The 922,746-nt window shown below is 66.0% G+C and carries 793 protein-coding genes, 7 tRNA genes, 7 pseudogenes and 1 riboswitch (1 of these 808 running past the window's edge); of the genes and pseudogenes, 377 read left to right on the top strand and 430 right to left on the bottom strand.

What is annotated here, in order from left to right; genetic code table 11:
• Positions 1 to 595, bottom strand: partial view of a PD-(D/E)XK nuclease family protein gene (locus ACQP1T_RS08295; protein ID WP_433759357.1) — the beginning only. The gene continues 3,398 nt to the left of window position 1, outside the view; only the first 595 of its 3,993 coding nucleotides appear in the window; the start codon lies at positions 593 to 595; its stop codon lies beyond the left edge, outside the window.
• Between the two features lie 105 nt (positions 596 to 700).
• Between ACQP1T_RS08295 and ACQP1T_RS08290 the strand changes: the two genes are divergently transcribed.
• The 10 genes from ACQP1T_RS08290 to mtnC all read left to right on the top strand — a co-directional run bounded on the left by ACQP1T_RS08290 (position 701) and on the right by mtnC (position 10,807).
• Positions 701 to 1,486, top strand: coding sequence for an alpha/beta fold hydrolase (locus ACQP1T_RS08290; RefSeq protein WP_433759356.1), 786 nt, complete (start codon positions 701 to 703; stop codon positions 1,484 to 1,486).
• A complete protein-coding gene (locus tag ACQP1T_RS08285) occupies positions 1,486 to 1,782 on the top strand; it encodes an MGMT family protein (RefSeq protein WP_433759355.1) in 297 nt (98 codons plus the stop codon). Before ACQP1T_RS08290 ends, ACQP1T_RS08285 begins: the two co-directional genes overlap by 1 nt.
• Before the next feature lie 39 nt (positions 1,783 to 1,821).
• On the top strand, positions 1,822 to 2,562 hold the full coding sequence (locus ACQP1T_RS08280) for a VOC family protein (RefSeq protein ID WP_433759354.1): 741 nt from the start codon (positions 1,822 to 1,824) through the stop codon (positions 2,560 to 2,562).
• A 96-nt stretch (positions 2,563 to 2,658) separates the two neighbouring features.
• On the top strand, positions 2,659 to 4,443 hold the full coding sequence (locus ACQP1T_RS08275) for an NTP transferase domain-containing protein (RefSeq protein WP_433759353.1): 1,785 nt from the start codon (positions 2,659 to 2,661) through the stop codon (positions 4,441 to 4,443).
• Positions 4,444 to 4,535: 92 nt separating this feature from the next.
• Entirely contained in the window at positions 4,536 to 4,727 is a 192-nt protein-coding gene (locus ACQP1T_RS08270) for a hypothetical protein (RefSeq protein ID WP_433759352.1), read from the top strand.
• A gap of 288 nt (positions 4,728 to 5,015) precedes the next feature.
• A complete protein-coding gene (locus ACQP1T_RS08265; RefSeq protein WP_433759351.1) occupies positions 5,016 to 5,429 on the top strand; it encodes a hypothetical protein in 414 nt (137 codons plus the stop codon).
• A 56-nt stretch (positions 5,430 to 5,485) separates the two neighbouring features.
• Positions 5,486 to 7,798 (top strand): arylsulfatase, encoded by a 2,313-nt coding sequence (locus ACQP1T_RS08260; RefSeq protein WP_433762087.1) that lies wholly within the window; start codon positions 5,486 to 5,488, stop codon positions 7,796 to 7,798.
• An 89-nt stretch (positions 7,799 to 7,887) separates the two neighbouring features.
• Entirely contained in the window at positions 7,888 to 9,555 is a 1,668-nt protein-coding gene (mtnA, locus tag ACQP1T_RS08255) for an S-methyl-5-thioribose-1-phosphate isomerase (RefSeq protein ID WP_433759350.1), read from the top strand.
• Positions 9,552 to 10,127: a 1,2-dihydroxy-3-keto-5-methylthiopentene dioxygenase gene (locus tag ACQP1T_RS08250; RefSeq protein WP_433759349.1), complete on the top strand. Its 576-nt coding sequence runs from the start codon at positions 9,552 to 9,554 to the stop codon at positions 10,125 to 10,127. The genes mtnA and ACQP1T_RS08250 overlap by 4 nt, the downstream gene beginning before the upstream one ends.
• A complete protein-coding gene (gene mtnC, locus ACQP1T_RS08245; RefSeq protein ID WP_433759348.1) occupies positions 10,124 to 10,807 on the top strand; it encodes an acireductone synthase in 684 nt (227 codons plus the stop codon). Before ACQP1T_RS08250 ends, mtnC begins: the two co-directional genes overlap by 4 nt.
• Positions 10,808 to 10,874: 67 nt before the next feature.
• On the opposite strand, the gene ACQP1T_RS08240 is transcribed toward mtnC, so the two are convergent.
• Positions 10,875 to 11,669: a helix-turn-helix domain-containing protein gene (locus ACQP1T_RS08240; RefSeq protein WP_433759347.1), complete on the bottom strand. Its 795-nt coding sequence runs from the start codon at positions 11,667 to 11,669 to the stop codon at positions 10,875 to 10,877.
• A 926-nt stretch (positions 11,670 to 12,595) separates the two neighbouring features.
• Here ACQP1T_RS08240 and ACQP1T_RS08235 point away from each other — a divergent pair.
• The 6 genes from ACQP1T_RS08235 to ACQP1T_RS08210 all read left to right on the top strand — a co-directional run bounded on the left by ACQP1T_RS08235 (position 12,596) and on the right by ACQP1T_RS08210 (position 21,116).
• Positions 12,596 to 16,375, top strand: coding sequence for a nitrate reductase subunit alpha (locus ACQP1T_RS08235; protein ID WP_433759346.1), 3,780 nt, complete (start codon positions 12,596 to 12,598; stop codon positions 16,373 to 16,375).
• Positions 16,376 to 16,437: 62 nt separating this feature from the next.
• A complete protein-coding gene (narH, locus tag ACQP1T_RS08230; RefSeq protein WP_433759345.1) occupies positions 16,438 to 18,186 on the top strand; it encodes a nitrate reductase subunit beta in 1,749 nt (582 codons plus the stop codon).
• Entirely contained in the window at positions 18,186 to 18,866 is a 681-nt protein-coding gene (gene narJ, locus ACQP1T_RS08225; RefSeq protein WP_433762085.1) for a nitrate reductase molybdenum cofactor assembly chaperone, read from the top strand. Before narH ends, narJ begins: the two co-directional genes overlap by 1 nt.
• The gene (gene narI / locus ACQP1T_RS08220) at positions 18,863 to 19,603 is read left to right on the top strand and encodes a respiratory nitrate reductase subunit gamma (protein ID WP_433759344.1); all 741 of its coding nucleotides are present in this window, start codon (positions 18,863 to 18,865) and stop codon (positions 19,601 to 19,603) included. Before narJ ends, narI begins: the two co-directional genes overlap by 4 nt.
• 136 nt (positions 19,604 to 19,739) lie before the next feature.
• A complete protein-coding gene (locus ACQP1T_RS08215) occupies positions 19,740 to 20,744 on the top strand; it encodes an alpha/beta hydrolase (protein WP_433759343.1) in 1,005 nt (334 codons plus the stop codon).
• A 33-nt stretch (positions 20,745 to 20,777) separates the two neighbouring features.
• Positions 20,778 to 21,116 (top strand): TfoX/Sxy family protein, encoded by a 339-nt coding sequence (locus tag ACQP1T_RS08210; RefSeq protein WP_433759342.1) that lies wholly within the window; start codon positions 20,778 to 20,780, stop codon positions 21,114 to 21,116.
• A 4-nt stretch (positions 21,117 to 21,120) separates the two neighbouring features.
• Here ACQP1T_RS08210 and ACQP1T_RS08205 read toward each other — a convergent pair whose 3' ends face one another.
• Complete coding sequence (locus ACQP1T_RS08205; RefSeq protein WP_433759341.1) at positions 21,121 to 22,821, bottom strand: metallophosphoesterase; 1,701 nt, start codon at positions 22,819 to 22,821, stop codon at positions 21,121 to 21,123.
• A 213-nt stretch (positions 22,822 to 23,034) separates the two neighbouring features.
• On the opposite strand from ACQP1T_RS08205, the gene ACQP1T_RS08200 reads away from it, so the two are divergent.
• Positions 23,035 to 23,478 (top strand): cupin domain-containing protein, encoded by a 444-nt coding sequence (locus tag ACQP1T_RS08200; protein ID WP_433762083.1) that lies wholly within the window; start codon positions 23,035 to 23,037, stop codon positions 23,476 to 23,478.
• On the opposite strand, the gene ACQP1T_RS08195 is transcribed toward ACQP1T_RS08200, so the two are convergent.
• Positions 23,479 to 23,607, bottom strand: a complete 129-nt coding sequence (locus tag ACQP1T_RS08195) for a hypothetical protein (protein ID WP_433759340.1) — start codon at positions 23,605 to 23,607, stop codon at positions 23,479 to 23,481.
• A 15-nt stretch (positions 23,608 to 23,622) separates the two neighbouring features.
• Here ACQP1T_RS08195 and ACQP1T_RS08190 point away from each other — a divergent pair, with 15 nt between their 5' ends.
• The 5 genes from ACQP1T_RS08190 to ACQP1T_RS08170 all read left to right on the top strand — a co-directional run bounded on the left by ACQP1T_RS08190 (position 23,623) and on the right by ACQP1T_RS08170 (position 26,481).
• Entirely contained in the window at positions 23,623 to 23,865 is a 243-nt protein-coding gene (locus ACQP1T_RS08190) for a hypothetical protein (RefSeq protein ID WP_433759339.1), read from the top strand.
• A 716-nt stretch (positions 23,866 to 24,581) separates the two neighbouring features.
• Positions 24,582 to 25,091: a hypothetical protein gene (locus tag ACQP1T_RS08185; protein WP_433759338.1), complete on the top strand. Its 510-nt coding sequence runs from the start codon at positions 24,582 to 24,584 to the stop codon at positions 25,089 to 25,091.
• Between the two features lie 219 nt (positions 25,092 to 25,310).
• Positions 25,311 to 25,730 carry a pyridoxamine 5'-phosphate oxidase family protein gene (locus ACQP1T_RS08180; protein ID WP_433759337.1) on the top strand — a complete coding sequence of 140 codons (420 nt, stop codon included), beginning with the start codon at positions 25,311 to 25,313 and terminating at the stop codon, positions 25,728 to 25,730.
• 107 nt (positions 25,731 to 25,837) lie between these two features.
• Positions 25,838 to 26,290 (top strand): VOC family protein, encoded by a 453-nt coding sequence (locus ACQP1T_RS08175; protein ID WP_433759336.1) that lies wholly within the window; start codon positions 25,838 to 25,840, stop codon positions 26,288 to 26,290.
• A gap of 68 nt (positions 26,291 to 26,358) precedes the next feature.
• Positions 26,359 to 26,481 (top strand): type II toxin-antitoxin system YoeB family toxin, encoded by a 123-nt coding sequence (locus ACQP1T_RS08170; RefSeq protein WP_433762081.1) that lies wholly within the window; start codon positions 26,359 to 26,361, stop codon positions 26,479 to 26,481.
• A 60-nt stretch (positions 26,482 to 26,541) separates the two neighbouring features.
• Here ACQP1T_RS08170 and ACQP1T_RS08165 read toward each other — a convergent pair whose 3' ends face one another.
• Positions 26,542 to 27,453 carry an NAD-dependent epimerase/dehydratase family protein gene (locus ACQP1T_RS08165; protein ID WP_433759335.1) on the bottom strand — a complete coding sequence of 304 codons (912 nt, stop codon included), beginning with the start codon at positions 27,451 to 27,453 and terminating at the stop codon, positions 26,542 to 26,544.
• A 129-nt stretch (positions 27,454 to 27,582) separates the two neighbouring features.
• Here ACQP1T_RS08165 and ACQP1T_RS08160 point away from each other — a divergent pair, with 129 nt between their 5' ends.
• Entirely contained in the window at positions 27,583 to 28,542 is a 960-nt protein-coding gene (locus ACQP1T_RS08160) for a GlxA family transcriptional regulator (RefSeq protein ID WP_433759334.1), read from the top strand.
• Positions 28,543 to 29,283: 741 nt separating this feature from the next.
• On the opposite strand, the gene ACQP1T_RS08155 is transcribed toward ACQP1T_RS08160, so the two are convergent.
• The 6 genes from ACQP1T_RS08155 to ACQP1T_RS08130 all read right to left on the bottom strand — a co-directional run bounded on the left by ACQP1T_RS08155 (position 29,284) and on the right by ACQP1T_RS08130 (position 37,463).
• On the bottom strand, positions 29,284 to 30,162 hold the full coding sequence (locus ACQP1T_RS08155) for a sirohydrochlorin chelatase (RefSeq protein ID WP_433759333.1): 879 nt from the start codon (positions 30,160 to 30,162) through the stop codon (positions 29,284 to 29,286).
• The gene (locus ACQP1T_RS08150; RefSeq protein WP_433759332.1) at positions 30,159 to 31,400 is read right to left on the bottom strand and encodes a uroporphyrinogen-III synthase; all 1,242 of its coding nucleotides are present in this window, start codon (positions 31,398 to 31,400) and stop codon (positions 30,159 to 30,161) included. The genes ACQP1T_RS08155 and ACQP1T_RS08150 overlap by 4 nt, the downstream gene beginning before the upstream one ends.
• A gap of 2 nt (positions 31,401 to 31,402) precedes the next feature.
• Entirely contained in the window at positions 31,403 to 31,849 is a 447-nt protein-coding gene (gene nirD, locus ACQP1T_RS08145; RefSeq protein ID WP_433759331.1) for a nitrite reductase small subunit NirD, read from the bottom strand.
• A 64-nt stretch (positions 31,850 to 31,913) separates the two neighbouring features.
• Positions 31,914 to 34,463, bottom strand: coding sequence for a nitrite reductase large subunit NirB (nirB, locus tag ACQP1T_RS08140; protein WP_433759330.1), 2,550 nt, complete (start codon positions 34,461 to 34,463; stop codon positions 31,914 to 31,916).
• Between the two features lie 26 nt (positions 34,464 to 34,489).
• Positions 34,490 to 35,953, bottom strand: coding sequence for a nitrate/nitrite transporter (locus ACQP1T_RS08135; protein ID WP_433762079.1), 1,464 nt, complete (start codon positions 35,951 to 35,953; stop codon positions 34,490 to 34,492).
• A 250-nt stretch (positions 35,954 to 36,203) separates the two neighbouring features.
• Complete coding sequence (locus tag ACQP1T_RS08130; RefSeq protein WP_433759329.1) at positions 36,204 to 37,463, bottom strand: CynX/NimT family MFS transporter; 1,260 nt, start codon at positions 37,461 to 37,463, stop codon at positions 36,204 to 36,206.
• Positions 37,464 to 37,528: 65 nt separating this feature from the next.
• On the opposite strand from ACQP1T_RS08130, the gene ACQP1T_RS08125 reads away from it, so the two are divergent.
• From ACQP1T_RS08125 to ACQP1T_RS08105, 5 genes are all read left to right on the top strand, one after another.
• Complete coding sequence (locus tag ACQP1T_RS08125) at positions 37,529 to 38,200, top strand: FadR/GntR family transcriptional regulator (protein ID WP_433759328.1); 672 nt, start codon at positions 37,529 to 37,531, stop codon at positions 38,198 to 38,200.
• A gap of 187 nt (positions 38,201 to 38,387) precedes the next feature.
• Entirely contained in the window at positions 38,388 to 39,872 is a 1,485-nt protein-coding gene (locus ACQP1T_RS08120) for an MFS transporter (protein ID WP_433759327.1), read from the top strand.
• Positions 39,873 to 40,007: 135 nt separating this feature from the next.
• A complete protein-coding gene (locus ACQP1T_RS08115) occupies positions 40,008 to 40,274 on the top strand; it encodes a hypothetical protein (protein ID WP_433759326.1) in 267 nt (88 codons plus the stop codon).
• Positions 40,267 to 40,806, top strand: coding sequence for a GNAT family N-acetyltransferase (locus ACQP1T_RS08110; protein ID WP_433759325.1), 540 nt, complete (start codon positions 40,267 to 40,269; stop codon positions 40,804 to 40,806). Before ACQP1T_RS08115 ends, ACQP1T_RS08110 begins: the two co-directional genes overlap by 8 nt.
• A 67-nt stretch (positions 40,807 to 40,873) precedes the next feature.
• Positions 40,874 to 41,716 carry a hypothetical protein gene (locus ACQP1T_RS08105; protein ID WP_433759324.1) on the top strand — a complete coding sequence of 281 codons (843 nt, stop codon included), beginning with the start codon at positions 40,874 to 40,876 and terminating at the stop codon, positions 41,714 to 41,716.
• Positions 41,717 to 41,730: 14 nt separating this feature from the next.
• Here the strand turns inward: ACQP1T_RS08105 and ACQP1T_RS08100 are convergent, their stop codons facing one another.
• From ACQP1T_RS08100 to ACQP1T_RS08070, 7 genes are all read right to left on the bottom strand, one after another.
• Entirely contained in the window at positions 41,731 to 42,837 is a 1,107-nt protein-coding gene (locus ACQP1T_RS08100; protein WP_433759323.1) for an SCO2521 family protein, read from the bottom strand.
• A 1-nt stretch (position 42,838) separates the two neighbouring features.
• Entirely contained in the window at positions 42,839 to 43,855 is a 1,017-nt protein-coding gene (locus tag ACQP1T_RS08095) for an SCO2522 family protein (RefSeq protein WP_433759322.1), read from the bottom strand.
• Positions 43,856 to 43,901: 46 nt separating this feature from the next.
• Positions 43,902 to 44,816: an SCO2523 family variant P-loop protein gene (locus tag ACQP1T_RS08090; RefSeq protein ID WP_433759321.1), complete on the bottom strand. Its 915-nt coding sequence runs from the start codon at positions 44,814 to 44,816 to the stop codon at positions 43,902 to 43,904.
• A gap of 3 nt (positions 44,817 to 44,819) precedes the next feature.
• Positions 44,820 to 46,664, bottom strand: a complete 1,845-nt coding sequence (locus ACQP1T_RS08085; RefSeq protein ID WP_433759320.1) for an SCO2524 family protein — start codon at positions 46,662 to 46,664, stop codon at positions 44,820 to 44,822.
• 295 nt (positions 46,665 to 46,959) lie between these two features.
• On the bottom strand, positions 46,960 to 47,811 hold the full coding sequence (locus ACQP1T_RS08080; RefSeq protein ID WP_433759319.1) for a TIGR02569 family protein: 852 nt from the start codon (positions 47,809 to 47,811) through the stop codon (positions 46,960 to 46,962).
• A 258-nt stretch (positions 47,812 to 48,069) separates the two neighbouring features.
• Positions 48,070 to 49,254 carry an adenylyltransferase/sulfurtransferase MoeZ gene (moeZ, locus tag ACQP1T_RS08075; protein ID WP_433759318.1) on the bottom strand — a complete coding sequence of 395 codons (1,185 nt, stop codon included), beginning with the start codon at positions 49,252 to 49,254 and terminating at the stop codon, positions 48,070 to 48,072.
• Between the two features lie 140 nt (positions 49,255 to 49,394).
• Positions 49,395 to 50,519, bottom strand: a complete 1,125-nt coding sequence (locus ACQP1T_RS08070; protein WP_433759317.1) for a DUF3152 domain-containing protein — start codon at positions 50,517 to 50,519, stop codon at positions 49,395 to 49,397.
• Positions 50,520 to 50,803: 284 nt separating this feature from the next.
• Between ACQP1T_RS08070 and ACQP1T_RS08065 the strand changes: the two genes are divergently transcribed.
• Positions 50,804 to 51,469, top strand: coding sequence for a TetR/AcrR family transcriptional regulator (locus ACQP1T_RS08065; RefSeq protein ID WP_420772032.1), 666 nt, complete (start codon positions 50,804 to 50,806; stop codon positions 51,467 to 51,469).
• Positions 51,470 to 51,541: 72 nt separating this feature from the next.
• Here ACQP1T_RS08065 and ACQP1T_RS08060 read toward each other — a convergent pair whose 3' ends face one another.
• Complete coding sequence (locus ACQP1T_RS08060) at positions 51,542 to 51,769, bottom strand: DUF3107 domain-containing protein (protein WP_062984284.1); 228 nt, start codon at positions 51,767 to 51,769, stop codon at positions 51,542 to 51,544.
• A gap of 266 nt (positions 51,770 to 52,035) precedes the next feature.
• Entirely contained in the window at positions 52,036 to 52,581 is a 546-nt protein-coding gene (locus tag ACQP1T_RS08055) for a YceI family protein (protein ID WP_433759316.1), read from the bottom strand.
• 102 nt (positions 52,582 to 52,683) lie between these two features.
• Here ACQP1T_RS08055 and ACQP1T_RS08050 point away from each other — a divergent pair, with 102 nt between their 5' ends.
• Positions 52,684 to 53,514, top strand: coding sequence for a helix-turn-helix transcriptional regulator (locus ACQP1T_RS08050; protein ID WP_433759315.1), 831 nt, complete (start codon positions 52,684 to 52,686; stop codon positions 53,512 to 53,514).
• On the opposite strand, the gene ACQP1T_RS08045 is transcribed toward ACQP1T_RS08050, so the two are convergent.
• The 3 genes from ACQP1T_RS08045 to ACQP1T_RS08035 all read right to left on the bottom strand — a co-directional run bounded on the left by ACQP1T_RS08045 (position 53,515) and on the right by ACQP1T_RS08035 (position 56,280).
• The gene (locus ACQP1T_RS08045) at positions 53,515 to 54,207 is read right to left on the bottom strand and encodes a ferritin-like fold-containing protein (RefSeq protein WP_433759314.1); all 693 of its coding nucleotides are present in this window, start codon (positions 54,205 to 54,207) and stop codon (positions 53,515 to 53,517) included.
• Positions 54,208 to 54,297: 90 nt separating this feature from the next.
• Positions 54,298 to 55,353, bottom strand: coding sequence for an alpha/beta fold hydrolase (locus ACQP1T_RS08040; protein WP_433759313.1), 1,056 nt, complete (start codon positions 55,351 to 55,353; stop codon positions 54,298 to 54,300).
• 69 nt (positions 55,354 to 55,422) lie between these two features.
• Positions 55,423 to 56,280 (bottom strand): SCO6745 family protein, encoded by an 858-nt coding sequence (locus ACQP1T_RS08035; protein WP_433759312.1) that lies wholly within the window; start codon positions 56,278 to 56,280, stop codon positions 55,423 to 55,425.
• Between the two features lie 403 nt (positions 56,281 to 56,683).
• Here ACQP1T_RS08035 and ACQP1T_RS08030 point away from each other — a divergent pair, with 403 nt between their 5' ends.
• The 5 genes from ACQP1T_RS08030 (at position 56,684) to ACQP1T_RS08010 (ending at position 61,918) form a co-directional block, all read left to right on the top strand.
• Complete coding sequence (locus tag ACQP1T_RS08030) at positions 56,684 to 58,441, top strand: DEAD/DEAH box helicase (RefSeq protein WP_433762077.1); 1,758 nt, start codon at positions 56,684 to 56,686, stop codon at positions 58,439 to 58,441.
• Positions 58,442 to 58,813: 372 nt separating this feature from the next.
• Positions 58,814 to 60,049: an Rv3212 family protein gene (locus ACQP1T_RS08025; protein ID WP_433759311.1), complete on the top strand. Its 1,236-nt coding sequence runs from the start codon at positions 58,814 to 58,816 to the stop codon at positions 60,047 to 60,049.
• 48 nt (positions 60,050 to 60,097) lie between these two features.
• A complete protein-coding gene (locus ACQP1T_RS08020; protein ID WP_433759310.1) occupies positions 60,098 to 60,745 on the top strand; it encodes an acid phosphatase in 648 nt (215 codons plus the stop codon).
• Positions 60,742 to 61,233, top strand: a complete 492-nt coding sequence (locus ACQP1T_RS08015) for an N-acetyltransferase family protein (protein WP_433759309.1) — start codon at positions 60,742 to 60,744, stop codon at positions 61,231 to 61,233. Before ACQP1T_RS08020 ends, ACQP1T_RS08015 begins: the two co-directional genes overlap by 4 nt.
• A gap of 4 nt (positions 61,234 to 61,237) precedes the next feature.
• Positions 61,238 to 61,918 carry an endonuclease V gene (locus tag ACQP1T_RS08010; RefSeq protein ID WP_433759308.1) on the top strand — a complete coding sequence of 227 codons (681 nt, stop codon included), beginning with the start codon at positions 61,238 to 61,240 and terminating at the stop codon, positions 61,916 to 61,918.
• 6 nt (positions 61,919 to 61,924) lie between these two features.
• Here the strand turns inward: ACQP1T_RS08010 and ACQP1T_RS08005 are convergent, their stop codons facing one another.
• The gene (locus ACQP1T_RS08005) at positions 61,925 to 62,356 is read right to left on the bottom strand and encodes a hypothetical protein (protein WP_433759307.1); all 432 of its coding nucleotides are present in this window, start codon (positions 62,354 to 62,356) and stop codon (positions 61,925 to 61,927) included.
• A gap of 67 nt (positions 62,357 to 62,423) precedes the next feature.
• Here ACQP1T_RS08005 and ACQP1T_RS08000 point away from each other — a divergent pair, with 67 nt between their 5' ends.
• Positions 62,424 to 63,368, top strand: a complete 945-nt coding sequence (locus ACQP1T_RS08000) for a diacylglycerol/lipid kinase family protein (RefSeq protein WP_433759306.1) — start codon at positions 62,424 to 62,426, stop codon at positions 63,366 to 63,368.
• Between the two features lie 250 nt (positions 63,369 to 63,618).
• Entirely contained in the window at positions 63,619 to 63,873 is a 255-nt protein-coding gene (locus ACQP1T_RS07995) for a WhiB family transcriptional regulator (RefSeq protein WP_011211115.1), read from the top strand.
• A 288-nt stretch (positions 63,874 to 64,161) separates the two neighbouring features.
• Here the strand turns inward: ACQP1T_RS07995 and ACQP1T_RS07990 are convergent, their stop codons facing one another.
• Together ACQP1T_RS07990 and ACQP1T_RS07985 are read right to left on the bottom strand one after the other, a co-directional pair.
• Positions 64,162 to 65,676 carry a sensor histidine kinase gene (locus tag ACQP1T_RS07990; RefSeq protein WP_433759305.1) on the bottom strand — a complete coding sequence of 505 codons (1,515 nt, stop codon included), beginning with the start codon at positions 65,674 to 65,676 and terminating at the stop codon, positions 64,162 to 64,164.
• A 23-nt stretch (positions 65,677 to 65,699) separates the two neighbouring features.
• On the bottom strand, positions 65,700 to 65,915 hold the full coding sequence (locus ACQP1T_RS07985) for a biotin/lipoyl-binding carrier protein (protein WP_040694864.1): 216 nt from the start codon (positions 65,913 to 65,915) through the stop codon (positions 65,700 to 65,702).
• An 89-nt stretch (positions 65,916 to 66,004) separates the two neighbouring features.
• On the opposite strand from ACQP1T_RS07985, the gene ACQP1T_RS07980 reads away from it, so the two are divergent.
• Positions 66,005 to 66,079, top strand: a complete 75-nt coding sequence (locus ACQP1T_RS07980) for a 50S ribosomal protein bL37 (protein WP_095887907.1) — start codon at positions 66,005 to 66,007, stop codon at positions 66,077 to 66,079.
• Between the two features lie 72 nt (positions 66,080 to 66,151).
• Here the strand turns inward: ACQP1T_RS07980 and rsrA are convergent, their stop codons facing one another.
• On the bottom strand, positions 66,152 to 66,412 hold the full coding sequence (gene rsrA / locus ACQP1T_RS07975; protein ID WP_433762075.1) for a mycothiol system anti-sigma-R factor: 261 nt from the start codon (positions 66,410 to 66,412) through the stop codon (positions 66,152 to 66,154).
• A gap of 20 nt (positions 66,413 to 66,432) precedes the next feature.
• Complete coding sequence (locus tag ACQP1T_RS07970; RefSeq protein ID WP_062984334.1) at positions 66,433 to 67,074, bottom strand: sigma-70 family RNA polymerase sigma factor; 642 nt, start codon at positions 67,072 to 67,074, stop codon at positions 66,433 to 66,435.
• 244 nt (positions 67,075 to 67,318) lie between these two features.
• Here ACQP1T_RS07970 and ybaK point away from each other — a divergent pair, with 244 nt between their 5' ends.
• Positions 67,319 to 67,813, top strand: a complete 495-nt coding sequence (ybaK, locus tag ACQP1T_RS07965; RefSeq protein WP_433759304.1) for a Cys-tRNA(Pro) deacylase — start codon at positions 67,319 to 67,321, stop codon at positions 67,811 to 67,813.
• Positions 67,814 to 67,887: 74 nt separating this feature from the next.
• Positions 67,888 to 68,190, top strand: coding sequence for a hypothetical protein (locus tag ACQP1T_RS07960; RefSeq protein ID WP_433759303.1), 303 nt, complete (start codon positions 67,888 to 67,890; stop codon positions 68,188 to 68,190).
• A 24-nt stretch (positions 68,191 to 68,214) separates the two neighbouring features.
• On the opposite strand, the gene ACQP1T_RS07955 is transcribed toward ACQP1T_RS07960, so the two are convergent.
• Positions 68,215 to 69,003: an SOS response-associated peptidase gene (locus tag ACQP1T_RS07955; protein ID WP_433759302.1), complete on the bottom strand. Its 789-nt coding sequence runs from the start codon at positions 69,001 to 69,003 to the stop codon at positions 68,215 to 68,217.
• A 93-nt stretch (positions 69,004 to 69,096) separates the two neighbouring features.
• On the opposite strand from ACQP1T_RS07955, the gene ACQP1T_RS07950 reads away from it, so the two are divergent.
• The 3 genes from ACQP1T_RS07950 (at position 69,097) to rsgA (ending at position 73,174) form a co-directional block, all read left to right on the top strand.
• Complete coding sequence (locus tag ACQP1T_RS07950) at positions 69,097 to 70,644, top strand: aldehyde dehydrogenase family protein (protein WP_433759301.1); 1,548 nt, start codon at positions 69,097 to 69,099, stop codon at positions 70,642 to 70,644.
• Positions 70,645 to 70,880: 236 nt separating this feature from the next.
• Positions 70,881 to 72,191: a 3-phosphoshikimate 1-carboxyvinyltransferase gene (gene aroA, locus ACQP1T_RS07945; protein WP_433759300.1), complete on the top strand. Its 1,311-nt coding sequence runs from the start codon at positions 70,881 to 70,883 to the stop codon at positions 72,189 to 72,191.
• Complete coding sequence (gene rsgA / locus ACQP1T_RS07940) at positions 72,188 to 73,174, top strand: ribosome small subunit-dependent GTPase A (RefSeq protein WP_433762073.1); 987 nt, start codon at positions 72,188 to 72,190, stop codon at positions 73,172 to 73,174. The genes aroA and rsgA overlap by 4 nt, the downstream gene beginning before the upstream one ends.
• On the opposite strand, the gene ACQP1T_RS07935 is transcribed toward rsgA, so the two are convergent.
• On the bottom strand, positions 73,175 to 73,552 hold the full coding sequence (locus ACQP1T_RS07935; protein WP_433759299.1) for a nuclear transport factor 2 family protein: 378 nt from the start codon (positions 73,550 to 73,552) through the stop codon (positions 73,175 to 73,177).
• A 98-nt stretch (positions 73,553 to 73,650) separates the two neighbouring features.
• Complete coding sequence (gene secA, locus ACQP1T_RS07930; RefSeq protein ID WP_433759298.1) at positions 73,651 to 76,476, bottom strand: preprotein translocase subunit SecA; 2,826 nt, start codon at positions 76,474 to 76,476, stop codon at positions 73,651 to 73,653.
• Positions 76,477 to 77,063: 587 nt separating this feature from the next.
• Between secA and ACQP1T_RS07925 the strand changes: the two genes are divergently transcribed.
• From ACQP1T_RS07925 to bluB, 6 genes are all read left to right on the top strand, one after another.
• Positions 77,064 to 78,476, top strand: coding sequence for a WS/DGAT/MGAT family O-acyltransferase (locus ACQP1T_RS07925; RefSeq protein WP_433759297.1), 1,413 nt, complete (start codon positions 77,064 to 77,066; stop codon positions 78,474 to 78,476).
• A 7-nt stretch (positions 78,477 to 78,483) separates the two neighbouring features.
• Positions 78,484 to 79,041: a DUF6912 family protein gene (locus ACQP1T_RS07920; protein ID WP_433762071.1), complete on the top strand. Its 558-nt coding sequence runs from the start codon at positions 78,484 to 78,486 to the stop codon at positions 79,039 to 79,041.
• Between the two features lie 95 nt (positions 79,042 to 79,136).
• Entirely contained in the window at positions 79,137 to 80,294 is a 1,158-nt protein-coding gene (locus ACQP1T_RS07915) for a ferredoxin reductase (RefSeq protein ID WP_433759296.1), read from the top strand.
• A 74-nt stretch (positions 80,295 to 80,368) separates the two neighbouring features.
• On the top strand, positions 80,369 to 81,784 hold the full coding sequence (locus ACQP1T_RS07910; RefSeq protein ID WP_433759295.1) for a fatty acid desaturase family protein: 1,416 nt from the start codon (positions 80,369 to 80,371) through the stop codon (positions 81,782 to 81,784).
• 99 nt (positions 81,785 to 81,883) lie between these two features.
• Entirely contained in the window at positions 81,884 to 83,131 is a 1,248-nt protein-coding gene (locus ACQP1T_RS07905) for a fatty acid desaturase family protein (RefSeq protein WP_433759294.1), read from the top strand.
• A 154-nt stretch (positions 83,132 to 83,285) separates the two neighbouring features.
• On the top strand, positions 83,286 to 83,981 hold the full coding sequence (gene bluB, locus ACQP1T_RS07900) for a 5,6-dimethylbenzimidazole synthase (protein WP_433762069.1): 696 nt from the start codon (positions 83,286 to 83,288) through the stop codon (positions 83,979 to 83,981).
• Positions 83,982 to 84,109: 128 nt separating this feature from the next.
• On the opposite strand, the gene ACQP1T_RS07895 is transcribed toward bluB, so the two are convergent.
• Complete coding sequence (locus ACQP1T_RS07895) at positions 84,110 to 85,402, bottom strand: acetyl-CoA C-acyltransferase (protein WP_433759293.1); 1,293 nt, start codon at positions 85,400 to 85,402, stop codon at positions 84,110 to 84,112.
• Between the two features lie 400 nt (positions 85,403 to 85,802).
• Between ACQP1T_RS07895 and ACQP1T_RS07890 the strand changes: the two genes are divergently transcribed.
• The 3 genes from ACQP1T_RS07890 (at position 85,803) to ACQP1T_RS07880 (ending at position 87,621) form a co-directional block, all read left to right on the top strand.
• Complete coding sequence (locus ACQP1T_RS07890) at positions 85,803 to 86,507, top strand: helix-turn-helix domain-containing protein (RefSeq protein WP_433759292.1); 705 nt, start codon at positions 85,803 to 85,805, stop codon at positions 86,505 to 86,507.
• A 12-nt stretch (positions 86,508 to 86,519) separates the two neighbouring features.
• Positions 86,520 to 86,942, top strand: a complete 423-nt coding sequence (locus tag ACQP1T_RS07885; protein ID WP_433759291.1) for a hypothetical protein — start codon at positions 86,520 to 86,522, stop codon at positions 86,940 to 86,942.
• A gap of 79 nt (positions 86,943 to 87,021) precedes the next feature.
• Positions 87,022 to 87,621 (top strand): hypothetical protein, encoded by a 600-nt coding sequence (locus ACQP1T_RS07880; protein ID WP_433759290.1) that lies wholly within the window; start codon positions 87,022 to 87,024, stop codon positions 87,619 to 87,621.
• Between the two features lie 105 nt (positions 87,622 to 87,726).
• Here ACQP1T_RS07880 and hpf read toward each other — a convergent pair whose 3' ends face one another.
• The 15 genes from hpf to cofD form a co-directional block, all read right to left on the bottom strand.
• Positions 87,727 to 88,428: a ribosome hibernation-promoting factor, HPF/YfiA family gene (gene hpf, locus ACQP1T_RS07875; RefSeq protein WP_433762067.1), complete on the bottom strand. Its 702-nt coding sequence runs from the start codon at positions 88,426 to 88,428 to the stop codon at positions 87,727 to 87,729.
• 245 nt (positions 88,429 to 88,673) lie between these two features.
• The gene (locus ACQP1T_RS07870) at positions 88,674 to 89,318 is read right to left on the bottom strand and encodes a ComF family protein (protein ID WP_433759289.1); all 645 of its coding nucleotides are present in this window, start codon (positions 89,316 to 89,318) and stop codon (positions 88,674 to 88,676) included.
• A gap of 73 nt (positions 89,319 to 89,391) precedes the next feature.
• The gene (gene lpqB, locus ACQP1T_RS07865) at positions 89,392 to 91,209 is read right to left on the bottom strand and encodes an MtrAB system accessory lipoprotein LpqB (RefSeq protein WP_433759288.1); all 1,818 of its coding nucleotides are present in this window, start codon (positions 91,207 to 91,209) and stop codon (positions 89,392 to 89,394) included.
• 2 nt (positions 91,210 to 91,211) lie between these two features.
• The gene (gene mtrB, locus ACQP1T_RS07860) at positions 91,212 to 93,191 is read right to left on the bottom strand and encodes an MtrAB system histidine kinase MtrB (RefSeq protein ID WP_433759287.1); all 1,980 of its coding nucleotides are present in this window, start codon (positions 93,189 to 93,191) and stop codon (positions 91,212 to 91,214) included.
• Between the two features lie 73 nt (positions 93,192 to 93,264).
• Positions 93,265 to 93,942: an MtrAB system response regulator MtrA gene (gene mtrA / locus ACQP1T_RS07855; RefSeq protein ID WP_062984230.1), complete on the bottom strand. Its 678-nt coding sequence runs from the start codon at positions 93,940 to 93,942 to the stop codon at positions 93,265 to 93,267.
• 78 nt (positions 93,943 to 94,020) lie between these two features.
• Entirely contained in the window at positions 94,021 to 94,668 is a 648-nt protein-coding gene (locus ACQP1T_RS07850) for a dTMP kinase (protein WP_433759286.1), read from the bottom strand.
• A 101-nt stretch (positions 94,669 to 94,769) separates the two neighbouring features.
• Complete coding sequence (ahcY, locus tag ACQP1T_RS07845) at positions 94,770 to 96,254, bottom strand: adenosylhomocysteinase (RefSeq protein WP_433759285.1); 1,485 nt, start codon at positions 96,252 to 96,254, stop codon at positions 94,770 to 94,772.
• 69 nt (positions 96,255 to 96,323) lie between these two features.
• Positions 96,324 to 97,529: an alkane 1-monooxygenase gene (locus tag ACQP1T_RS07840; protein WP_433762065.1), complete on the bottom strand. Its 1,206-nt coding sequence runs from the start codon at positions 97,527 to 97,529 to the stop codon at positions 96,324 to 96,326.
• A 143-nt stretch (positions 97,530 to 97,672) separates the two neighbouring features.
• Positions 97,673 to 98,293, bottom strand: coding sequence for a TetR/AcrR family transcriptional regulator (locus tag ACQP1T_RS07835; RefSeq protein ID WP_433759284.1), 621 nt, complete (start codon positions 98,291 to 98,293; stop codon positions 97,673 to 97,675).
• Between the two features lie 39 nt (positions 98,294 to 98,332).
• Complete coding sequence (locus tag ACQP1T_RS07830; RefSeq protein WP_062984220.1) at positions 98,333 to 98,515, bottom strand: rubredoxin; 183 nt, start codon at positions 98,513 to 98,515, stop codon at positions 98,333 to 98,335.
• Positions 98,512 to 98,685, bottom strand: coding sequence for a rubredoxin (locus tag ACQP1T_RS07825; RefSeq protein WP_327093429.1), 174 nt, complete (start codon positions 98,683 to 98,685; stop codon positions 98,512 to 98,514). The genes ACQP1T_RS07830 and ACQP1T_RS07825 overlap by 4 nt, the downstream gene beginning before the upstream one ends.
• Positions 98,686 to 98,687: 2 nt before the next feature.
• The gene (locus ACQP1T_RS07820) at positions 98,688 to 99,926 is read right to left on the bottom strand and encodes an alkane 1-monooxygenase (protein ID WP_433759283.1); all 1,239 of its coding nucleotides are present in this window, start codon (positions 99,924 to 99,926) and stop codon (positions 98,688 to 98,690) included.
• Positions 99,927 to 100,137: 211 nt separating this feature from the next.
• A complete protein-coding gene (locus tag ACQP1T_RS07815) occupies positions 100,138 to 100,653 on the bottom strand; it encodes an NUDIX hydrolase (protein WP_433759282.1) in 516 nt (171 codons plus the stop codon).
• Between the two features lie 64 nt (positions 100,654 to 100,717).
• On the bottom strand, positions 100,718 to 102,076 hold the full coding sequence (locus ACQP1T_RS07810) for a coenzyme F420-0:L-glutamate ligase (RefSeq protein WP_433762063.1): 1,359 nt from the start codon (positions 102,074 to 102,076) through the stop codon (positions 100,718 to 100,720).
• A 2-nt stretch (positions 102,077 to 102,078) separates the two neighbouring features.
• Entirely contained in the window at positions 102,079 to 103,077 is a 999-nt protein-coding gene (gene cofD, locus ACQP1T_RS07805) for a 2-phospho-L-lactate transferase (RefSeq protein WP_433759281.1), read from the bottom strand.
• Between the two features lie 528 nt (positions 103,078 to 103,605).
• On the opposite strand from cofD, the gene ACQP1T_RS07800 reads away from it, so the two are divergent.
• The 7 genes from ACQP1T_RS07800 to ACQP1T_RS07770 all read left to right on the top strand — a co-directional run bounded on the left by ACQP1T_RS07800 (position 103,606) and on the right by ACQP1T_RS07770 (position 110,349).
• A complete protein-coding gene (locus ACQP1T_RS07800) occupies positions 103,606 to 103,839 on the top strand; it encodes a WhiB family transcriptional regulator (RefSeq protein ID WP_029901515.1) in 234 nt (77 codons plus the stop codon).
• Between the two features lie 203 nt (positions 103,840 to 104,042).
• Positions 104,043 to 104,522: a metallopeptidase family protein gene (locus ACQP1T_RS07795; protein WP_169338101.1), complete on the top strand. Its 480-nt coding sequence runs from the start codon at positions 104,043 to 104,045 to the stop codon at positions 104,520 to 104,522.
• A gap of 106 nt (positions 104,523 to 104,628) precedes the next feature.
• Positions 104,629 to 105,009 (top strand): DUF3499 domain-containing protein, encoded by a 381-nt coding sequence (locus ACQP1T_RS07790; RefSeq protein WP_433762061.1) that lies wholly within the window; start codon positions 104,629 to 104,631, stop codon positions 105,007 to 105,009.
• Positions 105,010 to 105,069: 60 nt separating this feature from the next.
• A complete protein-coding gene (locus ACQP1T_RS07785; RefSeq protein WP_433762059.1) occupies positions 105,070 to 106,440 on the top strand; it encodes a phosphomannomutase/phosphoglucomutase in 1,371 nt (456 codons plus the stop codon).
• A 352-nt stretch (positions 106,441 to 106,792) separates the two neighbouring features.
• Entirely contained in the window at positions 106,793 to 108,016 is a 1,224-nt protein-coding gene (locus tag ACQP1T_RS07780; RefSeq protein ID WP_433759280.1) for a tobH protein, read from the top strand.
• The gene (gene manA, locus ACQP1T_RS07775) at positions 108,016 to 109,236 is read left to right on the top strand and encodes a mannose-6-phosphate isomerase, class I (protein ID WP_433759279.1); all 1,221 of its coding nucleotides are present in this window, start codon (positions 108,016 to 108,018) and stop codon (positions 109,234 to 109,236) included. Before ACQP1T_RS07780 ends, manA begins: the two co-directional genes overlap by 1 nt.
• 192 nt (positions 109,237 to 109,428) lie before the next feature.
• Positions 109,429 to 110,349 (top strand): cation diffusion facilitator family transporter, encoded by a 921-nt coding sequence (locus ACQP1T_RS07770; protein WP_433759278.1) that lies wholly within the window; start codon positions 109,429 to 109,431, stop codon positions 110,347 to 110,349.
• A gap of 76 nt (positions 110,350 to 110,425) precedes the next feature.
• Here ACQP1T_RS07770 and ACQP1T_RS07765 read toward each other — a convergent pair whose 3' ends face one another.
• Together ACQP1T_RS07765 and ACQP1T_RS07760 are read right to left on the bottom strand one after the other, a co-directional pair.
• Entirely contained in the window at positions 110,426 to 111,889 is a 1,464-nt protein-coding gene (locus ACQP1T_RS07765) for a phytoene desaturase family protein (protein ID WP_433759277.1), read from the bottom strand.
• 55 nt (positions 111,890 to 111,944) lie between these two features.
• Positions 111,945 to 112,529 (bottom strand): TetR/AcrR family transcriptional regulator, encoded by a 585-nt coding sequence (locus ACQP1T_RS07760; protein WP_433759276.1) that lies wholly within the window; start codon positions 112,527 to 112,529, stop codon positions 111,945 to 111,947.
• Positions 112,530 to 112,631: 102 nt separating this feature from the next.
• On the opposite strand from ACQP1T_RS07760, the gene ACQP1T_RS07755 reads away from it, so the two are divergent.
• Positions 112,632 to 113,042: a DUF4267 domain-containing protein gene (locus ACQP1T_RS07755; protein WP_433759275.1), complete on the top strand. Its 411-nt coding sequence runs from the start codon at positions 112,632 to 112,634 to the stop codon at positions 113,040 to 113,042.
• A 155-nt stretch (positions 113,043 to 113,197) separates the two neighbouring features.
• Here the strand turns inward: ACQP1T_RS07755 and ACQP1T_RS07750 are convergent, their stop codons facing one another.
• On the bottom strand, positions 113,198 to 114,586 hold the full coding sequence (locus tag ACQP1T_RS07750; protein ID WP_433759274.1) for a cation:dicarboxylate symporter family transporter: 1,389 nt from the start codon (positions 114,584 to 114,586) through the stop codon (positions 113,198 to 113,200).
• A gap of 132 nt (positions 114,587 to 114,718) precedes the next feature.
• On the opposite strand from ACQP1T_RS07750, the gene ACQP1T_RS07745 reads away from it, so the two are divergent.
• Both ACQP1T_RS07745 and ACQP1T_RS07740 read left to right on the top strand, forming a co-directional pair.
• Positions 114,719 to 116,359 carry a sensor histidine kinase gene (locus ACQP1T_RS07745; protein ID WP_433759273.1) on the top strand — a complete coding sequence of 547 codons (1,641 nt, stop codon included), beginning with the start codon at positions 114,719 to 114,721 and terminating at the stop codon, positions 116,357 to 116,359.
• A complete protein-coding gene (locus ACQP1T_RS07740; protein WP_433759272.1) occupies positions 116,356 to 117,057 on the top strand; it encodes a response regulator in 702 nt (233 codons plus the stop codon). Before ACQP1T_RS07745 ends, ACQP1T_RS07740 begins: the two co-directional genes overlap by 4 nt.
• 233 nt (positions 117,058 to 117,290) lie before the next feature.
• On the opposite strand, the gene ACQP1T_RS07735 is transcribed toward ACQP1T_RS07740, so the two are convergent.
• Positions 117,291 to 117,869: a helix-turn-helix domain-containing protein gene (locus ACQP1T_RS07735; RefSeq protein WP_433759271.1), complete on the bottom strand. Its 579-nt coding sequence runs from the start codon at positions 117,867 to 117,869 to the stop codon at positions 117,291 to 117,293.
• Between the two features lie 137 nt (positions 117,870 to 118,006).
• Here ACQP1T_RS07735 and ACQP1T_RS07730 point away from each other — a divergent pair, with 137 nt between their 5' ends.
• Positions 118,007 to 119,020, top strand: coding sequence for an NAD(P)/FAD-dependent oxidoreductase (locus ACQP1T_RS07730; RefSeq protein WP_433759270.1), 1,014 nt, complete (start codon positions 118,007 to 118,009; stop codon positions 119,018 to 119,020).
• Between the two features lie 51 nt (positions 119,021 to 119,071).
• Here ACQP1T_RS07730 and ACQP1T_RS07725 read toward each other — a convergent pair whose 3' ends face one another.
• From ACQP1T_RS07725 to ACQP1T_RS07715, 3 genes are all read right to left on the bottom strand, one after another.
• Positions 119,072 to 120,385 carry a cytochrome P450 gene (locus ACQP1T_RS07725; RefSeq protein WP_433759268.1) on the bottom strand — a complete coding sequence of 438 codons (1,314 nt, stop codon included), beginning with the start codon at positions 120,383 to 120,385 and terminating at the stop codon, positions 119,072 to 119,074.
• Between the two features lie 103 nt (positions 120,386 to 120,488).
• On the bottom strand, positions 120,489 to 121,211 hold the full coding sequence (locus ACQP1T_RS07720; protein WP_433759266.1) for a TIGR03089 family protein: 723 nt from the start codon (positions 121,209 to 121,211) through the stop codon (positions 120,489 to 120,491).
• A gap of 18 nt (positions 121,212 to 121,229) precedes the next feature.
• Complete coding sequence (locus tag ACQP1T_RS07715) at positions 121,230 to 122,705, bottom strand: LCP family protein (protein WP_433762057.1); 1,476 nt, start codon at positions 122,703 to 122,705, stop codon at positions 121,230 to 121,232.
• Positions 122,706 to 122,935: 230 nt separating this feature from the next.
• Between ACQP1T_RS07715 and rfbD the strand changes: the two genes are divergently transcribed.
• From rfbD to ACQP1T_RS07700, 3 genes are all read left to right on the top strand, one after another.
• Positions 122,936 to 123,802: a dTDP-4-dehydrorhamnose reductase gene (gene rfbD, locus ACQP1T_RS07710; RefSeq protein WP_433759264.1), complete on the top strand. Its 867-nt coding sequence runs from the start codon at positions 122,936 to 122,938 to the stop codon at positions 123,800 to 123,802.
• A 91-nt stretch (positions 123,803 to 123,893) separates the two neighbouring features.
• Entirely contained in the window at positions 123,894 to 124,790 is an 897-nt protein-coding gene (locus ACQP1T_RS07705) for a glycosyltransferase family 2 protein (protein ID WP_433759262.1), read from the top strand.
• Positions 124,791 to 124,932: 142 nt separating this feature from the next.
• Complete coding sequence (locus ACQP1T_RS07700) at positions 124,933 to 126,012, top strand: sugar phosphate nucleotidyltransferase (protein ID WP_433762055.1); 1,080 nt, start codon at positions 124,933 to 124,935, stop codon at positions 126,010 to 126,012.
• Positions 126,013 to 126,020: 8 nt separating this feature from the next.
• Here ACQP1T_RS07700 and ACQP1T_RS07695 read toward each other — a convergent pair whose 3' ends face one another.
• The gene (locus ACQP1T_RS07695; protein WP_433759260.1) at positions 126,021 to 127,598 is read right to left on the bottom strand and encodes a carboxylesterase/lipase family protein; all 1,578 of its coding nucleotides are present in this window, start codon (positions 127,596 to 127,598) and stop codon (positions 126,021 to 126,023) included.
• Between the two features lie 152 nt (positions 127,599 to 127,750).
• Here ACQP1T_RS07695 and ACQP1T_RS07690 point away from each other — a divergent pair, with 152 nt between their 5' ends.
• Entirely contained in the window at positions 127,751 to 127,969 is a 219-nt protein-coding gene (locus tag ACQP1T_RS07690) for an FmdB family zinc ribbon protein (protein ID WP_433759258.1), read from the top strand.
• Between the two features lie 32 nt (positions 127,970 to 128,001).
• On the opposite strand, the gene ACQP1T_RS07685 is transcribed toward ACQP1T_RS07690, so the two are convergent.
• From ACQP1T_RS07685 to ACQP1T_RS07670, 4 genes are all read right to left on the bottom strand, one after another.
• Positions 128,002 to 128,277, bottom strand: coding sequence for a SelT/SelW/SelH family protein (locus ACQP1T_RS07685; RefSeq protein WP_433759256.1), 276 nt, complete (start codon positions 128,275 to 128,277; stop codon positions 128,002 to 128,004).
• A 17-nt stretch (positions 128,278 to 128,294) separates the two neighbouring features.
• Positions 128,295 to 128,681, bottom strand: coding sequence for a YchJ family protein (locus tag ACQP1T_RS07680; protein WP_433759254.1), 387 nt, complete (start codon positions 128,679 to 128,681; stop codon positions 128,295 to 128,297).
• Positions 128,682 to 129,208: 527 nt separating this feature from the next.
• Entirely contained in the window at positions 129,209 to 129,598 is a 390-nt protein-coding gene (locus ACQP1T_RS07675; protein ID WP_433759252.1) for a hypothetical protein, read from the bottom strand.
• A gap of 340 nt (positions 129,599 to 129,938) precedes the next feature.
• Positions 129,939 to 132,365 carry an AAA family ATPase gene (locus tag ACQP1T_RS07670; RefSeq protein ID WP_433759251.1) on the bottom strand — a complete coding sequence of 809 codons (2,427 nt, stop codon included), beginning with the start codon at positions 132,363 to 132,365 and terminating at the stop codon, positions 129,939 to 129,941.
• Positions 132,366 to 132,837: 472 nt separating this feature from the next.
• Here ACQP1T_RS07670 and ACQP1T_RS07665 point away from each other — a divergent pair, with 472 nt between their 5' ends.
• From ACQP1T_RS07665 to ACQP1T_RS07650, 4 genes are all read left to right on the top strand, one after another.
• Entirely contained in the window at positions 132,838 to 135,711 is a 2,874-nt protein-coding gene (locus ACQP1T_RS07665; RefSeq protein ID WP_433759250.1) for a DUF5691 domain-containing protein, read from the top strand.
• Between the two features lie 14 nt (positions 135,712 to 135,725).
• Positions 135,726 to 136,808: an ATP-binding protein gene (locus ACQP1T_RS07660; protein ID WP_433762053.1), complete on the top strand. Its 1,083-nt coding sequence runs from the start codon at positions 135,726 to 135,728 to the stop codon at positions 136,806 to 136,808.
• A gap of 54 nt (positions 136,809 to 136,862) precedes the next feature.
• Complete coding sequence (locus ACQP1T_RS07655) at positions 136,863 to 139,325, top strand: DUF5682 family protein (protein WP_433759249.1); 2,463 nt, start codon at positions 136,863 to 136,865, stop codon at positions 139,323 to 139,325.
• 99 nt (positions 139,326 to 139,424) lie between these two features.
• Positions 139,425 to 140,585, top strand: coding sequence for a VWA domain-containing protein (locus ACQP1T_RS07650; protein ID WP_433759248.1), 1,161 nt, complete (start codon positions 139,425 to 139,427; stop codon positions 140,583 to 140,585).
• A 1-nt stretch (position 140,586) separates the two neighbouring features.
• On the opposite strand, the gene ACQP1T_RS07645 is transcribed toward ACQP1T_RS07650, so the two are convergent.
• From ACQP1T_RS07645 to ACQP1T_RS07600, 10 genes are all read right to left on the bottom strand, one after another.
• Complete coding sequence (locus ACQP1T_RS07645) at positions 140,587 to 141,405, bottom strand: phosphatase PAP2 family protein (protein ID WP_433759247.1); 819 nt, start codon at positions 141,403 to 141,405, stop codon at positions 140,587 to 140,589.
• Between the two features lie 589 nt (positions 141,406 to 141,994).
• Positions 141,995 to 144,526, bottom strand: a complete 2,532-nt coding sequence (locus ACQP1T_RS07640; protein WP_433759245.1) for an ABC transporter permease — start codon at positions 144,524 to 144,526, stop codon at positions 141,995 to 141,997.
• Positions 144,526 to 145,302, bottom strand: a complete 777-nt coding sequence (locus ACQP1T_RS07635; protein WP_433759244.1) for an ABC transporter ATP-binding protein — start codon at positions 145,300 to 145,302, stop codon at positions 144,526 to 144,528. The genes ACQP1T_RS07640 and ACQP1T_RS07635 overlap by 1 nt, the downstream gene beginning before the upstream one ends.
• Positions 145,303 to 145,392: 90 nt before the next feature.
• On the bottom strand, positions 145,393 to 146,211 hold the full coding sequence (locus tag ACQP1T_RS07630) for an alpha/beta fold hydrolase (RefSeq protein WP_433759243.1): 819 nt from the start codon (positions 146,209 to 146,211) through the stop codon (positions 145,393 to 145,395).
• 78 nt (positions 146,212 to 146,289) lie between these two features.
• Positions 146,290 to 146,868 (bottom strand): TetR/AcrR family transcriptional regulator, encoded by a 579-nt coding sequence (locus ACQP1T_RS07625; RefSeq protein WP_040694975.1) that lies wholly within the window; start codon positions 146,866 to 146,868, stop codon positions 146,290 to 146,292.
• Positions 146,869 to 146,879: 11 nt separating this feature from the next.
• A complete protein-coding gene (locus ACQP1T_RS07620; RefSeq protein WP_433759242.1) occupies positions 146,880 to 148,346 on the bottom strand; it encodes an FAD-dependent oxidoreductase in 1,467 nt (488 codons plus the stop codon).
• A 12-nt stretch (positions 148,347 to 148,358) separates the two neighbouring features.
• Complete coding sequence (locus ACQP1T_RS07615; protein ID WP_433762051.1) at positions 148,359 to 148,826, bottom strand: carboxymuconolactone decarboxylase family protein; 468 nt, start codon at positions 148,824 to 148,826, stop codon at positions 148,359 to 148,361.
• A gap of 19 nt (positions 148,827 to 148,845) precedes the next feature.
• Positions 148,846 to 149,718 carry an NAD(P)-dependent oxidoreductase gene (locus ACQP1T_RS07610; protein ID WP_433759241.1) on the bottom strand — a complete coding sequence of 291 codons (873 nt, stop codon included), beginning with the start codon at positions 149,716 to 149,718 and terminating at the stop codon, positions 148,846 to 148,848.
• Complete coding sequence (locus ACQP1T_RS07605) at positions 149,715 to 150,467, bottom strand: SDR family oxidoreductase (protein ID WP_433759240.1); 753 nt, start codon at positions 150,465 to 150,467, stop codon at positions 149,715 to 149,717. Before ACQP1T_RS07605 ends, ACQP1T_RS07610 begins: the two co-directional genes overlap by 4 nt.
• Before the next feature lie 21 nt (positions 150,468 to 150,488).
• Positions 150,489 to 151,985, bottom strand: a complete 1,497-nt coding sequence (locus ACQP1T_RS07600) for an aldehyde dehydrogenase (protein ID WP_433762049.1) — start codon at positions 151,983 to 151,985, stop codon at positions 150,489 to 150,491.
• A gap of 317 nt (positions 151,986 to 152,302) precedes the next feature.
• On the opposite strand from ACQP1T_RS07600, the gene ACQP1T_RS07595 reads away from it, so the two are divergent.
• The 9 genes from ACQP1T_RS07595 to ACQP1T_RS07555 all read left to right on the top strand — a co-directional run bounded on the left by ACQP1T_RS07595 (position 152,303) and on the right by ACQP1T_RS07555 (position 161,343).
• A complete protein-coding gene (locus ACQP1T_RS07595) occupies positions 152,303 to 153,508 on the top strand; it encodes a cytochrome P450 (RefSeq protein WP_433759238.1) in 1,206 nt (401 codons plus the stop codon).
• The gene (locus ACQP1T_RS07590; RefSeq protein WP_433759236.1) at positions 153,508 to 154,314 is read left to right on the top strand and encodes an SDR family oxidoreductase; all 807 of its coding nucleotides are present in this window, start codon (positions 153,508 to 153,510) and stop codon (positions 154,312 to 154,314) included. The genes ACQP1T_RS07595 and ACQP1T_RS07590 overlap by 1 nt, the downstream gene beginning before the upstream one ends.
• The gene (locus ACQP1T_RS07585; protein ID WP_433759234.1) at positions 154,311 to 154,526 is read left to right on the top strand and encodes a ferredoxin; all 216 of its coding nucleotides are present in this window, start codon (positions 154,311 to 154,313) and stop codon (positions 154,524 to 154,526) included. Before ACQP1T_RS07590 ends, ACQP1T_RS07585 begins: the two co-directional genes overlap by 4 nt.
• Positions 154,526 to 155,077, top strand: coding sequence for a nuclear transport factor 2 family protein (locus ACQP1T_RS07580; RefSeq protein ID WP_062984146.1), 552 nt, complete (start codon positions 154,526 to 154,528; stop codon positions 155,075 to 155,077). The genes ACQP1T_RS07585 and ACQP1T_RS07580 overlap by 1 nt, the downstream gene beginning before the upstream one ends.
• Positions 155,071 to 156,315 carry a hypothetical protein gene (locus ACQP1T_RS07575; RefSeq protein WP_433759233.1) on the top strand — a complete coding sequence of 415 codons (1,245 nt, stop codon included), beginning with the start codon at positions 155,071 to 155,073 and terminating at the stop codon, positions 156,313 to 156,315. The genes ACQP1T_RS07580 and ACQP1T_RS07575 overlap by 7 nt, the downstream gene beginning before the upstream one ends.
• Positions 156,316 to 156,327: 12 nt before the next feature.
• Positions 156,328 to 157,914: an acyl-CoA synthetase gene (locus ACQP1T_RS07570; protein ID WP_433759231.1), complete on the top strand. Its 1,587-nt coding sequence runs from the start codon at positions 156,328 to 156,330 to the stop codon at positions 157,912 to 157,914.
• A 99-nt stretch (positions 157,915 to 158,013) separates the two neighbouring features.
• Positions 158,014 to 159,609, top strand: coding sequence for a succinic semialdehyde dehydrogenase (locus ACQP1T_RS07565; RefSeq protein ID WP_433759230.1), 1,596 nt, complete (start codon positions 158,014 to 158,016; stop codon positions 159,607 to 159,609).
• A 25-nt stretch (positions 159,610 to 159,634) separates the two neighbouring features.
• Positions 159,635 to 160,861 carry a cytochrome P450 gene (locus ACQP1T_RS07560; protein ID WP_433759228.1) on the top strand — a complete coding sequence of 409 codons (1,227 nt, stop codon included), beginning with the start codon at positions 159,635 to 159,637 and terminating at the stop codon, positions 160,859 to 160,861.
• Positions 160,858 to 161,343 (top strand): glutathione peroxidase, encoded by a 486-nt coding sequence (locus ACQP1T_RS07555; protein ID WP_433759226.1) that lies wholly within the window; start codon positions 160,858 to 160,860, stop codon positions 161,341 to 161,343. The genes ACQP1T_RS07560 and ACQP1T_RS07555 overlap by 4 nt, the downstream gene beginning before the upstream one ends.
• 45 nt (positions 161,344 to 161,388) lie before the next feature.
• On the opposite strand, the gene ACQP1T_RS07550 is transcribed toward ACQP1T_RS07555, so the two are convergent.
• From ACQP1T_RS07550 to ACQP1T_RS07525, 6 genes are all read right to left on the bottom strand, one after another.
• Positions 161,389 to 161,970 (bottom strand): TerD family protein, encoded by a 582-nt coding sequence (locus tag ACQP1T_RS07550; RefSeq protein ID WP_040694994.1) that lies wholly within the window; start codon positions 161,968 to 161,970, stop codon positions 161,389 to 161,391.
• A 79-nt stretch (positions 161,971 to 162,049) separates the two neighbouring features.
• A complete protein-coding gene (locus tag ACQP1T_RS07545; protein WP_433762047.1) occupies positions 162,050 to 163,405 on the bottom strand; it encodes a cytochrome P450 in 1,356 nt (451 codons plus the stop codon).
• A gap of 81 nt (positions 163,406 to 163,486) precedes the next feature.
• Positions 163,487 to 164,332, bottom strand: a complete 846-nt coding sequence (locus ACQP1T_RS07540) for an isocitrate lyase/PEP mutase family protein (protein WP_433759224.1) — start codon at positions 164,330 to 164,332, stop codon at positions 163,487 to 163,489.
• A gap of 202 nt (positions 164,333 to 164,534) precedes the next feature.
• Complete coding sequence (gene tuf / locus ACQP1T_RS07535) at positions 164,535 to 165,710, bottom strand: elongation factor Tu (protein WP_433759223.1); 1,176 nt, start codon at positions 165,708 to 165,710, stop codon at positions 164,535 to 164,537.
• Between the two features lie 275 nt (positions 165,711 to 165,985).
• Positions 165,986 to 167,809, bottom strand: coding sequence for a protein kinase domain-containing protein (locus ACQP1T_RS07530; RefSeq protein WP_433759221.1), 1,824 nt, complete (start codon positions 167,807 to 167,809; stop codon positions 165,986 to 165,988).
• Positions 167,810 to 167,982: 173 nt separating this feature from the next.
• Complete coding sequence (locus tag ACQP1T_RS07525) at positions 167,983 to 169,113, bottom strand: protein kinase domain-containing protein (RefSeq protein ID WP_433759219.1); 1,131 nt, start codon at positions 169,111 to 169,113, stop codon at positions 167,983 to 167,985.
• A gap of 175 nt (positions 169,114 to 169,288) precedes the next feature.
• On the opposite strand from ACQP1T_RS07525, the gene ACQP1T_RS07520 reads away from it, so the two are divergent.
• The 5 genes from ACQP1T_RS07520 (at position 169,289) to ACQP1T_RS07500 (ending at position 174,376) form a co-directional block, all read left to right on the top strand.
• A complete protein-coding gene (locus ACQP1T_RS07520) occupies positions 169,289 to 170,059 on the top strand; it encodes a deoxyribonuclease IV (RefSeq protein ID WP_062984122.1) in 771 nt (256 codons plus the stop codon).
• A 374-nt stretch (positions 170,060 to 170,433) separates the two neighbouring features.
• Positions 170,434 to 171,363: a TauD/TfdA dioxygenase family protein gene (locus ACQP1T_RS07515; RefSeq protein ID WP_433759217.1), complete on the top strand. Its 930-nt coding sequence runs from the start codon at positions 170,434 to 170,436 to the stop codon at positions 171,361 to 171,363.
• Positions 171,364 to 171,532: 169 nt separating this feature from the next.
• A complete protein-coding gene (locus tag ACQP1T_RS07510; RefSeq protein ID WP_433759215.1) occupies positions 171,533 to 172,741 on the top strand; it encodes a CaiB/BaiF CoA transferase family protein in 1,209 nt (402 codons plus the stop codon).
• A gap of 374 nt (positions 172,742 to 173,115) precedes the next feature.
• On the top strand, positions 173,116 to 174,066 hold the full coding sequence (locus ACQP1T_RS07505) for a hydroxymethylglutaryl-CoA lyase (protein ID WP_433762045.1): 951 nt from the start codon (positions 173,116 to 173,118) through the stop codon (positions 174,064 to 174,066).
• A 115-nt stretch (positions 174,067 to 174,181) separates the two neighbouring features.
• Entirely contained in the window at positions 174,182 to 174,376 is a 195-nt protein-coding gene (locus ACQP1T_RS07500) for a hypothetical protein (protein WP_433759214.1), read from the top strand.
• On the opposite strand, the gene ACQP1T_RS07495 is transcribed toward ACQP1T_RS07500, so the two are convergent.
• Positions 174,343 to 175,194: a GNAT family N-acetyltransferase gene (locus tag ACQP1T_RS07495; protein WP_433759213.1), complete on the bottom strand. Its 852-nt coding sequence runs from the start codon at positions 175,192 to 175,194 to the stop codon at positions 174,343 to 174,345. The two genes, ACQP1T_RS07500 and ACQP1T_RS07495, sit on opposite strands and share 34 nt — an antisense overlap.
• Before the next feature lie 67 nt (positions 175,195 to 175,261).
• Positions 175,262 to 175,432 (bottom strand): hypothetical protein, encoded by a 171-nt coding sequence (locus tag ACQP1T_RS07490; RefSeq protein WP_433759211.1) that lies wholly within the window; start codon positions 175,430 to 175,432, stop codon positions 175,262 to 175,264.
• Positions 175,433 to 175,827: 395 nt separating this feature from the next.
• Here ACQP1T_RS07490 and ACQP1T_RS07485 point away from each other — a divergent pair, with 395 nt between their 5' ends.
• Positions 175,828 to 176,310 (top strand): hypothetical protein, encoded by a 483-nt coding sequence (locus tag ACQP1T_RS07485; RefSeq protein ID WP_433759209.1) that lies wholly within the window; start codon positions 175,828 to 175,830, stop codon positions 176,308 to 176,310.
• Positions 176,311 to 176,361: 51 nt separating this feature from the next.
• On the opposite strand, the gene ACQP1T_RS07480 is transcribed toward ACQP1T_RS07485, so the two are convergent.
• The gene (locus ACQP1T_RS07480; protein WP_433759208.1) at positions 176,362 to 177,483 is read right to left on the bottom strand and encodes an acyl-CoA dehydrogenase family protein; all 1,122 of its coding nucleotides are present in this window, start codon (positions 177,481 to 177,483) and stop codon (positions 176,362 to 176,364) included.
• A gap of 9 nt (positions 177,484 to 177,492) precedes the next feature.
• Positions 177,493 to 178,665 carry an acyl-CoA dehydrogenase family protein gene (locus tag ACQP1T_RS07475; protein ID WP_433759207.1) on the bottom strand — a complete coding sequence of 391 codons (1,173 nt, stop codon included), beginning with the start codon at positions 178,663 to 178,665 and terminating at the stop codon, positions 177,493 to 177,495.
• Positions 178,666 to 178,863: 198 nt separating this feature from the next.
• Here ACQP1T_RS07475 and ACQP1T_RS07470 point away from each other — a divergent pair, with 198 nt between their 5' ends.
• Positions 178,864 to 179,637, top strand: coding sequence for a hypothetical protein (locus ACQP1T_RS07470; RefSeq protein WP_433759206.1), 774 nt, complete (start codon positions 178,864 to 178,866; stop codon positions 179,635 to 179,637).
• Between the two features lie 4 nt (positions 179,638 to 179,641).
• On the opposite strand, the gene ACQP1T_RS07465 is transcribed toward ACQP1T_RS07470, so the two are convergent.
• Positions 179,642 to 180,778 (bottom strand): epoxide hydrolase family protein, encoded by a 1,137-nt coding sequence (locus ACQP1T_RS07465; protein WP_433759205.1) that lies wholly within the window; start codon positions 180,776 to 180,778, stop codon positions 179,642 to 179,644.
• Positions 180,779 to 180,867: 89 nt separating this feature from the next.
• Here ACQP1T_RS07465 and ACQP1T_RS07460 point away from each other — a divergent pair, with 89 nt between their 5' ends.
• Positions 180,868 to 181,827 (top strand): helix-turn-helix transcriptional regulator, encoded by a 960-nt coding sequence (locus tag ACQP1T_RS07460; RefSeq protein WP_433759204.1) that lies wholly within the window; start codon positions 180,868 to 180,870, stop codon positions 181,825 to 181,827.
• Between the two features lie 57 nt (positions 181,828 to 181,884).
• Positions 181,885 to 182,214, top strand: coding sequence for an MmcQ/YjbR family DNA-binding protein (locus ACQP1T_RS07455; RefSeq protein WP_433759203.1), 330 nt, complete (start codon positions 181,885 to 181,887; stop codon positions 182,212 to 182,214).
• A gap of 9 nt (positions 182,215 to 182,223) precedes the next feature.
• On the opposite strand, the gene ACQP1T_RS07450 is transcribed toward ACQP1T_RS07455, so the two are convergent.
• Positions 182,224 to 183,138, bottom strand: coding sequence for an SMP-30/gluconolactonase/LRE family protein (locus ACQP1T_RS07450; protein WP_433759202.1), 915 nt, complete (start codon positions 183,136 to 183,138; stop codon positions 182,224 to 182,226).
• Positions 183,139 to 183,261: 123 nt separating this feature from the next.
• Between ACQP1T_RS07450 and ACQP1T_RS07445 the strand changes: the two genes are divergently transcribed.
• From ACQP1T_RS07445 to ACQP1T_RS07425, 5 genes are read left to right on the top strand one after another with little or no spacing between them, the layout of a single operon-like run.
• Positions 183,262 to 183,984 (top strand): alpha/beta hydrolase, encoded by a 723-nt coding sequence (locus ACQP1T_RS07445; protein ID WP_433759201.1) that lies wholly within the window; start codon positions 183,262 to 183,264, stop codon positions 183,982 to 183,984.
• A 47-nt stretch (positions 183,985 to 184,031) separates the two neighbouring features.
• Positions 184,032 to 184,409 carry a hypothetical protein gene (locus tag ACQP1T_RS07440; RefSeq protein ID WP_433759200.1) on the top strand — a complete coding sequence of 126 codons (378 nt, stop codon included), beginning with the start codon at positions 184,032 to 184,034 and terminating at the stop codon, positions 184,407 to 184,409.
• A complete protein-coding gene (locus ACQP1T_RS07435; protein ID WP_433759198.1) occupies positions 184,402 to 185,694 on the top strand; it encodes a PPE domain-containing protein in 1,293 nt (430 codons plus the stop codon). Before ACQP1T_RS07440 ends, ACQP1T_RS07435 begins: the two co-directional genes overlap by 8 nt.
• Positions 185,676 to 186,548, top strand: coding sequence for an ESX secretion-associated protein EspG (locus tag ACQP1T_RS07430; protein WP_433759197.1), 873 nt, complete (start codon positions 185,676 to 185,678; stop codon positions 186,546 to 186,548). The genes ACQP1T_RS07435 and ACQP1T_RS07430 overlap by 19 nt, the downstream gene beginning before the upstream one ends.
• A gap of 25 nt (positions 186,549 to 186,573) precedes the next feature.
• Positions 186,574 to 187,104: a gamma carbonic anhydrase family protein gene (locus ACQP1T_RS07425; protein WP_364482156.1), complete on the top strand. Its 531-nt coding sequence runs from the start codon at positions 186,574 to 186,576 to the stop codon at positions 187,102 to 187,104.
• A gap of 6 nt (positions 187,105 to 187,110) precedes the next feature.
• Here the strand turns inward: ACQP1T_RS07425 and ACQP1T_RS07420 are convergent, their stop codons facing one another.
• Entirely contained in the window at positions 187,111 to 187,734 is a 624-nt protein-coding gene (locus ACQP1T_RS07420) for a phosphoribosyltransferase (RefSeq protein WP_433759195.1), read from the bottom strand.
• A gap of 11 nt (positions 187,735 to 187,745) precedes the next feature.
• On the bottom strand, positions 187,746 to 188,600 hold the full coding sequence (locus tag ACQP1T_RS07415; protein WP_433759194.1) for a carbon-nitrogen hydrolase family protein: 855 nt from the start codon (positions 188,598 to 188,600) through the stop codon (positions 187,746 to 187,748).
• Between the two features lie 62 nt (positions 188,601 to 188,662).
• Here ACQP1T_RS07415 and ACQP1T_RS07410 point away from each other — a divergent pair, with 62 nt between their 5' ends.
• Positions 188,663 to 190,456, top strand: a complete 1,794-nt coding sequence (locus ACQP1T_RS07410; protein ID WP_433759193.1) for a DEAD/DEAH box helicase — start codon at positions 188,663 to 188,665, stop codon at positions 190,454 to 190,456.
• Positions 190,457 to 190,615: 159 nt separating this feature from the next.
• Entirely contained in the window at positions 190,616 to 194,008 is a 3,393-nt protein-coding gene (locus ACQP1T_RS07405) for an AAA domain-containing protein (RefSeq protein ID WP_433762043.1), read from the top strand.
• A gap of 120 nt (positions 194,009 to 194,128) precedes the next feature.
• Here ACQP1T_RS07405 and ACQP1T_RS07400 read toward each other — a convergent pair whose 3' ends face one another.
• Both ACQP1T_RS07400 and ACQP1T_RS07395 read right to left on the bottom strand, forming a co-directional pair.
• Positions 194,129 to 195,316, bottom strand: coding sequence for an amino acid deaminase/aldolase (locus tag ACQP1T_RS07400; protein ID WP_433759192.1), 1,188 nt, complete (start codon positions 195,314 to 195,316; stop codon positions 194,129 to 194,131).
• A 39-nt stretch (positions 195,317 to 195,355) separates the two neighbouring features.
• On the bottom strand, positions 195,356 to 195,835 hold the full coding sequence (locus tag ACQP1T_RS07395) for a TetR family transcriptional regulator (protein ID WP_433759191.1): 480 nt from the start codon (positions 195,833 to 195,835) through the stop codon (positions 195,356 to 195,358).
• A 418-nt stretch (positions 195,836 to 196,253) separates the two neighbouring features.
• On the opposite strand from ACQP1T_RS07395, the gene ACQP1T_RS07390 reads away from it, so the two are divergent.
• A complete protein-coding gene (locus ACQP1T_RS07390) occupies positions 196,254 to 197,000 on the top strand; it encodes a tyrosine-protein phosphatase (protein WP_433759190.1) in 747 nt (248 codons plus the stop codon).
• A 1-nt stretch (position 197,001) separates the two neighbouring features.
• Here the strand turns inward: ACQP1T_RS07390 and ACQP1T_RS07385 are convergent, their stop codons facing one another.
• Positions 197,002 to 198,270, bottom strand: a complete 1,269-nt coding sequence (locus ACQP1T_RS07385) for a class I adenylate-forming enzyme family protein (protein WP_433759189.1) — start codon at positions 198,268 to 198,270, stop codon at positions 197,002 to 197,004.
• Between the two features lie 95 nt (positions 198,271 to 198,365).
• Positions 198,366 to 199,202 (bottom strand): enoyl-CoA hydratase/isomerase family protein, encoded by an 837-nt coding sequence (locus ACQP1T_RS07380; RefSeq protein WP_433759188.1) that lies wholly within the window; start codon positions 199,200 to 199,202, stop codon positions 198,366 to 198,368.
• A 101-nt stretch (positions 199,203 to 199,303) separates the two neighbouring features.
• Between ACQP1T_RS07380 and ACQP1T_RS07375 the strand changes: the two genes are divergently transcribed.
• From ACQP1T_RS07375 to ACQP1T_RS07350, 6 genes are all read left to right on the top strand, one after another.
• Complete coding sequence (locus ACQP1T_RS07375) at positions 199,304 to 200,329, top strand: glutathione S-transferase family protein (protein ID WP_433759187.1); 1,026 nt, start codon at positions 199,304 to 199,306, stop codon at positions 200,327 to 200,329.
• 145 nt (positions 200,330 to 200,474) lie between these two features.
• Entirely contained in the window at positions 200,475 to 201,206 is a 732-nt protein-coding gene (locus tag ACQP1T_RS07370; RefSeq protein WP_433759186.1) for a hypothetical protein, read from the top strand.
• A complete protein-coding gene (locus ACQP1T_RS07365) occupies positions 201,203 to 202,159 on the top strand; it encodes an ABC transporter ATP-binding protein (protein ID WP_433759185.1) in 957 nt (318 codons plus the stop codon). Before ACQP1T_RS07370 ends, ACQP1T_RS07365 begins: the two co-directional genes overlap by 4 nt.
• Positions 202,156 to 202,938 carry an ABC transporter permease gene (locus ACQP1T_RS07360; protein WP_433759184.1) on the top strand — a complete coding sequence of 261 codons (783 nt, stop codon included), beginning with the start codon at positions 202,156 to 202,158 and terminating at the stop codon, positions 202,936 to 202,938. Before ACQP1T_RS07365 ends, ACQP1T_RS07360 begins: the two co-directional genes overlap by 4 nt.
• A 103-nt stretch (positions 202,939 to 203,041) precedes the next feature.
• Positions 203,042 to 206,782, top strand: a complete 3,741-nt coding sequence (locus tag ACQP1T_RS07355) for an ABC transporter ATP-binding protein (protein WP_433762041.1) — start codon at positions 203,042 to 203,044, stop codon at positions 206,780 to 206,782.
• Between the two features lie 96 nt (positions 206,783 to 206,878).
• On the top strand, positions 206,879 to 210,658 hold the full coding sequence (locus ACQP1T_RS07350; RefSeq protein ID WP_433759183.1) for a multifunctional oxoglutarate decarboxylase/oxoglutarate dehydrogenase thiamine pyrophosphate-binding subunit/dihydrolipoyllysine-residue succinyltransferase subunit: 3,780 nt from the start codon (positions 206,879 to 206,881) through the stop codon (positions 210,656 to 210,658).
• Positions 210,659 to 210,748: 90 nt separating this feature from the next.
• Here ACQP1T_RS07350 and ACQP1T_RS07345 read toward each other — a convergent pair whose 3' ends face one another.
• Both ACQP1T_RS07345 and ACQP1T_RS07340 read right to left on the bottom strand, forming a co-directional pair.
• Positions 210,749 to 212,392: an alkaline phosphatase D family protein gene (locus ACQP1T_RS07345; RefSeq protein WP_433759182.1), complete on the bottom strand. Its 1,644-nt coding sequence runs from the start codon at positions 212,390 to 212,392 to the stop codon at positions 210,749 to 210,751.
• An 82-nt stretch (positions 212,393 to 212,474) separates the two neighbouring features.
• Positions 212,475 to 213,110, bottom strand: coding sequence for a TetR/AcrR family transcriptional regulator (locus ACQP1T_RS07340; RefSeq protein WP_433759181.1), 636 nt, complete (start codon positions 213,108 to 213,110; stop codon positions 212,475 to 212,477).
• Between the two features lie 89 nt (positions 213,111 to 213,199).
• Between ACQP1T_RS07340 and ACQP1T_RS07335 the strand changes: the two genes are divergently transcribed.
• The 4 genes from ACQP1T_RS07335 (at position 213,200) to ACQP1T_RS07320 (ending at position 218,395) form a co-directional block, all read left to right on the top strand.
• Positions 213,200 to 214,741, top strand: coding sequence for a flavin-containing monooxygenase (locus ACQP1T_RS07335; protein WP_433759180.1), 1,542 nt, complete (start codon positions 213,200 to 213,202; stop codon positions 214,739 to 214,741).
• The gene (locus ACQP1T_RS07330) at positions 214,738 to 215,568 is read left to right on the top strand and encodes an SDR family NAD(P)-dependent oxidoreductase (RefSeq protein WP_433759179.1); all 831 of its coding nucleotides are present in this window, start codon (positions 214,738 to 214,740) and stop codon (positions 215,566 to 215,568) included. The genes ACQP1T_RS07335 and ACQP1T_RS07330 overlap by 4 nt, the downstream gene beginning before the upstream one ends.
• Before the next feature lie 26 nt (positions 215,569 to 215,594).
• The gene (locus tag ACQP1T_RS07325; protein ID WP_433759178.1) at positions 215,595 to 216,521 is read left to right on the top strand and encodes an alpha/beta hydrolase; all 927 of its coding nucleotides are present in this window, start codon (positions 215,595 to 215,597) and stop codon (positions 216,519 to 216,521) included.
• Positions 216,522 to 216,601: 80 nt separating this feature from the next.
• The gene (locus ACQP1T_RS07320; protein WP_433759176.1) at positions 216,602 to 218,395 is read left to right on the top strand and encodes an AMP-dependent synthetase/ligase; all 1,794 of its coding nucleotides are present in this window, start codon (positions 216,602 to 216,604) and stop codon (positions 218,393 to 218,395) included.
• A 55-nt stretch (positions 218,396 to 218,450) separates the two neighbouring features.
• Here the strand turns inward: ACQP1T_RS07320 and ACQP1T_RS07315 are convergent, their stop codons facing one another.
• Complete coding sequence (locus ACQP1T_RS07315; RefSeq protein ID WP_433759175.1) at positions 218,451 to 219,320, bottom strand: alpha/beta fold hydrolase; 870 nt, start codon at positions 219,318 to 219,320, stop codon at positions 218,451 to 218,453.
• Positions 219,321 to 219,408: 88 nt separating this feature from the next.
• Between ACQP1T_RS07315 and ACQP1T_RS07310 the strand changes: the two genes are divergently transcribed.
• Positions 219,409 to 219,966 (top strand): CGNR zinc finger domain-containing protein, encoded by a 558-nt coding sequence (locus ACQP1T_RS07310; RefSeq protein WP_433759173.1) that lies wholly within the window; start codon positions 219,409 to 219,411, stop codon positions 219,964 to 219,966.
• A gap of 57 nt (positions 219,967 to 220,023) precedes the next feature.
• Positions 220,024 to 221,706: a molybdopterin-dependent oxidoreductase gene (locus tag ACQP1T_RS07305; RefSeq protein WP_433759171.1), complete on the top strand. Its 1,683-nt coding sequence runs from the start codon at positions 220,024 to 220,026 to the stop codon at positions 221,704 to 221,706.
• A gap of 57 nt (positions 221,707 to 221,763) precedes the next feature.
• Here ACQP1T_RS07305 and ACQP1T_RS07300 read toward each other — a convergent pair whose 3' ends face one another.
• From ACQP1T_RS07300 to ACQP1T_RS07290, 3 genes are all read right to left on the bottom strand, one after another.
• A complete protein-coding gene (locus tag ACQP1T_RS07300) occupies positions 221,764 to 223,245 on the bottom strand; it encodes a DHA2 family efflux MFS transporter permease subunit (RefSeq protein ID WP_433759169.1) in 1,482 nt (493 codons plus the stop codon).
• 54 nt (positions 223,246 to 223,299) lie between these two features.
• Positions 223,300 to 223,995, bottom strand: coding sequence for a PadR family transcriptional regulator (locus ACQP1T_RS07295; RefSeq protein WP_433759167.1), 696 nt, complete (start codon positions 223,993 to 223,995; stop codon positions 223,300 to 223,302).
• A gap of 215 nt (positions 223,996 to 224,210) precedes the next feature.
• Positions 224,211 to 225,245 carry a glycine betaine ABC transporter substrate-binding protein gene (locus tag ACQP1T_RS07290; RefSeq protein WP_433759166.1) on the bottom strand — a complete coding sequence of 345 codons (1,035 nt, stop codon included), beginning with the start codon at positions 225,243 to 225,245 and terminating at the stop codon, positions 224,211 to 224,213.
• A gap of 75 nt (positions 225,246 to 225,320) precedes the next feature.
• Here ACQP1T_RS07290 and ACQP1T_RS07285 point away from each other — a divergent pair, with 75 nt between their 5' ends.
• The 4 genes from ACQP1T_RS07285 to ACQP1T_RS07270 are packed head-to-tail and all read left to right on the top strand — an operon-like array spanning position 225,321 to position 228,782.
• A complete protein-coding gene (locus ACQP1T_RS07285) occupies positions 225,321 to 226,253 on the top strand; it encodes an ABC transporter substrate-binding protein (RefSeq protein ID WP_433762039.1) in 933 nt (310 codons plus the stop codon).
• On the top strand, positions 226,214 to 227,410 hold the full coding sequence (locus tag ACQP1T_RS07280; RefSeq protein ID WP_433759165.1) for an ABC transporter ATP-binding protein: 1,197 nt from the start codon (positions 226,214 to 226,216) through the stop codon (positions 227,408 to 227,410). The genes ACQP1T_RS07285 and ACQP1T_RS07280 overlap by 40 nt, the downstream gene beginning before the upstream one ends.
• Positions 227,407 to 228,069 (top strand): ABC transporter permease, encoded by a 663-nt coding sequence (locus ACQP1T_RS07275; protein WP_433759164.1) that lies wholly within the window; start codon positions 227,407 to 227,409, stop codon positions 228,067 to 228,069. The genes ACQP1T_RS07280 and ACQP1T_RS07275 overlap by 4 nt, the downstream gene beginning before the upstream one ends.
• Positions 228,066 to 228,782: an ABC transporter permease gene (locus ACQP1T_RS07270; RefSeq protein WP_433759163.1), complete on the top strand. Its 717-nt coding sequence runs from the start codon at positions 228,066 to 228,068 to the stop codon at positions 228,780 to 228,782. Before ACQP1T_RS07275 ends, ACQP1T_RS07270 begins: the two co-directional genes overlap by 4 nt.
• A gap of 3 nt (positions 228,783 to 228,785) precedes the next feature.
• Here ACQP1T_RS07270 and ACQP1T_RS07265 read toward each other — a convergent pair whose 3' ends face one another.
• Positions 228,786 to 229,223 carry a MarR family winged helix-turn-helix transcriptional regulator gene (locus ACQP1T_RS07265; protein WP_433759162.1) on the bottom strand — a complete coding sequence of 146 codons (438 nt, stop codon included), beginning with the start codon at positions 229,221 to 229,223 and terminating at the stop codon, positions 228,786 to 228,788.
• A gap of 91 nt (positions 229,224 to 229,314) precedes the next feature.
• Between ACQP1T_RS07265 and ACQP1T_RS07260 the strand changes: the two genes are divergently transcribed.
• On the top strand, positions 229,315 to 229,965 hold the full coding sequence (locus ACQP1T_RS07260) for a maleylpyruvate isomerase family mycothiol-dependent enzyme (protein ID WP_433759161.1): 651 nt from the start codon (positions 229,315 to 229,317) through the stop codon (positions 229,963 to 229,965).
• 136 nt (positions 229,966 to 230,101) lie between these two features.
• Positions 230,102 to 230,518, top strand: a complete 417-nt coding sequence (locus tag ACQP1T_RS07255) for a CBS domain-containing protein (protein WP_433759160.1) — start codon at positions 230,102 to 230,104, stop codon at positions 230,516 to 230,518.
• Between the two features lie 64 nt (positions 230,519 to 230,582).
• Here the strand turns inward: ACQP1T_RS07255 and ACQP1T_RS07250 are convergent, their stop codons facing one another.
• From ACQP1T_RS07250 to ACQP1T_RS07240, 3 genes are all read right to left on the bottom strand, one after another.
• On the bottom strand, positions 230,583 to 231,779 hold the full coding sequence (locus ACQP1T_RS07250) for an NAD(P)-dependent malic enzyme (protein WP_433759158.1): 1,197 nt from the start codon (positions 231,777 to 231,779) through the stop codon (positions 230,583 to 230,585).
• Between the two features lie 473 nt (positions 231,780 to 232,252).
• Positions 232,253 to 233,818, bottom strand: a complete 1,566-nt coding sequence (locus ACQP1T_RS07245) for an FAD-binding protein (RefSeq protein ID WP_433759157.1) — start codon at positions 233,816 to 233,818, stop codon at positions 232,253 to 232,255.
• Positions 233,819 to 234,132: 314 nt separating this feature from the next.
• The gene (locus ACQP1T_RS07240; protein WP_433759156.1) at positions 234,133 to 234,987 is read right to left on the bottom strand and encodes a PHP domain-containing protein; all 855 of its coding nucleotides are present in this window, start codon (positions 234,985 to 234,987) and stop codon (positions 234,133 to 234,135) included.
• 62 nt (positions 234,988 to 235,049) lie between these two features.
• Here ACQP1T_RS07240 and ACQP1T_RS07235 point away from each other — a divergent pair, with 62 nt between their 5' ends.
• Complete coding sequence (locus tag ACQP1T_RS07235) at positions 235,050 to 236,126, top strand: magnesium and cobalt transport protein CorA (protein ID WP_433759155.1); 1,077 nt, start codon at positions 235,050 to 235,052, stop codon at positions 236,124 to 236,126.
• A gap of 3 nt (positions 236,127 to 236,129) precedes the next feature.
• On the opposite strand, the gene ACQP1T_RS07230 is transcribed toward ACQP1T_RS07235, so the two are convergent.
• The 3 genes from ACQP1T_RS07230 to ACQP1T_RS07220 are packed head-to-tail and all read right to left on the bottom strand — an operon-like array spanning position 236,130 to position 238,176.
• A complete protein-coding gene (locus ACQP1T_RS07230; RefSeq protein WP_433759154.1) occupies positions 236,130 to 236,711 on the bottom strand; it encodes a suppressor of fused domain protein in 582 nt (193 codons plus the stop codon).
• A 4-nt stretch (positions 236,712 to 236,715) separates the two neighbouring features.
• Entirely contained in the window at positions 236,716 to 237,207 is a 492-nt protein-coding gene (locus tag ACQP1T_RS07225; RefSeq protein ID WP_062993263.1) for a general stress protein, read from the bottom strand.
• 12 nt (positions 237,208 to 237,219) lie between these two features.
• Positions 237,220 to 238,176 carry an HpcH/HpaI aldolase/citrate lyase family protein gene (locus ACQP1T_RS07220; protein ID WP_433759153.1) on the bottom strand — a complete coding sequence of 319 codons (957 nt, stop codon included), beginning with the start codon at positions 238,174 to 238,176 and terminating at the stop codon, positions 237,220 to 237,222.
• A gap of 64 nt (positions 238,177 to 238,240) precedes the next feature.
• On the opposite strand from ACQP1T_RS07220, the gene ACQP1T_RS07215 reads away from it, so the two are divergent.
• The 9 genes and pseudogenes from ACQP1T_RS07215 to ACQP1T_RS07175 all read left to right on the top strand — a co-directional run bounded on the left by ACQP1T_RS07215 (position 238,241) and on the right by ACQP1T_RS07175 (position 247,418).
• Positions 238,241 to 239,548 carry a magnesium transporter MgtE N-terminal domain-containing protein gene (locus tag ACQP1T_RS07215; RefSeq protein WP_433759152.1) on the top strand — a complete coding sequence of 436 codons (1,308 nt, stop codon included), beginning with the start codon at positions 238,241 to 238,243 and terminating at the stop codon, positions 239,546 to 239,548.
• A complete protein-coding gene (locus tag ACQP1T_RS07210; RefSeq protein ID WP_433759151.1) occupies positions 239,538 to 240,131 on the top strand; it encodes a DUF1003 domain-containing protein in 594 nt (197 codons plus the stop codon). The genes ACQP1T_RS07215 and ACQP1T_RS07210 overlap by 11 nt, the downstream gene beginning before the upstream one ends.
• Before the next feature lie 118 nt (positions 240,132 to 240,249).
• On the top strand, positions 240,250 to 241,704 hold the full coding sequence (locus tag ACQP1T_RS07205) for a lytic murein transglycosylase (RefSeq protein WP_433759150.1): 1,455 nt from the start codon (positions 240,250 to 240,252) through the stop codon (positions 241,702 to 241,704).
• Between the two features lie 140 nt (positions 241,705 to 241,844).
• Positions 241,845 to 242,708 carry a lytic transglycosylase domain-containing protein gene (locus tag ACQP1T_RS07200; protein WP_433759149.1) on the top strand — a complete coding sequence of 288 codons (864 nt, stop codon included), beginning with the start codon at positions 241,845 to 241,847 and terminating at the stop codon, positions 242,706 to 242,708.
• 20 nt (positions 242,709 to 242,728) lie between these two features.
• On the top strand, positions 242,729 to 243,811 hold the full coding sequence (locus ACQP1T_RS07195; protein ID WP_433759148.1) for an Mrp/NBP35 family ATP-binding protein: 1,083 nt from the start codon (positions 242,729 to 242,731) through the stop codon (positions 243,809 to 243,811).
• 406 nt (positions 243,812 to 244,217) lie between these two features.
• Positions 244,218 to 244,487: pseudogene (locus ACQP1T_RS07190) on the top strand (DivIVA domain-containing protein); the annotation flags it as partial.
• A 1,154-nt stretch (positions 244,488 to 245,641) separates the two neighbouring features.
• Positions 245,642 to 246,220 (top strand): annotated as a pseudogene (locus tag ACQP1T_RS07185) (DNA-3-methyladenine glycosylase I); the annotation flags it as partial.
• A gap of 183 nt (positions 246,221 to 246,403) precedes the next feature.
• Positions 246,404 to 246,571: a DUF3117 domain-containing protein gene (locus tag ACQP1T_RS07180; RefSeq protein WP_011211259.1), complete on the top strand. Its 168-nt coding sequence runs from the start codon at positions 246,404 to 246,406 to the stop codon at positions 246,569 to 246,571.
• A gap of 16 nt (positions 246,572 to 246,587) precedes the next feature.
• Complete coding sequence (locus tag ACQP1T_RS07175) at positions 246,588 to 247,418, top strand: putative RNA methyltransferase (RefSeq protein WP_433759147.1); 831 nt, start codon at positions 246,588 to 246,590, stop codon at positions 247,416 to 247,418.
• On the opposite strand, the gene glgA is transcribed toward ACQP1T_RS07175, so the two are convergent.
• Positions 247,394 to 248,551: a glycogen synthase gene (glgA, locus tag ACQP1T_RS07170; protein WP_433762037.1), complete on the bottom strand. Its 1,158-nt coding sequence runs from the start codon at positions 248,549 to 248,551 to the stop codon at positions 247,394 to 247,396. The genes ACQP1T_RS07175 and glgA overlap by 25 nt on opposite strands.
• Positions 248,552 to 248,688: 137 nt before the next feature.
• Here glgA and glgC point away from each other — a divergent pair, with 137 nt between their 5' ends.
• A complete protein-coding gene (gene glgC, locus ACQP1T_RS07165; RefSeq protein WP_433759146.1) occupies positions 248,689 to 249,903 on the top strand; it encodes a glucose-1-phosphate adenylyltransferase in 1,215 nt (404 codons plus the stop codon).
• 9 nt (positions 249,904 to 249,912) lie between these two features.
• Here the strand turns inward: glgC and ACQP1T_RS07160 are convergent, their stop codons facing one another.
• The 3 genes from ACQP1T_RS07160 to ACQP1T_RS07150 all read right to left on the bottom strand — a co-directional run bounded on the left by ACQP1T_RS07160 (position 249,913) and on the right by ACQP1T_RS07150 (position 251,204).
• A complete protein-coding gene (locus tag ACQP1T_RS07160) occupies positions 249,913 to 250,131 on the bottom strand; it encodes a hypothetical protein (RefSeq protein ID WP_433759145.1) in 219 nt (72 codons plus the stop codon).
• A gap of 64 nt (positions 250,132 to 250,195) precedes the next feature.
• Complete coding sequence (locus ACQP1T_RS07155; RefSeq protein WP_433759144.1) at positions 250,196 to 250,450, bottom strand: hypothetical protein; 255 nt, start codon at positions 250,448 to 250,450, stop codon at positions 250,196 to 250,198.
• Positions 250,451 to 250,571: 121 nt separating this feature from the next.
• Positions 250,572 to 251,204 carry an O-methyltransferase gene (locus ACQP1T_RS07150; RefSeq protein ID WP_433759143.1) on the bottom strand — a complete coding sequence of 211 codons (633 nt, stop codon included), beginning with the start codon at positions 251,202 to 251,204 and terminating at the stop codon, positions 250,572 to 250,574.
• Positions 251,205 to 251,594: 390 nt separating this feature from the next.
• On the opposite strand from ACQP1T_RS07150, the gene sigE reads away from it, so the two are divergent.
• The 9 genes and pseudogenes from sigE to ACQP1T_RS07105 all read left to right on the top strand — a co-directional run.
• Positions 251,595 to 252,200: an RNA polymerase sigma factor SigE gene (sigE, locus tag ACQP1T_RS07145; RefSeq protein ID WP_433762035.1), complete on the top strand. Its 606-nt coding sequence runs from the start codon at positions 251,595 to 251,597 to the stop codon at positions 252,198 to 252,200.
• 89 nt (positions 252,201 to 252,289) lie between these two features.
• The gene (locus tag ACQP1T_RS07140; protein WP_040695126.1) at positions 252,290 to 252,676 is read left to right on the top strand and encodes a hypothetical protein; all 387 of its coding nucleotides are present in this window, start codon (positions 252,290 to 252,292) and stop codon (positions 252,674 to 252,676) included.
• Between the two features lie 10 nt (positions 252,677 to 252,686).
• Positions 252,687 to 254,240 (top strand): trypsin-like peptidase domain-containing protein, encoded by a 1,554-nt coding sequence (locus tag ACQP1T_RS07135; RefSeq protein WP_433759142.1) that lies wholly within the window; start codon positions 252,687 to 252,689, stop codon positions 254,238 to 254,240.
• A 55-nt stretch (positions 254,241 to 254,295) separates the two neighbouring features.
• Positions 254,296 to 254,712: a Sec-independent protein translocase protein TatB gene (gene tatB, locus ACQP1T_RS07130; protein WP_433759141.1), complete on the top strand. Its 417-nt coding sequence runs from the start codon at positions 254,296 to 254,298 to the stop codon at positions 254,710 to 254,712.
• Positions 254,713 to 254,973: 261 nt separating this feature from the next.
• Positions 254,974 to 255,828 (top strand): hypothetical protein, encoded by an 855-nt coding sequence (locus tag ACQP1T_RS07125; RefSeq protein ID WP_433759140.1) that lies wholly within the window; start codon positions 254,974 to 254,976, stop codon positions 255,826 to 255,828.
• A 234-nt stretch (positions 255,829 to 256,062) separates the two neighbouring features.
• Positions 256,063 to 256,605 carry a hypothetical protein gene (locus ACQP1T_RS07120; protein ID WP_433759139.1) on the top strand — a complete coding sequence of 181 codons (543 nt, stop codon included), beginning with the start codon at positions 256,063 to 256,065 and terminating at the stop codon, positions 256,603 to 256,605.
• 25 nt (positions 256,606 to 256,630) lie between these two features.
• Positions 256,631 to 256,831, top strand: coding sequence for a hypothetical protein (locus tag ACQP1T_RS07115; RefSeq protein ID WP_433759138.1), 201 nt, complete (start codon positions 256,631 to 256,633; stop codon positions 256,829 to 256,831).
• A 104-nt stretch (positions 256,832 to 256,935) separates the two neighbouring features.
• Positions 256,936 to 258,012 (top strand): XdhC family protein, encoded by a 1,077-nt coding sequence (locus tag ACQP1T_RS07110; RefSeq protein WP_433759137.1) that lies wholly within the window; start codon positions 256,936 to 256,938, stop codon positions 258,010 to 258,012.
• Positions 258,013 to 258,114: 102 nt separating this feature from the next.
• Positions 258,115 to 258,486 (top strand): annotated as a pseudogene (locus ACQP1T_RS07105) (transposase); the annotation flags it as partial.
• Between the two features lie 84 nt (positions 258,487 to 258,570).
• Here ACQP1T_RS07105 and ACQP1T_RS07100 read toward each other — a convergent pair.
• The 3 genes from ACQP1T_RS07100 to ACQP1T_RS07090 all read right to left on the bottom strand — a co-directional run bounded on the left by ACQP1T_RS07100 (position 258,571) and on the right by ACQP1T_RS07090 (position 260,563).
• Positions 258,571 to 259,416 (bottom strand): class I SAM-dependent methyltransferase, encoded by an 846-nt coding sequence (locus tag ACQP1T_RS07100; protein ID WP_433759136.1) that lies wholly within the window; start codon positions 259,414 to 259,416, stop codon positions 258,571 to 258,573.
• A gap of 494 nt (positions 259,417 to 259,910) precedes the next feature.
• Complete coding sequence (locus ACQP1T_RS07095) at positions 259,911 to 260,300, bottom strand: hypothetical protein (protein ID WP_433759135.1); 390 nt, start codon at positions 260,298 to 260,300, stop codon at positions 259,911 to 259,913.
• A complete protein-coding gene (locus ACQP1T_RS07090) occupies positions 260,297 to 260,563 on the bottom strand; it encodes a hypothetical protein (protein ID WP_433759134.1) in 267 nt (88 codons plus the stop codon). The genes ACQP1T_RS07095 and ACQP1T_RS07090 overlap by 4 nt, the downstream gene beginning before the upstream one ends.
• A gap of 304 nt (positions 260,564 to 260,867) precedes the next feature.
• On the opposite strand from ACQP1T_RS07090, the gene ACQP1T_RS07085 reads away from it, so the two are divergent.
• The 3 genes from ACQP1T_RS07085 to ACQP1T_RS07075 are packed head-to-tail and all read left to right on the top strand — an operon-like array spanning position 260,868 to position 262,305.
• Positions 260,868 to 261,893 (top strand): helix-turn-helix domain-containing protein, encoded by a 1,026-nt coding sequence (locus tag ACQP1T_RS07085; protein WP_433759133.1) that lies wholly within the window; start codon positions 260,868 to 260,870, stop codon positions 261,891 to 261,893.
• A complete protein-coding gene (locus ACQP1T_RS07080; RefSeq protein ID WP_433759131.1) occupies positions 261,890 to 262,096 on the top strand; it encodes a DUF397 domain-containing protein in 207 nt (68 codons plus the stop codon). The genes ACQP1T_RS07085 and ACQP1T_RS07080 overlap by 4 nt, the downstream gene beginning before the upstream one ends.
• Positions 262,093 to 262,305 carry a DUF397 domain-containing protein gene (locus tag ACQP1T_RS07075; RefSeq protein ID WP_433759130.1) on the top strand — a complete coding sequence of 71 codons (213 nt, stop codon included), beginning with the start codon at positions 262,093 to 262,095 and terminating at the stop codon, positions 262,303 to 262,305. Before ACQP1T_RS07080 ends, ACQP1T_RS07075 begins: the two co-directional genes overlap by 4 nt.
• 89 nt (positions 262,306 to 262,394) lie before the next feature.
• Here ACQP1T_RS07075 and ACQP1T_RS07070 read toward each other — a convergent pair whose 3' ends face one another.
• From ACQP1T_RS07070 to ACQP1T_RS07050, 5 genes are all read right to left on the bottom strand, one after another.
• Complete coding sequence (locus ACQP1T_RS07070; protein ID WP_433762033.1) at positions 262,395 to 262,832, bottom strand: GtrA family protein; 438 nt, start codon at positions 262,830 to 262,832, stop codon at positions 262,395 to 262,397.
• A gap of 283 nt (positions 262,833 to 263,115) precedes the next feature.
• Entirely contained in the window at positions 263,116 to 264,114 is a 999-nt protein-coding gene (locus ACQP1T_RS07065; protein WP_433759128.1) for an RNA polymerase subunit sigma-70, read from the bottom strand.
• Positions 264,111 to 264,266, bottom strand: coding sequence for a hypothetical protein (locus ACQP1T_RS07060; RefSeq protein ID WP_433759127.1), 156 nt, complete (start codon positions 264,264 to 264,266; stop codon positions 264,111 to 264,113). The genes ACQP1T_RS07065 and ACQP1T_RS07060 overlap by 4 nt, the downstream gene beginning before the upstream one ends.
• Positions 264,267 to 264,373: 107 nt before the next feature.
• Positions 264,374 to 265,372 (bottom strand): NADPH:quinone oxidoreductase family protein, encoded by a 999-nt coding sequence (locus ACQP1T_RS07055; RefSeq protein ID WP_433759125.1) that lies wholly within the window; start codon positions 265,370 to 265,372, stop codon positions 264,374 to 264,376.
• Positions 265,373 to 265,765: 393 nt separating this feature from the next.
• Positions 265,766 to 266,407: a TetR/AcrR family transcriptional regulator gene (locus ACQP1T_RS07050; protein ID WP_433759124.1), complete on the bottom strand. Its 642-nt coding sequence runs from the start codon at positions 266,405 to 266,407 to the stop codon at positions 265,766 to 265,768.
• Positions 266,408 to 266,545: 138 nt separating this feature from the next.
• Between ACQP1T_RS07050 and ACQP1T_RS07045 the strand changes: the two genes are divergently transcribed.
• Entirely contained in the window at positions 266,546 to 267,193 is a 648-nt protein-coding gene (locus ACQP1T_RS07045) for an SRPBCC family protein (RefSeq protein WP_433759123.1), read from the top strand.
• A gap of 838 nt (positions 267,194 to 268,031) precedes the next feature.
• On the opposite strand, the gene ACQP1T_RS07040 is transcribed toward ACQP1T_RS07045, so the two are convergent.
• From ACQP1T_RS07040 to dapE, 6 genes are all read right to left on the bottom strand, one after another.
• Positions 268,032 to 268,973, bottom strand: coding sequence for a glucosyl-3-phosphoglycerate synthase (locus ACQP1T_RS07040; protein WP_364482022.1), 942 nt, complete (start codon positions 268,971 to 268,973; stop codon positions 268,032 to 268,034).
• Positions 268,970 to 269,854, bottom strand: coding sequence for a dihydropteroate synthase (gene folP / locus ACQP1T_RS07035; RefSeq protein ID WP_433759122.1), 885 nt, complete (start codon positions 269,852 to 269,854; stop codon positions 268,970 to 268,972). Before folP ends, ACQP1T_RS07040 begins: the two co-directional genes overlap by 4 nt.
• A 140-nt stretch (positions 269,855 to 269,994) precedes the next feature.
• Complete coding sequence (locus ACQP1T_RS07030) at positions 269,995 to 271,764, bottom strand: long-chain-acyl-CoA synthetase (RefSeq protein WP_433759121.1); 1,770 nt, start codon at positions 271,762 to 271,764, stop codon at positions 269,995 to 269,997.
• A gap of 4 nt (positions 271,765 to 271,768) precedes the next feature.
• Positions 271,769 to 272,371, bottom strand: a complete 603-nt coding sequence (locus ACQP1T_RS07025) for a TIGR00730 family Rossman fold protein (protein WP_433759120.1) — start codon at positions 272,369 to 272,371, stop codon at positions 271,769 to 271,771.
• Positions 272,365 to 273,171, bottom strand: coding sequence for a TIGR00730 family Rossman fold protein (locus ACQP1T_RS07020; protein WP_433759119.1), 807 nt, complete (start codon positions 273,169 to 273,171; stop codon positions 272,365 to 272,367). Before ACQP1T_RS07020 ends, ACQP1T_RS07025 begins: the two co-directional genes overlap by 7 nt.
• A gap of 165 nt (positions 273,172 to 273,336) precedes the next feature.
• Positions 273,337 to 274,494 carry a succinyl-diaminopimelate desuccinylase gene (dapE, locus tag ACQP1T_RS07015; protein WP_433762031.1) on the bottom strand — a complete coding sequence of 386 codons (1,158 nt, stop codon included), beginning with the start codon at positions 274,492 to 274,494 and terminating at the stop codon, positions 273,337 to 273,339.
• A 220-nt stretch (positions 274,495 to 274,714) separates the two neighbouring features.
• Between dapE and dapD the strand changes: the two genes are divergently transcribed.
• On the top strand, positions 274,715 to 275,662 hold the full coding sequence (gene dapD, locus ACQP1T_RS07010) for a 2,3,4,5-tetrahydropyridine-2,6-dicarboxylate N-succinyltransferase (protein WP_327093565.1): 948 nt from the start codon (positions 274,715 to 274,717) through the stop codon (positions 275,660 to 275,662).
• Between the two features lie 3 nt (positions 275,663 to 275,665).
• Here dapD and ACQP1T_RS07005 read toward each other — a convergent pair whose 3' ends face one another.
• Positions 275,666 to 276,055, bottom strand: a complete 390-nt coding sequence (locus ACQP1T_RS07005) for a PPOX class F420-dependent oxidoreductase (protein WP_433759118.1) — start codon at positions 276,053 to 276,055, stop codon at positions 275,666 to 275,668.
• Positions 276,056 to 276,098: 43 nt separating this feature from the next.
• Positions 276,099 to 277,526, bottom strand: a complete 1,428-nt coding sequence (locus tag ACQP1T_RS07000) for an acyl-CoA synthetase (RefSeq protein WP_433759117.1) — start codon at positions 277,524 to 277,526, stop codon at positions 276,099 to 276,101.
• 132 nt (positions 277,527 to 277,658) lie between these two features.
• Between ACQP1T_RS07000 and ACQP1T_RS06995 the strand changes: the two genes are divergently transcribed.
• Positions 277,659 to 278,510, top strand: coding sequence for an oxygenase MpaB family protein (locus ACQP1T_RS06995; RefSeq protein ID WP_433759116.1), 852 nt, complete (start codon positions 277,659 to 277,661; stop codon positions 278,508 to 278,510).
• A gap of 4 nt (positions 278,511 to 278,514) precedes the next feature.
• On the opposite strand, the gene ACQP1T_RS06990 is transcribed toward ACQP1T_RS06995, so the two are convergent.
• Entirely contained in the window at positions 278,515 to 279,144 is a 630-nt protein-coding gene (locus tag ACQP1T_RS06990; RefSeq protein WP_433759115.1) for a TetR/AcrR family transcriptional regulator, read from the bottom strand.
• A gap of 187 nt (positions 279,145 to 279,331) precedes the next feature.
• Here ACQP1T_RS06990 and ACQP1T_RS06985 point away from each other — a divergent pair, with 187 nt between their 5' ends.
• Both ACQP1T_RS06985 and ACQP1T_RS06980 read left to right on the top strand, forming a co-directional pair.
• Entirely contained in the window at positions 279,332 to 280,210 is an 879-nt protein-coding gene (locus tag ACQP1T_RS06985; RefSeq protein ID WP_433759114.1) for an oxygenase MpaB family protein, read from the top strand.
• A gap of 104 nt (positions 280,211 to 280,314) precedes the next feature.
• The gene (locus ACQP1T_RS06980) at positions 280,315 to 281,184 is read left to right on the top strand and encodes an oxygenase MpaB family protein (protein WP_433762029.1); all 870 of its coding nucleotides are present in this window, start codon (positions 280,315 to 280,317) and stop codon (positions 281,182 to 281,184) included.
• A gap of 29 nt (positions 281,185 to 281,213) precedes the next feature.
• On the opposite strand, the gene ACQP1T_RS06975 is transcribed toward ACQP1T_RS06980, so the two are convergent.
• From ACQP1T_RS06975 to ACQP1T_RS06955, 5 genes are all read right to left on the bottom strand, one after another.
• Positions 281,214 to 282,161, bottom strand: a complete 948-nt coding sequence (locus ACQP1T_RS06975) for a proline dehydrogenase family protein (protein WP_433759113.1) — start codon at positions 282,159 to 282,161, stop codon at positions 281,214 to 281,216.
• Positions 282,158 to 283,795, bottom strand: a complete 1,638-nt coding sequence (gene pruA / locus ACQP1T_RS06970; protein ID WP_433759112.1) for an L-glutamate gamma-semialdehyde dehydrogenase — start codon at positions 283,793 to 283,795, stop codon at positions 282,158 to 282,160. Before pruA ends, ACQP1T_RS06975 begins: the two co-directional genes overlap by 4 nt.
• Before the next feature lie 51 nt (positions 283,796 to 283,846).
• Entirely contained in the window at positions 283,847 to 284,950 is a 1,104-nt protein-coding gene (dapC, locus tag ACQP1T_RS06965; protein WP_433762027.1) for a succinyldiaminopimelate transaminase, read from the bottom strand.
• A gap of 26 nt (positions 284,951 to 284,976) precedes the next feature.
• Positions 284,977 to 285,300: a ferredoxin gene (fdxA, locus tag ACQP1T_RS06960; protein ID WP_040695137.1), complete on the bottom strand. Its 324-nt coding sequence runs from the start codon at positions 285,298 to 285,300 to the stop codon at positions 284,977 to 284,979.
• 190 nt (positions 285,301 to 285,490) lie between these two features.
• Positions 285,491 to 288,094: a bifunctional FO biosynthesis protein CofGH gene (locus ACQP1T_RS06955; protein ID WP_433759111.1), complete on the bottom strand. Its 2,604-nt coding sequence runs from the start codon at positions 288,092 to 288,094 to the stop codon at positions 285,491 to 285,493.
• A gap of 164 nt (positions 288,095 to 288,258) precedes the next feature.
• Here ACQP1T_RS06955 and ACQP1T_RS06950 point away from each other — a divergent pair, with 164 nt between their 5' ends.
• Entirely contained in the window at positions 288,259 to 288,756 is a 498-nt protein-coding gene (locus ACQP1T_RS06950; RefSeq protein WP_433759110.1) for a PH domain-containing protein, read from the top strand.
• Positions 288,757 to 288,812: 56 nt separating this feature from the next.
• Positions 288,813 to 290,288: a PH domain-containing protein gene (locus ACQP1T_RS06945; RefSeq protein WP_433762025.1), complete on the top strand. Its 1,476-nt coding sequence runs from the start codon at positions 288,813 to 288,815 to the stop codon at positions 290,286 to 290,288.
• An 11-nt stretch (positions 290,289 to 290,299) separates the two neighbouring features.
• On the opposite strand, the gene ACQP1T_RS06940 is transcribed toward ACQP1T_RS06945, so the two are convergent.
• From ACQP1T_RS06940 to typA, 6 genes are all read right to left on the bottom strand, one after another.
• Positions 290,300 to 290,701, bottom strand: coding sequence for a hypothetical protein (locus tag ACQP1T_RS06940; RefSeq protein WP_433759109.1), 402 nt, complete (start codon positions 290,699 to 290,701; stop codon positions 290,300 to 290,302).
• Between the two features lie 73 nt (positions 290,702 to 290,774).
• Complete coding sequence (locus ACQP1T_RS06935) at positions 290,775 to 290,933, bottom strand: hypothetical protein (protein WP_169338103.1); 159 nt, start codon at positions 290,931 to 290,933, stop codon at positions 290,775 to 290,777.
• A 20-nt stretch (positions 290,934 to 290,953) separates the two neighbouring features.
• Positions 290,954 to 292,420: an amino acid permease gene (locus tag ACQP1T_RS06930; protein ID WP_433759108.1), complete on the bottom strand. Its 1,467-nt coding sequence runs from the start codon at positions 292,418 to 292,420 to the stop codon at positions 290,954 to 290,956.
• Between the two features lie 96 nt (positions 292,421 to 292,516).
• The gene (mshB, locus tag ACQP1T_RS06925; protein WP_433759107.1) at positions 292,517 to 293,389 is read right to left on the bottom strand and encodes an N-acetyl-1-D-myo-inositol-2-amino-2-deoxy-alpha-D-glucopyranoside deacetylase; all 873 of its coding nucleotides are present in this window, start codon (positions 293,387 to 293,389) and stop codon (positions 292,517 to 292,519) included.
• Complete coding sequence (locus tag ACQP1T_RS06920) at positions 293,386 to 295,119, bottom strand: ABC transporter family substrate-binding protein (protein ID WP_433762023.1); 1,734 nt, start codon at positions 295,117 to 295,119, stop codon at positions 293,386 to 293,388. Before ACQP1T_RS06920 ends, mshB begins: the two co-directional genes overlap by 4 nt.
• A gap of 141 nt (positions 295,120 to 295,260) precedes the next feature.
• Entirely contained in the window at positions 295,261 to 297,159 is a 1,899-nt protein-coding gene (gene typA, locus ACQP1T_RS06915; RefSeq protein WP_433759106.1) for a translational GTPase TypA, read from the bottom strand.
• Between the two features lie 229 nt (positions 297,160 to 297,388).
• Between typA and ACQP1T_RS06910 the strand changes: the two genes are divergently transcribed.
• Both ACQP1T_RS06910 and ACQP1T_RS06905 read left to right on the top strand, forming a co-directional pair.
• Positions 297,389 to 297,565, top strand: a complete 177-nt coding sequence (locus tag ACQP1T_RS06910; protein WP_085998628.1) for a hypothetical protein — start codon at positions 297,389 to 297,391, stop codon at positions 297,563 to 297,565.
• Between the two features lie 54 nt (positions 297,566 to 297,619).
• Entirely contained in the window at positions 297,620 to 297,916 is a 297-nt protein-coding gene (locus tag ACQP1T_RS06905; protein WP_433759105.1) for a 4a-hydroxytetrahydrobiopterin dehydratase, read from the top strand.
• Here the strand turns inward: ACQP1T_RS06905 and ACQP1T_RS06900 are convergent.
• Positions 297,855 to 299,081: a mannosyltransferase gene (locus tag ACQP1T_RS06900; protein ID WP_433759104.1), complete on the bottom strand. Its 1,227-nt coding sequence runs from the start codon at positions 299,079 to 299,081 to the stop codon at positions 297,855 to 297,857. The two genes, ACQP1T_RS06905 and ACQP1T_RS06900, sit on opposite strands and share 62 nt — an antisense overlap.
• A 446-nt stretch (positions 299,082 to 299,527) precedes the next feature.
• On the opposite strand from ACQP1T_RS06900, the gene ACQP1T_RS06895 reads away from it, so the two are divergent.
• Both ACQP1T_RS06895 and ACQP1T_RS06890 read left to right on the top strand, forming a co-directional pair.
• The gene (locus ACQP1T_RS06895; RefSeq protein ID WP_433759103.1) at positions 299,528 to 300,295 is read left to right on the top strand and encodes an Rv1157c family protein; all 768 of its coding nucleotides are present in this window, start codon (positions 299,528 to 299,530) and stop codon (positions 300,293 to 300,295) included.
• Positions 300,296 to 300,412: 117 nt separating this feature from the next.
• On the top strand, positions 300,413 to 300,790 hold the full coding sequence (locus ACQP1T_RS06890; RefSeq protein WP_433759102.1) for a hypothetical protein: 378 nt from the start codon (positions 300,413 to 300,415) through the stop codon (positions 300,788 to 300,790).
• A 15-nt stretch (positions 300,791 to 300,805) separates the two neighbouring features.
• On the opposite strand, the gene ACQP1T_RS06885 is transcribed toward ACQP1T_RS06890, so the two are convergent.
• The 3 genes from ACQP1T_RS06885 to ACQP1T_RS06875 all read right to left on the bottom strand — a co-directional run bounded on the left by ACQP1T_RS06885 (position 300,806) and on the right by ACQP1T_RS06875 (position 303,665).
• Positions 300,806 to 301,513, bottom strand: coding sequence for a DUF1906 domain-containing protein (locus ACQP1T_RS06885; protein ID WP_433759101.1), 708 nt, complete (start codon positions 301,511 to 301,513; stop codon positions 300,806 to 300,808).
• A gap of 181 nt (positions 301,514 to 301,694) precedes the next feature.
• Positions 301,695 to 302,822 (bottom strand): hypothetical protein, encoded by a 1,128-nt coding sequence (locus ACQP1T_RS06880; protein ID WP_433759100.1) that lies wholly within the window; start codon positions 302,820 to 302,822, stop codon positions 301,695 to 301,697.
• A gap of 237 nt (positions 302,823 to 303,059) precedes the next feature.
• Positions 303,060 to 303,665, bottom strand: a complete 606-nt coding sequence (locus ACQP1T_RS06875; protein ID WP_433759099.1) for a CHAP domain-containing protein — start codon at positions 303,663 to 303,665, stop codon at positions 303,060 to 303,062.
• A 211-nt stretch (positions 303,666 to 303,876) separates the two neighbouring features.
• On the opposite strand from ACQP1T_RS06875, the gene ACQP1T_RS06870 reads away from it, so the two are divergent.
• From ACQP1T_RS06870 to ACQP1T_RS06855, 4 genes are read left to right on the top strand one after another with little or no spacing between them, the layout of a single operon-like run.
• Positions 303,877 to 304,527: an ABC transporter permease gene (locus ACQP1T_RS06870; RefSeq protein WP_433762021.1), complete on the top strand. Its 651-nt coding sequence runs from the start codon at positions 303,877 to 303,879 to the stop codon at positions 304,525 to 304,527.
• Positions 304,528 to 304,549: 22 nt separating this feature from the next.
• Positions 304,550 to 305,713: an ABC transporter ATP-binding protein gene (locus tag ACQP1T_RS06865; RefSeq protein ID WP_433762019.1), complete on the top strand. Its 1,164-nt coding sequence runs from the start codon at positions 304,550 to 304,552 to the stop codon at positions 305,711 to 305,713.
• Positions 305,710 to 306,489: an ABC transporter permease gene (locus ACQP1T_RS06860; RefSeq protein WP_433759098.1), complete on the top strand. Its 780-nt coding sequence runs from the start codon at positions 305,710 to 305,712 to the stop codon at positions 306,487 to 306,489. The genes ACQP1T_RS06865 and ACQP1T_RS06860 overlap by 4 nt, the downstream gene beginning before the upstream one ends.
• Positions 306,486 to 307,451: a glycine betaine ABC transporter substrate-binding protein gene (locus tag ACQP1T_RS06855; RefSeq protein ID WP_433759097.1), complete on the top strand. Its 966-nt coding sequence runs from the start codon at positions 306,486 to 306,488 to the stop codon at positions 307,449 to 307,451. The genes ACQP1T_RS06860 and ACQP1T_RS06855 overlap by 4 nt, the downstream gene beginning before the upstream one ends.
• Before the next feature lie 43 nt (positions 307,452 to 307,494).
• Here the strand turns inward: ACQP1T_RS06855 and ACQP1T_RS06850 are convergent, their stop codons facing one another.
• Positions 307,495 to 308,148, bottom strand: a complete 654-nt coding sequence (locus tag ACQP1T_RS06850) for a TIGR03086 family metal-binding protein (RefSeq protein ID WP_433759096.1) — start codon at positions 308,146 to 308,148, stop codon at positions 307,495 to 307,497.
• Positions 308,149 to 308,256: 108 nt separating this feature from the next.
• Between ACQP1T_RS06850 and ACQP1T_RS06845 the strand changes: the two genes are divergently transcribed.
• Positions 308,257 to 309,228, top strand: a complete 972-nt coding sequence (locus ACQP1T_RS06845) for a helix-turn-helix transcriptional regulator (RefSeq protein WP_433759094.1) — start codon at positions 308,257 to 308,259, stop codon at positions 309,226 to 309,228.
• A gap of 97 nt (positions 309,229 to 309,325) precedes the next feature.
• A complete protein-coding gene (locus tag ACQP1T_RS06840; RefSeq protein ID WP_433759093.1) occupies positions 309,326 to 310,054 on the top strand; it encodes a helix-turn-helix domain-containing protein in 729 nt (242 codons plus the stop codon).
• Positions 310,055 to 310,140: 86 nt separating this feature from the next.
• Here the strand turns inward: ACQP1T_RS06840 and ACQP1T_RS06835 are convergent, their stop codons facing one another.
• Entirely contained in the window at positions 310,141 to 311,598 is a 1,458-nt protein-coding gene (locus ACQP1T_RS06835; protein WP_433759092.1) for an MFS transporter, read from the bottom strand.
• 75 nt (positions 311,599 to 311,673) lie between these two features.
• Between ACQP1T_RS06835 and ACQP1T_RS06830 the strand changes: the two genes are divergently transcribed.
• Positions 311,674 to 312,156: a MarR family winged helix-turn-helix transcriptional regulator gene (locus tag ACQP1T_RS06830; protein WP_433759091.1), complete on the top strand. Its 483-nt coding sequence runs from the start codon at positions 311,674 to 311,676 to the stop codon at positions 312,154 to 312,156.
• Between the two features lie 46 nt (positions 312,157 to 312,202).
• Positions 312,203 to 312,817, top strand: a complete 615-nt coding sequence (locus ACQP1T_RS06825; RefSeq protein WP_433759090.1) for a hypothetical protein — start codon at positions 312,203 to 312,205, stop codon at positions 312,815 to 312,817.
• On the opposite strand, the gene ACQP1T_RS06820 is transcribed toward ACQP1T_RS06825, so the two are convergent.
• Complete coding sequence (locus tag ACQP1T_RS06820) at positions 312,727 to 313,638, bottom strand: AraC family transcriptional regulator (protein WP_433759089.1); 912 nt, start codon at positions 313,636 to 313,638, stop codon at positions 312,727 to 312,729. The two genes, ACQP1T_RS06825 and ACQP1T_RS06820, sit on opposite strands and share 91 nt — an antisense overlap.
• A gap of 62 nt (positions 313,639 to 313,700) precedes the next feature.
• On the opposite strand from ACQP1T_RS06820, the gene ACQP1T_RS06815 reads away from it, so the two are divergent.
• The 3 genes from ACQP1T_RS06815 to ACQP1T_RS06805 all read left to right on the top strand — a co-directional run bounded on the left by ACQP1T_RS06815 (position 313,701) and on the right by ACQP1T_RS06805 (position 316,055).
• A complete protein-coding gene (locus ACQP1T_RS06815; protein WP_433759088.1) occupies positions 313,701 to 314,603 on the top strand; it encodes a DMT family transporter in 903 nt (300 codons plus the stop codon).
• Between the two features lie 64 nt (positions 314,604 to 314,667).
• Positions 314,668 to 315,228 carry a hypothetical protein gene (locus tag ACQP1T_RS06810; RefSeq protein WP_433759087.1) on the top strand — a complete coding sequence of 187 codons (561 nt, stop codon included), beginning with the start codon at positions 314,668 to 314,670 and terminating at the stop codon, positions 315,226 to 315,228.
• Positions 315,229 to 315,851: 623 nt separating this feature from the next.
• Positions 315,852 to 316,055, top strand: coding sequence for a hypothetical protein (locus ACQP1T_RS06805; RefSeq protein ID WP_433759086.1), 204 nt, complete (start codon positions 315,852 to 315,854; stop codon positions 316,053 to 316,055).
• 6 nt (positions 316,056 to 316,061) lie between these two features.
• Here ACQP1T_RS06805 and ACQP1T_RS06800 read toward each other — a convergent pair whose 3' ends face one another.
• Positions 316,062 to 316,982: an oxygenase MpaB family protein gene (locus ACQP1T_RS06800; RefSeq protein ID WP_433759085.1), complete on the bottom strand. Its 921-nt coding sequence runs from the start codon at positions 316,980 to 316,982 to the stop codon at positions 316,062 to 316,064.
• Positions 316,983 to 317,105: 123 nt separating this feature from the next.
• Between ACQP1T_RS06800 and ACQP1T_RS06795 the strand changes: the two genes are divergently transcribed.
• Entirely contained in the window at positions 317,106 to 317,738 is a 633-nt protein-coding gene (locus ACQP1T_RS06795; RefSeq protein WP_433759084.1) for a TetR/AcrR family transcriptional regulator, read from the top strand.
• Positions 317,739 to 317,791: 53 nt separating this feature from the next.
• Complete coding sequence (locus tag ACQP1T_RS06790) at positions 317,792 to 319,948, top strand: protein kinase domain-containing protein (RefSeq protein ID WP_433759083.1); 2,157 nt, start codon at positions 317,792 to 317,794, stop codon at positions 319,946 to 319,948.
• Positions 319,949 to 320,453: 505 nt separating this feature from the next.
• Here the strand turns inward: ACQP1T_RS06790 and ACQP1T_RS06785 are convergent.
• A complete protein-coding gene (locus ACQP1T_RS06785; protein ID WP_433759081.1) occupies positions 320,454 to 321,068 on the bottom strand; it encodes a TetR/AcrR family transcriptional regulator in 615 nt (204 codons plus the stop codon).
• Between the two features lie 98 nt (positions 321,069 to 321,166).
• On the opposite strand from ACQP1T_RS06785, the gene ACQP1T_RS06780 reads away from it, so the two are divergent.
• Positions 321,167 to 321,670: a nitroreductase family deazaflavin-dependent oxidoreductase gene (locus ACQP1T_RS06780; protein WP_433759079.1), complete on the top strand. Its 504-nt coding sequence runs from the start codon at positions 321,167 to 321,169 to the stop codon at positions 321,668 to 321,670.
• A gap of 30 nt (positions 321,671 to 321,700) precedes the next feature.
• Here ACQP1T_RS06780 and ACQP1T_RS06775 read toward each other — a convergent pair whose 3' ends face one another.
• Positions 321,701 to 322,645: a LysR substrate-binding domain-containing protein gene (locus ACQP1T_RS06775; RefSeq protein ID WP_433759078.1), complete on the bottom strand. Its 945-nt coding sequence runs from the start codon at positions 322,643 to 322,645 to the stop codon at positions 321,701 to 321,703.
• A gap of 142 nt (positions 322,646 to 322,787) precedes the next feature.
• Here ACQP1T_RS06775 and ACQP1T_RS06770 point away from each other — a divergent pair, with 142 nt between their 5' ends.
• Positions 322,788 to 323,150: a DoxX family protein gene (locus ACQP1T_RS06770; protein WP_433759077.1), complete on the top strand. Its 363-nt coding sequence runs from the start codon at positions 322,788 to 322,790 to the stop codon at positions 323,148 to 323,150.
• Between the two features lie 151 nt (positions 323,151 to 323,301).
• Here the strand turns inward: ACQP1T_RS06770 and ACQP1T_RS06765 are convergent, their stop codons facing one another.
• Together ACQP1T_RS06765 and ACQP1T_RS06760 are read right to left on the bottom strand one after the other, a co-directional pair.
• Positions 323,302 to 323,892: a dihydrofolate reductase family protein gene (locus ACQP1T_RS06765; protein ID WP_433759076.1), complete on the bottom strand. Its 591-nt coding sequence runs from the start codon at positions 323,890 to 323,892 to the stop codon at positions 323,302 to 323,304.
• A gap of 2 nt (positions 323,893 to 323,894) precedes the next feature.
• On the bottom strand, positions 323,895 to 324,311 hold the full coding sequence (locus ACQP1T_RS06760) for a VOC family protein (protein WP_433759075.1): 417 nt from the start codon (positions 324,309 to 324,311) through the stop codon (positions 323,895 to 323,897).
• A gap of 89 nt (positions 324,312 to 324,400) precedes the next feature.
• On the opposite strand from ACQP1T_RS06760, the gene ACQP1T_RS06755 reads away from it, so the two are divergent.
• Entirely contained in the window at positions 324,401 to 324,853 is a 453-nt protein-coding gene (locus ACQP1T_RS06755) for a hypothetical protein (RefSeq protein ID WP_433759074.1), read from the top strand.
• Here the strand turns inward: ACQP1T_RS06755 and ACQP1T_RS06750 are convergent.
• From ACQP1T_RS06750 to ACQP1T_RS06720, 7 genes are all read right to left on the bottom strand, one after another.
• The gene (locus tag ACQP1T_RS06750; RefSeq protein WP_433759072.1) at positions 324,802 to 325,230 is read right to left on the bottom strand and encodes a DoxX family protein; all 429 of its coding nucleotides are present in this window, start codon (positions 325,228 to 325,230) and stop codon (positions 324,802 to 324,804) included. The two genes, ACQP1T_RS06755 and ACQP1T_RS06750, sit on opposite strands and share 52 nt — an antisense overlap.
• A gap of 806 nt (positions 325,231 to 326,036) precedes the next feature.
• The gene (locus ACQP1T_RS06745; RefSeq protein WP_433759071.1) at positions 326,037 to 327,152 is read right to left on the bottom strand and encodes a hypothetical protein; all 1,116 of its coding nucleotides are present in this window, start codon (positions 327,150 to 327,152) and stop codon (positions 326,037 to 326,039) included.
• Positions 327,153 to 327,156: 4 nt separating this feature from the next.
• Complete coding sequence (locus ACQP1T_RS06740) at positions 327,157 to 327,807, bottom strand: metallophosphoesterase family protein (protein WP_433762017.1); 651 nt, start codon at positions 327,805 to 327,807, stop codon at positions 327,157 to 327,159.
• Between the two features lie 20 nt (positions 327,808 to 327,827).
• A complete protein-coding gene (locus ACQP1T_RS06735) occupies positions 327,828 to 328,622 on the bottom strand; it encodes a hypothetical protein (protein ID WP_433759070.1) in 795 nt (264 codons plus the stop codon).
• A gap of 66 nt (positions 328,623 to 328,688) precedes the next feature.
• Entirely contained in the window at positions 328,689 to 329,783 is a 1,095-nt protein-coding gene (gene ychF / locus ACQP1T_RS06730) for a redox-regulated ATPase YchF (RefSeq protein ID WP_433759069.1), read from the bottom strand.
• Positions 329,784 to 329,917: 134 nt separating this feature from the next.
• Positions 329,918 to 330,841, bottom strand: coding sequence for a quinone oxidoreductase family protein (locus tag ACQP1T_RS06725; RefSeq protein WP_433759068.1), 924 nt, complete (start codon positions 330,839 to 330,841; stop codon positions 329,918 to 329,920).
• 172 nt (positions 330,842 to 331,013) lie between these two features.
• Complete coding sequence (locus ACQP1T_RS06720; protein ID WP_433759067.1) at positions 331,014 to 331,604, bottom strand: TetR/AcrR family transcriptional regulator; 591 nt, start codon at positions 331,602 to 331,604, stop codon at positions 331,014 to 331,016.
• 79 nt (positions 331,605 to 331,683) lie between these two features.
• On the opposite strand from ACQP1T_RS06720, the gene ACQP1T_RS06715 reads away from it, so the two are divergent.
• From ACQP1T_RS06715 to ACQP1T_RS06705, 3 genes are all read left to right on the top strand, one after another.
• On the top strand, positions 331,684 to 332,316 hold the full coding sequence (locus ACQP1T_RS06715; protein ID WP_433759066.1) for an NAD(P)-dependent oxidoreductase: 633 nt from the start codon (positions 331,684 to 331,686) through the stop codon (positions 332,314 to 332,316).
• Positions 332,317 to 332,359: 43 nt separating this feature from the next.
• Positions 332,360 to 333,172, top strand: a complete 813-nt coding sequence (locus tag ACQP1T_RS06710) for a helix-turn-helix domain-containing protein (protein ID WP_433759065.1) — start codon at positions 332,360 to 332,362, stop codon at positions 333,170 to 333,172.
• Between the two features lie 87 nt (positions 333,173 to 333,259).
• On the top strand, positions 333,260 to 333,685 hold the full coding sequence (locus ACQP1T_RS06705; RefSeq protein ID WP_433759064.1) for a VOC family protein: 426 nt from the start codon (positions 333,260 to 333,262) through the stop codon (positions 333,683 to 333,685).
• Positions 333,686 to 333,712: 27 nt separating this feature from the next.
• Here the strand turns inward: ACQP1T_RS06705 and ACQP1T_RS06700 are convergent, their stop codons facing one another.
• The 3 genes from ACQP1T_RS06700 to ACQP1T_RS06690 all read right to left on the bottom strand — a co-directional run bounded on the left by ACQP1T_RS06700 (position 333,713) and on the right by ACQP1T_RS06690 (position 336,821).
• Entirely contained in the window at positions 333,713 to 334,537 is an 825-nt protein-coding gene (locus ACQP1T_RS06700) for a carbohydrate ABC transporter permease (protein WP_433762015.1), read from the bottom strand.
• 77 nt (positions 334,538 to 334,614) lie between these two features.
• The gene (locus ACQP1T_RS06695) at positions 334,615 to 335,493 is read right to left on the bottom strand and encodes a carbohydrate ABC transporter permease (RefSeq protein WP_433762013.1); all 879 of its coding nucleotides are present in this window, start codon (positions 335,491 to 335,493) and stop codon (positions 334,615 to 334,617) included.
• 38 nt (positions 335,494 to 335,531) lie between these two features.
• Positions 335,532 to 336,821: an ABC transporter substrate-binding protein gene (locus ACQP1T_RS06690; protein ID WP_433759063.1), complete on the bottom strand. Its 1,290-nt coding sequence runs from the start codon at positions 336,819 to 336,821 to the stop codon at positions 335,532 to 335,534.
• 203 nt (positions 336,822 to 337,024) lie between these two features.
• Here ACQP1T_RS06690 and ACQP1T_RS06685 point away from each other — a divergent pair, with 203 nt between their 5' ends.
• Positions 337,025 to 339,337, top strand: coding sequence for a carbon starvation CstA family protein (locus ACQP1T_RS06685; protein ID WP_433759062.1), 2,313 nt, complete (start codon positions 337,025 to 337,027; stop codon positions 339,335 to 339,337).
• Positions 339,250 to 339,597: a YbdD/YjiX family protein gene (locus tag ACQP1T_RS06680; RefSeq protein ID WP_433759061.1), complete on the top strand. Its 348-nt coding sequence runs from the start codon at positions 339,250 to 339,252 to the stop codon at positions 339,595 to 339,597. The genes ACQP1T_RS06685 and ACQP1T_RS06680 overlap by 88 nt, the downstream gene beginning before the upstream one ends.
• A 5-nt stretch (positions 339,598 to 339,602) precedes the next feature.
• Here the strand turns inward: ACQP1T_RS06680 and ACQP1T_RS06675 are convergent, their stop codons facing one another.
• Positions 339,603 to 340,121, bottom strand: coding sequence for a methylated-DNA--[protein]-cysteine S-methyltransferase (locus ACQP1T_RS06675; protein ID WP_433759060.1), 519 nt, complete (start codon positions 340,119 to 340,121; stop codon positions 339,603 to 339,605).
• Positions 340,122 to 340,123: 2 nt separating this feature from the next.
• Positions 340,124 to 341,725, bottom strand: a complete 1,602-nt coding sequence (locus ACQP1T_RS06670; protein ID WP_433762012.1) for a DNA-3-methyladenine glycosylase 2 family protein — start codon at positions 341,723 to 341,725, stop codon at positions 340,124 to 340,126.
• A 339-nt stretch (positions 341,726 to 342,064) separates the two neighbouring features.
• Here ACQP1T_RS06670 and ACQP1T_RS06665 point away from each other — a divergent pair, with 339 nt between their 5' ends.
• Entirely contained in the window at positions 342,065 to 342,397 is a 333-nt protein-coding gene (locus ACQP1T_RS06665; RefSeq protein ID WP_433759059.1) for a hypothetical protein, read from the top strand.
• Positions 342,398 to 342,541: 144 nt separating this feature from the next.
• On the opposite strand, the gene ACQP1T_RS06660 is transcribed toward ACQP1T_RS06665, so the two are convergent.
• Together ACQP1T_RS06660 and ACQP1T_RS06655 are read right to left on the bottom strand one after the other, a co-directional pair.
• The gene (locus ACQP1T_RS06660; RefSeq protein WP_433759058.1) at positions 342,542 to 345,883 is read right to left on the bottom strand and encodes an AAA family ATPase; all 3,342 of its coding nucleotides are present in this window, start codon (positions 345,881 to 345,883) and stop codon (positions 342,542 to 342,544) included.
• A gap of 238 nt (positions 345,884 to 346,121) precedes the next feature.
• Complete coding sequence (locus ACQP1T_RS06655; protein ID WP_433759057.1) at positions 346,122 to 347,303, bottom strand: exonuclease SbcCD subunit D; 1,182 nt, start codon at positions 347,301 to 347,303, stop codon at positions 346,122 to 346,124.
• 399 nt (positions 347,304 to 347,702) lie between these two features.
• Between ACQP1T_RS06655 and ACQP1T_RS06650 the strand changes: the two genes are divergently transcribed.
• Together ACQP1T_RS06650 and ACQP1T_RS06645 are read left to right on the top strand one after the other, a co-directional pair.
• Positions 347,703 to 348,860, top strand: a complete 1,158-nt coding sequence (locus tag ACQP1T_RS06650) for a DNA recombination protein RmuC (protein WP_433759056.1) — start codon at positions 347,703 to 347,705, stop codon at positions 348,858 to 348,860.
• 56 nt (positions 348,861 to 348,916) lie between these two features.
• The gene (locus ACQP1T_RS06645; protein ID WP_433759055.1) at positions 348,917 to 349,909 is read left to right on the top strand and encodes a DUF6542 domain-containing protein; all 993 of its coding nucleotides are present in this window, start codon (positions 348,917 to 348,919) and stop codon (positions 349,907 to 349,909) included.
• Between the two features lie 679 nt (positions 349,910 to 350,588).
• On the opposite strand, the gene ACQP1T_RS06640 is transcribed toward ACQP1T_RS06645, so the two are convergent.
• Complete coding sequence (locus ACQP1T_RS06640; protein WP_433759054.1) at positions 350,589 to 351,599, bottom strand: 4-hydroxy-3-methylbut-2-enyl diphosphate reductase; 1,011 nt, start codon at positions 351,597 to 351,599, stop codon at positions 350,589 to 350,591.
• Positions 351,600 to 351,756: 157 nt separating this feature from the next.
• On the opposite strand from ACQP1T_RS06640, the gene ACQP1T_RS06635 reads away from it, so the two are divergent.
• The 3 genes from ACQP1T_RS06635 to ACQP1T_RS06625 are packed head-to-tail and all read left to right on the top strand — an operon-like array spanning position 351,757 to position 353,956.
• Complete coding sequence (locus tag ACQP1T_RS06635; RefSeq protein WP_433759053.1) at positions 351,757 to 352,383, top strand: lipid droplet-associated protein; 627 nt, start codon at positions 351,757 to 351,759, stop codon at positions 352,381 to 352,383.
• Positions 352,380 to 353,711, top strand: a complete 1,332-nt coding sequence (xseA, locus tag ACQP1T_RS06630; protein WP_433759052.1) for an exodeoxyribonuclease VII large subunit — start codon at positions 352,380 to 352,382, stop codon at positions 353,709 to 353,711. Before ACQP1T_RS06635 ends, xseA begins: the two co-directional genes overlap by 4 nt.
• Positions 353,712 to 353,713: 2 nt before the next feature.
• The gene (locus ACQP1T_RS06625; protein WP_433759051.1) at positions 353,714 to 353,956 is read left to right on the top strand and encodes an exodeoxyribonuclease VII small subunit; all 243 of its coding nucleotides are present in this window, start codon (positions 353,714 to 353,716) and stop codon (positions 353,954 to 353,956) included.
• Positions 353,957 to 353,988: 32 nt separating this feature from the next.
• On the opposite strand, the gene ACQP1T_RS06620 is transcribed toward ACQP1T_RS06625, so the two are convergent.
• Positions 353,989 to 354,555, bottom strand: coding sequence for a DUF4245 domain-containing protein (locus ACQP1T_RS06620; protein ID WP_433759050.1), 567 nt, complete (start codon positions 354,553 to 354,555; stop codon positions 353,989 to 353,991).
• A 166-nt stretch (positions 354,556 to 354,721) separates the two neighbouring features.
• On the opposite strand from ACQP1T_RS06620, the gene glpX reads away from it, so the two are divergent.
• The 3 genes from glpX to ACQP1T_RS06605 all read left to right on the top strand — a co-directional run bounded on the left by glpX (position 354,722) and on the right by ACQP1T_RS06605 (position 358,058).
• Positions 354,722 to 355,765: a class II fructose-bisphosphatase gene (gene glpX / locus ACQP1T_RS06615; protein ID WP_433759048.1), complete on the top strand. Its 1,044-nt coding sequence runs from the start codon at positions 354,722 to 354,724 to the stop codon at positions 355,763 to 355,765.
• Between the two features lie 116 nt (positions 355,766 to 355,881).
• Positions 355,882 to 356,445, top strand: coding sequence for a YbhB/YbcL family Raf kinase inhibitor-like protein (locus ACQP1T_RS06610; RefSeq protein WP_433759047.1), 564 nt, complete (start codon positions 355,882 to 355,884; stop codon positions 356,443 to 356,445).
• A 206-nt stretch (positions 356,446 to 356,651) separates the two neighbouring features.
• A complete protein-coding gene (locus ACQP1T_RS06605; RefSeq protein WP_433759046.1) occupies positions 356,652 to 358,058 on the top strand; it encodes a class II fumarate hydratase in 1,407 nt (468 codons plus the stop codon).
• Between the two features lie 45 nt (positions 358,059 to 358,103).
• On the opposite strand, the gene ACQP1T_RS06600 is transcribed toward ACQP1T_RS06605, so the two are convergent.
• The 4 genes from ACQP1T_RS06600 to tnpB all read right to left on the bottom strand — a co-directional run bounded on the left by ACQP1T_RS06600 (position 358,104) and on the right by tnpB (position 362,934).
• Complete coding sequence (locus tag ACQP1T_RS06600) at positions 358,104 to 358,973, bottom strand: acyl-ACP desaturase (protein WP_433759045.1); 870 nt, start codon at positions 358,971 to 358,973, stop codon at positions 358,104 to 358,106.
• Positions 358,974 to 359,122: 149 nt separating this feature from the next.
• Entirely contained in the window at positions 359,123 to 359,665 is a 543-nt protein-coding gene (locus ACQP1T_RS06595) for an LGFP repeat-containing protein (RefSeq protein WP_433759044.1), read from the bottom strand.
• A gap of 186 nt (positions 359,666 to 359,851) precedes the next feature.
• Positions 359,852 to 361,246 (bottom strand): PhoH family protein, encoded by a 1,395-nt coding sequence (locus ACQP1T_RS06590; RefSeq protein WP_433759043.1) that lies wholly within the window; start codon positions 361,244 to 361,246, stop codon positions 359,852 to 359,854.
• A gap of 185 nt (positions 361,247 to 361,431) precedes the next feature.
• Positions 361,432 to 362,934 (bottom strand): IS607 family element RNA-guided endonuclease TnpB, encoded by a 1,503-nt coding sequence (tnpB, locus tag ACQP1T_RS06585; RefSeq protein WP_433759042.1) that lies wholly within the window; start codon positions 362,932 to 362,934, stop codon positions 361,432 to 361,434.
• 176 nt (positions 362,935 to 363,110) lie between these two features.
• Between tnpB and ACQP1T_RS06580 the strand changes: the two genes are divergently transcribed.
• Positions 363,111 to 363,383, top strand: a complete 273-nt coding sequence (locus ACQP1T_RS06580; RefSeq protein ID WP_063036470.1) for a hypothetical protein — start codon at positions 363,111 to 363,113, stop codon at positions 363,381 to 363,383.
• 107 nt (positions 363,384 to 363,490) lie between these two features.
• On the opposite strand, the gene ACQP1T_RS06575 is transcribed toward ACQP1T_RS06580, so the two are convergent.
• Both ACQP1T_RS06575 and ACQP1T_RS06570 read right to left on the bottom strand, forming a co-directional pair.
• Positions 363,491 to 363,910, bottom strand: coding sequence for a limonene-1,2-epoxide hydrolase family protein (locus ACQP1T_RS06575; protein WP_433759041.1), 420 nt, complete (start codon positions 363,908 to 363,910; stop codon positions 363,491 to 363,493).
• A 17-nt stretch (positions 363,911 to 363,927) separates the two neighbouring features.
• Positions 363,928 to 364,674 carry a TetR/AcrR family transcriptional regulator gene (locus tag ACQP1T_RS06570; RefSeq protein WP_433759040.1) on the bottom strand — a complete coding sequence of 249 codons (747 nt, stop codon included), beginning with the start codon at positions 364,672 to 364,674 and terminating at the stop codon, positions 363,928 to 363,930.
• Positions 364,675 to 364,785: 111 nt separating this feature from the next.
• On the opposite strand from ACQP1T_RS06570, the gene ACQP1T_RS06565 reads away from it, so the two are divergent.
• From ACQP1T_RS06565 to ACQP1T_RS06555, 3 genes are all read left to right on the top strand, one after another.
• Positions 364,786 to 365,979 carry an FAD-dependent monooxygenase gene (locus ACQP1T_RS06565; RefSeq protein WP_433759039.1) on the top strand — a complete coding sequence of 398 codons (1,194 nt, stop codon included), beginning with the start codon at positions 364,786 to 364,788 and terminating at the stop codon, positions 365,977 to 365,979.
• A gap of 136 nt (positions 365,980 to 366,115) precedes the next feature.
• Positions 366,116 to 368,788 carry a hypothetical protein gene (locus ACQP1T_RS06560; RefSeq protein WP_433759038.1) on the top strand — a complete coding sequence of 891 codons (2,673 nt, stop codon included), beginning with the start codon at positions 366,116 to 366,118 and terminating at the stop codon, positions 368,786 to 368,788.
• Positions 368,785 to 369,525 carry an ESX secretion-associated protein EspG gene (locus ACQP1T_RS06555; RefSeq protein WP_433759037.1) on the top strand — a complete coding sequence of 247 codons (741 nt, stop codon included), beginning with the start codon at positions 368,785 to 368,787 and terminating at the stop codon, positions 369,523 to 369,525. The genes ACQP1T_RS06560 and ACQP1T_RS06555 overlap by 4 nt, the downstream gene beginning before the upstream one ends.
• 553 nt (positions 369,526 to 370,078) lie before the next feature.
• On the opposite strand, the gene glyA is transcribed toward ACQP1T_RS06555, so the two are convergent.
• Together glyA and ACQP1T_RS06545 are read right to left on the bottom strand one after the other, a co-directional pair.
• Complete coding sequence (gene glyA / locus ACQP1T_RS06550; RefSeq protein WP_433762010.1) at positions 370,079 to 371,374, bottom strand: serine hydroxymethyltransferase; 1,296 nt, start codon at positions 371,372 to 371,374, stop codon at positions 370,079 to 370,081.
• Positions 371,375 to 371,488: 114 nt separating this feature from the next.
• A riboswitch (ZMP/ZTP riboswitch) is annotated at positions 371,489 to 371,573 on the bottom strand.
• 34 nt (positions 371,574 to 371,607) lie between these two features.
• Positions 371,608 to 372,177, bottom strand: coding sequence for a TetR/AcrR family transcriptional regulator (locus ACQP1T_RS06545; protein ID WP_433759036.1), 570 nt, complete (start codon positions 372,175 to 372,177; stop codon positions 371,608 to 371,610).
• Between the two features lie 97 nt (positions 372,178 to 372,274).
• Here ACQP1T_RS06545 and ACQP1T_RS06540 point away from each other — a divergent pair, with 97 nt between their 5' ends.
• Both ACQP1T_RS06540 and ACQP1T_RS06535 read left to right on the top strand, forming a co-directional pair.
• A complete protein-coding gene (locus ACQP1T_RS06540) occupies positions 372,275 to 372,721 on the top strand; it encodes a PaaI family thioesterase (RefSeq protein WP_433759035.1) in 447 nt (148 codons plus the stop codon).
• Between the two features lie 13 nt (positions 372,722 to 372,734).
• On the top strand, positions 372,735 to 373,184 hold the full coding sequence (locus tag ACQP1T_RS06535) for a nitroreductase family deazaflavin-dependent oxidoreductase (RefSeq protein ID WP_433759034.1): 450 nt from the start codon (positions 372,735 to 372,737) through the stop codon (positions 373,182 to 373,184).
• Positions 373,185 to 373,301: 117 nt separating this feature from the next.
• Here ACQP1T_RS06535 and ACQP1T_RS06530 read toward each other — a convergent pair whose 3' ends face one another.
• A complete protein-coding gene (locus ACQP1T_RS06530; RefSeq protein ID WP_433759033.1) occupies positions 373,302 to 374,498 on the bottom strand; it encodes a DUF885 domain-containing protein in 1,197 nt (398 codons plus the stop codon).
• 177 nt (positions 374,499 to 374,675) lie between these two features.
• Between ACQP1T_RS06530 and coaA the strand changes: the two genes are divergently transcribed.
• On the top strand, positions 374,676 to 375,608 hold the full coding sequence (gene coaA / locus ACQP1T_RS06525) for a type I pantothenate kinase (RefSeq protein ID WP_433759032.1): 933 nt from the start codon (positions 374,676 to 374,678) through the stop codon (positions 375,606 to 375,608).
• Between the two features lie 22 nt (positions 375,609 to 375,630).
• On the opposite strand, the gene ACQP1T_RS06520 is transcribed toward coaA, so the two are convergent.
• The gene (locus ACQP1T_RS06520; protein WP_433759031.1) at positions 375,631 to 376,218 is read right to left on the bottom strand and encodes a hypothetical protein; all 588 of its coding nucleotides are present in this window, start codon (positions 376,216 to 376,218) and stop codon (positions 375,631 to 375,633) included.
• A gap of 29 nt (positions 376,219 to 376,247) precedes the next feature.
• Entirely contained in the window at positions 376,248 to 377,036 is a 789-nt protein-coding gene (locus ACQP1T_RS06515) for an isoprenyl transferase (protein WP_084484156.1), read from the bottom strand.
• A 188-nt stretch (positions 377,037 to 377,224) separates the two neighbouring features.
• Here ACQP1T_RS06515 and trhA point away from each other — a divergent pair, with 188 nt between their 5' ends.
• The 3 genes from trhA to ACQP1T_RS06500 all read left to right on the top strand — a co-directional run bounded on the left by trhA (position 377,225) and on the right by ACQP1T_RS06500 (position 381,908).
• On the top strand, positions 377,225 to 377,914 hold the full coding sequence (gene trhA, locus ACQP1T_RS06510; RefSeq protein ID WP_433762008.1) for a PAQR family membrane homeostasis protein TrhA: 690 nt from the start codon (positions 377,225 to 377,227) through the stop codon (positions 377,912 to 377,914).
• Positions 377,915 to 378,030: 116 nt separating this feature from the next.
• A complete protein-coding gene (locus ACQP1T_RS06505) occupies positions 378,031 to 380,316 on the top strand; it encodes an MMPL family transporter (protein WP_433759029.1) in 2,286 nt (761 codons plus the stop codon).
• Positions 380,313 to 381,908 carry an adenylate/guanylate cyclase domain-containing protein gene (locus ACQP1T_RS06500; protein ID WP_433759028.1) on the top strand — a complete coding sequence of 532 codons (1,596 nt, stop codon included), beginning with the start codon at positions 380,313 to 380,315 and terminating at the stop codon, positions 381,906 to 381,908. The genes ACQP1T_RS06505 and ACQP1T_RS06500 overlap by 4 nt, the downstream gene beginning before the upstream one ends.
• Before the next feature lie 21 nt (positions 381,909 to 381,929).
• Here ACQP1T_RS06500 and ACQP1T_RS06495 read toward each other — a convergent pair whose 3' ends face one another.
• The 7 genes from ACQP1T_RS06495 to ACQP1T_RS06465 all read right to left on the bottom strand — a co-directional run bounded on the left by ACQP1T_RS06495 (position 381,930) and on the right by ACQP1T_RS06465 (position 391,176).
• Positions 381,930 to 382,454, bottom strand: a complete 525-nt coding sequence (locus ACQP1T_RS06495) for an AAA family ATPase (protein WP_433759027.1) — start codon at positions 382,452 to 382,454, stop codon at positions 381,930 to 381,932.
• 261 nt (positions 382,455 to 382,715) lie between these two features.
• Positions 382,716 to 384,779: a thioredoxin domain-containing protein gene (locus ACQP1T_RS06490; protein ID WP_433759026.1), complete on the bottom strand. Its 2,064-nt coding sequence runs from the start codon at positions 384,777 to 384,779 to the stop codon at positions 382,716 to 382,718.
• 263 nt (positions 384,780 to 385,042) lie between these two features.
• Positions 385,043 to 386,629, bottom strand: a complete 1,587-nt coding sequence (locus ACQP1T_RS06485; RefSeq protein WP_433762007.1) for an MDR family MFS transporter — start codon at positions 386,627 to 386,629, stop codon at positions 385,043 to 385,045.
• Positions 386,630 to 386,678: 49 nt separating this feature from the next.
• Entirely contained in the window at positions 386,679 to 387,146 is a 468-nt protein-coding gene (locus tag ACQP1T_RS06480) for a MarR family winged helix-turn-helix transcriptional regulator (RefSeq protein WP_433759025.1), read from the bottom strand.
• 133 nt (positions 387,147 to 387,279) lie between these two features.
• Positions 387,280 to 390,060 carry a helix-turn-helix transcriptional regulator gene (locus ACQP1T_RS06475; protein WP_433759024.1) on the bottom strand — a complete coding sequence of 927 codons (2,781 nt, stop codon included), beginning with the start codon at positions 390,058 to 390,060 and terminating at the stop codon, positions 387,280 to 387,282.
• Entirely contained in the window at positions 390,057 to 390,581 is a 525-nt protein-coding gene (locus ACQP1T_RS06470) for a hypothetical protein (RefSeq protein WP_433759023.1), read from the bottom strand. Before ACQP1T_RS06470 ends, ACQP1T_RS06475 begins: the two co-directional genes overlap by 4 nt.
• A gap of 37 nt (positions 390,582 to 390,618) precedes the next feature.
• On the bottom strand, positions 390,619 to 391,176 hold the full coding sequence (locus ACQP1T_RS06465; protein WP_433759022.1) for a cupin domain-containing protein: 558 nt from the start codon (positions 391,174 to 391,176) through the stop codon (positions 390,619 to 390,621).
• A 269-nt stretch (positions 391,177 to 391,445) separates the two neighbouring features.
• Here ACQP1T_RS06465 and ACQP1T_RS06460 point away from each other — a divergent pair, with 269 nt between their 5' ends.
• Both ACQP1T_RS06460 and ACQP1T_RS06455 read left to right on the top strand, forming a co-directional pair.
• Positions 391,446 to 392,411, top strand: coding sequence for a helix-turn-helix domain-containing protein (locus ACQP1T_RS06460; RefSeq protein ID WP_433759020.1), 966 nt, complete (start codon positions 391,446 to 391,448; stop codon positions 392,409 to 392,411).
• 34 nt (positions 392,412 to 392,445) lie between these two features.
• Positions 392,446 to 393,393, top strand: coding sequence for a LysR substrate-binding domain-containing protein (locus ACQP1T_RS06455; RefSeq protein ID WP_433759018.1), 948 nt, complete (start codon positions 392,446 to 392,448; stop codon positions 393,391 to 393,393).
• On the opposite strand, the gene ACQP1T_RS06450 is transcribed toward ACQP1T_RS06455, so the two are convergent.
• Positions 393,345 to 394,247 carry a serine hydrolase gene (locus tag ACQP1T_RS06450; RefSeq protein ID WP_433762005.1) on the bottom strand — a complete coding sequence of 301 codons (903 nt, stop codon included), beginning with the start codon at positions 394,245 to 394,247 and terminating at the stop codon, positions 393,345 to 393,347. The two genes, ACQP1T_RS06455 and ACQP1T_RS06450, sit on opposite strands and share 49 nt — an antisense overlap.
• Positions 394,248 to 394,353: 106 nt before the next feature.
• On the opposite strand from ACQP1T_RS06450, the gene ACQP1T_RS06445 reads away from it, so the two are divergent.
• Positions 394,354 to 394,908: a GyrI-like domain-containing protein gene (locus ACQP1T_RS06445; protein ID WP_433759017.1), complete on the top strand. Its 555-nt coding sequence runs from the start codon at positions 394,354 to 394,356 to the stop codon at positions 394,906 to 394,908.
• A 21-nt stretch (positions 394,909 to 394,929) separates the two neighbouring features.
• Here ACQP1T_RS06445 and ACQP1T_RS06440 read toward each other — a convergent pair whose 3' ends face one another.
• The 4 genes from ACQP1T_RS06440 to mca all read right to left on the bottom strand — a co-directional run bounded on the left by ACQP1T_RS06440 (position 394,930) and on the right by mca (position 398,352).
• Positions 394,930 to 395,496: a TIGR03086 family metal-binding protein gene (locus tag ACQP1T_RS06440; protein ID WP_433759016.1), complete on the bottom strand. Its 567-nt coding sequence runs from the start codon at positions 395,494 to 395,496 to the stop codon at positions 394,930 to 394,932.
• Between the two features lie 259 nt (positions 395,497 to 395,755).
• On the bottom strand, positions 395,756 to 397,063 hold the full coding sequence (locus ACQP1T_RS06435; RefSeq protein WP_433759015.1) for an FAD-binding oxidoreductase: 1,308 nt from the start codon (positions 397,061 to 397,063) through the stop codon (positions 395,756 to 395,758).
• Between the two features lie 135 nt (positions 397,064 to 397,198).
• Positions 397,199 to 397,468 (bottom strand): hypothetical protein, encoded by a 270-nt coding sequence (locus tag ACQP1T_RS06430; RefSeq protein ID WP_433762004.1) that lies wholly within the window; start codon positions 397,466 to 397,468, stop codon positions 397,199 to 397,201.
• Positions 397,468 to 398,352 carry a mycothiol conjugate amidase Mca gene (gene mca / locus ACQP1T_RS06425; protein WP_433759014.1) on the bottom strand — a complete coding sequence of 295 codons (885 nt, stop codon included), beginning with the start codon at positions 398,350 to 398,352 and terminating at the stop codon, positions 397,468 to 397,470. Before mca ends, ACQP1T_RS06430 begins: the two co-directional genes overlap by 1 nt.
• A gap of 124 nt (positions 398,353 to 398,476) precedes the next feature.
• Here mca and ACQP1T_RS06420 point away from each other — a divergent pair, with 124 nt between their 5' ends.
• Both ACQP1T_RS06420 and greA read left to right on the top strand, forming a co-directional pair.
• Positions 398,477 to 398,917 (top strand): DUF4307 domain-containing protein, encoded by a 441-nt coding sequence (locus ACQP1T_RS06420; RefSeq protein ID WP_433759013.1) that lies wholly within the window; start codon positions 398,477 to 398,479, stop codon positions 398,915 to 398,917.
• A gap of 298 nt (positions 398,918 to 399,215) precedes the next feature.
• Positions 399,216 to 399,710 carry a transcription elongation factor GreA gene (greA, locus tag ACQP1T_RS06415; RefSeq protein WP_040695247.1) on the top strand — a complete coding sequence of 165 codons (495 nt, stop codon included), beginning with the start codon at positions 399,216 to 399,218 and terminating at the stop codon, positions 399,708 to 399,710.
• 110 nt (positions 399,711 to 399,820) lie between these two features.
• On the opposite strand, the gene ACQP1T_RS06410 is transcribed toward greA, so the two are convergent.
• Positions 399,821 to 400,966 carry a cystathionine gamma-synthase gene (locus tag ACQP1T_RS06410; RefSeq protein WP_433759012.1) on the bottom strand — a complete coding sequence of 382 codons (1,146 nt, stop codon included), beginning with the start codon at positions 400,964 to 400,966 and terminating at the stop codon, positions 399,821 to 399,823.
• 98 nt (positions 400,967 to 401,064) lie between these two features.
• On the opposite strand from ACQP1T_RS06410, the gene ACQP1T_RS06405 reads away from it, so the two are divergent.
• Both ACQP1T_RS06405 and ACQP1T_RS06400 read left to right on the top strand, forming a co-directional pair.
• Complete coding sequence (locus ACQP1T_RS06405) at positions 401,065 to 402,240, top strand: acyl-CoA dehydrogenase family protein (RefSeq protein ID WP_433759011.1); 1,176 nt, start codon at positions 401,065 to 401,067, stop codon at positions 402,238 to 402,240.
• A 323-nt stretch (positions 402,241 to 402,563) separates the two neighbouring features.
• Entirely contained in the window at positions 402,564 to 403,037 is a 474-nt protein-coding gene (locus ACQP1T_RS06400) for a DUF4254 domain-containing protein (protein WP_433759010.1), read from the top strand.
• A gap of 89 nt (positions 403,038 to 403,126) precedes the next feature.
• Here the strand turns inward: ACQP1T_RS06400 and ACQP1T_RS06395 are convergent, their stop codons facing one another.
• Positions 403,127 to 404,509 carry a cystathionine beta-synthase gene (locus ACQP1T_RS06395; RefSeq protein WP_433759009.1) on the bottom strand — a complete coding sequence of 461 codons (1,383 nt, stop codon included), beginning with the start codon at positions 404,507 to 404,509 and terminating at the stop codon, positions 403,127 to 403,129.
• Positions 404,510 to 404,603: 94 nt separating this feature from the next.
• On the opposite strand from ACQP1T_RS06395, the gene ACQP1T_RS06390 reads away from it, so the two are divergent.
• From ACQP1T_RS06390 to ACQP1T_RS06375, 4 genes are all read left to right on the top strand, one after another.
• Entirely contained in the window at positions 404,604 to 405,077 is a 474-nt protein-coding gene (locus ACQP1T_RS06390; protein ID WP_433759008.1) for a hypothetical protein, read from the top strand.
• 216 nt (positions 405,078 to 405,293) lie between these two features.
• Positions 405,294 to 406,148: an SGNH/GDSL hydrolase family protein gene (locus ACQP1T_RS06385; RefSeq protein ID WP_433759007.1), complete on the top strand. Its 855-nt coding sequence runs from the start codon at positions 405,294 to 405,296 to the stop codon at positions 406,146 to 406,148.
• A gap of 69 nt (positions 406,149 to 406,217) precedes the next feature.
• Complete coding sequence (locus ACQP1T_RS06380; RefSeq protein WP_433759006.1) at positions 406,218 to 407,438, top strand: acetyl-CoA C-acetyltransferase; 1,221 nt, start codon at positions 406,218 to 406,220, stop codon at positions 407,436 to 407,438.
• 177 nt (positions 407,439 to 407,615) lie between these two features.
• The gene (locus ACQP1T_RS06375; RefSeq protein ID WP_433759005.1) at positions 407,616 to 407,963 is read left to right on the top strand and encodes a DoxX family protein; all 348 of its coding nucleotides are present in this window, start codon (positions 407,616 to 407,618) and stop codon (positions 407,961 to 407,963) included.
• Between the two features lie 80 nt (positions 407,964 to 408,043).
• Here the strand turns inward: ACQP1T_RS06375 and ACQP1T_RS06370 are convergent, their stop codons facing one another.
• Complete coding sequence (locus tag ACQP1T_RS06370) at positions 408,044 to 408,889, bottom strand: Bax inhibitor-1/YccA family protein (RefSeq protein ID WP_433759004.1); 846 nt, start codon at positions 408,887 to 408,889, stop codon at positions 408,044 to 408,046.
• Positions 408,890 to 409,050: 161 nt separating this feature from the next.
• Entirely contained in the window at positions 409,051 to 410,199 is a 1,149-nt protein-coding gene (locus ACQP1T_RS06365) for a methyltransferase (protein WP_433759002.1), read from the bottom strand.
• Positions 410,200 to 410,327: 128 nt separating this feature from the next.
• On the opposite strand from ACQP1T_RS06365, the gene ACQP1T_RS06360 reads away from it, so the two are divergent.
• The 4 genes from ACQP1T_RS06360 to ACQP1T_RS06345 all read left to right on the top strand — a co-directional run bounded on the left by ACQP1T_RS06360 (position 410,328) and on the right by ACQP1T_RS06345 (position 412,921).
• Complete coding sequence (locus tag ACQP1T_RS06360) at positions 410,328 to 410,906, top strand: AMIN-like domain-containing (lipo)protein (protein WP_433759001.1); 579 nt, start codon at positions 410,328 to 410,330, stop codon at positions 410,904 to 410,906.
• Positions 410,907 to 410,969: 63 nt separating this feature from the next.
• Positions 410,970 to 411,404, top strand: a complete 435-nt coding sequence (locus ACQP1T_RS06355; RefSeq protein ID WP_433759000.1) for a DUF6153 family protein — start codon at positions 410,970 to 410,972, stop codon at positions 411,402 to 411,404.
• A 79-nt stretch (positions 411,405 to 411,483) separates the two neighbouring features.
• The gene (locus tag ACQP1T_RS06350) at positions 411,484 to 412,161 is read left to right on the top strand and encodes a DUF305 domain-containing protein (protein WP_433758999.1); all 678 of its coding nucleotides are present in this window, start codon (positions 411,484 to 411,486) and stop codon (positions 412,159 to 412,161) included.
• Positions 412,162 to 412,378: 217 nt separating this feature from the next.
• Positions 412,379 to 412,921 carry a hypothetical protein gene (locus ACQP1T_RS06345; RefSeq protein ID WP_433758998.1) on the top strand — a complete coding sequence of 181 codons (543 nt, stop codon included), beginning with the start codon at positions 412,379 to 412,381 and terminating at the stop codon, positions 412,919 to 412,921.
• Between the two features lie 104 nt (positions 412,922 to 413,025).
• Here ACQP1T_RS06345 and ACQP1T_RS06340 read toward each other — a convergent pair whose 3' ends face one another.
• Positions 413,026 to 413,352 (bottom strand): hypothetical protein, encoded by a 327-nt coding sequence (locus tag ACQP1T_RS06340; RefSeq protein ID WP_433758997.1) that lies wholly within the window; start codon positions 413,350 to 413,352, stop codon positions 413,026 to 413,028.
• A gap of 92 nt (positions 413,353 to 413,444) precedes the next feature.
• On the bottom strand, positions 413,445 to 415,046 hold the full coding sequence (locus ACQP1T_RS06335; protein ID WP_433758996.1) for an FAD-dependent oxidoreductase: 1,602 nt from the start codon (positions 415,044 to 415,046) through the stop codon (positions 413,445 to 413,447).
• A gap of 88 nt (positions 415,047 to 415,134) precedes the next feature.
• Here ACQP1T_RS06335 and ACQP1T_RS06330 point away from each other — a divergent pair, with 88 nt between their 5' ends.
• Positions 415,135 to 415,845 carry a TetR/AcrR family transcriptional regulator gene (locus ACQP1T_RS06330; RefSeq protein WP_433758995.1) on the top strand — a complete coding sequence of 237 codons (711 nt, stop codon included), beginning with the start codon at positions 415,135 to 415,137 and terminating at the stop codon, positions 415,843 to 415,845.
• A gap of 21 nt (positions 415,846 to 415,866) precedes the next feature.
• Here the strand turns inward: ACQP1T_RS06330 and ACQP1T_RS06325 are convergent, their stop codons facing one another.
• Positions 415,867 to 416,811, bottom strand: coding sequence for a GlxA family transcriptional regulator (locus ACQP1T_RS06325; protein ID WP_433758994.1), 945 nt, complete (start codon positions 416,809 to 416,811; stop codon positions 415,867 to 415,869).
• A 178-nt stretch (positions 416,812 to 416,989) separates the two neighbouring features.
• Between ACQP1T_RS06325 and ACQP1T_RS06320 the strand changes: the two genes are divergently transcribed.
• Together ACQP1T_RS06320 and ACQP1T_RS06315 are read left to right on the top strand one after the other, a co-directional pair.
• Positions 416,990 to 417,652: a DJ-1/PfpI family protein gene (locus ACQP1T_RS06320; RefSeq protein ID WP_433758992.1), complete on the top strand. Its 663-nt coding sequence runs from the start codon at positions 416,990 to 416,992 to the stop codon at positions 417,650 to 417,652.
• 8 nt (positions 417,653 to 417,660) lie between these two features.
• Positions 417,661 to 418,104, top strand: a complete 444-nt coding sequence (locus ACQP1T_RS06315; protein ID WP_433758991.1) for a hypothetical protein — start codon at positions 417,661 to 417,663, stop codon at positions 418,102 to 418,104.
• Positions 418,105 to 418,248: 144 nt separating this feature from the next.
• Here ACQP1T_RS06315 and ACQP1T_RS06310 read toward each other — a convergent pair whose 3' ends face one another.
• On the bottom strand, positions 418,249 to 420,270 hold the full coding sequence (locus ACQP1T_RS06310) for an ArnT family glycosyltransferase (RefSeq protein ID WP_433758990.1): 2,022 nt from the start codon (positions 420,268 to 420,270) through the stop codon (positions 418,249 to 418,251).
• A gap of 108 nt (positions 420,271 to 420,378) precedes the next feature.
• Positions 420,379 to 421,602 (bottom strand): hypothetical protein, encoded by a 1,224-nt coding sequence (locus ACQP1T_RS06305; RefSeq protein ID WP_433758989.1) that lies wholly within the window; start codon positions 421,600 to 421,602, stop codon positions 420,379 to 420,381.
• Between the two features lie 174 nt (positions 421,603 to 421,776).
• Here ACQP1T_RS06305 and ACQP1T_RS06300 point away from each other — a divergent pair, with 174 nt between their 5' ends.
• From ACQP1T_RS06300 to ACQP1T_RS06290, 3 genes are all read left to right on the top strand, one after another.
• Positions 421,777 to 422,697 (top strand): esterase/lipase family protein, encoded by a 921-nt coding sequence (locus ACQP1T_RS06300; protein ID WP_433758988.1) that lies wholly within the window; start codon positions 421,777 to 421,779, stop codon positions 422,695 to 422,697.
• A gap of 106 nt (positions 422,698 to 422,803) precedes the next feature.
• The gene (locus ACQP1T_RS06295) at positions 422,804 to 423,928 is read left to right on the top strand and encodes a metallophosphoesterase (protein ID WP_433758987.1); all 1,125 of its coding nucleotides are present in this window, start codon (positions 422,804 to 422,806) and stop codon (positions 423,926 to 423,928) included.
• 36 nt (positions 423,929 to 423,964) lie between these two features.
• The gene (locus ACQP1T_RS06290; RefSeq protein ID WP_433758986.1) at positions 423,965 to 425,119 is read left to right on the top strand and encodes a permease; all 1,155 of its coding nucleotides are present in this window, start codon (positions 423,965 to 423,967) and stop codon (positions 425,117 to 425,119) included.
• On the opposite strand, the gene ACQP1T_RS06285 is transcribed toward ACQP1T_RS06290, so the two are convergent.
• Complete coding sequence (locus tag ACQP1T_RS06285) at positions 425,107 to 425,670, bottom strand: TetR/AcrR family transcriptional regulator (RefSeq protein ID WP_433758985.1); 564 nt, start codon at positions 425,668 to 425,670, stop codon at positions 425,107 to 425,109. The genes ACQP1T_RS06290 and ACQP1T_RS06285 overlap by 13 nt on opposite strands.
• A gap of 95 nt (positions 425,671 to 425,765) precedes the next feature.
• Between ACQP1T_RS06285 and ACQP1T_RS06280 the strand changes: the two genes are divergently transcribed.
• Complete coding sequence (locus ACQP1T_RS06280) at positions 425,766 to 427,073, top strand: glycoside hydrolase family 1 protein (RefSeq protein ID WP_433758984.1); 1,308 nt, start codon at positions 425,766 to 425,768, stop codon at positions 427,071 to 427,073.
• Here ACQP1T_RS06280 and ACQP1T_RS06275 read toward each other — a convergent pair.
• From ACQP1T_RS06275 to ACQP1T_RS06265, 3 genes are read right to left on the bottom strand one after another with little or no spacing between them, the layout of a single operon-like run.
• Positions 427,057 to 427,980 carry a hypothetical protein gene (locus tag ACQP1T_RS06275; protein ID WP_433758983.1) on the bottom strand — a complete coding sequence of 308 codons (924 nt, stop codon included), beginning with the start codon at positions 427,978 to 427,980 and terminating at the stop codon, positions 427,057 to 427,059. The genes ACQP1T_RS06280 and ACQP1T_RS06275 overlap by 17 nt on opposite strands.
• Before the next feature lie 8 nt (positions 427,981 to 427,988).
• Entirely contained in the window at positions 427,989 to 429,437 is a 1,449-nt protein-coding gene (locus ACQP1T_RS06270) for a pyridoxal phosphate-dependent aminotransferase (protein WP_433758982.1), read from the bottom strand.
• Positions 429,434 to 430,483: a helix-turn-helix domain-containing protein gene (locus ACQP1T_RS06265; protein ID WP_433758981.1), complete on the bottom strand. Its 1,050-nt coding sequence runs from the start codon at positions 430,481 to 430,483 to the stop codon at positions 429,434 to 429,436. The genes ACQP1T_RS06270 and ACQP1T_RS06265 overlap by 4 nt, the downstream gene beginning before the upstream one ends.
• Before the next feature lie 401 nt (positions 430,484 to 430,884).
• Here ACQP1T_RS06265 and ACQP1T_RS06260 point away from each other — a divergent pair, with 401 nt between their 5' ends.
• Positions 430,885 to 431,217: a hypothetical protein gene (locus ACQP1T_RS06260; protein ID WP_433758980.1), complete on the top strand. Its 333-nt coding sequence runs from the start codon at positions 430,885 to 430,887 to the stop codon at positions 431,215 to 431,217.
• Positions 431,218 to 431,302: 85 nt separating this feature from the next.
• On the opposite strand, the gene ACQP1T_RS06255 is transcribed toward ACQP1T_RS06260, so the two are convergent.
• The gene (locus ACQP1T_RS06255) at positions 431,303 to 431,560 is read right to left on the bottom strand and encodes an AI-2E family transporter (RefSeq protein ID WP_433758978.1); all 258 of its coding nucleotides are present in this window, start codon (positions 431,558 to 431,560) and stop codon (positions 431,303 to 431,305) included.
• Positions 431,561 to 431,575: 15 nt separating this feature from the next.
• The gene (locus tag ACQP1T_RS06250; protein WP_433762003.1) at positions 431,576 to 431,986 is read right to left on the bottom strand and encodes a MerR family transcriptional regulator; all 411 of its coding nucleotides are present in this window, start codon (positions 431,984 to 431,986) and stop codon (positions 431,576 to 431,578) included.
• A gap of 43 nt (positions 431,987 to 432,029) precedes the next feature.
• Between ACQP1T_RS06250 and ACQP1T_RS06245 the strand changes: the two genes are divergently transcribed.
• Positions 432,030 to 432,965, top strand: a complete 936-nt coding sequence (locus ACQP1T_RS06245; protein WP_433758977.1) for an alpha/beta hydrolase — start codon at positions 432,030 to 432,032, stop codon at positions 432,963 to 432,965.
• A gap of 9 nt (positions 432,966 to 432,974) precedes the next feature.
• Here the strand turns inward: ACQP1T_RS06245 and ACQP1T_RS06240 are convergent, their stop codons facing one another.
• Entirely contained in the window at positions 432,975 to 433,571 is a 597-nt protein-coding gene (locus ACQP1T_RS06240; RefSeq protein WP_433758976.1) for a hypothetical protein, read from the bottom strand.
• A gap of 224 nt (positions 433,572 to 433,795) precedes the next feature.
• Positions 433,796 to 433,954, bottom strand: a complete 159-nt coding sequence (locus ACQP1T_RS06235) for a hypothetical protein (protein ID WP_433758975.1) — start codon at positions 433,952 to 433,954, stop codon at positions 433,796 to 433,798.
• A gap of 91 nt (positions 433,955 to 434,045) precedes the next feature.
• Between ACQP1T_RS06235 and ACQP1T_RS06230 the strand changes: the two genes are divergently transcribed.
• The 3 genes from ACQP1T_RS06230 to ACQP1T_RS06220 all read left to right on the top strand — a co-directional run bounded on the left by ACQP1T_RS06230 (position 434,046) and on the right by ACQP1T_RS06220 (position 436,264).
• Positions 434,046 to 434,387, top strand: a complete 342-nt coding sequence (locus tag ACQP1T_RS06230; protein WP_433758974.1) for a hypothetical protein — start codon at positions 434,046 to 434,048, stop codon at positions 434,385 to 434,387.
• 84 nt (positions 434,388 to 434,471) lie between these two features.
• Entirely contained in the window at positions 434,472 to 435,044 is a 573-nt protein-coding gene (locus tag ACQP1T_RS06225; protein WP_433762002.1) for a TetR/AcrR family transcriptional regulator C-terminal domain-containing protein, read from the top strand.
• A 353-nt stretch (positions 435,045 to 435,397) separates the two neighbouring features.
• A complete protein-coding gene (locus ACQP1T_RS06220; protein WP_433758973.1) occupies positions 435,398 to 436,264 on the top strand; it encodes a hypothetical protein in 867 nt (288 codons plus the stop codon).
• An 87-nt stretch (positions 436,265 to 436,351) separates the two neighbouring features.
• Here ACQP1T_RS06220 and ACQP1T_RS06215 read toward each other — a convergent pair whose 3' ends face one another.
• Positions 436,352 to 436,918 (bottom strand): hypothetical protein, encoded by a 567-nt coding sequence (locus tag ACQP1T_RS06215; RefSeq protein ID WP_433758972.1) that lies wholly within the window; start codon positions 436,916 to 436,918, stop codon positions 436,352 to 436,354.
• Between the two features lie 297 nt (positions 436,919 to 437,215).
• On the opposite strand from ACQP1T_RS06215, the gene ACQP1T_RS06210 reads away from it, so the two are divergent.
• Genes ACQP1T_RS06210 through ACQP1T_RS06200 form a run of 3 tightly spaced genes read left to right on the top strand, consistent with a single transcriptional unit; the run spans position 437,216 to position 441,370 of the window.
• Positions 437,216 to 438,256, top strand: a complete 1,041-nt coding sequence (locus ACQP1T_RS06210; protein ID WP_433758971.1) for a DUF2235 domain-containing protein — start codon at positions 437,216 to 437,218, stop codon at positions 438,254 to 438,256.
• Complete coding sequence (locus ACQP1T_RS06205; RefSeq protein ID WP_433758969.1) at positions 438,235 to 440,115, top strand: hypothetical protein; 1,881 nt, start codon at positions 438,235 to 438,237, stop codon at positions 440,113 to 440,115. Before ACQP1T_RS06210 ends, ACQP1T_RS06205 begins: the two co-directional genes overlap by 22 nt.
• 7 nt (positions 440,116 to 440,122) lie before the next feature.
• On the top strand, positions 440,123 to 441,370 hold the full coding sequence (locus ACQP1T_RS06200; RefSeq protein ID WP_433758968.1) for a hypothetical protein: 1,248 nt from the start codon (positions 440,123 to 440,125) through the stop codon (positions 441,368 to 441,370).
• 16 nt (positions 441,371 to 441,386) lie between these two features.
• On the opposite strand, the gene ACQP1T_RS06195 is transcribed toward ACQP1T_RS06200, so the two are convergent.
• Positions 441,387 to 442,325: a hypothetical protein gene (locus ACQP1T_RS06195; protein WP_433758967.1), complete on the bottom strand. Its 939-nt coding sequence runs from the start codon at positions 442,323 to 442,325 to the stop codon at positions 441,387 to 441,389.
• A gap of 747 nt (positions 442,326 to 443,072) precedes the next feature.
• Between ACQP1T_RS06195 and ACQP1T_RS06190 the strand changes: the two genes are divergently transcribed.
• Positions 443,073 to 443,483: a hypothetical protein gene (locus ACQP1T_RS06190; RefSeq protein WP_433758966.1), complete on the top strand. Its 411-nt coding sequence runs from the start codon at positions 443,073 to 443,075 to the stop codon at positions 443,481 to 443,483.
• A gap of 9 nt (positions 443,484 to 443,492) precedes the next feature.
• Here ACQP1T_RS06190 and ACQP1T_RS06185 read toward each other — a convergent pair whose 3' ends face one another.
• Entirely contained in the window at positions 443,493 to 461,612 is an 18,120-nt protein-coding gene (locus tag ACQP1T_RS06185) for an amino acid adenylation domain-containing protein (RefSeq protein ID WP_433758965.1), read from the bottom strand.
• A 920-nt stretch (positions 461,613 to 462,532) separates the two neighbouring features.
• Between ACQP1T_RS06185 and ACQP1T_RS06180 the strand changes: the two genes are divergently transcribed.
• Together ACQP1T_RS06180 and ACQP1T_RS06175 are read left to right on the top strand one after the other, a co-directional pair.
• A complete protein-coding gene (locus ACQP1T_RS06180) occupies positions 462,533 to 463,405 on the top strand; it encodes an alpha/beta fold hydrolase (RefSeq protein ID WP_433758964.1) in 873 nt (290 codons plus the stop codon).
• 124 nt (positions 463,406 to 463,529) lie between these two features.
• A complete protein-coding gene (locus ACQP1T_RS06175) occupies positions 463,530 to 464,645 on the top strand; it encodes an enolase C-terminal domain-like protein (protein ID WP_433758963.1) in 1,116 nt (371 codons plus the stop codon).
• Positions 464,646 to 464,658: 13 nt separating this feature from the next.
• Here the strand turns inward: ACQP1T_RS06175 and ACQP1T_RS06170 are convergent.
• The 3 genes from ACQP1T_RS06170 to ACQP1T_RS06160 form a co-directional block, all read right to left on the bottom strand.
• A tRNA-Leu gene (locus ACQP1T_RS06170) sits at positions 464,659 to 464,735 on the bottom strand.
• Between the two features lie 96 nt (positions 464,736 to 464,831).
• Entirely contained in the window at positions 464,832 to 466,355 is a 1,524-nt protein-coding gene (locus tag ACQP1T_RS06165; RefSeq protein WP_433758962.1) for an amino acid permease, read from the bottom strand.
• Between the two features lie 43 nt (positions 466,356 to 466,398).
• On the bottom strand, positions 466,399 to 467,865 hold the full coding sequence (locus ACQP1T_RS06160) for a peptide MFS transporter (protein ID WP_433758961.1): 1,467 nt from the start codon (positions 467,863 to 467,865) through the stop codon (positions 466,399 to 466,401).
• A gap of 297 nt (positions 467,866 to 468,162) precedes the next feature.
• Here ACQP1T_RS06160 and ACQP1T_RS06155 point away from each other — a divergent pair, with 297 nt between their 5' ends.
• On the top strand, positions 468,163 to 468,975 hold the full coding sequence (locus ACQP1T_RS06155; RefSeq protein ID WP_433758960.1) for a neutral zinc metallopeptidase: 813 nt from the start codon (positions 468,163 to 468,165) through the stop codon (positions 468,973 to 468,975).
• A 174-nt stretch (positions 468,976 to 469,149) separates the two neighbouring features.
• Here the strand turns inward: ACQP1T_RS06155 and ACQP1T_RS06150 are convergent, their stop codons facing one another.
• The 9 genes from ACQP1T_RS06150 to ACQP1T_RS06110 form a co-directional block, all read right to left on the bottom strand.
• Positions 469,150 to 470,097, bottom strand: coding sequence for an exopolyphosphatase (locus tag ACQP1T_RS06150; protein ID WP_433758959.1), 948 nt, complete (start codon positions 470,095 to 470,097; stop codon positions 469,150 to 469,152).
• A gap of 483 nt (positions 470,098 to 470,580) precedes the next feature.
• Positions 470,581 to 471,111, bottom strand: a complete 531-nt coding sequence (locus ACQP1T_RS06145; RefSeq protein WP_433758958.1) for a DUF501 domain-containing protein — start codon at positions 471,109 to 471,111, stop codon at positions 470,581 to 470,583.
• A complete protein-coding gene (locus ACQP1T_RS06140; RefSeq protein WP_433758957.1) occupies positions 471,108 to 471,743 on the bottom strand; it encodes an FtsB family cell division protein in 636 nt (211 codons plus the stop codon). Before ACQP1T_RS06140 ends, ACQP1T_RS06145 begins: the two co-directional genes overlap by 4 nt.
• A gap of 17 nt (positions 471,744 to 471,760) precedes the next feature.
• A complete protein-coding gene (gene eno / locus ACQP1T_RS06135) occupies positions 471,761 to 473,047 on the bottom strand; it encodes a phosphopyruvate hydratase (RefSeq protein ID WP_433758956.1) in 1,287 nt (428 codons plus the stop codon).
• Positions 473,048 to 473,204: 157 nt separating this feature from the next.
• Entirely contained in the window at positions 473,205 to 473,930 is a 726-nt protein-coding gene (locus tag ACQP1T_RS06130) for a lytic transglycosylase domain-containing protein (RefSeq protein ID WP_433758955.1), read from the bottom strand.
• A 362-nt stretch (positions 473,931 to 474,292) separates the two neighbouring features.
• Positions 474,293 to 475,876 (bottom strand): ABC transporter ATP-binding protein, encoded by a 1,584-nt coding sequence (locus ACQP1T_RS06125; RefSeq protein WP_433758954.1) that lies wholly within the window; start codon positions 475,874 to 475,876, stop codon positions 474,293 to 474,295.
• A complete protein-coding gene (locus tag ACQP1T_RS06120) occupies positions 475,873 to 476,730 on the bottom strand; it encodes an ABC transporter permease subunit (protein ID WP_433758953.1) in 858 nt (285 codons plus the stop codon). Before ACQP1T_RS06120 ends, ACQP1T_RS06125 begins: the two co-directional genes overlap by 4 nt.
• Before the next feature lie 38 nt (positions 476,731 to 476,768).
• Positions 476,769 to 477,695 carry an ABC transporter permease gene (locus tag ACQP1T_RS06115; RefSeq protein WP_433758952.1) on the bottom strand — a complete coding sequence of 309 codons (927 nt, stop codon included), beginning with the start codon at positions 477,693 to 477,695 and terminating at the stop codon, positions 476,769 to 476,771.
• Positions 477,692 to 479,209 (bottom strand): ABC transporter substrate-binding protein, encoded by a 1,518-nt coding sequence (locus tag ACQP1T_RS06110; RefSeq protein ID WP_433758950.1) that lies wholly within the window; start codon positions 479,207 to 479,209, stop codon positions 477,692 to 477,694. The genes ACQP1T_RS06115 and ACQP1T_RS06110 overlap by 4 nt, the downstream gene beginning before the upstream one ends.
• 300 nt (positions 479,210 to 479,509) lie before the next feature.
• Here ACQP1T_RS06110 and ACQP1T_RS06105 point away from each other — a divergent pair, with 300 nt between their 5' ends.
• The 6 genes from ACQP1T_RS06105 to ACQP1T_RS06080 all read left to right on the top strand — a co-directional run bounded on the left by ACQP1T_RS06105 (position 479,510) and on the right by ACQP1T_RS06080 (position 486,816).
• Positions 479,510 to 480,703, top strand: coding sequence for a TauD/TfdA family dioxygenase (locus tag ACQP1T_RS06105; RefSeq protein ID WP_433758949.1), 1,194 nt, complete (start codon positions 479,510 to 479,512; stop codon positions 480,701 to 480,703).
• On the top strand, positions 480,675 to 481,685 hold the full coding sequence (locus tag ACQP1T_RS06100; RefSeq protein WP_433758948.1) for an ornithine cyclodeaminase family protein: 1,011 nt from the start codon (positions 480,675 to 480,677) through the stop codon (positions 481,683 to 481,685). The genes ACQP1T_RS06105 and ACQP1T_RS06100 overlap by 29 nt, the downstream gene beginning before the upstream one ends.
• Before the next feature lie 152 nt (positions 481,686 to 481,837).
• Positions 481,838 to 483,196: an alanine racemase gene (locus ACQP1T_RS06095; protein WP_433762001.1), complete on the top strand. Its 1,359-nt coding sequence runs from the start codon at positions 481,838 to 481,840 to the stop codon at positions 483,194 to 483,196.
• A 51-nt stretch (positions 483,197 to 483,247) separates the two neighbouring features.
• Positions 483,248 to 484,279 (top strand): PLP-dependent cysteine synthase family protein, encoded by a 1,032-nt coding sequence (locus tag ACQP1T_RS06090; protein ID WP_433758947.1) that lies wholly within the window; start codon positions 483,248 to 483,250, stop codon positions 484,277 to 484,279.
• Positions 484,280 to 484,424: 145 nt separating this feature from the next.
• A complete protein-coding gene (locus tag ACQP1T_RS06085) occupies positions 484,425 to 485,831 on the top strand; it encodes an MATE family efflux transporter (protein WP_433758946.1) in 1,407 nt (468 codons plus the stop codon).
• Between the two features lie 67 nt (positions 485,832 to 485,898).
• Positions 485,899 to 486,816: a putative PEP-binding protein gene (locus ACQP1T_RS06080; RefSeq protein ID WP_433758945.1), complete on the top strand. Its 918-nt coding sequence runs from the start codon at positions 485,899 to 485,901 to the stop codon at positions 486,814 to 486,816.
• Here ACQP1T_RS06080 and ACQP1T_RS06075 read toward each other — a convergent pair.
• Together ACQP1T_RS06075 and ACQP1T_RS06070 are read right to left on the bottom strand one after the other, a co-directional pair.
• Complete coding sequence (locus ACQP1T_RS06075) at positions 486,798 to 487,373, bottom strand: TerD family protein (RefSeq protein ID WP_040695304.1); 576 nt, start codon at positions 487,371 to 487,373, stop codon at positions 486,798 to 486,800. The two genes, ACQP1T_RS06080 and ACQP1T_RS06075, sit on opposite strands and share 19 nt — an antisense overlap.
• Before the next feature lie 75 nt (positions 487,374 to 487,448).
• Positions 487,449 to 487,934: a hypothetical protein gene (locus ACQP1T_RS06070; protein WP_433758944.1), complete on the bottom strand. Its 486-nt coding sequence runs from the start codon at positions 487,932 to 487,934 to the stop codon at positions 487,449 to 487,451.
• Between the two features lie 656 nt (positions 487,935 to 488,590).
• On the opposite strand from ACQP1T_RS06070, the gene ACQP1T_RS06065 reads away from it, so the two are divergent.
• Entirely contained in the window at positions 488,591 to 490,033 is a 1,443-nt protein-coding gene (locus ACQP1T_RS06065) for a stealth family protein (RefSeq protein WP_433762000.1), read from the top strand.
• On the opposite strand, the gene ACQP1T_RS06060 is transcribed toward ACQP1T_RS06065, so the two are convergent.
• The 6 genes from ACQP1T_RS06060 to ACQP1T_RS06035 all read right to left on the bottom strand — a co-directional run bounded on the left by ACQP1T_RS06060 (position 489,984) and on the right by ACQP1T_RS06035 (position 498,633).
• Positions 489,984 to 490,985 (bottom strand): phosphodiesterase, encoded by a 1,002-nt coding sequence (locus tag ACQP1T_RS06060; protein ID WP_433758943.1) that lies wholly within the window; start codon positions 490,983 to 490,985, stop codon positions 489,984 to 489,986. The genes ACQP1T_RS06065 and ACQP1T_RS06060 overlap by 50 nt on opposite strands.
• A gap of 269 nt (positions 490,986 to 491,254) precedes the next feature.
• Entirely contained in the window at positions 491,255 to 492,343 is a 1,089-nt protein-coding gene (locus ACQP1T_RS06055; protein WP_433758942.1) for a glycerol dehydrogenase, read from the bottom strand.
• 225 nt (positions 492,344 to 492,568) lie between these two features.
• Positions 492,569 to 493,198: a MazG family protein gene (locus ACQP1T_RS06050; protein ID WP_433761999.1), complete on the bottom strand. Its 630-nt coding sequence runs from the start codon at positions 493,196 to 493,198 to the stop codon at positions 492,569 to 492,571.
• A 173-nt stretch (positions 493,199 to 493,371) separates the two neighbouring features.
• Positions 493,372 to 496,986, bottom strand: a complete 3,615-nt coding sequence (mfd, locus tag ACQP1T_RS06045; RefSeq protein WP_433758941.1) for a transcription-repair coupling factor — start codon at positions 496,984 to 496,986, stop codon at positions 493,372 to 493,374.
• Between the two features lie 204 nt (positions 496,987 to 497,190).
• Positions 497,191 to 497,838, bottom strand: a complete 648-nt coding sequence (locus tag ACQP1T_RS06040) for a TetR/AcrR family transcriptional regulator (protein ID WP_062986428.1) — start codon at positions 497,836 to 497,838, stop codon at positions 497,191 to 497,193.
• 180 nt (positions 497,839 to 498,018) lie between these two features.
• Positions 498,019 to 498,633, bottom strand: a complete 615-nt coding sequence (locus ACQP1T_RS06035) for a TetR/AcrR family transcriptional regulator (RefSeq protein ID WP_433761998.1) — start codon at positions 498,631 to 498,633, stop codon at positions 498,019 to 498,021.
• Between the two features lie 284 nt (positions 498,634 to 498,917).
• On the opposite strand from ACQP1T_RS06035, the gene ACQP1T_RS06030 reads away from it, so the two are divergent.
• The 7 genes from ACQP1T_RS06030 (at position 498,918) to ACQP1T_RS06000 (ending at position 503,898) form a co-directional block, all read left to right on the top strand.
• A tRNA-Gln gene (locus ACQP1T_RS06030) sits at positions 498,918 to 498,988 on the top strand.
• Positions 498,989 to 499,104: 116 nt separating this feature from the next.
• Positions 499,105 to 500,595 (top strand): bifunctional UDP-N-acetylglucosamine diphosphorylase/glucosamine-1-phosphate N-acetyltransferase GlmU, encoded by a 1,491-nt coding sequence (glmU, locus tag ACQP1T_RS06025; RefSeq protein ID WP_433758940.1) that lies wholly within the window; start codon positions 499,105 to 499,107, stop codon positions 500,593 to 500,595.
• Positions 500,592 to 501,572 carry a ribose-phosphate diphosphokinase gene (locus tag ACQP1T_RS06020; protein WP_433758939.1) on the top strand — a complete coding sequence of 327 codons (981 nt, stop codon included), beginning with the start codon at positions 500,592 to 500,594 and terminating at the stop codon, positions 501,570 to 501,572. Before glmU ends, ACQP1T_RS06020 begins: the two co-directional genes overlap by 4 nt.
• A 114-nt stretch (positions 501,573 to 501,686) precedes the next feature.
• Positions 501,687 to 502,262, top strand: coding sequence for a hypothetical protein (locus ACQP1T_RS06015; RefSeq protein ID WP_433758938.1), 576 nt, complete (start codon positions 501,687 to 501,689; stop codon positions 502,260 to 502,262).
• A gap of 58 nt (positions 502,263 to 502,320) precedes the next feature.
• Positions 502,321 to 502,581 carry a hypothetical protein gene (locus tag ACQP1T_RS06010; RefSeq protein WP_433758937.1) on the top strand — a complete coding sequence of 87 codons (261 nt, stop codon included), beginning with the start codon at positions 502,321 to 502,323 and terminating at the stop codon, positions 502,579 to 502,581.
• 27 nt (positions 502,582 to 502,608) lie between these two features.
• Positions 502,609 to 503,214 (top strand): hypothetical protein, encoded by a 606-nt coding sequence (locus ACQP1T_RS06005; protein ID WP_433758936.1) that lies wholly within the window; start codon positions 502,609 to 502,611, stop codon positions 503,212 to 503,214.
• 33 nt (positions 503,215 to 503,247) lie between these two features.
• The gene (locus ACQP1T_RS06000) at positions 503,248 to 503,898 is read left to right on the top strand and encodes a DUF2461 domain-containing protein (protein WP_433758935.1); all 651 of its coding nucleotides are present in this window, start codon (positions 503,248 to 503,250) and stop codon (positions 503,896 to 503,898) included.
• Here the strand turns inward: ACQP1T_RS06000 and egtD are convergent.
• From egtD to egtA, 4 genes are all read right to left on the bottom strand, one after another.
• Entirely contained in the window at positions 503,895 to 504,866 is a 972-nt protein-coding gene (gene egtD, locus ACQP1T_RS05995; protein WP_433758934.1) for an L-histidine N(alpha)-methyltransferase, read from the bottom strand. The two genes, ACQP1T_RS06000 and egtD, sit on opposite strands and share 4 nt — an antisense overlap.
• Entirely contained in the window at positions 504,863 to 505,696 is an 834-nt protein-coding gene (gene egtC, locus ACQP1T_RS05990; protein WP_433758933.1) for an ergothioneine biosynthesis protein EgtC, read from the bottom strand. The genes egtD and egtC overlap by 4 nt, the downstream gene beginning before the upstream one ends.
• Positions 505,697 to 505,805: 109 nt before the next feature.
• Positions 505,806 to 507,146 (bottom strand): ergothioneine biosynthesis protein EgtB, encoded by a 1,341-nt coding sequence (egtB, locus tag ACQP1T_RS05985; protein WP_433758932.1) that lies wholly within the window; start codon positions 507,144 to 507,146, stop codon positions 505,806 to 505,808.
• 55 nt (positions 507,147 to 507,201) lie between these two features.
• Entirely contained in the window at positions 507,202 to 508,533 is a 1,332-nt protein-coding gene (gene egtA / locus ACQP1T_RS05980) for an ergothioneine biosynthesis glutamate--cysteine ligase EgtA (RefSeq protein ID WP_433758931.1), read from the bottom strand.
• A 268-nt stretch (positions 508,534 to 508,801) separates the two neighbouring features.
• Between egtA and ACQP1T_RS05975 the strand changes: the two genes are divergently transcribed.
• Entirely contained in the window at positions 508,802 to 509,980 is a 1,179-nt protein-coding gene (locus ACQP1T_RS05975; RefSeq protein WP_433758930.1) for an aminotransferase class V-fold PLP-dependent enzyme, read from the top strand.
• Complete coding sequence (locus ACQP1T_RS05970) at positions 509,981 to 510,898, top strand: ribonuclease Z (RefSeq protein ID WP_433758929.1); 918 nt, start codon at positions 509,981 to 509,983, stop codon at positions 510,896 to 510,898.
• A 107-nt stretch (positions 510,899 to 511,005) separates the two neighbouring features.
• Here ACQP1T_RS05970 and ACQP1T_RS05965 read toward each other — a convergent pair whose 3' ends face one another.
• Complete coding sequence (locus ACQP1T_RS05965; RefSeq protein WP_433758928.1) at positions 511,006 to 511,596, bottom strand: TetR/AcrR family transcriptional regulator; 591 nt, start codon at positions 511,594 to 511,596, stop codon at positions 511,006 to 511,008.
• Between the two features lie 107 nt (positions 511,597 to 511,703).
• On the opposite strand from ACQP1T_RS05965, the gene ACQP1T_RS05960 reads away from it, so the two are divergent.
• Both ACQP1T_RS05960 and ACQP1T_RS05955 read left to right on the top strand, forming a co-directional pair.
• Positions 511,704 to 512,348, top strand: coding sequence for a lysophospholipid acyltransferase family protein (locus tag ACQP1T_RS05960; protein ID WP_433761997.1), 645 nt, complete (start codon positions 511,704 to 511,706; stop codon positions 512,346 to 512,348).
• A gap of 135 nt (positions 512,349 to 512,483) precedes the next feature.
• Positions 512,484 to 514,121, top strand: coding sequence for a fatty acyl-AMP ligase (locus ACQP1T_RS05955; protein ID WP_433758927.1), 1,638 nt, complete (start codon positions 512,484 to 512,486; stop codon positions 514,119 to 514,121).
• An 18-nt stretch (positions 514,122 to 514,139) separates the two neighbouring features.
• Here ACQP1T_RS05955 and pth read toward each other — a convergent pair whose 3' ends face one another.
• On the bottom strand, positions 514,140 to 514,721 hold the full coding sequence (gene pth / locus ACQP1T_RS05950; protein WP_062986458.1) for an aminoacyl-tRNA hydrolase: 582 nt from the start codon (positions 514,719 to 514,721) through the stop codon (positions 514,140 to 514,142).
• 18 nt (positions 514,722 to 514,739) lie between these two features.
• Entirely contained in the window at positions 514,740 to 515,345 is a 606-nt protein-coding gene (locus tag ACQP1T_RS05945) for a 50S ribosomal protein L25/general stress protein Ctc (RefSeq protein WP_433758926.1), read from the bottom strand.
• 300 nt (positions 515,346 to 515,645) lie between these two features.
• On the opposite strand from ACQP1T_RS05945, the gene ACQP1T_RS05940 reads away from it, so the two are divergent.
• Positions 515,646 to 517,289: a peptide chain release factor 3 gene (locus ACQP1T_RS05940; protein WP_433758925.1), complete on the top strand. Its 1,644-nt coding sequence runs from the start codon at positions 515,646 to 515,648 to the stop codon at positions 517,287 to 517,289.
• A gap of 27 nt (positions 517,290 to 517,316) precedes the next feature.
• On the opposite strand, the gene ACQP1T_RS05935 is transcribed toward ACQP1T_RS05940, so the two are convergent.
• Entirely contained in the window at positions 517,317 to 517,871 is a 555-nt protein-coding gene (locus tag ACQP1T_RS05935) for a nuclear transport factor 2 family protein (RefSeq protein ID WP_433758924.1), read from the bottom strand.
• Positions 517,872 to 517,972: 101 nt separating this feature from the next.
• Complete coding sequence (locus ACQP1T_RS05930; protein WP_433758923.1) at positions 517,973 to 518,851, bottom strand: Abi-alpha family protein; 879 nt, start codon at positions 518,849 to 518,851, stop codon at positions 517,973 to 517,975.
• A gap of 374 nt (positions 518,852 to 519,225) precedes the next feature.
• Here ACQP1T_RS05930 and ACQP1T_RS05925 point away from each other — a divergent pair, with 374 nt between their 5' ends.
• Both ACQP1T_RS05925 and ACQP1T_RS05920 read left to right on the top strand, forming a co-directional pair.
• Positions 519,226 to 520,500: a DUF445 domain-containing protein gene (locus ACQP1T_RS05925; protein WP_433758922.1), complete on the top strand. Its 1,275-nt coding sequence runs from the start codon at positions 519,226 to 519,228 to the stop codon at positions 520,498 to 520,500.
• Positions 520,497 to 521,402 carry an Abi-alpha family protein gene (locus ACQP1T_RS05920; protein WP_433758921.1) on the top strand — a complete coding sequence of 302 codons (906 nt, stop codon included), beginning with the start codon at positions 520,497 to 520,499 and terminating at the stop codon, positions 521,400 to 521,402. Before ACQP1T_RS05925 ends, ACQP1T_RS05920 begins: the two co-directional genes overlap by 4 nt.
• A 213-nt stretch (positions 521,403 to 521,615) precedes the next feature.
• On the opposite strand, the gene ACQP1T_RS05915 is transcribed toward ACQP1T_RS05920, so the two are convergent.
• Positions 521,616 to 523,406 (bottom strand): ABC-F family ATP-binding cassette domain-containing protein, encoded by a 1,791-nt coding sequence (locus ACQP1T_RS05915; protein WP_433758920.1) that lies wholly within the window; start codon positions 523,404 to 523,406, stop codon positions 521,616 to 521,618.
• 377 nt (positions 523,407 to 523,783) lie between these two features.
• Here ACQP1T_RS05915 and ACQP1T_RS05910 point away from each other — a divergent pair, with 377 nt between their 5' ends.
• A complete protein-coding gene (locus tag ACQP1T_RS05910) occupies positions 523,784 to 524,632 on the top strand; it encodes an LLM class flavin-dependent oxidoreductase (protein WP_433758919.1) in 849 nt (282 codons plus the stop codon).
• An 11-nt stretch (positions 524,633 to 524,643) separates the two neighbouring features.
• On the opposite strand, the gene ACQP1T_RS05905 is transcribed toward ACQP1T_RS05910, so the two are convergent.
• Positions 524,644 to 525,579 (bottom strand): 4-(cytidine 5'-diphospho)-2-C-methyl-D-erythritol kinase, encoded by a 936-nt coding sequence (locus tag ACQP1T_RS05905; protein WP_433758918.1) that lies wholly within the window; start codon positions 525,577 to 525,579, stop codon positions 524,644 to 524,646.
• A gap of 76 nt (positions 525,580 to 525,655) precedes the next feature.
• Entirely contained in the window at positions 525,656 to 526,426 is a 771-nt protein-coding gene (locus ACQP1T_RS05900; protein ID WP_433758917.1) for an SDR family oxidoreductase, read from the bottom strand.
• Between the two features lie 76 nt (positions 526,427 to 526,502).
• On the opposite strand from ACQP1T_RS05900, the gene ACQP1T_RS05895 reads away from it, so the two are divergent.
• From ACQP1T_RS05895 to ACQP1T_RS05885, 3 genes are all read left to right on the top strand, one after another.
• On the top strand, positions 526,503 to 527,108 hold the full coding sequence (locus ACQP1T_RS05895) for a TetR/AcrR family transcriptional regulator (protein ID WP_433758916.1): 606 nt from the start codon (positions 526,503 to 526,505) through the stop codon (positions 527,106 to 527,108).
• Between the two features lie 166 nt (positions 527,109 to 527,274).
• Positions 527,275 to 527,481: a heavy-metal-associated domain-containing protein gene (locus tag ACQP1T_RS05890; protein ID WP_433758915.1), complete on the top strand. Its 207-nt coding sequence runs from the start codon at positions 527,275 to 527,277 to the stop codon at positions 527,479 to 527,481.
• A gap of 567 nt (positions 527,482 to 528,048) precedes the next feature.
• Entirely contained in the window at positions 528,049 to 528,249 is a 201-nt protein-coding gene (locus ACQP1T_RS05885) for a hypothetical protein (RefSeq protein WP_433758914.1), read from the top strand.
• Between the two features lie 81 nt (positions 528,250 to 528,330).
• Here ACQP1T_RS05885 and rsmA read toward each other — a convergent pair whose 3' ends face one another.
• The 3 genes from rsmA to ACQP1T_RS05870 form a co-directional block, all read right to left on the bottom strand.
• Positions 528,331 to 529,212 (bottom strand): 16S rRNA (adenine(1518)-N(6)/adenine(1519)-N(6))-dimethyltransferase RsmA, encoded by an 882-nt coding sequence (gene rsmA / locus ACQP1T_RS05880; RefSeq protein ID WP_433758913.1) that lies wholly within the window; start codon positions 529,210 to 529,212, stop codon positions 528,331 to 528,333.
• A 56-nt stretch (positions 529,213 to 529,268) separates the two neighbouring features.
• Positions 529,269 to 530,396: a transglycosylase family protein gene (locus ACQP1T_RS05875; RefSeq protein WP_433758912.1), complete on the bottom strand. Its 1,128-nt coding sequence runs from the start codon at positions 530,394 to 530,396 to the stop codon at positions 529,269 to 529,271.
• A gap of 197 nt (positions 530,397 to 530,593) precedes the next feature.
• Complete coding sequence (locus ACQP1T_RS05870) at positions 530,594 to 531,421, bottom strand: TatD family hydrolase (protein ID WP_433758911.1); 828 nt, start codon at positions 531,419 to 531,421, stop codon at positions 530,594 to 530,596.
• Positions 531,422 to 531,605: 184 nt separating this feature from the next.
• Between ACQP1T_RS05870 and metG the strand changes: the two genes are divergently transcribed.
• Positions 531,606 to 533,165 carry a methionine--tRNA ligase gene (gene metG, locus ACQP1T_RS05865; RefSeq protein ID WP_433758910.1) on the top strand — a complete coding sequence of 520 codons (1,560 nt, stop codon included), beginning with the start codon at positions 531,606 to 531,608 and terminating at the stop codon, positions 533,163 to 533,165.
• 58 nt (positions 533,166 to 533,223) lie between these two features.
• Here the strand turns inward: metG and ACQP1T_RS05860 are convergent, their stop codons facing one another.
• Positions 533,224 to 533,976: an isocitrate lyase/PEP mutase family protein gene (locus ACQP1T_RS05860; RefSeq protein ID WP_433758909.1), complete on the bottom strand. Its 753-nt coding sequence runs from the start codon at positions 533,974 to 533,976 to the stop codon at positions 533,224 to 533,226.
• A gap of 87 nt (positions 533,977 to 534,063) precedes the next feature.
• Complete coding sequence (rsmI, locus tag ACQP1T_RS05855; protein WP_433758908.1) at positions 534,064 to 534,921, bottom strand: 16S rRNA (cytidine(1402)-2'-O)-methyltransferase; 858 nt, start codon at positions 534,919 to 534,921, stop codon at positions 534,064 to 534,066.
• 287 nt (positions 534,922 to 535,208) lie between these two features.
• Here rsmI and ACQP1T_RS05850 point away from each other — a divergent pair, with 287 nt between their 5' ends.
• The gene (locus ACQP1T_RS05850; protein ID WP_433758907.1) at positions 535,209 to 536,087 is read left to right on the top strand and encodes an SDR family oxidoreductase; all 879 of its coding nucleotides are present in this window, start codon (positions 535,209 to 535,211) and stop codon (positions 536,085 to 536,087) included.
• Here ACQP1T_RS05850 and soxR read toward each other — a convergent pair.
• Complete coding sequence (gene soxR, locus ACQP1T_RS05845) at positions 536,056 to 536,541, bottom strand: redox-sensitive transcriptional activator SoxR (RefSeq protein ID WP_040695381.1); 486 nt, start codon at positions 536,539 to 536,541, stop codon at positions 536,056 to 536,058. The genes ACQP1T_RS05850 and soxR overlap by 32 nt on opposite strands.
• A gap of 109 nt (positions 536,542 to 536,650) precedes the next feature.
• Between soxR and arcA the strand changes: the two genes are divergently transcribed.
• Both arcA and ACQP1T_RS05835 read left to right on the top strand, forming a co-directional pair.
• Entirely contained in the window at positions 536,651 to 537,949 is a 1,299-nt protein-coding gene (arcA, locus tag ACQP1T_RS05840) for an arginine deiminase (RefSeq protein ID WP_433758906.1), read from the top strand.
• 7 nt (positions 537,950 to 537,956) lie between these two features.
• Positions 537,957 to 538,316: a GntR family transcriptional regulator gene (locus tag ACQP1T_RS05835; RefSeq protein WP_433761996.1), complete on the top strand. Its 360-nt coding sequence runs from the start codon at positions 537,957 to 537,959 to the stop codon at positions 538,314 to 538,316.
• 3 nt (positions 538,317 to 538,319) lie between these two features.
• Here ACQP1T_RS05835 and ACQP1T_RS05830 read toward each other — a convergent pair whose 3' ends face one another.
• The 7 genes from ACQP1T_RS05830 to ACQP1T_RS05800 form a co-directional block, all read right to left on the bottom strand.
• Entirely contained in the window at positions 538,320 to 539,921 is a 1,602-nt protein-coding gene (locus ACQP1T_RS05830; RefSeq protein WP_433758905.1) for a dolichyl-phosphate-mannose--protein mannosyltransferase, read from the bottom strand.
• A gap of 188 nt (positions 539,922 to 540,109) precedes the next feature.
• Positions 540,110 to 541,237 (bottom strand): glycosyltransferase, encoded by a 1,128-nt coding sequence (locus tag ACQP1T_RS05825; RefSeq protein WP_433758904.1) that lies wholly within the window; start codon positions 541,235 to 541,237, stop codon positions 540,110 to 540,112.
• 145 nt (positions 541,238 to 541,382) lie between these two features.
• Entirely contained in the window at positions 541,383 to 543,200 is a 1,818-nt protein-coding gene (locus tag ACQP1T_RS05820; RefSeq protein ID WP_433761995.1) for a putative bifunctional diguanylate cyclase/phosphodiesterase, read from the bottom strand.
• Between the two features lie 67 nt (positions 543,201 to 543,267).
• Positions 543,268 to 545,415, bottom strand: a complete 2,148-nt coding sequence (locus tag ACQP1T_RS05815; RefSeq protein WP_433758903.1) for an Rv1355c family protein — start codon at positions 545,413 to 545,415, stop codon at positions 543,268 to 543,270.
• Positions 545,412 to 546,176, bottom strand: coding sequence for a hypothetical protein (locus ACQP1T_RS05810; protein ID WP_433758902.1), 765 nt, complete (start codon positions 546,174 to 546,176; stop codon positions 545,412 to 545,414). Before ACQP1T_RS05810 ends, ACQP1T_RS05815 begins: the two co-directional genes overlap by 4 nt.
• 256 nt (positions 546,177 to 546,432) lie before the next feature.
• Complete coding sequence (locus ACQP1T_RS05805; protein WP_433758901.1) at positions 546,433 to 546,867, bottom strand: effector binding domain-containing protein; 435 nt, start codon at positions 546,865 to 546,867, stop codon at positions 546,433 to 546,435.
• A complete protein-coding gene (locus ACQP1T_RS05800; RefSeq protein ID WP_433758900.1) occupies positions 546,864 to 547,307 on the bottom strand; it encodes a GyrI-like domain-containing protein in 444 nt (147 codons plus the stop codon). The genes ACQP1T_RS05805 and ACQP1T_RS05800 overlap by 4 nt, the downstream gene beginning before the upstream one ends.
• Before the next feature lie 197 nt (positions 547,308 to 547,504).
• Here ACQP1T_RS05800 and ACQP1T_RS05795 point away from each other — a divergent pair, with 197 nt between their 5' ends.
• Positions 547,505 to 548,227, top strand: a complete 723-nt coding sequence (locus ACQP1T_RS05795) for a uracil-DNA glycosylase (RefSeq protein WP_433758899.1) — start codon at positions 547,505 to 547,507, stop codon at positions 548,225 to 548,227.
• Positions 548,228 to 548,234: 7 nt separating this feature from the next.
• On the opposite strand, the gene ACQP1T_RS05790 is transcribed toward ACQP1T_RS05795, so the two are convergent.
• Positions 548,235 to 548,855 carry a hypothetical protein gene (locus tag ACQP1T_RS05790; protein WP_433758898.1) on the bottom strand — a complete coding sequence of 207 codons (621 nt, stop codon included), beginning with the start codon at positions 548,853 to 548,855 and terminating at the stop codon, positions 548,235 to 548,237.
• 448 nt (positions 548,856 to 549,303) lie between these two features.
• On the opposite strand from ACQP1T_RS05790, the gene ACQP1T_RS05785 reads away from it, so the two are divergent.
• Positions 549,304 to 550,554, top strand: a complete 1,251-nt coding sequence (locus tag ACQP1T_RS05785; RefSeq protein ID WP_433758897.1) for a KasA/KasB family beta-ketoacyl-ACP synthase — start codon at positions 549,304 to 549,306, stop codon at positions 550,552 to 550,554.
• Here the strand turns inward: ACQP1T_RS05785 and ACQP1T_RS05780 are convergent.
• A complete protein-coding gene (locus tag ACQP1T_RS05780) occupies positions 550,551 to 551,378 on the bottom strand; it encodes a GNAT family N-acetyltransferase (RefSeq protein ID WP_433761994.1) in 828 nt (275 codons plus the stop codon). The genes ACQP1T_RS05785 and ACQP1T_RS05780 overlap by 4 nt on opposite strands.
• A 190-nt stretch (positions 551,379 to 551,568) precedes the next feature.
• Here ACQP1T_RS05780 and ACQP1T_RS05775 point away from each other — a divergent pair, with 190 nt between their 5' ends.
• Positions 551,569 to 552,465, top strand: a complete 897-nt coding sequence (locus tag ACQP1T_RS05775; protein WP_433758896.1) for an alpha/beta fold hydrolase — start codon at positions 551,569 to 551,571, stop codon at positions 552,463 to 552,465.
• Positions 552,466 to 552,528: 63 nt separating this feature from the next.
• Here the strand turns inward: ACQP1T_RS05775 and ACQP1T_RS05770 are convergent, their stop codons facing one another.
• Entirely contained in the window at positions 552,529 to 552,843 is a 315-nt protein-coding gene (locus tag ACQP1T_RS05770; protein WP_433758895.1) for a hypothetical protein, read from the bottom strand.
• 247 nt (positions 552,844 to 553,090) lie between these two features.
• On the opposite strand from ACQP1T_RS05770, the gene ACQP1T_RS05765 reads away from it, so the two are divergent.
• Positions 553,091 to 553,714 (top strand): antibiotic biosynthesis monooxygenase, encoded by a 624-nt coding sequence (locus ACQP1T_RS05765; RefSeq protein ID WP_433758894.1) that lies wholly within the window; start codon positions 553,091 to 553,093, stop codon positions 553,712 to 553,714.
• Positions 553,715 to 553,896: 182 nt separating this feature from the next.
• On the opposite strand, the gene ACQP1T_RS05760 is transcribed toward ACQP1T_RS05765, so the two are convergent.
• From ACQP1T_RS05760 to ACQP1T_RS05740, 5 genes are all read right to left on the bottom strand, one after another.
• A tRNA-Ala gene (locus ACQP1T_RS05760) sits at positions 553,897 to 553,972 on the bottom strand.
• Positions 553,973 to 554,057: 85 nt separating this feature from the next.
• Positions 554,058 to 555,131 carry a divisome protein SepX/GlpR gene (sepX, locus tag ACQP1T_RS05755; RefSeq protein ID WP_433758893.1) on the bottom strand — a complete coding sequence of 358 codons (1,074 nt, stop codon included), beginning with the start codon at positions 555,129 to 555,131 and terminating at the stop codon, positions 554,058 to 554,060.
• 326 nt (positions 555,132 to 555,457) lie between these two features.
• On the bottom strand, positions 555,458 to 556,108 hold the full coding sequence (locus tag ACQP1T_RS05750; protein WP_433758892.1) for a GNAT family N-acetyltransferase: 651 nt from the start codon (positions 556,106 to 556,108) through the stop codon (positions 555,458 to 555,460).
• A gap of 12 nt (positions 556,109 to 556,120) precedes the next feature.
• On the bottom strand, positions 556,121 to 557,380 hold the full coding sequence (gene glp / locus ACQP1T_RS05745) for a molybdotransferase-like divisome protein Glp (RefSeq protein WP_062986500.1): 1,260 nt from the start codon (positions 557,378 to 557,380) through the stop codon (positions 556,121 to 556,123).
• 127 nt (positions 557,381 to 557,507) lie between these two features.
• A complete protein-coding gene (locus ACQP1T_RS05740) occupies positions 557,508 to 558,464 on the bottom strand; it encodes a UTP--glucose-1-phosphate uridylyltransferase (protein ID WP_433758891.1) in 957 nt (318 codons plus the stop codon).
• Between the two features lie 80 nt (positions 558,465 to 558,544).
• Here ACQP1T_RS05740 and ACQP1T_RS05735 point away from each other — a divergent pair, with 80 nt between their 5' ends.
• From ACQP1T_RS05735 to mscL, 4 genes are all read left to right on the top strand, one after another.
• Positions 558,545 to 559,138 (top strand): 5-formyltetrahydrofolate cyclo-ligase, encoded by a 594-nt coding sequence (locus ACQP1T_RS05735; RefSeq protein WP_433761992.1) that lies wholly within the window; start codon positions 558,545 to 558,547, stop codon positions 559,136 to 559,138.
• Positions 559,139 to 559,207: 69 nt separating this feature from the next.
• Complete coding sequence (locus ACQP1T_RS05730; protein WP_433758890.1) at positions 559,208 to 559,504, top strand: FmdB family zinc ribbon protein; 297 nt, start codon at positions 559,208 to 559,210, stop codon at positions 559,502 to 559,504.
• A gap of 154 nt (positions 559,505 to 559,658) precedes the next feature.
• On the top strand, positions 559,659 to 560,357 hold the full coding sequence (locus ACQP1T_RS05725; protein ID WP_433758889.1) for an SAF domain-containing protein: 699 nt from the start codon (positions 559,659 to 559,661) through the stop codon (positions 560,355 to 560,357).
• 109 nt (positions 560,358 to 560,466) lie between these two features.
• Positions 560,467 to 560,874 (top strand): large conductance mechanosensitive channel protein MscL, encoded by a 408-nt coding sequence (gene mscL, locus ACQP1T_RS05720; protein WP_433758888.1) that lies wholly within the window; start codon positions 560,467 to 560,469, stop codon positions 560,872 to 560,874.
• 134 nt (positions 560,875 to 561,008) lie between these two features.
• Here mscL and ACQP1T_RS05715 read toward each other — a convergent pair whose 3' ends face one another.
• The 9 genes from ACQP1T_RS05715 to ACQP1T_RS05675 all read right to left on the bottom strand — a co-directional run bounded on the left by ACQP1T_RS05715 (position 561,009) and on the right by ACQP1T_RS05675 (position 569,168).
• Complete coding sequence (locus tag ACQP1T_RS05715) at positions 561,009 to 561,680, bottom strand: MspA family porin (RefSeq protein WP_397037277.1); 672 nt, start codon at positions 561,678 to 561,680, stop codon at positions 561,009 to 561,011.
• Between the two features lie 75 nt (positions 561,681 to 561,755).
• Entirely contained in the window at positions 561,756 to 562,430 is a 675-nt protein-coding gene (locus ACQP1T_RS05710) for an MspA family porin (protein WP_433758887.1), read from the bottom strand.
• Between the two features lie 309 nt (positions 562,431 to 562,739).
• Positions 562,740 to 563,408, bottom strand: a complete 669-nt coding sequence (locus ACQP1T_RS05705) for an MspA family porin (protein ID WP_062986512.1) — start codon at positions 563,406 to 563,408, stop codon at positions 562,740 to 562,742.
• A 62-nt stretch (positions 563,409 to 563,470) separates the two neighbouring features.
• A complete protein-coding gene (locus ACQP1T_RS05700; protein WP_357467544.1) occupies positions 563,471 to 564,145 on the bottom strand; it encodes an MspA family porin in 675 nt (224 codons plus the stop codon).
• Between the two features lie 505 nt (positions 564,146 to 564,650).
• Positions 564,651 to 564,836, bottom strand: coding sequence for a hypothetical protein (locus tag ACQP1T_RS05695; protein ID WP_084484180.1), 186 nt, complete (start codon positions 564,834 to 564,836; stop codon positions 564,651 to 564,653).
• The gene (locus ACQP1T_RS05690) at positions 564,837 to 565,331 is read right to left on the bottom strand and encodes a MogA/MoaB family molybdenum cofactor biosynthesis protein (RefSeq protein ID WP_433601315.1); all 495 of its coding nucleotides are present in this window, start codon (positions 565,329 to 565,331) and stop codon (positions 564,837 to 564,839) included.
• Between the two features lie 80 nt (positions 565,332 to 565,411).
• Positions 565,412 to 566,875 (bottom strand): trypsin-like peptidase domain-containing protein, encoded by a 1,464-nt coding sequence (locus ACQP1T_RS05685; protein ID WP_433758886.1) that lies wholly within the window; start codon positions 566,873 to 566,875, stop codon positions 565,412 to 565,414.
• Between the two features lie 118 nt (positions 566,876 to 566,993).
• On the bottom strand, positions 566,994 to 568,466 hold the full coding sequence (locus ACQP1T_RS05680; RefSeq protein ID WP_433758885.1) for an ATP-binding protein: 1,473 nt from the start codon (positions 568,464 to 568,466) through the stop codon (positions 566,994 to 566,996).
• A 15-nt stretch (positions 568,467 to 568,481) separates the two neighbouring features.
• The gene (locus tag ACQP1T_RS05675; protein WP_062986518.1) at positions 568,482 to 569,168 is read right to left on the bottom strand and encodes a response regulator transcription factor; all 687 of its coding nucleotides are present in this window, start codon (positions 569,166 to 569,168) and stop codon (positions 568,482 to 568,484) included.
• A 358-nt stretch (positions 569,169 to 569,526) separates the two neighbouring features.
• Here ACQP1T_RS05675 and ACQP1T_RS05670 point away from each other — a divergent pair, with 358 nt between their 5' ends.
• The 5 genes from ACQP1T_RS05670 (at position 569,527) to ACQP1T_RS05650 (ending at position 574,595) form a co-directional block, all read left to right on the top strand.
• Complete coding sequence (locus tag ACQP1T_RS05670; RefSeq protein WP_433758884.1) at positions 569,527 to 572,334, top strand: ATP-binding protein; 2,808 nt, start codon at positions 569,527 to 569,529, stop codon at positions 572,332 to 572,334.
• Entirely contained in the window at positions 572,331 to 572,738 is a 408-nt protein-coding gene (locus ACQP1T_RS05665) for a roadblock/LC7 domain-containing protein (RefSeq protein WP_062986522.1), read from the top strand. Before ACQP1T_RS05670 ends, ACQP1T_RS05665 begins: the two co-directional genes overlap by 4 nt.
• Positions 572,739 to 572,745: 7 nt before the next feature.
• Positions 572,746 to 573,120 carry a DUF742 domain-containing protein gene (locus tag ACQP1T_RS05660; protein ID WP_040695427.1) on the top strand — a complete coding sequence of 125 codons (375 nt, stop codon included), beginning with the start codon at positions 572,746 to 572,748 and terminating at the stop codon, positions 573,118 to 573,120.
• An 88-nt stretch (positions 573,121 to 573,208) separates the two neighbouring features.
• A complete protein-coding gene (locus ACQP1T_RS05655) occupies positions 573,209 to 573,766 on the top strand; it encodes a GTP-binding protein (RefSeq protein WP_433761991.1) in 558 nt (185 codons plus the stop codon).
• Complete coding sequence (locus tag ACQP1T_RS05650) at positions 573,759 to 574,595, top strand: MHYT domain-containing protein (RefSeq protein ID WP_433758883.1); 837 nt, start codon at positions 573,759 to 573,761, stop codon at positions 574,593 to 574,595. The genes ACQP1T_RS05655 and ACQP1T_RS05650 overlap by 8 nt, the downstream gene beginning before the upstream one ends.
• A gap of 19 nt (positions 574,596 to 574,614) precedes the next feature.
• Here the strand turns inward: ACQP1T_RS05650 and ACQP1T_RS05645 are convergent, their stop codons facing one another.
• Positions 574,615 to 575,427 carry a VOC family protein gene (locus ACQP1T_RS05645; protein ID WP_433758882.1) on the bottom strand — a complete coding sequence of 271 codons (813 nt, stop codon included), beginning with the start codon at positions 575,425 to 575,427 and terminating at the stop codon, positions 574,615 to 574,617.
• 125 nt (positions 575,428 to 575,552) lie between these two features.
• On the opposite strand from ACQP1T_RS05645, the gene ACQP1T_RS05640 reads away from it, so the two are divergent.
• Both ACQP1T_RS05640 and ACQP1T_RS05635 read left to right on the top strand, forming a co-directional pair.
• Positions 575,553 to 576,557, top strand: coding sequence for a glycoside hydrolase domain-containing protein (locus tag ACQP1T_RS05640; RefSeq protein ID WP_433758881.1), 1,005 nt, complete (start codon positions 575,553 to 575,555; stop codon positions 576,555 to 576,557).
• Between the two features lie 380 nt (positions 576,558 to 576,937).
• Complete coding sequence (locus ACQP1T_RS05635) at positions 576,938 to 577,162, top strand: hypothetical protein (RefSeq protein ID WP_433758880.1); 225 nt, start codon at positions 576,938 to 576,940, stop codon at positions 577,160 to 577,162.
• 161 nt (positions 577,163 to 577,323) lie between these two features.
• Here ACQP1T_RS05635 and rpmF read toward each other — a convergent pair whose 3' ends face one another.
• The 3 genes from rpmF to mrf are packed head-to-tail and all read right to left on the bottom strand — an operon-like array spanning position 577,324 to position 579,099.
• Positions 577,324 to 577,497 carry a 50S ribosomal protein L32 gene (gene rpmF, locus ACQP1T_RS05630; RefSeq protein WP_433758879.1) on the bottom strand — a complete coding sequence of 58 codons (174 nt, stop codon included), beginning with the start codon at positions 577,495 to 577,497 and terminating at the stop codon, positions 577,324 to 577,326.
• Between the two features lies 1 nt (position 577,498).
• Positions 577,499 to 577,774, bottom strand: coding sequence for a type B 50S ribosomal protein L31 (locus tag ACQP1T_RS05625; protein ID WP_433758878.1), 276 nt, complete (start codon positions 577,772 to 577,774; stop codon positions 577,499 to 577,501).
• Positions 577,771 to 579,099, bottom strand: coding sequence for a ribosome hibernation factor-recruiting GTPase MRF (gene mrf / locus ACQP1T_RS05620; RefSeq protein ID WP_433758877.1), 1,329 nt, complete (start codon positions 579,097 to 579,099; stop codon positions 577,771 to 577,773). The genes ACQP1T_RS05625 and mrf overlap by 4 nt, the downstream gene beginning before the upstream one ends.
• A 178-nt stretch (positions 579,100 to 579,277) precedes the next feature.
• Between mrf and rpmB the strand changes: the two genes are divergently transcribed.
• The 4 genes from rpmB to rpsR are packed head-to-tail and all read left to right on the top strand — an operon-like array spanning position 579,278 to position 580,287.
• Positions 579,278 to 579,514, top strand: a complete 237-nt coding sequence (gene rpmB / locus ACQP1T_RS05615) for a 50S ribosomal protein L28 (RefSeq protein ID WP_433758876.1) — start codon at positions 579,278 to 579,280, stop codon at positions 579,512 to 579,514.
• Between the two features lie 10 nt (positions 579,515 to 579,524).
• Positions 579,525 to 579,695, top strand: a complete 171-nt coding sequence (rpmG, locus tag ACQP1T_RS05610) for a 50S ribosomal protein L33 (RefSeq protein ID WP_397037302.1) — start codon at positions 579,525 to 579,527, stop codon at positions 579,693 to 579,695.
• Positions 579,695 to 580,000 (top strand): 30S ribosomal protein S14, encoded by a 306-nt coding sequence (gene rpsN / locus ACQP1T_RS05605; RefSeq protein ID WP_433758875.1) that lies wholly within the window; start codon positions 579,695 to 579,697, stop codon positions 579,998 to 580,000. Before rpmG (ACQP1T_RS05610) ends, rpsN begins: the two co-directional genes overlap by 1 nt.
• 32 nt (positions 580,001 to 580,032) lie before the next feature.
• Positions 580,033 to 580,287, top strand: coding sequence for a 30S ribosomal protein S18 (gene rpsR, locus ACQP1T_RS05600; RefSeq protein WP_040695439.1), 255 nt, complete (start codon positions 580,033 to 580,035; stop codon positions 580,285 to 580,287).
• Positions 580,288 to 580,359: 72 nt separating this feature from the next.
• Here the strand turns inward: rpsR and ACQP1T_RS05595 are convergent, their stop codons facing one another.
• On the bottom strand, positions 580,360 to 580,938 hold the full coding sequence (locus ACQP1T_RS05595) for a LysM peptidoglycan-binding domain-containing protein (protein WP_433758874.1): 579 nt from the start codon (positions 580,936 to 580,938) through the stop codon (positions 580,360 to 580,362).
• A 245-nt stretch (positions 580,939 to 581,183) separates the two neighbouring features.
• On the opposite strand from ACQP1T_RS05595, the gene ACQP1T_RS05590 reads away from it, so the two are divergent.
• Positions 581,184 to 581,639, top strand: coding sequence for a hypothetical protein (locus ACQP1T_RS05590; RefSeq protein ID WP_433758873.1), 456 nt, complete (start codon positions 581,184 to 581,186; stop codon positions 581,637 to 581,639).
• 64 nt (positions 581,640 to 581,703) lie between these two features.
• On the opposite strand, the gene purH is transcribed toward ACQP1T_RS05590, so the two are convergent.
• The 7 genes from purH to ACQP1T_RS05555 form a co-directional block, all read right to left on the bottom strand.
• Positions 581,704 to 583,278, bottom strand: coding sequence for a bifunctional phosphoribosylaminoimidazolecarboxamide formyltransferase/IMP cyclohydrolase (purH, locus tag ACQP1T_RS05585; RefSeq protein ID WP_433758872.1), 1,575 nt, complete (start codon positions 583,276 to 583,278; stop codon positions 581,704 to 581,706).
• On the bottom strand, positions 583,275 to 583,907 hold the full coding sequence (gene purN, locus ACQP1T_RS05580) for a phosphoribosylglycinamide formyltransferase (RefSeq protein ID WP_433758871.1): 633 nt from the start codon (positions 583,905 to 583,907) through the stop codon (positions 583,275 to 583,277). The genes purH and purN overlap by 4 nt, the downstream gene beginning before the upstream one ends.
• 83 nt (positions 583,908 to 583,990) lie before the next feature.
• Complete coding sequence (locus tag ACQP1T_RS05575) at positions 583,991 to 585,544, bottom strand: cell division protein PerM (protein WP_433758870.1); 1,554 nt, start codon at positions 585,542 to 585,544, stop codon at positions 583,991 to 583,993.
• Positions 585,545 to 585,627: 83 nt separating this feature from the next.
• Positions 585,628 to 586,716, bottom strand: coding sequence for a DUF5336 domain-containing protein (locus tag ACQP1T_RS05570; RefSeq protein WP_433758869.1), 1,089 nt, complete (start codon positions 586,714 to 586,716; stop codon positions 585,628 to 585,630).
• Positions 586,717 to 586,931: 215 nt separating this feature from the next.
• Positions 586,932 to 587,189: a hypothetical protein gene (locus tag ACQP1T_RS05565; RefSeq protein WP_433758868.1), complete on the bottom strand. Its 258-nt coding sequence runs from the start codon at positions 587,187 to 587,189 to the stop codon at positions 586,932 to 586,934.
• A gap of 82 nt (positions 587,190 to 587,271) precedes the next feature.
• Positions 587,272 to 590,304: a BTAD domain-containing putative transcriptional regulator gene (locus tag ACQP1T_RS05560; protein WP_433758867.1), complete on the bottom strand. Its 3,033-nt coding sequence runs from the start codon at positions 590,302 to 590,304 to the stop codon at positions 587,272 to 587,274.
• Entirely contained in the window at positions 590,207 to 590,572 is a 366-nt protein-coding gene (locus tag ACQP1T_RS05555) for a hypothetical protein (RefSeq protein ID WP_433758866.1), read from the bottom strand. Before ACQP1T_RS05555 ends, ACQP1T_RS05560 begins: the two co-directional genes overlap by 98 nt.
• Positions 590,573 to 590,717: 145 nt before the next feature.
• On the opposite strand from ACQP1T_RS05555, the gene ACQP1T_RS05550 reads away from it, so the two are divergent.
• The gene (locus tag ACQP1T_RS05550; RefSeq protein ID WP_433758865.1) at positions 590,718 to 591,305 is read left to right on the top strand and encodes a Uma2 family endonuclease; all 588 of its coding nucleotides are present in this window, start codon (positions 590,718 to 590,720) and stop codon (positions 591,303 to 591,305) included.
• A 90-nt stretch (positions 591,306 to 591,395) separates the two neighbouring features.
• A complete protein-coding gene (locus ACQP1T_RS05545; RefSeq protein WP_433758864.1) occupies positions 591,396 to 592,337 on the top strand; it encodes an undecaprenyl-diphosphate phosphatase in 942 nt (313 codons plus the stop codon).
• Between the two features lie 57 nt (positions 592,338 to 592,394).
• Here ACQP1T_RS05545 and sucD read toward each other — a convergent pair whose 3' ends face one another.
• Both sucD and sucC read right to left on the bottom strand, forming a co-directional pair.
• Positions 592,395 to 593,309 (bottom strand): succinate--CoA ligase subunit alpha, encoded by a 915-nt coding sequence (gene sucD / locus ACQP1T_RS05540; RefSeq protein ID WP_062986557.1) that lies wholly within the window; start codon positions 593,307 to 593,309, stop codon positions 592,395 to 592,397.
• Positions 593,310 to 593,320: 11 nt separating this feature from the next.
• The gene (sucC, locus tag ACQP1T_RS05535; RefSeq protein ID WP_433758863.1) at positions 593,321 to 594,487 is read right to left on the bottom strand and encodes an ADP-forming succinate--CoA ligase subunit beta; all 1,167 of its coding nucleotides are present in this window, start codon (positions 594,485 to 594,487) and stop codon (positions 593,321 to 593,323) included.
• A gap of 711 nt (positions 594,488 to 595,198) precedes the next feature.
• Between sucC and ACQP1T_RS05530 the strand changes: the two genes are divergently transcribed.
• Positions 595,199 to 596,305, top strand: coding sequence for a M23 family metallopeptidase (locus tag ACQP1T_RS05530; protein WP_433761990.1), 1,107 nt, complete (start codon positions 595,199 to 595,201; stop codon positions 596,303 to 596,305).
• 1,573 nt (positions 596,306 to 597,878) lie between these two features.
• Positions 597,879 to 598,595 (top strand): annotated as a pseudogene (locus tag ACQP1T_RS05525) (M23 family metallopeptidase); the annotation flags it as partial.
• Between the two features lie 140 nt (positions 598,596 to 598,735).
• Here ACQP1T_RS05525 and pcrA read toward each other — a convergent pair.
• Positions 598,736 to 601,360, bottom strand: a complete 2,625-nt coding sequence (gene pcrA, locus ACQP1T_RS05520; protein WP_433758862.1) for a DNA helicase PcrA — start codon at positions 601,358 to 601,360, stop codon at positions 598,736 to 598,738.
• 378 nt (positions 601,361 to 601,738) lie between these two features.
• Between pcrA and ACQP1T_RS05515 the strand changes: the two genes are divergently transcribed.
• Entirely contained in the window at positions 601,739 to 602,032 is a 294-nt protein-coding gene (locus ACQP1T_RS05515) for a chorismate mutase (protein ID WP_327093861.1), read from the top strand.
• Positions 602,033 to 602,150: 118 nt separating this feature from the next.
• Here ACQP1T_RS05515 and ACQP1T_RS05510 read toward each other — a convergent pair whose 3' ends face one another.
• Complete coding sequence (locus tag ACQP1T_RS05510; protein WP_433758861.1) at positions 602,151 to 603,605, bottom strand: NAD-dependent succinate-semialdehyde dehydrogenase; 1,455 nt, start codon at positions 603,603 to 603,605, stop codon at positions 602,151 to 602,153.
• A gap of 195 nt (positions 603,606 to 603,800) precedes the next feature.
• Between ACQP1T_RS05510 and pgi the strand changes: the two genes are divergently transcribed.
• A complete protein-coding gene (gene pgi / locus ACQP1T_RS05505; protein WP_433758860.1) occupies positions 603,801 to 605,438 on the top strand; it encodes a glucose-6-phosphate isomerase in 1,638 nt (545 codons plus the stop codon).
• A 3-nt stretch (positions 605,439 to 605,441) separates the two neighbouring features.
• On the opposite strand, the gene ACQP1T_RS05500 is transcribed toward pgi, so the two are convergent.
• The 3 genes from ACQP1T_RS05500 to ACQP1T_RS05490 form a co-directional block, all read right to left on the bottom strand.
• On the bottom strand, positions 605,442 to 605,864 hold the full coding sequence (locus tag ACQP1T_RS05500) for an SRPBCC family protein (protein WP_433758859.1): 423 nt from the start codon (positions 605,862 to 605,864) through the stop codon (positions 605,442 to 605,444).
• Positions 605,865 to 605,945: 81 nt separating this feature from the next.
• Positions 605,946 to 606,626: a nucleoside/nucleotide kinase family protein gene (locus ACQP1T_RS05495; RefSeq protein WP_433758858.1), complete on the bottom strand. Its 681-nt coding sequence runs from the start codon at positions 606,624 to 606,626 to the stop codon at positions 605,946 to 605,948.
• Between the two features lie 65 nt (positions 606,627 to 606,691).
• Positions 606,692 to 607,600 carry a LysR family transcriptional regulator gene (locus tag ACQP1T_RS05490; RefSeq protein WP_433758857.1) on the bottom strand — a complete coding sequence of 303 codons (909 nt, stop codon included), beginning with the start codon at positions 607,598 to 607,600 and terminating at the stop codon, positions 606,692 to 606,694.
• Between the two features lie 108 nt (positions 607,601 to 607,708).
• On the opposite strand from ACQP1T_RS05490, the pseudogene ACQP1T_RS05485 reads away from it, so the two are divergent.
• Both ACQP1T_RS05485 and ACQP1T_RS05480 read left to right on the top strand, forming a co-directional pair.
• Positions 607,709 to 607,789, top strand: a pseudogene (locus ACQP1T_RS05485) (dTDP-4-dehydrorhamnose 3,5-epimerase); the annotation flags it as partial.
• 55 nt (positions 607,790 to 607,844) lie between these two features.
• Complete coding sequence (locus ACQP1T_RS05480; RefSeq protein WP_433758856.1) at positions 607,845 to 608,249, top strand: nuclear transport factor 2 family protein; 405 nt, start codon at positions 607,845 to 607,847, stop codon at positions 608,247 to 608,249.
• Here ACQP1T_RS05480 and ACQP1T_RS05475 read toward each other — a convergent pair.
• Positions 608,246 to 608,923 (bottom strand): class I SAM-dependent methyltransferase, encoded by a 678-nt coding sequence (locus ACQP1T_RS05475; protein WP_433758855.1) that lies wholly within the window; start codon positions 608,921 to 608,923, stop codon positions 608,246 to 608,248. The genes ACQP1T_RS05480 and ACQP1T_RS05475 overlap by 4 nt on opposite strands.
• Positions 608,924 to 608,997: 74 nt before the next feature.
• Here ACQP1T_RS05475 and ACQP1T_RS05470 point away from each other — a divergent pair, with 74 nt between their 5' ends.
• Positions 608,998 to 609,864: a helix-turn-helix transcriptional regulator gene (locus ACQP1T_RS05470; RefSeq protein WP_433758854.1), complete on the top strand. Its 867-nt coding sequence runs from the start codon at positions 608,998 to 609,000 to the stop codon at positions 609,862 to 609,864.
• Positions 609,865 to 610,281: 417 nt separating this feature from the next.
• Here the strand turns inward: ACQP1T_RS05470 and ACQP1T_RS05465 are convergent, their stop codons facing one another.
• The gene (locus tag ACQP1T_RS05465; protein WP_433758853.1) at positions 610,282 to 611,901 is read right to left on the bottom strand and encodes an acyl-CoA dehydrogenase family protein; all 1,620 of its coding nucleotides are present in this window, start codon (positions 611,899 to 611,901) and stop codon (positions 610,282 to 610,284) included.
• Positions 611,888 to 612,517, bottom strand: coding sequence for a TetR/AcrR family transcriptional regulator (locus tag ACQP1T_RS05460; RefSeq protein WP_433758852.1), 630 nt, complete (start codon positions 612,515 to 612,517; stop codon positions 611,888 to 611,890). Before ACQP1T_RS05460 ends, ACQP1T_RS05465 begins: the two co-directional genes overlap by 14 nt.
• Before the next feature lie 66 nt (positions 612,518 to 612,583).
• Between ACQP1T_RS05460 and ACQP1T_RS05455 the strand changes: the two genes are divergently transcribed.
• Both ACQP1T_RS05455 and ACQP1T_RS05450 read left to right on the top strand, forming a co-directional pair.
• Entirely contained in the window at positions 612,584 to 613,345 is a 762-nt protein-coding gene (locus tag ACQP1T_RS05455; protein ID WP_433758851.1) for a crotonase/enoyl-CoA hydratase family protein, read from the top strand.
• A gap of 2 nt (positions 613,346 to 613,347) precedes the next feature.
• Positions 613,348 to 615,210 (top strand): hypothetical protein, encoded by a 1,863-nt coding sequence (locus ACQP1T_RS05450; RefSeq protein ID WP_433758850.1) that lies wholly within the window; start codon positions 613,348 to 613,350, stop codon positions 615,208 to 615,210.
• Between the two features lie 679 nt (positions 615,211 to 615,889).
• Here the strand turns inward: ACQP1T_RS05450 and ACQP1T_RS05445 are convergent.
• Positions 615,890 to 616,582: a pyridoxamine 5'-phosphate oxidase family protein gene (locus ACQP1T_RS05445; RefSeq protein WP_433758849.1), complete on the bottom strand. Its 693-nt coding sequence runs from the start codon at positions 616,580 to 616,582 to the stop codon at positions 615,890 to 615,892.
• An 81-nt stretch (positions 616,583 to 616,663) separates the two neighbouring features.
• Between ACQP1T_RS05445 and ACQP1T_RS05440 the strand changes: the two genes are divergently transcribed.
• The gene (locus ACQP1T_RS05440) at positions 616,664 to 618,061 is read left to right on the top strand and encodes a PLP-dependent aminotransferase family protein (protein ID WP_433758848.1); all 1,398 of its coding nucleotides are present in this window, start codon (positions 616,664 to 616,666) and stop codon (positions 618,059 to 618,061) included.
• 2 nt (positions 618,062 to 618,063) lie between these two features.
• Here ACQP1T_RS05440 and ACQP1T_RS05435 read toward each other — a convergent pair whose 3' ends face one another.
• On the bottom strand, positions 618,064 to 619,179 hold the full coding sequence (locus ACQP1T_RS05435) for an alpha/beta hydrolase (RefSeq protein WP_433758847.1): 1,116 nt from the start codon (positions 619,177 to 619,179) through the stop codon (positions 618,064 to 618,066).
• 99 nt (positions 619,180 to 619,278) lie between these two features.
• Here ACQP1T_RS05435 and ACQP1T_RS05430 point away from each other — a divergent pair, with 99 nt between their 5' ends.
• From ACQP1T_RS05430 to ACQP1T_RS05415, 4 genes are read left to right on the top strand one after another with little or no spacing between them, the layout of a single operon-like run.
• Entirely contained in the window at positions 619,279 to 619,905 is a 627-nt protein-coding gene (locus tag ACQP1T_RS05430; RefSeq protein WP_433758846.1) for a TetR/AcrR family transcriptional regulator, read from the top strand.
• Positions 619,906 to 619,942: 37 nt separating this feature from the next.
• Complete coding sequence (locus ACQP1T_RS05425; RefSeq protein WP_433758845.1) at positions 619,943 to 620,188, top strand: DUF2630 family protein; 246 nt, start codon at positions 619,943 to 619,945, stop codon at positions 620,186 to 620,188.
• Positions 620,185 to 621,615 carry a dihydrolipoyl dehydrogenase family protein gene (locus ACQP1T_RS05420; protein ID WP_433758844.1) on the top strand — a complete coding sequence of 477 codons (1,431 nt, stop codon included), beginning with the start codon at positions 620,185 to 620,187 and terminating at the stop codon, positions 621,613 to 621,615. The genes ACQP1T_RS05425 and ACQP1T_RS05420 overlap by 4 nt, the downstream gene beginning before the upstream one ends.
• 14 nt (positions 621,616 to 621,629) lie before the next feature.
• The gene (locus ACQP1T_RS05415; RefSeq protein ID WP_433758843.1) at positions 621,630 to 623,135 is read left to right on the top strand and encodes a carboxylesterase/lipase family protein; all 1,506 of its coding nucleotides are present in this window, start codon (positions 621,630 to 621,632) and stop codon (positions 623,133 to 623,135) included.
• A gap of 1 nt (position 623,136) precedes the next feature.
• Here ACQP1T_RS05415 and ACQP1T_RS05410 read toward each other — a convergent pair whose 3' ends face one another.
• Positions 623,137 to 624,006, bottom strand: a complete 870-nt coding sequence (locus ACQP1T_RS05410) for an Fpg/Nei family DNA glycosylase (RefSeq protein WP_433758842.1) — start codon at positions 624,004 to 624,006, stop codon at positions 623,137 to 623,139.
• A gap of 321 nt (positions 624,007 to 624,327) precedes the next feature.
• Complete coding sequence (locus tag ACQP1T_RS05405; RefSeq protein ID WP_433758841.1) at positions 624,328 to 625,191, bottom strand: SDR family oxidoreductase; 864 nt, start codon at positions 625,189 to 625,191, stop codon at positions 624,328 to 624,330.
• 139 nt (positions 625,192 to 625,330) lie between these two features.
• Here ACQP1T_RS05405 and ACQP1T_RS05400 point away from each other — a divergent pair, with 139 nt between their 5' ends.
• Positions 625,331 to 626,299 (top strand): Lrp/AsnC family transcriptional regulator, encoded by a 969-nt coding sequence (locus tag ACQP1T_RS05400; RefSeq protein ID WP_433758840.1) that lies wholly within the window; start codon positions 625,331 to 625,333, stop codon positions 626,297 to 626,299.
• Here the strand turns inward: ACQP1T_RS05400 and cobF are convergent.
• Positions 626,275 to 627,015 carry a precorrin-6A synthase (deacetylating) gene (cobF, locus tag ACQP1T_RS05395; RefSeq protein WP_433758839.1) on the bottom strand — a complete coding sequence of 247 codons (741 nt, stop codon included), beginning with the start codon at positions 627,013 to 627,015 and terminating at the stop codon, positions 626,275 to 626,277. The two genes, ACQP1T_RS05400 and cobF, sit on opposite strands and share 25 nt — an antisense overlap.
• A 42-nt stretch (positions 627,016 to 627,057) precedes the next feature.
• On the opposite strand from cobF, the gene ACQP1T_RS05390 reads away from it, so the two are divergent.
• From ACQP1T_RS05390 to ACQP1T_RS05360, 7 genes are all read left to right on the top strand, one after another.
• The gene (locus ACQP1T_RS05390; protein WP_433758838.1) at positions 627,058 to 627,864 is read left to right on the top strand and encodes a thymidylate synthase; all 807 of its coding nucleotides are present in this window, start codon (positions 627,058 to 627,060) and stop codon (positions 627,862 to 627,864) included.
• Positions 627,861 to 628,406, top strand: coding sequence for a dihydrofolate reductase (locus tag ACQP1T_RS05385; protein WP_433758837.1), 546 nt, complete (start codon positions 627,861 to 627,863; stop codon positions 628,404 to 628,406). Before ACQP1T_RS05390 ends, ACQP1T_RS05385 begins: the two co-directional genes overlap by 4 nt.
• Before the next feature lie 199 nt (positions 628,407 to 628,605).
• The gene (locus ACQP1T_RS05380; protein WP_040695490.1) at positions 628,606 to 628,932 is read left to right on the top strand and encodes a cupin domain-containing protein; all 327 of its coding nucleotides are present in this window, start codon (positions 628,606 to 628,608) and stop codon (positions 628,930 to 628,932) included.
• Between the two features lie 60 nt (positions 628,933 to 628,992).
• On the top strand, positions 628,993 to 630,021 hold the full coding sequence (locus ACQP1T_RS05375) for a Dyp-type peroxidase (protein WP_433758836.1): 1,029 nt from the start codon (positions 628,993 to 628,995) through the stop codon (positions 630,019 to 630,021).
• Complete coding sequence (locus tag ACQP1T_RS05370; protein ID WP_433758835.1) at positions 630,018 to 630,818, top strand: family 1 encapsulin nanocompartment shell protein; 801 nt, start codon at positions 630,018 to 630,020, stop codon at positions 630,816 to 630,818. The genes ACQP1T_RS05375 and ACQP1T_RS05370 overlap by 4 nt, the downstream gene beginning before the upstream one ends.
• Before the next feature lie 77 nt (positions 630,819 to 630,895).
• Positions 630,896 to 631,426: a hypothetical protein gene (locus ACQP1T_RS05365; RefSeq protein ID WP_062993329.1), complete on the top strand. Its 531-nt coding sequence runs from the start codon at positions 630,896 to 630,898 to the stop codon at positions 631,424 to 631,426.
• A gap of 64 nt (positions 631,427 to 631,490) precedes the next feature.
• Positions 631,491 to 633,128 carry a TerD family protein gene (locus ACQP1T_RS05360; protein WP_433761989.1) on the top strand — a complete coding sequence of 546 codons (1,638 nt, stop codon included), beginning with the start codon at positions 631,491 to 631,493 and terminating at the stop codon, positions 633,126 to 633,128.
• Positions 633,129 to 633,529: 401 nt separating this feature from the next.
• Here ACQP1T_RS05360 and ACQP1T_RS05355 read toward each other — a convergent pair whose 3' ends face one another.
• Entirely contained in the window at positions 633,530 to 634,183 is a 654-nt protein-coding gene (locus ACQP1T_RS05355) for a TetR/AcrR family transcriptional regulator (RefSeq protein ID WP_433758834.1), read from the bottom strand.
• Positions 634,184 to 634,415: 232 nt separating this feature from the next.
• On the opposite strand from ACQP1T_RS05355, the gene ACQP1T_RS05350 reads away from it, so the two are divergent.
• The 4 genes from ACQP1T_RS05350 (at position 634,416) to ACQP1T_RS05335 (ending at position 639,505) form a co-directional block, all read left to right on the top strand.
• On the top strand, positions 634,416 to 635,951 hold the full coding sequence (locus ACQP1T_RS05350; protein WP_433758833.1) for an amino acid permease: 1,536 nt from the start codon (positions 634,416 to 634,418) through the stop codon (positions 635,949 to 635,951).
• A 145-nt stretch (positions 635,952 to 636,096) separates the two neighbouring features.
• Positions 636,097 to 636,846, top strand: a complete 750-nt coding sequence (locus ACQP1T_RS05345) for a DUF1989 domain-containing protein (RefSeq protein ID WP_433758832.1) — start codon at positions 636,097 to 636,099, stop codon at positions 636,844 to 636,846.
• Positions 636,843 to 637,463 carry an urea amidolyase associated protein UAAP2 gene (locus ACQP1T_RS05340; protein ID WP_433758831.1) on the top strand — a complete coding sequence of 207 codons (621 nt, stop codon included), beginning with the start codon at positions 636,843 to 636,845 and terminating at the stop codon, positions 637,461 to 637,463. The genes ACQP1T_RS05345 and ACQP1T_RS05340 overlap by 4 nt, the downstream gene beginning before the upstream one ends.
• A 101-nt stretch (positions 637,464 to 637,564) precedes the next feature.
• On the top strand, positions 637,565 to 639,505 hold the full coding sequence (locus tag ACQP1T_RS05335) for a 5-oxoprolinase/urea amidolyase family protein (protein WP_433761988.1): 1,941 nt from the start codon (positions 637,565 to 637,567) through the stop codon (positions 639,503 to 639,505).
• A 7-nt stretch (positions 639,506 to 639,512) separates the two neighbouring features.
• Here ACQP1T_RS05335 and ACQP1T_RS05330 read toward each other — a convergent pair whose 3' ends face one another.
• Positions 639,513 to 639,665 carry a hypothetical protein gene (locus ACQP1T_RS05330; RefSeq protein WP_433758830.1) on the bottom strand — a complete coding sequence of 51 codons (153 nt, stop codon included), beginning with the start codon at positions 639,663 to 639,665 and terminating at the stop codon, positions 639,513 to 639,515.
• Between the two features lie 86 nt (positions 639,666 to 639,751).
• Positions 639,752 to 640,906, bottom strand: a complete 1,155-nt coding sequence (locus tag ACQP1T_RS05325; RefSeq protein WP_433758829.1) for an epoxide hydrolase family protein — start codon at positions 640,904 to 640,906, stop codon at positions 639,752 to 639,754.
• 62 nt (positions 640,907 to 640,968) lie between these two features.
• On the opposite strand from ACQP1T_RS05325, the gene ACQP1T_RS05320 reads away from it, so the two are divergent.
• Positions 640,969 to 641,919: a helix-turn-helix transcriptional regulator gene (locus ACQP1T_RS05320; protein ID WP_433758828.1), complete on the top strand. Its 951-nt coding sequence runs from the start codon at positions 640,969 to 640,971 to the stop codon at positions 641,917 to 641,919.
• A 177-nt stretch (positions 641,920 to 642,096) separates the two neighbouring features.
• Here ACQP1T_RS05320 and ACQP1T_RS05315 read toward each other — a convergent pair whose 3' ends face one another.
• Positions 642,097 to 642,570, bottom strand: coding sequence for a MarR family winged helix-turn-helix transcriptional regulator (locus ACQP1T_RS05315; protein WP_433758826.1), 474 nt, complete (start codon positions 642,568 to 642,570; stop codon positions 642,097 to 642,099).
• Positions 642,571 to 642,680: 110 nt separating this feature from the next.
• Between ACQP1T_RS05315 and ACQP1T_RS05310 the strand changes: the two genes are divergently transcribed.
• On the top strand, positions 642,681 to 643,805 hold the full coding sequence (locus ACQP1T_RS05310; RefSeq protein WP_433758825.1) for a GDSL-type esterase/lipase family protein: 1,125 nt from the start codon (positions 642,681 to 642,683) through the stop codon (positions 643,803 to 643,805).
• On the opposite strand, the gene ACQP1T_RS05305 is transcribed toward ACQP1T_RS05310, so the two are convergent.
• Positions 643,798 to 644,412 (bottom strand): TetR/AcrR family transcriptional regulator, encoded by a 615-nt coding sequence (locus ACQP1T_RS05305; RefSeq protein WP_433758824.1) that lies wholly within the window; start codon positions 644,410 to 644,412, stop codon positions 643,798 to 643,800. The genes ACQP1T_RS05310 and ACQP1T_RS05305 overlap by 8 nt on opposite strands.
• Positions 644,413 to 644,483: 71 nt before the next feature.
• Here ACQP1T_RS05305 and ACQP1T_RS05300 point away from each other — a divergent pair, with 71 nt between their 5' ends.
• Complete coding sequence (locus ACQP1T_RS05300; protein ID WP_433758823.1) at positions 644,484 to 645,065, top strand: peroxiredoxin-like family protein; 582 nt, start codon at positions 644,484 to 644,486, stop codon at positions 645,063 to 645,065.
• On the top strand, positions 645,062 to 645,679 hold the full coding sequence (locus ACQP1T_RS05295; protein WP_433758822.1) for an ATPase: 618 nt from the start codon (positions 645,062 to 645,064) through the stop codon (positions 645,677 to 645,679). The genes ACQP1T_RS05300 and ACQP1T_RS05295 overlap by 4 nt, the downstream gene beginning before the upstream one ends.
• A gap of 7 nt (positions 645,680 to 645,686) precedes the next feature.
• Here the strand turns inward: ACQP1T_RS05295 and ACQP1T_RS05290 are convergent.
• A pseudogene (locus ACQP1T_RS05290) lies at positions 645,687 to 646,154 on the bottom strand (Uma2 family endonuclease); the annotation flags it as partial.
• A gap of 1 nt (position 646,155) precedes the next feature.
• On the opposite strand from ACQP1T_RS05290, the gene ACQP1T_RS05285 reads away from it, so the two are divergent.
• Complete coding sequence (locus tag ACQP1T_RS05285; protein ID WP_433761987.1) at positions 646,156 to 647,112, top strand: serine hydrolase domain-containing protein; 957 nt, start codon at positions 646,156 to 646,158, stop codon at positions 647,110 to 647,112.
• A gap of 40 nt (positions 647,113 to 647,152) precedes the next feature.
• On the opposite strand, the gene ACQP1T_RS05280 is transcribed toward ACQP1T_RS05285, so the two are convergent.
• From ACQP1T_RS05280 to ACQP1T_RS05270, 3 genes are read right to left on the bottom strand one after another with little or no spacing between them, the layout of a single operon-like run.
• Entirely contained in the window at positions 647,153 to 647,986 is an 834-nt protein-coding gene (locus ACQP1T_RS05280; protein WP_433758821.1) for a helix-turn-helix domain-containing protein, read from the bottom strand.
• Complete coding sequence (locus ACQP1T_RS05275) at positions 647,983 to 648,522, bottom strand: DUF6879 family protein (RefSeq protein ID WP_433758820.1); 540 nt, start codon at positions 648,520 to 648,522, stop codon at positions 647,983 to 647,985. Before ACQP1T_RS05275 ends, ACQP1T_RS05280 begins: the two co-directional genes overlap by 4 nt.
• Positions 648,503 to 648,829, bottom strand: coding sequence for a hypothetical protein (locus ACQP1T_RS05270; RefSeq protein WP_084484654.1), 327 nt, complete (start codon positions 648,827 to 648,829; stop codon positions 648,503 to 648,505). The genes ACQP1T_RS05275 and ACQP1T_RS05270 overlap by 20 nt, the downstream gene beginning before the upstream one ends.
• A gap of 219 nt (positions 648,830 to 649,048) precedes the next feature.
• Between ACQP1T_RS05270 and ACQP1T_RS05265 the strand changes: the two genes are divergently transcribed.
• The 3 genes from ACQP1T_RS05265 (at position 649,049) to ACQP1T_RS05255 (ending at position 650,087) form a co-directional block, all read left to right on the top strand.
• On the top strand, positions 649,049 to 649,282 hold the full coding sequence (locus ACQP1T_RS05265) for a hypothetical protein (RefSeq protein WP_433758819.1): 234 nt from the start codon (positions 649,049 to 649,051) through the stop codon (positions 649,280 to 649,282).
• Positions 649,279 to 649,452 carry a hypothetical protein gene (locus tag ACQP1T_RS05260; RefSeq protein WP_433758818.1) on the top strand — a complete coding sequence of 58 codons (174 nt, stop codon included), beginning with the start codon at positions 649,279 to 649,281 and terminating at the stop codon, positions 649,450 to 649,452. Before ACQP1T_RS05265 ends, ACQP1T_RS05260 begins: the two co-directional genes overlap by 4 nt.
• Before the next feature lie 344 nt (positions 649,453 to 649,796).
• Entirely contained in the window at positions 649,797 to 650,087 is a 291-nt protein-coding gene (locus ACQP1T_RS05255; RefSeq protein ID WP_433758817.1) for a DUF6968 family protein, read from the top strand.
• An 81-nt stretch (positions 650,088 to 650,168) separates the two neighbouring features.
• On the opposite strand, the gene ACQP1T_RS05250 is transcribed toward ACQP1T_RS05255, so the two are convergent.
• The 5 genes from ACQP1T_RS05250 to ACQP1T_RS05230 form a co-directional block, all read right to left on the bottom strand.
• Positions 650,169 to 693,887: a non-ribosomal peptide synthase/polyketide synthase gene (locus ACQP1T_RS05250; RefSeq protein ID WP_433761985.1), complete on the bottom strand. Its 43,719-nt coding sequence runs from the start codon at positions 693,885 to 693,887 to the stop codon at positions 650,169 to 650,171.
• Between the two features lie 338 nt (positions 693,888 to 694,225).
• Positions 694,226 to 694,990: a precorrin-4 C(11)-methyltransferase gene (gene cobM, locus ACQP1T_RS05245; protein WP_433758815.1), complete on the bottom strand. Its 765-nt coding sequence runs from the start codon at positions 694,988 to 694,990 to the stop codon at positions 694,226 to 694,228.
• Between the two features lie 16 nt (positions 694,991 to 695,006).
• The gene (locus tag ACQP1T_RS05240) at positions 695,007 to 695,432 is read right to left on the bottom strand and encodes a PPOX class F420-dependent oxidoreductase (RefSeq protein ID WP_433758814.1); all 426 of its coding nucleotides are present in this window, start codon (positions 695,430 to 695,432) and stop codon (positions 695,007 to 695,009) included.
• A gap of 101 nt (positions 695,433 to 695,533) precedes the next feature.
• Positions 695,534 to 696,151, bottom strand: a complete 618-nt coding sequence (locus ACQP1T_RS05235; protein WP_433758813.1) for a LuxR C-terminal-related transcriptional regulator — start codon at positions 696,149 to 696,151, stop codon at positions 695,534 to 695,536.
• Positions 696,148 to 697,350, bottom strand: coding sequence for a sensor histidine kinase (locus ACQP1T_RS05230; RefSeq protein ID WP_433758812.1), 1,203 nt, complete (start codon positions 697,348 to 697,350; stop codon positions 696,148 to 696,150). The genes ACQP1T_RS05235 and ACQP1T_RS05230 overlap by 4 nt, the downstream gene beginning before the upstream one ends.
• A 130-nt stretch (positions 697,351 to 697,480) precedes the next feature.
• On the opposite strand from ACQP1T_RS05230, the gene ACQP1T_RS05225 reads away from it, so the two are divergent.
• Together ACQP1T_RS05225 and ACQP1T_RS05220 are read left to right on the top strand one after the other, a co-directional pair.
• Positions 697,481 to 698,539 carry an ABC transporter permease gene (locus ACQP1T_RS05225; protein ID WP_433758811.1) on the top strand — a complete coding sequence of 353 codons (1,059 nt, stop codon included), beginning with the start codon at positions 697,481 to 697,483 and terminating at the stop codon, positions 698,537 to 698,539.
• Positions 698,540 to 698,569: 30 nt separating this feature from the next.
• Positions 698,570 to 699,283, top strand: coding sequence for an ABC transporter ATP-binding protein (locus ACQP1T_RS05220; RefSeq protein ID WP_433761984.1), 714 nt, complete (start codon positions 698,570 to 698,572; stop codon positions 699,281 to 699,283).
• A 124-nt stretch (positions 699,284 to 699,407) separates the two neighbouring features.
• Here the strand turns inward: ACQP1T_RS05220 and ACQP1T_RS05215 are convergent, their stop codons facing one another.
• A complete protein-coding gene (locus ACQP1T_RS05215; protein WP_433758810.1) occupies positions 699,408 to 700,331 on the bottom strand; it encodes a LysR family transcriptional regulator in 924 nt (307 codons plus the stop codon).
• Between the two features lie 141 nt (positions 700,332 to 700,472).
• Between ACQP1T_RS05215 and ACQP1T_RS05210 the strand changes: the two genes are divergently transcribed.
• Together ACQP1T_RS05210 and ACQP1T_RS05205 are read left to right on the top strand one after the other, a co-directional pair.
• Positions 700,473 to 701,891, top strand: coding sequence for an MFS transporter (locus tag ACQP1T_RS05210; protein ID WP_433758809.1), 1,419 nt, complete (start codon positions 700,473 to 700,475; stop codon positions 701,889 to 701,891).
• A complete protein-coding gene (locus tag ACQP1T_RS05205) occupies positions 701,888 to 702,634 on the top strand; it encodes a 3-hydroxybutyrate dehydrogenase (protein WP_433758808.1) in 747 nt (248 codons plus the stop codon). Before ACQP1T_RS05210 ends, ACQP1T_RS05205 begins: the two co-directional genes overlap by 4 nt.
• Before the next feature lie 130 nt (positions 702,635 to 702,764).
• Here the strand turns inward: ACQP1T_RS05205 and ACQP1T_RS05200 are convergent, their stop codons facing one another.
• Positions 702,765 to 703,358, bottom strand: coding sequence for an SACE_7040 family transcriptional regulator (locus tag ACQP1T_RS05200; protein WP_433758807.1), 594 nt, complete (start codon positions 703,356 to 703,358; stop codon positions 702,765 to 702,767).
• Positions 703,359 to 703,451: 93 nt separating this feature from the next.
• On the opposite strand from ACQP1T_RS05200, the gene ACQP1T_RS05195 reads away from it, so the two are divergent.
• The 6 genes from ACQP1T_RS05195 to ACQP1T_RS05170 are packed head-to-tail and all read left to right on the top strand — an operon-like array spanning position 703,452 to position 711,503.
• Positions 703,452 to 705,041: a carboxyl transferase domain-containing protein gene (locus tag ACQP1T_RS05195; protein ID WP_433758806.1), complete on the top strand. Its 1,590-nt coding sequence runs from the start codon at positions 703,452 to 703,454 to the stop codon at positions 705,039 to 705,041.
• A gap of 5 nt (positions 705,042 to 705,046) precedes the next feature.
• Positions 705,047 to 707,080 carry an acetyl/propionyl/methylcrotonyl-CoA carboxylase subunit alpha gene (locus ACQP1T_RS05190; protein ID WP_433758805.1) on the top strand — a complete coding sequence of 678 codons (2,034 nt, stop codon included), beginning with the start codon at positions 705,047 to 705,049 and terminating at the stop codon, positions 707,078 to 707,080.
• A complete protein-coding gene (locus ACQP1T_RS05185; protein ID WP_433758804.1) occupies positions 707,077 to 708,237 on the top strand; it encodes an acyl-CoA dehydrogenase family protein in 1,161 nt (386 codons plus the stop codon). The genes ACQP1T_RS05190 and ACQP1T_RS05185 overlap by 4 nt, the downstream gene beginning before the upstream one ends.
• Positions 708,234 to 708,722, top strand: coding sequence for a MaoC family dehydratase (locus ACQP1T_RS05180; RefSeq protein WP_364340814.1), 489 nt, complete (start codon positions 708,234 to 708,236; stop codon positions 708,720 to 708,722). Before ACQP1T_RS05185 ends, ACQP1T_RS05180 begins: the two co-directional genes overlap by 4 nt.
• Positions 708,719 to 709,531, top strand: a complete 813-nt coding sequence (locus ACQP1T_RS05175; protein WP_433758803.1) for an HpcH/HpaI aldolase/citrate lyase family protein — start codon at positions 708,719 to 708,721, stop codon at positions 709,529 to 709,531. Before ACQP1T_RS05180 ends, ACQP1T_RS05175 begins: the two co-directional genes overlap by 4 nt.
• Positions 709,532 to 709,562: 31 nt before the next feature.
• Positions 709,563 to 711,503 carry an acetoacetate--CoA ligase gene (locus ACQP1T_RS05170; RefSeq protein WP_433758802.1) on the top strand — a complete coding sequence of 647 codons (1,941 nt, stop codon included), beginning with the start codon at positions 709,563 to 709,565 and terminating at the stop codon, positions 711,501 to 711,503.
• A 313-nt stretch (positions 711,504 to 711,816) separates the two neighbouring features.
• On the opposite strand, the gene ACQP1T_RS05165 is transcribed toward ACQP1T_RS05170, so the two are convergent.
• Complete coding sequence (locus ACQP1T_RS05165) at positions 711,817 to 712,257, bottom strand: PIN domain nuclease (protein WP_433758801.1); 441 nt, start codon at positions 712,255 to 712,257, stop codon at positions 711,817 to 711,819.
• Positions 712,254 to 712,454, bottom strand: coding sequence for a type II toxin-antitoxin system VapB family antitoxin (locus ACQP1T_RS05160; protein ID WP_433761983.1), 201 nt, complete (start codon positions 712,452 to 712,454; stop codon positions 712,254 to 712,256). Before ACQP1T_RS05160 ends, ACQP1T_RS05165 begins: the two co-directional genes overlap by 4 nt.
• A 147-nt stretch (positions 712,455 to 712,601) precedes the next feature.
• Between ACQP1T_RS05160 and ACQP1T_RS05155 the strand changes: the two genes are divergently transcribed.
• Positions 712,602 to 713,849: a TetR/AcrR family transcriptional regulator gene (locus ACQP1T_RS05155; protein WP_433758800.1), complete on the top strand. Its 1,248-nt coding sequence runs from the start codon at positions 712,602 to 712,604 to the stop codon at positions 713,847 to 713,849.
• Between the two features lie 180 nt (positions 713,850 to 714,029).
• Positions 714,030 to 715,271, top strand: coding sequence for a TetR/AcrR family transcriptional regulator (locus ACQP1T_RS05150; protein WP_433758799.1), 1,242 nt, complete (start codon positions 714,030 to 714,032; stop codon positions 715,269 to 715,271).
• Between the two features lie 13 nt (positions 715,272 to 715,284).
• On the opposite strand, the gene ACQP1T_RS05145 is transcribed toward ACQP1T_RS05150, so the two are convergent.
• The 14 genes from ACQP1T_RS05145 to ACQP1T_RS05080 all read right to left on the bottom strand — a co-directional run bounded on the left by ACQP1T_RS05145 (position 715,285) and on the right by ACQP1T_RS05080 (position 729,317).
• A complete protein-coding gene (locus tag ACQP1T_RS05145) occupies positions 715,285 to 716,445 on the bottom strand; it encodes a lipase family protein (RefSeq protein ID WP_433761982.1) in 1,161 nt (386 codons plus the stop codon).
• Positions 716,446 to 716,695: 250 nt separating this feature from the next.
• Entirely contained in the window at positions 716,696 to 717,349 is a 654-nt protein-coding gene (locus tag ACQP1T_RS05140; RefSeq protein WP_433758798.1) for a hypothetical protein, read from the bottom strand.
• A 12-nt stretch (positions 717,350 to 717,361) separates the two neighbouring features.
• The gene (locus ACQP1T_RS05135; protein WP_433758796.1) at positions 717,362 to 718,540 is read right to left on the bottom strand and encodes an MCE family protein; all 1,179 of its coding nucleotides are present in this window, start codon (positions 718,538 to 718,540) and stop codon (positions 717,362 to 717,364) included.
• Positions 718,537 to 719,616, bottom strand: coding sequence for an MCE family protein (locus ACQP1T_RS05130; protein ID WP_433758795.1), 1,080 nt, complete (start codon positions 719,614 to 719,616; stop codon positions 718,537 to 718,539). The genes ACQP1T_RS05135 and ACQP1T_RS05130 overlap by 4 nt, the downstream gene beginning before the upstream one ends.
• Positions 719,613 to 720,713: an MCE family protein gene (locus tag ACQP1T_RS05125; RefSeq protein ID WP_433758794.1), complete on the bottom strand. Its 1,101-nt coding sequence runs from the start codon at positions 720,711 to 720,713 to the stop codon at positions 719,613 to 719,615. The genes ACQP1T_RS05130 and ACQP1T_RS05125 overlap by 4 nt, the downstream gene beginning before the upstream one ends.
• Complete coding sequence (locus ACQP1T_RS05120) at positions 720,713 to 721,717, bottom strand: MCE family protein (RefSeq protein WP_433758793.1); 1,005 nt, start codon at positions 721,715 to 721,717, stop codon at positions 720,713 to 720,715. The genes ACQP1T_RS05125 and ACQP1T_RS05120 overlap by 1 nt, the downstream gene beginning before the upstream one ends.
• The gene (locus ACQP1T_RS05115; protein ID WP_433758792.1) at positions 721,714 to 722,736 is read right to left on the bottom strand and encodes an MCE family protein; all 1,023 of its coding nucleotides are present in this window, start codon (positions 722,734 to 722,736) and stop codon (positions 721,714 to 721,716) included. Before ACQP1T_RS05115 ends, ACQP1T_RS05120 begins: the two co-directional genes overlap by 4 nt.
• Before the next feature lie 4 nt (positions 722,737 to 722,740).
• The gene (locus ACQP1T_RS05110) at positions 722,741 to 724,129 is read right to left on the bottom strand and encodes an MCE family protein (RefSeq protein WP_433758790.1); all 1,389 of its coding nucleotides are present in this window, start codon (positions 724,127 to 724,129) and stop codon (positions 722,741 to 722,743) included.
• 6 nt (positions 724,130 to 724,135) lie between these two features.
• Positions 724,136 to 724,999: an ABC transporter permease gene (locus ACQP1T_RS05105; RefSeq protein WP_433758789.1), complete on the bottom strand. Its 864-nt coding sequence runs from the start codon at positions 724,997 to 724,999 to the stop codon at positions 724,136 to 724,138.
• A gap of 1 nt (position 725,000) precedes the next feature.
• The gene (locus ACQP1T_RS05100; protein WP_433758788.1) at positions 725,001 to 725,861 is read right to left on the bottom strand and encodes an MlaE family ABC transporter permease; all 861 of its coding nucleotides are present in this window, start codon (positions 725,859 to 725,861) and stop codon (positions 725,001 to 725,003) included.
• Positions 725,858 to 726,046 (bottom strand): hypothetical protein, encoded by a 189-nt coding sequence (locus tag ACQP1T_RS05095; RefSeq protein ID WP_062983939.1) that lies wholly within the window; start codon positions 726,044 to 726,046, stop codon positions 725,858 to 725,860. The genes ACQP1T_RS05100 and ACQP1T_RS05095 overlap by 4 nt, the downstream gene beginning before the upstream one ends.
• Positions 726,046 to 726,270 carry a hypothetical protein gene (locus ACQP1T_RS05090; RefSeq protein ID WP_433758787.1) on the bottom strand — a complete coding sequence of 75 codons (225 nt, stop codon included), beginning with the start codon at positions 726,268 to 726,270 and terminating at the stop codon, positions 726,046 to 726,048. Before ACQP1T_RS05090 ends, ACQP1T_RS05095 begins: the two co-directional genes overlap by 1 nt.
• Before the next feature lie 396 nt (positions 726,271 to 726,666).
• Entirely contained in the window at positions 726,667 to 727,560 is an 894-nt protein-coding gene (locus tag ACQP1T_RS05085; RefSeq protein WP_433758786.1) for an NAD-dependent epimerase/dehydratase family protein, read from the bottom strand.
• Positions 727,561 to 727,589: 29 nt separating this feature from the next.
• Positions 727,590 to 729,317 (bottom strand): hydroxysqualene dehydroxylase, encoded by a 1,728-nt coding sequence (locus ACQP1T_RS05080; protein ID WP_433758785.1) that lies wholly within the window; start codon positions 729,315 to 729,317, stop codon positions 727,590 to 727,592.
• Between the two features lie 362 nt (positions 729,318 to 729,679).
• On the opposite strand from ACQP1T_RS05080, the gene ACQP1T_RS05075 reads away from it, so the two are divergent.
• The 3 genes from ACQP1T_RS05075 (at position 729,680) to ACQP1T_RS05065 (ending at position 731,087) form a co-directional block, all read left to right on the top strand.
• Complete coding sequence (locus tag ACQP1T_RS05075; RefSeq protein ID WP_433758784.1) at positions 729,680 to 729,853, top strand: alpha/beta-hydrolase family protein; 174 nt, start codon at positions 729,680 to 729,682, stop codon at positions 729,851 to 729,853.
• Positions 729,854 to 729,975: 122 nt separating this feature from the next.
• Positions 729,976 to 730,581 (top strand): DUF3558 domain-containing protein, encoded by a 606-nt coding sequence (locus tag ACQP1T_RS05070; RefSeq protein WP_433758783.1) that lies wholly within the window; start codon positions 729,976 to 729,978, stop codon positions 730,579 to 730,581.
• 35 nt (positions 730,582 to 730,616) lie between these two features.
• The gene (locus tag ACQP1T_RS05065) at positions 730,617 to 731,087 is read left to right on the top strand and encodes a hypothetical protein (protein WP_433758782.1); all 471 of its coding nucleotides are present in this window, start codon (positions 730,617 to 730,619) and stop codon (positions 731,085 to 731,087) included.
• 175 nt (positions 731,088 to 731,262) lie between these two features.
• Here ACQP1T_RS05065 and ACQP1T_RS05060 read toward each other — a convergent pair whose 3' ends face one another.
• On the bottom strand, positions 731,263 to 731,472 hold the full coding sequence (locus tag ACQP1T_RS05060; protein ID WP_433758781.1) for a DUF397 domain-containing protein: 210 nt from the start codon (positions 731,470 to 731,472) through the stop codon (positions 731,263 to 731,265).
• Positions 731,473 to 731,618: 146 nt separating this feature from the next.
• Between ACQP1T_RS05060 and ACQP1T_RS05055 the strand changes: the two genes are divergently transcribed.
• From ACQP1T_RS05055 to ACQP1T_RS05030, 6 genes are all read left to right on the top strand, one after another.
• Complete coding sequence (locus ACQP1T_RS05055; protein ID WP_433758780.1) at positions 731,619 to 731,957, top strand: hypothetical protein; 339 nt, start codon at positions 731,619 to 731,621, stop codon at positions 731,955 to 731,957.
• 6 nt (positions 731,958 to 731,963) lie between these two features.
• Entirely contained in the window at positions 731,964 to 732,299 is a 336-nt protein-coding gene (locus ACQP1T_RS05050) for a hypothetical protein (protein ID WP_433758779.1), read from the top strand.
• Between the two features lie 50 nt (positions 732,300 to 732,349).
• Positions 732,350 to 732,478, top strand: coding sequence for a hypothetical protein (locus tag ACQP1T_RS05045; RefSeq protein WP_433758778.1), 129 nt, complete (start codon positions 732,350 to 732,352; stop codon positions 732,476 to 732,478).
• A complete protein-coding gene (locus tag ACQP1T_RS05040; RefSeq protein WP_433758777.1) occupies positions 732,479 to 733,105 on the top strand; it encodes an ESX secretion-associated protein EspG in 627 nt (208 codons plus the stop codon). It begins immediately after the preceding gene.
• 108 nt (positions 733,106 to 733,213) lie between these two features.
• The gene (locus ACQP1T_RS05035; protein ID WP_433758776.1) at positions 733,214 to 734,020 is read left to right on the top strand and encodes a carboxymuconolactone decarboxylase family protein; all 807 of its coding nucleotides are present in this window, start codon (positions 733,214 to 733,216) and stop codon (positions 734,018 to 734,020) included.
• 515 nt (positions 734,021 to 734,535) lie between these two features.
• The gene (locus tag ACQP1T_RS05030; RefSeq protein ID WP_433758775.1) at positions 734,536 to 735,876 is read left to right on the top strand and encodes a helix-turn-helix domain-containing protein; all 1,341 of its coding nucleotides are present in this window, start codon (positions 734,536 to 734,538) and stop codon (positions 735,874 to 735,876) included.
• A 57-nt stretch (positions 735,877 to 735,933) separates the two neighbouring features.
• Here ACQP1T_RS05030 and ACQP1T_RS05025 read toward each other — a convergent pair whose 3' ends face one another.
• From ACQP1T_RS05025 to mftA, 8 genes are all read right to left on the bottom strand, one after another.
• Positions 735,934 to 736,152 carry an MbtH family protein gene (locus tag ACQP1T_RS05025; protein ID WP_433758774.1) on the bottom strand — a complete coding sequence of 73 codons (219 nt, stop codon included), beginning with the start codon at positions 736,150 to 736,152 and terminating at the stop codon, positions 735,934 to 735,936.
• Between the two features lie 24 nt (positions 736,153 to 736,176).
• Complete coding sequence (locus ACQP1T_RS05020; protein WP_433758773.1) at positions 736,177 to 761,448, bottom strand: non-ribosomal peptide synthase/polyketide synthase; 25,272 nt, start codon at positions 761,446 to 761,448, stop codon at positions 736,177 to 736,179.
• Positions 761,448 to 779,207 (bottom strand): non-ribosomal peptide synthase/polyketide synthase, encoded by a 17,760-nt coding sequence (locus ACQP1T_RS05015; protein WP_433758772.1) that lies wholly within the window; start codon positions 779,205 to 779,207, stop codon positions 761,448 to 761,450. The genes ACQP1T_RS05020 and ACQP1T_RS05015 overlap by 1 nt, the downstream gene beginning before the upstream one ends.
• 431 nt (positions 779,208 to 779,638) lie before the next feature.
• The gene (locus ACQP1T_RS05010; protein ID WP_433758771.1) at positions 779,639 to 780,994 is read right to left on the bottom strand and encodes a GAF domain-containing protein; all 1,356 of its coding nucleotides are present in this window, start codon (positions 780,992 to 780,994) and stop codon (positions 779,639 to 779,641) included.
• Between the two features lie 129 nt (positions 780,995 to 781,123).
• On the bottom strand, positions 781,124 to 782,551 hold the full coding sequence (gene mftG / locus ACQP1T_RS05005; RefSeq protein ID WP_433758770.1) for a mycofactocin dehydrogenase MftG: 1,428 nt from the start codon (positions 782,549 to 782,551) through the stop codon (positions 781,124 to 781,126).
• 42 nt (positions 782,552 to 782,593) lie between these two features.
• Positions 782,594 to 783,994, bottom strand: coding sequence for a mycofactocin biosynthesis glycosyltransferase MftF (mftF, locus tag ACQP1T_RS05000; RefSeq protein ID WP_433758769.1), 1,401 nt, complete (start codon positions 783,992 to 783,994; stop codon positions 782,594 to 782,596).
• A gap of 231 nt (positions 783,995 to 784,225) precedes the next feature.
• Positions 784,226 to 785,773: a mycofactocin radical SAM maturase gene (mftC, locus tag ACQP1T_RS04995; RefSeq protein WP_433761981.1), complete on the bottom strand. Its 1,548-nt coding sequence runs from the start codon at positions 785,771 to 785,773 to the stop codon at positions 784,226 to 784,228.
• A 14-nt stretch (positions 785,774 to 785,787) separates the two neighbouring features.
• Positions 785,788 to 785,862, bottom strand: a complete 75-nt coding sequence (gene mftA / locus ACQP1T_RS04990) for a mycofactocin precursor MftA (protein WP_245720762.1) — start codon at positions 785,860 to 785,862, stop codon at positions 785,788 to 785,790.
• Between the two features lie 299 nt (positions 785,863 to 786,161).
• Between mftA and mftR2 the strand changes: the two genes are divergently transcribed.
• Both mftR2 and ACQP1T_RS04980 read left to right on the top strand, forming a co-directional pair.
• The gene (gene mftR2 / locus ACQP1T_RS04985; RefSeq protein WP_433758768.1) at positions 786,162 to 786,788 is read left to right on the top strand and encodes a mycofactocin system transcriptional regulator MftR2; all 627 of its coding nucleotides are present in this window, start codon (positions 786,162 to 786,164) and stop codon (positions 786,786 to 786,788) included.
• 127 nt (positions 786,789 to 786,915) lie between these two features.
• Complete coding sequence (locus tag ACQP1T_RS04980) at positions 786,916 to 787,971, top strand: 2Fe-2S iron-sulfur cluster-binding protein (RefSeq protein ID WP_433761979.1); 1,056 nt, start codon at positions 786,916 to 786,918, stop codon at positions 787,969 to 787,971.
• 14 nt (positions 787,972 to 787,985) lie between these two features.
• Here the strand turns inward: ACQP1T_RS04980 and ACQP1T_RS04975 are convergent, their stop codons facing one another.
• The 3 genes from ACQP1T_RS04975 to ACQP1T_RS04965 form a co-directional block, all read right to left on the bottom strand.
• Positions 787,986 to 788,726 carry a DNA alkylation repair protein gene (locus ACQP1T_RS04975; protein ID WP_433758767.1) on the bottom strand — a complete coding sequence of 247 codons (741 nt, stop codon included), beginning with the start codon at positions 788,724 to 788,726 and terminating at the stop codon, positions 787,986 to 787,988.
• Between the two features lie 80 nt (positions 788,727 to 788,806).
• Positions 788,807 to 789,568 carry a glutamate racemase gene (locus tag ACQP1T_RS04970; RefSeq protein WP_433758766.1) on the bottom strand — a complete coding sequence of 254 codons (762 nt, stop codon included), beginning with the start codon at positions 789,566 to 789,568 and terminating at the stop codon, positions 788,807 to 788,809.
• Between the two features lie 29 nt (positions 789,569 to 789,597).
• Positions 789,598 to 790,797: an NAD(P)/FAD-dependent oxidoreductase gene (locus ACQP1T_RS04965; protein ID WP_433758765.1), complete on the bottom strand. Its 1,200-nt coding sequence runs from the start codon at positions 790,795 to 790,797 to the stop codon at positions 789,598 to 789,600.
• A 288-nt stretch (positions 790,798 to 791,085) separates the two neighbouring features.
• Here ACQP1T_RS04965 and ACQP1T_RS04960 point away from each other — a divergent pair, with 288 nt between their 5' ends.
• Positions 791,086 to 791,442 carry an SPW repeat domain-containing protein gene (locus ACQP1T_RS04960; RefSeq protein WP_433758764.1) on the top strand — a complete coding sequence of 119 codons (357 nt, stop codon included), beginning with the start codon at positions 791,086 to 791,088 and terminating at the stop codon, positions 791,440 to 791,442.
• Positions 791,443 to 791,447: 5 nt separating this feature from the next.
• A complete protein-coding gene (locus ACQP1T_RS04955) occupies positions 791,448 to 792,071 on the top strand; it encodes a TetR/AcrR family transcriptional regulator (protein ID WP_433758763.1) in 624 nt (207 codons plus the stop codon).
• A 132-nt stretch (positions 792,072 to 792,203) separates the two neighbouring features.
• Here the strand turns inward: ACQP1T_RS04955 and ACQP1T_RS04950 are convergent, their stop codons facing one another.
• The 8 genes from ACQP1T_RS04950 to hppD form a co-directional block, all read right to left on the bottom strand.
• Positions 792,204 to 793,013 (bottom strand): alpha/beta fold hydrolase, encoded by an 810-nt coding sequence (locus tag ACQP1T_RS04950; RefSeq protein WP_433758762.1) that lies wholly within the window; start codon positions 793,011 to 793,013, stop codon positions 792,204 to 792,206.
• Positions 793,014 to 793,243: 230 nt separating this feature from the next.
• Positions 793,244 to 794,434: an elongation factor Tu gene (gene tuf / locus ACQP1T_RS04945; protein WP_062983881.1), complete on the bottom strand. Its 1,191-nt coding sequence runs from the start codon at positions 794,432 to 794,434 to the stop codon at positions 793,244 to 793,246.
• A gap of 115 nt (positions 794,435 to 794,549) precedes the next feature.
• Positions 794,550 to 796,652, bottom strand: a complete 2,103-nt coding sequence (gene fusA / locus ACQP1T_RS04940; RefSeq protein ID WP_433758760.1) for an elongation factor G — start codon at positions 796,650 to 796,652, stop codon at positions 794,550 to 794,552.
• A 139-nt stretch (positions 796,653 to 796,791) separates the two neighbouring features.
• Positions 796,792 to 797,262, bottom strand: coding sequence for a 30S ribosomal protein S7 (rpsG, locus tag ACQP1T_RS04935; RefSeq protein WP_014353063.1), 471 nt, complete (start codon positions 797,260 to 797,262; stop codon positions 796,792 to 796,794).
• 1 nt (position 797,263) lies between these two features.
• Entirely contained in the window at positions 797,264 to 797,638 is a 375-nt protein-coding gene (gene rpsL / locus ACQP1T_RS04930) for a 30S ribosomal protein S12 (protein ID WP_014353064.1), read from the bottom strand.
• 295 nt (positions 797,639 to 797,933) lie between these two features.
• A complete protein-coding gene (locus ACQP1T_RS04925) occupies positions 797,934 to 798,491 on the bottom strand; it encodes a DUF3558 domain-containing protein (protein WP_433758759.1) in 558 nt (185 codons plus the stop codon).
• A gap of 11 nt (positions 798,492 to 798,502) precedes the next feature.
• On the bottom strand, positions 798,503 to 799,030 hold the full coding sequence (locus tag ACQP1T_RS04920; RefSeq protein WP_433758758.1) for a DUF3558 domain-containing protein: 528 nt from the start codon (positions 799,028 to 799,030) through the stop codon (positions 798,503 to 798,505).
• 215 nt (positions 799,031 to 799,245) lie between these two features.
• Complete coding sequence (gene hppD / locus ACQP1T_RS04915) at positions 799,246 to 800,454, bottom strand: 4-hydroxyphenylpyruvate dioxygenase (protein WP_433758757.1); 1,209 nt, start codon at positions 800,452 to 800,454, stop codon at positions 799,246 to 799,248.
• Positions 800,455 to 800,613: 159 nt separating this feature from the next.
• On the opposite strand from hppD, the gene ACQP1T_RS04910 reads away from it, so the two are divergent.
• On the top strand, positions 800,614 to 801,138 hold the full coding sequence (locus ACQP1T_RS04910) for an Lrp/AsnC family transcriptional regulator (protein ID WP_433758756.1): 525 nt from the start codon (positions 800,614 to 800,616) through the stop codon (positions 801,136 to 801,138).
• A 44-nt stretch (positions 801,139 to 801,182) separates the two neighbouring features.
• A complete protein-coding gene (locus ACQP1T_RS04905) occupies positions 801,183 to 802,346 on the top strand; it encodes a low temperature requirement protein A (RefSeq protein WP_433758755.1) in 1,164 nt (387 codons plus the stop codon).
• 10 nt (positions 802,347 to 802,356) lie between these two features.
• On the opposite strand, the gene ACQP1T_RS04900 is transcribed toward ACQP1T_RS04905, so the two are convergent.
• Positions 802,357 to 803,466 (bottom strand): winged helix DNA-binding domain-containing protein, encoded by a 1,110-nt coding sequence (locus tag ACQP1T_RS04900; protein WP_433758754.1) that lies wholly within the window; start codon positions 803,464 to 803,466, stop codon positions 802,357 to 802,359.
• A gap of 116 nt (positions 803,467 to 803,582) precedes the next feature.
• The gene (locus ACQP1T_RS04895) at positions 803,583 to 804,557 is read right to left on the bottom strand and encodes an NADPH:quinone oxidoreductase family protein (RefSeq protein ID WP_433758753.1); all 975 of its coding nucleotides are present in this window, start codon (positions 804,555 to 804,557) and stop codon (positions 803,583 to 803,585) included.
• Positions 804,558 to 804,704: 147 nt separating this feature from the next.
• On the opposite strand from ACQP1T_RS04895, the gene ACQP1T_RS04890 reads away from it, so the two are divergent.
• From ACQP1T_RS04890 to ACQP1T_RS04880, 3 genes are all read left to right on the top strand, one after another.
• Positions 804,705 to 805,028 carry a type VII secretion target gene (locus ACQP1T_RS04890; protein WP_433758752.1) on the top strand — a complete coding sequence of 108 codons (324 nt, stop codon included), beginning with the start codon at positions 804,705 to 804,707 and terminating at the stop codon, positions 805,026 to 805,028.
• Positions 805,025 to 806,134 carry a transglycosylase SLT domain-containing protein gene (locus ACQP1T_RS04885; RefSeq protein WP_433758751.1) on the top strand — a complete coding sequence of 370 codons (1,110 nt, stop codon included), beginning with the start codon at positions 805,025 to 805,027 and terminating at the stop codon, positions 806,132 to 806,134. The genes ACQP1T_RS04890 and ACQP1T_RS04885 overlap by 4 nt, the downstream gene beginning before the upstream one ends.
• 253 nt (positions 806,135 to 806,387) lie before the next feature.
• A complete protein-coding gene (locus ACQP1T_RS04880; RefSeq protein WP_433758750.1) occupies positions 806,388 to 807,155 on the top strand; it encodes an acyl-[acyl-carrier-protein] thioesterase in 768 nt (255 codons plus the stop codon).
• Positions 807,156 to 807,196: 41 nt separating this feature from the next.
• Here ACQP1T_RS04880 and ACQP1T_RS04875 read toward each other — a convergent pair whose 3' ends face one another.
• Positions 807,197 to 808,867, bottom strand: coding sequence for an FAD-dependent oxidoreductase (locus tag ACQP1T_RS04875; protein WP_433758749.1), 1,671 nt, complete (start codon positions 808,865 to 808,867; stop codon positions 807,197 to 807,199).
• A gap of 183 nt (positions 808,868 to 809,050) precedes the next feature.
• Here ACQP1T_RS04875 and ACQP1T_RS04870 point away from each other — a divergent pair, with 183 nt between their 5' ends.
• The gene (locus ACQP1T_RS04870; protein ID WP_433758748.1) at positions 809,051 to 809,542 is read left to right on the top strand and encodes a SixA phosphatase family protein; all 492 of its coding nucleotides are present in this window, start codon (positions 809,051 to 809,053) and stop codon (positions 809,540 to 809,542) included.
• Between the two features lie 12 nt (positions 809,543 to 809,554).
• On the opposite strand, the gene ACQP1T_RS04865 is transcribed toward ACQP1T_RS04870, so the two are convergent.
• Positions 809,555 to 809,758: a hypothetical protein gene (locus tag ACQP1T_RS04865; protein ID WP_062983850.1), complete on the bottom strand. Its 204-nt coding sequence runs from the start codon at positions 809,756 to 809,758 to the stop codon at positions 809,555 to 809,557.
• A 59-nt stretch (positions 809,759 to 809,817) separates the two neighbouring features.
• On the opposite strand from ACQP1T_RS04865, the gene ACQP1T_RS04860 reads away from it, so the two are divergent.
• The 7 genes and pseudogenes from ACQP1T_RS04860 (at position 809,818) to ACQP1T_RS04830 (ending at position 813,711) form a co-directional block, all read left to right on the top strand.
• Complete coding sequence (locus ACQP1T_RS04860; RefSeq protein WP_433758747.1) at positions 809,818 to 810,186, top strand: glyoxalase superfamily protein; 369 nt, start codon at positions 809,818 to 809,820, stop codon at positions 810,184 to 810,186.
• Between the two features lie 207 nt (positions 810,187 to 810,393).
• Complete coding sequence (locus ACQP1T_RS04855; protein ID WP_433758746.1) at positions 810,394 to 810,840, top strand: MerR family transcriptional regulator; 447 nt, start codon at positions 810,394 to 810,396, stop codon at positions 810,838 to 810,840.
• A gap of 20 nt (positions 810,841 to 810,860) precedes the next feature.
• Complete coding sequence (locus ACQP1T_RS04850; RefSeq protein ID WP_433758745.1) at positions 810,861 to 811,154, top strand: putative quinol monooxygenase; 294 nt, start codon at positions 810,861 to 810,863, stop codon at positions 811,152 to 811,154.
• 73 nt (positions 811,155 to 811,227) lie between these two features.
• Positions 811,228 to 811,692, top strand: a pseudogene (locus tag ACQP1T_RS04845) (carboxymuconolactone decarboxylase family protein); the annotation flags it as partial.
• Between the two features lie 12 nt (positions 811,693 to 811,704).
• Positions 811,705 to 812,016 (top strand): GNAT family N-acetyltransferase, encoded by a 312-nt coding sequence (locus tag ACQP1T_RS04840; protein ID WP_433761978.1) that lies wholly within the window; start codon positions 811,705 to 811,707, stop codon positions 812,014 to 812,016.
• The gene (locus ACQP1T_RS04835; protein WP_433758744.1) at positions 812,013 to 813,002 is read left to right on the top strand and encodes a pirin family protein; all 990 of its coding nucleotides are present in this window, start codon (positions 812,013 to 812,015) and stop codon (positions 813,000 to 813,002) included. The genes ACQP1T_RS04840 and ACQP1T_RS04835 overlap by 4 nt, the downstream gene beginning before the upstream one ends.
• Positions 813,003 to 813,066: 64 nt before the next feature.
• Positions 813,067 to 813,711 (top strand): hypothetical protein, encoded by a 645-nt coding sequence (locus tag ACQP1T_RS04830; RefSeq protein WP_433758743.1) that lies wholly within the window; start codon positions 813,067 to 813,069, stop codon positions 813,709 to 813,711.
• Here the strand turns inward: ACQP1T_RS04830 and ACQP1T_RS04825 are convergent.
• On the bottom strand, positions 813,701 to 814,567 hold the full coding sequence (locus tag ACQP1T_RS04825; RefSeq protein WP_433758742.1) for a helix-turn-helix transcriptional regulator: 867 nt from the start codon (positions 814,565 to 814,567) through the stop codon (positions 813,701 to 813,703). The genes ACQP1T_RS04830 and ACQP1T_RS04825 overlap by 11 nt on opposite strands.
• Before the next feature lie 100 nt (positions 814,568 to 814,667).
• On the opposite strand from ACQP1T_RS04825, the gene ACQP1T_RS04820 reads away from it, so the two are divergent.
• Positions 814,668 to 815,675 (top strand): aldo/keto reductase, encoded by a 1,008-nt coding sequence (locus ACQP1T_RS04820; RefSeq protein ID WP_433758741.1) that lies wholly within the window; start codon positions 814,668 to 814,670, stop codon positions 815,673 to 815,675.
• 33 nt (positions 815,676 to 815,708) lie between these two features.
• On the opposite strand, the gene ACQP1T_RS04815 is transcribed toward ACQP1T_RS04820, so the two are convergent.
• Both ACQP1T_RS04815 and ACQP1T_RS04810 read right to left on the bottom strand, forming a co-directional pair.
• Entirely contained in the window at positions 815,709 to 816,179 is a 471-nt protein-coding gene (locus ACQP1T_RS04815; protein ID WP_433758740.1) for a PaaI family thioesterase, read from the bottom strand.
• Positions 816,180 to 816,248: 69 nt separating this feature from the next.
• On the bottom strand, positions 816,249 to 816,569 hold the full coding sequence (locus tag ACQP1T_RS04810) for a CD225/dispanin family protein (RefSeq protein ID WP_433758739.1): 321 nt from the start codon (positions 816,567 to 816,569) through the stop codon (positions 816,249 to 816,251).
• A gap of 234 nt (positions 816,570 to 816,803) precedes the next feature.
• On the opposite strand from ACQP1T_RS04810, the gene ACQP1T_RS04805 reads away from it, so the two are divergent.
• Positions 816,804 to 817,487, top strand: coding sequence for a hypothetical protein (locus ACQP1T_RS04805; RefSeq protein WP_433758738.1), 684 nt, complete (start codon positions 816,804 to 816,806; stop codon positions 817,485 to 817,487).
• Between the two features lie 61 nt (positions 817,488 to 817,548).
• Here ACQP1T_RS04805 and ACQP1T_RS04800 read toward each other — a convergent pair whose 3' ends face one another.
• The 15 genes from ACQP1T_RS04800 to rplJ form a co-directional block, all read right to left on the bottom strand.
• Positions 817,549 to 821,502 (bottom strand): DNA-directed RNA polymerase subunit beta', encoded by a 3,954-nt coding sequence (locus ACQP1T_RS04800; RefSeq protein ID WP_433758737.1) that lies wholly within the window; start codon positions 821,500 to 821,502, stop codon positions 817,549 to 817,551.
• Positions 821,503 to 821,608: 106 nt separating this feature from the next.
• Positions 821,609 to 825,112, bottom strand: coding sequence for a DNA-directed RNA polymerase subunit beta (locus ACQP1T_RS04795; protein WP_433758736.1), 3,504 nt, complete (start codon positions 825,110 to 825,112; stop codon positions 821,609 to 821,611).
• 420 nt (positions 825,113 to 825,532) lie between these two features.
• Positions 825,533 to 826,243: a hypothetical protein gene (locus ACQP1T_RS04790; protein ID WP_433758735.1), complete on the bottom strand. Its 711-nt coding sequence runs from the start codon at positions 826,241 to 826,243 to the stop codon at positions 825,533 to 825,535.
• 11 nt (positions 826,244 to 826,254) lie between these two features.
• On the bottom strand, positions 826,255 to 826,950 hold the full coding sequence (locus ACQP1T_RS04785) for a hypothetical protein (protein WP_433758734.1): 696 nt from the start codon (positions 826,948 to 826,950) through the stop codon (positions 826,255 to 826,257).
• Positions 826,951 to 827,000: 50 nt separating this feature from the next.
• On the bottom strand, positions 827,001 to 828,242 hold the full coding sequence (locus ACQP1T_RS04780) for an MCE family protein (protein ID WP_433758733.1): 1,242 nt from the start codon (positions 828,240 to 828,242) through the stop codon (positions 827,001 to 827,003).
• A complete protein-coding gene (locus ACQP1T_RS04775; RefSeq protein WP_433758732.1) occupies positions 828,239 to 829,426 on the bottom strand; it encodes an MCE family protein in 1,188 nt (395 codons plus the stop codon). Before ACQP1T_RS04775 ends, ACQP1T_RS04780 begins: the two co-directional genes overlap by 4 nt.
• 197 nt (positions 829,427 to 829,623) lie before the next feature.
• Positions 829,624 to 830,898: an MCE family protein gene (locus tag ACQP1T_RS04770; protein WP_433758731.1), complete on the bottom strand. Its 1,275-nt coding sequence runs from the start codon at positions 830,896 to 830,898 to the stop codon at positions 829,624 to 829,626.
• A 1-nt stretch (position 830,899) separates the two neighbouring features.
• Positions 830,900 to 831,910, bottom strand: coding sequence for an MCE family protein (locus tag ACQP1T_RS04765; RefSeq protein WP_433758730.1), 1,011 nt, complete (start codon positions 831,908 to 831,910; stop codon positions 830,900 to 830,902).
• Positions 831,910 to 832,974 (bottom strand): MCE family protein, encoded by a 1,065-nt coding sequence (locus ACQP1T_RS04760; RefSeq protein ID WP_433761977.1) that lies wholly within the window; start codon positions 832,972 to 832,974, stop codon positions 831,910 to 831,912. The genes ACQP1T_RS04765 and ACQP1T_RS04760 overlap by 1 nt, the downstream gene beginning before the upstream one ends.
• Positions 832,975 to 832,982: 8 nt before the next feature.
• Positions 832,983 to 834,335, bottom strand: coding sequence for an MCE family protein (locus ACQP1T_RS04755; protein WP_433758729.1), 1,353 nt, complete (start codon positions 834,333 to 834,335; stop codon positions 832,983 to 832,985).
• Positions 834,336 to 834,402: 67 nt separating this feature from the next.
• Positions 834,403 to 835,167, bottom strand: coding sequence for an ABC transporter permease (locus ACQP1T_RS04750; protein ID WP_245672164.1), 765 nt, complete (start codon positions 835,165 to 835,167; stop codon positions 834,403 to 834,405).
• Between the two features lie 105 nt (positions 835,168 to 835,272).
• The gene (locus ACQP1T_RS04745; RefSeq protein ID WP_354961092.1) at positions 835,273 to 835,980 is read right to left on the bottom strand and encodes an MlaE family ABC transporter permease; all 708 of its coding nucleotides are present in this window, start codon (positions 835,978 to 835,980) and stop codon (positions 835,273 to 835,275) included.
• Between the two features lie 98 nt (positions 835,981 to 836,078).
• Entirely contained in the window at positions 836,079 to 837,155 is a 1,077-nt protein-coding gene (locus ACQP1T_RS04740; RefSeq protein ID WP_433758728.1) for an ABC transporter ATP-binding protein, read from the bottom strand.
• Positions 837,156 to 837,397: 242 nt separating this feature from the next.
• The gene (rplL, locus tag ACQP1T_RS04735; protein ID WP_043698929.1) at positions 837,398 to 837,778 is read right to left on the bottom strand and encodes a 50S ribosomal protein L7/L12; all 381 of its coding nucleotides are present in this window, start codon (positions 837,776 to 837,778) and stop codon (positions 837,398 to 837,400) included.
• A 61-nt stretch (positions 837,779 to 837,839) separates the two neighbouring features.
• Positions 837,840 to 838,379 (bottom strand): 50S ribosomal protein L10, encoded by a 540-nt coding sequence (rplJ, locus tag ACQP1T_RS04730; protein WP_062983815.1) that lies wholly within the window; start codon positions 838,377 to 838,379, stop codon positions 837,840 to 837,842.
• Positions 838,380 to 838,806: 427 nt separating this feature from the next.
• Here rplJ and ACQP1T_RS04725 point away from each other — a divergent pair, with 427 nt between their 5' ends.
• Positions 838,807 to 840,420 (top strand): MFS transporter, encoded by a 1,614-nt coding sequence (locus tag ACQP1T_RS04725; RefSeq protein ID WP_433758727.1) that lies wholly within the window; start codon positions 838,807 to 838,809, stop codon positions 840,418 to 840,420.
• A gap of 71 nt (positions 840,421 to 840,491) precedes the next feature.
• On the opposite strand, the gene ACQP1T_RS04720 is transcribed toward ACQP1T_RS04725, so the two are convergent.
• From ACQP1T_RS04720 to ACQP1T_RS04670, 11 genes are all read right to left on the bottom strand, one after another.
• On the bottom strand, positions 840,492 to 841,025 hold the full coding sequence (locus ACQP1T_RS04720) for an NADPH-dependent FMN reductase (RefSeq protein WP_433758726.1): 534 nt from the start codon (positions 841,023 to 841,025) through the stop codon (positions 840,492 to 840,494).
• A gap of 150 nt (positions 841,026 to 841,175) precedes the next feature.
• Positions 841,176 to 841,889 carry a 50S ribosomal protein L1 gene (gene rplA, locus ACQP1T_RS04715; RefSeq protein WP_354960268.1) on the bottom strand — a complete coding sequence of 238 codons (714 nt, stop codon included), beginning with the start codon at positions 841,887 to 841,889 and terminating at the stop codon, positions 841,176 to 841,178.
• A gap of 77 nt (positions 841,890 to 841,966) precedes the next feature.
• Positions 841,967 to 842,401, bottom strand: a complete 435-nt coding sequence (gene rplK, locus ACQP1T_RS04710) for a 50S ribosomal protein L11 (protein WP_062983809.1) — start codon at positions 842,399 to 842,401, stop codon at positions 841,967 to 841,969.
• A 51-nt stretch (positions 842,402 to 842,452) separates the two neighbouring features.
• Positions 842,453 to 843,229, bottom strand: coding sequence for a transcription termination/antitermination protein NusG (nusG, locus tag ACQP1T_RS04705; protein ID WP_433761975.1), 777 nt, complete (start codon positions 843,227 to 843,229; stop codon positions 842,453 to 842,455).
• A gap of 107 nt (positions 843,230 to 843,336) precedes the next feature.
• Complete coding sequence (gene secE / locus ACQP1T_RS04700) at positions 843,337 to 843,720, bottom strand: preprotein translocase subunit SecE (RefSeq protein WP_433758725.1); 384 nt, start codon at positions 843,718 to 843,720, stop codon at positions 843,337 to 843,339.
• A 29-nt stretch (positions 843,721 to 843,749) separates the two neighbouring features.
• A tRNA-Trp gene (locus ACQP1T_RS04695) sits at positions 843,750 to 843,822 on the bottom strand.
• A 231-nt stretch (positions 843,823 to 844,053) separates the two neighbouring features.
• A complete protein-coding gene (locus tag ACQP1T_RS04690; protein WP_433761973.1) occupies positions 844,054 to 845,118 on the bottom strand; it encodes a fused (3R)-hydroxyacyl-ACP dehydratase subunits HadA/HadB in 1,065 nt (354 codons plus the stop codon).
• Positions 845,119 to 845,392: 274 nt separating this feature from the next.
• A complete protein-coding gene (gene rpmG / locus ACQP1T_RS04685) occupies positions 845,393 to 845,563 on the bottom strand; it encodes a 50S ribosomal protein L33 (protein ID WP_011211653.1) in 171 nt (56 codons plus the stop codon).
• A 43-nt stretch (positions 845,564 to 845,606) separates the two neighbouring features.
• A tRNA-Met gene (locus ACQP1T_RS04680) sits at positions 845,607 to 845,682 on the bottom strand.
• Positions 845,683 to 845,756: 74 nt separating this feature from the next.
• Positions 845,757 to 845,829: transfer RNA gene (locus tag ACQP1T_RS04675), tRNA-Thr, on the bottom strand.
• Between the two features lie 142 nt (positions 845,830 to 845,971).
• Positions 845,972 to 846,463, bottom strand: coding sequence for a YajQ family cyclic di-GMP-binding protein (locus ACQP1T_RS04670; protein ID WP_364358588.1), 492 nt, complete (start codon positions 846,461 to 846,463; stop codon positions 845,972 to 845,974).
• A gap of 168 nt (positions 846,464 to 846,631) precedes the next feature.
• On the opposite strand from ACQP1T_RS04670, the gene ACQP1T_RS04665 reads away from it, so the two are divergent.
• Positions 846,632 to 846,714, top strand: a tRNA-Tyr gene (locus ACQP1T_RS04665).
• A gap of 56 nt (positions 846,715 to 846,770) precedes the next feature.
• Here the strand turns inward: ACQP1T_RS04665 and ACQP1T_RS04660 are convergent.
• On the bottom strand, positions 846,771 to 846,938 hold the full coding sequence (locus ACQP1T_RS04660; protein ID WP_433758724.1) for a hypothetical protein: 168 nt from the start codon (positions 846,936 to 846,938) through the stop codon (positions 846,771 to 846,773).
• Between the two features lie 134 nt (positions 846,939 to 847,072).
• Here ACQP1T_RS04660 and ACQP1T_RS04655 point away from each other — a divergent pair, with 134 nt between their 5' ends.
• Positions 847,073 to 847,537: a MarR family transcriptional regulator gene (locus ACQP1T_RS04655; protein ID WP_433758723.1), complete on the top strand. Its 465-nt coding sequence runs from the start codon at positions 847,073 to 847,075 to the stop codon at positions 847,535 to 847,537.
• A gap of 31 nt (positions 847,538 to 847,568) precedes the next feature.
• Here ACQP1T_RS04655 and htpX read toward each other — a convergent pair whose 3' ends face one another.
• Together htpX and ACQP1T_RS04645 are read right to left on the bottom strand one after the other, a co-directional pair.
• Positions 847,569 to 848,444 (bottom strand): zinc metalloprotease HtpX, encoded by an 876-nt coding sequence (htpX, locus tag ACQP1T_RS04650; RefSeq protein WP_433758722.1) that lies wholly within the window; start codon positions 848,442 to 848,444, stop codon positions 847,569 to 847,571.
• A 99-nt stretch (positions 848,445 to 848,543) separates the two neighbouring features.
• Positions 848,544 to 849,566 carry a polyprenyl synthetase family protein gene (locus tag ACQP1T_RS04645; protein WP_433758721.1) on the bottom strand — a complete coding sequence of 341 codons (1,023 nt, stop codon included), beginning with the start codon at positions 849,564 to 849,566 and terminating at the stop codon, positions 848,544 to 848,546.
• 194 nt (positions 849,567 to 849,760) lie between these two features.
• Here ACQP1T_RS04645 and ACQP1T_RS04640 point away from each other — a divergent pair, with 194 nt between their 5' ends.
• The 3 genes from ACQP1T_RS04640 to ACQP1T_RS04630 all read left to right on the top strand — a co-directional run bounded on the left by ACQP1T_RS04640 (position 849,761) and on the right by ACQP1T_RS04630 (position 851,965).
• Positions 849,761 to 851,041, top strand: a complete 1,281-nt coding sequence (locus ACQP1T_RS04640; RefSeq protein WP_433758720.1) for a geranylgeranyl reductase family protein — start codon at positions 849,761 to 849,763, stop codon at positions 851,039 to 851,041.
• Position 851,042: 1 nt separating this feature from the next.
• The gene (locus ACQP1T_RS04635; protein WP_433758719.1) at positions 851,043 to 851,456 is read left to right on the top strand and encodes a helix-turn-helix transcriptional regulator; all 414 of its coding nucleotides are present in this window, start codon (positions 851,043 to 851,045) and stop codon (positions 851,454 to 851,456) included.
• Positions 851,457 to 851,527: 71 nt separating this feature from the next.
• Positions 851,528 to 851,965, top strand: coding sequence for a VOC family protein (locus tag ACQP1T_RS04630; RefSeq protein ID WP_062983788.1), 438 nt, complete (start codon positions 851,528 to 851,530; stop codon positions 851,963 to 851,965).
• 49 nt (positions 851,966 to 852,014) lie between these two features.
• On the opposite strand, the gene ACQP1T_RS04625 is transcribed toward ACQP1T_RS04630, so the two are convergent.
• Entirely contained in the window at positions 852,015 to 852,521 is a 507-nt protein-coding gene (locus tag ACQP1T_RS04625) for a DUF2505 domain-containing protein (RefSeq protein WP_433758718.1), read from the bottom strand.
• 40 nt (positions 852,522 to 852,561) lie between these two features.
• Here ACQP1T_RS04625 and ACQP1T_RS04620 point away from each other — a divergent pair, with 40 nt between their 5' ends.
• The 4 genes from ACQP1T_RS04620 (at position 852,562) to ACQP1T_RS04605 (ending at position 859,472) form a co-directional block, all read left to right on the top strand.
• A complete protein-coding gene (locus ACQP1T_RS04620; RefSeq protein ID WP_433758717.1) occupies positions 852,562 to 853,044 on the top strand; it encodes a DUF3592 domain-containing protein in 483 nt (160 codons plus the stop codon).
• A gap of 90 nt (positions 853,045 to 853,134) precedes the next feature.
• Positions 853,135 to 854,277, top strand: coding sequence for a glycosyltransferase family 4 protein (locus ACQP1T_RS04615; protein ID WP_433761971.1), 1,143 nt, complete (start codon positions 853,135 to 853,137; stop codon positions 854,275 to 854,277).
• 143 nt (positions 854,278 to 854,420) lie between these two features.
• Positions 854,421 to 855,134 (top strand): demethylmenaquinone methyltransferase, encoded by a 714-nt coding sequence (locus ACQP1T_RS04610; RefSeq protein ID WP_433758716.1) that lies wholly within the window; start codon positions 854,421 to 854,423, stop codon positions 855,132 to 855,134.
• Between the two features lie 150 nt (positions 855,135 to 855,284).
• The gene (locus ACQP1T_RS04605; RefSeq protein ID WP_433758715.1) at positions 855,285 to 859,472 is read left to right on the top strand and encodes a molybdopterin-dependent oxidoreductase; all 4,188 of its coding nucleotides are present in this window, start codon (positions 855,285 to 855,287) and stop codon (positions 859,470 to 859,472) included.
• A 51-nt stretch (positions 859,473 to 859,523) separates the two neighbouring features.
• On the opposite strand, the gene ACQP1T_RS04600 is transcribed toward ACQP1T_RS04605, so the two are convergent.
• Positions 859,524 to 860,558, bottom strand: a complete 1,035-nt coding sequence (locus tag ACQP1T_RS04600) for an aldo/keto reductase (protein WP_433758714.1) — start codon at positions 860,556 to 860,558, stop codon at positions 859,524 to 859,526.
• Between the two features lie 81 nt (positions 860,559 to 860,639).
• On the opposite strand from ACQP1T_RS04600, the gene ACQP1T_RS04595 reads away from it, so the two are divergent.
• Complete coding sequence (locus ACQP1T_RS04595) at positions 860,640 to 861,254, top strand: TetR/AcrR family transcriptional regulator C-terminal ligand-binding domain-containing protein (RefSeq protein ID WP_433758712.1); 615 nt, start codon at positions 860,640 to 860,642, stop codon at positions 861,252 to 861,254.
• Positions 861,255 to 861,260: 6 nt separating this feature from the next.
• Here ACQP1T_RS04595 and ACQP1T_RS04590 read toward each other — a convergent pair whose 3' ends face one another.
• Both ACQP1T_RS04590 and ACQP1T_RS04585 read right to left on the bottom strand, forming a co-directional pair.
• Positions 861,261 to 861,344 carry a hypothetical protein gene (locus tag ACQP1T_RS04590; protein ID WP_433761970.1) on the bottom strand — a complete coding sequence of 28 codons (84 nt, stop codon included), beginning with the start codon at positions 861,342 to 861,344 and terminating at the stop codon, positions 861,261 to 861,263.
• Between the two features lie 61 nt (positions 861,345 to 861,405).
• A complete protein-coding gene (locus ACQP1T_RS04585; RefSeq protein ID WP_433758711.1) occupies positions 861,406 to 861,984 on the bottom strand; it encodes a TIGR03086 family metal-binding protein in 579 nt (192 codons plus the stop codon).
• A 163-nt stretch (positions 861,985 to 862,147) separates the two neighbouring features.
• Between ACQP1T_RS04585 and ACQP1T_RS04580 the strand changes: the two genes are divergently transcribed.
• Together ACQP1T_RS04580 and ACQP1T_RS04575 are read left to right on the top strand one after the other, a co-directional pair.
• Positions 862,148 to 862,384 carry a hypothetical protein gene (locus ACQP1T_RS04580; RefSeq protein WP_062983773.1) on the top strand — a complete coding sequence of 79 codons (237 nt, stop codon included), beginning with the start codon at positions 862,148 to 862,150 and terminating at the stop codon, positions 862,382 to 862,384.
• A 148-nt stretch (positions 862,385 to 862,532) separates the two neighbouring features.
• Complete coding sequence (locus tag ACQP1T_RS04575) at positions 862,533 to 862,775, top strand: hypothetical protein (RefSeq protein ID WP_433758709.1); 243 nt, start codon at positions 862,533 to 862,535, stop codon at positions 862,773 to 862,775.
• Between the two features lie 55 nt (positions 862,776 to 862,830).
• Here ACQP1T_RS04575 and menD read toward each other — a convergent pair whose 3' ends face one another.
• From menD to ACQP1T_RS04560, 3 genes are all read right to left on the bottom strand, one after another.
• Complete coding sequence (gene menD, locus ACQP1T_RS04570) at positions 862,831 to 864,474, bottom strand: 2-succinyl-5-enolpyruvyl-6-hydroxy-3-cyclohexene-1-carboxylic-acid synthase (protein WP_433758708.1); 1,644 nt, start codon at positions 864,472 to 864,474, stop codon at positions 862,831 to 862,833.
• Between the two features lie 680 nt (positions 864,475 to 865,154).
• A complete protein-coding gene (locus ACQP1T_RS04565) occupies positions 865,155 to 865,598 on the bottom strand; it encodes a DUF6918 family protein (RefSeq protein ID WP_433758707.1) in 444 nt (147 codons plus the stop codon).
• A gap of 86 nt (positions 865,599 to 865,684) precedes the next feature.
• Positions 865,685 to 866,362, bottom strand: coding sequence for a PaaI family thioesterase (locus ACQP1T_RS04560; RefSeq protein ID WP_433758706.1), 678 nt, complete (start codon positions 866,360 to 866,362; stop codon positions 865,685 to 865,687).
• A 191-nt stretch (positions 866,363 to 866,553) separates the two neighbouring features.
• On the opposite strand from ACQP1T_RS04560, the gene ACQP1T_RS04555 reads away from it, so the two are divergent.
• From ACQP1T_RS04555 to ACQP1T_RS04535, 5 genes are all read left to right on the top strand, one after another.
• On the top strand, positions 866,554 to 867,447 hold the full coding sequence (locus ACQP1T_RS04555; RefSeq protein WP_040696142.1) for a 1,4-dihydroxy-2-naphthoyl-CoA synthase: 894 nt from the start codon (positions 866,554 to 866,556) through the stop codon (positions 867,445 to 867,447).
• Positions 867,447 to 867,839 carry a VOC family protein gene (locus ACQP1T_RS04550; protein ID WP_433758705.1) on the top strand — a complete coding sequence of 131 codons (393 nt, stop codon included), beginning with the start codon at positions 867,447 to 867,449 and terminating at the stop codon, positions 867,837 to 867,839. The genes ACQP1T_RS04555 and ACQP1T_RS04550 overlap by 1 nt, the downstream gene beginning before the upstream one ends.
• Positions 867,840 to 868,179: 340 nt before the next feature.
• Complete coding sequence (gene menE, locus ACQP1T_RS04545) at positions 868,180 to 869,340, top strand: o-succinylbenzoate--CoA ligase (RefSeq protein WP_433758704.1); 1,161 nt, start codon at positions 868,180 to 868,182, stop codon at positions 869,338 to 869,340.
• 148 nt (positions 869,341 to 869,488) lie between these two features.
• A complete protein-coding gene (locus ACQP1T_RS04540) occupies positions 869,489 to 870,472 on the top strand; it encodes an ATP-binding cassette domain-containing protein (RefSeq protein WP_433758703.1) in 984 nt (327 codons plus the stop codon).
• Positions 870,469 to 871,308 carry an ABC transporter permease gene (locus ACQP1T_RS04535; RefSeq protein WP_433758702.1) on the top strand — a complete coding sequence of 280 codons (840 nt, stop codon included), beginning with the start codon at positions 870,469 to 870,471 and terminating at the stop codon, positions 871,306 to 871,308. Before ACQP1T_RS04540 ends, ACQP1T_RS04535 begins: the two co-directional genes overlap by 4 nt.
• Positions 871,309 to 871,336: 28 nt before the next feature.
• Here the strand turns inward: ACQP1T_RS04535 and ACQP1T_RS04530 are convergent, their stop codons facing one another.
• Complete coding sequence (locus tag ACQP1T_RS04530; RefSeq protein WP_433758701.1) at positions 871,337 to 874,894, bottom strand: AfsR/SARP family transcriptional regulator; 3,558 nt, start codon at positions 874,892 to 874,894, stop codon at positions 871,337 to 871,339.
• 214 nt (positions 874,895 to 875,108) lie between these two features.
• On the opposite strand from ACQP1T_RS04530, the gene ACQP1T_RS04525 reads away from it, so the two are divergent.
• Complete coding sequence (locus tag ACQP1T_RS04525) at positions 875,109 to 875,567, top strand: SRPBCC family protein (protein ID WP_433758700.1); 459 nt, start codon at positions 875,109 to 875,111, stop codon at positions 875,565 to 875,567.
• Positions 875,568 to 875,612: 45 nt separating this feature from the next.
• A complete protein-coding gene (locus tag ACQP1T_RS04520; protein WP_433758699.1) occupies positions 875,613 to 876,485 on the top strand; it encodes a 1,4-dihydroxy-2-naphthoate polyprenyltransferase in 873 nt (290 codons plus the stop codon).
• A 59-nt stretch (positions 876,486 to 876,544) separates the two neighbouring features.
• On the opposite strand, the gene ACQP1T_RS04515 is transcribed toward ACQP1T_RS04520, so the two are convergent.
• The 5 genes from ACQP1T_RS04515 to ACQP1T_RS04495 form a co-directional block, all read right to left on the bottom strand.
• Positions 876,545 to 876,931 carry a phage holin family protein gene (locus ACQP1T_RS04515; RefSeq protein ID WP_433758698.1) on the bottom strand — a complete coding sequence of 129 codons (387 nt, stop codon included), beginning with the start codon at positions 876,929 to 876,931 and terminating at the stop codon, positions 876,545 to 876,547.
• Positions 876,932 to 877,008: 77 nt separating this feature from the next.
• Positions 877,009 to 877,587: a Clp protease N-terminal domain-containing protein gene (locus tag ACQP1T_RS04510; protein ID WP_433758697.1), complete on the bottom strand. Its 579-nt coding sequence runs from the start codon at positions 877,585 to 877,587 to the stop codon at positions 877,009 to 877,011.
• Complete coding sequence (locus ACQP1T_RS04505; protein ID WP_040696163.1) at positions 877,587 to 877,808, bottom strand: hypothetical protein; 222 nt, start codon at positions 877,806 to 877,808, stop codon at positions 877,587 to 877,589. The genes ACQP1T_RS04510 and ACQP1T_RS04505 overlap by 1 nt, the downstream gene beginning before the upstream one ends.
• A 100-nt stretch (positions 877,809 to 877,908) precedes the next feature.
• On the bottom strand, positions 877,909 to 878,994 hold the full coding sequence (locus ACQP1T_RS04500; protein ID WP_433758696.1) for a PLP-dependent cysteine synthase family protein: 1,086 nt from the start codon (positions 878,992 to 878,994) through the stop codon (positions 877,909 to 877,911).
• Positions 878,991 to 879,341 (bottom strand): DUF4229 domain-containing protein, encoded by a 351-nt coding sequence (locus ACQP1T_RS04495; protein ID WP_433758695.1) that lies wholly within the window; start codon positions 879,339 to 879,341, stop codon positions 878,991 to 878,993. Before ACQP1T_RS04495 ends, ACQP1T_RS04500 begins: the two co-directional genes overlap by 4 nt.
• Before the next feature lie 254 nt (positions 879,342 to 879,595).
• Here ACQP1T_RS04495 and ACQP1T_RS04490 point away from each other — a divergent pair, with 254 nt between their 5' ends.
• Positions 879,596 to 879,805: a BldC family transcriptional regulator gene (locus ACQP1T_RS04490; protein ID WP_062983746.1), complete on the top strand. Its 210-nt coding sequence runs from the start codon at positions 879,596 to 879,598 to the stop codon at positions 879,803 to 879,805.
• A gap of 127 nt (positions 879,806 to 879,932) precedes the next feature.
• Positions 879,933 to 880,130 carry a hypothetical protein gene (locus ACQP1T_RS04485; RefSeq protein WP_433758694.1) on the top strand — a complete coding sequence of 66 codons (198 nt, stop codon included), beginning with the start codon at positions 879,933 to 879,935 and terminating at the stop codon, positions 880,128 to 880,130.
• 189 nt (positions 880,131 to 880,319) lie between these two features.
• On the opposite strand, the gene ACQP1T_RS04480 is transcribed toward ACQP1T_RS04485, so the two are convergent.
• A complete protein-coding gene (locus ACQP1T_RS04480; RefSeq protein ID WP_433758693.1) occupies positions 880,320 to 880,940 on the bottom strand; it encodes a hypothetical protein in 621 nt (206 codons plus the stop codon).
• A gap of 293 nt (positions 880,941 to 881,233) precedes the next feature.
• Here ACQP1T_RS04480 and lppU point away from each other — a divergent pair, with 293 nt between their 5' ends.
• Positions 881,234 to 881,899: an LppU family putative lipoprotein gene (gene lppU / locus ACQP1T_RS04475; protein WP_433758692.1), complete on the top strand. Its 666-nt coding sequence runs from the start codon at positions 881,234 to 881,236 to the stop codon at positions 881,897 to 881,899.
• 305 nt (positions 881,900 to 882,204) lie between these two features.
• Here lppU and ACQP1T_RS04470 read toward each other — a convergent pair whose 3' ends face one another.
• The 8 genes from ACQP1T_RS04470 to hemL form a co-directional block, all read right to left on the bottom strand.
• Positions 882,205 to 883,092: an MspA family porin gene (locus ACQP1T_RS04470; RefSeq protein ID WP_433758691.1), complete on the bottom strand. Its 888-nt coding sequence runs from the start codon at positions 883,090 to 883,092 to the stop codon at positions 882,205 to 882,207.
• 323 nt (positions 883,093 to 883,415) lie between these two features.
• The gene (gene ccsB, locus ACQP1T_RS04465; RefSeq protein WP_433758690.1) at positions 883,416 to 884,384 is read right to left on the bottom strand and encodes a c-type cytochrome biogenesis protein CcsB; all 969 of its coding nucleotides are present in this window, start codon (positions 884,382 to 884,384) and stop codon (positions 883,416 to 883,418) included.
• Positions 884,385 to 884,386: 2 nt separating this feature from the next.
• The gene (gene resB / locus ACQP1T_RS04460; protein WP_433758689.1) at positions 884,387 to 886,024 is read right to left on the bottom strand and encodes a cytochrome c biogenesis protein ResB; all 1,638 of its coding nucleotides are present in this window, start codon (positions 886,022 to 886,024) and stop codon (positions 884,387 to 884,389) included.
• Complete coding sequence (locus ACQP1T_RS04455) at positions 886,021 to 886,857, bottom strand: cytochrome c biogenesis CcdA family protein (RefSeq protein ID WP_433758688.1); 837 nt, start codon at positions 886,855 to 886,857, stop codon at positions 886,021 to 886,023. The genes resB and ACQP1T_RS04455 overlap by 4 nt, the downstream gene beginning before the upstream one ends.
• Complete coding sequence (locus tag ACQP1T_RS04450; RefSeq protein WP_397033480.1) at positions 886,857 to 887,066, bottom strand: hypothetical protein; 210 nt, start codon at positions 887,064 to 887,066, stop codon at positions 886,857 to 886,859. Before ACQP1T_RS04450 ends, ACQP1T_RS04455 begins: the two co-directional genes overlap by 1 nt.
• A gap of 61 nt (positions 887,067 to 887,127) precedes the next feature.
• Positions 887,128 to 887,751, bottom strand: coding sequence for a TlpA family protein disulfide reductase (locus tag ACQP1T_RS04445; protein WP_433758687.1), 624 nt, complete (start codon positions 887,749 to 887,751; stop codon positions 887,128 to 887,130).
• Positions 887,748 to 888,518 carry a histidine phosphatase family protein gene (locus ACQP1T_RS04440; protein WP_433758686.1) on the bottom strand — a complete coding sequence of 257 codons (771 nt, stop codon included), beginning with the start codon at positions 888,516 to 888,518 and terminating at the stop codon, positions 887,748 to 887,750. Before ACQP1T_RS04440 ends, ACQP1T_RS04445 begins: the two co-directional genes overlap by 4 nt.
• Positions 888,515 to 889,852 carry a glutamate-1-semialdehyde 2,1-aminomutase gene (hemL, locus tag ACQP1T_RS04435; RefSeq protein WP_433758685.1) on the bottom strand — a complete coding sequence of 446 codons (1,338 nt, stop codon included), beginning with the start codon at positions 889,850 to 889,852 and terminating at the stop codon, positions 888,515 to 888,517. Before hemL ends, ACQP1T_RS04440 begins: the two co-directional genes overlap by 4 nt.
• A gap of 190 nt (positions 889,853 to 890,042) precedes the next feature.
• Between hemL and ACQP1T_RS04430 the strand changes: the two genes are divergently transcribed.
• A complete protein-coding gene (locus ACQP1T_RS04430; protein ID WP_433758684.1) occupies positions 890,043 to 890,423 on the top strand; it encodes a hypothetical protein in 381 nt (126 codons plus the stop codon).
• An 18-nt stretch (positions 890,424 to 890,441) separates the two neighbouring features.
• On the opposite strand, the gene ACQP1T_RS04425 is transcribed toward ACQP1T_RS04430, so the two are convergent.
• From ACQP1T_RS04425 to hemB, 5 genes are all read right to left on the bottom strand, one after another.
• Positions 890,442 to 890,687 carry a hypothetical protein gene (locus tag ACQP1T_RS04425; RefSeq protein WP_062983729.1) on the bottom strand — a complete coding sequence of 82 codons (246 nt, stop codon included), beginning with the start codon at positions 890,685 to 890,687 and terminating at the stop codon, positions 890,442 to 890,444.
• Between the two features lie 338 nt (positions 890,688 to 891,025).
• Positions 891,026 to 891,292, bottom strand: coding sequence for a hypothetical protein (locus ACQP1T_RS04420; protein WP_433758683.1), 267 nt, complete (start codon positions 891,290 to 891,292; stop codon positions 891,026 to 891,028).
• A complete protein-coding gene (locus tag ACQP1T_RS04415; RefSeq protein WP_433758682.1) occupies positions 891,289 to 891,825 on the bottom strand; it encodes a hypothetical protein in 537 nt (178 codons plus the stop codon). The genes ACQP1T_RS04420 and ACQP1T_RS04415 overlap by 4 nt, the downstream gene beginning before the upstream one ends.
• A 332-nt stretch (positions 891,826 to 892,157) precedes the next feature.
• Positions 892,158 to 892,715: a hypothetical protein gene (locus ACQP1T_RS04410; RefSeq protein WP_433758681.1), complete on the bottom strand. Its 558-nt coding sequence runs from the start codon at positions 892,713 to 892,715 to the stop codon at positions 892,158 to 892,160.
• A 629-nt stretch (positions 892,716 to 893,344) separates the two neighbouring features.
• Positions 893,345 to 894,322: a porphobilinogen synthase gene (hemB, locus tag ACQP1T_RS04405; RefSeq protein ID WP_433758680.1), complete on the bottom strand. Its 978-nt coding sequence runs from the start codon at positions 894,320 to 894,322 to the stop codon at positions 893,345 to 893,347.
• A 794-nt stretch (positions 894,323 to 895,116) separates the two neighbouring features.
• Here hemB and ACQP1T_RS04400 point away from each other — a divergent pair.
• The gene (locus ACQP1T_RS04400) at positions 895,117 to 895,446 is read left to right on the top strand and encodes a hypothetical protein (RefSeq protein ID WP_433758678.1); all 330 of its coding nucleotides are present in this window, start codon (positions 895,117 to 895,119) and stop codon (positions 895,444 to 895,446) included.
• 86 nt (positions 895,447 to 895,532) lie between these two features.
• Here ACQP1T_RS04400 and ACQP1T_RS04395 read toward each other — a convergent pair whose 3' ends face one another.
• The 5 genes from ACQP1T_RS04395 to ACQP1T_RS04375 all read right to left on the bottom strand — a co-directional run bounded on the left by ACQP1T_RS04395 (position 895,533) and on the right by ACQP1T_RS04375 (position 901,005).
• Complete coding sequence (locus ACQP1T_RS04395) at positions 895,533 to 897,095, bottom strand: uroporphyrinogen-III synthase (protein ID WP_433758677.1); 1,563 nt, start codon at positions 897,093 to 897,095, stop codon at positions 895,533 to 895,535.
• A 73-nt stretch (positions 897,096 to 897,168) separates the two neighbouring features.
• A complete protein-coding gene (hemC, locus tag ACQP1T_RS04390; RefSeq protein ID WP_433758676.1) occupies positions 897,169 to 898,203 on the bottom strand; it encodes a hydroxymethylbilane synthase in 1,035 nt (344 codons plus the stop codon).
• Entirely contained in the window at positions 898,200 to 899,672 is a 1,473-nt protein-coding gene (locus ACQP1T_RS04385; protein ID WP_433758675.1) for a glutamyl-tRNA reductase, read from the bottom strand. The genes hemC and ACQP1T_RS04385 overlap by 4 nt, the downstream gene beginning before the upstream one ends.
• Positions 899,669 to 900,493, bottom strand: a complete 825-nt coding sequence (locus ACQP1T_RS04380) for a redox-sensing transcriptional repressor Rex (RefSeq protein ID WP_433758674.1) — start codon at positions 900,491 to 900,493, stop codon at positions 899,669 to 899,671. Before ACQP1T_RS04380 ends, ACQP1T_RS04385 begins: the two co-directional genes overlap by 4 nt.
• Before the next feature lie 251 nt (positions 900,494 to 900,744).
• Positions 900,745 to 901,005 carry a glutaredoxin family protein gene (locus tag ACQP1T_RS04375; protein ID WP_062983711.1) on the bottom strand — a complete coding sequence of 87 codons (261 nt, stop codon included), beginning with the start codon at positions 901,003 to 901,005 and terminating at the stop codon, positions 900,745 to 900,747.
• 128 nt (positions 901,006 to 901,133) lie between these two features.
• On the opposite strand from ACQP1T_RS04375, the gene ACQP1T_RS04370 reads away from it, so the two are divergent.
• Positions 901,134 to 902,144 (top strand): HAD family hydrolase, encoded by a 1,011-nt coding sequence (locus tag ACQP1T_RS04370; protein ID WP_157110297.1) that lies wholly within the window; start codon positions 901,134 to 901,136, stop codon positions 902,142 to 902,144.
• On the opposite strand, the gene ACQP1T_RS04365 is transcribed toward ACQP1T_RS04370, so the two are convergent.
• The 9 genes from ACQP1T_RS04365 to ACQP1T_RS04325 form a co-directional block, all read right to left on the bottom strand.
• Positions 902,141 to 903,172: a lysophospholipid acyltransferase family protein gene (locus ACQP1T_RS04365; protein ID WP_433758673.1), complete on the bottom strand. Its 1,032-nt coding sequence runs from the start codon at positions 903,170 to 903,172 to the stop codon at positions 902,141 to 902,143. The genes ACQP1T_RS04370 and ACQP1T_RS04365 overlap by 4 nt on opposite strands.
• Positions 903,169 to 904,200 (bottom strand): NAD-dependent epimerase/dehydratase family protein, encoded by a 1,032-nt coding sequence (locus ACQP1T_RS04360; protein ID WP_433761969.1) that lies wholly within the window; start codon positions 904,198 to 904,200, stop codon positions 903,169 to 903,171. The genes ACQP1T_RS04365 and ACQP1T_RS04360 overlap by 4 nt, the downstream gene beginning before the upstream one ends.
• A 249-nt stretch (positions 904,201 to 904,449) precedes the next feature.
• Positions 904,450 to 904,551: a 30S ribosomal protein bS22 gene (locus ACQP1T_RS04355; RefSeq protein ID WP_003402602.1), complete on the bottom strand. Its 102-nt coding sequence runs from the start codon at positions 904,549 to 904,551 to the stop codon at positions 904,450 to 904,452.
• A 168-nt stretch (positions 904,552 to 904,719) separates the two neighbouring features.
• Positions 904,720 to 905,010 (bottom strand): helix-turn-helix domain-containing protein, encoded by a 291-nt coding sequence (locus tag ACQP1T_RS04350; RefSeq protein ID WP_433758672.1) that lies wholly within the window; start codon positions 905,008 to 905,010, stop codon positions 904,720 to 904,722.
• A gap of 207 nt (positions 905,011 to 905,217) precedes the next feature.
• Positions 905,218 to 906,054: a pyrroline-5-carboxylate reductase gene (gene proC, locus ACQP1T_RS04345; protein ID WP_433758671.1), complete on the bottom strand. Its 837-nt coding sequence runs from the start codon at positions 906,052 to 906,054 to the stop codon at positions 905,218 to 905,220.
• Positions 906,055 to 906,096: 42 nt separating this feature from the next.
• Entirely contained in the window at positions 906,097 to 906,981 is an 885-nt protein-coding gene (locus tag ACQP1T_RS04340; RefSeq protein ID WP_433758670.1) for a thioesterase family protein, read from the bottom strand.
• A 109-nt stretch (positions 906,982 to 907,090) separates the two neighbouring features.
• Positions 907,091 to 908,083, bottom strand: coding sequence for a sugar phosphate isomerase/epimerase family protein (locus ACQP1T_RS04335; RefSeq protein ID WP_433758669.1), 993 nt, complete (start codon positions 908,081 to 908,083; stop codon positions 907,091 to 907,093).
• Positions 908,084 to 908,096: 13 nt separating this feature from the next.
• Positions 908,097 to 909,782 (bottom strand): hypothetical protein, encoded by a 1,686-nt coding sequence (locus tag ACQP1T_RS04330; RefSeq protein ID WP_433758668.1) that lies wholly within the window; start codon positions 909,780 to 909,782, stop codon positions 908,097 to 908,099.
• Positions 909,779 to 910,810 (bottom strand): hypothetical protein, encoded by a 1,032-nt coding sequence (locus tag ACQP1T_RS04325; protein ID WP_433758667.1) that lies wholly within the window; start codon positions 910,808 to 910,810, stop codon positions 909,779 to 909,781. The genes ACQP1T_RS04330 and ACQP1T_RS04325 overlap by 4 nt, the downstream gene beginning before the upstream one ends.
• A 65-nt stretch (positions 910,811 to 910,875) precedes the next feature.
• Between ACQP1T_RS04325 and ACQP1T_RS04320 the strand changes: the two genes are divergently transcribed.
• Together ACQP1T_RS04320 and ACQP1T_RS04315 are read left to right on the top strand one after the other, a co-directional pair.
• Entirely contained in the window at positions 910,876 to 911,757 is an 882-nt protein-coding gene (locus tag ACQP1T_RS04320; RefSeq protein WP_433758666.1) for a hypothetical protein, read from the top strand.
• A gap of 98 nt (positions 911,758 to 911,855) precedes the next feature.
• Positions 911,856 to 912,188: a hypothetical protein gene (locus ACQP1T_RS04315; RefSeq protein ID WP_433758665.1), complete on the top strand. Its 333-nt coding sequence runs from the start codon at positions 911,856 to 911,858 to the stop codon at positions 912,186 to 912,188.
• Positions 912,189 to 912,266: 78 nt separating this feature from the next.
• Here the strand turns inward: ACQP1T_RS04315 and ACQP1T_RS04310 are convergent, their stop codons facing one another.
• The 3 genes from ACQP1T_RS04310 to ACQP1T_RS04300 all read right to left on the bottom strand — a co-directional run bounded on the left by ACQP1T_RS04310 (position 912,267) and on the right by ACQP1T_RS04300 (position 914,701).
• Positions 912,267 to 912,956 (bottom strand): response regulator transcription factor, encoded by a 690-nt coding sequence (locus ACQP1T_RS04310; protein WP_062983697.1) that lies wholly within the window; start codon positions 912,954 to 912,956, stop codon positions 912,267 to 912,269.
• On the bottom strand, positions 912,953 to 914,188 hold the full coding sequence (locus ACQP1T_RS04305) for a sensor histidine kinase (RefSeq protein WP_433758664.1): 1,236 nt from the start codon (positions 914,186 to 914,188) through the stop codon (positions 912,953 to 912,955). Before ACQP1T_RS04305 ends, ACQP1T_RS04310 begins: the two co-directional genes overlap by 4 nt.
• Before the next feature lie 129 nt (positions 914,189 to 914,317).
• Positions 914,318 to 914,701 carry a winged helix-turn-helix transcriptional regulator gene (locus ACQP1T_RS04300; RefSeq protein ID WP_433758663.1) on the bottom strand — a complete coding sequence of 128 codons (384 nt, stop codon included), beginning with the start codon at positions 914,699 to 914,701 and terminating at the stop codon, positions 914,318 to 914,320.
• Between the two features lie 90 nt (positions 914,702 to 914,791).
• Between ACQP1T_RS04300 and ACQP1T_RS04295 the strand changes: the two genes are divergently transcribed.
• Positions 914,792 to 915,454 carry an NADPH-dependent F420 reductase gene (locus ACQP1T_RS04295; RefSeq protein WP_433758662.1) on the top strand — a complete coding sequence of 221 codons (663 nt, stop codon included), beginning with the start codon at positions 914,792 to 914,794 and terminating at the stop codon, positions 915,452 to 915,454.
• A 93-nt stretch (positions 915,455 to 915,547) separates the two neighbouring features.
• Here the strand turns inward: ACQP1T_RS04295 and ACQP1T_RS04290 are convergent, their stop codons facing one another.
• The 6 genes from ACQP1T_RS04290 to ACQP1T_RS04265 all read right to left on the bottom strand — a co-directional run bounded on the left by ACQP1T_RS04290 (position 915,548) and on the right by ACQP1T_RS04265 (position 922,726).
• Positions 915,548 to 917,599, bottom strand: coding sequence for a CocE/NonD family hydrolase (locus ACQP1T_RS04290; RefSeq protein WP_433758661.1), 2,052 nt, complete (start codon positions 917,597 to 917,599; stop codon positions 915,548 to 915,550).
• Between the two features lie 315 nt (positions 917,600 to 917,914).
• Positions 917,915 to 918,652, bottom strand: a complete 738-nt coding sequence (locus ACQP1T_RS04285) for a phosphoglyceromutase (RefSeq protein ID WP_433758660.1) — start codon at positions 918,650 to 918,652, stop codon at positions 917,915 to 917,917.
• Positions 918,653 to 918,703: 51 nt separating this feature from the next.
• Positions 918,704 to 919,609 (bottom strand): ROK family protein, encoded by a 906-nt coding sequence (locus ACQP1T_RS04280; RefSeq protein ID WP_433758659.1) that lies wholly within the window; start codon positions 919,607 to 919,609, stop codon positions 918,704 to 918,706.
• 193 nt (positions 919,610 to 919,802) lie between these two features.
• Complete coding sequence (locus ACQP1T_RS04275) at positions 919,803 to 920,306, bottom strand: YbjN domain-containing protein (RefSeq protein WP_433758658.1); 504 nt, start codon at positions 920,304 to 920,306, stop codon at positions 919,803 to 919,805.
• On the bottom strand, positions 920,303 to 921,727 hold the full coding sequence (mshA, locus tag ACQP1T_RS04270; RefSeq protein ID WP_433758657.1) for a D-inositol-3-phosphate glycosyltransferase: 1,425 nt from the start codon (positions 921,725 to 921,727) through the stop codon (positions 920,303 to 920,305). Before mshA ends, ACQP1T_RS04275 begins: the two co-directional genes overlap by 4 nt.
• A gap of 177 nt (positions 921,728 to 921,904) precedes the next feature.
• Positions 921,905 to 922,726, bottom strand: a complete 822-nt coding sequence (locus tag ACQP1T_RS04265; protein ID WP_433758656.1) for an alpha/beta fold hydrolase — start codon at positions 922,724 to 922,726, stop codon at positions 921,905 to 921,907.
• Between the last annotated feature and the right edge of the window lie 20 nt (positions 922,727 to 922,746).

Raw genomic sequence — 922,746 nt, 5'->3', positions numbered from 1 at the left:
GTTCGGTGGCCCGCAGCATGAGGTCGCGCAACTGCTCGGCGAACCCGCCGAGGCCGAGCGCGGGCTGCAGCCGTTCCGGCCACAGACCGCTCGCCCCGGCCGCGATATCGATGAGGTCGCCGCGCAGCATTTCGCGCAGTACGGCATCCTGCTCGGCACCGGTCAGCAACCGCGGCGGCGGATTGCCGTGTGCGTTCGCATGTCTGCGCAGCACCGAGAACGCGTAGGAATGCAGTGTGCGCACCAGCGGTTCCCTGGTGGCGCCGGGTACCCCGCCCTCGACGGAGTTCGGATCTGTCAACCGGGCGGTTATGGCGTCGCGCACCGTGCTCGCCGCCTGCTTCGAATGGGTCAGTACCAGCACCGATTCCGGATTCGCGCCCGCGGCTATGCGTTCTGCGGCCAGATCGATCAACAGTGCGGTCTTGCCGGTTCCCGGGCCGCCGAGCACCTGCCACGGCCGCCAGTCCGGCCGGATCGGGCCGACCGTGGCCGCCGCATCGAACAGCGCGCGGACATCGGCACCCCAGGTCCGAGCCGGGGGTGCCGCCACATTCCGGCGAACAAGTCGCACCGCGCTATCCGATCGCACCACGCGGGCTATTGCAACAGACACCTCCGACACGCCACGCGGGTGATTCGCCGATCGGTGAGGTCCGACACACGCCTGGATCTGCGACGGATTTCCAGATGCGCCAATATGAGACCTGTGTCGCCTCTCAATGTGTACCGGTTCGGGCCTGACGACGGGCCGAAAGTCCTGGCCCTGCACGGCGTAACCGGCCACGGCAAACGCTGGGAGGATCTTGCCAACCGACATCTGCCCGATGTCCGGTTCATCGCCCCTGACCTGCGCGGACACGGTCGCTCGACCGCGTTGCCGCCGTGGAACTTCGAGACCATCGTCGAGGATCTGGTCGAACTGCTCGCCGCGGAGACCGATGAACCGGTGGTCGTCGTCGCGCACTCGTTCGGCGGGGCCTGCGCGCTGCACCTGGTGCATCGGCATCCGCACCTGGTGCGCAAGCTGATCCTGCTCGATTCGGCGATCGCGCTGGAGGCGGAGCGCCTGATGGATATCGCGCTCTCGAGTCTGGCCTCACCGGACTACGACACCGTCGAGCACGCCCGCCAGGACAAGATCGCGACCGGCTGGGGCGAGGTGGAGCCGCGCCTGCTCGATGCCGAACTCACCGAACATCTGATGCCGACCGCCGACGGCCGGGTCGGCTGGCGGATCAGCCTGCCCGCCGTCAACTCCTACTGGGGACAGCTGGCCAGGCACTATGTGCTCCCGCCCGCTGACCTGCCGACCATCCTGGTGCAGGCCATGAAGGTGGTGCCCCCCTTCGTCACCCCAGAGTTCCGCGCCGCCCTCACCGCGCATCTGGGCGCGAATCTGACCGTGCTCGAATGGGACTGCGACCATATGGTCGCCCAGGCCCGACCGGCCGAGACCGCGGCGCTGATCCGATCGGTCCTGTAGTGGCCACCACCGATGCCGAGGTCGAGCGGGTGCGCGCGCTGGTCGCGACCGTGCCGCCGGGCCGGGTCGTCACCTACGGCGATATCGCCGCGGCGGCCGGATTGTCCACCCCGCGCACCGTCGGCTGGATCATGCGCACCGACTCCGCCGATCTGCCATGGCATCGGGTGATCGGCGCGGGCGGCAAGCCCGCCGCACATCTGGCCGATCGGCAGTTGCGCCTGCTGGCCGCCGAGGGCGTGCCGATCCGCGACGGTCGAGTGGACCTGCGCGGCGCGCGTTTTCCGCTCCCGTAAACGGCCCCGCCGCCGTCGATCGGCGGTTAACGTTGAATTATGTCCACCCGCCTGGCGTGTGTCGTCTTCGATGCGGACCGGCCCCGGTTCGTCGCGGATTTCTGGGCCGAGTTGCTGGGCTGGGCGGTGACGATCGACCGCGCCGAAGAGGTCGATGTGGCGGCACCCGATCCGGACGGCCACGATCTGGCCCTGACCTTCCTGCCGACCGCACGCGCCAAGGACGGCAAGAACCGGATGCATCTGGATCTGGCCAGTCGCTCGCTCGATCATCAGCGGGTGCAGGTGGACCGCGCACTGGCGCTGGGTGCCCGTCACGTCGATATCGGCCAGGGCGCGGTGCCGTGGGTGGTGCTCGCCGATCCGGAGGGCAACGAGTTCTGCGTCCTGGAGCCGCGCGAGGAGTATGTGGACACCGGTGCGGTCGCCGCCATCGTGATCGATACGCACGACCCGAAGCGGCTGGCCGAATTCTGGTCCACCGCCTCCGGCTGGCCGGTCGCCTACGACGGCGCGCGGGTAGCCGGGCTGCGCTCGGCGACGGGGCTGGGTTCCTGGCTGGAGTTCGTCCATACGCCGGATGTGCGGACCGGCCGCAATCGACTGCGCTTCGATCTGGCGTCCTTCCCCACCGACGATCCGGCCGCCGATGTGGCCCGGCTACGTGCGGCGGGCGCGACCCAGGTCGACGCGGACGGCGCGCCCGGGGTGGTGCTCGCCGATCCGGAGACGAACGAGTTCTGCCTGCGCCGACCGGCCTCCGACTATTCGACGGTCTAGACCTTGGTCCGCTGGAACCGGACCGCCCTCCCCGGATCTGTACATCCGACGAATTAGCATGTCGGCCATGCCCTCTCTCGTGCCAGGCGCTGACCGGTGACCACCGCCGACGCGATCGTGCTCGCGGGCGGACGTGCCAGCCGGATGGGGGGCGTCGATAAGCCCGCCATCATCATCGGCGGCCGATCCATGCTCGATGCCGCCCTGGCCGCGGTGGCGCCGTGCGCGCGGACCGTGGTGGTCGGACCGCATCGGCCCGGATTGGACGCGCGGATCGCGCAGGTGCGGGAGGTGCCGCCGGGTTCGGGTCCGGTCGCCGCGGTGGGAGCCGGATTGCGCGCGCTCGGTCCGACCGCCGCCCCACTGGTGGTGGTGCTCGCGGCGGATCTGCCGTTCCTGTCCAAGGCGACGGTGACCGAGCTGATTCGGCACGGCTCCGAATCGGGCGCGGACGCGGTGTTCGCGGCCGACGAATCCGGCCGACCGCAGTATCTGATCGGCGTGTGGCGACGGACGGCGCTGGCGGCCGCGTTGCAGCGGCTGGATTCGCTGATCAATCAGCCGATGAAGGCGCTGATCCCGGCCGATACGGCTACCGTCACGATGGCCGGTATCGCCGATTGCGATACCGAGGAGCAGGTGCGAATGGCCAGGTTGGCTTGGGACACCAGAGCCGTCGGCGAGTCTCGTCCCGGACCCCCGGCGGCGGTTGCCGCAACGCCGCTGCCGCTGGATGAGGCACGGGATATCCTGCGCGCCAACCTCTCTCGACTCACCGAGTACCGGACCGAATTGAGTTCCGTGCGCGGTGCCGCGCTCGCCGCGCCGCTGACGGCGGTCGGATCACTGCCGCGCTTCGATGTCTCCGCGATGGACGGATACGCGGTAGCCGGTGACGGACCGTGGCGTTTGCGGCGCGATATCGGTTTCGCGGGCGGGCGACGGCCGGTCGGGCTGCTGCCCGGTGAGGCGGTGCGAATCGCGACCGGCGCCCATGTGCCCGACGGCACCACGCGGGTGCTGCGTGATGAATTCGCGCGGATCGAGGATGACGAAATGCTGTACCAGCATGAGGATTCCCCGCTGCGCGCCGATATTCGCCGCCGCGGCGAGGACCGGGCACCGGGCGATCTCGTCGCTCCCGAGGGCACACCGGTCACGGCCGGGCTGATTTCCGCCGCCGCCAGCGTGGAGGTGACCGAAGCGTCGGTGCGCGGCCCGGTGCGGGCCCGCATCATCATGACCGGTGACGAGATCCGCAGCACCGGCCCGCTGCAGACCGGTCAGACCCGCGACTCGATCGGGCCGATTCTGCCGGATGTGCTGTCCTGGTATGGAATTCGAGCGATCGATCGGGTGCACCTGCGTGATACTCCGCGCGGCTTCGACGAGGTGCTCGGCGCGGCGGACGATTGCGACCTACTGGTGATCGTCGGCGCGACCGGAGGAGGCGCCGCGGACCAGCTGCGTGCGGCGATCGCCCGTGCCGAGGCCCGAATCCTGGTGCACCGCTTGAAATTGCGCCCGGGCGGGTCCACGGTTGTCGCGGAATTATCCAGCGGTACAACTGTTCTCGGCCTGCCGGGAAACCCCTTCGCGGCGGTCGCCGTGCTGATGGCGCTGTCACCCGCCCTCGTCGAAGGCCGAACCGGCAGCCATCCGCTGCGACCGCTTATCGGGCCGCTGCGCAATGCGAGCGCAATCTCTGGACCCGTCCCCCGCATCGTCCCGGCTCGGCTTGCCCCATACGGCGGTTGGCTGGGCGATCCGCAGATCCGAACCACCCATCTGGGCGGCGTGGTCGACCGTGACGGCCTGGTCATCGTCCCCGCCGAGGCCACCGACGACGACCTCGTCGAATTCCTCCCGCTCCGGGTGTAAAGAATCGGTTTTTTCTTCCACTGATGATGTCCGCTCGCTATTGTGTGATGGTTAGGCGAATCCAACATCACTTCGGAAAGGACCGAGTGGAGATGGCTGAAAAGTCGAAGAAGGCGCCTAAGAAAATGCCCAAGCAGATGGAACGGCAGCAGCAACAGCAGCGCCAGGAGCAGGGCATGAACCGAGCCGGCTCGAGCACCGATCGCGACCGCATCGAAAGCGATCAGCGAGGCCAGGCTTCCGATCGGCGAGGCGCTGACCAGCGCCGAACCGGACAGCACTGATCTGAAACGGGCCGCCGGTTCCTCGATGTGAGCCGGCGGCCCGGTTGTGCGCGGCCCGCTTCGTTTCGTCCGGTCTCCGGTTCGCCGGCCGTTGGAAAACTATTAACGGCAATACTTTCCGGCCGGTCGACGGCTTAATTCTTTCCGATGGCCACGCCCCGGCGAGTTATTTTGCGCGCAAAAATTATGCGTGCCCATCGAAGCGGGTCGAATGGAACTCCCCGCACAAGCAATCATTTCGACTCGTCCGGTCGACGGCGGGGCTCGAGCGCCGAGGCGCAGCAGCACTTGGCTGTCGGGGGCGCGACGGGTGGGATCAGGAATGGGGACTGCTTCCAGGAGGCGGCGTGTGTAGTCGGCCCGAGGGGATGCGAATACCTCGGCGACGGGGCCGGTTTCGACGACGGCGCCCGCGCGGAGGACCACGACGCGGTCGGCGACCTGGTGGACCACCGCGAGGTCGTGGCTGATGAACAAGCAGGCGAAACCGTATTCGACGCGCAGGTCGTGAGTGCGAGTCCGTCGTCGGCGAGGGTCCACGATTTCGCCAGCAGCGGTGCCGGTTCCAGTGTGTCGTGCGGATACCGGACCAGCGACTCGTCGACGAGGCCGATGAGCGCGGGCACGGTTCCGCTATTGGTGAGCGGGTTGGCCGGGATGATATCGGTGGGCCAGCCGACCTTCCATGCGGTCAGCGTTTAGGCGCACCGTGCGCAAAAGGCTGGTGACCTGGGCGGGTGGCAGTTTTGACTGGAATGATGCCTGTTCCATCCCATGCCCGCGGTTATGAAGGTTTCACCGGCGCCATCGGCCGCACCACCGCCGACGCCACGCCCGAATGGACCTATCCGCCCACCGCCCCCGATGGTGCGCCGAACATCATCGTGGTGCTCATCGACGATATGGGATACAGCGATATCGGCCCGTTCGGCTCCGAAATCGAGACCCCGACGCTGGACCGGCTGGCCGCCAACGGTCTTCGACTCACCAATTACCACACCACCCCACTGTGCTCGCCCTCGCGCGCCTCGCTGCTGACCGGAATCAATGCCCACCGCGCCGGTTTCGGCTTCGTCGCGAATGCCGATCCCGGATATCCCGGTCTGCGCCTGGAACTCGCCGACGATGTGCTGACGCTGCCGGAAATACTGCGCGCCAACGGCTATGCCACCTATGCGGTCGGCAAATGGCATCTGGTCCGCGATGCCACCATGAACCCCGCGGCACACCGGGATTCGTGGCCGACCCAGCGCGGCTTCGACCGCTACTACGGTTCGCTGGAAGGCCTCAATTCCTTCTACTACCCGAACCAGCTGGTTTCGGACTCCTCGGTCGTCGACATCGAGGAATATCCCGAGGGTTACTACCTCACCGACGATCTGACGGATAAGGCGATCAGCTATATCAAGGATCTGCGCGCCCACGACGCCGCCAAACCGTTCTTCCTGTACTTCGCCCACGTCGCCATGCACGGACCGTTGCAGGCCAAGCCGGAGGATCTGGCCAGATATCGCGGCCGCTACGCCGAGGGCTGGGACAAACTGCGGCAGAACCGCTTCGCCGATCAGCTTGCCGCGGGTCTGTTCCCGGAGGGGACACAGCAGAAGCCGCGCAATACCGAGCCGGGATATGAAGCCGCGGAATGGGATTCGCTCACGCCCGAGGAACAGCGGCGCTTCGCCAGGTATATGGAGGTGTATGCGGGCATGGTCGACAGCATCGACCAGAGCCTCGGCCGCCTTCTCGATACCCTCGAGCAGCTGGGCGAACTCGATAACACCATCGTCCTGTTCACCTCGGACAACGGCGGCACCGCGGAGGGCGGACCGGAGGGCACCCGCACCTATTTCGCGGAATTCGCGCATATCACCGATCCGGACTGGATCGGTGACGTGCCGCATGACGAGGAGCTGATCGGCACCGCGAAACTGGGTGTGCACTATCCGCGCGGCTGGGGCCAGGCCTCCAATACGCCGTTCCGCTTCTACAAGGGCCAGACCTTCGCGGGCGGGGTGCGGGTGCCGTTCCTGCTGTCCTGGCCGAAGGGACTGCCGCGCACCGCGGACGACGACGGCATCCGGCACGAGTACACCTACGTCACCGATCTCGCGCCCACCCTGCTGGAGCTGGCCGGGCTGCGGCGGCCGAGTGTGCGTAATGGATTGCCCGCCAAGGATTTCGATGGCATCTCGGCGGTCGAGACGCTGCGCGATCCACGCGCGGTTTCCAAGCACACCGAGCAGTACTCGGAAATGGTCGGCAATCGCGGCTTCTACCGCGACGGCTGGAAACTGCTCTCGCTCTATGAACCCGGCACCGATATCGACGCGCCGCGGTGGCAGCTGTTCGATGTCCGCGCGGATCCGACCGAACTGCACGATCTTTCCGAGCAGTTCCCGGAGAAAGTCGCCGAACTCGCCGCCGCCTGGGACGACTCCGCCTGGGCGAATACGGTTTTCCCGCTGGTCACCCGTCAGGATCTGGCACGGCGGCGACCCGAGGAGGGGCGTTTCTCCGCACCGGTGCGACTGCTGCCTGGCACACCGACTCTGGAGCGCTACCGCTCGCAGCGGTTGATCGCCTACCGCGACTTCACGATCGACGCCGAACTCGCCGGCTACCAGCCCGGCGACGAGGGTGTGCTCGTCGCGCACGGTGATCCGCTCGGCGGCTATGTGCTCTATATCGAGGACGACCGAGTCTTATTCGGGCTCAACAGCTATGGCATCTACAACACGGTTGCGAGCGAACCGCTCGCTGCGGGTGTCCGACGGATCACCGTGCGCGCCACCGTTCGTCCGCGACTGCGCGCGGATTTCGTCATCGAAATCGACGGCGTACCCGGGCCGCGACTGCGCGATCAGATTCAGCTCGTCGGCATGTCACCGTGGACCGGCATTTCGGTCGGCGTCGATGCCCGCGGCCCGGTCTCCTGGGAGCTGCGCGAACGCCGAGGCGTCTTCCGCTATACCGGCGATCTGCGCGCGATCACCTACACCCCGGGCCCGATCCAGGTGCCGCGGCAGACCATCGAGGCGGTGGAACGCGAGGCGGAGTTCGTCGCGGAATGAGCCGGGTGCAGATTTCCGGCGGCACCGCCGGTCCGATACCGTTGACCAGGGACAACACCCCACTGCGCACGAGGCGAAGGATGCACCTGATGGACGACAGTTCACTGAGCTGGGACGACGGTGCGCTGGTCACCATCGACCAGCGCGAACTGCCGCACGAGGTGCGCGAGCTGCGGCTCAGCACGGTCGACCAGGTGATCGACGCCATCAAGACGCTGGCCATCCGCGGTGCGCCCGCGATCGGCATCGCCGGTGCGTTCGGCGTGGTCATCGCCACCGCCGCACACACCACCGACGGTGTCGTCGATGTGGCGCGGGCCGAGGCGGATGCCGCGCGGATCGCCGAGGCCCGGCCCACCGCCGTCAATCTGGCTTGGGCAGTGCGGCGGGTGCTGCCCGCGGTGCCGCTCGGCGCGGATGCGGTACTCGCCGAAGCCCAGGCCATGCTGGCCGAGGACGGACGGGTCAACCGGGCAGCCGCGACCCATGCCGCCGATCTCGTGCAGCGGTTGTGCCCGGACCGGCCGTTGCGGGTGCTCACCCACTGCAATACCGGGCGGCTGGCGACCAGCGCCTATGGCACCGCGATCGGGGCGATGCGGGTGCTGTCGGAGCGCGGTGCCATCGAGAACGTCCTGGTCGACGAGACCCGACCGCTACTACAGGGTGCCCGGCTGACGGCCTGGGAGCTGGCCGAGGCGGGCATACCGCATCGGCTCACCATCGATTCGGCCGCCGCCTGGGCGATGGCGACCGGTCAGGTCGACTGCGTGCTGGTCGGCGCGGACCGAGTGAGCGCCAATGGCGATGTCGCGAACAAGATCGGCACCTATGGGCTCGCCATCGCGGCCAACCACCACGGCATTCCATTCATCGTGGTCGCGCCGGAGTCGACGCGTGATCCGAAGATGGCGACCGGTGCGAATATCGTCGTCGAACAGCGGGCCGCCGCCGAGGTGACCGGATTCGGCGGTGTCACAACGGCTCCCGTCGGTACCGCGGTTTTCAACCCGGCCTTCGATGTGACGCCCGCGGAGTTGGTGACGGCGGTCGTGACCGAGCTGGGTGTCGTCTATGGCGCGAATGCCGAAGGTGCGGCCATCGCCGATATCGCCCGCGAGTTGTACGGGCGGGGTTGGATGCCGGGCACGGCGGGCAATATCTCGGTGCGCACCGGCGATACCGCGGTGATCACCGGCAGTGGTTTGTCCAAGGGCGAATTGACCGGTGCGGATATGGTGACCGTCCGCATCGCCGATTCCGCGCCGACACCGAATCAGCGGCGAAAGCCCTCGGCGGAGACCACAATTCACACGGCGGTGTACCGAACCACCGGTGCCGCGGCCGTTGTCCACATTCATCCGCCCTACGCGACGGCCGCCGTGACGCGCTCCGGCTCCCCTGCCGCACCGACCACCCTGCGGATCACCGACTACGAACTCATCAAAGGTCTGGTCGCCAAGCAGTCGGACGGCAGCTATCCGACCGCCCTGGACCTGCCCGTCTTCCCGAACTGGCCCGAGGTCGCGCGCATCGGCGCGGATATCGAGGCCTACCTGCTCGAGAACCCCACCGCGGCACCGGTATTGGCTATCGCAGGTCATGGGATCACGACGTGGGGCGACAATCTTCCCCAGGCTCGCGACCGCGCCGAATGCCTCGAGGCCCTGTGTGAGCTGGTGGCTCGCACCGGCCGTCGGCAGGCATTCGCCACGCGCAATCCGAACGAGATCCTCGAGATTGGACTGACATCATGACGTTGTTGCAGGTTATGGCCGCCGACGATGCCGACAAGATACTGCTGCGCACCACCGACGATGCGCTGATCGGGGCCGAATTGGCCGCTCGCGGTATCACTTTCGATCGGTGGCCGGTGCTGGACAATGCCACCGAGACCGCCTCGGAGGAACTGCTCGCCGAATACGCCGATCGCGTGGCCGAGCTCAATGCCTCCGGCCGCTACCAGCACATCGATATCGCCCGCATCCATCCGGACGACGCGAATCCGGAGTGGCCGCAGATCGCCAAGGGCGCGCGGGAGAAGTTCCTGAACGAGCATCGGCACGCCGAGGACGAGGTGCGGTTCTTCGCGGCCGGACGCGGCTGCTTCTATCTGCATCTGGGTGACGAGGTGGTGGCCGCGGTATGCGAAGGCGGCGATCTGCTTTCGGTTCCGGCTGGCACACTGCACTGGTTCGATATGGGCACCCGGCCCGACTTCATCGCCATCCGCTTCTTCGAGGAAGCCGACGGCTGGGTCGGCGATTTCACCGGTGACCCCATCAGCTCGGGTTTCCCGACACTCGATCAGCTGCTGACGGCCCCGTGATCGCCGCGGTCGTCATCGATATCGAGGGCACAACCAGCCCGACCAGTTCGGTGCGCGAGGACCTCTACGGCTACACCCGCGCCCGCCTGCCCGAATGGCTGGCCGAAAACCGCACGGCCGCGGCCGCGCCCATTATCGCGGCCACCCGCGAACTCGCCGACCGCCCCGATGCCGACACCGAGGAGATCGCCGCGATCCTGCGCGACTGGCTCGGCTCCGATGTGAAGGCCGAACCGCTCAAGGCCGCGCAGGGCATCATCTGCGCCGAGGGCTTCCGCAGCGGCGCGCTGCACGGGGAGTTCTTCCCGGACGTCCCACCCGCCCTCGCCGCCTGGCACGCCGCCGGTCTGCGGCTCTATGTCTACTCCTCGGGATCGGTACGCAACCAACAGGATTGGTTCACCTTCGCCCGCGGCGGCGATCTGGCCGCGCTGATCAGCGGCTACTTCGACCTGTCCAGCGCGGGTCCGAAACGCGAATCCGCCTCCTACGAAAAGATCGCGAGCGCCATCGGCACTCCCGCCGATCGCATCCTGTTCCTGTCCGACCATCCCGACGAACTCGATGCCGCCGTTACCGCGGGCTGGTCGGTGACCGGTGTCCACCGGCCCGGCGAACCGAATCCCGCACGCCCCCCGCATCATTGGATCTCCTCGTTCGCGGAACTGACGCTGCCCTGAGCTATGCGCCTGCCGTGCGAGTCAGGCGCTGATCAGGGGCGGACTGTGCATGAGCCGGCCGGGCTGGTCACTGATCGGCGCACCTGCTCGGGATGCCGAGGAAGAATTGGATCCTGCCCGGATGATTACCCGAATCGACCCGGAACAGTTGGACATCCAGTCGATAGCACTCCCCGGAGGCCAGATCGCGCAGATGCATGGGCCGATCCCGGCCGTAGGTGGTGCCGCCCGCGGCCCACATTCTGCGGAAGTCCGGATACCCGCCGAGTTCGTCGAGGAATTCGATGGACCAGGCGGTATCGCCGGACTGACCGATCAGTCCGCGCAGCCAGTCGACGGTGAGCGCGGCCTCGCGCTCCCATTCGACCATGACCTGTTTGGACAGCTCGTTGCCGAAGAACCAGCGCAGCACATTCACATCGTCGACCAGGCCGGGAAATGCGGTGGCGTAGGAGTCATTACAGGACAGGACATTCCATCGGGTATCGACATAGGCCGCCGCATTCGGCTCGTGCAGGCGCAGTCCGTCGCGCATATCCGTGCCGATCTCATCGCGCAGTTCGAGCACCGAGGGAAATCGGTCCACGCCCAATCCGGCCAGATCGAAAAACAGTCGGCGTTCGGCATCGGTGAGCGGCGCCATCCGATCCAGATATCCGATCAGCGCATTCACCACCGTCCTGGTGGGATGTTCCCGGTCGCCGCTCTCCAGGTGGGTGATATAGCTGGTGCTCACGCCCGCGGCGAATGCCAGCTTTTCCCGAGAAATGCGTCGATCGTCGCGCAGTCTGCGCAACTCGCCACCGAAGGTGGGCGGGCGCACCCGAGCCCCGTCGCCGGACTCGGTCGACCTGCTTGGCACAGCAATACACTCCTATGAAGCTGTAGATGTTCGACAAAGCTGGTAGTTCTGCACAGAAGTGCGAGCCGATCCAATATTAAACGACGTGTTTGCTCCAATTTCCGACCGGCATCCAAATGCCCGGCCGCCACACCGAACACGAATCCCCCAGAGCACCAACAACATTCGCGCCGAACCCGCGGATCCAGCGCCGCCTCCAGATAGCTGCTGCCGCGCCCGGGATTCCGTCGAACGTAGTCGAATGGTGGTCACCCAAGGCGAATTCGACCGCCTTATCACTACGCTCGGCGGAATCCCGGGCGCGGCAGCAGCAAGCTGGATGCGGAGCTGGCGCGCTGCCTCGGAAGTCTTCTCGATGTGGCGCGCGCCGGGGGTGCCTTGCCGCGTCCCGGCCAGGACCGGGGTCCGACGGCCACACCCGGGCGCCGCGGTGAGCAAGGCGGCCTGGGCGCGCCTTCGCCGGACTCGATGGCGGCCTCGAATCGCTCCATGCGCCGAAGAATCATCGGTCGAGATCCTGAGGGCCGAAACCATTGGCAAACCGATAGCGAATGGTTCAGCAGGCCGCAGAATCAGTGTGCGCGGGGTGGCCCGACCGCCGTGCGCGGGTGCGGAATCGGCCTCTCCAACCCCCGCCGGATGTGTTAACAAATGTAAACCAACTGAGAACCGGTGGTTTCCAAAGCATCACCGGCTAGTCTCCGAAACACCATCCGCAAGCCGCATTTCGGCCGGTCAGGGCGGATCAGCCCTGGTCACATCGATGTCTTCGGCATTTCGCGGCAATCGCGCGGTGACCGCCACGTTGCGTCGACCTCACACCTCACGAGCGCGAAGTGCGGGCTGTGAGAGATTCGTTTGGACGTGCGTCGTGACCTCCTTACAGTCGGTGCATCAGCCCGATTCCACAGCTCGAAGGGGGCGTCGTGGTTAATCCGCGCACTCAGGCTTCCGCGTCCTCCGATTCGGCCGATCGGCAATCCACCGACGCGAGTGACGCACTGCTGCGTCTCGGCAAATATTTCCACCGCGGCGAGGTCTCGGCGGATCAGCGCAGCCTGCACCAGGTGGGCGGGCGCACTGCCGACGAGTTCTATCGGGACCGCTGGTCGCACGACAAGGTGGTGCGCTCCACGCACGGGGTCAACTGCACCGGATCCTGCTCCTGGAAGATCTATGTCAAAGACGGCGTGATCACCTGGGAGTCGCAGCAGACCGACTATCCCTCGGTCGGCGCGGACAAGCCCGAATACGAACCGCGCGGCTGCCCACGCGGTGCGTCCTTCTCCTGGTACACCTACTCCCCCGCGCGGGTGCGCTATCCATATGTGCGCGGAGTACTGCTCGAGCTGTACCGCGAGGCCAAGGAGCGGCTCAAGGATCCGGTACTCGCCTGGGAATCCATTGTCGAGGATCCGGAAAAGGCCAAGCGCTACAAGTCTTCTCGCGGTAGGGGTGGATTCGTGCGCGCGGAATGGTGGGAGGCCGCCGAAATCGCGGCCGCCGCGCACGTGCACACGATCAAGAAGTACGGGCCCGACCGGGTGGCCGGGTTCTCCCCCATTCCGGCCATGTCGATGGTCAGCCATGCCGTCGGCGCACGGTTCATTTCGATGCTCGGCGGCTCGATGCTGTCGTTCTACGACTGGTACGCCGACCTGCCGGTGGCCTCCCCGCAGGTATTCGGCGACCAGACCGATGTGCCGGAATCGGCCGACTGGTTCGACGCGGGATACCTCATCATGTGGGGTTCGAATGTCCCGGTGACCCGAACCCCCGACGCGCACTACATGACCGAGGCGCGCTATCGCGGCCAGAAGGTCGTCGTGGTCTCACCCGACTATGCGGACAACACCAAATTCGCCGACGAATGGGTGCCCGCGCGACCGGGAACCGATGCGGCCCTTGCCATGTCGATGGGGCACGTCATTCTCAAGGAGTTCTTCGTCGAGCGCAGCACCGCGCGGTTCCTCGACTACGTCAAGCGCTACACCGACCTGCCGTTCCTGGTGTGCCTCGACGACCCGGAGGGCTGGGATGCCAATGGCAACTACCACCACGACGGTGCGCTGCCGGGCAAATTCCTCACCGCCGCCGATCTCGGCCACACCGATGAGACCGCCGAGCACAAGATGGTGCTGCTCGATGCCGCGGGCAATCCGGTGGTGCCCAACGGTTCGCTCGGTCATCGCTTCACCGCGGGCGATGCGGGCAAGTGGAACCTGGATCTCGAGGGCGTCGATCCGCTGCTGACCCTGCACGACCGCGCCGACCAGCGCCCGGTCGCGGTGCAGCTGCCGCGCTTCGATACCGATACCGCGGGCGTGCTGGTGCGCGGCGTGCCGACGATCACCGTCGCGGGTAAGCGGGTCACCACGGTATTCGATCTGCTACTCGCGCAGTACGGCGTGGGACGCGACGGGCTGCCCGGCACCTGGCCGACCGGCTACGACGACGCTTCGGAGCCGTACACCCCGGCCTGGCAGGAGGCCATTACCGGCGTACCCGCCGCGCAAGCGCAGCGGATCGCCCGCGAATTCGCCGATAACGCCGACAAATCCGGCGGCCGCTCGATGATCCTGATGGGCGCGGGCACCAACCACTGGTTCCACTCCGACCAGATCTACCGCTCCTTTTTCACGCTCACCCTGCTCACCGGCTGCCAGGGTGTGAACGGCGGCGGCTGGGCGCATTACGTCGGCCAGGAGAAGTGCCGTCCGGTAACCGGTTGGTCCACACTGGCTTTCGGGCTGGACTGGCAGCGACCGCCGCGTCAGATGCAGGGCACCGTGTTCTGGTACCTGAGCAACGACCAATGGCGCTACGACCCGTTCACCGCGCAATCCTTCGCGTCCCCAACGGGCACCGGGAAGTTCGCGGGCCGCACCGCCGCGGACAATATCGCGCTGGCAAGTCGCCTCGGCTGGATGCCGAGTTATCCGACCTTCGACCGCAATCCGCTGGATCTGGCGGACGAGGCCGAGGCCGCGGGCAAGTCCGCGCCCGAACATGTGGTGGACGGGCTGAAGTCCGGCGACCTGCGCTTCGCCTGTGAGGATCCCGATGCGCCGGAGAACTTCCCGCGCTGCCTGACCGTGTGGCGGGCGAATCTGCTCGGCTCCTCCGGTAAGGGCAACGAGTACTTCCACAAGCACCTACTCGGCGCGGACTCCAATCTGCAGACCACCGATGCGGCGGGTGTGCGGCCGCAGGAACTGGTCTGGCGCGAGGAGGCGCCGAGCGGAAAGCTGGATCTGCTGCTGTCGCTGGACTTCCGGATGACCAGCACCACGCTGTTCTCCGATATCGTGCTGCCCGCCGCCACCTGGTACGAGAAGCACGATCTGTCCTCCACCGATATGCACCCGTTCGTGCACGCCTTCTCCCCCGCCATCTCCCCGCCGTGGGAGGCCAAGACCGACTTCGAGGCGTTCCACCGGATCGCGCGCGGATTCTCCTGGATGGCCGAGAAGCATCTGGGCAAGCGCAAGGATATCGTCGCGGTACCGCTGCAGCACGATTCGCCGGATGCGCTGGCGCAGGCCGGTGGCCGCGTACTGGACTGGAAAGCCGGTGAGTGCGAGCCGATTCCGGGCAAGACCATGCCGAAGCTCGTCGTGGTCGAGCGGGACTACCCGAAGGTCGCGGAGAAGATGGCCGCGCTCGGACCGCTGATCGATACGCTCGGCGTCACCACCAAGGGCGTCACCACACATCCGGACGAAGAAGTGGCCTACCTCGCTGGGGTGAACGGGACCGTGGTTTCCGGTGTGGCCCAGGGACGTCCGTCACTTGCCAAGGACACCCACGCGGCCGAGGCCATCCTCGCGCTGTCCGGCACCACCAACGGCAGGCTCGCGGTCGAAGGCTTCCGAGCACTGGAGCGGCGCACCGGCACCGAGCTGGCCGATCTCGCCGCCGAGCACGAGGGCAAGCGAATTACCTTCGCGGACACGCAATCTCGGCCGGTGCCGGTGATCACCTCGCCGGAGTGGTCGGGTAGTGAGACCGGCGGACGACGGTATTCGCCGTTCACCATCAATACCGAACGACTCAAGCCATGGCACACCCTGACCGGGCGCCAGCACTTCTACCTCGATCACGATTGGATGGCCGAACTCGGTGAGCAGCTGCCGGTGTTCCGGCCGCCGCTCGATATGAGCGCGCTGTTCAGTGAGCCCGGGGTGGGGGCCGTCGGTGACAACGGCGTCACCGTTCGGTACCTGACCCCGCATTCCAAGTGGTCCATCCACTCGGCCTACCAGGACAACCTGCACATGCTGACGCTCTCGCGCGGTGGGCAGTCGATCTGGATGTCGGATCGCGATGCCGCGAAAATCGGTGTGTCGGACAATGATTGGATCGAGGCGGTCAACCGTAATGGTGTGGTCGTGGCGCGGGCCATCGTCAGCCACCGGATGCCCGAGGGCACGGTGTTCATGTACCACGCCCAGGACCGGGCGGTGGATGTGCCGCGCATCGAGGGTGCGCCGGGCGGATTCGATTGGGGCGCACCGGATAAGCAGCCGGGCAAGGGTAAGCGCGGCGGTATCCACAACGCGCTGACCCGCATCATGATCAAGCCATCGCATCTCATCGGCGGTTATGCGCAGCAGTCCTTCGCGCTGAACTACCACGGCCCCACCGGAAATCAGCGCGACGAAGTCACGACCATTCGACGCCGCTCGCAGGAAGTGGAGTACTGACATGAGCGCGACGAAGTCACACTGCGCCATTGGACGCCGCTCGCAGGAAGTGGAGTACTGACATGCGTGTCATGGCACAGATGGCCATGGTGATGAACCTGGACAAGTGCATCGGGTGTCACACCTGCAGCGTCACCTGCAAGCAGGCGTGGACCAACCGCGGCGGCACCGAGTACATGTGGTTCAACAATGTGGAAACCCGTCCCGGACAGGGTTATCCGCGCCAGTACCAGGACCAGGAGAAGTGGAAGGGCGGCTGGACGCTCAATAAGCGCGGCAAGCTGACTCTCAAATCCGGTTCGCGGCTGAAGCGGCTGCTCAATATCTTCGCCAATCCGGATCTGCCAACGGTCTCGGATTACTACGAGCCGTGGAGCTACGACTACGACAACCTGCTGTCCGCGCCCGCCATGGACACCAGCCCGGTCGCGCGGCCGAAATCGCTGATCACCGGCCAGGATACGAAGATCACCTGGGGCGCCAACTGGGATGACGATCTGGGTTCGGGACCGGAGCAGGTCGGCAAGGACCCGCTGCTGGCCAAGCTGTCGGACCAGGTGAAGCTGGAGTTCGAACAGACCTTCATGTTCTACCTGCCGCGGATCTGCGAGCACTGCCTCAATCCGTCGTGTGTGGCCTCGTGCCCGTCGGGTGCGATCTACAAGCGGTCCGAGGACGGCATTGTGCTCGTCGACCAAGACAAATGCCGTGGCTGGCGACAGTGCGTCAGCGGCTGCCCGTACAAGAAGATCTACTTCAACCACAAGACGGGCAAGGCGGAGAAGTGCACGTTCTGCTACCCGCGCGTGGAAGTCGGCATTCCGACGGTGTGCTCGGAGACCTGCGTCGGGCGGCTGCGCTACATCGGCGTCATGCTCTACGACGCGGATGCCGTGCAGGCGGCGGCCTCGGTCACCGAAACCGAGGACCTGTATCCCTCGCAGCTCGGGGTGTTCCTCAATCCGCATGATCCGCGGGTGATCGCGGAGGCCGAGCGGGCCGGGATCTCGCCGGAGTGGATCGAGGCCGCGCAGAATTCGCCGGTCTACAAATTGATCGTCGATTACCAGATCGCGCTGCCGCTGCATCCGGAATACCGCACCATGCCGATGGTTTGGTATGTGCCGCCGCTGTCGCCGGTGGTGGATGTGCTTTCCGAGACCGGTCACGATGCCGAGGACGCGTCGAATCTGTTCGGCGCCATCGACGCACTGCGCATTCCGGTCGAGTACCTGGCCGAATTGTTCACCGCGGGGGAGATCGGGCCGGTGCGAGCGTCGCTGCAACGGCTGGCGGCCATGCGGTCGTTCATGCGCTCGGTGAATCTCGGTATGGAGCCGGATCCGTCGATCGCGCCGTCGGTGCGGTTGGAGCCGGAGGAGATCGAGGCGATGTACCGGCTGCTGGCCATCGCGAAATACGAACACCGGTACGTGATTCCGCAGGGCGCGACTTCGCAGGCGCACGAACTGGATTCGCTGGCCACCGGATGCAGCCTGGATACCGACGGCGGGCCGGGTATGACGGCATTCGACACGATGGTGGAGAAGTTCCATCTGACCGACGCCAATGGCGCCGCGCCGGAGGAGAAGTCGAATCGGATCAATCTATTGAACTGGGATGGGCGCAGCACCGACGGACTGTTGCCGAGCGCGCGCAATGGCAATGGCGCCAATGGGCACGAGACCAATGGTGCGGCCACGAATGGTGCGGCCACGAATGGTTCGGCCACCAATGGTTCGGGACCGAGCACGAACGGCTCCGGCACACCGACGCCGACCGGAGCGACCCTGACACCCGGAGGCGCATGATGGCACTGCTGAAAGTGCGCCGCAGGCCGGAGCCCGTCGCTCAGCTGTCCGAGCGCGATTGCCGCCTGGTGTGGCGGATCGCCGCGCTGCTGCTCGACTATCCGAGCGAGCAGATGTTGGCGACCGTCGATCAGATCGATGATGCCGCAACGCAATTGCCGGACGTGGTCGGCGGGCCGCTGCTGGAATTCGTCCACCATCTGCGCGCCACCCCGCCGATCACACTGGCCCAGCAGTACGTCGAAACCTTCGATCTGCGCCGCCGATCCAGCATGCACCTGACGTTCTACGCCTACGGCGACACCCGCAAACGCGGTATGGCGCTGCTGCGGTTCAAGCACGCCTACCGGCATGCCGGTGTCGAACTCGGTGACGAGGAGTTGCCCGACCACCTGCCGGTGCTGCTGGAATTCGCCGCGACCGTCGATCCGATCGGTGGTGAACGTCTGCTGGGCGAACACGTCCCGGTGATCGAGCTACTGCGACTTTCCTTGGTGGACAACGGATCCCCATACGCCGGAGTGCTGGCCGCCGTCGTCGCCACCCTGCCGCCGCTGACAACCGCCGACCGGCGTCGCATAGCCGAACTCGCCGCCCAGGGCCCGCCCGACGAAGAGGTCGGATTAGACCCCTTCGCCATGGACCCCTCGCTGTTCGACGGATCGGAAGCCCGCCGATGACCACCGCCTTCTGGATGACGCTGCCCTACGTGGCCTTCACCTCGTTCGTGCTCGGCCACCTGTGGCGCTACCGCAACGACCAGTTCGGCTGGACCACGCGGTCTTCCCAGATCTACGAGAGCCGTCTGCTGCGCCTGGGCAGTCCGCTGTTCCACTTCGGCATGCTCGGTGTGATCGGCGGCCATGTACTCGGCGTGCTGATTCCGGAATCGTGGACCGACGCTGTCGGCATCTCCGAGCACACCTACCATGTGATCGCGGTCGCGGCGGGTTCGGTCGCCGGACTCGCGGTCATCCTCGGTGTCGGCATCCTGCTCTACCGCCGCATCACCGTCCCCGCCGTGCGCAAGGCCACCACCCGCAACGACCAGCTCATGTATGTGCTGCTGGCCGCCGCCCTGATCACCGGTCTGCTCAATACCTGGGGCAGCAATCTGCTATGGGGTACCTACAACTATCGCGAGACCGTATCCCCGTGGTTCCGTAGCCTTTTCACCGTCCATCCCGAGCCCGAGCTGATGGTCGGCACCCCGTGGACCTTCCAGGTGCACGGTCTGGTCGTGCTCACCCTCATCGCCATCTGGCCGTACACCCGCCTGGTCCACATGTTCAGCGCGCCCGTCGGCTACCTGACCCGGCCGTACATCGTGTACCGCGCCAAGGAATCCAACGCCCCGGACAAGCGTCGCTACGCGCGTGCCTGGGATGCCCCCGTCACGCCGGAATCCTGGCGCTGACCCCGAGTTCGGGTCCTCTCACCCGATGCCCCGCAGCCCGTCCGCCCGCATCGGGCGGACGGGCTGTGTTATTTGCCAGCAAACACGCCCGGCGAATACCGAGGACGCGCCACCTGGCGTGATAGGAATTCGACCCATGTACCGGCCTGTGCCCATGGTTCGCTCGCTGCGCTCCCTTACGCGATGCCTGGTTTTCCTGTTCGCGCTCTGCGCCGCGACCATCCCCGTAACCGCCGGAGCCGATCCCGGCTCCCAGATTCTCGACGTCCGGCCATTGGGCGGGCGGCAGTTCGAGGTCGTAGTCCATTCGGCGGCGATGAATCGCCCCATCACACTGTGGATGTCGCATCCCGGTTCCGGTGCGCCCGCACTCTATCTGCTCAATGCGGTCGACGGCGGCGAGGACGGCGGGCCGTGGACAACCCGCACGGATGTCGCGAACTTCTTCGCGGATAAGAACGTCAATGTGATCGTGCCGATGGGTGGACGCGCGAGCTACTACACCGATTGGCTCAACGACGACCCGGTCCTCGGCCGCAATAAATGGACGACCTTCCTGACCCGGGAACTGCCGCCGCTGCTGGAATCGCGTTTCGGGATGACCGGACGCAATGCCATTGCGGGCGTGTCGATGTCGGCGACCTCGGCACTGAATCTGGCCATCAACGCACCCGGCATGTATCAGGCGGTGGGCGCCTACAGCGGCTGCCCGCGCACCAGTGACCCGGCGGGCAATGCCTATGTGCACGCCGAACTCGCGGCCTTCGGCGCGAATGCGGACAACATGTGGGGTGCCCCGGATAATCCGGCCTGGGCCGAAAACGATCCCATGCTGCACGCCGATCGGCTGCGCGGCTTGGCGCTCTACCTCTCGTCGGGCACCGGCGCGCCCGGACCGCACGAAAACCTCGGCGATGGCGGCATCGACGGCAATCCGATCCGCCTGGCCGATCGCATGCTGGTCGGCGGTGTCATGGAGACCGTCATCGATGGCTGCACCCGCCCGTTCGTGGACCGGCTGGCCGCGGCAGGCGTACCCGCCACCCTGAATCTCCGCCCCGGAGGTACCCACGCTTGGGCGTATTGGCAGGACGACGTCCACCAGTCCTGGCCGCTGTTCGCCGCCGCCATCGGCGCATAGCCAACTTGTCGGTGCCCTGGTCGACAATGCGGTATGGCATATGACAAGGTGCTCGCCGATCGGATACGGGAGCTGATCGACCCGACGCCCGAGGTGAGCGAGAAGAAGATGTTCGGCGGTCTCGCCTTCCTGATCAACGGCAATATGGCGGTCGCGGCGAGCTCGAAGGGTGGTCTCCTGGTCCGCGTCGACCCGGCGGAGAGCACCACCCTGCTCGCCCGCGACTACGTCGGCGTGATGGTGATGGGCGGTCGCGAAATGAACAACTGGCTGCGGGTCGACGGCGCGGCCGTCGCCGATGACGAAGCGCTGGATGAATGGGTCGATCGCGGCGTCAGCTACGCGCGCTCGCTTCCGCCGAAGGAGAAATAGCGGTTCAGTGGACCAGGCGGCGGAAGGTGAGTTTGTCGAATTCCCGACCGTATTCGTCCACCGCGACCACATCCATTTCGCTGGCGAAGATGCCGGGGCGGACATCCACGCGCAGGAACGAGTAGTTGCGGAACCGCACCCGCGACCACGGGGCCGCCTCGTCCTGTTTGCCGCCGGACGCGGTCCACACATAGCTGTTCGGGACCGTGGTGTCCGGCAATTCGTTGCCGCGGAAGGTTTCCTGCGAACCGGGTTGGAAGTCGTAGCGTGGACGGCCACCACCGCCGACGGTGTAATAGACCGTGCCGTCGGTGTCGGGGTAGACGATGGAATTGTCCGCGGCGATCCTGGTCGCGGCGCCAGCGCGAATCGGATCCGTGCGTTCGTAGACGTGATTGTGGCCCTGTAGCACCAGATCCACCTGGTACCGGTCGAACAGTCCGGCCCACGCATCGCGCACGCCGCCGTCGCTGGCATGTGAATCGGTGGTCGAGTACGCGCAGTGGTGGAAGAAGCAGACCAGGAAATCGATATCCGGATCCGCGCGATAGGCGGCGAGGGTGCGCTCCACCCAACTCGTCTGCGCCCCACCGGAATACCCGGTATTGGCCTTGATCTCATAGCTGACGTCATTGGCGTCGAGCGAGAGGACAGCGACATTGCCGTAGGTGAACGAATACGCCGATGGGCAGCCCGCCGGGCCGTTGCCGGGAAATTCCAGCCGCGCCAGATGTCCGCCGTAGCCGTGCTGGCCGTAGGTCGCTTCCATATCGTGGTTGCCGGTGGCGAACATCCACGGTGTCTCGGCGGCACTGCGTTCGATGGCCCCGAAGTAGACATCCCAGACGTAGGGGTTGTATTTGTCGAAACCGGAGCGGAGCTTCGCGCCGTCGGCGACGAATTCGTTCGGTTTCCCCCCGCCGGACGGATCGGCGTAGGCGATATCACCGGCCAGAATGTGGAAATCCGGTTTGGCGGCGGCGATTTGGCGCAGCACATTGCTCGCGTGTGGAGCGTTCGGATCGTTGTCGGACTTGTAGTACTTGTCGTCGTAATCGCCGGGCACGGTGCCCTGCGGCAGCGCAGGGGTCTCGTCGGTGCCCTGATCACCCATCATGGTGAACCGGAACGGCAGGATCGCACTGCGCGAACTCGCCATCGCGGGTGCGGCCGCGCGGATATCGCCGGTGAATCCGTCAGAGGTGCGCCAGCGATAGAAATGCGGTACGCGCCCGGGTAGGCCGTCGACCGGGGCGTGCACGTAGAACTGTTCGGCCGCGAGGACGCCGCCGTCCGCGGAGGGGACCTGGGTCAGCAGGTTGCGCACCTCGGCCTCGACGGTGCCGCCGAGCGCGGGCGTCGGGCCGTGGTCGAGGAAGACCTTGGTACCGGCCGGTGGCCGGGAGAGCTGACCGGCGAACCGGAGTTGACTCGTCGAATCCGGTCCGTATCCGACGCGTCGACCGCCGACCGCGAGCTGCGCGTCCTCGGCGTAGGCGCGCCTGCCGAACGGCGCGGTTCCCACTGCGGCGACCGCGGCGGCCGCCGCGGTACCGCGCAACACATTGCGCCGGGAAACAGCGTGTCGCCGTAGGTAGTTCCGATGCCACTCGTGCTGCTCGGCCATGGTCATATGGGCGGCCTGGGCGGCGGGGATTCCGGTATCCGGCAGATCGCCAGCGGGGTTCATCGGATTCGACGGCACGGAGACCGATGCTCTACGGCTCCGGCCCATCACGCAACTCGACACCGCTTCCCAGTCACGAACAATTCGTGAACTCTGGATCGAGTCCATGCTTCGCGACACCGACAGATGCGGCAATTCGCGCAAAACGAACGAATGCCCCAGCAGCAGTGGCGATCTCGGCAAGGCCGACCCTTGTTCTCACCGCGTCTTCGCAGCTACGCTGCCGCGATGATGCCATTTACCCGTGCGGCCGTCACAGTGGCCCTCTTGGGTGGTTCAGCCTTCGGCGCGGCCACTGCCGACGCGACGCCAGGTACCGACATCACGGCGGTCACCCTCGCCCAGACCCAGATCCCGGCCGGGCTGCTGCCGTTCGTCGCGGGCACCGATCTCGTCGTCCGGGAAATCACCATCGCCCCAGGCGGTTCCACCGGCTGGCACTATCACGACGGACCGGTCTTCGGCTTCGTCCGCTCGGGCACCCTCACCCATCCCGGCCCCGACTGTGTGGCTCCGGTCTTCCACGCCGGCGATTTCATCTACGAACCCGAGGGCGCCTGGAACGTGCACATCGGCCGCAATCTCGGCCCCGACCCGCTCGTTCTCGACGTCGTCTACGCCCCGCCCACCGGCAAGCCGCTCTTCGAAGACGCCGACGCCCCCGACTGCGCGTAGTCAGCCCGGCGTCCGCTGCCGCACCAGCGGCAGGTACACCTCGTCGACGATTTCGATGAGCACATCATCGGGGGCGGCGGCGGGGACCCCGCGCGGCACGAATTCGTTGCGCAACAATACGATTGCCACTGTGGCGACCCGTGGATGCAGGGCCTCGGGTGCGGCCTCACCGCGGGCGACCGCGCGGCCGCGACCTTGTCCATGGTCAGTCCGGCGTATCCGGATTCGGTCAGTTCCGCTGCTGCGGCGCGCAGAATCGCCTCCTCGAGCGCTAAGCCGCGCCGCCGCGTTTGCCCGGTTTGTTCCACGCCCGCCCTTTCCGTTCCGCTGGAGCTCGAACCCGAGGAAGTGCTTGCGCTGTTCGCCGACTACTACCGAGAGCACTGAAACTGTGACGGCATGGCAGTAGACCGCAGCGCCGCTGCCGCGCAGATCTCGTATCGCCGGGCACGAATTGTCGTGAAAGTTGTTGCGCGGCGGCATAGTCTATGCGCGGCACCAGGCCGACCACCGGCCGCTGGGAGTAGACTTCAGTGCCGATGAGCGCGTGACACCGGGTCGGAAATACGCTGGCGGGTGTGATCGAGATCGGTTCGAGGGCACGCATTCTGCCGGCACCCCCGCTTGTCGTCTGGGAATCGCTCACGGAGCCTCGTCGGCCGTCGGCTCGGCCGTGGCTCAATTTGCTGCCCGACGAAGTTGAACCCAACGTTCTGGAGGCGGAGAAACCCCACAAAGTCGTGTGGTCATCGCTTTGGCCGAGCAGACCCAGGGATCGGTTGCACTTCGAACTAACGGCCGCCCGGGCCTCAGAGACCTCGCTGAAGTTTACTTTGCTCACCCCGGACGATCCCCCTGACCAGAGCAAGACCGGACACCTTCGGCGGCGGCTCAACCAACTGCTCTTCGCGGATCTTCGCCGCTCTTACGGCGGGTGATCCGCGGCAACGCCTTACAATGACACCGGCCGCAGATCGCTTGCCTGCCAAAGTATCCGGCTTGACGCACTTATGCCGCTGATCACGCGATCGTATCTTCGCACTGTAAGTCGGATGTGTGCATCAACCGGCGATCTTGAATAGTATTGGACCACAATAGCTTTGATGTCCAGCCACGATCAGGGGCAGCGTATGAGTGCGGTCTTGGGAAGTGTCGTGGCCGTAGTCGGCACGCTGCTCGGCTCGTTCACCACCTATCGGTTTCAACGACGCAGCGCCCTTAGGGTCGAAAATCTGGCGCGGTCCGAGCGGCTCCGGCAGGAACGCATGGCCGCATACAGCGAGTGCGCGGGAGCGCTGGCAGACCTGAGGCGCGGGCAGGTGACACTCTGGCTGCGAAAACGTGATTCGCGCGCTACCGCACCGGCATATGCGGAAGCGGATCGGCTCGGTAGTGCTGCGCACGCCGCGAGACTTCGGCTCGAGTTGGTGTCCGCTCGTCCCGAGCCCTTGGTAGACGCGGCGTTCACGCGAGTGCATGCCTTGATAGAGGCGGAGACCGAAACGGATCTCAGAGCGAGGGAAGCTGCATTCGAAACGGCCGTGTCTGCCTTCATCCAGGATGCCGCGGCGCGCCTTCTGGCTGATTCGGCGCCCGACATGCAGAGCCGCTGAACATCCTCGCTATCGCATGCCGTGCCGCCAGCCTTGCTACCCGGCACGATCCAGTCGTTGCGTTCGATCTCGGCGTTGAGCACGCCCGGCAGCCAGCTCGAGCCGCCGGCAGGCTCGGACTCGGACTGTTTGCCGCTCATGTCGAGCAGCGACGACCGGATGGCCCGCATCCGAGCCGGCCGGTAGACTCGAACATAAGTTCGAATCGAGGGGCTGGGAATGCGGGCATTACGTCGAGCCGAGATTGCCGGGTTGCTGGCCAGCGATATCGTCGCGCACCTGGCCACGATCGACGCGGCCGGATATCCGCATGTCACGCCGATATGGTTCCTGTGGGATCAGCGGGCTTTTCGGCTGACCAGTTGGGCGGGGCGGCCGCACTTGCGGCGGATTCTGGCGAATCCGCGGGTCGGGTTGGTAATCGATCGGGAGGTGGTGGGTTCACGGGACGGCGGGCAGCGGCCGAATCGGCAGGTGCGGGTGATCGGGGATGCCGAACTGACCATCGATGCGGATGGTGTGTGGACACAGCGCATCTGGGAGAAGTACGGCAGTGGGCCGGTGCTGGGTGAGGTGGAGCGCGCGCGGGTGCTGATCACGATCACTCCCGACCGCTTCATCGCCGTCGCGAGCGTCTGACCTGCACGAAAAATTTCTTCAGAAAATTTCGCGGAGATACGTCGAAGACGTCGGGGCAGCTCCGACCGAAGGGTGACAGCAGGTCATAACCAACCCAAGGAGCCACCATGTCGGTCAACACTTTCCTCTGGTTCGACAACGACGCCGAGGAAGCCGCCGCCCGCTACACCGCGCTGATCCCCAACTCTCGCATCGTGGATGTCAATCGCCACCCCGATGGCTCGGCGTTCATCGTCTCGATCGAACTCGACGGTCACCCGTACACCCTGATGAACGGCGGTCCCGGGCATCCGTTCACGGATGCCGCATCGATACAGGTGATCGTGGATACCCAGGACGAGGTCGATCGCCTGTGGGACGCCCTGATCGATGGCGGTGCGCCCGGCCCGTGCGGCTGGCTCACCGACCGCTACGGCCTGTCCTGGCAGGTCGTCCCCGCGGCCCTGCTCACCCTCATGGACGGTGCGAACCCCACCAAGACCGGCGCCGCCGCCGCGGCGCTGCAGTCCATGTCCAAGCTCGATATCAAGGTTCTGCAGGACGCGTACGACAACGCCTGAAACCGAGCAGCCCGTCTGATAGCCGGGCACCGACGGGGTGCCCGGCTACGACAACGGGGTAGCGAACTCTGGTACGCCACCATCTTGCGGGGCACTGGTCACGGCGCATTACCCAAGAACATCGGTTGATCTACTACGTGACAGATACCGAAATCGTTGTGGTGCAAGTCGGTTCACACTACGAAGATTGACGGTTGCGCGACAAGGCCTCGTCGAGTGGCTGGGCGGTGTCACAGCATGGACGGGCGAGGTCAACGTGCCGAAACCACCTCCGCGAAGACATCGTCGAGGTTGCTCGCGGTGAGTCCGAAGGTCTCCCGGGTGGTGCTGTCGTCCACGGTGAACTCGCGATGCGACATGTGGTAAGTCTCGAACAATTCGGCCCAGAACGGGTCGGTGTGGCCGAGCAGGGTCAGTTCGCGGTCCGTCATCACCTCGAGCCGCGGCTTCGGGGCATCCGCTGTTGCGGCGAAGCGTTCGGCGGCCGCACGCAGGGTGCTGGTGGTGGTCGGGGCGAGCCAGGCACGCCCCCAAGCGTTTTCGCTGCGCGCGACCGCGACGAGTGCGGCAGCCGCGTCACCGATCGCGGTGTAGGAGTGTGGCAGATCCAGATCCTGCGGAACCAGAGCGAGTTGGCCCGCAATCACTTTCGGCTGCACCAGCAGCGAGAACAGCGATACCGCGCCGCGGCCGAGGAATTGGCCCGCCCTTACCTCGGTGACTCGCACCCGGCCGGCATCGTGCGCCGCCTTGGCATCGAGCCACATCCGCGCGCGCACCCGCCCCTTGGATCCGGTAGCAGCCAGCGGCGTGTCGTCGGTGACCGCACCGTCCACCGGGCCGTAGCCGTACAGATTGCCGAGCATCACGTAGTTCGCACCGGACTGCTCCGCGGCCGACAGGATGGCGCCGAACAGTGGCGGTACCGCCTCCGGCCAGGTGTGATAGGCGGGCATCGCGGTATTGAATACGGTGTCCGCGCCCTTGACGAGATCGGTGAGCGCGGTCGCGTCCACGGCATCGCTTGCGATCAGCTCGATATCGGGATGCTGCGGGCCGGTGCCACTGCGGCTGATCATCCGCACCTGGTCGCCGGATTCGGCCAACCGGACCGCGGTTGCCGAGGCGGTGGCGCCCCGGCCGATGATGACATGCGAAGGCATGCTAATTCCCTTCTGAGACAAGGCATTTCACGTGATCTGAGCTGGTTGCCGATCGCGTGCCATCAACATTGCCCGGCGCGGGAGCGTTAGACTAGTGGCCGGTTAGCCATCTATCCCAAGGATCCAGCCATGAAGACCGTGGCCGTTGTCGCCGTCGCGCCGGTGAAGCCCTTCGAACTCGCCATGCCCGGAACCATGCTCGGCACGGTGACGGTGGACGGCGAGCCGTGTTACCGGATGGTGGTGTGCACCGCCGAACCCGGCGTGGTACCCGGTGCGCTGGGCGGTTTCGATGTCGTGGTGCCGCGCGGACTGGATGCGCTCGACGAGGCGGATACCGTCATCGTGCCGAGCACCGGCAGTCGTGGCACCGCCGATGCGGCCACCATCGCGGCACTGCGCAGGGCCGTCGACCAAGGCAAGCGCGTCACCTCGATCTGCAGCGGCGCATTCGTATTGGCCCAGGCCGGGTTATTGTCCGGACGCACCGCCACCACACACTGGGGTCTGGCCGACGAACTCGCCGCGATGTTCCCGGACGTGACCGTGCGCTCCGACGCACTGTTCATCGAGGACGGACCGGTGACCACCGCCGCGGGCGCCGCCGCCGGAATCGACCTGTGCCTGCACCTGATTCGCACGGACTACGGTGCGACGGTCGCCAATGCCGCGGCCCGCGCCGCCGTCGTAACCCCCGTACGCCCCGGCGGCCAAGCCCAATTCGTCGACTCGCCACTGCCGCCCGAGAACGGCCTCACCCTCTCGGCCACCCGTACCTGGGCCCTGGAACGCCTCGACACTCCCCTATCCCTGGATGAGCTCGCCACCCACGCCCGCACCAGCGTGCGCACCCTCACCCGCCGCTTCCACGAGGAAACCGGCCTCAGCCCGCAGAAATGGCTACTGCACCAACGCATTCAGCGCGCCCGCGAACTCCTCGAATCCACCACCCTGCCGATGGACCAGGTGGCCCGCCACAGCGGCATCGGCTCCGCGGAATCGCTGCGCCAGCACATGATCCGCCACGTAGGCCTCCCCCCGAGCGCCTACCGCGCCTCTTTCACCCGCACCCCGTCGTCGGCAAGCTGATCCGCAATCAAGTATCGGCGAGTGGTAGATCCGCGAAGAAGGCCCGCGTCGGCACAGTCGCCGGACGCTCGCGGCAAGCCGCCAACAGGGCCACCGGACGCTCGTTCACGGTGACTTCGAAAGTCTCACCCGCCGCAGCACGTCATGAGATGATCGCCCAGTTCACGCACCGACACCCGCGCAGGCTGAGACATGAATCCAGCGTAGCGATTTCGCTAGTGCTTATCGGTCCGCAATCGAATAGCGCGTGCGCGAACCAACTCTCGGTCGGCACATAAGGAACGACCCACCGAGCACCGACTCCGGCCGTGCCCGAGTCTGGGCCGCCTTGTCGCACAGGCTCGAGCACGTCGCATAGCAGATGACTACCTCACAAAAGGTAGAGGTTGTGCGAGGTAGTGACGGCTTCTGCGCGACGTAATCGATATCAACCCGACCAGCGCCGTGCCCTATGCACCCGCGCTTGTCGGACACTCGAGGTGCCATGAGCCCGACCTACACTGTGATGCGGCCCGTGGATGCCGAATAGAAGGGGTGCAGGTGCGACAGTGGGTCGCCCCGCACCACACGCTAATTCCCGGCCTCGGGCCAACCCGGCCGCGGCGTGCTAGCTAGTGCGGCGCCCAGGTAGCTGACTGCTCGCCGAGCGCAGTGACACGGCGGTCGAATGCGGCGTGGGCGACCACCATTCGACTACGCTCGGCGGAACTCCCCGGGATATGACAGAAGGTATCTGGGGGACTAGCGCCCGCTTGTAAGGCGCGCACGGACCAACTCGCGTGCGGCGGTGCGATATCGGTCGGCGATCAGACGGACAACCGCCGGGTGAACACCGATCGGCTCAGCAACACCATCAGCTCCCGCATCGTGTAGGCGCTGCTGGAACAGACCATGTGCCAGCAGATACGAGGCAATGAAGACGCGTTTTGCACCCGATTCACGAAGTTCGGCGACAACTTCCGGCCCACGCGGCGCTCCGGTGGCGACGTAGCCGATGCGAACCGGCACACCGAGATGTTCGGCCAGCATGCCCGCGGCGCGCCGAACATCCTGGCGCGCACGGGCATCCGATGATCCGGCCGCCGCGAAGACCACCGCGTCACCCGGACGCCAGCCCGCGGCACGCAGCCGCATGGCCATGATGCGGGCCAATGCCGGATCCGGTCCCATCGTTGGCGTCACCGCGACCTCGGGATGACCGCTCTCGGCCACCTCACGCGGCACATCCTGATACACGTGGTATCCGGAGGCGAGGAACGCCGGAACCACAACAGCGGGAACGGATTCCCCGTTGGCGTCCGTCAGATCGCGCAACACCTCGGACGGCGACGGTCCGAGCACATCCACGAAAGCGGTACGCACCCAGGGCTTCTCGGCTGCCTCCGTGCCACGAGCGACGGCGCGAGTTTCGCAAGCCGTGGAGGTATCGGCGTCGCGCCCCGAAATCGCGACGCCGAGCTCAGCCACCCCGCTTGCTGTCATGCCCCCGCGCTCTACCACCCCACCGGCTGCCGTCCTGCTGAACTCATCAGCCACCGCCTCCGCGAGCGCGGCGATCATCTGCACACCCCTGGTGCTCCTGGTGCCGTGTGCGACCAGGACCAGGGCCGGAGCCGTCACCAGCTCCCCGCAGGCTGTGCGTACCTCGGCGCGCGGGCCGGGGTACCTATTCCGGCTACCGGCGCGCGACCGGTTGCGGCGGTGCGCGGAAAGTCATCGGCGCAATCCGCGGCGTCCAGCGCCAGTCGATAGCCCCGTTTGACCACGGTCTGAATGGCTTTCGGGGTGCCGAGACCGGCGCGCAGCCGCGCGATCGCGGTCTCCACGGCGTGCGTGTCGTCACCGCCGCCGGGCAGCGCCGCGAGCAGATCCTCCCGGGACACCACCCGACCGGGCTGCCGCGCCAATGAACGCATCAGGGCCATCGGCGCGGGCGCGAGCTGACGCACCGAACCGTCGACCACCACGCACGCCCCGCGCACGCTGATGGCGTGTCCGGCGGCCTGAATTCGATTGGCGCGCCGCGGCAATTCCTCGGCGACGTGCCGGGCCAGCGCACCGAGGCGCGCCCGTCCGGGCATCGAGGTCGCCACACCCAGTTCCTCCAGCGGAGCCGCGGTGATCGGTCCGACGCAGGCGGGCAGCACCCGTCCGCGCAGCGCGTGCAGCACACCCTCCAGCAGTCCGGTTTCCTTGGCGCGCATCAACATCGACGCCACCGCGGGCGCGCTGGTGAAGGTCACACAGTCCAGGCTGGAGGTGATGACGCCCTCGATCAGATTGTCCATCGGACCCTGATCATCCGGCGGCACCCAGCGATACACCGGCACCGGAATGACATCCGCACCGGCACAACGCAAGACCTCGCAGAAGTCGGGTACCGGCTCCCATTCGGTTGTCGCGCCGTGCAATTGGACCGCGATCCGCACACCCTCCACGCCCTCGGCGAGCAGGTGGTCGAGCACCTCGGCGGAGGATTCCGACGCGGGCGACCATTCCTCGCGCAGTTCGGCGGCACGGATGGCGCCCTTGGCCTTCGGCCCACGCGCCAGCATCCTGGTCGAGGACAGCGTCAGCCGCAGATCCTCGGCGATACCCCAGCCCTCGGCCGCTTCCATCCAACCGCGGAATCCGATGCCGGTGGTGGCCACCACGATCTGCGGCGGAGCGGCAACGATTTCGCGGGTCACCCGCTCCAACTCGTTGTCGTCGGCCAGCGGGATGATCCGGATGGCGGGAGCGGCGACGATACCGGCGCCCCGTCGGGTGAGCAGCGTGGCGAACTCATCGGCTCGCCTGGCGGCCGTGACGCCGACCGTGAAACCAGCCAGACAGGCGCCCGTATCGATTGTCGTCATGCTTATCCACCGTCCGCGGCGACGAGCCCGGCATCGACCGGCTCATTGGAAACCGAAACGATGCCGTCCTCGATGCGAACCGCGTAAACCGGCAGCGTCGCCGAATCGTCGTCCAGGCAGTGTCCGTCCAGCAGTGAGAACGCCTGCTTCAGCAGCGGTGAGGCCACCACCGGAATGCCGCCGCGGTCACCGACGATCCCGCGCGACATCACTGCCGCCCGGCCGATCGGATCGATATTGCCGACGGCGGCGAGGGTGCCGTCGGTCATCAGGAACAGGGCGGCCTGACGGCCGCCCTTCAGCAACACGGCGACGCCGCGGCCGGGAATCAGGTAGTCGAGTCGGCACGCCTGCGTCCAACCCGAAGGGAATGGCAAGTCGGCGGAGCCGAGGGGGTGGTTGAACCCAGTGGTAGGTGTGGCAATGCCGGGGGTATCCATCACGGTCATCGGTGTCATCCTCCAAACGCCTTACCCATTGGTACAGGCGTCCTGTTTCTTCGGGGTTAAGCGGCTATTGCCCGCGTGTGGCGACCGGGATTTCCGGTATGCCGAGCAACACAGGGACCTTCCGTTCCCCGGTCTGATCGAACGAAATGGTCGGATCGGCCTCTTCCGGTGCGTTGACGAAGGAGACGAAACGCGACAGTTTCTCCTCGTCCTCGAGCACCGCGGCCCATTCGTCGCGGTAACCGGCGACATGCTGGGCCATGGCCGCCTCCAGATCCTCGGCGATACCGAGGCTGTCCTCGCACACGACCTGCTTGAGGTAATCGATGCCACCCTCCAGCGCCTCCTGCCACGGCGCGGTGCGCTGCAGCCGGTCGGCGGTGCGGATGTAGAACATCAGGTACCGGTCGATGTACTTGATCAGCGTCTCGTCGTCGAGTTCACCGGCGAGCAGTACCGCGTGCTTCGGGGTCAGACCGCCGTTGCCGCCGACGTACAGGTTCCAGCCCTGCTCGGTGGCGATTACACCGACGTCCTTACCGCGTGCCTCGGCACATTCCCTGGCGCAACCGGAGACAGCCAGCTTCAGCTTGTGCGGCGAACGCAGGCCGCGGTAGCGCTTCTCCAGCAGCACGGCCATGCCGACCGAATCCTGCTGACCGTAGCGGCACCAGGTGGAGCCGACGCAGCTCTTCACGGTGCGCAGCGATTTGCCGTACGCGTGCCCGGATTCCATGCCGACATCGACGAGGCGCTGCCAGATCTGCGGCAACTGTTCGACGCGGGCGCCGAACAGGTCGATGCGCTGACCGCCGGTGACCTTGACATAGAGGTCGAATTCCTTGGCGATCTGACCGATGGTGATCAGCTGATCCGGGGTGACCTCACCGCCGGGCATCCGCGGCACCACCGAGTAGGTGCCGTTCTTCTGCAGATTCGCCAGGAAGTGGTCGTTGGTGTCCTGCAGCGCGGCCTGTTCGCCGTCGAGGATGTGATCGCTCGAGGTGGAGGCCAGGATGGAGGCGACCGTCGGCTTGCAGATATCGCAGCCGGTGCCCTTGCCGTGCTTGGCGATCAGGGCGGAGAAGGTGCGAATGCCGGTGACCTGGACGATCTGGAACAGCTCGGCCCGCGACTGCGAGAAGTGCTCGCAGAGCGCCTTGGACATCTCGACGCCGGACTGCTCCAGCAGCTTCTTGAGCATGGGAACGCAACCGCCGCAAGAGGTTCCGGCCGAAGTGCACTTCTTGATACCCGCGATATCGCAGGCGCCATCTTCGATGGCCCCGCAGATCGCGCCCTTGGAAACGTTGTTGCAGGAGCAGATCTGGGCATCGTCGGGTAGCGAGTCGGCGCCGAGTTCGGCACCGGCGGGCGAGATCAACGCGGCCGGTTCGGCGGGCAGCGGACGCCCGACCAGCGGACGCAGCGCCGAGTACGCGGTCGCGTCGCCGACCAGGATGCCGCCGAGCAGGATCTGCGCGTCATCGGAGACGACGAGTTTCGCGTAGGTGCCCTTGGCGGCGTCGTGCAGTACGACCGATAGCGCGCCCTCGGTGGTGCCGTGCGCATCACCGAAGCTGGCCACATCGACGCCGAGCAGCTTGAGCTTGGTCGACATATCCGCGCCAGGAAATTCCCCTGCGCCACCGAGCAATCGGTCCGCGACGATCTCGGCGGTGGTGTAGCCGGGAGCGACCAGGCCGTAGCAGACACCTTCCACCGCGGCGCATTCGCCGATCGCGTAGATATTCGGATCGGAGGTCTGCAGGCCGAGGTCGGTGATGATGCCACCGCGCGGGCCGACCTCGATGCCGCTGTCGCGGGCGATCTGGTCGCGCGGACGGACACCGGCGGAGAAGACAACCAGTCCGGCCTCGATCACCGAATCGTCGGAGAGCGTAATCTTCAGGCGCTCAGCCACTCCCGCGTCCGCGACGGTCTCGATCGACGAGGTGCCGACACCGGTGTGCACATGCAGCCCGAGATCGGTGACCAGCTTCTCCAGGATGGCGCCACCACCCTCGTCGACCTGGGCGGGCATCAGCCGGGCGTTGAACTCCACCACGTGCGGCGTCATACCGAGCAGGCGCAGCGCATTGGCCGCTTCCAGACCCAGCAGACCACCACCGACGACCACACCGTGCGCACCGGGTCCGGCCGCGGCAGCAGCGGCGCGGATGCCGTCGAGGTCATCGATGGTCCGGTAGACGAAGCACTCCGGCAGATCGTGACCCGGCACCGGCGGGACGAAAGGGTACGAACCGGTCGCAAGCACCAGCGCGTCGTAGGCGATGGTGTCGCCCGCCGAGGTGCTGACCTTGCGCGCCTCACGGTCGATGGACTGCGCGGACTGGCCCAGCCGCAGCTCGACCAGCTCGTCACCGGCGTATTCATTACCGGGCAGCGCCAGCGCGGTGGCATCCCAGTTGCCGACGTAGGACGAGAGTCCGACGCGATCGTAGGCGGGCAGTTGCTCCTCGCTGAGGATGACGACCTGCCACTGGCCTGCCTCGTCCCTGGACCGCAGCGCCTCGACGAAGCGGTGCCCGACCATGCCGTGGCCGACGACCACGACGGTCTTGCGCTGGGTTGGGTCGACTGTCGAGTTCATGACTGTCCTCCGATGGTGATAGGGCGTCAGGCTCGGGCCGACGTGCTGCTGGACTGGGACGGGTTGGCTGCCTCGGCTTCGAGCACGAGCGCCTCGGCCTCCACGACGACCTGGGAGTCGACGCCGCCGCGCGGGCGGCGCAGGAAGACCAGCCAGGTCACCGCGGCGCAGGCGACGTAGAAGGCCATGAAGACCCAGAAGGCGGTGGTGGCCGATGCGGTCGAGGCGTAGGAGGAGCGCAGGACCAGGTTGATCGCGACGCCGCCGAGCGCACCGATCGCACCGACGAATCCGATGAGCGCACCGGAGGTGTTCTGCGACCAGGCGGCCTGGGTGGTCGGGCTCGCGTCCAGTCCCTTGGACTTGGCGTCGAAGACCGACGGGATGATCTTGGTGACCGCTCCGTTGCCGATACCCGAGACCACGAACAGCGCGATGAATCCGACGACCAGCGCCACCATCGCCGCACCGCTCGGCACGCCGCCGCTGCGGTCGCCCGCGGTGCTCGCCACGCCGACCAGGACAGCGGCCGCGGTCATCACTGCGAAGGTGTAGAAGGTGACCCGGCTGCCGCCGATCCGGTCGGCCAATTTGCCGCCGTACGGGCGGGCCAGCGAACCGAGCAGCGGACCGATGAAGGCGATCTGCGCGGCATGCAGTGCGGCCTGCGCGGCGGTGTCGCCACCGGCCTTGAAGCTGATCTGCAGCACCTGACCGAAGGCGAAGCTGTAGCCGATGAACGAACCGAAGGTGCCGATGTAGAGGAAGGCGATCGCCCAGGACTGCGGCACCTTGAGCGCCGTGATCATGTAGGTCAGGTCGGCCTTCTGGTTCTTCAGGTTGTCCATGAACAGCGCCGCGCCGACACCGGCCAACGCGACGAGCACCAGGTAGATCGCGCAGATCAGCGAGGCGTAGCCGTTGCCGAGGGTGGCGATGACCAGCAGACCGACCAGCTGGATGACGGGTACGCCGATATTTCCGCCGCCCGCATTCAGCCCGAGCGCCCAACCCTTGAGCCGCTGCGGATAGAAGGCATTGATATTGGTCATCGATGAGGCGAAGTTGCCGCCACCGAATCCGGCGAATGCGGCGACCACCAGGAAGGTCGTGTACGAGGTGCCCGGCTGATTGATGAAATACAGCGTGAGCAGTGTCGGAACGAGCAGCAGCGTGGCACTGAAGATGGTCCAGTTGCGACCGCCGAAGCGCGCCGTGGCCACGGTGTATGGAATGCGCAGGAACGCACCGACCAGCGTCGGCATGGCGACCAGGAAGAACTTGCCCGCCGCATCGATGCCGAACTTGTCGGTGGGCATGAACAGCACCATGACCGACCAGATGGACCACACCGAGAACCCGACATGCTCGGCGAAAACCGACCAGATCAGATTCCGCTTGGCGATGTCTTTGCCACCGGCCTCCCAGGCCGCGACATCCTCGGCATCCCAATGCTCGATGTTGTGGTTACGCGTCAGCGTGCTCAACAGGGGCCTCCCAAAATCGGTTAGCCCCACGGTAGGAAACGGGTATTGCCGAAATGCTGCCCCAAATGACCGTCAAATCAACGGTTGCTCACGATTCCCGGGACGGCCGGGTGAGTTCCAACGAAATGTTTCGCGCATGTCACACACCGGTTTCCGCACGTCACAAACAGCCGATCTTCGAATTACCGGCTGGTGAGGTGTGACGCGGACAGCATGCGCGCCGGCACACCACCTCGCAACTCGAACGGTGCGATCAATTCCAGGTGTCTTCGAGCATGCGCGGTTTGCAGGCCTGCCATGCGCCGATCAGCAGCACAAGTACCGCGAGGACCAACATTGTGAACGGCGCGGCCCAGCCCGCGGTCGCGCTGTGCAATATGCCGAACAGCACCGGACCGACGCAGGCCACCGCATATCCGACGCCCTGGGTGAAGCCCGACAGCGCGGCCGAGCCCTGCGGGGTTCTGGTGCGCATATTGATCAGCGTCAGCGCCATCGGGAAGGTGCTCGGGCCCAGGCCCAACAGCACCACCCACGGCAGCGGCGCACTCATCGGCGCGATCAACAGTCCGGCGAATGCGGTGAAAAAGAAGACAGCACAGCCGACCACGAACGGGAACGGATTGCGGAACCGCGCGACCACCGTCGGCGCGGTGAATGCCGACACCAGACCGACCAGCGCGAACACACCGACCATGGTCCCGCCGAATGCGGCGCTCGCCCCCGCCTCGGACAGGATCTTGGGCAGCCAGGTGAACATGGCGTAGGTGGTCAGCGAGGTCATGCCGAACATGCCCGCCATGCCCCAGGCCACCGGCGAACGCCACACCTTCCCCGTGGGCTCCTCACTCCGCGGCGGCAGCGCGGTGCCGTCGACTCGATCGTGGCCGCGCCGATCGCGCAGCACACCGAGCCACGGCAGCGCCGCCGCGAACCCGAGAATCGCCCACAGCCCCAAGGAGATCCGCCAGCCGTGCGCCTCGGCAACCGGCACCGCGATCAGTGCGGGCACCACGGTGCCGAGCTGGACCATGGTGATGTACAGCGAGCTGACCACCGCGAGCCGGTCCGGGAAATACCGCTTGACCAGCGGCGGAATCACCACGTTGCCGATGCCCATACCGCCGAGGGCCAGCGCGGAGAAGATCAGCAGTTCGGCCGTGCCGCCGACCACCGCCCTGATCAGCATGCCGAGTCCGGCCATCAGCATCGCGACCAGTGCGGTGCGCTCGAGTCCGATCCGGCGCACGAAGAGCGGGGTGAGCAGACCCGAAACCGCGAACATCAGCGTCGGGATCATGCCGAAGACACCCACGACGGCCGTCGAGTAACCGATATCGGCGCCGATGCGCTCGGCCAGCGGTGAGAATGCGGTGACGGCGACCCGGAGGGTGAGCGCGGACATCACGATGGCGGCGAGGACGAGCAGTCGGCCTTCCGTCAGTGCACGTTTGCGCCGCTCGACCCGGACGTAATCCGGGCGAGTGCTGATTTCCGGGAGAGTCGCAGTCACCGCGAAATCATAGGATGACCCGATGATGGGAGGCAAGGATTTGTGATGGGCGGTACTCTGATGCCGTGCAACCCGTCCGGCGGACCAGCCTCATTGCCCAGGTAACCGAGCAGCTGCGTGCCGAAATTCGTTCCGGCCGTTGGCCTATCGGCTCCCGAATCCCGACCGAACCGGAGCTCACCGAGCTCACCGGAACCGGGCGCAATACGGTGCGCGAGGCGGTGCAGGCGCTCGTGCACGCCGGGATGCTGGAGCGTCGCCAAGGCTCGGGCACCTATGTCATCGCGGCCTCGGAGGTCGGCGGCACCCTCGCGAAGTACTTCGCCGATGCGGAGGAACGCGATGTGCTGGAGCTGCGCATGGCCCTGGACACCAATGCCGCGGCATTGGCCGCGCGGCGGCGCGACGAGACCGATATCGCGAATCTGCGGCGGCTACTCGAGGAGCGCAGCCAGCAGCACTGGGATGAACAGAACGTCGCGGCCATCGAAGCCGATGTGGAACTGCATCGCGCGATCGTGGTCGCCAGCCACAACGCGGTATATCTGGAGTTCTACGATTCGCTGCTGCCGATTATCGAACAGGTGATCCGAGCGCGGTCCGCGAAATCCGACGATGCCTACGACGCGGAGCACAATGAATTGGTGCAGGCCGTTATCGATGGCGATCCGGACCGGGCGGCGCAGGCCGCGCAGTGCTTCCTCGCCTCGCTGATCGCCGAATATCCGGACCGCTGAATTTTGGTCATACGACCGGAAACTCGCGCGGCCGACAGGTAACCAATAGGTCACCGAGCGGCTCGCCACCATGTGAGTCGGAATTGCCTGGAACGTCACTTCAGGCCATTCACCCGCAACAACCGGCTTCTACCTTTGTCTCGACCGCAGCTCGGCGAACCCACCGAGCCAGATCGAGAGGAAGCCGATGACTGCCGCAGTAGCTGCCACCGGCCAGCAGTCGGACACGCCAGTATTCACGCACCAGAAAACGGGGCGCTGGCTGGATAACTGGGAACCGGACAACACCGAATTCTGGGAATCGGGCGGCAAACTCACCGCCCGCAAAAACCTGATCTTCTCCGTCTTCGCCGAGAATCTCGGCTTCAGCATCTGGGTCATCTGGGGCACCGTGGTGACCAGCATGGGCCTGGCGGGCTTCGACTTCCTGGCCGGACTCGGCAAGGGCAACCCGACGGCGGTGAGCAATGCCCTGCTGCTGACCTCGACCCCGACGCTTGTCGGTGCCGCACTGCGGATTCCGTACACCTTCGCCATTCCGAAGTTCGGCGGACGCGCGTTCACGGCGTTCAGTGCGGCCATGCTGCTCATCCCGACGCTGGGCCTGGCCTTCTTCATCAACCACCCCGGCACCCCCATGTGGGTTTTCATGATCCTGGCCGCCCTGGCTGGTTTCGGTGGCGGTAATTTCTCGTCGTCGATGGCCAATATCTCCTTCTTCTTCCCGGAAGGGAAAAAGGGTGCGGCCCTTGGCATCAACGCCGCGGGCGGCAATCTCGGTGTGGCGCAGACCCAGCTGGTGCTGCCGCTGCTGATCACTCTCGGCACGCACCTCATGGCCAAGGACGCGGCGGGCTACCGCTTCGGCATCACGCTGTCGGTGCTGGTCTGGGTGCCGTTCATCCTGATCGCCATGTTCGGCGCGCTGCGGTACATGGACTCCATCAGCACCGCCAAGGCCGACGGCAAGTCCTACAAGCTGGCGCTGACCAATAAGCACACCTGGGTGATGTCGTTCCTCTACATCGGCACCTTCGGTTCCTTCATCGGCTTCTCCTTCGCCTTCCCAACGCTGATCAAGGCCAACTTCCCGGATCTGGCCAAGATCGGCTGGATCACCACCCTCGGTAACCTCGCCTTCCTCGGCGCGCTGGTCGGCTCGTTCAGCCGTCCGTTCGGTGGCTGGATCTCCGATAAGGTCGGCGGCGCCAAGATGACCATCTTCGTCTTCGGCGGTATGGCGGTCGCCTGTGTACTGATCATGGCCGGATTGCAGGCCAAGAGCTTCCCGCTCTACCTGATCGCCTTCCTGCTGCTTTTCGTGCTGACCGGTATCGGCAACGGCTCGACCTACCGGATGATCCCGTCCATCTTCAGCGCCGAGGCCAAGAAGTACGCCTCCGAACACGGGCTCGACCTCACCGACGCCACGGCCTCGGCCAAGCGTCAGGCCGGTGCCGCGATCGGTGTCATCGGCGCGATCGGCGCCTCCGGCGGCTACCTGCTCCAGCAAGCACTTCGCCTGTCCAACATCAACTTCCACAGCATGAACCCGGCCTTCTGGGCCTACGCCGGCGCCTTCCTGGTCATGGCCGCGGTCACCTGGTTCTTCTACCTGCGTTCCTCCTTCGCCGTGGCCCGCGTCCCCTCACTGGCCTACGCGAACGTATAACCACATCACCCGCTAGACCCGAGTGCCGCGCTGGACGAGGTCCCCAGCGCGGCATTCGGCCGTCCACATCGAATCACATTGCTATGGTGGATATCACGCCGAGTCAGTAGGCAGCGCGAGGGGGGCTCCGGCGAGATGGCATACATCCGAATCTCGAACGCATCCGATCTCGACGAGCTGAATTCGGTGGATGCGCAATGCTTTCCACCCGAGGCCAAGGTCCACGAACCCGCATCCGAACTGCGCGACGGCCGAAAATTCGTCTCGGCGGACGATGACGAGGAGAGCAGCGGCCTCATCCACTTCGGCCGCATGTACCGCCAGCACAATCCGCGCGCCGACTTCCTCATCACGGTGCCGTCGAGCGGGTTGGTGGCGATTCGAGAGGTGAGCAGTGGATAAATCCGAGGGGGCGGGGGAACCGGTGTTCCGGACCGCGCGATTGGCCGATCTCGACGATATCGCCGCGCTGGAGCGGGAACACTTCGGCGACCTCTGCTACCCGTATGTGACGCTGCGGCAACTCTTCGACCTGCACGGACCCGATTGGGTGGTGGCCGAAATCGGCGGCAAGGTGCGCGGATACGCACTCGTCGGTATCGGCACTCGCCGCCGCGGCTGGGTAATGGGTCTCGCGGTCGCGCCGAACTACCGCAATCGCGGCCTCGGTCGCGCGCTACTGGACCGTGCCGTGACGAGTTGCCGCACCGCACAGGCGGATTCGGTGTACCTCACGGTGCGACCGACCGATCAGCGCACCGTCAAGCTGTACAAGAACGCCGGATTCCGTTGGGCCGGATACGAACAGCGCTACTTCGGCGCGAACGAACCGCGAGATGTCCTGGTGCACCGCATCGATCGCTGGCCCACCACCTCGCAGTTCCCTGGACCGAATGACAAGCGCTGGCTCAAGGGCGGCCGCGCGCCGGATTGATAGTCGAATGTCGTTGGTATGGTGGAAGTCACGTCCAACGTGACGGCTGCACCCGGGGGAATACACGATGACCGAATACGCGGGCCTATCCCAACTCTCACCTGCGGTCAGTTCGATGACCATGCTGATCGGTCGGCATGCCGACCGCTACGCCGGCGAGATCGCCGAATACTTCCAGCAGGCCGGGGCCGAGTCCGAACAGCGGCTGCTCGACTCCTTCAACACCCACGTCGAGACATTGGAGCTCGACTACGACCCGGGGAAGATCTCCCAGCCCGGCGACAGCCTGGTCTTCTCTCATATCTACGCGGTGGCTCAGGAACCCGACGCGGACGCCGACGGACCACTGCCCGCCCTGACGGCGCTGCTCGCCGCCGAGGTCGAATTCCGCGGACCACGACGGCTCAGCCGCACCCAGAACACCCGGATCGCCGAAATCTATGAGCATCTCGGTCGCGCGCTGGTCGCCGCCGACCTGCCCCAACATGCCGTATTGGCCTTCAAACGCGCGGTGGGACTGCACCGGGTCGAGGAGGACTTCGATGCGCAGGACCGCTGCGGACACGCCTTGGCGCAGGCTCGCTGCCGCGCCGTCGATCAGGTCTGGAAGCGGATCCCGCACTGGATCCTGGAATGGCTGTGCGGCTATGGTTTTCGGCCGTTCCGGTTGCTCGGCTGGATCGCCGCCGTCCTGCTCATCGGCACCTTCGTGCTGTGGGCAACGGACGGCCAGCCCATCCCGACCGCGCTGCACATGTGCCTGATCAACTATCTGAATCCACTCGGGCTCGGCGATCTCGAGGACATCATGGGCGCCGGACGGACACTGCTGGTCATCGAGGCCTACGCCGGACTCGTACTCAACTCGCTGTTCTTCGCGCTGCTGGTCCGGCGATGGTTCCGGATCTGATGCCGCCGCATCGGCTAGTCCGCGCTGTAGTCCTCGGTGCCGATCCTGGTGTGCCGCACCGCGTCCAGGGTCGCCACCAGCACCCGATTGTGCAGCTGATCGATCAGTGCCCGCCGCCCCGCGGTGAAATCCGGATCGGTGTTCAGCTGTGTCCACAGCCCACGCAGCGCCGGTGGCGTATGCGCGCCGGGCACCCACAGATGTGCCAGGTGGTGCAGCACCGGGGCCAGCACCGCCACCGATTCGGCACTACCCGGTGCGAACAGATCGGACTGCTCCAGCGCCGCGGCGGTGACCGAAAGCAGCCAATCGTGCACCGCGAGATCCTCACAGAACCGCTGCACATCGGCCAGTTCCGCTTCGGTGCGCACGGTGATCAACACGGTGCGGACCGTATCGTCGCGCAACCGGAACCACACCACCGGCTGCGCCGGGTCGCCGATCCGCGCCGCCCAGCGCAGCCTGGTCGTTCCCGATTGCACCGGTGTGTTCTGGTCCAGGCGCTGATCCATCCGGATGCGGCCGAGCAGCCGATTGGCGATCGACGCGAGATCGAGAGTGCCCATCGGCGGCGGGCCCGCGGCCAGGAAGCCCTCGGCCAGCCGGACGCCGGTTTCCGCGGTGACCTTGGTGATCACCTCGGATACCCCGACCTGGCTCAGGTAGTGCGACCATGTCCGGCGCTGATCGCCAGCGGCGCGCACGACCCTGGTCCGTGCCGAACTCTGCAGCACCCGTCCGCCGACGACGACCGCATGCGTTGCCACCGTGCCGATCGCGCGCACGTCGGGATGCGACGGGGCGGCCAACCGACAGTCCACTCCCTCGGCGGTGGTCGGCGAAACCGCGAGCGACATCGGTCGCTCCCGCCACAGCATCGGACGACCGGGCACCAGCTCGAGCAGTTCCTCGAGATCACCGCGCGACAGCGGCGTCGCCGCGGGGAGCAGGCAGGTGTCCACCTCACCGAATACGACCAGGGGGCCGACGGGTGTCCTGGTCTGTGCCGCACCGGCGCGCACCAGCAGACGCACGGCTCGGCCGCGACGCAGCTGCCGTAGGTGCGGCGTCGAGCGGGCCGCGCGCATCCGGCGCGCGGCCGAATCGTTCGGTTCGTTCACGTCAGGATCCGTCCAGCAGAAAATGGGTGAGGCGTTCGGTCACCTTGCGCGATACGTCGATACCCTCCTCGGTGCCCCTGGCGACGATCTGGTCGACCACTTCGTCGTCGAGTTGGATGTGATCGAGTATTACCCGCACCGCGTGCTCGATACCCAGATATCGCTGCGGTAGCAGCGAAAGTGACCGATATGCGGCAAATGGTTTGGCCCGCGGATTCAGCTGGACCACCGCTGGCATCTCCCACCAACTGCCCGGCCACGGCACACCCGGCTGCCACGGCTGCGGCTCGACCACCGGCATACCGTCGAAACGCAGCATGCCGAGTCGAAGCAATTGCCAGATGGAGGCCAGATACGGGCAGGACCATTTGGTGAAGACTTCCTTGCGCCCGTTCACCTTTCGGGTCTGCTTACTCCACATTTCGACATCGAGGAAAATCGAGTGCTCGCGCCGCCCGAATTCCTCGGCCGGTTCGTACGGTTCGTCGTGCATGGCCTGCTCCGATGGATCATCGGAGGCACGTCGGCCATTGCACAGCCAGCCGGATTCCGCGGTGGGTGGCCTGCGGCCGTTCGCACCCTCGGGTGGTTCGGCCACGATGCGGGCGCGGACCAGTTCGGCCAGCTCGATACGCGGCGCGTTCACCGTGCCGTATTCGGCGGCCGGAACCTCCCAGCAGCCCGCCTCGCGCGCCAAATAGTCGATGGTCAAACCACATTCGTCGGCATTGCGCAGTAATTTGTCGAGGATTTCGCCGGGATTGGTATCGGACCGGAAATAGTCGTCGACCAGAAAGCAGGTGCTCACCCGGGCCCGCGGACCGAATTCGATTTTCGCGGCCTCGGTGAATGCCGTGACCAGCGGCACGATCCGGCGGAACTGCGTACGAATCTTCTCCTCGCCATTGGCCAGATCGTGCATATAGAAATGTCCGACCTCGATCGACACATGGGACAGCGGCACCTTGGCGACGCGCGGGTGCTCGGTGGCCTCGCTGTAGCCTGCGGCATGCTCCATGTGCTCGAAATCCCTTTCCAGGATGGTGTTCTCGAGTTCGGTCGAGTCAGATTCGGCGCCAGGTGGCTGGATCGAGCACCCGATCGGCGAGCGTGTCGAAGGCCTCGACGGTCGCCTTATTGGCAATTTCCTTCTGCACGTCGATGTCCAGAATCAGCTGTTCGCGCCATTGCAATACCGGCTCGACCGGGGTCTCGCCGAGCATCGCGCTCGCACCGACCTTGTTCGTCGATGCCAGCCGTTTCAACATGGAGTCCTGCTGGTGCAACCAAGCCGCCTGCGGCCCAGGGGATTCGGTCGCCTCGTTCAATTGCGGCACCGCGGTGCGCACGTACCTGATGTTGTCCAGCAGCAGCTCGGGATCGTGTCCGGCGCCCGCACCGCAATCGAGGATCCCGTACTGCCCGCGCACCAGACCGTGTGCGGCGATGATGTGCTGACGGGTCCAGCGATGAAATACCAACCAGCGCACGGTTCGCGCGGCCAGCTGCGGCAAAGCCGTTGCCTTGAGCGCGATTTCCATCGCCGCCGAACGTCCCGCGCTGAGGTCGACAATGCAGACGTCGAAGTCCTGATCGAGTTCGAGCAGCAATCTGGCGCAGTTGTCGAGGGTGGGATCATCGATCTTGGTGAACTCCGCGCCACCGGCATCGCCGGGCAATAGGAACAGCTTGCCGGTTCGGGTGCGCATCTTGCGTAATTCGCGCCGATCGGTGTTGTCGCGCACGTCGATTCGTGCGGCGACGCCCGCCTTACCGAGCAAATAGGAATGCAGGCCGTCGCCACCGGCGATTCCGCGCTCCACACCGCTGATCTCGAAAAGCGCACCCGCGGTGGGGGAACCGAAGTCGAAATCCAGATAGGCGACCCGCTTACCCCGCACACACATCCGATAGGCGAGATTGCAGCTGGTCACCGAGCGGCCGGTGCCGCCCTTGTCGGAGGTCGCGAACACGATCATGCGCTAGGGGTTCCTTGTCGCGTCGCGGCGGGCGGCGGCCAGTCGGTCGAGTTCACGCAGCGCGTCGAGGGCGTGCACGAAGGTGGTCGCGGAATCCTCGCGCACCAACCGCCTGGCCTGATCGATATGGTCCTCCACGCGATCGAGCGCGGCGCGGTTGCCCGAGGTGTCATCGATGCTGACACCGAGCATCTCCTGATCGAACCGATGCTCGGCGGTATTCAGCATGACCCGCGCGACGTCCTGCAGATCCGGCCAGTTGGGCGGCGGTTCGCGGTAGGTGCGGTCGGCGGCCACCAGACATTCGATGACGCGTTCGGTCATGTACCAGGACGGTCTGGTGACCTCTTCATCGCCGTTCTCCCCGAACGCACCCGCCGGATCGTCCCACAGTCCGGGCGCGCCGACCCGCAGCATGCGCCGATCCAGATGCTCCATCACGGCTTTGGCCAATTCCATCAACTTGTCGCGGGCCGCGACATTGTTGGACAGCCTGGCCGCCTGCAGCATTCGCTTGAGCAGCACCGCCGAGAAGTCCGAGACCTCCCACTGCAGCACCGGTCCGTCATCGACGCCCTCACTGCCCCGCAGGGTAAGCCGCACGCCGGGATTATGCAGCGCGACCGCCGGGTCATCGACCATGGTCCGGCGAATGATCCGGCCCCGCCCGGCCAATTCGTCGAAAATGGCCACGGCCCTTGTCAAGTCGTCATCGGAGGCGGTGCGTGCGACCAGATCCTGGATCAGTACCGCCGAGACGATGAGACTGAAGTAATCCGACTGCTCACCGTCGGAGGTGCGCCACGGAATATCCTCCAGCGGCCAACCGCCGGAGCCGAAGCGGGCGACCGTCGACCAATAGCGCTGGGTCAGTTCCCAGCGCGTGCGCAGAGCCTGCGCCAGCCGGTGCTGCTTCTCGTCGAGCAGACCGAGCTCACCGGTGCGCGGGGAGACCAGGTCGTTGATGCCGTCCAACGCGACGACCGTGAAATACAGATAGGGGCGCGGATCGGCGATGCCCTTCTCACTCGCGATCTGCGCCTCGACGAAGTCGACCTCGGTGGCGTCACGCGCCACACCCCAACTCCAACCGCATTCGAACAGCAGATTCTCGTCCTCGAGCTCCCGGACCGATTCCTCCTGGCCCAGGGTGACGTCACTGCGCAACCGCGCCCGCACCCGTTCCAGACTGCGCCGCACACCGTCGACCATGGCCTGCTCCGGTTCGCCGGTCTGGTTCAGCATTCCCAGTATCGCCTGTCCCTCAGGGGATTTCGGCTTCACGGTATTGACGACGAAGCTGCGGACCAGTCCGGTCATCGCCGCGGTGAGTCGCGCGCTGAGCTGCCCGGAGAGAATATCGATCCGCTGGGTCAGCTCCCCCGGTCGCGCCCAACCGCGGAAGGCGCGCAGGAAGCGCAGACCCGCCATACAGACGGTCAGCGACATCGAATACGAGTCGACGACCTCGATGCCGCGCTGTGCCACAGTGGGTTCGCGCTCATCGGCGGAACGCAGATAGCTGCCCGCGGAGAAGTTCGGCTGCCCGTCGTCCCGGGTGTTCTGCTCGATATAACGCTCGAGCAGCGACACAACGAAGCTGCCGATCTGCTTCGGACCGCCGAGCGGTTCGAGGACCGAACTGACGTCGTCCTCCATGCGATCCGGATTGTCCAGTGCGAAGATATCGATCTCGGTGGCCGGATACAGCAGGCAGAGCAACTGCTCGGAATCGCTGATGGAGTTGGCGTCCATCCGACCGCCCCAGCGCCAGTCCCTGCCATCCCAGCACGCGGCGAGCATGGCGCGCCACACATCCAGAATCTGTTGCCTCGGTTGGATTCTCACCTGCCGCCGTCCTCACCCCATGTCGCAGGCGCGCCGGTCCACACCGCGTCCACGAACGTCAAATTAGCACGGGCACAACGCTTACGCTGGCTCCCCGAGGGTCCGATCCGGTTCCATTCCGGCATCATCTGAATCGGTCGCCGAGCCGTCCGAACACGGGCAACCACACAGCATTCCGGTGGCCCGCAGAGCAGGTAAAACAATCCGCCTGATGGCGGTTGTCCGAGCATAAAACAACCCATGCAGCACACGAAGCAGATCGGGTAACCGAGCGATCGCGCGGCTGCGACGAAACTCAGAGCATCAGGCGAACCATATCCGCGGTCCGCGCCAATCCGGGGAACGCTTCGGGGGTCGAGCGGGGGTGCAGCGCATGCACAGCAAGCCGAAACATGACCGCGCGCAACAACATCTGTGGCCACTCGGGTAGATCCGACCAGCGATCGAGAAGGCCGTCGTCGGCGCCGCCCCAGGCGAGTGCGTCGACGACGATGACGCCGGCGGCCCATGGCGCCGGACGCCAGTACGGGGTGATATCGGTGAGGCCGGGGGTGAAGACTCCGGCGAAAAGTACCGTGCCGAACAGGTCTCCGTGTACCAGTTGGGCGGGGGTCTGCACCGGTTTGCGCAGGGTGGCCAGCTGGCCGATGAGTTCCATGCTGCGCTGACCGTCGGGGGAGGTTGCCGGGGTGATGCCGCCGGCGCGCAGACTTCGCAGCGGCACCGCTTCCCAGGCGGCGCGGTCGGCGGCGACGAAGACGTCGACATCGACCCAGGGGGCGACCGGTGGCTGAACCAGGAACCGGGGACGCTCCAGCTGCGCCGTGGCCTGATGTAGTCGCAGTGATACCGAGACGACCTCGTCATAGCGCGGCTCGGGCACACCCTCCAGATAGGTATCGGCGCGCCAACCGGAAACCACGTAGCGGCCGTCGGTGGCGCGCACCGGACGGGCCAGGCGCAGGCCGTCCACCTTCAGGGTTTCGCGGACCTTCGCCGACCATGCCGCCCTGGCATGGTCGGCGATCGGGCTCAGCACCACGTCGCCGAGCCGCCAGCCGCCGTCCCAGTCTCCCAGCGAAACCGGGGTCACTTCGCGCAGACCGAACGTGGCGCGCACGTGCTCGGGGGGTTCCACAGAAGTCACGGCCGTACGGTACCTGTGTTGATTTTGGCGCTCTGCTATTGGCCGCGCCTTCGGCGCGGCGTGTTCGCGGCCCCCTGGTGTCTCGCGTCCGAGCCGTCGAGACATACGACTGCGTCGTATGCGCTTCGACGACTCGGCTGAGTCGATGGCCGCGCCTTCGGCGCGGACGCGAGACGGGCCGCGAACGGGTCGCTCGTAAGACTCGCTGCGTGGTGGTTACGTCGGGAAGCAACCTCGCGGCGTGAGTACCCGGTCTAGTTAGTAGACCGGCAGTGACCTATCGACCTGATTCGCCCAAGCGACGATGCCGCCCTGCACGTGCGAGGCGTCGGAGAAACCGGCGTTCTTCAACACCGCGAGCACCTCCGCCGAGCGGACACCGGTCTTGCAGTGCAACACGATCGGCCGATTCTGCGGCAGATCCGACAGCGCCTCACCGGAGAGGAACCGATCCTTCGGGATGAGCTTGGCGCCCTCGATGTGCACGATGTCCCATTCGACCGGCTCGCGCACGTCGATGAGCTCGATCTCCTTGCCCGCGTCGAGCAGATCCTTGAGCTCGCGCGCGGTGATGGTCGAGCCCGCGGCCGCGGCCTGGCCCTCTTCGGACACCACACCGCAGAACGCCTCGTAGTCGATCAGTTCGGTGATCGGCTGACGTTCCGGATCGCGGCGCAGCTTGATGGTCCGGTAGTTCATGTCCAGTGCGTCGTAGACCATGAGACGCCCGAGCAGCGGCTCACCGATGCCGGTGATCAGCTTGATCGCCTCGGTCACCATGATCGAACCGATGGAGGCGCACAGCACGCCGAGCACACCGCCCTCGGCGCAGGATGGCACCATTCCCGGCGGCGGGGCCTCGGGGTAGAGGTCGCGGTAGTTGATGCCGCGGCCGTCCGGTGCGTCCTCCCAGAAGACCGAGACCTGGCCCTCGAAGCGGTAGATCGAGCCCCACACGTACGGCTTGCCCGCCAGCACCGCGGCGTCGTTGACCAGGTAGCGGGTGGCGAAGTTATCGGTGCCGTCGACGATCAGGTCGTATTCGGCGAACAACTCGACGGCGTTCTCCGGCTCCAGGCGGATCTTGTGCAGCCGCACGTCGATGCCGGAGTTGATCTCGAGGATGGAATCGCGCGCACTATCGGCCTTCGGACGGCCGATATCGGATTCACCGTGGATGATCTGGCGCTGCAGATTGGAGGCGTCGACCTCGTCGAATTCGACGATGCCGAGCGTGCCGACACCGGCGGCGGCCAGATACAGCAGCGCGGGTGAGCCGAGTCCGCCCGCGCCGATCACCAGCACCTTGGCGTTCTTCAGCCGTTTCTGCCCGTCCACCCCCAGGTCCGGGATGATCAGATGACGGCTGTAGCGGGCGATCTCGTCCTTGGTCAGCTCCGCGGCCGGTTCGACCAGCGGCGGCAGGGACTTCGGTGATGACACGTCCAGGGCTCCTCGAATCAATTGGCCGATCGCACTGTGGTGGCTCAGCGCCTAACTACTCAACACCGACAATCGGGCCGTTCTTCCCGACCATTGTCCCCTGACCCGACCGCGGCGAATAGACGGGGTCGCGCGCCCACTCAACCGCGCGGATACGGCCAGGGATTGAAGCGACAGCGCTTACCGTCCATCGGGACCACACCGTCCGGATCGAGGGCGGCGATGTCGTTGTTCTTGGTGCCGAAGGTCTGCTGCATCATCACCGGCGCGAGCCCGCCATCGGTCTCGCACGGCTGATGCTGGTGATAGCCGATGGCATGGCCGACCTCGTGGTTGACCTGGTACTGCCGATAGGAACCGATATCGCCCTCGAAGGCCAGCGCACCGCGGACCCAGCGCACCTCCGAGAGCACCACCCGGTGCAGATCGGCGTTGAAGCAGGAGGAGTCGATCGGAATATCGAAACCGCAGGCCTTGCGCGAGGATTCGCGGGAGGCGAGCGAAATGCGGAAGTCCGGCTGCCCCTGATCGATGCGCCGGAAGGCGAATTTGCTGTCGTGCGCCCAACTCTTGGGATTGCCGAGGGTGCTGTCGACCAGCTTGGCCACGGATTCGTCCCCGCCGAATCCGGAAGTGTCCACGCCGTCCTCGATTTCGACGGTGTACTTGAACTGGAATTCCGATCCGGTGCCGATCTGCCCGGTGGTACCCGGCACCACATGCCATGTGCCCGTGCCGTTTTCGGTGAACGGTCCGCCGTCGGGCAGCGCGCCGGTCGGCAGATTCGTCGGGAAGTGGCCGTCGCCGGGCGGTGCTCCGATGATGCCAGCGGAGGCCGCGTGCGGACTCAATCGTCCGAATCCCGGTGCCCCGCCCGCCAGATTCACCGGATCGGTGCCCCCGCGCACCGCGTCCGCGATCACCAGCACGGTCACCACGAAAAGTACGGGAAGTGCGTAAGCACGCCAACCATAGGTGTGGATGAAACGACCGACTGCGCTCTGCTTTTTGGCATCGCGCTCGGGTCTCGGTGCGCGGGAACGACTCTCGTCGGGGGCGGTGGGATCCCAGCGGGCCCGCAGCGGTTGATAGGAACGATCGACCAGTGGTTCGTACAAGCCGAGCGGGTCATAGACCTCGACACCGTTCTTATCCTGCGGTGGCGAACCCGATCTCCATTCGATCTCACCTTCGGCGCCGTCCCGGGCAGCGGCACCGTCTCCGGTGACTGCCCCCGTACGCACCTCGGGGCCTGGCCTTTCCACAGAGCCCGAGACTACGGAACCGGACGCGGCGGAGCCAGCCCGGCGGTGCGTGCTGCGCCCGCCGCCGGGAGGTCTTTCCGGTCGGTCGGTCACGTCAACCAGCGTCTCACAGGGCGCAATACCCTCGCCTCCGGTGTGCCTGCGCGACCGATCAGCTGCGATATATCTCACCGAGTGGACCGCATCGGCGGCCCCGATCGGCAGACGCGGTGCAACCGGGTATCGTTCATGGGATACCCGGTGTACACCCCAATTGCCGGGGCATCGACTGGGAGAGCCGAAAAATGACTGACCTCGTGGACCGGATGACGTCCCGCAGAACGTCGTCCGATGCCATGGCGCCGACCAAGCGCGGTACCCGGCTTCCGCGCGACGAGCGTCGTCAACAGCTACTCGCGGCCGCCAGTGAGGTGTTCGTCCAGCGCGGCTACCACGCCGCGGGCATGGACGAGATCTCGCAGTGCGCCGGAGTGAGCAAGCCGGTGCTCTATCAGCACTTCGCCAGCAAGCTCGAACTGTATTTGGCGGTGCTGCAGAACTACGTCGACATGCTGGTGTCGAGTGTGCGCCAGGCGCTGCGCTCGACCACCGACAACCGACAGCGCGTCCGCGCCGCGGTCCAGGCCTACTTCGATTTCGTCGACAACGAAATGCAGGGCTTCCGACTGGTTTTCGAATCCGATCTGATCAGCGAGCCGCAGGTGCAGCGCCGGGTCGAGCAGGCCACCGAGGCCTGTGTGGACGCGGTCTTCGATCTGGTCGCCCACGATTCCGGTCTGGACCCGTACCGGGCCAGGATCCTCGCGGTCGGACTGGTCGGCACCAGCCAGTTCACCGCGCGGTATTGGCTGGAGGCGGATCGGCCGATTCCGAAGGAAGAAGCGGTCGACACCACCGTCTCGCTGGCGTGGGGCGGTCTGTCGCACGTGCCGCTGCATCCGATCAACTGACCGAGCAGACGACAGAGCCCCCGCACTCGCCCGAGTGCGGGGGCTCTGTCGTCTGTCGTGCCGCGGTTCGGCTCAGACCGCCGCGAATCCGACCCGGCCGCCGGTGGCGGCGCCGATCTCGACGTAGGCGACCTTAGAGGCCTGGATCAGGAACTTGCGGCCCTTCTCGTCGGTGAGCGCCACGACGCCGCCCTCGCCGCTCAGCGCACCGGACACCAGCGCCTCGACCTCGTCCGGGGTCTGCCCGCTGTTGATCACGAGCTCGCGCGGGCTATCCGAAATACCGATCTTGACCTCCACGGCCAACCTCCGAACCTAGAGTCCTGTGTGCTGTCGAAATCAAGGCTAATGCTCCCCCGCCTCCCCGGATATTCAGGCGCCCACTAAGACCACGAAATCCACGTCGGCGGCCGGCGGACGGACAACTCCCCAGTTCTGGGCGTACCCGACGAGTTACCCATGTACCTGGGAAATCAGTGATCGCGCCCGGAATCCGACAGCGCCGTCGACCGACCATGCGGCCGACGTTCGCCTGTCGCGAACGTCGTCGGCGTTCGCGGATATACCTACTTGGGCTCGATGAGCTGGATTTCCAGCTCGACCTTGACGGTATCGCTGAGCATGCCGGGCAGCGGGCCGCCGACGCCGAAGTCGGTGCGCTTGATGGTGCCGGTCGCGGAGAAGCCGGCGTGCCGGTCGCCGGTTCCGGCGAATACCTGGACGCCGCCCCACTCGACATCGAGGGTGACCGGCTTGGTGATCCCGCCGAGCGTGGCCTCGCCCTCGACCTCGAACGATTCGGTGATCTGGACCGGCTCGACGGCACGGAAGCTCAGGGTGGGGCGGTTGGCGACATCGAGGAAGTCGGCGGTGCGGACGTGGTTGTCGCGATCGGCATTGCCGGTGTCGAACGAGTCGAGGTAGATGGTGGCGCCGAGGGTGGCGAAACCATTGTCGTCGACGACGAACTCGGTCTCGAACTTGTTGAAGCGGCCGCGGACCTTGGAGATGCCGAGGTGGCGGATGGTGAACTCGACCTGGGAATGCATCGCGTCCAGGGTCCAGGCACCCGGGGTGAGCGCGGTGGTGGTGGGTTCAGCGGAAGATGTCATGCCATAGACCATGACCGGACCATGGTCCGCTAGCCAGACCGCCGTTATCCTGGACCCGTCAGGGCGCGGATAACCATCCCAGGACGGGGCACGATGAAACGTATGGCACCCAATCCCTTCGCGGAATACCTCATCGCGCGCCGGGCCCAGTTGCGACCGGCGGATGTGGGACTTCCCGAGGGCGGTCGCCGCCGGACCCCGGGATTGCGCCGGGAAGAGGTCGCGGTGCGTGCCGGGGTGAGCGCCGACTATCTGGCCCGGCTGGAGCAGGGCCGCGATACCAATCCGTCGGGGTCGGTCATCGATGCGCTCGCGCAGGCGTTGCTGATCGAGGGTAAGGACCGCCATCACTTCGGCTGGCTCGCCGTCACCTCGAGTAACGAATCCCGCTGCCCCACCACCGAATCCGTGGCCGAGCAGCCGACGCCCGCGATCGAGACCATCCTGCGCGCATTGCACCCCACTCCGGCGTTCGTGATCGGGCGGCGGCTCAATGTGCTCGGCTGGAATCCGGCCTGGGAGAATATCGCGAAACCCGTTGGGCTGCTTGACAATCCGGAGGTGGTGAACCTGGCCTGGTTCACCTTCACGCATGCGCGCGCCAAGCAGGTGCTGCGGAACTGGGACGAGATGGCCGATATCTTCTCGGCAGCCCTGCGCCGCGCGACGATCCGCTGGCCGGGCGAGGACCGCCTACTCGGGCTGATCGACGCGCTGCTGGCCTATCCGGAGTTCGAAAGCCGTTGGCAGCCGCAGCATATCGACGACCTGGCCGCGGGCACGATGCGGTTCGACCACCCGGAGTACGGCCATATCGATATCCCGTTCGAGGCACTCAACGCCGATAAGGATCAGTGCATCGTCGTCTGGCTCACCGACCAGGCGCAGGCGCAATCGCCCGGCCTGCGACTGGTCCGCGCGGTCAACGAGTAATCAGATTCCCAAGACGGCCATGCGCTCGGCATGACTGGCCTGCATGCGCTCGAACAGCGCGGCGATGCCGTTGAGGTCACCGGTCGCGGCGAGCACCAGCTCGGTGAGTTCGTCGCGCTGGGCCATGACGTACTGCGCCTGGGTGATCGCCTCACCGAGCAGCCGTCGACCCCACAGCGTCAGCCGGTCGCGCTCGGAGCGGCTGGTCGCGACCGCGCGGCGCACCTCCTCCACCACGAATTCCGAGTGGCTGGTCTCGGCGAGCACATCCTGGACCACGGCGGCGACCTCGGGAGAAAGGGCGCCGGCGATCTCGGTGTAGAAGTCGGCGGCGATACCGTCACCGACGTAGAACTTCACCATCGACTCGAGCCAGGTCGAGGGATCGGTGGAGTCGTGGTAGGCGTCCAGTGCGCGCACGAACGGCGCCATCGCGTCGAAGATGTCCACACCGCGTTCGGCCAGCGCGGACTCCAGGGTCTCGAAGTGCCGCATCTCGGCGGCGGCCATCTTCGCGACGGCCACCTTGCCGCGCAGTGACGGCGACAGCTTGGCCTCCTCGGCCAGCCGGTAGAACGCGGAGATCTCACCGTAGGCGAGCACCGCGAACAGGTCGATCACGCCCGTTTCGTCGGCGGAAATGGACGAGCCGGACAACGAAACCCCTACCGCTGCAGGTGACTGTGCTCCCATGTCGACACAGCCTAGTCCGGGTCTGTTACGTGAGACCGTCATCCCGGTACTTGTCGCCGTCATCCGGGCAAACACCGGGAGCGTCATTGTTCAGGACAGCTCGCACAGGAACTTGTCGAGATAGGTCCATGTGGTGTCGCGCGCGGTTTCGGCGGTGAGGATGCCGAGATGACTGCCGGGTGCGGTTTCGTAGCGCACGGACTGCGCGCCGGTGAGGATGCGCTGCCCGGCCGCCACCGCTGCGGCGGGAGTGATGACATCGGCGGGTCCGCCGACCAGCAGCACGGGCGCGGTCACGTCGGCCAATCGGATGCGACGCTTGCCGAGCTTCACCACACCGCGACCGATGTCGTTGTTCAGGATCAGGCGGCCCCACAGCTGACCGTAGAAGCGCCCGGGATAGCCCGGCATCTCGGACATGAAGCGGTCGATGGACTCCATCTTGGCCAGGGTTTCGGTGCGCGCGATATTGCTCACCACGAACCAGGGCCGGGTGAGTTCGCGGTCCCATGCGGTGACCTTGTAGGCGATGCGGGTCAGCGTGGCCGGAATGCCGCCCGCCGCGCGCACCGCCGCCGAGGTGGCGATGCCGCCCGTCAGCTTGGCCACCGCGCGAACCTGCGGGATGCCGGTCATCTTGTCGTAGTCGAGCGGCGAGCCGACCGCTGTGATGGAGCGGATGGGCAGTTCGGGGTGCGCGGCCGCGGTCAGCAGCGCCAGGGTGCCGCCGATCGACCAGCCGACCAGATCGACCGGACGGCCATCGCGATCGGCGGAGGTGCGCAGGATCGCCTCGGGCAGGATGTCATCGATCCAGGTCTCGAAGCCCATCCGCCGATCGGCGAAGGTGATCTCGCCGTAGTCGACGACATAGGGCGCCCGACCCGTCTCCAGCAGGAATCGGGCCAGGCTCTGATCCGGACGCAGATCGAAGCAGCTCGCCGGCGCGGCCAGCGGCGGCACCAGCAGCACCGCCGAATCCATTGCGGCCGTGGCAGATCCGGTATCCTCGAAGCGGCGCAACTGTCGATGCGGTTCGTCCGACAGCACCGTCGACGGTGCGGGATCCGGTGCCTCGACGCCTTGGCCGAAGGTCAGCGCCCAGGCATTGCGCGCCGCGATGGTGACGGTGTCGGTGAAACTCACCTGTCAAATGTCTCATATCCCGTTACCGGCGGTAACAGGCACTCCGATTTGTGAGCAACCGTGCACCGCTCAGTCCCGAGTCATGCCGATCGGATTGAGCGGCGGCACCACGCTCTCCTGAACGCGCTTGGCCAACGGATCGAGCAGGTAGGTCAACTCCGCGACGGCGTCCTGCGACAACGCCGCCAATGCGCCGTTCCAGGCCGCCGCGTCGGTATCGGCCTCCACGCGTTCGAGCAATTCGGCGCCCGAGCCGGTCAACTCCGGACTGATCGGCTCCCCCGCGATCAAACCCCCGGCACGCAACTCGTCGGCGATATCGGCCCATTCCCGCTCCGACCAGCCGCGCGCGGGCCGCATCACCGATTCGGGCGCCTTACCGGCCGCGACCTGCAGCACCAGCGCCTGCGATCCGGACAGGCCATGGGCGACCAGGGCCGCCACATGGCCGTCGCCGCGATGTTCCCGCAGCGTGGTGGTGAGCTGCCACAACGCTGCCACCGGATCGTCGGACAGCGGCAATTCCGCATTCGCCGCGTACAACGGACGCCCGGTCGGATCGGCCGTGCGCACCACCGGTTCGAGCAATTCGACGGCACGGGCGCAATCGGCGTCACCGGCTCCCATCCCGCGCAACAATCCGACCGAAAAGTCGAGCCGGGCCCGCAGACATGCCTCCGGCGTCGTTCGGGCCCACGCATCCGGCACGGCCTTGGCCACCGTGTCCGGGTGAAATCCGGCGAAGGTCGCCAGCACGGTGCCCGCGCCGACCGCACCGAGCGGCGCGGCCCGGAACGCGAAGTAGGTCTGCCAGAAACCGCGCAGTCCGAGGGTGACTCCGGCCTGCTTGACGTCCGCGCCGAAATACACGACATCGTGGATGGGTTCGAGAGTGCGCCAGATTCGACGCGCCGGATGAATTGCCATGTGGCGCAGCGTACGTCGACGGTCACCGCAGGGAAACCGCGCATTTCGTACGGAATTACCGCAGCCGACCGTTTCGAGCGACTCGCAAGCAGTTGCTACGCCGAATTCGAGCCATGCACATTATCACGCTACAATCTCTGCGGACAACGGAAATTTTCGTCCGTCGAGTCGCCGGATCGTACGGTCGCCCGAGTGTCACCGACGAGGTTTTCGAAGTCCGGGAATATGTGCGCGCACCAGATCCGCATCACCCTTGCGCCGCGCCGATATCTGCCGAGGTCAGCCGCCGAAAACGACGAGCTCCCGCAGACGTCAGGGCAGTGGCCGAGGTGAGTATCACAGGCGGATATGTGGTTGTCGCGGGCCGGCCGGTCCGCCCCACACCTCGTGCGCGTGTGACGCGATAACGAGGAAAGGCACGAACCTGAGCAAGATCACTGTCGAACAGGAACCTGGTCTGGCGGATACGCTACTGACCGCCGAACTGGACGAAACGCACACCGCTCCGACATTCTCCGAATTGGGGGTTCGCGATGAAATCGTGCGGGCGCTCGGCGAGATCGGAATCGAGCGCACCTTCGCAATTCAGGAACTGACCCTGCCGCTGGCTCTCGCCGGTGAAGATCTGATCGGTCAGGCCCGCACGGGCATGGGTAAGACCTTCGGATTCGGTGTGCCGCTGCTGCACCGGATCGCCACCGCTGACACCGGGACGACCCCGCTGGACGGCACCCCGCGGGCACTGATCATCGTGCCGACGCGCGAACTCTGCATCCAGGTCACCCAGGATCTGGAGAACGCGAGCAAGTACCTGCGCAACCACCAGGGTCAGCTGCGGGTGCTCTCGATCTACGGCGGTCGCCCGTACGAGTCCCAGATCGCCGCGCTGCGCTCCGGCGTGGACGTCGTCGTCGGCACCCCCGGCCGACTCATGGATCTGGCCGATCAGGGCCATCTGATTCTCGGCAAGATCGGCGTGCTCGTCCTGGACGAGGCCGACGAAATGCTGGATCTGGGCTTCCTACCCGATATCGAACGCATTCTCGGCATGGTTCCGGCGCAGCGTCAGACCATGCTGTTCTCGGCCACCATGCCCGGCCCGATCATCACCCTGGCCCGCACCTTCCTGACCAGGCCGACGCATATCCGCGCCGAAGAACCGCACGACTCCGCCGTGCACGATCGCACGGCGCAGTTCGTCTACCGTGCGCACGCAATGGACAAGAGCGAGCTGGTCGCCAAGGTGCTGCAGGCCGAGAACCGCGGCGCGACCATGATCTTCACCCGGACCAAGCGCACCGCGCAGAAGGTCGCCGACGATCTGGCCGACCGCGGCTTCGCCGTCGGCGCCGTGCACGGCGACCTCGGACAGATCGCTCGGGAGAAGGCGCTCGGCAAGTTCCGCAAGGGCACCATCAATGTGCTGGTCGCGACCGATGTGGCGGCGCGCGGCATCGATATCGACGATGTCACCCACGTCATCAACTACCAGTGCCCGGAGGACGAGAAGACCTACGTGCACCGGATCGGGCGGACCGGCCGGGCCGGACGCACCGGTGTCGCGGTGACGCTGATCGACTGGGATGAACTGAACCGCTGGGCCGCCATCGACACTGCCCTCGGCCTCGGCATCCCGGATCCGGTCGAAACGTATTCGAGCTCCCCGCATCTGTTCTCCGATCTCGGCATTCCGGAGGGTGTCAGCGGCACGATCCGCAAGCCGAAGCCGGTGCGCGATGAGGAAGCGGAGGTGGTCGAGCGGCCAGCCCGCGCGCCGCGCAAGCGCAATCGTCGCCGCACCCGCGCGGGTCAGCCGATCGACGGTGAAGCCAACGTCATCGAGACCGACGAGGCCGAAACCGCTGACGCCGCAACCGCACTCGACGATGCGACCGAGGACGAGACGGCGGATAAGCCCGCACGTCGTCGCCGCCGTCGGCGCAGGTCCGGCGATGCCGCCGAGAACGGCACGGAGAACGGCACCGAGTCGAATGACAACGGAGAGAACGGAACCAGCGTAACCGCCGAGTCGGATTCGGACGGCGATGCCGATGACGCCGAAACCACCGAACAGCCCGCGCGCCGTCGACGCCGTCGGCGCAAGCCCGCTGGCGATGCGGCCGCGGAAGCCGCTCCCGAAACGGTGACCGCCTCGGCATAGTCGATATGCAGGCGCGTCTGTCATGGACAGGCGCGCCTGTGTCGTCTCCACCGCGTCCACGCGGATGCGTCGCTGTCGGCCGAGATCATCGCGGAGCCTGCGGCCGATGCCGACGGTCCGGCTCGTCGCGAGTGGTTCGCGGGTGCCGGGCCCGTGCCGGCGTGGCGATCGGTAGGGCATTCGTGGTGCACGGCGATTCCGCATCATCACAACGACCGATGCATGTTTCACAGCCGAGCCACAACAGGTCGGCGGACGCGGAAATATCGGCAGGTAAGCGCCGTTGACCGCATCGTCGGCCAGCAACCCTCGGCGGGTATCCACAGTGAGACCGATCGCATCGGCCCGGCGATACGTTGTAGTCTCGCAAACGTGCTCGCACCCGAGCGGCGAACGCGCGCCGACATCATCTCCGCAGTCGCGATCGCCGTGGTCGTGGTGATCGCGGCCGTGGTGGTGTGGGCGCGCAGTGATGCCAGGGGCACCGAATCGGTGACGGCGGAACATCCGGTTTCCACTCCGGCGGCGGCCGATCAGGTTCCGACCAGTCTGCACGAGCTGTGGCATGCGCCCGACCCGGCCCCGAACCGGGCGCTGGTGGCCGCTGGCACGGTCGTCACGGGCGCGGACGGCACGGTCACCGGACACGATCCGCGCACCGGTGCGCAAGTGTGGCATTACCGGCGCGACCTACCCCTGTGCGGCGTGGAGTCGCAGTTCGGCACGGTGATCGCGGTGTACAAGGATCAGCGCGGCTGCAGCCAGGCCACGCTGCTCGCCGGTGAGGACGGTTCGCGCCGGACCGCGCGCAGCAGCTATATGGATCCGGCCGTGCAGCTATCGGTCGACGGCACCTATGTGCTGGCCCAGGGCCCGCGCCGGCTGGAGATGTGGCGCTCGGATCTGGTGCGCACCCTCGAATACGGCTACGTCGACGCACCGGTGAACGTGAAAACCCAGCCGCGCAAGGGTTGCAAGCTGATCTCGTCGAGTTCGAGCTCCACCCGGCTCGCCGTCCTCGAACGCTGCCCCGAAGATCCGACCAACCGGCTGACCGTGCTCAATCCGGCGCCGAAGGACAATACGGTGCCCGAGGAGTACGGCTCGCATGTACTCAACGGATCCGGCGCGGACTCCCCCGACGGGCGGGTAATCGCGGTGTCCGACAACAGAATCGTGCTGTACCTGCCCGGTTCGCCATCGACCGCGACCGCCGAGGCGATATCGCCGCGGCTGGAGGTCTTCGACGGCACCGGGAATGCGCTTATGGTGCACCAACTTTCCGCACCGCTGAGCGATAAGACGACGACCACTCGGATCAGTTCGCTGTTCCTGGTGTTCACCGGCAACAGCCTGATCGCCTTGAACGCGGGCACTTTCGATCCGATCTGGGCGGCTCCCGGCGCACTCGGCAGCCCCGTCTTCATGGCTGGCCGACTACTCGTACCGGTCGAGGGCGCCATCGCGGTCCTCGATCCCACCTCGGGCACCGAAGTGTCGCGCATTCCGGTGGCCCGCCCCGACTACGACGGCTCCCCCATCTCACTCGCCGTCCTCGGCACCACCGTGCTGGAAAAGCGCGGCGCCGAGATTTTCGCGCTCGGCTAGCGCTGCCCGGCCCTGGCGATGTCGGACCCGTGCTCCATGATGGAAGTCATGTCCGCACGTGACGATGCCCGCTTGGTCCTGCTCCGACACGGCGAAACCACCTGGTCCAGCCAGCGGCGCCATACCGGCCGCACCGATCTGCCGCTCACCGAGCGCGGTGAGGAACAGGCCCGCGCCGCGGGCGGACTGCTCGACGAGCTGAAGATGCGTGACCCGCTGGTGCTCACCAGCCCGCGTCAACGCGCTGTCCGAACGGCGGCACTCGCGGGGCTCACCGCCGCTAGCGACGGCTTGCAGGTCGCTCGAAACAACACAGCCGTCGTCGATGACGATCTGGCCGAATGGGATTACGGCGATTACGAGGGCAAGACCTCCGTCGAGATCCGCGAGCACGATCCCGGGTGGACCATCTGGACCGGAGTCGTACCGGGCGGCGAAACGGCCGCACAGGTCAGCGAACGCGCCGATCGGGTGCTGGCATCGGTGGAACCCGTACTGCCGGATCGGGATATCGTGCTGGTCGGCCACGGTCATTTCTCCCGGGCACTGATCGCCCGCTGGGCCGAACTCGATATCCGGGAGGGGCGGCGCTTCGCGATGTCTACCGCCGCGATCACCGTGCTCGGTTACGAACACGACGACCGAACCATCCTGGCGCACAACCTAGTTCCCGCAAACCATGGAGCCGCACTATGACTCGATCTGGCCAGATCCGCCGCGCCACCCCCGCCGATGTACCCGCCATGGTCGGTCTGGTCGAAGATCTCGCCGAGTACGAGAAGTCCCGCGCGGAGTGCACGCTCACCGTCGAGCAGTTGGACGTCGCGCTGTTCGGGCCGTCGCCCGCGGTTTTCGCCCATGTCGTCGAGGACGAGACCGGTGTGGTCGGCTGTGCGATCTGGTTCCTGAACTACTCCACCTGGACCGGCGTACACGGCATCTACTTGGAGGACCTGTACGTCAAACCGGAGACCCGCGGCAAGGGTTACGGCAAGGCGCTGCTCGCCGCCCTCGCCGAGGAGGCGGCCGCCAATGGCTACAGCCGGGTCGACTGGGCCGTACTCACCTGGAACACGCCCGCCATCGAGTTCTACAAATCCATCGACGCCAAACGACAGGATCAGTGGGTCGGCTACCGGCTCACCGGCGCGGCCATCGATAAGCTCGCCGCCGAAGCCTGGTGAACCAGTGAGGGTTACCGCACCCTACGATTGGCCAACCACCGCGGACGAGGCCATGGCCATCCAGGATGCGTTGCGGCCATTGGTGATCGCGGCCGATCCACGCCCGCCGCAATTCCGCACCATCGCCGGAGTCGACTCCGCCTACGACGACGAAATCGGGATCGCCGCCGCAGCCGTCGTCGTATTGGACAGTGCCACACTGGATTCCGTCGCTACCGTGGTAGCGCATGGCACGGTCACCTTCCCCTATGTGCCGGGCCTACTGTCCTTCCGTGAACTGCCGATCACCCTCGCCGCCCTCGAAAAACTCGATACCACACCGGATCTGCTGATCTGTGATGGACAGGGGCTCGCGCATCCGCGCCGCTTCGGCTTGGCCTGCCACGTCGGAATCCACACGGGCACACCGACAATCGGCGTAGCCAAGACGCCGTGGGGAGACTACGCGCAGCCCGGTCCGGAACGCGGCGCGGTCAGCGATATCACGATGGACGGGGAAGTCGTTGGGCGCGCGTTGCGCACCCGTCGCGGCGTCAAACCGGTCTTCGTCTCGGTCGGCCACCTCATCGACCTGGATACCGCATGCAGCCAGGTGCTCGCGCTCACCCCGCGCTACCGTCAGCCGGAAACCACCCGGCAGGCCGATCACCTGTGCCGTCAGGCACTACGGGCCGCCACCGGCTGATCCCGGCTACTTCGACTCCGGTTCGATCCCGTAGACCTCGGCCATCCAGCGATTCGACGCGGGCGCGAACAGCAGCACCAGTGCACCCACCACGACAATGCCGAGCAGCGCGCCGAGCACCGGCTGATGCGAATCGGTCAGCAGCGACCAGGTCACCGGAAGCAGCAGCACCTGTGCGATCACGGCGATGGCCCGACCCCATCGGTGCCCGAGAAGAAGTCCGATCCCGGCCGCCAGCACCGCGGCACCGAGAATGCCGAACCACGCGGCCGTGCCGTATCCGCTCGCGGCACTCTGATCGTGGCCGAGCAGGCCGCGCACGATCAACACGATCGCCACGACCACGGCCACCGCACCCTCCAGCGCGACCAACCCGCCCGCACCGCGCACCGTCGCGGGCACACCCGCCGAAACCTCGTCTTTACCGCTGTCCGCCACGGGGCCAAGCCTAGAACGCACTCGGCGGCTTTTCGGACCGGGCCGTGCGCCGATTAGGCTGCCGAAGGTGCGGACGTTGCTGATCGTGAACCCGAATGCCACCTCGACGACGCCGGCGACGCGGGACCTGCTGGCGCACGCGTTGGAGAGCCGGACTCAGCTGACCGTCGCGCATACCCAGCACCGCGGCCACGCGGCGGAATTGGCGCAGTGGGCAGCTACCAACGAGATGGATCTGATCGTGGTGCACGGCGGCGATGGGACGGTCAACGAGACCATCAACGGCTATCTGCCGCTGCCGCAGGTCGACGACGGACAGGCCTGGCTGCCACGCCTCGGCGTGATCCCGGGCGGATCGGCGAATGTGTTCGCACGCGCCCTCGGCATCTCCCCGGATCCGGTGACCGCTACCAATCAGCTCATCGATTTGCTCACCCTCGAGCACGACCGCAAAATCGGCCTCGGCCTCGCCGATGATCGCTGGTTCGGCTTCAGTGCGGGCGTCGGCCTGGACGCCGATGTGTGTGAGGCCATCGACAACAGCCGCGCCAACGGCCATGCCGCCACCCCCGGTCGCTACCTGCGCACAACTGTCCGACAGTTCTTCAAGTCGAAGCGCAAGGAGCCGAGCGTCCGGATCGAGATCCCGGGCTTCGAGCCCGTCAGTGAGGTCCATTACGCCTTCGTAACGAACGCCAGCCCGTGGACCTACCTGAACGCCACGCCGGTGCACACCAACCCGGGAACGGCCTTCGAGACCGGCCTCGGTGTGTTTGCCGTGCGGTCGATGTCGGTGGTATCCACCCTGCTGCTCGCCAGGCAGCTCCTCGCTGCCAATGGAAATCCCAAGTCCCGCAACCTATTTCGCGAGGACGATGTGCCGTCCGTGCATATCGAGGCCAGCGAGCCCATCGGTCTGCAAATCGATGGCGATTTCATCGGAAAACGCAACATGGTGGATTTCACAGCCGTGCCGGATGTGCTCGAGGTCGTCGCTCCCCGCCCGAAATGAGCACGAAACGCGCGAAAAAACTCGGTGTTGTGCTGCGAAAACCGGGTAGAGCGAGTACAAAGGACCGGGCAGGTTCCCCAAGGGGTTCCTTGAGAGCGTGAGCTTCCCCACGGTGCACCGGATACCTATTGACATCTACGGTGTTCGTGAAAGCATTCACAAGCAACCGTGCGGAAACATTCGAGTCGCACAAGTGAACGATCCACAAACCGTAGGCGCCCTTTGCGGCGCCCAGCAAAGGAGCAGAGGAATGGACTGGCGCCACAAGGCCATCTGTCGCGATGAGGACCCCGAGCTGTTCTTCCCGGTGGGTAACAGTGGTCCGGCGCTCGCGCAGATTGCCGATGCCAAGCTGGTCTGCGCTCGCTGCCCCGTTACCGCTGACTGCCTGTCCTGGGCCCTGAAGTCCGGGCAGGACGCCGGCGTGTGGGGTGGTATGAGCGAGGACGAGCGTCGGGCGCTCAAACGGCGCAACGCCCGCACGCGCACCCGCACCGTCGTCTAGTAGGACGACCAGCGTTACCGGACCTATCAGCCCGGCCCGGTAACGCAGTCAAGCCCGGCACTCAGGTGCCGGGCTATTTTGTGCTCTATCTGATTGCGGCGCCTGCGGCGCCGCGTGTTCGCGGCCCCTGGATGTCTCGCGTCCGAGTGGCCGAGACTCGCCGCCTGCGGCGCATGCGCTTCGACGACTCGGCCACGAGACGGGCCGCGAACGTCGCTCGTAAGACTCGCTCCGTTGTGGTCAGATCTGCGTGGAAGCTGAGACTTGTTGCTTGCCAGGCGAATTCGACTAGCGCCCGGAGCGGCGGCCCAATGGGACGCGCAGCACCGCGTCGGTGCCGATGTCGGCGCCGGGGTGCAGGCCGATGGAGCCGCCGAGTTCGGCGGTGACCAGGGTGCGCACGATCTGCAGACCGAGCCGGTCGGAGGATTCCAGGCTGAAACCCGGCGGTAAGCCGCGGCCGTCATCGCTGATGATCACGTCGAGCCAGCGTGCGGAACGCTCGGAACGGATTGTCACCGTGCCGTTTTCGCCGGAATCGAAGGCGTGCTCGATGGCGTTCTGCACCAGTTCGGTCAGCACCATCACCAGCGGCGTCGCGCGTTCGGCGGAGAACACGCCGAGCGAACCCGCCCGGCGCACTTTGATTCTCGCGGTGTGCACGGTCGCGACATCGGCCATGATCGGCAGCAGCCGGTCCACCACCTCGTCGAGATCGACCTCTTCGTCCACCGACATGGACAGCATTTCGTGCACCGATGCGATGGAGGTCACCCGGCGCACCGATTCGGTCAGCGCGACCTGCGCCTCTTCGTTCTCGGTTCGGCGCGCCTGCAACCGCAGCAGCGCGGCGACGGTCTGCAGATTGTTCTTCACCCGGTGGTGGATCTCCCGAATGGTCGCATCCTTACTGAGCAGCGCGCGGTCACGGCGCTTGACCTCGGTGACGTCGCGGACCAGCACCGCGGCCCCGGCCAGTTCACCGTGCGGGCGCAGCACCAGGGTGCGCAGCAGCACGGTGGCGCCGCGCGCTTCGACCTCCATGCGGCGCCCGGTCCGGCCAGCCAGGGCGGCCTGGATATCACCGACGACTTCTTGGGCGTCGAATGGATCGGTGATCAGCGATCGGGTGGTGACGGCCAGATCCTGACCGGCCAGATCCGCCTGCAACCCCATCCGGTGATACGCCGACAGTGCGTTCGGACTGGCGTAGACGACGATGCCCTCGGTATCGAGGCGGATGAAGCCGTCGCCCGCGCGCGGACTCGAGTGCGTCGCTGCGCGGTCCTCGGTGGTCGGGAAGGTGCCGTCGGCGATCATCTGGCACAGATCGTCGGCGCAGGCGACATAGGCGATCTCCAGTGTGCTGCGCACGCGTGAGCGCTGCAGATCGGTATCGCGGCTGAGCACCGCGATGACATCGTCGCCGCAGCGCACCGGAATGGCCTCGCGAATCGCGTGCACCGGATGCGGATGGTAGACACCCTCGGCCTCGATATCGCTGTCCGCGCGCACGATCTTGCCGGTCACCAGCGCGTCGAAGACCTGCGGATGATCGGTCCGCAAGGCCGTTCCGCCGACCCGATCCTCCGGATGGACGGTGGGCGCGGTGGTCGGGCGGCACTGTGCGACGCAGACGATATCGGCGCCGTCGACGATCGGTCCGGCACCGACCCACAGCAGCAGATCCGCGAAGGACAGATCGGCCAGCAGCTGCCAGTCGCCGACCACCCGCTGCAAATGGTCCACGGCGACGCCGGGTAGGTCGGTGTGTTCGGCCAGCAGCTCACTCAGTGTCGCCATTTTCGATCTACCCGCTTCAGAAGTTAAGAGATGACTGCGATCAGGTGCCCGGCCTTGATCGCATCGCCCTCTTTGACGCCGATCGAGGTCACCGTGCCACCGCTCTCGGCGAGCACCGGGATCTCCATCTTCATCGACTCGAGGATCACCAGGGTGTCACCCTCGTGCACCTCGTCGCCCTCGGCAACGACAACCTGCTGCACGACCGACACCAGCTCCGAGAGCACTTCCTCCGCCATGACACCCATCCACTCGTTCGCCCGTATCCGCTGAAGCTACAGCCAACCACACATGAAACAATGACCTTCGATCAGAAGGGAGACTACCTATGGGTAAGCGTGGTCGTAAGAAGCGCAGCCGCAAGGGAAGCGCGGCCAACCACGGCAAGCGTCCTAACGCCTGAGCCGTAACAGACGAAAAACACCGAGGGCCAAGATCTTTCGCAAGGCACTCGGTGTTTTTTCTGTCTTAGGGACTACTCGGTGGTCTCGACCCGCGTGACCGTGACGGATCGGCGCAGCTCCAGGGTCAGCCGATCGCGCAGCGAATCCGGTGCCCGATCGCCGCCGCACTTGCGACTCAGCAGGCTTTTGATCTTCTCCTCGATGCCGTAGGCCTCGATGCACGGCGAGCAGTGATCCATGTGGTGCTGTAGCCGGGCCCGGGTGGCATCGTCACATTCACCGTCGAGCATGAGCCAGACGTCGGCGAGCACAGCCGTGCAGTCCAAGTCCATATCGGGGTCACGCTCGATACTCACTGCTTGACCTCCTGGCGTTCCGCGCCGTTGCGGTTGAATCCACGTTCGCGCGCCACATCGGCGAGCAATCCTTTGAGCTGCTTGCGGCCGCGATGCAGCCGGGACATCACCGTACCGATGGGGGTGCCCATGATGTCGGCGATTTCCTTATATGGGAAACCCTCGACGTCCGCGTAGTACACCGCCATCCGGAATTCCTCCGGCAGCTCCTGCAGTGCGGCCTTGATGTCGTCGTCCGGCAGCGCGTCCAGCGCCTCGACCTCGGCCGAACGCAGGCCGGTCGAGGTGTGCTCGGCGGTGGCGGCGAGCTGCCAGTCGGTGATCTCGTCGGTCGGATACTGCGCGGGCTGACGCTGCTTCTTGCGGTAGGAGTTGATGTAGGTATTGGTCAGGATCCGGTAGAGCCAGGCACGCAGATTGGTGCCCTCCTTGAAGGATTTGAAGCCCTGGAACGCCTTGACGTAGGTCTCCTGCACCAAATCCTCGGCATCGGCCGGATTCCGGGTCATGCGCAGCGCGGCACCGTAGAGCTGGTCGAGCAACGGGAGCGCATCGCGCTCGAACCGCTGCACCAGCTCGGCATCGTCGACCGCGGCGCCGACCGCACCGTCGGTCACCACGTCATCGTCGCTCGTCACACCAATCCCTTCGATCGCCGTACCTGCCAAATCTACAGGCGTGGCCAGATCCAGTGGGAATCGCACATCAGACGGCGATGTCAACGGGCGTTCGTCGAGCAGAACGGGCACCGACCTCTCCTTCACGTCCTACGGCCGCCGTGCGGCTTTCGTATCGCATGCAACATGTCCGCGCCCGACTGTGTTCCCAGAGCGAACTCCCCGCGCCGAAAACACCTTGCCGAGCGCCATTAGGGTGACCGGCATGGCAGGAGCCTCGACCCCGGCGATCCGCACCCTGGCCAAGGCCGGTGTGGCCCATCGTGTGCACGCGTACAAGCACGATCCACGCGCCGACTCCTACGGCACCGAGGCGGTCGACGCACTCGCCGCGGAGGTGGGGGTCACGGCGGCGCAGATTTTCAAGACGCTGGTGATCGAATTGTCGACCGGCGCGCTGGCGGTCGCGGTACTGCCCGTGCCGAATACCTTGTCGCTCAAGGCCGCCGCCGCGGCACTCGGCGCGCCCAAGGCGGCCATGGCGGATAAGGCGAAGGCCGAGCGAATCACCGGTTACGTACTCGGTGGCATCTCCCCACTCGGCCAGCGCAAGCTGCTGCCCACCGTGGTCGATGCCTCGGCATTGACCTGGGACCGCATGCTTTGCAGTGCGGGACGGCGCGGTCTGGAGATCGAACTTGCGCCCGCGGACCTGGTCCGACTCACCGATGCGGTAACCGCACCAGTCACATCCGTATAAATCCGCACCAAGCCAGCAACATTTGTGCGTTACTGAACGGGCCATGATCGTCCGACTCGAGGATGTGATGCGAAATGTCCGCCTGTCAGCGCTTGCGCACCATGATCATCGTTGCGTTCGGAGCTCTGCTGCTGCTCGCACCGACTGCCACCGCCACACCGGGCGGCCCGCTGGCGACGGAGGTCGGCGGCTTCCCGTTCGACGGACAGGTCAGCGACGATGCGCCGAAGCGCAACGGCGCCCCGAAGAAGGATGAAAAGGCCGAAAAGGCCGAGAAGTTGGGCGGCGGCGTCACCAGCAAGGTCATCGACCTGGCCGCCAGCATTGCCAAATGCGCGCTGAATATCGCGACACCCAGCGTGAAGTGCCAACTCTGAGATATCCCACGGCGGGCCGGGCGATCACAGCAAGCTGATCTGCCCGGCCTTTTCCGTACCGGCCCGAGTGTCCAACGGCGCCAACAGTTCCGGACCGTTATTGCGCACGCTGTTGACCAGTGTCGATACCGGACGCGCCACAATGCCCGCCACCGATTCGACGCTCGGCGTCTCGAGCAGCGTGGCCGGTGCGGGATGATCCGGATCCAGCCAGGCCGCCCAATGCTGCTGCGGCATGGGCAGCGGCATCCGATCGTGAATGCGGGTCAGCTCGCCGACGGCGTCGGTGGTCAGGATGGTGCACGACAGCAGGGGTTCGCTCGCCCCCTGCGAACGGTCCCGCCACACCGACCACAACCCGGCCATATACAGCCGCGACCCATCGGCATTCGACATGAAGTACGGATGTTTGGCGACCTTGCCCTTGGCCCCGGCATCCGGTTCGACCAACCACTCGTACCAGCCGTCCATCGGGACCAGGCAGCGGCGATACTTCACCGCGTCGCGAAACGACGGCGTGGTCGCGGCCTTATCCGCACGGGCATTGAACAGCGGTTTGCCCTTGACCGGTACGCCCGGTTCGGCGGCCTTGGTCCAGACCGGGATCAGGCCCCAGCGCATCCGCCGGATGCGTAGCTTGGGGTCGTCGTCGGGGTGGTCGTGTTCATGCCGCTCGACCACGGTCAGCACCTGGGTGGTCGGTGCGACGTTGTAGTTGGGACTGCCGCCGCTATCGGTCGGCGTCTCGTCGATGGCGTCCAGTTCGGCGGCGAGCCGACCGGGATCGGTAGTTGTCGCATATCTGCCGCACATATCTCGATACTTGCACGCGGCGCCGACAGACTCGGGAAGAATTGACGGTAGGGGTGACCTGGTGAGAGTTCTGACATAGCATCATGTCAGAGAATGGCCGTTAACTTATCTCGGCAAGAGGAGAGACCCACCGTGACAACCATCGAGACCACCCCAACGGCACCGGAGACGGCGTTGAAATCGGTCGATCCGGCCACCGGAGAGGTCATTGCCACCCATACCATCGCCGATGCGGATGCGGTGCGCGCCGCCGTCGCCAAGGCCCGTACCGCCGCCGTCACCTGGGGCGGCCTGAGCTTCGACGAGCGGCGCAAACATCTGCTGCGCTGGTCGAGCCAGCTGGTCGCGGACTCCGAGGCGTTCACCGCGCTCATCCACAAGGAGAACGGCAAACCGCTCGACGACGCGTTCCTGGAGTTGATGCTCGCACTCGAGCACATCGCCTGGGCGGCCAAGAATGCCAAGAAGGTCCTGTCGCCGAAGAAGATCGCACCCGGCGCGTTCATGGCGAACTTCTCCGCGCGATTGGAGCAGCGTCCGCTCGGTGTCATCGGCGTGATCGGCCCGTGGAACTACCCGGTCTACACCCCGAACGGCTCCATCGCCTACGCCTTGGCCGCGGGCAATACCGTGGTCTTCAAGCCGAGCGAATTCTCCACCGGCATCGGCAATTTCCTCTCCGACGCGTTCAAGAAGGCCAATCCGGAGCTGCCCGAAGGCGTCTTCGAGACCGTCAATGGTTACGGCGCGACCGGCGCCGCGCTGGTCCAGGCCGGGGTGGACAAGATCGCGTTCACCGGCTCCACGGCGACCGGCAAGAAGATCATGGCCGCCGCGGCCGAATCGCTGACTCCGGTACTGCTGGAATGCGGTGGTAAGGATGCGGTGATCGTCGCGAGCGATGCCGATATCAAGGCCGCGGCCGATGCGGTCGCCTGGGGCGCCACCGCCAATAGCGGCCAGACCTGCGCCGGTGTGGAACGGGTCTATGTAGACCGCTCGGTGCGCGACGACTTCGTCGCCGAGGTCAAGCGCATCCTGAAGGACATCAAGCCCGGCTCGGGCGCCGATGCGGCCTACGGTCCGATGACCATGCCCAGCCAGATCGATATCGTGCGCCGCCATATCGATGACGCGCTGAAGAACGGCGGCACCGCGGTGCTCGGCGGGCCGGAGTCGGTCAAGGGGCCGTTCATCGAGCCGGTCGTGCTGGTCGATGTCGACGAGAACTCCGAGGCCGTTGCCGAGGAGACGTTCGGCCCGACCGTCACCATTCGGACGGTGAACAATGTCGACGAGGCGGTCGAGCTCGCGAACAAGTCCAAGTACGGCCTCGCCTCGGCGGTCTACTCGAAGAAGAACGGCCTGGAGATCGCCCGTCGGCTGCGCGTCGGCGCGACCTCGGTGAACTCGGTGCTCGGCTTCGCCGCCATCGCTGGCCTGCCCTTCGGCGGTGTCGGCGATTCCGGAATCGGGCGCATCCACGGCGAGCCCGGCCTGCGCGAATTCTCCCGGCCGCATTCGATCGCGGTGCAGCGCTTCGCGATTCCCGGCATGGCGCTGCTCAGCTACTCGCGGACCCAGTCCACCATGAAGCTGCTGCGCCGACTGGTCCCGATCCTGCACGGACGCCACAAGTAGCCGCCACACCCGTTGGGCTCGTCTTTCGAGGCGAGCCCTTCGACCACGACGGAGCGAGTCTTACGAGCGACCGTTCGCGGCCCGTCTCGCGTCCGAGCCGTCGAAGCGCATGCGACGAAGTCGCGAGTCTCGACGGCTCGGACGCGAGACACCAGGGGGCCGCGAACCCGCCGCGCCCGCGCGGCCAAAACACAGGGCAGATCAAACACAGCCCAGCCCGTGTGTCCGGTGACCCGATGGGTGAAGATGGACGGGTGAGTTTCTGGCCAGCGCCCCATGTCGATGTCCCCGTGCACGCGACCGTGACCCTGCCCGGATCGAAATCGATCACGAACCGGGCCTTGATCCTCGCCGCACTCGCCGAGGGCCCCTCGACCATTTCCGGTGCGCTGCGCAGCCGCGATACCGAACTCATGATCGGCGCCCTGTGCGCATTGGGCGCACGGATCGAGGGTGACGCCGAAACGCTCACCGTGACACCCGCAGCACTGCACGGCGGCGCCGTCGACTGCGGCTTGGCCGGCACTGTCATGCGGTTCCTGCCGCCGGTCGCGGCCCTGGCCACCGGCGATGTCGCCTTCGACGGTGACGAGCAGGCTCGGGTCCGTCCACTCGGCACCATCCTGGAGGCGCTGCGCCGGATCGGCGCGGATATCGACGGCGACGCACTGCCGTTCACCGTGCACGGCAAGGGTGCGCTGTGTGGCGGCTCGGTCACCATCGATGCCTCCGGATCGTCCCAGTTCGTCTCCGGATTGCTGCTGTCGGCGGCCCGGTTCGACGAGGGCATCGTGGTGCATCACAACGGCAAGGCGCTGCCCTCGATGCCGCACATCGAGATGACGGTGGAGATGCTGCGCCGCGCCGAGGTCGCCGTCGAGGCCCCCGCCGACAGCCGCAAGGCTCAGACCTGGACCGTCGCCCCCGGCCCGATCCGCGCGGTGGACTGGGATGTGGAACCGGATCTGTCCAATGCCACGCCCTTCCTGGCGGCGGCCGCGATAACCGGCGGCGAGGTCCGCATTCCGCACTGGCCGCGCCTGACCACCCAGCCCGGCGATGTGATCCGGGAGATCCTGGTGCGCATGGGCGCGGAGGTCACCCGGTTCGATGGTGTGCTGACCGTGCGCGGTCCGGAGCGCCTGGCCGGTATCGATATCGATCTGCACGATGTCGGCGAGTTGACCCCCACGGTGGCCGCGCTTGCGGCACTTGCGGATTCGCCGTCCTGGCTGCGCGGTATCGCACATCTGCGCGGGCACGAGACCGATCGGCTCGCGGCCCTGTCCACCGAGATCAACCGGCTCGGCGGCAATGTCACCGAGACCGAGGACGGACTCGAGATCACCCCGGCCCCACTGCACGGCGGCAATTGGCATTCCTACGCCGACCACCGAATGGCGACGGCCGGTGCGATTCTCGGACTCCGGGTGCCCGGCGTGGCGATCGAGGATATCGGCACCACGGCCAAGACGCTGCCCGGATTCGTCGGCCTGTGGGAGCGGATGCTCGATCCGACACGCACCGATCAGGGAGCGGCCCGCTGAGACGACGCGATTACGACGAGTCGGATGTCCGGGTGCGCCCGGGCAAGTCGTCTCGTCCACGCACGAAAACCCGTCCGCAGCACAATGATGCGGAATCGGCCATGGTCGTTTCGGTGGACCGCGGTCGCTGGGGTTGCGTGCTCGGCGGCGATCCGGACAAACTGATCGTCGCCATGCGGGCCAGGGAACTGGGCCGAACGCCGATCGTGGTCGGCGATCAGGTCGACGTGGTCGGCGATCTGTCCGGCAAAGCCGATACCCTCGCCCGCATCGTCCGCGTCGCGGATCGCCGAACCGTCCTGCGCCGCACCGCCGATGACACCGATCCCTTCGAACGGATCGTCGTCGGCAATGCCGAACAGCTGTTCATCGTGGTCGCCCTTGCCGATCCGCCGCCACGCACCGGATTCGTCGAGCGCGCCATGGTCGCCGCGTATGCCGGTGGGCTGCAACCGATTCTGTGTTTGACCAAACACGATCTGGCCGCCGAATCCGAATTCGCCGCCGCCTTCGACGATCTCGACCTCACCATCATCTACGGCGGCGTCGACGACCCCATCGAGCCGGTCCTGGACCTGCTCACCGACCGACTCACCGCCTTCATCGGCCACTCCGGCGTCGGCAAATCCACACTGGTGAATCGCCTTGTGCCCGATGCGGATCGGGCGGTCGGCGAGGTCTCCGGCGTCGGCAAGGGCAAACACACCTCCACCCAATCCGTCGCCCTACCGCTCCCACAGAGCGGCTGGGTCATCGATACGCCCGGCGTCCGGTCCTTCGGGCTGGCCCACATCACGCCCGACGACGTCATCGCCGCCTTCACCGATCTGGCCGCCGCCATCGAGGATTGTCCCCGCGGCTGCACCCACCTCGGTCCGCCCGCGGATCCCGAATGCGCGCTGGACACCCTGCCCGGCAAGGAACGCCGCATCGCCGCGATCCGCCTGCTGCTGACCGCGCTGAACTCCAATGAATCCTGGTAGCTAGTGCCCGTCGGCCTGTTCGGGCGCGAACGGCCACTCCTCGAATCGGTCGCACCGGCCGTCGGCATCGAACCGCAAAACCCACAGATCCCGCCAGCGCGACAACGTATCCCACCGATACTCCACGCTGACTCGCACCACGGCGGTCGAATCCTGCACCGCGACAACTTCGGCTGCCATTGTGAACGGCTCGTCCGGCCCACTGCGCTCGGCCTCCCAGAACACCCCGAGCGGTTCGAGACCGACAATGGGTTCCGCCCACGGCGACACCAGATATTCGACATCGTGGGCGAACAGCTCCCCGAGCATCGCGGTACCCGGCGCACGCCAGGCCCGCTCATAACCAGCGACCCATTTCTCGACAGCGTCCCGATCCACGCCTCGTAAGCTACTCCGCCGCATCCCTCTTCGTGGCCGCTTCGTGGACGACGAAGGCGCCCATGGACTGCACAGTCCATGGGCGCCTTCGGGATCGATCAGTGCCGACGACGCGACTTCGGTGCCCGCTTCGGCTTGGCCTGCGCGCGGGCCGCCTCGCGGCGCTCACGGCGGGTGCCGCCGTCGCCGTACTCCTCGGCGTCACTGTGCACCGCGGCGTGGCCGCCCTCGTCCGGCCCCGAGTAGTGGAAGCCATTGTTGGCCCGGGAATCGCCGATCCCCTTGGCGCGCAACGCCGCAGGCGCACCATTGGCGACCGGCGCCTGCTCGGTCGGCAGTGGACGCGGCGCGGTGCCGACCGGCGAGCGCAGGCCAGGATCGATCGCGACACCCTCGGGCTCCGGCTGCTGCACCTCGACCTGCAGGTTGAACAGGAAGCCGACCGACTCCTCCTTCAGGCCATCGAGCATCGCGGCGAACATATCGAAGCCCTCGCGCTGGTATTCGACCAGCGGATCGCGCTGCGCCATGGCGCGCAGGCCGATGCCCTCCTTGAGGTAATCCATCTCGTACAGGTGCTCGCGCCACTTGCGGTCCAGCACCGAAAGCAGCACTTGGCGTTCGAGATTGCGCATCGAACCCTCACCGGCCAGACCGTCGATCTGCTGTTCACGCTTCTCGTAGGCGTCGTGCGCGTCATCGAGCAGCGCTTCGATCAGTTCCTCTTTGGTCAGGTCGCCCGCCTCGCCGATACCGGTCTCACCGGTCAGCTCCTTGTAGTCCAGGCTCACCGGGTACAGCGTCTTCAGCGCGGTCCACAGCTTGTCCAGATCCCAGTCCTCGACGTAGCCCTCGGCGGTGGCGCCGTCCACGTAGGCGGTGATCACGTCGGTGATCATCTCCTGGACCTGGCCCTCCATATCCTCACCGCGCAGGATCCGGTTGCGCTCGCCGTAGATGATGGTGCGCTGCTGGTTCATCACCTCGTCGTACTTGAGCACGTTCTTGCGGATCTCGAAGTTCTGCTGCTCGACCTGGGTCTGCGCGCTCTTGATGGCCTTGGAGACCATCTTCGCCTCGATCGGCACATCGTCGGGCAGGTTGAGCCGGGTCATGATGGCCTCGAGCGCGGCGCCGTTGAAGCGCCGCATCAACTCGTCACCCAGCGACAGGTAGAACCGGGACTCACCCGGGTCGCCCTGACGACCGGAACGACCGCGCAGCTGGTTATCGATACGCCGCGATTCGTGCCGCTCGGTACCGAGCACGTACAGACCACCGGCGTCGCGCACCGCGTCGGCGTCCTCGGCGGTCTGCTCCTTGACCCGCTCCAGCGTCGGCAGCCAGGCGGCCTGATACTGCTCCGGCGTCTCCACCGGATCCAGGCCTTCCTTGCGCAGGATGATGTCGGTGATGATGTCCGGGTTGCCGCCGAGCACGACGTCGGTACCACGACCGGCCATATTCGTCGCGACCGTGACCGCGCCCGGCCGACCGGCCTCGGCGATGATCTCGGCTTCCTTCTCGTGGAACTTCGCGTTCAGCACGTTGTGCGCGATGCCGCGCTTGGTGAACTGCTTGGACAGGTACTCCGAGCGCTCGACGCTGGTGGTACCGATCAGCACCGGCTGGCCCTTCTCGTGCCGTTCGGTGACATCGTCGACCACGGCCGCGAATTTGGCCTCTTCGGTCTTGTAGATCAGATCGGACTGGTCGGCGCGGATCATCGGCTTGTTCGTCGGGATCGGGACCACGCCGAGGCTGTAGATCTGGTGCAGCTCGGCGGCCTCGGTCTCGGCGGTACCGGTCATACCGGAGAGCTTGTCGTAGAGGCGGAAGTAGTTCTGCAGCGTGATCGTGGCCAGGGTCTGGTTCTCCGGCTGGATCTCGACGCCTTCCTTGGCCTCGATCGCCTGGTGCATGCCCTCGTTGTAGCGGCGCCCGACCAGGATGCGGCCGGTGAATTCGTCGACGATGATGACCTCGCCGTCGCGGACGATGTAGTCCTTGTCCCGGTGGTAGAGCTCCTTGGCCTTGATGGCGTTGTTCAGGTAGCTCACCAGCGGCGAATTGGCCGCCTCGTAGAGGTTGTCGATGCCGAGCTGATCCTCGACGAACTCGACGCCGGCCTCGTGCACACCGATGGTGCGCTTCTTGATGTCGACCTCGTAGTGCAGATCCTTCTTCAACAGCGGTGCGATGCGGGCGAATTCGGCGTACCACTTCGAGGAGGCGTCGGCCGGACCCGAAATGATCAGCGGGGTGCGGGCCTCGTCGATGAGGATGGAGTCGACCTCGTCGACCACGGCGAAGTTGTGCCCGCGTTGGACCAGATCGTCCAGCGAATGGGTCATATTGTCGCGCAGGTAGTCGAAGCCGAATTCGTTGTTGGTGCCGTAGGTGATGTCGGAGTTGTAGGATTCGCGACGCTCGGCCGGGGTCATACCGGACAGGATCACGCCGACGCTGAGCCCGAGGAAGCGGTGCACGCGGCCCATCCACTCGGCATCGCGCTTGGCCAGGTAGTCGTTGACCGTGACCACGTGCACGCCGTCGCCGGAGATGGCGTTGAGGTAGGCGGGCAGCACACAGGTCAGGGTCTTGCCCTCACCGGTTTTCATTTCGGCGATATTGCCGAGGTGCAGCGCCGCGCCACCCATGATCTGCACCTTGTAGTGCTTCTGGTTCAGCACCCGCCAAGACGCCTCACGGGCTACCGCGAACGCCTCCAGCAGCAGATCGTCCAGCGTTTCGCCGTCCGCGTAGCGGTCGCGGAACTCGTCGGTCTTGGCGCGCAGCTCGTGGTCGGTGAGCTCCTCGAACTCGGGACCGAGTGCGAGGACCTCATCCGCGAGGTGGGCGAGCCGCTTGACCGTGCGTCCCTCACCAATCCGTAGCAACCTCGTCAGTGTCAGCGCAGGCACGGGTCTCGTCAGTCCTCTGGTCGGTGTGTCAAATGTTCGGCCGTCACCCAGGGCGGGCAGTGTGCACATGGCCCCCGCCGAGCATGGCGGAATCCGCAGCACGCTTCATGGTAATGCGGCACCCATGGTAGGTGCCCATGACCAGCGACATAGCGCCGCATCCGCCGCTACCGCCGAGGCGGCAGCCGTTTCTTTTCACCGTACCCGCGTGGCGCCCGTCGGAGCGGGTGGGAATCCGATGGACCAGAACCTGTTTCAGCGTCGGTGTCATACGATGTAACTCGTTCGACGTGCCGGACGCCACGAGCCCTGTCTACCAGGGGCGACCCTTATCCGACGGCGCGTGACGACACCAAGGGGCAGCGCGGCTCAAAAGGCATCCGTGATACGGCACCCCGATTAATGTGAGCGAATCGAGTTCCTCCGGTCTCGAACAACGCAGCCTTCCACGGAACCGCGGCGTGGGTAAAGGGATGCGCGAATATCGCTGGATATGCCACAGGGGGCAGAACGAACCGTTGTGGGCGACCACAATGGGCGGTGAGAAGGCTCGGGTGGGAGCCACATCGGAAGGAGCACCGGGCAGCGTGATCACGAGATTGACGCCGCAGGACGCGTCGTTCTATCGGCTCGAGTCGAGCAGCAATCCGATCCATATCGGCTCTCTCGCGATCGTCCGAGGTAGCGACTCCGCACAGGGGGAAACGGCACTGGACTACGACGGACTGGTCGAGCTGGTGGAGAGCCGGCTTTCCCTGGTCCCCCGCTATCGCAGGAAGGTGCGCGAAATCCCGTTCGCGCTCGGCCGCCCGGTCTGGGTGGAGGACAGCCATTTCGATATCACCTATCACATCCGCCGCTCCGCACTGCCCGCTCCGGGCACCGACTGCCAGCTGCACGATCTGGTGGCCCGGCTGGCGTCGCGACCGCTCGATCAGAGCCGCCCGCTGTGGGAGATGTATTTGATCGAAGGCCTGGCGGAGGGCAGGTCCGCGATCTTCACCAAAACCCATTCGGCGCTCGTCGACGGGGATACCGCACTCGAGATCGGGCACGTCATCCTCGATGTCAGCGCGTCACCGCGCGGTACCGCCGACGACGCCTGGGTGGCCCCGCGCGAACCCAACGAAATGGAACTGATGATCGGGGCGCTCGCCCACCTGGCCGCGCAGCCGCGCGAGGCGCTGGAAGTGGTCCGTGACGCGAGCGCGCAAGCGTTCTCCGTGGTCGAGGCCGCGGGCAAGGCAGTGGATTCGATGGTTTCGGCCGTGCGCGCGGCCGCCGCCGGCGCACCGGACAGCCCGCTCAACGCCAAAACCTCGCGCAATCGCCGCTTCGATGTGGTGCGCACGGATCTGGAGGACTACCGCAAGATCCGCAAGCGGTTCGGATGCTCGATCAACGATACGATCCTGGCCGTCGTCACCGGGGCGCTGCGCAATTGGCTGCTCTCGCGCGGTGAGGCGCTCACCGAATCGACCGTGCTGCGCGCGGTTGTGCCCATGTCGGTCTATGTCGAAGGCATCGACGACCAGCTGAAACCGGCCAGCGAGGTCTCCTCGTTCCTGATCGATCTGCCGGTCGGCGAACCGAATCCGGTGATGCGCCTTTCGCACATCTCCCATGCCACCGAGGCCAATAGCAAGCATCGCCGGGGCGTGCGGGCACGCACCCTGGTGCACCTGGCCGGTTTCGCTCCGGCGAGCCTGCATGCGATGAGTGTGCGGGCGGCGAGTACGTTCGCAGAGCACACGTTCAATCTGGTGATCACCAACGCACCGGGTCCGCAGACCCCGATGTACATCGGCGGCGCGCGGATGCTGGAGATGTATCCGGTGTCGCCGCTGCTGCGCAACCAGGCCTCGAGCATCGGGATCACGTCCTATGACGGACGCGTCTTCTACGGACTCAACGCCGACCGCGACGCGATGGCCGATATCGGCGTGCTGGCCGCGTCGGTGCACGAGTCCATGGAGGAGATGCTCGGTGCCTGCGTCTGAGAACACCATGCGGGTCTATATCCCCGCCACCGTGCCGATGCTGCGTGAGCTCGTCGCGAACCGGGAACTGCGCCCGGTCGGCGGTACCGCCTTCGCGGTCACGCCGACCCTGCGCGAGGCCTACGCCTCCGGGGACGACGACGAATTGGCCGAGGTGGCGATGGCCGAGGCCGCGCGGGCCGCGCTGCGCCTGCTGGCCGCCGAGCGCGAGGAGGCCACCGAGGTGGCCGACGACGAGGACACCGACGGCGATGACCCCGCCACCACCTACCACAGCCCGGTCTATCGTCGCGCGGTCATCGCCGCTGATGTGACCGGCGCGAAGCTGCGCCCCGACCTCGACGACGCGGTGGTCCGATTGGCCGGACCGATCGGCTATGACCGGATCGCCTCGGTGCACGTCGACTTGGCCGAGGCCGAACCCGAGGTGGCCAAGGCGGTCGATGTGGTCGATGCCGCCGACCTCGGCGACGCCGATGCCGAATTCGTGCTCGGTGATGCCGAGGACCATCAGCTGGCCTGGTACGCGGCCCAGGAACTGCCGTTCCTGCTCGAATTGCTGTGACCACCAACCTGCGCATCCCGTACTAACCTACGATGCCGTAACCTGGCTGCGAGGCGGCCTCACCGGCCGCGACGACAGGGAGACGAACGGCGGCAATGGTCTTGAAAAAAGCGGCACTCTCGGTGCGCACGGTCCGGGAGTGGCTCGAGGCTCCGGCGGCAGAGGTCGCCGAACGCGGTGGACGGCTGAACGTACTGCGCGGCGCCGTCGCGCGCGTCACCACGCCACTGCTGCCCGACGACTATCTGCACCTGGCGAATCCGCTGTGGTCGGCGCGTGAGCTGCGCGGCCGAATTGTCGAGGTGCGCAAGGAAACCGCCGATTCGGCCACCCTGGTCATCAAGCCGGGCTGGGGCTTCGACTGGAAATACGAGCCGGGTCAGTACATCGGCATCGGCATTCTGGTCGACGGCCGCTGGCACTGGCGCTCGTACTCGCTGACCTGCCCGCCGAATTGGACCGATCCGGAACACCGCGGCAAGCGCCTGATCTCCATCGCGGTCAAGGCGATGCCCGAGGGCTTCCTGTCCAGCCACCTTGTCAGCGGGGTCGCCGCGGGCACCGTCGTCCGGTTGGCCGCGCCGCAGGGCGGTTTCGTGCTGCCGTCGCCGCCGCCGCAGAAGGTGTTGTTCCTCACCGCGGGCAGCGGTATCACCCCGGTCATGGCCATGCTGCGCGCGCTGGATCGCCGCGACGTGGTCACCGATGTGGTGCACGTGCACTCCGCGCGCACCCGCGACGATGTGATGTTCGGCGCCGAACTGCGCGATCTGCACGATCGCCACCCCAGCTTCTCCTCGCATCTGCACCTCACCGATGAGCAGGGCCGGTTCTCCCTGACGACACTGGACGAACATTTCCCGGATTGGCATGAGCGCCAGACCTGGGCCTGCGGTCCGGCCGCCATGCTGGACGAGATCGAACAGCACTGGCGTGCGGCGGGCATCGGCGACCGGCTGCATGTCGAGCGCTTCGAGATCGAGCGCTCCGCCGTCGGCGAGGGCGGCACCGTGACATTCGGCAAGACCGGGCGCACTGTCGAGGTCGACGGCGCGACCAGCCTGCTGGAGGCAGGCGAATCCGCCGGTGTGCAGATGCCGTTCGGCTGCCGGATGGGCATCTGCCAAACCTGTGTCGTCACACTGGCTTCCGGACATACGCGCGATTTGCGCAATGGTGATGAGCGCCGTGAGGGCGACAAGGTGCAGACCTGCATCTCGGCCGCTGCGGGTGACTGCACCCTCGACGTCTGAGACACTCGCAGCCAACCCATCGGGGGGATCCGACAGGTACCCTCGAGGTACATCCAGTCAGGGAAAGGACCCCGGTGGCCATCACCGATATCAAGGCGTTCGCACATCTCACGGCGGCCGACATCGAAACACTGGGGCAGGAACTCGATTCCATCCGACGCTCCGTCGAGCTGTCTCGCGGCGAGCGCGATGCCAAGTACATCCGGCGCACGATCGCGGCGCAGCGCGGCCTGGAAGTGCTCGCGCGCGGCGTGCTGTTCGGCAGCCGCAATCGGTGGGCTTGGCTGGCCGGGACGGCACTGCTCTCGGTCGCCAAGATCATCGAGAACATGGAGCTCGGGCACAACATCAGCCACGGGCAGTGGGACTGGATGAACGATCCGGAAATCCACTCCAGCACCTGGGAGTGGGATATGACCGGCCCCTCGGCGCAGTGGCGGCGGGCGCACAACTATTCGCACCACACCTACACCAATGTGCTCGGCAAGGATGAGGACCTCGGCTTCGGCATCCTGCGGATGACCCGCGACGAGCAGTGGCGGCCGATCCATCTGATCCAGCCGCTGGCCAATATCCTGCTCGCGGCCACCTTCGAATGGGGTATCGCGCTGCACGACTGGGACATCGAGAAGGAACTCGCCGGCACGCCGCCCAAACAGCTGATGTCGGAGCCGAACAAGGAGTTCGGTCGCAAGATCGGCCGTCAGGTGGCCAAGGATTTCCTGATCTACCCCGCGCTCACCGGACCAGCGTTCAAATCGACGCTGAAGGCGAACGCGACCGCCAATCTGGTGCGCAACCTGTGGGCCTACGCGGTGATCTTCTGCGGCCACTTCCCCGACGGCGCCGAGAAATTCACCATCGAACAGCTCGAGGGCGAGACCAGTGGCGAATGGTATCTGCGCCAGATGCTGGGCAGCGCCAACTTCAAGGCCGGGCCCGCCATGGCCTTCATGAGCGGCAACCTCTGCTACCAGATCGAACATCACCTGTTCCCCGACCTGCCGAGCAACCGGTATCCGGAAATCGCCGAGCGGGTCCGCGAACTGTGCGACAAGTACGACCTGCCCTACACCACCGGTTCGCTCGGCAGGCAGTACCTGCTGGCCTTCCGGACCATCCACAAGCTCGCACTGCCGGACCGCTTCCTCAAGCGCACCGCCGATGACGCACCGGAGACCTCCTCGGAGCGCAAGTTCGCCGGCGTCTCACTGCCCGCCATGCCGTCGATGCCGAATGCCGAGCGCTGGGCGGACAAGTGGAACGAGACGCACTGGCTGCCCGTCGACCCCGAAACCGGTAAGCGTCGCGGCCTGCGTTCGGCGCTCAACGAGGCCAAGGTGGTGTTGCGGGAAAAAGCTCGGCACGAGAAGGAAGTGCTGCGCGAGGCCAAACTGGCGCTGCAGGACAAGGCACGTCAGGAGAAGGCGACACTGCAGCGAAAGGCCATGCGCGAGCGGGCGATCCGGCGCATCCGACGCCGTCGATGAACTAGCATCCCGCGGTCACATTCGCAATGCGGGATTTGCCACAGCTCGGAGACGCCGCTCGCAACCTACGGTCTCGTAACTTACGGTACTGTAGCCGCCATGGCGATCTCCGATGTCAAGGAATACGCGCACCTCACCGAGGCCGATGTCGAGGCGCTCGGTGCGGAGTTCGACGCGATTCGGCGCGATATCGAGTCCACGCGCGGCGCTCGGGACGCGCGGTATATCCGCAACGTCATCCGCCTGCAGCGTGCGCTCGAGATCAGCGGCCGCGCGGTGCTGTTCGCCAGTTTCCTGCCGCCCGCCTGGTTCGCCGGTGTGGCCCTGCTCAGCACGGCCAAGATCATCGAGAATATGGAGATCGGGCACAACGTCATGCACGGGCAGTGGGACTGGATGAACGATCCGGAAGTCCACTCCAGCACCTGGGAATGGGATAACACCGGCCCTTCCAAGCACTGGAAGCAGACGCACAACTATCTGCACCACAAGTACACCAATGTGCTCGGCATGGACGACGACATCGGCTACGGCCTGCTGCGCGTCACCCGGGATCAGCGGTGGAAGCCGTTCAATATCGGCAATCCGGTCTACAACCTGGTGCTGCAGCTGTTCTTCGAATACGGCGTCGCGATCCAGCATCTGGAGCTTGGCAAGGTGCACCGGTTGAAGGAGGGCTCGCCGGAGCGGGCCGCATTCGAGCTCAAGCGCCGCGAGGTGCTGGCCAAGATCGGCAAGCAGGTCGGCAAGGATTATCTGCTGTTCCCGCTGCTCACCGGTCCCGCCTTCTTCTCGACCCTCACGGCGAACCTGACCGCCAATATCATCCGCAATGTCTGGACCAACGCGGTCATCTTCTGCGGCCACTTCCCCGACGGCGCGGAGAAATTCACCAAGGCCGATATCGACGGCGAATCCAAGGGCCAGTGGTACCTGCGCCAGATGCTGGGCAGCGCCAATATCTCCGGCGGTCCGGTCATGCACTTCATGACCGGCAACCTGAGCCACCAGATCGAACACCACCTGTTCCCGGATCTGCCGAGCAACCGCTACGCCGATATCGCGGTGCGGGTGCGTGCCCTGGCCGAGAAGTACGACCTGCCCTACACCACCGGCTCGCTTCCGGTGCAGTACTTCAAGGCCTGGCGCACCATCCTGAAGCTGGCACTGCCGAACAAGTACCTGCGCGCGACCCCCGACGACGCCCCCGAGACCGCCTCGGAGCGCAAATTCGAGGGCCCCACCATGCCGAGCTTCGACCCGGTGACCGGTAAGCGTCGCGGGCTGCGCACCGCGCTGAAGGATGGCCGCCGCCGGTTCGCTCGTCGGGCCGTGGCCGTCGGCTGACGCGAGTTCGGTCGCTGTCCCGGGACGGGATTTCCTTCGCGGCGGCCACGATCGCTCCGGCTCGAATGTCGTCGAAGGCGCCCACGGAACCCCGTGGGCGCCTTCGCCTTTCGATGGGCATATCGAATCCGGACGCAGCGCGCTGGCAATACGCATGGGCCTCGGCGGGAGCGCCGGTTGCGGCTGGTTGACTGAGGGCGTGTGTGCTGAAGATCTGAGCGTTTACGACGCCATCCGGATGCGGCGGGATGTACGGGCCGAGTTCACCGGTGACCTCGTCGATGATGCGACGCTCTGGCGGATACTCGACGCCGCACACCGCGCGCCCAGCGTCGGCAATTCACAGCCGTGGGACTTCGTGGTGGTCCGCGAGAACGCGACGCTGCGGAAATTCGCGGACCATGTCGCGCAGAAGCGGATCGAGTTCCGGGACGCACTGCCGCCGGAGCGGGCGGCGACCTTCGACCCGATCAAGATCGAGGGTATTACCGAGAGCGGCACCGGCATCGTGGTCACCTACGACCACGACCGCGGCGGCCCGCAGGTCCTCGGCCGCGCCACCGTCCCCGAAACCGGCATCTACTCGGCGGTGCTCGCCATCCAGAACCTCTGGCTGGCCGCCACCGCCGAGCACATCGGCGTCGGCTGGGTCTCCTTCTACGACCCCGAATTCCTGACCGACCTGGTCGGCCTACCGGACAACATTCGCCCCGTCGCCTGGCTGTGCATCGGCCCAGTGCACGAATTCCAACACGTACCCGACCTCGAACGCCTCGGCTGGCGCACCGGCCGCCCCCTAACCGAAGCCGTCCACCAAGAAAACTATTCCCCCGCCTCTCCGCGCCTTTAGGCCATACAAGTCAGGTGCCGCGCAGGTTGCGTTCAGGTCCTGCGTCGAGTGCCAACTAAGTTTGGGCGTTCCCGACGAGTTACCCGTGTACGCACGAAATCAGTTGTCACTGATCGCGCACGCGGTGATCAGACGCGCTCCAGTACCGCCGATGCGCCGATGCCGCCTGCGGCGCAGATGCCGAGCAGGGCGGCGTTCTTTCCGGTGCGGGCCAACTCGTTGGCCATGGTGGTGACCATGCGTGCGCCGGTCGCGCCGAACGGATGCCCGAGGGAAACCGAACCGCCGTGCACATTGAGCTTGTCCATATCGACCTCGCCGACCGCGGTATCGCGATCGAGGCGAGTCTTGGCCCATTCGTCGCTGTTCAGCGCGGCGAGCACCGACAGCGTCTGGGCCGCGAAGGCCTCGTGGATATCGACGAAATCGACATCGCCGAGCGACATTCCGGCCTTGTCGAGGGCGCGCGGCATGGAGATGGCCGGACCGATCAGCACCTGATCGGTCGGATCGACGCTGACGTAGCTCCAGGACCGGAAGGCGGCCAGCGGACGATAGCCGAGGGCGTGCGCCCGCTCCTCGCTCATCAGCAGCACCGCGGACGCGCCGTCGGTGAGCGGGCTGGCATTGCCCGCGGTCACGCTGCCGTCGCTGGCGAAGACCGGCTTCAGCTTCGCCAACTTCTCGACACTGGTATTCGCGCGCACAAGTCCGTCGCGCGTGACATCCGCACCGTCCGGGGTGCGTACCCGCAGCACCTCGTCGTCGAAGCGGCCCGAGTCGATGGCCGCGGCGGCCCGGTGGTGTGAGCGCGCCGCGAATTCGTCCTGATCCGCGCGGCTTATCCCGTGGATGCGGGCCATCTTCTCGGCCGACTCCCCCATCACCTCACCGGTGGTGCGTTCGGCGATTTTCGGTCGGCTCGGCAGCAGATCGGTGAAGGGCGCGAGCTGGCGCGCCGCCGCGAGATAGTCCTTCGGCTTCGGCTTGCCCAGCGCCAGCGGCGCACCGGCATGCACCAGCTTCTGCGGCAGCTTCACCTCGGCATTGCTGGTGGAATCGCTGCCACCGGCGATCATGATGTCGTATTCGCCGCGCTCGATCGCAGCCACCGCCGAGGTGATCGCCTGAAGTCCGGAGGCGCACGCGCGCGTCACCGTGTAGCCCTCACACCCGGGGTCTAGACCGAGATCCAGAGCGATCTCCCGCGCGATATTCGGCGCGGCACTCGGCAGAATCACACCACCCCACACGATCGCCTGCACCTGCGCACCGGGCAGGCCGGTCCGCTCCAGCAACCCACGAACCGCGGCATCGGCCAGCGCGATCGAATCCATCCGGGTGTATTCGCTGAACGCCTTGACGAACGGCGTCCGCGCACCGGAAACGATGACGGCACGGCGAGCAACACTGGTAGCCATGGGATTTTTCCTCCTCGAGAGATCTAACCCACAAACTTACTCGAAAGTAAGTTCGAGGTCCAGACCCGACGGACCCGGCTCAGCGATCCCCTCCATCGCCGCTGAGCCGGGCATTCTCCACCGACCCAATGTGCCCTGATTTCGCAAGCACATCGGTAACTCATCCGGCAGAGCCCGGCACTCAACCGCCACCCGCGACGACGCTGTCGGGGCACCCGCGGCAAAGGCCCGGGAGGCGGACGAGCAGCGCCTGCCCCGGCGAACGCCCCTGCTCGTCCCGGAACCCGCAAGGTCGACACCGCTCGGCGCGAAGAAACAGTAGCAATCTTTTCATTAGTTTTTCAAATCTTTTCTATAAAGTTGTCTTTTCTACCAAAAGCGCTCTAGCATGAGGCTCACTATGCAAAGCCCTTCGGAGCTGTCGCGACATAAGCGCTTCGGCCGAATCATCAAGGAGCGCCGGGACGAACTCGGCCTCACCCAGATGCAGATCGGCGATCTGGGAGGGCCCTCGGCGCCGACGATCCGCAAGATCGAAGATGGCGATGCGACCATCAGCACGCACACCCTGAACAAACTCGACGCGCCGCTGCGCTGGCTGCCCGGCAGTGCGGCGCGCACTTATGCGGGCGGCGATCCGACCGCGCACGAGGTCGCGACGTACACCCCGCGCACCGACGAGTCGATCGTCTCCGGACCCGATTCGATCCGCTTCGAACTCTCCGACCTGACCGGACTGCTCGCCGCCGCCGGTCGGCTCAACGATGCGGTCGAGCGCGGCAGGACCACCGAACCCCATGTGGTGGCGGCCATCTCGGAGCTCAACGGCGTCGTCTCGCGGCTGTCCGCGCGCTACGCCACCGAAATGCTGGAACGCAACGGCGGACCCGGCAAAACCCTGCACCCCTTGGTCGCGATGGCGTTCTCACATCTGCTCGATGTGCCCGCCGAATCCAGCGATCCCGCCGACCTGGAGGAACGCCGCTATCGCCGCTGGCTGGCCGGACGCGCGGAGGATGTGGACGCCGGTACCGAGGGCCGGTTCCGAGCACGCTGGCTGGCAGCCAATCCTGATGCGGCATCGATTCGAAACGGCAAGCAGTAGAGGGCAGTACAGATGACCGACGATGCGATGAATCGAGCGCGACTCACGCTCAGCCACAAGGTGAATCGACTATTCGCGACCGTGCACCCGCGCTCGGAACCCGAGCGCACGACGGCCGCGGTGGCCGAACAGGTCGGCGCGCAATTGGGCCGCACCGTCCCGGAGGACCAGCTCGACCGGCTGCGGCGCGGCGAATTCGATTCCGCGCCGGTCGGATCCGAACTGCTCACCGCCATCGCACAGTGCTTCGGCGTGAGCGCCGACTATCTGACCACCACGGGCGCGGCGGCGGCCGCGATCGATCGGGAACTCGAATTACTGGCCACCATGCGCGACGCCAATGTCGCCAGCATCGCGCTGCGCGGATCCGATGTCGATCTCGCCACGCTGACCGCGCTCATCCACCGCACGGATCAACCGGTCCGGCGACCGTAGGACGGGCAGTTACGGAACACTCGGTAGCATCGTCGGTTGCATGGGGCGGGACCGCAGCGCTGTAGGAGATTGCCGACGAATGCCCGGTATGGAGAACCGGTTCCGGGAAGTATCCCGGGACGTACCGATACCGTCCCCGTGGAATCTGATCGCATACCTCGATGCCGTCGCCGACCATCGCGGTCGCCCCATCACCCTGCAACCGGTCGATACCGCATTGCTCGCGGGCACCGGCTGCGGTACCGGCAGCGGTCTGTGGATTGCCAAGCACGACAGCGACATCATCGTCTACGGCGCCGACACCACCGAATGGCATGCCGAGCACATCATCGTCCACGAACTGGGTCATATGCTGCTCGGCCACGGACCGGAATCGACGACCGAAACCCCCGCGCCACAACCGATGTCGGCCCTCGCGGACCTACTGCCCTCGATCTCCCCGGAGTCCATCGCCCATGTGCTCGGGCGCAGCGATTACGCGAACGCGCGCGAACGCGATGCCGAAACCTTCGCCGACCTCGTCATGCTGCAGACCATGCGCCCGCAGCGCCGAGATTCCTTGCTGCACAGAACCTTCTTCGCCCCAGCCTCCCCGAACCTCAGGCCGGTCGTCGAGCGCCGAGGTGTCGTACCGGACCGGCGGTCGACAGCCTGGCTGCGGTTCGGGCGTGCCCGATGAGTTACCCGGATGCTGACGAAATCAGTTGTCGCGCAGACACAACACAATGCGCTCCGGGCATTCAGCTCATGCGCTGAATGCCCGGAGCACAAGGTCAGCGCTGTACTACGCGAGCCGGATCAGGCCGTAGTCGAATGCGTGGCGACGGTAGACGACCGACGGTCGATCGGTCTCTTTGTCTTGGAAGAGGAAGAAGTCGTGGCCGACCAGCTCCATCTGGTAGAGGGCGTCGTCCACAGACATCGGGGTCGCGGAATGGACCTTGGTACGGACGATATGGCCGGGACCGGCCGCGTAATCCGGCGTCTCCGTTTCGGGCCGACCACGTTCGGCCTCGGGGTGCTCGTGTGCGCTGGCGCCCTCGGCCTGCGCGAACAGTGAGTCATCGATCAGATCGGCGGTCGCCTCCGCCACCGATACCGGGGTCTTGTCCCCGTAGTGGACGCGGCGGCGATCCTTGGTCCGACGCAGTCGGCTCTCCAGCTTCGCGGTCACCGATTCGAGGGCAGCGTAGAAGCTGTCCGCACATGCTTCCGCCCGGACGACCGGGCCCTTACCGCGTGCGGTGATCTCCACGCGTTGACAGGCTTTGCGCTGACGACGATTGCGTTCGTGGAACAACTCCACATCGAAGATGAATATCGACGGATCGAAGCGTTCGACACGGGAGAGTTTCTCCGCGACGTAAATTCGGAAATGGTCGGGAACCTCCACATTGCGGCCCTTCACCACGACATCGCCGCGCGGCGCGCGAGGTCGGTCCGCTGTGGATTGTTCTGTCGCATCCACGGTGCTGTCATCCAGCACCGAGGCCTGTGTTTCTTTCACAGCGAGGGCGTCTTTCACTGAAGGTCGTGAAGAAGTCGTCACGCGTACCTCCCGGATATGGCCGCACAAACCAGCATGCGTGCGGCGGGATGAGCCGTGCCGATAGACAATCTCTCGGCACATGATGTCCGAGGCGCCACCTCCAAACTCCCGGTTCGGGTGTGTGATCGCGACGCTAGTACGTCGACGGGCGGTCCGCCACTGTTCACGCAAATTTCCCGGAGTCAAGCCGAACACGTCACCAACACGGCACGTACCGGCACTGCGATCCGGTCGAGTGCGCGCACCGATTCACGGGCCGTGGCGCCGGTCGTGAGCACATCGTCGACCAGTACGACCTCGGCATTCGCCGGGATTTCCGAGCAGGCTCCGGCACCGGGTCGAGCCATGATCCGACCGCGCAGATTGTGTTGGCGCTCACCGACTGTCAAGCCCACCGAATCGCGCACACCCCACCACACCCGCAACATCGGTATCACCCGGCTATCGGGCAGCCACCGAGCCGCCGCCCGCGTCGTGCGCACCACCGGATCCCCGCCGCGGCGGCGCGCGGCTACCCGCCGACTCGGTGCCGGGATCAATACCAGCGGCCGCCGGTCATCGCGCAGCCGCGCCAGACCGTCGGCAAGCGCCAGTCCCAACGGCTCAGCCAGATCGCGACGCCCGTGCTCCTTCGCCGCGAGCACCACCCGCCGCGCCGGGCCCGCATACGCCGCGAGCGCCCAGCACGGCACGCCCGGATCGGTGCGCGGCCGCACTCTCATCGGCGGCCGCCCCAGCGTCGCGGCACAGTCCGCACACCAGCCCACCCCGACCGCACCACATCCGGCACAGGCGGTGGCCAGGATCAGATCCAACAGGCTTCGCATCGCCCGAGTCTGCGCCCGCCCACCGACAGATTCGCGAATGCCGTTGTCGCGGTACTCGTTTCGGTGCCGACGATCAGCCGGGCAGCACCGGGACCGAGTTGTCGCCGTTCAGGCCGGGCACCTCGCGCCAGAAGCGGTCGGAGGTCTGCTCGCTGTACTGCAGCTGCAGCACCGCGCGCGAATCTCCCACGTACTCGGCTTCCGGAGAGGCACTGACCACCCGAACGGGCGCGGTCAGATTCTGGCTGATCTGCGGCATCGGCTGCGATCCGTCGATCGAGACAGTCGTCAGCGGATCGACATTGCCCTCCCGCGCGATGACGATAGTTTCCGCGGTGAGCCAGCTCAACGACACCGCCCGTGTGCTGAGTGTGAGTGCTAGTTGGACCGGCGAGTTGAGCGCGTACTTGCCGTCCGGACGTCGCTCGACCACGGCCACATACACCTTGCCGTCGGCGATGAGCGCCGCGCGCACACCGGTGCGCGAGATCCGCAACTCGGTGATCGGCAGTCGCAGCGGCGAGCCCTGTGCCGAGGCCATCAGCGCCGAGATATCGACGTCCTGGACCGAGACGTTTCCGGTGGCGCGATCGGTGACCGCACGGATGACCCGTTCGCCATCGATCACCGCCCATGCGGCGGTGCCGTCGGCATTCCAGGACGGTCGGCTGATGGTCGAGCCCTCGGCGACCGGGAAGGCGCTGCCGCCGTAGCTGCCGACCATCAATGTGCGCGGCGGCTCCGGTGGCGGACGCCCGGCGTCGGCGACCGCGGCGACCAATTGACCGTCCGGGGAGAGCCCGACCGACTGCAGATTGTTCACCGCGCCGAAGTAGCCGGGCGGGGTGACCATCCCGCTGTCGGTGACATGCACCAGCGAGCCGTTGCGCAGCGCGTGCAGCCCGATCTGGTTGCGCGCGTAGACAGCTGGGCTCAGCTGTTCGACATCGGCGACCGACCACCCGTTGGCGGCGAAGCGGTCGTCGAACGGTTTGCCGTCGGCGAGCAGCATGTACGGGCCGAGGATTTCCGCGCCAGCGAGGGTGAGCACCACCTGTCCGGCCAACAACTCCTTATCGCGCGGAGACAACCCGGAGGCACCGGCGAAGTCGATGCGCACGCCGCCGAGCCCGACGCCGACATCGTTGTTGTCGTTGTTCGGTTTGGTTATCGGGCCGCGCAAGGTCACCGGTGGTGCGAGCTCATTGCGCACGACCGAGGCGAGCGCGGGCTGGGTCCCCTCGGCCAGCAGACCGAGCAGCCGCTGGGCCAGCTGATTCTTGGCCACCGAAATCCAGCGCAGATCCGGCACGACGGTGGTTCCGGTCGGGTCCACGAAGTACAGGATGTAACGGCGGTAGGACTTGGCGAAGGCGGTCTGCTCCATCACCACGCCGTCGGGCAGCTCATCGATGCGCCATTCACCGTCGACCTTGGACATTTCGATCTTGTTTTCCAAGGGTGCGTCGATGGCCCGGTAGGCGCCGTCGGCGGCCAGTTCGCCGACCTTGTGCGCCCGGATCACATAGGTCGCCTTATCGCCCGAGCGCGATTCGCGCAGGGTATCGGCCCTGTCCACGATCAGCGTGCCCCCCGCGTCGTCCCACTGCGACGACGCCGACTGTGTCATGTACTGCCGTGCGGCCGCATGCCGGTTGGTCGGATCGGCTGTGGCCTGCAGAAAATCGCGCAGCAGCAGGTCCGGGTCGCGACCGCCGATGGGCGGCGGCGGACCGTCGGAGGTGGGCTGGCGATTGATGGTGCCGAGCGCCTGCGGTGCGGAGGATTCCGGCAGGCTCGCGCACCCGGTGAGCACCAACAGCGCGGCCACGGCAGCCGCGCCCAGCGCGGACAGCCGCAGCGTTGTGCGCCTCGGATACCAGCTACGCATCCTCATGACTGTACGTCTCCGCCGTCACCCGGCACGCTGTGCCCGGTCTGCTTCGGTTCGGTGGATTCGGTTTCGTCGGCTTCCGTCCCGGTGCCATTGGCGGGTACGGCTCCGATCGAACCGACGCCGTTCGAGTCGTTCGCATCCGCAGCGTCGATATCCGTCGAATCCGTCACGCCCGGATCGGTTTCGCTCACGCCCGGATCGGTTTCAGTCGGGGCCGATTCGCCACCGTTGGTCTCGACGCGGATCATCGACAGGTCCGTGACCGTCGCTTCGGTTTCCGTCTCGTCCGTGTCCGGACCAACGGCCGGTTCCGGACCGACCTGCGGCGCGGGCAATGCCTTGCGCAGCACCGGTTCCAGCGGCAGCGGGCTCGCGCCCATCTTCTTGCCACGCACCAGCGGCAGGGTGAGCCGGAAGCTCGCGCCGACACCGATCTCGCCCCACGCCTCGAGTTTGCCCTCGTGCAGATTCGCGTCCTCGACGCTGATCGACAGACCGAGCCCGGTGCCGCCGGAGCGCCGCATCCGGGACGGATCCGAGCGCCAGAACCGGTTGAAGACCAACTTCTCCTCACCGGGCCGCAGGCCGACACCCTGATCGCGCACGATGACCGCGACCGCATTGGCATCGACATCGCCGCGCATCCGGATCAGCACCGGCTTGCCCTCGCTGTGGTCGAGCGCATTGGCCAGCAGATTGCGCAGCACCCGCTCCACCCGTCGCGGATCGACCTCGGCGACCAGCGGCTCATCCGGCATATCGATCACCACCTCGACACCGGATTCCTTGGCCAGATGCCGCACGGTGGAGATCGCCGCCCGCGCGCACATCCGCACGTCCAGCGATTCGATCTGCAGTTCGGCAACACCGGCGTCGTGGCGACTGATCTCGAGCAGATCGTTGAGCAGACCCTCGAAGCGGTCGAGTTCGGTGACCAGCAATTCGGAGCTGCGGGCCAGCGCCGGATCGAGATCGTCGCTGCTGCCGTGGATCAGATCCGCCGCCATCCGGACGGTGGTCAACGGGGTGCGCAGCTCATGGCTGACATCGGAAGTGAAGCGGCGCTGCAGATTTCCGAACTCCGCCAACTCGTTGATCTGATTGGACAGACTTTCGGCCATCTCGTTGAAGGCCTGGGCCAGCCGCGCCATATCGTCCTCGCCGCGCACCAGCATGCGTTCCTTGAGCCTGCCGTCGGCGAAGCGGCCCGCGATCCGCGCGGCCGAGCGGATCGGCAGCACCACCTGCCGGGTGACCAGTGCGGTGATCGCGGCCAACAGCACCAGCAGCACGATGCCACCGATCATCATGGTGCCGCGCATCAGCGACAGGCTGCGCTCCTCATTGGCCAGCGGGAAGATCAGGTAGATCTGCAGCGTCGGGATCTCCGCGCTCGGGCTGCCGACAATCAGCGCCCGGCCGTGGTAGCCGTCCGGATCCGCGACCGTGGCGAACTGGTAGCTGACCTGGTTGCGCGCGACAAAGCGGCGCAGCTCCTCGGGCACCTCCTGGATCGGCCCGGTCGAGATCTGCTGCTGCGGCGTACCGCCGACAATGCTCAGCGCCGAATCGAAACTGCCTGCCACACCGGTGGATTGACCGGTCCCGCCGCGGTTGGACAGCGCATTGCGGGCATCGATCAGACGCTGCTGCTGGGTGCCGATATCGTGCACACCGGCCAGCTGGCTCTCCACCGTGTTGCGGGCGCGATCCATCTCCTCGACCGCGCCGTTGATCTTCGCGTCGATCAATCGATCGGTGATCTGACTGGTCAGCACCACGCCGAGGATCGTGATGACGATCAGCGACAGGGTGAGTGTGGACACGATGACGCGCAACTGCAGCGAACGCCGCCAAACATGGCCGAGGGCGCTGCCGACCTCCTTGAGCCAAGCGACCACCGGCGCGAGGGATCGTTCGAGACGCTGCACCAATCCGGGCGAGGCGGTCGAACGATCCGCATCGCCACCGATCACGGCTTCGCCTCGCTGGCGCTCGGCTGCGCCGTTCTCGCGAACGCTGTGTCTTTGGTTCGCTCGCTGCGCTCGCTCACGGCGGTCCGGCCTTGTAACCCACACCGCGCACGGTCAGTACGATCTCCGGATTCTCCGGATCCTTCTCGACCTTCGCGCGCAACCGCTGCACGTGCACGTTCACCAGGCGGGTGTCGGCCGCGTGCCGGTAGCCCCAGACCTGCTCGAGCAGTACTTCACGGGTGAAGACCTGGCGCGGCTTGCGGGCCAGCGCGACGAGCAGATCGAACTCCAGCGGCGTCAACGAGATCTGCGCACCGCCGCGAGTCACCTTGTGCGCGGGCACATCGATGACGATATCGGCGATGGAGAGCAGCTCGGCGGGCTCTTCCTCGGTGCGCCGCAGGCGGGCACGCACCCGGGCGACGAGTTCCTTCGGCTTGAAGGGCTTGACGATGTAATCGTCGGCACCGGACTCCAGACCGAGCACGACGTCGACCGTATCGGTCTTCGCCGTGAGCATCACGATCGGAACTCCGGAGTCGGCCCGCAGCACCCGGCACACGTCGATACCGTTCATGCCCGGCAGCATCAGGTCGAGCAGCACCAGATCGGGACGAATCTCCCGAACCGCCGCCAGCGCCTGCGTGCCGTCGCCGACCACATGCGGGTCGAACCCTTCCCCGCGCAAGACGATCGTCAGCATCTCAGCGAGTGCCATATCGTCGTCGACGACCAGAATCTTCGGCTTCATAAGTACTATGTTGTCATCTCTCGCGCTCGGAACGGGCCGCCACGCCAACACTGGTGCAATCCCGCCGCACATCCAACCTTATCCGGCAACAATTTCGACCAAACGAGTAGTGAGCGTCGCCGGATCGTCACCGGATCGGTATCTCGACCACGGCCCGTACCAGTCCCGTTCGGCCAGCTCACGGTACACCTCGCCGGTGCGGTGCTGTAGTCCGCCGTCACGCTCGTAGGCATCGAGGGCACGACTGTCGTCGAGTTCGCCACGCAGCCGGGCACGCTCGGCCGCGACCTCGGTCGGCACGTCCAGCAACAGCTGCAGCGTCGGCACCGGCAACTCGAATCGGCCGAACTCCAATTCGCCCACCCAGCGCACGATTTCGCCGTCGGCCGACTGATGCAGGCGCGCAGCCGAATACGCGGCATTCGAGGCCACGTAGCGGTCCAGGATCACGATGTCGTTGTCGGCCAACAACTTCGACAGGTCATCGCGGGCCGCCGCCCGATCGAGCGCGAACATCAGCGCCATGCCGTGTACCGAATCGGCGAGATCGCCATGGGCGCCGCGCAATGCCTCGGCCGCGAGATCCGCGTGGACGGACTGGTCATAACGTGGAAACGCAAGTGTTTGCGCGCGCAGACCCCGCGCGCGCAGGTCCGCGACAACGCTGTCGATCAGCGTCCGCTTCCCTGCGCCGTCGAGGCCCTCGACCGCAATCAACACGCCCATGGCGAGCAGGCTACCGCCAGGCTACGACATAGAACGACAGCGCCCCGCCGACCGGGCTCGGTCGGCGGGGCACAGGCCTTTTCGGCGCTACCGGCCACGGCTCAGTAGCGGTAGTGGTCGGGCTTGTAGGGGCCCTCGACGTCGACGCCGATGTACTCGGCCTGATCCTTGGTGAGCTTGGTCAGCGTGCCACCGAGCGCCTCGACGTGGATACGCGCGACCTTCTCGTCCAGATGCTTGGGCAGGCGGTAGACCTCGTTGTCGTACTCCTCCGGCTTGGTCCACAGTTCGATCTGCGCGATCACCTGATTGGAGAAGCTGTTCGACATCACGAACGACGGATGTCCGGTCGCATTGCCGAGATTCAGCAACCGTCCCTCGGACAGCACGATGATGGCCTTGCCGGACTCTTTGAACGTCCACAGGTCGACCTGCGGCTTGATATTCAATTTCGTTGCGCCGGAACGCTCCAGCGCCGCCATATCGATCTCGTTGTCGAAGTGACCGATATTGCCGAGGATGGCCTGGTCCTTCATCGCCTTCATGTGATCGAGGGTGATGATGTCCTTGTTGCCGGTCGAGGTGATGACGATATCGGCCTGGCCGATCGCCTGCTCCACGGTGACGACGTCGTAGCCGTCCATCAGCGCCTGCAACGCGTTGATCGGATCGATCTCGGTGACCTGCACCCGGGCGCCCTGTCCCGCAAGCGATTCCGCGCAGCCCTTGCCGACGTCGCCGTAGCCGCAGATCAGCACCTTCTTGCCGCCGATCAAAACGTCGGTGCCCCGGTTGATTCCGTCGATGAGCGAGTGCCGGGTGCCGTATTTGTTGTCGAACTTGGACTTGGTGACCGAGTCGTTGACATTGATCGCCGGGAACACCAGCTCACCCGCCGCCGCGAACTGGTAGAGCCGCAGCACGCCGGTGGTGGTCTCCTCGGTGACGCCCTGCACCGACGCGGCGATCTTGCCCCACTTGGTCTTATCGGTTTCGAAGCGCTCGCGCAGCAGGTTCAGGAAGACCTTGTACTCGGCCGAGTGATCCTCGTCCTCCGGCGGCACCAGGCCCGCCTTCTCGAACTGCGCGCCGCGCAGCACCAGCATGGTGGCGTCACCGCCGTCGTCGAGGATCATATTGGCCGGTTCGCCCGGCCAGGTCAGCATCTGCTCGGCGGCCCACCAGTACTCCTCCAGGGTCTCGCCCTTCCAGGCGAAGACCGGGGTGCCCTTGGGCTCGTCCACGGTGCCGTGCGGTCCGACGACGACCGCCGCGGCCGCGTGGTCCTGGGTGGAGAAGATGTTGCAGGAGGCCCAGCGGACCTCGGCGCCCAGCGCGGTCAGCGTCTCGATCAGCACGGCGGTCTGGATGGTCATGTGCAGCGACCCGGAGATGCGCGCACCCTTCAGCGGCAGCACCTCCGCGTACTCGCGGCGCAGCGCCATCAGACCGGGCATCTCGTGCTCGGCGAGGCGGATCTCCTTGCGACCGAATTCGGCCAGCGACAGGTCCGCCACCTTGTAATCGATGCCGTTGCGGACATCGGCGATCAGGGACGTGCGTGCGGGAAGTTCTGAGGTCGTCATCTGCCTCTATCAGCCTCTCCTGGTTCGTCAGTACCGGGTCAAGGCTAGCCGCTGGGCGCCCCCGCCGGACTACGCGGTCACGCCATAGGACATCAGGATCCGACGGCGCTTACGCGGCTGGATATTCGCGAGGGTGATGTCGCCGCCGTAATGGGCCAGTACGCGGTGATCCATGATGTGTCGCCACAGCGGCGGGATGGCCGCGAACACGATCATGGACAGGTATCCGGCGGGCAGTTGCGGCGCCTGCATCGAACTGCGCAGGGTCTGATACCGGCGGCCCGGATTCGCGTGGTGGTCGCTGTGCCGCTGCAGATGGAACAGGAAGATGTTGGTGACCAGATGGTCGCTGTTCCAGCTGTCGCGTGGCGAGCAGCGCACATAGAGGCCATTGGGTCGGCGGGACCGCAGCAGTCCGTAGTGCTCGATGTAGTTCACCGTCTCCAGCAGCACGACGCCGATCACCGCCTGCAGCGCCAGATACGGCAGCACGCGCCAGCCGAAGATCGACAGCAGCGTGCCGAACAGCACCACGCTCATCGCCCACGCCTGCAGGATGTGGTTGTCCAGGCTCAACCAGCGCTTGCCCTTGCGGGTAAGGCGCTCGCGTTCGAGTCGGACGGCGGAGCGGTATCCGCCGGAAATGCTGCGCGGCAAGAACTCCCAGAGCGATTCGCCCAACCTGGCGCTGGCCGGATCCTCCGGCGTCGCCACCCGCGCGTGATGGCCGCGGTTGTGCTCGACGAAGAAGTGGCCGTATCCGGACTGCGCCAGCGAAAGCTTGGCCAACCAGCGCTCCAGATGTTCGACCCGATGCCCGAGTTCATGCGCCGCATTGATGCCGATACCGCTGACGAACCCGAGAGTCATTGCCAGCCCGAGCTTGTCGACCACGGCCAGCTCGTCGCCCGCCCACATGACGGCGGCGATGACCAGGCCGACCAACTGGACCGGTAGGAACAGATAGGTGCACCACCGGTAGTACCGATCGTTGGACAGCCGCTCGTAATCCTCGTCGCGCGGATTGCTGCCGTCCACGCCGACCACCCAGTCCAGCACCGGGATGACGATCAACACGATGATCGGCCCGATCCACCAGAAGACCGGGGAGCCGGTATGCAAGACCAGCTGCGACGGCAACAACGCGATCGCAGGAGCGATCAGGCCCAGAACCCACAGATGGCGTTTGGGGTCGGGCGACCCCGCCGGTTTGCCAACCGTTTGCACGTTTGCCCCGCTAAATAAGTACCCTAACTCCGACGCATGACAATACATACAGACCTTACGTCTGTTACACAGCAGCTCGGTGCCGAAAGATGTCAACCGTTACATGCACGGCAGTTGGTTTTCAAGCACCTTCAGATGTGCTCATGATCAGGGCATACTCGCCGCAAACGGTCAATTTCCCAGTGGTGGAATCAGTGCCGCTCGCGCGCGACCAGAATCGCCTCGACATAGGGGCTGAAGACGGCACTCAATTCGGCGGGCGCATTGCGGCCAGCCGCGGGCGGCGTCGGGATGTAGCTCAGCGCGATACGCACCAGAGCCTGTGCCAGCACATCGGATTCGGCGGTCGTCGCCTGCACCCAGCTGTGCTGGAACGCGATGGACAGCCGTGCGGTCGCGTGTTCGACCAACGGCCCGGCATCAAGAGTGATGAGCCGCAACAGATCCAGCTTCACCTCACCGGCGACCAGCGACTGGACCAGTGGGTCGGCGGCGGCCGCCTTGAAGAAATCGCGCAGCCCCTCCTCGAATGCGGCGCGCGCGTCGCCGATATTGCCGTTGATTGCGGAGCCGACATGATCGACCAGATCATCGGCCAGGCGTAGCGCATAGGACTGCGCAAGCCCGGCGCGCGAACCGAATTCGTTGTAGAGGGTCTGCCTGCTGACACCGGCGCGGGTGGCCACATCACCGAGGGTGATCTTGGACCAGTCCCGCTCGGTGAGCAGCTCGCGCATCGAATCCAGGACGGAGGTGCGCAGGAGTTCCCGCGCCGCCTCCTGATAGGAAACTCTGGGTCCGTTGCGCGGCATACCCGCGAGGTTGTCACGGGTAGTTGCCGCAGTCAAAATTCACGACCGTTCGATCTCGACCATGTAGAAGTCGGCCTTGGCGGCGCCGCAGTCCGGGCAGGTCCAGTCGTCCGGGATGTCGTCCCAGCGGGTGCCCGGCTCGATCCCGTCCTCCGGCCAGCCCTTGGCCTCGTCGTATTCGAAGCCACACTGAATGCATTGGAACAGCTTGTATTCACTCATTTGGGAACCCCCATCGGTTCGAAGTCGATCTTCTCGCGCACGCCGCAGTCGGGACAGCACCAGTCGTCGGGTATCTTTTCCCACCCGGTACCCGCCGGAAACCCCTCGTGCGGTGCGCCTTTCAGCTCGTCGTAGACGTAATCGCAGACGGGACAACGAAATCTGCTCATGATCACGCCTCCGACCCGGCCGTACCGTAGCGCGCGATCACCTTGTCCCGCTTGGCCGGATGGATATTCGCGCGGGTGATATCGCCGCCGTAATGCGCGAGCACCCGCTTGTCCATCACGCGCCGCCACAGCGGCGGGAAGTAGGCGAGCAGAATCATGCTGGCGTAACCGCTCGGCAGATTCGGCGCACCGTCCCAACTGCGCAGCGTCTGATAGCGGCGGGTCGGGTAGGCGTGGTGGTCACTGTGCCGCTGCAGGTGGTACAGGAAGATATTGGTGACGATGTGGTCGCTGTTCCAGCTGTGCACGGGAGCGGGGCGCTCGTATCGCCCGGAGGCGGTGCGCTGGCGAACCAGCCCGTAGTGCTCGAGGTAGTTGACCGCCTCCAGCAGGCTGAATCCGACGATCGCCTGCAGGATCAGATACGGCAGCAGGCCGATTCCGAATACCGCGAGCAGCACCGCGTACAGCGCCACCGACATCAGCCAGGCGCTGAGCACCTCGTTGCGCAGACTCCACGACTTCTTGCCCAGCCGATCCAGCCGGGTCTTCTCCAGCCGCCAGGACGAGCTGAAGCTGCCCCATACCGTGCGCGGCCAGAAGGCCCAGAACGATTCGCCCACACGGGAACTCGCGGGATCCTCGGGTGTCGCGACGCGCACATGATGGCCGCGGTTGTGCTCGATATAGAAGTGGCCGTAGAACGACTGGGCCAGGGCGATGCGCGAGAGCCAGCGCTCCAGATCGACCTTCTTGTGGCCGAGTTCGTGCGCGGTATTGATGCCGATGCCGCCGATCATGCCGATGGTGATGGCAAGGCCGATCTTGTCGACAATGTGCAGCCCGCCGTCGATGCCGAGCCAGCTGAGATTGTCCGCCGTGATCAGGTAGCAGCCCATGATCAGCGTCGCGTACTGGAACGGCAGGTAGAGGTAGGTGAGATAGCGGTAATACCTGTCGTTCTCCAGGTACTCCATCACCTCGTCGGGCGGATTGTCGCCGTCCGGGCCGAAGAAGATATCGGCCAGCGGGATCACCACATAGACCAGCACCGGGCCCAGCCAGAACGGCACTTGAGCCAGCCGGTGCCAGCCGAATTCGTTGAATGCCCAGACCAGCGGAAGGCCGATGGTGAAAAGGCCGGTCGGCGCGAACAGCCCCCACAGCCACAGGTATCGCTTGCGGTCGCGCCAATCGGTGGCCGCGGCAGGGCGGCCTGGCGCATGGGTTTCCGTGGACATCGTTGTCTCCTCATCCAAGCGGCACATCACATGTGATGTGCAGTACCACTTACTTGGACATTAGAGATCAACTTGTCCTCTGTCTAGACAAATTTACGAATTTGTAAAGACTGGCGGAAACGGCAAATCGGACAGCTCGACAGGCCTGATAGGACGATCGCCGGGTCTTCCCGTCCAGTGCGGGATGACGCGGCGATCGAGCCGAGCAGATTCAGCGAAGCAGGACGTCGGCGCTGTCAGGCAGTGCGTCGATCGGCCACCAGCGCAGATCGGTGGATTCGTGACTGCGGATCGGAACCGCACCGGGCGGCGCGACGATGCGGAACAGCAGATCGAGATGGCGGGTCGGGACGCCGAGCGAGCAGGTGATCGGGTGGGCCTGCGCGCCATAGAGTTCGGTATCCATGCGCAGGCCCGTCATGCCGGATTCCTCGGTCGCCTCGCGCAGCGCGGCGTCGGCCACCGTCTCGTCGCCCTCCTCGCAGTGCCCGCCGAGTTGGATCCAACGGCCGACCCGGGGATGCAGCGTCAGCAACACCTCGCGCTCGTCGTGCGAGAACACGACGGCCGAGGCAGTGATGTGACCGGGCGCGTGTTCGCGCAGACAGCCGCGCGGTGCGGATCCGAGGAAGGCCAGCATCGCCTCGCGCAGCGAGGCATCGAACCCCACGGGCTTCCACGCCTCGAGCAGTTGCGTTGCCGACGCGTGCAGCGAACTCGCGCTCACGACCGCACCTCGCTAGCGCTCGGCTCCATCGGGCCTGGGTTCGCACTGGGCCGCTGACGCTCGCTCACAGTTCGACCAGACCGGGTCCAGGACCGAAGACCGGACGGGGGGCGAGTTCTTCGAGGGGATGACCGATCGCGATGGCGCCCAAGGGGTTCCAGTCGTCGGCGAGGCCGAGGATGTCGCGGGTGATCTCCGGGGCGAAGATGGTCGAACCGATCCAGCAGCTGCCGATGCCCTCGGTGGCCAGTGCGACGAGCAGGCCCTGTACCGCCGCGCCGACCGCGACGGTGAACATGGTGCGTTCGTTGCCGCGCCGCCGCTCATCCGGATAGTCGTGTGCGCCGTCCGGCACGCAGAACGGGATGATCACCTCGGGTGCGTCGTGCAGGATGCCGCCCCGGGCGATTCGGCGTTCCACCCGCTCCGGATCGAGACCGTCCGCGGTGAGATCGGCCCGCCACTTATCGGCCATGGCCGCCAACAGTTGCGCGCGCAGACCCGGCTTGCGGATCCAGACGAAACGCACCGGACGGGTGTGATGCGGCGCGGGCGCGGTGAGCGCCTTCGCCACCGCGGCCCGGATGCGTTCGGGATCGACCGGGGTATCGGCGAATTGACGAATCGAGCGGCGCAGCAGCAGCGCCTCGGAACGGCCCTGCTCGATCGCCTCGGCCGTGCCGAGCCAGAACAGGTCATCCGTGCCGCCGCGCAGCAGGTCCGTGGCGCGGGAGCCGTCATCGATGACCGGCAGCCCGCGCACCACCGCGACCGGCACGCCGCCGAGCTTGCCTTTCACCAGATCCGCGGCAGCGGCCAATTCGTCGGCCACCGCCACCTGGGTGACCTGCAGTTCATTGCCCTGCCCGTCGACCGCGCCCGCATAGTCGTGCAGCACCCGCAATCCGGCGGCGCCGATGGCGGTATCGGTCTGACCGTTGCGCCAAGCCCGGCCCATGGTGTCGGTGATGACCACCGCGACATCAACCCCGAGCCGCTCCGACAGCGCGGTGCGCAACGCCTTGGCACTCCCGTCCGGATCCGATGGCAGCAGGACGAGCTCGCCCTGCTCGACATTGGAGCCGTCCACCCCGGAGGCGGCCTGCACGATCCCGAGCTTGTTCTCGGTGATCAGCGTGCGGCCCTTGCGCGCAAGTACGCGCACCGCCTCCTGCTCCACCAGCGCGCGGCGCGCGGCATCGCGCTCCTCCGGATCCAGCGGCGCCTCGACGATGCGGCCCTCGACCTTGGCGACGATCTTGCTCGTGACGACGAGAATGTCGCCGTCGACCAACCAGGGCGCGGCGGCGGCGATCTGTTCGGCGAGATCGTCGCCGGGCCGGAATTCCGGCAGACCGGTGATCGGCAGGATCCGCAACTCCCCCGCCGCGTGATCGATCGGCCCCGTCAATGGCTCTTGCATAGTCATGGCTTCACCCCGGCCAGGTCGAGCGCCTCCCGCACCATTTCGGCGGTGGTCGGCGGATCGGTCATCAACAGCGGCACGCTGCGCACTTCGACGCCGGGCAGATCCGCGGTATCGGTGCTGTGGATCAGCCACCCGTCCAGGATTCCGGTGGCCGAGCGCGCGCCGTAGTGGCGTCCGATCGCCTCGGCGGTGGTTTCCACGCCGATCACCGAAAGGCATTCATCGGCCATGCCACGCAGCGGTTTTCCGTCGATCACGCCGGAGATGCCGATCACCTTGGCCTCGGTGGTGCGCAGTGCGCCGCGAATGCCGGGCACCGCGAGGATGGCGCCGATGCTCACCACGGGGTTGGAGGGGGCCAGTAGCACGGCATCGGCCTCGGCTATGATCTGCGTCACATTTGGCGCCGGTTTGGCTTCATCGGCCCCAATTGTGGCGAATCCGTGCGTCTGGATGTCCGCGCGGTAGCGAACCCACCACTCTTGGAAATGGATCGCGCGGCGTTCGCCAGGGTTGTCAGGGTCACTGACAACGACATGTGTTTCGCAGCGATCGTCGGTAGCCGGGATGAGTTTTACGCCCGGCTGCCACCGGTTGCACAACGCCTCGGTGACCGCGGAGAGCGGGTATCCGGCGCGCAACATTTCGGTTCGAACCAAGTGCGTGGCGATATCGCGATCACCCAAACCGAACCAATCGGGTTGGGCATGGTATTTGGCCAGTTCTTCCTTGGCGTGCCAGGTTTCGGCGACCCGGCCCCAACCGCGTTCGGTATCGATTCCGCCGCCGAGGGTGTACATGCAGGTATCGAGGTCGGGGCAGATCCGGAGACCGTGCATCCAGACGTCGTCACCGACATTGACGATGGCGGAAACGTCCGCATCGGGCAGTAGTTCCCGGACGCCCTGAAGGAAGCGCGCGCCGCCGACCCCGCCCACCAGGACGGCGATCTTGGGCCCACTTGCGGGTGCGGTGTCCGCTTGTTGTGGAGTCACATCGACACAGCCTATGCGGTGCCGGAGCGGCGGCGGTTCACGGCGTATTTGCTGCTCATTTGCTATTCCGCGTTCAAGATCAGCTCTGGAAAGCGGTAGCGGATAGTAACGGAATTGCGACGGCGGCTTGACCATCGACACGTTCGGCGTGTCTAATCACAGTCATGTCATTTCGGGTTCGCGCGAGAGTTCAAGGCGCGGACGGTTTTTCGAACAAGTGTTCGCACCGGGGTGACAAGCTCGGGGATGTCCGCGGGACAACGTCGCGGGGTACGGCCGTCGGTGTGCGTGTTGGTCCGACGGAAAGAATCAATCTGCGCTAACACACAGTGAGGAGGCGGAGCGATGGCCAATGAGCTGGCCCCTTCGGGCATGCCGGGCGGCGTATCGCAAACCGATTCCACAGCAGGCGCAGCACGTGGCGTCTGCGCAGAGATCGGTCGGATCGAACCGGACCAGATCGGGCCTGAGATGACCGACGGAGTGACAGCACCCCGGCTCAGCTTGGTCGTGACGGGCTTCGACGAGATGTTCGAATCGATCGAGGAGCAGTGGCAGGAGCGTGCCCTGTGCGCACAGACCGATCCGGAGGCGTTCTTCCCCGAGAAGGGCGGCTCGACCCGTGAGGCCAAACGGATCTGCATGGGCTGTGAGGTACGCGACGAGTGCCTGGAGTACGCACTCGCACACGATGAACGCTTCGGCATCTGGGGCGGCCTCTCCGAGCGAGAGCGGCGCCGCCTGAAGCGCGGCATCGGCTAGCAGACTCTGGCGCCCCAGGATTACCCGTCGCTCACGACATCCGAATCGTGAGTACATGGGTAACTCCTGGGGCACGCCCGGAAGTCGAGTCACGATCGACCGCCGGTCCGCGGCGCGGCTTGCTCATCTGGCGAAGGCTCGGGTAAGCGGATGAGCCTGCCTCGAGTGCGCATCGCGAAGGCGGGCTGACTAAGTTTCTAGTCATGGCCCGTTCACGTAATCGTCGTCCACCGACCGCACGATCGGTGATCCGTCGTGGGCGCGGGGTGCGCGGGCCGATGCTCCCACCGACGGTCCCGGCATGGCGCACCAGGGGCCAGCAGTTCGACCGGCTGGTCCTGGAGGCCTTCGCGCCGCTGGACACCCGGTGGCACGATCGCCTCACCAAGCTCGATATCGCGGTCGACGATGTGCCGAAAATCCGTCCGCTGCACCCGGATTCGGTGACCTGGCCGGATGAGGTGGTGGCCGACGGACCGGTGCCGCTTTCCCGCCTCATCCCGGCCGGCGTGGACCGGCACGGGGTGGCCACCCGCGCCCGAGTTGTGTTGTTCCGCAAGCCACTCGAACTGCGCGCGGGCGATCCCGACGATCTGGTCGATCTACTGCGCGAGGTCCTCGTGCAGCAGATCGCCACCTATCTCGGCGTCGATCCGGACATCATCGATCCCGAAGGCGCGTGACGAACACACCGCCGAGCGGGGATGAACTCGCCCGAAATCGCCGAATCCTTAGCGTGTCTGAGCACATCGCCACGTCGAGCGCGTTACTCTCATCGGCGTGATCCCCATGCGTCGTTGCTGCCGACCAGGTTGCAAGAATTCCGCTGTTGCGACGCTCACCTACGTGTACTCCGACTCGACCGCGGTGGTCGGGCCACTGGCGACGGTGGCCGAACCGCATTCCTGGGATCTGTGTGAAACACATGCTTCCCGCATCACCGCACCGAAGGGCTGGGAAATGGTTCGCCACGAAGGCGGATTCTCTTCCAGCACACCGGATGACGATGATCTGACGGCATTGGCCGAAGCGGTCCGCGAGGCCGGTCTGCGCCGCCGTCCGCCGGAGCACGACCAGCGTGGCTATTCCGATTACGCACCGCCCGCACCGCGCGCCACGCGCACCGGGCGGCGCGGACACCTCCGAGTACTCCCGGACCCGCCCAGCTAGCCCTCGGACGGGACCGTGTCAGGGGTGTCGGTGCGAGCCACTAGGGTGGTCACCATGACAGTGGCCCGCTCTGCCGAATTCGTGAACGCGGTGATCAAGGCTTATGACGTTCGCGGCGTCGTCGGTGAACAGATCGACGGAGAATTCGTCAAGGATGTGGGGGCCGCGTTCGCGCGGTTGATGCGCGCCGAGGGCGCGACCCGCGTGGTCATCGGACACGATATGCGCGAGTCCTCCCCGGAACTGGCCAGCGCCTTCGCCGACGGCGTACTCGGCCAGGGTCTCGACGTGGTGCATATCGGCCTCGCCTCGACCGATCAGCTCTACTTCGCCTCCGGTCGTCTCGACTGCCCCGGCGCGATGTTCACCGCCAGCCACAATCCGGCCCGCTACAACGGCATCAAGCTGTGCCGTGCGAAGGCGCTTCCGGTGGGCCAGGACACCGGTCTGGCGACGATCAAGGACGAGGTGATCAACGGGGTACCCGGCTACGACGGAACGCCGGGCAGCGCCACCACGACCGATCTGCTCGCCGATTACGCGAAGTTCCTGCGCGGGCTGGTCGATCTCGACGGTGTCCGCCCGCTCACCGTCGCGGTGGACGCGGGCAACGGCATGGGCGGACACACGGTGCCCGAGGTGCTCGGCACCGTGGCGCAGCTGACCCTGGTGCCGCTCTACTTCGAGCTGGACGGTTCGTTCCCCAATCACGAGGCCAATCCGCTCGATCCGAAGAATCTGGTCGATCTGCAGGATCTGGTCCGCGAGTCCGGCGCCGATATCGGCCTGGCCTTCGACGGCGACGCCGACCGCTGCTTCGTGGTCGACGAGAACGGCGATCCGATTTCGCCATCGGCGATCACCGCGCTGGTCGCGGAGCGTGAGCTGGCCAAGGAACCCGGCGCGGTCATCATCCACAATCTGATCACCTCACATGCGGTGCCCGAACTCGTGCACGAACTCGGCGGCACCCCGGTGCGCACCCGGGTCGGGCACTCGTTCATCAAGCAGGAGATGGCGGCCACCGGTGCGGTGTTCGGCGGCGAGCATTCCGCGCACTACTACTTCCGCGATTTCTGGGGCGCCGATTCCGGCATGCTCGCGGCCCTGCACGTGCTCGCGGCGCTCGGTGAGAAGGACCGGCCGATCTCCGAGCTGATGTCGTCGTACGAGACGTATGCGGCCTCCGGAGAGATCAATTCGACAGTGGCGGACGCGAAGGAGCGGACGATGGCTGTAGTGGACGCATTCCGGGATCGGGCCAAGTCGGTGGATCGGTTGGACGGGGTCACCGTTGCGCTCGCCGACGACGCCTGGTTCAATCTGCGCGCGTCGAATACCGAACCGTTGCTGCGGCTGAACGTCGAGGCCCGCTCGACGGAGGAAGTAAGCGCGCTCGTGACCGAGATCCTGAGCATCGTCCGGTCCTGACTGGGATAGTGGAATCACAGCCCGGAATGGACGTGCGAGCTGAGGAGCCGACCACCGAGGAAGTAAGCGGCTCAGTCCGATACCGAGATTCTGAGCATCGTCCGGTCCCGACTGGGATAGTGGAATCACAGCCCGGAATGGACAGGCACGCTCAGGATTCGACGCCCGAGGAAGTAGACGACTCAGCCCGATACCGAGATTCTGAGCATCGTTTGCTCCTGACTGGAATAGTGGAATTACAGACGTTGGATTCGCCCGACCTGGGCGCCGCTGTCGATCCCTCCGAATCGGCAGCCCGGGTGGGAGCAGGGCGGGACCGCACACAGCGCGATGAGGGGAGGTGGGATGCCCGATGATCGCTGGAACACCGGTGCTCGACCTCGATGATGCCGCTTCGCTCGAGGCTGCCGATGTCGGCGGCGCCCTGCGCTCTGCGGCATCCGGCGGCGCGCAGGTACGCGCGACCGCGGCCGCGGTCGGTGAGGACGCGCTCGCGCGCCTCGCTGGTCTGCGACCACGCAGCGTGGTGTTGGTCTCCGGCGCAGGCCGGGCCGCGCGCGCCGCGAGTCTGATCGTCGCCGCACTCGGCGACCGCGCGGGCCTACCCGTGGTCCCGGTCAAGGCCCTTCCGCCATGGGTCGGTCCGCTGGACGTGGTGCTCGTGGCGGGCGACGACGCGGGCGATCCCCGGCTGATCGATGCGGTCGACCGTGCCCAGCGCCGTGGCGCGGAGGTCGTGGTCGCGGCTCCGCACGAAGGCCCACTACGGGCCGCCGCGGCCGGGCGTACATCGTTGCTGCAGCCGCGAATTCCGGTCCTGGACCACAATCGGCTGCTGCGCTTTCTCGCGGCCGGTATCGCGGTGCTGCGGATCGTCGATCCGACCCGCTCCGGTGCGCTGGTACCCGATCTGACCGAGCTGGCCGATGTGCTCGATGCCGAGGCATTGCGCGATGGCCCGCACAATGAGGTCTTCCACAATCCGGCCAAGACGCTGGCCGCCCGCATGCAGCAGCGCGCGATCGTGCTGGCCGGGGACTCCCCCGCCACCAGCGAGCTGGCCGAGCACGGCGCCGAGGTGCTGTTGCAGTCGGCGGGCAAGGTGGCCACCGCGGTGCATCTGGCCGAGGCGGTTGCCGCAAACCCCCGAATGGTCGAGGCCGCAGGCGAATCCGCGCCGAACTTCGATCCGCTGTTCCACGACGAGGAAATCGACGGACCGGCGCCGGTGGAACGCATCGAGGTTTTCGTGCTCAGCACGGATCTGGATCAGACCGCGGCGCGTCGTCGGCTCGCCGTCTTCGGCGGCAACGGATCTGGTCTGGTCGACGCCGATCTGGTGAGCGCGGATGTCGAACTACTGCACACCTCGCTCACCGATCCCGCCACGCCACTGCCCGCCAGAGTGGATGATTCGGGCGCACCCATGCCCGGCACCCTCGCCCATGCCAGCGAACTCGAACAACTCGCGGTGCTCGCGCTGCGCTTGGAAATGGCCGCCGCCTATCTGCGTTTGATCGGCTCGCGTGGCGGTGCGGCACCGTCCACGGAACAGCTCGACGGGGGACACTACTAGTGCACGAACTCGTTGGTGCGCTGCGTTCCTATGCCTGGGGTTCACGCACCGCACTCGCTCAGTTGTGCGGCCGACCGGTCCCTTCCGCGCATCCGGAGGCGGAGCTGTGGTTCGGCGCGCATCCCGCCGATCCGGCGCATGTCCGCTTGGCGAACAGCACTCGCTCGCTGCTCGAATTGGTCGCCGATGATCCGGAGCGCGAACTCGGTCCCGCCGCACCGGAATTCGGCGGACGGCTGCCGTTCCTGTTGAAGATCCTCGCCGCCGAGGAACCGCTATCGCTGCAGGCGCATCCGAGTTCGGCGCAGGCACGGGCCGGATTCGAACGGGAGAATCTCGCGCGGGTGCCGCTCGATTCGCCCATGCGCAACTATCGCGACGAGAACCACAAGCCGGAATTGGTTGTGGCGCTGGACCGGTTCGAGGCGCTGGCCGGATTCCGGGATCCACGGCGCACGGTCGAGCTGCTGCGCGCACTGGATGTGCCCGGACTGCGCTCATATGCGGATCTGCTTGCCGCCCAACCCGATTCGGCTGGACTACGAACACTGTTCACGACCTGGATCACGCTGCCGCAGAATATCCTCGGCACCCTGCTGCCCCAGGTGCTCGACGGGTGTGTGCGCTATCTCTCGGAGAAGGGTCCCAGGGAGTTCACCGCCGAGGCGCGCACCACACTCGAACTCGCCGAGGCATATCCAGGCGATGCCGGTGTGCTGGCCGCATTGCTGCTCAATCGGTTGACGCTGGAACCGGGACAGGGACTGTTCCTGGCTGCGGGCAACCTGCACGCGTATCTGCGCGGACTCGGTGTGGAGATCATGGCCAACTCCGACAATGTGTTGCGCGGTGGTCTGACACCCAAACATGTCGATGTGCCGGAATTGCTGCGGGTACTGGATTTCGAGCCGATCGATCTGCCGGTGGTGCTACCGGAACCGGCGGGCGATGGATCACTGCTATATCGGACACCCGCGCCGGAATTCGCGCTGCGGCGCTTCGACCTGACCGCCGGATCCGGTCGGGTGCCTCTGACATCCGCGGGGCCCGGCATCGTGCTGTGCACGGCGGGGACGGTGCGGTTGTGGCAAGGGGTGAGTGAGCTGGTGCTGGAACGCGGTGCGGCGGCGTGGATATCGGCGGCCGACACCGAGATTCGCGCCCGAGCCCTCGACGGTGACGCCCAGTTGTTCTGCGCATGCGTCGGTGACGGGCACTGACCTGTCGCCCGGTCCGCTCGTCTGCTGCCATAGGCTGTTCGTTCGACGCCCCCCAACCGGGCCACGAGCGACGTTCGCGGCCCGTCTCGAGTCCGCGCGCAGGCGCGGCCATGAACTCACCCGAGACACCAGGGGGCCGCGAACACGCAGCGCCGCAGGCGCTGCAAATCGGAGACAGGAGGAACTACCGAGATGTCGGCTGGTGGTGGCAAGAAGGCGATCCTCGCCGCATTGTCGGCGAATGCGGGGATCGCGGCGGCGAAGTTCGTCGGCGCGTTCATCACCGGTTCGGGATCGATGCTGGCCGAGGCGGTGCACTCGGTCGCGGACACCGCCAACCAGGGGCTGCTGCTGCTCGGTCAGCGTCGGGCAGCGCAGGATGCCGATGAATTGCACCCGTTCGGATACGGGCGCAATCGCTACTTCTATTCGTTCATCGTGGCGCTGGTGCTGTTCACGCTGGGCTCGATCTATGCCATCTACGAGGGCATCCACAAGATCCAGCATCCGGAGGAGCTGACCAATCCGATCGTCGCGATCGTCATCCTGTTCATCGCGATCTGCCTCGAGAGCTACAGCTTCATGACGGCGATGCGGGAATCCATCCCGCTCAAAGGCAATTCGAGTTGGTGGCGGTTCATCCGCAATTCGCGCAGTCCGGAACTGCCGGTGGTGCTGCTGGAGGACACCGGCGCGCTGATCGGTCTGGTCTTCGCCTTCGCGGCGGTCGGGCTGACCATGCTCACCGATGATCCGGTCTGGGACGGCATCGGCACCCTGGCCATCGGCGCACTGCTCGGCGTTATCGCGCTGATCCTGATCGTGGAGATGCAGAGCCTGCTGATCGGTGAGGGCGCGACGCCGGAGGAGGACAAGGCGATTCGCGCCAACCTGGTCGACGGCAAGCGCATCGACCGGGTGATCCACCTCAAGACGCAGTATCTCGGGCCGGAGGAGATTCTGGTCGCGGCCAAGATCTCGATCGTGCCGGATCTGGATATCGAGGATATCGCCGCGGCCATCGATGACGCGGAGGCCAGGGTGCGGGCGGCCGTGCCCGCCGCGCGGGTGATGTATCTGGAACCCGACCTTTACCGGACGTCGCGGGCCTGAGTCGTATCGCGCGTGCGTCCTGTCGGGCGATCCAGCCCGGGTGCGCCTGATCTCGGGACGCTTGCCAGGACCATGCTCAAGCGGGATTCGGTGTGCGCAGCAGATCCAATGGATTTGTGTGGATGCCGAACTCCGTGCGCAGCACGTGCCGCGCGGCATTCGAACCGGACATGCCGTGCACACCCGGACCCGGTGGGGTCGAGGCGGAGCAGAGGTAGACGCCGGGTAGCGGTGTGGCGTACGGATTCCAGCGTGCGACCGGGCGGAAGACGAACTGGCGCAGGGTCATCGCGCCCGCGGAGATATCGCCGCCGATGTAGTTGGCATTGTGCGTGGGCATTTCGGCGCCGGTGACGACATTCTTGGCCAGGATCAGGTCGGTGAAGCCCGGGGCGAAGCGTTCCACCTGGGCGATGACGGCGGCGCTGATATCGCGGGTGGAACCGTTCGGCACGTGCGCGTAGGTGTAGAGCGTGTGGCCGCCCGCCGGCGCCCGCGTCGGGTCGACCACGCCCGGCTGAATGGCGAGCACATACGGACGATCGGCGTGTTGTCCTGCGGCGATGGTCTTTTCGACGGCCATGGCCTCGGCGCGAGTGCCGACCAGATGCAGCGTCCCGGCGAGTTCGCAGCCCGGCGCCTGCCACGGCACCGGACCGGACAGCGCGAAGTCGACCTTGCAGGCCGCGCCGCCATAACGGAAGCGGCGCAACCCGTTCGCGTAATGATTCGGCAGCCGGTTCCCCGCAATCCGCAACAGTTCGGCGGGCGCGGTATCCAGCACGATCGCACGCGCGCCACCGAATTCGTCGAGCGAGTCGACGCGGTGCCCGGTGACGAGCTTGCCGCCGAGCCGTTCGAGTTCGGCTATCAGCGCATCCGGAATGGCCTGGCTCCCGCCGCGTGGCAGCACCCAGCCCCCGGCGTGCGCGAGTGTCGCGAGCAGCATGCCCGCCCCGGCCGCGGGGATGGCGCGCGGCGGCGTGATCGCATGGGTGGCAACGCCGGTCAGCAGTGCCGGTGCCGCCTGCTCGCGAAATCGCAGGTTCCACAGGGGCGATCCCTGCTCGAGTACGCGCAGTCCGAAGCGCAGTCCGGTCAGCGGGTCGGCCGGCGGGCGACGCAGATCCGACATCGCGAAATTCACCACCTGCTGCCAATGTCGGACCATCGGTTCGAAGAGCGCACGCCATGCGGCGCCGTCACGGCCGAGACCCGCGGCGGTGCGGTCCAGATCGCGCCACGCCACACCGGCCGTGCCACCGTCGAGCGGATGCGCGTAGGACACCTCGGGCGCGAGCAATTCGACACCGTGCGCGGCCAGATCGAAGGCGCGAAAGAACGGCGACGCCAAGGCCATCGGATGCGCACCGGCACAGACGTCGTGTCGATATCCGGGCAGCGTCAGCTCGGCGGTGCGGCTTCCGCCGCCCGCGGTGGCCTGTGCCTCGTACACCTCGACGGTGAGACCGGCACGGGCCAGGATCACCGCCGCGGCGAGACCGTTGGGACCGGAACCGACCACGACGACATCGGGCATACCTCGATTCTGCCGGGCCGAGCCGGACTCTGCCGTCACCCTCGCGAGGTATCGATCACCCATTCGCTCCCCGATGCGTCCATTGGCCGAGCAGTACCCGGATGCGCTCTTCGCGTAGGTCGTCGACCAGGCGCCCGCTGCGATCCAGCGTGGCGATACCGTGCATGGTGCTCCAGGCCACCTCGGTAACGGCCTGTAGATCGAATTCGCCCGCGAACGGCGCGTATGCGCTCTGTATCTCACCGAACGCGTCGCGCAGCGCCTGCGGCGCCTCCAGGCCGAATTTCAGATCGGTATTGAGCAGGGTTATCGCGTCGTAGCGCGCCGGGTTCTCGGTCGCGAAGTCCAGGTAGCCGCGCACGACAGCCTCGAGGGCCGCGGCCGGATCCTTCGTTGCCACCCGGTTTTCCCGCAGTCGGGCGGCGAGTTCGGCGCACCCCTGCTCCGCGACGGCCGAGACGATGGCCGACTTACCCGCGAAATGGCTGTAGAGCACCGGCTGGCTGTATTCGATCCGTTCGGCCAGGCGGCGTATGGTCACGGCCTCCCAGCCCGAGGTTTCGGCGAGTTCGCGTGCGGTGTCGATGATGCGCTGATGTCGTTCGGCACGTTCGCGTTCTTTGCGGCTCTGCGTGGTCATGGCGAAATTCTAGCAGCGCTAGACAAACTATCGGAGCTCCATTATCGTTGCTCGTATATCTAGCGCTGCTAGATTTCAGAGCAACCGTTCGAGGAGCATTCCATGACCATCTCGCGCATCGCCACCGCCCTCTCCCTCATCGGCGCGGCCTTCATCCTGTACATCGGGATCAGCTACCTGGTCACTCCGGAAACCATTGCCACCGGATTCGGCCTGCCGGAATGGCCGAAGGGTGACGCTGTCGCATTCATGAATCTCAAGGGCGTCCGCGATACCGTCTCCGGGCTGCTCATCCTGGTGCTGCTCGCCACCGAGCAGCGCTACGCCCTCGGCATCGTCACCCTGGTCATCGCGTTGGTCCCGATCGGCGACATGCTCACCGTGCTCAGCTGGGGCGGTTCCACCGCGGCCGCCTTCGGCATCCACGGACTGACCGCCGCACTGGTCGCCGTGACCGGTGTGCTGCTGATCCGCGAGCGGACTGTCGCGAACCGCTCGGCCGTCAGCGCCTGAGCACCGATGAGTCTCGGCGATCGGCCCCGTCGGCCACGGACACGCCACCGCGATCGCCCAGCACTACCTGCATCCGGAGAAGTGGGCCGACTGATTCCACCGACACCACGAAGGGGCCCGCAGATCCTGCGGGCCCCTTCGTTATACGGGGACAGCTAGGCCGGAACCAGATCCTTGGTGTCGTCCTGCTGCGGATGCGAGCCGTGGTCATCGTCGACCATGGTCCGCTCGTCGAAGGGCAGTTTGCGATCGAGGACCGTATGCACCCGGTCCACATCGATCGTCTTGGTCCAGGTACCGATCAGAACCGTGGCGATGGCGTTGCCCGAGAAGTTGGTCAGCGCACGGGCTTCCGACATGAAACGGTCGATGCCGACGATGATGCCGACGCCGTCGAGCAGTTCCGGACGATGGCTCTGCAATCCGCCCGCCAGTGTGGCCAGACCCGCGCCGGTGACACCGGCCGCGCCCTTGGAGGCGACGATCATGAACAACAGCAGGCCGACCTGTTCCCCGATGCCGAGCGGTTTGCCCATCGCGTCGGCGATGAACAGCGAGGCCATGGTCAGGTAGATGGCGGTGCCGTCCAGGTTGAACGAATATCCGGTCGGCACAACGACACCCACGGTGGTCCGTTCGACGCCGAGATGCTGCATTTTGGCGATCAGCCGCGGCAGCGCGGACTCCGAGGAAGAGGTACCGAGGATCAGCAGGTACTCCCGCGCGAGATAGCGGACCAGCTTGAAGACCGAAACCCGCGATACACCCCACAGCAGCACGCCGAGCACACCGAAGATGAACACCAGACAGGTCAGGTAGAACGCGATCATCAGCAGTGCGAGTTGTTTGACCGCATCGAGTCCGGTCTTACCGACCACATTCGCGATCGCACCGAACGCACCGATCGGGGCCAGCCACAGGATCATCGACAGAATCCGGAACACCAGCTTCTGCACCGATGCGACACCGCGCAGGATCGGCTCACCCGCCTTCCCCATCGCCTGCAGCGCGAACCCGACCAGGAGCGCGATGAACAGCGCCTGCAGCACGCTGCCGGTGGTCAACGAGGACAGCAGCGTGGTCGGGATGATGCTCTGGATGAACTCCCAGGTGCCACCGGCGGCATGCGCCTGATCGGCCAGCTTCGCGCCCTGTTTGGCGGTCTTGGCGATATTCATGCCGGAGCCCGGCTCCAGTAGGTTGCCGACGACTATGCCGATGCCGAGCGCGACCGTCGACATGACCAGGAAGTACCCGAGCGCGAGTCCGCCGACCTTGCCGACATTGGCGGCCGAGCGCACCGAACCGATGCCGAGCACGATGGTGCAGAAGATGACCGGCGCGATCATCATCTTGATCAGATTGACGAACATGGTGCCGAGCTGGCCGACGTCCTGACCGAATTCGGGGGCCTGCCAGCCGACCAGAATTCCCGCGATGACGGCGACGATGACGGCCAGATAAAGCCAGTGGGTGCGGTCGCGTGGCACCGGCCGCTGTGCTGTTTCGGCGCTGACCGTTGTTCGGTCGCTGTTATCGGTCATGGTGGGTGAAGTCCCCTTCAAGTGGTACCGGCGTGAGGTGGCTCACGCCCTCACGTGCACAATGTTGGCTGCTAGAGGTGATGGCGGTCACGCTTTGGTGCATTACGTTCAAATTGGCACGAGGGAAAGTAAGTGTTGCGCGGAGAGAAACACGGGGGACGCGGTCGGCTATCGCTGGCCGGACAGGCCTTCGTGCTCCAGCTCGTTGTGCTCGGACTGGTCATCGGAATCGGGGCGGTTCTAGCCGTACTCGACGCCAGGCACGACAGCGATGTCACCACCTCGCGCGAGGTCACCGATGTCGCGTTGGCCGTGGCGGACGCACCATCCACCATCGAGGCCCTGCGCACTCCCGACCCCACCGCCCTGCTGCAACCGGTGACCGAACGGACGCGCAAGACGACCGGGATGGATTTCATCGTGGTGATGGCACCGGATCGAACCCGCTACACCCACACCACACCAGCACTCATCGGGCAACCGTTCAGCGGCAATATCGATCGGGCGCTGGCCGGGGAGACGTTCACCGAGACCTACACCGGAACGCTCGGCCCCTCCATTCGAGCGGTCACGCCGGTCTATGACGACGGGCGCATCGTCGCCTTGGTCTCGGCGGGTGTCACCCGGGCCCGGATCGGCGCTCAGGTCGGTACGCAGTTGCCGTTGATCCTCGGCGTTGCCGCGGCGGGTCTGGTGGTCGCGGCGGCCGGTTCGTTCCTGTTGAGTCGCCGGATTCGTCGACAGACGCACGGTCTCGCGCCGGATGAGCTGCGCACGATGTACGAACAGCACGATGCGGTGCTGCATTCGATCCATGAGGGGCTGGTGGTGTTCGGTCCGAACGCCGACCGCGCGGAGGTCGTCAACGATGAGGCGCGCAGACTGCTGGATCTGCCCGACGGCCCGGTCTCGCGTGCCGATCTGCCGATTTCGATGCAGCGGATGAGTTGGGGGGTGGTTCGTGACGAGATGCATGTGACCACGGACCGGATTCTGCTGGTCAATCAGGATGTCGTCACCTGGGATCGGCGACCGATCGGCACCGTGATAACCATTCGCGACCACACCGAATTGCGCACCGTGATGGGCGAACTCGATTCGGTGCGCGGCTTCGCGGAATCGCTGCGCGCCCAGGCGCACGAATCGGCCAACCGGCTGCACACCGTGATCACCATGGTGGAGTTGGGGCGCTATCGGGAGGCGGTGGAGTTCGCGACCGCGGAACTCCAACTGTCCCAAGCACTGATCGATCGACTGCTCGCCTCGGTCGGCGATCCGGCGCTTGCGGCACTGCTGCTCGGCAAGGTGAACCAGGCCGCCGAGCGCGGCATCGAGCTGACGATCACCGAGGATACGGCGCTCGACTCGACCGCTCCGCTGTCCGCGCAGGAGACGGTGACGCTGGTCGGCAATCTGATCGACAATGCCATCGACGCGGCTGCCGACGGTGCGGTCGGTTGGGTGGAAGTGACTGTAAGTCAACAGGATTCGGCGGATCCGCCGGTAGCACCGCAGTCGGCGGCGTTGGGTTCGGCGCAAGGGGCGAACGGGGATTCGGCACTGTATGTGCGTGTCGCGGACAGCGGACCCGGCATGTCTGCCGAAAGCTTCGCCCGCGCCGCCGAACGCGGCTATTCCACCAAGGCCGATCATCAGGGCCTCGGGCTGGCACTGGTCCATCGGCTCGTCGACCGGCACGGCGGCGTGATCGGCACCGAACGTGATCCGGAAAGTGCCGTGACCGTGACGATCCCACGAAAGGATGCACGATGATCCGAGTGTTGATCGTCGAGGACGAGCCATTGATCGCCGAGGCGCACCGCGCCTATGTCGAACGGATTCCGGGCTTCAGCGCGGTCTCGGTCGCGCACACCGGTCGCGAGGCCATGCGCGCCGCGGCCGATGCCGCAGCCGAGAATGCGCCGATCGACCTGGTGCTCATGGATATCGGACTTCCCGACGCCAGCGGCCTGGATGTGGCAGCCGCCCTGACCGGCCTCGCACCCCGCCCCGACGTCATCGCCATCACCTCCGCGCGCGACCTGGCCATGGTGCGCACCGCCGTCTCCTACGGCGTGGTGCTCTACCTCCTGAAACCGTTCACCTTCGCGGCATTCCGCGACAAACTCGAACGCTACCGCGAATTCCGCACCGCCCTACCCGCGGGCGAAACCGCCATCTCCCAACAGGACATCGACCGCGCCCTCAGCGCCTTGCGCACCTCCGACCAACGCGCCACCGCCCCCAAAGGCGTTGCCCCCCAAACCTTGGACGAAATCTCCCGCACCGTCCGCGACGCCCCCGGCGGCCTCACCGCCGCAGACACAGCCAGCACCGTCGGCGTCTCGCGCATCACCGCATGGCGCTACTTGGAAAAGCTGGCCGAAGACGGCCTGGTCGACCGCAAATCCGACTACGGACGAGCAGGCCGCCCCAAAACCCGCTACATCTGGAAACCCCGCCCGGAATAAGAGGGTCGCGCAGGTAGGTGCGTTGGTGCGTTCAGTCCAGATCCGGATATCCCCATTCCAGATCGATGTCCGCCTCGGGCGCAACACCGCGGATGGCGTCCGTGACGTCGCGTTCGAAGATCACTAACTATCGATTTCCCTGCCGTTCATCGTCATGGCGCAAGTGCCGCACGTGCGGCGTCCACGACGCTCCCCCACGCCGAATCGGTCATGTACTCGACATCGGCGAAGGCTTAGGGCTTGGGGGCGGTGCGGAGGTGCGCGCGTTCGCCTTGTTTGCCGAAAAGGCTCAGGAATTCGACGGGTTCGGGGTCGGCGGTGCCGAACCAGTGCGGGACGCGGGTGTCGAATTCGGCGGCTTCGCCGGGGGTGAGAATTACGTCGTGTTCGCCGAGGATCAGGCGGAGGCGGCCGTTGAGGACGTAGAGCCATTCGTAGCCCTCGTGGGTTCGTGGGTCGGGCTCGCGGCGGATGTTCGGCGGGATGACCAGTTTGTAGGCCTGGATGCCGCCCGCTCGGCGGGTCAGGGGCAGGTAGGTCATGCCGTGGCGGGTGGTCGGGCGCAGGTGGATGCGCGGGTCGCCGGTGGGTGGGGCGTCGACGAGTTCGTCGAGGGTGACGCCGTGTGCCTTGGCCAGCGGCAATAGCAGTTCGAGGGTCGGACGGCGGTCACCGGATTCCAGGCGCGACAGGGTGCTCACCGAGATGCCGGTCTCCCTCGAGAGGTCGCCCAGTGTGGTGTCGCGCTGGCGGCGCAATGCGCGTAACCGAGGTCCGACCGCGTCGAGAGCTCGGCCGAGGTCGTTGTCCATGCCCTCAGTTTGCCATATCGGCAAGTTTGTTTGCCATTATCGCCGACCGGCCTGCATGGTCGTCCAGAGGAGGTGGTCATGTGACCGAGCGAAGCGAAAGAACCCATCAGCACAGCACCGACGGTCGAGGCGGAGCCGTGACCGATCAGCTGGAAGACGGCTATGACGTGGTGGTGATCGGCGGTGGCGCAGCCGGATTGAGCGGCGCGCTGATGCTGGCCAGGATGCGCCGGTCGGTGGTCGTCATCGATGCGGGCCAGCCGCGCAATGCCCCCGCCGAGGGAGTGCACGGACTACTCGCCAGGGACGGGACGCCGCCGGGCGAATTGCTCGAACTCGGTCGGGCCGAGGTCCGCGGCTATGGCGGACATGTGGTGAACGGCCAGGTCATCACGGTCGCGCGGGATGCCGAAGGGTTCGCGGTGTGCCTCGGTGACAGGTCCGTGCGGGCGCGTCGGCTCTTGGTGACCACCGGCCTGGTCGATGAGCTGCCCGATATCGAGGGACTGCGGGAACATTGGGGCCGCGATGTCATCCACTGCCCCTACTGCCACGGCTGGGAGGTACGCGACCAGGCTATCGGTGTGCTCGGTACCGGCCCGATGGGCGTGCACCAAGCGCTGCTGTTCCGTCAGCTGAGCGCCGATGTCACCTACTTCTCACACACCATGCCACTGACAGCCGAACAGTCCGAGGAGTTGAACGCCCGCGGTATTCCCGTGGTGTATGGCGAAGTCACCGCGCTGGAGATCGTCGACGAACGACTCGCGGGAGTGCGGTTGAGCGACGGCACGGTAGTCCCCCGCGAGGTCGCGGTGGTCGGCTCCCGGATGGTCGCCCGAGCGAACTTCCTCGAAGCACTCGGCCTGCAACCCACCGAACACCCGGCTGGCGTCGGCGATTACATCCCCACCGATGCCACTGGTCGAACCGATGTGGCCGGCATCTGGGCCGCGGGCAATGTCACCGACCTGACGGCCCAGGTCGGCGCGGCCGCAGCAGCGGGCGCAGCCGCCGCGGCCCAGATCAACGCCGACTTGGTCGCCGAGGAGACCGCGAAAGCTGTCGCCGGTCTCCGCGCATCCTTCTCAGCCGCGACCGAAGCGCGGCTGTGCGAGGAGGTGATGGGCGACCGGCGGCACGGCATCTGATGCTGCCCGGCCGCAGCCGTGTCGCGCGGCAATGCCGACTGCGCAGAGCCCTCAGACCGTCGTCGGCTCGGGAGCCGGGGTGCTGGCCCGGCGACCGAGCCGAACCGGCATCCGCTCATATCCATGCAGCGTGAACAGCTTTCGACGCTGTGGTGTTCCATCGAGTTGCAGGTCCGGGAACCGCTCGAACAAGGATTGCAGCGCATAGGTCGCCTCCATGCGGGCCAGACTGGCACCGAGGCAGGCGTGGATGCCACTGCTGAATGTCAAGTGCTCCTTGGCATTCGGGCGTCCGACATCGAAGACATCGGGATCGGCGAAGACCGCGGGGTCGCGGTTCGCGCCTGCCAGCGACAGCACCACGGTATTGCCCTTGTGCAGCGGCACACCGTCGAGTTCCAAGTCGGTCGATGCGATTCGCGCCGTCGTCTGCACCGGTGCGTCGATGCGCAGCACCTCTTCGACCGCATTCGGCCAGAGATCGGGTTCGGCGCGCAATCGATCCAATTGTTCGGGATGGGTGACCAATTGGACGACACCGTTGCCGATCAGGTTGACCGTTGTCTCGAAGCCCGCGCCCATCAACAGACTCGCGCTCGCCTTCAAGGCGAAATCGTCGAGTTCACCCGCGGTGACCAGACTGCTGAGAATGTCATCACCCGGTTCGCGGCGCAGTCGGGCGATATGGCCGTCGAGGTAATCGTTCATCACCTCCATCGAACCGAGCGCTCGCCGGAATGCCCGCCAGGAAATCCCGATATCGAGCAGGGGTGTCATTCGATCGCCCCAGTCCAGGAATAACTTTCGGTCCCTTTCCGGGAAGCCGAGCATTTCCGAGATGATGGCGATCGGCACCTGCGCGGCGTACGACTGGATCAGATCGGCCGAACCGCCCGCGGGCAGCGCACCGAGCAGTTCCTCGGTGACCGTTTCGACCCGTTCGCGCAATCGACCGATCGCGCGCGGGGTGAAGGCCGCGGCGACCGGCTTGCGCATCCGGGTGTGCTCCGGCGGGTTGATGACCAGCATGGACGGCGGCTCAACCGGATTGGGCGGCAAGGGAAGTCGCTGGGCGAGCAACTGCAGTGGCTTCGGAATATTGAAGGTATCCGTGGTGCGCACACCGAATCGGTTGTCCCGCAGAACGGCCCGGCACAGTTCGTAGTCGAAGCTCGCCCACGCGATCGAGGTGCGCTGCACCCGCCCCTGCCCGCGCAGCCGCTCGATCAGTGGATAGGGATCGGCCAGACCGTCCGGTCCGCCCATCAGCTGGGCGAATGGATCACCGCGCCGCGCCTGGGTGCGCAGCGCCAGCCGGGGCGCCCCCTGTACCGACAACCACCGGAACCAATACTGCGGCTTCATCACTTCACCAACCCCATCGTTGCGCGACAATTCCACCGTACGTACTCCCCGGCCAGAGTGGAACGTCCCAAGGTCGGACGCCGACCTATACCAGGGTAGGAGCTCAGCCGCGCTGCGCGGTGACCCGCTCGGATTCGATGCGCCGATCGCGCAACGCCGGATCCGGATTGGCCACCTGTACCAGCGAGGCACCCGCGACGAGCACCGCGACGAACCCGTCGATCAGTTCGGCCGGAGTATCCCAGGACGTGCTCGACAGCACCCGGTCGCCTTCGGAAAACCCTTGTAGCACAGCGGATTTCCTGGCCTCGGCGAGCACATCGGAAACCGGCATACCGTCCAGCGCCACCCCGGCGCCGCGCGGCATGAACTGGTCTCCGTGCACCCGCACGGAGGTGGCGAAATCGGTGATGCCGATCGGCAGATCGCGCACCGGCATGCCGAAGGCATCCAACGACAGGGCGGCGACCTCCGCGATACCGTCGGTCTCGTCCAACCGTTCGGCAGTCGCCAGCGCCAGATCGGCATCCGGATCGGGCCGGAGCACCACCTCGGTCCCGGCCCACCAGCAGCCGAGCAGCACCGCGGCGGTCTGCCAGTGCGCGGGCAGCAGCACCGCGACGCGCGCACCCGGGCTCAAGCCGAATTCGTCACGGATCAGGTTGCCGGTCTTGGCCGCCCAGTTCGCCAGGGTCAGCCCGGAGAGTTCGATACGAGCGCCGGTGGCATCGTCGTAGTAGGTGACGCGCGGACCTGCCGGATCGCGCTCCAGGATCGGATCCAGCACCGCCTCGGTGAGTGTCAGCACGTGGTCGTGGTCACGCATCGGTCAATTCACGCATGGTCAATTCACGCATTTCGGTCCGTTCTGGCCTGCGTCGATCGGTGGAGCCGGTGGTACGGGCGTCGCGGTGCTCGACGTTCCGGAGAAGTCGAACATGCTGCCCGCGGTCGAGCCCGGACCAGAATAGTCGCTTGCCAGCACGACGCTGACCGAATCCGGGGACAACGTGCTGTCCGCGACGACCGTCAGCCCGCCGAGCGCCTGCGCGACCGCCTTGGCCTTGGGATTCGAGGTATCCATCGCGAGGACTCGACTGCTGATGACGCTGGGCCCGGTGTAGTTGCCGACCAATCCCTCCTGGAATCCCTTGGCCGTCAACGCCTGTGCCACCTGCCCGGCCAGCCCGCCGATCCCGCTCGCATTGAACACACTGACGCTCACCGATGTCGGATCGATCTTCGGCTCGGCGTGATCCTCGGACTTGCCATCGACCAGCGCAGCCACATACGACTTGACCGCCTTCGGATCAATCCGCACCACCGACTCACCGTCGCTGGTCGTGTCGTTGAGATCGGCGACCGGAATCGTCTCGAAACTGACCTGACCGCCCGAAAGATCCTTCAGCTGTTGCAGAAACGCCAGCACATCCCAGTCGTCGTCCAGCACCACGGTGCGCCCGACCGCATCGCTGAGATTCTGCAACTTGCCCGGATTGCTCAGCGTCTTGGCGCTGAGCACCTGGCCGACCAGTTGCGCCATGAAGACCTGCTGGCGCACGATCCGGTCCAGATCACCGCGCGGCAGATCGTGGCGTTGGCGCACGAAGCTCAAAGCCTGTGGGCCGTCGAGCTTCTGACGCCCCGCCCGGAAGTCCGCGCCGGACATCCATTCGTCCACCGGATTGTTCAGGCATACGTCGACCCCGCCGACCGCCTCGGTCAGCAGCACGAAGCCGAGCAGACTGACCTCGGCGTAGTGGTCGACGGTAATGCCGGTGAGATTGGCCACGGTCTTGATCAGCGCCTGCCGGCCCGCCTGGGTGGACTGCTTCTCCGCGTCGGCCTCCGAAACGCCGTGGTTGATCAGCTTCAGGCGCTGGGCCTCCTTGGTCGAGCCATAGGCCGAGTTGATCTTGCCCTTGCCCATGCCAGGAATGTCGACGTAGGAGTCGCGCGGAATGGAGATGGCGGTGGCGGAGCGGCCGTCGTTCGGGACACGGACCAGCACGATGGTGTCGGTATTGGTGCCGACCTCATCGCCCGCGTGCAGCATGGCGCGCTCATTGCCGCTGAGCGGATTGCCGTGCGCGTCGGTGCGGCTGTCCACACCGACCAGCAGGATGTCGACGGCGCCGTCGCTGCCACCGCCGAGGCCGAGACCGCCGATGCGTTCGATATTGGAGATCAGCGAGTCCACACTGTGCCAGGCGAATCCGGTGATGAGCAGGACCAGCACCGCCCCGACCGCGACGAACGCGCGCAACGGACCCAAGCCGCTTCCGGCTTCGGATAATCGCGACGACGCTGTCGCCCTCATCTTCTGCGGCACCACTGCATCCTCTCGCCAAAAACCGAGCATCCTGCTGCGCTTGCCCGCGCGCTCCCAGCTGATGTACCGACTGCGCAGCGCCGGTTCGTCGAAGCCGACGCGTCGCTGACTCGACCGCCCCGCCTCCGGTAGCCCCCGTCTTGCTTGCCCCGAGGCTAACCGACGGCTACCGCGGCGAACCACAACCGCAGGTGCCACGGCGTGCCAGACTCGTGCCCGTGACCGCGATATCGCCCTCATCGACCGTAGCCGCGCGCCTCGTCGTGACCGGAGCCGGTGGGCAGTTGGCACGCGAACTGTTGCGCCGCGCACCCGACGCCCACGCCTTCGGTCGCGACGAATTGGACATCACCGACGCGGCCGCCGTAAGCGCCGTACTCGAACCCGGTGATGTCGTGCTGAACTGCGCCGCCTACACCGCCGTCGACCAGGCCGAATCCGATCCCGAGGCGGCCTTCGCGGTCAATGCGACCGGACCGGCCGTACTCGCCGCCGCCTGTGCGCAGGTGGACGCCCGATTGATCCATATTTCGACCGACTATGTGTTCGCGGGTACCCATGACAAGCCGTATGACACCGACGACCCGACCGAGCCCGCCACCGTCTACGGCCGATCGAAATTGGCAGGCGAACAGGCCGTGCTGAACACCGCGCCGCACGCTCATGTGGTGCGCACGGCGTGGGTATACACCGGGCGCGGAAGCGATTTCGTCGCGACCATGCTGCGGCTGGAACGCGAACGCGACACCATCGATGTGGTCGACGACCAGCTCGGCTCCCCGACCTACGCCGCCGATCTGGCCGCCGGACTCCTGGAATTGGCCCGTCGACCGGATGCGCCGCGAGTGCTGCACGCCACCAACGCCGGCCAGGTCAGCTGGTTCGAATTCGCGCGGGCGATATTCGCCGAAGTCGGCGCGGATCCGACTCGGGTGCATCCGTGTGACTCGACCGCATTTCCGAGACCCGCACGGCGCCCGGCATATTCGGTTTTGTCCAACCGGTCCTGGGCCGACGCCGGACTGAGGCCATTGCGGCAGTGGAAGGTCGCACTCGGGGACGCGCTGTCGGGGTTGTCACAGTAGGCTGCATGGCCGTGAGGGAGCGACAGCGAGCGAACCATCAACACAGCGTGCAATCGCGCACGACCGAGCCGAGTGTCAGCGAGGCGCAGTCGTGAGTGATTCCGGATCGGCCCAAGGCGGCCTTGTCGTCGTCACGGTGACTTATTCACCCGGCGAGCACCTCGAGCATTTCATCACCACCCTGGCCGCGGCCACCAGCGAAAAACCGCAGGTGATCCTGGCCGACAACGGCTCGGTGGACGGTGCGCCGGAGCTGGCCGCGGAGGCCAACGCACACGTGCGGCTGCTGCGCACCGGCGGAAATATCGGTTACGGCGGCGCGATCAACCGGGCGGTCGCGGAGATCGATCCGAGCGTCGAATTCATCATCATCGCCAACCCGGATATCCGCTGGGGCACCGATTCCATCGACAAACTGCTCGCCGCCGCCAAACGCTGGCCGCGGGCGGGCGCGCTCGGACCGATGGTGCGCGAGCCCGACGGCAGCGTCTACCCGTCCGCACGCTCGGTGCCCGGACTGCTCGACGGCGCCGGACACGCCATCCTCGGCACGGTGTGGCCGTCGAATCCGTGGACCCTGCGCTATCGCCAGGACAACGAGCAGATCTCCGAGCGGGCCGTCGGCTGGCTCTCCGGTTCGTGCCTGCTGGTGCGGCGCGCGGCCTTCGATTCGATCGACGGCTTCGACTCGCGCTACTTCATGTACATGGAGGATGTGGACTTCGGCGACCGGATGGGCAAGGCCGGTTGGCACAACGTCTTCGTGCCCGACGCCGAGGTCACCCATGCCAAGGGGCACGCCGCCGGACGCCATCCCGAGGTGATGCTCCCCGCGCACCACGCGAGCGCGTACCGATTCCAGGCCGATCGGCATCCACACTGGTGGCAGGCGCCGTTGCGGTTGGCGTTGCGAGCCGGACTTGCGATCCGTTCCCGGATTGCGGTTCGATCTGCGCTGCGTCAACAGGCGCGGGAAGCCCAGAGCTGACGTCACGAGTTCGGCACACAACGGTGCCGAACCCGTGTCGCTGGATACTGAGACTGGTGTCGACGCGGAACTGGGCGGTGTCCGGAATCAGTACCGAACCGGGCGCACCACCGAGCACGATCCACTGTGAACAGGGAGCATGATGGCAGGAAATGCAGGCACCGACGCCGTGATTCTGGTCGGCGGCCAGGGCACGCGGTTACGTCCGCTCACCCTGTCGGCGCCCAAGCCGATGCTGCCGACGGCCGGACTGCCGTTCCTGACCCACCTGCTCGCCCGCATCGCGGACGCCGGAATCAGCCATGTCGTGCTCGGCACCTCGTTCAAGGCGGAGGTCTTCGAGGAACACTTCGGTGACGGCGCCGACCTCGGCCTGGAACTCGAATACGTCACCGAGACCGAACCGCTCGGCACCGGCGGCGGCATCCGCAATGTGCTGCCCAAGCTGCGCGCCGACAACATCATGGTGTTCAACGGCGATGTGCTCGGCGGCACCGATCTCGGTGCGATCCTGGATACCCACGAGTCCACGAATGCGGATGTGACACTGCATCTGGTTCGGGTGAGCGACCCGCGCGCATTCGGCTGTGTGCCGACCGATGAGCAGGGGCGGGTCACCGCATTCCTGGAGAAGACGCAGGATCCGCCGACCGATCAGATCAATGCCGGGTGTTATGTCTTCCGGCGCGAATACATCGAGAAGATCCCGGCCGGGCGGCCGGTGTCGGTGGAGCGTGAGGTGTTCCCCGCGCTGCTCGCCGAAGGCGCCCGGGTGCAGGGCCACGTCGATTCCTCCTACTGGCGCGATATGGGCACTCCCGAGGATTTCGTGCGCGGTTCGGCCGACCTGGTCCGCGGCATCGCACCCTCCCCTGCCCTGCCCGGTCAGCGCGGTGAATCCCTGGTTCACGAGGGCGCGGGCGTCGCCCCCGGCGCCCTGCTCATCGGTGGCACCGTCGTCGGTCGCGGCGCCGAGGTAGGCGCGGGCGCTCGCCTCGACGGCGCGGTGCTCTTCGACGGTGCCCGCATCGAGGCGGGCGCGACCGTGGAACGCTCCATCATCGGCTTCGGCGCCCGCATCGGCCCGCGCGCCCTGGTCCGCGACGCCGTCATCGGCGACGGCGCGAACGTCGGCGCCCGCTGCGAACTACTACGCGGGGCCCGCGTCTGGCCCGGCGTCGAGATTCCGGACGGCGGCATCCGCTTCTCGACGGACGTGTAATCGAGGCCTCAGCTGAAGCCGACGGCTTGTTCGCCCCATGCGGTGTGCAGGTCGCGGTCCGGGTCGTCGATTACGCGGTCGATATTGTCGATGAGGAGGGTGGTTCGGGTGCCGGGGCGGTACGGCGGCCAGTGTTTGGAGCCGTCGATGGCAGCTGGGACGCCGTGGGTGGCGAAGGCGAGCCAGCGCCGTTGCATGCGACCGGATACTTCCATGGCTACCTTGCGCCCGCCGAGCCAGAAGGTGGGGTCGTGGTTCAGGGTGCCGAAATTGCCGAAGATATAGGGTAATTCGGTGGCGTGACCGGCGCCGACGCGGGCCGCCTTCAGCATGGGGGTGGCGTGGTCGAAACGGTACATCCAGGTCGGTGAGTGCTCGGCATGGCCGTCGGCGACCCAGTGGGCGGGCATGCGGAAGGCCGCGTCGGTGGACATGGCAAGTGCGCCACGGGTTTTCGCCAGATCCGGATAGGCCGAGGTGATTTCGGCGATCCGCTCCGGCGACATATCCGGATGGTTGGCGGCCACATCGCGCAGCATGGCATTCACCGCATCGGGGGTCACCGGCATGATCGGCGAGCGGAGGACGCGGAACAGCGAGGCCTCGTCTTTATTGGAGCCGATGATCAGCGGCACGCGATGCGAACGGCCCTGTTGGAAGCTGTCGATGGGATAGTTCGGAACCAGATCGCCGTCGACGACGGGCGCCGCGGCGAGTCGACCAGGCTCCTTCAGCGGAATCTCGTCCAGCAGTATGCCCGCGGCGGTCACGATCCGTTCGATCGGGCATTCCAGCAATTCGCTTGCGCGGGAATACGGTAGCTCGATCAGTTCCAGGAAGCGTTGGGCCACAGCTGCGGCCCGCGCCTGACCGAAAACCGTTGTCGCGGGCGGGCTTTGCGCGATCGCCTGGTGGAAAAGGCCAGCGGCGCGCGGTGCGGTCAGTAGCGCGGTCACGCATCCGGCGCCGGACGATTCACCGAACAGCGTCACATTGCCGGGATCGCCGCCGAATGCGGCGATATTGTCGCGGACCCACTCGAGTGCGGCGATCTGGTCGTGCAAACCGAGATTCGGCGTGAAATCGTCGGAGAGCGAGGACAAGTCGAGGAAGCCGAGTGCGCCGAGGCGATAATTGACCGTCACCACGACCACGTCACCGGCTTCGGCCAGCTTGCGACCGTCGTAGATCGCCTGGGCCGCGGTGCCGAGGCAGTAGGCGCCGCCGTGCAACCACACCAGGACCGGCCGCGGCGCACCGGTATCGGCGGAGCTGTGCGGCGACCACACATTCAGCCACAGGCAGTCCTCGCCCATCCGCAGGTCGGAGTCGACCGGGACCATATTGCCCATGGTCTGCGGGGCGATCTCGCCGAAGGTGGTGCACTCGCGGATTCCGTCCCACGGCTGCGGCGGCAGCGGCGGCCGGAACCGGTTCGGGCCGGACGGCGCGGATGCGTACGGAATGCTGCGCCATACCGCGACCGGTCCGTCCCAGCGTCCACTCACGCGGCCCCAGGTCGTTTGCGCGACCGGCTCGGTGTCGCCGACCTCGGAGCCAGGTTCGATATCGAACTGCGTGGTCATATTCCGCACCTCCTGCCTACGACCCGGACAGTGCGCCGCGAGTTTGCTCCGGCCGGGTCCAAGCACCTAGCGATCTCTTATTCGAGAGTACGTCCAGTTGGACAGTGGGATAGGTGGGACGCACCTCTCACCCCTGGCGCTACGCTGGGCCGATGCCGAGTTATAGCTTCCGGTGCCGCAGCTGCGGCGACACTTTCGAGGTGAACCGTCCGATGGCGCAGGCGTCGAATCCGGCGGCCTGCCCGAACGGTCACGATGACACGGTCAAGCTGCTGACCACATTCGCCACGGTCAGCAGGGGTGCCGCGGCACCTGCGCCCGCGCCGCGGCCCGCCGGTGGTGGGTGCTGCGGTGGCGGCTGCTGTTCCTGAATCCGGCGTGGCCGACGTCACGCTCGGTCGGGTCAGTCGCGCTTGTCGACGTGGCCGAGGTCACGGTCCGGTGCGACACGATCGCGCACCCGCTGCTTGAGTATCGCGATATCCGGGAATCCGCCGTCCGCCTTGCGCTCCCAGATCTGATCGCCGTCGATGGTGATGCGGAAGACGCCGCCCGAGCCGGGGATCAGCGCCACCTCACCGAGTTCGGTGGCGAAGGTGCTCAGCAATTCCTGTGCCATCCAGCTCGCGCGCAGCAACCAGCGACATTGCGTGCAGTATTCGATCGCGACACGTGGCATGGGTGGCACGCTACCCGTCACGGCTCGATGACGCCGTCGAGGTAGACCCAGGCGCCGTCCACCCGGGTGAAAGTGCTGACCTCGTGCAGAGATCCGCGTCGATCGGCCTTGTAGTGGGCGATGAATTCCACGACGCCGGTGTCGTCGAATGGTCCGCCGCGCTCGGTGCGCACGATCTCCAGAAACAGCCAGCGCTGTGCGGGATCCAGGTCCAGCGTCTTCGGTCGAGTGCGTGGATGCCAGGACCGCAGCAGATATTCGGTATCGCCGACCGCGAATGCGGTGTAGCGCGAACGCATCAGCGCCTCGGCCGTCGCCGCGGACCGCTCCCCCGCCAGCACCGGTCCACAACAGACGCCGAACGACTCCCCACGCTTACACGGGCACAGCTGCGACTCGTCCATGACCCCGAATCTTCCTCATCGCACAGACCACTACCAGCACCGGGGCCGCTGGGTCGGCCTCGATCAAGATCAGGTGGCACTGGTGGCGGGGGCTATCGGGCGATGCCTGCACAGATTCCACCTGATCTTGATACTCGTGCTGGGGGATGAATGGTTTCGGAGATTGGCGAGGGTTTGGCGTGTCGGGCGGAGTGTCGGGTAAAGGTCGGCTGGTATCGGCGATCCGGGGGCGCTGGGGCGACGAATCACGGTGTGGATATGCGGAAGTGTCGACACCGATCAAGGAGCCCGCCGTGGGACTGCTGAATGTGTTGAACATCTTGGGTACCGGTTCCGCCATTGCCTCGGACAGCATTTCGCTGCTGACCAGCATCCTCGGGCTGTTCGGCATGTTCTGATCCCCGCGTCGATACGGCCATATCATTCGGCCGCCGAACCCATACTCTTGTCGAACGACCCTGCCGCCGGACCGATTCGCTCCGATCGCGAGGCTGATGCACTCCGTCCCTGTGGGTGGCAGCGCGTGGTCAACGGGTGGCGGCTGTGGCCAGGGAGGCGGCGATCGCGGCGGTCTGCTCGCGCCAGCGGCGTAGTTCGGTGACACTCGGGGCGAGTTCGTAATCGTGGTGGTGGGCGGCGCGGGACAGGGCTGCCCATACCGTTGCGACCTGCGCGGCGGTGGCGTCGCCCGCGAATACGCGCAGGGCGAGCAATTGTGCGCGCATCGGGCAGCGCGCCAATTCCGGTGCCACCTTCAACCACAACTCGTCGACGGCCTGTTCGAGCGCGAGCCGCAGAATCCACACCGTCGCCCGCGACCACAACCCGTCCGCATCGGTCACCGACCCGTCGAGCAGCCGATCCACCGCATCGAACCGCTCAGCAACGGTCGGCCGCGGCGGATGCGGTTTCCGCACGGCCCCCTGCTTACTCGCGCCACCCCGCCGTCCCGCCTTCCCCGCCTTGTGCTGCCGAGCCCCCTCACCCCGCCGAGACGTACGACCCTGCCGAGCCGTACCGCTCCGCCCACCAGATTCGTCCCGAACGTCTCGCGGATCCTGGCCGTCGCGCTGATCGCCAAATCCTCGGCGACCGGTGTCATCCGGTCGGGCCCCAACGCGCGTGGGATCGCCAACGCTTCGCGATTCCACGCCATCTTGTTGATCACCATCTCGGGCCCGACCGTCGCCCGACGGACCCGCATCACCAGGTGTCGCGGTCACCGCCAACCCCGAGCTCTCGATGCGCAGTACTCGTTCATCGTCGTAGCCAGCCGACGAACTTCTCGGTGTCCGCGATGAGGTCGCGCATGCTGCGGCCGATGGGGACGTGGGCGCCCGCGGTGGCGTCGCGTAGGGCGTCGACGACCCATTTGCCTTCGCGGGCAAGGTGTTTGTTGAGGTCGTCTACTCGGCCGTCGATACCCATCACCGCGAGCGCGACCATTGCGCGGGTGGTTTGCGCGGCCTCGATATGACGTTCGACGTCGCGGTGGTCCATGCCGTCGGCGAGCAGATTGCGTCGGGCTCTGGCCAGGCTGGCCGCTTCCACCGCGGAGCGGCAGCAGGTGGCCACCAGTTCGTCGGCGATCGCCGGAGGGAGTTGGGGGGTGCGGACGAGCGAGCGGGCGTCGTCGAGGTAGCGGCGGATGGGGTCGCTGGATACGCGCACTTCCACTACCGAGCGCTCGCGGCGCTGCACCTCCAGCACGCTGGCGTCCAGCTGCATGCGCCGCACCGCCTCGGCCAGTCGCTCGTCATGGGTGAAGACGATCACCTGGCGCGTCCACGCCATCACCTCGAGCACCCTGGCCAGGCCGTCCACCTTCGCCGGATCCATGGCCTGCACCGGGTCATCGATCATGACGAAGCGAAAAGGACTGTCCTCCACCGTCGCTCGCGGCAGGAACAGCGAAAGTCCGAGGGCGTGCAGCTCCCCCTGACTCATCACGCCGAGCGCGGCGCCGTCCACCTCGTCGACGGTGACATCGAGCAGTACCCGACGCGCGGTTCCGGCGTTGCCCTGCAATCGAATCGCACCGAGTTCGACATTGCTCTGCTGACGCAGTGTGCGCCAGACCCAGCGCGCGGTGGTCTCCAGCGGCGCCATCCGCTCCCCGCGCAATCCGGCCGTCGCGGATTTGAGCCAATCCTCGGCGCGCTTGAGGGTGCGCAGTTCGCTGCCGTTCGCGACGACCGCGCGCGCCCCCTCCAGCCAGCCGCTGATGCGCGGCACCAGCGGCGACCACACCTCGTCGAGGCGGTTCAGTTCCTTGCGGGTGCCCTGCTGTAGCAGCTCGAGTTCGTCGACCAGGCGTGTGTGCGCACCGCGCAGGCGATCGGGCAGGTCAGGCGTGTAGTCGGCACCGGTCAGCGCGGCCCAGTCCGTCCAGGCACGACGCACCGCGGTGGTGTCGACCGTGGGCGGATTGCGCGGATCGAAATCGAGTTCCGGGGGGATATGTTCCGGCAGCGCGCGGGCGTCGCGCACGGCCTCCCGCAGCGCCGCCCGCGCGGTCGCGAGCGCGTCGACTCGGGAGGTCAGCTCGGCGATCGAGGCGTCCGCACCGCGCGACCATGCCGCGTCCAATTCCCCGCGCCCACAGACCGGGCATGGGCATTCGCCGCTGGCACCGACATGATCGCGTGCCCGCCGCAGCAAATCCAATACGCGCAGATCAGCCTCGGCATCCGCGGTCGAATCGCGGGCGAGCACCGCGCGGCACTCTTCGAGGCGCGCGGCGATGGCTTCCACCTCGGCACCCGATGGCAGGACCAGTCGCACGATTGCCCGCAGCCCGTCCGGGCCGACCGGATTCTCTGCCGTGCCGAGTATTTCGCGACCGATGGCGGTGAGATCCGGGCGGTCCGGGCGCAGTAGCGCCGCCATGCGCACCGCGCGGTCGTCGGCCACCGCACCGAGTGCGGTCACCAGCTCGATGCGTTCCTGACGCGAATCACGCGCGGCGCGTTCGAGTTCCAGTCGGCGAGTGCGAATCCGCTCCTGCGCCACGGTCAATTCATCGAGTCCGAGCAGCCGGTGCAGTGCGTCGAACAGATCGCTCGGTTTGCCGTCGACGAGTGCGCCGAGTTCGCTGTAGGACAGGAAGGGCCGATACAACTCCAGCAGACCGGCCCAGCGGTTCCCGTCGAAATCCGTTGGTGCGGAGCCGGATCGCTGTTCGGTCCAGTGCGCCTGGCCCAGATCGGCCTGCGGTGACCACTCTTTGGCTATGGTCAGCTCGGGATCTGCTCCGGCGGTGAGCAATTCGAGTTCGATGCGCGCCGAACCGCCATCGTGCAGATTCCGCCAACCCTCGCGCCACGCCGCCGCCCGACCGTCCCAGCGACGATTACTACCGGTCAGCACCAGTTCGGCGGCCTCGGCGAAGCTCGACTTACCACTTCCGTTGCGGCCCACCACCAATGTGAGACCGGGACCGGGAGGCAGCTGCAGTGTCGCCTCGGGTCCGATACCGCGGAAGCCGCGCACCCGGATCGCACGCAGGAATATGCCCGCGCCGTCGAATTCGGTTGTCAGATCATCGGACTCGCCGCCACCGAGGGCGCGGAGCACGGTATGCGCGACATCGGGGGTGACCGCGGGATCCGCCGCGAGCCGCCGGGATACCACTTCGGTCAGGCGCGGCACCGTCGCAGTATCGGTTCCGGGATCTGTACGCATGCGTAACCCCCTAGACCACGAACCGCGGCACGTCCTCCAACCCCGCACGGGTATCACTGTTGAAAGTCGAGCGAAACGCTACCCGATGGCGTCGAATTCGCCCACAGCGGCGCCGTTTCGCCTGGTCGGAAGGGGAAATGCGAATCTGCCCGCGGGGATGGTATGGCCATCGGACAGGCTGGGCCCCGCTCGATGTCCACCCCTCGCCAACCCCGGCGGGCAGCTCGATGGTGTGTCACCCGATTCGGGTGGCTCGGTCGGAGCCGAACAGAACAGAATGCCAGAATCGGACAACCAGCACAAGGTGCTGCCGGTGCCGAAACTGTGGTCCGCGCAGCGTATTCCACGAAAAACACCCGCTCACCACCTGACTTGTCGGTGGGGTGCGGTAGAAATTCGGCAACCGAGTTGGGGGAAGATATGACATACAGCCGATCCGGAGCCGCCGGATGAACCAGGCGGGAGCCAACACATGACCGCGCCGTGGACCGAGGAACAGGTCAGCGCGCTCGCACCCGATGCGAGCTCGCTATCGGCCGCGCGCAAGCTCGCCGGGCGCTGGCACGGCACCGGGCAGTCCGACACCGCGCTGTGGGGCCTGTGTCAGGGCAGCGGCGCCAAGCCGTATCAGACGATCGTGGATCTGGCGGGTCCGGCATACAAGTGCTCGTGTCCGAGCCGCAAGTTTCCGTGCAAGCACGCACTATCGCTCCTGCTCACCTGGTCGGGCGGCGCGGTCGCCCACGCCGCGATCGCGGACTTCGCGGCGGAATGGATCAACGCACGCGCGGACCGCGCGGCCGAGCCCGCTACCGACCCGCAGTCCCGCACGGCCAATCCGGCGACCGCCGAACAGCGGCGGGTGCGGGTGACGGCGGGTCTGGAGGAACTCGATATCTGGCTCGGCGATCAGGTACGGACCGGACTGGCCCAGGCAGATCGCTCGTTTCGCGCTTTCGAGGCGATCGCGGCCCGGATGGTCGATGCACAGGCACCCGGTGTCGCCGCCGCATTGCGTCAACTGCCGACCACCGTGGTGACCAGGGCGGACTGGCCCGATGTGGTACTCGCCGAATACGCAAGACTGCATCTGCTGATCGCCGCGCACCGCCGCCTGGACGAATTGTCGCCGCAGCTGCGGGCCAGCATCCGCACCCATATCGGCTATCCGACATCGGCCGAATCCGTGCGCGCCGAACCGGCGGTCCGGGATCAGTGGCAGGTACTCGGCCTCCGAACCAGCGAGGAGGAGCGGCTCTACACGCGCCGAACCTGGTTGTACGGCAGGCGGACTCGACGCTGGGCACTACTGCTCGAGCATTCCTTCGGAGCGCCGAGCTTCTCGGCGGAGGTGCCGCTGCCCGGCATGATGGCCGAGGCGGATCTGCACTACTACCCGAGTGGCGCGCCGCTGCGGGCGCTCTGGGGCGAACGGCACGGCGCGGCCGAACCGTTCACCACCCTGCCGGTCGCCGACGGGACGATCGCCGACGGGACGATCGCCGCCGCATCGACCGAGCATGCCGAGGCGCTCGCGGGCGATCCGTGGCTGCGATCGCGACCGCTGCTGCTCACCGATGTCGTGCCGGTGTGGACCGAAAATGGCTGGTATATCACCGAATCCGACGGCACCGCGCTGCCTGTTGCGGCCACCGAGCAGCCCTGGCGGCTGCTCGGGGTGTCCGGTGGGCATCCGGTGACGCTGGCCGCCGAATGGGGTGCGCCCGGATTGGTGCCGATCTCGGTATTCACCTCCGGTGAGGTGGTCGATGTCGGTAGTACGGAGTTCGGCACGCGTGCGGCGTCGAATGCGCCCGCCGCGTCGGTATCGCCGGAGTTGACCTCGGTGGCGCTGCTCGGCACGGCCCGGAGGGCGGCGGATCCCACGCGGCTGGAGGCTCCGGTGGCGGCCGCCGCGACCCGATTGCGCACCGATCCGGCACTGCTGCTGCTCGAATCCGCCGCGCTGCGTGGCGCTTTCGCGCGCGGCGGCATATCCGCCAGCACGGCGACCAAACCCGAACCCGCCATGGATGACGCACGGCGTCTCCTGCCCCGCGCTGCGGCATCCCGCCTCGCCCGCCTGTTGCGGGACCGGTCGCCCTTCCTGCCCGAATGGTTCGCGGCCGCAGTGCCATTCGACTATCGCGCCCCGGATGCCTTGTGCGCGTCACTGCTGGAGCAGGCGAAGGCGAATGCCGAACTGCGCGAGCCGCTATTGCGCCTGGCCGGAATCCGCGGACGCTGGCTGGCCGACCAACATCCGGACTGGCGCGATCTGGTGCGCCGAGGTCCTTCCGATGCGCCGACGGAGCAGAGCTGGCTGTTCGGCCAACCACCCGAACGCCGCGCATGGCTCACCGGACTGCGCCACCGAGATGCCAAGGCCGCACGGGAAGCACTGACCGCGGCTTGGCCGAAGGAATCCGGTCCGCTGAAGGCCGAGCTACTCGCCGTACTCGCCGATGGGATTTCGGCCGACGACGAACCGCTGCTGGAGACGGCGCTGGACGATCGGCGATCGGATGTCCGTCGAGTCGCGGCCGGACTGCTGCCGCTGCTGCCGAATTCGGCATTCACCCAGCGCATGACTCGGCGCGCGAGCGCATGGGTCACGGTCGAACATCTGCTGCTGCATCCGAATCTGGTTGTCCGCATTCCGGAGGAGCTCGACGATGCCGACCGCAGAGATGGCATCAACGATCGAACCGTGGAGTTCACCTATCGCTGGGACGGCGCGCCGGATCTGCGTGCGGGTCGGCTGCGGCAACTCGTCGCGGCGACACCGTTGACGCACTGGGAGTCCGAACTCGGCGCACCGGATAAGGCCACCCGGGCCAAGATCAGTGACCGGTTCCGGCAGCCGCTGTTCGACGGCTGGGTGGATGCCGCACTGGCACAACAGGATCCGGCTTGGGCGCGGGCGCTGTTCGACGCCGGCGTGCCGACCGATCTGGCGATGCTGCGGCGGCGCGAATTGTTCGCACTGCTGCCACTGCCCGATCGCACCCGGCATCTGCTGCAATTGGACGGTGCGTGGCTCTCCGAGCTCGAGGCGTTGCTGCCCGCCATGGGCCATCCGTGGCCGAAACCTCTTGCCCAACACCTGATTCTGTTGTTGTTCGAACGCGCACGTGCCGCGGCCAAACGCCCGGAAGCGCACGGCACCGGCCCGAGCGCACATCGGTCGCTGCTGTCCGCGGCGGCCGTGCATCTACCCATCGGCGCGGCGCGGACGGCCACAGCGGTGGCGCGCCGATGCGCCGATCCCAATTGGGAGCGAGCCTTCGATCAGCTCGCCCATGACCTCAACCACCGCTCGATGATGCTCGAGGAGTTGCAGTGACCACTACCGATTCGATGCCGGAGCTGTTGCGTCCACATGCCGAACAGGCCTACGCCGAGGAGTTGCGGGTACTGGCCGCGATCGATGATCGGCCGCGGCCACCGTCGTGGCAGCTGTCGCCGTGGGCGGTGGTCACCTATCTACTCGGTGGCACGCTCGATGACGGCACTGTGATCAGCCCCAAGTACGTCGGGCCGCGACGGCTCATGGAGGTGGCGGTCGCGACGCTGGCGACCGATCGGGCGCTGCTGCTGCTCGGCGTGCCCGGTACCGCGAAAACCTGGGTATCGGAACATCTTTCGGCGGCGATCAGCGGTGCGTCGACGCTGCTTGTCCAGGGCACATCGGGCACGGCCGAAGAGGCGATCCGCTATGGCTGGAACTATGCGCGGTTGCTCGCGGAGGGGCCGAGCGAGGGTGCGCTGGTGCCGTCGCCGGTCATGACCGCGATGCGTCTCGGGGCGATCGCCCGGATCGAAGAACTCACCCGCATTCCATCCGATGTGCAGGATGCGCTGATCACCGTGCTTTCCGAGAAGACTCTGCCGGTGCCGGAACTCGGGATGGAGGTGCAGGCCGCCAAGGGCTTCAATGTCATCGCCACTGCCAATGATCGCGACCGTGGCGTCAACGATCTGTCCTCCGCGCTGCGTCGCCGCTTCAACACGGTTGTGCTGCCGCTGCCCGCCAGCGAGGACGAAGAGGTCGCCATTGTGACCCGGCGCGTCGAACAGCTCGGCTCGGCACTGGAACTTCCGACGGTTCCGGCAGCGGCCGAAGAGGTACGCCGGGTTGTGCGTGTCTTCCGTGAATTGCGCTCCGGAATGACTGCCGACGGCCGCACCAAACTCAAGACCCCGTCCGGCACGCTCTCCACCGCCGAGGCGATCTCGGTGATCACCAACGGGATCGCCTTGTCGGCGCACTTCGGCGATGGCACCTTGCGCGCGTCCGATATCGCGGGCGCGGTCCTCGGCTCGGTTGTCAAGGATCCGGTGGCCGACGCCGTCATCTGGACGGAATATCTGGAAGCCGTTGTGCGCGAACGCCCCGAATGGTCCGATTTCTACCGCGCCTGCCGGGAGGTCACCGGATGAGGGCACGCCGCCGCGTGATCCGACCACACCGCATGTCCGACCAGGGGTGACACGGTGAGCAAGACAAACACGGCCGACGACCAGCAGAGCACCGCCTCGGGTGCCCCGCTGACCCGCGTGTTCGGCATCCGTCATCACGGCCCGGGTTCGGCCCGATCCCTGCGCACCGCGCTGGAACAGTTTCGTCCCGACGCGATCCTGATCGAGGGCCCGGCCGATGCCGACCCGCTGGTCGGATACGTCGCGGCCGAGGGAATGTCGCCACCGGTCGCCCTGCTGGCCTATGTGCCGGACCAGCCGGCCAAGGCCGCATTCTGGCCGTTCGCGGTGTTCTCCCCGGAATGGCAGGCGCTGCGATATGCGGCCGAACACGCCGTGCCGGTACGGTTCTGCGATCTGCCCGCGACCACCGTCCTGGCCACCGAAGACGAGCCGGGCGACCGCATCGACCCGCTCGCCGAATTGGCCGCCGCCGCTGGCTATGACGATGCCGAACGCTGGTGGGACGCGGTAGTCGAATCCGTAGCCGACACCGAAGCTTTCGAAGCGATCACCGAGGCGATGGGCGCACTGCGGGAAGCCGCTGAACGGGGCATGTTCGCGATCGGACCTGCCACGGACCCAACCCCGCCCGGCCAACCGCCGGACGAGGTGCGCGGCACCCCGACGGCTGATCGCTCCGCCGCAGGTGGCGGCGAAACGCTCGAGCCCGACGACGGACCCCGCTCCATCGCAGGCGAAGGGTCGGCCAGCGACAACTCACCGACCGGCGACACTGTCGGCGAAGCGACGGGGCTGGAAGACGTTGAGCGGGAACGCATCGGAATCGACGCGCACACCTTGCGGCGTGAGGCTTATATGCGGCAGACGATGCGGAAGGTGTTGAAAGAGGGGGCGCGGCGAGTCGCCGTCGTGTGTGGGGCGTGGCATGCACCGGCGTTGGCGGGGAAGTTGGGGCCAGCGACGGCGGATGCCAAGTTGCTCAAGGGCCTGCCGAAGGTGAAGGCGACCCTGACTTGGGTGCCGTGGACGCATTCGCGGCTGGCGACGACCTCCGGATACGGCGCCGGAATCACCTCGCCGGGCTGGTACCACCATCTGTTCACCGAGACCGAGCAGCCGATCGCGCGCTGGCTGACCAAGGTGGCGGGGGTTTTGCGCGCGCACGATCTGCCGGTCTCCAGTGCGCACATCATCGAATCCGTCCGGCTCGCCGACACACTCGCGGCGCTGCGGGCTCGGCCACTGGCCGGACTGTCGGAGGTCACCGAGGCAGTGCGGTCGGTGATGTGCGCGGGCGATGAGACGCTGCTGCGGCTGGTCGCGTCCGAATTGGTGGTCGGCGAGGCGCTCGGCGCCGTGCCCGATGGCACGCCGACCGTCCCGCTGGATGCCGATCTGCGTGCCCGGATTCGTACCCTGCGGCTCAGGCAGGAAGCCCTGTCCCGCAATCTCGATCTCGACCTGCGCAAGGAGCGCGAAGTCGAGCGTTCCCGACTGCTGCACCGCCTGCGCGTGCTCGGAATCGACTGGGGCACACCGACAACCGGCGAAGTGCGCAGCACCGGCACCTTCCGCGAATCCTGGACCCTGCGGTGGCGACCCGAATTCGCGGTCTCGATCATCGAGGCTTCCCGCTGGGGCACCACCATCCGCACCGCGGCGGAAGCCAAGATCCTGGACACCGCGGGCCGTGCGGGCAGTACCGTGGGCGATCTCACCGACGCGCTCGAGGTCGCACTGCTCGCCGATCTCGGCGACGCCACCAACGGCCTGATCACCCGCCTGGAATCGGCAGCGGCACTCGACCACGACGTAACCCACCTGCTCGCCGCCCTCCCCGGCCTGACCCGCACGCTGCGCTACGGCGACGTCCGCGGCACCGATACCAAGGCACTCGCGCACGTCGCCGACGGTCTGCTCGTTCGGATCTGCGCGGGCCTACCCGGCGCGGTGACCGGCCTCGATACCGATGCCGCCGAACAACTCCGCAGCCAACTCGATGCCGCGCATACCGCCATCCACACCCGCGACAACGACTGGGCCACCGGCGAATGGCTGGCCGCCCTGCACCGCCTCGCCGACCGCGACGATGTGCACGGCGCCCTCGTCGGTCGCGCCGTCCGACTGCTCGCCGATGCCGGACGCATCGACGAATCCGATTCCGCGCGTAGGCTTTCGGCCGCGCTCTCGATCGGCAATACCGCCGCCGCCAAGGCCGCCTGGATCGACGGCTTCCTCGGTGGTCGCGGCCTACTGCTGGTCCACGACCGAGAGTTGTTGCGGCTCATCGACGATTGGCTGCGCAGTCTCGACGACGCTATGTTCGTCGAAATCCTGCCGCTGCTGCGCCGTACCTTCGGTGCCTTCGAATCCGGGGAGCGCCGGGCCATCGGCCAGGCGGTGCGCGACAGTGGCCCCGGCGCGCCGTCGACCGGCGAGGACACGACGTTCGATGTCGAACGCGGGCTCATCGCCATGCGCACGGTCGCGGACATTCTGGGAGTGCCGGTATGAGCCCGACGCGCTCCTTCAGCACCGCGCTCGGGCCCTCGATCAACCCCGAACCACGATCTGGCGGCACAGTGCCGCCACCGAACTCCCCGGAGTGACCGGATGAACGCGATCGATGAAACCCAGTCCAGGCGTTGGCGTCTGGTGCTCGGTACCGCCGCCGAACAATCCCTCGGCGGCTTGGGTTCCGCCGACGACGAGGCCATGGATCGAGCTTTGGGCGCGGTCTACAACACCGACGACCAGACCTCCGGCAAGCGCTCCGCCGGGCTCGGCGGCTCCGCACCGAAGGTGGCCCGCTGGCTCGGCGATATCCGCAGCTACTTCCCGTCCACAGTCGTCGAGGTCATGCAGCGCGATGCCGTCGATCGCCTCAATCTGACCCAGCTCCTGCTGGAACCCGAACTCCTCGAAGCCGTGGAACCCGATGTGCACCTGGTCGGCACCTTGCTGAGCCTCAATCGGGTCATGCCCGAAACCACCAAGGCGACAGCGCGAATGGTGGTCGAGAAGGTGGTCCGCGAAATCGAACAGCGCATTGCCGCGCACACCGTCGCCGCGGTCTCCGGCGCACTCAATCGCGCCGCCCGCGTCACCCGACCTCGGCTGCGCGATATCGACTGGGACCGCACCATCCGCAAGAACCTGGCCAACTACCTCCCCGAACATCGGACAGTGGTGCCCGAACGCCTGGTCGGCTACGGCCGCAAGGCGCAGGCGGTGCGCCGCGATGTCGTGCTCGCCATCGATCAATCCGGCTCGATGGCCTCCAGCGTGGTCTACGCCTCGGTCTTCGGCGCGGTGCTGGCCTCGATGCGCTCGCTGAAAACGTCTCTGGTCGTCTTCGATACCGAGGTCGTGGACCTGACCGAACAACTCACCGATCCGGTCGAGGTCCTTTTCGGCACCCAACTAGGCGGCGGCACGGATATCAACCGCGCCATCGCCTACTCGCAATCGCTCATCACTCGCCCGGCCGATACCCTGTTCGTCCTCATCTCCGACCTCTATGAGGGCGGCATCCGCGCAGAGATGCTGCGCCGTGTCCATGCCATGCGGGAATCCGGCGTGCAGGTGGTAGTGCTGCTCGCCCTCTCCGACGACGGTGCTCCCGCCTTCGACCACGACAATGCCGCAGCCCTGGCCGCCCTCGGCGTACCGGCCTTCGCCTGCACCCCCGACAAGTTCCCGGACCTGCTCGCCCGGGCCCTCGACCGCGGCGATGTCCAAGCCTGGGCCAACCGAAATGCCGGAACCGGTTGAGTCAGCGCGTCGGCACCAGCTGGGGTCCCATAGCGCCCCACGCGGTAGCCGAGGCGGGCACCACCAGCGGATGCAATAGCGCCGCCAACCCGAGCAGGACCACCGCGACGATCGCGTCGAGCCAGTAGTGATTGCCGGTCCCGACCACGACGACCGTGGTGAGCACCGGATGCGCCAGCGCCAGCCAGCGCCAGGAACTCTGGGTCGCCGCGACCACTGCGAAGGCCAGTAGCAAGGCCCACCCCACGTGCAGCGAGGGCATGGCCGCGAACTGGTTCGAGAGTCCGCCGGATTCCGGTGAGCCATAGACGGATTGGCCGTGTACAGCGGCGAGGTCGACGAATCCGTACTCGGGCAGCATGCGCGGCGGCGCGAGGGGTGTCAGCACATGCACCACCAGCGCGGCTCCGGTCAATGCCACCATCAGATTGCGGGTCCAGCGGTAGTGCTCCGGCCGGAAGACCCACAGCCACAGCAGCACCCCGACCGCGACCGTGAAATGCGCTGTGGCGTAATAGAAATTGGCCGGTACCGCGAGGAAATCCCGATGCAGGAATACCGCTTGCACCGTGGTCTCCTCCGGCAGCCCGAGCTTATCCTCGAGTCCGAGCATGGCCCTGGCGTTGCCGAGCGCGTGCACGGTGTCGTCGGCGGTGAACATCCGTCCGACCCGATAGGCCAGATAGAGCACGGTGATCAAGGCGAGCTGCCGAACCGCCTCGCCGCCGCGGCCGTGCACCGCCGCCCTCATCTTCTCGGCGATGCCGCCGAACGCGGGCGAAAAATCCACGTTCGGACCACCGAGACCCACTGCCACCATTGCCAGCGGCCTCCTTAACCATCCAACCCCACATGTTAAACGGAGTAATAACCTCCGTTTACCGTAGCATCAGTCGTTAGCAAGACTCAGCACACTGTGACCGGAGAGACATCGCCGAGAGGGCTCGACAATCCGGCCGGGGCAAATGCCCGCGACACCGACGACGAACAGCCGTAGATCACCATCCGTACATGGACGGCCGCGATTCACAGCGGATCCTGTCGCCGCAGCCGGAACCGACGAGCCATCGCAGCAGGCACCTCGATCTCCGCCCTACAGCGAGCGGCCGAGCGGCGACAACGGCCCGCTCGGCTTCCGAACCACCCATCAATGACTCGAAGGGCCGCGCGGCCGTCGTCGGCGCAGACTCGACCGCCGCAGCGCCATCGCGAATTCGGCTGTGACGCAGCGGCACTCACCCACGGCGATCCGAGCGGCTGCCCGCAGGCACCATAACCACCTCGTCGCGGACCTGTCCCCTAGCCGAGGATCTCGGTGCCGCAAGCGATCTCGCCCTTTCGTCGCCGAGAAAGTCGGTGGCACAGCGGCACCTACGGCGGTGGCATCCCCGCTGATTTCCGAGGTAGACCTATAGATCGGCGATGGCCGCCAGTGGTGGCGTGCGGGCGGCCCGGATACCCGGCCACAGCGCCGCGAGCACACCGACAACGGCCGAGCTGATCAGCACCAGCACCAGTTGGTTCCACGGGATGGCGATCTCATCGATGCCCAGGTCACGTAGGGTCCGCAGGAAGCCGACACCGAGACCGAGGCCGAGCAGCATTCCGACGATGGCGCCGAATACCGCTATCAGCATGGATTCCAGATAGATGGTCCGGCGCACCTGCGCGCGTTGCATGCCGACCGCACGCAGCATGCCGATCTCGCGACGACGCTCCACCACCGACAGCGCCAAGGTATTGACAATGCCGAGAATGGCGATCACCACCGCCAACGCGAGCAGTCCGTACAGGATGGCGAGCAACGTATTGATCTGCTTGCCCTGCGCGCCCTTGAACTCCTCCCGGTCCTGCACCTGGACCACGACGAATTGCTCGGTCGCATGCTCCAAATCGGTGCGCATCTGGTTCAGATCGGCCCCGGGCTTCGCCTTGACGAACATGAACAGATTGGTCCGGAAGTTGACCGGCATCACCTCGTCGTACATGACCGGCGACACCACCAACGGGCCGAGCAACGGGGTCTTCTTGTAGATGCCGACCACCCTTACCGGAATCTTCTTGAACCCCAGGCTCGTCACGGTGACCTGGTCGCCGACCTTCCAGCCACGCTTATCGGCCTCGTCCTTCGACACCATGACATCGTGGTCACCCAGCGTGTTGGTGCCCTTGATCATGTCGTAGTTCAGGACACTGTCGGGCGAGCCGTCGAATTCGGTGCCGCCCACCTGCTCATCGCCGATCTTGAACGCGACACCGCGCAAGCCGACCACATCAGCCGCCCCGGGCACCGACTTGCGCACGGCATCACCCGCGCCGAGCGGCACACCGATCATCTGCGGTCCGGCCAGCACATAGTCGGCCTGCACACCTTTATCGACGAGCACGCTCACGCTGGCCTTCGCCGATGCGCCGAGCATGCCGATCGCGGTCACCAACATCAGACCGAGGGTGAGCGCGAAAGCCGTTGCGGCAGTGCGCCGTGGGTTGCGCGCGGCATTATTGCGCGACATCCGGCCGATAGATCCGAACGGCCGAAGCAGCACCCCGAGACCGCCCACCACCGGCCGCGACAATGCGGGCGCGGCCAGCAGTACCGCGAAGATCAGGCCGAGCGCGCCGATCCCGACCGTCAATGCGGCATGGCCGCCGGTCTTCTGTGCACCGAGTACCACGAGAACCACGCCCGCGACGGCAAGCGCGATGCCGATTCCGGTGCGCAGTCGCAGCGATTCTCCGGTCGAGGCGAACTCCTCGCGCATGGCCTCAACCGGCGGAATCTTGGCGGCGCGGCGGGCGGGCGCATAGGCGCTGACCACCGTCACCAGCAGCCCGACGAGCATTCCGACGATCACCGTCCGCGGCAACACCGTCAGCGATCCGGTCGGCAGGCCGAGGTCGAATGCGTTGAGCAGCGCCGAAAGCCCGAAGGCCAGACCGATGCCGCCCGCCAAACCGATTGCGCTGCCGATCAATCCGATGACAAGTGCCTCCGCCACCACCGATCGACCCACCTGTTGTCGACTCGCGCCGACCGCGCGCAACAGCGCCAACTCACGCAGCCGCTGGGCCACGATCATCGAGAAGGTGTTGTAGATGATGAAGGTGCCGACGATCAGTGCGATCGCACCGAAGGCGAGCAGGAAGTAATTGATGAAGTTGAGCGCGTTGGAGACTTCCTTCTTCAGATCGGCGCGCACCTCATCGCCGTTCTGCACCTTGTAATCCACCAGCACGTTCGCGATCCTGTCGCGCAGTTCGTCGCCGGGGGTACCGGCGGCGGCCGCGATATCAACATAGGCGACATGCGAGCCGTCGGTGAACAGCTGGCGCGCCTGCACGTCGTCGAACAGCACACCGATGAATCCGCCGGTGTCCGAGGGGACTTGGTAGATTCCGGTGAGGGTGACGTCGATCGGGTTGCCGTGTGAGGGAATCAGCACCTTAGTCTTGTCACCGACATGTAGACCCGCGCGTTCGGCGCCACCGGTATTGAGCGCGATCTCGCCTTCGTGCGCGGGTGGGGCGCCCTGGACGAACTTATCGGGTTCGGCGACCGCCTTGTCCGGCGGAATATAGGACTGACCGAAAGTCGGTGCGCCACCGGTCTGTACGGCCTTCTTGCCATCCGGATACAGCAGCACCAGCGGTCCGTTGACGCTCGGTGCGACCGCCCGCACGCCGTCCATCTTCGAGATCTGATCGACCACACTGAGCGGAATGCCCTGTGCCTGTTGCTTTTGCGGACTCACCCGCACATCGACGCCCTTGGCCTGATTGGCGAAAATGCCATCGAAGGTGCGCTGCAGTGTATCGGTGAAGACGAACGAGCCTGCGATGAAGGCGGTTCCGAGCACCACCGATAGCAGGGTCAATGCCAATCGCACCTTGTGCGCGGCGAGATTGCGCAAGACCACCTTGCGCATGGGTTTGCCGCTCATTACACCTGCTCCAGCGACTTCATCTTGTCCAGCACCGATTCGGCGGTCGGATCACGCAACTCGTCGACAATGCGACCGTCGGCGAGGAACACCACCCGGTCGGCATATCCGGCCGCGTGCGGCTCATGGGTGACGATGACGACCGTCTGCCCGAATTCGTCCACCGCCGCGCGCAAGATGGAGAGGACTTCCTCCGAGGCGCGCGAGTCGAGATTGCCGGTCGGCTCGTCACCGAAGATGATCTCCGGCTTACCGGCCAGCGCACGCGCACATGCCACCCGCTGCTGCTGTCCGCCGGACAGTTCGCTCGGCCGGTGCGTGAGTCGATCGGTGAGCCCGAGCCGCTTGATGACCGTGTCCAGCCAGTCCTGATCGGGTTTGCGGCCAGCGATATCCAGCGGCAGGGTGATGTTCTCCTGGGCGGTCAGTGTCGGCACCAGGTTGAACGCCTGGAAGACGAACCCGATGCGATCGCGCCGCAGCCGAGTCATCTGCTTATCGGAGAGCCCGGCTAGATCGGTCTCGCCGATCCGCACCGTTCCGGTGCTGGCACTGTCCAGCCCGGCCAGACAGTGCATCAGGGTCGATTTGCCCGATCCGGAGGGTCCCATGATCGCGGTGAACTCCCCCTTCACGAACTCTGCCGATATCCCATCCAGTGCCCTGACCTGTGTATCTCCGTGTCCATAGACCTTCACCAGGTCGATGGCGCGGGCCGCCACGGTAGTGGCGGCGGCCGAATTCTCGAGGTCGGCACCTAGGGCGTGCGAAGTCATGCAACCCAGTCTGTCCGGTATCGCGTGCCCGCGCCATCAGGGACCTCCCCCAACTCTCGAGGTCTCAATGAACCCTTAGAACTACCGGCCTCATGCCTTGATGAAATCGAGGATGTCGGCATTGAGTTGCGCGGCGTGCGAGATCATGATGCCGTGTCCGGTGGCCGGGTATTCCTTGTAGGTATTGCTCGGAATCAGGTCCTTGATCACCCGACCGCAGAGGTCGATGGGAGCCGAGGCGTCGGCGTCACCGTGGATGACCAGCGTGGGCACGGTGAGTGCGCGCAGCTCGTCGCGGAAGTCGGCGTTGTAGATCGTATTCATGATCTCGTCCGCCGCGAGAAGTGAACAGTCCATGCACTTCTGGACCATCCACGCGATCCGCGCCGAGGACACCTGGTTGCCCAGATGCGTGGCGAAGAATGCCTGGGCGTTCTGCTCCATCCACAGCGGCCGGTCCGCGGCGCGAGCCGCACCCACCGCGTCGAAGACGGCCTTCGGCACGCCGTTCGGATTGTCCTCGGCCTGCGCGAAATACGGCAAAGTCACCGAGACCAGCGCGACCCGGCTGATCCGATCGCTGCCGTACCGGGTCAGGTACCGGACGATCTCACCGCCCGCCATCGAATGCGCGACGACCGTGACTTCCCGCAGATCGAGATGGTCCAGGAATGCCGCCAGATCCGCGGCCAGCGTGTCGTAGTCGTATCCGTGCCCCACCCAGTCCGACTTGCCGTGCCCACGCCGGTCGTAGGACAGACAGCGCAGCCCTTGCTTGGCCAGCGGCAGCATCTGCAATTCCCACGAAGTGCTGCTCAGCCAGCCACCGGCCAGGAAAAGCACGGGCTGTCCGGAACCCCAGTCCTGGTAGTGCAGCGTGGTGCCGTCGTGCGATTCGAAGTAGGGCATCGGTTTCTCCAATCATCAGGTGCCCCACCATCATTGCGGGCTCCGATAATGAAGTCGATTACCTCACAGGTAAGTGCGCTACTTCAGGATCAGCAATGCGGATTTCTCGATGCGGTCGGCGATTTCGGAGTAGGAGGCGTAGCCCATACCCGCGCGGACCAGTGCGCCCGCGTAGACGAGTTCCAGGGATTCGACTACGTCCTGGTCGGCGTCGGGACCGAGGGCGCGCACCAGTCGTTTGCGGATCTCCATCCCGATCCGCGCGCGCAGATGCGCCACATCGGGATCGCGACCGAGCAACGCGCTGGTCACCGCGCCGGAGAGTTCCTGTTCGTCGGCGACCAGCATGGCGATATTGCGCAGTTCGGCGACGACCCGGACCGTGGGGTCCGGATCATCGCTGACCGGAGCCGAACTGGCGAACAGGCGACGCCAGAAGATCTCGGCGACGAGGTGTTCCTTGGAGGAGAAGTAGGTATACGCCGTGGCGGTGCCGACCCCGGCCGCCGCGGCGACCATGCGGATGGTCATCCCCGCGAAGCCTTCGCGCGCAAGCACTTCCACCGCCGCCTTGGTCAGCTTGTCGACGGTGTCGGCCTGTTTCTCGGTGAGGCGACGCCGGGTCGCCTCCAGGATGATGGACTCACCTTCGGACATGTGTCTAGATCCTACTTTGCTGCGGCGCGACCGGCGCGTCGGCCATAGAAGCTGCCGTCACCGAGGGACGCACCGCTGACATAGCCACCGGCACAGAGCCCGGAGGTGCAGCGGCCCGCGGCGAACAGGCCGGGAATCGGTTCACCGGAAACGTGCAGTACCCGCGAATCCAGATCGGTGCGCAACCCGCCGAGCGTGAAACCCGCGGTGAATCCCCGCATGTCGAAGGCCGCGAGCGGCGTTGCGATCGGCTTGACCCACTCCGGCTTCTTCCCGAGCAACGGATCCTTGCCATCGGCCGCGTGCAGGTTGTAGCAGTCGATGGTGCCCTGCAACGCGCGCTCCGGCAGACCCATATCGGACTCCAACTCGGCGACCGTCTCGGCCGCCCAGGTCGGCGGCTGCCGGAAGAACGGCGTGGATGTCACCGTGGCCAGCGCCTCCTCGAGCGACTCCTCGTCGATCACCAGAAATGCCTGATTGTCCTGTTGGATCAGCGTCGCCTGCCCGATCCGCCCCGGATAGGTGTCCTCCGGGATATAGCGCTGGCCACGCCCGTTGACCAGGATGCCGCGCGCCAACAGCTGCGGATCGCCGAAGAACGCCACCTCGGTGGCATCCATGTGCGCCAGCTCCGCCCCCAGCGCCTGCGCGACCAGGATGCCGATGCCGTCGTGCTCCTCGATCGCGGCGGCGGGCCGCCCGATCAGCCGCGGCGCATAGCCCTCGATCATCTGCTGGTGATAGGCGAAACTGCCGGTGGCGAGCACGACTCCGCGCTCGGCGCGGATCGCGACCTCCTTGCCGAAGCGTGTCGCGATGACACCGACCACCCGATCGGTCTCATCGATCACCAGTCGCCGGATCCGGATGTCGTATTCGACACCGACGCCGAGACTTTCGGCGGTATCGGCGAGCGGCTTCATCAGCATGTAGCCGCCGCTCTTGGCGCCGATCTTCTTATCCGCCATCTGCGGAACATGGCCGCGCGGAGCGGGTTTCGCGATCGCGTTGAACGGCGCGGCATTCTCGCCACCGGAATACATCAGACCTTCGTCGTGCGGCGGCTCCCAACCGGGCTCACCCCAGAACTGCTCCTTGAACGGCACACCGCAGGAGACCAGCCAGTTGTAGTGTTCGACGCTGTTCTGGCAGTAGTCCGCGATCTTGGCCCTGTCCTGTCCCGGCCCCAGCGCGGCCTGCAGGAATGTCTCCATATTCTCCGGTGTGTCCTCGAAGCCGAGCGCCTGCTGCAAGGGCGTGCCACCACCGAGGTAGATGAAGCCGCCGGCCATGGCCGCCGCACCACCCCACCCACCGGTGCGTTCCAGGATCAGCACGTCCGCGCCGGCACGGGCGGCCTCGATGGCGGCGCAGACACCCGCGATGCCGTATCCGGCGACGACGACGTCTGCCTCGAAATCCCACGCGGCGACCGCGTCGGCACGCAGCGGCCGAATCTTTGCGGCATCAGACATGTTTCGCGTTCCTCACTTGCTCGCGTCCTCGGACGATACAGTCGATTCGGACTCTCCCACCTGTTCGGACTGCTTGCGCGCAGCCTTTTTCTGTTGGGCGACAATAGTTCCCACCAGCAGGTCGAGTTTGGTGCCGTTCGGCCAGCCGACGTAATAGCAGAGGAACAGCGCGATCTCGTGCAGCTGCGCCTCGGTCAGCTCCTCGTTGCGCAGGGCCGCGCCGATCTGGATACCCGCGGTATCCATCGCCCCCTGAGCGGTGAGTGCGCCGAGCAGGATCAGTCGGCGGTCCCGGATGGTGAGTCCGGGGCGCGACCAGATTTCGGCGAAGAGATGATCGGCCGTCACCGCGAAATGGTCGCTGGGGTAGTTCTGGAATTCGGTGCCGTAGACCTCGGCCATCTTGGCCAGCCCGCGCTGACGCACGGAATCAGCAGATCCGTTCGCAGTCTCACTCGTCACCCGACCGCCACTCCCCATCGAATCGCTACCCGATGCTTCACTCATTGGATTCCCTTTTCTTCGGCACACCGAGACCGGGCCCGAGGCGGTCGAGAGCCAGTTCCGCCAGCGGCAGTTCGACGCCGAGTCGCGCGCCGAGATCCAGGGCCAAGCTCAGATCCTTTTCGCCGAGATCGCGCACATGGCTCAGGATCGGCAGCCAGAAATCATTCGGTTCGATAGGCGCGGTGCGGTCGCGCAACATGATCGCGCCGGGACCGCCGGTCACCGCGTCCGAGTGCCGGACGACGTTGCCCAGCACGGTGATATCCAGATCCGCGGCCTCGGCGAGCCGCTGCGCCTCGGTGGCCGCGGTGAATGCGATGAAGTGCAAGAGGTTGCGCGCCAACTTCATTCGGGTGCCCGCGCCGACCGGGCCGGCGTGCACGACCAGATCGGCGAAGCAGCCGAAAGGCTCGCGCACCCGCTCGAATGCCGTATCGCTGCCGCCGACCATCACCGCCAGCTTGCCGCGGGTGGCCCCGGCCGCACCACCGCTGATCGGCGCGTCCACCAATTCGACGCCGTGCTCGGCACATTCGGCCGCCAAATCCTCGGCGGTGCGGTCGCTGATGGTGGAATGTACGGCGACAACGGTGCCCGGGGCGGCCGTCCGCAACACCCCGTCCGGTCCGGTGACCACGGCCCGCACCTGCGCGTCGTCCAGTACGGTCACCGAAATGACGGCCGCCTTCTCGGCGATCTCGGCGGCCGAACCGGCCGATGCCGCACCGGCTTCGGTGAGCGGCGCGACCGCATCTGGGCGCATATCGCAGACGGTGAGTCCGCCGGGCCAGGACAGCAGACTTTTGGCCATCGGTGCGCCCATATTTCCCAAACCGATGAAGCCGACCGGCAATTCGCTACTCATGACCGGAACACTTGTCCGCCGTCGACATTGAAGATCTGCCCGGTGACCCAGCTCGCCTCGTCCGAGAGCAGATACAGGCAGGCGCCGACCAGATCATCCGGTGTTCCCATTCGCTTGAGCGGCAACCGTTTCACCATATCGTCGACGATGACACTCGGTGTCACGGTTTTGGTGGCTTCGGTATCGATGGGTCCGGGCGCGATGGCATTGATGCGGATATTGGAGCCGCCGAGTTCGAAGGCGAGCTGCTGGGTCAAGCCGTTGATGCCGACCTTGGCCAGGCCGTAGAAGCTGGAGTAGGTCCATGCGGCGGTGGAGGATTGGTTGACGATCGATCCGCCGCCCGTCTTGACCATGTGCTGCCACACCGCGCGGGTCATATTCAGCGCGCCGTCCATATTCACGCTCATGAACTTCTTGTAGTAGTCCCATGGCACGCTGAGCAGCAGGTTGAGTTTCATATCGCCGTAGATGGCGGCATTGTTGACCAGATGGTCGATCGCACCGAACTCGCGGACGGTCAGTTCGGCCAGCGCGGTGGCCGATTCCGGATCGGCCACATCGACCTCGCCGAAGATGGCGCTGCCGCCGTCGGCGGTGATCTCGGCCGCGACAGCTTTACCGCGTTCGGTATTCAAGTCGGCGACAACGACATTGGCGCCCTCGTTGGCCAGTGCCTTGGCGTATGTCGCGCCGATGCCTTGGGCGGCGCCGGTGACGATGGCGGTCTTTCCCGGGAATCGAGTCATGAAGTCAGCTCCTGTTGTGGTCTATCCGGCGGTCGCGACGAGCTTGGTTTCCAGGTATTCCTCGAATCCGGCGAGGCCCATTTCCCGGCCTATGCCGGATTGCTTATAGCCGCCGAACGGTGCGTCGGCCGAGTACCAGATGCCGCCGTTGACGCCGATCGTGCCGGTGCGAACGCCATTGGTGACGTGCCGAATTCGGTCCGGGTCGGTGCCCCATACCGAGCCGGACAGTCCGTACGGTGAATCGTTGGCGATCCGGATCGCATCGTCGTCGCCATCGTGCGGAATCACCACGAGTACGGGTCCGAAGATTTCCTCGCGGGCGACCGTCGCGGTATTCGGCACGTCCGCGATCAATGTCGGTTCGATGAAATACCCGCGCTCACGGCCCGCCGGTCTGCCGCCGCCGACCACGATCCGGCCGCCCTCGGCGCGCGCGATCTCCAGGTACCGCTCCACCCTGGCACGCTGCCGCTCGGAAATCAGCGGTCCGCAGACGGTGCGCGCATCGGCCGGATCACCGGGCACAATGCCCGACAGGGTGGCCGCTGCGGCCTGGATCGCTTCGTCATACGCGGCACGCGGTACCAACAGTCGGGTGGTGAGGGCACACCCCTGTCCGGCGTGCACGGCAACCGAAAACGCCGCCACCGAACAGGCTCCCGCGATATTCGCGTCGTCGAGCACGATGAATGCCGATTTGCCGCCGAGTTCGAGAAAGGTCTTCTTCAAAGTCGTTGCCGCGCCGGTCATTACCGATCTGCCGGTCTGCGTCGAGCCGGTGAAGCTGATCATGTCGACCCGCGGATCGGTGGTGAGTTGCGCGCCGAGACCGTGGTCGGTGGAGGTCACGATATTGACGACGCCGGGCGGAATATCGGTCTGCTCGGCAATGATCGCGCCGACCGCCGCCGCGCACCACGGGGTATCGGGTGCGGGCTTGAGCACCACGGTATTTCCGGCCGCGAGCGCGGGACCCAGTTTGGCGAAATTGATCTGATGCGGGAAGTTCCACGGCGTAATGGCGCCCACCACGCCGACCGCCTCGCGGCGCAGCACCCGGTGGCTCTTGATGCCCATCGGCGTCGCGGTGCCGAGATCGGTCTCCCAGCTGTAGGTTTCGGCCAGCGATGCGGAGTAGGAAAGATCGGCGACCGGGCCTTCCAATTGCGGCCCCCTGGTCAGCATGGTCGGCGCGCCCGCCTCGGCGATGGTGATCTCGCGCAGCTCATCGACATTGGCCTGCAATGCGGTGCGCAACTGTTCGAGGCAGCGGGCGCGGAAGGCGTGATCGCGCGACCAGTCGGTGTCGTCGAAGGCGGTGCGCGCGGCCGCGATGGCCGCGTCCATATCCGCGCCGTTCGCATTCGCGGCCTGACCGATGACCGCTTCGGTCGCCGGGTTCACCGTCGCGAAGACGCCGTCCCCGCCGGTGACCAGTTTGCCGCCGATCAGCAGGCGCGAACCTTCGGCGGGCAGGAGACTGCGCCCGACCGTCGCCCGACCGCCATCCCTCATCGAATCGTTGCGCGATGCCGCATCCATAAAAGCTCCGATACTGTCTGGACAGGTGTACGGAATATAGTCTCGGTAGCCTTCCAGGCGCAAGAACCCGTTTCAGAACTGCGCTCGCAAACCAGTCCGACGGCGCCCACCAAGACCTACCAGCCATCATTCGCCCCTTATGCCACCTCCACCCAGATTGTTCAGGAAACCTCTGTCGAATTCGCCAGGCCGGTGGTACCGTCCAGACACATGTCCAGCTATGTGTCTCCCATCGATGACGCGACGCCGTTCACCGATGAGAACCGGTTCTCGAATTACGGGTTATCGCGATGACGGCCGCCTCACTGGAGCCCCTGACCTTCGACCCCTACGACTACGCGTTCCACGAGGACCCGTACCCCACCTACGAACGACTGCGCACCGAGGCGCCGCTCTATCACAACGCCGATCTGGATTTCTGGGCGCTGTCGCGGCACGCGGATGTGACCGCGGCCTTCCGCGACAGCGTCCGGCTGTCCAGCGCCAACGGGGTCTCGCTGGATCCGGCGGCCTGGGGCCCGCACGCGAGCCGGGTGATGTCGTTCCTTGCCATGGACGATCCCCGGCATATGCGCATGCGCCGACTCGTCTACAAGGGCTTCACCCCCAAGCGAGTGGCCGAGATGGAAGATCGGATCAGGGCACTGACGCTGTCCTACCTCGAACCGGCACTCGCGACCGGCGAGTTCGACTGGATCGATGAGGTCGCGGGCAAACTCCCGATGGATGTCATCTCCGAGCTGATGGGCGTGCCCGAGGCCGACCGCGCGGAGATCCGCAGGCTGGCCGATCTGGTGGTGCACCGCGAGGACGGCGTCCTGGATGTCCCGATGGCCGCCGCGCAGGCATCGATCACACTGCTCACCTATTACGCGGATATGGTCGCCGCGCGAAGGCGCGCTCCGACAACGGATCTCACCTCGGCGCTACTGGATGCCGAAATCGACGGCGACACCCTGGCCGACGAGGAGATCATCGGTTTCATGTTCCTGATGGTGGTGGCCGGTAACGAGACCACCACCAAACTCCTCGGCAATGCGCTGTATTGGAGCGCACGCAATCCGAGCGAATACGCCAAGGTCGTCGCGGAACCCGAGCTGGTCACCGACTGGGTCGAGGAGACGCTGCGCTACGACACCTCCAGCCAGATGGTCGCCCGCTGTGCCGCGGTGGATATCGACCAGCACGGCCGCACCATCCCGAAGGGTGCGAAGGTACTGCTGCTGATCGGTTCGGCCAATCGGGATCCGGAGGTCTTCGCCGACGGCGACAGCTACCGCATCGGACGCACCGATAAGGCCGGACTCGCCAGTTTCGGTGCGGGCGTGCACTTCTGCCTCGGCGCACACCTCGCCCGGTTGGAAGCCACCATCGCGCTGCGCGAATTCGCTTCGCGGGTGCGGTCTTACGACGTCGTCGACGCCGGGATCAAGCGCGTGCACTCGACCAATGTCCGCGGGTTCGCCAACCTGCCCGTCATCGTGGAGGCGAAATAATGCCACGGTTCGAACCGAATCCGGCGCGCCGACCGGCGATTGTGGCCGGAGCGTCCTCCGGTATCGGCGCGGCGACGGCCGAGGCGCTCGCCGAACTCGGCCATCCCGTCGCACTCGGGGCACGCCGGGTGGATCAATGCGAGGCGCTGGCGGCCAAGATCCGCGCGAACGGCGGCGAGGCCTTCGCCCACCAACTCGATGTCACCGACTCGGCATCCATCGACGATTTCGTCGCCGCGGCCGAAGATGCCATCGGGCCGACCGAAATCCTGGTCTCCGGTGCGGGCGATATCGAATTCTCGCTGGTGCACGAGATGGAGCCGGAGCGCTTCCTGCAGCAGGTGCAGGTGCATCTGGTCGGCGCGCACCGGTTGGTGCACCGGGTGCTGCCGGGAATGATGGGCAGGCAGCGCGGCGATTTCGTCTTGATCAGCTCCGACTGTGCCGAGGAACCGCGCCCGCGCACCGGCGCCTACAGCGCGGCCAAGGCCGGGCTGGAGGCAATGGTCCAGCAGATGCGAATGGAGCTGGAGGGCAGCGGGATTCGGGCGTCACTGGTGCGTCCGGGTCCGACGCTGACCGGCATGGGCATGAATTCCACCCCCGAGGTGGTCGGGCCGATGCTCGCGGACTGGAAGGCCTGGGGTTTCGCCCGGCACCCGTACATGCTGCGCGCCAGCGATCTCGCGGCCGCGGTCATTGCCGTGGTCTCCGCACCACGCGGGGCACATCTCGTGCTGGTCGAGGTCCAGCCCGAGGCCCCGCTGCGTCCATTACCGAATGCCGAGGACAGGAGCCGACCGTGAGGATCATCGCCGATCTGGATCTGTGTCAGGGGCACGCCGTCTGCCAGGACGAGGCGCCCTCGGCCTTCACCGTGCCCAAGCGCGGCAAGGTCGAAATCCTCGACCCGACACCGGGTCCCGAAGCCCGCGCGGATGTCGAACGCGCGGTGCGCTACTGCCCGACCCAAGCGTTGTCGATCCGTGAGGACGAACCTTTGAAAGGGACACGTTAATGCCAGATTTCGACCGCGCCGAACTCGACGAGATGGTCCGGCGCTGGGTGCTGGAGAACCAGCGCTGCGAGGAAAAGGGCGATTGGAAGCCACTCGCCGAGATGTATACCGAGGACGCCACCTACGGCTGGAATTACGGTCCGACCCAGGAATTCATGGCGGTCGGGCGGGCCGAGATCCGGGAACTCGCACTCGGTCAGGAGATGGAGGGCCTGGAGGGCTGGTCCTATCCGTACCAACAGTTCGTCATCGATGAGCGCAGCGGCGATGTCATCGGCTTCTGGAAACAGATCAGCGATAACAAGCGACCCGACGGCCGCAATTACAGTCCGGAGGGCATCGGCGGCAGCTGGTTCCGCTACGGCGGCAACTACCAATGGTCCTGGCAGCGTGACTTTTTCGACTTCGGCAATGTCTCGCAGCTGTTCGTGGAGATGATCCAGAACAATGCGCTGACCGCGGGCATGCAGAAGCGCATCCAGCGGTCGGTCTCCGGAAAGACACTGCCGGGCTGGTATCGGATCGGCGAAGCACCGGTTCCCCTGTGGTGATCTCGAGCTTCGACCGCCTGTCGCGGGCTCAGCTGGCGACGCTGGTGCCCGAACTGCTGCTGTGCGGTCATCTGATCGACCGGTCCGGAATGGCGCACTCCATCGGGGCATTCGGGCGCGAGGGCATGGCGGCGGTCGCCATCGAGGAGTGGCAGCTGGCCAGTCCGGTCTATACCCGTCGCATGCGTCGCGCGCTCGATTTCGACGGCGATGACGTGCCGACCATCTTCAAGGGGCTGCAACTCGATATCGGTGCGCCGCCGCAGTTCATGGACTTCCGGTTCCGCGTCGACGATCGCGATCACGGCGAGTTCTGGCTGGACCACTGTGGCGCGCTGGCGGATGTGGAACCGCTCGGTGAGGACTTCGTGGTGTCGATGTGCCACGACATCGAGGATCCGACCTTCGACGCCACCGCCCTCGCCACCAATCCGCATGCCCAGGTCCGGCCGATCCATCGGCCGCCGCGCCATCCGGCGGACCGAAAACCGGTGTGCGCGTGGACCGTCATTATCGATCCGGCCCATATCCCACCGCCCACACCGCCGAATGCCGAGGTAGTGGCCAACTCCCGAGCCGCACTGCTGGAGTTGTCCGCGATCGATGAGGCCGATCCGGGCCAAAGCGATTACGCGGGTCCGCTGCTCAGTGATCTGCGCTTCGCCGACTTCTCCAAGTCGGCGCTGGTGCGCATCGCCGACGAGGTGTGCCTGCAACACCATCTGCTCACCATCGGCTTCATGACCGCCGTGCGCGCGAGGTCCGCCGACACCGCAGCGGATATCGGCCGCAAACAATTCACCGGCATTGCCGGAATCACCTCCGAGCGGATTCGCAACGCACTCGGGCTCGATGACGATCCGGCCGCGCTGGCCGAGGTCCTGCTTCTGCATCCGGCATGGAATCCTCTGCCGTACACCAGCATCGACGTATCCATCGCCGACGATGCGGTACGACTGCGGCTGCCATGGCAGAGCGACGCCGATACCGACCGCAGTTGGCCTTCGATGATCGATCCCGACCATCTCGCACCGCTGGAGGCCATGGTGCGCGGCGTGAATCCACGGTTCGAGGTGCGCTCCACCACCTCCGACGAGCACGGCTGGACCGCTGAAATGACCCTCGCCGCAGTGCCGTTCAAGGAAGCTACCGAGGTGGCCATCACCCGGATCAGCACCGGCGCCGCCTTCACCTTCACCGACCGCGGCATTCCGCTGCCGCTCACCGTCATTCACTGAGAGTGAATTGCCATGTCCCACAACTTCGCCGACCTCTTCGAACATGCGGTCGACGCGATGCCGCAGCGCACCGCGCTGATCGAGGGCGATCGCGAACTCACCTACGCCGAACTCGACGCCCGCGCGAATCGGCTCGCCGATTATTTCGGCTCTACCGGTGTCGGGCCCGGAACGCATGTGGGTTTCCAGATGCACAACGGCATCGAGACCATGACCACGCTCATTGCCTGTTTCAAGGCGCGAGCAGTGCCGATCAATATCAACTACCGCTACGGCGTCGAAGAACTGCGCTATCTCTATGACAATGCCGACCTCGAAGCGCTTGTGTGCCACGAGAAATACGCGGCAGCGGCGCGGGAAGCACTCGCCGACGCGCCGTCGATCCAACTGCTGATCGTCGACGACGACGCGAGCACCCCGGCATCGTACGAGCAGGCCTTGCGATCGGGCTCCCCCACCCGCCGCGCCATCGACCGCAGCCCCGATGACCTGTTCATGATGTACACCGGCGGCACCACCGGCCGCCCCAAGGGCGTCATGTGGCGGCAAGAGGATATGTGGCGGGTCCTCGGCGGCGGCATCGATTTCTACACGAACGAACCGGTTTCCGACGAGTATCAACAGTCCCGTGTCGGCGCACAGGGCGAACCGAGCACCTGGTTCGTGCTCCCGCCGCTCATCCACGCCGCCGCGATGATGCCGTCCTTCACCGCCCTGTGGTCCGGCAATGCCGTGATCTTCCAGCCCAAATTCGACGCCGAGCGAGTGTGGCAGGTGGTGGAACAGCGTCGCCCGCAAATCATGGTGATCACCGGCGATGCCATGGCGCGTCCGCTGATCGACGCCTACCGCGCCGCCCCGGTGGACGCATCCTCGCTCATCGCCATCGGCTCCGGCGCCGCGCTGCTGTCGCAACCGGTGAAAAACGCACTGCTGGAGCTGTTTCCGTCGACGGTGGTCTCCGATTCCATCGGCTCCTCCGAAACCGGTTTCGGCGGTATCGGTTTCGCACAGAAGGACGACAATCCCGGCCGCGGTCCGCGGGTGCAGAGTGGGCGCGGAGCGATCGTGGTCGATGATGCGGGACGGCCGGTCGAACCCGGTTCCGAGGGCTGGCTCGCCAAGACCGGCTCGGTGCCGATCGGCTACTACAAGGATCCCGAGAAGACCGAGCGGCTGTTCAAAACGGTCGACGGCAACCGGATCGTGGTGACCGACGATCGCGCCAGGGTCGAGCCGGACGGCTCGGTGACCCTGATCGGTCGCGGCAATATGGTCGTCAATACCGGCGGCGAGAAGGTCTTCGTCGAAGAGGTCGAGAGTGTGGTCAAGGCGCACGAGGCCGTCTATGACGCGGTGGTGATCGGGGTACCGCATGAGCGCTGGGGCCAGCAGGTCGCGGCGGTCGTATCCGTGGCGGGTGCCGAGATGGATTTCGCCGCGCTGGAGCGCCATGTGCGCAAGCATCTCGCGGGGTACAAGGTGCCGAGGCAGATCTGGCTCGCCGACGTCGTCACGCGCGCCCCGAGCGGTAAGCCCGACTACCGCTGGGCACGGGAGTACGCGGCGAGCCACGCACCGGATCATCAGGCGGACTGAATATGCATTCGACCAGGTCATCCCCACCAAGCCCCTGCCATCCGCATTGAGAACGTGTTCTAATTCGGGGGCATCTACCGTCAGCACGGAGAAGGTCTGATGAATACAACCGAAGCCGAGAAGGATTCCGCACCGGCGCTGCCCGCCCGGATCACCGAAGAGTTGATCGGCAGGCTGACCGAAATGGTCGCAGCCTCGGGCACCGCCGACCCGTATTCGATGGTCGAGGTCTACACCGGCGCCGTGGTGGGCGAATTACCGCAGTCGACCCCCGAGGACGTCGCCGCCGCCTACGCGACCGCCCGCGCGGCCCAGAAGGAGTGGGCCGCCTGGCCGCTGCAGCGCCGCCTCGAGGTCTTCCAGCGCGCCCACGATCTGATCCTCGCCGAATACGAAACCATCGCCGACCTGATCCAGATCGGCTGCGGTAAGACCCGCCGGATGGCCTTCGAGGAATCCTGCGATGTGCCGATGGTCATCGGCCACTACCTGAAGACCGCACGCCGAGTGCTGAAGCCCAAGCGGCGCGGCGGCCCGGTGCCGCTGATCACCACCTCGACCGAGGAGCACCGCCCCAAAGGCGTCGTCGCGGTCATCGCACCGTGGAATTTCCCCTTCGCCATCGCGCTCTCGGATTCGATGCCGGCGCTGATCGCGGGCAATGGCGTCGTGCTCAAGCCCGATAACAAGACGGCGCTGTGCGCGCTGTTCGGTGTCGAGCTGCTGTATCGGGCGGGTCTGCCGAAGGGGTTGTTCCAGGTCGTCTGCGGTGAGGGTCCCGATGTGGGCCCGGCCTTGATCGACAATGCCGACTTCGTCATGTTCACCGGCTCGACCGCGACCGGACGGGTGGTCGGCGAAGGCGCGGGCCGCAATCTGATCGCCTGCAGCCTCGAACTCGGCGGCAAGAACCCGATGATCGTGCTGGACGACGCGAATCTGGACGAGGTGATTCCCGGTGCGTCATTCGCGGTCTTCGCGAATTCCGGCCAGGCCTGTATGCATATCGAGCGGATCTATGTCCAGGACAGGTTGTACGACGAGTTCGTACGTCGATTGGTCACTGCGGCAGAGGAATTGAATGCCGAGATCGGCGCCGCCTATGACTTCACGCCGGAATTCGGTTCGCTGGTCTCGGTGCAGCATATGGAACGGGTCGCGGCGCATGTCGAAGACGCGCGCGCGAAGGGTGCGACGGTGCTGACCGGCGGCAAGGCGCGACCCGATATCGGCCCGGCCTTCTACGAACCCACCGTGCTCACCGATGTCACCCCCGAGATGACGCACGCGACCGCGGAAACCTTCGGTCCGGTGGTGAGCGTCTACCGGTTCACCGACGAGCAGGAGGCCATCCGGCTCGCCAACGACACCAGCTACGGCTTGAATGCCAGCGTCTGGAGCCGAGATCTGGCCCGCGCCAACCGAATCGGCGCCCAGCTCGAGGCCGGGAATATCAATATCAACGACGGCTTCGTGACCACCTACGCCGCCAAGGGCACCCCGTCCGGCGGCGTCAAACAATCCGGTGTCGGCACCAGGCACGGCGATCAGGGCCTGCTCAAATACACCGACACCGTGAATATCGGCGTGCAGAAGCGCCAGGTGATGGCCGCCCGCGCGGGCCTGCCCTACGAGAAGCAGCTGAAGACGACCCTGACCACCCTACGGCTCATGCGCCGACTCAGGCTGCGCTGAAACACATTTCACCCAGGAGGTAGCTATGGCAGCGCCCGCGTTCCCGGCCGCTTTCGATTTCACCGATCCAGGGCTGTGGGAAAACCGCATGCCGGTCGAGGAATTCGCGACGCTGCGTCGCACCGCGCCGGTCTGGTGGTGCGCGCAGCCGGATGCGACCTCGGGCGGCTTCCGCGACGGCGGGTACTGGGTGGTGAGCAAACACGAAGACGTGAAGGAGATTTCGCGCAGCCCGGAAATCTATTCCTCCGCGCAGAAGGGCGCGATCATCCGGTTGCCCGACGATGTCACGCCGGAGCAGATCGAACTCACCGGTGCGCTGCTGGTCAATATGGATGCCCCCAAGCACGCCAAGACCCGTCGGATCGTCTCCAAGGGGTTCACCCCGCGTGCGGTGGAGGGCCTGCGCGCCGCGCTCACCGAACGCGCGGCGCGAATCGTGCACGAGGCCAAGCGAACCGGCGGCGGTGATTTCGTCCAGCAGGTCGCCTGCGAACTGCCGCTGCAGGCCATCGCGGAACTGCTCGGCGTGCCGAATGACGACCGCCACAAGCTGTTCGAATGGTCCAATCAGACGCTGAACTACGACGATCCGGAATACGGCGACGCCACCACCGCCTTCACCGAAATCCTCGGATATGCCTGGAATATGGCCGAAGAGCGCCGCGCGTTTCCGGTCGACGACATCGTCAGCCAATTGGTGCACGCCGATGTCGACGGCGAGGCACTCGGTTCGGACGAATTCGGCTTCTTCGTCATCCTGCTCGCCATCGCGGGCAATGAGACCACCCGCAATGCCATCACCCACGGCATGAAAGCCTTCGTGGATCATCCGGAGCAGTGGGAGCTGTATCGCGAGCAGCGACCGCGCACCGCACCCGATGAGATCGTCCGCTGGGCGACCCCGGTGAATGCCTTCCAGCGCACCGCGGCCCAGGACACCGAACTCGGTGGGCAGCGGATCAAGAAGGGGCAGCGGCTGGGAATCTTCTACAGTTCGGCCAACTTCGACGAGGACGCCTTCGAAAACCCGTTCACCTTCGACGTATTACGCGATCCGAATCCACACGTCGCATTCGGCGGCACCGGTGCGCATTATTGCGTCGGGGCGAATCTGGCGCGACTGGAGATCGACTTGATGTTCAATGCGATCGCCGATGTGATGCCCGAGATCAGCCAGGTCGCCGATCCGGTACGGTTGCGATCGGGGTGGATCAACGGAATCAAGAACTGGCAGGTGCGATACGAATGAATATCCGCAACATTCCCCTACGTACCCTCTCCGGCGACCCGGCAACACTGGGCGAATTGGTCGGAGACAAGGCGGTACTGCTGGTCAATGTGGCCTCCAAGTGTGGGCTGACCCCCCAGTACACCGGACTCGTCGAACTTCAGAAAACCTATGGCGACCGCGGTTTCAGCGTGGTCGGGGTGCCGTGCAACCAGTTCATGGGCCAGGAGCCGGGTACCGCCGAGGAAATCGCGGAATTCTGCTCGACCACCTATGGCGTCGACTTTCCGCTGCTGGAGAAGACCGATGTCAACGGTGACGACCGGCATCCGCTCTACCGGGCACTGATCGAGACCGCGGATGCCGAGGGCACCGCCGGTGATATCCAGTGGAACTTCGAGAAATTCCTGATCGATCGCGAGGGTGCGGTAGTCGGCCGGTTCCGGCCGCGTACCACACCCGATGACGCCGCGGTCGTAACGGCGGTCGAATCGGTTCTGTAGCAATAGGAGCCGGAGCTCGTCCGAGCTCCGGCTCGCGCTGCCTGCTTACGCCATCGCGAAGCGCAGCAGGGCCTGCTTATCGCCCTGCTTGATCTTGCCCTTGCGGTTGAGCACCTCGAGCTGCCAGCTGCCACCGTTGCGGAACGCCTTGGCCACCGCATTGGCGTTATCCGTACCGAGCAGCGAGGGCCAGATATCGGCCACCTGCTGGGCGCTGCCGCCGGTCGCGTCGTAGACCTTGAAACTTATGTTGTTGGCCTTCTCGAAGGACGAGCCCTTCTTGAATGCCGCGGCCACGAAAATGATCGCGTCGATGGCCTCGGGCACATTCGCGAAGGTGACGTGCACCGATTCGTCGTCGCCGGAAGCGGCGCCGGTCTGCTCGTCGCCGGTGTGCTGGACCGAACCGTTGCCGAGCGGGTCGAGGGAGTCGAGTCCGGCAAAACGCACCGGCTCGGAACCTTGCATGAGGATGGCGATCAGATCCAGATCCACACCGCGCTTGCGGCGTAATAGTCCCACCGCGCCGCCGCTGGTGCCCCCCGACGGGTCCCAGCTCACCCCGACCGTCAGCTTGGTGATGCCGTTGAGATCAGCGGCGCCATCTTCCTTTTTGAGCGTGATCATGTCTTCACACTACAAGCGAATCCGGAAGTCTATGGGGCCCAGAATCTTCCCGCTCACGCTCTCGTAACTGGGCGTTTGCCTAGACCTTTCGCCGCCTGCGGTAGCGCACCGCGCAGGGCTGTTGCAGCTGCACCACCATCTTGCTGTGGTCGTTGCGGTAGCTGTCGGATGGTTGCGCCATCTCGAATTCCCAGTCCCGCAGCAGTATCGAGAAAATCGCCTTGAGCTGCATGAGCGCGAAGGCCGCGCCGACACAGCGATGTCGGCCCGCGCCGAAGGGAATCCAGGTCCAGCGATTGACGATATCCGCCTGATTCGGATCGATATAGCGGTTCGGGTCGAACAGATCCGGGTTCGGGAAGTCCTCCGGAATCCGGTTGGAGATGGCCGGCGTCGCCGCGACCAGATCTCCCGGTTCGATGCGATGTCCGCACACCTCGAATTCGCCCTGTGCCACCCGCATCAGAATGATCAGCGGCGGATGTAGCCGAAGCGTTTCCTTGACCACCGCCTCCAGATTCGGAATCTGGCGCAGCGCGCCGAAACTGATATCGGAACCGTCGGCGTACAACTCATCGAGTTCATCGACGACGCGACGCAATTCCGCCGGATGCCTGAGCAATTCGATGACCGACCACGCCGCGGTGCCCGAAGTGGTGTGATGTCCCGCGAACATCATCGAGATGAACATCCCGGTGATTTCGCTGGCGCTGAATCGCGGCCGGCCCTGCTCGTCCTTGATCGAGATCAGGATGTCGAGCATGTCCCGATCTTCCTTGTTCACCGGCGGATTCGCCGCGCGGCCGTCCATGATGCCCTGCACCAATTCGACCAGTTCGGCGCGGGCGGCATCGCGGCGGCGGAAGCTTTCGATCGGCGCATACGGATCCACATAGGCCAGCGCGTCGGTGCCGCGCTCCAGATCGTGGTAGAGGTGGGCGAAGCGTTCGTCGAGTTCATCGCGGAAGCGCTTGCCGATCAGGCAGGCCGATGAGGTGTAGATGGTCAACTCGGCGAAGAAGTCGAGCAGGTCGATCTGACCCTCGTCGCCCCAGTTCGCCAGCATGCGTTCGACCTCGCGCCCGATGGTCGCCGCATGCCCGCGCATTTGTTCCGCACGCAACGCCTGGTTGTGCAGCATTTCCTTGCGCCGCTCCGGACTGGCGTCGAACACCACGCCCTCGCCGAAAATCGGCTTCATGAACGGATAGGCGGCGGCCTGATCGAGATCCTCGTCGCCGGACCGGAAGAAGAACTCATTGGCCTCGGCACCGGATAGCAGAATCACATGCCGCCCGGCGAGATCGAACGCCCCGACATCCCCGCATTCCGCCCGCACCCGCCGCATCAAAGCCAGTGGATCGACACGGAATTCTTCGAGATGCCCGTGCTCATGATCGCCTCCGGAAACCCGCAGCGGCTTGACCAGGGTCAGGAAGCCCACCTCAACGCATTCCTCGCACCCCGAGGTGCATCAGCCGGTGAACCAACGCGCCACCTCTGCCTGAAGCGCTGATCAGCGGCGGAAGAGGTTGTTGAGGTCGGTCTGGGTGAGTTGGTCGGCGGCGTAGGTGAAGGTGCCGAGGTCGGCCAATTCGTGTGCGGTGCCGAGTAATTGGCGGTACATGGCGCGGAAGATGCTGCCGCCGACGGTGACTCGGCGCACGCCGAGCTCGCGCAGGTCGTCGAGGGACAGTGCGTTGCCGGTCAAACCCATGACGACGTTGAGTGGACCGTCGAGTTCGCGCACCAGTGTGCCGATGGTGGTCGCGTCGCTTGCGCCCGGAACGAAGGCGCAGTCCGCACCTGCCGCCAGGTAGGCGTTGGCCCGGCGGACGCATTCATCGAGTGAGGTATCGACCAGGAGTCCGTCGGTGCGGCCGACCAGAACGAACGGCTCGCCGCTGGCGTCGATGGCGGCGCGGGCCGCGCGAATGCGGTCCGCGCACAACTCCAGCTCGAAGAGCGGTCGGGTGCTGTCGCCGGTGAAGTCCTCGATATTGCCGCCCGCCGCACCGGCGTCGAGGGCCGATGAGATCGTGCTCGCCACCGTCTCGGGTTTCTCGCCGTATCCCTCTTCGAGATCGGCGCTGACCGGCACCCCTACCGCGTCGACGATCTCGCGAACCCGCCCCAGCATGGTCTCCCGATCGACCCGCCCGTCCTCGTGCTCGGCGAAGAAGTCGTGATCCGGACGTCCGAGCGAGAACGCGATACCGGCGCTGGTGGTGGCAACGGCGGGAAATCCGACCGATTCCAGAATCCGAGCACTGCCCGCATCCCACGCATTCGGCAGCAGGAAGCAACCTTCCCGATGCAACTCGACGAACCGTTGCGCGCGTTGCCGCCGATCGCTGATCACGTCGTCTTCCTCCCTCTTCCGGTGTTCACTCGTCCATCGGATCGCCCTCGCCGCCCACGGTCCAGCCTGATTCGCGCAGCGCCGCAGAAGTATTGACGACCTCACACAAGGTATAGCTTGTGCGAGGCACACACTGCTTGTGCGACAGCTTCCGCCCATGGGTTGGGCATGCGGGGTGTTCGTGCATGCCCAACCCGGGGAGCTAGCCGACGGACTGGACGGTGCCTGCGCCGACGGTGCGGCCGCCCTCGCGGATGGCGAAGCCGAGGGCGGGCTCCAACGGGATCGGGCGGCCCAATTCGACTGTGAGGTCGATGGTTTCGCCGGGGCGGGCTACGGCAATGGCGGCGGGCAGCGTCACGTTGCCGACCACGTCACCGGTGCGCACGTAGAACTGCGGGCGGTAGCCGGTGGCGATCGGGGTGCGCCGACCGCCCTCCGCCGTGCCCAGCAGGTACACGCGCGCCGTGAAGCGGGTGTGTACCGCGATGCTGCCCGGTTCCGCCGCGACCTGGCCGCGGCGCACCTGACCGCGCTGCACGCCGCGCAGCAGCAATGCGACATTGTCGCCCGCTTCCGCGAACTCCATTGTCCGGCCGAAGGTTTCCACCCCGGTGACAACCGAGGTCAGCTCCTCGCCACCGTACAGCTGCACGCGATCGCCGAGACGAATCCGGCCGCGCTCCACCGCACCGGTGATGACGGTGCCCCGGCCGGTAATGGTCAGGACGTTCTCCACCGGCAGCAGGAACGGCGCGTCGGTGTAGCGCACGGGCGTGGGCACATGGGTGTCCACGGCGTCGAGCAACTCCAGCAACGCGGCAGTCCACCGCGAATCCCCTTCCAGCGCACGCAAACCCGAAACCCGTACAACCGGCAGCTCCGCACCGGGGTAGCCCTGGGCGCTGAGCAGCTCACGCACCTCGAGCTCGATCAGATCGAGCAGCTCCGGATCACCCGCATCGGCCTTATTGAGCGCGACCACGATGTGCTCCACCCCGACCTGACGCGCCAACAGCACATGCTCGGCCGTCTGCGGCATGACGCCGTCCTGCGCCGAGACCACCAGGATCGCCCCGTCGAGCTGGGACGCCCCCGTGATCATGTTCTTCACGAAGTCGGCGTGCCCCGGCATATCGATATGCGCGTAATGCCTTGTGGCGGTCTCGTATTCGACGTGCGCGATATTGATGGTTATCCCACGCAGCGCCTCCTCCGGCGCCCGGTCGATCCGCTCGAACGGCACGAAGCTGCCGCCACCGCGCTCGGCAAGCACCTTGGTGATGGCCGCGGTCAACGTGGTTTTCCCGTGATCGACATGACCCATGGTGCCGATATTGAGATGCGGCTTGGTCCGCACATACGTCTTCTTGGACATGACTTCCCTGACTTGGAAATGATTTCCGGCGATCTCGCCGTGGGACCTCTCTGCGACGGGCCACCTTCCCCGTCAGAGGTCCCGGGACATCCCGGGGAAGGTCAGCTTCGGGCGCCGTCGAAGTGCGCCGCAGCCATTGCTGCGGACGCTGCCAGGGCAGCCGCCATCGCGCCCGCGACCGCGGACTCCAGAGCGATGGTGTGGCCGAACATGCGCAGAACTGTACGGGCCGAACGGAACCGGGCGCGAGCCATTTTTCGCGCCCGGTTCGGCTGTCAGTTCAGCGGGGCCGAGCGCCACCAGCGCAGGACCTTGTCCTGAGCGCCCGCCAAACCGTCGGCGTACATGAGGAATTGGGCGCGCTTGCTGTCGCCGGTAAAGGCGGTGACGATCTTGGGCCCGTCGTTGACGAACTTGTAGTTGGTGTAGGTCTTGCCGCCGTTGGTGTCGGTCGACTTGGTGGCGTCGGAAGGCAGATTGCTCAGCGCCTTCTGCACGTCGGATGCGTTCTTGTAGACGTAGATCGTGTAGAACGGGTCGTCGTTGTCACCGCCGCCGTAGCAGTCCCACTGCGCGGCCCAGGCGCCGAAGTCCGGCGTGCCCGGCGTCGGCAGGGTGAGGTCGCCGGTCTTGTGGGCATTGCATTTCGCGCCGTTGTAGCCGACCGAATCGGATTCGCTGGCGGGCACCATGCGCGGGAACTCTTTGCTGATCGCGGCCGCGGTCGCATCCGCCGAGCCGCCGCCGCCATAGGACGAGCTCGACGAGGTCGTGGTGCTGCTGCCGCCGGAGCTCGACGAACCGCCGCCGGATACCGCGCCGATGATCGCGACCACGATCACCAGCAGGATCACCAGACCGACGCACAGCGCGACGATCAGTCCGACATTCGATTTGCGCTGCGGCGGTGCGGGCGGGCGCGGTCCGCCCATCGGCGGCCGCGGCGCGAAACCGAGCGGCTGCTGGTTGTACGGGTTGCTCGGATGCGGTTGCTGTTGGGTCGGCGCGGTCTGCACCGGCTGCGGATGTGGCGTGCCCTGCGATGCGGGATTGACTGTCGTCGGCGCCAACGGCTGCGCCGCGTGCGGTGCGCTCGTCTGCGGATATGGGCCGCTGGTCTGCGGATACGGTCCGGCGGTCTGCGGGTACGGCCCGTTCGTCACCGGCATCGGCTGCCCGGTGACCGGCCGGGGCGCACCCGTCACCGGAATGGCCGGGCCGGTACCGGGCCGCGGTCCACCGACCACCGGCATCGACGGCACGCTCGGATTGGTCAGTGCGTGCTTGGCGGCCTGCGCGAACTCCGAGCAGGAGGCGAACCGGTCGTCAGGCCGCTTGGCCATGGCCTTGGCCATCACCGCGTCCAACTGGAAGGGCAGGCCGGGACGCACGCTGCTCAGCGCCGGGGGCGCGGCCTGCAGATGTCCCTGGATCACGGCCGCCGGATTGGTGGCCGCGAACGGACCGGACCCGGTGAACAGCCAGAACAGCGAGCAGGCCAGCGAGTACTGGTCCGACCGGTGATCCAGCGAGGCGCCGGTGAGCTGTTCGGGCGAGGCGTAGGCCAGGGTGGCGGTGAAGGTGCCGGTCTGGGTGAGGTGGCCGGTGTCGTCGCGCAACCGCGCGATACCGAAGTCGGTCAGGTAGACCCGCTCACCGCGCCCACCGCCGGAGCGGGCCAGCAGGATATTCGCCGGCTTCACATCGCGGTGCAGTACGCCCATGCCATGTGCGTAGTCGAGCGCGTCGGCGGTCTCCTTGATGATCTGAACCGCGCGCTCCGGCGGCAGCGACTTGGGATCGACCGATGCGGCATCGATGCCATCGATGTATTGCATCGAGATCCACAGCTGCTCCTCCTCGAGGCCGCGGTCGTAGACGGTGACGATATTCGGGTGATCGAGCTGGGCGACCAGATCCGCCTCCCGCTCGAACCGCGCCCGCACCTCCTTATCGAAGAACATCTCCCGATTCAGCAGCTTCAGCGCCGTCATCCGCGGCAGTCGCGGATGCTTTGCCAGGTACACCGAACCCATGCCACCGCGACCCAGTTGCCGATCGATGACATAACCGGCGAATACGTCACCGCTGGCCAGCATGTCTGCTCCACTTCCCGCCGCCACCGGGACCCACCGATGAACAGGCGTACAGCATAAGAATGCGCGATCAGGACCTCCTGACCACGGAAAACATCGAAACCTTAGCAGGATTCGCTTAAGCCCTGGTTATCGTCGACTTATCGCCATCGCATGCGATATCCGATTGTTTCCGGCTATGGCGGCGGACGCGGAGCGGGTCCGGGCGGCGTTCTGCCGGGCCGACGTGGGATATCCGGCAGGGCGATGGTGCCCGGTCGCGGTGCATGGCGCGGCGGCAACGGCAGGCGCGGCTGGGACGTTCGGGGTGGCACGGGGGCGGAGCGGTTGGGCGGCTCGGTCGGCCGGGTGGTTCTGCCGCTGCCGACTCGCTCGGAAGGGTTGGGGGGCAACGAGTTTCCAGATGGCACCGGGTTTCGGGCCGGACCCGCATCGCGAGCATGTTCGGTGCCGGGACGCGATTCGGGCACCATGCCCATCGGCGGGCCGTGATGCCCGTTTCCTTGCTGCGGGTACGGCGCGGACGTCACCAGCGCCCGCCGAGCCGCCACGGCGAATTCGGTGCAGCTGATAAAGCGATCCGCAGGCCGTTTGGCCATCGCTCGCGCCAGCACCGCGGCCAAACCCGGCGGCACATCCGGCCGATACTGGCGCAGCGACGGTATCGCGCCATACAGATGGCCGTTGATGACCGCCATCGGATTCGCCCCTTGGAAGGGCGCGGCCCCGGTCAGCATCCAGAACAGCGAGCAGGCCAGTGAGTATTGGTCGGCACGATAGTCCGGCGTCCCGGTCAGTTGTTCCGGCGCGGCGTAGGCCAGCGTGGCGGTAATGGTGCCGGCCGAACTCAGCGTGGACTCGCCGTCGCGCATACCCGCGATGCCGAAGTCGGTGAGCAGCACCCGTTCCGGCTGTCCGATCGGGGCCTTGGCCAGCAGGATATTGGCCGGTTTCACGTCGCGGTGCAGTACGCCGTTGCCATGTGCGAAATCCAGAGCGGCCGCGGTGTCGGCGATGATCTGCACCGCGCGCCCCGGCGCGAGCACATTGACATCCGCGCAGGACGCGTCCGCGCCGGGCACGAATTGCATCGAGATCCACAGCTGTTGGTCCTCGGCGCCGCGGTCGTAGACGGTGACGATATTCGGATGGTCGAGCTGGGCGACCAGATCGGCCTCCCGCTCGAAGCGGCGCCGGATCTCGGCATCGGTATACAGTTCGCGCTTCAGCAATTTCAGCGCGGTCAGGCGCGGCAGCCGCGGATGCTTGGCCAGGTACACGGTGCCCATACCGCCATGGCCGAGCACGCGTTTGATCGTGTACTCAGCGAAAACATCGCCAGTTCGTAGCACAGTGGATTCACCCCCCGTATCGGGTCGAGCACCTGGATCCTACCGATGTATCTGTTCGCACGGCCCGGACGCAACATGTTCGTTGCGGTGGGCGAAGACGTTGTCGGTGGCAGTCGTTAGGCTCGCCCCCATGCGCATTGGAGCACACGTCCGGCTCGACAGCGATCCGATCGGCTTCGGTGAAAAACTCGGCGCCGATGTCATCCAGCTGTTCGTCGTCGATCCGCAGAGTTGGGACAAACCGACCCCACATCCGCGGACCGAGGAAATCCTCGCCAGTCCGATCGATGTGGTGGTGCACTCGTCCTATCAGATCAATGTGGCCAGCCTGAACAATCGCCTGCGCATGCCATCGCGCAATGCGGTCGCGCAGCAGGCGAAGGCCGCCGCCGATATCGGCGCGTTCGGTCTGGTGGTGCACGGCGGACATGTCCGCTCCGACGGCGAACTGGAAACCGGAATCGATAACTGGCGCAAGCTGTTCGAGCGTCAACAGGACAAGGGCGGCTTCGCGGTGCCGATCCTGATCGAGAACACCGCGGGCGGCAACCACGCCATGGCCAGGCATTTCGATTCGATCGCCCGGCTATGGGACGCCGTCGGCGATTTCGGCGCGGGCTTCTGCCTGGACACCTGCCACGCCTGGGCGGGCGGTGAAGATCTGGTCGGCGTCGTCGAACGGATCAAGGCCATCACCGGCCGCATCGACCTGGTGCACCTGAACTCCTCGCGCGACGAATTCAATTCGGGCGCGGACCGCCATGCCAACTTCGCCGACGGGACGATCGATCCGCAGCTGCTCGCGGAGGTGTGCCGGACGGCGGATGCTCCGGTGGTTCTGGAGACGCCCGCCGAGGGTGTCGCCGAGGATTTGGCGTACCTGCGCGAGCACGTCGGCTGATCCGCCGCCTCCGTCCAGGGGGCCGAGGGCAGGGCAGGGGCAGGGTGCGCATCAGCAGACCCAACCGAAAGCTCACCGAGAGTAGCCGAATGGCCCTATCACCTAATCGCCATTCGACTACTGTCGGCAAACTCTCGAGAACGCCACCACAGCCAGTCGACCGCGCTGGCAGCCGCAGACCTGACCGCCTGACCGCCGAAGCCCCATCGAGGGCAGTTGAATGGTGGCTCCGCGACATGCACTGAGCCGCCGTATGACTCCGCTCGGCGGAGGCGCGGGGTTGGGATCAGGGCGACGAAAACCCTGGTTGGCGTGGGTGTTTCGGTGATGTGCTCCAGGAGCATCAACCGATTCAACCCAGCGAAGGTGATCCCATGACGGTCGACTACGCCCAGACAACCGCCACCGTGACCAAAATCGGCGCTCGTATCGGCGCCCGGGTCGACAATGTCCGGCTCGGCGGCGATGTGGACGCGGCAACCGTCGCGGTGATCCGGCGCGCGCTGCTCGAGCACAAGGTCATCTTCTTCCGCGGTCAGGACCATTTGACCGAGGACGGGCAGTACGAGTTCGCCCAGCTGCTCGGCACCCCGACCACCCCGCATCCGACAGTCACCTCGCACGGCGTCAAGAGCCTGGCGATCGACTCGGAGTACGGCCGGGCCAATAGCTGGCACACCGACGTCACCTTCGTCGACCGGATCCCGAAGGCCTCTATCCTGCGCGCGGTCACCCTGCCGACCTACGGCGGCTCGACCACCTGGGCTTCTACCGTCGCCGCCTACGACTCGCTGCCGGAGCCGCTGAAGCGCCTGGCCGAGAGCCTGCGCGCGGTGCACACCAATCTCTACGACTACGCCGCCACCGACGTGGACCGGAGCAACCCGAATACCGACGCCTACCGCGCCGAATTCCAGTCCGATTACTACGAGACCGAACATCCGGTGGTGCGGGTGCACCCGGAGACCGGTGAGCGCGCACTGCTGGTCGGGCACTTCGTCAAACGTTTCGTCGGGGTCTCCACCAGTGAGTCCCAGGCCCTGTTCCGCCTGTTCCAGGACCGGGTGACCCGGCTGGAGAACACCACCCGCTGGAACTGGCAGCCCGGTGACGTCGCCATTTGGGACAACCGGGCCACCCAGCACTACGCCGTTGACGACTACGACGACCAGCCGCGCAAGCTGACCCGGATCACCCTCGCCGGTGATATCCCGGTCGGTGTCGACGGTGTCAAGAGCACCTCGCACCACGGCAATGCCGAGCACTACTCGATCATCGAGGAAGTTTCCCCGCTCGAGGTGTGACGGTGATCGCACGGCTGCCGCGGTATCGCCGATTGTGCTGCGGCAGTTGAGGGGCCGTGCGCTCGCTTTACCGGCATTCGCCGAGTACTAGGTCGGGCCGCTGCCGGGCTGGCCCTTTCGAGCGACCTGCAAGCAGTCACCAGCGGCGCCATGGTACAGACTGATGCCCATGAGTATCAGCCCGCTGGACGGGGTTCGCGTCCTGGAACTCGGCAATTACATCGCCGCGCCGACCGCTGGTCGCATCCTCGGCGATTTCGGTGCCGAGGTCATCAAAGTGGAGCGGCCGAAGGCCGGGGACGAGCTACGCAACTGGCGACTCTACGGTGGCGATACCTCGATGCTGTACCGCACCATCAACCGGAACAAGAAGTCGATCACGCTGGATCTGCGCACCGAGGCGGGCCGGGGCGTCGTCCTGGATCTGCTCCGGCACTGCGATGTGCTGTTGGAGAATTTCCGCCCGGGGATGCTCGAGAAGTGGGGCCTCGGTCCTGAGGTGCTGAACGAGGTCAATCCGGATCTGGTGATCACCCGGATCTCCGCCTACGGGCAGACCGGGCCGCTGGCCGCGCGGCCCGGTTTCGCCGCGGTCGCCGAGGCGGTCGGCGGGCTGCGCGAGCTGGTCGGAGATCCGGATCGGCCGCCGGTGCGGGTCGGCGTGTCCATCGGCGATTCGATCGCGGGGATCTACGCGGCATTCGGAACCGTGATGGCGTTGTTCCAGCGGGAACGCACCAACGCATCGATTCCGCTGGGGGAACGCGTCATCGATGTGGCGTTGAACGAGGCGATCCTGTCGGTAATGGAATCGCTTGTGCCCGACTATCTTGCCTACGGCATCAACCGCGAGCGGGTCGGCGGACGGATGGAGGGCATCGCGCCGAGCAATGCCTACCCGACCAGCGACGGTGCGAGCATCATTATCGGCGGCAACGGTGATGCCATCTTCCAGCGCTATATGGAAGTGATCGGCCGCCCTGATCTGGCCGCCGATCCGGAACTGCAGGACAATGCCGGGCGGTGGCGCAATCGCGAGCGGCTCGACGCGTCCATTGCGGAATGGACCGTCCGGCACACCCGCGACGAGGCGCTGAAACTGTTGGAGGCGGCCGCCATTCCGTGCGGACCCATCTACACCGCCGCCGATATCGTCGTCGACGAGCAGTACAGGGCGCGCAATATGATTCAGCCGTTCCCGGTGGATGTCGGTGCGCCGCAACCGAAGACGGTCGGCTTTCCCGGCATCGTGCCGGTGATCGGTGAAAAGTCCCTGCCGATCCGCAATGTCGGACCGGACCTGGGTGAGCACACGCGAGAGGTGCTATCGGAACTGCTCGGAATGAGCGATGCCGATATCGCCGGATTGGAGGCGTGATGCGCGCCGGTATCAATGGAGTGGAGGCGGTATGACGCGACGGGTATACGGCAGGCGTCGACCGCCGGGGCGCAGTGCGCGCGAAGTGAGCGCGCCTGGACACGCGCGTCCGACGGTGCACCCCACCCCCGCTTCGAATGAAAAGCCCTGTGGTGGCGTGATGTGTGTCCCCATGCACATACGCCAGGCCCACCCGGTCCGAGACGCGCGGGAGGAAGAGGGATGAGCCCGAAATCGCGAAGCGACTCGACCCGAGGCACCGAAAAGCCGCGCAACGGCGTGATGTGCGTGCGACCGCACGTGAGCCAGGCACAACCCGCCCGAGACGCGCGGAACGAGGAGTGATGAGCCCGGCATCGCGAAGCGACTCGACCATGGGCGGCGGTCGGGCGATGGGGCCGGAGTCCATCTTGCGTGATGTCACGCTGCGCGACGGGCTGCAGCTGACCGGCAAGGTATTACCGGTCGAGCGCAAGGTGGATATCGTCCGCCAGTTGCTCGCCGTCGGCGTGCCCGCACTGGAGATCGGCTCGATGGCGCGGCCCGATCTGGTGCCGCCGATGGCCAACACGATGGAGCTCATTGCCGCGCTGAGTCCCGAAGAGCTGCAACGCTGTTGGGTCTGGGTGGCCACGCCGCGCCATGTGGACAAGGCCGCCGCCGCTGGCGTGCGCAACTTCCAGTACTGCTTCTCCGCATCGGACGCGCACAATAAGGCCAATATCGGCCGCAGCACCGAGGACAGTGTCGCCGCCATGCCGGATGCCGTTCGGCTGGCGCGAGAGGCGGGCGGCGAAATCCAGCTCTGCCTCGCTACCAGTTTCACCTGTCCGTTCGACGGTCCCGTGGCTCCCGAGCGAGTTCTGGCCATTGCCAACGACCCGCGCACCGAGGGTGCTTCCGACATCGTCATCGCCGACACCCTCGGCCAAGCCCACCCCACCCAGGTTTCCGAGCTGATCTCGGCGGTGCGCGAACGAACCCCGCACCGCCGCATCGTCTTCCACGGTCACGACACGTGGGGCATGGGCGTGGCGAACACCCTCGCCGCCCTGCAGGCCGGAGCCACCATGGTCGACGGCTCGCTCGGCGGCCTCGGCGGCTGCCCCTTCGCGCCAGGTGCGAGCGGCAACACCTCCACCGAAGACATCCTGTTCGCCACCCGCCCGACCTGGTTCACGCCACCGGTCCTGGCCACCCTGGTAACCCTCACCGAATCCCTGCTCGCGGACCTGAACGAACCCAACCGCTCCCGCACCGCCGAAGGCACCCGCTCCAAGGCCTCCGCCTTCGAATGGGTCGCCCCTACCCCTGGCACCGCATAAGCATTGCGAACCTCGCACAAGCTATAGCCTTTGCGAGGTTGCCACTGCTTATGCGAGACCAGATACGCATGGGGATGCCACGCCGTGAGGAGCCCGTTCGTCCAGCGCGCCACACATGACCACTGGCCACCCGCGCCCGCGGCCACCCCTGGCCGAGACCAGCCGCATCGCCGATGAGCGCGCGGTCGTCGATGCCTTCTTGCAGGCCGCCCGCACCGCAGGCGGGCCGCCCGAACCACAGGCGGGCGCCGGTCGCACCGCAGGCGGGACGCCCGGCTACAGATTGGTTGCGGCGGAGGTGAATTGGTAGTAGGTGAAATCGCGAACGGGTTGGAAGCCGATGGTGCGGTAGATGTGGTTCGCGGTGGAGTTGTCGGTGTCGGCGAAGAGGCAGACGTTCAGGTTCCTCCAGCGCAGGGTGCGAGATACGTGGGCGGTGAGGATGCTGGCGTAGCCATGGCCGCGCTGGTCGGGTGGGGTATAGACGGGGCCGATTCGGGACCAGCCGAAGATCGGGATCTGGTGCGCGGCAAGGGAGACGGGCGCACCGTCACGTTCCCACAGCCACCAGCGGCCGGTCGCGATGCGGTTCCGGATGGCGATGGCGGTCAGGCCCGGCGGCGGCATACCGGATTCGCTGCGCATGGCTTCGGCCCATTCGACGCACAATCCGACGTCGGAATCGGTTGCGCGACGCGCTGATCCGGCGACAGTCGGAAATTTCAAGTCCGCGAGCCGGTAGAGGTGGGTCGAGTACGCCTTCCGATAGCCGACACCATGCCGTTTGCCCCAGTGCTCGGCGAATTCGGTGGCATCATCGGTCGCGCCCTCGACTCCGCCAGCGTCCGCGGCGACCTCGGCCAGCGCATCGGCAACGGGCACAACACTTCCCGCGGGCAGCTCACCGAGATACACCCCGCGTCCGGCCGCGCGGATGGCGACACCGACCACCGTCGCGTCGTCGTCGTGCACCGACAGGAACCGCGATCGGTCGGCGTCGACCTGCATGCCGGTCAGGTGGTTGGCGATGCCGGTGGTGATCACCGTGTGCCGCAACGGATCACGCAGCAGAAACGGCTCGGTCAACGACCGGAACCGCGCGGCGTCGGCGGTGATCTCGATCCTCATACCGCATCACGCTAGAGCCCGAAAGCCCTGCGCGCTCGCGATTTCCGCGCGCCGCCGCGGGCGCGGTTCAGCTGGTTCGATCCGCGCGCAGTTTCAACAGCACCAGACCGGCGGTGCACGCCAGAATCAGTCCGGCGACAGTGATTTCGACGTGCAATCCGGCGATGCCGAGCACGGCTCCGACAATGCCGCCGATGAAAATCAGCCAGGCCGTTATCCGCGACAAAATCGTGGACACGGTGCGCACCGGCGGGTTCGACACGACTTGCTGCGAAGTTTCCGGGGCCGCCGAATCGTCGGCCGTGGCGGAGGCTCGCAACGGAGTTGTCGAGTAAGCTCCCATCATCAACTCCTCGATGACGCCGATCAGAGTATTGCTGGCGCCCGATTTGCACCGCGCGTCTCTCATCTAGGTACTGGCGTCTCACGCGTAACTTTGATCACACACGCTACGGCCCGGAACGTGGTTCGACCACGACACGTGCCCGCGACACGCCGAAGAGACCAATTCGATATCTGAATCACCATTGTTTAATCCGCGCTGGTGCCGCGCATGCCCGGCGAGTTCGCTCATCTGGCCGGGTAGACCGGCCTCGATTATTGTGAGCCCACGAACGATGAGGAGTGTCACCGATGGAGAGCAGCAGGGCCAAGATCGCCGGTCCGGTGATCGCCGCGGGCGCGGTTTCGCTCGGACTCGTTCTCATCGGCGCCTGCGGACTCGGCAAGCACGACACCTACGTCGCACCCCCGCCGATCAAATCCGCCAATGAGGCCGTCCCGGCCGTGCGCTACGGCACCACCACCGCCTCGGCGGCGCCGAAGGTGTTCATCCCGCCATCGCCGAGCTGGCAGGTCGCGCCCGCGGGACCGCCGCGCAAAGCGGTCGGATTCACCGTTCCACCGACCTCGGAGTCCACGACCCGAGGGCCGCGCACCTCAACGCCGTCCGTCACCCCGGCGGCCGTGCCGCCGCCCGCCTTCACCACCGAGTTCGAGCTGCCGCCCGCCACCCAGCCGCGTCCGACCACCGTCGACCAGCCCAGCGAAGAGCAGCCGACCACGACGCGTCGCGTGCCGACGGCCACCGCGCCGGGCCTGAGCGACGACGAATAGCAAAACGGCGGCGCGTAACTGGCACGCACCGCCGTTTCGAACTTCCGGGCTCTACAGCTCCGGCAGGTCGTAATCACCGACCTGTGCACTGAGCACCCGCAGATGCTCCAGCCCACCACCGAGCGTGCGCTCGATCGCGGTGAGCCGCGCGACGTAATGGCTCACCGGGTACTCCGCGGTGACACCGATGCCGCCGTGCATCTGGATCGCCTCCTGGCCGATATGCCGAGCCGAACGGCCGACCTGCAGTCGCGCCCGCGAGGCGACCACGGGGTCGTCGGCACCGTCGGCAAGCGACGCATTCGCGTACAGGCTCATGCTGCGCGCCAGTTCCAGCGAGACGTACATATTCGCCGCCCGCTGGGTCAGCGTCTGGAACTTCGACAGCGTGACGCCGAACTGCTTGCGCGTCTTCAGATAATCCGTGGTCAGGCGCAGCGCCTCTTCCATCGCACCGATGGACTCGGCGCACAGCGCGGCGTGGGCGTGCCCGACCGTGACCTGCACCGCCTCGGCGGCATCGATATTGTCGCCGAGCAATTCGCCCGGGACCTTGTCGAATTCGATCTGCGCGCCACGCTGACCGTCCAGCGTCCGGTACGACTTGCGCCGCACCCCTGCGGCATCCACCAGGAACAGTCCGATACCGCCGGTCGGCAGCACCGCGCTGACCACCAGCTCATCGGCGCTGTCACCGTGCGGAACCGGATTCTTCAGGCCCGTCAGCACCCACGAATCCCCCTGCTGCACAGCGGTGGTCGCGAGTTCGGTGGACGGCCAGCGCACACCGGGCTCGGCATGCGCGAACGCGAGCAGCTTGGTGCCACCGGCCACCTCGGGCAGAATCCGCTGGCGCTGTTCGGCACTGCCGACCCGGGCGACCAGACCGCCCGGCACCAGCACCGCGTCCAGCAGCGGTTCGGGCGCGAGCCGACGCCCGATCTCCTCGAGTACGACCATCGTCTCGACGGGACCGGCGCCGACGCCGCCGTCCTCCTCGGTGAAGCTCAGGCCGAGCACCCCGAGTTCGGCCAGCTGGTTCCAGACATCGCGGCTCCAGCCGAGTTCGGTGTCGGTGACCTTCAGCCGGGTCTCGGGATCGTAGTTGCGGGCGAGCAGCTCGCGAACCGTGTCGCGCAGCATGACCTGTTCATCGGTGAGTTCGAAATCCATGGCGGCGCCTCACAATCCGAGGATCGTGGAGGCGATGATGGTGCGCTGCACCTCGCTGGAGCCTCCGTAGATGGTGGTCTTGCGGTAATTCAGATAGCCGGGACCGCTGCGCTGCGCCCAACCGGGCGAGGCGATATCGGCGGCATCGACCGGGAGTGCGTCCTGGCCCGCGATATCGAGCAGCAGCTCGGTCGCGGCCTGCTGCAGTTCGGAACCGCGCAGCTTGAGCACCGACGAGGCCGGATTCGGCTTACCGTCCGAGGAGTTCGAGACCACACGCAGCTGGGTCAGTTCCAGTGCGAGCAGTTCGTTCTCCAGTTCGGCGATGCGCGCGGCGAAGACCGGATCCTCGAGCAGGGTGCCCGAACCCGACTTGGTCTGGCGCGCGTAATCCTTGGCGACACCGAGCTTGACCTTGGTGCGCCCGACACCGGTGATGCCGGTGCGCTCGTTGCCGAGCAGGAATTTGGCGTAGCTCCAGCCCTGGTTCTCCTCGCCGACCAGCTGATCGGCGGGCACCCGCACATTCTCGAAGAAGACCTCGTTGACCTCGTAGCCACCGTCGATGAGCTTGATCGGGCGGATGGTGACGCCGGGAGACTTCACATCGAACAGCAGGAAGGAGATGCCCGCCTGCTTCTTCGGTGCGCTCGGATCGGTACGGACCAGGCAGAAGATCCAGTCCGCGTACTGGCCGAGGGTGGTCCAGATCTTCTGGCCGTTGACGATGTAGGAGTCACCGTCGCGCACCGCGGTGGTGCGCAGCGAGGCCAGATCGGATCCGGCGTCGGGCTCGGAGAAGCCCTGGCACCACCAGATATCCAAGGCCGCCGTCGGCGGCAGGAAGCGCTCCTTGATCTCCTGGGAGCCGAACTGCGCGATCACCGGACCGACCATCTGGGCATTGAACGTCAGCGGCTCGGGCACCGAGGCCAGCTGCATTTCGTCCTGCCAGATATGACGCTGAATCGGCGTCCAGTCCTTGCCGCCCCACTCGACCGGCCAGTTCGGCACGGCCAGACCGTGGTCGTTGAGGATCTTGTGCGCAGTGACGATGTCCTCGCGGGACAGTTCGTGGCCGTATTTGACGCGGTCACGGATGTCGGCGGGGATCTCGGTCCGGTAGAAGTTCCGCAGCTCGTCGCGGAAGTTCACCTCGTCGGGCGTCAGACTTAGTTTCATACACATCTCCCGGTGTGTCTCGTACGTCCGAGTCAAACCTACCCCTCGGTAATCTCGCACTGTCGAGTGGGTCACAGGGGTAGGTCGGCTATGTGTCGCGCGTCGGGCCACAGCGGTCGGATGGGAGTCCCTGGGCGGCGTAGACGACGAGCTGGTACGTTGCTGCACTATCCCGGTGTTCGGTATCGAGGAGAACGAGTGAACGGCAGATCCATCGCACGCGCCACCGCGGCAGTGACATCTCTGGGCATCGGCGCGGTCCTCGCCCTCACCGGCACGGCGGTCGCCGAGCCGTCCCCCGTCGACACCGGGCTAGAGCAGCTCACCACCGATGCCGGAGCCGATCCGGCCGCGCAGGCGGGCGTCGGCACGCTCAGCCAGTTCACCAAGATGGTGGACATCGCCGAACTGCGTAATGTCTCGGCCGCCTTCACACCGTTCGCCTATGCCGCGCCGACCTTCGGCTGCGGCAGTGTCGGGCCGGTCACCACGATCATCGCGGCGGCCTCCACCGACGGCTCCAACCCCAATGGCGCCGCGGATCCGCTGCCGGGCACCCTGCGGTTCAGCGCGACGCCCGCGCATTCGGGCGCGCCGGTGTCCTCTGGTCTCGTCGTGGCCTGGCTGAACGTCAATACCGGCGCGAGCGGCCTCACCACCCTCGACGACCGCACCGAATACAACATGCCGACGCTGTCGAAGACCGTGACCAGCGGTCCTGGCACGGTCATCGCCTCGATGTGGGGCATGATCGACTACCCGTTCGCGCACTGCGTGATGACGCCGACGGTCGGGATGTTCTACGTCCCGGATCGTCCGGTGCTGCCGCCCGCACCGGCACCCGAAAGTGCGGCACCAGCACCGGCACAGCCCGCCTCGACTCAGGTCCCGGTGCCACAGCCCGTGGCACCGGCCGCCCCGAACCGCGCGGGCTCGATATCGCAGGACGAGATCGCGCACCAGAACAACTGAGCGCTCAAGCCACCTTGCCGAAGAACGCTCGGATATCGGCGACGTGCATATCCGGCAGTTCCATCGGCACGAAATGGTTTCCGGTATTGCCCTCGGGCCAGTGCGCGATGGTGTTGTCGCGCTCGGCGAGTCGCAGCATGAGCGCGGAGCCGCCCGCGTAGACGCCCGTCGGCACCGCCTTTTGGCCGGTAGGCCAGACGAATCCGCCATCGCCGAGGCCGTCGTACATCGGCCAGGACGAGGTGCCCGCCGTGTTGGTGAACCAGTACAGGCTGATATTGGTCAGCAGATGGTCACGGTCCATGACCTCCTCGGCCAGGTCGGCCAGCGGGGTGAATTCGTTGAATTTCTGCATCAGCCAGGCGAGCAGGCCCACCGGGGAATCGGTCCAGGCGTGCGCGAAAGTCTGTGGCGCGGCACGCAATAGCACGTGGTGGTTCACGCCGCCGGACATCCAGCCCTGCATCTGATCCCATTCCGCGCGTTCGTCCGGCGTCATGGTCGGCACATCGGCCTCGGTCGGTATGCCGATACCGCCATCGATATGCACACCGACCACGCGATCCGGTGCGATACGGGCGATTTCGGGTGCGACGTAGGCTCCGAGGTCGCCGCCCTGTGTGCCGTAGCGCCGATAGCCGAGCCGGTCCATCAGCTCGACCCACATCTCGGCGACCCGACGCACCGTCATGCCGGTCTCCTTCGGTCCCTCGGAGAATGCGAAACCGGGCACCGAGGGGACCACGACGTGGAACGCCTGCGCCGGATCGAGCCCGTTGGCACGCGGATCGGCCAGCAGGCCGATGGTTTTGCTGAATTCGACGAACGAGTTGGGCCAGCCGTGGGTCAGGATCAGCGGCAGCGCATCCGGCTCGGGCGAACGCACATGCAGGAAATGCACGTCCAGACCGTCGATTTCGGTAATGAACTGCGGGAACTCGTTCAATGCCGCTTCCTGGGCCCGCCAGTCGAATCCGGTGCGCCAGTATTCGGCAAGCTCCCGCAGATAGTCGACCGGAACACCGCGCTCCCAGCCCTTGCCCGGCAGCTGCGCCGACCAGCGGGCGCGGGCCAGCCGGTCGATCAGGTCGTCGATATCGGCCTGCGGAATGTCGATGCGGAAGGGGCGAATCTGGTTCATCGGGATGGCTCCTAGCTCTCGGGTACGGCAACTACGCTAGGAGCCAAGTAGGACTATCTGTGTCCTAGTTATCCGGAATCCTGAAAATCATGAATGACACACCCGCTCGCCTACTGCGCCTGCTCTCCCTGTTACAGACACCACGGGAATGGCCGGGCAGCGAACTCGCCGACCGCCTCGGCGTCACCGACCGCACCGTGCGCCGCGATATCGATCGACTGCGCGAACTCGGGTATCCGGTCGAGGCGACGATGGGTGCGACGGGTGGCTACCGCCTGGTGGCCGGTGCCGCGATGCCGCCACTCCTGGTCGATGACGAGGAGGCGGTCGCCATCGCGGTCGGGCTGCGCGCCGCCGCCGGATCGGCCATCGTCGGCATCGAGGAGGCCTCGGTTCGCGCGCTCGCCAAGCTGGAGCAGGTGCTGCCCGCGAAATTACGCCGCCGGGTGCGGGTGCTCGGCACCGCCCTGGTGCCGCACACCGACGACGCCCCCGCCGTCGATCCCGAGATACTGACCGCACTCGCCGCGGCCGTAACCAATAGGGAGCGAGTACGTTTCGCGTATCGCAGCGAATCCGGCGCCGAAACCCGTCGGCATATCGAACCGGTCGGGCTGGTGCCGTCGCGGCGCCGCTGGTACCTGGTCGGCCACGATGTGGACCGCGATGACTGGCGCATCTTCCGCGTCGATCGCATCGACCGAGCGCAGCCGACCGGCGCCAGATACCGCCCGCGAGCCCTGCCCGCCGCGGATCCGGCCGCCTATGTGGCGGGTCGCCGAACCGATTGGGGCACACCATCCTTCCGCGTCCGTGTCACGATCCACGCCCCGATCGGCCGGGTCGCGGGCCGTCTCGGCGACTCCCCCGGCGATATCGCCCCCATCGACGACAACTCCTGCCGCCTGGACGCCACCCGTGATGACGATCCGACCTGGTTGGCGTACCGCCTGATCGACCTGGGCGCGGACTTCCGAGTCCACGAGCCGTCCGTCCTGGTGGACCGGTTGCGTGCGGTCGCGGCGCGCATAACCAGGGCCGTCACTTGATGGCCGACGAAGCGATGTGCACGATAGGAGTCCGATTCCGAACCGGAGGCCTGAACCGTGCTCGACGCCGACGATGTGCGCCGCATCGCGTTGTCCTTTCCCAAGACCGTGGAGAAGGAACGCTGGAACCATCCCACCTTCGATGTGGCGGGCAAAATGTTCGTCACCATCCCCGACGATCAGACCTCGTTCGCCATCCGCTGCCCGAAACACGATCGCGAAGAACTCATCGCCGCCGAACCGGACAAGTTCTGGGTCCCGTCGCATGAGGCATCCTCGTCCTGGGTCCGGGCCCGGCTCGCCGCCGTGGAAGATATCGACGAGCTGTACGACATCCTGTTGGATTCCTGGCGTCAGGCAGCGCCGGCGGACCTCATCGAGGACTGACAGAGTCGCTCAGTGCGGCAAGCGAATCCGCAGGATAGTGCCGCTCTCGGTGCCGGCGAGGAGTTCGTCGGAACGGCCGGGCACGGCGACCACCGATGTCATCGGTTCGCCGGTGAGTACGGCGCATGCGGTATTCGCGGCCGGGTCGACCCGGACCAGCTGGCCGGTCAAGGTGGTCGCGTAGAGCACGCCCGCGTCATCGATGACGAAATCGTCTACGAAGTCCGGCATTCCGGGTGCCACCGTCAAGTCGGCTATCACGACGACGCGGGCCGGATCGTCGATCGGGAAACGCACGATCCGACCGAGTGGATTGCCGTTCATGCTGAGGTAGATCGAGTTATCCCGCACCACAATGCCATTGGCCCCGGTGTAGTTCGCCCGCGTCGTCCAGTCCGCATCGACGCCGCCGTCCGGACGGATCCGGACCACGCCGACGCCGGATGCGACGTACAGATTGCCCCGCGCATCGAAGGCGGCACCGTTGGGCATGGTGAATCCGGAGGCGAATACCGCGGGCCGGGGATCGTCGGGGTCGAAGCGCATCACCCCACCTGGACGCACCACACTCGTCGGTGAATCGCCGAAGACGACGTAGAGCAGGCCATCCGGGCCGAGTCGGATCGCGCCCGGGAATTCGATCGGCACCGTCGCGGTCAACCGGCCCGCGCTGTCGTAGCGCTGCACCTCGTTGCGGTACAGCCGCGATACCCACAGATTGCCCTGCGCGTCGTAGCCGATGTTCTCCGACCAGTCGAGCACCGGCAGGCCGGCGGGCACAGCCGTCGTCGCCTTGGCCGACGCGCATGCGGCGACCGTGCCCGGCTCGGGCTCGGCCATGGCGGCCGATGCGTCCACACCGGCACAACTCAGCGCAAAAGCGACCGCCCACACCCCTACATTCGGACGATAGAGCTTTCTCAAAGCGAACCTCGACTCCTTCTGGCCGACCGTCGCCCGGAAGTCTAGCCACGTTGTCAGTTATGAACTGACCAGTAGTTATGTCAGGAACTCGACTACACCTCAGCGAGTTGCCAGTATCTACGGATGCCCTTCTTCGACGGCGTACGCGGACGGATGCATTATCGGCGGTGGCCGGTCGGCAAGCCGATGGCAGTTGCGGTGCTTTTGCCCGGCATGGGCCAGCACAGCGGCCACTACCACCGGTTCGCCCGCACCGCGACATCCGCGAGAATCGAAGTGTGGGCGCTGGACACCTCGGGGCACGGATTGAGCGAGGGCGATCCGAATAATCCCGGCACACTGGTCGAACTGGTGGCCGATGCGATGCGGCTGATCGAGCTGGTCCGCGCGGAACTACCGGGTACGCCGCTGATCCTGATAGGCCACTCACTCGGGGCGGTCACCGCCTTGGGCATTCTGGGCGCGGCGGTGCCGGATCAGACCAGCGCGACCGATGACTTGCACGGACTGGAGGCCAACTATCCGCTGCGGCCCAGTCTTCCGCCGAGCGAGTTGGTCGGGCTGGTGCTGTCCGGCGTGCCGAAGCGAGCGCTCGGTGGCGGCGCACCCGGTGCACCCGGCACGCCGCTGCCGAGCACCCTGCCCATCCTCGCGGTGCACGGCATCGAGGACCGACGGGCGCCGATCGATGCGATGAGGGGGTGGACTCGTCGCCACTATTGGGTAAGTTTGCGTGAGTACGCCGACGCCGGGCACGACCTGTTGCACGAGCCGGTGCACGCGCGGGTCGCCGCCGACATCGCGGACTGGATGCATGGTGTCGTCGTGGGGTTGGCGCACCGGTGAGTTGATCACGGCTGCGCGGGCAGCACGATGAGGAAGGGGGCGGCGAGATGTCGGACGTGACAGCGCTGAATCAAGCGATCGACGATGGCCAGCTCTGGATCGATGGGGTACTTGTCGCCGAGGGTGCGCACGAGCAGTGCGCCAAGCGCTATGAACAACTCGCCGATGAGGTCGAGGCCCAGATCGCCGTATTGAGCAGTGCCACATCGCTTCCCGGCTTCGGCGGCTTCGATTCCGGTGCCGCGCTGCGACGCGGTTTCGAGGACAAAGCCGACGGCGCGATCACCCGTTTGCGGGCATATGCCGATGCCGCGCGGAGTCTTGCGCAGACATTCCGTGCGGCCGGAGCGGCATACACGCGGGCCGATACGGATCTGGCAGCCGCGGTCGGTCAGGTCGAGGTGGCGGGAGCCGCGCATGCGTAAGATGCCGCATTCCGGTGCGAAGACGCCCATTCGATATGCCGACCCCAGCTACACCGACCCCAATTACGCGCAGACCGTCGAAATCTTCGACAACCTGTCGCATCGGGAAATCCACGACGGTGTGCGGCTGATGAATCCGGTTGTCCTGTCGGCCGGAGAGCAGGCGTGGCAGGGCAGTTCGACCGGACTCGCCACCGCGGTCGAGCAGGCGCACAACGAGATTCGGGCCGCGATGGCCGACGGTTGGCGCGGTGCCGCGGCGGATTCCGCCGCCGCCGCGGTGCGCGAATTCGAGCGGCACGGACAGCAACTCGCGGATGTCATGGCCGTGGTCGGTCAGCGGCTCGGCCAGGCAGGCGATGCCGCCGAGGCACTGCGCTCGGCCGTGGTCGAACCATCCAGCCAGACAACGGATCTGGCTGGCGCGCTGCTGGATCCGACCAAGGCGACCGAGAACACCGCCACTCAGAAATCCGCCGACGGAGCCCGCCAGGACGTAGTGCAGGCGATGGACAGCATCTATACGAATGTGTTCATCTCGACCGGATCCGGTGTGCCCGCCTTCCCGGATGCGGTGTCCGCCGATGTGCCACTCTCGTCCGACACCACACCGGCCGCGCAAGTGTCCACCGCGCCCGTCATCGACTCTGTTACGCAAACCCTCACCACCCCAACGGTTTCGACGACCGCGTCGGTGCCGACCACACCGCACACCACCGTCGAGCCAGCCGCGACGACTCAACCGGCGAGTGCGCCGACCACCGTCACTCCGGTGAGCACCGCCACCGACACTGCACCTGCTGCTGCCAAACCCGTTGTGCCGATGACGGATTCGCCCGCCGCGACAGCCCCGGCCGCAACCACCACATCGACGACGACACCGGATCGCTCGATGCGACCGGGTACCGCCGCGCCGGTGACCACCGCCGCCGCCACCTCGGTGGTCGCCCCGACGGTTCCCGGCATCTCCAATACCGACGACGAACGCAAACGCGATGAGCGCAAGCGCGATGCCAGTGGCGACGCGATCAACGGCGTCGGCGCGGGCGCGGTCGGCGGGCTCATGGGCGGTGCGATGGTCGCGGGTGACAGTCCACGCTCCGGTATGAGCACCAGTGCGGCCGCCGCCCGCGCAGCCCGCGACGAGGACGAGTACGACGACGATTACCACTTCTTCGACGATGAACTGACTTTTCTGGAACCCGCCGATGACGGCGGTGAGCTGATCGGCGATATGGATCCGACGACACCCCCGGTCGTCGGCGAATGGACCGAACTGGAGTGAACTGGACGCTGACCCCGGACCAGTTCGCCATGGCCTGGGCCCGCACCGATGGCGACCGCATCCCCTACCCACTCGCCGTCCGCCTCTCGGCTCGCGATACCGCCGAGCGCACCGCGCAACTCCCCGCCCTGAACCGTTGGTGCGATGAGACTCTCGACGCCGACCTCGAAGGCGCACTGCGGGTGCTGGCCCACCCGACCGTGCGCATCGAGGTCTTCGGCGAGCGCGGTACGGCCGAGCCGTCGGCGGTAGTCGATAGCGGGCCGGACGGCACGGTCGAGGCGACGCGTCTGGTCGAACAGACCGGTTCCGCGGCCGCCCAGCAGGGCATCGCGGCACAATCGCGCCCGGTGCGTGCACTCGGTGCGATCGCCGGGGATGTCGCGGTGGTCGCGGCGCAACGCGCGGGCGCGACCGCGGATCGCGGCGGCGATATCCGACTGTTCGTCGATCGCGCGAAAAACCTTTCCGCACGGGTTATTTCGGTGCTGCCGGAGAACACGCCAGGCACCACACCGCAACTGACCGCGCCGCTGGTCCGGGTCAACGAGGACAGCCGGGATCTGGTGACCGTGCCGGTGGCCGGACCCACCATGCCGACCCGGATTCGCAAGCTGCTCAGGCAATCCCGCGACGGCATCGGCCAGATCGTGGTGTCGGTGCGACGAGCCGACGGCGAGCTGTATCCGTTCGGCGTGCTGTGCTGGATCGACGTGATCGGCGACGGCCGATACTCGGTGCGCACCGGGGTCGATGTCGATATCGTGCCGGTCACCGCACAGCGGTTCACCGCACAGCTGCGGCCGATGGTCACCGCGGCCGAACGCACCCTCACCTTGGCCGAACGTTGGTGAAGTACCGCTGGGCTACCGTGAGTCCGTGCCACTCTACGAATTCGAAGGCAAACGGCCAACGGTCGATCCCACCGCGTTCATCGCGCCGACCGCGACCCTGATCGGTGATGTGCGCGTCGAGGCGGGCGCGTCCATCTGGTACGGCGCGGTGCTGCGCGCCGACCTCGCGCCGATCACCATTCGGGAACGTGCCAATGTCCAGGACAATGCGGTCCTGCACGTGCCGCCGGACGTGCCGATGGAAATCGGGCCCGGCGCGACCATCGCGCACAGCGTGGTCTTCCACGGTGCGTCGGTCGGCGCGGAGGCCATCGTCGGCAATGGCAGCACGGTCCTGGATCTGGCCGAAATCGGCGCGGGCACAATGATCGCCGCGCACTCCCTGGTCCCACCGCACGCCAAGATCCCCGCGGGCGTCCTCGCCGCGGGTGCCCCCGCCGAGGTCAAGAAGTCCATCGAAGGCACCCAGGCCGAGGGCTGGGTCAAACTCAATCCGGGCTTCTATACCGAACTCGGCCAGCGCCACCGCAAGGGCATCACCGAAGTCCAGCCCTGATCTCACTTACACAAGGAGCGCGGTGACCTCGTCGTCCTCCAGTTGATGGAAGTCGCGGTACGCCATCCCGACACCGCCGAGCGAGCGCGGCACCCACGGGCAGACCACTTCATCCGCCTCGGCGGCCACCCGGCGTAGCGCCTCGGAGGACGACACCGGCACCGCGACCACGATCCGCGTCGGTTGGTGCAGCTGGGCGACCCGGCAGGCGGCGGCCACCGTCGCCCCGGTCGCCATGCCGTCGTCCACGATCACCGTCGTGCGGCCGGAGATCGGGATCGGCTTGGCATCACCGCGCCACACCTCGCGTCGGCGCTCGAGTTCGGCCCGTTCCACATCCTCGATCTCGGCGATCTGCCCAGCCGTTATCCCGGTGTGCGACAACACATCCTGATTGAGGACCCGGATACCTTCCTCACCGATAGCCCCCATCGCCAACTCCGGCTGCCACGGCACACCGAGCTTGCGGACCAGCATGATGTCGAGATCGCCCCCGATGACCTCGCGCACCGCGGCCGCCACCGGAACCCCGCCGCGGGGCAGTCCGAGCACCAGCGGTTGCATCGCACGCAGGTGGCCGAGTTCCAAACCCAGCGCGCGACCGGCCGCTATCCGATCGGAGTAGATCATCCGAATTAACGCTACTCCGGTGCGGGCGCGGTGATCGCGAATCGGCGCAACGCCAGGCTGGGGTTGGTGCGGCGGACCACGGCCAGCTGTTCGAGGTCGATATCCGCGGTGAGTACACCGGGCTCGTCGCCGAGTTCGGCGAGAACGGCACCGGTCGGGTCGATGATTATCGACGCACCCGCACCGCGCGGCGCGCATTGATCGGCGGCGGCCACGTAGACGGTGTTCTCGATGGCACGCGCGCGCAGCAGCGTCGTCCACTGATCGACCTTCGCCGGGCCGGGAATCCACTGCGCGGGCAGCACCAGCACCTGCGCTCCGGCCGCCGCGACGCGACGGCACCCCTCCGGGAACCGAAGATCGAAACAGGTCTGCATGCCGAATGTCACAGCGCCGACCGTGAAGGTGGCCGGAGCCTCGATCGCACCCGGCTCGACGACATCGGATTCGAGATGTCCGAACGCGTCGTAGAGGTGCACCTTGCGGTACTTGGTCACCAGGTTCGCATCGGGTCCGAGCACGACGAGGGTATTGCGGATCCGACCCGCCTCCGGCGCCACCTGCTCGACCATTCCGGCGACCAGATACACCCCGAATTCGCCCGCGATATCGCCGAGCCCGGTGACAAACGGCCCGGTCAGCGGTTCGGCGACGGCCACAACCCGCTCGTCGAGCCGGGTCACGGCAAACATCGAGTATTCGGGCGCGACCACTACCTTCGCACCCCGTTCGGATGCCGCGCGAACATGCTCTCGCAGGGTTCGCAGATTGGCCGACGGATCGGTTCCCGGTGCGAATTGGACCACCGCCACAGCCACCGCCGACGCCGCCGGATCGTGATGCGCGGACACGTTTTCGGGTTGCATACGTCTCACCGTATTGGCCCGGTGGCCGGGACGACCACCGCGAGGCAGTAAACTGCTGGTCAATGAGTACCAATCAGGTCGACAGCGTTCCTGGCGACAACGACAGGGACAACGACGGCCCGACCTTCGCCGATCTCGGCATCGATGACCGCGTGCTCGCGGCCATCGCCGATGTGGGCTATGAGTCGCCGTCTCCCATCCAGGCGGCGACCATTCCACCGCTGCTCCAAGGCGCCGATGTGGTCGGGCTGGCCCAGACCGGCACCGGCAAAACCGCGGCATTCGCCATCCCGATCCTCATGGGTATCGAGGCGACCGGCAAACTTCCGCGCGCCCTCGTGCTGGCCCCGACGCGTGAACTCGCGATCCAGGTCGCCGAGGCATTCGGCCGCTACGCCACCCACATTCCCGGACTGCATGTGCTGCCGATCTACGGCGGCCAGGCCTATGGCGTCCAGCTCTCCGGCCTGCGCCGCGGCGCGCACGTCGTGGTCGGCACGCCGGGCCGGGTGATCGACCACTTGGAGAAAGGCACGCTCGACCTGTCGCAGCTGCAGTATCTGGTGCTCGACGAGGCCGACGAGATGCTGAAGATGGGGTTCCAGGAGGATGTCGAGCGGATCCTCGCCGACACCCCGCGCGAGAAGCAGGTCGCGCTGTTCTCCGCGACCATGCCCTCGGCGATCCGCAGCATCTCCAAGAAGTATCTGCGCGAACCGGTCGAGATCACCGTCAAGTCGAAGACCTCGACCGCCACCAACATCACCCAACGCTGGGTGCAGGTTTCCCATCAGCGCAAGCTCGACGCACTCACCCGGATTCTCGAGGTCGAGTCGTTCGAGGCGATGATCCTGTTCGTGCGCACCAAGCAGGCCACCGAGGAGCTGGCCGAAAAGCTGCGCGCGCGTGGTTTCTCGGCCGCGGCGATCAATGGCGATATCGCGCAGAACCAGCGTGAGCGCACCATCGGCCAGCTGAAGTCCGGTGCGCTGGACATCCTGGTCGCCACCGATGTCGCCGCGCGCGGACTCGACGTGGATCGCATCTCGCATGTGGTCAACTACGACATTCCGCACGACACCGAGTCCTATGTGCACCGCATCGGCCGCACCGGCCGGGCCGGGCGCAGCGGTGAGGCACTGCTGTTCGTCGCGCCGCGGGAACGTCATCTGCTCAAGGCGATCGAGCGCGCCACCCGGCATCCGCTGACCGAAATGCAGCTGCCCAGCGTCGATGATGTGAACACCCAGCGCGTCGCCAAATTCGGCGATTCGATCACCGAGAACCTCAGCTCGACGAATCTGGCGCTGTTCCGCAAGCTCATCGAGGATTACGAACGCGAGCACAACATTCCGCTCGTAGACATCGCGGCGGCGCTGGCGGTCAGCGGCTACGACGGCGACAACTTCTTCATGGAGCCCGAGCCGGAGCCGGTCGAACGCCCGCAGCGCGAACGCCTCCCGCGCGGGGATCGGCCCGCGCGCCGGTTCGAGGGCGAGGATCGTGGTCCGTCGCATCACCGCGGGACGGGAGCCGAATTGGCGACCTACCGGATCAGCGTCGGCAAGCGGCACCGGGTGGTGCCCGGTGCGATCGTCGGCGCCATCGCCAATGAGGGCGGATTGCGGCGCAGCGATTTCGGCCATATCAGCATCCGGCCGGACCACAGCCTGGTCGAACTGCCCGCCGACCTATCCTCGGAGACACTGGAAGCGTTGCGGCGCACCAGGATCAGCGGCCAGCTCATTCAGCTGCAACTCGATTCCGGCCCGCCGGGCGGACGCTCGTTCCGCGCCGGACCGCGTCGCGATCGCGACGGCGGCAAGCGACCCGAACGGCGTAAGCCGCGCTCCTGAACCGGGACGGGTAAACCGCCGGTCGGAGCGACGGGCCCGGAGGCGGTAGCTTGCGTCACCACGCAGGGCCCCGCGGACACCGAGTTCAACGCAGTCAAATCGGCTAGCTACAGTGTTGCCGTCCGTGTCCGGCGAAGACACAGGAGGCCGCGTTTGATCGTGTTCGGTGATCGTGTCGTCTGTTCCGCCGTCGACCTGGTGCGTGCGGCGCACTGTGAATTCGAGTTGCTGCGTGCCCTCGATACCGAACTGGGCATCATCGCGGGCACGACGAATGTGCTGCCGGATCACGCGTCGCGCAGCGCATTCGACGATGCGCGCACACGCAGGCTCGCGGACTTCCGTGATCGGTTCGGCAGTCAGATGGTGGAGATCCATTGCGCCGCGCACGATCCGGCGGCCGATGCCGAGGGCTATATCGGCGCGCTGCGGGCGGCCAATGCCGAGACGGTAGCGGCGCTGCGGGCCGGTGCGCAGGTGATCAACGGCGCCACCTTCTTCGACGGAAAATTCGTCTGTACCAGCGATTTCCTGGTTCGGGCCGGTCATCGGGTGCGCTATACCGTGCACGGCACCGCGACGGGTCCACCGGATCGGATCGACGCGGCACTCGAACTCGCCGCCTGTGCCGACGCTTTGGACCGCAGCGGCGCACTCACCGCTCCCCTGGTCCGGTTGTTTCTGGACGAGGACAGCGAGACCTTCGCGCTCACCGATCTGCTGCCGGTGTATCTCGCCCGGCGCGGTCGGGTGGAGCGGATCCTGGAAGACAAGCTGAGCGAGTTGCTGCCCGTGCAGTGGGGCGATCCGCGCTATCTCGCCTGCGGCCACTGTCCGACCTGCACCAGCGCACTCTCGGCGGCACGCGATCTGCTGCTGGTCGCCGGTATGTCGCGCACGGCGCGGGCCAGATTGCGCGAGGCCGGGGTGAGCACCATCGACCGGCTGGCGAGCAGTACCGCGACCGTGCCCGGCCTGCCGCCGCGCACCCTCGGCGCATTGCGTCGCCAAGCCGAAATCCAGCTGGCTCGAGAAGATTCCGGACAGCCGACCCACACGCTGGTCGATCCGATCGCATTGGGCGCGTTGCCGCCGCCGTCACCGGACGATCTCGCACTCACCATCGAGGAGGGACCGTCGGGTCGGCTGCTCGCTATCGAGGTGGGCGGCAAGGGCACGGTCCAGCTGGCCTTCCGTGCACCCTTCGGCGCGGCTGCCGCACCGTATCGGGCGATGACCGAAATCGCCGACGAGGAGGCCGGGCAGCGGCGCGCATTGGCCGAGGCACTCGACTTCATCGCACAACGGCTGCGGATGTATCCGGATGTGCGCGTGTACCACTACACCTCCGGCGTGCGCTCGGCGCTGCTGCGGTGGACGGGTCGCTTCGGCGTCGGTGAAGAGACCGTCGAGGATCTGCTGTACCACGGTGTCCTCGTCGATCTGTATCCGATCGTGCGCAATGCCCTGCTGATCGGGGAACGCTCCTATCGGCTGAGCCGGTTGCGGCGGCTGCTGCCGAATGTGGCGGGCCAGGAACGCGATTGCGTCACGGTGCTGCGGCTGCGCGACTGGCTGCTGGATCGGGTGGCCGAAGGACGCGTTGATTCGGATGCGGTGCCGCTGGATCAGGCGAGTTCGTGGTGCCTGGTGCCGAACCCGGAGGAGCCGGACCCACTGCCGCCGTCGCGGCCGTCGTCGATCGAGGCCGCACTCGCGGAATTCGCGGCGGCACAGGGCGAACCACGTCATCCCGCGGCGTTGATGGCGGCGGCGCTCGGTTATCACCGACGCGAACGCCAGCCGCTGTGGTGGGCACATGCCGACCGACTCAGTCATCCGGTCGACGAATGGGCCGACGCGCCAGGGGTATTGGTCGCCGATTGGGGCACGGTCGATACCAAGTGGCATCGCAGCCCGCATCAGCCGACCATGCGCAGATACCTCACGCTGACCGGACGGATCGGTATCGGCTGGGGCGGTAGCGAGACCGCGGGCGGGGCCGCGACCGGCACAGTGTTGGCGCCGGGCACCACCGTCTACACCTTCTATGATCAGCCGGTCGCCGCCGGGATGATCACCGCCGTCGGTCGGCGCGCGACCGCCACCGCGACCGTGCTCGGCTGTTCGGTGGACGCGAACTTCGACGACACCGTGCGGCTGGAGGAACTACTGCCGCACGGCTGCGAACCCTATGACGAACTGCCGACCGCGATCGCACCCGGCCTACCGGCCTGGGACGAGAACATCGAGACCGCGGTCGAATTCGCCGCCCAGCAGTTGCTGATGGCTCTACCGGAGATCCCGGCGGGCGCGGTCTTCGACATCCTCGCCCGCCGACCCCCGCGCCTACGGCGTGCCGAGCGGCTACCGGATGTGCACGGTGACCATGCTGCGGCCATCACGGCCGCGGTGCGCGATCTGGACGATTCCTATCTCGCGGTGCAGGGACCGTCGGGTACCGGCAAGACCTCCACCATCGCCAGGGCGATCGAACGTCTTGTCACCCGGCACAAGTGGCGCGTCGGCATTGTCGCGCAGACGCACGCGACGGTGGAGAGCCTGCTCGACATGATCGTCGCGATGGGCGTGCTACCGGAACTGGTGGCCAAGAAGGATGTCGAGGCGGTGGCGCCGGAGTGGTCGGTGATCGACGGCACACGCTATCCGCGGTTTCTGGACAATGCGGTCAACGGCTGCGTAATCGGCGGCCTCCCGGCCGATTTCGCCGATGACGATGTGGTCCCCGGCGACAGTCTGGACCTGCTGGTGATCGCCGATGCGGGCCGCTTCCCGCTCGCCGATACCGTCGCCGTCGCGGTCGGTGCGCGCAATCTGCTGCTGCTCGGTGATCCCGCGCCGTCGGCAGCGCGCAGCGCGCATCCGGAACCGGTCGACGAATCGGTGCTCGGCTGGCTCACCGAGGGCCGCCACACCCTGCCCGCCGAGCGCGGCTACTTCCTGGATCGCACCTGGCGGATGCATCCGCGGGTCTGTGATCCGATCTCCCGGCTGTACTACGACAATCGGCTGCGCTCCAACGAAACCGTCACGCTCGCACGGCAACTGGACGGCATCGAACCGGGCCTGGAGACGGTGCTGGTGCCGCACAGCGGCGATTCGACCGAATCGATGGCCGAGGCCCGCGAGGTGGTCCGCCGCGTCCGTGCCCTGCTCGGCGTCTCGTGGACGACCGGCGCGATGACCCGACGGCTGCATCCGCACGACATCCTCGTGGTCGCGCCCTACACCGCCCAGGTCGGCCTGATCCGAACGCTGCTGGCCCGGGCCAAGATCGAGGATGTGCTGGTCGGCACCGCCGAACGATTCCGCGGCCGGGAGGCGGCGGTGGTGCTCATGTCGATGACCACCTCCAGCCCTGCCGACGCGCCCTACGGTATGCGATTCCTGCTGTCGCGCAGTCTGGTTCAGGCGACGCTGTGCCGGGCGATGTGGAAGGCGGTGATCATTCGGTCCCCACTGCTCACCGAATATCTACCGAGTACGCCGGACGATCTATCGGATCTGGCGACATTCCTGCGACTCAGCTGAATATTTCTTTCATCATTTGTTCAGACGGTGACCAAAATAATCAGTCCGGACCGGTTGGTTCTTTTAGCCGAATTCGATCTTGAAATTGCCGTCCCGCGCAATTCGCAATTAGCGGGCGGCTCAGCCGAAGCAGTTACCTTCACCGCGATACGTGGGCACCGTCGTCCGCGTGCCGTCGCCATCGATCAGATGGACCTGGTCGAACCGCTCGCACAGCTCGCCCGCCTTGGCGTGCCGGAACCACACCCGATCGCCGATCCGCAGATCGTCGGCTCCGGACAGCGGCGTCTGCACCTCGCCAGCGCCTTCGGTGCCGAGCAGCTTCAAACCGGTGGGCCACACCGGCTTCGGCACCCGCGACGCCCCGGTCGGGCCGGAGGCGATGTAGCCGCCCGCGAAAACGGTTGCGATGGACGGGGTCGGCTTGCGCAGCACCGATGTGGCGAAGAACAGTGCCGGGCGCGGGGTGAAGGCGCGGTAGTGATCGAAGAGCGTCGGCACATACAGCCCGGAGCCCGCGGTCACCTCGGTGACATCCGGATCGGTGACGCTCACCTCGATGGATCCGGAGCCGCCGCTATTGACGATCTCCAACTTGCCGACCACCGACCGCACCGCGTCCAGCACCTGTCCGCGCCGCTTGCCGATCTCGGCCGCCGAGGCCCGCTTCACAAGGCGCACAGCGATATTGGCGTCGGGCAGCCCGGCGATCTGCGCTTCATAGGTCATCACGCCGACCACGTCGAACCCACGGCGCAGCGCTTCGCGCGCGAGCGCGGCGGCCTGTTCGGGGGTGCGTACCGGCGAGCGTCGAACACCCAAGTGCAGCGGGCCGATTCGCAGCGATGCGTCCACGTCGAGGCAGATTCTCGGCCGCGCCAGATCGGTGCCGATCGCGGCGCGGATCAGGTCCAGCTGGGCGAGATCATCGACCATCAACGTAATGGATCGGCGCAGCGTGTCATCGGCGGCGAGTTCGGCGAGCGCCGCGCGATCGACGGTCGGATAGCCGAGTAGCACATCGCGCGCACCGAGGCGGACCAGCCAGATCGCCTCCGCCAACGAGTAGGACATGACGCCCGCGAAGCCACCGGATGCGGTGAGCTCGGCGCCGAGCACCTCTTCGAGCACCGCGCGACAGCGCACCGATTTACTCGCCACCCGGATGGGCACCCCACCCGCGCGACGGACCAGGTCAGCGGCATTGGCACGCAGCGCGGTCAGGTCGAGGGCGGCAAGCGGCGGGTCCAGCTCGGCCGTGGCCGCATCCAGTGCGGCAATCGGCGACGTGTCTGTCACCAGCCCCACTCAACCACCAAACTGGTCAAACGTCCAGTACTGGTGGGATCAGACTTCGGCGGCCCGGCTCGCCAGGCTGCTGACCAGGTCGTCGAGCACCACCAGCATCGTTTCGTCATTGCAATCGGCGAGCCAGCGCAGCACCGTGCCCTGCAACACCGAGACCGCGTAGGCCGCGATGGCATCGGTCGGCTCCAACCACTGGGCGCCCGACCGGTCGGCGCAGAGGTCAAGGAAGCTCGCGACCTCGGAATCCATCTCGCGGAACAGGGCCGTGGCCTGCGGGTCGGCGACACATTCGGTCTGCGCCTCCCACCGCTCGGCCAGCTGATGCGCGGTCGCCTCGTACCTGCGGGCCTGCTTGGCCGGTGCCGCCTTGACCAGCGGCCAGTACGCGCTCACACCGGCATGCAGCAGCACCCGAAGTGCTCGCACTCCGGTGAAATCGAGTGAGGCGGCCGCCTTCTCGACGGCCTCGCAGATGGTCGGCCGCAGCCTGACCGCCGCTATTTCTCCACGTACGCTCAACGACGACTCCCTCGAGGAAAGAACTCGCGCACCTTCGTCGGCGCGACTCGCTGAACATGACAGGCGACTCTCACGAATCCCCCGCTAGGGAATTTCCTGGATGCCCAGTCCAACATTCATCAATGGTAGAGGGTTTCCAGGGTTTAAGAATGGGTTCAGCGGGTATTTCCAGACTGGAAGAATGTTTTGTTACCCAACCGGAATCCCTCTGCGATCGAGCGGTGTTCACCGGAATCGCCTCCCCGGGCGTCACTCTCGCGTCTGCCCGACGCAAGAAGACCATCGACCAGACTACGGTGCCAGCCGGTCCCGCTCCGGTGTGCTGTGGCGGATCACACACAAAGACCTCGCAATCTGGACGGACGGCGGTTCCGCGATCGACACCGTGCCGACACCGCGAGGTGGCTAGCCTGGACCGGTGACTCTCTCGCCATCCGCCGACCAGTTCTATCTGACCGGCACGTTCAACTTCCGCGATCTCGGCGGTCTGCGCACCGTCGACGGCGCGCGGATCCGCCCCGGCGTGCTGTTGCGCTCGGCCCAGTTGAGCGGCCTCGATCTGCCCGGCCACGCGATCCTGCGTGAACTCGGCGTCACCGATGTCTTCGACCTGCGCGGGCCGCGCGAGATCGAGCACATCGGCCACGACAATCTGCCCGAGGGCGTGCGGCTGAATGTCACACCGTTCGACTCCCGGATGGCAGAGGCGCCGCCGCACGACGCGCAGACCGACTCGGCGTTCACGCACATGCTCGAGGTCTACCGGTACTTCCCGGCCCTGCCCGAGGCCAATGCCGCGATCATCACCATCGCCGAGACGATCGCCGCCGGCGACGGCGCGGTGCTGGTGCACTGCGCGGCCGGTAAGGACCGCACCGGTTGGGCAATCGCGACGCTGCTGCGCGCGGTGGCGGTCGGCGAGGACGATGTGCTCACCGACTTCATGGCCAGCAATGACGCCGTCCCCGCCCTGCGCGCCATGATGGCGCCGAAACTCACTGCGGGAGTAGAACTTTCCATCGATATCCTCGGTGTGCGCGAGGATTACCTGCGCATCGCGACGGATGCGGTACACGTAAGCCACGGTGATTTCGAGACCTATCTGACCGCCATCGGATTCACCGCGGAGCTGCGCGCACGGCTGCGCGATCGCCTGCTCGAGTGAGTCACCCCGCCTGCGCCTGCTCGCGCCGGACCAGACCGTCGGCGTCGATACTGACCTGATCGCCGGTGTGGAACCAACTTCCGGTGAAGCGGTCGGCGGTGGTCTCCGGATCGTTCCAGTAGCGGTGGGTGACATTCGGTCCGCGACAGAGCAATTCGCCGTGTCCGGTCTGCGCTTGCGGCCCCCACAGTGCCAATTCGGTTCCGCCGAAGGGGAATCCGAGCACCCGATCGGCACCGGGTGCGGTGTCGGTCGAGTCGTCCACGACCAGGCCGATGCCGCTGGTTTCGGTCGCACCCCAGACCGACCACTGCCGCGCGGCCGGGAACATATCCCGCAGCGGCGCGACCAGATCGGCGGGATCGGTGCGATCGGCGGCGCGTTCGCCGCGATGTCCCGCATTGCTGACCCGGACGATGCCCTCTGTGCGCAGTCCCTCGGTGCGCAGTCCCGCTAGTTCGGGCAGCAGGCGCGAGAAGATGCGTGGTGTCGCGGAAACCATATCGATCCGTTCGGAGACAATGGTTTCGGCGAGACTGCGACTGTCCGGCGCGAGGACGACGGTGCCGCCGACCGCGAAGGTCGGCAATAGCTGGTCCACACAGCCGCTGGCGTGGGCCAGCGGTAACAACACCAGATTGCGCAGTCCATCGGTCGGCAGATCCATCGCCGCGACGACGGAACGGATTGCCGAGAGTAGATTTTCGTTGGTCAGCTCGACGCCTTTGGGCGCGACGGTGGCATTGGCCGGACAGACCCCGGTGCCGCTGGTGTAGCAGAGCAGTGCCAGATCGCTCAGGGCCGCACCGTCATCGATGAAGGCGGCGCCGTCGGGCAATTCGTCGCCGCCGGCGCCGAGCACGAAATCGGTACTGCTGTCGGCCATCACCCGCTCGGCCACCGCATCGGGCAGCCCGTCGTGCACCAGCACCGGGACCGCGCCGCTGAGCAGCGCCCCGAGGAAGGCCTGCACCCAGCGCGCGCCCGTCGGCATGTGGATGGCGACCCGGTCGCCGTAGCCGATGCCGTGTTCCTGCAGACCGCCCGCGATGCGGGAGGCGGAGTGCCACAGTTCCCGATAACTCAGCCGGGGGCCGCCGATTTCCACCACCGCCTCCCTGGTCGAGAAGGCATGCACCTGCAGATCCAATAGTTCGGTCAGCGCCGGGGTGAGATTGCCGTAGCGCAGCACCCCATCGGCGCCGCGGGCCAGCGGGGCATCGCAAGCATGCGGACGGTTGAGTGGATATTCGACCAAAAACTGCGACATGGGTCCTCCGCACGCGCCTCGAGCCTGCAGGCTCCTGCGACTATATGACGCGAGTCACACTTTCGCTGGCGTAGGCGAGGAACGTGTCCTTGCCGTCACCGGCCGGTGTAGGTCGCCTTCCCCGGCCCGACCTCCAGGAAGCTACGCACCGCGCCGCGCAGATCCGCGGTGTCGAACAGCGCGCCGGACACCTCCGGCGTCACCGAATCCGCGTGCGCCACACCTCCCGAGCGCCACGCCTCGATGATCTGTTTGGTCGCCGCATGCGCCCGGGTCGGGCCCTCGGCAAGGCGATTCGTCAATTCCCTTGCGGCAGTGTCGACATCGTCGTGGATGGCGTTGACCACGCCCCATTCGGCCATGGTCGCGGCGTCGTAGAGGTCACCGGTCATCACGAATTCGCGGGCACGGCCCGAACCGGCACGCTCGGCCAGCCGCTGCGGACCGCCCATCGACGGCGTCAGGCCGACGACGGTCTCCACCAGACCGAATTTCGCCTTCGGCGCGGCCAGGATGATGTCGCAGGCCAGAGCCATTTCGAAGGCGGCGGTCAGGGTGAGGCCGTGTGCGGCGAAGACCACCGGACACGGCAGCGCCTCCAGCGGATGGATGATCTGCGCGAACAGCGCGCGCCACAGCTCGGCGCCCTGTTCAACGGCTAGGGGGATGGCAGCCGACGGAGTCGGCGGGGTAGGTGAGAGGAGCCCGTCGAAGACGTGCACGTCGACGCCACCGGAGACCAGCTTGCCCTCGGCCCGCAGCAGCACCGCGCGCGGTGGGTTGGCCGACAGCTCGGCGAGATCCTCGACGAGCGCGTCGAGCATCGGCTGGTCGAACAGATTCAGCGGCGGATTGGCCAGGGTGAGGGTCGCGACCTCGGCGCCGCCGTCGGTGGTTTCCCGGGTCAGCCTGGTGGCCTTCGTATCACTCATCCGGCAAGACTAAGCTCACCACCTCGCCCGCTGCCGCCCCCCGATGCTCATCCACACCGCTCGCGGCCGTCATTCAGGCGTAGATCTGCCAGACTAGGCAAGTGACCAAGGCGGTATCGGAAAACGGCTCCTACGTCGAAGCCGGTGAGTTCAAGCGGGATACGAATTACATCACCACACGCATTACTGCTGATGGCCGCGACGGGTATCCCGTCGAGGCTGGCCGGTATCGGCTGGTCGCGGCGCGGGCCTGTCCGTGGGCCAATCGCACGCTGATCGTGCGCAGATTGCTGGGGCTGGAAGACGTCATCTCGCTCGGATTGTGCGGGCCGACGCACGACAAGCTCAGCTGGACCTTCGATCTGGATCCCGGTGGGGTGGATCCGGTGCTCGGCATCCCCCGGTTGCGCGATGCGTACCTCGCACGGTTCCCGGACTATCCGCGCGGCATCACGGTGCCCGCGCTCGTGGACATCCCCACCGGACAGGTGGTGACCAACGACTACGCGCAGATCACGCTGGACTTCTCCAGCGAGTGGACCGAATTCCATCGCCCCGGTGCGCCGCAGCTGTATCCGCAGGAGTTGCGGGCCGAGATCGACGAGGTGAACCAGGCGGTCTTCCGGGATGTCAACAATGGCGTCTACCGGTGCGGATTCGCTGGTACGCAGGCGGCCTACGAGGCGGCCTACGATCGGCTCTTCGGTCGGCTGGACTGGCTGTCGGAACGGCTCGCCACCCAGCGCTACCTGGTGGGCGACACCATTACCGAGGCCGATGTGCGGCTGTTCACCACGCTGGTCCGCTTCGATCCGGTCTACCACGGCCATTTCAAGACCAACCGCTCCAAACTGAGCGAAATGCCGGTGCTCTGGGGCTATGTGCGCGATCTGTACCAGACACCCGGATTCGGCGACACCGTCGATTTCGGGCAGATCAAGACGCACTACTACGTGGTGCACGGCGACATCAATCCGACGCAGATCGTGCCCAAGGGTCCGGATCTGACCGGCCTGCTGACCCCGCACGGCCGAGAAGCGCTGGGCGGCAGGCCATTCGGCGACGGCACCGCACCGCCACCGCCACCGCTCACCGAGCGAGTGCCCGCCCTGCACGAACCGGCGTGATCGAACCGACACTGGGTACACCCACCCCGCCGGCTGCCATCCCCCATCGGGAACCCGACCGACCGGGTACATCGTTGTCATGACGAGTTGATGGCGGTCGGTGCAATAAGGTCGTTGCGTACGGGCGGAAGAGGAGGATATCGCCGTGTTCAAAGGCACGTTCGAGAAGACGGTGGTCCAGCTACTCGATAGCGGGTCGCGCCTGCAGGCGCCCGCGGTCGCCAAGTACGTGGACCGGCTGCGGCGTTCGCATCCGTCGGAGAGTCCCGCGCAGATCATCGAGCGGCTGGAGCACCAGTACCTGCTCGCGGTCACCAGCAGTGGCGGTGCGGTGGGTGCGACGGCGGCGGTGCCGGGCGTCGGCACCATCGCGGCGCTCGCGGCGGTCAGTGCCGAGACGACCTTCTTCATGGAGGCGTCCGCGGTGTTCACGCTGGCCGTCGCTGCCGTGCACGGCATCTCACCCGAGGACCAGGAGACGCGGCGGGCACTGGTGCTCGCGGTCGTGCTCGGTGAGAGCGGGATGGAGATCGTCGAGAAGACGGTCGGTCATTCGGCGAAGAACTGGGGCACCCTGTTCGCCAATAGGATTCCCGGCCTGTCCAGCATGAACGATTCGCTGCTCAAGCGATTCATCATTCGCTTCATCACCAAGCGGGCGGCATTGATGGCGGGCAAGGTGGTGCCCGCCGGTATCGGCGCGGTGATCGGCGGCGTCGGCAACCGGACACTCGGCAAGACCACGATCAGCAACGCGCGCAAGGCATTCGGACCCGCGCCGGTGACCTGGCCCGCCGATCGGCAGCTCGTCATCGACGCCGATCCGCTGCCCGCCCTGGATCCGGCCAAGCCGCAACCCCCGACCACGCCGCGATGAGTTCTGCCCGACCGCTCGCCTTCTCCGTTCGCGGCCTGACCAAGCGCTACAACCTGGTCACCGCGGTGGAAAACGTGAGCTTCACCGTGCCGTCCGGAACCACCGCCGCCCTGGTGGGTCCGGCGGGCGCGGGGAAGACGACGATTCTGCGGATCCTGCTCGGCCTGCTCCAGCCGACCTCCGGAACCGCGGCGGTCGGCGGACCTGGCTCCCGGCGAGGCGAAGCAGCCGCGGTTGTCGGCGGCATGTTGCAGCCGCGCGGACTGCATCCGGCTCGAAGCGCGCGCGATCATCTGCTCGTCTATGCGGCCGCCGCGGGTGTCGAGGACGCGCGGGTCGACGAGGTGATCCAGGTGGTCGGTCTCGGTGACCTGGCGAAGACGCGGGCGGGCGAGCTGTCGGATGGATCGCAGACCCGGCTGGCGCTGGCGACCGCACTGCTCGGCGACCCGCAGTTGCTGATTCTCGACGAACCGCTGGCCGGTCTCGACGCGGCCGAACGCGCCTGGCTGGCGGACTTCCTGCGGCGGCACACCCGCCGCGGCGGCACCGTCCTGTTGACCAGCGAAGGCCTCGCGAACGTGATTCCGATGGCGGACAACATCATTGTCGTGAGCGGGGGCTCGGTGGTCTATCAGGGCACGCCCGCCCGGCTGCGGCGCGGCCATCCCGATCGTCTGGTCGTCGCCGCATCGACCCCGATCGCACTCGCCACCATGTTGGCCGCACAGGGCTTCACCGATGCGGTGATCCGTCCCGACGGTCGCCTCGCCGTTGCCGAGGCGACCGAAGCGCAGATCCGCGCGGCGGCGACGGCGGCCGGTGTGCGCGTGGACAATATCGCGGCCGACCAGATCCACCCCGACCGAGTGTTGGCCGCACTGGTCAAACCGGCCCGCCCGCCCCAGCCCGCCCCCTATGCCGGGATCGCACCGCAAGGGATTCCACGATGATCACCGTGCTGCCCCCGGATCTCGTTCCGGCCGTCAACTCCGAGGTCCGCAAGGTCGCCACGCTGCGCGCCAGCCGAATCCTGGCCGCACTGATCCCGGCGATCGCCCTCGTCGCGAGCACGGTGACCGCACTGCTCGCCGGACCCGCCGATCCGAAATCCAATCCGGCCACCGGCGCGGCGACCATCGGGCTGTATATCGGACTCGCGGCCGCGATCGTACTGGCCGGTGCCTTCGGCGCGGCCGGTGCGGGAGCCGAATACCGTTACGCGACAATGCCGTCCACCGCCATGTTCACCCCCGACCGAGACCGGCTCGCCGCCGCGAAATTCCTGGTCACCGCGGGCTTCGCGCTGGCGGCGACCTTCGTTGTCGAACTCATCGCCTTCGCCTGCCTGCTCGGTTTCGGCCGCGGCAAATTCGACTTCGGCGTGCGCCTACTCGCCGTGCTCGGCGGCGGTCTGCTCGCCGCGGTCTGCTGGTCGCTGATCGGCGCCGGTCTGGGATTGCTGCTACGCACGTCGACCACCGCGGTCGTGGCGATGCTCGGCTGGCTGGTGATCATCGAACCGTTGATCTGGGTGGTCGCCAAGGCAATCGGCCTGGCCGGAGTGGTGACCGTCCTGCCCGGCTCGGCCACCCTCAGCACCGTCGCCGTGGGCTCCTTCAAAGACAGCGACTTTCTGGCCCCCACCCCCGCCGCACTGGTGGTCCTCATCCTCTGGACCCTCGCCGCGGCGGGCGGAGCCTGGTGGTTGCTCCGCACCGCCGAACTCTGATCCGGTCCCGGCCGCGGGGAACAAACAGCGGTGCGGCACGTGTCATTACCGTCGGTATCAGCACGACAAGACGGGGTGAGCAGCGGAAGTGACCGAGCGCGGTATGGGTTGGATGCGCAGACTGTGGACCGAGTGCTGGAGCCACCGGGGAACGGTCACTGGCATCGCGATCGCCTTGGCGGCCGGAGCGGTGGTCGAGATCTCCGCGCCGCTGCTGACCAAGCGAGCGGTCGATGCGGCCGGATTCGGTGACACCTCCGTCATCGGGACCATCGCGGCCCTGCTCGCCCTCGTCGCACTCGGCCGCTTCTCGGCGGCCTTCGGACGCCGCATGTTGGCCGGACGGCTATCCCTCGATGTGCAGCACTCGTTGCGGGTCAGCCTGCTCGCCTCGTTGCAGCGCCTCGACGGCGTCGGGCAGGACGCGCTGCGCACCGGACAGGTGGTGTCGCGCTCGATCACGGATCTGCAGTTGGTGCAGGGCCTTTTGGCGATGACACCGCTGTCGGGGCTGGCATTGCTGGAGTTCCTGCTGGCCGCCGCGGTCATGGTGTGGCTGTCGCCGCCGCTGGCCGCCGTCGCATTGTTGGTGGTCCCAGCCATCGCGGTGCTGGTGTATCGGATGCGGCCTCGCCTGTACGCGGCAACGTGGTCGGCGCAGCAGCGCGCGGCCGAGGTCGCACAGCATGTCGAAGAGACCGTCACCGGCGTGCGGGTCGTCAAGGGCTTCGGGCAGGAAGCTCGGATGGTGCGCGTGCTGGAGGAGCACGGGCGCGTTCTCTACGCCGAGCGCATGCGCGCCGCCAAGATCAATGCGCGCTTCGCACCCGGGGTGACCACGATTCCGCAAGCCGGGCTGGTCGCGGTGATCGTTGTGGGCGGACTGCTCGCCCTGCACGGCGTCATCGGTATCGGCACCTTTCTCGCCTTCTCCGCGTACGTCACGACCATGACCGTCACCACCCGGACCATATCCTCGGTGGTGATCATGGCCCAGCTGACCAGGGCCGCCGCCGAGCGCGTCTACCAGGTCATCGACGCGGCCCCCGAAATCGCCGATCCACCTGCCCCCACCGAACTCCCGGACGGCCCGTTGGGCATCGAAATAGATTCGCTCACTTTCGGATTCGATCCCGCACAGCCGATCCTGCGTGACCTCGACCTGACCGTGCGGCCCGGCGAGACGGTCGCCGTCATCGGGCCCGCGGGCTCCGGGAAGTCGACGCTGTCACTGCTTCTCCCACGCTTCTACGCCCCGGATTCCGGCGCCATCCGTTTGTTCGGATCGGCGGAAACCGCAGAGCAGGTGGATATCGCCGACCTGCGCGCATCCGATCTGCGCAGCGCGGTCGGGGTGGTGTTCGACGACCCGTTCCTGTTCAGCGACACCATCGCCGCGAATATCGCCCTCGGCCGACCTGAGGCCACCGATGCCGAAATACGCTATGCCGCAAAACTCGCCGCTGCCGACGAGTTCATCACCGAACTCTCGGACGGCTACGACACCGTGGTCGGCGAACGCGGATTGACGCTGTCCGGCGGACAGCGGCAGCGAATCGCCTTGGCCAGAGCCCTATTGGCGCGCCCGCGGATTCTGGTGCTCGATGATGCGACCTCCGCGGTCGATGCGGTGACCGAGGCGGCCATATTCGAGAAGCTACCCGATGCGGGCGGGCGCACCACGTTGATCCTGGCGCATCGGGAATCCACACTGGCACATGCGGATCGGGTGATCCGGCTCCCTCGGCCGGTCTCATATGCCACCGGCGAAGCCATGATCGTCGGCACCCCAGCCGATGCCGAGCACACCACCGATTTCGGAAGCACCACCACCGATGCCGAACGCGACACAGCCACCGGTTCCGGGCGGACGACGACAACTTTCACTCGCGCGGCGACACCGACCAGCGGCCCAGGCGGATTCTCCGGCGCAGCAGCCGATCTCAGCGAAACCCCCGAACTTCGCCGCACCATCGAACGTCTGCCACCGGCCACCGAACAACCCGGCCTGGACGATGAACAGCTGCGGCAACCGGATCCCGGATTCCGGCTCGCTCGCCTGCTGCGTCCGGTGCGCTGGTTGGTCCTGACCGTCATCACACTGCTCGCACTGGACACCCTCATCGGCGTCGCCTTCCCACCGATCGTGCGTTACGCCATCGATTCCGGTGTGAGCGGCCATGATTCGGGCGCACTCGGCAGAGCCGGAGTGCTCGGCGCGGTCTTGGTGGTGCTCGGTCTCGTCATCGGCGCGGCGACCACCGTCCTCACCGCGCGCACCGGTGAACGCGTCCTCTACGGCCTGCGCGTGCGCAGTTACGCCCATCTGCAACGGCTTGGATTGGACTACTACGAGCGCGAGCTGTCCGGTCGGATCATGACCCGGATGACCACCGACGTGGACGCCCTCTCGACCTTCCTGCAAACCGGCGTCGCGACCACGCTGATCGGCGTGCTCACCCTGGTCGGTATCGCGGTGGCGCTGTTGGTCATCGACGCCTCGCTGGCGGCGGTAGTACTGATCGCGCTGCCGCCGCTGCTGGTGGCGACGGCGCTGTTCCGCCGCGTCTCGTCTACCGCGTACACCGTCTCGCGCGAACACGTCTCGACCGTCAATGCCGATTTCCAGGAGAATGTCGCCGGTCTGCGCGCCGTCCAAGCCAATCGGCACGAGCCGATCGCGGCCCGTCGCTTCGCCGAATACTCCGATCGCTACCGCGCCAGCCGGATGCGCGCCCAGCGCGCGATCGCCATGTACTTCGCCTTCGTCATCGCCTGGGCCGATCTGGCGCTGGCCGCGGTCGTGTACTTCGGCGCGCGCGAAGTCGCCGCCGATACGACGACCGCGGGCACACTCATCGCCTTCGTGCTGTATCTGCAGCTGCTCTTCGGCCCGATCCTGCAGTTGTCCCAAGTTTTCGACGGCTACCAGCAGGCGCGCGTTGGCCTGCGCCGCATCGGCGATCTGCTGCGCACCCCGTCCTCCATCGCCGCCGACCCACCGGAGGCGATCGCGATCGACCACGGATTGCGCGGCGAGGTCGTCCTCGACGACATCCGATTCCACTATCCGGGCACCGAGAAGCCCGCCCTCGACGGAGTGTCACTGCGAATTCCGGCCGGATCCACGCTGGCCTTGGTCGGACCGACGGGCGCTGGCAAATCGACCATCGTCAAGTTGCTCGCCCGCCTCTACGACCTGCCACGCGACAACCCGGGTGCGATCGAGGTCGATGACATCGACATCCGTGACTACCGCCTCACCGACTACCGCGCCCGGCTCGGCATCGTCCCGCAGGAAGCTCACCTCTTCACCGGCGATGTCGCCAGCAACATTGCATTCGGGAAACCGTCGGCGACCGAAGCCGAGATCGCGGCGGCCGCCACCGCGGTCGGTGCGGCCGATATGATCGCCGCGCTACCGCAGGGCATGCGCCATCCGATCGGCGAGCGCGGCCGCGGGCTGTCGGCGGGCCAGCGCCAACTGATCGCCCTCGCCAGAGCCGAACTGGTGCGCCCGGATCTATTGCTGCTCGACGAGGCCACCGCCACCCTCGATCCGGAGACCGAGGCATCGGTGCTGGTAGCGAGCCGATCACTGACTCGTGGCCGCACCACCGTCGTCGTGGCGCACCGCCTGGGCACGGCAGCGCGAGCCGATCGGATCGCCGTCGTGGAACGCGGACGAATCGCCGAAATCGGGTCGCACGACACATTGGTTGCGGTCGGTGGCCGCTATGCCCAGCTATGGGCGGCGGCCAGCGAAACGGGGGGAATATTCTCGGGTGAGGACGGGTCGTCATCTTTGGGATCGGGTTTGTCCGGTGGTCAGTCGATCCACTGATTTGCTGCTGGGCCTATCCTCAGAGAGGGCGCATCGGCGCGCATCCGCCGATCCCCGTGCCGGGCACGTCACAAACGTCGCAGCGCGAAGAACGAAATGAGGCGAACACCTGCTGTGAGCAGCTCAACTTCCCAGTTCGGACAGAACCAGTGGCTAGTCGATGAGATGTATCAAAAGTACAAACAGGATCCATCTTCCGTCGATGAAAGTTGGCACGAGTTCCTCGCCGATTACACGCCCGAAGTCGTGGGTGATTCCGTCAACAGCGCCGCGCCCGCGGCCGCGCCCGCGCAGGTGGCCAACCCGGCACCGGCACCCGCGCCGGTGAACGCGACCCCGGCCGCAGCGGCCCCCGCCCCGGCAGCGCCCGCGCCCGCCGCGCCGAAGCCTCCCGCGCCCGCGCCGGCGAAGCCAACCACCCGCGCGCCGCAGACGACGCCCGCGCCGACCTCGAATGCCGCGCCCACCTCGGGCGGGCCGAAGCCCGCGGAAACCGCGGCCGACGAAGCGAAGGTCCTGCGCGGCCCGGCCGCCGCCGTGGTCAAGAACATGTCTGCCTCGCTGGCGATCCCGACCGCGACCAGCGTGCGCGCCATTCCGGCGAAGCTGATGATCGATAACCGCCTGGTCATCAACAACCACCTGGCCCGCACCCGCGGCGGCAAGATCTCCTTCACTCACCTGCTCGGCTACGCGATCGTGCAGGCGGTCAAGTCGTTCCCGAATCTGAACCGGCACTTCGCCGAGATCGACGGCAAGCCCAACGCGATCACCCCGGCGCACACCAACCTCGGCCTCGCCATCGACCTGGCGGGCAAGGACGGCAACCGCTCGCTGGTCGTCGCGGCCATCAAGGGCTGCGAGGCGATGACCTTCGGGCAGTTCCACACCGCCTACGAGGACATCGTGCGCCGCGCCCGCGACGGCAAGCTCGGCATCGACGACTTCACCGGGGTCACCATCTCGCTGACCAACCCGGGCACCATCGGCACCGTGCACTCGGTGCCGCGGCTGATGCCGGGCCAGGGCGCGATCATCGGCGCGGGCGCGATGGAGTACCCGGCCGAGTTCCAGGGCATGAGCGACGAGCGCATCAACGAGCTCGGCGTCGGCAAGCTGATGACCCTGACCTCGACCTACGACCACCGCATCATCCAGGGCGCGGAGTCCGGCGACTTCCTTCGCACCATCCACAACCTGCTGATCAGCGACGAGTTCTACGACGAGATCTTCCACGGCCTCGGCGTGCCCTACGAGCCGGTGCGCTGGCGCAAGGACGTCAAGGAGCGCGGCGTCGACAAGAGCACCCGCGTGCTCGAGATGATCGCCGCCTACCGCAACCGCGGCCACCTGATGGCCGACACCGACCCGCTGCGGCTGGTCAAGGACAAGTTCCGCAGCCACCCGGACCTCGATGTCACCCAGCACGGCCTCACCCTCTGGGACCTGGACCGCACCTTCGATGTCGCGGGCTTCCACGGCCAGGAGCGGATGAAGCTGCGCGATGTGCTCTCGGTGCTGCGCGATGCCTACTGCCGCCACGTCGGTGTGGAGTACACCCACATCCTGGAAACCGAGCAGCTGCAGTGGATTCAGGAGCGGGTCGAGCAGAAGCACGTCAAGCCGACTGTCGCACAGCAGAAGTACATCCTGAACCGGTTGAACGCCGCGGAGGCCTTCGAGACCTTCCTGCAGACCAAATACGTCGGGCAGAAGCGCTTCTCGCTCGAGGGCGCCGAGGCCGTCATCCCGATGATGGACGCCGTGATCGACCAGTCCGCCGAGCATTCGCTCGACGAGGTCGTCATCGGTATGCCGCACCGCGGTCGCCTCAATGTGCTCGCCAATATCGTCGGCAAGCCGTACTCGAAGATCTTCACCGAGTTCGAGGGCAATATGAACCCGGCGGCCACGCACGGCTCCGGCGACGTGAAGTACCACCTCGGCGCGCGCGGCACCTACCTGCAGATGTTCGGCGACAACGAGATCGAGGTCTCGCTCACCGCCAACCCCTCGCACCTGGAGGCGGTCGACCCGGTGCTCGAGGGTCTGGTGCGCGCCAAGCAGGACCTGCTGAACAAGGGCGACGGGCCCGAGGGCTTCTCGGTCATGCCGCTGATGCTGCACGGTGACGCCGCATTCGCGGGTCAGGGTGTGGTCGCGGAGACGCTGAACCTGTCGGGGCTGCGCGGTTACCGGGTCGGCGGCACCATCCACATCGTGGTGAACAACCAGATCGGCTTCACCACCGCACCGGAGAACAGCCGCTCCACCGAATACTCCACCGACATCGCGAAGTTCATCGGCGCGCCGATCTTCCACGTGAACGGTGACGACCCTGAGGCCTGCGACTGGGTGGCGCGCCTGGCGGTGGACTTCCGGCAGAAGTTCCGCAAGGACGTCGTGATCGACATGATCTGCTACCGGCGTCGCGGCCACAACGAGGGCGACGACCCGTCGATGACCCAGCCGTACATGTACGACGTCATCGACACCAAGCGCTCGGTGCGCAAGGCATACACCGAGAGCCTGATCGGTCGTGGCGATATCTCCATGAAAGAGGCCGAGGACGCGCTGCGTGACTACCAGGGTCAGCTGGAGCGGGTCTTCAACGAGGTCAGGGAACTGGAGAAATACACCCCGGAGCCGAGTGAATCGGTCGAGGACGACCAGCAGGTGCCAGCGACGGTCGTGACGGCCGTGGACAAGGCCGTGCTGCAGCGCATCGGCGACGCCTTCCTCGGCGTGCCGGACGGCTTCAATGTGCACCCGCGCGTCAAGCCGGTGCTGGAGAAGCGGCGCGAAATGGCCTACGAGGGCAAGGTCGACTGGGCCTTCGCCGAGTTGCTCGCCTTCGGCACGCTGATCGATGAGGGTCGCGCGGTGCGCCTGACCGGTCAGGACTCGCGTCGCGGCACCTTCACCCAGCGCCACTCGGTGATCATCGACCGCAAGACGGCCGAGGAATACACCCCGCTGCACAACATCGGCAGCAGCAACCCGGGTTGGTTCGCGGTGCACGACTCGGCGCTGAGCGAATACGCCGCCGTCGGCTTCGAATACGGCTACTCGCTGGGCAACCCGGACGCACTCGTGTTGTGGGAGGCGCAGTTCGGTGACTTCGTCAACGGCGCGCAGTCCATCATCGACGAGTTCATCTCCTCCGGTGAGGCCAAATGGGGTCAGCTGTCGGAGGTCGTACTGCTGCTGCCGCACGGTCACGAGGGTCAGGGCCCGGACCACACCTCCGGTCGCATCGAGCGCTTCCTGCAGCTGTGCGCCGAGGGTTCGATGACGGTCGCCGTGCCGTCCACCCCGGCGAACTACTTCCACCTGCTGCGCCGCCACGCGCTCGACGGCATCCGTCGCCCGCTGATCGTCTTCACCCCGAAGTCGATGCTGCGCAATAAGGCCGTGGTCTCGGACCTGAAGGACTTCACCGAATCGAAGTTCCGCTCGGTGTTCGACGAGCCAACCTACGAACAGGGCATCGGCGACCGCAACAAGGTCAAGCGCGTCCTGCTGACCAGCGGCAAGCTCTACTACGAGCTGGTCGCCGAAAAGGCCAAGCAGAAGCGCGAAGATGTCGCCATCGTCCGCATCGAGCAGCTCTACCCGCTGCCCAAGTTCCGCCTCAACGAGGCACTGGCCGGTTACCCGAATGCGACCGATATCGCCTGGGTCCAGGAAGAACCGGCCAACCAGGGCGCCTGGCCGTTCTTCGGCCTGAACCTGCCCGAGCTGCTCCCGGAGCGCTTCACCAAGCTCCGCCGCATCTCCCGCCGCGCCATGTCGGCCCCGTCTTCGGGTTCGTCGAAGGTGCACGCGGTGGAACAAGCCGAAATCGTCGCCGAGGCATTCGAGCCGACCGCGTAGTTTCTCGCTGACCCGACGCCGGGCCGAATCCACTCTCCCCCAGAGTGATTCGGTCCGGCGTTGGCATTCCGGCCCGCTCTGATCCGGCGCTCAGCGCGGCCCCGGACCCGCCATTCCAGGGTCAGCGGCCTGGTCGGTGTGGTCGTCGGGGCGCTGTGCCGCAACCACGCCTGGGATTCGGTCCTGCACAACGAAACTCGCGCGGGTGTGGATCGGGGCGCCGGGGTGGCGGACATAGGGGAGGACGCGGAAGTCGGTGCGCCACAGGGAATGGTCGAGTTCGACCCGGACGTATCCGCGTTGCGAGTTGAAGAATTTCATGTCCGGATTGGCGACCAGCAGGTTGCGGCCGGTGAGGTTGACGTCGGTGCCGTCACCACCCGTTGTGATCGATGTGCCGGTGAATTCGGCTGCTACGACCGGGGATTCGGGGGTGGCGTAGTCGGGGCGGAGGTCGGCGGCGTAGTTGTGGTGGCGGTCGCCGGTGATGACGACGAGGTTGTGGATGTCGCGGTCGGCGGCGGTGCCGAGGACGGTGTTGCGGTCGGCTACGTAGGCGTCCCAGGCGTCGGTGCCGAAATTGGTGCCTGGGCCGGGGTCGTAGTCGGATTTGGCCATGGCCACCTGGTTGCCCAGGATCTGCCAGCGGGCGGTGGATCGTGTCAGGCCTTCGAGGAGCCAATCTCGTTGCGCTGCACCCAGTATCGAGCGGTCGGGTGAGAGTCGGCCGGGGCAGTCGTCGCCGATGTTGCCGTTGCCGCAGGCTCCGCCGGTGCGGTATTGCCGGGTGTCGAGCATGGTGATGTCGGCGAGGTCGCCGAAGGTGTACCGGCGATGGATGCGCATGGTCGGGCCGGACGGCAGGGCCGCGATGCGCAGCGGCTGATGTTCGTACATCGCTTGGAAGGCGGCGGCTTTGCGGCGGCGGAACAGTGCGGGGATGCGATAGATGTCGAGGCCGAGGCCGGGATGGTCGGCGAACCAATTGTTGTCGATCTCGTGGTCGTCCATGGTGACCAGCCAGGGGAAGGCCGCGTGCGCGGTGCGCAGCGGTTGTTCGGCCTTGGCCTGGGCGTAGCGCAGTCGATAGCCGGGCAGGTCGACCGCTTCGGCGGCGAGATACGGCTCCACCGACATCCCCGCACGGCCACGGTTCCAGCCGCGTTCGTAGATGTAATCCCCCAGGTGCACAACCAGATCGAGGTCTTCGGCGCCCATATGCTCATAGGCGGTGTAGTAGCCGGAGGGCCACGATTGACAGGACGCGAACGCGAATCGCATTCGCGCAGTGGGCTGTCCGGACGGCGGCGCCGTTCGGGTGCGACCGACCGGCGAAATCGCCGACCCCGCGCGGAAGCGATAGAAGTACCAGCGATTCGGCTCGAGACCACCGACCTCCGGATGCACGGTATGTGCGAGTTCCCGGGTGGCGAGAGCGCTCCCGCGCGTCACCACATCCCGGAACTGGTCGTCGTGGGCAACCTCGTAATCGACGGTCACCGGATGCTGCGCCATCCCCCCGAGCCCATCCGGCGCCAACGGATCCGGTGCCAGCCGCGTCCACAACACCACCCCATCCGGCAGCGGATCCCCCGAAGCCACCCCTAACGTGAACGGATCTCCCAACCACCGCGGCGCTCGAAACCGCCCGCTACTCGCCGCCGACGCCCCCACCAGCACCGCAACCGATCCAGCCGTACCCACCCTCAACAGCTGCCGACGAGACAGACCCATACATCAGGATATCCACCGCTCGATCGCTCGCGCAGATGTCGCGTGGATGGCGGCGCTACTCGCGCTCTTCCAGAAGTGCTCGTCAGCCGCGAAGCGCGGCAGCGAGTGCCGGGTTCAGCGAAAGAGCCAGGGCGAGTAGTGATTCGACCAAGAGGTCGACCAACTGTTCGCGGGTGATGGTTTCGTGGCGCAGCCAGGTGAGGGTGGCTTCCTCGACGAAGGCGATCCAGCCGCGCATGGCGAGGGTGAGGCGGGGGCGGTCGGTGTCCGGGATATCGACGGGCACTTCGGTCAGGATGAGGTCGATGACGGCGTTGCGGGTCTGGTCGACGAGTGGCAGCACCTCGGCGCTCACGCTGGCCGGGCCGCGCAGCAGCGATACGTAGGAATTGCGGTTCTCGCCGACATACTCGATGTAGCGCTCGATCGAATCGCGCAGCATCTCGAATATCCCGAGGGTGCGGTCCGGGGCGACGCGCTCCAGTAGCTCGGCATTGGCGTGGCGGACTATCGCCAGTTGGAAGTCCTGTTTGGTCGGGAAGTAGTGGAAGAGCAGGCCGCGGGAGATCCCGGCCGCCCCGGCGATTTCGGTGATCGAGATGTCTTCGATGGCGCGGTCGCCGAGCATCTTCGCGCCCAGGGTGATCAGTTGTAGACGGCGTTCTTCCGGGCTGAGCCGGGTGCGCTTGACCGTTTCTCCGGTGCCTCGACTACTCACGGGGCCATCTTACTGAACACTGGTCAATACTTACTGAACGCTGCTCAATACTGTTGACTCATGCTCAATAGGACCGTAGGCTGGGTTATATGAGTCGCAAGGTTACAGACAAAGCTGTCGGCAACCGGCCAGCCCGCCACGTCAAGACCATCATCATCGGCAGCGGTTTCGCTGGTCTGGGCCTGGCGATCCGGTTGAGCAAGCAGGGCCGCAACGATTACCTCGTGCTGGAACGCGGCAGCGATGTCGGCGGCACCTGGCGCGACAACACCTACCCCGGCGCGGCCTGCGATGTGCCGTCGCACCTGTACTCGTACTCATTCGCGCTGAACCCGAACTGGTCACGTTCGTTCTCCAAGCAGGGCGAGATCCAGCAGTACATCCAGGGCGTGGCGCGCGAATACAACGTGCTCGACAAGCACCTGTTCGACTGCGACGTGACCGCGGCCCGCTGGAACAACGCCACCAACCTGTGGCATATCGAATCGACCAGGGGCAGCTTCACCGCCGACACCGTGGTGTCCGCGGTCGGCGCGCTGTGCGAACCCGCCCTCCCGGATATCAAGGGCATCAACGGATTCGAGGGCGAGATCTTCCACTCCGCCCGCTGGAACCACGACGCCGATCTGACCGGCAAGCGCGTCGCCATCATCGGCACCGGCGCCTCGGCCATTCAGATCGTGCCGTCCATCGCCCCGCGGGTCGCGCACTTGGACGTCTACCAGCGCACCGCGCCGTGGCTGCTTCCCCGCATCGACCGCCCGTACACCTTGCCGGAGCGGCTCGCCTTCCGACACATCCCGGGCTTCCAGCGCCTATCCCGTGCGGCCATCTACGCGGCGCGCGAAACCCAGGTCGTCGGCCTGGCCAAGGTTCCGGCGCTGATGCAGGCCTTCGAGCTGATCGCCAAGGCCAAGTTGCAGCTGGAGGTCCGCGATCCGGAGCTGCGCAAGAAGGTCACCCCGAACTTCCGGATCGGCTGCAAGCGCATGCTGATCTCCAACGACTATTACCCGGCGCTGAGCCGCCCGAATGTGGACGTGGTCACCGATGGCATCGTCGAGGTGCGCGCGAATTCCATCGTCACCAAGGACGGCACCGAGCGCGAAATCGACGCACTCATCGTCGCGACCGGCTTCCACGTCACGGATTCACCGACCTACAACGCCATCTCGGGCAAGGACGGCCGCACGCTGGCGGAGGTATTCGACGAGATCGGCCAGCAGGGCTACAAGGGTTCGGCCGTGGCCAACTTCCCCAATATGTTCTTCCTATTGGGCCCGAATGTCGGCCTCGGCCACACCTCGATGGTGTACATGATCGAATCGCAGATCAACTACATCGCCGATGCCCTGGCCACCGTCGACCGCCTCGGCCTGCGCACCGTCGAGGTGAAGCGCGCGGTGCAGGACGCCTACAACGAGGAACTGCAGGGCAAACTGGTGAAGAGCGTGTGGAATACCGGCGGCTGCGCCAGCTGGTACCTGGACAAGCACGGTAACAACACCACGCTCTGGCCGGATTTCACCTTCGAATTCCGCAGGATGACAAAGAACTTCGACGTCTCCGCCTATGAGACGACAAGCGTCGAAAGCTCTCGAAACGAACTGAAAGTGGTGGCAGGACAGTGAGCAATGACGCTTACTTCAAGGGCAAAGTCTGTGTGATCACCGGGGCTGGTTCCGGCATCGGCCGCGCCCTCGCGGAGAACCTGGCCAGGCGCGGCGCCAAGCTCGCGCTCTCCGATATCGATACCGACGGCTTGGCCGAGACGGTGCGCCGCTGCGAGGCGTACGGGGCCGAGATCAAATCCGACCGGCTGAATGTGGTCGAGCGCGAAGCGGTGCTGCTGTACGCCGACGCCGTGAAGGCGCACTTCGGCACGGTGCATCAGATCTACAACAATGCGGGCATCGCCTACCACGGCGAGGTGATCCGCTCGGAGTTCAAGGACATCGAGCGCATCATGGACGTCGACTTCTGGGGCGTCGTCAATGGCACCAAAGCCTTCCTGCCGCTGCTGATCGACTCCGGCGACGGCCACGTCGTCAATGTCTCCAGCCTGTTCGGTCTGATCGCCGTCCCGGGCCAGAGTGCTTATAACGCGGCCAAATTCGCGGTGCGCGGATTCACCGAATCGCTGCGCCAGGAGATGCTGGTCGGCAAGCATCCGGTGAAGGTGACCTGCGTGCATCCCGGTGGTATCAAGACCGCCGTCGCCCGCAATGCCACCTATGCCGAGGGCATCGACAGCCAGAACGCCGCTTCGCTGTTCGACAAGAAGCTGGCCATTCACACACCGGAAATGGCCGCGCAGACCATTACCGAGGGGGTCCGCAAGGGACACGGCCGCGTGCTGATCGGTTGGGAGGCCAAGGTGCTCGACCTGTTCGTCCGGGTCACCGCCTCCGGCTACCAGCGCATCGCCGCCGCGGTGAACCGCCCCTTCCTACCCTGAACCGGCGCGGGGAATCGAGGAAACCCATGCGTGACATCAACCTTCCGCTACCCATCGCGCGAGCGCTGCTGGGTCCGATCTTCCGTGTCTCACTGAACGCTCGGCTGCCCTGGCAGATGCAGCGACTGCTGCTCGATATCGGTTCGCGGGCACAGTTTCTGCCATCGGGCACGACCGTGCACCGGCTCCGGCTCGGTGGCCGGCCCGCGGAACGAATCACCGCGGGCTCGGCCGAGCCGAACCTGAACGCGGGCGCGGTGCTCTATCTGCACGGCGGCGGCTACGCGGTCGGATCACTGGCGACGCACCGCTCGCTCGCCGCCCGGCTGGCGCACGAAACCGGTTGCGCCGTCTATGTTCTCGACTACCGACTCGCGCCGGAGCATCCGTTCCCGGCCGGACTCGACGATGCCGAATCGGCCTTCCTGGAGCTGGTCGGCAATATCGGCTACCGCGCCGAACAGATTGCGCTGTCGGGTGATTCGGCGGGCGGCGGACTCGCGCTGGCCACCGCACAGCGGCTCATCGCCGAGCACGGCCACACTCCGGCGGCGCTCGGCTTGATCGCGCCGTGGGTCGACCCGAATCAGCCCCCGGACAAATTCCGCGATCTGGTGATCAACCGAGCGTGGTCGCGCGCGTGCGCCGCGGCCTATCTCGGTGACGGGGACGGCAAGGACACCGGCTACGCACCACTGCACGGTGAATTGCGCGGTTTACCGCCGACATATGTTCAGGTCGATGTCAGCGAACTGCTGCATCCGCAATGTGTCGAATTCGTGACGGCGCTGCGGGCGGCGGGCGTACATGCCAGCTTTACTGAGAGCAAGGGGCTATGGCACGTCGCGCAGCTGCAAGCCGCGCTCGTGGGTCCGGCGGCCGCCGCGCTGACCGAACTGGCGGATTTCCTGCGAGAAGCCGTCCAACCGGTCTCGATCCGCGACTTAGGATAGATCTGTGAGCAGGCCGAGCTGACGTCCCGGTCACAGGTGTCGTAGATTACTGGCGAGTAAACCCACGTGGAAGGGCACTGATGCGAGAGTTCGAAGTCCCGGCTTCATACACCATCCCGGAAGACGCGAACAATTCCGATAACGTCTTCCGGCACGCCGAGCAATCGCCCGGCGCGGTGCTGTTCAACGTCACCCGAGAGGGTGGCGGCTGGCGGGAAATCAAGGCCGCGGAATTCGCCAAAACGGTCACCGATGTGGCCAAGGGCCTCATCGCCTCCGGACTCGAGCTCGGCGATCGGGTCGCCATCATGGCCCCGACCCGCTACGAGTGGGTGCTGCTCGACTTCGCCATCTGGGCCGCAGGTGGTTGCACCGTCGCCATCTACGACAGCTCGGCCGCCGAACAGGCCAAGTGGATCCTGCAGGACTCCGCCACCAAGCTGCTGGTGCTCGACAGTGACAAGCACCGCAAGGTCATCGATGAGATCGAGGCGGGCGCGCTGCCGGATCTGCGGGAGACCCTGCAGATCGACAAGGGCGCCGTCGACGAGCTGATCGCGCGCGGCGCCGACCTCGACGACGCGACCGTGCACGCGCGCCGCGCCGAGGTCAATGCGAAGTCCCCGGCCACCCTGATCTACACCTCGGGCACCACCGGCCGCCCCAAGGGCGTCATGCTCTCGCATGCGAATCTGTACGCGGAGTCGAAGTCCGACCGGATCGCGCTGAACAAGTACGTCGCAGAGGGCAAGAAGACGCTGATGTTCCTGCCGCTGGCGCACGTCTTCGCGCGTGCGGTCACGCTGGCCGCCTTCGACGCCAAGGTGATCGTCGCATTCACCGCCGACTGGTCCACGCTGGTCGAACAGTTCGGCAGCTACCGCCCGCACTTCATCCTCGCGGTGCCGCGCGTGTTCGAGAAGGTGTTCAACAGCGCCAAGCAGAAGGCGCACGACGGCGGCAAGGGCAGGATCTTCGACCTGGCCGCCGAGACCGCCATCGCCTACAGCCAGGCACTGGACAACGGTGGACCCGGCCTGGTGCTCAAGCTCAAGCACACGGTGTTCGACAAGCTCGTCTACAGCAAGCTGCGGGTCGCGCTCGGCGGTCAGTGCGAGGCCGCGGTCTCCGGCGGCGGACCGCTCGGTGCGCGCCTCGGGCACTTCTTCCGTGGCGTCGGCGTCACCATCTACGAGGGTTACGGTCTCACCGAGACCACCGCGGCCATCACCGTGAACACCCCTGGCAATATTCGCGTCGGCACCGTCGGCAGGCCGATCGAGGGCCATGCGGTCAAGATCGCCGAAGACGGCGAACTGCTGCTGCGCGGATCGGTTGTCTTCAACGGTTACTGGGGCAATGCCGAGGCCACCGAGGACGCGTTCACCGACGGCTGGTTCAAGACCGGCGACCTGGGCGCCATCGATGGCGACGGGTACGTCACGATCACCGGCCGCAAGAAGGAAATCATCGTCACCGCGGGCGGTAAGAACGTCTCCCCCGGCCTGATGGAGGATTCGCTGCGGGCGCATCCGCTGATCAGCCAGGTCATGGTGGTCGGTGACGGACAGCCCTTCGTCGGTGCGCTGATCACCCTCGATCCGGAGGCGCTGCCGGGCTGGAAGGAACGCAACAACCTGCCCGTCGAAACCCCGATCGAGCAGGTGATCGAGAATCCGGCGCTGGTCGCGGAGATCAATGCGGCGGTCGCGGAGACCAATAAGAAGGTCTCGCATGCCGAGGCGATCAAGAAGATCCGCATCCTGCCCGTCGACTGGACCCAGGAGACCGGTGAGCTGACGCCGAAGATGTCGCTGAAGCGGGCTGTGGTGATGAAGCAGTACTCGTCCGAGGTGGAGAAGATCTACAGCTGACGCTGGTTTTGCGAGGCGCCGTCCGCGGGTTGCGGACGGCGCCTTTGCGTTTCGTTCAGCCGGGCAGGCGGTCCAGGAAGTCGGCGATGAGCGGCGCGATCTCGACCAGATGTGTCTCCAGGGCGAAGTGGCCCGTATCGAAGACGTGCAGCTCGGCATCGGGCAGATCGGCGAGGTAGGCGTGCGCGCCCGGCTCCGGGAAGAAGGGGTCGTTCGAGCCCCAGACGATGAGGGTGCGCGGGGTGTACTTGCGCAGCCACTGCTGCCACTCGGGGTAGGCGGCGACATTCGACTTGTAGTCGAATGCGAGGGCTACCTGGGCCTCCTTGCGGCCGGGTAGGTCGAGGAAGTACTGATCGAGGATCCACGATTCGGGGCTGAGCACGGTCGGATCGGGGACGCCCTGCTCGTACTGACCGCGGGTGCCCTCCAGTGTGAGCAGGCCGCGAATGGTGTCTTCGGCTCCTTCGTCCTCGGGACGCAGTGCGGTGAAGTCGCGGGCGAGATCCGACAGTCCCGCCTCGTAGGCATTGCCGTTCTGAACGATGAGGCCGGTGACCCATTCAGGGTGCCGCAGTGCGATACGGAAGCCGACCGGAGCACCGAAATCGAAGACGTACATGGCGAATTCGCGCAGTTCGAGCCGCGCAACGAAACCCTCGACCACATCGGCCAGTCGGTCGAAGGTGTAGTCGAAATCGGCTGGTGCCGTGGTGTTTCCGAAGCCAGGGTAGTCCGGGGCGATCAGCCGGTACTGCGCACCGAGCACATCGAACAGCCTGCGGAACTGGTGCGAGGCGGACGGAAAACCGTGCAGCAGCAATAAGACCGGGGCGTCCGAGCGGTTGGGGACCGATTCGCGGTAGTGGACCTCGACGCCATCGACATCGATGGTGCGGTGCTGGATGGCTGGCAGTTCGATCATGGCTTCACATGCTTTCTTTTCCTGATGTTGCATTAGTTTTAGCCGACCGAGTTCTAATGTGTCAACTGATCGATGTAGCATTAGTGCCATGACTGAAGCTCCGCTGATCGGCGAGCCGTTGGCATTGGACCTGGTCAATACCCGCCCGACCGGCGTCGATCTGCTGATGACCCCGCATGACCTCGCGAGTTGGCTTGCGCTGCAGGCCGAGCGGTTTCCGGAGCTGGCGATCGCGCGCCCCACGGCCGCCGACCTCGCTGCCGTTCATTCGGTGCGCGACCACATCACCGCCGTCCTCGACGCGCTGCTGCACGATCGCCGACCGCCCGCCGACGCATTGCGCGGACTCAATGCCGCACAGGCCGCCGCGCCCGCGATCCGACAGCTGGAATGGGGCGGCGATGCGGTGGTCGCGACGGCGCGCCGCCATGGCACGACGGCCGAGAAGCTGGGCGCAGTCCTGGCGGAAGCCGCGGCTGACCTACTCGCCGATCCGTCGATCGGCAAGCTGAAGCGATGCGAGGCCGACGACTGCGTACTGCTGTTTCTGCCCGCCCACCCGCGCCGTCGCTGGTGTTCGGCCGAACGCTGCGGCAACCGGGTCCGCGTCGCCCGCTACTACCAGCGGCACAGGTCCGCGGACTGATCTGCGCGTCACCGAATGGTCATACTCCCCGACCGCACCCGGCAGTAGGCTCGGACCATGGCTGAACTGCGCTTTCGGGTGGTGGCGGGCATTGTCGCCGCCGGTCTGGCACTCGGCGTTGCCGAGTTCGTCGCCGCCTTCATCGGCCCCGACAGCGCACCCCCGAACGCACTCGGCTCGACCGTCATCGATCACACGCCGGACGGCGTGCGCGAATGGGTGATCCAAACCTTCGGCACCAATGACAAGACGCTGTTGTTCGTCTGCATGGCACTCGTTGCCGTGCTGGTCGCCGGATTCATCGGAACCATCGAACGAACAGATCACCCGCGAGGATCCTGGCTGCTGGCCGCCCTCGGCCTGCTCACCGCCGCCATCGCCTTCGGCCGCACCGGACTCTCCACCGTCTGGCCCACCGTAATCGGCGTCGCCGCAGGCATTTACGCCCTCCGCGCCCTGACCTCCCGAATAGACGACGCGGCCGCCGCACACATGGCCCGGCCGGAACCGACTGCCACCCACCGTGACTCGGCCGACCAGGACACCGCGGGGATCACCGAGGCCGGTTCGGTCACAGCGGAAGAACCAGCGTCGAGCAGCGGCGGAACAGCGGCCGCGTCGACGGCCCGTTCGACCGCAACGGCTGCCGAGAAGGAACCTGCGGCTTCGGGACCGCAGCGGCGACAGGTGTTGCGGGGCATTGCGATTACGGGTGGGCTCGCGTTGCTCAGTGGGGTGGGCGGTCGGCTGATCGGGGCACAGCGGCGGGATGTTTCCGGTGAGCGGGCGGCGATTCAGCTGCCGGAGCCGAGCGGCCCGCCTGTTCCGCTCGCACCCGATGCGGATTTGAAATTGCCGGGGCTGGCGCCGTACCTGACGTCCAACAGCAGCTTCTATCGGATCGACACCGCGCTGACCCTGCCGCAAGTCTCCGTTGACGATTGGTCCTTGCGGATCCACGGAATGGTCGATCACGAAATCCAGCTCAGCTGGGACGATCTCACCAAGCGCAGACCGGTCGAGACGCTGGTGACGCTGGCTTGTGTATCGAATCCGGTCGGCGGCGATCTGATCGGCAATGCGAGCTGGCGCGGCTACCGCTTGGACGAACTGCTCGCCGAGGCCGGACCGCATCCGGATGCCGATATGGTTCTGTCGTACAGCATCGACGGTTTCACCGCGGGCAGCCCGCTGTCCGTGCTCACCGATGGCCGCGATGCACTGCTCGCCGTCGGCATGAATGGTGAACCCCTTCCTGTCGCACACGGCTATCCGGCCCGCCTGGTCGTCCCCGGCCTCTACGGATACGTCTCGGCCACCAAATGGGTGACCGAACTGGAGATCACCCGCTTCGACCGCGCAACCGCCTACTGGACCCGCCGCGGCTGGTCCGCCTACGGCCCCATCAAAACCGGCACCCGCATCGACACCCCGCGCGCCCGCGCCAAACTGCAACCGGGCAGCATCGCCATCGCGGGCGTCGCCTGGGCGCAGCACCGCGGCATCCGAGCCGTCGAAGTCCAAATCGACAACGGCTCATGGCAACCCGCCCGCCTGTCCACCGAACAATCCATCGACACTTGGCGCCAATGGGTCTACGACTGGACGGCCACCCCCGGCCCCCACACCATCCGCGCCCGCGCCACCGACGGCACCGGCGAAACCCAAACCGAAGCCCGCGCCCCCGTAGTCCCCGACGGCGCCACCGGCTACCCCTCCACCACAGTCCAGGTCGGCTGACGGTTGCCCGCTGACGGCTGTGCCCCGTGCGCGAATTGCGCACGGGGCACCCAGAACTCAGACGCCGACGGTATCGGCCTTGGCGAGGTCGGTCTTCGGGCCGGATGCGGCGGATTTGCCGTGGCGGATGAACAGGGCCGAGGCGATTACCCCGATCACCAGGATGCCCGCGGGGAGCAGGATGGCTTGGCCGAGGGCGGTGCTGAAGCCGTCCTTGACGAATTCGGGGATGGAGCCTTGGCCCGCACCGCCTTCGGAGATCTTGCCGCCACCGAGGCCATTGGCACTCATGCGGGCCGCGACCAAGGCGCTGATCGCGGCGCTACCGAGTACCGAACCCACCTGGCGGGTGGTGTTGTAGACGCCAGCGCCCGCACCCGCCTGCTGGATCGGCAGGTTGTGTGTAGCGGTGGAAGCCAGTGGCGCCCAGATGCAGGCGTTGGCGAAACCGGCCAGCGCGGCCGAGAGCAGGAACCACACCAGTGCGGAATGCGGCGTCATCAGTGCCGAGAACCAGAAGATCGACACCGAGAATCCGACGAATCCGATGGTCGGCACCAGACGCGGGTGCAGTTTGTCGGAGACCTTGCCGACGATCGGCGCGAAAACGCCGGTGACGATGGCCATCGGCGCGAAAACCAAGGCGGACTTGGTCGGTGATAGGTCCCGCACCGCCTGCAGGTAGAAGTACGACGGCACCATAAACGAGGTGACCGCCGCACCCATGGCCGCGATGGCCACATTCGACAGCGCGAAGTTGCGATCGCGGAACAGCCCCAATGGCAGCAGCGGCTCGCCGGTATTGCGCGACTGATTCACCAGGAATACCGCCAGCACAACCAAACCCGCACCGATCATCAGCCAGATGCGCAGCGACCAGTCATAGGTATCGCCCTCCTGGATACCGAACACCAGCAGGAACAGGCCGATACCGCTGAGCACCACACCCGGGATATCGAACTTGTGCTCGTTTGTCGGCAGCGCCGGAACCAACCAGACCGCGAGCGCGAAGGCGGCGACGCCGACCGGAACGTTGACGATGAAGATCCACTCCCAGCCGAGCCCGTCGACCAGTACACCGCCGAGGATCGGGCCGACCAGGGTGGCCAGACCGGCGACACCACCCCATAGCCCCATGGCCGCACCGCGCTTATCCGGTGGGAAGGTCCTGGTGATCACCGCCATCGTCTGCGGCGTCATCAGCGCGGCGCCGAGCCCCTGGACGGCCCGCGCGGCGATCAGCATGGTGATCGATCCGGACAGACCGCACCACAGCGAGGCACCGGTGAATACGGCCAGACCGATCAGGTAAATGTTCTTGGGCCCGTAGCGATCACCGAGCCGACCGGTGACGAGCAGCGGCACCGCATAGGTCAGCAGGTAGGCGCTGGTCACCCAGATGACCTGGGAGATGTCGGCATGCAGGTCCCTCATGATCGCCGGATTGGCGACCGCGACGATCGTCATATCCAGCAGGATCATGAAGAAGCCGACGACCAGCGCGAACAGCGCCAGCCACGGATTGCGTCGAGTGGTCATGGATTCGGTTCCTATCTCGGATGTCTGTACCGGCGGCCGTGCGCATATCGGTACTCATCGGGGCGGTGACGCACTGGTTTCGTTCCAGCGACGCGGCACCGGGGGTGGTTCGGAATGGTCCTGGTCGGACCAGGGGTGCTGATGTTCGGTTATGCGGAGGCCGGTGGCCGGGTCGAATTCGTCCCACTCCATCTCGCCGCTGTCGAGTTCGGTGATCAGGCTTTGGACCCACGCGATTTCGGCCGCGATGGTGGCATGCAGATACGGGAGCACGATCCAGTAGCGACGCGGCACGGCGTGCATACCCGCCCACTGGCTCATCATCTCGACATCTGCCAGGTCCTGCGCCAACCGCTCGACCCGCTCCCGCAATAGCGCGAGCACTTCCGGCGCCGGCAGGTTATGCGCCTCGTTGAGCGCGACCGGGAACATCGGGTACTCGCGCCCAGGATTGCGCAGGATCTCGGCAACTCGGGAACGCAATGCTTCCCGGCCGCTTTCGGTGATCCGATAGGTGGTGCGCTCCGGCCGATTGCCGTCCCGATCGACCCCCTCGGCCTGCACCATCCCTTGCTCGGCCAACCGCGTCACCGTGTGATAGAGCGAGCCCGGCCGCACCTTCACCAGGATGTCCTCCCGGCGGGCGATCAGCAGTTGATACGCCTCGTAGGGATGCATGGGCCGCTCGTCGAGCAGCGCGAGCACGGCGATCGCCAACGGCGTCACCGACGGGCGCGCGTGCTGCCCCATTTTCGGTCACCTCCTGCCAAGACTCGCGGACGCGAGATCGAATCCCGGAGCACGATAGCCACGGCCACCGACATACTCCGCATCAAATACTCCACATGGAATATACGGTGCGGAACAGCCCGGCCACAAGACCGCGACATCGAGCGGAATTGTGATCGGCGACATAGCAAACGGCCCGAGCGCGAACCGCTCGGGCCGTCGTGACCTGGGATTTTCTAGAGCGCGTGGTTGTCCAACCAGCTGCGTGCCAACTCAGCGGCCACGGCGCCTTCGCGAACCTTGCGGATCATCTCCGCCAATTCATCGGTCGTGAGCTCACCGGAGACGTAGTTCAGCTTCTTGATCTGCCGATCATCCAGCAGACCCTTGCGGTAGACCGCGAGCACATTCTCGGCCCGCACCGCGTAGTCGTTATCGGCGAGGACGGTCAGCCCATCGGTAACGCCGGGTACCAGCGCGGGCGGCCCGGTCAGTATTCCGGCCTGGATTTCCCCGTCCAGCAATGCCTTTCGCAGCGCTGCGGCATCGGGATATGGCCTGGTAGCGGCGAAGTCACAACCGGAAATCCGCACCGGGCCCGCAGTTTGCGGTACACCGGGCACCGGTGCCACGCCGGCCTGGATTTCGGCACACCTGGGTGCGAGCGCGCCGAGCGACCGCACATCCTTACCCGTGGCTTCGGGCAGCAGCACCCGGGCGCGCATATCGGTGCCGTCGGCCGGATCGGAGACCGCGAGCCCCTCCGGCAGCGACCGGTTCAGCTCCTCGGTAACCGAAAGCCGAACCGGTGCGGACTTATCCGCCACATCGGTTGTCACCTCGGGCTTACGCGCCTGCGCATCGGCATTCAGAAAGGTGAGCAGTTCGCCGCTGTGGTCGCCGACCACCGTCACCGTGCCAGCGTCCAATGCGGCCAGATAGTCCGCTCGATCACCGAGATCGGCGGTGACCGAGGTGCGCACACCGGTCCGCGCCAACGCGCCCGCATAAATTTGCGCAAGCAGATTCGATTCCATCGAATCGCCCGCGCCGACCGATATCGTCGGGCCGGGACTGTCGCTTCCACAGGAAACAGCCAGGCCGAGGGTCGTGACGAGCACGACCCGGGCCAGCATCCGCCTCGACGCGGCCAACCCCATCCGGCGACACCAACCTTCGGTAGTGAACAGGAACTGCATGCAGCGGGCAAGATGAACAACCAGAATGTACCGGGTGGCCGTGCGTGCACGGCCACTCGCATCGCTCGTCATGCCGGAAGGACTCCAGTGAAAACCACGATCAACCCCGATGCCCCGCGGCACGGGCGGTTCGCGCTGCGGCTGACGCTGCGTGTCGCCCGCATTCTCGTCGCCGCCGCGGCACTGGCCGCCGCCATGATCCTGTCCGCCTGTGGTAACTCCGATCCGCTTGCGGCCAAGGGCAATTGCGAGGGTGACGGGCTGACCGTCGGCTCGGCGAACTTCCCGGAATCGGAGACGGTCGCGAATATCTACGCGGAAGTCTTGCGCGTCAACGGATTCAATGTCGACACCAAATTGAATATCGGCAGCCGCGAGGCCTATATCCCGGCATTGCGCCAGTGCGCGATCTCGGTGATCCCGGAGTACAACGGCAATCTGCTGCAGTACTTGGATAAGAGCGCCGCCGCGACCAGTTCCACCGATATCGACGCCGCACTCACCAAGGCGCTGGGTTCCGATCTCGCGATCGGTACTCCGGCCCCTGGCCAGGACTCGGACGCGGTCGTGGTCACCAAGGCCACCGCGGAGCGCTGGAATCTGCACAGCATCGCCGATCTGGCCGCACATTCGGCCGAGGTGAAGTTCGGTGCGCCCGCCGAATTCCAGGAGCGCGCAGGCGGTCTGCCCGGTCTGAAGAAGAACTACAACCTGGACATCGCCGCGAACAATTTCGTCCCGATCGCCGACGGCGGCGGTCCGGCGACGGTGCGCGCGCTGGTCGAGGGCACGGTGACCGCGGCCAATATCTTCACCACCTCCCCCGCGATCGCGCAGAACAATCTGGTGGTCCTGGAGGATCCGAAGCACAACTTCCCCGCCCAGAACGTGGTGCCGCTGTTCAACGCCGCCAAGAAGACCGATAAGGCACTCGCCGCGCTCAACGCGGTCTCCGCGAAACTCACCACCGACGAACTGCTGAAGCTCAACGCGGCGGTCTCCGGTAGCAGTAAGACCGAACCAAAGGCCGCAGCACAGCAATGGGTCACCGCCCAGGGGCTGAACAAGCCCACCGGGTAGGAGCCAGCGTGTCCGATATCGAATTCAGCCGTATCAGCAAGACCTATCCGGACGGCACGCACGCCGTCTCCGAACTCGATCTACGCATCGAATCCGGCTCGTTCACCGTCTTCGTCGGCCCGTCGGGCTGCGGCAAGACCACCTCGATGCGCATGATCAACCGAATGATCACGCCCAGTTCGGGCACCATCACCGTTGGCGGCGCGGATATTTCGACGGTGAATCCGGTCGAGCTGCGACTCGGTATCGGATACGTGATCCAGAGCGCCGGACTGCTGCCGCACCGCACGGTCGTCGACAATGTCGCGACAGTGCCTGTGCTGCAAGGAGTTCGGCGCCGCGCGGCCCGTGCCGCCGCCCTCGAGGTGCTGGACCGGGTCGGATTGGACCGATCGCTGGCCAACCGGTATCCGGCCCAGCTCTCCGGCGGACAGCAGCAGCGGGTCGGGGTGGCCAGGGCACTGGCCGCCGATCCGCCGGTGCTTTTGATGGACGAACCGTTCAGCGCCGTCGATCCGGTGGTGCGCGAGGAGTTGCAGGCCGAAATGCTGCGGCTGCAAGCGGAATTGCGCAAAACCATCGTCTTCGTCACCCATGACATCGATGAGGCGGTGAAACTCGGCGACCGGATCGCGGTCTTCGGACCGGGCGGCGTGCTGCAGCAGTACGACGAACCGCAGCGCGTACTCGCCGCGCCCGCAACAGATTTCGTGGCGGACTTCGTCGGACGCGATCGCGGTTATCGCGGATTGTCGTTCCGCAGCGCGAATAGCCTGACACTGCACGAGATTCGCACCGCGACCGAACCCGAACTCGCCGAACTTCGGCTGGATCGGGGCGAATGGGTGCTGGTGGTCACCGATTCCGGCGTTCCGCGCGGATGGATCGATGTCACCGGCGTGGAGAGCATCCGGGCCGGGCGGGCATTGCACGACAGCATCGCCGCCGGTGGATCGCTCTTTCCACCGGACGGCGATCTCCGCCAGGCACTGGACGCGGCCATCTCCTCGCCGTCGGGAATCGGTGTCGCCGTTGATGATTCCGGTGCCGCCCGTGGCGGTATCCGCGCTCCCGAAGTACTCGAGCAGCTCGCCGGCCAGCGCTCGCTGGAGGACGACGAGCGCAATCGGCATTTCTTCGAAACCGAAAACGCATGAAGTATCTGATCGACAACTTCTCCGAGATCATGGGTTTCACCAGAACCCACTTGTATCTCGCGTTGGTGCCGCTGCTGTTAGGGCTGGTCATCGCGATTCCGGTGGGCGCCTCGATGCGCCGGATTTCCTGGCTGCGGCGGGTCACGGTGACGGTGGCCAGTCTGTCGTACACCATTCCGTCGCTGGCCCTGTTCGTGATCATTCCGCCGCTGGCCGGAATTTCGACCATCGATCCGCTGAATGTGATCATCGCGCTCACCGTGTATTCGACGGCGCTGTTGGTGATCGCGGTGCCGACGGCGCTGGATTCGGTCCCACCCACCGTCATCGACGCCGCCGACGCCGTCGGCTTCAGTTCGCTGCGGCGCACCGTCACCGTCGATATGCCGTTGGCCATACCGGTTTTCGTCTCCAGTCTGCGCGTGGTGGTGGTCACCAATATCGCCATGGTTTCGGTCGGGGCGCTGATCGGTGTCGGCGGGCTCGGCAAACTGTTCACCCAGGGCTATCAGCGCGACTATCCGGACGAGATCATCGCGGGCATCATCGTCACGCTGGCACTGGCCCTGATCTTCGACCGCCTGGTGTATGCCATCGGACGCTGGGCGACCCCGTGGACGCGCGCGGATGCCAGGACCGCGAAAGGTGCTGCGGCATGAACCTTTTCATCGACGCCTGGCACTACTTCACCGACGGCGCGAACTGGAGCGGCCCGGCGGGGATCCAACACCGCATCGCCGAGCACCTCTGGTACAGCTTCCTGACCGTCGTCGTCTCCGTGGCGGTCGCGGTGCCGCTCGGGTTGGTGATCGGGCACACCCGTCGCGGTTCCGCGCTACTGGTCGGATTCGCCAATGCCATGCGCGCCCTGCCTACCCTCGGTCTGCTCACCTTCCTGGTGCTCGGCCTCGGACTCGGCCTGATTCCGCCCCTGCTCGCGCTCGTCACGGTCGGAATTCCGCCGCTGCTGGCCGGTGCTTACGCGGGTATCGCCAATGTCGCGCCCGATGTGGTGGACGCCTCACGCGCCATGGGCATGACCGAGCGCCAGATCCTGTTCCGCGTCGAGGTTCCCAACGCGCTGCCGATCCTGCTCACCGGCCTGCGCGGGGCCACCCTGCAGGTCATCGCCACCGCCACCATCGCCGCCTTCGTCAATCTGGGCGGTCTCGGGCGCTACATCTTCGACGGCATCGCCGTCTACCGCTACGACCGGGTCCTCGTGGGAGCACTGCTGGTCGCGGTCCTCGCCATGGTCATGGACGGCCTACTGGCCTTCGCGGTCTGGGCCAGCGCCCCCGGCACCGGCCGCCTGCGCCGTACCTCGCAACTGCCCGTCACCCCCGCCGCGATCCTGCAGACCGCAGACTAGAGCTCAAGCATAGGGATCGGTGATCTCGCGCAGCCGGGCCAATATGTCGCGCAGCTGCCGCATGCGCTGCGCACCGAGGTGCCTGGCCCATTCGTCCTCGATCCGGTCGGCGATGGAGTTCGCGTACGCCGCCATCTTCACCCCGCGCTCGGACAGCACGACCAAGCGCGCCCGGCCGTCGCTCGGATCCGGCACCCGCCGCACATATCCGGCGCGTTCGAGCTGATCGACGAGGAATCCGGCGGTTTGTTTGGTGACCTGGGCCTGCTCGGCCAACTCGGTCAGGCGACTGCCATCGGCGCCGATGCGCGCCGCGAGCCGTCCCTGGGCGACCGTGACGTCGTCGTATCCGGACTCGGCGAGGTCGGCGAAGATCCGGTCCTCCATCGATCGGTGGGCGATGAACATCAGCAGGCCCACATTCATATCGCCGTCTGCCATCCCACTCCTTGACATTGGTCAGATAAGCTTACTACATTGATAAGTCTATCTGACCAACCCTACGTGAGGTCCGAACTCAGGGGAGCGCACCATGGATCGCGAAACCTGTTGGCAGATCATCGAACTGCAGCGCCGTGCGATTGCCGACCTGCTCGCCGACCTTTCGGACGACGAATGGGAAACGCCGTCATTGTGCACGGGCTGGCGAGTCCGAGAGGTCGCCGCACACATCGCACTGACCCCGCAGCCACCCCCGATCGGCGTCATGCTCGCCACCGGAATCCGCGCGCGCGGCAACTACAACCGGTTCATCGATGACCTCACCAGGCGCTACGCGAAACATCCAGCCGCAGAACTCGTTTCGGTGATCCGCGAGAACGCCGATTCCCGGACGCTGCCCAAGCTCACCAACTATCGCAATATCCTGTTCGACATCATGGTGCACGGCCAGGACATCGCGATACCGCTCGCCCGCACGATCGATATCGAACCAGCGGCCGCCGCGGCCGCGGCCGCCCACGCGGTAACCATCGGATGGCCGGTATGGGATAAACACCGCCTCGACGGAATCCGTCTGGTCGCCTCCGACGTCGACTGGACGCACGGCAGCGGACCCGAGATCCTCGGCCCGATCACCGCGCTATTACTCCTTGTCACCGGCCGGACGGCGGCAATGGACCTGCTCAGCGGCGACGGTGTCGCGCCGATGACGGCTCGGCTGCGCTACCCGCCCAGGCATTGACCAATGATGTGACATGGGTCACGATGTGACGTGGCCGCAGGAGTTTGCTTCGCGGATGCTCGACGCACGATCGCGGAGCCGAATTCTGCGGGATCACTCATCCGAGACCAGGAGGCGTACCGTGAACAGTCGCTCTATGAAGGCACGCGACATCATGCACAAAGACGCGGAATGGATCCCCGCCGACGAAACACTGGATCGGGCCGCGCAGATGATGCGCAGGCTGGATATCGGCGCACTGCCGATCGGCAGCGACGACCGGCTCATCGGCATGCTGACCGATCGCGACATCGTCGTGAAATGCATTGCCATGGGGCATGATCCGAGCAAGGTACGGGCCGGAGATCTGGCCGAGGGCACCCCACGCTGGGCATCCGCCGATGCCGATGTCCGTGAGGTGCTGGACATGATGGAAAGGGATCGGATCAAGCGGCTGCCGGTGATCGACGACAAGAAGCGACTCGTCGGCATGATCTGCGAATCCGATATCGCCAAGAACCTCAGCGACGCCGAAATCGCGGAATTCGTTTCGGCGGTCTTCGTTCCGCACTGATCAACCCGCACAATGCGATACGGGGCTGCTCACCCGGTGAGCAGCCCCGTATTTTCGGGTCGAATTACGCGACGCCCTCCGCGCGGGCGGCGGCGGCCACGGCCTCGGCCACGGCCGGAGCGACGCGCGGGTCGAGCGGGCTCGGCACGATCTTGTCCGCGGCGAGTTCATCGGCGACCACGCTGAGGATAGCATCGGCGGCGGCGATCTTCATGCCCTCGGTGATGCGGCGCGCGCCCGCGTCCAGCGCGCCCTTGAACACACCGGGGAACGCCAGCACATTGTTGATCTGGTTCGGGAAGTCGCTGCGCCCGGTGGCCACGATCGCGGCGTACTTGTGCGCGACATCGGGGTGGATCTCCGGATTCGGGTTCGACATGGCGAACACAATCGACTCCGGCGCCATCGAGGCGATCAGCTCCTCGGCGATGGTGCCCGCGGAGAGACCGAGGAACACATCGGCGCCGTCCAGCGCCTCGGCCGCACCACCGGCGAGCCCGCGCGGGTTGGTGCGCTGCGCCAGTTCGGCCTTCACCGCATTGAGATCGCCGCGCTCGGTGTTGACGATGCCCTTCGAATCGAGCACGATCACGTCCTTGACGCCCGCGGCGAGCAGGATGTTCGTGCACGCCACACCGGCGGCACCGGCGCCGGACACCACGACCTTCATGTCATCGATGGCACGGCCCTGCACCTTGGCCGCGCCATTGAGGGCGGCGAGCACCACGATGGCGGTGCCGTGCTGGTCGTCGTGCATGACCGGGCAGTCGAGGGCCTCGATGAGCCGCTGTTCGATCTCGAAGCAGCGCGGCGCCGAGATGTCCTCCAAGTTCACCGCACCGAAGCTCGGACGCAGCCGGACGACGGTCTCCACGATCTCGTCGACATCCTTGGTGTCCAGGACGATCGGAATCGAGTTCAGCCCGGCGAACTTCTTGAACAGCGCCGCCTTGCCCTCCATCACCGGCAGCGAGCCGCGCGGGCCGATGTCACCGAGGCCGAGCACCGCGGTGCCGTCACTGACCACAACGACGAGCCGGTCGGTCCAGGTGTAGCGCTTGCACAGCGCCTCATCCTCCGCGATGGCCAGGCTGACCTTCGCCACACCGGGGGTGTAGGCGATGGAAAGGTCGCGCTGAGTCTCCAGCGGTGCGGTGAGTTCGACCGAGAGCTTGCCGCCTAGGTGGCCCGCGAAAATTTCTTCTCGGGTGATTTCTGAAAGGCTTGCGGTGGCATTCGCTGCGTCAGTCACAGGTGACACGATTTCACTCCTGATCGGGTCGGACAAGCCGGGGAACGGGTTACCGCCGGGTAATGGGTATTAGGTATTTCACATGCTCATCGAGTGCGCTGACCGGGACGTTTCGCGTCGAATCCGATGCGTCGGAAATCCGACGATCCGATATCGAAACGTGGCGCGGCACTGATCCGCAGAGCGAGAGCCGGACGGGTGTGTCCGTGTAGAACATGCAGATCATCTCGAGCGACCTGCAAGCAGTCGCTAGCGATGGGGATCCTCGGGTCGCGACGGTGCGTCGCGAGGCGTTGATCGCCGTTGTTCCCGAACCCGGCGGTGGCGTAGGCGGGAATCCGCAACATTCTGCCAGCTGGGCGGACGCATTGCCAAACCGGCGTGTCGTATCCCGGTCCAGCGTCATCTTTCGAGGGTAGGTCGCCGGAATTACCAGGGGGTAAGCAGAAACTCGCAGTTCGGCAGCGGTATCCGGTGAGCTGTCACAACGGCAGCGGATCGGCCGCGGTGAGCTCCGGCGCGGGCATCATATCGGCAACCGGCTGGCGCGTGTCCGAGCGTACCCACACCGTTTCGAGTCCGCCGGAGGTCAGCCGCACCCGCCAATCGGGCGCGGCGCCGGGATGATCGGTGCGACGGTGCATACCGCGACTCTCCGTGCGCGCGAGCGCACTGTATTTGGTCCAGCGCGCCACCGCCAGCAGCGCCGCAGCCTGCCTGGCCCGCAACCGATCCACCCCGAATCCGCCGAGGTCGAATTGGGCGCCAGGCCACATGGCGTCGAGTTCGCCGATGCTGTCGCGCAAACTCCCGGCGCTGCGCCAGTAGCTGCGCCGCAATGGCAACGTGTGCTCCTGCACCAATCCGACCACCGCGCGCGGATCGATGCGAGCCGCCGGATTCAGTCCAGCACCGGCCACCTCGCGCACCGGACCGGTGCTGCCGCGCCCACGGGCGAATCGCGCGGCGCCCTTTCCGGCCCATACGCCCGAGGCGATGGCCCATGCGCCGCCCTGACCGCCGAAGCCGCCGACCGCCCCGGTGATCGGCTCGCGCGTCATCACATCGCCCGCACCGTAGAGTCCGGGCACCGTGGTCGCGCAGTCCGTCCCGGCGATGCACAACCCACCGGTCCCGCGAACCGTACCCTCGAGCACCGCGCGCAACGGCACCCGACGGGTGTGGTCGACCAGGCCCTGTCTGGACAGCCAGCGCCGGACCGGGTACGGCACATCGTCCAAGGCCGCGTAGATCCGGCGGCCATCCGCGATGGCGGTGAATGCCGCGCTGCGATGACCGGTGATCTGCGCACCGGTTTCGTCGTAGAGCGTCGCGAAATGCAGTGCCAGCCCGGGGGCGAAGGCGCTGGCGCGTGGCATAACCGGCAGTAGACCGTAGGCGCTGGAGAATTCCATGCCCGACAGTTGCGCGCCCGCCTCGACGGCCAGCAGCAATCCGTCGCCGGTATCCACATCGGTGCCCGCGCCACCGGAGCGGAAGGCGCAGCCGCCGGTGGCGACGACGACGGCCCCGGCCCGGATGGTCCAGGTCCGAAAGCTGTTGTGCCGCTGCGCACCGACCGCACCGGCGACCACGCCGTCGCGATCGACGAGCAGTTGCAAGGCGGGATGATGATCGAGAATGCGCACCCCGACTTCGAGCAGGCCGCGGCGCAACCGGAGCAGATAGCCCGCGCCGTCCAGGCATACGCGCAATGATGTCCCACCGGCGGCCGCGCCCGGAAACCGATAACCCCACGCCGCCAGCTGTTCGACCCGTCTGTGCGTCTCGTCGAGCACCCGCAGCATCCACTCCGGTTCGGCGAGCCCGCCGCCGTGCGCGTATGCGCGGCGCACCGCCTCATCCCGCGCGGAGCCGGGCGGGATATTCCAGAGCGACGTCGTCCCGGCGGCGGTCGGGCCGCTCGCACCGCAGCGGCTCTTGTCGACGAGCGCGACTCGAGCGCCCGCGGTGGCGGCGGAGATGGCGGCCCAGATCCCGGCGGGACCGCCGCCGAGCACGAGCACATCCGTCTCGAATTCCGTCACAAAGAGAAATGTTCGGCCACAATTCACGCGGCCGCAACCATTACGGATTTGTCAGCTCCACCACTGCGTCCACAGCAATATACCGGCGACAATAAAAACGACCACCGATCCGAAAAAAGCTGCCGAACCGCGATGCCGATCCGAAAAAAACTGTGCGCCGAGGCCGACCGCCGAGGTGGCGACATGCCACGTCACCGATTCGCCGCCGGGTCCGGGAAAACCACGCCGAGCAGCGATTACCGCGGTACCGACAACGACGAGAGCCAGCACGAACATCCCACCGGCGACGATTCCGCTGAGTCCGCGCAGCACTCTCACGAGGCGATCACCGGCACACCCGTCGCTTTGCCCGCGAGTTCCTCGAATTGCGCGGGATCGGTGGTGAATTCACCTAGCCGGATGGTTTTGTTGGAACCGTGATAGTCCGACGAACCGGTCGTGATGAGACCGAGTTCGGCGGACAACTCCGTAAGCAACGCGCGATCGGCCGCGGAATGGTCCGGGTGATCGATCTCGAGCCCGCCGAGTCCGAGCTCGGCCAGTTCGCGAATATCGTCGATCGCCAGCAGCCGCCCACGCTTACGCGCCCGGGTATGCGCGAGCACGCTGACCCCGCCCGCGGTCGCGATCATTTCGACGGCCCGGCGCAGCGGCGTATCCGCCTTCTCCGCGTAGTAGCGGCCGTGCGGTGCCAGCAATTCGGTGAAAGCCGAGTCGACGGTCGGCACCACACCGGCCGCGACGAGCGCGCGTGCCAGATGCGGACGCCCCGCCGACGGTCCGGCCGAAGCCAGCACCGCGTCCGGATCGATGGGTAGTCCGTCATCGCGCATGCGCTCGGCCATTGCGCGCAGCCGCTCGACACGTTCGGCGCGCAAGCGTTCCCGCTCCTCGGCGAAACACCGATCGGTCGGGTCGAAGAGGTACGCGAGCAGATGCACCGGTACCGGCCATCCGTCCTCACCGAGCCCGACGCACGACATCTCCATGCCCCGCACCAGCGTCAATCCCTTCGGCAGCGCGTCGACCGCCTCGGCCCACCCGGCGGTGGTGTCGTGGTCGGTGATCGCGACGACGTCCAGCCCGGCCGCCGCCGCGTTGCGGACGAGTTCGGCCGGGGTATCGGTACCGTCGGACGCGGTCGAATGGGTATGCAGGTCGATGCGCACGCCTTCTTTCATACCGTGCGCTCGCAGCGCGCACGCACGCGCACGCGACGTAGCATCGGTCGGTGCCGTCTATTCCGCCGTTACCGTCGTTCCGCGGCCAGGCCCGAAGGGGCGGGCAATTGCCGCATATCCCCGTGCCGACCGCCCGCGCGGTGGTCGATTGCGCGATCTACGTCGACGGTAGGCGGCTGCCCGGCCGGTTCACCCATGCCGATGCGATGGCCGAGGTCGAAAATCGCGGAACCGGGTTCGTCTGGGTCGGTCTGCACGATCCCGACGCATACCAAATGGCCGATATCGCCAAGACCTTCGATCTGCACCCGCTCGCCGTTGAGGACGTGGTACACGCCCATCAACGGCCGAAACTCGAGCGCTATGACGACACCCTGTTTCTCGTGCTGCGCACCGTCACCTACGTCCCACACGAAATACACAGCGTCAGTGAGATTGTCGAGACCGGCGACATCATGGTCTTCACCGGACCCAATTTCGCGGTAACCGTGCGACACGGCGAGCACACCGGATTGGCCGGTGTCCGAAGGGAATTGGAGAACCATCCGGACCAGCTCAGGTACGGCCCCGGCGCGGTGCTGCACGCGGTCGCCGACCATGTGGTCGATTCCTATGTCGAGGTGGCCCAAGCCGTCGAGAACGACATCGAAGAGATGGAGGAGGAGGTCTTCACCCCGCGCACCACCGTGACCATCGAATCCATCTACCAGCTCAAACGCGAGGTCGTCGAATTGCGCCGCGCGGTGAACCCGCTGCAGATCCCGCTGCAGTTGCTCGGCCAGAAACCGGATTTACCACTGCCCAAGGAGATTCGGCGTTATCTGCGCGATGTCGCCGACCACCACATCACTGTCGCCGAGCGCATTACCGACTTCGACGAATCCCTGAGCGAATTGGTCAGTGCCGCACTGGCCAAGATCGGTGTGCAGCAGAACACCGATATGCGCAAGATCTCGGCCTGGGTCGCCATCGCGGCCGTGCCGACAATGATCGCGGGTATCTATGGCATGAACTTCACGCATATGCCGGGACTGGAAGCCAGCTCGGGCTTTTGGCTGGTCATTGTGATCACCCTCGTGATCTGCGTCGGGCTGTACGTCAACTTCCACCACAACAACTGGCTCTGAGAACTACAGCGACGCAGCGCCTCTCGCCGGATCATGCACATCGATTCCGGCCTCGGCCCACGCATCGCGCAATGCCTGCGCACCGCGCACCCGCACCCAGGCCGCCTCGGTCGCGGTCACCGGAACCACCGCGAGATACCGCACCGGTTCGGCGGGTTCGGGCAGCACGACCTCGGGAATATCGCTCTCCCCCAACAAGACCGCGGTGAACGGCGCGTCCCGCCACATCGGCTCGCCGAGATCGAGCAGCGCATCGGCTTGCAGCACAACGCCTTCCACGGCGGGTGCCGCGACCAGCACGCCGAGTGTGCGGGCGAGTCCGGAACTCGGGCCGACTCCGGCACGCAGCGTCAGCACCAGTTCGGCCCGCGGCCCGCGCACCGGATCGGCATGCAGGTCACCGGGATCGCCCATGGGATGACGTGATCCGCCGAGGGTCACGTAGTGCACCAGCTCATCGCCCGGGATGCGCAAAATCTCGATGGGCTCCAGGCCCAGGAAGGTGACCGACGCGGAGTCGACACCCGTCGAAGCGGCACCGAAATGCTCCAGCACCTCGGCTCGGACCTTGTCCACAACCTCCATGCGCTCAGATCGCCAACCGCGCCAGCATGTCCCGAGCCTGCTCGGCCGACTTCGGGTCGCACAGCACGTCGTAGCGGCCCGCCACCAACTGCATGGTGGAGGCGAAGTCGCGCTGCCCCCTGGTCGCCGCGTACGGGATCGAGGTGGAGATGACGCCGAAGATGATGCCGCCGACCAAGCCGACAAGCACCGGCGCGAAACCGCCGCTGGTGGTGAACAAGCTCAGCAGCAGGCCGAGGAACAGGCCGAGCCACGCGCCCGAAACCACTCCACCGCCGATCACCTTGCCCCAGGTCAATCGGTACAACACGCGCTCGACCTGCATCAGGTCCACGCCGACGATGGTCACGTCTTGCACAGGGAACTGGTTGTCGGCCAGGAAATCGACGGCCTTCTGAGCCTCGGCATAGGTCGGATACGAGCCGACCGGCCAGCCCGATGGCGGCGTCGGCAGGCCCTGGCGCGCGCGATTCGAGTTCCCCAAGGGATTCGTCATAGCTCTATTCTGCTATTCCTGGGCGGAGTTCGGGGGTGTGAAACGCGTGGTGCGCGTCATTCTCGCCGCTCGGCCCTTATCGGCGATTACCTGAGCCATCTTGGCGCTGGCCTCATCGATCATTTCGTCGCCGAGCATTACCGCTCCGCGCGCACCACCTTTTTCCGAGGTATGGAAGGCGTAGGCGTCCAGAATCAGCTCGGCGCGATCGTAATCGGCCTGGCGCGGACTGAAGATCTCGTTCGCGGCCTCGACCTGTCCGGGATGCAGCACCCATTTACCGTCGAAACCGAGTGCCGCGGTGCGTCCGGCGGCCCTGCGGAATCCATCGATATCCCGAATTTGCAGGTAGGGCCCGTCAATTGCCTGCAGACCGTGCGCGCGGGCGGCGAGCAGGATGGTCATCAGAATGTGGTGGTAGGCATCGCCGGTGTCATAACCCTCGGGTTGTTCACCGACCACCAGCGTGCGCATATTGATACTTGCCATGAAGTCGGCCGGGCCGAAGACCAGTGTCTGCACCCGCGGGCTCGCGGTGGCGATCTCATCGATATTGCGCAACCCCATGGCGTTCTCGATCTGCGGTTCGATACCGATCCGACCGACCTCCAGCCCGCTGGCCTTCTCCAACTGGGTGAGCAGCAGATCCAGTGCCCGGACCTGACCGGCATCGGTCACCTTGGGCAGCAGAATCGCGTCCAGTGCCGCGCCCGCGCCTTCGACCACGGTGATCACATCGGCGTAGGTCCACCGGGTGGTCCAATCGTTGACCCGCACCACCCGCAGTTGGTCACCCCAGCCGGTGTCGTTCAGCGCGGCCACGATATTCGCCCTGGCCTCGGCCTTGGCGGCGGGCGCGACCGCATCCTCGAGATCGAGGAATACCTCGTCGACCGGCAAACCCTTGGCTTTATCGATCATCTTCTTGCTGCTACCGGGGCAGGCGAGCACCGAGCGGCGCGGCTTCATGATCACTCCCGTCGATCGTGGCATGGTGCGAGTACCGGTCCGCGAACCCTCTAACCTGGCAACCATGGCAGCAACCAGGGTGTACGTCGCCAGGCTGGCCGGACTGGTGGTACTCGGACCGGACGGCGAGTCTATCGGCCGCATCCGCGACGTCGTCGTGGCCGTCCGCTACGACCGCCAGCAACCGCGGGTGCACGGTCTGGTCGTCGAATTGCCGTCCCGGCGGCGGATTTTCGTGCCGATGCTGCGGGTGACCACGATCGAACCGGGTGTCGTCGCGCTCAATACCGGCACGGTGAGCCTGCGGCGCTTCACCCAGCGTCCCGGTGAGATGCTCGCACTCGCGCAGATCGTGGATTCTTCGGTGCGCGTTGCTGATCCGGATCTGCCGGATCTCGCCGATGTCGATGTGCTCGTGGTCGATCTGGGTATCGAACAGAGCCGGACCAGGGACTGGCGGGTGACCAGGGTCGCGGTACGCGGACATCGCAGGCTCGGCCGCCGCCGGACCGTGCATGTAGTGGACTGGATGCAGGTCAGCGGGCTGACGCCGTATGAGATCGGCAGGCCGGGCCAGGACGTCACCCAGCTGCTCGAGCAGTTCGAGGGTCTGCGCGCCGCCGATGTCGCGCATATGCTGCGCGAACTTCCGGAGAAGCGGCGCATCGAGGTCGCGATCGCGCTCGACGACGAGCGACTCGCCGATGTCGTACAGGAACTTCCCGACGACGACCAGGTCGATCTGTTGGGCCACCTCGAGGTGCGTCGCGCCGCCGACGTGCTAGAGGCGATGGATCCCGACGACGCCGCCGACCTGCTCGGCGAGCTGCCGACCGGCGAGCGGGAATCGCTACTGGCACTGATGGATCCGGAGGAGTCCGAACCGGTCCGCAGGCTGCTCCAGCACTCCCCCGATACCGCGGGTGGTCTGATGACACCGAAACCCGTGGTCCTGACGCCGGCCACCACCGTCGCCGAAGCGCTTGCCCGGGTGCGCAATCCGGATCTGACACCCGCACTGGCCACCATGGTTTTCGTGGTGCGGCCGCCTACCGCGACGCCGACCGGACGCTTCCTCGGCTCGGTGCATTTGCAGCGACTGCTGCGCGAACCTCCGGCACACCTGGTCGGCGGCATTCTCGATGCCGATCTGTCCCCGCTGCGCCCCGATGCCCCGCTCGGTGCGGTGACCCGCTACTTCGCGACCTACAACTTGGTCTGCGGCGCGGTGGTGGACGAGGAGAACCATCTGCTCGGTGCGGTCAGTGTGGACGACGTGCTCGATCATCTACTACCGGAGGATTGGCGCGAGCAGGAAGATACCGGCCACGACGCGGTCGTGCGCCACGAGGGGGTAGCCGATGCCGAGTGAGAAGAATCCGGCGCGCCAGCGGCTGGAAACGCCGCTGGAATCGCGGTTCCGCTTCGACTACGACGCCGAGGCGCTGGCCCGTTCCAGCGAACGGGTCGCCCGATTCCTCGGCACCGGACGCTATTTGGCGATCCAGACGATTGTGGTGATCGTCTGGATCCTGCTGAACGTCTTCGTGATCGCGCTGCGCTGGGACCCGTATCCGTTCATCCTGCTCAACCTCGCGTTCTCCACCCAGGCCGCATATGCCGCACCGCTGATCCTGTTGGCGCAGAACAGACAAGACAATCGCGACCGAGTGTCGTTGGAGGAGGACCGCACTCGGGCCGCCCAGACCAAGGCCGATACCGAATTCCTCGCGCGCGAGCTCGCAGCGTTGCGGATCGCGGTCGGCGAGGTTGCCACGCGCGACTACTTGCGTAGGGAATTGGAGGAAATGCGCGAGGTGCTCGACCGGATCGAGGCCGCGCAGGCCCCGGATTCCGAGTCGAGCTCCGATAAACCGGCCAAGGCCAATCGCAAGAAAAGCTCCGGCAGAAAGCCGGGCACAGTTCAGGTTTCACCGCCAGTTGCTGACGATTGACAGGAAATGCTCAACAAGGTTGTGACCCACGGGTAACCTTGACGGCGTTGTCCCGAGCGGACGGGCGGGGGATGTCCCGGACAGGCGCTCTCACGACGTAGAGGATTGGTGTGGCCGAATGCGAATCTCTGCTCCGATAACGGTCTCGGCCCTGGTCGTCGCTGGTCTTGTGGCCACCGGCTCGGGTACAAATGCCACCCGAACCAGCACTCCGGATACCGCGCCCGAGGCATTGCTCGCGGCGTCGACCGGTCCGGCCGCCACCGACGGAACATCCGGCAACACCAGTGAAGCAGCATTGTCCCGGACAGTTGGTCTCCTTCCGGTAACGCCGGAGGCTCCCCGCAAACTTCGGGCAATGACTCCACTTGCCGATGGCACGCCACTGTTCGCGGGTTCGGTGCCGCTGCACGACATCGCCCTTCCGGTCACCGGCGGCGCGCTCGGCATCCCCGAAATCGTGCTCGCGGCATATCGCAATGCCGAACTCGCGCTGGAATCCTCGATGCCCGGCTGCGGTCTGTCGTGGAGCCTGCTGGCCGGGATCGGGCGGATCGAATCGCTGCACGCGGGCAGTGGACGCACCGATGCCGCGGGCACCACCGTTACCCCGATCTTCGGACCCGCGCTGGATGGCTCGTTACCAGGCAACGAGGTGATCAAGGCGGCCGACGGCAGTGCGGTGCGCGCGATCGGGCCGATGCAGTTCCTGCCCGGCACCTGGAGCCTGTACGCCGCCGACGGCAACGGTGACGGCGTCGCCGATCCGCACAATGTCTTCGACGCTTCGCTCGCCGCGGGCAAGTACCTGTGCTCGGGCGGACTGAACCTGCGCGATCCGCAGCAGGAACTGCGTGCGGTGCTGCGCTACAACAACTCGCTGGCCTACGCCGCCAATGTGCTGAGCTGGTCGGCGGCCTACCGCACCGGCGGCACCCCGAGTCAGGTGAACATCTCCCCCGATCTCATCCCGCCGGGTACCGCGCCGATCACGGCGGGCTCGGACATGTTGGCCGCATCCTCGACGGCACCGACGACTACTACCAAGACCGAACTGCCGCCGAATACCGTGACCATCCCGACGCCGACCGAGGTGATGATCAACATTCCTGGTCTGCCGCCGATCCCCTGCGGCATCTTCTGCCCGCGGCCGGTACCCAAGCCACCGTGCGATCCGCAGCAGGTGGCCCCGGCGCAGCTGCCCGCACCCGGCGATCCGGCACAGTCACCGATCGCACCCGCGCAGACCTTCGGTGCTACCCAAAACGGCGAGCCGAAGGATCCTCAGCAGCAGGACCAGCAGCACCCCGAGCAGCAGCCGCAGCAGCAACCCGCCAATTGCGTTCCGGCCCAACCGGATGCGCCCCAACCCGCGCCCGCACCGAATACACAGAATCCGGCGCAGTCCCCGGGCGAAACGGTGCAGAGCTCCCCGGAGAAGACACCGGAGCCCGGCGTGGCCGATACGCCGGAGCCGACCCAGACCGAGGCGGCCACCCCGCCGCCCGCCCCTGGCATCACACTGCCGTTCGGCATCGTGATCCCGCTGCCCGCGCCCGCCCCGCAGGGCTGAGACCAGGACCGATATCGAACGTATTACGCCACACCGAAACCTGATAACGAAGCAGTAACAAAAAGGTCTCGGATGCGGTACCCTCTACTTCGTCCATCACGAAGGGCTCGTTATCGAGTCAATGGGAGGGTCACCGCACAGTGGGGCGTCACCGAAAACAGTCGCCTGCGACGATCAAGCGCAGCTCCGTTATCGCATTGACCGGATTGGTTCCCGCTGGACTGGTGGCTGTCGCCGCGTCCGCGGGCACCGGAGATCCGACCGCATCGTCTGTCCTGCAACACATTCCGGGGAACGATCAAGACGACCAAGCGGCGCGCCTTTCGGTCGCCGCGGAACCGGCGGAGACCGAATTCGTCGCGCACGCAATGGCAAAGCAGGCGCCGAGTGCGCCGCCGATCGTGAAAACCGTTGCGCTGCCCGACGGTAGGCAACCGGCCGCACTGCCACCCGGCCCGCTCGGCATTCCCGGCGTCGCCGTCGCGGCCTACCAGAACGCCGAAAACATCCTCGCCGCCGAGAACCCGGTCTGCGGAATGCCGTGGCACCTGCTCGCCGGTATCGGCCGGGTCGAATCGACCCACGCCTTCGGCGGTAAGGCCGATGCGGACGGCAATCCGCTGACACCGGTCTACGGCCCGGTGCTCGACGGCAGCCTCTCGGGCAACCACGTTATTCGCGATACCGACGGCGGCGCGCTGGACGGACTCGGCGGATACGACCGCGCCATCGGCCCGATGCAGTTCCTGCCGGAGACCTGGAAGCGCTACGGCGCCGACGGAAACGGCGACGGTATCGCCGATCCACAGAATCTGTACGACGCGGCGCTGACCGCAGGCCGGTACCTGTGCGACGGCGGGTTGAATATGCGCGATCTCACCCAGCAGACCCGGGCGATCCTTCGCTACAACAACTCGATGGCCTATGTCGCCAATGTGATGGCGTGGTCCGGATCCTATGCCTCCGGCATCGCACCCAAGCCCGGGGACCTGCCGCGAATCTGACACAACGTAAAATTCGTGCCATGCCAGTGGTAACGGAAGCGGATGTGCGGGGAGCCCTCGCAAAGGTCGACGACCCGGAGATCCGCAAACCGATCACCGAATTGGGCATGGTGAAGAGCATCGCGATCGGTGCCGACAGCAATGTCCATATCGAGGTCTACCTGACGACGGCGGGCTGCCCGCTGCGCACCGAGATCACCCAGCGGGTCACCAAGGCGGTGGCCGACGTCGCGGGCGTCGGCGCGGTCACGGTGGACCTCGATGTGATGAGCGATGAGCAGCGCACCAGTCTGCGCAAGCAGTTGCGCGGCGACTCCGCCGATCCGGTCATCCCGTTCGCCCAGCCCGGCTCGCTCACAGTCAATCTGGCCGCCGCGATGGCCGCGCGCGGACTATCCGTCGGTGTGCTCGACGCGGATATCTACGGCCACTCGATTCCACGGATGCTCGGTACCGACGCGCGCCCGACTCAGGTCGAGCGGATGATCATGCCCCCGCAATCGCACAATGTGAAGCTGATTTCCATCGCACAGTTCACCAAGGGCAATACGCCGGTGGTGTGGCGCGGTCCGATGCTGCACCGGGCGCTGCAACAGTTCCTCGCCGATGTGTTCTGGGGCGATCTCGATGTGCTGCTGCTGGACCTGCCGCCCGGCACCGGCGATGTCGCGATCTCCATCGCACAGCTGATTCCGAATGCGGAGATCCTCGTCGTCACCACCCCGCAGCCCGCGGCTGCCGAGGTCGCCGAGCGCGCCGGTGCGATCGCATTGCAGACCAGGCAGCGGATCGCGGGCGTCATCGAGAATATGTCCTGGCTCGACCTGCCCGACGGCACCCGAATGGACCTCTACGGTTCCGGCGGCGGCCAGTCCGTCGCGGAGCGGCTCACCCGCGCCGTCGGAGCGAATGTGCCACTGCTGGGCCAGATTCCGATCGAGCAGGAGTTGCGCGAGGCAGGCGACGAGGGCACCCCCATCGTGTTGCGCCACCCGGAGAATCCAGCCGCCAAGGCACTACTCGAGGTTGCCGACAAACTCGCGGTGCGACGTCGCGGACTCGCGGGCATGTCGCTGGGAATCGATACGACGCGGCACCTGTAGTCGCGGGCCACCTGTTCGTCGCGGACCACACCGTCACCGCAGAACACGTCCGTCACCTCGGATCGACGCTGTCGGCATGAGCCACGCCAGTCACGATGCACATCACTGCGGGCCACATCTGGCATCGCGGCATGCACCTGTTTCGTCAGGCCACGCCATCACTGCGGGTCGCACCTGCGTTCGGAGTTCACGCTGTCGGCGGGGTGAATCTCACCTGGGTACGGTGTGGCCATTGCAGCGCGCGCACAATCGCGGGTTGTGGGGCCGTGGCAGCGCCGGGCCGAGTCGGCTCGGCGGGGCGATCGCACAGCTCGGGCGGCCGATGAGGTGGGCGCCCGAAATTCGAGGTCCGATTTTCGCGGGCGGGCGGATGTCAGGTGTCGGTGTGGGCCAATAAGCTCGGGGCATGCTCACGCTGCTGTTGTACGTGCTGATCGTCGGCTTGGTCGCCGCGGTGCTGTTCCTGCTCGCCAGTGCGGTCTTCGGCAGAGCAGAGGAACTCGGACCACTGCCCGAGGGAACAACGGCGACCGTGCTGCCCGCCGAGGGCATCAGTGGCGCGGATGTGCGCGCCCTACGCTTCCAACAGGTGGTGCGTGGCTATAAGGCCGGTGAAGTCGACTGGGCACTGACCCGCCTCGCGGCCAGAATCGACGAGCTGCAAGTCCAACTGGCCGAGGCGCGCGGCACCCAGACCCCGAGCGTCCAGCTCCCGAAGCAGCTCCAGTCGAACACGCCGCACCAGACACCGCCCGCGCAACCGAACGGCACGACCACTCAGCCACCGACCCCAACCGGCCAGCCCCAGGCACCGACTACCCCACCGAACGGCACCCCCCAAGCACCAACCACACAGCCATCGTTCACCGCGCCGCAAGCACCCATCGCACAGCCGTCGCTCCCCGAGCCGCAGCCGCCGAACGGTCCGCCGAACGGCACACCCCAAGCACCGACCACACAGCCATCGGTCGCCCCGCCGCAGCCACCGACTGCCCGGCAGGCTGCGCCCCGCCAGCCGAACGGCACGATTGATCAGCCGATCTCGACCGGCCAGCCCCCGGTACCGACGATCCCGCAGAACGGATCGATTACCGCGTATGCACCGATAGTCCAGCCACCGGCGACCCCACCGCATCCGCCGAACGCCACAACTCCGACACCGCCGACACAGCCGTCGGTCGCGCCGACACAGCCACCAAGTGCCCGGCGGGTTGCACCCCTCCAGCCACACGACACGACTGATCAGCCAACCTCGACCGGCCAGCCCCAAGCACCGACTCTCCCGCCGAACGGCACAGCGACCCAGGCACAGTTCGGACAGCCAGCCCTCGCCCAGCCGCAGTCGCCGTACGGCACAACACATGCACCGACCGCACAACCACCGTTCACCCCGGCGCAGCCAACGCCTGTCCGGCCGAACGACACCACCCAAGCACCAACCGCACACCATTTGCCGGGCGCGCAGAATGCCGCGACCGCTCAGCCGGGTCAACCAGTCCCAGCCACGCAGCACACCCCAACTGCACAGCAAATCATGACCGCACAGCAGGTCCCCAGCGTGCAGCACGGCCCAACCGCTCAACAGACCACGACCGCGCAGCAGCATCCCGGCGCGCACAATGCCGCGACCGCTCAGCCGGAGCCACCAGCCGCCCAACCAGTCCCGGCCACGCAGCACTACCCGGCGGCGCAGCAAGCCCCAATCGCACAGCAGGGCCCCATCGCCCAACAACTCCCCACCGCACAGCAGGGACCAACCGCGCATCAAGTCCCGGCCGCACAACAGCTCCCAGGCGCGCAGGAGCACATGCCATTCGGGCTGGATCAGAAATGACCGCCGAAATCGCCGTGTCCGCGTCGGATGCGACCGGATCCGATGGCAAGATCCGGTGTCCGTGGTCGGAGGGGTCTCAGCTTTACCGGGATTATCACGACAGCGAATGGGGCAGACCGCTGCACGGCGATGACGCGATGTTCGAGCGGATGTGTCTCGAGGCATTCCAGTCGGGGCTGGCTTGGATCACCATTCTGCGTAAGCGTCCGGCCTTCCGAAGCGCATTTGCGGGGTTCGCGATCGAGCGGGTGGCGGCGTTCGGCGATGACGATGTGGCGCGGCTGTTGGCCGATCCCGGCATCGTCCGCAACCGGGCCAAAATCGAAGCGTCGATCGCCAACGCCAGGGTGGCCGCGGACCTCGATATCGGTCTGGACGAGTTGATCTGGTCCTTCGCACCGGCTGCCCGGCCGCGCCCGCGCGCGATTGCCGAGGTGCCCGCGACCACTCCCGAATCCGTAGCTCTGGCAAAAGAATTGAAGCGACGCGGGTTCCGCTTCGTCGGGCCGACGACTGCCTATGCGCTGATGCAGGCGACCGGAATGGTCGACGACCACCTCGCCGATTGCTGGGTCTAGGGAGGACGGCCCAACACAGGCCGAGCGGTCACATTTCGAACTCAGGTATCCGTCCACTCCGGCGATAGGGAAGAATGGGACGGGTGTAGCTCGCCAAATGCCGGCGAGCTCACTAGTTGGTGACAACTGTAGTTCCAAGAAAGTGCGCAGCATATCGCGCAGATCTGGAGGGAGCAGAGGATGGCGGCCATGAAGCCCCGCACCGGGGACGGTCCCCTCGAGGCAACCAAGGAAGGGCGTGGAATCGTGATGCGGGTTCCACTCGAGGGTGGCGGGCGTTTGGTCGTTGAGCTCACGCCGGATGAAGCGGCAGCGCTCGGTGACGAACTGAAGAGTGTCACCAGCTAATCCCACACTCGCTGATGTGGCCGGTCTGCTGGCCTGTCCGGAATGCGGCTCCGGAATGGAGTCGCGGGATCGGGCGCTGCGCTGCGGACATGGGCACAGTTTCGACATCGCCAAACAGGGTTATGTCAGTCTGTTGACCGGTGCGTCGACGAAAATGACCGGCGATACCTCGGCGATGCTGGACGCGCGTGCCGCGTTCCAGGTCGGGGGACATTTCGCGCCGATCGCCGATGCGGTGGCCACCGCCGTCGCGGCCGACGATCCGGCGCTCGACGGCGGCGCCGTGCTCGAGGTGGGTGCCGGAACCGGCTACTACCTGGCCGCGGTGCTCGATGCCGTTGCGGCTGTCGGCATCGCGTTGGATGTGGCCAAACCGGCGGCCCGACGCTGCGCTCGCGCCCATCCGCGTGCCGCCTCGGTGCTGGCCGACGCCTGGCGTGGACTGCCGGTTCGAGACGGTGCGCTGCATCGAGTGGTCTCGGTATTCGCACCACGTAATCCGAGCGAGGTCGCCAGGGTCCTCACCGCCGACGGCCGCTTCGTCGTCGCCACACCTACCCCACGCCACTTGGCCGAACTCGTGGGCCCACTGGGCATGGTGACGGTCGACCCGGACAAGGAGCGCCGTCTCGCCGACACGATGTCCGGCCACTTCGACGCGGTAGACCGCACCGTCGTCGAATATCCGATGAAACTCACCCGCACCGATATCCGCAACGTGGTGGCGATGGGCCCATCCGCGTACCACGCGACCAACCACCTGGATGGCCTACCGGACACGCTGGAGGTGACCGCCTCGGTGCAGGTCTCGACCTACCGCCGTCAGAATTTGCGGACCTGGTCGTAGATCGCGACGGTTTGGGTGGCGATCTGCAGCCAGTCGAATTCGGCGATGGCACGGTGACGTCCGGCGGCGCCGAATTCGGCGGCGAGCACCGGATCACCGGCGACCTCGTTGACCGCCGCGGCCAGATCGTGTTCGTACTGTTCCGGCGCGTTCGGGTCGTAATGCACGAGGCGGCCGGTCTGTCCGTCCACGACCACCTCGGGAATGCCGCCGACATCGGAGGCGACCACCGCGGTCGCACATGCCATGGCCTCGAGATTCACGATGCCGAGCGGTTCGTAGACCGAGGGGCAGACGAACATCGTGGCGGCGGCCAGAATCTGGCGGATCTGCTCGGTCGGCAGCATCTCGCGCACCCAGAACACATTGCCGCGCGCCTTGCTGAGTTCCGCGACGGCCGCGGCCACTTCGGCTTCCAGTTCGCGGGTGTCCGGCGCGCCCGCGCACAGCACCAATTGGATCTCCGGATCGAATTCGCGGGCGGCGGCGAGCAGATGCCCGACCCCCTTCTGCCGGGTGATGCGACCGACGAACGCCACCATCGGCCGGTCGGTCCGCACACCCAATTCGTCCAGGATGGTGCGCGATGGCCCGGCGGGCGGTCCCGGGTGCCAGACGGTCGCGTCGATGCCGTTGTGCACCACATGAACCCGGTCCGGATCGATCGTCGGATAGGCGTCGAGCACGTCGTGGCGCATACCTTCGCTCACCGCGATGATCGCGTCGGCGTATTCCACGGCATTGCGCTCCGACCAGGACGACAGCCGGTAGCCGCCGCCGAGTTGTTCGGCCTTCCACGGCCGCCGCGGCTCCAGCGAATGCGCGGTCAACACGTGCGGTATGCCGTAGAGGGTCGCAGCGAGGTGCCCGGCGAGCCCGGTGTACCAGGTATGCGAATGCACCACGTGCACCTCGCCCGCGGCATCGGCCATCCGCAATTGGGCCGACATCATCTGCATCGCGGCGTTGGCGGCGTAGAGCATCGGATCCGGTTGATGCACCACGGCATCCGCGCGTTGCACACCCATGCAATGCACGGTCACCTCACACAACTGCCGCAATTGCGCAGCCAACTGGGTGACGTGGACACCTGCCCCGCCATACACCTCGGGGGGATATTCGCGCGTCAACATGGCTACTCGAAGCCGGTCATGATCGCCGGCTCCCGCCCCCGCACCCCCGCCGCCCGTGCCGAAACTCACGGCTTCAAACTAGACGTTCACTTTGGCATGGGCCACCTGTACCCGCCTCGCGCGGTAGTTTGGCAGATGTGAGGAGCCAGCCGCACGTACTCGGGATCGTGCTCGCCGGTGGCGAGGGTAAGCGCCTGTTCCCCCTCACCGCGGATCGGGCCAAACCAGCTGTCCCCTTCGGCGGTGCCTATCGATTGATCGACTTCGTACTCAGCAATCTCGTCAACGCGGGCTATCTGCGCCTGTGTGTGCTAACCCAGTACAAATCGCATTCACTGGACCGGCACATCTCGCAGACCTGGCGGCTTTCCGGTTTCGCCGGTGAATACATCACGCCGGTGCCCGCGCAGCAGCGGCTGGGTCCGCGCTGGTACACCGGCAGCGCCGACGCGATCATGCAGTCGCTCAACCTGATCTACGACGAGGATCCGGATTACATCGTGGTCTTCGGCGCGGATCACGTGTACCGGATGGATCCGGAGCAGATGGTCCAGCACCACATCGATTCAGGTGCGGGCGTGACGGTCGCGGGGATCAGGGTGCCGCGCAGCGAGGCGAGTGCGTTCGGCTGTATCGACTCCGACGAGTCCGGGCGGATCACCCAATTCCTGGAGAAGCCCGCGCATCCGCCGGGCACCCCGGACGATCCGAACGTCACCTTCGCCTCGATGGGAAATTACGTCTTCACCACCAAGGTGCTGGTCGATTCGATTCGTGCCGACTCCGACAACTCCGATTCCGATCACGATATGGGTGGCGACATCATCCCGGCGCTGGTCGCCGCGGGCGAGGCCTCGGTCTATGACTTCGCCGACAACGAGGTGCCCGGCGCCACCGAACGCGACCGCGGCTACTGGCGCGATGTCGGCACCATCGACGCCTTCTACGAGGCCCATATGGATCTCGTCTCGGTGCATCCGGTCTTCAACCTCTACAACAAGCACTGGCCCATTCGCGGAGCGGCGGAAAATCTGCCGCCCGCCAAGTTCGCGCAGGGTGGGCTCGCCCAGGAGTGCGTGATCGGCGCCGGTTGCATTCTCTCGGCCGCGACCGTGCGCAATTCGGTGCTCAGTTCCAACGTCATGGTCGACGACGGCGCGACCGTGGAGGGCAGTGTGCTGATGCCAGGTGTCCGGATCGGGCGCGGCGCGGTGGTGCGGCGTGCGATTCTGGACAAGAACGTGGTCGTGGGCGAGGGCGAGATCATCGGCGTGGATCTGGACCGGGATCGGGATCGCTTCGCGGTCAGCAACGGCGGCGTGGTGACCGTCGGCAAGGGCGTCTGGGTCTAGTCGAAATCGCTACCGCGAGTTCGACGGACAGAACGGCGCGCAGGCACCCGGTGTTTTCGGCACGGTCGTGGTCGGCGACTTATCGCCGAAATCCGCGGTGACGACCAATAGCATCAGCACAACGGCGAGACCGAGCACCAGCACGAGAATGATCGCGGACCGGCCCCAGTTGATCGGGTCTCGATCATCGTCATCGCGAAACACGCCGAACCTCTCCCCGATTGCCACCCCGGGCCATCCTCTACTCCTTGATACCCAGTCGGTGGCGGTTTCGCGCGAAATATTTCGACGGTTATCGCGGGCCGGGTTGCGATGGTGCGACGGTGCAGAACGGTTCGCAGGGACCGGGAGTCAGCGGGACTTTAGTTCGCTCGGTGCCGAAATCGGCATTGCTGACCCACACCAGCACCACCACGGCCAGCATCATGATGAAAATCAGAAAGCCGAGGGCGGGCAGCAGACAACCGCCGACGCGTGTTCGTCCCTCATTGACCACGTGGCCGATATGGCCGATTTCTAGGATCCGGGATCCGTGCTCCCACACCATGGGCGTACCTTGCCGTCGTCGAACCTGGCATAAGCTCGAATACCCGTCCGGCGGCGGTGAAATCAGCACATGGCCGACGAAATCGACACGCTCCCAACGTTTATGAATAGCTGGACGGTTACTAGCCGCGCGATGCGCAGAGCAGACCGTCGCCGACCGGGATCAGTACGCTGGTGAGTTCGGGATCCTCGGCGATCGCCCTGGTCGCGGCACGCACCGCCTGGGTCGCCGGATCGCGCTGGCTCTGGTCCGGAACCCGGCCGCCGAGCAGCGCGTTGTGCAGCAGGATCGCACCGCCCGCCCGCAGCAAGCGCACGGCCTGGGTGACGTATTGCGGATGCTCGAGCGGGGCCGCATCGATGAACACCAGGTCATAGGCACCGTCGGCGAGTCGGGGCAGCACGTCGAGGGCTCGGCCGTTGATCAATCGGGTACGCGCGGGCGGGATCTCGGCGGTGCGGAATGCCTCCTTGGCCGCGCGTTGATGCTCGGGTTCGGAATCGATGGTGGTCAGGGTCCCGTCCTCGCGCATGCCATCGAGTAGCCACAGCCCGCTGATCCCCGCGCCCGTCCCCACCTCGACCACCGCACGCGCGCCGAGCAGCTGGGCATACATGCTCAGCAGGGCGCCGACCGAGGGTGGTACGGGTAACGCACCGAGTTCAGTGGCCCGCTCACGCGCGCTGACGAGGACCTCGTCTTCCACGACGGATTCCTCCACGTAGGAGAGATTTCGCTCCAGATTCGATGCCACGCCTATGAATCTAGGGCACGAAGTCGCAAGTTTGGCTCAGCGGTGAAGCGTTATCCCGTGGCCGTGCGATTAATTGTTTGTCGGGGGCGGGGGCGGATTCTCAGGTGTCCCTCAGGATCTCCATACCCGCGGCATATCGAGGCAAGAAAGAGTATGGGCAAGCAAGACCAGCCGACCGTATGGCACGGGGACGCGGGAACAACGACATACCGATCGTCTGTTGTAACCGTACGTGACGATCCGAGACCCGGATCGCCACTAGATCCGCAGTCACGGTCCCGAGTAGGAGGTATCACCATCCACATGGTCGATGCGGCGCGCGAGTTCGCCACCCTGCCAGCGCAAGCTCTCCCGACGGAAGCGGCGCAAGTTCTCCCGACGGAGGCCGAAATGCACGACGAGGACATCACCGAAGTCGAGCTGACGGGTACCGCGGCCTTCGACGCGACGGGCGACCGTTCCGCGATGCCGTCCTGGGACGAGTTGGTCCGCGAACATGCCGACCGGGTGTACCGGCTGGCCTACCGACTTTCCGGCGACGCTCAGGACGCCGATGATCTGACCCAGGAAACCTTCATCCGGGTATTCCGTTCGCTGTCGAATTACCAGCCGGGCACCTTCGAGGGCTGGCTGCACCGCATCACCACGAACCTCTTCCTGGACATGGTGCGCAGGCGCAACCGGATCCGGATGGAGGCGCTGCCCGAGGATTACGACCGGGTGCCCGCCGATGGCCCGAGCCCGGAGCAGGCCTATCACGACGCCCGCCTGGATCCCGACCTGCAATCCGCCCTGGATTCGCTGGCTCCGGAATTCCGCGCGGCGGTCGTGCTCTGTGATATCGAGGGTCTGTCCTACGAAGAGATCGGTGCGACTCTCGGTGTCAAGCTCGGCACCGTGCGCAGCCGCATCCACCGCGGCCGTCAGGCGCTGCGCGACTACCTTGCGCATAATGGAAGTGAGCAGCGGTTCGCCGCTGACGCGAACCTGGGGTGATCCGGCGCGAGCCGCACCGCACCCGGCGGCCGGATATCCGTTCGGTCGAGCGCAGAAGTGGATGAGTCGGTTGGAAGGGTGAGCACTGAATGAGTGGCGACGCCAGCACGTCAGGTCGTCCCCGTTTCCGTCCCACCGAGCATCTGGCCAGCGAGGCGATCGCGGCCTATGTGGACGGCGAACTGCGGATGAATGCCTATCTGCGTGCCGCCCAACATCTTTCCGTCTGCCCCGAATGCGCGGCGGAGGTCGATGCACAGCAGCAGGCGCGGATCGCACTGCGCCGGGCCGGTCAGGTGTCGATTCCGACCGATCTGCACGACAGCCTCACCCGCATTCCGCTCGCCGAACTACCCGGCGGCGCGACGAGTGCGGCGGCAAGGCCGCCCGCCGGAAGCCCCCGCAACGAGGCGGTTTTCGGATTTCTGACCGATTCGTTCACCGCGACCCGGTGGACAACCTGGTGGCGCAAGTAGAGTTTGCCGAGTGACCACCGAATCGACGAATTCCGGGCCGTCGGAATCGCGGCCCTCCGCAGGCGACACCACCGATTCGGCAGCCCGGGGTAATTTAAGGCCGTCGGACGCGCCGATACTCGGACCGCGCCCGGTCTATCGCCCCCACGTGGACAATCACACAGCGAGCACTTTCCGCCGCCCCACCGGCCAGGCCGGTTCATTCGGCGAGCAGCCGAGGTCGACCGGTTCGGGTGTCGCGCAGGTCGGCCCGGAACTGCACAACAGCCCGCCCGACGCGGTACTCGCCGAGGCCTTCGGACGTCCCGCGGGCTCCACCGAACTCCTGCAGCGTGATCCCGACGCCGCCGACACCGGTGCGCCGGTGGCGGGTCCGGCCGATCCGTGGCGCGATCCCGATGCCGCCGCACGTCTCGGCGCACCGGCCGTCCCGACACCGCGCCCCGCACCGCTGCCGCAGGCGCGAAAGCTCTCGGCCAGGGAGGTGCTCTTCGGGTCCCGGGTGACGCCCAAGGCGTTGGCCCTGCTCGCGGCCGTCGCGCTGGCCATCGGCGTGCTCGGCGGACTGGTCGGGCGGTTGACCGCCGAGGCGACGTCCCCGTTGACCTCGCGCAAGGTATCCCTGGAGCAGTCCGGCGAGATCGAGCGCCCGCACGGCCTGATCGCCAAGGTGGCCAATGCGGTGCTGCCCTCGGTGGTCTCGATCCGGGTCACGGTCGGCGACAACGGCGCGACCGGTTCCGGTGTTGTCATCGATGGTGCGGGCTACATCGCGACCAACAATCACGTGATTTCGATGGCGGCACAGGACAAGTCGAACCGGGCCGCCATTCAGGTGACCTTCTCCGACGGCAGCCGGGTGCCCGCGAATATCGTCGGACGCGATCCGAAGACCGATCTGGCGGTGCTGAAGGTCGATGTGAAGAATCTCACTGTCGCGAACTTGGGCAAGTCCAAGGACGTCCAGGTGGGTGACGATGTGCTGGCGATCGGCTCGCCGCTCGGCCTGAGCAAGACCGTCACCTCCGGCATCGTCAGCGCCCTGCACCGTCCGGTCGCGCTCTCCGGGGAGGGCAGCGATACCAAGGCCGTCATCGATGCGGTGCAGACCGACGCCTCGATCAACCCGGGTAACTCCGGTGGCGCACTGGTCGACATGGAGGGCCGGGTCATCGGCATCAATACCGCCATCCGCAGTGAGACCGGCGGTTCGGTCGGCCTCGGCTTCGCTATTCCGGTGGATATGGTGACCAGTATCGCGCAGACCCTGATCCACGACGGTCAGGTGCATCACCCGAAGATCGGTCTCAGTGCCCGCAGCAAGCAGGTCGCCAACGATGTGATGAGCGGCGCGGCCGTCGCCGATGTGGAACCCGGTGGCCCCGCGGCCAAGGCCGGAATCGTCGAGAACGACGTGATCGTGAAGATCGGCGATCGCGAGGTAACCGGCCCGGACGAGCTTGTGGTCGCCGTGCAGCAGCGCAAAATCGGCGAGACGGTGAACGTGCAATTGATCCGCGATGGCAGGCAGGTGGATGTACCGGTCACGCTGGAATCGGACTGAGCGGCGGATGGAATCCGGAGCGGCTCGGCAACATCGGCCCAGGTAGCCTGGACTCGTGTTCAGCAACATCAGCTGGGGCGAGATGGTCATCCTCCTCGTCGCCGCCCTCGTGATCCTAGGCCCGGAGCGACTGCCCGGGGCGATTCGCTGGACCACGCAAAGCCTGCGCAAGGTTCGCGACTACGCCAGCGGCGCGACCCAGCAGCTGCAGCAGGAGCTCGGGCCCGAATTCGAGGACCTGCGTAAGCCGCTGGCCGATCTGAACGAGCTGCGCCAGATGTCGCCGCGCCAGATGGTCACCAAACATCTTCTGAATGGCGACGATTCGGTTTTCCGCGAATTCGAGAAGGCGATCCCGGATAAACAGGACCTGCTCGGCGCCAGCAGCGGCATGCCGGACTACCCGATGCCCAAGCTCGAAAAGCCGTTGGAGCGCAACGAACGTCCGCCGATCGACGACGACGCGACGTAATATCGGCCGCGCCTGCGGCGCGACCGTTCGCGGCCCCCTGGTGTCTCGCGTCCGACCATTTCGAGCGACCTGCAAGCAGTCGCTAGCGGTGCCGTCGAGACTCGCGCCTGCGGCGCATGCGCTTCGACGACTCGGACGCGAGACGGGCCGCGAACGGTCGCTCGTAAGACTCGCTCCGTTGTGGTTGCCAAGGGCTGCAACGGGTCTGTTGTGTCAAGCAGACTAGACGCTTGATCGTGTCGAGATGTCTAGACTTCGCACATGTCGGCCGATGACGTGGCGCGCGTTTTCGCGATCGAAGATAAAGTCGAGCGACTCAAGGCGGCCACCGATGGGGTGGCGGCGGCGCAACAGACCATCAACGAACTAACCCGTATCCGCAGGGCGGTGATCAGGGAACTTCATGCCGAGGGCTGGACCTTCGCCAGAATCGGTGCGGCGGCGGGACTTTCCCGCGCGCGGATCCATCAGGTGAGTACCCAGGGTCCCGCACCGGAAGGTCTGTTTTTCGGGCACGGATCGCTGACCGTAATCGCACCGGAGGTGCGCAGCGGCCGGGTGCTCGGCGCACCGGATCCGAGTGCGGCGCAACGGCTGGTGGAGCTACTGCGCGAACTCGGCTTCACCGCGACGGTCGAACACTTCCTGCCTGGCCGCCCCGTGGACCTGAATCGCGACGGACTGATCGTGCTCGGCGGGCCCGAACTCTCGCCGAGCATTCGTCAGCTCATCGCGGCCGATCCGCGACTGCGGCGTGCGGTGGCGCGAGCCGGAGATGCCCGGCGCGGCATCGAGGATCGGGCGGCCAGACGGGTATACCGGCCGGGCGGTCCGGATCCACACGATATCGCCTATGTCGCGCGCCTCCCGCGTCCCGATGGACGCGGCACCGCCCTGATCATCGACGGGCTGCATCCACCCGGCTCGCTCGGCGCAATCCGTTTGCTCGCAACCAGATTGGCGACGTTGCACGAACGCGCTGCGACACATCTGTTTTCGGTGCTGGTCGCCGTCCGCTACGACCGTTCCACCGGCGAACCGGTCGATGCCGATCTGCTCACACCGGTGTATCGGCACGACGCCGAGCCCAGATCTATCTCCAGCCTCCGACGCTGAATTATTCGACTGGCGGAAACCTTTTGGCAATCAAGTAGAGACGGCGACCGTCGCGTGGCACCGAGGTTCAGCGGAGCCGCGCGATATTCGCTCGCGCTAGAAGAACCCAGGTAGCTCGCAGTAGCTCGCAACAAAACCGTGATGTGTCACATATCACCAAAACCTTCCATCTCGGCGCGACAGCAGCAATGCTGAGTTAGCTGGTCGATAACCATGGTGGCAGGTGGGTTTCCGATGAATGTTCCACGTCCGATGCGAGCGGGTACCGCACTCGGGTCGGGGTTCCAGCTCGAACAGGGCCGTCCGGCAGCGGAACCGATGACCACCACTCATCGGCTCACCTACAGCGATCGACTGAAGGTCTTCATCGGCCCGGACGATTCCGTGATCAACTTCCTGCGCCCGCTGCGCAGACTGGACGGATTCGATTCCTACTCGGTGAATCTCACGCGGCTGCCGCAGCCGATGCCCGCGTCCGAGATCACCGCGACGCTCAGCGCCGCGCCGGGCAGGAACTACGTGGCATGCATCGGATCGGCCGAAGTGCTGGTCATCGAGCTGTGCACCGAGGCCGACGGGACGCCGCGCCGCTACCTGCTCGGCCTGCCCGGCGAACGCGTCGGCCACCCGGGCGTCGATGTGCCGAATGGGACCGAACTACTGCGGGTGTACCCCGACGAGATCTTCGACGCCGAACATGCGGCCGAGGTATTCGCGACCTACTTCCACAGCGGGGATATCCCGGCGGGCTTCCAGCTTCGTGAGGTTCTCGATTGATGCGCAATGTCTGGAGGGGACGAGCATGAATGTCATCGTGATCGTGAGTGTCGTACTTGTTGTCGCCGTGATCGCCGCGGTGGTCACGATGCTGGTGTGGCCACGACCCAACCGCACTCATCTGACCGTCGCGGATCTGCAGGCGCGGTTGGCCGAGGAGGCCGAGCGATTGCATCCGGACGGTGTCGAGGACGCCGCACCGCGGGAACTCGGCCGCAGCGCATAGGAACTGGTCGGTAGCTAGGCTTGGTGGCAGCGACGACAACGCTGCTGTTCACGTCGAGTCCGCATTCGGTTCGGAAGGCTCCGCCCGGGAAAGGATCGGTGGCCGTGCGCACGATGCTCGAACAGTTGGTGCAGCTGGCCGGTCGGGAGCCGGTGGCATTGGCGCGCATTGTGGATGCGACCGGACCGGGGCCGCGCGAATTGGGCGCGGCGATGGTGGTTACCGCGGACGGTGAGGTGCTCGGCTCGTTATCGGGCGGCTGTGTCGAGGCCACGGTGGTGGAGTCGGCGCGGGAAGTGCTGGCCAGCGGGCATGCGGTATCGGACCGGTTCGGGTATGCCGAGGGCGACGGTCTCGCGGTCGGTCTGACCTGCGGTGGCGAGATCGAGGTCTTCGTCGAACGCGTCGATGAGAATCGGCTGCCGGTACTGTCGGCATTGCGCGCGGCGATCGCGGCGGGTGAGCCGGTAGCGCTGGCCACCACGCTGGATGCCGCCCCGGACTGGAAACTCTTGCGCCCCGGCGATTCCGAGCCGTGGCGCGGCGTCGACCGGGACGGGCGGGCGCTGCTCGACGCCGGGCACAGCGGTCTGGTCGGCTCGGACGAATGCGAAACGGTGCAGGCCCCGCGCCCGCGCGTCTTCGTCCAGACCTTCGCCGCACCGGCCCGCATGATCCTGGCGGGAGCCAATGACTTCGTCCGCGCTCTCGCCCGCACCGGCCGCCAACTCGGCTACCGCGTCACCGTCGTAGATGCCCGCGAAACCTTCGCCACCCCAGCCCGATTCCCTTCCGCCCACGAGGTGGTCGTCGACTGGCCGCACCGCTATCTGACCGCCGAGCACGCCGCCGGACGCATCGATGCGCGCACCGTGGTCTGTGTCCTCACCCACGACACCAAATTCGATGTGCCGATGCTCGCGGCGGCATTGGGCATCGAACGACTCGGTTTCGTCGGCGCACTCGGTTCGCGGCGCACGCACGCCGAACGCACCGAACGCCTACGCGCCGCCGGCATCACCGACGATCAGCTGGCACGCCTGAAAAGCCCACTCGGCCTTGATCTCAACGCCCATACGCCCGACGAGACCGCGATATCCATCGCCGCCCAGATCCTCGCCGAGCGCGGTGGTGCGTCCGCGCAGCCGCTCGCACGAACGGACGGCCCGATCCACCACTGACTCAGCGATCTACGCCCTGCCACTTACCAGTGCCGCAAGATCCAACGTGATCGATACACCGGCAAGCTCGAGCACGGCACACCCGGACTTCTCACCCACCACGCGGGACAGCTGTTGGTCAACGCGGGCGGCAACCCCGACCGACTGCGCTCGGAGTCCGCGTTCGCCGCGCTGTGCGCCGCGAACCCGATCCCGGCCAGCAGCGGCAAAACCCGCCGCCACCGGCTGAACCCGTTCGGCGACCGCGACGCCAACGCCGCACTGCACATGATCGCTGTCGTCCGTATGCGCCACGATCCAGACACCCGCGCCTACGTCGCCAGACGCACCACCGACGGCTTGTCCAAACGCGAAATCATCCGCTGTCTCGAGCGCTACATCGCCCGCCAAGCCTATCGAGCCATCATGACCGACCTAGCCCAGCCACGAGCGCAACTAGACAGCCCTCAGCAACCTGAGACACGTACTCGGTAGGCGGCTTTATCGTGCTCCTCTGCCGTACCGTCACCGCCTGGCCCTCGCAGAGGGGTGAAGTTGCCGGACGTGGCCTGCGCTCGCTCAGGTGACCCGTGCGGCCACCAGGGTCTCGAAGGTATAGGGCCGCAGGCCGTCGGTACGGCCGGCGAAGTACCGCTGCTGGAGGTCTGCACGTGCGGGATGGTCCACGACCTTCAGCCCGCACCGGCTGATCAGCCTCTCGATCTCGGATACCGGCCAGCCAGGCTGAAGAGGCTCGCCGACAGAAGCCGCGATCGGTGTGTAGATACGGGCGAATTCCGTCCCCACGTCGTCGAGCGCGCAGTCCTCGGCCCGGTAGGAGAACACCACCTCAGACCCGGGAGCAGCCGCCGCGATCGTGCGCAACCCCGACTCGATCGCCTGTGCCGTCAGATAGGGGGCGACGCCCGTCCAGCAGAACATCGCCGGCTGCGCCCAGTCGAACCCGGCCGGGCCCAGAGCATCCTGAACCGGTCCGGCCTCGAAATCAGCCGGCACGAATACCTGCGAGTCGCTGAGCGGCAGGCCGAGTTCCCTGACCCGCTCGAGCTTCCAGGCCTGGGAGGCAGGGTGATCAACCTCGAACACAGTCAGCGAGCCGAGCAGATCCGGCCGCCGCCACGCGAACGAGTCAAGCCCCGCGCCAAGAATCACGTACTGCGTGAACGCGCCCGAAGCCAGCCGGTCCTCGGCGTACCGGCTGCGGGTGCAGACAGCCGCGCGGGATTCGCGACGGACCGGGCCGGGGAACAGCGGATCGAACTGGTCTCGCAGCTGCTGCCATACCGGGCCGACAAGCACCAGGGCCAGCACATCGTCCAGTACCCACGGCGACGCCGTCTCCAGGCGAAACAATCCACGCGACACGGCCGCAAACATCGCCGTCCTGCTCGGCGCGCTTTCCATGCATTCCTCCTCGCCGGCCAGAACCCAGCATGCCGACCACGCTCGCCCACTCTGCGCACTTCACAGGATGCGCCTGAAGCGCCCTGACGGCCATAGCCAGATCGCCTGGCCGCCACGATCTGCTCACCATCGGGATACTCCAAAACGGCCATGCACGCCAGCATCACAGCCGCCTGCACGCCACCACGCCCGGGACACCACCAGGACCCCGAGGCCCTCCGACTCGACCCCGCATGAATAAACGGACAAAACGCGACTATGCCGAGGCCGTGAGGCCAGCCCGCATAGAACGCTGGACTGCTGCTGGCGATCCAATCACCGGAAGCGAGACGCCCGCTCCTCGGCAAAGTAGTGCGTTCGGATTAGGCGCCAGGCTCATGCAGCTACCGCGCGGCGATCGCGCGAATCACCCACCGCTTGGGCTTGACGATCTATAGGACCACCGCAAGACAGTTAGTTGCCGCCTTCTTTCGCGGTTTGTCGACGCAGGTGAGCTAAGCGGATGAGGCATCCGGCGGTTGAGCGGCCCATTCGGTCACCGCGGTGGAGAACCGGGTCATCAGTTCGACCGGTAGGAGTGTCGCCGACCCGACTGGAACGTGCCCCGACGCGTCCGGAATCCGTTGCGGCAAAGGGTTATTCGCCTCATCCGCTGACGGTTCGGATTCGGCGTTCCGGCGGATGAGCCACTGGTCGAGCCGATCCAAGCTCCCGCTGCACACGATCGCGCCCGAACTGTCGATAAGGTTCCAACCGAAGGGCGGATTCGGCTCGCGCTCGACGTGATGGTCAGCGCCAGCGGCATTCTCGATGGCGCGCAACCACTCTCGGATCGAGGGCAGTTCATTCGCGTGCCGCTCGTCCGGTGGCTTTTCGGGGGTCACTGCGGGTACCGGGCCGTGATCGGCGGCCGACACCTGGGAATCAGCTCCGCCCACAATTCGTGGCGGACGGCATCCCACAGTTGCGCCAGCTTCGGCCACTGGTGCCGCGCTTGGACCAGATCCGGATACGAGCTGGGTCCGAATGTGATGATCGGTAGCGCCTCAGATGTGTTGTGTAAGTTCATGATTTCGACCTGTCGTAGATGATTCAGTCGCCAGGTGGCCTGTAGGCCGCCGATCTCGGTCCGATGGATCTCGTGCATCTCGCCCTCCCACTTCGGGCCGATCGAACTATCGGTTGCCCCTTGCCTTCGCCGTGCCGTAATCAGATGCCTTTGTCGCCAAGGTGTTTCGACCTAGCTGCGTGATCTCGTACCGACCCCGCCGGGCTCCGGCAACGATCAGGTTCCGGCTGGCGAGGTTCGCCACGGTTTGCCGGGTGGTCCACGCGGTGAGACTCGCGGAAATCTTGATTTGCCGTTCGGTGAGCATCCCGCCGCAGCTCAGCGCCCGTAAGGCGCGCGCTTGCGGTACCGAGAGGCTTCCTTCCTGCTGGGGCATGGGGATATGGTGGCGCAGGTCGGGCTGGGCAAGGAGTCTCTGAACAAGAGTCTCTATAAGGGGCGAGAACGCCCAGCATCATTCTTGAGAGTCACCAACGCTGTTTCTCAGACTGAGAAACAGCAGGTGCACCAGTTGAGAAGCAGGGGAACGACTATGCCGAGAAAGGCAGACCTCAGCGGCACGACACTGCCTCGTCGCCAGTTGGGGCGAGCGCTACGAGACGCACGCCAGGCGCGAGGTTTGACGCTCGATCAAGTAGCGGCAGCGACGGGGATCAGCCGCGCTACGCTGAGTCGGATCGAGTTGGGGCAGTATGAGAAGGTCCGGGAAATGGAAGTGGACTACCTGAGCCGGTACTACTGCCTACCGGACGCGCGGACCGAGTATCTGAAAGCTCTTGCGCGCCAAGCTAATGTCAAAGTGTGGTACCACGACCGTCAGCACGCGATATCGCAGATATTCAGTACATATCTCGAGCTGGAATCGTTTGCGTCGGAAGTCTGGTTCTATCAGCCGGTCTTCATACCCGGTCTGCTGCAAACAGCCGACTATGCCAGAACTCTGCAGCGGCTCGGCGGGCGGGACGACCCGCCAGACGAGATCAATACGCGGGTGGATCTCCGTATGCAGCGCGCGAGGATACTCACCCGCCCACATTTGGCGATTCGGGCGGAGTTTATTTTGCAGGAGAACGTTTTGTACTCCGTCATCGGATCCAGCCCGATCATGCGTGATCAATTGCGCCATATAGCCGATTTGAGTACCCGCGACAATGTGACGGTCCGTGTGCTGCCGTTCACAGCCGGTATCCCGACCGGGATCGTCATGCCGCCTCATATCATCCTCGATTTCCCGGACAACGAGCCATCCGTGGTCTACACCGAAGCCGCAATGGGTTCGATGTTTTTCGAAGGCGACGAAGAGGTGAAGCGCATTCGCGCACTCCACGAAACCCTCCGGACCGCCGCGCTGGACGAGCAACTATCCCGAGATCGAATCAGGAAGATAGCAAGGAGATACGACCAGTGACCATCGACCTATCGGATGCACAGTGGTTCAAGTCGTCGCGTAGCAGCGGCAAGGACGAATGCGTCGAAATAGCTTGGCTCCCAGGGGGGCACGTCGGAGTCCGTCATTCCAAGAAGCCCGACGGCCCCGCATTGACCTTCACCCCCAGTGAATGGGACGCCTTCACCGCTGTCGTGAGACAAGCAAGGCGATACGACCGGTGACCATTGCCCCCACGGGCGCACAGTGGTTCAAAGCGAGCGCGAGTAGCGGCAAGGAAGCGTGCGTGGAAGTCGCTTGGCTTGCAGCCGGGCACATTGGTGTCCGCGACTCCAAGAATCCGACTGGTCCTGCTCTCGTCTTCACGCCCGGTGAATGGGACGCCTTCATGGCAGGCGTACAAGATGGGGAATTCAACCGGCCCAACGCCTAGCCGCTAACCGACATCCAGCGGCCCTGTTCCGGGACAGGGCCGCTTGCCATATCTCCCGGCGCAAGGGACTTACAGGCTCGAGGCACTTTTCAGAAGACGAACCCGCGCAGTGCCAGGAAGCGCATACCGCCGACCGCCGCCATGATGGCGATCACGGCGCCCGCCTGTGCGGTCTCGCCGATGCCGGGTGCCCAGAACTCGACACCGGCCAGCGCTGCCGTACTGATCAGCAAGCCGATCAGCGCCAGGCCGCCGCCTTCCCACTGTGCGGTCACCCAGCCGACCCGTCCGGCCGCGTGGAAGGTGAGCTGCCGGTGTAGTTCGTTCGCGATCACCGTGCTGACGATCGAGCCGGTGATGTGGGCGACCAGCGGGCCGATCCCGTTCATGGCCGTGAACAGCAGGACATAGGCGATGTTGCTGGAGCCGCCGACCAGGGTGAAGCGGATCAGCTGGGCGAAGGCGTGATCGCCGCGCAGATACTGCGTCACGCGTGCGAGTCGGTCGAGCCATTCCGTGCGCAGCATCGGGTACGTGCCAGCGCTGATAGTCAGATCGATGCCATCGAGGATCGTGTTGTCCCCGTGGGCCTTCCGCAGCCCGGAAGCGGCGATTGCTGTGCTGTTCACCCGAATACTGTCGCCAGCCCGGCTGATACCGACCTGACGCCGATCTGACACGAGCTTCCCGCCGGTGTCCGGTCGTCGGGAGATGCGCTCGGTTCAGTTGCTGGTCCGGTCCGGAAGTCGATATCGGGTTGGTCGGCGGATCATTCAGGGGCCGTGAAGTCCGGCCGGATCGGACGAGGTGCTACTTCCGGTTTGCGAGCAGATCCGGGAAGCCGAACATTGCGACCAGTGCCGGATCGTGGAATGCGACCACCTGGGAGGCACTGGTCGCTGTCGGGGCCAGTACCACGATGCCGTTTGCTCGGAAAGCACCGTCGGCGTCCCGGTAGATGACGGCGGCGGGTTGGCCGTTGGCTGTGGTAGCGAGCATCCGCCAGGTGCCGGGCGTGTCGAGCACGTACGCGTCGAGCATGTGGATGCAGTTCTTCCGGCCTGCGTACCATTCGCGGAATGGCGTCGACTCGAGTGTGGCGTCGGTGCGCAGTACTTGTTCCAGCAGACCGGCGTCGGAGCGTTCGAAGGCTGCGATATAGCCGTCGAGTAGTGCGCGCGCTCGCGGGTCGGTCGGTTCGAGCAGTTGCTCGGACTCCGGCTCCAGTTCGTCCAGTCGGGCGCGGGCGCGCTGTAGACCGCTCTTGACCGCCGCCGTTGTGGTGTCGAGGATCTGCGCGGTTTCGGCCGCGGAGAACGCCAGCACCTCGCGCAGGATGAGGATCGCGCGCTGACGGGCTGGCAGGTGCTGCAGGCTGGCGATGAGTGCCAGCCGTAGCGACTCGCGGGCGATCACCGCCGCGGCCGGATCGTCGGCGGACGGGGTGACCCACCCGTCCGGGAACGGTTCCAGCCACGAAACCTCATCCGGCGCAACGTGACTCGGCGGGCGATCGGGTCCGTCATACGGACCTGCCAGGCCCGAGGGCAGCACCCGGATCCGGTGCGCCGCCAACGCGGTCAGGCAGACATTGGTGGCGATCTTGTAGAGCCAGGCCCGAATCGACGCGCGGCCCTCGAATCCGGCATAGGAACGCCATGCCCGCAGATACGTTTCCTGTACCAGGTCCTCCGCGTCGTGGGCCGAGCCGACCATCCGGTAGCAGTGCGCCAGCAACTCCCTACGGAATCGCTCGGTTTCGGCGGCGAACCGGTCCTGGTTCGCCGCCGCCAGCGCGTCCGCCGTCATATCGCGAGTTTAGGACGCGGCCGGGCGGCCGGATGCGCGATCGCATCCCACTCGTCCACCGACAGGCGGTTGTCTCGCGGCATCCACTCCGCCGGAACCGTCAACCACCCCCAGTACGGCTCAACCACCGTCGTGGATCGCCTACCTGCCATGCACTGCTCCTTGTCCCGATCGGTCCCGCCGCTCGGGACCGTCACCCATTACGACCGGGACGCTGTTGCAAAGGAATCGAAACCCAGGTCAGCGCGCATGCGGGCGATCAGGGCAGCAGTGCCAGTTTGCCGATGGTGGCGCGGGATTCGAGTTCGGCGAGAACCTTCGGCCCGTCGGACAAGTCGTAGGCGGTGGGGCGCGCGGGGGTGAGGACGCCGTCAGCGATGAGCGTGGACAGCTCACCCATGAGCTCGCCGAATATCTGCGGTGCGGCCTGACTCAGCACGCCGATATTGAGGCCGATGATGTGGACCTGATGCTTGTACACCAGCTCCCAGTTGGTGATCGCGGCTTCACCGCCTGCCACGCCGTAGACGATGATCCGGCCGGTGACCCGCTTGGCGGCGGCCAGGCTGGCGCCGAAGGTGGCGCCTCCGGCGGACTCGAGCACCAGATCTGCGCCGATGCCGTCGGTCAGCTTCAGTACCTCGGCGGCGAGGTCGTCGGTGCGGGAGTCGAGGACGTGGTCGGCGCCGAGTGCCCGCACCGTCTCGTGCTTGCCCGGCGAGGCAGTGGCGATGACGGTCGCACCGTAGTGCTTGGCCATGGTTACCGCGGCCTGGCCGGTCGCGCCCGCCGCCGCGTGGATCAGCACGGTCTCCCCGGCGGCGATGCGGCCGAGCGGCTTCAGCGCGGCCAGCGCGGTGGGCCAGTTCACGACCATGCCCAGCGCCTGCTCGGCGCTCCAGCCGATCGGCACCGGCACCGCCGCAGCCGCGGGTAGGACCGTGTACTCGGCGAAAGTCCCGTAGCCGACGCCGATTACGCGGTCCCCCGGCTGCCGGCCGCGCACTGACTCGCCCGCCGCCACGACCTCGCCGACGGCCTCGAAACCCGCCAGATACGGTGGCTGCGGACCACCGAGGAACGTGCCATAGGCCCGCGAGATATCGGCGAAGTTGACACCGGCGGCAGCGATCCGGATCAGGACCTCGCTCGGGCCGGGCACCGGTACCGGCGCATCCATGATCAAACGCATATCCTTCGGACCTTGCAGCGAGGTCTGCTGCAGGGCGCGCATCGTGGTGGGAATACTCAACGCCATCAACTCACTTTCTCGGCTTGCCTCGTCGCGGTCGGCCACGTCGGCGGGCCGCACCCTCGACATGTAGACCTGGGCAGCAACCGAAAGGAATCGGCAGCCGTCCCCGCGCTGTTCAGTGCATCCGCGACGGATCGCACGCGGCCGTCGCTGCGGAGAGCGGATGGCACGCGTTCGATTTCGTGAACGAAATGCCGAAAGAGGTTCTGCGCCAAGCATTTCGAGCTGCCGACGGTCCGGATCTCGCGGGCTCATCGGCGATCCGCCAGTTCCTGCGGGCCGGTCTGGTAGACGAGATGCATCTCGCGGTCGTCCCGATTCTCCCGGGCGCGGGTGACCCGCTACGACTCGCCAGCTTGCGGACGAGATTCGCCGCTCAGCAAGCCAGGGGTGCGGTTAGCGGAGGGTATTCAGCTCGTCGGCGAACAGCAGCGCGGGGTCGAACTCCATTCCGGTGAAGTGGCCCGCGAGCTCGAGCGAGAGGACACCGTGGAGTCGGGTCCAGAAAGATATTGCGCGGTGCAGGGTGGTGGCTGGTATCGAGCGGTCGGCGGCCCATCGGCGATGGTGTTCGAGGTGGGCGTCGAACGGTGTCGTCGGCCTGTCGGCGGGCAGCGCGGAGAATGCCTCGATCAGCATCGTCATGATTTCGTTCGAGATCTCGGTGGTGTCGTCGGGGGCGTGGTAGCCGGGAATGGGTGTGCCGTAGATGAGGAAGTATCGCTGAGGGTCGACCGCGGCCCACTCCCGTAGCGCGAAGGCCAGTCCGGCGACGTCGGCACCCGAGTCTCGAGCCGCGCGCAGGGTGTCGGCGAGGCCGCGGTAGGCGTCGCGAATGAGTTCGGTGATCAAGTCGTCACGGCTGGCGAAGTACCGATAGAGGGCGGGGCCGCTCACACCGACCTGTTTGGCGATCGCGTTGAGCGACAGTGCGGATGCGCCCGCCGTAGCGATCTGCTCCCAGGCGCACTGCTTGATCTCCGCCCGCATCTGCACTCGATAGCGCTCCCGTGGACTCTTCGCGCCGGTTTCGGTCATGCGCAACTCCTCCGCCATTTTCGTTAGAGGCTATCACTTTTGCTCTTGCATCTCACAGCTGGAATGTTATAGGTTCTAACCAACGCAAGAAGGAATAACCATCGATCTTCGGGTCGGCCATCAATGAGGAGCAGAACCATGACTGACACTCGCCCGTTCAACACACCGAAGTCCGTCGGCCGTCGCAGCGGGCGGGCCGCTCTGATCGGGATCGCGCTGACCGCCGCAATCCTCGGCACCACTGCCACACCGGCCCTCGCCGACGGACCCATCGCGGACGCGACACCACTGACCTGCGACGGGGAGGGCATCGATCCGGCCGCGCCGATCCACTACCGGACCGAGGCCCTGATCAAGGCGCCACTGGACACCATCTGGAACCTGCAGACCGATGTGGAACGCTGGCCGACTTGGCAGCAGCCCGTCACCAGCGTGAAGCGCCTCGACTCGGGGCCATTTCAGGCTGGTTCGCAGTTCCGGTGGACCACTCCCGTCCCCGCCACCGCCACAACCCCCGCGACCACCCTGACCATCACTTCTACCGTCCAGCAGCTGCAACCCGGCCGGTGCATCCGCTGGACCGGCCCGGCAATCGGTGACGGCATGGGCATCGACGGCGGCATCCATGTCTGGACTTTCACCCCGACGGACGACGGCGTCCTCGTGCGCACCGAGGAGAACTGGAACGGAGCCCAAGTCGAAGCGGACGTACCGACCTCCACCCACTTCCTCGGCGCCGGTCTGGAAGCCTGGCTCGCCAACCTGCGGGGCGCCGCCGAAGAGTAGAAGAAAAACCATGCCCGCCAACACATCTCGGCGGCAACTAACAGACTGCTACCCCGCAGCGCGGTCAGCATCGCAACCCTGCCTTGCCACCTACCGCGCTGGACGGCCGAGACCCACTGCTGCGCAGACATTTCACGAGGGCGCATCACCGCAACGGCATAGCGGCCGACGGCCGAGAACGACTGCTGCGCACGACATCCCACGACCACGCGTCACCACAACGGCAGCACAACCCTGCCTCGCCACCTACCGCACGACCGCTGAGACCCGCTGCGGCGCACGACATCCCACGACCACACGTCACCACAACGGCAGCACAACCCTGCCTCGCCACCTACCACGCTGACCGCCGAGACCCACTGCTGCGCACGACATCCCACAACCCCGCGTCACCACAACGGCAGCACAACCCTGCCTCGCCACCAACCGTGCTGACCGCTGAGACCCGCTGTGGCGCACAACATCCCACAACCACACGGCACCACAACGGCAGCACAACCCTGCCTCGCCACCAACCGTGCTGACCGCTGAGACCCGCTGTGGCGCACAACATCCCACAACCACACGGCACCACAACGGCAGCACAACCCTGCCTCGCCACCAACCGTGCTGACCGCTGAGACCCGCTGCGGCGCACAACATCCCAAGACTGAGCAGCATCGCAACGGTTGAACCCGGGCGCTCGGAGCTTGGGTTCACGCGGAGGAACTCAACGGCCGCCCACGCAAAACGCTCGACTGGGATACCCCAGCCGAGCGCTTACGTGATCTACTCACGGCCTAGGTGTTGCGACGACCCCTAGAAACCAAGGAGCACCCCGGGGTTCGTCGTGGTTGTGTCAGGCCGCGGCCCAGGCCGGGCGCAGTGTGTTCATCGGCGGGCGGTCGGCGAGTGAGACTTCCGTGCTGTGCGCGGTGAAGGCATCGCCGATCAGTGGGAACTGGGTCAGGGCGGCACCGGAATCCTGGACACCGCTGCGGCCGAGGACGGTGCCGAGGATCTGGCGGCTCATTACGCCGAGGTCGGCGAGGGGTCGGTTGCGGTGGGTGCGTACACCCAGGTTCACCTGGCCGATCGCGGATAGGCCGAGACGGTCGTAGGTGTCGAGGAGCAGGCCGATCTCCACGCCGTAGCCGGGGGCGAACGGTACCGAGGTGAGCAGCTCGCGGGTGCCCGCGTATTCGCCGCCGAGCGGCTGCAGCACCTGCGACAGTTCCGGACGCAATGCGGCGAGCAGCGGACGGGCCACGAGTTCGGTGACGCGACCGCCGCCGTGCGCGTCGACGGCACCGGCCTGCCGCAGCGGCCTGCGGTAGTAGGCCTTCACCAGATGCATATCGTCTACGAGCAGCAGCGGGCCGAGCAGTTTCGGCACGAAGGCCGGATCCGGGTCGATGAGATCGGAATCGACGAAGGCGATGACATCGCCGCTGGTCACCGCCAGCGACCGCCACAGCACCTCGCCCTTGCCCGGCATCGGATCGAGTTCGGGAACGGCCTGTTCCCGACTGATCACCTCGGCGCCCGCGGCCAACGCGCGTTCGGCGGTCGCATCCGTCGATCCGGAATCGAGCACGATCAGCTCGTCGACCAGGGTGCCGAGCAGCGGTCGAATGCTGGCCACCACATCGGCGACGGTGTTCTCTTCGTTCAGCGCGGGCAGCACCACCGAAACGGTGCGGCCACGCTTGGCGGCGATCAGTTCCTCGACCGTCCAGTCCGGGGTATCCCAGGTATTCGTCGTCGCCCAGAGCGGGCTGTCGTGGTGATGGAAATTCATACCAGACCTCGCAGAGTTCGTGCGGGGGGCCGGATGCCCTGTATCGCGGCGATCATGTCCACGACGCGCCGGGTTTCGGCGACCTCGTGCACTCGGAAGACTCGGGCGCCGGCGGCCGCCGACCATGCTGTTGCTGCCAATGTGCCCTCCAACCGTTCGGATAGACCGACACCTAAAGTCTCCCCGATAAAATCCTTGTTGCTGAGCGCCATCAAGACTGGCCATCCGGTATTTACAAGAACGTCTACTCCCCGCAACAACTCGAGCCCGTGGTAAGTGTTCTTGCCGAAATCATGGGTCGGATCGATCAGAATCGAATCCTTGCGAACCCCGGCCGCGACCGCATCTTCTGCGGCACGCGACAGGGTTTGCGTTACTTCTGCCACCACGTCGGCATAGCGCACCCGATGCGGACGGGTGCGCGGGACGGCCCCGCCGGTATGACTGCATACGATGCCGACCCCGCGATCGGAGGCCACATGCACCAGATCCGGATCGGCGCCCGCCCAGGTGTCATTGATCAAGTCCGCGCCCGCGGTCACCGCGGCATCGGCGACGTCGGCGCGCCAGGTATCGATGCTGATCAGTAGCTCCGGATACTTCTCTCGGATCGCCGCCACGAACGGGACCACCCGGCGAGCCTCTTCCGCCGCATCGACCACGGTGCCCGGGCCCGCCTTCACCCCGCCGATATCGACCAGATCGGTGCCCTCGTCGACCGCGCGCGCGACCGCGTCCATGGCGGCCGCGTCGGTGAAGGTAGCCCCCTTGTCGTAGAAGGAGTCGGGGGTGCGGTTGACGATGGCCATTACCAGCGCCCGATCGGTCGCCACCGGCTTGCCGCACAAGGTGGGAAGCGGCGCTACGGTGGGGCTGAACATGCCCCGACTGTACCTAGTCCTGTAACACGCCCCCGGCGAACGGGTGGTGGACGGTCCATTCTTGGGACGCGCAACAACGGATTTCGCCAGCACCTGGGGAACTGGTCGAGTGCGCCCAAAGCGCCGCGGTTCGATCGGCGCTAGTTCTTGGGTGCGCGGGCCGCGGACACGTCGGCGACGTATTCGTCATAAGCCGGGACATAGCCGTCGGCGCGACCGGCGAGCACATACAGCTGGCTATCCGCGTCGGGTGCGTAGCCCTGCTTGCGGAGTTCGACCTTGCGGCTCTTGAAGGTCGAGGTCTGCTCGAGTTCGGCGACGACCCGGATTAACAGCGGGACGGCATAACCGGGCAACCGGGAGTAGGCCAGTTCGGCGAGCGCGCGACCGTCGAATTCGGCGTCCGGGTGCAGCGTCACCGCCGCCATGCCCGCCTTGCCGTCGGTGCCGGGGATATCCACCCCGAACACGACCGCCTGCGAGATCGCGTCGGACCCGGCGAGCACACCCTCCACCTCGGTGGTGGCGACATTCTCGCCCTTCCAGCGGAAGGTATCGCCGAGCCGATCGACGAAAGCGATGTGGTGCCAACCCTGATCACGCACCAGATCGCCGGTATCGAACCAGACATCGCCGTCGTCGAAACCGTCGCGGACCAGCTTCGCCTCGGAGGCGGCCCTATCGGTATAGCCGTCGGCGGGCGAGCGATCGGTGACCTTTGCCAGCAGCAGGCCGACCCCGCCGCCCGGCACCCGGCGCAGCCGACCGTCCTTGTCGCGCTTGGCCTTTCCGGTCGCATCATCGTATTCGACGATGGCATAGGGCAATGGCCCGAAGCCCGCGGTGCGATCGACCCCGAAGGCATTGACGAAGGCGATATTCACCTCGCTGGCGCCATAGAATTCGACGATCCGGCCGATGCCGAAGCGGCTCTTGAACTCATCCCACAGCTCCGGCCGCAGGCCATTGCCGACAGCGAGCCGGACCCGGTGCTGCCGATCGGTCGGCTTGACCGGCTGATTGACCAGGTAGCGGCAGAGTTCACCGATGTAGATGAAGGCGGTCGCCTGTTCCCGGATGATCTCGTCCCAGAACCGGGAGGCGGAGAATTGCCTGCCGAGCGCGAAGGTGCCGCCCGCGGCCAGCACCGAGGACAGCGCGACGGTCAACGCGTTGTTGTGGTAGAGCGGTAGGCAGCAGTACAGAGTGTCATTGCCGCGCAGGCGAATTCCGAGTCCGCCGAGTCCGGACATGCTCTTGGTCCAGCGCAGATGGGTCATCACGCTGGCCTTGGGCAGGCCGGTGGTGCCGGAGGTGAAGATCAGGAAGGCGCGTTCCTTCGCGGTGACCTGCGCGCAGCTCGGCGGATCGGCCGGGTCGGCGTCCTCGGCCGCCATGTGCAGATCCTGCGAAAACAGCACATTGGCAAGGGGTTCGGCGAGGGAGTCCAGTGCCGCCCGGCATTCCTCGCCGACCACATTGAGTACGCTGTCGAGCAATCCGAAGCTGTGCGCGAGCACCTGGTCGCGCTGGTGGTGGTTCAGCAGGCCGACCGTCGCACCGAGTTTCACGGTGGCCAGCACCACGAAGAGGGTTTCCGGACGGTTGGTCATCAGCACGCCGACCACGTCACCGCGCCGCACGCCGCGATCGGCCAGCACCCGCGCGTACCGGTTCACCTGTGCGTTGGCCGCACCGTAGCTGAAGGTTTCGCCCTCGTACCTCAGAAACGGCCGGTCCGGATGCCGGTGCGCGTTGCGTTGGAAGTACAGGCCGACCGAGGATTTGTCATCCGGCCGCACCAGCATGCCGAGCGCGCCGCGCAGCATGGACGGTGCGTCCAATGCCATGAGCGGCAACCGCTTCGCGATATCGAACAGGCTGACCTTCGGTTGGGCGGAGGTGCTCAATGCGTCAGTTCTCCTCGTCGAGAATGGTGCCCGGCTCCCGCGTCACCTCGGATGCCTGCACCGGCTTCAGTGCCGCGAAGGCCGCGGACAGATCGTCGACCACGGTGATCCGGGCCATGGCCGACTGGGACACGAACTTCCGATCGTAGAGTTGGTCCAGCCAGTCGAATAGACCTCGATAGAAACCATTGGGATCGAGCACAACCACCGGCTTGCCGTGTTGGCCCAGATAACCGCCGGTCCAGGTTTCGAAGAATTCCTCCAGCGTGCCGATGCCGCCGGGCAGGGTGAGGAAGGCGTCGGCGCGATCCTCCATGACCTGTTTGCGCTGGCGCATGGTGTCGGTGACGATCAGCTCGTCGGCATCGACATCGGCTACTTCCTGGTGCACCAGGTGTTTCGGGATCACACCGACGGTGTGCGCACCGCCCGCGCGAGCGCCGGTGGCGACCGCGCCCATCATCGAGACGTGACCGCCGCCGGAAACCAATTGCCAACCGCGCCTAGCGATCTCGGTCCCGACCCGGGCGGCCAGGGCGAGCATCGCCGGATCGGCGGTGCTGGCCGAGCAGTAGACGCAGACCGCATATCCGCCGTTGCTCACCACTGGTCCTCCGTCCCGAGCGCATCGGTGTCGGTCGCGCCGTCCGCGGTGGCCAGGATGATCTGCACGACCTCCTCGACGCTGTCGGTCACATGCAGCAGGCCGAGGTCGCCGGGTGAGATTTTGCCCGAGCCGCCGAGTGAATCGCGCAGCCAGTCGACGAGTCCGGCCCAGTACTTGCTGCCGAACAGGATGATCGGGAAGCGGGTGATCTTGTGGGTCTGCACCAGGGTGAGCGCCTCGAACAGCTCGTCCAGGGTGCCGAATCCGCCCGGCAGGCAGATGAATGCCTGCGAGTACTTCACGAACATGGTCTTGCGCGCGAAGAAGTAGCGGAAGTTGATGCCCAGGTCGACCCATTCGTTGAGGCTCTGCTCGAACGGCAACTCGATGCCGAGCCCGATCGAGTACCCGCCCGCCTCTGAGGTGCCCCGGTTCGCGGCCTCCATCACGCCGGGGCCGCCGCCGGTGATCACCGCGAATCCGGCCTGTGCCAGCGCGCCGCCGATGGCCATGGCGGCGTGATACTCCGGGTGCCCCGCCGGGGTGCGGGCCGAGCCGAAGACGGTGACCGCGCGCGGCAGTTCCGCGAGCGCGCCGAAGCCCTCGACGAATTCGGCCTGGATGCGCAGCACCCGCCACGGATCGGTGTGCACCCAATCGCTTGGTCCGTGCCGGTCCAATAGGTTCTGGTCGGCGGTGCCGCCAGGTTTGCGGTCGCGGCGGAACATGATCGGTCCGCGGAATTTGGGGGTCGACTTCGGCGTGCTTGCGACCTCGTTATCGGCGGCTTCGGTGGACATGGCGCCCACGCTAGTCCGCCTCTCCGAGCCTTTAGGCGGCTCCCCCGCCTCTCCGAGCCTTTAAGGCGCCAGACTCAGTCGCGACAGCTGTGATGTTGGCGGGCGGCGGTAGGGCTGTGGGAGAAGTTAGCCCGGCCCCGACGAGTTACCCATGTACTTACGAAATCAGCGGGACGGTTCGGCGGAATCGGAGCCTCGCTCGGTCAGGTAGGTGCGCAGGGTCGCGGCGACTTCGGTGATCTGGGCGACCGGGACGTGTTCGTCGCGCTTGTGGGCGAGATTGGGGTCGCCGGGCCCGAAGTTCACCGCCGGGATGCCGCGGGCGGCGAAGCGCGCGACATCGGTCCAGCCGTATTTGGCGCGCACACTGTCGGCGCCGACGACGGTGATCAGATCCTTGGCGGCGGGGGCGGACAGGCCGGGCAGTGCGCCGGCGGCGGCGTCGGTGAGCTCGAAATCGAGTTCGAGTCCGTCGAATACCTCGCGCACATGCTCGGTGGCCTGCGCGACGGAGCGATCGGGAGCGAAGCGGAAGTTCACCTCGACCTCGGCTTCGTCCGGAATCACATTGCCCGCGACGCCACCGCCTATGCGGACCGCGGACAGGCCCTCGCGATAGACACAGCCATCGATATCGACATCGCGGGCCTTGTAGTCGGCGAGGCGCTGCAGCACCGGGGCCAACCGATGAATCGCATTGTCGCCCTTCCAGGATCGCGCCGAATGCGCCCGCACGCCCTTGGTGGTGAGCCGGGCGCGCAGGGTGCCCTGGCAACCCGCCTCGATGACACCGCCGGATGGTTCGCCGAGGATGGCCAGATCACCGACGAGCCAATCCGGGAGGTCGCGCTCGATGTGGTTGAGGCCGTTGTACTTCGCGGAAATCTCCTCGCAGTCGTAGAAGATCAGCGTCAGATCGTGCACCGGTTCGGCGACGGTCGCGGCCAGATGCAGGAAGACCGCGTCACCGGATTTCATATCGACGGTGCCGCAGCCGTAGAGCTGGCGCTCCCCCGCCTCGTCCACAAAGGTGCTCGGCACATTGTCGGCGATGGGCACGGTATCCAAATGACCGGCCAGGATGACCCGAGTGGGCCGCCCCAGATCGGTGCGGGCGAGCACCACATTCCCGTGCCGCAGCACCTCGAACCCGGTGGTCTGCTCACGCAGTGCGCGCTCGACCAGGTCGGCAATGACCGCCTCGTCGCGGGAGACGCTGGGGATGTCGACGAGGGCTGCGGTCAGTGAGATGGGGTCGGCGCGCAAGTCGAGGGTCACGGCTGCCAGCCTACGACCGCGATAATTCTCCCCGAGCGGCTCCATCGCCATTGCGGCGATGCGGGTGGCCGATATGCACCGGCATGTGCTTCCACTGCGCATCGACATCCGGCGCGGGCGCAGCCCCTCGAACCGCCGACCGCCAGCCTCGCCGGGTCCGTGACTTGGCAGCGCCGTTCGACCGCGAGGGTTTGCCAGGCGAGTCCGCGGGCCCACGTCGACGTGGCTCACCACGCGAGCGGATGGGTGGGTAACCTCTGATGACGTGAGCATTCAGGGAGCAGCAGCAGTCGGTATCGCCAATGTGACCGCGGACGGGACCGTATTGGATACGTGGTACCCGAATCCCGAGTTGGGCGCTTTCGGTGACACCGGCACGAAGCGCCTGGACGAGGCGCCCGCGGAGTACGCGGCGCTGCTCGGATTCGACGAGGCACGCGGGGTCGATGTGATCGCGGTGCAAACCACGATCGCCGATCTGTCGGCTGCTCCGGTGGACGCCCACGATGTGTACCTGCGGCTGCACCTGCTCTCGCACCGGCTGGTCAAGCCGCACGAGGTGAGCCTGGACGGGCAGTTCGGCTTGCTCAGCAATGTGGTGTGGACCAACCACGGTCCGGCCGCGGTGGAGGGTTTCGAGGCGACGCGCGCCAAGCTGCGTGCGCGCGGCCCGGTCACCGTGTACAGCATCGACAAGTTCCCGCGGATGGTCGATTACGTCGTGCCGTCGGGCGTGCGCATCGGTGACGCCGATCGGGTCCGTCTCGGCGCGCATCTGGCCTCCGGCACCACCGTCATGCACGAGGGCTTCGTGAACTTCAACGCGGGCACCCTCGGCGCCTCCATGGTCGAGGGCCGCATCTCCGCGGGCGTCGTGGTCGGCGACGGCTCCGATATCGGCGGCGGCGCCTCCACCATGGGCACCCTGTCCGGCGGCGGCACCACCATCATCTCCATCGGTGAGCGCTCCCTGCTCGGCGCCAACTCCGGACTCGGCATCCCGTTCGGCGACGACTGCGTCCTGGAGGCGGGGCTGTACCTCACCGCGGGCACCAAGGTCACCACCCCCGACGGCACCGTGGTCAAGGCCGCCGAGCTCAGCGGCCAGAACAACCTGCTGTTCCGCCGCAACTCCACCACCGGCGCCGTCGAGGTCGTGCACCGCAAGGGCACCGGCATCGAACTCAACGCCGACCTGCACGCCAACGACTGAGCCTCACCCGTGGGTGACGCCAGCCTCTAGGCCGAAGGCGATCACCCGGGTCGGGTGGATGCGGATCATCTCTCGGGAGACGCCGGAGATGTAGGGCTCCACGTCGGTCAATTGTTCTGCGGTGCCGCGGATTTCGAGGCAGCGGACGCGCCAGGGCTGGACCGAGGCGACGTCGTCGACGACGAAGGCGATGCGGTTGTTGGTGGCGATATTGCGGAATTTCCAGGACTTGCCCATATTCCAGCCCGCGATATCGATGGTGCCGAGTTCGGCGTTGTAGTGGAAGCCGACCGGGCTGTTCTGGGGTGAGCCGTCGGGGCGTACGGTCGCCAGTCGGCCCAGGCGTTGGGTGGTCAGGTAGTCGATCTGTTCGGGTGTCAGTGCTGCGCTCATACCGGCGACCGTAGAACCTGAACTGAAGTAGAGGTCAAGTCGTTCAGCCGAGCAGCTTCTTCTGCACCTTCCCCATGGCATTGCGCGGCAGCGAATCCACCACACGGACCTCGCGCGGACGCTTGTGCACCGAAAGCTGTTCGGCCACATACTCGATGAGCACCTTCTCGATGGAATCCGGTGCGGCACCGCGCAATACGACGTACGCGACGATCCGCTGCCCGAGATCGGCATCGGGGAGGCCGACTACCGCGACCTCGGCCACATCCGGATGTCCGAGCAGCACGGTCTCGACTTCGCCCGCACCGATGCGATAACCACCGGACTTGATCAGATCGACCGATTCCCGGCCCACAATGCGGTGGAAACCGTCGGCATCGATGGCCGCCACATCACCCGTCTTGAACCAGCCGTCCTCGGTCCAGCATTCGGCGGTCGCCTCGGCCCGGTTGCGGTAGCCGTCGAACAGCATCGGGCCGCGAACCTGCAGCCCACCGATGCTCTCCCCATCGTGCGGAACATCCGCACCCGCCTCGTCCCGGAGCCGGGTCTCGACACCCGCGACGGGCGTGCCGACCCATCCGGGACGGCGTTCCCCATCGAAGCGGGTGGACAGTGTGATCATCGTTTCGCTCATCCCGTACCGCTCGATCGGCGCGTGTCCGGTGAGTTCGCGCAGCCGCTCGAACACCGGCACCGGCAGCGGCGCACTACCCGAGACGAGCAGCCGCGCATCGGCCAATTTCCTTGCCGCATCAGGATCTTCGACCACGCGCGACCACACGGTCGGCACTCCGAAATACAGCGTGCCTGGCGCGTCGGCATAGGCCCGCGGTGTCGGCTTACCGGTGTGGATCAGCGGGCTGCCCACCCGCAACGGCCCGAGCAGGCCGAGGATCAGCCCATGCACGTGGAACAGCGGAAGACCGTGCACCAGAACGTCATTCGATGTCCAGGCCCATGCGTCGGCGAGTGCGTCCAGCCCGGCGGCGATGGCACCGCGATTGAGCACGCCCCCCTTGGGCAGGCCGGTCGTTCCCGAGGTGTACAGCACGAATGCCGGTGTGGCGGGGTCGGGTTCGGGATAGGTATGCCAGGAGCGCGCGTGCACGCGCACCGGAACCACCGGCAGATCCGTCCCCTCCGGCGCCGTCCCCAACCACGCCTGCGCACCTGAGTCGGCCAGGATATGCGCCAGCTCGGCGGTCCCCGAATCCGGCGGCACCGGCACCACCGTGACACCGGCGATCAGACAACCGACCACCGCGAGCACTGTCGTCACGGTGGGTCGCGCCAGTACCGCAACGCGATCGGCGCGCGCGATACGCTCGGCCACCGACGTGGCCGCGCCGAGCAAATCACTGCGCGACAACGTCACCCCGTCGATGGTGACGGCATCCGGTATGTCCGCTCCCCCGGCAACGGCGAGCGGGTCGAGCGATCGAAGCAGCAGCGGCGGACCGAATGACATTCGTTCACGCTACTTCGGCAGCACACCGCGCCAGCACGCTCCCCCTCGACGACAACGTGACGGTTGACACACCCCTGAGACGGTGAGAACGTCTAAGCAATTCCTTCTCAACGATGAGAACGGGGTCGCCCGATGACCAGCCCGTTTCGCAAACCCGCGTCCACACCCGCCGAGGCCACCTTCGATATCGAGCGGTACCTCGATGGTGTCGCCGCATTCTTCGGCGGAACGGCGAATGTCATCATGCAGCTCAGCACGCTGCCGGTCGGCTACGGCGTGCTGGAGAGCACCGTCGACAGCGGCAAGGTCATGCTGCATCCGGTCAAGCGGCTGCGCACCACCATGACTTATCTCTCGGTCGCCCTGCTCGGTACCGACGATGAGCGCGAGGCTTATCGCGATGCCGTCAACGTGTCGCATCGCCCGGTCAAATCGACCGCGGCGAGTCCGGTGAAGTACAACGCCTTCGATCCCGAACTGCAGCTGTGGGTGGCCGCCTGCCTCTATTGGGGCGCCCGCGATCTCTACCAGCGCATGCACGGCCCGATGAACGAGGCCGACGCGGAAGCCTTCTACCACTACGGGTCTCGACTCGGCACCACACTGCAAATGCATCCGAAAATGTGGCCCGCCGACCGCGTCGCCTTCGACGAGTACTGGACCGAACACCTCGCGAAGACCAGCATCGATCCGCCGATCCGCGACTACTTCAACGATCTGATCGATCTGAAGATGCTCCCGCGCCCCGCACGCTTACCGTTCGCCCGCTTCCACCGCTTCGTGGTCACCGGTCTGCTGCCCGAGCATCTGCGCGACCAGATGGGCATGACCTGGAGTGAAAAGGATGATCGGCGACTCGCCAGAATCCTGCATACCGCCGGCACGATCACCGCCCGAATACCGAAGCAGGCCAGGTTGTTTCCGATCAATTCCTACCTGTGGGATATGCGCATCCGCAGGCGGTTCGGCCTGCGCCTGGTGTGATCGGCTAGAGCCGGAACGAGACGACCACATGCTCGCGCGCGAACTTGCGGATCGCGGCGTCGTCGTCGAGCGGAAGCACCGTCTGCGGAGTCAGCGCCAAGGACAGCGCCGTCCGAGCGATCATCTCGGCGACCGGCTCCGGATCGTATTCGGGCAACTTGCCCTCCCCCTGCAACCGGGTAATGAATTCCGCCAGATAGTCGCGGCCGAGCTCGAGCACCGGCGCACCCTTGACCGTGAGATACGGCAGCACGATCTCCGGCTCGGTCTTCAACAACCGCTCGAGCAGCTTATTTCCGCGCAGTCCGTTCAGGAACGCGACGAACAGCTCCACGATCTGTTCCTCGGCACCGGCATCGCGATCGACCTGCCGCTGCTGCGCCGCATCCACCTCCTCGACGAATTGCCGCGCCTGCCGCATGCCGACGGCCTGGATCAGATCGGATTTGCTCGCGAAACGCCGATAGAGCGTGGCCAGCGACAGCCCACAGCGCCGCGCGACCTCCACCATGCTGGTCCGCTTGACACCGAAGTCCAGGAACGCCAGCAGAGCGGCATCCAGCACCCGGGTCTGGTTGCGGTCTTCCGGACCGGTGCTGCGCACCAGCGCCAGCAGTCTGGTCAGCGTCGCCATAACAGCCACCCCTATTCCGCTCCGATGACACGATGACACCGCTAGCATCGCATGCCATCAGGTCGCGCCGCCGACGAACGTCCCCGAAAACGTGATTGACACCACTGCGAGGCAATGAGAAGGTTTATATAGAATCCTCTCATCAGTCGCCCGTGTTGCGAGCGGCCACAGAAAGGCGAGGTCAACGATGACCGAACCACTCCGCAGTGCCGATTACCTTTCCGATCACGTCGGCCCCACTACCGTCGACCCCATCACCCCGGAGACCGTCGAGGAGTACATCGACGGAATCGCCGCCTTCCTTGGCGGCGCCGCCAATGTGATCATGCAGCTGAGCCTGCGTCCCGTCGGGCGCGGCGTGCTGGAGAGCACCGTCGACAGCGGCAAGGTCACGCTGCACCCGATCAAACGATTGCGCACCACCCTGAGCTATCTCGCGGTCGCACTGATGGGCTCGGACGAAGAGCGCGCGCTGTATCGGGACGCGGTGAACACGTCGCACCGGCCGGTCCGCTCGACCTCGACCAGCCCGGTGAAATACAACGCCTTCGACCCCACACTGCAACTCTGGGTGGCCGCCTGTCTCTACTGGGGCATCGACGATCTGTACTCCCGTATGCACGGCCCGATGAATCCCGATGTGGCCGAGGACTTTTACCACTATTGCGCTCGACTCGGCACCACCTTGCAGATGCGGCCGGAGATGTGGCCCGCCAATCGTGCCGAGTTCCAACGGTATTGGGACGAGAACCTGCCGAAGCGCGGTATCGAACCCGCCCTGCGCGACTACTTCGACGGCCTCATCGATCTGAAGATGATGCCGCGTCCCATTCGATTCGTCTTCGCCCGGCTGCAGCGCTTCGTGGTAACCGGCCTGCTGCCACAGCATTTGCGCAATGAGATGCGAATGGGCTGGTCCCAGCGCGATCAGCGGCGCTTCGATCGGCTGCTGCGAATGATTTCGGCGGTGCACACCCGAATGCCGAAGCCGGTGCGAATGTTCCCGTTGAACGCCTATATGTTCGACGTTCGCCGACGCATCCGACTGGGTAAACCGCTCGTATAAGGGGACCGTTTGACACGCTTTCGAGGTGATGAGAAGGTAAATACCAATTCTTCTCATCACCTTTCGATTGCCGCTGATCAACCCCCTGAAAGACGAGGCCAATGATGACCTTGCCGCTACCCGTGGAACCGCCCGATCCCGGACCGACCTGCCGCTACGGCACCGTCGACAACTTCGCGATGGACGAATTCTGGAGCGGTGTCGCGGCCTTCCTCGGCGGGACGGCCAATGTCATCATGCAGCTCAGCCTGCGGCCGGTCGCCTATGGCGTCATGGAGAGCACGGTCGAATCCGGCCGCATCGACGTGCACCCGTGGAAGCGGACGCGCACCACACTGACCTATCTCGCGGTGGCGCTGATGGGCACCGAAGAGGATCGTGCGAACTATCGCGAGGCCGTCAACGGCTCACATCGGGCGGTGCATTCGAAGCCGGGCGCCGCGGTCAAATACAACGCCTTCGACCCGAAGCTGCAATTGTGGGTCGCCGCCTGTTTGTATTGGGGCCTTGTCGATCTGGAGGAGCGACTGCACGGGCCGATGGACGAGGACACCGCGGATGTGCTCTACCAGTACGCCGCTCGGCTCGGCACCACCCTGCAAATGCGACCGGAAATGTGGCCCCGCGACCGAAAGGCCTTCCAGGAGTATTGGAACGCCACTCTCGCGACCAAAACCGTCGATGCCCGCACCCGCGCCTACTTCAACGATCTCATCGATCTGAAGATGGTCGCCTGGCCGTTGCGCATATTCGGCCCGCTGCAGCGGTTCCTGGTGACCAGTCTGCTGCCGGCGCACCTGCGTGCGGAGATGCGCATGGATTGGAGCGAACGTCAGGAGCGCTTCGCCAACCGATTGCTGCGTGCGATCGGCGCCGTGCACCGCATACTTCCCAAGCCCGCCAGGCTCTTTCCGATGAACCTGTGCCTGTGGGATATGCGCAGGCGGCATCGTCTCGGCAAGCCGCTCGTCTGAGTTCACCCACCCCGCCGGCTGCCATCCCCCTATGACTTGCTGACCAGCGCGCGCAGAAAGAATGTGAGGTTGGCCGGACGTTCGGCGAGGCGGCGGGTCAGGTAGCCGTACCACTGGCCGCCATATGGCACATAGACCCGCATCGCATTGCCCGCGGCGGCCAGCCGCAATTGCTCGGGATCGCGGATCCCGTAGAGCATCTGGTGCTCGAATCGTTCTGGGCCACGGCTGGTTTCGGCGGCCAGCTGTTCGGCGGCGAGAACGAGCACCGGATCGTGGGTCGCCACCATCGGATAGCCGTCACCACGCATCAGGATCTCCAGACAGCGCAGGTAGGAATCGGTCACCTCGGCGGAGCGCTGATAGGCGACGGTACGCGGTTCCCGATACGCGCCCTTGCACAAGCGGATTCGGGATCCGGGACCGGACAGCTCGCGACAGTCCGTCTCGGTGCGACGCAGATACGCCTGCAATACCGCACCTAGCCAAGGGAATTCGGCGCGCAATTCGCGAACCGTGGCCAGCGTGGCCTCGGTGGTGGTGTGCTCCTCCGCGTCTACGGTGACCCACACACCGGCCTCGGCCGCCTTGGTGCACAGAATGCGCAGGTTCTCGGTGGCGATGGCCGGGCCGTCCGCGGGCAGTGCCTGCCCGAGAGCGGACAGTTTCACCGACACCTCGGTGCGCGCCGCGGTATCTCGGAAACCGTTCAATGCCGCCAGATCGTTGATCAGCGAAAGGTATTCGGCAACCGTGGCATCGGCTTGTGCCCGGTCGGTGGTGTTCTCCCCGAGGAAGTCGACGCTGATCAGTCGACGGCTCGCGAGCAGCCCCCGCACCACCGGAATCAACTCGTCGCGGCCCTCACCGGCCACGAAACGCCGGACGATCGCCGCGGTCACCGGCGTACCGGTGATGATGCGCTTCATCCGCGGTGAGGTGGAGGCCGCGAGTATGACCGGCCGCAGTGGATTCATTCCGACCCCATGTGCGGATACCGATGATCACCCGGCGGCACGAAGGTCTCCTTGATCGTGCGAGGCGCGACCCAGCGCAGCAGGTTCAGCGGCGAACCCGCCTTATCATCGGTGCCCGAGGCGCGCGCGCCGCCGAAGGGCTGCTGACCGACGACCGCGCCGGTCGGTTTGTCGTTGATGTAGAAATTGCCCGCGGCGAATCGCAGTGCGGCCGAGGCCTGTTCGACGGCCTTGCGGTCCTGGGCGAAGATCGCACCGGTCAATGCGTAGGGTGCCGCCGACTCCACCTCGGCCAATATCGCCGGGTAGGAGCCGGGTTCGGCATCGTCATAGACGTGCACCGCGAGGATGGGACCGAAATATTCGGTGGTGAAGGCATCGTCGCGCGGATCGTCCACTACCAGTACCGTGGGCCGGACGAACCAGCCCTCGCTGTCGTCGTATGTGCCGCCCGCCGGAATGGCGATGCCCGCCGACCTGGCGCGTTCGATGGCGGCCGCATTCTTGTCATAGGCGCGCCGATCGATCAGTGCCCCACCGAAATTCGTCAGATCGGTGACATCGCCGTAGCTCAGTTCGCGGGTCAGCTGCAGGAAGTCGTCACCGATCGTCCGCCATGCCGAGCGTGCGATATAGGCGCGCGAAGCCGCCGAACATTTCTGGCCCTGATATTCGTAGGCGCCGCGAATCAGCGCGGTACGCAACGCATCCGGATCCGCGGACGGGTGCGCGACGATGAAGTCCTTACCGCCGGTCTCGCCGACCAACCGTGGATACGAATGGTAGCGGCCGATATTCGCACCGACCTGGGACCACAGGAACTGAAATGTCTTGGTGGAGCCGGTGAAATGAATACCGGCCAGCCGTGGATCGACGAGCGCGACCTCCGATAGTTCGACACCGTCGCCGGTCACCATATTGATGACGCCCGGCGGGAGTCCGGCCGCCTCCAGCAGTCGCATCGTGTAGAAGGCCGCGAGCGTCTGCGTCGGCGAGGGCTTCCACACCACGGTATTGCCCATCAATGCGGGCGCGGTCGGCAGATTGCCCGCGATGGCGGTGAAATTGAACGGCGTGATCGCGTAGACGAACCCCTCCAGCGGGCGGTAATCCATCTGGTTCCACACCCCGGCGCTCGACTGCGGCTGCTGCTGCAGAATCTGGCGGGCAAACGCCACATTGAACCGCCAGAAGTCGACCAATTCGCACGGCGCATCGATTTCGGCCTGCTGGACCGTCTTGGATTGACCGAGCATGGTCGCGGCGGCAACCGTTTCCCGCCACGGCCCGGCCAATAGATCCGCCGCGCGCAGGAAAACGGCCGCCCGCTCGTCGAAGGACGTATTGCGCCAGCCGGGCGCCGCCGCGATCGCGGTCTCGATGGCGCCATGGGCTTCCGAATGCGTGGTGTCGGTATAGGTACCGAGCACATGCCGATGTCGGTGCGGGGCGACGATATCGTGCCGAGTCCCGATGCCGGGCCGGTGTTTGCCGCCGATAACCAGCGGAACATCGACGGATTCGGCGGCGATCGCGGTGAGCTCGGTGATCAGCAGTTCCCGCTCGGGACTGCCCGGCGCGTAGGAATGCACCGGCTCGTTGCTGGGGATAGGGACTACCGTGACAGCGTCCATACCCCAAGGCTAACGCCGTTACCGGGTCATCGGGGACGACCGCGGGACGTGTCAGCTCAGGCGTTTCGCCGCGGCCTCGATGCGTTCGTCGGATGCGGTCAGTGCGATGCGCACGTACTCCCCCGCGCCCGGCCCGTAGAAGTCGCCCGGTGCGGCGAGGATGCCGCGCTCGGCCAGCCAGTTCAGGGTGGTGCGGCACGGCTCGCCCCTGGTGGACCACAGATACAGGCCAGCTTCGGAGTGATCGATGCGGAAACCGGCGTTCAGCAAGGCCTTTCGCAGTACCGCGCGACGCGCACGGTAGCGCTCACGTTGCAATGCCTCGTGCGCGTCGTCACCGAGCGCGGCGGTCATGGCCGCCTGGATCGGGAACGGCACCATCATGCCGGAGTGCTTGCGCACCTCGAGCAGTTCGGCCACGAGTTCGGCATCGCCCGCCACGAATCCGGCGCGGTAGCTGGCCAGGTTGGAGGTCTTCGACAGCGAGTGCACGGCGAGCAGGCCGGTGTGGTCGCCGTCGCATACCTCCGGATCGAGGATGGAGACGGCTCGCCCCTCCCAGGCCAGACCGAGGTAGCACTCGTCGGAGGCCACGATCGCGCCGCGCTCACGCGCGAACTGCACCACCTTGCGCAGATGCTCGACACCGAGCACCTTCCCCGTCGGGTTCGACGGGGAGTTCACATAGATAAGGGCAGGCGATTGCGGACCCAACTGGGTCAGCCCGTCCGCTCGCGCCACCTTGGCACCGGCCAGCAGCGCACCCACCTCGTAGGTCGGGTAGGCGACCTCCGGGATGACGACCAGATCGTCCGCACCGAGGCCGAGCAGCCGCGGCAGCCCGGCGATCAGTTCCTTGGTGCCGATCACCGGCAGCACCGCGGCCGGATCGAGTCCGGTGATCCCGTAGCGCCGCTTCAGCGCGTCGACCGCCGCGACCCGAAGTTCGGGCCTGCCGTGCGTGGTCGGATAACCGGGCACCTCGGCGACCGAACTCAACGCCGCCCGGATCAGCGGGTCCACCGGATCGACCGGGGTGCCGACCGAAAGGTCGACGATCCCGTCCGGATGCGCGGCGGCCTCGGCCTTCACCGCCGCGATGGTGTCCCAGGGAAAATCGGGCAGCAGAGCGCTGACCCGGCGACGCGGTGACACAGCAGAACTCACTCAGTCCCTATTACTCATTCGGTCGCCATCGGCGGCAGCTCTTTGATGAACGGCGGGTCGTAGTCCACCTTGCCGACCTTCGTCGCACCGCCGGGCGAACCCAGCTCGTCGAAGAAGTCGACATTGGCGTTCACATAGCCACTCCACTGGTCCGGGGTGTCGTCTTCGTAGAAGATCGCCTCCACCGGGCACACCGGCTCACATGCACCACAGTCCACGCACTCGTCGGGATGGATGTACAGCATGCGACCACCCTCGTAGATGCAGTCCACGGGGCACTCTTCGATGCATGCCTTGTCCTTCACGTCAACGCACGGTTCAGCGATGATGTACGGCACTGCCGCTCTCCTAGTCTGTCCTCACGGGGATACTCCGCCCGGCGTCACACTATCCCGGCAACCCAGGTTACTCCCGGTCAGCCTGCCCTAACTAACTTCGTACCGCATACCGCTCGCTGGATATGAAACATCCCTGGCATCCGCGCCTTTGCGAATACTCCGAGCACGACAACCGAGAATCTGGTATCGACTAGCCCACCGTCAGTGGCAGCGCCGCGGAGATCTTCCGTGGTGGTACCCCATAAGTAGTGGTCCGTTCGCGCACCGGACGGCCGATGCCCTCGGCGATCTCGGCGAGTTCCGCGACGGTCTTGGCGGAACCGTGTTGCGATCCGGCCATCCGGGAGATGGTCTCCTCCATCAAGGTACCCCCCAGATCGTTGGCGCCGCCGTTGAGCATCATGCGGGTGCCCGCTGTGCCGAGTTTCACCCAGCTGGTCTGGATGTTATCGATGCGGCCGTGCAACATGATCCGCGCGAGAGCGTGCGCCGCGCGGTTGTCCCGAATGGTCGGACCCGGTCGCGCTGCACCGGCCAGGTACAGCGGTGCGCTCTGATGCACGAACGGCAGCAGCACGAATTCGGTGAAACCGCCTGTCTCGTCCTGGATTCCGCGCAGCACCCGCAGATGTCCGACCCAGTGCTTCGGATTGTCGACATGGCCGTACATCATCGTGGAACTCGAACGCACGCCCACCTGATGTGCGGTGGTGATCACCTCGACCCAGGCGGAGGTGGGCAATTTGCCCTTGGTGAGCACCCAGCGCACCTCGTCGTCGAGGATTTCCGCGGCCGTACCGGGGATCGTGTCCAGTCCGGCTTCCTTCAGCGCGACCAGCCAGTCGCGGATGCTCTGTCCGCCGCGGGATGCGCCGTTCACGATCTCCATCGGGCTGAACGCGTGCACATGCATCGACGGCACCCGCTGTTTGATCGCGCGCACCAGATCGGCGTAGCCGGTGACCGGGAGGTCCGGGTCGATGCCGCCCTGCATGCAGATTTCGGTCGCGCCGTCGACGTGCGCCTCCCATGCACGGTCGGCGACCTCGTCCATGCTCAGGGTGAAGGCGTCGGCATCGCCCTTGCGCTGGGCGAACGCGCAGAAGCGGCAGCCGGTGTAGCAGATATTGGTGAAGTTGATATTCCGGTTCACCACGTAGGTGACATCGTCGCCGTTGACGTCGCGGCGCAGTTGATCGGCGAGTGCGGCCACCGCGTCCAGTGCCGGACCGTCGGCCGTTGCCAATGCGAGGTATTCGGCGTCGGTGAGCCCGGCCGGATCGTTTTCGGCGGCCCGCAGCGCGGCGAGCACATCGGAATCGAGTCGCTCGGGCGCCGCGACGGCGAGGTCACGGGCCTGTTCGCGAATGGTGTCCCAGTCGCCGAAGGCGCCGACGACATCCTGGCCGAGCGCGGAATCGCTGCGGCTCTCGGTATTTCGGCCCTCGGTGTCGATCGAGGTATTGAGGTCGACGCGGCCCGCGGATTCCCACGACTCATCCGGTTCCTGCCAGGGCAGGCCGACCGGAATCGCATCCGGATTCGCCAGACCGGTTTTCGGATCGGTGAGCGCGGCGACGTGTGCGCCGATGCGCGGATCGACCCACGGGTTGCCCGCGCGCACGTATTTCGGGTGCGCCGAGGTGCGTTCGACGAGTTGATAGCCCGCGGCCTCGGTGATCTCGCGCAGCGTATCGAGGTTCGGCCAGGGCCGCTCCGGATTCACATGGTCGGGTGTGACCGGCGAGACGCCGCCCCAGTCATCGATGCCCGCATCGATCAGGGCCCGGCATTCCTCGTGCGACACCAGATTCGGTGGCGCCTGCACCGGAACGTCGGGGCCGAGCAGCAATCGGGTGACCGCGATGGTCGCCCGGAACTCCTCCATACCGGCGTCGGGAACATCGCGCATGGCGGTGTCGTCCTTGGCGCGGAAGTTCTGGATGATCACTTCCTGAATATGCCCGAACGCCTTGTGCTGCTTGCGAATCGCCATGATCGACTCGGCCCGCTCGGTCAGCGTTTCGCCGATGCCGACCAGAATGCCGGTGGTGTAGGGCACCGAAAGCCGACCGGCGTCGGTGATGGCGCGCAGCCGCACCGCCGGATCCTTATCCGGACTTCCGTAGTGGCAGTTGCCCTTTTCGGTGAACAGGCGGGTGGCGGTGGTCTCGAGCATCATTCCCATGGACTGCGCCACCGGTTTGAGCCGCGAGATTTCCTCCCAGCTCATGACGCCCGGATTCAGATGCGGCAACAGACCGGTCTCCTCGAGCACCATGATCGAGACGGCGCGCAGGTAGTCCAGCGTGGAGTCGTAACCGCGTTCGTCGAGCCACTGCGCGGCCTCCGGCCAGCGATCCTCGGGCCGGTCACCGAGGGTGAACAAGGCCTCCTTGCAGCCGAGCTCGGCGCCGCGCCGCGCGATCTCCAGCACCTCGTCGGGCTCGAGGAACATGCCCTTGCCCTCGGCGCGCAACTTGCCCGGCACCGTGACGAAGGTGCAGTAGTGGCATTTGTCCCGGCAGAGCTTGGTCAGCGGGATGAAGACATTGCGCGAATAGCTGATGGTCTTCGGCCGACCCGCCGATTCCAGTCCGGCATCGCGCACCCGGGCGGCGCTGCGGCACAGGTCGACGAGGTCGTCACCGCGTGCGTGCAGCAGTACCGCCGCCTCGTCCACATTCAGTGTCACACCGTCGCGGGCCCGCCGCAGCGCGCGGCGCATGGCCGACGGCGTTGGCGGTGCGGGCGGGACGTGCGGGGTCGCTAGCTCGGTCACGCCCTCGATCATGCGCTACACATCCTGGGCTGTCTCCCTCCAGTGCCTGTGAGCGGTGATAACTGCGGGGTTCGGCGCAGTATTCCGGATGGCCGGGGCGAATATTCCCGTGCAGGTAGGCGGGTTGGGGCGGAGGACAGAGACGGCCACGCCGGGGACGTGCAACCATGGCAAGCATGTCGCAGCCGCGCACGATCATGGCCGATCCGGCTTGGCGTCCGAGCATCAAGGCCAAGCTGTTGTGGACGATTCAGGCCGCGATGGGGTGGATGATTCCGGTGCTGGCGCTGATCGTCTGGGTGGTGGTCGACGCCGAGCGTCGAGGTGCACAGTTGGTGGTGTCCGCGGTGGCCATCGTGCTAGCGGCGGTGAGCATCGGGGTGATGCCGCTGTGGCGGTATGCGGTGCATCGGTGGGAGGTGACCGACGACGCGGTATACACCCGGGTGGGCTGGTTGACGGTGGAGAGCCGGGTCGCGCCCATCTCCCGGGTGCAGACCGTCGATACCGAGCGCGGACCGCTGGAGCGATTACTCGGGCTGGCGACGGTGACCGTGACGACGGCGTCCTCGGCCGGTGCGGTGCGGATCTCCGAGCTCGATCTGCCGGTCGCCGAACAGACCGTCAAGCGGCTGACCGAGATCGCCGCATTGCACCGCGGGGACGCGACGTGAGTTCATACCTACCCGAGCCCGATCTCGAGCAGCCGTGGTTGCGGCTGGATAAGCGAATGTTGTTGGTGCACCCCGTCAACGAGGTCGTGAAGTTCATCCCGGTGCTGATCGGGTCGGTGATCCTCGGCACCAATACCGGCAATCCGCTCTGGGGGCTCATCGCTTTGGCGGCGATCGTCGGCTTCGCGCTGACACGCTGGTTCACCACTACCTATCGAGTCGGGCCGACGCATGTCGAGTTGCGGACCGGGCTGATTCAGCGCAAGAAACTGTCGGTACCGCGGTCGAGGATCCGATCGGTCGATATCGAGGCCGATCTGCTGCATCGGATACTCGGGCTCGCGGTGTTGGCGATAGGTACTGGGCAGCACGCGGATTCGGGTGAGAAGTTCAAGCTCGACGCGTTGGATGCGGTTGTGCTGCCGCAATTGCGGTCGGTGTTGCTCGCGCATACCGCTGTTTCACCGGAACCTGCTGCTGGACAACAGGTTCCGAATCTCCGCAAAGACCTGCCGGTGTCCGGGAACACCCGCGAGATCGGTCATTGGCAACCCAGCTGGGTGCGTTACGCGCCCTTGTCGCTGACCGGTTTCGCGATCATCGCGCCCATTGTCGGTCTGGCATTTCAGTACGGGTTCGACCAGATCGTGTTCAGTTCGGACACGGTGCACAATATCGAGGACGGCAGCGCGGTCCGCATCGCTGTCGCCATCGCACTGCTGGTCGGCGCGATCGTGGTGATTGTCAGCCTGGCGGCCTGTGCGCGTTATCTGACAACGTATTTCGGGCTGCGGGTGCTCGATAACCAGCGCACACTGCATCTGCGCCACGGACTGTTCACGACCAGACAGATCACCCTCGATCTGGCTCGATTCCGCGGCGCGACCGTCAATGAGCCGCTGCTGCTGCGGATGGCCGGTGCCGCCGAGCTCGAAGCCATCATGACCGGTCAGAGCCCGCGTCAGAAGATCCTGCCCCAGGCGCCGCGCGCCGCGATCGAGCGCACCCTCGCGGAATTGCTCGCACCATCGGGTGCCAGGCATCCCGATGAGGCGACGGTGAGCACCGCACCGTTGATCGCGCACGGCCCGATCGCGCGCCGCCGTCGGTACACCCGCGCGCTCGGCCCGATCGCAGTCCTCGCGGCCCTGATGCTGATGAATTCCCTTGCCGGAGCGGAGTTTCCACTCTGGTGGTGGCTGCTGCCCACACTCACGGCCCTGATCGGGGCCGCACTGGCCGCGGACCGTTACCGCGGACTCGGCCACGCCGTCCTGCCCGCCACCGACAGCAGTCCGGCCTGGCTCATCACCCGCTCCGGCTCGCTCGACCGGGACCGCGACTGTCTCGAGGCCCCCGGCATTATCGGTTGGACTGTCCGCCAATCCTTTTGGCAGCGCCGCTCCGGCATCGCCACCGTCGTCGCCGCCACCGCAGCCGGTAAAAAGCGCTACCTAGTCGTCGACATACCACTCGACCAGGCCTGGACCCTCATCGAAGCAGCCACACCCGGCCGCCTCGGCCGCCGCTGACGCCGATCGGTTCACGCATTGCTTCGGATGTAGATGTAGAGCAGGGGCGGGACCAATCCGCAGAACAGCAACAGCAGGGTGCGCCAGTCGCTGCCCAGCATGATGTCGCCGCCGGGGCCGGTGAAGGAGCAGGTCAGGAAACCGAGGGTCCAGGCGGCGAGGGGAAGGATCATCGCGCCTACCCGGTGGGTTATGGAGCGGACTCCCATTACCAGTAGCACGTTGATCACCCCGGCCAGCACCGCGGACAGCGGGAAGGCGACGGTGTTGATGTATGTGGGGAGGTAGAGGACCTCCAGGGCGAGGGTGATCAGGCCGTCCACGACCAGGACGGCGATGATGACCGGGCCGAGCGGCAGATTCGCACGGGCTCCGAAGGTGCGGTCCGTTGCCTTGTCGAAGGTGACGTTCACGCCTCCGCCTGGCCAGCGCTCGGCTCCGCCATCCACGGCGCGCTGTGTCGATCGTTCACTCGCTGTCGCTCGCTCACGCGACCGGCGGGAAGCCGAGCAGGGTGAGCAGATGGCTCTGCATATCGACGAACGCGTACAGCACCGACATGTAGAGGTCGTGCTGTTGCTGCGCCCCAGGGCGCAGGCTGTCCACGAAGGCAGCGATGGCGTTCTGCAGATCCCAGTTGTACATGACCGGAGTCTAAGCCGAAATCAGTCACCTTCGATGGGGATGTTTGCGACGACCGGGAATTCTCCGGTGTAGCCCTGACGCATCCGGGCGATCGCGAGCACCCGCTTGCGGGCGGCGAACCAGCCGATGATCAGCGCCGGGATGAGCACCACGAGCGAGGCGACGGTCCAAGTGCCGACCGGATAGTCGACGCCGGTGAGCACCACCACGAAGAACAGGAATACCAGCGTGATCAGGCCGGTCCACGGCGCACCCCACATGCGGAACTGCGGCCGCTGGAGTTTGCCCTGTTTCCACCAGCGCCACAGCTGCAGTTGGCACAGCACGATGGTGGCCCAGGACGCGATAATGCCGAGCGAGGCCATATTCAGCACGATCTCGAAGGCGCGCTCGGGCACAACGCCGTTGAGCGCGATACCGCAGAGCGCGATCAGGCTGGTCAGCATGATGCCGCCGTAGGGCACACCGTTGCTGCCCATCACCCCGGTGAACTCGGGCGCGCTGCCGTTCATCGACATCGACCGCAGAATGCGTCCAGTGGAGTACAGGCCCGCGTTCAGACTGGAGAATGCGGCCGTCAGCACGACCACGTTCATGATGCTGCCGATGCCGGGCACCCCGAGCATGGTGAAGAAGGTGACGAACGGGCTCTCGCCGGACTTGTAGCTGGTGTAGGGCAGCAGCAGTCCCAGCAGCACGAGCGAACCGACGTAGAAGACCGCGATCCGCAGGATCACCGAATTGATCGCGCGCGGCATGATCTGCGCCGGATTCTCCGTCTCCCCCGCCGCGGTGCCGACCAATTCGACGGCGGCATAAGCGAATACGACACCCGAAGTGACTACGACCAGTGGCAGGATCCCGGTCGGGAACAGTCCGCCGTGATCGGTGACGATGCTCGGACCGGTCGACGCACCCTTGACGGTGAACCGGCCGATCAGGAATACCGTGCCGATGATCAGGAAGGCGCTCAGCGCGGCAACTTTGACCAGCGCGGCCCAGAATTCCATCTCACCGAACCACTTGACCGAGACCAGATTGACCCCGAGCACGAGCACCAGCGCGATGAACGCGAGCACCCACTGCGGAATATGAGTGAATCCGGCCCAGTAGTGAAAATATTGGGCAATCGCGGTGGTATCGGCGATTCCGGTCATCGACCAGTTCAGGAAGTACATCCATCCGGCAATGAATGCGGCCTTCTCACCGAAGAATTCGCGGGCATAGGAGACGAACGAACCGGATGACGGCCGATGCAGCACCAGCTCACCGAGCGCGCGCAGAATGAAGAATACGAATACACCGCAGACCGCGTAGACCAGGAACAGCCCTGGTCCAGCACTCGCGAGCCGACCACCCGCACCCAGGAACAGGCCGGTGCCGATCGCGCCGCCCATGGCGATCATCTGCAGCTGACGCGGTTTGAGGCTCTTGTGGTACCCGTGATCCTCGATGCTGAGGTGAGCTTTGTCGTCGACCGCTGTCATGAACCGCTATGCCTTCCACATCGATGTCCGAAACCACGAAGACCGTACTAGCCGTCGAAAACGACCGCCACAGCAACCCTCAGGCAATGGCTGGAACTAAAGCCCAGCGAACAAATCGTGTTCACGCCCGTCCGCCCCCACCGGACCGCGCGTACCACGGACCAAGACGAAGTGCTCCTCCGGAAGCACCGGCTGCGCGACATTATTGGACAGCGCGAACTCACGCCCCGACGGCGCGACGGTCACCTGTGTGGCGTGCGCCCGCAATGCCGCTCGCTTCGCGGCCAGCGAATCGGACACATCGATGGTTGTCGTCACCGTATGACTCGGCACGCTCGCGAGTTCCCCCGCGGCGGGCAAACGCCAACCGCGCGGCAATGCGCCGGGCAACCCCGCCACGGTCCGCCGGGCAAGCGCCTCGGTGTGCAGGCGCAACATATCGGCGTCGGTGACCGTCCAATAGAACTTCGGGGTGTCCCAGCCCTGTTCGGCCGCGGCGGTCACCGCCGCCGAGGTGACCCAGTGCGCCCGAATATGGTCGGGATGCCCGTAGCCGCCGCGCGGGTCGTAGCCGATCACCACCTCGGGCCGCAGTTCGAGCACGATCGCGGTCAGCGCCTCCACCGCGGCGGCACCGGAATGTACGAAGGCCCGCGGATGCTCCGCGGCAGGGGTGCCCGCCATACCGGAGTCGCGCCAGCGGCCCGCGCCGCCGAGGAAGCGCGGCGGTCCGGCCTGTAGCGCGGCCAGCGCCGTGGTCAGCTCCGCGATCCGGTAGCCGCCCAACTGATCGGCGTGCTCGGCGGTCAACAGGGCCCATTCGTCTCCGATGACCTCACCCTCTTCGCCGAGGGTGCAGGTCACCACCGTCACCGGTACGCCACGACGGCGGTAGTGCGCGATGGTGCCCCCGGTGGTGATGGACTCGTCGTCCGGGTGGGCGTGCACCAGCAGCAGTCCACCGGTCATGGGATCCTGCGCCACATCGCCGCATCACCGAAGATGCCGACCTGAATGGCACCGCTCAACGACGCACCGTCGACCCGCGGCCCGGATGCGGCGACCACATTGTCCTGCACGATCGGCAGCACCGTCGCCAATGCCCACAGCCGCGGCTCGGCCTCGGCCAGCGCCCGGCCGACCTCGACACCGCGCAATGATTCGTCGATCGGGGGTTGCAGCCCGGGATCGCAGATGCCGGACAGATTGCTCGGGGCCTTCTTGGCCGCCTCGACGGCGGTCTGCGAATCCCCGTTGCTCGCACCGGTATCCACCGGCGGACAGCCGTAGCGCGATGCGAGCACGGTGGCCGGATCCGAACCGGCGACCTCCCAGCCGACAATGGCGTCGACGCCGCCCTCGGTGAGTTCCTTGCCGTAGAGGGCATCGGCCGCGAGACTGCGCACGCTGGCATCGATTCCGGCACTGCGCAATTGGTCCGCGGCGGTATTGGCGACGGCCAGCGCGGTGGCGTCACCGGTCACCGCGCCGATCCGAATCGCCAGTGCCTTACCGTTTTTCGCGACCGAACGGGGCTGCGGCGCGGGTGAGGTCGGCGACTGCACCGGCGGCGTCTCGGGAGCCCGACCGTAACCCGCCTCACCCAGCAGCGCGAACGCCTCCTCCGCGGACGGCCGCGGCGGCGCGGTGGGCGCGTACCCGGGATCCGATGGAGGCAGGATCTGCGCGCGCACCGGCTCGACCCAGCCGCCGGTCTGCCCGGCGACGGTGGCCAGCAGCGTCGGATCGATCAGCGCGGTCACCCCGCGTCGCACCCGAGGATCGCTGAGATCGCCACTGCGCCCATTGATCACGAATTGCAGCTCACGCGACTGCGGCATGATCACGGTGCGCACCGATGGGATCGCGGCCAGCTGCGCCTGGGTCGCGACACCGCCGTGCACCAGCGCCATCTGCGCATCACCGGTGCGCAGCGAATCGGCCAGCTGCGCGGGAGTTCCGCCGCGGCGCAACAGAATCTGATCCGGCGCTGCCGGGGTGCCCCAGTACCGATCGTTGCGTTCGAGCAGGATCTCGTCGCGTCCGCGGTCGGTCGATTTGATCCGGAAGTTGCCGCCCGACACCTGAACTCCCTCGACCAGCCCGGTGGCGAACCCGCCGGGCTGATCCTTGATCAGATGCGAGGGCAGCAGATTCGTGAACAGCTCACGCCAGGCCGGATAAGCCTCGGTCATCGTGACGGTGACCGTCTTGCCGCCGCCGGAGGAGCTGATATCGGCGATGTGCCGATAACCCGCCGGATCGACGACACCCGGCTGGGTGATCATCTGCTGCCACAGGAACCGGAAGTCCTCCGCCGCGATCGGCGCACCATCGGACCAGTTCGCCTGGTTGCGCAGGGTATAGGTGATGGTGAACGGTTCCTGCGCGGTCACCTCGGCCGAGACGACCAGCGCGGTATCGGGCACCCATTCGGAGGCGCCGGGCACCGCGGGATTCGGCACCGGCCGGAACGGGCTCGGCAGCACCATCGAACTCACCGCGGCGGTGGCCGGTGACTGATCGGAGCGCAGATGCGGATTGAATCCGATGCCGATGTCATCGATGGCCACCACGACGGTGTTCTTACCGGGCTTGGCCGGTGTCGTCTTCGGGCTGTCGGTGCTCTCGATCGGCGGTGGCGGATTCGCGGTGCAGCTGGCGAGCACCACGGAGGAGGCCGCCATCATGATCAGCATCGCGCGTCGTATAGCCCCCGAGCTCACGTGCCGCACTCTACTTGGCCGCGCTGTCGCTCGGCCAAGTAGATCGCGGATCGCGCTGTGGCATCGGTTCACTCGCCGCGCTCGCTCACGAGCCTGCCGAAAAGGCCCCATGCCTTACAGCGCAGCCCGGTCCCGAGCCTTCCGTCGCGACAGTTCGCGACCGCGTTCGGTGGCACCGAGGATGACCTTGCGCACCCGCACGATCTCCGGGGTGACCTCGACACATTCATCGGCGGCACAGAACTCCATCGCCGCCTCCAGGTCGAGCTGCAGCGGCTTGGCGAGCGTCTCCATCACATCCGCGGTCGAGCTGCGCATATTGGTCAGCTTCTTCTCGCGGGTGACATTGATATCGAGATCCTCGGCGCGCGGGTTGATGCCGACGACGTGCCCCTCGTAGGTGTCCGCACCCGGCTCGACGAAGAACTGACCGCGATCGGCGAGCTGGATCATCGCGAACGGGGTCACCGAGCCCGCGCGGTCGGAGACCAGGGATCCGGTGTGGCGGGCCCGGATCTCACCGGCCCACGGTGCGTAGCCGTGCGAGACCGCGTTGGCGATGCCGGTGCCGCGGGTTTCGGTGAGGAAGTCGGTGCGGAAGCCGATCAGGCCGCGCGAGGGAACGATGAACTCCATCCGCACCCAACCGGCGGCGTGGTTGTTCATCTGGACCATCTTGCCCTTGCGGGCGGCCAGCAGCTGGGTGATCGCGCCGAGGTACTCGTCGGGGCAGTCGATGGTCAGCTCTTCGTAGGGCTCGTGCACCTTGCCGTCGACCTGCTTGGTGACCACCTGTGGCTTGCCGACGGTCAACTCGAAGCCCTCGCGACGCATCTGCTCCACCAGGATGGCCAGCGCCAGCTCGCCGCGGCCCTGCACCTCCCAGGCATCGGGGCGGCCGATATCGAGCACACGCAGCGAGACATTGCCGACCAGTTCGGAGTCCAGCCGCGACTTCACCATGCGTGCGGTCAACTTGTGGCCCTGCACCCGGCCGACCAGCGGCGAGGTGTTGGTGCCGATGGTGACCGAGATGGCGGGCTCGTCGACCGTGATGCGCGGCAGCGCAACGGGATTGTCGATATCGGCGAGGGTGTCGCCGATCATGATGTCCGGGATGCCCGCGATGGCGACGATGTCACCGGCCACCGCGACCTCACCGGGCTGACGCTCGACTCCGATGGTCTGCAGCAGCTCGGTGATCTTGACCTGCTTGACCCCGTCGGCGTGCATCCAGGCGACGTTCTGTCCCTTGCGCAACTCACCGCTGTAGATGCGGACCAGCGCGAGCCGACCGAGGAAGGCCGAGGCGTCGAGGTTGGTGACGTGCGCCTGCAGCGGCGCGGTCGGATCGCCCTTGGGCGCCGGGATGTTCTCCAGCAGCACGTCGAACAGCGCGTCCAGGTTCTCCGCGGCCGGGGCGCTGCCGTTCTCGGGACGCTCCTTGGATGCCTTGCCCTCACGCCCGGAGGCGTACAGGACCGGCAGATCCAGCGCGAGTTCGGCGGCCTCGGCTGCCTCGTCGTCCAGATCGGAGGCCAGGTCGAGCAGCAGATCGTGGCTCTCCTCGACGACCTCTTCGATGCGGGCGTCGGGGCGGTCGGTCTTGTTCACCACCAGGATGACCGGCAACTTCGCGGCCAGCGCCTTGCGCAGCACGAAGCGGGTCTGCGGCAACGGTCCCTCGGACGCGTCGACCAGCAGCACGACACCGTCGACCATGGACAGACCGCGCTCGACCTCACCACCGAAGTCGGCGTGGCCGGGGGTATCGATCACGTTGATCACGGTGACCGAACCGTCCGGATGGTGCCGGTGCACCGCGGTGTTCTTGGCGAGAATGGTGATGCCCTTCTCGCGCTCCAGGTCACCGGAGTCCATCACACGATCGACGAGCTCGGCGCGTTCGGCGAAGGCGCCGGACTGGCGCAGCATGGCGTCGACCAGCGTCGTCTTACCGTGGTCGACGTGGGCCACGATGGCGACGTTGCGAAAATCGCGTGCAGACGACACGCCTCAATCCTCCTGCTGTTGGGTGTTGACGTCGGCTGCAACTGATGTTGGCGGGATCGGGACCCTGCGTGGTTACGCAGGCTTCCTCCTCCGGGTCCTGACGCTCACGCCGGGCTCCCTGCAAACAGGTGGAGAATCGATACTCACCGGGCATTGCGGCCAGTTACACAGTACCGGCATCCGAGTGGGTCGCAGACCACGCACTCCGCTAAGGGTATGCTAACCAACCATGGGCAAGGTCAAGGCGAAGAAGGTTTCTAGCCTCAAACCGAAGAAGAAGTGCTGTCGCAAGAAGACGCGCTGCTTGAAGTGCCCCGTTGTCATCATGCGGATGAAACGCCTGGAAGCGGCCGGTTGCTGCGGTAAAGAACTGAAGAAGGGCCTCAAGAAGGCCCGCGCCGCCTGATCGACGAAACCGGATTCGCTGATGCCTTTCCGGCACGCGGGGTACAACTCGGATATGAGCGCTCCGAAATTAACTGAGGCAGAACTCACCGAAGCTTTGACCGAACTGTCGGACTGGACCCGGTCCGGCGACGCCATCACCCGCACGATCGAGGCCAAGACCTTTCCGGCGGGCATCGAACTCGTGCGCCGGGTCGCCGATGTCGCCGAGAACAGGAACCATCATCCGGATATCGATATCCGCTGGCGTCGGGTGACCTTCACCCTCTCCACCCACGACTCGGGCGGACTCACCGCGCTGGACGTGTCGCTGGCTCGCGAGATAGATCGGCTTGCGGCGCAATCCGATTGACCATGCGTCCGGACCAGATCACCCAGCCGTAGAGCACCAGCACGCCGAGCACGTCGACGGCACCGAGCCAGGACAGCACCCCCGGCCGTGAGATCGTCCAGATCGACGGCTGGGCGAACGAGAGCACCCATGGCACGCCGATGAGGGTGGTGACCAACCAATATGCGGCGAGTATCCGCGCGCCGGGCGCCTGCCGCAGCGGCCCGTACACCAACCACATCACGGTGGGCAGCAGCCACACGAAGTGATGCGACCACGAGATGGGCGAAACCATCAGCCCGAACAGTTGCACGATGATCAGGGTGCCCAACCGATCGTCGGGACCCAGTGCGCGCCAAGCGAAGAACGCCAGGACGGCGACCACCACGACGGCCGCCAGCCACCACGGCCCGGATTGGACGTCATGGCCGAGCAGACGACTCAGCGCACCGCGTAGCGACTGATTCCAGACCGAGCCGACCGGACCGATCCGATCCGCGTCACCGAGCAGCGTGCCGAAGTACCGCTTGGCCTCCTTGTGGTTGATCAGGAAGCTGACCCCGACCGTCGCACCGAAAACCACCGCCGACCACACCGCGGTCCCCCACCGCCGCCGCGCCACGAAGTACATCCCCGAAATCGCCGGTGTCAGTTTGATTCCCGCGATCACACCGACCAGGCCACCGGAGAGCCACCATCGCGAACTGCGCACCGCGAGCATGGCCCCGACCACCAGGAACACATTGACCTGGCCGTAGTCGATCGTGGTCCGCACCGGCTCCATCCAGATGCCGATCGCGGTCCACCACACCGCCGCCGTGCGCCACCGCGACTCGCGCATCCGCTCCGCGCCGAGGATCAATTCGAAGGCGATCCAGACCACTACATACAGCGCGACGACGATCGCCAGCAGCCACAGCACCGCGATCACGGTGAACGGAAAGTAGTGCAGCGGAAAGAAGACCAGCGCCGCGAACGGCGGATAGGTGAACGGCAGCGGGAAGTCCGGGGTCTTCTCGGCGTAGGTGAAGTCGTAGAGACGATCGGTGAGCAGGGCCGCCGAACCGTCGACATAGACGTGCAGATCGACGAGATTCATCCCGTTCTTCGTCAGCAGCATCCACAGCAGCCTGGCCAACACGGACAGACCGAGCACCGGCACAGCCAATCGGAGGCTTCGGTTCAATTCGCAGGCTTTCGAGTCGGTTCCGGGAAGGCTGCGACTAGCCTAACCGCCGGCGCGAGAGATCCCATCAATCCCCTGGACCGACCCGGCATGACCAGTCGAGCCACCGGAGGTGGCTGGTTCGGCCACGAACGACTCGGCTCATGCCTTATCCGCGCAGCGTGCGGGGTCGGTCCGGAGAAGGTAGCTTGCGTACCGCACAACTGGCCGAGCAGCCGAGAAACACTGATAACATTTGCATCAACTTTCACTCTGGCAACACCAGAAAAGCGCTAGCGTCTGATAACACTGATCGTCCACAACAGAACTAGGGGCACGTCGGCTGTACAACATGGCGCTCTTGTCCCTAGAGTGACCCCGAAACGATGGCTTTTTGCATCGCTCCTGTGATGTACCCGAGGTTAAGGACGGCTAGACCAGTGCTTCGCACCCGAGGATCGCGGATCATGTTGTCCGCGCTCGCCATCGCAGCGAGCGCTTCGCTCGCCGCGCCGTCGACGGCAGTCGCGGCACCGGCCCCCGCCCCCGTCGCACCGAGGAACACCATTCCGATGGTTCCCGAGGGCGTCCCGATCGATGCGCTCGCCTCGCTGGCCCCGGCCATCGTCGGCGCTATCGCCGGCCCCGCCGATGCCAAGCCGATCGCCGATACCCCGAAGAACGCAATCCTCGACCAGGTCCGGGCGTTGCTCAACGCACTGAACCTGCCGCCGCAGATCAAGTCCACGCTGGAACGGATCATCACCTTCCTGGACGGCAGCGGTGGCGGCGGCCCGGAGGTCCCGCAGGGTGGACCGGCCATCTCCCAGTTCCTGTACCCGACCATCGGTAAGGGCTGCATCGGCCCCGGCGCCGATTCGATCGGCACCGCACTCGCCGTCCCCGGCCCGGCCGAGCTGCCGCCGCCGGGACCGCAGGCCGGTCAGACCGGATTCGTATTCACCGCACTCGGCACCAAGTCGCCGACCCCGGAACAGAATCCGCCGATGACGGTCCAGTGGCTCAACCTCGACACCCGTCAGTCCGGCGTCCAGCCGCTGACCGACGAGGCGCATATCAACCCGGACGGTCCGGCAACGCTTTCGGCGATCGTCAACACCGGCTCGGGCCGGGTCGTCGCGGTCGTCGGCGGTTCGCTGACCACCAAGGCCGAAGATGCCGACCCACGGACCTGCTCGTTCCTGCCGACGCTCGGCTTCTTCACCGTCGCCTAGTTGACGCTCTCGAAGCCCGGTGGCCTTATTGGTCACCGGGCTTCGCACTTGTTGACACACCTACGCGAATCGCGGCGATAGTGCACCGTCGTGAAAGGACTGTGGTAGACCAAAGCCATGGCGACTGTCGATAATTCGCTTCGGTCCGGTCCCACGCTCCGCCCGGGTCACTCGATCCGGAGCAGGCGATCGCGTCGATCGATCCTGTCCATCCGCTCGGAAGGTTCGATCCTGTCCATCGGCTCGGCCTACTCGATCCTATCGATCGGCAGTGTGGGCTCGGTGCTGTCCATCGGGGCCGTCGGCTCCTTCGGCTCGGTGATCTCGTCCTTCTCGATCGGCAGCCTCGGCTCCGCCTTCTCCGGTATCTCGCGCTGGTCGCTGTTCTCCTGGCGCGGCGACCACGAGGCCCCCGACAACCGCCCGACGCTCCGCGTCGTCCCCGACGACGAACCCGAACTCCGCCTCGCCCCCACCTGCCACTGTCAGACCTGATCTCGAGCCGCTAGTTCACCACTGGCCGTATTCGGCGGCGAGGATGTTGTTGACGTCTACGCCGATGCCGTCGATGGCGCGTTTGTCGATTTCGATCTGGTGCAGGTGCGCGGCGGGGTGTACGAAACCCTTGGGCGTGCCCCAATTGTGCTGCCAGTACCAGGAACCCAGGCCAGCGGCGCGTGCCAGTTCGATGGTCGGCGCATTGGCGTAGATGCCGACGTTCTGTTTGCCGAGCACCGACTCCCAGCCGAGGATGTACGGCGCGATCATGGTGGCGAAATCGGCAGGAGTCGGATTGTCGTCGATGGAGGCGTAAATCGGGCGGTTCTCCGGACCGCCCGCGGCCAGATGCAGTTCCAGGCCACGGTCGGCATGCTTCTTGCCCGCCTCCAGACCACCGCGCCAGTCGGCGGTCGAGCCCTTGCCGAACTGGTAGTTCGACACGATCGTCAGTCCGGCGGCGTGTAGCTGGTCGACCTCCTTGGCGCGCAGTGGCTTCCCCTCCATCCATTCGGCGCCCGGACGGCGATCGGAGACGTAGCGGATGACGCCGAGGTGACCGTCATCCAGGATCGCGCCCGCGGACGGAACGCCGCCCGCGTAGTCGACGAGGGTGCCGAGCACACCGGCCGCCGAAGCGCGGGGGGCGGCGATTCCGACGGCGGCGGCCGCGGCGGTGTAGGCGAACAACTTGCGGCGAGACACAGAAATGGAACGCATCGCAGGACTCCTTCGCGCAACCCCGACCATGGACAGGTAGCGTGCCCGGCGCACCTTCCCCAAGGTTCACTTGCGCGCCGGGAGCCTCGAACGTGCACTAATTTCACCATATTCACATTGGAACCGCTAGACCCACTGGAAACAGGACTTCACACTTGCCACACAGGTCAAGGGGCGGGTTCTAGGCGATCCCATCGATGCGTGCCGCGACATCGATCGTGCGACCGGAACTGTCGCCGAGCTCGGCGCGCACCACCTCGGCCACCTGCGCGACGACCTGCTTCTTGATACCGGCGAGCGCACCGAGCGTGGCCGCCCGCATGCCGTGCGCCTTGAACTCCAGCCGCAGGTCATCGGGTGCTGGCGGCGGCACATCGACGACGATCAGCAGCGGATCGGCCGCCCGCGCGGTCAGCACCAGTGGTATCTCGACATCGGCGCGATAGTGGTTGGCCTTGAGCACGTCGACGGTGATATCCAGGCTCACCGGCAGTGTCAGATCGAAGGACACCGGCTCGTCCGAGCGATCCGTCAGCCGCGGCGTTCGAACATTGCCATGCACCGTGACGGTGGCGGAGTCGCGCGGTCCGGTGCGCAGCGGCCCGACCTCGATGGAACGGCCAGCCATTTGCTCGACGAATTCGAAGACCCGATCGCGGGTCACGATGCGAGAGAAGAACTGATGTCCGAATTCGTCGTAGCCGATCCAGTCGAATTCGGCCTGGTCGACGCGCTCGGAACGGACGCCGTTGATGATGGCCTCGACGTCGAAGACGCGCCCGCGGCGCGCCTGCGGTTCGGCCAGCATCGCATTCACCCGATTGGCGACCTCGCGCTGCACCACCCCGGCGATCGGATCGAGCAACCATTCCCAGGCCGAGTCGATGGCTTGGGCGCGCAGCACGAAGCTGACATCACGCGAGGTGATCGGCGGGATATCGATGACGATGAGCAGCGGGTCGGCGGTGCGCGCATGCAGGGTGAGATCGATTTCGGCGACCGCCTCCAGCCGCATTTTCCGCCCGCCGAGCAGCACCTTCACCGACATCGTCAGCGGGACGGTCACCTCGAAGGTGACGTGCGGGCCGTTGCGCAGAATGACCGGCCTGCCCACCTTGCCCTCGGCCATGAATCCGGCCAAACCCACCGGTCCGAGAGAAAACGGGCCGATTGCGATGCCGTGATCGGTCATCGCGGAGACCGCGGCCTCGATCCGTTCGGCCGTCACCGCGTGCGTGACGAACCGTTCCCCGAAGTCGGCGTAGTCGATCCATACCGGATGATCGGTCTTTTCCTCGATTGGCAGCATCAGAGTTTCCGAAACCCTCACCTCTCAACGGACAACCGACACGGTACGCGACGCAGATTTCGGCGAGGTCGGGCCGACATGCCCCCACCCGGAGGTCCCTGTCCTGCTGATGAGGGGGTAGCAGGACAGGGACCGAAAGACGGCGCTGCCGGGCGCCGCCTAGTCAATGGTAAGTGCTGGCGGAGGACCCGCCGACAATGCACAGCCACTGGGAAGACGGGCTGATACCAACCCTATTCACAAACGACCGAATCCCACCACCCCCGGCACCTCCGCGAGTGTGAAACGGTGGAGGGCGACCTGACCGAATTCATTGCCGCCGATGGTCGTCACGGTCCCGTTCGCGGCCGTGAGCACGAAATTCGTGTGCTGGGTGAAGGGGCTCCCCTCGGCGTAGAGCAGCACGTCACCGGTGCGCGGCTGATATCCCGAACCGATCGGCGCGAAGCGGTCCGCGCCCTGGTAGTACTCCTGCAGCGTGTACACGCCCGGAATCCGCCACGAGCCGGAATTCGGATTGGCCAGCGGCGCACCCGCCTCCCGCAGCACCCAGCTGACGAAGTCGGCGCACCAGGGTTCGGCGGCCCCCTCGGCGTACTTCGGGCCGTCGCCCGGTGCCTTGAATTCGCGTTCGAGGACCGCGACGATCCGTCCCTGAGCGGGATCCAGCCCGGACCTGTCGATCGTGGGAAATGTGGTCAAGCGGTCTCCGACGATTGCGGGCTGTGCGCGCTCCTGCCACCAGCGCACCCCGCCGGCCCCCGCCGCGACCAGCGCAACCAGTACCAGGCCCAGCACCGGCCACCAATACCGTCGACGCTCACCCACCTCGTGTTCGGACATACTCCCCCTCCAGGCTTTCGACTTCTGATCATCAGTACGAACGGACTCGCCTCGAGGTTCCCGCGAATGTGGTTGGGTTTCAATAGGATGAGTACCGGGCAGTCTCTCGAAGGCATAGCGGCAGTTGACGATTGCCGTACTGCAATCTCGTCCCGGCCGAGTGGCCGACGCGATAGTCTCCGAGGACACCGGGCGACGGGGAGGTACGGCCCTGGACACACTGTGGACGTTCGTGGTGCATCGGCGCGCACAGCTGGTCACCGATTCGTATTTGCATGTCTCGGCGGTGGTGCAGTCGATACTGCTCGCGACGATCGTGGCCGTGCTGATCGGCATCCTGGTCTACCGCAGCCCATTCGGCTCCTCGGTGGCTACGGCGCTGGCCAGCGCGATACTCACCGTTCCATCGTTCGCGCTGCTCGGCCTGCTGATTCCGTTCCTCGGGCTCGGTGTCGGACCGACGATCACCGCACTGGTGCTCTATGCCCTGCTGCCGATACTGCGCAACACCATCATCGGGTTGGCCTCGGTGGATCCGGCGATCGTGGACGCCGCGCGCGGGGTCGGGATGAATCGGCTGCGGGTACTCGCACGCATCGAATTGCCGCTGGCCTGGCCATCGATTCTGACCGGAATGCGGGTCAGCACCCAGATGATCATGGGCATTCTGGCCATTGCCGCCTACGCCAAAGGACCCGGACTCGGCAATCTGATCTTCTCCGGTCTGGCCCGGCTCGGTAGTCCGAATGCGGTGCCGCAGGCGCTGGTCGGCACGATCCTGATCGTCGTCCTCGCGCTGATCCTCGATGGGATCTTCGTCATCGTCGGGCGACTCACCACCTCGAGGGGAATACGTGACTGATACCGAAATCCGCGGCGACAGTATGACATCGGCGGTATCCGGCGTCGAGATCGTGCTCGATGACGTCACCAAACACTATCCCGGACAACATGATCCGGCGGTAGACCGGGTTTCGCTGACCATCCCAGCTGGCGAAATCGTTGTCCTGGTCGGACCGTCCGGCTGCGGTAAGACCACCACCATGCGGATGATCAACCGCCTCATCGAGCCGACCTCGGGCACCATCACGATCGGCGGACGCGATGTCACCGGCGTCGATCCGGACCAATTGCGCAGGGGCATCGGCTATTCCATCCAGCAGGCCGGGTTGTTCCCGCATCTGACGGTCGCGAAAAACGTTGCGACAGTGCCCGGTCTGATCGGCTGGAACCGCAAGAAGGTCGCCGCGCGGACCGATGAAATGCTCGAACTGGTCGGCCTCGATCCCGATACCTACCGCCACCGCTATCCCAGGCAGCTCTCGGGCGGACAGCAGCAGCGTGTCGGGGTGGCCCGCGCATTGGCCGCCGATCCGCCGGTGCTGTTGATGGACGAGCCGTTCGGCGCGGTCGATCCGATCACCCGCGGCCTGCTGCAGGACGAGTTGCTGCGCCTGCAATCCGAACTGGGTAAGACCATCGTGTTCGTCACCCACGATTTCAACGAGGCGGTGAAACTCGGCGATCGAATCGCGGTGCTGGGCAACCGATCTCGAATCCTGCAATATGACACACCGGCGGCGATACTGGCCGATCCCGCGGATGAGACAGTAGCGGGCTTCGTCGGCGCGGATGCCTCGCTCAAACAGCTCACCCTGACCCGAGTCCGCGATGTCGAACTCGGCAGCTGCCCGACGGCACCGGAATCCGATTCGGTCGACAATCTCCGCGCCGCGCTGGCCGGACTCGATTGGCCGTGGGCACTGATACTCGACGCGCAGCAGCGGCCGCTGCGCTGGGTGTCGAGGGTGCAACTGGCACAGGCGGATTCGTTGCGCGCTGTCGGATCTCCGGTCGGTGAGCAGTTGTCGCTGCAGTCGACACTGCAGGATGCGTTGGAGGCGTTGCTTGCCGAGCAGACCGCGACCGCGGTCGTCACCGGTCGACGCGGCGAATACGCCGGATTGATCACGATCGATACGCTCGTCGGCCATTTGTCGGCCATGCGCGCCACACATGCGGGCGCGGAGACGGATGCGACGACATGACCACGGCGACCACCGCACCGGCCACGGCATCGCCGACGACACTGCGTCGGGCCGAACGCATTCGGCTGCTCGTCCAGCCCGCGCTCGTGCTGGTACTCACCGCGGGTGTGCTGGTGTGGGCATTCCGGCGCGATCTCACCGCCACTCAGCAGGCCAGTATCAGCGTATCCAATATCGCGACCGTCACCTGGCAGCATGTGTTGATCACCGCGACGGTGGTGGTGATCGTCATCGCGGTGGCGGTGCCGCTGGGCACACTGCTCACCCGGCCCGGATATCGCCGTCTTGCACCGCTTTTCGTCGGTGTCGCCAATGTCGGCGCCGCCGCTCCCGCGATCGGTCTGATCGTGCTGTTCTATCTCGCCACCCGGACCACCGGGTTCTGGATCGGCGTCGCGCCGATCGCCTTCTATTCGCTGCTTCCGGTGCTGCGCAATACGATCCTGGGCTACCAGCAGGTGGATCCGGCGGTCATCGATGCCGGACGCGGCCAGGGCATGTCGGCGCTGACGGTATTGCGCCGCATCGAATTTCCGCTCGCCATCCCCTATATCCTTGCCGGGCTGCGCACCTCGCTGGTGCTGGCCGTCGGCACCGCGACGCTGTCGTTCCTGGTGAGCGCGGGTGGCCTCGGCATTCTGATCGATACCGGGTACAAGCTGCGCGATAACGTCACGCTGGTGGTGGGAGCCGTCTTGGCGGTCGCGCTCGCGCTACTTGTCGATTGGCTGGGCGCATTGGCCGAACAGTACCTGGGGCCGAGGGGGTTGAAGTGAGGGCGTTGGCACTGGGTCTTGCGGCCGTATTCGCATTGAGCGCCTGCGGATTACAGTCCGGGAGTGCGGTGCCGCTGCGGGTGGGTCCGGGCAGTATTCGGCCGGTGCCTGAGCTCGACGGCGTGTCGATTACGGTGGGTTCCAAGGATTTCACCGAGCAGAACATTCTCGGGTATCTCATCGAATTCGCGCTGTCCGCGGCGGGTGCGCAGGTACGGGATCTGACGAATATCCAGGGCTCCAACAGTGTTCGGGACGCCCAGCTGCACGGTCAGATCGATATCTCCTACGAATACACCGGAACCGGGTGGATCAATTATCTCGGCAACGAGACACCGATTCCCGACGAGGTCGGGCAGTTCGAGGCGGTTCGCGACGCGGACCTGGCCGCGCACGACATCGTGTGGACGGATATGGCCCCGATGAACAACACCTACGCGCTGGTGATGAGCGGCAACACCGCGAAGGAAACGGGTGTCGTCACGTTGTCCGATTACGCTCGGCTGATCGCTACCGATCCGGCTGCCGCCGCGACGTGCGTCGGCACCGAATTCAATGTGCGCCAGGACGGTTATCCCGGATTGGCGCGCAAGTACGGTATCGATGTCGGCAAGGTGCACAAGCAGATCGTGCAGGATGCGGTGGTCTATCAGGCGACCGCCGACGCCGAGCAGTGCCGGTTCGGTTCGGTCGCCGCCACCGACGGCCGAATTCCGGCGCTCGGGCTCGTCTTGCTGAAGGACGATCTGGGCTTCTTCCCGAAATACAATGCGGCACTGGTGATACGCAAGTCCTTCGCCGACGCGCATCCACAGGTCGCCGACATCATGGCGCCGATATCGAAGAAGCTGACCAATGAGGCGATCACCGAATTGAATCGCCAGGTCGACGTGGACGGCCGCGAACCGGCCGAGGTGGCACGGGATTGGATGGTGGCGGAAGGTTTCGTCACTGCTCGCTGAAATGGGTCTGAGCGTGCAGACTGCCCGCTCAGACCCATTCGAATCAGGCCTGCGGATCGCGTCCCAGGTAGCGCAGCAACTCGGCGACCGCGGTGTCCCCCTCCGCGCCGTCGACGATCGCGGCGTACGCGCCCCACTGACGCAGCGGCTCAACGATTTCCGCCTCCGGCCCACCGCCGGGAGCCGGATTCATGGTCCGTGCCGCAGTGAGCAGGTGAGCGGCGAGTTCGTCGTTCAACGGTGACGGCTGTCCGGTCGCGATCGCGATATCCCAGGCGTGCACGGCCGCGTCCAGTGCGCACATCACCGCGGCGACCGGGGTCGGCAGCGCGCCGTGCGGCAGCGGCGTGGGCACGGACTCGGTCTCGTCGGTGACGGTGGCCCAGGCGGTCGCGGTCTGCTCGACCGCATCGCGCACCAACTCGGCGGCGGTGCCCTCGATGGCTCCGGACGGTGCGAAGGGGTTGTAGCTGGGGCCGATTCCGATACCGAGCGCCGCGGCAAACGCGAGCTGATCGCCCGCGGCGTGCTGAATCACCTGCGTGACATCCCATTCCGAGCACGGGGTCGGCAACTGCCACTGGTCGTCGCGGGTACCCGCGACCACATCGGTCAGCGCGCGGTAGGAGGTGGCGAGGACATCGCGCCAGACCGGGCGCAGGGTCGCGGTGGCTTCGGCGGCAGTGGTGATGTTCATGGCTGGCCTTTCTCGGTCCTTCTTGCTGATGTCACCAAGCCTATGCGGCTATTAGGCTAGTTTCGTTCCTAATAAATCGACTTCATCCAAAAACTTTCGGAGGCGACGGTGGCGGCAACCACGACACGAGTTCTGCGCCTGCTCTCGCTGCTGCAGGACCGCGCGCATACCGGCCGTGAGCTGGCCGAACGGCTCGACATCACGGATCGGACGCTACGCAATGACATCCAGCGACTGCGCGAACTCGGCTATCCGGTGCACGCCGAGCGGGGCGCGATCGGCGGTTACCGGCTCGGTCGCGGCAGCACCATGCCGCCGCTACTGCTCGACGACGATGAGGCCGTCGCGGTGGCCGTGGCCATCGGCCTGGCCGAGGACGGCTCCACCGGCATCGCCGATATCACCCAGAACGCCGCCCGCGCACTGGCGAAACTCGAACAGATCCTGCCGAAACGCTTGCAGCGCAAGGTGACCGCGCTGCGCAACGCGACCGCCATCGGACCGGCGACCACCGGTTCCCGCGAACCGGATGCCCCGGTCCCGGCCGCGATCCTGACCACCCTCGCGAGCGCCATCCGCGACGGCGCCACCGTGCGGATCGGACCGGATGCCGACGCGGACAACGAAATCGAGCCCTACCGGCTGATCAACTGGCAGCGCCGCTGGTATCTGGTCGCCTATGACCTCGAAACCCATTCCTGGCGTGCGATTCCCGTTGCCCAGGTACAGCGCGCCGTCGCGGGGTCGCGCCGCTTCGCCGCACGGTCACTGCCCGATGACGATCTGGTGGCCTTCGTCATGCGCCATATCGCCAGCACGGGTTGGCAGGTGCATGCCCGGGTGACCGTGCTGGCGCCGGCCGAGACGGTGATCGCCCGCATCAATCCGGCCGTCGGCGTGGTGGAGGCTGTCGACGCCGATACCTGCATCCTGCTGACCGGCGCGGATGCCCTGGAGACCATTGCCATCTACCTGAGCATGCTGATGATGGACTTCCGGGTCGACGGCCCGCCGGAACTGGTCGCGCACCTGCGCACTCTCGCGCGGCGTTATACCGAGTCGGTCGAACTGGCACCGTAGCGTTATCCAACGTCGCGGCAATGCTTTTCGGTCGAAGTTAGGTTTGAACGGGGGGGATCGGCCCCTTGATCCCGAGGGACTCAGGAGGCAGAACATCATGGCGGACACCCGCCCTTCGATCGCCCGCTATCTGCGTGAACGGCGTGCAGCGGCCGGACTCACCCAGGCCGCGATGGCCGTGGCCACCGGGTTCCCGCAGACGGTGATCGAGGACTTCGAACGGGGCGTGGTCGCGCCGACCTCGGCGACGCTGGGCCGGTTGTTCGACGCGCTTGGCGTACCGGTGTTCTACCGCGACCACATCGTGAGCCTCACTCAGGCGAGCCAGTTTCCGGACACCTTCGGCCCCATGCCCAGCATGCCGCTGCCCACCGATCTGCGCACTTTGCGCAGCCTGACCCTGCCCGCCTGGTTCCAGATCGTGCCCACCTTCGATCTGGTCGCCGCGAACTCCGCCTACCTGCGACTATTTCCCGGTCTCGCGCCCGGCGACAATATCCTCGAGTGGACGATGCTGAATCCGAACGCCAGGCAGGCCGTGCACGAGTGGCACAAGGAAGCGCATCTGATGGTCTACGCGCTGCGGATGATGGCGCCTGGCCTGGTGCCCCAGGAACGGCTGGACAAGATCATCTCCGCCTGCCGGTCGGCGCCGGAGTGGGAGCAGCTCTGGCTCACCGATGTGGCACCGGCCGATATCGCCAGACAATGGATCCACGTCCGCGATCCGGCACGCCGCGAACTGCGCCGAATGACATTGAACGTCTTCATGTCCGAGTTTCCGCGGCGGCCGTGGTGGATGTACACCCTGGTGCCGATCGACTGAACCGACCCGGCCATGGAAACGACAACGGGGCCGATCCTCGCCGTTGCGGATCGGCCCCGCGGCCGTTCGGGATGGTGACCCGATGATCAGGCGTGCCCGGCCTTTTCGGCGGCATCGGCTGCCTTGCGCATCGGAATGACCAGCGTCAACACGATGGCGACCAGGGCCGCGGCGGTGGCGATCAGGAACGTGGTGTGGAAGCCGTCGCGCGAGGGCAGCACATGCGAGCCGAGCTGGATCGTCATATGCGCGAGCACCACGCTCATCACCGCCGACGAGGTCGAGGTACCGATCGAGCGCATCAGTGAATTGAGGCCGTTGGCCGCGGCGGTCTCGGTGACCGGCACCGCGCCCATGATCAGCGCGGGCATCGCGGCATAGGCCAGACCGACACCACCCGCGACGATCATCGCCGCGATCATGAGCTCCCAGACGCTGTTCATCAGCACCACGGCACACAGATAGCCGATCGCGATCACCGCCGAGCCGAGCGCCAGCGTGATCTTCGGGCCGCGTGCCGCAGACAGCCGCGCCGAGACCGGCGAAAGCAGGATCATCACGAATCCCGTTGGGGCCAATGCCAATCCGGCATTGACCATGGACAGCCCGAATCCGTATCCGGTCTGCTCCGGCGCCATCATCAGCTGGGGAAAGGTCAACGACATGCCGTAGAGCGCGAACCCGACCGCGATGGAAGCGAGGTTGGTGAACAGCACCCGCGGCCGCGCCGAGACCCGCAGGTCGACCAGCGGCGAGCGCTGCTTCAGTTCGAAGAAGCCCCAGATGAGGAAGGCCACCAACGACAGTGCGAACAGGGCGAGCGTGCTGGCACTGCCCCAGCCCCAATCCGCACCCTTGGTGATCGGAATCAGCAAGGCCAGCAACGCAATCGACAGTCCGAGCGCACCACCGAAATCGAACCGCGCCGGTGTGCGCACCGGTGACTCCGGTACGAAGACGAAAACCAGTGCGGCACAGACGACACCGAGCCCGGCCGCGGTCCAGAACAGCATGTGCCAGTCCGCATTCTGCGCGATCGCCGCCGCCAGCGGCAGGCCGAGCGCACCGCCGACGCCGAGCGTGGCACTCATGATCGCCATCGCGGAACCCACCTTCTCGGCGGGCAATTCGTCACGCATGATGCTGATGCCGAGCGGGATCGCGCCGACCGCCGCACCCTGCAGCGAGCGCCCGATGATTTCGGGAGCCAGCGAGGAGAACAGCGCGCACACCACCGAACCGGCGACCAGCGATACCAGATTGGCGAACAGCACCCGGCGCTTGCCGAACATATCGCCGAGTCGGCCGCTGATCGGGGTCGCCACGGCACCGGCCAGCAGGGTCGCGGTGATTACCCAGGACGCATTGGACGCCGAGGTGTCCAGCAGCGTCGGCAGCGTGGGAATGATCGGAATGACCAGCGTCTGCATCAGCGACACGACCACACCGACCATGCCGAGGGTCGCGATGAGCAGGCCGGATGCCGGACGGCGCCGAGCGTCGTCCTCGGTGACGGTCGAAGACGCGTCGGCTGCTACAGTCATGAATATGTACGGTACATATCATATGTATCGTGCACAATTTGCCATCGACGTGATTCAGCCGACATAGTGTGGGCCATGTCCGAATCAGGTCCCGAGGATGACGATGCGCTCAACCGGCTCGTCTTCGAGTTGACCCTGCTCTCCCGGCACTTCCCGGCCTCACTGCTGCGCCGACCCGGATTCCAGCTCGACCGGTCCGCGTATCTGATCCTGACCAGACTGGAAATGGACGCCCCACTCAGCCTGCGCGAATTGTCGGAGGCCTTCCAGCTCGATATCTCCACCATCAACCGGCAGGTCGCCGCGATGCTGAAGCAGGGGCTTGTCGAGCGCGTCCCCGACCCGGACGGCGGCATTGCCCGCAAGATCCGGGCCAGCGCCAAGGGCCTGGAACTGGTCGCCGCCGATCGCGAGCAGAGTCAAGAGGGCATCGGCGCGGTCGTGACCGACTGGACGGCCGCCGATATCGCACAGTTGAGCGGGCTCATCACCCGGTTCAATATGTCGATAGAGCACCTCGAGGAGAATCCGTGGCCACGCCCACCCGCCGACCGGTAGGACGCCGAGTGGCGCGGTCCCCGCGGCGTCGGGCAATATCGCTGCGGTGAGGTTCGGGTTCGGGCTGGTCGCGGCAACGCTGTTCGTGGCGTCGCCGCTCGCCGTGGGCTGCGGACTCGATACCGAGGCCGACGAATGGAACGGCTGGACGGTGACGGTGTATTACACCGCGGTCGAGTCCTATCACTCCGGCCCGCTCGAAACCGTGCGCGGCTGCGGTGATCTCGACTGCACCGAGTCAAATGTCGAAATCGGCTCGCTACCAGAGGACTTCGTCGATGCGGTGCGCGATGAGGGCACCGGCCGGATCACCAGCGGCGAGCACGCGGGTCGATATCTGAACTGGTCCTACGATGTCGGCTTCTGGCTCGATACCGAACCGCGGGACACCCGAGGCGAGGCGCTGCATCCGTTCGAGAGCGCGGCCGCCGATGACATCGAACCGGGAACTCGATTGCGGCTCACGGGTTGTGGGAGTGCCAGTCGCATCTGCGGCAGATTCAGTTCGGCAACCTGGACGATCGGCGACGAATTCACACCGGGACTCGGTGGCCCACGACATCTCGACCTCTACATCGGCGAGGAAACTTCCGAAAGTTTCACCGAGGGACCGGATTTCGTGACATTCACCGGTGCGACACTGGAACCCGTCGAGCCCTGACCCGCTTCGAAATACACGCCGGGCGTAATGCCGTAGCAGCGCCGGAACCAGCGGGTCAGATGGGCTTGATCGGCGAATCCGGCCTCGATCGCCGCCTGACTGATCGGTCGGCCCGCGGCGATCAATCTGCGAGCCGTGCGTAGCCGGAGCAGCCGTTGGTAATCACTCGGCGCCAGACCGTAATTGGTGCGGAAGGCGCGATACAGCGCGAATCGGCTGCATTCGGCGGCCTCGGCCAGATCGTCCATGGAAATGGGGTCGAGATAGCGATCGTGCAGTACGGTGCGGACCCGTCGCGCGATATCCGCGGCCGAACCGGCCTGTACCACAGCGGTTCTCGTCGGCGTTCGGGTGCCGCGCTGCACCAGGGCCGCGACCGAGGCGGCCAATGCCTCGTCGGCGGCGAGTTCGGTGGCGGGGCCGATCAGACTCGCACAGAGCCTGTGCAGGGCCGATGTAAGCACCGGATCACGCAGCACCGGATCGGTGAACAATGGCAGACCGGTCGGGCGGCCCGCGCGGTCGGATAGCAGATCGGTGATCAACTCGGAGCCGATATGCGCGATCCAATAGGTGAATCCGAGTTCGGTCGAGCTGTGGCCGTCGTGCGGCTCGTCCGGATTGAAGGCCATCACCATGCCCGCCGTGCTGGTGCGGGTGGCGCCGCGACAGTCGAAGGTCTGCGCGCCGAATTCGGTCAGTCCGAACGAGTACGTCTCGTGGCTGTGCAGGTCGTAGACGTGCCGTTCGAAATGCGCGTGCATGACCTCGACCGGGCGGTCAGCCATTCGCCGGTAGTCGACCCATTCACGCTCGGTCACCTATCCATTGTCACCGCACCAGCGTTCAATACTCCGGCGCGGCCCCCGCCGATGATCGAGCTGTGCGTATCCGATTGCTATTGGTCCTGGTCATGGCGTTGTGGGGCAGTGCGTTCGCCTCCTCGAAGCTTGCGGTCAACGAGGTGCCGCATGCGGTCGCCGGATTTCTGCGATTTCTGATCGGCACGATTGTGCTGCTCATCGTGCTGCGGGCACCGCGCCTGCCCGCCGCCGATGCCGCTCGCGCGGCCGGGCTCGGGCTGGTCGGTGTATTCGGCTACAACTTTCTGTTCTTTCTGGGACTTGCCCTGGCCCCAGCGGCGGACGGCAGCGTGATCGTCCCGATGGCAGCACCGATTTTCACGGTCGTGGTGACGGCGTTGCTCGGCCGCACTCGGCTTTCGCGCATCCGACTGGTCGGGCTGAGCGTGGCGATCGCCGGTGCGGGCGTGTTCTTTCTCGGCATCCCCGCGACCGGATCCCACCGGCTGCTCGGCGATCTCGTTTTCCTCGCGGCGGCGGCCTGCTGGGCGAGTTACACGATGCTCGGCGCGCCGCTGTTGTCTCGGCTGTCCGCCCCGACCGTCACCGTGTACGCCACCGCCGCGGGCACGCTCGCGCTGGGACTCGTCGCCGCGCCGGAACTTTCCGACGTTCGGTGGTCCGCGCTGGACCTCGGATTCTGGCTCAATCAGGCCTATCTGGGTGTGCTGCCCACGGCCCTCGCGTATGTCCTCTACTACCGCGCGGTGAGCCAGGTCGGTCCGGCGACCGCGGCTGCGGCGATGTTCTTGGTGCCCGCCTTCGGTCTCAGCTGTGCGTGGATGCTGCTCGGAGAGTCCATCTCGCCGACGCAGGCTCTCGGGGCCGCACTGATGTTCATGGGTGCCTGGCTGAACACTCGCAGCGAAACGGCGCGGGAACCGACGCCACCCGCACCGGAGCCGGTCGACGTGCGTTCCTGAGGTTTGGATGGCCGCTGGCGAGGCATTACGTGGACGACACGACCGTCTGGGCTAGGAGGATCGGGTGTCTTCTGTAGTGATCGCAATTGTGGTCGTCGTGGTGGTGTTGGTCGCGGCCGGGTTGCTGGTCGCGGCATGGTCGATGCTGCGGAGAAGGCGACTGCGCACGAAGTTCGGGCCCGAATACGACCGGACCATGGAAGAGTCGGACAGCCGTAAGGCCGCTGAACGTGAGCTGAGCGAGCGCGAGCGCCGACACGCCGAATTCGATATTCGGGAGCTATCGGACGAAGAGAAGCAGCGGTACCGCGCGGAGTGGGCCCATATGCAGGAACGCTTCGTCGACGCTCCGGCGGATGCGGTGACGGCTGCCGATGTGCTGGTGGCCGACATCATGGCCGAGCGCGGCTATCCCACCGAAGGATATGACCAGCAGCTCGCCGATCTGTCCGTCGAGCACGCGGCGACCGTGGGGCACTATCGCGCCGCACATGAGATCGCGATTCGGCGCTCCGATACCCGAATCTCCACCGAGGATATGCGATTCGCGGTGGTGCAGTACCGCGAGTTGTTCGAGGACCTGCTCGGCAGCGCGCCGGGCGAGAAGAAGGATGCAAAGCGATGAGCACGGAGCAGGATCGGCAGCGGAATCTGGAAGCCGAAGTGCCGGAAGGGGTTTCGCCGACCGCGACCCGCACCGGTACCGAGACCGATTCGGCTGCTTCGTATGGACCGGCGCCGATATCGGAAGCCGAGGCCAGCGGGGGCGTTGGTACGTCAGCGGTCGGTGAGGATGAGAGCGAGCGGGCGGGCGCAGGCGAGAACACTGCCGGAGACCGGCCTACCGGCGCGGGCGGAGGCACGGCCACCGACCAGCGCGCAACGCCGGACGAACGCACGCCTGCAGGCGGGGGCACGGGCACTGCTGCAGGCACAGGCACGAGCACTGCTGCAGGCACTGGCACTGGCACTGGCACTGGCACTGGCACTGGCACTGACGATCGCACAGCCACAGACAAGAGCGCAGCCGCAGACGAACGCACGGCGGCAGGCGGGGGCTCGGCGACAGCCGAACGCACGGCTACAGACCAGCGCACCGCCGCAGACGGGGGCACTGCCGCAGAACGGCACGCAGCGGCGGACGAACACACGGCGGCAGATCCGCAGGACATCGGGGGTCAGCCGCTCTTCGGTGCGGCCGATGTCGAGCGGCTGCGCACCGCATGGCGGCAGGTGCAGGGCAGTTTCGTGGACAGCCCGCACGACGCGGTGACGCAGGCCGACGACCTCGTCATGACCACGGTTCAGCAGTTGTCCGCCACATTGGCCGAGCGGAAGCAGTCGCTGGAACGGCTGTGGTCGCGCGAGGAGGACGGCGATACCGAGGATCTGCGGCTGGCATTGCGCAGCTACCGCGCCTTCTTCGACCAGTTGGTCGGTACCGGGAAGTAGCGCGGTTCAGGCCGATGCGGCGAAGGAGTCCAGCTGCAGGCTCTTGTACCGAGCCCGGATCTTCTCGTATCGGAATCGGTTGTGGGCCAATGGCGTCAGCGTGAGCCGACGCGGCAGATGTTGCCAGGCGAGCGTGGCAACCGTTGTGTACAAGGCGAATTCGAGGCGGTTTCGGGTCGTCCAGTCCGGGCCGAGCAGTTCGCGCATTTTCGGATGCGCCGCACCTGCCGAGCAGATCAGGACCGGACGGGCCGCGACCGGCAGCGTGGCGCGCCACAATGGTTGCGCCAGCACTCGCACGATCGCGGGTAGCAGCAATGTCGGGAGCGGAAGTGCACTCAGGCTGCGCCTGGCGAACTGCAGGAACTCATTGTCCGCCAGCTTGTTTCGCGCGATATCGTCGTAGTACTCGGTCATTTCGGCCAGCGTCGCGGGAAGTCTGGTTCCCCGGCCGGGCAACTCCAATGGCGCTACGCTCGCCCGGATCGTCTGGTAGACGATTTCCCGCTCCGCCGGATCGAGTCGACGACCCGCGGTATGCACATACGCCTGATAGATCACATTGAGACCGCTGACCGCGACCCACTTCCAGGCATCGGGATTCAGCGCGCTGTACCTGGTGTCGGCGAAATCCTTTGCGCCCGTGCCGCGTACGTCGCGATGCAGGCGCTTCAACAGTTCGATCTCGGCCTGCGCATCGGCCGAATCACCGAAGGTCATCAGGTCGACATGCGCCAGGCTGCGCACCGCGCGATCGGTGAAGTTCTGCGCGAATCGTCCGCCGCGATCCACGGCGGCGGCGATTTCGCGATACGCCACTTGGTCGTAGGCCAATCGGCCGAATAGGCCGGGAACCACGGAGCCGATGAACCATCGGACGTCCTCGACCAGCCGATCATGGTGGCGCTGAACCGTATCGGTCGTCATCGACCTGACCTCCATCCGGGTCGCAGACCCTCCCGCTGCCACCACGCTAAGACAAGTCAACCGACTTGACAAGTCGTTTGACTTATCAAAATGGCCGCGATCCGGCTTCGGTACTGTCGAACCGTGACGCCGTCCTCCACCACCGCGAAAGGCCAACGGCAGACGCGTGCGGCGCGCCGGGAAGAAACTCGAATCGCACTGCTGAACGCGACAATTCAAAGCCTGATCAACCATGGCTACGCCGCGACCACCACCCGCGGCGTCGCCGAAATCGCGGGCGTCAGCCAGGGCGCGCAACAACACCACTACCCCACCAAGGGTGAGTTGGTTAAGGCCGCGACCATCCACCTCGCGGAGGTCTTCGTCCAAGCCCTGCGCGCCGATCCACCCGCCGCCGACACCGAACGCGAGCGCGTCGCACTGCTGGTCGACGTGCTCTGGATGGCCGCGAACCAACCGCTCACCGCGGCCCTGCTCGAATTCGTCGCCGCCGCCCGCACCGATCCGGAGATCGCCGACGCTGTCGTCGACCTCATCGCCCAGATCGACACGCTGGCCTTCGCCACGGTCACCGATATCGCGCCGAACTTGGCCGCGACTCCCGGTGCGCGGGACTGGCTACGCATCACGGTCTCCTCGATGTGCGGCGCGGTGGCGGTTACCGCACTCCCCGGTGGGGACTCCTACTCCCCCACCTGGCCAAACCTGCGCGACAACATCCTCGCCGGACTTGACCGCCTCATCTCCGCCGAATGACGCATGTGAAACACGTGTGTCGCATGAGCGCGGCAATACCATAGGCTTGCGCCGTGATTTCCGAGCGTGCAGTGGTCGACGGGCGTTTCGAATTGCTCGAGCCGCTCGGCAGCGGCGGTATGGGAACGGTGTGGCGGGCGTATGACCTCGCGCTGCATCGTGAGGTCGCGCTCAAAGAGGTGCGGGCGGAGACCGATGGCGCCGGCTCGCCCGGCGTGCATCGCGAGCGGGTGCTGCGGGAGGCCAGGGCGCTGGCCCGGATCGGTCATCCGAATGTCGTTGCCATCCACCACATCGTGGACTCACCCGAAGTCGCGCATCCGTGGATCGTCATGGAACTGGTTCGCGGACAGAGTCTCGCCGATCATTTGGCGGGAGGACCGATGCCGCCCCTGCAAGCGGGGCACCTCGGCCGTGGCATCCTCGCCGCCCTCCGTGCCGCGCATCAGGTGGGCGTACTGCACCGCGATATCAAACCCGCGAATGTGCTACTGCGCGAAGATGGTTCACCGGTCCTGACCGATTTCGGTATCGCCGCGATCAACGGCATGAACGGATTGACCTCCACCGGCAGTGTGGTCGGCTCGCTGGATTATGTTGCGCCGGAACGGCTCAGTGGCCAGGAGGGGCATACGGCCTCTGACCTGTGGTCATTCGGTTTGCTGCTGTACTTCGCGGTAGAGGGGTTCCACCCGATGCGGCGCGAGTCGACCGTCGCCACGCTCGCCGCCGTGATCAGAGGGGAGGTGCCGCCGCCGCAGCGGGCTGGGGGGTTGACTGCGGTTTTGACGGCGCTGCTGGTGCCCGATCCCGAGCGTCGACCGAATGCGGAGCAGGTGGATCTGATGCTTGCGCAGGCGGTCGGGTTTGCCGGTGCGCCGCGGGTTTTCGATGTGCTGGGTGGACCGAGGGCTTCTGGTGGACTGGGTGGGAGCAGCAGTCCGGGAGCTGTTGCCGGGGAGAGCGCAGGCAGTAATCCGAGGGCTCTTGGTGGGCAGAGCGCGGACAGTGGTCTGGGAGCTGTTGCTGGGCAGAGCGCGGACCGCAGTCCAGGGGCTTTTGGTAGTCAGGGCGGGTTTGATGCGGCCGTCTCGCCGGGTCGATTCGATGCCCCAGGGGCGACCCAAAGTCCTGGCTTCAGCACCCCAGGGGCAGCCTATGGACCCGGTGGATTCGGCACTCCGAGCGGATTCGATACCCCAGGTGCAGCAGATGCGCGCAGTGGATTCGAAACGCCAGGTGCGGGCAACCTGCCTAGTGCTTTCAGCACACCGGGTGCGGGCAACACACCCGCATTCAGCATGCCAGGCGTGGCGGACACCCCTGACGCAGCCAGCGCACCCGACGCAGCCAATGCACCGGGCGGATTCAATTCGCGCGGCGCGAGCAACACACCCGGCGCATTCAGCACACCCTATGTACCCGGCGGATTCAATTCGCGAGGTGCGGGCGATATACCCAATGCCTTCAATTCGCCTGGCTCAGTCGACGAGTTCCACGGACCCAGCGGGACGACACCCGCCACGCACCCAAATGGCTCCACGAATTCCACTGCACCCAAACCACTCTCACGCGGGATTGTCCTCGGCCTCGCGGCTGCCGCACTCATCGCTGCCGTTGTCGCCACAATGGTGATTGTGGCCATGCGCCCCGATTCGACCGGCAACCAGGCCAATTCGAGCAATCTGCCCGCCACCGACGAATTCCCCGCCACAAGCCGATCCGCACGCCCGACATCCGGAGCACCCGTCAGCGGCAAAGCCGTCGACCTGCTGACCCCGACCGGCATCCGCCAGGCCATCGCCGCACTCGAAAAGGTCTCCGGCAGCGACGAATTCAACGAGGCAACGTTCTACCCGACCTACGCTAATGTCGGCGCACCGGTCAAAAACAAACCCGACCTCTACGACCTCTTCGTCTACCGCGACGGAACCGCGACCCGAAAAGGCGCAGGCGGCCCGCTCTCGGACAAGGCCACCATAAAGCTGAGTTCGATCAACTGGGACATCCTCCCCGACCTATTCCGCACGGCCGACGAAAGCCTCGGCATCCCCACCCCCACCCTCCGCTACGTAATCGTCGACCCGGCCTGGACCTTCAACAACGACCAACCAACAGTCATGGTCTACCTGACCGACGACTACGGCGGCGCCTACCTGGCCGCCAATACCGACGGCACCGTGGTAACCAAATACCCCAGAGGCCGCTAGCCTCAACAACTTTCCCCTCGACCGACACCAAACCCCCTGCACCTAACTCGAATTAGACGCAACAGTGGATTCAACAGCCTCAAATATTCGTACCGGGAAGAACACACCGCCCATCGCGCGCGATATTCCCGATGATCATCCCATCCGACAACGTACAAAAGCTGCCGATCTGGACGCACTCCCGATGAGTATTCATAACCATCTGATCCCCACAAGGCGTCCCAGGATCATCCGGAGCAGCCAGCGCACTCACCGGACCCAGCGTCGCGGCAATCCCTGCAGCACCAGTAACAACTAATAGCGAAATACGAAGCATGATCAATCCTCCAAACCGATGACGGATCGCGAGAACTCCTCTATTTCAGACCATCCGATCCCGGCATTTCGCACCGAGCAAAATCCGTCCCCGACCAGCACGATCCTACTCTCCAGGCCTGATCACCGATATTCGTCTACGAATGCGCGGAGTCCGGCTGACTCGTCCTGCATCGGCCGCCGCTCGGCGTCAACTGACCACACCGCGCCGTGTCGCGTCGAGCGCGGGAGCGACCCAGGTGGTGAGGTAAGCGCGAAGTTCTTCGCCGCGACGCGGCGGTCGGCCGGGATCGATGACGAACGATTGGACGATGCGCAGCATGTGCTCGACGAGCTCGTCCAGCTCGGCGTCGGAGATTCCGGCGGCAGCCCAGTCGACCGCGTAGCGTTGCAGGATCGAGCGGCCGAATGTCAGTGCGGTGTCGGAGGTTACGCCCGCGGAGAAGGCGCTGGCGCGGCCGGGGGCGAGCAGCAGGTTGAGGTATTTCTCGTGCGGTAGCCGTTCGAGTGTGTAGGCGATGCCCTCCACGACAGCGGTGGCGGGATCGCGGATCCGACTCACGTGCTCGGCGAGGACGTCGAGGAAGTGCGTGGTATGCGCGATGGCGGTCGCGGTCAAAAGTGCTTCGGCACTGGGGAAATAGCGATACACGGTCTGACGGGTGACGCCGAGGTCACGAGCGACCTCCGCGATGCTGAAGTCCCCGCCGGATCGGTCGATCGCGCGACGCGCGGCGGCGAGGATGCGGTCGACGGCTTCGTCGTCGTCCACAGGTGCCGTCCCCGACCATCCATGCGTGCGCACCGGATTGCTCACTCCTTCAAACTTCACATCCGAGGTCTTGACCATACACTTGCCGCTAGATGTATGGTCAGTTCAGTAGGCCGGATCGAAGGAAATCAATGACGACTCCACCACGCCCCGAACAGCTCGACTCGCCGGTATTGCCGAAGATCTTCAAATACATGGGTAAAGCCCAAGTCTGGGTCTACAAACGCACCGGTGGACGCATCGGCGGAAAATGGCGCATCGGTGCGGGTTTCCGCAAGCCGGTACCGACTCTGCTACTCGAACATCGAGGCCGGAAATCCGGCACCACCTACACCACGCCGCTGCTCTACATCACCGACGGCGCGGACACGATCATCGTGGCGTCCCAGGGCGGACTCGCCAAACACCCGCAGTGGTACCACAACCTGTGCGCCCACCCCGACACCCACATCCAGATCGGCCGCGACCGCCACCCCGTACACGCAGTAACCGCCGACCCCCGACAACGCGCACGCCTATGGCCCGAACTGGTCCAGGCCTACGCCGACTTCGACACCTACCAAGCCTGGACCGAACGCGAAATCCCAGTCGTCATCCTCCGCCCCCGCACCGCCCCCGATCCCGATGCGCCATAGCGCTACTGCTACAGCACGACCCGCTGACGATCACACGGCCCGAGACCGCTGTGGCTCGGGTCGTCGGTCCAGGTGACGGCTTTGACTACCCGCTGTCTCGAACTGATCTGCTCGGAGGATCTCGGTATCGCGGTATGCGGCCGTTGCTGTTTGCACGAACGATCGGATCAACGGGTTGGCGTCGCCCTCGTTCCAGACCACCACCACCCTGCTCGGCGCCATATCGATCAGCGCGACCACGGCCAATCCCTCGGGCACGTTGTGCCCGAGCGGAGTTATGCCAACGGTGCCGTTCCAGAGCACGGCCTGCACACACTCTTGAACGACCCGCACGATCGGGCCTTCCCGCGGTTCGCCACCGTTCCAGTAGGTCTGCCAGAGGGGGTCGGTGCCAGCGGGAAACTGGAACCAGCGACGGTCGGCCAAGTCGGTCAGTTTCAGGTGGTCGCGGTGGGCCAGCGGATCGTCGGCGCGTAGTACGGCTCCGACCGGGTCGGCGCGCAGTTCACGGACGGTCAGGGCGGTGTCGTTGAACGGTGCACGGGTCACGGCGACATCGACAAGTCCGGCCTTCAGCCCGCAGGTGGGGTCGGTGAGGTCGGTGTCGCGGATACGGATGTCGACCTCGGGATGCCGTTGGCGGTAAGCGGCGGCCAGTCTGGTGATGCCGGGGTCGCTGGCGTCGCCCAGGATCCCGATGGTGAGATTCGCGTTTCCGGCCGCGGCGGCCACCCGCACGCTGACCCGGTCGGCCTGCTCGAGCAGAGCACGCGCCTCGTCGAGTAGCACTGCCCCGACCGGGGTGAGACCGACACCGGCGGGCGACCGATCGAACAGGGCGGCACCAACTTCCGCCTCCAGTTGCCGGATGACGCGGCTCAGCGGCGGTTGGCTCATGTGCAGCCGGGTGGCGGCGCGACCGAAGTGGCGTTCCTCGGCGACAGCTACGAAGTAACGCAGCGTACGTAGCTCCACACTGGAACGATACCCGTCCGGTATCGGTATCGCGGAACAGGTCTTGGACACCTCCGGTGTCCCGGCGGTGCAATCGAAATATGACCGACAAAACATACAGCGACGAAACGAACTCCGCCACAACGGTTTCGATAGTGAAATTGTGAACATCGCATTCTGGATCGCCGCCTGCCTGCTCGCCCTCTTCTACCTGCATGCAGGCGCACTGAAGATCATCCGAAGCCGGGATCGACTGCGGCCCATGATGGCCTGGGTGGACCGCACACCCCTACCCGCCGTCCGCGCCATCGGCGTGCTCGAAGTACTCGGCGCGCTCGGGCTGATCCTTCCGCCGCTGACCGGCATCGCGCCCTGGCTCGCTGTGGTCGCGGCCGTCGGATTCGTACTCCTGCAATTCGGTGCGATCCCGGTCCACCTGACCGGCGGAGATCGAAAAGTCGCCCTCAACATCACCCTTCTCCTGACAGCAGCCGTGACCGTTTTGTTCGCGACCACCTGGGTGTGACTCTCTGCTTCCCCGAGTGCGCGCTCATGCCGAATAGCGTGTGAGAGAACGGCTGAGCGCCCGTCCGTAACTGGGACAATGGAACTGTGCGCCGGATAAATGGTCCAGGTGCCACTGACGTCGAGAGCATCGATTGTCAGCAAGGCCGCTGTCATGGCTGTTGCCCTTCTTGATGGACTACGCGGTAACGCAGATGTGTGGCGCCGCGGCCTTCGAGCCGACGAATGAGTTCCAACTCGACGTGGCCTTGTGCTGTCGGTTCGAACAGACGCCGTCCTCCACCTAGCAGTACCGGGACGAGGTGCAATTCGAGTTCGTCGAGCTGGCCTGCTGCCAGCAGAGCCCGTGCCGCGCCCGCGCCGTGGACCAGCACGGCTCGATCTCCCGCTGCTTCCCGGGCCTCGTCGGCACACGCGTCGACGTCGGTGTAGTACTTCGCGCTGCCCGGGGGCACGTCGGCCGGGTCGATGGTGTGGGTGAGCACGCAAATCGGCACGCCGTCGTGGTGGTCGCCGTTCCATCGCTTGGCCAGCTCGAACGTGCGGCGTCCGGATATCACGGCGCCGGTGGACGCGGCCTCCGCGTACACCTGCCCGTTGACCCCTTCGGACATCCGGTCGTCGAGCCAGTCGAACAGCCGCCCTCCGTTGCGGCCGAGTTCCTGGCCCGGCTGGTCGTCCGGCCCGGCGATGTACCCGTCGACCGATACGGACATGTAAAGGCGGAGCGGCGTCCTGTCCATCCTCAATTTCCTTTCTCCGGCCAGTCGGCGGCGGTCATGCCGTCGGCGTGGCCTGCGGGCCATTGGACGAGTTCGATCCGGCGACCGTCCGGGTCGGCGATGAACGCCGTCTTCAGGCCGTCTTCGCCGTCGTGCTGCGGGGCGACCGGCTCGATCCCGTGGCCGGCCAGCGCATCGAGCGTGTCGGCCATCGACTCGATCTGCACGACCACATGACTGACGTCGGTACCCCGGTCGACCGGGTCGCCGTCGTGCACCAACTCGATGGTGACGAACTCGTCGTCAGGGAGCTTCAGCATGGTCAGATGCCCGATCGGCGTCTCGGGCACACTACCGACGACCTGGTATCCGACAGCGGTGTAGAACGCCAGCGACCGCCCAGGATCGGTCACCCGCAACCCGATGTGCAACGTTCTCATCCCAGTACCTCCTTTGCCTGCGTTGATCATGCTGCGACCTGGATTCTTACGGCTATCCCACATTTCTGGGGGTTCGGCTAGGTTGAGGCATGGCCACCTCCCAGCCCGTGCACGACCGGCTTCGCCACACGATCTCGCGGCTGGTCCAGCGTGGGCTGGGTGTGGAGGACTACTGGCGCGCGGTGAGCGATGCGCTGGATGGCGCGGTGCCGTCGGAGGGCTACTGCCTGATGACGATGGACCCGGCTACCATGCTGCCGACCGCGGAGTTCGTCGAGAACGGGATGCCTGCGGAGGCGATCAGCCGGCTCGTCGAGATCGAGTTACGCGAACCCGATTCGGAGGGTCGCGGGGTGGGCGTCCCGATCCGGCGACGTCCGCCCCGCGACTCCGATGGGACAGCCCGACCAACCCGACCGGACCGTCCCCGTAACGCACAACGCGGCTACCGGCGGCTGGGTGCCGCCGGTAGCCGGGCGTTATGCGCGGGTCATCGCTTGATCAGCGCGGGCAGGGCGGTGAGCGAGGCCCGGCGTTCGTAGGCGATCCAGGCGAAGATCGCAGTGAGCGCCAGCGGGAAGGGGGCCAATTCCGGGGTGTCGGCCAGGAAGGCGTTGAAGCCGGCGGCGAGGAAGGTGACGATCGCCAGGCCGATCGCGGCGGCCGCGGTCAGGCGGGGCACCATGAGTCCGATCCCGCCCGCGACCTCGGCGAGACCGATGAAGACCAGCAGCGCCAACGGGATCGAGAAGGCGGTGGCGTTGTTTTCCATCAGGGTCTGCGGGATGACGAGCTTCGGGCCGCCGGAGGCGATGATGAAGAACAGACCGAGCACGATCTGCAGGGTCCACAGGACGCGGTTGCGGATCTTGCCGGGGTGGACGGCGGCCGTGGTCTGGGTGGCGGTGATGGCGGTCATTTCTTGTTCCTTCTGGGTCGGTCGCGCCGGGTTGGTGGCGCGTTCACCAGTACAGACGGGGGCGGTCCGGAAAACTCATCGCCGCGGTCGAAAGAATCTTCACCGCGCGGTCGAGGTCGGCCATCGCACCGCGTCGGCGAAACGACTGAGCCCCCACCCGAATACCGGATGGGGGCCTCAGTAGAGTCGCTACCAGCAGCGATACACGCGCTGCCCTACTTCTTCGTAGAAGCTGGAACGCTAGACGTTGAAACGAAATTCGACCCACTTGACATCGATCCAGGTTCTGACGCCGAACTACCGAGCGATGATCATTGAAAGATTAGTCGGAAACTCAAAAGCACTGCTGTGCAACAGCTCCCATCGCCATTGCCCCTTGAGAGACCGGCAGCGCGTATTCCGTCGCAGAGGTTGGATCGTCACACGAACTGGCTCATGCTGCGACGCGCCGGTCGCCCGGATAGTGCGATGTGCGTACACAGTTCGCTTCCCGGGCTCTGCCGAATTCCGTGATACAAACTCGAGGGCGGCTCTTCGCGCCGCCGAGCGACGGGAAGAACGCCGGCCTTCCTATCCGGCCACTTTCATCAACGAGCAGTGCTGGGCACGACGCCTGCCGTCCCTGACTTGCTCTCCCGCAGTCAAGCACGAAGCCGCTTCCACCCAACCCGGTCGATGGCTCATGTCACCCCCGGCGAGAGCACGATTCAGAATCAGCGTCGTTACGCGGACACAACGGCCCTGCGCGCCGGCACAATCCGGCAGTGCGGCCAGAAGGACTGAGCCGACCGCGCTGCCGTCGATCCTCACCTATCAACAATTCGGACAGTTACAGCAATCCCTTCGGTAGTTGAATTCTTTGACAGATCCTTCTCAAGACCACGAGGATTTTTCAATCTTCCTTCGTGATCGATGACGATGCACACCAGGTGACTGATATCTGGATGCTTCGCATATTTGTGACTATCAGCGATCAACTCCTCCCCGACCGTCTTCGCTGTCATACTGTCGCGACTCTTCTTCACCTCGATCGCCATTTTGTAGTCGGGCAAAGTGAAATCAATCCTACTTGAAGCCCCAGCATTTTCCGGAGACCACGTTTCTTCCCTGACATCGTCGAAGAAGAGCACCAGTAGCGATCTCAGCAGATCCTGAACGTCGTACTCATCCTTGACCGTAAGAGTGTCCCTATCCCCATGACGGGACCGCAAAGAGCGTTCTACATACAGCATTCTGTCAGCGATCTCCAGAACGACCCTTACCGCGTCCGCCTTGGCTCCAGCAAAATCGACTGAACCAGCAGATCTTTCAGTTACTATCGAACCGGAGGCGAACTCTCGAAAAAGTTCTGCGATAGCTCTCGACTTCTCCGATGTCGACCTTTGGATAGCCGCATAATCGCCATTTTCTGCCCTATCCGCCTCTTCCTTGCCCGTTATCCAGTAGCGCTGCCCGATCTTATTGAGCGCAGCAAGACTCGGCAGCTTTGGATGCGGCACATAGCCCTCACCGAAAGTATCAGTCAATAGCTGGTCAAGATCAAAGAGGCGGTCCGCGGAAGGCCGGTAATGAGGATCTTCACCGGAAAGCCAACGATACCTGTTCGCTAAAGCACTGAAACCGTAATCAGCTTTATCCATGTTCCAATGAACCAGCTTGGCGTCTTGCTGATCACTCAGAAATTGGAAGAATCTTCTCAGAAGTTCCGTTTCGCGCTGCTCAAGGTCTTGACCGTCGATGTCAGACAGACTGAAAGCACTAGTGCTGTTATCGGAAAGCACTGTGACACTTACACAGGTAACAGGAACAGGGCTATCCTTGGACTTAAATAGGTTTCCCGATGCATAGTGCACGGCGATTATAGACTCCGAGCGCTCAAAAGCTTGTCGCAAGATTTGAACCCTTATTTCGGTCGATGCCATAATCTCAATACCCTCCGAATTGTCGCACTCTGCGCTCTGGCCAAAGCAGTACACTCAAAGGCGCGCCTTGAATAGTTCCGCAGCCAGTGTCTATAACTGATAGCCTTTCACTAAGGTAGGCTCGACGATCTCGCTGGACATAATGTCCGCACACGATCGGTTTATCAAACACCCAAGTACTGTCATCTCGAAAGAAGGAGAAATGAGAGCCAAGCGCTACATCGCGTCGGCTCCGGGATTCAGGCCGAGCGGGATTCGGGCCACAGTGGGACGCGAACACGTCGTCGCGCTCGAAATAGTCGGGAAGTTGCTGAAGAAACTCAACATGGCTCGTTGGCATGGATTCGCGAAAGGCTGTCCGAATATCATCGCCTACGACCGATGTATAAGATGCGATCGTCGCTAACCCACCCATAGAAATAAAGTCGACAAACTCGCCCCCATTTATATAGTTAAGCACAGATTGATCATGGTTGCCCCGAAGAGTCGTTATGAGATCGGGCCACCGCTTCGTTGCATCAACCAGCAGCTCAATTACTTCGTGTGAATGCGGACCTCGATTCACGTAATCGCCCAGAAACACTAGATGTCGCTTTCCAAGGTAGGCGCGAAGTATCGCTCGCAGTTCAGCATCCATGCCGTGTAGGTCCCCCACAAATGCTAATGGCTCCACCTTCACAGCGGCGGCAGCGGAGTCGCGGCGTAGTTCAAAGAATTCGCACCGCTGATGACTTGAGCAACTAGCATCGCGGCCTGCGGTGAGCGCCTAGCAAGTTCAAGAGCTACCGATTCGAGCGAGTTACGATGGCGAGAAATCTGAAACAAGGCGAGGACCTGATCTCTGACCGTCAAAGAGTCCTCCAAGGTCAGCGATTCCAGACGACGCATGCGAACCACCCGGGCGAGTTCAGAGTCACTGACGTCACTAACAGCGCTATCCACGTCGAAATCGATAGATCCAGACTCGACACGTTTCAGATAATAGTACGAGCGGATTAGATAGATGCCCAGCCGGCCGAGAGCCTTATAATGTGAAACGAAAGTCTCATCATCGACCGCCAAAGCGAGTGCTGCAGATCGAAATTCATCCCTCAAAATACCATAGTCAGCCGGTGGCCGATATGCATCGAGCGCGCGCCGTAGGACTCCATGATCGTCTGAAATGACGATACCTTCGTGACGAAGATGCAAGATGAATAGGCCACCGCTTTGCGCCATATGGTGCAACTGACTAGCGGTGTAGGCAGTAACGGCCACTCGACCGACCCTGTACGAACGAGGTCGCCGTGCCACCAATTGGAGTACGTCCACATCGGAAGCGTCGTCGGCAGAGCCACGCGCCTGGCTTCCATACAGCATCAGGGCAAGTGACCGCCCCTTGACCGCCGACTCGATCTCGGACAGCAGTAGGCAGTCGACCACAGCAGCCTTTCCGGATCGGTTAACTTTTGACGTAGATGGCGCTGACATGGCCATAGAGTACCGGCGGGCTACGACGGACTCCCGCAAAAACAAGCCCGGTTTGGCGCTCCTACGTTACTTCTTGCCAGACGCTAATCCGCTACGGAACTCGACTACGTCGCCGTCGGCCATGATGTAGTCCTTGCCTTCCATGCGGACCTTGCCCGCGGCCTTGGCGGCGGCCATGGAGCCTGCGGTGATGAGGTCGTCGTAGGCGACTACCTCGGCCTTGATGAAGCCGCGTTCGAAGTCGGTGTGGATGACGCCGGCGGCCTTGGGGGCGGTGTCGCCCTGGTGGATTGTCCAGGCGCGGGCCTCTTTCGGCCCTGCGGTGAGGTAGGTCTGCAGGCCGAGGGTGTGGAAGCCGGTGCGGGCCAGGGCGTGCAGGCCGGGCTCGGTTTGGCCGATGGATTCGAGGAGTTCCAGGGCGGATTCGTCGTCGAGTTCGAGGAGTTCGGCTTCGACCTTGGCGTCGAGGAAGACCGAATCCGCCGGTGCGACAGCGGCTTTCAGTTCAGCGACCTTGGCATCGTCGGTGAGCACCGACTCGTCGGCATTGAAGACGTAGAGGAACGGCTTGGTGGTGAGCAGCGAAAGTTCTTTCAGCAGTTCGCCATCCAGTTGGGCACGGGCGGAGAAGAGGGTTTTGCCGCTGTCGAGAACTTCCTGGGCGGCCTTGGCCGCGTCGAGCAGCGGCTTGCGGTCCTTTTTGACCTTGGCTTCCTTCTCCAGCCGCGGGATCGCCTTCTCCAGCGTCTGCATATCGGCGATGATCAGCTCGGTTTCGATGACCTCGATATCGGCGAGCGGGTCGACGCGCCCGTCGACGTGCACCACATCATCGTCGGCGAAGACCCGCACCACCTGGCAGATGGCATCGGCTTCGCGAATATTGGCGAGGAATTTGTTGCCGAGCCCGGCGCCCTCGGAGGCGCCCTTCACGATGCCCGCGATATCGACGAACGACACCGTGGCGGGCAGGATGCGCTGAGAGCCGAAGATCTCGGCCAGCTTCTCCAGTCGCGGATCGGGCAGCGGAACCACCCCGACGTTCGGCTCGATGGTCGCGAACGGATAGTTCGCGGCCAGCACGTCGTTCTTGGTCAGCGCATTGAACAGCGTCGACTTTCCGACGTTGGGCAGGCCGACAATTCCGAGGGTGAGACTCACGAGGAACAGAGTCTACGCGGCAGGAGGCAGAGCTTCGGCAGCGGCCGAGATTGCCATTGCCCGGCGGATTTCGTAGGACTCGAGGATCTGGTGACGCTCCCGCCCGTGACGCACACCCGCACACCCTGACTGCGTCAGGGAATCAGGATGACCTTGCCGAGGTTCGAGCGGTCCTCGATGACGGCGTGGGCCTCGGCGGCGTCTTCCAGTGGGAACTCCGCGTGGACAGCGGGGCGGAGTAGGCCGGAGGCGAAGTACTGCCAGAGTTCCTGACGCCAGTGTTCGTAGAGGTCCGGGGAATTGCGGGCGATGCGGGCCATTTGGAAACCGATCACCGATTTTGCGCCGACGAGCAGGTCATAGGCCTGGATGGTGCCGCCGCCGGAGCTGTAGGCGACGAGTCGTCCGCCAGGGGCCACCGCCGCGATAGCTGGGGTGAGCAGGTCGCCGCCGACGGCGTCGAGGACGTAATCGACGGGTTCGCCCCACGATTCCTGGTCGTACGCGACAACTTCGTCAGCGCCCAGTCCGTGCAGGAAGTCGGCCTTGGCGAGGTCCGAGACCGCCGCCACTACTCGTGCGGCCCCACGCACCCGCGCGAGTTGCAGGGCGAGGTGGCCGACACCACTCGCGGCGGCCGTGATCAGGGCGGACTCGTCCGGTTTCGGATTCGCGGCGTCGAGCGCACCGAGTGCGACCAAACCGCTGCGGACCAGCGCGACCGCGTCGACGGCCGAGGCGCCGTCCGGAATCGGCGAGGCCATCGCGGCGGAGAGCAGCGCGTAGTCGGCATACCCGTGGCCGAAGACCAGACCGGTCACGCGGTAGCCGGGCACACATGTGGTCACGCCCTCACCAACGGCGACCACCTCGCCCGCGACCTCACCACCCAGCGCGATCGGCTCCCGCTGCTCACGCACCTTGCGAACCACGGGCAGCGTGACACCAACCGCGTCGACCCGGACCAGCAGTTCCCCGGGGCCCGGCGTCGGCACCTCGGCCGACACCACCTCGAGTACCTCCGGACCACCGCTGCGCTGGTATTGCACCCGCCGCATCACACCTCCAAGAACGTTAGGAGCGGTAACGCTATCTGGATACGGCTCCGACTCACAGCGCGTCGCCCACCCGAGTGCGATATCTCACCGTCCCTGGCGAGCATTCGTCATGACCGCTGTCGCCGCAGCCCAACGCACGAGTGGGCGAGGGCAATCCGCACCGCTGCGTCGACTATCCATCAACGGACGATCCGAGCCCGCGGACAAGCGCCCGCGCAACGCTGTCCGCGAGTTCATCCGGGGCGGCAGTCGCCTCCGGACCCTCCTCGTAGAACCGTAGGAAAGCCTGGTGGAAGCAGGTGCCGTCGAGGAGGGCGGCCGCGGTGTCGACGTCGGCTTCGGCGGCGACCCGACCGAGTTGCTGCTCGGCCCGCAGGTAAGCGGCGATTCCGGCGATGGCGTGACCGGGGCCCGCGCCGTGCCGTCGCATCGAATCACGATGTGCCGCCATACGTTTGGGTTGTGCGAGTAGTCCGCCGAGTAGGGGTAGGGACTGCTGGTAGAAGGTCAGGGCGGCACGTGCGAAGGCGGCGAGGTTCGTTTCGATCGTGGCGGACCCCGGCTCGGGTCGGGTCGCGGCGGGACCGGGCATGCGGTGTTGGAGGACGTCTAGAATCAGGTCCTCTTTATCGCTGAAATGCTTGTAGAGCGCGGCCTCGGAGTAGCCCGCCGCCTTGGCGATCTCCTTGGTCGTCGCCTCGACGACGCCGCGGTTGCGCATGATCTCCGCCGCGGCGTCGAGGATCTGGTCGCGCGTGCCCATGCGGCCTCCCCGGTTGACAGGTTAGTAAGTACTCACCCATCCTAGGTTAGTAAATACTCACCAACCTGAAGGGCTCGACATGCGACTCACGATCTTCGGAGCAACCGGCCGCACCGGCGGACACCTGGTGCGCCATGCACTCGCGGACGGACACGAGGTGACCGCGGTCGTACGCGGTCAGCACGCACTACCCGATCATCCACAACTGCGCGTGATCACGGCCGATGTCATGAACCCCGGTGACATCGCGACGGCCATCCGAGGCGCCGACGTGGTGCTCGACACCATCGGCTCACAAGACAAGGGCCCGACGACGGTCGCCACCGATGCCGCACTTGCCATTACCAAGGCCATGTCATCGGTGGGCGTGCGGCGGCTGATCCTGATCAGCAATAGCGCGAGAATCGCTGGGCCAGGTGATGATTGGTTCACCCGCTTCGTGGTGAAGCCGCTCATTCTGCGTCCGCTGCTGCGGCACAGCCTCGACGATATGGCCGCGGCCGAGCAGTCGACGCGCGATACCGAACTCGATTGGACGATCGTGCGAGCACCACAGCTCACTGACGGTCCGGCGAAGGGTTCCTACCGAAAGGCGGTCGATCGCAACGTGACATTCGGCATCCGGATCAGCCGCGACGACCTGGCGACCTGCCTGCTCGACCTGGCAGGTGATCCGCGATCGATCCACCACCATGTCAACGTCGCCAGCTGAACTCGCCTTGCGATAGCCGACCGGCGGCGTAGCGTTGGCGGCTATGGAGCCGACCACCGAAGTGGTGACGGCACGTCCGGCACCTGCGCTCGCGGCGTACATCGACGGGTACGTCGGGTATCGGTTGAGCGGGTTCGCGCCCGGGTTGCATCGGGGGCTGCCGTCGCGGCATATGACGTTCATCGTGTCGATCGGGCCGAGTATCGACGTTGTGGCACAGACGGATTCGCGGCAGTCGCCGGAGGATTACCGGTGCGTGCTGAGTGGGTTGCAGGCCAGTTCGGCGGTCATTTCGCACAGCGGGTATCAGGAGGGGATCGGGATCGAGCTGACGCCGCTCGGAAGCCGGGCGCTGTTCGGGATGCCGGCGAGTGCGCTGTGGAACACCTCGGTGGAATGCGCCGAGGTGGCGGGGCCGGTCGGGCGCCAGCTGTGGGAGCAATTGCAGGAGCTGTCGACTTGGCCGGAGCGGTTCGCCGCCTGTGATCGGGTATTGACCGCACTGGCCTGTCACGACCGACTGGTGACGCCCGAATTGACTTGGGCCTGGCGCACTTTGGTCGAATCAGATGGTGCGGCGCAGATCGGCCCACTCGCCGAGGAGATCGGTTGGAGCCGCCAACATCTGGCCCGCCGCTTCGGTGCGGAATTCGGCCTCGGCCCGAAACTCGCGGCTCGGATCGCCCGATTCGAACGGGCCAGGCGGATGATCGGGCATACACCGTCCTACGTGACATTCGCGCAGGTGGCCGCGACCTGCGGATATTACGACCAGGCCCACCTCAACCGTGACTTCGCGGAACTGGCCGGTTGCAGCCCCACCGTATGGCTGACGGAAGAGACATCGACCAGCTGATCCTCGTTGTATGCCGCCCGACGAAGAATCGGAAGCAGATTCCATCCGTCCAAGACCGGGAGGGGTCCCGCGCGTGAGGCTGGATCCATGACAACACCAACGGATTCAGCACGGACAACCACCCGCACCGCCGTATGGCCGTGCCTCAATTTCACCGACGCTCGGGCGGCGATAGCCTTTCTGACCAGCGCATTCGGTTTCGAAGAAGCAGCGATCTACGCCAAGGAGGACGATCCTTCGTTCGTCGAGCACGGTCAGCTGCGCTGGCCACTCGGCGGCGGCATCATGTTCAGTTCCATCGGCAAGGGCGATAACCCGTTCTGTGAGCGCGGGCCGGGCACCGATTCGATCTATCTCGTCTGCGAGGAACCCGATGCCCTGCACGACCGCGCGGTCGCCGCTGGTGCGGAGGTGGTGCGCGGACTGCGCGATGAGGACTACGGTTCGCGCGGCTTCACCGTCCGCGATCCGGAGGGCAATCTCTGGAGCTTCGGCACCTATTGGGGCGAGTAACAACGACGGCCGCCATCAGCGCGGCCGTCAACGCCCGCCGAGGCCCGATGCCGCGATGCCGCGCACGAACGCCCTTTGCGCGACCGCGTAGACCACCACCAGCGGCAGCAGAATGACAACGGCCGCGGCCATGAGAATCGGCCATTGCGTGTGGTACTGGCCTTGCAGCCGCACCAAACCCAATGTGGCGGTGGCGATATCGTTGCGCTGGATCATGATCAGCGGCCACAGGAAATCGTTCCAGACGGTGATCCAGGTGAGCACCCCCAGCACCATGAGCGCGGGACGGGTGTGCGGCAACAACACTCGCCAGAACACCTGCCAGGTGGTACACCCGTCGACGATCGCGGCTTCCTCGAGTTCGGCGGGCAACGTTCGGAAGAACTGGCGCATCAGATAGGTGCCGAATGCGCTGCCGAACAGGCCGGGAACGATCATCGCCCACGGTGTGTCCACCCAGCCGAAGGCGCGCATGATCAGGAATTGCGGAATCACGGTAACCGTCAGAGGCACCATCAGCGTGCCGAGATAGGCGAGGAAAAGCACATCGCGTCCGCGAAATCGCAAGCGCGCGAACGCATATCCGGCCAGCGAGCAGAAAAAGACCTGCCCGGCCGTGACACATAACGCGTACAACGCGGTATTGAGCAGCATCCGCCCGAGCGGCAGCAGGTCGAAGACCTTCCCGTAGTTGGACCACTGCGGACGCGCGGGAACCAGTGTCGGCTCGGTGATCTCGCCATCGCGCTTCAACGAACCCGACAATGCCCACAGGATCGGAAACAGCGCACACCACGCGACACCGACGAGCGCGATATAGATCAGCACGCCACGCACCGTTCGGCGCAGTATCGCCCGCTCTACCCGTCCAGTACTGCGTGCCCGGACACCGATCCGCACCGGAAGCGACCGAACCACCTCGTACGCATTCACAACTCGACCTCCGCCCGGCGCGCGAACCGCAACTGCCCGAGCGTCAGCACCAGCAGAATCGCGAAGATCACCCAGGCCAGCGCCGCCGCATAGCCGACCTCGTAGAACCCGAAGGCGTTCTGGAACAACATGATTCCGAGCAAATAGGTTCCGGTCTCCGGTCCACCATTGCTTCCGGTCAACGCATAGGCCTGATCGAAGGCCTGTACCGAGTTGATGATGGTGATGACGAAGACGAACGACAGCGGGCCGCGGATCAACGGCAGCGTCACCGACCAGAACCGCCGCAGTGCCCCCGCCCCGTCGATGCGCGCCGCCTCGTACAGCGTCTCCGGCACGCCCTGCATCGCCGCCAGCAGGATGACCGTCGCGAAGGGCACGCTCTTCCATACGGTCACGATGCTCAGCGAGATCAGCGCCCAATCCGGGTCGGTCAGCCACGGCACCGGATCGATGCCGACCCAGCCGAGCATAATGTTGAGCAGCCCGTCATCGGTGGTGAAGATGAAGCGCCACACCACCGCCATGGCCACGGTCGAGGCGACCAGCGGCAGGAACGCGATGGTCCGAAAGATGCCGATACCGGCCAACTTCCGATTGAGCACGGCGGCAACGGCCAGCCCGATCAGCACCGTCGGTACCAGCGTCAACACGGTGAAAACCGCGGTATTGCGTAATGCGATGAGGAACAACGGATCCGATGCGAACAGCCGCCGATAGTTGGCCGTCCCCACGAACCGCGGCGCACTGAACAAGTCCCACGAGTGCAGGCTCAGATACAACGAGATCGCGAGCGGAAGCAGCAAGAACACCAGCACCGCACCCAGATTCGGTGCCACGAACATCCAGCCCGCCCGCTCACGCCGCCGCGCCAGCCGACCCGGCTCGTGTGGCGCGCGCATTCGGCTACTGATCATGAGGATTCCAGAAGGGTATTGATATCAGCAGTCAGGGACGCACTCACCGACTCGGCGGTTGCGGCACCGCGCAGCACCCGGTTGCCACCGCGCTCCAGTAGCGCGGAAACCTTGCCCCACACCGGAGTAACCGGCAGCGCCCGCGAATTCTCCGGTCCTTCCGTGAACACCCGCAAATTGCGTATCTCGCCATGCGCATCCGCGAATCCAGCCGAGCCCATTGCGGATTTCAGCACCGGCACGAAAAGTCCGGAGGACGCGATTATGGCCTGCCCGACCGGCCCGGTCGCGAATTTGACGAATTCCCAAGCTTGTTCGATGCGCGGACTATCGGCGGCGATCGACAACCCGGTACTCCCCACATCGGTGAACGCCCCCGGCCCGCCATGCGGCCCGACCGGCAACACCGTGACATCGATGGGCAGATCATCCTGCCCGGCGAACTCGGAATACAGCCAATGCCCACCCATCGCCATCGCCGCCCGCCCGCGACGAAACAGATCCGGTGCCGAAACCGACTGCTGGTCGGCAACTTTCGGCGCAACCCCGTGGCGAACCGCGAGATCGGCATAGAACTGGAACCCCTCGGTGAACCGAGGATCATCGAGATCGGTCCTGATCGGATCCACCGACGGCGAGAACCACTCCGCCCCATTGTTCATCCCGAAACACGCCGCCGAGAAATACGGTACCCAGGCGTCGGCGAACCCCCACTGGGTCCGCCCGGATGACTCATGTCGCGTGAGTCGCCTTGTGACATCCAGGAATTCGTCGAAAGACCAGGCGTCCTGCCACCGGGTCGGCGCGGCCACTCCGGCATCGGCGAACAGTCTTCGGTTGTAGTACAGAAACACCCCAGACCACTGTTCCGGCAGCGCATACTGCCCACCGCCGTAGGTGAAGGTGTCGTAGAGCGCCGGATAACTGTCGGCACGCAGCGCGGCGGCGTATTCGGGCTCCCGATCGAGCAGCGTGCGCAGATCCAGCAATACCCCACGCTCGGCGAGTCCGGCATAGAGCAGCTCCCAAGCCATCATGACGTCGGGACATTTGCCGCCCGCGCAGTAGGTGAGCATCTGCTGCAGTGGATCCGGACCGGACATGATGGTGCGGATCCGGATCTGCGGATGTCGCCGCTGGAACTCGTCGATGATCTTCAGCCGGACCCGTGCCTCCTCCGGCCTGGCCTGAAAGAAGAAGGTCAGCGCGTCGTCATCGGATCCGCAGCCGGTGGTGGCGAGCAGCGGCGCGGCCAGCACCGAGCCGAGCAGCGTGCGCCTGCGCAACGAGGCCCTCCTCCAGGCGGGTGTGGAGTTCGGCGGAATCGCATGGCAGCATACGTTCGGCAACACCGAGGTGATGTCCGACACACGAACAAAACTTAACGTTGTCCTAAGCCGATCGGAAACGAGCCCGATCGACATCACCAATCGGATACGTTGTCAGATGTTTGAGCAGGATCCTGCGCGTTTTTCAGGAGAGTAAGCGGATGGCGACAATCGAATATTTGCGGACGGATCCCGATCTGCCGCCCGTCGGGGTGGTCGATCACTCCCCGATCACGCCACGGAAGAAGGCGATCTTCGGGGCGATCGCGGTCGTCGGAGCGATAGCCTGGGCCGTCCTCGCCATCTCGCGCGGTGAGAACGTCAATGCGGTGTGGATCGTGATCGCGGCGGTCTGCACCTATGTCACCGCCTACCAGTTCTACGCGCGGCTGATCGAATACCGGATCACCAAGCCGCGCGACGATGTGGCTACGCCCGCCGAGGAATTGGAGAACGGCAAGGACTACATGCCGATGGACCGGCGGGTGCTGTTCGGGCACCACTTCGCCGCCATCGCGGGCGCGGGTCCACTGGTCGGACCGGTGCTGGCCGCGCAGATGGGTTATCTGCCGGGCACCATCTGGATCATCGTCGGCGTCGTCCTCGCGGGCGCGGTGCAGGACTATCTGGTGCTGTGGGCCTCGTCGAAGCGCCGCGGGCGCAGCCTCGGGCAGATGGCCCGTGACGAACTCGGGCCGATCGGCGGTGTCGCCGCGATCATCGCCGTGCTGGTGATCATGATGATCCTGCTCGCGGTGCTCGGCATCGTGGTCGTGCAGGCGCTGGCCGCGGTCAAGGGCCCGGATGGCGCGCTGCACGGCGGCAGCCCGTGGGGTGTGTTCTCCATCGGCATGACCATCCCGATCGCCCTGTTCATGGGTCTGTACCTGCGCTTTGTGCGGCCGGGTCGGGTCGGTGAGGTATCGATCGTCGGCTTCGCATTGCTGCTGTTGGTCATCATCTCCGGCCGTTGGGTTTCCGAATCCGGTTGGGGCCGTGACCTGTTCACGCTGTCCGGCACCACCATCGCCTGGCTGCTGATCGTCTACGGTTTCATCGCCTCGGTGCTACCGGTGTGGTTGCTGCTCGCACCGCGCGATTACCTGTCGACGTTCATGAAGATCGGCACCATCGGTCTGCTCGCGCTCGGCATCGTGTTCACCATGCCGGTGCTGAAGGCGCCCGCGGTGTCGCAGTTCGCGCACAACAGCAACGGTCCGTCCTTCGCGGGCAGCCTGTTCCCGTTCCTGTTCATCACCATCGCATGTGGCGCGCTGTCCGGATTCCACGCGCTGGTCTCCTCCGGCACCACGCCCAAACTGCTGGAGAAGCAGTCGCATGCGCGGATGATCGGCTACGGCGGCATGCTGATGGAGTCGTTCGTCGCGGTCATGGCGATGATCACCGCGAGCATCATCGACCAGCACCTGTACTTCGCCATGAACGCGGGCGCCGGCCTCACCGGCGGCACCGCCGAGAAGGCCGCCGCTTACACCAATTCCCTTGGGCTGAGCGGTGATCCGATCACCGCGGGTGAGTTGACCCAGACCGCCAAGGATGTCGGCGAGACCAGCATTATTTCGCGCACCGGTGGCGCGCCGACGCTTGCGGTCGGCATGTCCCAGGTGATGTCCGGATTCCTCGGCGGCTCCGGGTTGAAGGCGTTCTGGTACCACTTCGCGATCATGTTCGAGGCGCTGTTCATCCTCACCACCATCGACGCCGGTACCCGTGTCGCGCGCTTCATGCTCTCGGATTCGCTCGGCAATCTCGGTGGTCCGGCGAAGAAGTTCAAGGATCCGTCGTGGCGGCCCGGCGCCTGGCTGTGCTCGGCCATTGTGGTCGCGGCCTGGGGTTCGGTGCTGCTGATGGGTGTCACCGATCCGCTCGGCGGCATCTACACGCTCTACCCGCTGTTCGGCATCTCCAACCAGCTGCTGGCCGCGATCGCGCTCACCGTCGTGCTGACCATTCTGATCAAGAAGGGTCTGGTGAAGTGGGCGTGGATTCCCGCGCTGCCGCTGATCTGGGATCTGATCGTGACGATGACGGCGTCCTGGCAGAAGATCTTCTCCGCGGATCCGAAGATCGGTTACTGGAAGCAGCACGATAACTACAGTGCCGCCCGCGATGCCGGAAAGTTGTTGGCACCGGCCAAGACTGCCGACGACATGGACAAGGTTGTGCGTAATACGTTCATCCAGGGCACCTTGTCGATCATCTTCGCGGTGTTGGTATTGGTCGTCGCGGTCGTCGGTGTGGTCGTGTGCTACCGTGCCTGGCGCGCGGGCGGCGGACCGAGCAGTGAAACGCCGGACGAGCCGTCGAAGATCTTCGCACCGCGTGGTTTCATCGCCACCGCGGAAGAGAAGGCGGTGCAGAAGGAATGGGATGCCCTGATCGAATCGGGGCAGGTCCGGGCGCCCGGCGCCGCACATGCCAAGGGTGCGACGCCGGAAACACCAGTACATTGACCGCAGCAGCTCAGCCGAATGACGGCCGGTCACCTCGACCGGCCGTCATTCGGCGTCTGCGGGTGGCCGCGAGTACCGGTGCGGCAAGGGTTCGCGCCTTCGTTACGTGGTTCAACGCGGTGCTGGGCGGGCAGGATTACCAGCGCTATGTGGACCATCTGCAGCGCAATCACCCCGGTTGCGAGATTCCCTCGGAGCGCGAGTATTGGCGCCGCCGGCATGCGGACGCGGATAGCAATCCACAGAATCGCTGCTGCTGAACCGGCTATCCGATGGTCAACTGAGCTTCGCCGCGCTCGTGATCCAAGAGCCAACGCTTGACCGGCAGCCCCCACCGGAATCCGCCGAGTGCTCCACCGATGCGCAGCACCCGGTGGCACGGCACGAAAAGCGCCGCGGCATTGCGGGCGCAGGCATTGGCGGCGGCTCGGGTGGCATCGGGACGGCCGGAGATGGCGGCGTATTCGGTGTAGGTGACCGGATCGCCCGCCGGGATCTTACGCAGTACTTCCCATGCGTGCATGAGGAATTCGCCGGATTGTTGACGCACCTCGATCGCGTCGATCGCGGTCAATTCGCCGCGATGGTAGGCGGTGATCGCACGCGTCACCTCGCCGAGGTCAGCACGTCGGCGTAACTGGCTCGGCCGCAGTTTCGGGTGGACCAACTGCCGCAAGTTCTCGGCGTCGGCGGTCCAACCGGAAGCGAGCACGGCGCCGTCGGCTTCGACCAGTGCGGTGAACGGGCCGATCGGAGTATCGGAGGTCGCGAAATCGGTTGTCACGCTCAGGTCTTCGCTTTCATCGCGGTTACTTTCGGTGGTGTGGCCTTGCGACCGGCGAGCGCGGCTTTCCACAGGTGCATGGATAGATATGAACGCCACGGCGCCCAGCGCGCGGTATCGGTGAGATCGACGCCGAGGAGAGTGGCGCCTTGGCGGACAACGAGATCGGTGTCGAGCAGGACATCCGGATCGGCCAGCAGTCGCATGGTCACATAATCGGCGGTCCACGGTCCGACACCCTCCAGAGCCAGCAGGTCGCGGCGTAGGTCGCTGGCGGTGCGGCCCTGGTGCAGCACCAGATCGCCGGATGCGAGGGCCGACGCGGCGCCGATAATCGAGCGGGTCCGCCGCGCCGGACCGGTCAAAACCTCGGCCCCGCCTTCGGCGATCGCGGCCGGAGTCGGGAACAGGCGGGCGACCGGTCCGTCGATCGGCTCGCCCAAAGCCTCGACCAGCCGAGCGGTGTGCGTCGCGGCCGCGGATACCGAAATCTGCTGACCGATCATGGTGCGCAGCAACAACTCCGGGCCGTCGAGGGAGCCGGGCACGCGGATGCCGGGAGTGAACGACGGGCGGGCTCGAGTGCGGCGGACGGCCGCGCCGACATTGAAGGGATGGTCGGCTGGTGCCGCACCGGCGTCCGGGAGATCTCGTCCGGACGTCTCGATGACGTCGGTATCGGCGGGCACCACACCGAGCGCCTCATCGATACCGACCGGGTCCGCATCAAGGTCCAGCAGATGCCGCAGTCGCGCGACAGTCGGTGCGAGGTCGCGCATATCGTGCAGGGCCAGTTCGGCGCGCATGTGGTCGCGCTGGAAACTGAGCCGCGTCGTCGCATGTCCGTGCGGGGTGCGCAGGCTCCGGGTGTAGGCGCGGTCCTCCCATAGCTCCATGCCCGGCACGACGTGCGAGGCGAGGAACCACTCGAGCCAGCCGCGGTCCAGTGGCTCGCGAAAAGGCAGCCGCAGCGTGAGCGAGCCATTGGTGGCGGGCACCAAGTGGCTGCCGGAGCGGGTCACCCGCTGCGCCTCGGTGCGCATGGTGGTCGGGCTGACCGCGAAAACCTCGCGGACGGTGTCGTTGAACTGGCGAATGCTGGCGAATCCGGCGGCGAAGGCGATATCGGACATCGGCATATTCGTGGTCTGGATCAGCAGCCGGGCGGTGTGCGCGCGATGCGCCCTGGCCAGTGCCAGCGGACCGGCCCCCAGTTCGGTGCTGAGCACCCGGGTCAGCTGGCGCTGTGAATAGCCGAGCGTGGCGGCCAGTGCGGGCACGCCGCCGCGTTCGATGACGCCGTCGCCGATGAGCCGCATCGCCCGTGCGGCCAGGTCGGCGCGGGTATTCCACAGCGGCGAGCCCGGCGCGGCATCGGGCAGGCAGCGGCGGCAGGCTCGGTATCCGGCCTGCTGCGCGGCGGCGGCGGTCGGCAGGAACGTCACATTGGTCGGTTTCGGGGTAATCGCCGGGCATGAAGGGCGGCAATAGATTCCGGTAGTCCGCACCGCGGTGAAGAACTGGCCGTCGAATCGGGAGTCCCGGGTCGATACTGCCCGATAGCAGCGCTCGAAATCCAAAGCCGTGATCGTCACCCAATCCACAATGGCAGCAACCCGCACCGAACGCTAGCGGAAATCCGCCATAACCCCCATGGCGGGCACGGACGAGCCAGCAGCGGTCCGCACCCGTAAGTCTCCGAATTGTCGAGCAGCACAACGGAATCTCGTCCTGAGCGCTACACCGCGTTCGCGAGATTTGGGCCGGAATATCGAGATATGGGCCGAATTACGAGGACGGGCGGATAGTTGGCGTCGGAGACCGCATCGCGGGCCGGATGTCGGTGTCGGCGGGGACGATCTGCGGATCAGTCGCGTACACGGCACGCTGACCTACCGGTGCGACCGCTGGCAGCTCGACAACACCGGCAGTGCGCCCATCGATTGCCGCAGTCCCGGCTCGTATTCGAAGGTGAGGAGCCGTTCCCGCTCGACACCGGCTACACCCCGATGTTCATTCGCGGATCACACAGCCGGGAGCACCTGCTGGAGGTCTATGTGACCGGCCTCGACGGCGGTCTGCCCGTACCTCGGCACGAGCATCTCACCGAGAAGCCCGGGCCGTGGCCGCTGGATCCGGACGAGAAATTGGCGCTTGTCGCGCTCGGCCAGCCGTACCTGTACCAGGAGCGCTGGCCGCAGCCGTGGACCTGGAAAGAGACAGCCGCACTGCCGCACGCGCTGCGACCGGACGCGGCTGGACCGATCGGCGGGTAGCGGATGTGATCGGGGGTGTCCGGGCGCGACTATCACCTGATCCGTTGCGGCACTTCAGGTCCGGATCGGTGCGCTGCCAGCGTATGGACACCTGATCTGGACCGGTCCGAGCGTGCCGCGATGAACGGCGATCGGCACATATGCTCAGGCGACGGTAGCGCGCAGTTGGGAGCCCGCTCGCCCGCGGATGACGTGCAGGCGGCTCGGAATCCGCTGGCGCATCTCATCGACGTGGCTGACCACGCCGACCACGCGCCCGCCCGCACGGAGTTCGTCCAGGACCCCCATGACCGAGTCGAGTGTATCGGCATCCAGTCCGCCGAAACCCTCGTCTATGAAGATGGTGTCGAGCACCACGCCGCCCGATTCTGCCGCCACGGTATCGGCGAGACCGAGCGCCAATGACAATGCGGCCATGAAGGATTCGCCGCCGGAGAGGGTTTTGGCAGGGCGGACCGCGCCGGTGTAGTCGTCGCGGATATCGAGGCCGAGGCCGCCGCGACGGCCACGCGGGCCCGCCTTGTCGGAGTGCACGAATTCGTAGCGGCCGCCCGACATTCGGCGCAGTCGAACCGAACCCGCCAATGCCACCTCTTCCAGCCGGGCGGCAAGTACATAGGAGCGCAGCGACATTCGACGATTGTTCTCGCCTCGGCCCGCGACGACCTCCGCGAGCGCGGCGAGTTCCTCATGGGCGCGCTGCACCGGGGCGATCCGATCGACCGCGGCCCACAGCTGTCCGCCCAGATCCTCCAGCAGGTTCACCCGACGAGCGGCCTCCGCGTGCGCGGCGACCGCGGCGTTCAGTTGGGTCTGCGCGGCGGCCACGGCGGACTCCAACTCCGCGAGATCGCCGGGCTCGGTCGAGGCGGCCGCTCGGATCTCGGGCTCCGCCAGGACCGCCTCGGCATGCGCGCGAGTTCGATCCGCGGCGACAAGTTCGGCTTCGATCTCACTCTGCCGCTGCGCGGTTCGCGTGGCGGCGGTGACCACTCGGGCGTATGCCGTCAACAGGGCTACGTCGTCGCGCGGTTGCCTGCCATCTTCGGCTGACCTCGAACCGACTGCACCCCTGGTGGTCACCGCATGGTCGATGCGCCTCTGGGTCAATTTGGAGACCGCACCAGCGCCGGCACCGTCGGCGTCGCCAGCGCCAGCATCGTCAGCACCATCGGCATCGCCAGCGCCGTCAGCATCGATGACCGCATTACAACTGGCCGCGTCGCGTAGATCGGCGGCCCGCGAGGCATTCGAACCAGCCGCCCGACCGGGCGTTGCCCCCGGACCGGTCGCGATGGGGTTGTCCGCCTGCTCGATGACGAAACCTGCTGCCAGCGCGAGACTTTCGACCCTATCGGCAATCGCGGTGACCTGCTCGATTGCGGCCGACTCGTCGTTGCGGGCGTCACGGAGGGCGGTGGCGTCGCCGATCAGGGTGTCGAGGCGGGCGCGGCGGCGGTCGATGGTTTCGTCGGCTCCCGCGGCCGTGCGCAGGCGGTCGGTGAGTTCGGTGAGGCGCGCGGTGGCTGCGGCGATGCGGGTGGTGACGGTGCTGCGGCGGGTATCGGATTCGCGGAGTTCGTCGTGCAGGCGCGATTCGTCGGTGCGCAGGCGGGACAGTTCGGCGGTGAGGCTGTCGGAGAGACTGGCGAGTTCGGACGCGTCCTCGTAGCGGTCGGTGGCGGCGCGCAGTGCGGCGGCCAGTTCGACGCGGTCGGCATCGCCACCACGGGCGATCAGCGCATCGATTTCGCGTTCCAGATCGGTGATTCGGGCCAGCACCCGGTCGCGAGCGTCCTCGGCCGCGCGCTCCGCGGCGGTCGCCGCATCCTCGGCGTCCTTCGACACCGCGCTGGCCGCGGCGCGGGCCGGTGCGGGATGGTCGGCCGAGCCGCATACCGTGCACGGCTCACCGTCGGTCAGCTGACCGGCGAGTTCTGCGGCCATTCCGGCCAGCCTGCGCTCACGCAGGTCGAGCACGCGTTCCTTGGCATCGAGGTGCGCGGCGCGGGCCGACTCCAATTCGATCCGCGCGTGGTCGAGAGTTGTTCTGCGACCGGCGAGTTCGACCGCCGCCGTCGCCGCGGCCTGCAGGCGTTCGCATTCGGCGGTCAGGGTGGGCAGTGTGGCCGCGGCCTCGGTGGTTTCGCGCAGCCGGGCCTCGATGGTGGCGATGGATTCGGGCAGCTGCTGACGCATTCGGGTCAGTTTGTCCACGCGGCCGGTGAGGGCGGTGTCCTCCTCGCGCAGCGTGGCCAGTTCGGAGGTGAGCCGGGTCGCGGTGGTCGCGTCGGCGCTCACCTCGTCGAGCGCGCCGATCTGGGCACTCCACCGTCGAATGGCCGCGTCGACATCCGCGTCGGCCACGACGATCGGCGTGCCGTCCGGCCCGCGCTCGACCGTGATCAGCTCATTGCCCGCGACGTCCGCACCAGCGGGTTCGGCGAGCAGGGCGGCCAATCGTGCCGCGATGCGGTGGGTTTCATCCGACTTGCGCCTGGCGTGCATTACCGCGGCGCGAGCCGCATCGATGGCCTCGGCGACCGGCGCGGCACGGCGGGCCGATTCGAGTTCGGCCTGTAGGTCCGCGCGGTGGTCGGCGGTGGCCGCGTATTCGTCGAGCCGCTCACGCGCGGCGGTCATCCGGCGGCGCAGTTCGTGCAGGCGGCGTTGCTCTTCGGCACGAGACCGGATGCGCGCCGATTCCTGTTGGCACCGTTCGGCTTCCGCGGCTGTTTCGGTGAGTGCGGCGCGCGCGGTCGCGAGGAGATCTTGCGACCAACCGACCGCCTCGAGCGGGCCGACGGCTTCGGCCGCCGTCTCCCCCGCCGCCACCGCGACCTGTGCGATCAATCGATCGATGCCCTGCTTGCGCGACTCCACGTCGGCTGCCGAAGCCCGACGCCTATCCGCCAACCACTGCTCGGCACTACCGAAACGCTCTGTGTCGAAAAGCTTTTCGAGCAGCTTCTCGCGCTCCTCGTTCTCCGCGCGCAGGAATCGCGCGAAGTCGCCCTGAGGCAGCAACACGACTTGGAAGAACTGGTCAGCGCTCATCCCGAGCAATCGGATGATCTCGTCACCGATGTCGGTCAGTCGAGCGAGGTTCGCACCGCGCCCGTCCAGCCATTCCAGCGTGGCGGCCGCATTCTCCTTGACCCAGCCGCTTTTGGCCCGCTTACTCGGCCGCAGGAATTCCGGCGAGCGCGTCAACCGCACCCGTCGCCCGCCCAGCGTCGCCTCGAGCACGACCCGCGGTGGCGTCTGCTCGTCGGCGTGGTCGGAATGCAGGCGCTTACTCTCGCCACGCGCGCCGGGCACACTGCCGTACAACGCGAATGCGATCGCATCGAGCACCGTCGTCTTTCCGGCCCCCGTCTGCCCGTGCAGCAGAAACAGCCCATCCGCGCCGAGCGCGTCGAAGTCGACAACCGCGGTCTCGGCGAACGGGCCGAATGCGGTCATCTCCAGTCGGTGCAGCCTCATGCAACGCCCCCGGCAACCGCATTCGCCGCCAACACCTTCCGGCGCGTCGTCGCGAATTGTGCGGTCACCGCACCGCCCTGCGCAGACCCACCACAATGGCCGGTATACGGCTCCGGGGGCCCGACGAGGCGATCGGTGGTAAAGCTCGCAGACCGCACAGTCGCCGCGACGATGGCCGGCGCGGATTCACCGAAGCAAGCCATCGGCTCGAGTGGGTCGTGTGTCGACCGATCGCCGCTCATGCGGACAGTTCTCCGGCAAGCGTGACCGCCGCGGGCACCACCCGGTCGGGTTCGGCGACGGCGGCGGCGAGCGCCCTTTCCAGCCAGGCCATTTCGCCCGGAGTCGGTTCGCCGCGGACGTCGGTGAGAAAGCTCTGTGCTACTTCGGTATCGCGGCGGCCGTGCACGCGCTCACGGTAGCGCAATTCCGGGTTGCCTTCCGGGCGTGACCATTCCACATGCACCGCATGCGGGAAGCGTTCGCGCAGTTTGCGCATGGCGTCGACGGGACGGGCGTAGTCGGTGAGCGTCGCCGAGACGTAGTGCTCCTCCGCCCCGGAATAGGCCGCGTCACTGAGCAATTCGTCGAGTGTCCCGGTGAGACGGCTCAGACCGCGCACGAGCGGGAGATCGCGGCGCTGCACCGAATGCAGGCCGGTGGCGTCCAGATCGACGAGCCATACCGCCTTGCGATGCGAGGTCTCGGCGAAGGAATACGGCAGCGGTGATCCGGAATAGCGGACCGATTCCGAGAGCGTCTGCGGCGAATGCAGATGTCCGAGCGCCACATAGTCGATGCCGTCGAATGCCGACAGCGGCACGGTCTCGACACCGCCGACCGAGATCGAACGCTCGGAACCGGTCGCCTCACCACCGACTACGAAGGCGTGGGCCAGCACCACGGTGCGGGTTCCGGGGCGCTCGGCGATATCGGCCCGTATCCGACTCATTGCCGCGTCCAAGATCTCCGCATGCGAACGTGCTTGCGGCACATCGAGTTCGGCACGAGTGATCTCCGGTTCGAGATACGGGATGCCGTAGCAGGCGATCACGCCGTGCTCATCGGACAACAGCACCGGTTGATCAGCAGCGGCGACCGTCGTGCGCAGATGCAACCCACCCGCCGCCGCGAAACTCGCACCGGCGCCGAGCCGCGTCGGTGAATCGTGGTTGCCGGAGGTCGCGACGATCTGCGCACCGGCCGCGCGGATGGCCTCGAATCCCTGGATACACACCGCGATCGCGTCCGCGCTCGGAATCGATCGGTCGTACACGTCCCCCGGCAGTACGACGACGTCAACGGATTCCGCGGCCACCAATTCGGCAATGGCCGCGAGCGCGGCGGCCTGATCGGCGAGCAGATCGACCCCATGGAATGTGCGCCCGATGTGCCAGTCCGAGGTGTGCAGCATCCGCATGCCGCGAAACCGTAGGCGATAGCACCGACACACTCAACAATTTGGCCGCGCGGGCGCGGCGTGTTCGCGGCCCCCTGGTGTCTCGCGTCCGAGCCGTCGAGACTCGCGCCGTTGTGGTCGCCAATGGCTGGTTGTCCGGCACTTGGTGCACGCGTGCGGGTGGTCGAGTCCCGAGCCTGCAGCACGCGTTTCGACGACTCGGACGCGACGAACGTAAGACTCGGTCCGCAGTGGTCGCCAGTGGCGGGTCGTTCGGCCTGAGCACTCTGTTTGCTGCATGCAAATTGGGGATCATCTGCCTAGTACGAATCCGCGGCTCCTACCTGATTCGGCGACGCGCTGCTGGCCGATTGCTCACGGGTTTCGAACTTGTCGGTGCCATGCGGCACTATCTGCGCTATGACCGCACCGATGCTCGTCGCACTGATGCTGGTGTTCGCCGCCGGGGTGGGGCTCGGCTGGCTCGGGCATGCCGCGCGCGCCGGACAGCGCGCGACGGCCGCGGAGGCAAGACTGGCCGCGGCCACCGATAACGAGCGGCTACTGCGGCAATCGCTCACGGCGGCGAATGAGGATGCGGCACGCCGACATTCGCATGCCATCGGCGCGATGGTCGATCCGCTGCGCGACGCCGTCGGCGCGCTGAACCAGCACATTCAGCAGGTCGAACACCATCGCATCAATGCCTATTCGAGTCTGCGCGAACAGGTCGCGGGGATGCAGCGCACGTCACATCAGCTCACAACCCAGACCAGTCAGCTGGTGGCCGCACTGCGCGCGCCGCAGGTGCGCGGGCGCTGGGGCGAGATCCAGCTGGAGCGGGTGGTGGAACTGGCGGGCATGACCCGGCACTGCGATTTCGACACCCAAGTGAGTCGGGCCGCGCGCAGCGACGGCACGACCGAACGCACCGGCATGGTGCGACCGGACCTCGTGGTCAACCTCGCGGGCGGCAGGCAGATCGTGGTGGACGCGAAGGTGCCGTTCACCGCCTATCTGGATGCCACCATGTCCGACGACCCGGACGAGCGCGCCGAACTGCTCGGCCGCCATGCCAAACATCTGCGTGCCCATATCGATCAACTGGCGGATAAGGCGTATTGGCTGGCCTTCGATCCCGCGCCGGAGTTCGTCGTGCTGTTCGTCCCGGGCGATCCATTCCTCGATGCCGCACTGACCACCGATTCCGGCCTGCTCGAGTACGCATTCGGCCGCAACGTGATCCTCGCTACTCCGACGACTTTGATCGCGTTGCTGCGCACGGTCGCCTTCGGCTGGCGGCAAGAGGCGCTGTCCCGCGATATGGCAACCGTTCAGCAATTGGGTCGGGAGCTCTACAACCGGCTCGGCATGACCGGACGACATCTGGATCGCCTCGGCGCGCAACTCGGCAAGGCCGTAGACGCTTTCAACTACACCGTCGCCTCGGTCGAGTCGCGGGTGATGGTCACCGCACGCAAACTCCACGATCTTGAAATCGCCGAACAGGAAGTACCGGCAATCCACCGGGTCGATTCACTGCCGCGGGCCGTCGGCTTCGCCGACGCCGACGATTAGCCCTGCGACGGCCGTGCCGTAACGCCGCCGAGCGCGGCGGCAGTTAGTGTCATGGTGTGGCTGCTTCCCAACGTGTGCGAACCCGGGTGCCCGCGCCGCATCGTTCGATCCTGCCCTCGGTGCCGGGTATTCCGGCCGGGGCGGCGGTTCTGATCGCGGTGGCGTGCACGTTTTTGGGGTTCCTGATCGATGCCCACGGCGAGAACAACGAGCTGACCGGGACGTTCAACACGTTGTACGTCCTGGGCTGCGTCGCGGCGGTGCTCGCCGTTCGCTATCGCGGGCTCTTCACGACGATGGTGCTGCCGCCGCTGTTGCTGTTCGTCGCGGTGCCGCTGGCTTATCAGCAGCTGATCGGTCATGCTTCCACCGGCCTCAAGGACATCCTGCTGAATCTGGCGATCCCGCTGGTCAATCGCTTCCCGATCATGGCGCTGGCAACCGTGCTGGTGCTGGCCATCGGCGCCGGGCGGATCCTGCTACACAGGCGCGAGGAAGCCGCCGGACGCGCCGACGAATCCCGCCGCGGCACCAGCTGGGGCCGCAGCAGCGCACCCAAACGCACCAGGTCCGAGCGCGGCGACCGCGGTTCGCTCGCCGATGCCGCGCGCCGCCGCACCCGCCGCCCGCAGGTCGATACCGCCGACCTCGATACCGACCTGCATCTGCCGCGCCCGAGCCGGCGCGGGAGTTCGGAAGTAGCAAATACCCCGCCGCGCGTCGGCGGCGCCGCGAAACGGGCCGAGGGTGACGAACGCCCGAGCCGCGAGCGTCGATCGAGCACCCGTGCGGCCCGCCCGGCCACGGCCGCGGGTCGAAGCGAGGCCGAACCGAGCCGAGCCGCCCGCCCGGCCACGGCCCGAAGCGAGGCCGAACCGAGCCGAGCGGCGCGCTCCACTGCGGCAACCCCTCGGGCCGAGGGTGATTCGCCCCGGGCCGCCGCGACCAGGCGGCGCGGGGAAGCCCCGCCGCCACACCCGCAGCCCAATGTCCGCTACCGCGAACGTGATTCGAGCCGCACCGAGCGCCGTCGGCCGGAAAACCTCTAACCGCACCGAAGCGGCAGCTACTCGACGGGACTAGCCCCCCCACTGTCACATCCGCGTGCATACCGACCGCGACTGCGACCGCATCACTCCCTGGAATACCGCTGCCCGGCTCGACAACCTTGGCCAGACACGCACCCGGCCCACCCCCTTCAGCACGCCGCAGCCACCACCGCAGGCACCACCGCAGGCACCACCGCAGGCACCACCGCAGGCACCACCGCAGGCACCACCGCAGGCACCACCGCAGGCACCACCGCAGGCACCACCGCAGCGCAGCGTTCCGCGCGCTGCCTCGAAGGCTGTTGGCGACTCAGTGGCACAAACGCACAGCACTGGTAGGAAGCCGATATCAACGCTGCACAGAGCCGCCGGGAGGCGCCGTCAAGGCGGCACAGCGCGGCCCTGCGGCAGGGTTGCCCGCGCCGTTCCCAGTTCGGGCGACACGTGCGAACCGATGTCGTTGCCGTGTGTGCCGTAGCGGGTGCATCAGGATCTGCTCGACACCAACCCCGACGAGGTGATCAGGTTCCTGGCGGTGTGAAGGTCGATGGCGCAGCTCAACAACACAAACACAGCACCCGGCGCAGCGCTGATACGGCGTTGCTTGAAGCCGACGGCGCAGCTCAACGTCGCGAACCACGCAGCGCCCAGACGCGAAGCCCGGAAACCGCAGCGCAGCTCACCGACGCGACGCGCGCAGCTCCCGAGGCAGTGCGAATACCAATGTCTCGTTGGCGGTCGTGACCGGCTGCACTTCACCGAAACCGTGCTCCGCCAACATATCCAGCACACCACGCACCAGAATGTCGGGCACGGACGCACCGGAGGTGATGCCGACGGTGCGCACACCGGCCAGCCATGCCGGGTCGACCTCGCGGGCGTAGTCCACCAGGTATGCGGCCTTCGCGCCCGCGTTGAGCGCGACCTCGACCAAACGCACCGAATTCGACGAGTTGCGCGAGCCGACCACGATCACCAGGTCGCATTCCGGCGCCATCGCCTTGACCGCTACCTGGCGGTTCTGGGTGGCGTAGCAGATATCGTCGCTCGGCGGATCCTGCAGTCCCGGAAAACGCTGGCGCAGCCGCTGCACCGTCTCCATGGTCTCGTCGACGCTGAGCGTGGTCTGGGAGAGCCAGATCACCTTGGACTCGTCGCGCACCGTGACCCGGTCGACAGCATCCGGGCCGTCGACCAGCTGCACATGCTCGGGCGCCTCCCCCGCGGTGCCTTCGACCTCTTCGTGCCCCTCGTGACCGATCAGCAGAATGTCGTAGTCGTCACGGGCGAAGCGCTTGGCCTCCTGATGCACCTTGGTCACCAGTGGGCAGGTCGCATCGATCGTGCGCAGATTGCGCGCAGCCGCCGACTCGTGCACCGCGGGTGAGACACCGTGCGCGGAGAACACGACCAACGCGCCCTCGGGCACCTCATCGGTCTCGTCGACGAAGATCACACCCCGCTCACGCAGCGTCTCCACCACGTGGCGGTTGTGCACGATCTCCTTGCGCACGTAGATCGGCGCGCCGTGCTTCTCGAGCGCCTTCTCCACCGTCTCGACCGCGCGGTCCACACCCGCGCAGTAGCCGCGCGGTTCGGCTAGCAGCACGCGCTTACCACCATCGGCATCGACGGATCCGGAACCGGCCGAGCTGGCGATTCCGACGTTCAAAGGGATGGCCGAAGACATGCCCCTCAGCTTACGTGCGGCCGATGGATGTCGGGCGGCCGGTCAGGTCGTTCTCGACACACTCGCGCCGGGCGAGAATCCAGCCCGGATGATGCAGGACAATGTGTCTGTGACACCAGTGCTTTGCATAACATCCCGTATCGGGCAGGCTAGGAGCATGTTTCGACCACCGTTCCTGGCCCGGGTCGCCGCCGGCGCCGCCGTATACGCCATCGAAGAAACCCGTCGGCTACCAACTGCCGCAATGAATTTCCCGATCACCGCGATCAGCCAGATGCTGCAGACCACCATGCACGTCCAGCAGTTCGTGACCAGCCTCGCCCTCAAGGGCGACGGCGTATTCGACCGTCTCACGAACACCCCGGTCGAGCAGCCCGACTGGGCCACCTTCGACGAGGACACCGAGCCGGAGTTCACCGCACCCGCCCGCGCCAGCCGTTTCGACCTGTACGCCGAGGACGAACCGACCGACTTCGCCGCCGATGCCGCCCGCGTCGGTGAGACCAATGGTCACTCCACCCCGGTGCAGACCATCGCCGTACCGGAAACCGAGGTTGCCGAGGCCCCCGAACCCCAGCCGGAGCCCGAACCCGAGATCGTCGAGCCCGAGGTGGCCACCCGCTACGACTACGCCAATATGACCCTGGCCCAGCTGCGCGCCCGCCTGCGCATGCTGACGGTCGAGGACCTGAACGCGCTGCTCGAGTACGAACAGCGCACGCGTGCCAGGGCGCCGTTCGTGACCATGCTGACGAACCGGATCGCCACCGTGCGGGCTCAATGACGGAACCCCCGGCGTCTTCGTCGACGGTTGGCCGGGAATCCGCCGGCCAACCCGACCGAGCGGCTCCCGCCAACTCCGCCGAACACCCGTGGCCGGTGCGTTCGGTCGCCATCAAGGTCGCGCAGTGGATCGATCGGCTGGGCAGCATCTGGGTTGAGGGCCAGATCACCCAGATCAATCTGCGTCCCGGCACCAGCACCGCATTCCTGGTATTGCGCGATACCGCCGCCGATATGTCGCTGTCGGTGACCTGTCATCCGGATCTCATCCGCCGCTCCACCGTCCCGCTGCAAGAGGGCAGCCGGGTTGTGGTCTACGGCAAGCTGGCGTTCTTCACCGGTCGCGGCACGATTTCCTTGCGCGCCATGGAGATTCGCCCGGTCGGCATCGGTGAACTGCTGGCCCGCATCGAACGGTTGAAGGCATTGCTCGTCGCGGAGGGACTATTCGATCCCCGGCTGAAGCGGCCGATCCCGTTCCTGCCCAAGACAATCGGCCTGATCACCGGCCGAGCCAGCGCCGCCGAGCGCGATGTGCTGACCGTGGCCCGAAATCGTTGGCCCGCAGTGCGTTTCGAAATCCGCAATACGGCGGTGCAGGGGCCGAGCGCGGTGCCGCAAATGGTGCAGGCGCTGACCGGACTCGATCGCGATCCGACCGTCGAGGTCATCGTGCTGGCCCGCGGCGGTGGCAGTGTCGAGGATCTGCTGCCGTTCTCCGATGAGACGCTGTGCCGCGCGATCGTCGCCGCGACCACACCGATCGTCAGCGCGATCGGACACGAACCCGATAACCCGCTGTGTGATCTGGTCGCCGACCTGCGCGCCGCGACCCCCACCGACGCCGCCAAGCGCATCGTGCCCGATGCGGCCGCCGAACTGGCCGGGGTCCGCGATATGCGCGCCCGCGCCGCCGCCGCACTGCGCGGCTGGGTCGACCGCGAGACCAGGGCCTTGGCCCAGCTGCGTTCGCGGCCGGTGCTGGCCGACCCGCTGCGTGAAATCGACCGCCGCTACGACGAGATCGAACGCCTGCGCACCGCCGCCCGCCGCACCGCCGAACATCTGATCGGCACCGAAACCACCGCAACCCGGCACCTGCGCGAAAAACTCACTGCGGTTGGTCCGGCCGCGACGCTGGCCCGTGGCTACGCTGTCGTGCAGCGCGTCAGCGGTAGCGAGCGGCATGTGGTCCGGTCGATCGAGGACGCGCCCACGGGCAGTCAGCTGCGGATCCGGGTCGCCGACGGCGCCATTTCCGCCGCCGCGCTGGGTACACAGGCGCTCGGTACCCGAGCATTGGGCAAGACCGACACAGGGAGGAACTGACCTTGGCCGACCCCGGCAAGGACGAGGAGCTGGCCGAGATCTCCACCTTCGGCTACGAACGCGCCCGCGACGAATTGGTCAACGTCGTCAAAATGCTCGAACAGGGCGGCCTCGACCTGGACGAATCCCTCGCGCTGTGGGAGCGCGGCGAAGCGTTGGCCACCCGCTGCGAGGAACATCTGGCGGGCGCACGTCAGCGGGTCGAGAACGCGCTCTCGCGCACCGACCTCGAAAGCGACGAATGACCATCCGCCGCTCCACCCGTTCGGGCGAGCCGCTAGCGCTTTAGCGGCTGAGCCGCATCTATAGCCGCAGCCAGCGTGGTGAACGCGGCGTGGTTGCCCGCACCGGTGATCAGTACTCGGGACTGGCCGAAGTCGGCGATCCACGCCGTCTCGGAACCCTGTTCGGCGTAGACGACCCACTTCTGGTCGCCTACCTGCTCGGTGCCGGTGCCGTAGCGGGAGCCGAGTACGAAGCGCGACAGCGCCTCCTCGGTCGCACTGCTCTGGCTCATCCGCATATAGGTGCCCTGCGGTGTGATGAAACCAACAGTGCTGACCGGCCCGCCGCCGGTGGTGGTGATCGTGTCGCGGCTACCCGAGTTCGGGGTCCAGTGTTCGGGCAGGCTCGGATTGCGGATCGGGAAAGGCATCGTCTTCGCGTCGTTGGTGAGCGCGGCAGTCACGTCGAAGTGCGGAATCTGCCCCTGCGTCGGCCCTTTCCCCGCGAAACTGCACTGGCTGGCGAGTCCGGCGAAGACCACGGCGATCAGTACCAACGGGATCAGTGACCAGAACAGATCCCGGTAGTCGTTGAGAATGCGTGGTTTTTGGTACGACACGTTCCCAGTATCCACGCCCGGTCGGCACGCTCGTCCCCAGGTGGTCCGAGATCTGGCCGACCTTTTCGAGCGACCGGCAAGCAATCGCTACGGGTAGTACCTGATCGGGAACGGTCGCGCTTCTGAGAGAATCAGCGGTAGCAACGACCGTAGGAGGCACACCGTAATGACGGCATCTTCGCCCGCACCCAGCCGCCGCGAGGCACCGGACCGCAACCTCGCGCTCGAACTGGTCCGGGTCACCGAGGCCGGTGCGATGGCCGCGGGTCGCTGGGTCGGCCGCGGCGATAAGGAAGGTGGCGACGGTGCGGCCGTCGACGCCATGCGGCAGCTGGTCAGCTCCGTTTCCATGCGCGGCATCGTGGTCATCGGTGAGGGCGAGAAGGACGAAGCGCCCATGCTCTACAACGGTGAACTGGTCGGCGACGGCACCGGTCCCGAGGTCGACTTCGCGGTCGACCCGATCGACGGCACCACCCTGATGTCGAAGGGTTCGCCGGGCGCCATCGCGGTGCTGGCGGTCGCCGAGCGCGGCGCGATGTTCGACCCGTCCGCGGTGTTCTACATGCACAAGATCGCGGTCGGACCCGATGCGGCGGGCGTGATCGATATCTCCGCCCCGATCGGCGAGAACATCAGCCGGGTTGCCAAGGCCAAGAGCCTGTCGAAGTCCGATCTCACCGTCTGCATCCTGGACCGGCCGCGCCACGCGGAATTGATCCAGCAGGTCCGCGACGCGGGCGCGCGCATCCGCCTGATCTCCGACGGTGACGTCGCGGGCGCCATCGCCTGCGCGCGCCCCGACTCCGGCACCGACATCCTGGTCGGCATCGGCGGCACCCCCGAAGGCATCATCGCCGCCGCCGCGATGCGCTGTATGGGCGGCGAACTCCAGGGCATGCTCGCCCCGAAGGACGACGAGGAACGTCAGAAGGCCATCGACGCCGGCCACGATCTCAGCCGCATCCTCACCACCAATGACCTGGTCGCGGGCGACAATGTCTTCTTCTGCGCGACCGGCGTCACCGACGGCGACCTACTACGCGGCGTCCGCTATTTCCCCGGTGGCGCCTCCACCGAGTCCATCGTCATGCGCTCCAAGTCCGGCACCGTCCGCATGATCGACGCCTACCACCGGCTCACCAAGCTCCGCGAATACTCCTCGGTCGATTTCGTCGGCGACGAGGATGCGGTGCCGCCGATGCCCTGATCTTCTCGAATTGCGTCGAGCCCGGTCCGTTTCGGATCGGGCTCGATCTTTCGGCATGTGCGGTGCTCGTTCCACGACGGTAAGCTCCGGAATCCCCAGTAGACCAAGGAGATCCGTTGGCAATCATCGGGAAGCTGCTGAAGAACCGCCGCGCCGGAGAGCAGGGCCTCGCCTGGCATCTGCCGAACCTCGCCGCCGACGCGACCTTCGAAGTCACCAGTGCGGATTTCAGCCATGAGTCGCCACTACCAAAGGTGCACGCGTCCAAGCGGATCGGTGGCCGAGACGCATCCCCCGCGCTCGCATGGACCGTTCCCGACGGTACCGCCCAACTTCTCCTGGTGGTCGAAGATCCGGACGCACCAATGGGATTGCCGTTCGTGCATTGCGTGGCGCTGCTGGAACCGACCCTCACCGAACTGCCACAGGACGCGCTGCGCGCCGACGATCCCGCGCCAGGCGTTCACATCCTCCGCTCCGGCTTCGGCCGCGGTTACCTGGGTCCGGCCCCGATCAAAGGACACGGACCACACCGCTACGCCTTCCAGCTCTTCGCCCTTCCCGAGCCGATCGACACCGTTGGTGGCAAGCCTGCCACGGACGCGAAACCCCGCGAAGTCTGCTCCACCGCAAAGGCAGTCGCCCGTGGGCGGATCGATGGATTCTACGAACGGCCGTGAACAAGTCGATCTCGCCCAGGGCCCAGGCAACCCCTGGCGTATCAGGGCGCTCATCCAGCCAGCGCATCAGCACTTCGGACTCGCCTTCCAGGTAAGTTGTCGTCGACCCCATCGCCTTATTCCCGACGGCGACGCCGCGTGTGCTGTGCGAATCGCCTCAGGCGTGGCAGCCCCACGGCGGGCGTATGCGGCATAGGGTCGGAATTATGACGACCGAGGAGACGCAGTACCGGATCGAGCACGACACCATGGGGGAAGTTCGGGTTCCCGTGCACGCGTTGTGGCGGGCGCAGACCCAGCGGGCGGTAGAGAACTTTCCGATCAGCGGGCGCGGGTTGGAACGCGCGCAGATCCGGGCGCTCGGCCTGCTCAAGGCGGCGTGCGCCAAGGTGAACAAGGATCTGGGACTGCTCGATCCGGCCAAGGCGGATGCGATTATCGCCGCGGCGAATGAGATCGCCGAGGGCCTGCACGACGACCAGTTCCCGATCGATGTCTTCCAGACCGGCTCGGGCACCAGCTCGAATATGAACGCCAACGAGGTGATCGCCTCGATCGCCAAGGCCAATGGCGTGAGCGTGCACCCGAACGACGACGTCAATATGTCGCAGTCGTCGAACGACACCTTCCCCACCGCGACCCATCTCGCCGCCACCGAGGCCGCGATCAAAGACCTGATCCCGGCGCTGGACCATCTGCGGCTGGCGCTGCTGGACAAGTCGACCGAATGGCGCACCGTCGTGAAGTCCGGCCGCACCCATCTGATGGATGCCGTGCCGGTGACCCTCGGCCAGGAGTTCGGCGGCTACACCCGCCAGGTCGCGGCGAGTATCGAACGCATGATGGCGGCGCTGCCACGGCTCGGTGAACTGCCCATCGGCGGTACCGCGGTCGGCACCGGTCTCAACGCGCCCGCCGGTTTCGGCGCGAAAGTCGTTGCCGAACTGGTGCTGTCGACCGATATCGATGCACTCTCCGAGGCCAAGGACCACTTCGAGGCGCAGGCCGCCCGTGACGGTCTGGTGGAGGCGTCCGGCGCGCTGCGCACCATCGCGGTGAGCCTCACCAAGATCGCCAATGACATTCGCTGGATGGGTTCGGGCCCACTGACCGGTCTCGGCGAGCTCCAGTTGCCCGATCTGCAGCCCGGTAGTTCGATCATGCCCGGCAAGGTGAATCCGGTACTGCCCGAGGCGGTTACGCAGGTGGCCGCGCAGGTGATCGGCAATGACGCGGCGGTCGCCTTCTCCGGTGCGAGCGGCGCATTCGAGTTGAATGTCTACATCCCGGTGATGGCGCGCAATCTGCTCGAGTCGATTCGACTGCTCGCCAACGTGTCCCGGCTGTTCGCCGATAAGTGCATTCGCGGACTGGTCGCCAATGAGGATCATCTGCGCACCCTCGCGGAATCGTCACCGTCGATCGTGACGCCGCTGAATTCCGCCATTGGTTACGAAGAGGCGGCCGCGGTCGCGAAAGAGGCACTGAAGCAGAAGAAGACCATCCGCCAGACCGTGATCGATCGCGGTCTGCTCGACGAGAAGCTGACCCTGGAGGAACTCGACCGCCGCCTTGATGTGTTGTCGATGGCCAGGGTCGAGGACGGAAAGTAAAAGAACCGGTCGGCGCACGAACCGTGCGCCGACCGGCCTCGAGAATCAGGCCAGCGACCCAGCCCGCAGATGCGCGAGTTCCGCCCGCGCCTTCGCACCGTCCGCACCGATATCGGTGCGGGTGAAGAACTCCCACCGCTCCAGCAGCGGACCGAAGACCAATTCGTTTTCCTTGGCACGGTCGTAGATGCCCGCCTCGGCGAGTACATCGTCGCTGCTGCGCCCATCGGACAATGTCACCGACGGCACCTCGAACCGCGCGACGCTGTCGGCGATGGCGCGCATCGTCTGATCCGGTGCGATGCCGAACGCCGCGGTGACCAGGTCGGCGAAGAAGATCGACTGCAATTCATCGTCCAGCGCGATCCGCTCGGCGATGGCGGTGACCATCTTGTTCTCCCCGAGCGCAGCGGTGTTGCGATGCCGGATGGCGGCGGCCGCCTCCTCGAACGCGCAGGTGGCGAGCACGTCGAGTAGGTGTAGTGCGGGACGCCGGAAGCCCTTGGTCATCTGGTCCATCCGCAACCGCTCCAACTGCACCGGGTCGACCGACCGGGTGACCATGAGGTAGTTGCGAATCATGATCTCGTGCCGGTTCTCCTCGGCCGTCCACCGGCCGACCCAGCGCCACCATGACCCGGTGCGCAGGTACTTGCCGACCTCGCGATGGTACGAGGGCAGGTTGTCCGCGATGAGCACGCTGACCGTCAGCGCCAGCTTGGCGGTCTCGCTCAACTCGGACTGCTCCGGCTCCCAATCGATTCCGCCGAGGAAGCCGAAGTTGCGGCCGTCGTCCCACGGCACATAATCGTGCGGCTGCCAGCCGTCGGCGGCGGCGATGTGGCGGCGCAGATTCAGCTCCACCTCATCGGCGAGGGACGCGAGCAGTTCGCGATCGGTCAAGAGAGTTTGCACTAGCACAACCTAGCGGCTGGGCCCCGCGATGCGGGGATCTACGAATAGGGAATCGGTACCGGCGTCCGAGCGTACAAGCACCAGCTCTTTCGAGCGAACCGCGAGCACTCACCAATAATGGCATGTGAGCGCCCGGACGCCGGTGCGGATCAGGACTTCGGCGTAACGGTCGTAGTGCCGTCCACCCAGGTAATGGTGCCGCCGACGAAATCGCTCTGCTTGCCGCCGGGGATGTCCTTCTCGTCGCTGGTCGGATAGCCGAGCTTGCCGCCGACGCCGCCGTTGTCTTCCCACGCCTTACGGATTTCGCCCCAGACGATATGCGCGCCGTTGTCCTTGCTCCAGACGATCGCCCCACCGGTGAAGTCCTGCCACTCGCCGTCGTTGGGGGTGTCCTCATCCTCCCGCAGCGGAGCGCCGAGCGGACCGCTCGGGCCGCCCGACTGCACGTACTTGTCGAAGATGATGCCGGAGACGGTGATATCGCCGCCCTGCGTAGCGATCTTGGTCTCCTCCGCCGCGCCGGACCGGCGCTCCTCGCCGTGCGGTGCCGCCGAAGTCGCCGTCAGGGACGCGACGGAGTTCTTGTCCTTGTCGTCGTCATTGCCGCAGCCGGTGGCCAGCAGCAGTGCTGCGGCCGCGGTGACGGCGGTGAATCCAGCCGTTCGTCGAGCGAAGTGGTGCATTTCCATCCTCTCGAAAGTGGCTCTACCGATGCCACCGCGGACACGGTGACGTCGCGCGTAGCCTAGGCCGATGTCCTGCAACGGCCCGGCGAATCGATAGAGACTCGCCGGGCCGCTGCTGAACAGGTATCACGCGGATATTACCCGCCTGATTGTGATTGGAAACACACGCTGGATAGTTGCCACTATCCGCTATGCACTCGGGCCGTACTCCTCCAACATCTCGGTGACCAGCGCCGCGATCGGCGACCGTTCGCTACGGGTCAGTGTGATGTGCGCGAAAAGCGGGTGCCCCTTGAGCTTTTCGATCACCGCGGCGACACCGTCATGCCGACCGACCCTTAGGTTGTCGCGCTGGGCCACATCGTGGGTGAGCACCACCCGCGATCCGGTGCCCAGTCGGCTGAGCACCGTCAGCAGCACATTGCGCTCCAGCGACTGCGCCTCGTCCACGATCACGAACGAATCGTGTAGCGAGCGACCGCGAATGTGGGTGAGCGGCAAGACTTCCAACATGTCGCGGCTGAGCACCTCCTCCATCACCTCGCGACTGGCCAACCCGTCGAGCGTGTCGAAGACGGCCTGCGCCCACGGGCCCATCTTCTCGCTCTCCGATCCCGGCAGATAGCCGAGATCCTGCCCACCGACCGCGTACAGCGGACGAAACACCACCACCTTGCGTTGTGTGCGACGCTCCAGCACCGCCTCCAAACCGGCCGTCAGGGCCAGCGCCGACTTGCCGGTACCGGCCCGCCCGCCGAGCGAGACGATGCCGACGCTCTCGTCCAACAGCAGATCCAGTGCGATGCGCTGTTCGGCCGAGCGGCCGTGCAGTCCGAACGCCTCGCGTTCACGCACCAACTGCACCCGCTTGTCCGGCGTGACCCGACCCAGGGCGCTGGAGCTTGCGCCGAGCAACCGGATTCCGGTGTGGCACGGCAGTTCCCGCGCCTCGTCCAGATCGATCGCGGTCTCGGCGTAGAGCTGATCGATCTGCGTTTTGGAGACATCCACCTCCACCATTCCGGACCAGCCGGAGGTCACCACGTCCTGGGCGTGGTATTCGTCGGCGTGCAAACCCACCGCACTCGCCTTGACGCGCAAGGGAATGTCCTTGGACACCAGCACTACCTGACGGCCCTCGGCCGCCAGATTGAGCGCACAGGCCAGGATGCGGGAGTCATTGGTGTCGGTGCGGAATCCGACCGGAAGTACCGCGGGGTCGGTGTGGTTGAGTTCCACCTGCAGCGTTCCGCCCTCGGTGCCGATCGGCACCTGCTGATCCAGCCTGCCGTGCTGCAGACGCAGATCGTCGAGGTTGCGCAGGGCTTCCCGCGCGAACCAGCCCAGTTCGTGATGGTGGCGCTTACCTTCGAGTTCGCTGATCACGACCAGCGGTAATACGACATCGTTTTCGCCGAACCTGGTGAAAGCCCAGGGATCCGACAGTAGGACCGAGGTGTCGATGACGAAGGATTTGGCACCGGAATTCTGGGAATGCGAGGGGCGGGCCCCCTTCGCGGCGGCTTCGCCTTTCGCGGAGCTGGAGTGCGCCGAGGGAGCGGGAACGGAGCGTGCAGCAGTCACGGTGGGCTCCTTTATGTTCGCGCGGCACCCGCACGAACGATCTCGCTGGACCGGTCCGTCCTGATGGGATCCGACTTGCGTCAGATGCCCAGAGGGCCGGGTGCCGGCCCTCTCGTACTGAGTAGCTCAGTCACGGTTCAGGACCTCCCGTACGAGCCACAACAACGCGGCCCGCACCAACGACGCTACCGCCGACTGGCCGGTCTTCGCTCGGGCACAGGTAGGCGTGTCCGTGAATTTGTCGTTAACCGTTCACGGGGTGTGTTGCTTTGTGTTCCGTGACCTGCTGGATTGCTCCGGCAGGGTTGGCCCGCAACCATGGTTTCGGGTCTTCCCGTGGCGATACCACCGCCCGGCATGCCGGGCCTTACACGGTTTCCATCGGGCATGTTTACCGTCCCGCCGCAACTCTGCGTGGACGCCAACACCGCCAGATTCCGGGCAGCGTTGAGATCACGATCCAGCACCAGAGGGCACCGATCGCAGACGAACAACCGCTCGGACAGGGTCAGCTTGGCTTTCACCGAACCACACGCCGAGCAGGTTTTGGAGCTCGGATAGAACCGATCCGCGACCACCAGCCTGCCTCCGTGGCGGCGGGTCTTGTAGTCGAGCTGTCGCCGCAACTCACCGAATCCTGCGTCGGCGATGTGCTTGGCCAGACGCCGATTCTTCAGCATGCCCGCGACATTGAGGTCTTCCACGACGACGATGCCATAGCGGGCGGCCAGCGCAGCGTTGAGCTTGTGCAGTCCGTCGCGGCGCATCGCCGCCACCCGCCACTCGAGCCGCGCGCCTCGGGCGTTGACCTTCAGCCAGCGTTTCGACGGCGATACCCCATGTTTGCGGTCGGGTCCACGGCGGCGAGCACAGGCCCGGGCCAAGCGCCTCCGTTGCCGCTGCACCCGCTGGTAGTGCCGCGGATTAGGCACCCTTGCCTCGGTATCGGTGACACCGGGCACCCTCTGCGAGAGGACAGCAAGGGTTTTCACCCCCACGTCCACACCGATCCGAGCGTGAGAGCGAGCCGGGGGCTGGTCGTGGCGCTGAACGTGGACGGTGAGCGACACCCACCAGCGCCCACCCCGGTGCGTGATCGTCATCGACCCGAGCCGTGCGGTCCCGTTCGACAAGCGCCGCCTCAGTTTCCGTGTCGATTCGCCGGTGCGCACAGACCCGACCCGCGGAATCCTCACCCGACGAGAACACTCACCGAGACCATAGGAACCGGTGGTGACGGTAAACGATTGGCGCGCACACTTCTTCCTTCGGCGCGGCACACCCATCCTCGGCCCCGGCCGGGTCCCCCGCCTGGAGGCCGCATGGTTGGCGAACGCCTTGGCCAGCCGCGCCAGCCCCGACGCGTAGGCCTCCTTGCTGTTCTCACGCCACCACGGCGCGATCCGATCCGTCTCCGCGTTCCACGCCTTACGCAGACCGTAGGCAGACAGCTCCATCCACGGGGTCAACTCGTCGTCGGGAACGCCGTAAGAGGCTTCCGCCTTACGCTGATTCCAGTTGGCCAGCACTCTACGCAGGCCCCAGTTGTAGGCGAAACGCGCTGCCCCGCAATGGGACCGCAACAACTGCTCCTGATCGAACGTCGGTTCCAACGCGAAACGATAGGCCTGCACCATCAGATCCGTCACCGGACCGGACAGCGCGGACAAGGACTCCAATTCGCTCACATGTTCGAGGCTGAGCAACCCGGGCGCGACACAGCAAACCCGGACACCCGACACGCCAACACTATCCACCCCGCACAGAGACAACTCAACCAAGCAATACAAACCGCCAGACAACTCAGAATCCAACCGCTGGTGACACTCGAAAGGGTCGGTGTCGGAGCGATAGAGTCGCAGGTATGGCCGGTAACGAGGAGTTGGAGAAGCTGTCGTCCAAGGAACTGCACGACCGTGCGGTCCGGCTCGCGGCGCGACGCGGCGACATCAAATATCTGTGGCGGCTACTGAAGTCGATTCCGGCCGCCGAGGCCGCCGCGGGCAATCTCGGCGAGAGCGAGGCCGATATCAAATACGTGCTGCCGATGATCGACGACTACATCCACGCGGGCGACGGCAAGATCGCCGAGGTCCTGCGTCCCTATTACCTCGAGTACTTGGCCAAGCACACCTGAGTTCCGCACCCAGCGCTCGACGAGGGCGCCGACAATAGTCGAAGTGGCGGCTGTCGCGGCAGCCCGGAGCCACGATTCGACTACCGTCGCGACCAGCCGAGTGGGGGTCAGCGGCGAGGCAGCGCGGCGCGCAAGAGTCCGACGGCGGTACCGCGCAGGAAGTTCTCCCAGCTGAAGTGGTCGTGCCACAGGATGATTCGGCCGTCACTCAGTTCGAAGGTGCCGCAGACCCAGAACGCGATCCGCAGCGGGCCGACGCGCAGGATGTCGGTGCGGTCGGTCAGCACGAAGTCGCCGTCGGCGGCGATGTGATGCATTTCGGCCGCGAAGCCGATGGTGTCGCGGTTCAGCCCGCGCAGGATCTTGCGCGTGAGGCCGCCGCCGACCGTCGGAAGTGAGGTGTTCTTCCAGACGACATCGGGGTGCAGGAGGTCCAGTGCCTCCTCCACCGCACCGATCTCGAGTGCGGCGAAGAACTCCCGCACCGTGGTGATCACGTCCTGCTCGAGTTCCAGTTCGTCGGTCATGCACTGAGCCTAAGCCGCTAGGGTCGGCGGCGGTCCGCGATGAGGACACCTAGACCATCGAGAATTCGGTCGATGCCGAAGCTGAGCGCATCGCCGGGGCCGTCGATCGCCGGTGGTCCGCCGGTGGCGGCGGCTTCCTCGGCGAAAGCAGCCGAGACCAGCGGAAACCGGTCACCGGCGGCGGCCATCATCTCGGCGAACTGGCCCGCGATCTGCTGTGCCGTCTCCTGACGTCCCTCGGTTGTCACCTGCTGCACGATGCTGCGGATGTGTCCGTTGAGCAGCACGATGGTGTCCAGCCGCTCGGGTCCGGTCAAACCGGTGCCGTCGAGTGCGGTCAACGCGGCGTTCATCCAGCCCATTTCATTGGGGCCGATCGCGCGCACGCCGATGGTCAGAGTGATCGACCAGGGGTGTGCGCTGTAGCGCTCGAAGATCGTCTCGGCCCAGCGACGCAGCCCGGCCCGCCACGGCTTCTCATCGGAATCGTGTTGCGCCGCAACCACATCCGGCGGCTCGCCCATCGCGGCATCCACCATCAGCGCGGTGAGCTGCTCCTTGCCCGGCACGTACCGGTACAGCGACATCTTGGTGAAGCCGAGGCGCTCGGCCAAGCGCTGCATGGACAGATTCGCCAGTCCTTCGGCATCGGCGAGCGCGATGGCCTCCGCGACGATCCCCTCCAGCGACAGCGCGGGCTTGGGTCCGCGCTTGGGTCGCTGCTGGGTGCCCCAGAGCAGTTCGACGGTGGTCGGTGCAGGCATTTCCACATCCTTACGCATCGCGTGTTGACAAGTAACTGTGTCCACCATACTCTAATTCGTGTCCGGCGGATACAGATTCCACTGGACGCAGATACTGACTCGGGAGACATCATGCGCAACAAGACCGTTCTCATCTCCGGCGCGAGCATTGCCGGCCCCGCACTCGCCTACTGGCTGAACCGCTACGGATTCGCCGTTACGGTGGTCGAGCGCGCGCCGCAACTGCGACCCGGCGGACAGGCCGTCGACTTCACCGGCGAAACGCACCACAGGGTGCTCGAGCAGATGGGCATCCTGGACGAGATCTACGCGCACCGCACCGGCACCACCGATATCGCGATCGTCGACGGCAATGGCGAGCAGCAGGCGCTCATCTCCGGCGATTTCACCGGCGGCGACGTGGAGATCCTGCGCGGGGATCTGGCGCGGATCATGTACGAAAAGACCTACCAGGATTGCGAATACGTATTCGGCGACTCGATCAGCGCGCTGACCGAGACCGACGACGGTGTGTGGGTCGAATTCGAGAAAGGCGTACCGCGCAGTTTCGATCTGGTCTTCGGCGCCGATGGCATCCATTCACGGGTACGGCGTCTGGCGTTCGGACCGGAAAAGGAATTCGTCAAGCACCTCGGCCACTACTACTGCGTCGCCGGTGCGAGCCCGTGGGCGACCAAATCCGAGGGCACCCCCGAGCGGATGACGGCATACGGCTACAACGAGCCGGGCAAATGCGTCATCACCGGCGGCTCGAAGGCACAGCAGCTCTACATCTTCGCCTCGCCCGAACTCGACTACGCTCGTGACGACATCGACGCGCAGCGACACATCGTCGAGAAGACGTTCGCCGAGGTCGGCTGGGAGGCGCCGCGCATGCTCGCCGAAATGGCGGAGTTCGACGACTTCTTCCTGGACTCGATCAGCATGGTGCGCAAGATGAAGAGTTACAGCCGGGGGCGGGTCGCGTTGGTCGGCGATTCGGGCTACGGAAACACCATGGGCGGCTTCGGAACCGGACTCGCGGTGCAGGGCGCCTACATCGTGGCCGGTGAACTCGCGCTCGCCGACGGCGACTACCGGATGGCCTTCCGGCGCTACGACGAGCTCATGCACTCGCTCGGCAAACTCGTGGACTACAGCAATGCGGGCCGCTTCTTCGCGCCGAAGACCGCGCTCGGCATCAAGTTCCGCAACTGGTTCCTGCACTCGTGGATGTTCGACAAGATGGTGAAAATGACCGACAACGTCAAGACCATCGAGCTGCCGGACTACCCGGCACTGGTCGCGGCCGCCGATGCGAACTGACATCGGTACCGTCGGCACCCTTCAGCGGAACCGGATGGTCTGGTGCGGCGGAATCGGCTGCGTTTCGATGGAACCAGGGCGGGGTCGAGCGCGTCTATAGGGTCAGACGGCACTGACGGAAGGGGCTGGCTCGGCCATGACAGCACAAATGGACGGCCGCGCGATCACCAATCCCGAGAACGCGCAGAACTTTTCACACGCGGAGATCAAACAAGCAGCCGACCAGATGAATCCGGACGGACTGGCCGGTGCGTTCGATGCCTGGGCCACCATCGCGGCGGCGGTGACCAAGGCCGGACAGCAGTTCGAAACCGCGATCAAGCAAGCGGTGGACCAACATTGGGAGGGCGCGGCGGCAGACCGAGCGGTGCGCGGCATTCGCGAGTATGCCGCGCGGGTCGGTGAGTTGGGTGAGTCACTGGATCAGCAGTCGACGCCACTGTCGGCGGCGGGGAGTGCGGCGGGGCGATTCAAGGTGGCGGTGCCGCCGGTGGTTACCAGCTCGGAGGGTTCGCGAGGGCCTGAGCTGCGAAATTCGCGGGAGGAGCAGGCTCGGGACGATATGAGTAGGTTTTATGTCCAGCCTTATGGGATTGCGGCGCTGGCGATTCCGACTTTGCCGCCGCCGGTTGATCCGATTTCTGGGGTGTCGGGGGTGGTTCCTTGGGGTTCGGCGGGAGGGAGTGGGGAGTCTGGCCGGGCAGGGGGAGCGGGTAAGGCCGAGGACACTGGCGGGACTGGTGATTCCGGCAACGCATTGGGGACGAGTAGCGCGGAAGGTGCTGGTGGGGCTGGGGAGACCGGCACGGCGGAAGACACTGGCAAGGCCGGCGACTCCGGCAAGGCAGGGGAAACGGGTAAGGCCGAGGACCCCGGCGGGGCTGCGGGTTCCGGCAAGGCAGGAGGAACGGGGAGCGCGGAGGGCACCAGCGGGGCTGGGGGAACGGGTATAGCGGCGGTCACTGGCAGAGCCGGAGACTCCGGCACGGCGACGGGTCAGGCCGAGGACACCGGCGGGACTGCGGAAACCGGCACGGCGGGAGACACTGGCGAGGCCGGCGACTCCGGCAAGGCAGGGGGAACGGGTAAGCCCGAGGACGCTGGCGGGACTGGTGAAGCCGACAAGGCATTGGGAACGAGTAGCGCGGAGGTACCCGGCGGGGCTGGGGAAACCGGCACCGCGACGAACACTGGAGACTCCGGCAAGGCGGGGGGAACAAGGGGCGCCGAGGGCACCGGCGCGGCTGGGGATACAGGCACGGCGGAGGGCACCGGTAAGAGCGGGGATCCGGGTAATGTAAAGCAAACAGACAAAGCCGAAGCCGTTGCTCCGCAATCTATTTCGTCGCCCCCCGTTAGCGGACCGCCGACCACCCCAGCCGTGGACACCCCTACTTCCTCGAATACCACCGTCCCGCCGACGGCTGCCACACAGGCCTCACCAACCACCGGCCCATCGACCGGAATCCCGCCGGGGACCTCACCCTCGACCGGTACCTCACTGGGTCCCGGAAGTGCCGCCAGTCTCGGCAGCACGCCCAGTCCAGGCAATGGGCCCAGTCTCGGCAATGCGCCCGGCCCAGGCGGCACGGCCAGTCCTGGCAGTACGCCCGGCACCGGCAGTACGCCCGGCCCCGGCAGTACCCTCGGTCTCGGCAACGCGCCCGGCCACGGCAACGCGACCCCCGGCAGTGCGCACAGTCCCGGCGATGCCGCCGGTCCCGGCAACGCGGCTCGTCTCGGCAACACGGCCAGTCCCCACAACGCGGCCAGTCTCCGCAACGCGGCCAGTCCCGACAGTGCGACCGGTCTCGACAGTGCGGCCAGTCCCGGCAACGCGGCCAGTCCCGACAGTGCGACTCGTCTCGGCAACGCGGCCAGTCCCGGCAACGCGGCCAGTCCCGACAACGCGGCCAGTCCCCACAACGCGGCCAGTCTCCGCAACGCCACCGATCCCGGCAACGCGACCGATCCCGGCAACGCGACCGGTCTCGACAGTGCGACCGGTCTCGACAGTGCGGCCAGTCCCGGCAACGCGGCCGGTCTCGGCAATGCACCCGGTCTCGACAGTGCGACCGGTCCCGACAACGCGGCCAATCCCGATAGTGCGGCCAATCCCGACAGCGCGGCCAGTCCCGACGATGCGCCCGATCCCGGCAACGCGCCCGATCCCGACAGTGCGGCCAGTCCCGACAGTGCGGCCAATCCCGACAGCGCGGCCGGTCCAGGCAACGCGGCCGGTCCCGACGATGCGGCCAGCCCCGGCAATGCACCCGATTCCGACAATGCGGGCAGTCCCGACAGTGCGGCCAATCCCGACAGTGCGGCCAATCCCGACAGCGCGGCCGGTCCAGGCAACGCGGCCGGTCCCGACGATGCGGCCAGCCCCGGCAATGCACCCGATTCCGACAATGCGGGCAGTCTCAGCAGCGCGCCCAGTCCCGGCAGTGCGCACAGTCCCAATATCGCCGCCAGTCTCGACAACGCGGTCGATCCTGGCAATTCGCACAGTCCCGATCGTGCGCATCCTGGTGGGGCGCCGAACATCGGCGAGGCTCCGGGGGGTGGTCAGTCGGTGCAGGGCACCGCAGTGGGAGCGATGGCGACTCAGCCGACCAGCGGTACGCCGAGCGGGGTAGAGGCGACGGGTGCTTCCGGATACTCCGGGATGTTTCCGCGAGGCGCGCGTGGGCGACTGGGCGAGGATGGTGAACACAGGTCTGCTAAGTACCTGCGTACTGAGGAGCACGGTGAAGAGCTCGTCGGCGAGGTGGAGAAGACCGTGCCGCCCGTGCTCGGGGCGCAATGATGACGCAGTGGACCTTGTCTGCCGAGCAGTTCGCGGCGGCCTGGTTCGGCACCGGCCTGGACCGCATGCCCTTTCCGTTTCGCTTCACCAGCCGTTTTCCCTTGCTCCACGAATATCGCGCCTACCAGCGGCAATTCTGTGCCGAGCTGGCCCGTGAAGACAATGCGTCGCTGCGGCGCGCGATCGGGGTGCTCGCCGAACCCGAGTGGCGCATCGAACTGTTCGGCATCGATAACACTCGCGGCGGGATCGAACTGCGTGCCATCGGCTGCGCCACTCGCACCGGACCGGGCGTCATCGCGCTGCAGGCGCCCGCCCCGGATGGCGGCAAGGTTCGGCTGCGTCGCGTCCGCATCGACCAACTCGCCACCGAACTGATCCGCCTGCTCCCCGATCCCGCACCCGGCACCGCTGCCGAAAAGAGTTATCTCCTAGACGATCTCAACGACGACCGCCCCGACCCCTTCGGCAACTCCCCCGCCCGCGCCATCCAGGATCGCTATCGCCGCTTCTGGCGCCAACCCTGCGACACCAGCGGCGCTGTCACCGTTCTGGTCGGTCCTCGCAATGCCGAACCCCTGCGCACCGGAAAACTCCGCTGGATCGACACCAAGGCCGGCCGCTACTGCGAAGTCCCTGCCAACCGCGCCCTCATGATCCGCCCATGCACCAGCACCGACATCATCCGCTACCTCGACGACTCCATCGTCCGAGCCAAAGCCCGCGTCGACCAATAGGACTCACGAGCGGAGCAGGGCCGAGGAGGACCGAGACAGCACCACCCACATCCCCCGTCCGCTGGCACTTCTACAACGTCGAGGGAAATCCGCTCACCGACAGCGACTACCAATACCTGCTACACCGCGACGACACGGCCAACCATACGCCTACACCGCGGCCGCCATCACTCTGAATCCTCCTGCCGCCGAACCGAACTCGGCGCACTCAGCGCTGTCGCATACTCAGTGACTACCTCACACAGGCTATACCTTGTGCGAGGTAGTCACTGGGTCTGCGACAGGCACAGATAAGGTGATCGATTGCGCGACAAGATATTTCGCGGAGGTGACACCGTCCCGAACCGCCTGCTGCCGATAGCGGGCCGCCACGGAACACCGTGCGCATAGCAGCTCTCGCGCGGGTGGGTTCGATCAGGCTTCGAATACATCCCCGGCCGATGCACGCATGAGTAGCTCAGCGGGCCGAGTCCTTCGACGCAAGGAACTCCCCCAAACGAATTCGCCTGGGAACCCGAGCGAACCGCAGCCGGATTCCCAGGCGAAGACAGGCTCAGCCGAGCAGATGCCAATCCTCGAGGCCGTTGTAGAGCGGCAGCTCCCGAGCCAGCTTGGTGACGCGAGCACGCAGCGCATCGACATCGGAACCCCCCGCCAGTGCGGTGGCGATGATGTCGGCGACCTCGGTGAACTCGGCATCCCCGAAGCCACGGGTGGCCAGCGCGGCGGTGCCGATGCGCAGGCCGGAGGTGACCATCGGCGGGCGCGGATCGAACGGAACGGCATTGCGGTTCACCGTGATTCCGATTTCGTGCAGCAGATCCTCGCCCTGCTGACCGTCGATCTCGGAGTTGCGCAGGTCGACGAGCACCAGGTGCACATCGGTGCCGCCGGTGAGCACGCTGATGCCCTTGTCCTTGACATCCGCGCCGCCGAGCCGCTCGGCCAGAATCTTCGCACCGGACAGGGTGCGCTCCTGACGCTCCTTGAATTCGGCGCTCGCCGCGATCTTGAACGCGACGGCCTTCGCGGCGATCACATGCATGAGCGGGCCGCCCTGCTGACCGGGGAACACCGAGCTGTTGAGCTTCTTGGCGTACTCCTGCTTGGCCAGGATCAGCCCGGAGCGCGGACCACCGAGGGTCTTGTGCACGGTGGAGGACACCACATCGGCGTAGGGCACCGGCGAGGGATGCAGACCGGCCGCGACCAGACCGGCGAAGTGCGCCATATCGACCCACAGCTTCGCGCCGACCTCATCGGCGATCTCCCGGAACGCCGCGAAGTCCTGGTGCCGCGGGTAGGCGGACCAACCGGCGACGATCACCTTCGGGCGCGAGCTGAGCGCGGTCTTGCGCAGCTCCTCCATATCGATGCGGTGGTCTTCCTTGCTGACTCCGTAGGAGTGCACCTCGTAGAGCTTGCCGGAGAAGTTCAGCCGCATGCCGTGGGTGAGGTGACCGCCGTGCGCGAGGTCGAGGCCGAGCAGTCGGTCGCCCGGCTCCATCAGCGCCATCAGCACCGCGGCATTCGCCTGCGCGCCGGAATGCGGCTGCACGTTGGCGAATTCGGCGCCGAAGAGTTCCTTGGCGCGATCGCGGGCGAGGGTCTCGACGACGTCGACGTGCTCGCAGCCACCGTAGTAGCGACGGCCCGGGTAGCCCTCCGCGTACTTGTTGGTGAGCACGCTGCCCTGCGCCTGCAGCACGGCGCGCGGCACGAAGTTTTCCGAGGCGATCATCTCGAGGGTGTCGCGTTCGCGGGCGAGTTCGCCTGCCATCGCGGCAGCGAGCTCCGGATCGAGCTCACCAAGGGATTGGGTATTGACAGAGGCGGTCGTCTGCGTCACCCGGTCGAGTCTATTGGCCGTCCGCGCCGCGCCGATCAGGGGGTTCTGTGTCTCGGTATGCATCGCAACCTCCGTGGTCCTGGTGCCAAGGAGTGCGCACCCCAAGGCCCATGAGCCCGGCACCCAGGCGCGCGGTGCGGGGCGAGGGTGCTTCCCGGTGGTTGCTTCCACCTCGAGTGCGCCAGTCGCGGTCCCGTCATCTTATCCAGGGGTCGGCGACGAGCCGAGACCCGTCAAGCCCCGAGTACAGCGGACCGCAACAAGGCGGTGAGGTGGACTTGCGCGTCGTCGAGCGGCCGGGTCGATTTCAGCGCCCGGGATTGAATGATGGCGCCCTCTAGCGCACTGATGACGAATCCGGCCAGCGACCGCGCCTGCTCGGCCGATAAACCCTTGTCGCGCAAGCCGTTCGCGAGCTGATCGGTCCAATCGGTGAACACGGTGCCCGCGGCGGCCTGCACCCGCGGTTCGGATTCGGCAAGTGCGGCGCCGACGATCGGGCAGCCAGCGGTGAACGCGGACTTTTCGAGTGTGCGCTGCCACCATCCGATGAGCGCGGCGATCCACTGCTCGGCGGTTCCGGACCCGGTGATCTTGTCCATCACCGCGGCGAGGCGTTCACCGGCGGTTTTGGTCGCGACCTCGACCAGCTCGCTCTTGCCGGATGGAAAGTGCTGGTAGAGCGAGTTACGGGAGGCCCGGCCGCGTTCCAGCAGGGCGGCGAGCCCGGCGGCGTGCACGCCCTGTTCGCGCACCAGATCGATGGCGCTCTCGATCAATCGGTCGCGCGGCCCCGGGGTCATGGCCATCCTCCTCGCCCATTGCTTGCGTGAACCGATCGGTCCATGCTCCAATCATGACAGATGTGAACCGATCGGTTCATCGAAAGGACGGATTTTCATGAGTGCACCGACCGATCTGGCGCAACTTTCCGGACTCGAACTACTGCGCACCGCGATGACGACCGACGAGCGGCCGCCGTTCATCGGCGATCTGCTCGGCATGGAGGTCGAGGAACTCGAGTTCGGCAAGGCGGTCTTCGGACTGCGGACCCGGGCCGATTTCGCCAATCCACTCGGCACCACACACGGCGGCATCTGCGCCACCCTGCTCGATTCGGTGATGGGCTGTGCGGTGCACACCACGCTCGATGCCGGTGTGGGCTACACCACGCTGGAACTGAAGATCAACTACATCCGCGCGGTACCCACCGACGGCCGTCGCCTGATCGCGACCGGCACCACCATCCACGTCGGCCGCACCACCGCGACCGCCGAGGGCCGCGTCGTGGACGAGCAGGGCAAGTTGGTCGCGCACGGCTCCACGACCTGCGTCATCTTCCGCTGAGGGAGCGCGAGTCATGAGTCGACGCACCACTGAAGCCGCCGCGCGCAAGTTTCGTCGGGAACGATTCATCGGGCGCTATCTCGCCAATCCCGCTGTCGGACTGCTCGATCGGATCGGCGTCCGCTCCTCGATGCTCGCCGAGTTGGAGACCATCGGCGCGAAATCGGGTCAGCCGCGTCGCGTGCCGGTCACGGTTTCGATCGATGACGAGGGCGCATGGCTGATCTCCCAGCACGGCCACCGCGCGGGCTGGGCCCGCAATATCGCGGCGAACCCGCAGGTCCGGCTGCGTCAGGGCAAGCGCTGGTACACCGGAACCGCGGCATTCGTCCCCGATGACGATGTGGTCGCCCGCGCCAGGTCCTTCGCCAAGGGCAGCGCCGCCGAATCGGCCACGGCCTGGACGATCAAGGCGTTGGAATCCGACCCAATCTCGGTCCGCATCACCTTCACCGCAGGCTGAGGACGCATTCACGCTCGCCGAACGGGGCACGCGAGAGCGCAGTATCCAAGTGCATACCCGTCGCACGGGGCGCGTTCGCTGGGCGGCCGAGGCGGCGGCTGCGCCGTCATCCAGTGATCACATCGCGCGGAGGGCGCCGGGGGTGAGGGGTTCGTCGAGGAGGCGGCGGAAACGGTCGGCGCGGTCGTCGGCGTCGACGGCGCGGTCCAACCAGCTGCCGAGCAGGCGGTAGCCCTCGACGTAGGTGCTGATGTAGGCGCGCCAGAGCGGTGAGGACAGGAAGCGCAGGGATTGGCGGGCGCGTTCCTGGGTGGTCAGGCCCCAGCGCTGCAGGAATTCGGCGACCTCATCGGCATCGCGGCGCCGATCGTGCAACAGCAGTGCGGCGTCCTGCCTGACCCCGAGCAACTTCGCCGAGGCATTCGAAAGCTCTTCGGCGCGTTCACCTTCGAAACGCAGACCCAGATCGGCGTAGATCTCCTGCGCCCACTTGCCCCAACCGGCTCCGACGATCGAGCGCAGCGCCAGATCCGCCAGTCCCTCCGCCATCAGGCACTGCGGGGTGTTCACCAGGAACAGTGTCTGCTCGGCCTGGCCGTTCGCGATCAGACCGGCCTCCTTGCGGCAGTGTTCGGTGTGATGTCCCGGATAGGCCTCGTGCGCGATGAGGCCGGGCAGATGCGCCATATGTTGTTTGAGATCGGAGTTGATCGCCACCCGCGAGTGGTAGTTGCCCAGGTAGTAATTGAAGCCGGACCAGGGCTTATCCCCCACCACCTCATAGGTCACATGCTCATGGTCGGGCAGCGGATAACGCTCGCGCACCCGTTCCCGCAGCGCACCGGAGAACGCCTCGACGCACACACTCAACCGCTCCGGCGGAATCTCATCAGCCTTGCGGAATGCGGTCACCCGCTCGGCGAGTGGTCCGTCACCGGGCAGCACCTCGTCCATCAGGCGGTGCGCGTCGCGGTAGTCCTCGACATCACCGGGTGCGATATCGACATCGAAGTACGCGCGCACCTCGTCGATGAATCCGATGTCGTCACCCGCGAACTTGCGACCCGAGCATTCCAGCGCGCGCAGGTGCACATCGAGGAATTCGGTCCGCTGCCGCGGCAGTCCGGCCGCGGGCAGTTCCGCACGCAAGGCCGCCGCCCGCCGCGCCAACTCGCGCGGCTCGGGTGCGGGCGCGTTCTCCACCTCGCGGCGCAGCGCCGGATCACCGGTATAGGCGTCGACGAAACCTTCCTCGAGCCGGTCGAATGCCAAGCCGAGCCGCAGGTACTCGGTCACGAGGGGATGCGCTTCCATGTCCGCCGACATTAGCCGCTGACGGCCATGTCATCGACCGGTTACCACCCCGTATCGGCACCCCGCGTTTCACACGATGTTGACGCAGAGCAGAATTCGGCTATGCGAGAGCTGGACCGAATCTCATACAGTCGGCGCGCGACGTATGCGTGTTTGTCTGAACGGAGTGTCGGGTAAGTGGCACGAATGAGCGAGCCGAGTCCCTATGTGGAATTCGACCGGAAACAGTGGCGGACCCTGCGTAAGTCGACTCCCCTGGTGCTCACCGAGGAAGAACTGATCGGTCTTCGCGGCCTCGGCGAACAGATCGATCTGGAAGAGGTCGCCGAGGTCTATCTCCCGCTCGCTCGCCTCATCCACCTGCAGGTCGCCGCACGTCAGCGGCTGTTCGCCGCGACCGCGACCTTTCTCGGGGAGACCCATCCCGATCAGCAGGTGCCATTCGTGATCGGTGTCGCGGGCAGTGTCGCGGTCGGTAAATCCACCACCGCCCGCGTACTACAGGCCCTGCTCGCGCGATGGGATCACCATCCGCGTGTGGATTTGGTCACAACCGACGGATTCCTATATCCGTCCGCGGAACTGAATCGTCGCGGCATCATGCACCGCAAGGGTTTTCCGGAAAGTTATGACCGTCGCAAACTTCTGCGCTTCGTCACCGAGGTGAAATCCGGTGCGGCCGAAGTATGTGCGCCGGTGTATTCACATATCTCCTACGACATCGTGCCGGGCAAGTTCCACTGCGTGACTCAGCCCGACATTCTCATCGTGGAAGGTCTCAATGTGCTGCAGACCGGTCCGCGGTTGATGGTGTCGGATCTGTTCGACTTCTCGATCTACGTCGACGCGCGCATCGAGGACATCGAGAACTGGTATGTGCAACGGTTTCTCACACTGCGCGAGACCGCCTTCGCCGATCCGAACGCGCATTTCCACCACTACGCGGGCTTCACCGACGACCAGGCGACGGCCGCGGCGAAGGAGATCTGGAACTCCACCAACCGGCCCAATCTGGTGGACAACATTCTGCCCACCCGTCCGCGCGCGACGCTGGTGCTGCGCAAGGACGCCGACCACAGCATCAACCGGTTGCGGTTGCGCAAGCTCTAGCCGCAGCGACTGTGTGCCGGGGTCACATCTTCCAGGCTGCGTCCAGCCGGGCGGCGACATCGATATCGCGCACCGCTGCGATATGCGGTTTGCGGATTTCGGTCGCGAGATAGCGCGCGACGAAGCGCCGGATCTCGTGATCGACGCTGGCCAGGATGCGCAGCAGCTGTCCGCGTTTGGTGGCGGTGGCCACATTGATGCGGACATCGCTCGGGCGCGGTTCGGCGATATCGATGATGACGCGCAGCGGGTCGGCGGTGCGCACGGTCAAGTGCAGGTGGATATTGCCGTCGATGTGGAAGCGATGCCGGTCCACGGCGAGATCGAGCAGCAGATCGACATCGAGCGGAATGACCAGCTCGAAGGAGATGACCTCGTCGACGAACCGGTGCAGCTTCGGCTCCCCGAGCTGCACCTGCGCGGCGACCTTCGCCAACTTGGCTGGCCCCACACCGATCGGGCCGAAATCGAAGGCGGCACCGGTCAACTGGGCGAACGCGCCGGAGATGCGCTGCTCCGAGGCGGCGTATTCCAGGAAGCGCCGACCGAATTCCTCATAGCCGATGTACGCGCCCTTCGGGGCTGGTCCAGCACTCGTCGACTCGTCCACAAACCGGACGGTACGCGAATGTCGTTGCCTCAGATACCGAACCGGCGATGTCGAGCGGCGTAGTCGCGCAAGGCGCGCAGGAAGTCCACCCGTCGGAATTCCGGCCAGTACGCCTCGGTGAACCATATTTCCGAGTATGCGCTCTGCCACAGCAGAAACCCGGAAAGCCGCTGCTCACCGGAGGTTCGGATGACCAGATCGGGATCCGGTTGACCGGAGGTGTAGAGGTGCTGGCCGATGGAGTTCACCGATATCGACTGGACCAGATCCTCGCCGGTCTCCCCCGCCGCGATCTCCTGGCGGACCAGCTTGCGGACCGCGTCCGCGATCTCCTGCCGACCGCCGTAGCCGACCGCGACATTCACGTGCACACCGTCGCGTCCGATGGTGCGTTCGGCCGCGGTGCGCAGCCGCTTGGCGACCAGTTCCGGAAAGCCGTCGAGCGTGCCGACGATGCGCACGCTCCAGTCCTGTTCGGGTGCGGACAGTTCCTCGACGACATCGGTGATCACCTCGAACAGGGTCTCCAGTTCGTCGGGATCGCGCTGCAGGTTCTCGGTGGACAGCAGGTAGACGGTCACCATCTCGATGCCCTCGTCCGCACACCAGCCGACCAGTTCGGCGATTTTCAGCGCGCCGACCCGATGTCCGTGGCTCACATCGGTGAAACCGTTTTCTCTGGCCCAGCGCCGATTACCATCGCACATCACCGCGACGTGCCGAGGATGTTGTTTGCCGGCCAGCTGCTTGGACAGCCGTGCCTCGTAGATGCGGTATGGCAAACCACGCACCTGACTCGGAAGCTCCACGGCGACCAACCCTACGCCTCAGCGACGCGATCCCGGCATCGACTGTGTCCGATTGCGGCGCCCTCCGTGGTTACGCTCCACTACCGCCTCCGGGCCCTCCCGCACGCCGCGGGGTTTCCCGTACAGTGACGAGACACCGCAACTTACGTTACCGTAGGTTACTGACGGGTATCAGTAGGAGGTAACTCGTGTCCGAAATGGTCGACGCGACCGACGCGACACCGGTGGCGATCCCAGGCACGTCAGCACTGCTCAAGCCGCGGATGCGGGGCTGGATTCACACCTGGGCGGTCGGCATCGCGGCAATCGCGGTGCTCGTATTGGTCTCTAGAGCGGCAAGTGTCTCGGCGACGGCAGGGTGGTCCACTCTGGTCTACGGGCTGACCGTGTGCGGTTTGTTCGGCATCAGCGCCGTCTACCACCGGGTGACCTGGGCGACCGCGAAGGCACGCATCCAGATGAAGCGCGCCGATCATTCGATGATCTTCCTGTTCATCGCGGGCAGCTATACGCCGTTCGCATTACTCGGCCTGCCGGGCCGGACCGGACAGATACTGCTGCTGGTGGTGTGGCTGGGCGCGCTGGCCGGGGTGGCATTGAAGCTGTTGTGGCCGACCGCTCCCCGCTGGGTCGGGGTGCCGCTGTATCTACTGTTGGGGTGGGCGATCGTGCCGGTGGCCGGGCAGCTCAATACGAATATCGGGATCGCACCATTGATCCTGTTGCTCATCGGCGGTCTGGTCTACAGCGGCGGCGCGATCCTCTACGCGACCAAATGGCCGAACCCTTGGCCCACGGTCTTCGGCCACCACGAGTTCTTCCATGCCGCGACCGTGCTCGCGGCGCTGTGCCACTATGCCGCGATCTGGTTGGTCGTGCTGCGCTGAGACCCGTCCCATCGGGTGCCGACCACCTGTAGCGGGCGGCCCGGACATCTTGGATATGCCGAATTGCCCTTTGCGGCAATAGAGTTGGGAACGGATCCGGAAGATGGCGGGGCGATATGGCACAGCAGAGGATCGAGACCGGTGGAAAGCAGGCCGTGAGCGAGCGGGGGATCGGTTACCGGTGGGGCGTTGCGATGGCACAGCACCGGCGGATCGTCGTCGCGGTGTGGTTGGTGCTGATCGTCGCATGCGCGGTCGCCTACCCACAGCTCAACGGCCGCTTGGAGGCCATGGAATTCCACGCCGACAAGGCGGAATCGACGCGGATCACCGAAGTGCTCGCGACGCACTATCCCGACCTGGGAGCCGAACAGCTGGCACTGGTCTTCGATTCGGAGCAGCGGACCGTCGATGATCCGGCCTACCGGGCGATCGTGCAGCGGGCGGTCGCGGATCTGCGCGGCGTGCCGGGAGTGCGGGTCGCGGTGGGGCCCTTCCAAGGCGATCAGAAGTCGCAGATCTCGGTGAGCAGGCATGCGGCGCTTGCGGTCATCGGGATCGACGGCTCGATTCCGGCACGCGCAGAATTGGCCGGTGAGCTGCAGGAACGCGCGGGTCAGTTCACCGGTGACGGGGTGCGCGTCGGGCTCACCGGTTTCTCACCGGTGTTGCGCGATCTGATGGAGATCGAGGTGGCCGACTCCGGACAGGCCGAGGCGCTTGGCCTGCCGGTGGCATTCGTGCTGCTCATCCTCGCGCTCGGTACGGTTGTCGCGGCATTGGTGCCGGTCATGGTGGCATTGAGCGGGTTGCTGCTCGCGTTCGGCGGACTGTTTCTGCTGTCGCATGTGATGGCGACCAGTTCGTTGCTGCTCGCGGTCGCGACCATGATCGGCACCGGCATCGGGCTGGACTATGCGATGTTCGTGGTCAGCCGGTTCCGCGAGGAACTCGCGAAGCCGGGTGGCAGTTCCGCAGCCGGTGTGGCGCATGCTTGCGGGATCGCGATCGCCACGGCGGGTAAGACGATCGTCGCCTCCGGCTTCATCGTGATGATCTCGCTGTGCTCGCTGGTGGTGGTGCGCGCGCCGGTGTTCCGCGGTATCGCGGTCGGCGTCGCGATCGCGGTGGTTGCCACGCTGACGGTTGCGCTCACGCTACTGCCCGCGGTGCTGGCAATGCTCGGGCCGCGGGTGAATCGCGGTGCGCTGCCCCGGCGGTGGCAGCCGTTGGAGACCCGGCCGGAATCGGATGCGGATCCGGCGAGCGGGCGCTGGGCGCGGTGGAGTCGGATCGTGATGGCGCGGCCGGTGGTATTCGGTATCGCGGCCACACTGGTGTTGCTGGTCGCGGCCGCGCCGCTGACCGGAATTCGCTACGGCATGGATATGGGCACCGCGGCGATGGGCGATACCGCGTCGGGCAAGGCGAGCAAGGTCGCCTCGGAGAATTTCGCGCCCGGACTACTCGCGCCGATCACGATCGTGGTGACCGGTGCCGGTGACACGCCGCTGCCGGCCGCGGCGACCGGCGAGGTACAGACCTTCCTGACCGCACTCCGCTCGGATGAGCGCATCGAACAGGTGCTGCCGATCCAGCGAGACGGGCGGATCTTCGCGGTGGTGGTGGCCGAGACCGCATTCGATTCCACCGAGGCCGATCAACTGGTCCGGGAGATCCGCGACCGAGCCACCACACTGCCCGGCGACGTGCTGGTCGGCGGTGCGACGGCCGAGTTCGCGGATATGTCCGACGAGATCACCGGGAAACTCCCACTGGTAGTCGCGCTGGTTCTATGCTGCTCGTTCGTGTTCCTCATCGCTGCCTTCCGCAGCATCGCGCTGCCGATCAAGGCAATCGTGATGAATCTGCTGGCCACCGGCGCGGCCCTCGGTATCACCGTTGCGGTATTCCAGTGGGGACTCGGCGAGTCACTGCTCGGATTCCACAGCACCGGGTTCATCCAGGTATTCCTGCCGACCATGGTCTTCGCGATCCTGTTCGGGCTGTCGATGGACTACGAGGTGTTCCTGATCCGCCGGATCAAGGAATTCTGGGACCACTCCGCGCGCACCGCGGCCGATAACGAATACGCCGTGGCGGCCGGGCTCCAGCACACGGCCCGTCCGATCAGCGCCGCGGCGGCGATCATGGTGGTGATCTTCGGCAGCTTCCTGACCGCCAGCGTGCTGGAGCTGAAACAGATCGGGTTGGCGCTCGCGGTGGCCGTCGCGATCGATGCGGCACTGGTGCGATTGGTCTTGGTGCCCGCGCTGATGAAGCTGTTCGGGACGTGGAACTGGTGGCTGCCCGGTTCGGGTGCGCCCGTGCGCGTCGGGGTTTCGGTGCGCACGGGCGCACCGGCGCAGGCTGGTTCCGCTCCGGATGTCAGGGCACCGTGATCACCAAGCTGGTTGTTTGGGCGCTGAAGGCGCGGTGGGGGTTGGCGGCGGTGGTGATCGCCGCGAATCTCGGTGGCCTCGCGGTGATCGTGACCGAGCTGTGGCTCAGTGGCTTTTTCGGCCGGATCGGGGGTGACTGGCGGCGCACCATCGGGTTGGCGTCGATCTATCCGGTGGTGGGTTTCCTGGCCGGGGTCGGGCTCGCCGTGCGCGATCGGACCGCGTATTTCGGCTGGCTCGATGACGGGCGCAAGCCGACCGTCGACGAGGCGCGCCGACTGCTGCGCCTACCGATCGCGATCACCATCCGAGCCCTGGCGATATGGCTGCCCGGCGTGATCGTGGCGGCCTCGATCCTCTCGCATCTATCCGAGCACAACAGTGCGGCGGTGACCACCGCATTGTTCACCCTGGGCGCGCTGCAATCGGCCGGATTCACCTTCCTGATCGTCGACAGGTTGATCCGCCCGACCATTCCGGTGGTGTCGAGGGTGCTCGGCCCCACCGCGCACTGGAGCTCCTCGGTGCTGATGCGGGTCGTGATGACCTGGGCGGTGGCGGGTGCGATGCCGCTGCTCATGCTGATCACGGTGCTCGCCGATCCGGCCTCCGGCGCACCGGACCGCGTCCGCGCCGCCATCTACCTTTCCATAGTCGGCATCGGATCCGGCGTGCTGGCGACCGCGATCCTGGCCCGTTCGGTCGCGACGCCGATGCGCACGCTGCGGCTGGCGCTCGATCGGATCACCAAGGGCGAGTTCGATGTTCGGGTTCCCGTCGGCAGCACCAGCGAGATCGGTCGGCTGGAGAATTCGGTCAATGAACTCGCCGCCAATCTGCGTGAACGCGAGCGGATGCGGGATGTATTCGGCCGTCATGTCGGCGCGGAGGTCGCCGAGCGGGCATTGGCGGGCGGGGTCGATCTGACCGGCGATGTGCGCGAAGTTTCGGCGCTGTTCGTCGATGTCACCGGATCGGTCGAGTTGTCCAGCGGTATGACGCCACAAGATTTCGTGGCCAAGCTCAATCGACTGCTCGCGATCGTGGTTGCGGCGACCGAGGAGAACAACGGGCTGGTCAACAAGTTCGAAGGCGATGCTGCGCTGTGCATCTTCGGTGCGCCGATCGCGTTGCGCGACAACGCGACACCTGCCCTACGAGCGGCGCGGCGCATTCGCGACGAGGTCACCGCCACCGGCGAACTCGACATCGGCATCGGCGTCGCGCGCGGGCGGGTATTCGCTGGTGATATCGGCTCCGACACGCGGTTGGAGTACACGGTGATCGGCGATGCGGTCAATGAGGCGGCCCGGCTGACCACCGAAGCGAAGGAGGTGCCGCGCCGAATCCTGGTGAGCGGTGCGGTCATCGATGCGGCAGCCGAGCACGAGCGCGCGAAATGGGTTCTCTACGACAGCATTCTGCTGCGCGGAATGCCCGAACCTACCGCGTGCTGGACCGATAAGGCGGCCGCCCCGACGGCCGACAGCACCGAGCCCGATACCGGTGCGGGCGACATCAGTGCGGGCGACATCAGTGCGATCGCCGAAGTACGAACCGCGACAACCGAATCCCCATCGCAGAAGCGCTGATCGCGGTGTCTTCGACAGGATTCAGAGCAGCCAACCTGTCAGGGCGACGACCTCCGCGGCGATATCGGAGACATCGCGGTCATCGGTGCCGACTCGATGCACCCAGTCCGGGGCCTCGGCATCCAGTTTCGCCGCCATCACCCGGCCGCGCTCGACGTGCTCATCGAACGCGCTGCCGATCTCTCTGCTCGCGAGGCGCTCGGCCGCTATCGCATCCGTACAGGTCAGCAGGACGGCGGTAATCTCCGGCTGCTCCCCCATCGCAACGACGAGTTCACCGAGCACCCCCTCGAACACACTCGCGGTATTCGTGTACACCATCCGCCGATACCCGAGCGCACGGTAATTCGCCCACATCGCAGCAAGATTCCGCTCCGCAAGGCCATGCTCCCAAGGCGCGGGATACGCCTGATCCAAATTGTCCCCCTCGATCAAGCAATGTCGCACCCGCGCCACCGAAAGCCGCGCATGAACCTCGAACGCCACCGTGGTCTTCCCAACCCCGGCCCGACCCCCGATGAACAAAGCCTGACTACGCAAGGTCACCCACCCACTCTGCCGCATCCAGCCCGCCGACATAGGCGATACCGCGCTCGATACCAGCTGACACAAACCAGCCGATGTCCTCGCAAGCCGTGACCCTGCGCGCGATACGCAACCGGCGCCCGGCACGAAACCGGTGCGCGACAGGCAATCTACGCGCAGCAGATGACCTGCGCCCAGCACGCAATTCTGTCCTCGGCACGCAATCGGTGCGCCAGGAACTCGGCGCGCTGACCTGGGCGCGGCCCGCGCAGCGGTCGTGGGCTAGGGGCGGTTCAGGGCGGCGCGGAGGTCGGGTGGGGTTGTTACTGGGAGGTCGCAGACGGAGCCGCGGCAGACGTAGGCGGCGGGGGCATCGTTGACCGGGGAGCGGTCGGTCAGGAGGGGGACCGAGTTGGTGGGGGCGGCGACTATGACCGTGCCGCCGGGGGCCTCGGTGCGGGCGGTGGCGATCAATTCTGTTGCCGCGGTTGCGTTGTCGGGTAGGGCGATGGCTACTTGGAGGGGGCCGCGGAGGGCAGCTTCGGCGACGGTCAGCCATTGGCCTGCCGAGCGGGGAGCGCGGGCGAGGACGACGGCACCGCGTTGGAGGGTTTGGTCGGCCAGTTCGCGGTAGCGCAGCGCGGGTTCGGGAGCGCTGATGGCGGCGGCTGTGAGGAGGGCCTCGGCTAACGCGGATGCGCCTGCGGGGGTGGCACCGTCGATGGGATCGCGCGGGCGAGCGACAAGGGTTTCGGCATCGTCGGCGGTATCGAACCAGCTGCCGGGCGCGGTGGGATCGGCGAAGTGTTGGATTGCCTTGTCCAGCAGGCGTTGTGCGTGGTCGAGCCAGTCGAGCCGGCCAGTGGCCTGATGTAGCGCGAGCAGGCCGGTGACCAGCCAGGCGTAGTCCTCCAGAACGCCTGGAGACGTGCCGACCGCAGCACCGAGCGAGGCGCGGCGTACTCGGCCGTCGACCACGTGCTCGGTCAGCAGGAAGCGAGCACAGCGGGCGGCGGCTTCCACCCAATCATCTTGCCGCAGCGCGGAACCCGCCTCGGCAAGCGCGGTAATCGCTATCCCGTTCCAGGCGGTCACCACCTTGTCATCACGGTCGGGCTGTGGGCGTCGCGCACGTGCCTCGCGCAGTGTGGCACGGACGCGCTGGAAGCGTTCACCGGCAGTCCCGTTGTCGGACAACGCATCCGGATCGACATATCGAGTGAGCACCGAGGTGCCCTGTTCGAAGTTTCCAGCGGTAGTTACACCGAAAACCTCTGCTGCCCAAGCGCCTTCGATAGGACCGAGTTCGCCGATCAACTCGGCCGGTGTCCAAACATAGGTCGCGCCTTCGACACCCGGCCCACCCGGCTCCAGGTGGGTGTCGGCATCCAGCGCGGACGCGAACCCCCCGTGCTCGGTACCGAGGTCATCGAGAATGAACTGCACTGTCTCGCAAGTAACCCTGTGCGCCAAAGACTCTCGCTCAGGGCTGCGGCGAGCGAGATGGGCGTACGCGCGCAGCAACTGCGCATTGTCGTACAGCATCTTCTCGAAATGCGGCACCACCCAGGCGGCATCGACGGAGTAGCGGGCGAACCCACCACGCAACTGGTCGTAGATGCCACCGCGCGCCATGGCTTCGGCCGTCCGGTTCACCACATCCAAAGTCGCGGCATCGCCGGTGCGCTCCCAACTGCGCAGCAACCCTTCCAGCAGTGCGGATGGCGGAAACTTCGGCGCACCACCGAATCCGCCGTGCTTGTGGTCTTCATCGCGCAGCACCGCCGCAACCGCATGATCGAGCAGTTCGGCCGAAATACTCACATCGGCCTCGGGCAGCCCCGCGGCCTGCGCACGCAACGCGTCGGCCACCTGCGCGGAGGCCTTGTCCACCTCATCACGGCGGGTGTTCCAGGTATCGGTGATGGCCGTGAGCAACTGCGTGAACGACGGTATCCCGCCGCGCGGCACCTTCGGGTAGTAGGTGCCGCAGTAGAACGGTTCGCCGTCCGGGGTGAGGAAGCACGTCATCGGCCAGCCGCCCTGTCCGGTCATCGCCACCGTGGCATTCATATAGACCGCGTCCAGATCCGGCCGCTCCTCGCGATCCACCTTGATGCAGACGAAGTCCTCGTTCATCTGCGCCGCCGTCCGCGCATCCTCGAACGATTCATGCGCCATCACATGGCACCAGTGGCAGCTCGCGTATCCGACCGACAGCAGGATCGGCACATCCCGCTCACGCGCCGCCGCCAAGGCCGCCGGATCCCACTCCCGCCAATGCACCGGATTATCCGCATGCTGTCGCAGATACGGTGACGTCGCGTTACCCAGCAGGTTCACCATCTCAGCCTCTCACGTCCACTCGAATCGGCCAGTCGAGGAGGTACCCGATTCAGACCGGCCATCACACCCGAGGTAATTGTCGGCGCTGGAACCGAGCTCGCCGAAATAGACCTGGCCGTCGCGATACCCCCACCACTGGACCGAACTCAGCCACACCCTCCGAAAACGACACGGCCGCCGCAACCTCTCACATCGAGAGTGTTGCGACGACCGCATGAACCCGAGCCCGCTCGGCAGACGTTGCTCGCGCAGCGCCGGATTCCCTAGCGCAGCGCCGGTTCCGCAACCCTGTGCGTCGAGACCACATCATCCCGTGTGGAGTCGGCATCCGAATGCATCGGATCGAGCGCGGGTTCGATATCGACCGTGCGGCGCAGCGGGCGGTTCGGCAAGAACGCGGTCGCGATGAGCGCGACGACCGTCGCGGCGGCGGCGATCAGGAAGATCCGGCCGGTCGCGTCGCCGTAGGAGGCGCGCACGATGGTCGCGATGGGTCCGGGAAGGGCGCCGAGATCGAGATTGCCGCCGCCGGAGGAGCTCGTCTGAATGCCGAGCTTGGCAAACCCTTGCCTGGACAGATCGCTGACCTGCGTGGCCAGCACCGAGCCGAGGACCGAGACCCCGATCGCGCCGCCGAAGGTGCGGAAGAAGGCGACGCTGCTGGATGCCGCGCCGATATTGTGCACGCTCACGGTGTTCTGCACGGCCAGCACCAGATTCTGCATCATCATGCCGACGCCGAGCCCGACAACGGCGATGTAGACCCCGACCAGCCACAGGTTGGTCGCGTGGTCGATCGTGGACAGCAGCCCGAACCCGACCACCAGCAGCGCACCGCCGCCGACGACGAAGCTCTTCCAATTGCCGAACCGGGTGATCAGCTGGCCGGAGCCGACCGATGCGGTCAGCATGCCCGCTACCAGCGGGATGGTGAGGACGCCCGCGATGGTTGGCGAGTAGCCGCGTGCGGTCTGGAAATACTGACCGAGGAAGGTGGTCGCGCCGAACATGCCGACACCGACGGCGATCGAGGCGATGATCGCCAGACCCGTGGTGCGTTCGGTGACGATCGGCAGCGGGATGATCGGCGACTTGGCGCGGGACTCGACCCACAGGGTCGCGATCAGCAGCAGCACACCCGCACCGACGTAGAGCGCCGACTCGGAGGAGATCCAGGGGTAGTAATTCGCCTTCCCGGCGAACGACACCCAGATCAGCAGCACCGAAACACCGGCGGTCAGCAGCGCCGCACCGAGCCAGTCGATCGACACGCCCGCCTTGCGCTCGGTGGGCAGCCGCAGCGTCCGCTGCAGCAGCACCAGCGCGATCACCGCGATCGGTACGCAAACGAAGAAGCACCAGCGCCAGCCGAGCGGGCTGTCGACGATGACGCCGCCGAGGATGGGGCCGCCCGACATCGATACCGCCATTACCGCGCCCATATAGCCCGAATACCGACCGCGTTCGCGCGGCGCGACGATGGATCCGATGATCGCCACGACAAGTGCGGTCAACCCGCCCATGCCGATGCCCTGGATGACACGCGCGACCAACAGCACCGGCACATTGTGGGCAAGTCCGGCGATGACCGAGCCGACGACGAAGATGACGATGGCCGATTGGACCAGCAGCTTCTTATTGAACAGATCGGCGAACTTGCCCCAGATCGGGGTGGACGCGGCGTTGGCCAGCAGCGCCGTGGTGATGACCCAGGCGTATGCGGTCTGCGATCCCTGCAGATCGCCGATGATGGTGGGCAGCGCGGTCGAGACGATCGTGGTGCTGAGCAGCGCCGTGAACAGGGCGGCCAGCAATCCGGTCATCGCTTCGAGGATTTCGCGGTGGGTCATCTCCCGCCGCGGCGCCTGAACTGATGTGGACATGTACTACCTGACTCTCTTACGAAACCGGCTGGTGGTCATCGGTGCGGTGGATATGGGCGACGAGTGAGTTCCTGAGCTTGTGCACTGCCGCGCACGCCTGCTCGGCCTCGTGTTCGTCCCAGTCCGCGAGGGCGGTCTGCAGCCCGGCGGCGCGTGACGCCCGAACTCGTTGCAGCAGTTCGCGTCCCGCATCGGTGATCCGGATGTGGGAAGCGCGACCGTCGGTGGGGTCGGCCTGCCTGCTGATGTAACCGGCGGCGACCAATTCCGTGACGTGTCTGCTCAATACCGACGCGCTGAGGCACAGATCGACGGCCAGGTCGACCTGTCGGCACGGCCCCTTGACCTCGAGGGCGCCCAGCACCCCGACCCCGCCGGGTAGCAGTTCGCCTTCCTCCGGATGGATAAGGGCGACGCGGATCGCCCGGCCGATCAGATACAGCTCCCTGATCAGGCCCTGCGCGGTATCGGGTGAGACTGCCATGCCGACTCCCAGCACGAGATTAGTTGCTTGCAGTACGCAACTATATATTGATTGCTTACACTAAGCAACTATCGATGCGGCGTCGGTAAGGAACGACAGATATCGACTCGAACAGGAATCTCGGCGCGACCGGTCACGTATGCGGCATGCTCGCGGCGACCTCGCGCCGCGATCGCAGCCCGAGCTTGGCGAGGATGTTCGACACGTGGGACTGAACTGTGCGGCGCGACAAGAACATTTGCGCCGCGATATCGGAGTTGGTGCAGCCTTCGGCGACGAGCGCGGCTACCTTGCACTCGGTATCGGTCAGCGCCGCCCAGCCGGATTTGGGCCGGTTGCGTCGACCGCGTACACCTCGCCGAATGTCGTACGGTCGCACGCGCGCGACCGTACGGGCGGTGTCCCACGATGCGCCGAGGCGGCTGTAGATCCCGATCGCGGTGTCCAGCGAACGGCGGGCATCGACATCGCGCCCCGCGGCGGCGAGCAGCACGGCGGCGTTCTCGTGCGCCTGCGCTTGGTAGAGCAGCCGCCCGGACCGCCGGAAGGCCCGGACCGCCGCCAGCAGGCTATCGGAATTGCGCTCGGCCAGACCTCGACACAGTAGCGCTGTCCCGATCCTGGAGGCGGTCGGCTGTCGCGCCACGAGTTCGTCGGCGCCGACCACCACCGACCGTGCCGCATCCGTATCGCCGAGGTCCGCGGCCAGTCGGGCGATATCCGGAAAGATGTAGTAGAGCGTCGCCGCGGCCGAATGGTCGGCGAGTCGCTCACGGGTGTCGACGAGCAGCTTCAAGGCGAGGTCCGGATGGCCATGCGCCTCGTGCGTCAACGCCTTGGCCCACAGGTGCAGGTGCGCGTAGCCAGTGGTGCCCGTGAGGTCGTCCGCGATGCGAATACTGTCCACGTCCGGGAGGAACGTGCCGCGGTGAATACCGATGAGCGCCGCGAGGCTACCCGCGACCGTCGAGTACCCGAGCCCGTCCGGCACCGCGCCGGCGTTGCATTCGGCCACCGCGTCATCCCAGCGACCGTTCAACAGGTAGAGCCGTGCCTTGGCGACCAGGTTCGCGGACAGGGACACGGCGGGGCCACGGCGGTTGTGCGCTATCGCCTGATTCAGCACGCCTTCGGCTTCGGTCAGGCGATCGAGCTCGATCAGGCAAAGTGCCCGCAGCGCGTATGGATCGAACTGGTCCGGTCCGGTACCGACGGTCGAGGCGATGGGTATCCGAGTGCTCAACTCCAGTGCCTCGATGAGATCGCCTCGGGTGTACCGGACCGCGCCCACGGCGCTGCTGCCGTACCCGATAGCGCGGGGATCCCCACTGGATTCCCCCATCGCGATCGCGACTCGACCCGCTTGCTCGGCCGCGTCGAACCGCTCGAGGAATACATTGTCCACCGCACACATGCCGTGGAAGCGGCCCGCCGCCTCGACATCGAGATCCATTGTGCTCAGCGCCGTTTCGGCGATATCGACAGCATCGACGATGCGGCCCCGCGCGCGGCAGGCCTGGGCGAGCAGCCAGCGCATTTCGATATCTTCGCCACACTCCGACCGCGTCGACAGCGCAATGCGCACTTCGGCCTCCGCCTCGGCAGTTCGACCGCTCCACAGCAGCGCTTCGATATACCGGTGGATCGGCGGTGGGTTGTCCGAGTCCGTCATCGCGCGCCGCAACAGCCGCACCGCCGGCTCGGGCGCTCGGAAAGCCAATTTGTCGGCTACCGCTACCAGCCAGTCGACGCCGACGTCATCGAGGTCGTAGTCGGCGACCGCCAGATAATGTGCGATCCGCTCGATCGGCGCGTTGGTCGTCTGCAGTACCCGACCAGCCGTGCGCAGCAGACCAGCGCGCACCGTGGCGGGTAGCTGATCCGACAGCACCTGCCGGAGCAATTCATGCCGGAACACCACTTCGGAGTCGACAAGTGCGAGCACTCCGGTCGCCATCACGTCACTGACGACGCCCCATACATCCAGGAGGGGGCGGTCCAGAACCGCTGCCAGTTCCGTGACGTCGACCACCGGGCCGAGCGCGGCGGCAGCCGCCAGCACGTGCCGGGTCCGGCGCGGCAGAAAGTCCAACCTCCGCGAAATCGCCTGCGCGAGCGTGGTGGACGGGCGCTGCCCGGCGACTGCCTCGCCGATGTCGGCGATCACCGTGATCGCCTGCTCACGCAGCAGGGCGGCCACCAATTCGGTGATGTAGCGCGGATTTCCGCTCGCACCCGCCACCTCCCGCAGCAACCCCGGGCCGGGGGTGGCACCGACGATATTCGACACCAATTCGGCCGCTGCCCCGGCGGATAGCCCGCCGAGTCGTATCAGCGGGGCGCGGCATGCGAGGAGTTCGGCCGCCAGTGCGGTGAAGGCCGAGTCCTGAGGCTGTAGGCGGGCACCGAGCAGCAGCAGTAGCGGTCGCTCATCGATGCGGGCGCACAGCCGCTGCAATACCGACACGCTCGACGCGTCGGCCCAGTGGACGTCGTCCATGATCAGCGCGAGCGGGCCGGTAGCGCACCAGGTCTCGATGTGATCGAGGATCGCCTCGGCGATGACGATCTCGTGCCCAGCTCCGGCGTCGCGCGCCCGAATGTCGCGGTCGAGCAAGGCACCGATCGGATCTGCGCCTGGCGTATCGGGGTCGAGCCAGGAACGCAGCGCGGCGAACGGGACGGTCTGCCGTAGTTCGGTGGCGACCCCGAGTCGAATATGCAGGCCCGCCGCCGCGCACCGCACCCTGGCCGCGTCCAACAGAGACGTCTTGCCGATACCCGGTTCGCCCTGCACCAGCACGACGGCCCCCCGCCCCGCGGCAACCCGTCCCGCGAGCGCCGCCAGCATCTCGATCTCGCCATCACGACCGATGACCTCCGACGTGCCGGATTCCGGGGAAGGCCGCGTCAACGAACCGGGCATGCCAGAGCCCGATCACCGATTCCGACTGAATCAGGCACCACGTCGACATGCCCGGAGGGGGATACGGCAACGGATGGCAAATCCCATTGTCGTGCCGATTTTTCGGCGTGGCAGGCGACATTCCATCCGAACGGCATCAGGTGGACGCGTTCCCCGTATTGCCCCAGTTGCGCGGCAAGGTCGGAAAGCACATCCAGTGTGTCGGCGACGTGGGTGAGGACATCCAGTGAATCGGCCTCCGGCGTGAATCGACTACCCGAGGTTGTGCAGTGCGGGGTTCCGGCGATAACGATATGGGCCGCCTCGCTGACGAGGCACAGGTACCGGATCGCGCGGACGGCCTCGGCGGTCAAGGGACAATCGCCAGGTTCGACAACGACTCGCACTACCAGGCAATCGACGAACCGCTGGGTCGACCCCACCGTCGCCGGGTCGACGGCTACGGCACAGGGGCCGGCCGCCACCAGGGCGTATTCGAAACTGCGCCAACGACTTCCGACGCCCATCATCCAACGGACCTCCCCCGCGGACGCTGCTGAAGGTCGGTCATGGCTGCGCCGGCACCTTCTGGTCGGCGACGCCGCACAGGGTGTAACAGAATACGAACGGCACCGCACCGTCGTTGAACCATGCGTGTGGCGTACCGTGCTGGATCACGCAATCGCCGGCTCGCAGCGATACATCGACGCCGTCGCCCAGGCGCAGGCGGCCCTCGCCGCTGAGCACGACGATGAAATCGATGCTCACGGTGCTGTGCATGCCGGGCGCGGCGGGGTCGAAGGCCGCCATCATCCCCGGCAGTTTCGCCTCCGCTTCCGCGACGACGGCCGCCATCGCCTCCTCGGACAGGTCGGCATCGGGCTCATAGGTCAGGCCCGGGGGCACCGAGATGGATCCGAAACGCAGCCCGCCCGCACCGGGAAAATAGCTCGTGCCGGTCTGCGCGGGCGTCTTGTCGACCGGCAGCTCGGGAAGTTCGTCGAGTTCCCACATCCGATGGATCTCGGCGCCTGGGAGCAGCGCCAATGTCAGCGGGTCGACAGCGTCGTCCGCCAGCACCCTCCCCTGTCCGGTTCCGTTGTCGCCGATCACGACTCTGCGCATATGAACTCCTGAATATCGTTCGCAACCAGCCGAATCGGGTCGGCACCGATGGCCGCACCGGCCGATCCGGCCCTCAGCTATCCGGACCGTATCCGCCGCCCGCGCAGACCCGCTTGTCCGCAAGCGCACGAGCATTGTCCGAATGCGCAAACCTCGAAACCCGGCAATGCTTGCTCGACCGGTGAGCCGCACGGTTCTGCACTAGGCTGCTTCCAGAGTTGGGGCCGACGCCCGGGCCACCGATGATCGTCGAATCGGAGGCGATGTTCATGAACCAACCGGTTATCGCCGACTCCACCACGACAAGTGTGGTGGATCCACATGAGCGAGCCGAGTATTGGGCCGATCTGATCAGCACATACCACTGTCGGCTCGGCTACAGATTCCCGAGCAGCACCGACTTCCAAGGGCACACGCAGCTGCGTCGAACCGACGCCTACCAGCTCGTCGGGTGGAAATCGGATGCCGTCACCTACCTTCGCAACCCGAGCCATATCCGCGCCGACCCCGATGACGACTACCGGCTGATCGTTCCGGTCACCGGACGCCTGTCCTTTCGCACCGACGACGGGTACGGGATCCTTGCCCCGGGAACAATGGCCCTGGTTTCCGTCGACCGCCCCTACGCGATGTCCATGTCCGACGGCACGCGCGGGATGATCATCACCATTGCGCGCAAGGAGATCAAGCATCGCCTCAACCGCGTCGTTCCACCCGCTCACCCGCTGGATCTCACGACCGGGCTCGGGCGGGTGACCGACGGGATACTCGGCGGCCTGCACAGTGAATCCGCCGCACTCACCGACCGCCAATTCGACAGCGTCTCCGAACGTCTGGTGGATCTGCTCTGCATGCAGATCCTCGGCGAACCGGCGAGTTCGCCCACCCAGCTCGCCCATGTCGAAGCGACCGCTCGCCGGTATATCCACGACCATGCCGGAGATCCGGACCTCAACGGCACGCGCGTCGCAGTTGCGCTCGGCTGGTCACTTCGGCAAATTCAACTGGCGTTCAGCAATGCCGGAACCACGCCCAGCGATGTCATCCGGGAAGAACGCCTGCGACTGGCGCGCGACCGCCTGCGCAACCCCGCCTACCAGCATCGAAGTATTACCGATATCGCATCGGACCTCGGCTTCGGTTCGATGAGCAGCTTCAACAAAGCCTTCCGGAGACGCTTCGACGCCACACCCGGCCAGCTCCGCGAGGACTGGCGGGCCGCGCCCCAGCGCTGATTTCAGGAGCGAACGATCACGCTATCGTCGCTGGGTGGACTCCCTGCGCCAGCTGCGGTACTTCGTCGCCGTCGCCGAAGAACTGCATTTCGGGCGGGCCGCCGAACGCCTCGGCATCGCGCAGCCACCGCTGAGCCAGCGCATTCGCAAACTCGAGCATGACCTCGGTGCGCGGCTGTTCGACCGGGACAGCCGACGTGTCGAACTCACCGAGGCGGGCCAGATCCTGCTCGTGGAAGCCCGCGATCTGCTGGCCCGCTGGGATCGGGCGCAACGGCTGGTCGGCAAGGCGCATCGGGGCGAGATCGATGCCCTGCGGGTCGGTGTCCCACCCGAACTGGCCGGACGGGTGCTCGCCGCGATACTCACGGCATTCGAAAGCCGTGACATCCGAGTCGATCTACAAGAACTGACCACCGCCGAGCAGATCCGACTGCTCGCCGACCGCCAACTCGACGCCGGACTGCTGCAACATCCGGTCGATGTGATCGGCCTCGAGCTCGGCCCCGAGGTCGAGACGCCGCTCGGCGTGGTGCTGCCACGCGATTCGCCACTGGCCGCCCGCTCCGCTCTCACCCTCGCCGACCTGGCTGGACTCGGTCTGGTGATCTTTCCGCGGGCCGCCGCGCCCGGACTCTACGACGCGACGCTGCGCACCTGCTGGGAGCACGGCTTCCGCCCCACCCGCGTCCAGCACGCCCGCAATCCTGAATTCTTGCTCGGCATGGTGCTTTCCGGCCGCGGCGTCGCCTTCGACCAGGGCATGGTCGCGCAAAAGGAACCGCGCGTCGTCTGGCGACCGCTGACCGACGCACTGAGCTGGCGACTCTCGCTGGCCTGGCCTGCCGCGGCACCCAATCCGCTGGTGCGCGAACTAGCCGAGCTGATCGTGACGGTCATCCAGGGCGATGGCGCATCGCGGTCGGCGCCCGCTCAGGAGGTGGCGCAGCGGCCGTGGAATGTCGTATTCGGCAGATCGTGACGGATGCGATGAATCGCCGACCGGGCGGCCTCGCCGATCGCATGATCCACCTCGGGCAACCGCTGGGCGAGCGTATCGGCCCTGGTGAAAACCGCTACGGCATAACGACTTCCGCCGGGATAGGTCACCACGCCGATCTCATTGCGAATCGCGGGCAGTGATCCGGTCTTGCCCCACACCGAAACCTCGGGCGGGAAGGCCGCGGCGAGCCGGTGCCAGTTGAGCTGCTGGCCCATGAGTTCGCGCACCCACCGGCAGGCGGCGGGATCGCCCGCGCGATCCTGGCCGAGCAGGGTGAGCAGCCGGGTCATATCGCGCGGTGTGCTCGCGGTGGTGCGTAGCGGGTCCATGGCACGGGTGCCGAGCACTTCCGACACGCTCAGGGTCGGGAATCGGCGCGCGAATTCGGCGGTATCGGATGCGCCGATATCCTCCGCCATGGTCTGCACGACGTACCGCGGCGAGCCGACGATCCGGGTCTCGGTGAGCCCCAATTCGCGCACCAGCGAGCGCACGTTGTCCAGGCCGACGCGATCGAAGAGCAGATCGGCGGCGGTGTTATCGCTCACGGTCAGTGCGAAGAACGCCGCATCGCGCAGGCTGAATTCGACATCGTCCAGACATCCGGCAGTGCCGACGCCACCGAGCCGGTCTGCCGCGGTGGCCCGCACTCGATCGGTCGGGTCGAGCTGACCCGCGACCACCTGACGGGCGAATTCCAGCACCAACGGCACCTTCACCACCGACGCCAAAACCACCGGTTCATCGGCGCCGAGCCCCACCTCACCGGTGCAATCGAGACATCGGGCGTGCACCCAACCGCGCACACCTGCCTTATCGAAGATCGCCTCCACGACTGCCAAACTTCCATACGGGACAGCACCGAGTCAGCTTGACTCTCCCGCCGATGGAGGGCTCACGCTCGTCACCGTCCGAGATTTCGATACCGAAGGGCTCACGATGAAACTCGATCTGGCCAAGAGCGACGGGCATTACTACGACGCCACCCCCGAACCCGAACTGCGCACCTTCGATACCTACGGCTATTTGACGGTTACCGGCTTCGGCGCGCCCGGCGGCGAGAATTACACCGAGGCGGTGCAGACGCTGTATCGAACCGCCTACGGCGCCAAGAAGATCGCCAAGGCGGACGGCCGGGATTTCGTGGTGCCGAAGCTGGAGGGCCAGTGGTGGGTGAACTCCGATGAGCCGCCACTGTCGGTGCCGCGCGAACAGTGGCAGTGGAAACTGATGATCCGCATGCCCGAAGTGGTCACCGCCGAGATGGTGTCCGGCGCGACATTCGAGCGGCTGAGCGAGGGTGACGCGATTCAGGCCATGCACATCGGACCGTATGCCACCGAACCGGAGACGCTGGCCAGGATGGAAGCGTTCATGGCCGCCGAGGGGTTGGTCATGAACGGCCGCCATCACGAGATCTACCTCTCGGATCCGCGCAGATCACCGGATGCGAATACCCGCACTATCCTGCGTCATCCCGTGCGGCGCGCCTGAGATCGACTGTGCGGCAATCGATTACCAGTCCCGCCCCAGATAGCCGAGCAGCCGACGGTGTGCGGGCGCGTCCGCCGGTACGGTGACCTCCTCGTCGAACATTCCCGGCTTGCGGAACCCGTCGAGCCCGCCCATGGCATGCATGGTGGTCAGCACTTCCGCGCACAATTCATCATCGGCGAGGTCGGGGCGGTCGATGGCCACCGCGATATCGACACCGTGCGCGACGACTTCGGTGAGATGGACCATGGCGGCCGCCGGACCTGGGAGATCACCGAGCGCCATGCGCACGGTGCCGGTCAAGGCGTCGGGGCGATGCCATGCGGCGCGGTCCACCTCGGCGGCCGCGGCGAAGGCGCCCTGCGGATCGATGCCGAGCCAGTCGTCCTCGAGTCCGGCGCCCGCATCGGTCCCGCTGACCTCGGCCGCGAACCGGTGCATATTGCCGACGGCATGATTGAGCACCGCATGCACATCCCAGTCCTGACACGGCGTCGGGGCCGCGAGCCGGTCGCCGTCGACGGCGGCGAGCACGATCGCACCCGTCATATCCAGTGCGCGGTCGATCTGTCCGATCACATTGTCCATGGGCATCCTTCGTTCGAAGAGTCAGCTGAAGAGGTAGCACAACGGGATGCCGACCAAACTCCATCGAACACCGCCGAACTCGATCCAACGCCGCCGAGATCACGGAATCCAGCACGAGAAGGACCCAAAAGGGTTGCGCCGATACCGTTCCGGCGCAGCGCATGATCGAATGTGAACAGCCCTGGCGAGTTCCGCTGCCCGACACCGCGGACCGCCAGCCGATAGGGCCGACGGTCCGCAGTCGAGTATGCGAAATCCGTTATCCGAGAACCGGATAGTTCGCGCGGATCACCGACTGCGGATCGCGTGCCCGCTTGATCTCCCGCAACCGCGCCAGAGTCGACGAGTCGAATGCCGCGGCAGCCGTCTCCTCCGGAGTGAGGAAGGTATACGGCTTGAGCCCGCTGATGTGCGCGCCGATCGCGTCGACGATCTCGACCCGCCGGGACTTGACGGCCGCCGCGATGTGCGGAAGGCCGAGTCCCAAGGCGTAGAGCAGATAGGGCTCGGTGATCGGTCCGCGCGCACCAGCGTCCGCACCGCTCCTGGCGAACGCACCGCCGAGATGGCGGATCTGGATATCGGCCAGCGGCGCGACCGGCTCGTCGAGCAGGGTCTTCAGGACCGCGTCGCCGAGGTCGGTGAGCAGCTCGGCGCGGGACAGCGCAGGGCTGGGATCGGTTGGCTCCGCGGTGATTTCGCCGAGATTCGCCACCGACAGCGCGCCGCGCTTATCGGCGAGCGGTCCGTCGATCGCGTCCAACCTGGTCAGCAGGGACCGGCCTACCTCGGGATCGCCGAGGTAGGCGACATCCAGCGCGACCATCGGCGGCGCATCCGGGAACTGGAACCGGTGGAACCACACCGACAGTTCGTCGGGAGCGTCGGCGGTGATCTCCTGGAACGCCGCGAAGACCTCCGTCGTACGCGCACCGTGCCACATCACCCGCCCGCCGTAGAGGTCCGGAGCCGGGAAGAGGTCGAATTCGAGTGCGGTCACCACACCGAAATCACCGCCGCCGCCGCGCAGTGCCCAGAACAGTTCCGGATCGTCGGCGGTCACTCGGGTCCGTGCGCCTTCGGCGTCCACGATCTCGAGGGCGCGCACCGCATCCGAGGCCCAACCGTATTTGCGGCCGAACCAGCTCAGTCCGCCGCCGAGGGTGTATCCGGTGACGCCGACCACCGGATTGCTCCCCGCGAGTCCGGTCAGTCCATGCGCCGCGGCCGCGGCCTGCACCGCACCCCAATTCGCGCCCGCGCCGACCTTCGCAACCCGCCGCTCGGCATCGATCTCGACGCTGTCCAGTCCCCCGGTGCGCAGCAGAATCGCGTCCTCGATGCCGCCCGCGGCACCGTGCCCGGTCGGTTGTGCGACCACCGGCGCCCCCACCCGGCGCGCATGCGCCACGACCGCCGCGACGTCATCCGCATCGCTGGCCCGGACAACCGCGGCAACCGGCTGGGTGACCGTCGAAGTCCACGGCCGCGCCGCCGCCTCGAAGCTCTCGTCACCCGGCAGCAGCACTCGACCGGAGAGTTCAGCGCGCAGATCCTCGAATGTCATCGGTATGCCCTCACTTCGCAGCTGTGCCCGAAAGCACCTGCGGCCCGTGGATCGTGCCGCGACTACCCCAATGACGAAACAGGAGCGGCGAATGTAACAGCGGCCGCCCGAAATTCTCGGACGGCCGCTGCGAAATCAGGTCTTATCAGGCCCGTCGTCGGGCTCGACGTCCTTCTTGTCGAGCCGAGCGATACCAGGTTCGGTGCCCTCGTCCGCCGCCTGATCCGGTTCCGGATGTTCGGGCTCGAAGGTCGCGGGCAGGCCCTTGATATGCCGGTTCATCGACCGCACCAGCAGGATGGTTCCGGCCAGCAACACCAGAATGATCACCAGACCGAGCGGCGATGCCTTGCCGAATTCGGGTCCGGTCGGCGTGCCGGGGGATTGCGCGAGGAAAACCAACATCACCGGTGCTCGTCTTCGATACCGGCGAACAGATCGGTTTCGGGCAGCGTGGAGTCGACCATGGACTTGGCCAGTTCGAACTCCTCGGTCGGCCACAGCCGCTGCTGCATTTCCATCGGAATCGCGAAGAACGCGCCGTTGGGATCGATCTGCGTCGCGTGTGCGCGCAGGGCGTCATCGCGCTGCGGGAAATATTTGGCGCACTCGATCTGGGTGGTCACCCTGGTCATGCCGTCGGGGCGGCCCTGGCGGTAGGCGCGGGTGCGTTCCAGCCACTCCTGCAGCGGGAACGGCTCACCGATGCGCTCGTATTCGGCGGCGAACACATCCAGGCGCGCCATGGTGAAACCGTGGTCGTAGTAGATCTTCAGCGGCTGCCACGGCTCGCCCGCATCCGGGAAACGCTCCGGATCACCCGCCGCCTCGAAAGCGGCCATCGACACCTCATGGCAGCGGATGTGATCCGGGTGCGGATAGCCGCCGTTCTCGTCATAGGTGGTCATGACGTGCGGCTTGAACTCGCGCACCACGCGGACCAGCGCCTCGACGGCCTCCTCCAGCGGCACCAGCGCGAAGCAGCCCTCGGGTAACGGCGGCAGCGGATCGCCCTCGGGTAGGCCGGAGTCGACGAAACCGAGCCAGGTCTGGCGCACCCCGAGCGCGGCGGCCGCGGCCTCCATCTCCTCGCGCCGGATCTCATCGATTCGCTCCAACACGCCGGGGGTGTCCATTGCCGGGTTGAGGATGCTGCCGCGTTCGCCACCGGTCAGTGTGACGACGAGGACGTCGTGGCCCTCGTCGGCATACCGTGCGGTCGTCGCGGCACCCTTACTGGATTCGTCGTCGGGGTGCGCATGAACCGCCATGAGCCGAAAGCCACTCACGTCTCGTTCACCTCATCAACCACCGTGATACCTCGTACTCTCCGCCGCCGGGGTCCGATCTGCCTGTCCCTATAGTTCCATTCGACAGACTTTTGTTCCGACGTACCCCCCGGAGTGAGACGGCATGAGTGAAACGCCCGGTGACACGCCGATCGACCGACGTGCCGACCGGTACGGAACCACGCCACGCCCGAAGCGCCGCTGGATTCCGTTCGCACTGGGCGCGGTCGTACTCGCCGCGGGTCTCGGGGTCGCCTACGTCGGTTTCCAGAAGTACGGACCGGAGGATATCGACGCCGAACAACTCGGCTACACCGTCGTCGACGACTCCACCATCTCGGTGCATCTCAAGGTCACCCGAAAGGACCCGCAGCAGCCGGTGGTGTGTTTCGTCCGCGCGATGGCAAGGGACGGGTCCGAATTGGGCCGCCGCGAGGTGCTGATCGAGCCGTCCGGCAGCGGCACCATCGAGCTGACGACCACCGTCCGGGCCTCCGCCCGACCGGTATCGAGCAGTATCTACGGCTGCAGCGATGACGTGCCGAAGTATCTGCGGGCGGGTTGATTCCGGGGCAATAAACCACCGACGCATCCACAAAATGAACGCCGACCTGCATGTTTGTGATTCATGCTAAAATGGCGTGATACACGGTTCCGGGGCTCGGAGCCGTGTTTGCTGCATTGGCGGCCAGCGCTGTTAGTTCCGGGATTGCGAGTTTGCCGGACCTGAAGCCTGTCGGGGTTCGATGAACTTCCCCAGGATGGCACTAGCCGTCGGCTGGTGCGTGCCCGCCCCCTGTGGGCACTGCAGCGGATCAGGGAACCCGGCCTCGGCCGGGAACAACTACTAGGGAGTGATCGAGATGACTGAGACGCAAGTGACTTGGCTGACCCCGGAGTCGCACGACAGGCTCAAGGGTGAACTCGACGCGCTCATCGCCAATCGTCCGGTCATCGCCGCCGAGATCAACGAGCGCCGCGAAGAGGGCGACCTCAAGGAAAACGGCGGATATCACGCCGCTCGTGAAGAGCAGGGTCAGCAGGAGGCGCGCATCCGGCAGCTGCAGGAGCTGCTGAACAACGCCAAGGTCGGCGTTGCGCCCACCAAGTCCGGCGTCGCGCTGCCGGGTTCGGTCGTCAAGGTCTACTACGACGGTGACGAATCCGACACCGAGACCTTCCTCATCGCGACCCGCGAAGAGGGCCTCAACGATTCCAAGCTCGAGACCTACTCGCCGAATTCGCCGCTCGGTGGCGCGCTGATCGATGCGAAGGTCGGCGACACCCGCGAGTACACCCTGCCCAACGGCAAGACCATGAAGGTGACGCTGGTCAGCGCCGAGCCGTACCACAGCTGATCCCGTCCGGGAGCGGTTCCGCCTCGGCGGCCGCCTCCCGAAGCCAGATCCGAAACAAGCGGCCGCATCCGGAAGATCCGGATGCGGCCGCTTCGGTTCCATATCCAGTTCTAGTTCGCCAGTGCCTGTTCGACATCGGCCAGCAGATCGCTGACGTCCTCGATGCCGACCGAGAGCCGCACCAGATCGTCCGGCACCTCCAGCTGCGAGCCCGCGGTGGAGGCGTGCGTCATGGCCGCCGGATGTTCGATCAGCGATTCCACGCCGCCGAGCGATTCGGCCAGGGTGAAGATCTTGGTGCGCGAGCAGAACTCGTGCGCCGCATCCTTACCGCCGCTGAGCCGCACCGAGATCATCCCGCCGAAGCGTTTCATCTGCTTGTCGGCGATGGCGTGGCCCGGATGCTCGGCCAGGCCGGGGTAGATGACCTGCGAGATGGCCGGATGCCTGGTCAGGAATTCGGCAATGGTCTCGGCGTTGTCGCAGTGCCGATCCATCCGCACCGCAAGGGTTTTTGTGCCGCGCAGGGTGAGATAGGCGTCGAACGGGCCGGGCACCGCACCCGCACCGTTCTGCAGGAAGGCGAATGCCGCGTCGAGTTCCGGATCGTTGGTGATCAACGCGCCGCCCACGACATCGGAGTGTCCACCGAGGTACTTGGTGGTCGAATGCGTGACGATATCGGCGCCGAGCAGCAGCGGCTGCTGCAGGTACGGCGTGGCAAAGGTGTTGTCCACCACCAGTTTCGCGCCCGCGACGTGCGCGACCTCGGCGAGCGCCGGAATATCGCCGATGCTCAGCAGCGGGTTGGTGGGGGTTTCGATCCAGATCAGCTTGGTGTTCGGGCGGATCGCGGCGCGCATCTCGTCGACATTGAATACGTGCGCGGGCGAATGCTCGATGCCCCACTGGCTGAAGACCTTGTCGATCAGCCGGAAGGTGCCGCCGTAGGCGTCGTCGGGAATGACAATGTGGTCGCCGGGACGCAGCGTCGCCCGCAACGCACAGTCGGTGGCGGCCATGCCGGACGCGAATGCGCGTCCGTAGCGGCCCGATTCGAGCGCGGCGAGGTTCGCTTCGAGTGCGGTCCTGGTCGGGTTGCCGGTGCGGCCGTATTCGTAGCCCTCGCGCAACCCGCCCACCCCGTCCTGGGCGAACGTCGAACTCGCGTAGATGGGCACGTTCACCGCACCGGTCCGCGCTTCGGGTTCGTATCCGGCGTGCACGGCTCTGGTGGAGAATCCCAGCTCACTCATGGGGTCAGCCTAAACCCGGGCGATCGGCGGGCTAACGGCCGGACCATCGGTTGTGCCGATCCAGGCTTGCGTCGCGGCGACAGCGGTAGGTTGAGCTCATGCTGAGCGTTGATGAACTGTTCGCGATCGATGCCCTGTTGACCGAGGACGAGCGCGAGATCCGCGATACCGTCCGCACGTTCGCGAACCATCGGTTGCGGCCGCAGATCGCGGAATGGTTCGAGGCCGGGACGTTCCCGGCCCGTGAACTCGCACCGGAACTGGGCAATATCGGGTTGCTCGGCATGCACCTGGAGGGCTACGGATGCGCCGGCCTGTCGGCGACCGCCTACGGTCTGGCCTGCCAGGAGCTCGAGGCCGTCGATTCGGGTGTGCGCAGCATGGTTTCGGTGCAGGGTTCGCTCGCCATGACGGCGATCCACAAGTTCGGCTCCGAGGAACAGAAGCAGCAGTGGCTGCCGGATATGGCGGCCGGACGCGCGCTCGGCTGCTTCGGACTCACCGAACCGGACTTCGGCTCGAATCCCGGTGGCATGCGGACCAGGGCCAAGCGCGACGGCGCCGACTGGGTGCTCAACGGCTCGAAAATGTGGATCACCAACGGGTCGGTGGCCGATATCGCGGTGGTGTGGGCGCAGACCGAGGACGAGGGCAAGCAGGTGGTGCGCGGCTTCCTGGTCCCGGCGGGTGCGCCAGGGTTCACCGCGCGTGAGATGCATCACAAGTTGTCGTTGCGCGCGTCGGTGACCGCGGAGCTGGACTTCGACGATGTGCGGCTGCCCGCCGATGCGGTGCTGCCGCAGTCGCGTGGACTGAGTTCCCCACTCGCCTGTCTGAGCGAGGCGCGGTTCGGCATTATCTTCGGCGCGCTCGGCGCGGCACGCGACTGCCTGGCCGCGACCATCGAATACGCGCGGACCAGGGAGGTATTCGACAAGCCACTGGCCGCCTACCAGCTGACCCAGGCGAAGCTCGCCGATATGGCGCTCGAATACGGCAAGGGCCAGTTGCTCGCACTGCAGGTCAGCAGGTTGAAGGATCGCGGCGAGGTGCTGGCGGAGCAGATCAGCGCTGGCAAGTTGAACAGCACCCGGGAGGCCATCGCCATCGCCCGCGAATGCCGGACCATCCTCGGCGCGAACGGCATCACACTGGACTATCCGGTGCTGCGGCATGCGAACAATCTCGAGTCGGTTCTCACATACGAAGGCACGGCGGAGGTGCACCAGTTGGTGCTCGGAAAGGCGCTGACCGACTCGAACGCATTTCGCTGACATCGTCGGCGGCGTTCGAACCCTGATCCGCCGAATCATGCTGGGTCACTGACTTATTCGACGCATTCCGTACTGGTCGGCACACTTCACAACGCCATTCACATCGGGCGGAGAACATTGTTACTGCCTGTCATCACGGTGCCACCTACATGTCACCGATTCGCCAAAGCAAATGCGCAAGCTGTATTCGCACTCGGTTTCGGGAAGGCCGCACCCTATGTGAGGCACACAGCGTCCCGGATCAACGCGGCGAATCCGAGTGTACCGACCGCTTATTCGGAGGTGCACCATGCACATGCCGTCGCTCGATCTGGGGGCCCATCATGTTCGTGCGTAATCGCGCGCCGATCATCGAGGGTGCGAGAACTCTGCCGGACCAACGGGAATTGGTAGCCGCGTTCGGCGGACATCCGCCGGAACCCGGTCCGGAACATCCGCTCATTCCATTGGCGCGGGTACTGGCGGAGTTGCACAGGCAGCGGCATGGCGATCCGCTCACCACCGCCGGAATAGATTGTCGCCGAGCCGAACTCGTCTCCGCCATCGACACCTGGGTGATCACGCGAGTGCCGCAGCGGCAGTCGACCGCGCATATCCGCGCCGAATCCATCGGCGCGACGATGGATCGAATGGCCGCCGCCTACGTCCACGCCAGCCACCTACTGCACACCGCCGAAAAGGTCTCCGACAATCGCGTGCACGCGGCCTGGTACCGCCTGGCCCTACTCGCCGACCACTGGACCGACCTCATAACCGGTGCCGCCCAAGACAACTCGCACCCCCGCCGAACCGCCTGACCACCGGGTGCGATCAAGATCAGGTGGCACTGCGGCGGGGCCTTCTCGACCGATGCCGCCACAGATTCCACCTGATCTTGATTCAGCCCTTAGATGGAGCCGGTGCTGAGGAAGCCCAGGAGGTCGTGGCGGGTGATGACGCCTACGGGTTTGCCGTCCTCGACGACCATCAGGGCGTCGGTGTCCGAGAGGGCCTTGGTGGCGGCTGAGAGGGGTTCGCCCGAGCCGATCAGCGGGAAAGACGGGCTCATATGCTTGGCGACCGAATCGGTCAGGTGCGCACGGCCTTCGAAGACCGCCGAGAGCAGGTCCCGCTCGGTCACACTACCCGCGACCTCGCCCGCCATTACCGGGGGTTCGGCGCCGACGACCGGCATCTGCGAAACCCCGTACTCACGCAGGATCTCGATCGCATCGCGCAGCGTCTCCGACGGATGGGTGTGCACCAGATCCGGCAGCGCACCCGACTTACCGCGCAGCACATCGCCGACCAGGGGCTCCGCCGCGCCGTCCATCCGATCACGCAGGAAGCCGTAGGAGCTCATCCACTGGTCGTTGAAGATCTTGGACAGGTAGCCGCGGCCGCCGTCGGGTAGCAGTACAACCACGAGCGCATCCGGGTCGCGGCGGGCGACCTCGATGGCCGCGATCACCGCCATACCGCAGGAGCCGCCGACCAGCAGGCCCTCCTCGCGCGCGAGTCGGCGGGTCATATCGAAGGAGTCGGCATCGGAGACGGCGATGATCTCGTCGGGCACGGCAGGGTCGTAGGCCGAGGGCCAGAAGTCCTCACCGACGCCTTCGACCAGGTACGGCCGACCGGTGCCGCCGGAGTACACCGAACCCTCCGGGTCGGCGCCGACGATCTGCACCTTGCCGCCGGAGACTTCCTTCAGATACCGGCCTGCGCCGGTGATGGTGCCGCCGGTACCGACGCCTGCCACGAAGTGGGTGACCTTGCCGTCGGTATCGCGCCAGATCTCCGGGCCGGTGGTCTCGTAGTGGCTGTCCGGGCCGCCCGGGTTGGAGTACTGATCCGGCTTCCAGGCGCCGTCGATCTCGCGGACCAGCCGGTCGGAGACGCTGTAGTAGCTGTCCGGGTGGTCCGGGGGCACCGCGGTCGGGCACACCACGACTTCGGCGCCATAGGCGCGCAGCACGTTGCGCTTGTCCTCGCTGACTTTGTCCGGGCAGACGAAGACGCACTTGTAGCCGCGCTGTTGCGCGACAAGCGCGAGTCCGACGCCGGTATTACCGGATGTCGGCTCGACAATGGTGCCGCCGGGCCGCAGCGCTCCGGATGCCTCGGCCGCCTCGATCATCTTCACGGCGATGCGGTCCTTGGAGCTACCGCCCGGATTCAGATATTCGATCTTGGCCGCGACAATGCCTGCGTTGGGGCCCACCACCGAGTTCAATCGAACCAGAGGCGTATTGCCGATGAGGTCAACGACGTGATCAGCGATGCGCATGCCCCTATCGTTGCAGAAGGGGTCGGTATACCTGCGCGCGCGTCTCGCGCGACAAAACGCGCATGACGGTGATCACTTCCCTAGGATCGCAAACATGAAGCAGCCGAACATCGCTCGCGCCGCGACAGTTCTGGCCGGAGCGGCAGTGGCCGCCGGAGTCGTCGTGGCCGCGCCCGCCGAGGCCGCGACCGCGCAATTCCCGCAAGTGCCGACGCTGGCGCACGGCGGACTCTGCTGGACGACCATTCGCACCTGGGCCGATACCAGCGCGCAGTGGCCGGGCCGGGCCGTACTCAATGTGCGCGCGGATCCGGCGGTGGGTCTCGGACCCGGTGACTATCCGCTGGCCCCGCTGTGTGAGGTCTACACCACCGTCGCCTGGCGCAATCTGAACACCGGCGCGACGGGCCGCTACGAAAACAATGTGGTCACCGGCCTCTACGGCAGCATTCAGTACGCCCTGTTCCAGGACACCGGTCCGGGCCGGGTCGAGGTCACCGTCACCACCGACACCGCGAATGTCCCCGCGCACGCGTGGTTCGACGTTCCCGGCGACCCATCCGCCTGAACCGAGCCACTCTGCCTGGCAATACATATGTCGCAAGGCGGCATCATCTCGTGTTGCCCGGAACCGCAACAACTGATTTCGTAGACATATGGGTAACTCATCGGGTACGCCCAGAAGCTGTGGCGCACCCAACCGCCGACCCGGAACCCAACTGCCGTGACTCCCAACGACCGGCAAAAGGCGCGGGGAGGCGGGGCAGCATGGAAGACCGCGGCAGTGACGGGTGCCGCAACCTTATTGGCCGGTTCCGGCGCCGGGACCGCATGGTGGGCAACCTATCGGCTGCTCATGGCACAGGCCGGTGTCGCGCGCGGGGTCATCGGGCGCGATACCTCGAAACCGCCCGAGGCCGACGGCATCTACACCGCGGGCTGCCTGGCGCCGCAACCGTGGCGGACCGGTCTGCATGCCGACGTGCATCTGATGATCTTCGGCGATTCGACCGCGGCCGGTGTCGGCTGTGTATCGCCCGAGGAAGTTCCCGGCGTGCGCATCGCCCGCGGCCTCGCCGAGGCCACCGGACAGCGAATCCGGTTGAGTACCAAGGCCATATCCGGTGCGACCTCGAAGGGGCTGGCCGGACAGGTCGATGCCATGTTCATCGCCGGACCGCCGCCGGATGCCGCGGTCATCCTCATCGGCGCCAACGACGTCACCAAGAAGCACTCCATCCGCGCCTCCGCGCACCGGCTCGCCGCCGCGGTGGCCCGCCTGCGCCGCGCCGACAGCATCGTGGTGGTCGGCACCTGTCCGAATCTCGGCACCGTCGTGGCAATTCCGCAGCCGCTGCGGACCGTGGTGCGGAACTGGAGCGTCCGCCTGGCCCGGGCTCAATCGGTCGCGACCACGATGGCCGGTGGCATCCCGGTGGCAATGGGTGACCGGCTCGCCTCGGAGTTCCGTGCCGCGCCCGAGCAACTGTTCTCCGAGGACGGGTTCCACCCGTCGGCAGCGGGCTACGGACTGGCGGCCGCGCTATTGCTCCCGGTCCTGATCGCGGCACTCGAGGAGGCGACCCCGGGTTCCCGCCCATCAGGACGCGACGTAGATTCGATTCGAACGCACAAGTAACAAACGGTTCGAAGACCGCGTTTCGGACACCGTCCCGGCGCGCCATGACCGTCCAACAAAGGAGTCCTCATGCCCGAGGCCGTCATCGTTTCCTACGCTCGCTCGCCGATCGGCCGCGCCGGAAAGGGCTCGCTGGTGAGCATGCGGCCGGATGACCTCGCGGCCCAGATGGTCCGCGCGGCCCTGGACAAGGTTCCCGGCCTCGACCCCACCCAGATCGACGATCTGATCCTGGGCTGCGGCCAGCCCGCCGGTGAGGGCGGTTTCAATATGGCCCGCAGTGTGGCCGTGCAACTCGGCTACGACACCCTGCCCGGCGTCACCCTCAACCGCTACTGCTCCTCCTCGCTGCAGACCACCCGGATGGCCTTCCACGCCATCAAGGCCGGTGAGGGCGATGTGTTCATCTCCGCCGGTGTCGAGACCGTCTCGCGGTTCCCGAAGGGCACCTCCGACGGCTGGCCGGACACCCACAACCCGGAATTCGCCGATGCCGAGGCCCGCACCGCCAAGCGCGCCGAAGGCGGCGCGGACGTGTGGACCGATCCGCGTGCGGCGGGCATCCTGCCCGACGTCTACATCGCGATGGGCCAGACCGCCGAGAACGTCGCCCAGTTCACCGGCATCAGCCGGGAAGATCAGGACCATTGGGGCGTGCGCTCGCAGAACCGCGCCGAGGAGGCCATCAAGGCCGGTTTCTTCGAGCGGGAGATCACTCCGGTGACCTTGCCCGACGGCACCATCGTCACCACCGACGACGGCCCGCGCGCTGGCACGACCTACGAGAAGATCTCGCAGCTCAAGCCGGTGTTCCGCCCGGACGGCACGATTACCGCCGGTAACGCCTGTCCGCTCAACGACGGTGCTGCCGCGCTGGTCGTCATGAGCGACACCAAGGCCAAGGAGCTCGGCCTGACCCCGCTGGCGCGCATCGTCGCCACCGGCGTCTCGGGCCTGTCCCCCGAGATCATGGGTCTCGGTCCGATCGAGGCGGTCCGCAAGACCCTGAAGACCGCCAAGATGAGCATGCACGACCTCGACCTGTACGAGATCAACGAGGCATTCGCCGTCCAGGTCCTCGGCTCCGCCCGCGAGCTGAACATGGACCTCGACAAGCTGAATGTGTCCGGTGGCGCCATCGCCCTCGGCCACCCGTTCGGCATGACCGGCGCCCGCATCACCGCCACCCTGATCAACAACCTCCAGACTCACGACAAGCAGTTCGGCCTGGAGACCATGTGTGTCGGCGGCGGCCAGGGCATGGCGATGGTCATCGAGCGCCTGAGCTAGTTCTCGCGCCCCTCGGGGTACGCACGAAATCCGTTGAACGGCTTCCTATCCGGCGCGATAGGGAGCCGTTCGATGTTTCATCGGGTTGGGCTCCGCTCGCCGATGTCACACTCCCCACCCGTGCTCCGTCTACTCAGCGAATCACTAGCTGAAGCTGTTCCGAAGGAGCCGAATCCCATGTACACCGCCTACGTCATCGTCACCGTTCTCGCCGCCGCGTGGGTCGGCTTCTCGGGCTTCTCGCTGCTGCGGCGGGCGAAGTTCGTCGTCGATCCGCTGGTCGAATACGGCGTACCCGAATCGTGGTGGAACTGGCTCGGCGCGGCCAAGACCGCGGGCGCGGTCGGACTCATTGTCGGCCTGTGGATTCCGGTGATCGGATACGCCGCCGCGATCGGCGTCATGCTCTACTTCACCGGTGCCGTCATCACCAATATCCGGGCTCGCGCCTACGGCCACATCCCATTCCCGATGCTGTACATGATCCCGGTCATCGTCGCCGCCGGTCTCGGCATCGCCGCCTGAGCCCGATGGCGGTGCTCGACGCACACAAAGAACGGCTCCCTCCCCGATCGGGAAGGGAGCCGTTCTCGGTCACCGAATCACTAGTCGTTGTTGAAGTAGCTCAGCAGGCGCAGGATTTCGATGTAGAGCCAGACCAGGGTGACGGTCAGGCCGAGGGCGACGCCCCAGGCGGCCTTCTCCGGCGCTTGGGCGCGGATGAGTTGGTCGGCGGCGTCGAAGTCGAGCAGGAAGCTGAAGGCGGCGACCGCGATCACGACCAGGCTGAAGACGATGGCGAGCGGGCCGCCGTCGCGCAGGCCGAGGCCGCCGTCGATGAAGAAGCTGGCGATCAGGTTGCCGACGATCAGCACCAGAATGCCGATCATGGCGCCGAAGATCATTCGGGTGAAGCGCGGGGTGACGCGGATCGCGCCGGTCTTGTAGACCACGAGCATGCCCGCGAAGACGCCGAAGGTGCCGAGTACCGCCTGCGCGATCATGGCACTGCCGCCGACGCCACCGAATTCGATATTCGTGAACATGAACGACAGCGCGCCGACGAACAGCCCCTCGAAGACCGCGTACGAGAGTACGAGGACGGGGTTGTCCATCTTCCGCGCGAAGGTCGCGATCATGACCAGCACGAAGCCGACCAGACCGCCGCCGATGACGAACAGCGGCGCCAGCGAGGTGTTCGCGTTGGTCAGGCCGTAGGAGACGATCGCCGAGAGCGCGAGCACGCCGAGGGTGATGGCGGTCTTGGTGACCACATCGTCGATGGTCATGGCCCGGGTGGCCGGGGCCTGCTGATACTGGGGGTATTGCGGGTACTGGCCGTACTGCTGGGGCATCTGGCCCGCGCCCGTCACCCCTGACCCGAAGCTGGCATAGCCACTGCCCTCTTGCCGAGGGAGCTGTCTGAAAACAGGATTGCTAGTGGTGCGCACCGTGAATGCCTTTCTGCCAGTCGTGGCTCACGTCACCGTGGCCGTCAGTCCCGAGCCGTCTCGTTGCGAGCCGGTCGCTCGATATCCAACTAGGTTGTCCAACGTGTATCGGCCCGGTGGAGTTCCCGAGCAACCCTTCGGTACGGACAAATCGGACTCTACTACCGCTGGACGTCGCGTAGCCCACGCACGGATCGCGTGACCGTGAATTTCCGATTGCGGCCGATCACCTCGGTCTGCCCGACCATCCGCTGGACCACGCCCCGATAGTTCAGATGTGAGTTGTAAACCGTCCACAATTCACCGCCGGGACGGAGGACCCGACCGGTCTCGGCGAACATCTTTATCGCCGAACCGGTGTGCACGGCCGCACCGACATGGAACGGCGGATTGCACAGCACCAGATCGGCGCTGTTGTCGGCGGCCGAGGACATCGCGTCATCGCGCACCACGCTCACCCGATCGGCGACCTCGTTGACCTGTGCCGTCGCCCGCGCCGATGCCACCGCGGCGGCCGACTGATCGGTGCCGACCACCCGGATGCCGGGTCGGGCCTTGGCCAGCGCGACCGCCAGGATGCCGGTGCCGCAACCAAGGTCGATGGCATCGCGGGCATCGGGTTTCATCCACTTGAAGTGCTGCAACAGGAATCGGGTTCCGATATCCAATGTGGCGCCGGAAAACGCGGCGCCGTGCGCGACCACATCGATATCGATATCGTCGATTCGTTCGCGCACCGGAAATGGCGGCGCGGCAACGGGTTTCGGCCCGCTGACCAAGAGCGTACGGGACTTCTGCCGACCCCGGCTCGCCCGAACCTCCGAGAATGTTTCGGCTAGTACATCGTTCATGGACTTGGTCAGATATTTATCGCGCCCGCCCGCGAATACGGCCACCTCCGGATCCGCATAGCGGGCGATCGCGTCGGCGACCTCGGTCAGTCCGGCGAGCATGCGCGGTAGTCGCAGCAGCACGACCGTCGCGTCGGCGAGCAACTCCTTGGAAAGTGCGTGTGCGACATAGCGATCCGCGAGACCGAGCGCCCTGGCGTTGTTGGCCAATGCGAGTTCGCCGGTGAGCAGGTCCTGATGCACCCGGATATCGCGCAGATCATGCCCGACGATCGCGCCGAGGGTGAGCGCGCCATAGGCGTCGCCGATCACGGCGATCCGGCCGCTGCCGGCCGAATCGATGGCCTCGGCGGCGACGTCGAGAATCAGCCGGTCGGCGGCATCGACGGCGTAGAGGTTCAGTGCCTCCACATCCGGATACCGCCGCAGCCGGCCAAGTACGTCCTCGACATCTCCCACACCTCAAGTGTGCTAGATCGTTGCCGATGGATCGCGGCCACCCCGGCATGTCGGCGACACTCCGATGCCGAACACCGGGTCATCGCAAATCCCCGACGGCACGGAGTGCGGCCAATACCATCAGCCACATGCGTAACAGGATGCTGCTGTTGGTCGCCGCCGCGGCGACGGTGCTCGTCGGCTGCGGCGACGGCGGATCCAGCCCGAACACCACGACCGCCGCGCCGAGCACGACCGGCACATTCACCGATGCGCCCGATACCGCGCCGCGGGATGCGCTCCCCAAGCGCGCGACTCCGTCCGGCGACGCGGGCGTGACCGTGACCGACATCCGGATCGGGCATCACCCGGGCTTCGATCGGGTGGTCTACGAGCTCGGTGGCGCGGGCACACCCGGCTGGATCGTGCAGTACAGCGGACGCGCCATCCAGGACGCCAGCGGCAAGGTCGTCGATGTCGCGGGCCGCTCGATTCTGGAGGTCCAGATCACGGGGTCGGCGTATCCGTTCGACAGTGGTGTGACGCCGTATTCGGGGCCCGATCCGGCCACCGATCCCAGCGCGCCGGTTGTCGCGGGGGTGTACCGGAGTGGCGTCTTCGAGGGCACGACCCAATCGTTCGTCGGGGTGAATGCCGATCGCCCGGCCTTCGAGGTCAGTACCCTGACCAATCCCACTCGGCTGGTCATCGATATCGCGAACACTTAGCCGGTGCCCGATACGGTGAGGGGGTATCGAGGATCGGCCGCCGGGGCACTCTAGAATGACGACGTGGTCCAACACTATCCAGCTGCGCGCGCCACCGGACTCGTCCGGGTGCTCGGTGTGGTGGTGTTGCTCGCCGGGATCGTGGCCATGCACGCCGGGGTTTTCAGTGTCACCACCACGCACGCTGTGCACGCCGCGAAGGCCGATGACCACACCATGATGGCAATGCCGACAACGCCGATGGCCACCGAAAACAACGCCACCGCCGAATCGGATTGCACCGACGACGGTTGCGGCGCCGCACATGGCGGCATGCACGCCTGCGTCTTCATCCTGACCGCCGTTGCGGTTGCCCTGATGCTCGTCCTGCTCTACTGGATCACCCTTGATCGACCGGGTGGCGGTATGTCGAAACCGCGCCAGTGGCGGCCGATGCGCGAACGCGCACCACCGTGGACCGTGCTGTCCCTGGCCGAATTGTCGATTCTGCGGATCTGACAGACCCACCGCGTCCGCCCCCGGACGCGGCTGCCGCCTGCCCGAAAACCGTCCTTCACAATTCCTCAGGAGCACAGACATGTTCATCACCCGTAGCCGAATCACCATCGCCATTGCCGCAACGACCACCGCCGCAGCGCTTTTCGCCGGAGGTTGTAGCAACGACAATTCCATGCCCGGTATGGATCACGGCTCGTCGTCGAGCCAGACCGGCTCCGGAAAGCCCGCTGCTCGAAGCGATTTCAATGATGCCGACGTGACCTTCCTGCAGATGATGTACCCGCACCACGCGCAGGCGGTCGAAATGGCGCGGTTGGTCCCGAGCCGCACTCAGAACGAGCAGGTGCGCACGCTCGCCGCGGATATCGAGAAGGCGCAGTCCCCGGAGATGGAGCAGATCACCAAGCTGCTGGAGAGCTTCGGTAAGCCCGCGCCGAGTACTACGGGGCACAACATGCAGATGCCGAGCATGACCAGCACCATGGATATGCCCGGCATGACATCGATGCCCAGCACTTCGAATATGCCGGGGATGATGTCGAACGAGCAGATGAACGCGCTGGCAACGGCTTCCGGCGCTGATTTCGACCGGCAGTGGCTGGAGATGATGATCGAGCACCACAACGGCGCGATCACCATGTCCAACACCGAACTCGCCAGCGGCGTCAATCCGGATGCGAAGGCTCTCGCCACCGCCATCGTCGGCGCCCAGCAGTCCGAAATCGCCACCATGCGTGGGCTGCTCGGCCAACGCTGACGCCAGATCGCGGAGCACGCCGGACCATCGCTTTCCGGCGTGCTCCGCATCGATCGCGCAGTCCTGACCAGTGGTTTTTCGGCCGTTCGATATCGGTTGGTCATCGATATCGTTCCGGTCGGCTGACGTCGACGGTCGCGAACAAGTACGGTCTTTACGTCCGGCTTCCCACGCGCCTCCAGCGGCCGGATATTCGGAGGGGAGAGGGGAAACCGACATGCGACGACTAGAGCGGACCGGCCTCATCGCTGCGGCGGCGGCCACTGCGGTGGGTGTCATGACCATCGGCGCGTGCTCGAAGCAGATCAACGGCAGCGCGCAGGTCAACCAGACCGAACTGGCCGCCTACGCCTCCGAGGTGACGGCGTCGTCGGTGGCCGCGTCCTCCTCACGCGCGGCGGCGGCCGAACGCGCCGCAGGCACCGCCTGCGACACCTTCACCACCGCGAACACCAGCTCGATCCACAGCTTCAACGACTACATCGACGCCAGCAATAACAAGGGTGCCAACGATCCGGAGGCCAACGCCAAGGCCAATGACGCCGTCACCGCGCTGCGCAATAATGCGCGCACCATCGACTCGAAGGTGACCTCCGAGGTGCCGCTGGCCGTCGCGGGTCCGCTGCGCAGCTATCGCGACGACACCAACGCGCTGGCCGACACCCTCGAACGGCGTGCGCCGACCGATACGCTCAATGCGGCGATCGATAAGTTCAACGCCACCAAGAACGTCGCCGAGGATGCTTGTAAAGCCTACTGACGCAGGCTATTTCGTGTTCGTATCGGCGCGTTGACTTCCTTGCTGCCGCGCGGCGCTGAGCGCCGAAATTCCAACGGCGGCAATGGTCGCCGAGGAACTGTGGATCAGGCACCGGGCGGGACGGTCGGTTGCCAGGGTGCGGGCTGCTCCGGGGTGCGCGGCTGCGGGCGGCGCCGCTCGACGAGCACGAGGGCGATACCGGTCAGGGAAGCGGCGATGGCGACCAGCGCGAAGATGAACGCGGTGCCGGGAAAACCGACCGCGCCGATCACCGCGGCGGCGATCGCGACGAGTCCGCCGATGATCAGCAGGACGAATCCGGGCCAATTTCTGGCGTCCGCCAACGTGATTCCCGGCTGGGGCTCGGTCGCGCGGGCGATATCCGGAGCGTCGTCGAGCGGGGGAATTTCCCACGGCCCTTCCGCTGTCATGGTGGTACCTCACATTTCGGTGTCAGGCTGGGTGCTTATGCCTGATGTCTATAAGGTGCCCCCGACGTGGCGATCCGAAACAGGCAGGTCGGCTAGCCGACGGTGCGGCCGAGCACTCGTGCGAGCGCGCGAGTCAGGTCGTCGGCCGGATCCGGCGGGGTGGTCGGCGCACGCCAGGCGACGATCTGATCGGGACGCACGAGAAGTGCACCGTGGTTGGTGATTCCAACCCGCTGCGGCCAGTCCCGCGCTTCGATGACCACCACGGGAAGGGGTACGAGCAGACGGTCGGCAACCTGCTGTGCGGCGGGTGGCCATGCCGCGCTGTCGCGACCGACCAGCAGCGTGAAGCGGGACCGGACAAGGTCGAGTGTGGAGTGGCGGTTGCCGTTTCGTGCCACCCAGGCGTGCGGCAGCCGGGATCCCGGGGTGCCGTCGAGGACGAGTTCGATGTCCTCGGTCGAGGGCAGTTTCGGCTGCGGTTCGATAACCGCGGCGGAGTCGTAGCGGTAGCCCATGTGCACGATCGGTGCGTCGAGAATGCCCATCGCGGCCCGCTCGGCGGCCGCTACCTGGCTCGAATCCCAGTGCAGACGTGGGGCTTTCAATCGAAGCAATGCCTGGGTCAAGGTATTCGCCGCGACCGGTCGTCGCTCGGCGTCGTAGGTGTCGAGCAGGGCGGGATCGGCGGTACCGGCCAGCACCGCGGCCAGCTTCCAGGCGAGATTATGGGCATCGGCGGCGCCGGTGTTCAGGCCGAATGCGCCGAGCGGCGGCACCGCATGAGCCGCGTCACCGACCAGGAAAACCCGTCCCTGCCGGAACCTTTCGGCGACCGATCCCCTGGCCCGCCAGGGCAATCTGCTGACTATCCGCGGATCGAGATCGGGGTCACCGATTGCGGCGCGGATCAGTTCGCGGCACCTGTCGATGGTGAAGTCGTCGGCCGATTCGCCCCGCTCCGGGTCGTAATCACTGTGGAACACCCACTCTTTCGCGCCGTCGACGGTCATCAGCATGCCCGGCGCTTCGGGAGTGGTGATATCACACGCGACGAACTGTCGTCCCCGGGTATACGGGCGCAGATCAGCGTGGAAGAGGATATTCATCTTCGGATTGCCCAGCGGCCCAGGGCCGGTCGTGCCGATATCGAGCGCCTTGCGCACACCGCTGTGCGCACCGTCCGCGGCGACCAGATAGTCCGCGCGAATCGTCTGCCCGTCGTCCAGGTGCGCGCTGATCCCATCGGCGTCCTGCTCGAAGGACAGCAGCCGCGTGCCGTATCGAATGGTGGCTCCGCCCTGCGTGGCAGCTGGCAGCAGTACCGAGTCGAGCCGATGCTGCGGACAGGTGCCGCGGATCGCGGCCGGGGTGACCGGATCCGAGGGCCGCGGTGATCGCGCGGGCGCGGCATCGGGCAGCCCGGCCGGATTCGCCGAGGCGAGGTTCACCGCGGACAGCTTGCCGAGATTGCCCGCGGACATATCGACCGCCACGGCATCGACAGCGGCCAGTACACCGGCCTCCCGCAGAAATTCCAGTGTGCGCGGGCCGAGGCCGGTGGCGCGCGGGTGCACCGACGGCTCGGGCTGCGCCTCCACAACCAGCGCATCGACCCCGTGCCGAGCGAGAAATAACGCCGTGAACAGTCCGACCGACCCGCCACCGACGATCAGAACCTTGGTGCGCAACATGACAACTCCTCTATGGCTACAGTGTTCTCGCTACGGATACACCGTAGCCATACTGCTACGATGTTCGCAACGGCCCGAAGGAGCAGCAGTGACGAATCCGGCGAAGACCCCCACGCTGGTCTGGAGCAAGGAGCGGCGCACCCCGCGCCGCCAGGCCCCCGGCGTGGAGCAGATCGTCCGCACCGCCATCGGACTGGCCGATAGCGAGGGACCCGATGCGGTCTCCATGCGCCGCATCGCCACCGAACTCGAATCCGGCACCGCATCGCTGTACCGCTATGTCGCCAGTCGTGACGATCTGCTGGATCTGATGATCGATGCGGTCCGCGGCGAGATCGCGCCACCCGAGCTCACCGGCGACTGGCGCACCGACCTCAGCGCGGTCGCCCAGCACCTGCGCGACACCATGATTCGGCACCCGTGGCTGGCCTCCGAACTCACCGGTCGCCCGACCCTCGGCGCGAATTCTCTTCGCCTGCAAGATACTTCACTCGCCGCCGCCACCGAGCTGACCGCCGATGTCACCGAGGCGGCCGCGATCGCGGATACCGTGCACGCCTACGTCTTCGGCGTCACCGCCGCCCAACTCGCCGAGGAACAGGCGCAACGTCGCACCGGACTCACCAGGGATCAGTGGCGCGAAACCGTTGCGCCGTACATTCGCGAAGTAATCGAGAGCAACGAGTACCCGAATTTCGCTCGCCGCGTGCGGGATGCCGCCGACATCGACGCCGATCAGCGCTTCGAATTCGGGCTGGGCTGTGTGCTCGACGGGATTGCCGCTCGCGTGCGCGATTAGCTGCCGCGGTCGAACCTCGGGTCAGCGGCTCTGGAAGGCGGTTCGGTAGTTGTGCGGGCTGGTGCCGACCACCCGTTTGAAGCGGTCGCGAAAGGCGGTGGGCGAACCGAAGCCGACCTGGGTGGCGATGCGGTCGACCGGATGGTCGGTGGCTTCGAGCAGGTACTGGGCCTGACGGATGCGGGCGCGGTGCAGCCATTGCAGCGGCGTGGTGCCGGTTTGTTCGCGGAAGCGGCGGTTGAGCGTGCGCGGGCTCATACCGGCCTGGGCCGCAACATCTTCCAGGGTGAGCGCGTTCGCGGCATGCTCTTCCAGCCAGCGCAGCAGCGGTTCCATCGACGCACCCTGCGGCGTCGGTGGCTGGTCGTGCACGATGAATTGCGCCTGTCCCCCTTCGCGTTCCAATGGCATGACCGCGAGGCGGGCCGCGTCGGCGGCCACGGCGGAACCGTGGTCGCGCCGAATCATGTGCAGGCACAGGTCGATTCCGGCGGCAGCACCGGCGGAGGTGAGGAATTGACCGTTGTCGACGTAGAGCACATCGGCGTCGACGTCGATGGCGGGATAGCGGGCGGCGAGAGTCGGTGCGGCCAACCAGTGTGTAGTGGCGCGCAGCCCGTCGAGCAGCCCGGTGGCGGCGAGAATGAACGCGCCGACGCAGATCGAGGCGATGCGGGTGCCGTTGGCCGCGGCCGCGCGCAGGGCATCGATGACCTCGTCGGGGACCGCAACGGTGGGGTCCGCGCAGCCGGGCAGCACGATGGTGTCGGCCTCGGCCAGTGCCTCCAGACCCCAGCGAGCCCCGATGGTGAACATTTCGGTTTCGACGGTCGGCGTGGCGGCGCAGACGCGGACCCGGTAGGCGGGGCGGCCGTCGGGTAGGCGGCCGCGGGTGAAGGATTCGATCGGCGTGGAAAGGTCGAAGGGCAGGACCTGGTCCAGGGCGAGGACTGCCACGGTGTGCATGCCGATACCGTAGGTGATCGGTAGTTTTCCGCCAATGGGTGTGACCTGCGCCATCAGGTGTCCTCACAGATCAGCCTGGTTGGCGAGAATCCGTTGACATGTGGCAATTCCGCCAGTTCCCGCACCGCTCGGCGCTCATTACCGTCGGCAGCACCGACAAGATGAAGGAGCTGACACGGTGCTCGCCCAGTTCGTACTGTTCGACGGATTCGACCCGCTGGATGTCATCGCACCGTTCGAGGTGCTCGATGCCGGACGTCTACTCACCGATGGCGAATCGACGGTCGAATTGGTCTGCGCCGAGGGCGCGCGCCAGGTGCCAAGCGGCATGCCCGCGATCTCGCTCGAAGCCACCGCCCGATTGGATCCGGATCGCGCGGACCTCGTCGTGGTCCCCGGCGCGCTCGGCAAGCTGCCGGATGGACCGAATGATCAACGGCCGGACACCATTCCGATGATTCTCGCCCGCAGCCTCGGCACCGATCTCCCGGCGCTGCTGCGGGAAGCGGTCGAGCGCACGGATACGACCGTGGCCACGGTATGCGGCGGGTCACTACTGCCCGCGATGGCGGGCTTGATCAGAGGGCGTTCCGCGACAACGCATCGCATGGCAATGGATACCCTCATCGCCACCGGCGTCAATGCCATCGATGCCCGCGTGGTCGACGACGGGGACCTGATCTCCGCCGCCAGCGTCACCTCCGGTCTCGACCTCGGCCTCTACTTGTTGGAACGCGAACTGGGTCCGCGCATCGCCAATGCGGTGGAGAAACTCATCGCCCACGAGCGCCGCGGCACCGTCTGGCGCGATACCGGCCACACCCCGGCCATCGCCACCTGAGCGCGCCCGTGACGAAACTTCTACTCTCCCTGCATGTTCTGGCGGCCATTATCGCCATCGGCCCGGTAACGGTGGCGGCCAGTATGTTCCCCGCCACCGTCCGTCAGGTCCAGACCGACCCGCACCGCCTGGCCATCGCACACAACCTGCACCGCATCTGTCGCGTCTACGCCACCATCGGTCTCGCGGTCCCGGTCTTCGGCCTGGCCACCGCTGCCGGTCTCGGTGTTCTCGGCGATATCTGGCTCACCGTATCGATCGCGCTGACCGGTGTGGCCGCCGGAATACTGACGCTGGCGATCCTGCCCGATCAATCCCGCATCCTCGCCGCCCTGCCGCAAACCATTCCAGCGACCGCCCAATTGGCCATGCTCACGGGCATTTTCAACCTGCTGTGGGCAGTGGTCACCGTCCTGATGATCGTCCGTCCGGGTTCGACAACCGGCGCATAACCAAAGGTTCAGCGCCGCAGCGAATTTCCAACTCAGTCCGACCAGCGCTCGCGCAATTCCCACAGCACCCGCAGCGTATCGCTTGCTCAGCACCGTGATCAACAGTGCTCGAATCGAATTGGAACCCTGGGCGCGTCGGTTTCCTCAGTTCGGTGTCGCGGCCAAGTCGTAGACCGCGACATTGCCGATGTGCACGGCCTGATAGTGCGCGGCGACCCAGTCGCCGATGTCCTTGTGGCCGATGGGGCGCCACGGCTCGTCTTCCTGGGCCGGTGGCACGGTATCGCCTTGCTCGCGCACCCGCCAGGAATCTGGCAGCTGCACTTCCTGCGCCAGGTAATAGCGGACCTGGTGGGTGCGGACCAGTTCCTGGAACTGATCGAGGGTGGGCACCGGATCCTCGGAGGTGAAGCCGCCGATCGCGATAACCGCTGTGCGGCTGGCCAATTCGAGGGTGGCTGCGGTCGAGGAGCGGTCAACGGCCGCCGACCAGCGGGTGGTGGTGTCGCTCAGCATGCGCACCACTTGCGGCTCCGCGAAGTTGCCGCCCATGATCCGGCCCACCGCGGACTGCTGCTGGGAATCGGACTTGCGCGCCTTGGCCGGACCGACCGTCGGGCCGCCGCCGGTATGCGACTGCGGCAGCGTCGCCACCGCGTATGCCGTAGAACCACCGACACCGGCGATAACGCCCGCGATCACCAGTACCGTGGTCACCCGGTCCCGCAGGCGCCGCCGCCCGGCGGCCGGAACGGATGCGACGAGCAGACCGACCGCCGCGAGCACCGAGATCACGATAATCGTCCAGCGCAGCCACGGCTGCCAATCCGAATTCCGCTGCAACACAACGAATGCCCACACACCGGCGGTGAGAATGATTGCGGCGGAGCCGATTCGGCCGAATATGTCGGCGCGGCGACGCCACATTTCGTGCACGCCGAGTGCGAACATTCCGGCCACGGCCGGCCCGATCGCCAAGGTGTAGTATGCGTGCATGCCACCCTTCATGGTGGAGAAGGCGATGCCGTCGATGATCAGCCACAAGCCGAAGGCCAATGCCGCGCCGCGGACCAGATCGGTGCGCGGCGCCCGCCACCGGGATGCCAGCACCAATACGAAGGCGAGCATCGCCGCGGGCAGCAACCAGGAGATTTCATAGGCGATTTCACCGGTGAACAGTCGGTCCGGTCCCGAACCGAACCCGCCGAAGCCCTGTCCGCCGCCGACATCGTGCGGCATTTCGTAACCCGGTGGCAGTTCGAAGCGGTTGCCGCCCTTGTGGTTACGGCCGAGGAAGCGAGCGAAGCCATTGTAGCCGAGCACCAGATCCATGAAGGTGTTATTCGTCGATCCGGCCAGGTACGGCCGCGAGGATTCCGGCCACAGCATGGTCAGCAGCACATACCAGCCGGACGACACGACCAGCGCGGCCGCCGCGGCCAGCAGATGCCACAGCCGCGTGCGCAGTGCGGTCGGCGCGACGATCAGATAGGCGATGCCCAATGCGGGCAGCACCATCAATCCCTCGAGCATCTTCGCCAGGAATGCGAAGCCGAGCGCGACACCGGCCAGCATCAGCCAGCGCACACTCGCCTGCCGCAGCGCTCGAATCGTGCAGTACGCGCCCGCCGTCATGAGCAGGACCATCACCGCATCCGGATTGTTGAACCGGAACATCAACGCGACCACCGGGGTCAGCGCGAAGACGGCACCGGCGAGCAGTCCGGCACCGCGGCTCCGCACCGCCCTGGTCACCGCGCCGTACATCAGCGCGACCGTCGCGACGGCCATGAGCGCCTGCGGGATCAGCATGCTGGCACTGCTGAACCCGAACAGCTGACCGGAAAGTCCCATCACCCACTGCGATACCGGCGGCTTGTCGACCGTGATGAAATTCCCGGGATCCAGCGAGCCGAACAGCAGCGCCTTCCAGTCCCGCGAGCCCGACCAGGCTGCCGCGGCGTAGAAGCCATTGCCCATGGCATTGACGGTGATATTCCACAGATAAGCCACCGCCGTCCCGATCAGCAGCACCGCCAACCCGATGCGCTGCCAGCGCCGGATCGGTGGCAACTCCGTCGCGGGCGCGGGCGGGTTCTTATCGGGCGGCGTCGTATCGGGTGGGGTTGTTTCGGGCAGGGACGTCGGGTCACTGGTCACTGTCACCCGGGGAGTATCACAGCCATGCCGGTGGACCCCCTTTGCGTTTCCTGTCAGTCCGCTGTGAGCCTGGCCCTCATCCTGTGACCACGGGATTTGTGCTGGCTCGGCCCGTCAGGTGGCCGGAATTTCGCGTTGGAACCAGTCGAGTATTTGCGGGAGCGCGACGCGCACGGTGGCGGAGTGGTCGATATCGCCGAGATCGGTGAGAGTGGCCCGGTCGGTGCGCATGGCTTGCCGACAGTGTTCGGCATTGGCGTAGAGCACATTTCGATCGCCCGTGGCAGCGTAGAGGTGCACCGGAATGCGCGGGGTCCAGTCGCAGGTGCCGTCGCTGGCCGCCACCGCCTCGCGCGCGGTTCCGGTCGGATCTTGCGCCAGGGCAAGGAATTTCGGCGTCAGCAAGAGTTCCGGGCGCACGGGTAGGGCGGTGCCGATGGTGATCTCGTTCTGCTGTCCGTCGAAGAGCTGTTCGATGCGATCGGCGATGGGTTCCTGGAAGGCGTCCGCGGGTCGGTCGTAGAGGTGGTAGATCCGGTTCATCGCGGTGAGCCAGTAGGCGAGATAGAAGACCGCGGCCGCCGGGAGGACCCGACCCTCGATCGCGCCGGGCGTCTCGACGTGCCGCACGTCGTAGGGGCCGCTGATCGGTGCCAGCGCGGCAAGTCCGAAGCCGGGTGCGTCACCGCCCTGCAGCGCCTTGCCCAGCGCCGTCGCGGCCTGGCCGCCCTGGGAGAAACCGGTGACGAGGATATCCGGATCGAGATCGTGCCGCTGTCCGGCGGCCATGGTGCGGGCGGCGCGCAGCAGATCCACCGAGGCGCTGACCTCCGAGGGCGCGTGGGTGTAGGGATGTGTGCCGGGGCCTTCGCCGAGGCCGAGATAGTCCGGCGCGACAGCCGCGTAGCCCGCCGCGGCGAACATGATGGTGCGGGCCCGATCGGGCCGCGTGTCGCTCACCGAGGGCGCGTCACTCTTCAGCACCAGTGTGCCGTGCTCATAGCTGACCACGCGCAGCCGTCGAGAATCGGTGCGCGGCAACACGACCAGGCCGCTCGCCGTTGTCGGATCGCCCTCCGGAGTGACCGTTCGGTAGACGACACGGTAGGCATCGACGCCATTGCGGGCGGGAGTGCCGATCTTCGCGTCGGCCAAATAGGTCGTGGTCTGTTCCGCCGACAGCTGTGCGACCGGGGTCGTGCTGACGACCTCGCCGCGCGCGACCGCGGGTGCTTTGTCGGATCCGCAAGCCGGGGCCACCAGCAGGGCGGCGGCGAGCAGTGCGATTACCGAACGCGGTGTGCTGCGCATGGATTCGGGTTCCTCTCGAGCGACCACACCGACCATCGTGCCATCGGCGTTTCCGCGACTCGCCAGCCGACCGAGCCTATTTGCTACTCATTCGCTGGCATGTTATTAACCAGGCGATTGTCAGCCGTTTCGGCCCAGATCACCGAGCCGATGGCGTGTTTCGTTTGCAGGTCCTGATTTGTGAGCGAAGGAGCGTTTGCGGTGTTTGCGAAAAGTTCGCGTCTTCTCCTACCGATTATCGTGCCCGCGGTACTCATCGGCACCCTCTTCGGCGTGCGCGCTCCGGCGCACGCCGACCATGCCCGTCCGGACGGGAGCGTGCCTCCGGCCGGTGCCAATGATTGGACCTGCCGCCCGTCGGCGGCGCATCCACAACCCGTTGTCCTGGTTCACGGCACCTGGGGGAATCAGAACTCATGGGATGTGCTCGCACCACAGCTGAAAGCGCAGGGCTACTGCGTATTTTCGTTGAGTTACGGGCGCGCGATCTCCAGCATGCGAGGTGCGCAACCCGGCGTCTACGGCACCGCGGATATGCGCAACTCGGCCAGGGAAATCGCGGGATTCATCGACGAGGTGCGTGCGGCCACCGGTGCGTCGAAGGTGGATATCGTCGCGCATTCCCAGGGCGGTCCGCTGGTTCGGCAGTTCATGCGCTTCGAGGGCGGCACGAATCAACGGGATCCGGCGGAGAACAAGGTGGACCATCTGGTCACCATCGCGGCGACCAATCACGGCACCACCGCGGAAGGGCTCGGCTATCTGCTGCCGACCGGAAGTGCACAGGCGCCGATCCTCGGCCTGATCGCGAGATATCTGGGTACGGCCGCGTCGCAGCAACTGATCGATAGTGAATTCCTGCGCAGCCTCAATGCCGGGGGCGACACCGAGCCCGGAATCAAGTACACGGTTATCGCCAGCCATCTCGATCGGGTCGTCACCCCGCCCGAGGCCACCTTCCTCACCGCCGGCTTCGGGGCCACCGTCGACAATGTCTGGGTGCAGGACCTGTGCCCGGACGATGAGTTCGACCACGGTGCGCTGCCGGAATCCCCGACCGTCGGCTATGTCGTGCAAAAAGCACTCGATCCGTCCTATCGCGGACTCCCCTGCCAGGGCTGACCTGCGAACCGACGCAGTTGGGTTAACGCTGTTATCGTCGATAGCGCCCATGGTGCTCCGGTGGTGGGACCGTGCGCCGCACCGTCCCCGCGAGAAATGAACATCCGTGAAATACGTTCCGCGTATCGTCCTGTTTCTGGCGATTCCCGCCCTGCTTTTTCTGGTGCCATGGTGGACCTTGATCGGCGCCACTACCGAAGGGTCGCTGTTCTGGCTCGGCTCGGCGGTTTTCCTGGCCGGTTTCGTATGCCTGCCCGCATCGATGTTTCTCGGCCATGGACCGCGGCAGCATGATGGCGCGTCCATTGTCGGCGACACATTGCTCGGCCTGATGTGGGTGGTTTTCAGCTGGTCGGTGATCGGCAATATCGTCGGGCTCGGATTGGCCGTCGGGGGTGTGGACGATCCGGCGCGGTCCAGGATCGTGGCCGCCGGGGTATTCGTGATCGCCGCCGCGCTGTCGGTCTCGGGTGTGATCGAGGCGCGCCGGGTGCCTCGGGTTCGCACCCTCGATGTCGCAATCCGCGGGCTCGGACCCGCACTCGACGGGCTGCGCATGGTTGTCATCACCGATACCCACTACGCCGCGCTGAATCGGTTGCGCTGGTCGGAGCAGGTCGTCGACGTGGTGAACGCCCAGCAGCCCGATATCGCTTGCCATGCGGGCGATCTCGCCGACGGTTCGGTCGAGAAGCGGCATCGGCAGGTCGATCCGCTCGGCAAGATCGAGGCTCCGCTCGGCCGGTTCTACATCACCGGCAATCACGAATACTTCGGCGACGCACCGGGCTGGATCGAGCATATGACCTCGATCGGCTGGCAGCCGCTGCGCAACCAACACGAGACGATCACCCGCGGCGACGACCGGCTGGTGCTGGCGGGCATCGACGACCCGACCGGCGTCAGCGTGCCCGGTCACGGGCCCGACCTCCGGGCCGCCCTCGCAGGCGCGGACCCGGACGCACCGGTCGTCCTGCTCGCCCACCAACCGAGGCAAGTTACCGAAGCCGCGGCGGCGGGGGTCGCGCTGCAGATCTCCGGCCACACTCACGGCGGTCAGATCTGGCCGTTCCACTACCTGGTCCGCCTCGAACAACCCGTGGTCGCCGGTCTCAGCCGCCACGGCGATAACACCCAGCTCTACACCAGCCGTGGCACCGGGTTCTGGGGCCCGCAATTCCGCGTCTTCGCGCCCAGCGAAATCACCGTCCTCGTCTTGCGCAGCGTCTGAACGAGAGTTGCCCCGATACGGGTATAGCTTCGCGTTGTGAACGCTATCTGGCACGCGCTATCACTGGCCGGGTCGATGACCTGGGAGATCCTCTGGGCTCTAGTTCTCGGCTTCGCGCTGTCGGCCATCGTGCAGGCGGTGGTGCGCAAGTCGACCATTCTGCGGCTGATGGGCGACGATCGGCCACGCACCCTCGCCATCGCGGCCGGGCTCGGCGCGGCCTCATCATCGTGCTCATATGCGGCCGTGGCGCTGGCGCGTTCGCTGTTCCGCAAGGGCGCGAACTTCACCGCCGCGATGGCATTCGAAATCGGATCAACCAATCTCGTCATCGAACTCGGCGTCATTCTGGCGCTGCTGATGGGCTGGCAGTTCACCGCGGCCGAATTCGTCGGCGGGCCGATCATGATCGTGCTGCTCGCGGTGCTCTTCCGATTGTTCGTGCGGGCCGAGCTCGTCGAGCGGGCCCGGCGCCAAGCCGACCGCGGACTCGCCGGATCGATGGAGGGCCATGCCGCCATGGATATGGCGGTCGCCGCCGAAGGCTCGTTCCTACGCAGGCTGCTGTCGCGGCCTGGACTTACCGCCGTCTCGCATGTGTTCGTGATGGAATGGGCCGCGATTCTGCGTGATCTCGTCATCGGTCTGCTGATCGCGGGCGCGATCGGCGCGTGGGTGCCGGAGACCTTCTGGCAGAATTTCTTCCTCACCGATCATCCACTGCTGTCGGCCATTTGGGGACCGATCGTCGGCCCGCTGGTGGCGATCCTGTCCTTCGTCTGCTCGATCGGCAATGTGCCGCTGGCCGCGGTGCTGTGGAACGGCGGCATCAGCTTCGGCGGCGTCATCGCTTTCATCTACGCCGACCTGCTGATCCTCCCGATCCTCAATATCTACCGCAAGTATTACGGCCCCCGCATGACCCTCATCCTGCTCGGCACGTTCTACACCGCTATGGTCGGAGCCGGATATCTCGTCGAAATACCCTTCGGCACAACAAATCTCATACCCGCAGAACGCAAAGCCATGGTGATGGCGGAAGGCATCCGCTGGAACTACACCAGCTGGCTCAATATCGCCTTCCTCATCCTCGCCGCCCTGTTGGTCACCATCTTCGTGCGCACCGGCGGAATCCCGATGCTGCGCATGATGGGCGGCTCCCCCGACACCGAGCACGGTCACATGACGTAGCGCCGCCAGGCCTGTTCGAGTTGAGCGGCCATATCGATGGTCGGGTCGATCAGCCAGCGGGCCTGCAGGCCGTCGGCGAGGGCGAAGAACATGGTTGCGGCGCTGTCGGTGTCGATATCGGCTGGGAGGGTGCCTGCCGTCTGCATCTGCCGAAGCGCGTGGGAGAAGGCTTGGGTACCCAGGCGATAGCGCTGGCACATGTAGTCGTGGGCCGGATGGGTCGGGTCGGAGGCCGCGGCCTGCATGTGGGTGAACAGCTCGATCAGTCCGGGGACCTCAGTGTTGCGGCGGACCACCTCGATGAATGCCTCGGGTGCGGAGCCACGGAATGCGGAGGCGTCGGATTCGTCGCGCTTGCGCAGCACGGCGATGAAAAGTTCCTCCTTCGAACCGAAGTAGTGCAGTAGCCCGCCCTGGCTCAGCCCGACCGCATCGGCCAGCTCGGCAATGGAGGTGGCCGAGTAGCCACGCTCGGCGATCGTGCGGAGCGCGGCATCGAGGATCTGCTCCCGTCGTTCTATACCCTTGCCGTACGGACCCCGTTTCGCCATCGGGTCAGTGTAGGCACGAGCCGATGGTGGTCTTGTCAGCAAAAACCGAGCGCTGTACGGTTTTTGCAGTCCTCGACGACAAGGAGCACCACCCGATGCGACTCCGCGCCCTCTGTGTGGCCGTTTTGGCCGCGGCACTCCTGCCGAGTTCACCGGCCTTCGCGCGGCCGGAGCCGCCCGCACGGGTCGCGCCGCTCGGCCCGGATTTCCTCTGGGGTGTCGCGGCGTCGGGCTATCAGTCCGAAGGCCATGCGCCGGACAGCAATTGGAGCCGGTACGTCGCGGCGGGCAAAACCGATGACCCGTACCGGGATTCGGTCGACTTCTACAGTCGCTACGCCTCCGATATCGATCTGGCCGCGGGCTTGGGGGTGCGGGTGTACCGGATCAGCGTCGAATGGGCGCGGGTGCAGCCGCAGCCGGGAGTGTGGTCGGAGGAGGGATTGCGCTTCTACGACAGGGTGATCGGGAAGATCGAGGCGGCCGGTATGCGGCCGATGATCACCCTGGATCACTGGGTGTTCCCCGGGTGGGAGGTCGACCGTGGTGGCTGGCACAACCCCGATATGGTCTCGGACTGGCTCGCCAATGCGCGCACGGTCGTCGACCGCTACGCCGCGGACGACCCGCTGTGGGTCACCTTCAACGAACCCACCTTCTACGGCCTGAACGAATTGCGTCACGGCGGACTCCAGGTCGCCGATCTACCTGGCATGCAGGACCGACTCGCCCAGGCGCACAACGCCATCTACGACCACATCCACCAGGTGCAGCCCGGTGCGATGGTCACCAGCAATGTGGCCTACATCCCGGCGGCCGAGGATGTGGTCAACAAGCCGTTCATCGATAAGATCGCCGCGAAACTCGACTACGTCGGCATCGATTACTACTACGGCATATCCCCCGACACCGTGACGGCGCAACTCGACAACCTGACCGCGCTCTGGAACAACCCGCTGCAGCCCGAGGGCATCTACTATGCGCTGCAACACTATTCACGCCAGTTCCCCGGCAAACCGCTCTACATCGTCGAGAACGGCATGCCCACCGAGAACGGCAAGCCCCGCGCCGACGGCTACACCCGCGGCGACGATCTCCGCGACACCGTCTACTGGATCCAGCGCGCCGAGGCCGACGGCATGAATGTGCTGGGCTACAACTACTGGAGCCTCACCGACAACTACGAATGGGGTAGCTACACACCGCGTTTCGGCCTCTACACCGTGGATGTGCTGACCGATCCGACGCTGACCCGCAAGCCCACCGACGCGGTGCCCGCCTACACCGCGATCACCCGCGACGGCGGTGTGCCCGGCGACTACCGTCCGACTCGGGCACCCCAGCCCTGCTCACTGGTCGACGCGGCGGCCAGCTGCACCGACCCGGTCACTGTTCCGCGCTGAAGGCGCTCGGGAAACGACTCTTCAGCAGGGCCGCGGTGACCGCGCTGTAGGCGCGACTGGCCTCCACCGGACGCAGGGTCGGGTAGTTCGACCGATGGGTGACGATCACGCCGTTCGGCAGGGTTACGGTGCGATCCGGGACGGTGGCGATGCAGTTCCCGCCGGATTTGCCGACGAGGTCGACGATCACCGTCCCTGGGCGGAGTGTGTCGAGCGCCGTGGCGTCCAGCAGCAGTGGGCCGCGGGAACCACGGTGCACGGCGGCGCAGACGATGAGGGCGGGCGGGTCGGCGGCGAGATGACCGAGAAGCCCATCCGGATCGGGCAGAAATGCCTTGGCGCCGTGCCGGATTGCCACGGATTCTTGTTCCCTGTGGTTGCCGACCACGGTTGGCTCGTCGCCCTGGGCGGCCGCGGCGGCGATCGCGGAGAGTCCGGCCTGTCCGCAGCCGAGGATCAAGGCGCGCACGGGCCCCTCGGTCGACAGGAGTTGTCGCGCTTGCTCGTAGGCGACCTCGCCCGCTATCCGGCTCATCGCGGAGAGCGCGTCGATATCGGGACGCGAGTGCGGAACGGTTTCATAGCCGACTGATTCGATGCCGCGTGCGCGCAGTGCCGCGATCACGTCGTGGCGATGCAGCGGATCCTGGAATCCGATGAGAGTCGTACCTGGCCGTACCGAATCCAATTGGTACGCGGGAGGTTTCACCCACACCACCACATCGGAGCGCGCGAAGATCTCCGCACGCTCGCCCAACTGCGCCCCGGCCGCTGCATAGTCCGCGTCGTCGTACCCGATGGACCGGCCAGCATCGTGCTCCACGACGATCCGCACGTCCGCGAGCCCGCGCACATCCTCCGGTATCAGCGCGACGCGCCGCTCCTCAGCAGCCGTCTCCCGCAGCACGCCGATAATCATTGTGCCGCAACAGGTTCGATGACGGGCAGACCGCGCTCGGCCAGCACCTTGGGATAGGTCAGCCCATTCCGGATCGCATACAGAAGCTGTTCGAGCCGGTCGAACAATTCATCGACCAGATCCGCCGACTCCTGCCCCGGCGCCTTGCGCGGCGCGAGCACATTGAATCGGACACCGAGTCGCTCGGATCCGGTCCGATCCAGCGCGACAGTATCGATCCCGGCACCGGCGAGCAGCAGATCCGCTATCTCCGCACTGGTTTCGACGCCCGCCCGGTCGAGGATCGCATCGTCGAAGACCACGCTGAGGAACATACCCTGCCGACTGCCCAGCGGCCGAACGACTTTCGCGCCGAACCGAGCATTGATCGCATCGATGTGGCGATGCGCGCGATCCAGCTGGTCGAGCATCCGTATCCGGTTCTTCGCGAAGTAACTCTCAGGTGTGTGCTCGACAATCGCCCGCGCCAGATGCGTCGACTCACGCTGGAACGAAATGGTGAGCCGCTCGCGAATTCTGGCCAGCCAATCGGCGTCGCCCGAGCAGGCCGCGCCCAACTTGCACGGCCCGAAGGCGTTGTAGCCCTTGGAGTTTCCGGTAATGGTGAGCACCTGGTCGTACAGCCGACGGACGCCGTCGTCGGTCGCGATCTGCACTGCGGCGATCGGAATGTGCTGCTCCACCATGCAATCGAAGGCCATATCGCAGATGACCGGCACCCCACTGGCAACAAGCACCCGGCCGATCGCCAGCAGCTCCTCGGCCGAATAGTCGGTGAATACCGGATTTCCGGGCAGGGTGAGCAGCACCCCGCACAGTTCGTCACGTTCGGCGAAGTAGTCCAGGCAGGATGCCAGCAGGTCCGGGTCGATCTTGAAGGAGTCGTCCGGGGCGACCGGGCACGCCTGCATCCGCAGACCGTACTTCTCCACGTGAATGCCCGAACTCTTGTACAGGCCTTCCGGATATACGATCACACCACCGGGGCGGGCGAGCGTCGCGACCGCCTCCTCGAGCAGCATGGTGCTCGAATACGGACAGACGATGACCTCCTCCGGCGACACCCGGACTCCAGGCACCCCGTCGACCGGCACCGCCAATCGCCCGAACAGCTTGTGCGCTGCCAACTCTCGCAATACCAGCGGCTGGCGCTTGTGATACAGCGTGCCATCGGCGTATTCGTCCGGCGGTTGGGTGTGCATCAGTTCGCGCCATGCCAGATCCAGTGCGGACACGGCACTTTCGGCCAGCGGCAGACCGGTCTCGCCGTGGTAGGCGTCCAGCACATCCGAATACGTCCGGTCGCCCGGTCCCGCGAACTGCGGCCGCGCACCCAGATGCCGACGCACTTCCCGCTTGCGCTCCTCGGAGCGATTGGTGCGGGCGGCCAGGCTGGGTGCCGGTGTCCACCAAGGCAGCCGATCGATATCAGCCTGCCGAGTCACGACACCTCACCTTCGAAGGACGGCTCTCCCGGCGCGGTCATCTCGCGCCAACTCTGTTGCAGCGCCGCACGGAACAGAGCGCGACAATCGCCCTCGGTGAGGCGTTCATAACCGGCCAGCGCCGGTGACGCGACGATATCGTTCACGACAATGCCGGAACCGGCGACCCTGAGCTCATAGAGGCGCTCGAACCGGCGCACCGCGAATGCGACATCGTGCTTCAAGGCCGAGAACCGGGTCGCCACGCGCGCCTGCCGGGAATAGTCGTATTCACCGACAGCGACGTACTTTTCGTCCACGATGAGCATGCTCTGCGCATTGCGCGCGTGCTCGCGCTTGACCAGTACGCTCTCCACGCCGGAACGCGCCTGTTTCCACAGTTTGTCGTCATAGGGCCACACATCCTCGATCGTGTCGAGGACATACATTCGTCTCACATCGATTCGGGGCGGATGGGTGGTATCGGCCAGGCGCAGGATCGCGGCGTGATAGTCGTCGCCGACATCGCCGCCGATGGTGCCCAGGTCGGCGGTGTGGATCGCGCGGACCGACGCCTTGGCCTGCTCGAGGATGATCAACCAGTCGCTGACGGTATTCCATTCCCAGACGGTCGCGCTGCGCGAGGGGATCTGCGCCAGGATTTCCTCGGCCCGCTCCAGCTGTCGATCCGCGATCATGCGCAGCGGTTCGATCTCCTCGCGCGCGGAGGTCGCATCGATCAGGCTGCCCGCGATGCCGAGCGCCCGCTCGACGAGTTCAGGGTCCTTGCCGAGCAGAACATTGAAGCGCATGCGCAGATCGTGATACGCGCCGCTCGCGAGATCGTCTGCGATACCGTCGGTCCTGGGCAATTCCTGGCCGAGCGCCAAGCTGAGCCGTTCGCGCAGCGGTAGCGGTGGCACCCGAGTTCCGTTCTCGATCTGCTGGATCAGGCTGCGCGAACAACCTGCCTTGGCCGCGAGTGCGGCCTGGGTGAACCCGCGTTCGGTGCGGAGCCGACGGACCAGATCCCCGACCTGCTCACCGTCCGGCCCTGAGCCAGCCATTCCGCGCCTCCGTCCCTGCGCTCGGATTTCAATGCTCACGATGTGTCATCCGACGACATCATAGCCACGTTACGTCGCAAATCGGCGATAGCAATGTTGGAAGTTTTCTGGCCGATCGCTGGAATCCGCACCGGCGGGCGGATATTGCGCGAAGCGGCACCGATACCCCCGACGTTGATCGCGCGCCGTTCCACTCAAAGGTGCCCATTTGGAACATATTTCAGATATATTAGTCCAAACTTGATTGACTATAAGCAATATTGATTGAAAAGTATCATCAGATAGCTTCTATGCTTAGTTGACATCCAGAAGTGGCGATCCATAGCATTGTTGTCAGCGTCACATCTGATCCGGCGATCGCTTTCCGGGACAGATGGTTTCGACCGACCAAGGGAGGGGTCATGACACTGAGGCTGACCGGCTGGTTGATCACCAGCGACATCACCCCCGAAACCGCCCGCTACACCGGCCGCGGCTGGGTCCTGAGCTGGCTGCCCGGCCGAATGCTGACACGCGAGCAGGCCATGACCGGCATGGTGCTCGATGAGACCCTGAGCGATCCGGATCCCGAAGACTACGTGCTCGCCATGGAAATCGCCGCCATCCGGGCCGCCGACCTCGGCCTCGAATTGGCCAAGGCGGTCGTGCTGCTGCACGCCCGCATCGTCGAACGAGACCGACGCCAGACCGACGCCAACTGCCGCATCGCGGTACCGACCACACCGGCCGCGTAACGGCAGTTGGCGCCGCGGAGGGGTCGGCGCCACCTGACGTCGCGCCGAAACAGGGTCCGGCGAGCAGCACTCGCCGGGCCCTGTTTTACTTCTCTGGCCGCCGAAAACGCTTGGCGGAGCGCGGCTTTCGCGCAGTACGCTCGATTCGCGGATCGTCGGCGACATCGTAGCGCCGCACATAGAGGCCAGTGGTGACCCTCGCCGGAATGACCAGCAGCGCACCGACCGCGCCGAACAGCGCGCCACCGGCCAGCACCGCAAGCAGTGCCACGGCCGGATTCACATCGACCGTGCGCGCGGTAATGCGCGGCTGCAGGATGTAGTCCTGGAACTGCTGATACATCAAGCGAAGTTCGGGTTACGACCCGCCGCTGAGCCCGGCGCGCTCCGGCACCGTACCGAATGTCTGCTTGAAGTCGGGGCACTCGACCAGCGGCCGGTGGGTGCAGGTGGCGGCGTGGCGGAGGCTGTCACGCATGCGGGTGAGCCGGGCGATGTCCTCGTCCAGCTGCCGCGCCTTCTCCACCATATGGCGACGAAGTTCGGTATCCGCTGGCGTGGCCACGAGGAATCGCGCGATCTGCGCAAGTGTGAAACCCGCTGCGCGAGCACAGGATACGAGCGCCAGGCGGTCGAGCACGTCGGAACGGTAGGTGCGCCGCAGACCGTTGCGCCCGTCGGATTCGATGAGCCCGCGCTTCTCGTAGTACCGCAGCGCCGATGGCGCCAATCCGGACCGCGCGGCCACCTCCGCGATATCGAGCATCATCACCCCTTGACTTGAAGCATGGTTCAAGTCAGACGATAGGCCGATGAGCGAAACAAGACAAGAGCTGCATCCTCAGGTTCAGGCGTATCTGGACCGTCTCGCCCGCGCCGATTTCGGCTCGGTGCACACCTTTACCCCCGAGCAGGCGCGCGAGGGATGGCGGAGGCAGATCGCCCTACTCGGCGAACCGGAGCCCATTGCCGATGTCGATAACCGCAACATCCGGGGCATAGGCGGGCTCCGGATCTATACCCCGGATGGCGAGGGTCCCTTTCCGGCATTGGTGTTCTTCCACGGCGGCGGCTTCATGCTCGGCGATCTGGACACTCATGACGGACTGTGCCGCAGTCTGGCCAACGGTGCCGAATGCGTCGTGGTGTCCGTCGACTATCCGCTGTCCCCGGAACACAAGTTTCCGGCAGCACCCGACGCTTGCTACCGCGCGACACAGTGGGTCGCCGAGCATGCGGCGAGCATCGGTGTCGATGGCACTCGCATCGCCGTCGGCGGCGACAGCGCGGGCGGTAATCTGGCGGCCGTTGTCGCCCGGATGGCACGCGACAACGGCGGACCAGCGCTGAGCTTCCAACTGCTGATCTATCCCGATCTCGATTTCCGCAGAACGAATTTCAGCATCACCGAATTCGCGGGCAAGTACGGAAATATCAGCCGCGCGGCCCAGCACTGGTTCATGGACGGCTATCTGAACAATGCCGAGGAGAAGCTCGACCCACGGGTTTCCCCACTGCTGGCCCCCGATCTCGCCGGACTACCTCCGGCGCTGATTATCACCGCCGAATACGACGCGCTGCGCGACGAGGGCGAAAAGTACGGCCAGCGACTCGAAGAGGCAGGGGTACCGGTCAGCGTCACCCGCTATCCGGGAATGATCCACGAATTCGTCCGGCATCCCTTCGACGACAGCGTCCGAGCCCGACTCGATGCCGCTACGGCGTTGCGAAAGGCATTCGCGCGGTAGTGAATTGCGTCAGCTGGTGGCGTCGGGGTTCGATGGTGCTCGCGAAACGACGATGGGCATCCGCCACGATAGGCGGACCGGATTGTCGGCCGAACGACGCAAGACCAGCCATTGGGCGACGGCCGCCATGGTCGAACCGAGCGAGCTCGCTACCGCGATGAATCCCCAGTGTGTAAGGCCAGCGGTTGTATAGCTGGCGGTACTGGTGCCCGGGATGGCCAGTTTGCCTCGACCGGTTGCCCAGTTCAGTATCTGTCCGATTTGGCCACCCAGGTCATAGGTACGACCAGTCATGGCCTTGAGTTCGGCACCTTTGCCATTGAGGTAGATCAAGCACAGGATCACGAAAAGTGCGGAACACGCCAATGAAATCATCGTCAGGCGGGCGAGGAGTTCGTTGCGAAGGCGGATATTCATCGCGATGGCGCAGAGCGCGACGATGATGGCAGAGCTGGCGAGGATGGCCCACGTGCCGGTGACCGGCGGGGTTTTGGGCGCCACTTTCGACCAGACGTTCATGGCGTTCGTGGTTATTTCGAGCCGACCGAACGCGTTGGCGGCGACCCTGCCGTCGGGCCCCTGTGCGGTGATCCACGATTGGAACAACAGTAGGAGGGTAGTGGTACTGCCGACCGCGGCCAGTATGTAGCCCCAGTGCGATTGGAGCGGCCCCAGCCGCGCGCGGAGATCGGCCAACTCCGCTGCGCGGCCTTGTGGCGGTCTCGGCGGAGCGGTCCCGCGGCGAGACGAAATGGCTCGGGAGGAGTTCTGCTCCATGAACTCAGCTTAAGTGTGGAGCAGTTACCCGATTCACCTCCAGTGGGAACGTCTTATTCGGGCTCGTCGGCCGACTGAACACTGGGACCGAGCCGCACGACACCGGCCTCGAGATCGATCTCGACGCGCGGACGGTGCGACTGACCGTCGCTGTCCTCACTTCCCTCGTCGGCCAATTTCTGCCCGGGGAACAGTTCACCCATAACGCCCATGGTTCGACGATAGTCCTGAGCCCGGATATCGGGTTCCAGCATTTCCCCCATCGCAGGCGACTGGCGACCACCGGCACCTACACTGGCCCGCATGTCTGTGCCACGGATACTCGCATTGTCCGCGTTCGCCCTGCTCACGCCGCTTGCCGCGGCGGCTTGCTCGTCCGAGGGGGCCGGGTACAAGTCCGAGTGTCAGGTGAGTGGTTGTACGGTCACGTTCACGCGTGGGGTGAACGCCAAGGCGAGTGTACTCGGAATCGATGCGGAACTCGTTGCGGTGCACGGCAATACGGTCGCGTTGAAGGTGGGCGGTCAGCAGGTCGATATTCCGGTCGGGCAGACGCAATCCGGCAACGGGTTCAGCGCGACGGTGCAGGATGTCACCGATGACAAGGTCGTGGTTCGGCTCACCACCGGCATCAATGGCAATTGACCGCGCCGCCGATGACCTTCCAGCCCGACCGAAGTAGCGCCTCCTCGACCTCGACCGGATCGACCACCTGTCGACGCGGATGGACTGACGGCGGTTTCCACCCGCCGCCTCGCCGCCGAACTCGGCGTGCGGGGACCCTCGCTGTACAACCATGTCGGCACCAAGGACGAAATCATCGATGCGGTGGTCGATTCCGTGCTCGGTGAGGTGGATACCTCGATGTTCGGCGAACTGTCGGCCGATAATCCGGACTGGCGATCGGCACTGCGCCGCTGGGCCCATTCCTATCGGAGCGCGGTCGCCGCACATCCCGATATCGTCCCGGCACTCGCAGGCGGTCTCCAGCACCGGCCCAATGCATTACGTATGGCCGATGCCGTATTCGGCGGCTTGGTCGCGGCGAATTGGCCGCGCCGGGAGGCCACCACCGTTGGCACGCTTATGCGCTATTTCCTCACTGGCTCGTCGCTCGGCTCCTTCGCCGCGGGCTTCCCCGCCGACGCCGAGGTCTATGCCGAGGAGTACCCGCACCTGAACGAGGCGCATCTACTCGCCGAGCGGCAGCAGCGGATCGATCAGCACGCATTCGAGGTCGGCCTCGAATCGCTGCTGGACGGGCTCGAGGGGCGATACCGGTTGCTGGCGCGCACTCACTAGCTCGAAGCCGGTGCGCTGGTAGGCATCCCGGGGTGTCTGTCTATCGGGTCACAACCGGCGCGTTCGTCGAGACCGTACCGGCGCGCCACCCCGCGCAATATGCCGGTCGCGAAAACACCTACGAGAGAGCAAGTTTCATCGAACTCGCCGCCTCGACAACGCATGGACCACGGCCGTTTCACAAGTTTCGTGTGCATGGGGTCACGTTGCCCCGCAGACCGCGGAGTCCTAACGTAACTTCTTGTTAACAGACGATGTCGTCTGTACCAATTCCTATTATTCGTCCCAGGAGGACATGCCCCGCAGCGTCCGCTTCCTCGAATCCGGAAGTGGCACAGCAGGTGTGGTTAGAAATGGCACACACAACGCCTTGGCAAGAAAAAAATGTTCAGCTCGGTTACTCCGAGAACGATGACGATCTCATCGGCGAGGTGACCGCACAACGCTTCGACCTACGATCCGACTGGGCCTATCTCTGTGCCCCGGGTCTGAGTCTGCTCACCTTCCTACTGCTTTTCCAGCCGTGGATTTCGGCAACCGGACCCAATGGCACGATCAGCGCCAATGCCTTCGGCCGAATCGATGGATTCACCACCGGCTCATTCCAATCCGTGGTCAGCATCAGCAGCACCTGGGCGGTCCTCACCACCCTGGCGGTCGCCGGCACGGTCGTTTCCACCGTCCTGTATTTCCGGGTCCGCAGCCGGCTGCTTTCCTACCTGGTGCTCGGCTGCGCCAGTGCGGCCGCCCTTTTCGTACTCGCGGCCTTGGCGTATCTCAACGGCAAGGTGCCGGAGCTGCGCGAAATCACCGAATCCGCAAAAAACTCCGGCATTTTCAGCTGGCTCTTCGGCGACAATTCGGCGACGAACCTGCTGGGTAGTGAGCACCGAATCGCCAGCGCCGGTCTCGATATCGGCGCGACGCTCGCCGCCATCACCGCATGCGGTGCCGCGTTGGCCGCCGGTGCCATGAGCCTGCGCAAACAAGGCGTCACAGTTCGCCTGATCTCGACCCCCGAGCCAAATGTCGCCGCAGCGGAAAGTCCGTCGGAGACTTCGGCCCAGAAGGATTCGGAAGCCAACATATTCCTCTGGGAACAACTGGCTTTCGACGATGACCTGGCCGTCTACGACCCCCAGGTCCGCCGCCGGATGGTCCGTCGAACCAAGACGGCCGATCGCCGTCCTCCGGCCCGCGAAACGGCACTCAGCAGGTAGCCGCTACGCGCGCAAGGAAAGGGCCGGGCAGCCGATAGGCGCCCGGCCCGATTGCATTGTGTTCGATTACCTCCGATGCGTGACCTATCACGGGAACGGCGAGAAGAACCCGATCGTGGCGCCGATGGCTGCGCCGATGGCGCATCCGACGATCGCGCCGACCAGGAAGAACCAGATCCCGATCAGAACGCCGATAGCGCAACCGATGGATGCGCCGACAACGATCGAAATCGGTCCCCATGCCGGCTGCACGCCGGGCATATTCTGGTAGTTGACGGCCTCAGTTGTCGGTCCGCCGACCGGCCTGAGCGTCAGTTGCGTGCTGGTGCTGTCCAGCGACGGTGTCACCGCGAGGCTCTGTCCGGCCTCGGTGCGCAGGGTCGTCGGGATGCTGCCGACTACCGCACCGTTGTCCGCTAGAACCGTGATGGCGTCGGGTGTGACGACGAATCTGCCGGAGGCCAGGCTCACCAGTGCGCTCGTGTGATCTGCTGCCAGACTCGTTGTGTAGGCGACCGGGCCATCCGTACCTGTGAGGCTGACATCGGCCAGCATCCCCTCACCATGTGCGGTGGCAGTGGCTATGGAGGTCGCCGCGACGGCCATAAAGGCGGTCGCTATCAATTTCTTGACGAACATTGGACTTCCAATCATTTTCCGATTTCCATTGATGTTCCCCGACGAAACGGTACCGGATAGCTATAATCATGCTCCGCCGATTTGATTGATGTCGATAACTTGTTTCCGGGATCGGAGTCGGTTTTCTCCCCCTAGGGATAGGCGAATCGGAGGCCGATCGAATGACATCGAGTTGTCCATCCCATTTCGTCGAGCGCCTCGTCGGACTACGCAAGGCGTCTGGGCACGCCGGGAAATAGATCGCCGATCAGCGCGAAATTCGGGTACCGGACTACTCGGTACTTCCGTGCTCGATGGGCCCACACTCATTGCGTGTCCACCGGAAAGAACATCGTCATCTGTCTCGACGGAACAGGCAATCAGGTACGCGCCAGCGGCTGTACGAATGTGGTTCGCCTGTTCGAGATGCTGGATCTGAGCGATGCCACGAAACAGATCGCCTACTACGACCCGGGCGTCGGTACGTTCAGCGCTCAGGGCGCATGGACACCACCGGCACGATGGTTGTCCCGCGTTTCGGGACTGGCGGTCGGCAGCGGACTGCGTTCGAATCTCGCCGAGGCCTACTCCTATCTGATAGAGCACTGGCAGCCAGGCGACCGAGTGCTCATATTCGGATTCAGTCGCGGCGCGTATACCGCGCGAGCGCTGGCCGGACTACTGCACGAGCCGGGCCTCTTGCGTCCGGGCAGTGAGAATCTCGTCCAGTACGTCGTCAGCGCCTACACCCGCAAGACCACGAACTGGCCGGAGCTTCGCCGATACGCCCGCACCTTCTGCTCGAAGTCCACCGACGGCGATTTCTCGATTCCCATCGAATTCCTCGGCGTATGGGACACGGTCAAGGCGGCCGGGCTGCTGCGCTGGGAACTGAAATGGCCCTTCACCAGGCAGGTGCCCAATGTGCTGAGGGCACACCATGCCGTTTCGATCGATGAGAAGCGCCGTCCATATGCGGAATATCTGGTCACCCCGAAGGGCAACCGGCCGATTCTCACCGAGGCCTGGTTCGCCGGTGTCCACTCCGACGTCGGCGGGACCTTCGAGGACGACCCGAAGCTGGCCGAAATCGCGCTCAAGTGGATCACCGACGGTGCGCTCGAGGCCGGATTGCTGCTGCGCGCCGGGGCCTACCTGGATACCTGCGCGATAAGCCCCGCACATGCGAACGGCAGCGTGCACCGGATGGGCCGGATCTGGGCGCTGCTCACCTACCGCCGACGGAAGGTTCCTGCAGGTGCTCGGGTACACGCGAGCGTGCGATCACGGTGCGCGAGCGACACGGCGTATGGAAAACGAATCCCCCGAGATGTCATGTGGGAGGACGAGCAATGGACGAAACTGCGAATTTAACGATCCACTCGAGCGGAATCTGTCCACCGGCCCGGCGCAGGCTGCGGACCTTCGCATTCGATCCGATGTCGACGCGGCTGTCCGGCCAGTTCCTCACCCTCGATATCCCGTTCGAACACATCCGGGGACCGGGCCCCGACGGCGCGCTCGTACAGGTGGTCGACTTCGACGCCAGCCGTGACGCCTGGTACGAGCCGGTAGACCTGGACGATCCATATGTATTGGCGCAGGACGGAATTCGTCCGTCCGAAAGTGATCCGCGTGCGCACCAACAGGTCGTCTACGCGGTCGCGATGAGCGTCATCGAGCGGTTCGAACGGTTCATGGGACGTCGATTCCGGTGGCACCGCGACCAGATCCTGCGTCTGGTCCCGCACGCCTTCGAGGGGCAGAACGCCTATTTCGATCCGCGTCGCCGCGCCTTGCTATTCGGCTATTACCAAGCCGATGCCGAGAATCCGGGCGCGAACCTCCCCGGACAGGTCATCTTCACCTGCCTGTCGAGCGACATCATCGCGCACGAGGTGACGCATGCGATCGTGCATCGAATCCGGCGGCTGTACAACGAATGCACCAACCGAGATGTCTTCGCGTGGCACGAGGCCGTCGCCGACTTGATCGCGCTGTTCCAGCATTTCGCCCACCGCGACGTGGTCCTCAACGCGATCGCGACTACGTCGGGAGAACTCGAGAAGAGCGCCGGACTACTGGATTTGGCCAGGGAGTTCGGTGAATCCACCGGACGCGGTGCGGCATTGCGTTCGGCGATAAAGGACCGCAGCCGCACGCCCGAACGATTTCGCGCGGCACAGGAGCCACACGAACGCGGTGCGTGCTTCGTCGCGGCGGTATTCGACGCGTACTTGGACGCCTACCAGAACTCGATCGCGGACCTGCTGCGGATCGCCAGCGGCGGCACCGGAGTGCTGCCGCCGGGTCGCCTGCATCCGGATCTGGTATCTCGGATCGCGGACGAGGCGGTCAAGACCGCGGACCGGATGCTCGGGATGGTCGTGCGGAGTTTCGACTACCTTCCAGTGCTGGACGTCGATTTCGGCGATGTCGTGCGGGCGATCGTCACCGCGGATCGCGGACTTTATCCGGAGGACAGGCAACACCTGCGCAGCACGCTCGTCGAGGCGCTGCGGCGGCGCGGCATCTGGCCGATAAGCGTCACCTCGCTGACCGATGAAGCGCTGGTCTGGCAGCGGCCGGACACCCGGCTCAACCTCGGCGACGGCGATCACCCGGTCGATTTGTCCCGGGTCATCCTGTCCGCATCGAAGGATCTCGATCCGATCGGTATTCCGGGCGAATTGCGTACCCCCGCCGTACTCGACGGCAACGGCACCTCCGGTCGGGACGAATCCCCGACCAGGCGTTCGGTTTTCGAACAGGTGGCCCAAGAGCTGATCGGGTGGGCCTGTGCCAATGCCGCCCGAATCGGGCTGGATCCGAACTTCAAAATCAGCTGCGATGGTATCCACGTCTCGTACCGGATGGCGGGTGATCGGCTGCCGCGACCCGAATTGGCCATTCAGCTGCTGCAGCGTCGCGCGGATCTCGAAGATGCGGGAGAGGCCAAACAACAACCGGTGATCCGCGCCGCCACCGCGCTCGTCGTCAGCGCCGACGGGAGCGTGGACTACGTGATCGCCAAGCCGTTGCCGTTCAGCGACGAATCGTCGGCGGCTGACGACACTGCCACCGCATTCCACCGAGCGGGCAAGCTGCGGCTGGCCGCGATGCGGGAATGGTTCGACCGACTGGAAGCCGATGACGCACTGAGCGCATGGACCGCCGAGCACGCGATCCATCGCCTGGACTTCGCGGCGATCCACGCGCAAACAGATGAGTAGGTACGACATGTCGACGACGACAACGATTGCCGTCCGGATGTACAACGTCGGATTCGGCGACGCCTTCACCGTGACCGTGCGGCGCAAGCACGAAACCTGGCGCATGCTGGTCGACTGCGGTGTGCACAGCCAAGGCCAGGCGCGCCCCATCCGTGACTCCGTGCAGGCCATCATCGCCGACCTCACCGCGGCCGATCCACACCACCGACCGCATCTCGACATCGTGGTCGCCACCCATCACCACGCCGATCACATCGCCGGATTCGCCTGCCGGGAATGGGAGCAGGTGAGTGTGGACGAGGTATGGGTGCCATTCGTCGAGGACCCCGACGACGAGGACGCGCGCCGGATCCGCAGCGGTCAGGTCGAGGCCGCGCACGGTCTGCTGGCGCTCATCGAGCGGCGCGGCGACGGGCATCGGATGTCGGCGGCCGTCGAACAGGCGGAGGCGTTCGCGGTGAACTCACAGGGCAATGCCGCCGCGACCGATCGGTTGCTCGGCCGCAATTTCAGCGGATTCGCCGCACCCCACCGGGTGCGGTACCTGCCGAGCAAGGACGAAGCCGACAATACGATCACCGTGGATCGCGTCGGGCTCGTCGCACACATCCTCGGGCCGCCGCGCGACGCCCGATTCCTGAAGCGCATGGATCCGCCCGCGAAGCAATCGTGGCCGCTGGTACGGGCGGGCGCGTCCGCGGAGAGCGACGGCAGGCCGACACCGCTGTTCAACCGGCGCTATATCGCGCGGAATCCGCTGCCGGGCCGCCTGCTCCAAGCGAAGACGGCTCTGAAGCTGGACGAACTCGTCGACGATGACGATCGCCTGCTGCGCGCCGCCTCGATTCTGGAGAATGCGGTCAACAACACCAGCGTCTTCTTCGTTCTGGATATCGCCGGGACCCGGCTGCTATTTCCGGGAGACGCGCAGCAGGGTGCATGGGAGCACGTCCTGTCCGATCCGCGCAATGTCGATCTGGTTTCCCGTTTGGCCTTCTACAAGGTCGGCCACCACGGTTCGCACAATGCCACACCGCGGCGTTTCATCGAAACAGATTGGCAGACCGAAGGTTACGCGATGATTCCGTTCGGACTCGTCAAGCGCTGGGCCAAGACCATACCGAAGAAATCACTGGTGGATGCGCTGGTGAGTCACGATCACACCGTCATCAGAGCAGACGAGGCACCCGATGTCGTCCCCGGCGAGATCGCCGTGAACGGTGACCTGTGGACCGAGGTAACGCTCACGGCCTGATCCCGACAGCGCGGATCTAGCCACCGCGCAGCCAGCGTTCCTTCAACATCCAGTGGTTGGCCCACCAGGCGCGGATGACTTCGGGGTCGACGTTCAGCGGGGGCGGCGGGGACTCACCGGGGAAGAGCCAGTTGCCGTCCGGCGCACCGACTGTGGTCGAAGTCGGCGATTCGGGTGTCGTGGAGCCGGAAACGGCTGGGGGCGCTATCGGGGTCGTTGTCGCCGTCGGCGGTGCGGAGCCGGGTCCGGTCGGGGCCATCGTCTCCGTTGTGGATGCGGAAGCGGTTGCGGACGGAGTGCGGCGTGCCGGTGGCCGGGTGGGTGCGATCGGCGCGATCTGTTGCGGCGTCGGTTCGACGGCAGGGGTAGTGGGCGGTGCGGATTCGATAGTGATCGGCGCGGATGGGATGGCGGCCGGGGGCGTGCTCGGCGGGGGCGATGCGGCTCGGCCGACGGCCTCGCTCGGATGGTCGTCGAGGATCTGCGCAACCGCGATGCCAAATGCACCGAGCAGCGTCGCGACGGCGGCGGCGCCCAGCAGCAGCCGCCGGTTCCGACGGCCATTGCTCGGCGCCACCACCGGTAGCTCGCGCAGCCGCTCGGCGGCGATCAGCGCCGCCCCGCGTGCCGCCGCATCGGCGAGTTCGCGATCCGCCCCGGTCAGCACAGCCAGCGCCGACCGATCCGAGACCAGCGATGACGACGCCCACTTCCCGGCCGCAAGCTGCGAGACGATCGAGCGCCGCTCGGCCACCGACCGGTACACGATGGCGACGTCCTCGACCACCGGACCCAGCTCGTCGGCGAAACCGTCCAGCAAACCGGTGATCGCGGCCCCGACCGCACCCTCGCGCAGAGGTCGCTGTTCCGAATGCACAACAATGCCCGGCACACCCTCCGCCAGCACGACCCCGCGCACCACCGCCTGCTCCACCGATACACCGACTGTGGCCATACCGAACACCTCTGATCGGAGAAAACTCTCCTGATGGATTCGAAACGGACACGTCAACCGATTGCACCGAGCTCGATCTGAATCGGAGCAGAATTCTGGTTGAACCAGCCCCTGCGGCAAGGAGACGAATCATCGGACTGCGAGACCGGTTCCGCTGTATCACCCCGCCGCCGATGAGATCGTCACCGCGATCATCGAATGGAGCGACGCGCTACTCCGAACGCTCCACCCCAAACTGATCGGCTCAGACAGCACACACCTCGCTGACCGGCGGGCGACCCAGACAGAGGATAGCTAATGTCTGGCAAGCAGACTTTAATACCCGCTCGGCGCATCCAGGTTGCAGGGGCGCGTTACGCGCCTCCTGGAGCAAGCCACGGATTTGCCAGATGCCTCTTGGATTCGGCAGTTCTCCACGCGCCGATCGTGTCAGCCGCTTAAACTATCCCCGCCGCAACGTGCGACAAGCAATCAGAGGTCGATAAGTGCTGGTAGACGTCCAGGAGGTGCGGAATGTCGGAAGCCGGTCGTCGGTACCGATCCCGTCCGATATTGATTGCGAGTATGTTGCCACTTGCGGTCCTTCTCGGCACAGGAGCAGCCAATGCGTCGCCGGATGACGCCGCACAGGCACCTGCGGCGCCACCGATAACAGCGGATCGGCTATCGCCGACACACCACGAGCCGTGGCGAAGTTCATTCCCAGCGAATCCGCTCACCGCCGATAGTTGGACCCGAGTCCAGGCGGTGGTCACACCGGACGCGCCGCCGGCCGCAGATCAGGAGCCGATCCAGGCGTTCTGCGCGCACGTCCCGGTAGATCCCGGCCGATGCACCGTCACCGCCGTCGACGCGGGTGTCGGTGCGGCAATCGGCGCCGGCATCGCCGCGGGCGTGTCCGCGCCCGTCGCGATATCCGCCGGACTCGTCGGTGCAGCCGCCGGGTTCGTCGCCGGTATACCGTTCCTGCCGACCGGCTTGGTGGTCGGCCCGCTGGCCGGGGCGGCCGTCGGCGTCGCCGTCGTCGCGGTCCCCGCCGCCGTGCTCGGTGGGGCGCTCGGGGCGGCGGTCGGGGCGATAGTGGGCATCACCACGCCTCTCCCGCAAGGGGACGGCCGAACCGATGGATCCGGCGCGCCCTCCACCTCGCCGAACTGACCGCGGTCCTCACTCCAGTCGTTCATCGAGAATCCGGGCGATCTGGGCGACCGCGCCCGGTTCGGTCATCGCGAGGTGGGTCGCATCGATGTCGAAAACCGAAATCCGCCCGCGGATTACCTGCTGCCATCCCTCGTGACCTGCGGCATCGGATCGTCTTTCCCGTGTCGCTGTGAAGTAGAGCATGTCGCTGTCCAATACTGCGGGCCGCCACCTGCCAGCTGCCTGGATCGCCATGTTGTAGGCGTCGGTCAGGCGCTCGATTCTCGCGGCATCGATACCGAGGCTGCCTCCCAGGTGCCGTTCGATCAGGTCGGCGGCCTCCTCGGCGGTCGCATCGGGCCGCACGAAATCGACGCCCATGACCGGGCCGAGATTGCTGATCAGCTCCCCGGCCGTGACGGCGGAGAGCATCGACACGTCGACACCGTCCAACTCGGCGTCCAACAGGGCCAGTAGCGCGACTTGTTCACCGGCGGCACGCATCTCGACGGCAATGGCATGGGCGATCACACCACCCAGCGACCAGCCGAGCAGGTGATAGGGGCCGTGCGGCTGAACCGCCCGAATCTCGTCGAAGTAGCGTTCGGCCATTTCTTCGATCGACGTCGGACCGGGGACCTCGCCGCCGATTTGGGGCGCCTGGAGGCCGTAGATCGGTCGGCCGTCGGAGAGATACCGGTCGAGTGTGCGGTAACACCACGACAGGCCGACGGCCGGATGGATACAGAACAGTGGTGCTCGCTCACCGCCGGTCCGGATCGGCAACAGCACGTCGAAGCCGTCATCGGTCCGATCGACGACGGGACCCGAGCGCATTCCGGATTCGATCCGCTTGGCCAGGTCGGCCGGGCAGGGATCGGACAACATCCAGCTGATCGGAATCTCGTAGTCGAGTTCTCTGCGCAACTCGCTCACCACTTGCACCGACTTCAGCGAGTTACCACCCAAGGCGTAGAAGTCGTCATCGGCGCCAACCCGATCCACGCCGAGCACCGCTCCGAAGGCCCGTGCGACCTCCCCTTCCAGCCACGACGCGGGCTGCCTGAACTCCCCTACTGCGAGCACCGGCTCCGGCAGCCGGGTGCGGTCCAGCTTTCCCGACGCGGTGAGGGGTACCGCGTCCAGCACCATCACCGTGGTGGGCACCATGTAGTCGGGCAGTTCGGCCGCCGCGTACGCCAAGACCGCGGCGGTGTCGATGATGGCGCCCGCAGTGGGTACCACGTAGCCGACGAGGTGGTCCACCGCACCGGTGGGACGCACCACGGCGAATGCCCGCGCGACGCTCGGGTGTTCGGCGAGTACTGCCTCGATTTCACCGAGTTCGATACGCAGGCCGCGCAGCTTCACCTGGAAATCGGTGCGGCCCAGGTATTCCAATTCGCCGGTGCGGCGCCAGCGCACCAAGTCGCCGGTGCGGTACAAGCGTCGGCCGTCACCGTACGGATCCGGCACGAACCGCTCCGCGGTGAGGCCAGGACGTGACTGATAGCCGCGCGCGAGCTGGGCACCCGCCAAGTACAGCTCCCCGGCAACACCGGGCGGTACCGGATGTAACCGGTTGTCGAGTACGTATGCCCGCGCATTCCATACCGGTGTGCCCATCGGCATGCTCCCGCTGTCGGCCTCGGTCACCCGATGCGCGGTCGCGCACACGGTGAACTCGGTCGGCCCGTACAGATTGTGCAACTCGGCCCCGGGCACTGTTCGCCGCACCGTGGCCAGCACATCGGGTCCGAATGCCTCACCACCCACCAGCAGCGTCCGCACCGATGCCAGGGATTCCGCGGGTACCGCGTCCGCGAATACCGCCAGCATCGACGGCACGAACGCGGTCATCGTGACCCGCTGGGTGGCAATGGTTTCGGCGAGATAGGCCGGGTCGAAATGCCCGTCGGCTCGCGCGATCACCAGCCGCGCCCCCGCTGCGAGTGTCGCAAACAGCTCCCACACCGACATGTCGAATGTCGCGGGTGACTTCTGCGGCACTACGTCATTCGGCAGCAGCGCGTAGGTCTCGTTGACCCACCGCACCTGGTTCACCACCGAACCATGCGATACCGCAACACCTTTCGGTCGACCCGTCGACCCCGAAGTGAAGAGTACGTACGCGAGGTTGTGCGGACGCAGCGGCGCGAGCCGATCGGTGTCGGTGACCGGCGCGTCATCGAATCCGGACAGCTCCAGCCCATCGAGAGACGACAGCTCCAGCACCGGTTCGGCAATCGAGAGCATGTACGCGATGCGGTCGGCCGGAAGGTCCGGATCGACCGGCACATACGCGCCGCCCGCGGCGTGCACCGCGTATATGGCGGTGACCTGGTTCAGCGAACGCCTCATCCGCAGCGCCACCAACGACTCCGGACCAACGCCGCGGGAGATCAACCACCGCGCCAACCGGAATACGCGAGACGCGAATTCCGCATAGGTCAGCGACAAATCGCCGGAAATCACCGCCGGGCGGTCCGCGTGCACCAGCACGGAGTGGGCGAAGACCGAGGCGAGGGTCTCGTCGGGAGGGAGCCTGCGGTCGGTTGAATTCCACTGCGTCAGAACGGCTTTCCGTTCATCGACGCCGAGTAGATCCACCTCGTGCACCGGCTGTGTCGGATCGGTGACCAGCGCGCCGAGCAGCCGCAGCAGGCGATCGACGATCGCGGTCACCGTCGTCGCGTCGAAGAGGTCGCTTGCGTAGGTCGCCGCGCCGCCGATTCCGGCGGGGGCACCGGTGTGGTCGTAGGAATCCGACACCGCGATCTGCAGATCGAACAGTGCGGTGTCGGTGTCGGCCGTCATGGCCGACACCGAGAGGCCCGGCAGTTCGAACTGGGCCCGGCCGACGTTCTGGAATGCCAGCATCACCTGGAACAGTGGATGGTGGGCGTGCGACCGCACCGGGTTCAGCTCCTGCACGAGCCGCTCGAACGGCACATCGGCGTGCCCGAACGCGGCCAGATCGGTCGCGCGCACCTGCTCTAGCAGCTGAGTGAAAGTCATTCCCTGGGTCAACCGGGTCCGCAGCACCAGGGTGTTGACGAACATTCCGACCAGATTGTCGAGTTCGGGCTCGCCGCGTCCGGCATAGGGACTGCCGATCGCTATATCGTCGGTACCGGACACCCGGGCCAGCGTGGCCGCCAGCGCAGCGTGGAAAACCATGAACAGCGTCGTGTTGTGTGCTCGCGCGATCTGTAGCAATCCCGCGTGCAGATCGGCATCGATGGTTATCGGCACGCGCGCGCCCGCATAGGTCTGTTCGGGCGGACGCGGCCGGTCGGTCGGCAGTTCGAGCAACACCGGCAGGTCCGCCAATTCGAGTGTCCAGTAATCGATCTGGGCGCGTAGCAGCGATTCCGGATCGTCTTCGGTCCCCAGCACCGTCCGCTGCCAGATCGCGTAGTCGGCGTACTGCACCGGCAGCGGCGGCCAGCTCGGTGGCTCCCCGAGCAGGTGTGCCGCGTACGCGATCATCATGTCCCTGGCCAGCGGACCCAGCGACGAGCCGTCGCAGGAAATGTGGTGCACCGCCACGGCCAGAACCCACTCGTTGTGCCCGAGCTCGAACAACCGCACCCGCACCGGCGCCTCGACCGTCACATCGAACACCCTCGACATGAACGCCGACAACGAATCGGCCAGCTCCGGTTCCGCGACCGAGGTCGCGGTCACCGGCGCGATGACCTCGGCCGCGGAAAGGACGACCTGCGACGGCTCACCCTCGGCGTACGGGTATATGGTCCGCAATACCTGGTGCCGGTCCAGCACCTGCTCGACGGCCGCGCGCAGCGCGTCGAGATTCAGCTTTCCGGACAGCCGCAGCACGATCGGAATGCTGTAGGCGGCCGAGCCTGGCTCGAGCTGGTTGAGGAACCACATTCGCTGCTGTGCGTACGACAGGGGAATTCGCTGCGGCCGTGGCTGTGCGGTCAGCGCCACCCGACCGGTGTCGGCCTGCGATTCGGCACGCGCGGCCAACCGCGCGACGGTCGGCGCCTCGAAAATCCTCGACACCGGGATCGTCGCATCGAGCGCGGCACCCACCCGCGCGACTACCCGAGTGGCCACCAGGCTATTGCCACCCAGTTCGAAGAAATCGTCATCGGCGCCCACCGGACCGTCGATGCCGAGGACATCGGCGAATACGCCAGCCACTATTTCCTCCACCGGTGACGCCGGGGCCCGGAATCGCTTGGCCCGGACGACGGGGGCAGGCAGGGCCGCACGGTCGAGCTTTCCGTTCGGCGATAGCGGGATCGCGTCCAGGATCATCACTGCGGCGGGCACCAGGTACGACGGCAGCACCTCGGCCAAAGCGGCCCGCAATTGATCGCCCGACAGCACCGCCCCGGTTTCGGGCACCGCATAGGACACCAGCAGCATCGGACCAGTGCCGTCCCGCCGCGCCACGGTGACCGCGTATGCCACATCCGCCCGCGCACTCAGCACCGCGTCGATCTCGCCGAGCTCGACCCGGTAACCGCGGATCTTCACCTGGAAATCATTGCGCCCCAGGAACTCCAGGGCACCGTCGGCATTCCAGCGCACCATATCTCCCGTGCGGTACATGCGACGTCCCGGTTCGCCGAACGGGTGCGCCACGAACCGCGCGGCATTCGTCGCCGCCATATTCAGGTACCCGCGCGCCAGCGCCGGACCCGCCAGATACAGCTCTCCGGCTACCCCTACCGGTACCGGCTGCAACCGGGCATCCAGGACCAGCGCCTGTATCCCCGGCAGCGGGGCACCGATCGTCGGCCGGTCATCCGGCCGCAGCGCACCCGTCGCCGTGGCGATCATCGTGACCTCGGTCGGCCCGTACAGCACTTGGAACTTCCGGGCGGCGGCGAGGTCGGTGCCCGCCCAGCGGCGCACCAGATCCGCGGGGACCTCCTCACCACCGGACATCACCAGCCGCAGGTCGTCCAGCCCGGCCGGATCCACCGACGCGAGTGCGGCCGGGGTCAGGAAGGCGTGGGTGACCCGATGCACGCGCAGGAGCTCGGCCAGCTCACCACCGCCGTAGACCCCCTTCGGCGCCACGACCAGCGTGGCGGCCCGGCTGACCGCGATCAGGATCTCCATCAGTGCGGCGTCGAACGACGGCGACGCGAAATGCAACACCCTGGACGTGTGCCGGAGTTCGCGGTCGGCACGCCGCCCCGCGACGAAGTCTGCGATGCCGGAATGTGTGACGGCGACGCCCTTCGGCACGCCGGTGGATCCGGAGGTGAAGACCACATAGGCGACATCCGAGGCCCGCAGCGGCCGCGGCCGCTCGTCATCGCCGATCGGGCCGCCCGCCGATGCGTCGATCTGCGCGACGACGGCCGAATCGTCGAGCACGATCCAGTCAACCGAATCGGGCACCTGCGCACGCGCCGACGACACCGTAACCCCCAGCGTCGCACCCGAATCCGACACCATCTGCGCGATCCGACCCGCGGGATAGCCGGAGTCGACCGGTACGTATGCCGCCCCCGTCTTGACCACCGCCCACCACGCGACGACGGACTCCATTGACCGCGCTGCCGCCACCAGCACCGAATTCTCCGGTCCGGCGCCACGGCGGATCAGTATCCTGGCCAGTCGGCTCGACTGCTCGTCCAGCTGCGCATACGACAAACTGGCATCGCCCGCGATGACTGCGATGCCGTCGCCGTTGTCCCGGACGGCCGAGGCGAACACCTCCGGCAGCAATGCGCACGGCTCCAGCACGGCCACGGGGTGTGTCCCCAGCCGCGACGTGAGGGCCGAGCGCTCGTCGGCTTCCAGCCAGTCGATATCCCCGATCACTACGGTCGGATCGTCGGCGACGGCTGCCAGCACCCGCACCAGCCGCCGGACAATCGCCACCGCGGTCGCCTCGTCGAACAGCTCCCGCGCATAGCTCATCGTTCCCGAGATACCTTGCGCCACACCCGCATTGCCGGAGGCCTCGGACAGCACCAGTTGCAGGTCGAACTGGCTCGCCCCGGTATCCACCTCCGCAAAGGAAATCCGGACGTCGGGCAGGACCACATCGACCGTCGACACGTTCTGGAACGCCAGTGCCACCTGGAACAACGGATGCCGCGCCGCCGACCGCTCCGGGTTCAGCTCCTGCACGACCCGCTCGAACGGCACGTCCGCGTGCTCGAATGCCAGCAGGTCCGTCTCCCGGGTGCGCATCAGCAACTCGGCGAACGGCTCGCCGGTATCCACCCGGGTCCGCAATGCGAGGGTGTTCACGAACATTCCCACCAGATCGTCGAGCCCGGGCACTCCGCGCCCCGCGACCGGGGTGCCGATCACTACGTCATCGCTGCCGCTGAGTCGCCCCAAAACCGTTGCCAGCGCCGCATGCATCACCATGAACAGCGACGAACCCCGCGACCGTGCCAACGCGAGCAGCCGCTCGTGCAGCCGCGCATCGATCCGCACCGGTACCCGGCCTCCCGACAGCGATGCGACGGCCGGGCGTGGTCGGTCCGCCGGTAGTTCCAGCCGATCCGGTGCGCCCGCGAGCGTCGAGCGCCAGAACTCCAGCTGCGTGGAAAGCAACGACGCCGGATCGTCCGCGGCACCCAGCATCTGCCGTTGCCACCACGCGAAATCCGCGTACTGCACCGTGAGCGGTTCCCATTCCGGCGGATGCCCGGCCAGTCGCGCGGCATACGCTGCCATGACGTCACGAGCCAACGGCCCCATCGACTGACCATCGGCTGCGATGTGATGAACCACCAGCGCCAGCAGGAATTCTCCTGTGGCGCTGTCGAGTTCGAACAATCCCACTCGGATCGACACCCGCGCGGTCAGATCGAATCCGCGCCGTACGAACTCGCCCACCACATCGGGGACCGAATCCACCGGCACTCGTACCGAATCCACCGGCAGCGCGGGCTCGTCCAGAACGACCTGCCTTGGCTCACCGTCGACTTCCGGATATATAGTCCGCAGTACCTCGTGACGTGCCATCACATCCGCGAGTGCGGCCGCCAGCGCCGCGGCGTTCAACCGTCCCGACAACCGCAGCAGCACCGGGATGTTGTATGCCGGCGAGTCCGGATCGAACCGGTTCAGGAACCACATCCGCTGCTGTGCCAGCGACAGCGGCATGGGGTCGGGGTGCGTTCCGGCCAGCAGGGGCAACTGGCCTCCACCAGTGAGTGTCGCTGCGCGCGCTGCCAATCCGCCGACGGTCGGCGCCTCGAATACCGACCGCACCGGGACGCGCACGTCCAGGGCCGCACCTAGGCGCGCCACCACCAGCGACGCGCTCAGCGAATCGCCGCCGAGCGCGAAGAAGTCGTCGTCGACTCCCACCTGATCCACGTCGAGTACCTGCTCGAATGTCCGCGCGACCAATTGTTCCAGGCCCGGCGACGGCGCACGGAATTCGTGCGCGACGGCAACCGGTTCGGGCAACCGCTCGCGATCCAGCTTCCCGTTGGCGGTCAGCGGTACCTCATCCAGCACGATCACCGCGGACGGCACCATGACCCGGGGCAACGCCTCGGCCAGCGCCGCACGCAACTGCGCGCCCGATACGTCCGCCCCTGTCGCGGGCACGACATAGGACACCAGCAGCACCGGTCGTCCAACATCGCGGCGCGGCACAGTGACCGCATATGCCACGTCCGCACGCGCACCCAGTACCGCGTCGATCTCCCCCAGCTCGATCCTGGTGCCGCGCACCTTCACCTGAAAATCGTTACGCCCCAAGAACTCCAGCTCACCATCGGCGCCGCGGCGCACTATGTCACCGGTGCCGTACATGCGCGCACCCGGCTCCCCGATCGGGCACGCGACAAACCGAGCCGCGGTCAACCCCATTCTGGTGATGTAGCCATCGGCCAGTCCGGCGCCGAACAGGTACAGCTCGCCCGCGACACCGTATGGCACGGGCCGCAACCAGGTATCCAGCACCACGGCCGCGACGGGGCCGACCGGCCTGCCGATCGTTATCGCGGCACCCGGCGCCAGTGCATCACTTGCGGTAGCCCAGATAGTGCTTTCACTAGGCCCGTAGAGATTGACCATGGTGCGCCGCGGCGCCCACCGATCGACCAGTTCCGGCCCGACCGGCTCACCGGCCGTTGCCAACACACGCAGCCCGTCGAGACCGCCGTACGGGACTGTCGCCAGCGCCGACGGGGTCAGCACGGCATGCGAAATGCGCTCGCGCACGAGCAGATCCGCCAGCTCAGGGCCCGCGTAGACATCGGCGGGCGATATGACCAGGCACCCGCCCGAGCCGTGCGCCATCAACAACTCGAATATCGAGGCGTCGAAGCTGGGCGAGGCCACCTGCAGTACCACCGACATCAGGTCGACGCCGAGTATTCGCCGCTGCGCCGCCACGATATCGGTCAGGCCGCGATGGCTGACGACGACGCCCTTCGGCGTTCCGGTCGACCCGGAGGTGTAGCTCACATAGGCGGTCTGAGCCCGCAGAATCGGCCCGCCGCGTTCGGCATCGGTGATCGGCGTGGCGGGGACCGCGGCCACGGCGCCGAGCGTCTGCTCTTCGTCGAGGATCAGCCAGTCGACGCCGTCGGGCAGATGCTTCCTGGCGGAGGTGTCGGTAAGCCCGAGCACGGTTTCCGAGTCCGACAGCAGAAATTCGATGCGCTCCGATGGCAGGGTCGGATCGATCGGCAGGAATGCGGAACCGGACTTCGCCACTGCCCACAGGGCGACCGTCGCCGCCATGGATCGCGGAAGCACGGAGGCGATGGTCTGTCCCCGCCGGGCGCCGTGCCGCAGCAGGACCCGAGCCAGCCGCGCAGATCGCTCGTCGAGCTGTCGGTACGTCATGGCGGCGGTACCGCACCGGACGGCGAGCGCGTCGGGTTCGGCCGCGGCGGAAGCGGCGAGGATGCGGTCCAGCGTGTCCGGAATCGTGGCTTGCGCACCCGAAATAGGCCACGACGGCCCTGGTTCCTCGTCGAGCGACAGCTCACCCAGCCGCACATCGGGATTCGCGGCGATCCGGCACAGCAACTCGACGAAGCGGTCGAGGATGCGGCCCGCCGAGGCGGTGTCGAATACCTGGTCATGGAACCGGAGAATGATCCGCAGTCCCTGTGCCTCGCCGTGCTCGGACTGCTTCGGTTCCACGACCAGGCTCAGCGGGTACGGCGTCGAGTCCACCCCGCTGAGCCCGTCAATCCGCAGGCCTGCCGAAGCGACGAGTTGCTGCAACGCCGTCCGGTCGACAGGGAACGACTGGAAGGTGATGGCGGTGTCGAAGAGTTCGGGGAGGCCGACGCTGCGGTGAATCTCGGGCAGGCCGATATGGTGATGCTCCAGCATGCGGGCGTGCCCCGCCTGAATGCCGGTCAGCAACTCGCGCACCGTCATCGTGGGTGCGAGCGGGACTCGCACGGGAATCGTATTCAGGAACATGCCGAGCGTCTGATCGACCAGCGGCAACTCCGGTGGCCGGCCCGACACCGAGGAGCCGAAGATCACGTCGGTCTCACCGGTCAGGACGCGCAGATTCAGCGCCCAGGCCGCGGCGACCGCCGTATTGATGGTGACGGCCGCCTCCGCCGCGGCTCGACGGAGTTCTGCGAAACGAGCCGCGGTCAGTTCGGCCCCGACCTCGGCGGCGGATACGGAGCCCGCCGCGGCGGCTTCGCGGGACACCCGGGTGGCTGCGCCGACATCCGAAAAGGCTTGCGCCCATGCCGCTTTGGATGTGGCACCGTCCTGCCGACCCAGCCAGGACAGATAGTCGCGGTAGGAGGGAGCGGGTCCGGCGGAGTCGATACGCCCGGGAGATCCGTAGTAGTCGAGCAGCTCCCGCATCAGCAGCGGCATCGACCAGCCATCCAGGATCACGTGATGATTCGTGACGAGCAGCCGGAAGGACCCGGGCTCGAGCCGGACCAGCGTCAAGCGCAGAAGCGGAGGAGCCGATAGGTCGAATCCGGCCGCCGCGTCCGCTGCGGCAATGGCTTCCGGGTCGGCGGCGACTTCCGCATCGCAACCAGCGAGATCGATCTCCTGGAACGGGATTTCGGCATGGTCCAGCACGATCTGGCACGGCCCTGCCGATGTCTCCACAATGGCGGCCCGCAGGATATCGTGCCGGTCGACGACGGCCTGAGCGGCACGCCGCAGGCGCTCACCGTCGACCGCACCGGAAATTCCGACCATCGTCTGGACGGTGTAGTTGTCCGCGGCATCCGGCTCGAATGCCGAGTGGAAGTGAATCCCGGATTGCGTGGGCGACAACGGCCATACGTCGGATAGGCCGCGGTACTTCCGTTCGAGCCGATCGATGTCCTGTTCGGTGAGCGCGACCAGCGGATAATCCGCCGTCGGGCGTCGAGTGGTTTCCTCGATTGCCACCGCATCCGCATCACTGCCCGCCATTGCGGCGATGGCGGCAACTGTCTTGCCTTCGAATACATCTCGCGGCGTGAGCGTGAGACCCGCGGAACGTGCCAGCGCCACCAGCCGCATCGAGACGATGCTGTCCCCGCCGAGCGCGAAGAAGTTGCTATCGGCGGATACCGTGTCGAGATGGAGCACATCGGCGAAGAGTTGTGCCACGACCTGCTCCGGATGCGTCGACGGCGGCCTGCCGGGCGCGGCGTCGAAATCGAAGACGCGCTGCCGCAATGCTTTCCGATCGATCTTGCCGGTCGGCGTGCGCGGCATCTCCTCGAGCCGCACGATCGCCGCTGGATTCATATACCGGGGTAGCCTGCCCGCGAGATCGTCGCCGAGTGCCACCACATCCACGTCCGCGCCCGGCGCGCAGACGACATAGGACACCAGAATCGGCTCACCGGCAGGGCCTTGCACCGCGACGGTGGCGACGCTCGCCACGTCCGGGTGCCCGGCCACGTGGGCATCGATTTCCCCCGGCTCGATCCGCAGGCCGTGAATCTTGACCTGGTCATCGCAACGGCCCAGGTATTCCAGCGCCAATCCGCCGGGTCCGCGCAACCAGCGCACGGAATCACCGGTGCGGTAGATCCGCTCGCCGCGGGTGGATCGCGGATCCGCGACGAAGTGCGTCGCGGTCACACCTGGGCGATGGATGTAACCGCGGGCAAGTCCGGGCCCACCGATATAGAGTTCGCCCGCGACACCGACCGGTACCGGTCGCAGCCACCTGTCCAGGACCAGCACCGACGCACCGCGGATCGGGCCACCGATCGTCACCGGCTCGCCGGGCACGAGGGCGTCCGACCGTGTCGCCCAGATCGTGCACTCGGTCGGTCCGTAATGATTCATCAGCCGTCGCCCGCGGCCCCACCGCTCAACGGTGTCCGGCCCGGTCGCTTCGCCGACGACCGCCAGCGATGTCAACCATGGTGTCCGAGACGGATCCATCGTATTCAGCACGGACGGTGTGAGAATCGCGTGCGAAACCTGTTGCGACCGAATCATTTCCTCGAGATCGGTCCCGGCGTACACCTCCGGTGGCGCCACCACGAGACAGGCGCCACTGCCGTGCGCCAACAGCAACTCCGACAGGTAGGCGTCGAATCCCGGCGACGCGACCTGCAACACCAGCGAATCCGGGCCCACGCCGAAGGCGTCGGCCTGCGCCGCGACCAGATCGGCCAGACCGCGATGGCTGAGGTGGACCGCCTTCGGTTTGCCGGTCGATCCGGACGTATAGATCGCGTATGCCGCATTGTCGGCCCACAGCCGGTCGGCCTCGGCCGGACGAGATATACCACCGTGGGCGTCCGAAGCCGAAGCGTCCACCAGCAACCAGTCGACGGTATCCGGAAGCTGCTGTGCCACAGCGCTGGTCGTCACGCCCAGACCGATCCGCGAGTCGGCCAACAACTCGCCGATCCGCGCGGCGGGATTGCCGGGATCCAATGGCAGGAACGCGGCACCTGCTTTCGCCACCGCCCAGATCGCGACGACCAGTTCGCCCGAACGGGGAACGGCAACTGCGACGATCGACTCGGCGCGAGCACCGTGGGCGGCCAGCAGGCGAGCGAACCCATCGGCGCGACGCTCCAGGTCACGATAGGTCCACGTGGTGTCACCACACCGGACAGCCACGGCATCCGGATACCTGCGCGCGGTCGCCCACAGGATATCGCGCAGCACGAGCTCGGCGACCGGCTCCTCACCGCGGACCGAAAGGAGTTCCGCGCGTTCGGCATCCCGGCAGGAGGAGATCGCGGCGATCTTCCGGTCCGGATCGGTGACGATTTGGCTGAGCAGCAGCTCGAATCGCTCGAGCAGTTTGCGGGCATCGTCCGAATCGAATCGGTCGGTGGCGAACTTCAGTGTCACGGTATAAGCGCTGGGCTCGTCGGCACCCGGTCGTACGTCGCGACTCGGCCGCGGCGGGGTCACTTGCAGACTCAACGGATACGGCGTCGCGTCGTTGGCGTCGATCGCGACAAGCCGCAATCCGGCGTCGGAGAGATTGCGTGCCAACAGTTCCTGGTCGAGCGGATAGGACTCGAGCACTATCGCGGTGTCGAACATGTCGGGGATACCGGTGGCCCGTTGCAGATCCGCCAATCCGATGTGCTGGTGATCAAGCATTGCGGCTTGCTCGGATTGGACACGGGCGAGCAGGCCACCGACGGTTTCGTCGGGTTCGAGCCGGACGCGGACAGGCAGCGTGTTGACCAGGAGCCCGACCATGCGCTCGACATCCGGAACCTGCGGCGGGCGCTGCGACAGTGTATTGCCGAACACCACGTCCGACCGTCCGGTCTGGGCGGCCACCAGCAATGCCCACGCCACCTGCACGACCGTGTTGGCGGTAATGCCGTGTGAGCGGCCCAGATCGAGGATCGCGGCGGTGGTCGTGGCGTCCATGTTCAGGCCGATTTCACCGACGTGCGCGGTGACCGTCCGATCCGGCCCGCCCGTGACCCGCGTCGGACTGTCGATTCCGGCGAGCATCTGCCGCCACGCGGCGATGGCGGCATCGCGATCCTGAGCCTGTAGCCACTGCAGATACTCCCGATACGAACGCGGTGACGCGAGCACGGCGGTATCGCCACCGGAGGTGTACAGCGCGAGCAATTCGTGGATCAGCAGGGGCATCGACCAGCCATCCAGCACGAGGTGGTGGTTGGTGACCAGCAACTGGAACCTATCGGCGCCGATGCGCACGAGGTGAAAACGGACCAGCGGCGGGCGGGCCGGGTCGAATGGAGCCACGGCCGCCGTCGCGAGCCGCCGAAGTGTCTCGGCCTGTTGGCCGACATCGCTGATATCGGTGACACTCGATTCGGCCCAATCGACCCCGGCGTCACGCAACACGACCTGACGTGGCCCATCCGCACTTTCGACGAATGCGGTCCGCAGGCTGTCGTGCCGGTCGATGAGCACCTGCGCGGCCCGCCGCATCCGCTCCGCATCCACCTGCCCGGCAAACGTCAGCGCCGCCTGCACGATGTAGGCGTCGTCGCCGCACCGGTCGTAGACCATGTGGAATAGCAGCCCGGACTGCAGGGCGGTGAGTGGCCACACATCGGTCATCGACGGGTATTCCCGCAGCCAGTTGTCGATCTCGTGCTGCGATACCGCGGCGAGCGGGAAGTCGGAGGGGGTGAAGCCGGGTGTGGTGTCGGATCGGACATGATCGGCAAGTGCCCCAAGGGCGCCAGCCCACAGCCCGGCGAGTTCGTCGACCTCGTCGCCACCCAAAACCTGCGAGGCGAACTCCCAGGTCGCGTCGAGTTCGAGCCCGTCGCGACCTTCCTCGGCGATCGCATTGATATCGAGCACGGCGGCCAGCGCCATCGCCGGATCGCTCGTCGCGGTCAGTGCGGTGAATTCGGTGGTTGGTGCCCAGGGCCCCGAGTATTCACCGACACCTACCCGCCCGAGGTAGTTGAAACTGATCTGGGGCTCGGGCAGAGTTGCGAGCTCGGCACTCCCCCGGGAGTCGAGACAGCGCAGCATTTCATAGCCGATGCCGTTGTCGGGCACCGCGCGCAGCTGCTCCTTCACCTGCTTTATCGCCAGTCCCGCGCTGGGGCCGCCAGCCAGCGCATCGTCGAGGTCGATGTTCTCCCATTCGATCCGGACCGGGAAGCGTGTAGTGAACCAGCCCACGGTGGCGCTGAGATCGGCGCCGGGCACGGCCAGCTCCTCGCGACCGTGTCCCTCCAGCGAGATCAACTCTCCGGCGGCCGCCGTCGTCCCGCGCCTGCGCCGCCACTCACCGAGCGCCAGCACCAGGGCTGCCAGCAGCGGATCGTTGGCACTGCAGTGGAAGCGGTCCGGAATGGTGGTGAGAATCGCCTCGGCAACCGCTGCCGGGATGCGCTGATGTACCCGGCCCGCGGTGGCGCCGACGTCACGATCCGGGAGCAGACGGCGCAGTCCGAGCAGCTGATCGCCAGGCTCGAGTACACCTTTCCACCGGCCGAGCTCCGCCGCCCGCCTGTCTGGCGCCTGCTCGACCAGACCGTGCACCCACCGCCGGAACGAGGTGGTGACCGGCCCGAAATGCGGTTGGCCGCCAACGGAAACCAGCGACCATGCCTGTGCGAGGTCGGCGAGGATGATGCGCCACGACACCGCGTCGATGGCGAGATGGTGAATCACCAGCCACATCAGGTCGGGTGCCGATCCATCGCGATCCCGCATCCAGACGGCCTGCACGAGCACACCGTTGCCCGGGTCCAATCGATCCGCGGCCTTTTGCAGGTGGTGGTCGACTTCGGCGGCGTCACGTCGATCGAGCCGAACGTCGACGAGTGCGGCTGCCGGGTCGACCGCTTCCCGATCGAGCACCTCGACGTACCGATCAACCGAATCGCCATCGCGCAGCGCCGCGCGCAGCATGTCGTGGCGGTCCAGCAGGGAGCCCAATACGCGGATGAGACCCGCTCGATCGGCTCCCTCCGGCAGGTGCACGAGTGCGGCCTGAGCAAATCGGTCGTAATGACCCCGATCGAGCATTGCGCGCATGATCGGCGACAAGGGCATCGCCCCTACCCCGGCACCGGGCAACTCGGCCAGCTCGGGGGTTCCGCGAGCTTCGGTCGCCGTGGCCGCCAGCCCCGCGACGGTCTTGTGCACAAACACATCCCGTGTGGAGAAACTCAGGCCTTCGGCCTTCGCCCGCGCCACCAACCGGATCGACAGAATGCTGTCGCCGCCGAGGGCGAAGAAGCTGTCGTCCGCCCCGGCCCGAGGCACGCCGAGCACCTCGGCGAACAGCCTTGCGACCGTCTTTTCCCGATCCGAGGCGGGCGCCCGACCGACCGGCGCGATCCCGAATTCGGGTTTTGGCAAAGCACCGCGATCGAGCTTGCCGAAGGCATTCACCGGGAGGCTGTCCAACGCGAGGATCACCGCCGGGACCATATGCGGCGGCAGCGAAGCACGGGCGAAGCGCTGGAGTTCGAGCGGATCGACCCTATGGCCGCTGACCGGGACGACATAGGACGCCAGCACGGTGACGCCGACATTGTTCTGTACCGGCACGGTGACCGAAAGGTCCACGTCCTCGTGTGCGGTGAGCGCGGCGTCGATTTCAGCCGGTTCGATCCGGTAGCCGCGGATTTTGATCTGGAAGTCGCTGCGCCCCAATAATTCCAGCGTCATCTCGGCCTCGTCGCCGGTCCAGCGCGCGATATCGCCGGTGCGGTACATCCGTTCTCCGGCGTCGCCGTATGGATCGGCGACGAACCGGGCGGCGGTTTCGACGGACAGATGGCTGTATCCGCGCGCCAGTCCCGGCCCGGCCAGATATAACTCGCCCGCAGTGCCTTTGGGCACGGGTTGGAGCGTCCGGTCCAGCACCATCGCCGAGACGCCACGGATGGGGCCACCGACCGTCTGGGCGCGGTCGGCCCTCAGCATGGCACCGGCGGCGGTCACGGTGGTCTCGGTCGGACCGTATTCGTTGTACATGGACAACGAAGGTGTCCACCGCTCGATGACGTGCGGTGGACATGTGTCGCCACCGACCACGACCACCCGCAAGTCGGTCGCCGGACGCGGGTCCACCGTTGCCAGCATCGTGGGCGTCAGCGTCAGGTGGGTCACGTGCTCTTCTGCCAGCAGCTGGGTGAGCGGTTCGCCTCCTGTCACCTCGGGCGGCACGATCACCAGCGTGGATCCGCTCGCGAAGCAGGTCAGAAACTGTTCCAGGGAGGCATCGAAACTGGGCGAGAGGGCATAGGACACGCGAGAGGTCGTGTCGATGCCGTACGCGGCGGCGCGGTCGGCAACGAGATTCGCGAGGCCGGTGTGGGTGACCTGGACGCCTTTCGGCGTTCCGGTGGATCCCGAGGTATACGTCATGTAGGCGACGTTGGACGGCCGCAGTGGGCGGATACGATCATCGTCGGAAATCGGCCGGTCCGCGATGTCGGATTCCCACCGGATCGCGGGGTCGTCGAGAACCAGATGGTGTATCTCCTGCGGGAGCCGCCCGCGCAGGGCGTCCACCGTGATCGCCACTGTCGCGCCGCTGTCGGAGATCATGTGGTCGATGCGCTTCGACGGATACTCGGGGACCAGCTGGACAAACGCGGCCCCACACTTCGCGACCGCCCACGTCGCGACGACGGATTCGACCGAGCGTCGCAGCATGATCGCCACCGCCGTGTCCGGCCCACACCCCAGAGCTATCAGATGGCGTGCCAGCTGGGACGATCTGGTGTCCAGCTCGCGATAGGTCATCGTCTGCCCGGCCGAGATGATCGCGCACGCATGAGGATTCCGGCGCGCGCTCTCGCTCAGCATTACCGGAAGCAGGCGTGTTCCGACTCCGCTAGCCCCCCGCACCGGCAGCAGCGCGGATCGTTCCGCTACTTCGAGCAGCGGCAGTCTGCTGACCGGGCAGCCCGCTCCCCCGGCGAGGAACTCATGCAGAAACATGAGGAACCGGCGGTGGTGGCCGGCGAGCTCGTCCGGACTGTAGGCGCTCGGATTCCCCTGGAAGTCGATACGTGTACTGTCCTTGCCCGCGCCCGGGTAGATATTGACGAAAAGATCAGCGGTGGGCCCTGAGGTGAGGACGTTCAGGCGGCCCGTCGTGTTGCCCAGCACAACCTCGTTCTCGATCATCATGAGGTTCACGGTCGGTCCGAAGGATGCCGCCTCGTCGCGCGCAATCCCGATGTCGCGGAATATGTCCTCTTGGCGGTAGCGCTGCCGCCGAAGCGCACTGGTCAACTCGCTGAGCACGGCGGCGATCAGTTCACCGACGGTGCGGCCGGCGACCCGCACGCGCAGCGGGACCACATTCGCCACCATCCCCCCGGAACGGCGCAGCACGGCAGAGTGCCGACCCGAAACCGGCAGGCTGAGCAATACTTCACCGCTTCCGGTCATCCGAGCGAGATAGGCGGCGAACGCCGCGACGATGGTCGAAGTCACGCTGGGGCCGTGCTCGAGCGCGACGCTTTGGAGCAGTCGCGCGGTGTCGTCCGGCAGCTCGGTGTCGACCAGCGTCGGATGAATGGTGGGCTTGCCAACGCGACCGGCCAGGCTGACAACCGCAGGCGCGCCTGCCATGTGCTCCATCCAGTATCTGCGGTCGTTGTCGAAACGCGCCGAACCCCGGTACGCCAGATCCTGCTCGACGACAGCCCCCAGGTCCTGCGCCGCGCACGGCGGCGTTGCCTCGGACTTCACCCAAGCGTTGTACAGCTCGGTTATCCGGTGCAGCATCGTCACCGCGGCAAATCCGTCGAGTGCGATATGGTGGGCGCGCTGATACCACAGGAAATGGTCCGCGCCGACCTGGAACACAATGCTCGTCACGAGGTGGTCATTCAGCAGGTCGAGCGGAGCAGAATAATCCTGAACCATTATTTTGTGCGCAGCCACAACCGGATCGGCGTGCTGACGCAAGTCCACGACCGACACCTGAGCTCCATGTTCTTCGTCGATGAACTGACGCGGCTCTCCGTCGACCTCGGTCAGCCGAAGATGTCCGGATCCGAACTCGCGATCAGCGGTTCTGCATGCCTCGGCAAGCAATTCCGTGTCCAACTCGCCTGCGATCTCGACGTATTGGGCCACAGATATCGGCGACGATTCCGCGAGATGCTGGGCAAACCAGATGCCCCGCTGCGCCGCGGTCAATGGAAGAACCGATGACGAACTGAATGGGCCGGTTTGCAAAGATTTCGACGAGTCCGGACTGCCATCGATACCGCGCTTGAATTGGTCCATTTCGACCTCCGCTGATACCGCTCATTCGAAAGATCAGTCATATTGCTGCTCAATTGCCGATATCAGTTTGTTGGAGTTACGCAACATGGTGACGGCAACTGGATCGCATGCTCGAGAACGCGCGGGCGAGGCGATCGGCACCGCTTTCGCCGACGCACCCGCAGCATTCCCGACGGTTGGACGTCTCGGCCATCCGGCCATCGTGAGGCCACCCGCAGCGCAAGCCCAGGGACCGAAGTCACGAAGATTGGGCACCATCCGGCACCTCGTGGCAAATATATCGCAGACACTTGCCCTGCCTTTGAGACGGCGATAACGTGGTTAGAAGGCTGAAAAACCACGCAGAGCAGGGGCAGACCAGTAGCATAGCAAAGGGGTGGCTAATATCTAGCATGAATGTCCGGGTTAGGCTATCGACGCTTCCAGCGCCCTCACGGCCTGGTAGCGGGCGCCCAAACAAACCGCGCGACTTGTTTCGAACCCCCTAGCCCCGGTCGATCGAATCCTGCGGAGATCCGTGCCCCCGACCCGCTGATGCGATTCCTCTGCGCGAGGATTGCTATCTATTCACCACATTTGCTTTCGCATACGTTTGAAGCGCTCTGGAGACCTCGGGGTCACCGGAGGCGTTAGCTGCTTCCGAATTCGTGCTGCGAAATTTCCGTTTTCACCGAAATTTCCGTTTCGCCGCGGGATGAGTCACCGCTGGGAATAGCCGCACCGATTCTGACCACCCATCTGGCGCCGACCGAAGGCCGGACCGATACATCCAGCGAAGGTATTTGCCTGCGTGCGGTTCTCGAAATCGAGGCAGCGGTGACGCACATCATGCTGCAATGCCGTTACGGATTGCACCCAGCTCGATCTCAATCGGAGCAGAATTCTGCTCGAACCGACCACAGGGCAGGAGACGATGAGCGATGGCCGACACGCCCTCCAGACCGGCCTGGATCCCAGCGGACCTGTACCCGTTCGCAGACCACTTCGATGAGATCGACGGTTCGCGGGTGCACTACCTGGACGAGGGCAGCGGAGCGCCGCTGATCATGCTGCACGGTAATCCGACCTGGTCGTTCCTCTACCGGGACGTGATCATCGGACTGCGCGACCGGTTCCGCTGTATCGCCGTCGACTACCCCGGGTTCGGGCTCTCCAAGGCAGCCCCCGGATACGGATTCACTCCAGCCGAGCACGCCCATGTGGTCGAGCAACTCATCACCCGACTCGACCTGCGTAACGCGACACTGCTGGTGCAGGACTGGGGTGGCCCGATCGGATTCGCCATTGCCACCCGACACCCCGACCGATTTGCCGCCTTCGTGATCGGAAACACCTGGGCTTGGCCCAAGTCCGATCCGGGCACTCAGGCGTTTTCCCGGTTCTTGGGTGGCCCGATCGGCGGCTGGCTGATCCTGCGCCGCAACTTCTTCGTCGAGCGGATCATTCCCGCGGGTGTCCGGCGCAAGAAACTGGCACCGGCGGTGATGGATGCCTACCGTGGTCCGTTCCCGACGCCGCGATCACGTCGGCCGGTGCACGTGTTCCCTCGCGAAATCCTCGGCAGCAGAGCATTTCTCGCCGAAGTAGAGCGGGGGCTGGCTGCGGTGCGCGACCGTCCGGCATTGCTGGTGTGGGGCACCGAGGACGTCGCGTTCCGCGCACCCGAACGCCGCCGATGGGAGGAACAGTTTGAGGACCATCGAACCGTCCTGCTGAACGGCGCCGGGCACTACATCCAGGAAGACGCCGCCGATGAGATCGTCGCCGCGATCATCGAATGGCACAAACGCTGAGGACGCCTCGGATCGAGCGCCTGAAAACAGGATATTCAGCCGCTGGCGGTGGTGACGTGTGCGAGCAGGCTCCCCGGGTATCCGCGCCGCAGGGACACGGCCGGGGCGAGGCGAAGGAGTGGCGGTGGGTACGAACACGGTTGCCGATGTCACCGTCGAGCGGATCGAGGCCTGCGCCTACACCATTCCCACGGATGCGCCGGAGGCCGACGGGACGCTGAGCTGGGATTCGACCACGATGGTGGTAGTGCGCGCGCAAGGCGGCGGACGAACCGGGTTGGGCTGGACCTACGGTCCGGCGGTATGCGCCAGGTTCGTCATCGACAAGCTCGCCGAGATCGCGCGCGGTGCCGACGCGATGAACGTGGCCGGTGTGTTCGACCGCATGGTGACCCAGACCCGCAACGCGGGCCGGCCCGGCGTGGTCGACTACGCGATCTCCGCGGTGGATGTGGCGCTGTGGGATCTGAAGGCGCGGCTGCTCGATCTCGCGCTGCACCGCTTGCTCGGCGCGGTGCGCACGGAGGTACCCGTCTACGGCAGCGGCGGTTTCACCACCTATGACGCCGACCAGTTGCGTGAGCAACTGACCGACTGGGTCGATCGGCAACAGATCCCGCGCGTCAAGATCAAGATCGGTGAGTCGTGGGGTGGCAACATCGAGCGGGACCTGAATCGGATGCGCCGAACCCGCGAGATCATCGGCGACGCCGAACTTTTCGTCGACGCCAACGGCGCCTACGGCCGCAAACAAGCGATTCGCGTGCTGCGGCGCGCCGCCGATCTGGACGTACGGTGGATCGAGGAGCCGGTGTCCTCCGACGATCTCGACGGGCTGCGCGAGGTCCGCGACGCGGTGACCGCCGACGTCGCGGCGGGCGAATACGGGAGTGATCTCGCCTATTTCCGGCGCATGTGCCAGGCGGGGGCGGTGGATTGCTTACAAGCCGATGCATCGCGCTGCGGCGGCATCAGCGAGTGGTTGCGCGTCGCGGCGGTTGCCGCGGCCCACAACCTGCCGTTGTCGGGGCATTGCGCACCGCATTTGCACGCGCACGCGGCGGCGGCGATCCCGAATCTTCGGCATCTGGAGTGGTTTCACGACCACGTGCGCATCGAATCGATGGCTTTCGACGGGACGCTCGACCCCCACGGGGGCGTCATCCGCCCCGATCCGACCGCGCCTGGTCATGGCCTGACCCTGCGTGAGTCGCAGATGGAACGATTCCGAGTGCAGTAACGCGACCGTTCGCTGGTGCCCCCAGTCGGACTCGAACCGACACTTTGCAGATTTTAAGTCTGCTGCCTCTGCCAATTGGGCTATAGGGGCGCCCGGTCAGCGTACCGACTCGTACTGCCGTACCGGAATTCCGTTCTGCAGGCTAGCGCATCTCCGGTGGTGGCCAGAGTAATGCCGCCATTGCGGTCAGGTGAGCTGGTCGTTGGCGGCTACCGGGGCGGTGCCGTCGGCGGAATTCGCTTCCGGTGCGTTGGCTAGGACGGAGTGGCGGCGGCCGTAGGCGAAATAGACGACCAACCCCACGGCCATCCAGACGAGGAAGCGCAGCCAGGTTTCGACCGAGAGGTTGAGCATCAACCAGAGGCACGCGAGTACGGCCAGGACGGGGATGAGCGGGACCAAGGGGACGCGGAAGCCGCGCGGGAGGTCGGGGCGGGTGCGGCGCAGGATGAGGACCCCGATGGCGACCAAGACGAACGCGAAGAGGGTGCCGATATTGACCATTTCTTCGAGGGTGCCGAAATCCACGAAACCGGCGAGCGCGGCGCAGACGACGCCCACCACGATGGTCAGCCGAACCGGGGTGCCGTTCTTGCCGGTGTGTGCGAGCTGACGCGGCATCAGTCCGTCGCGCGACATCGCGAACAGCACTCGGGTCTGGCCGAGGAACATCACCATGACGACCGTGGTGAGTCCGGCGAGCGCGCCGATGGAGATGATGTTCTTGGTCCAGGTGGCGCCGTGCTGCGCGAAAGCCGTTGCGAGCGTTGCTTTGTCGCCCGACAGTGCGGAGTAGGGCACCATTCCGGTGAGGATCAGCGATACAGCGACATAGAGAATGGTGACGATGACCAGCGAGCCGATAATGCCGCGCGGCACAGCGCGCTGCGGATTCTTCGTCTCCTCCGCCGTGGTCGCCACGACATCGAAACCGATGAACGCGAAGAACACCAGACTGGCCGCGGCGAGCAGCCCGTACCAGCCGAAGGTGCTGTGTCCGGCGCCGGTGAAGTAGGAGAACAGCGACTGGTGCAGCCCGTCCCCCTCCGCGCCGGACTGCGACGGCGGAATATAGGGCGTCAGGTTCGACTTGTCGAAGTAGGTGGCGCCGACAACGAGCACCACCGCGATAACGCTCAGCTTGATGGCAACGGCCACCGCCGAAACCCGCGAGGACACCTTGGTGCCGACCGCCAGCAGCACACCGAGTACCGCGATGAGAAGGACCGCGCCCCAATCGAAGTCGATCGGCCCCAGATGCGCGATCGGCGAATGCGATCCCATCACCTCACCGAGGTACTGCGACCACCCCTTGGCGACCACCGAGACGGCGAGCGCGAACTCCAGAATCAGATCCCAGCCGATGATCCAGGCGACGAGCTCACCGAAGGTGGCGTAGGAGAACGTGTACGCACTGCCCGCCACCGGAACCGTCGAGGCGAATTCGGCGTAGCACAGGGCGGTCAACCCGCAGGCGATGGCGGCGAAGACGAAGGCCAGCGAAACGGAAGGTCCGGCGACATTGCCCGCGGTCCGCGCGGTGAGCGTGAAGATGCCCGCACCGACGACCACGGCGACACCGAAGACGGTGAGGTCCCACGCCGTCAGATCCTTGCGCAGTTTCGAATCGGGTTCGTCGGTGTCCCGGATGGACTGCTCGACCGATTTGGTGCGGAACAGACCGCCCCATCGAGTACCTGGGGTCGCCAACACTTTCTCCTTGCTGTCGTCGACGGGTTCGCCGTCGTTTTCTCTAATGCACACCGGCCATATGTCGGCTCACCCATGGTGTGAGTGCGACGACGCTCAGACCGGCACAGATCGCTACCGCTCCGGTGATGCCGAAGTACGCGAATTCGTGGTCCGCGTCATAGAACCGAGCCAAAGTACCGGACATCGAGGTTCCGATGCCAACGGAGAAGAAGTACAGCGCCATCATCTGGGCACGGAACGCCTCGGGCGCCAACTGCGTGGTGACCGAGAGACCGATCGGCGACAGCAGCAGCTCGGAGACCGCGAATGCGCCCATGATGAGCAGTACCGCCAGCGCCGGTACCGATTTGCCGCTGCTCCCCGAGAACAGCACGAACAACCAGAACGCCAGGCCCATGCCGATGACGCCGAGGGCGAATTTGCGCGGCGTGCTCGGCGCGCGATTGCCGAGCTTGGTCCACATCAGCGCGAACAGCGGCGACAGGCAGATGATCCACACCGGCTCGACCGAGCCGATCCAGTTCGACGGTGCGGTCCAGCCGAAGATGGTCCACCGCATCCGCTCATCGGAATACACCGCGAGCACCGTGAAGATCTGTTGGAACAGCGACCAGAAAACCGCGTTCGCGATGAACAGCGGTATGAAGGCACGGACCCGGCTGCGCTCGACCGGGGTCACCTTGGCGCTGGTCAGCATGAGCACGAAGTAGGCGAGCGCGGCCGCGATGATGACGCCGGTGGTGACCTCGGAGAGGTTGTCCAGGTTCACCAGCCCGGTGATCAATGCCAGCGCGACCACGATGGCCGCACCGGCAACGATGCCAAGGACCGGTCCAACGGCGTTGCGCGGCAACGGATTGGGCACATGCCTGCCCGCAGTGCCGAGGTTGCGCCGGAACACCACGTACTGGGTAAGACCCAACGCCATGCCGACCGCGGCCGCGCCGAAGCCGTAGTGAAAGCCCCAATGCCGTTGCAGTAGACCGGTGAGCAGCGGGCCGACGAAAGCGCCGAGGTTGATGCCCAGATAGAACAGCGTGAAGCCGCCGTCGAAGCGCGGATCACCCGGCCGGTAGAGGGTGCCGAGCAGCGAGGACGCATTGGCCTTCAATCCGCCGCTGCCGAGCGCGACCAGCACCAGGCCGACTCCGACACCGCTCAGTCCGGGCAGCACCGCCAGCGCGAGATGCCCGGCCATGACCACGGCGCCCCCGTAGAAGACGGTGCGCTCCATGCCGATCAACCGGTCCGCGATCCACCCGCCGAGCACCGTGGACAGATACACCAGCCCGCCGTACGCGCCGACGATCCCGACGCCGGTGCTCTGCGATAGGCCCAGTCCGCCCTCGGTGGTCGAGTAGTACAGGTAGTACCCGAGGATGGTGAGCATTCCGTAGAACGAGAAGCGCTCCCAGAGTTCGACTCCGAAGAGGTTGGTCAACCCGATGGGGTGACCGAGCAGGGTGCGCTCCCGGACTGGTTGCTCCGCCATTGCTGCGTCGGACATGCTGAGACGATCCCATATGGGCAGAGAATTTCCGGCATCCCGAATAAAGTTTCCCTGCTCACGACCGATATGGCCGGACGCATCCGAATTGCTGCGGTAGCAACTGACCAACCAGTACGTCCATCTTGGAAGTGCTCGTGCAACGCGCGCCTTGTCAGCGAATTCAAGGCAACACCGAATATTTGTCGGCCGCGCTCGGTGACCCACGGCACTCGACAAGAAAACCGGACAACTTCCCGGTAAAGTTCGCCTCGCTGGACGGGGAACCCTCGTTTGTTGGCCGGACGGGGGAACCTGATGAAGCGCTCGAGCGCCCATGCGGCGCTGCTGCTCGCCGTGATCGGCGCGCTGGTGTCGCTGCTCGGCAGCGGATGCGCGTCGGTGTCCGCGGTGGATGCCGATCCCGTCGTGGGTGCGCTGCGGGAACCCGCGCTGACGACCAATACGCTGCACGCCGAGTTGCGGTTGTCCGCGCTGCGGTGTCAACTGCCGCCGATCGAGATGAGCGCGGCGGGCCAGCGGCAATTCGTGCAGTCCGAGTTGGACTGCTTGACGAAGGCCTGGGATCCGGCCCTGCGCGCGGCCGGAATGACCCTCGCGCCGCTGCAACTCGTGGTGGTCGACGACGTGACGACCGGCTGCTCGAAACAGGTACAGTCCACCGATCCCGCGTTCTATTGCGGCGGCAGTGTGTACTGGCCGACCGACGATCCGATCCATCGAGGTTGGGGCTCGCAACTCGCGCAGTACCTGATGTTCGTAGTGATGCACGAATACGGCCACCACCTGCAGTCCTCCACCGGCATCCTGCGCGCTGCCGATCGGGATATCGGTACCGCGGGCGAGAAGTCGCCGCTGGGACTGGAACTCAGCCGCCGCATCGAACTGCAGGCCCAGTGCCTGGCCGGAGTGATGCTGGCGGCAGCGCAGGCGGGCGGCATGCTGACTCCGGCCGAGGCCGCGGATCTGATCGATATCCAATCCGATACCGAGGAGGATCCGACCCACGGAACCGGGGTGAACAGTCGGCGCTGGGTCGAATCCGGTTACCGCGGTGCCTCGACGTCATCGTGCAATACCTGGGCGGCCGGGCTCGACGAGGTGCAGTGACCGGTTCCCGATCGGGGCCGACGGACGGCAGGTCGACGTACAAGGTCGCGATCTCGTCGTCGCGGCTGACGATCGTCACGTAGTGAATCTGTCGCGACGGCCGCGATGCCACGACTGCGCTGCCTCGGCGCCTTCGTCGTCGAGGTCGACGGCATCCCCAGCCGCGATAGCGCGTCAGGCGATGGACAGGGCTATGCCGTCGAGGATGTCGTGTTCGCTGACGATGAGGGCGGAAATGTCGGCGCGGCGGGACAGTTCGTAGGCGAGCACCTCGGTGATGACGGCGCCGCCGCCGATCACATCGACGCGGCCGGGATGCATCGGGCCGAGGGCGGCGCGCTCGTCGTGGTTCATGCCGATCAGGCGATCGCAGACCTCGCGCACCTGGTCCAGGGTGAGGCTGGTGAGATGGACGCGCTCCGAATCGTATTCGGGCAGATCGAGAGCGACGGCGGCGATCGTGGTCATGGTGCCGGCGACGCCGACCCAGGTGTGCGCGCCCTCGACGGGCACCTTGGCGAAGGCCTCATCCAGTCGTTCGGTGGCGAATTCCCGTGCCGCGGCGACCTGTTCGGCGGTCGGCGGATTGCCGGGCAGGCACCGTTCGGTAATGCGGACGCAGCCGATATCGGCGGAGAATGCGGCCCGCACACCCTCGCTGTCGCCGACGACCAGCTCGGTGGAGCCGCCGCCCAGATCGACGACAACGAAAGGCCCTGCCTCGCTGGCCAATTCGCCGACCGCACCGGCGAAGGACAGTCGCGCCTCCTCGTCCCCGGTGATCACCTCGGCCTCCGCACCCGCCACCACGGTGCCGAGTTCGGCACGGGCCATGGCGAAGAAGTCCTCCCGGTTCGCGGCATCGCGAGTCGCGGAGGTCGCGACCATCCGCACCCGACTCACCCCCGCCTCCCGCATCAGCGCGGCATAATCGGCGAGCGCAACCCTGGTGCGCTCGATCGCCTCCGGCGCCAGCGCCCCCGTCGCATCCACCCCCTGCCCCAGCCGCACGATGCGCATCTCCCGATGCAGATCCGCCAACCGCCCATCGCCCAGCACCTCGGCGATCAATAGTCGGATCGAATTCGTCCCGCAATCGACAGCCGCTACCCGATCACTCATCGCTCAGCTCCGCTCGTATCTGCCCCCGCCATTTCCCACGCGCGCTCACCAGAGCGCCCGGTCATTGGAGCACCGACGCCGACCGCCGCCGCTCCCGCGCACCCCCCGGAGCGCACGCTCCTTCCAGCGCTCGCACACACCGTAGCGCCCGCGCTCGCCTCAGCGGCCGCGCCCGTGCTCGCGCCAGCGCACCCCCCAGCGCGCACGCTCCTTCCAGCACTCGCGCACACCGTAGCGCCCGCGCTCGCCTCAGCGGCCGCGCCCGTGCTCGCGCCAGCGCACCCCCCAGCGCGCACGCTCCTTCCAGCACTCGCGCACACCGTAGCGCCCGCGCTCGCCTCAGTGCGCATCTCAATCTCAGGGCGCAGGCTCGCCTCAGCGCTTGCGCACATCGCGGCACCCATGCTCGTTCCAGCGCCTGCATTGATCACAGCGCGCACGTTCTCCATAGCGCCCGTGGACAATTCAAGCGCCGCGCTCATGTCATTGCTCGTCGGTCGGAGCGTGCGGCGGCTCGTATTTCGGCCAGTCGGCGGGGATTGCGGTGCCGCGCAGGCCGCTGTCGGCCGCCATGGCGACCGCTTCGTCGCCGAATGGGTTGACGCCCGGGCCCTTGGCGAGAGAGTGGGCGATCAGGACGTGCAGGCATTTCACTCGTTCGGGCATGCCGCCGCCGGTGAAATCGGTACCGAGCGATTCGATTTCATTGCGCTCGGCCAGATAGCTCTCGTGGGCGGCGCGGTAGGCGGCGGCCAATTTCGGGTCGGTGGCGAGGCGTTCGGTCATTTCCCGCATGACACCAGCGGATTCCTGCCTGCTCGCCTCTGCGGTGAGGCGCGGATCGGTCAGGTAGTAGAGGGTCGGGAAGGGGGTGCCGTCGGGCAGCCGCGGCGCGGTCTTGACCACCGCGGGCAACCCGTCCGGGGTGCGGTAGGCGACGGCGAGTACGCCGCGCGGCTCGCGTCCCAGCTGCTCGGCGATGATTTCGAGATCGCGGTCGTTCGGTGCGGTCACCTGGGTCCTTCCGGTGCTGGCTGCGGCGCGGCGGGTGCGGCCGCGGGCGCCGGGGCCTGCTGCGGTTGCGAAATACTGCGCCACAGTTCGGTGTACCAGGGCTCGGGCGCCTTCGACTGGGTCGGTGCGGGGGGCGGCGCGGGCGCTTCGATACCGGGTACCTGGACGATATAGGGCGTCTCACCCGGCATCACCAGCCGCAGCCGGTCCCTTGCCTCGGAACGCACATAGGCCGGATCCTGTTGCTGCGCACGGCGATCCCGCAGCTTGGCGAGGTCGGCCTCGAGTTCGATGCGCTCCTGCGCCAGGTGCGCGGCCTCGGCGCGCTGGGTGAAATAGGTGCGCAGCGGCACGGCCAAGGTCAGCGCGAGTGCGCACACGACGATGGCCAGGATGACCGCCTTACCGGTGGACAGCCCGAGAATGGTGCGATCGTGCTTGTCCTCGTGACCGCCGGAGCGCAGCCCTATCTTCTGCGGCTTGGCCTTCTCGGCGGCTTCGGACCGCCTGCGGGTCGTCCGCTTCGGTGCGGCCGCAGGCGATTCGGCGGCCGGGCGCGATCTGGCAGAGCGCGACGTGCGGCGGTTCCCACGTCCGGCCGGACTGGATCCACGCGCACGTCGCTCTGTCATACCGCTCCCCTAGCTGACTAGCCTTCGAACGCGAAGCGCGGGAACGCGACGTCACCCGCGTACCGTGCCGAATCGCCGAGCGCATCCTCGATGCGCAGCAGCTGGTTGTACTTGGCGACGCGCTCGCTGCGGGCCGGGGCACCGGTCTTGATCTGACCGCTGCCGACCGCGACGGCCAGGTCGGCGATGGTGGTGTCCTCGGTCTCACCGGAACGGTGGCTCATCATCGTCTTGTAGCCGTTGCGGTGCGCGAGCTCGACGGCATCCAGAGTCTCGGTGAGCGTGCCGATCTGGTTGACCTTCACCAGCAGCGCATTGGCCGCGCCCTTGGTGATGCCCTCCTCCAAGCGCTCCGGGTTGGTGACGAACAGATCGTCGCCGACCAGTTGCACCTTGTCGCCGATCTGATCGGTCAGCGCGACCCAACCGTCCCAGTCGTCCTCCGACAGCGGATCCTCGATGGAGACCAGCGGGTAGGCGGCGAGCAGTTCGGCGTAGAACTGTGCCATATCGGCGGCCGAGCGGACGCTGCCCTCGAACTTGTAACCGCTGCCCCCGGTGTAGAACTCGGTGGCGGCGACATCGAGCGCGAGCGCGACATCGGTGCCCAGCTTCAGGCCGGTCTTGGCGATGGCGACACCGATCAGGTCGAGCGCTTCCTTGGTGCCCGCGACGGACGGCGCGAAACCACCCTCGTCACCGAGACCGGTGGACAGGCCCTTGGACTTCAGCACCGACTTGAGCGCGTGGTACACCTCGGCACCCCAGCGCAGCGACTCCTTGAAGGTGGTCGCGCCGATCGGGGCGACCATGAACTCCTGGACGTCGACGCCGCTGTCAGCGTGCGCGCCGCCGTTGAGGATGTTCATCATCGGCACCGGGAGCACATGCGCGTTCGGGCCACCCAGGTAGCGGAACAACTCGAGGCCCGAGGATTCGGCGGCGGCGCGGGCCACCGCGAGCGAAACACCGAGCAGCGCGTTCGCGCCGAGGCGGGACTTGTCGGGGGTGCCGTCCAGATCCAGCAGGACCTGGTCGACGGTGCGCTGTTCGACCGCGTCCAGGCCGATGACGGCGGGCGCGACCTCGTCGAGCACACCCTCGACAGCCTTCTGCACACCTTTGCCGCCGTAGCGCTCGCCGCCGTCGCGCAGTTCGACGGCTTCGTGCTCACCGGTGGAGGCACCGGAGGGCACGGCAGCCCTGGTCAGGGTGCCGTCGTCGAGGGCGATCTCGACCTCGACAGTGGGGTTTCCGCGAGAATCCAGGATCTCGCGAGCTCCGACCTGTTCGATGATGGCCACGAAAACGACACTCCTTCGGCTGTTGGCACGGTAGGTCTGACGGGTAGGGCCGTGCGTCTGCGAGCCTAGCGTCCTCGCCGATTGCGCAGTAACCGGCACTCCGACGAATCGCTTCGCACTGTCGCGATGTGCACCTGTTGTTTCCGCCGAACGATGCTCATGCCCGACGCCCGACGCTGTATGCGGCGGCGCGATCGCGAACGGTCAATAAATAGGCATTCGACTGGTTGTAGGTCAATAGCGCCTGCTGCCAGCCGTGCTCGGTAGTCAGATCGCCACCGCTCACGCACAAATAGCGGGCCGCGGTGAGCGCGGCGTCATCGATATTCTGCGGATCCGCGACGCCGTCGCCATTGGCGTCCACACCCCAGCGCTTCCAGGTTTCCGGAATGAATTGCAATGGGCCGAGCGCCCTGTCGAACTCCGGATCGCCGTCGAGCCTGCCGCCGTCGGTGTCCTTCACCAGTGCCACGCCCGGCGCACCGTCGAGCGGGATGCCGATGATCGGCGGGCGCACGGTGCCATCCGCGTCGACCTCCGAGCCGCGATGGGTGCCGTGCTTACTTTCCACACTGGCGATCCCCGCAAGGGTGGTCCAGGCGATTCCGCAGTCGGGCCTGGACCGGCCCATGATCGCCGCGGCATAGCCGTACGCCTCCAGCGCGACGCTCGGAATGCCGAGTTTGTCGGATTGTTCGTCGGCCCAGTCGCGTAACTGCACGGCCGTTCGGCCGGGTGCATCGAGGTCGATCAGCGGGAGCGGCGTACCGGGGCCGGGCGGGATGCCTTCGGGTATGGGCGGAAGATTGCGTTCAGCACCGCAACCGGCGAGTACCAGGGCCACCATTGCGGCGACCAATACGCCGGTCAGCTTCGCGAGCATTCCTCCATCATCCAGATCCGAACGACCACCCCCGCGAAGCACGCGTCGCGGCAAGCCCAGCATCATGTATCCCTCCCCCTGCAGACCCCGCATGCCCGGTGGTCATGCGTCCCGTGATCCGAGATTACCGAGCAGCTCACCGATAACACAGCCGCGAATTCGTCCTCGCAGAACTACCGCGCTTCACGCATAAGTAGTGCGCGGGAAACGCCCAGAGCCGTGTCCAGACAGCTTCTGCCGCATCACTGCTCGGGCCGCGGTTCGGTCAAATGGTGGTCGCCAACGCCGAACTCGACCGCCATATCACTACGCTCGGCGAGCCGCGGGAGGCGGATAGCGCAGCAAGCAATCCGGACGCGGCTCTAGCCGAGGAGTTCGCGGGTCGCGGTGTGCGCCGGGGCGGTGAGGACCGCTGTCGCCGAGCCGGATTCGACAATGCGTCCGTGGTCGAGGACGACGACGCGGGAGCAGTGTCCGGTGACCAGTGTCATGTCGTGGGTGATGACGAGTAGCACGGTGTCGTGTTCGGCGCGGATGCGGTCCAGCAGGGTCATGATCGAGACGGCGGTGCTGTGGTCCAGGGCCGAGGTGATCTCGTCGCAGACCAGCACTGCTGGTTCGGCGGCGAGCGCTCTGGCGAGTGCCACCCGCTGGCGTTGGCCGCCGGAGAGTTCGTGCGGGTAGCGGGTGGCGAGATCCGGTGCGAGTTCGACCGAGTCGAGTAGATCGGTGATGTGCTGCGCCAGTTGTCGTTTCGGCACTCCGCCGAGTCGGCGCAGCGGTCGGCCGAGGGTCTGGGCGACAGTGCGACGGGGGTTGAGCGCCGACCGTGGGTTCTGGGTGACCAGCTGAATACCGTTGCGGCCATTGCGAACTCGTCGAGCGGGTCCAACCGGGATCGATTCGCCTCGCAGTTCGAGTGCTCCGGTCGCTTCCCGGTGCAGCCCGGCAACCACCCGCGCGAGGGTGGTCTTTCCCGCTCCCGACGCCCCGACAATCGCCAGAGCCGCGCCGCCTGGCAGTACGAAGTCGATGTCCGCCAATACCTCGTGCCCGTCGATCGAGGCACCGATACCCTGGGCACGCAATACGGGTTCCGCAGCCACCTCGATTGTCCTGGAGCGCACTGCTACTGCCCCGCGCCCCTCGTCAGGCCGCAAAGCCGCGCGTGCGGTGTCGACGTCTCGGCCGAGCGGAATCGCCGGAGCCGTCGCCATGATCGACGCAGCGCTCCCGTTCGATTGCGACCCACTCGAACGAGTCGACACAGCCGTGCAGCCGATTACATCGGTATGCCCCACCCCTAACTCGACAACGTCATCGGCGATCGCATGAATAGTCGCGGTGTCGTGCCCGGACAGCAAGATTGCGGCCGAGCGCTGAGCCGCGATATCGGCGAGCAGACGGGCTATTTCAGTACGGAGGGAACCGTGCAGCCCTGCCAGGGGTTCGTCGAGAACAAGGATTCCGGTATGCCGGACCAGCGCACGCGCGAGGGCCACCCGACGCTGCTGACCACCGGAAAGTTCGCCGGGCCGACGTCGCAAGTGCTCGTCGGATAGACCGACCAGTTCCAGAGTTTCGGGCACGGCGACAGCAGGGTGGCGAACCTCGTTGAGCAGAGAACGCACCCGCATCAACGGATTGAGAGCCGAACCGGGATCCTGTCCGACATAGGCGATGCTTTCACGTCGAAATCGCTGCAGCGCACCGGGGTTCAATGCGAACACGTCTTGTCCGGCCACCACGGCCGAACCCGCGGATCGCCGCGCTCCCGTCGGCAGATGTCCGAGCAGCGCCCGCATCAACGTCGTCTTGCCCGACCCGGACGGACCGGTCAGCGCGGTGACCTTACCCGCCGCAACGCTGAAGCTGGTGGGACCGAACAACTCCTGACCATTCGATCCGCATACGGTCAGCGCATCGACGACGACAGCCGCATTCATCCCTGCTCCTCCAACGCATTCGACAGCGCACTGGCCGGTGACTCGGAACCGCGTGTCCTGCGAACGGCCCATCGTCGTGGACGGCGCTGATCGAATGACGTGACCGCGAGATTCACGCTGACCGCGACCACCGCGATCGCCAAACTCGGCGCCAGCACGGACCAGGGGTTGAGCAGCATGCCGGAGGAGTTCTCGCGCACCATGACCGCCCAATTGCTCGCGCCGAGTGTGGTCGGCAGTTGCAGAAACGATGCGGTGCTGACCACATACACGCCTTCCACGAAGCGAAGGCCGAGTTGCGTGGCCGAGACCGCACGCAGATTCGGAATCACCTCACGGAATACCAAGTGCGACAGAGTTTCACCGCTGGTTTGGGCGGCTTCGACATAACCGCTCGCCGCCACTCCGGCAGCGGCCGCCGCGAAAACTCTTGCGCAGTACGGAGTTCCGAAGAGCAGAGCCACCACAACAAGCCCGTAGACACCCGCATCCGGCCACGCCGTCAGCACCAGCAGGATACCGAGCACCGCCGGGAGCAGGATCGCGAAATCGGCGACACCCTCGATCATCGCACCGACCCGAGGACGCAATGCCGCGATCGCGCCTAGCACGCACGACAACCCCGTCACCGCGACCGCGATCACGCCCGCCAGCAACAGCAGACCCCAACCGCCATAGAGCAATTGAGCAAGCACATCTCGTCCGAGCCGATCCGTGCCCAACCAAGTGTCCGCATCCGGGCGCGCGAACGGAATCCCCACCGCCTCCTCCGCAGACCGAGTCGCCGCACTCGGACCGAGCACAGCGGCGACGACCACGATCAGCGCGGGCAATACCGTGAGCAATCGCTTCACTCGTGACCCCTGTGACCTCGAAATCCGCTGCACGCCTGTCATATCCGACCCCGCAGCGCCCAGGCGCGGATCCCGTCCGCCATGGCCAGCATCGCCATGATGACGATCCCGGTCAGTGCGACCACCGCGGCGATCAGGGAGGTGTCCCGATCGGCCACCGAACCCGCCAGCACCGCACCGAGTCCCGGATAGTTGAAGATGGTCTCCACCACCAGCGCACCGCCGAGCAGCATGCCGACCGTGGTCGCGAAACTCGCCACAATCGTCGGCAGCGCGAACGGCAGCACGTGCCTGGTCAGCACCGTGGTGGTCGAAAGTCCGTCCAGCACCGCGGTTTCCACATGCGGCGAGCGCGCCGAATCGAGTAGCGCGGCGCGCACCACCCGGGTATTCCAGCCGGTCTGCGGTATCGCCAGTGCGAGTACCGGCAGCACCAGCATGGCCGGACTCGCGGGGAAGCCGGAACGCCCGGTAATGGTGACGGCAGGCAACCAACCCAGACCCAAGGAGAACACCAGGATCAACAGGGTCGCGATGACGAACTCCGGAATGGCCGCCGCCGCAGTAGTACTCGGCTGCAGCAACCGAGTGGCCGGGCCGCGCCGCGCCGCCCACCAGCCGCCGAGCAGCAGCGACGCGACCACCGTCACCAGGAAGGCGACCCCACCGAGCAGCAGCGTCGGCGGAAACTTGTCGGCCAGTAGCTCATTGATCGATCGCCCGCGCGCGGTGCGGCCGAAATCGCCGGTCGCCACACCGGATATCCACTCGGCGAACCGCACCGGCAGCGGACGGTCGAGGCCGAGCTGGTGTTCCTTCGCCGCGATCTGCTCCGCGGTGGCGTCGCGGCCGAGTACCGCGCGGGCGGCGTTGCCCGGCAGCAGATCGACGGCCGCGAACACCGTCGCCAGCAGCGCGACCAGCAGGACGACGCGCCGGATGAGGAGTCGGGCGAGGGAGATCACTCCGCGAGCCAGGCTCGTTCCAGCTGCACCCTGGCGAAGCCGCCGAGGGTCGGCACATCACGCACCCGGGACGCCGCGATATCGATACCATCGGCGATGCCCCACACCAGATAGCCGCCGCGGGCGTACTGGATCCGCTGCACGTCACGGCAAGCCGACGCGTATTCCGAGTCGCTCGGCGCGGCAAGGGCTTTCGTGGTGGCCGCATCGAATTCGGCGTCCTTGAAGGCGGTTTCGTTGCGATTGGATGTCGAGGACATCAGCTTGGTCGCGAAGAACAGCGTGGAGTCGTTGGTGCCCCAGGAGACCGTGTACAGCGGCGCCTTCAGCCAGGTCTGGTCGTAGAAGGTATTCGACTCCTGCGTCACGACGTCGAGGCGCACCCCGATATCGGCCAGTTGCGTGGCGATCACCTTTGCCGATTCGACCTCGCCCGGCGCCTCGGCCTTGGTGAGGAACTGGTAGCTGCGCGCGGTATCGAATCCGGCATCGCGCAGCAGCGTCTTCGCCCGGTCCACATCGCGGATCCGCTGGGCAATGGTGTTGTCGTACAACGGATCACCGGTACCGAGAATGTCGTTCGCGACCGTGCCGTACCCCGAATGCACCTGATTCACCAAGGCCTTACGATCGACACCGAGCCGAATGGCCTCGCGCACCCGCGCATCGGCGAACGGTCCGTCGGCGGTCCGCATCGCGACCCCGACCATGGTGTCGTTCGAGCGCCGCACCACCCGCAGATCACCGCGTCCCTCGGCGGTCCGCCCCGCGATCGCACCGACATTCGAGGCCAGATCGATCTGCCCGCCGAGCACCGCATTGCCCAGTGCCGTCACGCTGTCGAACATGGTGACCTCGATGGCATCCAGCAGTGGCGCCGGACCGTACCACCGATCGTTGCGCACCAGCCGGGCATTGCCACCCTGATAGGACTCCAACCGGAACGGCCCGGTGCCGATGGCCTTGGTGAAATCGGTGGTGTCCTTCTTGACCGTGAAGGTCATCAACCGAACCAGCAGCGGCAGTTGGGAATTCGGTTCGGGCAGCGCGATGACCACCCGGTTCGGACCGTCCGCGGTGATGTCCTCCACGGCGGCAGGCATTTTCGACGCACCGCCGACGGTGCGCAGCCGACGCAGCGACCACACCACATCCTCGGAGGTGACCGGGGTGCCGTCGTGGAAGCTCGCGCCGTCGGCGATGGTGAAACTCCAACGCCGCCGCTGCGCATCGGTTTCCCACCGACTGGAAAGGCGCGCAGCAACATTCGGGTTCGCGCCGGGTACCGTGAGCGCGTCGTACACCAGCGAGGTGATGAGGAAGTCGCTGTCATTGCTGAGATTCGCATGCGGATCGCGTTCGATGCGCGCCGCGCTGCCGAGCGCACCGACCCGCAGGGTGCCGCCGCGCCGCGCCGGGCCATCCGAATTGCCGCCGTCCGAACATGCGGCGACCAACAGCACCGCACCGACACCGAGTCCCGATCGCAGGAGCTGTCGTCGATTCCATTCCATGGTGCTGCCTTCCTCGAACCTCAACGAGTCACCCGCGCGATGGCGAACCCTAGCGAATCTAGCTAGGACAGGCTAGCCTAATAGAGTTCCGGGCGTTGAGTTTTGCCGCAGCACGGCTATCCAGCCACCACCCCGAAGTCGATGCCGCAAGTTAGCCACAAGCTCTGATCCAACTCATGCAGACGTGCTATCTTAGAGACTCGCTTAGGTAAGCCTTGCTTAACGCGGCAAGACCCACTAGCTTCGCAGATCGAATCGTCACACCCCGCTTTTCGACCCGATGCGAAGAAGGGATTCCTGGTGAAAGGCGTTCTCTCCGAACGTAAGACGCTTCACCCACTGGATATCGAACGGCGCGAGCTGCCGACCACCGCCGGACATGCGGTGCGCGCGCTCGCCCGTGAGATATGCATCACGCTCGACTCCCGGCCCGATGGCACCGCGGATATCGCGCGCACGCTGACCGATCCGGCACTGCTCGAGCAAATCGATGCCCGTGTCGGCGAGTTGCCCGATGCGGTGCGCGTCGCCATGCGACCGCCCGCCACCGCGGCGGGTGCCACCATTGTCGGCACATTGCCTTTGCGCGATGCCGAATTCGGCCCGACCCCGCCGAGCTGGGTCGAAGCGGCCCGCTGGAGTGGTGAATCCGACCGCCGCGCAAGCTCATTCGAACTCGATGTCGCGATGCTGCTGCTCGCCCGCAGCGCGGGTGAACCCTTCGGCTGGCAAGGCCAGCAGGGCGGGCGGCTGGTCAACAACATCGTGCCCTCCCCCGGCCACGAACACGAACAATCCGGTGCGAGTAGCAAGATCCTGCTCAGCCCGCATACCGAGGACGCCTTCCACCCGGATCGGGCCAACCTGCTGATGCTGGCATGTCTGCGCAATCCGGACGGCGTCGGCACCACCGTCTCCTCGGTGCGCCGGACCGAGCTCTCCGCTGACGAACGCCGACTACTCGCCGCACCGACCCTGCCGATCCTGCCCGACGTCTCCTACGGCACCGGTCACGAGCGCTACTCCGCAACGCCGCTGCCGACGCTGTGGAGCGCCGAATCAGCCGAGGACACATCGGATTTGACACTTCGCTACGATCCGGCATACACCCCGCTCGACGATGCCGATACCGAATTCCGGCTGGCGTACGCGCGTCTCACCGCGGAGCTCGAACGCGTCTGCGTCACCGCCGCACTGACCCCCGGCGAGCTATTGCTGGTGGACAATGACGTGGCCGTACACGGTCGAGTACCGTTCACCGCGCGCTACGACGGCACCGACCGCTGGCTCAAGCGCGTCAATGTCCGCCTGCCCGAACGACGGCGGCGGGTCGCCGAGGCCGACGAAAATGGTTATGGGCAACGGATCGTCGCCCCGTTCCGAGCGGCAAGCAACCCGCTCGCGATCGTCGGTGTACCGGGCCGGGCTACCACCCGGACCGCAGTAAGGCTGGATACGACGCAACATGATCGAGGAACCGTTGAGCACTCGTGACCGGAGCACACCACTGCGTGTGCTGAGCCGCAGCGATCTCGCGGACGTGCCCATCACGCCCGCCGATGTGGTGCGCGCGGTGGAGGAGGCGTATCTCGCTTTCGCCGCGGGTGATTCGGATAATCCGCGCAAACTCAGCGTCGCGAATCCGGACGGCTGGTCGGTGGCCTACGCCATGCTCGGGCGCGACGGCCGTCGCCGGGTGGTCGCGATGAAGACCTCCTACAAATTCGATCCCGGCCACGACCGCAGTACCAAGCGCTACTACACGACCATCACGCTGTATGACGACAGCACCGGCGCGCCGATCGCCATGATGGACTGCGCCCGGGTCGGCGCACTTCGCACCCCTGCGGTTTCGGCACTGCTGGTGCGCGAGACCGCACGCCGCGGCGCGGAGAGCGTGCTGCTGATCGGCACCGGCACCCAGGGCCGAAATGCGCTGCCACACTTGCTCGCCGCCAATCCGCAGCTGCGCAAGCTGATGCTCTACGGCACCCATCCGGAAGGCCTGGCGGCGGTGCGCGATTACCTCGCCGCGTACAATCCGCACGCATTACTCGAAACCGTCGAGGATCCGCGAGCGGCCGCAGGGGCCGCCGATGTGGTGCTGGCGACGGCGGGGCCGGGTACCGAGGTCGCGATCGAATCCGAGGATCTCGCACCGGGTTCCACCGTTGTGCTCGTCGGCTACGGCCTGGCGCCGTCCACGTTGGTCGACGCCGATCGGGTCATCGCGACCAGCGCCGAGCAAATGGCGCTGACCGGCACCGATATGGCCGGTCCCGACGGCAGGTTGCGCACTGTCGACGCCGAACTGCCGCAGATCCTGAGCCGCCGCGCGATCGCCCGCCGCTCCGACGACGAGCGGATCTTCGTCTACAACAGCGGTTTGGTGCTGACCGATATCGCGGTGGCACACGCACTCGCCGACCGAGCCATTGCCGAAGGCCGCGGCACGGAGGTGCCCCTGTGGGACTAGACATCGGCGCCGTCGAATTCGACAAGAAGGTGCGCGACCTCGGCACCGCCGAACCCGACGGCACGCTGCTGTTCGACGACAGCTCGACCCGCGACAAGGTCAAGCTCGGCGACCATCCGCCGAGTGCGGACGCAGCCCCCGATCCCGCCGTACTGGCGGCAGTGCGGGGACTGCTGAGCATTTGCGCACCCGCCCTGCCCGCGCGCACCGATGACTGGGAGCGCAGACTGCTGGCCGATCCGAATCTGCTCGGCGATATCGCCTTTGCGATCGGCGGGCCGTTCCATGTGATGTATCCGTCACGAGTTGCCTTGAATATCAACGCGTTCCAGCGTGCGTTCGATCAGGTGGGTGTGGACGGCGTTGTCTACTACGGCAAGAAGGCCAACAAGGCGGCATGTGTGGCACGTGCCTGCGCCGAATATGGCGCCGGCATCGATGTTTCCAGTATCGGCGAACTGAATGCCGCACTGTCACAGGGTGTTCGCGGTGACGAGTTGATGGTCACCGGCCCCGCCAAATCCGACGATCTGCTGTGGCTGGCGGTGCGACACCGCGCGTTGATCGCCGTGGACAGCCTCGACGAGCTCGACAGGTTGGCCGCGATCACCACCCCGGCCGCCGCGGCTCGCGTACTACTTCGGGTGCTGCCCAACGGATCCGCGAGCCGATTCGGCATGACCACCGCGGAATTGGACCGCGCGATCTCGGTGATCGGCGCGTCCGGCACGGTCGGCCACGAATCGATCCGCCTGCACGGCTTCAGCTTCCACCTCTCCGGCTACGACGCAGTCGCACGCGCCGAACAGGCCGACGGCTTGATCACCCGCTGCCTGGATGCCCGCAGACTGGGGCATCCGGCCACCACCATCTCCATCGGCGGCGGATTCGGCGTCGATTACATGTCCGCGAGCGCTTGGTCGGAGTTCACCGAACACGCGAACGGCAAGTGGTTCCACGCGGGGAAGTCCTTCGATTCGTACTACCCCTACCACTTCCCGGCACCGGGCCCGGCCATGCTCAGCGCCATCCTCGAACACAACGCACTCGCGGAACGGTTGCGCGACAACGATATCCGGCTCGCCATCGAACCCGGCCGGGCACTGCTCGACCGCGCCGGATCCAGCGTCTTCCGGGTGCAGGGCAGCAAGACCCGCCACGCCGACGGTCACCCCTACCAACTGCTCACCGTGGACGGCACCAGCCTGAGCTTGTCCGAGCAGTGGTTCGACAGTGAATACCTGCCCGACCCGATACTGTGGCCGCCGCGCTCCGGCGAGCTCACCCCGACCTGTGTCGGCGCGGCCAGCTGTCTGGAGTCCGACATGCTCAGCTGGCGGCGCATCCCGCTGCCGCGACGAGCCGACGTCGGCGATCTGCTGATCTACCCGAATACCGCTGGCTACCAAATGGATTCGAACGAGTCGGCGTTTCACGAACTGCCGATTCCGCCCAAGGTGGTGCTGCACGACACCGGCGATCGACTCCGCTGGACGCTCGACGCCGGATAATCCGGCACCCATTCGACCAATACCCCATACGACCCGAACGAGGAGACCTCCATGCCGATCGTCACGCGCGTGACGGATCTGATCGGTCGCACCCCACTATTCGAACTGGCGACCACCCCGACCGGCACCCGGCTGCTGCTCAAACTCGAGCAGTTCAATCCGACGGGTGCGGCCAAGATCAGGATGGCGCGCGCGATGATCGACGATGCGGAGCGTCGAGGTTTGCTGAGCGATGGCGGGCATATTATCGAGTCGACATCCGGGAATACCGGGCTCGGCCTCGCGGTAGTAGCCGCCGAACGTGGGTATCGCTTCACCGCGGTGGTCGATCACCACGCATGTAAGGACAAGCTGCGCGCGATGCGAGCAATGGGTGCGGAATTGGTATTCGTCGCCGATGAGGGCGACGACAACCTGGCCACCTCGGCGCGGGAAGACCTGGCCGAGGCAATGGCGGCCGGACAGTCCGATGCGTACTTCACCGAACAGCACAACAACGACGCGAACGCGGTCGGGTACTACGCCGTGGCCGAGGAATTGCTGGCGGACGTGGAGCGCGTCGATATCCTGCTCTCCGCGGTGGGCACCGGTGGTTCACTGTTCGGCACCGCGACCCGACTGCGCCAACTCGGTTGCACGCCACGGGTGATCGGTGTGGAGCCCGTCGGATCGATCGCCTTCGGCGGGCCGGGCGGACCGTACTGGCAGTCCGGCACCGGCACCCCGCCCGGTGCCACCATCGGCACCGCCGTCGACTATTCGCTGCTGGACGAGGGCGTCAAGGTCTCCGATATCGCGGCCTTCGCCACCGCGCGCGCCGTCGCGGCCGAACTCGGCCTGATGATCGGCGGCTCCGCGGGCGGCTCGGTACACGCCGCGCTCACCCGGCTCGAGGAGTTCCCGCCCGGCTCGACCGTGGTCACCATCGTCTGCGACGGCGGCGAGAAATACCTCGACACGGTCTTCGACGACGAGTGGATGCGCGAGCGCGATCTGCTCGACGCCGACACCGAACGCGATGTGCACGCCATGCTCGACCGCTACGCTCCAGCCCGACGCGGCCAACTTGTCGAGGCGCGATGAAGAATATCCGCGCTTTCGATCACCATTGCGCGATACCCCGCCCGTCTGAAATGATCACCTTGTTAGGGTTGCCTAACTCAATTGCTCAGCGACGAGTTGGGATGGGACTCATGCCGATCGGTTTCGGGCGACTCGTGGAGTTGCGATGGTGAATCTGTCCGCATTCCGGGCCGATGGCCGACAGCTCACCGCGCTGGCCGCACCGATCGCCCTCACCCAGCTCGCGCAGATCGCGGTCTCCACGACCAATATCGCACTCATGGGCACGCTCGGTGTGCGCGAGGTCGCCGCGGGCGGGCTGGCGATGGTGCTGTTCAACCAGATTCGCACCATGTGCGTCGGACTGATCACCGGGACCGGGAATCAGATCGCGTCCTCGGTGAGCGCGGCGGATAAGCGCGGCGAGTCCGCGGACGGAGAGGTCCGCGATATCGTCCGGTCGAGTTTCCTGATCGCCACGTTCGCCGCAATCATCGGCGGCGCGGTACTGATCGGGCTGGGCTGGACACTGCAATGGCTCGGTCAGGACGCGGGCGTGCTCGCCGACGCGCGACCGCTCATGCTCGCCCTCGCCCCCGGACTGCTGCCCTGCCTGTGGTTCCAAGTGCTGCGGCAGTACACCGTCGGCATGCAGCGTCCGCAGGCGCTACTGCTGGTCACCCTCGGCTCGGTGGCGCTGAATCTGGTACTGGCCCTTACCTTCATGCACGGCTGGGTCGGACTGCCCGCACTGGGACTGACCGGCATCGGCATCGCGTCCACACTGGTCCACCTCATCACCTTCGGCGTCTTCTTCGCGATGGTCCGCGCCGATGCGACACTCGGCAACACCCTGCCGCTGCGTCCGTGGCCGGTGCACATGCCGACCATCTGGGCCGAGCTCAAACTCGGCGCGCCGATCGCGCTCACCTACGGTTCCGAGGCGGGCATGTTCTCCGTGCTCGCCCTGGTGATGGGCAGTATCGGACCGGCCGCGCTGGCCGCGCACAATGTCGTCTACCAGATCATCTATATCGTCTTCCAGGTCGCGATCGGCCTGTCGCACGGCGCGTCCATTCTGGTCAGCCATACCGTCGCGCGTGACGAATTCGGCCACGCCCGGGCGTTGGCCTGGCTGGCGCTGCAGCACGCGGGCATCGTCGCCGCGGTCACCGGCGCGATCTATATCGCCGCGCCGAAGCTCGTGCTGAACCCGTTCCTCGAACCGAGCGACACCGCGACGATGGAGCTGGCCCGGTCACTACTGCTCATCGGCATCGTGCTCCAATTCTTCGATGCCGCACAGAACATCGGCACCGGCCTGCTGCGCGGTCTGAAGGAAACCAAGGCGGGCTTCCGCCTCTCCCTGGTCGGCTACTGGCTCGTCGGCCTGCCCACCGCCCTATTGCTGGCCTTCCCGCTCGGCCTCGGCGCCGCGGGCGTCTGGTGGGGGCTGACCGCGGGCCTGGCCAGCACGGCCGTCCTCATGCTCCGCCGTTACTTCACCCTGCTCGATAACGCCGCCTCCACCCGCCCCCACCCGCTGCCACAATCCCTACCCACGCCTTCCTGACCTCGTGAAATCCGGACTTAACGGGCGGCGGAAAAGTGTTGTGCAGCAACCTGATAGCGTGCGGGGAATGCGGCAGAGCCTGGCATTGAGTTGTGAGCGGATCTCCGCTGAACTGCTCGACCACTTCGACGGGGTCGGGATGGTGCGCGGCGAGTACGTGTTCCGCGCCGCCGGGAAATATCCGACGCCCGAATCGGTTTCGGGTTACCTCGTGCCGTACCTGCGCCATATTGCGAAGCGGACCAGCGGAACAACGATCTGGTATCGCACCATGGAAGCCGATACCGCCGAATGCAATATCCTCGACGGCGTCGAAGAGATCATCGACGAGCCGCATAAACTGCTCGGCCTGCGCGGTATTCGCCGAGCGCGTCGCTTTCCCGACGCATTCGTCGCCGAACTCGAGGGCATTGCGCAGGTGCGCGACGAAGGCGCGGATATCGGCGTGCTTTTCCCCTTCGTCACCTATGTCGACGAATTGCAGTGGGCCATCGAGCAAACCAGGGCCGTGATCGGCGACTGCCCGGTCGCCACCATGATCGAGATCCCCTCGCTGCTGCTCGAGGTCGACCGGGTGGTCACCACCGGGGTGTCACGGGTGGTGATCGGCTGCAACGATCTATCCTCGCTGCTGCTCGGTCAATCCCGCGCCACGCTGCGACCGGTTCGTCCCGTTCCGCCGCTGCTGCGCGCGATCGAGCGCGTCACCATGGTGGCCGCCGCAGCGGGGGTGCGAACCGCGGTCGCCGGTTATCTGCATCCGGACCTGCTCTCGGCCTGTGCGAACCTCGGCGTCGATGAATGCGTGCTGCACTACTCCGATCTGCCCGAAGTACTGGGTGAGCAGTTCGCGGACTTACCGGATCTCGATGTGCTACAGGCGATCAAGCGCAAGACCCGCGCCGCGATCGCGCTGTACGAGGCGGAGCGGGCGGCCGGTTCCGGTCCCGACCACCCGCACGCCCATCAGACGTTGACGCCGTAATCGCGGGCGATACCCGCGAGCCCGGAGGCATAGCCCTGACCGATGGCCCGGAACTTCCACTCGTTGCCGTACCGGTACAACTCCCCGAACACCATGGCGGTCTCGGTGGACGCGTCCTCGGTGAGGTCATACCGGGCCAGCTCGGCGCCCGTTGTCGCATCGACCACGCGGATATAGGCGTTGCGGATCTGACCGAACGACTGCCCGCGCGCATCGGCATCGTGAATGGAAACCGGGAAGAAGATATTGGTGATCGTCGGTGGCGTCGCCGCCAGATCGACATTGATCACCTCGTCATCGCCTTCGCCCTCACCGGTGAGATTGTCACCGGTGTGTTCGATCGTGCCCTCGGGCGAACGCAGATTGTTGTAGAACACGAAGTGCTGATCCGACAGCACGCGCTGATTCGGCCCGGTGGCGAGCGCACTCGCATCGAGGTCGTAATCGGCCCCGGTGGTCGTTCGCACATCCCAACCGAGCCCGACCGCAACCTTGGTGAGGTTTGCGGCCTGCTTCGACAGCGAGACATTTCCGCCTTTGGCCAATGTGACGCTCATGATCCCCTTCCATTCGACGCGTTCGCGCCGCCTTTCATCACGATTATTACTCTGTACCGGACTGCTTGTGCCGGTTCAGTTCTGGATATCGGCCCAGGCGCGCAATGTCTGCACGCGCCCTTCGAGCGCATGCAATTCGCTCGCGTCCAGTACGGTGCGCTCGATTCCGTGCGCCACCGCGAAGGCCGACTGCCGGTGGTCATCGATGACTTCGACATCGATCTGGACCGCGACATAGTCTGTCGCACCGGGCATTTCCTCGGCGACAACCCGCGCCTGCCCGCGCGCGCACAGCGCGACATTGCCACCGCCGAGAATCAGCAGTGCGACATCGGGCCTTTCGCGCAAGCGGGCCAGCGAACCGCGATCGAATTTCAGGCTGAGCAGAATCCGTCGATCACCCGCACGCACCGGCCAAGACACCGGAATCGCATGTGGCGCTGGATCGGTGGTGACCAGCACCGCGATCGTCTCCTGAGGCCATTCCGGGAGCACGTCCAGTTCGGGATGATCGGCCGTAGAGTGGTCTTGACGTTGCACGGGGCTCGCTCCGGCTGCCATGTTCGTCACCTCTTGATCGCTGCAACGCGGCGGGCTGTGCCACGTTGCCTGCAAGTCTAAGGTGCTGTGCCCCTTGTTCGCTGACGCTGCGACCTTTGTCCGAACTGCTCTCAGCCACCTCTCAGGACACCGCTACGGCGTCGTAGCGTCCCGGCGCCGGATCCTGGAGGATTATGCGGTGAGGCTACCCTCATTTCAAAGGGACAATCCCGCCAAGCCACCTGTCCGGGACACCACAGCACTGTCCGGTTGACGGGCCGTCACAAGACGATGCATCATTTCTGACAGCACTCTGTTCAGCAGGTGCTTCTCCATTTCGCCGGCCGATGACTGTCCGGCCCGGCGTGCTGCTACCGGTCCTGCTCGGCCGCTGTGCCGTGCCCGTACCGAGAGCACTACCCCAAGCAGACGCGATGGCGTCCGGCCGTGAGTGAGGTGAGAACGACATGGTGTACCGATCGTCTGAGACTCGGCTGATCACTTCGTTCCTCCACTACGGCATCGTCCCGAATTTCTGAATTCGGCCGCGCCGGGCGCGGCAGCCGAGGACGGCGCCGACGGCGTCGTCCGCAGCGGTGCTCGGGTGTAGCGCGGTACCACGGGACATTTCGGCACAGATACGGACGTGGAGTAGACACATGGTTGATATAGGGGCAATGGATTCCGGAGCGGTCGACATGGTCGCGTGGCCGACGGCGGGCAATCTCGTCGTCTCGCCCGCGATGCTGGACGACCTGGGTTATCTGCGCGGTGAGTTGGCGGCCGCGGAGGTGCCGTTCCTGCTGATCCGCGATGTCGAACATCGACTGGCACTGGCCGCGGATGCCGCGCAGCGGAAAATGGTGCGTCGGGTGACGGCCACCGCCGTGGCCGCGGGATTCACGTGTGCCGAGGTGCGGCACAATGTCTTTCGGTTGAGTCGCGATGCCGATCCGGCGCATTATGTGGATCTGGAGCTGTGGGAATACCACGGCGACACCGTCGAATGCCCGCGGCCGAATGCCTTCACCCGCAATGTCTTCGACCTCGCCGATGTCGAACGCACCGAAGTTCGACTGTTCGATCGCAATTGGCCGACACTGACGGATATGTTCGCCCCACAGCCGACCGATGTCGGCTTCGATATCGATCTGGTGTTCTCCTGGGTCGATGGCACCGATCCCGAATTCCGTGCGCGCCGTGCGGGAATGCTGGCCCAGGTCGTGGTCGGTGAGGGCGATGACGCGGACGCTCGGATCCGCCAGATCGACGAACTGAAGTACGCACTGCGCTCGGTGTACAAGAATGCGCCGTGGATCCGCCGGATCTTCATCGCGACCGATTCCGCGGTGCCGGAATGGCTCGACGAGCATCCGCGGGTGACGGTGGTGCGCGCGGTCGATCACTTCAGCGATACCAGCGGGCTGCCCACCTTCAATTCCCATGCGGTGGAATGCCAACTGCAGCATATCGATGGGCTCAGCGAACATTTCCTGTACTCGAACGACGATATGTTCTTCGCCCGGCCGGTGCGGCCGTCGATGTTCTTCACCCCGGCCGGGGTGAGTCGGTTCATCGAGGCGGGCACCCGCATCGGACCGGGTCGGAACAACGAGCGACGCAGTGGTTTCGAGAATGCGGCGCGGGTGAATCGAGAACTGCTGGCCGGACGGTTCGGACACGTCATCACCCGGCATCTGGAACACACGCCGGTTCCCTTGCGGCGCAGCGTATTACTCGAAATGGAGCAGGAATTCGCGGCCGACTTCGCGCGGACCAGGTCGAGCAGATTCCGTGCGGCCACCGATATTTCGGTGACGAACTCGCTGTACCACTATTACGCCATGCTCACCGGGCGCGCGGTGCCGCAGGAGATGGCGCGGATGCGGTATGTCGACACCACGAGTCAACGCGGGCTCGCACTGCTGGACGGACTCGCCGACCATCGTGACGTCGATTTCTTCTGCCTCAACGACGGCAGTTTTCCGGAGGTCACGGAGGCCGATCGGGTGCGGGCGGTATCGGAATTTCTGTCCGCCTACTTCCCGGACCGCGCGCCATGGGAACGGGTCAGTGCACGGCCTCGTCATCTTCCTGAGTCTGCGCCTGGCGCCGCATGACCCGGGGAATGCGGGCGGCGGGCGGGATCACGATGCCCTCCTCGGCCAGCTTTCGCGCCGCCTCTTCCGGAGTGGACGGGGAGCCGACGGTCGGGCCGCGATCGATCGGGACCACCGAGTGGACGACGGTGTCCGGATAGATGTGCACGTAGTTGAAGGCCTGTGCGCCGTCGCGGCCGCGTAGGCCGCCCTCGGCGACGGCAAGATCCTGGCTGTAACAGGTCGCCGAGGCGACCGAGACCGGGATGCCCGCGAAGGTGGCGCTGGTCGAAAAGTGCAGGTGCCCAGCAAGAATCGCGCGCACATCGGTGCCGTCGAGCACATCGGCCAGCCTGCGCTGGTCGCGCAGTTCGACGGTGACCGCGAGATCGAGCACGCACGGCACCGGCGGGTGGTGCATAGCCAGAATCGTGCCGAACGGGGCGGGTTCGGCGAGTACCGATCGCAGCCAGTCCAGCTGTTCGTCGCGGATTTCGCCGTAGTGGTGGCCGGGGACGCTGGTGTCCAGGGCGATGATGCGCAGGCCGTCGATCATGTGCACCCGATCCAGCGGCTTCGTCGATGGACGCTCACCGAGCAGCGTTCGGCGCAATTCACCGCGATCGTCGTGATTGCCGGTGACCCACACGATCGGCGCACGCAATTGGCGCGCGAACGGTTCCACGATGGCGCGGAGCTTCTCGTATGCGTCCGGCTCGCCCTGATCGGTGAGGTCACCGGTGAAGACCAGCGCGGTCGGGCGGATGCGGCTGGCCGCGGCCTGATCGAGCAACTGTCGAAGACGCTGATCCGCGTTCACGTCGCCGTATAGCGCGCCGTCGCCGATCAAATGGGTATCGCTGAAATGGAACAGCACATGATTCGGTCGCGGGTGCTCCGCGACTCTGCTGGTGGGCACCGAACCGAACGTCCTTCCCCGGCGGATTCGCCCGCCATTGGCTTCGGGTTCCATCGCCAGGATAGCGAAGACCTATTGACAGGCTTCCCTCCGCACGGTGACGACATGCTTGCGGGTAGGTGAGAGTTCGGTGTCATCGCACCGAACGGTACCGACGGAATCGATGCCCTCCACCACAGCTCACATGCCGAGATCACTGCTCGGCCGCGGGTTTCGCCGAACGTAGTCGAATGGTGGTCGGCCACGGCGAATTCGGCTGCCATATCACTACGCTCAGCGAGCTGCCGGAGGCGGATAGCGCAGCAAGCAATCTGAACGCGGCACTAGCTGCCGAGGGTGTCGGCGGTGCGGAGGGCGTCAAGGACCATGGGGGTGTCGACGGTGAAGGGTTCGTTGTGGATGGTTTCGCCGGCGGCGGTAGCGCGTTCGGCGATGGCGGTCAGGGTTCGGTTGTCGGGGTCGGTCAGGCCGAGTTCGGCGAAGGTGGTCGGGAGGCCGACCGAGGTGCAGAATTCGAGGACCGTTGAAATCTCCGCGGTGGGGGCGCCTTCCAGCACCAGCTGGGTGAGGACGCCGAAGGCTACCTTTTCGCCGTGTAGGTATGGATGGGTTTGCGGGGCGGCGGTCAGGCCGTTGTGGATGGCGTGGGCGGCGGCGAGGCCGGAGGATTCGAAGCCGAGGCCGGAGAGCAGGGTGTTGGCTTCGACGATGCGCTCGAGCGCCGGGGTGACGGTGTGGTTGCGGACCGCGGCGAGGGCGTGGGTTCCGTCGGCGAGCAGGGTCTGGTAGCAGAGTTCGGCCAGTGCGGTAGCGCTGCGGGTGGACGCGCCGCCGCGCATATTCCGGACCCGCGCGGCACTGCAGGTCCGCGCCTCGAACCAGGTCGCGAGCGCATCACCCATACCAGCGATGAGCAGCCGCGCGGGAGCCTGCGCGATGGCGGACGTATCGACGAGCACCAATGCCGGATTCCGCCGAACCAGCTGATAGGCCTCGAATTCCCCAGCATCGGTATAGATCACCGACAACGCACTGCACGGCGCGTCACTGGACGCCGTCGTAGGACAGCTGATCATCGGCAGCTCCAGATCATCGGCCACCGCGCGCGCCGTATCGAGTACCTTGCCCCCACCGGCGCCCAATACCACCGTGCTCGCACTTTCCTGCACGGCCGCGGTCACCCGCGCGATCTCCGCGCGACTGCACTCACCCCCGGATTGCTGCACCGAATACTCGATCTTCGCCTCGGTAAGCGAGTCCCGCCATGTCTGCGCCAACAACCGGTACGCACTCGCCCCCGCGACAATCATCACCGGCCCCCCGATTCCCAACCGCGTCATCTCCGCCCCGAGCGCCGCCGTCGCATCCCGCCCCTGCACATAATGCCCCGGCGAAGAAAACACACTCAGCATCTGGCACCTCCCGATCCCGGGCAGCGCCGAAGCATCCACACCGCCGCCCGACAGCCGACTCCGTACCCAAACGCTACGCGTCCGCCGCACCCTCCGACCACTGACCGCGCGGCCTCGCCGAGAGCGGTGGTACGTCATAAAGCGACCGCACAGGCGCTTTCTCGGTGCACACGCGCGATCGGGCATCTGCGTGAATAGCGACGGTCGCGAAGTGCGTCGGTGGGTCTACGGCCAGTACTTGCGCCAATCGGCGGCGGATAGCGGGACGCGCTCGCCGCGGGCGGCTTCGGCGGCGTCCTCGGTGGCACGGATTTCCGATGCGAAGGACAAGGTGGCTTTGCGGAGGCGTTCTTCGGCGCTGTCTTCGCCGCCCAGCGCGACGGTGCGGAGGGTGTCGGGGATCAGGTCTTCGGGGAGGCCCGCTTTGAGGCTGCGGGAGCGGATCTTCTCGGCCAGCGCGAGGGCGGGTTGAGCCATGGCTATGCCGTCCAGGCAGGAGCGGCGGGACTTTTCCGCGGATTTGCGTTCCTCCCAGGCCTTTTCCTGGGCGGCGATTTTCTCCGCGACGGTGGCCGATGGGTCGATGGGTTCGTCGGCGAGGTGCGGGCTGCGGTTGACGAGTTTGGCGACCAGTGCGGCGGCGACATCGTCGACGGTGAATTCGCCTGCGGCCTGGGCGATTCGGGAGTGGAACAGCACCTGCAGCAGCAGGTCGCCGAGTTCTTCCTTGATGGTTTCGGCGTCGTTGTGCTGGATGGCGTCGAGCAGTTCGTAGGTTTCCTCGAGCAGATAGGGGCGCAGCGAGTCGTGGGTTTGCGTCACCTCCCAGCCGCCGAAGTTCCACAGCCGATCCATCACCTCGACCGCCCCGGCCAGCCCCGCCGCCACCACGGCGGTATCGGTTCGGCCGGATTCGGCAGTCGCATGCCCAGGTTCGGGCACCGGATGGTCGTCGGCACCATTGGTCCGCCCCGCCTCCGCCGCCGCATGCCGGGCGGCCCGCAGCACGGCTTCGTCGCGGTCCGAGCTCATCGAGCCGCCGTGGCTTCGGTCGCGACCCGCAGCTCGACGAAGCCCTTCGGCTTGCCATCCAACTGCAGCAACAGGTCGGCAACGAATTGCAACAGGACGACGTCGCGCACCCGATCCGCACCCACACTGTCTTCCACCCGAGGCAGCGGCAGTTGCACAACACCGCTTGCCGCGCGATAGCCCGCGCTCGGATACAGACGCTTCAACCGCATCTGCTTGGAATCGGGCAGGCTCATCGGCGAAACCTTCAATGTGGTGCCGGTGACCGCGATTTCGGTGACATCGTATTCGCGCGCCAGCAGGCGTAGTTTCGCCACCGACACCAACCTGCCGACCTCGACGGGCAGCGGCCCGTACCGGTCGACGAGTTCCTCGACGACGGATTCCAGTGCCGGATCATCTTGCGCCGCAGCGAGTTTGCGGTAGGCCTCCAATCGGAGCCGATCGCTGGTGATGTAGTCGGGCGGGATGTGCGCATCCACCGGGAGGTCGATGCGAACCTCTTTGACCTCCTCGGTGGTAATCGGCTTACCGTCGGCGGCGGCCCGATACGCCTCCACCGCCTCGCCGACCAGCCGCACATACAGGTCGAAGCCGACACCGGCCACATGCCCGGACTGCTCGGCGCCCAGCACATTTCCGGCACCACGGATTTCGAGGTCCTTCATGGCAACCGCCATACCCGCGCCCAGATCGGAGTTCTGCGAAATGGTGGCGAGCCGGTCGTAGGCCGTCTCGGTGAGCGGCTTCTCCGGCGGATAGAGGAAATACGCGTACCCGCGCTCACGACTGCGACCGACGCGACCGCGCAACTGGTGCAGCTGCGAGAGACCGAGAGCATCCGCGCGTTCCACGATCAACGTATTCGCATTGGAGATATCCAGCCCGGTCTCGATGATGGTGGTACAGACCAGCACATCGAATTCGCGCTCCCAGAACCCCTGCACGGTCTGTTCGAGCATGTCCTCGTGCATCTGGCCGTGCGCGACCACCACCCGCGCCTCGGGCACCAGATCCCGAATCCGCTTGGCGGCCTTATCGATCGACGAGACCCGATTGTGCACGTAGAAAACCTGGCCGTCGCGCAGCAGCTCACGCCGAATGGCCGCGGTGACCTGCTTGTCGTTGTACCCGCCGACATAGGTGAGCACCGGATGCCGCTCCTCCGGCGGCGTGAGGATGGTCGACATCTCCCGAATGCCCGCCAGACTCATCTCCAAGGTGCGCGGAATCGGCGTCGCGGACATGGTCAGCACATCGACGTGCGTGCGCAGCGCCTTGATGTGCTCCTTGTGCTCGACACCGAAACGCTGTTCCTCGTCCACGACGACCAGGCCGAGATCCTTCCACCGCACACCGGTCTGCAGCAGCCGATGCGTACCGACCACGATATCGACCGAACCGTCCGCCATGCCCTCGAGCACAGCGCGGGATTCCGCGGGATCGGTGAAGCGGGACAGCCCCTTGACGGTCACCGGGAATCCGGCGACGCGTTCGGCGAAGGTCTGCAGATGCTGTTGCGCCAGCAGGGTTGTCGGCACCAGCACGACGACCTGTTTACCGTCCTGTACCGCCTTGAACGCGGCGCGCACGGCGATCTCGGTCTTGCCGTAGCCGACATCGCCACAGACCACGCGGTCCATCGGGACCGCCTTCTCCATATCGGCCTTCACCTCGGCAATGGCGGTCATCTGGTCGACGGTTTCGGTGAACGCGAACGCGTCCTCCATCTCCTTCTGCCACGGACTGTCCGGACCGAAGGCATGACCGGGCGCGGCCTGGCGCGCCGCGTACAGCTGCACCAGCTCACCGGCGATCTCGCGAACCGCCTTGCGCGCCTTGCGTTTCGTATTCGCCCAGTCGGACCCGCCGAGCTTGGACAGACTCGGCATTTCACCGCCGACATAGCGGGAGAGCTGATCCAGCGACTCCATCGGCACGAACAGCCGGTCACCGGGCTGACCGCGCTTACCCGGCGCATATTCGATGACCAGGTATTCCCGCCGCGCCCCGCCGACGGTGCGCTCGATCATCTCCACGAACCGGCCGATGCCGTGCTGATCGTGCACCACCATGTCCCCGGCGTTCAGCGCCAGCGGGTCGACTTGGTTGCGGCGCTTGGCCGGTAGCCGCTTACCCTCCGCCGGTGCGGTGACCCGATTGCCGGTGAGGTCGGATTCGGCGACGAGCACCAGACCGGCGTCATCGAAGACCACGCCATCGTGCAGCGAACCGCACAGCACACCGACCAGTCCGGGCGTCGGTTCGGCACCCGAGGCCAAAAGCGCCGCGGGCACGTCGGCATCCGAGAGCCGTTCCAGAATGCGTTGCGCGGTACCGTGACCCGCCACGACCACGACCGCGCGGCCACCGGTCAGCACATGCGCGCGCAACGAGGCGAAGATCGTCGCCACCAGCTCATCGGATCCGCGCGCGGTCGGACCGGCCAGCACCGGCAGCACGACCTCGGCGGGATCACCCGAAGTCAGCGGGCTCAGCGTCCACCACGGCAGCCCGTGTGCGTTTGCGCTGTCATGGATTTCGGGCAGCGCGCGGTACCCGGAGGCGGCCAGATCGAGTCCGTGCCCGCCGAGCGGCGCCGCACCGCCGAACGAGGCAGCGGTCCACGATGCCTCCAGGAACTCCTCACCCGTGCGCACCAAATCGGCTGCGCGCGTGCGGATCTTCTCCGGATCGCACAGCAATAACTGGGTGCCCTCCGGCAAAACCTCGGTGAGCAGCCGCAATTCGCCGGGTTGCAGCACCGGCAGCAGGGCCTCCATGCCCTCGACCGGAATGCCCTCGGCCAGCTTCTCCAGCATCTCGACCAGCGCCGCGTCGGCGGCATTGGCCACCGCGACCGCGGCGGCACGATCGCGAACGGCCGTGGTGAGCAACAGTTCTCGGCACGGCGGCGCGACGACCACATCCACCGTCACGTCGGACAGCGAGCGCTGATCGGCGACCGCGAACGGCCGCAGCTCGGTCACCTCGTCGCCCCAGAACTCCACGCGCACCGGATGATCCGCGGTCGGCGGGAACAAATCGAGGATGCCGCCGCGCACCGCGAACTCGCCGCGCTTACCGACCATATCGACGCGGGTGTAGGCGAATTCGACCAGGCGCAAGAGCAATTCGTCGAAATCGAACTCCGCGCCGACGCGCAGCACGATCGGTTCGATATCACCGAGACTCGCGGCCATCGGCTGCATCAGGGAGCGAACGGTCGTCACCACGACCCGCAGCGGTTCCGGGAATACCGGGTCTTCCGGATGCGCCAGCCGCCGCAGCACCTCCAGCCTGCGGCCGACAGTATCGGCACCCGGCGACAGCCGCTCATGCGGCAGCGTCTCCCACGACGGGAACTGCGCGACCGCCGCGCCGAGGATTTCCTCCAGCTCGACCGTCAGATCATCGGCTTCCCGCCCGGTCGCCGTCACCACCACCAGCGGCCGCTGGGCCGCGATCGTCGCCGCGACGAACGGTCGCACCGCCGACGGCCCGACCAACTCGACCGGCGACTTACCGACCAGGTCAGCGACGGTCCGCAGGGCCGAATCGGCCCCGGCCACCGCGGCCAGTCCGGCAAGAGGTGGACGGTGGGTGGACATCAAACACTCCTGAGCTCAGGCGGGGTTTTGGTTCGGCGAACCGAGTCTAGCTACCACTACCGACACCCGAACTCCCCGCACTGGGCTCTCGCACATCTCTCGATGCCGTCGCATATCCAGTGGGTACGTCGCACAAGCTATGCCCTATGCGCGGCAGTCACACGCTATGCGTCAACTCGCCGAGCCGAAGGCCGAGGGCAGGGGCTAGGGGACGTAGCGGCGTAGGCGGCGGGCCGCGAACTCGCGGAAGTAGGAGAGTTTTTCTGGTGGGACGATCGAAGGCAAGAAGAAGTACCAGGCGCGTTCCATGCGGGTCGCCATCTGATCGATCGAATCGGTGCCTACCGCGGTGATGTGCACGCCCGCGGTCATTTCCTGCAGCAGCAGGCCGATCACCTCGGCGTCCAGATCAGCCTCTAGGTCGCCTTGGGCGATGGCCCGCTCGGCTAGCACTCGGTAGGTATCGCCCCAGGTCTTGGCGATATTGTCGCCCTGGGCGCCGCGGTAGTCGCCGATCTGATGGGTCAGCTTGAGCATCGCGCCGACCATCGGATCGTTCATGGATAGGTCCGCGACGACATAGGTGATCCCGATACACGCCTCGAGCGCGGGCACTCTGGGATCGAAGAAACCCTGGCACGAACTGACCAGGCGCTCATTGCCCTGATCGACCACGGCGCGCGCTAGCTCTTCCTTCGAACCGAAGTGAAAGTACAAGGCGCCCTTGGTCACGTTCGACTGCGCGATGATCTCGCTCAGGCTCGCGTTCGCATATCCCAAGCGCAGAAAGACATCGGCAGCGCCCGCCAGGACCGAATCGCGGGTGATCTCCGCGCGCGCTTGCCTAGCCATCAGATCCGCCTGTCATCCTTAAAACCAGCCATCCTGAAGTAGACCGACATCCCGAAGTAGACCGACTTACCGCTCGAACAGCACCCTGAGGATGGGTGAACCGTACCACCAGGTGAGCGCTCGCCCGGGAATTCGAGCATTCGGACGGGCACACTGCGCAATTCACTGGCTACCAATGCGTCAGTCCCCCGTGCCGGCGGGCCATTCCGAGCTCAGCTGCGGGTGGGCTTCCAAGTGACTGAGTCCGTTCCAGCACAGGTTCACCAAATGTGCCGCCACAACCTCTTTCGACGGTTCGCGCTCGTCCAGCCACCAGGTCGCGGCGGTCGAGACCATGCCGACCAATGCCTGCGCGTACAGACCGGTCAGACTGGTATCGAAACCGCGGCGCTCGAAATCGCCGCCGAGAATATGCGCGACCTGGTTGGTGGCCTCGTTCAGCAGGCTGGAGTAGCGGCCCTCCGCGGTGGCTGCGGGCTGGTCGCGCACCAGGATTCGGAAGCCGTCGGTGCGTTCCTCGATATAGGTCAGCAGTGCGAGCGCGACCTGTTCGAGCCGGATCCGGGACCGGTTCTGGGTGAGCGAGGAGGTGATCATGTCCAGCAGCATCGACATCTCGCGGTCCACGACCACCGCGTAGAGCCCCTCCTTGCCGCCGAAGTGTTCGTACACCACGGGTTTGGAGACCTGTGCCCGCTGCGCGATCTCCTCGATCGACGTCGCGTCGTAGCCCCGCTCGGCGAACAATGCGCGACCGATCTCGATCAACTGCTGCCGCCGTTGAGTTCCGGTCATCCGCGGCCGGGAAACCTTGAGCGGCTCACCCGAAGACACCGTCCCGCCTCCTCGCGCATGCCAATAGTCGTCGGCCCCAACTGTTCCAGACAGCTCCGACTTCCCCGCCGTCACCCCCGTCTGGGGAGCATTCGCCCAGATAACGCGACCGGTGTGCAGAGATCGCGGTGGGGGGGTACCCCCTAATTCGGCGAAGCAGTTCGACTAACCGGAGGTCTTCATGCGAGGATTCATGCCGTGCCGCTGGCACAGCGGCGGATTTCGCAGGTCCGCCGGTGTGACAATCCGCCGTAGTGTAATGGCAGCACCTCTGATTTTGGTTCAGATAGTTCAGGTTCGAGTCCTGGCGGCGGAGCACATCGGCACGATGGCTTATCGTTGGCCGCGCACATCGCTGAACAAGCACGACGACAGCGCTGACCAAGCACGACGACAGCCCCAAGCACGATGACAGGCAGCCGAGGGAGATCCATGCCACAGCAGACCGCCGTCGTCGTTCTCGCAGCCGGTGCCGGGACGCGAATGCGGTCGAAGACTCCTAAAGTGCTGCATTCGCTGGCCGGTCGAAGCATGCTCGCGCACGCGCTGCATGCGGCCAACGAGATCGACCCCGCGTTCCTCATCACCGTGGTAGGACACGATCGGGAACAAGTCGGCGCCGCGGTCGCCGCAGTCGCCGCCGACCTCGGCCGCGACATCAGCACCGCCATCCAGGAAGAACAGCTCGGAACCGGCCACGCGGTGCAGTGCGCGCTCGCGGCGGTTCCCGAAGATTTCACCGGTGACCTGCTGGTCACCTCCGCGGACGTGCCGCTGCTCGACGGGCACACGCTGTCCGCGCTGCTCGACGAGCACCGCAGCTACACCGAACGTTCCGCGGTCACCGTGCTGACCTTCGAACCGGACGACCCGAACGGCTACGGCCGCATCGTCCGCGATGCCGACGGCCAGGTCACCGAAATCGTCGAACATGCCGACGCCACCCCGGCGCAGTCGGCGATCACCGAGGTCAACTCGGGTGTCTACGCCTTCGACGCGACCGTGCTGCGCACCATGATCGGACGCCTGTCCACCGCCAACGCCCAGCACGAGCTGTACCTGACCGATGTGCTGCGGCTGGCCCGCGAGGCCGGACACCCGGTGCACGGCGCACGGCTGCTCGATTCGGCCAAGGTCACCGGCGTCAACGACCGGGTGCAGATGTCGCAGGCCGCGCGCACCCTCAACCGCTACATCCTGGAACGGCATATGCGCGCCGGGGTCACGATCATCGATCCCGCGACCACCTGGGTGGACGCGAGCGTGAAAATCGCCAGGGACGCCGAAATCCGGCCCGGTGTGCAATTGCTCGGCGGCACCGTCATCGGTGAGGACGCCGTGATCGGACCGGATTCCACGCTCACCGATGTCATCGTCGGCAATGGCGCGCATGTTATTCGCACGCACGGTGATCAGGCCGTGATCGGTCCCGGCGCGAATATCGGGCCGTTCAGCTATCTGCGCCCCGGCACCGTTGTCGGCGATTCCGGCAAGCTCGGCGCATTCGTCGAAACCAAGAACGCATCGATCGGCGCGCACTCCAAAGTGCCGCACCTCACTTATGTCGGCGATGCCACCATCGGCGAGCACAGCAACATCGGCGCCTCCAGCGTTTTCGTCAATTACGACGGTGTGAAAAAGCATCACACCGTGGTCGGCTCGCATGTGCGGACCGGTAGCGACACCATGTTCGTCGCACCGGTGACGGTGGGTGACGGCGCCTATACGGCGGCGGGTACTGTGCTGCGTAGAAGCGTTCCGCCGGGGGCACTCGCGGTTTCAGGTGGTCCACAGAAAAACATCGAGGGCTGGGTGCAGCGCAACCGTCCGGGGACGGACGCGGCACGGGCGGCGGCGGAAGCCATCGCGAGCAAAGAGATGTCGGGTCAGGCAATCGAGCAAAAGGATGGCAAACAGCAGTGACCGCGTCATGGATCGATAACCAGAAGAACCTGATGCTCTTCTCGGGACGCGCCCATCCTGAGCTGGCCGAGCAGGTGGCCAAGGAACTCGACGTCCACGTCACCCCGCAGACCGCGCGCGACTTCGCCAACGGCGAGATCTTCGTCCGGTTCGAGGAGTCCGTGCGCGGCTCGGACGCCTTTGTGCTGCAGAGCTTTCCGGCTCCGCTGAACCAGTGGCTGATGGAGCAGCTGATCATGATCGACGCGCTCAAGCGCGGTTCGGCCAAGCGGATCACCGCGGTGCTGCCGTTCTACCCGTACGCCCGTCAGGACAAGAAGCACCGCGGCCGCGAGCCCATCTCCGCCCGCCTGGTCGCCGATCTGCTCAAGACCGCGGGCGCGGACCGCATCATCACCGTCGACCTGCACACCGATCAGATCCAGGGTTTCTTCGACGGCCCGGTCGATCACATGCACGCGCAGCTGCAGCTGGCCGAGTACGTGCGCAACAACTACAGCCTCGAGCACATCACCGTGGTCTCCCCCGATTCCGGTCGCGTGCGTGTCGCGGAGAAGTGGGCCGACTCGCTGGGCGGCTCGCCGCTGGCGTTCATCCACAAGACCCGCGACCCGCTGGTGCCGAACCAGATCAAGGCAAACCGCGTGGTCGGTGAGGTCGAGGGCCGCACCTGCATCCTGATCGACGACATGATCGACACCGGTGGCACCATCGCGGGCGCCGTCAAGGTGCTCAAGGCGGCCGGCGCCGGTGATGTGGTCATCGCCGCGACGCACGGCGTGCTGAGCGATCCGGCCGCCGAGCGCCTGGCCAGCTGTGGCGCCAAGGAGGTCGTGGTCACCAATACGCTGCCGATCAGCGAGGAGAAGAAGTTCCCGCAGCTGACCGTGCTTTCGATCGCGCCGCTGCTGGCGCGCACGATTCGCGAGGTCTTCGAGAACGGTTCGGTCACCGGACTTTTCAACGGCAACGCCTGAACCGCACACTTCGTCGCGGCTCGGATTCGGATCCGGGCCGCGACTTTTCTGTTTGTGAGGGTCGCCGCGGCGTGGTACCCATGGCGGATAAGGATGACAAACAGGGGGCGTGCCATGTCGGATTCGGAACCGCATATCAATCTCGGGAAGTCGCAGGACACACCGCCCGCCGAACCGCCGCAGGACACCGTGGACGCGACCGAGGTCTGGTCGGCGGAGCCAGGCAGCGATCCGAGGCCGACTTATCAACCGGGACAACAGTTCTCGCCGGAAACCGCCGCACCGTATACCCCGCCCGCAGGTTATCCGCAGCCCACTGCCTACCCACCGCCCCCGTATCCGCCGAGCTACCCGCAAGCCGGTCCGTACGTCGGACAACCCGGTTATCCGCAAGCGCCCGGTGCTTACCCCGGCTACCCGTACCAGCCCTACATTCCGCCACGGCAATCCGATGTTCCGATCTTCTCGATCATCAGCTTCTCGTGCCTGGCTGCGACCGTACTGTCGGTGGTGATGTTCTGCGGGCTGCCGATCGTGATCACCGGACCGGCGGGCATCGTCCTCGGCATCATCGGCCACAACAAGGGCGAATCGCTGGGCAAGTGGGCGGCCATCACCAATGGTGCGGTGCTGGCGATCGCGGTCATCCTGGTGATCGCCTTCGTCGGGTTCATCGGCGGCTTCAGCTGAACGGTTTCGAACGCCCCGGATCTCGTTTGCCGCCGATGTCGAGGGGGATACTGGGGGTATGGACCGTGACCCGCTCGATATGGACATGGGGGACGACGACCAGGAAGACGAGATCCGCGCATACCGGCGAAATGTCGAGGATCCCCCCGATGACCTGCGCATTCGCTATCACGAAAATGAGGATGACGGCCGACTCGGCATCGACGATGAACTCCGACAGGAGTGGACCCGTCATCGTAAGGCAGCCGAACTCGCCGAAGAGGACGAGCGCCCAGCCGAGGTCGCCGCGATGGAGATCGTCGACGATTCCGACCTATAGCCCGCTCCCCGCCGACAGGAGAGTTCGATGAGCACGCCGCAGCAGGGATCCGAGCGAGGCGATACGTCGCCCGAGAAACCGGTCGGCGAATCCGAGCCGCTCGAATCCTCGGATGCGGCTCGGGCCGCTCCGGCCGCCGGCGGACCGTGGGAGTCGCCACCCGTCGAACCCGCCGCGCAGACACCGGGGCAGCGGGCGGCCGCCGAAACCGCACCAGATCTCGTCGTACAGCCGTCGCCGCCGGAGTCGGCGCAACAGGAACCGTTGAATGACTCGGCCGCGGCACGCTATGACCAAGATCAGCCCGGCACCGTCTATCCGCCGATCACCGACGCCACCCCGGAAACCCCAGACGGCGGCTACCCCGCCTACGCCGGACGCCCCTACCCGACGCCGGAACCACGATCGGGTTCCCAGACGCTCTCGATCATCGGCTTCGTCTGTGCGGGCATCTCATTGCTGTTCTGCCCCTACCTATTCGGCCCGGTGGGCATCATCCTCGGCATCATCGGCCACAAAAAGGGCGAATCCCTCGGCAAATGGGCCGCCTTCGCGTCGGCCATTTCCCTGGTCATCGGGCTCATCCTCGTCTACGCCGTCTTCAGCGGCAGCATGATCCCGGACTCCGAATGACCATGGGCCGGATATCCGGCTAGCGTGGTCCGCATGAGTCGATTCGGTGGGTTCCCACTCGCGGGGCTGGACTTCTACGAGGATCTGGAAGCCGATAACTCGAAGGCCTTCTGGACCGCGCACAAGGATGTCTACGAGGAGGCGGTCAAGGCACCGATGGTCGCGCTCACCGCGGAATTGGAGGCGGACTTCGGAACCGCCAAGATTTTCCGGCCGTACCGCGACGTGCGCTTCAGCAAGGACAAGGTGCCCTACAAGACGGCGCAGGGCGCGGTGGTCAGCGTGGCCCCGGGTACGGGCTGGTATGTGCAGATCAGTGCGGCCGGACTCTTCGTCGGCGGCGGATTCTATGCGGGCTCCCCCGCCCAGATCGCCCAGTTGCGCGCCACCATCGATGACGAGGTCCGCGGGCCGGAGCTGGAGGCGATCCTGGCCGAGCTCACCAAGGCCGGATTCACCATCGGCGGCGAGCAGCTGAAGACCAAACCGAAGGGTTACGACGCCGACCATCCGCGCATCGATCTGCTCCGGCACAAATCGCTGACCTGCAGTAAGGAATACGGCGCACCCGCCTGGTTGGACAAACCCCGCGCCGCGAAGGAGGTCCGCACCGCCTGGGAGACGATGCGGCCCTTCATCGATTGGTTGGGCGCGGTGGTCAGTGGTGCGCCCGCTCGGACTTAACTGCGGGCGGCGAGGACCAGGGCGAAGCGGTCGTCCGGATCGGTCCAGACCTGTTCGGTCCCGAATCCGGCTGCGGCCAGTTCGGCGTCGAGTCCGTCGACGCGGAATTTGGCCGAGATTTCGGTGCGCATCTGCTCGCCACGGGCGAACTGGACAGTGAGGTCCAGTTCGCGGAGCGTCACGGTCATATCCTCGGTGGCCTCCAGGCGCATTTCGATCCACTCGCGTTCGGTATCCCAGACGGCGACGTGTTCGAACTTATCCGGCTGGAAATCGGCGTCGAGGCGACCGTTCAAGACATGCAATACATTTCGGTTGAATTCGGCCGTGACACCGGCCGCGTCGGCATAGGCGGGCACCAGGACGGCGGGATCGATGACCAGGCCCGCGCCGAGCAGCAGCTGCTCACCCGGCTCGAGCACCTCGTGGATGCTGGACAGGAATTCGGCCCGCTCGGCGGGGACGAGGTTGCCGATGGTGCCGCCGAGGAAGGCGATCATCCGGCGGCCGCCACGCGGCAGATTGTGCAGGGTGTCGGTGAAATCGCTGACCACACCGTGCACCGCGAGGCCGGGAAACTCCGCCGCGATCTCCGCGGCGGCGGCCCGCAGCGCCGAGGACGAGACGTCCTGCGGAACATAGGTTTTCAGCGGACCCTCGGCGGTAAGCGCGGATAGCAGCAGCCGGGTCTTGGCGGCCGAGCCCGACCCGAGTTCGACAAGGACCTGCGCCTGTGCGGTGCGGGCGATCTCGCCGACGACCCGCTCCAGCAGCGCGCGTTCGGTGCGGGTCGGATAGTACTCGGGCAGCTCGGTGATCTGCTCGAACAGTTCACTGCCTCGGGCGTCGTAGAACCACTTGGGCGGCAACCACTTCGGGTCGGCGGTGAGGCCGAGCCTGGCATCCGTGCGCAACGCCGAGGTGAGGTCGTCTTCGGATAGATGGATCTCCAGCGTCGGTGCGGTCATAGGAGCGAGCCTTTCGTGCTTGGAACGTCGAGGAGGGGTGTGACGGACAACGCGCCAGGACGTGCGTTGACCAGCTGGCGATCCGGTATCGGCTGCCAGCGCGGGTCGTCGTCGAAGGGTTCCGAGGACAGGATGGCGAAATCATCGGTGACCAGGGCGGATAGCGAGTGGTAGACGGTGGTCGCCCACAACTGCTTGCCGTCACCGAGCAGGAAGTTCAGTCGAGCGCCCGGCGCTTGGGCCAGTACGGCCGCGACCAGCAGACTCAATGCCGCCGGTGCCGCCGCCCATGAACCATCGGGCGTGTCGGTCGAGAGCAGACCGCGCAGCAGCACCCAGAGCGTCGCCGAATCTGTCGCGGATTCGGCCTCCAGCAATCGCACCGAGTCGAACAGCTGGTCGGCGCCGAGTTCGGTTGCGGTGGAGCCGAATTCCTCGGCGACCGCGCTGAGCGCCCGCCGCCAATCGGGCACCACGCCGTTATGGCTGAATGCCCACCGACCGTGCGTGAACGGTGCACAGGCAGTCCGCTCCACCGGCATACCTATGGTCGCCGAGCGAACCGCGGCCAATACGGCCCACGACTCCAGTTGCGGCAGTACCTCTTCCACCGCGGGATCGGTCCAGATGGGCGCGCAGTTGCGATACCGGCTGACGGTCACGCCATCCTGGTCACGCCACCAGGCCACCCCGAACCCATCCGCGTTGATCGTCCCGCCCCCGCGCATATCCTTGGGCGCCCACGCCTGGGTCCGCAGGGAATGCGAACCGAGCGTCAACATGTCGCCCACGCGCACCGGCGGGCCGACGTACCCGAGTTGACGACACATCAGCGCCCACCCCCGCCGAGCACGCGCCGCGCCGTAACACCGCTCGACCGTCGCAGGAAAGCGGCCGACTGTCCGCCGATCGGATTCGGCGCGGCCACCATCGATATCCTCACTCGCCCTCGCCTTTTCGCAGGTCGCGGGCCAGGCGGAAGCCGGAGAAGATCTGGCGGCGGATGGGGTGGTCCCAGTTGCGGAAGGTGCCGCGGCAGGCGACCGGATCGGTGCCGAAGGAGCCGCCGCGCAGGACTCGGTAGTCGCCGCCGAAGAACACATCGGAGTATTCGGCGTACGGGAAGGCGCGGAAGCCCGGATAAGCCTCGAAACCCGATGCGGTCCACTCCCATACGTCGCCGATGAGCTGATGTACACCGGCCGGGGAGGCACCGGCCGGATACGCACCGACCTCGGCGGGTTCCAGATGCCGCTGACCGAGATTCGCGGTGGCGGAATCGGGTTCGGTATCGCCCCACGGGTAGCGGCGGGATGCGCCGGTCTCCGGATCGAAGCGCGCCGCCTTCTCCCATTCGGCCTCGGTGGGCAGGCGCTTGCCGGCCCAGTTGGCGTAGGCCTCGGCCTCGAACCAGCAGACATGCACCACCGGCTGCTGCGGACGCACCGGCGTCATCACACCGAATCCCCGACGCCACCAGTGCCCGGCCGGATCGCACTCCCAGAACTGCGGCGCCACCAGGCCCGCCTGCTGCCGGTGCGCCCAACCGCGCTCGGACCACAGCTCGGGCCGCTGGTAGCCGCCGTCGGCGATGAAAGCCTGGTACTGCGCGTTGGTGATCGGTGCGACATCGATGGCGAAGGCGGGCACATACACCGGATGCGCCGGGCGCTCATTGTCCAGTGCCCATGGGTCGGTTGAGGTGCCCATGGTGAATTCGCCTGCGGGAATGACGACTTCGCCACCGACCGGAGCGGCCGTCGATGGCGCGTCGGGTGCGGAGAGCACAGCGGGACCGGTGCGCAACTGATGGGTGGCGAGCATGGTTTCGTCGTGCTGCTGCTCGTGCTGAGCGATCATGCCGAATGCGAAACCACCGTCGACCAGCGGGTCGCCGCGTAAAGCGTTGGTTTCCAATACATCCCACACCTTGTCGCGCACGCTGCCGACGTAGCCGAGGGCCTGGGTCGGGGTGAGCAGCGGCAGTTCGGGGCGATTGGCGCGAGCGTGTTTGAAGGCGTCGTACAGCTCGTCGATATCGGCGCGCACCGCTTCGCGGCGGCCGACATCGCGGACCAGCCAGAGCTCTTCCTGATTGCCGATATGGGCGAGATCCCAGACGAGCGGGCTCATCAGTCGCGAATGCTGTGCGACCAGCTCTGCTTCATCGAGGGTGGTGAGGCCGATGGTGCGATCCCTTGCGCGGGTGAGCACTTCGGCGATCCGGTCACGCAATTGTTCGGTGCCGGAATGATCCGTTGCGGGGTACTGAATGGTCACGATGGGTATCTCCCGAACTCGTTCTGGTCGGCGACTCGAGGCTGCGGCGCCACGGTCACGGATGGTCCTCGGGCTGATCCGCACTGCGCGAAACGAGTTCATCGGTCGGGGTACGAGCGCTGCGACATCGTTCGGCCGCGGATTCGATCTCACGCGCCGCCACCGGACTCGTCGCGTGTGCCGCGGCCAGGCTCAGCAATTCGACCGCGACACCACGGATCTCCGGATCGGCCAACCCACAGCGCGCCGCATCGAGCCAGCGGCCCGCGAGTGGCGCGGCGAGCGCCGTCGCCTCGGCGACGACCGCGGGAGAAGACAGCAGGGCATCGAAGACATGGATCGGGACGGTCCAGTCGTTATCGGGCTGAGCGTCCAGATAGCGGACCTCGAGGTGTCCGGCGGCTCGCACCGGCGGGAACAGCGTGGTCAGGTGATAGTCGAGATCGCCGACATCGGGCCGTCGGCCGATCTCGTCGTCCAACGCACCGGACAACCAGTCCGCGAAGGTCGCCTCCGGCGGTGCTGACCAACCGGTGTCGCTGCCGTTGTCGGATACGCCATCGGAGCGGCGAACGCACAGCAGCGGGACATCCAGGGCCCAGCGCGCATAGCCGGTGACCGGATCCGGCCAGGACTCCACCGCGGGACGGGTGCGGGCGTGGTCGAGACGCAACCAGGTGCGCATGCGCTGGGATGCCCAGGCACCCGCCGGCGCGCTGTGCAGCTCGGGTGAGCAGGCGAAGGCGGCCAGTAGCGCGGGACCGACCGCGTACAGCGCATTCCACCGGGCGGTGACCTCGGCACGGTCGGCACCGGCATCGACGCTGACTTGCGTCGCGGCGGTATTGCACATCATCAATTTGCCGAAGGGGCCGATACCGCTGAAGGACCGTTCCATGGCGCGATAGCGCGGTAACCGCAGCACCCGTTTCGGGCGGCGATGCGCATCGGCGGCGCCGGAGACGGTGCGGATGGATCGGGATTCGAGCAGATCCCGCAGCATCCGAGCGTCGGCGTGCAGACCCTCGCACAACTGCGCGGCAGCGGCGAACGGGGCGCTGGAGAGTTCGATCTGACCGCCGGGTTCGAGAGTGACCCGGCTGCCCCCTGGCAACGGAAGTGCCGGTGAATCGGGGGCGATGGACCGCGGTGCATAGGGTCCGAGGGCATCTGCGAGTGCAGCCAGCTGCGGGCGGGGGGCGGCCGACGGGCCGGACGACGAACACTCACCCTGCACGGTGAGCCACTCCAGTTCGGCGCCGATGAGCGTCGGTGGTCCCAGCTTGAAGCAGATTTTTTCGAGATAGGCCTCGGCCGCGGCGCGTGAGGACAGCTCGCCGTGCGCCAGCGCTATCACCCGCTCCGGATGTTCGAGCGTGACCGCCATACCAACCTCCACCGTGTGAAACCGGGTAACCGGGGCTGTGCTGCGTATGCGCCGCCGGTCGTTGTTCGGGTAGTTCTGTATCGCCGTGGATGCCGGGCGTATTCCAGTGCAGCGACCCAAACCAGCGTAGCGAGGGGCACCGACAAGAAATGTGACAAGAATCTGAATTCGTGGTCATGCACAGCGGGGACTCGCGCAGCACGGCCCGGGACCTGCGCCGACTCGTGCGACGGCCCAATCCGCCGATTTCGGCGATACTGTCGAGGCCATGCTCGACGAGAATCGTGTACGTGCCGACATACCGGGCTACGGCACCGGATCCGATCTGGTCTTCCTCGACAGCGCGGGCTCCTCGTTACCGCCCCGAGTCGTCGTCGATACCGTTGTGGCGCATCTCCGACGCGAGGCCGAAATCGGCGGCTACCGCGCGGCAAACGAGCGACTCGACGATCTCGCCGCGGTGAAAACCGATATCGGACGACTCATCAACGCCGATCCGACCAGCATCGCGCTCAGCGACAGCGCGACCCGCGCGTGGGCCGACTTCTTCTATTCGGTACCACTCGCACCCGGCGACCGCATCCTCATCTCCGGCGCCGACTATGCGAGCAATGCCATTGCGGCACTCCAGCGCGCCAAGGCGACCGGTGCGGTGGTCGAACAGATTCCCAGCGACGGCAGCGGACAGATCGACCTCGACGCGCTCGCCGATATGGTCGACGAACGGGTCAAGCTGGTGTCGGTGCTGCACGCCCCGACCAATGGCGGTCTGGTCAACCCGGCCGCCGACGCCACCAGGATCGCGCATTCGGTCGGCGCGCTGGTGCTGCTCGATGCCTGCCAGTCGGCCGGACAGCTGCCGATCGATGTGGCCGAACTCGATGTCGACGCGCTCTCGGTCACCGGCCGCAAGTGGCTGCGCGGGCCGCGCGGCACCGGATTCCTTTATGTGCGACCGGAATTGGCCGCATCGATGGAACCGCAGCGACTGGACCTGCACAGTGCGCAGTGGACCGGCCCGCAGGAGTACGACCTCGTGCCCGATGCGAGTCGCTTCGAATTCTGGGAATGCGATGTCGCGGCGCGGCTCGGTCTCGGTGCGGCCGTGCGGTATCTGCTCGAGCTCGGTCCGGAGGATGTCTACGAAGCGATCGCGGTCCGCGCGGAACATCTGCGCAAGTCACTGCCGGAGATCGACGGGGTCACGGTGCGCGACATCGGGATTCGACACAGCGGCATCGTTTCCTTCACCGTCGACCGGAAATCCGCCGTCGAGGTGCGTGATCGCCTTGCGGCACAGAATATTACGGTGACGGCCAGCCATGCCAGTTCTACGCTGCTGGATATGACCGCCCGTGGCCTGGATTCGGTGGTGCGCGCCTCGCCGCACTGCTTCGTGAGTTTCGAGGAGCTGGACCGGTTCGTCGGCGCGCTCGCGGCGCTGTAGATGTCACCCCGCGAACTGGTCGTCCTCGGTACCGCGAGTCAGGTTCCGACCAAGCAGCGCAACCACAATGGCTATCTGCTGCGCTGGGGTGCGGAGGGCATCCTCTTCGATCCGGGCGAGGGCACCCAGCGGCAGATGACGTACGCGGGCGTGTCGGTCACCGATATCACCCGGATCGCGGTGACGCATTTCCACGGCGACCACTGCCTCGGACTACCCGGCATCATCCAGCGGATCAATCTGGACAAGGTCGCCCATCCGGTCGACGTGTACTACCCCGCGTCGGGTGAGGCGTTCTTCGACCGGCTGAGCAATGCCAGCTCGTTCTATCGCACCGTCGAGCTCCGGCCGCATCCGATCGCCGATCCCGGCGCCCTGGACGCACCCGGCGCACCGTTCGTCGTCGAGGCGGTCGCACTGTCGCATCCGGTCGACACCTTCGGCTACCGGCTCACCGAACCGAGCGGTGTGCGCATCCTGCCGGAGCGGCTCGCCGCATCCGGCCTGCACGGCCCTGCGGTCGGACAACTGCAGCGCACGGGCAGTATCGAATTCGACGGGCGCACAATCACACTGGCCGAGGTCAGCGAGCCGAGGCCGGGTCAGAGCTTCGCATTCGTGATGGACACCCGTCTGTGCCCAGGCGTGCTGTCTCTCGCATCGGGCGTGGACATGTTGGTGATCGAGGCGACCTTCCTGGACGCCGATGCCCAGCTCGCCGAGGAATACGGCCACCTGACCGCGGGCCAAGCCGCCCGCGTCGCCACCGAAGCCGGTGTGCGCACCCTGGTGCTGACCCACTTCTCCCAGCGCTACCGCGACCTCGACGCCCACCGCACCGAAGCGGCGCAGCACTTCACCGGTGAGATCGTCACCGCCACGGACTTGGCGAGAATCCCACTCCCGCCCCGCCGTTGAGGCTCGGATCGGATAAGTAGTGGCTATCTCGCACAGGGTATTCGGTATGCGCAGTACGCGGTCGGGTGTGCGACCGCTGATGTGTAGTCGATCGCTGCCGAGCGGACCTACGGCTTTCGGGCCAGGTGCAGTGCGAGAACTTGCGAGACGAGAGCGGGGGTCGCCGTTGCCGGGCCGACGAGGCGCAGACTGCGGTTGGCCTGGAGGGCGGCGATGCCATGCAAGTTGGTCCACAGTGCGATGGCGACGGCCCTCGGGTCGATGACGGTCGGCGCGGCCGCAGCGACCAGCGCGGCGAAGCGCTCGAACAGCGGCAGGGTGATCCCGCGGAGGTTCTCGCCGGACCCCTCCAGTAGGTCGTGGCGGAACATGAGCGTGAACATTTCCGGGCGCTCGCCCGCGAATTCGACGTACTCCGCGGCTATCCGTTCCAGATGTTCCCTCGGCGTGCTCGCGCCCACCTCCACCTTCGCGAACCGCTCGATGAGATCGGCGAAACCGCGTGCGGCGATGGCGGCCAACAGGGCGCGGTGCGTCGGAAAGTGCCTGCGTGGCGCACCGTGGGAGACCCCGGCCGCACGGGTGATCGCACGCAGACCCAACTGGGCCGCACCGACCTCCTCGAGCATGTCGACCCCGGCGCCGACCAATCGTTCTCGCAACGGCTCGCTCATGGAGACATTGTCTACGGCGCTCATGGCTCACTTCTTCCCGACCGCGTCACATACGTAGAAATTCACTATCTGTAGACAATGTCTACGCTCTTTGGTAGACATTGTCTACGACAACTTTCTCGGAGGCTCATGTGTGGTACCGGTTGTTCAAGTACGTTCTGCTCGGCCCGCTGCTGCGGCTGCTCGGCCGCCCCGAAGTGGAAGGGCTGCGGCACGTACCCCGCACCGGACCGGTGATCATCGCGGCCAACCATCTCGCGATGCTCGATTCGATGTATCTCGCGCTGGCCCTGCCGCGCCGGGTCACCTTCCTCGCCAAGCAGGAGTACTTCACCGGGACCGGGTTCAAGGGCCGATTAAAGCGCTGGTTCTTCACCGTCGCGGGTCAGGTCCCGGTGAACCGCTCCGGCGGCACCGCCGCCGCGGACGCACTGGCCGCCGCCACCAAAATCCTGGAATCCGGTGACGTCTGGGCCATTCACCCGGAGGGCACCCGCTCCCCCGACGGCCGCGTCTACCGCGGCCGCACCGGCGCACTGCGTGTCGCCACGGCCACCGGCGCTCCGGTCATTCCGGTGGTGCTCTCCGGCACCGACAAGGTGAATCCGCGCGGGTGCCGGTTGCCGCGCTTCGGAAAGGTACACATCAGCTTCGGCACGCCGCGTTACTACCCGCAGCCCACGTGTCAGGTCCGCGCCGCGACCGACGAACTGATGCGGGAATTGGCCGACCGCTCCGGCCGACACTACGTCGATCGCTACGCCGCCACTTTCTGAAATCGCCCATAACGCCCCACGACACGGACACAGACCTCGGAATGGTTAACGCGGGGACGAATTGGCGGGATAGTTGGGGAGCAGGCCGGTCACCCATGTCCGGCCACCGCATCGGGGTGACAAGGGAGTTGGACTTTGAGCAGGTTCACCGACGAGATGTACGCAACGGCACAAACCTCGAGTCGCGGATTGGTGACCGGGGAGCCCAACGCGCCGTTTCGGCAGACCTGGGGCGAGATCCATCGCATCGCACGGCGGATGGCGGGCGGACTCGCCGAGGCCGGTATCGACCACGGTGACGCCGTCGGCGTGCTGGCCGGGATGCCGGTCGATATCGCACCGGCCTGTCAGGGCATCTGGATGCGCGGCGCGTCGATCACCATGCTGCATCAACCCACTCCGCGCACGGATCTGGTGGTCTGGGCCCGCGATACCGAGACCGTGCTGACGATGATCGAGGCGCGTGCGGTGGTACTCGGCGCGCCCTTCGAGGCCGCCGAACCGCTGCTGCGCGAACGCGGCATCACCGTGGTGCGCATCGATCAGCTGCGCGAGAGCCCGGAGACCGATCCGGTGCCGACCGTCGAGACCGATACCGCGTTGCAGCAGTTGACATCCGGTTCGACCGGATCGCCGAAGGCGGTGCGGATCACGCACGGGAACTTCTACACCAACGCCTACGCCATGTTCGATCGGGTGAAGTTCCAGCTCGACGACGATGTGATGATCAGCTGGCTGCCCCTGTTCCACGATATGGGAATGGTCGGATTCCTCAGCGTTCCGATGCAATTCGGCGCCGAAGTGGTCTGCGTGACGCCGATCGACTTCCTGATGCGTCCACTGCTGTGGGCCGAGCTGATCGACAAGTACCGCGGCACCGTCACCGCGGCACCGAATTTCGCTTACTCACTGCTGGCCCGCCGACTCAAGCAGGCCGAGGACGGCGCCTACGATCTCAGCAGCGTGCGCTATATGTGGAACGGTGCCGAACCCGTCGATCCGGACACCATGGAGTCGTTGGCCGCGGCGGGCAAACGCTTCCGGCTCAATCCGATGGCGCTCACTCCGGTCTACGGCATGGCCGAAACCACACTGGCCGTATCGGTTCCGGATCCCGGACACGGACAGATCCTCGATGTCATCGATGCCGACCTGCTGGAGGCGCTCGGCAAGGCCGTGCCCGCCCACGATCACCACGGCAATGTCCGCCGCATGCCGACGCTCGGCTATCTGGTCGACAATCTGGAGGGTCGCGTCGTCGATGCCGAGCGTCAACCGCTGCCGACCCGTTCCGTCGGCGTGATCGAATTGCGCGGTCCCGCGGTCACTTCCGGCTATGTCACGGTCAACGGGTTCCGCCCGGCACAGGATGCGGACGGCTGGCTCGATACCGGCGATATCGGCTACTTCACCGATGAGGGTCTGATCGTGGTGTGCGGCCGGATCAAGGACGTCATCATCATGGGCGGCCGCAACATCTATCCGACCGATATCGAGCGTGCCGCCATGCGCGTGACGGGTGTGCGTCCCGGCAACGCCGTCGCGGTCCGCTTGGACGCGGGTGAGAAACGCGAAAGCTTCGCCGTGGTAGTGGAAAGCAACGATCACCAGAACGCCGACGAGGTCAAGCGCATCGAACGCGAAATCGTGCACGCGGTGTTCTCCGAGGTCGGCGCTCGCCCTCGCACCGTCGCCGTCCTCGGCCCCGGCGCCCTGCCCAAAACCTCCTCGGGCAAGCTGCGCCGCTCGGCCACCGCGATCCACTTGCACTGAGCCGCAGTCGAATTCGGCCTAGTGCAGTTGGTTCTGGGCCGGTTCGAGCCCGACCCGCAGTAGCAGTTCGACAGCGTCCGCGGCCTGTTCGACGATCACCGGCACTTCCTTGCGCTCCACCGACGAAAACGGTTTGAGCACATAGTCCGCCGGGTCCTGGCGACCCGGCGGACGGCCGATGCCGATGCGGGTGCGCAGATAGTCCTTGGTGGTCAGGGCACTGGAGACCGAACGCAACCCGTTGTGCCCACCCTCGCCGCCGCCGCGCTTGAGCCGGACCTGCCCGAACGGCAGATCCAATTCGTCGTGCACGACGATCACCTCGGTCGGCGGCACCGAGAAGAATTTCGCCAGAGCCGCGACCGGACGCCCGGACAGATTCATGAACGAGCGCGGCTTGGCGATCAATACCTGACGCCCGTCCAGCCGGGCCTGCAGCAGATCCGCACCGGACTTCTTGTGCACAGCAAAACGGCCGCCGACGCGCTGTGCGAGCACGTCGGCGACCAGAAAGCCGATATTGTGCCGGGTGCGCTCGTACTCGGGACCTGGGTTGCCAAGTCCGACCACGAGCGCGGGCCCGGTCGAGGATTCGGTCATCGACCAGATCCGGGGTTCTTACTCGGCGCTCTCGGCCTCGGCGGCGGCCGCGGCGGCCTCCTCGGTCTCCTGCGCGGAGGCCGGGGCGGCGATGATGTTGACGATCAGGGCCTCCGGGTCACCGGCCAGGGTGACCCCCTTCGGCAGCGTGATCCCACCGGCGGTGATCTGGGTGCCCGCCTCGATGCCCTCGATCGAGACCTCGATGGCCTCCGGGATATTCATCGCGTCGGTCTCGATTGACAGCGTGGTGGATTCCTGGGTGACCAGGGTGGCCGGGCCGGGCTCACCGGTCAGCGTGATGTTCACATCGGCGGTGACCTTCTCGCCACGCTTGACGATCAGCAGGTCGGCGTGCTCGATGTAACGGCGAATCGGGTGCACCACAACGGATTTGGTCAGCGCGAGCTGCTTCTTGCCGTCGATGACGAGGTTCAGCACCGCATTGGTGCCGTGCTCGCGCAGGATGGCGGCGAAGGCCTGGGCGTTGAGCGAGAGGTGCTGCGGGTCGGCGGCGTGGCCATACAGCACGGCGGGTACGTTGCCCGCGCGACGGGTGCGGCGGGCGGCGCCCTTGCCGAACTCCGTGCGGACGGCGGCTTCGAGAAGGTTGGCGTCGGACATGACTGGATCTACTCCCTACGGCTCTTCCGGGCTGTCAACAGTGCGCCAGGGACAGTTCCCCCCTGGCAAATGGTTGGTCTACTCGTCGGGCGAAGACCGAACGAGGACGGCCGAGAGCCGAGCCGCGTCGATCACGGTGAACGCATTACGTCTGCGGTCACCCTCGCCGAGACAACCCGAACACCATAGCGCAAGTGTTTATGTCCAGCTGAATCGGGTGCTCGGACTGGCCGGATTGCCGTCACCCCGGTCGCGTACGCTGGAGCGGTTGCCGATCGGCCGTCTGAAAGGTTGTTGCAGTTGACCGCCTCCACTGAGGGTGTCGTCACGCCCGCCCCGCGTGGGTTGTCCGCCGAGGTCGCCCGGCGACGCACATTCGCGGTGATCTCCCATCCCGACGCGGGCAAGTCGACGCTCACCGAGGCGCTGGCATTGCACGCCAGAATGATCTCCGAGGCGGGCGCGATCCACGGCAAGGCCGGACGCAAGTCCACCGTGTCGGACTGGATGGAAATGGAGAAGGCGCGCGGTATCTCCGTCAGCTCGACCGCGTTGCAGTTCAACTACCGCGCCGCGGGCTCCGATATCGATAACGTCATCAACCTGGTCGACACCCCCGGCCACTCGGATTTCTCCGAGGACACCTACCGCGTGCTCACTGCCGTCGACGCAGCGGTCATGCTCATCGACGCCGCCAAAGGCCTGGAGCCGCAGACGCTGAAGCTGTTCCAGGTGTGTCGCCATCGCGGCATTCCGGTCATCACCGTGATCAACAAATGGGACCGTCCGGGCCGCGCGCCGCTGGAACTGCTCGACGAGATCAGCGAGCGGATCGGCCTCACCCCCACGCCGCTGTTCCTACCGGTCGGCATCGCCGGTGACTTCCGCGGCCTGCTGCGTCGCGGCCCGGAAGGTGCGGCCGTCGAATACATCCACTTCACCCGGACCGCGGGTGGCGCGACCATCGCGCCGGAGGAATCGATCGATCCGGAATCGGCCGAGGCCCGTGAGGGTGAGGCGTGGACGACCGCCGCCGAGGAGAGCGAACTGCTCTCGGCCACCGGGCAGGACCACGATCAGGAGATGTTCCTGGCCGGGCAGACCTCTCCGGTCATCTACGCCTCCGCGATGCTGAATTTCGGTGTGCGACAACTGCTGGAGACACTGGTCGCGTTGGCACCGGCACCCGGCTCGCGCGCCGATATCGGCGGCACGCAGCGCAACACCACCGATCCGTTCAGCGCGGTCGTATTCAAGGTGCAGGCCGGAATGGATGCGGCACACCGGGATCGGCTCGCCTTCATGCGGATCGTCTCCGGTGAATTCGAGCGCGGGATGGTCGTCACGCACGCCCAGACCGGTCGGCCGTTCGCGACCAAATACGCGCTCACCGTTTTCGGCCGGGAACGGTCGACGGTCGACACCGCCTACCCGGGCGATGTGGTCGGCCTCGTGAATGCCACCGCACTGGCGCCGGGGCACACGCTGTTCGTGGACAAGAAGGTGGAGTTCCCGCCGATCCCGTCCTTCGCACCGGAGCATTTCGCGGTGCTGCGGGCGCAGAGTGCGGGTAAGTACAAGCAGTTCCGCAAGGCGGTCGACCAGCTCGATTCCGAAGGCGTGGTGCAGGTTTTGCGCAATGACGCGCGCGGTGATGCTTCACCCGTGCTCGCGGCGGTCGGTCCGATGCAGTTCGAGGTGGTCACCGCGCGGATGCTCGCGGAGTTCAATGTCGAGACGCATATGGAGCACCTGCCCTATACGCTGGCCCGGCGCACCGATGCGGAGTCGATGGCCGAACTCGATCGACAGCGCGGGGTCGAGGTGTTCACCCGCTCCGACGGGGTGCTGTTGGCGCTGTTCAGCGACAAGTGGCGGTTGCAGTACATCGAGAAGGAGCATCCGAAGCTCACGCTCGAGCCACTCGTCGCGACGGCGGACTAGCCGGAGTCGACGCTCGGGCCGATGCGCTCAACCGGCCTCGGGCTCCGCCGCCTCCGGCATGGACTCCCGCCGCGGCGGGGCGGCGCCGGGATTGCGTTCGACCGACGCGATGCCGTCCTCGCGCGCGATCAGACCCCAGCGACTCGATGTCAACCGCAGGCTCGGCAGATCGCTGAGCGAGAGCACCACCTCGTAGGTGCGCTCATATCCGGTATGCGCGATGCGCCAGCGACCGTCCGTGCAGCGGACGTAGCGATCGGTATAGAACGCCGCGCCGCGCAGCAGCATATTGTGTGCCGGTATCAGCACGGTGTCGGCGAGATACCAAGTGCCGGTGGCGGTATCGCCGTCGACATCGATCTCCGGATGGTCGCATCGGTGCTCGGTGATGACGTGCGGACCGAGGGTGTTGCGCATGAACGCCAGGAACGCGTCCCGTGACTCGAACGACAGGTATTCGCTGTAGGTGGCGGTCGCCTCCGGGATCATGGTGTCCGCGAATTCATCCCACGACTTGGTGTCGAGGGTGCGCAGATACCTGAACTTCAGGCGACTGATCGCTGACACAGCATCCCGGTCCATAACTCAACAATCCCATTCGAAGCCGCCGCGCTACAGAGATTGGGAGATTTGTATCAGATTGCTATCACTTCGAGCCGAAATCGGCGGTCCAGGCGTTCGGGTCAGTTCCCGATGGTGAAGCAGGTGTTGCAGAAGTCGCTGCCGAATTCGGTCAGCCGCAGACTCTTGCGCACGATCTTGGGCGCCCGTCCGGCCTTCTTCAGCGCCGCCTCGACCACCGGCTGCACCTCGAGCACCATGTACCGGCTGAGCACCACCGGATCATCGGAAACCTGGGTCAGGCCGAGGCGATTGAGGTTGATCAGATAGGTGCGGGCGCGGTCCGGATAACGCACGCCGGCCTGTTCCGGTACCGAAGTGAGATCACCGGTCACCAATTCCGATCCGATGCCGAGCGGACGATTGGTGCGCACATCGACCGTCGGCTGCGGACCGTTCAATGCCATGAAACGCAGAATGCGCGCCTCATCCGGAGCCAGTTCGTCGAGGATCCGGTCATAGGCCGGGTGCACGTCGTCGGTGAAGTAGACATCGGCCGAGCGGGCGAGCAGCGCATCGCCGCGGCGACGCAGCTCTTCGCTGCTGGCCGAGTGCAGCGGCGCGCCGAGGCCGATCGCCGCCGGCTGCGCCGCGCCGTTGGAAGTCGGTACGTAGCTGACGATTTCGCGCACCGAACCCTCGGTGACGCCGAGCGCGCTGCGCGCGATGGAGCGCAACGCATTACCGGTTCGCTCGGCGATATCCGCCGACGACTCACCGTCGAGCGCGGCCTGGGTGATCTCCTTGGTCACCTCATAGGTCGTCTCGACGGCCCACTGACTGCCGCGCACCACGGTGCCCGCCGCAAGCCCCGCCGCTCGGAACACACCGCGAATCAGCCTTGCCTCATTGCTGATCTGCCGCTGTTCGACATCCGAGCTGCGCTCCACCGAGCGGGAACCGGCCCGGGCTATGTCCTGTCCGGTCCTGTCGTCTGTCACGTTCTCTCCGATGTATTGCCAAGTGAACGAATACGCCCACAGATTATTGCCCGCCAGCCTTCCAGGTCGGCGTTACCGTGAGCCGATTGGGCCAGCGAAACACGCCGACCCCTGCTGTCGGACGCGTGATGGTCGCCATTGTCTCCGGCGCTGGTTGACACTACGACATTCTGGACACACAGTGTGACTGATGTCTCAGACAATCCACGCTGGGCCCGAGACACTCGCGGGCTTCTCGGCCGCACAGTAGGGTTCGTCTGCCGACCGGGTGCTAGTTTGGGTTGCCGGTGAGGCGGCGGTCACCGGTATATCGGCAGGAGGGTGTCGTGTTGGAGAGTGTTTTCGGTATTCATCCGACGGTCCTCCTGGAGTTAGTGACTATCCCCCTTTTCACTGGCGTCATCGGTTACATCACCAACTGGACCGGCATCCTGATGTTGTTCAAGCCGGTCGCCTTCCACGGTATTCGTTTACCCGGATTGCGCGCACTGTTTCCCTTCCTGCCCAAGCGAATTCAGGTGCTGCCGCTGCTGAGCTACGACGGCCGAATCGGCTGGCAGGGCATCGTGCCCTCGCGCGCGGACAAAATGGCGAGCATCGCGGTCGACAAGGGCCTGGCGAAACTCGGCAGCGTCGCCGACTTCTATCGCGAACTGGAACCGGACAAGCTCGCCGAACACCTCGCCACTATCGCCGACGCGCAGATCAAGGACATAGTCGAAGAAATCCTGCGCCGCGAACATCCGCAACTCTGGTACAACTTGCCGACCGGGGTGCGCGACATGATTCACGCACGGGTCCGCCAGCAGCTGCCCGATATTCTGCGCGAGCTGACCGAGGAATTGGGCGCCAATATCGATCAGCTGCTGGACGTCAAGCAGATGGTCATCCGTTATTTCCAGGCGCGTCCGCATCTGCTCAACACCCTTTTCCAGGTGCTCGGCGCCAAGGAACTGCGCTTCATGCAGAACTTCGGTTTCTACTTCGGCGCGCCGATGGGTGTGGTGCTGGTCGCCGTTTTGCATGCGACCGGCTGGTCCACGCTGGTGGTGCTGCCGGTCGGCGGCGTCATCATCGGCTGGGTGGTCAACTGGATCGGCCTGAATATGATCTTCGCGCCCGCGTACCCGAAGTGGTGGTGCCCGTGGCGGCAGGGTCTGCTGATCAAGCGGCAACTCGAAATCACCGACGGCTACGCGGAATTGGTGTCCAGTCAGGTGATGACCGTGGCCAATATCGGGGACGAGCTGCTGAACGGGCCGCGCTCGGACCGAACCATGCAGATGCTCGAGGACACGCTGCGCCCCGCCGCGGACCGGGCGCTCGGCCCGGCGCGACCGGCGGTGAAGTTCATGCTCGGCAGCCGGGAATACGACTCGCTGCAGTCGACGCTGACCACCGAGGCGATGTCCATCGCGCCGATCGCCTTCGCGGATCCGGACTTCAATGTCCAGCAGGGTAGGCAGATCAACGACTACATCGCCAAACAGATGTCGGCGCTATCGCCCCCCGACTTCGTGGATATGCTGCGATCGGCCATCAAACAGGACGAATGGCTCCTTTTTCTGCATGGCGGCGTGTTGGGGCTCTTCGCCGGATACGCTCACATCCTGATCTTCGGAACGGGAGTGGCGACAACATGGCTATGACGGAAGCTGGCGGCGACGATCTGCGGGCCACCGGGCGGGGCTCCGAGCGAACCGAGCAGTCCGAAGTGGCCGAAACCGCAAGAACTTCCGAGTCATCCGAGATCGCACGGCTGCCGGTCAGCGCGGTCGAGCCGAAGCGGCAGCCCAACTCCGTGCGCAAGACGGTTCGGGCGACCACCGGAGTCGCCCGAGTCGCGGTAAGCGCCGCGGCCGGAGTCACCGCATGGGGCATCGACACCGCCCTCGGGGTCGGGGCCACGGTGGTGCGCGGCAGTATCGCCGGAAATCCTCCACGTGAGGTACTCGCCGAGGCGGAGGCCGAGGTTCGTGACGCGGTGCGGCGGGCATTGCGGCTGCCAGCCACGCCCGAACAGCCAACGCCCGATGCCCTTCCCACTTTGCGTGAGCAAGGCGCGGCGCTGCTGCGGCTGTCGGCGAGCACGCAGGGCGAGCACCACGAAACCCACCCCGCCTTCGCGCACATGCTCGAGGAGCTGACCCCCGATGAGGCGCGCATCCTGCGCTTCCTGCACCTCGACGGCCCCCAGCCCTCGATCGATATCCGCGCCGGACGACCGCGCGGCATCGGAGTCGAGCGAATCCTCTCCGGACTCAACCTGATCGGTGAGCACGCGGGCCTGCGCTTCCCCAACCGCATCCAGCAATACCTGCCCAACCTGCGCCGCCTCGGCCTGATCGAATTCGTCAAGGAACCGGTGGGCAATCCGAACCGCTACCAGCTGCTCGAGGCCCAATCCCCGGTCCGAGAAGTGTTGAAGCGCTCCGGTTTCGGTACCAAGGTGTACTACCGCAGCATCGCGCTCACCGGCTTCGGTGCGGACTTCGTGCAGACCTGCCTGCCGGTTGTCGTCCAAGACGGGCGCGTCTCCGGCACCAGCTAGCTCGCGCGCCGTCGAGCCGAGTCGAATGGTGGTTGCCGGTGGGGTTTCGAGCAACCATTTGACTCGTTTCGATGGGTTTCTGGGCGCGCCGTACCCGGACTACCTTCGGCAGTCAGCTGGCCAGCCCCACTGGCTGTGGTTGCGTTCTCGGGGGAGTCGAATGGTGGTTGCTGGTGGGGTATGGAGCGACCATCTGACTACCGTCGATGGGATCTAAGTAGTCTCGGCCAGCTCCAGCCAGCGCTCCTCGGCGGATTCCTTTTCGGCCAGGATCTGTTTCAGCTCCGCGCCAAGGGTGATGAGTTTGTCCGGATCGGTGGCGGCGTCAGCTAGGGCGATGTGCAGACGCTGTTCGCGTTCGGTGAGTTTGTCGATGGTGCGCTCGAGTTTGGCCAGCTCCTTGCGCGCGGCGCGGTAGGTGGCCGAGTCGGTGGCGGGGGCTTCGGCGGGCTTGGCATCGCTGGATCGCGTTGTGGCGGAGCTCGATGCGGCGCGCTTTCTCAGGTATTCATCGATGCCGCCGGGCAGATTGGTGAGCTTTCCGTCGCCGAACAGGGCCCAGGTGGAGTCACAGATGCGCTCGATCAGATAGCGGTCGTGGCTGATCACGACCAGCGTGCCCGCCCAGTTGTCGAGCAGGTCTTCCAGTTGTTGCAGGGTGTCGATGTCCAGGTCGTTGGTCGGCTCGTCGAGGAGTAGGACATTCGGTTCGGACATCAGGATTCGGGTCAGTTGCAGCCTGCGGCGCTCGCCACCGGATAGGTCGCCGACGGGGGTGCGCTGACGGGCCGGGGTGAAGCCGAGGCGCTCGGCCAGCTGGCCCGCGGAAATTTCCTTATCGCCCAGCATGATTCGCTGCGCGATCTGCTGTACCGCCTCCAACACCCGCAGGTCGGTGGGTAGGTCGTCGAGTTCCTGACGTAGCCAACCGATCTGAACCGTCTGGCCCTGAATGCGTTTGCCCGCAGCGGGTTCGACGGCACCGGCCAGCGTGCGTAGCAGGGTCGTCTTGCCGGAGCCGTTCACACCGACCAGGCCGACTCGCTCCCCCGGCGCCAGACGCCAGGTCAAGTCGCGCACCAACTCTCGACCGTCCGGGGTGGTGAGGGTGGCGTCCTCGAGCTCGATGACGACGCGACCCAGGCGCTTTCGCGCGAAGGCGGCCAGCGAGACGCTATCGCGCGGCGGCGGCACGTCGGCGATCAGCGCCTCGGCCGCCTCCACCCGATAGCGCGGCTTGGAGGTGCGCGCCTTCGCGCCGCGGCGCAACCAGGCCAACTCCTTGCGCGCCAGATTCGCACGCCTGGCCTCGGAGGCATCGGCCTGCCGCGCCCGCTCGGCACGCGCGAAAATCCAGTCGCCGTAACCGCCCTCATAACTTTCGACCTTGCCGCCGACGACCTCCCAGGTGTCGGTGGCGACGGTGTCGAGGAACCAGCGATCGTGGGTCACCACGACCAGGGCGCTGCGGCGCTCGAGCAGATGCTGGGCCAGCCACTGCACGCCCTCGACATCGAGATGGTTGGTCGGCTCGTCGAGGACGAGCAGATCCAGGTCGCGAACCAGTGCGGCGGCGAGTGCGACGCGGCGGCGCTCGCCGCCGGAGAGATTGTCGATGGAGGTATCCAGGCCGAGGCCCGCGATCCCGATGCCTTCCATCACCGAGCGGATGCGCGAATCCGAGGCCCATTCGTGTTCGGCCACATCGTCGGTCATCGCATCATCGGCCAGTCCGGCCAGCACGACGGATCCGACGGTCGCGCCGACGGGAAGTACGCCGCGCTGGGTCACCACCGCCATGCGCAGCCCGCCGACCCGGCTCACCCGGCCGCTGTCGGGCGGCTCCAGACCGGTCAGCACCTCCAACAGGGTGGTCTTGCCGCCGCCGTTCAGGCCGACGACACCGATCCGCTCGCCCGCGTGGATGCCGAGCGAGACATTGTCCAGGAGCGGTTTGATGCCGAAGCTCTTGGAGACCTGTTCGAGATTGATCAGGTTGGACATGGATCCTTCCGAGTCATGCGCCGGGCGAGTACTCGCCCCGCGCAAGCGTACCGAGCACGCCGAACCCGCCGTCGCCGCACCGAACGCCCCGCCCATGTGCCGTTGTCCAGGGGCGCCCAGAGTCACACCGACCAGCGCAGTCGTCGGCAGCTGTCTCAGGGGCCCGATCCACCGTCGGGTCCTGCGCGCGCCCATCCGCGTGGGCACGCCGCGACTTGCGTGACGAACGACGTTCGTTTACAGTCATCTCAGCGAACATCGTTCGTTACGAACAATGTTACGGCGCTCCTGAGACACAGCCGCAGAATGGGAGCCCCGCCTCGGTGCGAGGTGAGTGGGGCGGCACGGTTTCAATTACCCCTTACCTGGAGGTTCTCATGCACGTCGGACTCGGTCTGCCCATTTCCGATCCCGCCGCCCTGCTCGACTGGGCCCGCCGCGCCGATGCTGGCCCGTTCTCCACGCTCGGCCTGCTCGATCGGCTCGTCTACGACAATCCCGAACCACTGGTCGCGCTCGGCATGATCGCCGGTGCCACCAGCCGCATCAAGGTGCAGACCGAGGTGCTCATCGCGCCGCTGCGCGAGCCGACGCTGCTCGCCAAGCAGGCCGCCACCCTCGATCGCATGTCCGGCGGCCGCCTGGTGCTCGGTCTCGGTGTCGGTGGTCGCGCGGACGATCACATCGCCTCCGGCACCGAGTTGCGCTCGCGTGGCCGTCGCCTGGACGAACAGTTGGCGATCATGCGCCGCCTGTGGTCCGGCCAGCCGTACAGCACCGACTGCGGACCGATCGGTCCCGCACCGCTGCGTCCCGAGGGACCCGAACTGCTCTTCGGCGGCTTCCAGCCCGCCGCCATCGATCGTGTGGGCCGTTGGGCTGGCGGCTTTCTCGCCGCCGCCGGACCCTCGTGGGCCGGTGGCCTCTTCGACACCGCTCGCCGCTCATGGAAGGAACACGGCCGCGACGGCGAGCCCCGCATTGTCGCCCAGGTCAATGTCGCGCTCGGCGCACCCGATCTGATCGACGACGCCCGCGCCTCGATGGGCGCCTACTACGAATTCAGCGGTCGCGCCGACTTCATGCTCGCCGGAATGCTCACCACACCCGCCGAGATCCGCACGGCCATCGGCCAATTCGAGGATCTCGGCGCCGATGAGGTCATGCTCTACTGCTACGGCCGCGATGCCGACCAGGTGGACCGCCTCGCCGACGTCATCGGATAACCGGCGAAACGTCAGCGCTTGCCAGGCATGTCGCTGCTGATGACCCGCGCGCCGGATACCGGTCCGCTGGCCGTCCGCACGCTGCGGCATACACCAGCACCCGCGAGCTCGGCCGCGACCGCCACCGCGCCGTCATCGCTGTCGCATAGGAATGCGCAGGTCGGGCCGGAGCCGGAGACCAGCCCGGCAAGCGCTCCGGCTCCGACGCCCGCGCGCAAGGTCCGCCGCAACTCGGGCTTCAGCGACAGGGCAGCCGCCTGAAGATCGTTACCGAGCAGGGGCGCAAGCTGTTTCGGGTCACCGGAGGCCAGCGCCTGCATCAGCGCCTGCGGCTCACCGAGCCGGGGCGGACTGCCGATCTCGCGTAGTCGGTCGAGTTCGGCGAAGACGGCGGGTGTGGACAATCCGCCCTTGGCCAGTGCGAGCACCCAGTGAAAGGTATTGCGGGACAACACCGGAAGCAGCCGCTCACCCCGGCCCGTACCGAGCGCCGTTCCGCCGTGCAATGCGAACGGCACATCGCTGCCGAGTTCGGTTGCGATCGCGAACAATTCGTCACGGGTCAGCCCGACGTCCCAGAGTTCGTTCAATCCCACCAGCGCGGCGGCGGCATCCGCACTCCCGCCCGCCATGCCACCGGCCACCGGAATGCCCTTGTTGATGGCGATTTCCACCAGCGGCGCGCGGCCCGCCAGATGCGCGACCCGCACGGCGGCCTTCCACACCAGATTGGTGCGGTCGGTGGGCACATCGTCGGCGCCCTCACCGCTGACCCGCACGGTCAGCGAGGCGGCAGGTGCGAGTTCCAGATCATCGCTGAGCGAGAGGGCTTGGAACACCGTGGTCAGATCGTGATAGCCATCCGCGCGCACGTCACCGACGCCTAGGTGGAGATTCACCTTGGACGGCGCGCGCACGATGACGGGACTTGGCACAACTGACAACACGGTGCTCAAGCCTATCCCGTGGGTACGACAGGTGCTCAGCTCGAGATGAGACATTCACCGCCCATGCGTCGGACGGTTACAACAAGGCCCCGCCGGTGGCATCGATCCACTGCCCGGTGACCCACCGCGAATCGTCGGAGGCGAGGAAGGCGGTGATATCCGCGATATCACCGGGTCGGCCGACGCGATTCAGCGGCGACCAACCCGCCACCAACGCCTCGGTCTCGGCATTGCGCAACCAGTTGGCGTTCATATCGGTATCGATCACACCCGGAGCCACGGCATTGACGGTGATGCCGCGGGCGCCGAGTTCCTTTGCCAGCGTTTGGGTGAAGGTGTCGATCGCACCCTTGGTCATCGTGTAGGCGATCAGTTGCGGCATTCTCGCGCCGTGCGTGAGGCCGGTGGAGATATTGACGATGCGGCCGCCGTCGCGCAGTCGATCCAGCCCAAGCTTGGTGACGAAGAACGGCGCCTTCGCATTGACCGCGAAGACCCGGTCGAAGGCGGCCTCATCGGTGCCGCCGATCGGTTCGCGGATGCCATCGATGCCCGCATTATTGACGATGACGTCCACGCCGTCGGCCTGTGCGTCGAATGCGGCCCACAGCGCCGCGGCATCGCCGGGTACGCCGAGTTCGGCCGTGATCGCGAAAGCCGAACCACCTGCCGCCTCGATGGCGGCGACGGTTTCCTTCGCCGCCTGCTCATTGCCGTTGTAGTGCACGGCGACCCGCGCCCCGTCCCGGCCGAGCCGCTCCGCGATGGCCCGGCCGATGCCGCGGCTCGCGCCGGTGACCAGCGCGGTCTTGCCGTCGAGCCGGGCGGTTTGCAGCTGTGCACCCATGACGGGTTCCTTTCTCTAGCGGTCACTACAGAAAGGACGTTAGCACATTCTCTAGTGAGCGCTATAAAATGTCGACATGAGCGCACCGACCAGGGGACGCCCCCGCTCGTTCGACCGCGATGCCGCGCTGGAAAAGGCGCTGCGGCTGTTCTGGGCGCGCGGTTACGAGGCGACCTCGATCGGCGATCTGACCGCGGCGATGGGCATCGGCGCGCCGAGCCTGTATGCCGCATTCGGCGATAAGGCGACGCTGTTCAACGAGGTGGTGCAGGTCTTCGGCACGCGCTACGGCAGTTTCATCCCGCGCGCGCTCGCCGAGGAGCCGACCGCCGAAGCCGTGGTGCGCCGCATCCTGCGCGAGGCGGCGAAGGAGTACACCCGGCCCGACTGCCCGCACGGCTGCCTGGTGATCAGCGCGGGACTCAATACCACCAGCACCGAGATCGCCGACATGCTGCGCGCGCTTCGCAATCGGAATGTGGCAGCCTTCGCCGAGCGCATCCAAGCGGATATCGACGCGGGCTTATTGCCGCCGGGCGCCGACGCGGCCACCCTCGCGCGGTATGTCGGCACCGTCATGCAGGGCATGTCACAGGCAGCTCGGGACGGCGCGAGTTCCGCCGAACTGGAGCGGGTTGCCGAAATGGCCATGCGCGGTTGGGCTTCCGCCGTCCGCGGCTGATTCGGCGTTATCGGGAACCAACCGAACCTTCGGAGCGACTAGTCAACGGAATCTCCGGAACGAGGTGGCGACTACGCACTTGCGCTCAATACCCACGGGGGGTATGTTCGTTCCTGTCGGGGATACCCCTGCACCGTATAATCGAATGCGAGCGAAGGAGTCGGAGATGGCCACGAGCACCTACACCGTCACGGGGATGACCTGCGGACATTGCGCCAACTCGGTCAAGACGGAGATCGGCAAGATCGATGGCGTGACCAGCGTGGACGTCGACCTCGCCAGCGGCGCGGTCCGGGTGGACAGCACCGCACCGCTCGCCGACGCCGCCATCGTCGCCGCCGTGGACGAGGCGGGATACGAGGTCGCCGTCTGATCAGGTCCGGCCGAGATTCGCCGCGGTCGGCGGCGGTCTCGCCGCGCTGTCCGGTGTCGCGCTCGGTATCGGCGCCCTGGTGGGCGATCCGACCGACTCGACACCGGACCACGGCGCGATGGCGCATACCGAACAGGACAGCGGGCTGTCGGATTCACGATCCGGGTACCCCTGGGCGCACCCGAATCGAGTCGGGGCTCTGCGTTTTCGGATCACCGGACCGCGCTCCGGTCACGCGATTCACCACCCAGCACGACAAGAAGCTGGACCTGATCGTGGTCCGCTCGGCCACCACCGGCTATCGGCACGCGCATCCGACCATGGACGAACCGGCACCCGGTAGATCGACGCCTACCTGCACGTTCATCCGCAGGGCGAAATCGGTCGCACCCCAGCGGGTTCGGAGGTCGACTTCTATGCCCAGACCCCGAGTGCGGGCACATTTCGGCGGTATCTAGACTTCTCGCACGACGGTGTCGTACCTACCGCTGAGTTCACCGCGCGCGTCGAATCATCCACAGCGCCATCCACATCCGATGGTGGACACCATTCGGGTGACGGTCACCCATGACCGCAGGCGCCGACCAGCCCGTGCCCGAGCGGGCATTCGGCGTGATGACCTGCGCTTTCGGCGAAAACGCGGCGCATGGCAACACGCGCCAGTTGATTGCCGAAGCGCATGGACGAGGTTTCGCGACCGACAAGACAAAAGTTGGTTATCCACAATCCGTTTCGCTACTGCGCCGCCCCAGCAAGCGAACCGGGTGAACAACGCGGTGCACGATCCCGCCTCACCCGCAACAGAAACCGACCAGTCCGACGTAACGGCCACAGCGCGGCCGATGCAAGTTACGTCTGATCGGCCAGACGGACAAAGGCTGCGGTGTCGAGGGTTTCGCCGCGAGCGGTCGGATCGATGCCAGCGGCGACCAAGCGGCGTTCGGCTTCGGCGGGAGAACCGGCCCAGTTGCCGAGGGCGGCGCGGAGGGTTTTGCGGCGCTGGGCGAAGGCGGCATCGACGACCGCGAAGACGCGGCGGCGATGTGCCTCGTCCATCGGCCAGGGCGGTTCGGCGTAGCGCTCGACGCGGACCAGGCCGGAGTCCACCCGCGGCACCGGCCAGAACACCTGGGTGCCTACCGCACCAGCGCGGCGCACAGTACCGAAGAAACCCGCCTTGACGCTCGGCACGCCGTAGATGCGACTGCCCGGCTCGGCGGCGAGACGGTCCGCGACCTCCGCCTGCACCATCACCAATGAGGTTGTGATGCTGGGCAATTCGGCGAGCAGGTGCAGCAGCACCGGCACGGCGACGTTGTAGGGCAGATTCGCCACCAGCGCCGTCGGTGCCGCAGGCAGTTTGTCCGCGCGAACGCGCAGCGCATCGGCTTCCACGACGGTCAACTGCCCGGCCAGTTCCGGCGCGCGATCGGCGACGGTCACCGGAAGATGTTCGGCCAGCACCGGATCGATCTCGACGGCGACAACTGAATCCACCACATCGAGCAGCGCCAATGTCAGCGAACCGAGCCCCGGCCCGACCTCGAGCACGGTATCCCCGCGCCCCACCCCGGCCGCCGCGACAATCCGCCGCACCGTATTGGCGTCGTGTACGAAGTTCTGTCCGAGCTGCTTGGTCGGCCGCACGCCGAGTCGCTCGGCGAGCGCCCGCACTTCGGCGGGTCCGAGCAAAGCAGCGCTTCCACGAGCGGAAATATCGGGTTCGGACACGTCCGACAACGTATCAACCACGCCGATCCGCGACCGACCGGCACACCATCGGACCCTCAGCCGATACCCAGGCGGCTCGTGCAGGCGGGCCAGGCGCCCCAACCCTGCCGGGCCCGAGTCACTTCGGCGATGGCGATCTGTTCTTCGCGGGTGGCCAGGTCGGCGCGCGGGGCGTACTTGAGACCGCCCTGGCGCTCCCAGGTGCCCTGGTCGAATTGGATGCCGCCGTAGTAGCCGTTGCCGGTATTGATGCCCCAGTTACCGGTCGACTCGCAGCGGGCCAGCGCATCCCAGATATCGCCGTCGCGCACCGGCGGCACCTCGGTGCCGGGCTTGGCACCCTTGCGGACCGTCTTCGGCTGCGCCGTCACCTTCACAGTGGAAGCGATGGGCCGCCGACTGACCTCCTGGCCATTGACCATGGTGACCGCGAACGTCACGTCCTGCACGCCGGGCGCACCCGGGGTCTCCACCACGGTCCGGCTCATATTCATGGTCGGATCCTCGATCACATTCTCCGGCGGATCCAGCGGCACCGTCTCGACCTTGTTCTCGACGCGCTGGCGGGTCACCACGATCCGCAGCCCATCGGTGAGCGGCGTGGTCGCCGCGGGTTCGACGGTGTCCTGCTCGATCAGCGGAATGCCCGCGGCGGTGAGGAATTCACCGACGGTCGGCGCGGCCAGTCGAACATCGACCGGATTGCCGATGCCGTCGAGCAGCGATACCGAACGCGGGGTGGCGATCCGCAGCTCGGCGCCCTCGAGCGGCAACCTCTCGTTGCGGGCCGGGGAAACGAATACCTCGCGGGGCAGGTGCAGTTGGTCGACCACGTCACCCGCGGTCAGACCGGTGGACCACACCTTCTCGGCCTTGCCGTCCAGCGATATCGCGACCTCACGCGCCCGGTTGTAGGTGATGGTCGCACCATCGGTAATCGACGCGGCCAGCGCGGGCCGGACCAGGTCGCGGTCGTTGACATCGAAACCAGCGGCCTTCAGCACCCCGCTGACATTGCGCGACATGGTGGTCTGCGTCATCTGCTCGCCGTCCACGACGACCGTGACCGTCTTGCGGTTCACGATTGCCATCGCGGCACCGACGATCAGCGTCACCAGCAACGCCGCGACCGCCGCGTACAGCAGCGGCGAGCGGGACTGGTTGATCCTCGTGAATGGAGACATGGTCACAGTACGATAACGAAGGGGTCAGCGGTCGACAACCGTAGTGTTACGAGCGGCGGGTATCAATATCACAAACGAATATCGACGCCGCAGGTAAATCACAAAACGTACCGGTCAAAGTGACCTAGGACACACTTACTCGGCCAAATGTGAAACAAGATCAGGTGAAATTGCCAGCCGCTCGCCCGAGCGCGATTTCAGACGCCGTAGACGCAGCGGGCATTGGCGGTGGTGATTTCGGCGAGAGCCGCCGGATCCTGTTCGCGCAATTCCGCTAGGGCGCGCACGGTGTAGGGCAGGCAATACGATTCGTTGGGTGCGCCACGGAATGGATGCGGTGTGAGATATGGCGCATCGGTTTCGACCAGGATCTGATCATCCGGCACTACCTTGGCGGCCTCGCGCAATTCGTGCGCGTTCTTGAAACTCACCGTGCCGGAGAAGCTGAGGATGTATCCCTCGGCCACACACGACATCGCCATATTGGTGTCCGAGGAAAAGCAGTGGAAGATCACGGTTTCCGGCGCGCCTTCGTCCAGCAATACCGTCAGCAGATCGTGGTCGGCCTCGCGGTTGTGGATCATCAGCGGTTTGCGCAACCGTTTGGCCAGGTCGATATGCCAGCGGAAGCCTTCGACCTGATCCTCGATATCGGCGCACCCCTCCAACTTGCCCGGCCAGTAGTAATCCAGCCCGGTTTCGCCGATCGCGACGACGCGCGGGTCGGCGGCCAAGCGCTCCAGTTCGGTCTTGGTCGCCTCGTCGAGCGCATTCGCTCGGGTCGGATGCAGCGCCACGGCGGCGAACACCCGCCGATCCCAGTTCGCGGCCTGTACGGCCCACTGCGCCGCGGCCAGATCATCGGCAACGGTCACCACCTGGCCGACGCCGACCGAGGCCGCGCGGTCCACGATCACCGCCGTCGACGCCGCATCGGTTGCCCCGCAGGCATCAAGATGGGTATGCGCGTCTACCAGCGGCGCGAGCGGTTCCGGCAGCTCGGGCGCGGGCCGTTTCGCACTCATCGGTGAACTCCAGCACACCAGATCGCGGGCGCGCGACGGCGGTCATCGCCTCGGGGGATATTCACGTGAGCGTCGGAATCCACGCGCATTACAGTAGATGCACCATGAGCGAGCGAAGCGAGCGATCGATCAACACAGCCGCCGGTGCGGTCATACCGGAGCCGAGCGTCAGCGAGGCGCAGGTATGAGCGCAGCTGACCGCCCCGCCTTCTACATCACAACGGCCATCGCATACCCGAACGGTGCGCCGCACATCGGGCATGCGTACGAGTACATCTCGGCCGATGCCCTCGCCCGCTTCAAGCGGCTCGACGGTTATGACGTCTTCTTCATGACCGGCACCGATGAGCACGGGCAGAAGATGCAGCAGACCGCGGTCGCCGAGGGGGTGCCGGTGGAGGAGCTCGCCGCGCGCAACTCGGATGTATTCGAGGCGATGGACAAGACGCTCGACATCTCCTACGACCGCTTCATCCGCACCACCGATGACGACCACCAGGTGGCCAGCGCCGCGATCTGGGAGCGGATGCTCGCCAACGGCGATATCTACCTGGACAACTATTCGGGTTGGTACTCGGTGCGCGACGAGGCGTTCTACACCGAGGAAGAAACGACGCTGCTCGAGGACGGCACCCGGGTCTCGACCGAATCGAAGACGCCGGTCACCTGGACCGAGGAGTCGAACTACTTCTTCCGGCTGTCGAACTACCAGGACAAGCTGCTCGCGCTCTACGACGAACATCCCGAATTCATCGCGCCCGCAACGGCTCGCAACGAGATGGTCAGTTATGTGAAGGCGGGTCTGAAGGACCTGTCCATTTCGCGGACCACCTTCGACTGGGGTGTGCCGGTGCCCGGACATCCCGATCACGTGATGTACGTCTGGGTGGACGCGCTCACCAACTACATCACCGGCGTGGGCTTCCCGAATACGGAATCCGTTGCGTTCCAGCGGTTCTGGCCTGCCGACGTACACATCATCGGTAAGGACATCACCCGGTTCCACACCGTGTACTGGCCCGCGTTCCTGATGTCGGCCGGGATCGAATTGCCGAAACGCGTTTTCGTGCACGGGTTCCTGTACAACAAGGGCGAGAAGATGTCCAAGTCGGTCGGCAATGTGGTCGACCCGCTGGCGCTGGTCGACGAATACGGCGTCGACGCGGTGCGTTTCTTCCTGCTGCGCGAGATCTCCTATGGTCAGGACGGCAGCTACAGCCACGAGGCGATCGTCGGGCGGATCAATACCGATCTGGCCAATGAATTCGGAAATCTGGTGCAGCGCAGCCTGAAGCTGGTGGCTCGCGACTGCGGCGGCGTGGTGCCGACGCCGGGTGAATTCACCGAGGCCGATCGTGCCCTGCTCGACCGCGCCAACGGTCTGCTGGAGCGCTGCCGCACCGAATTCGACACGCAGCAAATGCATTTGGCGTTGGAGGCGATCTGGCTGACGCTCGGTGAGGCCAACCGCTACTTCTCCGCGGAGGCGCCGTGGGCGCTCGCCAAGACCGGCACCGAGGAGTCGCTGGCCCGCGAGGCGACCGTGCTGTACGTGACCATCGAACTGCTGCGCATCGTGGCGATTCTGGTGCAACCGGTCATGCCCGAATCCGCGGGCAAGATCCTCGACCTGCTCGCCACGCCGAACCGGGCATTCGCCGATATCGCGACACCGCTGGTCCCCGGCACCCCGCTGCCGGAGCCGGTCGCGGTCTACCCACGCTACGTCGAGCCGAAGAAATAGCCCACCCACGACAGAGCCCCCGAACTTCACGAGAAGGTCGGGGGCTCTTCGCGATTGCCTACTTCCAGCGGTCGAGCAGCCGTTCGATTTCGGCGGTCAGCGCCCTCTGGAGCATGGGCCCGAAGCTGATCCGGCCGACGCCCTGATCGGCGAGCACGGCCCGATCGGACTCGCCGGGCACCGCGACCATGCTGATCGGCCGCGGCAGTTCACTCGTCAGCCGCCGGATATCGGCGTCGGCTCGCGCACCCGCCGGGAACAGTGAGTCGGCGCCCGCCTCGGCGGCCAGCCGCAGGCGCGCGATGGCACGGTCGACGCGGTCGCTGTCGTCGCCGTCCTGGCGCATGAACAGGTCGGTGCGCGCATTGATGACCACGTGTACGCCCGCCGCATCGGCGAATTGCCGCAATCCGCGAACGAAGTCGGCATGCTCTTCGGCCGTGCGCAAGCGGCCGCCCTCGCTGTGCACCGTGTCCTCGATATTGAGGCCGATCGCGCCCGCCTCCAGCAGCCCTTCGATCAACTGCGCGGGCCCGAGCCCGTAACCGGATTCGATATCGACGGATACCGGAACATCGACCGCGCCGGTGATCTGCCGGACGCGGGTCAACAGTTCCGCGAATGCCATCCCTTCCTTATCGCTGCGCCCGACCGAATCGGCGACCGGATGACTACCCAGGGTCAGCGCCGAAAATCCCGCCGCGACAGCGACATTCGCCGACCACGCATCCCATACCGTCGGAAAGACACCGGGATCGCCCGGCACGTGCAATTCGAGAAACGCCTTCGCCTTGCTTTCCAAAGAGGTCATGACACCGATCATCGTCGCGCCCGTGACCGATAGCACTATGACACTCCCCATCCGGCCGCCCGGAAGTGTCGGCGACGGCGAGTCGCGCTAGAAACTGTCACCGCCGTCGCGGCGCGCGGTCAGTACCGCGTCGTAGAGTTCGCGGCGGGAAACGCCGGTCTCGGCGGCCACCTGGGCGCACGCGTCCTTGAGGCGAATCCCCTCGGCCGTCAGCGATTCGACCTCGTCGACCAGATCGGCGGGATCGGCCGCGACGGGTCGGGCGCCTTCGAGGACGACGGTGATTTCACCACGCGCGCCATCGACGGCCCAGGCGGCGAGTTCGCCGAGGTTGCCGCGCACGACCTCCTCGTAGGTCTTGGTCAGTTCCCGGCAGACCGCGGCCCGCCGGTCCGGACCGAGTACCTCCACCGCGTCGGCCAGGCAATCGGCGAGCCGGTGCGGGGCCTCGAAGAAGACGCAGGCGCGCGGCTCGGTGCGCAAGGTGCGCAACCACTCTCGACGCTGGCCGGATTTGCGCGGTGCGAATCCGTCGAAGCAGAAGCGCTCCACCGGGAGCGCGGACAGTGCCAGGGCAGTGGTCACCGCCGACGGTCCCGGCAGGCAGGTGACCGGCAGCTGACGCTCGACACAGGCCACCACCATGCGATAGCCGGGATCGCTGACCGACGGCATACCGGCGTCGGTCACCAGCAGCACCGTGCTGCCGCCCTCGATCTCATCGAGCAGCGCCGGAATCTTCGCGGATTCCACGTGGTCGTCGAAGCGCAGTACCCGCCCGGTGATCGCCACGTCCAGGGCCTTCGCGAGGGCACGGGTGCGCCTGGTGTCCTCGGCCGCGACGATGTCGGCGGATCCGAGCGCCTCGCGCAGCCGCTGTGAGGCATCGCCGATCTCGCCCATCGGCGTCGCCGCGAGCACCAATCGCCCCACCTGGTCCGCCACACCACTCCTGTCCGCTCGACCGCATCATCGTTTTCCCAACGCAGCGTATCGGCACAGGGCAACCGGACCCGATATGCCCTGGATTGCACCGCCATACCGATCAGCGCAATGCGGCCGCGTGTTTGGTCGATCTCGGCATCGAGCCCTTCAGCGCAGCTGCGCTCCTGCGCTCCTGCGCTATGACGCTGGCGCAATCCAGCACTCCCCATATCAGCCATGAGCGAGTCAGGCGTCGGGACGGGACGGTTGCCGCGTACCCTGCGTGCAACCGATTCGGTTTATTCGAGATGGGATCCGGTGTGCTTGGTTTTGGGCGCGGAAAGACAGTGCGGGATGCGAAGGTGCTCGTCACCGGGGCGGCGAGCGGAATAGGTCGGGCTACCGCCCTGGCTTCCGCGGCCGCGGGTGCCGAACTGGTGCTGACCGATATCAATGCCGAGGGCCTCGAGGATACGGTTCGCACCATCAAGGAGGCGGGCGGCACCGTGCTCACAGCGCGGGCCCTGGACATCACCGACTACGACGCGGTCACCGCCTTCGCCACCGACGTGCACGCCGAATTCGGCAGCCTCGATATCGTCATGAATGTCGCGGGCACCTCCACCTGGGGCACCGTGGAGAATCTCGAGCACCGGCACTGGCGCAAGATGGTGGATGTCAATCTGATGGGCCCTATCCACGTGATCGAGAACTTCGTGCCGCCGATGGTCCGGGCGAAACGCGGTGGGGCCCTGGTGAATGTCTCCTCGGCGGCCGGAATCCTCGCGCTGCCATGGCATGCCGCCTACAGTGCGGGCAAATTCGGCATCCGCGGCGTCTCCGAGGTCTTGCGATTCGACCTACGGCGCCATGGCATTTCGGTGCACCTCGTGGTACCCGGCGCGGTGAACACACCGCTGGTACAGAGCGTCGAGCTGGTCGGCGTGGACAGGGAAGACCCGAAGATAAAGCGACTCGTCACCGCATTCACCAAGCACGCCGTATCGCCGGAACATGTTGCGGCGGAGATCCTTCGCGGCATCGAGCGCAACCGGTTCCTGGTCTACACTTCCTTCGATATCCGCTTCGGCTACTGGTGGGCCCGTAAATTCGCCTACCCCTACGAATTCGTGATTCGCCGCACCAGCGATCGGTTCAGCAGGCTGCTGGCTTCGATGGGCAGTTGAGCGTCACATCGAGCACGCGAGCGCCGGGCCCCTGTTCGCCGAGGCGGTCGTGTTCGTTGACCAGTCGGCAGCTGCCGAGAGACAGGCAGCCGCAGCCGATGCAGCCGGTCAGGTTGTCGCGCAGGCGAGTCAGCTGGGTGATGCGGTCGTCGAGGTCGGCCTGCCATGCGGTGGACAGGGTCTCCCAGTCGCGCCGGGTGGGGGTTCGGCCCTCAGGGAGTTTGTCGAGTGCGGCACGGATTTCGCTCAATGGAATGCCGACCCGCTGGGAGATGCGAATGAAGGCGACGCGGCGCAGCGTTTCGCGGGCGTATCTGCGTTGATTGCCACTGGTGCGACGACTCGAAATGAGACCCTCGCGTTCGTAGAAGTGCAACGCGGAGACCGCTACTCCGCTACGCTCGGACAGCTGCCCGGGGGTCAGCTCCTTCGCTCGCCAATCGGTTGTCGACATCACGCTCCTCCATTCACCTGAACAATACTTCAGGTTAGGGTGCGCTGGAGTCGGAATCGGCGACACCCAATTGCGTGCTCTTACGCCCTCGGCGAACTACGGTCGGATCATGGGAGCAGACGCGGTGCGGGCGGGGCAGGATGGCGGTGCGGACGATGGGTTCGATGGTGTCGGCGATCCGGGCGGTCGACTGGCGGTCACCTCCGAGGTCGCGACCCTGCGCACGGTGCTGCTGCACCGGCCCGGCGACGAATTGCGGCGGCTGACCCCGCGCAATAACGATCAACTGCTCTTCGACGGCATTCCGTGGGTCGAGCGGGCTCAGCAGGAGCACGACATCTTCTCCGGTGTGCTGCGCGAGCGCGGCGTCGAGGTGCTGCTGCTCGCCGATCTGCTCGCCGAAACCCTCTCGGTCAGCGGTGCGGCCCGCATCCAGGGCATCTCCGGCGCCGTCGACGCGCGCAAACTCGGACATATGCTGGCCGACGAGCTCGCGGCCTTCCTGCGCGGCGTCCGAGCCAGGGACCTGGCCAATATCCTGATGGCCGGGATGACCTTCGACGAGCTTCCCTTCGAAGGCGACAACACTTCACTGGTGCGGCGCATGCACCACGGCGCGGATTTCGTCATCGATCCGCTGCCGAATCTGCTGTTCACCAGGGATTCGTCATTCTGGGTCGGCCCGAGGGTGGCGATCACCTCGCTCGCGCTGCCCGCTCGGATGCGCGAGACCTCGCTGACCGATCTCATCTACGCATTCCACCCGCGCTTCCTCGGGGTGCGGCGGGCCTACGAATCGCATACCGCGCCGATCGAAGGGGGCGATGTGCTGTTGCTCGCGCCGGGCGTGGTCGCGGTCGGCGTCGGCGAGCGCACCTCGCCAGCGGGCGCGGAAGCGTTGGCGCGCAGTCTGTTCGACGACGATCTCGCCCACACCGTGCTGGTCGTCCCGATCGCTCAGAATCGCGCGACCATGCACCTGGACACCGTCTGCACCATGGTCGACACCGATGCCATCGTGATGTATCCGGCCGTGCGGGATTCGCTGTGCGCGTTCACAATTCACCGCGAAGACGACTATGGCGGACGCAACGACCAGGCCCGGGTGAGTATGCGCGGCCCCGAGCCGTTCCTGCCCGCGGCCGCGGACGCGATGGGCATCGGCAAACTGCGGGTCATCGATACCGGACTCGATGGCGTCACCGCCGAACGCGAGCAGTGGGACGACGGCAATAACACCCTGGCGCTCGCGCCCGGCGTGGTCGTCGCCTACGAACGCAACAATATGACCAATACGCGGCTCGAGGATGCTGGCATCGAGGTGCTGCGCATACCGGGCTCCGAATTGGGTTCCGGCCGTGGTGGTCCGCGATGCATGTCCTGCCCGCTGTCCCGAGATGACGTGTGAGCGTGCGATGTTCACCATTACCGTGACCCATGATTCGTCGATTCCGCCCTACGAGCAGTTGCGGCTCGGTGTCATCGCGCAGGTTCGCTCGGGCGAGTTGACGGCGGGGACGAAGATCCCGACGGTGCGAGCTCTGGCCGCCCAACTCGGGCTCGCGCCGAATACGGTCGCTCGGGCTTATCGCGAACTCGAGGCCGACGGGGTAGTCGAAACCCGGGGCAGGCAAGGATCTTTCATCGCGTCCTCGGGTGACCCGACCAAAGATCTGGCAGGGCGCGCCGCGACCGATTACGTCGCGACCATCCGACGGCTCGGTCTCGACGACGATGCGGCACTTCAGTACCTCAGATCGGCTCTGGAGAGTTAGTCATCAGCGCCAACTGGGCAGCCACAGGTGGTCGTGCCAGTTGCCGGGGGTGATCGGCAGCGCGGTCAGAATCGGCCAGAGCCAGATGAAATTCGCGATCACCAAGCCGAGGTAGAGACAGACCGCGAGCAGTCCGAGGCTGCGCCGTTCACTGGGTACGGCGGGCAGATAGGTGCCCGCCGGACTGCGCGGTATTCGTACCGATCGGGCCGGGCCGAGAATATCGCCACACACCAGCGCGATCCCCATCACCAGGAACGGCGCCAGCGGTACGGCGTAGAAGTAGTACATCTGCCGATCGAGGGTGAAGAACCAGGGAATGAGTCCGGCGCCGTATCCGGTGAGCACCGCCGCATAGCGCCAATCGCGACGGACCACACCGCGCCACAGCATCCAGCCGAGCACCGGGAAGGCGATCCACCAGATCGCCGGGGTGCCGATGAGCATCACGGCCTTCACGCACTGGGTCTGACCACAGCCGGTGACACCGCTGTCGGCGTAGTAGTAGAGCATCGGCCGCAGGCCCATCGGCCAGGTCCACGGCTTGGATTCCCAGGGGTGATGGTTACCGGCGGAATTGGTCAGACCCTCGTGGAAGCGCAGTGTTTCGCCGCTGTAGTACCACAGCGAGCGCAGCGCATTCGGCAGGAACGACCACGGCCCGTCCCGACCGACCTGATTGCCGACCGCATAGCGGAAGACACCGTCCTCACTGGCGAACCAGGCCCAGTAGCTGGCCAGATACACCCCGAGCGGAATCAGCACCAACGAGTACAGCGCGGGCCCGACATCGCGCACCGCCGTGCCGACCCAGGGCCGTCGCACACCATAGGCGCGCCGCGCGGAGACATCGAAGTAGACGCTCATGAGCCCGAACGCGAGGATGAAGTACATCCCGGACCACTTTGTGCCGCAGCAGAGTCCGAGCAGCACCCCGGCGCCGAAACGCCACCAGCGCACTCCTAGTCGCGGACCCCATTCGCTCGCATCGATCCGCCCCTCGTAGTCCACCTCGGCGATTCGAGCCCTGACCTCGTCGCGGTCCACGATCAGACAGCCGAATGCGGCGGTGACCAGCAGCGCCATGAAGATATCGAGCATGCCGATGCGCGAGGAGACGAAGGTGAGTCCGTCGGCGATCAGCAGAATGCCCGCGATCGCACCGACCATGGTGGAGCGCGCCATCCGGCGCACGATCCGGATGACCAGCAGCACCAGGATCGTGCCCGCCAGCGCGGCGCTGAATCGCCAACCCCAGCCGTTGTAGCCGAACATCCACTCGCCCACCGCGATCAACTGTTTGCCGATCGGGGGATGCACCACCAGTCCGTAGGCGGGATTGTCCTCGACGCCGCCGCCGGTGAGGATCTGCCAGGCCTGCGGCGCGTAATGCTTCTCGTCGAAGACCGGGGTGTAGGCGTCGGTCGGATAGTCCAACATGATGAAGCGCGTCAACGCCGCGATCGCGGTGAGTACCGCGGTGACCACCCACCCCTGCATTGTGTCGAGCGGCCCGAAGTCGGGCGATGGACGCAGGGGCGCGGGGCTCGACCAAGAGGGCACGGCCCCGGCTACGGTCACGCGCTGGTCGGTCACCTGGGTCACGCCCCGATCGTATGCTGTGCGCGTCCCCGTGACCCGCACCGGTGAGCGCGCCGCCGCGCGAATCACACCCTGAGCTGCCTTCACGGACATTCCCGTGAGTATCACCTGTGCGCTCGGTGTGGCGTCGGAGTATGCGATGACTCCACTACCGCCGAACCGGGCCGAGGAGTCCGGCGGGACGCTCGGAGTCACCGTCCGAGCACTGCGAGCATCCCGGCCACCGCCCGCGGCCAGGTGAACTGCTCCGCGCGGCTGCGCGCCGCCTTCCGACGACCGGCGGTCGGCATCGCGAGCACATCGGTGACGGCCTGAGCGAAGGCGGATGGGCGGTCGGCGGCGACCGCGCCGCATTCCGCGGTAACGATATCGGCGAGCGCCGAGGACCGGCTGGCGACGACCGGCGTACCCGCGGCCAAAGCCTCGAGCGCGGCGAGGCCGAAGGTTTCATGCGGACCGGGTGCGAGCGAAACATCCGCGGTGGCAAGCAGTTTCGCCACCATGGCCCGGTCGGTGATGAATCCGGTGAAGTGCACCGCTGGCAGCCCACCGGTCAGCGGCGGCAAGGCGCGGGCCCGACGCTCCAGGGCTTCGCGCCGCGGCCCCTCCCCCGCGACGACCAGCCGCGCCTCGACGCCCGCTCTGCGCAGCGCACCGATGGCTTCGATGCTGCGATCCACCCGCTTCTCCATCGACAATCTGCCGCAGTGCACCAGCAGCGGATGTCCGGGCACACCCAGATCGGCGCGCAGACGGTAGTCGCGGCGACGCGGGCTGAACAGCTCCAGATCCACTCCGAGCGGTACCAGTTCGACATTGGGCGCGTCGATGCGCAGGAACTCCGCGCGCGCGAATTCCGTTGTGCAGACGACGATGTCGTAGTCGTCGGCGGTGCGCCGATTGGCGATATCGGCACATCGGCGGGCCACCGGGCCCGGCATGATCTGGCCGAGTAGTCGGTCGAGGCGTTCGTGCGAGATCATCACACTCGCCACGTCGCGGGTGCGCGCCCAGCGTCCGAAGCCGCGCAGCGTCAGCCGATCCGAAACCTCGAGCACGTCCGGGCGCAATCCGGCCAGCACATCGGCCACTCGGCGTGGATCCGCCGCCCGATAACCACCGGTCCAGGGAATCGCCAAGGCGGGCAGGGTGATCCGCACCGCACCGGTGGGCAGGATCTCCTCGGTCCGGCGTGGTCCGGGCACGATAAGCACCACCTCGTGCCCGGCGGCCACATAGCCCTCGCCGAGGTGATGCAATGCGGTGCGCAGCCCACCAGACCGCGGACCGTAGAAGTTCGCCAGTTGCACGATGCGCACACCGCCGATCGTGCAGCGAATCGGGTTCCCCCCGGAACCGATGCGCCCAACACCGCATGAACTCCCGTGAAAGACCCTGCTAACGGGTGCGACGGCGCACAGCTGGCGAACGTTGCGATCAGCAGCCACGGACCGGATATACCGGTCACGCGCGCGTGCTACCCCGGCCCGCCCGCGGCAGATCCAGGTCCAGCGGAATTCGCCCGACCGCCAGATGCGCCTCCACCTCATCGGCGGGCATCGGCCGCGCGATCAAAAAACCTTGTGCCCGATAGCAACCCAGCCCGACCAGGGTCCGCGCGGCCACCGGCGTCTCCACGCCTTCCCCCACCACACCGAGCCCGAACGACCCGGCCAACCCGATAATCGATTTCACGATCGCCAGATCGTCGGTGCTCGCACCGAGCCGCTGCACGAAGCCGCGGTCGATCTTCACCGCGTCGACCGGAAGCGCTTTCAGATGCGAGAGCGAGCTGTATCCGGTGCCGAAATCGTCGATGGCGATCTGCACACCCATCCGCTTGAGTCCGCGCAGCGTGACCTGGGTGCGCGCCAGATCCTGTACGACCACGTGTTCGGTGATCTCCAGGCAGACCGAACTGCCATCGATCCCGAACAGCCGCAGAATATCCTCGATCCGCTCCACGAAATCCAGGCTGACCAGCTGAACCGGCGAAACATTTATCCGCATCACCACATTCGCCGCCAGCCCCCGCCTACGCCATTCGGCGAACTGCGCACAGGCCGAGCGAATCACCCAGCGCCCCAGCTCACCCGCGAGATTGGTGGCCTCGGCAACGGTGACGAACGCACCGGGCGGCAGCAGCCCCCTGGTCGGATGCAACCAGCGCACCAGCGCCTCCAACGCAACAACCCGCCCGGTGCGCAGATCGACCTCTGGCTGATAGTGCAGCAGCAACGACCCGTCGGAGACCGCGCCGCGCAGATTCAGCTCCACATCGTCTTGCAGTTCGAATTGCGCGCGCATGGCGTCGGTGAAGACCGCGACGCCATTTCCACCGCCCGATTTCGCCGACAGCAGCGCGTGATCCGCCCGGCGCAGCACATCCGCGACCGTGGTTTCCCCCGGAATACCCACCGCCACACCGACGCTGGCGCCGCGGCTGACCGATTCCCCACCGACGGTGACCCGCCGTCCGATGAGCTGCTGGATCCGCGTCGCCTCCAATTCGGCCGCCACCGCATCCATCGGTTTGGCGGGCACGATGACGAATTCGTCGCCACCGAGTCGAGCGATCATGTCATTGGGATCGAGATTCTCCCGCAGTCGCGAGGAGAGCGTGCGAATGAAGTTGTCCCCCGCGGTATGTCCGAGAAAATCGTTGAGCGCTTTGAGCCGGTCGAGATCGAGGAAGAAGGCGGCCACCGGGCCGGGACTGCCCTGTCTGAGCCGTTCCTCCATATGTTCGAGCAGCGCCCGCCGGTTCGCCAGCCCGGTCAGATCGTCGTGCAGGGCGATATAGCGCAATCGCTCTTCGGCCACCACGCGCGCCTGCAACTGGGCGAAGAGTGCGGCGATCGCCTTGAGCACATTCAGTTCCCTGGTGCTCCAATCCCGATCACCCTGTTTGATGAATCCCAAAACGCCGGTCGACTCGCCACGCGACAACAGCGGCACCGCGGCCATAGCGACCTGCGGTATGCCCGACGAGCGCCGGATCGTCTCCTGATAATCGGCGGATTGCTGGGTCGGCCGCACGATGATCGGCTCGGTGGCGTGTTCCAATTCCCGGAATACCGAGTCGGCGTGCTCGAAATGCACGATCTTCAGCGGGTCCGGATCCGGAATGTCACCACGGTGCGGCCATTCCGCGATGAGCACGGTCGCCCGCTGTTCTCTATCGGTATGGCGTAGGTAGCTGAAATCGACGTCGAAATGCTCGACCAACCTGGCCAGCACACGTTCACTCGCCGCCACCATCGTTGTGGCGTCGACGCCCATCAACTCGGAGGCGACCTGGGTCACCAATGAGTCGAGCGTTCGCCGAGGCACCCTATCTCCGATCGCGCTAGCTGCGGTTGCCCGCGCCCGGCACTGGAAGCCGCCTGCTTCGGACCGTGGCTGCTGCCGCATAGCTCAGGCGAAGCACCAATGCCATGATCTCATGTCCAGGCACTCCCAGCAGGTCCAGGAAACGGCCCTGAAGTGAGGTAAGTGTATCCGCGAAATCCGGGGAAATCCCTTTCAGCTCGTCGGGGTGCCGCGCATAAAGGAACAAAGGCGAGACCGGTTGCACCGCGAGACCGAGCCGTTGCGCCGCGATCCAGACCCGCTGCACGGCCGCGCCGCCGCGCGCGTAGTCGGCAAGTGATACCGACTCTGCGCCGGATCGACGCGGAACAGTTATCGCGAGCACCGCCGAACTCGACAGCACGCGGTCGCGCGTGTACTCGCCGAGCGCGGCGCCGCCGGACCATTCGCGCAACCGATCCATCACATCCGAGCGCTCGCCGATTCGGATCTTGGCCTGCTCGTCGGCGGCCAATTCCATACTCCGGATATCGATCCCGGTGCGCGGATCCTCACCGGGCCAACGCAGTTCGCCGAACATCTCCTGATGCAGGCGCGGGGTCAGATAGCGGATGCGATCGGATTCACCGAGCAGCGCGGCCGCCGCGGCGAGCTCATCGGGTTCGGTGATCGCACGGACCGACGCGTCGGTGGCGGTCGCGGCCAGGGCAGGTAGCACATGATCGGCCAGCGGCCCGCCCGCGCCGAGGTGTCGGTTCGTCTCGCGGGTCAGCGTGTACGGATAGTCCGCGGCCAGTGCGGGATCGGTGCCGTTGCCCAGATACAGCACCGCGGAAAATGGGGTGGAGTTGTTCTCGATGAATTCGTGCGCGCCGAGCATGCCGTGCGCGGCGGCCGCCGCGCGGGCGTTGTAGAGCGCGGCGCCGATCGATACCGCGCTGGCGCGATAGCCGATATCCAGTGCTGAAGAGCGAGTTCGGACCAGATCGATGCGCAGCTCATCGCCGTCGACGCGCAGGTACCACGGTTGGGTGTTGCCGCCAGACGGTGCTCGCTGCGCGGATTCGAGCACCTTCTCGACGGCGGATCCCTCCGAATACGGCACACCGCCTTCGGGCACCGGAAATTCGTCGGAGACCTTCTCGCATACCGGCTCCGGTTCGGCCAGCTCGTCGAGACCACGCTCCAGATCGAACCGGGTCCGGCCCGAGGACAACTTCTGACCGAGCCCGATCCGGCGCACCGCCGCCGCCACGATGGCCGCGCCCAGTTGGACGTCACCGCCGAGTTGCGGCCAGGTCGTCACGGTTTCGTCGATTTCGACCAGACTCGCGGCCATCCGGGCCGATAGCTCCTTCGGATCGAGAATCCGCATGACGTGCGGCGCCTTGTCTTTCGTGGACAACCCGCGTAGGTCCGCGCCGACGGTCGCGCCGAGCAGACCGTGGAACGAGGGACGGTCCGGTTCCAGGTCATAGCGCTCGACATCGAGCAGGCCGCGATCGCTGGTATCCATCAACAGCGGAATGCGTTGTCGGCGTGCGCCTTCCCGGACGGCGAACTTGATATCGAGCGAATCGCATTCCTCGACGACCAGCGACAATCCGTGCAGGAATGCGTCGACGGTGGACTCGTCCACGCCCGCGGTGGCGACCTCGATCGGCAGATACGGATCGAGTTCGGCGATCCGGCGCGCGGTCACAATCGCTTTGTTCACACCGATATCGAAGATTCCACCGGGCACCCGGTTCAGATTCGACAGCTCGATATCGTCGAAATCGGCCAGGCGCAATAGGCCGCAGGTGCCTTCCTGGGCAAGGGCGTAAGCGACCGCGTGCCCGACGCTCTGTCCGACCACGCCGACCGCGAGACCGGCGCAACGTTCCTGTTCGGCGCGGGTGAGCTTGTTCTGGTTGCGGTCCAAGCGAATTGCCCGAAATGTCTTTTCCCCGGGCAGTCCGACGAGTGCGCGCCGCCACGGGTAATAGACCCATCGGTCCGTCTCCGGTCCGCCGAGATCCGGTGGCGGCCGACGCACCTTGGCGAGTTCGGCTCGCAGCACATCACGCAAATCGAGAATGCGGACCTGCGGCGATTTCCGTAATTGCACGAGGATCTGCGCGTCGGCTGTGGCATTTTCATCGAGAATCAGCGGGCGGTGGTCCGCGGTGAGGTCACCGTTCATGCCTGCGCCAATCCTCCGATCCCTGGTCCACTCGAGGGCGCTCGACCATGCGGCGACAGCCAGGCATCGAGCGCCGCACGCTCCAGCACTGTCAATGAACTCTGCAATTTTGTGGCTAATGACCGATATGTCCGGGTATCCCACCACATCGGAATGGTCCGATAGCGATCGTCAGGATAGGGCACGGCCGGGATCCGATCGGCGACATACCCACCGCTCGACCGGTACAGACCGGTATTTCGCGTGGCAGTGGTGACGAACCCGAACCTGGCATCGAGCAGTCGAGTGGCGTGCACGACACAGCGGGAGACCGCAGCGGCGAGCGCGGCACGATGCTCGGCGGCCCGGGCGACCCAAACCGCCTTCACCTCGACCACACCTTCCGGTATCCGATCGGCAACCATCGCCCGCAACTCGGCGGCGCCGGGCTGACCGGCCCAGGCGCGCAGTGCGTGCACTTCCTCGGCCACACCGTAGGGTCCCTGTGCCCGCAATCCCGCGACGACCACGCCGGACGGATCTACGGCGGCGAAGAACAACGACGTCGAACAGCCGTCGACAACGCTGTCGTATTCCAAAGCGTGATCAACGCCGTAGTGCCGGTAAACCTGCAGCGCACCGCGCAGATAACGGCGCCACAGATCGGGATGGGCCTGCGGAGTAGCGACATGAAAGACATATCCGGAATGCATGTCGCGAAACCGCAACACCTCGGCATCGCGTGTGCCCCCGGGGCCGACTGCGATTGTTTCGACAGTCATGGTGTTCCTACTCCGTTTGCTACCGCACATCCGCACGGTCATCGAGCCGGTCTGACCGACTCGCCAGACGACTCGCCGATCAGGTGAGTTTGCCTAGGGCAGTATCCGTCATAGGACAATATTTGACCAGATATGTGGTTAATCTTCCGAAAACTAATTGCCTGACGGCAAATTACCGCAGGTCAGACCACTCGAACATGCCATCGAATAGATCATGGAGACCAGTCGGTACTGACGCAGCTAACGGATGGCAAACTTAAACCAGAATGGAGATGAACAGCTCGACCGACTCCGGCCCGCGCCAGATCTCGATCTCCTCCCGATACGCACGGGTGATCTCGGCAGACGCCGTCGCATCGTCGACCTGGGCCCACACATCCTCGACCGGATCGTGGTAGTCCCCGTTCGGCTCGAACCGAGCGTAGACACCCTTGGGCACCTTGACCAGTACGTCTCCGACCGGAACCGCGCCCGCAGCGGAGTACTCGAAACACACGACGGCGTTGTAGTTTCCGGCCGGATCCGGCACGTACACCGTGTACATCGGCTGGTCCGCGCCCGCGCGGTCGCGCAGCCGATCCTTGAGGAATTCGATCAGGTCGCTATTGCTGACCTTGAAGCTCGGACGCACCCGCGGCACCACCAGACCGCCGTAGATGGCCTCGCGGCGCACCACGATCGCATAGGTCATCGCGCCTCGACCGCCAGGTAGAGATCGATCTTGTAGGCGTGCGGATAACACTCGAAATCGCCGGTATAGGTACGTCTGATCTGGTTGTGCTCCTCGGCATAGGCGATCTGCGTCCACAGGTCGGTCATCACCTGCGGGAAGTTACCGACCGAGGAGAATCTGGCATAGGTGCCGCGCGGCAGCCGCGCCACCAGGTGACCGCGGGTGACCTCGTCGAAGGACACGCACTCATAGCCGACGATCTGGGTGTTGTAGGTGCCGAGCTCGCCGGAGTAGTCGGTGTAGGCGCTGGCCAGCTGACCGCCGAGTTCCTGATGCAGTACCGCCGCCCACGCGGCCTCGAGGTCGTGGTCCCGCAGTTCCCCGAGCGCACGTTTCGGGCTGCGCACCGGGAGCCCGGCAACCCACGTTTCGTCTCGCTCGACGATTTCAAACTGCATGGAAAGACTCTTTCGAGGTGAACCCGGGGGCGTTGCCCGCATCCGGTCGGCCAGAAAGGCCATGCTATCAACTCGACCGCGTGGTCCGGCTCACATGTCCGGGTCGTTATGCACACCGCGCCGCCGCGTTGAACTGGTCGTGCGACCTGTACGCAAACCGATGGCTATCGATGCATGACCTGCGGCACCATGTGATCGTGTGCGAGACCATCGCCGAACTCGACGCCGCGGTCGCGGATTGCTTCGCCTGTCCGCGGCTGGTCGCCTGGCGGGAACAGGCGGCCAGCGAGAAGCGCGCCGCATACCGGGACGAAACCTATTGGGGCAGGCCGGTTCCCGGCTATGGTCCGGATGACGCGCGGCTGCTGGTCGTCGGGCTGGCCCCGGCCGCCCACGGCGGCAATAGGACCGGGCGAATGTTCACCGGCGACCGCAGCGGCGACTTCCTTTACGCTGCCATGTACAACGTCGGACTGACCAATCAACCGACCGCGGTGCACCGCGACGACGGACTGCGGCTGATCGGCGCTCGGGTGACCGCACCGGTGCATTGCGCGCCGCCGGACAATAAGCCGACGCCCGACGAGCGCGACCGCTGCAGCCACTGGCTGAAGACCGAATTGGGCCTGCTCACACCGACATTGCGGGCCGTGGTCGTGCTCGGTGCGTTCGGCTGGCATGCACTGCTTCCGGTGCTTGCCGGATCGGGCTGGACAGTGCCGCGCCCACGTCCCAAGTTCGGGCACGGCGCGCACGTCGTACTGCCGCCTACCGTCGATGATCGAGCGCCGCTGCACCTATTCGGCTGCTACCACGTCAGCCAGCAGAACACCTTCACCGGACGGCTCACCCCCGAAATGTTGGAGACGGTGCTGACCGCCGCGGCGTCCGCCGCGGATCTTCCTGGCCGCCGGAGCTGAGCGGGAGTCAGGACGGCGCGGTGATCTTGGTGATGACGGTGATGCCCTCGTGGGGTGCGACGGTGACGAACTGCCGATAGGTGCGCACCGTCGCGTCCACCCGGAACTCGGTGATGACGACATCGAAGCGACCGTCGAGCATCGGCGTGATCATGACGCAATGCTGGGTGCCGGGTGGAATCGATGTGATACCCGCATCGATCAATGCGACCGAGGACACCGCCGCGTCCGCTGTGGTCAAGGCGCGGGCGCCCGCGCCCGAGCGGGCTACGTAATAGGCGTATTGGAAGGCCAGGATCACATCGGGACCGGACTCGGTCGACCCGGTTCCATTGCCGCGCACCAACTGTTCGGTGCGGATCGGTTCGCAGTTCGGTCCGCCGCCGAGCACCGGATCGGTGATCGTGGCCGTCGACTGCCGGGTATTGCTCGCCTCGGCCGTGTACACGAGCACCAACGCCACCGCCGCCAGCGTCCCGAAGATCGCGGCACTACCGACCAGCCAAGGTCGACGCGGCGGACGCCGCTTCCGGCGATGTGGGCGCGTCGGGGGCAGGACACGTGGTGCGGGACCGGACGGGAGCATGCCCGGCCACAGCGGATCGGCCGAGTCACTCCCGCGCACCATCGCCACACCCCTTCACCGAGCCGCTGGGGCGACCCTTTCAATGCCGTTGTGCAATAACAAGATTGCATAGAAGCGTCGGTAAGGCGACAGAATCGGCCGGAGAGAACCGGTCAATGGACCAGCACACTGCCCCCGAACCGCCCGCGGATGAGCGCGGTTCCTGCGGGTTTGGAGGTTTCCCACAACCCTCGGGCCGAAGGTTCGTAATGACGGGCATACCATGATCAATCCGCGCCGGTATGCTCTTCCGGAAACGATGTCCAGCGGAAATACCAGCTCAGCAATGCATTTCGGTGCATTCGGCGGCATAGTAGAACGCCTGCGACGATGCCGCACGACAACGATGTCCGGCCGCCGTAGTCCGTCGAACGCCTGTCCAATTCGGATAAGGCACTCGCAAGGACACCGAAAACTGCGTTATCGGAAGAGAAAACCAGGAGTGACTCTCGTGCGAAACCTCTTTGCCGCCGACGGGCGATTCCCGAATGTCGTCGTGACGAGTCTCGCGGCGACCACGTCGATCGCGGGTGATGTCGACGCGACGTGGAAGGGACTGCTCAACGGCGAGAGCGGAATCGACGTGCTCGAGGATCCCTTCGTCGAGGAGTACGACCTGCCCGTCCGCATCGGCGGTCACCTGAAGGTTCGCCCCGAGACCCTGCTGACCCGGGTCGAACAGCGTCGGATGGCTTATGTCGAACAGCTCGCGACGGTCCTCGGACGCGAGGTGTGGCGCAATGCGGGCAGTCCGGAGGTGGATCCGGAGCGGCTGGGTGTGGCGATCGGCACCGGGCTCGGCGGCGCCGATGCGATCACCGATGCGAACAACAAGCTGAAAAATGGTGGCTACCGCAAGATTTCGCCATTGGCCGTGCAGATGATCATGCCGAATGGCCCGTCTGCGGTCGTCGGTTTGGAATTGAAGGCGAAGGCGGGCGTGATCACGCCGGTCTCGGCGTGCTCATCGGGCTCCGAGGCGATTGTCAACGCGTGGCGGATGATCGTGATGGGTGACGCCGATATGGTCGTCACCGGCGGCGTCGAGGGATACATCGATGCCCTTCCTATCGCGTCCTTCGCCATGATGCGCGCGATGAGCACCCGCAACGACGATCCGAAGGGCGCCTCGCGTCCATTCGACTCCGATCGCGACGGTTTCGTCTTCGGTGAGGCAGGTGCGCTGATGGTCCTGGAGACCGAGGAGCACGCCAAGGCTCGTGGCGCGACCATCCACGCGCGCCTGCTCGGCGCCGGAATCACTTCCGACGGTTACCATTTGGTCGCTCCGGCCCCCGATGGCGATGGCGCGGCGCGCGCGATGACCCGGGCTATGCAGATCGCAGGTCTTACCCCCAAGGACATCACCCACATCAACGCGCACGCGACCGCGACACCGATCGGCGACACCGCCGAGGCGAACGCGATCAACAAAGCCGTCGGCAACCACGCCTCGGTCTACGCGCCGAAATCCGCACTCGGACATTCGATCGGCGCGGTGGGCGCACTGGAATCGATTCTGACCGTGCTCAGCATCCGCGACGGCATCGTGCCGCCCACCCTCAACCTCGACAACCAGGATCCGGAGATCGACCTGGATGTGGTGCACGGCGAGGCGCGCAATCAGGAGATCGAGTACGCGATCAACAACTCGTTCGGATTCGGCGGGCACAATGTCGCACTCGCCTTCGGCCGGTACTAGCGGACGAGGATGGCCCGCGGATAGAGCAGCTGGAAGCCGAGCTTCTGGACGTTCTGCTGCGACTTCGAACCCGGCAGTGTCGTAACCACCGCGAGGTCGCAGCCCGCGGCCGCCGCGGCGGCGAGGCGCATCGACAGCAGTGCGCCCTGCACGCCGCGGCGGCGGAATTCGGGAAGAGTTGCCGCACCGCATAATTGGGCAATGCCGTCGCTGAGGCGCAGGCTCGCGCCGCCAGCGGGCTTACCGTCGATCACGGCGAGCGAGCCGACGAAACCGCTCGTCGCGGTGAGGTCCCGCTCGGCGGTTTCGATGGCCTCGCGCGGGAATTCCTCATGCGAGGCAACGCCCTGGGTGTCCGGGGTGGCGAAGCCGTCGACGACGACATTCACCCAGGTCTCGAACTCGTCGTGGCCGACCTCGCGGATCACGATGCCCTCGGCCGACTGGGCCTGCCGCCCCGGCTGGAGCCGTAAGCCCAGCACATTCTCGAATCCGAACAGCACATAGCCGCGGCGCGTCAGGCGTTCGACCACGGCCGGATCGGCCAGCGTGGAGACCTCGACCTGGACCGGCGCATCCCGCTCGGCGAAGGCTTGTTCGACCGCGTCCAGCTCGGCGTCATCGAAGGCAGCGCCGTTCATGCCGACGCCGACCACCTTGTCCAGCGGTGAACCCGGGCCCGCCCACACCGCGAGACCGCCGCCGATGGGGCGCACCAGCACGCGCTGCCCCGGGTCCCGGCGCGCCGCCGCCCGCGCGCCCTCCTCGATCAGCGTGCGTTCGGCGTGCTCGACCCGCGCGGCGAGGTCCTGTCCGGCGAACAAACCCGGAGCGAATTCAGTCGGCATGAGAGATTCCTACCCTGCCGGTAGCGCCGGATTCACCTGGTTTTAGCGCCTGTGCGGATTCGGCGTGCCGGCAGCGGTGGCGACGCACCATCCGACCACGGGCGGTAGTGCGAATCCGACCGCGGAAGGTGGTTCGGCGGACGCTCGGCGAACTATCGTGGGCGTTATGCCTGTTACCGACGGTACCGTTGTCACCGAACCGCCAGTCATCCCCGGGGTGCGCCGGTCGTTCGTGACGGCCCGCGACGTCCGGTTCCACGTCACCGAGTCCGGGCCGCAGGACGGTCGCCCGGTCGTGCTGCTGCACGGCTGGCCACAGCACCACTACGCCTACCGGGATCTGCTCGCGGACCCGCCCGAAGGACTCCGGATCATCGCCCCCGACCTGCCCGGCTATGGCTGGTCGGGGCCGCCGCCGCACCGGTGGTCGAAGGAGGAAGTCGCCTCCGATGTGTTCGCCCTGCTCGATGCGCTCGGCCTGGAACAGGTGCTGCTCGTCGGCCACGACTGGGGCGGTTACATCGGCTACCGCATGGTGCTGCGCGAACCCGACCGCTTCGACGGCTACCTGGTACTGAATATGGCCCATCCGTGGGTACCGCCGACGACGGTCATGCGACAGATCTGGCGCTTTCTCGCCTACCAGCCGCTGGTCGCCACCGTTGGGGTACCGCTGCAGCAGCGCACCCGATTCCTCGAATGGGTCATCAGCGGGGCGATCACCGACCACAGCACGGTCGGCCCCGAGGTGGTCCGCATCTTCGCCGACCGCTTCCGCGATCCGGTCTGCGCCCGCGCCGCCACCGACACCTACCGCACCTTCTGGCTGCGCGAAATCCCGGAAACCGCACGTCATCCGGAACGTCGACGCGCCACCATCCCGATCCGTGCCCTCTTCGGCGTAGACGACCCCGCCGTCCACCGCTCGCTGGCCGCCGCCGAAACCGCCCGCGCGGACGACTACACCTTCGAACCGGTAACCGGCTGTGGGCATTTCGTCGTCGACGAACGCCCCGAACTCGTCCGCGCCCGCCTGATCGAACTGGCGGCAGAGACGAAGTAGCCGGTGAGAGCCAGGCCGGGCCGCTGGCCGAATTGCCGACCGCGGCGGTCGCCGGGGCCTTGATCATCTCTGCCGTGACATGCCCGGCTCTGTCCTCGGTAGCCCCGAAGTCACCGCCATCACGGCCAGACCCGCATCGCGAATGATGCGGTCGAGATCGTCGATGATGTCGCTTATCACATCTCGCGTCCGATCCGCCTGCGCGGATGTGGCTGGTTCCCGGTCGAATTCGATACCGATCTTGTTGAGCTGGAGACCCGTATCGAGCAGATTTCGCACCAGGTTATCCGCGATCTCCGTGAAAGCGACTGTGCTGCTGTCCAATTCGCCGGCGTCGGGCTGTCGATGCGTGGTGTGGCCGAACTTCTTGTCCCACATAATAATTTCCTCTTGCCGGACAGGTCGCCTGACCGTCCTGGCCGCCGATTGCCTGGAATTCGTTCAGCGCCGGAAGTACCCCGCATCCAGTCCCGCAAACTCCGGCGGCGGCAGCGGCGGTCTCCGGCCATGCACAGGGCGTTGCACAGAGTGTGCTGAACCTATTGCCATGAGCGCCGCGGCGGGGCAGTGTGAACATGTCGGTGGCGCCACCGGGGCGCTGCCCTGAACACCGAGGGAGTCGCTCGTGTACGCACGTTCTACGACTATTCAGGCGCAACCCTCCAAGATCGATGCCGGGATTGCGCACGTACGTGACGAGGTAATGCCAGCGGTAGAAGACATACCCGGCTGTGTCGGACTATCGTTGCTGGTCGATCGCCAGTCCGGCCGGTGCATCGTCACTACCTCATGGGAAACCGAGGACGCGATGAATAAGAGCGCCGACCGAGTTCGCCCCATTCGCGATCGTGCGGCGGCGGCATTCGGCGGCGGCGGCACCCAGATCGAGCAATGGGAAATCGCCGCTCTCCATCGTGATCACAGCGCACAGCAGGGCGCCTGCGCCCGCGTTGTCTGGGTCAAGACCAACCCGGATCGACAGGACGCGGCGATCGAGACCTACAAATCCCAAGCCGTACCCGGCATGGAATCCCTCGAAGGGTTCTGCAGCGCGAGCCTCTTGGTAGAGCGCGCATCCGGCCGCGGCGTCTCCTGCGTCACCTTCGACACCGCCGAAGCCATGGAACGCAACCGCGAAGACGCGACCGCCCTGCGCGAGCGAATCACCCGGCAAGCCGGTATGCAGGTCACCGACATGTGCGAGTGCGAGCTGGCCATCGCCCACCTCCGCGTCCCCGAACTGGTGTAAATCGCACGGCTGCGGCTCCCGACCGTTGATCGGTCGGGAGCCGTGAGCTGTTTTCGTACTCGAAGTCCGGTCTGGCGAGTCGCTCGGGTGTAGTGCTGTCCGCGCTGCCATCGATGCCGCGATCGGACCGGCCGCCACGAAGTGGAACCGGAAAGCAGAAAGCCCGGCCTGAGCCGGGCTTGTGGTGGAGCTAAGGGGAATCGAACCCCTGACCTTCTCGATGCGAACGAGACGCGCTACCAACTGCGCTATAGCCCCGTGCGGCTCCGGGGAACCGCGCTGTGACACTGTATCAGGCGATGTGGACAGACTCCGAATCGTGGGGTTGAACTGGGCGGATAGCTCAGGCACCTGCGGCGCGGCGGATGTCGCCGGTACCGCGGCGCAGGGCGCGGGCGGTGGCGGGGTCGAAGGTTTCCAGGTGGTCGAACATCGGGTCTTCGTCGTCCACCTCGATAAGGGCGGAGCGGCGGCGCAGGGCGCGAGCGGTGTCGCGGTCCATGACGCGCTGTGCGGCGCGCTGCTCGGCCTCGCGTTCGGCCTCGATGTGCTCGCCGCGGCTGCGGGCAAGGCGGGCGAGGCGACGGCGGCGGATTTCCTCCTCCATGCGGACCTGCTTGCGTAGGTACGCCAGGTAGGTCACCAGGACGAGCGCGGAGCCCCCACAGCCCCACCAGAACATCGGGCTCAGCGCCACCGAGAGTCCGCCGCAGGCGAGGGCGGCCAGGACGAGGCCGAGTACCGCGCGCTGACGGAAGGTGTAGCGGGCCGCGCGCGCGATCGCGTCTGCTTCCGGGTCGAAGCCGCCGCGGCCGCGCCGGGTCGGCACGAAATCCGAGTCGTCGGAGTCGGATTCGTCGAATCGAGCGGGCGCCGTCGTCCGGGCCGGGGGGATTCGGGCACCGTTCGATTCGGTGTGCTCTAAAGCCACCCGGTCATCATCGGTGCTCGCCCGTTGCTTCGCAGCCGTTCGGGCCGTTGCGATTTCGGCATTATCGGAATCGGCGGCGTCGAGTTCTTCGGCATCGTCGTCGAATTCAGTATCCGCAGCGTCGAATTCGTCATCGGTGGCGTCGATTTCGGCATCGGATTCCGCCGACCCGGCTTCGGGCGGGTTGTCCGCGGGATTGTCTTCCTCGGTGACCTGCTCGTCGGCCGGTGGGGTCATCCGGTCCTCCGCATCATCGCTGTGGGAAAGCTTTCTCTGCACTCGGGTCGGCCGGTAATCCGGATCACTGTCGTGTCCGGCGGCCGGACCACTCTTGGTGCGCCGCTTGGAACCTCCGCGGTGCAATACGCGGGTCGCCAACGCCGCGTCGGTCGTCTGCCTGATCCTTGGGTGCCGGTCGGCGAGGATCGGAAACAGCACGAAGACCCAGAGCACGACCAAGCCAATCCACAGGATCGAATTCGGCATCTCGCCTCTGCACCTCCGTCCCCGCCGCATCGTCCGCTCGGCCTTTCGACCGGTTCGCACCGCGCCCCGTCGCGGTGCGTTCGCTCGCCGCAAAACGCCTCGGACGGACGGGCGTCCGGCCGCCGTGAGGTGTATTCGGCACTGCCTCACAGGCTGGTTGCCGGTGGCGCGGGACGCACCTCCGACGTCCGTAGGTTAATTCCGTGTCGCACCAAGTTCGGTCAGGCGCGCCGTGCACATACGCCACACCTGTCACAGTTCCACCATTTTCGCCGCGCGTCGAAGACGGCCGGGCGCGCCGAAAACAGCACGGGCGTACAGATATTTCAGGGCAGCGTGGCCCGCCCAGCACGCACCAGCCGATCGACGACGGTCCCCGCCACCTCCTCGACGGTGATGCCGACCAGCAGGTGATCGCGCCAGGCCCCATCCACGTCCAGGTAGCGCTTCAGCAGACCCTCCTCACGGAACCCCACATTGCGCAGAACCGCTTGACTGGCCAGGTTTTCCGGCCGCACGGTCGCCTCGACCCGATGTAATCCGGCGGGACCGAAGCAGTGGTCGAGCCCGAGCGCCAACGCGGCCGTCGCCACGCCCTTCCCGCCCAAATCCTTGGCCACCCAATAGCCGATCCACGCCGAACGCAAGGCGCCGCGCACGATATTGCCGATGGTCAGCTGCCCGCTGAACGCGCCGTCGACCTCGATCACGAACGGAATCATGGCACCGCGCCTGGCCTCGGCCTTCAGACTCGACCACAGCGACGGCCAGTTCGACACGTGGTTGCGCGCCTCCCAGGCACCGCGCCCGGTCGGCTCCCACGGCTCCAGATGAGCCCTGTCGCGCAACCGGATCCGGCTCCATGCCGCCGCATCGCGCAACCGCACCGGACGCAATGTCACCTCCCCGGCCGCGACCCGCACCGGTCCCAGATGCGCGGGCCAACCGGGATGCTGCGTGACCCGGAACACACTCATCGTCTCCACGCCTCAGCCACGCTGTGCGAGAAATGCGACACGGACCTCGTCACCGGTCCTGATCTCGGTGTCGTCCGGGTCGATCACGATCAGGCTGTTCGCCTCGGCCAGTGTGGCGAGCAGATGCGACGAACCGCCCGTGCCGCCACCGAGCGGCTGCACCAGATAGTCGCCGGTGGCTTCGTCGCGCATGAGTTGCGCGCGCAGGTAACCCTTGCGTCCAGCCATCGAGCTGATCGGCGTGATCGTTCTGGCGCGGATGATCCGGCGCATGGGATGTCTGCGCCCCAACGCTATTCGGATCAGCGGTCGCACCATGACCTCGAAAACCACTAGTGCGCCAACCGGATTCGACGGCAGTAGAAATGTCGGCACCTCATCGCGCCCGAGCCGCCCGAAACCCTGGACGGAGCCGGGATGCATAGCGACCCTGGTGATTTCGAGTTCGCCGAGCCCCTCCAGCGCCTCGCGCACCTGCTCGGAGGCCCAGCCGCCGATGGCCCCCGCGATCACCACGACCTCGGAGCGAACCAGCTGTCCCTCCACCACATCGCGCAGCCGCCGCGGATCCGAACTCACGATGCCGACCCGGTTCACATCCGCGCCCGCATCGCGCGCGGCCGCGGCCAGGGCATACGAATTCACGTCGTAGACCTGTCCCGGTCCAGGCGTGCGATCGATATCGATCAACTCGCCGCCGACCGAAATCACCGACAGCCGCGGGCGCGGATGCACGAGCACCTTGTCCTGTCCGACGGCGGCGAGCAGACCGACCTGCGGCGCACCGATGATGGTGCCCGCACGCACCGCGACATCGCCTGGCTGCACATCGTCACCGATGCGCCGGACATAGTCACCGGATCGCACCGGCTCGTACACCTTGATCCTGGCCCGGCCACCGTCGGTGAAATCCAAGGGCAGCACGGCATCGGCCAGCGTCGGCAGCGGTGCACCGGTATCGACCCGCACGGTTTGGCGCGGCTGCAATCGGATCGGCTGCTTGGAACCGGCGACCACCTCGCCGACCACCGGCAGCGTCAGATCGACCAATTCGCCGTCCTCGTCGCGGATATCGGTGCCCGCGGCGGACACGTCGACGCTGCGCACCGCGTAACCGTCGATGGCGGCCTGATCGAATCCGGGCAGCGGCCGTTCGGTGACGACATCCTCGGCACACAGCAGGCCTTGCGCCTCGGAGATCGCGACCCGGACCGGCCGGGGCGCGACCGCCGCGGCCGTCACCTTGATCTGCTGATCCTCAACCGAGCGCATCCAGCCCTTCCTGATCTCTGTCGCACCGACCCGATTCCGCGACCGCGCAACCGAACCCGCGCGACGAAGATGGACCATCATTCGTACCCGACGGTCCCCTATCGGCGAAACCCGACGCCCGCGCCTATCAGTCGTAGGTCGTCAGCTGTGGGTCCCAGTCCGCACTGAGCCGATGCTGCAGCCACTCCCGCAGGGCGGGGCCGTATTCCTCTCGTTCCAAAGCGAAATCGACCGCAGCACGAAGATAACCGCCCGGGTTGCCCAAATCGTGGCGCGACCCACGGTGGACCACCACATGGACCGGATGGCCCTCCTCGATGAGCAGTGCGATCGCGTCGGTGAGTTGCAGCTCGCCGCCGGTGCCCGGTTCGATCCGGCGCAGCGCGTCGAAGATGGCGCGGTCCAACAGGTATCGGCCCGCGGCCGCGTAGGTCGACGGCGCGTCCGCGAGCGCGGGCTTTTCCACCATTCCGTTGACCCGCAACACATTCGGGTTCACCGCATCGGGCACCGGCGCGACATCGAAGACACCGTAGGCGCTGACCTGATCCTTGGGAACGTCGATGGCGCACAACACAGTTCCGCCGCGCTTGCGCCGGACCCGGCTCATCACATCGAGCACTCCGGACGGCAGCACCAGGTCGTCGGGCAGCAGTACGGCGATGGCGTCCTCGTCGTCATCGAGGGCGCCTTCGGCCTGGGCGACGGCGTGGCCGAGGCCGAGCGGCTCATCCTGGACCACCGAGGTGACATCCAGCAGCGCTGGCGCCTTGCGCACCTTCTCCAGCAGTTGGAACTTGCCGCGCTCGGCGAGCGTGCCCTCCAGCACCAAGTCCTCGACGAAGTGTGCGACCACGCCGTCTTTACCCGGCGAGGTCACGATGACCAGCCGCTCCGCACCGGAATCGGCGGCTTCCGTCGCGACCAGTTCGATGCCGGGAGTGTCCACCACCGGCAGCAACTCCTTGGGCACGGTCTTGGTCGCGGGCAGGAACCGCGTCCCGAGTCCGGCCGCGGGCACGACGGCTGTGCGGAAACACGACACGATCGCGCCATTCGCGGATTGTCCGGCCTTTGCTGTCATACGCCTACCCTATCCATCCGTCACCGGCCCGAAGCGGCCATCACGCCGACTCGGGTCCCGGTGAGCTTAAGGTGATCACTGTGGAGATGCCCGGCGAGCGCGACAAACATGCCTGGCGGGCCGAAATAACTGCTCGACGCGCCGCGATGACCAGCGCGGACCAGGAAACCGAGGCGCGTGAGCTGGCCCACAGTGTCGCCGCACTGAATGTCCCCGAATGGGTGTGCGCGTATGTGCCGATGCGCGACGAACCCGGATCGACGGCCATGCTGACGGCACTGTGCGAGGTGGGCGCGCGGGTGTTGCTGCCGGTCACGGGACCGCCGGGCCCATTGCGATGGGCCGAGTTCACCGGCCCCGATGACCTGCGGCCGGCCAGATTCGGACTGCTGGAACCCGCGGGTGCGGTGCTCGCCGATGCGATCACGCTGGCGGAGCTGATCCTGGTCCCGGCGCTGGCGGTGGATCGTCGCGGCGTCCGGCTCGGCCGGGGTGCCGGATACTACGACCGAACGCTGCCTGCGGCCCGGCCGACAGCGCGGCTGATCGCGGTGGTCCGCGACGACGAAGTGCTCGACCGGCTTCCCGAGGAACCACACGATCTGCGCATGGGCTGGGCCCTCACCCCGCATGGCGGACTGCATCGATTGGGTGGCGATGGAGCTGCGGAATGAAATGCCGATTGGCGGTGTTGGCACTGTCGGCTGTAGAGTGCCAGATTGACGAACCCCGCGGAGGATCCAGTGCCAACTTATTCATATGCGTGCACCCAGTGTGACAACCGCTTCGACATCGTTCAGTCCTTCACCGATGAGGCGCTGAGCGTCTGCTCGGAGTGCTCCGGCAAGCTGCGCAAGCTTTTCAACTCGGTCGGCATCGTGTTCAAGGGCAGCGGTTTCTACCGCACCGACAGCCGCGGCGGTTCCTCGACCGCCAGCGAGCCCGCGAAGACGGACAGCGGTGCGAGCAGCTCCGCGTCGAGTTCGGATTCCGGTTCGTCGAGCAGCCCAGCCACCACCAGCACGGCCATCGCCAGCTGAGTTCCGCCTGGTAGAAGCAGCCCCTGTATTTACCCAGCCTGGCCGGCTCCGCCGACCTGCCATCCCCCAGTGGAGTTGTCCCCAGGGCTGCCGTTATCCACAGGGCGCGCTTTTCTCGGGCGAGTCGCAGTGCTGATGACCATAGGCTCCCGGCATGGCTCCCCTGGGCATCACTCTGTCGGGCAAGACCCGATCCTTCGCCGATCTCGGCCGCGGCGATACGCTGCGCTCGGCTATCTGGAATAGGCCACCATGGGCCGATGCGCTGCTCGCCCGACGCCTGCTCGCAGCGGCACTGACCGCACTCGCGATCGTCCTGTTCCTGCGCGGTGATCCCGGCAGTGCACGCGCGGAGGTCGTCGTCGCCGGACGCGATCTACCCCCGGGCCATCTGCTCGAGGCAACAGATCTGCGCTCGACACATCTGGAATCCGGCGCACTGCCCGCGGGTGCGGTCGACGATATCGCCGTCCTGGTCGGCGCGACGCTGACCGGCGCTATGCGCACCGGGGAGGTATTCACCGATCTACGTATCGTCGGACCACGCCTGGCGGCGGTCGCAACGGGTGCGGGTGATGCCCGGATCGTGCCCATTCGGCTGGCAGATACGGCGGTTGCGGAGATACTGCGGGCGGGTGATCGAGTGGATGTCATCGGGGCCGAGGAACAAGGCGGCCCCGGCACTCGACCAGCCCGGCTGCTCGCGATCAATGCGGCGGTCGTGCTGGTATCCGGTCCCGGTGACCGGCGCGGTGCGCCCGAGCGGGTGGTTCTGGTCGCGATGGACGCCGAACACGCCACCGCGGTCGCCGCTGCCTCGCTGCGCACGGCCCTGACCGTCGTTTTTCATTGAGCGAAGTTGCCAAGCATTTGCCATCAAGGTCAACTAGCATCGGTCGATACGGCAGCCCGGACCGCCGAGCACAACGAGTCAGCTCCCACCCGAAGAGGAGATATCGGCAATGCTCAAGGGTTTCAAGGATTTCCTACTCCGCGGAAACGTCGTCGACCTGGCAGTAGCCGTGGTGATCGGTACCGCGTTCGTCGCGATCGTCACCGCGTTCACCAATGGCATCATCAACCCGATACTCGCCATGTTCGCCGAGCGCGACGACATCACCCTCGGTTTCCGGCTGGTTGCCGATAAACCGGCAACCTTTGTGCAGGTGGGTCCGCTCATCACCGCGGCCATCAATTTCGTGATCATCGCGGCGGTACTGTACTTCGTGCTGGTGCTCCCCGCACTGCACGCGAAGAAGCGGTTCGGCACCACCCCGGATACCAAACTCAGCGATTCCGAGGTGCTGATCGAGATCCGCGACCTGCTCGCCGACGGCCAGCGCAGCGCGGGCGGACGTCACGAATTCTGAACCGAATTTCCCTGTCCGCCAACATCGACAGGAATTCGACTGCACCACAACCACATACGGTAATTTACTGCGCCACAACGCAAACGGGCCCGTCGCACACGCGACGGGCCCGCTCACATATTCGAGCGGATTACTCAGCCGAGGCTGAACGGCTGACCCCACAACGTCGTCCAGGTGATGACATTGTCGGTCTCGACCTCGACGCTGACAAAGGACCGCGCCTGCGCGTAGCCACCACAGCCGCTGAGACCGATGGTTTCATCGGCCCAGGTGACCGAGCCACTGCCGCCCTTGAACTTATTGCGCTTCTTGTGCGCCTCATTGCCGAAGTCGTCGGCCTGCTCCAGGTCGAGCACGTAGAACGACTGCGCCTGGCCGGGACCGAGACTCAGGTTGGCGCCGCTGCTCGCGCTCACCTTCGGCTTGACGTTCTGGCTGTCGCTCCAGTCCAGACCGCCGGTGACGCCGCCCTCGGCACCGCCGCCGTCGATATTCACTTGGCAGGCAACGACATAACCCGGGAAGATCGCGCCGTTCCAGCCGTCGGTCACCTCGACCTGCGCGCTACCGGACACCCACGCATTGCGATGCACCGGTGTGGCACCCATGGACGGATTGATATTGGCCGATTCGCCGACCAGCCGGATGGTGAGAACCGTTCCGTCGGACAGCGTTTTGACGATTTGGCCGCCCGGTAGCGGAACGAAGGTGTCGGCATTCGCCGCACCGGTGGACAGCAGGCCCAGCGCCAACGCGGCGGCGCCGCCGAGCCCGGCCACGCGCGCCACAAACTTACGATCGATCATGATTGGTACTACCCCTAGCGATTGAGTTCGATGAATTCGATTCGGCGAGTGGAGATTCGACAGATCCCACCGCGGTCAGCCGATGCTGAACGGCGCTCCGTACAGCGTGACCTTGGAGTAGTTGTCGCCGATGATCTCGACGACGGTGTAGGCACGCGCCTGGGCGTAGCCCGCGCAGCCCTGGATCTCGATCTCCGCATCCTGATACTCGACCGAGTAGCGACCCGGCTTCAGAATGTCCTTGTAATCGATCTGAACGAACTTGACATCGCCCGGGCCGAGATTGAGGCCGATCGACCCACCGAGCGAACCGCCCGAGAGGTTGATGCCGCCGGAAACCCCGGCCGAGATCGCGTTATCGGCGATGCTGACCTGACAACCGACGATATAGCCGGTGCTCAGCTGCGAAGCGCCGTGCGTCGAGGAGTTATTGGTACCCGGCGCCCCTGAGGCGCCGTTGTTCGGGCCGATGGTGCCCTCGGGAGTGATGGACACATCGGCAATGGCGTTACCCGAGACCCACACGACTCGGCCCGCGCCATTTGCGGCCAAAGATGGTGAAATCAAGGCGTGTTCAGCCGTACGGCTGACGGTCACGCCCGGGCCCAGTTTCTGGCCGTCCGGCAACGGCACAAAAACATCGGCGTTGGCAGCGCCGGTCGAAAGCAGGCCCATCCCAGCAGCGGCAGCGACAACGGCACCCGCGATGCGGACACCTCGACGCAGACCGCTGGTGCGGTTCTTGCTCATACTTCCCCTCATCGGATTCTAGCGGTCGCCCTCGGGGTACCGAGGCCGAAAACCCTTTCATGCCGACACCGCTCGCTGGAAAGACATTGGCCATCAAGCGGTTTGCCGACAATCTCGTCGGTGGACGATCTTGGGTGCGCCCAATTTTAGTGGTTTGCGCCGAATTACTATGAGATTTCGCACATGTTACCGCTCGATCCGCCGCGATCCGCGAATTCAGCTGGGCGCTAAGGGATTTCACAACGAAAACGGGCCCGCCGCGAATGCGACGAGCCCGTTCGGGTTTTCAGTGGGCGATGCCCCTGCCGATCAGCCGAGGCTGAACGGCTGACCCCACAGGGTGGTCCAGGTGATGACGTTGTCGGTCTCCACCTCGACGCTGACGAAGGCACGAGCCTGGGCGTAACCGGCGCAGCCGGTCAGGCCGATGGTCTCATCGGCCCAGGTGACCGAGCCGCTGCCGTTCTTGAACTTATTGCGCTTCTTGTGCGCCTCATTGCCGAAGTCGTCGGCCTGCTCGAGGTCGAGCACGTAGAACGACTGCGACTGGCCGGGGCCAAGGGTGAGGTTGGCGCCACTGGTCGCGCCGACACCACCGGTAACGGTGTCGCCACTCCAGTCCGCGGTGCCCTCGACACCACCGGTGGCGCCGCCACCGGAGATGTTCACCTGGCAGCCGACGGTGTAGCCCGGGAAGATCGAGCCGCCGCCGTCACCGGAAACGCTGACTTGAGCGCTACCCGAAACCCACGCGTTGCGGTGCAGCGGGGTCGAGCCCATGGACGGGTTGATGTTGGCGGATTCGCCGGTCAGGCTGATGGTGACGACAGTGCCGTCGGACAGCGTCTTGGTGATCGAGCCACCCGGAAGCGGCACGAAGGTATCGGCGTTCGCGGCGCCGGTGGAGAACAGGCCAAGAGCGACAGTGGCAGCGGCGCCGACACCGGCCACCCGTGCCACGTTCTTACGGTTGATCATGCTGATAATCCCTCGAGGGTTGATTCGCTTGAGCGAGAAGAATATTCGTGGATTGACCGACGTCAGCCGATGCTGAACGGCTGCCCGTAGAGGGTGGTCTTCGAGTAGTGGTCACCGATGATCTCGACGACGGTGTAGGCACGCGCCTGGGCGTAGCCCGCGCAGCCCTGGATCTCGATCTCGGCATCCTGGTACTCGACCGAGTAGCGACCCGGCTTCAGAATGTCCTTGTAGTCGATCTGCACGAACTTGACTTCACCCGGACCGAGGTTGAGGCCGATCGAACCGCCGAGCGAACCGCCCGAAAGGTTGATACCGCCGGACAGACCGGCCGAGATGGCATCGCTGGCGATGCTGACCTGGCAGCCGACGATGTAGCCGGTGCTCAGCTGCGATGCGCCGTGCGTCGAGGAGTTGTTGGTACCCGGGGCGCCGGAGGCGCCGTTGTTCGGGCCGACCGTGCCTTCCGGCGTGACATTCACATCGGCGACGGCGTTGCCCGAAACCCAGACCACACGGCCGGCACCGTTGGCCGCCAGCGAAGGCGAAATCAGGGCGTGCTCACCCGTGCGGGTGAGAGTCACATCGGGTCCGCCCTTCTGACCGTCCGGCAACGGCACGAAGGTATCGGCATTGGCAGCACCGGTCGAAAGCAGGCCCATGGCCACGGCCGCGGCAGCGCCGACGCCCGCGATCCGGGCACCGCGGCGCAGACCGTTGGTGCGGTTCTCGCTCATACTTCCCCTCATCAGGTTCTAACAGTCAACCTCGACCATCGAGGCTGGACGTTGGTCCTCTCAGGCCCAGCTCAGTTTGTGCCCCGATTGTTGCCGACATGTAACCGGCTGTTATTTCGGCGCAACGGTCAGCGCTGGCATCGGAACCGAGCCGAGTTCCGCCGAGTCGACAAACGTACGTGCCGCACCCGGGCCTGCGAGATCCAGCAGCGTGGGTGGCTCGTGGCGAGATTAAACCGACCAGTAACGGTCTGGCAACGTAAGTTTTCGTTAAGATCAATGTGATCTAGATCACACCATCTCAAATGCTCATATTGCTTGACGTGCATAAACAGGAAAGAAGCGCCACTCGAGCGACGGGCAAAGTCGGCCACCGGCGCGATGACGCCATCAATAACTACGGGCCAACGCCGTACTTCATGGTTCAGCAAACTTCAGCGTGAGGAGTTCGTGGTGGATGAAGGCGCAACGCCCGACGGTAATACGTGGCTGGACCGTAGATGAGTCAGGAGCCGTGATGTGGCGGCACCTGCGAGCGGAACCAGTCGTCGGATAACGATTCGGAATCGGCGCCGCGCTCGTCACTGGTCGTCTCCGGAAGGACGTCGCCGAAAATTTTTGCCAGACGCGCCGCGTCCCTCGCCCGGCGTGTCGCCGGGCGAGGGTCGTCGGAGGAGTCCGCGGCGGTAATTTATTCCGCCAATCCGGACAGCTCGCCGATCACTCGGCTGGCGAGCGGACCGAGGGTTGCCATGCCGTCGCGGACCGCGGCCCGGCTGCCCGGCAGGTTCACCACCAATGTGCTGCCCGAGATACCGGCCAGCCCGCGCGAGAGACCGGCGTCGAGCGAACCGGCGACGCGACCCGAAGAGCGCAGCGCCTCGCTGATTCCGGTCAGTTCCCGGTCGAGCACCTGCGAGGTGGCCTCCGGGGTGACATCGCGCGGGGACATACCGGTGCCGCCGACGGAGATGACCAGGTCGACACCGCCGATCACCGCGGTGTTGAGCGCATTGCGGATCTCCACCTCATCGGCCTGCACCGATACCGAAGCGTCCACCAGGAAACCCGCCTCGGTGAGCAGCTCGGTGACCAGCGGCCCGAGCGAGTCCACACCTCCATGCGCCGTTCGATCGTCGACGACCACCACCAGAGCACGCCCCGCCACAGGAGCATCGATTTCCATGTTGGTAACCGTAGCGTCCAGATCCACGAGGTGGGCGTCGGCTCCCGGTCGTGCCGACAATCCGCCGGGCAGCACCCGCATCATCGGCCGCCGTCCGCGGCCGCGCCGGAGAGCGTCACGTCGACGGTCTTGGGGTTGTTGCCTTGTTCATCGGTGTAGGTGATCTTCACCTTGTCTCCTGGCTGATGGGAACGGACCGCGGCGATCAGTGCGTCGCCGGAGTCGATGGTCCGGCTGTCCACCTTGGTGATGATGGCACCGGCCGGGATGCCCGCCTTGGCGGCGGGACCGTCCGGGGTCGCGTCGAGTACCCGTGCGGCGGTGTCCTGCGGGCGCAGTTTGATGCCGATCTGGGCGTAGGTGGCGTGACCGGTCTTGATGAGTTCGTCGGCGACCCGGCGGGCCTGATCGACCGGGATGGCGAAGCCGAGGCCGATGGAACCGCTCTGCTGACCGGACGCCTCGCTGCCGCCGAGGCTGGCGATGGCGGTATTGATGCCGATGAGCTTGCCGCTGGCATCGACCAGCGCGCCACCGGAGTTGCCCGGGTTGATCGCGGCGTCGGTCTGGATCGCGTCGATGACCGGCTGCACCTGGCTCGGGGTGCCCTCGCCGTTGGTGGAGACCGGACGGTTGAGTGCCGAGACGATGCCGGTGGTCACCGTGCCAGCCAGCCCGAGCGGCGAGCCGATGGCGATGACCGGCTGGCCGACCGCGAGATTCGACGAGGTACCGAGCTCGATCGGGGTCAGCCCGTCCTTGCCCTGCACCTTGATTACCGCCAGATCGGAGACCGGATCGGCGCCGATCAGCGTGGCCGGTGCGGTGCTGCCGTCGGCGAAGGCGACCTCCATCTTGGCGTTGGCGCCACCGCCGGAGGCGACATGGTTATTGGTCAGGATCAGACCGTCGGAGGACAGCACCACACCGGAGCCCTCGCCCTGCGCGCGATTGCTGGCGACCTTGATCATCACCACGCTCGGCAGCACTTTCTGCGCCACCGCCTGGGTGGAGCCGGCCGGTGCGTTGGCGACATTGCTGACATTGGGCTTGGGTGCGTCCAGGGCATTGGTCACCGTGGTGTGTCCGTTGTCGGAGCGGGTGACCAGCGAGCCGACCGCGCCACCGACACCACCGCTGACCAGTGCGAGCGCGACCGCGCCGACGACAAGGCCGGTGCGCACCGGGCGACGTGCGGGTTCGGGCTGCGGCTCGGCGCTGAATACGGCGCCGGGATACGGCCCGCCGGGTGGGTTGGGCGGGACGTAGGACGGTCGGACGTTTTCCGGGCCCGGCTCGGGACCTGGGAATTGCTGAGCGTATTCCGGACCCGCTTCGGGACCGGGGAACTGCTGAGTCGGGTTGAACGGTGTGCGTTGCTGCCAGATCGTCGGACGCGGTGTCGCTGTCCGAGGCTCGTATCCAGACTGTGCATAGGGCTGGCCCGGTGGTGCGACCGGGATCTCCTGGGTCGGATGCGGACCGGACGCGCTGTTGGCGTTATCCGGCTGTGGCGTCACGCCTTCCTTGGAATCCTCGGTCATTTTTCTCCTTACGTCTTCGACCAGCTTGGCGACGACGACTGAGAGCGAACTGAGACCCCGCTATCAGTTTTCCGAGATATCACGGACCGCCCCGCCCTCACCTTAGTCCCGAACGGCGTCAATCGGTTACGGAGTCGGCCGCACCGTCGAGCATGGTCGCCGCGCCCGGCAGCACGATCCGGATCAAGGCGCCGCCGCGCTCGGAAGTCTCGATGGTGATCGTGCCGCCGTGCTTGGTCACCACCTGTTTGACAATCGCAAGCCCGAGCCCCGAACCCGGCATGGAACGCGATGCCGTGGTCCGATAGAAACGGTCGAACACCAGCTCGCGCTCGGCGATCGGAATACCGGGTCCGGCGTCGTCGACATCGAGTTCGAGCAAGCCGCGACCGGTTTCGCGCATGGTGACCTTCACCTGCGCGCCCGCCGGACTCCATTTGGCGGCATTGTCGAGAACATTCAGAATCGCGCGCTCCAGGCCTGCCTCGTGGCCGTATACGAACCAGGGCTGTAACTGCGCGGCGAACTCGATGGAACCGCGGCGGCGGCGGGCCCGCTCCAGCGCGCGCTCGGCCACTTCGCCGAGATCCACTCGCTCGTAGACGGTTTCGGGCGCGTCCTCGCGGGCCAGATCGACCAGATCGCCGACCAGAGTCGATAGTTCCTCGATCTGAGCCATCACATCGGCACGCAGTTCGGCCATATCCTGCTCCGGAATCCGCGGTGCGCCAGGGCGACTGGAGGCGATAAGTAATTCCATATTGGTGCGCAGCGAGGTCAGCGGCGTGCGCAATTCGTGTCCGGCGTCGGCGACCAATCGACGTTGCCGTTCGCGCGATTCGGCGAGCGCGCGCAGCATTGCGTTGAAACTCTCGGTGAGCCTTGCGAGTTCATCGTCACCGGTCACCGGAATAGGTGTCAGATCGTCGGTGCGGGCGACCCGTTCGGTCGCCGCGGTGAGTCTGCCGATCGGGCGCAGCCCGGTGCGGCCGACCGCGGTTCCGGCCGCCGCTGCCAGCACAACACCGCAACCGCCGACGACGAACAACAACCAGGCCAGCCGGTCCAGTACCTCGCGGGTCGGTTGCAATCGCTGCGAGACGACCAGCGTCGCACCGGAATGTGTCGGCACCGCGAGGACTCGCTGATTACTCACGGTGCGCAGCGACGAGGGCAACTCACCGTTGGCGACCGCGAGTTCCTGGGTGCCGACCGGCGGAATCGTTTGCTGCGGCGGCATATACGCCTTGTCTTTCGCGTATATCAGCGCCACTCCGACATCATTCGAGTACAGGCCAGCCAGCACGATCGACTGAAAACCCAAACTGTCGAAATTATTGTTGATCATGGTGTTCGCGCGCGCCTTCAGCTGCGAGTCCACATCGGCGTTCAGTGCGCGGGCCACCATGGCATAGGCGGCGATGGAGGTGACGGCCACGGCGATGGCCACCACCGAGGCGGCGAGCAGGGTTACCCGCCAGCGCAGCGAGACCGATCTGGTCAACGGCATGGGCGGGCGCATATCCGGCGGTTCCGCGGGATACGCGCCGAGGGCCGCGACCACTGGTCGCTTGGGATTGGTTCTGGCCATGGAGTGTCGACTCGCCTACGGGGGTGTTTCGCGCAGCACGTAGCCGACACCGCGCACGGTGTGGATGAGCCGGGCCTCGCCCTCGGCCTCGGTCTTGCGGCGCAGGTAGCCGATATAGACCTCGAGCGCATTGCCGGAGGTCGGGAAGTCGTAGCCCCAGACCTCCTCGAGGATGCGGCTGCGGGTCAGCACTCGGCGCGGATTCGCCATCAGCATTTCCAGCAGGGCGAACTCGGTGCGGGTGAGGCTGATCGACCGGTCGCCGCGGGTCACCTCTCTGGTCACCGGATCCAGCGACAGATCGGCGAACGTCATGGCCTCGGAAACCTCGCCGGGATCGGCGGCCCGGCGGCGCAACAACGCGCGCAATCGGGCCAGCAATTCCTCCAGCGCGAATGGTTTCGGCAAATAGTCGTCGGCACCGGCATCGAGTCCGGCTACTCGTTCGGAAACCGAATCGCGCGCCGTCAAAACCAGAATCGGCAGATCGTCTCCGGTGCTGCGCAAGCGTCGGCAAACTTCGAGCCCATCCATCCTGGGCATCATCACATCGAGCACGAGTGCATCCGGTCGCTGCCCGGTTGCTTTCTCCAGCGCGTCCACACCGTCGACGGCGAGATCGACGGAGTAGCCGTTGAAGGTCAGTGACCGGCGCAGCGATTCCCGGACGGCACGATCGTCGTCGACTACCAGAATGCGCATGACCCCAGTTTGACCGCATCGACTGAGAGTCGACTGAGAGGGCGCCGTCCGACACGCCGCGCCAGCATCGATGCCACCCACTAGGGGCTGGACGAGCGACCAGCACGTTTGTGATCACGTACAGATCTCGACGGAAACCGGCAACCGTTTTGGGCGACGAAACCCGTTCTGAGTAGCCATATTCGAGTGAATTACAGAGCGACTGCCCCAGATTGCCGTTAGTCACTCTGCGCGGTATGTTCCCTGCGGTAAAAAGAAGACCTCTAGTTGGTTCTCAGCGGGTTGAATCAAAACCGAACAGCCACGCGCCATCCGGGGGCACACGTGCAAGCTCGTGAAGCGGAGGCAACGGAAGCGGATGGAAGCTGCACCGCGGTCCTGGCAATTCAGTCTGTCCAACTGGTCGGTCACTCGCAAGGTTGGCATCGTGCTGGTCCTGCCCGTGCTGCTGGCCACCGTCTTCGCCGTGCTCCGCATCAACAACGAACTGCGCACCATGTCCCAGTTGGACGCGGCGACCGAACAGGTCATCATCATTCGCCCGATCGTCAAGTTCGGAACGGCCACCGAACAACTCGCGGTCGCGGCAACCGCCTCCTGGGGTAACACCGCGGATCCGGCGACGGACGCGGCATTGACGAAATTCGATCAGGCACTCGCCGATCTCGAGGCCGGAATGCGCACCACCAAGGTGAGCACCCGGGTCACCTCCGAATTGGCCTCGGCCGTGGCCACCGGCACCACCATGCGCAATAGCCTGCGCAACGGATCGCCGATGATGGTCGGTGAGCAGGCCGATGAGATCGCGGTTCGCATCGGCAACGCCTACGCCCTCTCGCCTTCGGTCGAGGACCTCGTCATCCAGCGCTACTTCCTGCAGATCGGCGCGCTCCAGAACGCCCGGCGCGTGCTCACCCAGCAGCGCATGATGATCGGCTCCCCCGACGCGGGCCGCAATCCGAGCGTGCGCGCGAAGGTGCTCACCTCCGCCGGTGCCGAGATGACCATGATCAATACCTACGGCATCATCCTGCCGGACAATGCGCCGAATATGCGGCCGCTGCTCGACGCGGTCGGCATCCGCCTCGGCGCATTCAGTCAGAACGGTGGGGATCCGACATCGAATCCGGCCGTGCTGGATTCACTACAGGTCAGCTCGGACACCTACGAGAAGACCACCAATTCCCTGGCCGACACCATCGATAAGGCACTGGCGCATCGGACCACCGACGCGCAGACCGGCGCGCTGCGCGAGACCACGATCGTCATCGGCATGCTGCTGGCCGGTCTGGCGTTGGCGCTCGCCGTCGCGCGCACCCTGGTCGTCCCGGTGCGCAGGCTGCGTCGCGACGCACTGGAGGTCGCGCACGTCAAACTGCCCGACGAACTCGCGGTCGTGCGCAGCGGTGGGGCCACCCCGGAGATCACCCCGGTCGGCGTGCACACCACCGACGAGGTCGGTCAGCTGGCGCGCGCCGTCGACGAGATCCACGAGCAGGCGCTGAATCTCGCCGCCGATCAGGCCCGACTGCGGCTGCAGATCGGGAATATGTTCGAAACCCTTTCCCGCCGTAGCCAATCCCTCGTCGAACAGCAGCTATCGCTGATCGAGGATCTGGAACACGACGAGGACAATGCCGAACGGCTACAAAGCCTGTTCCGCCTCGACCACCTCGCCACCCGCATGCGCCGCAACGGCGACAACCTGCTGGTGCTCGCCGGTACCGCGCTGCGCCGCGGTCAGCTACACCCGGTGCCGCTATCGGACATGCTCTGGAGTGCGGTTTCCCAGGTGGAGGACTATCAGCGGGTCGAAATCGGCGCGGTGCCCGACGGCATCGTCGCCGGTGAGCCCGCTGTCGACATCGAACATCTGCTGGCCGAGTTGATCGATAACGCGCTGCGCTACTCCCCGCCGACCACACCGGTCGCGGTGATGGTGGCACGCGCGGTCGACGGCGGCTACCTGATCGAGATCACCGACCGCGGCCTCGGCATGTCGCTGGAGGATCTGCAACTCACCAACGACCGGCTGGCCTCCGGTGGTGAGGTCACCGTCGAAACCGCCCGCCGCATGGGCCTTTTCGTCGTCGGCCGACTCGCCAAGCGGCACACCATCACGGTGAGCCTGCGCCGCACCTCGACCATGGCACAGCAGCCCGGTATCACCGCGAGCGTGCACCTGCCCGGCGCACTGGTCGCGCCGCCGCTCGATGCGACCGATCCGAACCAGCGGGCCATTATCGAGGCGCAGACCATGGCCGCACTGCCCGCACCCTCGCAACAGCAGCCGCCGCGCACGCTGGTGCCGGTGCCGAGCCTGCCGCAGCGTGAGCCGTCCCGGTTCGCGGTCACCAGTTCCGGTCTACCCCAACGTCGTCCGACCATGCGCGTCGCCGACGCGCCTGAGATACCGGTACCCGGCGACGATCACACGGAAACCTCGGTCGACGTATTCGCGGAGAATCCGAGCGGCCGCCGCGGCGAGGACGACCGGTCCCGCATCGCCCCGTTCGGGCCGCCGACCCCGACGGATGAGCCTGCCACCGGACCGAATTCGGTCGTCGAGGTGGAACCGCAGCAGGCGCCACTCGGCGCGGTCACCGATCTGTGGGCCGAACAGCCCGACGAACCGGCGAACACCGGATCGAATCCGATCGTCTCGCGCGAGCCCGCCGAAGCGCAGCAGACCGGGCCCCAGCCCGCGCTGCGGACGCCGCTGCCGGCCCGAAGGCCCGCCGCCGCAGCCGAATCCGAGCAGACCTCGACGCGACTACAGCCGGTCTCGGCCGACGCCGCGACCAACACCTCGACCCGACTACAGCCCGTACAGGGCGAAACGCCCACGCCGATCTATCAGCGAATGGTCTCGGAGTGGTTGGTCGAACCCGCGACGGCGCAAACCTCACCGTCGGCATGGACCTCCCCCGCCGATGCGGGCTGGACGGCCGCCGAACAGGCCAGCCATCCGACCGCCGAGGCCCGTACCGTCGGCGGACTGCCGATCCGCAGGCCCGGAGCGCAATTGGTGCCCGGCGGCCTGGCGCCGGTCGAGGAACCCGGCATACGCGATCCGGAGGAGATCCGGAACAACCTGACCAGGCATCTCAGTGGGGTCCGCAGCGGGCGGGCCGAAGCGCAGTACAACGACGGAGGGCTTGTATGACCAACCCGAACAGCACCACGGACGAGAACCTCAACTGGCTGGTTGCCCGCTTCACCAAGGATGTGCCCGGGGTGTCGCATGCGGTGCTGGTGACGGCGGACGGTCTGCTGCAGGCGACCAGTCCGAATCTACCCTCGGACCGCGCCGAACAGCTTTCCGCGGTCACCGCCGGTCTGGCCAGCCTCGCCACCGGAGCGGCGTCGCTGTTCGACGGCGGCAAGGTGATGCAGTCGATCGTGGAGATGCAGCGCGGCTACCTGTTGGTGATGAGCGTCGGCAACGGGTCGCACCTAGCCGTGCTCGCCAACAAGTCGCACGATATCGGCCGGATCGGCTACGAGATGGCCCTGCTCGTCGACCGGGTGGGCACGGTGGTCACGGCCACCGCCCGGACAGCCGTCTGATCCAACGATGTCGAGTCCATTCGGCCACGGACCGAACCGGCCGACCACCCGCGTCAGACCGTATGCCCTGACCTCCGGGCGTACCGAACCCGCGGTCGACCTACCGCTCGAAGCGGTTATCGAAACCCTGTCGTACACTGCGCATCTCGATTGGCCGGCGGGCGATCTGCGCACCGAGATCCTGCGGCTGGGCACGCACCGGCTGTCGGTCGCCGAGATCGCCGCCCACCTGGATCGACCGCTCGGCATGGTCCGGGTCATGGTCGGTGACCTCGTCGTCGACGGCGCGCTGCGCGTGCATTCGACACTGACCGACGAGGCGAGCTTCGACGAGCGCCGTTCCCTTATGGAGAGGACTTTGCGTGGACTCCGTGCCCTATAGGCAAGGCGGAAATTACGGGCAGCCCGGCAACTCCGGATCCGGCAATACCGGACCCGCCGAGGCAGACACTCGGGTCGCCTCGACCAAGATCGTGGTCGCGGGCGGCTTCGGCGCGGGTAAGACGACCTTCGTCGGCGCGGTATCGGAGATCGTCCCACTACGCACCGAGGCCATGGTGACCCGCTTCTCCGACGGCATCGACGATCTCGCCGATACCCCGGATAAGGAAACCACCACGGTGGCCATGGATTTCGGCCGGATCATCCTGCCGGGCAACCTGGTGCTGTACCTGTTCGGCACCCCCGGCCAGCGCCGCTTCTGGTTCATGTGGGACGACCTGATCCGCGGCGCCATCGGCGCGGTGGTGCTCATCGACACCCGACGGCTCGAGGACAGCTTCGCCGCGGTCGATTTCTTCGAGGCGCGCAAGCTGCCGTTCCTGATCGCGGTCAACCGATTCCCGGACGCGCCGCGCTTCCCGATCGCCGAACTGCGCGAGGCGCTTTCGGTGCGCGAGGGGGTGCCCATCGTGGATATCGACGCGCGCAATGCCGTGGAGGTCCGCCAGGCGCTCGCGGCCGTCACCGAATACGCGATCGCCCAATTGAAGGCGCTCGAATTGGAAGGAACCGCCCGACATGCATGACGTCCGGTTGTTCGCCGCGGCGAACGACGGCGCTGCGGTGGACCAGTTCTCGATGGGGTACTGGGTCGCCGGACTCTCCTTCGGTGTTTCGGTGCTCGGCGCCGTGGTCGGGCTGGCCTGCGTGCTGCACGCGGCGCGCTCGTCCCGGTTCCGGTTGGTGTGGGTGACCTCGGCCGCGGTGGCGCTCGGCGGCGTCGGAGTCTGGCTGTCGACCTCGGTCGCGCTGCTCGGCCTCGATATTTCGGGTACCGCGGCGCGCTTCGACGGCGGCAAGATGATCGCGGCCATGGTGACCTCGTTCGTCGCGGTATTCGTCGCGCTGATCGTCATCGGCCGTCGGCTGCAACCGGCCCGGCTCATCCCGGGCGGTCTGGTCATGGGAATCGGGATCGGTCTCACGCTGTATCTGGGGCTCGGGTCCATCCGCATCCAGGGGTCGGTCGATATCTCCCCGTGGCTCGCGGCGGTAGCGATGGTGGTTGCGCTGATCACCGGTGTCGGCACGCTGTGGTCGTTCCAGGCGCTGCACGGGCTGCTCGCCCGGGCGGCGACGGTGCTGCTGTTCGCCGCCGGTGTGGCGGGCATGTATTACGCCGGGGTCGCGGCCATCGACCCGAATATCGATGCAACCGCGAAGGCGCCGGACGGCCTCACGCTGTTCGAGTTCGTCTTCCCGATGTTCGTCATCGGATCGCTGGCGCTGACGATCCCGATCAGCGCGGTGCTCATCGCACCCGACCGCCGCGAGACCGCGGCGGCGCTCGAGGCCAAGCGCCGGTCCGAGCTGCGGTCGGACCGGCTCCGTTCCGAGCTCCAGTCGGTGCGCTGAGCCGAATCCAGCTCGCTGCTCAGGCCTTCGGTGCGGGCATCTCGCCGACCGTCTTGCTCGGATCGATGATGCCGATCGCCTCGCCCTGTGGACCGGCGATGACCGCCGAGCGTCCGGCGGGTGAATCCGCGATCGCCTGCAGCACCCGGCCGCCCAATTCCGTGGTCTTGGCCACACCGGCGTCCACATCGTCGTGCTGGAACCACACCAGCCAGTACGAGGGCATACCGTCGGCGGGCTTACCGGATTCGTCGGCGATGCCACCGACGCCCTCGGTTCTGGTCGGCGGGGTGAACACCACGTACTCGGCGTCGCCGAAGTCGAATTCGGTGTAGCTGAAGCCGAATACGTCGCGGTAGAACCGCTTGGCCGCCTCGATATCGCGGGTGTGCAGTTCGTTCCAGCCGTAGGCGCCGTGCTCGTTGTAGACGGCCGCGCCATTGTGTCCGGTCGCCTGCCATACCGCGAAGACCGCGCCGACCGGATCGGTCGCGACGAACATCCGGCCGAATTCCATGACATCGAAGGTCGGCGCGATCAGCTCACCACCGGCCTGCTGCACCTTCGCCGCGGTGGCATCGGCGTCCTCGACCGCGAAGTAGGTGGTCCAGACCGATGGCATGCCCGGCATCGACAGCGGCTTCGGACCGATTCCGGCCACTGGCGCACCGGCTTTCAACGCCATCAGATAGCCGCCCGAATCCGGGCCGCTGTCCTGGATCTCCCAGCCGAACAAACCCTCATAGAACTGCGCGGCCTTACCGGGATCGTCAACCTGACAGTCGATCCAGGCCGGGGTTCCCTCGGGCCATGCCTCGTTGCGTATGGGCATCGGTCATCTCCGTTTCTAGTGAATAGGCACCTCCACGGACCCAGTCAACCACCGGGCGCCTACAGTTTTGGCGGGTTCGGCAATGCCGCCGATTTCGGCCACCGACACCCCCTACAGTTACAGCTATGCGTTTGGGGCTGGACTACGCGGCGGGGCGTCCCGGCGGCGCGGCCATCCGAGCGGCCGGTTTCGATTTCGTGGTGCGCTATCTGTCCGAGGGTGGTGCGACCCTGCCCGGCAAGCAGTTGACCCCGGCCGAGGCCGAAGACCTGCGGGCCAACGGCATCTCCATCGTGTCGAACTGGGAGACGACCGCGGCCAGGATGCTGGACGGCTACGGCGCCGGAATCATCGATGCCCGTGCGGGTTTGGCGCAGGTACTGCGCTGCGGCGGACGATCGGATCGGCCGATCTACTTTTCCGCGGATTTCGATTCGACGCCGCAGGACCAGGTGGCGATCAATGCCTATCTCGAAGGCGCGGCCACCGTGCTCGGCGCCGCGAATGTGGGCATTTACGGCGGGTTTTGGTCGATCAGTCGAGCGCTGGACGCGGGCGTGGCGGCCTGGTCGTGGCAGACCGATGCCTGGTCGGGCAGCAATGTGGAGGCCAGGCGCAATATCCATCAGACATTGCGGCAGGTGGTCGTCGGCGGCGTGCTCTGCGATGTAAACGAAGCCGAGACAATCGATTTCGGTCAGTGGGACTTCGTAGAGGAGGAACCGGACGTGACGCCGGAACAAGAGGCAGTGCTGCGCGATATCCAGATCCAGCTGCGCGGTCCGGAGCTGTCCGGTTGGCCGCAACTCGGCACCGATGGGCATGGCCGGTATCGCACGCTGGTGGACGGTGTGGCGGCGGCGCTGCAGCGGATCAAGGAGCTCGAGGATGAATCAGCCGAGTTGCGTACGCAAGTCGGCGAATTGCGCACGGAGATCAGCGAACTCGAAGCCACCACCGCGGATCTGGTCGAGGAGGTCAAGCGGTTGGACGGACCGCATTGGCCGTGGCCGCTCTCGCTGATCGAGGGGCCGGCCGATTTCGTGGGTGAGCAACTGGCTCGACTGGAGTCCCTGTTGCCGGACTTGCCAGGTCTGCCGGGTAATCGGGAAGTGGGGAAATCGGCGTAACGGCCGGAAGTTTGGCGATGAGCGGGTTCTCGGAGATCCGGGTGAACCGGGGTTCCGAGAACCCGCCCTCCCGGATGAGGGTACCGGCGCGAGAGCACGAAATCATCACTGCGCCAGGACTTTTACGGACACGAAAAACCAACTCTCAGTACGTAATTGACCGGTGAGCTACCGCATCGCAATCGCAGAACTGGAAAATTGCCATGTGACACGAGCCACTCGAGTAGCTATCAGATTGCCCATTGTCGAGTGGTTCGGCTCCGAGACCGGCATCGGACCATTCCGGTCGGTCTGCCATCGACCCCACGCATTCGGTCCCACGCCAGCACCGCGCGAGTTATCGTCGGTTTGCACATACCGGTTCGTACGAAGGAGTTCGCATGACCGTAAACGTGGTGCTCGACAAGGCTCTCGACAAGGAATTCGAGAACAAGTCGCTGAAGGAAATCCTCTCCGCCCCGCCGTCGGCGTTGGCGGGCCTCACCCCGGCGCACGATAAGCAGCTGCTGGAGGCCCTGAAAATCAAGACCATCGCCGACCTCGGCAACAACAAGTTCTTCCAGCTCGCCGCCACCTTGGTGCAGCTCGCCGAAAAGGCGGGCTGAAACTTCGGCAGCGCCTTCGGCGCTGCGTGTTCGCGGCCCCCTTGGTCTCGCGTCCGAGCCGTCGAGACTCGCGCCTGCGGCGCATGCGCTTCGACGACTCGGACGCGAGACGGGCCGCGAACGGTCGCTCGTAAGACTCGCTCCGTTGTAGTACTAGGGCATCAACGTCGCCCTAGATCGACAAGTCCACGTTTGACCGCCTGCACCAAACGGCGCGGCACCTTGTGTACGACGCCACCGACACTGACCGGCACCAGGTCCGGCGGGGTCGCCTTCCACTGCGAGCGGCGGCTGCGGGTATTCGACCGCGACATCCTGCGCTTGGGCACCGCCATGTCAGCCCTCCCCTCGTGAAGGCCGGGACGATGCCCGCTTGCCGTATTTGCGCTCGAACTTCTCCACCCGGCCCTGGGTATCCAGCACGCGGTGGGCGCCGGTCCAGAACGGGTGCGAATCGGAGGTGACGTCCACGACCAGCAGCGGGTAGCTATTGCCGTCTTCCCACTCGACGGTGCGTGCGCTGGTGGCGGTGGATCGGGTCAGGAACCGCTTTCCGGTGCTCGAATCCTCGAACACCACCGGGTGGTAATCCGGATGTATGCCAGTCTTCATTTCGCCTCTCCTCTAGGACTTTTCGCCTGACCGTCGATCGGCAGGCCGGTGGGTTCGCCGGATTCGCACGGGTCGGCATGCCATTCGCCGAAGGGGTCCTCCCACTGCGCGACCCGCTCCGGTGCGCGTTCCACCAGGCGCAGTTCGTCGTCCTCGACCAGCGCCCAGTGCAGTGCCTTTCGGATCTCGGCCGGGTCCGCGTCATGGGCCAGGATGACCAGCGAAATGTCGCGGTCGCCGAAGTGCTCGTCCCAGCGCAGCGCGGCCATGGCCCGGCGCGTGGGGTCGGCCTGCTCCAACTCGCTCGGGCTCATGGCGGCCAGCCACGGTCCCGCTCCGCCGACACGCAATCCGCCGCCCGCCGATTCCAACCACACCACCTCGTTCGGCTGGGTGGCCAGCCACATCCGGCCGCGCGCGGTCACGACGCCGTCGAAGAGCACGTCGAGCGCCTCGTGCAGGCGGGCCGGATGGAATGGGCGGCTCGCGGCGAATTCGACTAGGGCGATACCGTATTCGGCGCCGAGCGGCGGCTCGCCACGCAGCAGTGGCGCATGGGCATCGAAGACGCGCCCGCGCCGCGACTGGGCCGGGATGCGCGCGAGCAATGCCTCGACATCGGCCGAATCGAGCAGCTCGATATCGTCGATCCAGGCCACCGGCGCCTCGGGCACGAGCCGGGAAAGTACCGCGCCGAGTCGCGCCCGATCGAGCGGGTCGCCGGTATTACCGTGTGCCACAACGGCATCCGCGAAGTCGACCTGCCCGACCGCAACCTGTGCCACGGTGCGGTCGTCATCGGCGCTCGCCAGTCCGCGCTCGGCGAGGGTGTCCTCGCCGGTGGCATCGGCCAACCAGGTTCGCGCGTCCACACAGGTGAGCACCGCCTCGATCCGCACGTCGCGACCGGCCGGACCGTCGACGCGACCTACCACACCGGTGACGACGATATTCTCGATCGCCTGGCATACCGCTTCCGCCTCGAAGGCCGGATCCAGTTCCAGCACAATGCGTTCCACCGACTCACGGGCGGCGAGCACACATAGCAGCGGCAGCAGATCGATGCGGAGGGTGCAGGAGACGCAGCCGTGTGCCAATTCGAGCACGGTCGCGGTCTCCTGCTCGCCGATGCGCACCGTTCGATGCACGATGCCCTCGCCGAGTTCGCTCAGGTCGTGGCGGATTGTGACGGTGCCCGGCGTCTCGCGCAGCACGGCGGCCAGTTGTGCCACACCCGCCGCGGCCGCTCCGGAGCAGCCGGCGAGCACCAGGACGGGCGTTCTCCAGTCGGACTGCCTCCCGGATGGGAGTAGAGCGGGTTCCACGCGGCACCCCTTTCGGTATCCAATTCGGCATGAGCGGAGGCCCCGCGTGGTTAGGCAGGCTGCCTCCTCCGGGCCCGATCCGCTCATACCGGAAACGATTTTCATTTGCTGTCAGGCAACGGTACATTGTCGAACAGCCGTTGTCGAAAATGATTGTCAAATACAGGAAGGAGTCCGCATGTCGGCCCACTGCCAGGTCACCGGCCGCAAACCGGGATTCGGCAAGTCCGTATCGCACTCGCACAAGCGGACGAGCCGCCGCTGGAATCCCAATATCCAGCGCAAGACCTACTACCTGCCCAGCGAGGACCGGCGCGTCACGCTGACGGTCTCCGCCAAGGGCATCAAAACCATCGACCGGGACGGGATCGAGGCCGTGGTGGCTCGCATCCGCGCCCGCGGCGACAAGATCTGAGGGGAGCGCCATGGCCTCGAAATCGACCGAGATCCGGCCGATCATCAAGCTGAAATCCACTGCAGGAACCGGATATACGTATGTGACGCGGAAGAACCGGCGCAACGATCCGGACCGCATGGTGTTGCGCAAATACGATCCGGTGGTGCGCAGGCACGTCGAGTTCCGCGAGGAGCGCTGATGGCCAAGAAGTCGAAGATCGCCCGCAATGAGCAGCGCAAGGAGATCGTCGCCCGGCATGCGGCGCGGCGCGCGGAGCTCAAGGAGCTGATCCGCAAGCCGACCACCTCCGAGGACGTCCGCGCCGCGGCACAGTCGGCGCTACAGCGGCTGCCCCGCGATGCCAGTCCGGTACGATTGCGCAATCGGGACGCCGCGGATGGACGACCGCGCGGTCATCTCCGGAAGTTCGGACTCTCCCGCGTGCGTGTACGTGAGATGGCCCATCGGGGTGAGCTCCCCGGTGTGCACAAATCGAGCTGGTAGACAACCACTGATCTCGAGAAGGAAACCGTCATATGGCAGTCAAGCGAGCACCCTCGAAGAAGGTTCGCGCCGAGCAGGCCCGTCGCCCGAAGAAGAACCCGCTGATCGCGGCGGGCGTCGAGACGGTCGATTACAAGGACGTCAACCTGCTCCGCACCTTCATCTCCGATCGCGGCAAGATCCGCAGCCGCCGGGTCACCGGGCTCACCCCGCAGCAGCAGCGCCAGGTCGCCGTCGCGGTGAAGAACGCCCGCGAGATGGCACTTTTGCCGTTCACCAGCCGGTAGGCACCGACTCGGAAGGGCCCCGAAGCTGAATCAGCCTCGGGGCCCTTCGTCGTTAGCACATCACGGTGCTTGTCACGGGATGGTGAGCACCTGGCCGGGGTTGATGGCATCCGGGTTGTCGATGCCGCTGGCGTTCGCGATCTCCTGATAGCGGCTGCCGTCGCCGTAGAAGCGCTCGGCGATCGCCCACAGGGTGTCACCCGGCTCGACCGTGTAGGTCTGCGCGGCGGGTGGCGGCGGCGGAACCTCTTCGGCGGCGGGTGCGGCGGCCTGCTCGGCGACCGGCTCGGGCTCCGGTTCCGGGGCGGGCAGCGGGTTGTCGGTCTGGGTGTCCGACGCCCACAGCGCGCTGCCGTCCTTGCCGTACAGCACCACATTGCGGTCGGCCTGCACGATCAGCCGGTCCGCTTCCCGGCCATCGGTTTCGGTGGCCCATGCGGCGCCCTCGCCCTTGTAGAGCACGAAGTTACCGTCCTCCTGCAGGACAGCCCGCTCGACGCCCTGATCGTGAGTCAGGGTGGACCACACGACATTTCCGCCCGGTTCCGACAGCACCAGATTGCCATCGGGCTGCAGGGTCAGGGTGTACGCACCACCGACCAGAGTCTGGCCGAGCCCGAGTTCTTCACCAACGCGCAGCGTGTCGCCCACGTTCTTCCTTTCGAAGGTTTTACTGTGCCGAGCATTCCGACTCGATGCGCGCCGCTCGGCGAGCATCGGCCCCGAATCTACTGGGCGGGCGGAAGATGCGGAGGTATTACGCGCAGCCTTAGCCGAATGTTCACTGCGTGGGCTGCATCGCTCTATCATCTTGTCGCACAATCCAACCGACGATTCTCCAGGTTTGCTGGTACGACTCAGCTCGAAGCGGCGATGCGTCGTTTAGGGTGGTCGGTATGTATCGGATGTCGCGAGTTCGGCCCGCCGCAGTCGCCGTCGCATTGTTCGTCGGCCTCGCCGTCACCGCCTGCGGTGGCTCCGATAACGGTGGGACACAAGAGAAGACGACGACAACCGCGGCGAAGAGTACGCCGACCGAGGGTACACCCGCCGACGCGGGCCGGATATTCGTCGCCGATCCGACGATCGTTGGCGCGCATCCGATTCCGTTCACATCGTGGTCGCGGGTGACCGATGATCGGATCGCCGTCAACTTCGAGACCGGGTCGCCGGAGTGCTACGGCGTGGATGCCAGCGTGACCGAGACCGACTCGACGGTCACCGTGGAACTTCGATCGGGTACGCGCGCCGACGCGGTCGGCCGAATGTGCACCATGATCGCGGTTTTCGGCACCCTCGAGGTGCCGCTGAAGGCGCCCGTCGGCAGCCGACAGATCCTCAGCGCCGTCTAGGCGGGTTCGGCGATCGCGTCCGAGAGGGCGGGAACCGGTGGCTCCCGCCCTCTTGTGGGACAACTCAGTGAGCGAAGTGGCGAGAGCCCGTGAGGTAGAGGGTGACTCCCGCCTCGCGGGCCAGGTCGATGGTGTCCTGGTCGCGGACCGAGCCGCCGGGCTGCACGATGGCCCGGATACCGGCCTGGATGAGCTGCTGCGGGCCGTCGGAGAACGGGAAGAACGCATCCGATGCGGCGACCGACCCCTTGGCGCGGTCACCGGCGCGCTGCACCGCGAGACCGACCGCATCGACCCGGTTGACCTGGCCCATGCCGACGCCGACCGAGGCGCCGTCATGGGCGAGCAGGATGGCATTGGACTTCACGGCACGGCAGGCGCGCCAAGCGAATTCGAGGTCGGCGAGGGTTTCCGCATCGGCCGCCTCGCCCGCTACCAGGGTCCAGTTCTCCGGGTTGTCGCCAGGGGCGTCGAGGATATCGCGGCTCTGCAGCAGTGCGCCGCCGCTGATCGGACGCAACTCCGCACCGGCGCGTCGCGGCGGCTCGGCGACCAAGATGCGCACATTCTTCTTGCGCTGCAAGACTTCGACCGCCCCGGCGGCATAGGACGGTGCGACGATCACCTCGGTGAAGATCTCCGCGACCTGTTCGGCCATCTCCACGGTGATCTCGCCATTGGCCGCGATCACGCCGCCGTAGGCGCTCACCGGGTCGCAGGCGTGCGCCTTGCGGTGCGCCTCGGCGAGATCCGCACCGATCGCGATGCCACAGGGGTTGGCGTGCTTGATGATCGCGACCGCGGGCGCGGCATGGTCATAGGCGGCGCGCCAGGCGGCATCGGCATCGGTGTAGTTGTTGTACGACATTTCCTTGCCGTGCAACTGCTTTGCCTGCGCCAGGCCCCGGCTGCCGTCGTTCTGGGTGTACAGCGCGGCGGACTGATGCGGGTTCTCGCCGTAGCGCAGCACCGAGGCGCGTTCCCAGGAGCCGCCGATCCAGTTCGGGAATTGTTGCGCGGCAGTCTCATTCGGCTCGGACGCCGGAGCGAGCACGCTGGTCATCCAGCTCGCGACCGCGACGTCATAGCTTGCTGTGTGCTGAAAAGCCTTGGCCGCCAACGCCGTCCGCTGGGCCAGTGTGAAGCCGCCCGCCTGCACCGCGGCGAGTACATCGTCGTAGTCGCCGCTGTCGACCACCACCGCCACCGAAGGATGGTTCTTGGCGGCCGCGCGCACCATGGACGGGCCGCCGATATCGATCTGCTCGACGCATTCGTCGCTGCTCGCACCGCTGGCCACGGTCTGGGTGAACGGGTACAGATTCACCACCACGAGTTGGAATGCCTCGACACCGAGTTCGACCAGTTGGTCGACGTGTTCGGCCTTGCGGGTATCGGCGAGGATGCCCGCGTGCACCCGCGGGTGCAGGGTCTTGACCCGACCGTCCAAGGTCTCCGGGAATCCGGTCAGATCCTCGACCTTGGTCACCGGAATGCCCGCTTCGGCGATCTTGCCCGCGGTCGAACCGGTCGAGACCAACTCGACGCCCGCGGCGTGCAGTCCGCTGGCCAGCTCGATGAGCCCCGTCTTGTCGTAGACGCTTACCAGCGCCCTGCGAATCCCCTTACGCTCACTCACCGAAGTACCCGCTCATCTGGAATTACTGCCTTTCGTCCGTCGGAGACAATGCCTCTGGTGGCGACGGCGGCGACAACCTCTGCCAGCAACCGTCGCTCGACAACCTTGATGCGCTCGTGCAGCGTGACCTCGTCGTCATCGTCGAGCACCGGTACCGCCTCCTGAGCCAGGATCGGTCCGGTATCGATGCCGGAATCGACCAGGTGCACGGTCGAACCGGTGACCTTCACCCCGTAGGCGAGTGCGTCGCGGACCCCGTGCGCGCCCGGGAATGCGGGCAGCAGCGCGGGGTGGGTATTGATGATCCGGCCGCCGTAGCGGGCCAAGAACACCGGGCCGAGGATCTTCATGAATCCGGCCGAGACCACCAGATCGGGTTCATAGGCGGCGACCGCGTCGGTCAGCGCGACATCCCAGGCGGATCGGTCGGGAAAGTCCTGCACTGCCATCCGGAAGGATGGAATCCCCGCGGCGGCCGCGTGTTCGGTGGCCTGGCAGACGCGATCGACGCCGACGGCGACGACGGTCGCCGGATATTCCGGAGCGGCGGCGGCCTCGATGAGGGCGCGCAGCAGAGAACCGGCGCCAGAGGCCAGCACGACGACGGTTGCCGGGGTCGCGGATGGCACCCACGGGGCATTCGATGACGTCAGCGGTCCACTCCTGCGGTTCGGTCGAATGACGGAGGCGGTGCTGCACCGCCGAGTAGAGCCTAACGACCGTCCACCCGGTCACTTTCCGGCAGGTCCGCCTCGACCACTTCGGCATCGACGATGTCGGGCACGGTATTGCTGCCCGTGACGCCCGAGGGGGCGATGGCGGTCTGCTCCTCGACCAGTTCGCCGTCGAGTTCCACCTCGAAGTCGGGGCCGACGTAGTCCTCGTATTCTTCGTCGTAGTCGTCGTATTCGTCGTAGTGATCGTCCTCGTAATGATCGTCGTAGTGATCACTGTGGTCGTCGTAGTAGTCGTCTTCGTAGTAATCGTCGTACTCGTCGTCGTACCCGGTCACCGGTGCGCCGATGGGAACGACGATCCAGCGTGCGAACACCAGACCGACATAGCCGGATACGGCCGACCAGCCGAAGGTCACGACCGCGAAGATCGGCAGGTCGAGCCCGAACTGCCCGAACGTCCCGAGGTCACCGCCCGCCACCGCGCCGAGCAGCACCAACATCACGGTCGCCACACCGGCCGAGGTCAGTGTCGCCCACGGCGCGGCCGCGCGGTCGTGGGAGGTCCGTCCGATATCGAGCCCGCCGAGCACACCCACCGCGGCCGGAATCAACAGCAGCACCGGCCACCAGCCTTCGGCCGGTCCGGTCGGCACTGCCGCCATCAGCGGAACGGCCGGAATCGGGCCGCCGACAACGGAAAACACGCTGATCGACGCGTCCCCGAACTGCGCGCCCGAGCCGACGAGCACACCGACCGTCGCGACCACCACATTCGGCAGATAGGCCAGCGAGAGCAGGATCAGCCCGAGCGCACCCGCCGCATTGCCAGCAGTGTGAAAGGTGTCACCGATGCGCGACCAGTGCGCGAGGAAGGACACGACGACGACCGCGGCGGCGCAGGCCAGCAGGCGCAGCACCGTTCGTCCGGCGCCGAATGTTCCGGCGATCGCCCAGTCCGGCAGCCGCAGCAGGTCGAACAGTCGACGCCGGTTCCGGCTCGCGATGCCACCGGCCGCACCGACCAGATGGACGCTGCCGACCCACCCGAAAGCGGCGAGCGTATTCGGCGGCTGCAATGCGACGACACCGGAGGCGTCCTCGGCTACCGCCAGACAGACGGCCGTGACCAGCAGCGGTCCGGCCAGCGCGGCGCCGACGAGCCAGCCGAGATCCGCGCGCGAACTGTCCGGTTCGACCGCGCGGGCACAATCCCGACCGGTCAGCCAGACCAGCAGTCCGGTGGGCAGCAGCGGTAAGAGTTCGAGTGAGGTTTTGCCGATCACCAGTGGAACCTGGTGTGCGGCAAGCCAACCCGCGGCGATCGCACCCGAGGTACCGGCCAGGCTGCTGCCCGAGGACAGCAGGGCGGCCAGCATGAGGACGACGACGGCGACGAGCGCGTAGGTCGTCGGCCGGGCCGCGACCAAGAGCAGCACGCGGGCGCGCTCGGGGGTCAGCGAGAGAAATCCGGCCTCGTCGAAAACATCCGCGGATGTGCGCGGCGTCGACCGGTCGCTCCGCGCCGAACGTTCCGGCGCGCCGCGGGACTCGGCGGTCCGGCGAACCAGAGGAGATCTCGAGGAGCTCATGGAAATTCAGCGTGGCAGCTCCCCCGGCGCGAGCGGGTCAGGCGCGCCGACCCGGTCTGCGGCGCGCCGGGAGAGCCGACGAATTACTTGTTCTCGTCCGGGCGGAATGCGTGGGTGGCGTCCGAGGACGGGTCCGAACCGGTTTCACCGCCGAACGGCTGGTTCTGCTGGCCCTGTTGTCCCTGGCCCTGCTGGCCTTGGCCCTGTTGGCCTTGTTGACCCTGGCCGAAACCCGGTGTGCCGTACTGCTGTCCGGACTGCGGAGTCCCGAAGTGCTGGGTGGCACTCTCATCCGGGCGCGGCTGCGCGGCGGGTGAGGAACCGTACGGCGAACCCTGCTGTGCCGCACCGTATCCGGGCTGCTGACCAAAGGCGGGGGGCTGCTGACCATAGGACGGCTGCTGACCCTGACCGTAGGTCGGCTGGCTGGGCTGGCTCTGGCCGTAGGGCTGCTGCTGGTACTGCGGGCCGCCCTGGCCGAACTGACCCGGCTGGCCCTGGCCGAACTGACCCGGCTGGCCCTGACCGTATTGGCTCGGCTGCCCCTGACCGAAAGCTGAAGGCTGGCCTTGACCGAACGCACCCTGCTGGCCATAACCGCCGGGGCCGAAACCGCTCGGCGGGCCCTGCGGCGTCGCGGGCTTCGGCGCGGGCGGGGTCAGGATGCCGGCTTCGAACAGCACCGCGACGACCGCGACGGCCGTCTGCACGAGAGCCAGGAATAGCAATACGTATGCGCCCCACTTCAGCTCGACGTTCAGATTGTCAGGCGTGGTGAAGGACAGGAACAACGTGCCGAGGAAACCGGCTGCCGATGCCGCGGCGGCGGCGCCGGCCCAATTCTGCTTGGGCAGCAGCGAAAGTCCGGCGAGCAGACCGCCGAGCAGCAGCAGCGCCAGCAGACCCGCCGCACCGAAATACTGGAAGAGGCTGAGCGTGTCGTCACCTCCGACCGTGACACCTCTGCCCAGGTCCCGCGGCTTCTGACCGAAGAACGGGAGGAAGCCGAGCAGGAAGTTGATCACACCGAGCGCGGCGACGCCGACCACCAGGAAGTACGGCAGGCCCTTTGCGGTGGACTCGGCGCCGGAACCAGCCGATTGGCCGGAGCTGGAAGGTGCGGGTGGCGTCGCGGGTGCGTTGTACCCGGAGCCCCCGGTCGGGTATGACATGGTCGTCGTCTCCTAGGTCGAGTCGTACGTAGTCTGAACGGCTGGATCTGTATCTGACGCTACTGCACTCGCTGGCCCAGGTCACCCTAAACCAACTGGCCGGACGACCGAAAACCGCGACTACGCTGGTCCTGTGTGAATCCGCGCCGACCGATAACAATTCGGCGCTACCACCTCAGATGGGAACGCACTTCTCCGGTGCGCGCCTCGAGTGACTAGCGGGGCACGACGTACCAAGCGCCGTAGCTGCCGACGCAGTCGAAGTCCTGCCATTCGCCGGTCCGGATGCCCTCGTTGCCACGGGCCAGGCACTGGTGTTCGTACTCGAAAGGGCCGAGATTGCCCGGCTGGGCCTGGGCCGATCCGGTGCCGAACGGGCCAGCGACGGCGGGCGCGATGCCGCCGATGAATCCGGCGACGGTGAGCGCGGCGATGGCCGCGATGCGGGCGGGGCGGATGCGGGTGATGGTCATTGTCTGCGCCTTTTCTCGGGGGGGTTCCTTTGGCGATGACCAGCCTCCCGCGCGGCCGTCTCAGCGCGATTTCATCCGCATTTCACGAGGTACTGCCCGGTTTTTCGAGTCTGTTCATGTAGCGCTGCCAGCCGAAGCCAGTGGTCCGGTAGGCGGAACGGGCGCGCTCGACCATGTCCCCGTCCGAGTCGCCTCGTGCCCGCCGCAGCGCAATCTCGATCGCCCGGCCCGCCAGTGCCGGGACACCGCCGGGATCCGCCGCGTCGTGCTCGGCGAGCAGTGCCGCGGCTTCGTCGAGCTCCCCCTTGGCGATGAGGACGTCGGCGAGATCGAGCCGAGCCAGACCGGCCTCCTCTTCGTGGGCGAGGGCGGAGCGACAATAGGATTCGGCGGCGTCGAGTTGTCCGGCGGCCAAGGCAACCGCGGCGCGGGTCAGGTCGTTGAGCGGCATGATCTGGCGATCGTCGAGGCGGCGGGCGTAGCGGTCGGATTCTTCGACCATTGCCAGTGCGTCCGCGTCGCGGCCCAGATCGAGCAGCGCCTTGGCCTGATTGCTCAGGCCACGGGACAGGCTGTGCTCATCGTCGTTGGCGCGATCCACCTCGGTGGAGCGCTGATAGGCGGCGAGCGCACCCGCCGCGTCGCCCGAATACAGCAGTGCGGTGCCGAGTGCGTCCGCGAAGGACGAGGCCTGCGTTACGCGCACCGCCAGCCGCTCCCCCTCGCGCAGCCGCTCGACCGCCTCCGGGAGCCTGGCCCGTTCGATATCGACGATGCCCTGGTAGTAGCGCACGGTCTGGGCGAGGTCGATATCGTCCAGCGGTGCGGCGAGTTCACTGGCTCTGGCCAATTGTGCTGCAGCGGAATCGAAGTCGCCGGTCATGAGGGTGTGGAAGCCGTAATGGCTCAGCGCCTGAGCCAATTCGGCCGGCGCAGTGTCGGCGGGCAGTGACTCGATCAGTGCGCCGTAGTGACGTCGCGCCTCACGGAACCAGGCCCTGGCCAGCCAGGGGACGTGCATTGCGGTCGCGAGTCGTAAACCGGCGGCGGCTCTCGGTGTTCCGGGTGCGTTTTCGAGTGCGGCGAGGATATTCGGCCATTCGGCGAAGACCGCGGCCACCGATTCGGCCGTTGCGAAATCGTCGGGCTCGCCGATCTTGCGCACCAGGTCGAGACACCAGTCCACGTGCCGGGCACGCAGGGGATCGGTCTCGCGGGTGTGCGCCAGTTGCGCGAGCGCGTAGTCGCGGACAGTCTCCAAGAGCACGAATCGTCTTGTCGCACCATAGTTCTGGACTGACACCAAGCTTCGGTTCACCAGGTCCGCGAGCGCGGGCGCGATATCGCCGCCTTCGAGATCCGATGCGGGTGTGACAGCTTCGGCCGCCTCGAGCGTGCACCCGCCGGCGAATACCCCGAGCCTGCGCAGGACCGTCCGCTCCCGTTCGGCCAGCAGTTCATAACTCCAATCCAGGGCCACCCGCAGACTCGTATGCCGCCCTCCCCCGGCATCCCGTGCTCCGCCGACCAACAGCCGAACGCGGTCATCGATGCGCTGCGCGAGTTGCGAGATCGTGAGCGTCCGAGTGAGACCCGCGGCCAACTCGATCCCCAGTGGCAGCCAATCCACCGCCGCGCAGATCCTGACCAGTTCCGCACGCTCATCGACAGTGACCAATCCGTGCAATCCAGCACGTTCGGTGAACAGTGCGACGCCATTGCCACGTTCCAGCGGACCCAGCGGATAGACCGACTCGCCTGCCACGCCCAGCGCGCGCTGCGAAGTCACCAAAATGCTGGAACCCGCTGCCGCGGTGGCTAATTCGGCAACAGGCTCGATCATATGCTCGGCATTGTCGAGGACCAGTAAGACTTGCTGTGCGTTATCGCGGGCCGAATTCGCCGATGCCGCAAGGTTATGCTGTGCACTCGAGCCGCCGCGCGCATGCGACGGATCCAATGCACCTTCTCCGCGTGCGCCCGAGCCACCTCGGAGGCCCAAGTCATTCGGCGGACCCGCATTTGCGCGCTCGGGGTCACGCGAATCGTCCAGCGCCGCCATATCACCTGTCGCACCCGCATCCAAGCGTGCGCCAGAGCCACCTCGCATATCCGAGTCATTCGGCGGACCCGCATTCGCGCGCGCAAGGGCACCCGAATCACCCAGGGCGACCGAACCAGCCAACGCTGCCGCATCACCTGGCGCGGCTGAATCCCCGCGAGCACCGGAATCATCTGTGGCTCCCGAAGTACCCAGCGCTGCAACGATTCCCGGTAATGGGTCATCGGGATCGATCGGGATGCCTTCCGTCAGGCCATTTGTCTCGAGTACTGCGAGCACCGCGGGCAGCACGTCCTCGGCTCGGGCCAGGGGCGCCAGTTCGACGAAGGCGACCGGGCGGCCGGAGTTTGCGGCGGCGCGGGCGAGTTCGGCTGCGAGGCGAGACTTTCCGCTGCCTGCGACGCCGACCAGGGTGGTCAGACCGGGTTTCGCGAAGCGAGCGCCGAGGGTGTCGAATTCGCGACCGCGGCCGATGAAACTGGTGGCCGGGACCGAGACGACCGGGTCGGAGTGGGGTGCGGCGGTTGCTGATTCAGTGGCGACATCGGTGACCGGATTAACGGCGATCGGCGCGGCATTCGCGGGACGCAGGGTCGGATCGTGGTCGAGAATGCGCAGTTCCAGCGCGGCCGTCTCCGGCGCCGGGTCGACGCCGAGTTGCTCGGCGAGATTCCGGCGCAGGCGGGCCAGCCGGTCGAGTGCGTCCGCTTGTCGCCCACTGCGATACAGCGCCAAGGCCAGCAGACCCGAGAGCGGTTCGTGCAGCGGATACCGCGCAACCAGGCGGGTCAGTTCGGTTACGACCTCCCCGGCCGCGCCCAATTCCAGATTAGCCTCCAGCCCTGCCACGGTCAGCGACAGCCGCCAATCGTCGAGCCGGTCCCCCTCGGCCGCGGCATACGGAACACTGCGCAGATCGGCCAGCGCGGCCCCACGCCACAACGCAAGCGCCTCTCTAGCGGCCGCCGCGGCCATGGCGTGGTCGCCAGCCCGACGCGCCGTATACAGCCGCTGCGCCGCCCTCTTCACCGTCGCCAAATCCGCTGCCGTCACGCTCGCGTGATATCCGGCGGGCGTCCGCCCGATAACGGCCGCATGCGTGCCGAGCGCCGCCCGCAAACCGCGAAACCACCACCCGCAACCGCTGCACCGGCCGCTCGACATCGGCTCCCCACAGATCCTCGGCCAGCCGCCCATCCGGAACAGGCACCCCGCCCGCCAACGCCAACCGCACCAGCACGGCCCGCTCCAACGGCCGATCGATGCCGACACTCTTCTCGCCCGCCCACAACTGCACTGGGCCCAGCACCAGCACGTCCACGCCTCACAGCATGGCAGTGCACGGTGGTCGACGCCCATCGACCCGACCCACAACGCCGCGCGCAGCAGGTATTCGTCTTCAGTTCAGTACATTCAATGGTGTGTACTGAACTGAAGACACGGGCGATCCAGCACAGAGGCGGACCATGACAGCGCACATGTTGCCGATCCCGCACGGGCAGCCGATCAGCGTGCGAGAATTCGACGCTCTGCCGATCGACACCAGCCATCGTTACGAGATCGAGAACGGACTCTTGCTCGTGAACGCTCGCCCCGCGCCACCCCATAGCCGGGCCATCAAGCGTCTGCTCGTGCAGCTCGACCCGCAGTTGCCGCCGGAGTGGGAGGCATTCGCGGAACTGGAGGCCGAGCTGCCCAAAGGACCATCACCACGCCGGGTCCCCGACGTTGTCGTTGCACCGACCGACATCGACGACCAGCTACGGATTCGCCCAGAGCAGATCGCCCTGGCCATCGAAATCGCCTCGTCCGACGAATCGGCGGTGCGTGACTATTCGATCAAAGCGGGCGAGTACGCAGCCAACGGCATAGAGCACTACTGGGTGATCGACATCGTCGACCTGGAATCGGTCGGCTTGACCGTCTACACCTTGGACCAAGACGCGCGCGAATACCGGATAACCCCCAGGTCCACCGGCATCGTCCGGCAAGAAGCGCCATTTCCGCTCGTCATCGATCTCGATGCCCTGGTCGGGCCGCGTCGCCCGGACTGAAATCTCCTCTGCCGACAAGCATTCCAAAACGGACACAGGTCTGTTTCAGGGCGGTCTCGCGCCGGGTTCGACGTGCCAAGCTGTCAGGCGATGCTCACGTACACCCAAGCCGTTGTGATCGGCGCACTGCAAGGCATAACCGAACTGTTCCCGATTTCCAGCCTGGGTCATTCCGTTTTGGTGCCCGCGTGGTTGGGTGGGTCCTGGAGCGAGCTGGTCACCCAGGGCGATTCCGCTTCCGGCACACCATATCTCGCATTTGTCGTCGGATTGCATGTGGCGACTGCGATCGCACTGCTGGTGTTCTATTGGCGCGACTGGGTCGAGATCGTGGTCGGCTTGGTCACCACACTGCGCACCCGGCGCATCGAGACCTCGACCCAGCGCCTGGGTTGGCTGGTGCTCCTGGCGACCGTGCCGGTCGGTGTGCTCGGGTTGCTGCTGGAACATCCGCTGCGCACCTTGTTCGCGAAACCCCTTGCGGCGGGCCTGTTTCTGACGTTGAACGGAGTCGTGCTCATCACCGGCGAGGTGCTGCGTCGGCGCAGCCAGCCGACGCTGTCCGACTATGGCCGCCGCTTCGCCGAGTCCGAGGCACGGGCCAAGGCCATCGAAGAGGGATATTTCGTCGCGACGGCGGAGGAGCCGACCGGCCTCGGCGATCTATCCGCCAAGGACGCGTTGATCATCGGTGTCTCGCAGACCGGCGCACTGTTCGCGGGTATCAGCCGCTCCGGCATGACAATGGTCGGCGGTCTGCTGCGCGGTTTGGACCATGAGGACGCGGCGAAATTCGCCTTCCTGCTCGCCACTCCGGTCATTCTCGCCGCGGGAGTGCTCAAACTGCCGACGCTGGCCGGTCCGCAAGGCGACGGCATCCTCAGTCAGGTTCTGGTCGGATCGATCGTCGCGGGTGGTGCGGCGTATCTCGCGGTCCGCTTCCTGGAGCGCTACTTCAAATCGAATTCGCTGCTGCCGTTCGCGGTGTACAGCCTCGTCTTCGGGATCGCTTCAGTAGTCCACTTCTTCTGAACATACGAAAGGCCGCCACCCCGATCGGGGTGGCGGCCTTTCGTATGAATCCGCGAATCAGGCGGTGACGCTTGCCTTCTCCAGGATCTCCCGCGCCAGCGCGGCGGTCTCGGACGGCGTCTTGCCGACCTTCACACCGGCGGCCTCGAGCGCATCCTTCTTCGCCTGGGCGGTACCGGCCGAACCGGACACGATCGCGCCCGCGTGGCCCATGGTCTTGCCCTCGGGGGCGGTGAAGCCCGCGACGTAGCCGACGACCGGCTTGGTGACGTTGGCCTTGATGTAGGCCGCGGCCCGCTCCTCGGCGTCGCCGCCGATCTCGCCGATCATCACGATCAGCTTGGTCTCGGGGTCCTGCTCGAACGCCTCGATGGCGTCGATGTGGGTGGTGCCGATGACCGGGTCGCCGCCGATGCCGATGGCGGTCGAGAAGCCGAAGTCACGCAGCTCGTACATCATCTGGTAGGTCAGCGTGCCGGACTTCGACACCAGGCCGACCGGGCCCTTGCCGGTGATGTTGGCCGGGGTGATGCCGACCAGCGATTCGCCGGGGGTGATGATGCCGGGGCAGTTCGGGCCGATGATCCGGGTCTTGTTGCCCTTCTCCACGTTGTAGGCCCACGCGTAGGCGGTGTCCTGCACCGGGATGCCCTCGGTGATGACCACGAGCAGCGGGATCTCCGCGTCGATGGCCTCGATGATGGCGTCCTTCGAGAACTTCGGCGGCACGAACGCGATGGACACATCGGCACCGGTCGCCTTGATGGCCTCTTCGACCGTGCCGAACACCGGCAGCTCGATCGCGTTGCCGTCCTTGTCGGTGTGCGCGACGGTGGTGCCCGCCTTGCGCGCGTTGACACCGCCCACGACCTGGGTGCCGGCCTTGAGCATCAGCGCGGTGTGCTTGGTGCCCTCACCGCCGGTGATGCCCTGGACGATGACCTTGGAATCCTTGTTGAGGAAGATAGACATTTCCGGTTTCCTTACTTGGCCGCTGCCAGTTCGGCGGCCTTGTCGGCGCCTTCGTCCATTGTCTGCGCAAGTGTGATCAGCGGATGCGCGGCATCGACGAGAATCTTGCGACCCTCGTCCACCTTGTTGCCGTCGAGACGGACGACCAGCGGCTTGTTCGCCTCGGCGCCAAGGATTTCCAGCGCCTTCACGATGCCGTTGGCGACCGCGTCACAGGCGGTGATACCACCGAAAACATTGACGAACACGCTCTTGACCTGGGCATCACCCAGGATGACATCGAGTCCGGCGGCCATGACCTCGGCCGAGGCGCCACCACCGATGTCGAGGAAGTTGGCGGGCTTGACACCGCCGTGGTTCTCACCCGCGTAGGCGACCACGTCGAGGGTGGACATGACCAGACCCGCACCGTTGCCGATGATGCCGACCTCACCGTCGAGCTTGACGTAGTTGAGGTCGTTGTCCTTGGCCTTGAGCTCGAGGGGATCGGTCGCGTCCTTGTCCGCGAAGGCCGCGTGACCGGGCTGCCGGAACTCGGCGTTCTCGTCCAGGGTGACCTTGCCGTCGAGCGCGAGGATCTCGTTGTCGGGGGTGCGGACCAGCGGGTTGACCTCCACCAGGGTGGCGTCCTCGCCGATGAACACCTCCCAGAGCTTCTGGATGGTCACGGCCGCGGCGTCGAGTACGTCGGCGGGCAGGTGGCCCTGCTCGGCGATCGAGCGGGCGAACGCGAGGTCGACACCCTTGACGGCGTCGACCGGCACCTTGGCCAGGCGCTCGGGCTTGGTCGCGGCGACCTCTTCGATCTCCATACCGCCTTCGACCGAGCACATGGCCAGGTAGGTGCGGTTGGACCGGTCGAGCAGGAAGGAGATGTAGTACTCCTCCGCGATGTCCTTGGCTTCGGCGACAAGGATCTTCTTGGTGATGTGGCCCTTGATATCCAGGCCGATGATGTTCTGCGCGTGCGTGAACGCGTCGTCGGCGGTGGCGGCGAACTTGACGCCGCCCGCCTTGCCGCGGCCACCGGCCTTCACCTGGGCCTTGATCATCACCGGCTTGCCGATTTCCGCCGCGATGGCGCGGGCGTCCTCGGCCGTGTCCGTGACGCGGCCCTCGGACGAAGGCACTCCGTGCTTAACGAAGAGCTCCTTCGCCTGATATTCGAAGAGATCCATGTACTCACCGTCTCGTCTGCGTTGTGATGACAACGTCTTTGTTGGCGGCCCGACGTCGGAAGCGGGTCGGGTCGGACTTTAACCAGTCACATGGAGGGCCAAACGGCCACATTCATCCTAAGTGGCGCAGGTCACGGGCTGTTGCCCAGGGCGGGAAAACGCCAGGCCAAGGCTACTCGCCAGTAGGTTGCTGACGGCGCGCCAGGTAGAGCCGCCGAACCGGTTGACCGACGGCCTTCTACTACGGTTCGTCGTCGATCAGCCTCACCCGCGTGCCCCGATCACAGTGAGTTATTCCGGTGCGTTACCGTGATCAATCTCACATGTTTGGATTGATCGCACGTAGCGCTTGCGGACCTCGCAATCGTTTCGTTACCGTCATTGCGGTCGATGTCACAACACGGTCACGACTAGGAGGACGGCAAGCTTGACGCAGCACAGCACTCCGCAGACGGAGAGCCGTTCCTTAACGCCTCTGATCAGGCAATTCGATTCCGTGATCTCTCGCTCGATGATGTGGCACCACCGATGAACCATCGCTCCACCTTCGCAACCGAAAATCGCGCTCGCTCCGGACATCGTTACCGGTCCGATGACGACGAGTCGTTCGGTGGGCATTCCAGTGCTGCGATAGATCCGTTCGGGACTTCGTCGCGGCATGCCGGTGGGCATCGCTACGCGGCGGGTGGCTACGAACACGGGGGCAGCGCGTTGGGCGCGAATGATTCTTGGGCACAGTCCGGTTCCGCTTGGGGACAGCCGCAGGCCGATTCGTGGGCAGAGCCGCAGGCCGACTCGCAAGTCGATTCGTGGGGACAGTCGCAGGCTTGGACGCAAGGCGACTCCTGGTCCGATGGCGGTGCGTGGGCTTCCGACGATTCTCGGACCCCCGAGAGCGACGAGACCTGGAACGCCGACTCCGAGGCGTCCTGGACGCCGGAGACGGACGGGTCCTGGGACGGCGATGAGTCGTCCTGGGATGGCGACGAATCGTGGGATGGTCAGTGCTCTCCCTGGGAGTCCGAGGATCCGGAAGTCCCGGCCCGTCCCACTGTGATCCCGGGCCGCCGCGCGAACCGCGGCAATGGTGGCGCGCATCGGATGCCCGCGCCCCCCGCTTCACTGAAGGGCCGCGCCGCGGTCGTCGCCGTCGCCGCTGGTGCGGTGGTCGCCGCTGGACAGGCCGCCTTCGCCTCGCCCGAACAGCCTTCGCAGGCCGTCGATTACGAGGCCGCCGGACAGGTTCACGAAATCGCCGCGCAGTCGGTCAGCGTGGCCGATCCGAATACCTCGCCGGATTCGCCACAGGTGCTCAATGTTTCGACCCCGACGAATCTCGGTCAGTTCGGCGACATGCTGCAAAAGGGGCAGAAGTTCGCCGAAGATATGGCGGCGCAGGAAGCCTCGAAACTGCGCCCGCTGTTCACCAGATTCGCGGCGGGCAATTTCACCTCCGGATTCGGCGCCCGCTGGGGCGTACAGCATCTCGGCATCGATATCGCGGGCCCGATCGGCACGCCGATCTACGCCGTCGCCGACGCCACCGTGATCGAAGCCGGTCCGGCCTCCGGTTTCGGTATGTGGGTGCGTCTGCTGCACGATGACGGCACCGTCACCATCTACGGCCACATCGACACCGCGACGGTGTCGGCGGGTCAGCGCGTGCTGGCCGGTGATCAGATCGCCACCATCGGCAACCGTGGTTTCTCCACCGGTCCGCACTGCCATTTCGAGGTGTGGTTGAACGGGGTCGACAAGGTCGATCCGCTGCCGTGGCTGGCGACGCGCGGTATCAGCTTGGGTCCGCAGCGCGACTGAGTTCCAGGTCGGAATTTCGTCGAGGCTCGCGGCGCAAACGGGACAGCTGGGCTACAGGCGCTGTTGCATTGCGGGTGGACGTTCGTTGGCATGTGGGCCGCTGTTCGCTTCGATGCTGCTGTGTGCGCTCGGCTCCGAATTCACAGTGCAGCAATGGGATTCATTGGATGACCGGTTGCGGGACCGCAATCGATCCGTTACCGTCGACGGACCCGTTACCCTGCAGTAGTTGTGACCGGAGGATGTAAATCTCGATGCGCGTTGCGAGCACCCGGATCGCCGTCCACGACACTCGAAGACCAGGAACTTTCGAACTTTCCTCGCGTTCAGGACAATTCGGGCGCACCAGTGGTGTGGTGCGGCCGCGGCGATGAGGCATGAGCGGTTATCAGGCTCCGGAGTGCCGGTGCAGCAATTCCTGGACAATTCTTGGCAATCATCAGGGCAGGGCAACGGCGCCGAATCCTGGCAGCTGAATGATCAATGGTCGCAAGCAGATTCACGATTCGATAGGGATTTTCAGAGCCACAGCGAGGGCCGGGATTACGCCGCGGGGCCGGACCACGCGGGGCTGAGCTACGGCACGAGCCAGGCTTACCTACCGGGCCACGATCAAGGTGCTGGCCAGATCTACGACGCGAGCCGAGATTATGGCGACAGCCTCGGCAACGGAAGCTGGCACAGTTTCGGCGGCGACCGCGATGAGAGTTGGGACTGGAACGGCGTCGCTCCCCAGGAATACGGCGAAGGCCCGGATCATGCCGCGAGACACGGCTACAACGCAGGCCTGGATTACGGCGACAGCCTGATCTACAGCACGAGCAATGCCGACTGGCACGCGTTCCCTGACGACCGCGATCAGGGCCCGGGCTGGAATGGCGGCGCTACCCACGATTACGGCAGAAGACAGAACGACGCCATAGGCCGAGAGCTTGACACACGCCAGCAGCATGGCGACAGTCCGGAATACGACGCACGCCAGGGCCACGGCACAAGCCATGAGCACGCACGCCCGGGCCATGCCGCAAGCCAGAACAACGGTGAAGGCACGAATTACGGCGACAATCTGGATTACGGTAGAAGGCAGAACGACGGCATAGGCCGAGAGCTCGACACACGCCAGCAGCATGGCGACAGTCCGGAATACGACGCACGCCTGGGTCACGGCACAAGCCAGGAGCACGCACGCCCGGGCCATGCCGCAAGCCAGAACAACGGTGAAGGCACGGATTACGGCGACAGTCTGGATTACGGCGCAAGCCCGTACCACGACGCCCGACCGAACCACGACGCAAGCCTGCGGCGCGGCACAGGCCAGGAGCGCGACGCGCAGTCCGGCCAGGTCTACGGCGGGGGCAACGGCGCCTGGCGCGGATTCAGCGACGGCCGTGATGGGGACACAGGCTGGGATGGCATTGCGCCGCAACGTCGCGATGCTGCTCGGCGCGACGACGAGTTGCGCAATCGGGGTGCGGCTCGGGGTAGCGGTGCTCGCGATATCGAGGGGACGGCGGGGGCAGATCAGGTAGGTACTCCTGGCGATTCGGCGGACCGGCTGGGGCGGCGGAAGAGGCGGGGTGGTGCGCATCGGGTGCCCGCACCGCCGCGGGCGTTGAAGGGGCGGGTCGCGGTTATCGCCGTGGCGGCGGGGGCGATTGTTGCCGCTGGGCAGAATTTGGCGGCGGGTGGTGAGAAGTCGCCGCAGACAGCTGAATTGCAGGCCGTCGGGCAGCAGCGGGCGTTGGAACCGGTGGGTGGTGAGCTGCCGACGACACCGGAGTTGCTCGATACCGCGACGCCGACGAACCTCGACCAGTTCTCCGATGTGTTGGAGAACGGCGACAAATTCGCACAGGATCTGGCGGCTGAAGCGGAGTCGAAGCTGCGGCCGCTGTTCATGAAATTCGCCTCGGGCGCCTTCACTTCCGGATACGGCGAGCGCTGGGGCGTGCTGCACCCCGGTGTCGACATCGCCGCCCCCATCGGCACACCGATCTACGCGGTCGAGGACGGCACCGTCATCGACGCTGGACCGGCCGCCGGTTTCGGCATGTGGGTACGAATGCGCGGCGACGACGGCACCGTCACGGTGTACGGCCACATCAACAGCGCACTTGTCTCGGTAGGTCAGCACGTCCTCGCGGGCGACGAGATCGCCACCGTCGGCAACCGCGGCGAATCCACCGGCCCGCACTGCCATTTCGAAGTCTGGCTCAACGGCACCGACCGCATCGACCCCCTCCCCTGGCTCGCCACCCGCGGCATCAGCCTCGGCCCCGACCGCGACTGACCCCCACAGCATTGGTCGGATGTTCACCATGCGCTGGTGGGGCGGCATCGGCAGCAATCACAGCAGGTATTGCGCGACGGTTTCCTTGTCGCGCACGCTACCGACACGACAGGCGATAGATCAGGGCCGAAGGGCCCCTCTCAGAGCTTGACCAGGGTGCGGCTGTATTGCGGGATGAGCCGGATCTTGCCCGCGGTGCCGAAGTCGATGGTGACGGTGGCCAGGGGCCCGAAGCCTTCGGCGGCTACCACACGGCCGAGGCCGTACTTGTCATCGCTGACTCGATCGCCAACAGCCAGTACCAGATTGGCATTGTTGCGGCTCGCGCCGCCGGGCGCGGGGCGGCGTGGACCACGATCGTTGACGCCCGGCCGCTGATTCCAGCCGTCTCGGGTCCAGTCGTGTTCCAGGCCGTCGTCGTCGCCGCGGCGGCGGATGCCGCGGGTGAGCGGCGAACCCTTCGGCTCCAACCGCTTCCAGTCGACGAGGTGCGGCGGAATCTCCTGTAGGAATCGGGATTCCGGATTCGAGACCGGCTGCCCCCAGCCGGAGCGCACCACCGCACGGGTGACGTAGAGCCGTTGCCGCGCCCGGGTGATGCCGACGTAGGCGAGGCGGCGTTCCTCCGCCAGCTCGGTCGGATCGCCGAGTGCGCGCATATGCGGGAACTGCCCGTCCTCCCAGCCGGTCACGAAGACCACCGGGAATTCCAGGCCCTTGGCGGTGTGCAGCGTCATCATGGTGACCACGCCGGAGCCCTCCTCGGGCAGCTGGTCGCTATCGGCCACCAACGAGACACGTTCCAGGAAGGCGGCGAGCGAGCCCGGATCGGGTTCGCCCTCGGCCACCTCTGGCACCAACCCTTCTTCCCGGGCGGCCTCGGCATTGTTGTATGCCTCGGAGCTGAATTCCCGCGCGACGCTCACCAATTCGTTCAGGTTGTCGAGCCGCGCGCCGTCCTGCGGATCATCGGAGCCCTCCAACTCGGCCCGGTAGCCGGTGCGGTCGAGCACCGCTTCGACCATATTGCCGAGGTCGGGAAAGTCCTGATCCGCCTGGGCACCCGCCGCCCTGACCTCTTCGAGTAGGTCGAGGAATCCGGCGATCGCGCGTTGCGCCCGGGTATTCAGCAGCGCCACTTTGCCATCGGCGGCATCGCGCAGTGCCTCGGCGAAACCGATGCCGCGCTGTTCGGCGTGCACCGCGACACAGGCTTCGGCCCGGTCGCCGATGCCGCGGCGCGGGGTGTTGAGGATGCGGCGCAGGCTCACCGTGTCCTCCGGATTGTCGAGCACGCGCAGGTACGCGACGATATCGCGCACCTCCTTGCGCTCGTAGAAGCGCACGCCGCCGACCACCTTGTAGGGCAGTCCCATGCGAATGAAGATTTCTTCCAACGCACGGGAATTGTTGTTGGTGCGATAGAAGACCGCGACATCGCTGTAGTTGGCATCGCCCGCATCCACCAACCGGTCGATCTCACGCGCCACGAACGAGGCCTCGTCGTGCTCGTTGTCGGCGACGTAGCCGGTGATCAGATCGCCCTCACCGGAATCGGTCCACAGCCGCTTGTCCCTGCGCTTCTCATTGCGCGATATCACCGCGTTCGCGGCGGACAGAATATTCTGGGTGGAGCGGTAATTCTGTTCCAGCAGAATGGTTTCCGCATCGGGGAAGTCGCGTTCGAATTCCTCGATATTGCGGATGGTGGCGCCGCGGAAGGCATAGATGGACTGGTCCGCATCACCGACGACACACAGTTCACTCGGCGCGACCGCGTCTTCGGCCTGCTCCTGCGCATGATGCCCGACCAGCTCGCGGATCAGGATGTACTGGGCGTGGTTGGTGTCCTGGTACTCGTCTACCAGCACATGCCGGAACCGGCGGCGGTAGTACTCGGCGACCTGCGGATGGTTCTGCAGCAGTGCCACCGTTTCGCCGATCAGATCGTCGAAATCGAGGGCGTTCGCCGAGCGCAACCGGCGCTGATATTCGGTGTACACGCGGGCGACGAGGCCGGGCAGTTCGGTTTCGTCGGTTTCGGCATCCGCGGTGGCCTGCTCCGGGCCGATGAGCTCGTTCTTCAAATTCGAGATGGCGGTGGCCAGCAGTCGCGCCGAATATTTCTTGACGTCGATATCGAAGTCGCGGCTGATCATGGTGAGCAATCGCCGGGAATCGTCGGCGTCGTAGATGGAGAAATTCGAATTCAGACCGGGCAGCAGCGCGGCCTGCATGCGCAGGATGCGGACGCAGCTGGAGTGGAAGGTCGAGACCCACATGTTGTTTGCGCGCGGGCCGACCAGACCGCCCACCCGCTCGCGCATTTCGGCGGCGGCCTTATTGGTGAAGGTGATGGCCAGGACCTGGCCCGGGGTCACCCCGCGGGCGGCCAGCAAATAGGCGATGCGCCTGGTCAGCACGGCGGTCTTGCCCGAACCCGCGCCCGCGACGATCAGCAGCGGCGCACCGGTGTGCACGACGGCGGCGCGCTGCTGCGGGTTGAGGCCGTCGAGCAGTCGCTCGGCCTCCTCCGCGCGACGTTGCTCACGTTCGGCGCGGCGCTTTTCTTGTTCGACACGGTGTTTGTCGTCCACGACACGCCGCGACGCATCATCGACGGCCGGATGCGGGACCCCCGCCGCGGCGGGCACGGCAGAGTCGCCCATCTCCTCGATGCGAGCAGCGTCGACCTGCGGTTTCTGGGCTGAATCCGGGTGCCGAGTCCGCCCGGCCTGCGTCTTGGGAGCCACCGTGATGTCCATCGTCCATCCACGCTACCGGCGGCCACCGACAGAGATGAAGTCCCGGTCGCCATCGTGTCCATTCGGCGAACGGCAGATGAACCGCCCCGGGTCGACACGGGCGTCGCAACGTGCAAGCCTTCTCAGGAGATTCACAAAATGAAGTGTTTTGCATTGCTTCGGCCCCATGGCAGACTGGCCCACATGACCTGCGCGACGGCCGCGAATCATCCGATTCGGCTAACAGCCGGATATCGTGATCGCGGACTTTGTACCTGAGCGCGCTGCCTGGGGGGAGGATTGCAATACCTACCAGGTTTGTTTTGCACGGTGAAAGAACCGATCGGTAACGAGCTCGGCTCACCAGCCGATCCATGTTCTGACACGAGGAGATGAATGATGAGCACCCCCGCCACGACGACCGGGTCCGATTCGGCTCTGCCCCACACCGAGGCCGAGATCGACAAGCTCCGCAAGGAGATCGACCAGCTCGACGCGGAAATTCTCGCCGCCATCAAGCGCCGCACCGAGATCTCGCGGATCATCGGTCGCACGCGCATGGCCTCCGGCGGCCCCCGCCTCGTACACAGTCGTGAGATGAAGGTGCTCGAGCGCTTCAGCGAACTCGGCCAGGAGGGCCACACCCTCGCCATGCTGCTGCTGCGCCTCGGTCGCGGCCGACTCGGCCACTGACCTTCACCGGCCGCCACCAGCGGACCGATCGAACCACGCGACGTTCGTAAGATCGCCGCCTTCCACAAGGCCGCCCCGGGTGTATTTCACCCCGGGGCGGTCGTTTCATGTCTGCGGGTCAGGTAAGGGCGATGTACTTGGTGGACAGGTACTCCTCGATGCCCTCGATACCGCCTTCGCGGCCGAAGCCGGAGGCCTTGACGCCACCGAAAGGTGCTGCGGGATCGGAGATTACGCCGCGGTTGATGCCGACCATGCCGGATTCGATGCCCTCGGCAATGCGAAGGGCGCGGTCGAGGTCGCGGGTGTAGACATAGCTGACCAGGCCGAATTCGGTGTTGTTTGCGGCGGCGAGGCCCTCTTCCTCGGTTTCGAAGCCGACAACGGGTGCGACGGGGCCGAAGACCTCCTCACGCAGGATCCGAGCATTCGCCGGTACCTCGCTGAGGATGGTCGCGGGATAGAACCAGCCGGGACCGCCGGGCGCCTTGCCGCCGAGGCGGAGCTGCGCGCCGACCGCCACCGCGTCATCGACCAATTCGCTGACGGTATTGAGCTGTTCTTCGTTGATCAGCGGGCCGAGGGTGGTGTTCGGGTCGGTGCCAGGTCCGAGGGTGACCGTATTCGACATCGCCTCGACGAGTTTGGTGGTGAACTCCTCGAGCACGCCGTTCTGCACGTGGAAGCGGTTGGCGGCGGTACACGCCTCACCGCCATTGCGCAGTTTGGCCAGCATCGCGCCCTGTACGGCGGCGTCGATATCGGCATCGTCGAACACCACGAACGGTGCGTTGCCGCCGAGTTCCATCGAGGTGCGCAGCAGTCCGTTCGCCGACTTCTCCACCAGCTTCTTGCCGACCTCGGTGGATCCGGTGAAGGTGAGCTTGCGCAGGCGCGGATCGTCGAGCAGCGGCGCGGTGACGGCGCCGGAACGGCTGGAGGTGATCACCGAGAGCACGCCGTCCGGCAGTCCCGCCTCGCTGCACAGCTTCGCCAGCGCCAACATGGTCAGCGGGGTGGCCGACGCGGGCTTGACGATCATCGTGCAGCCAGCGGCCAGCGCCGGTCCGATCTTGCGGGTGCCCATGGCCAGCGGGAAGTTCCACGGCGTGATGGCCAGACAGGGCCCGACGGGCTGCTTGTGCACCATGATCCGCCCGGTGCCGGACGGCGCGTGCAGATAGCGTCCGTGCGCCCGCACCGCCTCCTCGCTGAACCAGCGGAAGAATTCGGCGCCGTAGCGCACCTCGTTGCGGCTTTCCGGCAGCGCCTTGCCCATCTCCAGGGTCATAAGCAGCGCGAATTCCTCGGCGCGCGCGGTCAGCTGTTCGAAGACCCGGCGCAGGATCTCGCCGCGTTCCCGCGACGGTGTCGCCGCCCATTCGGGCTGCACCGCCGCGGCAGCATCCAGTGCGCGCACGGCGTCTTCCGGCGTGGCATCGGCAACCTGGGTCAGCACCTGCCCATCGGCCGGATTGTGCACCGCGAAGGTGCCGCCCCCGGTGGCGTCGACTGGACCGCCGATCCAAAGCTGCGTCGGTACGGATTGGAGTACTTCGCGTTCGGACACCATGTACCCCAGCCTAAGCCGCGCGCTCGCACATCACCCTCGACTCGTCGATCGGAATATCGAGCGGTCCGCACACGCTCACCACGCCCTGTTCGAGCGGCGATCGGATGATCGGCACGGGATGCCGTCAGGACAACATGGGCGAAAGTATGCGGTCCTTGCCTGCGCGGCCGAACGAGTGCTTGTAACCTCGCGGACGTGAGCAGCGACATCACCGCATCGGCGGCCTGGCGGAAACTGCACGAGCACCACAGCGCCGTCGCCGGACGACACCTGCGTGAATTCTTCGCCGAGGATCCCGACCGCGGCCGCGAGTTGATCGTTCGGGTCGGCGACCTGCACATCGACTACAGCAAGCACCGTGTCACCCGGGAAACCCTGCATCTGCTGGTCGAATTGGCGTATGAGGCCGGGGTGACCGAACGGCGGGACGCGATGTACCGCGGCGACCACATCAACACCTCGGAGAACCGCGCGGTGGAACATATCGCGCTGCGCCTACCCGAGGGCGAGTCGGTCATGGTGGACGGCGCGGACGCGGGCGCCGAGGTGCACGACGTGCTGCGGCGGATGGGTGAATTCACCGACGCGGTGCGCTCGGGTGCCTGGCGCGGCGCGACCGGCGAGCGCATCAAGACGGTGGTGAATATCGGCATCGGCGGTTCGGATCTCGGCCCGGATATGGTGCATCGCGCGCTGCGGCACTACGCCGATGCCGGGATCGCCGCCCGGTTCGTCTCGAATGTCGACCCGGCCGATCTGCTCGCGAAACTCGACGGACTCGATCCGGCCAACACGCTGTTCATCGTTGCCTCCAAGACGTTTTCGACGCTGGAGACGCTGACCAATGCCACCGCCGCCCGGCGCTGGCTGGTCGCCGCGATCGGCGAGGACGCGGTGGCAAAGCATTTCGTGGCCGTCTCGACGAATGCCGAGCGGGTCGCCGATTTCGGCATCGACACCGCGAATATGTTCGGCTTCTGGGATTGGGTCGGCGGCCGCTATTCGGTGGATTCGGCCATCGGCCTTTCGGTGATGGCGACCATCGGCAAGGAGCGCTTCGCCGAGTTCCTGGCCGGAATGCACACCGTCGACCGGCATTTCGCGACCGAGCCGCTGGACCGGAACGGCCCGGTACTGCTCGGCCTGCTCGGCATCTGGTACTCGAACTTCTTCGGCGCGGAATCGCGTGCGGTGCTGCCCTATTCGAACGATCTGGCGCGCTTCCCGGCCTATCTGCAGCAGCTGACCATGGAGTCCAACGGCAAGTCGGTGCGCGCCGACGGCACCCCGGTGACCACCTCGACGGGCGAAATCTTCTGGGGCGAGCCAGGAACCAACGGCCAGCACGCCTTCTACCAGCTGCTGCATCAGGGCACCCGGCTGATTCCGGCCGATTTCATCGGATTCGCCCGTCCCACCGCTGATCTGCCCACCCTCGACGGCAGCGGCAGCATGCACGACATCCTGATGAGCAACCTGTTCGCGCAGACCAAGGTGCTCGCCTTCGGCAAGACGGCCGAGGAGATCGCCGCGGAGGGCACCGATCCGAACGTGGTGCCGCACAAGGTGATGCCGGGCAATCGGCCGAGCACGACCATTCTGGCGCCACAGCTGACACCGTCGGTGGTCGGGCAGTTGATCGCGCTCTACGAACATCAAGTATTCGTCGAGGGCACCATCTGGGGCATCGATAGTTTCGACCAGTGGGGCGTGGAGCTCGGCAAGCAGCAAGCACTCGCGCTGGCCCCCTTGCTGACGTCTCCGGAAGAGCCGCAGCCGCAAGGTGACTCGTCCACCGACGCCCTGATCGGCTGGTACCGCGACAACCGCTGAGCCTCAGCCCAGCGCTTGCGCCGTCTTGATCAGGGCGGCAACGACATCCGGGAAGTCGGCGGTGATCTCCGGACCGATTTCGGGGCCGACGGTATCCGCGGCGTCGCCGATGATCTCGGTGCGGTAGACGACGCGGGTCCATCCCTCGCCCGCTGGCTCCAGACGGTGCTCGGTGACGACGGTGAAATCGCCGCCGTCCATTTCATCGGTGAACAGTTCGCCGGGTTCGATCGCCACCAGGCGCATGCGCACGGTATCTCCGCCGGGGAGCGTCATGGTGAACGCGGTGCCGACCTCGAAGGGGCCGTCGACTTCGATCTCGTCGAGCCCCTCGTTCCATTCGGGCCAGGATTCCATATCCGACCAGCACCGCCACAGCGCCTCCGGTGCCACCGCAGTCTCCGCGCTGTATTCGTACTCCCACATTCCGCTTGCTCCCGGCTATCCGACACGAATTGTCGAGCGAGATCATGTCACCTCCAGCGTGATTCGGCGACGCGGCACACGTCACCCCTCGGCCGCGTAGTAGCGGCCGCCGCGCTGGCGCAGTACGAGGTCGGCTCGGAGCCTGGTATCGGCGATCAGGTCCGCATTGGGCAAATCACTGGTGTGCACCTTGATTTTCGCGGCCTCGGACGTGCGGCCGCCGCGAATGTGGCGACGCAAGAGACGTTGTTCGAGCACGTCGCGCTCCACGTCCAGGTACCAGACCTCGTCGAGGAATTCGCGCACACCCGACCAGGCACCGTCGGACAGCAGCAGGTAATTGCCCTCGGTAATGGCGATCTCGTGCCGATCGAAGACGACACCGGCCGGGGTCGGTTCCTCGATGGCGCGGTCGAAGGTCGGCCACGGCACCGGCACGTCGAGTGGGGTATCGCGCAGACGGCGCAGGGTTTCCAGGAAGGCGGCGACGTCGAAGGTATGTGGTTCACCCTTGCGCTCCAGATTCGCCGTCGCGCGCAGTACCGCGTTGGGCAGGTGGAACCCGTCCATCGGTGCGATCTGGGCGATCCGGGCACCAGCGCGGTGGTTCAGATCGTCGCGAATGGCCTTGGACAGCGTAGATTTACCCGCACCAGGCGGACCCGCGATGCCGAGCACGTATCGTCGGGCGCACCCCGCCGCCCGGATCCGCAGGTGCTCGGCCAGCGAGCGCAACGGCATTTCGACGGAAGTCCGTGTCATCGAAATCACAGTACTCAGCCTGAGTCGGTCCGCCGCGAATTTGCGCGCGTGGCTATATAAGTCGGCTATCTGAGTCGCTGGCGGACTTCGGTGGCGAGGTCGGCGGCGGCGTCGCGAAGGGCCTCGATGAAGATCTGTCTCGGGGTGGCCGAGTCGCCTCCTCGATAGACGATCGATGTCGTGCGAACCGCGGCGGGATGGTCGATGCGGACCAGTGCGATGCCAGGCGGCAGCACCGGCACCGCGATTGCGGGGACCACGGTGCAGCCCATACCCGCCGCGACCAGGCCGAGCTTGGCGAACCAATCGCGGGCGACGAAGGCGACCTCCGGTTCCCACGTGGCCGCACGCCATGCGCCGAGCAGAGTGCTGCTCACCTCGGCGCTGCCCGCGATCCAATGTTCGCCGCGCAGCTCTGCGGGCGTGACGCTGGCGCGGCCCGCGAGGGCATGATCCGGTGGGACCGCGATGAGCAGCGGATCGTCGAGGAGGGGCTCGATTTCGGTATCGGCGGGTAGATTTCGCGTCTCGGTCACCACCGCCAGATCGAGTCGACCCCGTGCGACGGCGGATACCAACCGCGGACTGGTTCCTTCACGCAGCGGTACTCGCGCGAGTCGTGTCGCGGTGGCGGCAATGGCCCTCGGCACCAGTGCGGCCATGGCGGTCGAGAATGCGCCGACCCGGAGGGTGGCAAGTGGGCGCGCGGTCAGTTCGTCGAGTTCCTGCCGCGCGGAACCGAGTCCACCGAGCACCGTTTCGGCATGGCGCAGCACGATCCGTCCGGCCTCGGTGGCCCGCACGCCGCGCGCGTGCCGCTCGAACAACGCCCGGCCCGCCGCCTGCTCCATGAGGGCGATCTGCCGGGATACCGCCGACTGCGTGTAACCCAGGTTCTCCGCGGCGGTCGAGAACGAGCCGCTCCGTGCGGCCTCCCGGACCACCCGCAATCCGACGATCGTGAACTCACCCATGCGATCTACTCATACCAAATATGCGAGATACTCGCTTGTCGCATATCGCGGCGCTCCTTAGCGTCGGAGGTATGAGCGAACGAATTATCAAGACAGCCGCCAACGGCGCGCGGTGCGCATGGCGCGGTGCACGACATGCTGGTCGATATCCGGCCGGATCCGCCGAGCTTCGGGCGGCAGCAGCCATTTCGGCGCCACCACGATGTGCGGTCCGGCCGGAACCGAGCGCCAGCGAGGTGCTGGCATGAGTGCGGCAGCGAACAAGAAACTTGTCGAGCACATCTTCGACCAGATGTCCAAGGGCAATACCCGAGCGATGGCCGAGGCCATGGCCGAGGACTTCCGCTGGATCTTTCCGGGGAACTGGTCATGGTCGCGAACTTGGGAACCGAAAACGGTTGTCCTGAACGAACTGCTGCGGCCGCTGATGACCCAGTTCACCGAGTACCGCAGCGCGGCCGACTTCGTGATCGCCGAAGACGACCGCGTCGTCGCCCAGGTCCGCGGGCACGGCATCACTACCGGGGGTGAGCCGTACGAGCAGACCTACTGTTTCGTCTTCCGGATCGCCAACGGTCGGCTCACCGAGGTGATCGAACATTGCGATACCGCGCTGGTCGAGCGGGTGCTCCAGCGCGTCGGCGGCTAGTTCGGACGGGTGCCGCGGTAGAAGGTGACGCGGCCCAGACGACGGTGGCGCTGGGAAGCGACTACGGCACAGTCGAAGCCGACGGTGCGCAGAAGTTGGGGAATGCCGTCGCCGAGATGGTCCTGAGTGTGGTGAGTATGCAGCAGCAGCCGGGCCATCAGGCCGTCGTCCGTGGTCACCTCACCGCCGATATCGACGATGTGCAAGCTGCCGCCGGGGCGCAGGACGCGCAGCACCTCCGCCAGTGCGGCGGTTTTGATGTCGGTGTCGAGGTGGTGCAGCATCATCGATGAGAGCACCCGGTCGAATTCCTTGTCCGGATAGGGCAATTCCTGCGCGTAGGCGCGTTCGAAGCGGATTCCGTTCAGCCCATTCGCCTTTCGCTCGGCACGGGCGAGTGCGAGCGGGTCGGGATCGGAGCCGATCACCTCCGCCGCGGGCTCGGTGCGTTTGGCGCGGATCGTCAGATTGCCAGTGCCGCAGCCGATTTCCAGTACTCGCTGATCAGGTGCGAGGTCGGCCTGCGCGACGAGGGTTTCGTGGAGTTTGTACATGCCGAGCACGCGGGTGAGCAGGTCATAAGTGGGTAGCAGTACGTCACGACCTGCCGCGGGCAGGTAGTCGTGCCGATTGCCCATGGCTTTGAGCACCGAATGTGGATGATCTTTGGTCATGATTCCCATGGTGCCCGCAGATCCAACCGCATAATTGGGTGATTATCGGCCGAATTCGGACTATTTTCGGTGTCATGATCGAGGCTACCCGGATGGTCCGGCATCGGCGCGGTGTTCCGGTGTACGACTATCGCAGCGATCAGGTCACGCCGCCGGTGTCGCTGCTGCGCTTCGATCGCCATGCCGAACGCGGCCACCGCCCGCATATTCACAACTTTCCGGTGTTGATGTACGTCCAGTCCGTCGGTGTGGTGTACGTCGTCGCGGCAGGTCAGGTGATCGAGGCGGCCCCGCCGCATGAGTTCGAAGGCGCGGTCGGGGTGTTCTTCGATCCCGCGGCGCTCGGCGATGCGGGACACGCGGCATGGCCCGCCTGGCGGGCGCATCCGTTGCTGTTCCCGTTCCTGCACGAGCATTCGGGTGGCGTGTTGGAATTGGCCATCCCGGTGGAACGAAGACCATTGTGGGACAGTGCGATTGCCGCCATCGAGGCCGAGCTGGCACAGCGGCAGGAGGGGTACCGGCAGGCGGCGGCGGCACATCTGACGCTGCTGCTCATCGACCTCGCGCGGCTGGCCGCCGATGTGGTGGGTGATCTGCGGCGCCGCGGTGAACCGTTGCTCGCCGAGGTGTTCGACGTCATCGACCAGCGGCATACCGCACCGCTGTCGCTGCGCGATGTGGCGGATGCGGTCGGCATGACGCCGGGTCATCTGACCACCGTGGTGCGCCGCCGCACCGGACGCACGGTGCAGGCGTGGATCACCGAACGGCGGATGACCGAGGCGCGCCGGTTATTGGCCGAGACGGACTTGCCGGTGGGCGAGATCGCCCGGCGGGTCGGGATTCCGGACGCGGGCTATTTCACCCGCTTGTTCCGGCGCAACAACGACCTCTCACCTCGGCAGTGGCGCGCCCAGCCCGCTTCCCTCACGCGCTGACGCGAGAGAGGCAGCGCCGATGCGAGAGAGGCAGCGGGCCGAAGCGAAAGAGGCAGCGGGCCGATGCGAAAGAGGCAGCGCCGATGCGAAAGAGACAGCGGGCCGATGCGAGCGTGGGCACCACGAGTTGACGCGAGCGCAGCAGGCTAACGCGAGCACAACGAGTTGACGCGAGCGCAGGGTCCCGCAGCGGGCTGACCCGACCACCGCGCAGCAGGACCGGCCCCGACCACTGACAGCGCGCTGACGAGGGCACGTGCAGCCGTAGCGGGCTGAAGCGAGTGCTTACGAAAACGGCGTGGACTTCGCACCCGTAATCGGTGCCCACTCGCTGGAGTTCGCACCCGCAATCGGTGCCCACTCGCTGGACTTCGCACCCGTATTCGGTGCCCACTCGGATGCCCGGGAGCGGCCGGGTCAGGTGAGAGCGCGAGCGATGATGTCCGTGGTGTTCACGCCGGTGGGGAGGGTGCCGAAGGCGATGCCCCAGTCGTCGCCCAGGCGGGTGGCGCAGAAGGCGTCGGCGACGGCGGGGTGGCCGTGGCGGACCAGTTGCGCACCCTGCAACACCAGGGCCATGAGTTCGACGACGCGGCGGGCGCGGTATTCGATCTCATCGAGGTCGGACAATTCCTTGCCGAGGCGGGCGATGGCATCATCGAGGCGGGGGTCGGCGCCAGCGGCGAGGGAGACTTCGTTGAAGAAGGCCTCGACCGTCTCGGGCTGACGGCCCATGGCGCGCAAGGCATCCAGCGCCGCGACGTTGCCGGAGCCTTCCCAGATGGACATGAGCGGGGCTTCGCGGTACAGCCGGGGCATACCGGATTCCTCGGCATAGCCATTGCCGCCGAAGCATTCCAGTGCCTCGGCCGCATGCGCGGGTGCACGCTTGCATACCCAATACTTGGTGACCGCCAACGCGATTCGGCGCAGCGCGGCCTCGGCGGGATCGGTGCCCGCGCGGTCGGTCGCACCGGCCAGCCGCATCATGACCGTGGTCGCGGCGTCGGATTCGATTACCAGGTCGGCGAGCACGTTGCGCATCGCCGGTTGATCGATCAGCTTGGCCCCGAACGCTTCTCGGTGCCGTGCGTGGTGCGCGGCGTAGACGGCGCCGACACGCATGCCGGTGGCGGAGCCGATGACGCAGTCCAGGCGGGTCATATTGACCATTTCGATAATGGTCTTGACGCCAGCCCCTTCCGCGCCGACCAGCCAGCCGATGGCGTTCTCGTATTCGATCTCCGAGGACGCGTTCGACTTGTTGCCGAGCTTGTCTTTGAGGCGTTGGATCCGGATGGGATTGCGGGTGTCGTCCGGGAGGACGCGCGGCAGCAGGAAACAGGACAGGCCGCCGGGCGCCTGGGCCAGGGTGAGGAACATATCCGACATCGGCGCCGAGGTGAACCACTTGTGGCCGACGATGCGGTAGCTGCCATCGGGTTGCGGTGTGGCGGTGGTGGTGTTGGCGCGGACATCGGAGCCGCCCTGCTTCTCGGTCATCGACATGCCGGCGATGAGACCGGCCTTCGTCGACGGCTTGCGCAGGCCGAAATCGTAAGTGCGGGAACCGAGTAGCGGTTCGTATTTGGCCGCGAGTTCCGGATTGTGGCGCAACGCGGGCACGACGGCGTAGGTCATCGAGATCGGACACATATGTCCGGCGTCGGCGACACCCCAGGTGTAGAACTTCGCGGCGCGGGCAACGTGGGTGCCCGGCCGGTCGTCGAGCCAAGGTGAGCCGTGCAGTCCGTGTGCGACAGCGACTTTCATCAGCTCGTGCCAGTACGGATGGAATTCGACCTCGTCGATGCGGTTGCCGTAGCGGTCGTGTGTGCGCAGGACGGGCGGGTATTCATTGGCGAGACGGCCCCACTGCTGCGCTTCGAATCCGCCTGCGAGCGTGCCGAGTTCGCGCACTTCGGGTTCGGCCCAGGCCGCGCCTTCACGGTGCAGTCCCTCGAGCAGTGCCGGGTTCTGCGCGACATCGAAGGGCACGATATCGGGCACCTGGTTGAAGACTTCATGCGTCGGCATCGGACACTCCTGAGTCGGATTCAGCGCGCACACCTAGTGCGCGTAACGCGAAACTGATGAGTTCGGGCACAACGGATTCGCTGTGCGGTGCGTCGGCCAGTGGACCGACCAGGACCTCGCCGATCGCGCCGACCAGCGCGGCCGCGCTGGTCTTGGCATCCTGCGCGGGCAGTTCACCACGCGAAACACCTTCCGCGACAGCGGATTCGAAGGCTTCGACGAAGGCACGGCGGAAGCGCAGACGCTCGGTGTCGACCACGGTATCGACGGGTTCGACGAGCAGGACGTAGGCGAGTTTCGGATTCTTCAGTGCCCGGCCCGCGAAGGTCTCCACCGCCGCGGTGACCCGTTCGACGGCCGTTCCGGCGGCGCTTGCGGTGACCACCGCGGCGACCTCATGCGCGACCACCTTCCGGAATACCGCGCTCACCAAGTCGACCTTGCCGCTGAAGTTCTTGTAGACCGTTCCGGTGGCAACACCCGCCTCGGCCGCGACGGCCGCCATGGACAGTCCGGCATAGCCCGCGCGGGACAGCACCTTGGTCGCAGCCTGCACGATCAGGCCCGCCTGGGCATCGAGGCGGGCCTGCACAGCAGGGGTTCTGCGGTAGGCCATACAAGAAGTGAACCATATATTCATTTCTTCACACAAGGGTCCTTTCGACGGCGTATGGTCGTGCTCGTGACTGTGCGAATCGAACGCAACGGGCCCGTGACCACCGTGATCCTGCACCGCCCCGAGGCACGCAATGCCGTCGACGGTCCGACCGCCGCGGCCCTGGTCGACGCATTCCGCGAATTCGACGCCGATCCGGATGCCGCGGTCGCCGTGCTGTGGGGCGAGGGCGGCACCTTCTGCGCGGGTGCGGACCTGAAGGCACTCGGCACCGAGCGCTCCAATCGGGTCACCGAGGACGGTGACGGTCCGATGGGGCCGACCCGGATGCGGCTGTCCAAACCGGTGATCGCCGCCGTCTCCGGGTATGCGGTCGCGGGCGGACTGGAGCTGGCCCTGTGGTGCGATATGCGAGTTGCCGAGCAGGACAGCACCTTCGGCGTGTTCTGCCGCCGCTGGGGTGTGCCGCTGATCGATGGCGGCACGATTCGGTTGCCGCGCATCATCGGTACCGGGCGCGCGATGGATATGGTGCTCACCGGCCGTGCCGTCGCCGCCACGGAGGCACTGCAGATCGGGCTGGTCAATCGAGTCGTGCCGAATGGCGAATCCCGAAGTGCCGCCGAACAACTCGCCGCCGAACTGGCCGCACTACCGCAGACCTGCCTGCGCTCGGACCGCATGTCACTGTTGGAGCAGGACGGTATGGACGAACAGACCGCACTGCTCAATGAATACCGACACGGCCTGAAGGCCCTGACCGACGGAGCCTTGGACGGTGCGCAACGGTTCGCCGCCGGTGCGGGCCGTCACGGGGCGCGTACCTGACAATGGCGCCTGCCCAACGGTTGAGCGTCGTCGACGAGATCTTCCTGCGCACCCATCGCGGGCTCGGCACCCCGATCGTGCTCCAGGGTTTGTGGCGTACCGCCGATCGCGTCGATTCGGAATTGCTGTGGCAGGTGCACGCGGCGCTGCGAGTTGGACCGTTGGGACGCAGGGTGATTCGACCTCGCGTTCCGGGCGCACGTCGCAGTTGGCGCGCGAACACTCGGGCCTATCCGCTGGCATTCACCGACGACACCATCGCTGCCGGAGACCTGCTCGAGTGGGCCGATGAGCAGGGCGCGAACCTGGATCCCGAATACGGTCCGGGTTGGCGATTGTCGACCGCCCGGCTGGACGACGGCGGATCGATTGTATCGCTGACCTGCTCGCACGCACTCGCTGACGGCAGAGCACTTGCGCTCGCGGTGGATGACGCACTGGGCGGTAGAGGCTTGACCACACCGTCGGTGCGGGCAACGCGTTTACCTGATACCGGATCAGGCATGAGCTCGGCGAGGTCGACGGTCGATCCGAGCAGCACGTCAGCCGAATCCACTGCGCCAGAAGCGCATGCCGCACGAACCGCCGAAGACCGGCCCGGTCGACCGAGCATGGTGGGGCCGGTTACATCCGATGCCCGTGGGGCGACTTCCGCCGCACCGGAACCGAATCACTCGGGCGGGAACGACCGGCTAGACGACACCGCGGGCTCGACAACAGCCATCGGCAACACACCGACGGAGACCGATCCGGCCGCCACCGCCCCAAAGGCCAACCGCTCGAACACCATAGTCGAAGGCGCGCCCAGCCAAACACCAATGACACCAGCAGCATCCATTACACCGGAACCGAATCACTCCGGCGGGAACGACCGGTTGGTCGGCGCTGCAGGCTCTCGCAACGCGCCGATGGAGGATCCGGGGTCGGCTTATGTGCAGCTGCCGGGTCGATCGAATGTGGGCGACTCGATGCCGCGGTCTTCGGCGGCGACCTTCGCTGCGGGGGAAGCAGTCCGGTTCAACGCACGAGGGAGCGCCTCGTCGGTACGAGGGCTCGACGCCCGATATCCGGCTTCGGATTGGTCCGATGCCTGGCGGCAGTGGGTGATCGTGGTGCGCGGCACTTTTCGCGCACTTCGTCAAGGTATCCCCGAACGGCCCGCCCGGGCGGCATCGACTCGTGAACGCGGGTCGACCGCTGGACGCGCAGGGGTTGTGACTGCGCCGATCGTCAGCGTCGTACTGCAGTGTCCCGCTGCCGACTGGGAGTCGGCGGCTGCGGCGCAGGGTGGAACCGCCAACAGCCTGTTCATCGCACTGATCGCGAAGATGTTGTGGGCCAGTGGATTTTCCGGCGAGACGATCGATGCCAGCCTTCCGGTCGACACCCGCGACGAGCCGCGCGTCGACAATGACCTCGCGATGACCGAGATCACCGTCGAGCGCGCCGATACTCCGGCCACCATTCGCGAGAAGGCCCGAATCGCCTACGAGCGGCGCATGTCCAGCCCCGGGGGGATGCCGGAGGAACTGCTGCAGGTGATTCCGGACCGCTGGGCGTATGCCCTGTCCAAGGGTGCGGGTGAACGAGACATCCTGTGCTCCAACATCGGAACGCTTCCCGACTCCCTGCGCACGCTTGGTCCCCACCGCTGCACCGGCGTTGCCGCCCGCGCCATCCATCCCGGCCTCACCGCGGACCACCTCCCCCGCACCCGCCTATCCGGCTATCTGTGCCGCATCGCGGACACCTACACCCTTGCCGTCGTCAGCCTCGACCCCTCCCGCATCGACACCCCCGAAACCCTCCGCACCCTGGCCCACAAAACCACAACCGCTCTCGGCCTCCCGATCACCCAGTGGTGACCTCCGGCACCCTGCCCTGGTTACCGCACACCCAGTGAGCACCTCGCAGAAGCTATGTGCGAGGTGCGCACTGCCTATGCGCGAGCCGCCTATCGTCGGCTGGGACAACCGGCGGTCGACGCTCGCGTGCCGAACTCGGCGCAGTCGTATGCTGAGCCACCGCCACGCCGAGGGAGCGGTCGATGCGCGTGGGCACGACTCGCAAGCAGTGCACCTCCTCGGCCGCCGCCAATTGCGGCCATCGACGGTGCCCGCGCTCACAGATGGCCTCCGACATCAGTCGCACACACTTGTCGCACACACTTGTCGCACACCCAGTGAGCACCTCGCAGAAGCTATAGCCTGTGCGAACTCCACACTGCCTATGCGCGAGCCGCCTATCGTCGGCTGGCACAACCGCGGTCGACGCTCGCCCGCGCGCCGAATTCGGGCGCAGTCGTATGCTCAGCCACCGCCACGCCGAGGGAGCGGTCGATGTACGTGGGCACGACTCGCAAGCAGTGCACCTCCTCGGCCGCCACCAATTGCGGCCATCGACGGTGCCCGCGCTCACAGATGGCCTCCGACATCAGTCGCACACACTTGTCGCACACTCGGTGAGCACCTCGCAGAGGGTGCGGCCTGTGCGAGGTACGCCCTGGGTATGCGGCATCCCCGGAGGGGGCGACGGTTCGCGGGGTCAGGGGGTGGGGAGCGGGGCGAGGTCGGTTCGATCGAGTACGTCCTGTGGTATCTCGATGCCGGGCTCGAGATCGGCCGAGGGGATCGGGGCGTCCCAGACCTGACGCAAGGGCAGGACGCCTGCCCAGATGCCGCCGGTTTCGATATCGGCGGCGTCGTCCTTGGGGCCGCCGGTTCGGACCTTCACCGATGCCTCGGTCAGGTCGAGAGCGAGGACCATCGTGGCGGCCATTTCCTTTTTGTTCGGCTGGCGCACGCGATCCCACGCACCCGGGGCGGAGTGTTCGACGATGACCCGAAGCGCGTGCATGCGCTCATCGGGGTCGGTGAGTTCAGCGGCGCGGCCGCGCACCACGGCCGAGCGGAAGTTGGCGGAGAAGTGCATGGCCGAACGGGCGTAGACGATGCCGTCGACCAGGGTGACGGCGATGGAGATATCGCCGGTCAGCGCCGCCCGCAGGTTTCCGGCGCCGGTCGAGCCGTGCAGGTACAGCATGTCGCCGTCGCGGCCGTAGACGGTCGGGAGCACCACCGGGCTGTCGCCGAGCACGACGCCGAGGTGGCAGACCAGTCCGGCGTCGAGTACCGCATCGAGTTCGGCCCGATCGGTCCGGCCACGCTCCTTGGAACGTGTCAGGGTGGTACGTGAGGTCGGCGAAAGCGGCGGCCGTGCGCTGATCGACTTCGTCATACTTCTAGCGTGGAGCGCAAAGTGGCATTCTGAAATAGCCAATTCATGGAAATTCGAACAGTCCAATTCGGGAGGTGCACGATGCTGGAGGAACTTCCACTCGTCCTCGACCGCGAGGCTGACCAGCCATTATCGGTTCAGGTCGCGGAGGCTCTGCGCGCCGCGGCCAGCAACGGACTCCTGCACGCGGATGATCGACTCCCCTCGTCGCGAGCGCTGGCCCAGCGCCTCGGCGTGAGCCGCACGGTGGTCGCCGCCGCCTACGACCAACTGCATGCCGAGGGCTGGATCGCGGGCCGCCGCGGCTCGGGCACCTACCTGACCACCGCCCCCGCCGAACCGCCTGCCCGAGCGAGTACGCGCAGCATCGCCGAGCATGAACCGGACCTGCTCGATCTCGGCCCCGGCGCGCCCTGCGTCGAGGCGCTCGATCAGGCGGCCTGGCGCCGTGCCTGGCGCGCGGCCGCCGACAACTCCCCCATCATCCGCAGGGACCGCGGCGGCGAACCGGAATATCGCGCGGCGGTCGCCGAACACCTGCTGCGCCACCGCGGCCTCGGTGCCAGCAGCAAGTCAGTAGTGCTCGCGACGGCCGGAACCAGTGCGGCCGTAGTCGAACTCGCGGCCGCCCTACTGCGCCCCGGCGACGCCATTGCCATGGAAGATCCGGGGTATCAGCGTGCCGCGGGCGCATTCGTCGCGGCCGGTGTCCGGGTACTGCCGGTGCCGATCGATGCCGACGGCCTGCGCGTCGACCGACTGCCCGACCGCATCAAGGCCGTGTATTGCACTCCGGCACACCAGTTTCCACTCGGCACCCGCATGCAGGCGGCACGTCGCGTACAACTCGTCGAATTCGCCAGGCGCGCAGGCTTACTCATCATCGAGGACGACTACGATGGTGAATTGCGCTACGACACTGCCCCTTTGCCGCTACTGTCCGCAATGGCTCCGGACGTCGTCATCCATCTCGGCACCACAAGCAAGATACTCTCGCCGACCTTGGGCATCGGCTGGCTCGTCGCCGCCCCGGATATCACCGAAGCTGTTATCGCACACCGCGAACGAACCGGTACCAGCCCGAGCCCCGCCGGCCAGCGCGTACTCGCCGAATTCGCCCGGCACGGCGATCTCGCCCGACACCTGCGCCGACTGCGCCGCGCGGTGCCCCCGCGCCGAGCCCTGGTCGTGGACGAGCTGCGCCGCCGTGGACTCGAAGTACTCGGCGACGACGCCGGTTCGCACGTGGTGGTGCCACTGGATTCGGCCGAAGCCGAACAGCGGGCCGTGGCAGTGGGCCGGGCGCGCGGTGTGGCGCTCGACGGACTGTGCCGCCATCACCTTGCGGCACAACAACACCTACTCGCGGCCGCAGCTGGGCCGCACACCTTCGGCATCGCACTCGGCTACACCGCACTGAGCTGGAACGAGCTCACCACCGCCGTTCCGATTGCCGGAGCATGCCTTACGCAGGCTTAGGTTCAGCCGAACAGTCGGGCGACGAACGGCATGCTGTCCGGTAGCGAACCCGCGACGGTCGCGCTGTGATCGAGGCCGGGATAGACGTGCACCTCGGGCCGGACGCCATTGGCCTGCAGGTCGGCGACCAGCTTCGCCGTCAATGGCGCGGGCACATCGGTGTCATTGGTGCCCTGGCCGATGAACAGCGGGCGGTCGTATCCGGTCATCGGCACATCCATGATCGGATGTGCGGTCGCGGCGAAGTCGCCGTCCGAAAGTGGCCGGGAGAACAGCTGATTCAGGGTGACGCCGTCGGCCCGCTCGGCCAACGGGGTGAAGCAGAGCGTCTGGGCCGCGTCGACCAATTCCTTGCCGACCGGGGTGAGGTAGCTGTCCAGGTCGAAGTCCGGGCGTGCCGCCTTCAACCCGTTCATCACATATGTCGCGTAGGCGGTCAGATGCGACGACCGAATCGCCGGTGTCGACGGGCCGACGAATATGGACGCGTCGACGATATTCGAGGCGGGTCCGGTGGCGACCGCACCGCGATAGTCGAGCTCCGGGCCATATTTCGTGGCCAGCGACGCGGTGAACACCGCTGCACCGCCACCCTGGGACTGTCCGATGGCCACCCATTTCGACGACAGCGAGTCGTCGACGGCACGGGCGGCGCGCACCATATCGATCGCGGCATGCGCCTCGGCGCGACCATCGAGATAGGCATGCCCACCGGGCGTGCCCAGACCGATGTAATCGGTCGCCACGACGGCATAACCCTGCCGCAACCAGGTGGCCAGATAGTTTTTGTCGCGCTCGGACCGGCCCGCGGTCGACGGTGCGCAGTCGTCGCCGACGCCGACGGTCCCGTGTTCCCATGACAGCACCGGCCAGCCGCCGGGTGGGGGCGTACCCGCCGGAATGAAGATCGCGCCGGTCGATTGGGCGGGGCGATCGTCGGAGTCGCGAGTCCAGTACATGAGTCGCCGCGCGGATCCGGTGCCCGCGAGCCACAGGTCCGATGGCAGTACCTCGTCGCGCAGCACTGTTCCCGGTCCGGCCGGATCCGCCTGCGCGTTCGCGGCCGATGGTCCGGCCAGGATGGCCGCCGTGGCCAGGGTGATCAGTGTCCGACGCATCGGCACTATTCCTCTCGCTCGGAGTTGCTGTCTCATTGAGACACTTTAGCCAGACTAAGCTAGAAAGTGTCACTTTGAGACAGATGTTCGGGAGGTCGCATGGAGCAGAGCGGTCTGCGCGAAAAGGAGAAGGCCCGGGTGCGCCGGGAGCTGATCGATACCGCGCTGCGCCTGTTCGAGCGGCAGGGTTTCGAGCAGACCACCGTGCAGCAGATCGCCGATGCCGTGCACGTTTCGCGGCGCACCTTCCACCGGCACTTCCCGTCCAAGATGGCCGTGGTGTTCGCGCACGAGGAAGATCTGATGGCACAACTGCTTTCGGAATTGGAGCGCCGACCGGTCACCGAATCCGCGCTCACCGCAATGCGTTCGGCGATTCAGCAGCTCTTGCTCGATGAATCCGAGGCGGCGCTGCGTCGCCACCAGGCCGATACCGCCCGTCGCGCCCGCCACCTACTGGTCACCAATCCCGAACTGCGCCAAGAGAATTTCACCGGGGCGATGAGCCGCAAACATGCCCTCGCCCTGCTCCTCGCCGAGCGTTCCGGACTGCCCGAATCCGATCTGCGCCCGCAACTCGTCGCCGCCACCTGCTTCGCCGCCTTCGGCGTCGGTCTCGACAACTGGATGCTCGGCGCCGATCATTCGATCGCGGCGCTGTACGAAATCCTGGACAGCATCGTGGCCGCGCTGCAGCAAGGCATCGATGTGCCAGGTTCGCACTGACCAGTCGGATCCTCGACACGGTCGTAGCATGGTCCCCATGACCGAACAGGACATCCTGGCGCGTATCAAGAATCTCGTCGATCGCGAGCATGATTTGCGATCCAAGGCGACGGCCGGTGCGGTCGATCCGGTAACCGAGCGGAAGCAGCTCGCGGAACTCGAGGTCATGCTCGATCAGGCCTGGGACCTGCTGCGGCAGCGCCGGGCGCGCATCGACGCCGGGGTCACGCCCGAAGAGGCGCAGGAGAACCCGGCCCGTCAGGTCGAGGGTTATCTGCAGTGACCTCCGATTCCGCCGCCGAATACGACGTCATTGTGATCGGTGGTGGGCCCGCCGGTGAGAACGCCGCGGCCTACGCCATCGCCGACAGTGACCGCACGGCGGTCATCGTGGAGCGGGAACTGGTCGGCGGTGAATGTTCGTATTGGGCGTGCATGCCGAGTAAGGCGCTGCTGCGACCGGCGCACGTGTTGTCCGGTGCCAAAGCCATGGCCGGCATCACCGCGAGTGGGCTCGATGTCGACGCGATATTGAAGCGGCGCGACGCGTTCACGCATAAGCACGATGACAGCTCGCAGGTCGACTGGGCCGCCGACAATCGCATCGACGTGGTCCGCGGAACGGGACGGCTCGCGGGCGAGCGACTCGTCGAGGTCGACGGCCGACAGCTGCGCGCCAGGCACGCGGTGGTGCTGGCCACCGGCACCAAGGCCGCCGTTCCCGATGTACCCGGATTGCGTGATGCGCTGCCGTGGATCTCCCGGGATGTGACCAATCTGCACGAGGTTCCGCGCCGGGTGGTGATCGTCGGTGGCGGTGTGGTCGCGTGCGAGGCGGCTACCTGGCTGGCCGCGTTGGGCGCGAGTGAGATCACCATGCTGGTCCGCGGCGATGCGTTGCTCGGCAATGCCGAACCGTTCGCGGGGGAACGCGTGGCCGCGGCACTGTCCGATGCCGGTGTGCGGATTCGATTCGGCAGCCAACCCACCCGGGTGTCGCGCGCGGATGCGAAGGACGCGGGCGAGGGCTGGATTCACGGCGGTGCGGTGACCGTCGAGATCGGCGAGAGCGAGATCGAGGCCGACGAGATCGTGGTCGCCGCCGGGCGCGGACCGGCGACAGCAGAGCTCGGACTGGGTTCGGTCGGGCTCGCGGACGGATATGTCGAGGTGGACGACCGGTTGACGGTGCGCGGCGTCGACGGCGAATGGCTGTACGCGGTCGGCGATGTGAATCACCGTGCCGCGCTGACACATATGGGGAAATACCAGGCCAGGGTGTGTGGGGATGTCATTGCCGCGCGGGCCGACGGGCGCGCGCTGACGGATGGCAGGTATGCGGCGAGCGCCGACCACGGGCAGGTGCCGCAGGTGGTATTCACCGCACCGGAAGTCGCGTCAGTCGGGCGCACCGAGGCGGCGGCGCGTAAAGCGGGCTATGCGGTGGAAACCGTGGAGCTCGATATCGCGGTCGCCGGATCAGCACTGGCACGTGACGATTACGCGGGGCGGGCGAAGATCGTCATCGATACCGCCACCGATACGCTGCTCGGCGCCACTTTCGTCGGGCCCGAGGTCGGCGAGCTGATCCACGCGGCGACCGTTGCTGTGGTCGGGAAGGTGCCGCTGGCGGCGCTGTGGCACGCGGTGCCAGCCTATCCGACGGTGAGTGAGCTCTGGCTGCGTCTGTTGGAGGCCCGCCGCTCGTAGTTACCATCGGAAAGATGTCCGATATCACGACCGCCGACGGAGTTGTCCGCGGTTACCGCGGCCGTCATGTGCTGCGCTGGCGTTCCCTGCCCTATGCCGCACCACCGGTCGGAGATCTGCGATTTCGCGCGCCGGAGCCGGTGCAACCGTGGACCGGGGTGCGCGAGGCAACCGCATTCGGGTTCGCCGCGATGCAGCATCGGTCCGGTGCCAGGATCGGGCCGCGCCGGTATCAGCCGACCAGTGAAGACGCCCTGACACTCAATGTCGTCGCGCCGATCGAACCATCGTCGAAACCCCGACCGGTGCTGGTATTCATTCACGGCGGCGGATATCTGATCGGCACGTCGGCGCTCGGTCTGTATTCCGGTGCGCGATTGGTGGTCGGCGGCGACGTGATCGTGGTGTCGCTGAACTATCGGCTCGGCGCGTTCGGTTATGTCGATTTCAGTGAATTCAGCACGCCCGAACGACCTTTCGACAGCAACCTCGGGCTGCGTGATCAGGTCGCGGCACTGGAGTGGGTGCAGCGCAATATCGCAGCCTTCGGCGGAGATCCCGAGAATGTCACCATTTTCGGCGAATCCGCCGGTGCCCATGCGGTACTCGCGCTACTGGCCACACCCGCGGCAGCGGGACTGTTCCATCGCGGCATCGCCCAGAGCCCGCCCGCCGATTGGGGTATGAGTGCCGAGGACGGTCGGGCATTCGCCCGCCGGTGTATAGACGCGCTCGGCGCCACCCCCGATACCGCGGCCAAGGCACTGATCACGGCCGGTGCCAACGACATTCGGCACGCGGTCGACAAGACCAGCAATAAGGTGCTGCGGGAGCGTCCCGGACTGTTCCCGATCGCGCCGGTCGTGGACGGCGACTACCTGCCGCAGTCACCGATCGATGCGATTACCAGCGGTGCCGCCCACAGGGTTCCGCTCATCATCGGCACCAATCGCGATGAGGGCACATTGTTCGCGAAGTTCGCCGATGAACTACCGACCACCCCGGGACGCCTGCACGCCCTGCTCACCCGAGACGGTGATGCGGAACTCGAATCCCGAGTCATCGCGGCCTATCCCGGCTATCCGGACGCGAAGGCCGCCGTTCGTGCCGGTGGTGATTACGTGTTCTGGCGGCCATCGGTCACCGTCGCGGCGGGGCACAGCCGTTACGCACCGACCTATTCCTACCGTTACGACTTCGCTCCGCGCGCACTGCGTCTCGCCGGGGTCGGCGCGACCCATGCCACGGAGCTGATCCCGGTCTTCGGTGCGGCCAATTCGCCGATCGGCCGGACATTCACCGCGGCGGGCGGGCGGCGTGGGCTGCTGGCGGTCACCCGGCAGTTCCAGGACAATTGGCTGGCATTCGCGCGGACCGGACGACCACTCCCCTCCTGGCCCGCCTATACCGAGGACCGGCGCACCACGCTGATCATCGATGAGATCACCCGGTTGGAGAACGATCCGGACAAGGCCAAACGTATTGCCTGGCAAGGAATCCGGGTGCCGACGTTGATCTGACCTACTTCAGCAGGCGGGACATGCGGCGGTCGGCCAATATTTTCCCGCCGGTCTGGCAGGTCGGGCAGTACTGAAACGAGCGCTCGGCGTAGGAGACCTCGCGGACGGTGTCGCCGCAGACCGGGCACGGCAGGCCGGTGCGAGCGTGTACTCGCATGCCGGAACGCTTTTCGCCCTTGAGGCGGGCGGCATCCTGGCCGACCGAGCGCTGTACGGCGTCCGTGAGCACCGAGCGCATGGCGTCGTACAGCACCGAAATGGTCTCCGCGGCCATGGTTTTGGTATTGGCGAACGGTGAGATCTTGGCGGTGTGCAGGATCTCGTCGGAGTAGGCGTTGCCGATTCCGGCCAGCAGGGACTGGTCGACGATCGCGGTCTTGATGCGTTGCGATGCACCGTGCAGGATCTCGCCGAATTGTTCCTCGGTCACCTCGAGTGCGTCCGGGCCGAGGCGCGCGATGCCGGGGACGAGTTTCGGATCGTCGACGATGTACACCGCGAGCCGTTTCTTGGTGCCCGCCTCGGTCAGGTCGAACGCGGGTGTCATGCCCTCGGGGGTGAAGAAGTGCACGCGCAGGGCCAGCGGGCTCTTGCCGCCCGGTTTGGGTGGCGTCTGGCTCGGCTCATCGATCCATCGCAACCATCCGCCGCGCGACAGATGGGTGATCAACCAGAGCCCGTCACACTCCATCCCCAGGAATTTCCCCCACCGCCCCGCCCCGGTCACATCGCGCCCGGATAGCGCCGTAACCGGCGGATCGAACGTCTTGACCGCACTCAAGGCAGCCACATCGACACGCCCCACCACGGCGCCGACCGCGTGCTCCCGCAGGAACTGCGCCAACGCCTCCACTTCCGGTAGCTCAGGCACGATCCTCAGGCTACCTGCCCCCACCGACATCCACGCAGTTCACGCACGCGGGCGGATCAAGATCAGGTGGAACTGGTGGCGGGCCTTCTCGGGCGATGCCGCCATAGATTCCTCCTGATCTTGATCGCCGGTCGCTCGGCGGCGCAGCGAGCGAGGGTGCTCAGTCCGCTTCGCGAGGAGCAGGCAGCGGCGGGCAGCCACGTGGCACTGGGCAGCGAGAGTGCTCAGTTCGCTCGGCGCGGACCGGTGCTCGACAGCATGCGGCGGGCAGACAATGACGGCGCGCGATCGAGGGACGCCCGGACGCGCAAGGGCGGGGTGCTAGGCGGCGGCTGCGGAAGTGAAGTGGGTGCGGTGGTTTTCGGCCCAGGTGCGGAAGGGGCGGGGTGGGGTTCCGGTGATGTGCTCGACGGTGGGGTGTACGACCGAGGTGAATGCCTCCAAAGCGGTGGCGCGTAATGCCATGATCGCGTCGGCCATCTCGGCAGGAACGCCGTGGTCGATGATCGACTGGCGGGCGGCGGCGGGTTCCACTTCGACGTAGCGCAGTGGGCGGCCGAGGACTTGCGCGAGGATGTCGGTCTGCTCGCCGGGGGACAATGGCTGTGGGCCGCTCAGTGTGTAGATCTCGCCCTCGTGGCCGTCGGTGGTGAGTGCGTTCGCGGCGACCGCGGCGATATCGTACGGGTCGACCACGGCGATGCGACCCTGGCCGAACGGGGCGTAGACCGCGCCGTGATCGCGAATCGAACCGGCCCAATGCAGCGCATTGGCCATGAATCCCAAGGGGCGCACCATCGTCCACGGGACGCCGCTGTCCCGGACCGCCTGTTCACCGGCGCGGTGCCAGGTGGGAATCGGATCGGTCGCGGTGTCGTCACCGGTGCGGCCGGATGACAGCTTGACGATGTGTTCGACGCCCGCGTCGGCCGCCGCCTGCGCGAGATTCGCGTCGTGAGTGGGGATTTCGGGGCCACTGGACAACAGGAACACCCGATCGACACCTCGCACCGCCTCGGTGAGGCTGTCCGGATCGCCCAGGTCCGCCCGAACCACCTCGATACCGTCGGGCAGTCCGGCGAATTCGGGCCGCCGCGCCATAGCCCGCATCGGAACACCTTGCGCCAGCAATCGGCCGACCAATTCGCGGCCTACGGTCCCGGTCGCTCCGGTCACCAGAATCATCAACTTCTCCTTCGTCGATCTGCCGGGCCGAGCAGCCCGAGGCAAGGTCCACCTTCGGCAGACACACCGAAATGCACCATCAACGGTCGAAGATCAGCGGATCCTTTCCATATTCAGCGCGAATATGAAAGATATTTCCATGCTCGACAATGTAGACCGCGGCCTGATCCACGCCCTGCACATCGACGGCCGCGCACCGTTCAGCAAGATCGCGGCGGTCCTGAATGTCTCGACGCAAACCGTCACCCGCCGCTATCAACGCCTGCGCGCCGCCGCCGGGCTCCGCGTGGTCGGCCTCCCCGATCCGAGCCACGCCGGTCACGACCAGTGGCTCGTGCGCCTGACCAGCACGACGGCCAGCGGCCAGAACCTCGCGAATTCGCTGGCCCGCCGTCCCGACACGTCATGGGTCAAACTCACCTCCGGCGGCACGGAAATCCTTCTGGTAGTGAGCATTCCGCGCGGTGACGCCGCCCGCTCGATACTGCTGCGCGACCTCCCCCGAGCCGCCGGGATCACCGCCGTCTCCGCGCACTACGTTCTACACACTTACCTCGGCGGACCGACCGCATGGCGCGGCCACATCAGCGCACTGAACGAGCAGCAGCGAAAACGACTGGAGCCGAGCCGAACCGGGCCAGCACCCCGTCGTGGACTCGCCGAAACCGATGCCGCGCTGCTGAGCGCCCTGCAACACGACGGCAGAGCGACCTTGACTCAACTCGCCACCACGACCGGCTGGTCCGAAGCAACGGTCACCCGACGACTCGCGGAACTACAAGCGGCACAGGCGATCTTCTTCGATGTCGAGCTCGATGCCGCTCACTTCGGCGCCACAACCCAAGCGCTGCTGTGGATGTCGGTGGCACCATCGCAGCTCGACCGCGTCGCGACCGCGCTCGCCGAGCACGAAGAATTGGCCTTCGTCGCCGCCACCACCGGCCCGACAAACCTTGTCGCCCAGGCCTTGTGCTCGGACCCCGAGGCCCTGCACGGCTACCTCACCCAGCGTCTCGGCGCGTTCGATGCCATCCACAACTTGGAAACAACACCCGTCCTCGCCACCGTGAAGGCGGTCTCACTTCAGGAACCCGGGCGCAGGAGATAAACGTCGAAGATCCACCCCTTTTCGGCACGCAACCGAGTGCGCCGCTCGACGATATCCCGCTCGACCGCACGCAGCGGCCCCTCGATCAATGTTTCGTCGGGCATCCCCAGATACGCGCCCCACCAGATGTGCACGTCATCGCCGGGCACTTCCGTGAACGAACAGTCACCATCCAGCATCACCAGGGTCGAGCCGCTGAGCCCGTCTTCGCGCAGCCGACGCCCGGTGGTGATGTGCACCGGCTCGCCGATCCGATGCAGCACCATCCGGTGCCGAGCCGCCAGGGCCTGCACGCTGGTGACACCCGGAATCACCTCGTAATCGAAACTCTGGGCACCGCGATCCAGCACCCGTTCGATCATGCGCAGCGTGCTGTCGTAGAGCGACGGATCACCCCAGACGAGAATGCCGCCGACCCCATCGACCTGCGCGAACACGTCCTCCAGCAGGGCCGAGCGGCGATCGTGCCAATCCTCGACGACGCCCCGGTAATCAGCCGGATCCCGGTCGCGCGGCGGATCGGCGATCTCCACGATGCGGTACGGGTGATCGAGGTGTTCGGTGAGGATCGACGTGCGCACGTCGACCAACTCCTGCTTCTCGGCCCCCTTGCCGATCACGAAAAACACCTCGACCTGCCGCATTGCCTTGATCGCCTGGACCGTCACCTGATCCGGATCCCCGGCACCGATGCCGATCACGTAGAGCTTGCGCATGGCTCGAGCTTGCCAGCCACGACATGGGTAAGCTCGCCAGGCGTGGCCAACAATGCTGATACCCAGTACGAGGACCTACTGCGACTGGTCCTGGAGTCCGGTACCGCGAAGGCGGATCGCACCGGCACCGGCACCCGCAGCATCTTCGGCCATCAGCTGCGCTACGACCTCGGCGCGGGTTTTCCGCTGATCACCACCAAAAAGGTGCATCTGAAGTCGATCGTCTACGAATTGCTGTGGTTCCTGCGCGGCGATTCCAATGTGGCCTGGCTGCACGAGCACGGTGTCACCATCTGGGACGAATGGGCGGATCGGCACGGCGAACTCGGCCCGGTCTACGGCGTGCAGTGGCGATCATGGCCCACCCCCAACGGCACCCATATCGACCAGATCGCCGAGGTGCTGCACACCCTGCGCACCAATCCGGATTCCCGGCGCATCATCGTCTCGGCCTGGAATGTCGCCGACCTCGACAAGATGGCATTGGCGCCGTGCCATGCGTTCTTCCAGTTCTATGTGGCCGACGGCAAGCTGTCCTGCCAGCTCTACCAGCGCAGTGCGGACCTGTTCCTCGGCGTACCGTTCAATATCGCCAGCTATGCCCTGCTCACGCACATGGTCGCCCAGCAGACCGAGCTGGAACCCGGCGATTTCATCTGGACCGGCGGTGATTGCCATATCTACGACAACCACCTCGAGCAGGTCACCGAGCAGCTGAGCAGGCAGCCCTACCCGTTCCCCACACTGAAACTGCGGCCGGCGCCGACGCTGTTCGATTACGCCTACGAAGATGTGGAAGTGGTCGGCTACCAACACCATCCGGCGATCAAGGCGCCGGTTGCGGTATGAATGCGGCATCGCGTAGCGATTCGGTGCGGGGTGGTCGGGCGACGGGAGGGCAGGGCCGCACCATCGGTCTGATCTGGGCGCAGACTCCGGACGGCGTGATCGGCTTCGAGAACACCATCCCCTGGCGCGTGCCCGAGGATATGGCGAATTTCAAGGCCGTCACCATGGGGCATCCGGTCATCATGGGGCGTCGTACCTGGGATTCCCTGCCGCCCAGATTCCGCCCGCTGGACGGCCGCCGCAATATCGTGATCACCCGGCAACCCGACTGGTCGGGCGTGGGCGCCGAACGCGCCGCATCGCTGTCCGACGCGCTCGCCGCGACGGCACCGGAGGACGTCTGGATCATCGGCGGCGGCGAAATCTATCGAGCCGCAATGGATTTCGCTACCGACCTGCTGGTCACCGAGGTGGACACCACGGTCGACGGTGACGCTTACGCACCCGCCATCGCCCCCGAATGGCATGCCGACGACGCCGAGCCGTGGCACGAGTCGAAGACGGGCCTGCGCTTCCGGATTCGTCGCTATACCCGTAAGTAAGGCCACCTGCCGGCAAACCCTCGGTATCACGCATTCGGGACCGCGCAACACGGTTCGCGCACCGACCGGCGCCGAACACGCCGCATACCGTCGCGGCGACCAAACCGGACACACGTCACCCGCCGGTCGGGCATACTCCTGGATATCAGCCCGTGTCACCAGCCCTGATCCGGCTGATTGCATCTGCGGAAGGTGGTCCATGGACAAGAAATCGCTGACTGCGGTCGCGCGCCAACAGCTCAAGTTGGCCAGCACCGCCACGAGCGGGCGCAGTTCGCAAACCATCTACGGCGGTCATGCCAATGCGCTGCGGCAGACCGTGGTCGGTCTGTCGGCGGGCCAGAGCCTGGCCGAACACGACAATGCCGGCGAGTCCACCCTGCTGGTGCTCAGCGGCACACTGACCTTGATCAGCGGCACCAACGAATGGAAAGGCTCGGCCGGGGACCTGCTGGTCGTGCCCAAGGCGCGGCACAGCGTCAAGGCCGTCGACGACGTCGCATTCCTGCTGACAGTCGCCAAGTAGCGGCCGACGGCGGCGCACCGCGTGACCGATTGGTCGGTGCCGCCCTCTAGGGTGGAGCGCATGGGTGAGCCGCAGCCGATCCTCGAACCGCTCACACCGGCCGCCATCTTCCTCGTCGCCACGATCGACGAGGGTGGCGAAGCGACGGTGCGCGACCTGCTCGCCGACCTCCCCGGGTTACGTCGTTCGGTCGGTTTTCGGCTGCCCGGCGCCGGACTCACCTGCGTCGCATCGATCGGTTCCGACGCGTGGGACCGCCTCTTCGCGGGCCCGCGCCCGGCCGAACTTCATGTGCTGCCCGAATTCGTCGGCCAGCATCACAGCGCGCCGACCACGCCGGGCGATCTGCTGTTCCACATCAAGTCCGAATTCCAGGATGCCTGCTTCGAATTGGCGATGACCATCGCCGACCGGCTCGACGGCGCGGTCACCATCGTCGATCAGACCGTCGGGTTCCGGTATTTCGAGCAACGCGATCTGCTCGGCTTCGTGGACGGCACGGAGAATCCGGAGGGCGCCGCGGCCTTCAGCACGGCGTTCGTCGGGGATGAGGATCCGGACTTCGCGGGCGGCAGTTATGTCGTCGTGCAGAAGTATCTGCACACCATGGCGCAGTGGCGGGCGCTGTCGGTCGAGGAGCAGGAGCGGGTGATCGGACGCACCAAGCTCGACGATTTCGAGCTCTCCGATGCGGATAAGCCCGCGAATTCGCATGTCGCGGTGAACACCGTCACCGACGACGAGGGCAATGAGCGAAAGATCCTGCGCGCCAATATGCCCTTCGGCAGCATCAAGGACGGCGAATTCGGCACCTATTACGTCGCCTACGCGGCCACGCCAAGTGTCACCGAAACCATGCTGTCCCGGATGTTCATCGGAACGGAGGAGGCGGCCTATGACCGGATCCTGGACTTCTCCATCGCGGTGACCGGCACGCTGTTCTTCGCACCGGCGCTCGACTTCTTCGACGACCTCCCCGACGCACCCGAGGTCGCCGCGACAGCGCTCGAGGAATCTTTATCGCCGAATGGTGTTGGCAGTAACGGTTCTCTGGGTATCGGCACGTTGAAAAGGAGCATGCAATCATGAACAACCTTCATCGCGAACTCGCGCCGATCACCGCCGAGGCATGGACCGCCATCGAGCAAGAGGCGACGCGTACCTTCAAGCGTCATATCGCCGGTCGCCGGGTGGTGGATCTTTCCGGACCGCACGGCGCCGACTACTCCGCGGTCGGCCTCGGCCGCACCACCGTCATCACCGCACCGGATGAGGGTGTGCAGGCCCGGCAACGGGTGGTCGCGCCGCTGGTCGAGTTGCGGGTGCCGTTCACGTTGTCACGCGAGGAACTCGACGATGTCGAGCGCGGCGCGCAGGACACCGATCTGGACGCGGTCAAGGAGGCGGCGCGCAAGATCGCCTTCGCCGAGGACCGGGCCATCTTCGAGGGCTATCAGGCCGCGAATATCACCGGCATTCGGGCGAGTTCGTCGAATTCCCCGATCACACTGCCGAGCGATCCGCGATTGGTGCCGGAGGCCGTCGCCCAGGCGCTGAGCGCACTGCGGCTGGCGGGCGTCGACGGACCGTACTCGGTGCTGTTGAGCGCGGACCTGTATACGGCGGTCAGCGAGACCTCCGATCACGGCCACCCGATCCGCACCCATATCGAACGCCTCATCCCGGAGGGCGAGATCATCTGGGCCCCGGCCATAGACGGTGCGTTCGTGCTGACCACCCGCGGCGGCGATTTCGACCTGCAGCTCGGTCAGGACCTGTCCATCGGCTATCAGGCCCACGATGCGCAATCGGTGCAGCTGTATTTCCAGCAGAGTCTGCAGTTCCTCGTCTACACCGGTGAGGCGGCCGTCGCGCTGGCTTCCTGATCTCGAGACCCGCCCGCATCGGGAAGCCAGCAGTAAACCGACCGACTAGGTTGGGGTGCGGTATGCAGGAGGTCGAGATGACGATGGTGCGCGCGGGTGTGGTGCCGACACGGCGGGCAATGCTGTACGGGATGCTCGGGATCGCGATCACCGTGCTGGTATGCGCTGCGATCGTGGCGGGATTCGGGGTCAACCGGGTATTCACCGGTCTACTGGCCGGTGCGGTGGCCGGAATCGCATTGCTTGTCGCGCTGTTCGGGCGCGATGTCGTCGTGCTCACCGAAGGGGCGATCTATCAGCGCACTCCGTGGCGGGAATCCAGTATCGACTGGGAGCGGGTGGTGGCCGGACGGTTCGCACTCGACGAGCGGGCCCGCTGGTCGCTGGCGCTGGATCTGATCGGCGGCGACGAGCGGCACGGTGAACTCGTGCTGCTGTCCATCCCGCCGGTGCGGCGACCGGTCGCCGGTGCGTACGACATGCGCAAACGCGAGCAGGTCAACGAGATTCGGGCCATGTTGCGGCGCAAGCGCGTGCCGGTAACGGTGCTGCCGGAGATCGCCGGTGCGCTGCAACAACATTGGCAGATCGCGCCGCCGACCCGCTGACAGCCGGGGCTCGCGGTGACCGAGACAGGGCGCGCTCAGGTCGTATACCTTGGCAGATGTGTCGATGATGAAGGGCGCCAATGTCGCGGTGCCGATGTCTTCAGTCCGCGTCGAGCTGGGGTGGCAGTCAGGTCCAGGGGTTCCGGATGCGGATGCCTCCGCGCTGTTGCTCGTGTCCGGGAAGGTGCGCTCGGACGACGACTTCGTCTTCTATAACCAGCCGAATCATCCGTCCGGCGCGGTGCGGCACGAAGGTAAGCGACCGGGCGCGACGGTCATCGACACGTTGTCGGTGAATCTGGCGCAGGTCGAAGCGCAGATCGACACGATTGTGATCGCGGCCTCCGCGGATGGTGGCACGTTCGGGCAGTTACATGGGCTGTATGTGCGGGTGCTCGATGCGGTGAGCGGCGCGGAGGCGGCGCGGTTCGACAGCACCGGGGCGACTACCGAGACCGCGTTCGTGCTCGGGGAGTTGTATCGACGGCAAGGGGCGTGGAAGTTCCGGGCGGTTGGTCAGGGGTATGCGACCGGGTTGGCCGGGCTGGCTACCGATTTCGGGATTTCGGTTGATGATGCGGGGGCTGGGCAGACGCCTGCGGGTCAGACTCCTGCGCAATCGGCTTACACTCCGCCTCCGACGCAGTCGTACACGCCACCATCTACGCCTCAGCAGCAGTTCGCGGCGCCTCCCACACCGCAGCAGCACACGCCATCTCCCGCGCCGCCGCAGCACACGCCGCAGCAGTTCGGGGCACCGTTCGCGCCGCAGCAGTTCGGAGCACCGCCCGCGCCACAGCAGCACATGCCGCAGCCTGCGCAGTATCCGCCCGCGGCACCGCCCGGGTATCCGCCGAATCCGGCGCAACCGTATCCGGCGGGCCCGTCTCCGCAGCCCTACGCGCAGAACCCTTTTCCACCGAACCAAACGCCGCAGCCCTATGCGGCGCCTGACCAGCAGCCGCAGCCCTATCCGGCGCCGAACCAACCATCGCAGCCTTATGCACCGCCGACCGCGTCCAACCAATTCGCCCCGCCTGCTGCCGCTTCCGGCGCGCCGGTCAATCTCAGCAAGGTTTCCCTGACGAAGGAAGCGCCGACGGTCTCGCTGACCAAGCACGGTGCCACCTCGGGAACCATGCGGGTCAACCTGAATTGGGTCACCGCGCAGACCGGCGGCGGTGGTGGTCTGTTCGGCCGCAAGCGCGCCAATGCCCTCGACCTCGATCTCTGCTGCTTCTTCGAACTGGCCGACGGCCGGATCGGATCCGTTCGCGCCCTGGACCGTTCGTTCGGCGCGCTGGACCGTCCGCCGTTCATCCGGCTCGATCAGGACGACCGGACCGGCAGCAGCACGACCGGGGAGAATCTCGATATCAATCTCGACTACACCGCGCAGTTCCGCCGGATTCTGGTCTTCGCCTCGATCTACGAAGGGGCGAACAACTTCCAGGGCGTGCAGTCGACCGCCACCCTGTATCCGCTGAACTCGCCGCCGATCGAAATGATCATCAGTGGCTGCCAGGACAACTCGCGCGATGTGATCCTCGCCCATATCGAGAATGTCAACGGCGAACTCATCGTTCGTCGTGACGGCACCTTCATCCGGCCGCCCTCTGCGCAACCCGGTGGCGGCGTCCTCGAGATCGCGCGTATCTACAACTGGGGCTTCGAATTCAAAGCCACACGCGGCAAAGGCTAACGTCGCCCAAACGATTGCGGGGGGCATTCCTGTCGATGATCAAGGGCGCCGATGTTGCGGTGCCGACATCCAGTGTTCGGGTCGAACTCGGCTGGCAGGCCGGACCGGGCGTGCCCGATGCCGATGCGTCGGTGCTGCTGCTCGCCGGTGGCAAAGTGCATTCGGTTACGGGATCTCCGTCGACGAAGACCTGCCTGTGGGAACTCCAGGACGGGTCCAAGGGCACCATCCATGCCATGGGCAATTTCGGATCGCTGGAGAAGTCGCCTTACATCCTGCTCGATAAGGATGACCGCACCCGGGGGGCAGCGAGAACCTCGACTGAACCCGGGCATCGATCTGGCCTACGGCTGGGGAATGCAATGGGTTGCTGTCGACGGAAAGTCTTGACGCGCAGGCGGTCAGGCCGCACGCTGCAGGAGCGCGGTCGCGTCGGCGCGGAGGCTGTCCAGATCACCGCGCCATCCGAGCATGCGCATGATCGCGTCGGGGATGGCGTGTTCGGCGTGAGCGGGTGCGCTGCCCTCGTCCGAGCGGATGTTGATCACCGTCTCGACCAGCCGGAACGGCAGGGCCTCGGCCCCAGGCACGCCCGCCTCGGCGGCGACCGCAGTAGCCAAAGTTTCGTAGTGCCTGCGTAATTCGTCGCGGCGCAAGCGAAAGGCGGCGAAGCGTTCGGTGCGCAATTCCGGAAGTAGATATAGCGCACCGAGATTCCAGTGTGATACGCACAGCTGGCGCACATCGAACCGGGCCAGTGCGTACAACCGAGTGTGCGCCGGCTCTGGAACCTCGCGTAGGCGTTCGGCGAGATCCAATGGGCCCGCGATGGTTTCGGCGAGCAGCGCGTCGAGGATGTCGTCCTTGGCGGCGAAGTGGTGGTAGAGCGAGGCCTGCCGGATTCCGACCGCATCGGCGACCGCACGCGTAGAGGTGTTGGCATAGCCGTTGGTGGTGAACAGCTCTCCGGCGGCGTCGAGGATCTCGGCGCGTGGCGTCCGACCGCGCCGGGGACGCTGGTCGAGACGGGGACGGCCGGGACCGAGATTTGCCACGACGTCATTCTGACACCGCCTCCTATGCGGCCGACCGTCGCCATAGCGATCAGACCGGTCTGATGTTTCCAGTGCGATTTCCCAGGTGTGAGGTTTCTGTCATTCGATAGAAATCAAGGCAACGCAGAAGTTACCGGCGTTCCCGGAAGCGATACACGAGGGACACCGAAACCGCGATCGCGATCACGAAACTGTCATTCGATAGGTATTGGCCGCTCGCGAAGGAAACCCCATGGCCACCAGAGTCGATTCCCCCGCCCCCGTCCTCCCACCACCCGCCGACCAGGACAATGCCGACCTGGCAGGCTTCGGCTATCAGCCGGTGCTACACCGCAAACTCGGCCGCTATGCCTCATTCGCGGCCGGATTCTCCTTCGTCTCGATCCTCACCACGATCTTCCAGTTCTTCGGCTTCGGCTATTCGTTCGGTGGGGCCGCATTCTTCTGGACTTGGCCGATCGTGTTCGTCGGGCAGTTCCTGGTCGCGCTGAACTTCGCCGAACTGGCCGCGCGGTACCCGATTTCGGGCTGCATCTACCAGTGGTCGCGTCGGCTCGGCGGCGAGGTCGTCGGCTGGTTCGCCGGGTGGATGATGGTCATCGCACAGATCGTGACTGCCGCTGCCGCGGCGATCGCGCTGCAGGTGGTGCTGCCATCGATCTGGAGCGGATTCCAGATCATCGGCGACGACACCGCGCTCACCTCGACCTCCGGCGCCAGCAATGCGGTACTGCTCGGCAGCATCCTGCTGGTGCTCACCACGGTGATCAATGTGATCGGCATCGATCTGATGGCGCGGATCAATTCGATCGGCGTCACGGTAGAGATCATCGGCGTGTTGGCGATCATCGCGCTGTTCTTCACCCACACCGAGCGCGGGCCGGGCGTGGTGCTGCACACCGATCAGGCCGCACCCGGACCGTATTGGGCGGCATTCCTCGTCTCGGGTCTGATGGCCGCCTATGTGATGGTCGGATTCGACTCCGCCGGAGAGCTTTCCGAGGAGACCAAGAATCCGCGCCGGGTCGCGCCGCGCACCATTCTGACCGCGCTCGCTGTCTCCGCACTCGGCGGTGGCCTGCTGCTGCTCGGTGCGCTGATGGCGGCGCCGAGTCTGGATGACGGTTCATTGGGCTCGGAGGGCCTGGCCTATGTGCTCACCGCAAAGCTGGACAGCCCGGCGGGCAAGGTGCTGCTCGGTTGTGTCGCGGTGGCGATCACGGTGTGCACCTTGGCAATTCAGACCGCTGGTTCGCGACTGATGTTCTCGATGGCACGAGACGGCAAGTTGCCCTTCGCCCGTCGCCTCGCCGTGGTGCATCCGCGCTTCGGCACGCCGGTGCTGCCCGCGGTGATCATCGGTGTGCTCGGTATCGGTCTGCTGGTGCTCAATCTCGGCAATGCGGCGATCTTCGCCACGCTGGCCAGTGTCTGCATCGTGACGCTCTACCTGGCATATCTGCTGGTCACCGTGCCGCTACTGGTGCGACGGATCAGGGGATGGGACAGCGGCGATGCCGGGCTCTTCAACCTGGGCCGTTTCGGAATTCCGATCAACGCACTTGCCGTCACCTGGGGCATCGCGATGGCGGTGAATCTGGCCTGGCCACGCGCCGAGGTCTACACGCCGAATGGCGGTGGCTGGTGGATGCTCTGGGCCGCACCGCTTTTCGTGGTGATCGTGGTCGCCGTCGGAGTTGTCGTGCATCGCATTGTCAATGCGAAGCCGAGCACCGAAAGCCTCGAGCCCGCAGTCCAACCCGCCTGATCGAGGGGTGCGGTGGTGGTCTCGAAGCCACCACCGCACACCGACCGAACGAGCCGCACCACATGCGACCACCGATCAGGCACACCCGGCCGCCCTCGGCATCCAAGGCACCAGTCCCGGACACCGACGATCTTAGGAACCACCGATGACCAGCACCGCCTCCACCATCGGGGCCCGCGCGCATGCGAGGTCCCAAGCGGCCACCGCAACCATTCCCGGACCGGAGTTACCGGATGACGTTGCGGCGGCGAGAATAACCTTCGCCCAACGCATTCCGGCCGGTGGCTACGCGAATGTCGTACTCGGTCGCGGGACCAGGCTGCGCCTGCGCGATCCCGCCGGTGCCGCGTGCGCGCACATGTTGCTGCTGCGGGCCGACGCACCGTGGGAGCGGCTCAACGTCGCCGATACCGTGAAGGTGCCATGGCAGGCGTATCCGGGTACCGGACATCCGCTGCTCTCCGATCAGGGCCGGGTGCTGGCCACGATCGTCGCCGACACTTCTGGGCGACATGACGCCCTGTGCGGCCCGACGCCCGAAGGCCGTGCGCTGCTGCGGCTCGCGGGGGCGAAGCAGGGACTCGAGCCGCGGGATATCGCGCCGACGATGTCCTTCTTCCGCGGCGTCCGCGTCGAATCCGATGGTGCGCTGACCGCAACCGGCAGCGCGGCCGCGGGCTCGTCGGTCGACCTGCTCATCCATTTGCCAGTGGTGCTGCTCGTCGCCGATACCGCGCACCCGCTAGATGACCGACCCGCGACGGATCTCGATCTTGTCGCCTGGGCGGCACCGGAAGAGCTTGCTGTGCAGCATAATTCGGACCCCGAATATCTGCGCGCAGTCGTGAACACCGAACAGGCCTGGGCGGCCGCGACTCTGGAGGTAGGGGCATGACCTCGGCAGCGACCCGCACCATCGTGCTCGACGAAACCGTGCCCGCATGCGCGCCATGGTCGACCGTGGTCCGCGCGGGCGATCAGCTCGAAATCATCGACCTGCACGGCAATCAGGCGGTGGATTGCCTGCTCTATTCCGCCGCCGACCACACCGACCGCTACAGCGCGCAGGCCACCGTTGCCGCACAGCGCAATATCTTCCTCGGCACCGGCAGTGTGCTGCGCACCGATGCGGGCACCGCGCTCATGACCGTGCTCGCCGACGAGGTCGGCAACCACGACACCATCGCGGGCGCCTGCTCCCAGGAGTCCAATACGCTGCGCTACGGCCAGCACACCCGCCACCAGCACGCCTGTGTGGAGAACTTCCTCACCGAGGCGCTGAAATGGGGCCTCGGCAAACGTGATCTGGTGTCGAACATCAACTGGTTCATGAATGTCCCGGTCGAGCCCGATGGCACCCTCGGGATCGTCGACGGACTGTCGGCTCCGGGAAAGAGAGTCACACTGCGCGCCGAGATCGACACGTTGGTGCTGGTGTCGAATTGCCCGCAGATCAACAACCCCTGCAATGGATTCGATCCTACGCCCGTGCGGATGGTGGTGAGCCGATGACCGTTGCCGACCTAGCGGTTGAACAGAGCGACGTCGCCGGAGCCGCCGACGGCACGCACACCGAAGATCCACAGCGGACTGCGCAGGTGGTACGGCCGGGAATGCTCACCACGGTGCAGGATTGGCCGGGGCGGATCGGATATTGGCACGTCGGAGTTCCGCCTTCGGGGCCGATGGACGATCTGTCGTTCCGACTGGGCAACCGCGTACTCGGCAATCCCGAGGGCGCCGCTGGCCTCGAGTGCACACTCGGCGGTCCCGCGCTGAAGTTTTCCGCGGCGACCTGGGTATGCGTTACCGGCGCACCGACCGATGTCACCGTGAACGGAACCCGCGTCCAGCAGTGGCGAACAGTGCGGGTTCCGGCGGACGGAACGCTGGATATCGGTGCGGTGCGCGGACCGGGCATGCGCTGCTATGTGCTGATCGCGGGCGGTATTCGATTGCCCGAATATCTGGGCAGCGCAGCCACATTCACGCTCGGAAAATTCGGCGGCAGCGCGGGCAATGCGCTGCGTGCCGGTGAAATGCTGTCGCTCGGCGCGCATCAGGGCCGGGTGGCTGTCGCGGTGCCGATGGAGGAGCAGCCGGTCCTGACCCGACGGTGGGAATTGGCCGTGACCGAAGGCCCGCACGGCGCACCGGAGTTCTTCACCCGCAATGACTTCGACACCATCATCAGCACCGACTACGAGGTGCATTTCAATTCCGATCGCACCGGGGTGCGGCTGATCGGACCGAAACCCGAATGGGCCAGGACCGATGGCGGCGAAGCCGGCTTGCACCCGTCCAATATCCACGACACCCCGTATTCGGTTGGGGCGCTGGACTTCACCGGCGACACACCCATTCTGCTCGGCCCCGACGGACCGAGCCTCGGCGGCTTCGTCTGCCCGGTGACCGTGGTCGCCGCCGACCGATGGAAACTCGGCCAGCTCGCCCCCGGCGATACCGTGCGCTTCGTCCCGATCCGCAGCGACCGTGCCGCCTCGGTTCGAGAACTCGGTACGGCCCGTCGCGCCGCCTGGCCCGCCGTGCTCTCCCCCGGCGGCGATGGCGATGCCGGTGTATTGCGCCGCACCGATGTCGACGCCGAGACCGGGGTGACCTACCGCCGTCAGGGAGATGACGGCGTCCTCGTCGAATACGGCACCATGACACTGGATCTCGGGCTACGCGCCCGGGTGCACGCGCTGCATCAGCACCTGCTCGAGGTCGGTGTGCGCGGCGTGACAGAACTGACACCGGGTGTCCGTTCGCTGCAGATCCGAGTCGATCCCACGATCATCCCGGTGCCCGTCCTGCTCGATCTGCTGGCCGAGGCCGAACAGCACATCCCCGCCGCCGACCAGCTCGTAGTGCCGAGCCGCACCGTGCATCTGCCGCTGTCCTGGGACGATCCGTCCACCAGGGAGGCGATCACCCGCTATATGCACGGTGTGCGGGCGGACGCGCCGTGGTGTCCGTGGAATATCGAATTCATCCGGCGCATGAACGGATTGGCTACGGTGCAGGACGTCTACGACACCGTCTTCGGCGCCGAATATCTGGTCCTCGGTCTCGGCGACGTCTATCTCGGCGCGCCTGTCGCGACCCCGACCGATCCGCGGCACCGACTGGTCACCACGAAGTACAACCCGGCCCGCACCTGGACTCCCGAAAATGCCGTCGGCATCGGTGGCGCGTACCTGTGCATATACGGGATGGAGGGTCCCGGCGGTTACCAATTCGTCGGCCGCACAACCCAAGTGTGGAACCATCGTCACCCTGGCAACGGGACCGACGAATCCCCCTGGCTGCTGCGATATTTCGACCGGATCCACTGGTATCCGGTCGAAGCCGATGAACTCCTCGACCTGCGCGCCGATTTCGCGGCGGGCAAGGTCGAGGTGCGGGCCGAGGACGGCGAGTTCGCGCTCGCCGACTATCGGAAGTTCCTGTCCGACAATGCCGAATCCATCGACGAATTCCGCGCGATACAGACCGCGGCCTTCGCCGCCGAACGCGACTCCTGGCGGCAGGCTGGTGAACTCACCGCCTGAGCATGCTCTACCAGCCGAACAGCTCCGCCATATCGATGGACTCGTCATCCCAGAGTTCTTCGATATGGCGTCGTTCGACCTCGGACAGATCGGGTGACCAGCCGCAGCGCCGCCAGAACTCTTCCCGATATTCCTGAGTAATCCTTCTCGGCTCACTCATGGCGCTCACCTCTGCGTTGCCACCGTCGTGCTGCCATTGATTGTGAGCCTGTTCCGGACGCGACATGCCGGAACAGGCCCACGATTTCAGCGCAGGTCGCGGAAGAACGCGCGGATGTCTTCCAGCAGCAGCACCGGCTCCTCCAGCGCCGCGAAATGTCCGCCGCGATCCACATCGACCCAGTGGGTCATGGTGTGCTGAGTCTCGCAGTAGCGCCGAATGCCGACATCCTGGGCGAAAACGATCGCCCCGGTCGGCACCCCGGAATTCGATTTGTTCGTACCCCACCCGGCGCGCTGCGCGTAGCCGACGAAGGCGGCCGAACCCGCGGTGCCGTTGAGCCAGTACAGCATCACATTGGTCAGCAGCCGGTCGCGGTCGATGATCTTGTCCGGGTCCACGTTTCGCGGATAGGTCCATTCCCGGAATTTGTCCATGATCCAGGCGAGCTGGCCGATCGGCGAATCGACCAGTCCGTAGGCCAAGGTCTGCGGACGGGTGGATTGAATCGCGATATAGCCCATCTCCTCGCGCAGGAACGCCTGGATGCGACCGATCCGGTCGCGTTCGAGATCGGTCAGACTGGCCAGCTCGTCCTCGGACAGTTGATGGGTCGCAATCGGATCCGGGCCGCCGTTGGTGTGGACGCCCACTACATTTTTCGGCGCGCTTCGGCCCACCTCCGGACTCACCGCAGCACCGATATCACCGCCCTGTGTGCCATAGCGCTGGTAGCCGAGTCGGCGCATGAGTTCGGCCCAGGTGTCGCCGATCTTCGCGCTGGTCCAGCCCGACTCGGCGACGGGGCCGGAGAAGCCGAAGCCAGGCAGCGATGGAATGACCAGGTGGAAGGCGTCGGCGGGATCGCCGCCGTGGGCGCGCGGGTCGGTCAGCGGTCCGATCACGTCGAGGAATTCGACGACCGAACCCGGCCAGCCGTGCGTCATCAGCAGCGGCAGGGCATCGGGCTCCGGCGAGCGGACGTGCAGGAAGTGGATGCGCTGTTCGTCGATCTCGGTGGTGAATTGCGGATAGGTGTTGAGCTGGGCCTCGGCGGCGCGCCAGTCGTAGCCGGTGCGCCAGTAGTCGACCAGGTCGCGCAGCCATGCGGTCGGCACGCCGGTATCCCAGCCGTCGCCGGGCAGCGGTGCGGGCCAGCGCGCATTCTCGAGACGATTGCGCAGGTCATCGAGCTGCTGCTGCGGGATTTCGATGCGGAATGGTGCGATCTCTTGGTTCATGACACCACGCTATGAGACGCCTAGGACAGGCCTGGCCCTAGGTTTGGGGCAGACTTTCAACCATGTTGGAAACCTCCGCGCGCCTGCTGCGATTGCTTTCGCTCTTGCAGACGCCTCGCGACTGGACCGGTACCGAACTCGCCGAACGCCTCGAGGTCGATGTGCGCACGGTGCGCCGCGATATCGATAAGTTGCGCAACCTCGGCTATCCGGTCGATGCGACGGCCGGAGTCGCGGGCTATCGTCTCGGCGCGGGCGCGAAACTGCCGCCGCTGCTGCTCGATGACGATGAGGCGGTCGCCGTCGCCGTCGGGTTACGCACCGCGGCGGGCGGCACCATCGCGGGCATCGAGGACAGCTCATTGCGCGCGCTCACCAAACTGGAGCAGGTGCTGCCGTCGAGGCTGCGGCATCGGGTCAGCCTGATCCAATCGGCCACTGTCACAGTGCCTTCCGCAGGACCGACCGTCGACCCCGAGGTGCTGACCGCCATCGCCGGTGCCATCCGAGACAATCACCGCCTGCGCTTCGACTACCGAACCCACGGCGGCACAACATCATTGCGCACTACCGAGCCGCACCGCCTGGTCCACACCGGTCGGCACTGGTACCTCATCGCCTGGGATATCGACCGCGCGGACTGGCGCACCTATCGCGTCGACCGCCTGCACCCCCGCATTCCCACCGGCCCGCGCTTCGCTCCACACGAACCACCCGAGACCGACCTGGCCCACTACATCACCAGCGGGACAACAACTTCCCCCTACCGTTACGCCGCCCGCGTCACCCTGTATGTGCCCGCTCAGGTCGCCGCCGAACGCATCGCCCCGACCGTCGGCGTCATCGAGGCCATCGACGATCGGACCTGCCTACTGCGCACGGGTTCCAACTCCCTGGACGAACTCGCCGTCTATATAGCGGTTTTCGGCTTCGCCTGCCGAATCCACGAACCCCCCGAACTGATCGCGCACGTCCGTGAACTCACCAATCGCCTCACCGCGGCGATCGACTAGCGGTCGCACCGGGACGGCGGCGATCTCGATAGTCGTTTCGGACACGGCGAGTCCGCCACCTCGGCGACGGTGATGGCGGTCGATGGCGCCCGAGGCTTCGAGGCAGGTCACCGGATTCGCCAATGACCGCCGGACTTGCGCCCCGAGGTCCGGGCCCGCAACTGGCCGTGCCGACACCTAGTCGGTTTCGCGGGCAGTGGCCTCCGGATTCACCTGATCGCGAATGGTGCGCAGACCGGCGACGAAGGCATCGAGTTGGTCCGGGGGCAGCAAGCCGGTGAACCAGCGTTCGATGACCTCGAGGTAGTCGGGGAGGACGCTGGCCAAGCGGGTCGCACCGGCGGCGGTGAGCACGGCGTAGGAGCTGCGGCGGTCCACCGAGCCGAGTTCGCGGTGCACGAAACCGTTGCGCTGCAGGCGGTCGACCAGTCGGGTGACGCCGCTGGTGGACAGGTTGGTTTGAGCGGCGAGGTCGGTCATTCGCAGACGACGCTCCGGTGAGCGGCTCAGGCGCATCAGCGCATTGACATCGAGCCCGGACAGACCGTGTTTCTTCCAGGTGGGCTCCAGTTTTCGGGTCAGGCCTTCGTACGCCTCGTAAAGCAGGCCCATGGTGGTGAGCTTGGGGTCGTCGAAGAGTTCTGCGTCCACGGTTGCGAGCTTAGCCGAGATAGTTGCCGTGGGGATAGTTGACATGCGGAACATATGCGCTAGATTGTTGTCACCGCAATATTCCTCACGGCAACTAAATGGAGATTCCGATGACTACCTCTTCGCGCTGGGTCGCTGGCTTCCGTTCCACGCTGGTCGATCCTGCCGAGCGGATTCGTTTCGCCGAGCCACGCGGGTTCGCCGATGAAACGGTGCGTCAGGTACTGCACCTGGTTGGCGGCGGCGAGCAACTGCGGGTGCGGCTGACGAACCGCTACGGCTCGACGCCGGTGACCGTCGGCGCGGCCCGCATAGCGCTGCGCAAGTCGGGGGTGGAGATCGTCGCGGAGACCGATACCGAGCTGCGCTTCGACGGCAAGGCACAAGTCGTCATTCCCGCTGGAGCCGATATCGTCAGTGACCCAGTCGATTTCGCCACAGCGGCCGGTACGGATCTGGCGCTGAGCATTTACCTGCCGAAAGAGACCGGCCTGGCACCGTTTTCGCAGCTGCCGATGGAACCCAGCTTCGTGGCCGCTGGCGATCAGGTCACCGCACTCGCGCTATCCGAAGCCGAGGAGACCACCTCGCGCTTCTATGTAACCGGCGTCGACGTGCTCACCTCGGCTAAAGGCCCGATCGTTGTCGCGTTCGGCGACTCCTGGTTCGAAGGCGTCGGATCGACCTCGGGTGCGAACCACCGTTCCGTCGACGTCCTGAACGAACGCCTCAGCAGCGGTTGGGTTCTCAATCAAGGCATCGGTGGGAACCGACTGCTGACCGATCAGGTCGGCGAACACGGCCTGGCCCGTTTCGACCGCGATGTGCTCGCGGTTCCCGGTGTGACGCATGTGGTCCTGAACTTCGGTATCAACGATCTGATCCTCGACAACAGCACGTCATCCGCCGAAGCGCTCATCGCAGGTTTCACGGAATTGGCCGGACGTGCGCATGCGGCCGGACTCGCGGTGTACGCCAACACCATCGGGCCCTTCGCCGGTGTCATCTATCCGGATCTCAATGTCGCAGAGGGCCGTGCGGTTCGCCGTCCGGTCAACGAATGGCTGCGTACCACAACCATTTTCGATGCGGTGTTCGATGTGGCTGCCGCCGTTGCGGATCCGAATGATCCCGACTTCATCCGACCCGATCTGGACAGCGGCGACGGGCTGCATTTGAACGATACCGGTCACCGCATCATGGGTGAGACCATGTCCATTCCGGGACTTATCTAGGCGCGAGGCCGCGCAGGACGATTTCGACGCCGAGGCGGAATTCCGTCTCGGCGTCGACATTTCGGGCGTCGGTGGCGGTTTCGACGAGTACCGGATAATCGGCCGGGGCGAGTCGGGTCATGGCGGCGGTGCCCGCGCCGGAGAGTGGGCCGTAGTGCTCGTTCTGGAGGTGGCCGAGCAGAAAGGCCATGAGGGTGCGTTGGGCCAGGACTCGGCCGACGCCGGTGAAGCCCGCATCGGTGAGCACGGTCAGCGTCGCCTCGATCCAGCGCAGGCTATTGGGGGCGGACTGGCGGTGGCGCACGACCAGCGGGACCGACGCGGGGTGGGTGGATACCGTCGTGCGCATGCGGTCCAGTAGGGCCGCGATGCGGTCGCGCCAGTCCGTGGCGGTCGGTGGGGTGAGGTCGATGTCGGCCAGCAGATGGTCGACGACCAGCAGCTCGAGTTCATCGCGGTCGGCGACGTAGCGGTAGAGCCCCATGGTGGCGATGCGGAGTTCCTTCGCGACCGCGCGCATGGTGAGGCCGGACAGCCCGTCGCGGTCGAGCACCGCGACGGCGGCGGCTGCGATGACAGGGCTGGTCAGCGAGCGAGGGCGGGGCACGGGTTGACAGCGTACAAGGTACGCGCATACTTGTCGTAGGCGTACGTCGTACACCTACGAAGGGAGTTTCCATGCCATTGCCGCACACCGTGATCGACCGGACACTGCTGACCATTGCCGACGCCGAGATACCGGTCCCCGATCCGGATTGCCTGATTCATCTGCAGTTTCGACGCTTCGCGGGCTGCCCGGTGTGCAACCTGCACCTGCGCTCGTTCGCCGTACGGCAGACCGAAATCTTGGCCGCAAATATCCGCGAGGTCATCGTTTTCCACTCCAGTGCAGCCGAATTGCGCACCTACGAGAGCGACCTCCCCTTCGACCTGATCGCCGATCCCGATCGAACCCTCTACCGGGAGTTCGGCATCGAATCAGCACCACGCGCCCTGCTCGACCCGCGCGCATGGCCGACCATCGTCAGCGCCGCAACCCGGGCGACGGTGGCCGTACTGCGCAAGCAAAAGCCCGCTCCCCCAGGCAAACCCGAGGGTGGACGCCTCGGCCTGCCCGGCGACTTCCTAATCGCCTCCGATGGCCGCATCCTGGCGAGCAAACTCGGCAAGCACGCCGACGATCAGTGGTCGGTCGACGAACTACTTGCCCTGGTCCACGCCGAGACGTCGATGACCCTGCCGAAGGAATTCCAATCATGATGACCGTCGAATTGTTCGTCTCCGAGGAGACAATGAGTGTCGAACGGCAGCAACAGCTGGCCGACCGGGTGCTACACGAACTGACCACCGGCGAATCCGCACCGGACTCGGTCCTCGATATGGCGCGCGAATTGACACATGTAGTTGTGCACAGGCCGCAGGTCTGGGCCACCGGCGGCCCAGACATCACGGCCGAACCGCGCTATGTCGTGCGGATCACGGTTCCCGGATCATGGAGCAACAATCGCGAATTCGGCGACCACATCATCCCGATGGTCACCCGCGCGGTCGCCGATGCCGAACCGGATCCCGACCGACTCCTGCACCGCCCGCATTGCATCGTGCAGATCGTCGGCGTCCGCGAGCACGCCATCGGTGCGCTGGGCCGTTCCATGACCGCCACCGACATCACCAGACTGATGACAAAAGACTTCCGGGACTCCGGCGTGCGACCCGAGGCACCGAAGGGCTACACGATCGATCCGGTCTGCGGCATGACTGTCGAATGGGCCACCGCCCAGATCACCCTGACCCACGACGGCACCGACTACGCCTTCTGTGCCCCGGTCTGCCGCAAGGTCTTCGCTGAGGAGCACGCGATCGGCGAGCGATAGGTCCAGTTCAGGGCCTCAGGTACGCCGGATCCACGGTGAATTCGAAGGGACTGCGCAGGGTGACGGCGTCTCCGGCCGCCACCCGGTGCGTCTGCGCATAGGTCTCGCCGGCACCGAGGACGTGGGTGAACAGAACTGGCAACGCCTCGTTCGCAAGCTGGCCTCTGAACGGTTTGATCTCGATGCGCCAGTAGTTAGCGATACCGGCTGCGGCGTATAGCGCTGGCTTGACCAAACGGTCCTGCAGCGCCGTGGTTTTCGACACCACTTCGACGGCCAGTATCACCTGTTCGACCCGGACTCCACGGTCGTCCCACCGGATCGGGCCGGTCACCACGATGAGATCAGGAATCGGCTCGTCATCGCCGACGAGAACTCCCACGCCCGCCAGTACGACGTAGCCGGGAGGCAGCGCCTTTTCGAGAGCCCTGACCAGCCAGGCAATCAGACTTTGATGCCCAGGCGTCGGGACGGGGCTGACGACGAGCTGCGCTTCCTATTCGCAGGCCGGGTACAACCTGCTGGGGCGGGTCATCGAGAAGGTCACCGGGCTGACCTTCGAGCAGGCCGTCGCACAGTTGCTGCTCGACCCGATCGGTCTGTCGCACAGTCGATATCTATTGAGCGAGATCATGACTCGGCGCTTTGCGGTCGGACACAATCGCGGTGCGGATGGCGCGCTGTCGGTCGCAAGCCAGTGGAAGGACACCCGCGCCAACAATCCGGGCGGCCTCGTATCGCCGGTTACCGATCAATTGCGCTGGGCGCGTTTCCAACTCGGGGACGGCCGTGCCGAAAGCGGTGAAAGTCTGATGCCCGCCGAAGTGCTGACCCAGATGAAGGAGCAGACCGTCGAGTTACATGGCAGCTCGCTCGGCGACGCCTTCGGCATCTGCTGGTTCCTGCGCGATATGGACGGTGTGCGAATCGTGAGCCACGGCGGCTCATCGAACGGCCAATTCGCCGAACTCGTTACAGCGCCCGAGCGGAACTTCGCCATTACCGTCATGTCCAACGCGGGCCCGGACGATGGCATCCAGTTCAACCAGGCCGTGGTGCGCTGGGCACTCCAGCATTGCCTCGGGTTGATCGATAGGGATCCCGAACCGCTCCCCTACGATCCGGCACGTGCCGAGGAATTCATCGGCGCCTACGAAATCGACGCCATGACACTCACCATTGGCACCGATGAGACCGGCCTGACGATCACCTGCGGAATCAAACCCGAAATCCGTGCAGCCTCGGAAATCGAACTGCCCCCGGACCTTCCGGCGGCCGGACTCGGCCTGCTCCCCGGCGAGCGCGACGAATACATCGTCACCAGCGGCGGTCTGCAGGGCCAGCGCGGTTTCTTCACCCGCGACGAACGCGGTCGGATCGTGGGCGCAGATATGGCCGGACGGATGTTCAACCGGGTCTCGACCACGGGCTGATCGGCGAACGGGTGATAGCCGTGGCCCTGCAGTGCGACGGCTATCTAGCCCGCCTTTCCAGCGCCTTCCGGATGAGTTCCCGCGCTGTCTCCCCTGTAACCGATTGACCTGCAAGCACATCGAACGCCCGGCCGTAGATCGCAACTTCTCGCGGCTGAGTGATTGTCAGCTCTGCCGCTGTGCTCTCAACCATAACCATGCGGTTGTCGAACATGACAAAGCTATTCGAAACGATGAGTGCTTCGGCAATAGCCGGAATGATACCTATAGTGATCCGGGGCATTCCGATGATTGATGCTAGCCTATCGAGTTGCCCTCGCATCACATCGTCATTCCCAACAGTCGTGAATAGCGACTGCTCACTGATCAGGAAGTGAAACCGGTGTTCACGCTGATAGAGAATGCGTTGCCGGTCCATCCGCTTGGAAACACCTTCTTCCACATCATCGGGCACTCGATAGAACTCGACATGACGCCTGAGGATCGACTCAGCGTATTCGGCGGTCTGGAGGAGGCCAGGAACTACCTGAGTGGTGTAGACACGGAGGTTATTCGCCTCCGCTTCGAGCTTCACAGATTTCTGCTGTCTGCGCTTCACTCCCGTAGCAAGGATTCGCCGCCACTCCAGATAAGCAGTATCGATGTTGTAGAGGGTCGCGAGCAGGTCCTCGAGTTGGTCGGCTGCATTCGCATGATCACAATAGGCGCGAATATCGGACTCAGACGGCTTGATCCGACCATATTCGATCTTCGAGACTTTCGACGGGTGCCAGCCAGACAGAGAGGCGAGCCTCCTGCCAGTGATACCCGATCTGCGGCGAAGCTCCCGAAGCCGAGCCCCGAGAGCTTCCCGCGCGTCGTCAACACCTGTCACTGTCGGCCGTAGTCGCTATCGACATATTCGACGTATGGCGTAGCCAAATCCCAAAGCCGTTGTTTCACACTATGGCAGTATTCGACTATTCGGGAGTCAGTAGTGACGGCGACCCATTCTGCCTGTGCGCCCTGCTCGTCAACAAGGTTGAATACCACCCGATCATTATCGATGAGCCACCAATCATCGGGTGGCACCTCCCCGGCGAGATGGCGCGGTACGTAACGAATATCTTCGCCCGCCTCCACATTGCCCTTGGTGACAGACAATAGCCATCGCTGGTAATCCGAGTGGGGGACGGTCACAACTCGCACCCGGCTAATTTCCACACCCCGTGCGGTTGTATCTTGAACGAGGGCAACCCAATCGTTCTTGTAGTCATCAACCGTCGGAGGCTCGCCGTTGAGGAATCGGCGGAAGCGTTCGTTTTCCTGTGGAACGGCATAAGCGTCTCTGACCTCCAAATGAAATGCTCGAGCCTTACAACCGTGGAAGAAGCCCGACCAGGTTGACCAATCATTTCGAAGGTGCTGCACCGTAAAACGTCCTCCGTGATATCGGTACTTCGATAGCAGTTTCGTTGTCGGCTAGGTCTAGCTGCCCCAGCGTCTCAGCGTCGGTTACAGGTTGACCGGTAAGGGTGAAGGTGCCCCTACCGGTGTCGGTGAGCGTGGCTCCGATGAACGTATCCGGCTCCAGGAAGCCGAGTAGGAGATGAGGTATCTCAACGGTTTCGGGTCGGTCGGTGATCCACCCCTGCGCTAGGTAGCCGTCGTCGGTGGCGTAGAGGGAAGGGCATCCTGTGACCTCTGAGCCACCCTTTCCAAGAAACCTCAAGCCCATGTCAAAGCCTCCTGTCTAGTTGGTGCACAAAGTTTCTCGTGCTGGGTACATGATCCCTGGAATCACGGACCTTTGTTGCCTGATAGACGAATCTGAGCAACTCTTTGCAACTTTCTAGCGTTGCTGCTGGGCGTCTCCTTAACGTCTGAGCTGGCCCCCGTGACATGTGACGCCAACCGGTCACGGGGTGCCTACCAACACCGGATTACAGGAGTCGAGATGGACAGGCGCACACGACTGTTCGTGTTCCCAGGCGGGTTGTTGGAGGTCGCCGACTACGGCGACGAGAACGACAGTCCGGGGGTGTACCTGGAGCTGTGGACTCCAGCCGATCGTCTACTACCGCAACGGATTCCGGGGGCCGCCGTCGTGGGTCACCGCGTAAACCCTGTCGAACCTGCCGACGCCGAGACATGCGCCACGGTGCTGCGACTCCTCCGAGACCTGGCGTGATCACGCTCGGCTGGGTTGTCGCGATCGGGCTACCGCTGGCGGTGATGGTCGGCGTAATCGTATGGCCGGAACGGATTCCGAAGGACCGCACCGCCAGGGAGATCCGAACCACGGACCCCGAACATCTGATCAGCAATCCGAATTCCTCGGGGGAATCATGCGAAACCTAGTGATCCGGTTCCTAGTCATTCTCGGTATCGGCCTATCGGCCGGTCTGCACGTCACTCCGAGCGCGTCTGCTATGCCGCTCGCGGTGCCGCACTGTACGAAGGGTGTCGTGCAGGTCAACGGCGTAGACAAAGCCGCCTGCGACACCCACTACTACAACTACCTTGTGCCGGAATGCAATAAGCGCAGGTCGGCCATCTGCATGCAAGCTGCGAACCAGTGGTATGCGGACTGTCTGTCCGGGAAGGTCCCGCCGCCGTGTGGGTGTGTGTCAGATCCCATGCGGCCGGAGAACTACGGGCCGGACGCGCCCGCTGTTCTCGGCGCAGCTGGATAGGATGCGGCCATGGCAATGACCTGGGAGATTGGGGAACCGATCGCGACCCGCGAACTTCGCAAGGGCGATGATCCAGTGGTCGTCACGTTCGGGAAGCCGGAGCCGTCCGAAGGTGATTCCTACTCATGCGCCGTTCGGATCGAAGGCATGGAGGCGGAGCCGTTTACTCGGGCTATCTTCGGTGTGGATGCGGTCCAGGCTCTTATCGAGGCAATGACCTTCGCCGGTCGTCTGCTCGAAGCCGACGAAGGCGAGTACACGTTTCTCGGGGAACCCGACCTCGGATTTCCTCGAAGCTGACCGATCAGACAAGAGCCCCGCACCTTTATCTGTTCGAGGTGCGGGGCTCTTGCCTTCCTTTACCGCCCGGGGCGGTCTCGACTACTCCACGATCACGATTCGCACGTCCTCGTCCGCCGCGTCGGTCGACTCGCCCACGGTGACGAACCAGTGGGTGACCTCGCCGTCGGCCAAGTCATCGGCGATGTCCTCCGCGCCGGGGAGCACCGACAACGCTCCGGCAACGGCCGCCGTCATGGACTCCAGGAGTGCGGCTCGGCCCGAGACGGCGGTGGTGAAGGTTGTCGATTCGTAGTCGATCTCGTATTCCGAGCGGACCTGTTCGGCCTGCTCTAGCGCCTCGGTTTGGCTGAAGGCGCGTACCGTGCCGTCGGCCGCGAGGACTACGAAGGCCGGGTGTTCCTCGCCGAGCGGGCGGACCCGATCGGCGTAGGAGACCGGGTGCGATGCGGCGGCGGCCAGTTCGGCCTGGACCGTCGGATCGCTCGGGACCAGCCAGTTGATCGGGCCGTCGGTCGGTTCCAGGGTGATACCGAAAACGGCTCCGGCGGTGGCCATTTCGGCGGCGGACAGATCACCGGCGAACAGGCAGGCGGCACCGGCCTTCTGGATGGCCCAGACCGCGACCACGGCATCGACCGAACGCGGCAGCGCCAGGGCCACCACATCGCCGGGTCCGGCGCCGTGCGCGATGAGCACCCGTGCCAGCTGCGAGGAACGCCGATCCAGCACGTGGTAGGCGATTTCGTCGCCGTCCACCAGCAGTGCGGGCGCCTCGGGATCCGCCTCGACCACCTCGGCGAGCACCTTCGACACCGTGCGCGCACCGACCCGGCCCACCGGTTCCGGCGCGGCAGCCGTTGCCGCGATACCGGATTCGACGAGCAGGCGGGCCCGCTCACCGGCATCGAGGATATCGATATCGCCGACCAGCCCGGCCGGATCGCCGATCAGTGTGTCCAGCACCCGAATCAGCCTGGTGGACAGGGTTTCCACCTCTTCGGAGCTGAACCGGCTGATGAGGTACTCGAAGGTGAATTCGAGGGTGGACTCCGCGGTCACCTGCAGGGTGAGCGGGTAGTGCGTCGCACTGTCCACACCGACATCGGTCACCGACATGCCGTCGATCGAACTCGCCGCGGCGATCGCCTCCCGATCGATCGGGTACGACTCGAACACCAGCAGCGTGTCGAAGTGCGAGGCGATTCCGGCGGCCCGCTGGATATCGGACAGGCCCACGTAGTGGTGATCGAGCAGCTCGGCCTGGTCGCGCTGCAACCGCTTCAGCTGATCGTCGATCGTCGCGCGGTCATCAATACGGACCCGCACCGGGAGCGTATTGATGAACAGACCGACCATCGATTCCACACCGGTCAGCTCGGCGGGCCGACCCGAGACCGTGGCGCCGAACACCACATCGGCGCGGCCGGTGAGCCTGCCGAGCAGGATGCCCCAGGCCGCCTGCACCAGGGTGTTGACCGTGATGCCGAGTTCGGCGCAGTGCTTGGTCAGCTGACGGGTGCGGTCGGCGTCGATCTGGGTGATCAGTTTGGCGGTCTCGTAGGTCTCGGCCGTCCGTGCGGGCGTGGCCAATTCGGTCGGTTCGGTGGCACCGTCGAAGGCATCGGCCCAGACCCGCAACGACGCGTCCTGATCGCGGGTGGCGAGCCAGTCCAGGAAGTCACGGTAGGAGGAGACCTGCGGCAGTGCCGACTGATCGCCACGAGTCGCGTAGAGCACCAGCAGATCACGCATCAGCAGCGGCATCGACCAGCCGTCGAGCAGCACGTGGTGGGTGGTGATCGCCAGCGACCATTCCTCGGCCGCGGTGCGCAACAGCGTATAGCGCACCAGCGGCGGGCTTGACATATCGAAGCGCTCGGCGTGGTCCGCCTCGATCCGGCGACGCAGTTCCTCGGCCCGCTCCGCCTCCGGCAGTCCGGTGAGATCCACAACGCGCCAAGGCACTTCGACCCGATCCAGCACGACCTGCCGGACCTGACCAGTGGAGTCGGTGACGAAGGCGGTGCGCAGATTCGGGTACCGATCCAGGATCGCCTGCGCGGCGGCGTTCAACCGCGCCACATCCACCGTTCCGGCCAGCCGCACCACCGCCTGGATGGTGTAGACGTCCAGGGTGGCCGTGGTCATCAGCGCGTGGAAGAGCAGACCGGACTGCAGCGGTGAGACAGGCCAGACATCGTCGAGGCCCGGGTAGGTCTGTTCCCACAGTTCGATATCGGCCTGGCCGACCTGCACCAGCGGCAGATCCGACGGCGTATGGCCACCGGCGTCCGGCCGCTGCGCGTGCTCGGCCAGCGCGGCGAGCGCGGCGACCCACAGCTCCGCCAACTCCTGCACCCGCTCGGGAGACAACAGGCCCACCGGGAATTCGAAGGTGGCCAGCAGTCGCGGACCGTCTTCCTCGTCGCCGACGGTGACGGCGATATCGAGCGGCCCGTTCGCGGGCATGGCGGCATCCCGCTCGGTCTTGATCGCCGCTTCCTGGTACCGGAAGCCGACCTGACCCGCCAGCGGCAGCCGCAGCAGACCGTGGCCGACGCCCTGATCCGGCACCGCGAGCAGCTGTTCCTTCACCGACTTGATGAGCGCACCCGCGGCATCGCCGCCGTCGAACGCCTCGGCCAGATCGATGCCGCCCAGCGCGAGCCGGGCCGGATAGACGGCGGTGAAAGCACCAACGGTGCGCGACAATTCGGCACCGTCGACGGCCACCCGACCGTCACCGTCGAGCCGGATCAGCACATCCGACCCGTGCTCCTCGCCGCGCCAACGCACCAGCGCCATGGCCAAGGCCGACAGCAGCCCGTCCGGCACGCTGCCGTGGAACCGCGCCGGAACCGTGGTGAGCAGTACCTCGGAGATATCCGTCGGCACCTCGATGCGAACCCGTCGCGCCGTGGCGACGGTATCCAGCGCCGGATCGAAGGCCCGCGCGCCGAGCAGCGGCTCGGGTGTGGCCGAAACCTCCTGCCAGAACGGCAGTTCGGCGGCGCGGCCGCTGGCCTGCTCGGTCAGGCCGTATGCCCAACGCCGCAGCGAGGTACCGACCTCCGGCAGCGCGACCTGGTCATCGGCGATCAGGTCGAGCAGCTCGCCGGTCAGGACGCCGAGGGACTTCGGATCGGCCGCGAACCCGTGCACCACGACCAGCAGGAAGTTACCGCCGTCGAGCCGGTCGGCGGTGCAGCGCACGAACTGCGCCATCACACCGTTGGCCGGATCCAGGCGATCCGCGGCGGCCGCGCGTTCGTTGTCGGCCAGCCGCATGAGCTCGTCGTAGCCGTAGTCGTCGTCGAGGTCGGTATCGAAGGCGACCTCGCGCACCAGCGCATCGATATCGATGGCACCGCGCTCGAGCGCTTCGAACTCCCAGGCCTCGTCGACCGAGCGCAAGCGAGTGCGCAGCGCATCGTGCCGGTCGACCAGGGCGGCGACCGCCGCCCGCAGCCGATCCCCGTCCAGTTCGCTCGGCAGTGCCACCGCCGCCTCGTAGGAGAAGCGCTGGTACGCCGCGCCGTTCGCCAGCACCGCGGCGATGCTCGGCGGCAGCGGGATCTCGCCGATGCCACCGCCGGGCAGCTCGGCCATCGTCGCCTGCCGCAGATCCGCGGCCGAGCTGGCGATGGCGGCGAGTCCGGCGACACTGCGCCGATCGAAGACATCGCGCACGGAGAACACCACACCGAGCGCCTTCGCCCGCGATACCAGCTGGATCGACAGGATGCTGTTACCGCCGAGTGCGAAGAAGTCGTCGTCGGCGCCGATCCGTTCGATGCCGAGCACATCGGCGAACACACCGGCCACGATCTGCTCGACCGGGGTGACCGGCGCGCGGAATGCGGCGTGTTCGAAGGTGGGCTGCGGCAAGGCCTTTCGATCGAGCTTGCCATTCGCATTGAGCGGCAGGGCGTCCAGCGCCAGGAAGGCACTCGGCACCATGTAGGACGGCAGCTCCGCGGCCAGCGCCGACTGCAGCGCGCGCTTGTCCAATTCACCGGTAGTCGGTACCACATACGCGACCAAGCGGTCACCGAGTGCCGGATCGGTATGCGCGAGCACCGCGGCCGAACTGATCGAGGTCTGCCGAAGCAGGGCCGCCTCGATCTCGCCCAGTTCGATGCGGAAACCGCGGATCTTGACCTGGAAGTCGGTACGACCGCGGTACTCCAGCTCACCGGCGGCATTCCAGGCCACCAGGTCACCGGTGCGATACATCCGAGCACCGGATTCGAACGGGTCGGCCACGAACCGCTCCGCGGTCAGATCGACCCGCCCGAAGTAGCCGCGCGCCAATTGCGCACCGGCCAGATACAACTCACCCGAAACACCCACCGGCACCGGACGCAACCGCGAATCCAGCACGTATACCCGGCTGTTCCACTCCGGCGCACCGATCGACACCGAGACGGTATCCGCATCGGTCACCTCGTGGTTGGTGATCGAGACCGCGGCCTCGGTCGGGCCGTAGAGGTTGAACAGGGTGGCCGCGTTCGACTCACGGAACCGCTGCGCCGTCGCCGCGGGCAGCGCCTCACCGATGGCGAGCACCCGGCGCAACGACTCGGGCAGCTGTCCGTCCGATTCGATCAGCAGGGCATCCAGCATCGACGGCACCACATGCAAGGTGGTGACGGCGGTATCGCGCATCAGCGTGTTGAGGTAGCTCGGATCGCGATGTCCGTCGGCGGACGCGATGACCAGTCGGCCACCGGAAACCGCCGCCGACCAGAACTCCCACACCGACAGGTCGAAGGTCGCGGCCGTCTTCAGCAGCACCGCGTCCTCGGCGCCGAGGCCGAATTCGCTCGTCTTCCACAGCAACTGGTTGACGATCGCCGCATGCGGCGCCGCGACACCCTTGGGGCGACCGGTGGAGCCCGAGGTGAAGATCACGTACGCCGTGTTCGCGGCGCGCAATGGCGCGATCCGTTCCGCGTCGGCGATCGGCGCGTCCGCGATGTCCGCGAGTGCGTCCATCCGAACGACGTCGGTCACCGAGGTCTGGAAATCGGTGTCGGCGTTGGTCAGCACACACAGTGGCCGAGCGGTCTCGAGAATGTAGTCGGTCCGCTCACCCGTCTGATCCGGATCCAGCGGCACGTACGCGCCACCGGCCTGGGTGACCGCGTACATCGCGACCACCAGGTCCACCGAGCGGCGCAGCGCGAGCGCCACCCGTGCCTCCGGTCCGACACCCTGCGAAATCAGGTGCCTGGCAAGCTGATTCACCCGGGAGCCGAGTTCGCCATAGGTGATGGCGGTGCCGTCGTCGCCGACCAGTGCCACCGCATCCGGCGTGGCCGCCACGGTTCGATCCAGCAGCGAGGCGAGCGTCGCGAACGAATCCACCTGCCGCGCTGTCGCATTCCGGCCGGAGACCAGTTCGCGGCGTTCGTCCGCGGCCATGATCTCGAGATCGCCGACCGCCGCGCGCGGCGCCGCGATGATCTCGGCGAGCACGCGTGCGAAGCGATCGGCGAAGCCGCGGACGGTATCCGGGTCGAACAGGTCGGTGGCGTAGGTGAAGTACCCGCCGATACCCGACGCGGTGCCGTCCTCGTCGTAACTGTCCGCCACGATCAGATGCAGATCGAACTGCGAGAGCTGGGTGTCGATATCGAATCCGGCCACCGTGAGTCCGGGCAGTTCCAGCGTGGTCCGCGCCAGGTTCTGGAACGACAGACCCACCTGGAACAGCGGATGCCGCGCCTGCGACCGCACCGGGTTCAGCACCTCGACCAAGCGCTCGAACGGCACATCCGCATGCGCGAACGCCTGGATATCCGTTTCGCGCTGACGCCCGAGCAGCTCGGTGAACGGCTCGCCGCGATCCAGCTGGGTACGGAACACCAGGGTGTTCACGAACATGCCGATCAGATCGTCGAGCACGGCCTCACCACGACCGGCCATCGGTGTGCCGATCGCGATGTCATCGGTGCCCGAGAGCCGCGAGAGCATAACCGCGAACGCGGTGTGCACCACCATGAACAGCGTCGCACCCTCGGCGCGGGCCAGCGCGACCAGCGCGCGGTGCGTCTCAGCGTCGATGCTCAGCTCGACCTTGCCGCCCGCGAAGGACTGCACGGCCGGGCGCGGACGATCCGAGGGCAGATCCAGCTGATCCGGAACATCGGCCAGCGCCGACTGCCAGTAGGCGATCTGCTTGGCCGCCAACGATTCCGGATCGTCCTCGCTGCCGAGCAGCTCGCGCTGCCAGATGGCGTAGTCCGCGTACTGCACCGGCAGCGGCGTCCACGTGGGCGTCTCGCCGACCGAGCGGGCCGCGTACGCCGTCATCAGATCCCGGGTCAGCGGGCCCATCGACGAACCGTCACCGGCGATGTGGTGCACCACGAGCACCAGCACGAACTCGTTCGCCTCGGCGGGAGCGTCGGTCACCTGGAACAGCTCGACCCGCACCGGCACCTCGGCCGTCACGTCGAACGGCGCGGCCATCACCGCGATCACGGTGGATTCCAGCTCGGCGGCCGCGATCGGTCGCAGCTCCAACGCCGGAACAGCCTGCGCCACCGGCAGAATCACCTGCGCGGGGGAACCCGCGGTTTCCGGGTACACCGTCCGCAGAATCTCGTGCCTGCCGACCAGATCGGCCATGGCCGCCCGCAGCGCGTCGACATCCAGCGCACCGGTCAACCGGACCGCGATCGGCAGGTTGTAGGCCGCCGACTCGGTGTCGAAGCGGTTCAGGAACCACATCCGCTGCTGTGCCAGCGACAACGGCACCGGATCCGGTCGAGGACCGGCGACCAGCGGCCGCCGCTCGCCGACACCGGACAGCTGCTCCAGCTTCACCGCCAGGCCCGCCACGGTCGGCGCCTCGAACAGCGCGCGCACGGGCACCCGGCCGCCGATCGCGGCGCTCAGGCGACCGACCACCTGGGTGGCCACCAGCGAGTTGCCGCCGAGCGCGAAGAAGTCGTCGTCGGCGCCGACGCGCTCGATACCGAGCACATCGCCGAAGACGCCCGCCACGATCTCCTCCACCGGCGTTGCCGGGGCACGGAATTCGCGAGTGCTGAAGGTCGGTTCGGGCAGCGCCTTGCGATCGAGCTTGCCGCTGGAATTCAGCGGGAAGGCGTCGAGCACCACGATGGCCGCCGGAACCATATAGGCCGGAAGCACCTCCGACACCTCGGCCAGCAGTGTCCGCTGGTCGATCGACTGCCCCGGCGCGGGAACCACATACGCGACCAACTGGTCGCCGAGTGCCGACGCGGCCACCAGCGCCACCGCCTGGCTCACCGCGGCATGTGCCAGCAGCGCCGTCTCGATCTCGCCGAGCTCGATCCGCTGACCGCGGAACTTCACCTGGAAGTCGGTGCGCCCCAGGTATTCCAGGCGCTGGCCCGCACCCGCGGGTTCGCGCCAGACCACCAGGTCGCCGGTGCGGTACATCCGCGCACCGGGCGCGAACGGGTTGGCCACGAAGCGATCCGCGGTCAGATCCGGCCGCGCGACGTATCCGCGGGCCAGCTGATCGCCAGCCAGGTAGAGCTCGCCGGCCACACCGGCGGGCACCGGCCGCAGCCGCGAATCCAGCACGAACACCTGGGTGTTCCACTGCGGCAAGCCGATCGGCACGGTGCGCACATCCGTCTCGCCCGCGGGCCAGTAGGTGACCGACACCGCGGCCTCGGTCGGCCCGTACAGGTTGTGCAGCACCGCATCCGAAACCGACCGCCACGCCGTCACCGTCTCCGGCGGCAGCGCCTCACCGATCACGAATACATCCCGCAGCGTCGGCAGCGAACCCGCGGCCAGCTGGGCGGCGAACACCGTCAGCATGGACGGCACGAAGTCGGTGACCGTAACCCCGTGCGCCGCAATCGCATCCGCAACGTAGGCGGGGTCGCGATGGCCGTCGTGGGTGGCGACCACCAGCTTCGCGCCCGCGCGCAACGGCATGAAGTAGCCCCACAGCGACACGTCGAACGTGGTCGCGGTCTTCTGCAGGTACACGTCATCGGGACCGAGCGGGTACTCCGCGAGCATCCACTCGATCTGGTTGTTGATCGCCCCGTGCGATACCGCGACGCCCTTCGGACGACCGGTCGAACCCGAGGTGAAGATGACGTAAGCCGGGTTGTCCCGGGTGACCGGGCGCAGCAGCTCCCCGGCTTCGATCGGAGCGGCGGAGAACCCGTCCAGCTCCAGCGAATCCAGTTCGAGCACCGGGATATCCGCGGGGACCGGCACCGCGTCGGCCGCGGTGGTGACCACGCACGCGGGCTGGGCGGTATCCAGGATGTGCGCGATCCGCTCCGCCGGATGATCCGGATCCAGCGGCACATACGCGCCACCGGCCGCGACGATCGCGTACATGCCGACAACCAGATCCAACGACCGCCGCACGGCGAGGCCGACCAGCGACTCGGCACCGACACCTTGCGAAATCAACAGGCGGGCAAGCTTGTTCACCCGCTTGTCGAATTCGCGATAAGTCCACTCGGCGCCCTCGAATACCACCGCGACGGCATCCGGGTGCGCCGCGGCGGCGCGCCGGTATCCGTCGAGCAGCAGCTCGGGTTCCACCGGATGCGCGGTGGCATTCCAGCCATCCAGCATCCGTTCCCGCTCGACCGAGGTGAGCAGCTCGAGATCGCCGACCGCCGCGCGCGGCGCGGTGATGATCTCGCCGAGCAGCCTGGTGAACCGGTCCGCGAACCCTTGGACCGTGCTCCGGTCGAAGAGGTCGGTGGCGTAGGTGAATACACCGGCGATGCCAGCGGGAGCTCCGGACTCGTCGTACAGGTCCGAAAGAATCAGGTGCAGATCGAACTGGGAGATGTGGGTATCGAAATCCACACCGGAGACCGTGAGATCCGGCAATTCCAAGGTGGTCTGGGCCAGGTTCTGGAACGACAGACCCACCTGGAACAGCGGATGCCTGGCCTGCGACCGCGCCGGGTTCAGCACCTCGACCAACCGCTCGAACGGCACATCGGCATTGGCGAACGCCTGGATGTCGGTTTCGCGCTGACGCCTGAGCAGATCCCCGAACGGCTCGGCCGAATCCAGCCGGGTACGGAACACCAACGTGTTGATGAACGTGCCGATCAGATCGTTCAGCGCCGCCTCACCGCGGCCAGCCATCGGCGTACCGATCGCGATGTCGTCCGTGCCGGACAGCCGGGACAACAGCACGGCCAGCGCCGTGTGCACGATCATGAACAGCGTCGCACCCTCGGCCTGCGCCACGCCGCTGAGGCCGCGGTGGGTGTCGGCGTCGATGCGCACCTCGACGGTGCCACCCGCGAAGGACTGCACCGCGGGTCGCGGGCGATCGGCGGGCAGGTCCAGCTGCTCCGGCAGATCGGCAAGCGCGGTGCGCCAGTAGGCGACCTGCTTGGACATCAGCGAATCCGGATCGTCCTCGCTGCCGAGCAGCTCGCGCTGCCAGATGCTGTAGTCCGCGTACTGGACTTCCAGCGGCGCCCAGTTGGGTGCGACACCGGCCGAGCGCGCCGCGTACGCCGTCATCAGATCACGCGTCAGCGGTCCCATCGAGGAGCCGTCACCGGCGATATGGTGCACGACCATCGCGATCACGTACTCGGGAGCCGAACTCTCGGTGTCGATCTCGAACAACCGCACCCGCACCGGCACCTCGGCGGTGACATCGAACGGCGCCGAGATCAACTCGACCACGGCGGATTCGACCTGATCGGGCGTGACCGTCCGGACATCCAACTCCGGAATCGCCTGTCCCACCGGCAGAATCAGCTGCACCGCACCCGACTCGGTCTCCGGGTAGATGGTGCGCAAGACCTCGTGCCTGCGCACCAGATCCGCGATGGCGGCGCGCAGTGCGGCCACATCGAGCGCGCCGGTCAACCGCACCGCGATCGGGACGTTGTAAGCGGCGGACTGGGTGTCGAAGCGGTTGAGGAACCACATCCGCTGCTGGGCAAGCGACAGCGGAATATGTTCCGGTCGTGGACCGGCGACCAGTGCGTGCCGGCCGCGTCCATCGGCCTGCTGCTCGACCCGGATGGCCAGTGCGCCGACGGTCGGCGCCTCGAACAGCAGCCGTACCGGAACGCGGGTGTTCAGCGCCGCGCCGAGGCGGGCCGCGACCTGCGTCGCGAGCAGCGAGTTGCCGCCCCAGGCGAAGAAGTCGTCATCGAGGCCGAGCCGCTGCGCCTGCTCTCCGGAACCGAGGTGCAGCACCTCGGCGAAGGTATTCGCGACGATCTCCTCGATCGGGGTGACCGGCGCCCGGAAGACCGCCTTCTCGAAGGTGGGCTCCGGCAACGCCTTTCGATCCAGCTTGCCGTTGGCGTTCAACGGCAGCGCATCGAGGGTGAGGAAGACCGAGGGCACCATGTAGGACGGCAGCTCGGCGGCCAGCGCCGATTGCAGCCGCACGTTGTCGAGCTCACCGGATTCGGGCACCACGTAGGCGACCAGCCGGTCACCCAGATTCGGGTCGGTGTGTGCGAGCACCGCGGTGGCCGAAACCTCTGGCTGGCGCAGCAGGGCCGCCTCGATCTCACCGAGCTCGATCCGGAAACCGCGGATCTTCACCTGGAAGTCGGTGCGTCCGCGATACTCCAGTCCGCCGTCGCTGTTCCAGGCCACCAGGTCACCGGTGCGATACATGCGCTCGCCGGTGCCGAACGGGTTGGCCACGAAGCGATCCGCGGTCAGGTCGACCCGCCCGAAGTAACCGCGCGCCAACTGCGCGCCGGCCAGATACAACTCACCGGAGACACCGACCGGAACCGGCCGCAACCGCGAATCCAGCACGTACACCTGGCTGTTCCACTCCGGGGCACCGATCGGCACCGAAACGGTATCGGCGTCGGTGACGGTGTGCGCCGTGATCGACACCGCGGCTTCGGTGGGGCCGTACAGGTTGAACAGCTCGGCCGCGTTGTCCCGCCGGAAGCGCTGCGCGGTCGTCGCGGGCAGCGCCTCACCGATGGCCAGCACCCGGCGCAGCGACTGCGGCAGGCGACGACCCGATTCGGTGAGCAGCGCGTCCAGCATCGACGGCACCACGTGCAGTGTCGTGACGCCGGTGGAGCGCATCAGCTCGTTGAGGTAGGCGGGATCGCGATGACCATCGGCATCGGCGATGACCAACCGGCCACCGCAGACGGCCGCCGACCAGAACTCCCAGACCGACAGGTCGAAGGTGGCCGCGGTCTTGAGCAGCACCGCGTCATCGGCGCCGAGGCCGAATTCGGCTGTCTTCCACAGCAGTTGGTTGACGATCGCCGCATGCGGCACCGCAACGCCCTTCGGCTGACCGGTGGAACCCGACGTGAAGATCACGTATGCGGTGTTGGCCGCCGCCAGCGGCCGCAGTCGGTCACCGTCGGAGATCGGACCGTCCGCGACGCCGGTCAGGTCCAGCTCGTCGATCGCCAGCACTTCGGTCACGGCGCTGTCGAAACCATCGCGGCCGGTGGTCAGCACGCGGACCGGTGCCGCGGTGCGCAGGATGTAGTCGGTGCGCTCGGCGGGCTGATCGGGATCGATCGGCACATACGCCGCACCCGACTTCGCCACCGCGTACATCGCGACCACGAGCTCCACCGAGCGCCGAATGGCCAGCGCCACCCGGTCCTCCGACCCGACACCGAGCGTGATCAGGTGGCGCGCCAGGCGGTTCGCCTCGGCGTCCAACTCGGCGTAGGTGAACGTCGTGTCCTCGGCTACCAGCGCCACCGCATCCGGGTTCGCCGCGACCGTGGCATCCAGCAGCGACACCAGCGTGGTCGAGGCGTCGATGTCGAGCGAGTGCGCGGTGTCGTTCCAGGTCCGCAGAATTCGCGTGTTCTCGGCGGGCGAGAGCAGATCGATCTCGCCGACCGGCACGCCCGGATCGGTCAGTACGGCATCGAGCACCAATTCGAAGCGGTCGGCGAAGCCCTGCACCGTCGTCTCGTCGAACAGGTCGGTGGCGTAACCGAATTCGGCCACGATCTGGGCGGGCGTGCCGTCCTCGGCGTAGCGGTCGTACAGCGTGACGTGCAGATCGGTCTTGGCCAGCTGCGAATCGAAGTTCACCGCGCTGACCGACAGACCGGGCAGGGTGAAGGTGGTCTCGGCCAGATTCTGGAACGAGAGTCCGACCTGGAACAGCGGGTTGCGCGCGGTCGAACGCTCCGGGTTGAGCACCTCGACCAGCCGCTCGAACGGCACATCGGCGTTGGCGAATGCCTCCAGGTCCCGCTCGCGCACGTCGGCGAGCAGGTCGGCGAAGGTGTCACCGGGCTCGATGATCGTCCGGAACACCAAGGTGTTGACGAACATGCCGATCAGATCGTCGAGTTCGCGTTCACCACGGCCCGCGATCGGGGTGCCGACCGCGATGTCGTCGGTACCCGACAGTCGCGCGAGCAGTACGGCCAACGCCGCATGCGTGACCATGAACAGCGAGGCGTTATTGGCCCGCGCCAGCTCGTGCAGCTTGGCGTGCTTGTCCGGTGCGATCTCGAAGCGGATCGCCTTGCCCTGGAACGACTGCGCGCGCGGGCGCGGCCGATCGGCGGGCAGCTCCAACTGATCGGGCATACCGGCGAGCGCGGACTGCCAGTAGGCGACCTGTTGTGCCGCAAGCGATTCCGGATCGTCCTCGGAACCGAGCACCGCGCGCTGCCACAGTGCGTAGTCGGCGTACTGCACCGGCAGCGGCTGCCACTGCGGGATCTCACCCTGGGCCCGTGCCACATACGCCGCCATGACATCGCGGGCCAGCGGACCCATCGACGAACCGTCGGCCGCGACATGGTGCACCGTGAAGGCCAGCACGTGCTCAGGTTCGGCGAGCCGGAACAGCCCGACCTTCAACGGCACCTGCACGGTGACATCGAAGGTGGTGAGCGCGAATTCGATCACCGCGGCGACCAGGTCCGACTCCGAGATATCGGTGACGGTCAGCTCCGGCACGGCCTGGTCGGCGGGCAGGATCACCTGGTGCGGGCCACTGGCCGAACTCGGGTAGGTGGTGCGCAGCACCTCGTGCCTGGCGAACACATCGCCGAGCGCCTGCTCCAGCGCCGCCACATCCAGCGCACCGGACAACCGCACCGCGAGCGGGATATTGTCCACGGCCGAGGTGGTGGTGTCGAACTGGTTGAGGAACCAGTACCGCTGCTGCGCGGGCGAGAGCGGAATCCGGGCCGGGCGCTCCCCCGCGACCAATCGCGGCCGGGTGCGGCCGGATCCGGCATTGTGTTCGGCCTTGGCCGCCAACGCCGCAACCGTCGACGCCTCGAACAGATCGCGGACCGCGAGCTGGGTATCCAGCGCCGCGCCGATGCGCGCGGTCACCTGAGTGGCCAGCAGCGAGTTGCCGCCGAGTTCGAAGAAGTCGTCGTCCAGGCCGGCACGTGCGACGCCGAGCACATCGCTGAACACGCCCGCCACGATCTCCTCGATCGGGGTGGAGGGTGCGCGGAACACCTTGGCCTCGAATACCGGCGCGGGCAGTGCCTTGCGATCCAGCTTGCCGGAGGCATTGAGTGGGAAGGCGTCCAGTACGACGAAGGCGGTCGGCACCATGTACGCGGGCAGGTCGCCCGCGAGTTCGGCGCGCACCTGGTCGATATCGATCGAACGATCCGCCGCCGCGATCACATAGGCGACCAGCTGATCGCCGAGCCGGTCGTCGGAGCGGACCAGCACGGCCGCCTGCGCGATCGTCTCCAGCGCGGTGAGCGCCGATTCGATCTCGCCGAGTTCGATGCGCAGACCGCGCAGCTTCACCTGGAAGTCGGTGCGGCCCAGGTACTCCAGCTCACCGTTGGCGGTCCAGGTGACCAGGTCACCGGTGCGGTACATGCGTTCACCGGTGCCGAACGGGTTGGCCACGAAGCGATCCGCGGTCAGATCCGGACGCGCCACATAGCCGCGCGCCAACTGGGTGCCCGCGAGGTACAGCTCACCCGCGACCCCGACCGGAACCGGGTGCAGCCGCGAATCCAGCACGTACACCTGGGTGTTGAACACCGGCGCACCGATCGGGACCGAGACCGTATCGGCGTCGGTCACCTCGTGATAGGTGACGTCGACCGCGGCCTCGGTGGGCCCGTACAGGTTGTGCAGCCAGACACCGGTCAGCTCGCGCAATCGCTGTGCGGTCACCGCGGGCAGCGCCTCACCGGAGGCGAAGACATTGCGCAGGTCGAAGCATTCGCCCGCACGGTCGTCGGCCACGAAGACCGACAGCATGGACGGCACGAAGTGCACCGTGGTGACCTGCTCGTCGGCGATGGTCTGGGCCAGGTAGGCCGGATCGCGATGCCCGTCCGGCTTCGCGATGACCAGTCGCGCGCCGACCTGCAGCGGCCACCAGAATTCCCATACCGACACATCGAAGGTGGCGGGCGTCTTCTGCAGCACCACATCGCCGCGATCCAGGCCGTATTCGGCCTGCATCCAGACCAGGCGGTTGACGATCGCGGCATGGCTGACCGCCACACCCTTCGGACGACCGGTCGAACCCGAGGTGAAGATCACGTACGCGGTATTCGAAGGCCGCAGCGGCGCAAGGCGTTCGGCATCGATCAGCGGCTCACCGGAGTATTCCGAGAGATCCAGCGCCGAGATATCCAGCGTCGGCGTCATGCCCGTGTCGAACTCGTCGGCGGCCGTGGTCAGGACACAGACCGGATCGGCGGTGTCGAGCACATACCGGGTGCGCTCGGCCGGATGATCCGGATCCAGCGGCACGTACGCGCCACCGGCCACGCTCACCGCGTACATGCCGATCACCAGCTCGAAGGACCGGCGCATACCGAGCGCGACCATCGAATCGGGTCCGACGCCGAGCGAAACCAGGTGCCGGGCAAGGCGATTCACCCGCGCGGTGAATTCGGCATAGGACAGACTCGTGCCCTCGAAGGTGAGCGCGGTCGACTTCGGGCTCCGGGCCGCCTGCTCCTCGAACATCGAGACCAAGGTGGCCTCGGCATCGACGACATAGGCCGTCTGGTTCCACTTCTCGAGCACCAGGCTGCGTTCGGCGGCATCGAGCAGATCGACATCACCGACCGCGACGGCCGGATCCGCGACCACCGCATGCAGCAGCCGGACCAGGCGCTGGGCGACACCGGCGATCGTCTTCGCGTCGAACATATCCGTCGCGTAGGCGAATTCGGCGGTCATGCCGTCGGCGTTCCCGGCCGCGTCGAGCCGGTCGGCGAGGTTCAGGTGCAGATCGAACTTCGCGGTCACCACATCGAGCGGCACACCGGCCACCTCTAGACCGGGCAGTTCGAACGACGCCTCACCGGTGTTCTGGAACGACAGCATCACCTGGAACAGCGGGTGGCGCGCCTGCGAACGGGCCGGGTTGAGGATGTCGACCAGACGCTCGAACGGCAGGTCGGCGTGGCCGAAGGCGGCCAGATCGGTTTCCCTGGCCCGCGCGACCAGTTCAGCGAACGACGCACCGGAATCGATCGGCGTGCGCAGCACGAGGGTATTGACGAACATGCCGATCGCATCGTCGAGTACGGCCTCACCACGACCCGCGACCGCGGTGCCGATGGCGATATCGTCGCTGCCCGACAGGCGCGCGAGCAGTGCCGCGAACGCCGCGTGCACCACCATGAACAGGCTCGCGCCGTTCGTGCGGGCCAGGGCGTTGAGCTCGGTCAGCAATTGCGCGTCGATGCCGAATTCGTAGACATCACCGCGGTTGGACGCGACGGCCGGACGCGAACGATCCGAGGGCAGATCCAGCTGGTCGGGCAGTCCGGCCAGATTCCGCGACCAGTACGCGACCTGCTGGGCGATCAGCGATTCCGGATCGTCCTCGGAGCCGAGGGTGTCGCGCTGCCAGAGCGCGAAATCGGCGTATTGCACCGGCAGCGGCGCCCATGCGGGCGATTCGCCGCGGTTGCGGGCCGCGTAGGCGACCATCACATCGCGGGCCAGCGGACGCACCGACCAGCCGTCACCGGAGATGTGGTGCACCACGAAGACCAGCACGTGGGTATCGGGCAGCGAGCCGTCCATCGGCGCCTCGAGCCGGAACAGCTTGGCGCGCACCGGAACCGCCGCGGTCACGTCGAAGCCGGTCAGCACCAGTTCGCTGATCCGATCGCGAATATCGGTCTCCGACACCACGACCGGGGTCAGGTCGAGGTGGACCTGACCGGTGGGCAGCACGACCTGCACACCCTGACCGTCGGCGGTCTCCGGGTAGACGGTGCGCAGCACCTCGTGCCGGTCCATCACATCGGCGACGGCCATGCGCAACGCATCCGTGTCGAGTGCGCCGGTGAGCCGGACCGCCAGCGGGATGTTGTTGACGGCGGTCTGGTTGTCGAAACGGTTGAGGAACCACATCCGCTGCTGGGCCAGCGAGAGCGGAATCTGTTCCGGGCGTGGTCCGGCCGTCAGTGCCCGACGTCCGCCGGTGCCCTGCTGTCCCTCCACCCGGGCGGCGAGCGCGGCCACATTCGGCGCCTCGAACAGCAGCCGCACCGGAATACGGGTGTCGAGTGCGGCGCCGAGGCGGGCGACCACCTGGGTGGCGATCAGTGAGTTGCCGCCGAGGTCGAAGAAGTCGTCGTCGAGACCGACCGGACGCGCGCCGTCCGCGCTCGACAGACCGAGCACCTCGGCGAAGGTGTCGGCGACGATCTGTTCGATCGGGGTCGACGGTGCGCGGAATTCCTTGGCCTCGAAGGCGGGTTCGGGCAGGGCGCGGCGGTCGAGCTTGCCGTTCGGGTTGAGCGGCATGGCGTCGAGCACCACGATCGCCGCGGGGACCATGTACGACGGCAGTTGCGCGCTCAGGTGCCTGCGCAGCTCGTCGACATCGACGGTGGCGCCGTTCGCGGGCACCAGGTAACCGACCAGCTGATCGCCGGTCCTGGCATCCGAACGCACCAGTGCCACGGCCTGTGCCACCGAATCGTGTGCGGTGAGGGCGGTTTCGATCTCCCCCAGCTCGATGCGCAGACCGCGCAGCTTGACCTGGAAGTCGGTGCGGCCGAGATATTCGATCGAACCGTCGGCATTGCGGGTCACCAGGTCGCCGGTGCGGTACATCCGAGCGCCCGGTGCGCCGAACGGGTTGGCCACGAAACGGTCCGCGGTCAGATCCGTCCGGCCGAAGTAGCCGCGCGCCAACTGCGCACCGGCCAGATACAGCTCACCCGCGACGCCAGGCGCGACCGGATGCAGACGCGAATCCAATACGTACGCTTGCGAATTCCACACCGGCAGACCGATCGGCACCGCGCCGTCGACCCGCTCGGCCACCGGGCCGTGGGTCGCGTGCACGGTGAATTCGGTTGGACCGTACAGGTTGTAGAGCTCGGCCGAGCTGACCCGACGGATGGCGGTCGCGGCATCGGCGGTGAAGGCCTCACCGGCGATGAGGAGTGCGCGCAGCGATACGAGCGCATCGCTGCCGACGGCCGCGTCGACGCTGCCCGCGAAGACACTCAGCATCGAGGGCACGAACGAGGTCATGGTGACCCGCTCGGCCGCGATCACGTCGGCCAGGTACTGCGGGTCGCGATGGCCGTCCGGGCTCGCGACCACGATCCGGCCACCCGTGCTCAACGGGCCGAACAGTTCCCACACCGACACATCGAAGGTGGCCGGGGTCTTGAACAACACCACATCATCGGCACCGATGCCGTATTCACCAGTGATCCAACGAATCTGGTTGACGACAGCCGCATGCGGCACCGCCACACCCTTCGGCCGACCCGTCGAACCGGAGGTGAAGATGACATAGGCCGGATGGCTCGGCCGCAGCGGTGCAGTCCGCTCCGCATCGGTCACCGGAGCGTCCGAGTACTCCGACAGATCCAGGTCATCGATGACGAGTGTGGGCAGACCGGTGGCGTCGAAGTCGTCTCGCGAGGTGGTCAGCACGCACGCGGGCGCGGCCGAGTCGAGCACATAGCCGATCCGCTCCGCGGGCTGATCGAGGTCGAGCGGCACATAACCGGCACCGGCCTCCTGCACGGCGTACGCCGCGACCACGAGATCCACCGAGCGGCGAAGACCAAGGGCCACCAGGCTTTCCGGGCCGACCCCATCGGCGATGAGGCGGCGCGCCAAACGGTGCACGCGAGCACCGAATTCGGCATATGTCTGCGAAGCACCCGTCGCCGGGTCCACGATCGCGACCGCATCCGGCGTCGCCGCCGCCTGCCTGGCGAACTCGTCGACCAGTGTGCCGACCGTACCGAGATCACGCTCGGTGTCGTTCCAACCACGCAGTGCCAGTTCGGCTTCGGCCGCATCGAGCAGGTCGATATCGCCGATGGCCCGATCCGGTTCGGCCGCAACGGCCTGCAGCAGCCGGTTGAACCGCTGGCCGAATGCCGCCATGGTGTCGGCGTCGAAAAGATCGGTGGCGTAGATCAATTCGGCCGTGATGCCCGACGGTGCGACCGCGGCACCGGCGCCGTTCGAGGTGCTGATCGGGGTCGCGGTCTGCTCCGAAAGGACCAACTGCAGATCGAATTTGGCCACATCGATCGGCAGCTCGACACCGCTGACGGTGAGTCCGGGCAGTTCCAGGCTGTTCTGGCCGGTGTTCTGGAACGACAGCATCACCTGGAACAGCGGATGACGAGCCTGCGAACGGACCGGGTTCAGGATCTCCACCAGCCGCTCGAACGGCAGGTCGGCATGTCCGAACGCGCCGATATCGATGGCGCGCACGGTGCGCAGCAGTTCGGTGAAGGTGGCCTCGCCGTCGATCGGGGTCCGCAGCACCAGCGTGTTGACGAACATGCCGATCAGATCGTCGAGCGCACGCTCACCACGTCCGGCGATCGGTGTACCGATCGCGATATCTTCCTCGCCGGACAGCCGCGACAGCAGCACGGCCAGCGCGGTGTGCGCGACCATGAACAGCGTCGTACCTCGCGTGCGCGCGAGTTCGGTGAGCTTGCCGTGGGTTTCGGCATCGATTTCGAACACATGCGTGGCACCGCGACCCGATGCCACCGCCGGACGCGGCCGGTCGGCGGGCAAGTCGAGCTGTTCGGGCAGGCCGCGCAGGGTCTTGGACCAGAACTCGATCTGCGCCGAGATGATCGACTCCGGATCGGATTCGGCGCCGAGCACCGCGCGCTGCCACAGCGCGAAGTCGGCGTACTGCACCTCGAGCGGGCGCCAGGCGGGCTCGCCGCCGTCGACGCGCGCGGCGTAGGCCGTCATCACATCGCGGGTGAGCGGACCCATCGAGAAGCCGTCGGCCGAAATGTGGTGCACCACCAGTGCCAGCACATGTTCGGTCGGGCTGATCTCGAACAGTTTGGCCCGGAACGGAACTTCGGCAGTGACGTCGAAGCCGGTCATGATGACCTCCGCGACGCGCTGCGGCAGTTCGGCCTCGGTGACATCGATCGGCGTCAGATCCGGGATCACCCGGGCGGTGGAGACGGTCTGCTGGTAGGCGGTGCCGTCGTATTCGGGGTAGTAGGTGCGCAGCGATTCGTGGCGGGCCAGCACATCGGCGACCGCGATCTGCAGTGCCTGCCGGTCGAGCAGACCCGACAGCCGCACCGCGGCCGGGATATTGTCCACGGCCGATTCCGGATCGAAGCGGTTGAGGAACCACATGCGCTGCTGAGCCAGTGACAGCGGCACCCGCTCGGGGCGCGGCTGCGGCACCAGGGCCGTGCGCCCACCGGCACCGGCACGGGACTCCGCGCGGGCCGCGAGCGCGGCCACGGTGGACGCCTCGAACAGTTCGCGGACACCGAGATCGGTATCCAGTGCGGCCGAGAGCCGGGCGGCGACCTGGGTGGCGCTCAGCGAGTTGCCGCCGAGTGCGAAGAAGTCGTCGTCGAGGCCGACGCGCTCCAGGCCGAGCACATCGGCGTAGGTGGCCGCGATGATCTCCTCCACCGGGGTGGTCGGCGCGCGGAATACCGCGGCCTCGAACACCGGTGCGGGCAGTGCCTTGCGATCCAGCTTGCCGGAGGCATTGAGCGGGAAGGCGTCGAGCACGATGACCACCGACGGGACCATGTACGCGGGCAACTGCCGCGCCAGATCCTCGCGCACCGTCTCGATATCCAGCCGCATGTTCGGCGTCGCGATGACATACGCGACGAGCTGGTCGCCGGTGTGCTGATCACCGCGCACCACGACGACAGCCTGGGCGATCTCGTCCAGCGCGGTGAGCGCCTGCTCGATCTCGCCGAGCTCGATGCGCAGACCGCGCAGCTTCACCTGGAAGTCGGTGCGGCCCAGGTACTCCAGCTCACCGTCGGCCGTCCAGGCCACCAGGTCGCCGGTGCGGTACATGCGCGCGCCGTCGGTGCCGAACGGGTTCGCGACGAACCGATCGCTGGTCAGATCCGGACGCGCGACATAGCCGCGCGCCAGCTGGGTGCCCGCGAGGTACAGCTCACCCGCGACACCGACCGGAACCGGCCGCAGTCGCGAATCCAGCACGTACACCTGGGTATTGAAGACCGGCGCACCGATCGGCACGGTGTCGGTATCGGTCGCGACCACCTCGTGGAAGGTGACGTCGACCGCGGCCTCGGTCGGGCCGTACAGGTTGTGCAGTGCCGCACCGGTCAGCTCGCGCAGGCGATGCGCGGGCTTGGGCGGCAGCGCCTCACCGGAGGCGAAGACCAGTCGCAGCGAATCACACCGCGCCGCGGCGGCATCGGCCACGAAGACCGACAGCATGGACGGCACGAAGTGGGTGACGGTGACCCGCTCGGCGGTGATGATCTCGGCGAGGTAGGCCGGATCGCGATGCCCGTCCGGCTTCGCGATGACCAGTCGCGCGCCGATCTGCAACGGCCAGAAGAACTCCCACACCGAAACGTCGAAGGTGGCCGGCGTCTTCTGCAGTACGGCGTCGGCGCTGGTCAGCCCGTAGGCCGACTGCATCCACACCAGCCGGTTCACGATCGCGGCATGACTGACCGCCACCCCCTTCGGACGACCGGTCGAACCCGAGGTGAAGATCACGTACGCGGTATTCGACGGGCGCAGCGGCGCACGCCGTTCCGCCTCGGCCACCGGCTCGTCCGAAAGCCCGAACAGGTCGAGCAGATCGATGCGCACCTGAGCGGTATCGATCTTCAGATCGTCGCCTGAGGTCAGCACGCAGACCGGATCGGCGGTGGCCAGAATGTATTCCGTGCGCTCGGCCGGATGATCCGGATCCAGCGGCACATACGCGCCACCGGCCACGGCCACCGCGTACATGCCGACCACCAGATCGATGGAGCGCCGCATACCGAGGGCCACGTACGATTCCGGGCCGACACCGCGTTCGATGAGCCAGCGCGCCAGGCTGTAGACCCGGGCGCCGAACTCGGCGTAGGTCAGACTTGTCCCCTCGAACGTCAGCGCGGTCGCGTCCGGGGTCGCGGCGAGCTGGGTCTCGAACATCGAGACCAGCGTGGCCGCCTCGTCGACCTGGTGTGCGGTGTCGTTCCAACCCGACACCACGAGCTCGCGCTCGGCGGTATCGAGCAGTTCGATATCACCGACCGGCGCGGCCGGTTCGGTGGTGATCGCGGCGAGCACCCGCACCAGGCGATCGGCGATGCGGCGCACCGTCGGCTCGTCGAACAGGTCGCGCAGGTAGCCCGCGCGGATCCGCAGCTGGGAGTCCAGCTGCGCGATCAAGGTCAGCGGATAGTGCGTGGCATCGGCGGCCTGCATATCGACCACGGCCATGCCATCGATATCGGCGGCCTGCGCCCGGATGCCCTCGGCATCGACCGGGTAGGACTCGAAGACCACCAGGGTGTCGAACAGACCGCCGATACCGGCGGCGGACTGGATATCGGCCAGACCCACGTAATGATGGTCGAGCAGATCCGCCTGCTCGCCCTGGGTCCGGGTGAGCAGCTGCTCCACCGATTCCGACGGATCGAAACGCACCCGCACCGGAACGGTGTTGATGAACAGACCGACCATCGATTCGACGCCGGACAGCTGTGCCGGACGGCCGGACACCGTGGTACCGAACAGCACATCGTCACGGCTGGTCATCCGGCCGATCAGGATGCCCCAGGCGACCTGCAGCACGGTATTCGGCGTGACGCCGAGCGAGGCCGCCAGTGCGGTGAGTCGCGCGGTCGCCTGCTCGTCCAGCTCGAAGAAGTATTCGCCGGACAGCGCGGTGATCTCGCGCCCGGCATCCGGACGCGACAGCAGCGTCGGTTCGCTGACACCGCGCAGTGCTGTGCTCCACGCGGCCACCGAGGCCGCGTGATCCTGCTGCCGGGTCCATTCCAGGAAGTGCCGGTAGGAGCGCGCCGCGGGCAGCACATTGGCATCGGCGTGCGCCGCGTACAGCACCAGCAGATCCCGCATGAGCAGCGGCATGGACCAGCCGTCGAGCAGGATGTGGTGGTTGGAGACCACGAACTGCCAACGGTCTGTGTCGATTTGGATCAGCGTGAAGCGGATCAGCGGCGGCTCGGTCAGATCGAAGCGCTGCATGCGATCGGCGGCGATGATATCGGCGGCCTCGCCGGACTCGATCCGGTCGTGCTCGGCCCAGGCCACGCGGGCGCTGTCGAGCACGACCTGCACCGGGTTGCCGTCGTTATCGGTGACGAATGCGGTGCGCAGATTCTCGTAGCGGTCCACCAGAGCCTGTGCGGCCGAACGCAATCGGGTCGGATCCACCCGGCCGGTCAGCGTCAGCACGGCCTGGGCGGTGTAGACGTCCACCGAGGTGGCGGCCAGGCGCGCATGGAACAGCAGACCCGCCTGCAGTGCGGACAGCGGCCAGATATCGGCCAGTGCCGGGAAGCGCTGCTCCCAGTTGTCGATATCGCGCTGGGTCGAGCGCACCAGGGTGAAGTCGGACGGTGTGTGCCCGCCCGCGCCGTTCGAATTGGCGTGCCGGGCAACCGCTTCCAGTGCGGTGGTCCACAGTTCGCCGAATTCGCGGACCTGCGCGGCATCGAGCAGAGTGCTCGGGTAGCCGATATTGGCGGTCAGCTTGTCGCCGACCACGATGGCATTGATATCCAGCGGCGCCATCGCGGGCATATCCGCGTCGTAGGCCCCGCCGAGCGCGCCGAGTTCGGCAGCCGGGATCCAGCCGAAGCCGCGCAGCGCCTCGGGCACATCGCCCTCGGAGACGCGGCCCAGGTAGTTGAAGCTCACCTGGCCCGGCTGTTCGACGGGCAGTTCCGATGCGGTCGCCTCGTTCATGTAGCGCAGCAGGCCGTAGCCGATGCCCTTGTCCGGCACCGCGAGCAGCTGCTCCTTGACCGCCTTGACGGCCTTGCCGAGCGCGGGACCACCGGCCAGCGCGGCATCGATATCGATACCGGACAGGTCGAAGCGGACCGGGAAGATCGCGGTGAACCAGCCGACCGTGCGGGAGAGATCCGCGCCGGGCACGACGCCCTCTTCGCGGCCGTGGCCCTCCAGGCGGATCAGCAGCGCATCGTCGGGACGGGCGGTGGTGCGGCCCGCCCGCCACTTCGCGGTCGCCAGCGCGAGCGCGGTGAGCAGACCGTCGTTGACGCCGCCGTGGAACAGCGCGGGCACGGTGGTCAGCAGCGCCTTGGTGACCTCGGCGGACACCTCGACCTGCAGCTTCTCGATGGCGCCCGAGGTATCCACGGTCGGATCCAGCGCACGCTCGGTCAGCAGCGGATCCGCGGTGCCGACCACCGAACGCCAGTAGTCCAGTTCGGCCACCCGCTCGGCACTTTCGGCCTCGCGGCGCAGCGCGTCCGCCCAGGCCCGCATCGAGGTCGCGGGCGCGACCAGCTGCGGTTCCTGGCCCGCGGTGAGCTGGCCCCAGGCGGCGACGAAGTCCGGCACCAGGATGCGCCAGGAAACACCGTCCACCACGAGGTGATGCGCGGCCACGATGAGGCGGCCGCCGCGGCTGCCGTCCGAGGGTTCCAGCCACACGAACCGAACCACCACGCCCGCGCCCGGATCGAGTCGATCCAACGCGGCATCCAGTGCGGCGGAAGCGATTTCGAACAGTCCGGCATCGTCGATATTCGCATCGAATTCGGTGCGATCGATCAGCGCGTCGACATCGATGGTGCCCGGCTCGACGGTTTCCAGGGTCCAGTCCGCACCCTCGCGGTACAGCCGCGCCCGCAGCATGTCGTGGCGGTCGACCACCGCGGCAACGGTTTTCGCGATGCCCACGCGATCGATGCCGACCGGCAGCTCGAGCGCCATGGTCTGGTTGAACCGGTTGAACGAGCCGTGCCGCTGCGCCATGAACCGGACCACCGGGGTCAGCGGCATGGTGCCGATGCCGCCACCGGGCAGTTCGGCCAGCGCCTCGACGGCGGTTTCGGTGCTGTCGGCGGTCTCGGCGACCGCGGCGAGTCCGGCGACGGTGCGCTGCTCGAAGACGTGCCGCGGGCTGAAGACCACACCGCGTGCCTTGGCCCGCGAAACCAGCTGGATGGACACGATGCTGTCGCCGCCGAGGGCGAAGAACGAATCGTCGACACCGACGCGCTCGACGCCGAGCACCTCGGCGAAGACCTCGGCAATGGTGTGCTCGATCGGTGTGCGCGGTGCGCGGAAGACCACCTCGGTCGCGAAGACCGGCTCCGGCAGGGCCTTGCGGTCCAGCTTGCCGACCGGGGTCAGCGGGATGTGGTCGATCACCATCACCGAGGACGGCACCATGTACGCGGGCAGGCGTTCCTCGACGTGCGCGGTCAGCTCGGCGACATCGATCGAACGGCCCGGTGCCGCAACCACATACGACACCAGCGAGGTCGCGCCCGCGGTGCTCTTGTGGCCGATGGTGACCGCGAAGTCGACGCTCTCGTGCGATGCCAGCGCCGCGTCGATCTCACCGAGTTCGATGCGGAAGCCGCGCACCTTGACCTGGAAGTCGGAGCGGCCCACATATTCGACCTCACCCGTGCGGGTCCAGCGGACCACGTCACCGGTGCGGTACATGCGCGCACCCCCGACATACGGGTTGGCCACGAAGCGTTCGGCGCTCAGTCCGGCGCGGGCGTGATAACCGCGCGCCAGCTGGATGCCCGACAGATACAGCTCACCCGCGACACCCACCGGCACCGGCCGGAGCTGGGCGTCCAGGATCAGCGACTGCATACCGCGGATCGGCGCACCGATCACCACGGTGTCACCGGCCACCAGCGGATCGCTGATATTGGTCATGATGGTGGTCTCGGTCGGACCGTAACCATTGTGGAAGCTGCGGACGGACCCGTCCTCCAGCGGCACCGCCCACTTCGCGACCAGATCCGCCGGAACCGCCTCACCACCGGCGACCAGCACCCGCAGCGAGTCCAGGCCGCTCGGATCGAAGGTGGCCAGCGCGGCGGGTGTGATGAACGCGTGCGTGACCCGCTCGGTGCGGATCAGCTCGGACAGCTCCTCACCGCCGTACACGCCGGGCGGCGTCACCACGAGCGCACCGCCCGCGCCGACCGCGAGCAGCAGTTCCAGGATCGAGGCGTCGAAGCTGGGCGAGGCGAAATGCAGTGCGCGCGAACCGGAATCGAGGTCGTAGCGGACGATCTGCTCGACGCTGAAGTTCGCGAGACCGGCATGGGTGACAACCACGCCCTTGGGCACACCGGTGGAGCCCGAGGTGTAGATGACATAGGCCGGATGCGCCGGACGCAGCGGGCGGACCCGGTCGGCGTCGGTGATCGGACCGCCGTCGAATCCATCCAGGTCGAGCTCGTCGAGCACCAGCCAGCGCACCGAATCCGGCAGACCGTCGCGAACCCCCGCGACCGTCAGGCCGACCGGGGAACCGGAATCGGTGACCATGTGCGCGATGCGCTCGGCCGGGTAGTTCGGGTCGACCGGCACGAATGCCGCACCCGTCTTCGATACCGCCCAGGCGGCGAAGACCGAATCCGCGGACCGCGGCACACCGACGGCGACCAGATCCTCGGTACCGATGCCCTCGGCAATGAGCAAGCGCGCCAACCGGTTCGACCGCTCGTCGAGGTCGCCATAAGAGAGACGTGTCCCCTGGAACACCACGGCGGTCGCCTTCGGATCCATCGCGGCGGCCTCGGCCAGCAGCTCGGGCAGGGTGCGCGCGGGCACCGCCGGCGCACCGGTGCGGGCGATCAGATCGGCCCGCTCCTGCGCGTCGAGCACATCGATGGCGCCGACCGTGACGGTCGGGTCGGCGGCAATGGCCTCCAGCACCCGCCGCCAACGCTGCGTGATCAGCTCGGCGGTCGACTCGTCGAACAGCTCGGTGGCGTAGGTGAGCGCCAAAGTCATTCCGGCGGAACCGGTTTCGGAAAGCGTGAACTGCAGGTCGAAGCGGGCCACATTCTCGTCGAGGTCCAGTGCGGACACCGAGAGACCCGGCAATTCGAGTGCGGTGCGCTCCAGGTTCTGGAATGCGAGCATCACCTGGAACAGCGGGTTGCGCGCCTGCGAGCGTTCCGGCGCGAGCAGTTCCACCAGCCGTTCGAACGGCACGTCGGCATTGCCGAAGGCATCCAGGTCGGTCGAGCGCACCCGGTCCAGCAGCGCCGTGAACGGTTCCGACTGATCGATGCCGGTGCGCAGCACGAGGGTATTGACGAACATGCCGACCAGATCGTCGAGCGCCTGCTCACCGCGTCCCGCGATCGGCGAACCGACGGCGATATCGTCGGTGCCCGACAGCCGGGCCAGCAGCACCGTCAGCGCGCTGTGCATGACCATGAACAGCGACGCACCGCGTTGGCGCGCAATACCTTCCAGTACCGCGATCAGTTCGGCGGACAGTTCGGTCTGCACCGTCGCGCCGCGGTGCGAGGCGATCGCCGGGCGCGGCCGGTCGGTGGGCAGCGGCAACTCGTCCGGGACACCGTCGAGTGCGCGCTGCCAATGCGCCACCTGACGCGCCATCAGCGAATCCGGATCGTCCTCGCTGCCGAGGACCTCACGCTGCCAGACGGCGAAGTCGGCGTATTGCACCGGCAGCGGCGACCAGCCGGGGGCGGCGTCCTGGGCGCGCGCGGTGTAGGCCAGCATCACGTCGCGGGTCAGCGGGCCGATGGAGAAGCCGTCGGCCGCGATGTGGTGTACCACGACGACCAGCACATGCTCGTCGACACCGGCGGCGAAGAGCCTGGTCCGCAGCGGAACCTGTTCGGACACATCGAATCCGGTCATCACGAATTCGGTCACCACCGCGGTCAGCTCGGCCGGATCGACCGAGACCGGCTGCAGGTCGAGCGCGATCGCGTCGGCGGGCACGATCACCTGGACCGGGGTGCCGCCGTGCTCCGGGTAGCGGGTGCGCAGCGATTCGTGCCTGCGCACCACATCCGCCACCGCCAGCCGCAGCGCCTCGATATCGAGCGCACCGGTCAGCCGGATGGCGACGGGGAGGTTGTAGGCCGCGGATGCGGTGTCGTACTTGTTCAGGAACCACATGCGCTGCTGTGCGAACGACAGCGGCACGAGTTCGTCGGCCTTGCGCGGACGGGCCACCAGCCGGGCGCGCGCGGCGCCATCGGCATGCGATTCCACCCGGGCCGCGAGCGCTTCCACGGTGGAGGCCTCGAACAGCGCGCGCACCGGGACGGTGGTGCCCAGCGCCGCGCCGATCCGGGATACCACCCTGGTCGCGATGAGCGAGTTGCCGCCGAGGTCGAAGAAGTCGTCGTCGACACCGACCCTCGGCAGGTCGAGCACATCGGCGAAGACCGCGGCGACGGTCTCCTGGACCGGTGTCACCGGGGCACGGAAGGCCTTGGCCTGCACCGCGGGCGCGGGCAGCGCGCGACGGTCCAGCTTGCCGTTGACGGTCAACGGAATCCACTCGAGCCGCACCAGCGCCGCCGGCACCATGTAGGACGGAAGTCGTTCCGCCGCACCGCTGCGCACCACATCCAGGTCCGGGATCACATCGGGTTCGGCGACCACGTAGGCCACGATCCGCTGATCGCCCGGCTGGTCCTCGCGCACGATGACCGCGGCCTGGGCAATGCCCGGCTGGGCCAGTATGGCGGATTCGATCTCGCCGAGTTCGATGCGGAAGCCGCGCACCTTGACCTGATCGTCGGCGCGGCCGAGGTATTCGAGTTCGCCGAAGCGGTTCCAGCGCGCGAGGTCGCCGGAGCGGTACAGGCGGGTACCCGCGGCATCCGCGTCGGCGAGCGGATTCGCGACGAAGCGGGTCGTGGTCAGGTCCGGGCGGCCGAGGTAGCCGCGGGCCAGTTGCGGTCCCGCGACATACATTTCGCCCGCGACGCCGACCGGAACCGGCCGCAGCCGGTTATCGAGGACGTACACGCGCAAACCCGCGATGGCGCGACCGACCACACTGCCGGAGGCGGCGGCGATGGTCGCGGCGTCCAGCGCGCGGTAGGACACGTGCACCGTGGTCTCGGTGATGCCGTACATATTGACCAGCAGCGGGGCGGCGGAGCGCCGATCGGTGCCGTCGCCGTGTCGGGCAACCCAATCCGAGAGCCGACGCAGTTCCAGGGCTTCACCGCCGAACACCACGTAGCGCAAGGCAAGCGGGTTGGCGTCCGGTGCGGCATTGCGGTCCGCCTCGGCCAGTTGGTAGAACGCGGACGGCGTCTGGTTGAGCACCGTGACCTGTTCCACCCGCAGCAGTTCCAGGAACTGTTCGGGCGAGCGCGAGGTGTAGTAGTCGACGACCACCAGGGTGCCGCCGAACAGCAGCGGACCCCACAGCTCCCACACCGAGAAGTCGAAGGCGTAGGAGTGGAACAGCGTCCACACATCGCGGGGGCCGAAGCCGAAGTCGCGGTCGGTATTGGCGAACAGCCGCACCACATTCCGGTGCGCGACCGCGACGCCCTTCGGGCGGCCGGTCGAGCCGGAGGTGTAGATCACGTACGCGACATTGTCCGGAGTGAGCGCCGCGAGACGGTCGGCGTCGGTGATCGGCGCGTCGTCGGCGTCCTCGACATTGCCGGTCTCCACCGCGAATCCGTCGAGCACCACGGTCGGCAGCTCGTCGGGCACCGTCACCTGGACAGTGGAATCGAGGATCACGCTGGTCGGGCGCGAATCCGCGAGCACGTAGGCGATGCGCTCGGCCGGGTAGGTCGGATCGACCGGCACATAGCCCGCGCCGGTCTTCACCACCGCGAGCAGCGCGACCACCAGATCGAGCGAGCGCGGCAGGATCACCGCGACCAGCGATTCGGGACCCGCGCCGTCGGCGATCAGCCTGCGCGCCAACACATTCGCACGCCGATCCAGCTCCGCGTAGGTCAGCGATTCGATGCCGAATTTGGCCGCCGTATTGTCCGGATGCGCCGCCACCGCCTGCTCGAACAGGTCGACCAGCGTGGTACCTGGTGCGTTGAATCGCGCTGTGCGGTGTCGGATCGCGGCGCTCCCGGCGCCCTCCGTGGTTACCCGGGCTGCCGGCTCCGGGCCCAGGCTGTCGAATCCGGACGACACCCAGCGCTGCGACACATTGAGCCGCTCGGCCTCACCGAGCAGATCGATATCGCCGATGACGATCTCGGGATCCTCGACCACACTCTGCAGAATCCGCACCAGGCGATCGGCGAACGACGCCACCGTCTCCGGATCGAACAGTTCGGTGGCGTAGTTCCACGACAAGCCGAGTGCACCGTCGGCGGTCTCGCCCACGGTCAGCTGCACATCGAATTTGGCCGTGCCGGGATCGAATTCGACCACCGACAGCTCGACACCCGGCAGCGCCACGGTGCCCATATCCGCGGCCGAGGCGGCCTCGAAGGTCAACGCCACCTGGAACAGCGGGTGGTGCGCCTGCGACCGCGCCGGGCTGTGTCTACCCACCCCGGCGGCTCCGCCGCCTTGCCGTCCCCAGAGCACATCCACCAGCCGCTCGAACGGCACATCGGCATTGGCGAAGGCCGCGAGATCGGTGCGGCGCACCTGCGCCAGCAGATCGCTGAACTTGGCGCTCGGCTCGACCTCATTGCGCAGCACCAGCGTATTGACGAACATGCCGACCAGATCGTCGAGCGCGCGTTCACCGCGGCCCGCGATCGGGGTGCCGATGGCGATATCGGTGCTGTTGGACAGCCGGGCCGCCCAGGCCGCCAGTGCCGCGTGCATGACCATGAACAGCGTGACGCCGCGGGCGCGGGCGAGTTCGGCCAGTGCGGCGTGCAATTCGGCATCGATCGAGAAGCCATGGGTGCCACCGGCATTGGACGCGACCTCGGGCCGCGAGCGGTCGGCGGGAAGTTCGATCTGATCGGGCAGATCGGCCAGCTGCTCGGTCCAGTACGCGAGCTGCTGTGCCGCGACGGATTCCGGATCGTCCTCGCTGCCGAGCACCGCGCGCTGCCACAGCGCGTAGTCGGCGTACTGGACATCCAGCGGCGCCCAGGCGGGCACCTCACCGCGACTGCGCTCGGTGTAGGCCAGCACCACGTCACGCAGCAGCGGACGCAGCGAGAAACCGTCACCACTGATGTGGTGCATGACGAGCACCGCGACATGGTTCTGCTCATCGATGCTGAGCAGATTCGCCCGGAACGGCACCTCGCTGGTCACATCGAAGTGCACGCTCGCCAGCTCGACGATGCGCGCGGGCACCGCGCCGGGGGCGATCGCCTCGGTCGCCAGCTCGGAGCGCACCTCGTCGGTGTGCAGCACGTGCTGGTAACCGGTGCCTTCGACCTCCGGGTAGATGGTGCGCAGCGCCTCGTGCCTGGCCAGCACATCGCCGATGGCGGCGTTCAGCGCGACGATATCGACCTCGCCGGTGAGCCGGACGGCGACCGGGATGTTGTTGACCGCGGTGCGGTTATCGAAGCGGTTGAGGAACCACATCCGCTGCTGGGCCAGCGATAGCGGGACCAGTTCGGGGCGCGGCTGTGGGGTCAGCGGAGCGCGCCCGCCCTCGCCAGCGGCCGATTCCACCAGTGCGGCCAGTGCCGCGACATTCGAGGCCTCGAACAGCGCGCGCACCGGGATGTGGGTATCCAGCGCCGCGCCGAGTCGCGCCGCCACCTGGGTGGCGATCAGCGAGTTGCCGCCGAGTTCGAAGAAATCGTCGTCCAGACCGACGCCGTGGCCGACGCCCTGCAGACCCAACACTTCCGCGAAGGTGCCCGCGACGATCTCCTCCACCGGAGTGGTTGGGGCGCGGAAGACCTTGGCCGCGAACGTCGGTGCGGGCAGCGCCTTGCGATCCAGCTTGCCGGAGGCGTTGAGCGGGAACTCGTCGAGCACCAGGTACGCCGTGGGCACCATGTAGGCGGGCAACTGCGCACCGAGGGTGTGCTTGACGGTCTCGATTTCGATGGCCCGGTCCGGATTCGCGACCAGGTAGGCGACCAGCTGATCGCCGGTCCGCTCATCGGAGTGCACCAGCACGACCGCCTGCGCCACCGCGTCCTGTGCGGTGAGCGCCGACTCGATCTCGCCGAGTTCGATGCGCAGACCGCGCAGCTTCACTTGGAAGTCGGTGCGGCCCAGGTACTCCAGTTCACCGCGCGGCGTCCACATGACGAGGTCGCCGGTGCGGTACATACGCTGGGCGTCGCCGAACGGGTTCGCGATGAAACGCTCGGTGGTCAGGTCCGGGCGGCCGACATAACCGTGCGCCAACTGCGCGCCCGCCAGATACAGCTCTCCCGGGACACCAGCCGGCACCGGCCGCAACCGCGAATCCAGCACGTACACCTGGGTGTTGAACACCGGCGCACCGATCGGCACCGAGCTGATGTCGGCGTCGGTCACCTCGTGGAAGGTGACGTCGACCGCGGCCTCGGTCGGGCCGTACAGATTGTGCAGCCGCGCGCCGGTCAGCTGCCGCAGGCGCTGCGCGGCGACCGCGGGCAGCGCCTCACCGGAGGCGAAAACATTGCGCAGACTTGTGCATTCGGCCGCGCGGTCCTCGGCGACGAATACCGAGAGCATGGACGGCACGAAGTGCACCGTGGTGACCTGCTCGTCGACGATCAGGCGCGCCATATAGGCCGGATCGCGGTGGCCGTCCGGCTTGGCGACGACCAGGCGGGCGCCGACCTGCAACGGCCAGAAGAACTCCCACACCGACACGTCGAAGGTCGCCGGAGTCTTCTGCAGCACAACGTCTTCGGCGGACAGACCGTATTCGGCGTGCATCCACACCAGGCGGTTGACGATCGCGGCGTGCGAGACCGCGACACCCTTGGGCCGACCGGTCGAACCCGAGGTGAAGATCACGTAGGCGGTATTGCCCGGACGCAGCGGGCGATGCCGATCCGCGTCGGTCAGCGGTTCGTCCGAGAACTCGGACAGGTCGAGTTCATCAATCCGGACCTGGCGCGACACCGTGGTCTCCAGATCGGTACCGGAGGTCAGCACGCAGACCGGTTGCGCGGTCTCCAGGATGTAATCGATGCGCTCGGCCGGATGATCCGGATCCAGCGGCACATAAGCACCACCGGCGGCATTGATCGCGTACATGCCGACAACCAGCTCGATCGAGCGCCGCATGCCGAGCGCCACATACGATTCCGGGCCGACGCCGTTCTGCTTGAGCCAGCGCGCCAAACGGTGTACACGGGCGGCGAACTCGGCATAGGACAGAGTTGTCCCCTCGTAGCTGACCGCGTACGCGTCCGGCGTGCGCAGCACCTGCGCCTCGAACAGCGAGACCAGCGTCGCGGCCGCATCGCCGACCGGTGAGGTCAGCGCCGCGTCCACCGGGAATTCGGTCTCGTTCCAGCGGTCCAGCACCTGGGACCGCTCGGCGTCGTCGAGCAGATCGATATCGCCGACCACGATCGCCGGTGTCGCGGTGATACCGCGCAACACCCGAACGAACCGCTCGGCGAAGGCGCTCGCGAAGCGATCGTCGAAAAGGTCGGTGGCATAGACGAGTTCGGCGGCCATCTCCGATTCCGCGCCCTCGCTCAGGGTGAGCTGCAGGTCGACCTTGGCGGTCGGCGGGTCGATGCCGAGCTCGGAAACCGCGAGGCCGGGCAGTTCCAGCGAGGTGCGTCCGAGGTTCTGGAACGACAGCATCACCTGGAACAGCGGATGGCGCGCCTGCGAACGGGCCGGGTTGAGCACCTCGACCAACCGCTCGAACGGCACGTCGGCGTGCGCGAAGGCCTGCAGATCGCGTTCGCGCACCTGGGCGAGCAGATCGGTGAACGCCTCGGTCGGATCGATCCGGGTGCGCAGCACCAGGGTGTTGACGAACATGCCGACCAGATCGTCGAGGACCTGCTCGCCACGACCGGCCACCGGGATGCCGATGGCGATGTCGTCCGAACCGCTCAGGCGCGCGAGCAAGGTCGCGAATGCGCTGTGCACCACCATGAACAGCGTGGTGTTGTGCTCGTGCGCGACACGGTTGAGTGCCTCCACGAGCCCGCCGGGCAGCTGGAATCGGTGCGTGTGTGCCTGATACGACGCGACGACCGGCCGCGGCTTGGGCGAGAGGCGCAGTTCCTCCGGCAGTCCGGCCAGGGTTTCGCGCCAGTAGCCGAGCTGTTCGGAGATCAGCGAGGTCGGATCGTCCTCGGAGCCGAGCGTTTCGCGCTGCCACAGTGCGTAATCCACGTACTGCACCGCGAGCGGCGGCCAAACCGGCGCGGATTCCGAACTGCGCGCGATATAGGCCGACATCAGATCGCGGACCAGCGGACGCATCGAGAAGCCGTCGGCCGCGATGTGATGCACGACGACCGCGAGCACATGGTGCTGCGTGTTGTCGCGCCACTTCTTGCTGCTCAGCGGCGCACGCTCGACCTGGTAGAGCCGGATCCGCACCACGGATTCGGTGGTGATATCGAAACCGCGACCGATGAATTCGTAAAGGGCACTGCCCAATTCGCTTTCGGCGACCGGAACGATCTCCAGTTCCGGGATCGCCTGCGCGGCCGGCAGCACCTGCTGGTAGGCCACGCCCTCGTGGGACGGGTAGATCGTGCGCAGCGATTCGTGCCGGGTGATCACATCGGCGATGGCGCCGCGCAGCGCGGGCAGATCGAGATGTCCGTGCAGCCGAACCGCCGCCGGAATATTGTCGGCGGCCGAATCGGCGTCGAAGCGGTTGAGGAACCACATCCGCTGCTGGGCCAGCGACAGCGGCGGGTATTCCGGCCGTGGGCGCACGGTCAGCGCCTGGCGGGCACCGGCCCCGGCGCTGGCCTCCATACGCGCGGCGAGTGCCGCGACGGTCGGTGCCTCGAACAGCAGTCGCACTGGAACCTGGGTGTCCAGTGCCGCACCGAGTCGAGCCACCACCTGGGTGGCGACCAGCGAGTTGCCGCCGAGATCGAAGAAGTTGTCATCGATGCCGATGCGGTCGTGGCTGAGCACATCGCTGAAAATGTCGGCGACGATCTCTTCGATCGGGGTCGACGGTGCGCGGAATTCCTTGGCCTCGAAGACGGGTTCGGGCAGGGCGCGGCGATCGAGCTTGCCGTTCGGGTTCAACGGCATGGCGTCGAGCACCACGATCGCCGCGGGAACCATATACGACGGAAGCTGCTCGGTCAGGTGCGCGCGCAGCTCGTCGACATCGACCGTGCCGCCATTGGCGGGCACCACATAGGCGACCAGCTGATCGCCGGTCCGCGCATCCGCGCGCACCAGCGCGACCGCCTGCGCCACCGAATCGTGTGCGGTCAGCGCGGTTTCGATCTCCCCCAGCTCGATGCGCAGACCGCGCAGCTTCACCTGGAAGTCGGTGCGCCCGAGGTAGACGATCGCACCGTCGGCATTGCGGGTCACCAGGTCGCCGGTGCGGTACATCCGAGCGCCCGGTGCGCCGAACGGGTTGGCCACGAAACGATCCGCGGTCAGATCCGTCCGGCCGAAGTAGCCGCGCGCCAACTGCGCACCGGCCAGATACAGCTCACCCGCGACACCCGGCGCGACCGGATGCAGCCGGGCATCGAGCACATACGCCTGGGCATTCCAGACCGGCAGACCGATCGGCACCGCGCCGACCAGACCCTGCGCCACCGGGCCGTGCGTCGCGTGCACCGCGAATTCGGTCGGTCCGTAGAGGTTGTAGAGCTCGGCCGAGCTGACCTTGCGAATCGCGGCAACGGTGTCACCGGTGAAGGCCTCACCGGCGACCAGCAATGCGCGCAACGACTCCAATGCCGCACCACCGGCGGCGTCCACACTGCCCGCGAAAACGGTCAGCATCGAAGGCACGAACGAGGTCATGGTGACCCGCTCGGCCGCGATCACGTCGGCCAGGTACTGCGGATCGCGATGGCCGTCCGGGCTCGCGACCACGATCCGGCCACCCGTGCTCAACGGGCCGAACACTTCCCACACCGACACATCGAAGGTGGCCGGGGTCTTGAACAACACCACATCATCGGCACCGATGCCGTATTCACCAGTGATCCAACGAATCTGGTTGACGACAGCCGCATGCGGCACCGCCACACCCTTCGGCCGACCCGTCGAACCGGAGGTGAAGATCACATACGCGGCGTTCTCCGACCGCAGCGGCGCAATCCGCTCCGCATCGGTGACCGGCGCGTCCGAGTACTCGGACAGCTCGAGCTCGTCGATGGAAAGCGTGGGCAGCCCGCCGCTTTCGAAGTTGTCCCGCGAAGTCGTCAGCACACAGACCGGTGCCGCCGACTCGAGGACATAGCTGATCCGCTCGGTCGGCTGATCCAGGTCCAGCGGCATATAGCCGCCACCCGCCTCCTGCACCGCGTATGCCGCGACCACGAGGTCGACCGAACGCCGCAGACCAAGGGCGACAAGCTTTTCCGGGCCGACGCCCGCCTCGATCAACCGCCGCGCCAAACGGTGCACCCGCGCACCGAATTCGGCATAGGTGAGCGAAGTGCCGGTGGACGGATCCACGATCGCGACCGCATCCGGCGTGGCGGCGGCCTGCGCGGCGAACTCGGCCACCAGGGTGAGCCCGCCGCTCTGGCGAATACCGGAACGACGCGGGGTACGGCCGGGCTGACGACGCGGCAGCAAATCGTGCCTGGTGTCGTTCCAGCCGACCACCGCGAGCGCGGTTTCCTGATCGTCGAGCAGCGGGATATCGCCGACCGGCACGGTCGGATCGGCGATGATGGCCGCCAGGATCCGATCGAGGCGCCGCGCGAAGGCCGCCACCGTGTCCTCGTCGAAAAGATCGAGGGCATAGGAGATTTCGGCCGACATACCGGCGGCCTCGCCCGATTCCTGGGTCTCCTGCAGGGTCAGCTGCAGATCGAATTTGGCCAGCCGCGCGTCGTAATCGATGCCGTTGACCGAGAGTCCGGGCAGTTCGAGGTTGGCCTGCTTGACGTTCTGGAACGCCAGCATCACCTGGAACAGCGGATTGCGCGCCTGCGAGCGGGCCGGGTTGAGGATTTCCACCAGGCGCTCGAACGGCAGATCCGCGTGCGCGAACGCCTGCAGATCGGTCTCCCTGGCCAGGGCGAGCAGATCGGCGAAACTCGCCGAGCCCGCGACATCGGTGCGCAATACCAGCGTATTGACGAACATGCCGATCAGGTCGTCCAGCGCGGCCTCACCACGACCGGCGGCCGGAGTACCGATGGCGATATCGCTGGTACCACTGGCCCGCGCCAGCAGCACGGCGAGCGCGCTGTGCATGACCATGAACAGCGACGAATTGTGCTTGCGACCCAGATCTATCAGCGCGCGCTGAGTCTCGGCGGAGATCACGAAGGCGTAGGTGCCGCCGCGGTAGGAGGCGATCGCCGGACGGGGGCGGTCCGACGGCAGCACCAATTCGTCGGGCAGATCGGCGAGTTGTTCGGTCCAGTACCGGATCTGGCTGGAGATCAGCGAAGTCGGATCGTCCTCGGAGCCGAGCACCTCGCGCTGCCACAGCGCGTAGTCCGCGTATTGCACCGGTAGCGCCGCCCAGGCGGGCGACTCCCACGAGGTGCGCGCGGCGTACGCCACCATGACATCGCGCGCCAGCGGTCCCATCGACCAACCGTCGGCCGAAATGTGGTGCACCACCATGCCGAGTACGAACTCGGATTCGCTGATCTCGAAAAGCCTTGCGTGCAGCGGCACTTCGTCGGTGACGTCGAAGGCCATGGAGGCCAGGTCGATCAGATGCTCGACCAGGGTCTCCTCGGTGACCCGGTACGGGGTCAGGTCGGGCACGATCTGCGCCGCGTCCAGCACGACCTGAACCGGGCCGTTCTTGGTCTCCGGGAAGACGGTGCGCAGCGATTCGTGCCGGTCGATCACGTCGATCACCGCGACCTGCAGTGCGGCGACGTCGAGATCACCGGAGAGCCGGATGGCGACCGGAATGTTGTTGACCGCGGAGGCGGTATCGAAGCGGTTGAGGAACCACATGCGCTGCTGTGCGAGCGAGAGCGGCACCTCCTCGGGCCGTTCCCGTGCGACCAGCGCACTGCGGGCCCCGGCACCGGCGTGCGATTCCACCCGGGCCGCCAGCGCGGCCACGGTGGAGGCCTCGAACACCATCCGCACCGGCACCCGGGTATCGAGTGCGTTGCCGATGCGCGAGGCGACCTGGGTGGCGATCAGCGAGTTGCCGCCGAGGTCGAAGAAGTCGTCGTCCACACCGACCCGGGGCAGGTCGAGCACCTCGCCGAAGACCTGGGCGACGATCTCCTCGATGGGCGTGCTCGGCGCACGGAAGGTGTGCACCTCGAAGACCGGCTTGGGCAGGGCGCGCCGATCGAGCTTGCCGTTCGCATTGAGCGGCATGGCATCGAGCGTCACGAACGCCGCGGGCACCATATAGGTGGGCACCATGGCGGACAGATGCGTGCGCAGCACGGCATCGAATCCGGCCTCCGGCTCGGCCTCGGACGGCACCACATAGGCGACCAACTGGTCGCCGAGGCGACTGTCGGAACGGACCAGCGCGACCGCCTGCGCCACCGAAGGATGGGCGCGCAAGGCGGATTCGATCTCGCCGAGCTCGATCCGGACGCCGCGCAGTTTCACCTGGAAGTCGGTACGACCGCTGTAGACGATCTGTCCCGCGGCATCACGGGTCACCAGGTCGCCGGTGCGGTACATGCGAGAACCGCTGGGGCCGAACGGATTCGCGACGAAACGGTCGGCCGTCATATCCGGCCGGGTGAGATAGCCGCGCGCCAGCTGGGGACCCGACAGATACAGCTCACCCGCGACACCCGGCGGCACCGGATGCAGCCGCGCGTCCAGGACGTACGCCTGGGTGTTCCAGACCGGCGCACCGATCGGCACCGCGCCGCGCACCACCTCATCGGCGACCGCATGGGTGGCGTTGACAGTGAATTCCGTTGGGCCGTAAAGGTTTATCAGGGTGATATCGGGGCGACCGAGCTTGCGGAACGCCTCGACCGCCTCACCGGTGAATGCCTCACCGCCGACCAGCAGCATGCGCACCGAGCTCAGCGCCGCCGGATCGACGGTTCCGGCGAAGACGGTCAGCAGCGACGGCACGAACGAGGTCACGGTGACCTGCTCGGCGGCGATGACCTCGGTCAGATATTGGGTGTCGCGGTAACCGTCGTGGGTGGCGATCACGGTCCGGCCGCCGGTCAGCAAGGGCGCCAACGGCTCCCACACCGACGCGTCGAAGGTGGCCGGTGTCTTGTACAGCGCGACGTCGTCGGCGCCGATGCCGAATTCGCTGATGAGCCAGCGCATCTGGTGCACCAGCGCGGCATGCGATACGCCGACGCCCTTCGGGCGACCGGTGGAGCCGGAGGTGAAGATCGCATACGCCAGATGCTCAGGGCGCAACGGCGAGATGCGCTCGGCATCGGTCACCGGGGCATCGGAGATTCCGGACAGATCGAGCTCGTCGACGACGATCGACGCCAACCCCTCCGGTGCGAACCGATCCCGCGACGTGGTCAGCACATAGGCCGGTGCCGCGGTATCGAGCACATGGGCGATGCGTTCGGCAGGTTGATCGAGATCGAGCGGCACATAGGTGCCACCGGCCTCGAGTACCGCGTGGATCGCGATCATCAGCTCGAGCGAGCGCCGCATACCGAGCGCGACCGGAACATCCGGACCGACGCCCGCCTGGATCAGCCAGCGTGCGAGGGCATGCACCCGGGAACCGAACTCCGCATATGTCAGCGTCGCGGAGCGACTCGATGAGGGGTGGTGGTCGGGCGACGGGTGGGCCAGCGACGCTCCGATGGCCGGGGTGAAGCCGTCCACGGAACGGTCGACCACGGCGATCGCATCCGGCGTCGCGGCCACCTGGCGGGTGAACAGATCGCTCACCGTCCCGACGGCCTCGATCTCCCGCGGCGCGCCGTGCCAGCCGTCACGTGCCAGCTCGATCTCGCGCTCGTCGAGCAGATCGATATCGCCGACGATCGCCGCCGGATCCGCGGTGATCCCGCGCAGAATCCGCACCAGCCGATCGGCGAACGAGGACACCGTCGCCTCGTCGAACAGGTCGGTGGCGTAGGAGACGACAACCGAAACGCCCGCGGGCTCACCCTGGTTGCCGCGCTGTTCGGTCAGCGTCCAGAGCAGATCGAATTTGGCGATGTGGACTTCGAGTTCGGCGGCCGACACCGAAAGTCCGGGCAGTTCCAGCGTGCCGTGCGACATCTCCTGGAACGACAGCATCACCTGGAACAGCGGATGCCGCGCCTGCGACCTGGTCGGGTTGACCACCTCGACGAGACGTTCGAACGGAACGTCGCTGTATGCGAACGCCGCGAGGTCGACTTCCCTGGTGCGCCCGAGGAATTCGGTGAAGGACCCACCCGGATCGACCTCCGAGCGCAGCACGAGCGTATTGACGAACATGCCGATCAGGTCGTCGAGGGCCTGTTCGCCACGTCCGGCGATCGGGGTGCCGATGGCGATATCGGTGGTGCCGGACAGCCGGGCAAGCAGCAGGGCGAGCGCGGCGTGCAGCACCATGAACGGGGTCGCGCCCTCGGCGCGGGCCAATGCGCTCAGCCGGGTGTGCAGTTCGGCATCGATATCGAAACCGAACTGCGCGCCGCGGAAGCTCTGCACCGGCGGCCGCTGCCGGTCGGTGGGCAGATCGAGCTGATCCGGCAGTCCGGCCAGCGCGTCGCGCCAATAGGCGATCTCGCGGGCGGCCATGGACTCGGGATCGCTTTCGGCGCCGAGCAATTCGCGCTGCCACAGGGTGTAGTCCCGGTACTGCACCGGCAGTGGCGCCCAGGCGGGCGCTTGCCCGGCCGCGCGGGCCAGATACGCGGTGGTGACGTCGCGCGCGAGCGGCCCGAACGAGAAGCCGTCCGCCGCGATGTGGTGCACGACGAAGGCGAGCGCGTACTCGGGGGTGTCATCGGAGGACGCACCGACGATCTGATACAGACGCACCCGAATGGGCAGCTCGGTCGAGACATCGAAGCCGGCGGAGGCGAATTCGGTGAGCACGTCGAGCAATTCGGCCGCCTCGAGCGGCTGCACCTCGACCCCGAGGTCGACCTCCTCGATCGGCAACACCTGCTGATAGGCGCCGTCACCCGAGTTGGGGAAAATGGTGCGCAGCGATTCCTGGCGGGTCAGCACATCGGTGAGCGCGGCCTGCATCGCATCGAAATCGACGTGACCGCCCAACCGCACCACGAACGGCAGATTGTAGGTCGGCACCGTGGAGTCGAATTGGTTGATGAACCACATCCGCTGTTGTGCCAGCGACAGCGGCACCCGCTCAGGCAGTTCCTTGGCCACCAAAGCCGGACGCGGCTGCTCGGTAGGCGGGGTCGATTCGGCGCGAGCGGCCAGACCGGCCACGGTCGGGGTCTCGAACAGCGCGCGCACCCCGATGCGGGTGCCGAATGCCGCGCCGATCCGCGCGACCACCTGGGTGGCGACCAGCGAGTTGCCGCCCAGATCGAAGAAGTTGTCATCGATGCCGATGCGTTCCTGGCTGAGCACATCGGCGAAGATCGCCGCGACGATCTGCTCGGCCGGGGTGCGCGGGGCGCGGAATTCGGCCGCGTCCGCGCTGAATACCGGCTCCGGCAGGGCCTTTCGATCCAGCTTGCCGGAAGTGTTGAGCGGGAACGCGTCCAGCACCATGATCGCCGCGGGCACCATGTAGCTCGGCAGCTTCTCCGCGACGAACCGGGTGAGTTCGATCGGTTCGATCGACTGACCCGGCGCGGGCACGACATAGGCGACCAACTGCTGACCGGTCGCGGTATCGACCACCAGCACCGCGGCTTGGCTGACCACCGGATGGGCGAGCAGATCAGTCTCGATCTCACCGAGCTCGATGCGCTGACCGCGGAATTTCACCTGGAAGTCGGTGCGGCCGATGTACTCCAGCGTGCCCGCGACATTCCAGCGCACCAGGTCACCGGTGCGGTACATGCGCTCGCCATCGGTACCGAACGGGTTGGCCACGAACCGATCCGAGGTCAGATCCGGACGACCGCGGTAACCGCGCGCCAGCTGACGCCCACCCAGGTACAGCTCACCCGGTGCGCCGACGGCCGCCGGGCGCAGCCGCGAATCCAGCACATAGACCTGGACATTCCACTCCGGAATACCGATCGGCACCGTGACGGTGTCGGCGGCGGTGGCCTCCCAGTAGGTGACCGAAACCGCGGCCTCGGTGGGGCCGTAGAGGTTGTGCAGTCCGGCCGAGGTGATCGCGCGGAAACCCGCGGCGGTCTCCGGCGGCAGCGCCTCACCGATCACGAAAACCGCACGCAGCGTGGCACATTGGGCGGCGGTGGCATGGGCGACGAAGACCGTCAGCATGGACGGCACGAAATCGGTGACGGTGACGCCGTGCCGCTCGATCATCTCCGCGACATACAGCGGATCGCGGTGCCCGTCCGGGGTCGCGACAACAAGTTTCGCGCCGACCATCAGCGGCAGGAAGTAACCCCACAGCGATACGTCGAAGGTGGTCGCGGTCTTCTGCAGGTACACGTCGTCGGCGGTCAGGCGGTACTCGTCGAGCATCCACAGCTGCTGGTTGACGATCGCGTGATGGGTTACCGCAACACCTTTCGGGCGTCCGGTCGAACCCGAGGTGTAGATCACGTAGGCGGTGTTGTCCGGACGCAGCGGCGCCAGCCGCTCCGAATCCGCCACTGGCGCATGGTCGTACGCCGATACGTCGAGGGTGTCGATTTCCACCCTGCGCACCGATTCCGGCAGCTCGAGTTCGTCGCCGGAGACCGTCAACACACAGACCGGTGCCGCGGACTCGAGGATGTAGGCGGTGCGCTCGGCCGGATGATCCGGATCGATCGGCACATACGCGCCACCCGCCTTGAGCACCGCGTGCATGCCGACGACGAGCTCCAGCGAACGCCGCATACCAAGTGCGACAAGGGATTCCGGGCCGACACCGTCGGCGATCAGGAATCGGGCGAGGCGATTGACCCGTGCCGCGAACTCCGCATAGGTCAGCTGCGCGCCCTCGAACTCGAGCGCGATATTGTCCGGGGTCAGCTGAATCTGCGCATCCAGCAAGGTCGACAGAGTGGTTTCCGGGACGTCCTGCTCGGAGTCGTTCCACTCCGCGACGGTCAGCTCCCGCTCCGCCGCCGTGGTCAGCTCGAGGCCCCAGATCGGCGCATCCGCCTCGGCGCGCAGGAAGCGCTGGAAGAATTCGAGGAAGCGTTCGTGCTGACGCTTCGTCTCCGCCTCGGAGTACAGGTTCGGGTTCGTCTCGAAGTCGATGCGCGCGCGCGAACCGCCCTCGGACTGATAGAAGTTGACGCCGAGATCCTCGATGCTGCCGGTGGACAGCACCACCATGGTGCCGACCATCGAGCCCATGCTGATCTTGTCCTGGAACAGCATGATGTTGACCCAGGGACCGAAGAACTCCCTGGTCACCACGCCGTCACCGGCCGCGTCGCGGCGGATGTCCTCGTGCCGGTAGCGCTGGTGTCGCAGTGCGCCGGTCACCTCGACCTGGACTTGCTTGAGCACATCCGCCACGGTGGTCTCGTGCCCGATCCGCAGCCGCAGCGGCACGATATTCGACGAGACGCCGCCGGAGCGGCGCATCACGGCGGTGGTCCGCGCGGTCACCGGCAGGCTCAGGATCACGTCCTCGGAGCCGGTCCACTGCGCCAGATATCCGGCGAACGCGGCGAGCAGCAACCCGGCGGGCGACGAATCATGGCGCGCCACAGCCGCTTCGAGCACCGCGTTCTGCTCATCCGTGAGCAGCACACTGCTGAGGGTGTTGATCGGCGCCGGACCCGCGGACCGGCCCGCCAGGCTGGTCCCGTCCTCGACACCGGCGACCCGCTCGGCCCAGTACTTCTTGTCCGACTGGAACCGGGAGCTGTCCCGGTAGGTCATCTCCTGCTCGAGGAGCGTGCGCAAGTGCGCGGCATTGGCCGGTGCGGGTTCGGTCCCGTTCAACAGGGCGGTGTACCACTCGGCCACCCTGGACAGGTTGGTCACCGCGCCGAAGCCGTCCAGCACGATGTGGTGCGCGCGCAGGTACAGGTACCAGTGGTGATCGCCGATCTGCAGGCCCGCGAAGCGCAGCAGTCGATCTTCGAGCAGGTCCAGCGGGGCGCTGTACTCGGCGCGCATCCACGCCATCGCGGCGGCCTCAGGATCGGCCTCACCGCGGAAGTCGACGTAGTAGACCTTGTCCCGGTCCGGAATCGTGTAGTCGATCCACTGATACGGCTGGCCATCGATCTCGGTGATGCAGAGCATGCCGGAGCCACGCTCCTGCCCGGAGCTGATCAGCGCCTCGCGCAGGACCTCCAGATCGAGGTCGCCGTGCAGGTCGACGTACTGCGCGATGTTGATCGGCACCTGCGGGTCGACGTGCTGGGCGTACCAGATACCCAGCTGCGCCGGAGACAGCGGGAACGGCTCACTCGACTCCCTCGAGGCAGCGTGCGCCCGTTCGCCACCAGTTTCGCCGTTTCCGCCGAAATCCAGCCGGTCCAACCGTAACCTCGCTTCCGGAACACCACACGAGCGCTCCCCGATGAACACCGGGATGTGGACGCGCACCTATGCCAGCGTGGCGTCTGTGTTCCCGCGTTCAGTTCTCATCAATCAAGCAAAAAAATGTTCATTGGCACTATCTGCCCGCCAGGCCGACCTTGTTACATGGGCACGACCATGCCCGCCACCCACCGACCGGCTCCGCCGGGAAGTTCAATGCAGATCACCGAAACAATCTACCGTCGTCGTCGCCAGCCGACCAATCAGCTCCCATAGCTGGAAAACATCACCCCAGGCAGTGGGATCATCGCAAGTTTGCTGGATACCTGTCACCGATCTCACACTGCTTGCGAAGGTCGGTGCCGCTCACGGGCCGGGTCATAGAGATGGGACTGGGCGCAGGACAGATTCGGGGTGAGGGCGCGGCCGACGAGAATGACGGCGGCCTGGCGCAGACCCGCGGATTCGACCTGGTCGGCGATATCGGTGAGGGTGCCGCGCAGGACGAGCTGATCGGGTTGGCTGGCCCGGTAGACCACGGCGGTCGGGCAATCGGCACCGTATGCCGGGATCAGCTCGGCCGCCAGCGGGCGGATTCGGGTAATGGCCAGATGCAGCACCAGGGTGGCCCGGGTCCTGGCGAAGTTCGCGAGAGCCTCCGACTCCGGCATCGCGGTCGAGCGGGCCTGGGTACGGGTGAGGACCACCGACTGGACCACCTCGGGGACGGTCAACTCGCTGCCGAGCAGGGCGGCCGCGGCGGCGTAGGCGGGGACACCGGGGGTGATGTCCCATGGCACGTCCGCGGCATCGAGACGGCGGGTTTGCTCGGTCAGGGCCGAATATATGGAGGGGTCGCCGGAACAGAGCCGGGCGACGTCCTTACCCGAGCGATGCGCGCGCACCAGGTGCTCGGTGATCTGGTCGATGTCCAGGTGTTGGGTGTCGATCAGCTCGGTATCGGGAGCGCAGTGCGCGAGCACATCGGGGTCCAGGTAGGTGCCCGCGTAGAGACAGACCGGGGCGGTGCGCAGCAGCTCGACCGCGCGGACGGTCAGCAGGTCCGCGGCGCCCGGCCCGGCCCCGATGAAGTGCACGGTCATGCGGGTGAGTCTAGGACTAGGCGGTCGCGTCGAAGTGGGCGATCACCTTCGACGGGTGCACCCGGACCACCAGTTCGCCCGGGACGCCATTGCGCTTGCCGAATTCCTCGGCGCGGTCCGCGCCCATATAGCGGCCGGCGATCTCGGTGGCGGTGCGCAGGAGTTCGTCCGGATCCTCGGACAGGGTCACGGTGCCCTGGATCTGAATCGACGAGTACGGCGCTTCCTCGAGGTCGACCACCAGCGCGATCCGCGGATCGCGGGCGAAGGCCTTCCCCTTGGCCGACGCCTTGCCGGTATTGAAGACCAGCTCGTCCCCCTCGAGCACAAACCACACCGGAGTCACCACAGGCCGACCATCAGCGGCCACAAACGCCACCTTCGCGGTCCGCTTCGCATGGCTCAAAAACTCGCGCACCCGCTGATCCGAAAGTAAGCCCATGCCCCCACCCTAGCCACCGCGCTCAACGGATGATCACGTGGAAACCATGGCGGCAAAACGCGAAGCCTGCGCCACCAGTTCCACCTGATCTCGAGCGCTCGCTAGATGGCGCCTTGTTCGCGGGCGCGGGCGACGGCGGAGGTGCGGGAGCGGACGCCGAGTTTGGCGTAGATGTGCACGAGGTGGGATTTGACGGTGGTTTCGCTGAGGAATAGTTCCTTGGCGATCTCGCGGTTGGAGCTGCCGTCGGCCACTAGGCGCAGCACCTCGATTTCGCGCGGGCTCAGGGTGGTGTCGGCGCGGCGCACGCGGATCATCAGTTTCGAGGCCACCGCGGGCGACAGCACACTCTCCCCCGCGGCCGCCGACCGCACCGCCGCGAGCAGCTCCACCGGCGGGGTGTCCTTGAGGATGTAGCCGCATGCCCCGGCCTCGATGGCGCTGAGGATATCGGCGTCGGTGTCGTAGTTGGTGACGACCAGGACATTGGGCGGCTGTGGCAGCGCCCGCAATTCGGCGGCCGCATCGACGCCGGAGCGTCCGGGGCCGAAGCTGAGATCCATCAGCACCAGATCGACCGGAGTGGTGCTACAGAACGCGACGGCAGCCTCGGCGGTCGGTGCGTCGCCGACGACAGTGATGTCGGGATTGCTCTCCAGTAGTGCGCGCAGGCCCGCGCGCACAATGGCGTGGTCGTCGGCCAGCAGCAGGCGGATCATGGATGGGTCTCCAGATCGGCTGCGCCGGAAGCGGATTCAGTAGGTGCGGGCTCCAGCGGAAATGAGACGGTGACCGCGGTGTGGCCGGGTTCGGATTCGACCGCCATGGTCCCACCCTGCTGTTCGACGCGACTGCGCATGGCGGCCAGCCCGAAGGTGCCCGATGGGGGGCGGTCGAGCACAGCGGGATCGATGCCCATGCCGTCGTCGACAACGTCGAGGTAGACATCGGAATCGGCGTAGGTCAGGGTCAATCGCATCCGGCTCGCGCCCGCGTGGCGCAGCACGTTCGAGACCGCCCCCTGCGCGATCCGAACCAGTGCGGCCTCGACGGGCATGGACAGGCGCTCCGGGGCGCCCTCGACGACCATCTGGGTGCGCAGCCCTGGAGTCCGGGCGCGTTGACAGATGCGCTCGAGCGCCTGCGCGAGGCTCTGCCCCTCCAACGCGACCGGGGTCAATTCCGCGATCAGCCTTCGGGTTTCGGCCAGATTCTCCGCCGCGGTCTCGCGTGCCAGCCGAATCTGTTGCAGCGCAGGGTGATCCGGTGCCGACTGTTCCGCGGCGTGCAGCAGCAGTTGGATGCTGCTCAACCCCTGCGCGACGGTGTCGTGGATCTCCTGCGCCAGCCGTTCACGCTCGGCCAATTTGCCCGCCGTGCGCTCCTGCTCCGCGAGAGTCGCTCGGGTACTGAGCAATTCGTCGATCAGCCGCTGACGTTCCGCGGATTCGCGGAACAGCGCCTGGTAGCCGAGCCCGATCCCGACCGCCACGGCCGCGCCGAGCACCGGCCCGATCACCCCCGCCACCGACCAGCCACGATGCACCCCGAAACCGATCACCGCCAGCACGGTGGCCGCACCGACCGCGAGCAGACTCCACGGTCGCGGCAGCAGGTGCAGGTAGAGGAAGAACACACCGAATGCGAGGTATCCGGCATCGGGCGCGAGCACCACGAGACCGAGCCAAAGCACCGTCAGCGCCGCCAGCCAGATGCGAACGCCCGCCGGGTGGCGGCCGACCAGCGCACCGGCGAAATACACGGCCAGGAACAGCACGGTCAGCGTGACAACGCCGAGCGGATGTCCAGCGCCCGGCAGCAGTGCACGCACCGCGACCACCACGGCCAGCGTCGTCACCAGCACATGCAGCCCCAACCGCAGCGCGGTGAAGACGGGGGTCAGCGGCGACGAATGCACGTTGTCAGCTTATGTGCGGCTATCCGGGCGGCATCCATCGAAAGGCGTAAAACACCGACCAACCTTCGATCGGGGCGCATTCCTCCGCGTGCGCGATGGCGCGGGCGCTGGCGCGCGGCAGGGTGATGGCATGTTCGTCGCACTCCGGGATCTGCGGGCCGCACGCGGCCGCTTTCTGCTCATCACGCTGGTGGTCACCCTGGTGGCGCTGCTGGTGAGTTTCCTCAGCGGTCTCACCGCCGGACTCGCGCATCAGAACATCTCGGCCATCGAGGCGATCCACGCCGATGCCATTGTTTTCGCCGACGACGGCGCGGATCCCTCCTTCGAAACCTCCGCACTGACCGAGCAACAAGTCGAGACCTGGCAGGCGGCCGCGGGCTCCGTTGACCCGATCGGCATCAGCAGGACGGAGGGGGCGGTATCGGGTCAGGGTCCGACCAAAGCCGCCCAGGTCGCGCTGTTCGGTACCGCCGGAACCGCATTCGGCAACCGCTTCGCAACCGATTCCGGCAGCGTCGTGCTCAGTACCGGCGCGGCCGAGGCCCTCGATGCCATCGCCGGTGACACCGTCACGCTCGGGGCGGGCACCTTCCGGGTCGCCGCGGTCCACGGCGATGACTGGTACAGCCACACCCCCGTCGTCTGGATGACGCTCACCGACTGGCAATCGATAAGCCCGCGCGGTGGCGCCGCCACGGTGCTCGCGGTATCCGGCGTCCCGAATACCGCCTCCGCCAACGCATCTGCGCATACAACCTCGACCAGCGTCTCCGGATCACTGTCGGCATTGAGTTCCTACAAAGCCGAAAACGGTTCGCTGACACTGATGACGGTGTTGCTGTTCGCCATCTCGGCCCTGGTGATCGGCGCGTTCTTCACCGTATGGACGGTGCAACGCACGCCCGATATCGCAACCTTGAAAGCACTCGGGGCGACATCCGGCGCGCTGGTCCGCGACGCCCTGGCCCAAGCGGCGATCGTGCTGACCGCGGGTGTCGCTGTCGGACTCGGAATCACCATCACCGCAGCGACTTTCATAGGCGACGCGCTGCCATTCGTACTCAGCGTTTCGACAACCCTGTTCCCAGCGGCGGCCCTGATCGTCCTCGGTCTATTCGGCGCGGCCTTCGCGCTGCGCTTCCTGTTCACCACCGACCCGCTGACCGCGCTCAGCACCACCCGCTGACCTCCGGAGACCCACATGACCACCGCGACCATGACGCAAACCGCTCTCACCGTCAGCGAAACAACGCTCACCTACCCGGACGGCGCAGGCCGCCTCACCGCACTGGACAACGTGAACCTGCGTGTCACCGGCGGCACCATCGCCGCGATCACCGGCCCCTCCGGCTCCGGAAAATCCAGCCTCCTCGCCGTAATCTCCACCTTGATCCGCCCCGACTCCGGCCGCATAACCCTCGAAACACCCGACGGCACAGTCGATCTCGCAAAGCTCACCCGTCGTGAAGCCGCCGCCCTGCGCCGATCGTCCATCGGCATCGTCTTCCAACAACCCAACCTCATCCCCGCCCTGACCGCCGTCGAACAACTCGAGGCCATGTCCCACCTAGGCCAGCACCGGTTCACCTCGCCCACCCGACGCCGCGAAACCCGCACCAAGGCAATGGAATTACTCGACTCGGTCGGCCTGGCCGACCAACACGCCAAACGCCCCGCCCAACTCTCCGGCGGCCAACGCCAACGCGTCAACATTGCCCGCGCCCTGATGAACGCCCCATCCCTCCTGGTGATCGACGAACCAACCAGCGCCCTGGACACCGAACGCGGCACCGCCATAATCGAATTGATCCTCACCGTAGTCCACACCCACAACGCCGCCACCCTCCTGGTAACCCACGACCGAACCCACCTACACCAGATGAACACCATCCACCACATGACCGACGGCACCCTCACCCAAATCAGCTGAAACCCGCCGCTGGGGCTGGCCGATGAAGTGGGCGATCCCTGCGGCGATCAATGGCTGTCCACTTACGGCGAGGAAGTCGATGCCCGCGCCGATCAGGGTGCCGAACGAGGCGCGCGCTGATCGATTACGCCGAGAGGCCGAGTAGAACATTCCGCTGTTCCCGGACCCGAACCTGAATCGCGTCGACCACCGCCGCTACCTCGGGCCTGCGCAGTGTTTCGGTGCGCGTGACGAGCCAATAGGTGAGTCGGACGGAGACTTCCTTGCGGAGCACTCGGATCAAGTCATCGTGCCGATCGGCCATGAAACACGGCAGTAAACCGAGGCCCGCGGCGGCACGGGTCGCCTCGACGTGCACGAAAACATTGGTGGAAGTGACGGATTCACGCATGGCCGGTGCGAAGCTGGATGCCAGGTCCAAATCGTCGACTTGCAGCATGGAATCGATGAAATAGACCAGCGAGTGCCGCGCGAGATCCCCTATGGCCGTGGGTGTTCCGTGTTCGCGGAGATAATCACGCGAACCGTAGAGCCCGAGGCAGTAGTCGGCCAATCGAAGGGCCCTGGCGCGGTGCACTTGCGGTTCGCCCACCACGACCTCGATATCCAGACCTGACCGCTGCTGGGAGGCCCGCCGGGTCGCCGCGACGATCTCGACGGAGATCTTCGGATGCCGCCGCTGTACCTCCGCGGCGGCCGGTGCCGCCATATAGGCACTGAATCCGTCGGTCGCCGAAATCCGAACCACACCCTCGAGCACCCGAGTGCCGTCGGCATCGGTAGCCAGTGACTTGACCGCCGATTCCACCGCCTCGGCCGCCGCCAATGCCTCCCGGCCGAGATCGGTCAGCTCCCAGCCGCCGCTCGCTCGGGTGAGCACCCGCCCACCCAGCGTCTGCTCCAGTGCGGCAATGCGGCGCGAGATGGTGGTGTGGTTGATCCCGAGTTCCTCGGCGGCCGACACGAAGCGTCCGGACCGCCCGACGGCGAGCAGAACCAGCAGATCATCCGCGCTGGGGCGGCTGGGACCCGAGGCGGCCGGACTCATATCTGCATTCTTGCAGATGCGCACTGCACAACTGGTCATTGCGGCCGAAGATATCTGCACGAATACTCGTCCTGACCATGAAATGTGGGGGCCGTCACATCTTCTTGTCGGATGTGGCCCCGGTCATGAAGGAGATGTTCGATGAGCGTGCGCGATGCAATGCGGCCGACGGGGAACGATCCCGGCGGGATACCCGCCGGGCTGAGGCGGGTGGTGGCCGCGTCCATGGCGGGCACCGTGGTCGAGTGGTACGAGTTCTTCCTCTACGGCACGGCCGCGACGCTCGTTTTCAGCAAGGTGTTCTTCGCCAAGGGCACTAGTGATCTCGACGCGATCCTCGCCGCTTTCATCACCTACGCCGTCGGTTTCGCCGCACGTCCGTTGGGCGGCGTCGTCTTCGGACATTTCGGTGACAAATACGGCCGTAAGAAGCTGCTGCAGTTCAGCCTGGTGCTGGTCGGTGCCGCGACCTTCCTCATGGGCTGTCTGCCGACCTTCGCCCAAATCGGTTACTGGGCACCGACTTTGCTCGTCGTCCTGCGGTTCATCCAGGGATTCGCGGTCGGTGGCGAATGGGGTGGCGCGGTACTACTCGTGGCCGAACACAGTCCGAACAAGAGCCGCGGATTCTGGGCGAGCTGGCCGCAGGCCGGGGTGCCGGTTGGCAATATGTTGGCGACGGTCGCGCTGCTGGCATTGACTTCCACACTGTCCGACGCCGCCTTCCTGAGTTGGGGTTGGCGCGTGGCGTTCTGGCTGTCCGCGGTGGTCGTCCTGGTCGGCTACTACATTCGCACCAAGGTCACCGACGCCCCCATTTTCGTTGCGGCACAGCAGGAAATCGAACAGATCAAGGCCGATTCGCTCAGTGTCGTCGAGGTGCTGCGGCGCTACCCGCGCGGCGTATTCACTGCCATGGGACTGCGATTCGGCGAGAACATCCTCTACTACCTGGTGGTCACCTTCACCATCACCTATCTCAAGGTGCATGTGCACGTCGACACCAAGGTCATCCTGTGGTGGCTGCTAGCCGCACATGCCGTGCATTTCTTCATGATTCCGTTGGCGGGCAATCTCTCCGATCGCTTCGGCAGGCGGCCGGTGTATCTGGTCGGCGCGCTCACCGCGGGCACCTGGGGCTTCTTCGCCTTCCCGATGATGGACAGCGGCCACAACGCGATCATCATGTCCGCGATCATTATCGGCCTGGTATTCCATGCCTTCATGTATGCGGGCCAGCCCGCGATCATGGCCGAGATGTTCCCCACCCGGATGCGGTATTCCGGTGTCTCCCTCGGTTATCAGGTCACCTCGATCGTGGCCGGATCGCTCGCCCCGATCATCGCGGTGCGCTTGCTCAATACCTACGAGTCGGCGGTACCGATCGCTATCTATTTGGCCGCGGCCGCGGCGATTACCGCGATCGCGGTGCTGTTCGCCCGGGAAACGAAGGGCATAACACTGGAGAGCATCGACACCGCCGACGCGGAAACCCTTGCCGCACAATCCCCGGCAGCGCCTGTCGCGCAGGCCGAGACCCTACGAGCGGAGCTCACATGAGTGAACTGACCGGACGTTCGGCCCTGATCACCGGCGGTGCCAGCGGCATCGGCGCCGCCTGCGCCAGAGAACTCGCGGCGCGCGGCGCCACCGTCACCATCGCCGATATCGATGACGTAGGCGCGAAGGCTCTCGCGAGTGAGATCGACGGAAAAGCCTGGGCCGTAGATCTTCTCGATGTCGCGGCACTGGAAAAGCTCACCTTGGACGTCGATATCCTGGTGAACAACGCCGGTGTGCAGAGCATCAACCCGATCGAGGATTTCCCACCGGAGCGATTCCGGAACCTGATGACCCTCATGGTCGAAGCGCCGTTCCTGCTCATCCGCGCGGCACTGCCGCAGATGTATCGGCGCGGCTTCGGCCGGATCATCAATCTCTCCTCGGTGCACGGGTTGCGCGCGTCCGAATACAAGGTCGCGTACGTGACGGCCAAGCACGCACTGGAGGGCCTGTCCAAGGTAACCGCGCTCGAGGGCGGCCGCCACGGCGTCACCAGCAATTGCGTCAATCCCGGATATGTCCGAACGCCATTGGTGGACAAGCAGATTGCCGATCAGGCCAAGGCGCACGGTATCGACGAGCAAGAGGTGCTGGAGCGGGTGCTGCTCACCGAGAGCGCGATCAAGCGCCTCGTGGAGCCGGAAGAGGTGGCGTCACTGGTGAGTTGGCTCGCCTCATCCGATGCGGGCATGGTCACCGGCGCGTCCTACACCATGGACGGCGGGTGGACCGCCCGGTGATGCTGTGTTGGATTTGCCGCGCCTGCGGCGCGACCCGTTCGCGGCCCCCTGGTGCCTCGCGGGCCGCGAACGGGTCGCTCGTAAGACTCGCTCCGTCGGGGCTGGCAGAGGCTTGAAAAGCGGCGATCGATCAACCCAGCGCAGACAGCGCCATGCGACGCAGCACCGGCCGGGCTCGGGTGGCGGTGGCATTGGTGGCGCTGTGCGGCGTGGAGTTCATCAGGCCGAAGCCCGCGTGGGCCTGCACCCGCGCGGTCTCCTCCGGCAACTCCGGATGCAAATCCCGCAGCACCGCCACCCAGATCTCGACGTACTGGCGCTGGGTGCGCCGCAGCTCGCGCCGTGGTCCGGTTGGCACATTCTCGAGGTCGCGGTCCTGGATCCGGATGAGTTCGGGCTCGCCGAGCGCGAAGTCCAGATGGAAATCGACCAGCCCGTCCAGCGCCTCCCGCGCCGACCCGGTCCGCGATACCACCGCCTTACCACCGTCGAGCAGCCGCTGACTGACCCCGACCAGCAGTTCGACCAGCAGCGCGTCCTTATTCGGGAAGTGCCGGTAGACCGCGGGCCCGCTGATCCCGACGGCCGCGCCGAGGTCTTCCAGTCGCATGCCGAGGAACCCACGATCGGCGATGAGCCTGGCACCCGCGTCCAGCAGTTGCGCCCTTCGCTGCAGCTTCAGTTGTTCCCTGCGGGTGAGCGCGACGGGGTCGGTGCTGGTCACACGCGCTCCTTTCAGCACACCTGGACATCTCGGTTAATCAATATTAACCTGAATTCCAGTTATCGGCGACTAACTGGATGGCGGGACGGCGTGATGACGGTGACCGAACAGGTCGGGGTCGACAACCGCGCGGCACATGGGGCGCTACTGGCGGATCTGCGCGCCCGGCTGGCCGCCGCAGCGCTCGGCGGGCCAGCGAAGGCGCGCGAGCGGCATGTGGCGCGCGGCAAGCTGCTCCCCCGGCAGCGGGTGGATCAGCTGCTCGACCCGGGCAGCCCATTTCTCGAGCTCTCGCCGCTGGCCGCGACCGGCATGTACGACGACGAATGTCCAGGTGCCGGAATCATCACGGGCATCGGCCGGATCTCCGGGCGTGAGTGCGTCATCGTGGCCAATGACGCCACGGTCAAGGGTGGCACCTACTACCCGATGACGGTGAAGAAGCATCTGCGCGCCCAAGAGGTCGCAGTGCAGAATCAGTTGCCCTGCGTATATCTCGTCGATTCCGGCGGTGCGTTCCTGCCGCGCCAGGACGAGGTCTTCCCGGACCGTGAGCATTTCGGGCGCATCTTCTACAACCAGGCGACCATGAGCGCTAAGGGAATTCCGCAGATCGCGGCGGTACTCGGTTCGTGCACCGCCGGTGGGGCTTACGTACCGGCGATGAGCGACGAGGCGGTGATCGTGCGCAATCAGGGCACGATCTTCCTCGGCGGACCACCGCTGGTGAAGGCCGCGACCGGCGAGGTGGTCACCGCCGAGGAGCTCGGCGGCGGCGAATTGCATTCGCGCACTTCGGGAGTCACCGATCATCTGGCCGAGGACGACCAGGACGCGCTGCGCATCGTGCGCCGCATCGTGGCGACGCTCGGCCCGCGCCCGGCCAGTCCGTGGGCGGTGACGCCGACCGTCGCGACCGCCAAGCCGGAATCCGAACTGTACGACGTGGTTCCGGTCGATCTGCGCACGCCGTATGACGTGCGCGAGGTCATCCACCGGCTGGTCGACGGTGGCGAAGGATTCCACGAGTTCAAGTCCGAATACGGCAAGACGCTCGTCACCGGATTCGCCCGCATCCACGGTCATCCGGTCGGCATCATCGCCAATAACGGTGTGCTGTTCAGCGAATCCGCCATGAAGGGCGCGCATTTCATCGAACTGTGCGATAAGCGCAAGATTCCGCTGCTGTTCCTGCAGAACATCACCGGCTTCATGGTCGGGCGCGATTACGAGGCGGGCGGAATCGCCAAGCACGGTGCCAAGATGGTCACCGCGGTGGCGTGCGCCCGCGTGCCGAAACTCACCGTGGTGATCGGCGGATCGTATGGCGCGGGCAATTATTCGATGTGCGGACGGGCGTATTCGCCGCGTTTCCTGTGGATGTGGCCCAATGCGCGCATTTCGGTCATGGGTGGTGAGCAGGCCGCCTCGGTGCTGTCGACGGTGCGCGGGGATCAACTCGACAGCAGCGGACAGCCGTGGTCGGCGGCGGACGAGGAGGCATTCAAGGCGCCGATTCGGGAACAGTACGAACATCAGGGCAATCCGTACTACTCGACCGCGCGACTCTGGGACGACGGCGTCATCGACCCCGCCGACACCAGAACCGTGCTCGGACTTGCCCTTTCGGTGTGCGCGCAGGCGCCGCTCGAACCCGTTTCCTACGGCGTCTTCCGGATGTGATCGCGATGATGAACAAATCCCATCCCATCGATTTCGACACCGTGCTCGTGGCCAATCGCGGCGAGATCGCGGTGCGGGTCATCCGCACCTTGCGCACCATGGGGATTCGCTCCGTCGCCGTCTACAGCGACGCGGACGCGCAGGCAAGGCATGTGCGCGAGGCCGATACCGCGGTACGCCTCGGCCCGGCTCCGGCCCGGGAAAGCTATCTCGATATCAAGAAAGTCGTGGACGCGGCGGTGCGCAGCGGCGCCAAGGCCGTGCATCCGGGCTACGGATTCCTTTCCGAGAATGCCGCTTTCGCGTCCGCGCTGGCCGAGGCGGGCATTGTGTTCCTGGGGCCGCCCGCCGAGGCGATCGAGATCATGGGCGACAAGATCGCGGCGAAGAACACCGTCGCCGCCTTCGATGTGCCCGTCGTCCCTGGTATCGCCCGTCCGGGCCTCACCGATGCCGAATTGATCGATGCCGCAACCGAGATCGGCTATCCGGTACTGGTCAAGCCGTCGGCGGGCGGCGGCGGTAAGGGTATGCGACTGGTCGAGGAGCCGTCGGCATTGCCCGCCGCGCTGGCCAGTGCCCGGCGAGAGGCGGCCGCGGCATTCGGTGACGACACCCTGTTCCTGGAGCGTTTCGTCACCCGGCCACGTCATATCGAAGTGCAGATCCTGGCCGACCGATTCGGCCACGTGATCCACCTCGGTGAGCGCGAATGCAGCCTGCAGCGGCGGCATCAGAAGGTCATCGAAGAGGCGCCCTCACCGCTGCTGGACGCCGCGACCAGGGCGCGCATCGGTGCCGCCGCGTGCAATACCGCGCGCAGCGTCGACTATGTCGGTGCGGGCACGGTCGAATTCATCGTGTCCGCCGATCGGCCCGACGAGTTCTTCTTCATGGAGATGAATACCCGGCTGCAAGTGGAGCATCCGGTCACCGAACTGGTCACCGGGATCGACCTGGTGGAGTGCCAGGTGCGCATCGCGGCCGGACAGAAGCTCGCGGTGGACCAGGACGAGCTGCGGCTCGTCGGACACGCGATCGAGGCCCGCGTTTATGCCGAGGACCCCGGTCGCGGCTTTCTGCCCACCGGCGGCACGGTGCTGGATCTCTCCGAGCCCGAAGGCGCTGGCGTGCGGGTGGATTCGGGCCTGCGCATCGGCACCGTCGTCGGCAGCGATTACGACCCGATGCTCTCGAAGGTCATCGTGCACGCCGCCGATCGCCATACCGCGCTCGCGAAACTCGATCGGGCACTGAGCGATACCGTCCTACTCGGCGTCACCAGCAATATCGAGTTCCTGCGCTTCCTGCTGGCCGACCAGGATGTGGCCGCGGGCAAGCTCGATACCGGTCTGCTGGATCGCCGCGTCGGCGACTTCCGCCCGGCCGCCGTCGGGGATGCGGAATACATCGCCGCCGCCGCCTATCACTGGCTGCGGCGCTGGCCTGCGGCGGCGAGCGACCCGTGGGATATCCCGTCCGGGTGGCGCATCGGCACACCCGCGCCGACCACCATCAGGCTCGCCAGCGGTGACCGCACCGAGCACGTCCACCTGACCGGCTCGCCCGACGCCGCCGAGGCACACCTCAACAGCAGCGAATCCGTCTCGCTCACTGCTGATTTCACCGACGGACTGCTGGTTCTGACACTGGACGGACTGCGACGGGAGTACCGCGTCGCCGAGCACGACGGACAACTCTGGGTGGCCGGACCATCCGGCGTCGCGGTGCTGCGCGAAGTGGCCGAGGTGAATGTCCGTGGCGATGCCGAACACGTCGGCGACGCCGAAATCCGCAGTCCCATGCCGGGTTCGGTGATCGCGGTACCGGTCGCGAACGGTGCCACCGTCGCGGTGGGAGCCCCGGTCGTCGTGGTCGAGGCCATGAAGATGGAGCACACGCTCACCGCACCGGTCGCGGGCACCGTCGAAGTGCTGGTCGAACCGGGCGCCCAGGTCCGCCTCGACCAGCCGCTGGTGCGCATCGCCGCCGCCAGCACCGAATCCGAAACCGCCGAGCTAGAAGGAACTTCCGCATGACCGACTTTTTGTCCACCGGCTCACTGCCCGAGGACTATCGCGACCTCGCACTGACCGTGCGCGATTTCGCCAAGTCGGTGGTCGCTCCGGTAGCCGCCGAACATGATGCGAACCATACGTTTCCGTACGAGGTCGTCGCGGGTATGGCCGATATGGGCCTGTTCGGCCTGCCGTTCCCCGAGGAGTACGGCGGCATGGGCGGCGATTACTTCGCGCTGTGCCTGGCGCTGGAGGAACTCGGCAAGGTCGATCAGAGTGTGGCGATCACACTCGAGGCCGGAGTCTCGCTGGGGGCGATGCCCATCTATCGCTTCGGCAACGATAAGCAGAAGCAGGAATGGCTGCCGCAGTTGACGAGTGGCCGCAATCTCGCCGCCTTCGGCCTGACCGAACCGGGCGCGGGTAGCGATGCGGGCGGCACCAGGACCACCGCGGTCGCCGACAGCGGCGAATGGGTCATCAATGGCAGCAAGCAGTTCATCACCAACTCCGGCACCGATATCACCAAACTGGTCACGGTGACCGCGGTGACCGGACAGTCGGGCGGCAAGAAGGAGATCTCGACCATCCTCGTGCCCACCGACACCCCCGGCTTCGTGGCCGAACCCGCCTACAACAAGGTCGGCTGGAACGCCTCGGATACCCATCCGCTGAGTTTCACCGACGTCCGGGTGCCGGAGGAGAACCTGCTCGGCGAGCGCGGTCGCGGCTACGCCAATTTCCTGCGCATTCTCGACGAGGGCCGAATCGCCATCGCGGCGCTGTCGGTCGGCGCGGCCCAGGGCTGCGTCGACGAGAGCGTGCGCTATGCCAAGGAGCGCGAGGCATTCGGCCAGGCCATCGGGCGCAACCAGGCCATCGCCTTCAAAATCGCGCGCATGGAAGCGCGCGCCCACGCCGCCCGCACCGCCTACTACGACGCCGCCGCACTCATGCTGGCGGGCAAACCCTTCAAGAAGGAAGCCTCCATCGCGAAGCTGGTGGCCAGCGAGGCGGCCATGGACAACGCCCGCGACGCCACCCAGATTTTCGGCGGCTACGGCTTCATGAACGAATACGCCGTGGCCAGGCACTATCGCGACAGCAAGATCCTGGAGATCGGCGAGGGCACAACGGAGGTGCAGTTGATGCTGATCGGACGGGAGCTGGGCTTGTGACGGAGACCGACGCCCCACGCCGGGTGGTGCAGCGCGGCCTGTGGTTCGAGGAGTTCGAGATCGGTGTGGTGTACGAGCACCGACCGGGCCGCACCATTACCGAGGCCGACAATGTCCTGTTCACCACGCTGACCATGAACACCCAGGCGCTACACCTGGACGCGGCCTTCAGCGATCAGCTGCCGCCGTTCCATCAGCGGCTGGTGAATTCGATGTTCACCCTCTCCACCCTGATCGGCCTCTCGGTCGCGCAGCTGACCCAGGGCACGATCGTGGCCAACCTGGGCTTCTCCGAGGTCGCCTTCCCGAAGCCGCTGTTCCACGGCGACACCATGTATGCCGAGACGGTGGTCACCGATAAGCGCGAATCCAAGAGTCGTCCGGGCGAGGGCATCCTCACCTTCGCGCACACCGCTCGCAACCAGCATGGCGATATCGTGGCGACAGCGGTACGAAAGACACTGGTACGCAAGGAGCCCGCATGACGTGGCACATGCCAGGACCGGCCTGGCTCTTCTGCCCCGCCGACCGCCCCGAACGCTTCGAAAAGGCCGCCGCGGCGGCCGATGTGGTGATTCTCGATCTCGAGGACGGGGTCGCGGCCGGTGACAAATCGGCCGCGCGCAAGGCGCTCGTCGAGACCCCGCTGGATCCCCGGACAACGGTGGTTCGGATCAATGCCGTCGGCACCGATGAGCACGAGCTGGATCTCGCGGCGTTGGCGCGGACCGAATATCGTCGGCTCATGTTGCCGAAGGCCGAATCCGCCGAACAGCTCGGCGCGCTCGCCGACTACGAGGTGATCGCGCTGATCGAATCGCCGCTCGGCGCCATGGCGGTCGGGCAAGCGGTGTCGGCGCGCAATGCGATTGGGGTCATGTGGGGTGCGGAGGACCTGGTCGCCGGACTCGGCGGCAACTCCAGTCGGCACGCCGATGGCAGCTATCGCGATGTGGCACGCCATGTTCGGTCGACCACACTGCTCGCGGCCAACGCGTACGGCAAGTTCGCGCTCGACTCGGTGTATCTGAATATCCGCGATCTCGACGGCCTGCGCACCGAAGCACTGGACGCGGTCGCGATCGGCTTCGACGCCAAGGTGGCGATCCATCCGAGCCAGCTGCCGGTCATCCGGGCGGCCTACGCACCATCCGACGACGAAATCGATTGGGCCCGAAGGGTGCTCGACGAAGTACCGAACCATCGTGGCGTCTTCGCATTCGAAGGTCGCATGGTCGATGCCCCGGTGCTGCGGCATGCCGAGCAGATCGTGCGACGCGCGAACCACACCTGATTTCCGAAGACTCTCCCCAGGAGGTAATGCGGTGCAACCACAATGGGTGCCGACCGAATCTGATGTCGCGGAGGCGCGCATCACCGACTTCGCCGGGTTCGTGGCTGCCCGCACCGGACAGTCCGCGCCGGATTACCGGTCGCTGTGGCAGTGGTCGGTCGACGATCTGTCCGGCTTCTGGGGTGCGCTGTGGGATTACTTCGAGCTCGGCCCGATCGCCGGGGAGGTACTGGCGAATGCTGAAATGCCTGGGGCGCAGTGGTTTCCGGGCACCCGACTGAACTATGTCGATCAGGTGGTACGGCAGTTCCGCACCGATCGGCCCGCCATCGTCGCGGTGACCGAGGACGCCGCGGTACGCGAGGTGTCCTGGAGCGAATTGATCGACAGCACAGCGGCATTCGCGCGCACACTGCGCTCACTCGGCGTGCGGCCCGGTGATCGGGTGGCGGGATACCTGCCGAATATCCTGGAGGCGGTGATCGCCTTTCTGGCCACCGCGAGCATCGGCGCGGTGTGGAGTGCCTGCGGTCAGGACTATTCGCCGAAGGCGGCGCTGGATCGGCTGGGCCAGCTCGAACCAACCGTGCTGATCACCGCCGACGGCTACCGGTTCGGCGGCAAGACCCATGACAAGCGCGACGATATCGCGGCATTGCGGGCCGGACTCGACACGGTGCAGTCCACGGTCGCGGTCTCCCAGTTGGGCCTGCCGGTGCCGGACGCGCTCACCTGGACCGATGCCGCCACCAATACCGAGGCCGTTGTCATCGAAACGGAGACGGTCGATTTCGACCATCCGCTGTGGGTCGTCTTCTCTTCCGGGACAACGGGCCTGCCAAAGGGCATCGTGCACGGGCACGGCGGGGTGGTGCTCGAGCATCTCAAAGCCGTTGCGCTGCAAGCCGATATCGGCCCCGATGACACCTTCTTCTGGTACACCAGCCCGAGCTGGATGATGTGGAACTTCCAGGTCGCCGGACTGCTGGTCGGTGCGACCATTGTCTGCTATGACGGCAGCCCCACCTATCCAACCCCGGATGCGCTGTGGCACATCGCATCCCAGGTCGGCGCGACCGTCCTCGGCACCAGTCCGGGCTATGTGCTCGCCTGCATCAAGGCGGGTGCGGTGCCGCGCGCCGACCACGATCTCACCGCGCTGCGGCAGGTAGGCATCACCGGTTCGGCACTGCCGCCCGCATCGGCGGAGTGGTTGGGCGACAATGTCGGTGACCATGTGCAAGTCGCCTCTATCAGCGGCGGCACCGACGTGGTCTCCGCCTTCATCGGCGGCGCGCGGACCGTGCCGACCTGGCCGGGTGAGCTGTCCGCACCTTATCTGGGCGTCGCGCTGGAGGCGTTCGACGCCGACGGCAAGCCGGTCCGCGACGAGGTCGGCGAGCTCGTCATCACCAAACCGATGCCGTCCATGCCGGTGCGCTTCTGGAACGATCCGGACGGAATCCGTTACCACGACGCGTATTTCGACATGTTCCCCGGCATCTGGCGGCACGGCGACTGGATCACCATCACCGAACGGGGCAGCATCGTGGTGCACGGCCGCTCCGACTCCACCCTCAACCGCCACGGCATCCGGATGGGCAGCGCCGATATCTACCAATCCGTCGAACGCCTTCCCGAAATCACCGAGGCCCTCGTCATCGGTGCCGAACAACCCGACGGCGGCTACTGGATGCCGCTATTCGTCACCCTCACCCCCGGCACCGACCTCACCGACGACCTGAAAACCCGCATCAACACCACCATCCGCACCGAAGTCTCGCCCCGCCACGTCCCCGACGAAATCATCGTCGCCCCAGGCATTCCGCACACCCGCACCGGCAAGAAACTCGAGGTTCCCATCAAAAAGCTGTTCCAAGGCGCCGACGCGACCCGCGTCGTCGAACGCAGCGCCGTGGACAACCCGGACCTACTCGACTGGTACGCGGCCGTCCGCCCGCGGACCGAATAGTAAGAGCCAGATTTTGGCGACGATAATCGAGTGAGGGAAGATATCCACAAGGGAGACAGTCGTGAACGGCGGTACCGATCATGGGCGGCCCAGCGCTCGCATCGTTCCCCTGGAGCACCTGACGAGGGTGGGACGGTCGCGCACCGAAGGACGTGTGCAACCTGCGTGGAGGATGAAGCAACCGGCACCCGAACCGGTCAACGGAACGGGCATTGTCACTGAACTCATCGACGAGCAGCGCCGTTGATCGGCTACGTGCTGCACATCTCCGCCTTCGGCCCACTGCTCGGGTCCAATAGCCACGAATCGCTGCTCAAGATTTGTCGAGACTGCCTTGTGGCACCACCCAAACATGCGGTTGTCGCGTAACGGCGGCAATGTGCTCGAAGTCAGCGTCATAGTGCACCAGCACCGCACCATGGAATTCGGCGACGGCCGCGGTCAGAAGATCCACGATACCGGCGGCTCGATGCTGGCTTTTGCGCGCCATTAATTGCTGGACCTCACGGGCACGGTCGGCAATGGTTTCGTTGACGGGGAGATTGATGTAAAGACTGCGACGGCGTTGCGAAATATTCTGCACGTCAGCAAGATTGCGGCCCGAATAGCCTGCTTCCAGGTCGACCGTGATACAGGTCGCCGCAGCACGATCGGCGATGAGCCCGGCGAGCACGCCGCGCACTGCCTCGTGCCTGAGTCGGGCGCTGGCAGAAGTATCGATGAGGTGCAGCCGTAGGGGAGTGGCTTCGGTCACCGGCGAGCCTGGTCCATTACCTCGGTGTCACCGATATCAGGCCCCACGCCGAATCCATACGGATCGTTCAGGACCTGGTCGATCCGGCGCCTGCGTTCCGCAACGAACTCCAATGCTGCGTTCACTGTGTCTTTCTTGGTCGTTGTCCCCAACTCCTTGGCCGCCAAGGCTAGAGCTTCGTCATTCACATCGATCATCGTCTTCATATACCCAATGATATATCCCGGGCGATATGTGCGGCAATACAGCCGTCCGGGTCCGACCGCATGTCAGCCGCACCCACCTGGGCAAATCTGACCGACCTAGACAGCTGGGGGTGGCGAGGTTGTCGATACCATGGCGGCATGAGTGTCGACAATCGCCGTACGGCGCGCAAGGCGGTCAGCGGCGACTCGGCACCGCGGGAGATTCGGCGCAGGCCGAAGAATCGGCGGGCCCAGATCGCGGCGGCCTCGGCGGCCGCCTTCGGTGCGCTGGGTTATCACGGTGTGAGCATGGAGGACATCGCGTCCGGGCTCGGAATCAGCTCGGCGGCGCTGTATCGGCACTATCCGAGCAAGTACGCACTGTTCCGGGAGGAATTGCTGCGGGTGGGCCGGGCCATGACCGAATCGGTCGAGTCGCCGGAGGCGGCACTCGACTTGACGCCGGAGCGGCGGCTGCGCCAGGTACTCGACGCCCTGATCGCCGTCACGATCGAGAATCGGCCGACCGTCACCCTGGTGCGCTGGGAGGGCCGCTATCTCGAACCGGAGGATCTGGCGACCCTGACCGACCAGCAGCTCGCCGTCGTCGGCGCGATCGGTGTGCAATTGGCCGCATTGCGACCCGAACTCGCCAAAGACGAGCTGCGGGTGCTGCGTGCCGCACTGCTGAGTGCGATCACCAGCATTGCCGACCACCACGCCAGTCTGCCCGCGAAATCCCTTGCCCGGCTGTTGAGTTCGGCCTGCTGGTCGATCGTGCCCGCCGAGTTGCCCGCACTGGAACCCGATGCCGAACTGCCGGTGGCAGCGGAGATTCCCGATTCGTTCAAACATGAGCTGTTGCTGCGCAAGGCCGTCGAACTCTTCCACGATCGCGGCTACCCGAATGTCAGCGTCGAGGAAATCGCCACTGCCGCAGGACTTTCCGCCGCATCGGCGGTGTACCGGTTCTATCGCGGCAAGAGCGATCTACTCGCGGCCGCCTTCCGTCGGGCCGCGGACCGGGTTTCCGGCGCGATCGGCCCGGCGGTGGCGGCGGCGACCGACGCCGAAGAGGCGCTGACCATCCTGATCGAACAGTACGTCGATGGCTCGTTCACCGAACGCGAACTGACCTTCGTGTATTACACAGAGTTCCAGCATGTTCCGAGCGATGAGCGCACGGTGCTGCGAAATATCCAGCGGCTCAGCGTCGAAGAGTGGGCCCGACTGCTGCGCGATGTGCGTCCGGAACTCTCGCCCGCCGAGGCCCGGTTCCTGATTCACGCGGCCTTCGCGTTGGTGGTCGATCTGGGGCGCAACTTCAGTGCCGAACCGATCGCGTCCCCGGCCCGGGTGCGATTGATCATGCAGCTGGTCCTGTTCGGCCGTCCGGCCCGCTCGTAGGCTGCGTCCCACCCCTTCGATAGGCCGCCCGTTGCTATGCCAGATATGTTAGTGAATATTCTTTGTCTATTGCACAATAACAATCCATGTAGAACTCCATTTTTGTGATCTTGTATTCAATCCCATTTCAGCCCTGGGAAGAGGCGTGGAGCAAGCGTCCGGTTGGGCTAACATCGCGGAATGGATGCCGAGGATCGTCGCGCGGCGGAGGACGCGACCGCAGGCCGTACCGCGCAATCGCGTGAGGTGCGCCGCCGCCCGCGCAACCGCCGGGCGCAGATCGCCGCCGCCTCCGCGGAGGCCTTCGGCGCCTTCGGCTATCACGGCGTGAGCATGGAGGACATCGCCTCCCGCCTCGACATCAGCTCTACCGCCCTGTATCGGCACTATCCGAGCAAATACGCGCTGTTCCGCGAGGAGGCGCTGCGGCTGGCCGGACTGAGCACCGAGGCGGTGCGCCTGCCCGAACAACTGCGTGACCGGCCCGCCGCCGAACGCCTCGACCACATCCTCGACGCCCTGATCGCGGCCTCCATCGCGAATCGCCGCAGCGCCGCACTGCTGCGCTGGCAGAACCGCTATCTGGCGGACGCCGATCGCCAGATCCTGATCGATCACCTGATCACCACCGATTCGGTGGCCCGCGAACTGCTCGCCGAGACTCGCCCCGAGCTACCCAACGGGGACCGGGCGGTGCTGTCGGCCGCCGCGATGAGCGTGATCGGCAGCATCTCCGATCACCATGTCGCGGTTCCCGTTCGCGCGCTCACGGCCCTGCTGCGTTCGGCCTGCCATGCGGTGACCGCCAGTGATCTGCCCGCACCGGGCGATGACACCGAATCCCTTGGCGCGAAAGAGGTTCCGCTCACCTTCAAGCACGAACTGTTGCTGGTCCGGGCCATCGAACTCTTCCACGAGCACGGGTATCCCAATGTGAGCGTGGAGGATATCGCCAATGCGGCCGGCCTGCCCGCCTCGTCGGCGGTGTACCGCTTCTACCGCAGCAAGGGCGACCTACTCGCGGCCGCGTTTCGCCGTGCGGCGGACCGGGTTTCGGCGGCCATCGGGCCCGCCATCGCCGCATCGGATAGTCCGGAAGCTGCGCTGAGCACCCTGATCGAGCTGTACGTGCAGGGTTCGTTCGCCGAGCGCGAGCTGACCTTCGTGTACTACGCGGAGATCAGCAATGTGCCGCCAGAGGCTCGGACCGTACTGCGAAATATCCAGCGGCTCAATGTCGAAGAGTGGGCCAAGCTGCTCATCGGGGTCCGGCCCGAGCTCACCGTAGCCGAATCACGGGTGTTGGTACATGCCGCGCTGGCCTTGGTCGTCGACCTCGGTCAATGGCTCGGCCCCGATAATCCGCTCTGCTCACAGCAGCGCATCGCACACCTCATGCGAGTCATCCTCTTCGGCCGCTGATCGCGGTCCGATCTCAGCAGGCCACAGGCGCGGGCTCGCCACGCATCCGGCCCTCCAGCCACCGCAGCACCTCGGGGGCGCCCTGCACCGCCGCGGACAAATGCTCGGGCGCGGACACCTGCATAGTCTGCAACCGCACCCCGGTACTGCACCAGCGGCGGTCCGTGTTGCCGATGGAGTCGACCGGAATCAGCGGGTCGGCCGGCGAATGCCATTCGAACATCGGTATTTCCGGTACCCCGGGATAGAGTTCCAGACTGTTCTCCTCCACCACCGACCGCGCGCTACGACTATCGATGAACGAAGTGCTGGTGACGAATTCGCGAGCGCTGCCATTGGCGCCCATGAAGAGGATTTCGTTGGTGCAGCTGTTGGCCATGGCGTCACGGAGCGCGAGGCCGCGCGGGTTGAGATATGCGCCGGTGTGCACCTGGTCCGGGTACTCCCGCTCCAGACCGATCGCCGCTGCCATGGCCAGTCCGAAGGCCGGGTGCGGCTCGAGGCCAAGCCCCTGCGCCATCGTCACCAGGTTCTCCGGGACGCCGCCCATGGCCGCGCCCTGGAGCTGCAGCTCGGGTGCGTACGACGGCTGCAGCACTGCCGCCCATGCGGTGGCCAATCCGCCACCGGAGTACCCGGCCAGCGCAACCTGGCTGTGCTGTACGGCGAGTTCGGGCAGCCGTTTCACCGCCCGGATGCCGTCCAATACAATCTGACCGCCCAAACGCGCTGCTCCGAGGGCGAACTGCGGTCCGAGATGATCCGGCAGCGCGATACTCCAACCCCGCTGCAGCACCGCATTCAACATCGACACCGTCGTCCCCAGATTCAGATCGCCGCTGTACAGCGTGTGCGATACCGCGCAATTCGTACCGAGCGCATTGATGAAATGCTGATACGACAGCAACGGCGCGTCGGACTGATGGAGCAGTGGGGTAATAACGGTGGTGGTTGCCGCGATCGGCCCACCGTGGGAGTCGGTGGACCGGAACTTGACCAGCGTGGCGGTGGCGCCGGCGAACAGGGGCACCGGCGGTAATGCCCGCACGTCGAGCACATCACCGGGGCTGTGCGCGCCCAGATCCGCCGGTGCGGCGTAGAACGGGTCCGGATCGGGCCACGGATACAACGGTTCCGCGATTGCAGGCGTCGCCAGCAGCAGGGCGAATGCCAGACCGCCGAACGCACCGAGGGCATGGGACCAACCGCGATGGCCGCGGCGGAGAAAAAGCGGAATCAGACGAGCCAAGATCTCTACCTCCACGGGTTGTGCGGAGCATCCATCGACTTGCCTGGCTGAATTCGAGCGCGATCGTCGGCAAACTTACAGCGAAATACCACAGAGGGACCGCAATACGTCGAAAATGGCACTCCTTTCTGCATGGGGCAACAAAACAGGTCGACCTCATCGGGACGGGGGTCGACTAGGGCCGCGGCGGGGTGGCCAGCGGTGAATTCACCTTGTTGACCAGCCAGCGGCCGTCGACCTTTTCCAGGCGCATCACCATGGAGAGTTGGCCGGGGGCGGGTTTGCCCTGGGTGCCCATGCTGGTGATGGTTTGGCCGATGACGACGATCGCTTCGGCGGAGGTGGTGTCGCCGGATTTGATGGCGCACTGGACATCGTTGACCTTGGAGACCACTTCGCCCTGGCTGAGGACGTCGCGTAATTCCTTGCTGGTGCTGTCGAATTGCTTTTTCCAGTCGCCGGTGGCGCCGTCGAGTACTGCGGCGAAGTATTTGTCGAGGTTCTTGGCGTCGTAGTCGGCGAGGACGGGTGCGTATTGGCAGGCGGCTAGGCGGGCGTCCTCGTGGGCCGAGACAATGGCCCTGCTGTCCTTGTTCTGGAGGTAGAAGAACGCGGTGGAAGCGACGGCGGCGGCGAGCATCAGTGCGGCTGCGGCGCGGTAGGCGAGCGCGGTGCGCTTGCTGGGCGCGCGGAGGAACGCAAACCGTTCGACCGCAGTGACTTTCATGTCATCGTCCGGTGTGGCGGTCTCGTCCGACGACGTGTTCGCATCGATATTCTTGCCGAGTGTGACGGTTGCATCGGTCTGCGTATTCTCGTTGTCGCTCATAGCTTCTCGTTCCTATCTGCCGGGTGCGGGGCGGGAGAGTTCATTGCCGGTGACACCGGGCGGCGGGCCGGAGCCGTTGTCCGGCACATTCGGGCGTGGCGCATTCGCCGAACCACGAACCTGCAGTGCGGGATTGGTGGTGATGCAGTAGTTGTAGAGCCGCACCCTGGTATCGGCGGTTTTGTCGGTCGGCACCACGGGGATCGTGTCGTAGTCACAGGTCGGTCGCGGCCACGGATCGACCATTGTGTGGTAGGCGTTGTCGTGCGCCGGAATTCCGATGGCCTCCGAACCCGCGCGCAGCGCGGGGAACAGCGCTTCGATGGCCGGTTGGCGCAGCTTGGCCGCCTTGGTGATGGCGACGAAGTTGGTGATCAGATTGGTCATCGGGTCCTGCGTGTCGTGCACTATGCCACCCAGGGTGGCCAATTGGTCGGGTCCGAGGTCGAGGAATGTGCGCACTTCCTGATCGGCCGCGGTCAACTGCTGGAACAGTGCGCTGGAGCCGGTGGTCAGTGTGGTCAGATCGGGTTGGGCGTGGGTGGTGGTTTCGGCGATCACCTGCAAGTTCTCGATCAACCGCTGGGTCTGCGGGAGCAGATCGGTCAGGCCGGACATGGCCCGGCTGATTCCGGAGACCATATTGCGCAGCCGATCCGGACCACCGGCCAGCGCCTTGTCGAGTTCATCGATGATCACATTCAGGCGCGTGGGATTCATTCCGCCGATCAGCCCGCTCATATTCGTGAGCACCGACTGCACCGTCACCGGTGTGCTCGTCGCCGACCGCTCGACGATCGAGCCATCGGATAGATACGGCCCGCTATCGGAGTCGGGGCGGAAGTCCAGGTACTGCTCCCCCGCCGCCGAGAGCCTGCCGACGGCGACGGTGCCGCCCACCGGAATCCTTGCGCTGTCATCGATTTCGGCGATGGCGGCAACACCGTCACCGGATACCCGAACGTCGAGTACCTTGCCGACCCGGCTGCCGCGGAAGGTCACGTCATTGTTCGGCGCAAGTCCGCCGGAACTCTTCAGCTCGACCCGGACCCGGTAGGTACTTGGCAGCGGATTGATTCGCAATACGGCCGCACCGAGATAGGACATGCCGAGAACAAGCACGACGATCAGCCCGATATTGGCCACCGCGATCCGATGGCGGACCAGCCAGTGCCACAGCGGAATATTCATCGTCCACCGCCTTGCAACCGCCCGATGACCTTCTGGATCACCTCGGCCAGACTGCCGATAAATGCGGGCACATCGCCGATTTCCGGCCAGCGGCTGCCCTTCGGATCGGTGAGTGCACCGATATCGAGATAGGAGACCGTGGCGGCGACCGCGAGCACCGGTCCGTCATAGCTGGCCATGACATTGGGGTAGATGGCGTGCAGGCCATCCAGCGTGCCCGCCAGATTGTCGCCCATCTGGGTGAATCCGGACATCAGCCGCTGGATGCTGTCGAACATACTCAGGAATTCCGGCCCGGTGGTGTCGGTGAAATCGCCGAGCGCGGACATGGTGACCGAGACCTTGGCGACGAGTTCGGCGATACTCCTGTTGTTTTCCGCGACCAGCCCGATCAGCGGCGGGAAGGTATCGGCGGCCGCACCCAATTCCGCCTTGCGCCTGGCCAATTCGCCGGTGAGCACATTCAGTCCGGAGAGCACGCTGTCGACATCGGCGGTGCGTGCGTTGAGTGCCGCCAGCACATCGGTCATTTCGGTGATCAGATGTGCGAGCTGCGGTGCGCGTCCGGCGAACATCGAATTCATCTCGGTGGTGATCCGAGCCACCTGATTGAGCCCACCGCCGTTGAGCAGCATGGAGATCGACATCATCAACTGCTCGACCGACGCGCCGGTGCCGGTGTGGTCGGGCGCGATGGTATCGCCGGTGCGCAGCATCTCGGCGCTGTCCTGCTTGGCGGGCAGAGTCATGGCGACGAACATGTCACCGAGCGGAGTGGCCTGGCGCAGTTCGGCGGTGGTGCCGCGCGGCAGCTCGATATCCTGCCGGATCCGCATTTCCACATCGGCGAGAAAGTTCGTGGTACTGATGTTCGAGACCATCCCGATTTCGGTGCCGCCGATCTTCACGTGTGCGTTCGCGGGCAGGTTTAGTGCGTCCTCGAAAACCGCGTGCAGCTCATAACCGGGCCCACCGATGCCCGGCTTCGGCAGTGGCACATTATCGACCGTCACAGCGCATCCCGCCGCGGCAACCGCAACCGTTGCCAGCACGAAAACCGAACGCGCGGCCCTCATTTGGTAATCCCGAGCAGTGCGGCGGTCAACCCGAAGTCGGGTCCGAAGTCCTGGATCTTCCCGGTGCGGCAGCCGTCGAGGCGCAGCTGGACGCGCTCACAGAACAGCGAAAGCGCCTCACCGTCCAGCACCGCCTTGTCCAGCAGACCGTGCAGGCGCAGCGACTGGTTCTCGCGGCTCACCGCATTGGCGAAGTTCTCGAAGAAAAGCGGTGCCACATCGGTGATTTCGGTGAGCCCGCGGGCATTGGCCCGCATCTGTGCGGTCAATGTCGTGAATCGGGTGAGCGCACCGAGCAGTTGTTCGCGATTCTGGCCGACCACGGTCGAGGTATTGGTGACGAAGTCGTTGAGCTGGGTGATCACCGCCTGCAGCCCCGGCGCCTGCTCCCCCATCAGTTGCACGAGTTCGGTGAGCCGACCGCTGAAATCCCTTACCGTCTGGTCGTTCTGGGCAATGATTTCGGTGATCTCATTGAGTTCGACAATGGTATTGGAGATCTGATCGCCATTGGCGAGGGTGACCTCGAATGCCGCCGACAGATCGTCCAGCGTTTCGCGCAGCTTATCGCCATTGCCGTTCAGCAGCGGGAACAGTACGCGGCTTGCCATCGGTCCGGTTTCGCTGTCGCCTTTCAAAGCCGCGCCGAGCTGATCGAAGGTTTCGAGAATGCGGTCGAGTTCGACCGGGGTGCGGGTCCGGGCGAGCGGAATGTGCTGACCGTCGGTGAGCACCGGACCATTGCCCTCGTAGGCGGGGGCGAGTTCCACATGTCTGTTGGTGATCAGCTGTGGTGAAACCAGCGCCGCCATCGCGTCGGCCGGAATGCGCACGCCCTTATCGATGGACATGGTGACTTCGACGTAGCTGCCCTTGGGCGTCACGCTATCGACCCGGCCTACCGGAACACCGAGCACCGCGACGTCATTGCCCGCATAGAGACCGGCGACATTCTCGAAATCCGCACTGATCCGCAGGTGTTCGCCGAGATACTGCTCGGGCAGTGCGGTGAGGCTGTCGGGTAGCAGCGCGCAGCCGGTGGCCACCATCGCGGCCAGGCCGAGTACCGCCGATTTCAGTAGGGTCCCCATTTTCATCAGTTGCACCCCTGTATGGCTTGGGCGAAGCACAGCCAGTTGTCCGGAAAAACCCATGGCGCCCACACATCGCCGTAGGGGCCATTGCCGAAGGCATTGTTGAACTGCCGCAATGCGACCGGCATGATTTCGTAGAGCGAATCGAGGTTGTCCCGGTTCTTTTCCAGGCCCTCGGACATGGTGTTCAGATTGTGGATGAGCGGGCCGAGTTGATCCTGGTTCTCCAGTCCCATCTCCTGCAGCAGCCGCGACAGGCTCGCGACATTGTCGAGCAGTTGTTTCAGCAGGTTCTGCCGCAGCGCGACGGCATTGCCGATGGCCTCGCCGCGCGTCAGTAGCAGCAGTACGCTATTGCGATTGTCGGAGGCCAGCTGGGCCACCTGATCCATGCTCTTCAGCAGGGTGTCCACCTCGTCGCGGCGGTCATTGATCACCTTGGCCAGCGCGCCGATGCTGTTCAGCGCCTCGACGGTGAGCTGTGGGGAGTCACCCATCTGCTGGCTGAGCACATCCAGTGACTGCCGCAGTTTCGTCGGATCCAGGCGTTCGATCCGCTCGAAGGACGATTTGTAGGTCGGATCCCGGATGACCTTGCCGAGGTTGTAGGGCACCGAGGTCTGCTTCAGCGGAATCCGGTTGTCCGGCAGTCCTTTGCCATTTCCGGGCAGCAATTCGACGTGCAGCTTGCCGAGGATGGTCGTCATCTTGATGGCGGCCGAGGCATCGGGTCCGAGGCGAAGATCCTTGCGCACCTTCAGATCCACGACGACCTTCGCGCCGTCGAGTCGCACCGCACTCACCGAGCCGACCTCGATGCCGGAGACATCCACCGATGCACCCGATCGCAGGCCCGCGGCCTGCGCGAACTCGGCGTGAATCGTCTTATCCCCCAGATGCGCCTGCGATAACGCACTCGAGCCGACCAATAGCACGACGACCGAACCCGCCGCGAGCAGTCCGAGCCACAACAGGCGATTGCGCACCCGACCCCGTAATGCGGTCATCGGCAGACCTCCGAATGAGAATTGCCGCCGACCTGGGAGAACAGGCCGGGTGGCAGCAGCACGCCCCACAGCGAGACGTCCAGCGAGCAGATGTAGGCATTGGCATACGCTCCGTAGCTGGTGAACCGGGCGAGTCCATTGAGGACGGTCGGCAACTCGACCGCCGCCTGGTCCAAGGACGCGCCATTGAGGATCAGCAGCGCGACACCGCTGGTGGCATCGTTCTGTGCCCGAGCCAGATCGGGCTTCACCTGACCGATCAGCGCCGCCAGCGAATCGGTGGACTTTGCCACCGTCTCGACCGACGACTTCAACGATTCACCCTGCGCGTAGAGTGATTCCACCAGCGAACGCGCCTGCGTGATAAGGGTTTCCAATTCGCCGCTGCGATGGGCCAGACCCGCGATCACACTGCTGAGATTGCCGATGACATCGCCGAGAATCTTGTCCCGCTGCCCGAAGGTGCCCGCGAGTTCGGCGGCCTGGGTGATCAGCGCGCTGAGCGAGACATTGTTGCCTTGTAGGGCCTGGATCAAGGTTTCCGACAGCGAATTGACCTGATCCGGTTGCAGCACACTGAACAGCGGTTCGAAACCCGACAGCAACGATGACACATCGAACGAGGGTTCGGTGCGCTCGACGGGAATCGCGGATCCGGCAGTGAGCACCGTGCCCTCGTCCTTGCCCGGAGCCAGCGCGATATAACGCTGGCCGATCAGATTCTGGTAGCGCACAAGGGCTTTCGTCGTCGTGGTGAGGCGCTGATTGTGCTGGATGCGGAAGTCCACCCGCGCCTTGTAGTCGCCGTCGAAATCGATGGCGTCGACGCGCCCGACCCGCACACCCGCCATCCGGATGTCATCGCCGACGCGCAGGCCGAGCACATCGGTGAAGGTGGCCGAGTACGAATCGGTATCGCCGGTGACCGAACGTTGCAGCGTCGACCAGATCGTGTACGTCAGCAGCACCGCGACCACCGCGAACAGACTGAATCCGGCTAGTGCTTTCCCTGACTTCATGTGCTCACCGCCCCTCGTCCGGTGCGTTGTCGTAGACGGTCACCGAGGCACCGGCCAGTACCGGAGCCAAGACCAGATACTGCGCGGTGGTCGGTCGGCCGCCGACGATCGCCGCCGCGGCATCGAGCCCGCGCAGATCCGAATTCGGCTGGGCGGGTTCACCTGTCGCTGCCGCCGGTGCCGTGATGCCCGGAATCATCGGCAGTCCAGGAAGACTCGGCAGCCCGGGAAGACTCGGGAGCCCCTGTGCCGGAGCAATGGGCGCTGGACCCGCGGCCGACAACCGCTGGGGCATCAGCTGCGGTGGAAACTCCTGTGGCGGTGCGACATCCGGCACCGTACTGCCACCACAGCGCGGACCGGACATGGTGCCGTAGTGCGGACAGTCCTTGGCCGTGTACTGCTGGAACGGCGTTAAGCTGACATCCATCTTCCACACCAGCCGACCCGGTCCGAATCCGAAGGCCGTGCCGAGTCGGCGCAGCGTGGCATTGAGGTTGGCGGCAGTATCCGGGATGGCCTGTGGATCCCTGGCCAGACCGCCGAACAGGCCGTCGAGTCCGATGACCAAATCCTTCCCGGCGTCCGGATTGCGCGCGAACAGCGAATTGACCGAGTCGACCGCGCCGCTGGCATTGGTCAGCAGTGCGACCAGGTTGTCGCGCCGCTCGGTGAGCGTGCGTGCGGTGGTCACCGAATCGGAGAGCACACCGACCAGCTCCGGCGCCGAAACGCTCAGCGCCGTCACCGCCCGGCCGAGATTGCCGAGCAGATCGCCGACGCCGGGAATCGCGTGCACTTGGGTGAGCCAGGTATCGAGGCGTTCGATGGTGGAACCCGGCACCCGCGCGGCGGGATCGAGTGCGTCGGCGAGTGTCGCGAGCACCCGGCCGAGCTTCTCCGGCTGGATGTGGTCGAGCACATCGCGCAGCACACTGAGTGTGGTCTGCAACTGCACGGTGCCTTCGCTGGTGTCCTCGGGAATTCGCGCGCCAGCGCGCAGGGTTTCGGTGGCGTGCCCGTTGTCGACGAGTTCGATGGCGGTCACGCCGAAAATGTTGTTGGGGATCACCCGCGCCGTCACATTCGCCGGAATCAGGCCAGCCACAGCCGGTTTCAGATCCAATGCCGCGTTTTGACGTTCGCCCTTGGCGACGACATCGACACCGGCCACCGAACCCACGATCATGCCGCGGAATTTCACATCGGCATGGGTGGGCAGCCCGTCGCCGGTGCTGGTGAGCACGGCGACGACCGAGACCTTGTCCTGGAAATATCCGGTATAGCGCAGGCCTAGCAAGTACAGCAGCAATGCCGCCGCCGTGGCCATGGCGATTCCGGCGAGGGTGAGTTGACGTGCGGTGGGTCCGCGCCCACTTGGATCGAGCAGCATCGCCACCTACCCCGAAATCCGGAATCCGGGGTCGATCCCCCAGATCGCAAGGGTCAGAAACAGATTCACGAACACCATGACGACGATCACCATCTTGATCGCGCGGCCCGCGGCGTGACCGACGCCTTCCGGACCACCGGTGGCGATATAGCCGTAGTAGCACTGGATGAAGGTCGCAATGAGCACGAACACAACGACTTTGACGACCGAGAACAAGACATCGATACCGTTGAGGAATTGGAAGAAGTAGTGGTCGTATGTACCAGCGGAGGTGCCGCCGAGGAATAACACGGCCAGCTTCGTCATCAGGTACGCGACGGCGAGGCCGACGCTGTAGAGCGGGACGATGGTCAGCGTGGCGGCGATCATCCGCGTGGTGACCAGATATGGAAGTGGTCGGATGGCAATGGATTCCAGCGCATCGATCTCCTCCGAGATCCGCATCGCACCCAGCTGCGCGGTGAAACGACAGCCCGCTTGGATGGCGAAGGCGAGAGTCGCCAGGATGGGGCCGATTTCACGCGTCGTCGCGAAGCCGGAGATCGCGCCGGTCAGCGGATTCATGGTGAGCAGATTCAGCGCGGTGTAGGACTCCATGCCGACGGTGATCCCGCCGAATCCGCACAGGATGATGACCACACCGACCGTGCCGCCACCGACGATGAGCGAACCATTGCCCCAGCCGACATCGGCGGTCAGCCGCAGCACTTCCTTGCGATAGTGCCTGAGCACGAACGGAATCGCTGCCACCGCTCGACAGAAGGTGATCGCCTGATGGCCGAGGCGCCGATTGGCCTGGATCGGCACGCTGGCGACCGCGCCCGCCACGCGGAACGGCTTCAGCGCGGGCGGGGTGTATCGGGTGCCCATCTCAGATCACCTTCGCCGGGAAGAGCGTGTTGTAGATCTGGGTGATGATGATGTTCGTCGCGAACAACATCAGCGCCGAATTCACCACCGCCGCATTCACCGAGTTGGCGACCCCACCGGGACCGCCCTTGGTGTGCAGGCCGATATCGCAGGCGATGATCGCGGTGAGCGCACCGAAGATGGCGGCCTTGACCAGCGCGATCACCAGATCGTTCGCCACCGCGAAGGAGGCGAAGGTGCTGATGAACGAACCCGCCGTGCCGCCCTGGGCGTACACGTTGAACATATAGCCGGTGGCGAAGCCGACGAAGACCACGAATCCGCACAGCAGCATGCTGACCAGGATCGCGGCCAGCAGTCGCGGCGCGACCAGTCGGCGCACCGGATCGACACCCATCACCATCATCGCGTCGATCTCCTCGCGAATGGTGCGGGAGCCGAGATCGGCGCAGATGGCCGAACCGACCGCACCCGCGATCATCAGCGAGGTGACCAGCGGCGCACCCTGCCGAATGATGCCCAGACCACTGACCGCGCCGATAAAGGTCGTCGCACCAACCTGATTCACCAGCGCACCGACCTGGATCGAGACGACGACGGCGACCGGAATCGCGACGAATACCGTCGGCGCGGCGGAAACGCTCGCCATGAACGCGCACTGCTTGATGAACTCGTGGAATGGGAAGCGGCGCACCGACATCGCGCGCAGCATCTCGACCAAGGCATCGCGCATGAGCCGAACCTGGCGACCCAAGGTCTCCAGTGATCGCTGCGGATGCCGTTGCCACAAGCCTTTCAGATCTTCGATGGCACGTTCTAAATCCGTTGGCTCAGTCGGTCTTTCAGTGAGGCCGGTACTCATGCCGACCCGCTGAGTTGATGCTGCAGCAGGACGAGGAGATAGCCGACCACGGCGATACCGGCGAAGGCGGTGCTGAGCACGGCGAGCCAGAGCCCGAAGCGCAGCACCGGATTGACTTTCATCCGCCCCCCGAGGATCTTGACGCCGATCACCAAGATGTCGATGAGCCAAACCAAGATCATCATCAGGTCATGCACACATTCGAGAAGGTGAGCACCGGCCAGCACACGATCGAGCCGAGGAAGGATATGACCACGTCGATGCCGTGCATGCGGTGCAGATGGCTGGTATGGGTCAGCGTCCAGATGAGGCCGACGATCCCGTATGGAATGGCGAGAATGATGATGGTGCCGAGGAATTCGGAGACCTTCATCTCGTAGCTGAATATTCGATCCAGCTTCTTGAGCATGCGCCTGTGTCCTTTCCCCCGCCGCCCGCGTGGCACGGCCGGATGCGCGCCGGGACGAGGTATCGCTGCGGCGCGAGTGCGGCCGATCACGCTGCGATCGGTCGGGTATGGGTGCGTATGTTACGCATGATTCCTACGGTTTCGGAAGAACTTGAGAACACTTAGTTCGACGAATCTCGGTAGATAACCCAGTACAGACAGCTATACTCTGTTCCGAACGTCAAGAATCTTGAGTAACATAACTTATGGCTGGCCTGCTTCGAGCCGGTTTGATGGCAGGAGTATTCGAAGATGGGCAACGCGGATGCCGGGGCAATCCCAGCCCACGACGGGACGGCAGCGGACCGATTGCCGATCCGCGCGACCGCCTCCGCGCGGAACAGAACGGGTTGCCCGCTAGCCCGCGTAGGCGTGCCACATCTGGTCGACTATCGCCACGATGGCGGAATGCGTTGGCACCCAACCTAATTGGTTCGTCGCCTTTGCTGGATCGGCGACCAGCGAACTCGGCTCCGGCACTGCCGGGCGATGGATGAGTGCCAGGCGACGTCCCGATACCTCTTCGACGGCGGCAACAACCTGGCGGACACTCGCGCCCTGGCCGCTACCGATCACGTACCGCTCGGTCGTGCCCGGCGATGGCAGGTGTTCGAGGGCGGCTACGAAGGCATTCGCGGCATCGGAAACGTGTACGTAGTCACGGACCGAGCTGCCGTCGCCGTTGACCTCCAACGGTTCATTCCGTGCCGCGGCGCTGACTACCCTCGGGATGAGCCGAGTGGGGTCCGGGTCGCATCCGCCCGCCAGATTGAACAGCCGAAGTACAACAGCGGCGGCATCGTGGGCTTCGACGACTGATTCGGCCGCCAGCTTGCTGCTCGCGTAGGGATGGGGCGGGTTATCGGGCAGCTCCTCAGCGATCGACCGCCCACTGACATCGCCGTAGATCGCGCCGGTCGAGGCGAATACCAGTCGGGGTACCTCGGCGGTCGACATGGCATCGAGTAGGGCGATGGTCCCGACGGTGTTGACCCCGAAGTACCGGAGCGGGTCGGCCATCGACTCCCGCACCCGGGTGAGCCCGGCCAGGTGACACACCGCATCCACGCCGTCGACGGCCCGGCGAAGTGCATCGGAGTCGAGCAGGTCCGCAACGCGAATCTCATCGGCATGCGCGATGATCGACTGCTCCGAGCGCACCATGGCGACGGTGTCGTGTCCGGCCGCCGCCAAGGCCGCAACAACGGCCCGACCGAGGTAACCTGCCGCTCCCGTCACAAGTACGCGCACGGCGGGAGCCTATGGAAGGCCCTGGTCGGCTACCGGATCGGGTAGCGACGATCGATGATGTCGAACATATTGGGTTGGCCGGCTTTGTAGAGCTCGCGGTCGACGAGTTTGAGCGGTTCCCAGAGCGGCATGGTGAAGCGCGGGGTGATGGTGGCGAGTCCGGCCGATGAGCCGGATGCGTGCACGATGGCGTTGGCGGCGAGGCGGCCGCCTTCGTTCGCGCCCTCCATACATGCGACATTGATGCCGGTCTTGATCCAGTCGCCCGCGAGGAAGAGGTTATCTATCGCGGTGGCGGCGTCGGGTCGGTCGGACCACGAGCCCGGATTCTGAATGAAAATCGCGTCGTCATAGGCAATTTCGGGGGTACCGGCGTCGGTGAGCGCCGGGTCGATCATCCAGGAGTGCAGCATTTCGTCGGCGAGCTGGATTTCGCCGTCGTCATTGACGTGCGCCTTGATCTGCGCCCAGGTTTCGCGGGCGATCTCCTCGGGGGTGCACCGCATGGCGGGCTTGTGGTTGAAGGTGCCCGGCTCATCCCATTCGGAGATGATGGCGGACAACACATCCTGGACGGCGCCGTCGCCGTAGGTTGTCAGCGGCCGTCGCCAGAATTGGGCCTCACTGATCGAGGTCAGTCCCCACGGCGCGTCGTTGTAGCCGACGTGACCATTCGCCAGGTCCACGCGTTTGCGCAGGAAGAATTGGATGCCGACCATCCAAGCGGCCTGCAGATTTCGGATGCGCTCGAGATTCGGATCGGCCGCGACCATATCGTCGGTGAGTACATCGGGGAACTTGTCGAGCGGGATGGCGCTGAGGTAGTAGTCGGCCTCCACCCGATGACGCGCGCCACCCTGGTCGGTCACGGTGGCCGAGGCGAGATGCGCGCCGTCGCTGTCGAAGCCCGAAAGACGCTGGCCGAGTTGGAAAGTCACGCCGATCGAGCGCAGATAATCGATCCACGGATTGATCCACGCCTCGGTGGTCGGGCCGTTGAGCACACGGTCGTTGCCCTTGCCGTCGCTGTCGTTGTTGAGGTTCAGCAGCGACCAGACGTATTCCTCACCGACCAGCCCGATCGAATGTGCGCTGCAGTTGACGGATTTGGTGGCGACGAGTTCGCGGATGAAACCGTCGCCGAGGAAACGGTTGTATTCCGGGGACGAGTTGTCCAGGCGCGCGAAATCGGTCCAGGTCATGCGCTCCCACTGCCCCAGCTTGCGCTCGGTGCTGCTGGAGACGTAGACGGCCAAGCGCTCCGCGGCGAAGACCGCTTCGGTCAGCGGCAGCCGGAACAGCGATTCGAAGACCGATGCGACGGAGTCGATGAATCCCTTGGGGGTCATCGGGAATTGGGACAGCGGCAGCGGGAACGGCAGGGGGACGGTGAGATTGTGCCGGTCCATGCCCGCGATCATCGCCGCATTGAGGCGAACCAAGTTGTCCCATACGCCGTTCGCGTTGCCGGGGAAGGAGATTCGGCGCAGCGTATCGGGCAGATTGTGATAGAAGCCGAAGAAGCTGCGGAATCCGTGTTCGCCGGGTAGGCCGTCGGCGTAGATGCTGCGGGTCTTGCCGCCGAAGGCGCCGAGCCTTTCGTACACCGTGACCGCGAAGCCGCGTTCGGCTAGTTCGTGCGCTGCGGTCAGACCCGCGGGGCCCGCACCGAAGACCGCGACGGACCGGCCCGGCTGTGCGCTGGCCCGCCCGCCGGTGGGCGCCAATGTCATGGCGGCGGCGACTCCGCCGGCCATGGCGGCGTTCCTGATGAATGTTCGTCGCGACTGCTTGGTCCGCATGCTGAATCTCCCGACCATCCGGCCTGCCACGTCCATGTGAGCCGCGCACAGGCGCCTGCGATGTCGCAAGATGTTACCGACTATTCTTCTTGTGCGTAGCCGTTTCCGACGACGCATCGGTGCCCACAAAATGGTCTAGGAGTACCTCCGTATCGTTCGCTCGCGGCTGCCACCGCCACCCATCGATGTTGATGTGGATTCTCTTCATGGACGCAGCGCGTGAGCCACCTGCCATCACAAGGCGCCTGCCTCGACTCAGACCAGGTCTTGCCGGGATGTGATCACCGGTAAGCCCGCGCGAGCCGATCCGGGCATATGTGGGTCTGGAGTCGGCGCAGAGCGGTGATGCGCGGGCCGAGCTCGCGGTCTCCGAACTGGAGCGCACAGGAGCCTTCGACCGGAAGGTTCGTTCGCCATTGGCTACCGCATCCACGTCGTTGGCCGCGGAATCCCATGCCGTGCACAGCGTTTCGGCCAATCGATCATACTGATGGATGCTGCCGACCTCGAATATCGGTGTCGAACCCGAGACAGCCGTTGCTTGTCGGCGGATCAAGTGGCCGGTACGGTCGAACGAACTGAACAGGGGGCGAGAGCGGGCCGACCCTGATCGATGCCGTCGACACCGCGCGACCAGGAGGAATGGATGATCAGCAGGGGGAAGATGCCGCTCGGTGTTGTGTTGGGGGTTGGTGCTGTGGTTCTGCTGTCGGGGTGTGGGTCTTCGACTGATGGGGACGCGAAACCGGTCGCCACTTCTACGAGTGCAGGGTCGTCGCTGGCTGCCGATGTTCCACGCACATATGACCCCTGTAAGGACGTCCCGCAAGCCGTGTTGGATTCGGAGAAGCTGCACGGTAAGGACCCTGCGAACGGCGATGCGGACGGCGGGGTGAAGTGGCGTGGTTGTGCCTGGGTGCGATCCAGCAGTTACTCGGTCAGCATTCGCACCACGAATCTCACGGTCGATCTCATTCGCAGCCGCAACTTCCCTGAGACTACCGAGTTCACCATTAGCGGCAGGCGCGCGATCTCAACCCGCCAGTTCGACGGCCCCTACATCAAAGAGGCATGCACCGTGGATGTAGAGCTGAAAGGCGGCAGTCTCGAGTTCAACCTGAACAACCCGAAGTCGACCAGCACGGGAAGCCTTGACTCATGTGACTTGGCTCGGAGTTTGGCGGAGAAAGTTGTTCCAAGTCTGCCCGCCACCGCCTGACCACTGCTTCACGGACCCAACTGGGAGGGATTGGCATGGCTGACGACACGACTACAGCGAGCCCGTTGGCGAATCTGATCACCGAGGCCCGTGAGGGTCGGTTGACGATTCGGATGGACCTCGAGAAGTTCGTCTACATCGATCGCGACTGCGAATACGTCAAGGACGTGATCCTGAAGATACAGCGAACCATGACCGAGGTCTCGCAGCAGGATAAATGGGGTCTTGGTGAGGGTTTCCCCACGCAGGGCGACCGAGACCTGATCTCCGCCAAGACGATGGTCAAGCGCTGGCGGGAAAAATCCCGAGGCTCGGAGAACAGCGTTTATGCGGTAATGGAGTCGCACTACAAGATCATCGAAGACTTCCAAACCCTGTTCCGCACCGTCCGCGAACGCCTCACCGGCGTCGACACCGAGCAGGCGACGAAATACCAAGACTTGGAAGCAAATCTGCCACAACAGCCACCCGCCCAAGCCAAGATCTTCTCCTGGCCAGGACTATAGCCTTACCGGTTCACGCACAACTTCGACACTGTCGCACAACGACTTTCCGCACAACACGCCGCCCCAAAAACCTGAACCTCTGCGCGAGCACGGATTTGACCGATGTTGAGAGAACAAGAGCCCTATCGCGGCATGGGGCTCGTCAGGATGGGGCAGCTGCGGTACTCGATCAGGCTCAGGCGTAGTGGTCGAATGCTCCGTTTGTGACGCAGGCCGTGAAGGCATCCCAGGCCCCGGGGGTGAAGACCAATGCCGGGCCGGTTGGGTTCTTGGAGTCGCGAACTCCGACCATGCCCCCGTCGAGATGTGCAACCTCCACGCAGTCCCCGCCGGTGCCGCTGCGGCTGCTCTTGAACCATCTCGCGGCGGACAGGTCGACACTCAAGCTTCGTACTCCTCTGCAATTGCCAACGTCGACTGTCGGCCCGCGTTGGTCTGCGACGCGGGGTTCGATCTGGAAACCGTTTGCCCGCAAGGCACTTGGACGCGCTCGGGGCGGCGCCTGCCGGGCTTTGGCACGGGGGCGGCGTGATGTACGAAGACGCTCTGCTCAACCCACCGAATATCTGTGGTCTCGCCGAGGTCGAATTTGCGCATGTGCAGATGCGTCGACACCTCGCATGCCGGATCCAGCGGTGTGCGTGGAAGCGGGTCGCGTATTACACGCTCGTGCGGTACGGCCGGATCACGCCACCGCAGTCGAGCCCGCGTGAACGAGCACGACTGCGCGGCATCGACTTTCCTGTCTACACCGCCGACCACCCTCTCGCCGAGGGCATACCCGAACTCGTGACATTGCACCAAGTGCTCGACGGACTCACCCAACTGGCGCTACCGCCGACCTTCCCCGGCAACGGCGGCGAGCGGTGAACGGCCATGGGGCCGTGGCAAATAGTGCACAGCGTCCTCGCCGTCATCGGGGTCGGTGCGTTCGCGATGGTCGCCATGGGGTGTGTGTGGCCGATCGATCAGCCACGCCGCGACCGGCCCGCCACACGCCGCTGCCGATTACGCCCGGTCGAGTGGCCGAAGGCGTGGACATGCGGCCCACCCGAGCAGCCGCTCACCCTCGCTGACGCCCACCTGGCGATGCAACTGCACCGCGAGCACGACTGCGACCGCAAGCGCGCCGCATTCGATGCGTTGGTCGCGGCCGGGCGCATCCACCCCGATTCAGCACGCCGACACCGACTCTGGGGCAAGCCCTGGTGAACAAGCACGACTTGCCCACCTCTCATTCCACTATCGATCGGAGCTTGTCAATGGCCGAATGGACCTGGGAACCAGACGATTTCGCCGCCCTCTGGTTCCGGCCCGGAATCATCCGGTTTCCGAACCCACTCCGCTTCACCAGCCGCTTTCCCTACCGCACCGACTTCGACGCCCACTGAATGATCGTGCGCGAACGTTACGGCCGCGATGAAGAAATCCAACTCGCCCTCCACACTCTGACCACTTGTGCCGTCCGCATCGAAATCTTGGGCGGCACAACCCGATACGAAGGATCCAGCGTCCAGGTTTACCGCGTCGTCGGCGCGAGCACCGGTGACCACGCGATGTCGTTGGCCCAAACCACCTTCGGCGACGCCGACGGCCCGATCCGCTGCCGTCTGTTCCCCACCGATCACCTCCCCGCGCAACTCGTCGAAAGCCTTCCGCCCTGCAAACCCGGAACCCAGCCGCAGGCCACCGAAGACCTCAGCGACCGACCCGACAGCGACACCTCGCTCGACCGCTACCGACGCCTGCTGCATCGCCCGGCAGACGGCGGCGGTTCCGCCCTGCTCTACACCGGCCCCGTCGGCAAACCGGACAAACCCCTTGCCGCCATCCAATGGCACGACATCACCAATTGTGGCCGCTACACCGAACTCCACGACCAATACCGCACCGCCCTCCCCACCACAGCCACCGACCTCGTCGCCCACTTCACCACCTGGATCGCCCGCGCCACCCGCTCCCCGCTGGAGGCAGAACAGGGTCGCATGCGGTCGCCTCGCCACAATTCGGGTCGGTAAATCGTCGACGACCGCTCAATCCCCCGGGCCGACCCGCTATTCACTTGATTGCGGTGCGGCGAATCCCAGGCTTGCGTTGGAGTGTGCTCCAACTTTTAGAGTCGGGGCATGGCTAAGACAGAGACCTCTACCAGCAATGACCGGTTCGAGCGCGGGTTGGCGCTGCTGCAGAAGATCGGCGGGCAGGAGCGGCCCGCAGTATTGGACAGTCTGGCCGATATCGCGCCGGACCTGGGGCGGATGACCGTCGAGTTCGGGTACGGCGACGTGCTGTCGCGGCCAGGACTCACGCTGCGCGAACGGCAGCTCGCTACCGTGGCGGCATTGGCTGCCATGGGGAATGCGTTGCCACAGTTACGTTTTCACATCGATGGTGCGCTGAATGTCGGGTGCACCCGGGAAGAGATCGTCGAGACGTTGATCCACGTCAGCCTGTACGCCGGATTCCCGGCGGCGCTCAATGGGATCGGCGCGGCTCGCGAGGTGTTCGAATCGCGCACCGACCTTCCCGCCCCGGCCGAACCCGGCCCGGCACCGCAGGGCGATCGGTTCGAGCGAGGGAATGCGAAAATCGCCGAGGTCGATGGGCATGCGGGTGAGCAGGTGGTCGCGGCACTGCGCGATATCGCACCGGATCTCGGCACTTACATCATCGAATACGCCTTCGGCGATGTGTATTCGCGTCCCGGACTCGACCTGAAGACCCGCGAGATGGTCACCGTCGCCATGTGCACCGCGCTCGGTACCGCGGCGCCGCAGCTCGGCGTGCACATCCACGGTCTGCTGAATGTCGGTGGCACCCAGACCGAGGTGGTCGAAATCATCACGCAGATGGCCGGTTACGCGGGGTTCCCGGCCGCGTTGAACGGAATCACCGTGGCACGCAATATCTTCGCGGAGCGCTCGCAGCACTGAGCACTCGAACCCGGTGCGGCGCTGGATAACCGAGCGCCGCACCGAGACCCCTCATCGGCGCAGTGGCTATTTTTCGGCGGCGCGCCGGAAACAGTGCGCGGAGGCGGCCAGATACTGTCGGCACCGGGCGCCGTGTCCGGCATGAACGGACAGAATGAAACGCGCTCGGTCATCACTCAGACCCACCGGCTCTTGATTGCAGTCGCGGCTCTGCACGAGCCACAATTCCCGGATATCCGAATGCAAAACGTCCATTGTTCACCTCCAGCGAAGAGATAAGTGCACCCAGCACCGGCGGCGCCACCGGAACCCGCCTTCAACGCCGCGGATCGGAACAGCGTCGGGACCGTGCGTCGGGCTCAGGAGAGCCGGTACCCCCGAAAGGGTTTGGGGCACAAACCCGGTGCCGGGTACCGCTTCAGCGTGCACGTTGCGATTCGGTGGATAACAGAGCCGAATGCGATAAATGCGAGTAATTTCCGATTGATTCAGCCTGGTACAAGGGAGCGGGACCTATGGTTGAGGTCGACTGGACCGGCGAAGACGTACTCGCTCTTCGCGTGGCGATGAAACGAAGTCGCTATGAGTTCGCACGCCTGGTGGGCGTCACCCCGCGCACCGTGATCTTGTGGGAGAACGGCCGGACAACCCGGATGCATGCCGCAAGCAGGCGATTGCTCGATCGAGTGCTATCGGAGGCCGATTCGGTCGTCGTCGCGCGATTCGAGCGCGCGATCGCGGGACCGACGACGGCCCGCGGTACCGAAGACACGAGCGCGGCGCTCGATCGGATACAGCTCGGTAGGGACATCGGGCTCGACAAGGAAGTCGAGGATGACGACGTGAGAAGGCGATTGTTATTGGCCTGCATCGGCGCGGGCCTGGCCGGTCAGGCGGCCGAGCTGGTCGCGAGCGAACCGGAGAAGATGCTCGCCACCCTGGACGCGGGTTCGATGAGCGAACGGCGGCTCGGCCTGCTCGAGCAATCCGTCGAGGCACTCGGCACCCGCGTCGTGCAGGTCCCGCCGCACGAGTTGCTGCAGACCACGCTCGACCAATTCCGGGCGGTCCGCGGCTGTCTCGCGGAGCGGCAGGCGACCCATCACCAAATCCGACTGGTCCGTACGGCCGGGCGCCTGGCGAATGTGGTCGGTGAAATTCTGTTCAATGAGGGACATTTCGGTCAGGCGCGATTGTGGTATACGACCGCAATTCACGCCGCCCAGGACATCGGAGATCGCTATTCCGAGGACATCGCATTGGCGGGGATGTCGTATTTACCAACCTATAGCGATAATCCGAAGGAAGTTTTGAACCTGCTCAGCCCGCGCCTCGAAGAAGATCCGGGCCACGGTCCTGCGGCGGCCTGGCTGTGGGGAATGGCGGCCCGCGCGCACGCCAGCCTCGGCGATTTCGACGGCTTCGCCCGCTGCATCGCGCGATCGGAGCACGCGCTGGAAAATGTTCCCGCGGAACAACTCTCGATCGGCATATTTTCCTTCCGTCCGGAGAAGCTCGCCTTCTATCAGGCCATCGGCTACTCCCGCTTGGGCCGCGCCGAGCAGACCGCCCTGGCATCCGAGCGGGCTATCGGGCTCTACGACCCGAGCGAGACCATGGAACCCGCGTTGGTCCGGTTCGAACACGCCACCGCACTGCTCGCCTCGGGCGAGGTGGACGAGGCCTGCGCGGTGGCGACCCGCGCGATCACCAACGGCCACACCTACGTCGGCCTCACGGTCACCAAGCGCGCCAAACAATTCGACACGGCGCTGTCGGGTTTCCGGGGTCGTGCGGTGGACGACTGGCGCGAGCAGGCTCGGATGGTCGTCGATACGCCACGCACCCGGGCATGAGGGAGTAGGGCGCACCGGTCGGCAGGGGGATGTGTGGGACCGGCGCGCCCTACCTATTCAGTTGGCCTCGGACCGCATCGCGGCAATGAGCGAATCGGGACGCATATCCAGCCAGTTGGTTTCGACGTACTTCAGGCAGGAGCGGCGCGCGGCCGCGCCGTAGGCGATGGTCCAGCCGCCGGGTACGGCGGCGAAGGTCGGCCAGAGGGAGTGCTGTCCCTCGCCATTGATCAGCACGTAGAACTGCGCGTCATCGTCGTCGAAGGGGTTGGTCATTGATCGGCCTTCCTGTCGGAGAGTTCAGGCCCGGTCGGCATGCGCCAAGACATTGGTCAGGACGTGGCCGATGCGGGCGAGGGCGGATTCGGAGGTCATGCGCCAGTGCGTGGCCTGGACGGCGTGGTTGTGCACGGTGCCGTCGACGGCATCGGACCAGCTGGCCGCGCCGGTGGCCCCGGTGGGGTCGTCGAGTGCGGCGGTGAAATAGACGAGATTGCCCTTGTAGGGCCGGGGGCGGTAGCGGGTGATGAGCGCCAGTGCTTGTGTGCCCGCGTCCAGCAGACGGCCGAGTCGGTCGAATCCGAAGGATGCGAACGGTTCCGGGAGTTCGGCGATGCGGCGGGCGAGTTGGATGCGATCGAGTTCGGTATCGATATCGTCGGCATGTTCACCGAGTAGGCCGCCGAGCAGATCGGTGACCGGTACCGTCGCCGTGTCGTTCACCGTGACGTGCAGCGGGCTGTCCATCATGGCCAGCAGCGCGACATGTTGGCCCTGGTCCTGCAATTGGTTCGCGACGGCGTGTGCCAGCACACCGCCGAGCGACCAGCCGAGCAGGTGGTAAGGGCCCTCGGGCTGTACCGCGCGGATCTCACGGACGTAGCGGCCGGCCCAGTTCTCGATGGAATCCGGTAGCGCCGCTGTCGAATTCAGCACCGGGGACTGGATGCCGTAAACAGCGCGCTCGGGATCGATATGCGCGGCCAGACCGGCGAACGACCACGCGACGCCGCCGACCGGGTGGATGCAGAACAGCGGTTCGCGAGAGCCGCCGGGGCGCAAGGGCAATAGGACATCGAAGGCGGCATGCGCGTCGACGCGACCGCGGCCGGATCGATGCAGTTCCAGTTGGTTGATCAGATCGCGGGGCGTCGGCGCGGCGAACAGCCACACGACCGGGATCTGTTCGGCGAGTGCGTTACTCAGCTGGGGTGCCAGTCGAGTTGCCAGTAGCGAATTGCCGCCGCGTTCGAAGAAGTTGTCGTCCGCGCCGACTCGTTCAACGTCCAGCGCCTCGGCGAAGACGGTGCAGACCAGCAACTCCAGCTCTGTTTCCGGAGCCCGGAATTCTCGGGTGCCCGACTCGGGCTCGGGCAGGGCGGTCCGGTCGACCTTGCCGTTGGCGTTGAGCGGCAGGGCGGTCAGTTGGATCAGCACCGTCGGAACCATGTAGCTGGGCAGAGTTTCGGTCAGCGCGGCTCGCAGCGCATTCGGATCGCTCGGCTCGGTCGCGGTGAAATATCCGACCAGCAGGTCACCGCGGTGGGCGATGACGACAGCCTCGGCGACCGTCGGACGCGAGCGCAGCGCGTGCTCGATCTCGGCGAGTTCGATGCGATAGCCGCGTACCTTCACCTGGAAGTCGCGGCGCTCGAGGTATTCGAGGTTGCCGTCCGTACCCCAGCGGACCATATCGCCGGTGCGGTACATCCGGGTGCCCGATGCGCCGAATGGGTTGGCCACGAACCGTTCCGCGCTCAGGTCCGGCCTGCCGTGATAGCCGCGGGCCAGCTGCGCGCCGCCCAGGTACAGCTCACCGGTCACCCCCGTCGGCACCGGGTGCAGCCGGTCGTCGAGCACGTAGACCTGGTTTCCCGATTCCGGTGTGCCGATGGGGACGACCGTTCGACGGATACCGGTGCCGGTGCGGAATCGGGTCACCGAGACCGCCGCCTCGGTGGGGCCGTACAGGTTATCGATGCGGGCGGCGGTAAGTGCGCCGATCCGGTCGACGGTCGCGGTTGGCAGTGCCTCACCGATGACGAGGAGTCGTCGCAGCGATCTCGGCAGTCGTTGATCGCCGCTGACCTCGGTCAGCATGGCCAGTAGCGCTGGCACCAGCGTCACCGTGGTCACCGAGGCGCGGCGGATCAGATCCACCACCGCTGCCGGGTCACGTTGTGCGCCTTGTGGGGCCAGCACGACCCGCGCACCGGTGCGCAAAGCCCACCAGAACTCCCAGACCGAGAGGTCGAAGGCAGCCGAGGTCATCAGTAGCGTGGCGTCGTCGGCGCGGAGGTCGTATTCCGTTTGCAGCCAGTCCAATTGGTGTGCGACCGCGGCGTGCGGGACGGCGACCCCCTTCGGGGTTCCGGTCGAACCCGAGGTGAAGATGACATAGGCGGTGTGCGCGGGAGTCAGCGTGGATAGCCGCTCCCCAGCACGAATCGGACCGCCGTCGAGTACTCCCGCGGCGACCGAGATATCCAGGACTACCTCGTGGTCGGCCACCGATTCGGGCAGCATCGGCCGCTCGGCCGAGGTCAGCACCAGGGCCGGGTTGGCGGCGGCGAGTACGCTCGTGGTCCGGTCGAGCGGGTGGGTCGGATCGAGTGGAACATACGCACCGCCCGCCGTCACCACCGCGTACATGGCGACGAGCAGGTCGACGCTGCGCGGAATGGCCAGGGCCACCAGCGATTCCGGGCCGATGCCGCGGCCGATGAGCGCACGGGCCAGTCGGTGCACCCGCGCGGCGAACCGGCCGTAGGTGACCGTCGCCGCGTCATCGACGATTGCCACCGCATCGGGCGTCTGGACGACCTGTTCTTCGAATGCGGTAATGAGGGTGGCCGGGGTGAATTCGCGTTCGGTCCGATTCCAGGAGACCAGCATCCGGTCGCGTTCGGCGGTGTCCAACAGCGGTAGGTCACCGACCGCCAGCTGTGGTTCGGCGCAGATGGCCGCCAGCAGACGTTGCAGTCGTCCGGCGAAACCGGCGACCGTGGCTTCATCGAACAGTGCGGTGGCATAGGTGATCGATGCCGCCATGCCCGCCGCGTTCCCGTCCGAGTCGTACCGATCGGTGATGACCAGATGCAGATCGAATTGCGATATCTCCGAGTCGAAATCGACTGCGGTGGCAGTCGATCCGTCGAGTGCGAATTCCGCTTCGGCCTGGTTGTGGAAGGAGAAGCCGACCTGGAACAGCGGATGCCGCGCGGTCGAGCGCTCCGGATTCAGCACCTCGACCAGCCGCTCGAACGGTACGTCGGCATTGGTGAACGCGGCGACATCCGCGGTGCGTACCCGATCCAGGAGTTCGGTGAAGCCGGTGGCCGCGTCCACCTGGGTACGCAGCACCAGGGTATTGACGAACATGCCGACCACATCGTCGAGTTCGGCCGCACCACGGCCAGCGACAGGGGTACCGACGGCGATATCGGCGGTGCCGGACAGGCGGGCCAGCAGCACGGCGAAAGCGGCGTGCAGGACCATGAACAATGTCGCTCCGCTGTTCCGGCCCAAATCCGTCAGCCTGGCCTGCATATCGGCGTCGATACTGAAATCGACATGTCGGCCGCGGGTGGAGACGATGGCGGGTCGGGGGCGGTCGGTGGGCATGGCGAGTTGGGCGGGCAGTCCGGTGAGGGTTTCGGTCCAGAAGCGCAGTTGCTGGGCGATCAGCGAATCCGGGTCGTCCTCGCTGCCGAGTAGATCGCGTTGCCAGCGGCTGTAATCCGCGTATTGCACCGGCAGCGGCGTCCATTCCGGCGCCATGCCGTGTTTGCGTGCGGCGTAGGCGGTCATCACGTCACGTGCCAGCGGGACCAATGACGAGCCGTCCGCGGCGATGTGGTGCACGACCACGACCAGCACGTGCTCACCGAGCGCGGTCGGACCCGCGACGGGACGGAACAGCCTGGCGCGCAACGGAACCGAGTCGGTGACATCGAATCCGCCGCCGACGAAGTCCGCGACCGCGGAACTCAGGTCGTCGACGGGCACCGGAACCGGGGCCAGCACCGGCGCTCCCGCATCGGCCATCGGCAGGACGAGCTGCACGGGGCCGCTTTCGTGCTGCGGGTAAACGGTGCGCAGCACTTCGTGGCGCGCTACCACGTCGGTGATCGCCGCATCGAGTGCGGCGATATCGAGATCGCCGGTGAGCCGCACTGCCAGTGGGATGTTGTAGGCGGTGGACTGGCGGTCGAGTCGGTTGAGGAACCACATGCGCTGCTGTGCCAGCGAGAGCGGGACCGGGCCGGTGTCGGTGCGTCGGGTCAGGGCCGGACGTGCGGGCGTCGCCGTGCTGTCCAGAGTGGCGGCCAAGGCCGACACTGTCGAGTTCTCAAAGACACAGCGAACACCGATCGACGCGTCCGATCGAGCGCTCAATCGTGCGGCCAATTGCGTTGCGGTCAAAGAGTTTCCGCCGACCGCGAAGAAGTCGTCGTCGCGGCCGACCGCTGCCACGCCGAGCACCTCCGCGAAGACCTCGGCCACGAGCCGCTCGGCGGCCGTCCGCGGAGCGCGGAAGGTCGCGGTACGGAACTCCGGTGCTGGCAGCGCCTTGCGGTCCAGCTTGCCGACCGGCGTCAGCGGGATTTCGTCGAGGACCATGATGGCGGCGGGCACCATATAGGCGGCCAGTGAGCGTGCGGCGAAGGCGGTGAGCTCAGCGATGTCGATCGGCCCGTTCGCGACCACATACGCGACCAGCGAGACGCTTCCCGTGGCGTCGGTATGGCCGGTGGTTACCGCGAATTCGACGCACTCGTGCGCCGAGAGCACCGCATCGATCTCACCGAGTTCGATGCGCAGACCGCGTACCTTCACCTGGTGGTCGGCGCGTCCGACGTACTCGATCGCGCCGGATGCGGTCCAACGCACCAGGTCACCGGTGCGATAGAGCCGCCCGCCCGCCGGACCGTAGGGGTCGGCGACAAAATGATCCGCCGTAAGTGCGGGCCGCGCGTGATATCCGCGAGCCAGACCCGGCCCGCGCAAGTACAGTTCGCCGGTCACCCCATCTGGGACGGGTTGCAATCGGGTGTCGAGCACCACGGCGGACATGCCGTGAATGGTGGTGCCCAGATCGAATTCGCCGGGACGCAGCGGTGCGCTGATATTGGTGATGATCGTGGTCTCGGTCGGGCCGTAGGTGTTGTGGAACGCACGTCCGGTTTCCCAGCGCCGCACCACATCCGGGCCGTACGATTCGCCGCCGACGGTCAGGTGGGTGAGTTCGGGGAGTTCGTTCGGGTCCAGTGTTCGCAGCACGGCCGGGGTGATGAAGGCGTGGGTGATCCGCTGATCCCGGATGAGCGCGGTCAATTCCGCGCCACCGTAGACACCTGCGGGTGCGATCACCAGCGCGGCACCTGCCGGCAGGGCGAGCAAGAGCTCGAGCATGGCGGCGTCGAAACTGGGCGATGCCACGTGCAGGACCCGGGATGTCGCCGTGACCTGGTAGCGATCCCGCTGCGCACGCGCCACGCCCGCGAGGCCGCCGTGGGTGGCCACTACGCCCTTCGGGATGCCGGTGGAACCCGAGGTGTAGATCATCCACGCGGGATTGTCCACGCGCACCGGACGGGTCAGCTCGCCGAGAGCGAGGGGCGCCGCGCTCGAATGCCGCATACGGGCCGCCGTGGCCGGTGCGTCGAGCACGAGCCATTCGGCGCTTCCGGGCAGCCCGGCGCGGCATGCGGTGAGCGTAATGCCCACGGTGGCACCGGAATCCGACAGCATGTGGGCGATTCGATCGGCCGGGTATGTCGGATCGACGGGTACGAAGGCCGCGCCGGTCTTCGCCACCGCCCACACCGCGAGTACGGATTCGGCGGAACGCGGGATGGCCACGGCGACGAAATCTTCGGCACCGATACCGTGCCCGATCAGCATTCTGGCCAGGCGGGACGAGTGCTCGTCCAGTGCGCGATAGGTCAACTCGCGGTCGTCCGAAATAAGCCCGACCGCATCGGGATTCATTGCGACCGCAGCGGCCATCAGCTCGGCGAGCGTACGCGGCGGCACCGGTTCATCGCCGCGCCTGCCGAGCAGTTCGGCGCGTTCTGCCGGAGTGAGCAGATCGATGGTGCCGATCGGGGCGGACGGATTCGCGGTGAGCGCACCGAGGACACGACCGAACCGGCGCAGCAGTCCTGCGGCAGTCGACTTGTCGAAAAGATCTGTCGCATAGTCGAGTTCGATCGCCAGGTGACCTTCGGCATCGAGTTCCGCCGCGACGGTGAACTGGAGATCGAAGCGCGCCACCGATTCGTCGAATTCGACAGCCGTCAGCTCCAGGCCCGGCAGCGTGAACTCCGCCGCACCGGTATTCAGATAGCTCAGCGCCACGGTGAACAGCGGATGCTTGGACTGGGAGCGCTCGACACCGAGTTCGTCTACGACGCGCTCGAACGGAACTGTCGCATGGGCGAATGCGGCCAGATCGTTTGTTCTGGTCTGGTCGAGCAGATCGATGAAAGAGCAGGCCGGATCCGGATATGTGCGCAGCACCAAGGTGTTCACGAACATGCCGACCAGGTCGTCCAATGCCGCCGCGCCGCGGCCCGCGACGGGGGTGCCGATGGCGATATCGGCGGAACCCGACAGCCGGGACAGCAATACGGCGAGTGCGGCGTGCACCACCATGAAGGGTGTCGCGTTGTGCCGCACGGCGAGTTCGTGGATACCGACACCGACAGCACCGCCGATGCGGGCGCGCACCGTGCCGCCACGCTCGGACGCGATGGCCGGGCGTGGCCGATCGGTGGGCAATACCAGTTCTTCCGGCAGATCCCGCAGCACTTCGGTCCAGTACCTGAGCTGTTCGGCCGCGACCGAATCCAGCTCGGCGGTCTGCCAGAGCGCGTAGTCGGCATACTGCGCGGCGAGTTCCGGCCAGACCGGGGTGCCGCCGACGACTCGGGACAGGTAGGCCGACATCAGGTCTCGCAGCAGTGGCCCCATCGAATAGCCGTCCGCCGCGATGTGGTGCAGCACGGCGACGAGCACGTGACTGGTCGCATGCTCCCGCAGCAGGATGGCCCGCATCGGGACCTCGGCGGTGATATCGAAGCCAGCACTGAGGAGATCGGCTATGCGCTCGTCCACCGAGCCGGGGGTCTCGGCCATGAGGGCTACCGGGGCCGGTTCGGCGGGCAGGATCACCTGATATCCGATGCCATCCGCATCGGCCGGATACACGGTGCGTAGCGCCTCGTGACGGGCGATCACATCGCTCAACGCGGCACACAGCGCCGCCTCGTCCAACTCCCCGCCGATGCGCACCGCGACCGGGATATTGCGCGTGGCCGAGTCCGGATCGAGCCGGTTGAGGAACCACATGCCGCGCTGCACCGGCGCCAGCGGAATCCGCTCGGGGCGTGGCCCGGCGATCAGCGGTACGACCCGGTCATCCGCTCGATCGGCCAGTCGGGCCGCGAAGGCGTGCACGGTGGGCGCCTCGAACAGCAACCGTACGGGCACCCGACCGAGCCGCTCGCCGAGCCGGGCCAGGACCCGGGTGGCGATCAGCGAGTTGCCGCCCAGGTCGAAGAAGTTGTCGTCGGCACCGATCGGCGACCGTGCCATTACCGCCTCGAACGCCTCGGCCACCAACCTTTCTGCCGGAGTGACCGGCGCCCGGTAGGCGGCGCGGTCGAATACCGGCTCCGGCAGTGCCTCTCGGTCCAATTTGCCGGAGGTGTTGAGCGGGAACGCGGCCAGCACGACGATCGCCGATGGAACCATGTACGACGGCAACGCATCCACTGCGGCCGCCGAAACCATTGCACGCAAGTCGCTTTCATTCCGCGCATCGCCCACCACATAGCCGACGAGATGGTCGGCGGTGTTCGTGGCGACCACACTGGCGGCGGCCTGCGAAATACCGGGCACGGCCGCGAGTACGGCCTCGATCTCACCGAGTTCGATGCGCTGGCCGCGAAACTTCACTTGGAAGTCGGTGCGGCCCAGGTACACGAGTTCTTGGGTCGCGCCGCTGGTGTCCCAGCGAACCACATCGCCGGTGCGGTACATGCGCTCACCCGCGGGACCGAATGGGTTCGCCACGAAGCGATCCGCCGTCAGATCCGCCCTGCCGTGATATCCACGTGCGAGTTGGGTGCCCGCGAGATACAGCTCCCCCGCGACCCCGGGCAGCGTCGGTCGCAGCCGGGAATCCAGCACATACACGCGGCTGTTCCATTCCGGATTGCCGATCGGCATGACGGACCGGTCGATTTCACCGGTGACATCGCGGTAGGTGATGCTCACCGCCGCCTCGGTCGGGCCGTACAGGTTGTGCAGGCGCGCCGAACTCACCGCGCCGAAGGCACGGACGGTCTCCGCGGGCAGTGCTTCGCCGATGACGAATACCGTGCGCAATGTGTCGAGCTCGGCGGGTGTGCCGACCTGTCCCGCGAACTCGCTCAACATCGACGGCACGAAATCGGTGACCGTCACGCCGTATTCGGCGATCGTCGCGGCGAGGTAGGCGGGATCGCGGTGTCCGTCCGGGGTCGCCAGCACCAGCGTCGCACCGATGCGCAGCGGCAGGAAGTAACCCCACAGCGAGACATCGAAGGTGGTCGCCGTCTTCTGCAGGTACACGTCGTCGGCGGTCAGCCGGTACTCGGACTGCATCCAGGTCATCTGGTTGACGATCGCGGCGTGGGAGACGCTGACGCCCTTGGGTTTTCCGGTAGATCCCGAGGTGAAGATCACATATGCCGGGTTCAGCGGGTGAACCGGCGCAAATCGCTCGTGCGCCGCGATCGGGTCATCGGCATAGCCGTCGAGCGCGACAGTATCGACACACACTGTCGCACCGGCATACCCGAAGTCCCGGCGATCATTCTCGGTGGTGAGCAGTGCGATAGGTGCGGCGGTGTCGAGGATGTGCCCGATGCGCTGCGCCGGATGGTCCGGGTCGATCGGCACATAGCCGCCGCCCGCCTCCAGCACCGCGTACATCGCGATCACCAGGTCGATCGAACGCCGAATCGCCAATGCTACCAAGGACTCCGGGCCGACGCCGATCGCGATCAGATGTCGGGCCAGCTGGTTGGTTCGGCGGTCCAGCTCGCCGTAGGTCATGGTGATTTCGTCGAAAACCAAGGCGATATCGTCCGGTGTCGCGGCGGCCTGTTGCTCGAATTCGTCGAGCAGCATTTCCGCGACGAACGCGGTGTGCGCGGAGTCGTTCCACGCGGTCACCACCCGTTCCAGCTCACCGGACTCGAACAGATCGATATCGCCGACCACCTGTTCCGGATCGCCGATCACCGCGCCGAGCAGCCGGATGAAGCGTGCGCCGAAGGTCGCGATCGTCGACTCGTCGAACAGGTCGGTGGCGTAGGTGAAGCGCAGTGCGTCGTCGGCGACGGTCAGTTGCAGATCGAATCGTGTTGTCTCGTAGTCGATCTGGTACTCCGCGACGGTGATGCCCGGCAACTCGACCGATACGGGTGCGAGATTCTGGAAGAACAGCGCGATCTGGAACAGCGGATGCCGCGCCTCCGAGCGCGGCGGATCCAACACCTCCACCAGCCGCTCGAACGGCACATCGGCGTTGGCGAAGGCATCAAGATCACCATCGCGGACGCGACGCAGTACGGCGGCGAAGGAGTCCGAGCCAGCCACTTCGGTGCGCAGCACCAGGGTGTTGACGAACATGCCGACGAGATCGTCGAGCACGGCGGCGCCGCGGCCCGCGATCGGCGCGCCGATGGCGACGTCGGCCATGCCGGACAGTCGCGCGAGCAGGGTGGCCAGCGCGGCGTGGACGACCATGAACGGGCTCGCGTCGTATCGGGCGGCGATGGTGGCCATGCCGGCGCGCATCGCGGCGTCGAGTCCGATGGTGGTGCTGGCGGCGGCGTGGCTGGCGATGGCGGGGCGTGGCCGATCCGAGGGCAGATCGAGCTGGGCGGGCAACCCGGCGAGTACGCGGCTCCAGTAGCGCAGTTGGTGTGCGGCCACCGATTCCGGATCGTCCTCGGCTCCGAGGACCTCGCGTTGCCAGAGTGCGTAATCGGCGTACTGCACCCGCAGGTCCGCCCACGTGGGTGCGGTGCCGGTGGCGCGGGCCGCGTATGCGGTGGCGATATCTCGGGCCAGCGGGGCCATCGAGAAGCCGTCCGCCGCGATGTGATGTACCACGATGGCGAGTAGGTGTTCGCGATCCGACAGCGTGGCCAAGCCGACGCGCAGCGGTATTTCGGTCGTGACATCGAAAGGCGTGGCTACCAGGTCCACCAGTGCCGACGAATCCAGTTCGACGATTTCGGGCGGGTGCGTCGCCTCCAGAATTCGTTGGTAGCCGGTGCCGTCGATTTCCGGGTATACGGTGCGCAAGGTTTCATGCCTGGCGACTACGTCGGTCAATGCCGCGGCCAGCGCATCGGTGTCGACATCTCCGGTGAGCCGGATCGCGACCGGAATATTGTGCACAGTTTCGCCTGGATCGAAGCGGTTGAGGAACCACATTCGTTGCTGTGCGGGCGAGAGCGGAATCAGCTCGGGGCGTTGACGTGCGGTGAGCTCCGGACGACTGCCGGTGCCGATGAGCCGAGCGGCGCGGCTTGCCATTGCGGCGACGGTCGGCGCCTCGAACACCATCCGCACGGGGACCTCGGCATCCAGGGCGGTACCGAGCCGAGCGGCCAGCTGGGTCGCGATCAGTGAATTGCCGCCGAGTGCGAAGAAGTCGTCGTCGGCGCCGATCCGCTCGCTGCCGAGCAGTTCGCCCATGATCTCGGCGACGGCTTGTTCGGTGTCGTTCTCGGGGGCACGGTAGGTCGCGGTGTCGAATACCGGCGCGGGTAGTGCGGTGCGATCGAGCTTGCCGGAGGAATTGACCGGGAAGGCAGCCAGCACGACGAAGGCCGACGGCACCATATACGCGGGCAGTGCGGCATCGAGTTCCGCGCGCACGTCATCGATGTCGACCGCGGGGTCGGCCACCAGATAGGCGACCAACTGATCGCCGCGTCTTTCATCCGTCCGAACCAGAACGACGGCCTGATCGACGACGTCCACCGCGGTGAGCGCGGATTCGATCTCGCCGAGTTCGATACGCAACCCGCGCAGCTTCACCTGGAAGTCGGTGCGGCCCAGGTACTCCAGCTCTCCGTTCGCATTCCAGCGGACGAGGTCGCCGGTGCGATACATCCGCTCCCCCACGCTGCCGAGGGGATTCGCGACGAAACGTTCCGCGGTCAACTCCGGACGACCGACGTAGCCGCGCGCCAACTGGTCACCCGCGAGGTACAACTCACCCGGCACCCCCACCGGCACCAGACGCATCCGCGCGTCCAGCACCAGCAATCGGGTATTGAATACCGGCTTGCCGATCGGCACCGACTCCGCGTCGGCATCGGTCACCTCGTGGCAGGTGACGTCGACTGCCGCCTCGGTCGGCCCGTACAGATTGTGCACGCGGGCACCGGTCAGCTCGCGGGCCCGCTGGGCGGCGGGTGCGGGCAGTGCCTCACCTGATGCGAATAGCGCCCGCAGCGTGACGCATTCGCGCGCAACTGGTTCCGAAAGGAATACCGCCAACATCGAAGGCACGAAATGCGCGACGGTGATTCCTGCATCGATGATCAACCGCGCCAGATAGGCCGGATCCCGATGACCCTCCGGTCGCGCGAGTACCAGCCGCGCGCCGATCTGCAACGGCCAGAAGAACTCCCAGACCGACACATCGAAGGTCGCCGGGGTCTTCTGCAATACCGCGTCGTCGGCGTGGAGCCCATACTCCGACTGCATCCACACCAGTCGGTTGACAATCGCGGCATGCGATACCGCGACGCCCTTGGGACGGCCGGTCGAACCGGAAGTGAAGATGACATACGCGGTGTGACCCGGCAACAGCGCGCCGAGGCGATCCCCCGTGGTCAGCGGCGCGGGTGAGTATCTCGTCAGATCGAGTCGGTCGATCCGGACCTGCCGTGCCGCAACCATTTCCAGATCAGTACCGGAGGTCAGCACCCACACCGGACGCGCCGTCTGGAGCACATAGGCGATCCGGTCGGCCGGATGGTCGGGATCGAGCGGCAGGTACGCACCACCGGCGACAGTGACCGCGTACATGCCGACCACCAGGTCGAGCGAGCGCCGCATGCCGAGCGCGACGACCGAATCCGGGCCGACGCCATGCCCGACCAGCCATCGCGCGAGCCGATGGACCCGGCTCGCGAACTCGACGTATGTCAGCGTCTCGTAGCGACTCGATGAGGGGTGGTCGGCCGGACTCCTCCCGTCGAATGTCACCGCGATCGCGTCGGGCGTCCGCAACACCTGTTCCTCGAACAGCGAAACCAGGGTGTGCGAGCCGTCCAACGCGAACGCGGTGTCGTTCCAGTGATCGAGCAGCGACAGCTCATCGCGATCCAGGAGCTCGATATCGCCGACACGGATGGCTGGATCGACCACGACGGACTCGAGTAGGCGAACGAACCGGGCCGCGAAAGATTCGACTGTCGCATGGTCGAACAGATCTGTCGCATAGCGCATGACCGCGCGCAGCGCGGTACCGTCGCCCTCCGCGAGTTCCAGCGCGAGGTCGAACTGCGCGACCTGGTTGTCGATCGGATACGCGGCAACCTCGAGTCCGGGTAGCCGCAGCACCGTATCGTCACGGTGCTCGAAGGTGAGCAATGTCTGCACGATCGGTGAATGCGCCTGTGCACGAATCGGATTCAGCGCATCGACCAGCCGCTCGAATGGCAGATCGGCATGCGCGAAGGCCCGCACGTCGGTGGCACGGACCTGCCCGAGCAGTTCGGCGAAGGTCGCCTCGGCGGCCACCTCGGTGCGCAATACCAGGGTATTGACGAACATGCCGACCAGATCGTCCAGCGCCGCCTCGGCCCGTCCCGCGACGGGGGTGCCGATCGCGATATCGTCCACCCGGGCCAAGCGGGCCAGCAGTGCCGCGTAGGCGGCGTGCAGCACCATGAACGTCGACACCCCGTGTTTGCGTGCCAGACCCGCGATCGCGCCGGTCAACTCCGCGGTGATGGCGAACTCGACCGCGGCGCCGCGCCCGGATGCCACGGCGGGGCGCGGCCGATCGGCGGGCAATTCCAGCACCGGGGCGAGTCCGTCGAGTTCGGTGCGCCAATGCGCGATCTGGCGAGCCAGTACGGAGTCCGGGTCATCGGCCGAGCCGAGCACCTCGTGCTGCCAGAGGGTGAAGTCCGCGTACTGGACCGGCAGTGGCTGCCACTGCGGTGCCGCGCCTTCGGTGCGAGCGCCGTATGCCACCATCAGATCCCGCGCCAGTGCGGCCGTCGAGACGCCGTCGGCGGCGATATGGTGCACCACGACGACCAGCACATGATCATCGGGCGCAACCCGGAACAGCCTGGCGCGCACCGGTATCCGGGTGCGCAGATCGAACCCGATACCGGCGACGCCGACAACCGCTGCGGCGAGGTCGGATTCGGTGATATCGACGCGCCGCAGTTCCCATTCGAGCGGTTCGGTCACCACCTGCGCGGGACCGAGGCTGTCGACAGGGAACACGGTGCGCAGCGACTCGTGCCGAGTGACGACATCGCCAAGCGCGGCGCGCAGGGCGGCTGCGTCCAGAGCACCGGTCAGGCGGATGGTGATCGGAATGTTGTAGACGGCCGAATCCGGATCGAGCTGGTTCAGCAGCCACATCCGGGTTTGCGCCAGCGACAACGGAATACGGTCCGGACGATCCCGTGCCACCAGCGCGGGCCGCACGACATCGGCGCGGGACACTCGCAGTGCCAATTCGGCCACCGTCGGTGCTTCGAATACCTCCCGCACGGTGAGCCCGCTACCGAAGGCGGCGTTCGCGCGTGCGACCAGCCGCATGGCCAACAGCGAATTGCCACCGCGCGCGAAGAAATCGTCATCCGCGCCGATCGGTCCGCCACCGATCAGATCGGCCATCAATGCGGCGAGTACCGATTCGGTGCCTTCCTGCGGTGCACGGAATTCCGTCGCGGCACCCACGACTTCGACCGGTGGCAGCGCCGCACGATCGAGTTTGCCGACCGTGGTGAGCGGCATCTCGTCGAGTACCACCAGATGTGCGGGCACCATGTACCCGGGCAGATGCTCGCGCACCTGCGCGAGTACCGCGTCCCCAGACACTTCCGCAGCACTGATGTAGCCGACCAGACAGTCGGAGCCGGAGGTGTCGCGGGTCAGGATCACCGCGGCATTCCGCACGCCCGCCACCCCGGCCAGCGCCGACTCGATCTCTCCGAGTTCGATGCGCTGACCACGCAGCTTGATCTGGAAATCATTGCGGCCCAGGTAGATCAGATCGCCACCGCGGTTCCAGCGCACCAGATCGCCGGTGCGATACATCAACCGCCCTGGCACACCGAACGGATCGGCCACGAAACGCTCGGCGGTCAGTCCGGCGCGTCCGTGATAGCCGCGCGCCAGTTGGTCACCCGCGAGATACAGCTCGCCCGTGACACCGATCGGCACCGGCCGCAGCCGTGCGTCCAGGACATAGGCGCGGGTGTTCCAGCACGGTCGTCCGATGGCGACGTCACGCCCGGATTCGCCGTCGACATCGGTGAATTCGTGATAGACCGCCGAAATCGCCGCCTCGGTCGGGCCGTAGGCGTTGTGCACCGCGCCGCCGACATGTTCGCGAATTGTCGCGAGCAGGTCCGGGGTGAGTGCCTCACCGCCGCAGTGCAGATGGCGAAAGGAGCGCAGCGCATCACCCATGCCCTCACCGATGAGCGCCGCGAGGACCGACGGCACGTATTCGGCGATGGTGATGCCGTGCTCGCGCAGCAGTCCGGCGGAGTACGCCAGATCGAGGTGACCGCTCGGACGGGCGATCACCAGCGGTGCACCGACCGCGATCGGTAGGAAGCACTCCCACACCGAGACATCGAAGGTGAGCGGAGCACGCTGCAGAATGCGGTCGGCCGCGGTGACGCCATAGCGGAATTCGAGCCAGCGCAGCTGATTCATGATGGCGCGGTGAGTCACCGCGACGCCCTTGGGTCGCCCGGTCGAACCGGACGTGAACAGCACGTATGCCGTATTCTCGCGGCGCAGTGGCGGCCTGGCGATCGGTGCGGCGTCGAAATCGCCGAGATCGGTGAGATCGGTGAGATCGGTGAGATCGATAACGCTGATGTCATCGAGTTCGGGCAGTACCGCACCGCCGACGGCCAACACCAGGGCCGGTGCGGCGCTGTCGATCACCTGCGCGATCCGGTCGGCCGGGTGGGTCGGGTCCAGTGGCAGGTAGGCGCCGCCCGCACGCACGATCGCGAATATCGCCACGAGCATGTCGACCGATCGCAGCGCGGCTAGGCCGACAATCGTCTCCGGGCCGACGCCAGTCGAAATGAGCCAATGCGCAAGACGATTCACTTCGGCTTCGAACTCCGCGTAGGTCACCGAGGTGCCCTCGACGATCACCGCGACGGCATCGGGTGTGGCGGCAACCCGTGCGGTCAGCAGATCGTCGAGGGTTTCGGCAGGCAGTGGCCGGGCGGTGGCATTGCGGTCCGAAAGCAACAGTCCGCGTTCGGCCACCGACATCAACTCGACATTGCCGACGAGGGTCCGCGCGTCACGCACCATGGCGCGCAATACCCGCTCGAAACCCGCGAGGAAGCCGTCGACCGTCACCTCGTCGAAAAGGTCCAGCGCGTAATGCACATGCACATCGATGCCGTCGGCCGCACCGTCGGCGGCATAGCGGTCGGTCAGCGTCCAGTCCAGATCCAGTTGGATCGGCGCTGGCCCGATATCGAGCGCGGCAATATTCAAACGGTGCAGCTGAAAGTCCGGCTTGGACTGGTTCTGCAATGTCATCGCCACCTGGTAGAGCGGCGCGTGTGCCTGCGAGCGAACAGGATTCACGACGTCGACGAGCTGTTCGAAAGGCACGGCGGCGTGATCGAACGCGGCCAGATCCGCTGTCCGGACCGTGGCCAAGAGCTCATCGAGCGTGGCGTCGGCGCGCACCTCGGTACGCAGCACCAAGGTATTGACGAACATGCCGACGAGCTCGTCCAGTGCTTCGTCACCGCGACCGGCGACCGGCGTGCCGATGACGATATCGTCGCTCGCGCTCAGGCGGCTCAGTAGCACCGCGAGCGCGGCGTGCAGCACCATGAACGGGGTGACACGATGCGTGGCCGCCAACTCCTGGATGCCACGGTGCAATACCCGATCCAGATGGCCGGTAATGGCGCCGCCTCGATTGGAGGCGATCGCGGGTCGCGGCCGGTCGGTGGGCAGCGACAACACCTCGGGAACGCCGGTGAGCCGAGCGGTCCAGTACCGCAGCTGATGGGCAAGCAGCGAACCCTTGTCGTCGGCCCGGCCCAATGCATTGCGCTGCCAGATCGCGAAGTCCGCGTACTGCACGGTCAGCGGACTCCACGAAGGTGCGACATCCGCACAGCGGGCGACATACGCGGTAGCCAGATCCCTGGTCAGCGGCGCGAAAGACCAGCCGTCGGCGGCGATGTGATGCACGACGAACAGCAGCACGTACACCTGTCGACGCGACCTGGGGTCACCGTCGTCGAGTCGGAGTAGCCGCACGCGCAACGGAACCTCGGTCGTCACATCGAAACCGGTCTGGGCCGCCGTGGCGATGAGTTCGGGCAACTCCGCTGTCGACACCGCACGGACGACGAGTTCCACCAACCTGGTCCCGGCGGGCAGCACCACCTGTGTCGCGGCCCCGTCGTGTTCGGGATAGATGGTGCGCAGGGTCTCGTGTTTGGCGATGACATCGGCGATCGCACGTTCCAGCGCGGGCACATTCAGCACACCGGTGAGGCGCAGCGCGAACGGGATGTTGTATCCGCCGCTCGCGGCGTCGAATCGGTTCAGGAACCACATGCGCTGCTGGGCGATCGACAGCGGAATCGGTTCGTCGCGATCCTGCACCGTCAATGGCGGCAAGGCCGGAGGCGCCGCCTCCTGTTCGACGGTGATCCGACGCGCCAGCTCGCGCACTGTCGGGGCGTCGAAGATGGTGCGCACGGGTACGTCCGCGCCGGTCGCCTTGGTCAGCCGGGCCGCGAGTTGCGTGGCGACGAGGGAGTTGCCGCCGAGGCCGAAAAAGTCGTCATCAGCGCCGACGGGATCGACACCGAGCAGTGCGGTGAACGTCTCGGCGACAAGGGTTTCCGCGAGATCGCTCGGCGCGCGGAATTCAGCGGCCGCAAAAACCGGTGTGGGCAATGCTTTTCGGTCCAGCTTGCCGGACGCCGTGATCGGAAATTCGGCCAACACGACATATGCCGACGGAACCATGTAGGAGGGCAGCCGACGCGCGAGTTCGGCTCGAACACTGTCGGTATCGAGTTCATCATCTGCCACCAGGTAGGCGACCAGCTGATCGTCTCGAACCAGCACAACCGCCTGTGCGATAGCGACAACCGACAGCAATGCCGACTCGATCTCACCGAGTTCGATCCGCAGGCCGCGGATCTTGACCTGGAAGTCGGTGCGGCCGAGGAATTCCAGCACACCCGGCTCTCGCCAGACGACCAGATCACCGGTGCGATACATACGGGTACCAGCCGAACCGAACGGATCGGCCACGAACCGCTCACCGGTCAGATCGGCCCGACCGAGATAGCCGCGGGCCAACTGCGCTCCGGCCAGATACAACTCCCCGGGCACACCGACCGGCACCTGACGCAACCCGGCATCCAGCACATACGCACGGGTGTTCCAGATCGGTGCGCCCATCGGCAGTGGACCGCTATCGGCATCCGTCACCTCGTACGCACTCACCTCGACCGCCGCTTCGGTGGGCCCGTACATGTTGTGCACACGCGCTCCGGTGATCGCACGTGCGCGCTGCGCGATTGTCGCGGGTAGTGCCTCGCCCGAGCAGAACACATGCCGCAGCGTGGGCACGTCGATATCGTCCGAAACGAAGACAGCGAGCATGGACGGCACGAAGTGCGCGACCGTAATGCCCTCGCGCCGAATCAGTTCCGCCAGATACACCGGATCCTGATGACCATCCGGACGAGCCAGCACCAGCCGGGCACCGACCTGCAGTGGCCAGAAGAATTCCGGCACCGAGACGTCGAAGGTCACCGGCGTCTTCTGCAGCAGCGCGTCGGTGCCATCGAGCGCGACATGCGCCGACTGCATCCACAACAGCCGGTTCACAATGCCCTGGTGGCTCATCGCGACGCCCTTGGGCCGACCGGTGGAACCCGAGGTGAAGATGACATAGGCGGTATTCGCGGCCCGCAGCGGTGCGCACCGATCCGCATCGGTGATCGGTGCGGCCGAATACCTGGAAAGGTCCAGTCGATCGATACGGACCTGCACTGCTGCGATATCCAGATCCAGGCCCGAGGTCAGCACGCAGATCGGAGCAGCGGTATCGAGGATGTGGCCGGTGCGTTCGGCCGGATGATCCGGATCCAGCGGTACATAGCCGCCGCCAGCCACGGTGATCGCATATATGCCGACCACCAGATCGACACAGCGCCGCATGCCAAGTGCGACAAGGGAATCCGGACCGACGCCCTGGTCGATGAGCCAGCGTGCCAGCCGGTTTACCCGTGCGGCGAATTCGGCATAGGACAGCGTTGTGCCCTCGAAGGTAAGCGCGGGTGCGCTCGGGGTGCGTGCCGCCTGCATGGCGAATAAGGAAGCGAGCGTCTGGGTTTCGTCGATGGCGTGCGTGGTGTCGTTCCAGTGCTCCAACACCGACCGCTCGTCGGCAGCCAATAGCTGGATGTCGCCGATCCGGGTCTGTGGCGCAGCGGCCACGGTGGCGAGCAGGCGCCGAAAGCGGGTGACGAACGCGGCGATGGTCGCCGCATCGAACAGATCGGTGGCGTAGCGCAGGCTGCCGGTGAGGCCGTGATCACCGGCGCGCTCGTTCACCACCAGATGAAGATCGAATTTCGCCGTGCGATCAGGCGATTCGAGCGGCTCCACGGTCAGCCACGGCACATCGAGCGCCCGACTCCCCGCGACAATGCGCGGTGCCGTACCGAAGCTGAACAGCACCTGGAACAGCGGGTGCGCGCCGGTGCGCCGGTCCACGGCCATGGCATCGACCAGCCGCTCGAACGGCAGATCGGCATTCGCGAAGGCGGCGAGATCGGAATCGCGCACGCCTGCGAGGAGTTCGGCGAAGGATTCCGCCGCGTCGACGCGAGTCCGCAGCACCACCGTATTGACGAACATGCCGATGAGCGCGTCGAGTTGGCGCTCACCGCGACCTCCGACGGGCGAGCCGATCACCACGTCATCGGTGCCACTCAGTCTGGCAAGCGTCGCCGCGAAGGCCGCGTGCACCACCATGAACAGCGTTGCGCCACTGCGATGGGCGAGTACGCGCAGCGCGGCGGCCACATCGGACTCGACCTCGAATTCCACTGCGGCACCGCGATCGGCGGGCAGTGCGGGGCGTGGCCGGTCGGTCGGCAGCGCGAGTCGGGTCGGCATGCCGTCGAGGGCGGCGCGCCAGAATCGCAATTGCTGGTAGGCCGGATCACCGGGCCGGTCCTCGGAGCCGAGCAGTTCGCGATGCCAGAGGCTGTAATCGGCGTACTGCACCGGCAGCTCGGGCCAATCCGGCCTCCTGCTGGTCAATCTGGCCAGGTAGGCGTGCACCAGATCGGTGATCAGGGGTGTCATCGAAAGTGCGTCGGCCGCGATGTGGTGGACCACGAAGACCAGCACATATTCGTCACCGGAAATGCCGCGCCGGTCGTCGACCCGATCGACGCTGAGTAACGCCACGCGCGAGGGCAGTTCGGTTGTCACATCGAATCCGGCGGTCGTGATCGCGGTAATGGCAGCGGTCAGATCGGCACGTTCGACGGCTACCGGATTGAGGGTCAGGCCGATATCGGCCGGGGCGAGAATCGACTGGTACGGACCGGATTCGCTGTCCGGGTATATGGTGCGCAGGGATTCGTGCCTGGACAGCACATCGAGCACCGCGCGCTCGAGCGCTCTGACATCGAGTCTGCCGGTGAGCCGCAGCACGACCGGGAGGTTGTAAACGCTGGCGGCGCCGTCCTGGGTTTCGATCCGGTTGAGAAACCACAGCCGCTGCTGGGCGGGCGCGAGCGGAATGCGCGCCGGACGCTCCCGGCGCACCAGCGGGCGCGCGGACGCGCCCGCGCTGCCGAGTTCGTCGACGGCGGCGGCGAATCCCTCGGCCGTCGAAGCGTCGAACAGGGCGCGCACCGGGATGTGCGTGCCGACGGCCTCCCCCGCCCGCGCGGTGACCTGGGTGGCGTCCAGCGAACTGCCGCCGAGCGCGAAGAAGTCGTCGTCGAGGCCGACTCGTTGCACCCGTAGTACTTCGGCGAATACCGAGGCGACCAACCGTTGTGCCGCATTGGTCGGTGCTCGGAAACTCTGCTGCCGCAGCACCGGAACCGGCAGCGCCGTGCGGTCCAGCTTGCCGCTGGTGTTGAGCGGGAATTCGGACAGCTCGATCAGCGCGGTCGGCACCATATATCCGGGCAGACGTCGGGCTAGCCCGGCCTTCACCGCATCCAGATCAAGATCGCTGCCCGGCGCGCGAATCACGTACCCGGCGAGATAGTCGCCGTCGATCAGCCGTACCGCGGCCTGACTCACCTCGGGCACCGCGAGTAGCGCGGACTCGATCTCGGCCAGCTCGACGCGCTGACCGCGGAACTTCACCTGGAAGTCCATCCGGCCGAGGTAGACGAGCTCCCCTTCCGCGCTCCAGCGCACCAGATCCCCGGTGCGGTACATCCGCGCACCCGCTCTGCCGAAAGGGTTGGCCACGAAGCGATCCGCGGTCAGATCGACTCGACCGTGATAGCCGCGGGCCAATTGGTCACCGGCCAGATACAACTCGCCGGGCACCCCGATCGGCACCGGACGCAGTCGCCCATCCAACACGTAGACCTGGGAATTCCACTCCGGCTCGCCGATCGGCACCAGCTCGTCATCGACCGTGACCTCGCGATAGGTGATGGATACGGCCGCCTCGGTCGGGCCGTACAGGTTGTGCAGCGCGGCATCGCTCACCGAATGAAAGGCCGCGACCGTCTCGGGTGGCAGGGCCTCGCCGATGACGAAAACATCGCGCAGCGAATCGAGTTCGTTCGCTTCGGCATGGGCGGTGAAAACCGCGAGCATCGATGGCACGAAGTCGGTCAGTGTGACGCCGTGGCGGGCAATGGTTTCCGCGAGGTATCGCGGATCGCGATGGCCATCGGGCGCGGCGAGAAGCAGGGTCGCGCCCGCGCGCAGCGGCAGGAAGTAACCCCACAGCGAAACGTCGAAGGTGGTCGCGGTCTTCTGCAGATACACATCGCCGACGCGCGGCCGATATTCGGCGTGCATCCAGGCGAGTTGGTTGGCGATGGCGCGGTGCTCGACCGATACGCCCTTCGGTCGGCCCGTCGAGCCGGAGGTGAAGATTACGTAGGCGGGGTGCTCGGGCCGCAGCAACGCCCGGCGCTCGCTATCGGCGATCTTTGTCACCGAGTACCCCGACAGATCCAGTTCGTCGATATGGTGCAGGCGCACGCTCGGGGGCACGGTGGCTGGGAGGGTAAAGCCCGTGCCGCGGATGGTGAGTACCGAATGCGGGCGGGCGGTGTCCAGGATGTGCCAGATGCGTTCGGCCGGATGCTCGGGATCCACCGGCACATAGGCGCCACCGGCACGCAGCACCGCGTACATCGCGACCACCAGCTCGACCGAGCGCGGCAACGCGAGTACCACCAGCGATTCCGGGCCGACGCCGGTGCTGATCAGCAGGCGCGCGAGGCGATTGGCCCGCTCGGATAGTTCGGTGTAGGTGAGTTCGGTGGTCTCGGAAACCACGGCAACAGCATTCGGCGTGCGCCGAACCTGGCTGTCGAAGCCTTCGTGCAGAAACCGATCGGCGACCCTGTGCCCGCTGGCATTCCAGCTGGCGGTGACGTAATCGAGTTCGCCCGCATCGAGGATTTCGATATCGCCGATCGCGATCTCCGGATCGGCGGTAGCCGCGCGCAGCAGCCGAAGAAACTTGATACCGAACTCGCGCACGGTCGCGGTATCGAACAAGTCGGTGGCATAGGTGAATTCGGCACGATAGCCGGACTCGATATCGGAAAGTGTCAGCTGCAGATCGAATTTGGCGAAGCCGGGATCGAAATCGACCAGCTCCGCGTCCAGGCCGGGCATCGTCAGCGCGATCGGCCCGATGTTCTGCATGAACAGCGCGACCTGGAACAGCGGATGCCTGCCCTGGGAACGAGCCGGATTCACCACCTCGACCAGCCGCTCGAAGGGAATATCGCTGTGCGCGAAGGCATTCAGATCGCGTTCACGCGCATGGGCGACCAGGTCGGCGAAGCTCAGCTCACTCCGTACCTCGGTACGCAGCACCAGAGTATTGACGAACATGCCGACGAGATCGTCCAAGGCGCGATCGCCGCGGCCCGCGACCGGTGTGCCGATGGCGATATCGGAGGTGCCGGTCAGCCGCGCGAGCAAGACCGCGAGCGCGGCATGGACCACCATGAACGGCGTGGCTCGGCCGCGAGCGGCAATCCGGTCGATCGCATGGCGCAGCTCCGCGTCGATGGCGAACGCATGGGTCGCGCCACGGTAGGACGCGACGGCGGGACGGGGCCGATCGGTGGGCAGATCCAGCTGTGCGGGCAGGTCGGCCAATTCGGCGGCCCAGAACGCGAGCTGGCGTGCGGCCACCGATTCCGGATCGTCCTCGGCGCCTAGCACGCGCTGCTGCCACAGCGCGTAGTCCGCGTACTGCACGGGCAGCGGCACCCAGTCCGGTCGGCGTCCGGCGCGACGGGCCGCATAGGCGGTGACGAGATCGCGCATCAGCGGCCCCATCGAGACTCCATCGGCGGCGATGTGATGCACCACCAGGACCAACGTGTGGTCCTCGGGTCCGCTGCGCAGTAACCGCACCCGGACCGGGATCTCCTCGGCGACATCGAATCCCTGTACCGCGCTCGCCAATACGGTGGCGGCGAGTTCGGCCTCGGGAATATCGCTCGGCGACAGGTCGAATACGGCATGCACCGGCCGCACCACCTGAGCCGGGCCGTCGGCGGTCTGCGGATAGACGGTGCGCAGGATCTCGTGCCTGGCAACGAGATCGGTAATCGCCGCCGACAGGGCGGTGACCTGGAGCGCGCCGCGCAGCCGCAGCGCGACCGGAATATTGTCCACCGCCGCGGTATCGAAGACGTAGGCGGATTCGGTGTGCGTGCCGAACCGGTTGAGAAACCACATGCGTCGCTGCGCCGGAGACAGCGGAATGTGCTGCGGCCGTGCCGCTGCCGTGAGTGCGGGGCGTGCGGCTCCGGTCCGTGCCAGCCCGGCCAGCGCCGCTACCGTCGGGCGGTCGAAAAAATCGCGGACATCGACGGTAATGCCGAGCGCGGCCCCGATTCGGGCAATGGCGCGGGTGGCGATCAGCGAGTTGCCGCCGAGTGCGAAGAAATCGTCGTCCGCGCCGACCCGATCCATCTGCAGCAGTTCGCCGAAGATCTCGACGACCGCCACCTCCGCCTCGGTCGATGGTTCCCGATATGCCACCGATCCGAATACCGGTTCCGGCAGTGCGCGCCGATCGAGCTTGCCATTGGCATTGATCGGCATTTCGTCGAGGACGATCACCAGCGACGGCATCATGTAGTCCGGTAGGTCCCGGCGGGCGGATTCCAGGACGGTAGCCGGATCGACGGTGACACCACGCTCGGCCACCACATAACCGACCAGATGATCGCCACCGGCATGCCGGTGCAGCAGCACCGCGGCCTGCGCGACCTGCTCATCGCGCAGCAGCGCCGCCTCGACCTCGCCGAGTTCGATCCGCAGCCCGCGCAGTTTGACCTGGAAGTCGATGCGACCCAGATATTCCAGTTCGTCCGGGCCGCCGTCACCGTCGGTGCGCCAGCGGACCAGGTCGCCGGTGCGGTACATCCGATCACCGGGCGCGCCTTCGGGGTTGGCCACGAACCGGTCCGCCGTCAGGCCGGGACGTGCCACATAGCCGCGAGCCAGCTGCACACCGGCGAGATAGAGCTCACCGACGACGCCAGTTGCCACCGGCCGCAGACTGTCGTCCAATACCAGCAACTCGGTGTCATCGGCGGGCTTGCCGATCGGCACGGTCGTGTTATCGGCGGCGGTGACCTCATGGGCGGTGACATCGACGGCGGCCTCGGTGGGGCCGTACAGGTTGTGCAGTGTCGCGCCACTGATATCGCGAAAGGCGGCCGCGGTGGCGGCGGGTAGCGCCTCGCCGGAGGCGAATACCAGGCGCAGCGACCGTGCCGCGCTTTCGATCCGCTGTTCGGCCACGAATACCGCAAGCATCGACGGGACGAAATGCGCGACGGTGACGCCACGCTCGGCGATCGTGCGCGCCAGATAGGCCGGATCACGATGACCATCCGGCGCCGCTATCACCAGCCGCGCGCCGACCTGCAATGGCCAGAAGAACTCCCACACCGAGACATCGAAAGTGAACGGCGTCTTCTGTAGCACCACATCGTCGCCGCGCAGTCGATACAGCCGTTGTCGCCACCGTAGGTTCGCCAGGATCGAACGATGCGATACCGCAACGCCTTTCGGACGTCCGGTCGATCCGGACGTGAAGATGACGTAGGCCGTATTGTCCGCCGACAGCTGTGGTCGGTCCTCGATCGCCGCCGTCTCGACGGCGTCGAATTCATCGATCCGCAGTACCCGAACATTCGGTCCGAGCTCGGGCTGGTCGTGAGTCGTGGTGAGTACCAGGACAGGTGCGGCGACCTCGAGCACGTATCCGATGCGTTCGGCCGGATGCTCCGGATCGATCGGCACATACGCGCCGCCCGCCTTCAAGATCGCGTACATCCCGACCATAAGGTCGAATGAGCGTCGTACAGCGAGCCCTACCAGAGTGTCCGGGCCGACACCCAGCTCGATCAACCGCCTTGCGAGGGCGTTCACCCGGCCGTCGAACTCCGCATAAGTCAGCGTCGCGTAGCGACTCGATGAGGGGTGGTGGTCGGGCGACGGGTGGGCCAGCGTCGCGTAGCGACTCGTTGAGGGGTGGTGGTCGGGCGACGGGTGGGCCAGCGTCGCACCCGCTAAGTCCAGTGCTACCGCATCCGGCGTCCGGCGCACCTGTTCCTCGAATTCGCTGACCAGAGTCTCGATCGGCGCGAATATCGACGGCAGCACATGCGCCGCCGCCGTCAGGGCATCATCGAGCAATTGCTCCAGTACGGTGCCGAGTGCGCCGTCCCCGGACTCCAGCAGGGCGGGCAGCTGACTGGAGACCACGACCGATACCAGTGCGTCGGCACCGAGACCGCCGCCCATCGCCTCGTCCAGCACCATGATCTCGGTGGCCAGCACACCGTAGGTGATGGCGGTCCCGTCGTGCCGCAGGGCGATCCGCTCCGGATCCGATTCGGCGACCTTATCGATCAGGATCGGTAGATCGTCGAGTCCGTATGCCCGGCGCAGCGCCGAATGATCGTAGGCGGCAATGCGATTGCCGATTTCGCTGGATGTGACCGATTCTGCCTGGGACATCAGCTAATTCCTTCCGAATCGATTTCCGAACCAGAGTTGGCGAGCACGGCCTGCGCCTCGGTGCGCAGCGTCCGCAGGACCGCGGCGAGACCACCGCCGCCGAGGGCGGCCAAGAGGCCGGGTATCAGCCCGGCGAGAGCGACATTGATGAGCGCTTCCGGTTTCGCGGTCGCGCCCATGGCCTTGGCGACCGTCGCGAGCTTGCTGGCCAGCTCGCCGAAGGCGACCGTGTGCGAGTCGTGGGTGAAAGCGACTGCGCCGGGGTCGATTTCGGCGGCCGCCGTGATCAGCGCGGGCAGGTCCGCCGTGCTGTTCCGTTCGGCACGGGACTGTTCGCCGCGAATGTCGATGGCCCGGATGGCGATGGCGGGGTCTTGCGTGACTGCCGCGAATATGCGAAGTAGCCGCTCGGCGAACAGCCGGACCGTTTCGGCATCGAAAATGTCGGTCGAGTAACCGAATCGCATATCCAATCCGGCCAGGTCACCGGCGGCATCGAACAATTCGATGCCGGTGAGTTGCAGGTCGTATTTGGCCTCGGCCAGCTCGAGGTCGAGCACCTCGACCTCGAGGCCGGGCAGTGCGACTCGGCCGGACGGCATGTTCTGGAAGGCGAACATCACCTGGAACAGCGGCGTATAGGCGCTGGATCTGGTCCGGCCCATGGCATCGACCACCCGCTCGAACGGCACGTCGGCATGTGACAGCGCCGCGATATCGCGATCCCTGGACTGTCGAAGCAGATCCGCGAAACCGGTGCGTGCGTCGACATCGGTTCGCAGCACAACGGTATTGACGAACATGCCGATCAGATCGTCGAGCTTCCGTTCACCGCGCCCGGCGACCGGTGCGCCGATGGCGATATCCGTGGTGCCGGACAGCTTGGCGAGCAGGACCGCGAACGCGCTGTGGATCAGGGTGAACAGCGTTGTGCCGTGTGCACTGGCGACCGTCTCCAGTCGACCGGCGAGCATGGCGTCGACCTCGAAACAGACGGTGGCACCGCGCATATTCCGCCGTGCCGGACGCGGTCTATCGGTCGGCAATGGGAGAACTTCGGGCAGGCCCGCCAATTCCGTTGTCCAATAGGCGAGTTGCCGGGACAGCAGACTGCTCGGATCGCGGTCGGAGCCGAGTACCGCGCGTTGCCACACGCTGTAATCGGCGTACTGGATCGGCAATGGCGACCAATCGGGCGCATTGCCCGCGGTCCGGCTGAGGTAGGCACGCATGAGATCTCGCGTCATCGGTGCGACCGAATAGCCGTCGGCGCCGATGTGGTGCAGCACAACGACGAGCACGTGCTCGTCCACGTCGGTCCGGAACAATGCCGCGCGGACGGGCGGCGCCGCGGTGATATCGAAACCGGCGGTGACGAATTCAGCGATGCGTGCGTCGATATCACCCTGTGCCACCATGACCGGTTCCAGATCGACCTGGCCGACGGCCAGCACTTGTTGCACCGGTTCGGGTTCGGCATCCGGATATCGGGTGCGCAGGATTTCGTGGCGCTCGATCACGTCAAGTACGGCCGCGGTCAGGGCTGCGGTATCCAACGTGCCGGTCAGACGCAAGGCCGCGGGAATGTTGTAGGCCGAGGAGTCGGGAGCCAGCCGGTTGACCACCCACATCCGCTGCTGTGCCAGCGATAGCTGGGCGGGTGCGGTGCCGGAGCGTCGAATGAGCGCTGGCCTGGTGTCGGCGTCCCCGAGTTCGGCCAGTCGGGCGGCGAGCAGGCCGACGGTGGATGCGTCGAATACCGCGGCCACCGGGACCCGGATTCCGAGCGTCGAGCCCAGCTGCGCCGCCAGCCGGGTCGCCAGCAGCGAATTGCCGCCGAGCGCGAAGAAATCGGTGTCCAACCCGACCATTTCCGCGGCCGCGATTACCTCGGCGAAGGTGGTCGCGACCAAGCGCTCCAGATCATTGGTTGGTGCGCGGAAAGCAGCGGTGGTGAATACCGGCTCGGGCAATGCGGTCCGATCGACCTTGCCATTGGCATTGAGCGGCAACGACTCCAGCACCACAACCGCGGCGGGCACCATATAGGTGGGCAGCTCCGCGGCCACCGCCGCACGCAAGGCCCCGGCCAACTCGACAGCACCCGTCGAGTCCGCCACCGCGACATAGGCGATGAGCCGAGCTCCGGCGGGATCGTCAGCGCGCGCCACCGCAACCGCGGCACGCACCTCGGGCAGCCGTAGCAGCGCGGCCTCCACCTCGCCGAGCTCGATCCGGAAGCCGCCGATCTTGACCTGGAAGTCCGCCCGCTCCAGATATTCCAGCGCACCCTCCGGACGCCAGCGGACGATATCTCCGGTCCGGTACATCGTGGTCCCCACGGCGAAGGGATCCGCGATGAACCGGTCCGCCGTCAGCGCGGCCCTGCGTTGGTAGCCGCGCGCCAATTGCGCACCGGCCAAATACAACTCGCCCGGCACGCCCACCGGAACCGGTTGCAGCCGTGCATCGAGCACGTAGACCCGACTGTTCCAGGCTGGCGCGCCGATCGGCACGATATGGGTCGGGTCCGCACCGACTTCGAAGGCGGTGATCGATACGGCCGCCTCGGTCGGGCCGTACAGGTTGAACAGCCGTGCACCGGCATGCCCGGCCCGACGCCGGAATTGGATCGCGGTAGCGGGTGGCAGCGCCTCACCGATGGCGAGCACCTGCCGTAGTGAATCCGGTAGCGGCGCATCCGATACCGCAAGCAGCATGCCGACCAGCGACGGCACGGCGTGCAGCACCGTCACCGCATGCCGTTCGATCAGGGCGCGCAGCCGGTCCGGATCGCGCTCGGTGCCGGGCTCGGTCACCACCAGGCGACCACCCGTCGTCAGGACCGACCAGAACTCCCACACCGAGAGGTCGAAGGTCGCCGGAGTCTTCAGCAATGCGCACTCGCGCGATCCGAGCGCGAATCGGTCACGCAGCCAAGCCAATTGGTTGACGATCGCCGCATGCGAAACGGTGACGCCCTTGGGCAGTCCGGTCGACCCGGATGTGAAGATCACATATGCCGGGTGCTCGGGCCGCAACGGTCGCACCCGTTCGCCATCCGCAATCGGGGTCGCCGCGTAGCTCGCCAGGTCGAGCCGATCCACATCCATTGTGGGAAGGGAGGTTTCGACAGGTAGCTTGTCACGTGACGTGGTGAGCACACACACGGGCGCGGCAGTCTCGATGACATAGCCGATCCGGTCGGCCGGATGATCCGGATCGATCGGCACATACGCGCCCCCGGCCCGCGCCACCGCGTACATGGCGACAACCAACTCGATCGAGCGACGCATGGCCAGCACGACGGTCGCCTCCGGACCGACCCCGTCCGCAATCAACCTGCGGCCCAACCTGTTGACCGAGGCGTCGAATTCGGCATAGGTGAGCACCGATTCGGAGCTCGCATCGATCAACGCGACGCCCTCGGGCGTCAATGCCACCTGAGCATCGATGAGATCGGCCAACGTCGCCGAGGCCACTGGATGCGCGGTCCGATTCCACTCCTCGAGCAACAGCGCACGATCTGCGCCCAGCAGATCCAGCTCACCGACAGCTGTATCCGACTGATCAACAACCTTTTCGAGCAGCCGCAACAGCTGCGCACTGAACCGCTGTGCACTAGCGTGCTCGAACAGGTCGGTCGCGTAGCCGAGCGCGAGATCGATCCCCTCGGGCGCACCATCCGCACCGTAGTGATCGACAGCGAACAAATGCAGATCGAATTGCGCAACTCCACTGTCGAATTCGAGCTCGGATACTTCGAGTCCGGGTAGCTTCAGTTCGCCGCGCTCGTGATTCTGGAACGAGAGCCCGACCTGGAACAGTGGATGACGCGCCGCCGATCGTTCTGGATTCAGCACCTCCACCAGGCGCTCGAATGGCACATCCGCATGCGAGAAGGCGGCGATATCGGCTGCCCTGGCTCGTTCGAGCAGCACATCGAAGCTTTCACCGCCATCGACCCGAGTACGCAACACCAGCGTGTTCACGAACATGCCGATGACATCGTCGAGTTCCGCATCGCCGCGACCCGCGATCGGGGTACCGACCGCGATATCCGAACTGCCGGACAGTCGGGCGAGCAGTACGGCGAACGCGGCATGGACAACCATGAACAACGTTGCGCCACTGCGTCGTCCGAGCGCGATGAGCCCGCCGTGCAACCGCGCGTCGATGGCGAACTCCACCTTCGCGCCGCGCAAACTCTGCTTTGCGGGGCGCGGGTGATCGGTCGGTAGGGCCAGCTGATCGGGGAGTCCGCCCAGCGTTCGGGTCCAGTACGCGATCTGCTGTGCCGAAAGCGATTCTGGCTCATCCTCGCTGCCGAGCAGCTTCCGCTGCCACAGCGCGTAATCCGCGTACTGCATGGCGGGCGGCGTCCAGCCGGGCGCGCTGTCATCCAGGCGTGCGCGGTAGGCCAGCATCAAGTCACGGACAAATGGCGCGAGGGAGGATCCGTCCGCGGCAATGTGATGCAGCACAGCCGCCAATACGAACTCCGCGCGACCCGCTACCCGGAACAGCCGCATCCGCAACGGAATGTCGATGGTCACGTCGAATGTAGTGGCGGCCAGCTTTCGAATCCGTTCCGGCAGTTCGGCTTCGGAAATATCGATCGGATACAGCGACGGAATCGACTGCGCGACGGGCACGATCAGCTGAGTCGCCGCACCGTCAACCTGGGGGTACCGGGTCCGCAGCGACTCGTGTCGGCCGATCAGGTCCGCGACCGCCGCTTGTAGCGCCGCGATATCCAGTGCGCCGGTGAGCCGCAGCGCCACCGGAATGTTGTAGGCGACGGAGTGCTGATCGAACCGGTTGAGGAACCACATCCGCTGCTGCGCCGGGGAGAGCGGAATCCGGTCCGGACGTGCACCGGCTACCAGCGCGGGCCTGATCGCGGTCGTATCGCTCGCGCTGACCGCCGCGGCGAGATCGGCGACCCGTGGCGTTTCGAACAGCGCGCGCACGCCGACGGTGCGCCCGAGTGCGGCCCCGATGCGGGCCGCGGCCTTCGCGGCCGACAGGGAGGAACCGCCGAGGGCGAAGAAGTCGTCATCCGCGCCGACCGGACCGTCATCGGCCATCCCGAGCACATCCGCGAAGACCCCGGCGACAATCTCCTCGACGAACGTCCCCGGCTTGCGGTACGTCGTCGCCTCGAATACCGGCGCTGGCAATGCGGCCCGATCCAGCTTCCCATTGACGGTCAAGGGAATTCGATCCACTACCACGATCGCGGCGGGCACCATATGCTCGGGCAACCGGCGCGCGAGCTGTTGTCGCAGGTCCGCGGTATCGATCCCAGCGCAGCCGACCACATAGGCGACAATGCGCGACTCATCCACCAGATCGCCGCGCACGATCACCGCCACCTCGCGCACCGCGGCGCTCGAATCGAGTAGCGCCGCCTCGATCTCCCCCAGCTCGATGCGGAATCCGCGCAGGTTGACCTGCTGGTCGGCCCGGCCCAGATACTCCAACTCGCCGTCGGCCGTCCACCGTGCGAGATCACCGGACCGATAGGCCAGGGCACCGTCCCCGGCGTACGGATCGGCCACGAACCGGCTCGCGGTGAGCGCGGGCCGCCCGAGATAGCCGCGCGCCAACTGACCACCGGAAACATAGATCTCGCCGGGCACACCGACCGGCACCGGTCGCAGCCGCGCATCGAGCACCCGCACGACCAATCCGGGTATCGCCCCACCGATCACGCTCGCAGACCCGGTACCGGCCTCGATCGGCCGGTAGGACACATGCACGGTGGTCTCGGTGATGCCGTACATATTCACCAGTCGCGGCGAGCGGGAGTGCCGGACGAACCAGCCGCCGAGCCGCTGCGGTTCCAGCGCCTCGCCACCGAAAATGACATAGCGCAAGCTGAGTTCGGCGGGCGACGCGGCAATCAGTTGATAGAACGCCGACGGCGTCTGGTTCAGCACCGTCACCCGTTCCGCGGCGAGCAGTTCCAGGAATTGCTCCGGTGAGCGTGAGGTGTAGTAGTCGACCACCACGAGGGTGCCGCCGTGCAGCAGCGCACCCCACAGCTCCCAGACCGAGAAATCGAAGGCGAGGGAGTGGAACAGTGTCCAGACGTCGGCTGGCCCGAACTCGAAGTGGCACTGGGTGTTATCCAACAGGCGCAGCACATTGCGGTGCGGGATGACCACACCCTTCGGTTTCCCGGTGGATCCTGAGGTGTAGATGACATAAGCCGTATGCGCCGGATTCAGCGACCCGCGACGCTCGGCCTGGGTGATGGCGGCCGAGTCGATCGAACCCCGATTCGCGGCCGCGATATCGAGCACCGGCCCGCCGAACCAGCCAGGCGCCAATTCGGTCGCCGCACTGGTGATCGCGCAGATGGGACGCGCGTCATCGAGTACGTATTCGATCCGGTCCGCCGGATAGTTCGGATCGATCGGCAGATAGCCACCGCCCGCCTTGATCACCGCGACCAATGCGACGACCAGTTCCACCGACCGCGGCAGCGCCACCGCCACCAGCGCCTCCGGTCCGACCCCGGCCGCGATCAGCCGCCGGGCCAGCCGATTCGACCAGGCGTCGAGTTCGGCGTAGGTCAGCGATCGGGTCCCGGCGCGGACCGCGGCGGCTGTCGGGTCGATGGCGGCCGCGAGCGCGAACCGCTCGACCAAGGTGGCCGTCTCGGTGACATAAGCCGTTGTCGGAGTGGACCATTCGTGCAGGGCGCGATGCTGTTCCTCGGCGCTGAGCAGTTGGATATCCCCGACCACCACCGTGGCATCCGCGGCGATAGCGGCCAGCACCTGGGTGAACCGGCGACCGAGAACCGCGATCGTGCCCGCATCGAAAAGGTCGGTGGCATAGGTGATCTCGATATCGATGCCGTCCGCACGACCATCCGCGTCATCGGATTCGAGCACCGTGAACTGCAGATCGAATTTCGCGGCCGCCGCATCGAATTCGACCGGACGCACCACGAGATCGGCGAGTTCGAGCGGCGGCAAGGTGAAGTTCTGGAAGGTCAACGCCACCTGGAACAGCGGATTCCGATTCTGCGCCCGGGTCGGCGCGATGACCTCGACCAGCCGCTCGAACGGCACATCCGGGTGCGACAGCGCCTCGATATCCTGCGCGCGCACGGTATCCAGCACCGTCTCGAAGCGCGCCCTGGTGTCGATATGGGTGCGCAGTACCAGGGTGTTGACGAACATCCCGACGAGCCCATCCAGCGCGGCATCGCCGCGACCTGCGACGGGTGTGCCGATCGCGATGTCCTCGCTGACGGACAAGCGGGACAGCAACACCGCGAGCGCCGCATGGATCGTGCTGAACAGCGTCGTTTCCCGCTTGCGGGCCAGTTCGCGCAGCTCACTGTGCAGATCGGAGTCGATGCGCAGCCGGTGGGTGTCACCCCGATACGACGAGACGGCGGGCCGCGGCCGGTCGGTGGGCAGCTCGAGTTGTTCGGGCAGACCCGCCAGCGCACGCCGCCAGAAGGCGAGTTGCCGGTGCGTCTGCGACTCCGGATCCGCTTCCTCGCCCAGCGTTTCGGCCTGCCACAGCGTGTAGTCGGCATACTGCACGGGCAATGCCGCCCATGCGGGCGCGATGCCATCTCGACGTGCGGTGTAGGCGGTGATGAGATCGCTCGCGAGTGGTCCGAGCGAGAACCCGTCGGCCGAAATATGGTGCAGCACAAGTGCTAGCACATGTTCGTCGCCAGCGGTGAACAGTCCGGCCCGCAGTGGCATCTCTGTGGTCAGGTCGAAGGCGGTCGCCGCGAATGCGGAAAGGCGCGACCCGAGTTCGGCTTCGGTGATCGGCTCCGGCCGCAATATCGGAACCGCCCGTGCCGCGGCGATGATCACCTGCTCCGCGCCATCGGGCCCGCCCGGGTAGACCGTCCGCAGTGCCTCGTGCCGGGCGACCACATCGGCCAGCGCGGCGGACAATGCCGCCACATCGAGGTCGCCGGTCAGCCGCAGCGCCAGCGGAATGTTGTCCACGGCGTCGCCCGAATCGTCGGCAAGGAACCGGTTGAGAAACCACATGCGCTGTTGCGCCGGGGAAAGCGGAATCCGCGCCGGCCGCGGACGCGCGTGCAACGCGACATATCCACGCCCCTCATGCGCCTCGGTCGCGGCCGCCAATGCCACCACCGTGGATGCCTCGAACAGCATCCGCACCGGCAGCCGCATATCCAGCGCCGCACCCAACCGCGCAACGACCTGGGTGGCGTTCAGTGAATTTCCACCGAGCGCGAAGAAGTCGTCATCGAGGCCGACCAGCTCGACATTCAGCACCTCGGCGAAGGTCCGCGCGACGATTTCCTGTGTCGCCGTGACGGGAGCGCGGAAAACGGCAGCCTCGAATACCGGCGCCGGCAGCGCCTTCCGATCCAACTTCCCGGAAGCATTCAGCGGAAATTCATCGAGCACGACGAACGCCGACGGCACCATATATACGGGCAGTTGCCTGCTCAGAGCGGATTTCAGGGCATCGGGATCGACCCGCGCCCCGGTTTCCACGACGACGTACGCGACCAGTTGCTGCCCGTCCCGCAGCACAATCACGGCCTGCGCAATCGAATCCACCGCGGTGAGCGCCGTTTCGATTTCCCCGAGCTCGATCCGCAGACCACGCAACTTGACCTGGAAATCAGTGCGCCCCAAATACTCGAGCACCGCATCAGCACGCCAGGTCACCAGATCCCCCGTGCGATACATCCGCGTACCATCGCCGAACGGATTCGCGACGAACCGATCGCTGGTCAGATCCGGCCGCCCGATATAGCCGCGCGCCAATTGCGCACCGGCCAAATACAATTCGCCCGTGACACCCACCGGCACCGGGCGCAGCCGCGCGTCGAGCACATAGACCTGGGTGTTGAATACCGGCCCACCGATCGGCACGGTATCCACATCGACATCGGTGACCTCGTGACTGGTGACATCCACCGCGGCCTCGGTCGGACCGTACAGGTTGTGCACCGCCGCGCCGGTCAGCTCACGGAGCCGATGAGCGGGCTTGGGGGCCAATGCCTCACCCGATGCGAATACCAGCCGCAGCGAATCACAGTCAGCCGCCGCGGGTTCCGCGACGAACACCACCAGCATCGACGGCACGAAATGCGCGACACTGACTCGCTCGCGACGAATGACCCGCGCCAGATACGCCGGATCGCGATGCCCATCCGGCCGCGCCACCACCAACCGCGCGCCGACTTGCAACGGCCAGAAGAACTCCCACACCGACACATCGAAAGTGGCGGGCGTCTTCTGCAACACCACATCGTCGCCGGTCAGCGAGTAGGTGTCCTGCATCCACACCAGACGATTGACGATCGCCGCATGCGAAACGGCCACCCCCTTCGGCCGCCCCGTCGAGCCGGAGGTGAAGATCACGTACGCGGCATCGGCCGCCACCAGGGAGCCCAGCCGATCATCATCGGTGAGCGGTGCGTCCGCGTAGTCGGCGGTGTCGAACAGATCCACATCGAGCACCGCCCACGCGCTCGAGCGCTCCTCGGTGCCGAGATCCAGCCCATCCTCCGTGCGGGTCAGCACGCACACCGGCCGCGCCATCCGCAGCGTCTGGGTGATCCGATCGGCCGGATGCTCCGGATCCACCGGAACATACGCACCACCCGCCGTGAGCACCGCGTATATGGCGACGACCAGATCCACCGATCGCCGCATACCGATGGCCACCGTGGTCTCCGGACCGACCCCGATCGACACCAGCAGCCGCGCGAGCCGATTCACCCGTCCCGCGAATTCCGCATAGGTCAGGGTCGCGTAGCGACTCGATGGGGGGTGGCGGTCGGGCGACGGGTGGGCCAGCGATTCGGCCTCGAAGGTGAGCGCGATGTCATCCGGCGTCCGCGCGACCTGCGCCTCGAACAGCGATACCAGCGTCGCATCGGCGGCCACCGGATGCGCTGTCGCATTCCAGGCATCGAGGATCAGCGCCCGCTCGTCGTCGGCGAGCAGATCGATATCGCCGATGCGCACGTGCGGATCGGCGACCGCATCGAGTACGCGCTGTAGCCGATTCGCGAACGCGGCGACCGTCCGCGCGTCGAACAGGTCGGTGGCGTATTCGAAGGTCGCCGCCATACCGGCTGCGTCGGCGGTCTCGGTCAGCGTCAGTTGTAGATCGAATTTCGCTGTCCGCGTGTCGATATCGAGCATCGACGCTTCGAGACCGGCCAGCTCCAGGCTGGTCTGCGCGGTGTTCTGGAAGTCGAGCATGACCTGGAACAGCGGATGCCGCGCCGCGGAACGCTCCGGCTGCAATACCTCGACCAGCCGCTCGAACGGCACATCGGCATGCGCGATGGCGCGCAGATCACCGTCACGGACCGCCGCGATCAAGTCGGCAAAGGCCATTTCGGGCCGCACATCGGTCCGCAGCACCAGGGTGTTGACGAACATGCCGACGAGCCCGTCCAGCTCGGCCGCACCGCGCCCGGCGACCGGCGTCCCGATCGCGATATCCCGCTGCCCAGAGAGTTTCGTCAGCAGCGTGGCGAATGCCGCGTGCAACACCATGAACAGCGAGGCGTTCGCGCCGTCCGCCACAGCACGCAGTCGTTGATGTGTGGCGGCATCGATGCTGAAGGCATGGCGCGCGCCACGCCCCGACGCGATCGCAGGACGCGACCGATCCCCCGGCAGTGTCAGCACATCCGGCAGGTCGGCCAATTCGGTCGACCAGTACCGGATCTGCTCGGCCATCAGCGATTCCGGGTCGTCCTCCGCACCGAGTGTTTCCCGCTGCCACAGCGTGTAATCGGCGTACTGCACCGGCAGCGGCGCCCAGTTCGCCTCCGAGCCGACGCGTCGCGCCGCGTAAGCGACCATCAGATCCCGAGTGAGCGGCGCGATGGACCAACCGTCGGCACTGATGTGATGGATGGAAACAACCAGCACATGCTCGGTCCCGGTGCGCAGCAGTGTCAGCCGAATCGGGGCCTTCCGGTCGACCGCGAAAGGCATTGCCGCCGCGGCTCGAATCCGATGAGGCAGTTCGGCGACGTCAACCAGCTCCGGCACCAGCGAGACCGCATCCCGATCCACCGGCAGCACTTCCTGATGCGGAACGCCATCGACCGCTGGATATCTAGTGCGCAGCGGCTCATGCCTGGCGATGACATCGGCAACGGCATCCGTCAGTGCGCCGAGATCGAGCGCACCGACCAGTCGCACCGCGGCCGTCAGATTATTCGCGACCGAGGCGGCGTCGAACTGGTTGAGAAACCACATCCGCTGCTGCGCATAGGAGAGCGGCACCACATCAGGTCGAGCCGCCGCGACCAATGCCCGGCGCGCGGTCCCCGAACCTGGCAGATGCGCGGCCAACGCGGCCACGGTCGAATGCTCGAACAACAGCCGCACCGGAATATCGGCATCGACCACCGCGCCGATCCGCGCGGCAATCTGCGTGGCGACCAGGGAGTTTCCGCCGAGCGCGAAGAAGTCGTCGTCCAGCCCGACCCGATCGAGACCGAGCACGGCCGCGAACACCTCGGCAACCGCGGACTCGGCAGACGAAACGGGGGCACGAAATGTTCTGGCAGTCAGCACCGGATCGGGCAATGCCCTGCGATCCAACTTGCCCGAGCTGGTCAGCGGCATTTCCGACAATCCGACATAGGCCGTCGGCACCATGTACGAGGGCAGCGCCGCGCGCAGCCGCTGCCCAAGCACGTCGGCCAACTCCACCTCCGAGATGGCGGCGACCACATAGGCGACCAGCAACTCACCCGCGCCATGCGCGAACACCCGAACCGCCGCAGCACGCACATCGTCGGCAGCGACGAGCGCCGCCTCGATCTCGCCGAGCTCGATCCGCTGCCCACGCAGCTTGACCTGAAAATCACTGCGTCCCAGGTATTCCAGCTCACCGGCACGATTGCGCCGAACCAGATCACCGGTCCGATACATCCGGGCTCCGGTTGGTCCATACGGATTGGCCACGAACCGCTCGGCGGTCAATTCCGCCCGCCCGTGATAGCCACGCGCCACCTGAACGCCGGAGAGGTACAGCTCGCCGACGACCAGGTCCGGCACCGGCCGCAACCGCGCGTCGAGTACCAACACCTGGCTCGAACGTACCGGCCGACCGATCGGCACCGCCCCAGGCTTCCGTGCATCGACCGCCGCATAGGTGGCGTGCACCGTGAATTCCGTTGGGCCGTAGAGATTGTGCAGCTCAGCTCGGCAGACGGCGGCGAAGCGTGCCGCGGCTTCACCGGTCATCGCCTCACCGGCCACGAAAACAATACGCAGCGAGGCGATCTCGGCAATACCCGTGGCATCGGCGAACACCGTCAGCATCGACGGCACGAACGAGGTCATCGTCACCTGGTGCGCCGCAATGGTCGCGGCCAGATACGCACTGTCCCGATGCCCGTCGTGCGCGGCGACGACCATGCGCGCACCACGCGCCAATGGCGCGAACAGCTCCCATACCGACACATCGAAGGTCGCCGGAGTCTTGAACAGAACCACATCTTCGGCCCCGATGCCGTACTCGTCGGCGATCCAGTCGATCTGATTGACCACCGAGGCGTGCTGCACCGCGACACCTTTCGGCACGCCGGTGGACCCCGAGGTGAAGATGACGTACGCCGTATCGGTTACCCGCAAAGGACGCAGCCGATCCGAATCCAGCACCGGCGCATCCGAATAGCCGGAGCAATCCAGCGCATCGACGGCCAGGACCGAAGGTCCGGTCGACCACCCGTCGCCCGTCCGAGTCAGCACACAGACCGGCTGAGCCGAGGCAACGACCTGTGCGCGCCGCGCCGCCGGTTGATCCGGATCAACCGGCACATACCCGCCACCCGCGGTCAATACGGCATAGGCGGCGACAACGAACTCCACCGACCGCCGCATGCCGAGCACGACCAGCGTCTCGGGCCCGACCCCGGCGGCGATCAGCCGACGAGCAAGCCGATTTACCCGCCCCGAGAACTCCCGATAGCTCAGCGTCGTATAACGACTCGTTGAGGGGTGGTGGTCGGGCGACGGGTGGCCCAGCGCCGCAACGCCATCGACAAGTGCGACAGCGTCGGGCGTTCGCCGCACCTGCGACTCGAAGGAAGCCAGCAGCGTCGCGGCACGGCTGGACGATTCAGCGATTCCGCACTCGATCGCCCGCTGCCGACCCGCCACATCCAGCAGCGGCAGATCCCCCACGGCCAGCTCGGGATCGACAACGATCGCGCGTAGCAACCGAACCAACCACCGCGCATAGTCCGCGATGGTGGCTTCGTCGAATAGATCGGTGGCGTAGGTGAACTCCGCCCGAACCCCCGCCGGTGCCGGACCTTCCCCGTGTCCGGCACCGGCGAAGCCTTCGGTGACCGTGAGCTGGAGATCGAATTTGGTCACTCCGGTCTCCACCCTACTGGTGCAGGCCGACAAATCTGGGAGTTCGAAGGCGATGTCCGCGGCATTGTCGAAAGCGAGCAATACCTGGAACAGCGGATGCCGCGCCTGCGAGCGCGGCGGGTTGATGGCATCGACCAGCTGCTCGAATGGCAATTCGGCATGACCGAAGGCGGCAAGATCGGTCTCGCGCACCCGTGCGAGCAGCGCCGAGAAGGGTACGGCGGCATCGACTATGGTCCGTAGTACCAGGGTATTGACGAACATGCCGACGAGATCGTCCAGCGCCCGCTCACCGCGTCCGGCCACCGGCGTACCGATCACGATGTCGCCGCCGCCGGACAGCCGCGAAAGCAGCACGGCGAGCGCGGCATGCAACACCATGAAGTTCGAAACGCCCCTGGCACGGGCGAGTTTCACGATGTCGGCGTGCACCTCGCCCGGTATTTCGAAACCGAAGACCGCACCCCGCCCGGATGCGACGGCGGGGCGGGCCCGATCGGCGGGCAGCTCGATCAGATCGGGCGCACCGGCAAGCGCGGCAGTCCAGAACTCCAGCTGCCGGGCCGATACAGCAGCGTCGGGATCCTCGGCTGAGCCGAGCAATTCATGCTGCCAAAGACTGTAATCCGCGTACTGCACCGACAGCGGCGGCCATTGCGGCACCTCACCCGCATGCCGGGATCCGTACGCGGACATGACATCTCGTGCCAACACTCGCAGCGACATGCCATCCGCGGCAATGTGGTGCAGCACCAGCGCCAGCGCGCAGCTCTCGTCATCGACCAGGAAGATCCGTGCCCGAATGGGTATTTCACACTCCAGGTCGAATCCGAGCGCCGCGAATCGAGCCAGCTCGTCGTCCAGTTCGTCCGCGCCGATCGATTCCGGCTCACCCACGACGACGACCTCGGCCGCGGACAATACGACCTGCTGGGCCGCCACCCCGACCGATACCGCGGGAAAGATCGTGCGCAGCACCTCATGCCTATCGACCAGATCGGCCAAGGCCTGCCGGAGCGCGGAAATATCGACCGCACCGCGCAACCGCACCACGAACGGCATGTTGTAACCGGCGCTGGAAGTCTCGAATCGATTCAGGAACCAGATCCGCTGCTGGGCCGGAGATAGCGGAACCAGCGGCGGCCGATGCCGCGCCCGCAGCTGCGCGAGCACCGGCACGCCACTGGATCCACCCGCCCGCTCGATGAGTTCGGCGAGTGCGGACACCGTGCTAGCGGTGAACAATTCGCGAACCCCGAGCCGACATCCCAGTTCGGCGCCCAACCGCGCCGCGACCTGGGTGGCCACCAAACTATTACCGCCGAGCGCGAAGAAATCGTCGTCGCGCCCGACCCGCTCGTGTCCGAGCACCGCGCCGAATACCCGCGCGACCGCGGCCTGTACCGGCGTCGCGACCTCGGCGTATTCATTCGAGATCCGCTCGGGCGCGGGCAGCGCGGCACGATCCAATTTGCCGGAGGCATTGACCGGCAGCGCATCCATCACCACGAACGCGGCGGGCACCATATATGCGGGCAGCGCGCGCAGCGCTGCGGTGCGCAGCTCATCGGGAGACACCGCGCCGGGCTCGGATTCGACCACATAGGCAACCAACTGCTCGCCTACCCCGGCGTCATCGCGCACCACGACCACCGCGCGTACCACCGAATCGACGGTGCCGAGCACGGCTTCGATCTCACCGAGCTCGATCCGCAGCCCGCGCACCTTCACCTGAAAATCGGTGCGGCCCAGGTACTCCAGCTCACCGTGCGTGGTCCAGCGCACCAGATCACCGGTGCGATACATCCGGTTCGCCGAACCGAACGGATCGGCGACGAACCGATCGGCGGTGAGCCCGGAGCGGCCGATATAACCACGGGCGAGCTGTACCCCCGACAGATACAGCTCGCCCGCAGCCCCGACCGGTACCGGCCGCAGCCGCGAATCGAGCACGTAGAGCCGGGTATTGAAGACCGGCGCGCCGATCGGCACCGAGAGGGTATCGGTATCGGTCACTTCATGGAAGGTGACGTCGACCGCCGCCTCGGTGGGACCGTACAGGTTGTGCAGCCGCACACCGGTCAGCACCCGCAGCCGCTGCGCCAGCGCGGCGGGCAGCGCCTCACCGGAGGCGAAGACGGTTCGCAGTGCCGAAGTGCACTCCGGCTGTGCCAGAAAGACTTCCAGCATCGACGGCACGAAATGTGCGGTCGTGACGCCATATTCGGCGATGACAGCCCGCAGGTAGGCCGGATCACGGTGACCGTCGTGCTCGGCGAGTACCAGCCGCGCCCCGATCTGCAACGGCCAGAAGAACTCCCACACCGACACATCGAAGGTGGCTGGCGTCTTCTGCAGCACCACATCATCGGCCGACAGCCGATACTGCTGCTGCATCCACACCAGCCGATTCACAATCGCCTCGTGGGTGACCGCCACCCCCTTCGGCAGTCCGGTCGACCCCGAGGTGAAGATCACGTACGCGGGCTGTGCCGGTCGCAGCGCGGCGGTGCGTTCCCGATCCCAGACCGGACCATCCGAATAGTCGGCGAGATCCAGTCGATCGAGACGGATCACCGGTACTTCGGAAAGCGGCATGGCTTCGGTTGCCAGTACGCATGCCGGTCGCGCGGTAGCCAGAATGTGCGCGGTCCGCTCGGCCGGATGATCCGGATCGAGCGGCACATACGCCGCACCAGCAGCGAGCACGGCATATATGGCGATTACCAGTTCCGGCGACCGACGGATATCGAGCGCGATCCGCGTTTCCGGTCCGACGCCGAGTCCGATCAAATACCGTGCCAGCCGATTACTGCGTTCCGCGAGTTCCCGATACGTCAGATCCGGAACACCCGCGAACCGCACCGCGACCGCATCCGGCGTCCGCGCGACCTGCGCCTCGAACATCGAAACCAGCGTCGACGCGCCGGCGAGCGCGGCTGGCACATCGAAGCCGGTCGCATTCCAGATCCGGGTGCTCACGTCGAGTTCCAGCTCGGTCGCCACCGCCACCGCCGCCATCGGCGTATCCACCTCGGTGGCCACCAGACGCTCCAGATACCGCACGAACCGGGTCTGGTGGCGTGCGATGTCGTCTGCGGTATAGAGATTCGGATTCGCCTCGAAATCGATGTGCACGCTGTCGCGCTCGCCGTAATAGACATTGAGGCTCAGGTCCTCGACCGGCCCGGTGGATAAGACGTGGTGCCTGCCGACCGCATCGCCCAGCGTCAACTCGCTGCCGAACAGCATGATGTTGGCCAGCGGACCGAACAGCGCACGGCGCGCGGGCCGTCCGTCGTGCTCGGCATCGCGGCGAATGTCCTCGTGCCGATAGCGCTGGTGCCGCAGCGCACCCGCCACCTCGACCCGCGTCGCCCGCAGCAGATCCCCCCAGGTGCCGTCGACCGCGAGCCGCAGCGGCACGATATTCGACAGCATTCCGGCCGACCGCCGCATGAGCCCGGTGGTGCGAGCGGTCACCGGCAGACTCAATACCGCCTCGTCCCGATCGGTGAACCGCCCCAGATATCCGGCGAAGGCCGCGAGCAGTACCACCGCGAGCGTCGAATCTTGATTCGCCGCAAGCGAATTCATCCGGTCGACCAGCACGTCCTGCAGTACCCGAGCCGCGATCAGATTGGTCGCCGAGCGCGGCGCGGTCCGTCCGTCCAGGCTGGTAGCGCCGTCGAGACCGACCACCCGCTCGGCCCAGTGCGCTCGGTCGGTCTCGAAGCGAGAGCTGTCGCGGTAGGCGAGTTCAGCGTCGACCAGCTCGGTCAGCGCACCCGGCTGGACCGCAGGTGGCTCAGTGCCGAGCACCCTGGCCGTATACAACTGCGCCGCCCGCTGCGTATTGCTCAGCGCGCCGAACCCGTCGAGCACGATGTGATGCGCCCGCAGATACCAGAAGCACCGCTGGTCGGCCACGCGTAGTACGGCACAGGCGAACAGTCGATCGGTCAGCATATCGACCGGCGCGCTCGCATCGGCACGCATCCATTCGTGCGCCTCGGCCACCGGATCGGCTTTTTCGCGCAGGTCGATTACCTGGAGATCGACGGAATTCGCCGGATCGACGCACTGATACGGCACCCCGCCGGATTCGCCGAGGCGCACCAGCACCGATTCGTATTCCCGCGCCGCGATGACCGACACCTCTTGCAGGATCACAGGATCCAGCAGGCCGGGCACGTCGACGTACTGGGCCACATTGATCGGCACGTCGGGATCGAGCAGCTGCGCGTACCAGACCCCCAGCTGCGCCGGTGCGAGCGGAAACGGCTGGTCGTCGGGAGCGTCCGGTAAGCAGTCACTCGCCAGGCGCGCGGCCCCGTCCGGTCGCGCCCCACCCAACTCCGTACCGTGCACCAGAGCCTCCTTGTTCGGCGTAAAACAGCTGGCCGAACGATTCCAGGCAGCACGAATAAGCCGCTGCGGCAACACTGTTCAGCGTTGCCACATGGCTTCGACGCCACCACAAGACAATTCGGCGAATGCGCGGGGCAGGACGACACCCGCGCGAGATCGAAACAGATTGCGCCCCGCTCGCGCCTAGCTCTTGATCGCTCCTCCAACGTCGCTGCCGCGGTGCGGGCGCCGCGGCGGTGTCAGCTACATCACACGGATGTGATCCGCATTGCGAACACTAGGCGCTTCGTTAATAAAAGGGAACTTTTTGCTCTAAAAAAAGTTGGTCGGCTGTCCAGCGCATTCAGCGGGGCCGACACAGCTGGGCAAAGCTGTGTTCGCGACCACAATTCGATCGCGGATGTGAGCCACAGCACTTTCGGATGTGCAGACTATGAGCGCGAACGTTGCATCCGCGTTGCATCGGCGCCCAGCCGCCGATCGAGCACCCGAATCTTGGCCTCGATCTGCGCATACAGCGGCGAATCGCGATCTACGGTCGCCCGATACGCGACCCAGGCCGCGGCGTCGTCGCGCCCCTCCGCACATGCGGTCCACCGGCGCAGCACCGCGGCTTCACCGGATCCGAGCACCGCCGCCCGCAGCCGGACCCGAAGTTCATCGCGGATATCGATAATTCCCGGCGCGGTAGAGCGCGGTAGCACCGGACCCGCGTACAGCCGTAACGCGGTATCGACAGCACCGGAATCGAGCGCGGCGCGCAGTGCCTCGATATCGGTCGCGATATGCACCCGCAACCGATACGGGCGCGAACCGAATACGTTCGGGCCGACCACCGCGCGCAACCGCGACATAGCGGCGCGGATGGTGCCGTTATCCAGATCCGTGTCATCGAGCAGCAGGGCGAGATGATCCGCGCCGAGCCCCTCCGGATGCTCGGCGAGCAGCAGCAGAATCTCGGCGTGCCGCTGCGACAACGGAACTCGATCACCCGCGACGGTCAACAGCGGCTGTCCCAATCCGAGGACATCCAGACCCAATCGCGCCGTAGCGATTTCGCCGGTCGAACTCACCGCCCCGCGCTGACCCGCGCGCATCGCGGTGAGCAGCAGATCCATTTCGGCCGCGGTCGAGGTCGCCTTCACCAAGGCCAGAATCTCCGGCTTCGCCACCCGCACGCCCCCGGCGATCATCAGCACCCCGACCAGCCTGCCGTCGGGATCGTGCACCGGTGCCGCGGCGCCGGTGATCTGATGCATCCGGTGCAGAAAGTGTTCGGGCCCATGGATCCACGCGGCCCGCCCGGTGCGCACCACCAGGCCAACGGCATTCGTGCCGATGCGGCGTTCGCTGAGATCATCACCAGCGCGCAGCCCGATCTCGGCGGCGGCATCGATCTGATCGGAATTGCCGTGCACCCACAGCACCCGACCGAACTGATCGGCGACCGCGACGATCAAACCCGTTCTGGCCGTGTCCTGTACGAGCAATTTGTCGATCAGCGGCATCAATGCGGCAATCGGATGCGCGTCGCGGTAGCGCTGCAGATCCGCGCCGCGCAGCCCGCGACCGTCGAGCGGATCCATCGGGTCGACACCGCCGCGCACACTGCGCAACCAGGATTCGAGCACGACGGGACGCAGCAGACCGGCAAGCTGGGACAGCTGCTCGCCACCCGCGCTAAGGTATCCGTGTGCTTGTGCGGCATAGGCTTCCAGTGCGCCGAGCTGAGTGCCGGGTTCGACGCCGTGCCGTGGGGGCCGCCCACCTGCAAGATTGCTGACCATTTGCCTTTCTTTCCGCCCCAAACTGTACCGGCGCTCACAACTCGGGCAAGGACGGTTGCCTTCGTTTGTCCGCCAGCTCACACCACGTTCAGACCTCGGACAAATGTGACCTACCCATCTTCCAGATGCCTAGGTGAGGTATTCGGCGACGCGTTCGGCGATCAGTACCGTCGTCGCCTGCGGACCGCGACTCAGCGGCACCGGAACAACGGAAAGATCCACCACGGATAAACCGGTCGTGCCGTGCACGCGGCATTGCTCGTCGACCACCGCATGTTCATCATCGGCACGGCCCATTCGGCAGGTGCCCGACAGATGTTGCGAAGTAGCCAGATTCGCGTACTGCCACGCATCATCCGGTATCGATTCCGGCGTGCGCGCCATCGGTATCGCGTGCAATATCTCGCGCGCCGAGCCGACCCCTTCCTGTAATCGAATCCGATCCGCCGCCTCGGATAAGTAGCGGTAATCGATGTGCGGCGGCACGGTCGGATCGGCGGAGCGGAGCCGGAGCACGCCCTCGGAATGCGGACGCATGAGCGCCACACCCAAACGTCGGGTATACGGGGTAAACGTTACGGCGTACGGACGGATTTCGACATCGCCGAGCTCCAGCACATATTCGAGCGGGATGCCTTCGACAGTCGGGGGCGAGGGATCGAAGCGGTAGTCGATGCCGATCTCCGGATGATCGCTGAACCCCGCGCCGACGGGCGCGGGATGCACCACCGGAATATCCAGCGCCCGCAGCTGTTCCGGATCGCCGATGCCCGAGCGCAGCAACAGCGCCGCGGATTCGATTGCGCCCGCGCACAACACGATCCGATCCGCGTCGAGTGTCCCCGCCTTGCCCTCGTGCACGTAGTCCACCCCGATGGCCCGTGTGCCGTGGAAACGGATGCGGGTCACCAACATCGCATCGGTAACCGTGAGATTCGGTCGCGCCAGCGCGGGCGCGAGATACGCCGATCCGGTGTCGACCCGCCTGCCGTGCTCGATATTGCACGGCACCGGCCCGAAACCATCGCCCGAACCCGCATCGGGCAGCGCGTTCAGGTCGGATATCAGTGGCAACCCGAGAGCTGTACAGGCCGAGGCGAATTCGAAACTCACCGGTGCGGGCGCGGTGGCACGCCGCACCGGTATCGGGCCCGTGGCACCGTGTCCCGGCTGGTCGCCGAAATCATGATCGCGCTCGAGTCGGCGATAGGCGGGCAGCACCGCATCGAAGGACCAGCCGTCGAGTTCCTTACTCCACCCGGCGAAATCCGCGGCCGTCGCCCGCACGAAGTAGCCGCCGTTGACCGCACCCGATCCGCCGATCACCTTGCCGCGCACGATATTCCCGGTGAACGCACCGGCCAACGTCACCGGATACCGCCACACCCAGGGTGATTCGGGTCCGATCGGCATCCGAGTCGCATCCAGCAGTGCCGCCGGATCGGTCGGCACCGGCCCCGCCTCCAACAGCCGCACCCGATGATCCGGGTCCGCGCTGAGCCGGGCCGCCAGTACACACCCGGCCGTACCACCACCGATGATCAGGGTGTCGATCATCTACATCAGCTCATCGGGTGGTACAGCCATTACACGTTCGATTCAGCTCCGGGGCGTACTCGGCTTGAGCGATTCCAGGCTGCGCGCGCGGAATGCGCCGAGCCACAAGCCCGTTCCGTAGGCGATATCGTCCATCCGCTTGTAGGCCACGTAGCGGAACGGGTCGAGCCCGCCCGCGTCACGATGGGTGAACCAGTCGGCCAGACCGTCCGCGACCGCCATGGTGACCGCGATGCGCCGGACCCGCCGGGACAGAATCATCGCCAACATGGTGACCGGCCAATAGTGCCGACACATCGCCGAGGCGAGTCGCCAGATACCCGCGAAATAGCCGCGCGCCAGATAGATCGCCGCGATCCGGGTCGAGTTGTCCAGTCCGGTGAAGACCCGGCGTAGTCGGGCCAGCGCGGTCACCAGGGTGATGAGTCCGCCGAGCAGTCCCCACTTTGTCAGCGTGGCGAACAGCATGGTCGCGACCACCGTCCAGAACGGCACCGACAGCGGCGTCACCATGCCCGCATGCCGCTCGCCGAGCGGCGCGGCCCCGGTACCGTAGAACACCTTGCGACCGAACCAAGCGCGGAACGAGATTCGATGATCGTGCGCGACGTGCGCCGCGGGCTCGTAGCGCAGCCGCCAGCCCGCCTGCTCCAGCCGCCAGCACAGGTCGACATCCTCGGCCACCTGCATCGTCTCGTCGAACCCGTCCTGCGCGAGCAGCACCCGGCGACGCACCAGCATGGCCGCACTCGGCACATAGGAGACCAGTCCGCGCGACTGCACGGCCGATTCGCGGCGTCCGAGATCGAGCGAGGAGCGGGTGTGTTCATAGCGCGCGAGCGCGTTCGACTCCGGATCCAGCGCCACGATCCGGGGCGCGACCAGCGCGACCTCCGGATCGCTGAAGTGTCCGAGCATCACCTCGAGCCAGCCGCTGCGCGGGACCACATCGGAGTCGAGGAAGGCGACGAAGTCGGTTGTCGCGGCCCGCAACCCGGCATTGCGCGCGGCGGCCGGGCCCTGTCTGCGGTCGTGACGCAGCACGGTCACCCGGCAGCGGGTGCCGCGATTGCGCGGGATCTCGACGGGCTGATCCGAACCGTCGTCGACGACGATCACATTGTGTCCGCGCAATGCCGCGAGCAAGCGGGCGAGGCCGTCGGCATTGTTGTGCAGTGGCACGATCACGGTCACATCGTCGAGGGACGGCAGCAATCGGGGGCGCGGATTACCGACGCCGGAGTCGAGCAGCCGTCTGGCAACAACGGCGGACTTCGGGCCGGTGACCTCGAGGTACCCGTCGCCGATCATCTCGGCGGCCTCCGGGGCAAGTCGCAGCAATCGGGCAGGTGAACCCCCGATAAGGATGCGTCCCCCGGAGTATGCGCGTACCCGTGGATCGATCCGCACCCCGAATCCGTCGGGCAGGCGATCATGGCGCATTCCTGGCATGCTAGGCGGTGATTCGCGCATTGGCACCATCAGTCCGGAAAAAAGGACGGAATTCCGCACGAATCCGCCCGTGCGGCGCAAGAACTCCCGCCGAATCGCGTCTTCGGCGGGTCGCAAGCGACTCGCCGAAGACGACTGGCAACACGAGGGCAATCATCGATTTGCCACTCGATAGCCATCGTCGATCAACGGGATAGCACATAGCTGGCTACCGGCCCGACATCAATTCAGCGGACTCTCGTCACAAGCCCGCGAGGGGCGTCGATCCGGCGACAGGCGATCCGAGGCGGTCCGAGATACCGACAGTGTCAGCGGAATCGGGCCCGACTTACGCGATCCGGGTCGGCTCGGCGCAATGCGCCGGGAATGGTCCACCGAGGAGCGCGGGATCATCCGCCCGGCATCGGCCAGCGCCGCCTCGCCGTAGCCCTGGACGCATTCCGGATCCGGACCGTCGGCGGGCAGTCCGGTGAAGAACTTCGCCGCCATGCACCCGCCCCGGCAGGAGTCGTAGTGGGCGCAGCCGGAGCAGGCACCGCCACCGCTCGGCTCGCGCAGCTCGGTGAACAGCTCCGATTCCTGCCACACGGTGCGGAAACCGCCGTCCGCCAGCACATTTCCGGCGAGGAACTTGTCGTGGATGGCGAACGGGCAGGCATACACATCACCGACCGGATCCACCAGGCAGACCACGCGGCCCGCGCCGCACATGTTCAGTCCGGGCAGCGCCGCACCGAAGGCGGACAGATGGAAGAACGAATCGCCGGTGAGTACGCCCTCGCCATTGCGCACCAGCCAGTCGTAAAGCACCCGTTGCTGTTCCGGCAGCGGATGCAGTTCGTCCCACACATCGGCGCCGCGTCCCGAGGGGCGCAGGCGGGTCAAACGCAGTGTGGCGCCGTACTTGTCGGCGATGGCCTTGAATTCGTCGAGCTGGGCGATATTGTGCCGGGTCGCGACCACGGAGAGTTTCGCATCCGCGAAGCCCGCGGCCGCCAGATTCTCCAGCGCCCTGATCGCCATCGCGTAGGAACCCGGTCCGCGCACCGCGTCGTTGACCTCGGCATCCGCGCCGTCCAACGAAATCTGTACATCCACATAGTCACTGGCGGCCAAGCGCGCGGCGACCTCGGGCGTGATGCGAACTCCGTTGGTGGAGAACTTCACTCCGACATGGTGTGCGGTCGCGTAGTCGACGAGTTCCCAGAAGTCCGGGCGCACAGTGGGTTCCCCGCCGCCGATATTCACATAGAAGATCTGCATGCGCTCGAACTCGTCGATGAGCGCCTTGCACTGCTCGGTGCTCAGCTCGCGCGGATCGCGGCGGCCAGAGGAGGACAGGCAGTGCACACAGGACAGATTGCAGGCGTAGGTCAACTCCCACGTCAGACATATCGGTGCGGCCAAACCGGTTTCGAACTTATCGATCAGTCGCCCACCCGTGACGGTCGACGGCTGCCCGGCCAGTGCCAGCGGCGCGACAGCTGGTATCGGCGCGCTGCCCGGCGCGGCCTGCCTGATCATGTCGGAGTCGGCCAGCTGATCCAATGCCCGAACATACTGTCCGGCCAGGTCATCGGTGATGCCCGCGGCATGCAGCGCCGCGCGCGCCGAGACATGCGCTGGCAGTGACCGCACGATCTCGAGTATCCGCGGACTCTTCAGAAATGAGAGCTTGCGGGTGCCGAAGTGGTAGAGCAGCGCGCCGAAGGACTCCGGCCGCAGCGCCACCCGCGGATGCAGCTCCCAACGGGTATCGAGATCGAGCATGGTCGCCGCGCCCGTCAGTAGACGCCGCACATACCGTCGATGGAGACCTCTTCGATGAGGGTCTCCTCGACCAGCGGCGCTTCCTCGATCGAACGGGACTCGGCCGCCCCGATCCGTCCGGTGTTGTCGGTATCGGTGTGTCCGATGGATCCGTACTCCGGCATGCCTACCTCCGAGATGTGACCGGGTTCCGCGGCCACTGGTGTAGCCGTCATCACACAATAACGTCACAAGCTGACAAAATGGAACACCGGATGCGCGGGTCCCGTCCGGACGCACCCCGACCGAGTCGCGGCGGCGCGCTCTAGACTGCGGGTGGCAAGCAGCTGAACAGGACGTGACGGGCGATTCGACCCGCAGTGGTAGAGGTGGCATGGGAGTCGGACGAATGCAGACGAGCGGGGGCGGCGGCAATACGCTGTCGGAGTCCGAGATCGTCGAGGCCGCGTTGCGGGTGGTACGTGAGGACGGTGTGGAGAAGCTGTCGATGCGACGGCTCTCCCGTGAGCTCGGCGTTTCCCCGATGGCGCCGTACTACTACGTCGCGGATAAACGCGAGTTGCTGGATCTCGTCGCCACCGCGGCGCTGACCGGAGTTCGCAAACCACCGGCCGATTCCGGACCGTGGCAGCAGCGGCTGCGCGATCTGATCGACCAGATCGATGAGAAACTGCGCAAGCATCCCGGACTCGGCGATGTGCTGATCGAGCAGATGCTGGGAAAACAGCTCGACCTGATCGCCGCGATCATGGAGATTCTGTTCGAGGCCGGTTTCAACGATCGCAATGTGCTCGCCGGGTACGCGACGATCCACACCTACCTGTTCGGCCGCCGCCGGGTGAACCCGAGGGAGCCGCAGCCGCTGGCGGATGTGGCACTGCCCGAGTCGGTGGCGCGGGCCACCGAATACATGCCCGACCTGCGCGGAAAGTATGCCTACGACTTCGGCATGGAGGTGCTGATCGCGGGTCTGGAAGCCCAGCTTGTCCGTCAACCCGATCCCGACGTACGATGAAACTGAAACACGTTCTAGTTTTGTTCGGTTCGAGAGGACACCAGGCGTGAGCGAGCGCAGCGAGCGAGCCATAGGCACAGCACCTTCGGTGGGCATGACGGAGCCGAGCGTCAGCGAGGCCGCAGTCATGACCACCATCGAGGTTCCACACGGTTCACGTTCGGTCGTGCTGCGGGTCGCCGCGGTCATCACCGAGACGCCGGACACCTGTTCGCTGGTCTTCGACGTCCCCGACGAGGCGCGCGAGCGTTTCAGCTATCAGCCGGGCCAATTCCTCACCCTGCGCATCCCGAGCGATCTGACCGGTTCGGTGGCCCGGTGTTATTCACTGGCCAGCTCGCCCTACACCGATGACAAGCCGAAGGTGACCGTCAAGCGCACCGTCGGCGGCTACGGGTCGAACTGGGTGTGCGACAACGTCAAAGCGGGCGACGCGATCGAAGTGCTGCCGCCCTCCGGCGTTTTCACGCCGAAGGATCTCGATGACGATCTGCTGCTGTTCGGCGCGGGCAGCGGCATCACACCGGTGATGTCCATCCTGAAATCGGCGCTGGCGCGCGGCGGCGGCCGCATCGTATTGATCTACGCCAATCGCGATCACGACTCGGTGATCTTCGCGGGCGAGCTGCGCGAATTGGCCGAGAAGCATCCGCAGCGGCTCACCGTGATCCACTGGCTCGAGCACCTGCAGGGACTGCCGACCGCCGACGGTTTGGCCGCCCTGGTCGCGCCGTACACGAGCTACCACGCCTTCATGTGCGGCCCCAAGCCGTTCATGGACCGGGTGCACGACGCACTCGCCAGGCTCGAGGTGCCGCGCTCGCGCACCCACGCCGAAGTGTTCAATTCCCTTGCCGGAGATCCTTTCGCGGATCAGGCTCCGGCCGAGGTGACCGACGAGGAGGCGGCCGATGCGGCCACCGTCGAAGTCGAACTCGACGGCGAAGTGCACGAGCTGAAGTGGCCGCGCAAGCAGACCCTGGTCGACATCATGCTGTCGAAGGGTCTCGATGTGCCGTATTCCTGCCAGGAGGGCGAATGCGGTTCCTGCGCGTGCACGGTGCTCGAGGGCAAGGTCGAAATGGACAATGCCGAAATCCTCGATCCCGAGGACATCGAGAACGGCTACATTCTCGGCTGCCAGGCGCATCCGGTCACCGATCACCTGCGCATCCAATTCTGATCGGGCGCAGACCTTTACCGACCCCGATAGTGGACGCGTAACGCGGGATCGAGGCGTTCGGTCGCGTAACTCAGTGCGGTGCGGCCCATTTGCGCCGCGTGCTTGTCGAGGAAGCCGGTGAGCAGTCGTTCGTCGACGCGTTTGCCGACCTCGCGCAGCATCCAGCCGAGTGCCTTCTGGATCAGATCGCGGCGATCGTCCAGGAGTCGTTCGCAGACTTCGAGGGTGGTGGAGGCATCACCCGCCTTGATGAACGCGAAAGTCGTCAGCAATGCCACCCGACGCTCCCAGAGCGAGTCCGCTCGGGCGAGTTCGAAGACCAGGTCACGGGGGCGGTCGAGTAGCCAAGGGCCGATGATGTTCTCGGCGGATACGTCGACCAGGTCCCAGTTGTTCACCCGGCCCCGGCGCACCGCGGCGAGGTAGAGCTCGACCATCGCGGCCTGCGCACCGATATCGAGCGTGCGCGGTTTGGTCGCCTTGTCGAATCCGGCATTCAGGATGATCAACGCGACCAGCCGGTCCTCGTGCACGGAACTGTTCAACAGTGCATCGATCTCGTCGAGCGGCAGCGCGGCAAAGCGTTTCGCGATCGATCGCGTGACGGGCACGCGCACACCGATGAAGATATCGCCCTCGCCGTACTCACCGGACCCGGTCTTGAAGAACCGCTGCAGGTGGATGGCATCAGCCGGATCCGCGACCTCGGCCAGCGCCGCATGAACCTCGGCGGCGGTCGGTAGCGCTGCGGCCATCAATGAACCTCCGATCGTCGAGCAGACCAAGGTCATTCAACACCGTCGAGCACCGGGGCGACCCTGGTGAACCACCGGTCCTACCCCTGCGCTCCCAGAATCCGTCCCGATTCGAAAGCCGCCGCGCTGGCGGGCAATTCACCCGGCCGACCGCTGTTGCGCACCCGCACCTCACCATTGCCGGTGGTCGGCCGATCGAGTGCCGCCATGCGCCGAATCGTCTGCGCCGCAACGGCTTGCGCGCTGTCGAACAGTCGCACACCGTCCGGCAGCGCGGCCACAATGGCATCGATGACCAGCGGATAGTGCGTACAGCCGAGCACCACACCCTCCACATCGTCGGGCGTCTGCTCGGCCGCCCGCTCGATCGAAGCACGGGCCGCGACCAGATCACCGCGATCGATCGAATCCGCCAGACCATGGCAGGCGATGCCGACCACCTTCGCATCGCCACCGAAGCGGGCGATCAGATCCGCCTGGTATCGGCTGGCCGTGGTCGCCGCGGTGGCCCACACCGCGACCGATTTGCATACCGCCGCGGCGGGTTTTATCGCGGGGACCGTCCCGATTACCGGAATACCCGGTCCGACCTCGGCGCGCACCTCCTCCAAGGCGGTGACGCTGGCCGTATTGCACGGCAGCACGAGCACTTCCGCACCGAGCCGAACCGAGCTGCGCGCGGCATCGACCACCCGGTCGGTCACCCACTGTTCCGGCTTGGGACCCCACGGCGCGCCATCCGGGTCCAACTGGAGTAGCAGGTCGACATCGGGCCGCAGCTTACGCAGCCAGGCGGCCGTGGGCAGCAACCCCAGCCCGGAATCGATGAGCGCGACGATCACCCGACCACCGTATTACAACGGAATAATCGCTAGGGCTGGGCGGCCTCGAGCACGTCCGCGATCGGCGCGCCCGCGGCGATCTTCGCGCGCGCCTTCATCACCTGAGCGGTCTTTCCCGCGCCGACCACGCCGGTCAGATTGCCGTTCTGCGAGTAGTAGGCGAGGAATTTGCGGCCGTCGTCGGAAACGATGTGGATTTCGTCGTCCGCGCTCGGGGTACCGAGCGCCTGGATCTTCACGTCGTACTGATCGCTCCAGAAGTACGGCACCCGCGCAGCGGTCGGCGGTTCGGCGCCGAGCATCGCGCACGCCAGCAGCCGTGCCTGCTCACCGGCATTGGTCCAGTGCTCGACGCGCTTGCGCTGTCCGGTCTCGTGCAGCCAGGCCGACACATCGCCGACCGCCCACACCCCCTCGACCGAGGTGCGCCCCACCTCGTCCGCGAGTACGCCGCCACCGGCCGACGGCTCGGCGAGTGCGATACCGGAATCGGCGAGCCATTCGGTCACCGGCCGGGAACCGACGCCGATGACCACCAGATCGGCGGCCACCTCGCTGCCGTCGGAGAGCCGGGCGCCGCGCACTCGATCGTCATCGGATAGCAAGGTGTCCAAACCGGTTTCGCAACGCAGATCGACCCCCTCGGCACGATGCATGCGCGCGACCAGCGCACCGATCTCGGCGCCGAGCACCGACGCCAGCGGCGTCGGCTGCGGTTCGACGAGTACCACGTCGACACCACTGGCCCGGAAGCTCGCCGCGAGTTCACAGCCGATGAATCCGGCCCCGACCACCAGAGCCCTACCCGCGCCGGACAATTCGTCGCGCAGCGCGGCAGCGTCGGCATAGCCGCGCAGGACGTGCACGCCCCGCAGCTCCGGCAGCCCGGGCAGGCGGCGCGGCCGCAGACCCGTCGCGATGATCAGCTGGTCGTAGTCGAGCGTGCCGCCGTCGGCCAGGCGCACCTGGCGCGCGTCGGTGTCGACGCCGACCGCCTCGGTATCCAGCCGCAGGTCGATCCGCTTCTCGTCGAAGAATTCGGCGGGACGCAAGGTGGTGTCGTCGGTTTCGCCGCGCACGAACTGCTTGGACAGCGGCGGGCGATCGTAGGGCAGCCGCGGCTCCTCGCCGACGAGGATCAACTCACCCTCGTATCCGGCCCTTCGCAATTCCTCCGCCGTGCGCAAACCGGCCAGACCAGCCCCGACGATGACGACCGGCCCGTTCATAGCTCCACCTCGCTGCGCTCGGCTGTATCTGTGGTTCGCTCGCTGCGCTCACTCACGCACGACCTTCCCTTCGGTAGTGCCTGGCACGCGCCGGGTCGAATTGGCATCCGTCACCGAGGTGACGCAGCTAACCCTAACCTTTGCTTGGGCGCGAATCGCCGTGAGGGACGTCACTCCGCACTATCCGACCGATCGGTGCGCAATCGTATCCGTAGCTATATTGATCGGGCGGTCAATCAGAGTTAGATCTGAGTAAGGAGAACAATCCAGAGCCCGAGGAGGCACACCATGTTCACCGAAAGTCGCGCGCAGGACTTCCTGGCCGTTGTGCTGGGCGCCTTCACCGCGCTGTCACCCCTGTGGGTGACCCACAATGACAACGCCATGTGGACGCTGATCGTGCTGGGCGTGCTCATCGCCCTCACCGGTCTGGCGCAGATGTACCGGGCGTCCCTGGCGGCCGCCGACTACGCAATGGGCTTATTCGGCGCGTTGCTGTTCATCTCCCCGTGGGCGATGGACTACACCGACTACCGCGGCGCATCCTGGACAGCGTGGGTAGTGGGCGTGGTGACGGTAGTGGTCGCGGTGGCGGCGCTGCCGATGGTGTCGGACCGGCTGCACGATATGGCGCCGCATCACTGATGCAAATGCCGAAACCCCGGCGAGTCGGGCGTCGCCGTAGCGCCAAAGTCGACGGCGACGCCCGTCAGCTCATTCTCGATGCCGCGGAAAGCCTCTTCGCGGCACAGGGATTCGACGCTACCGCTACCGCGGCCATCGCGGACGGCGCCGGTGTGCCCAAGGGGCTGGTCTTCTATTACTTCCCCACCAAGGCTTCGATCCTGTCCGCGCTGATGGCCGAGCGGGTGCCCGCCCAGCCGATCGCCGATATCGGCACCGTGGTCACCCCGGGCGATCCGGCGGCCAGTCTGATCAATCTCGATGCCGCGCTCAATCTGCGCGACCATCATTCGTCGGTGCTGCGCGTGATCATGTGGCGCGAGGCCGATACCCATCCCGACGTCCGCCGCCAATTGCGCCACCTGCGCGATCAACTGCTCGACGTCACCGCCCGGGTGCTGCAGGCCAGCGCGCCCGTCCCGGTGCAGCCCGGCACGCTGCGCGCGTGCGCCGCGGCCTGGGTTTCGGCGATGTTCGCCATTGCCAGCACCGATCGGCTGCATGCGCTCGACGGGTTGCCGCTGCCGACCGCGGATGAAATCTGCAATGTCGCCCAGGTTGTCGCGGCGGGGATGACCCAGCTCGGCTGAGCCGCTACTGCGCGGCCGGAGCGCGGTTGCCGGCCGAACTCACCTACTCCCTGAACATCTGAGTGCCGCCATCCCCTCGGTGCTGTCCTGGCTCGCCGCACGCTTCCGCGGCGATCCGGCGCCGAGCAACTGCTAGTCGGCGAGAAACGCGACGACATCGGGGATGCACCGCTTCACAACCCCGATATGGGTGGTTTCCGGGTAAATGATCAAGCGCGAGTTGGGGATTCCGTCGGCAGTGCGACGGAAGGTCTGCGTGCTGTAGGCGCCGTCGCGGTCGCCGCCGAGCACCAGGGTCGGCGCGGTGATCTCGCCGAGCCGCCCGGTCAGGTCGAAGCCGTCCTCGGCACGGATGAAGGCCAGCGTGTCGGCCGGATTCTTCGGGCGCGCAAGGGGATCGGCCAACCACATACCCGCGGCGGCGATACGCCGCGCGATCGGCGATGTGGAGCCGACGGCGGCCATATGGTGCAGTGCGCGCTTACCCGCATGGGCCGCCTCGGCATAGGCAAGTTGCGCCGCGCGGGTGGTGTTTTCCAGGGTGTAGCCGGATGAGGCGATGATCAGTCGGCGCACGACCGCAGGTTGATCCGCCGCCAGTTGTAGCGCAAGCGATCCGCCCGAGGAGACGCCGAGAACATCGACGGGCGTACCGAATTCGGCCCGCAATGCGTCGGCATGCTCGGCGGCGATATCGGCCATCGTCGTCCCCTCGGCCATACCCGGCGCACGATTGACCGCATACACCCGAAAATGCGCCGCGAGCGGCGCCAACATCTTGATTTCGGACTGCCGCATCCACCCGGTCGGATTGGCATGATCCGGGGTGAACCAACGCAGGAACACCAGCGGCCGCCCGGCTCCGAGCGCGAGATACGGCATACCGTGCGTCAACGTCCCCTCGGTGACGTCTAGCGCGGTGGCCAGCGCCGAACTCCTCATACCATCCTCCGATCATCCGGTCTTTACCCCCTATTGCCCGACGTTAACCACAGCGGCGCTGGCACGCGATGACCACGGACGTCATGGACGGGAATACCGTTCCCCGGCAAGGCGCACCGAAAACCCGAGCGGCGCCGCACCTTCCGATGCGGCCGAGCTCGACGAACCCCGAAATGCCGAACGGCGCCGCCCCTTTCGGAGCGACGCCGTTCGAAAAGCGATTCAGTGAATCACTTGATGATCTTCGTGACGCGACCGGCGCCGACGGTGCGGCCACCCTCGCGGATCGCGAAGCGCAGACCCTCGTCCATGGCGACCGGCTGGATCAGCTTGACCGACATCTCGGTGTTGTCACCGGGCATGACCATCTCGGTGCCCTCGGGCAGGGTCACAACGCCCGTCACGTCCGTGGTACGGAAGTAGAACTGCGGACGGTAGTTGTTGAAGAACGGGGTGTGGCGGCCACCCTCGTCCTTGGACAGGATGTAGGCCTGACCCTCGAACTCGGTGTGCGGGGTGGTGGTGCCCGGCTTCACGACGACCTGGCCACGCTCGACATCTTCGCGCTTGATACCACGAACCAGCAGACCGACGTTGTCACCGGCCTGGCCCTGGTCGAGCAGCTTGCGGAACATCTCGATACCGGTGACGGTGGTCTTGGTGCTCTTCTCGCGGATGCCGACGATCTCGACTTCCTCGTTCACGTTGATCACACCGCGCTCGACACGACCGGTGACGACGGTGCCACGACCGGTGATCGTGAAAACGTCCTCGACCGGCATCAGGAACGGCTTGTCGGTCTCACGAACCGGGTCCGGGATCGACTCGTCGACCGCGGCCATGAGCTCGAGCACCGACTCGGTCCACTTCGGGTCGCCCTCGAGCGCCTTCAGACCGGAAACGCGCACAACCGGCGCTTCCTCGTCGAACTCCTGCGAGGCCAGCAGTTCGCGGACCTCCATCTCCACGAGCTCGAGGATCTCGTCGTCATCGACCATGTCGGCCTTGTTCAGCGCGACCAGGATGTAGGGCACGCCGACCTGACGAGCGAGCAGCACGTGCTCACGGGTCTGCGGCATCGGACCGTCGGTCGCGGCGACCACGAGGATGGCACCGTCCATCTGCGCCGCACCGGTGATCATGTTCTTGATGTAGTCGGCGTGACCCGGCGCGTCGACGTGTGCGTAGTGGCGCTTCTCCGTCTGGTACTCGACGTGGGAGATGTTGATCGTGATACCACGAGCCTTCTCCTCCGGCGCCTTGTCGATCTGATCGAAGGCAAAGCTCTCGTTCAGATCCGGGTACTTGTCAGCCAGCACCTTGGTGATCGCTGCGGTCAGCGTGGTCTTGCCGTGGTCGACGTGACCGATGGTGCCGATGTTGACGTGCGGCTTCGTCCGCTCGAACTTCGCCTTCGCCACTTGGTGTCCTCCTGGACTTGTTGGTGCGTGCAGTTGCAGCAGTGCGGTTTACATATTGGGGGTCGTGCATGACTCCCGGCTGATAAGGGCAAGTCTTGCACCTGCCCTCATCGACTTATTCGCCGGTCGCCTTGGCGATGATCTCCTTCGACACGTTGGCCGGAACCTCCGCGTACGAATCGAACACCATGGAGTAGTTCGCCCGGCCCTGGGTCTTCGACCGCAGGTCACCGATGTAACCGAACATCTCCGAGAGCGGAACCAGCGCCTTGACGACACGGGCACCACTGCGTTCCTCCATGGCCTGGATCTGGCCACGGCGGGAATTCAGGTCGCCGATCACATCGCCCATGTAGTCCTCGGGCGTGATGACCTCGACCGCCATCAGCGGTTCGAGGATCACCGGACCGGCCTTACGGGCCGCTTCCTTCAGGGCCTGCGAGCCGGCGATCTTGAAGGCCATTTCCGACGAGTCGACGTCGTGGTAGGCGCCGTCGAGCAGCGTGACCTTCAGGTTCACCAGCGGGTAGCCCGCGAGCACACCGTACTGCATGGCATCCTGCGCGCCCGCGTCCACCGAAGGGATGTATTCGCGGGGCACACGGCCACCGGTGACCTTGTTCTCGAACTCGTAGGTCGCGCCGTCCTCGCCGACGAACGGCTCGAGGGCGATGATGACCTTCGCGAACTGGCCGGAGCCACCCGTCTGCTTCTTGTGGGTGAACTCGAGCTTCTCGACCGGCTTGGTGATCGTCTCGCGGTAGGCCACCTGCGGCTTACCGACGTTCGCCTCGACCTTGAACTCGCGCCGCATGCGGTCGACGAGGATGTCGAGGTGCAGCTCGCCCATGCCGCCGATGACGGTCTGGCCGGTCTCCTGGTCGAGCTTGACCGAGAAGGTCGGGTCCTCTTCGGAGAGGCGCTGGATCGCGGTGCCCAGCTTCTCCTGGTCGGACTTGGTCTTGGGCTCGATGGAGACCTCGATGACCGGGTCCGGGAAGGTCATGGACTCGAGCACGATCTGGTTCTGCGGATCGCACAGGGTGTCACCGGTGGTGGTGTCCTTCAGGCCGATGACCGCGTAGATGTGACCCGCGACGGCCTCGGTGACCGGGTTCTCCTTGTTGGAGTGCATCTGGAACAGCTTGCCCAGACGCTCCTTCTTGCCCTTGGTCGAGTTGATGACCTGGGCGCCGGAGTCGACCTTGCCCGAGTACACGCGGACGTAGGTCAGCTTGCCGAAGAAGGGGTGCACGGCGATCTTGAACGCCAGCGCCGCGAACGGATCCGCGGTGCTCGCGTCGCGGTGGATGATCTCCTCTTCCTTGCCCGGGATGTGGCCGTCGGTGCCACCATCGTCCAGCGGGGTCGGCAGGTAGTCGATCACGGCGTCGAGCATGGGCTGCACGCCCTTGTTCTTGAACGCCGAACCACACAGGATCGGGTAGAGCTCGGAGGCGACCGTCATCTTGCGGATGGCGCCCTTGATCTCCTCGATCGAGAGCTCCTCGCCACCGAAGAACTTCTCCAGCAGCGCCTCGTCCGATTCGGCGACGGTCTCGAGCAGCTCCTGGCGGTACTGCTCGGCCTTCTCCTTGAGATCGGCCGGGATCTCTTCGATCTCGTACTTCTCGCCGAGCTTGGTCTCGCCCTTCCAGACCTTGGCGTTCATCTCGACCAGGTCGACGATGCCCTCGAAGGTGTCCTCAGCGCCGATCGGCAGCTGGATGACCAACGGCTTGGCACCGAGGCGGTCCTTGATGGTCTGCACGGTGAAGTAGAAGTCCGCACCGAGCTTGTCCATCTTGTTGACGAAGCAGATCCGAGGCACGTTGTACTTATCGGCCTGACGCCACACCTGCTCGGACTGCGGCTCGACGCCTTCCTTGCCGTCGAACACCGCAACGGCGCCGTCGAGCACGCGCAGCGACCGCTCCACCTCGACGGTGAAGTCGACGTGCCCGGGGGTGTCGATGATGTTGATCTGGTTGTCGTTCCAGAAGCATGTGGTGGCCGCGGAGGTGATGGTGATACCACGCTCCTGCTCCTGCTCCATCCAGTCCATGGTGGCGGCGCCATCGTGGACTTCACCGATCTTGTAGGTGATGCCGGTGTAGAAGAGGATGCGTTCAGTTGTGGTCGTCTTGCCCGCATCAATGTGGGCCATGATGCCGATGTTGCGGACCTTGTTCAGGTCGGTGAGCACGTCCTGTGCCACGGAAATCTTCCCCGCTCGTAGCTAGTTGGGATTTTCGGGGACGACACTGTGGTCGTCTCTATGTCAACGCCGGAAGCGGCAGGTAAGTGCCGCTTTCCGACTGTGCCTCCCGACCCAGAAACGACGGGCCGGGTAGACGTCACCAGCGGTAGTGCGCGAAGGCCCGGTTGGACTCGGCCATCTTGTGGGTGTCCTCACGACGCTTCACCGAAGCGCCGAGGCCGTTGCTGGCGTCGAGCAGCTCGTTGGCGAGGCGCTCGACCATGGTCTTCTCACGACGGGCGCGGGAGAAGTTCACCAGCCAGCGCAGCGCCAGGGTGTTGGCGCGGCCGGGACGGACCTCGACCGGCACCTGGTAGGTGGCGCCACCGACACGGCGGGGCTTCACCTCGAGGGACGGCTTGACGTTGTCGAGCGCGCGCTTGAGGGTGACGACCGGGTCGGTGCCGGTCTTCTCGCGCGCCTGCTCCAGCGCGCCGTAGACGATGCGCTCGGCGGTGGACTTCTTACCGTCCAGCAGGATCTTGTTGACCAGCTGAGTAACCAGCGGCGAACCGTAGACCGGGTCGTTGATCAGCGGACGCTTGGGTGCGGGGCCCTTGCGTGGCATATCAGCTCTTCTCCTTCTTGGCGCCGTAACGGCTGCGGGCCTGCTTGCGGTTCTTCACACCCTGCGTGTCGAGCGAGCCACGGATGATCTTGTAACGGACACCCGGAAGGTCCTTCACACGACCGCCGCGAACGAGCACCATCGAGTGCTCCTGCAGGTTGTGGCCCTCACCCGGGATGTAGGCCGTGACCTCGACCGCGCTGGTCAGGCGAACACGCGCGACCTTGCGCAGCGCGGAGTTCGGCTTCTTCGGGGTGGTGGTGTACACGCGGGTGCACACGCCACGACGCTGCGGGCTCCCCTTGAGGGCCGCAGTCTTGGTCTTGGCGACCTTGTCGCGACGACCCTTGCGGACCAGCTGGTTGATGGTTGGCATAGACCGGCTTTCCTTAATTAGTTAACGCGGTGTCTGGAACTTCATGTCTTTGTCATCGAGCTTTCACTCGCACGTCCGGCCACGTTTCTCGCGTCCCGAGGTCGGGCGTGTCGCGCGCAAGACATATCCCGAATTCCGGGCACGCCGGAAAGGTCAGCCGCTCTCGCTGGCCTACGTTTGCGCACGAACTTGCCCGCATGCTTCCGGGCACAGCGGTCCACGATACTCGCGGCCGCGACACAGGGTCAAAGTGGGGTCGGATATCACGCCCGAAGGGCCACTACCACCTGCCAGGCTACCGCGCCAGATTCAGCGTCAGCTCGACCAATTTCTGCGCGCCCGCGCACGGATCGGGATGGCCGCCGGGATGGTAGTTGATCCACCAGCCGATAATGCCGGTGTCGGCGGCGCCCGCACTCACCCCACACGAGTCGGGATCGTTCGGACGGGTCGTCTTCAGACCACGCCGCCCCTGCACGGTGATGTTCTCGGTGTTGTAGCCGAGCTTGTCGTTGGTGGACTTCTCGTTGTTCAGCGAGCCTTCCTCATACCAGTTCAGGGTCACCATGGCCGAGCCACCGGGCGCGTCCTCGACATCCCACATGCACACCGCGCCGTTGAAAGACGGGGAAACGACCGACGCGTTGCCGACCGCCGCACCGATCTGATCGAGCCCGACCACCTCGCATTCACGCAGCAGCTTGTCGAAATTGGTATTGATCGTGGTGGTGCCGCTGCCGCCCGCCGGATGAGCCGAACCCTTGACGGTTTGGCCACAGCCACCCGCGGACATCGCGACCGCCAGCACCGCGGCGGCGACCGCCGCGACCCGCAGACCAGGACGTGAACTCATCCGCATTCCCCTCACTGCAGCCGCTGCACGGTCAACTCGGCCAGCTTGCGGGTCCGGTCACACGGATTGCCCTGCTCGGAGAACAGCCCGTAGGACATCGACCATTCGAAGAAATCGTCATCGAGCTGCACCGCCAGATCGCAGACCGAACCGCTGGGATCCAACGCCTGGAAGCCCTTGCGGCCACCGACATCGATGGTCTCCGGATCGCGTCCGACATTGGCGACCCAAGCCTTCTCGCGATCGATCGGGCTGCCCCGATAGGACGCGAAAGTGACACTCGGCGAAGCGAGTCCGGCGGATTGGAAGTTGCAGCCGACCGAATTCCGGTTCACCCGCGCGAGTTGGGACAGCCCGGCGATATCGCGCACCTCCTGATCGGTGACATGGCCGCACTCACCGACGAACGGCCCGAGCGTCGCGACCTTCGGCGGCGGACGCAGCGGTGCGTTCGAGGAATCGGAGTCACCATCCGAGCCGCAGGCCGACAGGGTCAATGCCAAGGCCAGACCGGTGATGATCGCCGACGGGATCCGCATGCCGTGAACTCTACTGAATATTTGGCAGCGCCTCCGGCGCTGCGTGTTCGCGGCCCCCTTGGTCTCGCGTCCGACCATTTCGAGCGACCTGCAAGCAGTCGCTAGCGGTGCCGTCGAGACTCGCGACTACGTCGCATGCGCTTCGACGACTCGGACGCGAGACGGGCCGCGAACGGTCGCTCGTAAGACTCGCTCCGTTGTGGCTGGTAGTGCGGTTAGAGGTTTCCTCTCGCCGCTTGTTCACGCTCGATCGCCTGGAACAGGGCCTTGAAGTTGCCCTTGCCGAAGCCGAGTGAGCCGTGGCGTTCGATGAGTTCGAAGAAGACGGTCGGGCGGTCGGTGAGCGGTTTGGTGAAGATCTGCAGCAGGTAGCCGTCCTCGTCGCGGTCGACCAGGATGCCGCGGCGCTGCAGTTCGCGCACCGGGACGCGGACGTGGCCGATGCGGGCGCGCAGTTCGGGATCGGAATAGTAGGTGTCGGGGGTTTCGAGGAATTCGATGCCCTCGCGGCGCAATACGTCGACGCATTCGAGGATGTCGCTGGTGGCAAGCGCGATGTGCTGCACGCCTGGGCCGCGGTAGAACTCCAGATATTCGTCGATCTGGGAACGCTTCTTACCGACCGCCGGTTCGTTGAGCGGGAACTTCACCCGGTGATTGCCATTGGCCACCACCTTGCTCATCAGCGCCGAGTATTCGGTGGCGATATCGTCGCCGACGAATTCGGCCATATTCGTGAATCCCATGACGCGGCGGTAGAACTCGACCCACTCGTCCATCATGCCGAGTTCGACATTGCCGACGACGTGGTCGATCGCCTGGAAGAGCCTGGTCGGGGTGCCGGCGCGCGGCTGATATCCGGAGCGGCGGGCGACATAACCCGGCAGATACGGCCCGTAGTACGCGGAGCGGTCGATCAGCGTATGCCTGGTTTCGCCGTAGGTGGCCAGGGCGGCCGAGCGGACGGTGCCGAATTCGTCTGTGTCGTCATGGGGTTCGACCAGGATCCGCGCGCCGTGCGTGCGTGCCCATTCGATGCAGCGGTCCACATCCGGCACCTCGAGCGCGATATCGACGACGCCGTCGCCGTGCCGATCGTGGTGTGCGACCAGCGGGCTGTCCGGGGCGACCGCACCGGTGACGACGAATCTGGCCGCACCGCTGCGCAGCACATAGGCCTTGTGATCACGGTTGCCGGTCTCCGGACCCGAGTAGGCCTCCAGCCGCATGCCGAAGGCGGATTCCAGGAAGTGCGCGGTCTGGGTCGCGTTACCGACCACCCAGACCAGTGCGTCCCAGCCGATGACCGGGAACGGATCGACGCTGTCGTCGTGATCGACCAGCCCGACCAGGCGGCGCAACTCACCGTCGGTGGGCAACGGACCACTGCGGCGCTGGGCATTCGGCAGGTGCTCGATGGTCATGATGCAAGGAAATCGCCGCCCCGTCGGATAGGCAACATCACCGATTTCGGTTAGACACTCTGGCGAAATCGGCTAGCAAGTCACCCCTGATGCTGGACAATTTGAATAGCACCACAAGTGACCCGCACCACGCCGGTCGCGCCCCGAACGGAGGCCGTCATGTCGCGCACGTCCGCGAAATTGGATGAACTCGATCTCGCCATCCTCACCGCGATGCACGAGTATCAGAAGGCGGGCATTCTCGAGCTGTCCCGGCGCACCAGGGTCGCCAGGGCCACCGTCCAGTCGCGGATCGGACGGATGGAGGAGTCGGGCGTCATCTCCTCCTATGATCCGCAGATCGATGTCACCGCAGCGGGTTTCGATGTGCAGGCCTTCGTCACGCTGGAGATCGCACAGGGTGCGCTGGATACGGTGGCGGCCGAACTCGACGCGATTCCCGGTGTGCTGGAGGCATATGCGACCACCGGCTCCGGCGATGTGCTGTGCCGGATCGGCGCGGATTCACATGCCGGATTGCAGACGGCGTTGCTGAGCATCGATCGGACGAGTTCGGTGGTGCGCTCACACAGTGTGATCGTGCTGTCGACGGTGATCGCGCACCGGACGCTGCCACTGTTGCGCACACTGACACCGACCGGTACGACGAAAGCGCCCGCGTACCGGGACAACCCGGAGCGCTGACCATCTAGGCTCGTACTTCCTGTGTCACCGAATACGAGATTTCGATGAGCGAGCCTGCCGAATCCAGCACCGCAACACCCCACGCCCGCGCCACCTGGGCGGAATTGTTCTTCGACCTGGTCCTCGTCTTCGCGGTCACTCAGACCGCGCATGTGCTCGGCCACCACACCTCGATCGGCACGCTCGGCCATGCGCTGGTGCTATTGGCGCCGCTGTGGTGGGGATGGGTCGGGGTCACCATCCTGGTGAATACGGTGGAGGAGAACAACGCTCAGCGTCTTGTCCTCTTCGGATCCGGGCTGTGCATCTTCCTGATGGCGGTGGCCGCACCCGCCGCGCTGGACCAACCCCGCGGGGCCGCAATGGTTTTCGCGGGCGCGCATCTAGTGCTACGAATCGTCTTGTTCATCGCCGTCACCCGGACCAACGGGTTCGCCACCACGATCAACCCCTTCAGCATCGGATTGGTCACCGGCATAGCGATTTTCGCGAGCGCCCCGCTGCCGGAACATTCGCGCATCTGGGTCTGGACCGGGGCGCTCGTGGTGCAGTTGGGCGCGCCGCTGCTGTACAGCAGGGCGGTGCGTACCCGGACGATCGGGGTTTCGCATCTCGCGGAGCGGTTCGGCCTGTTCATCATCATCGCGCTGGGCGAATCCGTGGTCGATGCGGGCGCACAGGCGTCCTCGACCGGCCTCGATCCGGCGGTGGTGGCCACCCTGGTGCTTGCCTTCGCGGTCGGCGCCGGACTGTGGTGGATCTACTTCCATCGCTCCGCACGACTGATCGAGCATGCCTTGTCCACCATGCCCTCACCCGGGTTGATCGTGCGAGATGTGTTGAGCTACGGGCATTTCGCGCTGGTCACCGGGTTGGTCGCGGTAGCGGTCGGGCTCGGGCATTCGGTCGCCGACCCCAGCCATACCGCGCACGGCGTGGCCGCCGCGCTGGCACCGGGTGGCGCCGCGCTGTTCATGCTCGCCCTGGTGGTCAATCGGTGGCGGATGCTCGGCAATGTGGCGACCACGCGCGCGGTCGCGGCCATCGCGTTGATCGCCGTGGCGCTGACGTCGTCACTGTTGCCCGCCATCGTCGTGGTCGCCCTGACCGCGGCCGTCCTGGTGACCGCCAATATCGTCGAGCAACTGGTGGCCCCACCCGGTCGGCCGTTGCCCGCGGTGCACGTCGGACGTCGCCGTTCGCGATAACGCCGCCGGTTCAGGGACGCAGGTCCGCGCCCACCTCGAGGATTTCGACGCTCGGCCGCTTGTCGGCCTCCAGGAATGCGACCAGTGCATTCGCTTCGGCATCCACCGCCGCGTATTCGGTGGCCGACCACTTCCTGGTCGGGGTGATACGCAGGCGGGCGACGCCCTTCTCCAGGAAAATCTTGTAGAAGCCCGCGAGGAAACCGTCGACAAGGACCGGGGATACCGCGGCGGCGAATGCGCGCAGGGGTGGGGCAGCACCGTCGGGGACGATTCTGGTCCGGTCCTGGTGCGAGAGGATCGCATTGTCGTACCAGCCGAGCAGGCGGACCGGGGCGGGCAGGTCGGGATCGGCGAGTTCGCCGTCGGCGATGTCGTAGAGGGTGCGGCCGCGTTCGTCGGTGTAGGTGCGCAGCCGGTCGCCGAGCTGTTCGACGGCGGCCTTCATGCCGGTCAGCTTCGACCAGGTCTGCATATCCATGGTGCTGGCCGGACCGAAGGCACGCAGATAGCGAAAGACCAACTCCGCCAATGGATAACCGGGCTCGAGTGGCGCGCCGAGCCAGGGTTCGACCCGAGACCACACCGGCCTGCTGTTGTCCTTCCACCGGCCCCGCGGCGGAGTCTGCAGCACCGGCAGTTGGTACAGCCAGGTCTGCAGCACCGCACCGGCATCGCGATCCGGGTAGATCGCCGCGGCCTTGGCACGCAGGTCCGCCGCCGACATCGGCTCGTCGCCGAGCGCGGCCTCGCCGTGCTGGCGCACCTCGTCCGGATCCAAGCCGAGCATCGCGCCGTAGTTGAAACCCTTTCGGAACGGGACCTTTTCCAGCTCGGGCTGGATATGCGGTGCGATACGCAACGCATCCGGCGGTGTGACCATATGGATCGTCCCGCGCATCAAGGTGATTCGCACCAGCGAGCGGTCCTCCAGGCCGGCCGAAACCGTCGCGGGATCGAAATCCGCTATGCGGCTCCACAATCCGACGAACGGCGGTGGCGAATCCTGGGCCTGCAGACCCACCAGGTGCTCGCACATTTCCGGCACGGTCAGCGTCGACCGCTCCAGCAAGTGCTGGCGCGCAAGCAATGTCCGATTCAGTACCCGATTAGACAACATCTGCGCGGCGATTCCATGAGGTGTGCTGGGCGAGGTTCATGATCAGATCACCGTACCGGCGCGCACGATCCACCACGCCGCGCATCGGATAGTCGTGGATCGTGCGGCGGCCATGATCAGCGCAGGGTGACGACGACCTTGCCGGTGGCGGTGCGATTGTCGAGGGAGGCGACGGCCTCGGCGGCGCGGTCCAGCGGGTAGAGCACGGGTTCGGGCGGCGCGATCTTGCCGGAGGCGAGCAGCGGCTCGACCTCTTCCCACTGCTCGGTCAGATAATCCGGATGGGTCATCACCCACTCACCCCAGGCCGCGCCAATCACCTCGACATTCTTGAGCAGCAGTCGATTCACCTTGACCGTCGGGATCTCACCGGCGGTGAAGCCGACCACCAGCAGGCGGCCCGCCGGAGCGAGACTGCGGATGCTGTCGGTGAACCGGTCGCCGCCGACCGGATCGAGCACGATATCCACACCGCGGCCACCGGTCAGCTCCTTGACCGCCGCGAGCCAGCCGTCGGTCAGCACCACATCGGTGGCACCGTTGGCGCGCGCGACCGCCGCCTTCTCCTCGGTGCTCACCACCGCGATCACCCGCCCGGCACCCAGCGCCACCGCCATCCGCAGTGTCGAGGTGCCGATACCGCCCGCGGCGCCGTGCACGAGCACGGTCTCCCCCGCGGCCAGCCTGCCGCGGTTGCGCAGGCAGAAGTGCACGGTCAGATCGTTGAACAGGATCCCGGCCCCCGCCTCCAGGGATACGTTGTCCGGCAACCGGAACACCATCTGCGTCGGCGTGACCGCCACCTCGGCGATGGCATTGCCGAGCATGGTCAGTGCGACCACCCGATCCCCCGCCGCGACGTGCGCACCCTCCGGCGCCTCCCGCACGATTCCCGCGACCTCGCCGCCGACGACGAACGGCAACTCGGGCTTCATCTGATACAGACCCCGTGTCATCAGCACATCGGGAAAAGCCACCCCGGCCGCGTGCACGTCGATGACCACGCCCCCCGAATATGCCGCGGGCTCCGGAATCTCGACGACCTCGATCGCTTCCGGCCCCTCCAGCTTGCTGACCTGGGCTGCGCGCATATGCCGACCTCTCTGTCCACTCGGCGACACCCACATCATCACCGATGTCCCGATCAACCTAACCACCCCCGCTCAGCCCCCTGTCCACACCACCCGTTTTTGCTATGCTGACCGCTACCTGAGGTGGGGACGAAGGGGGAATTTTTCGTGGTGGACAAGATGGATCCGGGCACGTTGCGGGTCGATGCGGGCGCGCTGCAGAAATTCGCGGACAACCTGCGCACCGAGGCGGGCGATATCGGCAAGCTCAATGCCGGTGAAGGCTTCGCGGTGGCGGCCGCGGCATTGCCGGGTACCGACTTCGGCTCCGTCATACCGGAAGTCACCGACACGGTGAATCGCTGCGTGCAGCGCATCGGCCAGCGGCTGACCACGATTGCCGACAATACGAAGAACGCGGCGGGTAAGTACGAGTTGGCCGAGGACGAGTTCGCGAACAAGCTGAAGACGATCGGGCTGCGGCTGCCATGACACTCACCATCGACGATGTCAGCAACTGGCATCCGGAAAAGCTCGGTGACGCGGGCAAGCAAGCCGAGAAGATCGCAGACGGCCTCGATGGTGTCGTCGGCAAGGGTGTTACCGACACCAAGGGGCTCGAGGACACCAGAGCTTGGTCCGGGGCCGCGGGCCAGGCGGCAAACGATCGGATGGAGACCGAGAAGTCCCGAGCCGGCAAGGTGAGCGCCGAATTGCACACGCTCCAAACCGCGTTCAACGAACAGGTACAGAACCTGCAGAGCGCAAAAGACAATGTGCTGCGCCTGCGCAACGACGCCATCAACCAGAATCCGCCCTTCGAGGTATCCGCCGATGGCACCGTCAGCGCCGCACCGCGCATCGCCGAGATCCGCCGAGCCGAGGGCGAAGGCAGCGACAACTCGACAACCGCGGTGAACGAACAACTCGAAGCCGCGCGTCGACAGTGGGAACTGGTCCTCGCGTTGCAAGCCGCCGAGACAGCCGCGAACACCGCCCGCGACAGGATCCGTGATGCGGTCGGGAAGTTGCAGGCGGCCTTCAACGATCTCGGCGACCCGAATCTCGGTGTGACGCAGACACAGAACACCGGCACCACACCAGCCTCCGCTACCTCCACCAGGAGCAAGCCCAGCTATGTGACGAGCAGTCACAACGGCAGCGGCTCCGGATCGTCTTCCGGCACATCGACTTACGGGACCACCGGTGGGACGCACAACGCGACCGGGCCGATGCCGACGGGCGACATTGCGGAATGGATCAAGAAGGCCAAGGCCAAGTTGATCGAAATGGGGTACAGCCCGGATCAAATCGACGAGCGGGCCCTGGCCATGATCATCGAGCACGAGTCCGGCGGCAACCCGTTGATCGTCAACGATTGGGACAGCAATGCCGCGGCAGGCCACCCCTCAAAGGGACTGATGCAGACGATCGACAGCACCTTCAACGCGTATAAGGCACCCGGCCACGACAATATCTACGACCCGGTCGACAACATCATCGCCGGAACTCGCTACGCCATCGACCGGTATGGTTCCCTCTCCAATGTCCCGGGTGTAGCGGCCGTCAACAGCGGCGGCGCCTACCAGGGTTACTGACCGAGGACCCGCCCCATTGCCCCCTGGACGATCCGTGCGATCGGGCGGTGTCGTCCCGCTGTGGATCGGCGTGTTCGGCCGGCTTGCCGAGTTTCGCGGGTAGGTCGGCCTCGAGCATGGCCCAATACCGCCCGGGGACCGACAGATGGGGGTAGAGGCGGCTCGACGCGAGTGTGTGACGTACGCCCCGTAAAGTCGTCTCAGAACAGCAGCGTAAGAGAACGCGGCACACCGTGCAGCGCGAGGAGCACCAGTGTCACTCGATCAGCCACTCGCCCCGCTTCCCCAGGAGGGCATGGGGTTCGCGTCGGCGTGGCCCATCCGGGCTGGCGATGTAGATCCGTACAACCGCTTGCGGTTCGACGCAGTCGCACGTTATCTGCAGGACATCGCCTGGGAGCAATTGCAACAGACGAATCTGCATACAACCGATCCGAGCTGGATCGTGCGTCGTACGGTCATCGACGTGATCCGGCCGATCCTGTGGCCCGACCAGGTGCGGCTGCTGCGGTGGTGTTCGAGCATGTCCACCCGGTGGACGAATATGCGGGTGCGCATCACCAGTGCGAACGGCGGATTGATCGAGACCGAGGGCTTCTGGATCAATATCAGCGAGTCCAACAACATGCCCGCCAGGATCAGCGACGAGGGCCTGGCCTATCTGGCGCAGACCACCAATGAGCATCGCCTGCGCTGGCGGCCCTATCTCACCGAAGCCACCCCGCCGGAATCGGATACCGATATGCCGTTCCCGGTGCGGGCCACCGATATCGACCAGTACAACCACGTCAACAATGCCTGTTACTGGCAGGCGGTGGAACAGTTCCTGGTCGAATACCCCAAGCTGGTCGCGGGGCCGCATCGCGCGGTGATCGAGTACGTCGCGCCGGTGCTGGCTCGTCAGCATGTCACCGTGCGCAGCCGCTACGAACCGGGCGACCGCTCAGGACGGCCGGTACTGCGGCTGTGGTTCGTGGTCGGCGGCACCACCACGACCGTCGTGCGCATCATGCCCCTGTAAAGAAAACCGGCTCCGTTCAGGGAACGGAGCCGGTCGTCTGTTCAGCCGCGCGCGGCCTTCAGCAGATCCTCACGGGTAGTGAACTTGACCCGCGGACGGCCTGACGCCTTACCCGCGGTCTTCTCCGCCGTATCGATCGCCTTCCAGCCCTCACGGTCGACCAGATCGGCGTTCCGCTGTCCGAGCAGTGCCTTCAGCGCGGCACGATCGCCCTGTGGCACACCGAGTTTGCCCGCGGTGAAGTCGGCGAGGAGCTGTTCGACGGTCTCCTCCGAGTCGATGCGGTTGGAGCCGATGACACCGCGCGGACCGCGCTTGATCCAACCGCTCACGTACACGCCGGGCACCGGAATGCCGTCCTCGCCGATGACGCGGCCGTGCTCATTGGGGACGACAGCACGGCGCTCGTCGAAGGGCAGGTCCTTGATCGCTTCGCCCTTGTAGCCGATGGAACGCAAAACCAGTCCGGTGTCCAGGGTTTCGCTGCGATCGGTCGTGCGCGCCAGCAATTGGCCGTTCTCACTGACCAATTCGTTGTGCGCGAACTCCACCGACTCGACATGATCGGCGCCGTGCACCGCCGTCGGTGAGACCAGATAGCGGAAGACGATCCGCTTATTGGCCGGATCACGACGCCCCGACGCGTATTCCTTGGCCAGGGTGTACTTGAGCTCCAGCGACGGCTCGACCTCGGGATCGTCCAGCAGCGCCTGGCTGCCCGGGTCGAGTGCCAGATCGGCCTCCTCGACGATGACATCGACGCCCTTCAGATGCGTCAGTGCCAGGAACTCCGGCGAGGTGTATGCCGCCTGCAGCGGACCGCGCCGACCGAGCACGACGACCTCGCGGATATTGCTGCCGCGCAGCGCGTCCAGGGCATGGTCGGCGATATCGGTCTTGGCGAGTTCATCCGGATCCACCGTCAGCACCCGAGCGACATCGAGGGCGACGTTGCCGTTGCCGACGATCACCGCGCGCTCGCCGGACAGGTCGAACTTGCGATCCGCGTAGTCCGGATGGCCGTTGTACCAGGCGACGAATTCGGTCGCGGAATGGCTGCCCGGCAGATCCTCGCCAGGCACACCGAGGCGCCGGTCGGCGGACGCGCCCACCGCGTAGATGACCGCGTGGTGATGGGCGAGCAGTTCCTCATGGGTGATGTGCGAGCCGACCTCCACATTGAGGTAGTACTGCAGCGCCTCGCGCCGGAAGGCCGACTCGAACAGCCCGGAGACCGTCTTGGTGCCCGGGTGGTCGGGGGCGACGCCCGCACGCACCAGACCCCACGGCGTGGGCAGCCGGTCGAACATCTCGACTTCGACATCGCAGCGGCGCAGCAGTTCGTCGGCCGCGTAGCAGGCGGCGGGTCCCGCCCCGATTATCGCGACGCGCAGCGTGCCGAGTTCCTTGGGTGGGCGCGCGGGCGTGACGATCGGATCGAAGTTCGATTCGAGTGGATGCCGTTGGAAGTAGGCGGCGTTGATGTCACGGAACCTGGCCAGCGACGCGGTCAGATCATCCTCGGAGAAGATGGCCTCCACCGGGCACGCGTCGACGCAGGCACCGCAGTCGATACAGGTGTCGGGGTCGATGTAGAGCATCTCGGTCGTCGCGAATTCCGGCTGGTCCGGGGTGGGACGGATGCAATCGACCGGGCACTCAGTGACGCAGCTGGCGTCGTTGCAACAACGCTGCGTGATTACGTAGGCCATATTGTGCAGATCCTCGAAAATGTACCTGGGCTATAGCCACCCAAGGGGGTCGGGAGTGGGTCGGGTGCGTCATCGTCACGGTGCCGACGGAGGGTGCCCCATGAGGCGCCGTGATGTGATGACGCTTTCAGTTTGCCTCGAGTGTGTTCGAGGCCTCTCCTCCGGAGGGCTTACGGTATCTCCATGGTGCGGACTCTGATCCTCATGCGGCACGGTAAATCGGCCTATCCCGACGGTATCTCGGATCACGAGCGCCCGCTTGCACCGCGTGGTCAGCGCGAGGCCGGACTTGCCGGTCAGTGGTTACGGGAGACCCAGCCGCCGATCGATGCGGTACGGTGCTCGACCGCGACCCGCACGCGGGAAACGCTGGCCGCCACCGGAGTTACCGCACCGGTGGTCTACGAGGCGGGCATCTACGAGGCGTCACCGCGCACGCTCATCGAATTGGTCCAGCTCAGCGATGACGATGTCACGACGCTGCTGGTAATCGGGCATGCGCCCGGAATGCCGTGGACGGCATGGGAGTTGGCGAGCAATCGCGATTCCGAACCGGCGATCGAGCTCAGCCGGAAGTTCCCCACGTCGGCGCTCGCGGTACTCGAATTCGACCGACCGTGGGCGCAGGTGGACGAGGGCACCGGCGATCTGGTGCGCTTCCACATTCCGCGCTGAACGCGGGTGCGCTCAGTGCAGTAGTTTGCCGCCGACGACCACGACGACGCCGAGGACGACGAGCAGCACGAACGCGGCGAATCCGCCGAGCAGCCACCACACGACGCCGAGCGCCAGCACGAACGGCGCCACCGCGATGGCGGTGATCACGGGGCTTTCCTTGACCGTGGCCCAGGCCGAGCGGGCCCTGATCCGGTCGATGTCCTTACCTGGCATGTCACCAGGGTAGGTGCGAAAACCAGTTCTCGCCGTCGAGCCGGTGGGATGCTCGACCGATGGATTGGAAAATCGAACTGGTCGCAATCCCGGTGACCGATGTGGACCGTGCAAAGGACTTCTACACCAAGATCGGCTTCAATGCCGACCACGACCACCGTGTCAACGAGAGCCTGCGCTTCGTCCAGCTGACCCCACCCGGCTCCGGCTGCTCCATCTGCATCGGCGAAGGCATCACCGACGCCGCACCGGGCAGTGTCGAAGGCATGCAGATGGTCGTCGCGAGCGCCGAGGAGGCGTACCAGCAGCTGGTCGCGGCGGGTGTCGAGGCGTCGCCGGTGAAGGACCTCGGCTGGGGCCTGTTCACCTTCTTCGCCGATCCGGACGGCAACAAATGGGCCGTGCAGGAGCTGCCCAAGCGCGACTGAACCCGCGAACCGGCCCAGCCCACGGCGGTCATCGCCGCGTAGCAGATGCGCGGCGATGACCGCGTTCGGGCGCATCAGCCAGAACGAGATTCGGCGGCGTTGGCTGTCCACCTGCCGCCGAATCCGTGATCCGGCAGAATTGGGGCTTGCTTGGAGTGCGCTCCAGGTTATTAACGTCGATCGTGTTCATCGAGAAGGGCGAATGCAGTGGGTGGAGCCGTAGGTCAGGTTGTCGGTGATCAGCAAGTCGTCGATCCGGATCGGGAGAAACCGCAGTATTCGATCGGCGAGGCGGCTGATCGGTCGGGACTCAGTCGCGACACGCTGCGCTGGTACGAGCGGATCGGGCTGATGAACTACATCGGGCGCGATCACGCCGGGAAGCGGCGGTTCAGCAATCGCGATCTGGAATGGTTGGCGTTGATCGGCAGGCTGCGCAGCACCGGGATGTCGGTGGCGGACATGGTGCGCTATGCCGAATTGGTGCGGGAGGGGGAATCCACCGTGCCCGAGCGGCTGCAGATGTTCCGCAATACCCGCGCGGAGGTGCTCGCCAAGATCGACGAACTCCGTCAGACCCTGGCCGTGCTCGATTACAAGATCGACCTGTACGAGGGCAAGACCGCCGTCAAACCGGCCGCACTCACGAAATGACTGCTCGTCAGGAGGCATCGGTGTCCACACTGACGCTCAACGTCCGATTCACCGCCAAGCCCGGTCACGAGACCGAACTGCGCGAGACGCTCGAGGATTTGGTCGCGCCGACCCTTGCCGAGGCAGGCTGCATCGCCTACGAGCTGTATCTGCACCCGAGCGATCCGAGCCGCGTCGTGCTGCTCGAGGAGTGGGTCGACGAAGCGGCGCTCGCGACGCATTTCGAAACCCCGCATCTGAAGGAGGCCGCGGTGATATTGGACGAGATCCTGATCGAGCCGTTCCAACTCCGGCGGTTCCGCGAGGTCGCCTGATCGCCGGGAACCCCGATGCAGCACGGCGATCCGGACCGAAGTCCGGTCACCGTGCTGCTCTACTATCCGGACCATGGAGTCCTCCGGCAGACGCGTGTTCATCGATAAACAGACACCCGAGGCGTTTCGCGCGCTGAACACCGTGGCCAGCGCGGTCCGCGCGGCGGGTGCCGAGGCCGGACTCGACCGCAGGATCATCGAACTGATCAATCTGCGCGTCTCGCAGATCAACGGCTGCGCCTACTGCCTTGACGTGCACCATCGCGCCGCCGTCGCGGCCGGTGCCACCGAGCGCGAACTCGCCGTACTGTCCGCGTGGCGGCGCACCGAGCTGTACACCCCGCGGGAACGGGCCGCGCTGGCACTTGCCGAACTCACCACCACGCTGCCGGACGAGGCCACGATGGATCGTGAGTACGCTCTGGCACAGGAGCATCTATCGGATGAGCAGGTCTCGGCGATCCTCTGGGTCGCCACCACGATCGGCGCTTTCAACCGCGTCTCGATCCTGAGCAAGCACCCGGTACGCCCGAAAAAGGAGAAGTCGACCATGACCGAATCGACGCCAGCGAGCAACGTCGTTCGCAACGACGAGAAGCAGCGCTATGAGGTGTTCCACGGCGGCGAACTGGCCGGATTCGCCGAGTACGAAGAGCGCGACGACGAGACGGTGTTCATCCACACCGAGATCGATGGCGCGTTTTCCGGTAAGGGCCTCGGCACCGTCCTGGCCCAGAATGCGGTCGAGGATGCCGTCGCCCGCGGCCGGGTGATTCGACCGCTGTGCCCGTTCATCAAGGCGTATCTGGAGAAGCATCCGCAGTACGACGCGCATGTGGTCGGCAAGGGCATCACCCGATGAGCGATCTCGATCCGCATCCTGAGGAAGCGGTGTGCGAAGCGACACCGGGTCCCGGTCCGGTCGCGGAGCTCTATCCGGCGCGCGAGGTCCCGCTCGGCGGGGTGCGCGGTGTTTACGTGGAACGCGTACTGCCGCAACGTGATCTGCCGACCGTCGGCGCCTGGTGCTTCCTCGATCACTTCGGCTCGCCCACGGTCACCAAGACGGGTGCGTCACCGGATATCGATCCGCATCCGCATATCGGATTGCAGACGGTGACCTGGCCGTTCGACGGACGCATCCGGCACCGCGATTCGATCGGCTCCGATGTGCAGATCGAACCGGGACAGCTGAACCTGATGACCTCCGGGCGCGGCATCGCCCATTCCGAATACGGCGTCGCGGGTGCGCACGCCGGGCACGGCCTGCAGCTGTGGATCGCATTGCCCGGCAACAGCCTCGGGATCGATCCGCATTTCGAACAGCATCGCGAGCTGCCGGTGTACCACGCACCCGGTTTGCGAGCCATCGTGTTGATCGGCACGTTCGCCGGGCTCACCTCGCCCGCCAAGGCGTACACACCGATTGTCGGCGCGGACGTGCGGATCGAACCGGGCACCGACACCACCATCGCCCTGGACCCCGACTTCGAGCACGCGCTCATGGTGATCGAGGGCAATGTCACCGCCGATGGCACCGAAATCGCCGCTGGCCCACTGCTCTACCTGGGCACCGGCCGCGACGAACTGCGCCTCGACAGCACCGAGGGCGCGCATTTCGCGCTCATCGGCGGCGAGCCGTTCGGTGAGGAACTGGTGATGTGGTGGAACTTCGTCGGCCGCAGCCACGAGGACATCGTCGAGGCCCGAAACGATTGGGAGAAAAACGTAGTCGAGCGGTTCGCCGATATCGCGGGACACACACCGCAACAGCGCATTCCGGCGCCACCGCTGCCCGGTCTGCATCTGAAGCCACGCAAGCGGCGCATGGGTCCCGCCAGGACCTGAATTCCGGTATCTTCGTCCGCAGCAAACCGGACATTCCACGCCGGCGGTCGGATGAAAGAGCAGGATGAGGATCTCCAGAATCACCGCGACGGCACTGCTTGCGCTCGCGGCCATCACGATCGGCACCGGCGTCGTACACGCCGAACCCGCACCGGCCGCGCCGAATTCGACCGCCGACGTACCCCTCGATCTGCAGGGTTTCTTCCAGCACATCGGCTATCACGTCGCGGCGACGCAGAATCGTCACGCCGTGGTGACGACCATTTCGGAGGGTCGCTGGGATCTGGTTCGCGACAACAAGGTCATCTCGCTGACCGATCCCGACGGGCGGGTGGTCGCCGCCCTGCCGACCGCGGTGAAGATCGCCGGACATCGGATCGATCTGGTGCCGACCATCGATCCGGCGGGCACCCGGCTCTCGCTCACCCCGATCAGCACCACAGATGACCCCGTGCGGGACGTGAGCACCGAGGAGCGCTTCTTCGATCAGGTCGAGAAGTCCATGCCGCAGGTACTGACCGGCGCCGCCATCGGTGCGGCCATCGGATTCGTGCTCGGTTTCCCGCTCGGTCTTTTCGTCTTCGACTTCGTCACCGTCCCGGTCATGACCGTGGTCGGCGGGGCCATCGGTGCGTTCGCCGGTCTGTCCGCCGGTGGTGGTGAACCCGCCGTGCAGGCGGCGATGGATTACTTCGACCTCAATCCCTGAACGAGCCGATATCGTCGTGCGGTAGCAGGCGCTGCGTCCCGATGACGCGCAGTAGATCCAGCTTCTCCGCGGCATCGGTGCCCGGACGCGGCATATAGACCAGTAGACGCTGTGCCGCGTTCGGGGTCAGCAGGGTTTCGCAGACCGTATCGATCCGGCCGACCTCCGGATGCAGGATCTGCTTGATATCCGAAGTGCGCACCGCCACTTCGTGTTCGTGCCACAACCGCTCGAATTCCGCACTCGCGGCACGCAATCGGCTCACATATTCGGTGACGTCGGCATCGCCGGATCGGCGCGCCGCGGTGGCGCGCAGATCCGCGACGTGGTTGCGGCCCAACCGCTCCCAGTCGTCCTCTGGGAAGATCGAACGCGACTGCGGATCGGTGAACCAGCGCCAGGCATAGAACCGGTCCCAGCCGCGCCGATTCGCGTGGTCACCGACGAGCAGGGTGTGCATCCGATTCTGCACCAGCACCTCGCCCAGGTCGGTGATGACCGTGGCCGCGGTGTCGTCCAATTTCGCGAGCATGTGCATGAGCCCGGGACCGACGTGCTTGTCGGCGGATTCGCGTCCGGGCGGGGCGTGGTCGCACAGGTGATACAGGTGGTCGCGCTCGTCATTGCTGAAGCGCAGCGCCCGCGCCAGCGACGCCAGCACCTGGGTGGAGGGACGCGGGCCGCGGGACTGCTCGAGGCGGGTGTAGTAGTCGGTGGACATGCCCGCCAGCATTGCCACCTCGTCTCGGCGCAGACCGGGCGTGCGCCTGCGCACCCCCGGTGGCAGCCCGACATCCGCGGGCGTCAACTGTTCGCGACGCCTGCGCAGGAAATCGGCCAGTTCGGAGCGGTCCATAGCACCACTTTCCCCTAATACGCGCGGGCCAGCCAGGGATCGCCGATCCCCCGATAAGCGATCTCTGCCGCCGCGCGTGGACAGGGTCCAAGCTGGTCCTATGACGACATCGAAGCTCACCAGCAAACTCGGCGATACCGGCCCGGCGGTCAGTCGCATCGGACTGGGCGCCATGGGCATGTCCGGCATGTACGGCGCCGCCGACGACGCCGAATCGATTGCCACCATCCATGCCGCCCTGGACTCCGGCGCCAACCTCATCGACACCGGCGATTTCTATGGCGCTGGTCATAACGAGATGTTGATCGGCAGGGCCATCGCCGAGCGTCCTCGCGAGGACATGGTGCTCAGCGTGAAGTTCGGCGCACTGCGCGGACCGGGTGGCACCTGGGGCGGCACCGATAATCGACCCGTCGCGCTGCGTAACTTCCTCATCTACAGCCTGCAGCGGCTCGGGGTGGATTACATCGATATCTACCGGCCCGCGCGGTTGGACCCGAACGTCCCGATCGAGGAGACCGTCGGGGCCATGGCCGAACTCGTCGAGGCGGGTTATATCCGGCACATCGGCCTGTCCGAGGTCGGCGTAGAAACCATTCGTCGGGCCGCCGCCGTGCACCCGATCGCCGATCTGCAGATCGAATACTCGCTGATCTCCCGGGGTATCGAGGCCGAAATCCTGCCCGCGGTACGGGAACTCGGCATCGGCATCACCGCCTACGGCGTGCTGTCGCGTGGCCTGCTCAGCGATTCGGTTCGTCCGGGAGCGACCTTCGCGCCGACCGACTTCCGGGCGCACAGCCCGCGCTTCCAGGGTGAAAATCTCGACCAGAACCTGAAATTGGTCGACGCGCTCGCGAAAATCGCGGCGGAGAAGGATGTCTCGGTCGCGCAACTGGCCATTGCCTGGGTGCTGACGCGGGGCGCGGATATCGTGCCGATCCTCGGCGCGCGCACGCGCAAGCGCTGGTCGGAATCCCTTGGGGCCGTGGATATCCAGCTCAGCGCCGACGAACTGGCCACCATCGAAGCCGCGGTGCCAGCGGATCAGATCGCGGGCGAGCGTTATGCGCAAGCGCAGATGGCGTTGCTCGACAGCGAGCGCTGAAATCCGGTGCTGGGAGGGTGTGTTCCTCCCAGCTCACTTCCGCCGTGGCCGAATGACCGCCGTGAATGCCGATGCGGCAACGGACTTTCCGGTGCTGTCGGTGATATCCACCGGCACCTCCAGTTCGACGTCGACCCGCGCCGCGATATCGGCGCGCACCTGTGCCAGGGTTTCGGCGGTCAACTCGGAGGTCGCGCGGAACGGACCCGCCTCGCCCTTGGCCCGCGCGAGGTATTCGATCCGGCCGTCACGGGCGACGATGAATGTCTCACCCATCAGATCGACAATGCCGGAAATCGACGCGCCCATCGCCGCGGTCTCAGCCAGCCCGAACAGCACCGCGGCATGCAGATCGCCGTTGTGGTTGAGATGTTCGGGCTTGGGCGCCATCGTCACGACATTGCGGCCAGCGCTGAATGCCACACCTTCGATGCCGGTGAACTGGATAAATCCCAGCTTCTGAAATCCGGCCATCACCAGATCGCCCATGGCCGCGTCATCCATCGCATCTCCCACCGAACTGAAACGTGTTCTAATTTCATACCCCGGCGGATAGCAATTATCCACCGTAGATCAGTAGGAAGACGATTGGGTGAGCGTGACGACCAGGTAGCCGAGCGCGAGTACCGCACACAGCACATTCGCGACCATGGCTCCGATCGCCCAGCCCCGCGCCTTCTTCGACGCATCCATCGCGCCCGCCACGTCACCCGCGATCCACTTCGAATGCACCTGGGTACCGATGACGATCGCGACCAGCCCGAGCGCCGTCCCCACCAGACAGGTGAACGTCCCGATAATCGTGGCGAGGACCGCGAAGCCCAGATGTGCCGGTGGCTCGAACTGCGGCTGGGCCGCCGGGTAGCCATAGCCGGGCTGTTGTCCGTACGTCATGGGTGTAGTCCCGTCTCGAAGTCGGCGGCCGGTCCCGACATTTCGGGCCGCTCCAGCCTACGAACCTTTTCGCGCACTTGTGCACGGCGACCGCGGATGATCGCGCGATCGGCTCGGCTTGGGCACAATTGACAACGGTGGCATATCTATCGCGATTGGATATTGCATGACGGCGTCGACTCGGAAAGCTGAGGGAAAGCCGATGTGTCCGTGGCCGATCGGACGGTAGGGCCGATGTACGACCCGACCGCCGATATCGATCGGATCATCGCGCAGCAAGTGGGTTGGTCCACGGCCGACGACCATCTGCTGTACACCTGCGGTGTCATCGACTTCCTGCTGCACGACCGGCTTGCCGAACTGCCGACCCGAGCCACCATGGTCCGAACCGAATCCGACGAGATCTGCCTGGCCGAGGGCCCAGCGGTCTGGTTTCAGTGGCGGGCGGTCGGCGACGGAACCTGGAATCCCAACAGCGTCATCGCGGTCGGATCGTTGTCCTTCGTGGCCGCCGCCCATATCGGCAATGCCATGGCGAACCGCTCGCGCCGCCGCCAGGCCGAGGCCGGACTGCGCCCGCGATGGGTGGCCGAACGTCCCGGGACGGTAATGGTTTCAGACCGACGGATGTACTGCTACAACGCCGATCATTCGTTCTCGGTGCATTGGGCGGGTCTGGAAATGGTGGATATGCCCGGTCCCGACCGGCTGGTCTGCCGTTATCCGGACCGCAACGGCAATCCACACCTGCTGCAGGTCCAAAGCCCATGGGCCGTACTGATTTTCGCGCTCGCGGCGCACACCCAGTTCCCGCGCCACCCCCTCCTGCTATCGGGCAACTGGCTACCGGCGGGGTTCGAGGAGAAATGCCATATCGCAGGCAAAACCTGTCCCCGAGTGCGTCATCGGGATCGGTAGACCGGGACAACGCAAAGGGCCCCCGCTCCGGAGGGAGCGGGGGCCGAATGCTGTTACCGGGTCAGCGGTAGTCGCTGAAACCGTAATCGTCGAGCGGGACCGCGGCACCGGTGGTGGTGCCGAAGCTGTCCGGCGAGTAGTAGGTGTCGTCGTAGGACGGCACCGCGTACGCCGCGGCACGAGCCTCTTCGGTCGGCTGGACCTGGATGTTCCGGTAGCGGTTGATGCCGGTACCGGCCGGGATCAGCTTGCCGATGATCACGTTTTCCTTGAGGCCGATGAGCTTGTCCGAGCGGCAGTTGATGGCCGCGTCGGTCAGGACTCGCGTGGTCTCCTGGAAGGATGCCGCCGACAGCCACGAATCGGTCGCGAGCGACGCCTTCGTGATACCCATCAGCACCGGGCGACCCGCCGCGGGCTCATTGCCCTCGGCGACGACGCGACGGTTGGAGGCCTCGAACTCGGAACGCTCGGTGAGCGAGCCGGGCAGGAACTCCGTGGCACCCGAATCGATGATCGTCACGCGACGCAGCATCTGGCGCACGATGACCTCGATGTGCTTGTCGTGGATCGACACACCCTGCGAGCGGTAGACCTCCTGGACCTCGTGGACCAGGTGGATCTGCACCTGACGGGGGCCCATCACGCGCAGCACCTCGTGCGGATCCGCCGCGCCTTCCAGCAGCTGCTGGCCGACCTCGACGTGGTCACCGTCGGAGAGCAGACGCTCGGTGCCGTCGTCGTGCTTGAACACCCGCAGACGCTGACGCTTCGAGAGCTTGTCGTAGACAACCTCTTCGCCACCGTCATCCGGGATGATGGTGATCTTGTAGAAGCGATCGTCGTCCTCGAGCCGCACCCGACCCGAGACCTCCGCGATCGGCGCCTTGCCCTTCGGCACACGAGCCTCGAAGAGCTCCTGCACACGGGGCAGACCGCCGGTGATGTCGTCACCCGCGACACCACCCTGGTGGAAGGTACGCATGGTCAGCTGGGTACCGGGCTCACCGATGGACTGCGCGGCGACGATACCGACGGCCTCACCGATATCGACCAGCTTGCCGGTCGCCATGGAGCGGCCGTAGCAGGTCGCGCACACGCCGGTGCCGGTGGTGCAGGTCAGCACGGAGCGAACCTTCACATCGGTGATGCCCGCGTCGAGCAGCGCCTCGATGGCCGGATCGCCGAGGTCGGCGCCCTTCGCCACGACGACGTTGCCCTTCGTGTCCACCGCATCCGACGCGAGAGTCCGCGCGTAGGCGGAGGTCTCGACGTGCGCATCCCGGATGAGCGAGCCGTCGAGCTGCTTCTCCGCGATCGGCACCACGATGCCGCGCTCGGTGCCACAGTCGTGCTCGCGCACGATGACGTCCTGCGAGACGTCCACCAGACGACGGGTCAGGTAACCCGAGTCGGCGGTGCGAAGCGCGGTGTCGGCCAGACCCTTACGCGCACCGTGGGTGTTGATGAAGTACTCCAGCACCGTCAGGCCCTCACGGAAGGAGGACTTGATCGGCCGCGGGATGAACTCACCCTTCGGGTTGGTAACCAGGCCCTTCATACCGGCGAGGGTACGAGTCTGGGTGAAGTTACCGGTCGCGCCCGAGTCGACGATCGTGATGATCGGGTTGTCGGCCGGGTAGTGCGAACGCAGCGCCTTACCGACCTCTTCGGTCGCTTCCTGCCAGATCTTGACCAGGGCGTTGTTGCGCTCCTGGTGGTCGAGAGCACCACGCTGGTACTTCTTCTCGATCTGATCGGACTGCGCCTCGTAGCGCTCCATGATCTCGGTCTTCTCCGGCGGAACGAGCACGTCCGACATCGAGACCGTCACGCCGGAACGGGTGGCCCAGTAGAAGCCCGCGTCCTTGAGCTTGTCGACGGTCTGCGCGACCACGATCATCGGGTAGCGCTCGGCCAGATCGTTGATGATCGTGGCCTGACGCTTCTTCGGCATCTGCTCGTTGATGAACGCGTAGTCCGCCGGGAGCAGCTCGTTGAACAGCACGCGACCGAGGGTGGTCTCGGCGATCCAAGCGTCGCCGCGATTCCAGCCGTCCGGGAACTGCTCGGCCTCGATCGCCTTCGGCGGGCGCTGGTCGGTGAGGCGCACCTTGATCAGCGAACGCACGGTGAGCTCACCGCGGTCCACGGCCATCTGCGCCTCGGCGGGCGAGGAGTACACGCCCTGTTCCGGTGCGTCCTTGGTGGCCGCCTGGTACTCGCCCTTCGCGCCCTCTTCCAGGCGGGTCAGGTAGTACAGACCGGTCACCATGTCCAGACGCGGCATGGCCAGCGGACGACCCGAGGCGGGCGACAGGATGTTGTTCGAGGACAGCATCAGGATGCGAGCCTCGGCCTGCGCCTCCGCGGACAGCGGCAGGTGCACGGCCATCTGGTCACCGTCGAAGTCGGCGTTGAACGCCTCACAGACCAGCGGGTGCAGCTGGATGGCCTTACCTTCCACCAGCTGCGGCTCGAAGGCCTGGATACCGAGGCGGTGCAGGGTGGGCGCACGGTTCAGCAGCACCGGGTGCTCGGCGATGACCTCTTCGAGGACATCCCACACCTGAGGCCGCTGCCGCTCCACCATCCGCTTGGCGGACTTGATGTTCTGCGCGTGGTTCAGATCGACCAGACGCTTCATCACGAACGGCTTGAACAGCTCCAGCGCCATCAGCTTCGGCAGACCGCACTGATGCAGCTTCAACTGCGGACCGACCACGATGACCGAACGGCCCGAGTAGTCGACGCGCTTACCGAGCAGGTTCTGCCGGAAACGACCCTGCTTACCCTTGAGCAGATCGCTCAGCGACTTCAGCGGGCGGTTACCCGGTCCGGTGACCGGGCGGCCGCGGCGGCCGTTGTCGAACAGCGCGTCCACCGACTCCTGCAGCATCCGCTTCTCGTTGTTGACGATGATCTCGGGCGCGCCGAGATCGATCAGTCGCTTGAGGCGGTTGTTGCGGTTGATCACGCGGCGGTACAGGTCGTTCAGGTCGGAGGTGGCGAAGCGGCCACCGTCGAGCTGAACCATCGGGCGCAGCTCCGGTGGGATCACCGGAACGGCGTCGAGCACCATGCCCATGGGCGAGTTGCCGTTGGCCTGGAAGGCCGCGACGACCTTGAGCCGCTTGAGCGCGCGCAGCTTCTTCTGGCCCTTACCGCTGCGGATGGTCTCGCGCAGCGATTCGGCCTCGGCGTCGATGTCGAAGTTCTCCATCAACTTCTGGATGGACTCCGCACCCATGGCGCCGGTGAAGTACTCGCCGTAGCGGTCGATCAGCTCGCGGTAGAGCACCTCATCGACGATGAGCTGCTTGACCGACAGCTTGGTGAAGGTGTTCCAGATCTCGTCGAGCCGGTCCAGCTCGCGCTGGGCGCGGTCGCGCAGCTGACGCATTTCGCGCTCGCCGCCGTCCTTGACCTTGCGGCGGACATCGGACTTTGCGCCCTCGGCCTCGAGCTCGGCCAGATCGGCCTCGAGCTTCTGGGCGCGGGCCTCGAGATCGGCGTCGCGCTGATCGGCGACCGCCTTCTTCTCGACCTCCATCTCGGCCTCGAGCGTCGAGAGCTCGTTGTGCCGCAGCTCCTCATCGACGCCGACGATGACGTAGGCGGCGAAGTAGATGATCTTTTCCAGATCCTTCGGCGCCAGGTCGAGCAGGTACCCGAGGCGCGAAGGCACGCCCTTGAAGTACCAGATGTGGGTAACCGGAGCGGCCAGCTCGATGTGGCCCATCCGCTCACGGCGCACCTTGGCGCGAGTCACCTCGACGCCACAGCGCTCACAGATGATGCCCTTGAAGCGGACACGCTTGTACTTACCGCAGTAGCACTCCCAGTCCCGGGTGGGACCGAAGATCTTCTCGCAGAACAGGCCGTCCTTCTCCGGCTTGAGCGTGCGGTAGTTGATGGTCTCCGGCTTTTTCACCTCGCCGTAGGACCACTGGCGGATGTCTTCGGCGGTGGCCAGACCGATCCGGAGTTCATCGAAGAAGTTGACGTCTAGCACGTAACTTCCTTTCCCCTATTCGGGTCGAATTCGAGCAAAAAGTTCACTAGTTGGTCGAGCGCGGAGGCCGGATGTCGTCGGCGTGCACGACATCCGGCCCTACCGCCTAGTTCGCCAGATCGTCGACGGTCGCGGCTTCGTTCCTGGACAGGTTGATGCCCAGGTTCGCGGCCGCGCGCTCCAGATCCTCATCATCGCCGTCGCGCATCTCGATCGCCGCGCCGTCCGAAGACAGCACCTCGACGTTGAGGCACAGCGACTGGAGCTCCTTCAGGAGCACCTTGAACGACTCCGGAATGCCCGGCTCCGGAATGTTCTCGCCCTTGACGATCGCCTCGTACACCTTCACGCGACCGACCACGTCGTCGGACTTGATGGTGAGCAGCTCCTGCAGCGTGTAGGCGGCGCCGTAGGCCTGCATGGCCCAGCACTCCATCTCACCGAAGCGCTGACCACCGAACTGCGCCTTACCACCGAGCGGCTGCTGGGTGATCATCGAGTACGGACCGGTCGAACGGGCGTGGATCTTGTCGTCGACCAGGTGGTGCAGCTTCAGGATGTACATGTAGCCGACGGCCACCGGGTACGGGAAGGGCTCACCGGAACGTCCGTCGAACAGCGTCGCCTTGCCGTTGTCGTCGACCATGCGCTCACCGTCGCGGTTCGGCAGGGTCGAGGCGAGCAGACCGGTCAGCTCCTCTTCACGAGCGCCGTCGAACACCGGGGTGGCGATGTTGGACTCGGCCGGAGCCGCCAGCATCTCCTCCGGCAGTGCCTTTGCCCAGTCCGGACGGGAACCGTCCGAGCCACCGACATCCCAGCCGGCCTTGCCGATCCACCCGAGGTGGGTCTCCAGGATCTGGCCGATGTTCATACGACGCGGCACACCGTGGGTGTTCAGGATGATGTCCACCGGGGTGCCGTCGGGCATGAACGGCATGTCCTCGGTCGGCAGGATCTTGCCGATGACACCCTTGTTGCCGTGGCGACCGGCGAGCTTGTCGCCGTCCTGGATCTTGCGCTTCTGCGCCACGTACACCCGGACCAGCTCGTTGACGCCCGGGGGCAGATCGTCGTCGTCCTCGCGCGAGAACACGCGGATGCCGATGACCTTGCCGGACTCACCGTGCGGCACCTTCAGCGAGGTGTCGCGCACTTCGCGCGCCTTCTCACCGAAGATCGCGCGCAGCAGCCGCTCCTCCGGGGTCAGCTCGGTCTCGCCCTTCGGGGTGACCTTGCCGACCAGGATGTCGCCGTCACGAACCTCGGCGCCGATCCGCACGATGCCGCGCTCGTCCAGGTCCGCGAGGACCTCGTCGGAGACGTTCGGGATGTCCCGGGTGATCTCCTCGGCGCCGAGCTTGGTGTCGCGGGCGTCGATTTCGTGCTCCTCGATGTGAATCGAGGTGAGCACGTCCTCCTCCACGAGGCGCTGCGACAGGATGATCGCGTCCTCGTAGTTGTGGCCTTCCCACGGCATGATCGCCACGAGCAGGTTCTTGCCGAGCGCCATCTCACCGTTCTCGGTGCACGGACCGTCGGCGAGCACCTGACCGGACTCGACGCGCTGACCCTCGTCCACGATCGGACGCTGGTTCGCGCAGGTGCCCTGGTTCGAGCGGGCGAACTTGCGCATCCGGTAGCTCTTGCGGGTGCCGTCGTCGGCCATCACGGTGACGTAGTCGGCCGAAACCTCTTCCACCACACCGGACTTCTCGTTCACCACGACGTCACCGGCGTCGACCGCGGCGCGCAGCTCCATACCGGTACCCACGATCGGGGCTTCGGAACGGATCAGCGGCACGGCCTGGCGCTGCATGTTCGCACCCATGAGGGCACGGTTGGCGTCGTCGTGCTCGAGGAACGGAATCATCGCGGTCGCGACCGAAACCATCTGGCGCGGCGAAACGTCCATGTAGTCGACCTCGGAGGCGGGGACGAGTTCGTTCTCGTCGTTGCCCCGGCGGCAGAGCACACGCTCCTCGATGAAGCGGCCGTCGGCGTCGACCGGCGAGTTGGCCTGCGCACGAACGTGGCGGTCCTCCTCGTCGGCGGTGAGGTACTTGACCTCATCGGTGACCACGCCGTCGACCACCTTGCGGTACGGCGTCTCGATGAAGCCGAACGGGTTGACCCGCGCGTACACCGAAAGCGAACCGATCAGACCGATGTTCGGGCCTTCCGGGGTCTCGATCGGGCACATGCGGCCGTAGTGCGAGGTGTGCACGTCACGGACTTCCAGACCGGCGCGCTCACGGGACAGACCACCCGGGCCGAGCGCCGAGAGGCGACGCTTGTGGGTCAGGCCCGACAGCGGGTTGTTCTGGTCCATGAACTGCGACAGCTGCGAAGTTCCGAAGAACTCCTTGATCGCGGCCACGACGGGACGGATGTTGATCAGGGTCTGCGGCGTGATGGCCTCGACGTCCTGGGTGGTCATCCGCTCGCGGACCACGCGCTCCATCCGGGAAAGACCGACCCGGATCTGGTTCTGGATCAGCTCGCCCACGGTGCGCAGGCGACGGTTGCCGAAGTGGTCGATGTCGTCGACCTCGACCGGCACCTCTTCGCCGCCCGGCGCGGTCATCATCCGATCACCCGCGTGCAGACGCACCAGGTACTCGATGGTGGTGACGATGTCTTCCTTGGTGAGCACCGATGCGGTGATCGGCTCGCCGAGGTGGATGCCGAGCTTCTTGTTGATCTTGTAGCGACCCACGCGAGCCAGGTCGTAGCGCTTCTCCTTGAAGAACAGGTTCTCCAGCAGGGTCTGCGCGGACTCCTTGGTCGGCGGCTCGCCCGGACGCAGCTTGCGGTAGATGTCCAGCAGCGCCTCGTCCTGACCGGCGGTGTTGTCCTTCTCCAGGGTCGACATCATGATCTCGGAGAAGCCGAAACGCTCGACGATCTCCTCGTTCGTCCAACCCAGCGCCTTCAGCAGCACGGTGACCGGCTGACGACGCTTGCGGTCGATGCGCACACCGACGGTGTCGCGCTTATCGATGTCGAACTCCAGCCAGGCGCCGCGCGACGGGATGACGCGCACGCTGTGCAGGTCCTTCTCCGTGGCCTTGTCGACGCTGTGATCGAAGTACACACCCGGCGAACGCACCAGCTGCGAGACGACGACGCGCTCGGTGCCGTTGATGATGAACGTGCCCTTGTCGGTCATCATCGGGAAATCACCCATGAAGACCGTCTGGCTCTTGATCTCACCGGTGTTGTTGTTGATGAACTCGGCGGTCACGAACAACGGCGCCGCGTAGGTCATGTCCTTGTCTTTGCACTCGTCGATGGAGGCCTTGACCTCCTCGAAACGAGGATCCGAGAAAGAAAGGGACATGGAGCCGGAGAAGTCCTCGATCGGCGAGAGCTCCTCGAGTACCTCCTCCAGACCGCCCGTTAGTCCGCCGTCGCCGCGAGCCGCGGCTTTTTCCCGCCACGAGGGCGAGCCGATCAACCATGCAAATGAGTCGGTCTGTAGATCGAGAAGTCCGGGCACCTCCAAGGGTTCACGGATCTTCGCGAAAGACACCCGCAACGGGGCTCCGGGGATTCCGGCAACTGCCTTGGTCTGGGTGGAGACTGCCAAGATGCGTCCTTCCAGCACCTCACGCGCGTCGCGTGGTGGTCCGCGACCGTCGCTTGTCTGCTACGAATTCCGCTGGATACAACCCGAACGAAACCCGAACAGGCAACAACGGAAGTAACACCGGAAGGTGGAACTTACGTGTGCAAATCGAGGTATGGACAGGAGGCAGCCAGCGCAACGTCCAACCGTACACCAATACGCAAGGTGGTGTCAAAGTACCACCCGAACAAGCCTCCGCGTGGCGGCACGCCGTGACCGTTATGGCCGCGTGCCGTGTCCGAATCGCTGGCTGCGTCGGGGGCCACGGGGCACGAGGAGCCACTGTGACAGCTGCCGCTGTTGTGAATAGCGTGACGTGTCCGGCGAAACTCGTCAAGTGGCGGGCTCGACCCGATGATCGGCCAGATCCCCTGCCCCGCTGGGCTTATGCCGTCGAAATCACTGGTCGACGATGGCCGCGGCCAGCCACTTGCCGTCGACCTTCTGCATTTTCAGCACGATCGGGCCGGACGCGCTCTGCTGGGCGACCCCGTTCTTGTTCGCACTGACCACGAAGTTCACCAGCAGCTCGGCCCGATCGTCGGTGAGCAAGGTCACCCCGATCGGGTCGGCGAGGGCATCGGCGCTGGTCTGCGCCTGTTTCAGGGCGGCCAGATTGGTATCGGCGTACTTGTCGAAATCGGCGAGCATCTGCCCGGTGACGACACCGTGCACCGCGTCCTTGTAGCCGTCGAGTTTGTTCACGTCGTAGGCGTAGATGGTCTTCAACGCGTGCGAGGCCGCCGCGGTCACCTCTTCGGTGGCCTTGCTGTTCACATAGGCCGCATTGGAATCGTCGATGCCGGGACGCACGGCCGCGACCGCGGCGAATGCGCCGAGCAGCACGGCGACCAGGAGCAGGGCCGCGACCACGGCCCAACCCGCGCGCGGGCGCAACCGCTGTGACCACGGCAGCGATGCTTCGGCGGGCTGTCGAGCCGGACGGACCGCCTCAGCGGTACCGGCGACCTTCGTCCGCCGCTTCGTGGTCGCTTCCTCGGCCGCACGGGTGTTGCGGCGGGTGCTGACGGACCCGGCGTTCGCCGCGGTGCGGCCGACGGCCGGACGGTTGCGGGGAGTGACCCGATTGACTGGTCGACGAGATGCCATGACGGGTTCTCCTACGATCCGGGCTTGGGCGCGGGCGTGGCACCGGGCTGTGCGGCAGTCGGCTGATTCAGGGGGATCGGCTGGCTCAACGGACTCGCCTTCTCGGCCTTCCACACCGCACCCTGCTTGACGAGGTCGAGGGCCCAGGTCTGACGGTAGGAGTACGGCGCGACATCCGGCGCGGTCCGGGTGGTCTGCAGCACGATGAGCGCGGAGGCGTGGTCGCGCTCGGAGTTCAGCGTGGTCAACGAGGAGCCGATGACCTTGGACTCCAGCCTGGTCTTGGCCTGCTCGGCCTGCTCACGGAACTGATCCTGGGTCTTGGTGGCATCGTCGAGCAGCGATCCGGTCATCGACGACTGGATCAGTTTGATCGAACCATCAACGTCACCGGGATCCAGCGACATCAGATTGATCGCGGCCTGCCTGGCATCGGCGAGCGCGGTATCGCGCGCCTCGGCACGCGGACCGTCGGTGAAGAACGCGGCCCGCACCCATCCGGTGCCGAACCAGACCGCGGCGATCAACGCGACGACCAACGCGGCGGCCGCGACCATGGTGACCGCGAGTCGTCCGCGTGGCGCGTCCGCGGACGCGACCGTCGGGCGCACGGGATCCGATGCCGTCGCGTCATGCGCTGCGGCATCAGCTTCCGTGGAATCGGAGCCGACCACCGTCGGCGTTTCCTTGGACATGTCGATGCTCACAGCCAGACACCCTAACTTCTATTACTGCGGGGTAGCCGCATAGGTCCTGTTCACCGCTTGGGCGTGACCCCCAGCAGGGTGGCCATCTGCACGGCGATCGGGTTCAGATTCAGTTTCTCTGGATCGGTCTTGGGGTTGGAGTCCCAGGGCTGCACAATGCTCGGATCCGCCAGATCGGCGCGCAGCCCGCCGCGCACCGCGGTCGGATTGCCGAACGGCACAGTGCATTTCGCGTCCTTGTTGAACGGGAATTCGTCGCGGGTGTCGTCGAAGTCCGGATTCTCCCGCTTCATCTGGTCCAGGATGGCCTTGGTGCCCTCGTAACCCTGCGTGCAGGCGGGCGGATTGTTCGCCTCCAGCACCAGACCGAAGTGGCTGGTGCCGTCGCCGGGCGCGGTGGACGACGCGCCGATGGACAACTGCGGCAGCATCTGCAGCAGCGGGCGCAGCGCGTAGAACTTCGGCGAGATGGACAGCAGTACCTGACGCAGGTTGGTCAGATCCTCGGTGAGCGCACCGCCGCTCTCGTTCAGCAGCGCGGTGATCTGCTCACCCGCATCGGTGCCGGTGCCGATCAACCGCCGGAGATCCGGATCGCTCGAGCGCAGCTGGGCGGTGAGTTCGTCGAGGCCCTGGCTGAACTGCCGGATATAGCCCGACTGCTCGGCCTGGGTGCCCAGTGCGATCCGGCCGTCACGGATCAGCTGGATCGTCTGCGGCAGGGTGTCGTTGAACGTCGCGGTGAACTTGTTCAGCGAATCGATGAAGACCTTGAGGTCGTCGCCCTTGCCGTCGAAGGCCTTGCCGAGTTCGGTGACGGTGGTGTTCAGCGCGGTGAGATCGACCGAGCGGGTGAAGGTGTCCACGCTCGTCACCAGCTGCTCGACCGAAATCGGTGTCGTCGCCGAGGCGATGACCGAACCGTCGCGCAGGTACGGGCCGTGGTCGGCATCGGGCTGCAGATCGACGTACTGCTCACCGATGGCCGAGCGGTTGGCGATCACCGCCTTGGCCGAGTCCGGAATCTTCGGCGCACTCGAATCGAGCACGAGATCGATCGCCACACCCGACTCGGTCAGTTCGAGATTGCCGACCCGGCCGACCGGGACGCCGCGGTAGGTCACCTCGGCGCCCTTGTAGATGCCGCCGGTCTGCTTGGCGTCGACCTTCACGTTGTACTCGCCGATGCCGAGCATGTGCTCGAGCCGAACGTATTTGGCGCCGACGAAAACCACGCCGAGCACCGCGATCACGGCGAACGCGACCAGCTGGTAGCGCACCAGACGGGTCATCGCTGACCACCTCCGATCTGGTCGAGAATCGCCCCGAGCGGATCGGCAGGCAGCTGCGGCAGGCCAGCGGGGTAGCGAGGAATATTGGGCGGCAGCGGCAGCAGCGATACCGTCGGCCAACCCGGGCGCGGACCATTGCCGCCGTAGTACGGGTTGGTCGGATTCACCGGCACCTCGGGGCCGTAGGGCGGCGGGATGTAGACCGGATCACCCTTGCCGACACCGAGATTGCTGAGCGTGACGCCGATCTGCTGATCCACCGAGAGCCAGGTGTTCACCTGACCACCGAAGGTGCCCTCCAGCGTCGAGTCCGGGAACGGATAGGTCGGCACCAGCGGCAGCGCGGTCACCAGATCCGGTGCGGCCTTGCCGAGTTCCTGCAGAGTCGGACGCAGCGAGGTCAGATCCTTGATCAGATCATCCTTCGAGTGGTTCAACACGTCGAAACCGGCCTGGCCCACCCGATCCAACTGCTGCAGCAGCGAAATCAGTTGCGGCCGTTGCTCGTTCAGGATCTTGATGCCCTGCGGCAGCTCATCGATGATGTGGCTGATCTGATCGGTCTGGGTGCTCACCCGATTGCTCAGCGTGGCGAGTCCGTCGATGGCCTTGGTGATGTCGTCGACCTGCTCGTTCAGCCCGCCGATCAGGGTATTGGCCTGATCCAGCAGCGAACGCACCCGCTGCTCGCGGCCGCCGAGGGTCTTGTTCAGCTCCGTGACGATGGGCTGCAGCTGTGCGACGCCACCACCGTTGAGCAGCAACGACAGCGCGCCGAGCACCTGCTCGACCTCGGTCGCGTGCCGGGTGTGGTCGGCCGGGATGACCGAACCATTGGCGAGCTTGTTGCTCTCGGGTTCCTCGGCGGGCTTGGACAGCTCGATGAACTTCTCGCCGAGCAGATTCGACTGCCGCACCTCGGCCCGCGCATTGGCGGGCAGATCGACCGAGGAGTTCACCACCGCGCGCACGCTGGCGGTCCAGCCGTCCGGCGCAAGGGCGATCTTCTCGACGCGGCCGACCGCCACGCCCTCGACCTTGACCGCGGACTGCGGCACCAGATCGAGCACATCGTCGAACCGGATATCGATGGTCATCGGATGGTCGCCGACATCGGCGCCGCCTGGCAGCGGCACCGCGTAAATGCCCTCGGACGAGCACGAAGCAACCAGAACGGTGCTCATGCCGACCACCAGCACGGCGCTGACCATTTCGAGCGACCTGCGAGCAGTCGCTACGCGGGCCCTTTCGAGCGACCTGCGAGCAGTCGCTACGCGGACCCTTTCGAGCGACCTGCGAGCAGTCGCTACGCGGACCCTTTCGAGCGACCTGCGAGCAGTCGCTTCGGCGAGGGCGCGTGCCGCGGAACGCATTCGCCTGTTCATCGCTGGCCACCTCCCTGCGAGGGCGGAAGTTGATCGGACGGGGTGCCGGGAACCGTGCCGGGCACCGGGTCGCGCTGCTGGTTGTCATTGCTGAGGATGCCGAACGGCAGGATCAGCGTCGGCGTCTTCACACCGGCGGTGATCTGGTCGGTGATCTCCTTGCAGTGCTCCAGAATCGGACGCATCTGCTTGCCAAGCGCCTCGAACTTCGGATCGCCCGGCATCAACTTGCTCAGATCCAGCATCTTGCACACCGCGCCGAACGGATCCTGCAGATCGGTGAAGTTGGCGCGCATATCGAGGGTGCCGGATTCGGCATTGTGGATATTGATCAGGTTGCTCAGCGCCAGCGGCAGCACCGGCAGTGTCGCGGCCAGATCGTCGCGCTGCTTGGCCAATGTCGCGGTGAGCGTGGTCAACCCCTGGGCATTGCGCTGGACCAGATCCCGGTTCTCATCGATGAATCGGGCGACATCGCCGAGTGCGACCGAAAGCAGGTTCAGTGCCGCACCGAGATCCTGGCGCTCCCCCGCGAGGAAGGTCGACAGGTCCGCGAGCTGGGCGTTGAATTGCCGCACCTGCTGGTCGTTCTGGGCCAGCATGGTGACGAAGGTCTGCAGATTCTTGACGGTGTCGAAGATATCGCCGCGGGCATCGCCGAGGTACCGCGCCGCGCGCGAGAGCTGAGTGATGCTGTTGGCCAACGCCTCTCCGTTGCCCGCCAGATTCGCGGCCGAGGTGCGCACGAGTTGGTTCACCGCACCCTGGGCGTTGGCGCCGTTGGGGCCCAACGCATCCGAGAGTTCGGTGATGCTCTTGTACAGCTGATCCACCTCGACCGGGGTGACCGTGCGATCGCGCGGAATGGTCGCGTCGCGTGCCATTTTCGGTCCGCCGGTGTAGGCCGGGGTCAGCTGGATGTAGCGGTCGGAGACGATCGACGGCGTGATCTGCGCGGCCTTGGCCTCGGCGGGCACGTCGAAGCCGCGGTCGACGCTCATCACCACCTTGACCTGCTCGCCCTGTGGTTCGACGGAATCCACCTTGCCCACCGGCACGCCGAGGATGCGCACATCCGAACCCTCGTAGATGCCGACGGAGCGGTCGAAATACGCGGTGATCTTGGTCGTGGTCATCCGGTCGAAAAGCCACCAGAGGGCACCTGCCAGGACCAGCGCCGCGATCACGCCGATCGCGATGGTCGCCTTGGTGCCGCGACGCGAGGTGCGTATCGCGGTGAGCGGCTCCTTACGAGGCCAGTTCACCCCCATGTCAGTTACCTCCCATGGTGCGCACCGGCGGACGGTCGCCCGGAATCTCCGGCAGACCGGGCGGGAGCAGGTTCACGATCACCGCGTCGAACCAGCGACCGGTACCGAGCACATTGGCGTAGAGGCCGTAGAACGGCGCTGCGAGTTCCAGTGTCTTGGAGATGTTCTGCTGGTTCTCGTTCAGCAGATCGATGGCGGCCTCGAGGTTGGTCAACGCCGTACCCATCTGCTTCTCGTTATCGGCGACCAGCGCGCTCAGCTCGGCCGACACCGTCTTGGCTCCGGTGAGCAGCTGTGCGATGGACTGCTGGCGAATGTTCAACTCGGCCAACAACTGTCCGCCGTTGGCCAGCAGGCGTTCGAACTGCTGATTGCGGTCGGCGAGCACACCGGTGGTCTGCCTGGTCGCCGCGAACAGCTTCTTCAGCTCCTCATCGCGCTTGCCGAGGGTTTCCGAGAGCCGGGCGACACCGTCGATGGAGTTGCGGATCTCCGGCGGTGTGGTCTCGAACGCCTCCGAGAGCACCCGCATGCTGGTGGCCAGCTGTGCGGTGTCGATCTGGTCGATGTTCTTTGCCGCATCGCTGAACGCGTCCACCACGTCGTACGGGGATACCGTGCGCGACAACGGAATCACCTTGCTCGGATCGGCGGGCTCGGAGCCCTTCGGATCCAGCGCCAGATACTTCTGTCCGAGCACGGTCTTGATCTGGATGGAGGCGGTCGTCTCATTGCCGATCCAGGCGTCTTGAGTGCGGAAGTCGACGAGCACCTTATTGCCGTCGAGCCGAACATCCGATACCGCACCGACCTTCACACCGGCGATGCGGACCTCATTGCCCTTCTTGAGGCCCGCGGCCTCGGAGAACTGCGCGGTGTACCTGGTGCCCGCGCCGATGATCGGCAACCTGTCCAGGAAGAACGCGGAGACCGTCACGAGCAGCACCATGGCCAGGCCGAGCACACCCATGAACGCGGGGCTGCGCTTGCCGAGCAGGATCCGGTCGTCCATCAGTGACCCTTCCCCTGGCAGCGCGGCGCGGCATTGGTGTAGAGCGGCTGGTTGACCGTCGGCATCCCGGCCGGGAGGTTGAGCTGCGGAGCGTCCACCGCGCCCGGTCCGACCACGATGTCGATACCGCACAGATAGAACTGGAACCACGAGCCGTAACTGCCGGCGCGGCCGAGCTTTTCCATCTTGATCGGCAGGTTCGTCAGCGCCGTGTTCACTTCGTCCTTGCGCTCGTCGATGGTGCCGGTGAGCTGGCTGAGGCCGGCGATCGAACCCTGCAGCGTCGGGCGGACCGGCACCAGCAGATCCGCCGTGGCCGAGGCCAGATTTCCGAGTGAGGTGACCGAGCTGCCGATGGTGTCGCGGTCGGCGGCCAGTCCACTGACCAGCGCCTCGGTATTGACGATCAGCTGATCGAACTGGCCCTCGCGCTCATTGACCGCGTTGAGTACGGCCGTCAGGTTGCGCACCAGGTCACCGATGACCGCGTCCTTGTCGGCGATCTTGTTCGTCAGATTCGCGGTGGTCGCCACCAGATCGTGAATGGTGCCCTGCTCGCCCTGGAAGACCTGAATGATCTCGTAGGACAGTTTGTTCACATCATCGGCGGTCAGCGTCTGGAACAGCGGACGGAATCCGTTGAACAGTGTGGTCAGGTTCAGCGCTGGCCTGGTGTGCTCGAGCCCGATGGTCGCGCCCTTGTTGAGTTTGCGACCCTGCTCCCCCGTGCCCTGTTCGAGCGCGATATAGCGCTGGCCGACCAGGTTTCGGTACTTGATGGTCGCCGTCGTGGAGGCGGGCAGCCAATCTCGGTCGGTCAGTTCGAATCCGACCTCGGCTTGACGCTTGTCCACGATCTCGACGCTGGTGACCTTGCCGACCCGGACACCGGCGATGCGCACCTCGTCACCGGGATTGAGCGAGGTGACATCGGTGAAGCGCGCCTTGAACGCGGTGCCCCCGCCGGTGTAGTTGGCGATCGATAGCCCGAGGATCGTGGTCGCCAACAGCGTGACGACGACGAAGATGATGAGCTTGGTCAGCGGCCCGCCGAGGCCGCGCATCGTTTCCTTCATCGCACGCTCACCTCGCTGCCACGGAATGCGGGTGCACCGATCCGGGTGACCCAGCTGGGCACCTGATCGGGCGAAACACCGTTCGCCGCACCGTAGATCGTGCCGAGCGTCTGCTGTTCGCCCGGCGAACCGGCCGTGGTCGGCACATTCGCGGCCGGGTACATACCGAACTGCGGCGCCGACAGCTTTCCGCTGTCCTGGTCACCCGGGTTGCGGCTCGGCACCGCATAGGAACCGTCATTGTTCGGTCCGCCGGTGTACTGGCCCGGATCGGTGAACACCGGGTATTCCGGCACGCACCATGGCCCGCGGGTGTCCAGCCAACGCGGCTCGTCCTGGTTTGGCAGGTACTTGCCGCGGGTGTTGGTCAGCTCGATGCTGACGCGCGAACCAGGACGCGCGGTGCCCATGCCCATGATCTGGTCGATGCGCGGCTTCATCTTGGCGAAGTTCGCCAGCGCGCAGGCGTAGTTCGGCGAGTAGGTCGCCAGCTGTTCCAGCGCGGGCCGCGAATCGGCGGCCACATCGATGATGTTGTCGCGGTTGGCGATCAGGAAGTCCGCGGTGGTGGCCGCGGTCGGGTTCAGCGTGGCAAGCAGGGTGTCGATCTGCGGGCGGCGCTGCACGATGGTCGCGTTGGTGGTGCGCAGGTTATTGAATGCGTCGACCAACTGCGGCAGCGCGTCGGAGTAGGTGGCGGCCACATCGGCGAAGCTCACCAAATCCTGCTTCAGATCCGGCATGACCCCGTTGACCTCGCGGAAGATGTGATCCAACTTCTCCACCGACTCACCAAGCGCCAGACCCTGACCCGACAATGCCTGGGACAGCGCACCGAGCGTCGAGGCGAGATCCTGCGGCGGAATCGCCTGCAGCAGCGGCAGCACGTCGTCGAGCAGCTTGCTGATCTCGATGGCATTGCCGCTGACGTCCTGATGCAGGGTCACGCCCTCGGTCAGATGCTGCTTACTCGGCTCGTCCGGGATGACCAGATCCACATACCGCTCGCCGAACAGCGTCTTCGGCAACAGCCGGGCCGTCGCGTTGACCGGAATCTGCTCGGCCTTACCGGGATCGATCGCGAGGTCGAGGGTCACCTTGCCAGCCTCGGACCGGCTGGATCTGACCTCGCCGACATTGACGCCGCGCACCTTCACATCGGCATTGCGGGTCAACGCATTTCCCACACTGTCAGTGATCAATTCGACCCGGACGGAGTCGACGAACGCCTTGTTGTAGATCGCGACCGTCGTGACCAGGAATAGTGCGCAGACCACGAAGAATGCGACACCGAGCACCCGGACGCGCAATTTCTCCGTCGCGCGCCACATCTGCACGCGATTACTCATGCCGGCACCTCGCTGCCGCTCGGTTCCGGCATGACCGCCATGGCGGCTGTTTCTTTTGTTCGCTCGCTCATCCGGCCACCCGCACTGTCGTGGTGGTGCCCCAGATGGCGAGGCTCAGGAAGAAATCGAGCACATTCACGAGCACGATCGCCGCGCGCACCGCGCGACCCACCGCGACACCGACACCGGCCGGTCCGCCGGTGGCATTGAAGCCGTAATAGCAATGCACCATGATGATTACGAATGCGAAGACCAACACTTTGACGAATGAATACAAGACATCTTCTGGCGGCAGAAACAGACTGAAATAGTGGTCATAGGAACCACTGGATTGTCCGTTGAACCAAATGCTGATCATTCGCGACGCCAGGAATGTGCCGAGCAGGCCCACGATGTAGAGCGGGATAACCGCGAGGAAGCCCGCGATCACCCGGGTGGTTACCAGGAACGGCACACCCGGCACCGCCATCACCTCGAGCGCGTCGATCTCCTCGGAGATCCGCATCGCGCCCAACTGGGCGGTGAAACCACAACCCACCGTTGCCGATAGCGCGAGCGCGGCGACCAGCGGCGCGATCTCGCGGGTATTGATGTAGGCGGTGAGGAAGCCGGTCAGCACCGAACTGCCGAGCGCATCCAAGGCCTTGAAGCCCTGCAGGCCGACGACGACGCCGACCGAGCCGGACATGAACACGATGACGCCGATGGTGCCGCCGATGACGGCAAGCGCTCCACTGCCGAAGGTCACCTCGGCGAGCAGCCGCATGACCTCCTTGCGGTAATGCACCGCGGTGCGCGGAATCCAGGCGATGGCCTTGGAATAGAACGACATCTGATCGCCGGCGCGATCGATGACATTCACTGGCACACGTGCGATCTCACGGGCCCGGCGGGCGGATTTCGCCAGGGCCGGGGGACGGTACGAGGTGGCCACGGGTCAGGCGCCCTTGGCGGGGACGACCTGCAAATACACCAGGGTCAGGATCAAGTTCACGAAGAACAGAACCATGAAGGTGATAACCACGGATTGGTTCACCGCGTCTCCGACTCCTTTCGGGCCCCCTTTGGGATGCAACCCCTTGTACGCGGCGATCACGCCCGCGAGCAGACCGAATATCAAGGCCTTGATCTCGCCGATCCACAGGTCCGGCAGCTGGGCCAGTGCGGAGAACGAAGCGAGGTAGGCGCCGGGCGTACCGCCCTGCAGCCCGACATTGAAGAAATAGCCGCCGGCGATGCCGACCACCGACACCAGACCGTTGAGCAGCAGCGCGACCAGCATCATGCCGAGTACGCGCGGTACCACCAGCTTCTGCACGGGATCGACACCGAGCACTTCGAGTGCGTCGATCTCCTCACGGATGGTGCGCGAGCCGAGGTCGGCGGCGACCGCCGAACCGGCCGCGCCCGCGATGATCAACGCGGTGACAACGGGAGCGGCCTGCTGGACGGTAGCCAGCACGCTGGTTGCGCCGGTAAATGATTCGGCGCCTAGTTGTTTGATCAAAGAGCCGGTCTGCAGCGCGACAACCGCACCGAACGGGATGGCCACCAGTGCGCTGGGCAAGATCGAGACACTCGCGATGAACCACGACTGCTCGATGAATTCGCGCAACTGGAAAGGCCGTTTGAACGTCTTGCGCATAACGTCGATGAGCAGCGCAAAGATGTTGCCGGCCTGGCCAAACCCCGACTCTACTGGAGTCCGCAATCGCGCCAGGGTGGAATTCACGATCGCAGATGTTACCCGTTAGTTGTGTTGTGGCGCACGGTAGTGTCGAATGACCCACCCTGGTATCCGCCCAGGTCCCCATTCTGGTACGCCATCACCTGCGTGTCGTCGCTCTCCGCAAGTGACTCACGAATAGCCGCCTGGGCCGCGTGCGGCAGGGTGTGCATGATTTCGCGGACACGCGCCTGACGGCGAATCACGGCCTGGCGCACCGGCATACCCGGGGTGGCTCGCATCTGCGGGATGATGCCCTCGACCTCCTCGGCGCCACCATGATGGTGTCCGGCGTCGACGAGGGCCTGCTCGCGCGCCATCTGCGCCTCGTCCTTCTCCTCCGACATACCGATCGGACCGATCATGCGACCGTTGAGGAACTGCTTCACCACCGGCTCCTCCGAGGTCAGCAGCACCTCACGCGGACCGAACATGACCAGCGAGCGACGGAACAGCATGCCGATGTTGTCGGGCACGGTGCGCGCCAGGTTGATGTTGTGGGTCACGATCAGGATCGTCGCGTCGATCTGGGCGTTGATGTCGATCAGCAACTGCGACAAGTAGGAGGTACGAACCGGGTCCAGACCGGAGTCGGGCTCGTCGACCAGAATGATCTGTGGGTCGAGCACCAAGGCGCGGGCGAGACCGGCACGCTTGCGCATACCGCCGGAGATCTCACCGGGCAGCTTGCCCTCCGCGCCGAGCAGACCGGTCAGCTCGAGCTTCTCCATCACGATCTTCTTGATGTCGGACTCGGACTTCTTCGTGTGCTCGCGCAATGGGAACGCCACGTTGTCGAACAGGTTCATCGAGCCGAACAGCGCGCCGTCCTGGAACAGCACACCGAAGAGCTTGCGGATTTCGTAGAGCTCCTTATTGGAGCAGGTGGTGATATCGGTGCCGTCGATGAAGATCGAACCGCGCTCCGGACGCAGCAGACCGATCAGCGACTTCAGAAAGACGGATTTACCGGTACCCGAGGGGCCGAGCAGCGCGCTGACCTCACCCGAGGGCAGCGTCAGAGAGACATCCTGCCAAATACGCTGTGAACCGAAGGACTTGGTAACACCCTCGGTCCTGACCTCGACGCCCACGCCAACCTCCACAAATTCTCAGCGAGCCACCCACCGGCGAACCGCGCTATTCGGTATCACGGTGTGTCGCGTCACAGTGGGTGCGGTCACTGTATCCCATGAGCATGACGCGGCACACCCTAACCTGACCGAAGAGTAACCCCGGATCACTCGCAATATTCGCATTACCGTCGCACGCGTCGAGAGAATGCAAACGGGCGGCCCCCAATGGGGGCCGCCCGTTCAGGCGAGTTACTCGCGAATTACTTGACCGAAACCTTGGCGCCGGCCTCTTCCAGCTTCGCCTTGGCAGCCTCGGCGGCATCCTTGGCGACCTTCTCCAGGATCGGCTTCGGGGCGCTCTCGACCAGGTCCTTGGCTTCCTTCAGGCCCAGGCCCGAGACGATCTCACGGACCACCTTGATGACCTGGATCTTCTTGTCGCCGGCACCCTCGAGGACGACGTCGAACTCGTCCTGCTCCTCGGCGGCCTCGGCCGGAGCGGCGGCGCCACCGACGGCGGCGACGGCGACCGGAGCAGCCGCGGTGACCTCGAACTTCTCCTCGAACTTCTTGACGAAGTCCGACAGCTCGAGCAGGGTCATGTTGCCGAAGGTCTCGAGCAGTTCGTCAACGTTGGCCATTGTTGTTTCCTTTCGGTAGATGATTGTCTATGTGGGCGAGCCGCACGCGAGCCACCCTGTGTTACTCGGCGGCCGAGCCGCCCTCTTCGGCCTGCTTCTTCTCCTGCAGCGCGGCGGCCAGGCGGGCCACCTGCGAAGCGGGAGCGTTGAACAGACCGGCGGCCTTCGCCAGGTTGCCCTTCATCGCGCCGGCCAGCTTGGCCAGCAGCACCTCGCGGGACTCCAGGTCGGCGATCTTCTCGACCTCGGCAACGGACAGCGCGGCGCCGTCCATGTACCCGCCCTTGATGATGAGCGCCTTGTTCTCCTTGGCGAAGGTCTTGATGGCCTTCGCCGCGTCCACCGGCTCGCCCTTGATGAAGGCGATCGCGGTGGGTCCGACGAACAAGTCGTCCAGGCCAACGACGCCCGCTTCCGCGGCCGCCCGCTTGACCAGGGTGTTCTTGGCGACGGAGTAGGTAGCGCCTTCGCCGAGCGCGCGACGCAGATCGGTGAGCTTACCGACCGACAGACCACGGTATTCCGTGATGACGGTGGCCGACGAGCTCTTGAACTGCTCCGTGATCTCTTCGACCGCGGTGACCTTCTCGGGTTTTGCCATACTTCGCCTCCTCTCTGGATGTCGGTTCGTATTCGAACTGCCGAGTACCAGGGGCCAGCGATAAAGCAAACGCCCCGAACGCAGAGCGTTCCGGGGCGAAATAGGTGATCGACCCGGGTGTAACCCAGATCAATCCCAGCCTCGGTCCTCCCTGCGTGGGCCGCCGGCTCGATGCCGGACCTTCGACCACGCCCGAACGGGCGCAGCGACCAACGGTCTTCGGTAGAACGGATTGGGTAGTCATCGAACTCGTCGATTACTTCGGTCCAGAGTAGCCGAGCCCACCCTCATCTGCCAAAACGGGTCCGAACGGGATGCTTTCGCCGCCGAATTGTTGTGGTGCGGCTCACGATTCCCCCTCGGTGTGGTGGACGTCCCGTCAAGAAGGTGTTACCAAGAGTGACAGTTACTGCTTGACTACTGAACTATGGCAACCTCCATAGTCGATCCACCGGTGCTGCTGGAACGACGTACCACGCGCTTCATCGCCCTGGCCGTCATCTGCCTCGCGGAACTGCTGGTCGTCCTCGACAACACCATCGTGAACGTGGCCCTCCCCTCCATCGGGGTGGAGTTGGCCACCGGCGTCAGCGGCCTGCAGTGGGTCGTCGACGCGTACACCCTGACCTTCGCCGGACTATTGCTCGCCTTCGGCAATCTCGGCGACCGCTACGGACGCCGCCGCGTGATGATGATCGGCCTGGTCGGCGTCGCCGCCATGTCGATCGGCGGCGCGCTCTCGGAGTCCATGAGCAATGTCATCGCCGCACGCGCCGCGATGGGCGTCTTCGCCGCGGCCGTCTTCCCCGCGACGCTGGCGCTGATCATCAATATCTTCACCGACAAACGCGAGCGCGCACTGGCCATCGCCGCTTGGACCGCGATGGCCGGATTCGCCATCGCGATCGGGCCGATCTCGGGCGGCTGGCTGCTGGAACACTTTTCGTGGCATTCGGTCTTCTGGATCAATGTGCCGGTGGCACTTGTGGCCATGGCCGCCACCCTCATCTGGGTGCCCGAATCGCGGTCCTCCCAGGTGGGACGGCTCGATCTTGCGGGCATCGCGCTCTCGATCGCGGGCATCACGCTGCTGGTGTGGGCCATCATCGAGGCCCCGCGCTACGGCTGGCTGTCGACAACCACCCTGGGCGTGGCCGCGCTCGGCATCGTACTGCTCGCCGCCTTCATCACCTGGGAATTGCGCACCCGCGCACCGATTCTCGATATGCGGCTGTTCCGGAATCGCCGATTCTCCATGCCCGCCTTGTCGATCGCGGTCGGGTACTTCTCGATGTTCGGGTTCCTGTTCCTTATTACTCAGTACTTCCAGGGTGTCCGCGAGTACACGCCACTCGAATTCGGCGTCGCCTCACTGCCATTCGCGTTTTCGGTGGCCATCGGCGCACCGATCGCGACGCTGCTGGCCACCCGGATCGGGACCACGCCGGTGATCGTATTCGGGCTGTTGCTCACTGGGTTGGGGCTGTATCTGGGCGGTCAGGTGACGGTGGACAGCAGTTACGTCACGGATGTGCTGCCGTCCATGGTGTCGATGGCGCTCGGTCTGGCCATCGTGCAGGGACCGGCGACCGAATCGATCATGGGATCGCTACCGCTGAACGAAGCGGGCGCGGGATCCGCGGTCAACGACACCACCCGCGAGATCGGCGGCACCCTCGGCGTCGCGGTCCTCGGCTCGATTGTGGCCTCCTACTACACAACTCGCGTCGCACCGCTGATCGACCGGGTGCCGGCCGGGATGATGAACGCGCACGAGCGCAGTCTGGTGAAGGCCAGTCCGCTCAGTGTGTTGGAGATCCGCAAACGAGAGCTTGCGCCGTTCTTCGACGCCCAGCGCGAAAACCTCATCACCGCAATGAAAACGGCGGCCTTGCAGGGCTCCCACGCCGCATCCCTGGTAGCCGCGAGCGCGGTGGTGGTGTGCGCCGTTATCGTGGCCGTCTTCCTACCGTGGGGTGTGCAGGAGGGCGAGTCGGTGCTGCTCGGCTGGCGCAAATCCACAGAACCCCGGGAAAACTGACCATCGAGGCGAGTCGAGCGGTGGCTCGGACCCGGCCCGAAAGCCACCGCCCGACTCGCCTCGGCGCGTGGTCAGGCGGTGGCGGTCTGGTGGACCAGGCGGGTGAGGGCTGTTAGTGCGCCGGTACGGAACTCGGGGGTGGTGACCAGGCCGCCGGCGTCCACCGCGTCGCGGGCGACCGGGAGGCGGGCGCAGGTGGCCGGGTCGACGATGGCGCCGACGTAGCCCAGCACCGTCGTCAGGGTCGCGGCCGCACCTTCGCCGCGGCCTTGGGCGGCGACATTGAGGAAGGCCGTCGGCTTCTCGTAGAGGTCGGCGGTGCCGACGGTCCAGTCGAGCAGATTCTTGAAGCTGCCGGGCAGGGTGCCCGCGTATTCCGGTGTGCAGAGCAGGACCGCGTCGGCGCGCGAAATGTGTTCGTGCAGTGCGACAACCGACGGATGGCCGGTCCCGTCATCATCCGGACTGAAGGCCGGAAGTTCGGCGAGGCCCTCGTACCAGAAGGTCTGGACCCCCTCGGGCGCGATCGCCGCCACGGTGCGCAGTGCGGCGGTATTGGTCGAAGCACTACGCGTACTCCCGGAAATCAGCAGAACGGCTGTCACCTCAGGGGCAACCACCGCCGCGCACGAATTAGTCCGGTCCGCGGTGCGACCACTCTCCACCCGAATCGTCGATACGCGCAAAGGGCGGGAACGCGATTCGCGTTCCCGCCCTTTGCGGTCTGCTCAGCTTCCGAAGAGCCGGGGTGCTACTTACGCATCCTCGTCGAGGAGGTTGCGGGTGCGGTTCGGGTCCACCGGGATGCCCGGTCCGGTGTTCGTCGAGACCGTCACCTTCTTGACGTAGCGGCCCTTGGCTGTCGACGGCTTGGCCCGCAGGATCTCGTCCAGCGCTGCGCCGTAGTTCTCCACCAGCTTGGCATCGTCGAAGGACGCCTTGCCGATGACGAAGTGCAGGTTGGCCTGCTTGTCGACGCGGAAGTTGATCTTGCCGCCCTTGATGTCGTTGACGGCCTTGGTCACATCGTTGGTGACCGTGCCCGTCTTCGGGTTCGGCATCAGGCCGCGCGGACCGAGGACACGCGCGATCCGGCCGACCTTGGCCATCTGGTCCGGGGTGGCGATCGCGGCGTCGAAGTCCAGCCAGCCGCCCTGGATCCGCTCGATCAGATCCTCGGCGCCGACGGCGTCCGCACCGGCGGCCTCGGCCTCGGCGGCCTTCTCACCGGCCGCGAACACGATGACGCGGGCGGTCTTACCGGTGCCGTGCGGCAGGTTGACCGTGCCGCGGACCATCTGGTCGGCCTTGCGGGGATCCACACCGAGACGAACGGCGACCTCGACGGTCGCGTCGGTCTTGGTGGTAGCGGTCTCCTTCGCCAGACGCGCGGCGGCCAGCGGGGAGTAGAGCTGAGTGCGATCGACCTTCTCGGCCGCGGCGAGATACGCCTTGCTTCGTTTTGCCATGATTGTCTGTCCTTAATGTGGTTCAGAAGTGGTTATCGGGTCTGGCCGACCCTCCCACCGGGATTGCGAGCCGCAGCTCACGCCTCGACGGTGATGCCCATCGAACGCGCGGTGCCCGCGATGATCTTGGCCGCCTGGTCGATGTCCTTGGCGTTCAGATCTTCCTGCTTGGTCTTGGCGATCTCCCGGACCTGGTCCATGGTGACCTTCGCGACCTTGGTCTTGTGCGGCTCGGCCGAGCCCTTCTGCACGCCGGCGGCCTTGAGCAGCAGCTTGGCGGCGGGCGGGGTCTTCAGCTTGAAGTCGAAGGACCGGTCCTCGTACACCGAGATCTCGACCGGAATGACGTTGCCACGCTGCGACTCGGTCGCGGCGTTGTACGCCTTGCAGAACTCCATGATGTTGACGCCGTGCTGACCGAGCGCGGGGCCCACCGGAGGGGCCGGGTTCGCCTGGCCGGCCTGGATCTGAAGCTTGATGATCCCGGCGAGCTTCTTCTTCTTGGGGGGCATCTTTCTTTCCTAGGGTTTTTGTGTCCTTGCTCTTTGCAAGATTCGGGGGTGCTAGATCTTCGCGACCTGGGTGAACGCCAGCTCGACCGGAGTCTCACGACCGAAGATCGACACGAGCACCTTGAGCTTCTGCTGCTCGGCATTGACCTCGGAGATGCTGGCGGGCAGCGTCGCGAACGGACCGTCCATCACGGTCACCGACTCGCCGACCTCGAAGTCGACCTCGATGACCGGCTTGGGCGCGATATCGGCGGAGGTCGAAGCCGCGGCGGCCTCGGCAGCCGGCTTCTTCTGCTGCTGCGCGGCCGGGACCAGGAACTTCACCACATCATCGATGGAAAGTGGCGACGGCCGCGAGGTGGCGCCGACGAAGCCGGTGACACCGGGGGTGTTGCGCACCGCGCCCCACGATTCGTCGTTCAGTTCCATCCGGACCAGGATGTAGCCGGGCAGCACCTTGCGGTTGACATGCTTGCGCTGGCCGTTCTTGATCTCGGTGACCTCTTCGGTCGGCACCTCGACCTGGAAGATGTACTCCTCGAGGTCCAGGTTCTGCACGCGGGTCTCGAGGTTGGCCTTCACTTTGTTCTCGTAACCGGCGTACGAGTGGATTACATACCAATCGCCCGGGGCGCGCCGCAGCGCGGCCTTCATCTCGGCGACCGGGTCGGCGGGTTCGGCATCGACAGGAGCGGCCTCGACAACTTCGGCGTCAGCGGCGTCGGATTCGTCGACAACAGCTTCCTCGACGGGCGCGGACTCCTCGGCGGTCTGCGCCGCGTCGTCGACCGGGAACTCGTCGGTTGTGTCGTTCTCCGGGGTGCTCACTGGGGCACTCGCTTCCTGTGTCGTCACGTACATCCTTTGCGTACCGGGCCTGGCGCGCTGTGTAACGCGCCGCCCCGGGGTCGGCTACCGGCGTCGGCGGCGATCAGCTAGCCGAACAGCCAGTTGACACCCTTGATGAACGCCAGATCCAACCCGCTGATGAACGCGACCATGAAAATCACGAACACCAGAACAACGCTCGTATAGGTGACCATCTGCTTCCGGTTGGGCCAGATCACCTTGCGCAGTTCCGCGACTACTTCGCGCAGGAACTTGATCAAACGCTTGAACGGGTTCCCCGTCTTCTTGCGCTCGGCCCGATCGGTCTTCTTGGCTGCCTTGCCCGACGTGGGCCGATCGATCGTGGCGACCGAGCCCGAATCGGCATTGCGACTGCGCCGCGCGGACCGCTTACCGCTCGGCCGAGCCACTGCGGCGGTGTCGTCGTCCTCGGCATGCGCGCCGCGGCGATTATCCCGCTCGTCGACCACGTCGATCCTTTCGTCGCTGGCATCCAGGGCAGGGGCGACAGGACTTGAACCTGCAACCTGCGGTTTTGGAGACCGCTGCTCTGCCAGTTGAGCTACGCCCCTTCGGTTGAACGATCCAGCTGTCCAACCACTGTTCTGTGTTCAGTTGTCGTTCTGCTATCTGGTGTCACACAACACGCGCGCCACTCCGGCAGTTGCCGGCCCCGTCGGCGAATCCTTGCGGACTCACCTGGAACCAGCCCTTGCAGAGCAGCGCGCAGCGGCTGGTGACCCCAGAAATCTGAGTGTACGTTACCGCCTGCGGCATATGCCAATCAGGGTCGCTCGACCAGGTCAGGCCAGTTGGACCGTCGCGGTGGCGCGTCCGAAGATCTTCCTGCCCGCCGACTTCGCCACGATGGCCACGACCGCGGTCCGGCTCTCCGGATCCACCGACTTCACCTTACCCGTGAACTCGACCTCCGCGGGCTCCTCGGAGCCGACGTAGACCGGGCTGGTGAAGCGGACGTTGTACTCCTTGACCGCACCGGGATCACCGAGCCAGGAGGTGACGAATCCGCCGCCGAGGCCCATGGTGAGCATGCCGTGCGCGACCACGTTGTCCAGACCGACCAGCTTGACGACCTCGTCACTCCAGTGGATCGGATTCGCGTCGCCGGAGACACCGGCGTAGTTCACCAGATCGCCGCGGGTGAGCCGGACGGTGCGCGGGGGAAGCTCGTCGCCGACGGCGATGTCCGCGAACTCGAGCGCGTGCTTGCTCCGCGTGATCGCGCGCGGCGCGGCCACGGGCGCCGTGGACGCATCGGCGGCGGCCGGGGTGCGCGGATGGTGACTCGGAGCGTCCTCGCCGATGCCGTGCATGAGCACATTGCGGACCGCGCCCTGCAGGTTCGGATCGATATCGCCGCCGCTGCGCCCGATCAGCGTGGTGTATGTGGTGAGCACCACCTCGTTCTGCGCGGTGACGATGTTCTTGGTGACGATGATGTCGCCGCCGAAGGCCTGCCGGAACGAGTGCAGGTAGACATCGCAGACCAGCTGGTCGCCGACCTTGATAGGACGGTGGAATTCCAGGATCTGATCGGTCTGCATGATCTGGCTCAGGTCGTAGCCCGTGACGATCTGCTCGAAGAGTTTGCGCTGGGCCAGAATTCCGACCAGGGAAATGAAGGTGAGCGGGGCGAGCAGGCCGTCGTAGCCGTACTCCTGCGCGGCGTCTTCATCCCAGTGCACGGGATGGTAATCCTGCACGGCGCGGGCGTATTCGCGCACCTTCTCGCGGCCGACCTCGTAGTAGTCGTCGACGCGGTAGTGATGACCGACCATCGCCGCGGCATGCGCTGCGGCGTCGAGTTCTTCGTCCGTTGCGACCGCTTCGTCTGTACCGGTGTTGATTGTCACGGGAGGACTGTACCTATCTGACCCCGAGCCCCGGAGTCGACGGAGCGTTCACGACTGCGCCTCGCTAGCGGCCTCGCTAGCGCTCGGCTCCGTCGTGCCCGCTTGGCGGCTGTGCCGATCGGTTACTCGCTTCGCTCGCAACGCCTACCACACTCGAGCCGTGAAACACGTCAGGGCCGGACATATGTCCGGCCCTCGCAAGTGTCACGACCCGATACCCGGGACGAACCCGGAAGCCAATCAACGCGGCAGCGGCACGCGTGGTGGACTAGCGGGATTCGCGGTGCGCCCGGTGGGTACCGCAGTTCGGGCAGAACTTCTTCAGCTCCAGCCGATCCGGGTCGTTGCGCCGGTTCTTCTTGGTGATGTAGTTGCGGTGCTTGCACTGCTCGCAGGCCAAGGTGATCTTTGGCCGGACATCGGTGGACTTCGCGGCCACGATATTCCTTCTTTCGGGTCAACCAGATGGTCTGATCGGTCTTTGGTAGCGATGGCCGGACTTGAACCGGCGACACAACGATTATGAGTCGTTTGCTCTACCGACTGAGCTACACCGCCACGGGGTCGCATTGCTCGGTGATGCCGCGCCCAACCTTGGAGATGCCGAGTCGGTCACCACCGGCAATCCGGCGAGCCCCCTAACGGAATCGAACCGTTGACCTTTTCCTTACCATGGAAACGCTCTGCCGACTGAGCTAAGGGGGCATGACTAGCTCCGCACCGTGACCTACGTTCAGAACCCCGGCGCGGCGAAGTCTTGAACGAGGTTACACACTCACCGGTCGCACCTCCAAACCGGGTGGTCAGGGCGGTTTTTGCGGCCACATACCCGCGGCCGCCGACACGTCTACCGGTAATTGACGAACTGCAGCGCTATACCGAAGTCCTCACCCTTCAGCAATGCGATCACCGCCTGCAGATCGTCGCGCTTCTTACTGGAGACGCGTAGTTCCTCGCCCTGGATCTGCGCCTTTACGCCCTTGGGGCCCTCGTCGCGGATCTTCTTGGAAATCTTCTTCGCATGCTCGGCATCGATGCCCTGCACCAGCGTGCCGGTGATTTTGTAGGTCTTGCCCGAGGCCGCGGGCTCGCCGGCATCGAAGGCCTTGAGCGAGATATCGCGGCGGATCAGCTTTTCCTTGAACACCTCGAGCGCCGCCTTGACCCGCTCCTCGGCCTCGGCACTGAGCACGATCTTGTCCTCACCGGACCATTCGATACTCGCGCCGGTGCCGCGGAAGTCGTAGCGGGTGTTCAGCTCCTTCTCCGCCTGATGCAGCGCGTTGTCGACCTCCTGACGGTCGACCTTGCTGACAACATCGAAAGACGAATCGGCCACACTTCGCTCCTGTCCTGGCGGTCCAACGGGTCTGTAACCGGTTGTTCCGGTCACCGTCAGTTCTACCCCGGAGCGTGACCGTAGTCCCGTCGCATGGCCGATGGCCAGCCGGTTTGCATTCTGGGTGCGGGTTCGTTGTAAGCTGCACTGCGCGCCGAGAAGCGCGACGGCAGGTTGCCCGAGCGGCCAATGGGAGCAGACTGTAAATCTGTCGGTGAAAGCCTACGTAGGTTCGAATCCTACACCTGCCACCGAAAACCCCCGACGATCATCATGATCGGCGGGGGTTCCTCATTTCTGCGAGCATTTATCGCTGTCGAAGTGTGGCCGGGTCGGTCGCATTCAGGGTCGCGACGAGTTCGTCCTCTTCGAGTTGCGTGCGAACCGTCGCCAGGTCGCGCCGCAATTGCTCGTGCACGTTCCGCAGATGGTCGCCGATGGCGGCCGCGCGCGGGGTCGCCCGTGCATCCGCCATGCCCTGTGCCACCTGCGCCCTTCCGGATCGCCGGTCGAACCGGCGACCGCTGGTACTAGCCTTGCCATAGAAATTAGATTTTGCTTTGCAAGCAAAAACACTTTGTAAACAACGGCTATTTGGAGGTGCGGGAGATGTCAACGGGTGCGCGTGGCATCGGGGTGGACGAGAGCATCCGGAGTCTGCTGCTGCTCATGCCGCGGGTGGTGGGGCGGGCCAAGAAGATGCGCGTTCCCGAAGAGCTGCAATCGTTTTCGCTGGCACCGCGGCATCTGTCACTGCTGGCGAATCTGGTGTTCGAGGGGCCGATGACGGTGAACGAACTGGCCGCGCGGCTGGAAGTCGCGCCGACGACGGTGAGCCTGATGGTGGGCGATCTGAGCCGTCAAGGAGTGCTGGAGCGGCGCTCGGACGCGGCGGATCGCCGTCGCACCATCGTCGCGATCGCGGCGGCCCATGAGAAGTCGGTCAACGCATGGCTCGGTGGCAGTGCGCGGGCGTGGCGGAAGGTGCTCGAGCCGTTGAACGCCGACCAGCGGCGGATGTTCGTCGAGACGCTACGGGCCTTCGAACAGGAACTCGCGTCCGATCACGATTGAGGGCGTTGGGGTCGCCAGATCAGCGAGCCGATCAGTAGTTGCGGGGCCCGCCCGCCATTTCCTCCAGGCGGGCGATGCGCTCGGCCATCGGCGGGTGGGTGGAGAACAGGCGCGCCGCACGCTCACCGGCCCGGAACGGGTTGGCGATCATCAAGTGCGACTGCGCTGTCAGCTGCGGCTCAGGGGGCAGCGGGGCGGCCTGTACACCGCGCTCCAGCTTGCGCAGCGCCGAGGCCAGGGCGAGCGGATCACCGGTCAGCTCGGCGCCGGACTGATCGGCTTGATATTCGCGGGAGCGGGAGACCGCCAATTTGACCAGGGTCGCGGCGATCGGGCCGAGCAGCGTCACCAGGATCACGCCGAGGATATTGGGGCCGTCGCCATTGCGGTTGCCGCCGAACATCGAGGCGAAAAAGGCCAGGTTGGCCAGGCCAGAAATGACCGCGGCCAGTGCGCCCGCGATCGAGGAGATCAGTATGTCGCGGTTGTACACGTGCGATAGCTCATGGCCGAGCACGGCACGCAGTTCACGCTCGTCGAGGATCTGCAGGATGCCGCTGGTGCAACAGACCGCGGCATGGCGCGGATTGCGGCCGGTCGCGAAGGCGTTGGGAGCGTTGGTAGGACTGATATAGAGCTGCGGCATCGGCTGACGCGCGGCGGTCGCGAGCTCGCGCACGATGCGATAGATGACCGGAGCCTCCAGCTCACTGACCGGCTGCGCGTGCATCGCCTTCAGCGCGATCTTGTCGCTGTAGAAATAGGCGTAGGCATTCATACCGACCGCGATCAGGATCGCCAGGAAGAGAATCATCGGGCTGCGGAACATCGCCCCGGCGAACACGATCAAAGCCGAGAGGCCGACCATCAGCCCGAAGGTCTTCAGCCCATTCGCATACCCGTGCATGTCCGCCTCTCCGCGTATTCAGGCCATACAAGGCATTACACCAGGTCAACGCCAAGGGCCGAGCGAAGGTTCCTGATCGAGATGTGAGCTCCGTGCCACCTAGCCGACGCGTTCGATGGTGTAGCGGACCAGGTGCTCCAGTGCGTCGTTGGCCGGGCCCGATGGCAGCGCGGACAGTTCGGCGTGCGCGATATCGGCGTAGCCCTGCAGCTTTTCCTTGGCCAGCACCATGCCGCGCGAGTGGGCGAGCAGCGAAAGCGCCTCCTCGACCTCGTCGTCGGTCTGCAGCGGGTGCGCGAGCAGTTTGCGCAGGCGGTCGCCCTCGGCGCCCTCATCGCGCAGCGCGTAGAGCACCGGCAGGGTGTGCACGCCCTCGCGCAGGTCGGTGCCCGGCGTTTTGCCGGATTGTTCGGCGGCCGAGGAGATATCGATGATGTCGTCGGAGATCTGGAAGGCGGTGCCGACCGCATCGCCGAGGCGAGCCAGCCGTTCCACGTGTTCGGCATCGGCCCCGGAGAAGGTGCCGCCGAAGCGTCCGGCGGCGGCGATCAGCGAGCCGGTCTTCTCCCAGACCACGCGCAGGTAGTGCTCGACCGGATCCTGGGATTCGCGCGCGCCCATGGTTTCGCGCATCTGACCGGTGACCAGTTCGGCGAAGGTTTCGGCGATGATCCGCACCGCATCCGGGCCGAGGGTCGAGGTGAGCCGGGACGCGTGCGCGAAGAGATAGTCACCGGCGAGGATGGCGATGCTGTTGCCCCAGCGCGAATTCACGCTCGGGGCGCCGCGGCGCATGGGGGCCTCGTCCATGACGTCGTCGTGGTAGAGGGTCGCCAGGTGCACCAGCTCGACCACGGTGCCCGCCGTGATCAACGCCGGATCGGTTGGGCGCGGACCGAGCTGGCCGGTGAGGATGGTGAACAGCGGGCGGAATCGCTTACCCCCGGCCTTGGCCAGATGCAGCGCCGCCTCCTGTAGGAACAGCTCGCCGTCGGACAGCTCGTCGATCAGCAGTTTTTCGACATCGATGAGGCCATTGCGCACGGTCTCCGCGAGCTCGGTGTCACCGAGATCGACTCCGGCCACCACCGTGCTCTCATCACTCACAGCCGATGTGCTCATCTCTTCTCCCAGCGATGCGTCCGACCCCACGGTAGAGAACCTAGCGTGTCCCCGCCGCGCGGCCCATGAACACCGTCACTATGCGGTGTATCAGACACTTTTCCACATTGTTTTCCGACCGCATCGATCGCATGGTCTGCGCCGCGGGCAGGCTCCATCGACACGAACCGAATGCTCCTGCGAGTATTGAGCGCATGGGTTCACCGGATGTCACCCCCGCGGGCGGGGACGGGGAGACGCAGAGCGCGATTCCCACACAGACCGAAGTGCTCGTGGTCGGTGCCGGGCCGGCCGGATCGGCGGCGGCCGCATGGGCCGCTCGGGCGGGTCGCGATGTCCTGCTCATCGATTCCGCCGTCTTCCCACGTGACAAGACCTGCGGCGATGGACTCACCCCGCGCGCGACCGCCGAATTGGAGCACCTCGGGCTCGGCGATTGGCTGCGCGCGCACACCGTGAACCACGGCCTGCGCATGACGGGTTTCGGCCGCGAGGCGCTGCTGCCGTGGCCGGGCGGTTCCTTTCCAACCTATGGAAGTGCCGTTCCCCGAACCGAACTCGACGACAAGCTGCGTGAGACAGCCGTCAAGTCCGGGGCCAGGATGCTGGATGGCACGAAAGTGATCGATGTCATCCGCGAGGGTGATCGCGTCACCGGTGTGACGGTGCAGACGGCGGAAGGGACGCATTCGATCGGATGCAAGACGCTCGTCGTCGCCGACGGTGTGCGCTCTCCGATCGGCAAGTTACTCGGTCGCACCTGGCATCGGCAGTACGCCTATGGCACCGCGGCTCGCGCCTACATCAAATCCGCGCGCAGCGACGACCAGTGGATCACTTCGCATCTGGAGCTGCGCAATGCCGACGGCGAGTTGGTGCCGGGCTACGGCTGGGTGTTCCCGCTGGGCAATGGCGAGGTGAATATCGGCGTCGGCTCGTTGGCCACCGAGAAGCGGCCCTCGCATATCGCGCTGAAACCGCTACTGGAGCACTACACCTCGTTGCGTCGCGAGGAGTGGCAGTTCGAGGGTTCGCTGCGGGCGGTCGCCTCCGCGCTGCTGCCGATGGGTGGGGCGGTATCGAATGTCGCGGGGCGCAATTGGGTGCTGATCGGCGACGCCGCGGGCTGTGTGAATCCGCTCAACGGCGAGGGCATCGACTACGGACTGGAGGGCGGGCACATGCTCGCCGGACTGCTGGACGAACCGGACCTCACGAAGGTCTGGCCGGAACTTTTGCGGCAGCGGTACGGGCGGACGTTCTCGGTGGCGCGGCGGATCGCCGGTCTGGCGACACACCCGCGGATGGTGCCGATGGGCGGGCCGCCGGTGATGCGGTCGAAGTATCTGCAGCGCACCGCGGTTCGGGTAATGGGCAATCTGGTCACCGATGAGGATCTGGATCTGACGGCCAGGGCCTGGCGAGCCGCGGGCCGGGCGTCCTACCGATTCGACGAACTCGCCCCGTTCACCTGAAATGACCGGTCTGCCCGCGCTCTATCTACTTCCGCATCTGCGGCGGGCGCGGGATCTCGCGGACCGCAACTACGCCGAGCCGTTGCATCTGGACGAATTGGCCGCTGCCGCAGGGGTTTCGAAGTATCACTTCCTGCGCGCTTTCGCGGCGGTGTACGGCGTGACGCCCGCGGCGTATCTGGCCGAGCGACGGATCGAGCGGGCGCAGGATTACCTGCGAGCCACCAACCTGACCGTGACCGAGGTCTGCATGCTGGTCGGGTACAGCAGTCTCGGGTCGTTCAGCAGTAAGTTTCGGCAATTGGTCGGGGTGACGCCGTCGGAGTATCAGGCCAAATTCGCGGATGGCGCGCCGCGGATTCCCGGCTGTTATGTGTTCATGCACGGGCTCTCGGATCGCAAGCCGCGGGACTGAGGCTCAACGGTTCGCAGAGCTCAGCAATTTCGGAGAAGCGTCCGGGTCGACGTCTTTCCTAGCCTTTTGGCATGACTATTACGAATGTCTCGCTGGTCACCGTGTACGTCACCGACCAGGACGCGGCCAAGCAGTGGTACACCGAGAAGCTGGGGTTCGTCGAGCGCACGGATGTGACGATGGGCGACAACGGATTCCGCTGGGTCAGCGTGGCACATCCCGATCATCCGGAACTCGAGATCACCCTGATGATTCCGGGACCGCCGCTGGATGAGAACCTCGCCGATGCCATCCGCCGGGCCCTGGCCAACGGCACCCACGGCGCGCTCGGCCTGAAGACCGACGATTGCCAGAAGACCTTCGAGGAATTGACCGCCAAGGGTGTGGAGTTCATCCAGCCGCCCGCCGAACGCCCCTACGGCACCGAGGCGATCATCCGGGACAACTCCGGCAACTGGCTGGTGCTGGTGGAGCCCAAGGAATTCAGTCCGGAGGATTTCGCCGGATAGCCGACGAGCCCGACGCGACCCCGGCTTTCGCCGGGGCGTTCGGAACGGGTCAGTCGCTCGCCCGCGCGGCGACCCACCCTTCGATATGTTTGCGCTCGCTCTTGAGCACCCGATGGTGCAACTGCTCGGCGAGCGGTTCGATGGCGCCCCCGACCAACGGAACCTTCACCTGCACGGTGCCCACCACCTCGATCTCGGACCCCTCGGCGGTCGGACGCAGTTCGTAGGTGCCCGACATTTCGGAGCTGATGCCACCGGTCACGCCCTCGAAGGTGCCCTTGGCGATTTCGCCGTCCAATGCCTGCCAGTTGTCGGTGCGCGAGAGCACCAATTCGCTCTTGAGTACCTTGCTCACGATGCCGGGAACCTTGTCATCGCTTGCCTTTTCGGTCATATGGATGCGGATGGTGTCCGCGCCCTCCGGATGCGAAAGTTCGAGTGTGGCGGTCTGCGCGCCAGCGAACCGGGACTGCCAGACGTCATCGGTGGTGAGTGCCCGGTGAAGATCTTCGACCGGGACGGTGTAGGGCACGGTGAAGCTGAATTTTCGGGACATGGGCGCACACGGTATCGGAGGCGGCAAGTAGCCTGATGTGGTGTCGGAAACCAGCCAGTCTGAAAGGCGTTCGAACCGCCTGCGGCGGGCCAGGATCGGGGTACTGACAGCGGCCGTCTTCCTCAGCGCCCTCGTCGTACTGCTGGTGCTCGCCGCCTGGCGCAACGACTATCTGATCAGTTCCGACAAGGGTGTGACCTCGGCCGAGGTGCTTTCGGCCGGGCGGCTGCGTTCGGCGGTCATCTATGTCACACCGGACGGGAAGACGCACAATCCCAAGGTCGGAGTGCTGTATCCGACCAACCTCACCGCCGGTGAGCGGATCAACGTGGAGTACAACCGCAAGGATCCGGATCTGGTCCGGGTGGCCGGGCGCGACGTGCGGGTCGCGATTCAGCCCGCGCTGTCGGTGATTCTGGTGGTCTGGGCGGTCACGCTGCCCACGCTGTGGCTGCTGCTGCGGGCCCAACGCCGCACACCCGGACCGGTGAACGGACCACGCGCGGCGGCGGGCGCCGCCTGAGGCGCCCCAGCCCCGACAGTTCGCCGGATCTTTGCGTATCGGTCATGTCGACGTGACGGCGTGGCGCGTTGCGCGGGTCAACCTGGGATGGTGCGAGTAGCCATCGTTTCGGAGTCGTTCCTGCCGAATATGAACGGCGTCGTCAATTCCGTGCTCCGGGTGCTGGACCACCTGGACCAGCACGGGCACGACGCGCTGGTGATCGCGCCGGATACGCCGCACGGGCTGCCCGCCGCCGAGCGACGCTACAAGCGCTTCCCGGTGCATCGGGTACCAGCGGTGATGGTGCCGAAGGTCAGTTCACTGCCGGTCGGCCTGCCGCAGCCCGGAATCACCGCCGCGATCGACGAATTCGACGCCGATGTGGTGCATCTTGCCTCGCCATTCCTGCTCGGCGCTGGCGGTCTCGGTGCGGCGATGCGGTTGGATCTGCCGACGGTCGCGATCTATCAGACCGATGTGGCCGGTTTCGCGAAGAGTTATGGGCTCGGGCTGGCCAGTCGGGCGGCCTGGGCTTGGACGCGGCGGATTCACGAGGGCGCGACACGGACGCTGGCACCGTCGCGCGCGGCGGCCGAGGATCTGGCTCAGCACGGTATACCGCGGGTGCACCGCTGGGGTCGCGGTGTCGATATCGGCCGGTTCACGCCGTCGGCGAAGCGGCCGGAGCTGCGGGCCTCCTGGTTGCGCGGGCAGGACAAGCTGCTGGTGGGATTCGTCGGACGGCTGGCCCCGGAGAAGCATGTGGAGCGGCTCGCGGTGCTCGGCGCCGATCCGGCGATCCAGCTGGTGATCGTGGGAGACGGGCCGGAGCGGGCCCGGTTGGCGCGAATGATGCCCACCGCGATCTTCACCGGTGAGCTCGGCGGTGACGAACTGGCGCAGGCGTACGCGAGCCTGGATGTGATGGTGCACGCGGGCGAGCACGAGACGTTCTGTCAGGGTGTGCAGGAGGCGCTGGCCGCCGGGGTGCCGGTGATCGGGCCGGATGCGGGTGGACCCCGCGATTTGATCGCGCACTGCCGCAACGGCTACCTGCTGCCGGTGGATCGCTTCGCCGAGCTGCTGCCCAGTGCGGTTGGGGCGCTTCGTGATCCGCAAGTGCGTGCGCGATTCGCCGCGGCCGCCCGCAAGTCCGTGCTGCACCGAACCTGGCCCGCCATCTGCACCGAATTGATGGGCCACTACGCCGATGTCACCGGGATTCGGACCCAGTTGCCGCACACCGCGTGATCCATCCGCGTGTGAGTTTCGCGACCTCGGAAAGCCGGTGACCACGGACAAAGCAGGCGTACCTGCTGATGGGACAGATTGTCTGGGCCAGTTCGGCGCGGGAGTCTCGCCCCTCATGTGTTACGCGCGGTAGGTTCGGGGGCGTGGCGAAAACAGAGCAGCGCGAACCGGTTCGGGCCTCGCTGGACAAGCAGCCGCACGAGGTCGCGTCGATGTTCGACGGGGTCGCGAAGCGGTACGACCTGACCAACACCGTCATCTCCTTGGGACAGGACCGATATTGGCGCTGGGCGGTGCGCAAGGCCGTCGCGCCCCGGCCGGGTGAGCGGGTGCTCGACCTCGCCGCCGGCACCGGCATTTCGACGCTGGACCTGGCGAAATCCGGTGCCTGGTGCCTGGCGGCCGACTTCTCCAAGGGCATGCTCGCCGCGGGCAAATTCCGCAATGTGCCGATGGTGGCCGCCGATGCGACCGCGCTGCCCTTCGCCGACGATTCGTTCGACGCGGTGACCATCTCCTACGGCCTGCGCAATATCTCCGAGACCGATACCGCACTGCGCGAAATGCTGCGGGTCACCAAGCCCGGCGGGCGAATGGTGATCTGCGAGTTCTCCACGCCGATCGTGCCGATCTTCAGCACCATCTATCTGGAATACCTGATGAAGGCGCTGCCGAAGGTCGCGGTCGCGGTGAGCAGTAATCCAGATGCCTACGTCTACCTCGCCGAATCCATCCGGGCCTGGCCGAATCAGCGGCAGTTGGCGCTGCGGATCGCCGATGCGGGCTGGTCGTCGGTGAAATGGCGCAATCTGACCGGCGGCATCGTCGCATTGCACCGCGCTTACAAACTGGGCTGACCGCCGAATCGGACCAAGCACCTGGTCGCGGCATATTTTCGTGGCGCACGCCACACCTCACGAGTGAGTTCCGGCGCGGTGAGGTCAATTGTCATCTGCCGATAACGTTGGGTAAATCGGCCGCAATCGGCGATGCGCATGATCGGTGGCATGACCGATGCAGGCACCGACCGCGCGAGCACCGCCAGAACGGCATGCTCGTACTGCGGCGTCGGCTGCGGCATCGTCGTCGAGACCCGCGCGGACAAGGACGGTGCGCCGGTCATCGCCAAGGTGCGCGGCGACAAACTGCATCCGACGAATGCGGGTCGCCTGTGCACCAAGGGTGCGACCCACCAGGAGTTGATGGCGACGCCGGGGCGGATGGAGACCGCGTACCGGCGCCCCGAGCGCGGTCAGGTGCCGGTACCGGTGCCCGTCGACGAGGCGGTGCACGAGGTGGCCACCCGGCTGCGGTCGATCCTGGACGAACACGGACCCGACGCCATCGCGCTGTACGTCTCCGGGCAGATGTCGCTGGAGGCCCAGTACCTGGCGACCAAGTTGGCCAAGGGATATCTGCGGACCAAGCACATCGAGGCCAATTCCCGACTGTGCATGGCCAGCGCCGGGACCGGCTACAAGCAGTCGCTCGGCGCGGACGGACCGCCCGGCTCCTATGACGACTTCGAACACGCCGATCTGTTCTTCGTGATCGGTGCGAATATGGCCGACTGCCATCCGATTCTCTATCTGCGCATGATCGACCGGGTCAAGGCCGGGGCGAAGCTGATCGTGGTTGATCCGCGACGCACCGATACCGCGGCGCGGGCCGATCTGTTCCTGCAGATCGCACCGGGTACCGATCTCGCCCTGCTCAACGGTCTATTGCACCTGCTCGTCGAGAACGGTGATATCGACGCGGACTTCATCGCCGAGCACACCGAGGGCTGGGCGGCGATGCCCGAATTCCTCGCCGACTACCCGCCGGACAAGGTCGCCGCGATCACAGGGCTGGCCGAGGCCGATATCCGCACGGCCGCGCGCTGGATCGGTGCGGCCGGTGAATGGATGTCGCTGTGGACCATGGGGCTCAACCAGTCCACCCACGGCACCTGGAACACCAACGCGCTCTGCAACCTGCACCTCGCCACCGGGGCAATCTGCCGTCCGGGCAGCGGGCCGTTCTCGCTGACCGGTCAGCCGAATGCCATGGGCGGGCGCGAAATGGGTTATATGGGGCCGGGTCTGCCCGGGCAGCGCAGCCTGCTCTCCCCCGCCGACCGCGGCTTCGTGGAGACCGCATGGGGTGTCGAACCCGGCACGCTGCGCACGGAGGCCGGACCGGGCACGATCGAGATGTTCCGGGAACTGTCCGAGGGGCAGATCAAGGCGGCCTGGATCATCTGCACCAATCCCGTTGCCACCGTTGCCAATCGGAAGACGGTCATCGGCGGGCTGGAGGCAGCCGAGCTGGTCATCGTGCAGGATGCCTACACCGATACCGCCACCAACTCCTATGCCGACATCCTGCTGCCCGCCACGCTGTGGGCCGAAGCCGATGCGGTGATGGTGAATTCGGAGCGCAATGTCACGTTGCTGCAGCGCTCGGTGGATCCGATCGGCGACGCGCGCCCGGACTGGCTGTTGATCGCGCAGGTCGCCACCGCGATGGGTTTCGAAGGCTTCGAATACTCCTCCAGTGCCGAAGTTTTCGACGAGATCAAGCAGTTCGCCAATCCGGCCACCGGATACGACCTGCGTGGCATCAGCTACGAGCGGTTGCGCGAGGGGCCGATGCAGTGGCCGTGCGCCGAGCCCGACCGCCCGCGCAATCCGATCCGCTACCTCAATGACGGTGTCAGCCAGGAACTTTTCCTCGACGATGCCGGACATCAGCCCCGATTGGCGTTCGCGACACCGAGCCGTCGCGCGGTCTTCTGGCCGCGTCCGCATATGGCGCCGGAGGAAATGCCCGACGACGACTACCCGTTCATGCTGAATACCGGCCGCTTGCAGCATCAGTGGCACACCATGACCAAGACCGGCAAGATCGACAAGCTGACCAAGTTGACCGGGCAGCCGTTCGTCGAGGTGCATCCCGAGGATGCCGAACGGCTCGGGGTCGAAGCGGGTGACCAGCTCGAAATCGCCTCCCGACGTGGGCGAGCGGTGCTGCCGGTGCGGGTCAGCGACCGGGTGCGACCCGGTGACTGCTTCGCGCCCTTCCATTGGAATGACGAGCAGGGCGAATATCTGACGATCAATGCCGTCACCAATGACGCGGTGGATCCGGACTCTTTGCAGCCCGAATTCAAGGCGTGCGCGGTGTCGTTGCGGCGGGTCGCGGTGATGTCGAAAGCCGCCGAAACCCCTTGGGCAGCGGTGCCGGAAACCGCCGCTGACCATGGCGCGCACCCACTGGCGGTCATGCTCGGGCTCGACGCGGGCACCGCCCCGACGCTCAGTGAGACCGAGCGGATCTATCTCGCCGGATATCTCTCGGCGCTGCAATCCATTCCGGTGACGGGGCAGCCGGTGCTGCCCGAATCCGCGCCACTGGCCGAGCACAGTCGATTGTGGATCGATGGACTGTTGGCCGGTATGTATTCGCGAACTGCGGCAACCCGATCCGCGCCCGCCGATGATGTTCCGGCGGAACCGGGCCGGCCGATCACGGTGCTGTGGGCGTCACAGACCGGCACGGCCGAAGAGTTCGCGGCGACGACGGCCGCGCGCCTGACCGAATCCGGTTTCGTGCCGCGGCTGATCGATATGGACTCGTGCGAACTCGACGAGCTCAACGGCGATGTGCTGGTGATCAGCAGCACCTTCGGCGACGGCGGTCCGCCGGATAACGGCGCCGACTTCTGGGAACGCCTGGACGACAGCGTGATCCGGTTGACCGGCATGCGATACGCGGTATTCGCGCTCGGCGACTCCTCCTATGACGACTTCTGCGGCCACGGCCGCAAACTGGACGCGAAACTGACCGAGCGCGGGGCCACCCGACTGCTCGCACGTGTGGACAGCGAACCCGAATACGAGCAAGCGGCCGCGCGCTGGCTCGACGAGGTGCTCACCGCGCTCGACGGCGGTGCACCCGAGGTGAGTCCGTCCGGGCCGGTCAGAACTCCGAAGCCCGCGCGGTCCTTCGGTGCCACGATGGTGCTGCCCCGTACCGCGCCACCGCTCGGCCGGAACCAGAGCCCCGGCCCGGCGCCGTTCACCCGCAACGCCCCGGTGACCGCACCGCTGGTCCGCAATGAACCACTGTCGCATACCGGTTCGTCGAAAGAAGTGCGCCAGTTCGGCTTCGACTTGCGCGGACTGAAGGCGAACTACGAGGTCGGTGATTCGCTAGGGGTATGGCCGACGAACAGTGAATCGATGGTCGCTGAATGGCTCGCGAGCACCGGATTGGACGGCCGTCGAATCATCGAACTCGACGACCAGGAACTGCCGCTGGCGCAGGCGCTGCGCACCCGTTACGACATCACGAAGGTCAGCCACGATCTGCTCACCTTCATCGCCGAACGCAATCCCGATAACCGGCTGGCGAAACTGCTGCGCCGCGATAACCGCAATGAACTCGACAACTACCTGTGGGATCGGCAGGCCGTCGATGTGCTGCGCGATTTCCCGGTGCGCGCCGATCTCGTCGAATGGCTCGGCACGCTGAAAAAGCTACAGCCGCGCCAGTATTCGATTTCGTCGAGTCCGCTGGTCAGTCCCGATGAAGTGCAGCTCACCGTCGGTGTCGTCCGATACGGCGATCCGGTCGCGACCGGATCCGCCGCGCGGCGCGGCGGGGTGTGCTCGACCTTCCTCGCCGACCGCGCCGACGCCGCCGAAGCCGCAGTGCCGATCTTCCTGCAGCGCGCACCGCATTTCCGGCCGCCGCTCGATCCGACCACCCCGATGATCATGGTCGGCCCCGGCACCGGCATCGCGCCCTTCCGCGGCTTCCTACAGGAACGCCGCGCCCTCGGCTGCGGCGGCCGCAACTGGCTGTTCTTCGGCGATCAGCACGCCGCCCAGAATTTCTACTACCGCGCGGAATTGGAGGATATGTTCCGCTCGGGCTTCCTCACCCGACTCGATCTGGCCTTCTCCCGCGACCAGCGCGAGCGGATCTACGTGCAGCACCGGATGATCGAGCACGGGGCCGAGCTGTGGTCCTGGCTGCGCGACGGCGCGCACTTCTATGTGTGCGGTGATGCCGCGCGCATGGCCAAGGATGTCGACGACACCCTGCTGACCATTGCCAGGATCCACGGCAAGCTCGACGAGGACGGGGCGCTGGCGTTCCGGAAGCAGTTGGTCGCCGAGAAACGGTACGTTCGCGACGTGTACTGAGGATCGGCCTGAGCGCATTCCCGTCCCATACTGCGCTCGCGGCCGATCGCCTCACACCGCGGGAGCGCTCAACCGAGCGAAATCCGGCAGCCGGTAATACGGATAATAGGGATACGCCGGAGTCGTCGCGCTGACCTTGTCGAGCCGCGCGATCTGCTCGGCATCGAGTTCCCAGCCGATCGCGCCGAGGTTCTGACGCAGCTGCTCGGCATTGCGTGCGCCGACGATCACGGTCGACACCGTCGGACGGCGCAGCAGCCAGTTGAGCGCGATCTGCGGGACGGTTTTGCCGGTCTCGGCGGCGAGTTCGTCGAGGATGTCGACCACGTCGTAGAGCTTCTCGTCATCGACCGGCGGACCCGCCTCAGCGGTCCGATGCAGGCGGCTGCCTTCCGGAAGTGGTTGGCCACGACGGATTTTCCCGGTCAGCCTGCCCCAGCCGAGCGGGCTCCACACCACCGCGCCGACGCCCTGGTCCAGGCCGAGCGGCATGAGCTCCCATTCGTAGTCGCGGCCGACGAGCGAGTAGTAGACCTGGTGCGCGACGTAGCGGGTCAGGCCGTGCCGATCCGCCGCGGCAAGGGATTTCATGAGCTGCCAGCCCGCGAAGTTGGAGGCGCCGATATAGCGGATCTTGCCCGCGCGCACCAGATCGTCCAGTGCCGCAAGGACTTCCTCGACCGGCGTGTGCGCGTCGAAGGCGTGTAGTTGGAACAGGTCGATGTAGTCCGTGCCGAGCCTGCGCAGCGCACCCTCGACCGCCTTGATCAGGCGTGAACGGCCGGAACCCGCGTCGGATGGACCGGGACCGGTCGGCAGGCTCGCTTTTGTGGACAGCAGCAGTTGGTCGCGCCTGCCCTTGATGGCCGCACCGAGCACCTCCTCGGAGGCGCCATCGGAATAGACATCGGCCGTGTCGAACATGGTGACGCCCGCGTCCAGGCTGATATCGACCAGTTGGCGCGCCTGCTCCGCATCGGTATCGCCCCACGCGCTGAACAGTTCGCCACGCCCGCCGAAGGTGCCCGCGCCGAAGCTCAGCGCCGGGACGAGCAGACCTGATGCGCCGAGCCGCCGGTACTCCATGATGACTCCTAAAGGGTCTATAGTTCCGTTAACGACTCGAACATACACCCGTCGCACAGTAAATGAAACTGGAGTTCCGTTATGGAGTCTGACACTGCCTTTCCCGGCTCGGTTCGCCCCGGTGGGCGCACTGCCCGCGTCCGCGAGGCCGTGCTGCAAGCAGCGGGCGATCTGCTCGCCGAGCGCGGTTTCGCGCACCTGGATCTGACCGAGGTCGCCGCGCGCGCGGAGGTCGGCAAGACCACGGCCTACCGCCGCTGGCGCAACTCCACCGGCCTCGTCGCCGACCTGCTCGTCGATATGGCCGAACAATCGCTGCCGCACGCGGATACCGGCTCCCTGCTCGGCGATCTCACCGCCAACGCCCGCCTGGTCGCCAAAACCCTCACCGACCCACGCCAAGGCAAGCTCTTCCAAGCCGTCATCGCCGCCGCCACCTGCGACGAAACCGCCGCGGCAGCCCTGCGCCGCTTCTACGACATCCGCCTCACCGAATGGACCCCCTGCATCGAGGCCGCCATCGCCCGCGGCGAAATCCCCGAAAACACCGACGCCCGCGCCGTCCTCACCGCCGTCTCCGCCCCCCTCTACTACCACCTCCTGGCCAGCGGCGACCCCATCGACGACGCGACCGCCCGCACCGCCGCCGCGGCCGCCACCCGATCCGCCGTAGCGGGCATCTTCACGAAGTCATGACCAAGATCAGGTGGAACTGGCGGCGGCCCCTCCTCGGTTGGCCGGGTCCTGGCCGCGGGTGACGAATCCGGCGCGAACGAGTCGATCAATGACGGTGGTGGTGCGCGGCGGGACTCAGCCTGAGCCGGCACTCGGCCTCGGCCGCAGGTGATCAGCGGGACCAGGCCGGGTCGCGGCCGGTGAGTCCGACGATGCGATCCAGGAGCCGGGCGTCATCGGGGACTTGGATAACAGGACCGAACATGCCAGGGGTGCCCTCGGGCGGTGTGTCCCTGAGGAATTCGAACAGGATGGTCAGGTGGGCCGGGTCGACGGCCGGTTGCTGGCCGATAGCGTGGGCGAGATCCCAAGTGTGAATCACGATTTCGTCCAGGGCGATCGTGGCCATGACGACCGCCGGGGCCGATACGCCGCCCGCTTCGGTTTCGCCGTCCCAGGCCGCCGGATCGCGCCATGCCTCGACCAGTGCCTTCAGCTGGCCAGGAATGCGGGAGCGCCAGTCGGTGGGCAGGCCGGTCTCCGGGCCGACGGCGGGCGGGACCGAGCGGCCGACCGCCTCCTTGGTCGCGGCCTGCCGGAAGGCCTCGGTCAGTCCCACGACATGGGCGAGCAGGTCGCGCACGCTGGTGTCGGCGCATGGCGTGGGCGCGGTGAGCTGATCGTCGGTAATGGCACCGACCACCGCCTCCAGGGCGGTGGCGGCCGGTTCGAGATCGAAATTCGGGTGCATCGGGGCCTCCTCGGCAACGGACGTCATCGATTGAGACGGCGCGCGCCAACGGAATTCATCGCTGCCGCGATCCGCCTGCCGACCGCGTCCGGTCGGGTCCGCCGCCGCCCATCGCAACCAAGTCGTAGCGGCGAAAGGTGCTGGAAAAGCGGAGAATTGGTAGATGAAGGGCGATCGAGTGGAGATCGTCGTCGATTTCGGCGACGGGTCTCGCAGTTATGAAGTGGCGGCGACGCGGGCCGGGCGCAAGGTCGAGGTGCGCATCGCGCGTGGCGTTGTCGAGGTCAGCGAAGTGACCCGAACGGGCGTCGCGGTGCGGACGGCGCGGTTCATGGCGGGGCGCACATTGGCGCTCGTCGAATTCCCAGCGAATGGTTCGGGTCCGGTCGACGGCGAGTAGCAGGCGGGTTGCCGCGCGGCCCGACTAGGGGCATTCTCAACAGTGTTGGACTGTTGTCCCCCTGTGCTGTGTGATTTCGCAGCAACGGGTATTCACTCGATGGAGCACCGGATCCCAGCCGGAAAGCCTGCGCGGAGAGGAGTGAACGATGACTGACCCCAGCACGTCCCGCACTCTGGACGAGGTCCCGGAGGCCGACCTCGTCGAGCAATCCCTCGCCGCGTATCCGGAGGATCCGGCATTCGAGGATGACGCGGCCGACGAGAGCACCGACCGCGACCTCGCGGCGGCCGTCGATCGAGATGCCTTCGAGGCCAATCCGGCCGATGTCGTCGAACAGTCGATCCCGGTGCCGCTCGATGACGATCGCGATTCCGAGCCGGAGTACTGATCGGTCCCTCGCGAGCGGCTGAACGCGGGCCGAAAGGCGCACGCTCAGTCCGGGTTCACGGCGCGATCTTGGCCCGCACGGTCGCGTGCAATTCCCGCAGACTGGAACGCTCGGTCGCGACCTCGAGCACCCGCAACCCGTGCGCATGCCCGGCCAGCTCGATGGCCAGCTGCTCGGTATCGACCTGCCGGTGCGGAATCCGGTAGGCGGCACACAGCGCGGCCAAATCCATCCCGTGCGGCGTGCCGAAGACCCGCTCGAAAACACCGGCGTACTGCGGATCGCCCTGTTCCAGGAGTTCGAAGATGCCGCCGCCGTCATCATTGGCGACCACGATGGTCAGATCGGCGGGGCGGGGTTCGCCGCGGCCGATGAGCAGGCCGGAGGCGTCGTGCAGGAAGGTGAGGTCACCGATCAGCGCGATGGTGCGGCCGGTGTGGTGCAGTGCCGCGCCAACGGCGGTGGAAACGGTTCCGTCGATACCGGCCACACCACGATTGGACAGCACTCGGACACCGGGCCGCGGAGGCGAAACGAGAGCCGCGTCGCGCACCGGATTGGAGGCGCCGAGCAGTAGCTGATCGTCCTCGCGCAGCGCGTCCATCACCACCGCGGCCACGTGTAGCCCGGTCGGCTTCGGATGGTTGGCCAGTTCCGCGCGCACGACCTGAGCGGCCTTCGCGTCGAGTTCGCGGCAGTGCGCGAGCCAGTCCGCACTCGGTGCGCCCGTGGTCACCGCCCTGGTTCCGGTGCCGACCACATTGCCGGAAACATCGGGCCAGCGCGGACCGGTGGTGAGCGCGTAGACGGTGACGGCCGGGTCGGCCAGTACTTTCGCGACCTGACGATGCAGCGTCGGCCGCCCGGTAATGATCGCCTGCCGCGGCTTCAGCAGCGGCAAGGCCAGCGGATGCAGGGACGGACCGTGCATCGGGGCCGTGGGTTCGGCCACCGTCGGTAGTTCGGCCAGTTCCGGCCGCAATCCGGCGCCATGGCCGGAGATGACGACCGTATCGGGGGTCAGATCGAGGTCGAGCGGTACGTCGAGGGTCGCGTACCGGGTGCATGTCCACGCCTCGCCGCCGGGGCGGCCCTGCGGCGCCCACTCGTCCGGCCGGTGATCCGGCACCAGCGGCTCGCGCAGCGGAATATCGAAATGCACCGGCCCGGCATTGCCGGAACGGGTGCCGCGGGCCGCGGCGAGTACTCGGCAGACGGCCGAACGCCACTGGCTGTTCTGCTGGCCGTAGGGCGCGCCGTCGTCGGTACCGGCTTCCTCCTCGGCGAGTCCGAGGCTGATCGAGGCACGCACCTGGCTACCGAACAGCCCGAACTGTTCGATGGTCTGATTGGCGCCGGAGCCCAGCATCTCGTACGGCCGGTTGGCGCTGAGCACCACCAGCGGCACCCGGGCGTAGTTCGCCTCCAGCACCGCGGGGCCCAGATTGGCGACGGCGGTTCCCGAGGTCATCACCACCGGCACCGGCAGTCGGCTGGCGATGGCGAGACCGATGGCCAGGAAGCCCGCGGTTCGCTCGTCGATACGCATATGCAGGCGGAGGCGGCCCGCCGCATCCGCCGCCTGCAGTGCGAATGCCAGGGGGGCGTTTCGCGACCCTGGGCACAGCACGACATCCCGCACACCCCCACGCGCGAGTTCGTCAACGACCACTTGCGCCTGTGCTGTAGACGGATTCACGCCTCCAGCCTCCCAGACAGTTACTTCGTCGTCTTCGTCACCCTGCTCACAATGGCACCTCGCCAGCGCTCGGCGCATTTGTGCCCAGCGGGCGCTGTGCCATCTGTTCGCTCGCCGTGCTTCGGCACGCGATTGAGGATTTTGCCGCCCGCGTCCACCACCGGACGCGGGCGGCTGGCATGCGCCGCATATCGATGATCCGCATCAGCACAGCGAATCGATTTGCGGTGCAACGTTATCGCCGGATGACCCACCACGGAGCGAGTCTTACGAGCGACCGCTCGCGGCCCGTCTCGCGTCCGAGCCGTCGAAGCGCACTCCGCAGACCTGGGACTCGACTACCCGACAAGCGTGCACCAAGTCCTCAACGTCCCGCCATCAGCAACCACAACGGAGCGAGTCTTACGAGCGACCGTTCGCGGCCCCGCCTCGCGTCCGCGCCGTCGAAGCGCATGCGCCGCAGGCCTGGGACTCGGCCAACGGCACGCGTGCACCAAGTGCCGACCATCCCGCCATTGGCGACCACCACGGAGCGAGTCTTACGAGCGACCGTTCGCGGCCCGTCTCGCGTCCGAGTCGTCGAAGCGCATGCGACGAAGTCGCGAGTCTCGACGGCTCGGACGCGAGACACCAGGGGGCCGCGAACCCGCGGCGCCGCAGGCGCCGCAATCCAACACCGCTCAGGCGTGCCGCTGCACGAGGTCGCCGAGCCGCGGCAGGGCCTCGATGACGTTCTTCTTGGCCGAGGAACGCATCGACGAGTAGACCTTCTGCAGCGCCGGACGGGTCGAGGCCGCGGCACGCGCGTCGGTCACCGAAAGCAAAGCCTCGGCGACCTCATCCGACTTGGCGACCAGCAGGTCGGCGAACTTGCCGGACCCGGTCGCCGTGTATTCCTGCCAAAACGGCTCCAGCTGCGCTACGAGCTTGGGCGCCAAGGACTCCAGCGCGTCCGGCACGATGGACGGGCTGATCTTCTTGACCGCCGCGTAGCCACCCTTGACGGCCAGGCCCGACGCACCACCCTTGTCCGACACCTCGGCGTCCAGAACCTCCTTGGCATCGGCAAGGAAGGCCGAGCGCTTTGCGTCGTCGAGCAGGGATTCAGACAGTGCTGCAACCACTTTCAGGTTCCTCCGGGATCGATGTCGATGAACGAGCGCACGTCACTATACGCACTGGTGCGCGGAGTCACACGGCACTCATCCGCCTACGGCTGCCACGGCAGCAATTGGACCATCAATCCTTCACAATCCGCGAGGACATTGCCCTGCTCATCGGCCAGTTCCGCGGTGATGAAGGTCTTGCGCCCTTCGATGCGATCTACGCGACCCCGCACGGTCAGCGGCGTCTGCAACGGAGTGATCTTGCGGTAGTTCACATGCAGATAGGCGGTGCGGCTGATCGGTCGGCCGGCGTAATGCACGATCATGCCGAGCAGATCGTCGAACAGCAGTGGCAGCACGCCGCCGTGTGCCGCGCCGTTGCCGCCGAGGTGGAAGCGACGGAATTCACCGGTCATCACGATGCCGTCGGGTCCGGCCTCGATCACCTGCCACGGCAGCAGCAAAAGGCTGCCGCGCCCGGGTAATTCGACCGCGCGGCCGGCCGGGCCCTGGAGTTCGGGTGCGCGATACGGCTCGAGCAGATCGATGAGTTCGCGGGTGCGGTCGAGTGCCTCGCCGTAGATCTCGTCGGGGGCGTCCACGGAGACGACCAGATCCTGCAGTGTGCGCATGGCCTCGACGAACGGGCCGAAGTTGGCGCCGACTCGGGCATGGGAGGCCTTGGGGAAGCCGCCGTGACGCTCGTACCGGGTTTCGTCCACCGCGCTGTTATCGATGCGCGGACCGGAACGCCCGGCATCGCGTTCTGAAACCCGTTTCACTGCCTCACGCCCTCCCGTCGCCCGACCGCCACCCCTCATCGAATCGCTTCGCGATGCTCTACTCACACTTGCACGGTATCGCGTTGTTTTACACCGTCAAGTCGTACCGCCGAGTAATGCAATCGACGCCATAGAAGTTCGCATGGAAGTCGCTGGCATCCGAAACATCGGCGGGGGCAATAATCACAGGGGTGACGTTCAATCCGAAGCTGTGGCGACCCGTTCCGGGATTCGAGAACCTGACCGACATCACCTACCACCGGCACATCGAACAGGGCACCGTCCGGGTGGCCTTCGACCGGCCGGAGGTGCGTAATGCGTTCCGCCCCCATACGGTCGACGAGCTGTATCGCGCGCTCGATCACGCCAGGATGACCCCGGACGTCGGCGCGGTGCTGATCACCGGCAACGGCCCGAGCCCCAAGGACGGCGGCTGGGCCTTCTGTTCCGGTGGCGACCAGCGCATTCGCGGCCGCAGCGGCTACCAGTACGCCGACGGCGAGACCGCGGACACCGTCGATCAGGCGCGTGCGGGCCGCCTGCACATCCTCGAGGTGCAGCGGCTGATCCGGTTCATGCCGAAGGTGGTCATCGCGCTGGTCAACGGCTGGGCCGCGGGAGGCGGGCACAGTCTGCACGTGGTCTGCGATCTGACCCTGGCCAGCCGCGAGCACGCCAGGTTCAAGCAGACCGACGCCGACGTCGGCAGCTTCGACGGCGGTTACGGCAGCGCGTATCTGGCGAAAATGGTGGGCCAGAAATTCGCCAGGGAAATCTTCTTCCTCGGCCGTCCCTACACCGCCGAGGAAATGCATCAGATGGGCGCGGTGAACAAGGTCGTCGATCACGCCGAACTGGAAAACGTCGCGCTGGAGTGGACCGCCGATATCAACGGCAAATCCCCGCAGGCCCAGCGCATGTTGAAGTACGCGTTCAACCTGCTCGACGACGGTCTGGTCGGTCAACAGCTCTTCGCCGGTGAGGCCACCCGGATGGCATACATGACCGATGAGGCGGTCGAGGGCCGCGACGCCTTCCTGGAAAAGCGCAAGCCGGACTGGACCCCCTACCCCTGGTACTTCTGATGGACATCCTCAGCAGCCGGGTCATCTTGCGGCCCGCCGACTATCAAGCGACCCTCGCGTTCTACCGCGACGGCCTCGGATTGGCGATCGCGCGCGAGTATCCGGGCGGCACGGTTTTCTTCGCTGGACAGTCGCTGATCGAAGTGGCCGCGCACGGCGGATCGGGCAAATCGACCAGCTTCGAGGGCGCGCTCTGGCTTCAGGTTCGCGACATTTCGGACGCGGCGGCGGAGCTGGCGCTGAAGGGGATCCGCATCGAGCGGGAACCCGTGCGTGAGCCGTGGGGACTGATCGAAATGTGGGTGCACGATCCGGACGGTGTGCCGATCGTTGTGGTCGAAGTTCCCGCCGAACATCCGATCCGACGAGATTCGCGCTGGTCACCGGACTGATCGCGACGGCAGCGGCGGCGCGGGCGGCCCGGCTCGAGTTGCCAATGCCGAACGCGGCGAGGACGATAACCCACGGATGGCCCGCCCGACCGCCGACGTCCGGGCGACCGCCGAGTACCGTCCTCCGAGTGAATCGCAGTCTCGATGTCCGGCGTACCTGACTTCTCCTCCCCTGACGCGGCCGAATCCCCAGCGCGCCGCCCCAGCAAACCGACCCCTGCCGCGTGCGGTCGTGTTGACATGACACGATCAGACTCGTGAGGGAGCGCAGCGAGCGAACCATGAACACAGCGCGCCCGCGCGCGACGAAGCCGAGCACGCGCATGACAGGGCCGAAATCATGAGTCGCACCCTGCGTACGCTGCCGATGCCGACCGGATCGGGGCTGGGCGATGTCATGCCGCATCTGCGAGAAGTGTTGGAGGGCAACGGCCCCGCGTGGTTGCCGATACCGACCAGCGACCGTCGAGAGGCCCGGCGACTGAGCGACGCGCTCTCGCCCGGCGAGCGGATCGATGACGAGGTGGCGCTCGTGGTGACCACCTCCGGCACCACCGGTGTGCCCAAGGGCGCCATGCTCAGTTCGGCCGCGCTGCGCGCCAGCGGGACCGCGACACACGATCGACTCGGTGGTCCCGGAACCTGGCTGCTCGCCCTGCCGACCCATCACATCGCGGGCATCCAGGTACTGCTGCGCAGCATTCTGGCCGGTACCGAACCCAGCGTGCTCGACGTTTCCGGCGGGTTCCTACCCGAGGCGCTGGCGGGCGCGATTTCCGGTATGCGCGGTGAACGCCGCTACACCGCGTTGGTACCGACCCAGCTCATCAAGGCGCTGGAGGCACCGACCGCCGCGGCGGCACTCGCCCAGTTGGACGGCGTGCTCGTCGGCGGGGCGGCCACTCCCGCACCGGTCTACGAACGCGCGAAAGCGGCCGGTATCAACGTCGTTCGCACCTACGGCATGAGCGAAACCTGCGGCGGCTGTGTGTATGACGGAATTCCGCTCGACGGCACCGAGATTCGCATCGAGGACGGTCGGGTGCTGCTCGGCGGGGCGATGATCGCCGAAGGCTACCGCGGCCAGCCCGACCATCCGGCGTTCGCCGAACCCGGCTGGTTCCGCACCGAAGACGCTGGCACCTACGAGAACGGCGTGCTCAGCATCACCGGACGCCTCGACGAAGCGATCGTGACCGGCGGACTGCTCGTCATCCCACAGGTCGTCGAGGCCGTGCTGATCACCCATCCCGGCGTCAGCGAATGCGTGGTGCTCGGCCTGCCCGACGATCGGCTCGGCCAGCGGGTCGCGGTCGCGGTGGTCCCCGCCCCGGGCGCCACCCCGACCCTCGAGGAATTGCGCGATCACGTCGTGCGCGAACTCGACTCCATCGCCGCCCCACGCGAACTGGCGATCCTCGACGAGCTGCCCCTGCGCGGCCCGGGCAAGCCGGACCGCGCCAAACTGCGCGAGCATCTTCTCGCGGGGTCGACGCACTGACGCCGGATCGGCTGCCGACCTCGACCTGACGGCCAGATGCGGCTGCCGGTGCGATTCGGCGTCCAGGCGAACATGCAAGTAAAGCGCAAGAGTGCGGCGACACCGCGATGCAAGGGGCGTGCAAGACGGTGGCCGCAAAGTCTTGAGCATGACTTCTTACACACCCACTTCAGCGCTCGCCGTCGAGGCGGACAGTCTGGTCAAGGTGTTCGGGGATCAGCGCGCCGTCGACGGTGTGAGCCTTGCGGTTCCGCAGGGCTCGGTCTACGGCGTGCTCGGACCGAACGGTGCTGGCAAGACCACGACCATCCGTATGTTGGCCACCCTGCTGCGCCCCGACGGCGGCAGCGCCCGCATCTTCGGCCGTGACGTCGTCGCGGAACCGACCGCGGTCCGCTCCCTGGTCGGCGTCACCGGGCAGTACGCCTCGGTCGACGAGGACCTCACCGCCACCGAAAACCTGATCATCTTCTCCCGCCTGCTCGGTCTCAGCCGCATCGATGCCAGGCGCAAGTCGGTCGAACTGCTGGAGGAGTTCGATCTCACCGAGGCGGCGAGCAAGCCGCTGAAGAACTTCTCCGGCGGTATGCGACGCCGCCTCGATCTGGCCGCCAGCCTGATCGCGACACCGCCGCTGCTTTTCCTGGACGAGCCGACCACCGGACTCGATCCGCGCACCCGCGCCCAGATGTGGGAGACCATCCGCCGCCTGGTCCGCGAGGGCGCGACGGTGCTGCTCACCACGCAATACCTGGACGAGGCCGATCAGCTCGCCGACCGGATCGCCGTCATCGACCACGGCAAGGTGATCGCCGACGGCACCGCCGACGAACTCAAGTCCTCGGTAGGCGGCTCCTCCCTGCACCTGACCCTCGTAGATCGGGCTCAACTCGACGAGGCCCGCCGCATTGTCGGCGACTTCCTCGGCGCCGAGGCCCAGATCACGCCGGAGGCCGGACGGCTCACCGCGCCGCTGCAGGACGCGGGCATGACCGCCGATCTGCTGATCCGCCTGCGCGAGTGGGAGATCGCGATCGACGAGATCACCGTCACCAAGCCCAGCCTCGACGAGGTCTTCCTCACCATTACCGGCCACCCGGCCGACGACGAGAACGAACGGAGCGCGGCATGACAACCATCACCGCCACCGAAAAGGCCGCGCGGCATGCGGCACCGCAATCCCTCCCGGAGGCCAGCAATCGGATCAGCCTGCGCCAGACCGCGGCGACCTCGATCACCATGGCTTACCGCGGCATCCTGAAGATCAAGCACAATCCCGAGCAACTGTTCGATGTGACGGTCCAGCCGATCCTGTTCACCGCGCTGTTCGCCTACATCTTCGGCGGTGCCATCGGCGGCAGTGTGCACGACTATCTGCCGATCCTGATTCCGGGCATCCTGGTGCAGACGGTCGTCCTGACCTCGGTCGTGACCGGCACTCAGTTGCGCGAGGATATGGACAAGGGCGTCTTCGACCGGTTCAAATCCCTGCCCATCGCCCGCATTTCGGCGCTGGCCGGTGCGTTGATCGCCGATATGGTGCGCTACGCGCTGGCGACCACGCTGACCATCGTGGTCGGCCTGGCCATCGGCTATCGGCCCGAGGGCGGTGTGGTCGGTGTCGTGGCCGCCGGACTGGTCATCGTGGTCTGCTCATTCGCGGTGAGCTGGATCTGGGCGCTGGTCGGCGTCACCGGTAAGAGTGCCGCTGGCGTGCAGGGCATTTCGATGATGGTGATGTTCCCGCTGACCTTCATGTCCGGTGCGTTCGCTCAGGTGAGCACCATGCCGGGCTGGATGCAGGGACTCAACCACGCGAATCCCGTGTACTACATGGTGAACACGGCTCGCGCGCTGATGAACGGCAATGTCTACGGCAGCGATCTGGCCTGGTCGCTGATCGGTTCGGTGATCGTGATCGCGATCTTCGCGCCGCTGAGCATCAAGGCGTACATGCGCAGGGCCTGATGACCGGAAGGAAGTCGCGGTGGGTGAGTCACCCACCGCGACTTTCGTCGTCGCAGGACAGTTCCTGCAGGAGGTCGAGGATCCTTGCGGCCGCTTGCCGCCGACGCATACCGGCGGCCCTGGCCAGCGCTTCGTCGAAGCGCTGGTCCCCCAGCGTCGGACGATGCAGAGCGGCGTGACGCCGCAATTCGGCCGACGGATTATCCTGTCGCCCTATCACTTTGGTGGCCAGCGATAGCAATTCCAGGCCGATCTCCGAATCGCGTCGGAGCGCGAGATAGAACGTTCCGACCGCATTCCCGACCGCACCGATCTGTGGCAGGTCATAGAACTGCCCGAGTCGGCCCGCTGCGATGCGCAGTAGCGTGCGCACGATATCGTCGGCGTCGGCGGCCCGCCCGTGCAGCACATACGCGTCCACGGCCCCGCTCGCGGTTATCAGAATGCCCGGGCCGGGCATCGTTTCGTCCTCGGGCCAGCCGTACAGGTCCAGTGCCCGCCGATAATGGCCCAACCCGGCGTCGATATCGCCTTCGGCGAGTTCGAGTTCCGCCATTCCGATGACGACCGGCGCCAGGCGGTGGTTGCGCCGGATGTGCGGATCGTCGATCGCGGTACCGTGCGCCGGATCACCATCCGCCGCGCCGAGCGCGAAACCCAATTCCCGCCGAGCCTCGTGGAGCCGACCCGACCCGATCAACGACACCGCGAGATAGCTGCGCATCTCCACGGCTTCCTCGTGTGCGCGCAACTCCCGCAACAGTTCCTCTGCCCGGCGGTAGTACCCCACCGCATCGGCGTAGTGCGCGGTCTGTCCGGCGAGCTGCCCGAGATGCTGGGTGACCATCGCCGTGCCCCAGACATCGTTGCCCTCGATCAACTGCAGGGCCGCCTTCGCGTCCCGGGTGGAGCCGTGCACATGGCCGGAGTTCTCCAGGACGTTCGCGCGCATGAACATCGCCGCGGCACGCACGACCGGGTCCGGCGACCGGGCGCCGTCCGCAAACAGCCTCGGCGAGCCCGAGCCCGAGGTATCCCCGCAGGCCATGACGCCGAGAAAGCGCGCTCCACTATTGAGATCGATTGCGGTGCTGAGCAACCGACGGATCCTGGCCCGGGTGGTCGCCACCTCACGCAGGTTGGAGCCGAGGAATACGACGTGCATACCGATCTGCAGGTGCGCCAGCATCTGCAGATCGGCGACCGTACCGCGCACCGGACCGGGTTCGGGGGCCAGGCTCAGAATCCGGCGCGCCCACCCGCTCAGCTCCATATGCGCGCCGCGCATCACCCACAGCGTGCCGACAATCGGAAAGACCCGGTACACCGTGCGGGCGTCCCTGCGCTCCAACGCATATCGCAACACCGTGACCAGGTTGTCGAGTTCCGCACCGACCGAAAGCACGGTTGCCACCTGCTCGTCGGACAGATAACGGTGCACCGCGGCGATCGAATAATCACGGGCCCACCGCGACATGCGATCCATCACCATTGGACGCTCGTCGACCGCACCCGAAATGCCAGCCGCCGCATCGGATCCGGTCAGCGCGAGCTGTTCCTCGCCGAATTCGCGCACCGTTTCCAGCATCCGGTAGCGGGTTCCGATCAGGCCTTCGTCGTCGTCCAGAACGGTGAGCAGCGATTGGCTGACCAGTCCGTCCACCGCCGTCGGCACGTCGTCGACATCCGGGCCGCCCGCCACAACTTCGGCGGCATCGAGGGTGAACCCGGCCGGAAAACGACACAGCCTGCGCAACGCGATCTGTTGCGGCTCTTCGAGCAGATTCCAGCTCCACGCGATCACCGCGTGCAAGGTGCGATGACGTTCCGGTGAGGAGCGATCGCCGCTGCGCAGCAAGGCGAATCGGTGTTCCAGCCGGGTCTCGATTTCCTCGACGCTCATGGTTCGCACACGAGCCGCCGCGAGTTCGATGGCCAGCGGCAGCCCGTCGAGTGTGGTGCACAGTCGGGCCACCACTTCGGGATCCAGGCGCACTGTCGGCCGCACCGCACGCGCTCTGGCCATGAACAGCTCGGTCGCGGGCGATCCGGCCGCATCGATTGCCAACGGCGCCAGCGGATAGACCGTTTCCGCGGTGATCGCCAGTGGCGCTCGGCTGGTGGTAAGGACACTGAGCTGGTCGCAGCTGCCGACCAGATCGGCGACCACCTCGGCGACCGCGTCGATCAGATGTTCACAGTTGTCCAGGATCAATAGCGTCGGGCGGGCGGCGAGCGCGTCGCGCAGTCGGCGACCGGCATCGCTGTAGCCGGTGGAGCGCCGCCACGCCGTCTCCCGGACGATCTCGCCGAGGCCGAGCGTCGCGCTGATCGCGGCCTCGACGTCGGCGCGCGGATCGGCGTCGGCGGCGGTATCGGCCCGCACCGAGGCCAGCTCCACCAGCACCACGGATTCGCCGCGCGCGACCCGTGCGCCCAATTCGTTGGCCACCCTGGTCTTTCCGGTGCCGCCGGGGCCGAGGACGGTGGTGACCCGGGATCGGTGTAGCAGTTGCTCGAGTGCGTCCAGATCGGCGGCACGGCCGAGCAGGGCGTTCGGGGCCGCGCGTAGGCCGATCGCGGAGAGGGCACTCGGCGATGCGGCAGCGGCCGAATCCGAAACCCGTCCAATCGAATCCAGCGCCGTCGCATCTCGCATTGCGGAATCCCGTACGGCCGAATCTCCCGCCGCGACCGATACGGTCGGACCAACTGATGTGACCGAATTCACGGATGGAACCGGATTCGGTACGGCCCCACCATGATCGGTGCGAGGTGCGAGACCGGGCACCGGATCACCGCGCAGGATCGCGGTATTCAGCTCCACCAGCGCCGGACCCGGATCCGCGCCGAGTTCTTCGATCAGTCGCCCTCGGATCGATGCGAAGACATCGAGGGCTTCGTTCGGCCGACCGGCCGCGGCGAGCAACCGCATCAAGGTGGCGTGCGCGGCCTCGTCGAGCGGCTGCGCGGCGGCGGTTCGGCGGGTGATCGCCACCGCGCCGTCCAGATCGCCGCTGGCGACCCGTGCTGCGACCTCCATCGACTCCAACGCGGACCAGCGCTGCGCGGCCGCGGTGCGCAACTCGTCGGCGAGGTCGCCCGCGGGGAGATCGGCACCGGGCTCGTCGCGCCAGAGCGATCTGGCACTGGTCAGCACGTCGAGACATCCGGCGTGGTCGCCGTCGGCCTGTTTGGCGCGGGCCGCGCGCACCAGGTCGTCCACCAGAGTCAAATCGACTTGATCGGCGGTCAGCGTGAGGCGGTAGCCCGCCGGACCGATCTCCAGCGCCGCATCCGGTAGCGCCGCGCGCAGTCGCGACACCTGGGTGTGCAGCGCGTTCATCGGCGCGCGCGGCGGCTGCTCACCCCACACCTCATCGATCAGCGCCTGGGCACTGCGGCTGCGGCCGGGACGCAGGGCCAAGGCGGCGAGCAGCAGCCGCGAGCGTGCCCCGGGTAGCGCGGCGAGCGTGCCGTCTCGGCGTAGCGCGATTTCGCCCAGCAGGGCCACTACGACCGATTCGCCTGCGGGCGTCGTCAACGTTTGACTTCGGCGGTTCGGGCCGCTCTGATCGGGAAACATTCCGTCGTTATCGTATGCGAGCCGCGCTGCGAGCGACGGGCACGGAGGCGGTAGCGCAAGGGCGAGAACCGTCGGCCGTCAGGCCGCCCGTCGAGGGTCGTGGTGGGCGACGGGCCCACGTAGTGACCCGGGAGTACCGCGATCGAATACCGCCGGCCAGGCTGACATGGTTTTTCGCCCCTGTTCGGACCGATAAGTCGCTTACGCTGTGCGCATGGCTGAGTTCGAAATCGTTCGGCAGGCTGTGATCACGGCCGATCCCGCGCGCATTCATGGGCTGATCGACAACTTCCACGAATGGACCAAATGGTCGCCGTGGGAGGACCTCGATCCGCAACTGCAGCGCACGTACTCCGGGCCGGACACCGGAGTCGGCGCCCGGTACGCCTGGGACGGCAACCGCAGGGCCGGTCGCGGCAGCATGGAGGTCACCTCCAGTGACGAACGGGAGATCGGTATCCGCCTGGCCTTCGAGAAGCCGTTCAAGGCCACCAATAAAACGACCTTCGAGCTCAACCCGGTCGAGGGCGGCACCGAGGTCGTATGGCGGATGACCGGGCAGCACAAGGGCCTGATGGGCGTGGTCGGGAAGGTGTTCCCGATCGACAATATGATCGCCAAGGACTTCGAAAAGGGCCTCGACCGACTGAAGACCGCCGCCGAAGCCAACTGAACCGCCCGAGCGGACCGAACCGCGGTTGCGCATTAGGCTGCGAATATGGCTACTGCAGCGCAATGGATCGAGGGCGCACGGCCCCGTACCCTGCCGAACGCGATCGCCCCTGTCCTCGCCGGAACCGGCGCCGCCGCCTCCATCGATGGCGCGGTGTGGTGGAAAGCGGTTCTCGCGCTGCTGGTTTCGCTGGCCCTGATCGTCGGCGTGAATTACGCCAACGACTACTCCGACGGCATCCGCGGCACCGATGACGTGCGGGTCGGTCCGCTGCGGCTGGTCGGGCAGAAGCTCGCCTCGCCCGCAGCGGTCAAGAATGCCGCGATCATCAGCCTGGCCGTCGGCGCGGTCTTCGGGCTGGTGCTCGTCATCGCGACGGCGTGGTGGTTGCTGCTGGTCGGCGCGGCCTGCCTGGCCGGTGCCTGGTACTACACCGGCGGCCGCAAGCCGTACGGCTACAGCGGGTTCGGTGAGTTGGCGGTCTTCGTCTTCTTCGGTCTGATCGGTGTGCTCGGTACCGAATTCGTGCAGGCCGAGCGGGTCGAATGGGCGGGTCTGGTGCTCGCGATCGGGGTCGGGGCGTTCTCCAGTGCGGTGCTGGTCGCCAATAATCTGCGTGACATTCCGACCGATACCGAATCCGGGAAGGTCACGCTCGCGGTCAAACTGGGCGATCCGCGGACCCGGACGCTGCACTTGGCGCTGCTCGCGGTGCCGTTCATCGCGACGCTGCTGTTGGTCGTCCGCACGCCGTGGGCGCTGGTCGGACTGGTCGCCGTGCCGTTGGCGGTGCGCGCCAACGCACCGGTGCGCTCCGGTAAGGGTGGCTTGGAATTGATTCCGGCGCTGCGCGATTCGGGGTTGGCGCTGCTGGTGTGGTCTGCGGTCAGCGCGTTGGCGCTGGGCATCGCGGGTTAGTCGGGTATCGCCGGTTGCGAGCGCGCGGGCGACCAGAACAGTCGCCCGCGCCGCAGCTTTCAGTCGTCGCCGTCCGGGACCAGGATGCCGAGGATCCAGTTGACCACCGCGACGATGATGCCGCCCCATACCGCGGCCCAGAAGCCGTCGATGCGCAGGCCATAGGCGGTGGTCTCGGTGATCTTGGCGGTGAGCCACAGCATCAGCGCGTTGATCACCAGCAGGAACAGGCCGAGGGTCACGATGACCAGGGGCAGTGACAGAAGTTTCACGATCGGCTTGACCAGCGCGTTCACCACAGTGAACACCACCGCGACGGCCAGGATGACAATGACTTTCCCGCCATTGCCCTTGTCCTCCGGACTCCAGATCTCGATCTTGTCGACCCAAGCGGCGGCCAACCAGATAGCGACGGCGTTGATAATCAACCGAATCACAAGCTGCATGCGTTGATGCTAGGCCCGACTGGCGGGCATGTGCTGCCACAAAACGCGAATCGGGTGGCGCGCACATGCCCGACCTCTCACGCCGCACGATCGAGCAGCGCGTGCACCTTCGGTCGGAGCGCGTCGATCGCCTCCGCACCGCCGAGTATGCGGGTGGTGGTCGCATTGGGCGCGCGCAGAATACCGAGCAGCAGATGCCCGGATTCGATGGACCTGTCCTTGCGGGCCATGGCTTCTCGCAGTCCCAGTTCCAAGACTTTCTTGGCATCCCTGGTGAACGGGATGTGACCCCAGTTCCGATCGCGGCCGCGGCCGAATCGGGACCGCTCCTCGGGCACCGCGCGTTCCAGCGCGTCCTCGCCGAAGGTCGCCTCCAGGCTTTCGCGCACCGCATCCAGATCGATGCCGATCGAACGCAGCGCCTCGGCGTCCTCGGCACCGAGCGGCTGGCCCTTGGCCTGTTGGCCGAGGCCTTCCAGCACGTCTCGGTGGGTGAGCCCGGCCTCCTCGAGCAGCGTCTTCAATTCCGGCTCGCCCTGTGCCAACAGACCGAGCAACACATGCTCGACCTCGATCTTGGGTGCGCGCAGTTCCCGCGCGTCTTCCTGGGCGATGACGATCACCGTCCGCGCCGACCTGCTGAACCGTTCGAACATCAGCGGTTCCCGCCTCTCCGGTTGTATTTCTGGTGGACCGCCTGCTTGCTGACCTCGAGCGCCTCCGCGATCGCCTGCCAGGACCAGCCCTGTTCGCGGGCATTGGTCACCTGGATCGCTTCCAGCCGTTCGAGCAGCCGACGCAGCGCGAGCACCGCGCGCAGCCCGACCTTGGGGTCCGGACTGCCTGCGGCGGCCGCCAGTGTGGTTGCTTCAGTCATGTCGTCAATTTTGATTGACGGACTGCGGCGTTGTCAACGAAAATTGACGAGATTCGCCGCAAGAGAAACCCGGCGGGCGGCCGGGGCGGGTTATCGCGTGCTAGCCGGACCAGATTCCGGTCGCGGCGAACTTCTCCAGGATCGCGGCGGGTTCGGTGAGATTCATGCCCTGCGCCTGCACCCATGCGTCATCGAAATACGTTCCGGCATAACGGTCTCCGCCGTCACAGAGCAGCGTTACCACACTGCCGGAACGACCGGCGGCGATCATCTCGGCGATGAGTGCGAACGCGCCCCACAGATTGGTTCCGGTGGAACCGCCGACGCGGCGGCCGATCACCCGGCTCGCGAGTCGTGCGGTGGCGATCGATGCGGCATCGGGCACCTCGATCATCCGATCCACCACCTGACCGATGAACGACGGCTCGACCCGCGGGCGGCCGATTCCCTCTATGCGCGAAGGCATTCCGGTCTGATATCCGGCATCGGCCGTTTCGTAGCCGCCGTAGAACGCGGAGTTCTCCGGGTCGACCACGGCCAGCTTCGACGGGTAGTGGTGATAGCGGATGTAGCGGCCGATGGTGGCGCTGGTGCCGCCGGTGCCCGCACCGACCACGATCCAGTCCGGCACCGGATGCGTCTCCAATTCCATTTGCTCGAAAATGGATTCGGCGATGTTGTTATTGCCGCGCCAGTCGGTGGCGCGCTCGGCATGGGTGAACTGATCCATGAAGTGACCACCGCATTCGGCGGCCAGCCGCGCTGCCTCGGTGTACATATCCGGCGGGCGCTGCACGAAATGGCAACGGCCGCCGTGGGCTTCGATCAACTCGATCTTCTGCGGCGAGGTACTCGCTGGCATCACCGCGACGAAATCCAGGCCGAGCAGTTTGGCGAAGTACGCCTCGCTGACCGCGGTCGAACCGGAGGACGCCTCGACCACCGTCGTGCCCTCGGTGACCCAGCCGTTGCAGATCGCGTACAGGAATAGCGACCGCGCAAGCCGATGCTTGAGGCTGCCGGTGATGTGGGTCGATTCGTCCTTCAGATACAGCTGGACGCGCCAGGAGCCGGGCAGCGGATACCGGATCAGATGGGTGTCGGCGCTGCGCTGCGTATCGGCCTCGATGAGCCGCACGGCATTGTCGACCCAGGCGCGTGGCGTACTGCGATCGCAGTACTTCACGAGGCCGCCCCGGTCGAGTCGTCGTCACCACGCAGCCGGGCACGCAACTGGGCCTTGTCCTGGCGCCGCTTCGCATCGACGACCGCGATGTCCTCGTTGACCCGAGCGCGCAACTTCTTGAACAGCGTCAGCGACAGCGGCATCGCGATGATCAACGCGAACAGGGCCGCGACCACCAGCGGGATCTCCACCGAGACGAGCCGGGCGACGCCGACGATCGCGGCGGTGATGACGACGACCAGCCCGAGCCTGGCGAGCGTGTACAGCGCCAGATTGCGGGCCAGCCGCGAGCCGACGCCAGCGGTTTGCTGTTCGGGTTCACCCTTCGGTGGCGTTGCCTCACTCACGCGGTCCAGCCTATGCGAAGCTGTGCCCACCCTCGGCGATACCTCCGATCGAGGTAAGCGCTGGCCTCGCCGACGCGCGGCGGAGCGCGAGGGACCAGGGGACAGACTGCGTCGGACCGCGCCTGACCAGGACCCGTATCCGTTTTGTCTATTACTTCCTCTTTACCAACTGTAGGTGGTTCGAGTACCTAGGGGTCGCAGTGCAACGATGGCGCCATCTGATGAGGGAACTGTCGAGAACGGAGAGGTTTGCTATGACTGCGATCACCGTCGGCGGCCAGGACACCCTGCTGACACCGGGCCAAGTAGCCGCCATGTTCCACGTCGATCCGAAGACCGTCACCCGCTGGGCCCACGCCGGGCGCCTCGGATCGCTGCGCACACCGGGCGGGCATCGCCGGTTCCGCGAATCCGAGGTACTCCAGCTGCTGAAGTCGCTGACCACCGAGGCGACCGCACGCTGATCATGGTCCGCGGGCCCATCGCGGTGAGCTCGATGTCACTGTCCAGGGGCCCGCACCCACCAATTTCGTGTCTGCGGTGTCCGAAGGCTACGCACGCGACTACCCTCGTTAGCAGGAGGTGAGCGACGTGACGTACCTGTTGGCACTCATCGCAGTCGTGGCAGTCGCGGTGTTGTGCTGGAAGGCGTTCGGCCCCGATAAGACAGCCGGACCGCCCACGCGTTCACCGCAACGCAAGCGCATCATGGGGCCCGACGACGACCCCGAATTCCTCTGGCGCCTTTCGCGCCAGCATCGCGATGGCGATGGGTCTGCCGAGCGCTGAATCGGTTGTGCCGGTTCGCTGATTCGCGGAGTCTCTCAGCGGGTGGGGCGATAGGGCGGTTGAGCGGCTGCCAACCAGCCGAATCCTCCACTCGCGCATAGACAATGGGCGTCACGCATACCCTTTGACTACCTCGCACAAGGTAGAGCCTGTGCGAGGTAGTCACCAGGTTTGCGACAGCTCAAACGATCACGGCTCGCCGTTGATGACGGCCATCAGGGCGTCCATGAAGGACTGTCCGCCCATGATGTAGCCGCCGGCGATGGCGCCGATTACCGCGCCGATGGGGCCGGTGATGAGGCTGAAGAAGAAGACGCCGACGATGGCGCCGATGATCAGGCCGAGGACGCCGCCGAGGACCACGCCGACGATGTTCTTGTTGATTTCATCGGTCAGGCGGGCCATGGAGTTGACCGGCTGCATCTCGCCGATGTTCTTGGCGGTCAATTTCGGTGTGAGGGCGAGGGTTCGGCCGTTTTCGGAGATCGTCTGGTCGACCGCGACCTTCGTGCCGGAGAGCTCGTAGGTCAAGGGGACTTCCGACACAACAGTGCCCTCATCGGATTTCAGCAAGACCTTGGTGCCGTTCTCGGCGAGTTCGAACTTGCCGCTGTCGACCTCGGTGGTCAGAACGCGGTCCCGATGTCCGTCCGAGATTTCGGAAGCCACTGTGTGGTAAGCGATTCCCTGCTCGACGCCGGAGGCCGACACCTCTTTGGCAACTTCCGCTGGCTTCGCATTCGCGGTACCCGCCGCGATTCCCACAGCGGCGATGGATATGAGGGTGACGGCGAACGTGCCGAACTTCATCAAGGTTTCCTTCTGACAAGCACCGGCCCCGGTAGCCGGTTGACGCGTCTAGCGCCACGTAGCTTGTTGCCCCGCACGGCATTTGGGAAACCCCTGACGGCTATCGTTATTCGATTGTTACGCCAGCATCCGACCCATGATCATTTCACAGAAGTATCCTTTTTATCCTCGAAAATGGCTGACTCGACGCGCACACCTCTGATGGTGTAGGCATGACGTGATCTCTAAACATTGCAATTTTCAACTTCGTATCTCGGCGCGCGAGTTCGAACAGCCCTGGAGGAACGTCACAGGTGTCACGTCAACGTGTCCGTGCGGGTCTCACCTTGACGGTCTTCATAGCTGTAACTGCGCTCGCCGCGGCCGTCGTTGCGGTGGCGGCGATGTCGCTGAGCAACGACAAGTCCACCACGAGCAGCCCCTCACCCGCGGCCCAGAACGATGTCGCGCCGACCACCTCGCCGGAACCGTCGTTCCCCGAACTGCCGCTGACGACCCCCGAGGCGCCGCCGACCACCTCCGCCATCCGCAGCACCTTCGACAAGATCGCGGGCGGCCTGAAGGTCGACGTCGGTGACTGCGTCGAGATCGGTGGCAGCGGAGACAATCCCACCCTCGGCAAGGCCGCCTGCGGTAGCGCGACCTCCAACTACAAGGTCATCGATAAGGCCGCCGAAAACGCCGCCTGCCCCGCCGACGCCGACCGCTCCCTCAACGACACCCTGCGCGGCGTCAATCGTGCATCGCTCTGCCTCGACATCGACTGGGTAGTCGGCGGCTGCATGGACCCGAACAAGGACAACCCCAAACGCCTCGACTGCAACACCAAAGGCGTCCCCAACGCGGTCCGTGTCGTCGACATCAAACAAAACACCAGCAACGTGAACGTCTGCTCCTCCAGCGACCGCGGAATCGTCTACCAGCAACGCCAATTCGTAGTCTGCGTCCGCCGCTTGTAAGTCGCACTATTCGGCCATCGAGGGCCGATGGGTGATCGATCAGCGTTCGCCACGCCGCAGTCCACGGGAAACTGTCGACCACGTCGCTGCCTGCCTCGGGCTCGTGGGGGGTCCTCGATCAGCACGGTCACGCCGCACGGCACGCGACTACGCGCCCAGACCGGCGTGACCGATCGGTAGGTGACCGCGTTCGGCCCGCTGAACGCCGAAATGCGCACGCATGCGATAGAACTCGTGGCCATGGGGCGCGAGGGACGCTGACAGGGGCCGACTGTGCGGCGATTCCGAGTCAGGTCCCGGATGGATCAGAAGGTGAACTGGCTGCCGTAGGCGGAGGTCTGCACCGTCTCCAACGCGGTACTCACCGTGGCGGTGACGAAGGGGACGGCCGATACCGGTGAGGCACACTGGCCGACGTTCAACGCGGCGTTGTTGAAGATGAAGTGGTACGGGAAAACGGTCTTGTCGTCCAGGTTGACCGTGACGGTCGTGACAGTGGTGATCTGGCCCGGTGCCAAGGTGGCTTCCAGGACCTGTGTCAAACCAAGGGTCCCGCCGACGGTCGGTCCGAGGCTCGCGCTGGGGGCCGAGGCACTCGGGGATGTGGTGTCGGCGCTCGCGGAGGTCGTAGCGGCATCCGGAGAGGTCGTAGCAGCACTCGCGGTGGTGGTAGCAGCACTCGCAGTGGTGGTAGCGGCACTCGCGGTGGTCGTAGCGGCACTCGCGGTGGCACTAGGGGATGTGGTGCTGGCACGCGGCGGTGTGGACCCCGGCGTCGCAGTCGCACTCGACAGTCTGGCGGCAGCGTTCTGCTGGCTGAATTCGGGGGAAATACTCGCCAACAGCCCTTGATTGGGATCGATTCCGACGGTGAAGCCATTGTCCACACTGAGCGCGCAGCCGAGGAGGTACCCCGCGACGGCCTGGCCGGACGTTATTCCATCGCCCTGCACGTTCAGCGAGTAGTCGCCGGATAGCTGGGCGGCATGCGCGAAGGTCATGAGGAAGTTCGGCATCCGGTCGCCCGGTGGGTCCACTGCGACCCTCTCCACCGAGGTCGTCACATGAATCCCGGCACCGGATACGTCCGCACCGGGCGCTTGGGCTCGGCTCGGCTCGGCGCCGGGCCACACAACCACGGCCAGGACTGCCGCGACCACACCGGTCGCGATAACAACGAATCGAGGTCGCATATCTGATCCCGTTTCGAATCGGATGTACATCGGCGGCGAAATCGCACGAACAGACCCACATAGCTAATATTTGGCAAGCATAGTGGGACATCAGCCCGGCTCGTTCAGGCTGCGGGGCGTGTCACCCACCGCACAAGGCTCAGCCATAGATTCGCCGAGCGCACATGGAGCCGACAATTCGTCACACCGAGTGTTCAGCCGTCCCGTCGGTGTCGTGAGTTATCGCCAGGCGCAGTCGTCGAGCTTCGGATCGCAGGCTGGCCTCCGCATCGACGATGTCGACTTCGACGACGCCATGTCCTACCCGCGACCTTTTTCGACCCTCAGTTCAGCCCGGCGTAAGAGTGCAGCCCGCTGATCACGATGTTGATGATGAAGAGATTGAAGAGCATCGCGACGAAACCGGCGATGTTGATGTAGGCGGCCTTGGTGTCGCGCCAACCCGAGGTGGCGCGGGCGTGCAGGTAGGCGGCGTACAACACCCAGGCTATGAAGGAGCAGGTTTCCTTCGGGTCCCAGCCCCAGAAGCGGCCCCAGGCGGCTTCGGCCCAGATGGCGCCGAGGATGACACCGGCACCGAACAAAGGGAAGCCGATGATCGTCGTCTTGTAGGCCAGACGGTCGAGGGTGCGGGCGTCGGGGAGGCGGCGGGCGATGGTGCCGAGGATGTTGTCGGATTCGGCGCCTTCGGGCTGACGCAGGCGGTAGAGGAACAGCAGGCTGGCTATGCCTGAGACCAGGAAGACGCCGCTGCCGATGCTGACGATGGTGACGTGAATGGGCAGCCAGAACGACTTCAGTGCGGGCACAACGGGTGCCGCGTCGGCGTAGAGGACCGTACCGGCCAGGAACAGCAGGATCAGGATCGGGACGAGCAGGAAGACCCACATCGAGCGATAGCGCTGTTCACGCAGGAACACCATGCCGACCACGGCGGCCGCGGCGGTCGCCATGGTGACGAATTCGTACATATTGCCGAGCGGAAAGCGGTGGGTCGCGAAGCCGCGCAACACGATCGAGGTCACATGCAGGGCGATGGCCACGAACAGCACCGAGAACGCCATATTGCCCGCGCGCTCGGCGAACGGCTTGGCCTGCGGCGTATGGACCCGGCCTGGTCCGGCGGGACGATCGGAACCGCCGCCCGCGGTCACCAGTTCGCGCGCGACGACCTGCTGCGTCCGCGCCGCCGCGTACTGCACGATCAGCAGCACCAGCACCAGCGCGTACACGACGATCGCCGATTTGAAGGCGAGATCGCTGTACTGGGCGATGGTCTCGTCGATCGGCATGGTCACTCTCCCGTGGCGGATCGGTCATCGAGCAGGCGCTTGCGCAGGCGATCGAATTCGCTGCCCCAGCCCGCCTGATCGGTTCTGGCGAGCCCGCCCATCTCTACTACGGTGCGTCGTTTGTCAACGGTACCCGCTTCGTCACCGGCCGGGTAGCCGCGGATCCAGATGCGTCGCCGCTTCACCAGCAGCGACACCAGCAACCCGGCCATCATGGCCAGCGCGCTCACCAGCACCCACTGCTGCGCCGGATCGTGCGATACCTGCAGATTCACGAATTCCTGCGCACCGTCGAAGGTGACCTTGGTGCCATTGGGCAGGGTCGACGACTCGCCGGGACGCAGGTTGACCCTGGCCTCCTTGGTCAGTCGTCCCTGCTTGACCTGCTCCGGATCCAGCGCGAACAGCGACTGCGGCTTACCGGTATCGAGACCGGTATCGCCGCGATAGATGTCCACCGCGACGGCCGGATCGTTCATGGTCGGGAACGACGAGGTCAGCAGGCTGCCGTGCAGCAGCGCGGTCGGCGCGAACAGGCCCTCGATGGCGATCTGGTTCTTGCGGCGCTCTTCGTCGGTCGCGTACATGCCGCCGGGCGGATCGATCCGCAGCACACCGCTGGACAGGAAGGTCTGCGCATTGTCGGGCCGCCATTGCACGGTCTCGGTTCGGGTCTGGCCATTCGGGAAGGTCACCGTGAACGTCGGCGCGTAACCGTGGCCCTGCAGATACAACCGGTCCCCCGAGACCCGCAGCGGATGATTCACCTGGACCTGCGCATCGCGCCAGGTATCGCTGCGCAGATCGCCACCAGCCTGGTATTCGATATGCGAGGTGAACATCTCGGCCTGGCCGTTCTGCAGGTAGTCGGCCTCGAAGTCCTTGACCCGCACACACAATGGCGCCATACCGGTGCCGTCGTTGATATTGCCCGCCTTGAACGAGTCGAAGACGGCGGGCGAGGTGGTGCAGAAGCCGGGACCGTTGTTCGCGATGACGATCACGCTGCCCTCGTAACCGAACAGCTTGCCGACCGCGATGGCGACGAGCAGTCCGACCAGGGCCAGATGGAAGACGAGGTTGCCGAGTTCGCGGGTATAACCCTTCTCCGCGGAGAGGGTGATCTCACCTTCGCGAGTGCCCTCGCGCACCTCGGTCCGCCAGCCGCGCAACTCCTTTCGAGCGTGCTCGAGCACAGCGTCCGGGGTACCGTCGATCGTCTCGGAGTAGTGATGCGGCAGCCGAGACAGGTTGCGCGGCACCCGAACCGGCGGCGTGCGCAGTGCGCGATAGTGATCGAGGCAGCGCGGCAGAATGCAGCCGACGAGCGAAATGAACAGCAGTGCATAGATTGCCGTGAACCAGAAGCTGGAGAACACGTCGAACAGCTGGAACCGGTCCATCCACGGGCCGAGCGTCGGGCGGTCGGCGATGTACTGATCGACCTTGCCCTCGTTGAGATTTCGCTGCGGCAGCAGCGCACCAGGAATCGCACCCAGGGCCAGCAGGAACAGCAATACCAGCGCGGTGCGCATACTGGTCAGCCCGCGCCAGGCATTGCGCACGAGCGCCAAGGCCCGCCCGACCAGGGACTGCTTCGGCGGCGTCACCGACGCCTCGGGTCGGTCGATCACGGTCATATCGGCAGCGTCACCCCGGAAACGAAACCGTCGCGCACCCAGGCGACGAACTGATCCCACGCCCCCGTGACCAACGCGACACCGACCGCGACGAGCAATATGCCCCCGATGACCTGAATGGTGCGCGAATTGCGCCGCAGCCAGCCGACCCCGCGCAACGCACTCGCCGACCCGAAGGCCAGGATCACGAACGGCAGTCCGAGGCCGAGGCAGTAGGCGACGATCAGCGCAACCCCGCGCACGGCCGTCGTGCCCTCGGTTCCGGCCGAAACCGCCATCACCCCGGACAGCGTCGGCCCGAGACACGGCGTCCAGCCGAGTGCGAAGACCGCGCCGAGCAGCGGAGCGCCCAGAACACTGGTGAGCCTGCGCGGCTCCATCCGTGTATCGCGCTGCAACGCGGGGACCAGACCGATGAACACCAGACCCATCAGGATGGTGACCACACCGCCGACCCGTTGCAGCAGTTCACGATTGACGTTCAAGGTCTGGATGACGCCGAAAACCGTTGCGGTGGCGAGCACGAACACCACGGTGAAGCCCGCGACGAACAGACCGGCCGCACCGGCGACTCGGATCCGACCCGTACGTGCCGCAGCCCGATCGACCGAAACCACTGTGCCGCCAAGGCTTTTGGCCTGCGCAGCGGTGGCGGGCGGCGCCTCGGCGCCGACCAGCCCGGCCAGATAGGACAGGTAACCCGGCACCAGCGGCACCACACACGGCGAGGCGAACGAGACCAGTCCGGCCAGTACGCACGCACCGAGCGCCAATAACAGCGGCCCCGTCGCCGCCGTCTGCTGGAACGAATCACCTACTGCGGCAAGCACCATCAGTCGGACTCCACCGGGGGCCGATCAGCTCGCTCGGGCACCGGGGCGGCTTCCGGGGCGAAATCCATCATGGAATCGGCTGCGGCGCTGCGCGGTACGGCGGCAACGCCGACCCACCGGTCATCGACCGTCCAGACACCGCGAACGAGACGGGCGGCCTGCCGCGGGCGACAGGCACGCGGGCTACGAGTACGGCGATCGCGATTCACGATTGCACCTTCCTACCGCTCGCTATCGAGCGGGACGTGATCTGGGCATGGGCCGAACGGGTCACTGCGAACCTTCCGCCGCAATGCGTTCGACAACTGGTTGGAGGTCTTCCGCCAAGAGCGAGCGGAGGAAGACAGCGGCGACCCGATGTTGCCGATCCAGCACAAGCGTGGTGGGAATGACACTGGTCGGGAAGTTGCCGCCGAGCGCGAGCAGGGTGCGCATGGACGGGTCGTAGACGGACGGATAACCGACCTTGTTGTCCACGACGAAGTCCTGCGCCTTGTCCTGCTGGAAATCACGGACATTGATGCCGAGAAACACGACGCCCCTGTCCTTGGTTGCCTCGAAGACCTTTTCGAGCGCGGGCGCCTCGGCACGGCACGGCCCGCACCACTGCCCCCACAGATTGAGCACGACCACCTTGTCCGGGAAGTCGGCGACCGAGGTGGTCTTGCCCGAGGTCATCAGATCCGGCCCGGCGAGCTTGCCGACGGTGCCACGCGCGGCGGGCGGATCGTAGAAAATATCGGTTTTGCCGCCGGGCGAGACGAATTCGAACGTACCGCCGGAGGCCACCGCATCCTTCCCGGTCGAACAACCCGCGAGCGCGACCACCAGGGCCACGCACGCGAGCAGGACCGGCGCGAAACGCCGGGCCGACGGCCGGGAAGAAGTTCTCATGCGCCGTGCACCGTGGGATCCGAACCGCCTGCGGGCTCGGAGTAGACGATGTCGACGAGGGTGTCGCCCTGGTAGACCAGCGAGGTCAGCGAGGCGAGCGAGCACTGCCGATGCCGCGGATCGTGCCAGAGCCGCTGGCCCTGCAGGAACCGCCGCAGCGTCCAGACCGGCAGCTGATGCGAAACCAGCACCGCCTCGTGTCCGGCCGCCTCGACCCTGGCCTTATTGACCGCGGCCAGCATGCGGTGCGCGATCTGCAGATACGGCTCGCCCCAGGACGGGGTGAACGGATCGCGCAACTTCCACCAGTGCCTCGGCTTGCGCAGCGCACCGTCGCCGACCGAAACCCGCAGGCCCTCGAAGGTATTACCGGCCTCGATCAGGTTCTCGTCGGTGCGCACGAGCAGCCCGTGCTGGCGCGCGATCGGCTCCGCGGTCTCCTGCGCACGCTGCAGCGGCGAGGCGATCACCAGCGCGATGTCGTGATCGGCCAGCGATCGCGCGACCGCACCGGCCTGCGACCGACCGGTCACCGACAGGCTGAATCCGGGCAGGCGACCGTAGAGAATGCCCTTCGGATTGTGCACCTCGCCGTGCCGCAGCACATGCACGATGGTCTCGACGGTGTCGTCGGCGACAACGCCGGATTCGTCAATGGCGCTCGACTGCTCGGGCGCACCGGCATCGGATGTGACAGCGGCTTCCGCGCTGTCGACAGGGGTATCTGGTAGTTCGCGCATTTCTGAATCTGGCTGGTCGGAACTCACGCGCGGGATCCTTCGGGGGTGGCGGCCGCGGCCGCATGTGCGGCGGCGGGCAGGGCGGCGGCGATACGGTCGAATGCGTCCTCGTCGAGCGCCGCGGAGACGAACCATGCCTCGAACGCGCTCGGCGGCGCGTACACACCGCTGTCGAGCAGTGCGTGGAAGAAAGCGGGGAAACGCCAGGTCTGGCTGGCTTTGGCGGCGGCGTAGTCGGTGACCGGACGGTCGGCGAAGAACACGCTCACCATATTGCCCGCGAACTGGACCTGATGCTCGACCCCCGCGGCACCGAGTGCCTCGGTGAACAAACCACCCAGTCGCTCGGCATTGCGATCGAGTGCGGCGTACACCGCGTCATCGGCCGCACGCAGCGAGGCGAGCCCCGCGGCGACGGCGACCGGGTTACCGGACAGGGTGCCCGCCTGATACACCGGTCCAAGCGGCGCAAGGTGATTCATGATCTCGGCGCGGCCGCCGAATGCGGCGGCAGGCAGACCGCCGCTCATCACCTTGCCGAAGGTGTAGAGGTCACCGGCGACACCGTCGCGGCCGAACCAGCCGGACCGGCTCACCCGGAATCCGGTCATCACCTCGTCCATGATCAGCAGCGCGCCATCATCGGCGGTCAGCTTGCGCAGGCCCTCGTTGAAACCGGGCAGCGGCGCGACCGCGCCCATATTGCCCGCGGCCGCCTCGGTGATCACACACGCGATTTCACCCGGATGCGCGGCGAAGGCGGCGGCGACGGCATCGATGTCGTTGTACGGCAGCACGATGGTGTCGCCCGCCTGCGCACCGGTGACACCGGGCGAGGTCGGTAGGCCGAGCGTCGCGACGCCGGATCCGGCGTCGGCGAGCAGCGCGTCCACATGGCCGTGGTAGCAACCCGAGAACTTGATGATCTTGGCGCGACCGGTGTAGCCGCGGGCCAGTCGGACCGCGCTCATGGTCGCCTCGGTGCCGGAGTTGACCAGGCGGACCCGGTCCACCGGCGCCATCCGTTCGGCGATCAGCTCGGCGAGTTCGATCTCGGCCTCGGTCGGCGCACCGAAGGACAATCCGCCGACGGCCGCGCGCTGCACCGCCTCGACCACCTCGGGATGCGCGTGGCCGAGAATCATCGGACCCCAGGAACACACCAGGTCGACATATTCGTTGCCGTCGACATCGATGAGTGTGTAGCCCTTGGCCGATGCGATGAATCGCGGTGTGCCGCCGACGGACTTGAAGGCCCGCACCGGCGAATTCACACCACCCGGAATCACCGAAGCGGCCCGGTCGAAGAGCTGAGCCGAGACCGGCACCGATGCCCTGGTCGCGCGCGGAGAAGAACTCACGACGTCCAGTGTCTCAGCCCGATTGGAACGAGTCGACGACAGGGTGTAGTCGAGTGACGCAGACCGCACGCACCGCGGTCTCTTCGACGCAACACGCCGATCATGGTTGTGGCCGATATCGGTCGCTGACCGATTACCGATGCGTAATCTCGGTGCGTCGTCGCACCATCTAGCCCATCGGGAGGGTCCAATGCGGTTCGCCGTCATCAGCGCCACGCTCTTCGCCGCGCTCGCCGCCGCCGTCACCTTCGGCACCGGGACCGCGGCCGCCGCGGATCCGGTCGGCCAGCCCGACCGGATCGGGCTGCATCTGGATCACGCGGAGACCGCGGCGCTCGGCGGCGGACCACTGCCCGCATTGGTCACCATGGTGGTGCCGCTCAACCGGATCGGCGCGGGACTGAAGAGCGACACCGAGATCTACCGCGATGAGAACGGTGGAGTGCACGCCTCATTGCGCCAGGTCATCATGGAGGCCGCCAGTCATCCGGACGGCACCGTCACCGTGTACGTCAACGCGCCGGGCACCAGGGACGGCCGGACGTTGGACGTTTATCAGAGTTGGAACTAGGCGCCTGAGTGGGTGAACTCAGGTGTACATGCACGGCGCCGAGGCCGAGATGGTGTGCAGCTGGCACATGAAGTTGTTGTACACACCCGCCGAACCCGAATCGGGCACGAAGATCGGCGCGGGCTGGGACACCTCGGTCTGAGTGTCGGTCTGGGCGGCGGGCTCCAGCGGCAGTCCCGGCGCGGCCCATGCGGGCGCCGCACCGATCGCGGCCGCCACGACGACCGCAGCGCACACTTTCCCGGCAAAACGAATCACAAGCATTTCTCCCAGTCGACACATTTCGGATACCGGCCGAAAGCATAACGGCCACAACAGTATTCACTGAATGCCGACCGATGCACCTCGCGGCTGCGGCACTTGCACGCTAGTGCAGTCGCGGCCGATGCGCCAGGGCACGGCTCGGATCGGCCGCGCGAGCCGCTAGGTGGTGGCGCCCAGGCAGAAGAGGGCGAGCCCGGTGGTGAGCAGACAGGCCAACGAGACCGGCAGCAGATTCAGCGGCGAGAACGATGGGATTGTCGGCAGCATGCCTGCGATGTTCCCGCGAAATTCGCGACCAAACAGCCGAGGCGATGCGAAACGCCGGTGATTGCCCTGGTTCAGCGCGAACGCGCGGCACGCACCGTGCGCGCGACGGCATCGATCGCGAGCACACCCGCGACCATGACCAGGAAAGCGGCCAGCACCAACCACGGAGCGCTGTAGCGGGTGGCATGGAAGCCGGGCACGTCGCCCGACGGTGCGAAGGTGGTGGTGATCAGTCCGTTGCGCCAGCTCACCACCGCGAGAACCGCACAGCCGAGCGCGAGCGTCAACTCGACCAACGCCGGAAGCATCCGGTCACCCAGCGCGATCAAGCGCGTCAACGTTCCGCTCCTTTCTCGCTGTCTTCGGTTTCCTCGGTCCGCGTCTTCGGGTCGGCATCGGTCCCGCCGAGCGCTTCGATGAGTGCCGCCCGCAGTCCGCGGTGATCCTTCGCCCAGGCCTGCACCAGTTCACCACCGACCAGTCGCAGCCCGATGCCCTTGCGTCGGCGTGGCACTCCGCTCAATTCGCCGAGCGAACGCGCCGATTCCCAGTCCTCATCATCCCAGGAGTCCTCGTCCCGCTCCGGCAGCACCGCATCGATGGTCGCCAGCGGCAGGGTCTCGGTGCCCTCGCGCAGCGTGGCGGAGGTCAACTCGACGCTCACATGCCGCTGCCCCGCGATCACCTGCAACACAACGAAACCCGCGATCAGCGCGGCACAGAAACCGAGAGCGAACCAGTGCACCTCGTCGGCGGTCACCAATTCCAGAATCAGCACGATCAGACACAGCAACGGCCCATAGGCAACCGAACGCCAGCGCGCGCCCGGTTCGGCGAACAAGACGGTCGCGCCATCCTCGGAAGCCGTCACACCATGCTCCCGGTCGCGCCGAGCACGGCGACGGGAATCGACATCCGGCTCCTGATCAGCCGACCGCGCTGGGCAGCAGCAGCACGGCGACGGTGACCAATGCGAACAGGATCAGCAGGCTCAGCACGAGCAGATCTCGTCGAATGCTCTGCGGCTGTTGGATCACCACTCGCATCGATGCCTCCGATCTCCCGGAGCCAATTTGTCGACGTACTCACAAAACGTAAGACAACGCGTGACAAATGACTTCCGGTTCCCATGTCCTCTGTGACAACCCTCACGATACATGCTGCCGATTTCTTGACAAACTCGCGGATCGCTCCAGCCGCCGTTCACCTGCGATTCATCTGGAAGTACGCGGTCGAGTCCGGACGGTGACTCAGATACACCGCACCCGCCGCCAGCACGCCCTGCACGATCGCCGCGGCACCGGCCACCAGCGAGGCCGCCCCGGTCACCGCCTCGAGCGCGAACAGCGTGCCGACCGCGACCAACACCAGCCAGACACCCACGGCGGTCAAAAGCGTGCGCGCCCATAGCTTTCCGCGCACGAGCTGATGCACGAACAACAAAGCGAATGCGGCGAGCGCCAACCCGATCACCACAGCGACCACGAACGCCAACGAAACCATCAGCTCCGCACCGGCCATCGTGAAATTCGGATCACTGACATGCACCTGGTCGAACATCTTCTGCGCGAAGTCCTTGCGCTGCTGAAACGCCGCGACAACCGACCCGATCATCTGCAGAACGCCGAATCCGATTACACCCCACCACAATTGCCGCGCCGTCCGAATGTCCTCCGGCGGTTCCGGACGCGGCTGCGGCGGTCCGACAACCGGACCGCCCGGGTACGGCCCCGGCGAATACATCCCAGACGGATACGGCATCGGCCCATACACCCCGGGCGGAATCGGCCCCTGTGGATACGGACCCGGCAGATACCCGACTTGCGGATACAAACCCGGCGATTGCGCATGCGCGGCCGTTGGATCGAGCGATTGCGCACCCGCGGGGCTCGCACCCGGTGATCGGGAACTCGGACCTTGCGGACTCGAACCGGGCGCCCCGGCCACTTCCGTCCCCTGTGGCTGCACGGCGGAGCCGGTCTGTGGCTGTACGGCCGACTCAGTCCCCTGTGGCCCAGGTGGGTTCGCCCCCTGCGGGTCCGCGCCCGACGGATCCGCGCCTGCGGTACTCGAACCGAGCGGTTCTGCGGGGGCAGAACTCTGACCGGCAGGATTCGGATCAATCCCCCCGGACACCTCCAGCCCCTCTGGCGACTGAACGCCCTGCGGTCCAGGCGACGCTGACTGCGAAAATGGCGCAGGGGAATCCGGTCCCGGAGAATCCGACTCGTGCGGATTCGAACCGAGCGACTCGTGTTCCGGCGAATTCGGATGACTCGACTCGGAGCCGGATGGCTGCGATGTGGGCGATTCCGGGCTCGACGATTCCGACTCGAACGACTTCGTTCTGCCGGACTCCGAACCCGGAGCCTCGGGTCTGGACGGATTCGTCACGACAGCCAGTGCGCGGCCTCGGTCGCCCAATAGGTGAGCACCATATCCGCGCCGGCCCGGCGGATACCGATCAGCGATTCCAGGATGGCGGCGCGGCGGTCGATCCAGCCGCGCTGGGCCGCGGCGGTGATCATCGCGTATTCGCCCGAGATCTGATACGCGGCCACCGGCACCGTCGATTGGTCGGCGACATCACGCAGGATGTCCAGATACGACATCGCGGGCTTGACCATCACGATGTCCGCGCCCTCGGCCAGATCCAGTTGCAGCTCCCGGATCGCCTCCCGGCGGTTCGCCGGATCCTGCTGGTAGCTGCGCCGATCCCCTTCCAGCGAGGAGGCGACCGCCTCGCGGAACGGACCGTAGAACGCCGAGGCGTACTTCGCCGCGTAGGCCAGGATGCCGGTATCGGTGCGCCCGACCGCGTCCAGGCCGCGCCGGATCGCGCCGACCTGACCGTCCATCATGCCGCTGGTACCGAGCAGATCCGCACCGGCTTCGGCCTGCGCGAGCGCCATCTCCACATAGCGATGCAGGGTGGCGTCGTTATCGACGGCACCGTCCGCGGACAGCACGCCGCAGTGCCCGTGGTCGGTGAACTCGTCCAGACACGTATCGGCCATGACGACCGTCGAATCGCCGACCTCGTCCGCGAGCGCGCGCAGACCCCGGTTGAGGATGCCGTCGGGATCGCTGGCCTTGCTGCCGGTGGCGTCCTTGTCCTCGGACAGCGGCACACCGAAGAGCATGAGCCCGCCCACACCCGCGGCGACCGCCTCGACCGCCGCCTTGCGCAGCGAATCCATCGAATGCTGCAGCACGCCCGGCATGGAGCCGATCTCGCGCGGCTCCTCCAGTCCGTCGGCGACGAACATCGGCAGCACCAATTGCCGTGGCTCGAGAGTTGTTTCGGCCACGAGACGACGCAGGGCGGGGGTACGGCGCAACCGCCGCGGGCGGTCCAATCCGGTCATAAACCGCACGATACGCCCGGTCCGAATGCGAGTCGCAAGCGGCGGGTGCGCCAATGGATCAGCGCGCCGGGAAGCCCGGCCGCATCTGCATCTTTCCGCCACCGAACGGGCCGCCGCCGACCGATCCCCGACATATATCCGAGGCCGCCGCCGCATAGGGCCAGGATCGAGCGGGCGATTCTGTCGGCTCGGCGTCCGGCCCAGCACGGAGACATTCAGCGGACCCCAGGCGTGCTTCAGCCGATCCTGGGACACCACGTCATCCCCGTTGAGGATGCCTCGAGGAGTCGAGGAGCCCGCTGCGCGACACTGCGGGCCACCGGCCGTCGCCGGAGATTTACCGGCTGCTCGAAGAGTGCGGTGCGAGGGGCTGATGATGGTGGGAGTGGCCGGATTTTGCCAGGAGTACGCGATGACCGAATTCGCGAGGCCACTGCGCCGACACTCCGATTGGGAGGGGTCTGCGCAGAGTGGCGCGCGGCCGGGATTGGGCGTGATCGTGCAGTTGGCAACCCGGCCGCAGCCGTCGCGGCAAAAGCTCAGGCGCACAAGGACGCCCGCTACTGGCTCGAGCATGCCGCCACCCTGCGGCATCCGCGAGCGCTCGAACTTCTCCACGAACTCTGAACGCGCCCAGGCACAAATCACCCGACCAGGCCACCCATGTCGCAGGCGGGCAACACACACTCCGGCTCGAACGCGGTTTGCCCGGCTCACCGCGCGGTTGACCGTAGCGTGCGAAAGCCCTTGTGAGCGGCCGTTTTCTGTCGGTGGGCAGGAGTAAAATCGAAGACGTGTTCGAGGGAATCGCACCGGGTTCCCGATCGCGACGGGAGGACGCCACCGTGCCAAACACCGCACCGAAGTCGAAGGTTATCGATCGGCCCTATGTTCCGCTGCAGAAGCGGCCGCTGCCCGCGGGGCGGCCGCGCAAGTGGTACATCTCGCACAATCGGCGACTCAAGGCGATGCGGCTGACCATCGCCCTGCTGGATTCCGGTATCTATCTGCCGAGCCAGGCCAGCAACGAAAGGATCCGGCGCACAGCCGAACTCATCGATATCCGCCCGCCGTCTGATACCACCTGCCGTCTGGTGCGGACGCTGATGCGCTACAGCCGCTGATCAACGGAGCTCGACGGTTGCGGCGGCTCCGGTTGTGCGGCGAAGAGCGACGCCTTCGCCGCACAACCGGGTAGGCCAACGGATATCTAGCGGCTGCGGCGGCTCTTCTTGCGCGGCGGGGGCAGCAGGCCCTCGGCGCGCAGGCGGGCCGCATGCTCGGCCAGCGCCTCGACCAGCGGACCGACCTGGGCGACCTCGGGCTGCACATCCACGCGCAGGCCGAATTCGATGGCCGTCTCGGCGGTCTTCGGGCCGATGCACGCAACGATGGTGCGCGCGTGCGGCTTACCCGCGATGCCGACCAGATTGCGGACCGTGGAGGACGAGGTGAACAGCACGGCGTCGAAGCCACCGGTCTTGATCATCTCGCGGGTCTCGGCGGGTGGCGGCGAGGCGCGCACCGTGCGGTAGGCCGTCACGTCATCGATTTCCCAGCCGCGGTCGCGCAGACCTTCGGCCAGGGTTTCGGTGGCAATGTCCGCGCGCGGCAACAGGACTCGGTTCACCGGGTCGAAAACATCGTCGTAGGGCGGGAAGTCGGCGAGCAGGCCCTCGGAGGACTGTTCACCGCTCGGCACCAGCTCCGGGTTGATGCCGAACGAGCGCACCCTATCCGCGGTGGCCTCACCGACGCAGGCGATCTTCACACCCGAGAAGGCCCGTGCGTCCAAACCGAATTCGGCGAACTTCTCCCAGACCGCGCGCACCGCATTGGTGGAGGTGAACACCACCCACTGGTAGCGGCCGTCGACCAGCCCCTTGACCGCGCGCTCCATCTGCGCCGGACTGCGCGGCGGCTCGACCGCGATGGTCGGCACCTCCATCGGAATGGCGCCGTGGGTGACCAGCCGCTCGCTCATCTCGGCGGCCTGATCCTTGGTGCGCGGCACCAGCACGGTCCAGCCGTACAGCGCCCGCGACTCCCACCACGACATCTTCGACCGCTGCGCGACCACCTTGCCGATCGTCACCACCAGCGGACCGACCAATTCGGAGGCCGCGCTGTTGAGCGTGGCCAGGGTGGCCTCGATGGTGCGCTGCTGGCGGGTGGTGCCGCGCACCGTCACCGCGACGGGGGTCTGCGGAGCCATACCGTGTTCGACCAGTGCACTCGCGGTCTCGGCCAGATGACCCGAGGTCGCCGACAGCACCAGCGGGCCGGGCGCGGCGGCCAGTGCGGCCCAATCGACCTCACCGCGCACATCGGCCTCGGTGTGCCCGGAGCCGAGCGCGATACCGGCGAAACTCGGCACCGCGGAACCATTGGGCAGCCCCGGCAGCACCTCGAAGACCATATGCGAACGCGTCACCGCATTGACCTCGGCGATCACCGAATCGGTCGTCAGCGGATCACCCGCGACCACCCGGACCACGTCGTGCCCGGCACGGGCCTCGGCGATCAGCGTCTTGGCCACCTCGGCGGGGTCGCCGAGCGCGGGCCGCACGTCCACCGGACGCTCACCGTCCTCGCCCGGCTCGACCGCGATACCGATCAGGCCGAGCACGCCCTTGTCGACGTCGGGATCGGTGAATGCCAATGTCGCCCGCCCCAGCACCTCGCGCGCACGCACTGTCAGCAGTGCCGCGTCGCCGGGCCCCGACCCGACAAACAGGATCCGACCTGGATGCTTCTTGTGCGCTCGGCTCATGCCCATACCTCGCTAGCGCTCGGCACGGGCATGCCCGAGGGCGCTGTGCTGTTGATTCGCTCGCTGCGCTCGCTCATTGGTTATTCTCCATTGGGCTGGAATTGGAAAAGTCAGTGGGCGGATCAACCGCTGCTTCCGGCGTCCTGAGCAGTTCACGGGCGCCCAGATCGAGCAGTTCCCGGGCCAACTCGCGGCCGAGCTCCGCGGCGCGCTCCGGAGCGCCGACCACGGAGGCTCGTAATACATCGGAGCCGTCGACGGCCGCCGCGCAACCGCGCAACGAGAGTTCGTCGACAATTCTGCCGTCATCGTCGAGTGATTCGACGACCTCGGCGATCGCGCCGATCGGCACGGTGCAACCGGCCTCCAGTTCGGCCAGCAGCGACCGTTCGGCGATGACGGACGCGCGCGTCGCGGCATCGTCGAGTTCGGTCAGCACTTTGATCAGTTCGCTGTCATCGCTGCGGCATTCGACCGCCAACGCACCCTGTGCGGGCGCGGGCAACATCTGCACCGGCTCCAGCGCCTCGGTGACCGCGTCGAGCCGACCGATTCTGGCCAGTCCGGCCCTGGCCACCACGACCGCGTCCAACTCGCCCTCGCTGACCTTGCGCAGCCGGGTGTCGAGGTTGCCGCGCAGCGGCACGATGTCGAGACCGAGCCCGAGCGCGCGCAATTGGGCCGCACGGCGCGGCGCCGAGGTGCCGACCTTGGCGCCGGCGGGGAGTTCACCGAGCACCAGACCGTCGCGTGCCACCAGTGCGTCACGCGGATCCTCCCGCGGGGGGATGGCGGCGATGATGAAGCGCGGATCCTGCGCGGTCGGCAGGTCCTTGTACGAATGCACCGCGATATCGATATTCCCGGCGGCCAGTTCGTCGCGCAGTGCCGAGGTGAACACGCCGACACCGATCTGCTGCACCGGATCCGCGGAAAGATCGCCCGCGGTCTTGACGACCACCAGCTCCGCATCGTGTCCGGCCGCGATCAGGTTGTCGCGGATGGTGCCCGCCTGAGTGACGGCGAGCAAACTGCCTCTGGTGCCGATCCGCCACGGCACGCGAATGCTGCCTGCGGTCACGTTTTCCTCTTCCTGCACAACTGTCATGCGGTCTGCCCCTGTTCTTCGCCGCGGTGTCCGGCGGTGAAGTCGTCGGCCAGTGCGATCTCGCTGCCGCCGACGATCGCTTGCGGGTCGGCCGAAACATCGCCGAGAAAGCGGATCGCGGTGTGCTCGTCGCTGATCGAACTGAGCTCCATCGGAGCCGCGACCGCTTGCGCCGCACCGGGTTTGAGCTCGAACAATTCTCGAAGCGCCTCGGCGTAGGTATCGCCGCCCGGGGTGGAGGCCAGCTGTTTGACGCGCACCGTCGGCGCGTGGAGCAATTTGTCCACCACGCGCCGGACGGTGCGCGCCACCTCGTCACGTTCCGGATCGGCCAGCCCGGGCAGTCGGGAATCCAGGCGCAGCAATTCGGCCTCGACCACCTCGGCCGCGCGCTGGCGCAGTGCGGCGACGGTCGGGGTGACCTCCGCCATGCGCTGGCCCGCAAGGTATTTCGCGAGTTCGTCGGCGACGATCGAGCGAGCGGCGGCGGTGTCGTCGGCGGCCGCACCGGCCGCCGGATCGCGCTGCAGTGTCTCGATATCGATGACGGTGACACCGGGCAGTCCGGCGACGGCGTGTTCGACATCGCGCGGCAGGCCGAGATCGCAGAACACCAACGGCCGTTCCACCTGGCTGGCGCGCTCGCGTTCGGCGAGTGCGCGGTGGGTATCGGCCAGCGTCACCACCGCGCCTACCGCGCCGGTACAGGTGATGACGACATCCGCGGCCGCCATCGCTTCGGTCAGGCGCGACAGTTCCATCGAATGCGCCTCGACACCGTGACTGCTGCGGGCGGTCGCGGCTAGCCGCTTGGCTCGGGCCGACGTGCGATTCACCACGATGATGCGGCCGATGCCCGCCCGCGACAGATGCGCCACCGCGAGTCCGCCCATCGCCCCGGCCCCGAGCACCACGGCGGTCTGCCCGGCGAGCGGGCCGAGCACCTGCTGCGACCGATCAAGGGCCACCGAAACCACCGACGCACCGGCCCGGTCGATACCGGTCTCCGAATGCACCCGCTTGCCGACGCGCAGTGCGTGCTGCGCGAGTTCGTGCAGGGTCCGCCCGACCGCCTGCTGGGCATCGGCGGAGGCGTAGGCGCCGCGGATCTGGCTGAGCACCTGCTGCTCGCCGATCACCATCGAATCCAGGCCGCTGGCCACCGCGAACAGGTGTTCGGCGGCGGCCTCGCTGTAGCGGACGTAGGCGTGCTTGGTCAGGTCCGGCAGCGGCAGTCCCGAATGTTTGGTCAGCAGTTCGCCGACCTCGGCGAGACCACCGTGGAAGGCGTCCACCACGGCGTAGACCTCGACCCGATTGCAGGTGGAGACGATCATCGCCTCGGACACATGGCTGGAGGTGAGCATTCGATCGATCAGTTTCGGCCGGTCCGCGTCGGTGATCGCGACCTTCTCCAGAATCGAGACGGGCGCGCTGCGATGCGAAATCCCGACCAAAAGAACGCTCATGGTGTAACCACCGATCCCTTGCTGGATGGCTCCGTTGCCGAATGCGAGGTCGTCGAGTGCTTGAGTGCCGGATGTCCGGCAGCGGTGTGCGCGGGCGCGCGATGCGCGATGCGGCCGGAAGAAACGGCACGCGCGACCTCGGCCAGCGGCGGCGCATTGCGTGCGGTCTCGAACGACAGCATCTGCAACTCGACCGCCAGATCGACCCGGCGCACCTCCACCGTCTCCGGTGCGGTCAGTTCGCACGGGGCAAAGCTCAGAATCGACTGCATCCCGGAGGCGACCAGCAGATCGCAGACATCCTGTGCCGCATCGTCGGGCACGGTGAGCACCGCGATGGTCGGCTTCAACGCATCGATGGCCGGGGCCAGATCGGCCACATCGCGCACCACCAGACCGGCGACCGAGCGGCCGATCACCTCGGGATGGTTGTCGAACATGCCGACCACGGTGAAACCGCGCCGCCGGAACCCGCCGTAGCCCACCAGGGCCCGGCCCAGATTTCCGGCGCCGACCAGAACCACCCGATGTCCCTGCGACAGCCCGAGCACATCCTCGATCCTGGTGCGCAACTTGGCGACGTCATAGCCGACACCCCGAACACCGTTGGGGCCGAGGAAGGAAAGGTCCTTGCGCAACTTGGCCGAATTGACACCCGCCGCGACAGCCAGTTCCTCACTCGATACGATGGCAACACCGTCGTCGGCCAACATGGCCAAGACCCGGAGATAGGTGGCCAGCCGCGCCACGGTGGCCTGCGGGATGTCCTTCTGCAGAGCCCTGCCGGAGACGCCGTTCGGCGCCTCATGCTGCTCTGTCACGTCGTCGGCTCCTCGTTCCGGCCTCCGGCGAGGTCCGGTTCGTCGTTCGACCTCGGGCCCGGGGCGGTCCGGTGCCATGGTCGAAGTATTCGGAATGCTGGGTTCATTACGCGGTGGATCCGCAGCCGCGGCGAGCGGGTCGCGTGCCACCACCGTAACCGCTTGTGCAGCCCTTCACAAAGTCGGTGAATTTGGCCTCATTTTCCGCCGCGACCAGCAGCGCGGCGGAATCGGGCCGGATCAGCAATCGCTCAGCGAGTCAAGTCGGCCCGCAATCGGCGCTCGTCGACATCGAAATAGCTGTGCTCACGGCCGTCCAAAAGCACGACGGGAAGCCGGTCGCCGTACTCCGCGCGCAGGCCAGGGTCGGTTCCGGCGGCCTCGTCGACATCGACGGTGGCCGGTTCGATATCGAAATCGGCGCAGATCGCCCGGAGTTGCTCGAGCGCGATGACGCAGAGCCCGCAGCCCGATCTCGTCAACAGCGTCACCGAATGTGTGGGATTGGTCATGGCCGATATTAAATCCCCTCGCCACGCCCTGATCGGAGCGCGCGGTACTGCCTTACTGTCACCGCGGCCAGCTAATGTGGTTGTGGTTCGCGCGACGGGCGGAGGTACTGGTGCCGGAACGATCGAAGGTGGCAAGGGCAGGTTTCATCGCGGGACGGTTCGGTGAGTTTCCCGTGCGGTGGAATCAGGGTCGGCTCGGCCAGGGTCTGCAGGACCAGCTCGCGCGCATCTCTCGCAGCCCGTTCGGCCCGAGCGAGGAAGAGCTGCGGGCCAATCTGGCCGGTGAGGCCAGTGCCGAGGCGGCGCTGTCGCTGCACGATGCCGAACTCGCCGAAGCCGATATCGAGGCCGCCGGGCCCGAGGTGCCGCGTGACCTGACCGCGGCCGCATTCTTCGATGTCGACAACACCATGGTGCAGGGTGCCTCGATCGTGCATTTCGCCCGCGGCTTGGCGGCGCGCAAATACTTCAAGACCTCCGATCTGGTGGACGTCGCCTGGAAACAGGTGAAATTCCGGGTCACCGGCAAGGAGAACAGCACCGATATGGCCGCGGGCCGGGAGAAGGCGCTGGCATTCATCGCCGGCCGCCCGACCGCCGAACTGGCCGCCCTCGGCGAGGAGATCTACGACGAGATCATCGCCGACAAGATCTGGCCCGGCACAAGGGCTTTGGCGCAGATGCACCTGGACGCGGGTCAGCAGGTCTGGCTGGTGACCGCGACGCCGGTGGAGCTGGCGCAGGTGATCGCGAAGCGGCTCGGACTGACCGGCGCGCTGGGCACGGTCGCCGAGAGCGTCGACGGAAAGTTCACCGGCCGACTGGTCGGCGACATCCTGCACGGACTCGGCAAGGCGCACGCGGTGCGCACGCTGGCGATCCGAGAGGGCTTGAACCTCAAGCGTTGTACGGCCTACTCCGACAGTCACAACGATGTGCCGATGCTGTCACTGGTCGGCACCGCGGTGGCGATCAATCCGGATTCGGACCTACGCGAGGTGGCCAAGAATCGCGGCTGGGAGATCCGTGATTTCCGCACCGGACGCAAGGCGGCCAAGATCGGCGTGCCGACCGCGCTGGCTCTCGGCGCCGCCGGTGGCGCGGTCGCCGCGGCGGTCACCCGGCGCCGCGAGCACTAGCCCGTAAACGGGTTACGGCGCTTGGTGAGCAGCTTGTAGAGGGTCTGCTGAATGGTCTCGCGGACCTGGTCGGTGACCTCGAACATGGTCATCGGATCGTCCGCGTCCTCGGCCTCGTAGCCGGTGGTCGCGATGGGCTCGCCGAATTCGATGTACCACTTCGACGGCAGCGGCAGCGCACCGAGCGGACCCAGATGCGGGAACAGCGGCGTCACCGGGAAGTACGGCAGATTGAGCAGCCGGGCCAGCGGCTTGATATCGGCCAGCTTCGGGTAGATCTCCTCCGAGCCGACGATCGAGCACGGGATGATCGGCGTTCCGGTGCGCACCGCCGCCGCGACGAATCCACCGCGACCGAAGCGCTGCAGCTTGTAGCGGTCGGTGAACTGCTTGCCGACGCCCTTGAAGCCCTCGGGGAACACACCGGTCAATTCGCCTGCGCGCAAAAGCCTTTCGGCATCCGGATGGCAGGCCAGAGTGTGTCCGGCCTTGCGGGCGAGCACACCGAGCACCGGCGTCTCGAAGACGAGGTCGGCGGCTAGCAGGCGTAGTGCGCGTTCCTTCGGATGCCGGTCGTGGATCGCCAGTTGCAGCATCAGCCCGTCGAGCGGGATGGTGCCAGCGTGGTTGGCGACGATCAGGGCGCCGCCCGCCTCCGGAATGTTCTCGATTCCGTTGACCTGCACCCGGAACCAGTAATCCGAGAGCGGCCGCAGCGCGGGCAGTATCAACGACTCGAGCAGATGCTCATCGAAGCCGAATTCGTCGATCTGGTAGTCACCGGTGAGCCGACGGCGCGCGAAATCCGCGGTGTTGCGGATCTGCTTGCCGATGGCGCCGCGCAGCATCTCCGACACCGAACGCGGAGCCGGGGGTTCGGCGGCGGCGAGACGTTCGGTCAGCGACGTCACCACCTTGCTCGGTGTGACCTCGCCGGTCAGCGGCTCGGGCCAGCGCCGCGGCGTGGTCCGCTGGCGGGTTTCGATATTCAGATCGTGGAGTTGGATGACTTTCGCTACGTCATTCATGTATGTGCTCCCGTACCGGCCCCGAGCAGGCCGAGCAGTTTATGTTCTGCGGCATCGATCCACGCTGGATCGATGACGGGCCGCGACGCTGCGCCCCCGATGAAGTCGTCGAATGCCTGCACCGTTGTCCAGCGCGGGACGAACCCGAGTTCGGTGCGCATGCGGGTGGTGTCGAGACCACAACCGAAATGGAAATAGTCGATCTGCTCACTGGTGAAATCACGCATGATCGGGCCCATCAGCGCGCGTCCCGCGGTGCGGAAGACCAACCACGGGATCGGCAGCTCGATCCGGCCCGCACGCCGGATCGCCTGCGATAACACCAGTGCGCCGTCCCCGGCGATGTTGTAGGTGCCGCCGGGCGCCTGCCGTGCCGCGTGCGCCATCGCGGCGATGGCGTCCTCCTCGTGCAGCAACTGCAACCTGGCATCGCGGCCCAACACCGTCGGCGCGACCGGTGAACGCAGATATTGCACACCGCGCCCGGCCAATCGCGGGCCGACAATGGGCGCCAAACGCAAAATGGAAGCGGCGATATCGGGACGCCGCCGCGCGAGTCCGCGGACGAATCCTTCGATTTCGATCATGTCGCGGGCAAACCAACCACTCGGTGGGGTTCGCGCGCTCATTTCTTCGGTGAATTTGGCGGGGTCCTTCGCGCTGCATCCATAGACCGCGGAGGTCGAGCGCACCACCACGCGCCGAACAGAGGGCGATTTCTGACAGACCGCGAGCAACTGCATCGCGCCCAGAACGTTGAGATCCTTCATCACCGCGCGGCCGCCACCGGCCGGTGGATGCGTGAGCATCGCGGCGTGCACAACGGTGTCGACCGCATTGCCGCCGATCACCTTGCGAATCAACGGATTTCGAATATCGGCGCGAACGAATTCGGCACGGCCCATGCGCCGTTGCAGCTCGCGACTCGGGGTCATGGTGTCGACGGCCAGGATGCGTTCGATGTTCTGATCCTGGGCCAAACGGGCGACCACGTTGCCGCCGAAGAATCGGCTGGCACCGGTCACCATCACCACTTGGGGTGTATGTCCATCCCTTATCTCAGAACCCACCGCACCGGATCCCAACTGTGACAGCCCCCAATTCTGTTTACTGCGGTACCAGAGTAGCCGGTCGACTCCGATGCGCAGAGGGTATTAACCAGCTTCTAACCATGACTTCAGTCACCTGATACATGAGCAACTTTTCAAAATTCTCTGTTTCAAAAAGAAAAGCCCGCCACCATTGGGTGACGGGCCTCTCAGCTAACGCGCAGCGACTCACTTGCCGAGTTTGCGCCGCTGAACACGCGTGCGGCGAAGCAGCTTGCGGTGCTTCTTCTTCGACATGCGCTTGCGGCGCTTCTTGATCACAGAACCCATAGGGTTGTCCTCGCGTTCTCTCTACTCGGCGCGCACGCCAATCACGTACGCCTATTTCAGCGTCCGCGCCGCCAGCTGGCACCGGACACCACAAAGCGGTGCCGCCGACAGGCGCACACGAACCGAGGGTTCATCCTACCGGGACACCCTCGAGCTGATGAAACCGCCTCATCCGGCGTCGAAGTAGGACGTCTCCAGATAGTCGTGCACCGCCTTGGCATGCACCCGGAACGAGCGACCCACGCGTACGGCGGGCAACTCACCCGAGTGCACCAGCCGATAGACCGTCATCTTGGATACCCGCATAAGATTCGCAACCTCGGCGACGGTGAGGAACTGAGTACCTCCGCCGAGCACCGATTGCGTTGGGGCCGCCGAACCACCTTGGCTCCGCGAACCCGCCCGACCACCCGATGGTCCGGAACTTCCTGGCGACGTCCCTGAGCTATTCGCAGACATCTTGTTAGACATCATCGCACCACTGACCTCCGGCACGTCCGCGCCGCCGGCTTCCCCACCGGCGGAACAGACACGCACGTGCTCCTTGAAGCTTAGCGGGACCAGTGGGATTACTGCGACGGGTGTGAGAAATCCGGTTTACACGCAGGGAACCGACCGGTCACCCCGTAGTCGCGCGGTGTTTGATCGACGCCCGCCCGAAATGCCTCAGGAAGCGCTGCCGCCCGCACCGTCGTTCGCCCCCTGTTCGGCGGATCGGTGCTTCGCCGCGTGCAAAGCCTCGAGGAAGGCCGAGCGCACCCCGCCGCGCTCCAGTTCACGCACCGCGGCGGCGGTTGTGCCCGCCGGTGAGGTCACGGCGGCGCGCAGCTCGGCGGCGGTCTGTCCGGAGCTCTCGAGCAGGGCGGCCGAGCCGAGCATGGTCTGCACCACCAGTTCGGTGGCGACGTCGCGGGTCAGGCCGAGCCCGACACCGGCATCGATCATCGCCTCGACCACCAGGAAGAAGTACGCGGGTCCGGAACCCGAGACCGCGGTCACCGCATCCATCTGCGCCTCGGTCACGGTCGCCACCCTGCCGACCGCGGCGAGCAGCTCGGTCACCTGGGCCAGCTGTTCCGGCCGTGCGTAGCGGCCCGGCGCGAGCACGCTCATGCCCTGGCCGACCAGCATCGGGGTATTCGGCATCACCCGCACCACCGGGAAACCGGCTGGCAGCTTGTTCTCCAGCCGCGCCGTCGGCACACCCGCCGCCAGCGAAACCAGGATCTGATCGCGATCGGCGTCGAGTTCGGCCTTGCCCAGCTGGGTCAGAACCGTATCCACATCACCCGGCTTGACGGCGATGACCAGGACATCCGCGCCGACGATCGCGTCCGCGATCGAATCGGTGACCCGCACGCCGAAGCGATCGGCGATGAGTTCGGCCCGATCGGCATGTGTCTCGACGACGACCAGATCCTTGACCGCCCGTCCGGATTCGAGCAATCCGGCGATCAACGCCTCCCCGATGCGACCGCCACCGATCACCGCAACTCTCGTCATGGCTCAAGGCTAGCCCGCGGAAATTCGGGCTCGGCGGCGGCGCTATCGCTGCTGCGGCACCAGCGCGAGCTGACGGCTCTGTGCCACGACGGCGCCGGTGGAGTCGAGGACCAGCTGATCCTCGTCGAACATGCGCTCGCCGACCTCGTGGCTGGTCGCGATGATCCGCAGCCAGCCGGGGGCCGGGCGGCGGCGCAGGTAGGTGGTCATCTGAACCGTGGGGGCCCAACCGAACTGGCCGAGGTTCGCCGGGACCGGCGGGCTCATATCGGCGGACATGATCGCGAAGTACATGGCGATATCCGGATCCCGCCGGTCGCCGTCGAACGGACGCATCCAAAGCCGCAGGCGCGGTTCACCTTTCGCGCCGTCGAGGAATCGGGCCCACTCCCGGTCGATGAACAGGTCGGCGCCGCGCGCCACATGCACGACCTTGCCCATCGAGGAATCCCGGTAGCCGACGGCGTCGGCGGGCGGCTCGATCGGCATATCGGCGTGCTGCTGCGCGTAGATCGGGTCGGCATCGTCGAGATGACCGAAGGTGAACGCGGTGCGCACCAGCGTGCGCCCGCTCTGGATCAGGTTCACATCGACCAGGCAGATCTGGCGACCGACCTTGCGGATATGCACCTCGTACTCGACCTCGCCCGGCTCGGGTGCGCCGAGGAAATCGGAGCTCGCCGCGATGGGCGCCATGGCGACCAGGGCCGGATCGGAGGCGCGCAGCCAGCGGGTGGCCGCGGCGGCACTGGCCGCGACCATGGTGCCGCCGTGCACCTTCGGCCCGATGGTCCAGATTTTGTCGATAATGCCCAGATAGCGGCCGCTATCCGGGTTGGCCGACAGTAGTTCGGTCAGGGTGCACACCCGGCTGAAGGGTGCGTGCGTCGCGATGGCCTGCTCGAGTTCGGCGGTCAGCTCCGGCATCGTCACTCCTGTCGTCGGACGGCCGCGTCGGCGAGACGCGGCCTTCGTACAGCGTAGAACGAAGCGATTCGCGGTCGGAATTCCCCTCTGCCGACGGATCGGTGCGGCGTCACAGCTGGCTGGCGTGTGTCGGGGCCGGAGCGGGTGCGTTGAGATGTGTCCTGGCGAACTCCAGCGTGCGAGTCAACATGCCCGCGCGGCCCTGGGTGGTGCGCGCGTTCTGGGTATTGATCTCGGCGACCGCGTGACCGGCGAAACCCGACCGCAGCATGGCCGCGCACAGTTCGACACACGGCTGGGTGCCCTCGCCCGGCACCAGGTGCTCGTCGTGCGCCGCACCGCGGCCGTCGGCGAGATGCAGGTGCGCGAGGCCTGTGCCCATCCGCGCGGCCAGCGCCAGCGGATCGGCGCCCGCGGTCGCGGTATGTGAGATGTCGAGGGTGTAGTGCCGGAATCCGGTATCGGTCGGATCGTAGGACGGACTGAAGGCCGTCACGCCGGGACCGGGTCCGCCGCGGCGCTCCAGCCGCTTCGCCGAGCCGGTTTTGCGGCCGAAGAGGGTGTCCGCGCGCATGGGGAACATATTCTCCACCGCCACGATGACGTGGCTGTGCTCCTCCAACTCGGCCACCTGATCGGCGAAGCCCTGCGCATATCTGCGCTGCCAGCGGAACGGCGGATGCACAACCACGGTGCCCGCGCCGAGCGCCTCGGCGGTGCGCACACTGCGCTCCAGTTTGGCCACCGGATCCGAACCCCACACCCGCTGCGAGATCAGCAGACACGGTGCGTGGATCGCCAGCACCGGCACCCCGTATTTGCGGGAGTAGGCCTGGATCGCGGCGATGCTCTGGCTGGCCGGTTCGGCCCAGACCATCAATTCGATACCGTCGTAACCGATTTCGGCCGCGTAACGGAATGCCGACTCGGTGTTCTGCGGATATACCGAGGCCGTGGAGAGACCGACGAGGATCTGCTGACCGCCGGATCCACCGGCGGCCTCGACCGGCGAATGCGGTTCGGTGCGCACGTCGGGATCGGGAGCGCGCCCCATGGCCGCGCTCGCCGTTCTGGTGTCGTCCGCCTGCCCGATGTTCCCCACAGCCGCTCCCTGCTCAGTTCGTACTGAGTAGAAAGGCTAGCGGTCCCAGGGTGACAAAGATGCCGACGACGACGGCTATCACCGTGCTGAGGATGTCATCGGTGCGCCGCAGTATTCGCACCAGCGCCACCAGGCCAAGGATCACGATCATCGCCAGGCACAATGCCACCCAGGGCAGCATTTCCCACATGCGCTCGAAACCCTTGAACAGCAACATTCCGGCGACCGCGGCGCCGGTGCTCTGACCGCCGAGAATCATCCACTGTCGGCGATTGGCGTCATATTCGGACTTGCGTGCGATCCGCGAGCGAGCGCGTCTCGGAGACAAGCGCGAGGCGAACGAATGGTCTGAATCGACATCGTCGCCGTCGAAATCCTCGTCGTCGTCCAGGACGTCACCGGTCGGGAACGGTTCGTACACATCGGTCAGACCGTCGTACACGTCATCCGGCTCGGGCTTCGACCGGCCACGTCGACCACGCCCGTTGCGTTCGGCCGCGCGACCGTTCGCCCGCTGGGCCTCGGCACGTTCGACTTCGTCGCGCAACAGGTCGCCCGCCACGGTCTGACCGGAGACGAGCTGCTGGTCCTGACTGGCCAACGACCACCCGGCTGTCGGGACACCCTCGGATTCGGGCGCACCGTTCTTGGGCGGGACATTTCTTCGCGCCGACCAGGCGGGCAGAGCGCCATCGGCCGGACCGTCGCGTCGTGCGGATCTTCGATGATCCGGCGGCTCGGGATGGGCGCCGCGCGAGGGACCGTCCGGCAGCGGGGACATCGGCATCGGCGCGGATTCCGGGGCGAAGCCGTTGGTGGACGGCGACCATGGCGCGGTCGCGGGTCCGACGTTGTTGGCCTCGGCTTCGGCAGCCTCCGCCGCGCGTCTGCGGGCGGCCCGACCGCCGGATCTCGATCCGTTCGGCGGGCTTTCGGGCGGGGCGCCGATACCGTGGCCGAGGTCGCGCAGCGGTCGTACTTCGGTGGTCTCCTCCGCCGGTTCGACATGACGATGTCGGCGACCGGTACGTCCGGAGCCGATCGCCCCTTCGGCGAGCGGGTCCCGCGCGTACGGGTCGGGTGCCGGCGTGTACGGATCGGGCGCCGGAGCGTACAGATCCGATATCGGCGCGGACAGCGGATCCGCGGGGGCGGCATGCCGCGACGACGAATCCGGACCGGGCATGTCCCGCCCCGGCATGATCCGGCTCGAATATCCCGGCGCGGGCAACGGATCGGCCGGTGCTTCCGGCGCGGCGTACGCCGAGAGCGGGTCGTATCTGGTGATCGGGCCCGACATCGGCGAGTAGTTGGGTAATTCGGGTGCGGCGTACGGTGTCGGATCCGGCGCGGCATACGAAGCGGGTTCCGGCGCAGGCGTTTCGAAGCCGGACGGGTACCCGCCCGACTGTAAACCGGAAGGTTGGTACCCCGACGCGTCGTATCCGTTGGCTTCGTACCCGTTGGCTTCGTACGCGGGTGGTTCGTACGCCGGTTCGTCATCCTCGGGTGCGGCGTGCGCGGAATGGCCACCACCGCCGCCGACCGGAATGGCGGGCAGATCACCGGTCAGCTCGGCCACCGAGATGCCGCGACCACTGCGCCGCCGCCGTCCGCCGCCACCGGCGGATGCCCCGCCCTGCTGGCCGTTGCGTGCCAGCAGCTCGGCAACCGATAGCTGCTTGGAATCCTCACTCATGACGACACCGTTTCGATCGGGCCCGATAGACCGCCGCCGGGCACCGGCTTACCGCTCGCTTCCACGACGACACCCGGCAATGCCGTAGCCCTCGGTCCGCCGTTCATATCGGTATCCAGTTTGCGCAAGATGAGCCCCTCGCGCAGTGCCCACGGACAAATCTCGAGGGTATCCAGCGATAGTGCCCGCATACTCGCCTCCGCGACCAATGCGCCAGCCACCAATTGCTGTGACCGATCGGAACTTACGCCTTCCAATTCTGCACGGTCCGCCGCCGTCATTCTCGAGATGAAGGCAATCAGTTGGCGCAGACCTGAGCTGGTGAGTGTACGGCGCACCCGCAGCCCCGCCGAAGAGGGTGCCGCTCCGGTCAATCGGGCAAGCGACCGAAACGTCTTCGATGTACCGACCGCGAGATCCGGTTTCCCGACCTCGAGCAGCTGTTTCGTCGGCACGACCAACTCCGCGTCGAGCCAATCGCGCAACACCGCGACGCGGCGCTTGCCCGGCGGATCCTCGCGCAGCCATTCTCTGGTCAACCGTCCGGCGCCGAGTTGCAGCGAGACCGCGAGATCGGGCTCCTCGTCGCCGCCGTTGGTCATTTCCAGGGATCCGCCGCCGATGTCGAGATTCAGGATCCGGCCCGCACTCCAGCCGTACCACCGGCGCACAGCGAGGAAGGTGAGCCGGGCCTCGTCGACACCGGAGAGCACCTGCAGTTCGACACCGGTTTCGGCGCGCACCCTGGCGAGTACTTCATCGGAGTTCGCGGCCTCACGCAGCGCGGAAGTCGCGAACGGCATCAGCTCCACGCAGCGGGACGTCTCGGCGATACTGGCGAATTCGGCGACCGTCGCGATCAGCCGTTCGGCCCCTTGGACGGTGATGCAACCGTCGGAATCCATATTCTCCGATAGCCGGAGAGTGGCCTTTGTCGAGCTCATCGGCATCGGGTGACCACCGCGATGGGCGTCCACCACAAGCAGGTGGACGGTATTGCTTCCGACATCGAGTACCCCAAGCCGCACATGAATACGGTACTGGGTGAACCGGCCCTTTAGCCCAGGCGACTGAACTGTTAGCGTCCTGAAGTGTGACGGTAGGCGCAGCGAACACCGGCTCCACGAGGTCCCGACCAGCGGGGAAGATCGATCCGGCGCCGGAGGTCGATCTCGACTTCCCTCGTGAATGGATCGAGTTCGTGGACCCGGCAAACGACGAGCATGTGATCGTCGCGGATTTGACCTGGCTGCTGTCGCGCTGGACGTGTGTCTTCGGAACTCCGGCCTGCCAGGGAATTCTGAGCGACCGCCCGGATGACGGCTGCTGCTCGCACGGCGCGTTCCTCTCCGACAAAGACGATCGCAAGCGCCTGACCAATGCTGTGAAAATGCTCACACCGAGCGACTGGCAGCTGATGGACGAGGCGACCGACGCCGACGGCAAGATCACCAAGAAGGGCTATCTGGAGCTCGACGAACTGGAGGACGAGCCCGCGCTGCGCACCCGCCGCTTCGACGGCGCCTGCATTTTCCTGAACCGCCCCGGCTTCGAGGGCGGCGTGGGCTGCGCGCTGCACACCATGGCGCTGCGCAAGGGCATCGAGCCGCTCGAGGTGAAGCCAGATGTGTGCTGGCAGTTGCCGATTCGGCGCACCCAGGACTGGGTGGAGCGCCCCGACGGCGTGCAGATCCTGAAGACGACCATTACCGAATACGACCGGCGCGGTTGGGGTCCCGGCGGCGAGGACCTGGACTGGTACTGCTCCGGCTCCCCCGACGCCCACGTCGGCGCCCGTCCGGTGTGGCAGTCCTACGGTCCCGAACTGAAGGAATTGCTCGGCGCACCCGCGTACGAAGAGCTGGCCAGACACTGCAAGCGTCGCGAGGGACTCGGCCTCATCGCGATCCACCCGGCGACCGTGCATGCAAATCGAATGAGCTCTGACGACCACGTCGCAGACCAGTCGGCGTGACCTATCCAACGTCGACCAGGCGAGCGTGAGGTTTGCATAGCGGGTGGTTCACCTCCCCGCCATGCGGGCTTTACTCAAATCGGGTTGGATGTGCGGTCATGTTGAAGAAAGCCCTGACCCTGACCGCCATCGCGCTCGGCGCCACCGCCGCGCTGACCGGTGCCGCACATGCCGAACCCAATGGTGACCCGGCCAAATACGCCGATTTCACCGCCGACTTCCTGCCCGCCAACACGCCCGAGGCGATCAATGCCCAGGCGAACGGCAAGAACCTGATCATGAGCCCGTACGGTGTCTCGCGCACCATCGCCTGCCGCGGCACCAGCGCGGCCGACGTCTACGAATGCATGCAGGAAGACGATCTCGGCTGGATCACCCTGCACAAGCAGGACCTCCCCGGCATCGGCCCCACCTGGGTCTACCTGCCCTGATTCGGATACGCAGCAGCACCGAGGTTGTCGGGGCCTCGGTTGCTGGGCTTTGTCGGAACTTTTAGTGAGCGCTGACCGTCAAGCCTCGAGCTTGTAGCCGAGACCGCGGACGGTGACCAGGTGCTCCGGCTTGGCCGGATCGCCCTCGATCTTCGAGCGCAACCGCTTGACGTGCACGTCGAGGGTCTTGGTGTCGCCGACGTAGTCGGCGCCCCAGACCCGGTCGATCAGCTGGCCGCGAGTCAGCACTCGCCCGGAATTGCGCAGCAGATATTCGAGCAGATCGAATTCCTTCAACGGCAGGGTGACCTGCCTACCGTTGACGTGCACGGTGTGACGATCGACATCCATCCGGACCGGTCCGGCCTCGAGCACATTGCTCTCATTGCCGCCGTCCAGTTCATCTCCCGCGCCGCGGCGCAGCACGGCCCGGATGCGGGCGATCAGTTCGCGCGCGGAGTACGGCTTGGTGACGTAGTCGTCGGCGCCGAGTTCCAGGCCGACCACCTTGTCGATCTCGCTGTCACGTGCGGTGACCATGATCACCGGGACGCCGCTGCGGGTGCGCAGCTGTTTGCAGACATCGGTGCCGCTCATACCGGGCAGCATGAGGTCGAGCAGCACGATATCGGCGCCGGAGCGGTCGAATTCGGCGAGCGCGGACGGTCCGTCACCGACGACGGTGACCTCGAAGCCCTCCTTGCGAAGCAGGAATGCGAGCGGATCGGCCAGCGACTCCTCATCTTCGACGATCAGAACACTCGTCATCTGCGTGCCTCCACACCATTGGGTCTGCCCGGCCCCGAGGGACGCGGGTGTGTTTCTCTCATGCTCACCGCGGAACCGTCGGGCTCTTCTTCGCCGCCGGATTCATGGTGAGCAGGTATTCGCAGGGTGAACGTCGATCCGGTGCCGAGCTTGCTCCACAGGGTGATCTCACCGTTGTGGTTGGCCGCCACATGCTTGACGATAGCCAGGCCGAGCCCGGTACCACCGGTGGCGCGCGAGCGCGCCTTATCGGATCGGAAGAAACGCTCGAAGACCCGCTCCTGGTCTTCCTTGGCGATGCCGATGCCGCGATCGGTCACGGCCATCGCGACGTGATCGCCGCGCAGTGAGCGGCTCACCGAAACGTGCGAGCCGGCGGGTGAGTACGCGATGGCGTTTTCCACCAGGTTGGACAGTGCGGTGACGAGCAGGGTTTCATCGCCGAGCACCTCGAGGCCGCTCGGGCGGTCGGTGCTCACGGTGATGCCAGCGGCCTCGGCGGCGGTGCGGGAGCGATCGACCGCCTGCATGACCACGGTGTCGACGTCGACCACCTCTAGCTCGGGTAGCTTTTCCGCGCCCTGTAGTCGCGAGAGCGCGATCAACTCGGTGACCATCTTGCCGAGGCGCCGGGATTCACCGAGCACGCGTTGACCGAAGTGCCGGACCGCCTCGGGATCTTCGGCGGATTCCAGCATGGCCTCGGCCAGCAGGCTCATCGCACCGACGGGGGTCTTGAGTTCGTGGCTGACATTGGCGACGAAGTCCCGGCGGGTGGCCTCCATGCGGGCCTGCTCGGAATCATCGTCGGCGAACAGCACGGTGAAACTGGTCTCTTCGCGCGATAGCTGTCTGGCCACTCCGCGCACCGCGATCCGGCTGCGGCCGGGCATCGGGTTCTTGGCGGTGAGATCGAATTCGGTGGATTCGCCGGTGGCGAGCACCTTCTCCACCGCGGCCCAGGCGCGTTCGTCGAGCAGGCGGTTGCGGACCAGGCCCAGTTCTTCGGCCCGCGGGTTGACCAGCACCACATCGCGGTACTCGTCGACGACCGCGATTCCGCTCTCGGAGGCGAGCACGATCAGGTCGAGCACCTGCGACATGGTGAGACCGGAATCTGCCTGTCTGCGGGCGGCCTGCCTGGCGTTCATGAACGGGATCAATAGCCCGCCGACTGCCAGGCCGACGACAGCCGCGAGGACTGCCAGCAGGACGGCCTGGGGAACACTCACACTTGAATCGTACGGTCGCCAACGGACAACCCGACTCGGGGTACGCGAAGTTTCGTGCAGGTCATGGGCACTTCCAGGCCCGTTAGCCGCTTGTTTACGCGTTGTTCGCGCGCCGGCGCCCGGATCGTTTCACTCCGGCGAATCCGACATCGCCGACCGCACCGAGTCGCCGTGTCGATCCGCCCATTCGCCGAGGGCGTAGATCGGAATGAGCAGATCGCGCCCGGCTTCGGTCAGTTCGTATTCGACCCGGGGCGGGGCCTCGGCGTAGCGGTGCCGCTCGATGAGGGTCATGGTCTGCATCCGGCGCAGCGTTTGGGTGAGCATCTTCTGGCTGATGCCGCCGATGGCGGTGCGCAGGTCGCCGGGACGCATCGGGCCGTCGCGCAACATGTAGACGATGACCGCGAGCCAGCGGTTGCCGAACAGGTCGACCCCGAGTCGGGCCGGACAGTCGGCCTCGAAATCGCCGTAGGGCGCGAATTCCACCGGTTCGGCATGTTCGACCGTCATGACACCAGCCTGCCATCGTCATTGCGCACCTCGAGGTGCCTATCGAAATCCCTAGCGTCGGTGCCGAATACATCCGAACCAGGAGTTGATATGCGAATCGGAATCATCGGGGCGGGCGCGATGGCGAAGGCACTCGGCGGCGGCTGGGCCGCGGCCGGTCACGAGGTCGTGATCGGTGCGCGGTCCCGTGCGGCCGCGGATGCGCTGGCGGCGACCATCGGACACGGAGCGCGGGGCGGAAGTGTCGGTGCGGCTGCCGAATTCGGTGCGGTCGTATTGTTGGCGCTGCCGGTAAGTGCCCTTGACGAAGTACTGGGTGAAATCGGCGGAAAACTCGCCGGGCGGACGGTGATCGACTGCACCAATGCTTTCCTGCCGGACGAGGCCGCACCGGAAGGAGTCCCGGCGTTCGTACTGTCCGAGGACGCGGTCGCCGCACGCATCGCGGCGACGGTTCCCGAGGCGAATGTGGTGAAGGCCTTCAACGTATGCGCCGCCGAGGTGTGGGAATCGCAGGCTCGGGTGTTCGAGAATCGCAGACTGGCCGTGCCGATCTGCGGTGACGCCGCCGCGGTACAGCAGGTCGCGGCACTGGCGGAAGATATCGGACTGCAACCGATTTCGGCGGGCGGACTGCATCGCGCCAGGTATCTCGAGGCCACCTCGGTCTTCACCGTCGGCCTCTGGTTCGGCGGCGCTGATGCCCGTGCGATCTTCCCGCCATTGGAAGCGGCATTCGCCGTGGCCGACTAGCGACCGGAGCCGGTCCGAGCGTGCACGACCCGCCCATACCCCGCGAATTCGAGCATGAATGCGCGAGAGGTGCACACCCGGGCCGGATACGGCTTACCAGCCCGGGTTCCCCCGCACGGGGATATTCACGAAACTCGGCCGATTCGGCTCGAGCTGCAGGTGTTGTGGTTTCAGGCCCGTATCGATCAGCATCGGCAGTACCGGCAGGCCCTTGGGGAAGTTGCCCGCGAAGACATCCACGCGCAGGCGGTGACCGGGCCGCAGAATCGCCTCGGTGGCGGGCAGGGCGATATCGAGGGTTGTCTCCTCCCCCGGCACGGTCGGCTGACGCAGGTCCAGCGAGGCATAGGGCCGTGGGTCGGTGTAATCGCCACTGGCGGAACGGGTGCTGTTCGCCTCGTCGACCTGACGCAGCGACGCCATCAACTGGCCCGAGGAGAGCACGGTGGACTGTCCGTCCGGCGCCACATCGTTCACCGTGACGACCCAATAGCCGTCGGCCGCATCCTGAACGGTATTGAGGTGCACGGCGATTCGACCGGAGATGGTGGTCGGCTCGGCGACCGGGTCGCTGGTGAAGGTCAGCCCGTTCAGCTCCGCGATCCGCGAGTCCTTGGCACAGCCATCGATGATCGAGAGGAAACCCGCACTACCCTGCGCTGCGTCGTTGGAGCACAGGGTAGTCAGGCCTGGCGCGACCGTGAGCCGCGCCGAGTCCGGGCTCGCCGCGGCGAGCAACGATCCGTCGTACCGGCTGTTCGCGGTGCCACTTCCGTTGGCGGACAGATACATCCGGCGATATTCGGCATCCTGGGATCCGGTCCGCGGATCGGCGAACGAATCGGTGGTGATCCAACCGCCGCCCTGCTGCCGCAGGGTGATCGGGCCGTACTGCTCGATGCCGTTGTCGATGCCCTTGAGCCACTTGTCGAACCATGCGCGCTGCAGCACGTCCAGACGCGGCGGTAGACCGGGTTTGCCGTATTCGTTGCCGGAGCTGACGTGGTAGGTATTGCCCATCAGCAGCTGCTTCTGGCCAGCGGGCAGTGGAATCTCGTTGTAGATCTTGGATTCCGAATAGGTGAACAGATCGTGCCAGCCGCCGGTGACGAAGGTGGGCACCTGAATCTTGCTCGGATCGCCGAGCCAGGCCGCGCGCGATGTCGACGAACCGGTCAGCAGTTCCTTGGCGCGCGGGTCCAGGTCCTCGATCCGGGTGGTGCTGTAGACATTGAGCAGCACGTCCATGAAGGTGAACGGATCCTCGGCGCGATCGGCGAGCCACTGCATATCGAACTGTCCGTTGAGAATCGACGCGACATCCGGAACGAGCTTGAGGCCGTTGATGGCGGTCAGCCACAGCGGAATGAAGTTGAAGCCGAAGCCACCGCCGGGTGCGAGCACATCGTTGACCAGGTCACTGCCTGGCACCACCGGGAAGATCGCCTTCAGCGCGGGCGGGTGCATCGCGGCCACCTGGACCTGATTGATGCCCGAATACGACAGGCCGTTCATGCCGATGCGGCCGTCGGACCATGGCTGGCGCGCGGCCCAGTCGATCACCTCGTAGGTGTCCTGCTGTTCGCGCTGGCGCAGCATGTCCCAGATGCCCTGGGAGAATCCGGTGCCGCGCACGTCGACCACGACCTGGGTGTAACCGCTCTTGATGAGCTGGCGGTCGACCGCGAAGTTGCGCAGTTCGCCGCCGCCGAAGGATTTGGTCAGATCGGTGACGCCGGAGAGCGGGGTGCCACTGAGGTCGATCTGTCGGAACAGTTCGATCAGCGCATCGGACAGACCCGGAATGGACATCGCGCTGTCGGCGATGTTGGAGACCAGTTTGGTGTACGGGGTCAGGTTGACCACCGTGGGCGTCGGGGTGTCGATCGGGCGACCCGCAGCATCCGCCGGACGGTACACATTGCCTTTGAGGACGGTGCCGTCGCTCATGGTGATCGGGACATCCCACTGGATATTCACATTCGGGTACTGCTGGGGACCGTCCTCGGCCGCGACCCAGGCCGCACCGGCCGCACCGCCATCGGGACCGGACGGTTCCGGCGCGGCGATCGCGCTCTGGGTGACGAATGGAATGAGCACCGCCGTGACGACTGCCGCCACTGTGGCACGCAACATTGTCTGCATCAGGGGTGATCCGCCTCTCGGACTGGTCGAACGACCAGAGCTTACATACCGACGAGTAGGTTCGAATTCTGGGTTACATGAATCGCGGGTCGAATGTCGGTTCACATACAGCAACCGGCACCGCATAACGCCTGTACAAGGCTGAGGGTATCCACGTCCACCTGCAGAATTCACACTAACCCAGGCGGACGCAGCTAACCCATCGCGACTCGCGCCCCAGTTCCGCTTCCGATCCAGGCGAACGGCGCGTCACCGCAGAAAACAGCAACGCGCCGCGACCGAAGCCGGTCGCGGCGCGCTGTCGTATCGATTCGCTTATTTGCCGCCCTGGCTGGCGACGGCCGCGGCACCCGCGGCGGCGGCCTCGGGGTCGAGGTACTCCCGCGGACGAATCGGGCGCAAGTTCTCGTCGAGTTCGTAGCGCAGCGGGATACCGGTGGGAATGTTCAGCCCGGCGATATCGTCATCGGAGATCCGGTCCAGATGCTTGACCAGCGCGCGCAGCGAATTGCCGTGTGCCGCAACGAGAACAGTCTTGCCCGAGCGCAGGTCCTCGGAGATGGTCGACTCCCAGTACGGGACCATCCGGTTCACCACATCGAGCAGGCATTCGGTCTTGGGGACGTCGATGCCGTCGTAGCGTGGGTCGCTCTCCTGGCTGTACTCGTTGGCCGGGTCGATGGGCGGCGGCGGGGTGTCGTAGCTGCGCCGCCACAGCATGAACTGCTCGTCGCCGTATTGATCGCGGACCTGCGCCTTGTTCTTGCCCTGCAGATCGCCGTAGTGGCGCTCGTTGAGGCGCCAGTCGCGCACCACCGGGATCCAGTGCCGGTCGGCGGCGTCCAGCGCGATATTCGCGGTGCTGATCGCGCGACGCAGCACCGAGGTGTAGACGATATCCGGCAGGATGCCGTGTTCGGCCAGCAGTTCCCCGGCGCGCTTGCCCTCGGCGATGCCCTTATCGGTCAGGTGCACATCCACCCAGCCGGTGAAAAGGTTCATGGCATTCCATTCGCTCTCGCCGTGGCGCAGCAACACGAGGGTGTACGTCATGCAGGCCATTCTGGCATGTGCGCGAACCGGGCACGCATCCGTTCCCACTGCTCAGGAGATGGCATCGGCGGTATCGTGGCCCGCCGCGAGCACACCGGCGCCAACCAGCGTCGCGCCATTGGTGATTCGCGACTGCACCACCCGCAGCTCGCGCAGGAAGTCCAAGCCCGCGTGCCGGGTCACGGCCGCGCGCAGCGGTTCCCACAGTGGTTCGCCCGATTGTGCGAAGCCACCGCCGATCACCACCCGGTCGATATCGAGTGTCGAGGCCGCGGAGGCGATGGCCGTGCCGAGCGCGGTTCCGGCCCGGTGCAGCGCGGCGAGTGCGATCTCGTTGCCGGTGTGCGCGGCTTTTGCCAGTCCCGCGCCGGTCTCACCGCCCCAACCCTGTTCGCGCGCCCAGCGCACCGACGACATGCCGCTCGCGATCGCCTCGACACAGCCGACGCCGCCGCATTCACAGGGCACATCCCAACCCGGCACCACGATGTGGCCGACGTGTCCGGCATTACCGGTGCGCCCGAGCACCACCCGTCCGTCGGCGATGATGCCGCCGCCGATGCCCGAGGAAACCGTCATGGCCAGGCCGTTCGCAATGCCGCGCAGCGCGCCGACGTGATGTTCGGCCAGTGCGAGGCAGGCACCGTCGATGGCGAATCGCACTGCGCCGGAAGGGAACAGCCGCTGCACCTCGGCCACGATCGGAAAGCCCGCCTTCCATTCCGGAATGTTCAGCGGACTGGTGATACCGGTTCGCACATCGACCGGTCCGGCCGAACCGACCCCGATCGCCGAAACCGTCGCGTCACCGGCCACTTCCAGCAGCAGCTCGCGGCACGCCGCCCACACGGACTCCCGTGGCACATCGACCCGCCGCACATCGCGTACCTTCCGGCCCGCGGAGACGACCCCGGCGGCGAATTTCGTCGCACCGATATCCAGAGCAAGAACCATCATCGCCGGGCAGCCTTCCTGTACCTCGCGGCCCATTCCCACAGCGCGATTGTCGCCTACGCCGAGCGCGGCGGTGTCGGATCGACGTCAACGAACCCCGGCTCCCGGCCCGCGTACTCCACCCTGTCGGTGCACCCACAGTCACAGGCTCACACCAGGTCTGCACGCACCACAGCGGGTGTGCATGCGGGCGAGCTCAGGGTTGGTCGGCGGTTTCCACCAGATGCTCGAATGCGCGCAGGTTCTGCAGGGATTCACCGCGCGATACCCGCCACTTCCATTCCCGGCGAATGGATTCGGCGAAGCCGAGTTCCAGCAGCACATTGAAGTCGGCGTCGACGGCCTCGAGGATTTGGCCGAAGATCCGGTCGAGTTCATCAGGGGTGACGGCGTGGGTGGCCATCCGGCCGACCAGGTAGATATCGCCGACCCGATCCAAGGTGTAGGCCACCGCGTAGAGGCGGCGGTTGCGGCGCAGCAGGAATTTGTAGACGCCCTCGAAATTCTCGTCGGGCTTGCGGCAGACGAACGATTCGATCCGCAGTCCGTGCTTGCCGATGGTGAGCAGCACAGTGGTCTTGAGTTTACGCTCGCCGGGCAGGATGACGACGAAGGTCTCCTCGCTGGGCTGGGTGTACTCGATCTCGCGCTCGCGCAGCGTTTCATCGATCAGCTGCGCGGTCGCGGCTACCGTGCTCATCGGTGCGCTCCCGTCCGGCGCCGCCACAGCGCCCGCGATCTGGCCTGACTGCTCTCGCCGAGGAGAACAGCACCGCGTTCCCCCGCGAGGGTAGTGCGTTCCCCGGGCGGCTCGACCAGCGCGGCCTCGAAGACCCTGCCGCGGCCGGTGCGCAGCGCACGGAAATCGGCCAGCGCCGCCGAATAACTGGCGAGCAGTCCGTCCGCGGTGTGCTCCCAGGAGAAATGCCCGGCGTGCTCGACCGCGCGCAGCCCCATCCAACGTAGTCGCTCACCGTCGTCGAGCAGATGGCCGAGGGCATCGGCCCAGTCCGGCGTGCGATGTCCGGGCACGAGCAGGCCGGTCTCACCGTGGCGCACGGCGGTGCCGAGCCCGCCCACATCGGCCGCAAGCACCGGCGTGCCACTGGCCTGCGCTTCGATCGCGACCAGACCGAAGGATTCGTTGTAGCTGGGCACCGCGACCAGGTCGGCGGCCCGATACACCTGCACCAGGCGGTCCGGCGGCTGCGGCGGCAGGAAGGTGACGTGCTCGGCGATGCCGAGCGCGGCGGCGAGTTCGATCAGCGAATCGGGGCGCTCCAGTCCGGTGCCGGACGGTCCGCCGACAATGAGCACCCGCAGCTTGCGCGACGGGTCGCGGTACAGCAGTTCGGCGGCCGCGCGGACCAGCACGTCCGGGGCCTTGAGCGGCTGGATGCGGCCGATGAAAGCGACGACCCGCTCATCGGCGGCCAGCCCCAATTCGACTCGGGCCGCGGCCTTTTCACCCGGACAGTAGCGAGTCAGATCCGCGCCGGGCGGCACCACATCGATGCGCTCGGGATCGGCGCCGTACAGCTCGATGAGCTGGCGCGCCTCCTCCGCGGTATTGGCGACCATCCGATCGGCCTCGGCGATCACCTGCTTTTCGCCGATCTCGCGGGTCGCGGGTTCGGGACAGTCTCCCTCGGCGAGCGCCGCGTTCTTCACCGCGGCCAAGGTGTGCGCGGTGTGCACCAGCGGCACCCGCCAGCGGTCGCGCGCGAGCCAGCCGACCTGACCGGAGAGCCAATAGTGCGAATGGACGAGGTCATAGTGACCTGGCAGGTGTCTGGCCTCTTGGCGCAGCACCTCGGCGGTGAACGGGCACAGCTGGGTCGGCAGGTCGTGCTTGTCCAGTCCCTCGAACGGGCCCGCCACCACATTGCGCACCAGGACCCCCGGGGCCGCCTCCTGGACCGGCGGCACGTTCGAGGAGGTGGCCCGGGTGAAAATCTCGACCTCGGTGCCGCGTCGGGCCAGCTGAATGGCGGTTTGCAGCACATACACGTTCATGCCGCCCGCATCACCGGTGCCCGGTTGAGCAAGTGGTGAGGTGTGCACCGATAACACGGCGATCCGATTCGGCCGTAGGTCCGGGCGTTGACTCACACCATCCATAGTGCACGTTGGATTGCCCAACTCAGACGCCGTAACCGGGCCGAGTGACAGTCGTCACAGCAGTTTCGTGAGGGTTCTCACGCGCGGGTGCACATATTCGCCCGACGCTGATCTTGCGCACCGGGATAGGACAAGTCTGCTCGAGCCGAGCCTGCGGCGCCAGCGAATTTCGGACGGCTAATTCAGACCGTCGATGAACCCGCTCACCTCGGCGACGAAGCGGGCGCGATCCTCGATGAACAGCCCGTGCTGTGCGTCCGCCCAGAACGAGCCGCGGCCTTCGGGCACCGCGTCGAGGATGTAGCGACCGTTCTCGATCGGCACGACCGGATCCTTGGTCCCGTGCAGGACCAGCACCGGAATGTCCAGGGCGCGCAGCGTTTCGGTGTTGTCGACGGTCCGGTAGAACAGCGCCTTGCGCACCCGAGGCGGCGTGCCGAGGCTCGCGCCGAAGATGCGCTGCGCATCGACGCCCTTATCCGGTCCGGGTCCGGTGTTGGCATTGCCGAAGGCGCCGAATGCGCGCAAGGCACGGCCCGCGCTTTCCTCGAAGACACCGGGAATGGCCTCCTGCATTGCCGAACCGGTCTGCGCTCCGGGAGCACGACCGATATTGGCCATCGAACCCGAGTAGACGACACCCGCGATCGCGCCGGTGCCGTACGCGGTCAGATAGTCGCTGATCACGATGCCGCCGTAGGACCAGCCGAGCAGCACCGCACCGGAGTCGATGCCCTCGGCGGCCAGCACCGCGGCGATATCGGCGGCCCAGTTCTTCGGATCGTCGTAGCCGGACTCCGGCGCACCGGAATAGCCGTGGCCGCGCAGGTCGACGGCGAGCACCCGGAAGCGCTCGGCCAGCTCGTCCGCGGCCGCACCCCAGCACTGCAGATTGGCCGACCAACCGTGCACCAGCACCAGCGGCCTGCCGTCGGCCGGACCGCTGACCCGATAGACGATGCTCGTTCCGTCCGCACTGATCGCTTCCCGAATACCCATGTGACCGAGGCTAACGGCGG

This window comes from Nocardia sp. CA-135398 (assembly GCF_050955845.1).
In the GTDB taxonomy this organism is placed as follows: Bacteria; Actinomycetota; Actinomycetes; order Mycobacteriales; family Mycobacteriaceae; genus Nocardia.
Note: the sequence above shows the minus strand (reverse complement) of the source record. Positions and strands in the feature narration are given on the sequence as shown.

Coding starts and splice junctions, on each gene's coding strand:
- ACQP1T_RS05775 (WP_433758896.1), top strand. CDS start 551,569: ATGCCTGTTACCGACGGTACCGTTGTCACCGAACCGCCAGTCATCCCC.
- ACQP1T_RS05460 (WP_433758852.1), bottom strand. CDS start 612,517: ATGGCCTACCGCAGAACCCCTGCTGTGCAGGCCCGCCTCGATGCCCAG.
- ACQP1T_RS07315 (WP_433759175.1), bottom strand. CDS start 219,320: ATGATCGAACTGCCAGCCATCCAGCACCGCACCATCGATGTCGATGGC.
- hemC (WP_433758676.1), bottom strand. CDS start 898,203: ATGACAGTTGTGCAGGAAGAGGAAAACGTGACCGCAGGCAGCATTCGC.
- rplL (WP_043698929.1), bottom strand. CDS start 837,778: ATGGCCAACGTTGACGAACTGCTCGAGACCTTCGGCAACATGACCCTG.
- ACQP1T_RS07475 (WP_433759207.1), bottom strand. CDS start 178,665: ATGAAACTAAGTCTGACGCCCGACGAGGTGAACTTCCGCGACGAGCTG.
- ACQP1T_RS08090 (WP_433759321.1), bottom strand. CDS start 44,816: ATGATCGTGTTCGCGACCTCCGACAAGGGCGGCACCGGCCGCTCGGTG.
- ACQP1T_RS06070 (WP_433758944.1), bottom strand. CDS start 487,934: ATGGCAGCCGGAGCGAGCCCCGTGCAACGTCAAGACCACTCTACGGCC.
- ACQP1T_RS06140 (WP_433758957.1), bottom strand. CDS start 471,743: ATGACAGAGCGACGTGCGCGTGGATCCAGTCCGGCCGGACGTGGGAAC.
- ACQP1T_RS05405 (WP_433758841.1), bottom strand. CDS start 625,191: ATGATTCTGGTGACCGGAGCGACCGGGACCGTAGGCCGCGAATTGGTC.
- ACQP1T_RS06040 (WP_062986428.1), bottom strand. CDS start 497,838: ATGGCTAGGCAAGCGCGCGCGGAGATCACCCGCGATTCGGTCCTGGCG.
- ACQP1T_RS05685 (WP_433758886.1), bottom strand. CDS start 566,875: ATGACCGAGGATTCCAAGGAAGGCGTGACGCCACAGCCGGATAACGCC.
- ACQP1T_RS05110 (WP_433758790.1), bottom strand. CDS start 724,129: ATGCTGCTCGATCCAAGTGGGCGCGGACCCACCGCACGTCAACTCACC.
- ACQP1T_RS05210 (WP_433758809.1), top strand. CDS start 700,473: ATGAGCGTGCGCGATGCAATGCGGCCGACGGGGAACGATCCCGGCGGG.
- ACQP1T_RS06065 (WP_433762000.1), top strand. CDS start 488,591: ATGGATTCCGGAGCGGTCGACATGGTCGCGTGGCCGACGGCGGGCAAT.
- ACQP1T_RS07515 (WP_433759217.1), top strand. CDS start 170,434: ATGACGGTCGACTACGCCCAGACAACCGCCACCGTGACCAAAATCGGC.
- ACQP1T_RS06750 (WP_433759072.1), bottom strand. CDS start 325,230: ATGACCGCCATCACCGCCACCCAGACCACGGCCGCCGTCCACCCCGGC.
- ACQP1T_RS06580 (WP_063036470.1), top strand. CDS start 363,111: ATGGCCGGTAACGAGGAGTTGGAGAAGCTGTCGTCCAAGGAACTGCAC.
- ACQP1T_RS06075 (WP_040695304.1), bottom strand. CDS start 487,373: ATGAGCGTCACATTGGCCAAAGGCGGAAATGTCTCGCTGTCGAAGCAG.
- ACQP1T_RS04640 (WP_433758720.1), top strand. CDS start 849,761: ATGGGTTCACCGGATGTCACCCCCGCGGGCGGGGACGGGGAGACGCAG.
- ACQP1T_RS05915 (WP_433758920.1), bottom strand. CDS start 523,406: ATGTCCAACCTGATCAATCTCGAACAGGTCTCCAAGAGCTTCGGCATC.
- ACQP1T_RS06725 (WP_433759068.1), bottom strand. CDS start 330,841: ATGCGGCGGGTGCAATACCAGCGCAGCGGTGGTCCGGAGGTACTCGAG.
- mftG (WP_433758770.1), bottom strand. CDS start 782,551: ATGATCGACACCCTGATCATCGGTGGTGGTACGGCCGGGTGTGTACTG.
- ACQP1T_RS05155 (WP_433758800.1), top strand. CDS start 712,602: ATGAGTGTCGACAATCGCCGTACGGCGCGCAAGGCGGTCAGCGGCGAC.
- ACQP1T_RS05710 (WP_433758887.1), bottom strand. CDS start 562,430: ATGAGCAAGAACCGCACCAGCGGTCTGCGTCGAGGTGTCCGCATCGCG.
- rpmG (WP_397037302.1), top strand. CDS start 579,525: ATGGCCTCGAAATCGACCGAGATCCGGCCGATCATCAAGCTGAAATCC.
- ACQP1T_RS05270 (WP_084484654.1), bottom strand. CDS start 648,829: ATGGGCTTGAGGTTTCTTGGAAAGGGTGGCTCAGAGGTCACAGGATGC.
- ACQP1T_RS05370 (WP_433758835.1), top strand. CDS start 630,018: ATGAACAACCTTCATCGCGAACTCGCGCCGATCACCGCCGAGGCATGG.
- ACQP1T_RS07465 (WP_433759205.1), bottom strand. CDS start 180,778: ATGAACCAGATTCGCCCCTTCCGCATCGACATTCCGCAGGCCGATATC.
- ACQP1T_RS07385 (WP_433759189.1), bottom strand. CDS start 198,270: ATGTCGCAGTTTTTGGTCGAATATCCACTCAACCGTCCGCATGCTTGC.
- ACQP1T_RS08260 (WP_433762087.1), top strand. CDS start 5,486: ATGCCTGTTCCATCCCATGCCCGCGGTTATGAAGGTTTCACCGGCGCC.
- ACQP1T_RS06130 (WP_433758955.1), bottom strand. CDS start 473,930: ATGCTCGCGAAGCTGACCGGCGTATTGGTCGCCGCAATGGTGGCCCTG.
- ACQP1T_RS07255 (WP_433759160.1), top strand. CDS start 230,102: ATGAAGGCACGCGACATCATGCACAAAGACGCGGAATGGATCCCCGCC.
- ACQP1T_RS07260 (WP_433759161.1), top strand. CDS start 229,315: ATGGATCGCGAAACCTGTTGGCAGATCATCGAACTGCAGCGCCGTGCG.
- ACQP1T_RS04385 (WP_433758675.1), bottom strand. CDS start 899,672: ATGAGCGTTCTTTTGGTCGGGATTTCGCATCGCAGCGCGCCCGTCTCG.
- ACQP1T_RS07810 (WP_433762063.1), bottom strand. CDS start 102,076: ATGCAAGAGCCATTGACGGGGCCGATCGATCACGCGGCGGGGGAGTTG.
- ACQP1T_RS06875 (WP_433759099.1), bottom strand. CDS start 303,665: ATGTCCGAACACGAGGTGGGTGAGCGTCGACGGTATTGGTGGCCGGTG.
- ACQP1T_RS04330 (WP_433758668.1), bottom strand. CDS start 909,782: ATGAGTGAGGATTCCAAGCAGCTATCGGTTGCCGAGCTGCTGGCACGC.
- ACQP1T_RS06380 (WP_433759006.1), top strand. CDS start 406,218: ATGCCCGAGGCCGTCATCGTTTCCTACGCTCGCTCGCCGATCGGCCGC.
- ACQP1T_RS07530 (WP_433759221.1), bottom strand. CDS start 167,809: ATGCTGGCCAGCGGTGACGTATTCGCCGGTTATGTCATCGATCGGCAA.
- ACQP1T_RS04430 (WP_433758684.1), top strand. CDS start 890,043: ATGCGGTTCGCCGTCATCAGCGCCACGCTCTTCGCCGCGCTCGCCGCC.
- ACQP1T_RS05150 (WP_433758799.1), top strand. CDS start 714,030: ATGGATGCCGAGGATCGTCGCGCGGCGGAGGACGCGACCGCAGGCCGT.
- ACQP1T_RS05185 (WP_433758804.1), top strand. CDS start 707,077: ATGACCGACTTTTTGTCCACCGGCTCACTGCCCGAGGACTATCGCGAC.
- greA (WP_040695247.1), top strand. CDS start 399,216: ATGACTGAGACGCAAGTGACTTGGCTGACCCCGGAGTCGCACGACAGG.
- mshA (WP_433758657.1), bottom strand. CDS start 921,727: ATGGATGGTGTGAGTCAACGCCCGGACCTACGGCCGAATCGGATCGCC.
- ACQP1T_RS06715 (WP_433759066.1), top strand. CDS start 331,684: ATGCGACTCACGATCTTCGGAGCAACCGGCCGCACCGGCGGACACCTG.
- ACQP1T_RS04360 (WP_433761969.1), bottom strand. CDS start 904,200: ATGGTGACCGGTGCCAGCCGATTCTTCGGCGGCAACGTGGTCGCCCGT.
- ACQP1T_RS06680 (WP_433759061.1), top strand. CDS start 339,250: ATGGGATGCCCTGATCGAATCGGGGCAGGTCCGGGCGCCCGGCGCCGC.
- ACQP1T_RS05740 (WP_433758891.1), bottom strand. CDS start 558,464: ATGACAGCAAAGGCCGGACAATCCGCGAATGGCGCGATCGTGTCGTGT.
- resB (WP_433758689.1), bottom strand. CDS start 886,024: ATGACCGTGATCGACCGACCCGAGGCGTCGGTGACGCCGCCGAAGCAG.
- ACQP1T_RS07725 (WP_433759268.1), bottom strand. CDS start 120,385: ATGAAGCCGCAGTATTGGTTCCGGTGGTTGTCGGTACAGGGGGCGCCC.
- ACQP1T_RS04520 (WP_433758699.1), top strand. CDS start 875,613: ATGGCTACTGCAGCGCAATGGATCGAGGGCGCACGGCCCCGTACCCTG.
- ACQP1T_RS05265 (WP_433758819.1), top strand. CDS start 649,049: ATGGACAGGCGCACACGACTGTTCGTGTTCCCAGGCGGGTTGTTGGAG.
- ACQP1T_RS04580 (WP_062983773.1), top strand. CDS start 862,148: ATGAAGGGCGATCGAGTGGAGATCGTCGTCGATTTCGGCGACGGGTCT.
- hemB (WP_433758680.1), bottom strand. CDS start 894,322: ATGACCGGATTGGACCGCCCGCGGCGGTTGCGCCGTACCCCCGCCCTG.
- ACQP1T_RS05870 (WP_433758911.1), bottom strand. CDS start 531,421: ATGAGTGCGAAACGGCCCGCGCCCGAGCTGCCGGAACCGCTCGCGCCG.
- rplA (WP_354960268.1), bottom strand. CDS start 841,889: ATGGCAAAACGAAGCAAGGCGTATCTCGCCGCGGCCGAGAAGGTCGAT.
- proC (WP_433758671.1), bottom strand. CDS start 906,054: ATGACGAGAGTTGCGGTGATCGGTGGCGGTCGCATCGGGGAGGCGTTG.
- ACQP1T_RS07210 (WP_433759151.1), top strand. CDS start 239,538: ATGCCGAGTGAGAAGAATCCGGCGCGCCAGCGGCTGGAAACGCCGCTG.
- rpsL (WP_014353064.1), bottom strand. CDS start 797,638: ATGCCAACCATCAACCAGCTGGTCCGCAAGGGTCGTCGCGACAAGGTC.
- ACQP1T_RS04540 (WP_433758703.1), top strand. CDS start 869,489: ATGACTTCTTACACACCCACTTCAGCGCTCGCCGTCGAGGCGGACAGT.
- ACQP1T_RS06955 (WP_433759111.1), bottom strand. CDS start 288,094: ATGATCGAGGGCGTGACCGAGCTAGCGACCCCGCACGTCCCGCCCGCA.
- ACQP1T_RS05320 (WP_433758828.1), top strand. CDS start 640,969: ATGTTGGAAACCTCCGCGCGCCTGCTGCGATTGCTTTCGCTCTTGCAG.
- ACQP1T_RS06180 (WP_433758964.1), top strand. CDS start 462,533: ATGGCCGACACGCCCTCCAGACCGGCCTGGATCCCAGCGGACCTGTAC.
- ACQP1T_RS06200 (WP_433758968.1), top strand. CDS start 440,123: ATGTCGACGACGACAACGATTGCCGTCCGGATGTACAACGTCGGATTC.
- ACQP1T_RS07580 (WP_062984146.1), top strand. CDS start 154,526: ATGCCAGATTTCGACCGCGCCGAACTCGACGAGATGGTCCGGCGCTGG.
- ACQP1T_RS05860 (WP_433758909.1), bottom strand. CDS start 533,976: ATGACCTCTTTGGAAAGCAAGGCGAAGGCGTTTCTCGAATTGCACGTG.
- ACQP1T_RS06035 (WP_433761998.1), bottom strand. CDS start 498,633: ATGACCGGAACTCAACGGCGGCAGCAGTTGATCGAGATCGGTCGCGCA.
- ACQP1T_RS05965 (WP_433758928.1), bottom strand. CDS start 511,596: ATGAGCGCCGTAGACAATGTCTCCATGAGCGAGCCGTTGCGAGAACGA.
- ACQP1T_RS08160 (WP_433759334.1), top strand. CDS start 27,583: ATGAAGACCGTGGCCGTTGTCGCCGTCGCGCCGGTGAAGCCCTTCGAA.
- ACQP1T_RS05945 (WP_433758926.1), bottom strand. CDS start 515,345: ATGTCCGACGCCAACCTTCTCGAAGCCGCCGTCCGCACGGAGTTCGGC.
- ACQP1T_RS06985 (WP_433759114.1), top strand. CDS start 279,332: ATGACCGAACCACTCCGCAGTGCCGATTACCTTTCCGATCACGTCGGC.
- ACQP1T_RS04980 (WP_433761979.1), top strand. CDS start 786,916: ATGACCACCATCGAGGTTCCACACGGTTCACGTTCGGTCGTGCTGCGG.
- dapE (WP_433762031.1), bottom strand. CDS start 274,494: ATGGAGCCGCTCGGGGAGAATTATCGCGGTCGTAGGCTGGCAGCCGTG.
- ACQP1T_RS04445 (WP_433758687.1), bottom strand. CDS start 887,751: ATGAGAACTTCTTCCCGGCCGTCGGCCCGGCGTTTCGCGCCGGTCCTG.
- ACQP1T_RS05325 (WP_433758829.1), bottom strand. CDS start 640,906: ATGAACCAAGAGATCGCACCATTCCGCATCGAAATCCCGCAGCAGCAG.
- ACQP1T_RS04965 (WP_433758765.1), bottom strand. CDS start 790,797: ATGAACGGGCCGGTCGTCATCGTCGGGGCTGGTCTGGCCGGTTTGCGC.
- ACQP1T_RS05115 (WP_433758792.1), bottom strand. CDS start 722,736: ATGAAGTCAGGGAAAGCACTAGCCGGATTCAGTCTGTTCGCGGTGGTC.
- ACQP1T_RS06185 (WP_433758965.1), bottom strand. CDS start 461,612: ATGGACCAATTCAAGCGCGGTATCGATGGCAGTCCGGACTCGTCGAAA.
- ACQP1T_RS06205 (WP_433758969.1), top strand. CDS start 438,235: ATGGACGAAACTGCGAATTTAACGATCCACTCGAGCGGAATCTGTCCA.
- ACQP1T_RS05140 (WP_433758798.1), bottom strand. CDS start 717,349: ATGAGCGACAACGAGAATACGCAGACCGATGCAACCGTCACACTCGGC.
- ACQP1T_RS06420 (WP_433759013.1), top strand. CDS start 398,477: ATGAGTGAAACGCCCGGTGACACGCCGATCGACCGACGTGCCGACCGG.
- ACQP1T_RS07180 (WP_011211259.1), top strand. CDS start 246,404: ATGGCGGCCATGAAGCCCCGCACCGGGGACGGTCCCCTCGAGGCAACC.
- ACQP1T_RS07955 (WP_433759302.1), bottom strand. CDS start 69,003: ATGTGCGGCAGATATGCGACAACTACCGATCCCGGTCGGCTCGCCGCC.
- ACQP1T_RS04860 (WP_433758747.1), top strand. CDS start 809,818: ATGGATTGGAAAATCGAACTGGTCGCAATCCCGGTGACCGATGTGGAC.
- ACQP1T_RS07320 (WP_433759176.1), top strand. CDS start 216,602: ATGCGAGAGTTCGAAGTCCCGGCTTCATACACCATCCCGGAAGACGCG.
- ACQP1T_RS05690 (WP_433601315.1), bottom strand. CDS start 565,331: ATGGAAATCGATGCTCCTGTGGCGGGGCGTGCTCTGGTGGTGGTCGTC.
- ACQP1T_RS07480 (WP_433759208.1), bottom strand. CDS start 177,483: ATGGATTTCGAACTCACCGATGAACAGGTCATGCTGCGCGACACGGTT.
- ACQP1T_RS04290 (WP_433758661.1), bottom strand. CDS start 917,599: ATGCAGACAATGTTGCGTGCCACAGTGGCGGCAGTCGTCACGGCGGTG.
- soxR (WP_040695381.1), bottom strand. CDS start 536,541: ATGTCGACAACCGATTGGCGAGCGAAGGAGCTGACCCCCGGGCAGCTG.
- ACQP1T_RS05055 (WP_433758780.1), top strand. CDS start 731,619: ATGTACGAAGACGCTCTGCTCAACCCACCGAATATCTGTGGTCTCGCC.
- ACQP1T_RS06480 (WP_433759025.1), bottom strand. CDS start 387,146: ATGGCAGTCTCACCCGATACCGCGCAGGGCCTGATCAGGGAGCTGTAT.
- ACQP1T_RS07995 (WP_011211115.1), top strand. CDS start 63,619: ATGGACTGGCGCCACAAGGCCATCTGTCGCGATGAGGACCCCGAGCTG.
- ACQP1T_RS07610 (WP_433759241.1), bottom strand. CDS start 149,718: ATGAGTAGCGAATTGCCGGTCGGCTTCATCGGTTTGGGAAATATGGGC.
- glp (WP_062986500.1), bottom strand. CDS start 557,380: ATGCGCTCGGTTGAGGATCAGCAGATCAAGGTGACGGCCGCGGCGGTC.
- ACQP1T_RS07630 (WP_433759243.1), bottom strand. CDS start 146,211: ATGCCCTACTTCGAATCGCACGACGGCACCACGCTGCACTACCAGGAC.
- ACQP1T_RS07615 (WP_433762051.1), bottom strand. CDS start 148,826: ATGGGGAGTGGCGGTCGGGTGACGAGTGAGACTGCGAACGGATCTGCT.
- ACQP1T_RS05035 (WP_433758776.1), top strand. CDS start 733,214: ATGGCTAAGACAGAGACCTCTACCAGCAATGACCGGTTCGAGCGCGGG.
- ACQP1T_RS07310 (WP_433759173.1), top strand. CDS start 219,409: ATGACTGAAGCTCCGCTGATCGGCGAGCCGTTGGCATTGGACCTGGTC.
- ACQP1T_RS05935 (WP_433758924.1), bottom strand. CDS start 517,871: ATGGACCGGGATGCTGTGTCAGCGATCAGTCGCCTGAAGTTCAGGTAT.
- ACQP1T_RS07520 (WP_062984122.1), top strand. CDS start 169,289: ATGCGCATTGGAGCACACGTCCGGCTCGACAGCGATCCGATCGGCTTC.
- ACQP1T_RS05365 (WP_062993329.1), top strand. CDS start 630,896: ATGACGATGGTGCGCGCGGGTGTGGTGCCGACACGGCGGGCAATGCTG.
- ACQP1T_RS04530 (WP_433758701.1), bottom strand. CDS start 874,894: ATGTTTCCCGATCAGAGCGGCCCGAACCGCCGAAGTCAAACGTTGACG.
- ACQP1T_RS07280 (WP_433759165.1), top strand. CDS start 226,214: ATGGGTCACCGCCCAGGGGCTGAACAAGCCCACCGGGTAGGAGCCAGC.
- ACQP1T_RS05875 (WP_433758912.1), bottom strand. CDS start 530,396: ATGTCTCCATTCACGAGGATCAACCAGTCCCGCTCGCCGCTGCTGTAC.
- ACQP1T_RS06410 (WP_433759012.1), bottom strand. CDS start 400,966: ATGAGTGAGCTGGGATTCTCCACCAGAGCCGTGCACGCCGGATACGAA.
- rplJ (WP_062983815.1), bottom strand. CDS start 838,379: ATGGCAAAACCCGAGAAGGTCACCGCGGTCGAAGAGATCACGGAGCAG.
- ACQP1T_RS07905 (WP_433759294.1), top strand. CDS start 81,884: ATGGCGATCTCCGATGTCAAGGAATACGCGCACCTCACCGAGGCCGAT.
- ACQP1T_RS04900 (WP_433758754.1), bottom strand. CDS start 803,466: ATGTTGTCTAATCGGGTACTGAATCGGACATTGCTTGCGCGCCAGCAC.
- ACQP1T_RS07215 (WP_433759152.1), top strand. CDS start 238,241: ATGGCAGCAACCAGGGTGTACGTCGCCAGGCTGGCCGGACTGGTGGTA.
- ACQP1T_RS05750 (WP_433758892.1), bottom strand. CDS start 556,108: ATGAGTGTGTTCCGGGTCACGCAGCATCCCGGTTGGCCCGCGCATCTG.
- ACQP1T_RS07495 (WP_433759213.1), bottom strand. CDS start 175,194: ATGAGGATCGAGATCACCGCCGACGCCGCGCGGTTCCGGTCGTTGACC.
- ACQP1T_RS06860 (WP_433759098.1), top strand. CDS start 305,710: ATGACCACGGCGACCACCGCACCGGCCACGGCATCGCCGACGACACTG.
- ACQP1T_RS07660 (WP_433762053.1), top strand. CDS start 135,726: ATGCCGGAGCTGTTGCGTCCACATGCCGAACAGGCCTACGCCGAGGAG.
- ACQP1T_RS05435 (WP_433758847.1), bottom strand. CDS start 619,179: ATGCGTCGGACACTGATCACCCTGGCCACGGCGGCCATCCTGGCCGGA.
- ACQP1T_RS07410 (WP_433759193.1), top strand. CDS start 188,663: ATGAGTACCAATCAGGTCGACAGCGTTCCTGGCGACAACGACAGGGAC.
- ACQP1T_RS07600 (WP_433762049.1), bottom strand. CDS start 151,985: ATGAGGGATGGCGGTCGGGCGACGGTCGGGCGCAGTCTCCTGCCCGCC.
- ACQP1T_RS05345 (WP_433758832.1), top strand. CDS start 636,097: ATGACCAGCACCGCCTCCACCATCGGGGCCCGCGCGCATGCGAGGTCC.
- ACQP1T_RS08020 (WP_433759310.1), top strand. CDS start 60,098: ATGTCCGCACGTGACGATGCCCGCTTGGTCCTGCTCCGACACGGCGAA.
- ACQP1T_RS05225 (WP_433758811.1), top strand. CDS start 697,481: ATGTTCGTCGCACTCCGGGATCTGCGGGCCGCACGCGGCCGCTTTCTG.
- ACQP1T_RS06265 (WP_433758981.1), bottom strand. CDS start 430,483: ATGGCTGGCTCAGGGCCGGACGGTGAGCAGGTCGGGGATCTGGTCCGT.
- ACQP1T_RS07435 (WP_433759198.1), top strand. CDS start 184,402: ATGCGTAAGATGCCGCATTCCGGTGCGAAGACGCCCATTCGATATGCC.
- ACQP1T_RS07415 (WP_433759194.1), bottom strand. CDS start 188,600: ATGCAACCCGAAAACGTGTCCGCGCATCACGATCCGGCGGCGTCGGCG.
- ACQP1T_RS06400 (WP_433759010.1), top strand. CDS start 402,564: ATGTTCGTGCGTAATCGCGCGCCGATCATCGAGGGTGCGAGAACTCTG.
- ACQP1T_RS05910 (WP_433758919.1), top strand. CDS start 523,784: ATGCACGTCGGACTCGGTCTGCCCATTTCCGATCCCGCCGCCCTGCTC.
- ACQP1T_RS06995 (WP_433759116.1), top strand. CDS start 277,659: ATGACCAGCCCGTTTCGCAAACCCGCGTCCACACCCGCCGAGGCCACC.
- ACQP1T_RS04765 (WP_433758730.1), bottom strand. CDS start 831,910: ATGGACGACCGGATCCTGCTCGGCAAGCGCAGCCCCGCGTTCATGGGT.
- ACQP1T_RS05810 (WP_433758902.1), bottom strand. CDS start 546,176: ATGACTGTCGAAACAATCGCAGTCGGCCCCGGGGGCACACGCGATGCC.
- ACQP1T_RS05025 (WP_433758774.1), bottom strand. CDS start 736,152: ATGACCAACCCCTTCGACGACGATGACGCGCAGTTCTACGTGCTGATC.
- ACQP1T_RS05645 (WP_433758882.1), bottom strand. CDS start 575,427: ATGCCCATACGCAACGAGGCATGGCCCGAGGGAACCCCGGCCTGGATC.
- ACQP1T_RS07795 (WP_169338101.1), top strand. CDS start 104,043: ATGGCCCGTTCACGTAATCGTCGTCCACCGACCGCACGATCGGTGATC.
- ACQP1T_RS07335 (WP_433759180.1), top strand. CDS start 213,200: ATGAGTCGCAAGGTTACAGACAAAGCTGTCGGCAACCGGCCAGCCCGC.
- ACQP1T_RS05195 (WP_433758806.1), top strand. CDS start 703,452: ATGACGGTGACCGAACAGGTCGGGGTCGACAACCGCGCGGCACATGGG.
- ACQP1T_RS05500 (WP_433758859.1), bottom strand. CDS start 605,864: ATGTGGGAGTACGAATACAGCGCGGAGACTGCGGTGGCACCGGAGGCG.
- ACQP1T_RS07120 (WP_433759139.1), top strand. CDS start 256,063: ATGAATGTTCCACGTCCGATGCGAGCGGGTACCGCACTCGGGTCGGGG.
- ACQP1T_RS05310 (WP_433758825.1), top strand. CDS start 642,681: ATGACTACCTCTTCGCGCTGGGTCGCTGGCTTCCGTTCCACGCTGGTC.
- ACQP1T_RS06950 (WP_433759110.1), top strand. CDS start 288,259: ATGTCGCAGCCGCGCACGATCATGGCCGATCCGGCTTGGCGTCCGAGC.
- ACQP1T_RS07355 (WP_433762041.1), top strand. CDS start 203,042: ATGGGTTGGATGCGCAGACTGTGGACCGAGTGCTGGAGCCACCGGGGA.
- ACQP1T_RS06010 (WP_433758937.1), top strand. CDS start 502,321: ATGGACCGTGACCCGCTCGATATGGACATGGGGGACGACGACCAGGAA.
- ACQP1T_RS05465 (WP_433758853.1), bottom strand. CDS start 611,901: ATGCCGACGCATGAAGTCTTCAACCAGGTGCCCGATATCGTGCCCTTC.
- ACQP1T_RS05680 (WP_433758885.1), bottom strand. CDS start 568,466: ATGGCCAGAACCAATCCCAAGCGACCAGTGGTCGCGGCCCTCGGCGCG.
- ACQP1T_RS08200 (WP_433762083.1), top strand. CDS start 23,035: ATGCCATTTACCCGTGCGGCCGTCACAGTGGCCCTCTTGGGTGGTTCA.
- ACQP1T_RS08050 (WP_433759315.1), top strand. CDS start 52,684: ATGGCACCCAATCCCTTCGCGGAATACCTCATCGCGCGCCGGGCCCAG.
- ACQP1T_RS07685 (WP_433759256.1), bottom strand. CDS start 128,277: ATGCCACGTGTCGCGATCGAATACTGCACGCAATGTCGCTGGTTGCTG.
- ACQP1T_RS06080 (WP_433758945.1), top strand. CDS start 485,899: ATGCGGCAGAGCCTGGCATTGAGTTGTGAGCGGATCTCCGCTGAACTG.
- ACQP1T_RS05160 (WP_433761983.1), bottom strand. CDS start 712,454: ATGATCGATGTGAATGACGAAGCTCTAGCCTTGGCGGCCAAGGAGTTG.
- ACQP1T_RS05235 (WP_433758813.1), bottom strand. CDS start 696,151: ATGATCCGCCTGCTGCTGGCCGACGACCACGCCATTGTGCGCGCGGGC.
- ACQP1T_RS04960 (WP_433758764.1), top strand. CDS start 791,086: ATGTTCACCGAAAGTCGCGCGCAGGACTTCCTGGCCGTTGTGCTGGGC.
- ACQP1T_RS05065 (WP_433758782.1), top strand. CDS start 730,617: ATGGCTGACGACACGACTACAGCGAGCCCGTTGGCGAATCTGATCACC.
- ACQP1T_RS04755 (WP_433758729.1), bottom strand. CDS start 834,335: ATGAGTAATCGCGTGCAGATGTGGCGCGCGACGGAGAAATTGCGCGTC.
- ACQP1T_RS07605 (WP_433759240.1), bottom strand. CDS start 150,467: ATGACTCGATTCCCGGGAAAGACCGCCATCGTCACCGGCGCCGCCCAA.
- ACQP1T_RS06280 (WP_433758984.1), top strand. CDS start 425,766: ATGCGACTCCGCGCCCTCTGTGTGGCCGTTTTGGCCGCGGCACTCCTG.
- nirB (WP_433759330.1), bottom strand. CDS start 34,463: ATGAACTCGACAGTCGACCCAACCCAGCGCAAGACCGTCGTGGTCGTC.
- ACQP1T_RS05445 (WP_433758849.1), bottom strand. CDS start 616,582: ATGACGAAGTCGATCAGCGCACGGCCGCCGCTTTCGCCGACCTCACGT.
- ACQP1T_RS06215 (WP_433758972.1), bottom strand. CDS start 436,918: ATGATTGGAAGTCCAATGTTCGTCAAGAAATTGATAGCGACCGCCTTT.
- ACQP1T_RS07625 (WP_040694975.1), bottom strand. CDS start 146,868: ATGTCCGAAGGTGAGTCCATCATCCTGGAGGCGACCCGGCGTCGCCTC.
- ACQP1T_RS05380 (WP_040695490.1), top strand. CDS start 628,606: ATGGACAAGAAATCGCTGACTGCGGTCGCGCGCCAACAGCTCAAGTTG.
- ACQP1T_RS05430 (WP_433758846.1), top strand. CDS start 619,279: ATGGAGCAGAGCGGTCTGCGCGAAAAGGAGAAGGCCCGGGTGCGCCGG.
- ACQP1T_RS05295 (WP_433758822.1), top strand. CDS start 645,062: ATGATGACCGTCGAATTGTTCGTCTCCGAGGAGACAATGAGTGTCGAA.
- ACQP1T_RS07345 (WP_433759182.1), bottom strand. CDS start 212,392: ATGGGTCTGTCTCGTCGGCAGCTGTTGAGGGTGGGTACGGCTGGATCG.
- ybaK (WP_433759304.1), top strand. CDS start 67,319: ATGGCAGGAGCCTCGACCCCGGCGATCCGCACCCTGGCCAAGGCCGGT.
- ACQP1T_RS08180 (WP_433759337.1), top strand. CDS start 25,311: ATGCGGGCATTACGTCGAGCCGAGATTGCCGGGTTGCTGGCCAGCGAT.
- ACQP1T_RS07850 (WP_433759286.1), bottom strand. CDS start 94,668: ATGGGCGTGTTGATTGCGGTCGAGGGCCTCGACGGCGCAGGGAAGCGG.
- ACQP1T_RS04575 (WP_433758709.1), top strand. CDS start 862,533: ATGACTGACCCCAGCACGTCCCGCACTCTGGACGAGGTCCCGGAGGCC.
- ACQP1T_RS07565 (WP_433759230.1), top strand. CDS start 158,014: ATGAATACAACCGAAGCCGAGAAGGATTCCGCACCGGCGCTGCCCGCC.
- ACQP1T_RS06905 (WP_433759105.1), top strand. CDS start 297,620: ATGAGCGCTCCGAAATTAACTGAGGCAGAACTCACCGAAGCTTTGACC.
- ACQP1T_RS07840 (WP_433762065.1), bottom strand. CDS start 97,529: ATGTATTGTCATGCGTCGGAGTTAGGGTACTTATTTAGCGGGGCAAAC.
- ACQP1T_RS05070 (WP_433758783.1), top strand. CDS start 729,976: ATGCCGTCGACACCGCGCGACCAGGAGGAATGGATGATCAGCAGGGGG.
- rpmF (WP_433758879.1), bottom strand. CDS start 577,497: ATGGCGGTGCCCAAGCGCAGGATGTCGCGGTCGAATACCCGCAGCCGC.
- ACQP1T_RS05790 (WP_433758898.1), bottom strand. CDS start 548,855: ATGGTGCGCGGGAGTGACTCGGCCGATCCGCTGTGGCCGGGCATGCTC.
- ACQP1T_RS05350 (WP_433758833.1), top strand. CDS start 634,416: ATGGCCACCAGAGTCGATTCCCCCGCCCCCGTCCTCCCACCACCCGCC.
- ACQP1T_RS07085 (WP_433759133.1), top strand. CDS start 260,868: ATGGTGGCGCAGGTCGGGCTGGGCAAGGAGTCTCTGAACAAGAGTCTC.
- ACQP1T_RS05010 (WP_433758771.1), bottom strand. CDS start 780,994: ATGGTCAGCAATCTTGCAGGTGGGCGGCCCCCACGGCACGGCGTCGAA.
- ACQP1T_RS06100 (WP_433758948.1), top strand. CDS start 480,675: ATGATCGAGGAACCGTTGAGCACTCGTGACCGGAGCACACCACTGCGT.
- mscL (WP_433758888.1), top strand. CDS start 560,467: ATGCTCAAGGGTTTCAAGGATTTCCTACTCCGCGGAAACGTCGTCGAC.
- ACQP1T_RS07990 (WP_433759305.1), bottom strand. CDS start 65,676: ATGGCGACACTGAGTGAGCTGCTGGCCGAACACACCGACCTACCCGGC.
- ACQP1T_RS05130 (WP_433758795.1), bottom strand. CDS start 719,616: ATGAGGGCCGCGCGTTCGGTTTTCGTGCTGGCAACGGTTGCGGTTGCC.
- ACQP1T_RS04300 (WP_433758663.1), bottom strand. CDS start 914,701: ATGACGGTCGAACATGCCGAACCGGTGGAATTCGCGCCCTACGGCGAT.
- ACQP1T_RS08270 (WP_433759352.1), top strand. CDS start 4,536: ATGGCTGAAAAGTCGAAGAAGGCGCCTAAGAAAATGCCCAAGCAGATG.
- ACQP1T_RS05815 (WP_433758903.1), bottom strand. CDS start 545,415: ATGAACGGTGACCTCACCGCGGACCACCGCCCGCTGATTCTCGATGAA.
- ACQP1T_RS07380 (WP_433759188.1), bottom strand. CDS start 199,202: ATGAGTGATACGAAGGCCACCAGGCTGACCCGGGAAACCACCGACGGC.
- ACQP1T_RS07830 (WP_062984220.1), bottom strand. CDS start 98,515: ATGAGTGAATACAAGCTGTTCCAATGCATTCAGTGTGGCTTCGAATAC.
- ACQP1T_RS04920 (WP_433758758.1), bottom strand. CDS start 799,030: ATGCGGATCCCGTCGGCGATCATCACCGGTCTGGCCTTGGCATTGACC.
- lpqB (WP_433759288.1), bottom strand. CDS start 91,209: ATGCGTAGCTGGTATCCGAGGCGCACAACGCTGCGGCTGTCCGCGCTG.
- ACQP1T_RS06935 (WP_169338103.1), bottom strand. CDS start 290,933: ATGTACAACTGGGATCTGCAGAACGCCATCGCTGCCTTCGTGGACAGC.
- ACQP1T_RS06015 (WP_433758938.1), top strand. CDS start 501,687: ATGTCGGATTCGGAACCGCATATCAATCTCGGGAAGTCGCAGGACACA.
- ACQP1T_RS04750 (WP_245672164.1), bottom strand. CDS start 835,167: ATGTCGTTCTATTCCAAGGCCATCGCCTGGATTCCGCGCACCGCGGTG.
- ACQP1T_RS07765 (WP_433759277.1), bottom strand. CDS start 111,889: ATGCCCGATGTCGTCGTGGTCGGTTCCGGTCCCAACGGTCTCGCCGCG.
- ACQP1T_RS08165 (WP_433759335.1), bottom strand. CDS start 27,453: ATGCCTTCGCATGTCATCATCGGCCGGGGCGCCACCGCCTCGGCAACC.
- ACQP1T_RS06535 (WP_433759034.1), top strand. CDS start 372,735: ATGAGTCGACGCACCACTGAAGCCGCCGCGCGCAAGTTTCGTCGGGAA.
- ACQP1T_RS04820 (WP_433758741.1), top strand. CDS start 814,668: ATGACGACATCGAAGCTCACCAGCAAACTCGGCGATACCGGCCCGGCG.
- ACQP1T_RS04895 (WP_433758753.1), bottom strand. CDS start 804,557: ATGCGCGCAGCCCAGGTCAGCAAGCTGGAGGGGCCGGAAGCGATCGAG.
- ACQP1T_RS05665 (WP_062986522.1), top strand. CDS start 572,331: ATGACCAACCCGAACAGCACCACGGACGAGAACCTCAACTGGCTGGTT.
- ACQP1T_RS08095 (WP_433759322.1), bottom strand. CDS start 43,855: ATGGAGCATGCCGCAGGCTACAGCGAGGCCACCGAGCACCCGCGCGTC.
- ACQP1T_RS04635 (WP_433758719.1), top strand. CDS start 851,043: ATGACCGGTCTGCCCGCGCTCTATCTACTTCCGCATCTGCGGCGGGCG.
- ACQP1T_RS07555 (WP_433759226.1), top strand. CDS start 160,858: ATGAATATCCGCAACATTCCCCTACGTACCCTCTCCGGCGACCCGGCA.
- ACQP1T_RS04365 (WP_433758673.1), bottom strand. CDS start 903,172: ATGAATGACGTAGCGAAAGTCATCCAACTCCACGATCTGAATATCGAA.
- ACQP1T_RS06710 (WP_433759065.1), top strand. CDS start 332,360: ATGGAGCCGACCACCGAAGTGGTGACGGCACGTCCGGCACCTGCGCTC.
- ACQP1T_RS05800 (WP_433758900.1), bottom strand. CDS start 547,307: ATGCAGTTTGAAATCGTCGAGCGAGACGAAACGTGGGTTGCCGGGCTC.
- ACQP1T_RS06865 (WP_433762019.1), top strand. CDS start 304,550: ATGACATCGGCGGTATCCGGCGTCGAGATCGTGCTCGATGACGTCACC.
- ACQP1T_RS05125 (WP_433758794.1), bottom strand. CDS start 720,713: ATGAAAATGGGGACCCTACTGAAATCGGCGGTACTCGGCCTGGCCGCG.
- ACQP1T_RS05590 (WP_433758873.1), top strand. CDS start 581,184: ATGTATCGGATGTCGCGAGTTCGGCCCGCCGCAGTCGCCGTCGCATTG.
- ACQP1T_RS07895 (WP_433759293.1), bottom strand. CDS start 85,402: ATGGCTACCAGTGTTGCTCGCCGTGCCGTCATCGTTTCCGGTGCGCGG.
- ACQP1T_RS05095 (WP_062983939.1), bottom strand. CDS start 726,046: ATGATGATCTTGGTTTGGCTCATCGACATCTTGGTGATCGGCGTCAAG.
- ACQP1T_RS06575 (WP_433759041.1), bottom strand. CDS start 363,910: ATGACCGACGAACTGGAACTCGAGCAGGACGTGATCACCACGGTGCGG.
- ACQP1T_RS06640 (WP_433759054.1), bottom strand. CDS start 351,599: ATGTCTTCGGCCATCCCTTTGAACGTCGGAATCGCCAGCTCGGCCGGT.
- ACQP1T_RS06405 (WP_433759011.1), top strand. CDS start 401,065: ATGCTGAGCGTTGATGAACTGTTCGCGATCGATGCCCTGTTGACCGAG.
- ACQP1T_RS07060 (WP_433759127.1), bottom strand. CDS start 264,266: ATGGCAGGTAGGCGATCCACGACGGTGGTTGAGCCGTACTGGGGGTGG.
- ACQP1T_RS07880 (WP_433759290.1), top strand. CDS start 87,022: ATGCCCGGTATGGAGAACCGGTTCCGGGAAGTATCCCGGGACGTACCG.
- ACQP1T_RS06325 (WP_433758994.1), bottom strand. CDS start 416,811: ATGCACACCGTGGCAGTCCTCGCCCTGGACCAGGTCCTGCCCTTCGAC.
- ACQP1T_RS06110 (WP_433758950.1), bottom strand. CDS start 479,209: ATGGAATGGAATCGACGACAGCTCCTGCGATCGGGACTCGGTGTCGGT.
- ACQP1T_RS05495 (WP_433758858.1), bottom strand. CDS start 606,626: ATGACACGGACTTCCGTCGAAATGCCGTTGCGCTCGCTGGCCGAGCAC.
- ACQP1T_RS05175 (WP_433758803.1), top strand. CDS start 708,719: ATGACGTGGCACATGCCAGGACCGGCCTGGCTCTTCTGCCCCGCCGAC.
- ACQP1T_RS04550 (WP_433758705.1), top strand. CDS start 867,447: ATGGACATCCTCAGCAGCCGGGTCATCTTGCGGCCCGCCGACTATCAA.
- ACQP1T_RS04830 (WP_433758743.1), top strand. CDS start 813,067: ATGAGGATCTCCAGAATCACCGCGACGGCACTGCTTGCGCTCGCGGCC.
- ACQP1T_RS06285 (WP_433758985.1), bottom strand. CDS start 425,670: ATGGCGAAACGGGGTCCGTACGGCAAGGGTATAGAACGACGGGAGCAG.
- ACQP1T_RS06705 (WP_433759064.1), top strand. CDS start 333,260: ATGACAACACCAACGGATTCAGCACGGACAACCACCCGCACCGCCGTA.
- ACQP1T_RS05650 (WP_433758883.1), top strand. CDS start 573,759: ATGCATGACGTCCGGTTGTTCGCCGCGGCGAACGACGGCGCTGCGGTG.
- ACQP1T_RS05240 (WP_433758814.1), bottom strand. CDS start 695,432: ATGGGCTTACTTTCGGATCAGCGGGTGCGCGAGTTTTTGAGCCATGCG.
- ACQP1T_RS07635 (WP_433759244.1), bottom strand. CDS start 145,302: ATGACTTCGCACGCCCTAGGTGCCGACCTCGAGAATTCGGCCGCCGCC.
- ACQP1T_RS05050 (WP_433758779.1), top strand. CDS start 731,964: ATGGGGCCGTGGCAAATAGTGCACAGCGTCCTCGCCGTCATCGGGGTC.
- ACQP1T_RS04885 (WP_433758751.1), top strand. CDS start 805,025: ATGACACTCACCATCGACGATGTCAGCAACTGGCATCCGGAAAAGCTC.
- ACQP1T_RS07595 (WP_433759238.1), top strand. CDS start 152,303: ATGACGGCCGCCTCACTGGAGCCCCTGACCTTCGACCCCTACGACTAC.
- ACQP1T_RS06685 (WP_433759062.1), top strand. CDS start 337,025: ATGGCGACAATCGAATATTTGCGGACGGATCCCGATCTGCCGCCCGTC.
- ACQP1T_RS05480 (WP_433758856.1), top strand. CDS start 607,845: ATGAGTGCGGCAGCGAACAAGAAACTTGTCGAGCACATCTTCGACCAG.
- ACQP1T_RS04865 (WP_062983850.1), bottom strand. CDS start 809,758: ATGCCAGGTAAGGACATCGACCGGATCAGGGCCCGCTCGGCCTGGGCC.
- egtD (WP_433758934.1), bottom strand. CDS start 504,866: ATGACCGCACCGACGCTGGAGATCCATCTATCCGAAGACGACCTCACC.
- ACQP1T_RS07920 (WP_433762071.1), top strand. CDS start 78,484: ATGCGGGTCTATATCCCCGCCACCGTGCCGATGCTGCGTGAGCTCGTC.
- ACQP1T_RS05255 (WP_433758817.1), top strand. CDS start 649,797: ATGGCAATGACCTGGGAGATTGGGGAACCGATCGCGACCCGCGAACTT.
- ACQP1T_RS04825 (WP_433758742.1), bottom strand. CDS start 814,567: ATGGACCGCTCCGAACTGGCCGATTTCCTGCGCAGGCGTCGCGAACAG.
- trhA (WP_433762008.1), top strand. CDS start 377,225: ATGGTCGACGCGACCGACGCGACACCGGTGGCGATCCCAGGCACGTCA.
- menE (WP_433758704.1), top strand. CDS start 868,180: ATGAGTCGCACCCTGCGTACGCTGCCGATGCCGACCGGATCGGGGCTG.
- ACQP1T_RS07100 (WP_433759136.1), bottom strand. CDS start 259,416: ATGGAAAGCGCGCCGAGCAGGACGGCGATGTTTGCGGCCGTGTCGCGT.
- ACQP1T_RS04595 (WP_433758712.1), top strand. CDS start 860,640: ATGGAGTCTGACACTGCCTTTCCCGGCTCGGTTCGCCCCGGTGGGCGC.
- ACQP1T_RS06880 (WP_433759100.1), bottom strand. CDS start 302,822: ATGCTGCCAATCGAGGAAAAGACCGATCATCCGGTATGGATCGACTAC.
- ACQP1T_RS06465 (WP_433759022.1), bottom strand. CDS start 391,176: ATGCGCAGAGTCGTGATCGGCGACAACGGAACCGGACAGGGGAGGGTG.
- ACQP1T_RS07090 (WP_433759134.1), bottom strand. CDS start 260,563: ATGCACGAGATCCATCGGACCGAGATCGGCGGCCTACAGGCCACCTGG.
- ACQP1T_RS07700 (WP_433762055.1), top strand. CDS start 124,933: ATGGCAGGAAATGCAGGCACCGACGCCGTGATTCTGGTCGGCGGCCAG.
- ACQP1T_RS05850 (WP_433758907.1), top strand. CDS start 535,209: ATGGGATCCGGTGTGCTTGGTTTTGGGCGCGGAAAGACAGTGCGGGAT.
- ACQP1T_RS07225 (WP_062993263.1), bottom strand. CDS start 237,207: ATGACGAATCCCTTGGGGAACTCGAATCGCGCGCGCCAGGGCCTGCCG.
- ACQP1T_RS07550 (WP_040694994.1), bottom strand. CDS start 161,970: ATGATCACGCTCAAAAAGGAAGATGGCGCCGCTGATCTCAACGGCATC.
- ACQP1T_RS04725 (WP_433758727.1), top strand. CDS start 838,807: ATGGCAACCTCCATAGTCGATCCACCGGTGCTGCTGGAACGACGTACC.
- ACQP1T_RS05330 (WP_433758830.1), bottom strand. CDS start 639,665: ATGAGTGAGCCGAGAAGGATTACTCAGGAATATCGGGAAGAGTTCTGG.
- ACQP1T_RS07820 (WP_433759283.1), bottom strand. CDS start 99,926: ATGTCCACGGAAACCCATGCGCCAGGCCGCCCTGCCGCGGCCACCGAT.
- ACQP1T_RS04510 (WP_433758697.1), bottom strand. CDS start 877,587: ATGTTCGAACGGTTCAGCAGGTCGGCGCGGACGGTGATCGTCATCGCC.
- sepX (WP_433758893.1), bottom strand. CDS start 555,131: ATGCCGAATTCGATCCTGTGGATTGGCTTGGTCGTGCTCTGGGTCTTC.
- ACQP1T_RS06760 (WP_433759075.1), bottom strand. CDS start 324,311: ATGAGAACGTTGCACATCGGGTTGCGGGTGACCGATCCTGGGCGGTCG.
- ACQP1T_RS06765 (WP_433759076.1), bottom strand. CDS start 323,892: ATGGACAGGACGCCGCTCCGCCTTTACATGTCCGTATCGGTCGACGGG.
- ACQP1T_RS05705 (WP_062986512.1), bottom strand. CDS start 563,408: ATGATCAACCGTAAGAACGTGGCACGGGTGGCCGGTGTCGGCGCCGCT.
- glpX (WP_433759048.1), top strand. CDS start 354,722: ATGACGGCATCTTCGCCCGCACCCAGCCGCCGCGAGGCACCGGACCGC.
- ACQP1T_RS07590 (WP_433759236.1), top strand. CDS start 153,508: ATGCCACGGTTCGAACCGAATCCGGCGCGCCGACCGGCGATTGTGGCC.
- ACQP1T_RS04350 (WP_433758672.1), bottom strand. CDS start 905,010: ATGTCTGCGAATAGCTCAGGGACGTCGCCAGGAAGTTCCGGACCATCG.
- pth (WP_062986458.1), bottom strand. CDS start 514,721: ATGACCGAATCCTCGACCGGGCCCGCGCTCGTGGTCGGACTTGGCAAC.
- ACQP1T_RS06220 (WP_433758973.1), top strand. CDS start 435,398: ATGGCACACACAACGCCTTGGCAAGAAAAAAATGTTCAGCTCGGTTAC.
- ACQP1T_RS04910 (WP_433758756.1), top strand. CDS start 800,614: ATGTCGCGCACGTCCGCGAAATTGGATGAACTCGATCTCGCCATCCTC.
- ACQP1T_RS05660 (WP_040695427.1), top strand. CDS start 572,746: ATGTCGAGTCCATTCGGCCACGGACCGAACCGGCCGACCACCCGCGTC.
- mfd (WP_433758941.1), bottom strand. CDS start 496,986: ATGTCCACCCACCGTCCACCTCTTGCCGGACTGGCCGCGGTGGCCGGG.
- ACQP1T_RS08015 (WP_433759309.1), top strand. CDS start 60,742: ATGACTCGATCTGGCCAGATCCGCCGCGCCACCCCCGCCGATGTACCC.
- ACQP1T_RS06260 (WP_433758980.1), top strand. CDS start 430,885: ATGACACTGAGGCTGACCGGCTGGTTGATCACCAGCGACATCACCCCC.
- ACQP1T_RS06460 (WP_433759020.1), top strand. CDS start 391,446: ATGAACCAACCGGTTATCGCCGACTCCACCACGACAAGTGTGGTGGAT.
- mftF (WP_433758769.1), bottom strand. CDS start 783,994: ATGCGCCATGATCGCCTGCCCGACGGATTCGGGGTGCGGATCGATCCA.
- ACQP1T_RS06485 (WP_433762007.1), bottom strand. CDS start 386,629: ATGACCCACCGCGAAATCCTCGAAGCGATGACCGGATTGCTGGCCGCC.
- ACQP1T_RS06980 (WP_433762029.1), top strand. CDS start 280,315: ATGACCTTGCCGCTACCCGTGGAACCGCCCGATCCCGGACCGACCTGC.
- ACQP1T_RS04470 (WP_433758691.1), bottom strand. CDS start 883,092: ATGCGACCTCGATTCGTTGTTATCGCGACCGGTGTGGTCGCGGCAGTC.
- nirD (WP_433759331.1), bottom strand. CDS start 31,849: ATGACCGTGATGGATACCCCCGGCATTGCCACACCTACCACTGGGTTC.
- ACQP1T_RS07070 (WP_433762033.1), bottom strand. CDS start 262,832: ATGCTGCGCACGGAATGGCTCGACCGACTCGCACGCGTGACGCAGTAT.
- hppD (WP_433758757.1), bottom strand. CDS start 800,454: ATGACCATCGAGCACCTGCCGAATGCCCAGCGCCGCAGTGGTCCGTTG.
- ACQP1T_RS05090 (WP_433758787.1), bottom strand. CDS start 726,270: ATGCTCAAGAAGCTGGATCGAATATTCAGCTACGAGATGAAGGTCTCC.
- ACQP1T_RS04905 (WP_433758755.1), top strand. CDS start 801,183: ATGAGCGAGCCTGCCGAATCCAGCACCGCAACACCCCACGCCCGCGCC.
- ACQP1T_RS06005 (WP_433758936.1), top strand. CDS start 502,609: ATGAGCACGCCGCAGCAGGGATCCGAGCGAGGCGATACGTCGCCCGAG.
- ACQP1T_RS06830 (WP_433759091.1), top strand. CDS start 311,674: ATGTCCGAATCAGGTCCCGAGGATGACGATGCGCTCAACCGGCTCGTC.
- ACQP1T_RS07960 (WP_433759303.1), top strand. CDS start 67,888: ATGTCCGCCTGTCAGCGCTTGCGCACCATGATCATCGTTGCGTTCGGA.
- ACQP1T_RS07825 (WP_327093429.1), bottom strand. CDS start 98,685: ATGAGCAGATTTCGTTGTCCCGTCTGCGATTACGTCTACGACGAGCTG.
- ccsB (WP_433758690.1), bottom strand. CDS start 884,384: ATGCCGATCGACGAGACCATCGCCCAGTACAGCGATCTCGCCTTCAAA.
- ACQP1T_RS05415 (WP_433758843.1), top strand. CDS start 621,630: ATGTCCGATATCACGACCGCCGACGGAGTTGTCCGCGGTTACCGCGGC.
- ACQP1T_RS05820 (WP_433761995.1), bottom strand. CDS start 543,200: ATGGGCGTCGACGCCACAACGATGGTGGCGGCGAGTGAACGTGTGCTG.
- ACQP1T_RS06840 (WP_433759093.1), top strand. CDS start 309,326: ATGGCGGACACCCGCCCTTCGATCGCCCGCTATCTGCGTGAACGGCGT.
- ACQP1T_RS07650 (WP_433759248.1), top strand. CDS start 139,425: ATGAACGCGATCGATGAAACCCAGTCCAGGCGTTGGCGTCTGGTGCTC.
- ACQP1T_RS06530 (WP_433759033.1), bottom strand. CDS start 374,498: ATGGAAGCGCATCCCCTCGTGACCGAGTACCTGCGGCTCGGCTTGGCA.
- ACQP1T_RS07695 (WP_433759260.1), bottom strand. CDS start 127,598: ATGACCACGCAGTTCGATATCGAACCTGGCTCCGAGGTCGGCGACACC.
- ACQP1T_RS07510 (WP_433759215.1), top strand. CDS start 171,533: ATGAGTATCAGCCCGCTGGACGGGGTTCGCGTCCTGGAACTCGGCAAT.
- ACQP1T_RS06245 (WP_433758977.1), top strand. CDS start 432,030: ATGAGCGAAACAAGACAAGAGCTGCATCCTCAGGTTCAGGCGTATCTG.
- ACQP1T_RS06085 (WP_433758946.1), top strand. CDS start 484,425: ATGGTGAATCTGTCCGCATTCCGGGCCGATGGCCGACAGCTCACCGCG.
- ACQP1T_RS07505 (WP_433762045.1), top strand. CDS start 173,116: ATGGGCGGCGGTCGGGCGATGGGGCCGGAGTCCATCTTGCGTGATGTC.
- ACQP1T_RS05835 (WP_433761996.1), top strand. CDS start 537,957: ATGTTCACCATTACCGTGACCCATGATTCGTCGATTCCGCCCTACGAG.
- ACQP1T_RS04925 (WP_433758759.1), bottom strand. CDS start 798,491: ATGAGTTCACGTCCTGGTCTGCGGGTCGCGGCGGTCGCCGCCGCGGTG.
- egtA (WP_433758931.1), bottom strand. CDS start 508,533: ATGGCGGTCACGCTCGAACATCCGGAGCGGGTGATAGCGCTGGCGCAC.
- ACQP1T_RS07485 (WP_433759209.1), top strand. CDS start 175,828: ATGGAGAGCAGCAGGGCCAAGATCGCCGGTCCGGTGATCGCCGCGGGC.
- ACQP1T_RS05635 (WP_433758880.1), top strand. CDS start 576,938: ATGACCGTAAACGTGGTGCTCGACAAGGCTCTCGACAAGGAATTCGAG.
- ACQP1T_RS06835 (WP_433759092.1), bottom strand. CDS start 311,598: ATGACTGTAGCAGCCGACGCGTCTTCGACCGTCACCGAGGACGACGCT.
- ACQP1T_RS06655 (WP_433759057.1), bottom strand. CDS start 347,303: ATGCGGATGCTGCACACCTCGGACTGGCACATCGGGCGCACATTCCAT.
- ACQP1T_RS04395 (WP_433758677.1), bottom strand. CDS start 897,095: ATGAGCCGAGCGCACAAGAAGCATCCAGGTCGGATCCTGTTTGTCGGG.
- ACQP1T_RS07720 (WP_433759266.1), bottom strand. CDS start 121,211: ATGCGTGACCACGACCACGTGCTGACACTCACCGAGGCGGTGCTGGAT.
- ACQP1T_RS06125 (WP_433758954.1), bottom strand. CDS start 475,876: ATGAATGCGGCTGTCGTCGTCGATGCGCTGACCGTATGCGGATCGAAT.
- ACQP1T_RS07360 (WP_433759184.1), top strand. CDS start 202,156: ATGATCACCGTGCTGCCCCCGGATCTCGTTCCGGCCGTCAACTCCGAG.
- rpsG (WP_014353063.1), bottom strand. CDS start 797,262: ATGCCACGCAAGGGCCCCGCACCCAAGCGTCCGCTGATCAACGACCCG.
- ACQP1T_RS05515 (WP_327093861.1), top strand. CDS start 601,739: ATGAGCACCCCCGCCACGACGACCGGGTCCGATTCGGCTCTGCCCCAC.
- sigE (WP_433762035.1), top strand. CDS start 251,595: ATGCACGACGAGGACATCACCGAAGTCGAGCTGACGGGTACCGCGGCC.
- ACQP1T_RS05340 (WP_433758831.1), top strand. CDS start 636,843: ATGACCTCGGCAGCGACCCGCACCATCGTGCTCGACGAAACCGTGCCC.
- ACQP1T_RS05970 (WP_433758929.1), top strand. CDS start 509,981: ATGTCACCCCGCGAACTGGTCGTCCTCGGTACCGCGAGTCAGGTTCCG.
- ACQP1T_RS04355 (WP_003402602.1), bottom strand. CDS start 904,551: ATGGGTTCTGTGATCAAGAAGCGCCGCAAGCGCATGTCGAAGAAGAAG.
- ACQP1T_RS04295 (WP_433758662.1), top strand. CDS start 914,792: ATGCGAATCGGAATCATCGGGGCGGGCGCGATGGCGAAGGCACTCGGC.
- ACQP1T_RS06350 (WP_433758999.1), top strand. CDS start 411,484: ATGTTCATCACCCGTAGCCGAATCACCATCGCCATTGCCGCAACGACC.
- ACQP1T_RS06395 (WP_433759009.1), bottom strand. CDS start 404,509: ATGCGCATCGCTGATCACGTCGTTGACCTCATCGGCAATACGCCTCTG.
- ACQP1T_RS07870 (WP_433759289.1), bottom strand. CDS start 89,318: ATGCGAAGCCTGTTGGATCTGATCCTGGCCACCGCCTGTGCCGGATGT.
- ACQP1T_RS06255 (WP_433758978.1), bottom strand. CDS start 431,560: ATGTATCAGCAGTTCCAGGACTACATCCTGCAGCCGCGCATTACCGCG.
- ACQP1T_RS05565 (WP_433758868.1), bottom strand. CDS start 587,189: ATGACCATCACCCGCATCCGCCCCGCCCGCATCGCGGCCATCGCCGCG.
- ACQP1T_RS04455 (WP_433758688.1), bottom strand. CDS start 886,857: ATGGTGCTTGCCGCAGTAGGTGATTCGTTCCAGCAGACGGCGGCGACG.
- ACQP1T_RS07325 (WP_433759178.1), top strand. CDS start 215,595: ATGCGTGACATCAACCTTCCGCTACCCATCGCGCGAGCGCTGCTGGGT.
- ACQP1T_RS05570 (WP_433758869.1), bottom strand. CDS start 586,716: ATGTCATACCCGACCGGGGGCTCCGGGTACAACGCACCCGCGACGCCA.
- ACQP1T_RS04655 (WP_433758723.1), top strand. CDS start 847,073: ATGTCAACGGGTGCGCGTGGCATCGGGGTGGACGAGAGCATCCGGAGT.
- ACQP1T_RS04950 (WP_433758762.1), bottom strand. CDS start 793,013: ATGAGGAGTTCGGCGCTGGCCACCGCGCTAGACGTCACCGAGGGGACG.
- ACQP1T_RS08120 (WP_433759327.1), top strand. CDS start 38,388: ATGACTGCCGCAGTAGCTGCCACCGGCCAGCAGTCGGACACGCCAGTA.
- ACQP1T_RS06660 (WP_433759058.1), bottom strand. CDS start 345,883: ATGAGGCTGCACCGACTGGAGATGACCGCATTCGGCCCGTTCGCCGAG.
- ACQP1T_RS07065 (WP_433759128.1), bottom strand. CDS start 264,114: ATGACGGCGGACGCGCTGGCGGCGGCGAACCAGGACCGGTTCGCCGCC.
- ACQP1T_RS06445 (WP_433759017.1), top strand. CDS start 394,354: ATGAAACTCGATCTGGCCAAGAGCGACGGGCATTACTACGACGCCACC.
- ACQP1T_RS08035 (WP_433759312.1), bottom strand. CDS start 56,280: ATGGCAATTCATCCGGCGCGTCGAATCTGGCGCACTCTCGAACCCATC.
- ACQP1T_RS06850 (WP_433759096.1), bottom strand. CDS start 308,148: ATGAACATCACCACTGCCGCCGAAGCCACCGCGACCCTGCGCCCGGTC.
- ACQP1T_RS06635 (WP_433759053.1), top strand. CDS start 351,757: ATGTTTCGACCACCGTTCCTGGCCCGGGTCGCCGCCGGCGCCGCCGTA.
- ACQP1T_RS04840 (WP_433761978.1), top strand. CDS start 811,705: ATGACCGAATCGACGCCAGCGAGCAACGTCGTTCGCAACGACGAGAAG.
- ACQP1T_RS07305 (WP_433759171.1), top strand. CDS start 220,024: ATGGCTGAACTGCGCTTTCGGGTGGTGGCGGGCATTGTCGCCGCCGGT.
- ACQP1T_RS07055 (WP_433759125.1), bottom strand. CDS start 265,372: ATGGCGTTGAGTATTCCCACCACGATGCGCGCCCTGCAGCAGACCTCG.
- ACQP1T_RS07790 (WP_433762061.1), top strand. CDS start 104,629: ATGCGTCGTTGCTGCCGACCAGGTTGCAAGAATTCCGCTGTTGCGACG.
- rpsR (WP_040695439.1), top strand. CDS start 580,033: ATGGCAGTCAAGCGAGCACCCTCGAAGAAGGTTCGCGCCGAGCAGGCC.
- ACQP1T_RS07560 (WP_433759228.1), top strand. CDS start 159,635: ATGGCAGCGCCCGCGTTCCCGGCCGCTTTCGATTTCACCGATCCAGGG.
- egtC (WP_433758933.1), bottom strand. CDS start 505,696: ATGTGTCGTCAACTCGGGTACGTCGGCCCGCCGGTGCGCGTGGGCGAC.
- ACQP1T_RS07950 (WP_433759301.1), top strand. CDS start 69,097: ATGGCCGTTAACTTATCTCGGCAAGAGGAGAGACCCACCGTGACAACC.
- ACQP1T_RS07205 (WP_433759150.1), top strand. CDS start 240,250: ATGCGAATCTCTGCTCCGATAACGGTCTCGGCCCTGGTCGTCGCTGGT.
- ACQP1T_RS06055 (WP_433758942.1), bottom strand. CDS start 492,343: ATGCTGAGTGTGTTTTCTTCGCCGGGGCATTATGTGCAGGGGCGGGAT.
- ACQP1T_RS05770 (WP_433758895.1), bottom strand. CDS start 552,843: ATGTGGGACAAGAAGTTCGGCCACACCACGCATCGACAGCCCGACGCC.
- ACQP1T_RS07715 (WP_433762057.1), bottom strand. CDS start 122,705: ATGAGGGCGACAGCGTCGTCGCGATTATCCGAAGCCGGAAGCGGCTTG.
- ACQP1T_RS06735 (WP_433759070.1), bottom strand. CDS start 328,622: ATGTCAGCGCCATCTACGTCAAAAGTTAACCGATCCGGAAAGGCTGCT.
- ACQP1T_RS07365 (WP_433759185.1), top strand. CDS start 201,203: ATGAGTTCTGCCCGACCGCTCGCCTTCTCCGTTCGCGGCCTGACCAAG.
- ahcY (WP_433759285.1), bottom strand. CDS start 96,254: ATGACGACCTCAGAACTTCCCGCACGCACGTCCCTGATCGCCGATGTC.
- ACQP1T_RS06605 (WP_433759046.1), top strand. CDS start 356,652: ATGACGACCGAGGAGACGCAGTACCGGATCGAGCACGACACCATGGGG.
- ACQP1T_RS05440 (WP_433758848.1), top strand. CDS start 616,664: ATGCTGGAGGAACTTCCACTCGTCCTCGACCGCGAGGCTGACCAGCCA.
- ACQP1T_RS06545 (WP_433759036.1), bottom strand. CDS start 372,177: ATGACCCCGGGGCCGCGCGACCGATTGATCGAGAGCGCCATCGATCTG.
- ACQP1T_RS05045 (WP_433758778.1), top strand. CDS start 732,350: ATGGCCGAATGGACCTGGGAACCAGACGATTTCGCCGCCCTCTGGTTC.
- ACQP1T_RS04835 (WP_433758744.1), top strand. CDS start 812,013: ATGAGCGATCTCGATCCGCATCCTGAGGAAGCGGTGTGCGAAGCGACA.
- ACQP1T_RS07780 (WP_433759280.1), top strand. CDS start 106,793: ATGATCGCTGGAACACCGGTGCTCGACCTCGATGATGCCGCTTCGCTC.
- ACQP1T_RS04760 (WP_433761977.1), bottom strand. CDS start 832,974: ATGCGCGGCCTCGGCGGGCCGCTGACCAAGCTCATCATCTTCGTCGTC.
- ACQP1T_RS08210 (WP_433759342.1), top strand. CDS start 20,778: ATGGCATATGACAAGGTGCTCGCCGATCGGATACGGGAGCTGATCGAC.
- ACQP1T_RS07115 (WP_433759138.1), top strand. CDS start 256,631: ATGAATGTCATCGTGATCGTGAGTGTCGTACTTGTTGTCGCCGTGATC.
- mtnA (WP_433759350.1), top strand. CDS start 7,888: ATGGACGACAGTTCACTGAGCTGGGACGACGGTGCGCTGGTCACCATC.
- ACQP1T_RS07140 (WP_040695126.1), top strand. CDS start 252,290: ATGAGTGGCGACGCCAGCACGTCAGGTCGTCCCCGTTTCCGTCCCACC.
- ACQP1T_RS05625 (WP_433758878.1), bottom strand. CDS start 577,774: ATGAAGACTGGCATACATCCGGATTACCACCCGGTGGTGTTCGAGGAT.
- ACQP1T_RS04340 (WP_433758670.1), bottom strand. CDS start 906,981: ATGCCGGAGCTGACCGCCGAACTCGAGCAGGCCATCGCGACGCACGCA.
- ACQP1T_RS08045 (WP_433759314.1), bottom strand. CDS start 54,207: ATGGGAGCACAGTCACCTGCAGCGGTAGGGGTTTCGTTGTCCGGCTCG.
- glgA (WP_433762037.1), bottom strand. CDS start 248,551: ATGTTGACGCGCGAATATCCCCCCGAGGTGTATGGCGGGGCAGGTGTC.
- rpsN (WP_433758875.1), top strand. CDS start 579,695: ATGGCCAAGAAGTCGAAGATCGCCCGCAATGAGCAGCGCAAGGAGATC.
- ACQP1T_RS06930 (WP_433759108.1), bottom strand. CDS start 292,420: ATGACAGCGGTCGACGACAAAGCTCACCTCAGCATCGAGGATCACGGG.
- mftR2 (WP_433758768.1), top strand. CDS start 786,162: ATGCAGACGAGCGGGGGCGGCGGCAATACGCTGTCGGAGTCCGAGATC.
- ACQP1T_RS06335 (WP_433758996.1), bottom strand. CDS start 415,046: ATGTTGCGCACCAAGGTTCTGATCGTCGGTGGCGGGTCGGTCGGACTG.
- ACQP1T_RS06595 (WP_433759044.1), bottom strand. CDS start 359,665: ATGGAAATGCACCACTTCGCTCGACGAACGGCTGGATTCACCGCCGTC.
- rsrA (WP_433762075.1), bottom strand. CDS start 66,412: ATGGACTTGGACTGCACGGCTGTGCTCGCCGACGTCTGGCTCATGCTC.
- ACQP1T_RS05675 (WP_062986518.1), bottom strand. CDS start 569,168: ATGCGCATTCTGGTAGTCGACGACGATCGTGCCGTCCGGGAATCGCTG.
- ACQP1T_RS05920 (WP_433758921.1), top strand. CDS start 520,497: ATGACGGAAGCTGGCGGCGACGATCTGCGGGCCACCGGGCGGGGCTCC.
- ACQP1T_RS05475 (WP_433758855.1), bottom strand. CDS start 608,923: ATGACCAAAGATCATCCACATTCGGTGCTCAAAGCCATGGGCAATCGG.
- ACQP1T_RS04490 (WP_062983746.1), top strand. CDS start 879,596: ATGACTGCGATCACCGTCGGCGGCCAGGACACCCTGCTGACACCGGGC.
- ACQP1T_RS07445 (WP_433759201.1), top strand. CDS start 183,262: ATGCCCTTCTTCGACGGCGTACGCGGACGGATGCATTATCGGCGGTGG.
- ACQP1T_RS05040 (WP_433758777.1), top strand. CDS start 732,479: ATGATCGTGCGCGAACGTTACGGCCGCGATGAAGAAATCCAACTCGCC.
- ACQP1T_RS06890 (WP_433759102.1), top strand. CDS start 300,413: ATGGCGACTGTCGATAATTCGCTTCGGTCCGGTCCCACGCTCCGCCCG.
- ACQP1T_RS04315 (WP_433758665.1), top strand. CDS start 911,856: ATGTTGAAGAAAGCCCTGACCCTGACCGCCATCGCGCTCGGCGCCACC.
- ACQP1T_RS05220 (WP_433761984.1), top strand. CDS start 698,570: ATGACGCAAACCGCTCTCACCGTCAGCGAAACAACGCTCACCTACCCG.
- rplK (WP_062983809.1), bottom strand. CDS start 842,401: ATGCCCCCCAAGAAGAAGAAGCTCGCCGGGATCATCAAGCTTCAGATC.
- ACQP1T_RS06155 (WP_433758960.1), top strand. CDS start 468,163: ATGAAGCGCTCGAGCGCCCATGCGGCGCTGCTGCTCGCCGTGATCGGC.
- ACQP1T_RS04805 (WP_433758738.1), top strand. CDS start 816,804: ATGTACGACCCGACCGCCGATATCGATCGGATCATCGCGCAGCAAGTG.
- narH (WP_433759345.1), top strand. CDS start 16,438: ATGCGTGTCATGGCACAGATGGCCATGGTGATGAACCTGGACAAGTGC.
- pruA (WP_433759112.1), bottom strand. CDS start 283,795: ATGGACGCTGTCACGGTAGTCCCTATCCCCAGCAACGAGCCGGTGCAT.
- ACQP1T_RS06430 (WP_433762004.1), bottom strand. CDS start 397,468: ATGTTGGTTTTCCTCGCGCAATCCCCCGGCACGCCGACCGGACCCGAA.
- ACQP1T_RS06360 (WP_433759001.1), top strand. CDS start 410,328: ATGCGTAACAGGATGCTGCTGTTGGTCGCCGCCGCGGCGACGGTGCTC.
- ACQP1T_RS04770 (WP_433758731.1), bottom strand. CDS start 830,898: ATGGGGGTGAACTGGCCTCGTAAGGAGCCGCTCACCGCGATACGCACC.
- rpmB (WP_433758876.1), top strand. CDS start 579,278: ATGTCGGCCCACTGCCAGGTCACCGGCCGCAAACCGGGATTCGGCAAG.
- ACQP1T_RS08290 (WP_433759356.1), top strand. CDS start 701: ATGAGACCTGTGTCGCCTCTCAATGTGTACCGGTTCGGGCCTGACGAC.
- metG (WP_433758910.1), top strand. CDS start 531,606: ATGAGCGCAGCTGACCGCCCCGCCTTCTACATCACAACGGCCATCGCA.
- ACQP1T_RS07645 (WP_433759247.1), bottom strand. CDS start 141,405: ATGGTGGCAGTGGGTCTCGGTGGTCCGAACGTGGATTTTTCGCCCGCG.
- ACQP1T_RS05205 (WP_433758808.1), top strand. CDS start 701,888: ATGAGTGAACTGACCGGACGTTCGGCCCTGATCACCGGCGGTGCCAGC.
- ACQP1T_RS07800 (WP_029901515.1), top strand. CDS start 103,606: ATGTTCGAATCGATCGAGGAGCAGTGGCAGGAGCGTGCCCTGTGCGCA.
- ACQP1T_RS06555 (WP_433759037.1), top strand. CDS start 368,785: ATGATGACGCAGTGGACCTTGTCTGCCGAGCAGTTCGCGGCGGCCTGG.
- ACQP1T_RS07570 (WP_433759231.1), top strand. CDS start 156,328: ATGTCCCACAACTTCGCCGACCTCTTCGAACATGCGGTCGACGCGATG.
- ACQP1T_RS07350 (WP_433759183.1), top strand. CDS start 206,879: ATGAGGCGAACACCTGCTGTGAGCAGCTCAACTTCCCAGTTCGGACAG.
- ACQP1T_RS06340 (WP_433758997.1), bottom strand. CDS start 413,352: ATGACAGCGGAAGGGCCGTGGGAAATTCCCCCGCTCGACGACGCTCCG.
- ACQP1T_RS07770 (WP_433759278.1), top strand. CDS start 109,429: ATGTCGGCTGGTGGTGGCAAGAAGGCGATCCTCGCCGCATTGTCGGCG.
- aroA (WP_433759300.1), top strand. CDS start 70,881: ATGGGTGAAGATGGACGGGTGAGTTTCTGGCCAGCGCCCCATGTCGAT.
- ACQP1T_RS08185 (WP_433759338.1), top strand. CDS start 24,582: ATGTCCAGCCACGATCAGGGGCAGCGTATGAGTGCGGTCTTGGGAAGT.
- ACQP1T_RS08175 (WP_433759336.1), top strand. CDS start 25,838: ATGTCGGTCAACACTTTCCTCTGGTTCGACAACGACGCCGAGGAAGCC.
- ACQP1T_RS05080 (WP_433758785.1), bottom strand. CDS start 729,317: ATGGCCGGCGGAGTCGCCGCCGCCATGACATTGGCGCCCACCGGCGGG.
- ACQP1T_RS08065 (WP_420772032.1), top strand. CDS start 50,804: ATGACTGACCTCGTGGACCGGATGACGTCCCGCAGAACGTCGTCCGAT.
- ACQP1T_RS06250 (WP_433762003.1), bottom strand. CDS start 431,986: ATGATGCTCGATATCGCGGAGGTGGCCGCGCGGTCCGGATTGGCGCCA.
- ACQP1T_RS06560 (WP_433759038.1), top strand. CDS start 366,116: ATGACAGCACAAATGGACGGCCGCGCGATCACCAATCCCGAGAACGCG.
- ACQP1T_RS04285 (WP_433758660.1), bottom strand. CDS start 918,652: ATGACGTACACCCTCGTGTTGCTGCGCCACGGCGAGAGCGAATGGAAT.
- ACQP1T_RS06050 (WP_433761999.1), bottom strand. CDS start 493,198: ATGGATCGGCTGTGGAACTTCGGCGGCTGGGAGGTGACGCAAACCCAC.
- ACQP1T_RS08190 (WP_433759339.1), top strand. CDS start 23,623: ATGCAGGGCCTCGGGTGCGGCCTCACCGCGGGCGACCGCGCGGCCGCG.
- ACQP1T_RS04425 (WP_062983729.1), bottom strand. CDS start 890,687: ATGCTTGTGATTCGTTTTGCCGGGAAAGTGTGCGCTGCGGTCGTCGTG.
- ACQP1T_RS04410 (WP_433758681.1), bottom strand. CDS start 892,715: ATGCCGTATCCGTCTGGGATGTATTCGCCGGGGCCGTACCCGGGCGGT.
- ACQP1T_RS04875 (WP_433758749.1), bottom strand. CDS start 808,867: ATGGCCTACGTAATCACGCAGCGTTGTTGCAACGACGCCAGCTGCGTC.
- ACQP1T_RS07670 (WP_433759251.1), bottom strand. CDS start 132,365: ATGCGTACAGATCCCGGAACCGATACTGCGACGGTGCCGCGCCTGACC.
- ACQP1T_RS08105 (WP_433759324.1), top strand. CDS start 40,874: ATGACCGAATACGCGGGCCTATCCCAACTCTCACCTGCGGTCAGTTCG.
- ACQP1T_RS05725 (WP_433758889.1), top strand. CDS start 559,659: ATGGCTCCCCTGGGCATCACTCTGTCGGGCAAGACCCGATCCTTCGCC.
- ACQP1T_RS04630 (WP_062983788.1), top strand. CDS start 851,528: ATGACTATTACGAATGTCTCGCTGGTCACCGTGTACGTCACCGACCAG.
- ACQP1T_RS06150 (WP_433758959.1), bottom strand. CDS start 470,097: ATGAGTGATCGGGTAGCGGCTGTCGATTGCGGGACGAATTCGATCCGA.
- ACQP1T_RS07680 (WP_433759254.1), bottom strand. CDS start 128,681: ATGGACGAGTCGCAGCTGTGCCCGTGTAAGCGTGGGGAGTCGTTCGGC.
- ACQP1T_RS07050 (WP_433759124.1), bottom strand. CDS start 266,407: ATGACCGAAACCGGCGCGAAGAGTCCACGGGAGCGCTATCGAGTGCAG.
- ACQP1T_RS07155 (WP_433759144.1), bottom strand. CDS start 250,450: ATGGTGTGGGAGCACGGATCCCGGATCCTAGAAATCGGCCATATCGGC.
- ACQP1T_RS04645 (WP_433758721.1), bottom strand. CDS start 849,566: ATGAGCACATCGGCTGTGAGTGATGAGAGCACGGTGGTGGCCGGAGTC.
- ACQP1T_RS05120 (WP_433758793.1), bottom strand. CDS start 721,717: ATGACCGCATTACGGGGTCGGGTGCGCAATCGCCTGTTGTGGCTCGGA.
- ACQP1T_RS08115 (WP_433759326.1), top strand. CDS start 40,008: ATGGCATACATCCGAATCTCGAACGCATCCGATCTCGACGAGCTGAAT.
- ACQP1T_RS07300 (WP_433759169.1), bottom strand. CDS start 223,245: ATGACCACTCGACGCAATCCGTGGCTGGCGCTGTTCGCGCTGGTCGTC.
- ACQP1T_RS07000 (WP_433759117.1), bottom strand. CDS start 277,526: ATGTCATTCGGTCCGCCGCTGCTGCTTCGATCGCTCGACCCGCTCGCC.
- ACQP1T_RS05895 (WP_433758916.1), top strand. CDS start 526,503: ATGAGCGCACCGACCAGGGGACGCCCCCGCTCGTTCGACCGCGATGCC.
- ACQP1T_RS07040 (WP_364482022.1), bottom strand. CDS start 268,973: ATGAATTTCCATCACCACGACAGCCCGCTCTGGGCGACGACGAATACC.
- ACQP1T_RS08055 (WP_433759316.1), bottom strand. CDS start 52,581: ATGACATCTTCCGCTGAACCCACCACCACCGCGCTCACCCCGGGTGCC.
- cobF (WP_433758839.1), bottom strand. CDS start 627,015: ATGCGCAAGCTCTACGTGATCGGCATCGGTGCCGGGGATCCGGATCAG.
- ACQP1T_RS07620 (WP_433759242.1), bottom strand. CDS start 148,346: ATGTCTGATGCCGCAAAGATTCGGCCGCTGCGTGCCGACGCGGTCGCC.
- ACQP1T_RS08215 (WP_433759343.1), top strand. CDS start 19,740: ATGTACCGGCCTGTGCCCATGGTTCGCTCGCTGCGCTCCCTTACGCGA.
- ACQP1T_RS07270 (WP_433759163.1), top strand. CDS start 228,066: ATGAACCTTTTCATCGACGCCTGGCACTACTTCACCGACGGCGCGAAC.
- tuf (WP_433759223.1), bottom strand. CDS start 165,710: ATGTCCAAGAAGACGTATGTGCGGACCAAGCCGCATCTCAATATCGGC.
- ACQP1T_RS06920 (WP_433762023.1), bottom strand. CDS start 295,119: ATGCTGATCATGATGGCGGCCTCCTCCGTGGTGCTCGCCAGCTGCACC.
- narI (WP_433759344.1), top strand. CDS start 18,863: ATGACCACCGCCTTCTGGATGACGCTGCCCTACGTGGCCTTCACCTCG.
- ACQP1T_RS06885 (WP_433759101.1), bottom strand. CDS start 301,513: ATGCGTTCCATTTCTGTGTCTCGCCGCAAGTTGTTCGCCTACACCGCC.
- ACQP1T_RS05510 (WP_433758861.1), bottom strand. CDS start 603,605: ATGGTGTCCGAACGCGAAGTACTCCAATCCGTACCGACGCAGCTTTGG.
- ACQP1T_RS04375 (WP_062983711.1), bottom strand. CDS start 901,005: ATGACCAATCCCACACATTCGGTGACGCTGTTGACGAGATCGGGCTGC.
- ACQP1T_RS04625 (WP_433758718.1), bottom strand. CDS start 852,521: ATGTCCCGAAAATTCAGCTTCACCGTGCCCTACACCGTCCCGGTCGAA.
- ACQP1T_RS07885 (WP_433759291.1), top strand. CDS start 86,520: ATGACCGACGATGCGATGAATCGAGCGCGACTCACGCTCAGCCACAAG.
- xseA (WP_433759052.1), top strand. CDS start 352,380: ATGACGGAACCCCCGGCGTCTTCGTCGACGGTTGGCCGGGAATCCGCC.
- ACQP1T_RS07835 (WP_433759284.1), bottom strand. CDS start 98,293: ATGCCGCGCAACGGACCCAGAGTTTCCTATCAGGAGGCGGCGCGGGAA.
- ACQP1T_RS05450 (WP_433758850.1), top strand. CDS start 613,348: ATGGCGCCTGCCCAACGGTTGAGCGTCGTCGACGAGATCTTCCTGCGC.
- ACQP1T_RS05400 (WP_433758840.1), top strand. CDS start 625,331: ATGCTCGACAATGTAGACCGCGGCCTGATCCACGCCCTGCACATCGAC.
- ACQP1T_RS04955 (WP_433758763.1), top strand. CDS start 791,448: ATGCCGAAACCCCGGCGAGTCGGGCGTCGCCGTAGCGCCAAAGTCGAC.
- ACQP1T_RS05385 (WP_433758837.1), top strand. CDS start 627,861: ATGAATGCGGCATCGCGTAGCGATTCGGTGCGGGGTGGTCGGGCGACG.
- ACQP1T_RS06490 (WP_433759026.1), bottom strand. CDS start 384,779: ATGGTGAACCTGCTGGGTAACGCGACGTCACCGTATCTGCGACAGCAT.
- ACQP1T_RS07915 (WP_433759296.1), top strand. CDS start 79,137: ATGGTCTTGAAAAAAGCGGCACTCTCGGTGCGCACGGTCCGGGAGTGG.
- ACQP1T_RS07440 (WP_433759200.1), top strand. CDS start 184,032: ATGTCGGACGTGACAGCGCTGAATCAAGCGATCGACGATGGCCAGCTC.
- ACQP1T_RS05425 (WP_433758845.1), top strand. CDS start 619,943: ATGACCGAACAGGACATCCTGGCGCGTATCAAGAATCTCGTCGATCGC.
- ACQP1T_RS04870 (WP_433758748.1), top strand. CDS start 809,051: ATGGTGCGGACTCTGATCCTCATGCGGCACGGTAAATCGGCCTATCCC.
- ACQP1T_RS06570 (WP_433759040.1), bottom strand. CDS start 364,674: ATGCCTGCACCGACCACCGTCGAACTGCTCTGGGGCACCCAGCAGCGA.
- ACQP1T_RS06910 (WP_085998628.1), top strand. CDS start 297,389: ATGGGCAAGGTCAAGGCGAAGAAGGTTTCTAGCCTCAAACCGAAGAAG.
- ACQP1T_RS04605 (WP_433758715.1), top strand. CDS start 855,285: ATGACCGATGCAGGCACCGACCGCGCGAGCACCGCCAGAACGGCATGC.
- ACQP1T_RS06440 (WP_433759016.1), bottom strand. CDS start 395,496: ATGGACAATGTGATCGGACAGATCGACCGCGCACTGGATATGACGGGT.
- bluB (WP_433762069.1), top strand. CDS start 83,286: ATGGGCCTCGGCGGGAGCGCCGGTTGCGGCTGGTTGACTGAGGGCGTG.
- ACQP1T_RS04815 (WP_433758740.1), bottom strand. CDS start 816,179: ATGGATGACGCGGCCATGGGCGATCTGGTGATGGCCGGATTTCAGAAG.
- ACQP1T_RS04790 (WP_433758735.1), bottom strand. CDS start 826,243: ATGGCATCTCGTCGACCAGTCAATCGGGTCACTCCCCGCAACCGTCCG.
- ACQP1T_RS05105 (WP_433758789.1), bottom strand. CDS start 724,999: ATGGGCACCCGATACACCCCGCCCGCGCTGAAGCCGTTCCGCGTGGCG.
- mtrA (WP_062984230.1), bottom strand. CDS start 93,942: ATGAAGCCGAAGATTCTGGTCGTCGACGACGATATGGCACTCGCTGAG.
- ACQP1T_RS05490 (WP_433758857.1), bottom strand. CDS start 607,600: ATGGGTGAGTTCACGATCGTCGGATTGCGGGTGGTCCGGGAGGCCGCA.
- ACQP1T_RS07275 (WP_433759164.1), top strand. CDS start 227,407: ATGAAGTATCTGATCGACAACTTCTCCGAGATCATGGGTTTCACCAGA.
- ACQP1T_RS06195 (WP_433758967.1), bottom strand. CDS start 442,325: ATGGCCACAGTCGGTGTATCGGTGGAGCAGGCGGTGGTGCGCGGGGTC.
- ACQP1T_RS07220 (WP_433759153.1), bottom strand. CDS start 238,176: ATGAAGCCGCGCCGCTCGGTGCTCGCCTGCCCCGGTAGCAGCAAGAAG.
- ACQP1T_RS06470 (WP_433759023.1), bottom strand. CDS start 390,581: ATGATGGGCGTCGGAAGTCGTTGGCGCAGTTTCGAATACGCCCTGGTG.
- ACQP1T_RS04775 (WP_433758732.1), bottom strand. CDS start 829,426: ATGAGCACCGTTCTGGTTGCTTCGTGCTCGTCCGAGGGCATTTACGCG.
- ACQP1T_RS07760 (WP_433759276.1), bottom strand. CDS start 112,529: ATGACCACGCAGAGCCGCAAAGAACGCGAACGTGCCGAACGACATCAG.
- ACQP1T_RS06090 (WP_433758947.1), top strand. CDS start 483,248: ATGCCGATCGTCACGCGCGTGACGGATCTGATCGGTCGCACCCCACTA.
- ACQP1T_RS06505 (WP_433759029.1), top strand. CDS start 378,031: ATGGCACAGCAGAGGATCGAGACCGGTGGAAAGCAGGCCGTGAGCGAG.
- ACQP1T_RS04600 (WP_433758714.1), bottom strand. CDS start 860,558: ATGGAGTACCGGCGGCTCGGCGCATCAGGTCTGCTCGTCCCGGCGCTG.
- ACQP1T_RS07125 (WP_433759140.1), top strand. CDS start 254,974: ATGTCGGCCGATGACGTGGCGCGCGTTTTCGCGATCGAAGATAAAGTC.
- htpX (WP_433758722.1), bottom strand. CDS start 848,444: ATGCACGGGTATGCGAATGGGCTGAAGACCTTCGGGCTGATGGTCGGC.
- ACQP1T_RS07420 (WP_433759195.1), bottom strand. CDS start 187,734: ATGATCTACTCCGATCGGATAGCGGCCGGTCGCGCGCTGGGTTTGGAA.
- ACQP1T_RS07265 (WP_433759162.1), bottom strand. CDS start 229,223: ATGGCAGACGGCGATATGAATGTGGGCCTGCTGATGTTCATCGCCCAC.
- ACQP1T_RS04515 (WP_433758698.1), bottom strand. CDS start 876,931: ATGCAGCTTGTGATTCGGTTGATTATCAACGCCGTCGCTATCTGGTTG.
- ACQP1T_RS04280 (WP_433758659.1), bottom strand. CDS start 919,609: ATGATGGTTCTTGCTCTGGATATCGGTGCGACGAAATTCGCCGCCGGG.
- cobM (WP_433758815.1), bottom strand. CDS start 694,990: ATGACCGTGCACTTCATCGGGGCCGGGCCGGGCGCCGCGGACCTGCTG.
- ACQP1T_RS05335 (WP_433761988.1), top strand. CDS start 637,565: ATGCTCACCACGGTGCAGGATTGGCCGGGGCGGATCGGATATTGGCAC.
- ACQP1T_RS07890 (WP_433759292.1), top strand. CDS start 85,803: ATGCAAAGCCCTTCGGAGCTGTCGCGACATAAGCGCTTCGGCCGAATC.
- ACQP1T_RS04780 (WP_433758733.1), bottom strand. CDS start 828,242: ATGACCCGTCTGGTGCGCTACCAGCTGGTCGCGTTCGCCGTGATCGCG.
- folP (WP_433759122.1), bottom strand. CDS start 269,854: ATGTTCAGCCCCACCGTAGCGCCGCTTCCCACCTTGTGCGGCAAGCCG.
- ACQP1T_RS07045 (WP_433759123.1), top strand. CDS start 266,546: ATGACTGACACTCGCCCGTTCAACACACCGAAGTCCGTCGGCCGTCGC.
- ACQP1T_RS06895 (WP_433759103.1), top strand. CDS start 299,528: ATGTTGTCCGCGCTCGCCATCGCAGCGAGCGCTTCGCTCGCCGCGCCG.
- ACQP1T_RS06160 (WP_433758961.1), bottom strand. CDS start 467,865: ATGTCCGACGCAGCAATGGCGGAGCAACCAGTCCGGGAGCGCACCCTG.
- ACQP1T_RS07665 (WP_433759250.1), top strand. CDS start 132,838: ATGACCGCGCCGTGGACCGAGGAACAGGTCAGCGCGCTCGCACCCGAT.
- ACQP1T_RS05885 (WP_433758914.1), top strand. CDS start 528,049: ATGACCGCAGGCGCCGACCAGCCCGTGCCCGAGCGGGCATTCGGCGTG.
- ACQP1T_RS05975 (WP_433758930.1), top strand. CDS start 508,802: ATGCTCGACGAGAATCGTGTACGTGCCGACATACCGGGCTACGGCACC.
- ACQP1T_RS04745 (WP_354961092.1), bottom strand. CDS start 835,980: ATGCGCAAGACGTTCAAACGGCCTTTCCAGTTGCGCGAATTCATCGAG.
- ACQP1T_RS04505 (WP_040696163.1), bottom strand. CDS start 877,808: ATGACTGAAGCAACCACACTGGCGGCCGCCGCAGGCAGTCCGGACCCC.
- ACQP1T_RS07005 (WP_433759118.1), bottom strand. CDS start 276,055: ATGAGCGCAGCACTGACACCCGAACAGATCGACTACCTGACCACCCAA.
- ACQP1T_RS04265 (WP_433758656.1), bottom strand. CDS start 922,726: ATGGGTATTCGGGAAGCGATCAGTGCGGACGGAACGAGCATCGTCTAT.
- ACQP1T_RS06720 (WP_433759067.1), bottom strand. CDS start 331,604: ATGGGCACGCGCGACCAGATCCTCGACGCCGCGGCGGAGATCATGCGC.
- ACQP1T_RS06235 (WP_433758975.1), bottom strand. CDS start 433,954: ATGGGCGTTATGGGTGAACTGTTCCCCGGGCAGAAATTGGCCGACGAG.
- ACQP1T_RS06435 (WP_433759015.1), bottom strand. CDS start 397,063: ATGACATTCGAGGATCTGCGCGCTGAACTCTCCGGTCGAGTGCTGCTG.
- ACQP1T_RS07690 (WP_433759258.1), top strand. CDS start 127,751: ATGCCGAGTTATAGCTTCCGGTGCCGCAGCTGCGGCGACACTTTCGAG.
- ACQP1T_RS05715 (WP_397037277.1), bottom strand. CDS start 561,680: ATGATCGATCGTAAGTTTGTGGCGCGCGTGGCCGGGCTCGGCGGCGCC.
- ACQP1T_RS06975 (WP_433759113.1), bottom strand. CDS start 282,161: ATGAATCCACTGCGGCCGGTCATACTCGCGGCCTCCACCTCACCGCGG.
- ACQP1T_RS05300 (WP_433758823.1), top strand. CDS start 644,484: ATGCCATTGCCGCACACCGTGATCGACCGGACACTGCTGACCATTGCC.
- ACQP1T_RS05020 (WP_433758773.1), bottom strand. CDS start 761,448: ATGTCCCAGGCAGAATCGGTCACATCCAGCGAAATCGGCAATCGCATT.
- ACQP1T_RS06990 (WP_433759115.1), bottom strand. CDS start 279,144: ATGGCGACGCTGACCAGACTGCTGGCGCTGGTGCGCAGCACCGGTCCG.
- ACQP1T_RS08280 (WP_433759354.1), top strand. CDS start 1,822: ATGTCCACCCGCCTGGCGTGTGTCGTCTTCGATGCGGACCGGCCCCGG.
- ACQP1T_RS05900 (WP_433758917.1), bottom strand. CDS start 526,426: ATGGGTGCACAGCTGCAAACCGCCCGGCTCGACGGCAAGACCGCGCTG.
- ACQP1T_RS04660 (WP_433758724.1), bottom strand. CDS start 846,938: ATGGCGGATGCACGGGCGACCCCGCGCGCGGCCGCCATCGGCGACCAT.
- pcrA (WP_433758862.1), bottom strand. CDS start 601,360: ATGGACATCACGGTGGCTCCCAAGACGCAGGCCGGGCGGACTCGGCAC.
- ACQP1T_RS06755 (WP_433759074.1), top strand. CDS start 324,401: ATGGCCACCTCCCAGCCCGTGCACGACCGGCTTCGCCACACGATCTCG.
- ACQP1T_RS06230 (WP_433758974.1), top strand. CDS start 434,046: ATGTCTGTGCCACGGATACTCGCATTGTCCGCGTTCGCCCTGCTCACG.
- ACQP1T_RS06650 (WP_433759056.1), top strand. CDS start 347,703: ATGACCGCACCGATGCTCGTCGCACTGATGCTGGTGTTCGCCGCCGGG.
- sucD (WP_062986557.1), bottom strand. CDS start 593,309: ATGTCTATCTTCCTCAACAAGGATTCCAAGGTCATCGTCCAGGGCATC.
- ACQP1T_RS06375 (WP_433759005.1), top strand. CDS start 407,616: ATGTACACCGCCTACGTCATCGTCACCGTTCTCGCCGCCGCGTGGGTC.
- mshB (WP_433759107.1), bottom strand. CDS start 293,389: ATGACCGGTGGACTGCTGCTGGTGCACGCCCACCCGGACGACGAGTCC.
- ACQP1T_RS05190 (WP_433758805.1), top strand. CDS start 705,047: ATGATGAACAAATCCCATCCCATCGATTTCGACACCGTGCTCGTGGCC.
- ACQP1T_RS06745 (WP_433759071.1), bottom strand. CDS start 327,152: ATGGCATCGACCGAAATAAGGGTTCAAATCTTGCGACAAGCTTTTGAG.
- ACQP1T_RS05890 (WP_433758915.1), top strand. CDS start 527,275: ATGGCCACGAGCACCTACACCGTCACGGGGATGACCTGCGGACATTGC.
- ACQP1T_RS05100 (WP_433758788.1), bottom strand. CDS start 725,861: ATGAGTACCGGCCTCACTGAAAGACCGACTGAGCCAACGGATTTAGAA.
- ACQP1T_RS08250 (WP_433759349.1), top strand. CDS start 9,552: ATGACGTTGTTGCAGGTTATGGCCGCCGACGATGCCGACAAGATACTG.
- ACQP1T_RS06565 (WP_433759039.1), top strand. CDS start 364,786: ATGCGCAACAAGACCGTTCTCATCTCCGGCGCGAGCATTGCCGGCCCC.
- ACQP1T_RS07230 (WP_433759154.1), bottom strand. CDS start 236,711: ATGGAGGTTGTGGACAAGGTCCGAGCCGAGGTGCTGGAGCATTTCGGT.
- ACQP1T_RS06540 (WP_433759035.1), top strand. CDS start 372,275: ATGAGTGCACCGACCGATCTGGCGCAACTTTCCGGACTCGAACTACTG.
- ACQP1T_RS07295 (WP_433759167.1), bottom strand. CDS start 223,995: ATGGGGCAGCACGCGCGCCCGTCGGTGACGCCGTTGGCGATCGCCGTG.
- ACQP1T_RS04975 (WP_433758767.1), bottom strand. CDS start 788,726: ATGGCCGCAGCGCTACCGACCGCCGCCGAGGTTCATGCGGCGCTGGCC.
- mftC (WP_433761981.1), bottom strand. CDS start 785,773: ATGCTCGATCTCGATACCCGTTGGGAGCTGCATCCGCGGGTGGCGCTG.
- ACQP1T_RS07430 (WP_433759197.1), top strand. CDS start 185,676: ATGGACCGAACTGGAGTGAACTGGACGCTGACCCCGGACCAGTTCGCC.
- ACQP1T_RS04275 (WP_433758658.1), bottom strand. CDS start 920,306: ATGAGCACGGTAGCCGCGACCGCGCAGCTGATCGATGAAACGCTGCGC.
- ACQP1T_RS06345 (WP_433758998.1), top strand. CDS start 412,379: ATGCGACGACTAGAGCGGACCGGCCTCATCGCTGCGGCGGCGGCCACT.
- ACQP1T_RS07460 (WP_433759204.1), top strand. CDS start 180,868: ATGAATGACACACCCGCTCGCCTACTGCGCCTGCTCTCCCTGTTACAG.
- ACQP1T_RS05215 (WP_433758810.1), bottom strand. CDS start 700,331: ATGAGTCCGGCCGCCTCGGGTCCCAGCCGCCCCAGCGCGGATGATCTG.
- ACQP1T_RS05700 (WP_357467544.1), bottom strand. CDS start 564,145: ATGAGCGAGAACCGCACCAACGGTCTGCGCCGCGGTGCCCGGATCGCG.
- ACQP1T_RS05640 (WP_433758881.1), top strand. CDS start 575,553: ATGCGTTTGGGGCTGGACTACGCGGCGGGGCGTCCCGGCGGCGCGGCC.
- ACQP1T_RS06060 (WP_433758943.1), bottom strand. CDS start 490,985: ATGGAACCCGAAGCCAATGGCGGGCGAATCCGCCGGGGAAGGACGTTC.
- ACQP1T_RS05470 (WP_433758854.1), top strand. CDS start 608,998: ATGATCGAGGCTACCCGGATGGTCCGGCATCGGCGCGGTGTTCCGGTG.
- ACQP1T_RS07290 (WP_433759166.1), bottom strand. CDS start 225,245: ATGACGAGCGATGCGAGTGGCCGTGCACGCACGGCCACCCGGTACATT.
- ACQP1T_RS04310 (WP_062983697.1), bottom strand. CDS start 912,956: ATGACGAGTGTTCTGATCGTCGAAGATGAGGAGTCGCTGGCCGATCCG.
- ACQP1T_RS04535 (WP_433758702.1), top strand. CDS start 870,469: ATGACAACCATCACCGCCACCGAAAAGGCCGCGCGGCATGCGGCACCG.
- ACQP1T_RS05375 (WP_433758836.1), top strand. CDS start 628,993: ATGGGTGAGCCGCAGCCGATCCTCGAACCGCTCACACCGGCCGCCATC.
- ACQP1T_RS07735 (WP_433759271.1), bottom strand. CDS start 117,869: ATGGACAACGACCTCGGCCGAGCTCTCGACGCGGTCGGACCTCGGTTA.
- narJ (WP_433762085.1), top strand. CDS start 18,186: ATGGCACTGCTGAAAGTGCGCCGCAGGCCGGAGCCCGTCGCTCAGCTG.
- ACQP1T_RS05135 (WP_433758796.1), bottom strand. CDS start 718,540: ATGAATATTCCGCTGTGGCACTGGCTGGTCCGCCATCGGATCGCGGTG.
- ACQP1T_RS04585 (WP_433758711.1), bottom strand. CDS start 861,984: ATGCACCCGAATTTCGATCTCGAACCGGCCGCCACCGCCCTGGAGGCG.
- glmU (WP_433758940.1), top strand. CDS start 499,105: ATGCCACAGCAGACCGCCGTCGTCGTTCTCGCAGCCGGTGCCGGGACG.
- ACQP1T_RS06000 (WP_433758935.1), top strand. CDS start 503,248: ATGAGTCGATTCGGTGGGTTCCCACTCGCGGGGCTGGACTTCTACGAG.
- ACQP1T_RS05575 (WP_433758870.1), bottom strand. CDS start 585,544: ATGAGCTCCTCGAGATCTCCTCTGGTTCGCCGGACCGCCGAGTCCCGC.
- ACQP1T_RS06800 (WP_433759085.1), bottom strand. CDS start 316,982: ATGACGACCGATACGGTTCAGCGCCACCATGATCGGCTGGTCGAGGAC.
- ACQP1T_RS07020 (WP_433759119.1), bottom strand. CDS start 273,171: ATGTCCACCGAAGCCGCCGATAACGAGGTCGCAAGCACGCCGAAGTCG.
- ACQP1T_RS07750 (WP_433759274.1), bottom strand. CDS start 114,586: ATGACCGATAACAGCGACCGAACAACGGTCAGCGCCGAAACAGCACAG.
- ACQP1T_RS05805 (WP_433758901.1), bottom strand. CDS start 546,867: ATGACCTATGCGATCGTGGTGCGCCGCGAGGCCATCTACGGCGGTCTG.
- ACQP1T_RS07640 (WP_433759245.1), bottom strand. CDS start 144,526: ATGAGCGGCAAACCCATGCGCAAGGTGGTCTTGCGCAATCTCGCCGCG.
- ACQP1T_RS07755 (WP_433759275.1), top strand. CDS start 112,632: ATGACCATCTCGCGCATCGCCACCGCCCTCTCCCTCATCGGCGCGGCC.
- ACQP1T_RS05550 (WP_433758865.1), top strand. CDS start 590,718: ATGACAGCGCACATGTTGCCGATCCCGCACGGGCAGCCGATCAGCGTG.
- sucC (WP_433758863.1), bottom strand. CDS start 594,487: ATGGATCTCTTCGAATATCAGGCGAAGGAGCTCTTCGTTAAGCACGGA.
- ACQP1T_RS08150 (WP_433759332.1), bottom strand. CDS start 31,400: ATGACGACAATCGATACGGGCGCCTGTCTGGCTGGTTTCACGGTCGGC.
- ACQP1T_RS06390 (WP_433759008.1), top strand. CDS start 404,604: ATGAAGCAGCCGAACATCGCTCGCGCCGCGACAGTTCTGGCCGGAGCG.
- ACQP1T_RS07500 (WP_433759214.1), top strand. CDS start 174,182: ATGACCACTGGCCACCCGCGCCCGCGGCCACCCCTGGCCGAGACCAGC.
- ACQP1T_RS04525 (WP_433758700.1), top strand. CDS start 875,109: ATGGCTGAGTTCGAAATCGTTCGGCAGGCTGTGATCACGGCCGATCCC.
- ACQP1T_RS06780 (WP_433759079.1), top strand. CDS start 321,167: ATGACGACTCCACCACGCCCCGAACAGCTCGACTCGCCGGTATTGCCG.
- ACQP1T_RS06945 (WP_433762025.1), top strand. CDS start 288,813: ATGTTGTTGGTGCACCCCGTCAACGAGGTCGTGAAGTTCATCCCGGTG.
- arcA (WP_433758906.1), top strand. CDS start 536,651: ATGGGAGCAGACGCGGTGCGGGCGGGGCAGGATGGCGGTGCGGACGAT.
- ACQP1T_RS05670 (WP_433758884.1), top strand. CDS start 569,527: ATGGAAGCTGCACCGCGGTCCTGGCAATTCAGTCTGTCCAACTGGTCG.
- ACQP1T_RS04480 (WP_433758693.1), bottom strand. CDS start 880,940: ATGAAGTTCGGCACGTTCGCCGTCACCCTCATATCCATCGCCGCTGTG.
- ACQP1T_RS07195 (WP_433759148.1), top strand. CDS start 242,729: ATGCCAGTGGTAACGGAAGCGGATGTGCGGGGAGCCCTCGCAAAGGTC.
- ACQP1T_RS07740 (WP_433759272.1), top strand. CDS start 116,356: ATGATCCGAGTGTTGATCGTCGAGGACGAGCCATTGATCGCCGAGGCG.
- ACQP1T_RS05030 (WP_433758775.1), top strand. CDS start 734,536: ATGGTTGAGGTCGACTGGACCGGCGAAGACGTACTCGCTCTTCGCGTG.
- ACQP1T_RS05360 (WP_433761989.1), top strand. CDS start 631,491: ATGATGAAGGGCGCCAATGTCGCGGTGCCGATGTCTTCAGTCCGCGTC.
- ACQP1T_RS05545 (WP_433758864.1), top strand. CDS start 591,396: ATGCTCACGTACACCCAAGCCGTTGTGATCGGCGCACTGCAAGGCATA.
- ACQP1T_RS07985 (WP_040694864.1), bottom strand. CDS start 65,915: ATGGCGGAGGAAGTGCTCTCGGAGCTGGTGTCGGTCGTGCAGCAGGTT.
- ACQP1T_RS04810 (WP_433758739.1), bottom strand. CDS start 816,569: ATGACGTACGGACAACAGCCCGGCTATGGCTACCCGGCGGCCCAGCCG.